Annotated in this window: 808 protein-coding genes, 14 tRNA genes, 6 other RNA genes, 20 pseudogenes, 1 riboswitch and 2 other annotated features (1 of these 851 running past the window's edge); of the genes and pseudogenes, 444 read left to right on the forward strand and 404 right to left on the reverse strand. The window is 54.8% G+C overall.

Annotated features, from left to right (window positions below; all coding sequences use genetic code 11):
* From mglC to K7H21_RS08725, 4 genes are all read left to right on the forward strand, one after another.
* Window positions 1–304, forward strand: the final stretch of a protein-coding gene (gene mglC, locus K7H21_RS08710; protein WP_004122861.1) for a galactose/methyl galactoside ABC transporter permease MglC. 707 nt of this gene lie to the left of the window's left edge; the window shows 304 of its 1,011 coding nt (coding positions 708–1,011); its start codon lies off the left edge, out of view; its stop codon occupies window positions 302–304.
* 216 nt (window positions 305–520) lie between these two features.
* Complete coding sequence (locus K7H21_RS08715; RefSeq protein WP_087829132.1) at window positions 521–1,192, forward strand: CsgG/HfaB family protein; 672 nt, start codon at window positions 521–523, stop codon at window positions 1,190–1,192.
* 72 nt (window positions 1,193–1,264) lie between these two features.
* Window positions 1,265–1,621, forward strand: coding sequence for a DUF4810 domain-containing protein (locus tag K7H21_RS08720; RefSeq protein ID WP_004122858.1), 357 nt, complete (start codon window positions 1,265–1,267; stop codon window positions 1,619–1,621).
* The gene (locus K7H21_RS08725; protein ID WP_049113998.1) at window positions 1,618–2,277 is read left to right on the forward strand and encodes a DUF799 domain-containing protein; all 660 of its coding nucleotides are present in this window, start codon (window positions 1,618–1,620) and stop codon (window positions 2,275–2,277) included. The genes K7H21_RS08720 and K7H21_RS08725 overlap by 4 nt, the downstream gene beginning before the upstream one ends.
* Before the next feature lie 82 nt (window positions 2,278–2,359).
* Here the strand turns inward: K7H21_RS08725 and sanA are convergent, their stop codons facing one another.
* The 5 genes from sanA to K7H21_RS08750 all read right to left on the reverse strand — a co-directional run bounded on the left by sanA (window position 2,360) and on the right by K7H21_RS08750 (window position 6,342).
* Window positions 2,360–3,076 carry an outer membrane permeability protein SanA gene (gene sanA / locus K7H21_RS08730; protein ID WP_004122854.1) on the reverse strand — a complete coding sequence of 239 codons (717 nt, stop codon included), beginning with the start codon at window positions 3,074–3,076 and terminating at the stop codon, window positions 2,360–2,362.
* A gap of 124 nt (window positions 3,077–3,200) precedes the next feature.
* The gene (gene cdd, locus K7H21_RS08735) at window positions 3,201–4,085 is read right to left on the reverse strand and encodes a cytidine deaminase (protein ID WP_223035709.1); all 885 of its coding nucleotides are present in this window, start codon (window positions 4,083–4,085) and stop codon (window positions 3,201–3,203) included.
* A gap of 127 nt (window positions 4,086–4,212) precedes the next feature.
* Window positions 4,213–4,908: a CidB/LrgB family autolysis modulator gene (locus K7H21_RS08740; protein WP_004122851.1), complete on the reverse strand. Its 696-nt coding sequence runs from the start codon at window positions 4,906–4,908 to the stop codon at window positions 4,213–4,215.
* A complete protein-coding gene (locus K7H21_RS08745) occupies window positions 4,905–5,303 on the reverse strand; it encodes a CidA/LrgA family protein (protein ID WP_004122849.1) in 399 nt (132 codons plus the stop codon). The genes K7H21_RS08740 and K7H21_RS08745 overlap by 4 nt, the downstream gene beginning before the upstream one ends.
* A gap of 121 nt (window positions 5,304–5,424) precedes the next feature.
* Entirely contained in the window at window positions 5,425–6,342 is a 918-nt protein-coding gene (locus K7H21_RS08750) for a LysR substrate-binding domain-containing protein (RefSeq protein WP_223035710.1), read from the reverse strand.
* Between the two features lie 128 nt (window positions 6,343–6,470).
* Between K7H21_RS08750 and mhbT the strand changes: the two genes are divergently transcribed.
* From mhbT to K7H21_RS08795, 9 genes and pseudogenes are all read left to right on the forward strand, one after another.
* On the forward strand, window positions 6,471–7,829 hold the full coding sequence (gene mhbT / locus K7H21_RS08755; protein ID WP_123829081.1) for a 3-hydroxybenzoate transporter MhbT: 1,359 nt from the start codon (window positions 6,471–6,473) through the stop codon (window positions 7,827–7,829).
* 11 nt (window positions 7,830–7,840) lie between these two features.
* On the forward strand, window positions 7,841–8,878 hold the full coding sequence (gtdA, locus tag K7H21_RS08760) for a gentisate 1,2-dioxygenase (protein WP_004122841.1): 1,038 nt from the start codon (window positions 7,841–7,843) through the stop codon (window positions 8,876–8,878).
* 23 nt (window positions 8,879–8,901) lie between these two features.
* A complete protein-coding gene (locus K7H21_RS08765) occupies window positions 8,902–9,600 on the forward strand; it encodes a fumarylacetoacetate hydrolase family protein (RefSeq protein WP_112165634.1) in 699 nt (232 codons plus the stop codon).
* An 8-nt stretch (window positions 9,601–9,608) separates the two neighbouring features.
* Entirely contained in the window at window positions 9,609–10,253 is a 645-nt protein-coding gene (maiA, locus tag K7H21_RS08770) for a maleylacetoacetate isomerase (protein WP_049112284.1), read from the forward strand.
* Window positions 10,254–10,261: 8 nt separating this feature from the next.
* Entirely contained in the window at window positions 10,262–11,455 is a 1,194-nt protein-coding gene (locus K7H21_RS08775; protein WP_004122835.1) for a 3-hydroxybenzoate 6-monooxygenase, read from the forward strand.
* Window positions 11,456–11,628: 173 nt separating this feature from the next.
* Entirely contained in the window at window positions 11,629–12,567 is a 939-nt protein-coding gene (gene dusC / locus K7H21_RS08780) for a tRNA dihydrouridine(16) synthase DusC (RefSeq protein WP_142481757.1), read from the forward strand.
* Window positions 12,568–12,719: 152 nt separating this feature from the next.
* The gene (bglG, locus tag K7H21_RS08785; protein WP_004122830.1) at window positions 12,720–13,553 is read left to right on the forward strand and encodes a transcriptional antiterminator BglG; all 834 of its coding nucleotides are present in this window, start codon (window positions 12,720–12,722) and stop codon (window positions 13,551–13,553) included.
* A 53-nt stretch (window positions 13,554–13,606) separates the two neighbouring features.
* Window positions 13,607–15,578 (forward strand): annotated as a pseudogene (gene bglF / locus K7H21_RS08790) (PTS beta-glucoside transporter subunit IIABC).
* Between the two features lie 17 nt (window positions 15,579–15,595).
* Window positions 15,596–16,990, forward strand: coding sequence for a glycoside hydrolase family 1 protein (locus K7H21_RS08795; RefSeq protein ID WP_142471439.1), 1,395 nt, complete (start codon window positions 15,596–15,598; stop codon window positions 16,988–16,990).
* A gap of 102 nt (window positions 16,991–17,092) precedes the next feature.
* On the opposite strand, the gene K7H21_RS08800 is transcribed toward K7H21_RS08795, so the two are convergent.
* The gene (locus K7H21_RS08800; RefSeq protein WP_049112290.1) at window positions 17,093–17,827 is read right to left on the reverse strand and encodes a class I SAM-dependent methyltransferase; all 735 of its coding nucleotides are present in this window, start codon (window positions 17,825–17,827) and stop codon (window positions 17,093–17,095) included.
* 119 nt (window positions 17,828–17,946) lie between these two features.
* On the opposite strand from K7H21_RS08800, the gene mdtQ reads away from it, so the two are divergent.
* Window positions 17,947–19,386: a multidrug resistance outer membrane protein MdtQ gene (gene mdtQ / locus K7H21_RS08805; protein WP_004122822.1), complete on the forward strand. Its 1,440-nt coding sequence runs from the start codon at window positions 17,947–17,949 to the stop codon at window positions 19,384–19,386.
* A gap of 105 nt (window positions 19,387–19,491) precedes the next feature.
* Here the strand turns inward: mdtQ and K7H21_RS08810 are convergent, their stop codons facing one another.
* Window positions 19,492–20,061, reverse strand: coding sequence for a DedA family protein (locus K7H21_RS08810; protein ID WP_004122820.1), 570 nt, complete (start codon window positions 20,059–20,061; stop codon window positions 19,492–19,494).
* Window positions 20,062–20,216: 155 nt separating this feature from the next.
* On the opposite strand from K7H21_RS08810, the gene K7H21_RS08815 reads away from it, so the two are divergent.
* Together K7H21_RS08815 and pbpG are read left to right on the forward strand one after the other, a co-directional pair.
* Entirely contained in the window at window positions 20,217–20,804 is a 588-nt protein-coding gene (locus K7H21_RS08815; protein WP_004122818.1) for a Yip1 family protein, read from the forward strand.
* Between the two features lie 176 nt (window positions 20,805–20,980).
* A complete protein-coding gene (gene pbpG / locus K7H21_RS08820; protein WP_004122816.1) occupies window positions 20,981–21,928 on the forward strand; it encodes a D-alanyl-D-alanine endopeptidase in 948 nt (315 codons plus the stop codon).
* Window positions 21,929–22,083: 155 nt separating this feature from the next.
* Here the strand turns inward: pbpG and K7H21_RS08825 are convergent, their stop codons facing one another.
* Both K7H21_RS08825 and dld read right to left on the reverse strand, forming a co-directional pair.
* Window positions 22,084–22,638: a GNAT family N-acetyltransferase gene (locus K7H21_RS08825; protein WP_004122814.1), complete on the reverse strand. Its 555-nt coding sequence runs from the start codon at window positions 22,636–22,638 to the stop codon at window positions 22,084–22,086.
* 97 nt (window positions 22,639–22,735) lie between these two features.
* Window positions 22,736–24,478, reverse strand: a complete 1,743-nt coding sequence (gene dld / locus K7H21_RS08830) for a D-lactate dehydrogenase (protein WP_004122812.1) — start codon at window positions 24,476–24,478, stop codon at window positions 22,736–22,738.
* Between the two features lie 194 nt (window positions 24,479–24,672).
* On the opposite strand from dld, the gene bglX reads away from it, so the two are divergent.
* The 5 genes from bglX to K7H21_RS08855 all read left to right on the forward strand — a co-directional run bounded on the left by bglX (window position 24,673) and on the right by K7H21_RS08855 (window position 30,881).
* The gene (gene bglX, locus K7H21_RS08835) at window positions 24,673–26,970 is read left to right on the forward strand and encodes a beta-glucosidase BglX (RefSeq protein WP_004122810.1); all 2,298 of its coding nucleotides are present in this window, start codon (window positions 24,673–24,675) and stop codon (window positions 26,968–26,970) included.
* Between the two features lie 167 nt (window positions 26,971–27,137).
* Window positions 27,138–28,055: a glycine betaine ABC transporter substrate-binding protein OsmF gene (gene osmF / locus K7H21_RS08840; RefSeq protein ID WP_223035712.1), complete on the forward strand. Its 918-nt coding sequence runs from the start codon at window positions 27,138–27,140 to the stop codon at window positions 28,053–28,055.
* A 7-nt stretch (window positions 28,056–28,062) separates the two neighbouring features.
* Complete coding sequence (locus tag K7H21_RS08845; RefSeq protein ID WP_004122807.1) at window positions 28,063–29,220, forward strand: ABC transporter permease; 1,158 nt, start codon at window positions 28,063–28,065, stop codon at window positions 29,218–29,220.
* A complete protein-coding gene (locus K7H21_RS08850; RefSeq protein ID WP_223035713.1) occupies window positions 29,213–30,160 on the forward strand; it encodes an ABC transporter ATP-binding protein in 948 nt (315 codons plus the stop codon). Before K7H21_RS08845 ends, K7H21_RS08850 begins: the two co-directional genes overlap by 8 nt.
* Window positions 30,144–30,881, forward strand: coding sequence for an ABC transporter permease (locus K7H21_RS08855; protein WP_004122802.1), 738 nt, complete (start codon window positions 30,144–30,146; stop codon window positions 30,879–30,881). Before K7H21_RS08850 ends, K7H21_RS08855 begins: the two co-directional genes overlap by 17 nt.
* On the opposite strand, the gene K7H21_RS08860 is transcribed toward K7H21_RS08855, so the two are convergent.
* Window positions 30,856–30,969, reverse strand: coding sequence for a protein YohO (locus K7H21_RS08860; protein ID WP_004103838.1), 114 nt, complete (start codon window positions 30,967–30,969; stop codon window positions 30,856–30,858). The two genes, K7H21_RS08855 and K7H21_RS08860, sit on opposite strands and share 26 nt — an antisense overlap.
* A 282-nt stretch (window positions 30,970–31,251) precedes the next feature.
* Complete coding sequence (locus K7H21_RS08865) at window positions 31,252–32,010, reverse strand: MerR family transcriptional regulator (RefSeq protein WP_139529107.1); 759 nt, start codon at window positions 32,008–32,010, stop codon at window positions 31,252–31,254.
* A gap of 210 nt (window positions 32,011–32,220) precedes the next feature.
* Between K7H21_RS08865 and K7H21_RS08870 the strand changes: the two genes are divergently transcribed.
* The 3 genes from K7H21_RS08870 to K7H21_RS08880 are packed head-to-tail and all read left to right on the forward strand — an operon-like array spanning window position 32,221 to window position 35,143.
* Window positions 32,221–33,909 carry a sensor histidine kinase gene (locus K7H21_RS08870; RefSeq protein WP_004122798.1) on the forward strand — a complete coding sequence of 563 codons (1,689 nt, stop codon included), beginning with the start codon at window positions 32,221–32,223 and terminating at the stop codon, window positions 33,907–33,909.
* Entirely contained in the window at window positions 33,903–34,622 is a 720-nt protein-coding gene (gene btsR, locus K7H21_RS08875) for a two-component system response regulator BtsR (RefSeq protein ID WP_049113730.1), read from the forward strand. Before K7H21_RS08870 ends, btsR begins: the two co-directional genes overlap by 7 nt.
* A gap of 53 nt (window positions 34,623–34,675) precedes the next feature.
* Entirely contained in the window at window positions 34,676–35,143 is a 468-nt protein-coding gene (locus tag K7H21_RS08880; RefSeq protein ID WP_004138601.1) for a YehS family protein, read from the forward strand.
* A 111-nt stretch (window positions 35,144–35,254) separates the two neighbouring features.
* Here the strand turns inward: K7H21_RS08880 and K7H21_RS08885 are convergent, their stop codons facing one another.
* The 8 genes from K7H21_RS08885 to metG form a co-directional block, all read right to left on the reverse strand.
* Window positions 35,255–35,716 carry a YehR family lipoprotein gene (locus K7H21_RS08885; protein ID WP_004122790.1) on the reverse strand — a complete coding sequence of 154 codons (462 nt, stop codon included), beginning with the start codon at window positions 35,714–35,716 and terminating at the stop codon, window positions 35,255–35,257.
* A 12-nt stretch (window positions 35,717–35,728) separates the two neighbouring features.
* On the reverse strand, window positions 35,729–37,735 hold the full coding sequence (locus tag K7H21_RS08890) for an SWIM zinc finger family protein (RefSeq protein WP_223035714.1): 2,007 nt from the start codon (window positions 37,733–37,735) through the stop codon (window positions 35,729–35,731).
* Window positions 37,732–38,868 carry a vWA domain-containing protein gene (locus K7H21_RS08895; RefSeq protein ID WP_223035715.1) on the reverse strand — a complete coding sequence of 379 codons (1,137 nt, stop codon included), beginning with the start codon at window positions 38,866–38,868 and terminating at the stop codon, window positions 37,732–37,734. Before K7H21_RS08895 ends, K7H21_RS08890 begins: the two co-directional genes overlap by 4 nt.
* A complete protein-coding gene (locus tag K7H21_RS08900; protein ID WP_223035716.1) occupies window positions 38,868–41,153 on the reverse strand; it encodes a DUF5682 family protein in 2,286 nt (761 codons plus the stop codon). The genes K7H21_RS08895 and K7H21_RS08900 overlap by 1 nt, the downstream gene beginning before the upstream one ends.
* A gap of 10 nt (window positions 41,154–41,163) precedes the next feature.
* The gene (locus tag K7H21_RS08905; RefSeq protein ID WP_004122781.1) at window positions 41,164–42,252 is read right to left on the reverse strand and encodes an ATP-binding protein; all 1,089 of its coding nucleotides are present in this window, start codon (window positions 42,250–42,252) and stop codon (window positions 41,164–41,166) included.
* A gap of 77 nt (window positions 42,253–42,329) precedes the next feature.
* The gene (locus K7H21_RS08910) at window positions 42,330–45,341 is read right to left on the reverse strand and encodes a DUF4132 domain-containing protein (protein WP_223035717.1); all 3,012 of its coding nucleotides are present in this window, start codon (window positions 45,339–45,341) and stop codon (window positions 42,330–42,332) included.
* Window positions 45,342–45,355: 14 nt separating this feature from the next.
* Window positions 45,356–49,069 carry a WGR and DUF4132 domain-containing protein gene (locus K7H21_RS08915; protein WP_223035718.1) on the reverse strand — a complete coding sequence of 1,238 codons (3,714 nt, stop codon included), beginning with the start codon at window positions 49,067–49,069 and terminating at the stop codon, window positions 45,356–45,358.
* A gap of 141 nt (window positions 49,070–49,210) precedes the next feature.
* On the reverse strand, window positions 49,211–51,244 hold the full coding sequence (gene metG, locus K7H21_RS08920; protein WP_032741907.1) for a methionine--tRNA ligase: 2,034 nt from the start codon (window positions 51,242–51,244) through the stop codon (window positions 49,211–49,213).
* Window positions 51,245–51,395: 151 nt separating this feature from the next.
* Here metG and apbC point away from each other — a divergent pair, with 151 nt between their 5' ends.
* Together apbC and K7H21_RS08930 are read left to right on the forward strand one after the other, a co-directional pair.
* Window positions 51,396–52,505, forward strand: a complete 1,110-nt coding sequence (gene apbC / locus K7H21_RS08925; protein WP_004122768.1) for an iron-sulfur cluster carrier protein ApbC — start codon at window positions 51,396–51,398, stop codon at window positions 52,503–52,505.
* A 351-nt stretch (window positions 52,506–52,856) separates the two neighbouring features.
* The gene (locus K7H21_RS08930) at window positions 52,857–53,186 is read left to right on the forward strand and encodes a hypothetical protein (protein WP_004122766.1); all 330 of its coding nucleotides are present in this window, start codon (window positions 52,857–52,859) and stop codon (window positions 53,184–53,186) included.
* 59 nt (window positions 53,187–53,245) lie between these two features.
* Here K7H21_RS08930 and K7H21_RS08935 read toward each other — a convergent pair whose 3' ends face one another.
* A complete protein-coding gene (locus K7H21_RS08935; protein WP_024359184.1) occupies window positions 53,246–53,563 on the reverse strand; it encodes an RcnB family protein in 318 nt (105 codons plus the stop codon).
* Between the two features lie 169 nt (window positions 53,564–53,732).
* Here K7H21_RS08935 and K7H21_RS08940 point away from each other — a divergent pair, with 169 nt between their 5' ends.
* A complete protein-coding gene (locus K7H21_RS08940; protein ID WP_004122762.1) occupies window positions 53,733–54,653 on the forward strand; it encodes a LysR family transcriptional regulator in 921 nt (306 codons plus the stop codon).
* Between the two features lie 51 nt (window positions 54,654–54,704).
* Here the strand turns inward: K7H21_RS08940 and K7H21_RS08945 are convergent, their stop codons facing one another.
* Both K7H21_RS08945 and K7H21_RS08950 read right to left on the reverse strand, forming a co-directional pair.
* Complete coding sequence (locus K7H21_RS08945; RefSeq protein ID WP_049115307.1) at window positions 54,705–56,048, reverse strand: NCS2 family permease; 1,344 nt, start codon at window positions 56,046–56,048, stop codon at window positions 54,705–54,707.
* Window positions 56,049–56,050: 2 nt separating this feature from the next.
* Complete coding sequence (locus K7H21_RS08950) at window positions 56,051–57,862, reverse strand: adenine deaminase (RefSeq protein WP_142446773.1); 1,812 nt, start codon at window positions 57,860–57,862, stop codon at window positions 56,051–56,053.
* Between the two features lie 120 nt (window positions 57,863–57,982).
* Here K7H21_RS08950 and K7H21_RS08955 point away from each other — a divergent pair, with 120 nt between their 5' ends.
* Window positions 57,983–58,897: a LysR family transcriptional regulator gene (locus tag K7H21_RS08955; protein WP_176690180.1), complete on the forward strand. Its 915-nt coding sequence runs from the start codon at window positions 57,983–57,985 to the stop codon at window positions 58,895–58,897.
* 55 nt (window positions 58,898–58,952) lie between these two features.
* Here K7H21_RS08955 and K7H21_RS08960 read toward each other — a convergent pair whose 3' ends face one another.
* On the reverse strand, window positions 58,953–59,375 hold the full coding sequence (locus tag K7H21_RS08960) for a universal stress protein (RefSeq protein ID WP_223035719.1): 423 nt from the start codon (window positions 59,373–59,375) through the stop codon (window positions 58,953–58,955).
* A 142-nt stretch (window positions 59,376–59,517) separates the two neighbouring features.
* Between K7H21_RS08960 and K7H21_RS08965 the strand changes: the two are divergent.
* Window positions 59,518–59,868: pseudogene (locus K7H21_RS08965) on the forward strand (site-specific integrase); the annotation flags it as partial.
* A gap of 35 nt (window positions 59,869–59,903) precedes the next feature.
* Here the strand turns inward: K7H21_RS08965 and K7H21_RS08970 are convergent.
* The 3 genes from K7H21_RS08970 to K7H21_RS08980 are packed head-to-tail and all read right to left on the reverse strand — an operon-like array spanning window position 59,904 to window position 62,155.
* Window positions 59,904–60,326 (reverse strand): hypothetical protein, encoded by a 423-nt coding sequence (locus tag K7H21_RS08970; protein ID WP_142444962.1) that lies wholly within the window; start codon window positions 60,324–60,326, stop codon window positions 59,904–59,906.
* Window positions 60,307–61,683, reverse strand: a complete 1,377-nt coding sequence (locus tag K7H21_RS08975; RefSeq protein ID WP_223035720.1) for a PAAR domain-containing protein — start codon at window positions 61,681–61,683, stop codon at window positions 60,307–60,309. The genes K7H21_RS08970 and K7H21_RS08975 overlap by 20 nt, the downstream gene beginning before the upstream one ends.
* 22 nt (window positions 61,684–61,705) lie before the next feature.
* Window positions 61,706–62,155, reverse strand: coding sequence for a PAAR domain-containing protein (locus tag K7H21_RS08980; RefSeq protein WP_228751071.1), 450 nt, complete (start codon window positions 62,153–62,155; stop codon window positions 61,706–61,708).
* Between the two features lie 163 nt (window positions 62,156–62,318).
* Between K7H21_RS08980 and K7H21_RS08985 the strand changes: the two genes are divergently transcribed.
* The 4 genes from K7H21_RS08985 (at window position 62,319) to K7H21_RS09000 (ending at window position 65,412) form a co-directional block, all read left to right on the forward strand.
* Window positions 62,319–62,753: a hypothetical protein gene (locus tag K7H21_RS08985; RefSeq protein WP_142444964.1), complete on the forward strand. Its 435-nt coding sequence runs from the start codon at window positions 62,319–62,321 to the stop codon at window positions 62,751–62,753.
* 154 nt (window positions 62,754–62,907) lie between these two features.
* Window positions 62,908–63,004, forward strand: a riboswitch (TPP riboswitch).
* A 34-nt stretch (window positions 63,005–63,038) separates the two neighbouring features.
* Window positions 63,039–63,812 carry a hydroxyethylthiazole kinase gene (gene thiM, locus K7H21_RS08990; protein ID WP_142446777.1) on the forward strand — a complete coding sequence of 258 codons (774 nt, stop codon included), beginning with the start codon at window positions 63,039–63,041 and terminating at the stop codon, window positions 63,810–63,812.
* Window positions 63,809–64,609 carry a bifunctional hydroxymethylpyrimidine kinase/phosphomethylpyrimidine kinase gene (thiD, locus tag K7H21_RS08995; RefSeq protein WP_004122696.1) on the forward strand — a complete coding sequence of 267 codons (801 nt, stop codon included), beginning with the start codon at window positions 63,809–63,811 and terminating at the stop codon, window positions 64,607–64,609. Before thiM ends, thiD begins: the two co-directional genes overlap by 4 nt.
* Before the next feature lie 56 nt (window positions 64,610–64,665).
* Entirely contained in the window at window positions 64,666–65,412 is a 747-nt protein-coding gene (locus K7H21_RS09000; RefSeq protein WP_087829109.1) for a GntR family transcriptional regulator, read from the forward strand.
* Here K7H21_RS09000 and K7H21_RS09005 read toward each other — a convergent pair.
* The 3 genes from K7H21_RS09005 to K7H21_RS09015 are packed head-to-tail and all read right to left on the reverse strand — an operon-like array spanning window position 65,386 to window position 68,623.
* Complete coding sequence (locus tag K7H21_RS09005) at window positions 65,386–66,342, reverse strand: PfkB family carbohydrate kinase (protein ID WP_004122691.1); 957 nt, start codon at window positions 66,340–66,342, stop codon at window positions 65,386–65,388. The two genes, K7H21_RS09000 and K7H21_RS09005, sit on opposite strands and share 27 nt — an antisense overlap.
* On the reverse strand, window positions 66,339–67,343 hold the full coding sequence (locus K7H21_RS09010; protein WP_087829108.1) for an ADP-ribosylglycohydrolase family protein: 1,005 nt from the start codon (window positions 67,341–67,343) through the stop codon (window positions 66,339–66,341). Before K7H21_RS09010 ends, K7H21_RS09005 begins: the two co-directional genes overlap by 4 nt.
* Window positions 67,340–68,623: a nucleoside permease gene (locus tag K7H21_RS09015; protein WP_032741899.1), complete on the reverse strand. Its 1,284-nt coding sequence runs from the start codon at window positions 68,621–68,623 to the stop codon at window positions 67,340–67,342. The genes K7H21_RS09010 and K7H21_RS09015 overlap by 4 nt, the downstream gene beginning before the upstream one ends.
* A 248-nt stretch (window positions 68,624–68,871) precedes the next feature.
* Here K7H21_RS09015 and fbaB point away from each other — a divergent pair, with 248 nt between their 5' ends.
* On the forward strand, window positions 68,872–69,924 hold the full coding sequence (gene fbaB, locus K7H21_RS09020; protein ID WP_004103793.1) for a class I fructose-bisphosphate aldolase: 1,053 nt from the start codon (window positions 68,872–68,874) through the stop codon (window positions 69,922–69,924).
* A 137-nt stretch (window positions 69,925–70,061) separates the two neighbouring features.
* Here the strand turns inward: fbaB and K7H21_RS09025 are convergent, their stop codons facing one another.
* Both K7H21_RS09025 and K7H21_RS09030 read right to left on the reverse strand, forming a co-directional pair.
* On the reverse strand, window positions 70,062–71,669 hold the full coding sequence (locus K7H21_RS09025) for an FGGY-family carbohydrate kinase (protein WP_004122686.1): 1,608 nt from the start codon (window positions 71,667–71,669) through the stop codon (window positions 70,062–70,064).
* Between the two features lie 30 nt (window positions 71,670–71,699).
* On the reverse strand, window positions 71,700–72,449 hold the full coding sequence (locus tag K7H21_RS09030; protein WP_170100805.1) for an SDR family oxidoreductase: 750 nt from the start codon (window positions 72,447–72,449) through the stop codon (window positions 71,700–71,702).
* A gap of 257 nt (window positions 72,450–72,706) precedes the next feature.
* Here K7H21_RS09030 and K7H21_RS09035 point away from each other — a divergent pair, with 257 nt between their 5' ends.
* Complete coding sequence (locus tag K7H21_RS09035) at window positions 72,707–73,708, forward strand: LacI family DNA-binding transcriptional regulator (RefSeq protein ID WP_087829107.1); 1,002 nt, start codon at window positions 72,707–72,709, stop codon at window positions 73,706–73,708.
* A gap of 21 nt (window positions 73,709–73,729) precedes the next feature.
* On the opposite strand, the gene K7H21_RS09040 is transcribed toward K7H21_RS09035, so the two are convergent.
* The gene (locus K7H21_RS09040; RefSeq protein ID WP_004122682.1) at window positions 73,730–74,671 is read right to left on the reverse strand and encodes a sugar-binding transcriptional regulator; all 942 of its coding nucleotides are present in this window, start codon (window positions 74,669–74,671) and stop codon (window positions 73,730–73,732) included.
* Between the two features lie 206 nt (window positions 74,672–74,877).
* On the opposite strand from K7H21_RS09040, the gene dalD reads away from it, so the two are divergent.
* From dalD to K7H21_RS09100, 12 genes are all read left to right on the forward strand, one after another.
* A complete protein-coding gene (gene dalD / locus K7H21_RS09045; protein ID WP_004122681.1) occupies window positions 74,878–76,245 on the forward strand; it encodes a D-arabinitol 4-dehydrogenase in 1,368 nt (455 codons plus the stop codon).
* A 9-nt stretch (window positions 76,246–76,254) separates the two neighbouring features.
* The gene (gene xylB / locus K7H21_RS09050; RefSeq protein WP_004122679.1) at window positions 76,255–77,718 is read left to right on the forward strand and encodes a xylulokinase; all 1,464 of its coding nucleotides are present in this window, start codon (window positions 76,255–76,257) and stop codon (window positions 77,716–77,718) included.
* Window positions 77,719–77,786: 68 nt separating this feature from the next.
* Window positions 77,787–79,064 (forward strand): D-arabinitol transporter, encoded by a 1,278-nt coding sequence (gene dalT, locus K7H21_RS09055; RefSeq protein ID WP_004122677.1) that lies wholly within the window; start codon window positions 77,787–77,789, stop codon window positions 79,062–79,064.
* Window positions 79,065–79,112: 48 nt separating this feature from the next.
* Complete coding sequence (locus K7H21_RS09060; RefSeq protein ID WP_142446787.1) at window positions 79,113–79,775, forward strand: HAD family hydrolase; 663 nt, start codon at window positions 79,113–79,115, stop codon at window positions 79,773–79,775.
* A 298-nt stretch (window positions 79,776–80,073) separates the two neighbouring features.
* Window positions 80,074–81,228, forward strand: a complete 1,155-nt coding sequence (locus K7H21_RS09065; RefSeq protein WP_004122673.1) for a mandelate racemase family protein — start codon at window positions 80,074–80,076, stop codon at window positions 81,226–81,228.
* Window positions 81,229–81,347: 119 nt separating this feature from the next.
* On the forward strand, window positions 81,348–82,970 hold the full coding sequence (locus K7H21_RS09070) for an ABC transporter substrate-binding protein (RefSeq protein ID WP_223035721.1): 1,623 nt from the start codon (window positions 81,348–81,350) through the stop codon (window positions 82,968–82,970).
* Window positions 82,967–84,004, forward strand: coding sequence for an ABC transporter permease (locus tag K7H21_RS09075; RefSeq protein WP_087829105.1), 1,038 nt, complete (start codon window positions 82,967–82,969; stop codon window positions 84,002–84,004). The genes K7H21_RS09070 and K7H21_RS09075 overlap by 4 nt, the downstream gene beginning before the upstream one ends.
* Window positions 84,001–84,906 carry an ABC transporter permease gene (locus K7H21_RS09080; RefSeq protein WP_142446778.1) on the forward strand — a complete coding sequence of 302 codons (906 nt, stop codon included), beginning with the start codon at window positions 84,001–84,003 and terminating at the stop codon, window positions 84,904–84,906. The genes K7H21_RS09075 and K7H21_RS09080 overlap by 4 nt, the downstream gene beginning before the upstream one ends.
* The gene (locus K7H21_RS09085; protein WP_087829178.1) at window positions 84,878–85,741 is read left to right on the forward strand and encodes an ABC transporter ATP-binding protein; all 864 of its coding nucleotides are present in this window, start codon (window positions 84,878–84,880) and stop codon (window positions 85,739–85,741) included. Before K7H21_RS09080 ends, K7H21_RS09085 begins: the two co-directional genes overlap by 29 nt.
* Before the next feature lie 10 nt (window positions 85,742–85,751).
* On the forward strand, window positions 85,752–86,525 hold the full coding sequence (locus K7H21_RS09090) for an ABC transporter ATP-binding protein (protein ID WP_004122658.1): 774 nt from the start codon (window positions 85,752–85,754) through the stop codon (window positions 86,523–86,525).
* Between the two features lie 415 nt (window positions 86,526–86,940).
* Window positions 86,941–87,747: a winged helix-turn-helix domain-containing protein gene (locus K7H21_RS09095; RefSeq protein ID WP_004122656.1), complete on the forward strand. Its 807-nt coding sequence runs from the start codon at window positions 86,941–86,943 to the stop codon at window positions 87,745–87,747.
* The gene (locus tag K7H21_RS09100) at window positions 87,734–88,204 is read left to right on the forward strand and encodes a hypothetical protein (protein ID WP_004122654.1); all 471 of its coding nucleotides are present in this window, start codon (window positions 87,734–87,736) and stop codon (window positions 88,202–88,204) included. Before K7H21_RS09095 ends, K7H21_RS09100 begins: the two co-directional genes overlap by 14 nt.
* On the opposite strand, the gene yegS is transcribed toward K7H21_RS09100, so the two are convergent.
* From yegS to K7H21_RS09145, 9 genes are all read right to left on the reverse strand, one after another.
* Window positions 88,205–89,098, reverse strand: coding sequence for a lipid kinase YegS (yegS, locus tag K7H21_RS09105; protein ID WP_004122651.1), 894 nt, complete (start codon window positions 89,096–89,098; stop codon window positions 88,205–88,207).
* Window positions 89,099–89,341: 243 nt separating this feature from the next.
* Entirely contained in the window at window positions 89,342–90,703 is a 1,362-nt protein-coding gene (gene trhP / locus K7H21_RS09110; RefSeq protein ID WP_004122648.1) for a prephenate-dependent tRNA uridine(34) hydroxylase TrhP, read from the reverse strand.
* 119 nt (window positions 90,704–90,822) lie between these two features.
* Window positions 90,823–91,542, reverse strand: a complete 720-nt coding sequence (locus K7H21_RS09115) for a hypothetical protein (protein ID WP_049114079.1) — start codon at window positions 91,540–91,542, stop codon at window positions 90,823–90,825.
* 179 nt (window positions 91,543–91,721) lie between these two features.
* Entirely contained in the window at window positions 91,722–92,444 is a 723-nt protein-coding gene (gene baeR, locus K7H21_RS09120; protein ID WP_049114081.1) for an envelope stress response regulator BaeR, read from the reverse strand.
* A complete protein-coding gene (gene baeS, locus K7H21_RS09125) occupies window positions 92,441–93,976 on the reverse strand; it encodes an envelope stress sensor histidine kinase BaeS (RefSeq protein ID WP_049114083.1) in 1,536 nt (511 codons plus the stop codon). Before baeS ends, baeR begins: the two co-directional genes overlap by 4 nt.
* Window positions 93,973–95,388: an MFS transporter gene (mdtD, locus tag K7H21_RS09130; RefSeq protein ID WP_049114085.1), complete on the reverse strand. Its 1,416-nt coding sequence runs from the start codon at window positions 95,386–95,388 to the stop codon at window positions 93,973–93,975. The genes baeS and mdtD overlap by 4 nt, the downstream gene beginning before the upstream one ends.
* 1 nt (window position 95,389) lies before the next feature.
* Window positions 95,390–98,467, reverse strand: coding sequence for a multidrug efflux RND transporter permease subunit MdtC (gene mdtC, locus K7H21_RS09135; RefSeq protein ID WP_004122637.1), 3,078 nt, complete (start codon window positions 98,465–98,467; stop codon window positions 95,390–95,392).
* On the reverse strand, window positions 98,468–101,590 hold the full coding sequence (locus K7H21_RS09140) for an MdtB/MuxB family multidrug efflux RND transporter permease subunit (RefSeq protein ID WP_004122635.1): 3,123 nt from the start codon (window positions 101,588–101,590) through the stop codon (window positions 98,468–98,470). It lies immediately after the preceding gene.
* The gene (locus K7H21_RS09145; RefSeq protein WP_087829102.1) at window positions 101,590–102,834 is read right to left on the reverse strand and encodes an MdtA/MuxA family multidrug efflux RND transporter periplasmic adaptor subunit; all 1,245 of its coding nucleotides are present in this window, start codon (window positions 102,832–102,834) and stop codon (window positions 101,590–101,592) included. Before K7H21_RS09145 ends, K7H21_RS09140 begins: the two co-directional genes overlap by 1 nt.
* Window positions 102,835–103,217: 383 nt before the next feature.
* Between K7H21_RS09145 and K7H21_RS09150 the strand changes: the two genes are divergently transcribed.
* The 4 genes from K7H21_RS09150 (at window position 103,218) to K7H21_RS09165 (ending at window position 106,259) form a co-directional block, all read left to right on the forward strand.
* A complete protein-coding gene (locus K7H21_RS09150) occupies window positions 103,218–103,979 on the forward strand; it encodes a dimethylarginine dimethylaminohydrolase family protein (RefSeq protein WP_004122631.1) in 762 nt (253 codons plus the stop codon).
* A gap of 27 nt (window positions 103,980–104,006) precedes the next feature.
* Entirely contained in the window at window positions 104,007–104,780 is a 774-nt protein-coding gene (locus tag K7H21_RS09155; RefSeq protein WP_004122619.1) for an ABC transporter substrate-binding protein, read from the forward strand.
* A 64-nt stretch (window positions 104,781–104,844) separates the two neighbouring features.
* Window positions 104,845–105,537, forward strand: coding sequence for an ABC transporter permease (locus K7H21_RS09160; protein ID WP_024359158.1), 693 nt, complete (start codon window positions 104,845–104,847; stop codon window positions 105,535–105,537).
* Window positions 105,534–106,259: an ABC transporter permease gene (locus K7H21_RS09165; protein ID WP_004122607.1), complete on the forward strand. Its 726-nt coding sequence runs from the start codon at window positions 105,534–105,536 to the stop codon at window positions 106,257–106,259. The genes K7H21_RS09160 and K7H21_RS09165 overlap by 4 nt, the downstream gene beginning before the upstream one ends.
* Here K7H21_RS09165 and K7H21_RS09170 read toward each other — a convergent pair whose 3' ends face one another.
* The gene (locus K7H21_RS09170) at window positions 106,260–106,715 is read right to left on the reverse strand and encodes an Lrp/AsnC family transcriptional regulator (protein ID WP_004122605.1); all 456 of its coding nucleotides are present in this window, start codon (window positions 106,713–106,715) and stop codon (window positions 106,260–106,262) included.
* A 14-nt stretch (window positions 106,716–106,729) separates the two neighbouring features.
* Here K7H21_RS09170 and K7H21_RS09175 point away from each other — a divergent pair, with 14 nt between their 5' ends.
* Window positions 106,730–107,848: a succinylglutamate desuccinylase/aspartoacylase family protein gene (locus tag K7H21_RS09175; RefSeq protein WP_087829100.1), complete on the forward strand. Its 1,119-nt coding sequence runs from the start codon at window positions 106,730–106,732 to the stop codon at window positions 107,846–107,848.
* Here the strand turns inward: K7H21_RS09175 and K7H21_RS09180 are convergent.
* Both K7H21_RS09180 and K7H21_RS09185 read right to left on the reverse strand, forming a co-directional pair.
* Window positions 107,820–108,752 (reverse strand): proline iminopeptidase-family hydrolase, encoded by a 933-nt coding sequence (locus K7H21_RS09180; protein ID WP_049113253.1) that lies wholly within the window; start codon window positions 108,750–108,752, stop codon window positions 107,820–107,822. The two genes, K7H21_RS09175 and K7H21_RS09180, sit on opposite strands and share 29 nt — an antisense overlap.
* Window positions 108,753–108,836: 84 nt before the next feature.
* Entirely contained in the window at window positions 108,837–109,589 is a 753-nt protein-coding gene (locus tag K7H21_RS09185; RefSeq protein ID WP_142481692.1) for a helix-turn-helix transcriptional regulator, read from the reverse strand.
* Window positions 109,590–109,790: 201 nt separating this feature from the next.
* Between K7H21_RS09185 and K7H21_RS09190 the strand changes: the two genes are divergently transcribed.
* The 7 genes from K7H21_RS09190 to K7H21_RS09220 all read left to right on the forward strand — a co-directional run bounded on the left by K7H21_RS09190 (window position 109,791) and on the right by K7H21_RS09220 (window position 117,485).
* Entirely contained in the window at window positions 109,791–110,690 is a 900-nt protein-coding gene (locus tag K7H21_RS09190) for a proline iminopeptidase-family hydrolase (protein WP_142471424.1), read from the forward strand.
* The gene (locus tag K7H21_RS09195) at window positions 110,690–111,628 is read left to right on the forward strand and encodes an ABC transporter permease (protein ID WP_142983531.1); all 939 of its coding nucleotides are present in this window, start codon (window positions 110,690–110,692) and stop codon (window positions 111,626–111,628) included. The genes K7H21_RS09190 and K7H21_RS09195 overlap by 1 nt, the downstream gene beginning before the upstream one ends.
* Window positions 111,625–112,470: an ABC transporter permease gene (locus tag K7H21_RS09200; protein ID WP_049113248.1), complete on the forward strand. Its 846-nt coding sequence runs from the start codon at window positions 111,625–111,627 to the stop codon at window positions 112,468–112,470. The genes K7H21_RS09195 and K7H21_RS09200 overlap by 4 nt, the downstream gene beginning before the upstream one ends.
* Window positions 112,467–113,447 carry an ABC transporter ATP-binding protein gene (locus K7H21_RS09205; protein ID WP_064362993.1) on the forward strand — a complete coding sequence of 327 codons (981 nt, stop codon included), beginning with the start codon at window positions 112,467–112,469 and terminating at the stop codon, window positions 113,445–113,447. The genes K7H21_RS09200 and K7H21_RS09205 overlap by 4 nt, the downstream gene beginning before the upstream one ends.
* Complete coding sequence (locus K7H21_RS09210) at window positions 113,447–114,481, forward strand: ABC transporter ATP-binding protein (RefSeq protein WP_223035722.1); 1,035 nt, start codon at window positions 113,447–113,449, stop codon at window positions 114,479–114,481. Before K7H21_RS09205 ends, K7H21_RS09210 begins: the two co-directional genes overlap by 1 nt.
* A complete protein-coding gene (locus tag K7H21_RS09215; protein ID WP_004122573.1) occupies window positions 114,462–115,976 on the forward strand; it encodes an ABC transporter substrate-binding protein in 1,515 nt (504 codons plus the stop codon). The genes K7H21_RS09210 and K7H21_RS09215 overlap by 20 nt, the downstream gene beginning before the upstream one ends.
* 276 nt (window positions 115,977–116,252) lie before the next feature.
* Entirely contained in the window at window positions 116,253–117,485 is a 1,233-nt protein-coding gene (locus tag K7H21_RS09220) for a dicarboxylate/amino acid:cation symporter (protein ID WP_211172223.1), read from the forward strand.
* A 299-nt stretch (window positions 117,486–117,784) separates the two neighbouring features.
* Here the strand turns inward: K7H21_RS09220 and K7H21_RS09225 are convergent, their stop codons facing one another.
* From K7H21_RS09225 to K7H21_RS09240, 4 genes are all read right to left on the reverse strand, one after another.
* The gene (locus tag K7H21_RS09225; RefSeq protein WP_223035723.1) at window positions 117,785–118,402 is read right to left on the reverse strand and encodes a helix-turn-helix transcriptional regulator; all 618 of its coding nucleotides are present in this window, start codon (window positions 118,400–118,402) and stop codon (window positions 117,785–117,787) included.
* Between the two features lie 108 nt (window positions 118,403–118,510).
* Window positions 118,511–118,651, reverse strand: coding sequence for a small membrane protein (locus tag K7H21_RS09230; protein WP_004138686.1), 141 nt, complete (start codon window positions 118,649–118,651; stop codon window positions 118,511–118,513).
* A gap of 365 nt (window positions 118,652–119,016) precedes the next feature.
* The gene (locus tag K7H21_RS09235) at window positions 119,017–119,715 is read right to left on the reverse strand and encodes a response regulator transcription factor (protein ID WP_004122558.1); all 699 of its coding nucleotides are present in this window, start codon (window positions 119,713–119,715) and stop codon (window positions 119,017–119,019) included.
* On the reverse strand, window positions 119,712–121,619 hold the full coding sequence (locus K7H21_RS09240; protein ID WP_142444982.1) for a sensor histidine kinase: 1,908 nt from the start codon (window positions 121,617–121,619) through the stop codon (window positions 119,712–119,714). The genes K7H21_RS09235 and K7H21_RS09240 overlap by 4 nt, the downstream gene beginning before the upstream one ends.
* Before the next feature lie 713 nt (window positions 121,620–122,332).
* On the opposite strand from K7H21_RS09240, the gene fdnG reads away from it, so the two are divergent.
* From fdnG to K7H21_RS09260, 4 genes are all read left to right on the forward strand, one after another.
* A complete protein-coding gene (gene fdnG, locus K7H21_RS09245) occupies window positions 122,333–125,392 on the forward strand; it encodes a formate dehydrogenase-N subunit alpha (RefSeq protein WP_223035724.1) in 3,060 nt (1,019 codons plus the stop codon).
* A gap of 126 nt (window positions 125,393–125,518) precedes the next feature.
* A complete protein-coding gene (fdxH, locus tag K7H21_RS09250) occupies window positions 125,519–126,421 on the forward strand; it encodes a formate dehydrogenase subunit beta (RefSeq protein ID WP_123829110.1) in 903 nt (300 codons plus the stop codon).
* Window positions 126,418–127,047, forward strand: coding sequence for a formate dehydrogenase cytochrome b556 subunit (gene fdoI / locus K7H21_RS09255; protein WP_004122546.1), 630 nt, complete (start codon window positions 126,418–126,420; stop codon window positions 127,045–127,047). The genes fdxH and fdoI overlap by 4 nt, the downstream gene beginning before the upstream one ends.
* Before the next feature lie 280 nt (window positions 127,048–127,327).
* The gene (locus tag K7H21_RS09260) at window positions 127,328–128,614 is read left to right on the forward strand and encodes a citrate synthase (protein ID WP_004122544.1); all 1,287 of its coding nucleotides are present in this window, start codon (window positions 127,328–127,330) and stop codon (window positions 128,612–128,614) included.
* 127 nt (window positions 128,615–128,741) lie between these two features.
* Here the strand turns inward: K7H21_RS09260 and yegD are convergent, their stop codons facing one another.
* Window positions 128,742–130,094: a molecular chaperone gene (gene yegD, locus K7H21_RS09265; RefSeq protein ID WP_223035725.1), complete on the reverse strand. Its 1,353-nt coding sequence runs from the start codon at window positions 130,092–130,094 to the stop codon at window positions 128,742–128,744.
* 136 nt (window positions 130,095–130,230) lie between these two features.
* Here yegD and alkA point away from each other — a divergent pair, with 136 nt between their 5' ends.
* From alkA to asmA, 4 genes are all read left to right on the forward strand, one after another.
* Window positions 130,231–131,079 carry a DNA-3-methyladenine glycosylase 2 gene (alkA, locus tag K7H21_RS09270; protein WP_049131073.1) on the forward strand — a complete coding sequence of 283 codons (849 nt, stop codon included), beginning with the start codon at window positions 130,231–130,233 and terminating at the stop codon, window positions 131,077–131,079.
* A 114-nt stretch (window positions 131,080–131,193) separates the two neighbouring features.
* Window positions 131,194–131,835 (forward strand): uridine kinase, encoded by a 642-nt coding sequence (udk, locus tag K7H21_RS09275; RefSeq protein WP_004122537.1) that lies wholly within the window; start codon window positions 131,194–131,196, stop codon window positions 131,833–131,835.
* Window positions 131,836–131,925: 90 nt separating this feature from the next.
* Complete coding sequence (gene dcd / locus K7H21_RS09280) at window positions 131,926–132,507, forward strand: dCTP deaminase (protein WP_004122535.1); 582 nt, start codon at window positions 131,926–131,928, stop codon at window positions 132,505–132,507.
* 27 nt (window positions 132,508–132,534) lie between these two features.
* Window positions 132,535–134,382: an outer membrane assembly protein AsmA gene (gene asmA, locus K7H21_RS09285; protein ID WP_223035726.1), complete on the forward strand. Its 1,848-nt coding sequence runs from the start codon at window positions 132,535–132,537 to the stop codon at window positions 134,380–134,382.
* 243 nt (window positions 134,383–134,625) lie between these two features.
* Here the strand turns inward: asmA and K7H21_RS09290 are convergent, their stop codons facing one another.
* Window positions 134,626–136,212, reverse strand: coding sequence for a TerC family protein (locus tag K7H21_RS09290; protein ID WP_170101155.1), 1,587 nt, complete (start codon window positions 136,210–136,212; stop codon window positions 134,626–134,628).
* A gap of 959 nt (window positions 136,213–137,171) precedes the next feature.
* Here K7H21_RS09290 and galF point away from each other — a divergent pair.
* From galF to ugd, 20 genes are all read left to right on the forward strand, one after another.
* Window positions 137,172–138,068 (forward strand): UTP--glucose-1-phosphate uridylyltransferase GalF, encoded by an 897-nt coding sequence (gene galF, locus K7H21_RS09295; RefSeq protein WP_024360046.1) that lies wholly within the window; start codon window positions 137,172–137,174, stop codon window positions 138,066–138,068.
* Window positions 138,069–138,528: 460 nt separating this feature from the next.
* The gene (locus tag K7H21_RS09300) at window positions 138,529–139,158 is read left to right on the forward strand and encodes a phosphatase PAP2 family protein (RefSeq protein WP_223035884.1); all 630 of its coding nucleotides are present in this window, start codon (window positions 138,529–138,531) and stop codon (window positions 139,156–139,158) included.
* Window positions 139,159–140,155: 997 nt separating this feature from the next.
* Window positions 140,156–141,589 carry a capsule assembly Wzi family protein gene (locus K7H21_RS09305; RefSeq protein WP_223035727.1) on the forward strand — a complete coding sequence of 478 codons (1,434 nt, stop codon included), beginning with the start codon at window positions 140,156–140,158 and terminating at the stop codon, window positions 141,587–141,589.
* A gap of 73 nt (window positions 141,590–141,662) precedes the next feature.
* A complete protein-coding gene (locus K7H21_RS09310; protein ID WP_009654485.1) occupies window positions 141,663–142,799 on the forward strand; it encodes a polysaccharide export protein in 1,137 nt (378 codons plus the stop codon).
* Between the two features lie 2 nt (window positions 142,800–142,801).
* Entirely contained in the window at window positions 142,802–143,236 is a 435-nt protein-coding gene (locus tag K7H21_RS09315; RefSeq protein WP_071532319.1) for an arsenate reductase/protein-tyrosine-phosphatase family protein, read from the forward strand.
* Window positions 143,237–143,253: 17 nt separating this feature from the next.
* The gene (locus K7H21_RS09320; RefSeq protein ID WP_223035728.1) at window positions 143,254–145,416 is read left to right on the forward strand and encodes a polysaccharide biosynthesis tyrosine autokinase; all 2,163 of its coding nucleotides are present in this window, start codon (window positions 143,254–143,256) and stop codon (window positions 145,414–145,416) included.
* 82 nt (window positions 145,417–145,498) lie between these two features.
* Window positions 145,499–146,926 (forward strand): undecaprenyl-phosphate galactose phosphotransferase WbaP, encoded by a 1,428-nt coding sequence (wbaP, locus tag K7H21_RS09325; RefSeq protein ID WP_223035729.1) that lies wholly within the window; start codon window positions 145,499–145,501, stop codon window positions 146,924–146,926.
* Window positions 146,927–146,944: 18 nt separating this feature from the next.
* A complete protein-coding gene (locus tag K7H21_RS29230; RefSeq protein ID WP_009654472.1) occupies window positions 146,945–148,000 on the forward strand; it encodes a glycosyltransferase family 4 protein in 1,056 nt (351 codons plus the stop codon).
* Between the two features lie 17 nt (window positions 148,001–148,017).
* Window positions 148,018–149,436 carry a hypothetical protein gene (locus K7H21_RS09335; RefSeq protein WP_009654468.1) on the forward strand — a complete coding sequence of 473 codons (1,419 nt, stop codon included), beginning with the start codon at window positions 148,018–148,020 and terminating at the stop codon, window positions 149,434–149,436.
* Window positions 149,423–150,034: a glycosyltransferase family 2 protein gene (locus K7H21_RS09340; protein WP_223035730.1), complete on the forward strand. Its 612-nt coding sequence runs from the start codon at window positions 149,423–149,425 to the stop codon at window positions 150,032–150,034. Before K7H21_RS09335 ends, K7H21_RS09340 begins: the two co-directional genes overlap by 14 nt.
* A gap of 454 nt (window positions 150,035–150,488) precedes the next feature.
* Window positions 150,489–151,670 (forward strand): glycosyltransferase, encoded by a 1,182-nt coding sequence (locus tag K7H21_RS09345; RefSeq protein WP_223035731.1) that lies wholly within the window; start codon window positions 150,489–150,491, stop codon window positions 151,668–151,670.
* Between the two features lie 37 nt (window positions 151,671–151,707).
* Window positions 151,708–153,462: a hypothetical protein gene (locus K7H21_RS09350; protein WP_223035732.1), complete on the forward strand. Its 1,755-nt coding sequence runs from the start codon at window positions 151,708–151,710 to the stop codon at window positions 153,460–153,462.
* Between the two features lie 35 nt (window positions 153,463–153,497).
* Complete coding sequence (locus K7H21_RS09355; RefSeq protein WP_009654465.1) at window positions 153,498–154,643, forward strand: glycosyltransferase family 4 protein; 1,146 nt, start codon at window positions 153,498–153,500, stop codon at window positions 154,641–154,643.
* Window positions 154,644–154,781: 138 nt separating this feature from the next.
* Entirely contained in the window at window positions 154,782–156,299 is a 1,518-nt protein-coding gene (locus K7H21_RS09360) for an MATE family efflux transporter (RefSeq protein WP_154904917.1), read from the forward strand.
* Window positions 156,296–157,636, forward strand: coding sequence for a Coenzyme F420 hydrogenase/dehydrogenase, beta subunit C-terminal domain (locus tag K7H21_RS09365; protein ID WP_141437691.1), 1,341 nt, complete (start codon window positions 156,296–156,298; stop codon window positions 157,634–157,636). The genes K7H21_RS09360 and K7H21_RS09365 overlap by 4 nt, the downstream gene beginning before the upstream one ends.
* Complete coding sequence (locus K7H21_RS09370; RefSeq protein WP_223035733.1) at window positions 157,637–158,767, forward strand: polysaccharide pyruvyl transferase family protein; 1,131 nt, start codon at window positions 157,637–157,639, stop codon at window positions 158,765–158,767.
* A 177-nt stretch (window positions 158,768–158,944) separates the two neighbouring features.
* Window positions 158,945–160,351, forward strand: coding sequence for an NADP-dependent phosphogluconate dehydrogenase (gene gndA / locus K7H21_RS09375; RefSeq protein WP_223035734.1), 1,407 nt, complete (start codon window positions 158,945–158,947; stop codon window positions 160,349–160,351).
* Window positions 160,352–160,564: 213 nt separating this feature from the next.
* Window positions 160,565–161,980: a mannose-1-phosphate guanylyltransferase/mannose-6-phosphate isomerase gene (locus K7H21_RS09380; protein ID WP_223035735.1), complete on the forward strand. Its 1,416-nt coding sequence runs from the start codon at window positions 160,565–160,567 to the stop codon at window positions 161,978–161,980.
* 22 nt (window positions 161,981–162,002) lie between these two features.
* A complete protein-coding gene (rfbK, locus tag K7H21_RS09385; protein WP_086531165.1) occupies window positions 162,003–163,373 on the forward strand; it encodes an O9 family phosphomannomutase RfbK in 1,371 nt (456 codons plus the stop codon).
* A 162-nt stretch (window positions 163,374–163,535) separates the two neighbouring features.
* Window positions 163,536–164,702 carry a UDP-glucose 6-dehydrogenase gene (gene ugd / locus K7H21_RS09390; protein ID WP_223035736.1) on the forward strand — a complete coding sequence of 389 codons (1,167 nt, stop codon included), beginning with the start codon at window positions 163,536–163,538 and terminating at the stop codon, window positions 164,700–164,702.
* 562 nt (window positions 164,703–165,264) lie between these two features.
* Here the strand turns inward: ugd and K7H21_RS09395 are convergent.
* Both K7H21_RS09395 and K7H21_RS09400 read right to left on the reverse strand, forming a co-directional pair.
* Complete coding sequence (locus tag K7H21_RS09395; RefSeq protein ID WP_223035737.1) at window positions 165,265–165,387, reverse strand: small membrane protein; 123 nt, start codon at window positions 165,385–165,387, stop codon at window positions 165,265–165,267.
* A 477-nt stretch (window positions 165,388–165,864) separates the two neighbouring features.
* Window positions 165,865–166,869: an NAD-dependent epimerase gene (locus K7H21_RS09400; protein ID WP_004122469.1), complete on the reverse strand. Its 1,005-nt coding sequence runs from the start codon at window positions 166,867–166,869 to the stop codon at window positions 165,865–165,867.
* Window positions 166,870–168,165: 1,296 nt separating this feature from the next.
* Between K7H21_RS09400 and K7H21_RS09405 the strand changes: the two genes are divergently transcribed.
* From K7H21_RS09405 to K7H21_RS09435, 7 genes are all read left to right on the forward strand, one after another.
* On the forward strand, window positions 168,166–168,933 hold the full coding sequence (locus K7H21_RS09405; RefSeq protein ID WP_004122466.1) for an ABC transporter permease: 768 nt from the start codon (window positions 168,166–168,168) through the stop codon (window positions 168,931–168,933).
* Window positions 168,933–169,673 (forward strand): ABC transporter ATP-binding protein, encoded by a 741-nt coding sequence (locus K7H21_RS09410; RefSeq protein ID WP_004122464.1) that lies wholly within the window; start codon window positions 168,933–168,935, stop codon window positions 169,671–169,673. Before K7H21_RS09405 ends, K7H21_RS09410 begins: the two co-directional genes overlap by 1 nt.
* Before the next feature lie 13 nt (window positions 169,674–169,686).
* On the forward strand, window positions 169,687–171,579 hold the full coding sequence (locus K7H21_RS09415) for a DUF4422 domain-containing protein (RefSeq protein ID WP_004122461.1): 1,893 nt from the start codon (window positions 169,687–169,689) through the stop codon (window positions 171,577–171,579).
* A gap of 18 nt (window positions 171,580–171,597) precedes the next feature.
* The gene (gene glf, locus K7H21_RS09420) at window positions 171,598–172,752 is read left to right on the forward strand and encodes a UDP-galactopyranose mutase (protein WP_004122458.1); all 1,155 of its coding nucleotides are present in this window, start codon (window positions 171,598–171,600) and stop codon (window positions 172,750–172,752) included.
* Window positions 172,749–173,642: a glycosyltransferase gene (locus tag K7H21_RS09425; RefSeq protein WP_142471133.1), complete on the forward strand. Its 894-nt coding sequence runs from the start codon at window positions 172,749–172,751 to the stop codon at window positions 173,640–173,642. The genes glf and K7H21_RS09425 overlap by 4 nt, the downstream gene beginning before the upstream one ends.
* On the forward strand, window positions 173,643–174,788 hold the full coding sequence (locus tag K7H21_RS09430; RefSeq protein WP_185927816.1) for a glycosyltransferase family 4 protein: 1,146 nt from the start codon (window positions 173,643–173,645) through the stop codon (window positions 174,786–174,788). It begins immediately after the preceding gene.
* A gap of 131 nt (window positions 174,789–174,919) precedes the next feature.
* A complete protein-coding gene (locus K7H21_RS09435; RefSeq protein WP_223035738.1) occupies window positions 174,920–176,239 on the forward strand; it encodes a glycosyltransferase in 1,320 nt (439 codons plus the stop codon).
* 83 nt (window positions 176,240–176,322) lie between these two features.
* On the opposite strand, the gene hisIE is transcribed toward K7H21_RS09435, so the two are convergent.
* The 9 genes from hisIE to hisL form a co-directional block, all read right to left on the reverse strand.
* Window positions 176,323–176,922 carry a bifunctional phosphoribosyl-AMP cyclohydrolase/phosphoribosyl-ATP diphosphatase HisIE gene (hisIE, locus tag K7H21_RS09440; protein ID WP_004122447.1) on the reverse strand — a complete coding sequence of 200 codons (600 nt, stop codon included), beginning with the start codon at window positions 176,920–176,922 and terminating at the stop codon, window positions 176,323–176,325.
* Complete coding sequence (gene hisF, locus K7H21_RS09445; protein WP_004122444.1) at window positions 176,916–177,692, reverse strand: imidazole glycerol phosphate synthase subunit HisF; 777 nt, start codon at window positions 177,690–177,692, stop codon at window positions 176,916–176,918. The genes hisIE and hisF overlap by 7 nt, the downstream gene beginning before the upstream one ends.
* Window positions 177,674–178,411, reverse strand: coding sequence for a 1-(5-phosphoribosyl)-5-[(5-phosphoribosylamino)methylideneamino]imidazole-4-carboxamide isomerase (gene hisA, locus K7H21_RS09450; RefSeq protein WP_004122442.1), 738 nt, complete (start codon window positions 178,409–178,411; stop codon window positions 177,674–177,676). The genes hisF and hisA overlap by 19 nt, the downstream gene beginning before the upstream one ends.
* Complete coding sequence (gene hisH / locus K7H21_RS09455) at window positions 178,411–179,001, reverse strand: imidazole glycerol phosphate synthase subunit HisH (protein WP_223035739.1); 591 nt, start codon at window positions 178,999–179,001, stop codon at window positions 178,411–178,413. Before hisH ends, hisA begins: the two co-directional genes overlap by 1 nt.
* The gene (hisB, locus tag K7H21_RS09460; protein ID WP_004122437.1) at window positions 179,001–180,068 is read right to left on the reverse strand and encodes a bifunctional histidinol-phosphatase/imidazoleglycerol-phosphate dehydratase HisB; all 1,068 of its coding nucleotides are present in this window, start codon (window positions 180,066–180,068) and stop codon (window positions 179,001–179,003) included. Before hisB ends, hisH begins: the two co-directional genes overlap by 1 nt.
* Window positions 180,065–181,126: a histidinol-phosphate transaminase gene (hisC, locus tag K7H21_RS09465; RefSeq protein ID WP_004122434.1), complete on the reverse strand. Its 1,062-nt coding sequence runs from the start codon at window positions 181,124–181,126 to the stop codon at window positions 180,065–180,067. Before hisC ends, hisB begins: the two co-directional genes overlap by 4 nt.
* The gene (gene hisD, locus K7H21_RS09470; RefSeq protein ID WP_142473990.1) at window positions 181,123–182,427 is read right to left on the reverse strand and encodes a histidinol dehydrogenase; all 1,305 of its coding nucleotides are present in this window, start codon (window positions 182,425–182,427) and stop codon (window positions 181,123–181,125) included. Before hisD ends, hisC begins: the two co-directional genes overlap by 4 nt.
* A gap of 39 nt (window positions 182,428–182,466) precedes the next feature.
* Entirely contained in the window at window positions 182,467–183,366 is a 900-nt protein-coding gene (hisG, locus tag K7H21_RS09475; protein WP_004122431.1) for an ATP phosphoribosyltransferase, read from the reverse strand.
* Window positions 183,367–183,413: 47 nt separating this feature from the next.
* Window positions 183,414–183,536 (reverse strand) — a sequence feature (His leader region).
* Window positions 183,512–183,562: a his operon leader peptide gene (gene hisL / locus K7H21_RS09480; protein ID WP_009654477.1), complete on the reverse strand. Its 51-nt coding sequence runs from the start codon at window positions 183,560–183,562 to the stop codon at window positions 183,512–183,514. (Overlaps the previous feature by 25 nt.)
* A gap of 175 nt (window positions 183,563–183,737) precedes the next feature.
* Here hisL and K7H21_RS09485 point away from each other — a divergent pair, with 175 nt between their 5' ends.
* The 4 genes from K7H21_RS09485 to K7H21_RS09500 all read left to right on the forward strand — a co-directional run bounded on the left by K7H21_RS09485 (window position 183,738) and on the right by K7H21_RS09500 (window position 187,136).
* Window positions 183,738–184,562, forward strand: a complete 825-nt coding sequence (locus tag K7H21_RS09485) for an SDR family oxidoreductase (RefSeq protein ID WP_004122430.1) — start codon at window positions 183,738–183,740, stop codon at window positions 184,560–184,562.
* 37 nt (window positions 184,563–184,599) lie between these two features.
* Window positions 184,600–185,490 (forward strand): LysR family transcriptional regulator, encoded by an 891-nt coding sequence (locus K7H21_RS09490; RefSeq protein ID WP_142469839.1) that lies wholly within the window; start codon window positions 184,600–184,602, stop codon window positions 185,488–185,490.
* A gap of 235 nt (window positions 185,491–185,725) precedes the next feature.
* Complete coding sequence (gene yoeI / locus K7H21_RS29335; protein ID WP_096335043.1) at window positions 185,726–185,788, forward strand: membrane protein YoeI; 63 nt, start codon at window positions 185,726–185,728, stop codon at window positions 185,786–185,788.
* The gene (locus K7H21_RS09500) at window positions 185,778–187,136 is read left to right on the forward strand and encodes an APC family permease (protein WP_004122426.1); all 1,359 of its coding nucleotides are present in this window, start codon (window positions 185,778–185,780) and stop codon (window positions 187,134–187,136) included. The genes yoeI and K7H21_RS09500 overlap by 11 nt, the downstream gene beginning before the upstream one ends.
* A gap of 73 nt (window positions 187,137–187,209) precedes the next feature.
* Here K7H21_RS09500 and K7H21_RS09505 read toward each other — a convergent pair whose 3' ends face one another.
* From K7H21_RS09505 to nifL, 4 genes are all read right to left on the reverse strand, one after another.
* Entirely contained in the window at window positions 187,210–187,713 is a 504-nt protein-coding gene (locus K7H21_RS09505; protein ID WP_004122425.1) for a nitrogen fixation protein NifQ, read from the reverse strand.
* Window positions 187,713–189,119 carry a nitrogenase cofactor biosynthesis protein NifB gene (gene nifB, locus K7H21_RS09510; protein WP_223035740.1) on the reverse strand — a complete coding sequence of 469 codons (1,407 nt, stop codon included), beginning with the start codon at window positions 189,117–189,119 and terminating at the stop codon, window positions 187,713–187,715. The genes K7H21_RS09505 and nifB overlap by 1 nt, the downstream gene beginning before the upstream one ends.
* Before the next feature lie 164 nt (window positions 189,120–189,283).
* Window positions 189,284–190,858, reverse strand: a complete 1,575-nt coding sequence (nifA, locus tag K7H21_RS09515) for a nif-specific transcriptional activator NifA (RefSeq protein ID WP_223035741.1) — start codon at window positions 190,856–190,858, stop codon at window positions 189,284–189,286.
* Entirely contained in the window at window positions 190,855–192,342 is a 1,488-nt protein-coding gene (nifL, locus tag K7H21_RS09520; protein ID WP_123829122.1) for a nitrogen fixation negative regulator NifL, read from the reverse strand. The genes nifA and nifL overlap by 4 nt, the downstream gene beginning before the upstream one ends.
* A 321-nt stretch (window positions 192,343–192,663) precedes the next feature.
* On the opposite strand from nifL, the gene K7H21_RS09525 reads away from it, so the two are divergent.
* Window positions 192,664–193,194 (forward strand): flavodoxin, encoded by a 531-nt coding sequence (locus tag K7H21_RS09525; protein WP_112167177.1) that lies wholly within the window; start codon window positions 192,664–192,666, stop codon window positions 193,192–193,194.
* A gap of 23 nt (window positions 193,195–193,217) precedes the next feature.
* On the opposite strand, the gene nifM is transcribed toward K7H21_RS09525, so the two are convergent.
* From nifM to nifH, 14 genes are all read right to left on the reverse strand, one after another.
* Window positions 193,218–194,018 (reverse strand): nitrogen fixation protein NifM, encoded by an 801-nt coding sequence (nifM, locus tag K7H21_RS09530; RefSeq protein ID WP_004122413.1) that lies wholly within the window; start codon window positions 194,016–194,018, stop codon window positions 193,218–193,220.
* Window positions 194,015–194,461: a nitrogen fixation protein NifZ gene (locus tag K7H21_RS09535; RefSeq protein ID WP_087828818.1), complete on the reverse strand. Its 447-nt coding sequence runs from the start codon at window positions 194,459–194,461 to the stop codon at window positions 194,015–194,017. The genes nifM and K7H21_RS09535 overlap by 4 nt, the downstream gene beginning before the upstream one ends.
* The gene (locus K7H21_RS09540; RefSeq protein ID WP_004122407.1) at window positions 194,458–194,718 is read right to left on the reverse strand and encodes a nitrogenase-stabilizing/protective protein NifW; all 261 of its coding nucleotides are present in this window, start codon (window positions 194,716–194,718) and stop codon (window positions 194,458–194,460) included. Before K7H21_RS09540 ends, K7H21_RS09535 begins: the two co-directional genes overlap by 4 nt.
* Window positions 194,718–195,860 carry a homocitrate synthase gene (gene nifV / locus K7H21_RS09545; protein ID WP_139529788.1) on the reverse strand — a complete coding sequence of 381 codons (1,143 nt, stop codon included), beginning with the start codon at window positions 195,858–195,860 and terminating at the stop codon, window positions 194,718–194,720. The genes K7H21_RS09540 and nifV overlap by 1 nt, the downstream gene beginning before the upstream one ends.
* Before the next feature lie 14 nt (window positions 195,861–195,874).
* Window positions 195,875–197,077: a cysteine desulfurase NifS gene (gene nifS, locus K7H21_RS09550; protein WP_223035742.1), complete on the reverse strand. Its 1,203-nt coding sequence runs from the start codon at window positions 197,075–197,077 to the stop codon at window positions 195,875–195,877.
* A gap of 30 nt (window positions 197,078–197,107) precedes the next feature.
* A complete protein-coding gene (gene nifU / locus K7H21_RS09555) occupies window positions 197,108–197,932 on the reverse strand; it encodes a Fe-S cluster assembly protein NifU (protein ID WP_223035743.1) in 825 nt (274 codons plus the stop codon).
* A 195-nt stretch (window positions 197,933–198,127) separates the two neighbouring features.
* Window positions 198,128–198,598 (reverse strand): NifB/NifX family molybdenum-iron cluster-binding protein, encoded by a 471-nt coding sequence (locus K7H21_RS09560; RefSeq protein WP_004122400.1) that lies wholly within the window; start codon window positions 198,596–198,598, stop codon window positions 198,128–198,130.
* Window positions 198,585–199,970: a nitrogenase iron-molybdenum cofactor biosynthesis protein NifN gene (nifN, locus tag K7H21_RS09565; protein ID WP_223035744.1), complete on the reverse strand. Its 1,386-nt coding sequence runs from the start codon at window positions 199,968–199,970 to the stop codon at window positions 198,585–198,587. Before nifN ends, K7H21_RS09560 begins: the two co-directional genes overlap by 14 nt.
* A 10-nt stretch (window positions 199,971–199,980) precedes the next feature.
* Window positions 199,981–201,354: a nitrogenase iron-molybdenum cofactor biosynthesis protein NifE gene (gene nifE / locus K7H21_RS09570; protein WP_049114606.1), complete on the reverse strand. Its 1,374-nt coding sequence runs from the start codon at window positions 201,352–201,354 to the stop codon at window positions 199,981–199,983.
* Between the two features lie 239 nt (window positions 201,355–201,593).
* Window positions 201,594–202,256: a NifB/NifX family molybdenum-iron cluster-binding protein gene (locus K7H21_RS09575; protein WP_112167183.1), complete on the reverse strand. Its 663-nt coding sequence runs from the start codon at window positions 202,254–202,256 to the stop codon at window positions 201,594–201,596.
* Between the two features lie 10 nt (window positions 202,257–202,266).
* On the reverse strand, window positions 202,267–202,485 hold the full coding sequence (gene nifT / locus K7H21_RS09580; protein ID WP_004122392.1) for a putative nitrogen fixation protein NifT: 219 nt from the start codon (window positions 202,483–202,485) through the stop codon (window positions 202,267–202,269).
* Window positions 202,486–202,524: 39 nt separating this feature from the next.
* The gene (gene nifK, locus K7H21_RS09585; RefSeq protein ID WP_004122390.1) at window positions 202,525–204,087 is read right to left on the reverse strand and encodes a nitrogenase molybdenum-iron protein subunit beta; all 1,563 of its coding nucleotides are present in this window, start codon (window positions 204,085–204,087) and stop codon (window positions 202,525–202,527) included.
* A gap of 55 nt (window positions 204,088–204,142) precedes the next feature.
* Window positions 204,143–205,591, reverse strand: coding sequence for a nitrogenase molybdenum-iron protein alpha chain (nifD, locus tag K7H21_RS09590; protein WP_223035885.1), 1,449 nt, complete (start codon window positions 205,589–205,591; stop codon window positions 204,143–204,145).
* 16 nt (window positions 205,592–205,607) lie between these two features.
* On the reverse strand, window positions 205,608–206,489 hold the full coding sequence (gene nifH / locus K7H21_RS09595) for a nitrogenase iron protein (protein ID WP_049123239.1): 882 nt from the start codon (window positions 206,487–206,489) through the stop codon (window positions 205,608–205,610).
* Between the two features lie 404 nt (window positions 206,490–206,893).
* On the opposite strand from nifH, the gene nifJ reads away from it, so the two are divergent.
* Window positions 206,894–210,409 (forward strand): pyruvate:ferredoxin (flavodoxin) oxidoreductase, encoded by a 3,516-nt coding sequence (gene nifJ, locus K7H21_RS09600; RefSeq protein ID WP_087828813.1) that lies wholly within the window; start codon window positions 206,894–206,896, stop codon window positions 210,407–210,409.
* Between the two features lie 7 nt (window positions 210,410–210,416).
* Here nifJ and K7H21_RS09605 read toward each other — a convergent pair whose 3' ends face one another.
* Entirely contained in the window at window positions 210,417–210,728 is a 312-nt protein-coding gene (locus K7H21_RS09605) for an ArsR/SmtB family transcription factor (protein ID WP_004122375.1), read from the reverse strand.
* A gap of 238 nt (window positions 210,729–210,966) precedes the next feature.
* On the opposite strand from K7H21_RS09605, the gene fusA reads away from it, so the two are divergent.
* Window positions 210,967–213,069 (forward strand): elongation factor G, encoded by a 2,103-nt coding sequence (gene fusA / locus K7H21_RS09610; RefSeq protein ID WP_049112948.1) that lies wholly within the window; start codon window positions 210,967–210,969, stop codon window positions 213,067–213,069.
* A gap of 105 nt (window positions 213,070–213,174) precedes the next feature.
* Here fusA and sbcB read toward each other — a convergent pair whose 3' ends face one another.
* Window positions 213,175–214,599: an exodeoxyribonuclease I gene (gene sbcB, locus K7H21_RS09615; RefSeq protein ID WP_004122367.1), complete on the reverse strand. Its 1,425-nt coding sequence runs from the start codon at window positions 214,597–214,599 to the stop codon at window positions 213,175–213,177.
* Window positions 214,600–214,779: 180 nt separating this feature from the next.
* Here sbcB and dacD point away from each other — a divergent pair, with 180 nt between their 5' ends.
* The 7 genes from dacD (at window position 214,780) to cobS (ending at window position 221,008) form a co-directional block, all read left to right on the forward strand.
* The gene (gene dacD / locus K7H21_RS09620; RefSeq protein ID WP_004122363.1) at window positions 214,780–215,946 is read left to right on the forward strand and encodes a serine-type D-Ala-D-Ala carboxypeptidase DacD; all 1,167 of its coding nucleotides are present in this window, start codon (window positions 214,780–214,782) and stop codon (window positions 215,944–215,946) included.
* 153 nt (window positions 215,947–216,099) lie between these two features.
* Entirely contained in the window at window positions 216,100–217,536 is a 1,437-nt protein-coding gene (locus tag K7H21_RS09625; protein WP_223035745.1) for a capsule assembly Wzi family protein, read from the forward strand.
* A gap of 126 nt (window positions 217,537–217,662) precedes the next feature.
* Window positions 217,663–218,136 (forward strand): DNA gyrase inhibitor SbmC, encoded by a 474-nt coding sequence (sbmC, locus tag K7H21_RS09630; protein ID WP_004122359.1) that lies wholly within the window; start codon window positions 217,663–217,665, stop codon window positions 218,134–218,136.
* A 102-nt stretch (window positions 218,137–218,238) separates the two neighbouring features.
* Window positions 218,239–219,297 (forward strand): FUSC family protein, encoded by a 1,059-nt coding sequence (locus K7H21_RS09635; RefSeq protein ID WP_004122357.1) that lies wholly within the window; start codon window positions 218,239–218,241, stop codon window positions 219,295–219,297.
* A 168-nt stretch (window positions 219,298–219,465) separates the two neighbouring features.
* On the forward strand, window positions 219,466–219,801 hold the full coding sequence (locus K7H21_RS09640; RefSeq protein ID WP_004103624.1) for a DUF496 family protein: 336 nt from the start codon (window positions 219,466–219,468) through the stop codon (window positions 219,799–219,801).
* A gap of 193 nt (window positions 219,802–219,994) precedes the next feature.
* Entirely contained in the window at window positions 219,995–220,228 is a 234-nt protein-coding gene (locus K7H21_RS09645; protein WP_004122355.1) for a bifunctional adenosylcobinamide kinase/adenosylcobinamide-phosphate guanylyltransferase, read from the forward strand.
* A 39-nt stretch (window positions 220,229–220,267) separates the two neighbouring features.
* Window positions 220,268–221,008: an adenosylcobinamide-GDP ribazoletransferase gene (gene cobS / locus K7H21_RS09650; RefSeq protein ID WP_004122352.1), complete on the forward strand. Its 741-nt coding sequence runs from the start codon at window positions 220,268–220,270 to the stop codon at window positions 221,006–221,008.
* A gap of 154 nt (window positions 221,009–221,162) precedes the next feature.
* Here the strand turns inward: cobS and K7H21_RS09655 are convergent, their stop codons facing one another.
* Complete coding sequence (locus tag K7H21_RS09655; RefSeq protein WP_087829196.1) at window positions 221,163–222,272, reverse strand: adenosylhomocysteinase; 1,110 nt, start codon at window positions 222,270–222,272, stop codon at window positions 221,163–221,165.
* A 185-nt stretch (window positions 222,273–222,457) separates the two neighbouring features.
* Between K7H21_RS09655 and K7H21_RS09660 the strand changes: the two genes are divergently transcribed.
* Window positions 222,458–223,189: an HPP family protein gene (locus K7H21_RS09660; RefSeq protein WP_004122344.1), complete on the forward strand. Its 732-nt coding sequence runs from the start codon at window positions 222,458–222,460 to the stop codon at window positions 223,187–223,189.
* Between the two features lie 49 nt (window positions 223,190–223,238).
* Here the strand turns inward: K7H21_RS09660 and K7H21_RS09665 are convergent, their stop codons facing one another.
* The gene (locus K7H21_RS09665) at window positions 223,239–223,628 is read right to left on the reverse strand and encodes a tautomerase family protein (RefSeq protein WP_004122342.1); all 390 of its coding nucleotides are present in this window, start codon (window positions 223,626–223,628) and stop codon (window positions 223,239–223,241) included.
* 114 nt (window positions 223,629–223,742) lie between these two features.
* On the opposite strand from K7H21_RS09665, the gene K7H21_RS09670 reads away from it, so the two are divergent.
* Window positions 223,743–224,660, forward strand: coding sequence for a LysR family transcriptional regulator (locus tag K7H21_RS09670; RefSeq protein WP_004122339.1), 918 nt, complete (start codon window positions 223,743–223,745; stop codon window positions 224,658–224,660).
* On the opposite strand, the gene K7H21_RS09675 is transcribed toward K7H21_RS09670, so the two are convergent.
* Both K7H21_RS09675 and shiA read right to left on the reverse strand, forming a co-directional pair.
* Window positions 224,653–225,384, reverse strand: coding sequence for a lipoyl protein ligase domain-containing protein (locus K7H21_RS09675; protein ID WP_223035886.1), 732 nt, complete (start codon window positions 225,382–225,384; stop codon window positions 224,653–224,655). The genes K7H21_RS09670 and K7H21_RS09675 overlap by 8 nt on opposite strands.
* A 9-nt stretch (window positions 225,385–225,393) precedes the next feature.
* Window positions 225,394–226,728 (reverse strand): shikimate transporter, encoded by a 1,335-nt coding sequence (shiA, locus tag K7H21_RS09680; RefSeq protein WP_004122334.1) that lies wholly within the window; start codon window positions 226,726–226,728, stop codon window positions 225,394–225,396.
* 303 nt (window positions 226,729–227,031) lie between these two features.
* Here shiA and K7H21_RS09685 point away from each other — a divergent pair, with 303 nt between their 5' ends.
* From K7H21_RS09685 to K7H21_RS09700, 4 genes are all read left to right on the forward strand, one after another.
* A complete protein-coding gene (locus tag K7H21_RS09685) occupies window positions 227,032–227,529 on the forward strand; it encodes a putative pterin-binding protein (RefSeq protein WP_004122319.1) in 498 nt (165 codons plus the stop codon).
* A gap of 10 nt (window positions 227,530–227,539) precedes the next feature.
* On the forward strand, window positions 227,540–229,465 hold the full coding sequence (locus K7H21_RS09690) for a putative bifunctional diguanylate cyclase/phosphodiesterase (protein WP_004122317.1): 1,926 nt from the start codon (window positions 227,540–227,542) through the stop codon (window positions 229,463–229,465).
* A 205-nt stretch (window positions 229,466–229,670) separates the two neighbouring features.
* A complete protein-coding gene (locus K7H21_RS09695) occupies window positions 229,671–230,003 on the forward strand; it encodes a TehB family protein (RefSeq protein ID WP_004122313.1) in 333 nt (110 codons plus the stop codon).
* 8 nt (window positions 230,004–230,011) lie between these two features.
* Window positions 230,012–230,350 (forward strand): DUF1869 domain-containing protein, encoded by a 339-nt coding sequence (locus K7H21_RS09700; RefSeq protein WP_049115863.1) that lies wholly within the window; start codon window positions 230,012–230,014, stop codon window positions 230,348–230,350.
* Window positions 230,351–230,435: 85 nt separating this feature from the next.
* Here K7H21_RS09700 and K7H21_RS09705 read toward each other — a convergent pair whose 3' ends face one another.
* Entirely contained in the window at window positions 230,436–231,134 is a 699-nt protein-coding gene (locus tag K7H21_RS09705; protein ID WP_004122306.1) for a GntR family transcriptional regulator, read from the reverse strand.
* A gap of 257 nt (window positions 231,135–231,391) precedes the next feature.
* Here K7H21_RS09705 and K7H21_RS09710 point away from each other — a divergent pair, with 257 nt between their 5' ends.
* Both K7H21_RS09710 and K7H21_RS09715 read left to right on the forward strand, forming a co-directional pair.
* Window positions 231,392–232,927 (forward strand): PTS transporter subunit EIIC, encoded by a 1,536-nt coding sequence (locus K7H21_RS09710; protein ID WP_087829195.1) that lies wholly within the window; start codon window positions 231,392–231,394, stop codon window positions 232,925–232,927.
* 11 nt (window positions 232,928–232,938) lie between these two features.
* The gene (locus tag K7H21_RS09715; RefSeq protein WP_004122302.1) at window positions 232,939–234,267 is read left to right on the forward strand and encodes a 6-phospho-alpha-glucosidase; all 1,329 of its coding nucleotides are present in this window, start codon (window positions 232,939–232,941) and stop codon (window positions 234,265–234,267) included.
* A 38-nt stretch (window positions 234,268–234,305) separates the two neighbouring features.
* Here K7H21_RS09715 and K7H21_RS09720 read toward each other — a convergent pair whose 3' ends face one another.
* From K7H21_RS09720 to K7H21_RS09770, 11 genes are all read right to left on the reverse strand, one after another.
* Window positions 234,306–235,781, reverse strand: a complete 1,476-nt coding sequence (locus K7H21_RS09720; RefSeq protein ID WP_432649067.1) for an EAL domain-containing protein — start codon at window positions 235,779–235,781, stop codon at window positions 234,306–234,308.
* Window positions 235,768–236,673: a fimbrial protein gene (locus K7H21_RS09725; protein ID WP_004122295.1), complete on the reverse strand. Its 906-nt coding sequence runs from the start codon at window positions 236,671–236,673 to the stop codon at window positions 235,768–235,770. Before K7H21_RS09725 ends, K7H21_RS09720 begins: the two co-directional genes overlap by 14 nt.
* Before the next feature lie 17 nt (window positions 236,674–236,690).
* Complete coding sequence (gene fimG / locus K7H21_RS09730; RefSeq protein WP_004122292.1) at window positions 236,691–237,194, reverse strand: type 1 fimbrial minor subunit FimG; 504 nt, start codon at window positions 237,192–237,194, stop codon at window positions 236,691–236,693.
* 12 nt (window positions 237,195–237,206) lie between these two features.
* Window positions 237,207–237,734, reverse strand: coding sequence for a type 1 fimbrial adaptor subunit FimF (gene fimF / locus K7H21_RS09735; protein WP_004122289.1), 528 nt, complete (start codon window positions 237,732–237,734; stop codon window positions 237,207–237,209).
* 10 nt (window positions 237,735–237,744) lie between these two features.
* The gene (locus tag K7H21_RS09740) at window positions 237,745–240,372 is read right to left on the reverse strand and encodes a fimbrial biogenesis usher protein (RefSeq protein WP_223035746.1); all 2,628 of its coding nucleotides are present in this window, start codon (window positions 240,370–240,372) and stop codon (window positions 237,745–237,747) included.
* 75 nt (window positions 240,373–240,447) lie between these two features.
* Window positions 240,448–241,158: a fimbria/pilus periplasmic chaperone gene (locus K7H21_RS09745; RefSeq protein ID WP_004122277.1), complete on the reverse strand. Its 711-nt coding sequence runs from the start codon at window positions 241,156–241,158 to the stop codon at window positions 240,448–240,450.
* A 46-nt stretch (window positions 241,159–241,204) separates the two neighbouring features.
* Window positions 241,205–241,741 (reverse strand): type 1 fimbrial minor subunit FimI, encoded by a 537-nt coding sequence (gene fimI / locus K7H21_RS09750; protein ID WP_004122275.1) that lies wholly within the window; start codon window positions 241,739–241,741, stop codon window positions 241,205–241,207.
* Between the two features lie 72 nt (window positions 241,742–241,813).
* Window positions 241,814–242,359 carry a type 1 fimbrial major subunit FimA gene (gene fimA, locus K7H21_RS09755; RefSeq protein ID WP_004122273.1) on the reverse strand — a complete coding sequence of 182 codons (546 nt, stop codon included), beginning with the start codon at window positions 242,357–242,359 and terminating at the stop codon, window positions 241,814–241,816.
* A 39-nt stretch (window positions 242,360–242,398) separates the two neighbouring features.
* Entirely contained in the window at window positions 242,399–242,899 is a 501-nt protein-coding gene (locus K7H21_RS09760) for a helix-turn-helix domain-containing protein (RefSeq protein WP_032741891.1), read from the reverse strand.
* Between the two features lie 1,482 nt (window positions 242,900–244,381).
* A complete protein-coding gene (locus K7H21_RS09765; RefSeq protein WP_145952631.1) occupies window positions 244,382–245,551 on the reverse strand; it encodes a hypothetical protein in 1,170 nt (389 codons plus the stop codon).
* Window positions 245,552–245,934: 383 nt separating this feature from the next.
* Window positions 245,935–246,753 (reverse strand): HEPN domain-containing protein, encoded by an 819-nt coding sequence (locus K7H21_RS09770; protein WP_077139348.1) that lies wholly within the window; start codon window positions 246,751–246,753, stop codon window positions 245,935–245,937.
* Between the two features lie 591 nt (window positions 246,754–247,344).
* On the opposite strand from K7H21_RS09770, the pseudogene K7H21_RS29340 reads away from it, so the two are divergent.
* From K7H21_RS29340 to K7H21_RS09805, 6 genes and pseudogenes are all read left to right on the forward strand, one after another.
* Window positions 247,345–248,071, forward strand: a pseudogene (locus K7H21_RS29340) (transposase).
* 235 nt (window positions 248,072–248,306) lie between these two features.
* Window positions 248,307–249,359, forward strand: a complete 1,053-nt coding sequence (locus K7H21_RS09785) for a ComEC/Rec2 family competence protein (protein ID WP_077139347.1) — start codon at window positions 248,307–248,309, stop codon at window positions 249,357–249,359.
* Window positions 249,340–250,644, forward strand: a complete 1,305-nt coding sequence (locus tag K7H21_RS09790) for an ABC-three component system protein (RefSeq protein WP_227516830.1) — start codon at window positions 249,340–249,342, stop codon at window positions 250,642–250,644. The genes K7H21_RS09785 and K7H21_RS09790 overlap by 20 nt, the downstream gene beginning before the upstream one ends.
* Window positions 250,628–251,179: an ABC-three component system middle component 1 gene (locus K7H21_RS09795; RefSeq protein WP_077139345.1), complete on the forward strand. Its 552-nt coding sequence runs from the start codon at window positions 250,628–250,630 to the stop codon at window positions 251,177–251,179. Before K7H21_RS09790 ends, K7H21_RS09795 begins: the two co-directional genes overlap by 17 nt.
* On the forward strand, window positions 251,160–254,297 hold the full coding sequence (locus K7H21_RS09800; protein ID WP_077139344.1) for an AAA family ATPase: 3,138 nt from the start codon (window positions 251,160–251,162) through the stop codon (window positions 254,295–254,297). The genes K7H21_RS09795 and K7H21_RS09800 overlap by 20 nt, the downstream gene beginning before the upstream one ends.
* Before the next feature lie 285 nt (window positions 254,298–254,582).
* Window positions 254,583–255,623, forward strand: a pseudogene (locus tag K7H21_RS09805) (IS481 family transposase).
* 135 nt (window positions 255,624–255,758) lie between these two features.
* On the opposite strand, the gene K7H21_RS09810 reads toward K7H21_RS09805, so the two are convergent.
* The 31 genes from K7H21_RS09810 to K7H21_RS09960 all read right to left on the reverse strand — a co-directional run bounded on the left by K7H21_RS09810 (window position 255,759) and on the right by K7H21_RS09960 (window position 286,329).
* The gene (locus K7H21_RS09810) at window positions 255,759–256,742 is read right to left on the reverse strand and encodes a reverse transcriptase domain-containing protein (RefSeq protein ID WP_077139343.1); all 984 of its coding nucleotides are present in this window, start codon (window positions 256,740–256,742) and stop codon (window positions 255,759–255,761) included.
* A 172-nt stretch (window positions 256,743–256,914) separates the two neighbouring features.
* Window positions 256,915–257,652, reverse strand: a complete 738-nt coding sequence (locus tag K7H21_RS09815; RefSeq protein ID WP_077143825.1) for a hypothetical protein — start codon at window positions 257,650–257,652, stop codon at window positions 256,915–256,917.
* Window positions 257,645–258,169, reverse strand: a complete 525-nt coding sequence (locus K7H21_RS09820; protein WP_077139341.1) for a hypothetical protein — start codon at window positions 258,167–258,169, stop codon at window positions 257,645–257,647. Before K7H21_RS09820 ends, K7H21_RS09815 begins: the two co-directional genes overlap by 8 nt.
* A gap of 263 nt (window positions 258,170–258,432) precedes the next feature.
* The gene (mobC, locus tag K7H21_RS09825; protein ID WP_077139340.1) at window positions 258,433–259,179 is read right to left on the reverse strand and encodes a MobC family replication-relaxation protein; all 747 of its coding nucleotides are present in this window, start codon (window positions 259,177–259,179) and stop codon (window positions 258,433–258,435) included.
* A gap of 9 nt (window positions 259,180–259,188) precedes the next feature.
* Complete coding sequence (locus K7H21_RS09830; protein WP_077139339.1) at window positions 259,189–261,048, reverse strand: type IV secretory system conjugative DNA transfer family protein; 1,860 nt, start codon at window positions 261,046–261,048, stop codon at window positions 259,189–259,191.
* Window positions 261,049–261,747: 699 nt separating this feature from the next.
* Window positions 261,748–262,050, reverse strand: a complete 303-nt coding sequence (locus K7H21_RS09835) for a TrbM/KikA/MpfK family conjugal transfer protein (protein WP_012541159.1) — start codon at window positions 262,048–262,050, stop codon at window positions 261,748–261,750.
* 60 nt (window positions 262,051–262,110) lie between these two features.
* Window positions 262,111–263,130 (reverse strand): P-type DNA transfer ATPase VirB11, encoded by a 1,020-nt coding sequence (virB11, locus tag K7H21_RS09840; RefSeq protein ID WP_077139338.1) that lies wholly within the window; start codon window positions 263,128–263,130, stop codon window positions 262,111–262,113.
* Entirely contained in the window at window positions 263,120–264,427 is a 1,308-nt protein-coding gene (virB10, locus tag K7H21_RS09845) for a VirB10/TraB/TrbI family type IV secretion system protein (RefSeq protein ID WP_077139337.1), read from the reverse strand. Before virB10 ends, virB11 begins: the two co-directional genes overlap by 11 nt.
* Window positions 264,424–265,314, reverse strand: a complete 891-nt coding sequence (gene virB9, locus K7H21_RS09850; RefSeq protein WP_012541162.1) for a P-type conjugative transfer protein VirB9 — start codon at window positions 265,312–265,314, stop codon at window positions 264,424–264,426. Before virB9 ends, virB10 begins: the two co-directional genes overlap by 4 nt.
* Window positions 265,311–265,994: a VirB8 family type IV secretion system protein gene (locus tag K7H21_RS09855; RefSeq protein WP_012541163.1), complete on the reverse strand. Its 684-nt coding sequence runs from the start codon at window positions 265,992–265,994 to the stop codon at window positions 265,311–265,313. Before K7H21_RS09855 ends, virB9 begins: the two co-directional genes overlap by 4 nt.
* Window positions 265,987–266,127: a hypothetical protein gene (locus tag K7H21_RS09860; protein ID WP_032754842.1), complete on the reverse strand. Its 141-nt coding sequence runs from the start codon at window positions 266,125–266,127 to the stop codon at window positions 265,987–265,989. The genes K7H21_RS09855 and K7H21_RS09860 overlap by 8 nt, the downstream gene beginning before the upstream one ends.
* Window positions 266,128–266,216: 89 nt before the next feature.
* The gene (locus K7H21_RS09865) at window positions 266,217–267,236 is read right to left on the reverse strand and encodes a TrbL/VirB6 family protein (protein ID WP_077139336.1); all 1,020 of its coding nucleotides are present in this window, start codon (window positions 267,234–267,236) and stop codon (window positions 266,217–266,219) included.
* 71 nt (window positions 267,237–267,307) lie between these two features.
* Window positions 267,308–267,583 (reverse strand): EexN family lipoprotein, encoded by a 276-nt coding sequence (locus K7H21_RS09870; RefSeq protein WP_012541166.1) that lies wholly within the window; start codon window positions 267,581–267,583, stop codon window positions 267,308–267,310.
* A gap of 11 nt (window positions 267,584–267,594) precedes the next feature.
* A complete protein-coding gene (locus tag K7H21_RS09875; RefSeq protein WP_077139334.1) occupies window positions 267,595–268,323 on the reverse strand; it encodes a TrbJ/VirB5 family protein in 729 nt (242 codons plus the stop codon).
* A gap of 22 nt (window positions 268,324–268,345) precedes the next feature.
* Entirely contained in the window at window positions 268,346–271,093 is a 2,748-nt protein-coding gene (locus K7H21_RS09880; RefSeq protein ID WP_012541168.1) for a VirB4 family type IV secretion/conjugal transfer ATPase, read from the reverse strand.
* An 11-nt stretch (window positions 271,094–271,104) separates the two neighbouring features.
* Window positions 271,105–271,383: a TrbC/VirB2 family protein gene (locus K7H21_RS09885; protein ID WP_020078412.1), complete on the reverse strand. Its 279-nt coding sequence runs from the start codon at window positions 271,381–271,383 to the stop codon at window positions 271,105–271,107.
* Window positions 271,380–272,024, reverse strand: coding sequence for a lytic transglycosylase domain-containing protein (locus tag K7H21_RS09890; protein ID WP_012541170.1), 645 nt, complete (start codon window positions 272,022–272,024; stop codon window positions 271,380–271,382). Before K7H21_RS09890 ends, K7H21_RS09885 begins: the two co-directional genes overlap by 4 nt.
* Before the next feature lie 71 nt (window positions 272,025–272,095).
* Window positions 272,096–272,317, reverse strand: a complete 222-nt coding sequence (locus tag K7H21_RS09895) for a hypothetical protein (RefSeq protein WP_012541171.1) — start codon at window positions 272,315–272,317, stop codon at window positions 272,096–272,098.
* A gap of 394 nt (window positions 272,318–272,711) precedes the next feature.
* Entirely contained in the window at window positions 272,712–272,921 is a 210-nt protein-coding gene (locus K7H21_RS09900) for a TraR/DksA family transcriptional regulator (protein WP_012541172.1), read from the reverse strand.
* Entirely contained in the window at window positions 272,911–273,498 is a 588-nt protein-coding gene (locus K7H21_RS09905) for a DUF2857 domain-containing protein (RefSeq protein WP_012541173.1), read from the reverse strand. Before K7H21_RS09905 ends, K7H21_RS09900 begins: the two co-directional genes overlap by 11 nt.
* 53 nt (window positions 273,499–273,551) lie before the next feature.
* On the reverse strand, window positions 273,552–273,746 hold the full coding sequence (locus tag K7H21_RS09910; protein ID WP_041165340.1) for an AlpA family transcriptional regulator: 195 nt from the start codon (window positions 273,744–273,746) through the stop codon (window positions 273,552–273,554).
* A gap of 348 nt (window positions 273,747–274,094) precedes the next feature.
* A complete protein-coding gene (locus K7H21_RS09915; protein WP_012541175.1) occupies window positions 274,095–275,012 on the reverse strand; it encodes a hypothetical protein in 918 nt (305 codons plus the stop codon).
* Between the two features lie 259 nt (window positions 275,013–275,271).
* Window positions 275,272–276,456 carry an MFS transporter gene (locus K7H21_RS09920; RefSeq protein ID WP_012541176.1) on the reverse strand — a complete coding sequence of 395 codons (1,185 nt, stop codon included), beginning with the start codon at window positions 276,454–276,456 and terminating at the stop codon, window positions 275,272–275,274.
* Window positions 276,453–277,688, reverse strand: a complete 1,236-nt coding sequence (locus K7H21_RS09925; RefSeq protein ID WP_077139333.1) for an ATP-grasp domain-containing protein — start codon at window positions 277,686–277,688, stop codon at window positions 276,453–276,455. The genes K7H21_RS09920 and K7H21_RS09925 overlap by 4 nt, the downstream gene beginning before the upstream one ends.
* Window positions 277,689–277,737: 49 nt before the next feature.
* A complete protein-coding gene (locus tag K7H21_RS09930) occupies window positions 277,738–279,093 on the reverse strand; it encodes an FAD-binding oxidoreductase (protein ID WP_012541178.1) in 1,356 nt (451 codons plus the stop codon).
* A gap of 45 nt (window positions 279,094–279,138) precedes the next feature.
* Window positions 279,139–280,140, reverse strand: coding sequence for a hypothetical protein (locus tag K7H21_RS09935; protein WP_227516829.1), 1,002 nt, complete (start codon window positions 280,138–280,140; stop codon window positions 279,139–279,141).
* A 59-nt stretch (window positions 280,141–280,199) separates the two neighbouring features.
* Complete coding sequence (locus tag K7H21_RS09940) at window positions 280,200–280,922, reverse strand: alanyl-tRNA editing protein (RefSeq protein WP_227516828.1); 723 nt, start codon at window positions 280,920–280,922, stop codon at window positions 280,200–280,202.
* Window positions 280,923–280,993: 71 nt separating this feature from the next.
* Entirely contained in the window at window positions 280,994–282,046 is a 1,053-nt protein-coding gene (locus K7H21_RS09945; protein WP_012541181.1) for a pyridoxal phosphate-dependent aminotransferase, read from the reverse strand.
* Entirely contained in the window at window positions 282,043–283,626 is a 1,584-nt protein-coding gene (locus K7H21_RS09950; protein ID WP_012541182.1) for a phenylalanine aminomutase (D-beta-phenylalanine forming), read from the reverse strand. The genes K7H21_RS09945 and K7H21_RS09950 overlap by 4 nt, the downstream gene beginning before the upstream one ends.
* Window positions 283,627–283,652: 26 nt before the next feature.
* Window positions 283,653–284,660: a TauD/TfdA family dioxygenase gene (locus tag K7H21_RS09955; protein ID WP_077139330.1), complete on the reverse strand. Its 1,008-nt coding sequence runs from the start codon at window positions 284,658–284,660 to the stop codon at window positions 283,653–283,655.
* A gap of 418 nt (window positions 284,661–285,078) precedes the next feature.
* On the reverse strand, window positions 285,079–286,329 hold the full coding sequence (locus K7H21_RS09960) for a tyrosine-type recombinase/integrase (RefSeq protein ID WP_012541184.1): 1,251 nt from the start codon (window positions 286,327–286,329) through the stop codon (window positions 285,079–285,081).
* A gap of 643 nt (window positions 286,330–286,972) precedes the next feature.
* Here K7H21_RS09960 and K7H21_RS09965 point away from each other — a divergent pair.
* Window positions 286,973–287,893, forward strand: coding sequence for a LysR substrate-binding domain-containing protein (locus K7H21_RS09965; RefSeq protein WP_040206036.1), 921 nt, complete (start codon window positions 286,973–286,975; stop codon window positions 287,891–287,893).
* A 44-nt stretch (window positions 287,894–287,937) separates the two neighbouring features.
* Here the strand turns inward: K7H21_RS09965 and K7H21_RS09970 are convergent, their stop codons facing one another.
* The 3 genes from K7H21_RS09970 to K7H21_RS09980 are packed head-to-tail and all read right to left on the reverse strand — an operon-like array spanning window position 287,938 to window position 292,485.
* Window positions 287,938–289,428 carry an aldehyde dehydrogenase gene (locus K7H21_RS09970; protein WP_077139329.1) on the reverse strand — a complete coding sequence of 497 codons (1,491 nt, stop codon included), beginning with the start codon at window positions 289,426–289,428 and terminating at the stop codon, window positions 287,938–287,940.
* On the reverse strand, window positions 289,421–291,067 hold the full coding sequence (locus K7H21_RS09975; protein WP_032754791.1) for a GMC family oxidoreductase: 1,647 nt from the start codon (window positions 291,065–291,067) through the stop codon (window positions 289,421–289,423). Before K7H21_RS09975 ends, K7H21_RS09970 begins: the two co-directional genes overlap by 8 nt.
* A gap of 14 nt (window positions 291,068–291,081) precedes the next feature.
* Window positions 291,082–292,485 carry a purine-cytosine permease family protein gene (locus K7H21_RS09980; RefSeq protein WP_012541188.1) on the reverse strand — a complete coding sequence of 468 codons (1,404 nt, stop codon included), beginning with the start codon at window positions 292,483–292,485 and terminating at the stop codon, window positions 291,082–291,084.
* Window positions 292,486–293,093: 608 nt separating this feature from the next.
* Here K7H21_RS09980 and K7H21_RS09985 point away from each other — a divergent pair.
* The 6 genes and pseudogenes from K7H21_RS09985 (at window position 293,094) to K7H21_RS10010 (ending at window position 298,106) form a co-directional block, all read left to right on the forward strand.
* Entirely contained in the window at window positions 293,094–294,362 is a 1,269-nt protein-coding gene (locus K7H21_RS09985) for a flavin-containing monooxygenase (protein ID WP_012541189.1), read from the forward strand.
* A 9-nt stretch (window positions 294,363–294,371) separates the two neighbouring features.
* Complete coding sequence (locus K7H21_RS09990) at window positions 294,372–294,797, forward strand: RidA family protein (protein ID WP_012541190.1); 426 nt, start codon at window positions 294,372–294,374, stop codon at window positions 294,795–294,797.
* The gene (locus K7H21_RS09995; protein WP_012541191.1) at window positions 294,794–295,468 is read left to right on the forward strand and encodes a DUF1028 domain-containing protein; all 675 of its coding nucleotides are present in this window, start codon (window positions 294,794–294,796) and stop codon (window positions 295,466–295,468) included. Before K7H21_RS09990 ends, K7H21_RS09995 begins: the two co-directional genes overlap by 4 nt.
* Window positions 295,461–296,621 carry an acetylornithine deacetylase gene (argE, locus tag K7H21_RS10000; protein ID WP_012541192.1) on the forward strand — a complete coding sequence of 387 codons (1,161 nt, stop codon included), beginning with the start codon at window positions 295,461–295,463 and terminating at the stop codon, window positions 296,619–296,621. Before K7H21_RS09995 ends, argE begins: the two co-directional genes overlap by 8 nt.
* Window positions 296,622–296,633: 12 nt before the next feature.
* Window positions 296,634–297,455, forward strand: a pseudogene (locus tag K7H21_RS10005) (IS256 family transposase); the annotation flags it as partial.
* 417 nt (window positions 297,456–297,872) lie between these two features.
* Window positions 297,873–298,106 (forward strand): hypothetical protein, encoded by a 234-nt coding sequence (locus tag K7H21_RS10010; protein WP_123809086.1) that lies wholly within the window; start codon window positions 297,873–297,875, stop codon window positions 298,104–298,106.
* A gap of 465 nt (window positions 298,107–298,571) precedes the next feature.
* Here the strand turns inward: K7H21_RS10010 and K7H21_RS28950 are convergent.
* Window positions 298,572–298,931: pseudogene (locus K7H21_RS28950) on the reverse strand (transposase); the annotation flags it as partial.
* A 512-nt stretch (window positions 298,932–299,443) separates the two neighbouring features.
* Between K7H21_RS28950 and K7H21_RS28955 the strand changes: the two are divergent.
* Window positions 299,444–299,581: pseudogene (locus K7H21_RS28955) on the forward strand (MFS transporter); the annotation flags it as partial.
* 55 nt (window positions 299,582–299,636) lie between these two features.
* A complete protein-coding gene (locus K7H21_RS10020; RefSeq protein WP_077251702.1) occupies window positions 299,637–299,801 on the forward strand; it encodes an SDR family oxidoreductase in 165 nt (54 codons plus the stop codon).
* 74 nt (window positions 299,802–299,875) lie between these two features.
* On the opposite strand, the gene K7H21_RS10025 is transcribed toward K7H21_RS10020, so the two are convergent.
* Window positions 299,876–301,144, reverse strand: a complete 1,269-nt coding sequence (locus K7H21_RS10025) for a tyrosine-type recombinase/integrase (protein WP_012541194.1) — start codon at window positions 301,142–301,144, stop codon at window positions 299,876–299,878.
* Between the two features lie 161 nt (window positions 301,145–301,305).
* Window positions 301,306–301,381 (reverse strand) — tRNA-Asn (locus tag K7H21_RS10030).
* Window positions 301,382–301,711: 330 nt separating this feature from the next.
* Here K7H21_RS10030 and nac point away from each other — a divergent pair.
* The 3 genes from nac to ldtA all read left to right on the forward strand — a co-directional run bounded on the left by nac (window position 301,712) and on the right by ldtA (window position 304,706).
* On the forward strand, window positions 301,712–302,629 hold the full coding sequence (nac, locus tag K7H21_RS10035; protein ID WP_004122265.1) for a nitrogen assimilation transcriptional regulator NAC: 918 nt from the start codon (window positions 301,712–301,714) through the stop codon (window positions 302,627–302,629).
* A gap of 106 nt (window positions 302,630–302,735) precedes the next feature.
* Window positions 302,736–303,686, forward strand: coding sequence for an HTH-type transcriptional regulator Cbl (gene cbl, locus K7H21_RS10040; protein WP_004122262.1), 951 nt, complete (start codon window positions 302,736–302,738; stop codon window positions 303,684–303,686).
* Between the two features lie 111 nt (window positions 303,687–303,797).
* On the forward strand, window positions 303,798–304,706 hold the full coding sequence (ldtA, locus tag K7H21_RS10045) for a L,D-transpeptidase (protein ID WP_235891345.1): 909 nt from the start codon (window positions 303,798–303,800) through the stop codon (window positions 304,704–304,706).
* A gap of 120 nt (window positions 304,707–304,826) precedes the next feature.
* On the opposite strand, the gene K7H21_RS10050 is transcribed toward ldtA, so the two are convergent.
* Complete coding sequence (locus K7H21_RS10050; RefSeq protein WP_224325809.1) at window positions 304,827–305,432, reverse strand: glutathione S-transferase family protein; 606 nt, start codon at window positions 305,430–305,432, stop codon at window positions 304,827–304,829.
* Window positions 305,433–305,648: 216 nt separating this feature from the next.
* Here K7H21_RS10050 and K7H21_RS10055 point away from each other — a divergent pair, with 216 nt between their 5' ends.
* Window positions 305,649–306,596 carry a LysR substrate-binding domain-containing protein gene (locus K7H21_RS10055; protein ID WP_049115169.1) on the forward strand — a complete coding sequence of 316 codons (948 nt, stop codon included), beginning with the start codon at window positions 305,649–305,651 and terminating at the stop codon, window positions 306,594–306,596.
* Between the two features lie 14 nt (window positions 306,597–306,610).
* Here K7H21_RS10055 and K7H21_RS10060 read toward each other — a convergent pair whose 3' ends face one another.
* Entirely contained in the window at window positions 306,611–307,609 is a 999-nt protein-coding gene (locus K7H21_RS10060; protein WP_049115168.1) for an aldo/keto reductase, read from the reverse strand.
* Window positions 307,610–307,709: 100 nt separating this feature from the next.
* Between K7H21_RS10060 and K7H21_RS10065 the strand changes: the two genes are divergently transcribed.
* Window positions 307,710–308,624 carry a LysR family transcriptional regulator gene (locus tag K7H21_RS10065; RefSeq protein WP_004122253.1) on the forward strand — a complete coding sequence of 305 codons (915 nt, stop codon included), beginning with the start codon at window positions 307,710–307,712 and terminating at the stop codon, window positions 308,622–308,624.
* Window positions 308,625–308,780: 156 nt separating this feature from the next.
* On the opposite strand, the gene K7H21_RS10070 is transcribed toward K7H21_RS10065, so the two are convergent.
* From K7H21_RS10070 to K7H21_RS10080, 3 genes are read right to left on the reverse strand one after another with little or no spacing between them, the layout of a single operon-like run.
* Window positions 308,781–309,548 carry a molybdopterin-dependent oxidoreductase gene (locus K7H21_RS10070; protein ID WP_004122251.1) on the reverse strand — a complete coding sequence of 256 codons (768 nt, stop codon included), beginning with the start codon at window positions 309,546–309,548 and terminating at the stop codon, window positions 308,781–308,783.
* Window positions 309,538–310,146: a cytochrome b/b6 domain-containing protein gene (locus K7H21_RS10075; RefSeq protein WP_223035747.1), complete on the reverse strand. Its 609-nt coding sequence runs from the start codon at window positions 310,144–310,146 to the stop codon at window positions 309,538–309,540. The genes K7H21_RS10070 and K7H21_RS10075 overlap by 11 nt, the downstream gene beginning before the upstream one ends.
* A gap of 14 nt (window positions 310,147–310,160) precedes the next feature.
* A complete protein-coding gene (locus tag K7H21_RS10080) occupies window positions 310,161–310,787 on the reverse strand; it encodes a hypothetical protein (protein WP_112166276.1) in 627 nt (208 codons plus the stop codon).
* A 139-nt stretch (window positions 310,788–310,926) separates the two neighbouring features.
* Here K7H21_RS10080 and K7H21_RS10085 point away from each other — a divergent pair, with 139 nt between their 5' ends.
* The 5 genes from K7H21_RS10085 (at window position 310,927) to K7H21_RS10105 (ending at window position 320,030) form a co-directional block, all read left to right on the forward strand.
* Window positions 310,927–311,598: a heavy metal response regulator transcription factor gene (locus K7H21_RS10085; RefSeq protein ID WP_004122240.1), complete on the forward strand. Its 672-nt coding sequence runs from the start codon at window positions 310,927–310,929 to the stop codon at window positions 311,596–311,598.
* Window positions 311,595–313,013 carry a heavy metal sensor histidine kinase gene (locus K7H21_RS10090; RefSeq protein ID WP_223035748.1) on the forward strand — a complete coding sequence of 473 codons (1,419 nt, stop codon included), beginning with the start codon at window positions 311,595–311,597 and terminating at the stop codon, window positions 313,011–313,013. The genes K7H21_RS10085 and K7H21_RS10090 overlap by 4 nt, the downstream gene beginning before the upstream one ends.
* Before the next feature lie 384 nt (window positions 313,014–313,397).
* Window positions 313,398–313,751: a type II toxin-antitoxin system RelE/ParE family toxin gene (locus K7H21_RS10095; protein ID WP_223035749.1), complete on the forward strand. Its 354-nt coding sequence runs from the start codon at window positions 313,398–313,400 to the stop codon at window positions 313,749–313,751.
* Window positions 313,752–313,755: 4 nt separating this feature from the next.
* Window positions 313,756–314,058, forward strand: a complete 303-nt coding sequence (locus tag K7H21_RS10100) for a helix-turn-helix domain-containing protein (RefSeq protein ID WP_142446694.1) — start codon at window positions 313,756–313,758, stop codon at window positions 314,056–314,058.
* Window positions 314,059–314,453: 395 nt separating this feature from the next.
* A complete protein-coding gene (locus K7H21_RS10105) occupies window positions 314,454–320,030 on the forward strand; it encodes a DUF3320 domain-containing protein (RefSeq protein ID WP_142481682.1) in 5,577 nt (1,858 codons plus the stop codon).
* A 240-nt stretch (window positions 320,031–320,270) separates the two neighbouring features.
* Here the strand turns inward: K7H21_RS10105 and K7H21_RS28960 are convergent.
* Together K7H21_RS28960 and K7H21_RS10110 are read right to left on the reverse strand one after the other, a co-directional pair.
* Window positions 320,271–320,637: pseudogene (locus tag K7H21_RS28960) on the reverse strand (Arm DNA-binding domain-containing protein); the annotation flags it as partial.
* Window positions 320,638–320,798: 161 nt separating this feature from the next.
* A tRNA-Asn gene (locus K7H21_RS10110) sits at window positions 320,799–320,874 on the reverse strand.
* A gap of 6 nt (window positions 320,875–320,880) precedes the next feature.
* Here K7H21_RS10110 and K7H21_RS29345 point away from each other — a divergent pair.
* The 3 genes from K7H21_RS29345 to K7H21_RS10125 all read left to right on the forward strand — a co-directional run bounded on the left by K7H21_RS29345 (window position 320,881) and on the right by K7H21_RS10125 (window position 322,726).
* A complete protein-coding gene (locus K7H21_RS29345; RefSeq protein ID WP_220676329.1) occupies window positions 320,881–321,060 on the forward strand; it encodes a DUF5951 family protein in 180 nt (59 codons plus the stop codon).
* Window positions 321,061–321,068: 8 nt separating this feature from the next.
* The gene (locus K7H21_RS10120) at window positions 321,069–322,526 is read left to right on the forward strand and encodes an EmmdR/YeeO family multidrug/toxin efflux MATE transporter (protein WP_123829136.1); all 1,458 of its coding nucleotides are present in this window, start codon (window positions 321,069–321,071) and stop codon (window positions 322,524–322,526) included.
* Between the two features lie 124 nt (window positions 322,527–322,650).
* Window positions 322,651–322,726 (forward strand) — tRNA-Asn (locus K7H21_RS10125).
* Between the two features lie 824 nt (window positions 322,727–323,550).
* On the opposite strand, the gene K7H21_RS10130 is transcribed toward K7H21_RS10125, so the two are convergent.
* Together K7H21_RS10130 and K7H21_RS10135 are read right to left on the reverse strand one after the other, a co-directional pair.
* Window positions 323,551–325,005: an AMP nucleosidase gene (locus K7H21_RS10130; RefSeq protein WP_004122234.1), complete on the reverse strand. Its 1,455-nt coding sequence runs from the start codon at window positions 325,003–325,005 to the stop codon at window positions 323,551–323,553.
* A 131-nt stretch (window positions 325,006–325,136) separates the two neighbouring features.
* Window positions 325,137–325,394 carry a histidine kinase gene (locus tag K7H21_RS10135; protein ID WP_004122231.1) on the reverse strand — a complete coding sequence of 86 codons (258 nt, stop codon included), beginning with the start codon at window positions 325,392–325,394 and terminating at the stop codon, window positions 325,137–325,139.
* 177 nt (window positions 325,395–325,571) lie between these two features.
* Between K7H21_RS10135 and K7H21_RS10140 the strand changes: the two genes are divergently transcribed.
* Window positions 325,572–327,107: an alpha/beta hydrolase gene (locus tag K7H21_RS10140; protein ID WP_409418091.1), complete on the forward strand. Its 1,536-nt coding sequence runs from the start codon at window positions 325,572–325,574 to the stop codon at window positions 327,105–327,107.
* On the opposite strand, the gene K7H21_RS10145 is transcribed toward K7H21_RS10140, so the two are convergent.
* Entirely contained in the window at window positions 327,099–328,031 is a 933-nt protein-coding gene (locus tag K7H21_RS10145) for a nucleoside recognition domain-containing protein (RefSeq protein WP_004122226.1), read from the reverse strand. The genes K7H21_RS10140 and K7H21_RS10145 overlap by 9 nt on opposite strands.
* Window positions 328,032–328,258: 227 nt before the next feature.
* Here K7H21_RS10145 and pagP point away from each other — a divergent pair, with 227 nt between their 5' ends.
* Window positions 328,259–328,834 carry a lipid IV(A) palmitoyltransferase PagP gene (pagP, locus tag K7H21_RS10150; protein ID WP_004122223.1) on the forward strand — a complete coding sequence of 192 codons (576 nt, stop codon included), beginning with the start codon at window positions 328,259–328,261 and terminating at the stop codon, window positions 328,832–328,834.
* 167 nt (window positions 328,835–329,001) lie between these two features.
* Here pagP and K7H21_RS10155 read toward each other — a convergent pair whose 3' ends face one another.
* From K7H21_RS10155 to K7H21_RS10165, 3 genes are read right to left on the reverse strand one after another with little or no spacing between them, the layout of a single operon-like run.
* Window positions 329,002–329,925: an acyltransferase gene (locus K7H21_RS10155; RefSeq protein WP_162626068.1), complete on the reverse strand. Its 924-nt coding sequence runs from the start codon at window positions 329,923–329,925 to the stop codon at window positions 329,002–329,004.
* A 38-nt stretch (window positions 329,926–329,963) separates the two neighbouring features.
* Window positions 329,964–333,026 (reverse strand): efflux RND transporter permease subunit, encoded by a 3,063-nt coding sequence (locus K7H21_RS10160; RefSeq protein WP_223035750.1) that lies wholly within the window; start codon window positions 333,024–333,026, stop codon window positions 329,964–329,966.
* Window positions 333,026–334,111, reverse strand: coding sequence for an efflux RND transporter periplasmic adaptor subunit (locus K7H21_RS10165; RefSeq protein WP_004122212.1), 1,086 nt, complete (start codon window positions 334,109–334,111; stop codon window positions 333,026–333,028). Before K7H21_RS10165 ends, K7H21_RS10160 begins: the two co-directional genes overlap by 1 nt.
* Before the next feature lie 532 nt (window positions 334,112–334,643).
* On the opposite strand from K7H21_RS10165, the gene K7H21_RS10170 reads away from it, so the two are divergent.
* The 4 genes from K7H21_RS10170 to K7H21_RS10185 all read left to right on the forward strand — a co-directional run bounded on the left by K7H21_RS10170 (window position 334,644) and on the right by K7H21_RS10185 (window position 340,608).
* Window positions 334,644–335,075, forward strand: a complete 432-nt coding sequence (locus K7H21_RS10170; protein ID WP_004122209.1) for a universal stress protein — start codon at window positions 334,644–334,646, stop codon at window positions 335,073–335,075.
* A 50-nt stretch (window positions 335,076–335,125) separates the two neighbouring features.
* Window positions 335,126–337,813 carry a cation-transporting P-type ATPase gene (locus K7H21_RS10175; RefSeq protein ID WP_112166266.1) on the forward strand — a complete coding sequence of 896 codons (2,688 nt, stop codon included), beginning with the start codon at window positions 335,126–335,128 and terminating at the stop codon, window positions 337,811–337,813.
* Between the two features lie 168 nt (window positions 337,814–337,981).
* Window positions 337,982–338,911, forward strand: coding sequence for an alpha/beta hydrolase (locus K7H21_RS10180; RefSeq protein ID WP_142469077.1), 930 nt, complete (start codon window positions 337,982–337,984; stop codon window positions 338,909–338,911).
* A 509-nt stretch (window positions 338,912–339,420) separates the two neighbouring features.
* The gene (locus K7H21_RS10185) at window positions 339,421–340,608 is read left to right on the forward strand and encodes an OmpP1/FadL family transporter (protein WP_004122201.1); all 1,188 of its coding nucleotides are present in this window, start codon (window positions 339,421–339,423) and stop codon (window positions 340,606–340,608) included.
* A gap of 982 nt (window positions 340,609–341,590) precedes the next feature.
* Here the strand turns inward: K7H21_RS10185 and K7H21_RS10190 are convergent.
* Window positions 341,591–342,673: a GGDEF domain-containing protein gene (locus tag K7H21_RS10190; protein ID WP_228751072.1), complete on the reverse strand. Its 1,083-nt coding sequence runs from the start codon at window positions 342,671–342,673 to the stop codon at window positions 341,591–341,593.
* 829 nt (window positions 342,674–343,502) lie between these two features.
* Between K7H21_RS10190 and K7H21_RS10195 the strand changes: the two genes are divergently transcribed.
* Window positions 343,503–345,134 (forward strand): mechanosensitive ion channel family protein, encoded by a 1,632-nt coding sequence (locus K7H21_RS10195; protein ID WP_223035751.1) that lies wholly within the window; start codon window positions 343,503–343,505, stop codon window positions 345,132–345,134.
* Between the two features lie 10 nt (window positions 345,135–345,144).
* Here K7H21_RS10195 and K7H21_RS10200 read toward each other — a convergent pair whose 3' ends face one another.
* The 11 genes from K7H21_RS10200 to mtfA form a co-directional block, all read right to left on the reverse strand.
* Window positions 345,145–346,146: an HAD family hydrolase gene (locus tag K7H21_RS10200; protein WP_223035752.1), complete on the reverse strand. Its 1,002-nt coding sequence runs from the start codon at window positions 346,144–346,146 to the stop codon at window positions 345,145–345,147.
* Complete coding sequence (locus tag K7H21_RS10205; RefSeq protein ID WP_223035753.1) at window positions 346,143–347,156, reverse strand: oxygen tolerance domain protein; 1,014 nt, start codon at window positions 347,154–347,156, stop codon at window positions 346,143–346,145. Before K7H21_RS10205 ends, K7H21_RS10200 begins: the two co-directional genes overlap by 4 nt.
* Window positions 347,153–348,670 carry a VWA domain-containing protein gene (locus K7H21_RS10210; protein WP_049114543.1) on the reverse strand — a complete coding sequence of 506 codons (1,518 nt, stop codon included), beginning with the start codon at window positions 348,668–348,670 and terminating at the stop codon, window positions 347,153–347,155. The genes K7H21_RS10205 and K7H21_RS10210 overlap by 4 nt, the downstream gene beginning before the upstream one ends.
* Window positions 348,667–349,644 carry a VWA domain-containing protein gene (locus K7H21_RS10215; protein ID WP_004122177.1) on the reverse strand — a complete coding sequence of 326 codons (978 nt, stop codon included), beginning with the start codon at window positions 349,642–349,644 and terminating at the stop codon, window positions 348,667–348,669. The genes K7H21_RS10210 and K7H21_RS10215 overlap by 4 nt, the downstream gene beginning before the upstream one ends.
* Window positions 349,637–350,077 carry a DUF4381 domain-containing protein gene (locus K7H21_RS10220; RefSeq protein WP_195729155.1) on the reverse strand — a complete coding sequence of 147 codons (441 nt, stop codon included), beginning with the start codon at window positions 350,075–350,077 and terminating at the stop codon, window positions 349,637–349,639. The genes K7H21_RS10215 and K7H21_RS10220 overlap by 8 nt, the downstream gene beginning before the upstream one ends.
* The gene (locus K7H21_RS10225) at window positions 350,078–350,983 is read right to left on the reverse strand and encodes a DUF58 domain-containing protein (protein WP_142470110.1); all 906 of its coding nucleotides are present in this window, start codon (window positions 350,981–350,983) and stop codon (window positions 350,078–350,080) included.
* On the reverse strand, window positions 350,983–351,981 hold the full coding sequence (locus K7H21_RS10230; protein ID WP_142470109.1) for an AAA family ATPase: 999 nt from the start codon (window positions 351,979–351,981) through the stop codon (window positions 350,983–350,985). The genes K7H21_RS10225 and K7H21_RS10230 overlap by 1 nt, the downstream gene beginning before the upstream one ends.
* A complete protein-coding gene (locus K7H21_RS10235) occupies window positions 351,978–353,273 on the reverse strand; it encodes an anaerobic sulfatase maturase (protein ID WP_223035754.1) in 1,296 nt (431 codons plus the stop codon). The genes K7H21_RS10230 and K7H21_RS10235 overlap by 4 nt, the downstream gene beginning before the upstream one ends.
* Window positions 353,274–353,364: 91 nt before the next feature.
* Window positions 353,365–354,957 (reverse strand): arylsulfatase, encoded by a 1,593-nt coding sequence (locus K7H21_RS10240; protein ID WP_004122160.1) that lies wholly within the window; start codon window positions 354,955–354,957, stop codon window positions 353,365–353,367.
* A 784-nt stretch (window positions 354,958–355,741) separates the two neighbouring features.
* Window positions 355,742–355,817, reverse strand: a tRNA-Asn gene (locus K7H21_RS10245).
* 100 nt (window positions 355,818–355,917) lie between these two features.
* Window positions 355,918–356,718: a DgsA anti-repressor MtfA gene (gene mtfA, locus K7H21_RS10250; protein ID WP_162626065.1), complete on the reverse strand. Its 801-nt coding sequence runs from the start codon at window positions 356,716–356,718 to the stop codon at window positions 355,918–355,920.
* Between the two features lie 90 nt (window positions 356,719–356,808).
* Here mtfA and K7H21_RS10255 point away from each other — a divergent pair.
* Window positions 356,809–356,898 (forward strand) — tRNA-Ser (locus K7H21_RS10255).
* 442 nt (window positions 356,899–357,340) lie between these two features.
* Here K7H21_RS10255 and K7H21_RS10260 read toward each other — a convergent pair.
* The 4 genes from K7H21_RS10260 to K7H21_RS10275 all read right to left on the reverse strand — a co-directional run bounded on the left by K7H21_RS10260 (window position 357,341) and on the right by K7H21_RS10275 (window position 361,853).
* Window positions 357,341–358,798 carry a glucosyltransferase domain-containing protein gene (locus K7H21_RS10260; RefSeq protein WP_049114781.1) on the reverse strand — a complete coding sequence of 486 codons (1,458 nt, stop codon included), beginning with the start codon at window positions 358,796–358,798 and terminating at the stop codon, window positions 357,341–357,343.
* Window positions 358,795–359,787, reverse strand: coding sequence for a glycosyltransferase family 2 protein (locus K7H21_RS10265; protein ID WP_112166245.1), 993 nt, complete (start codon window positions 359,785–359,787; stop codon window positions 358,795–358,797). Before K7H21_RS10265 ends, K7H21_RS10260 begins: the two co-directional genes overlap by 4 nt.
* On the reverse strand, window positions 359,784–360,173 hold the full coding sequence (locus K7H21_RS10270) for a GtrA family protein (RefSeq protein WP_032741888.1): 390 nt from the start codon (window positions 360,171–360,173) through the stop codon (window positions 359,784–359,786). The genes K7H21_RS10265 and K7H21_RS10270 overlap by 4 nt, the downstream gene beginning before the upstream one ends.
* A 609-nt stretch (window positions 360,174–360,782) precedes the next feature.
* Window positions 360,783–361,853, reverse strand: a complete 1,071-nt coding sequence (locus tag K7H21_RS10275; RefSeq protein WP_223035755.1) for a porin — start codon at window positions 361,851–361,853, stop codon at window positions 360,783–360,785.
* 625 nt (window positions 361,854–362,478) lie between these two features.
* On the opposite strand from K7H21_RS10275, the gene drpB reads away from it, so the two are divergent.
* Genes drpB through K7H21_RS10295 form a run of 4 tightly spaced genes read left to right on the forward strand, consistent with a single transcriptional unit; the run spans window position 362,479 to window position 365,463 of the window.
* Window positions 362,479–362,760: a cell division protein DrpB gene (gene drpB, locus K7H21_RS10280; protein ID WP_004122146.1), complete on the forward strand. Its 282-nt coding sequence runs from the start codon at window positions 362,479–362,481 to the stop codon at window positions 362,758–362,760.
* A gap of 42 nt (window positions 362,761–362,802) precedes the next feature.
* Window positions 362,803–363,498 (forward strand): phosphohydrolase, encoded by a 696-nt coding sequence (locus K7H21_RS10285; RefSeq protein ID WP_004122145.1) that lies wholly within the window; start codon window positions 362,803–362,805, stop codon window positions 363,496–363,498.
* Between the two features lie 56 nt (window positions 363,499–363,554).
* Window positions 363,555–364,988: a DNA cytosine methyltransferase gene (locus tag K7H21_RS10290; protein ID WP_032742142.1), complete on the forward strand. Its 1,434-nt coding sequence runs from the start codon at window positions 363,555–363,557 to the stop codon at window positions 364,986–364,988.
* A complete protein-coding gene (locus K7H21_RS10295) occupies window positions 364,969–365,463 on the forward strand; it encodes a very short patch repair endonuclease (protein ID WP_004122141.1) in 495 nt (164 codons plus the stop codon). The genes K7H21_RS10290 and K7H21_RS10295 overlap by 20 nt, the downstream gene beginning before the upstream one ends.
* Here the strand turns inward: K7H21_RS10295 and yedA are convergent.
* The gene (yedA, locus tag K7H21_RS10300) at window positions 365,438–366,349 is read right to left on the reverse strand and encodes a drug/metabolite exporter YedA (protein ID WP_004122140.1); all 912 of its coding nucleotides are present in this window, start codon (window positions 366,347–366,349) and stop codon (window positions 365,438–365,440) included. The two genes, K7H21_RS10295 and yedA, sit on opposite strands and share 26 nt — an antisense overlap.
* Window positions 366,350–366,533: 184 nt before the next feature.
* Here yedA and K7H21_RS10305 point away from each other — a divergent pair, with 184 nt between their 5' ends.
* From K7H21_RS10305 to dgcQ, 3 genes and pseudogenes are all read left to right on the forward strand, one after another.
* Window positions 366,534–367,445: a DUF808 domain-containing protein gene (locus K7H21_RS10305; protein ID WP_049123283.1), complete on the forward strand. Its 912-nt coding sequence runs from the start codon at window positions 366,534–366,536 to the stop codon at window positions 367,443–367,445.
* A gap of 75 nt (window positions 367,446–367,520) precedes the next feature.
* On the forward strand, window positions 367,521–367,700 hold the full coding sequence (locus K7H21_RS10310; RefSeq protein ID WP_004122136.1) for a YodC family protein: 180 nt from the start codon (window positions 367,521–367,523) through the stop codon (window positions 367,698–367,700).
* 107 nt (window positions 367,701–367,807) lie between these two features.
* Window positions 367,808–369,488: pseudogene (gene dgcQ, locus K7H21_RS10315) on the forward strand (cellulose biosynthesis regulator diguanylate cyclase DgcQ).
* A gap of 329 nt (window positions 369,489–369,817) precedes the next feature.
* On the opposite strand, the gene yodD reads toward dgcQ, so the two are convergent.
* Window positions 369,818–370,033, reverse strand: coding sequence for a YodD family peroxide/acid resistance protein (gene yodD, locus K7H21_RS10320; protein WP_142468196.1), 216 nt, complete (start codon window positions 370,031–370,033; stop codon window positions 369,818–369,820).
* A 132-nt stretch (window positions 370,034–370,165) separates the two neighbouring features.
* Between yodD and dsrB the strand changes: the two genes are divergently transcribed.
* Window positions 370,166–370,354, forward strand: a complete 189-nt coding sequence (dsrB, locus tag K7H21_RS10325; protein WP_004122127.1) for a protein DsrB — start codon at window positions 370,166–370,168, stop codon at window positions 370,352–370,354.
* A 41-nt stretch (window positions 370,355–370,395) separates the two neighbouring features.
* Here the strand turns inward: dsrB and rcsA are convergent, their stop codons facing one another.
* Window positions 370,396–371,019, reverse strand: a complete 624-nt coding sequence (rcsA, locus tag K7H21_RS10330; RefSeq protein WP_049114926.1) for a transcriptional regulator RcsA — start codon at window positions 371,017–371,019, stop codon at window positions 370,396–370,398.
* Between the two features lie 453 nt (window positions 371,020–371,472).
* Here rcsA and yedD point away from each other — a divergent pair, with 453 nt between their 5' ends.
* Window positions 371,473–371,889 (forward strand): lipoprotein YedD, encoded by a 417-nt coding sequence (yedD, locus tag K7H21_RS10335; protein ID WP_162626064.1) that lies wholly within the window; start codon window positions 371,473–371,475, stop codon window positions 371,887–371,889.
* A gap of 51 nt (window positions 371,890–371,940) precedes the next feature.
* Here the strand turns inward: yedD and amyA are convergent, their stop codons facing one another.
* Window positions 371,941–373,428, reverse strand: a complete 1,488-nt coding sequence (amyA, locus tag K7H21_RS10340) for an alpha-amylase (RefSeq protein ID WP_087829026.1) — start codon at window positions 373,426–373,428, stop codon at window positions 371,941–371,943.
* A gap of 201 nt (window positions 373,429–373,629) precedes the next feature.
* Between amyA and tcyJ the strand changes: the two genes are divergently transcribed.
* From tcyJ to sdiA, 5 genes are all read left to right on the forward strand, one after another.
* Entirely contained in the window at window positions 373,630–374,430 is an 801-nt protein-coding gene (tcyJ, locus tag K7H21_RS10345; RefSeq protein WP_004122115.1) for a cystine ABC transporter substrate-binding protein, read from the forward strand.
* A gap of 95 nt (window positions 374,431–374,525) precedes the next feature.
* Window positions 374,526–375,512 (forward strand): D-cysteine desulfhydrase, encoded by a 987-nt coding sequence (dcyD, locus tag K7H21_RS10350; RefSeq protein WP_004122111.1) that lies wholly within the window; start codon window positions 374,526–374,528, stop codon window positions 375,510–375,512.
* 15 nt (window positions 375,513–375,527) lie between these two features.
* Entirely contained in the window at window positions 375,528–376,196 is a 669-nt protein-coding gene (tcyL, locus tag K7H21_RS10355) for a cystine ABC transporter permease (protein WP_223035756.1), read from the forward strand.
* Window positions 376,193–376,945, forward strand: a complete 753-nt coding sequence (gene tcyN, locus K7H21_RS10360) for an L-cystine ABC transporter ATP-binding protein TcyN (protein ID WP_004122108.1) — start codon at window positions 376,193–376,195, stop codon at window positions 376,943–376,945. Before tcyL ends, tcyN begins: the two co-directional genes overlap by 4 nt.
* A gap of 288 nt (window positions 376,946–377,233) precedes the next feature.
* Complete coding sequence (gene sdiA, locus K7H21_RS10365) at window positions 377,234–377,956, forward strand: transcriptional regulator SdiA (protein WP_004122106.1); 723 nt, start codon at window positions 377,234–377,236, stop codon at window positions 377,954–377,956.
* Window positions 377,957–378,022: 66 nt separating this feature from the next.
* On the opposite strand, the gene K7H21_RS10370 is transcribed toward sdiA, so the two are convergent.
* Window positions 378,023–378,247: a DUF2594 family protein gene (locus tag K7H21_RS10370; protein ID WP_004122104.1), complete on the reverse strand. Its 225-nt coding sequence runs from the start codon at window positions 378,245–378,247 to the stop codon at window positions 378,023–378,025.
* A 462-nt stretch (window positions 378,248–378,709) separates the two neighbouring features.
* Here K7H21_RS10370 and uvrY point away from each other — a divergent pair, with 462 nt between their 5' ends.
* The 8 genes from uvrY to K7H21_RS10410 all read left to right on the forward strand — a co-directional run bounded on the left by uvrY (window position 378,710) and on the right by K7H21_RS10410 (window position 384,053).
* Window positions 378,710–379,366, forward strand: a complete 657-nt coding sequence (gene uvrY, locus K7H21_RS10375; protein WP_004122102.1) for a UvrY/SirA/GacA family response regulator transcription factor — start codon at window positions 378,710–378,712, stop codon at window positions 379,364–379,366.
* Entirely contained in the window at window positions 379,363–381,195 is a 1,833-nt protein-coding gene (uvrC, locus tag K7H21_RS10380) for an excinuclease ABC subunit UvrC (protein ID WP_004122101.1), read from the forward strand. Before uvrY ends, uvrC begins: the two co-directional genes overlap by 4 nt.
* 57 nt (window positions 381,196–381,252) lie before the next feature.
* The gene (pgsA, locus tag K7H21_RS10385) at window positions 381,253–381,801 is read left to right on the forward strand and encodes a CDP-diacylglycerol--glycerol-3-phosphate 3-phosphatidyltransferase (protein WP_004122100.1); all 549 of its coding nucleotides are present in this window, start codon (window positions 381,253–381,255) and stop codon (window positions 381,799–381,801) included.
* A gap of 151 nt (window positions 381,802–381,952) precedes the next feature.
* A tRNA-Gly gene (locus K7H21_RS10390) sits at window positions 381,953–382,028 on the forward strand.
* 38 nt (window positions 382,029–382,066) lie between these two features.
* Window positions 382,067–382,140, forward strand: a tRNA-Cys gene (locus K7H21_RS10395).
* A 13-nt stretch (window positions 382,141–382,153) separates the two neighbouring features.
* Window positions 382,154–382,240 (forward strand) — tRNA-Leu (locus K7H21_RS10400).
* Window positions 382,241–382,430: 190 nt separating this feature from the next.
* Window positions 382,431–383,318: a dihydrodipicolinate synthase family protein gene (locus tag K7H21_RS10405; protein WP_004122098.1), complete on the forward strand. Its 888-nt coding sequence runs from the start codon at window positions 382,431–382,433 to the stop codon at window positions 383,316–383,318.
* Between the two features lie 66 nt (window positions 383,319–383,384).
* The gene (locus K7H21_RS10410; protein WP_223035757.1) at window positions 383,385–384,053 is read left to right on the forward strand and encodes a YecA/YgfB family protein; all 669 of its coding nucleotides are present in this window, start codon (window positions 383,385–383,387) and stop codon (window positions 384,051–384,053) included.
* Between the two features lie 31 nt (window positions 384,054–384,084).
* On the opposite strand, the gene tyrP is transcribed toward K7H21_RS10410, so the two are convergent.
* A complete protein-coding gene (tyrP, locus tag K7H21_RS10415; RefSeq protein WP_223035758.1) occupies window positions 384,085–385,296 on the reverse strand; it encodes a tyrosine transporter TyrP in 1,212 nt (403 codons plus the stop codon).
* A gap of 195 nt (window positions 385,297–385,491) precedes the next feature.
* Between tyrP and K7H21_RS10420 the strand changes: the two genes are divergently transcribed.
* On the forward strand, window positions 385,492–385,731 hold the full coding sequence (locus tag K7H21_RS10420) for a YecH family metal-binding protein (RefSeq protein WP_004122091.1): 240 nt from the start codon (window positions 385,492–385,494) through the stop codon (window positions 385,729–385,731).
* 36 nt (window positions 385,732–385,767) lie between these two features.
* Here K7H21_RS10420 and ftnA read toward each other — a convergent pair whose 3' ends face one another.
* On the reverse strand, window positions 385,768–386,265 hold the full coding sequence (ftnA, locus tag K7H21_RS10425) for a non-heme ferritin (RefSeq protein WP_004122089.1): 498 nt from the start codon (window positions 386,263–386,265) through the stop codon (window positions 385,768–385,770).
* A gap of 422 nt (window positions 386,266–386,687) precedes the next feature.
* Between ftnA and K7H21_RS10430 the strand changes: the two genes are divergently transcribed.
* Window positions 386,688–387,326: an RpiB/LacA/LacB family sugar-phosphate isomerase gene (locus K7H21_RS10430; protein WP_004122087.1), complete on the forward strand. Its 639-nt coding sequence runs from the start codon at window positions 386,688–386,690 to the stop codon at window positions 387,324–387,326.
* Between the two features lie 52 nt (window positions 387,327–387,378).
* Here K7H21_RS10430 and K7H21_RS10435 read toward each other — a convergent pair whose 3' ends face one another.
* A complete protein-coding gene (locus K7H21_RS10435) occupies window positions 387,379–388,800 on the reverse strand; it encodes an MFS transporter (protein ID WP_223035759.1) in 1,422 nt (473 codons plus the stop codon).
* 209 nt (window positions 388,801–389,009) lie between these two features.
* On the opposite strand from K7H21_RS10435, the gene azuC reads away from it, so the two are divergent.
* On the forward strand, window positions 389,010–389,093 hold the full coding sequence (gene azuC, locus K7H21_RS10440; protein ID WP_004136622.1) for a stress response protein AzuC: 84 nt from the start codon (window positions 389,010–389,012) through the stop codon (window positions 389,091–389,093).
* Window positions 389,094–389,171: 78 nt separating this feature from the next.
* Window positions 389,172–389,423: a DUF2766 family protein gene (locus K7H21_RS10445; protein WP_004103438.1), complete on the forward strand. Its 252-nt coding sequence runs from the start codon at window positions 389,172–389,174 to the stop codon at window positions 389,421–389,423.
* Between the two features lie 46 nt (window positions 389,424–389,469).
* Here K7H21_RS10445 and K7H21_RS10450 read toward each other — a convergent pair whose 3' ends face one another.
* Both K7H21_RS10450 and K7H21_RS10455 read right to left on the reverse strand, forming a co-directional pair.
* Window positions 389,470–390,981 (reverse strand): MFS transporter, encoded by a 1,512-nt coding sequence (locus tag K7H21_RS10450; RefSeq protein WP_170100604.1) that lies wholly within the window; start codon window positions 390,979–390,981, stop codon window positions 389,470–389,472.
* Window positions 390,982–391,284: 303 nt separating this feature from the next.
* Entirely contained in the window at window positions 391,285–391,788 is a 504-nt protein-coding gene (locus K7H21_RS10455) for a non-heme ferritin-like protein (RefSeq protein ID WP_142446680.1), read from the reverse strand.
* Window positions 391,789–392,325: 537 nt separating this feature from the next.
* Between K7H21_RS10455 and K7H21_RS10460 the strand changes: the two genes are divergently transcribed.
* The 6 genes from K7H21_RS10460 to otsA all read left to right on the forward strand — a co-directional run bounded on the left by K7H21_RS10460 (window position 392,326) and on the right by otsA (window position 399,084).
* Window positions 392,326–392,898: a DJ-1/PfpI family protein gene (locus K7H21_RS10460; RefSeq protein ID WP_004122083.1), complete on the forward strand. Its 573-nt coding sequence runs from the start codon at window positions 392,326–392,328 to the stop codon at window positions 392,896–392,898.
* A gap of 273 nt (window positions 392,899–393,171) precedes the next feature.
* On the forward strand, window positions 393,172–394,152 hold the full coding sequence (locus K7H21_RS10465; protein ID WP_024359886.1) for an arabinose ABC transporter substrate-binding protein: 981 nt from the start codon (window positions 393,172–393,174) through the stop codon (window positions 394,150–394,152).
* Between the two features lie 61 nt (window positions 394,153–394,213).
* Window positions 394,214–395,728, forward strand: coding sequence for an L-arabinose ABC transporter ATP-binding protein AraG (araG, locus tag K7H21_RS10470; protein ID WP_004122081.1), 1,515 nt, complete (start codon window positions 394,214–394,216; stop codon window positions 395,726–395,728).
* Between the two features lie 14 nt (window positions 395,729–395,742).
* Window positions 395,743–396,723: an L-arabinose ABC transporter permease AraH gene (gene araH, locus K7H21_RS10475; RefSeq protein ID WP_004122080.1), complete on the forward strand. Its 981-nt coding sequence runs from the start codon at window positions 395,743–395,745 to the stop codon at window positions 396,721–396,723.
* A gap of 158 nt (window positions 396,724–396,881) precedes the next feature.
* Window positions 396,882–397,685, forward strand: a complete 804-nt coding sequence (gene otsB, locus K7H21_RS10480; protein ID WP_223035760.1) for a trehalose-phosphatase — start codon at window positions 396,882–396,884, stop codon at window positions 397,683–397,685.
* Window positions 397,660–399,084, forward strand: a complete 1,425-nt coding sequence (gene otsA, locus K7H21_RS10485; RefSeq protein WP_004122078.1) for an alpha,alpha-trehalose-phosphate synthase — start codon at window positions 397,660–397,662, stop codon at window positions 399,082–399,084. The genes otsB and otsA overlap by 26 nt, the downstream gene beginning before the upstream one ends.
* 28 nt (window positions 399,085–399,112) lie before the next feature.
* On the opposite strand, the gene uspC is transcribed toward otsA, so the two are convergent.
* Both uspC and K7H21_RS10495 read right to left on the reverse strand, forming a co-directional pair.
* The gene (uspC, locus tag K7H21_RS10490) at window positions 399,113–399,541 is read right to left on the reverse strand and encodes a universal stress protein UspC (RefSeq protein ID WP_004122077.1); all 429 of its coding nucleotides are present in this window, start codon (window positions 399,539–399,541) and stop codon (window positions 399,113–399,115) included.
* 129 nt (window positions 399,542–399,670) lie between these two features.
* Entirely contained in the window at window positions 399,671–399,829 is a 159-nt protein-coding gene (locus tag K7H21_RS10495; protein ID WP_157261974.1) for a hypothetical protein, read from the reverse strand.
* A 76-nt stretch (window positions 399,830–399,905) separates the two neighbouring features.
* Here K7H21_RS10495 and K7H21_RS10500 point away from each other — a divergent pair, with 76 nt between their 5' ends.
* Both K7H21_RS10500 and bglB read left to right on the forward strand, forming a co-directional pair.
* Window positions 399,906–401,489, forward strand: a complete 1,584-nt coding sequence (locus tag K7H21_RS10500; RefSeq protein ID WP_142446678.1) for an MFS transporter — start codon at window positions 399,906–399,908, stop codon at window positions 401,487–401,489.
* Window positions 401,490–401,493: 4 nt separating this feature from the next.
* Window positions 401,494–402,633: a beta-galactosidase BglB gene (bglB, locus tag K7H21_RS10505; protein ID WP_004122075.1), complete on the forward strand. Its 1,140-nt coding sequence runs from the start codon at window positions 401,494–401,496 to the stop codon at window positions 402,631–402,633.
* Between the two features lie 119 nt (window positions 402,634–402,752).
* Here the strand turns inward: bglB and argS are convergent, their stop codons facing one another.
* Entirely contained in the window at window positions 402,753–404,486 is a 1,734-nt protein-coding gene (gene argS, locus K7H21_RS10510) for an arginine--tRNA ligase (RefSeq protein ID WP_004122074.1), read from the reverse strand.
* 230 nt (window positions 404,487–404,716) lie between these two features.
* Between argS and K7H21_RS10515 the strand changes: the two genes are divergently transcribed.
* On the forward strand, window positions 404,717–405,286 hold the full coding sequence (locus tag K7H21_RS10515; protein WP_223035761.1) for a VOC family protein: 570 nt from the start codon (window positions 404,717–404,719) through the stop codon (window positions 405,284–405,286).
* A 76-nt stretch (window positions 405,287–405,362) separates the two neighbouring features.
* On the forward strand, window positions 405,363–406,106 hold the full coding sequence (cutC, locus tag K7H21_RS10520) for a copper homeostasis protein CutC (RefSeq protein WP_004122072.1): 744 nt from the start codon (window positions 405,363–405,365) through the stop codon (window positions 406,104–406,106).
* 222 nt (window positions 406,107–406,328) lie between these two features.
* Here cutC and cmoB read toward each other — a convergent pair whose 3' ends face one another.
* Genes cmoB through K7H21_RS10545 form a run of 5 tightly spaced genes read right to left on the reverse strand, consistent with a single transcriptional unit; the run spans window position 406,329 to window position 409,949 of the window.
* On the reverse strand, window positions 406,329–407,339 hold the full coding sequence (gene cmoB, locus K7H21_RS10525) for a tRNA 5-methoxyuridine(34)/uridine 5-oxyacetic acid(34) synthase CmoB (protein WP_123829157.1): 1,011 nt from the start codon (window positions 407,337–407,339) through the stop codon (window positions 406,329–406,331).
* The gene (gene cmoA / locus K7H21_RS10530; protein ID WP_004122069.1) at window positions 407,336–408,079 is read right to left on the reverse strand and encodes a carboxy-S-adenosyl-L-methionine synthase CmoA; all 744 of its coding nucleotides are present in this window, start codon (window positions 408,077–408,079) and stop codon (window positions 407,336–407,338) included. Before cmoA ends, cmoB begins: the two co-directional genes overlap by 4 nt.
* 39 nt (window positions 408,080–408,118) lie before the next feature.
* The gene (locus K7H21_RS10535) at window positions 408,119–408,514 is read right to left on the reverse strand and encodes an MAPEG family protein (protein WP_004122068.1); all 396 of its coding nucleotides are present in this window, start codon (window positions 408,512–408,514) and stop codon (window positions 408,119–408,121) included.
* A gap of 53 nt (window positions 408,515–408,567) precedes the next feature.
* Window positions 408,568–409,386, reverse strand: a complete 819-nt coding sequence (locus K7H21_RS10540; RefSeq protein ID WP_004122067.1) for a DUF72 domain-containing protein — start codon at window positions 409,384–409,386, stop codon at window positions 408,568–408,570.
* A complete protein-coding gene (locus tag K7H21_RS10545) occupies window positions 409,383–409,949 on the reverse strand; it encodes a hydrolase (protein ID WP_004122066.1) in 567 nt (188 codons plus the stop codon). The genes K7H21_RS10540 and K7H21_RS10545 overlap by 4 nt, the downstream gene beginning before the upstream one ends.
* A 268-nt stretch (window positions 409,950–410,217) precedes the next feature.
* On the opposite strand from K7H21_RS10545, the gene aspS reads away from it, so the two are divergent.
* The 6 genes from aspS to ruvB all read left to right on the forward strand — a co-directional run bounded on the left by aspS (window position 410,218) and on the right by ruvB (window position 415,609).
* Entirely contained in the window at window positions 410,218–412,005 is a 1,788-nt protein-coding gene (aspS, locus tag K7H21_RS10550; protein ID WP_087829004.1) for an aspartate--tRNA ligase, read from the forward strand.
* A 1-nt stretch (window position 412,006) separates the two neighbouring features.
* On the forward strand, window positions 412,007–412,450 hold the full coding sequence (gene nudB, locus K7H21_RS10555; RefSeq protein WP_004122064.1) for a dihydroneopterin triphosphate diphosphatase: 444 nt from the start codon (window positions 412,007–412,009) through the stop codon (window positions 412,448–412,450).
* A gap of 30 nt (window positions 412,451–412,480) precedes the next feature.
* Window positions 412,481–413,221 carry a YebC/PmpR family DNA-binding transcriptional regulator gene (locus K7H21_RS10560; protein WP_142445581.1) on the forward strand — a complete coding sequence of 247 codons (741 nt, stop codon included), beginning with the start codon at window positions 412,481–412,483 and terminating at the stop codon, window positions 413,219–413,221.
* A gap of 154 nt (window positions 413,222–413,375) precedes the next feature.
* Window positions 413,376–413,897 carry a crossover junction endodeoxyribonuclease RuvC gene (gene ruvC / locus K7H21_RS10565; RefSeq protein ID WP_004113791.1) on the forward strand — a complete coding sequence of 174 codons (522 nt, stop codon included), beginning with the start codon at window positions 413,376–413,378 and terminating at the stop codon, window positions 413,895–413,897.
* Window positions 413,898–413,978: 81 nt separating this feature from the next.
* The gene (ruvA, locus tag K7H21_RS10570) at window positions 413,979–414,590 is read left to right on the forward strand and encodes a Holliday junction branch migration protein RuvA (protein WP_004103390.1); all 612 of its coding nucleotides are present in this window, start codon (window positions 413,979–413,981) and stop codon (window positions 414,588–414,590) included.
* A gap of 8 nt (window positions 414,591–414,598) precedes the next feature.
* A complete protein-coding gene (gene ruvB, locus K7H21_RS10575; protein WP_004122062.1) occupies window positions 414,599–415,609 on the forward strand; it encodes a Holliday junction branch migration DNA helicase RuvB in 1,011 nt (336 codons plus the stop codon).
* Window positions 415,610–415,754: 145 nt separating this feature from the next.
* On the opposite strand, the gene znuB is transcribed toward ruvB, so the two are convergent.
* Together znuB and znuC are read right to left on the reverse strand one after the other, a co-directional pair.
* Window positions 415,755–416,540 (reverse strand): zinc ABC transporter permease subunit ZnuB, encoded by a 786-nt coding sequence (znuB, locus tag K7H21_RS10580; protein ID WP_004122061.1) that lies wholly within the window; start codon window positions 416,538–416,540, stop codon window positions 415,755–415,757.
* On the reverse strand, window positions 416,540–417,292 hold the full coding sequence (gene znuC / locus K7H21_RS10585; protein ID WP_004122060.1) for a zinc ABC transporter ATP-binding protein ZnuC: 753 nt from the start codon (window positions 417,290–417,292) through the stop codon (window positions 416,540–416,542). Before znuC ends, znuB begins: the two co-directional genes overlap by 1 nt.
* A 78-nt stretch (window positions 417,293–417,370) precedes the next feature.
* Between znuC and znuA the strand changes: the two genes are divergently transcribed.
* The 3 genes from znuA to lpxM all read left to right on the forward strand — a co-directional run bounded on the left by znuA (window position 417,371) and on the right by lpxM (window position 420,757).
* The gene (gene znuA, locus K7H21_RS10590; protein WP_004122058.1) at window positions 417,371–418,315 is read left to right on the forward strand and encodes a zinc ABC transporter substrate-binding protein ZnuA; all 945 of its coding nucleotides are present in this window, start codon (window positions 417,371–417,373) and stop codon (window positions 418,313–418,315) included.
* 15 nt (window positions 418,316–418,330) lie between these two features.
* Window positions 418,331–419,653, forward strand: a complete 1,323-nt coding sequence (gene mepM / locus K7H21_RS10595) for a murein DD-endopeptidase MepM (RefSeq protein ID WP_004122057.1) — start codon at window positions 418,331–418,333, stop codon at window positions 419,651–419,653.
* A gap of 117 nt (window positions 419,654–419,770) precedes the next feature.
* A complete protein-coding gene (gene lpxM, locus K7H21_RS10600; protein WP_004122055.1) occupies window positions 419,771–420,757 on the forward strand; it encodes a lauroyl-Kdo(2)-lipid IV(A) myristoyltransferase in 987 nt (328 codons plus the stop codon).
* 26 nt (window positions 420,758–420,783) lie between these two features.
* On the opposite strand, the gene dcuR (K7H21_RS10605) is transcribed toward lpxM, so the two are convergent.
* The 3 genes from dcuR (K7H21_RS10605) to K7H21_RS10615 all read right to left on the reverse strand — a co-directional run bounded on the left by dcuR (K7H21_RS10605) (window position 420,784) and on the right by K7H21_RS10615 (window position 424,260).
* Window positions 420,784–421,500 (reverse strand): two-component system response regulator DcuR, encoded by a 717-nt coding sequence (gene dcuR / locus K7H21_RS10605; RefSeq protein WP_223035762.1) that lies wholly within the window; start codon window positions 421,498–421,500, stop codon window positions 420,784–420,786.
* Between the two features lie 64 nt (window positions 421,501–421,564).
* On the reverse strand, window positions 421,565–423,250 hold the full coding sequence (locus tag K7H21_RS10610; protein ID WP_223035763.1) for an NAD-dependent malic enzyme: 1,686 nt from the start codon (window positions 423,248–423,250) through the stop codon (window positions 421,565–421,567).
* 62 nt (window positions 423,251–423,312) lie between these two features.
* Complete coding sequence (locus tag K7H21_RS10615) at window positions 423,313–424,260, reverse strand: AEC family transporter (RefSeq protein ID WP_004122045.1); 948 nt, start codon at window positions 424,258–424,260, stop codon at window positions 423,313–423,315.
* 412 nt (window positions 424,261–424,672) lie between these two features.
* Between K7H21_RS10615 and K7H21_RS10620 the strand changes: the two genes are divergently transcribed.
* On the forward strand, window positions 424,673–426,007 hold the full coding sequence (locus K7H21_RS10620; protein ID WP_223035764.1) for a 2-hydroxycarboxylate transporter family protein: 1,335 nt from the start codon (window positions 424,673–424,675) through the stop codon (window positions 426,005–426,007).
* 50 nt (window positions 426,008–426,057) lie between these two features.
* On the opposite strand, the gene pyk is transcribed toward K7H21_RS10620, so the two are convergent.
* Together pyk and K7H21_RS10630 are read right to left on the reverse strand one after the other, a co-directional pair.
* Window positions 426,058–427,500: a pyruvate kinase gene (pyk, locus tag K7H21_RS10625; RefSeq protein ID WP_004122043.1), complete on the reverse strand. Its 1,443-nt coding sequence runs from the start codon at window positions 427,498–427,500 to the stop codon at window positions 426,058–426,060.
* A 125-nt stretch (window positions 427,501–427,625) separates the two neighbouring features.
* Window positions 427,626–428,531: a MurR/RpiR family transcriptional regulator gene (locus K7H21_RS10630; RefSeq protein WP_162626063.1), complete on the reverse strand. Its 906-nt coding sequence runs from the start codon at window positions 428,529–428,531 to the stop codon at window positions 427,626–427,628.
* Between the two features lie 319 nt (window positions 428,532–428,850).
* Between K7H21_RS10630 and zwf the strand changes: the two genes are divergently transcribed.
* The 3 genes from zwf (at window position 428,851) to K7H21_RS10645 (ending at window position 433,037) form a co-directional block, all read left to right on the forward strand.
* On the forward strand, window positions 428,851–430,326 hold the full coding sequence (gene zwf / locus K7H21_RS10635) for a glucose-6-phosphate dehydrogenase (RefSeq protein WP_004122041.1): 1,476 nt from the start codon (window positions 428,851–428,853) through the stop codon (window positions 430,324–430,326).
* A gap of 220 nt (window positions 430,327–430,546) precedes the next feature.
* Window positions 430,547–432,358, forward strand: coding sequence for a phosphogluconate dehydratase (edd, locus tag K7H21_RS10640; protein ID WP_004122039.1), 1,812 nt, complete (start codon window positions 430,547–430,549; stop codon window positions 432,356–432,358).
* A gap of 37 nt (window positions 432,359–432,395) precedes the next feature.
* The gene (locus K7H21_RS10645) at window positions 432,396–433,037 is read left to right on the forward strand and encodes a bifunctional 4-hydroxy-2-oxoglutarate aldolase/2-dehydro-3-deoxy-phosphogluconate aldolase (protein ID WP_004103368.1); all 642 of its coding nucleotides are present in this window, start codon (window positions 432,396–432,398) and stop codon (window positions 433,035–433,037) included.
* Window positions 433,038–433,082: 45 nt separating this feature from the next.
* Here K7H21_RS10645 and purT read toward each other — a convergent pair whose 3' ends face one another.
* Window positions 433,083–434,261 (reverse strand): formate-dependent phosphoribosylglycinamide formyltransferase, encoded by a 1,179-nt coding sequence (gene purT / locus K7H21_RS10650; protein WP_004122035.1) that lies wholly within the window; start codon window positions 434,259–434,261, stop codon window positions 433,083–433,085.
* A 135-nt stretch (window positions 434,262–434,396) separates the two neighbouring features.
* On the opposite strand from purT, the gene K7H21_RS10655 reads away from it, so the two are divergent.
* The 3 genes from K7H21_RS10655 (at window position 434,397) to ptrB (ending at window position 437,782) form a co-directional block, all read left to right on the forward strand.
* Window positions 434,397–434,756 (forward strand): YebG family protein, encoded by a 360-nt coding sequence (locus K7H21_RS10655; RefSeq protein ID WP_004122033.1) that lies wholly within the window; start codon window positions 434,397–434,399, stop codon window positions 434,754–434,756.
* A gap of 151 nt (window positions 434,757–434,907) precedes the next feature.
* Window positions 434,908–435,588: a tellurite resistance TerB family protein gene (locus K7H21_RS10660; protein WP_049114583.1), complete on the forward strand. Its 681-nt coding sequence runs from the start codon at window positions 434,908–434,910 to the stop codon at window positions 435,586–435,588.
* 133 nt (window positions 435,589–435,721) lie between these two features.
* Window positions 435,722–437,782 (forward strand): oligopeptidase B, encoded by a 2,061-nt coding sequence (gene ptrB, locus K7H21_RS10665; RefSeq protein ID WP_223035765.1) that lies wholly within the window; start codon window positions 435,722–435,724, stop codon window positions 437,780–437,782.
* A gap of 6 nt (window positions 437,783–437,788) precedes the next feature.
* On the opposite strand, the gene exoX is transcribed toward ptrB, so the two are convergent.
* Window positions 437,789–438,448: an exodeoxyribonuclease X gene (gene exoX, locus K7H21_RS10670; RefSeq protein ID WP_004122030.1), complete on the reverse strand. Its 660-nt coding sequence runs from the start codon at window positions 438,446–438,448 to the stop codon at window positions 437,789–437,791.
* A 78-nt stretch (window positions 438,449–438,526) separates the two neighbouring features.
* Window positions 438,527–438,757 (reverse strand): DNA polymerase III subunit theta, encoded by a 231-nt coding sequence (locus K7H21_RS10675; protein ID WP_004122029.1) that lies wholly within the window; start codon window positions 438,755–438,757, stop codon window positions 438,527–438,529.
* 135 nt (window positions 438,758–438,892) lie between these two features.
* Between K7H21_RS10675 and yobA the strand changes: the two genes are divergently transcribed.
* The 3 genes from yobA to K7H21_RS10690 are packed head-to-tail and all read left to right on the forward strand — an operon-like array spanning window position 438,893 to window position 440,496.
* Window positions 438,893–439,267, forward strand: a complete 375-nt coding sequence (gene yobA, locus K7H21_RS10680; protein WP_004122028.1) for a CopC domain-containing protein YobA — start codon at window positions 438,893–438,895, stop codon at window positions 439,265–439,267.
* 4 nt (window positions 439,268–439,271) lie between these two features.
* Window positions 439,272–440,141, forward strand: coding sequence for a copper homeostasis membrane protein CopD (gene copD / locus K7H21_RS10685; RefSeq protein WP_087828997.1), 870 nt, complete (start codon window positions 439,272–439,274; stop codon window positions 440,139–440,141).
* A gap of 16 nt (window positions 440,142–440,157) precedes the next feature.
* Window positions 440,158–440,496, forward strand: coding sequence for a YebY family protein (locus K7H21_RS10690; protein ID WP_223035766.1), 339 nt, complete (start codon window positions 440,158–440,160; stop codon window positions 440,494–440,496).
* A 384-nt stretch (window positions 440,497–440,880) separates the two neighbouring features.
* On the opposite strand, the gene K7H21_RS10695 is transcribed toward K7H21_RS10690, so the two are convergent.
* From K7H21_RS10695 to K7H21_RS10725, 7 genes are all read right to left on the reverse strand, one after another.
* Complete coding sequence (locus K7H21_RS10695; protein WP_049114593.1) at window positions 440,881–441,840, reverse strand: Csu type fimbrial protein; 960 nt, start codon at window positions 441,838–441,840, stop codon at window positions 440,881–440,883.
* A 14-nt stretch (window positions 441,841–441,854) separates the two neighbouring features.
* Window positions 441,855–444,185, reverse strand: coding sequence for a fimbria/pilus outer membrane usher protein (locus tag K7H21_RS10700; protein WP_223035767.1), 2,331 nt, complete (start codon window positions 444,183–444,185; stop codon window positions 441,855–441,857).
* A 2-nt stretch (window positions 444,186–444,187) separates the two neighbouring features.
* Window positions 444,188–444,952, reverse strand: a complete 765-nt coding sequence (locus K7H21_RS10705; RefSeq protein ID WP_123829169.1) for a fimbrial biogenesis chaperone — start codon at window positions 444,950–444,952, stop codon at window positions 444,188–444,190.
* 18 nt (window positions 444,953–444,970) lie between these two features.
* Window positions 444,971–445,489: a Csu type fimbrial protein gene (locus tag K7H21_RS10710; RefSeq protein ID WP_004122022.1), complete on the reverse strand. Its 519-nt coding sequence runs from the start codon at window positions 445,487–445,489 to the stop codon at window positions 444,971–444,973.
* A 22-nt stretch (window positions 445,490–445,511) separates the two neighbouring features.
* On the reverse strand, window positions 445,512–446,063 hold the full coding sequence (locus K7H21_RS10715; RefSeq protein ID WP_004122020.1) for a Csu type fimbrial protein: 552 nt from the start codon (window positions 446,061–446,063) through the stop codon (window positions 445,512–445,514).
* A 577-nt stretch (window positions 446,064–446,640) separates the two neighbouring features.
* A complete protein-coding gene (locus K7H21_RS10720; protein ID WP_142445585.1) occupies window positions 446,641–446,784 on the reverse strand; it encodes an Ecr family regulatory small membrane protein in 144 nt (47 codons plus the stop codon).
* Between the two features lie 111 nt (window positions 446,785–446,895).
* Window positions 446,896–447,840, reverse strand: a complete 945-nt coding sequence (locus K7H21_RS10725) for a VirK/YbjX family protein (protein ID WP_223035768.1) — start codon at window positions 447,838–447,840, stop codon at window positions 446,896–446,898.
* Window positions 447,841–448,005: 165 nt separating this feature from the next.
* Here K7H21_RS10725 and pphA point away from each other — a divergent pair, with 165 nt between their 5' ends.
* Window positions 448,006–448,659 carry a protein-serine/threonine phosphatase gene (gene pphA, locus K7H21_RS10730; protein WP_004122016.1) on the forward strand — a complete coding sequence of 218 codons (654 nt, stop codon included), beginning with the start codon at window positions 448,006–448,008 and terminating at the stop codon, window positions 448,657–448,659.
* Here pphA and K7H21_RS10735 read toward each other — a convergent pair.
* The 5 genes from K7H21_RS10735 to yebS form a co-directional block, all read right to left on the reverse strand.
* A complete protein-coding gene (locus K7H21_RS10735; protein WP_004122014.1) occupies window positions 448,656–448,847 on the reverse strand; it encodes a YdfD/YebW family protein in 192 nt (63 codons plus the stop codon). The two genes, pphA and K7H21_RS10735, sit on opposite strands and share 4 nt — an antisense overlap.
* Window positions 448,848–448,944: 97 nt before the next feature.
* A complete protein-coding gene (locus K7H21_RS10740; RefSeq protein WP_004103329.1) occupies window positions 448,945–449,184 on the reverse strand; it encodes a YebV family protein in 240 nt (79 codons plus the stop codon).
* 115 nt (window positions 449,185–449,299) lie between these two features.
* Window positions 449,300–450,733: a 16S rRNA (cytosine(1407)-C(5))-methyltransferase RsmF gene (rsmF, locus tag K7H21_RS10745; protein ID WP_223035769.1), complete on the reverse strand. Its 1,434-nt coding sequence runs from the start codon at window positions 450,731–450,733 to the stop codon at window positions 449,300–449,302.
* Window positions 450,734–450,811: 78 nt separating this feature from the next.
* Entirely contained in the window at window positions 450,812–453,445 is a 2,634-nt protein-coding gene (locus tag K7H21_RS10750; protein ID WP_004122010.1) for a PqiB family protein, read from the reverse strand.
* Window positions 453,414–454,697 (reverse strand): membrane integrity lipid transport subunit YebS, encoded by a 1,284-nt coding sequence (gene yebS, locus K7H21_RS10755; RefSeq protein WP_032741884.1) that lies wholly within the window; start codon window positions 454,695–454,697, stop codon window positions 453,414–453,416. Before yebS ends, K7H21_RS10750 begins: the two co-directional genes overlap by 32 nt.
* A 132-nt stretch (window positions 454,698–454,829) precedes the next feature.
* Between yebS and K7H21_RS10760 the strand changes: the two are divergent.
* From K7H21_RS10760 to htpX, 4 genes and pseudogenes are all read left to right on the forward strand, one after another.
* Window positions 454,830–455,343: pseudogene (locus tag K7H21_RS10760) on the forward strand (GAF domain-containing protein).
* 81 nt (window positions 455,344–455,424) lie between these two features.
* Window positions 455,425–456,108 carry an RNA chaperone ProQ gene (proQ, locus tag K7H21_RS10765; protein WP_004122005.1) on the forward strand — a complete coding sequence of 228 codons (684 nt, stop codon included), beginning with the start codon at window positions 455,425–455,427 and terminating at the stop codon, window positions 456,106–456,108.
* Window positions 456,109–456,127: 19 nt separating this feature from the next.
* Window positions 456,128–458,176: a carboxy terminal-processing peptidase gene (gene prc, locus K7H21_RS10770; protein ID WP_004122004.1), complete on the forward strand. Its 2,049-nt coding sequence runs from the start codon at window positions 456,128–456,130 to the stop codon at window positions 458,174–458,176.
* 237 nt (window positions 458,177–458,413) lie between these two features.
* Window positions 458,414–459,295, forward strand: a complete 882-nt coding sequence (gene htpX / locus K7H21_RS10775; RefSeq protein WP_004122003.1) for a protease HtpX — start codon at window positions 458,414–458,416, stop codon at window positions 459,293–459,295.
* A gap of 74 nt (window positions 459,296–459,369) precedes the next feature.
* On the opposite strand, the gene K7H21_RS10780 is transcribed toward htpX, so the two are convergent.
* Window positions 459,370–460,743: an MFS transporter gene (locus tag K7H21_RS10780; protein WP_123829173.1), complete on the reverse strand. Its 1,374-nt coding sequence runs from the start codon at window positions 460,741–460,743 to the stop codon at window positions 459,370–459,372.
* Between the two features lie 177 nt (window positions 460,744–460,920).
* On the opposite strand from K7H21_RS10780, the gene kdgR reads away from it, so the two are divergent.
* A complete protein-coding gene (gene kdgR, locus K7H21_RS10785; protein WP_004122001.1) occupies window positions 460,921–461,712 on the forward strand; it encodes a DNA-binding transcriptional regulator KdgR in 792 nt (263 codons plus the stop codon).
* Between the two features lie 44 nt (window positions 461,713–461,756).
* On the opposite strand, the gene K7H21_RS10790 is transcribed toward kdgR, so the two are convergent.
* Window positions 461,757–461,996, reverse strand: a complete 240-nt coding sequence (locus K7H21_RS10790; protein ID WP_004122000.1) for a YobH family protein — start codon at window positions 461,994–461,996, stop codon at window positions 461,757–461,759.
* Window positions 461,997–462,155: 159 nt separating this feature from the next.
* On the opposite strand from K7H21_RS10790, the gene mgrB reads away from it, so the two are divergent.
* From mgrB to rlmA, 6 genes and pseudogenes are all read left to right on the forward strand, one after another.
* On the forward strand, window positions 462,156–462,299 hold the full coding sequence (gene mgrB / locus K7H21_RS10795) for a PhoP/PhoQ regulatory lipoprotein MgrB (RefSeq protein ID WP_002911375.1): 144 nt from the start codon (window positions 462,156–462,158) through the stop codon (window positions 462,297–462,299).
* Window positions 462,300–462,373: 74 nt separating this feature from the next.
* The gene (locus tag K7H21_RS10800) at window positions 462,374–462,664 is read left to right on the forward strand and encodes a YebO family protein (protein WP_004121996.1); all 291 of its coding nucleotides are present in this window, start codon (window positions 462,374–462,376) and stop codon (window positions 462,662–462,664) included.
* A gap of 615 nt (window positions 462,665–463,279) precedes the next feature.
* Window positions 463,280–463,425 (forward strand): annotated as a pseudogene (locus K7H21_RS10805) (DUF2627 domain-containing protein).
* A 12-nt stretch (window positions 463,426–463,437) separates the two neighbouring features.
* A complete protein-coding gene (gene cspE, locus K7H21_RS10810) occupies window positions 463,438–463,647 on the forward strand; it encodes a transcription antiterminator/RNA stability regulator CspE (protein ID WP_001062678.1) in 210 nt (69 codons plus the stop codon).
* A gap of 190 nt (window positions 463,648–463,837) precedes the next feature.
* Window positions 463,838–465,583: a peptidoglycan glycosyltransferase FtsI gene (gene ftsI / locus K7H21_RS10815; protein WP_004121995.1), complete on the forward strand. Its 1,746-nt coding sequence runs from the start codon at window positions 463,838–463,840 to the stop codon at window positions 465,581–465,583.
* Window positions 465,584–465,643: 60 nt separating this feature from the next.
* Window positions 465,644–466,438 carry a 23S rRNA (guanine(745)-N(1))-methyltransferase gene (gene rlmA / locus K7H21_RS10820; RefSeq protein ID WP_223035770.1) on the forward strand — a complete coding sequence of 265 codons (795 nt, stop codon included), beginning with the start codon at window positions 465,644–465,646 and terminating at the stop codon, window positions 466,436–466,438.
* 3 nt (window positions 466,439–466,441) lie between these two features.
* On the opposite strand, the gene mntP is transcribed toward rlmA, so the two are convergent.
* The 5 genes from mntP to manX all read right to left on the reverse strand — a co-directional run bounded on the left by mntP (window position 466,442) and on the right by manX (window position 470,637).
* Window positions 466,442–467,008, reverse strand: coding sequence for a manganese efflux pump MntP (mntP, locus tag K7H21_RS10825; RefSeq protein ID WP_223035771.1), 567 nt, complete (start codon window positions 467,006–467,008; stop codon window positions 466,442–466,444).
* 423 nt (window positions 467,009–467,431) lie between these two features.
* Window positions 467,432–467,890, reverse strand: a complete 459-nt coding sequence (locus K7H21_RS10830; RefSeq protein WP_004121992.1) for a DUF986 family protein — start codon at window positions 467,888–467,890, stop codon at window positions 467,432–467,434.
* 53 nt (window positions 467,891–467,943) lie between these two features.
* Complete coding sequence (locus K7H21_RS10835; protein ID WP_004103307.1) at window positions 467,944–468,795, reverse strand: PTS mannose transporter subunit IID; 852 nt, start codon at window positions 468,793–468,795, stop codon at window positions 467,944–467,946.
* Between the two features lie 12 nt (window positions 468,796–468,807).
* Window positions 468,808–469,608 (reverse strand): PTS mannose transporter subunit IIC, encoded by an 801-nt coding sequence (manY, locus tag K7H21_RS10840; RefSeq protein WP_004121991.1) that lies wholly within the window; start codon window positions 469,606–469,608, stop codon window positions 468,808–468,810.
* 60 nt (window positions 469,609–469,668) lie between these two features.
* Window positions 469,669–470,637 carry a PTS mannose transporter subunit IIAB gene (manX, locus tag K7H21_RS10845; RefSeq protein ID WP_004138485.1) on the reverse strand — a complete coding sequence of 323 codons (969 nt, stop codon included), beginning with the start codon at window positions 470,635–470,637 and terminating at the stop codon, window positions 469,669–469,671.
* 446 nt (window positions 470,638–471,083) lie between these two features.
* Between manX and yoaE the strand changes: the two genes are divergently transcribed.
* Window positions 471,084–472,643 (forward strand): CNNM family cation transport protein YoaE, encoded by a 1,560-nt coding sequence (yoaE, locus tag K7H21_RS10850; RefSeq protein WP_049114332.1) that lies wholly within the window; start codon window positions 471,084–471,086, stop codon window positions 472,641–472,643.
* A gap of 36 nt (window positions 472,644–472,679) precedes the next feature.
* On the opposite strand, the gene K7H21_RS10855 is transcribed toward yoaE, so the two are convergent.
* From K7H21_RS10855 to pabB, 4 genes are all read right to left on the reverse strand, one after another.
* Complete coding sequence (locus tag K7H21_RS10855; protein WP_004121988.1) at window positions 472,680–474,245, reverse strand: EAL domain-containing protein; 1,566 nt, start codon at window positions 474,243–474,245, stop codon at window positions 472,680–472,682.
* Window positions 474,246–474,376: 131 nt separating this feature from the next.
* On the reverse strand, window positions 474,377–475,741 hold the full coding sequence (sdaA, locus tag K7H21_RS10860; RefSeq protein ID WP_004121987.1) for an L-serine ammonia-lyase: 1,365 nt from the start codon (window positions 475,739–475,741) through the stop codon (window positions 474,377–474,379).
* 162 nt (window positions 475,742–475,903) lie between these two features.
* Entirely contained in the window at window positions 475,904–476,482 is a 579-nt protein-coding gene (locus tag K7H21_RS10865) for a CoA pyrophosphatase (RefSeq protein WP_223035772.1), read from the reverse strand.
* Between the two features lie 3 nt (window positions 476,483–476,485).
* Complete coding sequence (gene pabB / locus K7H21_RS10870; protein WP_195322110.1) at window positions 476,486–477,841, reverse strand: aminodeoxychorismate synthase component 1; 1,356 nt, start codon at window positions 477,839–477,841, stop codon at window positions 476,486–476,488.
* Window positions 477,842–477,931: 90 nt separating this feature from the next.
* Between pabB and K7H21_RS10875 the strand changes: the two genes are divergently transcribed.
* Window positions 477,932–478,111: a YoaH family protein gene (locus K7H21_RS10875; protein ID WP_196565097.1), complete on the forward strand. Its 180-nt coding sequence runs from the start codon at window positions 477,932–477,934 to the stop codon at window positions 478,109–478,111.
* A gap of 1 nt (window position 478,112) precedes the next feature.
* Here the strand turns inward: K7H21_RS10875 and K7H21_RS10880 are convergent, their stop codons facing one another.
* Together K7H21_RS10880 and K7H21_RS10885 are read right to left on the reverse strand one after the other, a co-directional pair.
* Window positions 478,113–480,143, reverse strand: a complete 2,031-nt coding sequence (locus K7H21_RS10880) for a heparinase II/III domain-containing protein (RefSeq protein WP_142983180.1) — start codon at window positions 480,141–480,143, stop codon at window positions 478,113–478,115.
* The gene (locus tag K7H21_RS10885; RefSeq protein WP_142445589.1) at window positions 480,143–481,381 is read right to left on the reverse strand and encodes an alginate lyase family protein; all 1,239 of its coding nucleotides are present in this window, start codon (window positions 481,379–481,381) and stop codon (window positions 480,143–480,145) included. Before K7H21_RS10885 ends, K7H21_RS10880 begins: the two co-directional genes overlap by 1 nt.
* Before the next feature lie 537 nt (window positions 481,382–481,918).
* Here K7H21_RS10885 and K7H21_RS10890 point away from each other — a divergent pair.
* From K7H21_RS10890 to K7H21_RS10910, 5 genes are read left to right on the forward strand one after another with little or no spacing between them, the layout of a single operon-like run.
* The gene (locus K7H21_RS10890) at window positions 481,919–483,208 is read left to right on the forward strand and encodes an ABC transporter substrate-binding protein (protein WP_049114342.1); all 1,290 of its coding nucleotides are present in this window, start codon (window positions 481,919–481,921) and stop codon (window positions 483,206–483,208) included.
* An 11-nt stretch (window positions 483,209–483,219) separates the two neighbouring features.
* On the forward strand, window positions 483,220–484,161 hold the full coding sequence (locus K7H21_RS10895; RefSeq protein WP_004121980.1) for a carbohydrate ABC transporter permease: 942 nt from the start codon (window positions 483,220–483,222) through the stop codon (window positions 484,159–484,161).
* 9 nt (window positions 484,162–484,170) lie between these two features.
* A complete protein-coding gene (locus K7H21_RS10900) occupies window positions 484,171–485,010 on the forward strand; it encodes a carbohydrate ABC transporter permease (RefSeq protein WP_004121979.1) in 840 nt (279 codons plus the stop codon).
* A gap of 10 nt (window positions 485,011–485,020) precedes the next feature.
* Window positions 485,021–486,115, forward strand: coding sequence for an ABC transporter ATP-binding protein (locus tag K7H21_RS10905; protein ID WP_004121978.1), 1,095 nt, complete (start codon window positions 485,021–485,023; stop codon window positions 486,113–486,115).
* A 7-nt stretch (window positions 486,116–486,122) separates the two neighbouring features.
* Window positions 486,123–487,262, forward strand: a complete 1,140-nt coding sequence (locus K7H21_RS10910; protein ID WP_142471362.1) for an alginate lyase family protein — start codon at window positions 486,123–486,125, stop codon at window positions 487,260–487,262.
* Window positions 487,263–487,433: 171 nt separating this feature from the next.
* Here K7H21_RS10910 and K7H21_RS10915 read toward each other — a convergent pair whose 3' ends face one another.
* The gene (locus K7H21_RS10915; protein ID WP_004113724.1) at window positions 487,434–487,778 is read right to left on the reverse strand and encodes a RidA family protein; all 345 of its coding nucleotides are present in this window, start codon (window positions 487,776–487,778) and stop codon (window positions 487,434–487,436) included.
* 132 nt (window positions 487,779–487,910) lie between these two features.
* Here K7H21_RS10915 and K7H21_RS10920 point away from each other — a divergent pair, with 132 nt between their 5' ends.
* From K7H21_RS10920 to rnd, 5 genes are all read left to right on the forward strand, one after another.
* Complete coding sequence (locus tag K7H21_RS10920; protein ID WP_087828988.1) at window positions 487,911–489,821, forward strand: ATP-dependent DNA helicase; 1,911 nt, start codon at window positions 487,911–487,913, stop codon at window positions 489,819–489,821.
* A 67-nt stretch (window positions 489,822–489,888) separates the two neighbouring features.
* On the forward strand, window positions 489,889–490,584 hold the full coding sequence (tsaB, locus tag K7H21_RS10925) for a tRNA (adenosine(37)-N6)-threonylcarbamoyltransferase complex dimerization subunit type 1 TsaB (protein WP_142468178.1): 696 nt from the start codon (window positions 489,889–489,891) through the stop codon (window positions 490,582–490,584).
* A gap of 43 nt (window positions 490,585–490,627) precedes the next feature.
* Window positions 490,628–491,212: a Slp family lipoprotein gene (locus tag K7H21_RS10930; protein ID WP_004121973.1), complete on the forward strand. Its 585-nt coding sequence runs from the start codon at window positions 490,628–490,630 to the stop codon at window positions 491,210–491,212.
* A gap of 208 nt (window positions 491,213–491,420) precedes the next feature.
* Window positions 491,421–493,106: a long-chain-fatty-acid--CoA ligase FadD gene (gene fadD / locus K7H21_RS10935; protein WP_112166196.1), complete on the forward strand. Its 1,686-nt coding sequence runs from the start codon at window positions 491,421–491,423 to the stop codon at window positions 493,104–493,106.
* Between the two features lie 81 nt (window positions 493,107–493,187).
* On the forward strand, window positions 493,188–494,303 hold the full coding sequence (gene rnd / locus K7H21_RS10940; RefSeq protein WP_162626067.1) for a ribonuclease D: 1,116 nt from the start codon (window positions 493,188–493,190) through the stop codon (window positions 494,301–494,303).
* A gap of 66 nt (window positions 494,304–494,369) precedes the next feature.
* Here the strand turns inward: rnd and minE are convergent, their stop codons facing one another.
* From minE to minC, 3 genes are read right to left on the reverse strand one after another with little or no spacing between them, the layout of a single operon-like run.
* A complete protein-coding gene (minE, locus tag K7H21_RS10945; RefSeq protein WP_002910902.1) occupies window positions 494,370–494,639 on the reverse strand; it encodes a cell division topological specificity factor MinE in 270 nt (89 codons plus the stop codon).
* 3 nt (window positions 494,640–494,642) lie between these two features.
* Window positions 494,643–495,455, reverse strand: coding sequence for a septum site-determining protein MinD (gene minD, locus K7H21_RS10950; RefSeq protein WP_004121970.1), 813 nt, complete (start codon window positions 495,453–495,455; stop codon window positions 494,643–494,645).
* Between the two features lie 23 nt (window positions 495,456–495,478).
* A complete protein-coding gene (gene minC, locus K7H21_RS10955) occupies window positions 495,479–496,177 on the reverse strand; it encodes a septum site-determining protein MinC (RefSeq protein ID WP_004121969.1) in 699 nt (232 codons plus the stop codon).
* Window positions 496,178–496,303: 126 nt separating this feature from the next.
* On the opposite strand from minC, the gene K7H21_RS10960 reads away from it, so the two are divergent.
* The 3 genes from K7H21_RS10960 (at window position 496,304) to K7H21_RS10970 (ending at window position 497,802) form a co-directional block, all read left to right on the forward strand.
* Window positions 496,304–496,585 carry a YcgL domain-containing protein gene (locus tag K7H21_RS10960; protein WP_004121968.1) on the forward strand — a complete coding sequence of 94 codons (282 nt, stop codon included), beginning with the start codon at window positions 496,304–496,306 and terminating at the stop codon, window positions 496,583–496,585.
* Between the two features lie 16 nt (window positions 496,586–496,601).
* Window positions 496,602–497,261 carry a fumarylacetoacetate hydrolase family protein gene (locus K7H21_RS10965; protein ID WP_004121967.1) on the forward strand — a complete coding sequence of 220 codons (660 nt, stop codon included), beginning with the start codon at window positions 496,602–496,604 and terminating at the stop codon, window positions 497,259–497,261.
* Window positions 497,262–497,355: 94 nt separating this feature from the next.
* Window positions 497,356–497,802 (forward strand): YcgN family cysteine cluster protein, encoded by a 447-nt coding sequence (locus K7H21_RS10970; protein ID WP_004121966.1) that lies wholly within the window; start codon window positions 497,356–497,358, stop codon window positions 497,800–497,802.
* Between the two features lie 8 nt (window positions 497,803–497,810).
* Here K7H21_RS10970 and K7H21_RS10975 read toward each other — a convergent pair whose 3' ends face one another.
* The 3 genes from K7H21_RS10975 to nhaB form a co-directional block, all read right to left on the reverse strand.
* The gene (locus K7H21_RS10975; protein WP_004121965.1) at window positions 497,811–498,155 is read right to left on the reverse strand and encodes a TehB family protein; all 345 of its coding nucleotides are present in this window, start codon (window positions 498,153–498,155) and stop codon (window positions 497,811–497,813) included.
* Window positions 498,156–498,271: 116 nt separating this feature from the next.
* On the reverse strand, window positions 498,272–498,802 hold the full coding sequence (gene dsbB, locus K7H21_RS10980; RefSeq protein ID WP_004121964.1) for a disulfide bond formation protein DsbB: 531 nt from the start codon (window positions 498,800–498,802) through the stop codon (window positions 498,272–498,274).
* A 129-nt stretch (window positions 498,803–498,931) separates the two neighbouring features.
* Window positions 498,932–500,485: a sodium/proton antiporter NhaB gene (gene nhaB, locus K7H21_RS10985; protein ID WP_032742139.1), complete on the reverse strand. Its 1,554-nt coding sequence runs from the start codon at window positions 500,483–500,485 to the stop codon at window positions 498,932–498,934.
* Between the two features lie 245 nt (window positions 500,486–500,730).
* Between nhaB and fadR the strand changes: the two genes are divergently transcribed.
* Complete coding sequence (fadR, locus tag K7H21_RS10990) at window positions 500,731–501,450, forward strand: fatty acid metabolism transcriptional regulator FadR (protein WP_004121962.1); 720 nt, start codon at window positions 500,731–500,733, stop codon at window positions 501,448–501,450.
* Window positions 501,451–501,508: 58 nt separating this feature from the next.
* Here fadR and K7H21_RS10995 read toward each other — a convergent pair whose 3' ends face one another.
* Entirely contained in the window at window positions 501,509–503,041 is a 1,533-nt protein-coding gene (locus tag K7H21_RS10995) for a SpoVR family protein (RefSeq protein ID WP_004121961.1), read from the reverse strand.
* A gap of 321 nt (window positions 503,042–503,362) precedes the next feature.
* On the opposite strand from K7H21_RS10995, the gene K7H21_RS11000 reads away from it, so the two are divergent.
* Together K7H21_RS11000 and dadX are read left to right on the forward strand one after the other, a co-directional pair.
* Complete coding sequence (locus tag K7H21_RS11000) at window positions 503,363–504,661, forward strand: D-amino acid dehydrogenase (protein ID WP_004121958.1); 1,299 nt, start codon at window positions 503,363–503,365, stop codon at window positions 504,659–504,661.
* A gap of 12 nt (window positions 504,662–504,673) precedes the next feature.
* A complete protein-coding gene (dadX, locus tag K7H21_RS11005) occupies window positions 504,674–505,744 on the forward strand; it encodes a catabolic alanine racemase DadX (protein ID WP_004121954.1) in 1,071 nt (356 codons plus the stop codon).
* Window positions 505,745–505,826: 82 nt separating this feature from the next.
* Here dadX and K7H21_RS11010 read toward each other — a convergent pair.
* Together K7H21_RS11010 and ldcA are read right to left on the reverse strand one after the other, a co-directional pair.
* Window positions 505,827–507,494: pseudogene (locus K7H21_RS11010) on the reverse strand (potassium/proton antiporter); the annotation flags it as partial.
* 92 nt (window positions 507,495–507,586) lie between these two features.
* Window positions 507,587–508,501, reverse strand: coding sequence for a muramoyltetrapeptide carboxypeptidase (ldcA, locus tag K7H21_RS11015; protein ID WP_049114350.1), 915 nt, complete (start codon window positions 508,499–508,501; stop codon window positions 507,587–507,589).
* Between the two features lie 95 nt (window positions 508,502–508,596).
* Between ldcA and emtA the strand changes: the two genes are divergently transcribed.
* The gene (gene emtA / locus K7H21_RS11020; RefSeq protein WP_009651970.1) at window positions 508,597–509,208 is read left to right on the forward strand and encodes a membrane-bound lytic murein transglycosylase EmtA; all 612 of its coding nucleotides are present in this window, start codon (window positions 508,597–508,599) and stop codon (window positions 509,206–509,208) included.
* Between the two features lie 93 nt (window positions 509,209–509,301).
* Here the strand turns inward: emtA and K7H21_RS11025 are convergent, their stop codons facing one another.
* Window positions 509,302–511,050: an alpha,alpha-trehalase gene (locus tag K7H21_RS11025; RefSeq protein ID WP_004121945.1), complete on the reverse strand. Its 1,749-nt coding sequence runs from the start codon at window positions 511,048–511,050 to the stop codon at window positions 509,302–509,304.
* 515 nt (window positions 511,051–511,565) lie between these two features.
* Here K7H21_RS11025 and K7H21_RS11030 point away from each other — a divergent pair.
* The 7 genes from K7H21_RS11030 (at window position 511,566) to K7H21_RS11060 (ending at window position 521,522) form a co-directional block, all read left to right on the forward strand.
* Window positions 511,566–512,924 (forward strand): glycoside-pentoside-hexuronide (GPH):cation symporter, encoded by a 1,359-nt coding sequence (locus K7H21_RS11030; RefSeq protein WP_004121943.1) that lies wholly within the window; start codon window positions 511,566–511,568, stop codon window positions 512,922–512,924.
* A gap of 102 nt (window positions 512,925–513,026) precedes the next feature.
* Window positions 513,027–514,418 carry a carbohydrate porin gene (locus K7H21_RS11035; RefSeq protein ID WP_223035773.1) on the forward strand — a complete coding sequence of 464 codons (1,392 nt, stop codon included), beginning with the start codon at window positions 513,027–513,029 and terminating at the stop codon, window positions 514,416–514,418.
* Between the two features lie 83 nt (window positions 514,419–514,501).
* Window positions 514,502–517,282 carry a beta-glucosidase gene (locus K7H21_RS11040; protein WP_223035774.1) on the forward strand — a complete coding sequence of 927 codons (2,781 nt, stop codon included), beginning with the start codon at window positions 514,502–514,504 and terminating at the stop codon, window positions 517,280–517,282.
* A gap of 294 nt (window positions 517,283–517,576) precedes the next feature.
* Window positions 517,577–519,016, forward strand: a complete 1,440-nt coding sequence (locus tag K7H21_RS11045) for a circularly permuted type 2 ATP-grasp protein (protein WP_004121936.1) — start codon at window positions 517,577–517,579, stop codon at window positions 519,014–519,016.
* Window positions 519,010–519,939: an alpha-E domain-containing protein gene (locus K7H21_RS11050; RefSeq protein WP_004121935.1), complete on the forward strand. Its 930-nt coding sequence runs from the start codon at window positions 519,010–519,012 to the stop codon at window positions 519,937–519,939. The genes K7H21_RS11045 and K7H21_RS11050 overlap by 7 nt, the downstream gene beginning before the upstream one ends.
* Complete coding sequence (locus tag K7H21_RS11055; RefSeq protein WP_004121934.1) at window positions 519,936–520,751, forward strand: transglutaminase family protein; 816 nt, start codon at window positions 519,936–519,938, stop codon at window positions 520,749–520,751. Before K7H21_RS11050 ends, K7H21_RS11055 begins: the two co-directional genes overlap by 4 nt.
* An 18-nt stretch (window positions 520,752–520,769) precedes the next feature.
* On the forward strand, window positions 520,770–521,522 hold the full coding sequence (locus tag K7H21_RS11060; RefSeq protein WP_004121932.1) for a proteasome-type protease: 753 nt from the start codon (window positions 520,770–520,772) through the stop codon (window positions 521,520–521,522).
* On the opposite strand, the gene K7H21_RS11065 is transcribed toward K7H21_RS11060, so the two are convergent.
* The gene (locus K7H21_RS11065) at window positions 521,507–522,274 is read right to left on the reverse strand and encodes an AraC family transcriptional regulator (RefSeq protein WP_049113031.1); all 768 of its coding nucleotides are present in this window, start codon (window positions 522,272–522,274) and stop codon (window positions 521,507–521,509) included. The two genes, K7H21_RS11060 and K7H21_RS11065, sit on opposite strands and share 16 nt — an antisense overlap.
* A gap of 94 nt (window positions 522,275–522,368) precedes the next feature.
* Between K7H21_RS11065 and K7H21_RS11070 the strand changes: the two genes are divergently transcribed.
* A complete protein-coding gene (locus K7H21_RS11070) occupies window positions 522,369–523,508 on the forward strand; it encodes a Bcr/CflA family efflux MFS transporter (protein WP_123829188.1) in 1,140 nt (379 codons plus the stop codon).
* Window positions 523,509–523,629: 121 nt separating this feature from the next.
* Here K7H21_RS11070 and K7H21_RS11075 read toward each other — a convergent pair whose 3' ends face one another.
* Both K7H21_RS11075 and K7H21_RS11080 read right to left on the reverse strand, forming a co-directional pair.
* Window positions 523,630–523,950 carry an AzlD domain-containing protein gene (locus K7H21_RS11075; RefSeq protein WP_049113028.1) on the reverse strand — a complete coding sequence of 107 codons (321 nt, stop codon included), beginning with the start codon at window positions 523,948–523,950 and terminating at the stop codon, window positions 523,630–523,632.
* A gap of 1 nt (window position 523,951) precedes the next feature.
* The gene (locus K7H21_RS11080; RefSeq protein ID WP_223035775.1) at window positions 523,952–524,695 is read right to left on the reverse strand and encodes an AzlC family ABC transporter permease; all 744 of its coding nucleotides are present in this window, start codon (window positions 524,693–524,695) and stop codon (window positions 523,952–523,954) included.
* A gap of 129 nt (window positions 524,696–524,824) precedes the next feature.
* Between K7H21_RS11080 and K7H21_RS11085 the strand changes: the two genes are divergently transcribed.
* Entirely contained in the window at window positions 524,825–525,649 is an 825-nt protein-coding gene (locus tag K7H21_RS11085) for an AraC family transcriptional regulator (protein ID WP_004121916.1), read from the forward strand.
* On the opposite strand, the gene K7H21_RS11090 is transcribed toward K7H21_RS11085, so the two are convergent.
* Entirely contained in the window at window positions 525,646–526,332 is a 687-nt protein-coding gene (locus K7H21_RS11090) for an RluA family pseudouridine synthase (RefSeq protein WP_004121913.1), read from the reverse strand. The two genes, K7H21_RS11085 and K7H21_RS11090, sit on opposite strands and share 4 nt — an antisense overlap.
* A 59-nt stretch (window positions 526,333–526,391) precedes the next feature.
* Window positions 526,392–527,285 (reverse strand): LysR substrate-binding domain-containing protein, encoded by an 894-nt coding sequence (locus K7H21_RS11095; protein WP_004121910.1) that lies wholly within the window; start codon window positions 527,283–527,285, stop codon window positions 526,392–526,394.
* Between the two features lie 315 nt (window positions 527,286–527,600).
* On the opposite strand from K7H21_RS11095, the gene pckA reads away from it, so the two are divergent.
* Window positions 527,601–529,241, forward strand: coding sequence for a phosphoenolpyruvate carboxykinase (ATP) (pckA, locus tag K7H21_RS11100; RefSeq protein WP_223035776.1), 1,641 nt, complete (start codon window positions 527,601–527,603; stop codon window positions 529,239–529,241).
* 229 nt (window positions 529,242–529,470) lie between these two features.
* Window positions 529,471–529,956, forward strand: a complete 486-nt coding sequence (locus K7H21_RS11105) for a hypothetical protein (protein ID WP_004121904.1) — start codon at window positions 529,471–529,473, stop codon at window positions 529,954–529,956.
* Between the two features lie 96 nt (window positions 529,957–530,052).
* Here the strand turns inward: K7H21_RS11105 and K7H21_RS11110 are convergent, their stop codons facing one another.
* Window positions 530,053–530,580: a lipocalin family protein gene (locus tag K7H21_RS11110; protein WP_004121901.1), complete on the reverse strand. Its 528-nt coding sequence runs from the start codon at window positions 530,578–530,580 to the stop codon at window positions 530,053–530,055.
* A 238-nt stretch (window positions 530,581–530,818) separates the two neighbouring features.
* On the opposite strand from K7H21_RS11110, the gene uraH reads away from it, so the two are divergent.
* A complete protein-coding gene (uraH, locus tag K7H21_RS11115; protein WP_004121899.1) occupies window positions 530,819–531,229 on the forward strand; it encodes a hydroxyisourate hydrolase in 411 nt (136 codons plus the stop codon).
* Between the two features lie 79 nt (window positions 531,230–531,308).
* Here the strand turns inward: uraH and K7H21_RS11120 are convergent, their stop codons facing one another.
* Both K7H21_RS11120 and K7H21_RS11125 read right to left on the reverse strand, forming a co-directional pair.
* Window positions 531,309–531,743 (reverse strand): PTS sugar transporter subunit IIA, encoded by a 435-nt coding sequence (locus tag K7H21_RS11120; RefSeq protein ID WP_004121893.1) that lies wholly within the window; start codon window positions 531,741–531,743, stop codon window positions 531,309–531,311.
* On the reverse strand, window positions 531,740–533,179 hold the full coding sequence (locus K7H21_RS11125) for a sugar porter family MFS transporter (RefSeq protein WP_049115013.1): 1,440 nt from the start codon (window positions 533,177–533,179) through the stop codon (window positions 531,740–531,742). Before K7H21_RS11125 ends, K7H21_RS11120 begins: the two co-directional genes overlap by 4 nt.
* Before the next feature lie 1,005 nt (window positions 533,180–534,184).
* Between K7H21_RS11125 and K7H21_RS11130 the strand changes: the two genes are divergently transcribed.
* The 3 genes from K7H21_RS11130 to K7H21_RS11140 all read left to right on the forward strand — a co-directional run bounded on the left by K7H21_RS11130 (window position 534,185) and on the right by K7H21_RS11140 (window position 538,539).
* Entirely contained in the window at window positions 534,185–537,397 is a 3,213-nt protein-coding gene (locus K7H21_RS11130; protein WP_142480991.1) for a molybdopterin cofactor-binding domain-containing protein, read from the forward strand.
* Between the two features lie 12 nt (window positions 537,398–537,409).
* Window positions 537,410–537,868 carry a (2Fe-2S)-binding protein gene (locus K7H21_RS11135; protein ID WP_004121880.1) on the forward strand — a complete coding sequence of 153 codons (459 nt, stop codon included), beginning with the start codon at window positions 537,410–537,412 and terminating at the stop codon, window positions 537,866–537,868.
* Between the two features lie 65 nt (window positions 537,869–537,933).
* Window positions 537,934–538,539 (forward strand): nucleotidyltransferase family protein, encoded by a 606-nt coding sequence (locus K7H21_RS11140; protein WP_142445595.1) that lies wholly within the window; start codon window positions 537,934–537,936, stop codon window positions 538,537–538,539.
* A gap of 64 nt (window positions 538,540–538,603) precedes the next feature.
* On the opposite strand, the gene fdhF (K7H21_RS11145) is transcribed toward K7H21_RS11140, so the two are convergent.
* Window positions 538,604–540,751, reverse strand: coding sequence for a formate dehydrogenase subunit alpha (gene fdhF, locus K7H21_RS11145; RefSeq protein WP_223035777.1), 2,148 nt, complete (start codon window positions 540,749–540,751; stop codon window positions 538,604–538,606).
* A gap of 136 nt (window positions 540,752–540,887) precedes the next feature.
* A complete protein-coding gene (locus K7H21_RS11150; RefSeq protein WP_049115878.1) occupies window positions 540,888–542,360 on the reverse strand; it encodes a nucleobase:cation symporter-2 family protein in 1,473 nt (490 codons plus the stop codon).
* A 635-nt stretch (window positions 542,361–542,995) separates the two neighbouring features.
* Here K7H21_RS11150 and ygfT point away from each other — a divergent pair.
* Both ygfT and K7H21_RS11160 read left to right on the forward strand, forming a co-directional pair.
* Window positions 542,996–544,936, forward strand: a complete 1,941-nt coding sequence (gene ygfT, locus K7H21_RS11155; RefSeq protein WP_087828977.1) for a formate-dependent uric acid utilization protein YgfT — start codon at window positions 542,996–542,998, stop codon at window positions 544,934–544,936.
* Entirely contained in the window at window positions 544,933–545,409 is a 477-nt protein-coding gene (locus K7H21_RS11160) for a 4Fe-4S dicluster domain-containing protein (RefSeq protein WP_004121863.1), read from the forward strand. The genes ygfT and K7H21_RS11160 overlap by 4 nt, the downstream gene beginning before the upstream one ends.
* Window positions 545,410–545,508: 99 nt before the next feature.
* On the opposite strand, the gene ssnA is transcribed toward K7H21_RS11160, so the two are convergent.
* The gene (ssnA, locus tag K7H21_RS11165) at window positions 545,509–546,846 is read right to left on the reverse strand and encodes a putative aminohydrolase SsnA (RefSeq protein WP_223035778.1); all 1,338 of its coding nucleotides are present in this window, start codon (window positions 546,844–546,846) and stop codon (window positions 545,509–545,511) included.
* A complete protein-coding gene (gene ygfK / locus K7H21_RS11170; RefSeq protein ID WP_223035779.1) occupies window positions 546,843–549,947 on the reverse strand; it encodes a putative selenate reductase subunit YgfK in 3,105 nt (1,034 codons plus the stop codon). Before ygfK ends, ssnA begins: the two co-directional genes overlap by 4 nt.
* Window positions 549,948–550,480: 533 nt before the next feature.
* Here ygfK and K7H21_RS11175 point away from each other — a divergent pair.
* Window positions 550,481–551,257, forward strand: a pseudogene (locus K7H21_RS11175) (XdhC family protein); the annotation flags it as partial.
* 112 nt (window positions 551,258–551,369) lie between these two features.
* On the opposite strand, the gene arcC reads toward K7H21_RS11175, so the two are convergent.
* The 5 genes from arcC to ygeW all read right to left on the reverse strand — a co-directional run bounded on the left by arcC (window position 551,370) and on the right by ygeW (window position 557,494).
* Window positions 551,370–552,302, reverse strand: coding sequence for a carbamate kinase (arcC, locus tag K7H21_RS11180; RefSeq protein WP_004121856.1), 933 nt, complete (start codon window positions 552,300–552,302; stop codon window positions 551,370–551,372).
* Window positions 552,303–552,314: 12 nt separating this feature from the next.
* The gene (gene hydA / locus K7H21_RS11185; protein WP_004121850.1) at window positions 552,315–553,721 is read right to left on the reverse strand and encodes a dihydropyrimidinase; all 1,407 of its coding nucleotides are present in this window, start codon (window positions 553,719–553,721) and stop codon (window positions 552,315–552,317) included.
* Between the two features lie 50 nt (window positions 553,722–553,771).
* On the reverse strand, window positions 553,772–554,983 hold the full coding sequence (locus K7H21_RS11190) for a YgeY family selenium metabolism-linked hydrolase (protein WP_004121846.1): 1,212 nt from the start codon (window positions 554,981–554,983) through the stop codon (window positions 553,772–553,774).
* A gap of 63 nt (window positions 554,984–555,046) precedes the next feature.
* Window positions 555,047–556,246, reverse strand: a complete 1,200-nt coding sequence (gene dpaL, locus K7H21_RS11195; protein WP_004121843.1) for a diaminopropionate ammonia-lyase — start codon at window positions 556,244–556,246, stop codon at window positions 555,047–555,049.
* 60 nt (window positions 556,247–556,306) lie between these two features.
* Window positions 556,307–557,494 (reverse strand): knotted carbamoyltransferase YgeW, encoded by a 1,188-nt coding sequence (gene ygeW / locus K7H21_RS11200; RefSeq protein ID WP_004121840.1) that lies wholly within the window; start codon window positions 557,492–557,494, stop codon window positions 556,307–556,309.
* A 489-nt stretch (window positions 557,495–557,983) separates the two neighbouring features.
* Here ygeW and K7H21_RS11205 point away from each other — a divergent pair, with 489 nt between their 5' ends.
* The gene (locus K7H21_RS11205; RefSeq protein ID WP_049113582.1) at window positions 557,984–559,768 is read left to right on the forward strand and encodes a sigma-54 interaction domain-containing protein; all 1,785 of its coding nucleotides are present in this window, start codon (window positions 557,984–557,986) and stop codon (window positions 559,766–559,768) included.
* 72 nt (window positions 559,769–559,840) lie between these two features.
* On the opposite strand, the gene ychF is transcribed toward K7H21_RS11205, so the two are convergent.
* Together ychF and pth are read right to left on the reverse strand one after the other, a co-directional pair.
* Complete coding sequence (ychF, locus tag K7H21_RS11210) at window positions 559,841–560,935, reverse strand: redox-regulated ATPase YchF (RefSeq protein ID WP_049113556.1); 1,095 nt, start codon at window positions 560,933–560,935, stop codon at window positions 559,841–559,843.
* Between the two features lie 117 nt (window positions 560,936–561,052).
* Entirely contained in the window at window positions 561,053–561,637 is a 585-nt protein-coding gene (pth, locus tag K7H21_RS11215) for an aminoacyl-tRNA hydrolase (protein WP_004121831.1), read from the reverse strand.
* Window positions 561,638–561,908: 271 nt separating this feature from the next.
* Between pth and ychH the strand changes: the two genes are divergently transcribed.
* A complete protein-coding gene (ychH, locus tag K7H21_RS11220) occupies window positions 561,909–562,184 on the forward strand; it encodes a stress-induced protein YchH (protein WP_004121828.1) in 276 nt (91 codons plus the stop codon).
* 210 nt (window positions 562,185–562,394) lie between these two features.
* Window positions 562,395–563,441 carry a MerR family transcriptional regulator gene (locus K7H21_RS11225; RefSeq protein WP_223035780.1) on the forward strand — a complete coding sequence of 349 codons (1,047 nt, stop codon included), beginning with the start codon at window positions 562,395–562,397 and terminating at the stop codon, window positions 563,439–563,441.
* On the opposite strand, the gene dauA is transcribed toward K7H21_RS11225, so the two are convergent.
* From dauA to lolB, 4 genes are all read right to left on the reverse strand, one after another.
* Entirely contained in the window at window positions 563,442–565,121 is a 1,680-nt protein-coding gene (gene dauA, locus K7H21_RS11230) for a C4-dicarboxylic acid transporter DauA (protein ID WP_223035781.1), read from the reverse strand.
* A 249-nt stretch (window positions 565,122–565,370) separates the two neighbouring features.
* Complete coding sequence (gene prs, locus K7H21_RS11235) at window positions 565,371–566,318, reverse strand: ribose-phosphate diphosphokinase (RefSeq protein WP_004103157.1); 948 nt, start codon at window positions 566,316–566,318, stop codon at window positions 565,371–565,373.
* Between the two features lie 182 nt (window positions 566,319–566,500).
* Entirely contained in the window at window positions 566,501–567,349 is an 849-nt protein-coding gene (ispE, locus tag K7H21_RS11240) for a 4-(cytidine 5'-diphospho)-2-C-methyl-D-erythritol kinase (protein WP_162626066.1), read from the reverse strand.
* Entirely contained in the window at window positions 567,349–567,960 is a 612-nt protein-coding gene (gene lolB / locus K7H21_RS11245; protein ID WP_004103154.1) for a lipoprotein insertase outer membrane protein LolB, read from the reverse strand. Before lolB ends, ispE begins: the two co-directional genes overlap by 1 nt.
* A 273-nt stretch (window positions 567,961–568,233) precedes the next feature.
* Here lolB and hemA point away from each other — a divergent pair, with 273 nt between their 5' ends.
* The 6 genes from hemA to kdsA all read left to right on the forward strand — a co-directional run bounded on the left by hemA (window position 568,234) and on the right by kdsA (window position 573,762).
* A complete protein-coding gene (hemA, locus tag K7H21_RS11250; RefSeq protein WP_004121817.1) occupies window positions 568,234–569,490 on the forward strand; it encodes a glutamyl-tRNA reductase in 1,257 nt (418 codons plus the stop codon).
* Between the two features lie 43 nt (window positions 569,491–569,533).
* Window positions 569,534–570,616, forward strand: coding sequence for a peptide chain release factor 1 (gene prfA, locus K7H21_RS11255; RefSeq protein ID WP_004851884.1), 1,083 nt, complete (start codon window positions 569,534–569,536; stop codon window positions 570,614–570,616).
* On the forward strand, window positions 570,616–571,455 hold the full coding sequence (gene prmC, locus K7H21_RS11260) for a peptide chain release factor N(5)-glutamine methyltransferase (RefSeq protein WP_087828966.1): 840 nt from the start codon (window positions 570,616–570,618) through the stop codon (window positions 571,453–571,455). Before prfA ends, prmC begins: the two co-directional genes overlap by 1 nt.
* Window positions 571,452–571,844 carry an invasion regulator SirB2 gene (gene sirB2 / locus K7H21_RS11265; RefSeq protein ID WP_004121807.1) on the forward strand — a complete coding sequence of 131 codons (393 nt, stop codon included), beginning with the start codon at window positions 571,452–571,454 and terminating at the stop codon, window positions 571,842–571,844. The genes prmC and sirB2 overlap by 4 nt, the downstream gene beginning before the upstream one ends.
* Window positions 571,845–571,847: 3 nt before the next feature.
* On the forward strand, window positions 571,848–572,660 hold the full coding sequence (gene sirB1, locus K7H21_RS11270) for an invasion regulator SirB1 (RefSeq protein WP_004121806.1): 813 nt from the start codon (window positions 571,848–571,850) through the stop codon (window positions 572,658–572,660).
* Window positions 572,661–572,907: 247 nt separating this feature from the next.
* Window positions 572,908–573,762 (forward strand): 3-deoxy-8-phosphooctulonate synthase, encoded by an 855-nt coding sequence (gene kdsA, locus K7H21_RS11275; RefSeq protein ID WP_004851877.1) that lies wholly within the window; start codon window positions 572,908–572,910, stop codon window positions 573,760–573,762.
* Window positions 573,763–573,852: 90 nt separating this feature from the next.
* Here kdsA and chaA read toward each other — a convergent pair whose 3' ends face one another.
* Window positions 573,853–574,953: a sodium-potassium/proton antiporter ChaA gene (chaA, locus tag K7H21_RS11280; protein ID WP_004121802.1), complete on the reverse strand. Its 1,101-nt coding sequence runs from the start codon at window positions 574,951–574,953 to the stop codon at window positions 573,853–573,855.
* Window positions 574,954–575,218: 265 nt separating this feature from the next.
* Between chaA and chaB the strand changes: the two genes are divergently transcribed.
* Both chaB and K7H21_RS11290 read left to right on the forward strand, forming a co-directional pair.
* Window positions 575,219–575,449, forward strand: coding sequence for a putative cation transport regulator ChaB (chaB, locus tag K7H21_RS11285; RefSeq protein WP_004121799.1), 231 nt, complete (start codon window positions 575,219–575,221; stop codon window positions 575,447–575,449).
* Window positions 575,450–575,599: 150 nt separating this feature from the next.
* Entirely contained in the window at window positions 575,600–576,280 is a 681-nt protein-coding gene (locus K7H21_RS11290; RefSeq protein ID WP_004121796.1) for a gamma-glutamylcyclotransferase, read from the forward strand.
* 35 nt (window positions 576,281–576,315) lie between these two features.
* On the opposite strand, the gene K7H21_RS11295 is transcribed toward K7H21_RS11290, so the two are convergent.
* The gene (locus K7H21_RS11295) at window positions 576,316–576,558 is read right to left on the reverse strand and encodes a DUF1883 domain-containing protein (protein WP_002910387.1); all 243 of its coding nucleotides are present in this window, start codon (window positions 576,556–576,558) and stop codon (window positions 576,316–576,318) included.
* A gap of 238 nt (window positions 576,559–576,796) precedes the next feature.
* Window positions 576,797–577,150 carry a DsrE/DsrF/TusD sulfur relay family protein gene (locus tag K7H21_RS11300; protein ID WP_004121785.1) on the reverse strand — a complete coding sequence of 118 codons (354 nt, stop codon included), beginning with the start codon at window positions 577,148–577,150 and terminating at the stop codon, window positions 576,797–576,799.
* A gap of 68 nt (window positions 577,151–577,218) precedes the next feature.
* Here K7H21_RS11300 and nasR point away from each other — a divergent pair, with 68 nt between their 5' ends.
* The 7 genes from nasR to K7H21_RS11335 all read left to right on the forward strand — a co-directional run bounded on the left by nasR (window position 577,219) and on the right by K7H21_RS11335 (window position 589,761).
* Entirely contained in the window at window positions 577,219–578,409 is a 1,191-nt protein-coding gene (nasR, locus tag K7H21_RS11305; RefSeq protein WP_087828965.1) for a nitrate regulatory protein NasR, read from the forward strand.
* A gap of 248 nt (window positions 578,410–578,657) precedes the next feature.
* Complete coding sequence (locus K7H21_RS11310; protein WP_223035782.1) at window positions 578,658–579,914, forward strand: CmpA/NrtA family ABC transporter substrate-binding protein; 1,257 nt, start codon at window positions 578,658–578,660, stop codon at window positions 579,912–579,914.
* Between the two features lies 1 nt (window position 579,915).
* Window positions 579,916–580,800: a nitrate ABC transporter permease gene (gene ntrB, locus K7H21_RS11315; RefSeq protein ID WP_004121776.1), complete on the forward strand. Its 885-nt coding sequence runs from the start codon at window positions 579,916–579,918 to the stop codon at window positions 580,798–580,800.
* A gap of 10 nt (window positions 580,801–580,810) precedes the next feature.
* A complete protein-coding gene (locus K7H21_RS11320) occupies window positions 580,811–581,599 on the forward strand; it encodes an ABC transporter ATP-binding protein (protein ID WP_004121766.1) in 789 nt (262 codons plus the stop codon).
* Between the two features lie 9 nt (window positions 581,600–581,608).
* Window positions 581,609–585,679 carry a nitrite reductase large subunit NirB gene (nirB, locus tag K7H21_RS11325; RefSeq protein ID WP_142470081.1) on the forward strand — a complete coding sequence of 1,357 codons (4,071 nt, stop codon included), beginning with the start codon at window positions 581,609–581,611 and terminating at the stop codon, window positions 585,677–585,679.
* Window positions 585,679–588,279, forward strand: coding sequence for a nitrate reductase (locus K7H21_RS11330; RefSeq protein WP_223035783.1), 2,601 nt, complete (start codon window positions 585,679–585,681; stop codon window positions 588,277–588,279). Before nirB ends, K7H21_RS11330 begins: the two co-directional genes overlap by 1 nt.
* Window positions 588,280–588,441: 162 nt before the next feature.
* The gene (locus K7H21_RS11335; RefSeq protein ID WP_142445660.1) at window positions 588,442–589,761 is read left to right on the forward strand and encodes a YchO/YchP family invasin; all 1,320 of its coding nucleotides are present in this window, start codon (window positions 588,442–588,444) and stop codon (window positions 589,759–589,761) included.
* Here K7H21_RS11335 and narL read toward each other — a convergent pair.
* Both narL and narX read right to left on the reverse strand, forming a co-directional pair.
* The gene (gene narL, locus K7H21_RS11340; RefSeq protein WP_004121757.1) at window positions 589,758–590,408 is read right to left on the reverse strand and encodes a two-component system response regulator NarL; all 651 of its coding nucleotides are present in this window, start codon (window positions 590,406–590,408) and stop codon (window positions 589,758–589,760) included. The genes K7H21_RS11335 and narL overlap by 4 nt on opposite strands.
* A 10-nt stretch (window positions 590,409–590,418) precedes the next feature.
* Entirely contained in the window at window positions 590,419–592,197 is a 1,779-nt protein-coding gene (gene narX, locus K7H21_RS11345) for a nitrate/nitrite two-component system sensor histidine kinase NarX (RefSeq protein ID WP_004121755.1), read from the reverse strand.
* A 311-nt stretch (window positions 592,198–592,508) separates the two neighbouring features.
* Between narX and K7H21_RS11350 the strand changes: the two genes are divergently transcribed.
* The 5 genes from K7H21_RS11350 (at window position 592,509) to narI (ending at window position 600,953) form a co-directional block, all read left to right on the forward strand.
* On the forward strand, window positions 592,509–593,897 hold the full coding sequence (locus tag K7H21_RS11350; protein WP_123829206.1) for a NarK family nitrate/nitrite MFS transporter: 1,389 nt from the start codon (window positions 592,509–592,511) through the stop codon (window positions 593,895–593,897).
* A 396-nt stretch (window positions 593,898–594,293) separates the two neighbouring features.
* Window positions 594,294–598,037, forward strand: a complete 3,744-nt coding sequence (locus K7H21_RS11355) for a nitrate reductase subunit alpha (RefSeq protein ID WP_004121749.1) — start codon at window positions 594,294–594,296, stop codon at window positions 598,035–598,037.
* Window positions 598,034–599,569 carry a nitrate reductase subunit beta gene (gene narH / locus K7H21_RS11360; RefSeq protein WP_112166095.1) on the forward strand — a complete coding sequence of 512 codons (1,536 nt, stop codon included), beginning with the start codon at window positions 598,034–598,036 and terminating at the stop codon, window positions 599,567–599,569. The genes K7H21_RS11355 and narH overlap by 4 nt, the downstream gene beginning before the upstream one ends.
* Window positions 599,566–600,276 carry a nitrate reductase molybdenum cofactor assembly chaperone gene (narJ, locus tag K7H21_RS11365; protein ID WP_223035784.1) on the forward strand — a complete coding sequence of 237 codons (711 nt, stop codon included), beginning with the start codon at window positions 599,566–599,568 and terminating at the stop codon, window positions 600,274–600,276. The genes narH and narJ overlap by 4 nt, the downstream gene beginning before the upstream one ends.
* Window positions 600,276–600,953 (forward strand): respiratory nitrate reductase subunit gamma, encoded by a 678-nt coding sequence (gene narI, locus K7H21_RS11370; RefSeq protein WP_004121739.1) that lies wholly within the window; start codon window positions 600,276–600,278, stop codon window positions 600,951–600,953. Before narJ ends, narI begins: the two co-directional genes overlap by 1 nt.
* Here narI and K7H21_RS11375 read toward each other — a convergent pair.
* Complete coding sequence (locus K7H21_RS11375; RefSeq protein ID WP_087828933.1) at window positions 600,950–601,846, reverse strand: DMT family transporter; 897 nt, start codon at window positions 601,844–601,846, stop codon at window positions 600,950–600,952. The genes narI and K7H21_RS11375 overlap by 4 nt on opposite strands.
* Window positions 601,847–601,953: 107 nt before the next feature.
* On the opposite strand from K7H21_RS11375, the gene K7H21_RS11380 reads away from it, so the two are divergent.
* Window positions 601,954–602,397, forward strand: a complete 444-nt coding sequence (locus tag K7H21_RS11380) for an Lrp/AsnC family transcriptional regulator (protein WP_032721858.1) — start codon at window positions 601,954–601,956, stop codon at window positions 602,395–602,397.
* Between the two features lie 104 nt (window positions 602,398–602,501).
* On the opposite strand, the gene K7H21_RS11385 is transcribed toward K7H21_RS11380, so the two are convergent.
* The 9 genes from K7H21_RS11385 to K7H21_RS11425 form a co-directional block, all read right to left on the reverse strand.
* Window positions 602,502–602,632, reverse strand: a non-coding RNA gene (locus K7H21_RS11385) — RtT sRNA.
* 44 nt (window positions 602,633–602,676) lie between these two features.
* Window positions 602,677–602,807, reverse strand: a non-coding RNA gene (locus K7H21_RS11390) — RtT sRNA.
* 44 nt (window positions 602,808–602,851) lie between these two features.
* Window positions 602,852–602,982: non-coding RNA, RtT sRNA (locus tag K7H21_RS11395), on the reverse strand.
* 44 nt (window positions 602,983–603,026) lie between these two features.
* Window positions 603,027–603,157, reverse strand: a non-coding RNA gene (locus K7H21_RS11400) — RtT sRNA.
* A 44-nt stretch (window positions 603,158–603,201) separates the two neighbouring features.
* A tRNA-Tyr gene (locus K7H21_RS11405) sits at window positions 603,202–603,286 on the reverse strand.
* 35 nt (window positions 603,287–603,321) lie between these two features.
* Window positions 603,322–603,452, reverse strand: a non-coding RNA gene (locus K7H21_RS11410) — RtT sRNA.
* A 43-nt stretch (window positions 603,453–603,495) separates the two neighbouring features.
* Window positions 603,496–603,580 (reverse strand) — tRNA-Tyr (locus K7H21_RS11415).
* A gap of 157 nt (window positions 603,581–603,737) precedes the next feature.
* The gene (purU, locus tag K7H21_RS11420; RefSeq protein WP_004121732.1) at window positions 603,738–604,580 is read right to left on the reverse strand and encodes a formyltetrahydrofolate deformylase; all 843 of its coding nucleotides are present in this window, start codon (window positions 604,578–604,580) and stop codon (window positions 603,738–603,740) included.
* Between the two features lie 42 nt (window positions 604,581–604,622).
* The gene (locus K7H21_RS11425) at window positions 604,623–605,081 is read right to left on the reverse strand and encodes a YchJ family protein (protein ID WP_004121730.1); all 459 of its coding nucleotides are present in this window, start codon (window positions 605,079–605,081) and stop codon (window positions 604,623–604,625) included.
* A 112-nt stretch (window positions 605,082–605,193) separates the two neighbouring features.
* Between K7H21_RS11425 and rssA the strand changes: the two genes are divergently transcribed.
* The 3 genes from rssA (at window position 605,194) to galU (ending at window position 608,296) form a co-directional block, all read left to right on the forward strand.
* Window positions 605,194–606,093, forward strand: coding sequence for a patatin-like phospholipase RssA (gene rssA, locus K7H21_RS11430; protein ID WP_142468166.1), 900 nt, complete (start codon window positions 605,194–605,196; stop codon window positions 606,091–606,093).
* Between the two features lie 89 nt (window positions 606,094–606,182).
* Window positions 606,183–607,196 (forward strand): two-component system response regulator RssB, encoded by a 1,014-nt coding sequence (gene rssB / locus K7H21_RS11435; RefSeq protein ID WP_004121725.1) that lies wholly within the window; start codon window positions 606,183–606,185, stop codon window positions 607,194–607,196.
* A gap of 197 nt (window positions 607,197–607,393) precedes the next feature.
* On the forward strand, window positions 607,394–608,296 hold the full coding sequence (gene galU, locus K7H21_RS11440; RefSeq protein WP_004121722.1) for a UTP--glucose-1-phosphate uridylyltransferase GalU: 903 nt from the start codon (window positions 607,394–607,396) through the stop codon (window positions 608,294–608,296).
* Between the two features lie 134 nt (window positions 608,297–608,430).
* On the opposite strand, the gene hns is transcribed toward galU, so the two are convergent.
* A complete protein-coding gene (gene hns / locus K7H21_RS11445; RefSeq protein ID WP_004121719.1) occupies window positions 608,431–608,838 on the reverse strand; it encodes a histone-like nucleoid-structuring protein H-NS in 408 nt (135 codons plus the stop codon).
* A 556-nt stretch (window positions 608,839–609,394) separates the two neighbouring features.
* Between hns and tdk the strand changes: the two genes are divergently transcribed.
* Window positions 609,395–610,012, forward strand: coding sequence for a thymidine kinase (tdk, locus tag K7H21_RS11450; protein WP_123829209.1), 618 nt, complete (start codon window positions 609,395–609,397; stop codon window positions 610,010–610,012).
* Window positions 610,013–610,187: 175 nt separating this feature from the next.
* Here tdk and adhE read toward each other — a convergent pair whose 3' ends face one another.
* On the reverse strand, window positions 610,188–612,863 hold the full coding sequence (adhE, locus tag K7H21_RS11455; protein ID WP_004121712.1) for a bifunctional acetaldehyde-CoA/alcohol dehydrogenase: 2,676 nt from the start codon (window positions 612,861–612,863) through the stop codon (window positions 610,188–610,190).
* Window positions 612,864–613,341: 478 nt separating this feature from the next.
* Here adhE and K7H21_RS11460 point away from each other — a divergent pair, with 478 nt between their 5' ends.
* The 7 genes from K7H21_RS11460 to K7H21_RS11490 all read left to right on the forward strand — a co-directional run bounded on the left by K7H21_RS11460 (window position 613,342) and on the right by K7H21_RS11490 (window position 621,206).
* Entirely contained in the window at window positions 613,342–613,989 is a 648-nt protein-coding gene (locus K7H21_RS11460; protein ID WP_004121708.1) for a YchE family NAAT transporter, read from the forward strand.
* A 746-nt stretch (window positions 613,990–614,735) separates the two neighbouring features.
* Entirely contained in the window at window positions 614,736–616,367 is a 1,632-nt protein-coding gene (gene oppA / locus K7H21_RS11465) for an oligopeptide ABC transporter substrate-binding protein OppA (RefSeq protein ID WP_004134042.1), read from the forward strand.
* An 88-nt stretch (window positions 616,368–616,455) separates the two neighbouring features.
* Complete coding sequence (gene oppB, locus K7H21_RS11470) at window positions 616,456–617,376, forward strand: oligopeptide ABC transporter permease OppB (RefSeq protein ID WP_004121700.1); 921 nt, start codon at window positions 616,456–616,458, stop codon at window positions 617,374–617,376.
* A gap of 14 nt (window positions 617,377–617,390) precedes the next feature.
* Complete coding sequence (oppC, locus tag K7H21_RS11475; protein WP_004121697.1) at window positions 617,391–618,299, forward strand: oligopeptide ABC transporter permease OppC; 909 nt, start codon at window positions 617,391–617,393, stop codon at window positions 618,297–618,299.
* 11 nt (window positions 618,300–618,310) lie between these two features.
* A complete protein-coding gene (gene oppD, locus K7H21_RS11480; protein WP_004121695.1) occupies window positions 618,311–619,324 on the forward strand; it encodes an ABC transporter ATP-binding protein in 1,014 nt (337 codons plus the stop codon).
* Window positions 619,321–620,325 (forward strand): murein tripeptide/oligopeptide ABC transporter ATP-binding protein OppF, encoded by a 1,005-nt coding sequence (gene oppF / locus K7H21_RS11485; RefSeq protein WP_004121693.1) that lies wholly within the window; start codon window positions 619,321–619,323, stop codon window positions 620,323–620,325. The genes oppD and oppF overlap by 4 nt, the downstream gene beginning before the upstream one ends.
* Window positions 620,326–620,369: 44 nt before the next feature.
* A complete protein-coding gene (locus tag K7H21_RS11490) occupies window positions 620,370–621,206 on the forward strand; it encodes an ion transporter (protein WP_223035785.1) in 837 nt (278 codons plus the stop codon).
* A 67-nt stretch (window positions 621,207–621,273) separates the two neighbouring features.
* On the opposite strand, the gene K7H21_RS11495 is transcribed toward K7H21_RS11490, so the two are convergent.
* Together K7H21_RS11495 and cls are read right to left on the reverse strand one after the other, a co-directional pair.
* A complete protein-coding gene (locus tag K7H21_RS11495) occupies window positions 621,274–621,603 on the reverse strand; it encodes an HI1450 family dsDNA-mimic protein (protein WP_004103097.1) in 330 nt (109 codons plus the stop codon).
* A 34-nt stretch (window positions 621,604–621,637) separates the two neighbouring features.
* Window positions 621,638–623,098, reverse strand: coding sequence for a cardiolipin synthase (cls, locus tag K7H21_RS11500; RefSeq protein ID WP_004121688.1), 1,461 nt, complete (start codon window positions 623,096–623,098; stop codon window positions 621,638–621,640).
* A 143-nt stretch (window positions 623,099–623,241) separates the two neighbouring features.
* On the opposite strand from cls, the gene K7H21_RS11505 reads away from it, so the two are divergent.
* On the forward strand, window positions 623,242–623,415 hold the full coding sequence (locus tag K7H21_RS11505; RefSeq protein ID WP_004121687.1) for a YciY family protein: 174 nt from the start codon (window positions 623,242–623,244) through the stop codon (window positions 623,413–623,415).
* Window positions 623,416–623,473: 58 nt separating this feature from the next.
* Here K7H21_RS11505 and K7H21_RS11510 read toward each other — a convergent pair whose 3' ends face one another.
* Window positions 623,474–623,770, reverse strand: a complete 297-nt coding sequence (locus K7H21_RS11510; protein WP_004103089.1) for a YciI family protein — start codon at window positions 623,768–623,770, stop codon at window positions 623,474–623,476.
* 220 nt (window positions 623,771–623,990) lie between these two features.
* On the opposite strand from K7H21_RS11510, the gene tonB reads away from it, so the two are divergent.
* On the forward strand, window positions 623,991–624,719 hold the full coding sequence (gene tonB, locus K7H21_RS11515; RefSeq protein ID WP_004121685.1) for a TonB system transport protein TonB: 729 nt from the start codon (window positions 623,991–623,993) through the stop codon (window positions 624,717–624,719).
* Window positions 624,720–624,738: 19 nt separating this feature from the next.
* On the opposite strand, the gene K7H21_RS11520 is transcribed toward tonB, so the two are convergent.
* The 3 genes from K7H21_RS11520 to pfkB form a co-directional block, all read right to left on the reverse strand.
* A complete protein-coding gene (locus K7H21_RS11520) occupies window positions 624,739–625,611 on the reverse strand; it encodes a fructosamine kinase family protein (RefSeq protein WP_223035786.1) in 873 nt (290 codons plus the stop codon).
* A 106-nt stretch (window positions 625,612–625,717) separates the two neighbouring features.
* Window positions 625,718–626,002 (reverse strand): type V toxin-antitoxin system endoribonuclease antitoxin GhoS, encoded by a 285-nt coding sequence (gene ghoS, locus K7H21_RS11525; RefSeq protein WP_004121679.1) that lies wholly within the window; start codon window positions 626,000–626,002, stop codon window positions 625,718–625,720.
* 92 nt (window positions 626,003–626,094) lie between these two features.
* On the reverse strand, window positions 626,095–627,027 hold the full coding sequence (gene pfkB / locus K7H21_RS11530; RefSeq protein WP_004121677.1) for a 6-phosphofructokinase II: 933 nt from the start codon (window positions 627,025–627,027) through the stop codon (window positions 626,095–626,097).
* Between the two features lie 288 nt (window positions 627,028–627,315).
* Between pfkB and K7H21_RS11535 the strand changes: the two genes are divergently transcribed.
* From K7H21_RS11535 to btuC, 11 genes are all read left to right on the forward strand, one after another.
* The gene (locus tag K7H21_RS11535; protein ID WP_004121674.1) at window positions 627,316–628,074 is read left to right on the forward strand and encodes a DUF481 domain-containing protein; all 759 of its coding nucleotides are present in this window, start codon (window positions 627,316–627,318) and stop codon (window positions 628,072–628,074) included.
* A gap of 270 nt (window positions 628,075–628,344) precedes the next feature.
* Entirely contained in the window at window positions 628,345–628,578 is a 234-nt protein-coding gene (locus tag K7H21_RS11540) for a hypothetical protein (protein WP_223035787.1), read from the forward strand.
* Window positions 628,579–629,027: 449 nt separating this feature from the next.
* Window positions 629,028–630,956: a threonine--tRNA ligase gene (thrS, locus tag K7H21_RS11545; protein ID WP_004102966.1), complete on the forward strand. Its 1,929-nt coding sequence runs from the start codon at window positions 629,028–629,030 to the stop codon at window positions 630,954–630,956.
* Between the two features lie 3 nt (window positions 630,957–630,959).
* Window positions 630,960–631,502: a translation initiation factor IF-3 gene (infC, locus tag K7H21_RS11550; RefSeq protein ID WP_071830666.1), complete on the forward strand. Its 543-nt coding sequence runs from the start codon at window positions 630,960–630,962 to the stop codon at window positions 631,500–631,502.
* 96 nt (window positions 631,503–631,598) lie between these two features.
* Window positions 631,599–631,796, forward strand: a complete 198-nt coding sequence (gene rpmI / locus K7H21_RS11555; protein WP_001124225.1) for a 50S ribosomal protein L35 — start codon at window positions 631,599–631,601, stop codon at window positions 631,794–631,796.
* Window positions 631,797–631,846: 50 nt separating this feature from the next.
* Window positions 631,847–632,203 (forward strand): 50S ribosomal protein L20, encoded by a 357-nt coding sequence (gene rplT, locus K7H21_RS11560; protein WP_004102963.1) that lies wholly within the window; start codon window positions 631,847–631,849, stop codon window positions 632,201–632,203.
* Between the two features lie 118 nt (window positions 632,204–632,321).
* Window positions 632,322–632,447: a sequence feature (Phe leader region), on the forward strand.
* Window positions 632,327–632,371, forward strand: a complete 45-nt coding sequence (pheM, locus tag K7H21_RS11565; RefSeq protein ID WP_001386830.1) for a pheST operon leader peptide PheM — start codon at window positions 632,327–632,329, stop codon at window positions 632,369–632,371. (Overlaps the previous feature by 45 nt.)
* A 154-nt stretch (window positions 632,448–632,601) precedes the next feature.
* On the forward strand, window positions 632,602–633,585 hold the full coding sequence (gene pheS / locus K7H21_RS11570) for a phenylalanine--tRNA ligase subunit alpha (RefSeq protein ID WP_004119126.1): 984 nt from the start codon (window positions 632,602–632,604) through the stop codon (window positions 633,583–633,585).
* 15 nt (window positions 633,586–633,600) lie between these two features.
* Complete coding sequence (gene pheT / locus K7H21_RS11575) at window positions 633,601–635,988, forward strand: phenylalanine--tRNA ligase subunit beta (RefSeq protein WP_142470079.1); 2,388 nt, start codon at window positions 633,601–633,603, stop codon at window positions 635,986–635,988.
* A 4-nt stretch (window positions 635,989–635,992) separates the two neighbouring features.
* Window positions 635,993–636,292, forward strand: coding sequence for an integration host factor subunit alpha (gene ihfA / locus K7H21_RS11580; RefSeq protein ID WP_004102960.1), 300 nt, complete (start codon window positions 635,993–635,995; stop codon window positions 636,290–636,292).
* 96 nt (window positions 636,293–636,388) lie between these two features.
* The gene (gene btuC, locus K7H21_RS11585) at window positions 636,389–637,375 is read left to right on the forward strand and encodes a vitamin B12 ABC transporter permease BtuC (RefSeq protein WP_032742109.1); all 987 of its coding nucleotides are present in this window, start codon (window positions 636,389–636,391) and stop codon (window positions 637,373–637,375) included.
* 24 nt (window positions 637,376–637,399) lie between these two features.
* Here the strand turns inward: btuC and K7H21_RS11590 are convergent, their stop codons facing one another.
* The gene (locus K7H21_RS11590; RefSeq protein WP_004119129.1) at window positions 637,400–638,200 is read right to left on the reverse strand and encodes a MetQ/NlpA family ABC transporter substrate-binding protein; all 801 of its coding nucleotides are present in this window, start codon (window positions 638,198–638,200) and stop codon (window positions 637,400–637,402) included.
* 224 nt (window positions 638,201–638,424) lie between these two features.
* Here K7H21_RS11590 and K7H21_RS11595 point away from each other — a divergent pair, with 224 nt between their 5' ends.
* The 4 genes from K7H21_RS11595 to selO all read left to right on the forward strand — a co-directional run bounded on the left by K7H21_RS11595 (window position 638,425) and on the right by selO (window position 641,841).
* Entirely contained in the window at window positions 638,425–638,976 is a 552-nt protein-coding gene (locus K7H21_RS11595) for a glutathione peroxidase (RefSeq protein WP_004119130.1), read from the forward strand.
* On the forward strand, window positions 638,976–639,725 hold the full coding sequence (gene btuD / locus K7H21_RS11600) for a vitamin B12 ABC transporter ATP-binding protein BtuD (protein ID WP_049114189.1): 750 nt from the start codon (window positions 638,976–638,978) through the stop codon (window positions 639,723–639,725). The genes K7H21_RS11595 and btuD overlap by 1 nt, the downstream gene beginning before the upstream one ends.
* 81 nt (window positions 639,726–639,806) lie before the next feature.
* The gene (locus K7H21_RS11605) at window positions 639,807–640,271 is read left to right on the forward strand and encodes a C40 family peptidase (RefSeq protein ID WP_004119135.1); all 465 of its coding nucleotides are present in this window, start codon (window positions 639,807–639,809) and stop codon (window positions 640,269–640,271) included.
* Between the two features lie 127 nt (window positions 640,272–640,398).
* Entirely contained in the window at window positions 640,399–641,841 is a 1,443-nt protein-coding gene (gene selO / locus K7H21_RS11610) for a protein adenylyltransferase SelO (RefSeq protein ID WP_223035788.1), read from the forward strand.
* 34 nt (window positions 641,842–641,875) lie between these two features.
* Here selO and hemP read toward each other — a convergent pair whose 3' ends face one another.
* The 3 genes from hemP to ppsR form a co-directional block, all read right to left on the reverse strand.
* Window positions 641,876–642,055 carry a hemin uptake protein HemP gene (hemP, locus tag K7H21_RS11615; protein WP_176690148.1) on the reverse strand — a complete coding sequence of 60 codons (180 nt, stop codon included), beginning with the start codon at window positions 642,053–642,055 and terminating at the stop codon, window positions 641,876–641,878.
* Window positions 642,056–642,220: 165 nt separating this feature from the next.
* Window positions 642,221–643,267, reverse strand: a complete 1,047-nt coding sequence (gene aroH / locus K7H21_RS11620; RefSeq protein ID WP_223035789.1) for a 3-deoxy-7-phosphoheptulonate synthase AroH — start codon at window positions 643,265–643,267, stop codon at window positions 642,221–642,223.
* Window positions 643,268–643,421: 154 nt separating this feature from the next.
* Complete coding sequence (gene ppsR / locus K7H21_RS11625; protein WP_004119141.1) at window positions 643,422–644,255, reverse strand: posphoenolpyruvate synthetase regulatory kinase/phosphorylase PpsR; 834 nt, start codon at window positions 644,253–644,255, stop codon at window positions 643,422–643,424.
* Window positions 644,256–644,597: 342 nt separating this feature from the next.
* Here ppsR and ppsA point away from each other — a divergent pair, with 342 nt between their 5' ends.
* The gene (gene ppsA, locus K7H21_RS11630; protein WP_049114193.1) at window positions 644,598–646,976 is read left to right on the forward strand and encodes a phosphoenolpyruvate synthase; all 2,379 of its coding nucleotides are present in this window, start codon (window positions 644,598–644,600) and stop codon (window positions 646,974–646,976) included.
* Between the two features lie 81 nt (window positions 646,977–647,057).
* Here the strand turns inward: ppsA and rprA are convergent.
* Window positions 647,058–647,165, reverse strand: an RNA gene (rprA, locus tag K7H21_RS11635) — antisense sRNA RprA.
* Between the two features lie 212 nt (window positions 647,166–647,377).
* Window positions 647,378–648,499 carry an AI-2E family transporter YdiK gene (ydiK, locus tag K7H21_RS11640; protein WP_004119143.1) on the reverse strand — a complete coding sequence of 374 codons (1,122 nt, stop codon included), beginning with the start codon at window positions 648,497–648,499 and terminating at the stop codon, window positions 647,378–647,380.
* Window positions 648,500–648,702: 203 nt separating this feature from the next.
* Here ydiK and ydiJ point away from each other — a divergent pair, with 203 nt between their 5' ends.
* The 3 genes from ydiJ (at window position 648,703) to K7H21_RS11655 (ending at window position 652,753) form a co-directional block, all read left to right on the forward strand.
* Window positions 648,703–651,759 carry a D-2-hydroxyglutarate dehydrogenase YdiJ gene (gene ydiJ, locus K7H21_RS11645; protein ID WP_087828235.1) on the forward strand — a complete coding sequence of 1,019 codons (3,057 nt, stop codon included), beginning with the start codon at window positions 648,703–648,705 and terminating at the stop codon, window positions 651,757–651,759.
* On the forward strand, window positions 651,756–652,166 hold the full coding sequence (menI, locus tag K7H21_RS11650; RefSeq protein WP_004119145.1) for a 1,4-dihydroxy-2-naphthoyl-CoA hydrolase: 411 nt from the start codon (window positions 651,756–651,758) through the stop codon (window positions 652,164–652,166). Before ydiJ ends, menI begins: the two co-directional genes overlap by 4 nt.
* 338 nt (window positions 652,167–652,504) lie before the next feature.
* Window positions 652,505–652,753, forward strand: coding sequence for a GlsB/YeaQ/YmgE family stress response membrane protein (locus tag K7H21_RS11655; protein WP_004102935.1), 249 nt, complete (start codon window positions 652,505–652,507; stop codon window positions 652,751–652,753).
* Between the two features lie 532 nt (window positions 652,754–653,285).
* On the opposite strand, the gene K7H21_RS11660 is transcribed toward K7H21_RS11655, so the two are convergent.
* On the reverse strand, window positions 653,286–653,915 hold the full coding sequence (locus K7H21_RS11660; RefSeq protein WP_004119146.1) for a helix-turn-helix domain-containing protein: 630 nt from the start codon (window positions 653,913–653,915) through the stop codon (window positions 653,286–653,288).
* Between the two features lie 78 nt (window positions 653,916–653,993).
* The gene (locus K7H21_RS11665; RefSeq protein WP_004119148.1) at window positions 653,994–654,653 is read right to left on the reverse strand and encodes a winged helix-turn-helix transcriptional regulator; all 660 of its coding nucleotides are present in this window, start codon (window positions 654,651–654,653) and stop codon (window positions 653,994–653,996) included.
* Between the two features lie 432 nt (window positions 654,654–655,085).
* Here K7H21_RS11665 and K7H21_RS11670 point away from each other — a divergent pair, with 432 nt between their 5' ends.
* The 12 genes from K7H21_RS11670 to ldtE all read left to right on the forward strand — a co-directional run bounded on the left by K7H21_RS11670 (window position 655,086) and on the right by ldtE (window position 667,469).
* Window positions 655,086–655,616 (forward strand): fimbrial protein, encoded by a 531-nt coding sequence (locus K7H21_RS11670; protein ID WP_049114198.1) that lies wholly within the window; start codon window positions 655,086–655,088, stop codon window positions 655,614–655,616.
* Between the two features lie 58 nt (window positions 655,617–655,674).
* Window positions 655,675–656,352 (forward strand): fimbrial biogenesis chaperone, encoded by a 678-nt coding sequence (locus K7H21_RS11675; protein WP_087828234.1) that lies wholly within the window; start codon window positions 655,675–655,677, stop codon window positions 656,350–656,352.
* Between the two features lie 44 nt (window positions 656,353–656,396).
* Window positions 656,397–658,940, forward strand: coding sequence for a fimbria/pilus outer membrane usher protein (locus K7H21_RS11680; protein WP_139528845.1), 2,544 nt, complete (start codon window positions 656,397–656,399; stop codon window positions 658,938–658,940).
* Window positions 658,941–658,942: 2 nt separating this feature from the next.
* Window positions 658,943–659,890, forward strand: a complete 948-nt coding sequence (locus K7H21_RS11685) for a fimbrial protein (protein ID WP_049114202.1) — start codon at window positions 658,943–658,945, stop codon at window positions 659,888–659,890.
* An 11-nt stretch (window positions 659,891–659,901) separates the two neighbouring features.
* Window positions 659,902–660,414 carry a fimbrial protein gene (locus K7H21_RS11690; protein ID WP_139528844.1) on the forward strand — a complete coding sequence of 171 codons (513 nt, stop codon included), beginning with the start codon at window positions 659,902–659,904 and terminating at the stop codon, window positions 660,412–660,414.
* 442 nt (window positions 660,415–660,856) lie between these two features.
* Complete coding sequence (gene sufA / locus K7H21_RS11695) at window positions 660,857–661,234, forward strand: Fe-S cluster assembly scaffold SufA (protein ID WP_004119171.1); 378 nt, start codon at window positions 660,857–660,859, stop codon at window positions 661,232–661,234.
* Window positions 661,235–661,236: 2 nt separating this feature from the next.
* Window positions 661,237–662,724 carry a Fe-S cluster assembly protein SufB gene (sufB, locus tag K7H21_RS11700; RefSeq protein WP_004119173.1) on the forward strand — a complete coding sequence of 496 codons (1,488 nt, stop codon included), beginning with the start codon at window positions 661,237–661,239 and terminating at the stop codon, window positions 662,722–662,724.
* A gap of 16 nt (window positions 662,725–662,740) precedes the next feature.
* Complete coding sequence (gene sufC / locus K7H21_RS11705) at window positions 662,741–663,487, forward strand: Fe-S cluster assembly ATPase SufC (protein WP_004119176.1); 747 nt, start codon at window positions 662,741–662,743, stop codon at window positions 663,485–663,487.
* The gene (sufD, locus tag K7H21_RS11710; protein ID WP_087828230.1) at window positions 663,462–664,736 is read left to right on the forward strand and encodes a Fe-S cluster assembly protein SufD; all 1,275 of its coding nucleotides are present in this window, start codon (window positions 663,462–663,464) and stop codon (window positions 664,734–664,736) included. Before sufC ends, sufD begins: the two co-directional genes overlap by 26 nt.
* Window positions 664,733–665,953: a cysteine desulfurase SufS gene (gene sufS / locus K7H21_RS11715; protein ID WP_195729133.1), complete on the forward strand. Its 1,221-nt coding sequence runs from the start codon at window positions 664,733–664,735 to the stop codon at window positions 665,951–665,953. The genes sufD and sufS overlap by 4 nt, the downstream gene beginning before the upstream one ends.
* Before the next feature lie 11 nt (window positions 665,954–665,964).
* Complete coding sequence (gene sufE, locus K7H21_RS11720; RefSeq protein ID WP_139528841.1) at window positions 665,965–666,381, forward strand: cysteine desulfuration protein SufE; 417 nt, start codon at window positions 665,965–665,967, stop codon at window positions 666,379–666,381.
* Window positions 666,382–666,482: 101 nt separating this feature from the next.
* On the forward strand, window positions 666,483–667,469 hold the full coding sequence (gene ldtE / locus K7H21_RS11725; protein ID WP_004119182.1) for a L,D-transpeptidase LdtE: 987 nt from the start codon (window positions 666,483–666,485) through the stop codon (window positions 667,467–667,469).
* A gap of 64 nt (window positions 667,470–667,533) precedes the next feature.
* Here the strand turns inward: ldtE and lpp are convergent, their stop codons facing one another.
* The 3 genes from lpp to ynhH form a co-directional block, all read right to left on the reverse strand.
* Window positions 667,534–667,770, reverse strand: coding sequence for a murein lipoprotein Lpp (lpp, locus tag K7H21_RS11730; RefSeq protein ID WP_003029373.1), 237 nt, complete (start codon window positions 667,768–667,770; stop codon window positions 667,534–667,536).
* A gap of 311 nt (window positions 667,771–668,081) precedes the next feature.
* Complete coding sequence (pykF, locus tag K7H21_RS11735; protein WP_004119183.1) at window positions 668,082–669,494, reverse strand: pyruvate kinase PykF; 1,413 nt, start codon at window positions 669,492–669,494, stop codon at window positions 668,082–668,084.
* Entirely contained in the window at window positions 669,491–669,850 is a 360-nt protein-coding gene (gene ynhH, locus K7H21_RS29350; RefSeq protein ID WP_418612157.1) for a protein YnhH, read from the reverse strand. The genes pykF and ynhH overlap by 4 nt, the downstream gene beginning before the upstream one ends.
* Before the next feature lie 153 nt (window positions 669,851–670,003).
* Here ynhH and fumD point away from each other — a divergent pair, with 153 nt between their 5' ends.
* Complete coding sequence (gene fumD / locus K7H21_RS11740; protein WP_004119184.1) at window positions 670,004–670,216, forward strand: fumarate hydratase FumD; 213 nt, start codon at window positions 670,004–670,006, stop codon at window positions 670,214–670,216.
* A gap of 26 nt (window positions 670,217–670,242) precedes the next feature.
* On the opposite strand, the gene K7H21_RS11745 is transcribed toward fumD, so the two are convergent.
* The gene (locus tag K7H21_RS11745; RefSeq protein WP_223035790.1) at window positions 670,243–670,881 is read right to left on the reverse strand and encodes a TetR/AcrR family transcriptional regulator; all 639 of its coding nucleotides are present in this window, start codon (window positions 670,879–670,881) and stop codon (window positions 670,243–670,245) included.
* Between the two features lie 126 nt (window positions 670,882–671,007).
* On the opposite strand from K7H21_RS11745, the gene K7H21_RS11750 reads away from it, so the two are divergent.
* From K7H21_RS11750 to K7H21_RS11760, 3 genes are all read left to right on the forward strand, one after another.
* Window positions 671,008–672,861: a bifunctional sugar phosphate isomerase/epimerase/4-hydroxyphenylpyruvate dioxygenase family protein gene (locus K7H21_RS11750; protein ID WP_223035791.1), complete on the forward strand. Its 1,854-nt coding sequence runs from the start codon at window positions 671,008–671,010 to the stop codon at window positions 672,859–672,861.
* A gap of 79 nt (window positions 672,862–672,940) precedes the next feature.
* Window positions 672,941–674,260 (forward strand): MFS transporter, encoded by a 1,320-nt coding sequence (locus K7H21_RS11755; protein WP_004119189.1) that lies wholly within the window; start codon window positions 672,941–672,943, stop codon window positions 674,258–674,260.
* Window positions 674,261–674,283: 23 nt separating this feature from the next.
* The gene (locus tag K7H21_RS11760; protein ID WP_223035792.1) at window positions 674,284–675,120 is read left to right on the forward strand and encodes a shikimate dehydrogenase family protein; all 837 of its coding nucleotides are present in this window, start codon (window positions 674,284–674,286) and stop codon (window positions 675,118–675,120) included.
* Window positions 675,121–675,171: 51 nt separating this feature from the next.
* Here K7H21_RS11760 and K7H21_RS28965 read toward each other — a convergent pair.
* Window positions 675,172–675,321: pseudogene (locus tag K7H21_RS28965) on the reverse strand (hypothetical protein); the annotation flags it as partial.
* A gap of 96 nt (window positions 675,322–675,417) precedes the next feature.
* Window positions 675,418–676,224 carry a DNA-binding transcriptional regulator gene (locus K7H21_RS11765; RefSeq protein ID WP_004119193.1) on the reverse strand — a complete coding sequence of 269 codons (807 nt, stop codon included), beginning with the start codon at window positions 676,222–676,224 and terminating at the stop codon, window positions 675,418–675,420.
* A gap of 191 nt (window positions 676,225–676,415) precedes the next feature.
* On the opposite strand from K7H21_RS11765, the gene K7H21_RS11770 reads away from it, so the two are divergent.
* The 9 genes from K7H21_RS11770 to K7H21_RS11810 all read left to right on the forward strand — a co-directional run bounded on the left by K7H21_RS11770 (window position 676,416) and on the right by K7H21_RS11810 (window position 686,302).
* Window positions 676,416–678,080: a bifunctional 3-(3-hydroxy-phenyl)propionate/3-hydroxycinnamic acid hydroxylase gene (locus K7H21_RS11770; RefSeq protein ID WP_223035793.1), complete on the forward strand. Its 1,665-nt coding sequence runs from the start codon at window positions 676,416–676,418 to the stop codon at window positions 678,078–678,080.
* Between the two features lies 1 nt (window position 678,081).
* Window positions 678,082–679,026, forward strand: coding sequence for a 2,3-dihydroxyphenylpropionate/2,3-dihydroxicinnamic acid 1,2-dioxygenase (mhpB, locus tag K7H21_RS11775; RefSeq protein ID WP_004119199.1), 945 nt, complete (start codon window positions 678,082–678,084; stop codon window positions 679,024–679,026).
* Between the two features lie 17 nt (window positions 679,027–679,043).
* Window positions 679,044–679,910 (forward strand): 2-hydroxy-6-oxonona-2,4-dienedioate hydrolase, encoded by an 867-nt coding sequence (mhpC, locus tag K7H21_RS11780; protein ID WP_049115346.1) that lies wholly within the window; start codon window positions 679,044–679,046, stop codon window positions 679,908–679,910.
* A 9-nt stretch (window positions 679,911–679,919) separates the two neighbouring features.
* Window positions 679,920–680,726, forward strand: a complete 807-nt coding sequence (mhpD, locus tag K7H21_RS11785; RefSeq protein WP_004119203.1) for a 2-keto-4-pentenoate hydratase — start codon at window positions 679,920–679,922, stop codon at window positions 680,724–680,726.
* On the forward strand, window positions 680,719–681,669 hold the full coding sequence (gene mhpF, locus K7H21_RS11790; protein ID WP_223035794.1) for an acetaldehyde dehydrogenase: 951 nt from the start codon (window positions 680,719–680,721) through the stop codon (window positions 681,667–681,669). The genes mhpD and mhpF overlap by 8 nt, the downstream gene beginning before the upstream one ends.
* Complete coding sequence (gene mhpE / locus K7H21_RS11795) at window positions 681,666–682,682, forward strand: 4-hydroxy-2-oxovalerate aldolase (protein WP_004119209.1); 1,017 nt, start codon at window positions 681,666–681,668, stop codon at window positions 682,680–682,682. Before mhpF ends, mhpE begins: the two co-directional genes overlap by 4 nt.
* 74 nt (window positions 682,683–682,756) lie before the next feature.
* The gene (mhpT, locus tag K7H21_RS11800) at window positions 682,757–683,953 is read left to right on the forward strand and encodes a 3-(3-hydroxy-phenyl)propionate transporter MhpT (RefSeq protein WP_223035795.1); all 1,197 of its coding nucleotides are present in this window, start codon (window positions 682,757–682,759) and stop codon (window positions 683,951–683,953) included.
* 140 nt (window positions 683,954–684,093) lie between these two features.
* On the forward strand, window positions 684,094–684,828 hold the full coding sequence (locus K7H21_RS11805; protein ID WP_049114557.1) for a purine nucleoside phosphorylase YfiH/LACC1 family protein: 735 nt from the start codon (window positions 684,094–684,096) through the stop codon (window positions 684,826–684,828).
* A gap of 70 nt (window positions 684,829–684,898) precedes the next feature.
* A complete protein-coding gene (locus K7H21_RS11810) occupies window positions 684,899–686,302 on the forward strand; it encodes a CBM96 family carbohydrate-binding protein (protein WP_004119215.1) in 1,404 nt (467 codons plus the stop codon).
* A 197-nt stretch (window positions 686,303–686,499) separates the two neighbouring features.
* On the opposite strand, the gene K7H21_RS11815 is transcribed toward K7H21_RS11810, so the two are convergent.
* Entirely contained in the window at window positions 686,500–688,080 is a 1,581-nt protein-coding gene (locus K7H21_RS11815) for a rhodanese homology domain-containing protein (RefSeq protein ID WP_223035796.1), read from the reverse strand.
* Window position 688,081: 1 nt separating this feature from the next.
* On the reverse strand, window positions 688,082–688,678 hold the full coding sequence (locus K7H21_RS11820; RefSeq protein ID WP_004119221.1) for a cysteine dioxygenase family protein: 597 nt from the start codon (window positions 688,676–688,678) through the stop codon (window positions 688,082–688,084).
* A gap of 313 nt (window positions 688,679–688,991) precedes the next feature.
* On the opposite strand from K7H21_RS11820, the gene K7H21_RS11825 reads away from it, so the two are divergent.
* The 7 genes and pseudogenes from K7H21_RS11825 to K7H21_RS11855 all read left to right on the forward strand — a co-directional run bounded on the left by K7H21_RS11825 (window position 688,992) and on the right by K7H21_RS11855 (window position 696,036).
* Window positions 688,992–689,885: a LysR family transcriptional regulator gene (locus tag K7H21_RS11825; protein ID WP_087828254.1), complete on the forward strand. Its 894-nt coding sequence runs from the start codon at window positions 688,992–688,994 to the stop codon at window positions 689,883–689,885.
* 145 nt (window positions 689,886–690,030) lie between these two features.
* Window positions 690,031–691,132: pseudogene (locus K7H21_RS11830) on the forward strand (LLM class flavin-dependent oxidoreductase).
* Window positions 691,133–691,169: 37 nt separating this feature from the next.
* Window positions 691,170–692,258 carry an acyl-CoA dehydrogenase family protein gene (locus K7H21_RS11835; protein ID WP_049123127.1) on the forward strand — a complete coding sequence of 363 codons (1,089 nt, stop codon included), beginning with the start codon at window positions 691,170–691,172 and terminating at the stop codon, window positions 692,256–692,258.
* Window positions 692,259–692,269: 11 nt separating this feature from the next.
* Window positions 692,270–693,244: an ABC transporter substrate-binding protein gene (locus K7H21_RS11840; RefSeq protein ID WP_004119234.1), complete on the forward strand. Its 975-nt coding sequence runs from the start codon at window positions 692,270–692,272 to the stop codon at window positions 693,242–693,244.
* Window positions 693,241–694,278, forward strand: a complete 1,038-nt coding sequence (locus K7H21_RS11845; RefSeq protein ID WP_004119236.1) for an ABC transporter substrate-binding protein — start codon at window positions 693,241–693,243, stop codon at window positions 694,276–694,278. The genes K7H21_RS11840 and K7H21_RS11845 overlap by 4 nt, the downstream gene beginning before the upstream one ends.
* Complete coding sequence (locus K7H21_RS11850; protein ID WP_049115191.1) at window positions 694,259–695,254, forward strand: ABC transporter permease; 996 nt, start codon at window positions 694,259–694,261, stop codon at window positions 695,252–695,254. Before K7H21_RS11845 ends, K7H21_RS11850 begins: the two co-directional genes overlap by 20 nt.
* Window positions 695,248–696,036, forward strand: a complete 789-nt coding sequence (locus K7H21_RS11855) for an ABC transporter ATP-binding protein (protein WP_004119243.1) — start codon at window positions 695,248–695,250, stop codon at window positions 696,034–696,036. The genes K7H21_RS11850 and K7H21_RS11855 overlap by 7 nt, the downstream gene beginning before the upstream one ends.
* A gap of 136 nt (window positions 696,037–696,172) precedes the next feature.
* Here the strand turns inward: K7H21_RS11855 and K7H21_RS11860 are convergent, their stop codons facing one another.
* Complete coding sequence (locus K7H21_RS11860; RefSeq protein WP_223035888.1) at window positions 696,173–698,245, reverse strand: TonB-dependent siderophore receptor; 2,073 nt, start codon at window positions 698,243–698,245, stop codon at window positions 696,173–696,175.
* Between the two features lie 505 nt (window positions 698,246–698,750).
* On the opposite strand from K7H21_RS11860, the gene K7H21_RS11865 reads away from it, so the two are divergent.
* From K7H21_RS11865 to K7H21_RS11900, 8 genes and pseudogenes are all read left to right on the forward strand, one after another.
* The gene (locus K7H21_RS11865; RefSeq protein WP_223035797.1) at window positions 698,751–699,572 is read left to right on the forward strand and encodes an ABC transporter ATP-binding protein; all 822 of its coding nucleotides are present in this window, start codon (window positions 698,751–698,753) and stop codon (window positions 699,570–699,572) included.
* Entirely contained in the window at window positions 699,569–700,594 is a 1,026-nt protein-coding gene (locus K7H21_RS11870; RefSeq protein ID WP_123829227.1) for a FecCD family ABC transporter permease, read from the forward strand. The genes K7H21_RS11865 and K7H21_RS11870 overlap by 4 nt, the downstream gene beginning before the upstream one ends.
* The gene (locus K7H21_RS11875; protein WP_112164807.1) at window positions 700,591–701,643 is read left to right on the forward strand and encodes a FecCD family ABC transporter permease; all 1,053 of its coding nucleotides are present in this window, start codon (window positions 700,591–700,593) and stop codon (window positions 701,641–701,643) included. The genes K7H21_RS11870 and K7H21_RS11875 overlap by 4 nt, the downstream gene beginning before the upstream one ends.
* Window positions 701,634–702,607 (forward strand): annotated as a pseudogene (locus tag K7H21_RS11880) (ABC transporter substrate-binding protein); the annotation flags it as partial. The gene K7H21_RS11875 and the pseudogene K7H21_RS11880, both read left to right, overlap by 10 nt.
* Window positions 702,604–703,503 carry a MurR/RpiR family transcriptional regulator gene (locus tag K7H21_RS11885; RefSeq protein ID WP_004119261.1) on the forward strand — a complete coding sequence of 300 codons (900 nt, stop codon included), beginning with the start codon at window positions 702,604–702,606 and terminating at the stop codon, window positions 703,501–703,503. The pseudogene K7H21_RS11880 and the gene K7H21_RS11885, both read left to right, overlap by 4 nt.
* 95 nt (window positions 703,504–703,598) lie before the next feature.
* Window positions 703,599–704,366, forward strand: coding sequence for a basic amino acid ABC transporter substrate-binding protein (locus K7H21_RS11890; RefSeq protein ID WP_004119265.1), 768 nt, complete (start codon window positions 703,599–703,601; stop codon window positions 704,364–704,366).
* A gap of 64 nt (window positions 704,367–704,430) precedes the next feature.
* Window positions 704,431–705,198, forward strand: a complete 768-nt coding sequence (locus K7H21_RS11895) for an amino acid ABC transporter permease (RefSeq protein WP_004102832.1) — start codon at window positions 704,431–704,433, stop codon at window positions 705,196–705,198.
* Entirely contained in the window at window positions 705,182–705,904 is a 723-nt protein-coding gene (locus K7H21_RS11900) for an amino acid ABC transporter ATP-binding protein (RefSeq protein WP_223035889.1), read from the forward strand. Before K7H21_RS11895 ends, K7H21_RS11900 begins: the two co-directional genes overlap by 17 nt.
* 105 nt (window positions 705,905–706,009) lie before the next feature.
* Here the strand turns inward: K7H21_RS11900 and K7H21_RS11905 are convergent, their stop codons facing one another.
* Window positions 706,010–707,215 carry an MFS transporter gene (locus K7H21_RS11905; RefSeq protein ID WP_223035798.1) on the reverse strand — a complete coding sequence of 402 codons (1,206 nt, stop codon included), beginning with the start codon at window positions 707,213–707,215 and terminating at the stop codon, window positions 706,010–706,012.
* A gap of 282 nt (window positions 707,216–707,497) precedes the next feature.
* Here K7H21_RS11905 and K7H21_RS11910 point away from each other — a divergent pair, with 282 nt between their 5' ends.
* Window positions 707,498–708,649 (forward strand): M20 aminoacylase family protein, encoded by a 1,152-nt coding sequence (locus K7H21_RS11910; RefSeq protein ID WP_004119279.1) that lies wholly within the window; start codon window positions 707,498–707,500, stop codon window positions 708,647–708,649.
* Between the two features lie 175 nt (window positions 708,650–708,824).
* Here the strand turns inward: K7H21_RS11910 and fdhF (K7H21_RS11920) are convergent, their stop codons facing one another.
* Window positions 708,825–710,975: a formate dehydrogenase subunit alpha gene (gene fdhF, locus K7H21_RS11920; RefSeq protein ID WP_004119282.1), complete on the reverse strand. Its 2,151-nt coding sequence runs from the start codon at window positions 710,973–710,975 to the stop codon at window positions 708,825–708,827.
* A 237-nt stretch (window positions 710,976–711,212) separates the two neighbouring features.
* Window positions 711,213–712,295: a malate/lactate/ureidoglycolate dehydrogenase gene (locus K7H21_RS11925; RefSeq protein ID WP_142445620.1), complete on the reverse strand. Its 1,083-nt coding sequence runs from the start codon at window positions 712,293–712,295 to the stop codon at window positions 711,213–711,215.
* Window positions 712,296–712,791: 496 nt separating this feature from the next.
* Here K7H21_RS11925 and K7H21_RS11930 point away from each other — a divergent pair, with 496 nt between their 5' ends.
* The 3 genes from K7H21_RS11930 (at window position 712,792) to K7H21_RS11940 (ending at window position 716,784) form a co-directional block, all read left to right on the forward strand.
* The gene (locus K7H21_RS11930) at window positions 712,792–713,880 is read left to right on the forward strand and encodes an ABC transporter substrate-binding protein (RefSeq protein WP_004119286.1); all 1,089 of its coding nucleotides are present in this window, start codon (window positions 712,792–712,794) and stop codon (window positions 713,878–713,880) included.
* Window positions 713,881–713,951: 71 nt separating this feature from the next.
* The gene (locus tag K7H21_RS11935; RefSeq protein ID WP_049114481.1) at window positions 713,952–715,721 is read left to right on the forward strand and encodes an ABC transporter permease; all 1,770 of its coding nucleotides are present in this window, start codon (window positions 713,952–713,954) and stop codon (window positions 715,719–715,721) included.
* Window positions 715,714–716,784: an ABC transporter ATP-binding protein gene (locus tag K7H21_RS11940; RefSeq protein ID WP_142445622.1), complete on the forward strand. Its 1,071-nt coding sequence runs from the start codon at window positions 715,714–715,716 to the stop codon at window positions 716,782–716,784. The genes K7H21_RS11935 and K7H21_RS11940 overlap by 8 nt, the downstream gene beginning before the upstream one ends.
* A 56-nt stretch (window positions 716,785–716,840) precedes the next feature.
* On the opposite strand, the gene K7H21_RS11945 is transcribed toward K7H21_RS11940, so the two are convergent.
* From K7H21_RS11945 to budA, 3 genes are read right to left on the reverse strand one after another with little or no spacing between them, the layout of a single operon-like run.
* The gene (locus tag K7H21_RS11945) at window positions 716,841–717,611 is read right to left on the reverse strand and encodes a (S)-acetoin forming diacetyl reductase (protein ID WP_004119299.1); all 771 of its coding nucleotides are present in this window, start codon (window positions 717,609–717,611) and stop codon (window positions 716,841–716,843) included.
* Window positions 717,612–717,634: 23 nt separating this feature from the next.
* On the reverse strand, window positions 717,635–719,314 hold the full coding sequence (gene alsS / locus K7H21_RS11950) for an acetolactate synthase AlsS (protein ID WP_049122890.1): 1,680 nt from the start codon (window positions 719,312–719,314) through the stop codon (window positions 717,635–717,637).
* A 10-nt stretch (window positions 719,315–719,324) separates the two neighbouring features.
* Window positions 719,325–720,104 (reverse strand): acetolactate decarboxylase, encoded by a 780-nt coding sequence (budA, locus tag K7H21_RS11955; RefSeq protein WP_004119304.1) that lies wholly within the window; start codon window positions 720,102–720,104, stop codon window positions 719,325–719,327.
* Window positions 720,105–720,210: 106 nt separating this feature from the next.
* Here budA and K7H21_RS11960 point away from each other — a divergent pair, with 106 nt between their 5' ends.
* On the forward strand, window positions 720,211–721,083 hold the full coding sequence (locus tag K7H21_RS11960) for a LysR family transcriptional regulator (protein WP_004119307.1): 873 nt from the start codon (window positions 720,211–720,213) through the stop codon (window positions 721,081–721,083).
* Between the two features lie 48 nt (window positions 721,084–721,131).
* Here K7H21_RS11960 and cspF read toward each other — a convergent pair whose 3' ends face one another.
* Together cspF and K7H21_RS11970 are read right to left on the reverse strand one after the other, a co-directional pair.
* On the reverse strand, window positions 721,132–721,344 hold the full coding sequence (cspF, locus tag K7H21_RS11965; RefSeq protein ID WP_071988214.1) for a cold shock-like protein CspF: 213 nt from the start codon (window positions 721,342–721,344) through the stop codon (window positions 721,132–721,134).
* A 176-nt stretch (window positions 721,345–721,520) separates the two neighbouring features.
* Window positions 721,521–721,691 (reverse strand): YnfU family zinc-binding protein, encoded by a 171-nt coding sequence (locus K7H21_RS11970; protein WP_216356110.1) that lies wholly within the window; start codon window positions 721,689–721,691, stop codon window positions 721,521–721,523.
* Between the two features lie 447 nt (window positions 721,692–722,138).
* On the opposite strand from K7H21_RS11970, the gene K7H21_RS11975 reads away from it, so the two are divergent.
* Entirely contained in the window at window positions 722,139–723,326 is a 1,188-nt protein-coding gene (locus K7H21_RS11975) for a trans-sulfuration enzyme family protein (protein ID WP_223035799.1), read from the forward strand.
* Window positions 723,319–724,737 carry a Na+/H+ antiporter NhaC family protein gene (locus tag K7H21_RS11980; RefSeq protein WP_223035800.1) on the forward strand — a complete coding sequence of 473 codons (1,419 nt, stop codon included), beginning with the start codon at window positions 723,319–723,321 and terminating at the stop codon, window positions 724,735–724,737. Before K7H21_RS11975 ends, K7H21_RS11980 begins: the two co-directional genes overlap by 8 nt.
* Window positions 724,738–724,829: 92 nt before the next feature.
* Here K7H21_RS11980 and K7H21_RS11985 read toward each other — a convergent pair whose 3' ends face one another.
* Entirely contained in the window at window positions 724,830–726,167 is a 1,338-nt protein-coding gene (locus K7H21_RS11985; protein ID WP_142445623.1) for an L-cysteine desulfidase family protein, read from the reverse strand.
* A gap of 277 nt (window positions 726,168–726,444) precedes the next feature.
* Window positions 726,445–726,585 carry a hypothetical protein gene (locus tag K7H21_RS11990; protein WP_004102786.1) on the reverse strand — a complete coding sequence of 47 codons (141 nt, stop codon included), beginning with the start codon at window positions 726,583–726,585 and terminating at the stop codon, window positions 726,445–726,447.
* Between the two features lie 305 nt (window positions 726,586–726,890).
* Between K7H21_RS11990 and K7H21_RS11995 the strand changes: the two genes are divergently transcribed.
* A complete protein-coding gene (locus K7H21_RS11995; protein WP_004119326.1) occupies window positions 726,891–727,799 on the forward strand; it encodes a DUF535 family protein in 909 nt (302 codons plus the stop codon).
* Window positions 727,800–727,885: 86 nt separating this feature from the next.
* Here the strand turns inward: K7H21_RS11995 and K7H21_RS12000 are convergent, their stop codons facing one another.
* Complete coding sequence (locus tag K7H21_RS12000) at window positions 727,886–728,557, reverse strand: helix-turn-helix domain-containing protein (RefSeq protein ID WP_049114254.1); 672 nt, start codon at window positions 728,555–728,557, stop codon at window positions 727,886–727,888.
* A gap of 402 nt (window positions 728,558–728,959) precedes the next feature.
* Here K7H21_RS12000 and K7H21_RS12005 point away from each other — a divergent pair, with 402 nt between their 5' ends.
* Complete coding sequence (locus K7H21_RS12005) at window positions 728,960–729,511, forward strand: tyrosine-type DNA invertase (RefSeq protein ID WP_004119335.1); 552 nt, start codon at window positions 728,960–728,962, stop codon at window positions 729,509–729,511.
* Between the two features lie 37 nt (window positions 729,512–729,548).
* On the opposite strand, the gene K7H21_RS12010 is transcribed toward K7H21_RS12005, so the two are convergent.
* The 6 genes from K7H21_RS12010 to K7H21_RS12035 all read right to left on the reverse strand — a co-directional run bounded on the left by K7H21_RS12010 (window position 729,549) and on the right by K7H21_RS12035 (window position 736,084).
* On the reverse strand, window positions 729,549–730,076 hold the full coding sequence (locus tag K7H21_RS12010) for a fimbrial protein (RefSeq protein WP_112164815.1): 528 nt from the start codon (window positions 730,074–730,076) through the stop codon (window positions 729,549–729,551).
* 44 nt (window positions 730,077–730,120) lie between these two features.
* Entirely contained in the window at window positions 730,121–731,125 is a 1,005-nt protein-coding gene (locus tag K7H21_RS12015) for a fimbrial protein (protein ID WP_223035801.1), read from the reverse strand.
* Between the two features lie 15 nt (window positions 731,126–731,140).
* Entirely contained in the window at window positions 731,141–733,711 is a 2,571-nt protein-coding gene (locus K7H21_RS12020) for a fimbria/pilus outer membrane usher protein (RefSeq protein WP_004119344.1), read from the reverse strand.
* Window positions 733,712–733,771: 60 nt separating this feature from the next.
* Window positions 733,772–734,461, reverse strand: a complete 690-nt coding sequence (locus tag K7H21_RS12025; protein ID WP_004119345.1) for a fimbrial biogenesis chaperone — start codon at window positions 734,459–734,461, stop codon at window positions 733,772–733,774.
* Between the two features lie 100 nt (window positions 734,462–734,561).
* Window positions 734,562–735,080 (reverse strand): fimbrial protein, encoded by a 519-nt coding sequence (locus K7H21_RS12030; protein WP_049114357.1) that lies wholly within the window; start codon window positions 735,078–735,080, stop codon window positions 734,562–734,564.
* A 455-nt stretch (window positions 735,081–735,535) separates the two neighbouring features.
* On the reverse strand, window positions 735,536–736,084 hold the full coding sequence (locus tag K7H21_RS12035; protein WP_004119352.1) for a tyrosine-type DNA invertase: 549 nt from the start codon (window positions 736,082–736,084) through the stop codon (window positions 735,536–735,538).
* A gap of 393 nt (window positions 736,085–736,477) precedes the next feature.
* On the opposite strand from K7H21_RS12035, the gene K7H21_RS12040 reads away from it, so the two are divergent.
* Complete coding sequence (locus K7H21_RS12040) at window positions 736,478–738,883, forward strand: membrane-bound PQQ-dependent dehydrogenase, glucose/quinate/shikimate family (protein WP_004119354.1); 2,406 nt, start codon at window positions 736,478–736,480, stop codon at window positions 738,881–738,883.
* A 76-nt stretch (window positions 738,884–738,959) separates the two neighbouring features.
* Here the strand turns inward: K7H21_RS12040 and K7H21_RS12045 are convergent, their stop codons facing one another.
* From K7H21_RS12045 to K7H21_RS12075, 7 genes are all read right to left on the reverse strand, one after another.
* Window positions 738,960–739,925 (reverse strand): ABC transporter ATP-binding protein, encoded by a 966-nt coding sequence (locus K7H21_RS12045; protein ID WP_112164823.1) that lies wholly within the window; start codon window positions 739,923–739,925, stop codon window positions 738,960–738,962.
* Window positions 739,922–740,902, reverse strand: coding sequence for an ABC transporter ATP-binding protein (locus K7H21_RS12050; protein ID WP_004119358.1), 981 nt, complete (start codon window positions 740,900–740,902; stop codon window positions 739,922–739,924). Before K7H21_RS12050 ends, K7H21_RS12045 begins: the two co-directional genes overlap by 4 nt.
* Window positions 740,899–741,846, reverse strand: coding sequence for an oligopeptide ABC transporter permease (opp4C, locus tag K7H21_RS12055; protein ID WP_370512256.1), 948 nt, complete (start codon window positions 741,844–741,846; stop codon window positions 740,899–740,901). Before opp4C ends, K7H21_RS12050 begins: the two co-directional genes overlap by 4 nt.
* Window positions 741,846–742,805, reverse strand: coding sequence for an ABC transporter permease (locus tag K7H21_RS12060; RefSeq protein ID WP_049114367.1), 960 nt, complete (start codon window positions 742,803–742,805; stop codon window positions 741,846–741,848). Before K7H21_RS12060 ends, opp4C begins: the two co-directional genes overlap by 1 nt.
* Before the next feature lie 42 nt (window positions 742,806–742,847).
* A complete protein-coding gene (locus K7H21_RS12065; RefSeq protein ID WP_223035802.1) occupies window positions 742,848–744,551 on the reverse strand; it encodes an ABC transporter substrate-binding protein in 1,704 nt (567 codons plus the stop codon).
* Window positions 744,552–744,830: 279 nt separating this feature from the next.
* Window positions 744,831–745,469: a CatA-like O-acetyltransferase, family 1 gene (locus tag K7H21_RS12070; protein WP_049114371.1), complete on the reverse strand. Its 639-nt coding sequence runs from the start codon at window positions 745,467–745,469 to the stop codon at window positions 744,831–744,833.
* Window positions 745,470–745,499: 30 nt separating this feature from the next.
* The gene (locus K7H21_RS12075) at window positions 745,500–745,883 is read right to left on the reverse strand and encodes a VOC family protein (protein WP_004119372.1); all 384 of its coding nucleotides are present in this window, start codon (window positions 745,881–745,883) and stop codon (window positions 745,500–745,502) included.
* A gap of 93 nt (window positions 745,884–745,976) precedes the next feature.
* Between K7H21_RS12075 and K7H21_RS12080 the strand changes: the two genes are divergently transcribed.
* Window positions 745,977–746,747, forward strand: coding sequence for a DeoR/GlpR family DNA-binding transcription regulator (locus K7H21_RS12080; protein ID WP_004119375.1), 771 nt, complete (start codon window positions 745,977–745,979; stop codon window positions 746,745–746,747).
* A gap of 13 nt (window positions 746,748–746,760) precedes the next feature.
* Here the strand turns inward: K7H21_RS12080 and K7H21_RS12085 are convergent, their stop codons facing one another.
* A complete protein-coding gene (locus tag K7H21_RS12085) occupies window positions 746,761–747,390 on the reverse strand; it encodes a LysE family translocator (RefSeq protein ID WP_004119378.1) in 630 nt (209 codons plus the stop codon).
* Window positions 747,391–747,615: 225 nt separating this feature from the next.
* Between K7H21_RS12085 and K7H21_RS12090 the strand changes: the two genes are divergently transcribed.
* Complete coding sequence (locus tag K7H21_RS12090) at window positions 747,616–748,251, forward strand: carbonic anhydrase (protein ID WP_004119381.1); 636 nt, start codon at window positions 747,616–747,618, stop codon at window positions 748,249–748,251.
* A gap of 87 nt (window positions 748,252–748,338) precedes the next feature.
* Window positions 748,339–749,145 (forward strand): MBL fold metallo-hydrolase, encoded by an 807-nt coding sequence (locus K7H21_RS12095; RefSeq protein WP_154901902.1) that lies wholly within the window; start codon window positions 748,339–748,341, stop codon window positions 749,143–749,145.
* An 18-nt stretch (window positions 749,146–749,163) separates the two neighbouring features.
* On the opposite strand, the gene K7H21_RS12100 is transcribed toward K7H21_RS12095, so the two are convergent.
* Window positions 749,164–750,048, reverse strand: coding sequence for an SDR family oxidoreductase (locus K7H21_RS12100; RefSeq protein WP_004119389.1), 885 nt, complete (start codon window positions 750,046–750,048; stop codon window positions 749,164–749,166).
* 372 nt (window positions 750,049–750,420) lie between these two features.
* On the opposite strand from K7H21_RS12100, the gene K7H21_RS12105 reads away from it, so the two are divergent.
* Both K7H21_RS12105 and K7H21_RS12110 read left to right on the forward strand, forming a co-directional pair.
* A complete protein-coding gene (locus K7H21_RS12105; RefSeq protein ID WP_004119392.1) occupies window positions 750,421–750,813 on the forward strand; it encodes a YdeI family stress tolerance OB fold protein in 393 nt (130 codons plus the stop codon).
* A gap of 21 nt (window positions 750,814–750,834) precedes the next feature.
* Window positions 750,835–750,984 carry a hypothetical protein gene (locus tag K7H21_RS12110; protein WP_004119395.1) on the forward strand — a complete coding sequence of 50 codons (150 nt, stop codon included), beginning with the start codon at window positions 750,835–750,837 and terminating at the stop codon, window positions 750,982–750,984.
* 27 nt (window positions 750,985–751,011) lie between these two features.
* On the opposite strand, the gene K7H21_RS12115 is transcribed toward K7H21_RS12110, so the two are convergent.
* From K7H21_RS12115 to K7H21_RS12135, 5 genes are all read right to left on the reverse strand, one after another.
* Window positions 751,012–752,622: an FAD-NAD(P)-binding protein gene (locus tag K7H21_RS12115; protein ID WP_223035803.1), complete on the reverse strand. Its 1,611-nt coding sequence runs from the start codon at window positions 752,620–752,622 to the stop codon at window positions 751,012–751,014.
* Between the two features lie 181 nt (window positions 752,623–752,803).
* The gene (locus K7H21_RS12120; protein ID WP_049113546.1) at window positions 752,804–754,378 is read right to left on the reverse strand and encodes a carbohydrate porin; all 1,575 of its coding nucleotides are present in this window, start codon (window positions 754,376–754,378) and stop codon (window positions 752,804–752,806) included.
* A 118-nt stretch (window positions 754,379–754,496) separates the two neighbouring features.
* Window positions 754,497–755,894, reverse strand: a complete 1,398-nt coding sequence (locus K7H21_RS12125; protein WP_049113548.1) for a PTS transporter subunit EIIC — start codon at window positions 755,892–755,894, stop codon at window positions 754,497–754,499.
* Between the two features lie 7 nt (window positions 755,895–755,901).
* Complete coding sequence (locus K7H21_RS12130) at window positions 755,902–757,566, reverse strand: glycoside hydrolase family 13 protein (RefSeq protein WP_154901904.1); 1,665 nt, start codon at window positions 757,564–757,566, stop codon at window positions 755,902–755,904.
* Window positions 757,567–757,611: 45 nt separating this feature from the next.
* Window positions 757,612–758,610, reverse strand: a complete 999-nt coding sequence (locus K7H21_RS12135) for a LacI family DNA-binding transcriptional regulator (protein ID WP_087828207.1) — start codon at window positions 758,608–758,610, stop codon at window positions 757,612–757,614.
* 360 nt (window positions 758,611–758,970) lie between these two features.
* On the opposite strand from K7H21_RS12135, the pseudogene K7H21_RS12140 reads away from it, so the two are divergent.
* The 4 genes and pseudogenes from K7H21_RS12140 to K7H21_RS12155 all read left to right on the forward strand — a co-directional run bounded on the left by K7H21_RS12140 (window position 758,971) and on the right by K7H21_RS12155 (window position 761,474).
* Window positions 758,971–759,473, forward strand: a pseudogene (locus tag K7H21_RS12140) (hypothetical protein).
* A 9-nt stretch (window positions 759,474–759,482) separates the two neighbouring features.
* Entirely contained in the window at window positions 759,483–759,929 is a 447-nt protein-coding gene (locus K7H21_RS12145) for a DUF421 domain-containing protein (RefSeq protein WP_004119426.1), read from the forward strand.
* A 12-nt stretch (window positions 759,930–759,941) separates the two neighbouring features.
* Window positions 759,942–760,460, forward strand: a complete 519-nt coding sequence (locus K7H21_RS12150) for a 2-oxo-tetronate isomerase (RefSeq protein WP_004119430.1) — start codon at window positions 759,942–759,944, stop codon at window positions 760,458–760,460.
* Between the two features lie 24 nt (window positions 760,461–760,484).
* Window positions 760,485–761,474, forward strand: coding sequence for an SDR family oxidoreductase (locus tag K7H21_RS12155; protein WP_004119433.1), 990 nt, complete (start codon window positions 760,485–760,487; stop codon window positions 761,472–761,474).
* Here the strand turns inward: K7H21_RS12155 and K7H21_RS12160 are convergent.
* The 10 genes and pseudogenes from K7H21_RS12160 to K7H21_RS12200 form a co-directional block, all read right to left on the reverse strand.
* Window positions 761,471–763,096: an alpha-amylase family protein gene (locus K7H21_RS12160; RefSeq protein WP_004119436.1), complete on the reverse strand. Its 1,626-nt coding sequence runs from the start codon at window positions 763,094–763,096 to the stop codon at window positions 761,471–761,473. The genes K7H21_RS12155 and K7H21_RS12160 overlap by 4 nt on opposite strands.
* Window positions 763,097–763,104: 8 nt before the next feature.
* Window positions 763,105–764,115, reverse strand: coding sequence for a cytochrome d ubiquinol oxidase subunit II (gene cydB / locus K7H21_RS12165; protein WP_087828206.1), 1,011 nt, complete (start codon window positions 764,113–764,115; stop codon window positions 763,105–763,107).
* A complete protein-coding gene (locus K7H21_RS12170; protein ID WP_004119441.1) occupies window positions 764,115–765,518 on the reverse strand; it encodes a cytochrome ubiquinol oxidase subunit I in 1,404 nt (467 codons plus the stop codon). Before K7H21_RS12170 ends, cydB begins: the two co-directional genes overlap by 1 nt.
* Window positions 765,519–765,590: 72 nt before the next feature.
* A pseudogene (locus tag K7H21_RS12175) lies at window positions 765,591–765,872 on the reverse strand (manganese catalase family protein); the annotation flags it as partial.
* Window positions 765,862–765,981, reverse strand: coding sequence for a manganese catalase family protein (locus K7H21_RS29355; protein WP_075208535.1), 120 nt, complete (start codon window positions 765,979–765,981; stop codon window positions 765,862–765,864). The pseudogene K7H21_RS12175 and the gene K7H21_RS29355, both read right to left, overlap by 11 nt.
* A 19-nt stretch (window positions 765,982–766,000) precedes the next feature.
* Window positions 766,001–766,507, reverse strand: coding sequence for a ferritin-like domain-containing protein (locus tag K7H21_RS12180; RefSeq protein WP_004119445.1), 507 nt, complete (start codon window positions 766,505–766,507; stop codon window positions 766,001–766,003).
* Window positions 766,508–766,539: 32 nt separating this feature from the next.
* A complete protein-coding gene (locus tag K7H21_RS12185) occupies window positions 766,540–767,037 on the reverse strand; it encodes a YciE/YciF ferroxidase family protein (RefSeq protein WP_004119447.1) in 498 nt (165 codons plus the stop codon).
* A gap of 89 nt (window positions 767,038–767,126) precedes the next feature.
* The gene (locus K7H21_RS12190; protein WP_004136767.1) at window positions 767,127–767,312 is read right to left on the reverse strand and encodes a con-10 family general stress protein; all 186 of its coding nucleotides are present in this window, start codon (window positions 767,310–767,312) and stop codon (window positions 767,127–767,129) included.
* A 443-nt stretch (window positions 767,313–767,755) separates the two neighbouring features.
* Window positions 767,756–767,832: transfer RNA gene (locus tag K7H21_RS12195), tRNA-Val, on the reverse strand.
* Between the two features lie 299 nt (window positions 767,833–768,131).
* Window positions 768,132–768,346: pseudogene (locus K7H21_RS12200) on the reverse strand (hypothetical protein); the annotation flags it as partial.
* A 395-nt stretch (window positions 768,347–768,741) separates the two neighbouring features.
* Here K7H21_RS12200 and tssB point away from each other — a divergent pair.
* From tssB to K7H21_RS12340, 30 genes and pseudogenes are all read left to right on the forward strand, one after another.
* A complete protein-coding gene (gene tssB, locus K7H21_RS12205) occupies window positions 768,742–769,239 on the forward strand; it encodes a type VI secretion system contractile sheath small subunit (protein ID WP_223035804.1) in 498 nt (165 codons plus the stop codon).
* A gap of 36 nt (window positions 769,240–769,275) precedes the next feature.
* Window positions 769,276–770,826: a type VI secretion system contractile sheath large subunit gene (gene tssC / locus K7H21_RS12210; RefSeq protein WP_418773079.1), complete on the forward strand. Its 1,551-nt coding sequence runs from the start codon at window positions 769,276–769,278 to the stop codon at window positions 770,824–770,826.
* 17 nt (window positions 770,827–770,843) lie between these two features.
* Window positions 770,844–772,184 carry a type VI secretion system baseplate subunit TssK gene (tssK, locus tag K7H21_RS12215; protein WP_223035806.1) on the forward strand — a complete coding sequence of 447 codons (1,341 nt, stop codon included), beginning with the start codon at window positions 770,844–770,846 and terminating at the stop codon, window positions 772,182–772,184.
* Window positions 772,181–772,870, forward strand: coding sequence for a type VI secretion system protein TssL, short form (tssL, locus tag K7H21_RS12220; protein ID WP_223035807.1), 690 nt, complete (start codon window positions 772,181–772,183; stop codon window positions 772,868–772,870). The genes tssK and tssL overlap by 4 nt, the downstream gene beginning before the upstream one ends.
* Window positions 772,867–774,573 (forward strand): OmpA family protein, encoded by a 1,707-nt coding sequence (locus K7H21_RS12225; RefSeq protein ID WP_223035808.1) that lies wholly within the window; start codon window positions 772,867–772,869, stop codon window positions 774,571–774,573. Before tssL ends, K7H21_RS12225 begins: the two co-directional genes overlap by 4 nt.
* A gap of 4 nt (window positions 774,574–774,577) precedes the next feature.
* Window positions 774,578–775,068: pseudogene (gene hcp / locus K7H21_RS12230) on the forward strand (type VI secretion system effector Hcp).
* 287 nt (window positions 775,069–775,355) lie between these two features.
* Complete coding sequence (gene tssH / locus K7H21_RS12235) at window positions 775,356–778,007, forward strand: type VI secretion system ATPase TssH (protein ID WP_223035809.1); 2,652 nt, start codon at window positions 775,356–775,358, stop codon at window positions 778,005–778,007.
* Window positions 778,004–780,523 carry a type VI secretion system Vgr family protein gene (locus tag K7H21_RS12240; protein ID WP_142983072.1) on the forward strand — a complete coding sequence of 840 codons (2,520 nt, stop codon included), beginning with the start codon at window positions 778,004–778,006 and terminating at the stop codon, window positions 780,521–780,523. Before tssH ends, K7H21_RS12240 begins: the two co-directional genes overlap by 4 nt.
* A complete protein-coding gene (locus K7H21_RS12245) occupies window positions 780,516–781,748 on the forward strand; it encodes a hypothetical protein (protein ID WP_142983071.1) in 1,233 nt (410 codons plus the stop codon). The genes K7H21_RS12240 and K7H21_RS12245 overlap by 8 nt, the downstream gene beginning before the upstream one ends.
* Window positions 781,749–781,754: 6 nt before the next feature.
* Complete coding sequence (locus K7H21_RS12250) at window positions 781,755–782,117, forward strand: hypothetical protein (RefSeq protein ID WP_142983070.1); 363 nt, start codon at window positions 781,755–781,757, stop codon at window positions 782,115–782,117.
* Between the two features lie 288 nt (window positions 782,118–782,405).
* Window positions 782,406–782,792, forward strand: coding sequence for a hypothetical protein (locus K7H21_RS12255; protein WP_223035810.1), 387 nt, complete (start codon window positions 782,406–782,408; stop codon window positions 782,790–782,792).
* A gap of 67 nt (window positions 782,793–782,859) precedes the next feature.
* Window positions 782,860–785,559: a type VI secretion system Vgr family protein gene (locus tag K7H21_RS12260; RefSeq protein ID WP_223035811.1), complete on the forward strand. Its 2,700-nt coding sequence runs from the start codon at window positions 782,860–782,862 to the stop codon at window positions 785,557–785,559.
* A 2-nt stretch (window positions 785,560–785,561) separates the two neighbouring features.
* Window positions 785,562–785,972 (forward strand): DUF4431 domain-containing protein, encoded by a 411-nt coding sequence (locus K7H21_RS12265; protein ID WP_228751073.1) that lies wholly within the window; start codon window positions 785,562–785,564, stop codon window positions 785,970–785,972.
* A 12-nt stretch (window positions 785,973–785,984) separates the two neighbouring features.
* Entirely contained in the window at window positions 785,985–786,380 is a 396-nt protein-coding gene (locus tag K7H21_RS28970) for a hypothetical protein (protein ID WP_228751074.1), read from the forward strand.
* On the forward strand, window positions 786,377–787,906 hold the full coding sequence (locus tag K7H21_RS12270; RefSeq protein WP_228751075.1) for a LysM peptidoglycan-binding domain-containing protein: 1,530 nt from the start codon (window positions 786,377–786,379) through the stop codon (window positions 787,904–787,906). The genes K7H21_RS28970 and K7H21_RS12270 overlap by 4 nt, the downstream gene beginning before the upstream one ends.
* Window positions 787,903–788,424, forward strand: coding sequence for a hypothetical protein (locus K7H21_RS12275; RefSeq protein ID WP_142983065.1), 522 nt, complete (start codon window positions 787,903–787,905; stop codon window positions 788,422–788,424). The genes K7H21_RS12270 and K7H21_RS12275 overlap by 4 nt, the downstream gene beginning before the upstream one ends.
* Window positions 788,425–788,474: 50 nt before the next feature.
* On the forward strand, window positions 788,475–788,939 hold the full coding sequence (locus K7H21_RS12280; RefSeq protein WP_142983064.1) for a hypothetical protein: 465 nt from the start codon (window positions 788,475–788,477) through the stop codon (window positions 788,937–788,939).
* Between the two features lie 147 nt (window positions 788,940–789,086).
* A complete protein-coding gene (locus K7H21_RS12285) occupies window positions 789,087–789,644 on the forward strand; it encodes a M949_RS01915 family surface polysaccharide biosynthesis protein (protein ID WP_142983063.1) in 558 nt (185 codons plus the stop codon).
* 129 nt (window positions 789,645–789,773) lie between these two features.
* Window positions 789,774–790,982, forward strand: a complete 1,209-nt coding sequence (locus K7H21_RS12290; RefSeq protein WP_142983062.1) for a hypothetical protein — start codon at window positions 789,774–789,776, stop codon at window positions 790,980–790,982.
* On the forward strand, window positions 790,979–794,461 hold the full coding sequence (locus tag K7H21_RS12295) for an ImcF-related family protein (protein ID WP_223035812.1): 3,483 nt from the start codon (window positions 790,979–790,981) through the stop codon (window positions 794,459–794,461). The genes K7H21_RS12290 and K7H21_RS12295 overlap by 4 nt, the downstream gene beginning before the upstream one ends.
* Window positions 794,461–796,062: a type VI secretion system protein TssA gene (gene tssA / locus K7H21_RS12300; protein WP_223035813.1), complete on the forward strand. Its 1,602-nt coding sequence runs from the start codon at window positions 794,461–794,463 to the stop codon at window positions 796,060–796,062. Before K7H21_RS12295 ends, tssA begins: the two co-directional genes overlap by 1 nt.
* Window positions 796,063–796,092: 30 nt before the next feature.
* Window positions 796,093–797,181: a polymorphic toxin type 44 domain-containing protein gene (locus K7H21_RS12305; RefSeq protein ID WP_223035814.1), complete on the forward strand. Its 1,089-nt coding sequence runs from the start codon at window positions 796,093–796,095 to the stop codon at window positions 797,179–797,181.
* The gene (locus K7H21_RS12310; protein WP_223035815.1) at window positions 797,178–797,654 is read left to right on the forward strand and encodes a hypothetical protein; all 477 of its coding nucleotides are present in this window, start codon (window positions 797,178–797,180) and stop codon (window positions 797,652–797,654) included. The genes K7H21_RS12305 and K7H21_RS12310 overlap by 4 nt, the downstream gene beginning before the upstream one ends.
* A gap of 83 nt (window positions 797,655–797,737) precedes the next feature.
* The gene (gene tssF, locus K7H21_RS12315; RefSeq protein WP_223035816.1) at window positions 797,738–799,492 is read left to right on the forward strand and encodes a type VI secretion system baseplate subunit TssF; all 1,755 of its coding nucleotides are present in this window, start codon (window positions 797,738–797,740) and stop codon (window positions 799,490–799,492) included.
* Window positions 799,456–800,541, forward strand: coding sequence for a type VI secretion system baseplate subunit TssG (gene tssG / locus K7H21_RS12320; protein ID WP_223035817.1), 1,086 nt, complete (start codon window positions 799,456–799,458; stop codon window positions 800,539–800,541). Before tssF ends, tssG begins: the two co-directional genes overlap by 37 nt.
* Window positions 800,519–801,064, forward strand: a complete 546-nt coding sequence (tssJ, locus tag K7H21_RS12325) for a type VI secretion system lipoprotein TssJ (RefSeq protein WP_142983055.1) — start codon at window positions 800,519–800,521, stop codon at window positions 801,062–801,064. The genes tssG and tssJ overlap by 23 nt, the downstream gene beginning before the upstream one ends.
* Entirely contained in the window at window positions 801,064–801,519 is a 456-nt protein-coding gene (gene tssE / locus K7H21_RS12330) for a type VI secretion system baseplate subunit TssE (protein WP_223035818.1), read from the forward strand. The genes tssJ and tssE overlap by 1 nt, the downstream gene beginning before the upstream one ends.
* Window positions 801,520–801,541: 22 nt before the next feature.
* On the forward strand, window positions 801,542–802,015 hold the full coding sequence (locus tag K7H21_RS12335) for a hypothetical protein (protein ID WP_223035819.1): 474 nt from the start codon (window positions 801,542–801,544) through the stop codon (window positions 802,013–802,015).
* 54 nt (window positions 802,016–802,069) lie between these two features.
* The gene (locus tag K7H21_RS28975) at window positions 802,070–802,261 is read left to right on the forward strand and encodes a type VI secretion system ImpA family N-terminal domain-containing protein (RefSeq protein ID WP_228751076.1); all 192 of its coding nucleotides are present in this window, start codon (window positions 802,070–802,072) and stop codon (window positions 802,259–802,261) included.
* Window positions 802,262–802,330: 69 nt separating this feature from the next.
* Window positions 802,331–803,473, forward strand: coding sequence for a VasL domain-containing protein (locus tag K7H21_RS12340; protein WP_228751077.1), 1,143 nt, complete (start codon window positions 802,331–802,333; stop codon window positions 803,471–803,473).
* A gap of 870 nt (window positions 803,474–804,343) precedes the next feature.
* On the opposite strand, the gene K7H21_RS12345 is transcribed toward K7H21_RS12340, so the two are convergent.
* The 4 genes from K7H21_RS12345 to mdtK all read right to left on the reverse strand — a co-directional run bounded on the left by K7H21_RS12345 (window position 804,344) and on the right by mdtK (window position 806,175).
* Window positions 804,344–804,420, reverse strand: a tRNA-Val gene (locus K7H21_RS12345).
* Between the two features lie 14 nt (window positions 804,421–804,434).
* Window positions 804,435–804,511, reverse strand: a tRNA-Val gene (locus K7H21_RS12350).
* 4 nt (window positions 804,512–804,515) lie between these two features.
* A tRNA-Val gene (locus K7H21_RS12355) sits at window positions 804,516–804,592 on the reverse strand.
* 209 nt (window positions 804,593–804,801) lie between these two features.
* The gene (gene mdtK / locus K7H21_RS12360; RefSeq protein ID WP_223035820.1) at window positions 804,802–806,175 is read right to left on the reverse strand and encodes an MdtK family multidrug efflux MATE transporter; all 1,374 of its coding nucleotides are present in this window, start codon (window positions 806,173–806,175) and stop codon (window positions 804,802–804,804) included.
* Between the two features lie 230 nt (window positions 806,176–806,405).
* Between mdtK and K7H21_RS12365 the strand changes: the two genes are divergently transcribed.
* A complete protein-coding gene (locus K7H21_RS12365; RefSeq protein ID WP_004119454.1) occupies window positions 806,406–807,047 on the forward strand; it encodes a riboflavin synthase in 642 nt (213 codons plus the stop codon).
* Between the two features lie 30 nt (window positions 807,048–807,077).
* Here K7H21_RS12365 and cfa read toward each other — a convergent pair whose 3' ends face one another.
* Together cfa and punC are read right to left on the reverse strand one after the other, a co-directional pair.
* Window positions 807,078–808,229 carry a cyclopropane fatty acyl phospholipid synthase gene (cfa, locus tag K7H21_RS12370; RefSeq protein WP_004119456.1) on the reverse strand — a complete coding sequence of 384 codons (1,152 nt, stop codon included), beginning with the start codon at window positions 808,227–808,229 and terminating at the stop codon, window positions 807,078–807,080.
* Between the two features lie 298 nt (window positions 808,230–808,527).
* Window positions 808,528–809,712 (reverse strand): purine nucleoside transporter PunC, encoded by a 1,185-nt coding sequence (gene punC / locus K7H21_RS12375; protein ID WP_223035821.1) that lies wholly within the window; start codon window positions 809,710–809,712, stop codon window positions 808,528–808,530.
* A gap of 111 nt (window positions 809,713–809,823) precedes the next feature.
* On the opposite strand from punC, the gene punR reads away from it, so the two are divergent.
* A complete protein-coding gene (gene punR / locus K7H21_RS12380) occupies window positions 809,824–810,735 on the forward strand; it encodes a DNA-binding transcriptional activator PunR (RefSeq protein WP_004119464.1) in 912 nt (303 codons plus the stop codon).
* An 18-nt stretch (window positions 810,736–810,753) separates the two neighbouring features.
* Here punR and purR read toward each other — a convergent pair whose 3' ends face one another.
* Entirely contained in the window at window positions 810,754–811,779 is a 1,026-nt protein-coding gene (purR, locus tag K7H21_RS12385) for an HTH-type transcriptional repressor PurR (RefSeq protein ID WP_004119465.1), read from the reverse strand.
* 296 nt (window positions 811,780–812,075) lie between these two features.
* Between purR and cydH the strand changes: the two genes are divergently transcribed.
* Both cydH and K7H21_RS12395 read left to right on the forward strand, forming a co-directional pair.
* Complete coding sequence (cydH, locus tag K7H21_RS12390; protein WP_049082851.1) at window positions 812,076–812,165, forward strand: cytochrome bd-I oxidase subunit CydH; 90 nt, start codon at window positions 812,076–812,078, stop codon at window positions 812,163–812,165.
* Between the two features lie 164 nt (window positions 812,166–812,329).
* Window positions 812,330–813,496, forward strand: coding sequence for an MFS transporter (locus K7H21_RS12395; RefSeq protein ID WP_139528801.1), 1,167 nt, complete (start codon window positions 812,330–812,332; stop codon window positions 813,494–813,496).
* A 56-nt stretch (window positions 813,497–813,552) separates the two neighbouring features.
* On the opposite strand, the gene sodB is transcribed toward K7H21_RS12395, so the two are convergent.
* Both sodB and K7H21_RS12405 read right to left on the reverse strand, forming a co-directional pair.
* On the reverse strand, window positions 813,553–814,134 hold the full coding sequence (gene sodB, locus K7H21_RS12400; RefSeq protein WP_223035822.1) for a superoxide dismutase [Fe]: 582 nt from the start codon (window positions 814,132–814,134) through the stop codon (window positions 813,553–813,555).
* 121 nt (window positions 814,135–814,255) lie between these two features.
* Window positions 814,256–815,110, reverse strand: a complete 855-nt coding sequence (locus K7H21_RS12405; RefSeq protein WP_004119468.1) for a C40 family peptidase — start codon at window positions 815,108–815,110, stop codon at window positions 814,256–814,258.
* A gap of 339 nt (window positions 815,111–815,449) precedes the next feature.
* On the opposite strand from K7H21_RS12405, the gene grxD reads away from it, so the two are divergent.
* Entirely contained in the window at window positions 815,450–815,797 is a 348-nt protein-coding gene (grxD, locus tag K7H21_RS12410) for a monothiol glutaredoxin 4 (protein ID WP_004119469.1), read from the forward strand.
* A 51-nt stretch (window positions 815,798–815,848) separates the two neighbouring features.
* Here grxD and rnt read toward each other — a convergent pair whose 3' ends face one another.
* The 4 genes from rnt to K7H21_RS12430 all read right to left on the reverse strand — a co-directional run bounded on the left by rnt (window position 815,849) and on the right by K7H21_RS12430 (window position 818,837).
* Window positions 815,849–816,493, reverse strand: a complete 645-nt coding sequence (gene rnt, locus K7H21_RS12415) for a ribonuclease T (protein WP_004119470.1) — start codon at window positions 816,491–816,493, stop codon at window positions 815,849–815,851.
* Window positions 816,494–816,599: 106 nt separating this feature from the next.
* Window positions 816,600–817,007: a lactoylglutathione lyase gene (gene gloA / locus K7H21_RS12420; RefSeq protein WP_004119471.1), complete on the reverse strand. Its 408-nt coding sequence runs from the start codon at window positions 817,005–817,007 to the stop codon at window positions 816,600–816,602.
* Window positions 817,008–817,086: 79 nt separating this feature from the next.
* Window positions 817,087–818,184, reverse strand: a complete 1,098-nt coding sequence (nemA, locus tag K7H21_RS12425; protein WP_087828204.1) for an alkene reductase — start codon at window positions 818,182–818,184, stop codon at window positions 817,087–817,089.
* Between the two features lie 53 nt (window positions 818,185–818,237).
* Window positions 818,238–818,837, reverse strand: coding sequence for a TetR/AcrR family transcriptional regulator (locus tag K7H21_RS12430; RefSeq protein ID WP_004119473.1), 600 nt, complete (start codon window positions 818,835–818,837; stop codon window positions 818,238–818,240).
* A 121-nt stretch (window positions 818,838–818,958) separates the two neighbouring features.
* Here K7H21_RS12430 and K7H21_RS12435 point away from each other — a divergent pair, with 121 nt between their 5' ends.
* From K7H21_RS12435 to sodC, 3 genes are read left to right on the forward strand one after another with little or no spacing between them, the layout of a single operon-like run.
* Complete coding sequence (locus tag K7H21_RS12435) at window positions 818,959–819,219, forward strand: DUF1289 domain-containing protein (RefSeq protein ID WP_162140793.1); 261 nt, start codon at window positions 818,959–818,961, stop codon at window positions 819,217–819,219.
* A 48-nt stretch (window positions 819,220–819,267) separates the two neighbouring features.
* Entirely contained in the window at window positions 819,268–820,164 is an 897-nt protein-coding gene (locus tag K7H21_RS12440; protein WP_223035823.1) for an aldo/keto reductase, read from the forward strand.
* 59 nt (window positions 820,165–820,223) lie between these two features.
* Window positions 820,224–820,745, forward strand: coding sequence for a superoxide dismutase [Cu-Zn] SodC (gene sodC, locus K7H21_RS12445; protein ID WP_223035824.1), 522 nt, complete (start codon window positions 820,224–820,226; stop codon window positions 820,743–820,745).
* Here sodC and K7H21_RS12450 read toward each other — a convergent pair.
* Genes K7H21_RS12450 through K7H21_RS12460 form a run of 3 tightly spaced genes read right to left on the reverse strand, consistent with a single transcriptional unit; the run spans window position 820,738 to window position 823,905 of the window.
* The gene (locus K7H21_RS12450; RefSeq protein ID WP_223035825.1) at window positions 820,738–822,762 is read right to left on the reverse strand and encodes an FUSC family protein; all 2,025 of its coding nucleotides are present in this window, start codon (window positions 822,760–822,762) and stop codon (window positions 820,738–820,740) included. The genes sodC and K7H21_RS12450 overlap by 8 nt on opposite strands.
* Window positions 822,762–823,658 (reverse strand): efflux RND transporter periplasmic adaptor subunit, encoded by an 897-nt coding sequence (locus K7H21_RS12455; RefSeq protein ID WP_004119479.1) that lies wholly within the window; start codon window positions 823,656–823,658, stop codon window positions 822,762–822,764. Before K7H21_RS12455 ends, K7H21_RS12450 begins: the two co-directional genes overlap by 1 nt.
* Before the next feature lie 10 nt (window positions 823,659–823,668).
* On the reverse strand, window positions 823,669–823,905 hold the full coding sequence (locus K7H21_RS12460) for a DUF1656 domain-containing protein (RefSeq protein ID WP_004119481.1): 237 nt from the start codon (window positions 823,903–823,905) through the stop codon (window positions 823,669–823,671).
* A gap of 171 nt (window positions 823,906–824,076) precedes the next feature.
* On the opposite strand from K7H21_RS12460, the gene slyA reads away from it, so the two are divergent.
* Window positions 824,077–824,517 (forward strand): transcriptional regulator SlyA, encoded by a 441-nt coding sequence (gene slyA / locus K7H21_RS12465; protein ID WP_029669661.1) that lies wholly within the window; start codon window positions 824,077–824,079, stop codon window positions 824,515–824,517.
* Window positions 824,518–824,557: 40 nt separating this feature from the next.
* On the opposite strand, the gene K7H21_RS12470 is transcribed toward slyA, so the two are convergent.
* Both K7H21_RS12470 and slyB read right to left on the reverse strand, forming a co-directional pair.
* Window positions 824,558–825,910, reverse strand: a complete 1,353-nt coding sequence (locus K7H21_RS12470; RefSeq protein ID WP_223035826.1) for a sensor domain-containing diguanylate cyclase — start codon at window positions 825,908–825,910, stop codon at window positions 824,558–824,560.
* Between the two features lie 225 nt (window positions 825,911–826,135).
* On the reverse strand, window positions 826,136–826,603 hold the full coding sequence (gene slyB, locus K7H21_RS12475) for an outer membrane lipoprotein SlyB (RefSeq protein ID WP_002907749.1): 468 nt from the start codon (window positions 826,601–826,603) through the stop codon (window positions 826,136–826,138).
* Window positions 826,604–826,872: 269 nt separating this feature from the next.
* Here slyB and anmK point away from each other — a divergent pair, with 269 nt between their 5' ends.
* From anmK to pdxY, 5 genes are all read left to right on the forward strand, one after another.
* Window positions 826,873–827,997: an anhydro-N-acetylmuramic acid kinase gene (gene anmK, locus K7H21_RS12480; protein WP_004119512.1), complete on the forward strand. Its 1,125-nt coding sequence runs from the start codon at window positions 826,873–826,875 to the stop codon at window positions 827,995–827,997.
* A gap of 92 nt (window positions 827,998–828,089) precedes the next feature.
* Window positions 828,090–828,413, forward strand: a complete 324-nt coding sequence (mliC, locus tag K7H21_RS12485) for a C-type lysozyme inhibitor (protein ID WP_014229593.1) — start codon at window positions 828,090–828,092, stop codon at window positions 828,411–828,413.
* A 57-nt stretch (window positions 828,414–828,470) separates the two neighbouring features.
* A complete protein-coding gene (gene pdxH, locus K7H21_RS12490; RefSeq protein WP_004119519.1) occupies window positions 828,471–829,127 on the forward strand; it encodes a pyridoxamine 5'-phosphate oxidase in 657 nt (218 codons plus the stop codon).
* 252 nt (window positions 829,128–829,379) lie between these two features.
* A complete protein-coding gene (gene tyrS, locus K7H21_RS12495) occupies window positions 829,380–830,654 on the forward strand; it encodes a tyrosine--tRNA ligase (RefSeq protein ID WP_004119522.1) in 1,275 nt (424 codons plus the stop codon).
* A 61-nt stretch (window positions 830,655–830,715) separates the two neighbouring features.
* Complete coding sequence (gene pdxY, locus K7H21_RS12500; RefSeq protein ID WP_049114137.1) at window positions 830,716–831,576, forward strand: pyridoxal kinase PdxY; 861 nt, start codon at window positions 830,716–830,718, stop codon at window positions 831,574–831,576.
* A gap of 47 nt (window positions 831,577–831,623) precedes the next feature.
* On the opposite strand, the gene gstA is transcribed toward pdxY, so the two are convergent.
* From gstA to blr, 13 genes are all read right to left on the reverse strand, one after another.
* Entirely contained in the window at window positions 831,624–832,229 is a 606-nt protein-coding gene (gstA, locus tag K7H21_RS12505) for a glutathione transferase GstA (protein ID WP_049114135.1), read from the reverse strand.
* A gap of 108 nt (window positions 832,230–832,337) precedes the next feature.
* Window positions 832,338–833,843: a dipeptide/tripeptide permease DtpA gene (dtpA, locus tag K7H21_RS12510; RefSeq protein WP_049114134.1), complete on the reverse strand. Its 1,506-nt coding sequence runs from the start codon at window positions 833,841–833,843 to the stop codon at window positions 832,338–832,340.
* 597 nt (window positions 833,844–834,440) lie between these two features.
* The gene (nth, locus tag K7H21_RS12515; RefSeq protein WP_004119532.1) at window positions 834,441–835,076 is read right to left on the reverse strand and encodes an endonuclease III; all 636 of its coding nucleotides are present in this window, start codon (window positions 835,074–835,076) and stop codon (window positions 834,441–834,443) included.
* Window position 835,077: 1 nt separating this feature from the next.
* A complete protein-coding gene (locus tag K7H21_RS12520; protein WP_004119536.1) occupies window positions 835,078–835,776 on the reverse strand; it encodes an electron transport complex subunit E in 699 nt (232 codons plus the stop codon).
* A gap of 3 nt (window positions 835,777–835,779) precedes the next feature.
* Entirely contained in the window at window positions 835,780–836,400 is a 621-nt protein-coding gene (gene rsxG / locus K7H21_RS12525) for an electron transport complex subunit RsxG (protein ID WP_004119539.1), read from the reverse strand.
* Window positions 836,401–836,410: 10 nt separating this feature from the next.
* Window positions 836,411–837,463 carry an electron transport complex subunit RsxD gene (gene rsxD, locus K7H21_RS12530; RefSeq protein WP_049114131.1) on the reverse strand — a complete coding sequence of 351 codons (1,053 nt, stop codon included), beginning with the start codon at window positions 837,461–837,463 and terminating at the stop codon, window positions 836,411–836,413.
* A complete protein-coding gene (gene rsxC, locus K7H21_RS12535; RefSeq protein ID WP_223035827.1) occupies window positions 837,464–839,431 on the reverse strand; it encodes an electron transport complex subunit RsxC in 1,968 nt (655 codons plus the stop codon). It lies immediately after the preceding gene.
* Window positions 839,424–840,002, reverse strand: a complete 579-nt coding sequence (gene rsxB, locus K7H21_RS12540; protein WP_223035828.1) for an electron transport complex subunit RsxB — start codon at window positions 840,000–840,002, stop codon at window positions 839,424–839,426. Before rsxB ends, rsxC begins: the two co-directional genes overlap by 8 nt.
* Window positions 840,002–840,583 carry an electron transport complex subunit RsxA gene (rsxA, locus tag K7H21_RS12545; protein ID WP_004102633.1) on the reverse strand — a complete coding sequence of 194 codons (582 nt, stop codon included), beginning with the start codon at window positions 840,581–840,583 and terminating at the stop codon, window positions 840,002–840,004. The genes rsxB and rsxA overlap by 1 nt, the downstream gene beginning before the upstream one ends.
* A 77-nt stretch (window positions 840,584–840,660) precedes the next feature.
* The gene (locus K7H21_RS12550; protein WP_004119552.1) at window positions 840,661–841,101 is read right to left on the reverse strand and encodes a DUF2569 domain-containing protein; all 441 of its coding nucleotides are present in this window, start codon (window positions 841,099–841,101) and stop codon (window positions 840,661–840,663) included.
* A gap of 79 nt (window positions 841,102–841,180) precedes the next feature.
* Complete coding sequence (ydgT, locus tag K7H21_RS12555) at window positions 841,181–841,396, reverse strand: transcription modulator YdgT (protein ID WP_004134363.1); 216 nt, start codon at window positions 841,394–841,396, stop codon at window positions 841,181–841,183.
* 219 nt (window positions 841,397–841,615) lie between these two features.
* The gene (locus tag K7H21_RS12560) at window positions 841,616–842,986 is read right to left on the reverse strand and encodes a GH1 family beta-glucosidase (RefSeq protein WP_004119554.1); all 1,371 of its coding nucleotides are present in this window, start codon (window positions 842,984–842,986) and stop codon (window positions 841,616–841,618) included.
* Window positions 842,987–843,089: 103 nt separating this feature from the next.
* On the reverse strand, window positions 843,090–843,239 hold the full coding sequence (gene blr, locus K7H21_RS12565; RefSeq protein WP_004119556.1) for a division septum protein Blr: 150 nt from the start codon (window positions 843,237–843,239) through the stop codon (window positions 843,090–843,092).
* A 177-nt stretch (window positions 843,240–843,416) separates the two neighbouring features.
* Between blr and K7H21_RS12570 the strand changes: the two genes are divergently transcribed.
* The gene (locus K7H21_RS12570) at window positions 843,417–844,457 is read left to right on the forward strand and encodes an oxidoreductase (protein WP_223035829.1); all 1,041 of its coding nucleotides are present in this window, start codon (window positions 843,417–843,419) and stop codon (window positions 844,455–844,457) included.
* 69 nt (window positions 844,458–844,526) lie between these two features.
* Here the strand turns inward: K7H21_RS12570 and add are convergent, their stop codons facing one another.
* The gene (gene add, locus K7H21_RS12575; protein ID WP_004119571.1) at window positions 844,527–845,528 is read right to left on the reverse strand and encodes an adenosine deaminase; all 1,002 of its coding nucleotides are present in this window, start codon (window positions 845,526–845,528) and stop codon (window positions 844,527–844,529) included.
* A gap of 272 nt (window positions 845,529–845,800) precedes the next feature.
* Here add and metQ point away from each other — a divergent pair, with 272 nt between their 5' ends.
* Window positions 845,801–846,613 carry a methionine ABC transporter substrate-binding lipoprotein MetQ gene (metQ, locus tag K7H21_RS12580; protein ID WP_049113693.1) on the forward strand — a complete coding sequence of 271 codons (813 nt, stop codon included), beginning with the start codon at window positions 845,801–845,803 and terminating at the stop codon, window positions 846,611–846,613.
* A gap of 76 nt (window positions 846,614–846,689) precedes the next feature.
* Here the strand turns inward: metQ and yedF are convergent, their stop codons facing one another.
* From yedF to malX, 5 genes are all read right to left on the reverse strand, one after another.
* Entirely contained in the window at window positions 846,690–846,923 is a 234-nt protein-coding gene (yedF, locus tag K7H21_RS12585) for a sulfurtransferase-like selenium metabolism protein YedF (protein WP_004134369.1), read from the reverse strand.
* A complete protein-coding gene (gene yedE, locus K7H21_RS12590; RefSeq protein WP_223035830.1) occupies window positions 846,920–848,131 on the reverse strand; it encodes a selenium metabolism membrane protein YedE/FdhT in 1,212 nt (403 codons plus the stop codon). Before yedE ends, yedF begins: the two co-directional genes overlap by 4 nt.
* 188 nt (window positions 848,132–848,319) lie before the next feature.
* Window positions 848,320–848,523, reverse strand: coding sequence for a putative selenium delivery protein YdfZ (gene ydfZ / locus K7H21_RS12595; RefSeq protein ID WP_004119580.1), 204 nt, complete (start codon window positions 848,521–848,523; stop codon window positions 848,320–848,322).
* A 182-nt stretch (window positions 848,524–848,705) separates the two neighbouring features.
* Window positions 848,706–849,878, reverse strand: a complete 1,173-nt coding sequence (locus K7H21_RS12600) for a MalY/PatB family protein (protein ID WP_223035890.1) — start codon at window positions 849,876–849,878, stop codon at window positions 848,706–848,708.
* A 46-nt stretch (window positions 849,879–849,924) separates the two neighbouring features.
* Window positions 849,925–851,517 (reverse strand): maltose/glucose-specific PTS transporter subunit IIBC, encoded by a 1,593-nt coding sequence (malX, locus tag K7H21_RS12605; RefSeq protein WP_049103411.1) that lies wholly within the window; start codon window positions 851,515–851,517, stop codon window positions 849,925–849,927.
* Window positions 851,518–851,691: 174 nt separating this feature from the next.
* Between malX and K7H21_RS12610 the strand changes: the two genes are divergently transcribed.
* The gene (locus K7H21_RS12610) at window positions 851,692–852,720 is read left to right on the forward strand and encodes a Mal regulon transcriptional regulator MalI (protein WP_004851407.1); all 1,029 of its coding nucleotides are present in this window, start codon (window positions 851,692–851,694) and stop codon (window positions 852,718–852,720) included.
* Between the two features lie 25 nt (window positions 852,721–852,745).
* Here the strand turns inward: K7H21_RS12610 and K7H21_RS12615 are convergent, their stop codons facing one another.
* Both K7H21_RS12615 and manA read right to left on the reverse strand, forming a co-directional pair.
* Window positions 852,746–854,308 (reverse strand): YdgA family protein, encoded by a 1,563-nt coding sequence (locus K7H21_RS12615; protein WP_223035831.1) that lies wholly within the window; start codon window positions 854,306–854,308, stop codon window positions 852,746–852,748.
* Window positions 854,309–854,406: 98 nt separating this feature from the next.
* On the reverse strand, window positions 854,407–855,585 hold the full coding sequence (gene manA / locus K7H21_RS12620) for a mannose-6-phosphate isomerase (protein ID WP_142470057.1): 1,179 nt from the start codon (window positions 855,583–855,585) through the stop codon (window positions 854,407–854,409).
* 197 nt (window positions 855,586–855,782) lie between these two features.
* Between manA and fumA (K7H21_RS12625) the strand changes: the two genes are divergently transcribed.
* Window positions 855,783–857,429: a class I fumarate hydratase FumA gene (gene fumA, locus K7H21_RS12625; RefSeq protein ID WP_004119598.1), complete on the forward strand. Its 1,647-nt coding sequence runs from the start codon at window positions 855,783–855,785 to the stop codon at window positions 857,427–857,429.
* A 142-nt stretch (window positions 857,430–857,571) separates the two neighbouring features.
* The gene (fumC, locus tag K7H21_RS12630; protein WP_223035832.1) at window positions 857,572–858,972 is read left to right on the forward strand and encodes a class II fumarate hydratase; all 1,401 of its coding nucleotides are present in this window, start codon (window positions 857,572–857,574) and stop codon (window positions 858,970–858,972) included.
* Here fumC and tus read toward each other — a convergent pair.
* Both tus and rstB read right to left on the reverse strand, forming a co-directional pair.
* On the reverse strand, window positions 858,962–859,894 hold the full coding sequence (gene tus, locus K7H21_RS12635) for a DNA replication terminus site-binding protein (RefSeq protein WP_004119603.1): 933 nt from the start codon (window positions 859,892–859,894) through the stop codon (window positions 858,962–858,964). The two genes, fumC and tus, sit on opposite strands and share 11 nt — an antisense overlap.
* Window positions 859,895–859,967: 73 nt before the next feature.
* Window positions 859,968–861,269: a two-component system sensor histidine kinase RstB gene (gene rstB / locus K7H21_RS12640; protein WP_223035833.1), complete on the reverse strand. Its 1,302-nt coding sequence runs from the start codon at window positions 861,267–861,269 to the stop codon at window positions 859,968–859,970.
* 349 nt (window positions 861,270–861,618) lie between these two features.
* Here rstB and K7H21_RS12645 point away from each other — a divergent pair, with 349 nt between their 5' ends.
* Complete coding sequence (locus K7H21_RS12645) at window positions 861,619–861,975, forward strand: TOBE domain-containing protein (RefSeq protein ID WP_004119609.1); 357 nt, start codon at window positions 861,619–861,621, stop codon at window positions 861,973–861,975.
* Here K7H21_RS12645 and K7H21_RS12650 read toward each other — a convergent pair.
* From K7H21_RS12650 to iraM, 3 genes are all read right to left on the reverse strand, one after another.
* On the reverse strand, window positions 861,897–863,669 hold the full coding sequence (locus tag K7H21_RS12650) for a sensor domain-containing phosphodiesterase (RefSeq protein WP_004119614.1): 1,773 nt from the start codon (window positions 863,667–863,669) through the stop codon (window positions 861,897–861,899). The genes K7H21_RS12645 and K7H21_RS12650 overlap by 79 nt on opposite strands.
* Before the next feature lie 384 nt (window positions 863,670–864,053).
* On the reverse strand, window positions 864,054–864,770 hold the full coding sequence (rstA, locus tag K7H21_RS12655; protein WP_004119615.1) for a two-component system response regulator RstA: 717 nt from the start codon (window positions 864,768–864,770) through the stop codon (window positions 864,054–864,056).
* A gap of 349 nt (window positions 864,771–865,119) precedes the next feature.
* On the reverse strand, window positions 865,120–865,467 hold the full coding sequence (iraM, locus tag K7H21_RS12660) for an anti-adapter protein IraM (RefSeq protein ID WP_004119619.1): 348 nt from the start codon (window positions 865,465–865,467) through the stop codon (window positions 865,120–865,122).
* A 988-nt stretch (window positions 865,468–866,455) separates the two neighbouring features.
* Here iraM and K7H21_RS12665 point away from each other — a divergent pair.
* Entirely contained in the window at window positions 866,456–866,791 is a 336-nt protein-coding gene (locus K7H21_RS12665; protein ID WP_004119621.1) for a GlpM family protein, read from the forward strand.
* Here K7H21_RS12665 and folM read toward each other — a convergent pair.
* The 3 genes from folM to ydgH form a co-directional block, all read right to left on the reverse strand.
* Window positions 866,788–867,513 (reverse strand): dihydromonapterin reductase, encoded by a 726-nt coding sequence (gene folM, locus K7H21_RS12670; RefSeq protein WP_004119623.1) that lies wholly within the window; start codon window positions 867,511–867,513, stop codon window positions 866,788–866,790. The two genes, K7H21_RS12665 and folM, sit on opposite strands and share 4 nt — an antisense overlap.
* Window positions 867,514–867,549: 36 nt before the next feature.
* Complete coding sequence (locus K7H21_RS12675) at window positions 867,550–868,932, reverse strand: amino acid permease (protein ID WP_004119624.1); 1,383 nt, start codon at window positions 868,930–868,932, stop codon at window positions 867,550–867,552.
* A gap of 179 nt (window positions 868,933–869,111) precedes the next feature.
* The gene (ydgH, locus tag K7H21_RS12680) at window positions 869,112–870,062 is read right to left on the reverse strand and encodes a DUF1471 family protein YdgH (RefSeq protein ID WP_004119625.1); all 951 of its coding nucleotides are present in this window, start codon (window positions 870,060–870,062) and stop codon (window positions 869,112–869,114) included.
* Between the two features lie 522 nt (window positions 870,063–870,584).
* Between ydgH and pntA the strand changes: the two genes are divergently transcribed.
* From pntA to K7H21_RS12700, 3 genes are all read left to right on the forward strand, one after another.
* The gene (gene pntA / locus K7H21_RS12690; RefSeq protein WP_004119626.1) at window positions 870,585–872,114 is read left to right on the forward strand and encodes a Re/Si-specific NAD(P)(+) transhydrogenase subunit alpha; all 1,530 of its coding nucleotides are present in this window, start codon (window positions 870,585–870,587) and stop codon (window positions 872,112–872,114) included.
* Between the two features lie 10 nt (window positions 872,115–872,124).
* Window positions 872,125–873,513 (forward strand): Re/Si-specific NAD(P)(+) transhydrogenase subunit beta, encoded by a 1,389-nt coding sequence (gene pntB, locus K7H21_RS12695; protein WP_004119627.1) that lies wholly within the window; start codon window positions 872,125–872,127, stop codon window positions 873,511–873,513.
* A 145-nt stretch (window positions 873,514–873,658) separates the two neighbouring features.
* The gene (locus tag K7H21_RS12700) at window positions 873,659–873,847 is read left to right on the forward strand and encodes a YdiH family protein (protein ID WP_004102581.1); all 189 of its coding nucleotides are present in this window, start codon (window positions 873,659–873,661) and stop codon (window positions 873,845–873,847) included.
* A gap of 127 nt (window positions 873,848–873,974) precedes the next feature.
* Here K7H21_RS12700 and uspE read toward each other — a convergent pair whose 3' ends face one another.
* The 6 genes from uspE to K7H21_RS12730 all read right to left on the reverse strand — a co-directional run bounded on the left by uspE (window position 873,975) and on the right by K7H21_RS12730 (window position 881,373).
* Window positions 873,975–874,925 (reverse strand): universal stress protein UspE, encoded by a 951-nt coding sequence (gene uspE / locus K7H21_RS12705; RefSeq protein WP_004119628.1) that lies wholly within the window; start codon window positions 874,923–874,925, stop codon window positions 873,975–873,977.
* 138 nt (window positions 874,926–875,063) lie between these two features.
* Window positions 875,064–875,816: a fumarate/nitrate reduction transcriptional regulator Fnr gene (gene fnr, locus K7H21_RS12710; RefSeq protein WP_004102577.1), complete on the reverse strand. Its 753-nt coding sequence runs from the start codon at window positions 875,814–875,816 to the stop codon at window positions 875,064–875,066.
* A gap of 194 nt (window positions 875,817–876,010) precedes the next feature.
* Window positions 876,011–876,526: a methylated-DNA--[protein]-cysteine S-methyltransferase gene (gene ogt, locus K7H21_RS12715; protein WP_004119629.1), complete on the reverse strand. Its 516-nt coding sequence runs from the start codon at window positions 876,524–876,526 to the stop codon at window positions 876,011–876,013.
* Window positions 876,527–876,980: 454 nt separating this feature from the next.
* Window positions 876,981–878,507 carry a p-aminobenzoyl-glutamate transporter gene (gene abgT / locus K7H21_RS12720; protein ID WP_004119634.1) on the reverse strand — a complete coding sequence of 509 codons (1,527 nt, stop codon included), beginning with the start codon at window positions 878,505–878,507 and terminating at the stop codon, window positions 876,981–876,983.
* 110 nt (window positions 878,508–878,617) lie between these two features.
* Complete coding sequence (locus tag K7H21_RS12725) at window positions 878,618–880,063, reverse strand: M20 family metallopeptidase (protein ID WP_004119635.1); 1,446 nt, start codon at window positions 880,061–880,063, stop codon at window positions 878,618–878,620.
* Window positions 880,063–881,373, reverse strand: a complete 1,311-nt coding sequence (locus K7H21_RS12730) for a M20 family metallo-hydrolase (RefSeq protein WP_087828188.1) — start codon at window positions 881,371–881,373, stop codon at window positions 880,063–880,065. Before K7H21_RS12730 ends, K7H21_RS12725 begins: the two co-directional genes overlap by 1 nt.
* A 166-nt stretch (window positions 881,374–881,539) precedes the next feature.
* Here K7H21_RS12730 and K7H21_RS12735 point away from each other — a divergent pair, with 166 nt between their 5' ends.
* A complete protein-coding gene (locus tag K7H21_RS12735) occupies window positions 881,540–882,448 on the forward strand; it encodes a LysR family transcriptional regulator (protein WP_004119644.1) in 909 nt (302 codons plus the stop codon).
* Between the two features lie 82 nt (window positions 882,449–882,530).
* Window positions 882,531–883,094 carry a DNA endonuclease SmrA gene (gene smrA, locus K7H21_RS12740; protein WP_049112153.1) on the forward strand — a complete coding sequence of 188 codons (564 nt, stop codon included), beginning with the start codon at window positions 882,531–882,533 and terminating at the stop codon, window positions 883,092–883,094.
* On the opposite strand, the gene K7H21_RS12745 is transcribed toward smrA, so the two are convergent.
* Window positions 883,091–883,897 (reverse strand): IclR family transcriptional regulator domain-containing protein, encoded by an 807-nt coding sequence (locus K7H21_RS12745; RefSeq protein WP_004119646.1) that lies wholly within the window; start codon window positions 883,895–883,897, stop codon window positions 883,091–883,093. The genes smrA and K7H21_RS12745 overlap by 4 nt on opposite strands.
* 167 nt (window positions 883,898–884,064) lie before the next feature.
* Between K7H21_RS12745 and K7H21_RS12750 the strand changes: the two genes are divergently transcribed.
* Genes K7H21_RS12750 through pcaC form a run of 6 tightly spaced genes read left to right on the forward strand, consistent with a single transcriptional unit; the run spans window position 884,065 to window position 889,123 of the window.
* The gene (locus K7H21_RS12750) at window positions 884,065–884,751 is read left to right on the forward strand and encodes a 3-oxoacid CoA-transferase subunit A (protein ID WP_087828187.1); all 687 of its coding nucleotides are present in this window, start codon (window positions 884,065–884,067) and stop codon (window positions 884,749–884,751) included.
* Window positions 884,752–884,761: 10 nt separating this feature from the next.
* Window positions 884,762–885,418, forward strand: a complete 657-nt coding sequence (locus K7H21_RS12755; RefSeq protein ID WP_004119648.1) for a 3-oxoacid CoA-transferase subunit B — start codon at window positions 884,762–884,764, stop codon at window positions 885,416–885,418.
* A 10-nt stretch (window positions 885,419–885,428) separates the two neighbouring features.
* The gene (gene pcaF / locus K7H21_RS12760) at window positions 885,429–886,631 is read left to right on the forward strand and encodes a 3-oxoadipyl-CoA thiolase (protein WP_004119649.1); all 1,203 of its coding nucleotides are present in this window, start codon (window positions 885,429–885,431) and stop codon (window positions 886,629–886,631) included.
* Between the two features lie 9 nt (window positions 886,632–886,640).
* Window positions 886,641–887,993 carry a 3-carboxy-cis,cis-muconate cycloisomerase gene (locus K7H21_RS12765; RefSeq protein WP_223035834.1) on the forward strand — a complete coding sequence of 451 codons (1,353 nt, stop codon included), beginning with the start codon at window positions 886,641–886,643 and terminating at the stop codon, window positions 887,991–887,993.
* Window positions 887,983–888,750, forward strand: coding sequence for a 3-oxoadipate enol-lactonase (pcaD, locus tag K7H21_RS12770; RefSeq protein ID WP_142468138.1), 768 nt, complete (start codon window positions 887,983–887,985; stop codon window positions 888,748–888,750). The genes K7H21_RS12765 and pcaD overlap by 11 nt, the downstream gene beginning before the upstream one ends.
* On the forward strand, window positions 888,740–889,123 hold the full coding sequence (pcaC, locus tag K7H21_RS12775) for a 4-carboxymuconolactone decarboxylase (protein ID WP_004119652.1): 384 nt from the start codon (window positions 888,740–888,742) through the stop codon (window positions 889,121–889,123). The genes pcaD and pcaC overlap by 11 nt, the downstream gene beginning before the upstream one ends.
* Window positions 889,124–889,206: 83 nt before the next feature.
* Here the strand turns inward: pcaC and fumA (K7H21_RS12780) are convergent, their stop codons facing one another.
* Window positions 889,207–890,862, reverse strand: a complete 1,656-nt coding sequence (gene fumA, locus K7H21_RS12780) for a class I fumarate hydratase FumA (RefSeq protein ID WP_004119653.1) — start codon at window positions 890,860–890,862, stop codon at window positions 889,207–889,209.
* A 54-nt stretch (window positions 890,863–890,916) separates the two neighbouring features.
* Complete coding sequence (locus K7H21_RS12785; RefSeq protein ID WP_004119654.1) at window positions 890,917–892,422, reverse strand: anion permease; 1,506 nt, start codon at window positions 892,420–892,422, stop codon at window positions 890,917–890,919.
* Window positions 892,423–893,050: 628 nt separating this feature from the next.
* Between K7H21_RS12785 and K7H21_RS12790 the strand changes: the two genes are divergently transcribed.
* Together K7H21_RS12790 and K7H21_RS12795 are read left to right on the forward strand one after the other, a co-directional pair.
* On the forward strand, window positions 893,051–895,828 hold the full coding sequence (locus K7H21_RS12790; protein WP_223035891.1) for a flavocytochrome c: 2,778 nt from the start codon (window positions 893,051–893,053) through the stop codon (window positions 895,826–895,828).
* 67 nt (window positions 895,829–895,895) lie between these two features.
* Complete coding sequence (locus K7H21_RS12795; RefSeq protein WP_004119657.1) at window positions 895,896–896,846, forward strand: FAD:protein FMN transferase; 951 nt, start codon at window positions 895,896–895,898, stop codon at window positions 896,844–896,846.
* On the opposite strand, the gene dcuR (K7H21_RS12800) is transcribed toward K7H21_RS12795, so the two are convergent.
* The 3 genes from dcuR (K7H21_RS12800) to K7H21_RS12810 form a co-directional block, all read right to left on the reverse strand.
* Complete coding sequence (gene dcuR, locus K7H21_RS12800) at window positions 896,827–897,546, reverse strand: two-component system response regulator DcuR (RefSeq protein ID WP_049114867.1); 720 nt, start codon at window positions 897,544–897,546, stop codon at window positions 896,827–896,829. The two genes, K7H21_RS12795 and dcuR (K7H21_RS12800), sit on opposite strands and share 20 nt — an antisense overlap.
* Complete coding sequence (locus tag K7H21_RS12805) at window positions 897,543–899,156, reverse strand: sensor histidine kinase (protein ID WP_139528784.1); 1,614 nt, start codon at window positions 899,154–899,156, stop codon at window positions 897,543–897,545. Before K7H21_RS12805 ends, dcuR (K7H21_RS12800) begins: the two co-directional genes overlap by 4 nt.
* 106 nt (window positions 899,157–899,262) lie before the next feature.
* Window positions 899,263–900,159 (reverse strand): LysR family transcriptional regulator, encoded by an 897-nt coding sequence (locus K7H21_RS12810; protein WP_142468987.1) that lies wholly within the window; start codon window positions 900,157–900,159, stop codon window positions 899,263–899,265.
* A gap of 107 nt (window positions 900,160–900,266) precedes the next feature.
* Here K7H21_RS12810 and K7H21_RS12815 point away from each other — a divergent pair, with 107 nt between their 5' ends.
* The 4 genes from K7H21_RS12815 to K7H21_RS12830 all read left to right on the forward strand — a co-directional run bounded on the left by K7H21_RS12815 (window position 900,267) and on the right by K7H21_RS12830 (window position 905,219).
* The gene (locus K7H21_RS12815) at window positions 900,267–901,007 is read left to right on the forward strand and encodes an SDR family oxidoreductase (RefSeq protein WP_223035835.1); all 741 of its coding nucleotides are present in this window, start codon (window positions 900,267–900,269) and stop codon (window positions 901,005–901,007) included.
* A 222-nt stretch (window positions 901,008–901,229) separates the two neighbouring features.
* Window positions 901,230–902,135 carry an N-acetylmuramic acid 6-phosphate etherase gene (locus K7H21_RS12820; protein WP_223035836.1) on the forward strand — a complete coding sequence of 302 codons (906 nt, stop codon included), beginning with the start codon at window positions 901,230–901,232 and terminating at the stop codon, window positions 902,133–902,135.
* Between the two features lie 331 nt (window positions 902,136–902,466).
* Window positions 902,467–904,077 carry a malate dehydrogenase (quinone) gene (gene mqo / locus K7H21_RS12825; RefSeq protein WP_232391418.1) on the forward strand — a complete coding sequence of 537 codons (1,611 nt, stop codon included), beginning with the start codon at window positions 902,467–902,469 and terminating at the stop codon, window positions 904,075–904,077.
* Window positions 904,078–904,292: 215 nt separating this feature from the next.
* Window positions 904,293–905,219 carry a LysR family transcriptional regulator gene (locus K7H21_RS12830; RefSeq protein ID WP_004119671.1) on the forward strand — a complete coding sequence of 309 codons (927 nt, stop codon included), beginning with the start codon at window positions 904,293–904,295 and terminating at the stop codon, window positions 905,217–905,219.
* On the opposite strand, the gene mdcH is transcribed toward K7H21_RS12830, so the two are convergent.
* The 9 genes from mdcH to K7H21_RS12875 form a co-directional block, all read right to left on the reverse strand.
* Window positions 905,209–906,111, reverse strand: coding sequence for a malonate decarboxylase subunit epsilon (mdcH, locus tag K7H21_RS12835; protein ID WP_123829298.1), 903 nt, complete (start codon window positions 906,109–906,111; stop codon window positions 905,209–905,211). The genes K7H21_RS12830 and mdcH overlap by 11 nt on opposite strands.
* The gene (locus K7H21_RS12840) at window positions 906,108–906,728 is read right to left on the reverse strand and encodes a malonate decarboxylase holo-ACP synthase (protein WP_142471281.1); all 621 of its coding nucleotides are present in this window, start codon (window positions 906,726–906,728) and stop codon (window positions 906,108–906,110) included. Before K7H21_RS12840 ends, mdcH begins: the two co-directional genes overlap by 4 nt.
* A gap of 2 nt (window positions 906,729–906,730) precedes the next feature.
* Complete coding sequence (locus K7H21_RS12845; protein ID WP_142471280.1) at window positions 906,731–907,690, reverse strand: AEC family transporter; 960 nt, start codon at window positions 907,688–907,690, stop codon at window positions 906,731–906,733.
* Between the two features lie 130 nt (window positions 907,691–907,820).
* Window positions 907,821–908,621, reverse strand: coding sequence for a biotin-independent malonate decarboxylase subunit gamma (gene mdcE, locus K7H21_RS12850; protein WP_142471279.1), 801 nt, complete (start codon window positions 908,619–908,621; stop codon window positions 907,821–907,823).
* Window positions 908,621–909,454: a biotin-independent malonate decarboxylase subunit beta gene (locus tag K7H21_RS12855; RefSeq protein WP_142471278.1), complete on the reverse strand. Its 834-nt coding sequence runs from the start codon at window positions 909,452–909,454 to the stop codon at window positions 908,621–908,623. Before K7H21_RS12855 ends, mdcE begins: the two co-directional genes overlap by 1 nt.
* Complete coding sequence (gene mdcC / locus K7H21_RS12860; RefSeq protein WP_004119678.1) at window positions 909,447–909,746, reverse strand: malonate decarboxylase acyl carrier protein; 300 nt, start codon at window positions 909,744–909,746, stop codon at window positions 909,447–909,449. Before mdcC ends, K7H21_RS12855 begins: the two co-directional genes overlap by 8 nt.
* A 17-nt stretch (window positions 909,747–909,763) precedes the next feature.
* Complete coding sequence (locus tag K7H21_RS12865) at window positions 909,764–910,606, reverse strand: triphosphoribosyl-dephospho-CoA synthase (protein ID WP_004119681.1); 843 nt, start codon at window positions 910,604–910,606, stop codon at window positions 909,764–909,766.
* Entirely contained in the window at window positions 910,606–912,261 is a 1,656-nt protein-coding gene (gene mdcA, locus K7H21_RS12870; RefSeq protein WP_223035837.1) for a malonate decarboxylase subunit alpha, read from the reverse strand. The genes K7H21_RS12865 and mdcA overlap by 1 nt, the downstream gene beginning before the upstream one ends.
* Window positions 912,262–912,578: 317 nt before the next feature.
* A complete protein-coding gene (locus tag K7H21_RS12875; protein WP_223035838.1) occupies window positions 912,579–913,613 on the reverse strand; it encodes an AI-2E family transporter in 1,035 nt (344 codons plus the stop codon).
* 524 nt (window positions 913,614–914,137) lie between these two features.
* On the opposite strand from K7H21_RS12875, the gene mdtJ reads away from it, so the two are divergent.
* The 3 genes from mdtJ to K7H21_RS12890 all read left to right on the forward strand — a co-directional run bounded on the left by mdtJ (window position 914,138) and on the right by K7H21_RS12890 (window position 917,078).
* On the forward strand, window positions 914,138–914,500 hold the full coding sequence (mdtJ, locus tag K7H21_RS12880; RefSeq protein WP_004119684.1) for a multidrug/spermidine efflux SMR transporter subunit MdtJ: 363 nt from the start codon (window positions 914,138–914,140) through the stop codon (window positions 914,498–914,500).
* Complete coding sequence (mdtI, locus tag K7H21_RS12885) at window positions 914,487–914,816, forward strand: multidrug/spermidine efflux SMR transporter subunit MdtI (RefSeq protein ID WP_004119685.1); 330 nt, start codon at window positions 914,487–914,489, stop codon at window positions 914,814–914,816. The genes mdtJ and mdtI overlap by 14 nt, the downstream gene beginning before the upstream one ends.
* 105 nt (window positions 914,817–914,921) lie before the next feature.
* Complete coding sequence (locus tag K7H21_RS12890; protein ID WP_004119686.1) at window positions 914,922–917,078, forward strand: putative bifunctional diguanylate cyclase/phosphodiesterase; 2,157 nt, start codon at window positions 914,922–914,924, stop codon at window positions 917,076–917,078.
* Between the two features lie 4 nt (window positions 917,079–917,082).
* On the opposite strand, the gene K7H21_RS12895 is transcribed toward K7H21_RS12890, so the two are convergent.
* Together K7H21_RS12895 and K7H21_RS12900 are read right to left on the reverse strand one after the other, a co-directional pair.
* Entirely contained in the window at window positions 917,083–917,895 is an 813-nt protein-coding gene (locus K7H21_RS12895; protein WP_004119687.1) for a trypsin-like serine peptidase, read from the reverse strand.
* 577 nt (window positions 917,896–918,472) lie between these two features.
* Window positions 918,473–919,396: a LysR substrate-binding domain-containing protein gene (locus K7H21_RS12900; RefSeq protein ID WP_004119689.1), complete on the reverse strand. Its 924-nt coding sequence runs from the start codon at window positions 919,394–919,396 to the stop codon at window positions 918,473–918,475.
* Window positions 919,397–919,512: 116 nt separating this feature from the next.
* Between K7H21_RS12900 and K7H21_RS12905 the strand changes: the two genes are divergently transcribed.
* Window positions 919,513–920,118 carry a LysE family translocator gene (locus K7H21_RS12905; protein ID WP_004119690.1) on the forward strand — a complete coding sequence of 202 codons (606 nt, stop codon included), beginning with the start codon at window positions 919,513–919,515 and terminating at the stop codon, window positions 920,116–920,118.
* Here K7H21_RS12905 and ydgU read toward each other — a convergent pair.
* The 3 genes from ydgU to K7H21_RS12915 form a co-directional block, all read right to left on the reverse strand.
* On the reverse strand, window positions 920,115–920,249 hold the full coding sequence (gene ydgU / locus K7H21_RS29200; protein WP_255256974.1) for a small membrane protein YdgU: 135 nt from the start codon (window positions 920,247–920,249) through the stop codon (window positions 920,115–920,117). The two genes, K7H21_RS12905 and ydgU, sit on opposite strands and share 4 nt — an antisense overlap.
* 18 nt (window positions 920,250–920,267) lie before the next feature.
* Window positions 920,268–920,693 carry an acid resistance repetitive basic protein Asr gene (gene asr, locus K7H21_RS12910; RefSeq protein WP_004135622.1) on the reverse strand — a complete coding sequence of 142 codons (426 nt, stop codon included), beginning with the start codon at window positions 920,691–920,693 and terminating at the stop codon, window positions 920,268–920,270.
* Between the two features lie 174 nt (window positions 920,694–920,867).
* Window positions 920,868–922,355: a carboxypeptidase M32 gene (locus K7H21_RS12915; RefSeq protein ID WP_049123023.1), complete on the reverse strand. Its 1,488-nt coding sequence runs from the start codon at window positions 922,353–922,355 to the stop codon at window positions 920,868–920,870.
* A gap of 292 nt (window positions 922,356–922,647) precedes the next feature.
* Here K7H21_RS12915 and K7H21_RS12920 point away from each other — a divergent pair, with 292 nt between their 5' ends.
* Window positions 922,648–922,740 carry a KPN_01571 family protein gene (locus K7H21_RS12920; protein ID WP_004119695.1) on the forward strand — a complete coding sequence of 31 codons (93 nt, stop codon included), beginning with the start codon at window positions 922,648–922,650 and terminating at the stop codon, window positions 922,738–922,740.
* Window positions 922,741–922,746: the final 6 nt, after the last annotated feature.

Raw genomic sequence — 922,746 nt, forward strand, 5'->3', positions numbered from 1 at the left:
GCTCTCCGGCGTGTTCTACGCCTTCGGCGGCCTGCTGGAAGCCGGACGCATCGGTTCGGCGACCAATAACCTTGGCTTTATGTATGAACTGGATGCCATTGCCGCCTGCGTGGTCGGCGGCGTATCGTTCAGCGGCGGGGTCGGCACCGTGTTCGGCGTGGTGACTGGGGTGATTATCTTCACCGTCATCAACTACGGTCTGACCTATATCGGCGTGAACCCGTACTGGCAGTACATTATCAAAGGTGCGATTATCATCTTCGCCGTGGCGCTGGATTCGCTGAAGTATGCGCGGAAGAAGTAAGTTCTTCTGTTGATAAAAGCTGCCTTCGGGCAGCTTTTTTATTTTGCGCAGGTCTGGCTCACGAAAATCGATATTGCTGAATAAATAGCTATTAGTCTTTTCATATCACGAATGAATTAATGAGTTTGTCAAGATGTAAACATATATTTATATATCTTTCCGCCAACTACGGATATTATGCTCATTTGCTTTTTGATGATGGAAAGGAACCATACAATGTTAAAGAAAATGATTGCCGCGATAGGCTTCGCAAGCCTCTTTTTATTGAGCGGCTGCGCAAAAGAATCATCCCGCTCTCTTGAAGTCGCTAAGGTGACGACCTGGAATACGCCTTACCACGGCGCTCGCAGCCCAATTTCAGTGGGTAAGTTTGATAACCGCTCCAGCTATATGAACGGCGTATTTTCTGATGGCGTCGATCGTTTGGGTAATCAGTCAAAAACAATTCTCATAACACATTTGCAACAAACCGGGCGATTCAATGTTCTCGATCGGAGTAATATGGCCGAGTTGCAGAATGAAGCCAGTATAAAAGGAACCAGCCAGACGCTGAAGGGCGCTGATTACGTGGTGACGGGCGACGTGACCGAATTTGGGCGCAAGGAAGTCGGGGACCATCAGTTATTTGGCATCCTGGGAAGAGGGAAGAGCCAAATTGCCTATGCCAAAGTGAATCTGAATATCGTAAATGTCCAGACATCCGAAGTCGTTTTTTCATCGCAGGGTGCCGGGGAGTTTGAGCTTTCTAACCGCGAAGTGATCGGATTCGGCGGTACCGCCAGCTATGACTCCACGCTAAACGGAAAAGTGTTGGATCTCGCTATCCGCGAAGCCGTAAATAATCTGGTTGCAGGTATCGAAAGCGGTGCGTGGACACCGGCTAAATAATCGTTCTGATTTCGACATTTCCCGTGTGCGCACGGTGAAATGTCGCGTTAAATCATAATATGGATGTTAAAAATGAATATTATTCGTTCTGTTTTCATTCTGCTCGCCGTGGCGGTGATAAGCGGTTGTGCGACAAGCCCCAAACCTCTCTATAGCTGGAATGAATATCAGCCTGTGGTTTATGAGTATTACGCGCTGGATATGGGGCCACAAGAGCAAATCGAAGCATTAAAAAAAGATATTGAAAAAGCGCGGGCGCAGGCCCTTCCTGTTCCTCCGGGACTGCATGCGCATCTGGGGATGTTATATATCGATACCGGTCATCCGGAATTGGCAAAAACAGAATTTGAACAGGAGAAACGGCTGTTTCCTGAATCCAGCCAGTTTATGGATTTTCTGTTGAAGAAAATGCAGGGAGGCAAAGCATGAAAAAGTTATATGTATTATGCGCAGGTTTATTAGTGACCCTGTTGTTGAGCGGTTGCGCACCGAAAAAATCCTATGACTACACGGCATTCAGGCAGAGTAAACCGAAGAGTATTCTGGTCCTGCTGCCGAAAAACGAATCACCGGACGTTAAAGCGGGCTATGGGGTACTTTCGCAGGTCACGCTGCCGCTTGCCGAGGCGGGATATTATGTTTTCCCTGTTGCCGTCGTTGAGAACACCTTTAAACAAAATGGCGTCGTGAATGGTGAAGAAATGCACGGTGTCAGCCATCAAAAGCTAAGAGAAATTTTTGGCGCCGACGCTGTGCTCTATCTTAAGGTCACGGAATATGGGACATCGTATCAGGTTATCAATAGCGATACGCGTGTCGCCGTTTCCGGTGAACTGGTGGATATTCGTAACGGGAAACTATTATGGAAAGGCAGCGCGGTAGCTTCCAGCAGCGAAGGTGACAGCAGCGGCGGTTCGCTTTTAGGCATGCTTATCCAGGCTGCCGTTGACCAGATAGTCAACACCATGACCGACAGAAGCTATAAGGTTGCGGGTATTGCCGATGCGCGCCTGCTTACGCCTGCCGCGCCGGCGGGTATGTTGTACGGCCCTCGCTCTCCTAAATACGGTAAAGATTTGCAATAGCGTCCTCAATAGATGGCCGATGCGCGCCTTTGCATCGGCCATTTATTGCTTATCAGGAAGCCGTCTTTGCCAGATAACGAGGCTACTTCTCTTTTTTCTGCAGCTCCAGCAGCTGCTGGGGCGTGACCGCAGGATAGGACTGCGCGCCGTCGGGAACTTCCTGCTGCGCGGGGATGGGGATCAGCGGGCCTAAAAAGCGCGGCTCGCGTTTAAAAATATAGAGATCCGCCAGCGCGCCGAAGCGGGCGCCGAACTCGCGCAGGCGAACGCTCCACATATCTTTTGGCGACGGTACCGCGTAGCACTGCGCCTGAATCCCCATATGCAGGGCAATAAACAGCGCCCGCTCGCAATGGAAGCGTTGGGTAATGATAATAAAGTCGTTCGTATCGAAGACTTTACGGGTGCGAACAATCGAATCGAGGGTACGAAAACCCGCATAGTCCAGCACGATATCCGCCGGATCGACGCCGGCTTTGATCAAATCGCGGCGCATGGTCATCGGCTCGTTATAGCTTTGCAGCGCGTTATCGCCGCTGAGCAGCAGATAGTTCACTTTGCCGCTGTTGTAGGCGTTCAGCGCGCCCTGAATCCGGTAACGATAATATTGGTTGATAACCCCGGTACGGTAGTACTTGGCGGTACCGAGCACGACGCCGACCTGGCGGTAGGGCAGGTCCTGTAGCTCATCGTAAATATAGGGAGAGGTTTTCCAGCTCATCCAGCGGTCGAGACCCAGCACGGTTAACAGCAGCAAGCCGAACAGGACTAACAGGCTGTATAACACACGCTTTAACATGAACCTGGCTCAATAGTGGATGAGGGAAGCTTCAGGCTACTTTACCCGTCGGGCAAGCGCAAGAAACCGTCGTTTAATTGCGGGGATTTTCAACAGTGCGGGCCGTTTGGCCCGCAGAATGTGACTAACCTAACAGTACGCGATCGATATTATGGCAGCCCAGCGCCTTTAGCGTCGCTGCGGTGGAGTCCCACTGAATTAGCGCCGCATCGGCCTTCTCGGCCAGAATCGCGCGCTGGATATCCGGGTAATCGTATCCATTGAGGCTCAGTAGATTTAGCGCGCCCTGTAGCGGAGGCAGCGTCGGGTTAAAAGCGGCGTTCTCGGCATAGCTGCCGGTGAAAAGGGTACCGTCTTTCAGCTCCAGCGCAACGCCGGATGGCGAATTGCTGTAAGGCATGTGGCAACGGTTGGCCGCCTGAATCGCCGCCTGAGCCAGCGCGTCGCCACTGAGCGGGAAGCCGTGGTCCTGCTCATCCATCAGCAGTATTTTAATGTCCAGATCTTTCGGGCCGAAAGCGTCCGGCAAATAGTGCTGCAGCGAATGCGCCTCGCGACCGGGGAGGTGGATGCGCAGCGCCAGGCCGCTGTTCAGCTCGTTCATAAACTGTCGGCAGTGGCCGCAGGGAGTGTAGTTAACGGTAATCGCCCGCAGGGATTTTTCGCCGCGCAGCCAGGCATGGCTGATGGCGCTTTGTTCGGCGTGCACGGTTTGCTGCATGGTGGCGCCGAGAAATTCCATATTTCCGCCGAAGTACCAGGTACCGCTGATGCCGCGGGCAATCGCGCCGACGTTAAAATGCGACAGATCGGCCCTCGCGCAGGCCGCCGCCAGCGGCAGCAAAGCAAAGGCCAGCGCGTCTTCATCCAGCCCCGTTGCGCTTTGCAGCGCCGCAACCTGGTCTGCATTCAGCAGGGCCGGGAAATGCCGATCGGCCAGCATCGGGGCGATGGCCGCTTGCAGGTCCGCCGCCAGTTGGGGAAGAACAGCTTGAAAACGTGGGTGCATGGCGTTGCCTCATAACAATGTAATGGAAATCTAGTGTACGGGGGGTGACAGCCTGTATATGTGATAAACATCTCATTGTCATTGCAACTAATTCGTGTTGCATTTAAAAATGTGATTCAAATCACAATTATCCAACAACAGCTAAAATAAGCGGAAATAAGAACGGCGCGACCAGCGAGGTAATGATCCCGCAAAGCACCAGCGCCAGCGAGCTGAATGCCCCTTCCTGATAGTCGAGTTCAGCGCAACGGGCGGTCCCCAGGGCGTGGGATGCGGTGCCCATCGACAGCCCGCGCGAGGCTTTGGTGCGAATGCGCATCACATTCAGCAGGGTGTGGCCAAAGACCGCGCCGAGAATGCCGACGAAAATCACGCACACCGCGCTGATCGCCGGGATCCCGCCAATGCTGCTGCTCACCGCCATGGCAATCGGCGTCGTCACCGATTTCGGCAAAATAGAGGCGGCAATCTGCGGGGTTGCGCCCATCATCAGGGCAACGGTAGTGCCGGTGACCATCGCCACCACGCTGCCGATAAAGCAGATGGTGATGATTGACTTCCAGCGGGCGCGGATTTGGTGCAGCTGCTCATACAAAGGAAAGGCCAACGCCACCACCGCCGGCTGCAGCAGGTCATTAAGAATTTTGCTGCCGAGGAAATAGCGCTCGTAGGAGATGCCGGTAATCAGCAGAAAAGGTATCAGCACCACCATCGCCACCAGCAGCGGGTTGAGCAGCGGAAATTTAAACCGCGCCGCCAGCCTGCGGGCAAGGAAAAAGACGGCCAGGGTTAGCGGCAGCGACCACCAGATTTCATGGATCATTCTTCACTTCCTTTTTGTCCAACCACTTTGCGCTCACCGTGAACCAGGTGTGAACTCCAGCTGACGACTAAAAAGACGACCAACGTGCTTATCGCGCAGGAAACCACCACCGGGCCAAACTGCGCGCGCAGTAAATCCCAGTACTGCATGACGCCGACGCCGATAGGCACAAATAGCAGCGCCATATAGCGAATCAGAATGTTGCAGCCGGGGTTGACCCACTGTGGCGGCATGATCTGCAGCGCCAGCAGAAAAAACAGAATCAGCATGCCAATAATGCTGCCGGGAATAGCGATCGGCAGTAGCGAAGAGAGAAAAATGCCCGCATACAGGCAGGCGTAGATGAGCACGAAAGCGCGCAGATACTGCCAGACAATAATCAGTGATTTACTCATGGTAATAACCCTTGATGAACCGCATTCATCATACAATTAAAGCCAGAAATGTGCTACCGATCACATCATGAATTCTACGCATACCTGCAATAGAGACGGGGAACAGCAAAACGGACGGCTATCAGAGTGTAGATTGCAGCGACAGGCAGTGCAGAAACCGGCTCAGCGCCAACGACGGTGTTTCACTTTTTCGCCAGAACACCCCAACGCTACCTTTTTGTTCAATGCGCGGCAAATTAAGAATCGCCAGCTGGTGCTGGGCCGCGTAGCGCTGCGCCAGGCGCAAGGAGAGAATTGAGACCATATCGCTACTCTGCAGCAGGTTGCTGGTCACGTTCATCGAGGCCGATTCGATAGTATTCTCCGGCAGCATCACGCCGTTATCCACCAGCGCGTTGTCGATGCTCAGGCGAATTGGCGTGCCGGTGGGCCAGACAATCCAGCGCCAGGAGGAGAGGTCGGCCCAGCTTAATTGCGGTTTCTGGGCCAGCGGGTGATCGGGGCGGGCGACAAAGCAGACCGGTTCGGTGTAGAGCACCCGGTAGCTCAGCGGCAGTTCCAGCGCCCGCCCGCCAACGCGTCCGACAACGACATCAACCACGCCGGCGAGCAGATCGTTAAGCAGCGGCGTCATAACCTTTTCTTCGATATTCAGGTGCAGAGTCGGCATCTCTTTGAGCAGTTCAAGAATTGCCTGTGAGACGCAGTCGGTCGCCACCGGCGAACAGCCAATCATCAGGCTGCCCACCTGTCCGCCCTGTTTAAAACGCTCGATTTCATACTGCGAACGCGACATATCGTTAATCAGCCGCTGGGCGTGCTGAAGCAGCAGCTTTCCGCCTTCGGTCGGGCGCAGGCCTTTGCTATGGCGTTCGAACAAAGTCATGCCGACTTCCTCTTCAAACTGGCCGAGCCATTTGGAGAGCGCGGGCTGAGTAATGTTAATCATTTTCGCCACCTGCGTGAGATTGCCTTGCTCCCCCAGCGCCACCAGCATCTGTAAATGATGCAGCTTGAGTTTCTGCGTCCAGTTCACCATTAGGTATAACCTCCAGGTTATGTCTATGCCCGAAATACCATTGTACATTTCATTGCCATGCTTACAAAATCGCAACATAAAAGAAATAAATACAACATCTACCTCCCTACCTGCTCTGAGGCATAACCATGACTCAACGACTTGAACTACAAAAACTACTCAATGCCGCGCCGGTCGGCGCCCGACAATGGCGCGTGATTATCTGCTGTTTCCTGGTGGTCATGCTCGATGGTTTCGATACGGCGGCGATTGGTTTCATCGCCCCGGATATCCGTAGTCATTGGCAACTCACCGCCGGTGACCTCGCGCCGTTATTTGGCGCAGGGCTGCTGGGCCTGACCGCCGGGGCGCTGCTCTGCGGTCCGCTCTCCGACCGCTTTGGCCGTAAACGGGTAATTGAGTTCTGCGTCGCTCTATTCGGCCTGTTCAGCCTGCTTTCCGCGTTTGCCCCCGATCTACAGATGCTGGTGTTCCTGCGTTTCCTGACCGGGCTCGGCCTCGGCGGCGCGATGCCTAATACCATTACCATGACCTCGGAATATCTGCCTGCCCGGCGGCGTGGGGCGCTGGTGACCCTGATGTTTTGTGGATTCACACTCGGCTCGGCGTTCGGCGGCGTGGTCAGCGCGCAGCTGGTCCCGCTGATTGGCTGGCACGGCATTCTGGTTCTCGGCGGCGTTTTACCGTTGACGCTGGCGGTGGCGCTGATACCGCTGCTTCCCGAGTCTCCGCGCTGGCAGATCCGTCGCCAGCTCCCGCAAGCGGTGATAGCCAAAAACGTTGGCGCAATAACCGGCGAACGCTATACCGATACCCATTTCTGGCTTGATGAGCCTGCCGCAGCGGCGAAGGGCAGCATCAGCCAGCTGTTCGCCGGGCGTCAGCTGGCCATCACCTTAATGTTATGGGTGGTGTTCTTTATGAGCCTGTTGATTATCTATCTGCTCTCCAGCTGGATGCCGACGCTGCTTAACCATCGGGGGATTGATTTACAGCACGCTTCGTGGGTCACCGCCGCCTTCCAGATTGGCGGTACCTTCGGCGCCTTGCTGCTCGGCGTGCTGATGGATCGCTTCAATCCCTATCGGGTGCTGGCGCTGAGCTACGGCCTGGGGGCGGTGTGTATCGTCATGATTGGCCTGAGCGAGAACGGCCTGTGGCTGATGGCGCTGGCGATTTTCGGCACCGGGATTGGCATCAGCGGTTCGCAGGTCGGCCTCAATGCGTTAACCGCCACTCTGTATCCCACCCAAAGCCGCGCGACCGGTGTGAGCTGGTCAAACGCGGTCGGCCGCTGCGGCGCCATCGTTGGCTCGCTCTCCGGCGGCGTGATGATGGCGATGAATTTCTCTTTTGACACCCTGTTTTTTGTTATCGCAGTACCGGCCGTCGTTAGCGCCGTGATGCTTGTCCTGCTGACGCTTGCCGTCCGCAACCCAACATCTGTACCTGCCGCGTTGCCTTCTGCGGGCATCGTGAATAAATAAGGAGAACGCTCATGACTCAATCTTCAATGGAAATCAATAAAGATCGTCAGCAGTACTATCAGCATATTTCCGGGCAAAACCTGACGCCGCTTTGGGAATCCCTGCACCACCTGGTGCCGAAAACGCCGAACGCCACCTGCGCCCCGGCCTACTGGAATTATCAGGAGATTCGTCCGCTGCTGATGAAAAGCGGCGAGCTGATTGGCGCGAAAGAAGCGATACGCCGCGTGCTGGTGCTGGAGAACCCGGCGCTGCGCGGACAGTCATCGATTACCTCATCGCTGTATGCTGGTTTACAGCTGATCATGCCCGGAGAGGTAGCGCCGAGCCATCGGCACAACCAGTCGGCGCTGCGCTTTGTCGTGGAAGGCGAGGGGGCGTTTACCGCCGTTGATGGCGAACGCACCGCCATGCGCGCCGGGGATTTTATTCTGACTCCGCAGTGGCGCTGGCACGATCACGGCAACCCCGGCAATGAGCCGGTGGTCTGGCTCGATGGTCTCGACCTGCCGCTGGTGAACTATTTGGGCTGCGCTTTTGCTGAGGATTACCCGGAAGATCAGCAGCCGGTGACCCGCAAGGAGGGAGACTACCTGCCGCGCTACGCCGCCAATATGTTGCCGCTGCGCCATCAGGTGGGTAACTCTTCGCCCATCTTTAACTATCGTTACGACCGCAGTCGCGAAGCGCTGCACGACCTGACGCGAATGGGCGATGCCGACGAGTGGGACGGCTATAAAATGCGCTACGTCAATCCGGTTACCGGCGGCTATCCGATGCCGTCGATGGGCGCTTTCCTGCAGCTGTTACCGCAAGGGTTTACCTCACGCGCGGCGAAAACCACCGACAGCACTATCTATCATGTGGTGGAAGGTAGCGGCCAGGTCACCATTGGCGAACAGACCTTCACTTTCCAGGCAAAAGATATCTTCGTGGTGCCGACCTGGCACGCCGTCTCTTTTAACTCTGCCGAAGATACCGTGTTATTCAGCTTTTCGGACCGTCCCGTGCAGGAAGCGCTCGGCCTGTTCCGCGAAGCGCGTTATTAAAAATGAAGAATAAGGAATCCATCATGACTCAATACGTTTTTGCCCCCCAGGCCCCGATTAGCGTTCCAGTTGTCGGCAGCGATGAGCAGTTTCCGGTGCGCCGCGTTTACTGCGTGGGCCGCAACTATGCCGCCCACGCGCGTGAAATGGGCTTTGACCCGGATCGTGAACCGCCGTTTTTCTTCTGTAAGCCAGCCGATGCGGTGGTGCCCGTCGCCGCGGGAGAAACGCTGAACCTGCCGTATCCGACGCAAACCGATAACTATCACTATGAAATTGAGCTGGTGGTGGCGATTGGCAAACAGGGAAGCGATATCCCGCAGGAGCAGGCCCACGAGTATATCTGGGGCTATGCCACGGGGCTGGATATGACCCGCCGCGATCGCCAGATGGAGATGCGCCAGATGGGCCGTCCGTGGGAGATTGGTAAAGCTTTTGACCTTTCCGCGCCGATTGCGCCGCTGCACAAAGCGGATACGGCGGACGTGAACCAGGCCGGAATTTGGCTGCAGGTGAACGGGGAAGATCATCAGCGCAGCGATATTCGCCACCTGATCTGGTCGGTCAATGAAACCATCAGCTATCTTTCCGGCTTCTTTGAGCTGCAGCCAGGCGATCTGATTTTTACCGGCACGCCGGAAGGCGTCGGCGCGGTGGTGAAAGGCGATGTGATCACCGGCAATGTAGAGGGTCTGACGCCAATCGCCGTGCGTGTGGTGTGAGGTGAATGATGAAGCTGTACAGTTTTTTTAATAGCTCGGCGTCATATCGCGTGCGGATTGCGCTGGCGCTGAAGGGCATTGACTACCAGAGCGTGGGGGTCAACATCCGCATTGGTCAGCAGAACGCGCTGGAATACCGGCGGCTGAATCCGGTTGGCCTGGTGCCAACGTTGATCACCGATGATGGCGAATCTCTCGGCCAGTCGCTGGCGATTGCCGACTGGCTGGATCGGCACTATCCGCAGCCGCTGCTGCTGCCTCAGGACGACAGCGCGCGGATGCGGGTGCTGGAGATTGTTTACGCCATCGCCTGCGATATTCACCCAATAAACAACATGCGCGTTTTACGCTACCTTGGCGACGAACTGAAGGTAAGCGAAGAGGATAAAAAGCGCTGGTATGCGCACTGGATCCAGCAGGGATTCAGCGCCGTCGAGCAGCTATTGCGCCACGCGAAATCCGGCGATTTTTGCGTGGGCGATGCGCCTACCCTGGCGGACTGCTGTCTGGTACCGCAGTGGGCCAACGCCTTGAGGATGGGCTGCGATCTCAGCCACTATCCACGCTGTCAGGCGGTCTATGACGCCTGCACCCGGCTGCCGGCGTTTATCGCCGCTGCGCCGGAAAACCAACAAGATAAGATCCCGGCTTAGGAGGCAACATGGCAAAAGTAATGCGAGCAATCATTGTCGGCGGTGGGATTGGCGGGGCAGCTACCGCTCTCTCTCTGGCGCGCCAGGGCATCAAGGTCATGCTGCTGGAAAAGGCCCATGAAATCGGCGAAATCGGCGCCGGGATCCAGCTTGGCCCTAACGCGTTCTCGGCGCTGGACAGCCTCGGCGTCGGCGAAGTCGCCCGTCAGCGTGCGGTCTTTACCGATCATATCACCATGATGGATGCGGTCAACGGTGAAGAGGTGGTGCATATTGAGACCGGACAGGCGTTCCGCGACCATTTTGGTGGGCCGTATGCGGTGATCCACCGGGTAGACATCCACGCCACCGTCTGGGAAGCCGCGCTGACCCATCCGGCTGTCGAGTATCGCACCTCGACGCAGGTGGTGGATATCCGCCAGACCGCCGATGACGTGACGGTTTTTGATGATAAAGGCAACAGCTGGACGGCGGATATTCTGATCGGCTGCGACGGCGGTAAGTCTGTGGTGCGCCAAAGCCTGCTGGGCGATTCGCCGCGGGTCACCGGCCACGTGGTCTATCGTGCGGTCGTCGATGCCGCCGACATGCCGGATGATTTACGCATCAATGCGCCGGTGCTGTGGGCCGGTCCGCACTGCCACCTGGTACATTACCCGCTGCGCGGCGGCAAGCAGTACAACCTGGTGGTGACCTTTCACAGCCGGGAAACAGAAGAGTGGGGCGTGCGCGACGGCAGTAAAGAAGAGGTGCTCTCCTACTTTAAAGGTATCCACCCGCGTCCCCGGCAGATGCTGGATAAGCCGACCTCCTGGCGCCGCTGGTCCACCGCCGACCGCGAGCCGGTAGAGAAATGGGGCAACGATCGTATTACGCTGGTCGGCGATGCCGCGCATCCGGTGGCGCAGTATATGGCCCAGGGGGCCTGTATGGCGCTGGAAGATGCGGTGACGCTGGGTAAAGCGCTGGCGCAGTGCGACGGCGACGCCGCCCGCGCTTTCGCGCTGTATGAGTCGGTTCGTATTCCGCGTACCGCGCGGATCGTCTGGTCGACGCGTGAAATGGGGCGGGTCTATCACGCCGCCGGCGTTGAGCGCCAGGTACGCAACCTGCTGTGGAAAGGCAAAACCCAGAGCGAGTTTTATCGCGGCATCGAGTGGCTGTACGGCTGGAAAGAGGATAACTGCCTGGAAGCACGTTAAGCGGCTTTGCATTTCCCGGGTCGCAAACAGAGGTGACCTTGTAGCCCGGCTAAGCGCAGTGCAAGCCGGGAAGCAGCAGAGCCGCGGCAGGGAAAACCGATATTGGCCCCTTTCAACCCGCATCCAGAGGCGCTAACATAGCGCCTCTTTTTTCCGGGCAATGAAAAAACAATATGCGTGTACTACTGGCGCCGATGGAAGGCGTGCTCGATTCGCTGGTGCGCGAGCTGCTGACCGAAGTGAATGATTACGATCTCTGCATCACTGAATTCTTGCGCGTGGTGGATCAGCTCCTGCCGGTAAAATCGTTCTACAGACTGTGTCCGGAACTGCATAACAACAGCCTGACGCCGTCCGGCACCCGCGTGCGCGTGCAGCTGCTCGGGCAGTATCCGCAGTGGCTGGCGGAAAACGCCGCTCGCGCGGTCGAGCTCGGTTCCTGGGGCGTTGACCTCAACTGCGGCTGCCCGTCAAAGCTGGTAAACGGCAGCGGCGGCGGGGCGACGCTGCTTAAAGACCCTGAGCTTATCTATCGCGGCGCGAAAGCGATGCGCGAGGCGGTTCCCGGCCATCTGCCGGTCACGGTAAAAGTACGGCTTGGCTGGGACAGCGGCGAGCGGCGATTTGAAATTGCCGATGCGGTCCAGCAGGCCGGAGCCAGCGAGCTGGTGGTGCACGGTCGCACCAAAGAGGACGGCTATAAAGCGGAGCGCATCGACTGGCAGGCCATTGGCGAAATCCGTCAGCGCCTGACTATTCCAGTGGTGGCCAACGGCGAAATCTGGGACTGGCAAAGCGCCCAGGATTGCCTGGCCGCGACCGGCTGCGCCTCGGTGATGATTGGTCGCGGCGCCCTGAACGTTCCAAACCTGAGCCGGGTGATAAAATATAACGAACCGCGTATGCCCTGGCCGCAGGTGGTCGAACTGCTGCAAAAATACACCCGTCTGGAAAAGCAGGGCGACACCGGCCTTTATCACGTCGCGCGTATCAAACAGTGGCTGAGCTATTTGCGTAAAGAATACCTTGAGGCTGCTGAGCTGTTCAGCGCGGTACGCACCCTACAGGATTCAACCAGCATTGCGCGCACGATTAACGACTGGCGTAGCTAAACTATCTGACCGGCATCACATTTTTTAGCTTGTCCCATTGAGATTACCCGGCGGACAGTGAAATACTCACTACCGATTGTTACTGCTCCGGCAGGCAAAACCTGATTTCCTGGCATCCGTCGGGGTCAGGTTTTTTTGTTTTTGGGGTTCATATGCAAATCGCCAAAGTACTTAATAATAATGTAGTGGTGGTTGTTGATGAGCAGCAGCGCGAACAGGTAGTCATGGGCCGAGGGCTTGCCTTTCAAAAACGCGTTGGTGACTCTCTTGATGAAAGTAAAATTGAAAAGGTCTTCGCGCTACAGAGCGATGAACTGGTTGGCCGTTTAGGTGAATTACTCAGTCAAATACCGTTAGAAGTGATGACGACCTGCGATCGGATCATCGATCTGGCGCGCGGTCGTCTCGGTAAGTTACAGGATAGTTTGTACATTACCCTGACCGACCACTGCCACTTTGCGATTGAGCGGCAGAAGAAGGGCATCGCCATTCGTAATGTGCTGCTGTGGGAAATAAAGCGGCTGTATCCGAAGGAATTTGAGTTAGGGCAGGAGGCGCGGGCGATCGTCAGCAAACGGCTCGGGGTTGAACTGGCCGAAGATGAAGCGGGTTTTATCGCCCTGCATCTGGTCACGGCGCAGCTCAACAGCGAAATGCCGGAAGTGATGCACGTGACCCGGGTCATGCAGGAGATCCTGCAGCTGGTGAAGTATCAGCTGACGCTGAACTACGACGAAGAGTCGCTGAGCTACCAGCGCTTTGTCACCCATCTCAAGTTTTTCGCCCAGCGTATGCTGACGCGAACGGTGGTTGAAGATGATGATGTGACGCTGCACAGCGCGGTAAAGGATAACTACCCTAAAGCGTGGAAGTGTGCGGAAACCGTCGCCCGGCACCTGCAAAAGAGCTATCAGCGGCCGCTGACGACGGAAGAGATTATGTTTCTCGCCATTCATATTGAACGGGTGAGAAAAGAGGGACGCTAAGCGCCGATCGGGCCTGGCGCATAGCTCCCACTCTACAACTGGATTGTTACTGCATTACGCAGGCAAAACCTGAGCGCAACGCCTACACGGCGTTGTTCTCGGGTTTTTTTATTTTTAATACTCAGTTAACGATGCCTGCGGGCAGCGGAAGTAAGGAAAAACAGCATGGAATATAAAGCACTCGCGCAGGATATTCTCACTCGGGTAGGCGGCAGAGAGAATATTGTGAGTCTGGTTCACTGCGCTACACGGCTGCGTTTTAAGCTCAAAGATAGCAAGAAGGCGGATGCCGAAGGACTGAAGGCGAACCCTGGCGTCATTATGGTCGTCGAAAGCGGCGGCCAGTTTCAGGTGGTTATCGGTAATCACGTGCACGATGTCTGGCTGGCGGTGCGCGGCGAAGCCGGCCTGACGGATGACAGTGAGCCGGTGGCGGTAAAAGGCGAAAAAGTGTCGATTATCGGCCAGCTTATCGACATTGTTTCCGGTATTTTCACCCCGTTTATCGGCGTCCTGGCGGCCTCGGGGATCCTCAAAGGCTTGCTGGCGCTGGCGGTGGTTTGCGGCTGGTTAACGACGCAGCAGGCAACCTACAAAATCTGGTTTGCCGCCAGCGATGCGCTGTTCTTCTTTTTCCCGCTGTTTCTCGGCTATACCGCAGGCAAGAAATTTGGCGGCAACCCCTTTATTACCATGGTGATCGGCGGCGCGTTAACCCATCCGCTGATGATTCAAGCGTTTGACGCCAGCATGGCGCCCGGCGCCGCGACGGAGTATTTTCTCGGCATTCCCGTGACCTTTATCAATTACAGCTCCTCGGTCATTCCGATTATCCTCGCTTCGTGGGTCAGCTGCTGGATTGAAAAACGCAGCAACGCGATACTGCCTTCCTCAATGAAGAACTTCTTCACGCCGGCGATTTGCCTCGCCGTCGTCGTACCGCTCACGTTTCTGATTATCGGCCCCGTAGCCACCTGGCTGAGCCAGCTGCTGGCCAATGGTTATCAGTTTATCTATCAGGTTGCGCCCTGGCTTGCCGGCGCGGCGATGGGGGCGCTGTGGCAGGTATGCGTTATCTTCGGCCTGCACTGGGGATTGATACCGTTAATGATTAACAACCTCGCCGTGCTGGGCCATGATTCGATGATGCCGATGCTGCTGCCTGCGGTGATGGGCCAGGTGGGCGCCGCGCTGGGGATTTTCCTGCGCACTCGCGATGCGCGGCAAAAAGTGCTGGCGGGTTCTGCGGTTTCCGCCGGGATCTTCGGCGTGACCGAGCCGGCGATTTATGGTCTGAACCTGCCTTTACGCCGTCCCTTTATCTTCGGCTGCGTTGCTGGCGCCATCGGCGGCGCGATGGTTGGTTTTAGCGACAGCCACGTCTACTCTTTTGGTTTCGGTAACATTTTCACGCTGGCGCAAATGATCCCGCCGGAGGGCATTGACGCTACGGTGTGGGGCGGCGCGGCGGGGATGTTTGCCTCGTTAATCATCGCCTGCGTACTCACCCTCGTCGCCGGACTGCCGCGCAGCAGCGCTGAGCAGGCTGCGGTTGTCGTGGCTCCGGCCTCGGAAAACGATATCCTGGCGCCGATGACCGGCAGCGTTCTGGCGCTGGATCAGGTGCCTGACAGTACCTTCGCCAGCGGTCTGTTGGGCAAGGGCGTGGCGATTATTCCCTCAGTGGGCAAGGTTATCGCGCCGTTCTCGGGCGAAGTCGCTTCCATTTTTCAAACCAAACACGCCATCGGTCTGCTGAGTGACAGCGGCATTGAGCTGCTCATCCACGTTGGCATCGACACCGTTAAGCTCGATGGCGTGCCGTTTACCGCCCATGTAAAAGAGGGCGACAAAATCAAAGCGGGCGACCTGCTGCTGGAGTTTGACCGCCAGGCGATCCTGGACGCCGGCTTTGATCTGGCGACGCCCATTATTATCAGCAACAGCGATGATTATCGTGCTCTCGACATGGTCTCCGCCAGCGCGGTGGAAGCCGGTCAGCCGCTGTTGTCTATAACCCGTTAATCACAGGAGAGAGATGAATGAAGAGATTCCCGCAGGCGTTTTTATGGGGCGGCGCGACCGCGGCAAATCAGGTCGAAGGCGCTTATCTGGAAGACGGGAAGGGATTAACCACTTCTGACGTCCAGCCGCGCGGCGTATTTGGCGATGTGGTAGAGCGCGTACCCGGCGATAGCGGCATTAAGGATATCGCCATCGATTTTTACCACCGTTATCCGGAAGATATCAGCCTCTTTGCCGAGATGGGCTTTAACTGCCTGCGCGTATCAATTGCCTGGGCACGTATTTTCCCTAACGGCGATGAGGCGCAGCCAAACGAAGCCGGGCTGGCCTTTTACGATAAGCTGTTTGATGAAATGGCGAAGCACAATATTACTCCGCTGGTGACCCTGTCCCACTATGAGATGCCGTGGGCGCTGGTAAAAAACTACGGCGGCTGGGGCAATCGCAAAGTGATTGGCTTCTTCGAGCGCTATGCCCGTACGGTGTTTGAGCGCTACCAGGCGAAGGTCAAACTGTGGCTGACCTTCAATGAAATCAATATGTCCCTGCACGCGCCGATGACCGGCGTCGGTCTGCCGGCCGACAGCAGCAAAGCGGAAGTCTACCAGGCTATTCACCATCAGCTGGTGGCGAGCGCGCTGGCGGCAAAGGCCTGTCATGACATCGTGCCAGAGGGCAAAATCGGCAATATGCTGCTCGGCGGCCTGATGTATCCGCTCAGCTGCAAACCGGACGATATTTTTGAAACCCTGCAGCAGAACCGCAGCTGGCAGTTCTTTGGCGATGTCCAGTGCCGCGGCGCTTACCCGGGCTATATGCTGCGCTATTTCCGCGACAACGGCATTAATCTCGAAATAACCGATGCCGATCGCGCCGCCCTGAAAGAGACCGTCGACTTTATCTCCTTCAGCTACTATATGACCGGCTGCGTGACCGCCGACGAAGAGCTGAACAAAAAAGCGCGCGGCAATATTCTCAGCATGGTGCCGAACCCGCACCTGGCAAGCTCGGAATGGGGCTGGCAGATTGACCCGCTCGGTCTGCGCACGCTGCTGAACGTGCTGTGGGATCGCTATCAGAAACCGTTGTTTATTGTGGAAAACGGCCTGGGCGCCAAGGATAAGGTGGAAGCCGACGGCAGCATCAACGACGATTACCGGATCAGCTACCTTAACGACCATCTGGTGCAGGTTCGTGAGGCCATAGAGGACGGCGTTGAGCTGATGGGCTACACCAGCTGGGGGCCTATCGACCTGGTGAGCGCGTCGAAGGCGGAGATGTCCAAACGCTACGGTTTTATCTATGTCGATCGCGACGATGAAGGCAACGGCACCCTGGCGCGCAGCCGCAAGAAGAGCTTCTGGTGGTATAAAGAGGTGATTGCCACCAACGGCGGCAGCTTAAAAGAGTGATTGCTCTGGACAGGTAAAGCGTTAGCTGCCAGCTAATAAAATGCGAGCACGGAAGCTGACATCATTCTTATGGCCCGGATAACCTCCGGGCCATTTTGCGTATTACGCCGGCTTGCGCGCGCGCAGGAGGAAAATCATCGGCCGCTCTTTTTCTTCATCCAGCGCCGGCTGAGCGGCAATCTGCTCCGCCGTCGGTCCCCACTCATCCAGATGCTCGATGATAAAACCGGCGGCGATCAACTGGTTTATCCAGGTGGATAGCTTGCGGTGCTGTTTTTTCACTCCGTCGGCAAACCAGTTGCTGATGCGCTCGCCCTCCTGCTGGTAGTGGCTCACCGGCCAACTTTTCTGTCCGTTCTCATCCACCTGCCAGCCCTGCTGCGGCGGGGCGGTGTAGATGGGATGTTCAGCGGAAAACAGCAGCGTGCCGCCGGGCGTCAGCGCCTGGTAAACGGTGGCGAACAGCGGCGCGACGTCGGGCAGATAGTGCAGCGCCAGCGAGCTATAGACCAGCTCGCAGCTATCGGCGGGCAGGGTAAGCGTCTGGAGATCTTCGCAGCGATAGCGAATACCTTCGCCGTGGGTCATTTCGCGGGCGCGATCCAGCATACGGCTGGAGAGATCCAGCCCGTCCACCTGCACGGCGCCCTGGTCACGGGCCCAGCGGCAAAACCAGCCGTAGCCGCAGCCAAGATCGACGACGCGTAAACCGGATAACGGTGGAAGCATTTGCTGAAGGGTTGGCCACTCAGGCGCGCCTTCCAACCCTTTGACTGAACGGTCGAGGGTGGCGTATCCGGCAAAAAAAGCGGGATCGTCATAGATGTTCTGACTCATTTTCACTCCATGAGAAGTTTATTTTTAGCCTGCTAATAGTTACGGCACACGCTTTACTAAACGGCAAGGATGCAAGTAGCTTAATATACCCGACCTTATTTAATCATCTGACCGATTTCATGAACCTGACTTTGAGCAAACGCGCGTTGGCTGGCCTGCCACTGGTTATCGCGCTGGCGGGCTGCGCGCCATCGCACGATACTGGCAAGCCGCTCCAGCAGCAAACCCCGGCATCCCACGTCGCAATGGAACTGCCCGCCGCCGTGAAAAACGGCTGGCCGCAGAGCAACTGGTGGCAGGATTATCATGACCCTCAGCTCAATAGCCTGATTCAGCGTGCCTTAGCCAACGCCCCGGATATGCAGATTGCCGAACAGCGCATCAGGCTGGCGGAAGCGCAGGCGCGGATGTCGAAGTCTAACCTGGGACCGAACCTGGATTTTTCCGCCGATATCGAACGGCAGAGAATGTCCTCCGAGGGGCTGATGGGGCCGTTTGCCACCGATACCGAGGGCAACACCGGGCCGTGGTATACCAACGGCACCTTCGGACTGACCGCCGGATGGGATCTGGACCTGTGGGGTAAAAACCGCGCGCTGCTTAAAGCGCGCATCGGTGAAGTCAAAGCCCAGGTCGCCGAAGAGGCCCAGACCCGCGAACTGCTGGCCGGCAGCGTCGCCCGCCTTTACTGGCAGTGGCAGACCGAAGCGGCCATTAAAAACGTGCTGACGCAGGTGAAGCAGGAACAAAGTAATGTCGTCACCGTGGATACTGCGCTGTACCAGCGCGGGATCACCAACTCGGCCGAAGGGGCGGAGAACGATATTAACGTCAGTAAAACCGATCAGCAGCTCGCCGACGTAGCGGGTAATATGAAAGAGATCGAAGCGCGGCTGATGGCGCTGACCAACAGCCAGAGCCAGGCGCTGAATCTTCATCCGGCGGATTTACCCGCCGTCAGCGCGCAAATGCCCAGCCAACTGGGCTATGAGCTGCTGGCGCGACGCCCGGACCTGCAGGTCGCGCACTGGTATATCGAGGCTTCATTAAGCGAAGTTGATGCCGCGAAAGCCGCGTTTTATCCGGATATCAACCTGATGGCCTTCTTGCAGCAGGATGCTCTGCATCTCAGCGATCTGTTCCGCCACTCTGCCCAGCAGATGGGCGTCACCGCCGGGCTGACCCTGCCGATCTTTGATAGCGGCCGCCTGAACGCGAACCTGGATATCGCCAGCGCGCAAAACGCCCTGTCGATAGCGAAGTACAACAAAGCGGTGGTCGATGCGGTGAACCAGGTGGCGAAAACCGCCAGCCAGATGGAAACGCTGATGGCGAAAAATCAGCAGCAGCAGCAGGTTGAAAAAGATGCTCAGCGGATGGTCGCGCTGGCCCTGGCGCGAATGAATGCCGGGATCATTTCCGGCTCGCGCGTCAGCCTGGCGAAGCTGCCGGCGCTGCAGGAGCGGATTGCCGCGCTGCGCCTGCACGGCCAGTGGCTTGATGCCAGTATTCAGCTGACTTCCGCGCTGGGCGGCGGATATCATCAGGCGGCGAAGTAGTTCTGTTTCCCCGGCTCGCGCTGCGCTTAGCCGGGCTACAGATTGCGTAGTCCATGGGGTTTGTAGCCCGGATAAGGCGTTTACGCCGCCATCCGGGAACTCTCGTTACTCTTTCTTCTTTGCCTCGCGGCGCTTTAGCCACCAGTGCGCCGCAACCACCAGTGCCACCGCCAGAATCAGCCAGATCCAGTGCTTGAGATGCGCGTCCAGATGATGCAGCCACGGGCCAATCGCTTCGCCGCCGAGATAGCCGAGCGTGGTAAAGATAAGCGCCCAGATAATCGCGCCGAGAATATTCAGCGGCAGAAACACCTTCGGCGGCAGGCGGCTGGCGCCAATCAGCAGTGGGCCGATAACCCGGAAGCCGTACATAAAGCGGGTGCCGATGACAAACAGGTAGGGGCGACGCTGGATCATGCGCTGGGCTTTCTGGATCCGTTTTTTCTGGCGCGCAAACCGCCGCAGGATCCGTCCGCCAAAGCGCCTGCCGAGCAAATAAAGCAGCTGATCGCCAATCATGCCCCCGAGGGCGACCGAAATAACCACCAGCCAGAACTTCAATAATCCCTGATGTGCCGCCACGCCGCCGAGCAGCGTGATGGTTTCGCCTTCCGCCATGCTGCCAATGACCAGCGCCGCGTAGCCGTACTGGGAAATCAGGTTATTGATATCCATATAAAGATTAACTCCATAAAACGTCAGTCCCTTAATCATACACCCTGATGATAAAAATGCGGGGGAAGCGCATTTTTCTCGCTGTACACAAAATAATCTACAAGGTGAATTATACTTGGATCAATGCTGTACCACGCCGTGACAAGGGGGACGCTATGAACCATGTCTGGGGGCTCTTCTCTCATCCTAATCAAGAGATGAGCGTTATTAAAAGTGAAAACGAAACCGTTTCGCATCACTATACGCACCATGTGCTGGTCATGGCGGCGGTTCCGGTTATCTGCGCCTTTATCGGCACCACGCAACTGGGCTGGAACTTCGGCGACGGCACGGTGGTAAAACTGTCGCTGATGACCGGGCTGGCCCTGGCGGTGCTGTTTTATGCCGTCATGCTCGCCGGGGTGGCGGTGATGGGGCGGGTTATCTGGTGGATGGCGCGAAGCTATCCGCAGCGGCCATCGCTTAAGCGCTGTATGGTTTTCGCCGGCTATGTCGCCACGCCGCTTTTCCTCAGCGGGCTCGTGGCGCTCTATCCGCTGGTGTGGCTGTGTGCGCTGGTGGGAACCGTTGCGCTGCTGTATACCGGCTATCTGCTGTATCTCGGTATTCCGACTTTCCTTGGGATCAATAAAGAAGAGGGGCTGAGCTTCGCCAGCTCGACCCTGGCGATCGGGGTGCTGGTGCTGGAAGTGCTGCTGGCTATCACCGTCATTCTCTGGGGATACGGCTATCGACTCTTCTGATTTAACTCATTGCCGGCATAAATAGATTTTTATGTCGGCAATGCAGCATTTGTTCACGATTCTTATTAGCCAGCTCGCGTTCTGACAGGGTATGATGATTTTTGCCAGCGGCGTCATCACCCCAGCGCCGCGGCGTACGTTCATAACGTGCAAAAATACTTTTCAGAATGTTCACGATGACCAAATTTCGAGTTTCTTTGCTCAGCCTGACGTTGCTGCTGGCTGTGCCTTTTGCGCCCCAGGCGATGGCTAAAACTTCCACGGCGATGACCGCCTCCCAGCCGGATATCGCTTCCGGCAGCGCGATGATTGTCGATCTTGCCAGCAAAAAAATCATCTATGCCAGCCAGCCGGATCTGGTTCGCCCGATGGCGTCGATCACCAAGGTGATGACCGCGATGGTGGTGCTTGACGCCCATCTGCCTCTTGATGAAATGCTGACCGTTGATATCAGCCAGACGCCTGAGATGAAAGGGATCTATTCGCGCGTTCGCCTGAACAGCCAAATCAGCCGCCGCAATATGCTGCTACTGGCGCTGATGTCGTCGGAAAACCGCGCCGCCGCCAGCCTGGCGCACCATTATCCGGGCGGCTACGACGCGTTTATTCGCGCGATGAACGCCAAGGCGCAGGCGCTGGGGATGACCCGTACCCGTTACGTCGAGCCCACCGGCCTGTCGATTCATAACGTCTCTACCGCGCGCGATCTGACTAAGCTGCTGATCGCCAGCGAGCAGTATCCGCTGATTGGCCAGCTGAGCACCACCAAAGAAGATATGGCGACATTCGCCCACCCGGCCTACACGCTGCCGTTCCGCAATACCAACCATTTGGTCTACCGCGACAACTGGAATATACAGCTGACCAAGACCGGTTTTACTAACGCGGCGGGCCACTGCCTGATTATGCGGACGGTGATTAATCAGCGCCCGGTGGCGCTGGTGGTGATGGATGCGTTTGGTAAATATACCCACTTTGCCGACGCCAGCCGTCTGAGAACGTGGATTGAAACGGGAAAAGTGATGCCGGTTCCGGCTTCCGCGCTCAGCTATAAAAAGCAGCGTGAAGCGCAAATGGCCGATGCGATGCTGAAAGGCGGCGCGCAGACCGCGCAGAACGATTAACCTCATTTCCCCGGATTACGGCGTAAACGCCTTATCCGGGCTACAGAACTGCGCTGTACCGTAGCCCGGCTAAGCGCAGTGCGAGCCGGGGAATTTTCCCGGCGGCGGCGCTGGCGCGCCTGTCCGGGCTACCGCTTACCCGCGACGCTAAGGGGTTACTCCGGCAGCGTCCAGTCGCCATCGCCGAGCGGGCGCTGCATAATCAAGGTATCCCGCCAGTCGCCCATCTTATAGCCGACGCTGCGCAGCTGACCTGCCACGCTAAAACCGAACTTTTTATGAATCGCGATCGACCCGGCGTTGCTGTGCCCGTCGCCGATAATCGCCAGCATCTGCCGCCACGGTCCCTGTTCGCATTTCGCAATTAACCGCGAGAGTAGGGCGCTGCCGATACCGCGTCCGCCCATTCCCGCTTCAACGTAAATCGACTCTTCCAGCGTGTAGCGATAGGCCGGACGCGGGCGGTAAAAAGTGGCGTAGCAGTAGCCGACGATGGTTCCGCGCCACAGGGCTACCAGCCACGGCAGACCGCTATCGCGCACGGTTTTGATACGCTTGCGCATCTCATCGACGGTTGGCGGGATCTCTTCAAACGAGGCGCGTCCATTGAGTACGTGCCAGACGTACAGCGCGGCGATGGCGTGGGCGTCATCGGGCAGCGCTTCGCGGATCTCTATGTCAGCGTCATGTAGCTTATCCACTGCGGGCATGATGGGTGGGTTCCTTAAACGGGTTTGCCGGAGAGGAGAATTCTCCGGCGTGCAGCGTAATACAGAAGCCCCGGGGCTGAACAGTCCCCCGTGCGGATTATTGCCGTTCGGCGGCGCTTGTCGTTTTATCCGGCGCTTCGCCCCAGTATTTTTGCTTACTGGTTTTACCGATCCCCGGATTCATGCTGTTGGTGGGATCGTTTTCGCGATAGAAGCGTTTTAAGCTTTCCGGCGCTTCATACAGATGGCCGACGTTATGCTCGGCCGGATACTGAGCGCCGCGCTCCTTCAGCAGCACCAGCATTTTCTCTTTCAGTTCGTGGGCATCGACGCCTTTTTTCACGATGTAATCCTGATGGAAAACGTGGCACATAAAGTGGCCGTAATAGAGCTTATGCACCAGTTGGCTATCAATATCGGCGGGAAGATGCTCAAACCACTCGGTGTCGTTACGGCGCAGGGCGATGTCCAGCGCCAGAATATCTTCCACCTCATCGGCGTGAACCGCCTGGTAGCGGATCGCCGCGCCCGCGGCGGCAAAGCGGTGCAGAAAGGCTTTGCTGCCTTCTTCCGCGGTGCAGACGAAGAAATCGCCTTCGGCGTTCTTAAAATATTCCCCGAGCCAGGCCTGGGCTTCTTCGATGCCGTCACCCGCCATCTTCAGCAGCAGATGGTGTTCGTATTTATCGCGCCAGGTTTTCATTCGCTCCGGCAGATGCGCCGGGAAGACGTGACCCAGTTTTTGCATAAAGCGGTCGGTGAAGTGCGGCTTAAACAGCGACACTTTCTCCAGCATCGCGTCGGTACGGCCCTTCATGGTAAAGAAGAACGGCATTTTATCGGTGCCGAGCTTGTCGATCATCAGGAAGGTATCTTTCCCGTACTGCTCGGCGATATCGTAAATATCGCGGTGCATGTACTCGCCTGCCACCGGCAGATGGTTGAATTCGGCGAGAATATGGCGGCGAATTTCGGTAAGCACTTCCGGGCGGTTGGTGCCGATATAGAAGACCTGCTGGCGTTTTTCCGCCGGGAAGGTATCGAGGCGCACGGCGAACACCGCCAGCTTGCCAGCGCAGCCCGAGGATTCAAACAGGCGATCCGGGTCGGCGTTGTAGCGCGCCGGGGTATCGGCATTTACGTCGCGCACGCGGGTGACGTAATCATGATCGTGGGCGTGGCGACCATCGTGGCGGACATCTTCATCTTTAACCCGCTCGTCGTCGAGGCGGCTGAGGATTTGCTCCGGCGTGGCGCCGAGGTCAATGCCGAGGTGGTTCACCAGGCTCAGCTTGCCGTTTTCATCGATTTGCGCGTATAGCGACATTTCGGTGTACGCCGGGCCGCGCTGGACCAGCGAGCCGCCGGAGTTGTTGCAGATCCCGCCGACCACCGATGCCCCGATGCAGGATGAACCAATGACCGAGTGCGGCTCGCGGCCCAGCGGCTTCAGCGCTTTCTCCAGCGAATAGAGCGTCGTGCCGGGATAGGCCAGCACCTGCTCGCCTTTACCCAGCAGATGCAGTTTATCCAGGCGCAGGGTGCTGATAATCACGATATCGCGGTCATAGTCGTTGCCGTTCGGCGTTGAGCCTTCGGTCAGGCCGGTATTCGCCGCCTGCATCAGAATGATTTTGTCGGCGTTGACGCAGGCGCTCAGTACGCGCCACAGCTCCAGCAGCGTACCGGGAAAGACCACCGCCAGCGCGTCGCCCTGGCCGGAGCGGAAGCCTTTACGGTAGCGCTGGGTTTTAGCCGGGTCGGTGAGCAGATGGGACGAGCCGACCAGACGGGTGAGTTCAGCCAGAAAAGCGTTGTTATGGGTTGTTGCAGATGACATGTTCCACTCCTTGTGGTGGTACAAAATTATCAAAAATAAGAATAGCGCTTTGTATGACAATTTGATGCATCAATGTTTCGAAAAATCAGAGAACAACGCGCGCTTTATTCAGGCGTCTCGTTTATGTTTATGGCAGACTTCGATTTTTGCTATCTTTTCGCCGATCTGGTCGACTGGAACAATGAGGGATAAAAATGAAATGGCTTTGTACTGTAGGCGTCGCTGTGAGCCTGGCGCTGCAACCCGCGCTGGCGGATGAATTGTTCGGCAATCATCCCCTAACGCCGCAGGCGCGGGATGCGTTTGTGACGGAACTGCTGACGAAAATGACGGTGGATGAAAAAATCGGTCAGCTGCGCTTAATTAGCGTCGGCCCGGATAACCCGAAAGAGGCCATCCGCGAAATGATCAAAGAAGGTCAGGTGGGGGCGATTTTTAACACCGTGACCCGCCATGATATCCGCACTATGCAGGATCAGGTGATGGAACTCAGCCGCCTGAAAATCCCGCTCTTTTTCGCCTATGACGTGCTCCACGGCCAGCGCACCGTTTTCCCGATTAGCCTTGGTCTGGCCTCTTCTTTTAACCTCGACGCAGTGAATACCGTCGGGCGAGTATCGGCGTACGAAGCGGCCGATGATGGCCTGAACATGACCTGGGCGCCGATGGTCGACGTCTCCCGCGACCCGCGCTGGGGCCGCGCCTCGGAAGGCTTCGGGGAGGATACCTACCTGACCACCGAGATGGGCAGGGCGATGGTCGAGTCGATGCAGGGGAAAAGCCCGGCCGAGCGCTATTCGGTGATGACCAGCGTCAAGCACTTTGCCGCCTACGGCGCGGTTGAAGGCGGAAAAGAGTACAACACCGTTGATATGAGTCCGCAGCGCCTGTTCAACGACTATATGCCGCCGTACAAAGCGGGGTTGGATGCGGGCAGCGGCGCGGTCATGGTGGCCCTTAACTCGCTTAACGGCACCCCGGCGACCTCCGATGCCTGGCTGCTCAAGGACGTGCTGCGCGACCAGTGGGGCTTCAAAGGCATTACCGTCTCCGACCATGGGGCCATCAAAGAGCTGATTAAACACGGGGTGGCGTCGGACCCGGAAGACGCGGTGCGCGTGGCGCTGAAGTCCGGCATCAACATGAGCATGAGCGACGAGTACTACAGCAAGTATCTGCCCGGCCTGGTGAAGTCCGGGAAGGTAACGATGGCGGAGCTGGATGACGCGACCCGCCACGTGCTGAACGTCAAATACGATATGGGCCTGTTTAATGACCCGTATAGCCACCTGGGGCCGAAAGATTCCGACCCGCAGGATACTAACGCTGAAAGCCGCCTGCATCGCAAAGAAGCGCGCGAAGTTGCGCGCGAAAGCCTGGTGCTGCTGAAAAACCGTCTCGATACGCTGCCACTGAAAAAATCGGGCACTATCGCGGTGATTGGCGCCCTGGCCGACAGCAAGCGCGACATGATGGGCAGCTGGTCGGCGGCGGGCGTGGCCGATCAGTCGGTGACCGTGTTGACCGGTATGCAGAACGCGCTGGGCGACAAAGGCAAGATTATCTATGCCAAAGGCGCCAACGTGACCGACGATAAAGGCATCGTCGACTTCCTCAATCTGTACGAGAAAGCGGTGCAGGTTGACTCGCGCTCGCCGCAGGAGATGATTGACGAAGCGGTGGCGGCGGCGAAGCAGTCTGACGTGGTGGTTGCCGTGGTGGGTGAGGCGCAGGGTATGGCCCACGAAGCCTCCAGCCGTACCGACATCACCCTGCCGCAGAGCCAGCGCGCCCTGATTAGCGCCCTGAAAGCGACCGGCAAGCCGCTGGTGCTGGTGCTGATGAACGGCCGTCCGCTGGCGCTGGTGAAAGAAGATCAGCAGGCCGATGCGATCCTCGAAACCTGGTTTGCCGGTACCGAAGGCGGCAACGCGATTGCCGATGTACTGTTCGGCGACTACAACCCGTCGGGCAAGCTGCCGATGTCCTTCCCGCGCTCGGTTGGACAAATCCCTACCTACTACAGCCATCTCAACACCGGTCGTCCGTACAATGCGGATAAGCCGAACAAGTACACCTCGCGCTACTTTGACGAGGCCAACGGTCCGCTCTATCCGTTTGGCTACGGCCTCAGCTACACCACCTTTAGCGTTTCCGACGTGAAAATGTCGGCGCCGACCCTGCAACGTGACGGCAAAGTGACCGCCAGCGTGCAGGTGACCAATACCGGCAAGCGTGAAGGAGCGACGGTGATTCAGCTTTATCTGCAGGACGTCACCGCTTCCATGAGCCGTCCGGTGAAAATGCTGCGCGGCTTCAAGAAGGTGACCCTCAAGCCGGGCGAGACGCAAACCGTCAGCTTCCCGATTGACGTTGAGGCGCTGAAGTTCTGGAACCAGCAGATGAAGTACGATGCCGAGCCGGGTAAATTCAACGTCTTTATCGGCGTCGATTCCGCCCGCGTGCAGCAGAGCGAGTTTGAACTGCTGTAATGGCGATTTGTCGCCCGGGTAAGGCGTCAGCCGCCACCCGGGAACACGCTTTCCGTTATCCTAAAGGCCGATTAATCGGCCTTTTCTTTTTCCGCTCCGCCCTAAATGAACTACGCTTTTCTCTTAAGCTCCTGTTAATGGAGCGCAAATTAAAGAGGGACGCGAGGATGATAAAGGCAAGTGTTTGGTCAGGCGCGCTGGCGCTGGCGGCCCTGATTAGCCTGCCGCTGCAGGCGGCCGAGCCGGTTAAGGTCGGCTCAAAAATTGACACCGAAGGGGCGCTGCTTGGCAATATTATTTTGCAGGTGCTGGAAAATCATGGGATAAAAACCGTCAATAAAATCCAGCTTGGCACCACGCCGGTGGTGCGCGGGGCGATAACCGCCGGTGAGCTGGATATTTACCCGGAATATACCGGCAACGGCGCGTTCTTCTTCAAAGAGGAGAACGACCCGGCGTGGAAAAACGCGCAGCAGGGATACGAAAAAGTCAAAAAGCTGGACGCGGAAAAGAATAAACTCATCTGGCTCACCCCGGCTCCGGCCAACAATACCTGGACTATCGCCGTTCGTCAGGATCTGGCGGAGAAAAACCACCTCGCCTCATTAAGCGACCTCGCCGGCTATCTGCAAAAGGGTGGCGACTTTAAGCTGGCCGCCTCGGCGGAATTTATTGAACGGCCGGACGCGCTGCCGGCGTTTGAAAAAGCCTACGACTTTACGCTCAAGCAAAATCAGCTGCTGTCGCTGGCGGGCGGCGATACGGCGGTCACCATCAAAGCGGCGGCGCAGCAAACCTCCGGCGTGAATGCGGCGATGGCCTACGGTACCGATGGCCCGGTCGCCGCGCTGGGTCTGCAAACCCTGAGCGACCCGAAGGGCGTGCAGCCGATTTATGCGCCCACGCCGGTCGTGCGTGAAGCGGTGTTAAAAGCGTATCCGCAGATAGCCGACTGGCTACAGCCGGTATTTGCCAGCCTGGATGAAAAGACGCTGCAAAAGCTGAACGCCAGCATTGCGGTTGAGGGGCTGGATGCGAAGAAAGTCGCCGCCGACTATCTGCAACAAAAAGGGCTGCTGAAGTAGCGCGCGCGTGACGATTCGTTGCGGTAACCGGGTTGCGCTGCTGCTGGCATGGCTATTGCTATTGGCGATGGCGCTGCCGTTTATTAGTTATGCGCCTAACCGTCTATTATCCGGCGAGGGGCGTTGGCTATGGCAGGTCTGGCCGTGGCTGGCGGGGGGGCAGGCGGCGGTCGCGCTGCTGATAGCGCTGCTGAGCTGGCGTTCCGGGCGCCTCCCGCTGCTGTTTATCTTCCTGCTGGCGGATCTGCTGCTGCCTCTATTGCTGTGGGGGGCCGGCAGGGCGGCGGTGCAGCTGGCCCAGAACGGTTCTTCTTTGGCCCGCACCTCGCCGGGCAGCGGTCTGTGGCTGGCGCTGGCGCTTTGCCTGCTTATCGCCAGCGATGCGGTTCGTCGCCTGACCTCCCGCACCCTGTGGCGCTGGCTGCTAAATGCGCAAATCTGGCTGCTGCCCGCGCTGCTGCTGGGGCTCGGCGCGCTCAATGACCTCTCTTTGCTGAAAGAGTATGTCAATCGCCGCGATGTTTTTGACGATGCGCTGTCTCAGCATCTGATCCTGCTGTTCGGCACACTGCTGCCGGGGCTGCTGATTGGTATACCTGTTGGCGTTTGGCTCTGGCGGTATCCCCGCTGGCAATCGCCGGTTTTTGCGGTTCTCAACGTGATTCAAACCATTCCCTCCGTCGCGCTATTTGGCCTACTTATCGCGCCGCTGGCCGGGCTGGCGCGGCAGTTTCCGACGCTGGCGCAGATCGGCGTTTCCGGGACCGGTATGACGCCAGCGCTGATCGCGCTGGTGCTGTATGCCCTATTGCCGCTGGTGCGCGGGGTGACGACCGGCCTGCAGCAGGTGCCGCGTGAAGCGCTGGAGAGCGCGGCGGCGATGGGGATGAGCGGCGGGCAGCGCTTTCGCCAGATACAGCTACCGCTGGCCTTGCCCGTACTGTTGCGCAGCCTGCGGGTGGTCAGCGTGCAAACCGTCGGTATGGCGGTGGTGGCGGCCCTGATCGGCGCGGGCGGTTTCGGCGCGCTGGTTTTCCAGGGGCTGCTCAGCAGCGCGCTGGATCTGGTGCTGCTGGGGGTAATCCCGACCATCGCGCTGGCGGTGGTGGTGGATGCGTTATTCGCGCTGTGGGGCGCATTACTGAAAGGAGCGGCCGGTGATTGAGTTTGACGGCGTCAATAAAGCCTTTGCCGGACAGCCTGCGGTGAAAAACCTCAATCTGCACCTGCGTGAGGGGGCATTTTCGGTGCTGATCGGCACCTCCGGTTCGGGGAAGTCGACCACGCTGAAGATGATTAATCGTCTGGTGGAACACGATAGCGGGACGATCCGTTTCGCCGGGCAGGATATCCGCCAGCAGCCGGTGCTCGAACTGCGCCGCAAAATGGGCTACGCCATCCAGTCCATCGGCCTGTTTCCCCACTGGACGGTGGCGCAGAACATTGCCACCGTTCCGCAGTTGCAGAAGTGGTCGCGACAGAAAACCCAGGCGCGGGTCGATGAACTGATGGCCTTGCTGGGGCTGGAGCCCGGCCTGCGCGAACGCTACCCGCATCAGCTGTCCGGCGGGCAGCAGCAGCGCGTCGGCGTGGCGCGCGCCCTGGCGGCCAACCCGGAAGTGCTGCTGATGGATGAACCCTTCGGCGCGCTCGATCCGGTAACGCGCGAAGCCTTGCAGCAGGAGATGATCCGTATTCATCGCCTGCTGGGACGCACGATAGTGCTGGTGACCCACGATATCGATGAGGCGCTGCGGCTGGCGGACCATCTGGTGTTGATGGACGGCGGCGAAGTGGTACAGCAGGGGGAGCCGCTGCAGATGCTGCTTGAGCCGAAAAATGCGTTTGTGGAGACCTTCTTTGGCCGCAGCGAATTGGGCGTACGTCTGTTATCGCTGCGCGGCGTCGGTGATTATCTGCGCCGCGACGAGCGCCTGGCAGGGGATGCGTTAAACGTGGCGATGACCCTGCGCGAGGCCCTGTCGCAGTTCGTTGCCCATCGCCGCGAGGTGCTGCCGGTGGTTGATGAGCAGGGAGAGGCCTGCGGGACGCTGCATTTTGCCGACCTGCTGCGCGAGGAGGCCCGGCGTGAAGGCGCTGCGTGATCCGCTGCTGTGGCTCAGCGCCATGTTTATCGCGCTGCTGCTGGCGTTGCCCTACAGCGCGCCGCTGTTCAGCGCGCTGTTTCCCGAACTGCCGCGTCCGGTTTATCAGCAGGAGAGTTTTGTCTCTCTCACCCTGGCGCACTTTTGGCTGGTGGCGCTCTCCAGCCTCGCGGCGACGATCGTAGGCGTCGGGGCCGGGATTGCGGTCACCCGTCCGGGTGGAGATGAGTTTCGTCCGCTGGTGGAGACCATCGCCGCAATGGGGCAGACGTTCCCGCCGGTCGCGGTGCTGGCGATTGCGGTTCCGGTGATGGGGTTTGGCTGGCAGCCCGCGCTTATCGCGCTGGCGCTGTATGGCATATTGCCGGTTTTGCAGGGCACGCTGGCCGGGATTGGGGCGGTACCGTCCGGGGTGTTAACTATCGCGCAGGGGATGGGGATGAGCGGCTGGCAGAGGCTGATGAAGGTTGAGCTGCCGCTGGCGGCGCCGGTGATGCTGGCCGGAATTCGTACCTCGACGATCGTTAATATCGGTACGGCTACCATTGCTTCAACCGTTGGTGCGAATACGCTCGGTACGCCGATTGTTATCGGCCTCAGCGGATTTAATACCGCTTATGTGATTCAGGGGGCGCTGCTGGTGGCGCTGGCGGCGATTATCGTCGACCGGGGGTTTGAACGGCTGAACCGGCGAGTCAGCCGACACCACCGCGAACAATAAATGAATAACCGGCCAGCATCACGCCGCCGATGCCGCTGATGGCCATAAATAAGAACAGGGTAATTACCGCAATTTTCGCTGGCTTCATAATAGGCTCCTGATGTTAACGCAGGGATTATACGGTGAAGCGCAGGTGTTAATAAAACATTAATTGCTTTTTAGCGACGACAATAACCCCGGCTTGCGCTGCGCTTAGCCGGGCTACGGTTCATTACCGTCTGCGGGCCGGTAGCCCGGGTAAGGCGTTTACGCCGCAACCCGGGGAATGTGCCGTGACGTAGCATTGTTGCGGCTGCTACCTGGCTTGCGCTGCGCTTAGCCGGGCTACCGGGCCACAGATTGCGGGTAACCCGTAGCCCGGACAGGCGCGTCAGGCGCCGCCTCCGGGAGACGTGGCGGTGGCGTGATTGAGCCAGATAATCTGGCCCTGCTGCTCCCAGAGACGCATTTGGTTGACCTGAGCGCTACAGGGCGCTTCTCCACACCAGACCATCAGCGTACTCTCGGGGAAAAGCTCCGGCCGGAGTTGGTTTAACGAATGGGCGAGAATATCCACCCGCCAGCCCTGCTCACTGGCTATCCATCCCTCCAGCCATAGCCGGGTAATATCGCTAACGTTCCAGCCAATAACCAGCGCATGGTTGCCGGGGTATTTTGCCGTGGATGAGAGACTGCGGGCGATATGATTAATCAGAATACCGTCAAGGATGCCACGCAGCGCCAGCAACGTCGGCTGCGGGCTAAGCAGGCGCTGGCGCAAAGGATTAATCAGGTGCTTGACCAGAATGTGCGCAGAGTCGCTGTGGTTGCGCTCCTTAAGCCACATGCGCAGGCGATGATAGCTACCGGTTTGTAAATAACTGAGCAGGATCTCCTGTTGAGCGCGCCAGCCGTCGGCAACCTCCTGCTCGTTATCCATCAGCAGCGTTTTCACTTTCCCCACCTGCACGCCGGAATCAATCCAGCGTTTAATTTCGCGAATGCGGTCTATTTCATATTCGTTGAACAGGCGATGACCGCCGTCGGTACGCTGAGGTTTCAGTAATCCGTAGCGCCGCTGCCAGGCGCGTAACGTCACGGGATTGATATCGCAAAGCTGGGCAACTTCGCCGATTGTATAAAGCGCCATTTTCTCCTCCCGCAGTGTTCTCCTCTATTAACTGTAGAAGCTGTTTGCCGAAGCGGGAATTTTTGTCTGTTTTTTGTACAGGGACGAACCGGCGAGACGCTGAAAAATGTGATCTTAACCATGAATTATCATTTTCATGTATTGCTTCAAAGAAAGTTATAAGCAAGCAGTGTATGTTACGCGCTTTCAAATGAAGTGTGGTCTGCGGGTATGTACGAGTTCGATCTGGTGTTGCTGCTGCTTCAGCAGATGTGCGTGTTTTTGGTCATCGCGTGGCTGATGAGTAAAACGCGGCTGTTCATCCCGTTAATGCAGGTCACCGTCCGACTACCGCACAAGCTGCTGTGCTACGTGACCTTTTCCATTTTCTGCATCCTCGGCACCTACTTCGGCCTGCATATCGAAGACTCGATCGCCAATACGCGGGCCATCGGCGCAGTGATGGGCGGCCTGCTGGGCGGCCCGGTAGTCGGCGGTCTGGTGGGGCTGACCGGCGGGCTTCACCGCTATTCGCTGGGCGGCATGACGGCGCTGAGCTGCATGGTGTCCACCATCGTTGAGGGGCTACTTGGCGGCCTGGTGCACAGCATTCTGGTCAAACGCGGGCGGCCGGATAAAGTCTTCAGCCCGCTTACCGCCGGCGCGATTACCTTTTTCGCCGAAATGGTGCAGATGCTGATTATTCTGCTTATCGCTCGCCCGTTCGAAGATGCGCTGCATCTGGTACAGAGCATCGCCGCGCCCATGATGGTTACCAACACCGTCGGGGCGGCGCTGTTTATGCGCATCCTGCTGGATAAGCGGGCGATGTTTGAAAAATATACCTCGGCTTTCTCAGCCACGGCGCTGAAGGTTGCCGCGTCGACGGAGGGGATCCTGCGTCAGGGATTTAACGAAGAGAACAGTATGAAGGTCGCGCAGGTGTTGATCCAGGAGCTGGATATTGGCGCGGTGGCGATAACCGATCGCGACAAGCTGCTGGCGTTTACCGGAATCGGCGACGATCACCACCTTCCCGGGAAACCCATCTCTTCGCTGTATACCCAAAAGGCGATAGATACCGGCGAAGTCGTTTACGCCGACGGCAACGAAGTGCCTTACCGCTGCTCGATTCATCCCAACTGTAAGCTGGGCTCGACGTTGGTTATCCCGCTGCGCGGCGAAAATCAGCGGGTGATCGGCACCATTAAGCTCTATGAAGCCAAAAACCGCCTGTTCAGCTCGATCAACCGTACGCTGGGAGAGGGGATTGCGCAGCTGCTGTCGGCGCAGATCCTGGCTGGTCAGTATGAACGGCAAAAAGCGTTGCTGACGCAATCGGAAATCAAACTGCTGCACGCGCAGGTGAACCCGCACTTCCTGTTCAACGCGCTGAATACGCTAAAAGCGGTGATTCGCCGCGATAGCGACCAGGCCGGGCAACTGGTGCAGTATCTGTCGACCTTTTTTCGCAAAAACCTGAAGCGGCCTGCGGAAATTGTTACCCTGGCGGATGAAATTGAGCATGTGAACGCCTATCTGCAGATTGAGAAAGCGCGTTTTCAGGCCAATTTACAGATTCAGATGCTGGTGCCCGAAGCGCTGGGACAGCATCAGCTTCCGGCGTTTACCCTGCAGCCAATCGTCGAAAACGCCATTAAACACGGGACTTCGCAGCACCTCGGGGTGGGCGAGATCACCATCCGCGCCAGTCAACACGAACGTTGGCTGCAGCTGGATATTGAAGATAATGCCGGGCTGTACCAGGACAAACCCAGCGCCAGCGGGCTGGGTATGAACCTGGTCGACCGCCGGCTGCGGGCGCGCTTCGGCGCCGACTGCGGGATCACCGTAACCTGCGAGCCGGAATGTTTTACCCGCGTCACGCTGAGACTGCCTGTGGAGGACAACGCATGTTAAAAGTATTAATTGTCGACGACGAGCCGCTGGCGCGTGAAAATCTGCGTATTTTGCTGGAGACACAGCCTGATATTGAGATCGTCGGCGAATGCGGGAATGCCGTCGAAGCGATTGGCGCGGTGCACAAACTGCGTCCCGATGTGCTGTTCCTGGATATCCAGATGCCGCGCATCAGCGGTCTGGAGATGGTTGGCATGCTCGATCCCGAGCATCGCCCCTATATTGTCTTCCTCACCGCGTTCGACGAGTACGCGGTGAAGGCCTTTGAAGAGCACGCGTTTGATTATTTACTGAAGCCGATTGAATCCACCCGGCTGGAAAAAACGCTGGTTCGTTTGCGCCAGGAGCGCAGCTTGCAGGATATGACCGTCCTCGACGATACTCAGCAGGCGCTGAAGTACATTCCCTGTACCGGACACAGCCGGATCTGGCTGCTGCAGATGGAAGATGTGGCCTTCGTCAGCAGCCGGATGAGCGGGATTTACGTCACCGACCGCGAAGGGAAGGAGGGCTTTACCGAGCTGACCCTGCGCACCCTGGAGAGCCGTACGCCGCTGCTGCGCTGCCATCGCCAGTACCTGGTGAACATGTCCCATCTCAAGGAGATCCGCTTTGAGGAGAACGGCCAGGCGGAGCTGCTGATGCGCGCCGGGCAAACGGTACCGGTCAGCCGCCGCTATCTGAAGAGCCTGAAAGAGGCGATTGGGCTGTAAAATGGCGGAATCGTGATAGACTGAGCGGCAGATTTTTTCATCATGAAGGCAATATGATCAGTAACGATATCTTACGTAGCCTGCGCTACACCCTGAAAACCAACAACAACGGCCTGGTCAGTATTTTTGCGCTGGCGGATGCGCCAGTGAGCGCGGAACAGCTGGTTCCCTGGCTGAAAAAAGAAGACGAAGAGGGGTTTGCGCGCTGCCCGGATATTGTGCTGTCCAATTTCCTTAACGGCCTGATTTACGCGAAGCGCGGTAAAGATGAATCCGCGCCGCCGCTCGCGGTCGAGCGCCGGGTCAACAACAACATCGTGCTGAAAAAGCTGCGAATCGCCTTCTCCCTGAAGACGGATGATATTCTTGCTATCCTCACCCAGCAGAAATTCCGCGTCTCCATGCCGGAAATCACCGCCATGATGCGCGCCCCGGAGCATAAAAATTTCCGCGAATGCGGCGATCAGTTCCTGCGCTATTTCCTGCGCGGGCTGACCGAGCGCGAACACGCGAAATCCTGATATGCCTCCCCCCAGCTTGCGGCGTAAACGCTTGAGCCGGGCTACCCGAAGACACAGCCCCGTCACCCGGCTCGCGTAGCGCTAGCCGGGAATTCTCCAAACCAGGCAGGGCTATTTCACTTCTTTAAATCCTTGCGATTTCAGCAATTTCTCCGACTCACTCAGTGAAATAAACTTTTGTGAACAGTCGGTAAAACTGGCCCCCGGCAGGTGACACAGCTCGCTGATTTTAGCCTGATTAAAGTCGATGGAGAGGTGCTCCTGGGCAGCGTGCTCTTTATAGTCGACGCTGTGGGTGACGCCTTTGATTTTGCTGTAGGCCGCGCCGATAGGGTCGATGACCTTACGCGCCTGCTCTTCGTTACTTACCCCGAGCGATTGATAGGGGATAATGTTATCCGCGTCCTGGCGGGTGACGACATCGCCTTTGTAGTGATAGGTGTAGGTCAGGTCAACGCCGTTGATCGTGTTGTTGAACGTTTTGACCTCATCTTTGTTGTTATCGCAGCCGACAAGCGTGGCCATCAATAGCGTTGCGCCCAAAGCGGCGATAATCCTGCGGTTAAATTTCATTATCATTCCTTGTTAATCAATCATCATCTCTAATTGTATACAGAGTTGCGCGATGGTGCTGAGCGTATCCTCGGAGGTGGCCGTTTCGCTCTCGCCCAACTGGCGGAGCAGGCGCGCAAGATGGCTAAAACCAGCGTTTGCCAAATCGACGCTCAGCGTTTGAGCCTCGCGAAACAGACTCTTTTGCTGATAGCGCAGGCCGTTGTGCAGTATCTGGATCAGCAGCGTTCTGGCGCGCTGCAGCAGACTTTGGGCCAGCGAAGGCGGCGGTAATATATTACCAGCAGGCAGTGGCCCGACGGAAAGCGGTTCGGCGTTCAGCGCCCAGGCGCGGCTGCGGGTCATCATGACCAGCGGCTCCAGACAAAGCATCCCGCCGCTAAGGGTGACCAGCCCGGAAACCATCACCACCGGATCGTCCTGTTGTTGTAGCAGCGCCGCCATTCGCTCAACGGCATACGGCGCGCTGGCGCAGACGGGGAGAGACAGCTGCAAAAGGTTGTCTTGTCCTTCGCCGCTGAGCACTAGCGCATCCAGCGTTTGTCGGGCGGCGTCCCACCCAACGGCTACGCAGGAATCCACGGGTAAAATAAACAGATTATCAACCTGGTCTAGCGGGCGCACCCAGGCCGGATCGCGCTGGCGCAGATGCTCGCGCAGCGCAGCGGCGCCCGGCTGGCGCAGCGGCGCGCTGAGCAAAAGCCAGGCATCTTCGCTGAGCGGAACGTTGCTGCTCAGGCGGTGGCGCGCGCCCAGCAGCAGTTCGCCGCCGGCGTTACGGCTCGCGGATTGCGTAATAATTTGCCCGCCCGCCAGCGTACTGGCCTGAAAGCTAAACAGACGGCGTTGCCATAGCGGACTTTGCGCTCTTTCAGCCAGCGGCCAGCTGCGCGACAGATGCATAACGCTGCCGGTATCGGGATCGCTAAACCACATGCATAAGCCGTAGCGATGGTTATCCTGCCAGCAGCGCATGCCCAGTGAAATAAGCCGCAGATGGTCGAGCTGGGCTTCGCCGGCGATCCCCAGACCGACGACGGTACGCCACGGCAGAGGCGGGGTCTGGCCGGTATCGGCAAGCTGCGCCATGTGGGCGGCGCTCTCAAGTCGGGCGTTAAGGCCTGCAAGCTGGGCGAGCAGTTGTTCAGGATGGTAATGGCTTGCGCGCTGCTCAAAAGCCGTGACGCCTTCGCGCAGCTCGGCAAGCGCGGAGACGACCCAGCGCCAGTTAGCCGCCTGGGCTGCGCGCTGCGCGCGGGTGAACGCGGCCTCAAAGCCGATCGGCGGCTGGCTGACGCCGTTATGCCACAGCAGCTGACTGAGCTGGCGCAGGCGAAGTCGACAGGTCTCGCCCTCGGGCGTATCAAAAGGCCCACCGCGGGCGGCTATTTTACGACTGCGCGTTTGCCATACCAGATGCGTAAAGCCGGGCTGCTGGGCTTCAGCATCGGTAAAGGCCTGCACCGCCAGCGCCACGTGCTCGCACAGCGAACCGTCCACGCAGTCGCAGCGGGCAAAACGGATGCTGCTGCGGGAATAAAAACGCACGTCGCTCATCGGCAGCTTTGCCGACGGCGCTTCGTTTGGTCGGCAGAATAATTCCACCGTTATCCCTTTATCCGCCAGCTGTTGTGCCCGCTTCAGAATCGATTCGGGCAGGGTGGCCAGTTCTTCTTGCCACTGTCCGGGATGCCAGCGTTCGGCGCTTTCCGGCTCCGCTTCGGCGAGGGCATTGCCGGCGTTGGCGCGCTGATAGCTCAGGATGAGCATCACCCGGTGACGGCACATTCCGCTGGCGCCGCAGGTACAGCTGGACTCTTTGAGGGCCTGATCTTTTGCCAGCCGGGTACAGGTGCCGTCGCTAAACACGGCGGTAAGCGTACCGTCGTCATCCTGCTCCAGCTCGGGGATATTGCCGTTATCCAGCTCTTTCTGACCGCGCTTGACGAAACCGGCGTTGCTCAACGCCATGAGCGCCTGCGGCGTAAGTTCCAGTAGTTCAGGGCGTAAAGGAGTCATGATTGTAAATTCTCCGCCAGCCAGGAGGCCAGCTCACCGGGAGTCATGGCGGCAATTTGCGCCCCGACGTTGACCAGCGCCTGGGCCATATCGTGGTCATAGCAGGGAGACGCCGAGCTGTCTAACGCCGCCAGCCCGAGGACTTTGACGCCGCTTTGCGCGCACTGCTTCACCTGGTTTATCAACAGCGAGTTCGCGCCGCCCTCAAAAAAGTCGCTCACCAGTACAATGACGCTCTTGTGCGGTTGTTCAATCAGCTGACGCGCGTATTCTACGGCCTGAGCGATATTGGTGCCGCCGCCAAGCTGGACTTTCATCAGCAGTTCAACCGGGTCGGCAATGTCATCGGTCAGGTCCACCACGCTGGTATCAAATGCCACAAGGTGGGTGCGAATGCCGGGCAACTGCCACAGGCAGGCGGCCATGACCGCCGAATGGATAACCGAATCCACCATCGAACCGCTCTGATCGACCAGTAAAATCAGCTGCCATTTTTCGCTGTGACGTTTAACGCGGCTGATAAATTTTGGCGCTTCAATGTACAGCTTGCCGCGCTGCGGATCCCAGTGCTTGAGATTGGCGCGCAGGGTTTGTTTGAAATCGAAATTGCGCGCCAGCGGAATGCGCGAGGGTCTTTGCCGGTCGCGCGTGCCGGAAAACGCCTGACGAACCTCTTTTGCCAGCCTGGCCATAATCTGCTCGACCACCTGACGTACCAGCTTACGGGCGGCGTTAAGCACTTCAGGATTCATCAGATGCTTTGTATGCAGCACCGCGCGCAGCAGGCTTTCGGAAGGCTCGATGCGTTCCAGCACTTCCAGATTAGTCACCACTTCGTCGATGCCGTAGCGCAGCACCGCATCGCTCTCCAGCCGCTCGATAACCGGCTGCGGAAAAAGCGTATGGATGGCGTTGATCCAGTCCGGCGTCGTCAGACTGGACTCGTCCAGTCCGCCCTGACGCTCGCCCCGCTGTAGCCGTTGCGGATCGCGGCCATAAAGCCACTCAAGCGCCTGGTCCATCCGGCGGGCGTGCTCATTAAGGCCGCCGAGGCTATTCTCGGCGGCCTGGCCCAGAATCAGCCGCCAGCGCTGGAGTTCTCGGATGGTCAGAATATCGGATAGCGTATTCATTAGCGTGCTCCCCAGCGGCTTAGCGCTGCCAGCGCCTGCTGTTCCCGCTGCTGGTGATAGATTAGCTGCCCAGGCGAGCAGGAAACCGGCGCCTGTAGGGCATGCGCCGGCAGCATGGTCAGGTGATAGTGATCCAGCACCAGGCGGGCCAGATCGCCGCGTTCCCGGGGCGGTAGCCAGCCCATCGCCGCTCGTAAATCCGGCAGCGCGAGAATAAACTCATCCTCCGTCAGCCTGGCGAGGAGCTCGCTGAATCCGGCGATAAAGGCGGGCTGACAGGCAAGCTGGTGGCGCGCCAGCGCCAGCAAACCGTGGGCCGCTTCCCCCAACGACGCCGGAGGGAGTTGCGTTAGCAGGGTCAGCGCCGTTTCGGCGGAGGCGGCGGGATGTTCAAGGCGAATCAGCGCGCCGAGCGCCGCCCCGCGGTCAAGCGGTGCGGCGTCAAACGCGTGAATACGCCGCTCAAACAGCGCCATGGCGGCGTTGAGTGAAATCCCGGGTAAAACGGTACCGCTATGTATATCGCGCAGGATATGGCACAGGGCCCGCCAGCTATGCAGATGGGCGTGAAACTGCTTTTCGTCGGCAACGCCGCTGGATTCGCAGAGCCACAGCGTCCGGTCAAGGGCCGCGCAGAGCGCGATCTCCAGCACCTCGGCGTTCTGCATGCCGCTGCTGTCATCCCGCTGCCACAGGGCGTAAAGCACCTCCAGCGCCGGACCCATTTCCGCAAACCGGCTCTCTTCGGCAATCAGCTGCGCCAGCTGTTCCAGCAGCTGCTGGCTAAAGGTGGAGAGCCCCGCCAGCGCTGCCTGATTCAGGCTGGCGGCGAGGCTTTTGATGCCAAAAGAGGCAAGAATATCCGCTTCCAGCCGCTGGCGCGCGGCCTCCGCAAGTGACGCGCCGTAGCGGGAGGCTTCAATCAGGACTGCATGCTGCTCCATGGTCCGAAACAGAGCCCAGCGCTCTTCGCCGTCGCCGGAAAGCGTCACAGCGCTGCCCGTTCGCTGCTGGAACCCGGGGATCTCGAGGATAGACAGGCGGTGTAGCACCTGACTTTTGGCTAATCCACCGGGCTCAAAGCGGTTGAGATTCAGGTTTGAAGGTAGGGAAATTCCGACCCGCGTCAGCTCGCGATCGACGTCCTGCGGCAGCGGCGGCAGCGGTGTTTCCTGAGCGAGCTTGCCGAAACCGGCTCCCGCCAGCGCGTCAACGATGGTCAGCAGAATAGGATCGGTTTGCGGATGTATCACGCCGCGGTAGCTCCACGGCAGCGGGGCGTTCAGCGCTTCTTTAATCAATGAACCTGCCAGCGCGTCAAGCCAGTCGCAGCGCAGCGGCCAGGTATGGCCGCGCATTTGCGCCAGCGCCATAGCGCGCAGGTGGGCGGCAGCCAAATCTGCCGTTGAGGCCGGAAGACGATGCTGACGCAGGCGGGTAAGGATGGTTTTCAGCAGCTGTTCCCCGGCCCGCCGCTGGCCGAAGTGCCAGCACCAGTTTTGCCACACCGGCGCCGGCATACCGGAAAGATAGCCCGCCAGCACGTCCAGCCGCTTTTCGCTATAGGGGGTCAGATAGCTGCCGGTGACGCTACCGGGCGTTGGAGGGGGCGGAGATTCCGGCTCCCTCTCCTGCGCCAGGCAATTGCGCCAAAGAGCTTTCAGCGCCGGCGCGTGCCAGCCGCCGCAGATCGCCACCACCGGGCCATTATTTTGCTGCATTGCCCATGCCAGCCAGCGGGCCATATAGTCTTCCCGCTGCCGGCTGTTTTCGCCGCCGCTGCTGTCGCCGCGCAGCTGGATAAAGTACGTCTCCAGCGCCTGCTCCAGTTCGGCGCTCTGGGTTTCATCTTCAAACAGATGATCCCACAGCGTGTCGCTATTCTCCATTCCGCTGGCTTCGAGCAGACGCTGCTGCTCATCGACGCGGCGAGTGTCGGAGACATCGCTGTCGTCTTGTTCCTGCGCCCAGGCAGGTAAATCGATAAAGCGGATTTGAGCTCCGACCGCTCGAGCGGCCAGCAGGGCCTGCCACTCCGGGGAGAATTCGGCGAACGGCGTCCAGGCGCCGCGTCCCGCCGCGCCGCCATCCTGAGACTGACAGTAGCTATAAATGGCGATAGGCAGCTGATGAGATAAAAACAGCTCATCCAGACGCTGGTTAAAATCCACCGGACCTTCAATCAGAACGTAGCCCGGACGCGTATGTTCTATGCGTTCTTTCACCAGCCTGGCGCAGGCCGGACTGTGGTGGCGAACGCCGATAATTAACGGCTGCTCTGGCATGCGTGTTCCCTCACGGCAGGCGGTGGCGGGCCTGATAGTAGGCCTGCCAGTGGGCTTCTTTGTGCGAGCCGACGCGTTGTTCAAAATAGCGGCGCAGGCGGGCGCGATCGTCTTCGTTATCTTTGACGATGGTACCGGCGATGCAGTCTACCAGGTCGGCGGGTTCGCCGGCGCGACCGGCCAGGAACCACGCTCGCACGCCGACGGCGTGGGCGACGTTGACCGCTTCGGCGGTGGACATAATGGCGTTGAGGGTGTCCATCGAGGTTTTCTTACTCCCTTCGGCGCGCAGATCGCGGAAGGTCTGGACCAGCAGTTCCAGTACCGCATCAGGAACTTTATGCGGGATGCCGCTATGCTCCAGCAGGCGGGCCGAAGCGTTAGCCACCAGCTCCAGCTCCTGCTGAAAGTCCATAATCGGAAAGACGGTTTCGAAGTCGAAGCGGCGTTTCAGCGCCGCGCTCATTTCGTTAACCCCGCGATCGCGAGTATTGGCGGTGGCAATAATATTAAACCCGGCGCGGGCGTACAGCTGGCTATCGTCGCCGGTGAGTTCCGGGATCGCCATCACGCGGTCAGAAAGCATCCCCAGCAGGCAATCCTGAACCTCCAGCGGCGTGCGGGTAATCTCTTCAAAGCGGACGATTTTGCCATCGCGCATGCCCTGATACAGCGGGGCGGGAACCAGCGCCTGCGTCGACGGGCCCTGGTTTATCAGCAGCGCATAGTTCCAGGCATATTTGATTTGATCTTCGGTAATCGCCGCACCGCCCTGAATGGTGAGCCCGGCGTCGCCGCAGATAGCGGTAGCCAGCAACTCAGAGAGCAGCGATTTTGCCGTACCTGGTTCTCCCACCAGCATCAGACCCCGCCCGGTCGCCAGCGTCACCAGCATGCGTTCGACGGCGGCCGGGCTGATGACCACTTTACGGCTGATGTCGCGTGCGCTATCGCCAAGAATAAACGCGCGCGCCGCAGGCAGGCTTAGCTGCCAGCCGGGCGGGCAGGGGAAGGGGTCATTCTGTTGCAGCCGCGCGAGCTCATCGGCGTACAGGACGGCGGCTGGGGGACGCTGAAGATGTTGTTCCTGTTGTATCATCGTTTCTTCCTTAAAGAGACCGCGGTAATGGGAGCGTTTTTATCCTATGTGCAGCGAATAGCGTAAATGCGCTTTGCTTATCCACGGAAAATGATCTCAATCGTGCTTAGCGCCTCGCTGAGATCCTGTGGATCGAGCTGTGAGAACGCAGCGGGCCGTTCGCCATCATAGAGTCTGATGGCGGCAAACCGCTGAGGAGCCTTCGCATCCATGTTGTAGTGCACGAACCCAGGCGTGACTTCCAGAATCAGTCGATGCCGCCCGACATCGTAGCAGAAACGGTTTTCAGCGCCCTGCCACCAGCCGCGGCTGCGGATGCCCAATAATTGCCCGCAGGTTGTTGATTTTCCCTGCCAGCGCGTAAGCTCGCTGCGGGCGGTTTCTTCCGCCAGCAGCTGCACCGTCTGGCGCGTCAGCTGGCGGAACGGTGGCAATAGCTGATAATCGGCAAAAATTTGGCTAAATGCTGCCTGCGTTGCGTCATCCATTTCCAGCGGATGAGCAAGGCCGAACAGCGCCTCTTCCGGTAGAGCGATAGGGTCATCCTGGCCATCGCAGAATTCCCCTTCCGCGGCGACGCGAAAGGCGTTGAGCAGACGACGGGGTTCACTGGCGGCGTAGATTCCCCATACCAGGCGCCGGGTCAGATTGTTGGTCAGCGGATGATCGACAAACAGCGATTGAAACTCCGTTCGCGTCCAGCGCCGCGCCAGCCGCAGGGCGTTTTCCAGATGCGGCAGCAGGCGTTTGGCTACCTGGGCTGCGTCTTTTTTCAGGCCTTTCAGCCTGGCCAGCGCTTCCGCAGCTTTTACCTGGTCATCTTCGGCGCGCAGGCGCGGCAGGCTCTTTTGCGGCGCTCCCTGCTGGTCGTAAATCACCGGCAGCAGATTTTCATCAAAACGGACATAAAAGCCGCGGCAACCAAAATCAAAAGCCAGCGTTTGGGGATCGTCCAGCCCCAGCGTAGGCGTTAGCCGATCCTGCAGCTGCTCTTCGCTGAGATCGCGGGCTTCGGCGACCTCTTTAAGAGACTGCCCGGCGCTTTCGCGCAGCGGGCGGGATTTGGCGCGCTGCGCGATGTGGTGCAGCTGCAGCAGCGCCATATCGCTGCCGATGCGGGTGAGAAGATGCAGCCCGCTGGCGGCGCGGGCGGATTTCCCTTCCTGCGGCCAGGCCAGGATAAGCTGTGTTAAATCACGCACCGTCGCTTCATCGCCAAAAATCCCCAGCGCCTGAAACGCCCAGTTCTCTTTGGCCGGGGCTCCGGCAGTCTGCCATGCGCTAAATAAATCCCAGACGAAAGCGGCCAGCGATTGGGGCTGGCAGGCGGCTTTGACTAAATCCAGTCCGCCGTAATGATGGCCGCCCTGGGCGAAGCGCAGCATTTCGCCGAAGATCTCCAGCGCATCGTCGGTCAACGGCTGGTCGGTGCCGATAAGCCGCGGCCTGCGCCAGAGCGTCGGTTGCCAGAAGTCAGGCGCTTTGGGAATGCGAACAGGGTAGTTGTCCAGCGGATCCTGCGTCAGCAGCTGTTCCAGCTCCGCCCACAGCGCCGGTTCGTTCCAGCGTTGTGCTACCGCTTTCAGCCGTTCATGGTGGCCTTCCTGGTACAGCAGACGCAGCGCGTTAATAGCCGCCTCGCGGCTATCGCCCGCTTTATCGAACGCCAGTGGGATTAACGCGGCGGCTGCGTGCTCCGGCCACTGCAGGAGCCACTGACGAGCCAGTTGGCTGTGCGCCTGCAAGCGTCGCCAGACGCGGGCCATCGGTAGCGCCAGCTCCGTTGCGCCGAGATGCGTCAGCAGGGGGAAGATCTCCTTTGGCCGATGCTGCAACGCCAGCAGCAGGCCGGGTAGGGCATCGGTCCCAAGAATACTCAGCGCATATTCGGTGCCGACAAATCTAAAGTTCGCGTCATTGATGCCCTGCCAGGCCGCCAGCGCCCGTTCGCGAGGCAGCTGCATAAGCAGATAAAGATTCCAGCAGTCGTTGGGGTTGTAGGCTTTTACCAGGTAATCCCCCCATGCCTCCAGTAGCGTAGCGATATCGAAGTTTTGCAGTGCGTGGCAGGCGTTGCCCCACCAGACATATCGATGAAAATATTTCTCCGTATCGAAATGGTCCCGCTTGCCGCATAACGTGTACTGGTGGAACAGGTATTCAATGCTCTGAAAGCCCAGCTCCTGCATGACGATAGTGCTACCTATGCTGGCGAGACGTTCATCGAGTGGAAGGTTATTAAAGAAACAGGCGGGTTTGCTGGCAGCCAGCGCTTCCCGCTCTCCTGGCTGCCAGTACTCCTGCGGCGCAACGGTTAGCGACGTTAGCGCAAAACGCGGGGACGCGGCTTTTTTCTTTTTGCTGCGCCACGGCGGCGAGCGCAGGATCTCCGGCAGGCAGGAGCGATCGGTTGCCAGCGTAACGTCTAAAGGCATCGATGGTCGGCTGGCCGCCAGAAGTTCCTGTGCCTTCGTGCTTAGCCAGGGCGTAACCTGCTCAGCCAGCTGAGGATGCGTATTGAGCAGCGTCCGCAGCAGCGTTCTCCAGCTCTCTTCATGCTTTTTCTCTGCGATCTCAGGATAGCCCGGACGCGCGGGCGGTTCCGGCAGCGCCAGCAATTCCGCTACAGCGGCCAGAGCGGCGTGGGGATATTTCTTAGCGAATGTTGACACGCGCTGCTGGCTGGATTTGTTTTTATCCGCCACCAGCAGCAGCCGGATAGCCTGCGGATGGTTAATTTGCGCCAGCAGGCTGCCGCAGTCATCCCGGTACGCATATAGCGCCAGCCTGGAGATCGCCGCCAGCGCGCGGGCGGGCATTGCCGGTTTGGCTACGCCCACATAGCCGAACGCCTGTGCAATAGCCTGCCGCCATTCGGCAGTGCATGTTTCATAGTCCCACGTAAGGGCCTGAATATGTTGATAGCGCGAGGGAATATCGTTCGCCAGTCGTTGCAGGCGTCCCTCTTCGACCGGCGGTACCGGGTCGCCAGACCAGCGGCGATGGCTTAACGGTTGTTTGCCCTTTTTAAAGGACAGCTCCAGCTGCGCGTCATCCGCCAGCCATGGCGGGAGTGCTGTGTTGTGCATAAACGTTCCTTGTGTTACTCAAACAGTCCGTCAATATCGTTAATTAATTCGCTAATGGTGACTTTATCCAGCACCGAAAAGGTTGCCTGCTGATGGCCGTTGCTGCCCCATCCGTACTGCCGGGCGCTTCCGGAAAAAAGCCAGACTTTCGTTAACTGCTGCTCCGCGCTGAGTTCATCAGGCAGCATACCCACGGCGAAACCTTCGTCAATCTCCATCACCAGCGCCCACTGTCCCAACGGTTTTAGCATCCAGCCGATCCAGCCCGCATCCTGCGGGTCGCCGCGCAGCCAGCCTTTATTCGCCAGCCCGATCACCCGGCCGCTCGGGCACTTGCGCCCGGCCCAGCGGGTCAGTTCGCTGGCCGTCAGCTCGTCCGGGGTCAGGGTATAACAGTTGCGATCGAGCTGACGGAACGGCGGCAGCAGTTCATAGTCGGCAAACAGCTGGCCAAAGGCGGCTGCATCCTCCGGGGACATTTCCAGCAGGTGCGGAAGGCCGATATGAATGTTGCCTTCCGGCAGGGTGAAGAGGTCGTCATCGGCGTTACCGTAGCTGTTGTCCTCCGCCACGCGGAAGCAGGCCAGCAGGTTGTTTTCCTCACCGTATACGCCCCAGATAAGGCGACGGGTGAGATGGCGCACCAGCGGATGATTAACCAGGAACAGGTTGAAGTTTTCCACCGTCCAGCGACGACGCTGGCACATGGCTGACTCCATCCGCGCAATTTGCTGGGCGGCAATTGTACGGGTGTCTTTTTTCAGAGCCTTGTAGCGATTAACGGCCTCGGCGGCCAGCGCGCTATCGTCGCATTTATTCGGTTTCGGCAGGTCTTTAAGGCGGCTGCCGTTTTCATCGCGCACGTAGGGTTTAAGCGCTTCATCAAAGCTCACGATAAAGCGCCGCGGGCCGAAATCGAGGGTGAGCGTTCCATCATCGTTGAGCCCCAGATCCGGAGCGAGGCGATCTTCCAGCTCTTCCACGGTGAGTCCGCGGCTTTCGGCGATCTCACCGATTTTTTCTCCCGCGCGCGCCTGCAGCGCCTTAAATTTCAGCTTTTGGGCGATACCGTTTAGCTGCATCAGGGCGATATCGCTACCGATGGCGGCGAGAATATCCAGCCCGACAGTGGCGCGTTTATGTTGAGATTCTCCCGGCCACGCCCGGATCAGCGGCGTCAGCTGCCGGGCGGTATCGTCGTTGCCGAAGATACCGAGCGTGGTAAAGGCCCAGCTCTCTTTCGACGGTGCCCCGGCGGTTTGCCAGGCGCTGAACAGATCCCAGGCGAAGGCGGCGAGTGATTCCGCGGTGCAGAAATCTTTAACCTGCTGCAGCCCGGGATAAATACCTTCCTCTAACGGGAAGCGCAGCATTTCACCAAGCGATTTTAACGCCGTATCCGGGAGAGCCAGGCCATTTCCCCGCAGCAGCGGCCGTGCCCACAGCCCTGGCTGGTAAAACGCCGGGAGGGGCGGAATTTTGGTCGGATAGTTATCCAGCGGGTCGAGCGCCAGCAGGGCGCCGACGGCCTCCGCTACCTCCGGCTGGTGATAGCGCCGCGCGACCTCTTCAAGCAGCGGCTGATGGCCCTTCTCTACCAGCATACGGATTGCCAGACGCGCGCTATCCTGCGCTTCGCCCGCTTTGCCGAAGGCGGCGGGCAGCAGGCCGGTAATGGCGTGTTCCGGATAGGCCAGTAGCCACTCGCGCGCGCCTTCACGCAGCGTTTTGAGCTTGTTAAAGGCGCGGGCGATCATCGGGGCGATTTCGCTGGCGGCAAACCAGATAGCGACCGGTAAATTTTCCTGCGGATAGCGTGAAAGAGAATGGATAAAACCCGGCAGCCCGGCAAGACGCAGGTACGTCATCACATATTCCGCCCCGGTGTGCGGTTCTTTACTGAGCGCGTTCCAGGCCTGAAGCGCCTGCTCGGCGGGCAGCGCGGCGAGCATATAAAGATTCCACTCTTCCTGGCGAAAAGTACGGGAACTTTTAAATTCCGTAATCAGTGCCGGGTAGTCCTGCCGCTGCCAGGCATCCACAATGGCGTCGGATATGTCTTCAAAACGGTGACCATTCCAGCGCTGGAAGCCTAACTGGCTAAGGTATTTTTTTTCTCCCTTTCCTGTGCCCATCTCCACCTGATGTGCGTACCAGCTATGTTGTTTGAGGAGCTGCTTGCTTGCTTCTTCCGTCAGCATACAGGCCGGTTCTATAGCAAGCGGCGTTATGCTCAACTGGGGAACAGGGGATTTTTTCTTTTTCGCTATCCATGGTGGGGATACCAGTACCGCTGGCAGCATATCGGCGCTGGCGCAATCGGCCTGCTGGTTTAATTGCTGCAGGCAGGATTCCAGCAGCGTGACGGCCCGCGCCGAGAGCCACGGCAAAATTTGCCCGGCCAGCTGCCGATGGGTGCTCAGCAGGGTCATCAGCATGATGCGCCAGCGTTTCTCTTCTTTTTGCGTCAGCAGTTCGGCCAGTGCCGCCATCGCCGCGTGGGGGAAGCGGAGGCTGGCCTGAGACATCCGTTCGTGGCAGCGTTTTCCTTGTTCGCTCACGCGGATCAGTTGCATCAGCGCCTGCGGATGGTTTACCTCGCTGACCAGTTCTCCGCACAGGTCATCGTGCACGTAGGGGGCGAAGCGGGCGATGCCGGCAACGCCCTGTTCGCGCATCACCGTCGCGTTCCAGATGCTGCCGTGGTAGTAATCGTTAAACAAATTTTCCGCCTGATAAGGCTCCAGCGCTTTTACCAGCTGCGGGTCGCGAACCACCAGCTTAAGCCATTCCGCGGTGCGGACATTTTTATGCGCCAGCACCCGACGCGCAATGTCGTCAACAATATCCTGGCGCTCTGGCAATAAGATGGCGACCAGAGGCAGCTGCCCGACGGGCATATCCGCCAGGGCGGCGATCAGTTTATCTACGCACTTTTGCCAGAGCGGCTCTTCGGCCTGGGCCAGATGGGCGCGCAGACGAACGTCGAGTAAGCTCGGCCCCCTCGCGACGGTAGGCTCTGAATGGAAGGTCACCTGCACGGTTTGATAATTATATTCAAATTCAATGTGCTGCAGGGCGATAAAGGTGTCGACGGCATATTCCAGACCGTAGACGTAAACAATTTCGTCCATCAGGTTGGCATTATCGCCGCTGCGCCAGCCCCGGCGGGTCGCAACGGCAACCTGTATCGCCAGCGCCGCAGGCGAGAGCGGGCCATCGGTAAGGGCGTCGTTGATGGTTTGCTGCCAGTAGGCCGAGCAGTCGGCGCAGTTGAAGGTGACGGTTTTTCCTGATTGCTGATGAATCGCTTTCCCGAGGTCCATTAGTTCGTTATCTTCCGGGGCCGCGATGGGGTTACCGGGAAAGAGGCGAGAAGGGAGCGCTTTTTCAAGCAGCTCATCGGATAAAAGCAGTTCGCCATTGTCCGCCAGCCACGGGCAGGTGATGTCCGCAGGCGTTGAGGCGTATTCGGGCTGCGGGGCGGCTGATGGAGATGCGGGTAAGGCAGGCCGCTCGGTGTGAGTATCTTCAACGTAGCCTTTGCGGATTTTTTCGTTAATCAATTTGACTTCTGTCTTGCTGGCCGCCGCCGCGTCGGCAAAGGTTTTGATCTGGCTCTGCCCGTTTGTGCCAACCTTGCCCCAGCTTAGATGCAGCTCGTGTCCCTGTTGCTCAATCGTCCAGAATTTATGTGATTTTTCGTCATGATAAATAAAGATTTTCATCAACGTCCCTGTGTTTTTATCCAGCCTGGCGTTGATGCTAACAGCTATTGACAGGAACACCGAGGGTGGGGGTAGCAAGAATACAATTTTCAGAATTCATAAAATAAAAAAAGCGCTGCCGGAGCAGCGCTTTATGCGTCATTACTTGACCTGCTGGCCCGGCTGAGCGCCGCTGTCCGGGCTTAACAGGAAGATATCTTTCCCGCCAGGACCCGCGGCCATCACCATACCTTCAGAGATGCCGAAGCGCATTTTACGCGGCGCCAGGTTAGCGACCATCACCGTCAGGCGGCCAATTAGCGCCTGCGGATCCGGGTAGGCGGAGCGAATACCGGAGAAGACGTTGCGCTTCTCGCCGCCGAGATCCAGCGTCAGGCGCAGCAGTTTGTCGGAACCGTCGACGAACTCGGCGTTTTCAATCAGCGCGATGCGCATATCCACTTTGGCGAAATCGTCAAAGGTAATGGTTTCCTGAATCGGATCGTCCGCCAGCGGGCCGGTGACCGGCGCTGACAGCGCTTTGACTTCTTCTTTCGACGCTTCAACCAGCGCGTCAACCTGCTTCATCTCGATGCGGTTATAGAGCGCTTTAAAAGCGTTAACCTTGTGACCGAGCAGCGGCTGCTGGATAGCATCCCAGCTCAGTTCGCCGTTGAGGAACGCTTCGGCGCGGGCGGCCAGCTGCGGCAGGACCGGCTTCAGCCAGGTCATCAGCACGCGGAACATATTCAGGCCCATGGTGCAGATGGCCTGCAGGTCGGCGTCGCGCCCTTCCTGTTTAGCCACCACCCACGGCGCCTGCTCGTCAACGTAGCGGTTTGCTACGTCGGCCAGCGCCATGATTTCGCGGATCGCCTTGCCGAACTCGCGGCTGTCCCACGCTTCGCCAATGCTTGTTGCCGCATCGGTAAAGGTTTTATACAGCTGAGGATCGGCCAACTCTGATGACAGCATGCCGTCAAAACGCTTGTTGATGAAACCGGCGTTGCGCGAGGCGAGGTTCACCACCTTGTTGACGATATCGGCATTAACGCGCTGCACGAAGTCTTCCAGGTTCAGGTCGATGTCATCAATACGCGACGAGAGCTTGGCGGTGTAGTAGTAGCGCAGACTGTCGGCGTCAAAATGATTCAGCCAGGTGCTGGCCTTAATAAAGGTGCCGCGCGACTTGGACATCTTGGCGCCGTTGACCGTCACGTAGCCGTGAACGAACAGGTTGGTCGGTTTGCGGAAGCTGCTGCCTTCCAGCATCGCCGGCCAGAACAGGCTGTGGAAGTAGACGATGTCTTTACCGATAAAGTGATACAGCTCGGCGGTGGAGTCTTTCTTCCAGTATTCGTCGAAGCTGGTGGTATCGCCGCGCTTGTCGCACAGGTTCTTGAAGGAACCCATGTAGCCGATCGGCGCGTCCAGCCAGACGTAAAAATATTTACCCGGCGCGTTCGGGATTTCGAAGCCGAAGTACGGCGCATCGCGGGAGATATCCCACTGCTGCAGCCCGGACTCGAACCACTCCTGCATTTTATTCGCCACCTGCTCCTGCAGCGCGCCGCTGCGGGTCCACGCCTGCAGCATTTCGCTGAACGACGGCAGGTCGAAGAAGAAGTGTTCAGACTCGCGCATCACCGGCGTCGCGCCGGAGACGACCGATTTTGGCTCGATAAGCTCGGTTGGGCTGTAGGTCGCGCCGCACACTTCGCAGTTATCGCCGTACTGATCCGGTGATTTGCACTTCGGACAGGTGCCTTTTACAAAACGGTCCGGCAGGAACATGCCTTTTTCCGGATCGTAGAGCTGAGAGATGGTGCGGTTTTTGATAAAACCGTTCTCTTTCAGGCGCGTATAGATAAGCTCCGACAGCTCGCGGTTCTCGTCGCTGTGCGTGGAGTGATAGTTGTCATAGCTGATGTCGAAGCCAGCAAAATCGGTCTGATGCTCCTGACTCATTTCGCCAATCATCTGTTCCGGGGTGATACCGAGCTGCTGCGCTTTCAGCATGATCGGGGTGCCGTGGGCGTCGTCGGCGCAGATGAAGTTGACCTCATGGCCGCGCATTCGCTGGTAACGGACCCAGACATCAGCCTGGATGTGCTCCAGCATGTGGCCGAGGTGGATTGAGCCGTTTGCGTACGGCAGCGCGCACGTTACCAGAATTTTCTTCGCGACTTGAGTCATAGTGGGCATTACATCTTCTATTGTAAAAAGGGGTTTCGATGTTACCGCAAAGGCAATAATTTGGTAAGCCCAAAGCTTATTGTGGGGGAATTATTCCCTTTAAGGTAAACTTAACGCACAAGATTCAACTCACAATAACAAAGGAGTCGGGATGAGTTCGCAATCCCAGGCCAAATCCCCCGAGCGTCTGCGTGCGATGGTCGCCGGGACCCTGGCTAATTTCCAGCACCCAACCCTGAAACATAACCTCACTACGCTGAAGGCGCTGCATCACGTCGCCTGGCTGGACGAGACCGTACACATTGAAATTCAGATGCCGTTCGTCTGGCATAGCGCGTTTGAGGTGCTCAAGGAGCAGTGCAGCGCCGAGCTTCTGCGCATAACCGGCGCCAAAGCCATTGACTGGAAGCTGACGCACAGCATCGCCACGCTGCAGCGGGTAAAAAATCAGCCCGGCATCAACGGCGTGAAAAACATTATCGCTATCAGTTCCGGCAAGGGTGGGGTGGGTAAATCGTCTACCGCGGTCAACCTCGCACTGGCGCTGGCGGCGGAAGGGGCGAAAGTCGGCATTCTGGATGCCGATATTTACGGCCCGTCAATTCCGACCATGCTCGGCGCGGAAGATCAGCGTCCAACCTCGCCGGACGGCACCCATATGGCGCCGATTATGAAATTTGGTCTCGCCACCAACTCCATCGGCTATCTGGTCACCGACGATAACGCCATGGTCTGGCGCGGCCCGATGGCCAGCAAAGCGTTAATGCAGATGCTGCAGGAAACCTTGTGGCCGGATCTCGATTATCTGGTTCTGGATATGCCGCCGGGCACCGGTGATATTCAGCTGACGCTGGCGCAAAACATTCCGGTCACCGGCGCGGTGGTGGTGACTACGCCGCAGGATATCGCCCTGATCGACGCCAAAAAAGGCATCGTGATGTTTGAAAAAGTCGAGGTCCCGGTACTGGGGATTGTGGAAAACATGAGCATGCATATTTGCAGCAACTGCGGACACCACGAGCCTATCTTCGGTACCGGCGGCGCGCAAAAGCTGGCGGAGAAATACCATACCCAGCTGCTGGGCCAGCTGCCGCTGCATATCACCCTGCGTGAAGATCTCGACAAAGGGACGCCGACGGTGGTGGCGCGCCCGGAAAGCGAGTTTACCGAAACCTACCGCCAGCTGGCAGATCGCGTCGCGGCTCAGTTGTACTGGCAGGGTGAAGTTATCCCCGGTGAAATAGCCTTCCGCGCGGTCTGATTTCTCCTCCCTTTTGAACCGTACGTCGCGTTGCGCCGTACGGTTTTTTATTATATCCCTGCCCGTTTTCTCTCGCTGAAATAATCACCGCTTGAATAATATTAGCGTTAAATATTACTTGTTTTTATTCACATTTAGCGATGTTGAGATTTATCAATAAAACATATTGTTAACATTGTTTTCCTCTGGCGGTTATGCGAGCTTAATTAGCATAGAAGTGAAGTATTTTAATTCGCCGTGACGATGTTTAATTTTGGCTGTGTGATTTGGCGAAATTTGGAAGTTATCAGTACGACGTCAATAAAAACGATGGAAGGAAAGTAGCGCTGTAATACATTTCCGGAGTGCATGATGAACAACATTGCTCTAATCGTTAAGTTACGAGAACTACTGGTTATTTTTATGCATACGCGCACGCTGCCGGAGAAAGCCGCAGACGCGTTACGCTATTGCCAGGAGCATCTCCCGATAGTTGAAATTCCGATAGGCGCTTATGGCGAATACAGTGATATTTTTGAACAGCTTGTTTTTTTATCGGATGAGAAGAGTCGTCCTGCCCCGGATGATTTACTGCGTAGCGGCGGCGATTTGATATTAAGTATTTTAATGCTCTATGAGCAGGTTGCTTCCGGGATTGCCGTCGAGGAATTTATGCATAAACAAAACCGCTTTAACGGATAGCGTTATCGCATCGGAAAAGGAAACGCCAGCAGCAGGGATAGCGCGCTGGCGTTCGGCTTTTAGCGATGGTAGAAAATCTCGCCATCATAGATTTTGAGGATTTTTCCCTCGGTTTCGGTAATCAGCACGTAGCTTCCGCCCATATAGGTCCAGCGGGTCCCGGCATCCGGCGCAGGTAAATTGCGCTGCTGCCACTGCTTGATGTTGTATTCTGGCGTGAGGTACAGCGGCGGGACGGTATCGCCGATATGGAATTGTTTGAAGTCTGCGGTCACCCCATCCAGCTCATATTTCTGTATACCTTCGCCGGACGCCGCCCACGCTCCGCTTGAGCAGGCCAACAGTACGCCCAGAAGCATCATTTTTGTTTTACGCATAATTTCCCCATTATTATCCTGGACACAAAATCGCAGCCTCGTATGATTCCTGATACGTCAAGGAAATGGCAAGCGTTGGTTTGGTTAAAAGTGTAAGCAAACGGTGATGCGGCGGCGTTTTTCATCGTGGCGCGCCTGTTTTGAGAATAATCCGGGGTGGGGAGTGGGTATGTTCAGGCTGGAAGATCTGGCATTGTTTGTCCGCGCGGCGGCGTTAAGCAGCTTCAGCGATGCGGCGCGGGAGGCCGGGCTGCAGCCCGCGCAGGTCAGCGCGGCGATAAAGCGTCTGGAAACGACGCTAAATATCCGTCTATTCGCCCGTTCGACGCGGAGCTTACGCCTGACGCCGGAGGGAGAAACCTGGCTGCCCTATGCCATGCAGATGATCGATACGCTGCACGCCGGGCTGCAAAAAATCCACACGCCGGATGACGAAGTTCGCGGAACGTTACAAATCGCCGTGCCGTCCGACCTTGGGCGCAATTTGCTTCTGCGCGTGTTTCGCGCTTTTCGTCAGCGCCATCCTGCGCTGCGCCTGCGGATTCTGTTTTCCGATCATCGGACCGACGTGTTTAAAGACCCGGTGGACGTCGCGTTTCGCTACGGCGATAACGACGATGCCTCGTTTATTTCTCTGCCCGTCGCGCCGGATAACCGCCGGGTGCTGGTGGCCTCGCCCGGCTGGATAGCTGAAAACGGCGAACCGCAGACGCTGGAGGATTTGTCCCGGTACAACGCGCTGACCTACGTGCTGCGCGGCAGGGCGTTTGACCGCTGGCCGTTGAGCCTGGAGGGGAAAGTCCATCACGTGCAGGTTTCCGGCACTATCGTGAGCGATGACGCGGAGGTGATACGCCGCCTGGCGATTGCCGGGGAGGGCATTGCCTTCAAATCTGAACTCGACGTCGGCGATGATATCCGGGAAGGGCGGCTGCGGGTGCTGTTGCCGCACTATCAGGGAGACGTGGTGCCGCTGAATATGATTTGCCCGCACCGTAAGCAGCTTTCTCCCGCAGTACGGCTGCTGTACGAAGAGGTGAAAGAAGCGTGCGAAGCGTTTAATTCCTGCACGCCCTCAGCGGGCCGGTAGCCCGGACAAGGCGCGCCAGCGCCTCCTCCGGGAGAACGTTCGGCGCTAACCTTAATGCTTCACCAGCGTGGCAAAGTAGTACACCAGCGGAATCGCGAGGATCCACAGCCCGATGGGGATTTCCCGCCACTTCCCGGCGATGGTTTTGATCACCACATAAAACAGCAGCCCGCCGGCAATCCCGGTGCCGAAGCTATTCGCAATCAGCGTAATCATCACCATCATCAGCACCGGCAGGCCGTCGGTGAAGTTTGCCAGATCCACTTTGCGCAGGCCGCTGAACATGTTCAGCCCAATCAGGATCAGCGCCGGCGCGGTCGCCTCTTTCGGAATCATCAGCGCCACCGGAGTAAACAGCAGCATCAGGAGGAACATCACCGCCGCCGACAGCGCGGTCAGCCCGGTTTTACCGCCGGCTTCCGCTGCCGCCGAGGATTCAATCAGCGCGGTCGCCGCCGGAATGCCCAGCCAGGGGCCAACGGCCGCGGCGATCGAGTCAACCATAAACGGGCGATTGATATGCGGCATATTACCTTCTTCATCCAGCAGGCCCGCTTCGCCGCCGACCGCCAGCGTGGTGCCCATGGTGGAAAAGAACTCTGAAGCGAAGAACACAAACAGGAACGGCAAAAAGGCGATATTCAGCGCGCCCAGCATGTCGATTTGCCCCAGCACCGGCGTCAGCGAATGCGGCATATCGATAAAGCTGCCCGGGAGTCTGGTGACGCCCATCGGAATGCCGACCAGGGTGGCAAAGAGAATCGCCCACAGAATTGAGCCGGGGATTTTTCTCGCCTGCAGGGCGATGGCCAGAAACAGCCCGCAGAGCGCCACCAGCGCACCCGGCGAGAGAAAATCGCCGAGCATCAAGGCGTTGGTTTTGGCGTTGGCCAGCACCAGCCCGGCGTTACGGAAGCCCAGCACCGCGACGAACAGCCCGATGGACGCCGTTAGCCCGAGTTTGATCGACTGCGGCACCGAACGCGTCACCACCTCACGCAGGCCGAATTTGGTCAGCAGGAAAAACAGAATTCCCGACCAGCAGGCGATACCGAGACCGACCTGCCAGCCAATGCCTTCGCTGCCCGCCAGCGTGACGCCGACCAGCACCGAGCCGCCGATGCCCGGTCCGACGATAAACGGCAGGTTGGCATAAAACGCCATCAGCAGCGTACCGCCGACGAACACCAGGATCGTGCCGGTGGTTGCCGCACCTTTATCCATCCCGCCAACCGCCAGCAGGCCGGGGATAACCACCAGCAGATAGGCGGCGGCGAGAAAGCCGGTGATGCCCGCGAGGCATTCGGTGCGCAGCGTACTGCCGCGGGAATACAAGGCAAAACGGCGCTCCAGCCAGCTTCCTTGCGCGGATGAATGAAGGGTATTGTCGGCCATGCTCAGGCTCCCTGAAGATTATTGTTGTGTTCTGTGTGTTCCGGAATTTCCCGGCAGTCTATCAGCGGCTCGACTATCTGGCGGGTGCCGCCGTCGGTCAAACCTAAATCCGTCAAATGCGGACCGGCATTACAGGCCAGGCAGGTACCTTCAATCGCCTTAAAGACGCGGTAGGGCGGCTCCCAGTCGGCAATTTTCGCGCTCAGGTCGCGAAGCTCGCGGAACTGCCGCGCCAGCTCCGTGGCGGGTAAGTCGGAGAGCATCCCGGCAATTGGCATCGCCACGTGGGCGAGGATTTTTCCCTGCTGCGACAGCGCCATGCCGCCGCCGGATTCGATCAGCCGGTTTGCCGCCAGCGCCATATCGTCAGGATCGCGGCCGAGCACCACCAGGTTGTGGGAATCGTGGGAGTAGCTGGTGGCGATGGCGCCGCGCAGTTCGCCCCAGCCCTCTAATAGCGCAATTTGTGGTTTTGCTTCGTGACGACCATGGCGATGCTTAACCCAAATCAGGCTAAACCCGTCCGGTATTTGCACTTTGCCATCGCGGACCTGTACCTCAACGTCTCCCCACTGGGTGAAACGCGCGCCGCGAATATGCCGCAGGCGGGCGACGCCGTGGCGAATCACGCCGACGCGGAGGATAAAATCGGCTGGGCTGAGCGGCGGCATCTGTAGGGTATCGCGCGGCGGGGTTACGCCGCTCGCCGACGGAATCGACTCAAGCAGGGCACCCTCGCGGGCAATCAGCTTCCCGGCGACGTAAACTTCCCGCGCGGCGAGCTTTTCTAATGAATCGAAAACCACCAGATCGGCGCGGCGTCCGGCGGCAATCAGCCCCAGATCGTTACGTTGCAGCCGGATCGCCGCGTTTAAGGTGGCGAAACGTAGTACGTCTGTTGCCGGCAATCCGTGCTCAATCAGCAGGTTGAGCAGGGCGATAATGCCGCCTTTTTCCAGCAGCATATCCGGCGGCACATCGTCGGTGCAGACGGTGATTTGCGAGGAGAGATGCGGCAGCGTTTTCAGGGCGTTAACGATATCCGGCAGCAGGTAAGGGTGCGAACCGCGGATCTCGATCGTCAGCCCGGCGCGCAGCTTTTCCAGCGCATCTTCCGCCGAGGTGAGTTCGTGATCGGAGGTGACCCCGGCGGCGAGATAGGCCTGCAGATCCGCGCCGCTCAGGCCGCGCGCGTGGCCTTCAATCAGCTTGCCGCTGTCCAGGCCGGCCTGGATAATCTCCTGCATCCTCTCGCTGCCGTGCAGCACGCCATGCATGTCCATCACTTCGGCGACGCCGCAAACTTCCGGCCAGGCCAGCATAGTAGCCATTTCCGCGCCGGCGAAATCGGCGCCGGACATCTCCAGCCCCGGCGTTGACGGTACGCTGGAGGGGGCGGCGACCATCACCCGCAGCGGCAAATGGCGGCTGGCGGCGACGGCGTAGCGCACGCCCTCAACGCCCAGCACGTTGGCCAGTTCGTGCGGGTCCCAGAATACCGCCGTGGTGCCCTGAGCCAGGACAATTTCGGCATAGCGTTCAGGCGGCAGGTGAGAGCTTTCAAGATGGACGTGGGTATCCATCAGCCCAGGCGATAAAAAGCGTCCCGCCAGCGAGCGGCGTTCGTGGGCATCGGAACGGCTGCCGCGCGGGTGTACGCTGGCGATCCTATCGCCGACGATCCCGACGTCGGCCTCGCGAATTTCGCCGGTGGCCATGTCGACAATCTGCGCGTCGGTTAATAAGAGATCGAACGGGGATTCACCGCGTGCGGCCTGAACGGCGCGGCGACGGGTTTCAGCACTGCTGGACATAACAACTCCGGCACAAGGATAATGGGGATACTCTAGGGGCAGAGCAAACGTTTGCCCAGATGAATAAATTTATCGCCCGATAACCTCGGGTTATTCTGCATGCTCACCGTTGACGAAAACATGATGACCGAACCCTGGCAGCGTCTGCCCGCGCTCTCTCTCAAGCAGATTCAGTACTTTGTGACCCTGGCCCAGCTGCGTCACTTCACCGACACCGCTAACCGGTTGGCTATCAGTCAGCCGGCGCTAAGCAGCGCGCTGCGGCAAATCGAGACGGTGCTGGGCGGCAAGCTGGTCAACCGTACCGCCTCGGCGGTCACCTTAACCGATCTGGGGGCGGCGATTTTGCCCCACGCCCGGCGGGTGTTGAGCGTGGCGCAGCTGGCGTTTCAGGATATGCAGCAGATAGTCGAGGCCGGCGGCGACGGTACGGTGCGTATCGGGCTGGTGCCCTCGGTGAGCTCGCTGCTGTTTCCGCTGCTGCCGCAAACGCTGGCCCAGGCGTTTCCGCGCCTGAGGGTGGAGTTCCACGATCAGACCAACGACGCCCTGTTTTGCGAACTGCAGTCGGGAAAGATAGATTTTGCCATTGGCGCAATAGATCGTTCGTTACCGCCAGAGCTGCAGGTTTATCCTCTGCGCGAAGATCCGTTTGTCGCGGTGCTGCACTGCGACGATCCACTGGCCGGGCAGCCGCATCTGCCGTGGAAGCTGCTGGCAGGGCGCGATATCGCGGTATTCTCAAAGGGCAATATTCAGCGGCTGGTCGGCGCGCTGGCGGAGAGCCATCGTCTTACGTTGAATACGCGTTATCAGGTTGACTATATTGAAACGCTTTACGGCCTGGTTCGCTCCCGGCTGGCGGTGGCGATTCTGCCTGAGCTTTATACCACTCACCTTCAGGATCCGGCGTTAAAGGTGGCGCAGCTTCAGCAGCCCGCGCTGACGCGAACCGTGGCGCTGATGCGCGGACCGCAGCCTCTACCACCGCTGATTGAGGAATGTTTCGCATTATTACTGAGTTCGCTGCGCTGACCGGCGCGGGGAGGGGAGCCCGACGAACGCAGCGCGCCGCCTGCGGGAAAGGCGGTCAGGGAAGATGCTTAATCAACACGTCGACGGTAAGATGATTAATATACTCCAGGGAGTGTGACGCGAGAACGCCCAGCAGCCGATTATGGTGTCCGGCAATAATCAAATCAATTCCCCGCTTATGCACGCACTCTTCGACATCGGCAAAACGACGCGTGGTTACCAGCGATAGCGTCTGCACCGGTAGGGCGACCGCGGTGGCCAGCTCAGTGAGCAGCGCTTTGGCCTGAATGACCTCCTGCGAAACATCGTCATTCATCAGGCTATCTGAGACGTAATTTAGCGCCCGATAGTCAGTACTGATATGGGCGATAGTAATGCGTATCGCGTTTTCTTCCGCCATTTTCGCGGCGTGCGCCAGCAGCGGAACGCCGTCAAGGCTGCTGTTGATCAGCACCAGAGCATGGTGATAAACGGACATAACGATACCTCGACGCAGGGGGATACCTGTTGATAATTTTGTGCCTGCGGCGAGGGGAAAGCAAATGAAACTCCGGAGGGGGTTAGATCCCGCAGCTGGCCGCCGCGGGGGGCTGATTTACGGCGTCACGATATTGAACCAGAACTTGATCGAATGGGGATTCATGGAATACGTTGATCGCCAGTGGAAAGAGCGGATCTTCTCAGAAGTGGCGGGTACAAACATGACTAAGATCGGCAAGGTGTTTGCTGATCTACGAGATCAGCTTGGTATCCCGTATCTGGATGATTACGGACAACGGCGGTTACTGCATTCCATTCGTCATAGTGTTTGCTCTTCGGCAATGGCTGGTTGAGTGAAAAACATTCTACACCTACAGCAAACCGTAGGTCATGAGAAAAGCGGAGGGATCACTAAACGCTATTTGCATACGTTTCCCTTATCCTCAATTTCTTATGTAATTGATGGTATTAATTGGGGGTGGATAAAATAGCCAAGTTCTGCGCTTGGCTATTTATTTTATTTCCGTTAAATGAATTGTGGCAAATAGAAAGCTGATAACATCATGAATAGAAGAATAATACCGATGATGGAAAGTCGCACTTTTACACGTAACCAATCGGTGTACTGATTAGGAAGTTCTTTAATAAATCGAATTTGTTCATTATCCATTCCTCGCGTATGGAATGAGTTTTCTTTAAAGTATAATGCTTTAATAAAGAATGCATCACGCATAAACGAGAAAAAGAACCCCCCATCCTGATAAATTAAAACTTCTGCTGGTCTTGCTCCAAATTTTTTAACAAATAGCGAGCAGAGAGTAATGAATTTATTTTTAGAAATACGATCGTAAATAATTGAAATAACACCCGTAAGTATCAGGCATAGACACAATACCAATCCAATCGAGTTTCGATACATAATTATAAAATTAATTACCGAAAATTTCATACAGCTGTTCTCCACCCCATTCACCGAATGCGCCACCTGCGCTACTACCGACATAGCCTAAACCAGCCCCAGCGATCACAGAGCAAGCAAGTCCTCCGACACCAGCAGTACCAACACCGATAGCGATACAAAGAGGTATTGCTAAATAGCCACCAGCAACACCAACCCCCGTACCTACAGCAAAGCTACCAATCTCAGTATACTTTTTCTTGGTACATTCAGCTTCGCGATCAACAGAACATGCCTCATGGATTTCGTTAAGAGAATGGAGTCCGCTAAAACCAATTCCTAAATAACCAGTGTAACGCATTGCTTTTACGTATTTAGCTGCCCGTTCGATGTGGGTAGCATAACCTTCAATGTCACTGTTCCCCGTTTCATTCCATTTGTGGGTAATAGAACTACTGGACAGGCCGAGTGCATTTTTTATTTTGGTATACTCTCCGAATTTCATAGCCTTATTCAGAAAGTTGACTTTGAGTATGGATTCAAGCTCTTTAAACAACTGGCTGCGTCGTACATAAAATTGTTCACCAATTAATGCACCACGTGTTAAGTAGGTGTTTTTATATGTTTCCTGGATCTCTTTGAGTATTTTTTCGATACTCTCGAAGTATTTTCCAACAGGATCAGCAGCAAGGCCAATTCCTGTATCAGCGTAGCTGGTGAAATTAGCTATGGTAGCGTAGTGTTTGTGCAGTAAGTTAGCTTCCTCATGCGTCAATGGGGCCAATGCTGCATCGACTCGCGCTTTCGCGGCTTTCATGTGGGCGATCTGTTCGTCGTCCTGCTTATCAGGATCAACCAGAAGCATAATAGAACCGGCTTTGTATCTTTCGTCTGCACCGTTCAGTGTAGCGAATAGCTCTTTGGCTCCTGCTGGTGGGTTTTCGGTGAATAGCAGACGTTGCCACGCTTCCGTAGTACCGCCATAAGGGAGAACGGCAAAACCTGCATCTATACCTGTTTTCTTTTTCGCTACCTGGGCGTGCTGATCTGGTTCTGGCTCAATTGGGCCAGGCAGAACAGGAAACTCTACCTTGTGATAATTGTCTGTGGTTGTTGTTGACTGGCTCTCAAGTTCATAATCATCCACTAAGTTTGAAGGAACGAATTTCGATTTGCAGGGGCAGGAGCTATAGCTGTGCAGTGTTCCAGCTATTCTTTTTCCATGTATGTCATCGTTATTAAGACCGCCACAAATACGGTAATACCCTGGATGTTTACCACAGGTCACTTTATGGCCTTCACATGCCATGTCTTTATCGAAAAATTGATGGTCGGGGAATCCTTCAAGAATCCTGCCACCGCAAACAGTTTTATCACCCCTGAACAGATAGTTTCCTTTAGCTCCCATTAGTGCTTACTCCCTGGCATTGTTAAAAATCCATTCTGGAGTTCGTCACCTTCGCGAATACCAGTCGATTGGTAGATTGCGGCGTTGAGATTATTTCATCGCCATTATCAAGCATACTTCCAACCAGTGCGGCGGATGCTCCTTGCATTACTCGTGCTGCACCAGCACCGGAAATAATAGTGGCTTCACTTCCGTCAGCGTATACAACCTTATCTCCTACCCTTGCAACCTGAAATCCCCCGGCAGTGCACTTACCTGATGCTTTTTGAAGAATGCCACCATGACGGGTAAGGCTCCCGACCGTTGCAATCCTGAAGATTAGTTTGACAGGGTAGGTGGCTAAACGTGTGATCAGGTTTAAAACTTCTTGCTGCGTACTTTCGTCAAATGTGGCGATCTCTTCTGGTGTGAATGGTGGTTGAGCGCATGATTTTATAATTTCGGTGGTTAGCTCGTTGGTGTATTGCTGCATAAGTCCTTCTACTTGTTATAGAAATAATCACAGCGGTCATTTTACAAGCAATGACCACATCCGCAACAAGTATTAGACTTAAGCGAAACTGCGTTTCGTAACAGAAGGTTATCCGGTCGAGTAAGCGCAATAACGCTTAGATAAATCTCACGCAGAGGATGTTATGGCAGGGGTATTGGCAAGCACGGCGGCAGCGGTTGGAATCCTTGATAAAGCGGTGAGCATCACCCAGAAACTGGCAAATAACAGCGATGAACTGGACAAGGCCACGCTCAAACTTGAGCTGGCTAATCTGATGGTTGAACTTGCTAACGCCAAAATCGAAGCGATAACTACGCAGACTTTGCTTTTCGACGCTGAACAAAAAAACAAGCAGCTTAAAGAACAGTTGGTAGATAAATCAACGTTCGTATTTAAGCCGCCATTGTACTGGAAAGAAGGTGATGAAATCCCTTTCTGTCCGAGATGCTACGAAGGTGATAACAAGAAACATCATCTGCGTTCCATTGTTACCGCCGGAAATCGGGCTTATGGAATTCTCCCGAAGAATAATTGGTCATGTATGCACTGCAAGTTTTCCCAAAAAAAGAGTAGTTAAAAAATCTACTTCGTTTAGCTGCTTAGGATTATTCCGAGTTGTGATGTAGCGGCACACTGGCGTATTTTTAAGGTGAAGAAGCGATAACCGAGAGGATGGGCTTGCGCCAGCAAGCAACTTCCCCTAAGCTGGCAAAAAGTAAGAGAAATGTAATCTAAATGACTCGGGGTGCCCCATCACTGATGGGCTGAGAAAAACCCGTACCACCTGATCTGGATAATGCCAGCGTAGGGAAGTCAGAGACCGCAGGGTCGTCGCTTCTTCATCGCCTGGCGGGAGCAAACGATGTCTGACATGCTGAACCCCGCGCATATTGCCCATCTGCGGCACCTTTTTCACCACCATTCCCCTCTTGTGCACTGCATGACGAACGACGTGGTGCAGACCTTTACCGCCAACGTCCTGTTGGCGATTGGCGCATCCCCGGCGATGGTTATCGACCCGGACGAAGCCAGCCAGTTTGCCGCTATTGCCGATGCTCTGCTGATAAATGTCGGTACGCTGACCGTCGAACGCGCGGCGGCGATGCGTGCGGCGGCGCGCAGCGCGCAGCAGGCGGGCAAGCCCTGGGCACTGGACCCGGTGGCGGTCGGCGCGCTGACCTTACGGACAGAATTTTGCCGGGAGCTGCTGGCGCTGCAGCCTGCCGCCGTTCGCGGTAATGCCTCGGAAATTATGGCCCTGGCCGGAATGAGCGGCGGCGGGCGTGGCGTCGATACCACCGATACCGCCGCCGCCGCGCTGCCCGCGGCCCAGGCGCTGGCCCGCCAACTGAATACCGTGGTCGCGGTCACCGGTGAGGTCGATTACATCACCGATGGCCAGCGTACGCGCGCGGTCACCGGCGGCGATCCGCTGATGACCCGGGTAGTCGGCACCGGCTGCGCGCTATCGGCGGTGGTTGCCGCCGCTGCGGCGATGCCCGGCGATCGGCTGGAAAACGTGGCCGCAGCCTGCGGTCTGATGAAGCGCGCGGGGGGAAAAGCGGCGCGACAGGGCGGCCCCGGCAGCTTTACTCCTGCCTTCCTCGATGCACTCTATGCGGGAGGTGATCTGTGAAACGAATTAATGCGTTAACCATCGCCGGCACCGACCCGAGCGGCGGCGCGGGGATCCAGGCGGATCTCAAAACCTTCTCAGCGCTGGGCGCTTACGGCTGCTCGGTCATCACCGCGCTGGTGGCGCAAAACACCCGTGGCGTCCAGTCGGTGTACCGTATCGAGCCTGATTTTGTCGCCGCGCAGCTCGATTCGGTTTTCAGCGATGTGCGCATCGATACCACCAAAATCGGGATGCTGGCGGAAACCGATATCGTCGAGGCGGTGGCGGAACGGCTGGCGCGCTACCGGATAACCAACGTGGTGCTGGATACCGTCATGCTGGCAAAAAGCGGCGATCCGCTGCTCTCAGCCTCGGCGGTGGAGACGCTACGTCAGCGCCTGCTGCCGCAAGTCTCGCTGATCACCCCGAATCTGCCGGAAGCGGCGGCGTTGCTGGATGCGCCGCATGCCAGAACGGAAAAAGAGATGCTGGAGCAGGGCAGAGCGCTGCTGGGAATGGGCTGCGGAGCGGTATTAATGAAAGGCGGCCATCTCGATGATGCGGAAAGCCCGGACTGGCTCTTTACCCGCGACGGGGAGCAGCGCTTTACCGCGCCGAGAGTCCAGACCAAAAACACCCACGGTACTGGCTGTACTCTGTCGGCGGCGCTGGCGGCCCTGCGTCCGCGTTACGAGGATTGGGGGCGAACCGTGGCGGAAGCCAAGGGCTGGCTCTCGGCGGCGCTGGCGCAGGCCGATTCACTGGAAGTGGGGCACGGCATCGGCCCGGTACACCATTTTCACGTATGGTGGTAGTCTTCATGCCTGGCGAAAAGTATACTGTTTCCTGACTTTCGCCAGGAAAAAACACGATGGAACAAGCGCATACCCTGTTGATCGCACAACTGAACGAGCGTATTGCAGCGCCGGATAACACGCCGCTGTACCTGAAGTTTGCTGAAACGGTTAAAAATGCTGTTCGCAGTGGTGCGCTGGAGCACGGTAATATTCTCCCCGGCGAGCGCGACCTGAGCCAGTTGACGGGGGTGTCGCGCATTACCGTTCGCAAAGCGATGCGGACGCTGGAAGACGAAGGGGTGGTGACCCGAGCTCGCGGCTACGGTACGCAAATCAATAATATCTTTGAGTATTCATTGAAAGAGGCGCGCGGTTTTTCGCAGCAGGTGGTGCTCAGAGGAAAAAAACCTGACACTCTGTGGGTCAACAAACGGATAGTGAGCTGCCCGGATGATGTGGCGACACAATTGGCGATTGCCCCGCAAAGTGATGTATTTTTGCTCAAGCGAATTCGCTATGTGGATGATGAGGCCGTGTCCATAGAAGAGTCCTGGGTTCCTGCCCAACTGATTCATGATGTTGATGCTATCGGCGTGTCGCTGTATGACTATTTTCGCAGTCAGCATATCTTCCCGCAGCGTACGCGCTCGCGTGTCAGTGCACGTATGCCGGATGCCGAATTTCAGTCGCACATTCATATGGATGAAAAAATACCGGTGCTGGTTATCAATCAGGTTGCACTCGATCAACAACAGCGGCCGATTGAATACAGCATCAACCGCTGTCGTAGCGATCTATACGTTTTTGTGTGCGAGGAGTAATGCTTCGCGCGTTGGGCTACAATCACCGCCGCGATGTCCTACCACCCAGGACGCAACCGCATTACCAAGCAGTACCGACTCGCCCAGCGTCCATCCCGAGGCGAGTCCGGCTAGCGTCCCTCCGGCGTGGCTGTCACCTGCACCGATTGTATCGACTACCGCCACAGGGAACGGTGCTGCCAGCCCCTGTTCTTCCGCGCTGAAGTACCATGCACCCTCTTCGTCATGACGAACAATCAACGGCATTGCGAATTTCTTTAGCCAGGCCTGACCAACCGCTTCGGTTGCCACGGGTAATCTAAAGCGCTCTGCGGCGATCTCCGCCTCCTGACGATTCAGCGAAACAATGGGCTTACAGGCCATGATTCGCTGCATTAACGTCTCGGGGATATCAGCGATACGCGGGCCGAAATCGATATACGGCGTAATATCGCGCAGAGATTCCAGCCAGTGCACCAGCACTTCCCCGCAGGGTGATGCCAGTTGATAACCAGAAAGTGACACCAGGCTTTGCGGCGGAACAGTGAGTTGCGCCAGCCAGGCGGGATTCCACTGGTTTTCAACACCGCTAAACGACATAAACGTGCGTTCGCCGTCCGGCTCAACCAGCGCAAGACACCAGCCGTTGTCACCCGTGACGCCGTCGATGCGGCTGGAAAGCCCTTCCCGGGCCATGTTATTACGGATGATATCAGCCCATACGCCTTGTCCAACGGGTAGGGCGTTATCGGCTTCCATTCCCAGACGTTTCAGGGCAACCGCAATATTCAGGGCACAGCCGCCAATATTGACGCTTTGCTGTTGCAGTTCAATATCACAGCCTCGCCAGGGGAGGGCGTAAGCGTCAGCAATCACATCGATGACCGCCGCGCCGACGATGGTGATGGGACGCTTGTTGCCTAAGGTGGGTAATCGTTGCATCAGATTCATGATGCCTCCCGTTGCTCTCGGTAGTGTGCAAGCGCCGTGGCGTAGCGGGTAAAGTCGAGTTGGTTCACTTCATCAAGCTGTTGCTTCAGGGTGGCGTCGATAGCAGAAATCCCCCTCAGTGCACCGCAAATTGCAGTTGCCATTGCGCCGATGGTGTCGGTATCGCCACCGAGATTTGCGCACAGAATGGCGCAGCGGTTAGGGTCGCCTCCAGCCAGCTCAACCATCGCAATTGCGCAGGGAACGGATTCAAGGGTACTGGTGCCTGCGCCAACGCGCTGATAGAGCCCCTCACAGGCTGATTCAATACCATCTGCCTGACGTACCACGCACAAAGCCAACTCCAGCCTGGCAGCCAGCGAGGCACTAAAAGTGGTGATCCGCTTTTCCTGCGCCTGGCGTGCCACAGCAGGCAGCGAGTCGACAATCGCCTGCCAGCTATCTCCTTCGATAGCCCGAGAGATTGCCCACGCCACCACGACGGCACCCGCAATCGCGAGGTCGGATTTATGCGTGGGGCTGGAAGCCAGCGCCACCTCATCAATAAAGCTGTCTAGCTGTGTTGGTGTGAGCAGGCAGCCTAGCGGTGAGACGCGCATCGCCGCCCCATTCGTGACGCCGTTGTTCTCCAGTTCATCGATCGGTACTGCGTCGCGAATGGCATTGAGCGCAATTTTAGAAGTCGGACCCAGCACGTTTTTATTGAACGCATCGAACCCTTCAGCCCAGGCAAGGATATTGCGCCCGATAACTTCTGGTGAGATTTTGCCATGGCATTCAATGATGGCATCCGCGAGGCAGAGCGCCATCGATGTATCATCCGTAAATTCGGCACGATTAAAGTAACAGGCTGCATTGTTTTCAGCCGGTCCGGGTAGAAAGCGATCAATCCACCCAAAGTGAGCTTTAACGCGTGAGCGAGGCCAGAGTTCAGACGGCATGCCCATCGCATCGCCTAATGCCTGCCCGTAGAGCGCGCCGAGAATACGTTCCGTTTTCATTTAACTTCCTCTTGTTTCAGTGCAGCATCGCAATCGTCGTTTTGCACCTTAATAGCGGTGATCTCTGTATCCGATTCGCGAAAGAAAATCATAAACAACACGGCGATAACGGCGATCATAGCGGCGCCGAAGCCCCACATTCCTGCCCAGTTGAAGGTCAACCCATTTACCGGCTCTTGATAAGCAAACATTTTCTCCATCATTACGCCGCCCAGACGATAGCCGAGTAAACTGCCAAACCCCTGGCAGCAGAGCGTGATTAGCCCTTGCGCCGCCGTACGCATGTGTACCGGTGCTTTTTTATCAACGTAGATATAGGCAGTAACGTAATAGAAATCGTAGCTTACGCCGTGAAGCAAAATTCCAAGAAACAGCAGGGCATAGGTGAAGTATTGATCTGCACCGCCGTAGACGAAAAATCCGTAACGAATCGCCGCGGTGATAAGACCAAGTAATAATACCTTTTTAATGCCAAAGCGTGTGGTGAAGAACGGTAGTGCCAGCATGAAGAAAATTTCAGAGAACTGGCCGAGCGTCATCCATCCTGTCGCGTTTTGCATTCCGACTTCCGTGAGGTAGCCGTTGGCGAAGATGTAGTAGAAAGCCAGCGGCATAGCGAACAGGAATGAGCAGAAGAAAAACACAAGGAAGTTTTTATCACGTAACAGGATGAGCGCGTCCAACCCCAGCATCACTTTTAAATCCAGCTTGCCGGTACTCTTCGGCGGCGTATCGGGCAGCATAAAGGCAAAAATACCCAGCAGCACCGAGCTGCCAGCAGTGATCAACAAAGGGATATTGGTCGGAGAAATATCGCTATAGCCCATCATTTGTGGCAGAAAGCCGCAGACCAGGCCTGAGACAATCCAGCCAATGGTGCCCATCACGCGAATGCGGGGAAAATCACGTTCGACATCCGGCACGTTGGCAAAAGCGATGCTGTTGGTCAGTGCAATGGTCGGCATATACGTGAGGGAATAGGCCAGCAACAACGGGAAGAAGCCGCTGAAGGTGGTTTGCTGCGCGGCGAAATACATTAATACCGCGCCGACAAACATCAGTACGGCCAGCACTTTCTGCGCTGAGAAAAAGCGATCGGTCAATGAACCTACGAGGATCGGCGAAAGGATCGCCGCAATGGCGGTACAGGCATAGGACCAGCCAATTTCACCAGCGGTAAATCCGCTTTTATTCAGCCATAACCATAAAGGGACAAACCACGCGCCCCAGATAAACCACTCAATGAACATCATGAATGACAGCTTTACTGTAGTTTTCATCTTTAAATCCTTCATGATAGGTAAGGTACGTAATAACAATACCATTATATAATACCTTTTAAATACCTTTGGGGTGGAACTTTGACCGATATAACATTTTCCCGGTTATGGATGATGTCAGTGGATGACATTTAAAAATCCCTCTGCAATGGAAAAATCCCACTTTCGATACCAGACTTATTGCTGCCCAAAATAATTGGGTTGGGAAAACGCATGCCGGTTTCGACCGGCACTTACGGGAGATAGCTATGACTGATATTACGCAGTTGCTTGGCAAAGATGCCGACACGCTTTTACAGCACCGCTGTATGACAATTCCAGCCGACCAGCTCTATTTACCGGGGGCGGATTATGTCGATCGGGTGATGGTGGATAACAATCGTCCGCCGGCGGTGCTGCGTAATATGCAAACCCTGTATAACACCGGCCGCCTGGCGGGAACCGGGTATTTGTCGATCCTGCCGGTCGATCAGGGCGTAGAGCATTCTGCTGGCGCCTCATTTGCCGCCAACCCGCTGTACTTTGATCCGAAAAATATCGTCGAACTGGCCATTGAGGCCGGTTGTAACTGCGTGGCCTCCACCTATGGCGTGCTGGCCTCGGTGTCGCGCCGCTATGCGCACCGTATCCCCTTCCTGGTCAAACTGAACCACAACGAAACGCTGAGCTACCCGACCGAATACGATCAGACGCTGTACGCCAGCGTTGAGCAGGCGTTCAATATGGGCGCCGTGGCGGTCGGGGCGACGATCTATTTCGGTTCCGAACAGTCTCGTCGGCAAATCGAAGAAATCTCCGCTGCGTTTGAACGCGCGCACGAACTGGGTCTGGTGACCGTACTGTGGGCCTATCTGCGTAATTCGGCGTTTAAGAAAGATGGCGTCGACTATCACGTCTCCGCTGACTTAACCGGTCAGGCCAACCACCTGGCGGCGACCATCGGCGCGGATATCGTGAAGCAGAAAATGGCGGAAAATAACGGCGGCTATAAAGCGGTGAACTTCGGCTATACCGACGATCGGGTTTACAGCAAGCTCACCAGCGATAATCCGATCGATCTGGTGCGTTACCAACTGGCGAACTGCTATATGGGCCGTGCCGGGCTGATTAACTCCGGCGGCGCGGCGGGCGGCGAAACCGATCTGTCCGACGCGGTGCGCACGGCGGTTATCAATAAGCGCGCGGGCGGCATGGGGCTGATCCTCGGACGTAAGGCGTTTAAAAAATCGATGGCCGACGGTGTGAAGCTGATCAATGCCGTGCAGGATGTCTATCTGGACGGCAAAGTCACCATTGCTTAACGGCTATATAACCCTGTAAAGCCGCAGCGTCGTCTGTCTTTCCCGGCGGCGCTGCGCCTGGCCGCGCTACCGGTTCACCGCTGTCTGCGGGCTGGTAGCCCGGACAGGCGCGCCAAGCGCCGCCTCCGGGATCCCGCTTATTCGCGAATTAGCCGCGCCGTGTGCTGTAGCGTTTTATATGCTTCATAGCGCCGCTGATGATCGGCGCTAAATTGTTCTACGCAGCGATAGGTTTTATCCACCCGCGTAAACTGCTTCATCGCTTCCGGTAGGGAAGGGGCGACTTTACCTGCTACCGCGCCGAGGATGGCCGAACCTAACAGTACCGGCTCGCTGCTGGCGGTGCTAACTACGGTAACGCCGCAGGCATCGGCTAATAGCTGACGCACCAGCGGATGCTGTCCGGCACCGCCGCTAATGATGATATTCTCGCTGCGGATGCCGCACGCCTTCTGCGCGTCAATAATCTGCCGCAGGCCGTAACCGATCCCGCACAGCCCGGCGACGTAGAGCGCCATCAGGTTGTCCAGGTCCCGCTCCATCCCCAGCCCGGCGATAATTGCTTTCGCGTGCGGGTCGGCCAGCGGCGCCCGATTACCTAAAAATTCAGGCACCACGTGCAGCCCGGCGGCGAGTGTGACCGCAGCAGAAGAACTTTCCACTTTCGCCAGCACGCTATCGGCAAGATAAACCGGTAGCGGGACGCCGCGCGCCTTGGCCAGCGCCTTAGCCTCGGCGGCGGCGGGATGGAAGCTCAGCAACTGGTCGATGGCCGCTCCGGCCGCGCTCTGTCCGCCTTCGCTCAGCCAGAACCCTGGCACCATCGCCGAGTAATATGGTCCCCAGACGCCGGGCACGAACACCGCTTCCTGAGTGGTGGTCATGGTGCAGGAGGAGGTGCCGAAAACGTAGGCCATGTTATTGACCGCGCCGTTAAGCACGCCGACGGTGCCGATACCACCCGCGTGGGCATCGATCATACCGACCGCCACCGGAGTACCGACGGGCAGGCCCATCTCCTCTGCCGCCGTGGCGCAGAGGCCGTCGCCGCAGGGGGTTCCCGGATCGACAATACGCTGGCCGATGCGGACAAAATCTTCATCCGCCAGCTCTTCGAGGCCAATCTGGCGGAAGTACCCGGCGTCCCAGCGTTGTTCATGCGCCAGGTAGGTCCATTTACAGGTCACGGTGCACGCCGAGCGGGCTAAATCGCCGCTTGAGCGCCAGGTCAGATAATCCGCAAGATCGAAGAAGTGGCGCGCCTGCTGATAAGTGTGCGGGCGGTTCTCCTTCAGCCAGAGAATTTTCGGCGTTTCCATCTCTGGCGAGATTTTACCGCCGACGTACCGCAATACCGCGTGGCCCGTGGCGTTAATTTTTTCCGCCTGCCCGGTGGCGCGGTGATCCATCCAGACGATGATATTGCGATCCGGGTCTTCCGAAGGACCGACCGCCAGCGGCGCATCGTTTTCACCGATCACCACCAGCGAGCAGGTGGCATCGAAGCCGATACCGGCAACCGAGGACGGCGCGACGCCGGCGCTGGCCACCGCCGTTTTAATGCAGTAGCACACCGCCTGCCAGATCTCGCGGCTCGACTGTTCCACCACATTTCCGGCACTGCGAAATAGGGTAATTTCCCGGGTTGCGTGGGCGACAAGGTCTCCCCGCAGATTGAACACTCCGGCGCGAACGCTGCCCGAACCGACATCGACGCCAATAATATGTTGCGTATCGCTTTGCATAAAATCCTCTCACACAGGCTGGTTGAACGGTCAGAGATCCACGCTGTTCGGCAGGATCACGATGTCGCGTACGGTGACGTTTTTCGACCGCGTCACCATAAACAGCACTGACTCGGCCACTTCAATCGGCTGCATCAGGCTGCCGTTGGCCAGCGCTTCGTCCATTTTGGCTTTCGGCCAGTCGTCCAGCAGGGCGGTGACTACCGGGCCCGGCAGCACGGCGCCGACGCGCACGCCGTACTGGGAAACCTGGCGGCGGGTGGTATGCACAAACGCCTGAACGGCAAATTTCGACGCGGTATAGATAGGCTCCCAGATCACCGGTACCACGCCCGCGATAGAGCTGGTGAAGATAATGTCCCCGGACTTTTGCGCGATAAGATGCGGCAGGACGCTGCGCACGCAGCGGAAGGCGGCGTTGGTATTGAGGTGCAGCACGCGATCCCAGACGTCCGGGTCGCCCTCGGCCACCGGCCCGCCGATATAGGCTCCGGCGTTGGCGTGGAAAATATCAAGACGCCCGGTGAGCTGCAAAATTCCCTGCAGAAGGTTATCAACCTGATCCGCCCGCATCAGGTCAACCTGCAGGGCGAAGGCGTTTTCGCCGAGTTCGGCGACAAGTTTGTTGAGCTTTTCCCCTTCGCGGTCGATAAGCACCACTTTTGCGCCAGCCCCGAGCAGGGTTTTCGCGCATTCGAGGCCGATACCGGACGCCGCGCCGGTGATAGCAGCAACTTTACCGCTGAGGGAAGTATTCATAGAGGAGACAGAGTGGTTCATTTTATAATCCTTTACAGAGTTTGGTTGGCACTATCGAGCGCGAGGGCATCGCGTTCGACGTTAAAGACAAAAACTTGTTAAGGTATTGAATATGAGCGTCATTTCTTGAGTTTTTCTGGAATATTAATGCTGAATGCGTTAATACTTCGGAAAGTCGAATGGAAGCTCAATCGATGAAGCTCATGTTGCGCTAGCTTCATCGATTGAGCAAGTGGGGAAATTAACAGCGAAATGATTTTGTGACGCAAGTTGGGAAAATGAAGAAAATCACGATTTACGACCTGGCGGAACTTTCCGGCGTTTCGGCGAGCGCGGTGAGCGCTATCCTCAACGGCAACTGGAAAAAGCGCCGTATCAGCGCAAAGCTTGCCGAAAAGGTGACGCGGATTGCCGAGGAGCAGGGATATGCCATTAACCGCCAGGCCAGCATGCTGCGCAGTAAAAAATCGCACGTCATTGGCATGATTGTCCCCAAATACGATAACCGCTATTTCGGTTCGGTCGCCGAGCGCTTTGAGGAGATGGCCCGCGAGCGCGGCCTGCTGCCGATCATCACCTGTACGCGTCGTAGCCCGGAGCTGGAAATTGAAGCGGTAAAAGCGATGCTCTCCTGGCAGGTTGACTGGGTGGTGGCGACCGGGGCAACCAATCCGGACAAAATTACCGCCCTGTGCCAGCAGGCAGGCGTGCCCACGGTCAATCTCGACCTGCCGGGGTCTGTCGCCCCGTCGGTAATATCGGATAACTACGGCGGCGCGAAGGCGCTGACCCAAAAAATCCTCGCCAATAGCGCTCGCCGCCGGGGGGCGCTTGCGCCGCTGACCTTTATTGGTGGACGCAGCGGCGACCATAATACCAGCGAGCGTTTACGCGGCTTTCACGATGCGCATCGGGAGCTGGGGTTGAGCGTGCCGCAGGAGAACATCCTGGCGCCCGGTTATTCGAAAGGTAAAGTCGAGGCCTGCCTGCAAGAGCGGTTTGGCGCAGCGGAGACCCACTTGCCGGGGATATTTGTCAACTCGACGATATCGCTGGAAGGGGTGGTGCGCTGGCTATCGCAGGCGGGGCTGACCGGTAGCGAACAGCCGCCGATGGGCTGCTTTGACTGGGACCCGTTTGTCTATCTGCTAGGGCACGATATCGACATGGTGCAGCAGGACGTACCGGCGATGCTGGAAGCGGTGTTTCAGATTATCGATTCCGGCGATGCCAGCCAGCAGCGGATTGAAATTCCGCCGCTGTTGATGAGCAGCCGCTAAGCCGCTTTCTGGCGGTTGACGTTAGCGCGTCAGCAGCCAGCGGGCGGTATGTTCATCGGTCACCAGGCCATTGATCCAGCCGCCTTTAAGCGCCGCCAGAATCGCCGGACGTTTGTACTCGCCGCACGCCACCGCGATGCGCGGGCACTGGTTCTGGCGAATGTCATAGCTGGTAATCATTCTGTTGATTTCGCTGTCAACCACGCCGCCTTCGGCATCAATAAAGCGCCCCATAATCTCGCCGATGCCGCCGCGGGCGGTCAGCTCATCCATCTGCGCCTGATTGATAAAGCCGTCTTTGAAGATGGGGCTTTGGGTACCTAATGGCCCAATGCCGACAAAAATAACGTCCGCCTGGCGGGCGACGGCGGAAACGCTGCGGAACAGCCGGCTGGTGCACCACATGTCGTACTCCTCCTGAGTTTGCGCGTAGCGCGGCGCGGGCCACTGATAGTATTTGGCCTTAATTTTGCTGGTCAGCAGCAGCGGGACGTCATCGTAATAGTTGCACTGTCCGTCGGCGTCCATGGCGCTGATTAGCGCCACGCAGCGGGTATTCTGGCTATCGAAATCGATGCGCTGCAGCGCTTTTTTTAGGGTCAGGCCGGAACCCAGACCGATGATTTTCTCTTTATCATCCTGCAGATAGCGGGCCATCAGCTGATAGCAGCCGAACGACACGCTATCGAGGGTGCTTTCTTCGTTAAAGGCGGGCACGACATTGCACTCGATGAGCCGGTACTTCTCCTGCAGCAATTGTGCGTAATCGAGGCAGTTAGCCACCGGATGGTGCAGGCTAATCGACACGATCCCTTCTTCTTTCGCGGCGGCGATCAGCCGCTGCACCACCGGCCTCGAGGTGCCAAGCTGGCTGGCGATCTCGCTCTGATTCTGCCCGGCGATATAGTACATCCATGCGGCGCGGACCTTCTGATCCAGCCGGATATCGTCTTCTTTGCTCATGGTTTCCCGCCCTAAGTTGCTGGCCGCGGCGATAATTTCACCCGGCGAATACCCGCATTCTGGCCGTGGTCAGGATAACTGGCAAGCTTTTGCTCTTTTTTGGTCATTTGTAATTTGTTTGGGTAATTGTTCTTTTGTGATCCATGGCTCTTATTTTGGTCAAATGATCAATTACAGTGAGCCCATCAACTCAAGGAGATCAGAACATGAACAATAAATTCACATGGCTTCACATTGGTCTGGGTTCTTTTCATCGCGCTCACCAGGCGTGGTATCTGCATCGTTTGATCGCTTCCGGAGATAAGCGCTGGCATATCGCGGCGGGGAATATTCGCAACGACGCCGAGCAGGTGGTCCAGGCGCTGGCGGCGCAGGGTGGACGCTACGTGCTGGAAACCGTCAGCCCGGAAGGGGAGCGCGAATATGAAGAAATCACCTCCATTCAAAAATTGCTGCCGTGGCAGGCCGGGCTGCAGCCGCTGATTAACGAAGGGGCAAACCCGCAGACCAAAGTTATCGCCTTTACCGTGACGGAAGGGGGCTACTACCTGAATACCCGCCATCAGCTGGAAACCAGCAACCCCGATTTGCAGGCGGATCTGGCAGGGGAGTGCAAAACCATTTACGGCACCCTTGCGCGGATTCTGGAAAAGCGCATGGCCGACAACGCCGGGCCGCTGACCCTGCTGAACTGCGATAACGTGCGCCATAACGGCGAACGCTTTCACGACGGCATGGTTGAGTTCCTGCAGCTAACCGGCAAGCAGGCGGTGATTGACTGGATGGCCGTCAACACCACCTGTCCGAATACCATGGTCGACCGCATTACACCGCGTCCGGCGGCTGACCTGCCCGCGCGCATCAAAGCGCAAACCGGTATTGACGATAAAGCGCCGGTGATGGGCGAGACCTTTATCCAGTGGGTAGTGGAAAACAACTTCCGCGATGAACGCCCGAACCTGGAAGCGGTCGGCGTGGAGATGGTTGCATCGGTGATCCCTTATGAAGAGGCGAAAATCCGCATACTGAACGCTTCGCATAGCTGCATCGCGTGGGCGGGGACGTTAATCGGCCAGCAGTATATTCATGAAAGTACGCTGACCGACTTCATCTACGCCATTGCCGACCGCTACGTCACCGAGGATGTGATTCCGTGCCTCGGCGATAACGGCATTGACCTGCCGACCTATCGTGACGTGGTGCTCAAGCGCTTTACCAACCCGTATATCCAGGACACCAACCAGCGCGTCGCCGCCGATGGCTTCTCGAAAATTCCGGCGATGATCGCGCCAACCCTGCAGGAGTGCTACCAGCGCGGCGTCCGCCCGGAAGCGACCGCCATGCTGCCCGCGCTGTTCTTCGTCTTTATGGAACAGTGGCATAAAGGAACCCTGCCGTATCAGTACCAGGACGGCATCCTCGACGCTCAGGCGGTACATGAAATGTTTGAAGCTCAGGATCCGGTGGCCCTGTACGCCCGTAATACAGCGCTGTTTGGCACGCTTGCCGACAATGTCGATTTCCTGGCGCTGATGCGCGAGAAGATCGCCGCAGTTTATACGCTGATTAACTAAGAGGTGGCTATGTATCTGGGTATCGATCTCGGCACATCGGAAGTCAAAGCGCTGGTCATTGATGAGAACAATGAAGTTATCGCCAGCCATAGCGCACCGCTGAGTATTCAGCGTCCCCATCCGCACTGGTCAGAACAATCGCCGCAGTCATGGTGGGAGGCGACGGAGTATTTGATGGCCACGCTGCGGGAAAAATGCGCCCAGCACTGGCCGGCCATTAAAGCCATCGGTCTTTCCGGGCAGATGCACGGCGCGGTCCTGCTGGATGACGAGGGGGAGGTGATTCGCCCGGCCATTCTGTGGAACGACACCCGCTGCGCCGCAGAGTGCGCGGAGCTGGAAGAGATGGCGCCGGAGCTGCATCAGGTGGCGGGAAACCTGGCGATGCCGGGCTTTACTGCACCGAAGCTGCTGTGGGTTCGCCGCCACGAGCCGCACTACTTTCAGCGCACCGCCACGGTGCTACTGCCGAAGGATTATCTGCGCTATCGGATGACCGGTAAGAAAGTCTCCGATATGTCGGACGCCGCCGGGACGCTGTGGCTGGACGTGGCGAAGCGCGACTGGTCCGACTCTCTGTTGGATAAGTGCGGCCTGGCGCGCAGCCAGATGCCGACACTGGTCGAAGGCTGCGAGGTGTCCGCCACGCTTGACCCGCAGGTGGCCGAGCGCTGGGGGCTGAACCCCTCGGTAGCGGTTGCCGGCGGCGGCGGCGATAACGCGGTCAGCGCCATCGGCGTCGGCGCGGTCTCGCCGGGAGACGCGTTTATTTCGCTCGGCACCTCCGGGGTGCTGTTTGTGGTGACCGACGCCTATCGTCCAGCGCCGCAGTCGGCGGTACACGCCTTTTGTCACGTTCTGCCGAATCTGTGGCATCAGATGAGCGTCATGCTCAGCGCCGCCAGCTGTTTGCAGTGGTTCTGCCGCCTGACCGGCACTACGGAGGTAGCGCTGCTGGAGGAGATTGCCCAACTTAGCGAGGAGGAGAAGGCCCATGCGCCGTTCTTCTTACCCTATCTCTCCGGCGAACGTACCCCGCACAACGATCCTGACGCGCGCGGCATGTTCTGGGGCATGACCCACTCCAGCCTGCGCGCCCAGCTCGGCTACGCGGTGCTGGAAGGGGTGAGCTTTGGCATCAATGACGGCCTGCGGGTGCTGAAAGAGAGCGGGACGCGGATCGAACAATGTTCGCTGGTTGGCGGCGGCGCCCGCAGCCCGTTCTGGGCGCAGCTGTTGGCCGATATTCTCGATATGCCGGTGGTGACCCACAAAGGCGGAGAGACCGGCGGGGCGCTGGGCGCGGCGCGGCTGGCCTGCCTGGCGGCGGGCAAACCGCTTGCCGCGGTGTGTGAAAAACCGGAGGTCTGGCAGACCTGGCGCGCTGACCCGGCACGCCATCAGACCCTGATGCAGCGCTACGCACAGTTTAACTCCTTGTATTTAAACGATCTGAACTACCGGAAGCACTAATTTTTATCACGATAACCGTTCCGGTGAACTTACCGGAACGGCCTCCTGTACCCTAAAACGAGGTCATTATGTCTATCAATAATAAACAGTGGCTCGGCTTACCCCTGAACCTGCTCTGGGGATACATCGCCATTGCCGTATTCATGACCGGCGACGGTTTTGAACTGGCATTTCTCTCGCATTACATCAAAGAGCTCGGTTTTTCCCCGGCGCAGGCTTCATTTGCTTTTACCCTCTACGGCCTGGCCGCCGCGCTGTCGGCGTGGATCTCCGGCGTGGTGGCGGAAATCATTACCCCGCTGAAAACCATGATGATTGGCTTCGTGCTGTGGTGCGTGTTCCACGTACTGTTTCTCGTCTTCGGCCTCGGCCACGCGAACTATGCGCTGATCCTCGTTTTCTACGGTATCCGCGGCTTCGCGTATCCGCTGTTCCTCTACTCGTTTATCGTTGCCATTATCCACAACGTGAAAAGCGATAACGCTAGCTCGGCGATCGGCTGGTTCTGGGCGGTTTACTCGATCGGTATCGGCGTTTTCGGCAGCTATATTCCGAGCTTTACCATTCCGCATATCGGCGAGCTGGGGACGCTATGGCTGGCGCTGGCTTTTTGCGTCACCGGCGGCATCATCGCGCTGGCTTCCCTGCGCCATATTCAAACGCCGCGCCATATGCAGAACCTGACCACTCGCGAGAAGTTTTCCGAGTTGGGGCGGGCGGCGACGTTGCTCTATACCAACCGCAATATTCTGCTGTCGAGCATGGTGCGGATTATCAATACCCTCTCGCTGTTTGGCTTTGCGGTAATTATGCCGATGATGTTTGTCGATGAGCTGGGCTTTACCACCTCCGAGTGGCTGCAGGTGTGGGCGGTATTCTTCTTCACCACCATTTTCTCTAACGTGCTGTGGGGCATTCTGGGGGAAAAACTGGGCTGGATGAAGGTGGTGCGCTGGTTTGGCTGCATCGGCATGGCGCTCTCCAGCCTGGCGTTTTACTACATTCCGCAGCACTTCGGACATAATTTCGCGATGGCGATGATTCCGGCCATTGCCCTGGGGATCTTTGTCGCCGCCTTCGTACCGCTGGCGGCGGTCTTCCCGGCGCTGGAGCCACAGCACAAAGGGGCGGCTATTTCGGTTTACAACCTGTCGGCGGGGATGTCGAACTTTCTCGCACCGGCCATTGCGGTGATTTTGCTGCCGTTCTTCAGCACCATCGGGGTGGTGATCGCCTATACCGCGCTGTACGTGGCGGCCTTTTTCCTCTGCGCGTTTATTCACGTCGAGCAGCCGGGTTTTACCCGCAAGGAAGCGCCGGCCGGCGAGCAGGTGGAGTTCTCTTAAGATAATGCGGCTGGCATGCCCGGCATGCCAGCCTTAACGAGGTGGATGATGAGTATTCAGGCAGTAATTTTTGACATGGATGGCGTCATTATTGATTCCGAATCCCTGTGGCGGCGGGCGCAGATCGAAGCCCTCGCCCGCTGGGGGGCAACGGCGAGCGATGAGGAGTGCGAAAGGCTGACCAAAGGTAAACGCCTTGACGACATTGCCCGTACCTGGTGTCAGTATTGTCAGCTTGACCTCGCCCCGCAGCGGCTTGAAGACGCCATACTGCAGCGTATCATCGGCCTGATCGCCGCCGAAGGCGAGCCGATGCGCGGGGTGCGCGAGGCGTTACGCTATTTTCGCCACGCGGGCTATAAGATTGCGCTCGCTACTTCTTCATCCCGTCAGGTTATCTCCGCGGTGCTGAACAAGCTCTCGCTCTGGCACTATTTTGACGTTATCTCCAGCGCGGATGATGAAGCGCAGGGCAAGCCGCATCCGGCGGTGTATCTGACGACGTTGCGTAAGCTCAATCTCGACGCCAGCCGGTGCCTGGTGATTGAAGATAGTTTCAACGGCTTTAGCGCGGCCCAGGCCGCAGGTATCGCCACGGTGATTATTGCCGAAGATAGCCAGCATGCGCGCTTCCAGGCCGCCGCTGGCCGCTATCAGGCTTTACCTGAGCTGCTGGAAAACCTCAACGCAGCGGCGGAAGCGGTCGAATAACTGACTCTTTCGTGGGCGCAGAACATCTCGGGATGTACCCGGTCGGTCACTCTCTTTTCTGCGCTCACGCCCCCTTTTTCACTATGCCGATCCTTCTCACATATCGCCCATCTTTTGTGAAAACAGTCACGTCCTGTTGTGCCAATGCCCAAATTTATTGCCTTGCTTAGCGGTGTTTGTCCGAGGCACTGCTACGTAATTGTGCTTAGATTAGATATTGAAACGTATTTTCAATAATGTGAAACCACTTTACCGATTTAACTCTATAGATCGGATTTGGCCGTGATAAGGACCGAGCATGAAAATTGAATCTGTAAATGTCACCGTTTTCCAGTATCCCACGCGTCGGGTTTCCGACAGCGCCGGACACTCCCATCCTGGAGCGGAAAGCATGGCGAAAATGGCGATGCTGACCATTACCGCCGATGATGGCACCCGGGGTTTTTCGTTTGCGCCGCCGGAAGTGGTACGCCCGTTCGTGGTGAACACCTTTTTTCGCAAGGTGATGGTGGGGCAGGACCCGTTTAACCGCGAGCGTATCTGGCAGGATCTTAACCACTGGCAGCGCGGCAGCGCCCATCAGTTGACCGAGCGCGCGCTGTCGTTTGTGGAACAGGCGCTGTGGGACCTGATTGGTCGCAAGCTCAATATGCCAGTGTATAAGCTGCTCGGCGGCTATCGCGATACCGTTCCCGCCTACGGCAGCACCATGTGCGGCGACGATCTGCCTGGCGGTCTGTCGACCCCGGAAGAGTATGCTGCTTTTGCCGAAAAGCTGGTTGCCCGCGGCTACAAGGCCATCAAGCTGCACACCTGGATGCCGCCGATCGCTTTTGCGCCCAATCCGAAGATGGACATTAAAGCCTGCGCGGCGGTGCGCGAAGCGGTAGGGCCGGATATCGACCTGATGATTGACGGTTATCACTGGTACAGCCGCGCCGAGGCGCTGTGGATTGGCAAAGAACTGGAAAAACTCAACTTCGCCTGGTTTGAAGAGCCGATGGAGGAGGATTCGATGTCCTCCTACGCCTGGCTGGCGGAAAACCTGTCAATTCCCATCGTCGGACCGGAGAGCTTCGGCGGCAAGCACCGCATGCGCGCCGAGTGGGTGAAAGCCGGAGCCTGCGACATCCTGCGCGCCGGGGCCAACGGCGTGGGCGGTATTACCCCCACCATGAAGGTGGCGGCGCTGGCGGAATCCTTCGGCATGGATTGCGAAGTCCACGGCAACGGCGCGGCAAGCCTGGCGGTAGTCGGCGCGATCCGCAATTGCCGCTGGTACGAGCGCGGCCTGCTGCATCCATTCCTCGACTACGATGAGCCGGCGGCCTATCTCAACAGTATTGTCGACCCCATGGATGACCAGGGTTTTGTGCATTTGTCACAGCGTCCGGGTCTCGGCGAAGACATTAATTTTGCGTATATCGAAGCCAACACCGTTAGCCACGACTGATTCAAAAAAATAAATGCCCGATGGCGCTGCGCTTATCGGGTCTGCGGCCCGGTAGACCGGATAAGGCGAAAATGCCGTCATCCGGCAACATGTACCCTACAGTACAGGCAAACAGAGATATGAAAAAAACCTCCCGACTGGCAGCGTGCTTACTCGCGCTCGCCGTGTCGATGGGGAGCGGGGCGGCGTTGGCGAAAACGCCGCCGGATCAGCTCATCATCGGCATGAATATGAATAACCTGCTCACCCTTGACCCGGCGGCGATGACCGGGAACGAAGTGGTGGGGATCGTGGTTAACCTCTACGACTCACTGGTGGAGCTTGAGCCTGAGCAGCTCACCAACATCAGGCCCGCGCTGGCGAAATCCTGGGACATCAGCCCGGATGGCAAAACGCTGACCTTTCATTTGCGCGACGACGTGAAGTTTCATTCCGGCAACCCGCTGACCGCCGCTGACGTGGTGTGGTCGATGCGGCGTATTTTGCATCTCAACCTCGCCCAGGCCTCGGTGTGGAAATCCTACGGCTTCAGTAAGAAAAATATTGATAACCAGGTGAGCGCCCCGGACGACGTGACGGTACAAATCGTGTTACCGAAAGATAACGACCCGCAGCTGGTGATCTACTCGCTGGCGGCGCTGGGCAACCTCGGAGTGCTCGACAGCAAAACGGTGCAAAGCCACCAGCAGGATAACGACTGGGGTAACCGCTGGCTGACCACCCATGAAGCCGGCTCCGGGCCGTTCACGCTGGAAACCTGGCAGGCTAAAGATGTGCTGCGCATGAAACGCAATCCTGACTACTGGCGCGGCGAGGCTAAAATGAGCCGCGTGGTGCTGCGCCATTTCCAGGAGTCGCAAACCCTGCGCCTGATGATCGAAAAAGGCGACCTCGATATTGCCAACAATATGGCGGTTTCCGACATCAACGCCCTGCGCGGCGACCCCCAGCTGACCGTCGACGCGGTGCAGCGCGGCACCATGTACTACGTGGCGATGAGCATGAAAGAGGCGCACTTCGCTAACCCGAAAGTGCGCGAAGCGGTGCGCTATCTGATTGATTACCAGGGTATCAATAAAGCGCTGATGCCGGGCTACGGGGTGCTGCACCAGCGGCCGATTAAGGCGGGCATGCCGTCAACGCTGCCCGACCCGGGCTATAAGCTGGACGTGGCGCGGGCGAAAAAGCTGCTGGCGGAAGCGGGCTATCCCAACGGCTTTGATACCACGCTGCGGGTCCTCTCGGATCAGCCGTTCCTGAACATTGCTATCGCCGTGCAGTCGACGCTGATGCAGGCGGGGATTAACGCCAAAATTATCACCGGCACCGGTAACCAGATCTACGGCGCGATGCGCGAGCGTAAATTTGACCTGTTGGTAGGACGCGGCGGCAGCGGAATGGAGCCGCACCCGCACTCCAGCCTGCGCGCGCTGGTCTATAACCCGGATAACAGCGATGAGGCGCGCCTGACCAACTTCCAGGGCTGGCGCACCGGCTTTTACGACCCGCAGCTCAATTCGATGATTGACCATGCCCTGCTGGAACGCGATGCGCAAAAGCAGGTCGCCGATTACCAGGCCATTCAGACGCGCTACGACCAGCTGATCCCAGCGTTAATTCCGCTTTCGCAGATGGTCGATTCGGTGGTGGTGCGCAACGAGGTGCGGGATTATCAGCCGCACCCCTCCGCCACCACTTTTCTGCGTGACGTCTATAAAACCCGCGAAGGAGAGAAAGGATGAGCACCGCAATCCTTGCGCCCGGCTCACGCGGCCGGCGCTTATCAAAACGGCTGCTGCAGGTGGTCATTACCCTGTTCGGCCTGCTGCTGCTGACCTTCACCATTGGCCGCGTTATGCCCATCGACCCGGTGCTGGCGATTGTCGGCCCGGACGCTGATCAGAGTACCTATCAGCAGGTTTACCAGCAGCTGGGGTTTGATAAATCGCTGACCACCCAGTTTGGGATCTATTTCGTCAACCTGCTGCACGGCGATCTGGGCAACGCGCTGCTGACCGGGAAACCGGTGGTGGACGATATTATTCGCGTGTTCCCGGCCACCATGGAGCTGGCGACGATGGCGATTATCGTCGGCGCCGGGCTGGGCATCCCGCTCGGCGTGCTGGCGGCGGCGCGACGTAACAGTATATCCGACTATGTGGTGCGCATTATCAGCCTGGCGGGCTACTCAACGCCGATCTTTTGGGTGGGGATGATGGGGCTGTTGCTGTTCTACGCCTGGCTTGGCTGGGTGGGCGGCGCCGGTCGGGTAGACCTCGGGCTGGACGGTATTGTGCCACGGCGTACCGGTCTGATGACCGTCGATGCGCTGCTGGCGGGCAACGGGCAGGTGTTCTGGAACGCCATTAACCACCTGATACTCCCCGCCTCGCTGCTCGGCTTTCACTCGCTGGCCTACATCAGCCGAATGACCCGCAGCTTTATGCTGGCCCAGCTGTCGCAGGAGTTCATTATTACCGCGCGGGTGAAAGGGCTGACCGAGCGTCAGGTCATCTGGAACCATGCGTTTCGCAATATCCTCGTACAGCTGCTGACGGTGGTGGCGCTGGCCTACGGCGCGCTGCTGGAAGGCGCGGTACTGATTGAAACCGTCTTCTCCTGGCCGGGCTTTGGCTCCTATCTCACCGGCAGCCTGCTGCTGGGCGATATGAACGCGGTGATGGGCTGCGTGCTGCTGGTGGGGGTGATCTTCGTGATGCTCAACCTGCTCTCCGACATGCTGTATCAATTCTTTGACCCGAGGACAAAATCATGACCGTTTCTCTGGATACGCCGCTTTCCGGCGGCACGGGCGAAGGCCGCCAGCGGCTGCGGCGCACGGCGTCGCGGGCGGCCGGGTTTATTGGCAAAATGTCGCGCAATCCGCTAACGGCCATCGGCGGCGGAATTATCTTTCTGCTGCTGGTGGTGGCGATTTTCGCGCCGCTGATTGCGCCTTACAACCCGCTGGTGCAGGACCTCAACAGCGCGCTGGTCGCGCCGAACGCGCAGCACTGGTTCGGCACCGATGAGTTTGGCCGGGATATCTTTAGCCGTCTGGTGTACGGCTCGCGCATTACCCTTTACATCGTGCTGCTGGTCTCGGTGACCGTCGGTCCGCTCGGGCTGCTGCTCGGCGTCAGCGCCGGCTATTTCGGCGGCAAAGTCGATATGGTGCTGATGCGCGTCACCGATATTTTCATCTCCTTTCCGAGTCTGGTTCTGGCGCTGGCATTCGTCGCCGCCTTAGGCCCGGGGCTGGAGCACGTGGTTATCGCCATCACGCTTACCGCCTGGCCGCCGATTGCTCGCCTGGCGCGCGCCGAAACCCTCTCTCTGCGCCAGGCTGATTTTATCTCCGCCGTACGTCTGCAGGGCGCGTCATCGGCCCGCGTCCTCTGGCGGCATATCGTGCCGCTGTGTCTGCCGTCGGTGATTATCCGCATCACCATGAATATGGCGGGGATCATTCTGACAGCGGCCGGTCTGGGCTTTCTCGGCCTCGGCGCGCAGCCGCCGGAGCCGGAGTGGGGGGCGATGATCTCCAGCGGGCGCACTTACATGATGGAGTGCTGGTGGGTGGTTACGATTCCGGGGCTGGCGATTCTGATCAACAGCTTAGCGTTCAACTTTTTAGGAGATGGCCTACGTGACATCCTCGATCCTCGCAGCGAGTAATGCTCCGCTGCTCGACGTACGCGATCTGTGCGTCGACTTTGTTAACGGCAGCGCGGTGACCCATGCCGTGCGCGGCGTCTCCTTCCAGCTGGGGCGTGAAAAGCTGGCGATTGTCGGCGAGTCCGGTTCGGGTAAGTCCACCGTTGGGCGCGCGCTGCTGCAGCTGCATCCGAAAAAAGCCCGCGTCACCGCCGCCCGGATGCAGTTTGCCGACCTCGACCTGCGGCATCTCAGCGAAGCGCAGATGCGCGACGTACGCGGTAAACGTATCTCGATGATTATGCAGGACCCGAAATATTCGCTCAATCCGGTAGTCTGCGTGGGTAAGCAAATCGCCGAGGCCTGGCTTACCCATCATCCGGGGCGTAAAGATGAGGCCAAAACAAAGGCGCTGGAGATGCTGGAGGTGGTGCGTATTCGCCAGCCGGAGCGCGTTTATCAGCTTTATCCCCATGAAATATCCGGCGGACAGGGGCAGCGCATCATGATTGCCATGATGCTGATTACCGACCCAGAGCTGGTGATCGCCGATGAACCCACTTCCGCGCTGGACGTGTCAGTGCGCCTGCAGGTGCTGGGCCTGTTGGATGACCTGGTTCAGTCGCGCGGGCTGGGGCTGATTTTTATCAGCCACGATATCAACCTGGTGCGCAGCTTCTGCGACCGCGTGCTGGTGATGTACGCCGGACGGGTGGTGGAGTCCATCGCCGCCGGCGATCTCGATAACGCCCGCCATCCCTATACGCAGGGGCTGATTAACTCGCTGCCGGATATTCGGCAGCGTCGTCCGGTTCTGCCGGTCCTGCAGCGCCAGGCCAGTTGGTTAGCGGAATAAGGAGCGGATAATGATTGAAGTGAAACATCTCAACCTCGCGTTCGGCGAAGGGGAGAAGCGCAATCAGGTGCTGTACGACGTTAATTTCCACGTCAGGCCCGGCGAGATTTACGGTCTGGTGGGCGAGTCCGGCTCCGGTAAAACCACGGTGCTGAAGTGTCTGGCCGGGCTGTTTACCCACTGGCAGGGGGAGCTGGCAATCGATGGTCAGCGTTTAGGCCATGAGATTAACCGCGAGCGCTGCCGACAGGTGCAGATGGTTTTTCAGGATCCGTACGGTTCGCTGCATCCCCGTCACACCATTGGCGACATCCTCGAGGAGCCGCTACAGATTCATCGCATTCGCGATCGCGACCGGCGGATGAATATGCTGCTGGACAAAGTGGGCCTCAATCGCGCCTTTCGCGAACGCTATCCGCACCAGCTCTCCGGCGGCCAGCGGCAGCGCGTGGCAATTGCCAGAGCGCTGATCCTTGAGCCGCAGGTGCTGCTGTTGGATGAGCCGACATCGGCGCTGGATGTGTCGGTGCAGGCCGAGATCCTCAACCTGCTGGCGGAGCTGCAGCAGGAGGCTAAGCTCACTTACCTGATGGTCACCCACGATCTCGGGGTTATTGCCCACTTATGCCAGAAAGTGGCGGTGATGCAGTATGGCAAGATCCTCGAAACTCTGACGGTGGACGCGCTGGTCAACGGCGAAGCGCAAACGGCCTATACGCAGATGCTGGTTAACGCAAGCCAGCAATATACGCGCGAAATGGCGCGGGCGGTGTCTATGTACTAGGCAACATGGCGCATTCTCTACCGGGGTATGCGCCATTTTTTAGATAAAACATTGAAGCTATATGTATTTATAGTTATAAATATCGTATATTAATGTAAAAGTGGTGTTTAGATCTAAAATGATAATATCTTTCGTGTAAATGAAATTATGTGGAACTATAATTTATATTTATGGTTTTTAATGACATAAACGACCATTTTCTGTTTAAAGTAAAAAATCATCCATTCTGTAAATTCACTTAAACCTTGTTAATAGCAAGGAAAAACTGCGCATTGTGCCTCCAGTTCCGCTGAGTAATAGAGTAAACTCGCTTGCGAAAAATCTTAAACTGTCATCTCCGTCATGGAGGATTATCGTATTTAATATACGGTATCCATGTCGCTTATCCACATGATTACCACGCTCAGGGAACAGGATGGAAAAATATACGATTAATGGAATAGTGGAATTTACTCCGCAACGTAGTGTTTTAATACTCATTGCTGACGAGACGAAAGCGGTATCATTAAATATGCCGGCCAGCCGCTGCCTGTTGCTGCTTATTCAGCAGGATGGCAAAACCGTAGCCCGTGAAACCTTCTTTGAGGAAGTGTGGATAAAGCATGGTGCTCAGGTGACCAGCAACGGTTTCTACCAGAATATTTCTCTGCTGCGCCGCGCATTTAAGGAACTGGGCGTCGAGGAAGATATTATTATAACGGTACCGAGAGTGGGGGTCAGGCTCGAAGCGACATTAACGATGGCGGAATTTCAGCCGGATGAGGCGATAAAGACGCCGGTCGCGGAGGAACAATGCTCGCATGTTGACGAGCCTGTACATAAGGAGGTCGCTGCTGCGAGTGTGCCTGGAAAAAAGCGGTTAAGGCCGCGAAGCTCTCTTCTGTGGGGGCTTGCGGCACTGCTGAGCTGTCTGGTGGGCGGTTTTGTTGCGTGGCACACAGAATTCGACTCTTATTTGCAAACTTATGTGCCCATTAATGCTAAATTTTCGCAACAATGTCATTTTTTTGCCAATGACGATGTGGTAGATCACGTTCGGCATACGACTTTTATCAATCGTAGCAAATTTGATTGCGAAAAATATTCGTGGATTTATTTGACGCTTTATCCTGGGGAAGCCCGCGTTTCGGTGATTAGCTGTCAGCAAAAATTTAGTCAATGGCGTGATAATCAATGCCTCACCAAATATTACATTAAGGAGGTAGTCAATGCGCCGGCGTGAAATTAACTGGTTAATCACTATCGTATTTATCGGCATATTAACTGGGGTGGCAATAAAATCGTGGCAATACTGGCAGCGCAACCATTTTCAGTGTAGCGGGGAGCTGCGGTTATTTAACGCGGGTTACCAGGGCGATATTTCGTTACGCTACGTATTTGATAGCAGCCGCGGGCTGGTGATTGTTCGCGGGGAAATTACGCCGCCGCAGGGCGAGTCGTTTACCATTAATCAGAACATCTGGTTTAGCTTTACCCGCGACGGCCAGCACTACTTCCTGCGTTCGGAAACCGTCTCGGCCAGCATCGGCGAGACCGAGCAGGAGGAGCACATAAAGCGCATCCTGCCCTCGTTTTTCCTGCAGCCGCAGGTGCCGTTTTACCTGAACATCCAGCGGCTTAACGAGCGTACCCGGCTGCTGTATACCAGCCGGGCGCCGTCTTTACTTTGCGAGGCTTGATTAGCGTAACAATGGGCAGTCGGGCGGCAGTCGGCAGCGCAGCGCGGCCGGTAAGAGCTCCATCCGGAAGGTTTTGCCGGTTAGCGGTTCGCCGTCGAGGTTAAACGTCATCTCGTGGGGAGCGGTTATCTCAAACCACGATGAGACGCCGTCGATAATATTCGGTGAGTTTTCCGGATTGGCGAGGGTGCTGAACAGCGTGGGGATCAGCTCTTCGCCGGTGAAGATGCGCAGGTGCAGCAGACCGTCGTTAATTAACGCTTCCGGGCACAGCTGCTGGCCGCCTCCGGCCTGGCGTCCGTTGCCGATACCGATGACCAGCGCGTCGCCGTGCCAGTGAAAGTTCTCGCCGCGGATTTCGCAGCGGTCCGGCTTAAGCGTATCCATGCGCATCAGGCCGTGGATTAAATAAGAGACGCCGCCGAGCGCGGCCTTGAGTTTCTCCGGGGTTTCGGTCGTGATTCGGGTACCAAAGCCGCCGGTGGCCATATTAATAAAACCGGTCTTATCATTAACCCGCGCAATATCTATCGCCACGTCGCGGCCAACGATGGCCAGCTTCAAGGCGCTGGCCAGATCCTGGGGGATACCGACGCTGGTAGCGAAATCGTTCGCCGTGCCCAGCGGTAAAATTCCCAGCGCCATATCGCCATCGCGCTCAACTAGCGCCGTCGCCACCTCGTTGATGGTGCCATCGCCGCCGCCGGCAATCACCGTTTCGACATTCAGCTTCAGGGCCTCATCGATAAACCGAGCGGCATCGCCTTTTTCCCAGGTCACGCGGACATGAATATCGATTCCTTCGTCGCGTAACAGTTTAACCGCCTCTCGTAGCGACGGTTCATTGGCGCCTTTGCCATTCAGAATCAGTAAGCTGGCTGGAAACGTGGACATTATCAGGGGACCTTTGTTGCTCAGTAATGCATAAAGTGTACCGCATGAAGAAAGGGAAGGACGGGGGGGAGATAAAAAATAAGCCCGCGTAAGGGAGATTACGCAGGCTAAGGAGGTGGTTCCTGGTACAGCTAGCATTTATGGGTTATGTTTTTCAGCGAAATGGATGATATCTGCTTTGAACGAAACGGTATGTGATCCGTTTCTAATATCTTTACATCGTGAAAAAATAACCCTGATTAACTAGTTACCGTGCGGGTTTCTGGTCGTCTGGCCCGCAAAATTGCGCATTAGCAGCGCATACTGCAGCGCCATATCTTCCGGAACAGGCAGCCATACCGTGTGGCCATCGCCCGGCGCGACCGGCATGATTTCGCCTTTGCCGTTTTCCATATGCTCAAGGGTAAAGTTGACGTTGCCCTGCGGGGTCATCAGCTCAAGGCTGTCGCCGACGGAAAATTTGTTTTTCACCGCCACCGCGGCCAGCTGGCCTTTGCGCTCGCCGGTAAATTCGCCGACAAACTGCTGGCGTTCGGATACGGAGTAGCCGTGCTCGTAGTTCTGGTAGTCGTCGTGGGTATGGCGGCGCAGAAAGCCTTCGGTATAGCCACGGTGGGCGAGGTTTTCCAGGGTATCCAGCAGGGAGGTGTCGAACGGTTTGCCAGCGGCAGCGTCGTCAATGGCCTTGCGGTAGACCTGAGCGGTACGGGCGCAATAGTAATGTGATTTGGTGCGGCCTTCGATTTTCAGCGAGTGGACGCCCATCTGAGTCAGGCGCTCAACGTGGGCAATCGCGCGCAGATCTTTCGAGTTCATGATGTAGGTGCCGTGTTCGTCTTCGAAAGCGGTCATGTACTCGCCCGGGCGCTTGGCTTCTTCAATCATAAACACCTGGTCCGTGGGCGCGCCGATGCCCAGCGTCGGCTCGACGTTCTGCACCGGGATCGGCTCGTGCTTGTGAACGATATTGCCGACGTCGTCTTCTTTGCCCTCCTGGACGTTATACTCCCAGCGGCAGGCGTTGGTGCAGGTCCCCTGGTTTGGGTCGCGTTTGTTGATATAGCCCGAGAGCAGGCAGCGGCCGGAGTAGGCCATGCACAGCGCGCCGTGAACGAAAATTTCGATTTCCATCTCCGGCACCTGGCTACGAATTTCGGCGATCTCATCCAGCGACAGCTCGCGGGAGAGAATAACGCGGGTCAGCCCCATTTGCTGCCAGAACTTGACCGTTGCCCAGTTGACGGCGTTAGCCTGTACCGAGAGGTGAATATCCATGTCGGGAAAATTCTCGCGCACCAGCATGATTAACCCCGGATCGGACATGATCAGCGCATCGGGCCCCATTTCCACTACCGGCTTCAGATCGCGAATAAACGTTTTCAGCTTGGCGTTATGCGGTGCGATATTGACCACCACATAGAACTTTTTACCCAACGCGTGGGCTTCGTTGATGCCGAGCTGCAGATTTTCGTGATTGAATTCGTTATTACGCACGCGCAGCGAGTAGCGCGGTTGGCCCGCATAGACGGCGTCTGCGCCATAAGCGAAAGCGTAACGCATATTTTTCAGCGTTCCCGCCGGGGAAAGGAGTTCCGGTTTAAACATGATTTTCTCGTTCTGATGACAGGTCAGATTCGCCGCACCCGGTGCGGCGAGTTGGGGAGTGCCCCCACATTAAGGGCGGGCATTGTAGCGCTGCGGGAGAGGGGAGTAAACCGTCCGGTTTAATCAACGCGCAGATAGCGCCCGTCGGCCCTGACGTTCATACCAAAACCACAGTCCGCAGGGGTATCGGTACTGGCGTCGATAGCCTGCGAAGAAAACGCCAGTGAGATATTACAGTGAATAACATCCCCTTCGCGAAGCGCTACGACGGCGTGGTTGTTGTTAAGCGTAACCGTTTCAGAGAATTCCCCCATGTTGGGGCCGGCATACATTCCCATTAGACCGAAATAATAGCCTTGAAAATCAACGTAATACTGTGATGATTGTGGTAAAGGCTTCAAGGTAAGGACGTTCCAGGAGGCGCGCCCGGCATAGCGCCAGTACTCTCCCGCTGCTGAAACAGGCTGCGGCATGGCGGCCAGCTTATCTTTGATAAGCCCCAGATTGTAAACTGACTTGCTGTCGTTCGGCCTTATCATCAGCCAGGCGCGGGCTTTACGCCATTGGCCTTCGCGTATCCAGGTCAGCGCCACATTGTTGTAGGCCGTGGCGATGGCGCTGTCATCAAGGGCACAGCTTTCGCTCCACGCAGCCTGCTGCTCGAAAGCGTTGCGCGCTTTAGAGTAGTTTTTGGCTTTATAGTACTGCTCGCCCTGGCTGGCCCAGACCGGGATTTTTGCGCAGTCGGCCTCGATCTGCTGCTCGGTGATTTCTGCTCTGGCAACGGCGCAGAGCAGAAGAAGAGTACAGGAAAGTCCTATTTTTCCTTTTATTATCATTCTTTTATACCATCCAACGTATAAGAAAATATCCATGCGCAATATAACATACTGTCAGGCCATTTCTTATCAGCGAGGGTATTCTTAGATTATGGCTTAGCCGCCAGGCCGGACTGAAGTGAGTCTGTAGCCCGGCTATGCGCAGCGCAAGCCGGGGAAAATATGGGGCAGATGGCCAATTATGCCAGCCGGCAGACGTCGGCTTCCCAGCGGTATCCAACGCCGTACACCGCGCGGATAAACGACTGATCGGCGTCCAGCGACTCCAGCTTACGCCGCAGGTTCTTGATATGGCTGTCGATCGTTCGGTCGGTGACCACGCGGTAATCATCGTACAGATGATTCAGCAACTGTTCGCGCGAGAAAACTTTACCCGGCTCCTGGGAGAGGGTTTTCAGCAGGCGGAACTCGGCGGGGGTGAGGTCCAGCAGCTTATCGCGCCAGGAGGCCTGGAAGCGCCCCTCGTCAACAATCAGCGGGCTTTCCGCATCCAGCGCCTGCAGATCGCGCTGCGGTTTGCAGCGGCGAAGAATGGTCTTGACCCTGGCCACCACCTCGCGTGGGCTGTAGGGCTTACAGATATAATCATCAGCGCCGATCTCTAACCCCAGCAGGCGGTCGATCTCTTCGATTTTGGCGGTCACCATCACCACCGGAACCTCAGAAAAACGGCGGATTTCCCGACACAGGGTCAGGCCGTCGGTGCCGGGCAGCATCAGATCCAGCAGGATCAGATGCGGCGGCGTCTGGCGAACGTACGGGAGAACCCGATCGCCGTGATTAATCAGCGTCGGCGCATAGCCCGCCGCCTGAAGATAATCGATCAGCAGCTGACCCAGCTTGGGCTCATCTTCCACGATAAGAATGCGTGGCGTGTTTTCATCAACAGGTAATTCAGTCATACGTCTCTCGATAAATTACGTTCCAGAGGTAGTTCTACTTTAATGCTAACCCCGCCCAAAGGCGAATGGCCGGCACGCAAAGTGCCGCCGTGGGCCGCGACGATGTTAAGGCAAATCGCCAGCCCTAAACCAGAGCCGCCGCTGGCACGATTGCGTGACCCTTCAGTACGGTAAAAACGCTCAACCAGCCGCTCCAGCTGTTCATCGGTGACGCCGGGGGCGCTATCGGCGAAATCGAGAATCAGCCTATCGCCGCTCTGGCTGGCGCTAATCTGCAGGCCGCCGCCGCTATCGGTATAGCGCAGGCTGTTTTCCAGCAGGTTATTAAAAAGCTGCATCAGGCGATCCCGGTCGCCGAAAACCGTCGCGCTTTCCGGCAGCGAAACGCCGATCGACAGCCCGCGGCTGGCGAAGCGTTCGCGAAACGCGCCGGCGGCGACCTCCAGCAGGTTGATGATATCCACCTCGCTTTTCTGGTAGGAGAGGGCGCCTTCATCGGACATCGACAGCTGGTGCAAATCATCGACCAGTTTGGTGAGGGTGGCGACCTCCGCCTGCAGGGAGGCGATGGAATCCGGGGTGAATTTCCTGATCCCATCCTGAATCGCCTCCAGCTCGCCGCGCAGCACCGCCAGCGGCGTGCGCAGCTCGTGGGAGATATCGGCCATCAGGTCCCGGCGCATCTGCTGGTTGCGCTCAAGGGTGCTGGCTAACTGGTTAAAATCTTTGGCCAGACGCCCCAGCTCATCGCTGCTGGTGGCGGCAACGCGAGTGGAGAAATCCCCGGCCGCCAGACGGTGCGTCCCCTCAACCAGCCGTTTGACCGGCGCGAGCAGGCCGCGCGCCAGCGGGAAAGTGGCCAACGCCGCCAGCAACGTGGCGAGGGCGACAATCAGCCAGCTGGTGCGCTTCTGCTGGCGGTCGAAGTTGATATCGGTGTTGCGTGTCAGGCGTTCAACCGGCGAGGCGATAACCGCGCCAACCTCAACGCCGTCGACCATAATACTGCGCCGGGTCCCGTCCTGCGGCACGCGCTCGCGCGGACCCACCAGTACGCGCCCTTTTTGATCGACCACCCAGAACATGGTACGCCAGCCGTGGGGAGGCATATCGGGGCCGGGACCGCGATCGCCACGATCGCCGCGTGGACCGTCGAGCGGCCGGTCCGGCGCGGCACCCGGCGGCATCTCTTCGGGGCCGGTGTCACCGTGCGGCTCATCCCTCGGTCCATGACCTATGCCGCGGCCCGGCGGCGAGCGGTCGTCGTTGTCGCGTTCAAAGGTTCTCAGCAACTGAAAAATAAAACGGTCGTTGTTGCGCAGGAACGTCCAGCTGCCGTGCTGGGCATACTGCTCGCTCAGGGCATCGCCGAGCATCGTCAGCCGCTGTTCATTGCCGCGCTTGATATAGTCGATAAATCCGCGTTCAAAGCTGATGCGCACCGCCCAGTGCATGCTGATCAACAGCACGATGCAGGTGGTAAGAATCGCGATAAACAGCTTGCCGGTAATGCCGGGACGCCAGAACTTCAAGACTCACTCCTTTTACGGCGACGAATCACGGTATTGACCGTGGTATCGTCCGGTACGCGGGCAAAAATCAGCGCGGGCAGCGCGATAACCACCGCCATGCTTAAGTAGGTATAGAGAAAAACCTGGTGCGTGGTCGCCGCATCGGCGCTGATATGCTGTTGGCCATAGAGACCCAGCAGCATGCCGGCGACGGTCACGCCGATACTCATCGACAGTTGCATGACCATCGACAGCAGGCTGTTGCCGCTGCTGGCCAGATCGTCAGGCAGGTCTTTCAGGGTCAGCGTATTCATAGAAGAAAAGCGGCTGGCGTTGATCATCCCCTGCATAAACAGCACCACCGGCAGCAGCCAGTACCAGCCCGCGAGGGCGACGGCCATAAACAGCAGACTGACCAGCGCGAGGCCGATAGTCGAGGCCACCAGCACCCGACGGTAGCCGAAGCGGTTGACCACCTGGACTACGATGCGCTTCATCCCCATGCTGCCGAGCACCATCGGGATCATCATCAGACCGGCGTGGAACGGCGTGAAGCCGAGGCCGATCTGTAAAAACACCGGGGTCATAAACGGCAGCATACCGCTGCCGATACGCCCGGCGAAGCTGCCGCCAAGGCCGAGCGAAAAGGTGCGGTTGTTGAATAGCTTAAGGCTAAACAGCGCATTGCGGTTGCCGCGCGCGTGCCACAAATAGTAGAGAATGGACGCCACGCCGACCGCCACCAGCCCCGCCAGCCACAGGGGTGAGATCCCGAGCCCTTTGCTGCCGTCCAGCGCCAGGGTCAGCGTCGCCATACCGGCGGCCAGCAAAACAAAGCCGAAGAGATCGAAGCGGCGGGTTTGCAGGGTGTAGTTGGGCATCAGGCACAACGTGGCGATGGCGCCGACAATGCCGACCGGAATGTTGATCAGAAAGATCCAGTGCCACGAGGCGTACTCCACCAGCATTCCGCCGAGAGCCGGGCCGAGCAGCGGGCCCACCTGGCCGGGTAGGGTGACGAAGGTCATCGCCGCCATATATTGGCTGCGCGGGACGATTTTCATCACCGTCAGGCGGCCCACGGGAACCATCATCGCGCCGCCGACGCCCTGCAGCACGCGGGCGAGTATTAACCCATCGAGGGTGGCGGCCTGGGCGCAGAACAGGGAGCCAGCGGTAAACAGCACGATGGCGCAGAAAAAGATATTGCGTACCCCAACGCGGTCCGCCAGCCAACCGCTGGCGGGCAGCATCACCGCAACCGTCAGGACATAGGAGACGATAACCATATGCATATGCAGCGGGCTCTCCCCGAGGCTTTTCGCCATCGAGGGGAGAGCGGTGTTAACGATAGTGGTATCCAGCGCCTGCATAAAGAAGCCGAAGGCCACTATCCATAGCTGCCAGCGCACGCTGGAGGGGAGGTCTATCATGTTATTCGCTTACCGGTTGATGGACTTTTCGCGAAAAACGCAGCCGCAGACGGTCGAAGAACAGATAGACCACCGGCGTGGTGTACAGGGTCAACAGCTGACTCATCACCAGACCGCCGACAATAGTAATCCCCAGCGGCTGGCGCAGCTCGGAGCCGTCGCCGCCGGAGAGCACCAGCGGCAGCGCGCCGAACAGCGCCGCCAGGGTGGTCATCATTATCGGCCGGAAGCGCAGCAGACAGGCCTGGAAGATCGCCTCTTCCGGCGGCAGGTTGCCGTTGCGTTGCGCCTCAAGGGCGAAATCGACCATCATGATGGCGTTTTTCTTCACGATGCCAATTAATAGCATAATCCCGATAAGCGCGATTAGGCTGAACGGGGCATCGAAAAGCTCCAGCGCCAGCAGCGCGCCGACGCCGGCGGACGGAATGGTCGACAGAATAGTCAGCGGATGAACGTAGCTCTCATAGAGGATCCCCAGCACAATATAGACCGTGGCGATGGCCGCCAGTATCAGGATCACCTGCGAGTTCATGGTTTGCTGAAACACCTGCGCGGTCCCGGCGAACGACCCGCGGACGCTGGACGGCACGCCAATCTGGGTCATCGCCCGGTTGATGGCATCGCTGGCTTCCGACAGCGACTTGCCGGTAGGCAGGTTAAAGGAGATGGTCGATGCCGCCGACAGCCCCTGGTGGTTCACCGACAGCGGCGCGTTGGCCGGCTGCCATTTAGCGAAATAGGCAAGCGGAATCGGCTTGTCTTCGCTGTTGATCACAAACATCTTATCGAGGGCGCTGACGTCCTGGGTGTAGGCCGGGTCGACCTGCATCACCACTTTATACTGGTTCAGCGGCTGGTAGATGGTGGAGATCTGCCGTTGGCCGAAGGCGTTGTTCAGCAGATTGTTGGCGTCCTGCACGCTGATGCCGAGCCGGGACATGGTATCGCGATCGTAGATCAGGTCCATCTCCGCGCCGTTATTCTGACTGTCGGAGTTAACGTCCGCCAGCTCCGGCAGCGCCGCCAGCGTTTTGCGGATTTTCGGCTCCCATTCCCGCAGCGCCGCGAGGTCGTCCGACAGCAGCGTATATTGGTAGCTGGCGTTGGCCTGACGGCCGCCGACGCGGATATCCTGTACCGCCATCAGGAACAGGTTGGCCCCCGGCTCCTTCGCCAGCTTTTTGCGCAGCCGATCGATAATCTGTTGCGCCGTCTCATGGCGCTCATCGCGCGGCTTCAGGGTGATAAACATCATCCCGCTGTTGACCCGCGAGCCGCCGGTAAAACCGGTGACGTTGTCTACCGCCGGATCTTCACGAATGATCTTCATAAAGTCCTCCAGCTTGCCGCGCATCGCCTGGAACGAGATGCTCTGGTCCGCCTGGATACCGCCCATCAGCACCCCGGTGTCCTGCTCGGGGAAGAAGGTTTTGGGTATCGAGATATAGAGCCAGACGCTTAGCGCGATGGTGCCGAGCAGCACCAGGCCGGTTAAGCGGCTGTGCTTCAGCACCCACTTCAGCGACTTACCGTAACCGCCCTGAATCGCCACCAGCAGGCGGCCAAAACCACGCTTGCGCGTCGGCTCGTGGGGCTTGCCGCTTTTCAGCAGCCAGCCGCACATCATCGGCGTCAGGGTCAGGGAGACCGCCAGCGAGATGCCGATCGCCACCGACAGAGTGACGGCGAACTCGCGCAGCAGCCTTCCCGGCAGGCCGCCCATCAGCAGCAGCGGCAGGAACACCGCCACCAGCGACAGGCTCATCGACAGGACGGTAAAGCCGACTTCCCGGCTCCCCTGCAGCGCGGCCTGCAGCGGCTTCATGCCGGCTTCGAGATGACGGGAAATATTCTCCAGCACCACGATGGCGTCATCGACCACGAAGCCGGTGGCGATAGTCAGCGCCATCAGCGACAGGTTATTGAGGCTGAAGCCGCACAGGTACATGGCGGCGAAGGTGCCGATCAGCGATACCGGAACGGCCACCGCCGGGATCAGCGTCGCGCGGCCCGAGCGCAGGAACAGGAAGACCACGAGGATCACCAGCGCCACCGAAATCACCAGCGTTTGCTCGACTTCCTCCAGCGAGGCGCGGATGGTCGGCGAACGGTCCTGGGCGATTTGCAGATCGACAGAGGCCGGGATGGTGCGCTGCAGCTCCGGCAGGCGGGCGCGAATACTGTCCACCGTCTCAATGATATTGGCTTCCGGCAGCTTGCGGATCATCAGCAAAATCGCCGGTTTGGCGTTGGTCATCCCGGCGTTGCGCACGTCCTGCACCGAGTCGGTGACGTTGGCGACGTCGGCGAGGCGCACCGCCGCGCCGTTATTGTAGTGCACGATCAGCGGCTGGTATTCGGCGGCGGTCTTCAGCTCGTCGTTGGTCGCGACCTGCCAGCGGTGGGTTGCGTCTTCCAGCGCCCCCTGCGGTCTACGCACGTTGGCGTTGCTGATGGCGGTTCGCACCGCGTCCAGCGACACGCCCTGGTTAAACAGCGCCTGCGGGTTGAGGTCGACGCGTACCGCGGGCAGCGAACTGCCGCCGACGTCAACGTCGCCGACGCCGTCAATCTGGGCAATGGTCTGCGCCAGCTGGGTAGAGGCGAAGTCGTACAGCTCACCCTGGGACCAGGTATCCGAGGTGAGGGTGAGGATCATGATCGGCGCGTCGGACGGGTTGGCTTTGCGGTAGGTCGGACGGCTCGGCATGCCGCTCGGCAGCAGGCTTTGCGCGGCGTTAATCGCCGCCTGCACGTCACGGGCCGCGCCGTTGATGTCGCGGTCAAAGTTGAACTCGAGAATGATTCGCGTACTGCCGAGCGAGCTGGAGGAGGTCATCTCATTGACCCCGGCAATCCGCCCCAAAGAGCGCTCCAGCGGGGTCGCCACCGACGAGGCCATGGTCTCCGGCGACGCGCCGGGCAGCGAGGCGCTGATCATGATCACCGGGAAATCCACCTGCGGCAGCGGCGCCACCGGCAGCAGGCGGAAGCCGAGGATGCCGCACAGCGTAATGGCGAGCGAAAGCAGAATCGTCGCCACCGGACGATAAATGAAGAGGGCGAAAAACTTCACTTACGCCTCCTCCTCACGCCGCGGGAAGCGGCTCTTCATATACAGCGACAGGCGGTCGAACAGCAGATAGATAACCGGCGTGGTGAACAGCGTCAGCACCTGGCTGAGCATCAGGCCGCCGACCATGCCAATCCCCAGCGGTCGCCGCAGCTCCGCGCCGACGCCGGTACTGAGCATCAGCGGCAGCGCGCCGAGCAGGGCGGCGAGGGTGGTCATCAGGATCGGGCGAAAACGCAGCAGACAGGCCTGATAAATCGCCTCGCGCGGCGGCATACCCTGTTCGCGTTCGGCGGCCAGCGCGAAGTCGATCATCATGATGGCGTTTTTCTTGACGATGCCGATCAGCAGGATGATGCCGATAATGGCGATAACGTCCAGCTCGCTCCCGGCCAGCCATAGCGCCAGCAGCGCGCCGACGCCCGCCGTCGGCAGGGTGGAGAGAATGGTGATCGGATGAATAAAGCTCTCATACAGCACGCCGAGGACGATATACATCGCCACCACCGCGGCGACCACCAGCCAGACGGTACTGCCGAGCGCCGACTGGAAGGCCAGCGAGCTGCCCTGGAACTGGGTGCGGATATCGCTCGGGAATTCCAGCGCCTGCTCGGCGCTAAGAATCGCCTCGACCGCATCGCCCAGCGAATAGTTGTCCGGGACGTTAAACGAAATGGTGGTGACCGGGAACTGATCGAGGTGGTTAATCGATAGCGGAGCAAAACGCTGTTCGACTTTGGCGATCGTGGTGAGCGGCACGATCCCGCCGTCGCTGCTGGTGAGGCGGATATTGTCCAGCGCCGCCAGCCCCGGCGTGGCCTGGGTATCATGCTCCAGCACTACGCGGTACTGGTTCGCCTGGGTATAGATGGTGGAAATCAGACGCTGCCCAAAGGCGTTATACAGGGCGTTATCGACGTCCGCCATGCTGATGCCGAGACGGCTGGCGCTGTCGCGATCAACGTTGATATACGCCGCCAGGCCCTTATCCTGCCAGTCGCTGCTGACGTCGGAGAGCTGCGGCAGCGCCTGCAGCCGGGCCAGCAGCTGCGGGACCCAGTTGCTGAGCGCGTCCAGCGAGTTCGCCTGCAGGGTGAACTGGTACTGGGTGCGGCTGACGGTGGTGTCAATGGTCAGATCCTGGGTCGGCTGGAGATAGAGCTCGACGCCGGGGATGCCGCTCACCGCGTTCTGCAGACGGCCAATCACCGTCTGTACCCGATCGTCGCGTTCATCGAGCGGCTTGAGGTTAATCTGCAGGCGGGCGCTGTTCAGCGCCGGGTTGGTGCCGTCGACGCCGACGTAGGAGGTCAGGCTTTCCACCGCCGGATCTTGAAGTATCGCCGCTGACACCTGCTGCTGGCGCTCGGCCATATTGGCGAACGACGCGGACTGCGGCGCCTGTAGCGTGCCCTGGATAATGCCGTTGTCCTGAATCGGGAAGAAGCCTTTCGGAATAAATACCCACAGTATAATTGACAGCGCCAGGGTGCTGAGGGCCACGCTCAGGGTCAGCCACGGATGATTCAGCACCCGGCTCAGCCAGCGGCCATAGACGGCGATCACCCGCTCAAAAAAGCGTTCGCTGGCGCGCGAGAAGCGATTCTGCTTGCGCAGCGATTCATGGCTGAGCATGCGGGCGCACATCATCGGCGTCAGGGTCAGCGACACCACCGCGGAAATCAGAATCGCCACCGCCAGGGTGATGGCGAATTCGCGGAACAGACGACCCACGATATCGCCCATAAACAGCAGCGGGATCAGCACCGCAATCAGCGAGAAAGTCAGGGAGATAATGGTAAAGCCGATCTCCCCGGCCCCTTTCAGGGCGGCGGCCAGCGGCTTTTCGCCTTTCTCGATATAGCGGGAGATGTTTTCAATCACCACGATGGCGTCATCGACCACAAAGCCGGTGGCGATGGTCAGGGCCATCAGCGTCAGGTTGTTAATCGAGAAATCGAGAAACACCATTACCGCGAAAGTGCCGACCAGCGATAGCGGCACGGCGATGCCGGGAATAATTGTCGCCGGGACGTTGCGCAGAAAGACGTAAATAATCATCACCACCAGGGCGATGGCCAGCATGAGTTCAAACTGGGTATCGCTGACCGACGCGCGGATATTGGTGGTGCGGTCGGAAAGCACCTGCACTTTAACCGATTTCGGCAGGCTTTCGGTGAGCTGCGGCAGCATCTGGCGGATGCTGTCGGCGGTCGAGATAATATTCGCCCCCGGCTGGCGCTGGACGTTCATGACGATCGCCCGCTGATTGTTGGCCCATGCCCCGAGCCAGCTGTTTTCCGCGCCCTGCTCCACGGTGGCGACGTCGCCGAGGCGAATCGGCGCGCCGTTCTGGTACGCGATAATCAGGCGGCGGTAATCCTCCGCCGACTGCATCTGATCGTTGGCGGAGAGGGTGACCGCCCGCGACGGGCCGTCGAGGCTACCCTTCGCCGAATTGACGTTAGCGCTGGTAATCGCGGTGCGCACCGTTTCGCTGGTCAAGCCGAGGGCGGCGATCGCCTGGGCGTTGAGCTTGACGCGTACCGCCGGGCGCTGCCCGCCCGCCAGAGTCACCAGCCCGACGCCGGAAACCTGGGAGATTTTCTGCGCCACGCGGGTCTCGACCATATCTTCGACCTGGGTCATCGGCACGGCGGAAGAGGTGACCGCGAGGGTCATAATCGGCGGATCGGCGGGGTTCACTTTGCTGTAGACCGGCGGGTTAGGCAGATCCGAAGGCAGCAGGTTGGTGGCGGCGTTGATGGCCGCCTGCACTTCCTGCTCAGCGACGTCCAGCGGTAGCGTGAGCTGGAACTGGAGCGTGACCACCGACGCGCCGCCGGAGCTCTGGGAAGACATCTGCTTAAGGCCGGACATCTGGCCAAACTGCCGCTCCAGCGGGGCGGTCACCGACGAGGTCATCACGTCCGGGCTGGCGCCGGGATAGAGGGTCACCACCTGAATCGTTGGGTAGTCCACTTCCGGCAGCGCCGAAACCGGTAGGAAACGATAGCCGATAATCCCGGCCAGCATAATGGCCACCATTAACAGCGTGGTGGCGACCGGGCGCATGATAAACAGACGGGATGGGCCGCCCGTACTGCTCGGCGGTAACACTTGCATCAGGAGCGCGCTCCTTTTTTACCGTATTCGCGGCTGGTGGCTTTCGCCGGCTCGGCGGCGGTAGCCGCATCCTGGGCTTCCACCACTTCAACCTTCGCGCCTTCGGTCAGACGGTCGATACCGTCGGTCACCACGCGATCGCCGGCGGAAAGCCCGGCGTTAATCACCACTTTCAGGCTGTCCTGAATACCCGGCGTGACGGTGTGCTTGCTGACTTTGTTCTCATCGTTCAGAACCCAGACAAAATGACCTTCGTTACCCATTTGCAGCGCGGCGGTTGGGATCACCACCGCGTTCTGCTCGGTATCGACCAGCATCCTGGCGTTGACGAACTGATTCGGGAACAGGGCATCGTCCTGGTTAGTGAAGCGCGCTTTCAGCTTGATGGTGCCGGTGGTGACGTCAATCTGATTATCGAGGCTCAGCAGTGAGCCTTCGCTGATTTTCTGTTTATTGGTGCGGTCCCAGGCTTCGACGACCAGCTTTTTCCCCGCTTTTTGCGCCTGTACCACCGTGGCGATTTGGTTTTCCGGCAGCGTAAACACGACGTCGATCGGGTGGGTTTGCGTCAGCACCACGATCCCGGTGGTATCGCCGCTGGAGATTTGGTTGCCGATATCCACCTGCTTTAAGCCGACCCGGCCGTCGATCGGCGCGGTGATGCGGCTCCAGTTCAGCTGCAGCTGGGCGCTGGCGACGGCGGCTTCGTCCGCTTTGATCGTGCCCTGGGTTTCGCTGACCAGCGACTGCTGGGTATCCAGCTCCTGACGGGAAACCAGATTGGTTTTCACCAGCTGCTGGTAGCGCGCCAGATCGCGGCGGGCATTGGCCAGGGTAGCCCGATCTTTCGCCAGCTGGCCTTCGGCCTGGGCGAGGGCGACTTTAAACTGGCTGGGGTCGATTTCCGCGAGCAGATCGCCCGCTTTAACCTGCTGGCCCTCGGTAAAATGGATGGCCAGAAGCTGACCGTCGACGCGGCTGCGAACGGTGACGGTATTCGCCGCCGTTACCGTACCGAGACCAGAAAGATAGCGGGGCACCGCTTCGCTGGTGGCGGTTGCCGCCTGCACCGGCGCGAGGGCGGCGCCAAAACGGCCAGGACGCCCGCCGCCGGGCCCCGGACCTGCCGACGTTGCCGACGGCGTGCTTGCCGCTTCGCGACCCTGCCAAAACCAGTACGCGGCACCCGCGATGATTGCCACCACCAGCACGGCTGCCCAACGGCTTTTATTGCTACCTTTCATTAATTTGCGATCTCATCCTGAAACGTTTCACGGAATGATACTAGTTTAGCCAGCGAACGCCGCTTAAAAATGGAGGAATTATGAAAAGACTGTCCAGATATGTCTGTAAAAAAGGCTTTTCGCTGAGCCCTTTACGGTGAATATTTACGCGCAATTTATGCTTAGTCATTTTCCGCTGCCGGCCTGGCGAACAGGGATACTTATTACCCTCATTCGGCGCTTTCAGGGTGCCAACAGCGGAATACGTCGAACCTGAACTGATATACAGCGTGAATAAGCGGCCCGGGGAAGTGATTCAGCCTGATTGGCGGCGGCATCTGATTAATAATCAAATTCACTCACCGTTTTGCCTTAACAATGCGACCAATACCAGAGGGTTCTTTATGCATTTTACCCAGGCTATCGCCCGCCTACCGGCCGCCACCTGCGGCGCGGGACAAACTACCGCCCAGCTGGGCGCGCCGGATATCGCCACGACCAGCCACCAGTTTCTCGCCTATGTGGAAACTCTACTGCAGCTTGGCCTGAAGGTCACGGTCCTGCCCCCGGCGGCGGATTATCCTGATGCGCACTTTGTTGAAGATACCGCCGTGGTCATGCCGGAACTGGCGGTGATTACCCATCCGGGCGCGCCGAGCCGTCAGGGCGAAGTCGATACTATTGCGCCGGTGCTGGCGGGTTTCCGTCCGCTGGTGCGGATGAGCGAGCGCGGGCATATGGACGGCGGCGACGTGCTGCTGGTGGACAAACAGTTTTTTATCGGCCTGACGGCGCGCACCGATGAGCAGGGGATCCGCGAGTTTGCCGCCGCCGTTGAGCCGCACGGCTATCAGGTCGCGGCGATCGAAGTCAGCGCCGGTCTGCATCTGAAATCAATCGTCAACTACGTTGGCCGCAATACGCTGCTGCTGACGGAAGGCTACGTTAACCATCCGGCGTTTAGCGGGTTCAACAGCATCGTCATCCCGGAAGAGGAGGCCTACGCCGGAAATACGCTGTGGATTAACGATACCTTAATTACGCCGCAGGGCTATCCCCATACCCTCGGTGAAATCAGCAAGCTGGGAATGCCTATCGTGCAGCTCGACACCAGCGAATTTAAGAAAATGGATGGCGGCCTGACCTGCCTCTCACTGCGTTTTTAATCATCGCGCCAACACCGGGGAATCAAAATGAAAATACGCCTTGCCGCATTATTGGCCTGTATGGCGCTGAGCGCGCCGCTGGCCGCCCAGCAGTTTGACACCATCAGCTTTGGCGTCGATGGCGGCTATCCGCCTTTTGACGTGCTGGCGCCCAGCGGCGAAATCACCGGCTTTGATATTGATATCGCTAACGCGCTGTGCACCCAGCTAAAAGCCAAATGCGTTTTCGTGAAGCAGCCCTTTGAGAGCATGATCGCCGCCCTCAACGCGCATAAGTTCGATGCCATTATCGCCTCGCTCAATATTACCGATGAACGTAAAAAGGAAGTGGATTTCACCGACCGCTACTACCGCAGCGCGGCGCAGCTGGTGGCGCGCAAAGGCAGCCCGCTACTGCCGGATGCCGCCAGCCTGAAAGGCAAAACCGTCGGCGTCCAGACGGGCTCCACCCATGAAGCGTTTGCGAAGGCCAACTGGGCCAACCACGGCGTGAAAATTGTCGGTTACGCTAACCAGGATAATGTCTATCTCGACCTGCTCTCCGGGCGCATCGACGCCGCGTTGCAGGATAATATCCAGGCGGCGACCGGCTTTATCGATACGCCGCGCGGGCAGAAATTCGCCTTTGCCGGCCCGGTTATCCAGGATGGCGGGATCTCCTCCGACGTCGGGATTGCGGTCAATAAGGACAATCCGGCGCTGCGCGATGCGCTGAACGGGGCCATTAAGGCAATCCGCGCCGACGGAACCTATGACGCCATTCAGAAAAAATACTTTAGCTTTGATATTTATGGCAAATAAGTCGTAAAGGTACGGGCGTGGGCGCTGGCCTGCGCCCCTTTACGACCTCCGCGGAAGGCTGAATATGGTCGCAGACTATTTACCCCTGTTGTTACGCGGCGCGGCGCTTTCGCTGTGCGTGATGCTCTCTTCATTACTGGTCGCTCTGCTGCTGGGGCTGATTAACTCGCTGATTAAGCTCTTCGGCCCGCCGTGGCTGCGCCTGTTTTCCACCGCCTACACTACGCTGGTACGCGGGATCCCGGAGCTGGTAATTATGCTGCTGCTGTTTTTCGGCGGCGAGATGCTGGTTAACCTGCTGCTGGGTCTGGTGGGGCTGGGGCCGGTACGCTTCAATACTTTTATCTCCGGCGTGCTGGCGATTGGTTTTGTTTTCGGCGCCTATTACACCGAGACTTTTCGCGGCGCGTTTCTGACTGTCGATAGCGGGCAAACCGAAGCCGCGCAGGCCTACGGGATGCGACCCTGGACGGTGTTCCGCCGGGTGATGCTGCCACAGATGCTGAGCTTCGCGATCCCGGGCATCAACAACAACTGGCTGGGGCTGATGAAAGCGTCGGCGCTGGTGTCGATCCTCGGCCTTGAGGATATGGTCTGGCTGGCCGAACAGGCCGGGCGCGCCACGCAAAAGCCGTTCCTCTTCTACTTTCTGGTCTCGCTGATTTACATGGTGATTACCGCGCTCTCCAGTTGGCTGTTCAGCCGCCTGGCGAAGCGTTACGCGCTGCGCTCTTCCACGGCGGGGGCGGCCTTATGAATCTGCAAACCTTTATCGATGCGATCCCGAGCTTTTTGTGGAGCGACGGCAACGGCGCCGCCAGCGGACTGGCGGTCACGGCGGAGCTGTTTTTACTCTCCATCGTTCCCGGGATGGCGCTGGCGATAGCGATGGCGGTGGGGCAGGTGTACGGCCCGCGCGGGCTGGCGCTACCCATTCGCGCGTTTACATATTTTTTTCGCAGCACGCCGCTCTATCTCCAACTGATGCTGATTTACTACGGCCTGTCGCAGTTCGATATCGTACAGACGGGCTGGATGAACGACCAGCCGTTCTGGCTGCTGTTTCGCGATGCGACCTTCTGCGCCACCCTGGCGCTGGTGCTCAACACTGCCGCGTACGTCGCGGAGCTGCTGGCGGGGATGATGGTGACTTTCCCGCGCCAGGAGTGGGTCGCCGGAGAAGCCTACGGGATGGGGAAATGGCAGATTATTCGCCGTCTGGTTCTGCCCGCGACCTTGAGGCGCGGGATCCCGGCGCTGAATAATGAAATGGTCTTTTTGCTGCACGCCACGTCGCTGGCCAGCACCGTGACCCTGCTGGATATTACCGGCGTGGCCCGCGCGTTCTACGCCATGACCTATTCGCCGTTTATTCCGTTTCTGATGGCCGCGGCGCTGTATCTGCTCTGCACCTTTTTGCTGATTTTCACCTTCGCGCGCGCCGAGCGGCGCTGGCTGGCGTTTATCCGTCGCGGCTAGTCAGGATCGCTTAATGGCCTGCAGTTCGGTGAGGGTGACGATTTTATCAACGTGAAACTTTTTACTGGTCAGCCAGCTATCCGCCAGCTGGCAGTAGTGCGCCATGCTGCGACAGCCGATACGCACCAGAAAGTCGAAGCTGCCGCTGACCAGCCAGCAGTCCAGCACTTCGGGCGTCTGGCGCATCTCCTGTTCAAACACCGGCTGCGATCGCCCGTGGTCGGCCAGCGCGATTTGCGCCTGCACCACAAACGCGTGCTCCGGCTCGGGCAGTTCTACAATGGCGCTGTAGCCGCGAATAATGCCGTCGCGCTCAAGGCTGCGCACCCGTTCCAGGCACGGACGGGCGGTAAGGTTTACCTGCTCCGAGAGCTTTTGATAAGAAATGCGGCCATCCCGGCGCAGGATTTCAAGGATCTTGTGATCGATACGGTCAAGCCGGATTTTCTTTTCCACAACCAGGACGTCCAATGAAAATTAAACACTATACATTACCTGAACATGCACTCGGTGGGCAGCGGCAATTAAGCCATTTTCATTTCGGCGCGCCCGGCACAGGAGAGAAGGTCTATCTGCAGGCGGGGCTGCACGCCGATGAAATTCCGGGCATGCTGGTTCTGCATTATCTTAAAAGATTACTCAGCCAGGCGGAACGGCGCGGCGAGCTGCGCGGCGAAATCATTCTCGTACCGGTGGCCAACCCGCCGGGGCTGGCCCAGGTGCTGCTCAGCGGCGGCGTAGGTCGTTTCGATCTGGCGAGCGGGCGTAATTTTAACCGCGACTTCCCCGATCTGGCTGCCCTGGCGCAGCCCTATCTGCGTCCGCCATCGCCCGGCTCGCGCCGCGAGTATCTGCAGCAGGTGCGCGCGGCGATGCGGGATGCGCTGGCGGCGCTGCCCGTCGTCAGCGAAGTTCAGGCCCTGCGCCATCATCTGCTGGGCCTCGCCTGCGATGCCGATTTGGTGCTCGATCTGCACTGCGATGACCAGGCGATTTTACATCTCTACGCTGACCCGGCCTGGCAACGCGAGGCGAAGGTTCTGGCGGCTTTTCTCGGCGTCGGCGCGGTACTGCTGTCGCAGGAGAGCGGCGGTCATTCCTTTGATGAGGCCTGCGGCCTGCCGTGGCAGCGCCTGACGGCGCTTGATTCATTGCAGTCGCAGCAGCAGCCCGGCTGTATGGCGGTGACCGTCGAACTGCGCGGCCAGCAGGAGGTGGATCACGCCACCGCTTGCGACGATGCCGAACGTCTTTATCGCTACCTGCAGTACCGCGGCGTACTGGCCGGCTCGAGGCCTGAGATTCCGCAGCAGGAAACGGTAATGCTGCCGTTTGCCGCTGGGGAGATTGTTACCGCCCCGGCCACCGGCATCCTGGTGCTGTTAAAACAGCCCGGCGAGTGGGTCAGCGCCGACGATGTGGTTGCGGAAATCATCGATCCGCTGACCGATATGGTCAAAGCGGTCCGCCCGACATCGGGCGGGCTGATTTATGCCAGCCGTCGGGCGCCGTTTGTCACCCTGGGGGCCGAAGTGATGAAAATCGCCGGCGAGCGGCCGTTCAGCGGCGGAGGCGGGCTGGCGCTGTAAGCGGCTTTTCGTTTATCGCGCGGGTTAAAAAGTCGTTCACTGTCTTCATGCACAGCTCGCGTTCTTCGACGTGCGGCATATGGCTTGAGGCTTCGAAAATGACCCACTCCGCGTCGGGGATGTGGTCCATAAAGGGTTGTACCACCTCCGGGGTGGCTTCATCGTAGCGCCCCGAAATCAGCAGGACCGGAACCGTAATGCGCGCGAGGCGGTCGATAATCGTCCACGCTTTCATGCTGCCGATGACGTGAAATTCGGTTGGGCCATTCATGGCGTGATAAACCGTCGGATCGGCATCCATGGCATCGAAGGTACGCCGCACTTCCGCCGGCCAGGGATCGAGCCGACAGACGTGGCGTTGATAAAATACCTGGCTTGCCGCCTTATATTCCGCGCTGTCCAGCGTTCCCGCCGCCTCATGGGCCAGCAGCGTCTGCTGGACGTCGGCGGGAAGCTGCGCCCGCAGCCTGGCCGCTCCCTGTAGCCACAGCGCCATCGATGCCGGGGAATTGGCGATAATCAGCGCCTTTAACCCCTTTGGCCGCGTCACGGCGTGCTCCGCGCCGAGCATACCTCCCCACGATTGGCCGAGCAGGGCGTAATTATCGGCAATATTGAGATGCTGCAGCAGGTTAGCCAGTTCGTCGAGGAACAGCGCCGGTTGCCAGAAGTCGGCGGGCTGCTGCGGGAGATGGGTTGAGCGCCCGTTGCCTAACTGATCGTAGTGGATCACCGCCCGCCCGCTGAGGGCGATATCGCGGAACGCATCAACATAATCATGCGTGCACCCCGGCCCGCCGTGGGCGATGACCAGCGGCGTGAGCCCGCTATCGATATCGCCGCAAACGCGAAACCAGGTTTGATAGCGCCGAAACGGGGCGTAACCTTCGCTGATGGTATACATGAATCATCTTTACCCTGCTAAGTGGACCGGCTTTCAGGGTAAAGGGTGGCAACCGCGGCTGAACACTAGCAAAAATGCTAGTTCTTAGCTGTCGAGCAGACGGTAGTGCAGGGCGCGGACTACCGCCTGTACGCGGTTGCTGGCGCCGAGCTTTTTGGCTGCGGTATTAAGATGCAGCGTCACCGTCGCCACCGAGCGGTGCAGCTTGCGGGCGATCTCTTTGGCGGTAAGTCCTTCGGCGGACCACGCCAGGCATTCGCGCTCGCGGTTGCTTAGCTTCACATGACGGCAGGTAAGCAGGGTGCTGTCGAACAGCGGAAACGCCGACTCCTGAAACTGGTGGGCGAGCAGCATCAGCTGCGCCAGGGTGGCGCTGATTTCCCGTTCCTGACGCTGGCCGGTATGGATGCCGGTGAGAGTGACGAAACTGCCGTTGGGGAGATGCAGGGGAACCGTCGCCCCGCAGGGCATATTATGTTCGCGCATATAGTCGGTGACCGCGGTGGCGTGATTGTTCAACCTCCCGCGCAGCATGCTGTTGTCCGGTCGTTGATAGGACCAGACAAAAGGCGCGCAGCTTTCTAGCGCGCAGTGCTGCACCGGATCAACCTGGTAATATCCGCGCTCGCACCATAGCTGGCGCATATCTTCCGGCACATTGCACGTTTTCAGCAGCGAAGGCGTAATCAGCTCCCCTTCCAGAGAACGCGGGACCGGCGTGTAGTCGTAAATGACCGCGTCAAATCCTAACTTCCGGGTGGCCTGAAAAAGTCCGCTGAATGCCTCATCCAGGCTGGCCGCCCGCGCGCTGCCGGGGCGTTCAAATTCCAGTCGCATATAACCCCCTTCATCTAAAACGAGACCTGCGACGGGCACGATTTGTGCAAATCCGTCAATAGTTAGCGCAAAAGGCATGCAATTCCGGTGCCGCACCGGCGCCGCGCAAAACTAGTATTTTTGCTAACTGTTCAGCCTCCGGCGTTGCCGTTAGCGTTAACGCAACGCCAGAACCGCGCTATTGACGATGAGGAGTACACCATGTGGAGCGAAATAGCGCCCGATCAGTGCCATAACATTGCGGTGGAGGGATATAACGTCGTGGCCTATCAGTTTGGCGACGGCGAGGAGACCGTTCTCTGCCTCAACGGCGGGCCGGGGCTGCCCTGCGATTATCTGCGCGAAGCCCACTCCTGCCTGAAGCTTCACGGTTATCGGGTGATCGCGTTTGACCAGTTGGGTACCGGCAAGTCCGATCGGCCGGATGATGCCAGCCTGTGGACGATGGCGCGCTACGTGCGTGAAGTGGAGACCGTGCGTCAGGCACTGGGGCTCGGTAAGGTGCATCTGCTTGGTCACTCGTGGGGCGGATGGCTGGCGATTGAAGTGGCGTTGCACCATCCTGGCGCAATTCGCTCGCTGATTCTGGAAAACACCGTCGCTGATATGCCGCATCTGGTGCAGGAGCTAAACCGTCTGCGCGGGGCGCTGGGGCCAGAAACCGTCGCGATGATGCAGCGCTACGAAGCGCTCGGCTGGTTGGAGCATCCGGCCTATCAGGCGGCGATTACTCTGCTGAATTATCGCCACGTGTGCCGCCTTGACGTCTGGCCAGAGCCTGTTATCCGCTCGCTTGGGGACTGGAATATGGGGCCGTATACCACCATGCAGGGGCCGAACGAATTCCTCTATACCGGCAATTTGAAAAACTGGAACCGCAGCGCTGAACTGGCGTCAATCCGCGCGCCCTGTCTGATCACCAGCGGCCAGCACGATGAACTGACGCCCGCCTGCGCCCTGAAAATGAAGCAGGGGCTGGCGAACGCCGAAATAGCCATTTTTGCCAACAGCAGCCATATGCCGTTTTACGAAGAGCCGCAGGCTTACTACCCGGTGCTGCTCGATTTTCTGACGCGCCAGCGCGACGCGGGAGGCTGTTGATGCACCGTTACCGCTTTTTGCTTCTTCGCCCGCTACAGCTGCTGCCGGTTCTGCTGGGTATCAGCCTGATCACCTTCATGATGGTGCGCGCCATCCCAGGCGATCCGGCGCGTATTCTGCTCGGGGTGCGCAGCACGCCGGCGGCGCTGGCCCGCATCCGCGCGCAGTTTGGCCTTGATGAACCGCTGTGGGTTCAGTACGGCTATTTTCTGCGCAATCTGCTGCAGGGCGAGCTGGGTAAGTCAATTGTTTACCGGGTCGATACCCTGAAGCTGATTACTTCGCGTCTGGAACCGACGCTATGGCTGGTGCTCGGCAGCGTTCTGCTGGCAATAGCGTTGACGGTACCGCTGGCGGCGATAGCTGCCCGCCAGCGCGGGCGCCTCGCCGATCGGCTGATTCGTCTGTTTACGACCGCCGGGCTCGGGTTTCCGGCGTTCTGGCTCGGTATCATGTTGATTCTGCTGTTCAGTATCGTGCTCGGCTGGTTTCCGGTCTCCGGCTACGGCAGCGATTTTTTAGACCAGCTGCACCATATGGTTCTGCCGTGCCTGACCGTGGCGCTGGCGCTGTCGGCGGTATTGATTCGCAACCTGCGCACCAGCCTGCTGATGGAGATGAATAGCGACTATGTGGTGGCGGCCCGGGCGCGGGGGCAGCAGGAAAGACGTATCTTCTGGCGGCACGTGCTGCCGAACTCTCTGGTGCCGACCATCAATCTGCTGGCGGTGAATATTGGCTGGCTCATTGGCAGTACGGTGGTGATCGAAAGCGTGTTTGCCATCCCTGGCCTCGGACAGCTGTTGGTTAAAGCGATTTTTAGCCGCGACTACATGGTGGTACAGGGCGTGGTGATGGTCTTTGCTCTCGCGACCGTAGCGGTCAGCCTGCTGGCGGATATTCTGACCGTGGCCCTCGACCCGAGGATAAAACTATGAAGGCGATAGCGACGTTTTCCCGCCTGCGTCAACGGGCTATCCCGCGTCAGCAGGCGCTCTGTGCCGGACTGGCGATCGTCGGGCTATGGCTGCTGGTCGCCTGTCTGGCGCCGTGGATCGCGCCGTTCGATCCGATTGCCCAGGACGCCTCTTCCAGCCTGCTGTCGCCGGGCGGCGCGCATCTCTTCGGTACCGACAACTTTGGCCGCGACGTTTTTTCCCGCGTGCTGTGGGGAGCGCGGGTCGATCTACAAATCTGCCTGCTGGGGGTGCTGTTCCCCTTTATGCTTGGTACCGCGCTGGGGGCGCTTGCCGGTTATTCTGGCGGCGTGGTCGATGCGCTGGTGATGCGGGTTATTGATATCGTGCTGGCCTTTCCGTTTCTGGTGCTGATGCTGGCAATCATCGCCATTCTCGGGCCGGGGCTGAGCAGCTTTTACATCGCGATGGCGATGGTGGGCTGGGTCTCCTACGCCCGGCTGGTGCGCGCTCAGGTACTGACGCTGAAACAGCGCGATTTTATTCTGGCGGCCCGCAGTCTGGGCTACGGCCATCTGCGGATTTTGTTCCGCCATCTGCTGCCGAACGCGCTAACCGGAGCGATCGTTTTTTCGATGTCCGACTGTGTACTGGTGTTGCTGAACGGAGCTGCGGTGAGCTATCTCGGGCTCGGCGTGCAGCCGCCAACCGCCGAATGGGGCGTTATGGTGGCCGAAGGGCAGAGCTTTATCACTACCGCATGGTGGATAACCACCTTTCCTGGGCTCGCCATCGTGCTGCTGGCGATGGGCTTTAGCCTGCTGGCCGATGGGCTCGGCGACAAGTTAGGAGGACGGGGATGAGTTTGCTGAAGGTGAATCGCCTGACGGTTACGCGCGGCGAGGATATCGCGCTGGTCGATAACGTCTCATTCGCGCTTGAAGCCGGGGAGATGCTGGGGCTGGTTGGCGAAAGCGGGTCGGGAAAAACCGTGACCTGTCGGGCGCTGATGCGCCTGCTGCCGGGGGACGGACTGCGGATTAGCGGCGGTGAGGTTGTGCTCGACGGCCGGGATATTTTGCCCCTCAGCGAAGGGCAAATGTCGGCGGTGCGCGGGCGGGAAATCGGTATGATTTTCCAGAACCCGACCAGCCATCTCAATCCGGTGATGACCATTGGGGAGCAGATCGCGGAAAGCCGGCGCCTCCATTTTTCGGCAAACCGCCGTCAGGCGCGGGAGGATGCGCTGGCCCTGCTGCGCCAGGTCGGCATCCCGGACCCGCAGAATCGGCTCAATAGCTATCCGCACGAATTTTCCGGCGGGATGCGCCAGAGGGCGATGATCGCCGTCGCCCTCGCGCCGGAACCGAGGCTGCTGATTGCCGACGAACCGACGACCGCGCTGGACGTCACCGTGCAGATGCAGATTTTGCGCCTGCTCAGCGACCTGCGTGCCGAGCTGGGGCTGGCGGTCATTATGATCACCCACGATCTCGGGGTGGTGGCGCAAACCTGCGACCGGATCGCGGTGATGTACGGCGGCAGGCTCTGCGAGGTGGGCGACAAACGCGAAGTGCTCGCCGGGCCGCTGCACCCTTATACCCGCGGACTTATTGATTGTCAGCCGGCCAGCGAAGGCGGACGGGGGAGGCTGACGATCATCGACGGCCAGCCGCCGAGCGCCGACCACTTTCCATCAGGCTGTCGCTTTCATCCGCGCTGCCGCCGCGCCGATGAAGCGTGCCTGCAGCAGCCGCCGCTGCATTACGGACAGGATCGCCATAGCCACGCGGTGGCTTGTCATCACCGGTTACCCACGCTGACCCGGCAGGAGGGATAATGGTTAACGCTCACTGGCCGCTGCTTGAGGCCGATAATCTTTGCGTCACCTTCCCGGTATCGGGCGGTCTTTGGCAGCCGAAGCGGGTCGTGCACGCGGTGAACCAGGTCACGATGCAGATCTTTCCTGGCGAAACGCTCGGTCTGGTCGGCGAGTCCGGCAGCGGCAAGAGCACGCTTGGCCGAGCGCTGTTACAGCTTGAACGGGTAGCCGATGGCGAGGTGCGGTTCGAGGGGCAGCGTATTACCCATGGCTTAACCAGCGATATCGCCCGTCTGCGCCAGCAAAGCGCGATGATTTTCCAGGATCCCTTTGCCTCGTTAAACCCCCGGCAGACCGTGGGAGAGAGCATCGCCGAGGTGCTGCGCGTGCATCAAAAAGTGCCCCGCGGGCAGGAGGCGCTGCGGGTAGCAGAACTGCTCACCCTGGTCGGCCTGCGTCCGCAGCAGGCCAGCACGAAACCAGCCCAGCTTAGCGGCGGCCAGTGCCAGCGCGTCGGTATTGCCAGAGCGCTGGCCATGGAGCCGCGACTGATCGTGGCCGATGAGTGCGTCGCGGCGCTGGACGTCTCTATTCAGGGACAGATCGTCAACCTGCTGATGGAGCTGCGGGAGAAGATGGGGCTGGCGATTCTGTTTATCGCCCACGATCTGGCGATTGTGCGGCGGCTCTGCGATCGGGTGGCGGTAATGTACCTTGGGCGGATTGTGGAGGAGGGGCCGGCAGAGGCGGTCTTCACCCGTCCGCTGCATCCTTATACCGCCGCGCTGGTCTCGGCGATCCCGGAAATCGACCCGGATAAACCCCTACCGAAGAATTTGCTGGGGGGCGAGCCGCCCAGCCCCGTTGCCGTTCCACAAGGCTGTGCATTTCATCCGCGCTGCCCTTATGCGCAGGTGCAGTGCCGCACCGGCGCACCACCACCAACCCGGCAGATTGCCGACCGCGCTTATGCCTGCGTGCTCAACCTCGCGGGTGATGAGACCGTTTTTCCTTTAACAGGGGGATCTTTTGATGAAGCACAGGCAAGTTAAGTTACTGGCGGCGAGCGTTTTTCTGGCGCTTAGCGTGGTGAGCGAAATGGCCCAGGCGGCGGGGGTATTGACCATTGGCCGCCGGGAGGACAGCACCACGTTTGACCCGATAAAATCGGCGCAAAACGCGGATAACTGGGTCTTTTCCAACGTTTTTGACCCGCTGGTGCGGGTAGATAAGAGCGGGACGAAGCTGGAGCCGGGCGTGGCTGAGAGCTGGACGATTTCTCCGGATGGCAAGGTCTACACTTTTAAAATTCGCGACACGACCTTCTCTGACGGCACACCGCTGACCGCCAGCGATGCGGCGTTTAGCTTAATTCGTATCCGCGATGATGAAGGCTCGCTGTGGCGCGACTCCTATAGCATTATTGCCAAAGCGGAAGCCCCGGACCCGCGCACGCTGGTAGTGACGCTGAAATCGCCGTCAGCGCCGTTCTTGTCGCAGCTTGCCCTGCCGAACGCCTCGGTGATTTCGCAGAAGGCGATGAAAGCGGAAGGCGAAGAGGCGTTTGCCGAAAAACCCGTGGGCTCCGGCGCGTTTAGCGTGAAAGAGTGGCTGCGCGGGGAAAAGATCGTGCTGGTGAAGAACCCGCACTTCTGGCAGGCGAAAAACGTTAGCCTCGATGGCGTGGAGTGGTTAACCATTCCGGACGATAATACCCGCATGCTGAAGGTGCAGGCCGGCGAGCTCGATGCCGCGCTGACCGTGCCTTTCTCGCGCATTGCATCGTTACAAAAGGATGCCAATCTGAAGGTGGAGCTGGACCCCTCCACGCGCGAGGACCATCTGCTGATCAACCATTCTCACGGCGCGCTGGGCAAGGTAGAGGTGCGCCAGGCGCTGGACTTCGCGATTGATAAAGACGCGATCGTGAAGACCGTGACCTTTGGCTACGGCCAGGTGGCCAACTCCTATATTCCCGCCGGGGCGCTTTACCACTATCAGGATAATCTTCGTCGGCCTTACGATCCGCAGAAGGCCAAAGCGATGCTAAAAGCGGCGGGCGCTGCCGATCTGAAGCTGAACTACGTGGTCAACGCCGGGGATGAAGTCGATGAGCAGATTGCCATTTTGTTGCAACAGCAGCTGGCGAAAGCCGGGGTGACGGTGAATTTGCAAAAAGTCGACCCGAGCCAGAGCTGGGATATGCTGGTGGCCGGAGAGTACGATATTTCGGTGATGTACTGGACCAACGATATTCTCGACCCCGATCAGAAAACCACTTTCGTGCTTGGTCACGATGCCAATATGAACTATATGACCCGCTATCATAACGAGCAGGTAAAAGCGCTGGTGGCTGCCGCGCGCGTCGAAATGGACGGTAAAAAGCGCGAGCAGATGTATATCGACCTGCAAAAAATGGCTAAGGCCGACGTGAACTGGGTTGACCTCTACTACAGCCCGTACCGTAACGTCAGCCGCAAAAATATCGATGGTTTTTATCAGAATCCGCTGGGACGTTTCTTCCTGGAGGATACCGTAAAACGCTAATGCCTCTTTGCGCCGGTTGGTCTCTGACGCCGGCGCCTTTTTCATCTTACCGGCGGCACGACGCGGTTTGATGCATATCAACCAGTACATTAACTTTTACTATAAAAACTAAAAAAGAGTTGTAACCCCGCCTGCTTTTATTCAATTTATGTGGTGAATGTTTAATGTATTTCAATAATTAAAATATATATACATTAAAAAACAACACGTTAAATAAATCAGGGGTTAATTTTTGTGGCAAGTGCAAACAAACTCACGCTGTTCATCGTCATCTTCATGCTGCTGGGGATCCTCTCCGGTGCGGCCATCCACGCTTACGCCGGGCAAACGACCATAACCGCATGGTCGGAAAACATTACGCTGCTGACCGATGTGTTCCTGCGCCTGATTAAAATGGTGATTGCGCCGTTAGTCTTCAGTACCCTGACGGTCGGTATTATGCGCCTTGGCGAAACGGCGACCATTGGCCGGGTCGGCGGTAAAGCCATGGTGTGGTTTATTACCTCGTCAATTCTCTCCATTCTGGTCGGGCTGGTGATCGTTACCCTCGAGCATCCCGGCGCCGGCCTGAACCTGGCGATCCCGAAAGAATCCGTTGATACCGGGCTGGCGGTGAGCGGGATGAGCCTGAAAGGCTTTCTGACCCATACCATCCCAACCAGCATTACCGAAGCGATGGCCAGCAACGAGATTCTGCAAATCGTGGTGTTCTCAATGTTCTTCGGTATCGCCGGGGCGTCGCTGGGAGAGAAATTCAATGCCCCGCTGGTGGCGGCGCTCAACGTGGTTTCCCACATTATGCTGAAGGTGACCGGGTACGTGATGTACGTCGCGCCGCTGGCGATTTTCGCCGCTATCTCTTCGGTTATCGCCTCGCAGGGGCTGGGGATCCTGCTTAACTATGCCTCGTTTATCGGCGGATACTATGTCGCGATCCTGCTGACCAGCGCGGTGCTGCTGGCGGTGGGGTATATGGTGCTCAAGAAAGAGGTTTTTCGCCTGCTGAATATGCTGAAAGACCCGGTGCTGGTGGCGTTCACCACCAGCAGTTCCGAAGCGGCCTATCCGAAGACCCTGGAGCGTCTGGTGGAATTTGGCTGCTCGCGAAATATCGCGTCGTTTGTGCTGCCCATCGGCTACTCCTTTAACCTGGTCGGCTCAATGGTGTACTGCTCTTTTGCCGCCATGTTTATCGCTCAGGCCTATAATGTTCAGCTGAGCTTTAGCGAAATTACCGTGATGATGCTGACGCTGATGCTGGCCTCGAAAGGGATTGCCGGGGTACCGCGTTCGGCGCTGGTGGTGCTGGCCGCCACCATCCCGAGCTTCAATATTCCGGTGGCGGGGATTTTGCTGCTGATGGGCATTGACCATTTCCTCGATATGGGGCGCTCAGCGATTAACGTGCTGGGTAACGGGATTGCGACGGCAATGCTGTCAAAAAATGAAGGTCAACTGCAGGAAGAGGTCCCGGAGGCTGAAGTCGCGCCTCAGCAGGCCGAAGCCTGATCGTCGCGCGCCCTCTCTGACGGGGGCGCGTTCCGCAGTGAAAAAGAGGCCCCTAACAGGCACGCAAGGGGCAATGTGACGAAGTAACAGATTCCTCGATAAAGACGTTGTTCTTATTATATAAAAATACGCTCCGGTATTTTTACATTGAGGAACCGGGTAATGGTACCCGCAGCCTGTTACCCCTGAGTAGATTTTTTTGAGGTTACCGATCTTTTTCGGAATCCCGTCGCTGACAAGCCGTCAAATTCCTAATTTTAACGTCCAGAATCCGCTCACCGGCGGGCGCGGGCGCGAGCTTACCAGCGCTCTTTTAACAAGTTAATGAACTGGAAAAAGTCATGATTGTTATTAAGACTGTATTTTTCCATGATTTTGCTTTTGTGCCAGGTGATGGTTTTAGGGGTGACTTTGTTGAGGGAAGAAATTTTAATGATATCAAAGCCATCGATGATGCCGGTGGCGACGGCAGCCTGCGATTTGGAGAGCATTTTATGCGGGCAATGGGTGCAGACGAGCGTGGAGTCGCTTCTCTGCGCGTCGGGAGGAATTTCGCTCCTTTTTAGCTCCTGGGCAATAATTTCGAACATTTTATCGATATTGACCGATTTGATAGAGACAAAGATAACGCCCTTGAGACAGTTAACGATCAGCTCTTTTTCCGGTAACTTGTCATAGCTGTGCAGGATAATCACCGAACTATTTTGTTTACGGTTCTTTATGCTGGTATTGCACAGATAGATTTCGCCGGGGAGAACTTCAGCGATGATGATATCTTTATCTAAAAAATCATTATGCTTATAAGAAAAAGCGACTTTGAGATTACCGCTGCGGCTGATGAGCTCATTGACGACGGAAACCAATGATTCTCTGAGAAAGGTATTTCTGGTGTTGATTGCGATGTTTACTTTTTTCATGGCGTTATTTCCCTGATATATCAACATAACGCCATGTTGTGATCAATCCTCCGGGCGTATGCGGTGATTGTTGCTATGCAGATTTCGTTATTATTAATGTGGCTTTAGTTATTTTCTGCGCGTAGAGTTCTTTGCTGAAAATGGAAATTTCTGTTTTCGCCTGTCGCGGATATACGACACCAGACTATAAACAGAAACGCAAAGGCAAAATATGCACAGTAATAAGGCTAACCATGTTTGCATGGCCATAATTGAGATCCTTTAACTTAATTTTTGGTTTTAAAAATGTACCTCACAGGCACGCGAATATTTTTATACTCTTCGTTAAACCGTGCTCGCGATGCGCGAACGAAAAGCGCCTGACAAACGGCCTGCATTCGGCTTGTGCTAAATTCAGCAATAGCCTGTTAGCTCAGCCGCTGTGGGGCAAAACGCTCACGACGCCCTGTCAATGTAAGAAAATTCTTAATGTGCTGTCAGTCTCATTTCTCTCAATCCTCTCAAAAACTGAAAAAAATTAACAAGAAACACCAGGCTGGAAACATACTAGTCATCACTCCGGGCGGATGGCGGAACAATAGCCGGCAGCGCCGCCGCTGCCGGCTGGGAAAAGGTCAAGAGAGAAACGCCAGCCCTTTGCCAAAAATCGCGCGAATCGGCAGGGTGATGCCCTGCAGGCGGGCCTTGTGCCGCAGGCGGCTGATCACCACGTCGATGCGGTGCAGTTCCGGTTCGCCCTCATCGGTAAACAGAGAAGTGTGCAGGTCAACTTTGCTGCACACTTCATTGCGGTTACGCATTAAGACTTCCAGCAGCCGGTACTCTTGCTGTGTTAGCGGCAGGATCCGCCCCGATGGCGCCACCAGGCGCTCGCTCTGGAGTATCCAGTGGGAAGGGGCTGACCGCTCCGCTAATGGCGCCGGATTGACGCTTTCCGCCGGTTGTTGCTGGCGAAGCCGGGAGCCCAGCGCGTGGATGCTCTCCGCGAGGTCGGAAAAGTTGACCGGCTTGATGAGATAGAGGTCGGCGCCGGCGTTTAAGGCCTGGAGCCGATCCTGCTCATGCCCTCTGGCGGTAATGACGACCAGGCCGAACTGGCCAATCTCGTGCAGATAGTCCAGCACGCTAAACCCGTCTTCGCCCGGCAGGCCAATATCGATAAGTACGATATCGACCGGATCGCGATGCAGCTGCCGCCAGAAGGCCTCGGCGCTGCCGACGCCCCAGGCGTCGAAGCCGCGATGGCGCAGAAAAGCCAGCAGCTCGTCGAGTAGATCTGCGCTATCTTCGATGATAGCTACGCGTAATGTCATGGTTTGTCCTTCTGCTGTCCCGTCAGCGGGAGAGTGAGCGCAAATTCGCATCCGGCTGAGCTATTTTCTGCCAGCCATAGGTCCCCGCCGTGGGCCTGGATGATTTGTCGGGCGACGTAGAGCCCAAGGCCGGTCCCGGCAGGCGTTGTGGTGTGAGTTTCGCCGCGTCGATAGCGCTCGTAAATATGCTCGACCTGTTCCGGCGGGATGCCGGGACCGCGATCGCCAATGCGTAATTCAACGTGCTTTTCCTGCTGATAAATCTCGACTCTTATCTCCCCGGCTGCGGCATATTTAACCGCGTTATCGAGCAGGTTGGCGATCGCAATACACAGCAGCCCGCTATCAATAAACAGCACCGGTGAAGGGGATTGCGGGCCGACAGTTTGCCCCTCAAGGGTGACATTCAAATAATGATTAAGCGAAAGATCTACGACGGTCGCCGCCATATGGATGACCGGCAGCAGTTCGGCATCCTGCTTGTCGGCGTGCAGGTCTCGGGAGGAGAGGCGGGCGTCGGCCAGGCAGTTATCGGTGAGCTGCACCAGGCGGGTTGTCGCGCGCTGCATGCGATCGAGGCGCAAGCTCTGGGTGACGGTTGCGGGACTCAGGCGCAGATTTTCCAGCGCGGCCTGGAGGATCGCCAGCGGCGTTCTGAACTCATGCGCCACCATTCCCATAAACTGGCGCTGGTGGAAGCTGGCCTCGCGTTCAATCTGTAGCTCCCGCGCCAGCTGCTGCTTGCGCACCAGGGTACGGTTTTCCGCCCGCACCCGCAGCACCGCAATGATCAGGACGGTGACGATGTGGATAATCAGCGCGTACTGCCAGGTGGAATAAACCATGTTATGAAACGGAATGACGCCGTGGATAGAGAGCAGCGCCAGCCCGGCGGAGACCACGTATACCGGCGGCAGCAGCCCCAACAACAGGGTATTGATATCAACCGCTTTGCGCCGCCACAGCATCCATGAGGTGATCAACAGAATTGGCGCGGCGATGAAGAATATCCCCGCTTCAATCTGCATTGCCTGGCCGTAAAACCCTAGCGGGATACTGATTTGCAGAACAATGTTTAAGGCGATCGCCGCCAGCAGCAGTTGATACAGCCGCGGCATGTTTTTCTTCAAATCGAAAACTTCGCTATGTAACCACAGCGCGGTGGCGTAGCTCACCAGCGACAGGCAGCTAATCATGTAATCCTGCACCGGCAGTAGGGCGTCGCCAAAGAGCCATTCCGGGTAGCCATGAAGGGCCGCGACGAGCGGATAGTTGAGCGAGAACAGGCAGATCCCCCACAGCAGGCGTCGGCGCAGCGCGACGGCAAGCCACAGGGCGATACCGCTGGCAATCACCGCCAGGCCAAAATAGAAACTCCAGAAGGCGGTATCGAGGGTGGCCGAACGTACGAACTCCTGCGGTGACGAGAGCGTCGCCAGCAGGATCAGGGTGCTGGTGCTCTGGAGACGGAAGACCATCTCGTAGCCAGCCGCCGTGGGCGGGGGCGGTAAAATTAGCACGCTTTCGCGGTAGTCGAGATCGTTATCGCGGGCAGAAGCGTGGTCGCCAAACTCTTTTTGTTTCCAGGGGGCATCGCTAGCGTAGGGGCGATAAAAAACGGTCAAGCGATCGACAAACGACGGACCGAGCTGCAGCCAGCGCTGTTCGCCAGCAAACCAGGCCGCCGGGAGCGAAGTGCGTAGCCAGTAGGTCTTTGACGAATAGCCGAACGACGGGATAAGCGGCGCCGTTTTTAGCGCCTCCTCTGGCAGCGAAAGAAAGGCGTCGAGGGACATTGTATCGCTGGCGTCGGCGTACCAGTAGACCGGGATATCGATACCCAACTGCCGGACTTCCGCGCGCGCCGGCGCCCACCACAGCAGGGAAATGATGATGCCGCACATTGCCCAGAAATACGCGCTGTGGCTCCTGCGATTAAGATCAAAAAAAGCGCACAAACGATACAATCACGCCCCCTTATGGCATGGATTAATAAATCAGTACGGTAAAAATGAACAGGGACTCTGCTACTGGCACAGATAACCCTCCGCCATTCGGCAAATATACGTGTAGGGCTGGACAATGCAGCATTCTGCTGGTGCCGAAGATATTATTCCAGCGTTATCTACATGCCGGAGAACTGGCCAGACCTGCTGTAAGAAAATTCTTAATAAAAGTTAACGTATGGGGGAGTTGGATAATAAGCAAGCGGAAAGTTCAGTCGCGACATACGGTTTTATGATGTTATGCCATGAATTCACGCGATAGTTATATAAAAATTGGCAATAAATTATTTAAGCAGCGCATATAAAACCAGATAGTTATATTAAACGCTAATTACCGTTGTTATTGATGGCCGGATAAAGGCGGCGCATTGCCCGCATCGTCGAATGAGGTTAGGTACGGTTCGAAGGATTGCTGACGGCAGGGGATGACAATGATTAGCATGGTGTTAACATTCCTGGCCGCTGTTTTAAAGCGATGGATTTTAACTAATTGAAATAAAAAGGATTGATTGTTTATTATTTGTCGTAAATGTTAACAGCAGATGCAAAAGTCAAAAATACCCGTATAATCATTGTCCCTTTTCCTGTCTTAAGTTTAAGCTGGAGGCACAATGGAGCTCAGTCGCAGGCAGTTCTTTCGCATCTGCGCGGGTGGTATGGCAGGGACGACCGTAGCATCGCTTGGTTTTCTTCCCTCGTTTTCCGCTCACGCAGAGACGCGTCAATATAAACTCTTAAAAGCTAAAGAAACCCGTAATAACTGCACCTACTGTTCAGTCGGCTGCGGGATCCTCATGTACAGCTTCGGAGATAACGCCAAAAACGTGCGTGAACGCATTTATCACGTCGAAGGCGACCCCGATCATCCCGTGAGCCGCGGGTCGCTGTGCCCAAAAGGCGCAGGCGTACTGGACTATATTCACAGCGATAACCGATTACGCTATCCGGAGTACCGCGCGCCGGGCTCGGATAAGTGGACGCGTATAAGCTGGGATGAGGCCATCGATCGTATCGCGCGATTGATGAAAGATGACCGCGACGCCAACTTTATCGAAAAGAATGCCCAGGGCGTCACCGTCAACCGCTGGACCTCAACCAGCATGCTGTGCTCTTCGGCGGCGAGTAATGAAACCGGGATCCTTGACGGTAAATTTACCCGCGCGCTGGGGATGGTATCGATTGACTGTCAGGCGCGCCTTTGCCACGGCCCGACGGTATCGGCGCTGGCGCCAACCTTTGGTCGTGGGGCGATGACCAACAACTGGGTGGATATTAAAAACGCCAATGTGGTGCTGATTATGGGCGGCAACGCGGCGGAAGCGCATCCGGTAGGGTTCAAATGGGTTATCGAAGCCAAAATTAAAAATAATGCGACCGTTATCGTCGTTGATCCGCGCTTTAACCGCAGCGCGGCGGTGGCTGACCTGTACGCGCCCATTCGCGCCGGCTCCGACAGCGCTTTCCTGCTCGGCGCGATCCGCTATCTGATCGAACACGATCGGATACAGCATGAGTACGTGCGTCACTACACCAACGCCAGCATGATCGTGCGGGAAGATTATGATTTCGACGATGGGCTGTTTAGCGGCTTTGATCCGCAGAAGCGTCAGTACGATAAAGTCAGCTGGAACTATGAACTCGACGCTAACGGCTACGCCAGGCGCGATGATACGTGGAACCATCCGCGCTGCGTCTGGAATCTATTGAAACAGCACGTTGAGCGCTATACGCCGGAACTTGTCAACCGCCTGTGCGGCACCTCTTTACACGATTTTCAGCGCATTTGCGAACTGTTAGCCAGCACCAGCGCTGCGAATCGAACCGCGACAATCCTGTATGCCCTCGGTTGGACCCATCACACCACCGGAGCGCAAACTATCCGCGCGGCCGCGATGCTACAGCTGCTGTTGGGCAATATCGGCATGGCAGGCGGCGGCGTTAACGCGCTGCGCGGGCACTCCAATATTCAGGGTTATACCGACCTGGGACTGCTTTCGACCAATCTGCCGGGATATATGCCGCTACCGTCGGAAAAACAGGTTGATTATCAGAGCTATATTTCACAAATCACCCCCGCGGCGCTGGGCGTGAACGAAGTGAATTACTGGCAAAATACGCCGAAGTTTTTCGTCAGCATGATGAAAAGCTTCTGGGGCGATGCCGCAACCGCGGAAAACAGCTGGGGCTATGACTGGCTGCCGAAATGGGATCGTTTATACGATGTCATGACCCAGGCCGAGCTGATGGCCCAGGGCAAAATCAACGGCTACGTGGTGCAGGGATTTAACCCGCTGGCGGCGTTCCCGGATAAAAACAAATCCGCCCGCGCGCTGGCGAAGCTTAAATATCTGGTGGTGATCGATCCGCTGGTCACCGAGTCGTCGAATTTCTGGCAGAACCACGGCGAAATGAACGACGTGCGTCCTGCAGATATCCAGACCGAAGTCTTCCGCCTGCCGTCCTCCTGCTTCGCCGAAGAGAACGGTTCGATCGCTAATTCGGGCCGCTGGCTACAGTGGCACTGGGCGGCGGCCGAACCGCCGGGCGAAGCGCTCCACGATGGCAAAATTCTCGGCCGCCTGTTTATGCGCCTGCGCGATCTGTATCGGCAAGAGGGCGGCGCAAACCCGGCGCCGGTGCTGAATATGTCCTGGGATTATCACGATCCCCTCGACCCGCAGCCGGAAGAGGTCGCCAGGGAGGCCAACGGCAAGGCGCTGCGCGATATCGTTGACGAGCAGGGCCGGGTGGTTATCAAAAAAGGCCAGCAGCTGAGCAGCTTCGCGCAGCTAAAAGATGACGGTTCAACCAGCAGCTACTGCTGGGTTTATTGCGGCTGCTGGACCGAGCAGGGCAATCAGATGGCGAACCGCGATAATAGCGACCCGTATGGTTTAGGCTGTACGCCCGGCTGGGCATGGTCCTGGCCGGCGAACCGCCGCATCCTCTACAACCGCGCCTCCGCGGACCCGGCGGGTAAACCCTGGGATCCGCAGCGCTCGCTGCTGAACTGGGACGGCAAACGCTGGACCGGTATGGACGTCGCCGACTATAGTCAGGCGGCGCCGGGCACCAACGTCGGGCCGTTTATCATGAATCCGGAAGGCGTGGCGCGCCTGTTCTCGCTGGACAAACTAAACGATGGCCCGTTCCCGGAACACTATGAGCCTGTCGAATCGCCGATTGGCACTAACCCGCTGCACCCGAAAGTGGTCTCCAGCCCAGTAGCGCGCATCTTTCACGATGACCTGGCGAATATGGGTAAGGCGGATGAGTTCCCCTACGTGGCGACAACCTACTCGATCACCGAACTGTTCCGTCACTGGACCAAGCATGCGCGGCTGAACGCCATCGTTCAGCCCGAGCAGTTTGTTGAAATTGGCGAGGCGTTGGCGAAGGAGAAGGGCATCGTCGCGGGGGACACGGTAAAAGTGATGTCGAAGCGCGGGTTTATTAAAGCCAAAGCGGTAGTGACTAAGCGAATACAGGCGCTGACTATTGATGGCCGTACGGTGAATACCATCGGTATTCCGTGCCACTGGGGTTTTGAGGGGGCGACGCGGAAAGGATTCCTGGCCAATACGCTGACCCCATCGGTGGGGGACGCGAACTCGCAGACGCCTGAATATAAAGCTTTCCTCGTGAACGTGGAAAAGGTGGATACCCAATAGATTTCAGGTTGCAGGAAGGCGGTGACGCCGTGAATGCCGGGAGCGTAGAAACGCTACGTGACCGGGATGAATAAGGAAACCAACGAACCTGCAAACTGAAAGATGAAGGGTAAACGGAGACCAATTATGGCTTATCAATCTCAGGACATTATCCGTCGTTCCGCGACTAACGGCTTCACCCCCGCGCCCCGCGCGCGGGACCACCAGGAAGAGGTGGCGAAGCTTATCGACGTCACCACCTGTATCGGCTGTAAAGCCTGTCAGGTGGCCTGTTCCGAGTGGAACGACATCCGGGATGAAGTCGGTCACAACGTCGGGGTGTACGATAACCCCGCCGACCTGACCGCCAAATCCTGGACCGTGATGCGCTTCTCGGAAGTGGAGCAGAACGACAAACTGGAGTGGCTCATCCGCAAGGATGGCTGTATGCACTGCGCCGACCCGGGCTGCCTGAAGGCCTGCCCGGCGGAAGGGGCGATCATTCAGTACGCCAACGGCATCGTCGACTTCCAGTCCGAGCAGTGCATCGGCTGCGGTTACTGCATCGCCGGCTGCCCGTTCAACGTGCCGCGCCTGAATCCGGAAGACAACCGCGTCTACAAATGCACGCTGTGCGTCGACCGGGTTAACGTTGGCCAGGAGCCGGCGTGCGTGAAAACCTGCCCGACCGGCGCTATCCACTTTGGCTCCAAAGAGGAGATGAAAACGCTGGCGGACGAGCGCGTCGCCGAGCTGAAAACCCGCGGCTACGACAATGCGGGGCTGTACGATCCGGCCGGCGTTGGCGGCACGCACGTGATGTATGTGCTGCACCACGCCGACAAGCCGAACCTGTACCACGGCCTGCCGGAGAACCCGGAAATCAGCGCCACGGTTAAGTTCTGGAAAGGGATCTGGAAGCCTCTCGCGGCGGTCGGCTTTGCGGCCACCTTCGCCGCCAGCATCTTCCACTACGTCGGCGTCGGTCCGAACCGCGCGGAAGAGGAAGAGGACAATCTGGATGAAGAGAAAGACGAGGTGCGCAAATGAAAAGACGTGACACCATCGTGCGCTACACCGCGCCGGAGCGAATCAACCACTGGGTCACCGCCTTCTGCTTCGTGCTGGCGGCAGTGAGCGGACTGGGCTTTTTCTTCCCGTCCTTCAACTGGCTGATGCACATCATGGGCACCCCGCAGCTGGCGCGTATTCTGCACCCGTTCGTGGGCGTGATTATGTTTGCTTCGTTCATCATCATGTTCTTCCGCTACTGGCACCACAACCTGATCAACCGGGACGATATTTTCTGGGCGAAAAATATTCGCAAGATTGTCGTCAACGAGGAAGTGGGCGACACCGGGCGCTATAACTTCGGCCAGAAATGCGTGTTCTGGGCGGCGATTATCTTCCTGGTGCTGCTGCTGGTGAGCGGCGTGATCATCTGGCGTCCGTACTTTGCGCCGGCCTTCTCCATCCCGGTTATCCGCTTCGCGCTGATGCTGCACTCCTTCTCTGCGGTGGCGCTGATTGTGGTGATCATGGTGCATATTTACGCTGCGCTGTGGGTGAAGGGCACGATAACCGCGATGGTAGAAGGCTGGGTGACGAAGACCTGGGCGAAGAAACATCACCCGCGCTGGTATCGTGAAGTGAAAGCGAAACGGACGAAAGATTGATAAAACAAATACGATAAGTTCGCGGCTATGCAGCGGATATTATCGTAGCGAGCGCGCGTAATGGCAGGGAAACCGCAAGGTGAACACGCGATTACGCGCTATTTTTATCGGTAATTATTAAAGGGCAATCAACATAAAACCGCTGATAATAACGCTGTTTTATGAATGTTTTGGTTATCCATATCAAAGAATCGCCGGACGACTCTGGTTATGTTGGCCGTTGCGCCCGGAGAAACGCCCGGGTTAATTCATCATTCGTTGTGGAAGGGGGCCTGACAGGATGACGACGAAATCGCTAACGCTTTCTTTGGATGAACAACAGTCAATTCCTTTGAGTACGGTCTCGGGGACCCTGGGCTACCTCGGCATGGATATTCGTCCGCTGGCTTCCGCGGGGATATGCAGTTTCGACCCCGGCTTTGCTAACACCGCAGGCTGTACGTCAGCCATCTCGTGGATCGATACCGAAAAGAGCATTCTGCTGCACCGCGGCTATCCGGTCGATCAGCTGGCACGCCAGTGCGACTTCCTGGAAGTGGCCTGGATTCTGCTGCGCGGCGATGCGCCTGACGAAGCCAGCTATCAGGACTTCAAAAACACGATTACCCGCCATAGCCTGGTACATGAGCAGATTGCCCGCATGTGCAGCAGCTTTCGTCGCGACTCGCATCCGATGGCCTTAATGTGCGCCCTGGTGGGCACCCTGGCGGCGTTCTATCACGATGTGCTGGACGTTGAAAATCCTGAGCACCGCGCGCTGGCCGCCACCCGCCTGCTGTCGAAAATGCCAACGCTCGCGGCGATGAGCTATAAGTTTTCAATTGAGCAACCGGCGCAGTATCCGCGCAACGATCTGTCCTATGCGGGGAATTTCCTGCATATGCTGTTTGCTATTCCGGCGGAACAATATCAGCTGAATCCGGTGATTGAGCAGGCGATGAACCAGATCCTGGTGCTGCACGCCGACCACGGCCAGTGCGCATCGACGACCACCGTCCGGGCGGCGGGCTCCTCCGGGGCGAATCTCTTTGCCTGCATCGCCGCCGGGCTTGCGTCTCTGTGGGGCCCGGCCCACGGCGGGGCGAACGAAGCCAGTATGCGGATGCTGGAGGAGATCAACACCGTCGATCAAATTCCGGCGTTCCTGAGCAAAGCGAAACGCGACCCGCAGACGTTCCGTCGTCTGGGATTCGGTAACTCTCGCTACCGTCATCTTGACCCGCGCGCCGCTATTTTGCGCGAGACCTGTCATCGGGTACTGGAAGAACTAGGGATGTCCGACATGCCGTTGCAGGTGGCGATGGCCCTCGAAGAGGTGGCGCTAACCGACCCGTACTTTGTTGAAAATGGCCTGTCGCCGAGCGTGGATTTCTATACCGCGGTGATCCTCAAGGCGATGGGACTGCCTTCATCGATGTTTGTGGTGATTACCGCCGTAGGCAGAACGCTTGGCTGGGTGGCGCACTGGAACGAAATGCATGAAGCGCCGCTGACGATTTATCGTCCCCGGCAGATTTATACCGGCGAACAGCGGCGGGATTACGTTTCACGGCGTGAAGGGAAATAACAGAGTGCGGTTTTGATCATGTGTTCGTATTGTTGCCGGGCGGCGGCTGACGCCTTGCCCGGCCTACAAAACCCCGGCCTGTAGCCCGGATAAGGCGTCAGCCGCAATCCGGGATCGTACCGTGTGATTAACGAAACACCACCTGCGCCCAGCGGGCCAGCCCGGCGGTGACCGAGCCAAAATCATCGCCTCCGGCCACCGGAATGCCCGGCAGGTGTGCCGCCAGCGCTTTTTTGATCAACGGCGAGCGAGCGCTGCCACCGGTCAGGTAAATCACATCCGGCTTGTCATTGCTGTTATCCAGCGCCAGCTGAACCTGCTCCATGATGCGGGCCAGCGGCTGATCCAGCGCCGCTTCCAGACCCTGCTGGCTGATGGCTGTCGCCAGCTCGTCGCTAATAAACGGCAGCCCGGTAGTGACGTTCGGCTGCGCGGAGAGGGCGATTTTGCTCTCTTCCGCGCTCCGCACCAGGCGATAGCTCAGACGCTGACGCCAGACCTTCAGCAGCAGCGCGACTTTTTCGCTATCGCGGGCGCTGCGCAGCAAATCGTTAAGCAGGCGACCGTTGGCTGCGCTGTAAAAATCAGTTTGCGCCGGAACGTCGTTAATCGCCACCGCATTCCACCACGGCAGAATCGGTAGCGCGATGCCTTTTTCGGTATCGCCGCCCATGCCCAGCAGCGGCATCAGGCATTTAAAGGCCAGGGCGATATCGAGGTCGTTACCGCCGACCCGGCAGCCGCTGTGGCCAAGCAGGCTTTGCTGGCGATCGGCTTTTTCACGCCACTGCGGCCCCATCAATAGCAGCGAACAGTCGGTGGTACCGCCGCCGATATCGACGACCAGCACGCGTTTTTCCTTGCTCAGCGTCGCTTCGAAATCCAGACCGGCGGCGACCGGTTCAAACTGAAACACGACGTCGCGGAAGCCCGCGCGCTTTGCCGCGCGTTCGAGAATGCCCTGCGCCTGGGTGTTGGCGTCATCGCCGCCCAGCCCCTGGAAGTTAATCGGCCGGCCGATAACCGCCTGGTCGATGGTTTCCGGCAGCTGCGTTTGCGCCTGGAGTTTGATATGCAGCATCATGGCGCACACTAAGTCTTCAAACAGCGCCACCTGCTGCGGCTTGAGCCCGCTGGCGCCGAGAAAGGATTTCGGCGACTTTACGAAGTAGACTTCTTCCGGATCTTCAACGTACTGATGCAGCGAAGCGAGACCAAACTGCACGCTGTTGCCGAGTACGTCGATATCTTCCTCGCGGTTGAAGCTGATGGCGCGACGCAGCAGCGCCTGGTTTTCATCACCGCTGGGCGGGACATCGTGATGGCGGTAGAGCCACTCGCTGACCGCTTCGCGGGTCGGCGCGCAAAGCATTGATGGCAGCAGTGAGCTGCCGTTTTCCAGCGTCAGCAGCTGCGGCGTATTCTCGCGCATTACCGCCACCGAACAGTTAGCGGTACCGTAGTCAAAACCAATAAACATAGCCTGCAAAATCCCCATGCCGGTGAAGAAGGGGGGCGACTTTAGCGGATTGACGGCACTGCGACAACTGGAATTTAAAAGCAAAGCGCCCGCGGCGCAGAGCCGCTATGATTGAAGCGCTAAGAAAGGAGAAAAGATGACGCTGCTACCCTGGCATCCCCCCTACGACTGGCAATGGATGTTTCATTTTCTTGAGGCGCGTACGGTGCAAGGGATTGAAACCTTTGTCGACAACAGCTACTGCCGCAGCTTTGCCCTCAATGGCCACGCCGGGCTGATCGCGGTGACGCCGGATGACGCCGCGCAGGGCATGCGGGTGACGCTTTCCGCCGGGCTACAGCCGGTCGCGGAAGAGTGCCTGGCGCGGGTTGCGCGCTTATTTGATTTGTCCTGCGACCCGCAGCGGATCGGCCTGACGCTGGGAAATCTCGCGCTGCCAAGGCCGGGGCTGCGCCTGCCGGGATCCCTGGATGCGTTTGAACAAGCGGTACGCGCGGTGCTCGGGCAACTGGTGAGCGTGGCCATGGCGGCAAAGCTCACCGGGAAAGTGGTGGCTGCCTTCGGGGAACCGTTGACCGACGCGCCGGGCTTTTATCTCTTCCCGAGCGCGCAGCGGCTGGCGCAGGCCGATCCGCTGGCGCTAAAGGCGCTGGGCATGCCCCTGCGGCGCGCGGAGGCGCTGATCCATCTGGCGCAGGCGGCTATCCGCGGCGATCTCCCCCTCTCCGCGCCGGAGAATATCGACGCCGGAATAAAGCAGCTGCAGACGCTGCCCGGCATAGGCCGCTGGACGGCGAACTATTTCGCGCTGCGCGGCTGGCAGGCGCCGGATATCTTTCTGGCGGATGATTATCTGATTAAACAGCGTTTTCCCGGCATGACGCCGGCGCGGATTGCGCGCTACGCCAGCCGCTGGCACCCCTGGCGCTCGTACGCTTTATTGCATATCTGGTATACGCAAGGCTGGTCGCCGGAGGAGGAATAGACCCGAGAGGCGCTTAGCACTGGTATCGACGCGCTGAAATCCCTATAATTGCGGCGTTTGGCGGTCAACCGCCACCCTTCCTACATTCCCAGGTTAATCAGGTCGCAAAAATTTATGACTGATACGTCTCATCAGTGCGTCATTATAGGCATCGCCGGCGCATCGGCTTCGGGCAAAAGCCTTATCGCCAGTACGCTATATCGTGAATTACGTGAACAGGTCGGCGATGAACATATCGGCGTTATTCCGGAAGACAGTTATTACAAGGATCAAGGTCATCTGTCGATGGAAGAGCGTGTAAAAACCAACTATGACCATCCGAGCTCCATGGATCATAGTCTGCTGTTTCAGCATCTGCAGATGCTGAGAAGCGGCCAGCCGATAGAGTTGCCGGTATATAGCTACGTTGAGCATACCCGTATGCCGGAAACTATCCATATTGAACCAAAGAAAGTCATCATTCTTGAAGGGATTCTGCTGCTGACCGACGCCCGCCTGCGCAATGAACTCAGCTTTTCCATTTTTGTCGACACCCCGCTGGATATCTGCCTGATGCGACGCATCAAGCGAGACGTTAACGAGCGCGGACGTTCAATGGATTCGGTGATGGCGCAGTACCAGAAAACGGTGCGCCCGATGTTCCTGCAGTTTATCGACCCTTCCAAACAGTATGCCGATATTATTGTGCCTCGCGGCGGTAAGAACCGTATCGCCATCGATATTCTGAAGGCCAAGATCAGTCAGTTCTTTGAATAACACGAACGAATTGTGTAACGTGCAAAGAGAAGCCAATTTGCCCTTATCCCCGGAAGGCGTAGGGGCGCAATGCCTTAAAGGAGAACGTTCATGCGTCTGTGCGACCGAGATATAGAAGCCTGGTTGGATGAGGGGCGTCTGGCCATTAATCCGCGCCCGCCCGTTGAGCGCATTAACGGCGCGACGGTCGATGTTCGGCTGGGGAATAAGTTTCGGACTTTCCGCGGGCACACGGCGGGCTTTATTGACCTGAGCGGGCCGAAGGCGGAAGTCAGCGCGGCGCTGGATCGCGTGATGAGCGAAGAGATTGTTCTGCCGGATGGTGAAGCGTTCTTCCTGCATCCGGGCGAGCTGGCGCTGGCGGTGACTTTTGAATCGGTTACCCTGCCGCCGGACCTCGTCGGCTGGCTTGATGGCCGTTCTTCGCTGGCGCGTCTGGGCCTGATGGTGCACGTCACCGCACACCGTATCGATCCGGGTTGGTCCGGCTGTATCGTACTGGAATTCTATAATTCGGGTAAGCTGCCGCTGGCGCTGCGTCCAGGGATGCTGATCGGCGCGTTAAGTTTTGAACCTTTATCCGGCCCGGCGGTGCGCCCTTATAACCGCCGCGAAGATGCGAAATATCGCGACCAGCAGGGCGCGGTAGCGAGTCGAATCGACAAGGATTGATAATTTTAGCGGTTTGCTGAGGATGCCATGAGACGAATTCTGACCACGCTGATGATCTTACTGGCGGTAGTTGTCGCCGGTCTTACCGCGCTGGTATTGCTGGTCAACCCCAACGATTTTCGCGCCTATATGGTTAAAGAGGTGGCGGATCGTAGCGGCTATCAGCTTGAACTCAATGGGCCGCTGCGCTGGCACGTCTGGCCGCAGCTCAGCATACTCTCAGGCCGCATGACCCTGACCGCCCCGGGCGCTGAAGAACCTGTTATTCGTGCGGATAATATGCGCCTTGACGTCGGGCTGCTTCCGCTGCTTTCCCATCAGCTGCAGGTTAAGCAGGTGATGTTGAAGGGGGCGGTGATTCAGCTGACCCCCAAAACCGAAGCCGTGCGAAGCAAGGGAGCTCCGGTCGTCCCGCATGATAACACGCTGCCTCAGGTCCCCGAGGATCGCGGCTGGTCGTACGATGTCCAGAAGCTGCAGATTGCCGATAGCGTGCTCTTTTTTCAGCATGAAGATGGCGAGCAGGTGACAGTGCGCGATATCCGCCTGCAGATGGAGCAGGACAGCAGCCATCGCGCAACGGTCGATTTCTCTGGCCGGGTGAACCGCGATCAGCGCGATCTGGCGCTTTCCTTTTCCGCCGAGGTGCAGGGCGGTGATTATCCTCATTCTCTGAAGGCGGATATTTCACAACTGAACTGGCAGCTTCGCGGCGCGGAGCTTCCCCCTGAAGGGATTAGCGGCCAGGCCAGCATGCAGGCCAGCTGGCTCGAGGATGCGAAAAAGCTCAGCTTTGATAAGCTGAACTTAACGGCTAACGGCAGTACCCTTGCCGGCAACGGCAGCGTGGTGCTGGGCCAACAGCCTGACTGGACGCTGAATCTTCAGGCGGGCACGCTCAACCTCGATAGCCTGCTGTCTCATACCTCTGCATCTGACAATAATGGCGTTAACCAGCAAGGGCAAAGCCAGGCCAGGCAGCTACGCCCGGTTATTGCGGATAACGGTATTCAGCAGGATTACAACTCGCTGCGCGGTTTTAACGCCCGGCTGAGCCTGACGGCTGAGCAACTGCAGTGGCGGGGCATGCATTTTACCCAAGTGAAAAGCGATATCAGCAACCTGCAAGGGCTGCTGACGATTCATCAGATGCAGGGGAACCTGGACGGTGGGCGACTCTCGCTTCCCGGCTCGCTGGACGCGCGAGGTGAAACGCCGCGAGCCTCCTTCGAGCCACAGCTCGACAACGTTGAGATCGGCTCGATTCTGAAAGCGTTCAATTATTCGATAAACCTGACCGGCAAGCTCTCGCTGACTGGTGAGTTCTCCGGCGGCAAGATTGATGCCGACGAGTTCCGCCGCAGCTGGCAGGGGCAGGTGCAAATTCAGATGACGGATACACGCACTGAAGGTCTCAACTTCCAGCAGCTGGTCCAGCAGGCCGTCGAGCGCAGCACCAACGTTCAGGCGCAGGAAAACTATGACAATGCGACCCGGCTGGATTCCGTCAGCACCGAGTTTACGCTGGATAATGGACAGGTGACCTTAAAGGATATGCAGGGGAAATCTGAACTGATGGCGTTAACCGGTCAGGGAGAGCTTAACCTGCTGAAAGAGGACTGCGATATGCGCTTCAACGTCCGGGTTCTGGGCGGCTGGAAGGGCGAAAGTAAACTCATCGACAGGCTCAAGCAGACGGCGATCCCTTTGCGAATTTATGGTAACTGGCAGACGCTGAGCTATAGCCTGCAGGTTGACCAGATACTCCGTAAGCAGCTGCAGGATGAAGCGAAAAAACGGCTTAGGGAATGGGCTGAACGCAATAAAAACACCCAGGATGGCAAGGATGTGAAGAAGCTACTGGATAAGCTGTAAGTCTGGCGGTTGTTGTCGGCGGATGATAATCCAGGGTCGGCGTCTTTGCTGACAAATTGCGACATGTGGCATTGCCCGGCGGCGCTTCGCTTACGCGGCCTACGGGTAAGGCGTGATGTGTTGCGAGGGTGGGTTTGTAGGCCGGGTTAGGCGTCAGCCGCCACCCGGCAATAATGTCAGCGGCTCCTCAAAAAGCGGTTTGCCATTGTTCGTGCGGCTTTAGAAAATTCATTGAAGAGATCATTACACTTCATAGTCCAGTTCATCTTCATCATGCGCCGGCGGCACTATTTGTACTTTTTGCACCCGATGGCTCTCCACCTGCAGCGTGCGCAGAACGTAGCCGTCAAGGTTCACTTCTTCACCTTCCTGGGGCACATGCTGTAGGTACTCCATCAGCAGACCGGCGACCGTATGGTATTCACGTTTCTCATCCAGCGGCAGGGGAACATACTGAACCAGGTCTTCCAGCGGCATATGCCCGTTAACCGTCCAGCTACCGTCGCCGTTTTTATGAATATCGTGGCGAGCGTCAATCTCTTCCACTTCATTAGGCAGATTACCGGCGATGGTTTCCATAACGTCACTGAGCGTAACAATGCCCTCAACGGATCCAAACTCATCGACCACAAAGGCAAAGTGGGTTCTGGCTTTGCGGAACTGCTCCAGCGCCGGAAGCAGCGGCAGCGTCTCCGGGAACACCAGCGGCTGACGAATCAGGGCGTGCAGGTTGAGCGGTTCATGACGTAATGATTGCTGCAGCAGATCGATCACGTGCACGACGCCAAGCATATCTTCGTCATCATCGCCGCCGGTAACCACCAGGCGGGTATGCTGATTTTTGTCGAGTAAGGCGCGGATCTCCTCTTCCGGCGCGCTGAGATCAATATGTTCAATGTCATGACGCGAGGTCATGATGCTGCTGACGGTACGCTGATTGAGATTCAGTACCCGCTCAATCATCCGCCGCTCTTGCGGATTAAACAGCGGGTTATCGTCGCGATCGGCAACCAGCGAGGCGGTCTCGCTATCCAGCTCGCTACTGTCTTTGCGCCCGCTCAACAGATTCATCACCGCTTCAGTGGTTCGCTGGCGTAGCGTCAGGTTGGCCGAGAGAAAGCGATGGCGGTTAAAAATCGCCAGCTGGTTGAAGGATTCAATCATGACCGAGAAGCCGATAGCCGCGTACAGGTAGCCTTTAGGTATAGGGAAGCCAAAGCCTTCGGCAATCAGGCTAAAGCCGATCATTAGCAGGAAGCTCAGACAGAGAATAACGATGGTCGGATGGCTGTTAACAAAGCGGGTGAGGGCCTTGCTGGCCATCAGCATCAGGCTAATGGCAATAATCACCGCGGCCATCATAACCGCCAGGTGGTCAACCATGCCGACCGCGGTTATCACCGAGTCGAGAGAGAAGATGGCATCAAGCACCACGATTTGCGCTACCACCCCCCAGAACCTGGCGCCTTTACGCTGGGTCGGGTTATCGCTATCTTTGCCTTCCAGCCGTTCGTTGAGCTCAACGGTAGCTTTAAAGAGGAGGAACAACCCGCCAAACAGCATAATCAGATCGCGGGCGCTAAAGCTTAGATCGTGCCACGTAATCAGCGGCCTGGTGAGAGTAACCAGCCATGAGATCGACGCCAGCAGCAGCAGGCGCATCACCATTGCGAGTAGCAGACCGGTCACGCGCGCCCGGTCACGCTGCGCGGGAGGGAGTTTTTCCGCGAGAATGGCGATAAAGACCAGATTATCAATACCGAGTACCAGCTCAATAACGACAAGCGTGATGAGCCCGGCCCAGATCGAGGGGTCGGCAATCCATTCCATATTCAGTTAAAACCTTTACAACCTAAGAGTGCCATGTACCGATCATGGATAAGCCATAGATAAAATGCAATATTTTCTGCTGCTAATTACCTCAGGTACAAAATCGGGCCTCGTAATACCCGTAAATAAAATAGCCACTTGCGCAGGATATAACCATATTCAACCATCAGCACATCGGTTGATTGTTATTTGTCATCGTGCGAATTTCCATCGATATAGACTGAGAGGGCCCACATGATTTTAAGCTGGATCCTACGGAGGCGGTGAGTTGCTATACCATAAAGCGGCCCCGCAACGGTAAAGTCTATCAATAGATTTGATGTATATAACAACGATTTTCCGGAATTTAGATATTTATACTACTTAATGTTGTGGCTTGTCGGAGATCAATTTTTGCCGGAGGATGTGCTGCGCGTTATCGGGGAGGCAGAGCGACAAAACGGTGCTGGGTATAATTTGCAGCAAGGAGAATGCGCCCGATTTTAGCGGAACAGCCCTCGGTGCCGCTGAAGCCAATAGTGACGAGTAATTTGCTGTAGCTCAGACGGTTTTGTACGTTAAATAATTTTATTATCACTATAATCGATTATATGGTCTGGATTTTTATTTTTTTGCAGTCACTTGTTCTGTGTCAACTCTTGGTGGAAGATAACAAGGTATTAAAAGAGGAATGATGGAGAAACGATAAACTCCATTACTCTATCTTATGAATTGAATGGGGTAGGTTTTCTGCATAACCTATTGTAAATATTGGGTATTTTCGTCGAAAAAAATGCACATAAGAATTTTCTTAAAACTGTCTATTGGTATGTAGACTTTGCGTGTATTCTTAAATTCTGCGTGTAATTTCAGAATTTGACGGACAGTATGGCAGAGATCAACCGTGTATCATCACTGATAAATGCCAGTGATACATACAAACTGACAGGATCAAAAGGTTTATAACCATACGGGTGGATATGAAAATGGTGAGTTTGAAAGCAGTTATACCGGTAGCAGGATTAGGGATGCATATGTTGCCCGCCACCAAGGCCATTCCGAAAGAGATGTTGCCGATCGTCGACAAGCCTATGGTGCAGTATATTGTTGATGAAATTGTAGCTGCGGGAATCAAGGAAATCGTGCTGGTAACGCATTCATCCAAGAATGCGGTAGAAAACCATTTCGACACCTCCTACGAACTGGAAGCATTGCTCGAACAGCGCGTAAAACGTCAGCTTCTGGCGGAGGTACAGGCTATCTGTCCGCCCGGCGTAACGATCATGAACGTGCGTCAGGGCCAGCAGCTGGGGTTAGGTCACTCCATTCTTTGCGCCCGCCCGCTGATTGGCGATAACCCGTTTGTGGTGGTGCTCCCGGATATCATTCTGGACGACGCCAGCGCCGATCCTCTGCGCTATAACCTTGCCGCGATGGTAGCGCGTTTCAATGAAACGGGCCGTAGCCAGGTTCTGGCCAAACGGATGGAAGGCGACCTCTCCGAGTACTCTGTTATTCAGACTAAAGATCCGCTGGAATCGGCTGGGCAGGTGGCCCGAATCGTTGAATTCATCGAAAAACCTGATGAACCGCAAACCCTGGATTCCGACCTGATGGCGGTGGGGCGTTATGTGCTCTCTGCCGATGTATGGTCCGAGCTGGAGCGCACCGAACCGGGCGCCTGGGGACGTATCCAGTTAACCGATGCCATCGCCGAGCTGGCGAAAAAGCAGTCGGTCGATGCAATGTTAATGACTGGCGATAGCTATGACTGCGGTAAAAAAATGGGTTATATGCAGGCTTTTGTAAGCTACGGTCTGCGTAACCATAAAGAAGGGGCAAAATTCCGCGAGAGCATTAAGAAGCTGCTGGCGTAGTTTCAGCGCTATGGCTTTTTAGCGGATGAGAGTGAACGGCCCAAGCTTTTTGATGAAGAACAGACAATTCGTGGCCGTTCACAACGTTAAGTTCAGCAGATATCGCTGATTAATATCCATTTTAATACAATGGGTTAGCATTTTTCTTGTTATATTGTAGCATTTGCGAACATGAGGCAATGTTCGGAGACTTCTGGTAGTAGAAGAAGAGGTAACATGCTGAAATGGTCGGACTAGCTAAATTTACTCTTTGCTGATAATTACTTACTAAGACTTTTCTTAAGTAAGTGGCCCTTAGTCAAGGCGTGAGACGAAAATAAAACTTGACTGAGATCATGTTTGCGCATTAAACAACGGTAACGCATGCATAATAATGTGAAGTTACTGATTGTGTATGCCCACACCAATGTCGCGGAAAAGACGTTACGGACTGGAGAGATCGTCAAAGGATGAAAAAGAAATGAACTGGCAGGTTGTCACTTTTTTTGGCGATAGCACCGTACTGTTACCCAGTGCGGCAGTACTGTTTATCGTTCTTTTTCTGCGAAAAGATTCAAAGCAGCTGGCCTGGCACTGGGCTCTGCTGTTCGGCATAACTGGCGCCATTGTCTGCGCATCAAAACTGGCATTTATGGGTTGGGGTATCGGGATTCGCGAGCTGGACTTCACTGGCTTTAGCGGGCACACCGCACTCTCTTCCGCTTTCTGGCCAATCCTCTTATGGCTACTGTGCGCGCGCGCCACACCAGCTCTTCGTTTTACTGCTGTCTTATTAGGGTATGCACTGGCCGGGCTGGTAGGGTATTCCCGTTTGATGGTTCATGCACATTCAACTTCGGAAGTGATCGCCGGCTTACTGCTGGGTGCCGCAGGGAGTGCAGCCTTTTTGCTGCTCCAGTCGCGTGTTCGCGATACTCATACAGCGCAACTATCGTTTGGCGGCCTGGCGAGCATGATCATTATCCCGGTGCTTCTGCTGAATACCGGGGCGAAGGCGCCAACCCAATCGCTGCTGGGCGAGATAGCGGTAAAGCTTGGCCCACTGGAAAAACCTTTTACCCGTGCCGACCTGCATAATGGATTTTACTGACTCAGGGGAGCGTGGGAGAGATGAAGGATTCAGAGTGACTCATGTTCTGTTCACATTGCATGCGATATGAAATTTAAAGTGAAATGGTCTGTAGTTGCAATATTTCATATCCATGAAATAAATCTGTGATGGGTCATTCTGCGCAATAATTAGCATAATGATAATCAGCCAGGATGTTTCCTAAATAATTTTTCTGGCTAAATATCGAATTTATTAATGATAACAGCATGCTGGCATAATTCTTTTCACTATTAATTTTTGTAGTTGACTAACTATAATTAATTTGAAACTAAGTCAATACACTTTCTGTGGTGAAAAAGCAATAAAATCATAAGGTTGAAATTATCTGGTTGTTCGATACTGTTGGCATTTGATCGTGATAGCCGGAAAACAATAACCTTATCGGCGGGTCGTTCATAGTGCTGCCAGCGTATCTGATAATTCAAGATTACGCTCCCAATTGAGGGCAGAATCTCGTAAACTTATGGCCGCGAAATTGTTGTTTTGATGGATTAATCGCCGATTTATCGAAATCAGCGATTGAATTTAAAGGGAAAGAAGTACAGTGCATTGGTAGCTGTTAAGCCAAGGGCGGTAGCGTACCTGCGGACGGACGTTTTCTCCATATCACATCTCATTTCATGCGACTGAAATTCCTAAAGTGAACGCTATACAGGTGATTATCTTTACAACCTGTATATACTTGCATGTTGTCGCCAGCTCAGAACGTGTTCGTTTGACGGCGGGCAGGAGAAGCTGCGGGTATGAAGCGTAAGGAATGGCCTTCAATAACAATTTCGCATACATTGTGTACTGCAGGTAGCCTGTGAACCGAAAGCGAGCATTGGCATGAGATTCCGATAACATGCTTTCGTTTTCTTTGATCAAACCTGTAGACCAAACATAGCAAAGGTTGGCGTCAGAGGGCGCTGCATCTATCAGTGTTCCCCTTGTCGCGCCAGCTTGCGAAAACGGGGCTTTAAATGGATCTTGTACAATGATAAAAATTGCGCGAATCGCACTCGCATTAGGGCTGCTAACTTCTGCCAGCTCACTTGCCTATGCTTCCGGGTTAGTGATGAATGACAACGAACTGCGCAACGATCTGGCGTGGCTTTCCGATCGCGGCGTTATTCATCTCAGCCTGTCGACCTGGCCTCTGAGCCAGGAAGAGATTAATCGGGCACTTAAGAAAGCAAAACCCTCTTACTCTTCTGAACAGGTTGTTCTCGCTCGAATCAACCAACGCCTCGATTCCTTAAAAGCTGATTTCCGGGTGAGTGGCTATACCTCAACGGATAAACCCGGAACGCCGCAGGGGTTTGGGCAGAATCAGCCTGCGGATAGCTCTTTATCATTAGCCTTTAATAACAGCGGCGAATGGTGGGATGTGCACCTGCAGGGCAACGTTGAAGGTGACGAACGCATCAGCAACGGTTCACGTTTTAATGCTAACGGCGCCTACGGCGCGGTTAAGTTCTGGAACCAATGGCTCTCTTTCGGCCAGATGCCGCAGTGGTGGGGACCGGGTTATGAAGGAAGTCTAATCCGCGGTGATGCGATGCGCCCGATGACCGGCGTTTTAATGCAGCGTGCTGAACAGGCTGCACCGGAAACCTGGTGGCTGCGCTGGATTGGACCTTGGCAGTATCAGATTTCCGCCAGCCAGATGAATCAATATACCGCCGTACCGCATACCAAAATTATCGGTGGGCGTCTGACATTTTCTCCTTTCCAGTCACTTGAACTGGGCGCATCGCGCATTATGCAGTGGGGTGGGGAGGGGAGACCGGAGTCGTTTAGCAGCTTTTGGGATGGTTTTACGGGTAAAGATAACACCGGTACAGCCAATGAACCGGGTAACCAGCTAGCCGGTTTTGATTTTAAATTTAAGCTAGAGCCTACGCTTGGTTGGCCGATTAGTTTCTATGGGCAGATGATTGGTGAAGATGAGGCCGGCTATCTTCCATCGGCAAATATGTACCTTGGTGGAGTTGAGGGACACCACGGTTGGGGCAAAGATGCCGTCAACTGGTATCTGGAAGCTCACGATACCCGAACGAATATGAGCCGAACCAACTATAGCTATACGCACCATATCTATAAAGATGGCTACTACCAGCAAGGTTACTCACTCGGTGATGCTATGGGAGGCGATGGCCAACTCTTTGCGGGTAAAGTTGAACTGGTGATGGAGGATAATCAGCGCTGGAGTGCACGTTTAGCGTATGCGAAGGTTAACCCAGAAAATCAGTCAATTAATAAGGCGTTTCCTCGCTCGGATACATTAAAAGGTGTGCAACTGGGCTGGAGTGGCGATGTGTACAAATCGGTACGACTGAACACTTCTCTCTGGTATACCGATGCGAACCATAATGATAGCGATGATGTAGGCGCAAGCGCCGGGATTGAAATTCCCTTTAATTTATAGCCTTAACACAGCTTCTGGAAATAGACTGTTGTTTGGGGATTAGAAACTTTTGGTTTACTGATGATGTGACATTATGAAGAAAAAAATTGTTAGATTTTCGGCATTGGCATTAGCAATAGGTTTTTTATCAGGCTGTACCATTGTGCCCGGGCAGGGATTAAATAGCCTGCGTAAAAACGTTGTTGAACTGCCGGATAGCGATTACGATCTGGATAAACTTGTTAATGTATACCCTATGACTCCGGGCTTGGTAGACCAACTTCGCCCAGAAAAGATACTAGCTCGTCCTAATCCTCAATTAGATAATTTGCTCAAAAGTTATGAGTATCGTATTGGCGTGGGCGATGTGCTTATGGTAACGGTATGGGATCATCCTGAATTAACAACACCTGCGGGGCAGTATCGTAGTGCAAGTGATACTGGAAACTGGGTGAATTCTGACGGAACAATATTCTACCCATATATTGGGAAAGTTCAGGTTGTTGGTAAGACGTTGAGCCAAGTCAGGCAAGATATTGCAAGCCGTTTGACGACCTATATTGAGAGTCCGCAAGTTGACGTAAGTATTGCTGCATTCAGATCCCAGAAAGTTTATGTTACTGGTGAGGTTGCAAATTCAGGAAAACAAGCAATTACGAATATCCCTCTAACGGTCATGGATGCTATTAACGCTGCTGGTGGACTTGCTCCTGATGCCGATTGGAGGAATGTAGTTCTCACTCATGATGGTAAGGATTCTAAAATTTCATTGTACGCGTTAATGCAAAAAGGGGACCTAACACAAAACCGTTTGTTATATCCTGGTGATATTTTGTTTATACCGCGTAATGATGAGTTGAAAGTGTTTGTCATGGGTGAAGTTGGTAAGCAAAGTACACTTAAAATGGACCGCAGTGGAATGACCCTTGCGGAAGCAATAGGTAGTTCTGAAGGAATGTCGCAAACTCTAAGTGATGCGACTGGTATTTTTGTCATCCGTCAATTGCAAAACGATAAGCAAGGAAAAATTGCAAATATTTATCAGCTTAATGCACAAGATGCATCTGCCATGGTGTTAGGAACAGAGTTTCAATTGGAACCATATGATATAGTTTATGTAACAGCCGCACCTCTCGTGCGCTGGAATCGAGTTATATCACAACTTGTACCAACGATCACTGGTGTACATGATATGACAGAAACAGTACGTTATATTAGAACTTGGCCATAATTATGTTTAATTCTATATTGGTTATCTGTACAGGTAATATTTGCCGTTCACCTATAGCAGAGCGAATTCTGCGCACTATACTTCCTGATAAAAGAATTGATTCAGCTGGTACTGGCGCGCTAGTTGACCACCCAGCTGATCCCTCAGCAATTAAAACGGCTGAAAAATATGGAATCTCGCTAGACAACCATAAAGGAAAACAATTCACGTCAGTGCTTGGTCGTCAGTATGATTTGCTATTGGTTATGGAGAAAAGCCATATAGAGCAAATTAGTAGCATTGCACCTGAAGTTCGTGGGAAAACAATGTTGTTAAGTCATTGGCTGAATGGTAAAGATATCCCGGACCCATATAGGAAAAGTGATGAAGCTTTTGAATCGGTATTTAAACTAATTGACAAAAGCTGTAAACACTGGGCAGAAAAATTAGGTAGATAATTTCAGGAAATGATTGCATGACATCAGTAATAAATAATAAATCATCGTCACCAGATTCTGATGAAATCGATTTGGGGCGTATAATTGGTGAGTTAATCGATCATCGTAAATTGATTGTAGCCATTACGACTGGTTTTACTGTGTTGGCACTACTCTATGCTTTATTAGCGACACCGGTTTACCAAGCAAATGCATTGATACAGGTGGAACAAAAGCAAGGTAATGCAATCCTAAACAGTCTAAGCCAGATGTTGCCTGATAGTCAGCCGCAGTCTGCACCTGAAATCGCTCTATTGCAGTCTCGAATGATTTTAGGAAAGACAGTCGATGACCTAAATTTGCAAGCTAGGGTTGAGCAAAACTTCTTTCCAATAGTCGGTAGAGGCTTATCTCGGATTATAGGGGAAAAGCCTGCAAATATTGATGTAACACATATTTATCTTCCAAAGATAGAGGGACAAGATTCACCGAGTATAAAGGTTAAAATTAAGGATAAGAACCATTACCAAATTGAGTATGGCGATACGATTCTTGATGGGGTAGTGGGCGAATTGTTGGAAACCAAAGGTATTTCTTTATTAATCAGATCAGTTGACGCTGAACCTGGCGATAGCTTTACTGTAACTTATGTATCATCATTAAAAGCAATCAATAATTTACAAGAGTCATTTAATGTTACAGAACAGGGTAAAGATACTGGAATGTTAAATCTCACCCTTACAGGTGATGATTCAGAACTTATAACACATATTCTTGATGGAATAAGCCAAAACTACTTGGCTCAGAACGTTGCTAGACAAGCAGCTCAAGATGCAAAAAGCTTGGAGTTCCTTAGTAAGCAACTGCCTGAGGTCCGTTCTGAGCTTGATTCGGCAGAGGATAAACTGAATGCTTATCGCAGGCAAAAAGATTCAGTAGACTTAACGATGGAAGCTAAGTCCGTTTTGGACCAAATTGTTAATGCGGATAATCAATTAAATGAGCTTACATTTAGAGAGGCGGAAATATCACAACTTTATACTAAAGAACATCCGACATATAAAGCTTTAGTCGAAAAAAGGAAGACACTTCAGGAGGAAAAGGCGAAACTTAATAAAAGAGTGAGTGGTATGCCTTCTACTCAACAAGAAGTGCTAAGATTGAGTCGTGACGTAGAGTCTGGCAGAGCAGTATATTTGCAACTTCTAAATCGCCAACAAGAATTAAATATTGCAAAATCTAGTGCAATTGGCAATGTCAGAATCATTGATACAGCTGTCACTGAGCCAAAACCAGTAAAACCCCGAAAAGTGCTAATTGTGGTTATGGGATTATTACTGGGTTTGTTTGTATCTATTGGTCTTGTGTTGTTGAGAGTATTTTTGAGGCGTGGTATTGAGACTCCAGAAGAACTGGAAGATATGGGGATTAATGTATATTCTAGTATTCCTGTATCAGAATGGTTAACGAAACATCTGTCAAGTAATAAGCGAAAAAAACAAGAGTCGGACACTCTACTTGCAGTAGAAAATCCTGCAGATCTAGCTGTCGAAGCTATTCGTAGCCTAAGGACAAGCTTACATTTCGCAATGATGGAATCTAAAAATAATATATTAATGATTTCAGGCGCTAGCCCAAATGCAGGTAAAACTTTTGTTAGTACTAACTTAGCCGCTATTATTGCTTTAACTGGTAAAAAAGTACTCTTCATAGATGCTGACCTTAGAAAAGGATATGTTCATAAAATGTTTGGGCAAAACCAACCTAAGGGATTGTCAGATATTTTATCGGGGCAAGAAGTAACAGAAAATGTAGTACAGAAAGTGGTCGGAGGTGAGTTTGACTATATTTCTAGGGGGCAAATTCCGCCGAACCCAGCCGAATTACTAATGCATGAGCGTTTCGAAGCCATACTTAAATGGGCTTCGCAACAGTACGAGATAGTTATTATTGATACCCCACCAATTCTTGCTGTTACTGATGCCGCGATTATTGGAAGATATGCAGGGACAACGTTGCTGGTAGCAAGATATGAAGTTAATACCCCTAAAGAAATAGCAGTGAGTATTCGTAGGTTTGAACAAAGTGGTGTGACAGTAAAAGGTTGCATTTTGAATGGCATGGTGAAAAAGGCTAGTAGTTATTATGGCTATGGCTATAACCATTATGGGTATTCTTATACTGATAAGAGATCTGATTAATTAAAACTCGGGCTCTTCTTGAGCCCAATTTATTTTTCCCTAAAATTATTTAATTTTAATGAGAATATAAATAGAGGGGACTATGACATATTTTTCGAAAAATGTTAGTTGTAGTGTATTACTAGTGCTATCTGATTTTATTAGTTTTGTGTTATCACTTTATCTCTCGTTGGGGCTATTATCCTTCATTTTCGGAGGGTATGACTTTCATATGTCTAGTGAGCAGTTAGATGGTTGGATTGGATTACATTGGCTACTGGGAGTTTGCTGTGTATTATGGTATGGAATACGTTTGCGTCATTACTTTTATCGTAAGACATTTTGGTTTGAACTGAAAGAAATACTTCGTACATTGGTAATATTTGCAGTTATTGAAATGGCTGTTATGGCATTTGCTAAATGGGATATATCCCGCTATATCTGGTTTTTTACATGGATTTTTGCAGGGTTATTAGTCCCATTGGCCCGAATGTGGACCAAATGGTTCTTAAATAAGATAGGGCTTTGGCAACGAGAAACTTGGATCATCGGCAACGGGAAAAACGCATTCGATGCATGTAAAGCTATTAATAGTGAGTTAAATTTAGGATTGAATATTGTTGGGTTTGTATCAACAAATAAGAAATTGGTCAATAATACTATTGATTCAGCGTTTAAGGTTGTCGAAGGTGATAAGAAATGGCTCGAATCTATAGATAAAAGGACTCAATTTATAGTTGCAGTTGAGTCAGATGAAAGTGATGCTAGAAATAGTTGGTTACGAGAGTTTATGATCAAAGGGTATCGTTATGTTTCTGTAATACCAACCTTAAGAGGGGTGCCTTTAGATAGTACTGATATGTCATTTATTTTTAGTCATGAAGTGATGATTTTTAGGGTACAACAGAATTTAGCGAAATGGTCTTCTAGAATTATTAAAAGAACTTTTGATATTATTGGTTCGCTCGGAATAATAACTATATTATCACCAATCCTTCTATATATTAGTTATAAAGTTAAACGCGATGGAGGGCCTGCAATTTATGGGCATGAGCGAGTAGGTAAAAATGGGGAGTCGTTCAAATGCCTTAAGTTTAGATCCATGATAATAAACTCAAAGGAAGTATTAGAAAATTTGTTATCTTCCGACTCGAATGCAAAAAGAGAATGGGATGAAACGTTTAAATTAAAAAATGATCCACGAATAACACCAATTGGAAAATTTTTGAGGCGAACCAGTTTAGATGAGTTACCACAATTATTTAATGTATTAAAAGGTGAAATGAGCCTTGTTGGACCACGTCCTATTATCACGGCAGAACTTGAGCGGTATAATGATGAGGTTGATTATTATCTCCTCAGTAAGCCTGGAATGACTGGGCTGTGGCAAGTTAGTGGCCGTAGTGATGTTGATTATGACACTCGTGTTTATTTAGATGCCTGGTATGTGAAAAATTGGTCAATGTGGAATGACATTGCTATTTTGTTCAAGACTGTCAGTGTTGTTCTTAAAAAAGATGGTGCTTACTAAATCCTAGAGTTGAATAATATGATATATGTAAATGCTAGGTTTTTAACTCAAGAAATGACGGGTGTACAACGCTTTGCAGAGATGATTTCATTAGAACTGAATCGGAAAATAGATAATGTATGTTTTTTATCTCCATCAAATATAGTTAGGGCAGATATAGCTTCGCAGCTAAATGTAAGGATTATTGGAAAAAATACAGGTCATTTATGGGAGCAGTTAGATCTTCCATATTTTTTAAGCAAACAAGAAAAAGGCATTCTTGTGAACTTAGGAAATACTGCTCCAATATTATACCGGAATAAGATAACAGCAGTACATGATATAACATTTTTGAAATTTCCTGAGTCATTTTCTAAAAAGTTTTTATATTTTTATAAAATCTTAATCCCATTAGTCATTAAAACATCGAAACATATTGTGACTGTAAGTGAGTTTTCTAAAAATGAAATATTAAGAAAGTATAATCTAGATAAAGAAAAAATATCTGTTGTGTATAATGCGGTAAATAATAACCTCAGTATTGAAAATATTAAAAAATACAATGGGAAACCATATTTTCTAATGGTTTCTTCTCAAAACTATCACAAGAATTTTGGCAGAGCTTTAGAAGGATTTTATCTTGCAAGAAAAGATGGCTATTTAGATGAGTTTGGATTAAAAATTATTGGGGCAAAAAATTCTGCTTTTAATACTCAGTCATATACTTCTATTCTCAAAGAAGATGTCGAGTTTCTGGGCCGTGTATCAGATGCACAATTGGCGGATTTGTATGCAAATGCTACTAGTTTTGTTTTCCCTTCATTATATGAAGGGTTTGGGATTCCACCTCTCGAGGCTCAATATTTTGGATGCCCTGTAATCGCAAGTAATGCAGCATCTCTACCTGAAGTTCTTAGTGATAGTGTATTATATTTTAACCCACATTCTTCTTCTGAAATTAAAGATGCAATGATTAAAGTATCAAATGATCTTAATTTGCGAGAGAAATTGATTGAATGCGGATATAAAAATCTAAAGAAATATTCATGGGGTGACTCTGCTTCAAAATTGCTATCAATTATTAATAAGATCTAATATGGAAGTAATAATCTATGGGGCTTAATGAAGCAATACTATTTGATGCACTAAATTTTACACTTTTTTTGTTTATGGCATTATGTTATGCCTTTTTACTAAAAAGACGAATATCAAAGGTTGTTGGAAGATGGTTTGTCTTCTTATTGATTATAACAAGTTATTCTTCTTATAACATAATGGTTGCACCTGTTCATGATTACAATCAAGTAATTTCAAGAACATTCATGTACCATCAAAAAATTTTTGGTCCCTTTAATTTAGTTGATGTTTTATTTATAGTTACTATAGCTTTCTTTTCATATAAATTAATTTATATAACGAGATATTATAAAAAGATCACTTTTAATAATTTAGGGGTGAAAATAGTTTTAAATAGAGAATTTATGGTTTTCTTTATTTCTTTCTTTTCGTTCATCCTTTGGAATTATTTTAATGACAAAAATTTTGATTTTGGCAGTGAGTTCATTTATTATCGAGGTTTAATATATTTTCTTGGGGCTATATTAGCATTAAGATTTGATGTAAATAATAAAGTTTCCGTAAAAGATATATTTTCTTTTTTCTTAATCATTGATGCTCTTAATTTAGTGTCAGGTTTTGTCGCAACACAACTATTTAGTAACTATGTGTGGTTTCGGTATGTATTCAAAGTAACGATCATAAATCAAGATAGCATATCATCATTCGTTTCAATTTATAGCATTGTGGCCATAGTTGCTATATTTAGATATCGAGAAATGAAAAAAACAATTGGCGGATTCAATCTTTTTATTTGTTTTGCGATTCTTATTTTATCACAGATCAATTTTTATAAAGGATTGATACTCAGTATGTCTATTGTAATTATGATCTACTCAGTTAGTTTGGTTCTTGCAAAAAAGAAAACTATATCGTTGACAATAATTATTTTATTGGGTATTGTCCCTCTTACGCTTTTGGCTTTATCGAAAAGTGATAAGTTCTCGGATACAGCGTTGGCGACACGTTCAGTTCAAACCTTAGATTATATTGAATATTTAAATACTCAAACACCACTGCAATATATAATTGGAACAGGATTGGGGTCAACATATCCTTACTACCATCAGGATTTAGATAGAGGTGCGACAAAAGAAGTCGATGTAGAAAGTGGAAATGAAAGACGTTCGATTCAGGTTCCATATCTAAATATATATAAAGCTAGTGGTTTGTTAGGAGGATTAGCCTACACATTGCTTTCACTTATTGCATTATTTTTATTAGTAAAATCCATAATAAATGAAGAAAATGTTTTAATTCAGGCATTGTTACTTTTTTTAATCACTCGATTATATAATGGGACTGGGCTAATGACTCCATTTCCAGTCATTATATTTGTTGTCAGGACAATTTATCTGATCTATGTAAGTAAGTGCGAAAGTAGCCAAGATGAGAGAAATTATGAAAGAAATTAATAGCAAAGTACTTGATATTATCTGTCCACTTTATAACAAAGAAAAATATATTGAGGATTTCCTGTCATCTTTGCGTATTCTTCCATCAGATAAAGTAAATATAATTCTGATCGATGATGGTTCATATGACTCAACTAAAGAAAAAATTGATAGCTATGTTTTAAAAAATAAAATAAATAATGTTTATTATTTTCACAAAAAAAATGGAGGTGTCTCATCCGCAAGAAATAAAGGAATAGTTGAATCAGTTTCTGATTATATTTGGTTTTGTGACCCTGATGATCTTATTACAAATGAATCATTAAACATTTTACAAAAAGTGGATAATTTAAATGATGATATTGTGGTATGCGGTTATATTACAGCTTTTGAAGAAAATAAAATTGAAATTACCACTTCCTATAAAAAAGAACGATTTACCACGATCGATTTTTTAACATCTCATGATTACTTTACAAAGAAGAATGCAATCAGTACTGTTTGGAATAAAATATATAAAAGGCAATTTATTGCTAATATACGTTTTCCAGAAGATATGAACCATTCTGAAGATCGTTATTTTAATCTTTCCCTTTTAAAAAAAATGGTACTGTACTAACATGTGATCTTATTATATATAGGCATAAAAGATACTCTGCCAATACCTTAAGCACAACGAAAGACAGTGCCAGAATAAACGATATTATAAAGGCGGATTTGTATAATTTGGTTGTATTGAGTGGTTTTAAAAATATTAAAAAGGAAAAAAAAATTCATGTTTATAGAATTTCTCGTGAAAAAATGCATGCTTCAGAAAAGAGAATACTAAAATTTTATCAAGATGAGTGCAAGTTATTAAATATTAAACCAAATTTTTTTATATCTAGTAAAGATGTTTTATTATATTTATACCTTCTAGTATTTGGCAAATAAATAAAATAGTACAATTGTGAATATTCCTTTAAATGATGAATATAATACTGTGCTGAAAAGGAAATTCTCACAACTAAGTAAAAATCTTTTGAGTTAGTAAGCGATAAAGCACTATCGTTTGCTATTATTATGGATAACAAATGAAAATAATGCTTGTAAACTCGCTTTATTATCCTTTTAAAGTTGGTGGTGCTGAGGTTTCAGTTCAATTACTTGCTGAAGGTCTTGTCAAACATGGTTGCGATGTAATGGTTGTAACTTTGACTAACGATAGGATGAGGCATTTGACGACTGAGTATATAAATAAGGTTAAAGTGGTAAGGGTTTATCTAAAAAATATTTATTGGCCATTTGATGAGAAAGATAATCGCGGATCTATAAAGAAGCTAGTGTGGCATATTATTGACTCATATAATCCGTTAATGCAGAAAATCGTTAATAAACTAGTTAACGATTTTTCACCTGATATAATCCATACTAACAACATTTGTGGTTTTTCAACTTCAATTTGGAATAAATACGATAAAATAAAGGTTATTCATACGATCAGAGATTATTATCTATTAACACCATCAAGTGTATTAAGTGATAATAAGAAATTAACAGCGATAGATATAGCTCTTTCGTGGATTAAGAAAAAAAGGATATCCAGAGTATCTTGTTTTGTAGGTATAAGCGAATATATACTTAAAACACATAATGATCATGGCTTCTTTAGCGGGAATGAATATTTAAGGAAGATTTATAACTCTGCAATATTAACTAATTCCTTTTACTTGAATAAAAGTAAAAGTAAAAGTAAAAGTGGTATTTTTACTATTGGATTTATTGGCCGTTTAACTGAAGAAAAAGGATATTCCATCTTTTATGCGTTGGCCGATCATTATAAAAATAATAAACGTATTGTTTTTAAAGCGGCAGGAAGTGGTCGCGAAGATTATTTAGATGAATTGAAATGTAAGTATTCAGGTGTAAATTTGTATGAGATGGGGCATACATCTCAAAGTGAATTTTATAATGAAATTGATCTACTCATTATTCCTGCCAAATGGGCTGAACCTTTTGGCCGGACTGCTATTGAAGCATTTTCATATGCAGTTCCGGTTTTGAGTTCTGGCAGGGGTGGTTTGCTCGAGATTAATTCAATTTTAAAACAAGATATATATAAAGACTTTCAAGATTTGATTAAAAAAGTGGATGCCCTAATTGAGAATAATCCTTCAGTAGATAAATCTATGGTAAGTGAGTTTAATGAGCATTTTTCTGAAAAACGTTATATTTCTCAACATTTGAAATTATATTCTTTTCTTTGTAATAAATGAATGCTTATGTGGTGTGTTATTCATTAAAGGTACTGCTATGATTTTTTTTTCGCGAAGACTTATTTTAAGTAAACTTACAACGTTACCATTCATACTTTTCTTTTCAAAATCGTATGCTCAAAATAATAAAGATGACAATGGTAGTTCAAAAAAAGATTGTACCTCTGATAAAAGTAATTATTTGCATGCTGATAGTGAAGTTATAAAGGCTAACGAAACACAAAAAATTATGCTTGATGAGCTAGTAGCACAAAGAAAAAAAATACATTTTCTTATGGAAAATCCATCTGTTTCATTTGATTTTTTTTTAGATATTCACGATGGTTCTGTAGATGCTACGCCAGCATTGAAAGCTGCTGCAGCGTCAGGTAAAACAATCGTTTTCCCGTCAAACGGTGTCTATTCAATAAACCAAAACGACATAGCCATTTCTCCCTTCACTAAATTTATTGGCCCGGATGGAGGGTATGCAACATTTTTGGTTAATTCAACCGAGGGTAGTTTCGGTACTTTTGATTTACGGAATAAAAACGGGCTAGGAGATGATATCTACAGTGGAGGGTATTTTAATGTATTTAGAAATCTTCGGTTCAGATACCCCGGTCAAATTAAAAATTTGACTGACGTCGCATCTAATCCAATAGCTTATCTCCCACTTTTTTTTGGAGGTGGTTACTCAAGTCGCTTCGAATATCTTGATATAGGGAATGCATATATTGGGTTCGTTCTTGGTGGCAAAGGATTAGGAAGCTGTAGTCGGATAGTATTGAAGGATATTATAGGTGCACCAATTTTTCTTGGGTTGAGTATTGAACAAGTAAGAGATATACCAATAATACAGAATATTTCCTGGAATTATAATTATCTCGATTTAGATAAAAATCATTCTTACGGGAACATGCTAAAACAATGGATGGCATTAAATGCGACTGCTTTTCAGTTCGGCCGATGCGATTGGGCATCCTGCATCAATCTTTTTAGCTATGGATATTATAAAAATTTAGTTATTGAATCTAGGCGATATACTGGTTCAGCTGATAGAATTAAGTTTATAGGATGTTTTAGTGACCAGTCTATTCATCCCTTGTGGGTTAAAGATTTTGAAAATCAACTGGATTTTATTGCATGTGGCTTTACCGGTGTGAAAACTAATGTAAAAAATGCTAGTGGTATCTTTTTATCAACAAAAAGTATCAACGCGAATGTGAGTTTTACTAACTGTACATTTAATTCATATTACATGGACATTATAATCTCTAAAGTTAATGTTAATATGTATGCCTGCCAATTCTATAATTATGGTTTTGGCAGCAAACAAACTTCTCCAGCCTCTGCTATTAGCATTGATAATGACAATGTAACAGTAAATATTGTTAATACTGACATCGACGCATCCGCTGGTGAATATGTAAGATGCTTATCCGACGGGGGGTATTCTGGATGCTTGTTAAATATTACTGGGTGTTCAAATCTGACAGGCTCTAAATTTGAGATTTTTAGGTGGGATAGTAGCTCAAGTAATGTAGAGTTAATCTCACAAGATTCATATATTTCAGGTGCTTATGATGATATTGTTGGTGTTAGTAGTCTTGGTATAACGGCATATATTCCTCGGCGGTTTTATTTAGAGTCTTTACCTCTGAAAGGATCCTTTAAAGAGGGTGACTATATTGTTAATACAAAACCAAGTGGAACAAAAGAAGATAGTATTATTAAGGGGTGGGTGAGAATGACAACTGGACATAATAATCAACTTAATATAGATTGGGTTGAAGATAAACTAACAAAATAAATTTTTTATACTGGTTATTAACATTTGGAATAATTATGCGCAATTTTAATGTAGGTATAGTTGCTGATTGGTTTATTACATATGCAGGCTCTGAGAAAGTTGTTGCAGAGTTTATTAAGGTTTTCCCCGATTCTGAACTTTATTCAGTTGTAGACTTTCTTTCAAAAGAAAATAAAAAATATTTTCAGGATAAAGACATCACAACAACTTTTATTCAGAACTTACCAAAAGCTAAAAATAAATATCAAAGCTATTTACCATTGATGCCACTAGCTATTGAACAGTTAGATGTTTCTAAACATGATGTAATTATATCGAGTTGTCATGCAGTAGCTAAGGGTGTTTTAACTGGACCTGATCAATTGCATATTAGCTACATTCATTCTCCTATTAGGTATGCTTGGGATCTTCAACACCAATATCTTCGGGAGGCAGGGTTAGATAAAGGTTTCAAAGGACTTTTAGCAAAATATATTCTTCACAAAATGAGAATGTGGGATGTACGTACTGCTAATGGAGTAGATCACTTTATTGCAAATTCACATTTTATAGCTAGGCGAATTAAGAAAGTTTATGGGCGTGATGCTGATGTTATTTATCCTCCTGTTGACGTAGAGAGATTTAAATTAAATGAGAATAAAGAAGAATACTACCTGACTGCCTCTAGATTAGTGCCATATAAAAGAATAGACCTCATTGTTGATGCATTTAAGGCAATGCCTGATAAAAAGTTGATTGTCATTGGTGATGGTCCAGAAATGAAAAAGATACGTGACAAAGCAAGTGCAAATACTGAAATACTTGGCTTTCAGTCTAATGAAATTATGGAAAATTGCATGCGGAATGCTAAGGCATTTGTTTTTGCAGCTGAGGAAGATTTTGGTATCACTCCAGTTGAAGCACAGGCCTGTGGTACTCCAGTCATTGCCTATGGAAAAGGAGGCGTCTTGGAAACGATACGTGGAATGTCGAAAACTACTCCGACAGGAGTTTTCTTTGATAAACAACATGTTGACTCTATAATTGATGCTGTAAATAAATTTGAGTCGAACTTTGATCTTTTTGCTCCGATTGAATGCAGAAATAATGCCATGCGGTTTTCAGAGGAGCGATTTAAAAACGAAATTCATTCATATGTAAACGATAAATGGAATGATTTCAAAGGACGTATTGAGAATTAAATAAAATCATTCATTCTTTACTATATATTTTTGGAATATGATTTTGGTGGTGATACAATTCATCATCATATTTTTTATATCAATATATGCGTTGTATTTAAACTTTGCTTGTGATGAAAATCCCACGAAGCTGGCCAAATGTCAAAAAATAAATTAATTGTTAAGAATACTATTTTTTTAGCGACAAGAACTGTAATATCAATATTAATTTCTCTTTATACCACAAGAGTTGTATTATATCAATTAGGTACTAATGATTATGGTTTATTTAATGTAATATATGGCGTGGTTGCTCTTACGGTATTTTTATCAGCAGCTATGAATGAGTCAGTTCAACGTTACATTTCCCTCGATCTTGGGCGTGGAGATATACAAGCTGTTAGGAATACGATTAAGAATAGTTTATGCATTTATTTATTTTTATCTCTTTCATTTACTTTTGTTCTCTTTTCTTTAAATAATTATGTCATCACATCTTTAATCAACATTCCTCATTCATCTATAATTGTTGCAAAGAAGGTTTATGGCATTGCAGTATTGTCAATTTTTATTTCTATAATTCAGACGCCATTTAATGCAATTGTTATCGCTCACGAAAGAATGTCCTTTTATGCATATATGTCGATTTTTGACGTCAGCTCAAAATTGTTAATTGCTTTTTCATTGTCTATTGTAACACACGATAAAGTGTTGTTTTATTCTTTGTTTTTACTCTTTTCTTCTGTGATAACATTCATAATCTACACTGTTTTTTGTTTTTTTAGCTTTAAAGATAATTTTAAAAATGGTTTTCTTTCGATTTCAGTAATGAAGGACATTGCCTCTTTTTCCTTTTGGAATATTTTTGGTAATTTCGCTTATGTTTGTAGAACTCAAGGGATAAATATTGCAATTAATATATTTTTTTCAACTGCAACAAATGCTGCATATGCAATATCTACTTCTGTTTTAAATGCAATGACATCACTTACGCAATCTCTTGCACTTGCAATCAGGCCTCAGATTTTTAAGTCATATGTTAATCAGTCTGATAGTAATAGATATAAGATGTTGATTTTTTTTGGATCAAAGTATACTTTTTCCTTATTATTCCTTTTGTCCTTTCCGATTATTCTTCTTACTGAGCAAGTGCTTTCGATTTGGTTAGTTAATGTTCCTTTCTGTGCAGTAATATTTGTACGAATTATACTCTCTGTTGCATTGGTTGATAGTCTTTCATCCAGCATAATTGCAGGAATTCAAGCGTCGGGAAGAATTAAGGTATACCAACTTGTTGTTGGTTTTATGGTTTTTATGTCCTTGCCATTGACATATTTTTCCTATAAATTGAACTATCCTCCATACAGTGCATTTGTTATTCTTTTCATAATTTCGATAATAAATTTAAATCTTAGAATATTTTTTCTCAAAAAAGCCACGGGATTTACATTTAAAGATTATTATTCTTTAGTAATATTACCCTGTATGTGTTCTGTCATCTTGGTTATAGCTACTAACTACTTTTTGTTGAATTTTTTTAAATATGATTCAATTTTGAACACGTTTGTAAGTATAACATTACACTATATCGTAACGTTTTTTGTGTTATGTATAACAGTTCCCTCTAAGGAGGAAAGACAATTTGTCTTAAACTATATGTTGAGGAAGTTTAAGTGACTATAAAAGAGATTGTACGGAATGAACTTTGTACTGGATGCGGTGTTTGTATCTCAGAAGATAAGAGTAATTCATCAGAGATGATATGGAATTCTCAGGGTTTTTTAGTCCCGCAATTATCAAATTCCTCGGATGAGAAGTCGATGGAAAGGGTTTGCCCATTTAGTTTGAATGGACAATATAATGAAGACACTCTTGCAAAACTTTTTTTTAAGAATGCACCACACCAAGATAGTGATATTGGTTTTTACTCGAACTTATATTTTGGGTTCTCTAAGGAACATAGAGCTACATCCTCTTCTGGAGGAATGGCTACTTTTTTATTCGAGCAGATTTTATTGTTAAACCAAGCAGATCATCTTTTTATAGTTAAAGAAATTGATGGTAAGTATGGATATCAACTTCATAGCTCGGTTGATTCTATAAAAGAAATATCAAAAACACGTTATTATCCTGTCACACTTGAATCACTTTTTTCAGAAATTGACAACATTAAAGGTACTATAGCTATTTCAGGTGTTGCATGTTTTATTAAAGCAATTAGGTTAAAACAAGTTTATAATCAGGAATTGAGGGATAAAATTACATTCTTGGTTGGCATCATTTGCGGGGGGCTAAAAAGCAAATATTATACGGATTTTCTGGCGCAATCCTCAGGCTGCTTCGATGATTATAGTAATGCAGAGTATCGTGTAAAAAAACCAGAAAGTTATGCACTTGATTATAAATTTACGTGCAAAGAAAAATATGGTGAAAGAATACATGTTGTAGAAATGCGGAAAATGGGAGATATGTGGGGGACTGGACTGTTTAAATCAAACGCCTGTGATTTTTGTGATGATGTCACAACAGAACTAGCAGATATATCCCTTGGTGATGCTTGGATCGAACCTTATAGCTCAGATGGGATGGGGAACAGTGTTGTGATCGCGCGAAGTGCTCTTGCTGATGATATTGTTAAAAAAGGGATAGCGGATGGTAGCTTGAATTTAGTTCATGCTTCTCTTGAGCAAGTCAAGTCATCTCAACAAGGTAGTTTTAATCATAGGCATAAGGGGCTTTTGTTTAGGATAAAAGATGCTGAATCAAGAGGAAGGCTTTATCCGATAAAAAGGGCTAGATTTTTATCTAAGCAGTCTATTTTGTTTAATGAAATTCAACGTTTGCGGATGAAAACTAGAGAAAATAGCTTGGCTCTTTGGGTTAATACGCAAAATGTTGATGAGTTTAATGATTCTTTTACGCCATACCTGAATAAATTAAAAAGAGTTACTAAATTCCAAAAAATCGTATTGAAAGTTAATAGAAAAATAAAAAAACTACGAGGTGTTAAATAAATGAAAATTGCAATACTGACATTGCCTCTTCACGTTAATTATGGTGGGAATGTACAAAATTTTGCATTACAACAAACTTTACTTAAGTTAGGGCATGATGTGGTTACTATCAATTGCCAGGAAGCTAAGATAGGTACTTTGAGGTACGGCCTTTCTACAGCAAAGCGCTTGTTTCAGCAACCTAAGAGTAGCAGACGCTTACTTTTCACCAAAAAAGAAAAAGAAATTATTTCTCTTAACCACAAGCGTTTTATTTGTGATTATATTAAATTAACCGAACCTGTTGATTTCACCGAGTTGAGTCTTTTTTTTAAAAAAAATAAATTTGATGCTGTATTTGTTGGTAGTGATCAAGTTTGGCGGCCTAAGTACACACCTTGCATTGAATCCTATTTCTTAAGTTTTATTCAAGATAATACAGCAATCAAGAAAATATCTTATGCAGCTTCATTTGGCTCCGATAAATGGGAGTACAATAGTCAGCAGCATTCCATTTGTAAGTCACTCATTGAAAAGTTCGATGCTTTATCCGTACGAGAGTCTCTTGGTGCTGATATGTGTAAAGAATATTTTTCAGTAAATGCACAGCATGTGTTAGATCCAACAATGCTATTGACAAAAGAAGAATATATAGAGATTTTTAAGAGTGAAAATCTTCCTAATCATAAAGGGAAATTATTTAATTATACATTGGACGTTGATGAAGCGAAAAATAAGTTAATAAGAAATATATCGTCACATGTACATAAAGATTTTTTTACTACATACCCAGAGAAAACACAGAAAAAAACTTTATTTATTCACGATATTAAGACCTACCAGTATCCTTCTGTTCCAGCTTGGTTGAAATCTTTTTTTGATGCTGACTTTATAATTACAGATTCATTCCATGGCACAGTTTTTTCTATTATTTTTAATAAACCCTTTATTGCACTTTCTAACAAAGAACGTGGGGCAGCAAGATTTATATCGCTATTGAATATGTTCGGCTTAGAGTCGCGCCTTGTTACTGATGTTGATAAATTCGATATAAATATAATTGATGATAATATTGATTATGTTGAAGTCAATAAACGACTTGAGCAATATCGCATAATGTCTTTAGATTTCATAAGTAATGCGTTGAGTTAAAGATGTTAGTAATATATGTTTTGACTTTTACTTGACTATGGTTGTTTCTTTGTGGGTTTTTCATGCAACAATAGGCATGTTTTTTTTTGGCTATATTCCTTCCCGGCTTTGAGCTAACATAATCTTCACATTTAAGCTGCGAACAGTCGCAGTGACCACACCTGACAGGAGTATGTAATGTCCAAGCAACAGATCGGGGTTGTCGGTATGGCAGTGATGGGGCGTAACCTTGCGCTCAACATCGAGAGCCGCGGTTATACCGTCTCCGTTTTCAACCGCTCCCGTGAAAAGACCGAAGAAGTGATTGCCGAGAATCCAGGCAAGAAACTGGTCCCTCATTATACTGTGCAAGAGTTTGTTGAATCACTCGAGACTCCGCGCCGTATCCTGTTAATGGTGAAGGCGGGTACAGGCACTGACAGTGCCATCGACTCTCTGAAGCCTTACCTGGACAAGGGTGACATCATCATCGATGGTGGTAATACCTTCTTCCAGGATACTATTCGTCGTAATCGTGAGCTTTCTGCTGAAGGTTTTAACTTCATCGGAACCGGCGTGTCCGGCGGTGAAGAAGGGGCTCTTAAAGGTCCTTCGATCATGCCTGGCGGTCAGAAAGAAGCTTATGAACTGGTTGCTCCAATTCTCATGCAGATAGCTGCTGTCGCTGAAGACGGTGAGCCGTGTGTAACCTATATCGGTGCTGATGGTGCTGGTCATTATGTCAAAATGGTTCACAACGGTATTGAATACGGCGATATGCAGCTTATTGCAGAAGCCTACGCTTTACTGAAAGGTGGTCTCGCGCTTTCTAATGAAGAGCTGGCGCAAACCTTTACCGAATGGAATGAAGGTGAGCTCAGCAGCTATCTCATTGACATCACAAAAGACATCTTCACCAAAAAGGATGAAGAGGGTAAATACCTGGTCGATGTGATCCTCGATGAAGCGGCAAACAAAGGTACCGGTAAATGGACCAGCCAGAGCTCTCTTGACCTTGGTGAGCCGCTGTCACTTATCACTGAATCTGTATTCGCACGCTACATTTCTTCTCTTAAAGATCAGCGTGTGGCTGCTTCGAAAGTCCTTACCGGACCACATGCGAAGAGTGCAGGTGATAAAGAGGAGTTCGTTGAGAAAGTTCGCCGGGCTCTGTACCTGGGCAAAATCGTCTCTTACGCTCAAGGCTTCTCCCAGCTGCGTGCGGCTTCTGATGAATACCATTGGGATCTTAACTACGGTGAGATCGCGAAAATCTTCCGCGCAGGCTGTATCATTCGTGCTCAGTTCCTGCAAAAGATTACTGATGCCTATGAGCAGAACGCTGGAATTGCCAATCTGCTGCTAGCGCCTTACTTCAAACAGATCGCTGATGATTATCAGCAAGCCCTGCGCGATGTGGTTGCATACGCAGTACAGAATGGTATTCCGGTTCCAACTTTCTCTGCGGCCATCGCCTACTACGATAGTTACCGTTCCGCTGTTCTACCTGCTAACCTGATTCAGGCGCAGCGTGACTATTTTGGTGCGCATACCTATAAGCGTACCGATAAAGAAGGAGTGTTCCACACCGAGTGGATGGATTAACTAGCTGACAAACAACCTGGCAAAAGCCAGGTTGTTTTTTTAATTCAAAAATATCAAATAGTATTTAATTTTTTTGATTGTATATAATAAGGTTATTCCTTTCTTGTCTATGTGGTATTTCTCTATTTGCACTTTTAATTGAACTTGCAAATAAAGAAGTTATTACTTCCATCACGTCACATTTAATATTTCATATTTATTAAGGATTATATCATGTTACTTCCTGTGATTATGGCGGGTGGCACCGGTAGCCGCCTGTGGCCGATGTCCCGTGAACTCTACCCCAAACAGTTTCTCCGACTGTACGGGCAGAACTCCATGTTGCAGGAAACCATTTCGCGCCTCTCCGGTCTGGATACCCATGAGCCTATGGTTATCTGCAATGAAGAGCACCGCTTCCTGGTGGCTGAACAGCTAAGACAGCTCAACAAGCTGTCGAAGAATATCATTCTTGAGCCGGTGGGCCGCAACACGGCACCGGCCATCGCCCTCGCGGCACTGCAGGCCACGCAGAATGGCGATGACCCGCTGATGCTTGTCCTGGCAGCGGACCACATTATCAATAATCAGCAGGTCTTCCACGACGCCATCCGCGTTGCTGAGCAGTATGCGCATGCTGACCATCTGGTCACCTTCGGTATCGTTCCGAACACCCCGGAAACCGGCTACGGCTATATCCAGCGCGGCGATTCGCTGGGGGAAGGGGAGCATGCGCCTTATCAGGTCGCCCGCTTTGTCGAGAAGCCTGACCTGGAGCGTGCGCAGGCCTATCTGGCCTCCGGGGAATATTACTGGAACAGCGGTATGTTTATGTTCCGGGCGAAAAAGTATCTCTCCGAGCTGGCAAAGTTCCGCCCGGATATTCTCGAAGTCTGCACGGCTGCGGTCAATGCGGCCGATAGCGGCAGCGACTTTATCAGCATCCCGCATAAGGTGTTCAGCACCTGTCCCGACGAATCCGTTGACTATGCGGTAATGGAAAAGACCGCCGATGCGGTGGTGGTGGGGCTGGACGCGGACTGGAGCGACGTCGGCTCATGGTCAGCCCTGTGGGATGTCAGCCCCAAAGATGAGCTTGGCAACGTGCTGAACGGCGATGCCTGGGTGAACAACAGCCAGAACTGCTACATCAACAGCGACGAAAAGTTGGTGGCGGCTATCGGCGTTGAGGACTTGGTGATCGTTAGTACCAAGGATGCGGTGCTGGTGATGAATAAAAACCGCGCCCAGGACGTGAAAAAGGTCGTGGAGTACCTGAAGGCCAACCAGCGCAGCGAATATAAACGACACCGCGAAATCTACCGTCCGTGGGGCCGCAGCGACGTGGTGGTTCAGACTCCGCGCTTCAACGTTAACCGTATCACCGTCAAGCCGGGCGGGGCGTTCTCCATGCAGATGCACCACCACCGCGCCGAGCACTGGGTGATCCTCGCAGGCACGGGGCAGATAACGGTCAACGGTAATCAGTTCCTGCTGACTGAAAATCAGTCTACCTTTATTCCCATTGGTGCCGAACACTGCCTGGAGAATCCTGGACGTATCCCACTGGAAGTGTTGGAGATCCAGTCCGGATCCTATCTGGGCGAAGACGATATTATCCGTATTAAAGACCAGTATGGTCGTTGCTAATTTGTATTTAAGGATTAAATAGATGGCAAAATTAAACTGTTTTAAAGCTTACGATATCCGCGGCGAACTGGGCGAAGAATTAAACGAAGATATTGCCTACCGTATCGGACGTGCCTATGGCGAATTCTTGAAACCAAAAACGATCGTCGTGGGCGGTGATGTCCGTCTGACCAGCGAGTCCTTGAAGCTGGCGCTGGCCAACGGCCTGATGGATGCGGGCACTGACGTTCTGGACATTGGTCTGAGCGGAACCGAAGAGATTTACTTCGCCACCTTCCACTTGGGCGTGGACGGCGGGATTGAGGTGACGGCCAGCCATAACCCGATGAACTATAATGGAATGAAGCTGGTGCGGGAGAATGCGAAACCCATCAGTGGCGACACCGGGCTGCGCGACATCCAGCGCCTGGCGGAAGAGAATCAGTTTGCGCCGGTGGACGCGTCCCGTCGCGGCACCCTACGTCAGATATCGGTGCTGCAGGAGTACGTGGACCACCTGATGGGCTACGTGAACCTGGCCAGCTTCACCCGTCCACTGAAGCTGGTGGTGAACTCCGGCAACGGCGCTGCCGGTCACGTGATTGATGAAGTGGAGAAACGTTTTGTGGCGGCAGGCGTGCCAGTGACCTTTATCAAGGTGCATCACCAGGCTGACGGCAATTTCCCGAATGGAATCCCGAACCCGCTGCTGCCGGAGTGCCGGCAGGACACCGCGGATGCGGTGCGCGAGCACGGCGCGGACATGGGGATCGCCTTTGACGGTGACTTCGACCGCTGCTTTATGTTTGATAACGATGCAGAATTTATCGAAGGCTATTATATTGTTGGCTTGCTGGCGGAAGCGTTCCTGCAGAAGCAGCCGGGCGCCCGGATTATTCACGACCCGCGCCTGACGTGGAATACGGTGGATATGGTGACCCGCAGCGGCGGCACACCGGTGATGTCGAAAACCGGGCATGCGTTTATTAAAGAGCGGATGCGTCAGGAAGATGCGATTTACGGCGGGGAAATGAGCGCACACCACTATTTCCGCGACTTCGCCTACTGCGACAGCGGGATGATCCCATGGTTGCTGGTGGCGGAGCTACTATGTCTGAAGAACAGCCCGCTCAAGGCGCTGGTGGCGGACCGGCAGGCGGCGTTCCCGGCGTCCGGGGAAATTAACCGCAAGCTGGAGAATGCGGCGGCGGCAATTGCGCGCATCCGTGAACGCTATGAACCGGATGCCGTGAACGTGGATACCACCGACGGCATCAGTATTGAATATCCGGAGTGGCGTTTTAACCTGCGCAGCTCGAATACCGAGCCGGTTGTGCGTCTTAACGTAGAGTCAAAAGGAGACGATGAATTAATGAAGGCTAAAACAGAAGAAATATTAGCTTTAATGAAATAGAAATTAATCTGCCTAGAGCCATAGGATATGTGCGTGGAATGATGCATCACCTTATGGCTCTTTCTTGACTTCCCATCTTTCTGAGAGTAAAACCGCCACAAGTGTTGATTACCAGGGTGGCTAATATGCCGCCGTCCAGTTAACTGATTAAAGTGTGATCGAATGAAAATTACTATTTCCGGTACCGGTTATGTTGGTTTATCGAATGGCATCCTGATTGCGCAAAACCACGAAGTGGTGGCGCTGGATATCATTCAATCCAAAGTTGATATGATTAACCAAAAGATTTCTCCGATTGTCGATAAGGAGATCCAGGAATATCTGGCGGAAAAACCGTTGAATTTTCGCGCGACAACGGACAAGCATGATGCCTACCGTAATGCAGATTATGTCATTATCGCTACGCCGACTGACTACGATCCGAAAACGAACTACTTCAATACTTCGACTGTTGAAGCCGTTATTCGTGATGTCACCGAGATTAACCCAGACGCGGTAATGATTATTAAATCCACCATTCCCGTTGGCTTTACGCGTGATATTAAAGAGCGCCTGGGCATTGATAACGTCATTTTCTCTCCTGAGTTTCTGCGTGAAGGCCGCGCTCTTTACGACAACCTGCACCCGTCTCGTATCGTCATTGGCGAACGTTCAGAACGCGCGGAGCGTTTCGCTAATCTGCTGAAAGAAGGCGCGATTAAGCAGGATATCCCGACGCTGTTTACTGACTCCACCGAAGCTGAGGCGATTAAGTTATTCGCCAATACCTACCTGGCACTGCGCGTAGCCTACTTTAATGAACTGGACAGCTACGCTGAAAGCCAGTGTCTGAACAGTAAACAGATCATCGAAGGCGTGTGTCTCGATCCGCGAATCGGTAATCACTATAATAACCCCTCCTTTGGCTACGGCGGCTACTGCCTGCCGAAAGATACCAAGCAGTTGCTGGCAAACTATGAATCTGTGCCGAATAACATCATCGGTGCCATTGTAGATGCTAACCGCACACGCAAAGATTTTATCGCGGACTCAATCCTGGCACGCAAGCCTAAAGTTGTTGGTATCTATCGTCTGATCATGAAGAGTGGTTCCGATAACTTCCGCGCTTCTTCTATTCAGGGCATCATGAAGCGTATCAAGGCCAAAGGTATCCCGGTCATTATCTACGAACCGGTTATGCAGGAAGATGAGTTCTTTAATTCCCGCGTAGTTCGCGATTTCGAAGCATTCAAACAAGAAGCTGACGTGATTGTCTCAAACCGAATGGCTGAAGAGCTGTCGGATGTCGCTGACAAAGTGTATACCCGCGATTTGTTCGGTAGTGACTAAATCCCCCCCTCTGGCCGGGAGATAATCTGTCGGCCAGAATTTTCCTTTCTCCTGAAGGGTTCAGTTATTCGCCTGACAAATCGTCTTACTTCTCCTACCCCACCAACCCCTCTAAAAAACGTGACCTCGCTTAGATTCTTCAATCGATCATCTTGTCCCAACCATTGAGGTCGGATATGTTAAATTCACCTTGTGAAGAGCTACCGTCACTGTGATGTAGACGCTGGAGATAAGCGCCGGAAGGTAAAACAAAGCCTGCTTGCAGGCTTTTGTTGTTTCTGGAATCCGGGTTCTCAGGCGAGCTTCGTTACGACGAGCTAAGGCTCTGATTAAAATTTACACGGGTGATGGTACGGGATCTTTCAAGGGAAGGGCGCAGGCATAGAAAACACAAATCATTTACTGCCATTAGAATAGTAAAGGGAAAGTACCAGTGTGATATAACTTTTTTAAATGGTATCCATTGCCAGCTGAAAGGCTATATGTAGCCCCACCGCTGGCAGTGTTTATTCTTATATTATTATTTCCTATGCCTGTATTATAATTATATTAAGTTTTCTTTTCACCACTTTCGTTTGTTAAAAGTCAGCTTGGTCTTTTTCTGATCTTTGATATAAAAAATCAGAAAATAGACTGAAACAATCAACAGGATGGCAGCAACTGCTAAGAAAATTATGTTTGCCATAATGCGTACCGAATGAAAGGAATGTTATAAATCCATTTGCCTGCGAACTAATATCTCTGCAAAAGCATGCCTTTGCCTGCTTAACATATCCTGAATTTAAGAAAAATCCTATATGGCGTTTGTGGTTTTTTTACGGAAAGTGGAAAACCCTTTTCCGCGCCAGTAGTTTGAACAATAGCGCTGTAACCGACTTTTGCACCAGCTTGATTCGCTGGTCACAGTTTCCTTTGTACGCGAATGCTCTTTAGTGATTATAGTGAAAGTGGCTTATATCAGAGTTTGTTGATGAATTTGTTTGTTTTGTGTTAACTTAGTGTTTCGTTATTGTGTGGGCCGCGGGCTTTGCGCTGAGTTAGTTATAAACAGCGTGTTTTTACGAGCATCTGAATGGATAAGATTGCCGAATGACAATTCTCGATATAAAAAAGCCGCAGTAGTACCTCACTGCGGCTAAATACCTGCGCCATGCCGGGTTGATTAGACCTTGTAGTAGGCCTTATACCAGTCAACGAAGTTCTTCACTCCCTGCCTGACCGTCGTCTGCGGTCTGAATCCCACCGCATCATACAGCGGCTTGGTATCTGCGCTAGTTTCCAGTACATCGCCCGGCTGTATTGGCATCATATTTTTCTCCGCAACCATCCCCATAGCTTCCTCAAGCGCCGTGATGTAATCCATCAGCTCAACCGGTGAACTATTACCGATGTTATACACCCGGTATGGCGCAGAGCTATCTGCCGGTGAACCCGTCTCAACGGTCCATTCCGGATTGGGCTGCGGAATAATATCCTGCATCCGAACAATCGCCTCAACGATATCGTCAATGTAGGTGAAATCGCGCTTCATCTTGCCATAGTTGTAGACATCGATGGGCTTTCCTTCCAGCATGGCTTTTGTAAATTTAAACAGCGCCATATCCGGACGTCCCCAAGGACCATAGACGGTAAAGAATCTGAGTCCAGTGGTCGGAATACCATAAAGGTGAGAGTAGGTATGCGCCATCAGTTCGTTTGCCTTCTTGGTGGCGGCATACAGCGAAACCGGATGATCAACCGAATCATCGGTAGAGAACGGCATTTTACGGTTAAGGCCATAGACCGAACTGGATGAGGCATAGAGCAAATGCTCAACATTATTGTGTCTGCAGCCTTCAAGAATGTTCAGATAACCAATCAGGTTAGCGTCGGCATAAGCGAACGGGTTTTCCAGGGAGTAGCGAACTCCAGCCTGAGCGGCAAGATGGATCACCCGGTTAAATTTCTCATTAGCAAAAAGTCGGGCAATACCCTCGCGATCCGCCAGATCGATTTTGTGAAAACTAAACAGGGGAGACTGCAGTAAATCCAGACGGGCCTGCTTAAGATTGACGTCATAATAGTCGTTCATGTTGTCGAGGCCGACAACTTCATGACCCGCCTCCAGAAGGCGCTTGCAGGTATGAAAGCCGATAAATCCCGCGGCTCCAGTTACTAAAAATTTCATATTCATCCTCTGGGGTGACTGTATCCCGCTATATATTCCTCGATTTTACACTGGCTTGCTGCGTGGATCACCTGCTTTACCGTTGCTGTTTATGTTCATGCCTTCGATGGCCAGATGATGTCGTCCATAGCAAGGCATTTTGTGATGGAGATGAGATTCATTATCGATGCTGGATGATTAGCAGGGTAACAATTGCATGAGGTCTTGTCATAATCTCGCGATTTCAACTCGCTGTACGGCGCTTTAAACCCTCGAAAGTTAACGTTGATAAAAATTGGTTTTATGTATGAATTTACAATTCTTTCACATCGATATGGCTTATTTATTTTTTATCCTTTAAAATCAGCTGGTTAGTTTTTGGATTCTATTTGTTTTACATTATGTTTACTACATGAATCATTTGCAATATGAATTGATTGGCAACGTATTTTCATTTTTATTCCTATAGACCAGCGCTATAATGCGGCAACTCATTTGCATGACCATTGTGTTGTCAGTTTAATCAGCTATCCTGTGCGCAGTATTAAATATGGCACCAGACTGATTGTTGGCGTCATTTCGATCAATAGTGCGCACAGTTTGCGCTGATTCTCAGAAGATGGATGGGAAGAGAACGGGAAGAACCCTGTCATGAGTTCAAAAAACAGGCTTGCTAAACGAGCTAATTGAGAAATTCCTGATGGATGGGTCTTAAGCAAACAGCGAGAGTGTGGGCCTGCTAGAATCTTTTAAATTCTCTAGCGAGCAGCACCCAGCGTCACGGGCGATAATCTTGGCCGACAGCCGCTGCGAGAGCGTTTGATGTAAGAAGAGGGTGTGTCGGTTTAGTGCTGCCGTCAAAGGTAGCCGCAGGAGATGTTTACAGATAGGGTTGTTGAATCATTACGCCGTTTGGTTGCGACAGCCAAGGGCGGTAGCGTGGTTGAAAGCGACCTCGTAAGACTATGGGGGGAGTATCTGACTGAAAAATAGCAGTTTTTACTGTACATTCAGAAACAGCACGTTAACTGGCCATCTCTACGCCAGCTTCTCGCTTGTCCCTGCTTAGTATGGAAGAGCTACCATGGTCGGCTGCTGACAATGAATTAGAGCGTACAGAAAATTTGGGAAAATCTTGCTTTAACCTATGTGCTTAAGATTTCAGGTTGTATGTCCAAAGACATGGTGTCTATCGGCAGTGTATCTGTCAGGGCGTTAGCGCTCTCGCAGTGGATTTCGTTAGTCAGCGACAACTCGCAAATCTAAAGTGCATAACCCAATGCTTAAAATTTCGTAGAATAATTTATGAGTATAAAAATGAAGTATAATCTAGGGTATTTATTTGACCTGCTTGTTGTTATCACCAATAAAGATCTAAAAGTACGCTATAAGAGCAGTGTATTTGGTTATTTATGGTCGATTGCCAACCCCTTACTGTTTGCGATGATCTACTATTTTATTTTTAAATTGATCATGCGAGTCCAGATACCTAATTATACCCTTTTCTTAATAACGGGTCTCTTCCCCTGGCAGTGGTTTGCAAGCTCAGCGACGAATTCGCTTTTCTCATTTATTGCTAATGCGCAAATTATCAAAAAAACCGTATTTCCGCGTTCGGTTATTCCTCTTAGTAATGTGATGATGGAAGGCTTGCACTTCTTATGCACTATTCCTGTCATTGTCGCTTTTCTTTTTGTGTACGGTATGCGTCCTTCGCTTTCATGGCTTTGGGGAATACCGCTCATTGCTATCGGACAGGTGATTTTTACCTTTGGTGTATCAATTATCTTTTCGACTTTGAATCTATTTTTCAGAGACTTAGAACGATTTGTTACTCTCGGTATTATGCTGATGTTTTACTGCACACCCATTTTATACGCATCGGATATGATTCCAGCTAAATATAGCTGGGTTATTGACTATAACCCTCTGGCTAGTATGATTTTAAGCTGGCGTAACTTATTTATGGATGGTGTTTTAAACTATGAGCATATTTCAGTGCTATATTTAACTGGTATTGTGCTGACAGTTATCGGATTAAGTATTTTTAATAAATTAAAATATCGATTTGCAGAGATCTTGTGATGGAACCAGTAATTGATTTTAATAATGTGACAAAAGAATATCCACTTTACCATCATATTGGCTCAGGTATTAAAGATTTAATATTTCATCCTAAAAGAGCATTTCAATTACTGAAGGGCCGTAAATATCTTGCTATTCAGGATGTCTCTTTTACGGTTGGCAAAGGAGAGGCTGTTGCGCTCATTGGCCGAAACGGCGCAGGCAAAAGCACCTCTTTAGGGTTGGTTGCCGGTGTTATCAAGCCAACGAAAGGGTCAGTCACAACTCGTGGGCGAGTGGCCTCAATGCTTGAGCTAGGTGGTGGTTTTCATCCAGAATTGACTGGCCGTGAGAACATTTTTCTTAATGCCACTCTTCTTGGATTACGTCGTAAAGAGGTTTTACAGCGAATGGATCGCATCATTGAATTTTCCGAATTAGGAGAATTTATTGATGAGCCGATCCGCGTCTACTCTAGCGGTATGCTAGCGAAGCTTGGCTTCTCGGTTATTAGTCAAGTTGAGCCTGATATTCTGATTATCGATGAAGTGCTTGCCGTCGGCGATATTTCATTTCAGGCCAAATGTATCAAGACGATCAAAGAGTTCAAAAATCGTGGTGTGACAATACTGTTCGTTAGTCACAACATGAGTGATGTGGAAAAAATATGCGATCGGGTTGTCTGGATCGAAAATCACCGCCTCCGGGAAATCGGTTCTGCTGAAAGAATCATCGAACTTTATAAACAAGCAATGGCCTAAATCTGGTAATTAAATGAATAGTATTAAGATCTATACCTGTCATCATAAGCCGAGCGCATTCCTTAATGCATCTATTATCAAACCATTGCATGTAGGTAAAGCCAACTCCTATAATGATATCGGCTGTATTGGCGATGATACGGGAGATAATATTTCGTTTAAAAACCCTTTCTACTGTGAGTTAACAGCACATTATTGGGTTTGGAAAAATGAGACTCTTTCTGATTATGTCGGTTTTATGCATTATCGCCGGCACCTCAATTTTTCCTCACAGCAGAGCTTTGCGGAAGATAACTGGGGCGTAGTGAATTCTCCGGTTATCGATACAGAGTATGAAAACCAGTTTGGTTTAACCGACACGGCAATACAAGATTGTCTTTCAGGTTTTGACCTGCTGTTACCGAAGAAGTGGTCAGTAACCTCTGCTGGCAGTAAAAACAACCTCGATCATTATGAGAAAGGTGAGTTTTTACACATCAAGGATTATCTGACTGCCCTGGACGTTGTCGAAGAGCTTTATCCGGATTATAAAGCGGCTATTCAGCAGTTTAACAATGCAACAGATGGCTATTATACGAACATGTTTGTGATGCACAAAGATATGTTCGTGAATTATTCTGAATGGCTGTTCGCGATTTTGACTCATCTTGAAAGTCGCATCTCGATGAATAATTATAACGCTCAGGAAAAGCGTGTTATCGGCCATATCGCAGAGCGTCTGTTTAATATTTACATTATTAAACAGCAGCAAGACCGTGCCCTGAAAGTTAAGGAGCTACAGCGCACTTTCGTGATGAATGAGACCTTCAACGGCAAGCTGATGCCGGTCTTTTCAGACGCTGCGCCAATAGTCATCAGTTTTGATGATAACTACGCCATCAGCGGCGGGGCTTTAATCAACTCTATCGTTCGCCATTCTGATAAAAATACCCATTACGATATCGTTGTGCTGGAAAACAAGGTTAGCAATCTTAACAAGCAGCGCTTAACCAAGCTGGTCTCAGCCCATGCAAACTTTTCACTTCGATTTTTTGATGTGAATGCCTTTACCGAATTGAATGGTGTACATACCCGAGCGCACTTTAGCGCATCAACCTATGCTCGCTTGTTCATTCCGCAGCTTTTCCGTGAATATGAGAAGGTTATTTTTATCGATTCCGATACTGTGGTGAAGGCCGATCTGGCAGCTTTGCTTAATGTCGAACTTGGCACTAACCTTGTTGCCGCCGTTAAAGATATCGTGATGGAAGGCTTCGTCAAGTTTGGCGCGATGTCGGAGTCTGCTGATGGCGTAATGCCGGCCGGCGAGTATCTGCAAAAAACGCTTAAAATGACCAATCCTGATGAGTATTTCCAGGCGGGGATTATCGTTTTCAACGTCGCGCAAATGGTGCAGGAAGATACCTTCTCCGAGCTGATTAAAACCCTTAAAGAGAAAAAGTACTGGTTCCTTGATCAGGACATCATGAACAAAGTTTTCTATGGCCGGGTTGAGTTTTTACCGCTGGAGTGGAATGTCTATCATGGTAATGGCAATACCGATGACTTTTTCCCCAATCTCCAGTTCGCAACATACATGCGCTTTTTAGAAGCCAGAATGAACCCGAATATGATTCACTATGCCGGGGAGAATAAACCGTGGAACACGGACAAGGTTGACTTTTATGACGATTTCCTGGAAAACGTCATCAATACGCCATGGGAAAAAGAAGCCTATTTCCGTCAGCTATCCCTGATTAATTCATCAAATCCTGCTCATACTGCAGGGCAAACGCCTGTTCTGCTTCAGACCAGGATAAAAAAAGCGTTGATGCCTTTCCTTAATAAATATGCTCCTGTCGGTTCACCGAGGCGAAATACGATAACAAAATACTACTATAAAGTTAGACGCTCAATTCTTGGTTAAGGCTGCTGGAATAATATTATGAACAGTAAAAATATTTTAATTGTCGGCGCTGGTTTTTCTGGTGCGGTTATCGCACGCCAGCTTGCTGAGCAAGGTCATCGTATCAGAATTATCGATCAGCGGGACCACATTGGCGGTAACTCCTACGACGCACGGGATCCGCAAACTGACGTTATGGTCCACGTTTATGGTCCGCATATCTTTCATACCGATAATGAAACAGTGTGGAACTATGTGACTCAGCACGCTGAAATGATGCCGTATGTGAACCGCGTCAAAGCAACCGTTAATGGGCAAGTGTTCTCTCTGCCGATCAACCTGCATACCATTAACCAGTTTTTTGCCAAAACCTGTTCGCCAGATGAGGCCCGGGCGCTTATTGCAGAAAAAGGGGACAGTTCGATCCAGGAACCGAAGACCTTTGAAGAACAGGCTCTGCGTTTTATCGGCAAAGAGCTCTATGAGGCGTTCTTCAAAGGCTATACCATCAAGCAGTGGGGGATGGAGCCATCACAGCTTCCTGCGTCGATTCTTAAGCGTCTGCCGGTTCGTTTTAACTACGATGATAATTACTTTAACCACAGATTTCAGGGCATGCCGAAACTGGGTTATACGAAAATGATTGAGTCAATTGCCAATCATGAAAATATCACTATTGAACTTCAGCAATCGTTTAACGCTGAAGAGAGAGAAAAGTACGATCATGTGTTCTATAGCGGGCCGCTGGATGCCTTCTATTCCTATCAATATGGCCGCCTGGGCTATCGTACTTTGGATTTTGAAAAATTCACCTGGCAGGGCGATTATCAGGGCTGCGCGGTGATGAACTACTGCTCACTGGATGTTCCTTACACCCGTATCACTGAACATAAGTACTTTTCGCCCTGGGAAACCCATGAAGGGTCGGTATGCTATAAGGAATACAGCCGCGAGTGTGGAGAAAAAGATATTCCTTATTATCCGATTCGTCAGATGGGGGAGATGGCTTTACTCGATAAGTATTTGTCCCTTGCGGAAAGTGAAAAGAACATTACTTTTGTTGGCCGTCTTGGAACCTATCGATACCTGGATATGGATGTGACTATCGCAGAAGCATTAAATACTGCCGAGAAGTACTTATCTTCCCTTGATAATCATGAAGCTATGCCAGTATTCACGGTTTCTGTGCGATGAATTGCTCTGCATTAATAGTCACTTATAATCGCTTAGAGAAGTTAAAAGTATCTATTGCCAACACTGTGAAATTAAATTTTACAGCGATAATGGTTGTCAATAACGGGTCCACGGATGGGACCCTGGAGTGGTTAGCCACCCTTAGCGACCCTCGGGTAATTGTCCTCAATCTGCCTTCTAATACCGGTGGAGCGGGGGGCTTTAAGGCCGGAAGTCAATATTTATGCGACAATGTCGATACCGACTGGGTTTTCTTTTACGATGATGACGCCTGGCCCGAGAGCGATGCGCTGGAAAAATTTACCCAGCTGGATAAAGCTAATTGTCGGGTGTTCACCGCTTTGGTAAAAGATCTTCGGGGGCAACCTTGTTCGATGAACATCCCTTTTGCTAAAGTACCGTCATCGTTTATCGACACATTACGCTACATCAAAAATCCGGCTGAGTTTCTACCGTCGCTTTCCCGTTCGACCGCGGTGCAAACGGTATCCTTTGTCGGGATGATTATTCAGCGAGATTTGCTGCGAAAGAATATACACAATATTCACGATGAGTTATTTTTATATTTTGACGATCTTTACTTTGGCTATCAGTTAACACTCGATGGCGAAGTGATTCGTTATTCGCCTGAGGTTGTCTTCTCGCACGATGTGAGTATCCAGGGGAAGTCTATCTTTCCCGAATGGAAAGTTTATTACCTTTGTCGAAATCTTATTCTGGCGAAGAAAATTTTCCCGCGAGTTGCCATTTTTAGCCGTCTCTCAATCCTTTTGCGGTTGATTAAATATGTATCAATATTGCCATGGCAACGCAATAAATTGTTATATTTTAAATACTTGCGTCGTGGAATTATCCATGGTGTAAAAGGAATCAGCGGTAAGAACCATTAAGTGGATATAGCAATGAAAAAACTGTGTTATTTCATAAATTCGGATTGGTATTTTGATTTGCACTGGATAGATCGTGCAATCGCCGCCCGAGATGCTGGTTATGAGATTCACATCATCAGTCATTTTGTCGATGGTAAAGTGCTGAATAAATTTAAAACATTTGGTTTTAAGTGTCATAACGTTCCACTTGATGCTCAATCATTTAATGCATTAACTTTCTTTCGGGCCTTTTTTGCGTCCCGAAGGATCATCAAAGAGATTAATCCCGACCTTTTACATTGTATTACAATTAAGCCATGTCTGATCGGTGGGCTTATTTCGAAGGCAAATAATCGCCCGGTCATCGTGAGTTTTGTCGGCCTCGGGCGTGTATTTTCTTGTGATACGGGCTTGCTTAAGCTATTGCGCAATATCACTATCATGGCATATAAGTATATTGCCAGTAATAAGCGCAGTATATTTATGTTCGAGCATGATAAAGATCGTAAAAAACTCGCGGGTTTTGTTGGCATTGACTACCAGCAGACTATTGTCATCGATGGCGCAGGTATCAACCCGGATATCTATAAATATTCACTGGAGCAGGAACGTGATGTTCCGGTCGTGCTGTTTGCCAGCAGAATGCTGTGGAGCAAGGGGCTCGGGGATTTAATTGAAGCCAAGAAAATTCTCGAATCCAGAAATATTCATTTTACGCTAAACGTTGCTGGAATACTTGTTGAAAACGATAAGGATGCCATTTCACTTGCCGTCATTCAGCAATGGCATAAAGAAGGGCTGATTAACTGGTTAGGTCACAGTTCTAACGTCTGCGACTTGATCGAGGAATCGAACATCGTGGCCCTGCCTTCGATCTATTCCGAAGGCGTCCCGCGTATTTTGCTTGAGGCTTCCTCGGTTGGCCGGGCGTGCATTGCCTACGATGTTGGCGGCTGCGATAGCCTGATCATTAATAACGATAACGGCATTATCGTGAAAAGTAACTCTCCGCAGGAGCTGGCGGATAAGCTTGAATACTTATTAGCCAACCCCAAAGCACGAGTTGAGATGGGTATCAAAGGACGGCAACGCGTTCAGGATAAGTTTTCTAGCGGTATGATCATTAGTAAGACTCTCAAGACTTATCATGATGTGGTTCAGGGATGATATAGCGCAAGAGATTACAGCTTCATGTAAATCAAACACCTCCGAAGCGTTACATTTATTCAATGTAACTGCTCTGCAAACGCATTATTTACGTTTAATGATTGCGTGCCTCTTATTTTGAAGGTGATTGAATGTCTGATGAATCAAGTAACGTTGTTGTTTCCGTTATCATCCCCGTTCATAATGCCGCGGAGTATATTTCCGAAACGCTTAATACGGTATTAGCCCAGTCTTTAAAAGACATTGAGATTATCATTGTTAACGATAACTCAACCGATAATACTCTGGGCATTGTCGCTACAATAGCCGATGAGGACTCACGAGTCCGGATTATAACCAACCCCAGCAACGTCGGCGGGGGTGAATCACGAAATATCGGCTTACGTATAGCGACCGGCGAATACATCATTTTCCTCGATGATGATGATTATGCCGATAAAGAGATGTTAAAGAGAATGTCCGACCGGGCTACGGCCCTGCAAACGGATGTTGTTATCTGCCGATGCCAGTCAATCGATCTGCAAACCGATACTCATTCTCCCATGCCTATGTCCGCGCGTGAGGATTTACTACCTGAAAAAGAGGTCTTCTCTTCACAGGAAATTGCTGACGATTTTTTCCGCGCCTTTATATGGTGGCCGTGGGATAAGCTCTTCAGACGCGAAGCTATTCTGGCATTGGGTCTGGAGTTTCAACCGCTGAGAACTACAAACGACCTGTACTTTGTGAGTAGTTTCATGCTGTTGGCAAACCGTATCTCGCTGGTGGATGAGATCTTAATCTCTCATACGATCAACCGCGCGAAGTCGCTTTCTTCCACCAGGGCAACCTCATGGCACTGCGCGCTGGAGGCATTGACTTCGCTACGTTCGTTTATGAAAGCGCATGATTTACTGGCGTCCAGAAGTCGGGATTTTAATAATTACGCCGTTGTTTTTCTGGAGTGGAACTTAAATACGATCTCGGGCCCTTCCTTTAACCTGCTCTTCAACGATGTGAAGTCGTTCATCTTATCTTTAGAAATCGATCGTGATGACTTTTATGATGACTTTATCAAAGCTGCGCATGGCCGGATCGTTAATCAGTCAGCGGAAGAGTATATTTTTTCTCTGAAAGACAGAGTGTTGCGCGAGCTTGAACATGCACATATGTTGAATTCAACGCTGCAGGAAGAAATCACTTCGCTTAAACAGTCGACTGTATCTCAGCGAAGTGAAATTGATGTCCTGAAGACGCAGGTTAACGATAAAACCAGGATTATCCACGAGCTCGAACAGCGGAATACGCGTATAGAGGGCGAGTATCAAACTCAACAACAGAAATTGCTCAGCATCGAAAATGCTTACCAGGAGCTGACTCAGCGCTATACCGATTTGGTTTCATCTTTGTCATGGAAAATGACGAAACCATTTAGGATAGTCAAAGCGATAACCGCACGAAAAAAGTCATGACGACGATAAACAGGTGATATCAACCAGCGCGCTGGCGAGGGTTATATTGCAAGGGAGGCGTTATGCCGCCTCCCTTTGATGACTTACTTATGCCTGCTCCGCAGGTTTTCCACCACATCCGTCAAATTCAGCCCCTGATCCTGCAGCAGCACCAGCAGGTGATACATCAAATCCGACGCCTCATTCTTCAGCTCGAACTGGTCATGCACCGTTGCGGCCAGCGCGGTCTCCACGCCTTCTTCTCCCACCTTCTGCGCGATACGCTTGGTTCCGCTGGCGTAAAGCTTCGCGGTATACGAACTCTCCGGGTCGGCGTGCTTACGTTCCGCCAGCAGCTGCTCCAGCTGATATAAGAACAGCCACTGATGGCCGGTTTCGCCAAAACAGCTTGAGGTGCCTTTATGGCAGGTTGGGCCAATCGGATTGACCAGCGCCAGCAGGGTATCGTTATCGCAATCCGGGGTGATGCTCACCACGTTAAGGAAATTGCCTGACGTTTCCCCCTTGGTCCACAGACGCTGTTTGGTCCGCGAATAAAAGGTCACTTTGCCGGTTTCTTCGGTTTTCGCCAGCGCATCCTGATTCATATAGCCCAGCATCAGCACTTCACCAGAAACGGCGTGCTGCACGATGACCGGCATCAGACCGTCGGTTTTTTGCCAATCCAGCTGTTCACTTAACATACCCTAATCTCCACGCCCTGTGCTGCCAGGTACGTTTTCAGTTCACCAATGTTGATAATTTGCTTGTGGAACACCGAGGCGGCCAGCGCGCCGTCGACGTTAGCGTCGCGGAAGGCTTCCAGGAAGTGTTCCATGGTGCCCGCGCCTCCGGATGCAATCAGCGGCACGCGGCACACGGCGCGCACCTTGCTTAACTGCTCCAGATCGTAGCCGTTACGCACGCCATCCTGATTCATCATATTGAGGACGATCTCGCCGGCTCCGCGCTTTTGCACTTCCTGCACCCAGTCCAGGGTTTCCCACTGCGTCACCCGCGTCCGACTTTCATCGCCGGTATACTGGTTGACGTGATACTTGCCGCTCGCGGCGTCAAACCAGGTATCAATGCCCACCACAATACACTGCACGCCGAACCGATCGGCCAGGCGGGTAATCAGCGTGGGATCCGCGAGGGCAGGGGAGTTGATGGAGATTTTATCCGCGCCGAAGGAGAGGATTTGCGCCGCATCGTCCAGCGACTTAATACCGCCGGCGACGCAGAATGGAATGTCGATCACTTCCGCGACCCGCGACACCCAGCTTTTATCCACCACGCGGCCGTCGCTGGAGGCGGTGATATCGTAGAACACCAGCTCATCCGCGCCTTCGTCGGCATAGCGTTTAGCCAGCGGGACGATATCGCCGATGATTTCGTGATTACGGAACTGCACGCCTTTCACTACCTGGCCGTCGCGAACGTCAAGACAGGGGATTATCCGTTTTGCCAGCATTGAATGGCCTCCGTTACGTTGAATTTACCTTCCAGCAGCGCCCGGCCGACAATTACCCCGCGCACTCCGGTTCCGCGCAGCGCGGCGATATCATGCAGATCGCCAATGCCGCCGGAGGACTGAAACGCGACCTGCGGATAGCGGGCGCAGACTTCTTCATACAGTGAGACGTTAGACCCGGCCAGCGTCCCGTCGCGGGAAATATCGGTACACAGCACGTGCTGCAGGCCGACGGACTGATAGCTCTCCACCAGTTCTTCCAGGGTTACGCCGGAGTTCTCCTGCCAGCCGCTGACCGCCACCTGCTTGCGGCCTTCCGCGTCGATCCGTACGTCAAGCGCCAGCACCAGATGCTGCGGGCCAAAACGTGTAAACCAGCCTTTCACCACTTCCGGCGACTTCACCGCCGTCGAACCCACCACCACGCGCGCCACGCCCGCTTCAAGCAGGGCGGCCACGTCTTCTTCCGTCCGCACGCCGCCGCCAACCTGCACCGGCACATTGACGCCGGCAACCAGGGTTTTCAGCAGCGGGATTTGACGCTTAGCCGGATCTTTCGCCCCGGTCAGGTCGACCAGGTGCAGCACTTCGGCCCCTTGGGCGGCATAGGATTGCAGGCGCGGCAGCGGGTCGTTGCCGTAGTCGCGCTGCTGGCCGTAATCGCCCTGATGGAGACGGACGACCGTACCGTCAATTAAATCTAAAGCAGGAATGATCATCACATCTCCAGGAAGTTTTTCAGCAGCTGCGCCCCGGCGCTACCGGAGCGTTCAGGGTGGAACTGGACGCCAAAAAAGTTATCTTTCTGCACCGCCGCGGTGAAGGCCTCGCCGTAGCTGCACTGGGCGATGGTATTGACGTTGACCGGCATCGCGTAGCTGTGGACGAAGTAAAAATACGCCCCGTCTTCAATGCCGCGAAACAGACGATCGCCCGCTTTGGCATACACCTGGTTCCAGCCCATATGCGGCAGCGGCAGGCCGCGGTCGGTCATTTTCGGCACGTCCTGCTCGATAATGCCCAGCAGGTCGACGCCGTTGTTCTCTTCGCTGCGTTTTCCCAGCAGCTGCATGCCGAGGCAAATGCCCAGCACCGGCTGGGTACAGGCTTTAATCAGTTCGATTAACTCGCGATCGCGCAGCTGGTCCATAGCCGCCTGCGCCGTCCCCACCCCCGGCAGAAACAGCTTATCGGCGCGCAGCACCACATCCGGGTCGCGGCTGACCTGCGGCTCATAGCCGTGGCGGCTCACCGCGGATTTCACCGAATTGAGGTTGGCACAGCCGGTATCGAGGATCACCACGTTCATCAGAGTACCCCTTTCGAAGACGGCAGCGTGTCGCCCTGGACGCGAATCGCCTGGCGTAGCGTGCGGCCGAAGGCCTTAAACAGGCTCTCTACGCGGTGGTGGTCGTTTTTGCCCTTGGTTTTCAGGTGCAGAGTGACCGCCATGGTATAGGAGAGCGAGCGGAAGAAGTGTTCCACCATTTCGGTGCTCAGATCGCCAACGCGCTGATAGGTAAAGTCGGCTTTATATTCGAGGTGCGGGCGGCCGGAGATATCCAGCGCGCAGCGGGCCAGACATTCGTCCATCGGCAGCACAAAGCCGAAACGGCCAATGCCGCGCTTATCGCCGAGCGCCAGCTTCAGCGCTTCGCCGAGCGCCAGCCCGGTATCTTCCACGGTGTGGTGATCGTCGATATACAGATCGCCACCAACGTTAACCTCCAGACGGAAGCCGCCGTGGGTAGCGATTTGGTCCAGCATATGATCGAAGAAGCCGACGCCGGTGGAGATTTTGCTGCCGCCTTCGCGGTCCAGCCACACTTTCACATCCACCTGGGTCTCTTTAGTGATGCGCTCAACGTGGGCGTAGCGGTCGCGGCGGGTTAGCTGTTCGCAAATGGTCGGCCAGTCCAGCTTTTCGCGGTCATAGCGCAGGCCGGTAATGCCCATGTTATCCGCCAGCTGAATGTCGGTCGCACGGTCGCCAATCACGTAGCTGTGGGCGGTGTCCATCACCCCTTGTTCCAGCCACGGCAGCACCAGTCTGGTTTTCGGCTTGCGGCAGTCGCAGTTATCCGCCGGGAGATGCGGGCAAATCAGCACTTCGTCAAAGTTGACGCCCTGGGAGGCGAATATTTGCATCATCAGGTTGTGCGGGCCGTCGAACTCGTCCTGCGGCAGGCTGGCGGTTCCCAACCCATCCTGGTTGGTGATCATCACCAGCTTATACCCTTCCTGCTGCAGCTTGAGCAGGGCCGGGATCACCTGCGGCTCAAAGGCCAGCTTATCGAAGCGATCTACCTGAAAATCAACCGGTGGCTCGGAAATCAGCGTACCGTCACGGTCAATAAAGAGAAACTTCTGGGTCATACATTCTCCGCAGTCAAAGCGTCAATGACGCGCTGGCTCTCTGCACGGGTACCGATAGTGATACGCAAACAGCCGCTTAATGAAGGTTGTTTATTCTGGTCACGTAAGATAATGCCCTGATCCCACAAAGATTTAAACACCGCGCTGGAGGCGGTGATCCGCGCCAGAACGTAGTTGCTCTCGGAGTCGAACACCTCTTCAACGCAGGCGATGCCGCGCAGCTGGCTCACCAGATAATCGCGTTCGGCGAGGATCTGCGCCACGCGCGCCCGCATGGCGGCAAGGCCTTCCGCGCTGAGCGCCTGGGCGGCGATATCGGCCACCGGCGTGGAGAGCGGATAAGGCGCGATAACCTTCATCAGCACGTTAATCACCTCGGCGTTGGCGAGGGTAAAACCGCAGCGCAGTCCGGCCAGGGCGAAGGCCTTGGAGAGGGTACGCAGAATCACCAGGTGCGGATACTCGTTCAGCCAGGCCGCCAGCGTGGCCTGCGGGCAGAATTCGATATAGGCTTCATCCGCGACCACGATGGCTTTACCGCGCGTCATCTCCAGCAGGGTGCGAAAATCTTTCGGGTTGATAATCTGCCCGGTCGGGTTATTCGGGCTGCAGACGAAAACCACTTTCACGCCGTCGAGATTAGCCGCGATACCCGGCAGATCTAACTGCCAGTCGGCGAGCGTCGGCACCGTACGGCAGGTCACGCCGATAGTTTCGGCGCTGACGCTGTACATGCCGTAGGTCGGTGGGCAATAGAGCACCGCGTCCTGGCCCGGCTCGCAGAACGCGCGGATCAGCAGTTCAATGCCTTCGTCGGCGCCGCGACTGACCAGCACCTGCTCCGGCTTGACGCCCGCATACTGTGCGTAGCGTTCAATGACCGCTTTCGGCTGCGGTTCCGGGTAACGGTTCATCGTCTGCTCGGTCAGCTGGAACTCTACCGCGGTAGGGAATTCGTTGGCGTTCAGCCAGACGTCGCCTTTACCCCCCAGACGGCGAGCTGATTGATACGGCGTCAGCGCGCGGACGTTGGCGCGGGCTAAATCTTCAATGCTCATGCTTGCTCCTTAAGGGCTGCGACGCGCAGCGTAACGGCGTTTTTGTGGGCGTCCAGGCGCTCGGCGGCGGCCAGAATTTCAATCGTTGATGCGAGGGCGGCAAACCCGTCACGCGACAGCTCCTGCACGGTCATACGTTTCTGGAAATCCGCCAGGCCGAGGCTGGAGCAGGTCGCGGTGTAGCCGTAGGTCGGCAACACGTGGTTGGTGCCGGAGGCGTAATCGCCGGCGGATTCCGGCGACCAGTCGCCGAGGAATACCGAACCGGCGCTGGTGATACCGTCTACCAGCTCGCGGGCGTTACGGGTCTGAATAATCAGGTGCTCCGGGCCGTACTGGTTGGAAATCGCCACGCACTGGGCGATATCGCGCGCCACGATGATGCGGCTGGCGGAGAGCGCCCCGCGGGCGGTTTCCGCCCGGGACAGCTCGGCCAGCTGGCGCTCAACGGCTTGCGCGACGCGGGTGGCCATATCGCTATCCGGCGTCAGCAGGATCACCTGCGAATCCGGGCCGTGCTCGGCCTGGGAAAGCAGGTCGGACGCGACGAAATCCGGGGTGGCGCCGCTGTCGGCGATCACCAGCACTTCCGACGGTCCGGCGGGCATATCGATAGCCGCACCGTCAAGACGCTGGCTCACCTGGCGCTTGGCTTCGGTCACGAAGGCGTTGCCCGGGCCAAAGATTTTATCGACCTTCGCCACCGATTCGGTGCCGAACGCCAGGGCGGCAATCGCCTGCGCGCCGCCGACGTTAAAGATATTGCGCACGCCGCACAGCTGGGCGGCATAGAGGATTTCATCAGCAATCGGCGGCGGCGAGCACAGCACCACCTGCTGGCAGCCGGCGATGCGTGCTGGCGTTGCGAGCATCAGCACCGTTGAGAACAGCGGCGCCGAGCCGCCGGGAATATATAAGCCGACGGAGGCGATAGGGCGGGTCACCTGCTGGCAGCGCACGCCCGGCAGGGTTTCAACATCCACGGCCTGCAGCTGCTGCGCGTTGTGGAAGGTTTCGATATTTTTAACCGCTACGGCCATCGCCTGCTTGAGCTCGTCGCTCAGGCGCGCGCCGGCGGCGGCAATCTCTTCGTCGCTGACCTTCAACGCCTTGACGTCGGTTTTGTCGAACTTCGCGCTATATTCACGTAGAGCCGCATCGCCATTGTCTTTGACGTTATTGAGGATCTCCGACACCGTCTTGCTGATGCTCTCGGAGGCGGAAATGGCCGGGCGCATTAAGAGTTGTTGCTGTTGTTCAGCGCTACAGCCGTTCCAGTCGATAATTGTGTTGAAGCTCATGGTTGATTCCCCTGTTTATCCCGTGACCGACCCGCCGGATTACTCCATCATCTTCTCAATCGGCAGGACCAGAATGGAGCTGGCGCCCAGCGCTTTCAGTTTTTCCATGGTTTCCCAGAACAGGGTTTCGCTGCTCACCATGTGCATTGCCACGCGCTGCTTGTCGCCGGCCAGCGGCAGAATGGTCGGGCGCTCGGCGCCGGGCAGCAGGGCGATCACTTCTTCCAGGCGTTCGGTCGGCGCGTGCATCATGATGTATTTTGATTCGCGGGCCTGAATCACCCCCTGAATACGGGTCAGCAGGCGGTCGATCAGCTGCTGTTTGCTATCGGCCATCTCGCCGTCGCGCTGGATCAGGCAGGCTTTGGAGCGGAACATCACTTCCACTTCGCGCAGGCCGTTCGCTTCCAGAGTCGCCCCGGTTGAGACCAGGTCGCAAATCGCGTCGGCCAGACCGGCGCGCGGGGCCACTTCAACCGAGCCGTTCAGCAGGCAGGATTTGAACGAGATGCCTTTCTGGTCAAGGTAGCGCTTCAGCAGATGCGGGTAGGAGGTGGCGATGCGTTTGCCGTCCAGTGCCGCCGGGCCGTCCCAGGGTTCATCCGCCGGGGTCGCCAGCGACAGGCGGCAGCCGCCGAAGTCGAGACGACGCAGGGTGAAGTAGCGCGGGTCTTCGCCCTGAGCGCGGCGGCTCAGCAGCTCTTCCTCCAGCACGTTTTCGCCGATAATCCCCAAATCGACCACGCCGTCCATGATAAGGCCCGGAATATCGTCATCACGCACGCGCAGAATATCGATGGGCATATTTTCCGCCAGCGCGATCAGGCGCTGGGTGTGGAGATTCACTTTGATGCCGCAACGGCTGAGTAATTCGCGTGAATCTTCGCTTAAACGCCCTGATTTCTGAATAGCTATGCGTAAACGGCTGTTGTCTAACATTCTTATTTTCCTCTGTAACCCTGTCTGAATCTGTCCGAATTCGGTCCAAAAAAAAGCCCCCGGAAGCGAATCTTCCGGGGGCTCTCTTTGCGTTCATGCACCACTGGAAGATCCAAACGTCTTCCAGCACACATCGCCTGAAAGACTAGTCAGGATGATGGTGATGATGGTGGTTTTTAAATTGAACGCTGTTCATAAAATTCTCTGTGAATGACTATGCATTTGATGCCTTTTAACCTAAACCACTTTACTCGCATAAAGCAAGGGCTTTTTTCTATCATTAATTCATTTCATATTGACCGAAGAAATTGTCAGTTGCCGCCAGCTGGCGTAGCCTTAAGTCAGCACAGCGAAAAGTCAGGAGCAAGGGGATGAAAAAGGTCGCGATTGTAGGTTTAGGATGGCTGGGTATGCCGCTTGCGCTGTCGTTGATGTCGCGGGGATGGCAGGTGACCGGCAGTAAGACCACGCAGGATGGCGTGGAGGCGGCGCGGATGTGCGGCATCGACAGCTATCCGCTGCGACTGGAGCCGCAGCTGGTCTGCGACACCGAGGATCTGGATGCCTTAATGAACGTCGACGCGCTGGTGATTACTTTACCGGCTCGGCGGACCGGTCCCGGAGAGGAGTTTTACCTTCAGGCGGTACAGGAAATCGTTGATACCGCGCTGGCGCATCACGTGCCGCGCATCATATTCACCAGCTCAACGTCGGTTTACGGCAACGCCAGCGGCACGCTGAAAGAGAACTCCCCCCTTAATCCGCAAACCGCCAGCGGACGGGTGCTGAAAGAGCTGGAGGACTGGCTGCATAACCTTCCAGGCACCTCGGTGGACATTCTGCGCCTCGCCGGGCTGGTGGGGCCGTCCCGTCATCCGGGGCGCTTCTTTGCCGGGAAATCCGCGCCGGACGGCCAGCACGGCGTCAACCTGGTGCATCTCCAGGATGTGATCGCCGCGATCGAACTGTTATTGCAGGCTCCGAAAGGCGGGCGCATCTATAATATATGTGCGCCTAAGCATCCCGCGCGCGGCGTCTTTTATCCGCAGATGGCCCGCGAGCTTGGGCTTCCCGTCCCCGTATTCTCTGATAACCCGGAGAACGGTAGCGGCAAGATCGTGGATGGCAGCCGTATTTGCAACGAACTGGGGTTTGAGTATCAGTACCCCGATCCGCTGGTGATGCCGATGGAGTAATGCGCCAGCGGTGAATCGCGTACCGTAAGGGGGAGCGATGAAACCACTGCTGGATGTGCTCGTCATCCTTGATGCCCTCGATAAAGAGGGCAGCTTTGCCGCCGCCTCGGCGAAGCTCTATAAAACGCCCTCGGCGCTGAGCTATACCATTCATAAGCTGGAAAGCGATCTCAATATTCAACTTCTCGACCGCAGCGGTCACCGGGCGCGCTTTACCCGTACCGGGCAGATGCTGCTGGAAAAGGGGCGCGACGTGCTGCACACCGCCCGCGAACTGGAAAAGCAGGCCGTCAGGCTGCATCAGGGCTGGGAAAATACGCTGATACTCAACGTCGACGCCACCTTTCCGTTCCCGCTGCTGGCCCCGTCGATCGCGGCGTTTTATCGCCAGCATCACGCCACCCGCCTTGAATTCCGCCGCGATACCCCAGGCGCAAACTGGCAGATGCTGATGGAAGGGCAGGCGGATCTTCTGCTGGGCGTACTGGGCGACCCGCCGGCGCTCAGCGGCTGCGCCTCGATTCTGCTGGGAGAGGTGGCGCAGGCGTTTGTTGTTGCGCCCCAGCATCCGCTTGCGCAGATTGCCGGTCCGCTGGGATGGCGGACGCTGCGCCGCCATCGGGCGATTACCACCGACGGCGCGTGGCCGCAGGCCGAAGGCCAGGAGAGCCTGACGGTATTCGATCTTCCCGCCCAACTGATGCTGCTGTGCGCCGGACTGGGCTGGAGTTATTTACCGCTATTTCAGGTGCAGGCATTAATCGCCCGCGGCGAGCTACTCATAATAAAAACGACGGTCCCCGAACCGGTCAATCGCGCATGGATAGGCTGGAATGAAGACGTTTGCGGGCAGGCGGGAGAGTGGTGGCGAAAGGAGATATTAGCAAATAGTGCTATCCATCAGGTCTATAATACTAAAATCGTATGAATATTAATCTGTTAGAGAATCACCGGGATTATTAAGCCTTGTAACATCTTGTCATCGGGCCAGCAGTTGTTGCAAAATACGCGTCCTGAAAATCAGAAACTGGCCGACGCTTTTTTAAAGTGTCGGTTATTTTTTTGGTTGAAAGACACATCATTCAATACCAAGAGGCCGGGCTTCGTACCGGATAGATATTTACTAAAAACCGACAGTGGTTGTCGCTGAGGAATACAAAGAAATGGGGCAATTTTTTGCTTACGCGCTGGCGTTCACCGTAAAAGGGGATAACTATGTCGCATAACGCTACTCCAAAAACCTCTCGCGTGGAATTACGTAAAACGCTTACGTTAATTCCGGTTGTCATGATGGGCCTGGCCTATATGCAGCCGATGACGCTGTTCGATACGTTTGGTATCGTCTCTGGATTGACTGATGGTCACGTTGCGACGGCTTACGCCTTCGCACTGATCGCCATTCTTTTCACGGCGCTGAGCTACGGTAAACTGGTTCGCCGTTTCCCGTCGGCGGGTTCCGCTTATACCTACGCACAGAAATCCATTAGCCCGGCCGTTGGCTTTATGGTGGGCTGGTCATCGCTGCTGGACTACCTGTTCATGCCGATGATCAACATTCTGCTGGCCAAAATTTACTTTGAAGCGCTGGTGCCTTCTATTCCATCGTGGATCTTCGTTGTCGCGCTGGTGGCCTTTATGACCATCTCCAACCTGCGCAGCATCAAGACCGTGGCGAACTTCAATACCCTGATCGTTATCCTGCAGATGGGTATCGTGGCGGTGATTGTTGGCCTGATTATCTACGGCGTTATGCACGGCGAAGGCGCGGGCACGCTGACCAGCACCCGTCCGTTCTGGTCTGAAGGCGCGCACGTGGTGCCGATGATTACCGGCGCGACCATCCTGTGCTTCTCGTTCCTCGGCTTTGACGGCATCTCTTCGCTGTCTGAAGAGACCAAAGACGCGGAGCGCGTGATCCCGAAGGCTATCTTCCTGACCGCGCTGATTGGTGGCCTGATCTTTATCGGCGCTTCCTACTTCCTGCAGCTGTACTTCCCGGACATCTCGCGCTTTAAAGATCCTGACGCTTCGCAGCCTGAAATCATGCTGTACGTAGCGGGCAAAACCTTCCAGTGGGGCGTGCTGATTTTCTCCAGCGTTACCGTGCTGGCATCCGGCATGGCCGCGCATGCGGGCGTTTCCCGTCTGATGTACGTGATGGGCCGCGACGGCGTGTTCCCGACGCGTTTCTTCGGCTACGTGCATCCGAAATGGCGTACTCCGGCGTGGAACGTGCTGCTGGTTGGCGCGATTGCGCTGCTGGCGATTAAATTCGACCTCGTCACGGCGACAGCGTTGATTAACTTCGGCGCGCTGGTGGCGTTCACCTTCGTTAACCTGTCGGTGATCTCCCAGTTCTGGATCCGTGAAAAGCGCAACAAAACGCTGAAAGACCACTTCAACTATCTGATTCTGCCGGTGTGCGGCGCGCTGACCGTCGGCGCACTGTGGATCAACCTCGAAGAGAGCTCCATGGTTCTCGGCCTGATCTGGGGCGGTATTGGTCTGGTCTACCTGGCCTGCGTGACCAAAAGCTTCCGCAACCCGGTACCGCAGTACGAAGACGTCGCGTAATCACGTTTGATGATGTGAAAAGCCGGAGGGAAACCTCCGGCTTTTTTGTTTGCAGTCTCCCTTCGGGAAACGGTTACTCAAAACAGGCGCTGCGTTCCCAGCACTCGTCGCAGCTTGGCGAACGGCAGATAACTTCTCCCTGCTGCAGCAAACAGCGCTGACGATAAAAGAACTTTTTCCAGCGCATATTGTGTTCGTTCATCACCACCAGCTGCGGAAAGCAGTCGCTCATCAGCAGGCGTAATTCGGCGCGCGACGCCAGACCAAGATCCTGCCAGAGATGGTTAAACGCCAGCGAAACCTCGGCGATAATCTGCGCCATCGGCCCGGCATCCTGCTGCATCCAGCCCGCCAGCCACGCGCCCAACTGCTGGCGCTCCTCTTCGCGGGTGGCGTTGAGCTCCGCCATCAGGCGGCGGCGGGTGAGCGTCTCGCCGTCGAGCGGCGTTTCAGCCTCGCCCAACCGCCGGCGCAGCGCCTGCCAGTCGCGCGGGCTAAGACCCATGCGCAGAGGAAAGCTGCCTTGACCCGCGTGATACAGCAGCCATAAGCGCCTCAACCAGTCGAGCGGCGGCATCAGGCGACCCCCTTATGCGGTAACGCGGCAGGCCAGCTCCCCCGACGCTGTTGCCACCACGCGGGCAGCACTTCGGAGACCGGCCGCCACGCGCCGTCAATGCACGGTTCAATGCCTTCCTGTTCCAGCTGTTGCCACGGCGTATGGCCGATACGTACGCAGAATACGGCTTTAACGTCCGCCAGCAGTTCGAGGATCGCCGCAAACCGGGCTGCGTTATCCTGCGGCTCGCAGTCATCGCGCCCCTGACAATATTTGGGCGTAAAGCGCTCGTTGACCAGCACCATGCCGGCGGCCGAGAGGCTGTAAATGTAGAACCGGTCGGCGTGGCCAAAGTGACAATCAATGACGTCCCCGCGGCTTGACGCCACGGCGACCAGGCAGGCGTCGTCGGCTTCAGATTCGCCGCGGGTCGCAATGCTGGCGTGCAGCTGCGCGCGCTGGTGGAGGATCGGCAGCCAGGGCGGGAGGCTCTCTGGCGCCGGCAGCTGGGTAAACTGCTGGCTGCGGTCTTCGCCGAGCATCCCGATGGCGTCGGCGCGACACTGGTGGCAGTGGGTCATCTGCGGCATCACTTCGCCGCACCGGCTGCGGGTGGCGGCGAGCATCTCGGCGTCCGGCTCCGGCTGGCCGTTGAGGCCAAATACCGTGCCGTGCTCCGGCCTGGCGATCAGCGGCATAATATTATGGATAAACGCGCCGCTGGCCCGCAGCGCGCGGCTCACGTCGGCCATGCCGCTATCGTTGATGCCGGGGATCAGCACTGAATTTATTTTCACCAGCACGCCTTTGGCGGTCAGCCTGCGTACGCCCTCAAGCTGACGGGCAATCAGGATCTCTCCCGCTTCGCGCCCGCTGTAGCGTTCGCCGTCCAGCCATAGCCAGGCGTAGATTTTCGCGGCAATCTCCGCGTCGAGGGTGTTAATGGTGACCGTGACGTGGTCAACGCCGACATCCAGCAGGCGGTCCACCGCGTCAGGCAGCATCAGTCCGTTGGTCGACAGGCATAATTTCAGGTCCGGCAGCTGTTCGCGGATCAGCTCCAGGGTACGAAAGGTGCGGGCGATATTGGCGAGCGGATCGCCGGGCCCGGCGATGCCCACCACCGAAAGCTGCGGGATCGCCTGCGCGACCTGACGCACTTTCACGACCGCCTGTTCAGGCGTCAGCAGCGTTGACGATACCCCGGGGCGGGACTCGTTGCTGCAATCGAATTTGCGGTTACAGTAGTTGCACTGCAAATTGCAGGCAGGCGCAACGGGCAGATGCATCCGCGCGAAACGGTGATGCCCATTGCGAGAGTAGCAGGGGTGCGCGGCAGCTTTATCGGCCACAAGCGGCGTCAATGCGCTGTCATCCGCCGGGCGGCAGGCTTTGCCGCCAGAAAAAGAGGAGCAGGAAGTCATGGTCGTACCTTCGTGGTTGGGCGATACCTTCCTGCTGCAAATGCTGTACCAGAGGTCAATTTCGCAACCGCATGAAAAATAGACTCTTTAACCGGCAACCCGCGTCCCTGAATTGTCGCAATTCCGCCGCGCTGGCGACAATGTCCTGAATCTCACATAAGGCTTCACAGTCGCGGCATGGTGATATCCATAATCTGAATGCGATACGCCACCTGGCGCGGGGTCATGCCGAGCAGCCGCGCCGCTTTGGCCTGCACCCAGCCCGCTTTTTCCAGGGCGGCAATCAGCCGCTGGCGCTCGTCGAGGCTGTTATCAAGCCAGCCGTCCTCCGCCGGACCGCTGCTGGCGAGCGCTTTCGGCGGGTTATCTCGATGGTTGAACAGAATCACGTCCCGGTCAATCAGGCCGCTTTCCGACAGCACCGCCGAACGTTCGAGACAGTTTTCCAGTTCGCGCACGTTCCCCGGCCAGCTGTACTCCATCAGCAGGCGAATCGCCCCATCGCTGATGCGCAGCGTTCGCCCCTGGCTGTGGGCGATTTTTCGCACCAGAAAGTGCGCCAGCTCGGCGATATCCTCCTGGCGTTCGCGCAGCGGCGGCAGCGCGATAGGCATTACGTTCAGGCGGTAGTATAGATCCTCGCGAAAATGACCCAGCCGCACTTCCTCTTCCAGATGGCGGTTGGTCGCCGCAATAATGCGCACGTTGACGCGCAGGGTTTCGTCGCCGCCGACGCGCTCCATCTCCCCCTCTTGCAGAATACGCAGCAGCTTAGCCTGAAACGAGGCGCTGCTTTCGCCGATCTCATCGAGGAATAAGGTGCCGCCGTCCGCCAGCTCAAAGCGGCCTTTCCGCTGGCGCACCGCGCCGGTAAATGCGCCTTTCTCATGACCAAACAGCTCGCTCTCCAGCAGGTTGTCCGGCAGCGCCGCGCAGTTAAATTTGACGAACGCCGCGGCGGCGCGCGGAGAATTATGGTGGATGGCGTTGGCGATGAGCTCTTTCCCGGTGCCGCTCTCGCCGCGAACCAGCACCGTGGTATCCCAGCGGGAAACCTGACGAATAATATCCATAATTTGCCGCATCGCCGGGCTTTTACCGACCATATTCTCCAGGCCGAAACCGCGCGAAGGGGTACACGCCCGCGGGCGCTCTACTCTGGGGCTCTGCTGCGGCGGCTGCACGGCGGAGGTCGGCAGGATCATCAGGCGAATCGTCTGGGCGATCAGATTGGCGACGGTTTCGAGAAAGCGCGTGCAGGCGGGCAGCCGCTCTTCCTGACGCGCCATCGGCTGCGCCGCCAGTACGCCGATGGGCCGGGAGTGGGGGCCCATCAGCGGAACGGCGATAAACGGCAGATCATAGTCGTACAGGCTCAGCCGATCGAGAAAACGCTGGTCGTCGGCGACGCGTGGCAGCACCAGCGACTGGCCCTGCGCCAGTACGGTACCGACTAATCCTTCCCCCGGCCGGTAGCGAATTTGCGTACCGCCGGGCAGCGTCTGGTTTTCCGTTTGCTGCAGCGCTTCGATGCTCAGGATCTCCTGCTGGCTGTCGTACAGGCAAATCATCCCGTGCTGCATAAACGCATCGTTATGTAGCACGCTCAGGACCTCCTGCAGGGTTTTGCTCGCTTCGGTGGCGCGGCTCAGCACCACGCTTATCCGCTGCATGGCGGTAAACTGCTGGGAGAGATCGAAACGTCTGACGGTGGTGTCCGAATCGGATTTATGGATCATTGCTCACCTCCGGTCAGGGTATTAAACAGCGGGAAACGCAGAACCAGGCTGGTGCCTCCCTGGGGTCGCGAAGCCAGTTCAATCGCGCCGCTGTGGTAGGCGACCAGCGTTTGGATCAGCCGCAGCTCCATCCCTTTGCCGGGAGAGTTTAAGGCATCCGGGGAGTGGGCGTAGCGCACCTGCAGCAGCGGGACATTGTCGTTGAGATAAAAAGAGAGCCAGCCCTCGTCCTCTTCGGCGTAAAGTTCGATCTCCAGCGGTACGGAGGGCAGCTCGGCGGCGAGGGCCAGCGTCCGGTCGAGCCATAAACTCAAGCAGGCCAGCAGCTGGGTACGCTGGCCGAAGCCGACCAGATGCGGCGATGCCATGTCCACCTGCAGCCGCGCGCGATCGTCAAAGCGGGTGCGGTAAAGGGCGTACAGGTCGTCAAAAAAGGGCTGAAGCGGCCAGACGGCATTGCTTTCCAGCTCAAGCGAAGGACGGCAGCGCTGCAGGCGCGCCATGGCCTCTTCACCTTCGCGCCACGCCGCATCCAGCGCCACGTTGCCGCTGCCTTCGCCGTTCAGCCGGCGGGCCGCCGCCAGCATGTTGATTGGGCAATTAAGCTGAATCAGCGCCGCGTCCAGCGACTCGCGAATCGCGGCCAACAGCTTACCGGCGGTCATCTGCTGTTTCAGACGGTCGAGCCGGCCCTGTTCCTGCTGCTGGCGCTGCTGGGTGCAGTCGGCGATCACCACCAGCGTGCGCGCCGGGGCGCTGTCGACGAAGTAGCGGCTGGCTTCTTCACTCACGCCGGGCAGCGCCCAGCAGGTCACCGACAGCCAGCGGACCGCGCCGCGAACCACCACCGGCAGGATTTGCTCCGCGCCGGGCCCCATTTTGCGCGGTGAAACCTGGAGCTCGACCAGCAGCTCTTTCCCACCGCAGTCCGCGCAGAACGTTTTGTAGGCGAGATTATCCATCACCACCCGATCCTGCTCATCCACCACGACCACGGCGGCGGGGATGTTATTGAGCACCGCTTCCATTAGCGTCATATGATTGCGCAGCCGCTGTTCCAGGGTATAGCTGACGCTAATATCCCGCTGCATCGCCAGATAATGCTCCAGCTCGCCCTGCGGATTCAGCACCGGCGTGATATCGATATCCACCAGATACAGGCCGCCGTCGCGGCGCTGATTAATCAGCTGACCGCGCCACGGCTGGCGCTGGAGCAGGGTTTGCCACATCTCCTGGTAGATCTCGCGCGGCGTCTGGCTGCTGGCCAGCAGACGCGGATTTTGATTGAGCAATTGCGCCAGCGAGTATCCAGTCTGGCGGCAAAACGCCGGGTTGGCGTAGATGATATTCGCCCGGGCATCGGTGAGGGAAATCGCTACCGAAGCCTGTTCGACCATTGTAAAAAACAGCCCCGGATGTTGTTGAGTCAGCGCACCGGCAATCGCCTCGGGTACGGCGTTATCGAGCATCATATTCAGGGTCATCGCAAACTCCTGTGTCGCAGTTATGACAATTTGTCCGACACCGTGACAGGGACGCCGCGGTGTTTTCCGAACGGTGATAACCATGCAAACCGTGCGCCCTTATCGGCGTAATAAGCAGAAACATTGATCCGGTAGGGGAAAAGCAGGCGCTTTTTGCATTTCAAGCGCCCCGCCAGCCCCGCTGCGTGCGGCGGGAGGGGGCTAAAGCGATCGTTTTGGGGCAAGGATGGGCCGCGGTAGTGCAAAGAAACCTGGCACAGCCTTCGCAATACCCCTGTGAGAACGCGTGTTTTCAACCCCCTTTTCTGACAGGAGCGCAACATGGCGAACATTGGTATTTTCTTTGGCACCGATACCGGTAAAACCCGCAAAATCGCGAAAATGATCCACAAGCAGCTGGGCGAGCTGGCGGATGCCCCGGTCAACATTAACCGCACGACGCTGGACGACTTTATGGCCTATCCGGTGCTGCTGCTGGGCACGCCGACGCTCGGCGACGGCCAGCTGCCGGGGCTGGAGGCCGGATGCGAAAGCGAATCATGGAGCGAATTTATCAGCGGCCTCGACGACGCCAGCCTGAAAGGAAAAACCGTGGCGCTGTTCGGCCTCGGCGATCAGAGAGGCTATCCGGACAACTTCGTCAGCGGGATGCGCCCGCTGTTCGACGCCCTAAGCGCGCGGGGAGCGCAGATGATTGGCAGCTGGCCAAATGAGGGTTATGAATTCAGCGCGTCCTCGGCGCTGGAAGGCGACCGTTTTGTTGGGCTGGTGCTGGATCAGGATAACCAGTTCGACCAGACCGAAGCGCGTCTGGCGAACTGGCTTGAGGATATTAAACGCACCGTGCTGTAGGCGTTAACGGGTAGCCGCTGAGGCTACCCGCACAGTCCCGGCTGACGGGAGATCATCTGTTCCAGCCACTGGCGCTGATGGCGCTGCTGGCTCTGCTGCCAAAGATAATCGCGCGCGCTCTCCAGCGCCTGCTGCGGCTCCATGGGCGCAGCGGGGCGAATCGCTTCGCACCATAAAAGATGCCACCCCAGCTCGCTGGCGATGGGAAGGCTTAGCGCGTTTTCCGCCAGTGAAAACAGCGCGGTCTCGAGCTGCGGATAGAGCAGGCCGCGGCTAATCCAACCTAAACGACCCTCTTCCAGGGCGCTTGGGCAGTGGGAATGGCGGTGGGCCAGCGGAGCGAAAGCGTCCCGCGAGGCGTTGATTTGCCGGTACAGACCGAGGATCCGCTGGTGCACGGCTTCGCGGTCGCCATCGACCGTCAGCAGCAGGTGGCGGGTCAGACGCTGTTCCGGGCGCATAAACTGCGTCTGGTGGCGCAGATACCACGCCTGTACCGTGGAGAGGTCCGGCTGCGGCGCCTGGCGGGCAATATCGGCGAAGGCGAGTTCCAGCCGGGCGTGATGGCGCACGATGGCAGCGCGTTCGGGCTGAGTAAAATCCCCCTCGTCGAGCCAGATAGTAAGGGAGGCGGCGATATTCTCCAGCAACGCCTCCGGAACATCGCCTTCAGGGACCCGCGCGACGATCGCTTGCTCCATATGGCACTGGCGTTGCCAGGCCTGTTCAAAAGCCGGCGTATCGGCCGGATCCAGGGCCGCCGGATCGCGATTCCAGCGGCTGCGCGCCAGCCGCTGCCGGGCAAAACGTTGCCATGGGTTCATTCTTCTCTCTCCTCTGCAAGGGCGATGGCCTGCGCCGGGACTCTGAACCAGCGGCCGCTAAAATCGACGGTGTAGCTATCGCCGAGCTCTCCCCGATCGGTAGCCTCAATGCGTCCCCGCTGGCCGGCGCTCACGACCACATCACCGTTGACCGCGAGCGCCATCTGGCAGGTCACGCTATCCCCGTATTGCAAGTTTCCTGCCAGCCACGGCTGGGTGATGGGGATCAGCTCCTGTTCGCGGCAGCCGATGATCCGATCGGTTTCCGGAAAGTGGATCTGGTAGATAATCTGATCCTGCAAAAAAACGCCCCAGTCGCGGACAAAGCCGGTGCTGCCGCGCCTGACCAGCAGCGCGCCGGGCGCGAAGCCCGCCACGGTGCCGTCGTTACGAATCGCGCGTACGACGCGGACCTCTTCGCTAAAGGTGAATTTTGGTCTCATGTTCCGCTCTCCTGAAACTGTTGCTGATAGCTCTCCGCGAGCAGTCTTCGCGCCAGCAGCCAGGGCGCGCGGTCGTTATCCTCGAGCCGGTTTTGCAGCGGCACCTCCGCGCGGAGTTTGCGATGAAACGTTGCCAGCACCGGCAGGCTGCAGCGGCCAAGCAGCTCGGGCTGATAGGGGACGGCGAAAAACTGAAAAAAAGATTCGGCGGAGCGAAGTTCGTCCACGCCGGGAATTTGATAAAACCACTCCATCATTACCCCCTCGCCCGCAGGGCGGATTCACCGCACAGCTCATCGTAGATAGCCACCAGCTCGTAATCTTTCGGGTTGCGCTTCCAGTTCTCGGCGAAGCGGCGGATGGCGGGCAGCAGCTGGTTAATCTGCGCGGCGTTGAGGTGATAGCCCATCTGGTCAAAAACGCCGTTGACCGCCTGACGCCCTGAGTGTTTGCCCAGCACCAGCCGGTAGCTGCGGCCCATCAGGGAAGGGGCGATGGACTGGTAGCTCTCGCTGTCGCGCAGCAGCGCCGCCACGTGGACACCTGACTCATGGGTAAACACCAGCTCGCCGACCAGCGGCTGCTGCGGGTCGATGGCGCGCTGGGCGGCTTCCGCGACCCTCTGACAGAGCGCGGGCAGCGCCGAAAAATGCACGCCGGTCTCCACGCCCAGACAGCGTTCAAGGCCCAGCGCGACGGTTTCCAGCGCCGCGTTGCCCGCCCGCTCGCCGAGACCGAGTACCGTCGTATTCACGCTGGTGGCCCCGGCGCTTACCGCCGCCAGCGTATTGGCGGTCGCCATGCCCAGATCGTTATGGGCATGCATTTCGATCTCGCCGGACCAGACTTCGCGCAGGGCCGAGATTTGCGCCGCGGTGGTAAAAGGGTCGAGCAGGCCGACCGTATCGGCATAGCGCAGGCGGGCAGCGGCGCATTGCTGCGCGACCCCGGCGATAGCGCGCAGGGTCTGGCCGCTGGCCCGCGAGGCGTCCTCGCAGCCGATGCATACCTTCAGGCCGAGGCTATGCGCAAGATGGATAAACATCGCCAGCCGCTCCAGCAGCACCGCCAGCGGCTCGCGCAGTTTGTACTGCCGCAGCTTATCCGAAGCCGGAATCGAGATATCCACCCAGTCGATGCCCAGATCGGCGCTCTGGCGGATTTCCAGCGCGTTCATCCGACACCAGGTCATCAGGGTTGCGTCGGGCAACTGGCGACGCACCAGCTGGATCCGCGCGATCTCCTCGTCGCCCATCGCCGGGGTACCGACCTCCATCGCCGTTATTCCTGCGGCGTAAAGCGCCTCGGCAATGGCGACCTTTTCGCTGGTGCGAAAGGCGACGCCGGGGCTCTGCTCGCCGTCGCGCAGGGTGGTATCGTTAATCAGCACGCGTTCCATCAGCCACCTCCGCCTTAGCCGTAAACCGGCGCGAATACGGCGTCCGCCGGGCGCGGCTTACCGTTCTGCCAGTAGGGCGACAGCGCGCGCAGCCGGTCGATAATCGGCGGCAGCGTGGCGACGACGTAATCGATCTCTTTCTCCCGGGTGTAGCGCGAGAGAGAAAAGCGGATGGTGCCGTGGGCGGCGGTATAGGGAATATTCATCGCCCGCATCACGTGGGAGGGTTCCAGCGAGCCTGAGGTGCAGGCGCTGCCGCTGGAGGCGGCGATCCCGGCCTGGTTTAACAGCAGCAGAATGGCTTCACCTTCAATAAACTCAAAGGCCAGATTCACCGTGCCGGGCACCCGCGGCTGGCCGCCGCCCATCACCATGACCGACGGTACGCTGGTCAGCAGGCGATGCTCCAGCCTGTCGCGCAATTGGCCGATATGCGTCATTCCCGGCAGATGGATATTCGCCAGCTCGCAGGCCGCGCCCATGCCGATGATTCCGCAGATATTTTCCGTTCCGGCTCGCCGGCCGTACTCCTGGTGACCGCCGCGCAGCAGCGGGCGAAAGCGCGTTCCCCGCCGCAGATAAAGACAGCCTACGCCTTTTGGTCCGTGGAACTTATGCGCCGAGCAGGAGAGCATATCGATGCGGGTCTGGCCCACGGCGATCGGTATTTTCCCGACCACCTGCACCGCATCGCAGTGAAACAGCGCCCCTTGTTCATGGGCCAGCTCCGCCATTTCGCCGATCGGGAAAAGCACCCCGGTTTCGTTATTCGCCCACATCACGCTGACGAGCGCCACGCGCGGGCTGAGCGCCGCGCGGAACTGCGCCATGTCCAGCGCCCCCTCGCTATCCACCGCGATGCGATGAATCCGGTAGCCCTGGCGCTCCAGGTGCTCGCAGGCCGCCAGCGTCGCCGGATGTTCGACCGCGCTGGTGATGATTTCGCGACGCTCAGGCAGCAGGGCGATCGCCGAGGCGATGGCGGTGGCGGTGGCTTCGGTGGCGCAGGAGGTAAAGATGATCTCGCTGGGATACTCCGCGCCCAGCAGCGCCGCAGCCTGCTGATGCGCGCGTTCCAGAGCCGCCTGGGCCGGAATGCCAAAATCGTGTATCGACGAGGGGTTGCCGTAAAAATCGGTCAAAAAGGGCATCATCGCTTCCAGGACCATCGGGTCCAGACGGGTGGTGGCGTTGTTATCGAGATAAACCTGTTTCATCTTGTCCCCCTTGGGTCAGTTAACCGCGGCTCAGGCCGCCACCACTTCCATATAACAGCCGGTACGTTCCATCAGTTTTTGCTGCAGCCAGGCCAGGGTCATATCGGTCATCATGCAGCCGCTACAGCTGCCGGAGAGGCTGACGGTCACCTGGTGGTTGGCGACGCTGAGTAGCGCCATGTCGCCGCCGTCGGCCTGAATATGCGGGCGCAGTTCGGCGATGGTATCGACGACGCTCTGCCAGTGCGGATCTTTGCCGCTGGCCACGGCTGGCGTCGTCTGCGGCTGCTGGGCGAGGATCTCCGCCAGCGCCAGCTCAATTTTTTCGTGGCAAGAGGCGCAGCCGCCGCCCGCTTTGGTGTAGTTGATCACCTCGGCAAGGGTGGTCAGCCCGTTGTTCTGTACTGCGCGGCGAATATGCCCTTCATCGACGCCGAAGCATTTGCAGATCAGCTTGCCTTCGTCGTGCTCCTCCTCAAGGCTTTCGCCGCGGAAGTTGGCGATGGCCGCGCGCAGGGCCTCCTGGCCCATCACCGAGCAGTGCATTTTCTCCGGCGGCAGTCCGTCGAGATAATCGGCAATCTGCTGATTGGTTATCTGCCCGGCTTCGGCGAGGGTATGGCCGATAATCAGCTCCGTCAGCGCGGAGGAGGAGGCGATGGCGCTGCCGCAGCCGAAGGTCTGGAAGCCCGCCTCCTCAATGATTTCGCTTTGCGGGTCGACGCGCAGCATCAGGCGCAGCGCGTCGCCGCAGCTTAACGAACCGACGTCGCCTACCGCGTTGGCGTTGTCCACCACGCGCGCGTTGCGGGGGTTAAAAAAATGGTCTTTCACTTTCTCGGAGTAATTCCACATGCTGTCAGCTCCAGGGATGAGGACGGAAAACGCCGGGGCGCGGTTCACCGCGAAAGCGCGGTGGCGATAACGAACTAGCAATTGCGATACCAGAGAATAAAATTAATATTTTTCAAATTGTTGTGTATTTTTCCTGACAAGGTTGGTCCGACAGTGTCGCGATGTTTTGTGGGCTTTGTCACAGAAACGACACGGCTAGCGGCGCGGGTCCGGATCCCCATGCCACTCCTGTTCCTGCAGCAGACGGGTAAAGCGCTCCGGGTCGCGCTGGCGCGTATTTTTGCGCTGCCCTTTGTCGTACCAGTAGAGCTGAATCTCCTGCAGTAAGCCGACGATGGTGGTGTCGGCGGGAACGCGTTCGGCGCGCACGCCCACCTGCAACAGCTGGCGAAAAACCGCGTCGCCAATCGCCACGCAGAACAGCGTGACGCAATCCTCCAGGGCGTGGATCCGCCTGGCGATCTTCTCCGTCTGGTGGCCGTTCTCGACCGAGAAATCAACCACCCGGATTAGAGTGACCCGGTCCGCCTTGACGCCGTACACCACCAGCCGCGGGGTGGCGCCGAAGTGCTGATCGACGTGACGATAGTCAGAGCTGGCGAAGGCGACCTTCATAGACCACTCATCGGAGTGGACCATATCAAACTGACGGTTAATCGGCGGCATAAGCGCCTCCTGTGGAGAGTGACGATTCGGGGTTCTGGCGAAGCGGCGATCGGTAGTGGGCGAGGTGGTGGTGACGCTCGCGCATCAGGTTTGCCAGCTCAAACAGCGTATCGCGCATTCCGCTATATCCCTGGCGCACCCGGCGGAATTCGCCGAGTTTGTCAAAGAGCGGAAAACCCGCGCGCACCAGCGGCAGCGCAAACTGCTCCGCCAGGTCGCGGGCGTGCGAGTTCGCCACCAGCAGATCGGCGGGATGCGCGCACAGCAGGGTTTGCAGATCCTCCAGATCCCCCGGCACCACCCGTTCTACCGGCAGCTGGCGCAGGCTGGGATGACCGGTAGGGGCCACCAGCGGGCCGGGCTGCATCCCCTGGCTGTTGGCGAAGTCACACCACGCCGCCAGCAGATCGCCTTCCGCCGCTATCGCCATGCGCTGGCCCTGGAGCCACATATGGCAGTCGATCATCGCATCCTGTAGCTGGCCGCGCTGGCGTTCCAGCCACTCGGGAACGGCGCGTCCGGAAATTTTCGTCAGTTGATGAATAAAGGCGTCGCAGCGTTCGAGGGTCATCAGGTGCGGCAGGGCGATAACCTCGCCGCGGCAGCGCGGGGCCAGCAGCGATGAGGCGCGATGAAGGGAGACGCCAATGGCGAAGCTACACAGGCTTTGCCCCATCTGCTCTATCTGGCGCAGCGGCGTCCCGCCCTGGGTTAGCGGTGAGAAATCGCCCTGCGCCAGGTGGCCGTCCATCGACTGCGCCAGGTCCGGCAGGATTACCGGCTGCAGGCTGAACGCTTCGACGCATCGGCGCAGCCACTCGATATCGCCCGGCGAACAGAGGTGGCTGACCAGCAGATTGACCCGGCGATTGCGCTGAGCCGGTCGCGGCGCCGGCGGCACCCACTGCTCAATGACGCTCTCTAGCACCGCGCTGAAGCCGTTCTCCATGGAGCCATAAAAATCCGGCGTGTTAACCGTCAATATCGCCACGCCCTTATGCCGGGGATACTCTTCGCGAAACTGGCGAACCACGCGGGAAATATCGCTGCCCTGGGCCTCTGACAGCCCGGTGCTGAGCAGTACGATAGCCTGCGGATTGCAGCGCTGGCAGAGGGTATCCAGGGCGGTAAAAATATTGCCGTCCGCGCCCATAATCGTCGACGTGGGGTCCATCGCCGTCGACTGCAGGGGAACCGGGTCGTGGAAATGTTGAATAAAAAAGACTTTGGCGAAGGCGCTGCACCCCTGCGCGCCGTGGACCAGCGGGATGCTGTGTTCGATCCCAAGGCTCGCGAGGATCGCGCCGAGCGGCTGGCCGGTTTTGATAGGGCTGACCGCCAGCGGTTTATCGGTGCGGAAAATGTCTGCCATGATGAGCTCCTTAGCGCCACGGGGCGCGAGAATGGGTTTGCGGCCAGATGGGGCTATTGATGGTCTGACACAGCTGGCGGGCGAGGGTGACGATCCCCTGATAGCCAGCGAAGGCGTGTTCGCGCTCCTGATTGATATCGAGAAACGGCAGCCTGGCTTTATAGGCGGTATACATATTGCGTCCGCCGGCAATCATCAGGTCGGCCTGATAGCGATAGACCACATCCAGCAGCGTGCGGGCGTTGCCCTCTTCCAGCATTACCGCTTCTTCGCCCATCAGCTCGCGGATCCGCTGTTTATCCTCTTCGGTGGATTTACGCGTGCCGGTTGCCACCACGGTCATGCCCAAATCCTGAAGCGCCGATACCACCGACCAGGATTTCACCCCGCCGGTATAGAGCAGCGCTTTGCGGCCGCGCAGCTGTTCGCGCCACGGCTGTAGCGCCAGTTCCGCCGCCTGTTCCTCCCGCGCAATCAGCGCTTCGGTGCGCTGACGAAGGTCGTCGTCGCCCAGCAGCGCCGCCAGCTGGCGCAGGGCGTCAGAGGTGGCGCGGATCCCGTAAAAGCTGCCTTCGAACCACGGCGTGCCGTAGCGCTGCTCCAGGGCTCGGGCGACGTTGATTAACGCCCGCGAGCAGACCAGCATATTGGCCTGCGCCCGGTGCATGGTCTGGATCTCGGCGAAGCGGCCATCGCCGGAGAGGCTGCCGAGCACGCGGATCCCCAGTTCGTCGAGCAGCGGCTGAATATGCCAGAACTCACCGGCAATATTGAATTCGCCAATCAGGCCAATATCGTGACGCTGCTCCGGGGCAAAGGGCGTGCTCTCCGGCCAGGGCGCGGGCTCGCGCTGGCCGATAACCCGTTTGACCATGACGTCGCCCGCCAGCCGGTTACCGAGATTTTTACTGCCGTAGAAACCGGCGGCGTCAATGGCGATAACCGGTACGCCGGTGGCGGTCTGCGCGGCCTGGCATACCGCTTCGAGGTCATCGCCCTCCATGGCCGGTACGCAGGTGTTATAGATAAAGACCGCCGCCGGGTGATAGCGGGTGACGATATGGCGCACGGCGTGAAACAGGCGGCGTTCGCCGCGGCCCATAATCACGTCCTGTTCGTTGAGATCGGTGGTGAACCCGAGCCGATTAAGGGTGGGGCCGGAGCTGGCGCTGCCGCGGTTATCCCATGAGCTTCCGGCGCAGCCGATAGGACCGTGGACCAGATGCGCCACGTCGGCGATGGGCAGCAGGGTTATCTGCGCGCCGTCGAACGCGCAGCCGCCGGCGGTGGCGCCGGGTTTGGGCGCGCTGCAGCCGGATTTTTGTTTATGGTTGTGTTCACAAGCCGGTTCATCCAGCAGCGCCAGAATTTCATTTCCCTTCATAGTGACCTCGTTGACGGTGGGGGATGAGGGGGAAGATGCAATTCGCGCTCCATAAGCGGTGCCTTGATATTTAAAGAAAAAGGGTTGTTGGCTTTGCGACAAAGCCAACAATCAGACAAGGGGATGGCGGGGTGTGTCTTGTTTTGGCGAATAATCTTCCCCTGACCGTAACGTGGGGAATGCGTCCATACGCGAAAAAAAGCCCGCGGGGTCAGCGGGCAACAAGCACAAAACAGGGATTAAAAAACGCGTTCTTCCAGAGGATTATCCCTGTTAAGCCGCTTCGCCAGCCACGGCGGCAAACGGCCGGCCAGCAGCGTATTGATCGCCTCGCACTGCGCCTGAATCGTCGTCCCGGGCTGCGCTTTCATCGGGTGGATGCGATGGCGGATCAGCCGCGCGGCGGCGGGCCCGCCAATCTCCTGGCAAAACAGCAGCTGACAGTCCTCAATAAGTCGGGCGCGCACTTCGTTGGCCTCCTGCTGGTGGGGCGCGGAGGGGTAGCGGCGCAGATCGTACAGCCAGCCGCCTTGCTCATCGAACGCGTAGATAAAAAACAGTCGTCCCTGGCCGAAATGGCCGTTAATCACCAGCCCATCCTGAGAGCAAAATGCCGCCAGCAGCTGCGGCGTGCGCTGGGCAGGGCGAACGATGCGTAAATGGGCGGGCAGCGCGCCCTGCAGGCTCGCCATCACCCGCGACCAGCGAGCGGGGGACATCACCGCCGTCGCGGAGGGAAAGCTGGCGGCCAGCTGCGGCTGGGTCAGGGTCGCCAGACGCGCTGGCGTCAGCGTCTCGCCGCTCTCCTGCGCCAGCCAGTCGACGATTTGCGCCGGCTGTAGGTCCGGCAGGGACTGAAACAGCGCCAGCATACGCCAGAATAGGGTATCGTTGTCGGACATCACCAGCTCCTTATATCAAGGTATTGCGCGTCGCGCGCAGGCTTATCGGGAAGACGGGACGCCCCGGCTGCGGATGCACGTAGTAGCGGCGTCCCCCCTCCAGCGAAATCGCGCCGCCCCAGCGTTCAGCGTCGTTATGCTCAATCTGGATCACTCGCGCTTCCAGATCCTGTTTCGCGATGTAGGCGTACAGGTCCGCGCCGCGCTCACGGAAAATCACGATGGGCATACTCCCTCCTGGCCCCGCATGACGCGGGGCACCTGATGGTTAACGGACGAGATCGAAGCTGTAATCGGTTTTGCCCAGCTGGCTGGTATCGCTATCCAGTTTCTCCAGCACGGCGTTCACCAGCGTCGTCACAATGTTCATTGCGCCTTCATAACCCCAGGTTGTCTGGCGGTGCAGATGGTGGCGGTCGAACAGCGGAAAGCCGAGGCGGATAAGCGGCACTTCAAAGGCTTTGCCCTTCGCCAGGGTATCGCGCTGGATAAACTTGCCGTAGGAGTTGCCGATCATAAAGTCCGGCTGACGGGTGAACATCAGCGAACGGAAGTGCCACAAATCGCAGTTGATAAACACTTCGCTATCTCGCCCGTACGGCGAGGCATCGAGCATCTTCTTCATCGCTTTTTGCCAGCGTTTGTTGGCGTTATGGCTCAGGATCACCGTCGGCTCGCAGCCCAGCTCCAGCAGGAAGCGGGTGAGGCCCATCACGAAGTCTGGATCGCCGTACAGGCCAAACTTCTTGCCGTGCAGCCAGGTGTGGGAGTCGAGCATCATGTCAACCAGCCTGCCGCGCTCAATGGTGAGGGCGTCGGCAATTGGCTTGCCGCTAAGCTGGCTGACGGTCATCAGCAGTTCATCGGTGGCGGCCAGTCCCAGCGGAATGGCGACCTCGGTGGCGGGCTGGTTCCACATCTCCTGCACCACTTTTTTGCTCTTCAGCAGCTGCCACGGCTGCAGGAGTAGCGTATCGATGGCGTCAGGGGCTTCTTTCATCTCCTGCTGCGTGGTGCCGCCGGAATACATCCGGTAGTGGCCGTCGGCGGGCGTGTCGAGAACTTCCGACGGATCGGAGAGCAGGCTGCACGGTACCGCCATCTGTTCCATCATCCGCTTTAATACGCGGAAGTTGCCGAGATAGGTTTCAAAGCCTGTCACCAGATTGAGCTTCGGCAGCTTGCCCGGCTGCCCCTGGTAGTCCGCGGTGAAGGTTTTGGCGAAGCCTTCAAACATGTTATCCCAGCCGGTGACGTGGCTGCCGATAAAGCTTGGCGTATGGGCATGGGGCACGGCGATGCTGCTGTCGACGAAGCCATCTTTTTTGGCGTTGGCGATAAACGCCTGCAGGTCATCGCCGATAACTTCCGCCATGCAGGTGGTGGACACCGCAATGATCTCCGGTTTGTACAGTGCGCTGGCGTTCTGCAGGCCCAGGTTCATATTGTTGTTGCCGCCGAAGACTGCCGCGTCTTCGGTCATCGAGTCGGAGACGCAGGCGATCGGCTCTTTGAAATGGCGGTTAAAATAGGTGCGAAAGTAGGCCACGCACCCCTGAGAGCCGTGCACATACGGCAGGGTGTTGGCAAATCCCAGCGAGCAAAGCACCGCGCCAAGCGGCTGGCAGGCTTTCGCCGGGTCAACGGTCAGCGCCTCGCGCTGGAAGTTCAGCGCTTCATACTCGGCGGTGGTGGTCCAGTCAAAGACCTCCTGCACGCGCTGCGCATCGTGCGCCTCTTCCAGCTGCCGCTTATTGCGAAACAGCTCTTGGTATTCATCCTGTTCGAATAGCGGATAACAGCTATTAATTTTATCAATCGTTTGGCTCATGGTGTTCTCCTCCCGCGCCACAAATCGGTGAACAGACGGGACAGTGAGTGGGCAATCACGCAGACTTCAGCCACGGGGCGGTCAGTTCGTTCCACGCCGGGTTGTTCAGGGTCATATCCATATCGCGGGCGAAAATGGCGAAACCATCGTAGCCGTGGTACGGGCCGGAATAGTCCCACGAGTGCATCTGGCGGAACGGTACACCCATTTTCTGGAAGATATATTTTTCCTTGATGCCGGAGCCGATAAGGTCGGGCTTCAGCGCCTTGACGAACGCTTCCAGCTCGTAGCTGCTGGCGTCATCGAACAGCAGTGTGCCCTCTTTGAGATCCGGCAGGGTGCGGTCGTAGTCATCGTTATGGGCAAACTCGTACCCGGCGGCGATGATCTCCATGCCGAGATCCTCATAGGCGCCGATGACGTGGCGTGGTCGCAGGCCGCCCATATAGAGCAGCACCTTACGCCCCTCCAGGCGCGGGCGATATTTGGCGATAATCGCCGCCATTTGCCCCTCATATCTGGCGATCACCGCTTCGGCGTTCGCGCGAATGGTATCGTCGAACTGGTCGGCGATTTTGCGCAGCGATTCGGCGATTTTGGTCGGCCCGAAGAAGTTGTACTCCATCCACGGAATCTGATGTTTCTCCTCCATATGGCGGGCGATATAGTTCATCGAACGGTAGCAGTGAACCAGGTTCAGCTTGACGAATGGGGTGTTCTCCATCTCCACCAGCGTGCCGTCGCCGGACCACTGCGCGACCACCCGTAGCCCCATCTCTTCCAGCAGAATGCGTGAGGCCCAGGCGTCGCCGCCGATGTTGTAGTCGCCGATGATCGCCACATCGTAAGGGGTGGTTTCAAACGGCTGCGCTTCGCGATTGTTAAGGATCCAGTCGCGCACCACGTCGTTGGCGATATGGTGCCCCAGCGACTGCGACACGCCGCGAAAGCCTTCGCAGCGTACCGGGATCACCGGTTTATCCAGCGCTTTGCTGCTGGTGTTGGCCACCGCGCTAATATCATCGCCGATCAGCCCCACAGGACATTCCGATTGAATGGTGATCCCTTTGGTGAGCGGGAACAGCAGCTCCATCTCTTCAATCAGCTTGCTGAGTTTTTTATCGCCGCCGAAGACGATGTCGCGCTCCTGAAAATCAGAGGTGAAGTTCAGCGTGCCGAAGCTATCGACGCCGCTGACCCCGGTGTAGTAATTGCGTCGTCCGGCGCGGGAATACTGGCCGCAGCCGACCGGTCCGTGCGAAATGTGGGCCATATCCTTGATCGGCCCAAATACCACCCCTTTGGAACCGGCGTAGGCGCAGCCGCGTACGGTCATCACGCCGGGTTGTGACTTGCGGTTAGAGATAATGCACTTGCCGACGCTCTCCATTTCCGGATCGCTGACCATCATGTGCTTTCTGCGCTCTTTTCGCGCGGTTTCCGGGAACACTTCCAGGACTTCCTGGATGAGCGCCAGATTACGTTCGCCCGTTGCGTTGGTCATCATAATTGTCCTGTGCTCAGGCCGCGTTTTCTTCGGCGGCGGTTTTACCAATGATGCTGGCGTCTTCCTCTTCCATGATGCCGAACTCCATCAGCAGCGACTCCAGCTCATCCATGGTGCAGGGCGTCGGCACCACTTTCATGGTGTTGTTGACGATCTTCTGCGCCAGGGTGCGGTATTCGTTGGCCTGTTTGCAGGCGGGGTCGTACTCGATAACCGTCATGCGGCGGATCTCCGCGCGCTGCACGATGTTGTCGCGGGGCACAAAGTGGATCATCTGGGTACCGAGCTTTTCCGCCAGGGCAATAATCAGTTCGTCTTCACGGTCGGTCTGACGGGAGTTACAGATCAGGCCGCCGAGGCGCACCTTGCCGGATTTGGCGTATTTAACGATCCCTTTGGAGATATTGTTGGCGGCGTACATCGCCATCATTTCACCGGAGCAGACGATGTAGATCTCCTGGGCTTTGTTTTCGCGGATCGGCATGGCGAAGCCGCCGCAGACCACGTCGCCGAGCACGTCATAGAACACGAAATCGAGATCGTCCTCGTAGGCGCCTTCTTCTTCAAGAAAGTTGATCGCCGTGATCACGCCGCGTCCCGCACAGCCGACGCCTGGCTCCGGGCCGCCGGATTCCGCGCAGCGCACGTCGCCGTAGCCAATTTGCAGAACGTCTTCGAGTTCGAGGTCCTCGACCGAGCCGACTTCCGCGGCCATCTCCATAATGGTGTTCTGTGCTTTGGCGTGCAGGATCAGACGGGTGGAGTCCGCCTTCGGATCGCAGCCGACGATCATCACTTTCTTACCCATCTCCGCCAGCGCGGCGACGAGGTTCTGCGTGGTGGTGGATTTACCGATACCGCCTTTACCGTAAATAGCGCATTGACGCATGGTCATGGTGACTTCTCCTGTTGTTGAGTGTTTGCCAGCAGAGAAGTGCAGGGAACATACCAGCCGTGCCTGTTTATGTATTTGTTTGATTTTTATATATTTATTAATTCATTGTCGCGCAGGGCGTAAAACAAAACGGCACAATAAGGCGACCAAATGTGGGAAACAGAACAATTCCGTCTGCCGGGGCCATTGTGGCGGTTTGTCGCCTGTTCAACAGCTTGTCGCCCCCTGTGTCTTATTCCACGCAATCTCTTTGCGCGCTGCGCGACAACGCTCTTCATAACGCGTTGAATTCGCGCCAACTATTCTGTCATCCGCGAGCTGGCACAGGCTGTGCTTGAGGCAACAACTGGGTTTGCCGCTTATTTGAGGCGGCGAAGATGCCTCTCACCTTCGAGGATTGAACAATGTCCGGAAAAATGAAAACAATGGATGGCAACGCCGCGGCGGCCTGGATCTCTTATGCCTTTACCGAGGTCGCGGCGATTTACCCCATTACCCCCTCCACGCCGATGGCGGAAAACGTCGACGAGTGGGCGGCGCAGGGGAAAAAGAACCTCTTTGGCCAGCCGGTGCGCTTAATGGAGATGCAGTCGGAAGCCGGCGCGGCAGGCGCGGTACACGGCGCGCTGCAGGCCGGGGCGCTCACCACCACCTATACGGCCTCCCAGGGGCTGCTGCTGATGATCCCCAACATGTACAAAATCGCCGGTGAGCTGCTGCCGGGCGTTTTTCACGTCAGCGCCCGGGCGCTGGCGACCAACTCGCTGAATATTTTTGGCGATCACCAGGACGTGATGGCGGTTCGCCAGACCGGCTGCGCGATGCTGGCGGAGAACAACGTGCAGCAGGTGATGGATTTGTCGGCGGTGGCGCATCTGGCGGCGATTAAGGGACGTATCCCGTTTGTTAACTTCTTCGACGGTTTTCGCACTTCGCACGAAATTCAAAAAATCGAGGTGCTGGAATATGAGCAGCTGGCGACGCTGCTGGACCGGCCTGCGCTCGACAGCTTCCGCCGTAACGCGCTGCATCCGGATCATCCTGTCATCCGCGGAACGGCGCAGAACCCGGATATCTACTTCCAGGAACGGGAGGCGGGCAACCGTTTTTATCAGGCGCTGCCCGACATTGTCGAAAACTATATGGCGCAAATCAGCGCGCTCACCGGCCGGGAGTACCATCTGTTTAACTATACCGGCGCGGCGGACGCCGAACGGGTGATTATCGCGATGGGATCGGTCTGCGATACCGTTCAGGAAGTGGTGGATACGCTGAACGCGGCGGGAGAGAAGGTCGGGCTGCTCAGCGTGCATCTGTTTCGCCCTTTTTCGCTGGCCCACTTCTTCGCCCAGCTGCCGAAAACCGTGCAGCGGATTGCCGTCCTGGACCGCACCAAAGAGCCCGGCGCTCAGGCTGAACCGCTGTGCCTGGATGTGAAAAACGCCTTCTATCATCACGACGATGCGCCGCTAATCGTCGGCGGCCGCTATGCGCTTGGCGGTAAGGATGTTCTGCCCAACGATATCGCGGCCGTCTTTGATAACCTCAATAAACCGCTGCCGATGGACGGGTTTACCCTCGGGATTGTCGATGATGTGACCTTTACTTCGTTGCCCCCGCGCCAGCAGACGCTGGCGGTCTCGCATGCCGGCATCACCGCCTGTAAATTTTGGGGCATGGGCTCGGACGGCACCGTGGGGGCCAATAAAAGCGCGATCAAAATTATCGGCGATAAAACACCGCTCTACGCGCAGGCCTACTTTTCCTATGACTCGAAAAAATCCGGCGGCATTACCGTTTCACATTTGCGCTTCGGCGACCGGCCGATCAATTCGCCCTACCTGATCCATCGGGCCGATTTTATCTCCTGTTCGCAGCAGTCCTACGTTGAGCGCTACGATCTGCTGGACGGATTAAAGCCGGGCGGGACCTTTTTACTCAACTGCAGCTGGTCCGATGCGGAGCTGGAGCAGCATCTGCCGGTTAGCTTCAAACGCTATCTGGCGCGGGAAAATATCCATTTTTATACCCTGAACGCCGTGGATATCGCCCGCGAGCTCGGACTGGGCGGGCGCTTTAATATGCTGATGCAGGCGGCGTTCTTTAAGCTGGCGGCGATTATCGACCCGCAGACCGCGGCGGATTACCTCAAGCAGGCGGTTGAAAAAAGCTACGGCAGCAAAGGGGCGGCGGTGATTGAGATGAACCAGCGGGCAATCGAGCTGGGCATGGCCTCGCTGCATCAGGTGACGATTCCGGCGCACTGGGGGACGCTGGATGAACCCGTGGCGCAGGCTTCAGCTATGATGCCGGATTTCATCCGCGATATTCTGCAGCCGATGAACCGCCAGTGCGGCGACCAGCTGCCGGTGAGCGCGTTTGTCGGTATGGAGGACGGGACGTTTCCTTCGGGCACCGCCGCCTGGGAAAAACGCGGGATCGCGCTGGAAGTGCCGGTCTGGCAGCCGGAGGGCTGCACGCAGTGTAACCAGTGCGCCTTTATCTGCCCACATGCGGCGATCCGCCCGGCGCTGCTCAACGGCGAAGAGCATGACGCCGCGCCGGTTGGGCTGCTGAGCAAACCCGCGCAGGGAGCGAAGGAGTATCACTACCATCTGGCTATCTCGCCGCTGGATTGTTCCGGCTGCGGCAACTGCGTGGACATCTGTCCCGCGCGCGGCAAGGCGTTAAAAATGCAGTCTCTCGATAGCCAGCGTCAGATGGCGCCGGTCTGGGACTATGCGCTGGCGCTGACGCCGAAGAGCAATCCGTTTCGTAAGACGACGGTCAAAGGTAGCCAGTTTGAAACCCCGTTGCTGGAGTTTTCCGGCGCCTGCGCGGGGTGCGGAGAAACGCCTTATGCCCGCCTGATAACCCAGCTGTTTGGCGACCGGATGTTGATCGCTAACGCCACCGGCTGCTCTTCTATCTGGGGGGCCAGCGCGCCGTCGATTCCCTATACCACCAACCACCGCGGCCACGGCCCGGCATGGGCGAACTCGCTATTTGAGGATAACGCGGAGTTTGGCCTCGGCATGATGCTCGGCGGTCAGGCGGTGCGTCAACAAATCGCCGATGATATGACCGCCGCGCTGGCGCTACCGGTCAGCGACGAACTTAGCGACGCAATGCGCCAGTGGCTGGCGAAGCAGGATGAAGGCGAGGGCACCCGCGAGCGCGCGGACCGGCTCAGCGAACGGCTGGCGGCGGAAAAAGAGGGGGTGCCGCTGCTGGAGCAGCTGTGGCAGAACCGCGACTATTTTGTTCGTCGTTCGCAGTGGATTTTCGGCGGCGACGGCTGGGCCTACGATATCGGCTTCGGCGGCCTCGACCACGTGCTGGCGAGCGGGGAAGATGTCAATATTTTGGTGTTTGACACCGAGGTTTACTCCAATACCGGCGGCCAGTCGTCTAAATCGACCCCGGTGGCGGCCATCGCGAAGTTTGCCGCGCAGGGTAAACGCACGCGGAAAAAAGATCTCGGCATGATGGCGATGAGCTACGGCAATGTGTACGTGGCCCAGGTCGCGATGGGCGCTGATAAAGATCAGACCCTACGGGCGATCGCCGAGGCCGAAGCCTGGCCGGGACCGTCGCTGGTGATTGCCTACGCCGCCTGCATTAACCACGGGCTGAAAGCCGGTATGCGCTGCAGCCAGCGCGAGGCGAAACGGGCGGTTGAGGCGGGATATTGGCACCTGTGGCGCTATCATCCGCAGCGGGAAGCGGAAGGCAAGACGCCGTTTATTCTCGATTCCGAAGAGCCGGAGGAGAGTTTCCGCGACTTTTTGCTTGGCGAAGTGCGCTACGCCTCGCTGCACAAAACGACGCCGCATCTGGCGGATGCGCTCTTTAGCCGAACCGAGGAGGACGCTCGGGCCCGCTTTGCCCAGTATCGGCGGCTGGCCGGCGAGGAGTAGCAGGCCTTTAGTTCTCCAGCTGCATGACCTTAAGCAGCGTCTCCAGCAGGCCGGGAAAGCGCGCGTCTAAGTCTTCCCGGCGCAGCGAAATCAAGTTCTCCCGCCCCTGTGGCCGCTGCCAGATCACACCGCTGTCGCGCAGGACGCGCCAGTGGTGGGTCATGGTCGACTTTGCCACATCTTCATGACGCAGGGCGTTACAGCTCTGCTCGCTGCCGTCGGCAAGGATGCGGATAATCTCAAGCCGTAGCGGGTTACCGAGGGCGAAAAGGACATTTTCGAGGCGAATTTGTTCACGTTCGGGGTGATTGGCGATCATACTATTCCTGTGTCGGCGGTTGCGCTGCCATACGAGCAGCGGCCCGTATCGGCGGCTGGCCGGTAATATACCCAAACTGCTTTTCTAAAGCCACGCGCGTCGTCGCAGCTTCACCAATAGTAACGATAGCAAAAATAGTTCGAATATACTCGTACAGTTGTACTATGATAGATGCCGTTATATGAACGGCGGCCAATTCCGGCCGTCTGCTGACAGTCAAAATGACTAAGGACGCATCATGCCCCGACCCATCCCCCTCGAACGTTATCGCAACATCGGTATCTCCGCGCATATCGATGCCGGCAAAACCACCACCACCGAGCGCATCCTGTTTTATACCGGGATGAGCCACAAGCTGGGGGAAGTACACGATGGCGCGGCAACCACCGACTGGATGGCGCAGGAGCAGGAGCGCGGGATCACCATTACCTCTGCGGCGGTGAGCTGCTTCTGGCCCGGCATGGACCGCAGCTTTGAGCCGCACAGGATAAACATCATCGATACCCCCGGGCACGTGGATTTCACCATCGAAGTGGAACGTTCTATGCGCGTACTGGACGGCGCGGTGATGGTTTACGACTCCGTCGGCGGCGTGCAGCCGCAGTCGGAAACCGTCTGGCGGCAGGCGAATAAATACCACGTTCCGCGGCTGGCCTTCGTCAACAAGATGGACCGCCCCGGCGCGGATTTTTTCCGCGTGGTGCAGATGATGACCGATCGCCTGAAGGCCAATCCGGTACCGATTGTGATCCCGGTTGGCGCCGAAGAGCACTTTACCGGGGTGGTGGATCTCATCAAAATGCGCGCTATTTTGTGGGACGACGCCACCCAGGGGATGACCTTCAGCTATGCCCCGGTGCCTGACGATCTCATGGAAACCGCCCGGCTGTGGCGGGAGAAAATGGTCTCGGCGGCGGCCGAAGCCAGCGACGAACTGATGGATAAGTATCTCGAAACCAGCGAGTTGAGCGAGGCGGAAATCGTTGCCGGACTGCGCCAGCGCACGGTGAAGGGCGAAATCCAGGCGGTGCTGTGCGGTAGCGCGTTTAAAAACAAAGGCGTGCAGCGGATGCTTGATGCGGTGGTTGAGCTGATGCCGTCGCCGCTGGATATCCCGGCTATTCAGGGCGTGGATGAGAAAGGGCAGTCAGCGGAACGTCACCCGAGCGACGACGAACCGTTCTCGGCGCTGGCCTTCAAGCTGATGACCGACCCCTATGTCGGACAGTTAACCTTTATCCGCGTCTATTCCGGGACGTTGAAAAAAGGCGATGCGGTGTGGAATCCGGTGAAAGGTAAGAAAGAACGCATCGGACGCATCGTGCTGATGCAGGCCAACGATCGCCATGAGGTGGACGAACTGCACGCCGGGGATATTGCCGCCTGCGTCGGCCTGAAGGATGTCACTACCGGCGACACGCTGTGCGACCCGGATGCGGTGATTACCCTCGAACGGATGGAGTTTCCGGAGCCGGTGATTTCACTGGCGATTGAACCGAAAACCAAAGCCGATCAGGAGAAAATGGGTATCGCTCTGCAGCGGCTGGCGGCGGAAGATCCGTCGTTTCGTCTGCATACTGACGAGGAGTCCGGCCAGACGATCATTTCCGGGATGGGCGAGCTGCATCTGGAGATTATCGTCGACCGCATGAAGCGCGAGTTTGGCGTTGAGGCGAATATCGGGCGTCCGCAGGTGACCTATCGCGAGACGATCCGCAAAACGGTCAAAGAGGTGGAAGGCAAGTTTGTCCGCCAGTCCGGCGGGAAAGGGCAGTACGGCCACGTGGTGTTGACCCTTGAACCGCTGGAGCCGGGAAGCGGTTTCGTGTTTGAAGACGCGACCAAAGGCGGCGTGGTGCCGCGCGAGTACATCCCTTCAGTGGAAAAAGGGCTGCGCGAAGCGATGGGCGCTGGCGTGCTGGCGGGCTATCCGGTGGTGGATATCAAGGCGACACTGACGTTTGGTTCGTATCATGACGTCGACTCCTCGGAGATGGCTTTCCGGATGGCGGCGATATTTGGCTTCAAGGAAGGGGCGCGCAGGGCCGACCCGGTAATTCTTGAACCGGTGATGCACGTGGAAGTGGAGACCCCGGAAGAGTATGCCGGGAATATTATGGGCGATCTCTCCTCCCGTCGCGGAATGGTGCAGGGGATGGAAGAGCGCTTCGGCAGCCAGATTATTCGCGCCGACGTGCCGCTGGCCGAGATGTTTGGCTATTCCACCACGCTGCGTTCAATGTCCCAGGGCCGGGCGACCTACAGCATGGAGTTCCACCACTACGCGGAAGCCCCGCGCAACGTGGCTGAGGCGATTATCGCCAGCCGCGCCAAAGGCTAAGCAACATTCCCGGGTGCGACGCGAGCTGTCTTACCCGGGCTACGAGTCCTGCCATCGTTTGTAGCCCGGGTAGGGTGTTAGCCGCAACCCGGGAATTTCCTCCAATTAAACAATATCCTGCGCGTACTGCCACAGCGCCTTCAGCTGCGCCAGCTTTTCTTTATCATCCGCATACTGTTGATACAGCATCTGCAGCTCATCGGCATAGGCCTGTAAAAACTCTGGCGTAAACACCTCACGACGGTGTTCTAACCAGCGCTGCTGCTCGGCTTCATCGAGCGTACCGGGATAGTTGCGCGCGCGATAGTTGAAAAGCAGACGCTCAATACGCTTATCGGCGAAGGTAATATCCAGCGCCGGCAGGTTATGCGGCTCGGTCTCAAGCACGATTTTCATTGCCGCGCGATCGGCATCGCTGAAAAAGCCGTTATACAGCTGGGCATCGACGTTATCGGAAGGCACAAATGGCTCCGCTTCGGCAAAAATCGCCACCACTTTTTCGCGCACCTGTGGATTGGCCCGCAGCAGCTGGGCGTTATCCAGACAGCGCTGGATATTGATGCCCAGCCGGTCGGCATCCTGCGGACGCAGAGTGTTTTGCTGCGCCAGCACCGGGCATTTATTGAGGTGAACCAGCTTAATCGGCACCGCGGGCAGGTCGCCCAGCTCGCTTTTCGGCGTATACAGCCGCTCGCGCAGGGTGTCGGCATCCAGATCCAGCAGGGGAGCGATATCTCCGGCCAGGTCGACCATAATCACCGCGTTACGGTTGTCAGGGTGCCACGCCAGCGGGGCCACCAGGCTGGTGTTGCCGCGCGCCGCGCCAAACATGCCGGAAACATGCACCAGCGGTTTGATTTGCGGCACGTCGATCAGCGTCGCCAGCTTGCGTTTGTTGCGATAGGTATATAGATAGTCAAACAGGCGCGGCTGCTGGGTTTTCACCAGCTTTGCCATCGCGATGGTGGCGTAAACGTCGGCCATCGCGTCGTGGGCGTTGCTGTGCTCAATGCCGTTGGCGACGGTCAGATGCTCGAGGCGGAAGCTCGGTAAGCCCTCTTCGTTTTCCGGCCAGTTGATCCCTTCCGGGCGCAGCGCGTAGCAGGCGCGCATCACATCCAGCAGATCCCAACGGGAGTTGTCGTGTTGCCAGCTCCAGGCGTAAGGATCGTAAAAATTGCGATAAAAGATATTGCGCGTCACTTCGTCATCGAAGCGCACGTTGTTGTAGCCGACGATGCAGGTTTTTGGCACCGTGAACAGATCGTGAACGCGACGGGCAAAGGCGGCTTCGCTGTCGCCCTTGGCGTTCGCCTCCTGCGGCGTTATCCCGGTGACCATGACCGCCTGCGGCTGCGGCAGATAGTCATCGGCGATCCTGCAGTAGAACACTTCAGGTTCACCGACGATATTCAGGTCTTCATCGGTACGGATGGCGGCAAACTGCGACGGTCGGTCGAGCGAAGGACTGGTGCCGAAGGTCTCGTAATCGTGGAACAAAAATCCGGGCTGGTTGGCGCGATCTTGCATAATCTGTTCATTATCCCTGGTGGCGAGCAGCCATCATGGTAAACGATTTACCGGGCCATCAGAAGGGTATCCCCTTTGTCCTGCGTCGGCGATGTCATATTTTCTTGCAATTAAACCCTGATTTGAAACGAGAAGTTCCGTAAAAAGGACGGCGAATCTGTCAATTTAGAGGATATGCCGTTGAAAGGCCGTTTGTTTATTGCTGTATCTTTGCTCGCTGCGAGCGTTTCCTGCGCATTTGCCGCCAATGATTTTCCCGTCAACGTGACGCCTCCTTCTATTCAGGCCGGTTCCTGGGTGCTGATGGATTACACCACCGGTCAGATCCTGACCGCCGGTAACGAGCATCAGCAGCGCAATCCAGCCAGCCTGACCAAACTGATGACCGGCTACGTGGTCGATCGCGCCATCGACAGCCACCGCATCACCTTTGACGATATCGTCACCGTCGGTAAAGACGCCTGGGCGCAGGGTAACCCGGTCTTTAAGGGTTCTTCGCTGATGTTCCTTAAGCCCGGCGATCGGGTCAGCGTACGCGACTTAAGCCGCGGACTGATCGTTGACTCCGGCAACGATGCCTGCGTGGCGCTGGCGGACTACGTCGCCGGCGGCCAGCCCCAGTTCGTCGCGCTGATGAACAGCTACGTGGAAAAACTGCATTTGCAGGATACCCATTTTGAAACCGTCCACGGTCTGGATGCGCCGGGTCAGCACAGTTCGGCCTACGATCTCGCCGTGCTCTCGCGGGCGATTATTCACGGCGAACCGGACGTCTACCATATGTACAGCCAGAAGAGCCTGACCTGGAATGGCATTACCCAGCAGAACCGCAACGGTCTGCTGTGGGATAAGACCATGAACGTCGATGGTCTGAAGACCGGCCACACCTCGGGCGCCGGCTTCAACCTGATTGCCTCCGCGGTGGACGGCCAGCGCCGGCTGATTGCGGTGGTGATGGGCGCCGACAGCCCGAAAGGGCGTGAACAGCAGGCGGCGAAGCTGCTGCACTGGGGGCAGCAAAACTTCGATACCGTCCAGGTCCTGCAGGACGGCAAGCAGGTCGGCGTTGAGCGAATCTGGTATGGCGATAAAGAGCAGATTAAGCTGGGGACCGATCAGGACTTCTGGCTAGCGCTGCCGAAGCCGGAAGTCGCGCGCATTAAGGCCAAATACGTGCTGGATAACAAAGTGCTGGAAGCGCCGATTGCCGCCCACCAGCGGGTGGGCGAAATCTCCCTTTACGATGGTGATAAAGTGGTGGCCCACTGGCCGCTGGTGACGCTGGAAAGCGTTGGCAAGGGCGGCATGCTGTCGCGCTTTAGCGATTACCTGCATCAAAAACTGTAACTGTCCCGCCGCTCCGCCCGGAGCGGCATTTCGTAGCTGTTTGATTATTATACTGCTTCGGTTGGCGCTTCGTTTACTTTCACTCCATTACCTTACCCGGTCACCCTTCAGGAAAAAGCCTGGCGTTTCTGCGCCATAAATGGAGCTGGGAAGATGAAATATTTTGCGCGTAGTGCGCTTTCTCTGGGACTTATCGCCGTTTTTAGCACCTCCAGTTTTGCCTCTGGCCTCGTTCTGGCCGATAACGAATTTCGCAATGATTTAGCCTGGTTATCCGACCGTGGAACCCTCGCGTTAAGCCTGTCGACCTGGCCTCTGAGCGAAGAGGAGATTAACCGCGCGCTGGCCAATGCCCATCCGACAACCTCAGCAGAGCGGGTCGTGTTGAACCGGGTGAATCAGCGATTAAGCGCGCTGAAAGCCGATGTCCGCGTCACCGGCTACAGCGCAACCGACAAGCCGGGCACGCCGCAGGGGTTTGCCCAGTCCTATCCCGCCGACCAGTCGCTTTCTCTCGCCCTGAACAACAGCGGCGAATGGTGGGATCTGCACCTACAGGGCAATGTTGAAGGCGACAAGCGTATCAGTAACGGTTCGAACGTGAACGCCAACGGGGCATACGGCGCGGTAAAGCTGTGGAACCAGTGGCTGGCGTTCGGGCAAATTCCACAGTGGTGGGGGCCGGGCTACGAGGGCAGCCTGATTCGCTCCGATGCCGCGCGACCGATGACCGGTTTTCTGCTGCAGCGTGCCGAACAGCGCGCGCCGGAAACCTCCTGGCTGAGCTGGATTGGCCCCTGGCAGTATCAGCTTTCCGCCAGCCAGATGAGCCAGTATGCCGCCGTACCGCATACCAAAATCTTCGGTGGTCGCCTGACTTTTTCACCAATCTCCTCGCTGGAACTGGGGGCTTCGCGCATCATGCAGTGGGGCGGCGAAGGGCGACCTTCATCATTCAGCAGCTTCTGGGATGGTCTGACAGGCAATGACAACACCGGCGAATCGGCCGACGATCCCGGCAACCAGCTGGCCGGTTTTGATTTTAAGCTGAAGCTGGCGCCCACACTCGGCTGGCCGGTGAGCATTTACGGCCAGATGATCGGCGAGGACGAAGCCGGATATTTACCCTCGGCGCATCTCTATCTTGGCGGCGTGGAAGGGCATCACCAGTGGAACAGCAATGCGGTTAACTGGTATCTGGAAGCCCACGATACCCGTTCGAACATGAGGCGCACCAACTACATCTATAACCACTTCATCTATAAAGACGGCTACTACCAGCAGGGCTATCCGCTGGGCGACGCGATGGGCGGCGATGGGCGTCTGTATGCCGGTAAGGTGGAGCTGGTAACCGAAGAGAATCAGCGCTGGAGTGCGCGTCTGGTCTACGCTGAGGTCAATCCGAAGAACCAGCGAATCAATAAAGCCTTCCCGCGCGCCGATACGCTGAAGGGCGTACAGCTGGGCTGGAGCGGCGATGTCATGCCGACGGTACGCCTGAATACCTCCGTGTGGTACACCGACGCTAACCACAGCGCCAGCGACGATGTCGGGGCCAGCATCGGCGTTGAGCTGCCGTTCAGTTTATAACCGGATGGCGGTGGTTTTTTACTCTTCTTGCCGCGCGGATTTGTGAATTGCCGCACATACTATGGCTGATAGTACTGCTAATTTATGTGTATATATATACAGTATTTTATCAACGGTGGAGGCAGCATGGAATATAACGTTAAGTCCGTGGGCAAGAGGAAAATTGCCGGGTTTCATCTGGTCGGGCCCTGGGAGCAGACGGTTAAACAGGGGTTTGAACAGCTAATGATGTGGGTTGATAACTGCCAGGTTCCGGCGCAGGAGTGGGTGGCCGTTTACTACGACAATCCTGATGAGGTCCCGGCGGAAAAGCTGCGCTGCGCGACCGCCGTCACGGTGGCGGAAGACTACTCAATCCCCGCCAACAGCGAAGGCGTGATGATGACCGATATCGCCGGCGGAGAGTACGCGGTTGCTCGTGCCAGAGTCGAGAATTATGACTTTGCAACGCCGTGGTATCAGTTCTTCGAGAGCCTGATGCAAAGCAAAACGCACCAGATGGCGATGAAACCCTGCTTTGAAGTCTATCTTAACGATGGTAACCAGGACGGCTACTGGGATATTGATATGTATATCGCGGTTGAGCCTGCGGTGAAGTAAATCGAACATTGTCCCTTCGCTGGACAAGGTTTATTACATTCGCGTGATGCTTGCGGCGAAAAAGCAGTTACAATTGGCCTTTTCGTTGTGTCGGAGTAGGTTGTGCGCGCGGATAAATCACTTAAGCCATTTGAAATTCGGCTGTATCGCCATTACCGCATCGTCCATGGCGTGCGAATAGCATTGGCCTTTGTGCTCACCTTTGTGCTGGTGCGCCTGCTTAACGTTCCTGAAGGCACCTGGCCTCTTATCACCCTGGTTGTGGTGATGGGGCCAATCTCCTTCTGGGGAAACGTCGTACCGCGCGCGTTTGAACGCATCGGCGGCACGATCCTCGGCTCGGCGCTCGGGCTGGTGGCGCTTAAGCTGGAGCTCATCTCGCTGCCTATCATGCTGCTGTGGTGCGCGGTGGCGATGTTCCTGTGCGGCTGGCTGGCGCTGGGCAAAAAGCCTTACCAGGCGCTGCTGATTGGTATCACCCTGGCGGTGGTTGTCGGCGCGCCGCCGGGCGATATGACAACCGCGCTGTGGCGAAGCGGCGACGTTATCTTCGGTTCCCTGCTGGCGATGCTGTTCACCGGTATCTGGCCGCAGCGAGCCTTTCTGCACTGGCGCATCCAGATGGCCAACTACGTCACCGCCTTCAATCGGCTTTATCAGGCCGGCTTCTCGCCGAACCTGGTCGAGCGTCCGCGTCTGGAAAAGCACCTGCAAAAGGTCCTCAACGACGTGGTGAAAATGCGCGGATTGATTACGCCCGCCAGCAAAGAGACGCATATCCAGAAAGCCATCTTTGAGGCGATCCAGACCGTTAGCCGTAACCTGGTGTGCATGCTGGAGCTGCAAATCAACGCTTACTGGGCGTCGCGTCCCGGCCACTTCGTGATGCTTAATGCCCATACGCTGCGCGAAACCCAGCAGATGACTCAGCAAACGCTGCTGACTATCGCCCACGCCCTGTATGAGGGCAACCCGCAGCCGATCCTGGCCAACAATGAAAAGCTCAACGAAATCGTTGCCGAACTGCGCCAGCTCATCAAAGAGCAGCAGGACGACAATTTCTCCGAAACGCCTATTCATGGTTATGTGTGGTTAACTATCGAGCTGGCGCGCCAGCTTGAACTGCTGTCGCATTTAATCTGCCGGGCATTGCGTAAATAAAGACCAGACTCGCGTGGTTTTTCCATCGCTTGCTTCGATTCAGCAGCGTTTAGGGTTATGATAACGGCAAAGGAAAAAACATTGTCATCAGCGGCTGCTAACAGTTATGTTAGCCCTATGTAGCAGTCGCTTTAGCGAATCCGAATCTCAAATATTAGGGGTATAAAAATGGAAACAACTAAGCCTTCTTTCCAGGACGTACTGGAGTTTGTTCGCCTGTACCGTCGTAAGAACAAACTGCAGCGTGAAATTCAGGACGTTGAGAAAAAGATCCGTGATAACCAGAAGCGCGTCCTGCTGCTGGACAACCTGAGCGACTACATTAAGCCGGGCATGAGCGTTGAAGCTATTCAGGGCATCATTGCCAGCATGAAGAGCGATTACGAAGATCGCGTTGACGATTACATCATCAAAAACGCCGAGATCTCCAAAGAACGTCGCGACATCTCTAAAAAGCTGAAAGCAATGGGCGAAGCGAAAGTAGAAGATAAATCTGCCGAGTAATGCCCGTTTAAGCGCTCCGGCGGCGCTCGCTGCCGGAGCTCCTCTTCTTTCTCTTGCGCCATCTCGCAAATCCTTCGCAAAACAGCCTCTGCAACGCTGAATCTTTCCCCAGGAATTTGGTATACTTCCGCGGTAAACATATTGATATCGGAAGGGTTTATCTCATGCTGTCCCTGCAACAGGTGCCGCCGCGATGATACTGATGACCGGCGACGCGCTTAGCGGCCAACGCCGCGACGCCGAATCTTTACTCAACTCTTTCGTTTCGGCGATCTACATCGCTACCTCCCGGATATCCGACAATCAAATCGCTGCGCGCATTCAACACCACCGTGATACCCGGCTTGCCCACTGGCGGCTGGAAGAACGCGGCCGCGCTAAAGCCGCGCGTACAAGTCAGGTTACGGCCGGCGGCGGAGGTGCATAACCGCTGGCCGCTGGGTTTATCGACAGGAGTCCTCTCTCAATGATTAAGTCTTTTTTTGCCGCATTATCGTTTATCAGCCGCCTGCCGGTCCCGGCGCGTTTATCCCAGGGGCTGGAAATTGAACAATATCAACGCAGTATTGTTACTTTCCCCTTTGTCGGCCTGCTGCTGGGGGCGATTGCCGGCGCCGTCGTGATGCTGCTCCAGCCGTGGTGCGGCGGCCCGCTTGCCGCGCTGCTCGGCGTGCTGGCGCTGGCGCTGTTGACCGGCGGTTTCCATCTTGATGGGCTGGCGGATACCTGTGATGGCATCTTCTCCGCCCGCCGCCGCGAACGGATGCTGGAAATTATGCGCGACAGTCGGCTGGGCACTCACGGCGGGCTGGCGCTGATTTTCGTGCTGATGGCTAAAGTGCTGGTGGTCAGCGAGGTGGCGCTGCGCGGTACGTCGGCGCTTGCCGCGCTGGCGGCCGCCTGCGCCATCGGTCGAGGTATGGCGGTGCTGCTGATGTATCGCCAGCGCTACGCCCGCGAAGAGGGGCTGGGTAATCTGTTTATCGGCAAAATCACGCTGCGTCAGTCGCTGATTACCATGGGGATCGCCCTGGCGCTGGCGACGCTGCTGCTCGGGGTCAACGGTCTGCGGGCGGCGCTTATCACGCTGGTACTGGTCTGGGCGTTAGGTCAGGCGCTGAAGCGTACCCTGGGCGGGCAAACCGGCGACACACTAGGCGCGGCGATTGAGCTGGGTGAAGTCATATTTCTGCTGGCTCTGCTGTAGGATTGGTTTTCATCCCGGTGGCGCTGCGCTGACCGGGCTACGGATACTGCGCTTAGCCGGGCTACGGGTAACAGCTCTCAACGTGCCGGTAGCCCGGACAGGCGCATCGCGCCGCCTGCGGGAAATGTGCCGGGATATTATCCGGCACTTATGCCTATAGCGCTTTTTGCCATACGCTCTGCGGCAGGAGATAAACGTCCGCCGGTGCCGTCATGCCGTCGGTCACAATATGCTGAATGCCGCTGGCCATCACCGCCAGGGTGACGTCAAAGGCGTTCAGGCTATCGCCAAAGCCCGCGGTCAGGTTGAGCATCGAACCGTTCGCCATCAGATAAACGGTTTTATCGCCCATCCGGTAAGCGTTGATATAGGGCATGACCTCTTCATGACTGAACTGGCGCAGGTACTCGCAATCAATCTCTTCCGCCACGTGACCCACGTTGAGAATAAACACCCCATCTTTGGACTTATCCAGCGCCTGGCGGTTAACGACTTTTTTGCCGCCGGTCGCCGTGGCCACCACGTCCGCCGAGGCGATAGCCTCCTGTAATTCAACGACGTGCCAGCCGTCATAGGCCGCCTGTAATCTCCGTGCTGGGTCGATTTCCGCTACCATCACCTGGCCGCCGAACGCCTTCGCCGCCGCCGCGACGCCCTGACCGACCAGACCATAGCCGATGACCAGCACTTTTTTCTCATGCAGGGTCAGGTGGGTCGTCTGGAAAAAGGTATGCCACGCGGTCAGGCCGACCATATGACGGTTGTGCAGGCCTTCCTTAACCGGCAAATCATCCCAGTTAAAAATCGGATAGCCAGGACGAATATCGCCCAGACGGCTCACGCCCGAACCTGTCGCTTCAAGCCCGGCGACAACGTTGCCAAACTCCCCGCGCTGATGCAGTAGGGTAGTAATATCCGCGCCCATTTCGCACAGATGCGTCGGCTGCCAGGCAATCGCTTTTTCCCACGACTGCTGCCAGTCGGCGTCGCTCATATCGCGCCATGCGCAGGCCTCCGCGCCGCGTTCTACCAGCCAGGCGACAACCTCATCCTGTACCGTGGTTGGGTTACAGGTGGTGAGAAAAACCTTCGCGCCTTTCTCCAGGATCCCCTGCACCAGCGGGATCATTTTCATATCGAGATGCATACAGCAGGCCAGACGCACCTCGCTGAGATCGGGCAGGGCGGCGACCTGACGCAGGGTGCGCGGCATATTCTGACTGGCCCATGCGATTTCTTTCTCTAATTTTATTTTGTTATTCAACGTGTTTGACCTTCAATCCATAGAATGCTGATACCCAGAGGTGAGGGGATTTTAACGTAGCGCGCGCCGTTTTTACATTCACAAAATGAATGGCCAAAAGCCACGAAAAAGACATGGTTGTTAAAATAAGGTTAAAAAAAGAAAATGAAGCATAAGTTTTTACGATGACGTAAGCGAGCAGCAGGATGTTAAGCGTATTACCCGGATCGCTCTTTTCGCGGATCCGCATTTTTCTCGGTCGCCTGAAGCCACACGCTTTACCGGTCGCCAGAAAACATATTGTTCTGGCCTCGATCGGCGCCGGGACCGGCCTGGCGGTGACCAGTTTGTTCAGCCACTGGCTGTTGGGCGAGGTTAATATCTGGTTTATCGCCCCCATGGGCGCCTCGGCGGTACTGCTGTTTGGCGTCCCGAGTAGCCCGCTGGCCCAGCCGTGGTCGATAGTCGGCGGCAACGTGCTCTCGGCGCTGATCGGCGTGACCGTGGGCATAGCGATCCCGAACCTGGCGCTGGCCTGCGGGGTGGCGGCAGGGCTGGCGATCGCCGGTATGTACTTCCTGCGCTGCCTGCATCCGCCGGGCGGAGCGGTGGCGTTAACGGCGATCCTCGGCGGGGCGGGGGTACAGAGCGAGGGCTACCACTTTGTTCTGACCCCGGTATTACTCAATTCCCTGATGCTGGCGCTGCTGGCTATCGTCTTCAACAACCTGGTCGGACGACGCTACCCGCACCCGCTGGCCGCGGAAGAGGTGAAGGATAAAGCGGTACCGCTGGGCCTGTCGGTGACCCGCGATGATATTCACGCGGCCCTGCTGGACGGCCAGTTTCTCGACATCGATGAAGACGATGTGCAGGAGCTGCTGGAAAATATAGAACAACAGGCCAGACTGCGGATTGCCGGCGCCCGCCGATCCTGATTTTCCCACCACCCGCAGGGCGATGCGGCGAGCCGCATCGCCGCCAGGGCTAAAGTTCGCCGGTAACGTACTGCGCCACGCCGCGGCCAAAACTCCAGTCCCCTTTGTGGTTGCTGATGAGCGAGATCATCAGGTCGTCGCCGCTCAGCCCGCACTGCTCCTCAAGCTCAGCCTGCAGAGTGGCATAAAAAAGCTGCTTCTGCGCTTCGCTGCGCGGGCTGGTATAAACCCTCACCACCACTACGTCCCGGCTTCGCGTCAGCCCCAACCCGGTATCTTCAATAATCATATGGTGAGCTTTGTTTTCGTGAACAATCTGGTAGCGGTCGCGCTCTGGCACCTTGAACGCCCGTACCACGGCGCGATGTGCCGCATCCAGCAGGGTTTTGATCTCGCTCTCGCTGCGTCCTTCAATGATATCAAACGTCAGTAATGGCATAGCAGATGATCCTTATTGTCGGGTTAACGGTCTGTGAATGTGATGCTAACCAATGCTGATGACGGCAAAAACCGCTATATTTGAACGTATTGTTTTTCTCTGTGAACAATCGATATGCGCGAGTTACGCCCGGAAATTTACTGGACCCATCTGTACTGGCTTACGGTGCTGGAGGAGCAAAAAAGCTATACCCGCGCTGCGGAAAAGCTGGCGGTCAGCAAATCCGCCATCAGCCAGAAAATTAGTGAACTGGAGCGGGTCACCGGGAAAACGCTGGTGCACCGCACCACCCGCAACGTGACCCTAAGCGAAGATGGCCTGCGGCTGGTGGCGGAACTGAACGAGCCGTTTGGGCAGATCCGTGAGATCTTTACCGGCACCTGCGACGAAGAAGGCGGCCCGCTACGCGGTACCCTACGCCTGACCGCGCCGGTGGCATTCTCACGTCAGCAGCTGGTCCCGGCCATTACCCCTTTTCTGCATCAGCATCCGCAACTTCATCTTCAGCTGGAGGTCACCGATCGGCTGGTGTCACTCGCCAGCGAGGGGTTCGACCTCGCCATTCGCCACTGTCGTCGCGAGCTGCTGCCGGAGACCCACGTGGCCTGGCCGCTGTGCCGTACGACCACTCTGGTGGTCGCCTCGGCGGACTATATTCGCCGCTTTGGCCGTCCCGATTCGCCTGACGCGTTGCGTCAGCATCAATGCCTGACCTACCCGCGCGGGCCGCAAAGCCCGCACTGGACCTTTGAGCGCAACGATGAGCGGGTGAGCGTTAAGGTGCAGGGGCCGTTTGCCACCAATAACAGCGAATCCCTGCGCGACGCGGTGCTGGCAGGGCTGGGCATTGCCTTACTGCCGGATTTTAGCGCCAGGGAGGCGATTGGACGCGGGCTGGTACAGGAACTGCTGCCGGGATGGCGGTCGGTGGATGTGTTTGCGGAAAGTCTCTACGTCATTCGCCCCTACACGCCGCGCGTATCGCGGGCGGTAGAGACCTTTAGCCGCTATCTGAAGGCGACCTTCAGCTGATATTATCCAGCTGCTGCGCCAGCGCCTCGCGAAAGCGCGGCAGCAAATCGGCCCCGTCTGAAATCAGCTCCGCCAGGGTCACGGTTTTATCGGCGCGGTAAACCCGCCCGCTGCCGAGCCGGGCTTCAAAATCATTGGCTGCCCGGTGAGCCGCTGCCAGGTCGGCATCCAACAACACCACCGCGTGCGCGAGAACCACATGGCCTTGACCTTCGGCCATCGGTCGCCAGTACTGTGCCGTGCCGGCTATTTTTCGCGCATCCCCGCCCTCGCCGCAGGCCAGATTATAGCGACCATCGCAAAATGAACCCTTGACCGCCTGAAAGTGGCTGGTCACCCCGAAAGCCGCCAGCGTGCGCTGCAGCAGCGCGCAGAGGGAAAGATAAATCGGCTCTGCGGCTTCGCCCAGCGACTGATAAACCGGCCAGGCCAGGCTGAGATTAACAATTCCCGGCCCCTGCGGCACCAGCCCGCCGCCGGAGCGGCGCAGCCAGACCGGCCATCCCCGTCTGGCGAACTGCTCGCTCGTCGCCGGGAGTTCAGCAAATTTCCGATAGCTTCCCGGCACCACAAACCCCTGCGGGGCCTGCCAGACCTGAGCCACCGCTTCCCCGTCGCGAGCCTGATCAAACAGCGGTTGCTCGGCCAGCGTTGGGTCTGCGCAGTAACGAACCGGCAGCTGCTGGTGGTTAAAACGCAGCGGCCAACAGGGATCCTGAGTCATCATTTCTCCTTACAGATGTTCTTCGTCATGGCGGCTGGGTTTCATCAGCATCGCCGTGAGGGCGGAGAGCAGGCAGCCCGCGGTCAAGTAGATAGCGACGCTGTGCCAGGCGCCGCCGGATAAGGTGACCAGGGCGGCGGCGATAAACGGCGTAAAACCGCCGCCGACGACGCTGGCGACCTGATATCCCACTCCGGCACCGCTGTAGCGATAGCTGGCGCCGAACATTTCGGTAAACATCGGCTGCTGTACACAAACCACCATGTCGTGCGCGATATTCGCCAGCATGAGCGCGAAAAACAGGATCCAGAAGTAAGACTGGCTTTCGAGCGCCATAAAGAATGGGAAGCCGCTGAGGGTACCGATCAGGGCGCCGGTGATATAGACGCGGCGTCGGCCGAAGCGGTCCGCCAGCCAGGCGAAGCAGGGGATCGTCAGGCAGCTGATGGCGCCGACGAGCAAGCCAATATTCAGGAACAGCTCGCGCGGCAGACCGAGGTTTTGCGTCGAATAGTTGAGCGCAAAGGCGGTCACGATATACATGGTTAGCAGTTCGCACAGGCGCAGACCGATAATCATTAAGAACGCGCCCGGATGGCGGAGTAGCGCTTCCACGACCGGCAGACGCTTTTTCTTTGGCTGCTGCTGCTGTTCGCGCTGCTGCTGTTCAAATTCGGCGGATTCCGCCATACCGTTACGGATCCAGAGCGCCGCCAGCACCAGCACGACGCTAAACAGGAACGGCAGACGCCAGCCCCAACTGAGGAACTGTTCATCGGTGGTGCAGGAGCTTATCAGCGATACCAGCCCGGTAGAGAGCAGCAGCCCGACGCCGTAGCCCACCTGCACGCCGCTGCTGTAAAATGCTTTCTTATTTTTCGGCGCACTCTCTACCGCCAGCAGCGCCGCGCCGCCCCATTCACCGCCCACCGCAAACCCCTGGACGGCGCGCAGCAGGACCAGCAGAACCGGCGCCCACCAGCCAATCTGGCTGAAGGAGGGAAGCAGACCGATACAGGCGGTGGCGATCCCCATCATCCACACCGTCAGCATCAGCATGCGTTTGCGGCCGAGTCGATCGCCAAAATGGCCAAAGATAATGCCGCCGAGAGGGCGGAACAGGAAGCCGACGCCGAAGGTGGCAAACGCGGCGAGGGTCCCCATTGCCGGGCTGATTTGCGGGAAAAATTCCCGGTTAAATACCAGCGCGGCGGTGATACCGTAGAGAAGAAAGTCGTACCAGTCGACCACGGCCCCGGCGAAGCTGCCCCAGGCCGCTCTGCGGGCGCGGTTGAGTGAGCATGCCTCCTTGCCGGGGCGTTGAGAAATTAACGTTGAGTCCATACCTGTCCTGCCTGTTGCTGAGTTTCTAATTATTGGAATGAGACGCTTTTCGGAGCCGCGCCAGACTTGAGACTACCGCGCGGACGGTTAAGAGAAAAGATTTTTACCTTCTCTGCGCGTTTAAAGGCATAAAGGGTTTGCTTAACCAGGCGCGGGACGTCCTTGCGACGCGTTCAGAATGTGAGCTTCGGAGTCCGCTTATTGTTTTAAATTTTAATTTTTGAACTCAATGGGGACACCTTTTAAGAAATGACTTAAATGGTTTACAATTAACAAGTCTCCAATTTCGGAAGGGTGAGTTAAATGCGTTTAATTTTTGCAGCTTTATTTTGTGTTATGGTTTCCCCTTTCGCTTTTGCAGAAAAACTGCCAGCGCCGGTGGGCAAACCCGTTTTAACTATTTCCGGCCTGATTAGTAATACGAATGAGGGTGATACCGCCGTTTTTGATGTCGCGGCATTAGAAAAACTGGGGATGGAAACGGTGATCACAACCACGCCGTGGTACTCGGGAAAGGTGCGCTTTGACGGCATTTCCCTCAGTAAACTCATGGATTTAGTTGGCGCCAAAGGTAAGTCGGCGCGGGTGCTGGCGCTGAACGATTACACTACCCTCGTCCCCATCGATGATTTTCATAAATTTCCGGTAATTTTGGCTTTAAAAATGAACGGCGAATATATGCGCATTCGCGATAAAGGGCCTTTATTTATTGTTTATCCCTACGACAGTAGCCCGGAATTGCAGAATCAGATTTATTATTCCCGTTCGGCATGGCAGGTTTCGAAGATTATAATTGAGTAAGGGTTTGATCTTGAATCGAATACTCACTGCCATTATTTTGTTGCTCTTCCTTGTGACCGGTTACATTACTTATCTGGTGCATGAGAGGCAAATTGAGCTGCAAAAATTAACGCGTTATACCGATTCGTGGTCAGTTTCCCAGATAGTCTCCGAGTACATGCGCCTCGAGGCGCGGCTAAGCGCGATGGGGCTGGAGGTGAAGGGAAGCGATCACGACGAGGTGCGCCTGCGCCTGGAAATTATGATGAGCCAGATCGCGCTGCTGCAGCAGGGTGATTTGGGAAAGTTTATCGGCAAAGATCCTCACCGTAAGGCGATAGTAGACCGCCTGATCGATATTTTGGACCGGCTGGATAAGCAGTTGGATACCATGTCGACAGCGCAGCTGAAGCTGATGCTGCAGGAGATGAGCACCCTCGACGGGCCGTTGACCTCACTTGCGTCAACTTCGCTCGCCCAGGATTTTAATCTTGTTAATCTGACCCACGATAAAATACAGAACCTGTATTACATCTATTCGGCTATTTCTATTCTGCTGATTATCCTGTGTATCACTCTTGGGCTGTTGATGCTGAAGCAGAATAACACCCTGCGTCGCGCCCACGTGCGGATGAAATTACTGGCAACCGATCTGCAGGCTTCAAAAGAGAAGCTTCAGGTGCAGAACCGTCGGCTGCAGTACGATGCCTATCATGATTCGCTGACGGGTATGCCCAACCGGCTCTCTTTCTGGCAACGTCTGCAGGAGGTCGTCAATCAGGTTCGGCCCTATAACGGCTCGGCGGTCGTCATGCTGTTTGATCTGGATAATTTTAAGGACGTCAACGATACCCAGGGGCACGATGCCGGGGATAAGCTACTGCAGGATTTGGCCAGCCGTCTCTCCTTTTTTCGCAAATCGTCAGAAACGCTCTACCGGTTGGGAGGGGACGAGTTTGCCCTGGTTTCGCACGATCTCAACGAGGAAATGGCGCTGGAGCGGGCGGAGGCGATCCGGGAAAAGATCAGTCAGCCATATCAGATTTACGATACGCTGATCCAGATTGGCGCCTGTATCGGGATTGTGATCTCTGACGGGGAAAGTCGCACCGACTATTTATATAAATGCGCCGACCTGGCGCTGTATGAAGCGAAAAAAGAGGGGTCCGGTAAAGTCCAGGTATACCGCCCTGGGTTGCTTCAGCGCCAGCAGGAGAATAAATCCTTCGAAGATGATCTCATCCAGGCGCTGAACAAAGGTGAGTTCAGGGTTTACTACCAGCCGATAGCCGACACCATGAACGGTGAAATCTACGGCTACGAAGCGCTGGTGCGCTGGTTCCATCCGCTGCGCGGCAGCGTTCCGCCGACCGAATTTATCCCGGTCGCGGAGAAGATTGGGCTGATTAATCAATTGGGCGAATGGGTGTTGAGAACCGCCTGCGAAGCGGCCGCCAGCTGGTCGTCGCCGCTAAAAGTGTCGGTTAACGTATCGCCCATTCAGCTGATTAATAGCTCGCTGACCGATACCGTGGTGGCCATATTAAGAAGCACCGGGCTTGACCCGCATCGTCTGGATCTGGAGATCACCGAATCTGACGTCTTTAACGAAAATACCCGCTCTTTGGAGATCCTCAGCCAACTGCGCGAGCTCGGGGTACAGATCTCCATTGATGATTTTGGTACCGGCTATTCTTCGTTATCACGCTTAAGCTACTTCCCCTTTGATAAGATAAAAATCGACCGCTCTTTTGTCATTAATATTCCTGACCAGAAAGATGACCTCGATATCGTCAGGCTGATTATCAGCATGGGTAAAAGCCTGCATATGCGTATCGTGGCCGAAGGGGTCGAAACAGAAGCGCAGTTGCAGTCGTTACGAAAATTAGGCTGTGACCTGGTACAGGGTTATTTGATCGGTAAGCCGGGGCCGCTTAATTCACCCGAGAACAGGTAATTCATCTCTTAATACGGGCGATATTAATTTACCGGATATCGCCCGTATTTATTTTTAAATTGCTGTAATCCCTAATAGGTATAAATAGGGGTAGAGATTCGTGTCGTTAAAAAATAATACCCTTAGCGAACGAAAGGGGTATATCATATGCAACATATTTTCCTGGTTCCGACCGTATATGCGGTGCGTTAAGAGAGGCAAAATCATGCAGCGAATCATTATTCCTACCCACTATGTGCATACCCGGAGCACGCCGCTGTGGACCAAACAGACGGCGCCGGCCTCAATCTGGAAGCGGCACCTGGATGCCGGTACCCGCCAGGGCGTCTATCCGCGTCTGTCGGTAATGCGGGGGGCGATCCGCTATTTTGGATATGCTGATGAGACCAGTGCGGATCCGCTGGAAACTCTGACCATTGCCGAAGGCGAATTTGGCGTCTTTCCCCCTGAGAAATGGCACCGCATTGAGGCGTTAACGGAGGATACCGTTTTTAATGTCGATTTTTACGTTGACCCCAAAATTCTGATCGAAGGATAGACATTATGATGAACAGTGAAAATAAAGGTTATGCGTTAGCGGTTATCAACGGCAACAATAAAGAGAAAAAAGAAAAAGTCTATCTTAAGCCGATGGCTCTTTATGTACCTGATATCGCCGCCCAGGCCGTGTCTGAACTTATTTCTACGCTGTCGACGGATAACGCCGGAGAAAAAGGATTTATATTAACGGTGACCAATAATAATAACGGCGTGTCGGTCGATAGCGAATTTGCTACCCTGGCCGGGCTGCAGGATCCGCAGACGGCTGCCGACGCGGTAAAAGACCTGATTAATATTGTCCGCGGCTACGAGTCCGACGAAGAGACTAACGTCTGCGGCTGGTAGCCGTATGCCGAAGGAAAACCGTTAGCTGACGCTGGGCGCCTCGCGTTGACCCGCGCGCCGTTGGCGTCAGCGGTAGTGAGCGGTTTTAGCGGCGAGTGATGTGTTTGACATTGTATTTATTAGTATTTTGGTAAATATCGGATAAATCGACAATGGTATTGTTATGCGCATAGCTAATCGACTGCACCCGTAGCAAAAGGCTGTTTTGCGGAACCTGCAAAAGTTCCGCCTGTTCGCGGGTGGCGAGAACCGGGGTATAGCTGCGGTGGCTCTCCAGAATGGTGATATTGCACTCTTTCTTGAAATAGTTAAATTTCGATCTTTCCAGATTTCCGATGCTTAACCAGGGAAAAATCGCCACCGGTATATAGCTGTTCTCAATCAGAATAGGCGCGTCGTCAATCATCCGGATGCGTCTGACGTAATAGACCTTTTCACCCGGCTCAATTTTTAACTGTTGTGCTATCGCCAGAGGCGCATCGATCATCGTGAACTCAATGACCTTGTTACGATAGTTGGTGACGCCGCCGATGTGCATCTGGTAGTTGAACCCGTCAAGTTCCCCACCGTGATAATTGCTCTTACGCGCCACGTATGAACCGCTGCCGTGACGCTTGACGATCAGTTTCTCACTCTCCAGCAGCGTGAGCGCCTTACGGATGGTCATCACTGAGACCTGCAGCTCCCCGGCCAGCGCTTTTTCACTCGGGAGCGCATCTCCGACTTCAAACTCATCGCTATTGACGCGATTTTTTAGCCTGTCAGCAATTAATTTGTATATCACTTATAGATGTCTCCGGACGGTGCTTTTTAGTGAATTTTGTTTATATATTATTGATGTTAATAGTTAATTTATTGTTATTTGCTTTCTTATTATAGCTGTCATCTATTTATTTGATTTTATTTATATATCTATTACCTCAAGAGATATATGACTTTCATCACAGATGACGATTTAACTCCTCTGATTTATTTCCGTCGACGCATAGGCTGAATCGCATGTTTCGAGTGCTGATGGTCGATAAGCAGTACGGGGGGAGAATGATCGGGGTAAAAAAATTACAGGATTTTTCGAAGGCCATGATTGGGCCTGTGTTGTATTTGCCGGTGATTGGACTGTTGATTGCGTTGCTCAGTATGACAACCAATAAAATTTGGCTAGCGGAAGACAGCTCGCTTTATCTGCTGGGGAAATATGTTTCCAGCATGCTGTGGGCAGTCATGAACAACCTTGGCTTCTTTTTTTGCCTCGGGCTGGCGGGGGGGCTGGCTAAAACCCGCAAAGCGGAAGCGGCTTTTGTTGCCGCAATGACCTGGTTTATGTACCTGGCGGCGAATAATAGTTGGCTAACTTTGACCCAGCGCCTCGCCGCCGGCGCCAGTAATGCGCAGCTTTACGGCAGCGGACAAACCTATATTTTTGGTTTCCAGGTCATTGATATGGGTGTCTTTCTTGGCATCATTCTTGGCTGTGCGGTCGCTTTTGTTCATAACCGGTTTGTCGAGATAGAGTTCCGCGGCGCATTCTCTATTTATGGCAACAGCAAGCTGGTCCTGATTATCATGATCCCGCTGGTCGGCGTATTTGCCATCGCCACGGTGTATCTCTGGCCGATCGTGGAACACGGCATTTCGGCGCTGACCGGGGTGATGAAAACCTTCGGGGCCGCGGGCGTTTTTCTATATGGTTTTCTCAATCGTTTTCTTATTCCGACCGGATTACATCACCTGATTTGGTCGCCGTTTGTGTTTACCTCCATTGGCGGACAGCTGTTGATTGATGGCCAGACGGTGGTGGGGGCAAAACCCATTTTCCTCGCGGAAATCGCCAATAACACCGGGGAGGCGTTAAGCGACTCGGCGCGATTTCTTACCTACGGTATGGTGAAAATATTCGGTACCGCCGGAATGGCGCTGGCCTTTTATAAAACCGCACGGCCCGAAAATAAGCAAAAATTGAAAATCACGCTTATTCCTTTGATTGTGACCTCGTTCCTGGTGGGCATAACCGAACCTTTTGAGTTTTTATTTATCTTTACCGCACCGCTGCTGTGGCTGGTTTATTCGCTGTTGGACGGTTTTTTCCAGATGCTGGCGTGGCTGCTTGATGTACGGGTCTGCGCCACCAACGGCATTATCGACTTTATTGTTTACAACATTCCGGCGGGAGCGCATCTCACGCGCTGGCCTGTGTTTGTCGCGCTGGGGCTAATGGAAACAGCGGCGATGTACTATGTCGGTAAGTTTATGATTATCCATTTCAAAATGCGCACGCCCGGCCAGGAACAAGAGGCTGCCGTGGTTAATCAACCGGCAAGCGCAGGTTCGCCTGACGCGGCCTCAGGGGAGCAGGTCATCCTCGGTCTTGGCGGCAAAGAAAATGTCTGTTCTGTCGATAATTGTTTTACGCGACTTCGGGTTGACGTGCGGGACCCTGCATTGATTCAGGAACATATTCTGAAGACCAGCGGCGGTACCAGCGTCATTATTAAAGGTCATCACGTTCAGGTTATTTATGGTTTAGGGGTTAATAAAATCCGTAACGCCGTGAATCGCTATTTAGATGTGCATGAATAATGAGGTGGAAGATGAAAAATAAATTTGTTGTGACTATTGCAGGCGGCGGCAGTACCTATACGCCGGGAATTGTGATGATGCTGCTGGAAAATATGGACAGGTTTCCACTGAGCGAAATTCGTCTCTATGATAATCATCGCGATCGGCAAAGCGTTATCGGTGAAGCCTGTGCGATTCTGGTAGCTGAACGCTATCCGCAAGTCGCATTTAGCTTCACCACCGATCCGCAGGAAGCCTTTACCGGCGTCGATTTTGTGATGGCCCATATTCGCGTAGGCCTTTATGAGATGCGCGAAAAAGACGAGAAAATCCCGCTTAAGCATGGCGTGATTGGCCAGGAAACCTGCGGACCGGGCGGTATCGCTTATGGTATGCGCTCTATCGCCGGCGTCCTTGAACTGGTTGACTATATGGAAACGTACTCACCCGGCGCGTGGATGCTTAACTATTCTAATCCGGCGGCTATCGTTGCCGAGGCCACGCGTCGACTACGCCCAACGGCCAAAATTATCAATATTTGCGATATGCCGGTGGCCATCGAAGGGTTATTTGCCGATATTCTCGGACTTAAATCGCGTAAAGAGATGAACGTGCGTTATTTCGGCCTGAACCATTTCGGCTGGTGGACCAGCATTACCGACAAGGCCGGTAACGATCTCATGCCGGCCTTAAAAAACCACGTTGCCGAACTGGGCTATTGCAGTCCGAAAGAGGATTTTCAGCATAAAGCGCCGAGCTGGATTGAGACTTTCAAAAAGGTGAAGGACGTCTTTGCGCTGGATACCGACACGTTGCCCAACACCTATCTGAAATACTATTTTTATGCCGATTATGAGGTGGCCCATTCGGACCCTGACTTTACTCGCGCCAACGAGGTGATGGCGGGGAGAGAGAAGGAGGTGTTTGATATGGCCAGAGAAATCGTCGCCCAGCAGAGCGGCAAAGCGGCACATTTCCATGCCGGGGCGCATGCGACCTTTATCGTCGACCTCGCCTGCGCCATCGCCTTTAACACCCAGGAGAGAATGCTGCTGATTGTGGAAAACAACGGCGCTATCGCGAATTTTGACGATACCGCGATGGTCGAAGTGCCTTGCCTGGTGGGCGTTAATGGCCCCGAGCCGCTGGCGATGGGTAAGATCCCGCTGTTTCAAAAGGGGATGATGGAGCAGCAGGTGGCGGTTGAAAAACTGGTGGTTGATGCCTGGGTTGAAGGAAGCTATCAGAAGCTTTGGCAGGCGATGACCCTGTCCAAAACCGTACCGAGCGCTTCGGTGGCAAAAGCGATCCTTGATGAACTGATTGTGGCCAACCGCGGCTACTGGCCGGAACTGCGCTAAAGCGCCGTCAGCGCCCGATGTCTCCCGTCGGGCGCTGTCTATACCGCGACGCCGGACTGCGGCTCCGTTTCGCCTGAGAGCTCCGCTATCATCTCCGCCACGTTTTCCCTGCCTACCGGCGCAGCGATGGCGTTCCCCTGAAAAGAGTCGACGCCAAGCGCTTTTAGTTTGTTAAATTTATCCCGGCTGTCCACGCCTTCCGCCAGACAGCGGCTGTCGGTCAACTGGCAGTAGTGGATGAGGCTTTTAATCAGGGCGATCGCGTGCGGATCGCGCTGCATATCATTGACGATGCTCATATCCAGCTTATAGGCGTTGAATCTCACCGTACGTACCGGAAACATCACGCTGCTTTGCGAGAAGCAGCCATCGAGCATGATACAAAAGCCGCGCTTTTGCAGGCGGGCGATATTGTCGGCTATTTTGCCGTGGCGGTTGAGGTCGCTGTTTTCAGCGAACTCGAGCACCAGCCTCTGCGACAGCTGAGGCTGACGCAGCTGCTGGCGCGCGGTCTCCATCATGCGAAGCAGGTTATCATTACTGGCGACGGCGGCGGGAATATTCACGGCGAAATAGCATTCGCCAGAATGCCGGTTGATATTCTGTACCGCTTCCTGAAGCACAAAAGCGGTGAGCGCCAGCCAGGCATATTCCGCGCCTATTTGCGGTAAAAACTCATCGGCAAGCAGCACGCTGCCGTTTCGGTTCCAGCGGGAGAGGATCTCTATCCCCTTTATTTGCCGGCGTTCATCGGCAATGGCCTGGAAAACCGGGAAGATATGTCGGGTGTGGATCGCATGGACGAGTTCGCGCTCGAATGCGGAAAGGGCGGCGATGGGCCCGCTTTTCTGTTCTCGTATCTGGCTACCGGGAAAGCCGGGGGCCATTTCTGGATGGTGTTCCACCATTTTTTTCAATCCTGCGGTTCTTTGATTGTAGAGCGTTTTGTGGCTGATGCCGCGGCGTTTCGCCTGAGCGCTGGCGCTGTAGCCGCAGAGTAAACCGAGGATGGCGTCCAGCTCCGGCCTGGTGAGCCCGGCGGGGCGCTTGCCGAAAGCTCGCATCTCTTCCTCTGCCAGCTGTTCAAGGGAAGGATACCCGTCGAGTATGGCGTCGCGCAGTAGCGCCGCCAGGCTGGGGACCGGCAGATCGGATGCGGCGGCCCGCACGGCTGAAAGCAGGCGACGGTCGGCGACCTGATGCAGTAGGGTGGGCCACAGCCAGCTCGCCGGGCTGCGGCTGAGAAACAGCATGGGAAGCGGCGTGGCGGACCGCTCCAGCAGCGCGGCGGCCCGCTTCAGGGTGGCGAGAAGCCGGGCGGGAGCTTCAGGGAGAAAAACCACTACGCGGCGAACGCCAGCCGGTAGGGCCGACGACTCTGACGGTAGCACGACGGGCCGGGTTCCCCCTTCCTCTATTATCCGCATCAGCCCCTCGGCGGCCAGCGAACAGGGCGACAGGATGCAGTCGACCTGTCGCTTGCCGCCAGGGGGAGGGGGGTTATTCGTAAACAAAGGTTACTCCGATAATTGACTGCACGTTACCGGCGGTCACCTGGCCGCTGGTGCGCGCGTAGTTAGCGGTTAATCCGAGGCTGACAGCCGAGGTTCCGACGTTGCCTAACGACACCGTGGTGTTGGCGGGAACGACGCTGCCGTTACGGGTCAGCTGAATGCCCACCCCCCGGGCAGGGGAGGCCGAGGCGGTATTGGTAAATATCGAATTGGCGGCGTTCTCGGTGGTGCCGGAGAGGTAGTAGCCCAGATTCTGGTTTTGCGCGCAGTAAACCGTCAGCGGTATGGCGGCGGACGCGGGATATTCCGGCAGCGTCACCGTCACATCGCGAGCGGAAACGTCACAGCCGCCGGTTGGCACCACGACGCTGTTGTTGGCGTAAATGTTCCATATGAACTGGAAGTCGTCGTTATCCTTGTTGTTGGTCTGGCGCAGGATCAGGACCGCGATTAACGAACCGGCGGAAATCGCGACGCCGCCCGCGCTGCTCATGGGGGTCAAATAGAGGACGGTGGGCCAGGGTCTATCAACAATGGAATTGTAGGTCATGCGCGCCGTTTCGCTGGTGGTCGGGAACGGGTAGCTGACGCCGTTATACCTGACGGTGCCGGAAAAACTCGACAGTAAGCCGCCGTAGGCTGAACCGCGCTGTAGCGTCACATAGTCGATCATAGTTTCCGGGTAATCGTTATGGCAAAAAATCTGCGTCGAGAGATCCACCACCAGGTTCTGCCCGACGCTGACCGCCGGCGCGAGGTTCACGTAAACGTTCGCCGAGCCGCCGCCGATGGGGATTGTCACCCCGGCGGCGGTTTTACAGGCGAACGACCAGGCGTTGAGCGACCAGCCCGCCAGCAGCAGTGTTAACAACAGGGTGACTATTTTTTTCATTCCTCTTTTCTCCTGGCTCAGGCGTAGGTATAGGTGACGTTAATCACCGCCTGGATCGTTCCTTGCGTCGCGCCGCCGTTGACCGTTAGCGCCCTGACCTGGAGCGGGAAGCTGGCTGACTGGCTTGCGTCATCCACCTGCACCTCCTTTCTCGCACCGGTATTCAGCCTGGTACCCTCGGCATCCTGGAGCTCGAGCTGGATATTCCCGGCGGTACCCTGGTTTTTGTAATAGCCGGTGGCATCCGCCGTGCCGCTGAAGCTGGCGGTAACCCGCGACGTGCCGACCGGGCAGTTGCTCAGGTTGAGCGCCACGCTGTGCCAGGGCGACGAAGAGCCGGCGGACACCAGGCTAAAGGTATAGAGATCGCCGAGATCGACGGTGGCGTTAACGGTGGAAACCGTACAGGGTTTGGCCACCACTTTGCCGTTAACGGTAATGGTGACGTCGGCGGCCTGTAGCGTCGGGGAGGACGCCGCCAGCATCGCGGCCAGCAGCCATCCGAAATAGGTCGGGTTCATCAGCGCCTCCGGTTACTGAAATTCAAGCGTGAAGGTTGCGGTTGCATTAACGTGTCCGGCGGTCACCGGCACCTGGGTGGCCATCAGTCGGGCGTAAAAGTTCAGCGTGTTGGTCTGGCTGGGGGTCAGCGTGGTCCAGGCGATCGCTGACGACGCGGCGTTGAGCGGCAGCGCTGTTTGCCGCGCGTCAAGGATCTGCACGCCCATGCCTGCCGCCGCTGAAGCCCCGCCGTCGAGCTTTAACAGTTCGGTATTGCTGCTATCTGCAACGCCAACAAAGCCGACCTTGACGGCGGTGACCGAGCTGCCGCAGGGCGATAGCACAATGCGAAACGGCACCAGCGGCGTGGTCGCCCCAACCGCATGGAGTTGCCTGGCGGCGTTATTCATCAGGTCGACGGTAAAATCTTTCGATTCACCGGCCACGGCGCAGGCGTTATCGCGGACGTAGCCGCTGATGGTGATGGTGCTGTCCGCCGCGCTGGCGTTGTTGACCGCCAGTGACACGAGGGCGCTCAGCAGGTAGCGTTTTTTTCTCATCATGGTTTCCTTAGCGGCACTCGGCGGACAGCGAGATCAGCATCTGGCTCTGTTTTTCCGGCGGCAGGCTGTAGTTCGCCTCGCAGCTGGCATTCGGGCCTTCACCCCATTTCGCCTGTACTTTGCCGACCAGCGGCATCCCGCTCAGATAAACCTGGCCGTTATCGGCGACGATGCTGCTGCCCTGGCTACCGACAGAGGTGACCAGCGCGCCGAAGGGAACCGGCTTACCGTTATAGATGAGCGACATCAGCAGCTTGAGCCCTACGTGGGCCTTAAACTCCGCGCGAACTATCGCGCCGTGGGTCGGCACTACGCTGGCCACCGCGTCGTCCAGATCGACGTTATCGGCCAGGCTGTTGGTGTTCAGCGCCACCCGGTTTTCCCGGTATTCGGTGGCGTAGGGCAGAACGGCGTAGCCGCGCCAGTCGGTCTGGACCCCGGTCTGGTTTTCTACTTTTACATTGTCTGCGCCGGGGGCTTTGATCAGCACCACCGTGTCATTCATCGGCTGGCTCAGGGTGATGCCGTCGGCGTGGGCCAGTACGCCGCCGCTCAGGCCGTAGTACAGCTGTTTGATGCCGTCGCTGCGGCTGTAGCCGACGTTGGCGTTGCCGTAGCCGCCGCGGTAGTTCAGCGCCGCGTAGCCGGTACCGCCGCTGTTGCCCTCACCGCCGCCGGCGTAGCCGGTCTGCATGCTGTAGCTCAGGTTGTTGTCCTCCAGCAGCGTGCCGTACAGCCCCGCCAGGCTGGTGGTCCTGCCGTTCAGATCGTTGGACATGCTGTAGCTGGCGCTGGCGTGTCGCCAGGCCGACTTGCTGTCGGAGCGCATCCAGTGGCTGAACGGAATATTGACGTTGACGGCCAGCATCTGGTCACGACCCTGCTGCCAGGCGTTTTTGGTCAGGCTGTAGCTCAGGGTCCAGTTGATATCGTCCACGGCGGCGTTAAGCCCGGCCTGGAGCTGCCGGTCGGACTTGCTGGTCTCCCAATAGGTCTGGTGGCTGCCGCTCAGGTAAAGCGTGGCGGTGCGTCCCAGCTGCTGGGTGACGCTGAGCTGCACTTTGCCGCGCTTGTTGTACGCGAGGTTGTAGTAATCGGTGAACTTCGGCTTTACCTCAATCACCCCGTCCTGGGTCTCGACGTTGTAGCCGCTCATCCGGCTGTAGGTGGTGTCGGCGAAGCTGAAATAGCCGCGCGTCGAGTAGCGGTAGCCCACCAGCTGGATGTTGGTGCCGGTATCCGTCAGCGACTTGTTATAGAGGAAACGTACCGACTGGCCCTGACGATCGCTGTCATCGGGCAGGGTGGCGTTGGCCTGGGTGATATCCAGCGACAGCGCCCCCAGCTCCCCCATATTTTTGCCGACGCCGAGGTTAAAGGCGCGGTAGCGGTCCGCCAGCTGGGTGCCGCCGTACAGCGTCCAGCCCTCAGGAAGACCGCGCATTACGGTGCTCTGGAAGAACTTCGGTTTTTCCTGCTGATTGCTGCCGCTGCGGTACTCCCCGGCGGTGACGGCATAGCGGGTATGGCCCTCGCGCTGGAGCACCGGAACGGACGAGTAAGGGACGGTGAAGACCTGGCTGCTGCCGTCGGCCTCTTTGATGGTCACCTGCAGATCGCCGCCATTACCGGCGGAGTAGAGATCGTTGATGGTGAACGGGCCGGGCGGTACCGTGCTCTGGTAAATCTCATAGCCGTTCTGTTTCACCGATACCTGAGCGGTGCCGCGGGCAATGCCGTGAATGACCGGGGCAAACCCTTTCTGGCTGTCCGGCAGCATATTGTCATCGGAGGCAAGCTGCGCGCCGCGGAAGTTGATGCCGTCGAAGACGTCGCCGTTGGTGTAGCTGTCGCCGAGGGTCAGGCGCGAGCGCAGCAGCGTAATATCACGTTCAAGCCAGGTATTGATGTGCTGCCACTTGTTTTCATTGGTCGACGAGCTGCCGCCGCTGCTGTAGCTCCAGGTGGTGTTGTCGCGCAGGCGCCAGGCGCCGAGGTTGAGCCCGCTCTGCAGGTTCAGGTACGCGTAATTGCTGCTGCCGCCAACGTCGTTGTGCACGTTGTTGCCGGTGAAGTTGTAGTTCAGCAGGCCGGCGTTAATCCCGTGGTCCCAGAGTTCGGGGGGAATATAGCCGCGGGCGCGGTTGCCCATAAACGCCTGGGGTACGGTCAGATACAGCCGCTGCTGCCCGGCATCAAAGCGGGTTGTCGCGTCTTTAATCATCTCGGTTAACGGTACGCAGGCATCCGCCGCCAGGACGTCGATTCCGGCGATCGCTGAGGTATTCACGCCCATCCCGGCCAGCTGTCCGCGCGTCAGGCAGGGGGCCAGACCGTGGCCTTTTTCACCGGCATTAAACGTGACATCGCGGGTGGTCATATATCCGTCATTCAGATAGATATCGGCGCGGTAGGTGCCCGGCGGCAGCTCCTGGCCCTTTTCAAAGCCGGACAGATCCGCCACTGCGGCGGGATCGTCCGCCAGAAAGCGTGGGTTGAAATAGAGCTCCGCCTGGGCGTAAAAAGCCGGCGAGGCGAGTAAAAGAGCTAAGGGGATCTGCGCGAATGCGCGCGCAGATCCTGGAGTCATACGCCGGGAGCTCACGTGGTCGAGTCCATATTTCAGATGTGACATAGTCCCTCCGGTCCAAAGTCGCCCGGCCATCGTTATTTTTTTAGTTCAGGGGGGAGAGCGCGGCTCCCCGATTCATTACTGCATGACGCCTTTCATTCGCGGGGTGAGTGCGCCGTAGTCGTTAATCGTCCGGTATGTAATCTCGCGACCTGCATCGGACGGTAAACTGACGCTGGTTTCGCCCATCGGCGGGACCAGCGCATTTTTCAGCACCCGGGTGCCGGCGTTGAGTTCGGTGACCGTCAGGTAATAAGGGGTTGGGTTAATCAGCGTGAGCGCATTTCCGCTGCGGCGAAACTTCAGCTTTTCCGCGGCCTGATCCGGCGGCAGCGCCAGTTTAGCCGGGCGGTAATAGAGCTTAATGCGGCTGATAATCGCCAGTTGGAGAGTGTTATCGCTGAGCTTTGATTTATCCATCGATGGGATCGCCTTGACGTTCATCCAGAACAGCGTTTCCCGATCCTGCGGCAACTGGTTATTGGTGGCATCGAGGATGCGCAGGGTATTCTCTTTCTTCCCCTGCATAGCGAACAGCGGCGGGGTGATAACAAAGCTTCCGTCCTTCGCGCCGTCGGCATTCTCTACCCATGACTGGATCAGATAGGTGTTGTCATCGTTATTCGTTACCGCCAGCTGCGCCTGTTTCTGCCCCGCCGGATAAATTACGCGGGTGGCGCCCAGCGCCACGCCGGCCTGCGACTGAGTCGAAAAACCGGCGGTGGCGATCAGTAAAAGTCCCGCCAGTAAACCGCGCATCCCGCGCGTGGTAGCCAGTCTATTTTTCATCTTTATCTCTTTCTTTCTCACGGTGATTTCCTGTTACCGGCGCTGATTACTGGTAGGTCAGGGAGAACCAGGCCTGCGCATTCGCGGCTCCTCCGGTGACCTGACTCCCGGTGGAACGATATTTAGCGACAAAATGCAGCGTGGTTGGCCCGGTGTGCAGCTGCGCCCATGCCCCTGCTGGCGCGTTGAGTGGGATCTGGCTGCCGGTTTTATCAAACAGGGCAACGCCAATGCCGGTAGCGATCCCCGGTCCCTCGCCAACCGAGAGGACATCCGGGTTTTTACCATCGGCGACGCCGTGAAAGGCCACGCCAACGCGCTGGCTCACGGCGGTACTGCACTCCTGCAGATGAATATCGAAAGGGACGGGATTGGTGTCTTCCCCGGCCGAATGAAACCGATTGCTGCTGATTTGCCCCATCTTGACCGTCATTTGCTGGTCTCCCGCTTCAACGCGGCAGGACTCAGCAATCACTATCCCCTGGAAGCGCATGTTCCCGCCGGGCAACATCACCTCCCAGTTACCGGCCAGCGCCAGCGGTGGTAGCAAAAATATCAACAGACCCGACTTCATCTTTTGCATCGTTATCACCCTCAGTCTTATTCGGATAACGGGCCATCCTGGCCCGATGCGCCTCCTTGCCTGATGAAGAAATTACTCGTACTGCACTTTAAAGGTCGCGTCCGCGTTGGCCGTACCGGCCGTCGCGACACCGGTCGCAAAGTAGCGAGCCTGGAACGGAATAACGTTGGTACCATTGCTGAGGGTGGTTTGCGCGCCGAAAGTCGCGCCATCCAGCGCCAGCGGGGTACCGGTACGGTCAAGGATCTGTACGCCGACGTTAGTCGCGCCGCCCGCGGCAGAACCCTGCAGGGCCAGAACGGTTGGGTTAGTGCTGTTAATCGCCGTGCCAGCAAATGCAATCGCGGCCTTCTCGGAAACGGTGATATCGCAATCATTCAGCTGGATGTTGAAGCCCACGGGAGCACTGGTGTTGCCTGCGGCGGCGAGTTTCGCTGAACGAACCTGGCCTAACTGAACGGTCTGGTCGAGAGAACCGGCATCCACTGCGCAGGCCGCATTCACCACTTCACCTTTAAAATGTACCGTGCCGCCGTTCACCGTAACGGGATCGGCTGCCAGGGCTGCAGTAGCGCTCAGGGACAGTGCTGAAAAAACGATAACGGCTAATTTGTTCATGGTAAAACTCCTGTTTATGAATAATCCTGAAGCGATGCTTCACTTAAAAAGACATTTATTGTTGAAAAATAATTTTTGAAACGTAATCCTATTTTTACAGCCTAATTTATTCATCAGGTTGCGACGGTGGGTATAAATAGTCTTAAGTTTCACGCCAAACTCTTCTGCGATCTCCTGGTTGCTTTCCCCTCTGCTCAACATGCTTAACATCTGCTTTTCACGCAGACTCAGCTGGAACTTGGTATGATAATTTCCTGCGGTTTCTTTCTTTAAAAAGAAATTCAGAATACTTCTGGTGTTGCTCTTTTTGTCAAGTACCGTTACTTTGCCAAATAGCTCGGACTTATAGAACGCTAAGTCGCTGGATGCAAAGGCGACAATGTTCTTATTCGAAAAATAAATCCACTCCGAACCGGGAAGGTCGTTAGAGTCCAAATCTATAATCAAAAAGAAATTGTCAATAAACTCTTCTCCAAGCAATTCAATCAGGCCCAGAGTAAAATATTTATCCTTAGATAAAATATTAGTTGATTGATTCATATCTGAACGCGATCTCATCCTTGGGTTGACCTTTAACTCAGCGTTAATAAAACCATTCAGCGAATTGAGGGTAATCTAACATTGCCCACCTCAATGAGACATGTCGCTAACGCCCTAAAAGATATAACAGCCGCTAAGTTGTTTATTTGTGGTTTTTTAATTTGTATTTTTATTTTTTATTGGTGTTAAATTTTGTGATTAAATTTATTATTGGTTTTTTATAAAACAAAATTGATAGGGGAGGGTTATCATTAAAGCTTGAACAATAGCCCTGCTCTTTGTATTGGAATTTTCTTAGGGAATATTCCTTGTTAAAGGCGTGGGATTTTCTATCTTCAGCGCAGAAAAAATTTTTAAGGGCTTCTGAAGAGCCCTATAGAGGTGGCCCGAGTATACCTTTTCCGCTCGCATCAGAACGCTAATTCTGCGGGGGAAAATAGCATCGTATTTATTCAGAAGCGATGACGGAGGGCTATGGCTAGATGGCGACTCGCCCGGGAGCATTGCTGTTTGTGTGGTCAGTACCTTCAACGCGATTGCGGTTGCTCCGCAAATTTGAGCATTGTATTAGCTCTTTTGGTCTTGATGCGCACCTTAAAATATTGTTACTGAGGCGGAGGACATAACCGCGGCTATTTTGCCATCTCCGGGAGATGATGGTTGATAACGTCAAGTACAACGGCAAAAGATCGTATCATTTCATCTGTGCAAAGGAAGCTAATAACATTTACCTCGGAACGCAAACTACCGCCCTGAAGAGAAGGCAGGCAGTATAATTGAGGAAATGATGCAAAAAGTCTTTCTTAACCTGGCTACGGATTCGGAGCGTGATATTAAGATACAAGGGCTGAAAAGCATGGGGGGTCTGTCGCAGCCTGTGCTCACCCTCGTTTGTCTGGGTAATGAATTGATATTAATGTGCTATGGCGTTTTTTGTCTACGATAGCCCGGGGGGACGCCGTTGCAAAACGCTTGCGGGGTTATCAAAGAAGGCGGTATAGCTGCCCGGAGAGAGTAAAAAGCAAAAAGCCTGCTCGAAAGCAGGCTTCTTAAATTTGGCTCCTCTGACTGGGATCGCCTTTGCCATTAACTGGCTAATAAGTAAGCTAAACCTTAATGCACTTTCTGTCAAGACCACCAGAATGACCACCAATTGTTGCGGGTTACATCAATCTGGTATTAGCGTTTGCGGCACACTGAACACTGCTGCTAATAAATTTCTGCCTTCTAAAAATAGGCCTAACGTTGAATATTTACAGTTTTCCAAACGGCCCTTTTCAATACAATGATTTTGCTGTATTCAAACGACTTTTTACGCAGTGAAAAAATTTAGGCGTTTTTCTGACATTGCATAACCATTATGGTCAGGTATGTTGCCAGCGTTGAATATAATGACGAGGGTAGATATGTATGAAGGTGTGAGTTGCTTCTTTACAATTAATATCACAGATTGCTATGATGTCTTCAATAATTAATATTATTTTAGGTGAATAATTTGTTATTAATAAAATAAAATCCAAATCCAGGGTCAGTGAATTTTAGATCAAACCTTCCTTTATTGTACTCATTAGCTAACTCATTCTCATATAATTCTGATATTCGCCCCCAGCATTTAAATTCCATAATTTCAGCATCTTCAACTATAAATTCACGCAATGTTATCCAATTTGATGGTGCTTCAGGCCAAGTTGAGCTGATTTCACGCAAATAGAAGTCTGCGTCATTTATGATTTCCCATAATGAATAGGTATTACCTGTGGATTCGTACTCCCATATTATATGCTGTAGTTCTGCTGCTATGCCTTTTTCATTACATGTATAATACAAGTTATTTTTGAACGGATTAATATCTACAATTGTAATGCTATATGCTGCAAGACTGTACTTTCTGAAATCTCTCCATAAAAATGCGAAACCATGTGAGTGGAGCCTTGATGCTTTATTAACCATTCTTTGAAATGATGACTTAATTTGTTCTATGTTTTTTTCAATGTCACTTACCTCGCCTCCAGAATAGATATCCTTTCCGTAAATACAAAATTGATAGCCACTAAAGTCTTTTGGGCTAAGTTTTCTATCGCTATAAGCTTTTGTTAAAATCGCAGGTCTTATACACTCAAGTTTAATTCCAGACTCATGTTTTACTGGTCGTAAGCAAAGAATACTCCTGTTTAGCCAAAAAATCTCATTGAATATATAATTTTTGATTAAAGTTGGCCAGTCATTAGATATGACTACATTTATCACATCCCCATCGGACATATTTGGAAAGTAAGTTTTCAAGGCATTGGTATATGCTCCCAGTTCGGTACCGGCTTGTCTGGTTGGGTTTGGTATATTCTTGATTTCAATAATTATCCATGCCTCGTAGTCAACTGAATATAAAAGAAAATCCGGACGTAGAATCTCATCTGAGAATTGTGATATATCTTGATTTTCACAAACTATTTTAGTATTTGATAATGTCTTCAAACAATAATTATAGCTGTCTGAAATTTTTTTATCAACGTAAGAGTACTCTTCGTCTGAAAATGGAATTATTAAGCTAGCTAATCCTTCTGCTTTATTTAGCTCTGAACTCAACCACATTTGCATTTCGCTTTCAGATTTGAACAAATCATCCTCACTTATATATGCTGAAGGTTTTGCCAATGCATTGTTATTTCTTAGTGATGCAAGGGTGTTTATATAATATAATATGCTTTTTCTATGCGTAATCTGCAATGGAAAAACTCATATGTAAATTAACCATATAAACCCGGGGGAGTTATTTGGTTTATTTAGATATATCTTAATAAATTCACATTATCATTTTTGTGTTATACACACCTCTAAGGTTTGATGATGAATTATATTACCACCCAGCCAGTATTAAGTTCTTACCTAATTAGCTAATCCAGGCGGGTGGATATCTTTAGTAAACTCAATTTGAATTGAGTGATGTCTTCATGGTAACGGTTTTATACATAAAGTGAATATCTCTAAGTTGAGAACAAGGCAACGCCAAGTTCGCTATTTTAAAATACATCACTGGATTAAACGAATTTTTCCGAAATAAAAAAATGTTTCGACAGATGTTGATCAAAATCCTTCGCTAAACTAGAAAGAAATTTACATTTTTCTGTTATGTCGGTCAAGTCCAAATTGACAGTGTCACCGTGAGCAATTTTATTTCTTAACTCTCTTATATTGTGAAATGTTTCAACTGAGTCATCATTTAATTCGAATGCGAATCCATTGGTTAAAAAATCAGGAATTTCAAATGATTTTATATTTGAGTTTTTTTCTGATATTACTCTCAACCCGAATGCTGAGAACATTTCGCTAGGGAATCTATAATCTCCCCTTTTAAGATTATTAGTTGCAGTTTTACATACACCAATGGCGTGCCCTTTTACATCATCTATATTTCTTAATCGTCGTCTGTTTTTTTCTACTGAGCTATCATCTGAATTTATATTGTTAAGGGTTCTGCACTTGGATTTATTAATTAATTCATCTATTCCGCCATGGAAAGATATTAGCTCTGATATTATTTCATAAATAAATGATTCAAAAAAACTGAAATTACTAAGTAGTGTATATTTGCACAGTTTGTTTTTGTACCCCTGAGCCCGTCGCTTTAAATCAGTGTTTATATTCTTTTGTTTCTCACTGCTTATGTCACCCTTAGGTTGATAATAGTCTGCTTTGGTGATTTCATTTATAACTCCTTTTTCGAAAAGGATAATATTTCTTTTCAATACTGGAACCGCAGAACAGACCAGAACAGAAAAATCAAAAGTGTCTTGCGTTTGTTTTTTAAATTTCACATAAGATACAGACTGAGTGAAAGTTTTTTTTGAAGAGTTCATGTTGTTCCTTCAGGGTATTTACACGGTCACTTGTTATTATGCTTTCGAGCACAAGATGAATAAGAACAATCAACAACAGACTTTTGTCAAATGTTTTGGGGCATGATTGATTATATACTTCGCGAACCAGCCCGAGTAAGGCTTTTAAAGTTCTATGAATCATTTCTGTCAGAGAAAATCAGGCCTATTAAAAGCCTAGCCATACGAAGACTAAGGTCTAAATGCGTTGCTGGTCTCGCAAATTGTACCAAAGTGTCTCCCTATGCTAGTGCTACTGATCTACACACTGCTCGATCAACATGGTTTTCAATCTTTACATCTATACTACATTCGCTTTCTAACCAGACCGATATCCCTCATGTGAATCCTGACAACGCTACCGCCATCAGGAACATCAGTCCTGGTTGAGTACTTGTAAATCTAAATGTGACTGAAATTCATGGATTATTCAAGAAGGCAATAAGATATCGCCTAAAGTTTAGTCTGCGCGATTATGCAGTTACGACTTGGCTTGTAAGCCTCCCTGCAAAACGAACCATTCACTTTTAGAGATCTTCCGACATACTGTTTATGTCCTCTGAGGAGATCGTCATGCGCAAAGCCCGATTCACCGAGCACCAGATCATCACCGTTCTGAAGTCTGTTGAAGCCGGACGCACCGTCAAAGATGTCTGCCGCGAAGCGGGAATATCGGAGGCCTCGTATTACAACTGGAAAGCAAAATACGGCGGTATGGAAGCCTCTGATATCAAAAAGATGAAAGATCTTGAGGACGAAAACCGCCGACTCAAACAGATGTTTGCCGATCTCAGTCTGGAATGCCGGGCGCTGAAAGACGTCATTGAAAAAAGCTTTAAAACCAGAGATAAAGCGGGAGCTCGTCGGTTATCACCTCTGTGCAGGTGGCCAAATTCAGTGTGCCACTTCACTCCGTGCCGTAAAAGGCGTTGGAGCGGCGACTGTGGCTGTGCTACTTGCAGAAGTTCCAGAACTTGGATCTCTGTCACGTCGTGAAATCAGTGCGCTAATTGGGGTTGCGCCAGTCAATCGTGATTCTGGGACAATGCGAGGTAGACGCACGGTATTTGGGGGACGAGCTTCAGTCCGTACGGCCCTGTATATGTCCGCGCTGGTAGGGACCCGGCACAATCCTGTAATTAAAGAGTTTTACGAGCGGCTGGTTGCTGCCGGAAAGCCTAAAAAGGTCGCATTAACTGCCTGTATCAGAAAACTACTGACCATTCTGAATGCAATGTTAAAGAAGAATGAAGCATGGGGATCCTTTGTATCATCACCATGCTTCGTAATGAGTGGCTAAAGACAGTTGCTATGCTCAAACTATAGGGCAGGATCGTCTACCGGCATAGGGGCAGTCCACACAATGACTGAGAGGTGTCTGTTAAACCCGTGGCGATTCAGACATTACTCTTCCTATGTACACTGGAATAGATTGTATAATCATATAATAATCAATTGGTTGAAATTATTTAGGACTTTTGTATTAATAGTATTGAGATGGTTTGGTCATGGTTCCAGTTCATAAGGAAATAGTTATGGGAATTAGTGTTCGAGTCTTGCAAGCAAATCATGGTGATTGTTTCTTAGTTAGTTATAAGAGCTCAGATAGTGTTTACAACTTGCTAATTGATGGTGGTAATAGCGCCACATTTATGTTTGGGGCTCAAGGGCGCTACAGTGGTGAGCTTAAATGTGTACTCGATGATTTGAAAAAAGAAGGTCAGAAAATTGACTTGGTTATCTTAACCCATATAGATGATGATCATATCGGTGGTTTGCTTAGGGCTTTTGAAACACCAGGTTACCTATGCCAAATGGCTTCTTCTATCTGGTTTAACTCTTCAAGATTTATCACCAAACATTTTAAGGTTGATGAAATTTCAGACAATGATGTCTGTCTTCAAAGTTACTCAACGCAGACAAGTGCTAGGCAAGGGAAGAAACTGGAAAACTTACTTGATGAAATCAATTGCGAACGGCAACCCATAGTTATTGCGGGGCAGAAGTTTACAAGGGGTCCGTTCACATTCACGATCTTATCCCCTGAAGAAGATAATCTACGTAGCCTTCTTCATAAGTGGCCAGATGAGCCAGATCCGGTTGCGACATCCGGTGCTTCAAGGGATTATGGAATGAAATTTGAGGATATTTTGTCTAATGATAAATTCCAGAGTGATCAATCTGTTTATAATGGCAGCTCAATTGCCTTCATCCTTGAAGCTGATGGTAAGGCTATGATCTTTTTGGGCGATTCACATGATGAAAATATTGTCCGTAATTTACGATCTCTTGGTTTTAATGAAGGTAACAAGCTCAAACTCGACCTCGTGAAAATTTCTCATCATGGTAGCCAGTATAATACTAGCCCTGAATTTTTGTCGCTCATAGATGCGCAAAACTTCATTATATCCACTAATGGGAGTAAGCACGGACTTCCTGATAAGAGAACTATTGCACGGATTTTATCTTCAGGAGAAGGCAAAATCGGCTTCAATTATTCGCACATTATCCAGGAGATGCTTCACGAAAATGAGGTTCCATTGTACTCTTCTCGCCTGGTAGCATTAAATGGAGAAATTAGGCTATAAAATGACCGCTTCAAATTTGATGGCTTCTAACGCAGTGATCGTGAACGAGGGCAGTGGTGTTCTTGTTAATGCGATGACTCAAGATTATTCATACGTACTCACAGCAAAACATGTGTTAGCGGAATCAGGTAGTAAAAATATCGTTACTAATCAATATGGTAACAGTCTTAGAGTGCTTGGTGTATTGGTGGGGCAGGAAGAGCATTGCGACTGTGCTGTAATCAAAATTGAATATGTACCAGCTGTTGCTCAGCAGTCCTTCCCTGCAATAGCATTACCCAATTCGGCTTTGCTAAAGTTTGTTGGTTTTCCGGGAACCGAGAGACTAAGCGCTACCCCGCTGAAAATTTATGACGGGCATGTAACAGATGTAAGGGAGGAGCTGATTAGCTTCACGATAGAAGGCAGTCCCTCTAAAACCGCAATCGATGGAATGTCTGGCGGTGGAATGTATTACATAGTTAATGAATATCCCCTCCTTGTTGGTGTAGAATTTGGGATGGACAGTATTCGTCAAGATCTACAATATGGACGTATACAATGTAAAAGTTTAATTGTTTTTGAAGAAATAATTAATTTAAACAGTGCTGCTCCAATGGTTCCCGCTTATTTGGAGTGTTTTTCACGCTTAAAAGAATATATCTTCGATTTTAATGTTGTTGATAAGAATAGAGTTCTGAATCTGAAAAACGCATTAAATATTTTTGCAGATGAACTTATAGACAAAGGTATGCCACCCCCATTTGAATTAATGTCCAAATACAAAACTGATTTGTTAGTAGGTCCATATCAAGTTGACGATGTTAAAAATAAAGAATTATGGGTTGCATATTTTGAATTTCTGATAATCTGCGCAATTCTTGATAATGTAAGTATTGCCAATAGTTCTTATATAGAAAGTTTAGAGCGGCGTAGGAGAATTCTTTATACTCCGGATGGAAGTAATTGGGTCGGAAAGCTTGATGTAATCTTAAAAGTTGCTCGAAAGTTATTAGATAAAAATGGTATAGTAATTGTGGCATCTCCAGAAAATGGAGCAGAATTATTACCGGATGATTTTGAAGTCGATAGAGTTATAAGGAATATTGCGCGAATCGCTAATTCAGGTCCACTTGCTCCTATCGATCAAGTTGAAAAAGAGATGTATAAGAGTTTTGTATTAACGCATCTTGAAGGGCTGAGAAAAAAATGTGTTATAAACAAAGAGAGAGTGTATGCAGAAGTTGAAGCTGGCTTAGACCAACTTCAGACGTTTAAGGAAAGCTTTAATGAATTTATTAAATAAAGAATTTGATTTAGAATTTCTTAAATCTAGATTTTCTGATGCGAATTTCGATTTTTTTGTTTCTAATGATGACTCATCTTATATTTCATGCGTAGCATGCTATTGTGAGAGCGCTAATTACTTGGTTGCGAATTGGACAGCGATTCAGAATTATTTATCTGCTTACTACCAACCGAAAGATGAATTAGCTCTTTGGAATATATATTTAGTTTTCTTTTGTTCCGAAAAATTACCGATTTGGGATAAGTACCTTATAGATAATGATAAGTATTCTGTCAGAAAATTAATTATTGACGGGTTAACTACTCTGCCAAGTATTTCCGAAACTGTAACTTTTCTGAACAATCATCTGCTAGGCGCAGACCTAGAATTAACTGAAATAGAGGATAAGAAGGAGATAGAGTTATCATTAATTGAGTATATAACTGGAACTCCTTTAGATTCAAAGGTTGAGTCGAGAGATGAGCGTATGAGCAGAATTGATAAAATTATTAATCTAGTGAGTTCAAATAAAAATGAAAATAAAAAAAGTTGAAATAGAAGGCTTTCGAGCATACAGATTCAAGGAAGATGGTACTTTCGATTTTACAAATAAAGATGATACTCCATCCAATTTTGTAGCGATCTATGCACCCAATGGCTTTGGAAAAAGTTCATTCTATGATGCGGTTGAATGGGCTATTACTCATAATTTAGATAGATTTGCGGGTGAATATAATAAAAAAAATTATGAGCAAGCTGCCAGGAGTACGAAAGAGGACGGTGTTGCACAAAAAATACTACGTAATAAAGATGTACCAGACGATATTCCTACCCGTGTAACTGTTTTCACTACTTTACCAACCCCATTCGAACAAAGTTTAGGATCAGTTCGTTCTGATTCTAGAGATATAAGAATCGGTGAGAATAAAAATAAAATCAATGGCTATTTTAGAAAAGTGGTTCTTAGTCAAGATGAAATAGATCGTTTTTTAAAAGAAGCAAAGCCGCAAGATCGTTATAAGATGTTTATGGAGAGTTTTGGAGGTGATTGGGAAAAGGCGAGACAAGAGCTAACTATACTATTGAATGACAATAAGGCGGTTTTGTTAAATCTCGAAAAAAACAAAAATGAACTTCAGGAACAACTAGATCAGCCTGTTGATGCGTCAACATTTATACAATTTAATAAAATAGCATCTGAACTTGTAGCAGGAGGTGAAAGTTTACCATTAGTAGATGAAACAACTATAGTTAATACACAGCATGAGCTTTTGGAAAAAATAATCACAAGAAGTCACGAAATAAATTTCTCCTTAAGCAAGAAAAAAATATTGAGAGATTCGATTTCTGAGTATATTTTAAAATTTCCTGATATCAGTTTTCGTACAACCCAGATTATCGAGAAAAAGAATAGACTAGCAAAAATAAATAAAGGAATAGAAGATGTCGGTCGTTATAAGGCATTTCAGTCTACTCTTGAAAAACTTACTATCGAAAAGAAAAAGATAAGTCAGAACTTAAATTTTATAGAAGAATTAGATGGTTTATCCCAAGAGTTTTTAAGCTTGGAATTTAACTTGGAATCAGCTCGAAAGAAACATAGAGAGCTTTCATATGATTATGAAAATGAAAAAACTCTTCTTGATAATTTATTCCAAACAAGAAACCAAAATGATGCTGATTTATCTTCAATCGACAACCGATGTTTATCTATACGTTCTACGTTAGAAAACACTGCGGTTACTTATTCTAATATATCTAATATACAAAATAAAATTTTAAATATAGTTTCTACGCAAACAGAATTAGAGCATAAACTTAATCAAGTTAGATCAGAATACCAAAAAAACAAATCTGAATTAAACAAAGTATCAGATTTAACAATCACCGCCAAATCATTACTTTCATCAGACTTAAGTCTAATTGACTTATCGTCAGATTTATTAAAAGAAGTAAACAACTTATCGCAAGAAATAAATATATTGGTCCTACACGATCAATCAATTCGTAACACACAAGAATCTCTTTCTGCACAAATGGGAGTTCACGAACGTCTAATTGCATCGGGCCTTGAGTACTTAAGTTTATGGCCGACTAATATATGTCCTTTATGTCATAAACCGCATGACTCTGAGTCCTCTCTTAGAGAACAAGTAACAAATACTGACGTAATATCCATGCTTAGTAAAGAGAATACAGCTAAGCTCGAAATATCCTCAAAACGGCAGTCAGAGTTAAATGGCAAGATAGAATCCATCGTACAGAAAGCCCTTGAAATTAAAATGAGTAAACTTGAGGGTTTAAGTAAAAAGGTCAATCAACAAGGAAATGAGATACATCGAGAAGAACAGCACTATACAGCACTTTTAGCTGAAAAACAGTCTGTCCAAAATCAGTTAAACGAGCTGCAGAAGACTGTAGCTGGACTAACTAAAGATGAATTATTAGCTCGCTTAGATGCTGAACTTAAAGAATTAGAGGCCAAGAAAAATGAAGTGATAAAAAACAAGCTGACCTTGACGAAAAATATTAACGTTAAAAGAACGTTGATTACAGAGTTAAGTGGGGCGATCAATTTGCTTAATACGCAAATTCATGAAATGATGTCATCATCTAACTATTTAAAAACAAAAGCTTACTCTGAAGAAAATGGCTTGTCATCGGAGTTTTTGAGAGAACATTATGATGATAGACGCCATTTTTACGTTAAAAATATAAATAGACTCAATTTTGAGATTGATAATATTACCGGCCAGTTAAAAGATCTTCAGAAAGCTATGATAGCCGATGAAATGTGGCTGGATTATGAAGAAATGATTTCTGAAAAAGAGAATATCGAGGATCATATTTCTAAATCAGAAGCGGTTTTACAATCTTATTCATCATTATTAAAACAGCATTTTGAACTGCCAAAATATGAATCTTTAGTTGAATTGAAAGATTTCTTGATAAGCTCACTTGATATAGAAACTAGGCTTTGTAATGGTCTAGAGGAACGGCTTAGAAAATATGATTTATTATCAAAGCTTTTGAAAACAGCAGAGTCGTTTGTAAAAAGTATTAAGTTACAGAATGATATTAATGAAACCTTAGGTCTTATAGAAATAAGAAAAGAAGTTGATTTAGCTCTGACTAAGGAACGAAATCAAGTAATAGAGGAACTTAGAAACTTGATAAAATCTTTCTTTTATGAGGAACTCATTAATTCTATTTATAAGAGAATAGATCCACATCCATCACTTAAGAAAGTGGTGTTTCGCCCAGATTTTGACTCATCAGATAAACCTGGTCTTAATATAGTTGTCAGTGATGAAAAAGGTGATATGGTATCTCCAATATTATTCTTTAGTGCGGCGCAATTAAATATTCTAAGCCTTAGTGTCTTTTTAGCAAGTGCTTTGCATGCAAAAGATGATAATGGAAATGTAATTGATGTGATTATGATTGACGATCCAATTCAATCAATGGATTCAATTAATATCCTATCCACAATTGATCTTCTTAGAAGTATTACCGTTAGATTCAATAAACAAATAATAATATCAACACATGACGACAATTTCTTTGGCTTGCTCCAACGTAAAATCCCTTCGGAAATATTGGGTGCCAAGTTTCTTAAATTGGAGAAGTTTGGTGTTGTAGTGCCTGTTGATGATTTAAATAATACGTGATTTATTTAGTATTTTAACCATCAAATAAGAACTGGGCCAGTAACGACCCAGTTCTTATTTATAGGAAGAAACCTATTTTTTTTTCGCAATAAAACAAGAGCGAAGATATGGCGCAAATTGTTAAAATATAAAATGTTTTTTAATTTTTTTATCTAAAACCCCTGTTTCTATTATCGTATAAATTGTATTAGTCGCGACTTGATCTGACACATGGCCTTGAAAGGCTGAGAGTTACCGGTTTTGATATGGGTGTCGAATCCTTATACAAAACACGAGGTAACTCTCATGCTTCATACTACCAATCCAGTCATCAAACACAAAGCCGGTTTGCTCAATCTGGCGGAAGAACTCAGCAACGTATCGAAAGCCTGTAAAATCATGGGCGTTTCACGTGATACATTTTATCGTTACCGTGAACTGGCCGATGAAGGTGGCGTGGATGCGCTGATAAACCGGAGTCGTCGCGCACCAAACCTTAAGAACCGTATTGATGATGCCACTGAGCGGGCTGTTGTTGATTATGCCGTTGAGTTCCCGGCTCACGGCCAGCACCGGACCAGTAACGAGCTGCGCAAACAGGGCGTTTTTATCTCCGGTAGCGGTGTCTGTTCCGTTTGGTTACGTCATAACCTTGAGAACTTCAAAAAACGCCTGAAAGCGCTGGAAGAAAAAGTGGCCCGTGACGGCATTGAACTGACTGACAGCCAGATCGCAGCGCTGGAACGTAAAGCCAGTGATGATGAAGCCTGTGGTGAGATTGAAACCGCTCATCCAGGTTATCTGGGTTCACAGGACACGTTCTACGTGGGCAACCTGAAAGGCGTCGGACGTATCTATCAACAGACGTTCGTTGATACGTACTCGAAGGTGGCTCACTGCAAGCTTTACGTCACCAAAGCACCGATTACAGCGGCTGATTTGCTGAATGATCGTGTACTGCCATTTTATGAGTCTCAGGGCCTGCCGATGCTGAGAATACTGACAGACTGAGGTACAGAATATTGCGGCAAAGTGGACCACCATGATTATCAGCTTTATCTGGCGATAAATGACATCGGACACACAAAAACTAAGGCGATGTCACCACAGACCAACGGCATCTGCGAGCGGTTCCATAAAACGATACTGAACGAGTTTTATCAGGTGACGTTCCGCAAAAAGTTATATGGCGATCTTGATACATTACAATCGGATCTTGATGAATGGCTGGCTCACTATAATAATGAGCGAACTCATCAGGGGAAAATGTGCTGTGGCCGGACGCCAATGGGAACATTACTTGATGGAAAGCGCATCTGGGCCGAGAAAAATTTAAGCCAGATGTAATCTGACAGATACCTGTATAAATAACCGGTAACTGTCAGATCAGGTCTGAGCTAATACATATAATGTTTATAAAGAGGGAGCAGGTTGCATTATAATTTCGAATGTTACATTTAGAGTGAACTATAAAACAATGGTTTAATTTTCATCATTTAACTTATCAATGTGCTTTCCATAATTTACGTGTCCACGAATTCGATTTAAATCAGATTCGATAATCTTTCCATTGCGAAGAAGATGCTCATACGTTCTCAATTTGTTTCTATATCCCTTAGTCAATCTCGGTTTGACATCATGAACAAGAAAACCATGAACTTTAAGTCTATTTGGTATCTTGGAAATTTTTAACTTTTCAGTTGCGATGGTCCAATTTTCATTTTCCAGTAAGTTAATAATATTTTGCTTTAAATTTTCAACATCAATACTGAGGTCATCGCTAGAGAATGTTAGATCATCTGCATAACGTGTATAGATAATTTTCTTATCCGCAATAATATCATTAATCTTATCATCAGTATCTTTAAATACTATATTTGATAATACTGGACTACTTGGAGCACCTTGTGGCAATCTATTTTTATAAGTAACAATAGCTGCTATTTTACCGGATTGTTCAAAAGTATACCCAGTATTTCTCAACCCATTGATAACCCTGTCAAAATCTATAGAGTGGAAGAAATCACGTAAGTCAATTGATAAAACCCACTTTGCATTACAGTGCCTGAAAGCCGCTTCATAAATTCCATTTTTACCAGGTATGAATGCATATGCCGAATCACTCACTGGAATATTATCATTCGTCGCCAAGTGATGTGCTAACCATGATTGAATGATTTTTAACCCAACCCTTGGAGATTCAATGATTCTTACTTTTTTACCTTTCCCCTTTGCGATTGGGAAAATACGATAATATTTATCTTTATTCTTTATAATTGAATTAATAAAATGTGGGCTAACACCAATAGCTACTGATAGTACACTCCATGACACGACAGGTGGTAATCCCCTGTCAAACAATCTATTAATTTCAGGGGAATATACGTCACGAACTTCAGGAGACAATGCGCCAAGAAATTGTTGGGCATCATTATATGAGAATAGAAGCGGTAGTGGCGTTTTCATCCAGGTCAGTCCTTAAGCAAAGCTGATGAGGCTTTCGTTGATGACGCCTGTGAAGCAGCAGGCGTTTCGAAGGAGCGCCTGCTGCTTCACAGGCGCACATTCTGTACGCGACCTTCACAAATGGGTATGATACACACCCTCGTGAACGCCACTACCAACGTTAAAAATAACATTATAAGTGTTTCTTTGCAAGATACAGAATTCTATCGACATCGGAACTTTGTTTAGATCTTGTAACCGGAACTAATTCTAGACCCAGATATGTCATTCTGTAGGTGCCTTCACGATCTCTTATAATTAGATTTTTCTTTCTCAATGAATCTAGTTTTTTATTTAGCCAGTCTGACGATTCTATATGATATTCTTTATCTTCCAATGCCTTTTTCATTGTGGGTAAATCGCATGGATATAATATTTTCATTGTTCTCAACATGATCATTAATGTAGGTTCTGGATTATTCTTCTGCTCATACATTAATGCATTTAACTTTATATTTAGGCTGCTAAAATAATCTCCCGCTAGTAATCCCCATTTTTCCTTGTCCTCATCAGACATATTCATAGAAAATATATATACGCTGGCATTTTTAACATCTTCAAATGAGACGTCTAAATCGATAATCTTCTTTCCTTTGAAATTAGCTTTTGCAAGAGCTTTTAACCCTGCTTCTATATCTAATTTACTCTGCGATGTTGAATAAGAAACGAGTACTTTAACCGATAATTCAGATTCAATTTTTTTTGTAATATTTGACACTTGTCGCTTCGTTATGAAGCCATTTTTTGCTGCTGGTGATAATCTATTAATAGGGATATCTAATAAAATGGTTTCGCTAAAATCATTCACTTCCCTTACGGAAATTATTGGGTATTTGCCTAAGATATATTCTAGCATTTCTTTGCTATACAATTCCCACCTCCTGTAAGATTCTTTTTATCTTTGCTTCTTCAGTTTTTATAGTCATTAACCATCCTTTAGCTTCAGCCACTGATGTGGCATTAATTGAAAATGCACCTTCATTAAACATTATTTTTATCTCAGGTTCATAATCAACTATACCCCTCACAATATAAGCTAACGACATTGTAGATGCCATGATCTCAAGGGATGTAAGAACCATACTTTTTTTCGACTGATATCCACCAGGTGTAAGAATGCCGATTTTTTCCCCTTTCTTTAACTCTGCATCAATTTTTTGTTTAACATTGTTTCTGAGTAAGTTAGGAACATCGAGGTGTGCAACATTGGACCATTTGGCCTCTATACTGCTGACAAAGGTTCTTATGCACAAAAAACACGCATAATAGTATCGGTTAAATGCTGAGCGGGCAAAAGCATCAGCAAGAACTATCGTTTGCGCACCTTTTCTATGACTAGCTTTAGCCTGCTTCGTCAGATGTTCTGCGACCTCATAGAGTGCTGTCATAAGATTACCAATAGAATTTTTAATATCTTATAAATCAATTTTGTCGCTATTTCCACCACTTGTGCGCTCTTGATTCCCCGCCGCTTAGTCCACTTTATCTTTATGTAGTTACTGTCGTTAACCATATTTTCATAAGCAAAAGCCTACCAGTACTGGCTAGCCTCAGCAAGAATGCCCCTCAAACGATAAGGTTGCTTTCTTCATTGATTGTAATGACCGCTCCGATCAGACCCAGTTGTTTAGATGACTATAACTTATGTAGCTTAGGCATAGTGCTTCAAATCCAATTTTTGAAGTTCGGCAAGAGTATAGATGTGGAAAACATGGCGATGACGCTCTTTCAGCAGAATATGCTGATGATTAATGATAACGTGTCTTATGCTGTCAAACAGCAGTTCAAGCGCCCGTTTTTTCTGCAAATCGGGCACAACATAAAAAACGTAAATCCACTGCTTGCGGGTACGGGCCAGTAAGTGGCTGGCAATGATCGACTGATAACGGGCTCTGGTTTTCAGGCGGCGCTCGGTCTCAATGGCGATCACGGTGCCGCCAGGCAAGGTGATCAACCCGTCCGGGCGATGTTTTACCTGATACTGGCTGAGAAAGCTGGCCCGGTCGCCGTTAATCCATCCCGAAGCGCCTTTCTTCTCCAGAATAAGCCTGGCGGCCTGATTATCAAGATGGTGCTCCAGCGTCCAGCCGGTGATTTTTGATGGTTCAAACCGAGCAGGAAAGATTTTATCATCCGGGGTTAACACCACCGCCAGCCCGTCGCTGGTGATCCCCCATAATGAGATCTTCATTGTTCGTGATTCAAGCACATGCTTCTGTATTAACCCCATTCGTTCTGTTTTTGCCAGTAGCGAATAAAGCGACTTATGATCCCGGAAACCAAATAACTGCATCAGTGTTTTAAAATCACTGTAGGTATCTTCTTTCAGGAAGTTCAGCAGTCGTTTTATTTTTTCGCTGTTACGTGTCTGGCGCTCGTGAAAGGACGAAATCAGCATAACCGCTCCTTAAAAATCCAGCGGGGACAGGTGTTCTTCATCATCAGGTTTCGGCTTTACCGGTTTTACTTCGATTTCGTCGAAGAAAAGAGCCAGGTGCGTTGTCATCACATCCGGCATGGCTGGTTTATCATCCTCGCCAAAATCCAGCATGGTCTTCACCGGGGCTGCCGCTGCGGCAATATCAGGGGAAACCGAAAAGATTTTTAGCTGACGCTTTCTGACCTTTATCGGCGAGATCAGTGAAGCAGAAGGTAGCGTTTTTGTCGTAAAGATAAAGCTGACAAAATCGGGCAGGTTCAGGATCATATTGCTGTCAATAAAGAAACGTTCGGCCTGGCGGATTGTGCGCTCACTGTCGATGGTTTCCGTCAGCATATTATCCGTCTTAGCCTTACGGAGTTCATCATCCACCAGAATCGTGCCTGACATTCTCGCCACCCAGTCCGCCGTATCCGGGTCCATAACCCGGTAAACCAGTTTGAATTTGGCATTTTCAACGACTGCACCGACAACGGCGTCCCCTTTCAAATCTGCCGGGCAGTCTTTTAAATCGGCAATGGACTGGTGGTCCATAATAATATGTACGCCTTTATCGCGTGCCGCGCCTAATCCCTCCAGCGCTGGCCTGGATAAATGGTATTTCAGTTCGGAAAGATAAACAGCAATAGGGCGGGGGACGTCTGTTACTCGATCGCGTTTTTCTGCCAGCTGGTAAAGGCGAACCAGCAGCATGCGCTGGGCGGTAATAATTTTGCTGTTTCGCATGGAGCCGACAACATAACAGCAACCGCCTTCATCAAATATGTGCTTAAGCGAAAAGCCTTCTGGTGAGTTAATGGCATTGAGTAATGCCAGTTCCTCAATCTTCCCAAAGAACGCTTTGATTTTTTCGGCAATACCCTGAACGTAATCACCGTTATAAACATCACGGAGAGTTGCCGATGGGTTATCACTGACAAATTGTGCGGCCATACGGGCGGCTTTCCGGTCGTCGATCCGATAAAAGTCCGATTCCTGACCTTTTTCCGCCAGGCTGAAACCGGCAACAAACATCTCTTCCAGTTCATCGGGCGTGATATCTTCAATCAGGTTTAGCTGGTATTGCTGTTTCCTCAGGTCAATCAAAGCAAAAGGCTTGCCTGCATCCTCGCAGGCTTTGCGGTAAAGGTGGGGTGCCCATTCATCATCCTTGGGGTCCATCACAAACACACCTTCACCGGCCAGAATACTTTGATAAAGCAATATCCCGGTGGCAATCCCTTTACCGGCTCCGGTGGTGCCGATAATATCCGCGTGCTGTTTCTGCCAGTCTTTTAACGGGAGATACATTGGTTCGTTCTCCCTGTCCATGCCGATAAATAGCCCTTTACTCAGGTCGATATAATGCAGCGGGTCATAATGCAGTGTTTCCGGTAGCAGGGATTTTACGGTGCGGACATCAGTACGTAATTCCCGTTCAAGGGTGGTCTTTTTAACAAGGTGTTTCTTTATTCTGTCCAGTTCCGGCGTGAACACCCGACGAAGCATAATATGAAAAATAATCCCGGTTACAGTAAAAGCAATCCGTACTGACCACGCCAGTGCTGAATTATCACTGGTGAGTCTGATTTTATACAGCCACTGAAAGGATCCGCTAACTATCGGAGCCAGCGTGCCGGAGAGAAAACACAGCAGGGAAAAAGCCATAATCAGCTTTTTCCAGAGTGGGGCTTTCTGCCGTTCATCGTTTTTCATTGATGCAAAAAACGGCATCGTCAGCCCCGCTAATAATGCCAGCATCAGTTGTTGCTGTTGCACAAAAGCGAGCAGCGCCAGCATCCCGTTCACTATCGGCGACAGTGAAGCGGTAAGCTTATTTAAAATCATCGTGCCTCCTTCGTCAGCGATTCACCCCATCACATCACCCCATCAGTTCGCCCCACGGTGTCGGGCGAAAAGGCGGGGCGAGCGTATGGGGCGAAGAAGGTGGCCGCATTGCGGCCATATGCAGAAAAGCATGCTTCCCTGCACGAAACGGCGTGTGCCAGTACATGCGGGCTGGACGCCCTTATTGCCTGTCACATGGGGGTAATGTCGTGGCTGAACGCCGCGCCAAAACCCCCAGGGTCAACGGCGGCACACCGTCGCCCGCTACGCGCGACCACCCCCTTTAAGACGGTCGCTTTCGCCTTTTTATTCCCTTTACTCGTTCCTCGTAGCGGGAATAAAAGGGAAGCTGACCTTTAAAGAGGGTGGTCGCGCCACGCTACCGGCTTTTGGCCGGAGACTTAGCTGCGACGGTGTGCGGGGCGATGCCCCCCAAATAAACCGCTGTCGTGGGCGACAGCTTTTCGCTCGCTGGGGCGGCGAAATTTATCCGGCTCCCCCCGGCCTGCAAAATCCGCGTGGGCGCGGCTGTTTGCAGGTGAGGCGCGGTGCCTGAATTATTTTCGCTCCTTAACCCGCGAAAATATTTCTGTCCGCTGCCTCATTTTTACGGCCCCTGTTTCTTCGCTCCTTAATCCGCGAAAAACAGAAGCCGTAAAAACCTGAAAACCGTCACGCTCTGTGCCCGTCTCGCCAGTATTAACCACGAACGCGGCCATATTTACTGATAACCTGACTGATAGCCGCCGGGTCTGCCGAATCACATTCAAGTAAAAACGATTTTCTGGCATCGGCCGTATGGTCAGGAAGAAAACCGTGTTTATTTTCTTTCACGATATTAAAGAATGCCCGTTCAGCGGAATGACATTCACTGCTGCCGCTGTTTCCCGTTGTTTTACCGTACATGCATAAAACCACTTCGCAGGCATCAGCGGCCATTGCGGGTGTTGAACATGACGCCATAACGCCGAGAAATAATAAGGAGAGTATGACTTTCTTCATTTCAGTCACCGGTATGATTAATGAAAGGTTGCGTATTTAGGGTAATGTTATTTGCCAGAGTTATTGTTTGAATGCCTCTTTCATGCTGTTTAAATGAACTGGCTTAAAGTAAATATCACTCATCCGGCGCACATCGCCGTGTATGTCAATACTGACGATGACATCAATGCTTTTAAGTACCTTGCGTAACAGCACATCAAAAGGAATATTCCGGCAGTAGGGGTTTTCATAGCAGCGGTCAATGATCCCTTCAATACATTCTTCCGGGCTGCCCGCGTGCATGGAGGTGATTAGTCCTTCATGTCCCGAGCCGACAATTTTCAGCGCGTCCCACGCTTCACGCCCACGAATTTCCGCCAGTAATATCCGGTCAGGGTTCATCCGATAATTAGCACGAATCAGCCTGCCAGGCGTGACAATAGCGTTATCCCCGGCATCCGCCGGGTAAAAAAGATGAACATAATTGGCGTGGTGATAAAAACGGATTTCAGGATTATCCTCAATGGTGGTTAGCCGGAGATGCCACGGAATATAATGCAGTAGCGTTTTCATATAGGTGGTTTTACCGGAGCCGGTTTCACCCACAATAAAAATCGTTTTGCCATATTCCACCGCTTTTTCCATAAAGCGGGGAATATTCCCGCTGTGATATAACTGAATCAGTGCATCATCCTGACTTTCCGTTTTCTCCTGACCGGCCACGCGCTGATAAAATCCCACATCAATCCATGACTGATGTGTTTTCTGCTCAAACGAGGGTTTGCGTAACGTAATGGATACCGTATTACGCTCACAGGCCGGGGGAATAATCGTCTGAATACGCTCGCCGGATTCGAGCGTGGCCGACAGTATCGGTGACGTATCGTCAATATTATCGTCATGCCAGGACGCCAGTGCTTTGGCAAAGGCGTAACACTGACGCAGCGTGACCGGGGATTCACGCTGCTGCCATGCCCCCTTTATTTTGGTGTGCAGTTCCCCCGGTCGGTTAATCGCGATTTCGGTCAGCCCTTCGACTGGCAGATAATCACCGAACAGCTGATTTTTCATAAAATCCAGTGACAGGTTTTCAGCGCTCATACCATTTCTTTTTCAGCCGTAGTTGATAAACAGAGGAAAAATCAATATCCGTGCCGGTCATGATGCCGATCACGTCGCCCTGGTTCAGGTACATCGTGGGCGGGATACTGATGCTGTTTTCCAGCGTCGTTTTCGCCATTTCCGCCGTGGCGGCGCGGGTGTTTTCGGTATAGTCGGTATTGCGGTCTTTACCCGGCGCGGCATCTGATGCCGCTGCCGCCACGTCCTGCACGGTACTGAGCATCAGGGCATTGCCGAAACGCGCCCAGAAATGGCTGTCGATCCAGCCTGCGATCCCTGCCTCACCGAGCGGGCCGGTGGCCTGCGTATCGGTGAGCGGGATTTGCAGGCTGCCGGGCTCCGGCGTGCGCAGCTCCGTCCACAGCACAAACATCCGGCTGCGTCCGTGTTGCAGTGCCCCGGTGCGGTAGAAACCACGGGCAACTGTTCCCGCCGGGATCAGCCTTACATGGTTGCTGGCGCTCCAGACATCCTCATTGATAAGGCAGGAGATATGGCCGCCAACATCCGATACGAAGCGCCGCATCATCGAACACGGAATATAGCGGTCCACCGGGATATAGAGATCGGGATCAAGGCCCAGCCGTCTGACACCGGTGACGCGGGCAACGCCCGGATTGTCGTTGTTATTGCTGCCTGCCGGTGCTGTCGTATCCGGGCAGCGCAGGCGTCCATCTTCGCCACTGGCCAGCACCGACTGACAGGATGTGTGCGCCGTGGAGGCTGACGGTCTTCCCGACGTTTCCGTGTTGCTGCGCACTCCGCTTCGGGACGTGCGTGTATTGTCGCCTGACCCTGTACTGCCGTTGTTCAGCCCGTCGGCCAGTGCTGCCGCCTTGTTCAGGGCGGGTGGCTCCGGCGGTAATAAGGGAGGAGCAGTGTCGCTCTGACTGGCAGGGCCTGCGCTTTCCTGCCTCCCTGGCCCGAACAGGCCAAACGGGTTACTGTCCATGCCCAGATTCTTACGCTCCTGCTGCACCGCCCCAGAGGAAGAGGGCGGCGCGGTGTCAGATTCTTTCTCATCACCCCTTTTCAGGGCGCTGAGAAGACGATCGCCACCGGATGCCATGGCTATCACCAGCACCAGACTCAGCAGGCTGACGATCAGCGTGCGGCGACCGGACGCTTTACGAAAACGGGTCACTTCCGGCTGGCCGGGCGGCGTTTTCTGCTCCGGTTCCTGGTATGCCTTCGCCACGCGGGCGCGTTCACGGGCTTCCGCTTCCCGCTCTGCGGTGGTTTTTTCCGGCTCGTCCGGGAATGGTTTGTCGCTCATTTTGCCTCCAGCGTAACGGACGGTGAAACGGTGTCGCTGTTGGTCAGCGGGATACGCCCGAATTCGGCGTTTTCGATCCCCACCACTGATGTGCCGTAACGCAGAACCAGCTGCGGCGATGCCGGAACCACCATCACGGTGTAGTTGCCCCGTTTAATCGTTCCGGGCGTGACCGCCTGCTCCTGGCCGTTAATCACCCGGAAGACAGAAGGCAGGGTTTTCGTGGGGGAAAAACCGATATACGCGAAACGACCGTCATCCCAGGTAAAGTCCGGGGCGATGAAGGCTGAGCCAGCTGCCACCCGTTTTGTATAGCGCCAGTTGCGCGGCGTGGTGGCCTTCCCGAATGCCGCCGCTATCCGCTGCCGGTCCAGTGCTTCCTGCTGATGTTGCTGACGGGCGGCGCTGGCAGCTGCAGTCTTTTTTCGCAGTTCGTCGGGATAGAGGTAGCGGATAACAAAGGCCTGAGCGGGCGAGTCGCGGTCCAGCACGTTCAGCTCCAGGCTGTAATCGCGCTTCGAGGTCACCACGAACAGATTGGTTTTCCAGTCTTTTGCCGTCGGCAGAAACACCTGGCTGACGTTGTTGCCGCTGGCATCCGTGACCGGCTGGGTAATCGGGTTCGGGCTGACGCCCACCCGGTTATCGCTTTTTGTCACGGTCCAGCCTCTGGGAAAACCCGCCTGCGCATCGATAACGGTTTCATCATCGTCAAACACCAGCATGGTGACGTAGCCGGGGCGGGTACTGACGACCGTGGCGTTCTGGCTGTTGTACGTGACGTTCTGCATCCGGCTGTCATACTCGCTGCCGCGCGGTGTCGCTGCGCCCCATGCCAGGCATGACACCATTAAGCCAGAGAGGAGCAGGGTATGTTTCAGCATCATTCCCCCCTCAGCTCTTTATCGCGCTGGTAGCTGGTGACGATAAAGCCCAGCGGGTTCACTTCGCGCTGGCTGTCGGTCAGTTGCCGGTGCGGGACGTAGCGGTAAGTGAGGCGGATATTCCACACATCCGTTTTCACGGAATTATCAGCAACACGACGAATTGTGCGCTTAATACGCAGTGTTGCCAGATTATCCGGCCCGGTGGCAGGCGCATGCACATTGGAAATAATGTCGATATAAACGACATATTCCGCCTTATTAAAAATCACGTCCGGTGCCTGGTCGCCGTTAAACCCGTCCAGATAGTCCCGGTTCACGCTGTCGCTGTTAAATAACTGCACGTCGTCATAATCACGCTGGAGGGAGAAATAATTATATCCCTCGCGAAGTCTGACATAGTGTGCTGCCAGTGAATGTGCCAGCGCTTTTTCAGCAGCAATATCCCGCTCCTTCACGCGGGTCATATATTCATAGCGACCGGTCTGTTTATCCACTGACCATAATTCAGTGTCGGTGGTTTTCAGCGGCAGCAGAATAATAATGGCCGCAATCGCCATTGCGGCCAGAACCAGTCCGGCAGCGGCCACCCGCCAGGCGGTTTTTCGGGAACGCTCTTCCTTTTCCAGCAGGATGGATTCAAAAGAGCGGGAAACATTAACAATGTTCTGAATATTAGACATGGTGAGCCAGCTCCTGAATGATGGCGGGGGAATTCACCGGCTCGGGTTCGCCGGATACCGGCGGGAGGTCGCCCTGATGCTGTGCGCAGCCCGTGAGCGCGCACAGCATCAGAAGGAAGATGCTGAATTTCATGGAAGCCCCTTATCGAATGGATGCAGGAATGCCGTACCGGTGGCGCAGGCCACCGCGTGACGGGGAAAGGAAATTAAGGGTCGGAAGGATTAACGGTGACGCTGCCGGTGCAGGCGTTTCATGCTTTCGATGGCGGCGGCGCGTTTCTGCCAGGCGCTCACGGTTTTACCCGCGCCTGCGCCGGTCGACGCGGCGATGGCCATGCCGCCTTTCGCAGCCAGGCGGGCACCACCCTTCACACCCGGACCGGTGAGGTCGGCGGATTTATTCGCCAGTCCGCTCAGACCACTCATGGCTGCCCCCTGCAGCACCGCCTGTACGGCGGCCCCGCTGAGTGCGCTGGCGAGCTTCGCGGAGAACCAGACCACCACACCTGCCGCAATCCCTGCCAGCAGGCACTGCGCCGCCAGCGTGACCATATTGGTTTCAGCGGATGTTTTTGTTGCAGCATCCAGTATCTTATTCAGGTAATTAATGGCGATACGGATGGATAAGGCAGAAAACATGATCGTTAATATTGCCGCGAAAATCGTTTTCAGCCAGTTATCAAACATCGGTTTAAGAAAACCGTAAAACAGGCAGAAAATAAAGAGCGGCGCGGTGGTCGTCATTAACAGGATGGTGATTTCGGCGAGCAGGTTCACAAAGGTGGCTGCCATCAGCAGGACAATAGAGCCGCCCCATACCAGGACTTCGGCAAGGCCACCATTCAGTTTGACGTAAGTTGAGGTGTCCATATTAAATAACTTTTGCCCCAGCGCCTGTGCCTTTTCCCAGACGGTATCAAGCAGCGCCCAGATATTATCATCGCCGCTGATACCGTCTTTGAGTCCCTGGATAGCTGCTACCGCCAAATCCAGCCAGCCATCCCGGTTTAACGCAAAGGTGGTGATCAGTAACATTCGCCCCACATCCCAGGCGACATCTTCTACCGGGGTCCGGAGTTTGCCAGCCAGCGTCTGATAACCGCGAAACAGTATAAACAGGGTAAAAGAGCTGACGATGATGACGCTGATCATCGTGCCGTAAGTGGAAGACTGACCTTCCAGTACGGCATTCAGTCCATCCATGATGTTTTTGTCCATACCAACAAAAATACCACCGGACATGGTGCCTCACCTGATATATAAAGAAAGGAAATAGAAAACAGGGAGGATTCCCTGTTTTGCTGGAGGAGAAATTACTGTGTCACTGCATTTCGTTTTTCAGCTTCCTGCTGAAATATCGCCTCGAATTTCTCCTTAACCCCGGGCTGGCCTTCCTGTGCAAACATAAGTGCTGCCCGGTGGGCAAATTCGCAGTTATCGCTTGCCTCGCCATCCTCCAGGCATTGCGTATAAACCGCATAAGTTTCGTCAGGATGCTGCTTATACCAGGCTTCGGATTTGGTTTCCTTGCAGCCGGACAGTAATATCACGCCTGAGAGTGTGCATAAGGTGAATAAGGATCTGAGCACGGATAACCTCCTTATAAATTATTAAGGTCAGCAACAGGTGCCGTTAGCTGCTGCTGTTCAAAGGCTTTCTGTCTTTGCTGTTCCAGCAATGTCGTTCGCTCTTCAGCCTGTCTGACAGACATCTCCCACTGATTCGTCAGCGCATTTAACTGTACGCTTTTCGTCGCGATGGCGTTAGCCAGATCCTGAGACTCTTTCGAGTCCTGCGCATTCGATATACGGTCAGATAAGTCTGATATATCGCTGAGTGTGCTGTTGATCCTGTTTTCAACGCCAGTGGTATTCTCAACCGCCATTGCCTGATTGAGGATCATCTGTTTACAACTGTCGGCCAGGGCCTGAGATTTTATTCCTTCCTGTTCCTCGCTGCATACGCTGAATGATTTGTATTTATTGTAAAGGTTTTGCAGTTCAGCAGAATATGAACTGTTTTTCGTGGTCAGCAGATCATCCAGTGAAATACCGCTCTTACGGAGATTATCAATATCGGTTTTCAGGCTTCGGGCATCGCTGAGAAAACCCTGAATATCCCGCACGCCGGTTGCAGTGGCTAACTGTTTTTTATACGCATCAAGTTCGCTTTTATAATGAGTAACCGTATCCTCCCATTGCTGTAATTTCTGCATCCACTGGTTAATGGATTCGGTATTCTGCACGGCGTCGAAAACCGGTATTCCGGCGCTGGACGCCTGCGTCGAGAAAAATAACGATAATGCCAGAAAGGTATATCTGGTACGCATATCAATGACCTCCGTATGAATATTAGATTGCCCGCTCAAGGAAGGTTTCTTTCCATTCATCAGGTCGCATACCGTCCTGATAAATGGCATCGAATATTTTCAGGTTGTCCTCACTGCCGCTGAGAAGCCGGGTGAGTTTACCCAGTCCGGACAGATCCATTTTCGCCATTGCCACAAACGGGCGGGTTTCTCCGGCCTGTAACGGTGTTTTCAGGATGACCATATAATGCTCGCCCGGATCAAGGTTTCTGACCGTGTCATAAACACTTTCCGGCACTTTCATTTTCTCCACGTAATCCGCATAGCTGGCTTTCGGATTGGCGAGGAAAATCTGGGTACCGCACTGCTCAATAATCGCCGGGGCGATGGGGTGTCTGACGATTTCATCCGGTGACTGTGTTGCCGGAACGAAGATACCGTTCAGCTTTCGGATGACTTTCAGCATATTGAGGGAGAAGCGGGAAAATTCGACATCGGCCAGCCAGCGCCAGAACTCATCCATAAACATCACCAGACGGCGACCGTCCAGAAGGCTGGTCACACGGTACAGCAGGTAAAAGGTCACGGGACCGCGAATATCGTCATCATCCAGAAATTCGGTGCCGTCGATACCAAAGTTATCGACATCGCTGATGGTGAATGTATCGGCCTCGTTATCAAACACCCAGCCGAACTCGCCCCCCTGCGCCCACTGTTTCAGGCGAATACGCAGCCCGTTGGTGCGGGCGTCTGTGGTCGGCGGCTCCGGCAGCACTTCCAGCAGCCGGGTGATCCCGTACCGGCGGTACTCCGGCGGATAGTCCAGCATGATGGTGTCCACGGCGGCACTGATCCGCTCCTCATCGCGGGGATCGAGCGGCTTACCGTTGCGGCGGCACAGCATGCGCACCAGCCGTTTGATGAAACTGATGTTCCGGCGGGTTGGCTCCAGTGCAAACGGGTTGAAGCCGGTGGGCTCGCCGGTACGGATGCGGAAGTATCGTCCACCCATCTGGCGGATCGCCATCTCCGCCGCCCGATCCTTATCGAAATACACCGTGGTCAGCCGTTTGATGGTGGCAGAAGGCGCAAACGACGCCGGGTTACGGTACTTCTGCATCAGTTGTTGCATGATGGTCATCAGCAGGGTTTTACCGGAGCCGGTTTTCCCGATAATCGCCGTATTCCCCGGCGTTTTCTCACCGGTGTCATCCCGCCCTGCCTGGCTGTCGTGCAGGTTGAGGTAATACCCGCCACCGCCGGGAGATGTGAGGATGGCGACGGCTTCCCTCCACGGATTACCGCTGCGTTTGTGGGGATGGAAGTTATGCAGGCAGGCCATATCGGCAAAATTCTGGCTGCTGACGGCTACCAGTCGGGGACGCAGCGTATAGACTCCCGGCAGTTGAGCCAGATATGCGGCGGGCAGTGACAGGGTGGAGAGCGTTGTCATAATACCCAGATCGGCGAAGGGCTGGGCCAGAACGTTAGTGTCCTTCACCACCTGTCCGGCACTGTCTGAGGAGATCAGCAGGGAAAAGTGGAATTTACCGCACGACACATGCCCGGACTGGAGCAGGTCGCGCAGGACAATCAGCTCTTCGCGCTGGGAAGTCGCGTCGTCGTCCGTGGAGTTAAGCCGTTTTTCCGCCAGCCGGATATGATGCTGCGCCTCATCCCGTGCCATGCAGGTAAAGGACTGCGTCAGAACATACTCGCTTTCGGCGTACAGCAGCGCATCCAGCATACCAGTATGGGTTTCCGGGGAATAATCCTTAATCTCAAGGCTGCGGAAGAAGCGGGAACCGCTGACCGTCTGGCATTCACCGGTGTCGGTGGTGAAAAACACGTCCGGCGTGCTTAACGTTTCATAAAACGGCGAGCGCGTTACGGCCACTTTCTGCCACTGGCCGGTGATCAGGCGGTGGAAGAACGCCACTTGCGAGGAATATACCCGCCCGTTTTCTTCATATATCCCCAGCGGCATTGCCATATAGCGGGATAATGAAGATTCCAGTGCTTCGCGGTATTCCAGCATGATTTTGAGCGCGTCATCCAGTGCTGCCAGGCGTTTACCGTGCGGTTGCGCTTTCATGGTTTTCTTCTCAATCTGAGAGAACGGTGCGTAGCAGACGGTGAAAAACAGCCGGTGCCGCCAGAACGGTTTTTCTTTTACCGGCTGGTAATACCGACGTGTTACCTCATCGGAAAAGGGAATACCGGAACAGGCTTCAAAAACATCATGGTATTTTTCACGGAGCCGGTGAATATAGAATGTTAACGGCAGACCCTCATACGAACGAATAACGTTATTCAGGTGAGTAGCCATGAGGGTCAGGTGATGTTCGTCTTCACATTCAAAGACCGTGCCGCCCAGCTCCCAGGTGGCAACAAAATCACGGTGACGGTTTCTGATGACGTAAGGGTGAATATGGGAGGAGTACGGAATATATTTATCCAGCGTAATACGCTCGCTTAATTTCATTTTCTGAATAAACTCCGAGACATCAACGTTATCGTACTGGTTTGCCAGCAGGGCATTCGCGCCAAAATGGGTATTGGTGAAAAGTCGTCCACGGGTTTTAAACGCCAGCCAGAGCAGACTGAAATAATGAATATCCTTTCGGGCTTTGTTTTTCATTTCCGCCCAGGCAGGAATGAGCAGAACCGCCAGGTAATAGCTGACATAGACCGCCAGCAGGACGATGGCCCCGCTGACGAGAACGAACGGCACCAGAGGAATACCCATAATGGCGGCAGGCCGCGTCAGTGCTTTATTCAGCGTAGCCATCGTTGCCTCTCTTATGACGCCCAGTAGGCACCGAAGCCGGACGCGCCGACAATCAGGATCGCGCCGATGATGACGTTACGCATGTCGTGCAGGCTCTTGCCGTCGAACAGCACCTTGTAGCCCACCCACATGGTCGCCAGCGTGATGGTGACGGCGGCCAGTCCCAGCAGGCCGGTCGAGGTATTGCTCAGTGTTTCATTGGCCTTGTTAAAACCACTGTCCGCCGCCAGCACCGGGGAAGACAGCAGCACGGAAACAACAGCGTAGTAACGGCGTTTACGCATGATCATTTCTCCTCATCAGGGATAACAGGGATAGCGCCGCGAATGACGGCATCGGGATAATGCAAGGAAGTCAGGATCGGCGCAGTGGCACCAGCTGGCTCGCCGCGCAGCACAACGGCGGGATAGCGGACAGGCGGTTGCGCGTTCCGGTCAGGGTCACGCAGCCGGTCTTCCCGGGTGGACGGGACGACATAGCCAATGCGCTGCACGTAGCTGGTCTGGTTAAAGGCCGATTCCGGTCGCTGGCCGGTTTCAAAGTTGCCGGAATAGTAACAACTGAGCGCACGTTTCAGGGTGCCGCCGCGCCGGTAACAGTCGGCGAGAATGCGCTCAAATACCGACAGATTGATGCAAGGGTTAAGCAGGTCGCTGGCCGTGACGCCGTAATGGCGGAAATTGGTGCTGGTGATTTGCATCAGGCCGACCGAATAGCGTCGCTCCTGTGTCGCCAGCTGTCTGGTGAGACGGATCGCCTCCGTCAAACTCGTGGGGAAATGTGAAATCACGCCCTGACTGTCTGGCAGGATTTCAGCAATGGCGTAAGGGTGGAAACCGGATTCTACACGTGCGACATCAAGCGACGTGGACGGGTGAATAGTGGCGGCGCACTGCACCGCCAGTGCCAGAAAGGCAGTGGTGGAAAGCATGCTGGCCTCGTAACAGAGAGACCGGCGGCTTATAAAAAGTAAGCCGCCGGGGGAGAAGAAAAGAAAATGGATTAAGCGGCAGCGGTATCCTGTGAAATGTCGTTTTCTTCTCTCGGTTCGAGCAGTACCAGCCTGCCGGAAACCGCAATACCGGGTATCAACACGATATTCAAACCGGGCTTGCCGTTATGCGCGAAAGCAACGCCAACCTTTGTCCAGTAGGTGTTTTTTTCACCCTGAGCATCGGGCTGGCTTTCCTGGGTGACAAACACTTGATAAACGGGTTTTCTCATGGAGTCTCCTTGAATCAAAACAGCAGTGAATGAAATAAACCTATCACATCCCGGTTCTGCATTCCGGTTTTAACGGGTCAGCGAGAACATTCAGCGGCACCCTGAATTGTGGTTACGTGACAGCCCGATCCATTTTGTTAAAGAGCAATACCTAGCCCGGACGAATTAACTCCCATCATGGCAACCATGCTGTAATGGCGTTTTCAGAATCGAATATCTGACGAGGGATATAAATAAGAAACTCAAAACAAAAAGAAGAGAGAAAAATAGCGAAGTATTTAAGATGTAGTGAGAATAACGAGGATATAAAAAACACGACAGGGTGGTATTAAAATTCACCGTGAATAATAAAGACGTGCAGGGATATAATACCTACACACGTCTTTGTTAACTTTCAGCTGCTGTGGCGTTCAAGTTTTTCCTGACATTCTTTACAGGTGGTTATACCCGGCAATGTCTGTCGTCGCTTTTCAGGAATGGGTTTACCACATACACGACAGTGAAATAATGATGGTGCTGACCCCGGCTTAAAACGACTCTGTTCAATCATCTCCTCCAGTCGCTGCTCATTAAATTCCTGATCGCGATCAATTTCATCCGGCATGGGGCAGCCTCCTGTTAGCGACGACCTCCTGTTTGCACAGCGCAATACGCTTCCAGACCGTGGTGAGTGACAGTCCTTCGGTCCTTGGCAGCAGGAATTCAGTCACCTTCATCATTGCTATCAGCGCGTCGGGCGATTCCAGGTTGTCCACCCGGCATCGTTGCCATTGCCGCCAGATCTCGGTATCTGTCTCTTCATCTGGCTCAGGTGTGCGCCCATATGGCACGCGGATACCCAGTAACCGTCGGCGAAGGCTGACCTCATTTGATGTCAGGCCAAAATAGCGGTTGAGCAAAGCGATAGAACCACCTAGGCGGATAGCGCGTTTAATCTGCTGTTGTCGCCGATATTCCTGACGTGCCTGTGTCAGTAAATGAGACAGAACATCATGGCTGACAGTAATCGAAATGAAGGGTGCCACTGTCCGGCTGACAGTAAACAGTTCATCAAGAGATAACTGATCGAGAGCATTTATTTCGTCGAAAGTAAACCCCAGAGCTTCACAGTGGCGAATATTGCCTTGTTTTAGTGCATGCAATGCATCAGTCATGATGGCGTAATTAATTGATGGGATCATTCTGTTATCTCCTCAATTTGTTGGGGGGAAAGTTGAGTACATAAACGGATGTTTTAACTACTCTCACGTCTGGATAATTTCCGATTGATCCATTCATCAAGTTCCGATTCGAGCCATGCAACACTGGCAGGGCCGATTTTAATGGAACGAGGAAAATCGCCATTTTTCATATACAGGTAGATCTGAGAGCGTTTCAGGCCGGTTTTTTCTTCGACCTGTTTTAAACGTAATAACTGGTGTGTTGTCATCGTCTGCTCCAGCATCAAAATTAACCGAGGTATCCGACAATCATAAAATACACAGGTAAGAGCGGAGGGAAAGTTTCTGAGCCCTTATTAAGGGTTACAATATCCTTATTACGGGTTTTTAGGATGAATGAAATGTCTTATCTTTTGCGTTTAATTGCCAGAGTAGTGGCTTGTCCTTTTTAGTACACAATCGATTTGATAGTTTGATTATTCTATTAGGTGAGAGATAAGGCAGGTTTGATATGATAAGAAATAGGATTCGACAGGGAAGGAAAAAAATAGTGAGAATGTGAGCACGTATTATTAATGGTTTTACAATTGATACGGATATTACTCGGGTATGCCATATTATTTTGAACTCTGATTCGGGGAACCGCGTTCAAGCGCTCTTTTCAGCGTGTCCGCGCTCAGATGATCGGTAATACCATCGACTGATGCCCATTCTTCAAAAATGGGAAGAAGTTTATAGGGATGCCTGAGCAGTGGACTGATCGAATCATTATGTTTGCATGCTAACCAGAATAAGCGTGAGAGAGGTGTGGAAAGCCTACTGGATGAAGTGTGGGTAAAGCGATCTGCATGTGTACCGAGTAATTTATCAAGTTCCTCTTGTCGTATTACAAAACAGGCATCTTCCGGGAGTTCATAAACAGGAAAATATCCTTTGCCGGAAAAATTCATGAATCTGTTTACTGATTCATCCTCGTAAATATCTGCAATGATATGCGCCGGTAATCGCGTTATTTGCTGATTAATTCTGTCCTGCCATGTCTTTTTTTCAAAAATCTGATATGATTGGCCTGCCAAAGTAATTGTAATACCATAATTGGCATTATTTGCACCTGTAATAGGTAACGGCATATTTAGAGAATGTGCAAGTAGTCGCTGAATGAGAACGAATTCATGTCCCAGCATACCTATGTTCATGACTAATTGAGCAGGTGAGATATATTCCCCCTCTGTACTGAGAATTAAACCTTTACCATTTAAAAATACATTTCGTTCAAGCATGCAAAGCCGATATGGTAGAGAATCGCCTACTGGGCGTAGTTTTATTTTGTTCACTGAGGAACGAATTTTTCTCAGTATAACAGGTGACTGAAAGTATATCGAAAGTGAAATGTTACCATATAAGGCATGTCGATAAATATCATATTCTGCTATTTTTATATCCCTAAGTTTATTGGTTATTTTTACTGCTTCACGGATGGTAACCCAGGCTGGCTTAGGGAAAAAGGTATTGACTTTACTAACATCATTTTGCATAAAATAAACTCCTTGAATATCATAGAGTAAACATGATATTACTTGCTATGCTTAATAATTTTACTCTTGTAATCTTTGATATATCTTAAAAAATCGTGTGCCACTGCCTACGGATAAATCAGATTATATAATCAGAAAGTTTTAAGATTGTCATGCATGATGTTCGTAAAGTTAATGATGCCGTTTTTCGCAGCATTCACATACGTTGCGGTAACAACTGTTACCACAATCATTATGTTATAGTGTTGGCCTCGTCTGATTATGAAGAGTCTGCGAAATTTTTATCCGTCTCAATACCGATTAAAGGTCGTTTCTGGAGTATTGATAACCATGCTCCAGCTGCTGCAATAAAACAGGTCAAAACTCCCAATAGGAAGGAAATAACACTCAGCTTTCCTGCAATAAGTAACAGCCCTGCTACTGTAGCAGTGGCTTCAGCAGCACCCCAGACACAGGTCTGTATTGCCATTACAACAGATCGACGTCCTCGCCAGATTCTAACTGCCTGCGCCTGATACAACGGACCACAAATCATTTCTCCGGTTACGATCAGGACGACAACAATATACAGAACGGCTTGCTGCTCAGATGAGAATATTAATAATGCACATCCTGAACCGATACATAAGTTTGAAATAACAACCCGCCATAGTCGGCTTATCCTCTGTGATAATGAAGTGATATAAACCTGTCCGATAATGATGATAATACTTGATAGAAGAAATAGAGTGCCTACCAGTTCACTGGAAAACTTTTCCACCGCATAGGTCGGCAATACATAATAAAACTGGGCATAGCCAACCATCGTCAGGAAATTAATCACCATAAAAGCGATAATTTGGTGATTACCAGTATCCTCTGATGAATTCTCTGTTTCACTTTTTGTGTCAGCCACCTCAGGATGGGTTGCAGAGGGTAGAGGACGGGTGGCTATTGCGCCCAGTGTCCCAAGTAACAAGGGAAAGGCAACAAACCAGTAACCTGTACCTGAAAGCATGAAGGACGCCAGAAATGGTGCAATACCAGCGCCAGCATTGGCTGCAACGTTTTCATATGAAAGCACACGCTCATGCTCGCCGTCATGGAAAACATGCACGATGTATGAAATTTGCGATATGACTGATACAGAGTTAGTCAGGCCAAATAACGTTGCAAGAACAATCCAGACAAAGATATCAGAAACGCCCATTGCTGCTGCGACGAGCATCAGGAATGCTGATATGGCAACACCCAACAGCGTAAGTGCGATCTCTGCTTTTCGTTCTGTTTTGTCCAGCAGGCGATGGAAAGCGAGCGCGCCTGTACGGTTCGCCACAATAGCAAACCCGACGACGATACCGGCAGCACTACTGCTGAGTCCCACAACGCTATTAAGCCAGACAGCCATGAAGGGATAAAAAAAGCTCCAGGCCGCTGCTGAGAAAAAGCGAATAATGTATATCATTTGAATACAGGTACCCTGTCCCCATGGTCAGTTTTTACGCGTATCAGGTTGATTTCCTGTTGAACAATGTCGGTGTACCCGGTAAGCATCCCGACCCATGAATAATCCGATACCCCCACAGGCTGGATGCGGCTGCCTGGACTGGCTATCGGGGTATGAATGGATGAAATCGCCGGAAAGTCCCATCCACGGATAACCGATTCTTCTGCCAGACCATACCAGTAGCTCAAGGTATTATTGATCTGCGCTGCTTGGTCATATGCGGGGACGGATTCTGCCAGACCTAAAGGGAGTAATGCTGCATGCTGCAAAACAGATGAAGGAGAATATCCATAGGCCAGAGCAACCTGTTCTACGATAGTTGCCCCACCTAAACGTCCCATATTGGCATCAATAAGATATGCTGTCGTATCTGTGGCGATAAATTCACAGTGGAAGAATCCGTTATCAAATCCTGAACGTAAGACAAGATCGTGAATAGCCGCCTGAATTTTTGCATGTACGATGGGCTCAATACCGCAGTCGGTTGGAAAATGGTTTGCCACCTCAGTAAACCGAACTCTTTCACGTCTGGACAACCCCAGGTAAATAGTTTTACCTCCCTGCACAAATCCTTCCATGCTCACTAGCGTTCCTGAACAATATTCTTGGATAATCCAGGGAAGGGTTTCACAGGATTTAGCACCGCTTGCTATTATCGCTGACTTGATCGTATGCGTCGGGTCCCGGTCTGCTTCAATATGAAGTGTGGATGTAGCAAGCGCGCCGGAACCGATCGCTGGTTTCAATATGATCGTATTGTTTTCACGTACCTTAAGCCAAGGTAGAACGAATTTATCTTCGGAAAATGAGATTTGTACCTCTTCCGGAACATGCTCAGGGACTATCTTACCGACCGCATATTTTGACGCCAGCTCAGCAAAGACGGAAGGTGGTCCTCTAAAGTTAAACTCCTCCGCGATTTTGTTGACCATCGGGAATAATTCATCAAAAAAAGTCGTAATGCTGTGGATATTCTGAGTGACATCCGGATGGGCATTCAAATAGTCAGACAGAGCATTATGGTCAGAAAAAAGAGGAATGCATTGAACATCACTAATTGCTTGTAGGGCATCGCCACAAAGTGCAGATTTATCAATAGAAAGAATAAGGTCGTGACCTGCATTGCGAATAGCGTCACTAATATATTTCACCGATATCTTGTTTATTCCTACGATTAATATGTATTGCATACTAAATATTCCCGTTTTAGTGTAACCAGAATAGTTCTGCTGAATTCGCTCAATACATTTTTGCTGGATTCATGATATTATGCGGATCCAAAGCAGACTTAATGGCTTTCATCAAATGCAGGGCTGCACCATGCTGCACTGACATCCATTTTATTTTTCCCTGTCCGACACCGTGCTCGCCACTGATGGTTCCACCATATGACAAAGCTCGTTCAGCCAGACGACTCAGAAATCCCTGTATAACAGGAGTTTCTTCCTCTCCTTCACGGAGCATAAGTAAAAGATGGAAATTACCGTCTCCAACATGCCCTATTAAGGGAGCCTTGAGCCCTGTATTCGCGATATCCGTTTCTGTTGCAGTAATACAAGCGCTCAGGCATGACAGAGGGACACAGATATCCGTAGGGATCCCCTGGCAACCTTCATAAAAGGCATGGAATGCCCACCACGCATCATGACGTGCTAACCACAGTGCTTCTCTTTCTTCTGGATGAGAAGAAAGCTGTACTTCCCCTCCGTACCTGTGCACATGTTCTTCAAATAACGCAATATTACCTGGCATTGACAGGCTATTAACGTGTAACTCCACAAACAAATGCGGTTTTTCTGATAATCCCAGTTTTGAATAAGCATTACATGCCCGAACTGCGGAAACATTAAGGAGTTCAATACGTGCAATAGGTAGTGCAGATTTCAAGGTGTCTGTCACAGCCCTGACGGCATTCTCTACTGAGTCAAACGCACAAACACCGGAAAGAATAACTTCAGGGAGTGGATGAAGCTTAACGGTTAACTCACTGAAAATGCCTAGTGTGCCTTCCGAACCAACGGCAAGTGAAAGCAGGTCAAGCCCCATAGCTGATTTCACCGCTCTGGATCCGATGTTTGCTATAGACCCGTCAACCATGACAAGACGGGCAGCCCGGACATTCGTTGCCATCGTGCCATAACGCACTGAGTTTGTTCCTGAGGCACGGGTTGCGGCCATACCGCCAATTGAGGCATTTGCACCTGGGTCAACTGAAAAAAACAACCCTGTTCCCCGGAGAGCTTCATTCAATTGTTCGCGCGTGACACCGGGCTGGATTGTCGCGGTCATATCTTCAATGCTGATGTCCGTAATGGCATTCATTTCAGAGCAATCAATGCATATACCTCCTTGCGGGGCATTAATCTGTCCCTCGATCGAGGTCCGGGCACCACTTGGTATCATGGGCAGTCCTTCAACAGAACAGAACGTCACGATATCCACGATATCCTGCTCATTTCGGACGATCACAACCCCATCGGGAGGACTACGAGTAATTCCCGTCGGAGCTTGGCAGTACTGTTCTCTGAATGTCGGCTCCGTATGAAAATGATCGCCAAATTTTTCCTGTAATTTTTTGATAACTGACATGTTCATTCATTGCCTCCATTGTAAATATAAAATCAGGGCCTTATGGTGGAACTATTCTGGCTTTTTAAATCCTGAAGGTTTTCTGGCAGTTCGACCGTCATATTCTGGTCTGCCTGAAATGATCAATTCCAAAAAATAAGGATGTGCATTCTCATCCTCAAGCTGTCGTCCGGATTTAGTGTGCACCTCAATAGCGGAAAAGAGATCAACAAGTCTGTCCTGTATTTGTTCAATTTCCGGCGATTTAAGCGTAACCATAGCACTAAATTTAAATGTCCCATCTATGTCAAAATATTCACTTTTTTCGGGTTTGGACAGGGATTTCTCAGTTTCATAACACATAAATTTGTCTTTAAGATTAATAGATTCTGGGGTCCTTGGCATTCTGAGTGTCGGTGCAAGGCGAATGAAAGGGGCTTCCTCATGGTTTCGTTCTTTTGCTACAAGACTCAAAAATTCGACCACACGAGAATCGAATGCAATGTCAAGTTGATGGCAAACTTGTTTAATTTCGGCCACGGATGCAGTGTCAACCATATATAGATATGTCATAAGAGGCCATAAATCAAAATTGTTCTTAAATCCTCTAATTATTTCATCGGAAATAATAAATTCGCGTTCATATCGACTTAGGCTGAGTGCGCGGCGTAATATTTTGGAATCATGGTCTCTCAGTTCCAGTCTTGAAGACAGATCTCTTGTTTCTATTCCTTTCCCAAATAACATTTCATGCATATCAGAAGGTAATAAATCCTTAAAATAATGCCAGAAATAATCAAAGCTTGATTTGCTTGATGTTTCTATACCAAGAGAGTTGTGGAGTTCTACTGCTGAGTCTATACTGAGATATTTCCTGCCTGCTTCGATATCACGATAATAATTAGCAGAAAAAGGAATATCTATCCCTTCCAGAAACGTCGAAACTTTAAGATGTCCCCTTTCAACACGAAGTTGTGTCAGGAATGAACCAAGAGCATGTTTTTCATCTGTCTTGTTAGACGTTTTACCAGGGAGACTATCTACGTGTTTTGTTTTGTTTTTATCTGTTCTCATACCAGAGGCTACCATCGTTATTTGTTGATTAGTTATTGACTCTATAGACATCTACCAGGTTAACCTGAATTATCAGAGAGCCTGAGTGCTATACGCGTCATGTTTTTTTTGATTTTCAACGTGGAAAATATCATCCCGATCTCTTTTGTATCTTTTACATGTGTACCTCCACAAGGAATTGACCATCGCCCACATTTCCATATCCGAAAGTTATTTCCCTGTTCGGGAACATTTACAGTTTGTATCGCATGTCCCGATGAACAAAATTCATTTAGTTCTGTTGTTGCCTTTTCAAGAATATCTTCATCAATATAGTCAAGAAGTTGATAGTGATTCTCTCCGCTTTCATCATTGAGTGGTGAACGAACAGGGTAAGGGATTGAATGGCCTGTTACCTGCTCAAGTATACAATGGATCAGATGTACCGCCGAGTGTATACGCATCTGGTGATATCGCAGATCCCAGTCAAGAATAGCAGTCACTTGCTGACCTGCCTGCTTTTCCAGCAAGTCAAAACCGATCTCATTAATATCAAGATAGTGTCTGATCTCTTCATCTTTTCGTTTTGTTGTGATAACACCCATTTTTTGTTGTGATGTCAGCATATTCGGTAAAACAAGATAACCTCTGTCACCCAATTGCCCGCCACCCTGTGGGTAAAAAATGGTCTGACTGAGGACACAATAGGGAGAATTTGACTCATCAAGGTTAACATGAAGGAGTCGCGTTTGGGTTTGACTTAGATAGGGGACTGTATGGTACAGCCCTGGTACTTTATTCATATCCTGAAACCTCAATTGAATAGATGCTTTTGATCATTTATTTGAATGAATGTAAATAATCTTGGCAGAATCTATGCTTTTAGTTCTTTCTCTAAAATAGAGAATAACTTTTCCATTTGTTCCCGGGGTCCGAATGTAATTCTCAGGCAATGATCCAAAGAATAATCGGTCAGCCTGGCTATAAGGAAACCTTCACTGTTAAGACTGTTCTGGATCTCCAGGCTGCGTTCTTCACTGTCAAATTCAACAAAGACGAAGTTGACATATTGGGCACTGGCTTTGACTCCGTAACATTCAAATAAATCTACCAGCCTTCTTCCCCAGCTAAGGCAATATTCCGTTGTCTTGAAAAGATGTTCACGATCCTGTAGTGCATGTTCACCAGCAAGAGCAGATAAAGCACTGACATTGTAAGGTGCCCGGCGAGCTTCCAGTTTTGGATATAGATCTGTGCTGACGTAAGCCCAGCCAAGACGCAATCCGGCAAGTCCATACGCTTTTGAAAATGTTCGTAAGCATATTGAGTTAACACGTTTATGAACGATTTGAATACCTGCCGTATTTTCGATATCAGGTGTAAATTCTGCGTAGGCCTCATCAATGATGATGGTCGTTTCTGGCGGTATGGTTTCAACTAGAGATATCAGTTCTGAAGGTGCAATATAGTGACCCAAAGGATTAGAAGGATTAACCAGGACCAGAATGTCAGGTTTATGACTGACCGCCTCTTTTAAATCCTCCGGGAGGATGCGCCCACTATTCACTGGGATCTCACTGTATAAGGCCCCGAGAATATCAGTTCTCTTTTTATACATCATAAAACTGTGACGAGGAGCGGTAAGCCGTGCACCCGGTTTCAGCAGACTACGCAGTGTGATATCAATCAGTTCATCAGAGCCATTACCCGTGATGATCTGTTCCGGATTAATATTCCAGCGTTCTCCAATTGCTGCTCTTAGTGCTTTGTAGGTGGGATCGGGATACTGGCTCAGCAAAGACAGATCATATCGTCCCGTTTGTATTAGGTCTGGTGAACCCAACGGATTTTCATTGGCGTGCAGGCGGATGGAAGCATTATTATTTGCTTCCTCAACACATTCCCGGATTTTTTTAGAGAACATCATGAGTGGCCTCCAAGTATCCGGGATACGAGTTCTTCCAGATAAGGTGTTATTGACTCGTCATGGTCCAGATAAGGGACTGACTCCCTTACTTTTGCGTACCACAGGCGACCTGAATTTCCTAATTTTGTAGCATCCCTGATATCAGCTGCCTGAGCGGCGCAGATCAACTCAAAAGCAATAACATAGCGGGTATTCTGGAGTACCTCCGCCGTTCTGCGAGCAGCAACCAGACCGAAAGAGACTACGTCCTGAAAATCACCTGTTGTTGTTAGTGTTTGTATTGATACCGGTGTAGCCAGAGAACGATTTTCCGCTGTGACAGAAGATGACATAAACTGTCCCCCCATTAAACCAAACCGCAGCCCACCATTTTCTGCACATAGAAAAGAGGGGAGCCCGTTGCTGTTCGCACTGGTCAGCAATCTGTCTGTTCGCCGGTCAGATAAGTTACACATGGTAATGATTGCTATCGTCAAATAGTCCATCGCGGCGGATATATACTGTCCGTGAAAATGACCGTTATGGAAAACCTGACCGTTTTCGGGTGTGATAAGGGGGTTATCATTTGACGAATTTAATTCATTACTCACTATTCGTTCCACAAATTCTATTGTCTCCAAAACCGGGCCAAGTATCTGTGGTGTGCAGCGAATTGAATAGGCATCTTCAATCGGCATATCTTCTTGTTTGATGCTATTCGTAAGCCTGCTTCCGAGTTCTGATGAAAGCTGTATATCATCAACCGCCAGCCTTGTTCCCTGGAGGTTATTCCATATCATCTCTGCAATTTTTTGCTGGCCTGTATGCGGTTTTAGTTGATGAACGTCGGGATGAAATGGCCGAATCCTGGCAAGAAGCGTTTCTGAGGCAAAGGCGGAGATTGACGCATATTGTTCAAGAAGTGACCTGGTTTCGATGACATTAAGGGCGGCAAGCGCAACCATGCAGGAGGTGCCGTTGATGAGTGCCAGCCCTTCCTTATAACTTAGCTCAAGCGGTGCGAGCCCCAACTGGTGCAGAATATCTTCTGCAGCCAAGCGTTCACCATTGAACCAGGCATTGCCCTCACCAGTGAGCATACGGGCCATGGCTGCCAGTGGCCCTAGATCTCCGCTGGTGCCCAATGACCCTTTACGTGGTATCTCAGGAATCAGACCAGCGTTGTAGATTGCGATAAATCGATCGAAATTTTCCAAAGATAATGCTGAGTTGCCGCGAGAAAGTGAGATAATTCGGGCGAACATAGTTGCCCGGCAAATTATATCTGAAAATCTTTCACCAACATTTGTCGCAACACCACGTATAAGGTTTTTTTGTAATTCTTCAGCCCTTTCGAGCGGAACGAGATGATCGACAAAACCACCCATCCCAGTGTTGACCCCATATATAACCGAGCCTTCTTTCACTAATTTTTCAAGGGCTCGTCTTGATGCGGCAATTCTTTCTCTGGTTTCTTCTGAAGCAACTATTTTTTTACTGAACTGAGAGAATTCAATAAAGTCTTTCAGACTGACGTTACGGCCTGGGCTGAGAATGAAGGTATCGCCTGTGGATGTGCTATTATGCTGTGTAATATTCATGACCATTTTCCTTCTGTTTGTTTGAATTAATGTTCAGTCCAGTCGGCAATAATGACGTTAATCTCTCTGTTTCCTGAAAATGCATGCCTGCCATGAGCAAACTGCAGGTTATCGAGCAGCAAAATATCGCCGGTGTTCAGATTCACGTCCTGTTCTAACCCCTTGACCAGATGAAATAAGTTAAGTGTCAGTTCTTCCGGTAGCGGTTCTCCATCGCCGAAACACATGGATTCGAGAAGTTCAGGACAATTCTGAGCAGCTTCTTTTAACTCTTCTTCGTCTTCGTTTCTGGAATCCACCCGCGCCCATTCAATCATCGCAGCAGCACCCCAGAAATGTGCCTGATTGCACCAGATCAACTCATTTTTAAGAGGATGCTGACTCACCGGAGAAATACAGTCCTGCCAAAGGATTAAATCATCATTCCACCATTCAAATTCCCAACCCCTGGAGCGGCAGGCAAACTCTGCCTCTTCTTTTGTTTTTGCAGAAAGCGCTTCCTGCCAGCTTTTTTTTATTCCGGGTTTCAGATGAACTCGGTTTTCATCCGGCAATGTTCTGCGCAGTCTGAGGCCGCGTTCTGTCAGAAGTTGTAATGTTGAAGGCTCGACCAGTTTTGTTATTCGGCGCATATCGCCAATGGTAGATTCTCCGCCCTCTGCGGCGGGTTTGACGCAAGAGAAGGCAATGATTTCCGGTGGGTGTTTTACATAGGCCATTTCCTGATGGAGGATGATTGACCATGCCGGAGGCGTTCGGGTTGCCTCCATAACTTTACCTTTTATGGTTGAACGGGGAGATGAACCACCAATGTAATCTCTGGTGCGAAAACCTAGCGCATTCATTATCACTTCAAACACCGCGGGTTCTGCACTTTGCGCAACGCCTCGTAGGAGCAGCGCTCCGTTGTTGAGCAGTGCTGCCCGAATATCTGGTGCAGCTTGAATAAAGAAGTTTTGCGTATCAGTGACCGATAACCCATCAATGATGAATCCATACAGTCCACTCTCATTACATTCTTTCAACATAACCATCTTAGTCTCCTTGAGTCTTAAGAGATGTTGATATGTCTGTCTACTAATTAATCGCTACGGCTCACCAAAGTCAACAAAAAGAATTATTTTTCTTTTAAAAGAAATAAAAAGTACTCAAACATTTTTTATTGATACTTAATTGATTTAAAATCAATAATATATAAACATATAAAACTATTAGAAATATTTTTCATTAGTTTGTTCCTTCAGTTGTTGTTTGCATGTTTTTGGGCCCAGCGATAGTAAAATCCTGATTAAAGTGGGCTTTACGAATCAATGAGTACCATTAAAGATCAACTGCTTACTTAAATAATTGCCGAGTAAGCTTTAGGGGGAGATTGCGGCATGGGAGTATAAAAAAGGCCCATGATTAATACGATAATGGGCCGTTCTTTAAAGCTAAGACATTATGAATATTTTAATTTTTTTCAAAAAGATATGGTGAAATAAAAACCTTTCGATTCATTGCAAGATAATCCGACCACCATTGCATCATCGCTTTTCGGGCATCAAGGTATTCCGCTTTATGTATGTAAGCCGCCCGCACGCTGTTGCGCTCCTGATGGCTCATCTGGCGCTCCACTGCATCCTGCGACCATAAACCGGACTCCATCAGGGCGCTGCATGCCATTGCCCTGAAGCCGTGACCGCAGATATCCTGTTTAGTGTCGTAACCCATAAGGCGCAGTGCCTTATTCACGGTGTTTTCACACATCGGTTTATATGGGTTATGGTCGCCGGGGAAGACCAGCTCACCATCACCGGAGATATCTTTAATCCGTTTCAGAATAGCGATGGCCTGTTCTGAGAGGGGGACGATATGAGCAGTGCGCATTTTGGCACCGCGCCCGGAATAACGCACGCCTGCAATGGCTTCGCGTGTGGCAGGTATCGTCCAGGTTCTATTTCTGAAATCTATTTCTGACCAACGGGCAAAGCGCAGCTCACTGGAGCGAATGAACAGATGCAGCGTCAACAGGACGGCAAGCCGGGTCAGTTCACGGCCTTGATGATATGCCTCAATACGTTTAAGCAGTTCAGGCAGCCGCTCCAGTGGCAGGGCGGGATAATGCCGTCTGACTGGAGGAGCCGTCACGCCGTCAAGGTTTGCCGCCGGGTTGCTGTCGATTAACCCCTGATGAACTGCATGACGCATGATGTTGCTGAGGTGCTGCCGCGTGCGGGACGCAACTTCAAGCAGGCCTTTTTCCTCAATCCCTTTCAGCAGGTCAATGAAATGCCGGGGTTTAAGCTCTGAGATTGACAGGTGGCCGATAACCGGAAATACATGATTATTCAGGCTGGCAAGCAGACGGTCAGCGGTGTTCTGCGACCATTTTTTATTACTTTTATGCCACGCCAGTGCCACGATTTTAAATACTTTCTCCGGTGTGTAGGCTCCGCGTTCAACTGCCCGCTGCTGTGCCGGGTTGATGTTCAGCGCCAGCATCTTACGGATACCTTCGCGCTGGTGGCGGGCATCAGACAGGGAAATGGCAGGATAGGCACCCAGTGCAATGCGGGATTCTTTGCCGTTTATACGATATTTGAGATACCAGTGCCGTGAACCGCCTGGTTTGATAAGAAGGTAAAGACCGTGAGAGTCAGAAATTTTGAAGGGTTTTGCGGATGGCTTTAACTTGCGGATTTTTGAGTCGTTAAGGGACATTTGGGGTCACTCCGTCATCGAACTAACCTGACCCCAGATTTGACCACCAATTTTTCCCGATGCGGAGGGTAAAATCAAAATGCACCGGGAAGAGTTTCCACGCTAACCTATTGAATCAAAATAACATAAGGATTCGCAAGGATGCATGAAAGCAGGAATTTGGCTCCTCTGACTGGGTCGCATTTGCGAGCATGGGGCTATTACAAAAACCAATATGACTAACTAGCAGTAATCCTTAGTTCTCGGGCGGAAGACGAAATGTCATGCTGTTTCGGCAGCAATCCATATAGATTCATAAATTGACATTTTAGCCTCCACGTCGGCAGCGGTGTTGGGAGCAGAGGTTCTACATCTTAAACTGAAGCATTTAAGAAACATTGGCTTCTGGCTGAGTCATTGCCACCGATAAATACCACAATGAGTAGCTACGCTACTTGTGACGTTTTCTACCCCCCAGGCTTCAACGCATAACGGTAGTCGCGTTACACCCATGGTTATGTCTATCTACAGAAGGGCGAACTGAAGCTTAAATTTTAGAATAACAATGTAGCTCTTAACTATGGCGCAAATATTGCATATTAAAATTAGATAGAATGAGACTATTTAGAATGTTAACGCGAAGATATTTTATAAAGGTTTTTTCATGACACATTTCACACTCAAGCAACTTAAATATTTCGTCACTGTGGTTGAGACCGAAAGCATCGCCGAAGCGTCACGCCAGCTGCATATCGCCCAGCCTTCGATTTCGGTCGCCATCAAAAACCTTGAGGACGCTTTTGAACAGCAGCTGTTCATTCGCCATCATGCACAGGGCGTATCGCTCACCTCCAGTGGGAGACGGTTCTACGAAAAAGCAAAGGAGTTGCTGCGGTTGTCCTATGAGTTTGAGCAAAGTTCACGCGCAGAAAATGAGCTGGTTTGCGGCACCATCGCCGTGGGTTGTTTTGAATCGGCGGCTCCGCTGTATATGCCCAAGCTGATTGCAGGTTTCAAAAAACTCTATCCGGAAATCAATATTCAGCTGTACGACGGTGAACAGCATGAGCTGATGCACGGTTTACATCGTGGCCGTTTTGACATGGCATTTCTCTACGATCTTGACCTGGACAACGCGATTCAGAAAGAACCGCTGAATGCGCCGCATAAACCCTATGCGCTGCTACCGGCGGCGCATCCGCTGGCGAAAAAAAGTGCGGTGACATTACAGGAACTGGCAAGCGAACCGATGATCCTGTTGGATGCGGTACCCAGCAAAAATTACTTTATCAGCATTTTCAAAGAGAATGGTTATTACCCTGAAGTGGCCTATAGCTCTCCGTCAATTGAAATGGTGCGGTGCATGGTCGGGCAGGGGCTGGGCTTTTCGGTGCTGGTGACCCGGCCCTGTTCGGATATGACATACGATGGGCAGCGCTTGGTGCAACTGGATATTATCGATGAAATGGCGGCATCGACGCTGATTATGGCTTATCTGCAAAATAATGAACCCACGCGGCCCACGCGGTTATTTATGGATTATTGCCGCAGTGTTGAATTAACTCCGGCCGTCAGCAGCCATTAAATTGTTACTCTACCCGTTGCGGGTAGAGCAAACGTCAGTTGTATTTAACGTAATTCAAGCCAGGTGGTTTTTAATTTGGTGAATTTATCAAAGGCATGTAAAGACAGGTCGCGGCCAAAACCCGATTGCTGATTGCCACCAAAAGGAACGGTCACATCCAGCGCATCAACGGTGTTGACCGACACCGTTCCGGCGTTCAGTTTGCGCGCCACACGATGTGCCTGATTCAGGTCGTCCGACCATACAGACGCAGCAAGGGCGTAAATATGATTATTCGCCAGTTCGATGGCTTCCGACTCATCATCAAAGACTTTTACCGCGAGCACCGGACCGAATACTTCATCACACCATAAGTTAACGTTTTCGCTTTCAATCTCAATCACCGTCGGCAGGATGTAGTTAGCGACTGTCTCGATTTCGCGTTGCTCGCCACCCGCGCGCACAATACCGCCCTGAGTCACTGCGGTCTGAATAAAATCCATCACCTTATCTTTATGCGCAGTCGAAACCATCGCGCCCATCCTCGCATTGGGGTTAAGCGGGTGGTCAGGTTGCCAGCCGTGCAACTTCGTGATCAACTTCGCCATAAAGTCGGGATAGATCTTACGCTCAACTAATAATCTGGAGTTAGCTGAACAAACTTCACCCTGGTTGAAACAGATACCGAAGGCGGCTTTTTCGGCGGCTAAATCGAGATCCTGGCAATTGGCAAAAATAATGTTGGCGCTTTTGCCACCACATTCCAGCCACACCTGCTTCAAATTGGATTGGCCGGAATAGGCCATAAAGGCTTTGCCCACCGCGGTTGAACCGGTAAAGGTCAGCACATCAACATCGTTATGCTGGCCCAGCGCAGCACCGGCTTCGATCCCCAGCCCGGTAACAACGTTTAACACCCCGGCGGGCAACCCGGCCTCCAGCGCTAGTTCTGCCAGTTTCAGTGCGGTGAAAGGCGAATTCTCCGAGGGTTTCAGGATCACACTATTTCCGGCTGCCAGCGCTGGGCCAATTTTCCAGGCGGCAATATCGAGGGGAAAATTCCACGGCACAATGGCGGCAACCACGCCGACAGGTTCACGGGTGATGGTTGCCAGGGTACCCGGACGGGTGGGGGCAACCTCGTCATAAATCTTATCGATACTTTCTGCGTACCAGGCCATCACATGAGCAGCACCAGGCACATCAACGTTATAGGCATCGAGCACCGGTTTCCCCATGCTTGCGCTTTCCAGCAGCGCCAGTTCTTCCCGGTGCTCCAGCATCAGCTCCGCCAGCCTGCGCAGCACGGCTTTGCGTTGCGCTAAAGGACATTCAGACCAGATACCAGAGGTAAATGCCTTGCGTGCTGAACGCACCGCAGCGTCAATATCCTCAGCCTGGCAAGCGGTGACGTCCGCTAACACTGCATTGGTGGCGGGATTCACCACCGCCCAGGTTTTCTCCGCTTTGGCGAAGTAAGGTTTACCCCCGATAAGGGCATGCGTGCTAAAGCGTTGTTGGTTCAGCAGACCTTGCCAGTAATCACGATTATGCATAAGCGTTCTCCTTATTCGTCTCGGTCTCAGCTACCGGCGTTCCTTGCAGGATCATGCTTGCCGCACGTTCGCCAATCATAATTGAAGGCGCATTGGTGTTGCCGCTGATAAGCGTCGGCATAATTGATGCATCTGCCACGCGCAAATTTTCCACGCCATATACCTTGAGAGTGTCCGGTGCGACAACACTCATTTCATCCCGCCCCATCTTGCAGGTGCCAACCGGATGGAAAACCGTGGCGCAATATTCTTTGACGTATTGATGCAGCTGTTCGTCAGTCTGGATATGTTTGCCCGGCAGCATCTCTTCGCCACGCAATGCATTGAATTCCGGCTGAGCCAGAATATTCCTTGCCACTTTTATCCCTTCCACCAGCACGCTGGCGTCATAAGGATCGGCGAGGAAATTAAAATCAATAGCGATCTGCCCATCACGCTTTAACTGCAACGCGCCGATCGACCGCGGACGTAAAACGCAGGTGTGAATCGCATAGCCGTGGCCCCATTCAAATAAACGGCCACGATGGCTGCGATAACCCGGCACAAAATGGAACTGAATATCGGGTTCATCGCTACTGAGTTTTGTCGCGGCAAAGCCACCGGCTTCAACATAATTGGTGGTTAGCCAACCTTTGCGACGAAAGAGATACTGGAAGGGGGATGTCAGGATCGGTTTCCAAGCGGCGAGGGAAAAACCAAGCGTCAGAGGGTTTCTGGAACGCACGGTGACCAGACCATCCAGATGGTCCTGAAGATTTTTGCCCACCCCGGGAAGAGGGTGCACCAGCGGAATACCTGCGGCCTCAAGTTCGGCAGCAGGCCCGATACCTGATTTCAGCAGAATATGCGGTGAGCCGATCGAGCCGGCCGAAAGGATGACTTCATGGCGGCAGAGAATTGACGTGGGTTGATCGCGGCCATGCTCAGTTATTCGCACGCCTTTGACCGCTTTGTCTTCAATGATCAACGTTTGCACGGTGCAGTCAGTCATCACGGTCAAATTGCTGCGCCCAATATGGGGATGCAAAAATGCACGATAGCTTGATAACCGTTTGCCATCCTTTTGCGTGACGTTGTAAATGCCGACCCCCGCCAGCGATTTACCGTTAAAGTCGGTGTTCTCCGCTAATCCGACCCGCTTGCCCGCCGCGACAAACAGCGCTGATACCGGATTGGGATCGCGCGGTTTATCGACCAGTAATTCGCCGTTAAAACCATGATATGCCGGGTCCTGAGACAGCAGATTCTTTTCCGATCGTTTGAACCAGGGCAGGACATTATTCCAGCCCCAGCCCTCACAACCTTGCTGTTCCCAGCGGTCATAATCAGAAGGTAATCCGCGAATATAAATCATGCTGTTCATGGATGAGGAACCACCCAGCGCCTTGCCGCGCGGGACGTGGATTTGCCGTCCCCCCAGGCTTTTTTGTGGCGTTGAATAAAAGTTCCAGCTGAACTTTTTGCTTTTATACAGGGTGATGGTGCCCGCAGGCGTCTGGATACGCGGGGTTTCATCACGGCTACCGGCCTCGATAAGGCAGATCTTGAGATCTGCCTGCTCTGCAAGCCGGGCGGCCAGTACTGAACCTGCGGAACCACCACCAATAATGATGTAGTCATAGGTCTTGCTATTGTTCATAGTCATTCCGGTGATTATTTAGCAACAGAGGTTTGCGCCACTGCCTGAGTACGGCAGAGGAAATAATAAACAGGTGAGACGATGGCTAAACCAATAATCCAGGAGATGTCGGCACCACCTAACATATTTGCTGCCGGGCCGGTATAGATGGCGGTAGACATAAAGGGAATCTCGACGATGATGCCCAGCAGATAACAGAAAATGGCTTTTGAATTGAAGTAACCGTATATGCCACCGTCGCGACGGAAGAATGAAGCGACATCATAATTACCGTGGGCCACCAGATAGTAATCAACCAGGTTAATTGCCGTCCACGGCACCAGCACATACAGCAGCATCAGAATAAAGTTGGTGTAATTGACCAGAAAGTTTTCCTGACCATAAATCGCAATCAGCACTTCGATAAGGATGGTGACAATCGAAACCACAATGCGGGCGCCAGAAAGTGGCGACCATTTAGGCAGGAATGTCTGGCCGAGCGTCAGGGTGCAGAGCACGCCGCAATAGAGGTTCATTGCATTGGTCGCGGCAATGCCTAAGGCAAACACAATAATTACGGTGGAGGATAATCCGCCGGTCATATTCACAATGCCGGTGATTAAATCACCATCCACGATGCAAATAGAAACCAGAATGCCAAGAATCATCGGGAACAATGAACCCAGTACGCATCCCAGGTAGCTACACCAGAAGACACTTTTTTCGCTGATATCTTTTGGCATGTAGCGGGAATAATCGGATACATAAGGCGCATAGGCCAGCTGCCATAACGCGGCGATGGAAATGGCACCGAGGAATCCGCTGAGATTAAAGCCATTACGTGCGAGAAAATCAGTCGGCAGACCATGCACGAAAACAATCCACGCAAAGGCCGCGAGCAAAATAATACCGGATACCCACGACATCACCTTGGTGTAGGCATGAATCAGGTTATAACCGAAGGCACAGGCGACCAGGCTGAGTACCGCAGAAACCAGGATGCCGGTATCGGTAGAAACCGGTGCGTAGATGGCGTGCAGTGACTGACCGCCCAGCACCAGGTTCGATGCCAGAAAGCCGATATACATGATGACGACTAACGCCACCACCAGCACGGAACCATAAGAACCAAACTGGCCGCGGGTTTGCACCATCTGCGGCACACCTAATTGTGGCCCCTGCGCGGAATGCAATGCCATAAACAGCCCACCGGCAAGGTTACCAATCAATACGGCGAGGGTGGCCCACATAAAAGATAAGTGGAAAATACTCACCGCCAGCGCACCGGTAATCACGGTAAGCAACATGATGTTTGAACCAAACCAGATGGTAAAAAGATCCCGTGGCTTGCCATGACGTTCATGCGCGGGAATGGGCTGGATGGTGCTCAACTCTATTGTGGTTGCAACAGCATTATCTTTTGGGTTGTTTGTCATCATAGTTATCTCAACAAAGTCATTTGCAGGCTTGCCGCATGGCTGCGGTTATAACCACCCAAAAAATTGGGAGGGGTGAAAATAACGTTGATGGGATGTTGCAACAGTTGGCTATAGAGAGAAATGAAGAAAAATATAGCCAACTAATATAAAAAAAAGATGCAATCTCGCTTATGGATTGGCTGCCCCAAATTGGAACGTTAAAGAATGACAGGTGAGATATTTTTGAATCTAATTAACTATTTGATTATTAACATCTAAAATGCCACGTTCTGGCTGAATGCCTTATTTTGGTGCGCGTCTGCTCGTCACTGAAGCATCGTTGGCAATATTAAATATCGTCAATTTTGCAAAATTAATAAGTAAAAATGTTGTCTGTGAATTGCGTTAATTTGATTTATCTCAGCACCTTTTTATCTTGCCTGTGCAGAGCGGATGCGGCTTTAACAGGGCTTTGTATTTTATTTCGGCGGACAAGGTTGCCAGCAGGTTAAATATTTTCTATCCAGACGCTCACTTTATAATATTTTACCGCCTGCACGTGCTCCAATAGTCTTGGGTCCTTCTTAAGTGGTTAATCCCCTGCGTGATGCGGGATGAAGGACGTTGAAATGACATCATTAAAAACTGAAACAGATACGCTGATTATTGGCGCGGGTCAGGCGGGGGTTGCCATGAGCGAACACCTGACGCGTCTGGGCATTCCGCATCTGGTAGTGGAGAAAAATCGGATTGCCGAATCCTGGCGTAGTCGTCGCTGGGATTCGCTGGTTGCCAACGGTCCGGCCTGGCATGACCGCTTTCCGGGGATGGAGTTTCCCGGCTGCTCACCTGACAGCTTCGTGGCGAAAGAACAGGTTGCCGATTATTTTGTCAGCTACGCCGCCATGAACCAGTCACCGATTCATACTGGCGTCGAAGTGTTAAGCGCTGAACGCAATCAGGGGCGCAGTGGTTTCACCGTCACCACCTCCGCAGGCGTGATCAATGTGCAGCGTATCGTGGCCGCTACCGGTCCTTTCCAGCGTCCGGTCATCCCGGCGATTGCTCCTCAGCATAGCCAGGTACAACAGCTGCACTCGGCAGACTATAAAAATCCGCAGCAGCTGCCGCAGGGGGGCGTGCTGGTGGTTGGTGCCGGTTCTTCCGGCGTGCAGATTGCTGATGAGCTGCAACGTGCCGGTAAGCCCGTATGGCTGTCGGTGGGACCGCACGATCGTCCACCACGTTCCTACCGTGGCCGGGACTTCTGCTGGTGGCTTGGGGTACTCGGTCTGTGGGATGCCGCAGCCAGCCAGCCGGGCAAAGAGCATGTCACCATCGCCGTCAGTGGCGCACGCGGTGGGCATACCGTCGATTTCCGTCGTCTGGCGGCGCAGGGCGTTAACCTCGTTGGCCTGACTGAAAGTTTCACCGCTAACACCGTACGTTTTCAGGATGACCTGGCGGTGAATATTGCGCGCGGCGATGCTAATTATCTCGCATTGCTGGATGCTGCTGACGCGTATATCGACCGTAACGGTCTTGATTTACCGCCTGAACCGCAAGCACGTGAGTTCCTGCCAGACCCCGCCTGCGTAACCCATCCGCAGCTGTCACTTAATCTGGCCGAAGCTGGCATCACCAGCATTATCTGGGCGACGGGCTACGTGGCCGATTACAGCTGGCTGAAGGTTAATGCCTTTAATGACCAGGGCAGACCGCAGCATCATCGTGGTGTTTCCAGCGAGCCTGGCGTCTATTTTCTCGGCTTGCCGTGGTTGTCACGTCGTGGTTCCACCTTTATCTGGGGCGTCTGGCACGATGCCAAATTTATTGCTGACCAGATCGCTATCCAGCGCCAGTACCAGCATTACCGCGCTCCCTCTGACTCGCTTTAAGGAACTGTTATGCCTACTCATCAACGTATTCGTATGTTCAACACCAAAGAAACCTATCCGAATCAGACGCTGGACAACGATCTCTGCCAGGCGGTACGCGCTGGTAATACCGTCTACGTGCGCGGCCAGGTCGGTACCGATTTTGCAGGCAATCTGGTCGGGCTGGGCGATCCCCGCGCTCAAACCGAACAGGCGATGAAAAACCTCAAACAGCTGCTGGAAGAAGCCGGTAGCGACCTGAGCCATATCGTGAAAACCACCACCTATCTTACCGATCCACGCTATCGCGAGCCGGTTTACCAGGAAGTGGGCAAATGGCTGAAAGGGGTGTTTCCGATTTCAACTGGTCTGGTGGTTTCGGCGCTGGCACAGCCGCAGTGGCTGATGGAAATTGATGTGATTGCGGTGATCCCGGATGACTGGGAGGCGAAATGACGCTTTCGATTGCCGCACGCTGTGCGGAGTCCGGCCAACTCGGTATCGCCATTAGCTCGTCGAGCATTGCCGTCGGCGCGCGTTGCCCGTGGCTGGTGGCCGGAGTGGGGGCGGTATCCAGCCAGAACATTACATTACCGGCACTGGGGCAGCAGATTCTGGCGCGGCTGGAGGCGGGGTTAGCGCCGGAACAGGCACTGAAAAGCGCGCTGGCAGAAGATCGCTTTAGCGAGTATCGCCAGGTGACTGTCATTGACGCCAGCGGTCGCAGCGCCGCCTTTAGCGGTGACAAGACGCTGGGTATTTATCATGTGGTGCAGGGCAAAGAATGCGTGGCCGCAGGCAATATGCTGGCGGAGCAAGCGGTGATCGCCGCAATGGTGACGGCTTTTGAAGCCACCACCGGTGAACTCACCAGTCGTCTGATTACGGCGTTGCAGGCGGGGATCGACGCTGGTGGTGAGGCGGGGCCGGTGCATTCTGCTGCCGTGAAAGTAGTCGATGATTACACCTGGCCGCTGGTGGACCTGCGCGTCGATTGGGCAGAAGAAAACCCATTGGCAGAGCTGCACAAGTTGTGGCTGGCGTATGAACCGCAGATGCAGGCTTACGTCACCCGGGCACTGGATCCACGCGATGCCCCGAGCTATGGCGTACCCGGCGATGAGTAACGCGGTACGCGACATCCTCGCGGCACTGCTGGCGTTTGATACCACCAGCCGCGAATCCAATCTGGCGTTGATTGCCTGGATTGAAGATTTTCTGGCGCAACGGGGTATCGCGTCGCAACGCATCATGGATGACAGCGGGCGCAAAGCCAATCTGTATGCCCGGCTGGGACCGGGCGGTGACGGCGGGGTGATGTTGTCCGGTCATACCGATGTGGTGCCGGTCGATGGTCAGCAATGGACGCTGCCGCCGTTTGCCCTGACACAACAGGAAGGGCGCTACTATGGCCGTGGCAGTGCCGACATGAAGGGCTTTCTGGCCTGCGTGCTGGCATCGCTGGATAACTTTCTGACCCAGCCGTTGCGCCTGCCGCTGCATCTGGCTTTTTCCTATGATGAGGAAGTGGGCTGCCTCGGGGTGCGCAGCATGGTGGACTATCTGCGCGCGTCTGCGGAAAAACCCGCCATGTGTATCATCGGCGAGCCGACAGAAATGCGCCCGGTGTATGGACACAAAGGCAAGGTGGCGATGCGTTGTCAGGTGCATGGCCGCGCCTGTCACTCGGCCTATGCACCCTCTGGCGTCAATGCCATCGAATACGCGGCCAGGCTTATCAACCAGCTGGGCGCAGCGGCGCAGCAACTGAAGCAGATCGAGGATGCGCGTTTTGATCCCCCCTATAGCACGCTCCAGACCGGTATGATTCAGGGCGGCAGCGCGCTGAACATCGTGCCGCAGGATTGTCAGTTTGATTTTGAAATCCGCTATCTGCCGGGCGCTAATGTTCAGGGTGTGATGACCGAGGTCGAGCTGTTCTCGCAACAGCAATTGTTACCGCAAATGCAGGCGGTGGCAGCCGAGAGCGCGATCCGTTTTCAGCCGCTGAGCTACTATCCTAGCCTGCTCACCGATCCGCAATCGCAATTCGCGCAGTGGCTGGCGCAATGGAGTGGCAGCAATGATTTCTCAACCGTGGCGTTTGGCACCGAAGGGGGATTGTTTGATGAAGCGGGGATTGCCACCCTGATTTGCGGGCCAGGCAGCATGGCGCAGGGGCATAAGCCGGATGAGTTTATTGCTATTGAACAAGTAGAACACTGCATGAGTATGCTGGTAAATTTATGTAAATGGATGCGTACAGTTCCTTTAAAATGAAACAGTCAATAGTTAGTTAAACCTAATGAAGCTAACCGTAAAAACGGCTCTGGTAAAAAAGACCTCAAAACACCGACCGGTAGTTTTGAACTGGCACCACCGCGTGATCGCAACGGCACGTTTGAACCGCAACTGGTAAAAAAGCACCGGACCAAACTCTCCAACGGGATAGAACGTAAGATCATCCGCCTGTTCGCTCTGGGGATGAGCTATCAGGATATCGGCCGGGAAATTGAGGATTTATGAGCGTTAAGCGTGTCCAGCGCCACCATCAGTGCGGTCACCGATAAAGATATCCCCGAATTTAAACAGTGGCAGCAGCGACCCCTTGTGAAGGTCTATCCTTTTGTCTGGTTGGATGCCAGTCACTACAAAATCCGCGAAGAAAGCCATTACCAGAGCTAGGCTGTATATACCGTTCTGGCACTGAATCTGGAAGGCAAAAAAGAAGTATTGGACCTGTATCTGTCGGAAAGTGAAGGCGCTAACTTCTGGTTATCCATACTGAGTGGCATGCAAAACCGTGGCGTTGAAGATATCCTGATCGATTGCGTGGACGGACTGACCGGCTTCCCTGAGGCGATTAACAGCATTTATCCACAGACTGAAGTGCAACTGTGCGTTATTCATCAGATACGCAACTCGATCAAAGACGTGGCATCGAAGTATCACAAAGCGTTTATGGCCGATCTGAAGCCAGTGTACCGGGCTGTGTCAAAGAGGCCGCAGAGACGGCACTGGATCAACTGGAGTCAGCAGTATCCGGTGGTGCTCCTGTCGTGGCGTCGTAAATGGGAAAAACTGTCAGCGTACCTGCCTTACCCAAGCATCATATCCATCTGAAATCGTCCACCGTGGCAAGTCAGGCTCCCCAAGTGTCCTGTTTTTTATTCATATTGCAAGTGGAGTCTTTAGCTTTAAGCTCCTCTTTTCGTTTAAGGCAGACTGTTGATTTAAAACAAGCTGATACACATTCTGGGTAATAATGCGGTCTATATGTGACGCTTACTGATATGGCTCAAGCGGTATTATTAAAATGGAATACATCTTAAACAGCCATATGAGTCTGAGCGCTAACAACAGTACCAAAGTACGTAGATATCTTCCCGCAGACTGGAACTATTTCAGATGAAAATCTTAATACAGCTATCCATAGCAGTGTAAATGCCGCATATATCACTGTAATCGCTTACACAGAGAACCGCTTCGTATGAGAATTGTCTTACGTGTTCTTAACGATTACTGGGATAAATGATGAAAGTAAGTCGCAGAACTGCCTGGATTATTATGTTAATTTTTTGCTGTCTGGTATGGGGTGGTATTTTCGCCGCGGTCGTTTATGGAGCAGAGCCTGATAAAAGAAAACCATCACAGCCCGCAGACAAAAGCAGTGAAAGCATCCAGGAAAAAGTAAAATCGCTTGATTTGAATGATAAACAGCGAAAGTTTCTGGAGTCACTCATCGAAAGTAACAAGAAGGATTGACAGTTCTGTCTTGCAAAGACCCTGCATGACACACGAATTGGCTCCGTACCTGATGCGCAACCTTCCTTGGTGAGGGAAAACACTATCCGAATAGTGTAATCGGTTACATGTAAGTTAAATAATTAGAGTGTAAGGACAAAAAAATGTTCTTTTTTCACAATGAGGCCTGATTTATCAAGAGCTAGAAGAATGCTTTTGAATGCCCGGATTAAAAGACCTACACAGCTTAAGCTGACATCTGGTTCGATTTGTTATTTCACAGAGATGAGCGTCTTCACAACGTGGCCAGATCACCTTGACGCCGTGATGGTATCAGAAACAGCTATAACCAGCAGGCACTGGTGGCCCTGCAGTATCTTTTTATGATGGCATAAAAAAAGCTCTAATGACATCAGTCTCAGAGCTGAACTGAGTTTCATTAGTCACTAAATTGTCGGAGTGGCATGAAATCATCCTCACAGTGTGCCCCCTTTTGACCATGGCGTTCAGGACGATCAGGAGTTTAAGCATGCAGGCAACCAGCGCCACCTTTTTCGCCTTTCCGGCTTCAACTAACCTGACATAAAAGCCCCTGATTGCCGGGTTAAACTGAATGGCGGTTATCACCGCCATGTAAAGCGTGCACCCTACGCCCGCCCTTCCGCCAAAAATAGTTCGTCTTCCCCGCATTTTTCCTGAGTCCCTGTAAACGGGGGCGACACCGACAAGCGCGCTGATTTCCCTGCTGGGCAGGGTGCCCAGCTCCGGCGGTTCGGCCAGCAGGGTGGCGGCAGTGATTTCCGCCACGCCATTGACGCTGGTCAGCAGGCGGGCCTGCTCCCGGAAATGTTGCCTAACCTGACGATTCATCATGCGGGTCACAAGGGCAAGCTCTGCCTCGAAGGCCGTCATGACACGGCTGAAACTTTCACGGCTATAAGAAATCCATGAGTTCGGATGATGGAGTAGCATTGCTTAACTAGGCCCTTCAAGGGCATGGGATTGCACTCCGTGAATCATGGATTATAAAAAATATATTTCCTCAGGGAAGCTTATTAACATTCTTCCCGAGTGGCATGAACCGATTAGCCCTATACAGATTGTACGAACCAGTCGGAATTCAATTTCGATAAGAATTTCAATGTTTTCAAATTTTCTGATTGAATTTTGTCGGATGAATTAAAGAGATAGGATTAAGACCGGGAGTAAAATCCCGGCTGAATATAAGATTGAGATAGAATGTTACTGGACTAATGTTGTGACAGTCATTCGCAGTGCACTTTCCAAATGCCGTACAGAATTTAATGATAGAACTATGCATTATCACTCCATAGAAGACCTGTCCTTTGGAGAATGATATGCCGTTTGCGTTGTTAGCGTTGGCTATTAGCGCTTTTGCGATTGGTACAACACAGTTTATTACTACAGGATTACTGCAAGATATTGCAAATGATCTCCATGTGTCTATTCCGCAAGCCGGATATCTGACCTCTGGAAGAGGCTGGGCGTATATTCATTCGCAACGAGCGTTCGACGTCTCTATTAGGTCGAATGGCAAGCGCAGAGGAAGTAGCTAATTTGATCGTTTATCTCAGCTCCGATAGGGCTTCTGCCACTACAGGTACTGCCGTGCGAGTAGATGGGGGGAGTTTTGCGCGGTGTTATCTGAACCTCCGAGTGATCTTGTCAGAGAAATCGCTCCAGCAAACCAAATAAGGTTATTAAAAAAGCAGATCCTAAAGGGATAGGATCTGCTTATCCTTTTATTCTCCTAGTGATTCATTACTGGATTAGGCAGCATGATTATTTTTCTGACTGCTCCAATTATAGGGGGGAACATATTTTTCCCTGCATTCATCTATATAATCTGACCACCATTGCATCATTGCTTTACGCGCTTCCAGGTGCTCCGCTTTATGTATGTACGCTGCTCGCACGCTGTTACGCTCCTGATGACTCATCTGCCTTTCAATGGCATCCTCTGACCACAGGCCGGACTCAATCAGGGCGCTACAGGCCATTGCCCGGAATCCGTGGCCGCAGACATCCTCTTTAGTATCATAATCCATTAGCCGTAAAGCCTTATTAATCGTATTTTCACTCATTGGTTTATACGGATCACGAATGCTGGGGAATATCAGTACCTGATCACCAGAGATTTCTCTGATCTGTTTGAGAATGTCGATGGCCTGTTGGGAAAGTGGCACAATATGCTGCGCACGCATTTTTGCACCTCGCCCAGAGTTGCGAACATTGGGAATTGTTTCTCGGGTAGCGGGGATAGTCCAGAGCCTGTTTCTGAAATTAATCTCCGGCCAACGGGCAAAACGCAGTTCACTGGAACGGATAAACACATGAAGAGATAGCATGATTGCCAACTGAGTTAACTCCCGTCCCTGTTTGTAGTCGTCAATGCGTTTCAGCAGTTCCGGCAGACGTTCCAGGGGCAGGGCAGGATAGTGACGTTTGATGGGCGGAACGGTGACGCCTTTCAAGTCTGCAGCCGGGTTGTGTTCAATCAACCCCTGATGTAAGGCGTGCCGCATAATGCTGCTTATGTATTGTCGGGTACGAGAAGCTATTTCCAGCAAACCTTTATTCTCAACGCCTTTCAGCAGATTGATGAAGTGCTGAACTTTCAGTTCTGTTACCGTCAGATGACCAATTATCGGGAAAATGTGGTTGTTCATACGGCCAAGCACGCGATTGGCGTGATCTTCCGACCAGGTTTTATTGCTTTTATGCCAGTTCAGAGCTACGGCTTTGAAGGCTTTTTCCGGTGACCGGGCTGCCTTTTCAGTGAGACGCTGTTGTGCCGGGTTTATCTTCTGTGCAAGTAGCTTACGGATGTCGTCACGCTGTTGCCGGGCGTCGGTCAGAGAAACATTAGGATAAGCACCTAAACCGAGGCGAGATTCTTTACCATTAATACGGTACTTGAGATACCAGTGACGTGAGCCGCCCGGTTTGACAAGAATATACAGACCGTGAGAATCGGAGACTTTAAAGGGTTTATCAGAAGGTTTGAGGGTGCGGATTTTCGCATCGGTAAGGGACATATGGGGGTCACTCCATTATCGAACAAACCTGACCCCAGATTTGACCACCAATTTTTCCCGATGCGGAGAATTAAATGAAAATACACCGGGAAGAATTTTCACGCTAACCTCTTGAATCAATACCAGATAAAGACTCGCAAGGAGGCATGAAAACAGGAAATTGGCTCCTCTGACTGGACTCGAACCAGTGACATACGGATTAACAGTCCGCCGTTCTACCGACTGAACTACAGAGGAATCGTGTGAACGGGGCGCATATTAACGATGACCATTCCCCTTGTCAAAGCCTGAATCACCTGCGCTTGTTCGTTTGCTGACAATTTCAACAGTGTGCCTGTTTTTCCGGCATTGACCGGCCTGGTGCACCGTTGCAGTGCATTTATACCTCTAATGGGGCATACCGCAATCCGCTTACCGGGCAACAAAATCGCAGTTTGCTATCAGTATCCCTTATTACGCGGCCTGCAGCGGCATTTGCGTCTCTAAAAAAAAGCTGGCAAGCAAATTGCAAAACCTTCTGCATCTAAACGGCCAGTGTTGGTACTGGTGTTCCTTACAGGAGGCAAAATGAACTTAAGACGACTGAAGTATTTTGTGAAAATCGTCGATATCGGCAGTCTGACCCAGGCCGCTGAAGTCTTGCACATCGCACAACCGGCGTTAAGCCAGCAGGTTGCGACCCTGGAAGGCGAGCTGGACCAGCAGCTGTTGATCCGCACCAAGCGCGGCGTCACGCCGACCGAAGCGGGCAAGATCCTTTACACCCACGCCCGCACTATCCTGCGCCAATGCGAGCAGGCGCAGCTGGCGGTCAACAACGTCGGTCAGACGCTAAGCGGCCAGGTGTCAATCGGCCTGGCGCCGGGAACGGCGGCTTCAGCCATTACCATGCCGCTGCTGCAAACGGTGCGTAATGAGCTGCCGGAAGTGATGGTCTATTTGCAGGAAAGCAGCGGAACGATCCTCAACGACAAGCTTATCGACGGTCAGCTGGATATGGCCGTGCTTTACGAACGCTCGCCGGTCGCCGGGATCGTCAGCCAGCCGCTGCTGAAAGAAGATCTCTACCTGGTCGGCACCCGGGATTGTCCGGGGCAGAGTGTGGATTTGACGGCGGTTGCGGAGATGAATTTGTTCCTGCCGCGCGATTATAGCGCCGTCCGCGCGCGGGTCACCGAAGCCTTCACCCTGCGTCGCCTGTCGGCAAAAATTATCGGCGAAATTGAATCCATCACCACCCTGACGGCGGCCATTGCCAGCGGCATGGGCGTCACCGTGCTCCCTGAATCCGCCGCCCGTTCGCTATGCAGCGCGGCTAATGGCTGGATGGCGCGCATCAGCACGCCGTCAATGAGCCTGTCGCTGTCGCTCAATATGTCGGCTCGCGGCAGCCTGTCACCGCAGGCGCAGGCGGTGAAGGAAATTTTGATGTCGCTGGTGAGTCGCCCGTCGCTGGAAAACCGTGAATTATTGTTAGTCAGTTAGGCTATATTCCTGGATGGAATAAGTTGCTGGTTTTTATTATTTGTTAGCAGGGACAACAGACTTTAACAATAGCGCCTATGTTATGTCTGATAGCCCGGAGGAAAGGGTGAACTTCCAGCAACTCAAAATTATTCGTGAAGCGGCCCGTCAGGATTACAACCTGACGGAAGTCGCCAATATGCTCTATACATCGCAATCGGGCGTCAGCCGTCATATTCGTGAACTGGAAGAAGAACTGGGGATCGAAATCTTTATCCGCCGTGGCAAACGTCTGCTGGGGATGACGGAGCCGGGCAAAGCGTTACTGCTGATTGCCGAGCGTATTCTTAATGAAGCCAGCAATGTTCGCCGCCTGGCTGACCTGTTTACCAACGATGCCTCCGGCGTCTTAACCATCGCCACTACCCATACCCAGGCGCGCTATAGCCTGCCGCCGGTGATTAAAGCCTTCCGTGAACTCTTTTCCGACGTGCGTCTTGAGTTAGTTCAGGGAACGCCGCAGGAAATTGAAGCGCTGCTGCACAACGGCGGCGCGGATATCGGTATCGCCAGCGAGCGCCTGAGCAACGATCCGACGCTGGTGGCTTTTCCCTGGTTCCGTTGGCACCACAGCCTGCTGGTCCCCAAAGATCATCCGCTGACCCAGGTGACGCCGTTAACCCTCGATGCCATCGCCCGCTGGCCGCTCATTACCTATCGTCAGGGAATTACCGGCCGCTCGCGTATTGACGAAGCTTTTAACCGTAAAGGACTGATGCCGGATATCGTCTTAAGCGCTCAGGACTCCGATGTCATCAAAACGTATGTCGAACTGGGGCTGGGAGTTGGGCTGGTAGCGGAACAGTCAGGAGACGCGCGCGAGTCTGATACCTTTACGCGTCTCGATACCCGCCATCTGTTTGACGCCAATACCGTCTGGCTGGGCCTGAAGCGTGGGCAGCTGCAGCGAAACTACGTCTGGCGCTTTATTGAACTGTGCAACGCGGGGCTGTCGCTGGAGGAAATTAAACGCCAGGCGATGGAGCCGGAAGAGGCGGCGATTGATTATCAGATTTAGCAGGATGATAAATCAGATATGAGATAGCAAACGAAGCTATAATTTATCCACGATTATCGCCACAAAGGAAGGGAAATTGTGCGGCGTGTGAAACTGCTTTGTTCTCTTATTATGATCCTCACCAGCCAGAGCGCTCTGGCGGTGAGCTACCCGTTGCCGCCGGAAGGAAGCCGCCTGGTGGGCAGTCCGCTGACCATCACTATTCCGCAACACAATACCCAGCCGCTGGAGGCCTTCGCCGCTCAGTACGGCCAGGGTCTGAGCAACATGCTTGAGGCCAACCCCGGCGTCGATGTGTACCTGCCGAAGTCGGGTTCCACGCTGGTGGTGCCGCAGCAGCTTATTCTGCCCGCTACGCTACGCCAGGGCATTGTGATTAACGTGGCTGAAATGCGTCTCTACTATTATCCACCTGAAGGCACAACCGTTGACGTTCTGCCAATTGGAATTGGTCAGGCAGGACGCGAAACTCCGCGTAACTGGGTCACCGCCGTGGAGCGTAAGCAGGAGGCGCCAACCTGGACGCCAACCGCCAATACCCGTCGTGAATACGCCAGCCGGGGCGAAAGCCTGCCCGCGTTTGTGCCAGCCGGGCCGGATAACCCAATGGGGTTGTACGCGATTTACATCGGCCGGCTCTACGCGATTCATGGCACCAACGCCAATTTCGGTATTGGCCTGCGCGTGAGCCAGGGCTGCATCCGTCTGCGTAACGACGATATCAAATACCTGTTTGATACCGTTCCGGTCGGGACGCGCGTGCAAATCATCGATCAGCCGGTGAAATATACCGTCGAGCCGGACGGCAGCCGCTGGGTTGAAGTCCACGAACCGTTATCGCGCAACCGCGCGGAGTATGAATCGGACCGTAAGGTGCCGCTCCCGGTCACGCCAGCGCTTCAGGCCTTTGTGAAGGGGGAGGGCGTTGATGTGAATCGCGCCGAGCAGGCGCTTGAGCGCCGCTCCGGTATGCCGGTGGACATTGGGCATTCAGCTATGCCGGCAGGTAGCGGATTTTAATCTTTTCCGCCACGCTGAAGGGTTTCTGCCATCGCGATAAGGCGCCCGCGGTTGCCGGGCGCTATTGGTCTTCGTGAAGAGTCATTTTGGGTATTTAGCTTCATCTCATTGAGTGATGCCTTAACCAAAGGGATGTTTTTTAAATGCTGCATGGGCTTCATATAATTCAGCAGCGGATTGAATATGAGTAAAGTCTCCCGCATGAACCACGTGGGGGATCATCGACTGAATAAAGGTCCAGATAACCGTACTCGTTACTGCCACCTGATCGGGGACCGCGGCCGCCGGACGGTTTTCCAGCAGGGTATTCCACTCCCTGCAGGCCGCCAGCAGCTGAATCGTGATGCGCTCTATCCACGGATTATGCTGCTTTTCCGCCGGGCGCAGTTTGTGTTCATACACGTTCTGCACCGCCTTTTCACCCGCGGCGAGAATAAAACCCAGCGTTTGCAGATCGCTTGCCTGCGCCAGTGGATCGGCCGGCAGCAGCTTGCGCGCCGGGGAGGCAAGGCCTTCAAAATAGGCCAGTATCAGCGACGAGTCCATCAGACGAATTCCGTTATCCAGCACCAGCGTCGGCGCTTTTACCGCGGGATTGATGCGGGAAAACGCGTCAAAGCTGCTGAATACCGACAGCGGGTGACTTTCAAACTCGACCCCGTAGAGTTCAAGAGAAATCGCCACACGCCTGACATAAGGCGAATCCATCATGCCGATAAGTTTAATCATGATTCCTGTTTTCCTGTCTCTGTGAAATGACGCATCTCAATTCATTGCTACGAATGGCGACTCAATAGCGGCTGGTTAACGCTTCATCACCGGTAGTGAACAGACATTACAATAAAATGTGCATAGCGAATATCATCGGTATCTAACGGATCGGGTTAGCATTACTGACAGGTTGTTGGTCACGTATATTGAGTTAAGCTGCGGGAGTGAAGCATGTCGGATTTTCCACCTATTGCCAGTTTGCGTAGTTTTGAAGCCGTGGCCCGGCTTGGCAGCGTGACGTTGGCGGCGAAAGAACTTCACGTTACGCATTCAGCCATCAGCCAGCAGATTAAAGTGTTGGAGGAGATGGTCGGTTTAAAGCTGTTTATCCGTCACGGTCGCGGCGTGCAGATTAATGAAGACGGGCGGCTCTATGCCTTACAGGTCCGCGAGGCATTGCATCATATCGCTGATGCCACCCGGCTGGTGCAGGTCAAACCGCGAAGGCAGGAGCTGACGCTGGCGATGGTACCCTCCTTTGGTAGCCACTGGTTAGTGCCGCGACTGGAGCGGTTTCGGGCGACATATCCCCATATCTCGCTGCGCATACAGGCAAGCCTGGCGATCGCCAGTATGCAGCAGGAAGGGATTGATATGGCGATCCGTATGGGCAAAGGCGACTGGGAAGGAATGGAAAGCCATTATCTTTTCGCCGATGAGCTTATCGTCGTGGCCGCGCCATCCTATAACGACGGCGTGCTTCCCCAAACACCGTCAGAGATAGCGAAGAGTAAAATTATCTTCTCGATGGAGTCGTGGAAAACATGGTGCATTAATGCGGGGCTTGAAAGAGAGATTGTGCCCGGCGGTTTGTGCATCAACGACTCGAACCTGGTTCTGGAGGCCGTCCGGCTTGGAAAAGGTATCGCGCTGGAACGCCGCTCTTTAGTTCAGGATGCGCTCTCTAGAGGCGAACTGGTACAGCTTACGCCTTTCACCGCCCCTTATCCCTGGCCTTACTGGCTGGTGTCGTCGCAGGCCGCTGAACAGAAAACCGAAGCCGTTCTGTTCAAAGCCTGGCTTGATGAGGAGGTTGCTGCATGGGGTCAACAAACTGGCGCGCTGGAAGAGAAACATGCGCGAGACGGAAACCGTAGCTCCCGCCCGGAGGCGGGATAATTTAGAGTAGGATGTTACTTATCGATTAAATTAAAATCATCCTGGTTATATCTTAATCCGTGAACATGGTCAGGAGTAAAGATAAAATCAATGGCTTTAATATCAGCATCGGAAATGTCCAGGCTGACTGCGCCGGCATTATCCCGCATATGCGCTATTTTCCGCGCGCCGGGAATAGGGACGATATCATCGCCTTTACTCATCACCCATGCGAGTGCGAGTTGGGCCAGGGTACAACCATATTTATCGGTTATCTCCCGCAGTTGACTGAGCAGCTGCTGGTTTTTTTGCAGGGCATCGTTCTGGAAGCGAGGGAGATTGCGACGAAAATCATCATCGGCGAAGCCGGACCGGTCGGTGATTTTTCCCGTTAAAAATCCGCGCCCCAGTGGGCTATAGGGCACAAATCCTACCCCTAATTCGCGGCAGGCTTTGAGAATGTTTTCTTCCGGTTCGCGAGTCCAGAGAGAATATTCAGTCTGAACGGCGGCGATCGGATGAACTTCACAGGCCCGGCGTAAAGTATCGGCAGAGACCTCGGAAAGTCCGATGTGGAGAACTTTCCCTTCCTTGACAAGTTCTGCCATTGTGCCCACCACGTCTTCAACGGGAACGGTGGGATCAACGCGGTGCTGATAAAGGAGATCAATCGTGTCGACGTTGAGACGTTTAAGCGAGCCTTCTACCGCTTCGCGGATATGTTCAGGGCGGCTGTCAACGCCGGCCATACGCTCAAGCCCGTGGCCGCCAGGAAGAATGTGGAAACCAAATTTGGTCGCGATTTGTACCTTGTCACGAATTCCTTTGATGGCTTTCCCGACCAGCACTTCATTATCAAATGGTCCATAAACTTCCGCCGTATCAAGGAAAGTAATCCCCAAATCAACCGCAGCGTGAATGGTGTTAATTGCCTGCGACTCTTCGGCGCCACCATAGGCAAAACTCATCCCCATACAGCCCAGACCTAATGCCGACACCTGAAGTTTGTTCTTTCCCAGATAACGTGTTTTCACCTTATTTTCCTCATTTACCAAGTGTGCTTAGATATATACTTCCAATTTACATTCACAACAATTAATCTCTCTCTAATGCAGTATTTTACGGATGTTAACAATGAAAAATATTCCCGAATTGCAACATGTAGAAATGCTTATTCTTATTGTGAAACATGGAAGTTTTCGTCAGGCAGCAAAAGAGTTGAATATTTCTCCACCAACGTTAACCATCGCCATAAATAATCTGGAAGAGAAACTGGGCGCGAGGCTTCTAAATCGTTCTACGCGCAGTCTTTCTCTGACCGCTATCGGCCAGGAATTTCTGAATGACGTTACTCCTGTGCTCAATGACTACAGGCGGGTGATTGATAACCTTAATGAGCACAGGGCAAAGCCGGAAGGGGTGGTGAGAGTAAATTTGCCGCGAGTCGTGCTGGATCTCTTCTTTCAACGCTATTTCGTGCAGTTCAAAAAAGATTATCCAGATATTAAACTTGAATTATTCACCACCGACAGGAAAATAAATATTATCGATTCAGGGTTTGATGCGGGGATTCGCTACACGCAAGATGTGCCGAAGGATATGATTGCAGTACCCTTTGGAGAAGAGCTCTCTCTTATTGCAGTGGCGAGTCCAGATTTTATAAAAAAGTCAGGGGTACCCTCCTCACCGAAGGACCTCGTGAATTTCAGATGCATCAATCGTTGCTTTCCTGGCGGGCAGCTTTATCGTTGGGAGTTTCTCAACGCTGAGGGCGATAAAACGGAAGTTGCTGTTAAAGGCGATCTTGTTATTGATTCCGATGCGGCAATGATACAGGCTGCGGAATCCGGATTAGGGATTGCTTTTGTGTATGAGAATCTGGTTAAGGTTCAAATTAAAGAAGGCAGTCTTATCCGCCTGCTTTCTGATTATTATTACCCCGCCGATCGTTTTACTATTTATTATCCGAGCCGCAAACATATCCCCGTGCCGCTGAGAACATTTATAACATGGGTGATGTCGATGAATAAAAATATTCTCCAGCAATAGAATGTGAAAAGGCGGGTGAAAATAACCTGGCTTAAAACCGATCCTATCACCCTCTTTTGTCTTGTCGTACTCCGGATGCCTCTTCGGTTTGTCGTCCGGTCGCGATCCCGCGCCATTAACGCTGCCCGATGCCGTTTTACCGGCGCAGCGCGGGCGCTAAATACCGCTAAACCAGTTATAGCCCTGATCCTCCCAGTAGCCTCCAGGGTTGGTATCGCTGACGAAAATGGCGGCGATATGCTTAGCGTTTTTGAACCCCAGCTTGGTCGGCACCCGCAGTCGTAGCGGAAAACCATACTCCGCCGGCAGCGGCTGACCTGCAAAATCCAGCGCCAGAATGGTTTGCGGGTGCAGCGCGGTGGCCATATCAATACTGGAATAATAGCGATCCGCGCACTTAAAGCCGACATAGCGCGCGTTGAGGTCGGCGCCGACGTGTTGCAGGAATAGCTTGAGCGGTACGCCGCCCCATTGACCAATCGCGCTCCAGCCTTCAATGCAGATCAGCCGGGTGATCTGGCTCTGTTGCGGCAGACGCTGTAGCTGTTCCAGCGTCCACGGCGCTTTTTTCTCCACTTTACCGGAGACTTCCAGACGATAGTCGAACAGATCGACTTCCGGCGCGTTATATTCCGGATAAAAAGCGTTAAACGGAAAGGGGTGGGTAATTTGGTCCGGACGGTAAGTCTGGGCCAGGCGCTGGCCGCTGAACAGCCAGGACTGGACCCGATCGTTCCAGCGCGACATAGCCCACAGCACTTTGTCGACTTGATCGCCATCCTGCATGTTGCATCCGGTCAGCATCGCCACGCCTCCCAGCGTCAGCCCGGATCGCAGAAGTAATCGGCGCTGCACATTTACCAGCTGTTTTTTCTGATCCGGCTCGAGCGCGGGCGCGCGGCGAGTTGGCGCTTTACCCTTCATGTTTACCTCCTGACAGCATGGCCCACAGGGTGGAAGGTACGATTAACACCATCAGCACATGGATAACGACGAACAGCCCGATACCTGCCATGGCGCAGAAGTGGACATAGCGCGCGACAGGAAAACCGCCGAACAGCGCCACCAGCCAGTAGAGCTGTACCGGTTTCCAGATAGCCAGCCCGGAGAGCACCAGCAGCAGGCCGAGCGCCATAACGCCGAGGTACATTAGCTTTTGAATCGCATTGTAATGGCCGAGGCGATGGTTCAGCCGCAGCGTTAAGGTCAGCCAGATATCCTGCCGGAGCGCGGCCAGACGTAGCGGCAGCAGGTCGCGGCGTAGATGGCCGCTGAACAGACTCCACAGCAGGTAGCAAACAGAGTTAACGATCAGCAGCCACATGACCGCCAGGTGCCAGCCAATCGCGCCGCCCAGCCAGCCGCCCAGGGTGAGGGAGGGCGGAAAGCGGAAGTCGAACAGCGGCGAAGCGTTGTAGATTTCCCAGCCGCTCATGAACATTCCGATCATGGCGACCAGATTCACCCAGTGGGTGAGCCTGACCGGCCAGCGATGTACTGGCCGCGACGCGTTGGTTTTCATGCACGTCTCCTGGATTACATCGGCGGTACGGTACCGTCTTTTCCGGCGGAAATGCGGGTGGCGACGCGCTCGCCTTTATCGTTAGTGGCGGAGAACAGCACGATATGCGTACCGGGCTTCAGCAGGCCGCGATCGCCGGGATTGATGGTCACCACCGGCGTATCGTCAGGGACGATGACGTTTTTTTGCCGATCGCCGTATTTAACGGTTAGCGTGCGGCCGTTGGCGTTTACCAGCTTGCCGATGGTGCCGTTGGTCATGGTGTTGATTTTACCGTCGGCGGACTCCCACGGAGAGTGTCCTTCGCCCGTGCCGCGAAGGCTGGCGGCAAACACGTGTACTTCCAGCGCCTTCAGGCTACCGTCGGCCTGGGGGACCGCTGCGGTGCCGATAAAGCTGTCCGGCTTGATATCGTCGATCGAACCTTTGGCGACGCTAAAAACCTGCGTTTTGTCGTTGAGCTTTACGTCGACCTTTTCCCCTTGACGGTTGCTGATTTGCAGATCGGTATCCGAGACCTGGGCGATGGTGCCGCGCAGCGGCGCGATAGCTTTAGCCGGCGCCTGCTCTGCAGCGGCGATGCCGCTGCAGAGCATCAGGGTGGACAACAGTAAACCGGCAATACGATGGCGTGTATGCATGACATTCTCCTGTAATGGTTTGCCGGTTAAGCATGGCCAGGCGATCGGGACAACACCATGTCCGTTTGATGACATTAATGTCATCAAGACGCGGCGCAGAAACTGTTAATCTGTCCGCAGACGTGAAGAGGTGTTAAGCATGCGCATATTGGTGGTGGAAGATGATATCGGAACCGGTAATTACCTGAAGAAGGGGTTAACGGAGGCCGGATACGGCGTTGATTTGGCGCGCGACGGTACCGACGGCTTATTTCGGGCGCTGGAGTATGGTTACGATGCGATTGTGCTCGACGTCATGCTGCCCGGGCTTGACGGCTGGCAGATTATTGATGTTTTACGCAAGAAAAGCGATGTGCCGATACTGTTTCTTACCGCCCGCGACGAGGTGCAGGACCGTATTCATGGCCTGGAGCTGGGGGCGGACGATTACCTGGTCAAACCTTTCTCCTTTACCGAACTGGTGCTCAGGTTACGTACGCTGTTGCGCCGCGGAACCGTACGGGAATCCGATCGCTATGACATTGCCGACCTGCATATTGATGTGCTGCGGCGCAGAGCCACCCGTCAGGACACCGTAATACCGCTAACCAACAAAGAGTTTATGTTGTTGCATCTGCTGGTCCGGCGTGAAGGAGAGGTGCTGTCGCGCACCATGATCGCTTCGCAGGTATGGGATATGAATTTCGACAGCGACACCAACGTGGTGGATGTGGCGATCAAACGCCTGCGCGCCAAAATCGACCGGCCGTTCGATATCAAACTTATTCATACCGTACGCGGCATCGGCTACGTTTGCGAGGTCCGCTCATGAAGGTGCTGGCCCGGCGCTGGCAGGCGACATCGTTGACGCTGCGAAGCGCCGTTCTGTTTGCCCTGGTTGCAGCGCTGGTGGTCAGCGCCGCCGGGGGTTACTTATATCACGCCATGCGTCAGGAGATGATTCACCGTAGCGATCGGCAGGTGACCGGGCGCATAGAATATTACCGAAACGTCCTGAGTAAACGCTTTCCGCTGGAGCGGCTGGTGGCGAACACCGGGATGTTCGAAAACATGTTGGGCAACGAGCAGGACGTTTTAATCTTTCGTATTCCGGGACAGGCTCCGTTAATTAAGGTGAATCCTGCCAGGATTCAATTACCGTCGGTGACGCCGACGCCGGCGGATCGTCCGCAGCGCCTGAATGAGGTACAGGGCGGGATGACCGGGCAGGGGGTTCCGCTGCGTGTGGCGTCGGGGCTGGTGACGCTGGAAGATGGCAGGGTACTGCAAATTTCTGTCGCGCATGTGATGGTAAATGAACAGAAAATGCTGGCGCGCTACCTGTGGCGCGTCATCGCGGCGGTGGCGGCGGCTTTTTTGGTGATTGCGCTGCTGGGCTACTGGGTGATGCGTCGCGAGCTGCGGCCATTAAGGCGTATGGCCGCTGAGGCGGCGGTCATCACGCCCAGTACGCTGGCGACTCGCCTGAGCGAACAGGACGCACCGCAGGAGCTGCAGCAGCTGATTGTCTCCTTCAACGCCATGCTCGACAGGCTCAACGAAGGCTATCAGCGCCTGACGCGGTTTTCCGCCGATCTGGCCCATGAGATCCGCACGCCGGTGGGGGCGCTAATGGGCCAGTGTCAGGTGGCGCTGTATCAGCCTCGCAGCGTGGAGGAGTATGAAACGTTGCTCTCCAGCAACATGGAGGAGCTGGAACGCATTTCACGCATGGTGGAAAATATTCTGTTTCTGGCGCGCGCCAGCCATGCGCAGTCGGTGCTGAACTGCCGGGAACTGGATATTGCTCAGGAGCTACAGCGTGTCGCGGATTATTTCGAGGGGCTGGCGGAGGAGCGCGAAATTCAGCTGATTTGCGAAGGTGAAGGGCAACTGCGGGCCGATGCGATGCTGTTTCAGAGGGCATTAAGCAACCTGGTGGCCAACGCGGTTCGCTATGCCGATGAAGCGAGCCAAATCATCTTACGAGCCGGCATGGAAGAAAACCGACAGATTATTCAGGTGATTAATCAAGGCCCGCCGATTGCGCAGGTACATCTGGAAAAGCTGTTTGAGCGTTTCTATCGTGCAGACGCCGCGCGCAGTAGCCACGCCAGCGGGCTGGGATTGTCGATCGTACGCGCAATTATGACTCTGCACGGCGGTGAGGCCCGCGCTCAGTGCCTGCCGCAGCAGCCGGGCGCGCAAATCGTTTTCAGCCTGATTTTCCCGAAACGCTCAACGTAGCGGTAAACAAAAAGCCCGCTTAAGTTTCCTTAAGCGGGCTTTTCTAATATGGCTCCTCTGACTGGGATCGCCTTTGCCATTAACGGGCTGATTGAAAAGCTAAATCCCGAAATTAGGGTTGTCGAGACTCTCTGAGTTGCAGGCGGGAGACCGAGAGAACGTCAGTGACGCGCGACAACTCAGCATGCACTGTGCCAATACCTGAACGGCTTTTTCGGGACAGGTCGTAAAACGGTGAATGCCTTGCATGTTATTCACTGAAATAGCTGAATGCGTCTTCAGCTTTGCAGTAACGACGCATGAATCTCGTGTCCCCTCTCTCCATAATCAATTTTATAGGTTTACACCTATATAGTATTTGACCTATATTGATTTGGAGGTCCCGTGTGGATGATTAAAACAACGGATACGTTTGAGCGCTGGTTTACCTCGCTCAACGATACCGATAGGGCCAGCGTGCTTGCAGCGCTGTTGGTCCTGCGAGAAAAGGGGCCGGGTTTGTCCAGACCTTATGCCGATACGCTCAGAGGCTCCCGCTACAGCAACATGAAAGAGTTGCGTATTCAGAGCCGGGGCGAGCCGATACGGGCATTTTTCGCTTTTGACCCGGCCCGTACCGGTATTGTGCTTTGCGCCGGAAATAAGGTCAGCAATGAAAAACGTTTTTACGATGAGATTCTCCCGGTGGCTGACCGGGAATATACGAACTGGCTGAACATATTAAAAGAGAAGGAGTAACGCGATGGGCAGAACGCTGGAACAGCTTATTGCGGATGAAAAACCTGAAGTTGTGGCCGAAGCCGAGGCTATGGCTAAGGATATTTTGCTCAATATTCACCTTGCTGAGTTGCGTGAGAGGGTGCAGAAAACGCAGGTGGAAATGGCGCAGGAATTAGGTATCAAGCAGCCTACCGTCGCGGGAATGGAAAAACCGGGCCGCGACCTGAAGCTCTCCACGCTCAAACGTTACGTTGAAGCCACCGGCGGCAAGCTACGTCTTGATGTTGAGTTGCCGGATGGTTCTCACTACGGATTTGAACTGTAAACCGTGAGCGGTTGAGCAGCGGAACGGTCAGCCTGAAAAGCAAAAATCCCGCTTAGTTTCCTGAGCGGGATTTTCTAATAGGGTTCCCCTGGCTGGGATCGCCTTTGCCATTAACTGGCTAATAAGTAGGCTAAGCCTGAAGTCCCTATCCTTTCAATGATAAAGGTATCTTAACAGTAAGGGGGCACTCCATAGGAAACAGGTCAAGGCCTGTAACTCATTTATCAGAATGAACCTACTATGGATACCATTCTACCTACCTTGATTTCAAAGATATCTATTAGAATTGTCCTAAAAAAATGGCTAAGATAGTAGGATTCTGACGTTGAATACCTTCGTTACACTATAGATTGGGTATGCAATGATGATGTTATGGAACCTACGGAATCCCAGCCATGAATGATAACGAAGACTCACTGTTTAAGAATAATAATCTTTCTCTTCAGCAAAAACTAGAGCGAGCTCGTACAGAGCTTCTTGACTTATCTGCGCGCAATAAACTCCTCAATATTCCTCGCTCTAAAACAACCAAACTCTTAGAAATTATCGATGAGAGGTCTACTGAGATTTATCGTTTACTGGTTAAAGAAGGAAAAGTATTTACTTTTCTACCGGGACGGGAAGGCAAGAAGGGGGAGCTAATTGATGATGAGGGCATTGTATCGGATTCGGATGATGCTCTTGTTGATGATCGGCTGCTTGTTTTTGATGATGATGTTGATCCAAAAGCAATCAGTGCTGAGCATCAGGATACAAAACTACAAACAAGGCTAACTCCGCAAGGTTTGCAAAAGAGATTGTTGGATCTTTACCACGATTCTAAAACGTTAGAAGAAGAACAGGGTGTAAACATACTCTATCTGACGCTCGGTACCTTAAAATGGATTGATCCCAATAATAAAGAAAATGTTAGATATGCCCCTTTAATCTTGATCCCCGCGTCTCTTGAGCGTGGAACTGCTGGTGAGAGGTTTAAACTACGGGCAAGGCAGGATGAGATTATTGAAAACCTTTCTCTGGAGGCATATCTACAGCGAACACATGAGATTTTATTGCCTAAGATCAACACTGATGAGGAGCTGGATCTTTCTGGATATATCGATGAGGTTGCTCAGGCTGTGCAGACAAAGTCTGACTGGAGCGTTCAAGAAAACGATATTACTCTGGGGTTCTTCTCCTTCGCTAAATTCCTCATGTACCGGGATTTAGATCCAGAAAACTGGCCAGAGAATGACAATATCACAGAACAACCTCTTATCCAGTCACTTATGGTTGATGGGTTTGATGAGAGGGATGAAAGGATTTCAGATGATGCACCTATAGATCCTTTTATTTCGCCGAGGGATATGCTCCATATCATGGATAGCGATACTTCTCAAACTCTTGCTATCCATGATGTACGGAAAGGAAAAAACCTTATCATTCAAGGTCCTCCTGGGACAGGGAAATCTCAGACGATTGCGAATGTCATTGCTTCTGCAGTGGCAGATGGCAAAACTGTCTTATTTGTTGCAGAAAAAATGGCTGCTCTTGAAGTAGTGAAACGTCGCCTTGACCATGCGGGTGTGGGCGACGCCTGTTTAGAGTTGCATAGTAACAAGACGAATAAAAGGGTCTTCCTGGAGGAATTGAAAAGGGTCTGGGAGCTGGGATCGCCTAGAGGTGAGTTTCCAGACACACTGGTAGGAAACCTAACGGAGGCGAGGGATAAACTTAACGAGCATCCAGCAAGGCTGCACAAGATATATCATCCTTCAACTTTCTCTCCCTATCAGGTCATGGGGCATCTTGTTCGATTACGTCAGTTAGGCCAGGCCCCGACCGATTTTCATCTCGAAGAATTTGAACATTGGAATGCCAGCGATCTTGAGAAACGTCTTGAGCTCGTGAAAGAGATTGTTGATCGCATCCGAGATATTGGTTTGCCCGCTCAGCATCCGTGGAGTGGCGTTGGTCTTGAGCAGATATTACCTATAGATGTAGAAAAATTACTTCCACGTCTGCAAGAGCTTGAAAGAGATGTCGTACGTCTTAAAAACGTTGTTGCAAATCTGTCTGCTGAGCTTTCCGTTACACCCGTACCGGAAACATTCTCTTCAATTTATAAATTAGTTGAGGTTGCTGAATGTATCAATAAAGCACCAGACCTGTCAGCGGAAGCCTTTATTTCTGCTGTTTGGCATGATAAAGCGCCTGCAATCAAACGACTTGTTGCGGTGGGTAAGCAGTATCAGCAAGCCCGCTTAGATCTTGAGGTAGATATAGTAACTGAAGAAATTGAAACTCCAGTTACTGAGCTGGAAGATGCGCTGGCAAGGTTTCCTCGTGATTTTCAGGTTAATGGCTTTTCCGCCGCTCTTGCTCTGGTTAAACCTTTATCTAAGTTGCGTCTTGATGCTGCTCGTTTGCATGAAGAACTCGGTACTCAGGAAGGGTATTACACCGTTCAGGAAATAGAACGTCTTATCACCTTGGGTGAAAGAATTGCTGCTGCCCCTAATGCTAGTCCAGACGCCTTTATCGCATCAGTTTGGGATCATGGTATTGAGAAAGCTGCTGAACTGGTTGAGTCGATTGCCTCCTTCAGAACCGTTAGCGAAGCTCTTGATTCCCAAATTAATGAGGTAGCTTGGAATACGGATGTTCAGGAGGCCAGGAATCTTCTGGCTAGCCATACTGGTATTTTCCGATACCTCAATGGAAACTGGAGAAAAGCGAGGGGACTTGTTGGTTCTTTACTGCGAGATCGTTCGTTGCCCGTTGAGCAGCAGATCTTATTGTTGGACAAGTTGATTAGGGCGCAGGCAGAGAGGAAAAAAATTCAGGAAGGCAATGATTTTGGTCACTCTGCCTTCGGTAGCGATTGGCGTGGCGAAAGAAGTGACAGCTCTTCTTTAATGGCATTAGTTGAATGGATGAGAACGCTCCGTGGTGTAGGCGCTGAGGCTCGGCTGTTGGCCAGCCGACTTATCGACCGGGAAGGTGTGAAGCTCCGTGCGCAACAACTAAGTCAGTTACTACTGCAAGTTCGGACTCAGTTGGACATCCTATGGAGCGCGTTCGGTTTATCACCTGAGGAATATTTTTCCAATCAGGTATCTATCACCCGCGTCCCATTAGTTTTCATTGAAGAGAAAATCCAAAATCTCATAGCGATTGATGAACAATGCTTTCGTGTAATGATTAACCCTCCTGTTCGTATTGATGAGCGTAGCCAGCTAATTAACCGAATGGTTGAGTTGCAGAAACTGATTGCAGAAATACGTGCAGAAGCCCCGCTTGCAAAAAGCGCTTTTGACGGACAGTGGAAAGAGCTGTCATCTGATTGGGATTATCTGAGTCAGGCTTGTTCCTGGTTAGAGGAGAACGGTGCGTTACGTTTCGTAGCGGCAAAACTGACAGACAAAATTGAAACTGCCCATATTGCACGAGAAACTCACCTGTTCAGCCAAAAGATAGTCAATGAACTGGAACAAATCGCGACGGAATTAAAAGGAACTATCGGAACCCTTTTGGGCTCATCATCTGATAAATTAATGATAGCGCTTGTGTGCGAGAAACTTCAAACATGGGCTGAGAATTCAGAACAACTTTCTAAATGGGTTGCGTATCAGCATCGTATTACGCAGGCTCGAAAATATGGATTATCTGAGGTAGTAAAAAAACTCGCTAGTGGAGATCTTTCGCTAGATTCTGCTATTTCTGCCGTAGAGCGAACCTATTTTGAGTCGCTACTTAAAATTATGGCTCTCGAAGAACCCGATTTAGTGCGTTTTGATGGAGAGCTTCATTCTCGTCAGGTTGCAGGATTTGCAGAGCTTGACCTTAAACGTATCAAAGCCGCCAGTCTTGAGGTTGTGCGTGCCCATCATAGACAAATCCCTTCCAGGAGCGGCGGTATTGGCCCAGTGGGGGTTCTGCGTTCGGAAATGGTGAAAAAGAGGGGGCATCTACCAATTCGTCAGTTAATGCTGAAGGCTGGAGTGGCGATTCAAGCACTCAAGCCGGTCATGATGATGAGCCCGTTATCTGTTGCTCAATTCCTCATCCCGGGAAAACAAAAGTTCGATCTTCTGGTCATGGACGAAGCGAGTCAGATACAACCTGTTGATGCGATTGGTGCAATTGCTCGCTGTAAGCAGGTTGTGGTCGTCGGGGATGAACGCCAACTTCCACCTACACGATTCTTCGCTAAGATGACAGAATCTGCTGCTAATGATGATGGTGATGAAGTATCTCAGGTTGCGGATATAGAGAGTGTATTGGGCCTGTTTGTTGCCAGGGGATTACCTCAACGTATGTTGCGTTGGCACTATCGCAGCCGTCATCAATCCTTGATTGCTGTATCCAATAGTCAGTTCTATGAGAATAAACTCTTCATCGTGCCGAGTCCGTACACTCAGGAAGCAGGCATGGGTCTACAATTCCACCACATCCCGGATGGTGTGTTCGAATCAGGTGGTAAGGGAACCAATACGGTAGAAGCTAAAGCTGTCGCTAAAGCAATCATGGAGCATGCCCGTAAATATCCGGAACAGTCGCTCGGCGTTGCAACATTTTCTGTTTCCCAGCGTAAGGCTATTCAGGACGAGCTTGAATTACTACGCCGTCTGAATCCCGATTTAGAAGAGTTCTTCAATGCGCATCCGAGTGAGCCTTTCTTCGTTAAAAACCTTGAGAACGTACAAGGTGATGAGCGTGATGTAATTATGATCTCCGTCGGCTATGCCAGAAATACGCAAGGATACATGGCGATGCGTTTTGGTCCTCTGGGATCAGAGGGAGGGGAAAGAAGGTTGAACGTATTAATCAGTCGAGCCAAACGTCGATGTGAGGTTTTCGCTTCGATCACAGACGAAGATATTGATTTGGAAAGAGCAAAGGGCAAAGGTGTATTTGCCTTTAAACTCTTCCTACAATATGCCCGTACCGGTCGGATATCGTTAGCTCAACGGACTGAAAGAGAAATGGATAGTGTATTTGAAGAGCAGGTTGCTGATGCGCTTCAGAAAGCTGGTTATCAAGTCCATCCCCAGGTAGGTATTGCTGGATTCTTTATAGATTTAGCTATTGCTGATCCAGATATGCCAGGGCGATACTTGATTGGTATTGAGTGCGATGGCCGTGCTTATCATTCATCACGTTCTGCGCGAGAACGAGATCGCTTGCGTCAGGCTGTACTTGAAGATCATGGGTGGATTATCCATCGTATCTGGAGTACGGATTGGTTCCACCGGCCTGAAGAACAGTTGGAACGAACACTTCAGGCTATAGAGTCTGCCAAAAAAGAGCTCTCAGAACGGACTGAACAATTGAAGCAAAGGACTCGTGCGGTACCTGTTGAAATTGTGACTGTCGATAGAGGACCTGTAGTCGAGATTGGTCTTGTCGATTCGGATATTGCAAAAGAATCTGAGATTGCCTATGTGGAGGCTACCCCATCCGCTAATATGGGGTATGAACTGCATGAAACCCCATTGGGTATTCTCAGCGAAATTATTGAGCAGATAGTTGAGGTTGAATCTCCTGTTCATGTAAGCGAGGTTATCACCAGGTTGCGAACTGCCTGGGGATTACAACGTGCAGGGGCCAGAATTGAGGCCGTTGTGAACAGGGCTGTTAATCTGGTCTGCAACAAAGGTGATATCCTTCAGGATGGACAATTTTTAATACATCAGAAATCAAAGATTGTCTTACGAAACCGACAAAATGTTCAGTCGTTGGGACTGCGTAAATCCGAAATGTTGCCACCTCAAGAGATTGCTGTCGGTGTTTCACAGGTAGTAAAAAATAACCTTGGTGCGACAGAAGAAGAAATAGTTATGTCTATCTCTAGATCTCTTGGGTTTAAAGCAACAAGTGGGACCTTACGTAAAGTTATTTCAGAGGTAATTGAACAACTTCTCTTTAAAGGCGTTCTTCTAAAAGAAGATTCTCTGATTATTGAGAGTGGAAAAACAGTTATAGTGTGATTTTCCATATAAAGATAAACTCAAAGTATATTCTTTGAGTTTATCTTCGTTTAATTTTGAATAATGATTCATGGCGGATTCAATTCCGAAGTCACTTTATTGTATTTCATGACTGACCTGCTCTCCGTTGATTAATACTCCACGATATTAGTAACGTCTTCATTAGCAACTTGAGTGTAAGTATTCCTGTAAAACGAACCATCCACGTTGAGAGATCTTCCGACATACTGATTATGCTCCTCTGAGTTTAAGTTCGGTAACTGGCAGATGCCCTATAACCGAGAAGATATGATTCTGCATGCTGGCAAGTAGGCGGTCGGCGGTATTCTGCTACCATTTTTTTATTGTTCCTGTGCTAAGCCAGCACCACAGTTTTAAACGCTATTTCCGGCGTGCGTGAGCTGCGTTTAGTAGCCAGCCTCTGACAGAGAGACGACAGAATAGACATCCAGTGCAATGCGGGATTCTTTGCCGTTAAAACGATATTTGAGATACCAGAGACACGAGCCACCAGGATTGATGAGCAGAACAGACCATGAGAATCGGTCAGTTTAAAGGGGATTGCTGAAGGTTTAGTAGCGCGGATTTTGCTGTCAGTAAGGGACATGTGGTGGTCACTCCATTATCGAACTGAAATGACCCCAGATCAGACCACCAATTTGTCCCGATGCGGAGAGATAAATCAATATGCACCGAGACAAGTTTCTACGCTAACTCTCTGAATCAAAACACTATAGAGACATGCTGAGACGCATAGAAACAAGAATTTGGCTCCTCTGACTGGACTCGAACCAGTGACATACGGATTAACAGTCCGCCGTTCTACCGACTGAACTACAGAGGAATCGTTGTGGAGTCGTATCTTAGCGGCGAAAAAACTTTTGTCAAACATCTATTCGCCGTCTGTTGTTCAACTGGCGCATCCATCAACAAATTGTCGCCATTATCGACAATTTATCGGGAAAAATGCTTTGCAGGATTAGCTTTTCTCTATCATCATTTGAAATGTAGTTTCAACTTTTCTCACTAAGGTCTCCCTTGAACGTCACCGCCGCCTTACGCCAGTCCGTCGAACGCACGTCCTGGTTTAAAAAACGCAAGAGCTATCGCGTCCTCTACTGGCGTGAAATCAGCCCGCTTGCGGTCCCGATTTTGCTGGAAAACGCCTGCGTACTGCTGATGGGCGTGTTGAGTACTTTCCTGGTCAGTTGGCTCGGTAAAGAGGCCATGGCGGGCGTTGGCCTGGCCGATAGCTTCAACATGGTGATTATGTCCTTTTTTGCCGCCATCGACCTCGGTACGACCGTGGTGGTGGCGTTTAGCCTGGGCAAACGTGACCGGCGGCGGGCAAGGGCGGCAGCGCGCCAGTCGCTGGCGATAATGACCCTGTTTTCGATTATTCTCGCGGCCGTTATCCATGCTTTTGGCGCGGAAATTATTAATTTTGTCGCCGGAGATGCGACAGAAGAGGTGAAAGGTCTGGCGCTCACCTACCTTGAACTGACGGTATTGAGCTATCCAGCCGCGGCCATCGCCCTGATCGGCAGCGGCGCGCTACGCGGCGCTGGAACCACTAAAATTCCGCTGTTGATCAACGGCGGGATGAATATCCTTAACATTATCATCAGCAGCATCCTGATTTACGGCATTTTCTCGTGGCCCGGCATGGGATTCGTCGGCGCCGGTCTTGGATTGACGATTGCCCGCTATATTGGCGCGGTGGCCACCATTTGGGTGCTAATGATCGGTTTTAACCCAGCGCTACGCATTTCGCTGAAGAGCTATTTTAAGCCGTTTAACTTCGCCATTATCTGGGAAGTGATGGGTATCGGTATTCCCGCCAGCATTGAATCGGTCTTGTTTAACGGCGGCAAGCTGCTGACGCAAATGTTTGTCGCCGGGATGGGGACCAACGTGATTGCCGGCAACTTTATCGCCTTCTCGGTTGCCGCGCTGATCAACCTGCCGGGGAATGCCCTCGGTTCGGCGTCGACCATTATTACCGGCCGACGTCTCGGAAAAGGGCAGATTGGCCAGGCGGAGCGTCAGGCGTGGCATGTCTTCTGGCTGTCGACCATCATTTTGACGGTGATTGCCTGGGGAACCGCGCCACTTGCCGGTCTGATTGCCTCGTTCTATACCAGCGAAGAAGATGTCAAAGTGGTGGTAAAAGAGCTGCTGTGGCTGAACGCCTTCTTTATGCCGATTTGGGCGATGGCATGGACGTTGCCGTGCGCCTTTAAAGGGGCGCGTGACGTGCGCTACACCATGTGGGTCTCCATGCTGGGTATGTGGGGCTGTCGCGTGGTGGCGGGCTATACGCTGGGGATTGTACTGGGGATGGGTGTTATCGGCGTTTGGCTCGGGATGGTGCTTGACTGGGCGGTGCGCGGCGTTCTTTTTTACTGCCGAATGGTTAGCGGGCGCTGGCTGTGGAAGTATCCGCGAACGAAAGTGCGGGCCGATGAGACCCGCGCGCAGGTTGAAGAAACGTAACATGCGGTGGGCGAACGGGACTTTTTGCCCAAAGTGGAGAATTATTCGGCAAACGGTTTGAAATGTGAAAACAGCCTTTGACAAGGTGGGGCGCCATCGATAATATGCGCCCCGTTCACACGATTCCTCTGTAGTTCAGTCGGTAGAACGGCGGACTGTTAATCCGTATGTCACTGGTTCGAGTCCAGTCAGAGGAGCCAAATTTAAGAAGCCCGCTTAAGGAAACTTAAGCGGGCTTTTTGCTTTCTATTCCATAGACACGAGGGTGGCGACGACGGGGCACAGAAAAACATACCCTGCGTACCATCAGGTTTTTAAAACCAGGATACAATAAGGGAAATTAGCCCGATCGCGACCGTCCAGAAAAAAAGAGTTGCTAATATAATAAACAGGCGGATATTCCCTATGGTTAATTTCATAAAGCTGTCTTCCCTACTTTTACGAAAATAGTACATTGCCGATCGCGATTGATAAGCGTATCCATGGTTGCTTACAGTCGACATGCGCAATTTTATCTCTGGTAATGTCGTAACAAGATGTTTGTTGCAAGTAACCTGTCGCTATTAAAGGATAATTCCAGGGTAGAGTAGCGCCCATAGATAACTCTTTGATTATTTTGATCTCTCTTTGGCGCTGTCTATTTTGTATGGTTGTTTTGTAACCTGTGAATTTCTGTAATAAATTTAAAGGGTTACGAGACTCCATGCAAGTGTTAAGCAGGCCACGGCTGGGCGTTTTATGGCTACGGGAAAAATGATACCGAAGTGTTAATTAAATGTTTATTTTTTTAATCGGCGTAGCGGATTTTTAATTGCGGCAGTTTGGCAATAATATTTCGCGGATAGGCAATATGGGCGTGTTCTGCGGAATTTTTACCACAAAAGAAAATAAATCCTTTATTTTATAACGGCAGGAGAGTGGCTATTGACCCTCTGCCGAATGACTCTTCTTGGCTAACGCTCAGTCCGGAAAGTGTAAATATTTCACGCCATCCGGACTGAGTTTATTCTGCGCGTATTAGCGCTTAGCGGAACGGCGGTTCGTTGAAGGTTCTCAGCTTGCGCGAATGCATGTGGTCACCTTCGGCACGCAGCAGGTCAATCGCCCGGATACCAATCTGCAAATGTTCGGAGATAGCCCCTTCATAGAAGCGGTTCGCCTGGCCCGGAAGCTTAATTTCGCCGTGCAGCGGTTTATCGGAGACGCACAGCAGGGTGCCGTAGGGGACACGGAAGCGATAGCCCTGGGCGGCAATAGTCGCGCTTTCCATATCGATAGCCACCGCGCGGCTGAGGTTAAAACGCAGCGCCGAGGCCGAGTAGCGCAGCTCCCAGTTACGATCGTCGGTGGTGACCACTGTTCCGGTACGCAGCCGCTGTTTAACTTCTTCACCGGGCATGCCGCTGACCTGCTTCGTGGCATCGTAGAGCGCGCGCTGAACTTCGGCAATGCTCGGAATCGGGATATCCGGTGGCAGCACCGCATCCAGCACATGGTCGTCGCGCAGATAGGCGTGGGCCAGCACGTAGTCGCCGATATTCTGGCTTTCACGCAGGCCGCCGCAGTGACCAATCATCAGCCAGACGTCCGGACGCAGCACCGCCAGATGGTCGCAGATATTTTTGGCATTCGCCGGGCCGACGCCAATATTAATCAACGTGATCCCCTGGCCGTCTTTGGTGATCAGGTGCCAGGCGGGCATCTGGTGCTTTTTCCACGCCAGATCGGAAATCGCCTCTTCCGGCGCCTCCGTGTCCGCTGTTATCCAGATCCCCCCCGCGCAGGAGAGGGCGATATAGGGACTCTCGGGATCGAGAATTTGGCTACAGCCCCAGCGCACGAACTCATCGACGTAGCGGGTGTAGTTGGTAAACAGCATATACGGCTGGAAATGATCAACCGGCGTGCCGGTATAGTGACGCAGGCGCGCCAGCGAGAAATCGACTCGGCGGGCGTCGAAGTGCGAAAGCGGATAGTATTCCGTCGAATGAAACAGGCCATCGGCGGTTTCATCGCCAATTTGCGACAGTTCGGTGGTGGGGAAAAAACGCGTCAAGCCGGCGCTCATTGAACGGTCGAGCGTAAGCTCTGAGCCATCAATGACGTACGGATAGGGGATCTCATGCTGCGATAGCCCGACGGTAATCGCGGCATCGTAATCCTGATACAGCATGGTGAGCTGTTCCAGCAGATAGGCGCGAAACAGTTTAGGGTTAGTAATAGTGGTGGTATAGCAACCGCTATGGGTAAAACGACCCCAGGCCCGGGTTTTTAACGCTTTATGTTCCGCTCCGTCCCACGATACCGACAGCTGCGGGTAAACGAACAGCCCTTCCGCACGGGCGCTATTCTCGGGAAGGATATTGTGGTGGATATAGTCGCCGATGGCTTTACGCAGCGCATTGACCGATTTTTCATAGAGCGCTTCGAGTTGCGTAAGCGCCTGTTCTGGGGTCAGCCTGGCGGCTTGCTGGTTCATGACTTACTCCTTGTTTCTGCTCTGCTGACGTTTTGCTTAGTATGTCACAGGCTGAACCAGGCGTAGGACAATTTCACCCGCTGAGTTGAGAAAGTACTGAGATTAGAACCGGTTGATGCTGAGTACGTTGCTTAATGCGCGGTGATATTCATGATGGCCCCCCAGCGTTCAGCGCTGAAATGCGTGGCGTTGAGCACTTTAATCGTGATCGATTTATCGCCATTGATGCAGTACAGCGCGTTAGCCAACGGCGTGAGCTTATCGCCTTCCTGTAAACGTCGGCCGCAGGGCGTGAGTTCGGCAATGATCGTTAACTGGCCGCTTTGCAGAACCGCGTGGGCATGTGTAGACGTCGAGGTCTCGCGTAGTTTCTTAATCCACCATTCCATTTGTTTATTCCTGACCTGTTACACTCCGGCGATAATTCATGTTTGCTCCTCGTCTGACAATAAGAACAGGCGGTTGGTTTAGTCTATGTTTAATAAGTGAATCGCAGGATCGGATTCGCTCTGAGTAATACCACCCGGCCTGGCAGTTAAAGAGATAATTCGGACAGAAATATGGCAATGATGCGTTTTACCCGCCTGCTGAATAAGTCGGGCTTAAGAATGGTCTCAGTGGCGAAAAAAGCCATCATTGGGCTGCTGGTGGTCGTGATAGTCTTTTTTATTGGCCGTATTTACGAGTCGCAGCGCGGCCCGGCGCTGCACCGCTGGCATACCTGGACGGCGAATGAAATGACCGCCAGCGAGATTGACCACGCCACTTTTGCTGAATACCAGGCGCGGGAAGCGGCGATCTTCCGCGATATGAAAAGCAAAATTACCGATACGCTGAGCGACGATGAAAAAACGGCCATTAACCGCTTTTACGCGCAAAGCCTGGTCTATCCGGATAAGTTTCATCCCGACTGGAACCGCTCCTTTATTCTGCTGCCGCAGGGCAAACCGCGCGGCGCGGCGGTGCTGCTCCACGGCCTGACGGATTCGCCCTACAGCGTACATTATCTGGCGCAGCGCTATCAGCAGCTGGGATTTGTCGCCGTCGCGCCGCGTCTGCCTGGACACGGGACCGCCCCCGGCGCGCTCACCGCGGTGGACCGTGAAGAGTGGATAGCGACGACCCGGCTTGCGGTGCGCGAAGCGACGCGGCTGGCGGGGGATGACGCGCCGCTGCACGTGGTTGGCTACTCCAACGGCGGGGCGCTGGCGCTGAAGTACGCCCTCGATAGCCTTGAGGATAAATCGCTACGCCGGCCGCAGCAGGTCATCCTGCTGTCGCCAATGATTGGCGTGACCGCATTTGCCCGTTTCGCCGGGTTGGCCGGTTTACCCTCTGTGTTTCCGGCCTTCGCCCGCGCGGCATGGCTGAACATCGTGCCGGAATTTAACCCCTATAAATACAATTCGTTCCCGGTGAAGGCGGCAAGGCAGTCGTGGCTATTGTCGCAGGCGCTGCAGCAGCAAATCGTGCAGGAAGCGCAGAGTAAGCGGCTTTCTGAACTGGCGCCGGTATTAACTTTCCAGTCGGTGATGGATTCTACGGTCAGCACCCGGGCGGTGGTGGATTCGCTCTATCGCTATCTACCGGATAACGGTAGCGAACTGGTAATTTTCGATATTAACCAGGCGGCGAATTTGCGCGCGTTATTCCGTCCGTCGCTCTATTCGGCGGTGAATACGTTATTGCCGCCGGCGCCGCGGCCCTACGGCACCACGGTGATCACCAACGCCGCGCCCGACACCTACGAGACGGTGGCCCGCACCACGCTTGCCGGGACGCGAAGCGAAACCGTGACGCCGCTGCATATCGCCTGGCCGCAGGATATGTACTCCCTGTCGCATGTGGCGGTGCCGTTCCCGCTGAGCGATTCGCTCTATGGCCGCGAACCGGCGGAGAAAAATCGCTACGGGATCAGCATCGGGACGATCTCGTTGCGCGGAGAAACCGCCACGCTGAGCGTCGGGTTGGATACGCTGATGCGCGTCACGTCCAACCCCTTTTTCCCGTGGGTGATGGTGAGAATTAACCATCATATCGCCTGTAGCGATCGGGCTGATATCGCTGCCTGTCTTCGCCCAGAGTCGGCAGCGTCAGAATAGCGTAAGATGCATCACGGTACGGATGGCGATCCCGGCGATTGCGCCGGTCGCGGCGAAGCGGAACAGGCGTACGAAGCGCGAGCTGACGCCCAGAAAGATGCCGATGCCGGGGAGGTCGAAGGTCTGCACCAACAGGCCCGCCGAGGCGTTGATCTGGCTTACGGTCACTTTACCCTGCTGAACGAGCTCGGAGACCACGCCAAAGTAGGCCGTACCGCCGGCCACGCATTTGACCAGCGCCGGCAGCACGAAGTTAACCGGAATATTCAGCCACAGCAGCAGCGGCATCAGCAGGCGCTGGAGCATCTCAATCAGGCCCGCCGCCTGCATGAAACCGACGATAGCCAGCGACAGGATCAGCATGGGCACCGCGCCGAGGGCCAGGCGAATGGCGTCGGCGCCGGCGCTGTTGATAACGGCGATAATCCCCTGGTTATTTTGCTCGGCCTCAGGCAGCGCTTCGGCCCGCGCGTTTTCAACCATTGACAGCCTGCGGCCGGTGATATGCCAGGTGACCGCGGCGGCGCACAGTCCGCCGACAATCGAGATGACGATAGAGGCCAGCCAGTGCAGGCCGAAGGGCGTTAACGGATAAAACACGTTGCCTTGGCCCATGGCGAAAAGCATCGCCAGCGTGGCGGCCATCTGCCGATCCGAAGCGCCGCGTTTATCCATAATCGCAAGAGTTGCCAGCGGGGCGGCGAAGCTGACAAAATTCATCTGAATCAGGGCAAACGCGCTCATCCCGGTTAAGCCGAACGGCTTAAGCAGCGGGGCGAGCCAGCGAACGATAACGTCCAGTACTCCGCGTACTTCGAGATATTTCATCACGATGAGCATGACGACCATGATTGGCAACAGCGTATAAAGCGCCACATCGACGGAGGTTTTCCCCGCCGACATAATAATGCTGATGAAGTCCATCTATTTCTCAATCACTACGGACAGAAAGGATAATTAGCGCCATCATAATCCCAGCGGCAAGGAATTGAAATCGCCGTGGCGGTTCTCACTGTCCTGAAATGGGCGCTTAACTGGACTTGCATTTAGCCCCTGGCCGGTGCAGAAAATTTGTTTGCCGATATTTGCAAAGCCTGTTTTTTGTTCCCAAACTGAATGAACACCGGGCGACTTTCTTTAAGGATAAAACTATGCAACGTTGTCTGCGGGTAGCGTGGGGAATTGTGTTTATTTTCGCCTTTTCAGTACAGGCTGAAACTAAAATATACGGCGAGCAGCGCGTCAGCGGCTGGTGGAACTGGCTAAAAAACGATGTCTCTCAGACCTGGAATGAGCCGCAAAACTACGATCTTTATCTGCCGTTTCTCAGCTGGCACAACCGCTTTATGTACGATAAAGAGAAGACCGATAACTATAATGAAATGCCGTGGGGTGGAGGATTTGGCGTGTCCAGATATAACCCGGAGGGGAACTGGAGTTCGCTCTACGCCATGATGTTCAAGGATTCGCACAACGAGTGGCAGCCGATTATCGGCTACGGCTGGGAGAAGGGCTGGTATCTTGATAGCCGCCGTGATTTTCGCCTTGGTCTTGGCGTCACTGCCGGCATCACCGCCCGCGATGACTTCGCCAACTACGTGCCGCTGCCGATTATTTTGCCGCTTTTCTCTGCCAGCTATCGCCGTCTGAGCGTGCAGTTCACCTATATTCCCGGCACCTATAACAACGGTAACGTGCTGTTCGCGTGGCTGCGCTACGGTTTTTAAATGCGTGGGCGGCGGTGGCCTGAACCTTTATCAGGCAGGCGTTTGGTTTTATGTCGGGGGGGCGGTTGCCGCCTTACCCGACCTACAAAGATCGGCTCCAGCCTGAAGTTGTATCCTTCCCCTCGGTCCGGTAAGGCGGCGTCCGCGCGGCCAGAAATCAAAGATCGTCAAATCGTAATCACTTTTTTGACCACCGAATTGGAGAGCGCCAGCATCGAAATCAGCACCGAAGTAATAAACGTGAGGACAATCAGCATTAATTTTGTCCCCAGCGAGTTAATCGGGATAAACGCAGTGAGCAGGTGAAAAACGGAGTAGTGGAGAATATAAACGCCGGTCATCGTTTTGCTAATGGTAGCGAGAAGAGTCTCTTTAAACTCGCTGTTTTTACGAAAACGCACGCCGTTGGCCGCAATAACCAGCGCAACAACCAGAATATAAATTTGTGAACCAGTCAGAATGAACGCATTTCTGTCGGCCTTAAACAGGGCGAAAAAGAAATGCCGCTCGTAAAACCAGGTGAAAAGATAAATAAACGGAATGGCGATCATCGCACCTTTGACCACTTTTTCACGCCTGAGCCAGTCGGCGACCAGCGGGTCGCTGAACAGCTGACCGGTCAGATAAAATAGCAGCCAGGTCCACAGGCGGTACTGCGGCGCCAGGCTTAGCGGATGAATATCAGGGTACAACGCGGATAAAAGATCGTAACCATACGAGAACAGCAGCAGGGAGAACACCGTGGCAAAGAACGCTGCGCGTCTTTGGCTGAGCCACTCGATAACCGGGTGAAAGGTGTAAATGACGATAAACGCAAATACAAACCATGGCTGGATAAGATAGCCGCGCTGGTAGGGCTCCCAGAGATAGTACACCGTCATCCAGAACAGAAAGACGATCACCACGCTCTTGATTTTGCCCAACTGCCATTGTGAATCATGGCGAGACTGCGAATCCAGATAGCCCGCTACCACAAAAAACAGCGGCGTGGCGATAGTCGAAATAAACGTCAAAAACCCGAGGATCCAGTGATAGTCATAATCATAGCTATCCCAGGTGTTGTAAATGGTGAAGAAAGTCACCGCCGTCATGCATCCCAGCGTTTTAATAATATTTAAACCGGTACTATTCATGGTTGTCGCTTCATGTCCTTATTGTGGAAACAGGCGTAAATCACCGGCAGAACCAGCAGCGTCAGAATAGTAGCAAAACCCAGACCAAACATAATAACAACCGCCATGCTCTGGAAGAAAACGTCCAGTAATAGCGGCGCCAGGCCGAGCACGGTGGTAAACGCCGTCAGCAGGATCGGGCGCAGACGCGAAGTGGCGGCATAGATAATGGCCTCCTGTTGCCCTTTCTCCTGCTTCTGCTGTTCAATCTCTTCTACCAGCACGATGCCGTTACGGATCAGCATGCCGCTCAGGCTCAGCAAGCCGATTAACGCCATAAAGCCAAAGGGGATGCCGGTAAGCAAGAAGCCCGGCGTTACGCCAATCAGCGCCAGCGGTACGGTCAGCCAGATCGCCACCGCGTTTTTCAGTGAGCTGAACATCAGCACGGTAATCACAAACATCACCAGGTAACCCAGCGGCAGGGTAGTGAACAGACCCTGCTGCGCCTCGCTGGAGTTCTCCGCATCGCCGCCCCACTCAATGCTGTAGCCGTGCGGCAAAGCGATCGTATCAATCTGCGGCTTCACGCGGGACAGGATATCCCCCGACGTCTGGTTGCTAAGCGGATCGGGATCGGTCTGCACCGTCAGCACGCGGCTGCGGTCGCGGCGCAGGATAAGCGGATCTTCCCATTCGAGGTGAAAACCGCTAACCACGTTACTGAGCGGAATATACTGCTGGCGGCTCTGGCTCCAGACCAGCACGTTGTTCAGGTGATTCGCGTCCTGGCGCTCAGCGGCCGGGGGGCGGACGACCACTGGCAGCAGGTCGGCTCCCTCGCGGTACAAGCCCGCGCGGCTGCCGGAGAAGTTCATCTCCAGCGCGTTATCAATATCCTGTTTATCTACCCCCAGCTCGCGCCCAAGCGAGGTGGAGTACTGCGGGCGGATGACTTTGCTGCGGTTTTGCCAGTCATTCCGGACACCATCGGTAGCCGGATCTGCGGAGAGAATATCGCCAACCTGGCTGGCGAGCAGGCGCAGGCGGTCGGGGTCCGGACCTTTAATCCGCACCTCAATGGCGCTGTCGCCGGAAGGGCCGAACATCACGCGTTTCGTGCTGGCGTTTACCTGCGGGTAGTTGCGCGCAATATAGCGATCAACATGCTGCGTCAGGGCGGCAATATTGCGCTGATCGTCCATGCGCACCATGATTTGCGCATAGTTGCTGTACTGCCGTTGTCCGCTATAGGTGAGGATAAACCGCATGCTGCCCTGGCCAACGGTGGCCACGGTGGTGACCACCCCGGGCTGGCCGTTAATGGTGGTCTCAATATCGCTGGTCATCTTTTCGGTGGTCGCGATATCGGTACCGTACGGGAGCCAGAGATCGACAAAGAAAATCGGCGTATTTGACGAGGGGAAAAAGTTTTGCCGCACCGATCCAAACCCCCAGATAGCGGCGGCCAACAGCGCCGCCATGACGGTCAGGGTGAGGGTTTTGCGCAGCAGAAGGGCTCGCAGAGCCTGCTGATACAGGCGGTAAAAGCGCCCGCCGTACGGGTTGGCGTTGGCCTGCGCTACCGGCTGTGATTGATTTTTAAACAGCCACCATTTGATTAGCACCGGCGTGATGGTCAGCGCCGAGAACCAGCTCAGCATGAGCGAAATCAGCAGCACCTGGAACAGCGATTTACAGTATTCCCCGGTCGAGTCCTGCGACAGGCCAATCGGCGCAAAGGCGAGAATGGCAATCACCGTGGCCCCCAGCAGCGGCAGCGCTGAACGGCGGATCACATAATTTATCGCTGTAAGCAGCGTAGACCCCTGCTGGCGGGCGATCAGCACCCCTTCAACGATGACGATGGCGTTATCAACTAGCATACTGAGGGCGATAATCAGCGCCCCCAGCGAAATGCGCTGCAGCTCGATGCCCCACAGATACATGATCAGCAGCGTGCCGAGCACGTTGAGCGCCAGCGACAGGGCGATAATAATGCCGCTGCGCACGCCCATAAAGATCAGCAGGACCCCAACTACAATCGCCAGCGCCATCAGGAAGTTAGTGATAAAACCGTTGACCGAGTGGGCGACTTCCGCCGCCTGATCGTAGAACAGGTCAATGCTGATCCCGGCCGGTTTTTCCGCCGACATTTGCTCCAGCTTGCTCTCCAGCGCGCGGCCAACATCAATCACGTTAACCCCGGGAATAAACGATACCCCCATGGTGACCGCCTGGCGGCCGTTGGCATGGTAGATGCTGGCGGGCGTTTCGCTCAGCCCGCGCGATAGCGTGGCGATATCGCGCAGCCGCGTCGCCGTTCCCGAACCGTGCGGGCTGATTAACAGGTCGCCGAGCTCATCGAGATTGGCAAATTCCCCCGTCGGGTGCAGGCGGATCGACTCGCTGCCGGATTTAATCTCGCCGGCGTTAGAGACCACGTTCAACCGGCTGAGGATAGCCGCCAGCTGGTTGAGCGTGATGCCGCGGGCGGCCATTTTCGCCAGCGAGATATCGATGTTGATTTGTTGAGGGATCGCCCCGCCGATAGCGACTTTACCGACGCCGGGAACCAGCACCAGCTCGCGGCGCAGCTGCTCGGCGTAGCGAACCAGTTCAGGATTGGTAAAGCTCTCGCCGGAGATAGCAAAGAAGAAGCCAAAGACATCGCCAAAATCGTCATTGACAAATGGGGAGGAGACCCCGGGAGGAAACTGACGGGCGGCGTCGCCCACACGGCGGCGCAGTTCATCCCAGATTTGCGGCAGCTCGCTGGAGTGGTAGTGCGAGGCGATATTGACGGTGATTTGCGACAGGCCGTTGGAGGAAATTGAACTGACGTTGTCGAGATATGGCAGCTGCTGCAGCGCGTTCTCGAGCGGCAGGGTGACTTCTTCTTCAACCTGCTGCGCCGACGCGCCGGGATAATGGGTGATCACCACGGCGGTTTTAATAGTAAACGCCGGGTCTTCCAGGCGGCCAATATTCAGCAGGGCGAAGATCCCCCCGATGCCCAGCAGCAAAATAGTCAGCCAGACGCGGATCGGGTTGTTAATAAACTGGCGGGAGATATCCATTACAAACCTCGTTCACGCGTCCAGATACGAACCGGCTGTTGCGCATGCAATTCGCTGACGCCTGCCGCCACGACACGCTCGCCGACGCTGAGCCCTTCGGTGATCACCACGCCCTGAGAGGTGACCTGACCAACGCCGACTTTTCTCTCTTCCAGCTTAAGCTGGTCGCCGCTGCCCTGAACGACCCAGACGTGGGGGTCATTGCGCGGGCGATTATCCGGGTTAAACACCGCTTCGACCGGCACCACCACCGCATTTTTACCGGCGCTGGCGGGCAGGTTCGCCAGGTTGATTGTCACCGTTCCGCTCACGCCGCCCACCGCGGGAAAGTCGGCCGGTCGCGGCATGGTCAGGATGATTTGCCAGGTGAGCGTATTGCTGTCGCTGCTGCCGGTGTGCTCTTTATATTCAGCGGTAAACTGGCGGTCCGGCATGGCGTTAATTTTGACGACCGGACGATACTGCGCGTTGCGAATATCGAGCGCGGTAAAGAGATTTTCCGGAACGCTAAACACCACGTCGAGCAGATCGGTTCGCGTCAGGGTCACAATTGGCTGCCCGGCGGCAACCACCTGATGGTTACGTACCGGGACGTAAGCGGCAACGCCGCTGAACGGGGCGGTCAACGCCATTTGCGACAGCTCTTCGCGGGCGATTTTCAGCGCGGCGTTGGCAGCGTCGCGGTTGGCCCGCTGGATATCCATTTCCGCCTTTGAAATCGCCTGGCGACCGGCCAGCGTCTGGAAACGATCGAACTGCCGCTGGGCGAGGGTAGCGGCGGTCTGCCGTTCATTCACGCGCTGCTGCGCTTCTCGTGCGCTGAGGCGGGCAAGGGTCTGCCCCTGAGTAATAGCGGCTCCCTGACGCACATCAAGCGATTCAATCTGCCCGCCGCGTTTAAATGATAAATCGGTGGAGTCCCCGGACTCAATGCGGGCGGGGAATACGCGCTGCTGTGAATCACCGATGGCAACCACCTCGGCGACTTTAACCATCCGCGGTAGCGGGGTAATTTGAGGTGCTTTCCGATCGCAAGCCGTTGTTATTAAAATAACAAGCGGAATGAGAGAAAAATAACGGTTCACTGTATTCCCCTCGGAGTTAAAGGCTATGTTTTACATATTGTTCACAATCGCTGGTTTTATTCAGCGAGCGCCGAGACAACGAAATAGGTAATTAACCCGGTAGCCGTACAAGCGATTATTGCCAGGGCAATAAACAGGCTCAGGCGAAACAGACTGTAACCGAACATCGTTCCTCCTTTAGCTTAAATAGCTGGCTAAGTAAATTCTTATCTTAATAATTATCGTGGGGCGCCAGAAAACGAGCAAGCCACTGATAATGAGGATAGTCGTAGTAAAACGGAAATGTTAAAAAGAGCAAAAATTATGGCGATGTCGACGATTTTACCGGGTTTGTAGTCGAATTGTCTGGCGGTGCCAGGCTCTGTGATATTTTTCAATATATTAATTGGCTGCTTAATAATGTTAACCGTGGTGTGCTACGTTTAATTATAGCCACGCATCTAACAGATCTTGTTCTTGAGATTGCTTCCTCAGCGCCATTGCCTGGGCTGTTGTCACCACTTTTTTTATAGGTAATAAAAGGATTGTCTCTATGTATAAAAATATCCTCGTGCCGGTTGATGTGTTTGAAATCGGTCTTGCCGACAAGGCCATATCTCACGCCCGATTCCTTGCGCAAAGCTCTGCTGGAAAGATTCATCTCCTGCACGTTATCCCCGCTTTTTCCCCGATACTGACGCGCGGTTTTATTTCCGATGCACGGAAAATGGAAGACTATCTGGTTAATACATCTAAAGAAAAGCTGGATGAGCTCAGTAAAAAACTCTCGCTGGCGGAAAACGATATCGAGATTCATATACGCAGCGGCAACATTCGCGATGAAGTGACCAAACTGGCCGATGAGCTGAAGGCGGATGTGGTGATCGTTGGTTCGCGCAATCCCAATATTCAGACCCATCTGCTGGGGTCAGAGGCGGCAGGTATCGTTCGTTATGCCCATGTTCCGGTTTTTGTGGTGCGTTGAGGACGGCCTGAGGCTGTCCTGATTTCCGTTACAGGAGTGAGGAGATAACTATGAATACAGAAAAACCGGGCGGCCCGTTTTATCAGCTCTCCGTAGAAGAAACGCTGACCAGCACCAACAGCACCCCGGAAGGCATCAGCGGTGCCGAGGCATCGGCGCGCTTGCAGCAGTATGGTGAAAATGCGTTGCCGCAAAAGGCCGGGAAGCCGGCGTGGCTGCGCTTTCTGGCGCATTTTAATGATGTGCTGATTTACGTCCTGCTGGCGGCGGCGCTGCTGACGGCGGTCATGGGCCACTGGGTAGATACCCTGGTGATTCTGGGCGTAGCGGTGATTAACGCGCTGATCGGCCATATCCAGGAGAGCAACGCGGAGAAATCGCTCCAGAGCATTCGCAACATGCTTTCCAGTGAGGCGGTGGTGATTCGTCAGGGTAATCATGAAACGATCCCGACTACCGCTCTGGTTCCCGGCGATATCGTGGTGATCCGCGCGGGCGATCGAATACCTGCCGACCTGCGGGTTATCGAAGCGCATAATCTGCGGGTGGAAGAGGCGATTCTGACCGGTGAATCGACGGTGGTGGAAAAAAACACCGAGGCGCTTAGTGGCGAACTGCCGCTTGGCGATCGCACGAATTTGCTGTTTTCCGGCACCACGGTGAGTTCGGGCGGCGGAAAAGGTCTGGTGGTGGCGACCGGCGGCGATACCGAGCTGGGCCACATTAACCAGATGATGTCGGATATCGAAAAACACCGTACTCCGCTGCTGGTGCAGATGGATAAGCTCGGTAAAGCCATTTTTATCATCATTCTGGTGATGATGGCCGCGCTGTTTGTCTTCAGCCTGCTGTTCCGCGATATGCCGGTTTCCGAGCTGATGCTGTCATTGATTAGCCTCGCGGTGGCGTCGGTGCCGGAAGGGCTACCGGCGATTATCTCGATTATCCTCTCGCTTGGCGTACAAACCATGGCCCGGCAGAAGGCGATTATCCGCAAACTGCCGACCGTGGAAACCCTCGGCGCGATGACGGTGATCTGCTCGGATAAAACCGGGACGCTGACCATGAACGAGATGACGGTCAAAGCCGTTATCACCGCCGATAAGGTTTATCGGGTAGAAGGCGACAGCTACGAGCCGGTAGGGAATATTCATCCGATCGATGAACCCGCCCCGATAACCGTTGCTCCAGGCACGCTGCTGGAACGCTATCTGCGCACCATCGATCTGTGTAATGACAGCCAGCTTATCAAAGATGAAAGCGGGCTGTGGAAAATTACCGGCGGCCCGACCGAAGGGGCGCTGAAGGTGCTGGCGGCGAAAGTCCCGCTCCCGGCGGTCAACACCGAGCTGCGCAGTAAAATACCTTTCGATTCACAGTACAAATATATGTCGACGCTGTACCGCATTGGCGATGAAGAGATGATTTTGCTTACCGGCGCGCCCGATGTCCTGTTTCGCCTGTGTCAGCATCAGCAAACCGACCATGGTCTGGAGCCGCTCGACCAGCCTTACTGGGAAGCGAAAATCGAAGAGTACGCGCGGGAAGGGCTGCGGATGGTGGCGGCGGCGTGGAAACCGGCAGCCACCGGACAAACGGAGCTTGGCCATCAGGATTTACAGCAGGGCGTCATTCTGCTGGGGATCGCCGGGATGATGGATCCGCCGAGACCGGAGGCGATTACGGCGATCGGCGACTGCCTGCAGGCAGGGATCCGCGTGAAGATGATCACCGGCGACCACCCGCAAACCGCCATGAGTATCGGCAAGATGCTGGGGATCGGCAATGCGGAAAACGCCATTACCGGACGCGAGCTGGAGGTGATGGACGATATTCAGCTTAGTGAAGCGGCGCAGAAATTTGATATTTTCGCGCGTACCAGCCCGGAAGATAAATTCCGCCTGGTCCAGGCGCTGCAAAGCAGGAAAGAGGTGGTCGGGATGACCGGCGATGGCGTGAACGATGCCCCGGCGCTGAAGCAGGCCGATGTCGGGATCGCCATGGGGATTAAGGGCACCGAAGTGACTAAGGAGGCCGCTGATATGGTGCTCACCGATGATAACTTCGCCACCATCGCCAGCGCCGTCAGAGAAGGGCGTCGGGTATACGATAACCTGAAGAAAACCATTCTGTTTATCATGCCGACCAACCTGGCGCAGGGACTGTTAATTATTATCGCGCTGCTGGCGGGGAATTTAATACCGCTGACGCCGGTGCTGATCCTGTGGATGAACATGGCGACCTCCGCCACGCTGTCGTTTGGCCTGGCGTTTGAAGCCGGAGAGAAGAACATCATGCGGCGTCCGCCCCGCGATCCTAAGCTGCACGTAATGGACGGCTTTGCTATCTGGCGGGTAATTTTTGTCGGTTCGATGATTGCCGTTAGCGCCTTTGTGCTTGAGGCCTGGCTGCAGCCGCGCGGCTATTCGCCTGAGTTTATTCGCACGGTGCTGTTGCAGACGCTGGTCACCGCCCAGTGGTTCTATATGCTTAACTGCCGGGTTGCGGATGGCTTCTCATTGAGTAAAGGGCTGCTGGCGAATCGCGGCATCTGGATTGTCAGCGGGGTGCTGCTGGTGCTGCAGCTGCTGATTATCTACGCGCCGTTTATGCAGATGCTGTTTGGTACCGAAGCGCTGCCGTTCCGCTACTGGGTGATCACCTTTATTATCGGTTTTGTCATGTTCCTTATTGTAGAGGTTGAGAAACCGCTGACCCGGAGATGGCGCACCGCCTGATCCTTACCCTGAGGCGCTGCTGCGCACCTGTCCTGGCTACCCGTAAGATGATGATTGGATAGCCGGCCAGGTGCAAGGCGCCGCCCTGGGATACCCCCCTCAGCTTGCAATTGAGATTGATATTGGCAATCATTATCATTAATGATGGTGTGCTGGAAAAATCAATCGATGTTAATCCGTAAGTTTTGTTCTGCTTATCCGCCTAAAGGGCGAATTTTTATCGCCGCGCTGGTCTTCGCGTTTTACGGTATTAATGCTGACGCCAAACCGGATATGAGGCCATTAGGGCCGAATATCGCCGACCGCGGCTCCGCGTATTATCACTTCAACGTTGCTTATTTCGATTCCCTTGACGGCGAACGGCATTATAAGGTCTGGACCGCGATACCGAACGCGGCGCCGCCAGCAGAGGGGTATCCGATTCTCTACGCTCTGGATGGCAACGCGGTGATGGACCGGGTCTCCGACTCGCTGCTTGCGCAACTTACGCAAAAAACGCCGCCCGTGATTGTGGCCGTGGGCTATCAAACGGCATTGCCCTTTGAGCAGAACGCCAGAGCCTATGACTACCGGCCGGCCGTCAAGGAGGATCCTGCCGATAGCGGGTGGGACGCGCGCAAAAGCGGCGGTAGCGAGGCATTTCGCCTGCTATTACAGAATACAATCGTGGAAAACGTTGAGCGCGGGATGAAGATTGACCCGCAGCGACGGGCGATCTGGGGGCACTCCTACGGAGGATTATTTATTATTGATTCCTGGCTGGCATCATCCCGCTTCCGGATCTATTTTTCTGCCAGTCCTTCCCTGGGACGAGGCAATACCTCGTTGTTAGATAAAATGGCCGAGGCAAAAGCCGATGCGTTTAGCCGGAAGTCCCTGTACCTGATGGAAGGGGCGGTTGCGACGCAGCGTGTCTCTTCCGCAGGGGCAGAAGAGACACGGGGCAACGTCCTGCAGACGGTTTCTCTGCTCAAGAAAAAGGGCGTGGCGGTCAACTGGTGGCCTTATCCCGGGCTGACTCACGGGGAGATGTTTAACGCGTCGTTGCAAAGCGCGCTGCTGACGATGAGCGGTTATCCGCGGGGAACGGGCAAGTAGCAGAGCGTTACTTTCGTATGCCGCCGAAAGCTAGCATGAAGGTAGTGAATGACGTTCAGATGATGTGGACATCGTTTGCCGCATAGCCTGAGCGCATCGCGCAGGATTCATTCACCCGGGCCGACAGCATCTTCCGGCGGCGTTTACCCTGGTGGTCGACGCGCTGCGCTGGCGTCACAAAGGCTAAAATTGGCCTCCATGAATCTCTTCAACTTATTTGCTGTTTTTATTTTGTGTTGGCATGCTGTTCCTGAATTTCACAGAAGACGTATCCGCTTAAGCTGGGTATTTATTATCGTCCCTGTGGATATTCGGACCCCTGGTCGCAATATTTAATATTAGACAAAACTTACAGAGACCTGAGTAACGCGGTTGTTTATAATATTAGGTCATTTAATAGTCTGGTTATATGCAAAATAGATAGCAAGTTCTAAAATTATACAGGACAAGAAAATAGACTTTTTTGCAAAAAAATAGCTCATCGTATTATTCAAGTGGTAGGTAACATAATGAGAAAAAGTATAATTATTATCTGTGGGTTATTTTTTTCCGCAGTAAGTCATGCGAGCGCGCTCTATTTTTACGAAGTGGGTACGGAAGATGCTGCGCTGGCCGGAGCGGGGCAGGCTGCACGCGCGCAGGATGCGTCTACGCTTTTAACTAATCCGGCAGGAATGACGCGATTACCCGATCATATGCTGACGGGGGGAGTACAGGCTATGGGAGGTGATATATCCTATAAACTGGATAATGAATCGAGCGGGCGTCAAAGTCCGGGCAATGTCATGAACCTGTTTCCTAATGCCAGCGTGTTCTATACGCAACGGCTGAATGATTCCGTGTCCGCGGGACTGGGCCTGTACGGTAACTATGGACTTGGTATTGATTTTGGCAACTGGGCAGGCGATCGACTCATCAAAAAAAGTACAATGGTAGCGATGACGCTCAGCCCGGCAATTGCCTGGAAACTCAGTGATAACGTTTCCGTCGGCGCCGCTGTAGGACTTAATTACGGCTACCTTTCTTTAACCCGGAATGTTGATAGCCGTGATGAACGACAAAATGACCACGATTGGGCAATGAACTACCGCCTGGGCATATTGATGGATCTCACCGACCAGACTCGAGCGGGAATAACCTGGACAAGTAAAACTGACTATCACTTTAGTATTGACGGCAAGGCACGTTTTCCGAACTTGCCAAACGTCGAGTACGATCTACCCGTGGCGGCTCAAGTCCGCGCACCTCAGCAGGTCATGCTGAGTCTGGTTCATGATGTAAATAAATATTGGTCGGTCATGGGCGATCTTGGTTGGCAGGACTGGAGCCAGTTTGGGAGCCCGGATATTACGATTAATGGCCAATCGGGCAATAGAAACAACCGGTTAAAAGATACCTGGCATACGGCATTAGGCGTTCAGTTCCGGCCTGACGAGCGATGGCGCCTTAACGCGGGTGTCGCTTTTGACAGCACGCCATACAACACCCAAAGCGATGTCGCTCTGACTCTACCTACCGGTGATGAGTGGCGTTTTGCGACCGGGGCGCAATATCAAATGACATCGGCGAGTAATATCGGATTTGCGGTTGAATATCTGCATATGCAATCATCTCAGGTGAATTCCGCAGCCTTCGCTGGAGAATATAATAAACCCTGGCTATGGTTCGCCAGCGTAAACTACAGCTATCAGTTCTGATCTGTAAACCAGGCGTTTAGTTTTGGCTAGCATGACGATAGGCCTGCAGTGGCAGTCGTGGCTGCAACCGGCTAAAAGAACGGCGCAGATGGTCACCGGCTATCGCTATCGTACCGGCGGCGCTGGAGATAGGTGACTAAAAAAGCCTCCTTAAATTCCCATAAGGAGGCTTTTTTTAGTCTTCAATAATGGTATTCAGTAATTCGCTCAGCGTACGCAGTCCCGAAATATTCTTCTCTTTCAGATAACGATTGTTTATAACGTTTATCTTGTAAAGCCTGACCAAAGAACAGTATGCCTGATAGGTCTGACTCTGGGTATCGACCAGTTCATCGATATGGCTTTTCTGCAGGTGTTCTTTTTTTAGCTGGCGATATATCTTTTTGAGCAGAGACTTATTTTTATCATGTAGTGAGGCATAGCTCGTTGAGTCTACCGGTGACCCCCGGTGCTTATTGTAGATGATAGGTATCTGTATTACATGTAGTTTGCGTAAAATACCCGGAGGTGATGTTTTGCAGGGGGCAACGACGCCCGAGAGTATAATTTGATGGAGCTTCCGCATTATTCTACCTGTGTTATGAGTGAGATGTATTAATTATCACGCTACGCATTGTGGGTGCAAATTCAATTAGTTTAAAATTAAATGTTTTGCGGGTTAATATTTAAAAGGCAATATTAATGTATTTTATTTTGCAATGTATGTTATGAGCATGTCATAAAGATAATAATGACTTCCTGTCAGGCATGCTGCGGGGACTGCGTTAATGCGCCACATCAGTTACCCCTTGTATATGACTTAGGTCATTGGTATGCTCAATTTGAGAGAGGGGGGGCTTATTCAATGGCAGTGATTAAATACTTAAAACCGCGCGTAGCGGTATTTTTTTTGCGAACACTAAACGCGCCGTTGGTTGATATAGGGCGATGAATACTGGAATTATGTACTGGCGTCAGCAGGGCACTTTTTGCCGCGACATGATCATCTTTTTGCTGCGGAAACCTGGTTACGTCCGGCCTGTTTTGCTTTGTAGAGCTCCTTATCGGCTTTTTCTGCCAGTACGGCAAATGAATAACCCTTGACCCATTGAGCAACGCCAAAGCTGGCGCTGAGCCAGGGCGAAAGTTGAGAACCCCGATGTGGGATCTTCGCTTTTTGAATATTGGTACGAATGCGTTCTGCAATCATCACGGCTTCAGCCATTTCATTGCAATGAGTCAATATGACAAACTCTTCTCCGCCAAAGCGAAACGCTGTGTCAGATGTTTTACGTAATGACTGGTTGATGCATTTCGCAACGCTTAATAAACATTCATCACCGGCAATATGCCCATATAAATCGTTATATTGTTTGAAATAGTCGATATCCATTATAATCATGAATAAATTACCACCTGAGTGCGGCAGTCGTTGTGCCTGTTCCTCAAAATGGGTTAACAGGCTGCTTTTATTTAACAATCCCGTTAAGGCGTCACGATGAGCAAGGTGGGTGAGTTTTTTAATGAGTAGATTCTTTGCGTATTCACTTTGTTGGGTTCGGGTGTACCATTCAAGCAATATGTAGCGAGCGGTTATCACGACAATGAAAATAATGACAGAACCAGACAGTTGCAGAAAGTTAAATTTATCATAAGCGGTGATTTCGCTTAACAGCATGGCGATGCTGATCGGTACGCTAAATAATAGCAATACAGTGCCGGAGATATAAAAGGAGATGGTGGCGGGTAACAGCGTGCTGATGAGCAATGAAAGCGTTAATGAAGGGTTATTGTAATGTTTGACCATCATATAGAACATGGCGCCCCAGAGGATGCCTTGTAGTAGCGCGTATGTTGGTAGCAACCTGGCGAGATATTTTCTGGAGATCAACGCCTTTAACGTAAATCCCAGCGCTGAAAAAAGCGTGGTTGCTATACATAGCATATTCATCACCTCCCGATAAAAGTCATTCGGGGTATGTATAAAATTGTTCAAAATCAACCACAAGCAAAAAACGATGTTAAGGCTCAGGAACCAGACCAGGTTCCATGAGTTAACAATATCCAGGTTTTTATGGTTTTTCATTCGTCGTGTTAATCATGAACCGATCTCGGTGGCGCATAAGAGAATAATGTCTATATCCGGCATATCTTCAAGTTACCTGTGCGTTGGCTTTGTTACTCAGCTTATCCATGAGCCTCGGCCTTACGGGGCGCCATGACACAGCGTTCAAATCTGTTCCAGACAGATTTGTCATTCGCCCCAGCACGTAGTTATCTATGCTCCAGGTGACTAATGAGAGGCTCCTGCCGCTCACCGACTTCCAGCCTTCGCCGGTCAAATTTGTTGCCGACGAATTTGTCACTTCAATGCCGCCTTTAAGCAACGCGAATTATTTAGGGTATAAATATAACCAGTTATGGCCCGGATGGCGAATCTCGTTCGTTGTTGAAATCCAATAATAAACATATTTTTATTATAAAACTCACGCCATCCTGATTAACTGACGATGACGGCGTCAACTACCCTCACACAGGGGATTATTCTGCAACGCTTACCGTGAGTATCAATATGACTTTGGTGGAAATGAGTTAATATCTCTCATATTTAACGGAGCCCCTTGCCTTTAAAGCGAAAGAGGTCATCGTTAAACGGACAGAAGATCTGTACTTTATCAAACCAGGGCAATCACCGTCTGTCTGGCTGCTGACGGGACTTTTGGGTTAAGGTAAATCGTAAAGTACGGATAATGAATATTGCTAGAGATATATTATTTAATTTCCAGGTTGCGTATCTGAAACGCAAAAAAGTGACGTGTTCTTGAATTCACGCCGCACTGGTCTAAGCTCAAAAAGGCGAAAGCGTGTCGGGTTGTTGTAGCATAAAACAATAAATCTCTCTGTAGGTGAAGGTCATGAACAGGGCAATTTCCCGGGTAGTTCTGTGGTTTTTTGTTTTGATGGCTTATCCTCTACAGGCCGCGGAGCCACGTCAGGCACCTTCAGCGCAAGAACGGGCCCGAACGGTTTATGTTTTCCACCAGCCTATAGTGATGCTTCAGGCGAAGTTTGGCTTAACCACGCCGGAAGAGCGCGTACTGCGCATTCGCAATACCCTGCGCGGCTTTAGCCGTGAAGACGTGGCAAAGCCCCTGACTATTGTCCCGGTGACTCGATATAACCAGGCGGGACGCCTGATCGTGATGAACGGCAAACCGGTGATGCTGCTGGTGGAGGCGGATCTCGACGAAGGCGACGATCTCACCCTCGACCAGGCGGCATCTCGTGTCTTAACCCGGCTGGAAGCCCAGCGTACGGCGTTACGCGATCAGTACGACCACCGCAGTCTGGCGCTTTCCGCATTGAAAACCACCGTTGGCGTGGCGGCGTTACTGGCGCTCTGGTTCGTTCAGTACCGATCCTGGCGCTGGGTGCGCCGGGTTTATCGGCGCAAAATAATCGATAATAAAGGGCTTGTTCCCCAAACCTGGCGACGCTTTTTAGGTGAGGTTGAAAGCCGTCTGTACGCGCTACTGATGCTACTGCTGGGTATCACCGCGATCTATGTTTTGCTCCGCTGGGCCTTCAGCCTGTTTCCCTGGACGCGCGTCTGGGGCGAGTCCCTGGGCGACTGGTCGATACGTATCGTCAGCCAAATCTCTTACTCCATCGTCTCAGCGCTGCCGGGACTGCTGGTGGTGCTTATTATCTTTGTGATGACCTCCGTCATCCTGAAAATCCTTAAAGTGGTGCTAAACCAGGTTGCCACGGGACGCCTGTATATTCCCGGCCTGCATCCGGAAACGGTGGGGGCCACGCGCAAGCTGATTGCGGTAATCGTCTGGCTGTTTGCGCTCTCCGCGGCGTATCCCTTCCTGCCGGGGGCCAACTCGCTGGCGTTTAAAGGCATTAGCGTCTTCTTCGGTCTGATGCTCACGCTGGGGTCCGCGGGGGTAATGAATCACGCTATGAGCGGGCTGGTGCTGATTTACTCCCGGGCGCTGCGCAAAGGCGATGTGATCCGCATTGCCGAAAACGAAGGGCGGGTGACCGAAGTCGGGATGCTGGCGACCAAAATTGTAACCCGGGAAAACTACGTTATTACGCTGCCCAATGCGGTAGTGGTCAGCGGCAAAATTACCAACCTTAGCGTGCAAAACCCCGACGGCAGCGTCAACCTGACGCTCAACGTGACGATTGGCTACGACACCCCGTGGCGGCAGGTGCACAGCATGCTGGAGCTGGCGGCGCGGCGGGCGAAGTGCGTCGATCAATCCGTCGCGCCGCGGGTGCGCCAACTGGCCTTAATGGACTGGTACACCTCCTACGAGCTGCAGGTCAGGCTGCTGCCGGTTGAGCAGAACGGTCCGGGTGATGGCCTGATGGCTGGGGCGCGCACCGAGATGCACAGCCTGATTCAGGACGTATTTAACGAATTTAACGTGCAAATTATGTCGCCAAACTTTGTGCTGCAACCCAATGAACCGGTGATGGTGCCCAAAGAGAAATGGTTTACCACTCCCGCACAGCCGCCTGGAGAGGGGTAAACCTGATGGATTACTGCGCGGTTTTCGCCGGGCACCGCGCCGGGTCGAATACCGTTTTCCAGTCTTTTTGCATATCGACCACCACCCAGCCTCTCTCTTTGACCTCTTTTAAGCCTTCCACCAGTTTACCGCTGGCCGGTGGATGGCTGTCGTAGGCGTATTCGCGCGCCGCATCGGTATGGTGCACCAGCAGCCCGAAGGTTTTGTAATCCGGGTTGCTGGCGGTGTACTGCATCATCGCCAGGTCGCCATCGCTGTTGCCAAAAGCCGCTACCGGGCGCTGACCCATAAACAGATGGATCGCCACCGGTTTGTTCGCCGCATCGTCATTAAAGGCACCCTGCATAGTTTTGCGTATTTGCGAGCCATCTTTGGTCAACGAGAACTCGCCCAGGGCGAACGAACCGACGACCTGTTCCGGCGGAATGCCGTACATCTTCTCAGACAGCACGCGCATAAAATCGATGCCGCCGCCGGAGATAATCCACGTCTTAAAGCCATTTTCGCGCAGGTAGTCCAGCAGCTGACGCATAGGCTGATAGCCCAACTGGTTGTACTGACAGCCAAACCGCGGGTCTTTGTGCGTATCGACCCAGCTGGCGACGCGTTGAGTGAACTCGTCGGTGGTGATATCGCTGTGGGTCAAGGCCAGCAGCTTGAGCAAGCCTTTTTCGCCCGCGGCCGCCACCGTTTTCAGATCGTTTTTCAGCGCCGCGCTGACCAGCGGATCGTTTTGCCATTCAGGATGTTCAGGCGCAAGACGCTTAACCTCATCCAGCACGAACTGGATCTGGAAGGTCATCGGCGCTTCTGGCCACAGGGTGCCGTCGTTATCAAACACCACGTAGCGCTTTTCCGGCGGGATAAAAGAGTGGCTTTTAGCATCGGTGGCATTGTGCACCCAGGTTTCTATGGCCCGTTTAGCCGCCGTGTCGTTCCAGGCGGAAAGCGGAGCCGCCGCCGCGCCGCCGCACAGGCTCACTAATAACATACCGATCAACGTACCCTTCATCGAGAACTCCTTTTTTCAGGGACCAGATCCGGCAGGGATGTGGGATGCCAGAAACGGTGCCATTGGTGATAAACATACCGGGCGCTCTGCGACAGCGTACGGCGAAACATAAACAGCAGCGCGACCGTCGCAGCCAGCACCGCGACCCACAGTGACAGCAGACCCCACGAGGTTGGCGCCTGGCCTTTGAGCGCCGCTTCCGCACCCGCGTTCGGCGCCGGGGCAATCTTGTACTCACTGCCCGGCAGCTCGGCGGTTTGCCACTGCTGATGGGCGGTATCCCACCAGCGTAATTTTATCGGCGGAAGGGCAACGGTACCGGCTTCCACCGGCAGATAGCGCAGCGTTTCGACGCGTTGGGCGCCGTGGATATCGCCGCGACCTGCCGTCACCAGAGTATTTTGCGGCGATAAACGTTGGGTGTGCGTGCCGGGAATGGCGTACAGCAGCGGCGGGATCTGCGTTGCAACGGCGTCGTCGGCGACCACCGTTACCACACGCTCAATCACGTCTCCGGCGCGCAATTGTCCATCATCGCCGCTGTGGAACAGGGTAATTTTTTGGCTCAGCGACAGGCTGGCGGCGGGGAGGAAATGGTCCGGCTGTTGTACATCGTCAGGCCAGTTTACCGCCTTATCTAACGCCGGCAGTTTTATCGTCACCGGCGCTTGTCCGGCTCCGGTAAGCGTCAGCTCAAAGGCAGGAATATGCAGCTGCCCCTGATCCCAGGCCGTTACCTGACGTTCCATACGAATACCGCTCCAGCTGGTGCCGCCCTCATGACGGGTGAGCAGCTGATTGGGTTCGGTGGTGGTCAACAATGCGCCATTTTCAACAGGGAAATCAGGCCACTGCGGCGGCGGGTTAAACCAGCTATCGGTCCAGAAGGTCACGGCGATGCGCACCGGCTGACCGGGAGCAACGTGCTCTGGCGCGATAAGCTCGCGCGAAACCGTCATGGCCGCCTGACTGGGCAGCGTGGCAATCAGTAATAACCACAGCAGCTTCATTGTTGATCTCCTGACTGGGTGCGATAGAGGTTTTCCAGCAGGCCGGAAGGCGAAACGCTGAGATTCTCATACCACTGGTTCACCTGCGGGTTGCCTCCGACCTGCGGCTGAATATCTTTTTGCTCAACGCCTTCCTCGGGTTTGAGATCGTGTTTGATCTCATCCGGTTTATAGTCCTGCTCCTCGCCCTGCGCCGACTGGCGGTCGCGCTCTTTTTGCCGCAGCTGCATGATGATGGCGGCAATCTTCGCCCGGTTGCCCTGCGCCAGCTGCCAGTCAGGCCGCAGGCTGAGCGCCCGGTCATAGCTGTTGAGCGCCTGCTGCCACAGCTTTTGCTGCGCGTAGCTGTTACCGGTCCACAGCAGCGCTTCCGGGGTTTGTTCCGCCTGATGGAAAGCGGCGGTGGCGGCGGGGTAGTTCTCCGCCCGATACCAGGCGATCCCCTGCCGCAGCGGGTCGGTAAAACGCTGCGCGGCGGTGGTGTAATCCCCGCGTGCGAACGCCTGCTGCCCTTGAATATCGGGGCTGACCCACGCATCCAGCCATGACGCGGCGTGCCCGGCGGGCTGCCACATCAACAGCGGCGCGATAAGCAGCCAGCAAAAAAGCTGGCGTCGCCACAGCAGTATGATGATCAGCATGGGAATGACCGCCAGCCAGCCGCTGTTGCGCCAGTGTAGATCGTTGCGCGCGTTGTTTTGCGCGCTGACGGACTGCTGTATATGGCTGCGGATCGCCGAAAAATCGCTGTCGTCCGACGTCACCAGGGTGACCGGAATACCGCCATCGCGGATCTGCTCAAAGCGCGCGACGTTAAGCCGGGTATCGGTGCCGCGACTGGCATACTTCTCCGGCAGCGTCCCGCCGTGGGCGGTGCCGGGAACCCAGATTTGCAGCGGTAGCGACTGTTTTGTCAGCCAGCGCGCATCGCGCTCATCGATATTATCCGCCACCAGAATGATGCTGCGCGGCGGCGAGGGCATATTTTTCATCGCCAGGGTCAGGGCCGCCTGTAGCCCTGATCCTTCACCTGCCGGAAGCAGGGCGGGGGACTGGGCATGCAGGAACAGAGCGTAAAAATCCTGATCGACGGTCAGCGGCGTGGTGAGCCACGCGCCGGACTGATACACCACCAGGCCAAAGCGGGTGCCGGGCATCTGCGCCATCAGCGACAGGATTTTACTTTGCATCCGCTGGTGACGGCTTGGCGCCAAATCGCTTGCCAGCATGGCGTTATCCTGCTGCAACACCACCATCACATTACTTTGCGGGGTTAACGCCGCGGGAAGCTGACGCTGCCAGGCAGGACCGGCGAGGCCGATAATCCCTGCCATCATCAGCCACGGCAGCGCGCGGGTTATTTTTCGCGGCTGATTGACGATAAGCGCACGGGCAAGCGGCTTATCCATCATACGTACCCAGGCGCTGCGTCCGGCGGACGGCAGCCACCACAGCGCGAGGCACAGCGGTAACAGCACTAAAAACCAGGGGTGTAAAAAGTGGAAGTCGCTCATGCGCTTTCCTCCCTGAGGACGCGATAAAGGGCGAACGCCAGCAGCAGCAACAGCGCGGCGGCAAGCGGCCAGCCAAACAGCGGCTCGCGCCAGGACCAGCCGATACTTTTAACCTGCACCGGCGTGATAGCGTCAATTTCCTGCCATACGGCGTCCAGCGACGCGCCGCTGCTTTCGGCAGTCCACGCGCGTCCACCGGTCATCTGCGCGATTTCGGCGAGCAGCGGCAGGTCGACTTTATCGTCCCCGGTGCTGTTCACGTCGCCAAAAGCGATGGTGTGCACCTGTACGTGATGCGCGGCGGCCAGTTTGGCGGCAAGACGCGGCGTCAGCTGTGAAGCGGTATCATTGCCGTCGGTGAGAATAATCGCCAGCTTACTGGCGTCGGCGTTTTGCGCGGAATCGAACAGTTTCACCGTGACTCCCAGCGCGTCGCCGATCGCCGTCTGCTGCCCCACCATGCCCGGCGATAGCTGGTTGATTCGGGTTTCCAGCGCCTGTTTATCTTCGCTAATTGGCGCGAAGGGCCATGCGCCGTTAGCAAAAATCACCAGCCCAATTCGGTCGGACGGGCGGGCGGCGACAAATTTTTTCACCGAGGCCTGTACCGCTTCCAGACGGGTGCTGCCTCCGGCGACATCGTTTTTCGCCATCGAACCAGAGACGTCTAAAATCAGCATGATGTTACGCATCGGTTTTTCAATATGCTGCGGCGGGGTGAGCCATTCCGGACGCGCCATGGCGCAAACCAGCAGCCCCCACACCAGCCAGAACACCACGGCGGCAAGCTTACCGCTGCGCACAGGCTGGCTGTTGGGCTGGATCTCGTGGATAAGCGCGGGTAAAAACGGCACGCGCACGTATTCCTTTAGCGGCCGCGCTTTAGCCATAAAAAAGCGGCCCACCAACGGCAGCAGCAGCAGCAGCCAAACCCAGGGCCAGACAAAGTCCACGCGAGAGAGATATTCAGACATAGGGTAATCGCTCTATCCATGCATGTAACTGCGCACGCAGACGCGCGTTATCGTCGTCATTCAACTGGTTTTCACGCTGGCAATAGCGCAGGCTAAGCTGTTCGCGCAGCGCGTCGTCCAGCGGCACCTGTTGCAGGCATTGCGTCGGGTTGGACGCGGCGCTTATCGCTTCGCGCGGGTGATGAACCAGCAAAATGCGTTTAATCAGCAGCAGCCAGCTATCGGCGGTATGCGGCTGCGACAGGGCGCTTAGCGCCTGGCGACGCCAGACATTCCGCCGCCAGCGGGCGTAGCGAAACAGGGCGACGGTCAGCCCGGCAAGCAGAACCAGGATGCTGAGCACAACCCAGCCCGGCGGCAGCGGAAACCAGGAGGGTGAACCGGGCAGCGCCGGCTCCGCCAGATGGGGGACGGTAAAACCTTTCTCCAGCATTCAGACACCTCGCTGTAGCTGTCGCAGGAGATCGCGGGTGACCACGATTTGATTGACCCGCACGCCAAGCCGGGCAAGACGCGTCTCCTGCTGCGCCAGCCGGGCGGTGACGCTGTGCACGATCTCGTCGCGGCGGGAGGGGGAAAGGGAGAAGGTTGCCTCCTGGCCTTCGTAACGCGCGGCAAGCTGGCCGTGGGTCGGCAGCCGCAGATGGAGATCGTCGAGCGTGACAAAGGCGCTGATCTCCCCCCGGCGGCGCAGCGCGGCCAGCAGGGCATCGCACTGGCTATCCAGATCGTGAAAATCGCTTATCACCGCAACCCAGCTCCCGCTAGGGATCAGCGGCAGGCTGTGGCGCAGCATATCGGCCAGCGACAGCGGATTTGGCGCTTCATGAGGATAGGCGTCGGCGACGGCGTGGTTATACTCGACGATGTCGTCCAGAAAGTGGGGCAGGGTCGCGTTCGGCGGACGACAGGCGCGCAGCGCGTAGTCTTTGTCGCCAAACACCGCGCCGCCCAGACGGTCACCGTCGTGCCAGCTGCGCCATGCCAGCAGCGCGGCAATTTTTGCCGCCGCCACCGATTTGGTCTGCACGCGGGTGGAAAAAAACATATCCCGACGCTGATCGACAAGCAAAAAGACCGGCCGCTCTTTTTCTTCATTGTACAGGCGGATCCACGGCGTACGCATACGCGCGGTGGTCTGCCAGTCCATCAGACGAACGTCATCACCGGGCTGGTAGCGGCGCAGACTGTCAAAATTAAGCCCGCGACCTTGCTGGCGCGAAATGCGCTCTCCGGCCAGCGCGTTGGGCGGGATTTGCCCTGGCGGATTGATAATAGAACGCGCCTGCGCCGCCAGTTTTAGCAGGCTATCACGCGAGACGCGGACGGCATCGCTCATCACGCCACCACCGCGTCGAGCAGCATTTTCACCGCATCGTCCGGGGTGCAGTTGTCGGCATTGGCCTGGTAGCTCAGCATCAAACGGTGACGCAGCACCGCAGGGGCAATCTTTTTGATGTCTTCCGGCATAACGGCGTCCCGACCTTCCAGCCATGCCTGGGCGCGGCCGCAACGCTCCAGCGCCAGCGTCCCGCGTGGACTTATCCCAAAGGTCAGATAGCTTGCCAGCGCATCGCTGACGTTTTCAGGGTGACGACTGAGATCCACCAGATTGACGATATAGTTTTCAATGGTTGGCGCGACGTGAACATGGGCAATCGCCTGCCAGCACTCGGCAATCTCCTGCTGCGTCAGCATCAGGGTTTCGGCGGCGGCGCTCGGCTGGTTTTGGCTCAACTGCTGGTATTTTTGCTGCTGCTCGGCGCGAACCAGCTGCATCACCTTCTGTTCATTCTCTTTCGAGGGATAGCTCACCAGTACTTTCATCAAAAAGCGGTCAAGCTGGGCCTCCGGCAGGGGCCAGGTGCCTTCCTGATCCACCGGGTTTTGCGTGGCGAGAACTATAAACACCCCCGGCAGCGGCCAGGTTTTGCCCGCCACGGTCACATGGCGTTCTTCCATCGCTTCCAGCAGGGCAGACTGAACGCGGGCGGAGGCGCGGTTGATTTCATCGGCCAGAATCAGGTTGCCAAACACCGGGCCGGGGCGGAACGTAAACTGGTCCTCTTCGCGGGTGGCATTTTGCTGATAAATCTCGCTGCCGGTGATATCAGAAGGGAGCAGGTCGGGGGTGAACTGAATGCGGCGATACTCGCCCTCCACGTGGCGGGCGAGTTCGCGCACGGCGCGGGTCTTCGCCAGCCCCGGCAGCCCCTCCAGCAGAACGTGTCCATCGCAGAGCAGGGCGATTATCAACATACGTACCAGCTCTTCCTGACCCAGCACCTGCTGGTTCATTTTCTGCTCAAGTTCTAATAGCTTCTCGCGCTGCATCATCGTTTTAATCCTGAATAGTCACGTTTGATTAAGGTGGCTAATCCCACCAGCATCGGCTCGGCGTAGTTGAAGAAGGCTTTGATGCCCGGGCACAGATAGTTGAGACCCGCTTCGCCGTCCGGTGCGCGCACGATGCGGTTTTTTGGACACTCGCCCCAGCACATTTTTAAATACGGGCAGGCCTGGCAATATTTCGGCAGCGTATCGCGCTTGCCCATGCCAAAGGCTTTCTGCCGCTCGGAGAACGCCAGATGTGACAGTTTCGTATTAGCGATATTGCCTATCTGGTATTCCGGGTAAACGTAGTGGTCGCAGGAGTAGATATCACCGTTTTTTTCAATCGCCAGCCCTTTGCCGCAGAATTCGGAGTGGGTGCAGATTTGCGCGGGCATGCCCAGCGTTTGCGCCACCGCCGTTTCAAACAGATTGACCTGAACGCGGCCTAAATCGTTGTTAACCCACTCCTCGAACACCGCAATCAGGAAGTGGCCCCAGTCATCCGGGTCAACCGACCAATCGGTCACGACAGAGTCGAGATCGCCGGGGCGAGCGCGGCGGCTACCGGTCAGCGGAATGGTGTCATCGCGCCAGAACTGCGGGGCGGTCTGTTTAAAATCAACCGGTTCCACGCACGGGTTAAACTGTACGTAGGTCGCGCCCAGTTCCTGGGTCATAAAGCGATAGACTTCAAGCGGGTAGCGGGCATTGGTGCGGTTGACGGTTACCAGGGCATTAAACGGTACGCCGTGACGCTCAAGCGCCTCAACCCCGGCCATCACCTTATCAAAGGTCGGTTTGCCGCTACGCGTGACGCGGTAGCGGTCATGAAGTTCCCGTGGGCCATCAATCGACAGACCCACCAGAAAATGATGTTTTTTGAGAAATTCAGCCCATTTATCGTTCAGCAAAACACCATTTGTTTGTAAGTCGTTCTCGATGCGCTGGCCGGATTTTTGGTACTGCTTTTGAAACTTAACCACTTTTTCGAAAAATTCGAGCCCCATCAGGGTCGGTTCGCCGCCCTGCCAGGAGAAGACCACCTGCTCACCGTCTTGCCCTTCAATATACTGGCGAACGAACTGTTCAAGCGTCTCATCGCTCATGCCGGTATGCCTGTCCTGGTGCAGCAGATCTTCTTTGTGCAGATAGAAACAGTAGGAACAGTCAAGGTTACAGGTCGAGCCGGTAGGCTTGGCCATTACGTGGAAGCGACGCTTATATTCAGGGCCTTTGCCGTTATATTTCTCGGCAGACGGTAATGCGGTAACGGGTAGTGTTGTGCTGTACTTCATCGTATGCCCCTGAGAAGTGATAACAAAAAGGTGAACTGATTTTTATCATCCAAAGCGGACAGGCTGCTTTAGCAACCTGTCCGAGGTGGCGTTATTTATTAATACCGGAACCCTGCTCAAGCATGGCTGAAGCATCGGAAATGGTGAACGAACCTGGTTTCTGACGCGGTGGGAACTCTTTGAAGGTGGCCAGCATCTCTTTGGCATATTTCTGCGCACCGCCCATCAGGAACAGACGATCGTAGAACCATGAGTTGTAGCCCATACCGTCGCTGCCTTTCTCCAGCGGATCGATCTCCAGATCGAAGATCATTGGCGTACGCAGTTTGGTGAACGGATATTTCCACAGATCCAGACCGGTGTGTTCCTGGATCATAAAGTGCGCTTTCCAGCGGCCATAGCGCATCGCCAGCAGGTCGCCGTCATCACTCCAGTAGAAGAATTCTTTACGCTGGTTGTCGCCTTTACCCTGCAGGAAGTCGAGCTGGTTATAACCATCCAGATGTACCTTGTAGGTCATCGAGGTCGTCTTATAGCCTTTCAGCAGTTCATCTTTGATGTTAGCGTCCCCGGCGGCTGCGACCAGCGTTGGGAACCAGTCGTAGCTGGCGAACATGCCGTCAATGATGGTGCCCGGCTTAATATGCCCCGGCCAGCGAACCATGGCAGGTACGCGGAAGCCGCCTTCCCAGCCGGTGTTTTTCTCACCGCGGAACGGCGTCTCACCCGCATCAGGCCAGGTGGCGGTCATCGGGCCGTTATCGGTGGTGTAAACGAGAATGGTGTTATCTTCGATGCCGAGATCTTTAATTTTCTGCAGCACTTCACCGATCATGGCATCGTGTTCAACCATACCGTCGGCATAGGTCCCCAGACCGGTTTTACCGATGCTGCCGTCTTTCAGGTGGGTTTTGTTGTGCATACGGGTGGTGTTAAACCAGGTAAAGAATGGCTTACCGGCTTTTACCTGACGTTCCATAAAGTCGTTATTGGCAGCCAGCGTCTCTTCATCGACCGTGCCCATACGTTTCACGGTCAGCGGACCGGTATCTTCAATCTTGCCGTCTGCGGTGCTCTTAATCACGCCGCGCGGGCCAAATTCTTTACGGAAGGCCGGGTCTTTTGGATAGTCCGGGTTCTCCGGTTCTTCTTCGGCGTTCAGGTGGTACAGATTGCCGAGAAACTCATCAAAACCGTGCGCGGTAGGCAGGAATTCATCGCGGTCGCCGAGGTGGTTTTTACCAAACTGACCGGTGGCATAACCGAGCTGTTTAAGTGCCGTGGCAATCGTAATGTCTTCTTTTTGCAGACCCTGCGGCGCGCCAGGCATCCCAACTTTGCTCATGCCGGTACGGAACGGCATCTGGCCGGTAATAAACGCAGAACGGCCGGCCGTTGAACTTTGCTCAGCATAATAGGAAGTAAATTTAGCCCCTTCTGCGGCAATGCTATCAATATTCGGCGTTTTATACCCCATGGTGCCCTGGTTATAGGTGCTCAGGTTCCAGTAACCAATATCATCACCAAATATAACGACAATATTCGGTTTTGAGGTATTTTGTTTGGGGGCATTTTCTGGTGCGGTGGCTGTCGCTGGTGCCGCATAAGCGCTGGACACTGCGCCGGCTGCTAAGGTTAACAGGCTGGCGAGCATTGTCCTTTTGAAAGGCACTATATATTGCATTGGGTGAGCTCCGTTATTAGGAAAGCGATTTAAGTATAGACATGGCGGCGATTCTGCAATTTCAAATATCAATAAAAAGACCTGCTGCGGATGGGTTAGGCCAACGTCCTACGTTAGATATCTGAAGTCTTAGCTTAAATTGCTGAAGATTGTGTTTTTTGAGATTATGGGTTTTCGCAGATCAAAGCGACTGCTCATTTATTTATTAATAAATTTGATAATTTAATATTCCAGTAAAACGTTTGAGGGACGAAGATCGTTCGTCTTGTCGAAGCGGTAGCCCTTAGCATGTTTTATGTTGCTGGTGGGAAAGCCAGAACTGCTGATGTTGATAGTCCGGTTTATATGAGATCTGGTAAACCATAACGACCATTATGATGACGTATTGTTATAGCATGATGACTGTCGCTTTTGGCTTTATTTATCTCCAGCGTATATCGTGTTATGGCTTTAATATGCTTTTCTGTGGTGCGGCTAGTTTATTAATTTGTTAGTTGTTCAGTGTGATGACTTTTTGGAGAAAGGTTTTTATGTCCCGCAGGGACGTTGCGTACAGCGCTAGCGGGGAAAGATGCCTGGTGTTGTTATTTTTTGCTTAGAAGTGGGATACCGGTTGAAAAGTCGCTATCGTGCTGAATGGGCTGCAGAGGCTGTCACAGGTTGCGCTAAAGGCGGTGATGATGAGTTAATATTTTCATTGAGATATAAACAGTAGTGCATGCCCGAATCCCGGGACGGACAGCAAAAAGCCCGCTTAAGTATCCTTAAGCGGGCTTTTTAAATTTGGCTCCTCTGACTGGACTCGAACCAGTGACATACGGATTAACAGTCCGCCGTTCTACCGACTGAACTACAGAGGAATCGTGTGAACGAGGCGAATACTACTGGTCTCGGATTTTTGTGTCAACACTAAATTTAACTTGCTGATTCAAATGGCTAAATTTAGCGCAGGTCGTTGTTTTAGTGTACTACCGGGTTATCACTATCATCTGGCGGGCTATTCTCACGTAATCTCGCGAGCGGATCCTGACGATAAAAAAGGCAGAAACGCTGCCAAAGCGCGGGAAAGCGGGGAGCAAATAGCTCTGGTGCGCTGAAGAAGTATTCAGAGAGCACGGCGAAACATTCTGCAGGATCCGTGGCTGCATACGCATCGATACTCGCGGCGCTTTCACCGACCAGGTCTATCTCATCCTGAATATTGTTCATTGCAGCATGGAGATCGTGTTCCCAGCCCGCCACCTCGCGCAGGGGGATGAAGGGCACGCCGCTTGCGCGATCGCCATTGCGGGTATCCAGTTTATGCGCTACTTCATGGACAATCAGATTGAAACCGGACGCATCGAAGGAGTCCTGAATATCCAGCCAGTTGAGAACAATCGGCCCCTGCTGCCAGCTTTGACCTGATTGTACGATTCGCTGGTTATGCACCAGGCCGATATCATCTTCCCATTCGTCGTCGACGACGAACGGGGCAGGGTAGATAAGCACTTCGTGAAAGCCATCTAACCATTCGATACCCAGTTCGAGAACCGGCAGGCAAAACAATAGCGCGATACGAGCGCTGTGCAGGGGAGTAAGCTCAAGCCCCTGTAAGGCAACCAGACGCTTTTGTTGCAAAAAGCGGGAAGCCATCTGCACCAGCTGCTGCTGCTCATGTTCGGAGAGGTTGGCTAATACAGGAATGGCAAGCGCCTTTTCCCAGGGGATTTCCGCGTTGCCGGACTCTTCATCTACTTTCCAGGGCCATTTAAATATCATATTGCTCGCAAAGTCGTCACTTGAACTGAATTAAAGAGACAGGAACTATTAAAATGCCAAAGAACCTGGCATTATAGCAACCTCAACAGCGGAGAGATGCCGGAGCGGCTGAACGGACCGGTCTCGAAAACCGGAGTAGGGGCAACTCTACCGGGGGTTCAAATCCCCCTCTCTCCGCCAATTATTTAGAAAAATCAATAAGTTGAATGTCGCTTTTAATTTTTCTCTGCAAAATCCCCGCATTAAAATTTCTTTCTATCGCTCTGTTTTCCCATCCCTAATGCTGTCTTTTTTACCATGTTGCCTCTTGTTGGGCATCCACTTTTATCTTCTTTAGTTCACAAGCTCACATTCTTAACAACAACATAGCCCGTCTTGCATCCCTGATAACAAAGCAGTCAACTGCCCTTGCTACACATAGATTCTGTAGAAGTATCTTAAAGAGAAGGGATGATGGATGGAAAGGAGCGAACTCAGGAAAGCACTGGAGCAGGGATTGTTGTCAAGTGAGCGCATGGGGTGATAGAGAAACTTATGACCCTGACCTGAGCTGCCGGGATAAAAAGATCCCGTGCGGCTCTGGCGCGGGATCATCTTTCTGCATGCCGGGGGGCGAAAAGATTCAATAGTTGGAGGTTGAACTCCTCATGGCATCGCCCGTTTTTATAATGATGCAATCAGTGGTGCATTGCTCCTTTGCCGTCAGAATAACATTTTCTGGAAGCCTGAAATGCATGGACTTGCTGATTAAGATTTGCTCCGCCATCCCCTTGATAGCCCAGGGGGCCGCAAGTGATATATTGCCAAACTCGTCATAACGTTGTGTTTTAGTAAAGGCATTATAGGCGGGATCTTGAATGTCAAAAAGAACATCCCCTGTAAATGTTTTTCCCACCTTGTAGGAAAGTGCGCTTGCTAATGCGTTTAACTCTGATTTTTGTGGGATAATGAAACCATTAAAGATATTGTATGAGGCAGCGATCATCGCGAATACCGTCAATATGGGGAGCGCTTTTTTTGCTATATTGAGTTTGCTTGTCAAGGCATCCACCCCAATAATGATAAGAGCGCACGTGAAAAATTCTAGTGCTATCAGTGACCTATATGCAGCCCAGTTTTCCTTGACTAATAAGTTTGGAGAGTAGGCGCCAATCCCCATGATAATAAACATGAGCACCTTAATAGGTCCTGATTTGCCTTTTATTATTGAAAATAAACCTATTGCGCAAATTATTAATGACAGCGTTGTGAATAAGGTGCCAGGGGTTATATTAAAGTTGTTGATGGCGTTAATCAATGGTTCTTTGACAAACCATCGTAATTTCTCAAGTGGATTATTCGTTAACTCGGCACGTGCAATTGAACTGCCATATAACCATACAGGTACAAATTTTGAAAATAGCAGACTAGCAAGCATGCCGATAAATAAAACTGCGCCACTGATTAAAACAATGCTGATGGAAAATGGTTTGTCTTTTTTCAGGCAGTTATCAAGCATGACGAAAAATAAAAATGCCATCGCCGTTGGTTGGTATATGGCAAATGCAAACCATAAAATAATGACGGATGCTGCAAATCTTATAATTGTCGTTTTTTTATTGGTGGGCTTTAATGTCGCATAACTTATTCCGGCAAGGAGTATAGATAGTACAAAAGGGAAACATGTCGCCCAAGAGTTATATACTTGTATGGCGGGTGCCAAACATATTAATAAAGGGAAGGTGATCGTTGTTATGTTACGCTTGAATATGTTTCTTTTTTCTATAAATAAAAAGAGGAACAAACAAAATATAAAAACCGTTATTATGGTGAAAAATCTAAGATAGGCAAGGTCATCGATATTGTGAACTAGCGTAAAGGCAAGTCGTCTGGCAATGGCATACAAGGGCCTGCCGGATTGCATATCCCATTGAAATGGAGAACCTTTCCCTGAAAAAACATCAGAAAGTGTCGACCAATCATCTGAAAATGCGTAACTAAATATAATGGTTGGGCTGTAAACTAAGAAAATTGCCGCGAGGTAAAGCATTGCAATAACTCTTTTAGTGTAGGGCGTCATTCGTTCATCCATGGTGTTCATTGCTCGCCTCTCATTTCGTATTTTGCTACCTCTTCGATAAAATATTTTGGCCGGTTTTTGGATTCCATGTATATTTTCCCAACGTATTCACCAATTATCCCTAAAGAAAGCATCTGGACGCCGCCAAGGAAGAAAATCGCAATCATAACAGATGTCCAACCCGCAACGGTATTTCCCTGGATCTTCTCAATGAGGGCATAGATTGCAGCTATTGTAGATAGAAGGCATGTGGTAATCCCAGTGGCGGCGATCATCCGTAATGGGGTAATTGTCAGAGACGTTATTCCTTCTAACGCCAGTGCTACCATCTTTTTCAAGGGGTATTTTGACTCGCCTGCAACCCTTTCATCTCTGCTATAATAAACGCGGGTAGACTTATAACCCAACAAAGGGATTAGCCCCCTTAAGTATAAGTTTTGTTCTTTAAAATCCTTTAATGCTGTCAACGCTGTCCGGCTAAGAAGCCTGAAGTCCGCATGGTTAGGAACCTGATTGACACCCAGCCTTGACATCAGAGAATAGAATTTATTGGCTGTTGTCCTTTTGAATACTGAGTCGCTACTTCTGTTGTCGCGTACGCCATAAACAATCTCAAACCCTTCATTATATTTGTCTATCATTTTCTCAATGCAACTTATATCATCCTGTAAGTCTGCATCTATACTTACAGTAACGTCCGTATCCGCGTTTGCTAACCCCGCCAGCAGGGCTATCTGATGGCCCCGGTTCCGTGATAATTTCAAACCGCGAACGAACGACTTTTCCTGCGATGTGGATTTGATTTGTTCCCAGGTGTTGTCTTTACTGCCATCATCGACAAAGAGGATATAACTATTTCGAGCGATTTTTTCTTTTGCAAGGAGGTTTTTTAATACAGTGGCAAGCCCCTCCACGCAGTATGGAAAGGCGTCTTTTTCATTATAACAAGGAACAACGATTGCTAACGAAGGTATTTCACTCCTCGTGCGGTTTATATTTATTTCTTTCATTTCATTGACCAGTGTTTGTTTATAATAAAACCAGCTGTTGTGTAAATAATCATTCCTACAACTTGTGCTGTATAGATAGCATTAGGTATAACGATGAAAAAAACTTTCATTGCTATTATATTTAAAATATAACAAAAAACACATGTGGATACGAATTTGATAAATCTCAGGGGGTTTAAGGTCGTTGAGAAAGTGAACTTCGCATTCATTATAAAGCTGAAAATAATGCCAACGACATAACCTGCTGCATTTGAAGGGTAGACACCCGCACCGGCATGCATAAGGCCAAATATAACAACTGCGGTTATTGCTGTATTTGCCAGGCCAACGATAATGTACCTGACCGCTTCTCTGGATGTGTTTTTTTTCAAGGTATGATTAATCATTTATTGATTTACATCAATTTTATAAAAGGAAAATTAAGAGATTAAATGCGCGATCGATATAAGCAATAAGCTCCCGTATGATAAATATTTGACGCCAACTCGTGGTCTGTGTCAACCAGGGTTTTTATCACAGTAGACATATTCCTCGACGGATGTTGTTTACGCTTCTCCACCCGAGTTTGTTTGGACGTGATTATGCCGAATGGAGACTATAAAAGCGGGAAAGCTATCGGGGGCATGAGTTCTGGTGCGGTCATTACCAGGCAGTCCTGCGGGATTAACAGTGTCTACTGTAGCGGTAACGATATTTATGCGCGTAATTTGTTTGGCTTACGGAGAAAAACAGGTTAAATCTACCGGATAGGGCGGAAGGTAAAAGTATTGTGAATACTCTGTTTTTTTATTGTTGATTTCATGGTTTAAATGATTAAGTTAAAATCTCGAAAACTGGAGTAGGCGCCACGCATTCGTGGGAAATCTCCTCTTCATGGTTTACTGCATATGGATCGCAACACTCTATTTTTCTGCCGTGTAGCGATACAGGATGACTATCCGTTGGTAAAAACGAAAAAACCCGCACAAGGCGGGTTTTAGCGTAGCTATACAATCTTAAAACTGGTAGGTGATACCCACAGCGAACTGATCGTCGGTGGCTGCGCCACTTACCGCCGCGTCTTCATCATCCATCAGATTGAATTTGTATGCGGTGTAAACGTTGAAGTTTTTGTTGAAATAGTACCAGGTACCCAATTCAACGTAGTTCATGATATCCGCATTGGTGTCTTCTTTGGCGCCCAGGTCTTTACCTTTCGCGTAGACATAGCCCAGGGACGGACGCAGGCCGAAATCAAATTGATATTGCACAACGGCTTCGATGTTTTGCGTGTGATTGGCAAAACTGCCAAAAGTCGTTTTCTCCAGCGGAGTCATGTTACGGGATTCACCATACATGACTGATGCATACAGATTATTTGCATCGTATTTAGCCGCCAGGTTCCAGACTTCAGCTGTCTCGCCCCGCTTGTCCGCAGCTTGCTCATCAGTACGATCGGAGTTGCTGTAAGCGCCAACGAAACCGAAGCCGTCGATGTTGTAGTTAACGGAGAAACCGAAACCGTCGCCGTTTGATTTTTTCGCGGTGGTGTCGTTGTTTTTACCCTGATACTGCAGAGCAAAATTCAGAGCATCCACCATGCCGAAGAAGTCGGTGTTACGATAGGTTGCTACGCCGTTGGTACGGCCGGTCATGAAGTTATCGGTGTAAACCAGACCGTCACCGCCCCACTCAACGAGCATATCGGTGTAACCCGCCGCGTCATAAACCACGCCGTAGTTACGACCATAATCGAATGAGCCGTAATCGCTGAATTTCAGACCAGCGAATGCTAAACGGGTAGCGCTGCCCTGCTGACCTTCCGGTTTGTCCGCTTTGATGTTGTATTCAAACTGGCCATAACCGGTCAGTTCGCTGCTAATCTGGGTTTCGCCTTTAACGCCGAAACGCGCATAGGAGGTATCGTCAGAATTGTTGTTGTCGCCATCATGGGTCATGATGTGTTCGCCAACCATTTTGCCGTAGAAATCCAGTTTGTTGCCGTTCTTATTATAGATTTCTGCTGCATTAGCCGCGCCAGCGACTAATAAAGCTGGAACCAGAATTGCCAATACTTTTCTTTTCATTATATATTCCCTTTTAATCATAATTAATATGAATTGTGTCATTCCTTCCGGGGTGACTATTTGATATTAGCGATTAAGTTCATTTTTCTTTAAATCAAATATGTAACTAAATTATATCTAATATTACAAAATGTTTCAGTTATATTCTTTATATTAAAATTGTATTGTTTTGTGATAAATTATTTTCCGTGTTTATAGCTTTTAATAACATAGGCTTATGGTTATTCATTGATTGAATTTTGTCGTTGATGAGTTTCATGTGTTCTATGTGTCATCATTTAATATTGATTTTATGAATAATTATTTGCTCGTGTTTAAACGTGGAGTTTTCTTTCAGAGAGTGGTCTGAGTAAGAGTGGTTGATGGTGAAGTGAGGGGCTGGGGAGGGGGAGTGGGAAATGGCCAGAAATTAAATGCCATTCATTAATTTGTATTATTTAAAAATGGAATAAATTCATTGAGTATATATAGCCGGTATTATGACAATGAAGCCGGTTGATGCACAGAAATGCATCGGGCAGAGAGAAATGCTGTCTTGCAAGAATTTTCGCTATATAATGTGATGGATGTCACTATTTTTGACTGGCAAGTGATGTTGCTTGTTGAGTACATGGAGAGCAAATGAATGGAAGATAAAGCGAAAAGAAGTCCTGGTGGAAAACTGGCGCTGTGGGCATTTTATGCTTTTTGTGGTTATTTTCTGTGGGCGATGGCGCGGTACTGGTGGGTTGTCGGGCAGATTCAAAGCGTGCCCGGCGCCACGATTGACGGTGAACTTGGTTCAACGAGTGGGAAGTGGATTGGCGCCCTGTTGGGGTTTCTGGTGTTAGGTATCGTGGGGACCATTCTTGGTGCAATTGCGTGGTACACGCGCCCCAATCCGCAGATCTATGAACATCACGAATAAAGTTGCTATGCTCGTTGCTGGCCTGACACCTAAGGAACATGCATGGACCTTTTTCACTGGCAGCAACGATTTGAAACCTGGCTAACCGAACATCACGCGCAAGGGGATGCGGCTCATGATATTTCGCATTTCCGCCGCGTTTGGGCCACTGCGCAGCGACTGGCCGAAGATACGGATGCTGACCGTCTGGTGATCCTGACTGCCTGCTACTTTCATGACATCGTCAGCCTGGCGAAAAACCATCCTGAGCGTAGCCGCTCTTCTGCGATGGCGGCGGAAAAAACGCTGGCTATCCTCCAGTCAGCTTTCCCTGATTTCCCCGTCGAACGCTACGCGGCGGTTTTACACGCTATTGAAGCGCACAGTTTTAGCGCGGCGATTGCTCCGCGAAGCGAAGAAGCGAAAATCGTCCAGGACGCCGATCGACTTGAGGCGTTGGGGGCGATTGGCCTGGCGCGCGTTTTTGCCGTGTCCGGCGCGTTGAACAATATCTTGTTTGATGCCAGCGATCCCTTTGCCGACCGGCGGGAATTAAATGATAAAACCTACGCGCTGGATCATTTCCAGTGCAAGCTGCTGCGTTTACCGCAAACGATGCAGACCGAAAAGGGCAGGGCAATGGCGATACACAATGCGCGCTTTCTGGTGCAGTTTATGGCCAAGCTCAGCGCGGAGCTTCGCGGAGACCCAATGGCTATTGATGACGAGGTTTTGCAGCGCTTTAACCCACTCGCGTAAAACTGGCTGCGCTATTTATGGTAACCTCTGCAAAAATAGTCGGGCTGGTTGAGGTTATGGCGCAAAATTTATCCAAGGAAAATCCCCCGTCTTTGAAGGTTGAACATACCGGAGAAGACGCGCAGGCGCTATTGCGCCAGCTGATGGCGATATACGATGTCAAAACGCTGGTCGCGCAGCTGGTCGCCGTCGGCGAGCAGCACTGGAGCCCGGCTATCCTCAAGCGCGTTGCGACGGTAGCGCGCGCGGCAGGTCGCATATCCCACCAGGAGCAGGCCCACCTGCGTACGCTCCTGCCGCAGCCGCCTGCGCATCATCCGCATTATGGATTCCGCTTCGTCGACCTGTTTGCCGGTATCGGCGGCATTCGCCACGGTTTTGAAGCGATTGGCGGGCAATGCGTGTTTACCAGCGAGTGGAATAAACATGCGGTGCGCACCTATAAAGCCAACTGGTACTGCGATCCTGAGCAGCATCGTTTCAATGAAGATATCCGCGATGTGACTTTAAGCCATCTCCCTGAGGTGAGCGATGAAGACGCGGCGCAGCATATACGCCAGACTATCCCGCAGCATGACGTACTGCTGGCCGGCTTTCCCTGCCAGCCGTTTTCACTCGCCGGCGTGTCGAAGAAGAATGCCCTTGGTCGCGCTCACGGCTTTGCCTGCGAAACGCAGGGGACGCTGTTTTTTGACGTGGTCAGGATTATCGCCGCCCGTCAGCCGCCGATTTTTGTTCTGGAGAACGTCAAAAACCTGAAGAGCCACGATAAGGGGCGGACGTTTCGTATCATTATGCAGACGCTGGATGAGTTGGGTTATGAGGTTGCTGATGCGGCTCATACTGGAGCGGATGATCCGAAAGTGATCGACGGGCGTCATTTTTTACCTCAGCACCGGGAACGCATTGTGCTGGTGGGTTTTCGGCGTGACCTCAAGCTGCATGAGGGATTCACCCTGCGTGATATCGCCACTCTCTATCCCTCCGTTCGCCCGACTTTCGGCGAGCTGCTGGAACCCGCCGTTGATGACAAATTTATCCTCACCAGAGTGCTGTGGAAATATCTCTATCGCTATGCGCGCAAGCATCAGGAGCGAGGGAACGGCTTTGGCTACGGGCTCGTTGACCCAACGAATCCGCACAGCGTGGCGCGTACGCTGTCTGCCCGCTACTACAAAGATGGTGCGGAGATCCTTATCGATCGCGGTTGGGATCGGCCTTTAGGCGAAAAGTCTTTTGACGATCCTGAAAATCAGCTTCGGCGGCCGCGTCGGTTGACTCCCCGCGAGTGTGCGCGTCTGATGGGATTTGAAGCGCCGCAGGGGTATCATTTTCGCATTCCGGTATCGGATACCCAGGCCTATCGCCAGTTTGGCAATTCGGTTGTTGTGCCGGTCTTTGCGGCGGTAGCGAAGCTGCTGGCGCCGCGTATTGCAAGAGCGGTGGCTTGCCGTGAGCAAGAGATTGACTATGGCCGACGTCCACGATAAAGCCACCCGCAGTAAAAACATGCGCGCGATCGGCACCCGCGATACGGCGATTGAAAAACGGCTGGCGGGACTGTTGGCGCGTGCAGGATTTTCCTTTACCGTGCAGGATGCCGCGCTGCCCGGCCGCCCGGATTTTGTGGTGGCCGAGTATCAGTGCGTTATCTTTACCCACGGTTGCTTCTGGCATCATCATAATTGCTACCTGTTTAAGGTCCCCGCGACGAGAACTGAGTTCTGGCTGGATAAAATAGCCAAAAATGTGGCGCGCGATCGCCGGGATATCGGCATCCTGGCGGAGCAGGGATGGCGGGTGCTGGTGGTCTGGGAGTGCGCGCTGCGCGGGCGCCAGAAGCTTAGCGACGAAGCGCTGGGGGAACGGCTGGAAGAGTGGATCTGCGGCGGTGGGAACTGCGCGCAGATCGATACGCAAGGTATAGGTCTGTTAGACGTTACTTCTCCGCCTTACAGGAGGTGACATCGCGGCGAGCTGGGAGCAGGTACTTGCCGAGCGTGACCAGAACGACGGCGAAGATGATGATTCCCAGCGCCAGCCACTCTACGGCGGATAGGCTTTCGCCGGCAAAACCGGTGCCTAATAGCACGGCGACCACCGGGTTAACGTAGGCGTAGCTGGTCGCTACCGCCGGTGTTACGTTGCGAATCAGATACATATAGGCGTTGATGGCGATAAGCGAACCAAAGATCGCCAGATAGGCGACGGCAAAAATGCCGGACCACGACGGCATCTGGGTTAATTTTTCTCCAGTTAGCGAGGAGGCGATCATAAGTACGATGCCTGCCGCCAGCATCTCAATGGCGCCCGCCATCATCCCCGTCGGTAGCTCGATTCGCGAGCCGTAGACGGAACCAAACGCCCAACTCATTGAACCGATAAGTATCAGCAGCGCGCCCCAGGGGTTACCGTTCAGGTTGCCGCCGCTGTTGAGCAGTACGATCCCCGCGAGACCAATAGCGATACCCAGCCATTCAAGTTTGCGGGTCGCAATACCAAAAAAGCGGCTAAAGCACAGGGTGAACAGCGGCACCGTTGCGACCATGACCGCCGCAATACCGGAGGGCACATGCTGGTGCTCGGCGAGAGTGACAAAACCATTACCCACGGCCAGCAGTAACACGCCAATCAGCGCCGCGTTGAGCAGCGGCTTTCGCGCAGGGAGCTTATGGCCGGTTGCCAGTAGCCAGGCGGTCAGCAGTGCGCCTGCGGAAAGGAAGCGCACGCCAGCCATCATTAGCGGGGGCCAACTGGCGACGCCGACGGCGATAGCGAAATAGGTGGAACCCCAGATGATATACAGCGCAAACAACGCCCCGATGAGCGGTAACAGCTGACGGGTAGACATACTTCCTCACGACGGTACAGAGACAGAAAGGGGGAGATATAGTAAACGTGAAAACTCTCGTGCTGGCGAGCGCTTTAATTCGCCTGCTATGGTTAAATTTTTGTTGACTATGGACACTGGTGGGCGAAAAAGCGCTTTTGCTTCATACTTCAGGAGGAACAACCATAAATGAAGGAATGCAATTTTGGCGGGAAGTAGTCTATTAACCTTATTGGATGATATTGCCACGTTACTCGATGATATTTCGGTCATGGGGAAACTGGCAGCAAAAAAAACGGCAGGCGTATTGGGAGACGATTTATCGCTTAATGCTCAACAGGTCACCGGCGTGCGGGCCAACCGCGAATTGCCGGTCGTTTGGGGGGTAGCTAAAGGCTCATTGATCAATAAAGTGATCCTGGTGCCGCTGGCGTTGTTGATCAGCGCCTTTATCCCGTGGGCGATTACCCCGCTGCTGATGGTGGGGGGCGCGTTTCTCTGCTTCGAAGGCGTCGAGAAGGTGCTGCACAGTCTGCAGGCGCGGAAGCATAAAGAGGATCCGCAGGTTCGCCGGCAGCGGCTTGAGGCCCTGGCGAACCAGGACCCCATGGCTTTTGAACGGGATAAGGTGAAAGGGGCGATACGCACCGATTTTATTCTGTCAGCTGAAATTGTCGCGATTACGCTGGGGATTGTGGCTGAAGCGCCGTTATTAAATCAGATCCTGATTTTATCCGGCATTGCGCTGCTGGTGACGGTGGGGGTTTACGGTCTGGTGGGGATCATCGTCAAGCTTGATGATATGGGCTACTGGCTGGTGGAGAAAACCAGCTCGCTGGCGCAGTGGTCAGGCAAAGCTTTGTTGGCAATTGCGCCCCGCCTGATGAAAGTATTGTCCATCGTTGGCACGCTGGCGATGTTCCTGGTCGGCGGCGGTATTGTGGTCCACGGTATTACGCCGCTGCACCATGCCGTTGAAAATCTGGCCCATGGGCAGAATGCGGTGATTGCCTCGCTGTTGCCAACGGCCGCCAACCTGGTGCTGGGATTCATCATTGGCGCCATCGTGTTGGCTGGAGTGAAAGCGATTTCCGCTCTTCGTCGTCCGGCGAAGTAAATGTGCTCCTGCTCATGCAAAGTGGTTCAGCTTCGTCTAAGGTAAATCTGTTTCTTCCTGATACCGGAGGCAAAAATGGTCTTGTTGGTCAGTGATGAAGTGAGGCGAAAAAACGGCGGCCCTCGTATGGTCGTTACCGGGTTCGCCAGCGGCATGGTGGAGTGCCGCTGGTATGACGGTTACGGCGTTAAGCGCGAGGCGTTTCGTGAGGATGAACTTATTCGAGGAGGGGGAGGGAAGTCGAATCGCACCTGACCCTTTATCAGCGCCCGGCATTCGTCGGGCGTTTTCATAATAGTGATTATTTTACAAACAGGGAGCGTGGATGACGTTTGCTTCTTTAACCGTGCTGCGAGAAAACGATGGATAAGCTGATATGGGTGGAAAAATTGCGTCAGATTTTAAGCCCCGGATATGTGGTTAATCTCTGTTTTTTTATCGTCTTCTGCTTCTCCACGCTGCTGATATGGCGTGAGATCAAGGTCCTGGAAGAGGCCTACGTCGCAAACCAGCGCAATAATCTTGAAAACGTGGCCCATGAGTTCGACAGCCTGCTGCAGTTTAATATCGACAGAATGATTTTTTTTCGTAACGGTATGCAGTCGGCGCTGGGTACGCCGTTGGATTTTGCCGCGCTGCGTAAGGCCGAAGAGGATTACTTAACAAAGCGGCACGATCCCATATGGTCGGTTGAGATCCATAACCGCCGGACGCTGCCGATCTACGGCGTTGCGGATGCCTTTGTCGATGGCGACGCGCTTCTTTCCCGTGATAATCCCTTTTCCGGCAATGAGCTCATGGCCACACTGGAGTTGGGTTATATGTTGCGTCTGGCCAATAACAACCGTGGATTTGCGAAACGCATGCTGTACGTGTCGCGCAGCGGTTTTTTTACGACGACCGAGCTGCCGAAAAATTCAACGCAGGCGCTGGCCCTCTATTCGCGGGCAACAGGCGCTGCATGGTTTACCCGACAAACGCAGCGGAATAATCCTGCCCGCGGAATTGTGTGGCAAACGTTCCCCGATGATGAATCGCAGCGCGAAATGCAGGTGGTAACGGCATCTATTCCGCTTGATTTCCAGCGCCACTGGCTCGGCGTTCTGGCGATGGATTTCTCGGTTCAGGAGATGAAAACGTTTCTGGTCAATGCGATAAAAACGGGCGAGGAAGGCGAGTACCAGCTTTATGATAATCGACTCAATTTAATTGCCTCTTCTGCGCCGGGCAACGTGCTGACGCTGCTGTCGCCGCGTGAACAGGAGATGCTAAGCCGCGCGTCCTCCCATGAGAATCAGGGCGGGATTCGCCTGGTAACGCGTTATATTAGCTGGGAAAATTTACGCAATTTTGATGGAGTGCTGATCCGTATCCATACTATCCAGGAAGGGGTCCGCGGTGATTTTGGCAGCATCACCATTGCGTTGATGCTGATGTGGTTAATGTTTACTTTTATGCTGCTGATCTCCTGGCTGGTCATTCGTCGAATGGTGCGCAACATGAGCGTGCTGCAGACCTCGCTGGAATGGCAGGCCTGGCATGATGCGCTGACCCGTTTATTAAACCGCGGCGCGCTGTTTGAACGCGCTATTGCGGAAACTCGTCTGAGCGAGCGTCTGAAGCGACCTGTGGCGGTGATTCAGCTCGATCTGGATTATTTTAAAAGCGTTAACGATCGCTTCGGTCATCACGCGGGGGATCGCGTACTGTCGCTGGTGGCCAGCACTATCGCCAGCCATATTCGGCAAGGCGATCTGGCGGGGAGGGTTGGCGGGGAGGGTTGGCGGGGAGGAGTTTTGCATTGTGCTGCCGAATACCCCATTAAAAGAAGCGAAGGTGATTGCTGAACGGATCCGTATCCGCATCAATAGTCGCGAGATTTTGCTGGGAAACAGCACCTCTTTGCGTATTACCGCTTCGCTAGGGGTGAGCGCCAGCGATGATACCGGCGAATATAACTTCGAAAATTTGCAGTCAGTTGCCGATCATCGCTTGTATCTGGCCAAGCAGGATGGGCGCGATCGGGTCTGCGCTGAAGGGTGAAAGAAATTTCTTTTGTGAATAAATTGAATTGAAATCATCCACTGTGGTTATTTTAGTGAGATTATTCTTAAAAATCGTTTGGCGGCAGTCGGACGTTCGTGGAAGAACGAAGTGTTGGAGTCCTTGCCTGGCGAGCTTTGCCAGCGTGACGATGAAGCTAAGTCACTTTTTTCAATAATTTGCCTCATGAATGTTTGTTGTCATGCAAAATAATTGAGGGTAATGTTTGTAGCGCATCGGATATCCTGATGTAACGAATTTTCAAGTGCTTCTTGCATTAGCAAGCTTCATCCCGACTCCTGCGAGTCGGGATTTTTTTCGCGCAGAATTCAGCGGTTGGCTTCGGTGACGCTGAAGTCATGGATATCGAGTTCAAAGGCCTCAGCCAGCTCGCGCCAGGTATGGTAATCCCGGCCATCAATACTGACGCGGTGGGGATCGTCTTGCCTACGCTGCACTTCACTTTCGCTGATTTCATTAATCGCCGCCAGCAGGGCGTCAACATCAACGCCGCCTGCGCCTTTATTTTCTTTGGCGGTTTTCATTTCGGCTACCTCGCTTAACTCAGATAGGGCCACTTAAGTATAGACGGTCTAGAAAAACAGCAGTTACCGGGCTGGACACTGCGCGATCGGCTGTTTTGTTCTACACTGGCTCAAAAATAGAGGAGATGAGTTATGCAGGTAAACGATCGTGTCACGGTGAAGACCGATGGTGGCCCACGTCGGTCGGGTGTTGTGCTGGCGATAGAGTCGTTTAGCGAAGGGGTAATGTATCTGGTATCGCTGGAAGATTATCCGCTCGGCATATGGTTTTTTAACGAGCACGGGCATCCTGACGGTATTTTCGTTGAGCGGGACGAGTGACTTGCCGCAAGTGAACTGGCGGCAGCGGCCGCCAGCGTCTTTCAACGCAGGTTGACATGAATTCCGGACGTGATGTTTTCAGTCAGTCGTACTATGTGATAAATCACCTGTTTATTGTGGGTGTGAATTTTCTTTTTAATATTGCCCTTGTGCGATGAGACGGTCTTCGCCTTAATGTTCATCTGCGCTGATATGTGCGAGGTTCCGTGACCAGCCATCCACATCTGCAGCATATTTGACTCGGTCTGGCTTAAGGTCAGCGTGGGGATATTAAGCCGGGTAGCGCGATAGTTCTCATATTTTAGGCGGATGGCGAGAATGTCATCCAGGTCTTTTTCGGTGAGAGATTTAGAGCAAATAAGTAAGTTTTTACGTACCAGCAGGTAATGGTCGAAATGAATATTCGCCAGCGACATAAAGATCACAAATAGCGTCGCAGGATACTGGCTAATGATTTGCCGGACAAGCTGGTTGCTGTCTTCATGATGAATAAAGCAATCTTCGTTGATAAATACCACTGAAGGGCGGCTGGCCTCGCAGAGGGTTTTCAGGCTTTGAGCACTGTGAACTTCAGTGATATCTCGCTTCCTTACCCCCCTGCCAGTCAGGTACCCGGTTAATCCCAGCCGGGTGAAGCTGCACAAATCCATAATAATCGTTGACATGACCCATCCTCAATCAACACGTAACGATAATTTATTCCTCGCCGATAAGCGATGAAGTCCATTTTGTTAGCAATAAAAACGACTGCTGCCATGGAACCATTAGGCAGCCTGAACTATTTCGTAATAAGCCCCATAATTTGCCAGGAATATTCTCAAAGTAAAGGCTACAAATCGCTATGTGGAGGAAATAAAAACATTCAATACCCGTCATATACAGGATGGTCATTTTTGTGGTTTTTTAAAATAGGATTATCCTTATATTGAATGGTTAAAATAACATCTTCTCATTTATTGGTTTTATAAGATGAGTAAGAATAACTTAACATTCGAAGGCAAATTCTAGCCATATTGGTTGAGGACGGCGGCGTCTTGCTGCGCTGCTCCCCGATCCGGGAAGGGTGGCGAGCTTAACGCTTTAATGCCACAATGTTTTTTTATCGGTTTGTGGGATGGATGATGAAAAAGATAGTGTTTGCTGGTGCTCTGCTGACCCTCGCCGGGTGCGTTCAGGTTGATAGCTACAGCGATGTTGTTAAAGCGCCAGCCCCGACAGGGCTGGAAGGATACTGGCAATCGGCAGGCCCGCAGAGCGAAATGATGAGCCCGGAGGCGATCGCCAGCCTGATTGTGACCAAAGAGGGTGACACGCTTGACTGTCGTCAGTGGCAGCGGGTCATTGTCCTGCCGGGGAAATTAATGAAGCGTGATGACGCGGTTTATAACGTCACCTCCGCTTTGGATGTCTATCCGATTGAGCGCGAAGGTGATACCTTGAGCTACGATCGGATGACGCTTAAAAGGGTGAATCGTCTCACTCCGGAATGTGAACTGGCATGGAAAAAAGCGTCAGCGGATAAAAGCGGACAATAAGCTTTTTGCGGGCTGAAAACCTTCTCAGCCCGCGGCGTTTCCCCCCGTATTTTACAGCACCTCTTCAATAACCCAGACGCTCACGCTGCCGCCGTTACAGGTAAAAATGCCGTTTCCTTCATCGTCGGTTTCAACGATTTCCTCGCGGTTGCCGAGAAAATCCCGCCAGCGTTTATTACGGTAGTTTTCGCCCAGAGGCAGCGTTTTTTCGCCGTCGTCGCCGTTGGAAAGCACGACCACGCAGCCCGGATCGTCCTCGGTGCCGCTTCGGCTGAAGGCGATACAGTTCGGGTGATCGAACCACAGCGTTTGTACGCCGTGAGCAAAACGCTGACGGGCATCGATCAGCTCATGTAATTGCTCAATCACCGGCATCTCAATGGCGTAGATCTCGCCGTCGCCGCCGGTGTCCTCATAGCTTGCGCCGAACAGATCGGCATAAAAGACTGACGGAACGCCGTTCTCACGTAACAAAATCAGCGCATAGGCCAGCGGCTTGAACCAGGCCTCAACTGGCGCCTCCAGCGCCTGCAGCGGCTGGGTGTCGTGGTTAGTCACCAGAGTCACGGCGTGGAACGGGTCGGCTTCCACCAGCGTGCCGCTGAAAATCTGGCTCATGTCGTAGTCGCGACCCTGCCGCGAGGCTTCATGGAATTTCATCTGCAGGGGGGCGTCGAAGAGCATCGTCTTGCCGTCAACCATGGCGATATACTGCTGGAGTTTATCGACTTCGTGCGACCAGTATTCCGCGACGATAAACAGCGGTTTTGTCGCGACCTCCTGGACGTGGTCGATCCACTCTTTATAAAACCAGGCGGGGATATGCTTAACCGCATCGAGGCGAAAGCCGTCGCAGCCGGTTTGTTCCATCACCCAACGCGCCCAGTACTTAATCTCCTCGGTCACCGCCCGATTACGGAAGTCGATATTTTCGCCCATCAGGTAGTCGAAGTTACCCATTTCATCATCGACCTGATCGTTCCATCCCTCCCCGGTGTAGTCGTTGACGATTTTAAACACGCCATCTTCGTCGGGATTCTCGATATGATCGATGCCGCTGAAGCACTTATAATCCCAGATGAATTCAGAGTATTGACCGGCCCGTACCGGAAAGGTGTAGCGTGTCCAGGCTTCACACTCGATAATCTCATCGGCGATTTGCGTGCGGTCGTTTTGATCAACACGCTGAATGCGTACCGGCTCTTTCTCATCCGCCCCCATTTTGTGGTTGACCACCACGTCGAGCAGCACGGCGATATCGTGCTCGCGCAGCGCGGCGATGGCGGCCAGTAGCTGGGTTTTATCGCCGTATTTCGTGGCGACAGACCCCTTTTGATCGAACTCGCCGAGATCAAACAGATCGTAGCAGTCATAACCGACCGAATATCCTCCGGAAGCACCCTTATAAGCTGGGGGCAACCAAATCATATTGATACCGATTTCATTGAGGTTCGGCGCCAGGGCCTCGACTTCACGCCATAATTCGCCGCCGGTGGGGTAGTACCAGTGAAAGCACTGCAGTAACGTGGGGTTTTTCATCTTCCATGCTCCAGACGTCATCAAGCTGACTATTGCAGTATGAGAGATATCCAGCAAAATGCAGACGTTTCGCCTACGTTTTCCCTATGCCCTAAAAGGCATCATATATAATAATTTGGAATAAGATGTAGCGTATCGATGTTGGTGACCAGGGCTAAACGCCTTACACTATTGCAAAATATCACTCTGTTAGGGGTATCTATGAAATTAGCACTTCTGGGTCGTCAGGCGCTGATGGGCGCAATGGCCGTTGTATTAATGGCTGGCGTCAGCGCAAAAACCTTTGCGGCTGAAAATCTGCTCAATCAGGTTAAAGAGCGCGGCACGCTACGCGTTGGCCTGGAAGGGACTTATCCGCCATTCAGCTACCAGGGAGATGACGGTAAGCTGACCGGTTTCGAGGTGGAATTTGCTAACGAGCTGGCAAAACACCTTGGCGTGAAAGCTGACCTTAAACCTACCAAGTGGGACGGCATGCTGGCTTCGCTGGACTCAAAACGTATTGATGTGGTGATTAACCAGGTCACTATTTCCGATCAGCGTAAGAAAAAATATGACTTCTCAACGCCGTACACCATCTCCGGGATTCAGGCGCTGGTGAAGAAAGGTAACGAAGGCGTGATCAAAACCGCTGCTGACCTGAAAGGTAAGAAAGTTGGCGTTGGTCTGGGCACCAACTATGAAGAGTGGTTGCGCCAGAACGTACAGGGCGTCGACATTCGTACCTATGATGATGACCCGACGAAATATCAGGATCTGCGCGTAGGTCGTATCGACGCTATCCTGGTTGACCGCCTGGCGGCGCTGGATTTGGTGAAGAAAACCGGCAATACCCTGGCTGTGACCGGGGAGGCCTTCTCCCGTCAGGAGTCCGGCGTTGCGCTGCGTAAAGGTAATGAAGACCTGCTGAAAGCGGTTGATGGCGCCATTGCGGATATGCAAAAAGACGGCACCCTGAAGGCGCTGTCGGAAAAATGGTTTGGCGCTGACGTGACGAAGTAACGGCTGGCGATGAAAAAAGGCGCTCTTGATAGCGCCTTTTTTTATTTCGAGCGCCATAGCGTGCATAATCAAGGATAACTCAGTCAGGAGGTCTTATGTCACTGCAAAATTTAACCCTTTTCCCGCGTCTGGAACTGATTGGCGCGCCGACGCCGCTTGAATATCTGCCGCGCTTGTCCGATTACCTTGGCCGCGAAATCTTTATCAAGCGTGATGATGTGACCCCGCTTGCGATGGGGGGCAATAAACTGCGTAAGCTTGAGTTCCTGGCGGCTGATGCGCTGCGGGAGGGGGCGGATACGCTGATTACCGCAGGGGCAATCCAGTCCAACCACGTGCGCCAGACGGCGGCCGTGGCCGCAAAACTGGGCCTGCACTGCGTTGCGCTGCTGGAAAACCCAATCGGCACCCGGGCCGAGAACTACCTGACTAACGGTAACCGTCTGCTGCTTGACCTGTTTAATACTCAAGTCGAAATGTGCGACGCACTGACCGATCCGAATGCGCAGCTGGAAGAGCTGGCGACCCGTATCGAGGCTCAGGGCTACCGTCCGTACACGATCCCGGTTGGCGGTTCGAACGCGCTTGGCGCGCTGGGCTACGTGGAAAGCGCGCTGGAAATTGCTCAGCAGTGCGAAGGGACGGTTGAGCTCTCCTCCGTGGTCGTCGCGTCCGGCAGCGCCGGTACGCATGCGGGTCTCGCCGTGGGGCTTGAGCAACTGATGCCCAATGCCGAACTTATCGGCGTGACTGTGTCGCGCAAGGTGGCCGACCAGCTGCCAAAAGTGGCTGCGTTGCAGCAGGCGGTGGCCAATAGCCTGGAGCTTGAGGCAAAGGCCGGGATTCAGCTGTGGGATGACTACTTTGCGCCGGGTTACGGGACGCCGAACGACGAAGGGATGGCCGCGGTGAAGCTACTGGCGCAGCTGGAAGGTATCCTGCTGGATCCGGTTTATACCGGGAAGGCGATGGCTGGACTGATTGATGGCATTAGCCAGAAACGCTTTAAGGATGAAGGCCCAATACTGTTTGTTCACACCGGTGGCGCCCCTGCGCTGTTCGCCTATCATCCTCATATCTAATGCAGAACACATAGAATGCAAGAAAGTATCCAACTGGTGATCGATTCTGCGCCTTTTCTGCTGAAAGGTGCGGTATTTACCCTACAGCTCAGCATCGGCGGCATGTTTTTTGGCCTGGTGCTGGGGTTTATTCTGGCGCTGATGCGCATGTCGCCCGTCTGGCCGATTAAGTGGCTGGCGCGGATGTATATTTCCATCTTTCGCGGAACGCCGCTGATAGCGCAGCTGTTTATGATCTATTACGGCTTACCGCAGTTTGGTATTGAGCTGGATCCCATTCCCGCGGCGATGATCGGCCTGTCGCTTAATACGGCGGCCTACGCGGCGGAAACGCTGCGCGCAGCGATTGCCTCGATTGATAAAGGGCAATGGGAGGCGGCAGAGAGTATCGGGATGACGCGCTGGCAGGCGATGCGCCGCGCTATTCTTCCCCAGGCCGCGCGCGTGGCGCTACCGCCGCTGTCCAACAGTTTCATCAGCCTGGTGAAAGATACGTCGCTTGCGGCTACGATCCAGGTGCCGGAACTGTTCCGCCAGGCCCAGTTGATCACTTCCCGAACGCTGGAGGTTTTCACCATGTACCTGGCCGCTTCGCTTATCTACTGGGTAATGGCAACGGTGCTTTCTACGCTGCAGAACTACTTTGAAAATCAGCTGAACCGCCAGGAGCGAGATCCAAAATGAGTGCGATTGAAGTCAAAAACCTGGTGAAAAAATTCCATGGTCAAACGGTGCTCCACGGTATTGACCTTGAGGTTCAACAGGGTGAAGTGGTGGCGATCATCGGTCCCAGCGGTTCGGGGAAAACGACGCTGCTGCGCAGCATTAATCTCCTGGAGCAGCCGGAAAGCGGCACGATTCGCGTAGGCGACGTGACGATTGATGCCGCGCGCAGCATTAACCAGCAAAAAGCGGCGATTCGTCGTCTGCGTCAGCATGTGGGCTTTGTGTTTCAGAACTTTAATCTGTTTCCCCATCGTACGGTGTTGGAAAACATTATCGAAGGGCCGGTCATCGTCAAGGGGGAGGATAAAAATGAATCCATTGCCCGGGCGCGTGAACTGCTCACGAAAGTTGGGCTTACTGGTAAAGAGAATAGCTACCCGCGCCGTTTGTCCGGCGGGCAGCAGCAGCGCGTGGCGATTGCTCGCGCGCTGGCGATGCGTCCCGATGTTATTCTGTTTGATGAGCCAACGTCGGCGTTAGACCCGGAGCTGGTCGGTGAGGTTCTCAATACCATTCGTCAACTGGCGCAGGAGAGGCGCACGATGGTTATCGTGACCCATGAAATGAGTTTTGCCCGCGACGTAGCGGACCGCGCTATTTTTATGGATCAGGGGCGCATTGTTGAACAGGGAGAAGCGAAATCCCTGTTTGCTAATCCTCAGCAGGCGCGTACTCGACAGTTCCTCGAAAAATTCCTGATGCAATAATCTCCTTGCGCTGGCCGCATTCGCTCAGGCGGATGCGGCAGACCGCGAAAAATTTCCGGTTGTTCAGCAAAAAAGCCTCCCCAGATATTGGCGCTCATCAACGACGATACCTCTGTCAAGGTTTTGTGCCACATCAATTGGCATAATTTTTTAACGCGTCTGGCGCTTTTGCCAACCGCAGTCTAATAAATGCGGTGGCTACCATTTTTTATACATATAAGCAGGATTTATGTGTTAGCTTTATGTATTTATAATAATGATTATCACTCAGGAGTTATTTGGTCAGTTATGAGGGACAATGATTTTTTCAGCTGGCGGCGGGAAATGCTGCAACAATTTCAGTCAGTTTCTGTAGGTGAGGGGGTTTTTCATCTTCTCCAGCAGCAGGCAAAAGGGCTGGAATATGACTACTTCGCACTCTGCGTAAGGCATCCTGTGCCTTTTACTCGCCCCAGGGTCACGCTGCAATCAACTTATCCGCAGGCCTGGATGGCGCATTATCAAGCCGAGAATTATTTTGCGATCGACCCGGTACTGCGTAAGGAGAATTTTCTTCGTGGCCATTTGCCCTGGAACGATAAGCTATTCAACGATACGCCTGAATTATGGAACGGCGCGCGCGACCATGGATTACGTAAGGGCGTGACGCAGTGTCTGACCCTGCCTAACCATGCTCAGGGATTCCTGTCGGTTTCAGGCGCAAGCCATAGCCAGGGCCCCTTTGCGGAAGACGAACTGGAGATGCGCTTAAGAACCCTAACCGAATTGAGCCTGCTGACGCTCTTGCGTCTGGAGGACGAGATGGTTATGCCGCCGGAAATGAAATTTAGTCGACGTGAACTGGAAATTTTGAAATGGACAGCAGAAGGGAAAACCTCGGCTGAGGTCGCAATGATTCTGTCTATCTCAGAAAATACCGTCAATTTCCACCAGAAGAATATGCAGCGAAAATTCAATGCGCCAAACAAAACCCAAATTGCCTGCTATGCCGTGGCGACGGGCCTAATTTGATCTCATTGGTGTTCTGCGTGCCAGACGTAAGACCGGCTGTTAGTAATACCTTCAGCCGGTAAATGATTACTGACGATATGCCTGTTTAATTTGCTTAACGGTGCTGGAGAATACGGCAGCCTGAGCCTCATCTTCCATCTGCGCGATTTGCTTTTCCATTTTAATAATCACGCGGCCTGCATCAGCCTGACCCATGGCCTGCAGCATCAGCGTTATCATTGCTTTCAGACACGAAACTTCCTGTGCCAGTTCTTGATTATTTTCCGCAGTGGAAAAATCTGGTGTGCTCATCGATATCCTCGGTTGCTTTCTGCGCAAATGCGCATGACTAAAAGTGAAGGCGGCGCAGTATACCACAAGCAAAGGAAAAAAAAGGAGTGCTGGATTTCCGTTCTTTCATCCGAATGGTGAATGATTTAATTGACTGAATAATACGTATTCATGAGGGCTAAGCGGGTTAATTTTTTCATGGCGCTGTTTTCGTGTTAATAATTGTTACATATTCAGGCGCTTATTTATGGCCTACGCATTGTGTTGTGTTTTTACGTAATCTGTATGATGAATGTTAAAAAATAACTATTGCACAACTCTATGTTATGTATGGCTTTCCAGCAGGTGTGCAGACAAATTTCCATCGCTGCGTAAGAAATCTTTCCCAGAACATTTTTTGGCTTTTAAAATTAGGTTAAAACCCGGTAATATGTGGGAGATAAGCTATCAGTAGCGTTATCCCTAATTCTGGAGAATATTCCTTTGATCAACGTCCTTCTTGTTGATGACCACGAACTGGTGCGCGCAGGGATACGACGCATTCTGGAAGATATAAAAGGGATTAAAGTTGCCGGCGAGGCCTGCTGCGGTGAAGATGCCGTGAAATGGTGCCGCGCGAATCCCGTAGATGTAGTCCTGATGGATATGAACATGCCGGGTATCGGCGGCCTCGAGGCTACGCGAAAAATTGCCCGTTCCGTTGCTGATGCCAAAGTGATTATGCTTACCGTGCATACGGAAAACCCGCTGCCGGCAAAAGTGATGCAGGCCGGTGCTGCTGGCTACCTTAGTAAAGGCGCCGCGCCGCAGGAGGTCGTGAATGCAATTCGCTGCGTGGCATCGGGCCAGCGTTACATCGCCTCTGATATCGCCCAGCAGATGGCTCTCAGCCAGATCGAACCGGAAAAGGCGGAGTCGCCGTTTGCCAGTTTGTCTGAGCGAGAATTGCAGATTATGCTAATGATTACCAAAGGTCAGAAGGTCAACGAGATCTCAGAGCAGTTGAATCTGAGTCCGAAGACCGTGAACAGCTACCGTTACCGCATGTTCAGTAAATTGAATATTCATGGTGACGTGGAGCTGACGCACCTGGCAATTCGCCATGGCCTGTGCAATGCGGAGTCGTTAGCAAGTCAGTGAGTGATGTTTTTGACGCAAAAGCTTTCCTGAAAACAGTGACCAGCCAGCCGGGCGTCTATCGGATGTATGATGCTGGCGGTACTGTCATCTATGTAGGCAAAGCGAAAGACCTGAAAAAGCGGCTTAGCAGCTATTTCCGTAGCAACCTGGCTTCGCGTAAAACCGAAGCGCTGGTGGCGCTTATCGCCCAGATAGACGTCACGGTGACCCACACCGAGACGGAAGCGCTGCTGCTTGAGCACAACTACATCAAACTATACCAGCCGCGTTACAACGTGCTGCTGCGCGATGATAAATCCTATCCCTTTATTTTCCTTAGCGGCGATACGCATCCTCGCCTGGCGACGCATCGCGGGGCGAAGCACGCTAAAGGTGAATATTTTGGCCCATTCCCTAACGGTTACGCGGTTCGCGAAACGTTAGCGTTGCTGCAAAAAATCTTCCCCATCCGCCAATGCGAGAACAGCGTCTATCGCAACCGTTCTCGGCCGTGCCTGCAGTACCAAATTGGCCGCTGTCTGGGGCCGTGCGTCGCCGGACTGGTGAGCGAGGAAGAGTATGCCCAGCAGGTCGACTACGTGCGTCTGTTCCTTGCGGGTAAAGACGATCAGGTGCTGACCCAGCTGATTGCCCGTATGGAAAAAGCGAGTCAGGCGCTGGAGTTTGAAGAGGCGGCGCGGATCCGCGACCAGATTCAGGCCGTACGCCGGGTAACGGAGAAGCAGTTCGTCTCCAATACCGGGGACGATCTGGACGTTATCGGCGTGGCGTTTGATGCTGGAATGGCGTGCGTCCACGTGCTTTTTATACGCCAGGGGAAAGTTCTTGGTAGCCGCAGCTATTTCCCTAAAGTGCCCAATGGCACCGAGCTGGGTGAAGTGGTGGAAACGTTTGTCGGGCAGTTCTATTTACAGGGCAGCCAGATGCGTACGCTACCGGGCGAAATCCTGTTGGATTTTAACCTCGGCGACAAAACCCTGCTGGCGGATTCGCTCTCGGAACTGGCCGGGAGGCGGGTTAACGTACAGACTAAACCCCGCGGCGATCGCGCCCGCTACCTGAAGCTGGCGCGAACTAACGCCGCGACCGCGCTGACCACCAAACTTTCCCAGCATTCGACGATTACCCAACGCCTGCGGGCGCTGGCGACATTGCTCAAGCTTCCTGCCGTCAACCGGATGGAATGCTTTGATATCAGCCATACGATGGGTGAACAAACGGTTGCGTCATGCGTGGTTTTTGATAGCAACGGACCGCTACGAGCGGAGTATCGCCGCTACAATATCACCGGCATCACGCCGGGAGATGATTATGCGGCGATGAACCAGGTTCTGCGTCGTCGTTACGGCAAGGCAATAGAAGAGAATAAAATCCCCGATGTCATTCTGATCGACGGCGGTAAAGGCCAGCTTGGGCAGGCGAAAGCGGTTTTTGCCGAACTTGATGTGCCGTGGGATAAAAATCATCCTCTACTATTGGGCGTGGCAAAAGGCAGCGATCGTAAAGCAGGGCTGGAGACGTTATTCTTCGAACCAGAAGGCGAGGGTTTTAGCCTGCCGCCGGATTCTCCCGCGCTGCATGTGATTCAGCATATTCGCGACGAGTCGCACGATCATGCCATTACCGGTCACCGTAAGAAACGGGCAAAAGTAAAAAGCACCAGCACGCTGGAAACCATTGAGGGCGTCGGACCCAAACGCCGACAGATGCTGCTGAAATATATGGGCGGTCTGCAGGGGTTGCAGAAAGCCAGCGTCGAAGAAATTGCGCAAGTACCGGGTATATCTCACGGTCTGGCAGAAAAGATCTTCTACTCGTTGAAACATTAGGGGCTCTGTAGCAACATAGGGCTAATTTTTACTTACAACAGATAGTTACCCGTTACTATGCAATTTAATATCCCTACATTGCTTACCCTGTTTCGCGTCATTCTTATTCCTTTCTTTGTACTGGCGTTTTACCTGCCGTTTACCTGGGCGCCTTTTGCCTGCGCGCTGATTTTCTTTGTTGCCGCCGTGACCGACTGGTTCGATGGTTACCTGGCGCGTCGCTGGAATCAGAGCACCCGTTTCGGTGCCTTTCTCGATCCGGTTGCCGATAAAGTTATGGTTGCCATTGCGATGGTCCTGGTTGCCGAGCATTATCATACCTGGTGGGTGACGTTACCGGCCGCCACGATGATCGCTCGTGAAATTATTATCTCCGCACTGCGCGAGTGGATGGCTGAACTGGGCAAGCGCAGCAGCGTTGCGGTATCCTGGATAGGCAAAGTAAAGACCACCGCGCAAATGGCGGCGCTGGTGTGGATGCTGTGGCGGCCAAATATCTGGGTCGAGTGGGCGGGAATTGGTCTGTTTCTCGTGGCGGCAGTGCTGACGCTATGGTCTATGCTGCAATATTTGAACGCGGCGCGCGGCGATTTGCTTGATCAGTGATCGTTTCGGCGCAATTTTCAGCAAACAACACAAGGTTTTAAAAAATATCGTTGACTCATTGCGCCAGGTAAGTAGAATGCAACGCATCGAACGGCAGCACAGTCTGGCAGACGATAACAAAATCAAGTAATTAGCAAATTAGCTTGATGATGCGGGAATAGCTCAGTTGGTAGAGCACGACCTTGCCAAGGTCGGGGTCGCGAGTTCGAGTCTCGTTTCCCGCTCCAGTTTAGAACATCGGCAGTTGCGGGTGTTAAAGCATTAAGGCGCGTTAGCAAAGCGGTTATGTAGCGGATTGCAAATCCGTCTAGTCCGGTTCGACTCCGGAACGCGCCTCCAATTTCTATCCCGAGCCCGGATGGTGGAATCGGTAGACACAAGGGATTTAAAATCCCTCGGCGTTCGCGCTGTGCGGGTTCAAGTCCCGCTCCGGGTACCATTGGGATAAAGCAGAATAATCAAAGCAATAAGCAGTGTCGTGAAACCACCTACGGGTGGTTTTTTTGTTTTTCCACCATGTCCCTTTAGTCCCTCAACGTCACCTCACTCTATTTTGTCATAGGACAAAACAAATTTCTGTTGCTACTATTTGCCAGCACTCGATCATTATCTCAATAAGTGGGGATGAAATGTTTACTGGCCTTTGCGCTTTTCCTCTGACTCCGTTCAATCATCACGTCGTTGATGAAACCGCTTTTGCTCGCATTGTTACTCATCTCGTTGACGCTGCTGTCGATTCGCTCGGCGTGCTCGGCTCGACAGGAAGCTACGCATACCTCAGCCGTGAGCAGAGAATGCAGGTTGTCCGACAGGCAAAATCGCATGCCGGCTCGGTGCCGCTGATGGTAGGGATCGGGGCGGTGGGAACCGATCAGGTTCTTCGTCTGGCAGACGATGCCCAGCGGGCAGGTGCGAACGCGCTACTCCTGCCGGTGATGGCTTATCAGCCCCTGTCAGATGAGGAAATTTTAACTTTTTACCAGACCGTTTGTCGCCATGTCTCAGTACCCGTTTGCGTTTACGACAATCCAGTTACTACCCATATTTCTCTGTCCGATGAGCTCAAAAGCGCGATAGCCGCGCTGCCGGGAATTGCCTCAATTAAAATACCCGGACCTGCCAGCCATGAAGTCGCGCAACGTGTGCAGAGCCTGCGGCGACAGCTCCCGGACGGGGTGTCTATTGGAATTAGCGGAGACGCCTGTGCGGCCGATGGGCTGAACGCCGGCTGTGCGGTATGGTATTCCGTATGCGGCGGACTTTTTCCGAACGTTGCCCAAGAGATAGTGGCAGCCGCGACGCGGGGCGAGGCCCAGCGGGCGATGGCGATAAGCGCCAGGCTGGAGCCGCTGTGGATGCTGTTCCGCAAGCATGGCGGAAGCCTGCGGGTCATTGCCGCCGCAGCGACGATCCTCGGTATTTGCGCTGAGGATTGCTTACCGCGCCCGCTGTTACCGCTCTCGCCGGAGGCCTTTAGCGAGATTGCTGAGACGCTGCGCAGCCTGAACCTTCAGTAGCCGGGTGGTTTTCTCTCGCTATTTCCGCTACTGTAAGCGCCATTTTTTACGACGATGAGCCTGTTTATGAAAACTGGACCCCTGAACGAAAGCGAAGTTGAATGGCTGGATGATATCCTGTCGAAATACGCGGTTGAAGGCACCATCATGGACGTTGCCGAGCTTGATGGGCTGCTGACGGCCATTCTCTCCGGGCCGACGGAGATTGAGCCTGCGCAGTGGCTGATGGCTATCTGGGGCGGAGCGGATAACGTGCCGCGCTGGGCCAACGATCGCGAACGGGATCGTTTTGTGAACCTGACGCTGCAGCAAATGAGCGATATTGCCGAGCGTTTAAGCGATTATCCCGATCAGTTCGAGCCGATGTTTGGCAGCCGGGAAGAGGAAGGGCAGGAGCTTACGATTGTTGAAGAGTGGTGCTTCGGCTATATGCGCGGAGTAGGATTGAGCGACTGGTCCGCGCTGCCGGCTGCGCTGCAGCCGGAGTTGGACGTCATCGCCCTGCACGGTACCGAGGAGCGATTCGAGGCGCTTGATGAATTATCCGGCGAAGCGTTTATTGCCAGCGTTGAGCGAATTCGTCCTGCGGCCCTGGCGCTATACAACTACTGGACTGAGCACGCGCAACCGGCGGAAGTTCAGCAGCCCATCAGAAATGAGGCGAAGATTGGGCGCAACGATCCTTGCCCGTGCGGTAGCGGTAAGAAATACAAGCAGTGCTGTTTAGTGAAATAAAAGAAGGGGGCTAAATCGGCCCCTTCTTTTTTTACCCCACCGCGGGCAGCAGGCCTGCGACAATCGCAAACTGAATCGCGACAATGCCGATTCCGCATAGTAGAACAAGCCATAGCGCGGGAGAACCGCCCGCCACTCGCCATGCGGCAATGGGGTGCTGCTGACGGCTCTTCATGACCAGCAGCGAAGGCAGCATGAGCGCGAGCACGGCCAGCGCGACGCCCGCGTAACCTAACGCCATCACGAAGCCGCGTGGATAAAATAGCGCGAAGGCCAGAGGGGGCAAAAAGGTAATCAGACCGCTCTGTATCCGTCCTGCGGCGCTGTTCTGGCGTTGAAACAGATCGGCCAGATAGTCGAACAACCCAAGTGCCACGCCGAGGAACGACGTCGCCAGCGCCAGATCGGCAAACAAATGTACCGCCAGTTCAACGTGCGCAGAGGCAACCACTTCACGGATCGCTTCCAGCAGGCCATTAAGCCCGGCATTTTTTGCCAGCAGCGCGGTAAATACCGGGGAGTCAATACTGCCAAGCGTCGCTAGCTGCCAGAAAATATAGGCGACCAGGGGAATAAAGCTCCCGATGACAAATACCCGGCGCAGCTTGCGAATATCTCCGCCCAGATAACTCACAATACTGGGTATGCTGCCGTGAAAACCAAAGGAAGTAAAAATCACCGGAATGGCCGAGAGCGCCAGTCCCTGCTGTAGTGGCAGAGTCAGCAGATTTATCTGGTGAATATGCGGCAGGAGAAGAGCCAGCATAATGGCGAGAAAGATAATTTTTGCGCTGAATAAAAAGCGGTTAAAAAGATCGACCAGCGAGGTCCCGATGCACACTACCGTTCCGCCGATCCCGGTAAAAATCAGGACACCTGCCGCGGGAGGCAGGCGCCAGTCCAGCCACTGATTGAGGCTTGAAGCCAGCAGCTCGCCAGCGCCGCTGATATAGGCAGCGGTGAGCGCGTACAGCAGAAACAGCATGCAAAAACCGGTGGCCCACTGCCCGTAACGCCCCAGATAGCGAGCCGCCAGCGAACCCAGCCCCATATCCGCCGGCACGTGTTGATACACTTCCAGCAGCAGTAAAGCGGTGTAACACATCAGCGCCCACAGCGTTATCAGCAAACCTAACGTGACGCCGAAACCGACGCCCGCTGATGCCAACGGCATTGCTAACATCCCGGCGCCGATGGTGGTGCCGGCAACGATTAAAATACTACCCAGAGTGCGGTTCTTCACGCTTTTCTCTATCCATCACGGAATACACAATAAATTATGCCGCGCAGAGTATGTGAAATCAGTGAGTTCGTCAAATGAGGGTTACAGATGGTGTAATGATAAATTTACAATCTCAAAGGGGTTGCGCTAAAGCTGCGCTGGCGCAATAACCTGCCGCTGCGGCTGGTTTACTCTTCGGTGTTTACGGGAGGGGTTATGCCATCAATACATGGTCACGAAGTGCTGCAAATGATGATTTCATCAGGCGAGTCTTATACTGTTGCAACGCTGGAAGCGGCGATTATCGTCCGTTTCGGGAAAGAGGCTCGATTCCATACCTGCTCGGCGGAAAATCTGAGCGCGGCGGAGCTGGTGGCGTTTTTGCAGAAAAAAGGCAAGTTTATTGCCGCTGATGAAGGCTTTAATACGCACGAAAGTAAAATTTGCCGTCATTAATCTGGCAGCGAGCGCTGAGCCTCGCTGCCGTATTTATTAATTTTGCGTATCGAGCGTTGCCAACTCTTTATCAATAAAATACAGGCCTTCGCCGCTTTTGCCGGCGAGGGACAGTTTATCAATAACGGATTTAAACAGTTTTTCTTCTTCGTGCTGTTCAGCAACGTACCACTGCAGGAAATTAAATGTTGGATAATCCTGACTGGTCATCGCCGCATGGGCCAGTTCGTTAATTTTCTGCGTAATCAACTGTTCATGTTCATAGGTCGCGCGAAACAGCTCATCCAGAGAGGTATATTCTGCAACCGGCGAAGCTATAGCGGTGATGCTGGGCAGGCTACCGGTATCGGTCAGGTAGTCGAACAGGCGCTGCATATGGGTCATCTCTTCCTGTGCGTGGCGGCGCAGAAACGCGGCGGCGCCTTCAAAACTGTGGTAGCTGCACCAGGCGCTCATTTGCTGATAAAGCAGAGAAGAATAAAGTTCAAGGTTCATCTGCGCATTCAGCTTATCGATCATTTCAGTTTTTAGCATCAGGCTGCTCCGGGAAAATAGAGTTAAGGATTATTGTGCGCTCACTATAATTTGTTATTAATTTATTTGTAAAAAGTAAATTAATAAAATTATTTATTAATAATGCAAATGGGAATAACACGCATTGGCGATTTAAAAATAATGAGAATGGTTTTAATTTAATATTTCATGTGAAAAAACGGCGAGCCAAATTTAGCGGTAAAAATAGACGCGCCCGGCGGCCGCGGCCGGATTCCTATGACGCGGATAAGTGTGGGGGACGCCTTACCGCCAGGGGATGGAAGTCAAAAGTGTGAGGCGAGATGCAGTTTCTAAAACAACTTTTCATAAAATTTGAAAGTATGTTCGTAAGGTAGTATTGTTCTTAGCAACGCTAACGAACTATCGCGGGAGTATCCGCACAGCATTCAGGAGAGTAAAGCATGAAAATCGCACTGATGATGGAAAACAGCCAGGCGAACAAAAACGCCATCATCCTCAATGAATTAAACGCCGTTGCTGATGAGAAAGGTTTCCCGGTTTACAACGTCGGGATGAGCGATGAAAACGACCATCACCTGACCTATATCCATCTGGGTATCATGGCCAGCATCTTGCTGAATTCGAAAGCGGTCGACTTTGTCGTGACCGGCTGCGGCACGGGCCAGGGCGCGCTGATGTCGCTGAATATTCACCCGGGCGTGGTTTGCGGCTACTGCATCGATCCTGCGGATGCCTTCCTGTTTGCGCAGATCAACAACGGTAACGCGCTTTCTCTGCCGTTTGCGAAAGGGTTTGGCTGGGGCGCAGAGCTGAACGTCCGCTTTATCTTTGAAAAGGCCTTCACCGGCCGTAATGGCGAAGGCTATCCGCCGGAGCGTAAAGAGCCTCAGGTGCGTAACGCCGGGATCCTGAACACGGTCAAAGCTGCGGTTGTTAAGGAGAACTACCTGGATACGCTGCGCGCCATCGATCCGGAGCTGGTAAAAACTGCCGTTTCTGGCCCTCGTTTCCAGCAGTGTTTCTTTGAGAACTGCCAGGATAAAGAGATCGAAGCGTTCGTTCGCCAGATCGTCGGTTAATATCCGGTCAGTATGAAATTTGCCAGGCCAGCGCTGCTGGCCTTTTCTTTCATTATTTCTTTTTGTTCGACACGCTGCTACCCGCCTCTCTGTTCAGATGCAGGCTATCAATCATTCCTACCAGGCAAATCAGCGCAATAAAAATAAACGACAGGCGGAAGCTGATGCCCGGCAGATGAGAAAGCATAAACCAGTCGTTCAACGCTTCCCCAAGACGAATACCAATCGCGCCGAGCGTGATCCCAAGCCCAACGGCCAGCTGTGAAGCGGTGCTGAACAGGGTATTGGCATAGCTCATTTGCGTGGCAGGTACATCGGCAAACGCGAGCGTGCTGATGCCGGTAAACTGGATAGAACGGAAGACCCCGCCGAGATAGAGAATCACAACGATCAGCCAAACCGGCGTTTGCGGGGTTAAAAAGGCGCAGGCCAGCAGCGACAAAACGTTTAATGCGCCGTTAATCAGCAACAGTCGGCGAAAGCCCAACCAGCGGATCAGCGGCGTTGTGAGGGGCTTGATGGTTAAGTTGCCGACAAACACGGCCAGCACCAGCAGCCCCGAGTGGAAAGGGTCCATACCAAATCCGACCTGGAACAGCAGCGGCAGCAGAAACGGCACGGCGCTAATGGAAGCGCGGAACAGGGAACCGCCGTACATGGTGACCCTGAAGGTGGGGATCTGTAGGGCATCAAGGCGCACCATTGGCCACGCGGTTCGACGGAAATGCCGCAGCGAGAAGAGCATGCAGCCAAGGCCTAACGCCAGCAGCGCCAGGGTCTGCCAGCCCAGAGGCTGGCGCTCGCCGAGAAGCTCCATGGCGGCAACCAGGCTAACCATCGCCACCGAGGTGGCAAGAAAGCCCGACAGATCGAAAGGGCGTCGCTCATCTTCGCGAATATTGGGAATGATGCGCAACGACAGGGCGATAGCGATAAGCCCGAGCGGAACGTTAATAAAGAATATCCAGTGCCAGCTGGCGTAGCGGGTAATAAATCCGCCCAGCGGCGGGCCAATAATTGGCGCGACCAGCGCCGGCCAGGTCAGGGTAGCAATCGCCTTAATCAGCTGATGCTTCGGTGTGGTACGCAGCACCGCCAGCCGGCCAACGGGTACCATCAGCGCGCCGCCTACCCCTTGAAGAATGCGCATCGCGACGAACACATCAACATCGGTCGACAGCCCGCAAAACACCGAAGCCAGGGTAAATATCGCCAGCGCCAGAGTAAAGATTTTCCGCGCGCCGAAACGATCGGCGATCCAGCCGCTGGCCGGTATCAGGACCGCAAGGGTAATAAGATAGGCGCTAATCCCGATATTGAGGTCGACCGCTGTCACGCCAAAATCTTTCGCCATGTCGGGCAGGGCGGTGGCAATCACCGTGCCGTCGAGAAACTCCATAAAAAACGCGCCAGCCACCAGCAGCGCAGGTGCTGAAAAAGAACGTTCATCCCTGGAAGAGGTGTTTGTACTCATTATTGTGTCGCTGCCATAGCAAAGAGAGCGCAGACTTGTCCGGAGCGTTCACCGCTTAACTCTCCGATTTCGCTCAATGTTGTTTAATAATTAAATTATTTTTGTAAAAAATGGGTGATTTATCGCACGTTCTGATTGATTTTTGTGATGTGAGTCATATTATAGCCGTAAAGACATTAACACCTGCATAACAAAAAATGGAGTCAACCATGAAGCTGCGCAAAATCCTGAAAAGCATGTTTGAAAACTACTGTAAAACCTTCAAAGACGTACCGCCTGGCGGTATGTTCTGATAAAAAACCTGCTGCGGCAGGTTTTTTTATCTTTCACGATTTAGGTTACTATTACGCTCCTGAAAAAAGGAGTGAAAAATGTCTCAACATCTTACCGAACACGACGAGCTGGTCTCTGACGTGGTTGCCTGCCAGTTAGTCATCAAACAGATCCTCGATGTCATTGATATTATCGCCCCTGTCGAGGTGCGCGAAAAAATGACCACCCAACTGAAAGCGATCGATTTTGCCAGCCACCCGGCGTCGGCTGACCCGGTGACCCTGCGGGCGGTACAAAAGGCCATCGCGCTGATTGAACTGAAATTCACCCCGCAGGAAGAAGCGCACTAGCTGCGTCAGCCCCGTCATCATTGTGATAGCGGGGCGTTATAACGGTTTAGTGGGATACTGCGGTTTGAATGGCGCCTTCCTGCGTGTCTTTAAACAGCTTGCTGTTGCCCCAGCACTCTTCGTAGCGATGGCCGACTAAATCTTCCACGATAAGGCGAACGTCCGGCGCGATATCGCCAATCTTACCACCTGCCTTAATGCGCGCGACTTCCTGCAATACCACCAGGTGCGCCTTGCGATCGAGTTTCATCTGCTTACTGAACACAATGGCTGCCAGCGCCAGCAGAATCACGCCCGCGCAGAACACCACCGCAATCGCAGTGACCGCGCTTTCAGGCTGCGTATGCGCCTTCGACTGGAATCCGTAGAAGCTGAGGATCGCCCCCATGGAAAAGACGATGATAGAGCGCAAAATTTTACCGGAGAAGGTCATGGCTCCCGCATAGATCCCTTCGCGGCGACGGCCGGTATAGATTTCATCGACATCCGCCAAAAAGGTGTAAACGGTCCAGGGAATATAGTACACGCCGCCAGTGCCCAGGCCGAAGAGTACGGTAATACCAAACATCAGGATGGTGGCCAGATGTGCTGGCAGATGGAAGAACCACAGCGAGGTGTAGAGCAGAACGGCAAAAATAACCACGCTCAGCGCCAGAATATACGGTTTACTGAAACCTTTCTTCACGCAAAGGCCAATAAACAGGGCGGTTGATACCAGCTGCAGGATGGAGTTCAGACTGTTGAGCCCGGCCACCATCGCCGGATCGTGCTGCAGCACGAAGATAACGAAGTAAGTGAAGATCGAGGCAAAAAGCCACTCGGCACCGAAGCCGCAGAGATACATGCCCAGGTGTTTGCGGAATACGCGCAGGTAAAATGTTGAGCGCATATCTTTCGCCAGCATGAGCAGAGTATTGAACAGCCCCTTTTTCTCTCCCTTGCTTATCTCCTCTTCGCGGGGACGCTCCCAGCTGCAGTACCACAGGCAGGAGATGGCCACGATAAGAATAACGCCGTAGGTCAGCCCGGTGAGAAAAAACGGGGTGGCGGATTCTTTACCATACAGGAGGATGAATTGTCCGGGGATAAATGCCGCGAGAAAGTTGGCCAGTTTGCCGAAAATCGCTTTGTAACCGGTCAGTTTCGAACGCAGTGAGAAATCGTCAGTCATTTCGGTCGCCAATGTTTCATAGGGGACCATAATCGATGTATATATGATTTCAAAGACGACGTAGGTGCACAGGTAGTACCAGAAACCGAGGCCTTCTACCCACAGCAGCGGGTAGAACATCATCAGCGGAATGCCAATCAATAAAAAGAAGCGGCGACGACCGAAGCGTTTACCCAGCCGCGTTTTGCCAAAGTTATCGGTGAGATAACCCATAAGCGGGTTACTAATCGCGTCAATAATACTGGCGACGGAAAAGATAAAGGAGGCTTCGATCAGCGTCAGCCCGCAGAAGGTTGTATAAAAATAGAGCAGCCATGCGCCGCTGATCGCCAGTGCGCCGCTTCCCAGTAAATTCCCGCCGCCGTAGGCTAACTGATGGCGTAACAAAATCGGTCTTCCCTGCAGCCCCTGCGGGGCTGAAGCCGTATATCTTGCCATTAAAATAAACTCCGTGTTTTAAATTTTTGAAACACTGTTTTTATATTATTAACTCGTAGCTTTAAACGTGATCCAGATCACCAATGCCTTGCTAATTCCACCGGCTGAGCGGGAATGAGATCTGGTTAAAACTTTTTAATGCTTTTCAGGAATAAAAAGCGGCGCCGAAGCGCCGAAAAAGATGGTGAGCAGGGGAGGTAGGATAAAGCGAGTGCGGGTGTGAACAGGTGACATATCCCCGGCAGTATGGGGTTAACCTCGCTGGTTGCTGACCAGACCGAGCAGGTGACGATCGGTTTGTTGTTCGCTGGCCCCGACTTTTTGCGCATGGCGTACTTCGTCAAGAATCGTCTCCAGCAGCATGCCATCCTGATTCTGTTGTTCCGCAAGCAGGGTCAGAAAGCGTAGGGTTGGCGCATCGCTTTGTGTCTTCGCCTCCTCAGCCAGGCCGGAGAGTATGCTGCTGCGCTGCTGATAATCTTCGACGGTTTTGCTAAAGAGATCTTCCAGGGACGAACATTCAGTGCTGTAGGTTCCTTCCGCTTTCACAACGGGCCAGGCGCCTGATTTTTTCATAAAATCAAAGACCCGCATCATCTGCGTTATGCTGGCTTGCGCTCGGTTACGGAGAAAAGTGGCGGTACCGTTCAACCGGTGCTGAGTACACCATTCGCTCAAATGTAGATATAAATTTGAGGTATGGAACTCAAGATTCATCTGGTTATTCAGCTTTTGAACCATTCCTGGAACGACCATATAAATATCCTTATTCTCTTTGGAGGGGCTGGCGTCATGTCCTGACGCATCTGTATCAGGGCTGCGTAGAAATTATTGGACCCATGAAGATAGCTCTGAATAATAATATTCAGTCTTCCTGCATACGCCTGTCTATTAAATTTCTTATCTCAAGGGATATAGAATAGCGCTATATCTCAATTGAGAAAACTCTCAATGCATGATATTTACATTTAGTTACAGCATCGGTAGATATCTTTATATAATGATTTTTTGTCAGGTAAAACGCTAAGGTTTTAGCAGAATATTTAAATTTATCTGGATGATTTTATGTATTTTTATCTCGATCGATAATTAATTAATAGTAGTGCTAATTATGTTAATGAAATTGCGTTTTAAAAATAGTGATTAATAGTTCTTTTTTGTGATAGCCTGCGAGTAAGAAAATCAGCGGGGTCGTTTGGTCTCATGTAACAAAGAGCAGATGATGACGTTAATTTAAAAAACGCTGTGTTTGTAAACACATTATTGCTACCAGGCTATCAGAAGGAGACGGAAATGAAAAAAGTTGCGGTGCTGCTGGCGCCGGGTTTTGAGGAAGGCGAAGCGATTGTGGTCATTGATATTCTTCGTCGCTTGCACCTCGATGTTGAACTACTCGCCTGCGCCGAGTCGCGCGCGGTGGTGAGCTACCATAATATCCCCATGGTGGCGGACAGCACGCTAACGGAACGCGCCGGCACGCTATACGACGCGGTGGTTCTGCCTGGCGGTCCGCAGGGAAGCGTGAATCTGGCCGCCAGTCGGGACGTCGTGACGTTTATCTCGGCCCACGATAAAGCGGGAAAGCTGATCTGCCCAATCTGTTCGGCGGCCGCGAGAGTCCTCGGCGGCAACGGTCTGCTGAAGGGGCGTCGCTACGTCTGTTCGGGAGAGTTATGGCAAGACGTCTCCGACGGCGAGTACGTTGACCAGGCGGTGGTGGAAGACGGGAATTTGATCAGTGGTAAAGGGTTAGGGCACGTATTTGATTTTTCGTTCACCGTCGCCGCCCGTTTATTGGGGGACGAGGCGCCTGTTCGCCTTCATGCGGAGCACATTTATTGCCAATGGCGATCTCTCCAGGGATAACTCTGCTGATGATATAGAGAATATTGCTACGGCCTGCGCTAATTGTCTGACAATTAGCGCTTTTTTTATGTCTTTTTTCGCTGTTTATATGTACGCAATTACTGTAATTCCGCGATGTGATTGGGCTCTCGTATGGAGAAATAATTTCCGGTTAATACTATTTAAACAACGGCACTCATGGTTGACATTTTCCTAATGCCTTGTTTTTCGTCCGATAAAAATTTTAAGTCATATTTTTCCCTACATAAAAGCGAATTAAAGCTGGAGTTTACCATGCACAAATTTACTAAAGCGCTGGCGGCGATTGGTCTTGCCGCAGTTATGTCACAATCAGCTATGGCTGAGACGCTTAAGCTGGGTTTTCTGGTGAAACAGCCTGAAGAGCCATGGTTTCAAACAGAGTGGAAATTTGCCGATAAGGCCGGTAAAGATTTAGGTTTCGATGTGATTAAAATCGCGGTTCCCGACGGCGAAAAAACCCTTAACGCGATTGATAGCCTGGCAGCCAGCGGAGCCAAGGGCTTCGTCATTTGCACCCCGGACCCGAAACTCGGGGCGGCTATTGTCGCCAAAGCACGCGGCTATGATATGAAAGTAATTACCGTCGATGACCAGTTCGTCAACGCCAAAGGCAAACCGATGGACAGCGTACCGCTGGTAATGATGGCGGCCAGCGAAATCGGCGCGCGTCAGGGGCAGGAGCTCTATAAAGAGATGCAAAAACGCGGTTGGGATGTAAAAGACACAGCGGTTATGGCTATCACTGCCGATGAGTTGGATACCGCCCGCCGCCGTACCACCGGATCTATTGATGCGCTGAAAGCCGCCGGTTTCCCGGAGCAACAAATCTATCGCGTACCAACCAAATCTAACGACATCCCCGGCGCCTTTGACGCCGGTAACTCCATGCTGGTTCAACATCCTAATGTTAAGCACTGGCTTATCGTCGGCATGAACGACAATACCGTGCTGGGCGGCGTGCGCGCGACCGAAGGCCAGGGCTTTAAAGCCCCTGACGTTATCGGTATCGGTATTAACGGCGTTGATGCGGTGAACGAGCTTTCTAAAGCACAGGCCACCGGTTTCTACGGCTCTCTGCTACCAAGCCCGGATATTCACGGCTATAAAACCAGCGAGATGCTTTACAACTGGGTAACGAAAGACGTTGAACCGCCGAAATTCACCGCGGTAACCGACGTGGTGCTGATTACCCGCGACAACTTTAAAGAAGAGCTGGCGAAAAAAGGGCTGTAAGGCCGGTTGACCGGGCCTCTCGCAGTGCGCGAGGGGCTCCGTACAGAAAAGCGGAGTCGTTATGCAACAGTCTACCCCTTATCTCTCATTTCACGGCATTACCATGACCTTCCCGGGCGTTAAAGCGCTGTCCGACATTAGCTTTGGCTGCTATGCCGGACAGGTTCACGCCCTGATGGGAGAAAACGGCGCCGGGAAATCCACGCTGCTGAAAATTCTCAGCGGCAACTATATACCGACGGCCGGCAGCCTGCAGATCCGCGGTCAGCAGATGACGTTCAATCACACCACCGAGGCGCTGAACGCCGGGGTGGCGATTATCTATCAGGAGCTGCATCTGATTCCGGAAATGACCGTGGCGGAAAATATCTACCTCGGCCAGTTGCCGCATAAAGGCGGGATTGTGAATCGGTCGCTGCTGAATTATGAAGCAGGCCTGCAGCTTAAACATCTGGGGCTCGATATCGACCCGGAAACGCCGCTCAAATATCTCTCTATTGGCCAGTGGCAAATGGTGGAGATCGCCAAAGCGCTGGCGCGTAACGCCAAAATTATCGCCTTTGATGAGCCGACCAGCTCCCTTTCGGCGCGAGAAATTGAAAACCTGTTTCGGGTGATCCGCGAGCTGCGCCAGGAAGGACGGGTCATTATTTACGTTTCCCACCGCATGGAGGAGATCTTTGCGTTAAGCGACGCCATTACGGTATTCAAAGATGGCCGCTACGTACGCACCTTTGACAATATGCAGGAGGTTAACCACGACGCGCTGGTCCAGGCGATGGTGGGGCGCGAACTGGGCGATATCTACGGCTGGCAGCCGCGTGAATATGGCAAAGAGCGTTTGCGTCTTGAGCAGGTGAAGGCGCCCGGCGTGCGCCAGCCCGTCAGTCTGTCGGTGCGGAGCGGAGAAATCGTCGGTCTGTTTGGGCTGGTCGGCGCCGGGCGCAGCGAGCTGATGAAAGGCTTATTCGGCGGTAACAGAATAACCGGCGGTCAGGTTTATATCGACGGCGAGGCCATTGATATTCGTAAGCCGGCCCAGGCGATTCAGGCCGGGATGATGCTCTGCCCGGAAGACCGTAAAGCGGAGGGCATTATTCCGGTCCATTCGGTGCGCGACAACATCAATATCAGCGCTCGCCGCAAGCATATTCTCGCCGGCTGCGTTATCAACAACGCCTGGGAAGCGCAGAACGCCGACCAGCACATTAAATCGCTGAATATCAAAACGCCCGGCGCAGAACAGCTGATTATGAACCTCTCCGGCGGCAATCAGCAGAAGGCGATCCTTGGCCGCTGGCTGTCGGAAGAGATGAAAGTCATCCTGCTTGATGAGCCAACGCGCGGTATTGACGTAGGCGCTAAGCATGAAATCTACAACGTTATCTATGCATTAGCGGCATCTGGCGTCGCGGTGGTTTTTGCCTCCAGCGATTTACCGGAAGTTCTCGGCGTTGCCGATCGCATCGTGGTTATGCGCGAGGGTGAGATTGCCGGAGAACTGCTGCATGAACATGCGAATGAGCAGCAGGCATTGAGCCTTGCGATGCCAAAAGTGAGCCAGGCGGTCGCCTGAGTAAGGAGTCTATGATGTCATCAGTTACTACTTCAGGTACTACCCGGTCAGCTTTTAGCTTCTCCCGCGTCTGGGATCAGTTCGGCATGCTGGTTGTTTTTGCGGTGCTGTTTATTGGCTGCGTGATTTTTGTGCCTAATTTTGCCTCATTTATCAATATGAAAGGCCTGGGGCTGGCTATTTCTATGTCCGGAATGGTGGCCTGCGGGATGCTGTTTTGCCTGGCATCCGGCGATTTTGACCTGTCGGTGGCCTCGGTTATCGCCTGCGCCGGGGTGACCACGGCGGTGGTGATTAACATGACAGAGAGCATGTGGATTGGCATCGGCGCCGGTCTACTGCTCGGGGCGCTAAGCGGTCTGGTAAACGGTTTTGTGATTGCACGCCTGAAGATTAACGCCCTGATCACCACCCTGGCGACCATGCAGATCGTTCGCGGTCTGGCTTATATTATCTCTGACGGTAAGGCGGTAGGGATTGAAGACGAGCGCTTCTTTACCCTCGGATATGCCAACTGGTTTGGTCTGCCTGCGCCTATCTGGCTGACCGTAGCCTGCCTGATTGTCTTCGGCCTGTTGCTTAATAAAACCACCTTTGGCCGGAATACCCTGGCGATTGGCGGCAACGAAGAAGCTGCGCGTCTGGCGGGCGTGCCGGTGGTGCGGACCAAGATCATTATTTTCGTCCTTTCCGGCCTGGTTTCTGCCGCGGCAGGCATTATCCTTGCTTCCCGTATGACCAGCGGTCAGCCGATGACCTCGATTGGCTATGAGCTGATTGTTATCTCGGCCTGCGTGCTGGGGGGCGTATCGCTGAAGGGCGGGATCGGTAAGATCTCCTACGTGGTGGCCGGGATCCTGATCTTGGGGACGGTGGAGAACGCGATGAACCTGCTGAACATTTCGCCGTTCTCGCAGTACGTCGTTCGCGGCGTGATTTTGCTGGCGGCGGTTATCTTTGACCGCTACAAACAGAAAGCGAAGCGCGTCGTTTAATCCGGCCAACTTTTCAGTTTAATCCTAATCCATTGCCAGCGCTCGTTCCGCTGGCAATGACTATCAAAAATGGCGAGGCTGGTCACACTGTCTATACTTACATGGCTGCAATAAATTAACACCCAGCATGTTGCTGGCCATGATAAGGAGGAAACAGGGTGGCTGACCAGATTTATGTACCGCCTGCGTTAACCGGAAACTACGCTTTTTTCTTTGACCTCGACGGTACCCTTGCCGGTATCAAACCCCATCCCGATCAGGTGGTTATTCCTGCCGATGTTCTGCAGACGCTGCGCCAGCTCGTGCAGCAGCACAGCGGCGCGGTGGCATTGATTTCAGGGCGCTCAATGGTTGAGCTGGATGAGCTTACCCGTCCTTACCGGCTGCCGCTTGCCGGTGTACACGGGGCTGAACGCCGTGACATCAATGGTAAAACGCATATTGTCTCTTTACCTGATTCCCTCCTGAAGGCGCTGTCGGCGGAGCTGACCGCGGCGCTGGATGCGTTGCCGGGATGCGAACTGGAAAGTAAGGGGATGGCTTTTGCGCTGCACTACCGTCAGGCGCCGGAGCATCAGCACGCGGTGCTGGCGCTGGCGCAAGCTGTCGTGCAGCGCCATCCCATTCTGGCTTTACAGCCGGGTAAATGCGTGGTGGAGATCAAACCGCGCGGAGTGAATAAGGGTGAAGCGATAGCCGCTTTTATGCAGGAAGTTCCATTCAGAGGGCGCAAACCGGTATTTGTCGGTGATGATTTAACCGATGAAGCGGGTTTTAGCGTTGTCAATCAACTGAGTGGCGTATCGGTCAAAGTGGGCGGCGGCGAGACCCAGGCGCACTGGCGCCTGCCGGATGTCGCCGCTGTTCATCTTTGGATTAGTAACATCGCGAATCATGGGCAACAACCAGATGCGCTAACCGACAGGAGAGATGGCTATGAGTCGCTTAGTCGTAGTATCTAATCGTATTGCCCCGCCGGACGATAAAAAGGCCAGCGCCGGTGGCCTTGCCGTGGGGATTATGGGGGCATTAAAAGCAGCCGGAGGATTGTGGTTCGGCTGGAGTGGGGAAATCGGTGATGACCAGCAGCCGCTAAAGAAAGTAACTCAGGGAAATATAACCTGGGCCTCTTTCAACCTTAGCGAGCAGGATCACGACGAATATTACAACCGCTTTTCCAACGCCGTGCTGTGGCCCGCATTCCATTATCGTCTTGACCTGGTCGATTTTCAGCGTGAAGCCTGGGAGGGCTATCAGCGGGTCAACGCGAAGCTGGCCGATAGGCTACTGCCGCTGATCGAACCTGACGATATTGTCTGGATCCACGATTACCACCTGCTGCCGTTGGCCAGCGAACTGCGCCAGCGCGGCGTCAATAACCGCATCGGCTTCTTTTTACATATTCCTTTCCCGACTCCGGAAGTCTTTAACGCGCTGCCGCCGCATGCGGAGCTGCTTGAACAGCTTTGCGATTACGATTTACTGGGCTTCCAGACCGAGAGCGACCGACTGGCGTTTCTTGACTGCGTATCGATGCAGACCCGCCTGACGACGCGCGGCGGAAAAAAACATGTGGCCTGGGGCAAACCTTTCCAGACCGAAGTCTACCCAATCGGTATCGATCCGGAAGAGATAGCGCGCAGCGCAAAAGGGCCGCTGCCGCCCAAGCTGGCGCAGCTGAAAAGCGAACTGAAAAGCGTGCAGAATATCTTTTCCGTCGAGCGGCTGGATTATTCGAAGGGGCTGCCGGAGCGTTTTCTCGCCTACGAGGCGCTGCTTGAAAACTATCCCCATCATCACGGTAAGATTCGTTATACCCAGATTGCGCCGACGTCGCGCGGCGATGTTCAGGCCTATCAGGATATTCGTCACCAGCTCGAAACCGCAGCCGGACGCATTAACGGCCGGTATGGTCAGCTGGGCTGGACCCCGCTCTACTACCTGAACCAGCACTTTGAACGCAAGCTGCTGATGAAAATCTTCCGCTACTCGGACGTCGGGCTGGTTACGCCGCTGCGCGATGGGATGAATCTGGTGGCGAAAGAGTATGTTGCCGCGCAGGACCCGCAAAATCCGGGCGTGCTGGTGCTGTCGCAGTTTGCCGGCGCGGCGAACGAGCTCCCGACGGCCTTAATCGTCAATCCTTACGATCGCGACGAGGTCGCCGCAGCGCTGGACCAGGCGCTAACGATGCCGCTGGCCGAGCGTATAGCCCGTCATTCGGCCATGCTGGCGGTGATTAAGGATAACGATATCCATCGCTGGCAGGAGCGGTTTATTGCCGATCTAAAGGAGATTGAGCCGGGCAGTGAGGAGAGCCACTTAGCGCGTAAGGTCGCGACCTTCCCCAAACTCGCCTGATGCAACGATGGTTAGCGCTTCCACGGCGCTAACCTTTTTCCAGACACACCAGCAGCACGTCAACGCCGCTGCTGCCAACGATATCTTTCGCCGAACAGGTCGCGCGAGAAAACAGGCTCTGGTTGTGGTTACCGCAAATCACCAGGTCAACGCGATGCTGCCGACAAAAATCCTTCACGTGATGAGCAATCCCGCCGCTGGCGATGGTCATTTTTTCGATAGGGTAGTCGGCGTGGCGGGCGAGCTCGGCCAGAAAGCCGCGCGTCTCTTCCTGCATGACTTCGCGTAAATTTTCCATCATCGGCGCCGCAAACTGATTGTACAACTCCGGATCGGTTGCCAGCGTGATCAGGCTGACTTTCGCATTAACCGGACGGGCGATAGAGACGGCTTTCTGAATGAGAACCCGGCTTTCCGGGGTTGGCGCCACGGCGACCAGTAGATGTGAGTAGGGCATCAAGCCTCCTTGAGATACGCGAAATAACCCTTTTCTATTGTCTTTACTCCGATTCCTTAGCTTTCGCAAGGTTTATCCGCGGCGAAAAATAACGCGCAGGTTTTGCCCGTTGCAGGGCCTTTTTGATTGTCACTTCGCAACTTTTGGTCCGATCTTTTGTATTAAAAGAAACGCTGTTTTATAAATCAGTGAGGCGCGTTCATCGACTCTTTGTGTTTTTGCCAGTGAACGCTTTTGGCTGGCAAAAATGAAAAGGTAACGCCGTTCCCATGTTCTTAATGTAGCCATGTATCAACCCTCTTTTGGCTGAATGGGCCAAAAAGCGGTTCGGAGTTCTCTAAAAAAAGACACAGGATTTACGGCGATGAAAACACGTAAAATCGGTTTGGTTAACTACCTTGCCTATGGATCGGGCGATTTCCTTGGTGCGGGAACGACCGCACTCACAGCAGCATGGCTGCTCTATTTCTACACCACTTTTTGCGGTCTTTCCCCTATCGAAGCGACGCTTATTTTTGCCACCGCCAGGGTTCTGGATGCGGTAATCAGTCCGCTGATGGGCTTCCTGACGGATAACTTTGGCTCGACCTGGCTGGGGAAACGTTTTGGCAGACGCAAGTTCTTCATCCTGCTCGGTATCCCCTGCGTATTTAGCTACTCCATCATGTGGGTAGGGGATATGGGGTTTTGGTACTACCTGCTGACCTATCTGCTGTTTGATATTGTCTACACCATGATTCTGGTGCCGTATGAAACGCTGGTGCCGGAAATGACCGATGATTTTAAACAGAAAACAAAATTCTCCGGCGCGCGTATTTCAATGGCGCAGATGTCGGCGATTCTGGCTTCGTTCCTGCCGGGCGTGCTGCTGACTATCTTCGGTAAGGATAACGCGGTTTCTTTCTTTTACGCGAGCCTGGTGTTCTCGGTGCTGTGCGCGATGATGCTGACCTTCGTCTGGTTCTTTACCTGGGAACGCCCGCGTGAAGAGTGGACGGAGGCCGCGCTGCGCGCCGAAGAAGAGAAACAGAATCTGAGCCTGTCTCAGAGTCTTAACCGCCTGTTTATTGAGTTAAGTTCGACCCTGCGGATTAAAATTTTCCGTCAGCATCTGGGTATGTATCTGGGCGGCTATATCGCCCAGGACGTGTTCAATGCGGTCTTTACCTACTACGTGGTATTTGTTCTGATGCAGGAAGCGTCGATGGCCTCCAACCTGCTCGGTACCATGGCAATCTTCCAGTTTATCGCGGTTATCGCCATGATCCCGCTGTGCATTCGCTTCGGGCCGGCGCCATCGTACCGCATGGTGGTGGTGCTGTTCGGCCTGAGTTCGCTCTCCTACGCGGTGTTGTACTACGCTGGCCTCAGCGATGTCTATTCGCTGCTGCTGCTGATATCCGCGGTGGCGGGCCTGGGGCGCGGCGGCATCAACTATGTTCCGTGGAACACCTACACCTATATTGCCGACGTGGACGAAGTGATCACCGGCCAGCGCCGCGAAGGCATCTTCGCCGGGATTATGACCCTGACGCGTAAGGCGTCCCAGGCCGGCGCGGTGATGCTGGTGGGGATCATCATGCAGATGTCGGGCTTTGTCTCCGGGCAGAAAACGCAGCCCTATGAAGTGAGCCATACCATTCTGCTGATCCTCAGCGTCGGTACCTTACTGGTGCTGGCCTGCGGTTTCCTCGTGTCCCTGCGCTTTAAGCTCAATCTGCAAACCCACAGCGTCCTGCGTGCGGAAACGCTGAAAATGCGTGAATCAGGCCGCGCTCAGCCGGAACTGGCCAGCGCCGAGGATCGTGAGGTAGTGGAGATGCTGGCCGGGATGCCGTACGACGCCCTGTGGGGAAACAACAATATTGGTTATCTGAATCGGAATAAACCCGCCGCGCCAGCGCTGAAGCAGCGTTCAGCCATGAATTCGACATATAACAGAGGTTAAGGATATGAAAGTTTGGCCTGTCAAACATAGCCCACTACTGCGCCAGCCGGAGCGTTTTATCGCCCGCAATGAACTGCAGGCGCTGATTCAGAAGGTGACGCACAATCTGGTCAACATTAAGGACGAAAGCGGGCAATTTTTACTGCGGCTGGACGACGGACGCGTTATCGACACCAAAGGATGGAACGGCTGGGAGTGGACTCACGGCGTCGGCCTGTACGGTATTTATCAGTATTATCAGCAGACCGGCGATACGGCAATGCGCGACATTATCGATAGCTGGTTTACCGACCGCTTTGCCGAGGGCGCGACCACCAAAAACGTCAACACCATGGCGCCGTTTCTCACCCTGGCATACCGCTACGAAGAGACGGGCAACTCCGCGTATCTGCCCTGGCTCGATAGCTGGGCGGAGTGGGCAATGAACGAAATGCCGCGCACTGAATCTGGCGGCATGCAGCACATCACCCTGGCGGAAGAGAATCATCAGCAGATGTGGGACGACACGTTGATGATGACGGTTCTGCCGCTGGCGAAAATCGGCAAGCTGCTTAATCGTCCGGAATACGTAGAGGAGGCGGTGTATCAGTTTCTGCTGCACGTGCAGAATCTGCTGGACCGCGAGACCGGCCTGTGGTTCCACGGCTGGAGCTACGAGGGGCGGCATAATTTCGCCCACGCTCGCTGGGCGCGTGGGAATAGCTGGCTGACTATCGTGATTCCGGATTTTCTGGAACTGGTGGATTTACCCGAGAGCAGCGCGGTACGTCGTTATCTGGTGCAGGTGCTGAATGCGCAGATTGCGGCGCTGGCCCGCTGTCAGGACGATAGCGGCCTGTGGCATACGCTGCTTGACGATCCCGGCTCCTATCTTGAAGCGTCGGCGACCGCCGGTTTTGCTTATGGGATCCTCAAAGCTGTGCGCAAGCGCTACGTGAGCCAGGCGTATGCGGAGGTTGCGGAAAAAGCGATTCGTGGCATCGTGCAGAATATCTCACCGCAAGGGGAGCTGCTGCAAACGTCGTTCGGTACCGGAATGGGTTCGAATCTTGATTTTTATCGCGACATTCCGCTGACGTCGATGCCGTATGGCCAGGCGATGGCGATCCTGTGCCTGACGGAGTATCTGCGGAAGTATTTCTGAGAAGGGGGAATTTCCCCGGTGGCGCTTACGCTTACCGGGGCTACAATGATGTTGCAGGTCTGATGAGCGTGGCGCCATCAGGCGTTATAAAACAAACCCGGCTTTCGCCGGGTTTGTTTTTACATCCGTTCTACGGTTTCGATACCCAGGGTATCCAGACCCAGCTTCAGCGTTTTTGCGGTCAACAGTGCCAGCTTCAGGCGGCTGTTGCGCGTCTCTTCGCTTTCGGCGCTCAGGATCGGGCAGTGCTCGTAGAATCCGGAGAACAGGCCAGCCAGATCGTACAGATAAGAGCACATGACGTGCGGCGTGCCTTCACGGGCGACGACGGTCAGGGTTTCTTCAAACTGCAGCAGACGGGCTGCCAGCTGGGCTTCACGGTCTTCGGTGATGACCACCGGCGCCGCCGCCAGCGCGCTTTCATCGGTATCCGCTTTGCGGAACACGGAGAGCACGCGGGTATAGGCATACTGCATATAAGGCGCGGTATTGCCCTCAAAGGCCAGCATGTTGTCCCAGTCAAAGATGTAGTCGGTGGTGCGGTTTTTAGACAAATCGGCGTATTTCACCGCGCCAATTCCGACCGCGTTCGCCAGTTTCTCCAGCTCGTCGGCGGGCATATCCGGGTTTTTCTCCGCCACCAGACGACGGGCGCGTTCCAGCGCTTCGTCCAGCAGGTCGGCGAGCTTCACGGTGCCGCCGGCGCGGGTTTTAAATGGTTTGCCGTCCTTGCCGAGCATCATGCCGAACATGTGGTGCTCCAGCGGGACGGAATCCGGTACGTAGCCGGCTTTACGCACAATGGTCCACGCTTGCATCAGGTGCTGATGCTGGCGAGAGTCGATGTAGTAAAGGACGCGGTCTGCATGCAGGTTTTCGTAACGGTATTTTGCGCAGGCGATATCGGTAGTGGTGTAGAGATAGCCGCCATCCTTCTTCTGGATAATCACGCCCATCGGTTCGCCTTCCTTGTTTTTGTACTCATCAAGGAACACCACGGTCGCGCCTTCGCTTTCTACCGCCAGACCTTTGGCTTTCAGATCGGCAACGATACCCGGCAGCATCGGGTTATAGAGGCTTTCACCCATTACGTCGTCGCGGGTCAGGGTGACGTTGAGGCGGTTATAGGTAAGCTGGTTTTGCGACATGGTAATGTCGACCAGCTTGCGCCACATTTCGCGGAAGTACTCGTCGCCGCCCTGCAGCTTAACGACGTAGCTGCGCGCGCGCTCGGCGAAGGCTTCATCTTCGTCGTAGTGTTTTTTCGCTTCGCGATAGAAACCTTCGAGGTCGGCCAGCGCCATCTCGCCGGCGTTTTCCTGCTGCTGCTTTTCCAGGTACGCGATCAGCATGCCGAACTGGGTGCCCCAGTCACCCACGTGGTTCGCGCGGATCACTTTATGCCCGAGAAACTCCAGCGTACGCACCGCGGCATCGCCAATAATGGTGGAGCGCAGGTGGCCTACGTGCATCTCTTTCGCCACGTTCGGCGCGGAGTAATCAACCACCACCGTCTGCGCCTGCGGCTGAGCCACGCCCAGACGTTCGGATTTCAGCGCGCTGCTGACGTTTTCCGCGAGGAAAGCCGGGTCGAGGAAAATATTAATAAAGCCGGGACCGGCGATTTCGACCTTACTGGCAATGCCGTTCAGGTCGAGATGAGTCAGGACCTGCTCTGCAAGTTGTCGCGGCGCCATGCCCAGTTTTTTGGCTACGGCCATCACGCCGTTGGCCTGATAGTCGCCGAACTGGACTTTTGCTGACTGGCGGACCTGAGGTTCGCAATCGGCAGACGCGCCTGCCGCGATCAGGGCCTGACTGACTTTTTCTGAGAGAAGAGCCTGAATATTCACCGAAATACCTTACGTTTAACACGCCGTCACCCAGAAGGGGCGGCGCAGGAATGTGGACAAATTAGGGCGGGAGTATACTGCATTTGCGCCCACGCGTCAGCACCGCGCAGAGGTTGCTAAGCCTCGCGCTCAACGAATAACCGTTCACTGGGGGCTGCCGACGATTGTCGGTTGGTAGGGCGCGGGAAACGCGATAAATTAACTCTTTTTAGCGAGTACCGAGGCTTACGATGGCGAACTGGCAGCAGATTGATGAACTGAACGATATTTCCGCGGACCTGCCGCGCTTTACCGAGGCGCTAAACGCGCTTGCTCACCGACTCGGTCTTGATATTACGCCCCATGACGCCGACCATATTTCCCTACGTTGTCACCAGAACGCCACGGCGGAGCGCTGGCGTCGCGGCTTTGAACAATGCGGTACTCTGCTGTCGGAAAATGTCATTAACGGTCGACCCATCTGCCTGTTCAGGCTGGATGAGCCGGTGGTCGTGGCGCATTGGCGTTTTCACATCGTTGAGCTACCGTGGCCGGGCGAAAAGCGCTATCCGCATGATGGCTGGGAACATATTGAAATCGTACTGCCGGGCGAGCCTGAAACGCTCAATACCCGCGCGCTGGCGCTGCTGTCCGATGACGGGCTGAGCCAACCGGGCATTTTTGTGAAGACCAGCGCGCCGAAAGGCGAGCGTGAGCGTTTACCGAATCCGACCCTGGCGGTAACCGATGGCAAAGTGACGATTAAATTTCACCCGTGGTCGATTGAGCAAATTGTCGCCAGCGAACACGCTGAACGATGACAGTGTGACGTTACGCGGCGTCTGGCGGGAGAAATCGTGCCATTCTGGCGTGCCTGCTCAATCTACGGAGAGAAGAATGACCTTACTGGAAGTTTGCTGTTACAGCATGGAGTGCGCGCTGGAGGCCCAGCGCCGCGGCGCCGACCGCATCGAACTATGCGCCGCGCCGCAGGAGGGAGGGCTGACGCCTTCGCTGGGCGTACTGAAATCGGTACGTGGAGCGGTGACCATTCCCGTCCATCCGATTATTCGCCCGCGCGGCGGTGATTTTTGCTACACCGCGGGCGAGTTTGCCGCGATGCTGGATGATGTCGCTGCGGTGAAAGATCTCGGTTTTCCCGGCCTGGTAATCGGTATTCTGGACGCCGATGGGCGGGTGGATGGCGGGCGAATGAAAAAAATAATAGCGGCGGCGGGAACCCTGGCCGTCACCTTTCATCGGGCCTTTGATATGTGCGCCAACCCGCGCCAGGCCAGCGCTGAGCTGGCTGAACTCGGCGTTCAGCGTATCCTGACTTCGGGCCAGCAGGCGTCTGCCGAAAAAGGAATTTCATTAATCAGGGAACTTATTTCCCAAAGCGATACTCCTATTATTATGGCCGGTGCAGGAGTGCGCGCCGCCAACCTGCCGCTGTTTTTACAGGCGGGGGTAAAAGAGGTGCATACCTCGGCAGGCCAATGGTTACCGTCTCCGATGCGCTTTCGCAATCCCGGATTGTCGATGTCTACGGATGCAGAAGCAGATGAATACTTACGCTACGCCGTCAATGGCGAAGCGGTAGCGGAAATGAAGAAGATTATTTCCGCACAGAGAGATTAAAACCCTAAATAATTCGAGTTGCGAGAAGGCGGCGATGCAGGGAATCCCCTGGAGCTTACTCAAGTAGTGACTGGAGGGAGCGAGGAAAGCCAACGTACATGCAACTTGAAGTATGACGGGGATAAACCGTTTTTTGCTGCACATCATGTCGCCCAATATGATGATTGCCCGTACCAGGCCCCTGCCCATTAAACAGGGGCCTTTTTTTATCCAGAATTCGCTCTAGCCGCGGGCTTTTTTCGCCGCTAACGACTGCTGCGTTTCCGGTTTACTGGCAATAATCACCGCGCGTAGCGGGGCAGGATAGCCTTCGAGAGTTTTGCTGCTATCGTGCGGATCGAGGAAATCGGCCAGCGACTCGGTGGTCATCCACTCGGTGCGGCGCTGCTCGTCGGTCGAAGTGACGCACGCATCGACAATACGCACATCGACAAAGCCGCACTTCTCCAGCCACTGCTTCAGCGCGGCGGCGGACGGGATAAAGTAGACGTTGCGCATTTGGGCATAGCGGTCGCCTGGCACCAGCACGGTATTTTCGTCGCCTTCAACGACCAGCGTCTCCAGCACCAGCTCGCCGCCGGGAACCAGCTGATCTTTGAGCTGCCACAGGTGATCGAGCGGAGAGCGGCGATGATACAGTACGCCCATCGAAAAGACGGTATCAAAGGCGTTGAGCGCGGGAAGCTGCTCAATACCCAGCGGCAGCAGATGCGCGCGCTGATCGTTGCCCAACAGTTTTCGCACCGCTTCAAACTGGCACAGAAACAGCTGGGTAGGGTCGATGCCCACCGCCAGATGAGCGCCGGCGCCAATCATGCGCCACATGTGGTATCCGCTGCCGCAGCCGACATCAAGGATGGTACGCCCGGTCAGGTCGGAAAGGTGCGGCAGTACGCGCTCCCACTTCCAGTCGGAACGCCATTCGGTATCGATATTCACGCCGTAAAGGGAGAAGGGCCCTTTACGCCACGGCATCAGATTCTTCAGCAGGTTTTCAATCCGCAGGCGCTGGCCGTCACCGAGCGGCGTTTCGCTCTCGGCGGTGACGCTATGCAGCAGATCCAGACGGTAGGGCGCAAACTCGGGCAGAAACTCGACGGCCCGTTCCCATTCCCGGTATTTGCCGTGCAGCGCGTCGCGCTGCCATGCCGCCACCTGGGCTGGCAGCGTCTCCAGCCAGTGCGAAAGCGGGCTTTTGGCAATCAATTGATAAAAGTTGCTGAAATCAATCATGCCGGGTCCCCGGATTTTACGGCGATTAACGATCCGAAGTTAAAGCACTGGAACCACAGCTCGGCATGTTCGAAACCGGCCTTACGCAGGCGCGCTTTATGGGTTTCCACGGAATCGGTGAGCATTACGTTTTCCAGCATGCTGCGCTTTTGGCTGATTTCCAGCTCGCTGTAGCCGTTAGCGCGTTTGAAGTCGTGATGCATGTTGAACAGGAGTTCGCCGACGTTGTCATCTTCGAAACTGAATTTTTCCGACAGCACCAGCGCGCCGCCCGGGTTCAGCCCCTGATAGACCTTGTCCAGAATGGCCTGACGTTCGCCGGGTTCGAGAAACTGAATGGTGAAATTCAGCACCACCATCGAGGCGTTTTCTATCGTGATGTGGCGAATATCGCCTTCAATCACCTCGACCGGCGTCGGCGCCTTATAGGCGTCAATATGGCGACGGCAGCGTTCGACCATCGCCGGCGAGTTATCGATGGCGATGATTTTGCAGCCTGCATGCGCAATATTGCGGCGCACGGACAGCGTGGCTGCGCCAAGCGAGCAGCCGAGATCGTAAACCTGGGTATCCGGCTGAACGAAACGTTCCGCCAGCATGCCGATCATCGAAATGATATTGGAATAGCCGGGAACAGAGCGCTGGATCATATCCGGGAAGACTTCAGCAACCCGTTCATCAAAGGTCCAGTCGCCGAGACTGGCAATCGGCGCGGAAAAAAGCGTATCGCGGTGAGACATAACGTTAAACCCGAAAAATCGAAAACGGCGTATTGTGCGCTAACGGACGGAGAAAACCAACTCCCAGGGCATATACCAGAAGTTCGCCAGCACCATCAGCAACAATGAACACCACGTCGCGCTCATGCCGGAACGACGCCAGCGGTAGAGACGATGATGAAAGCCATACGAGTGCATCAGGCGCCCGGCAATCAGCAAAATACCGCAGACGTGGACCATCCAGGTCTGTGCGCCGTTCATCTCCATAAACAGCAGCAAGATCAGACCAATGGGAACATACTCCACCGCGTTCCCGTGCACGCGAATAGCAACCTGCAGCTCGCTAAAACCGCCATCGCCGTAGCCAACGCGATATTGCGTTCTCAGGCGTACGACGTCCCAGGAAAACTTAATAAGCAATAACGCACCTAAGACCGCATACAGCGCGCTGACCATACTCAAAACTCCCTTTTATCGCTTCCGGTGGCTCAATTGAGGATAGCAGGATATCAGAAAAGAGAGGTTTGCTGCGGAATTGACGGCGCATTCCCTATTTCCGGTAGGGCGGTACGCAGATCGCTCCACAGGGTATCAACCAGTTCCGGCGCCTGGGCGATATCCGGCGTATGGAGAAACAGGTACGGCGTGGCGGTCTGCGTCCATTTTGGCAGCGTGCGAATCCACACGCTAAAAAGCTCGCGATTCTGCGTCATATCATCGCTGCCGATAAAACGCACCATCGGATTATGGGCCGTCACCAGTGCATGGACGGGGACTTTCGGCTTCTTCTTCTGCGCCTCGATCATCGCCGGGCTGCGGGCGACGGCGCTATGAACCGGACGGCTATCCAGGATCACGCGATTGACGTTACGCTGATGCAGGCCGCGATTGAGCTGCTGTTCCGCTTCCCCTTTGGCGAAAAATTCCGGATGCCTTACCTCAACGCCGTAGCGGAATTCGCGCGGCAGGCTGTCGAGGAACGGCCAGAGGGCGGTGAGGTCCCGAGGGCCGAACGTCGCCGGCAGCTGGAGCCAATACTGGCCGATGCGCGAAGACAGCGGCGCCAGACGGGTAAAAAACTCATGGCTTAAGTCGTCGCAGTTGCGCAGCGCCGCCTGGTGCGAAATGGTGGCCGGAAATTTGAAGCAGAAGCGAAAATCGTCGTGGGTTTGTTCATACCAGCGGCTGACAATCTCCGCTTTTGGTAACGCGTACAGGGTGGTGTTGCCCTCCACGCAGTTGAAGTGGCGGGCATACTCTTCAAGGCTGGTGATACCCAGCCGCACCCACTTCGGGTGCGCCCACTGGGGAAGCCCTATATAAATCATAATGCGGCAAGCACCTCCTCGGTACTGCGCACGCGGGCAATCCGCGGGAAGATGTGAGTCATGCTGCTAAGATGCTGTTCCGCCGTCGCCGCGCTGCAGGCGTCTTCGACAAGAATGAGGTTAAAGCCCAGCTCCCAGGCGTTGCGCGCCGTAGATTCGACGCCGATATTCGTGGAGATACCGCACAGAATAATCGTATCGATACCGCGACGGCGAAGCTGCAGCTCCAGGTCGGTGCCGTAAAAGGCCCCCCACTGGCGTTTGGTGACTTCGATATCGCTCGCCTGTTTTTCCAGCGCCAGCGGATAGGACCACCAGTTTTCGGGTAGCGTTGGCGCGCCTGCCTGGGCATCGACCGGCTGTTTCAGCGCTTCGGCGAAATCCGCCGACCAGCCAACGCGAACCATGACCACCGGGGAACCCTGCTGGCGGCACTTTTTGGCCAGACTCGCGGCGCGCTCAACCACTTCGTCAGCGCGATGCGGGCCGCCGGCAAACGGTAAAATGCCTTCCTGCAGGTCAATAACCACCAGCGCGGTCTTTTTTGCATTGAGTTCTAACATGATATCCCCGTATCTTCTTTTGTTGTCAGGCCGCTACAATACCGTTGCCGATCTCGCCCGAGGGTAACAAATTTTGTTAATTTTTGTGAGTACAAGCAATAAGCGCGTAGCAAAGCAACGCAGCGCGCTGCGCCGGGCTTATCGTGCGCCATAATTTCCAGTATAATAGCCGCCTTTTTTCATTCAGTTGTGACATCAGCTAAAGCTGCGACCTCGTCGCCTGCAAGGCAGGCAACAATCCGCCTGCGGCTAAGTTAAGGGATATCTCATGCGTACAGAATATTGCGGGCAGCTTCGTCTGTCCCACGTAGGGCAGCAAGTGACTCTGTGTGGTTGGGTCAACCGTCGTCGTGATCTTGGTAGCCTTATCTTTATCGATATGCGTGACCGCGAAGGCATCGTGCAGGTGTTTTTCGATCCGGATCGCGCCGACGCATTAAAGCTGGCCTCTGAACTGCGTAATGAGTTCTGCATCCAGGTCACCGGCACCGTGCGTGCGCGTGACGAAAAAAACGTTAATAGCGATATGGCCACCGGCGCCATCGAAGTGCTGGCATCCGACCTGACCATTATCAACCGCGCGGAAGCGCTGCCGCTGGACTCCAACCACGTCAATACCGAAGAAGCGCGTCTGAAATACCGCTACCTGGATCTGCGTCGTCCGGAAATGGCGCAGCGCCTGAAAACGCGAGCGAAGATTACCAGCCTCGTTCGTCGGTTTATGGACGACCACGGTTTCCTCGATATTGAAACGCCGATGCTGACCAAAGCTACGCCGGAAGGCGCGCGCGACTACCTGGTGCCTTCACGCGTGCATAAAGGTAAATTCTACGCGCTGCCGCAGTCTCCACAGCTGTTCAAACAGCTGCTGATGATGTCCGGTTTTGACCGCTACTATCAGATTGTGAAATGTTTCCGCGACGAAGACCTGCGTGCCGACCGCCAGCCGGAATTCACCCAGATCGACGTCGAGACCTCCTTTATGACCGCCGAGCAGGTGCGTGAAGTCATGGAAGCGCTGGTGCGTAACCTGTGGCAGGAAGTGAAGGGCGTGGATCTGGGCGATTTCCCGATCATGACCTTCGCCGAAGCCGAGCGTCGCTACGGTTCCGATAAACCAGACCTGCGCAACCCGATGGAGCTGGTGGATGTCGCCGATCTGGTGAAAACGGTGGAATTCGCCGTCTTCGCAGGTCCGGCTAACGACGCCAAAGGCCGCGTTGCCGCCCTGCGCGTACCGGGCGGCGCTGCGCTGACCCGTAAGCAAATCGACGAGTACGGAAAGTTTGTCCAGATCTACGGCGCAAAAGGCCTGGCCTATATTAAAGTCACCGAGCGGGCGAAAGGCCTTGAAGGCATCAACAGCCCGGTAGCTAAATTCCTTAACGCCGACATCGTTGAAGCGATCCTTGAGCGCACCGGCGCGCAGGATGGCGACATGATCTTCTTCGGCGCGGATAACAAAAAAGTGGTCGCCGACGCGCTCGGCGCGCTGCGTCTGAAGCTGGGCAAAGACCTGAACCTGACCGACGAAGCCAAATGGGCGCCGCTGTGGGTTATCGACTTCCCGATGTTTGAAGACGACGGTGAAGGCGGTCTGACCGCGATGCACCATCCGTTCACCTCGCCGAAAGATATGTCCGCCGCCGAGCTGAAGGCCGCGCCGGAAGACGCGGTGGCCAACGCCTACGATATGGTCATCAACGGCTATGAAGTCGGCGGCGGTTCGGTGCGTATTCACAGCGGTGAAATGCAGCAGACCGTGTTCGGCATTCTCGGCATTAACGAACAAGAGCAGCGCGAGAAGTTTGGCTTCCTGCTGGACGCGCTGAAATACGGTACTCCGCCGCACGCGGGCCTGGCTTTCGGTCTTGACCGTTTGACCATGCTGCTGACCGGTACTGATAATATCCGTGACGTTATTGCTTTCCCGAAAACTACCGCCGCCGCTTGCCTGATGACCGAAGCGCCAAGCTTCGCTAACCCGGCATCGCTGAGCGAACTGGGTATTCAGGTGGTGGCGAAAGAGGCAAAAGAGTCTCTGGAGAATAAGTAAGATGTCATTCAAGCTCCCCGTTTCCGTACTGGTGGTGATTTACGCCAAAGATACGAAGCGGGTGCTGATGTTGCAGCGGCGCGACGATCCCGCGTTCTGGCAGTCGGTTACCGGCAGTCTGGAAGAGGGAGAGACCGCGCCGCAGGCTGCCGCGCGTGAAGTTATGGAAGAAGTCGCCATTGATGTCGCCAGCGAGCAGCTGGCGTTGGTTGACTGTCAGCGCACGGTAGAGTTCGAGATATTTTCTCATTTACGTCATCGCTATGCGCCGGGCGTTGAGCGTAATACGGAATTTTGGTTCCGTCTTGCGCTCCCCCATGAACGCCAGATTGTCTTTACGGAACATCTGGACTATCGCTGGGTTGATGCGGCGGAAGCCGCCACGTTGACCAAGTCCTGGAGCAACCGGCAGGCGATTGAAGAATTTGTAATTAACGCCGCCTGAAAGGGCGTGCTTTTTTTTGGAGAGTTTTTTATGGCAGGTCATAGTAAATGGGCCAACACCAAACACCGCAAAGCGGCACAGGATGCCAAGCGCGGTAAGATCTTTACGAAAATTATTCGCGAGCTGGTCACCGCCGCGCGTCTGGGCGGCGGCGATGCGGGATCTAACCCGCGTCTGCGCGCGGCAATCGACAAAGCGCTGAGCAACAACATGACCCGCGACACCCTGAACCGCGCTATTGCCCGCGGCGTGGGCGGCGATGATGATGCGAACATGGAAACCATCATCTATGAAGGTTACGGTCCTGGCGGCACGGCGGTGATGGTTGAATGTCTGTCCGACAACCGTAACCGTACCGTTGCGGAAGTACGTCATGCCTTCACCAAAACCGGCGGTAACCTGGGGACCGACGGTTCCGTTTCCTACCTGTTCAGCAAAAAAGGCGTTATCTCCTTCGAGAAAGCCGACGAAGATGCGATCATGGAAGCGGCGCTGGAAGCGGGCGCGGAAGACGTTGTGACTTATGACGACGGCGCGATTGACGTTTATACCGCGTGGGAAGAGATGGGCGCGGTACGCGATGCGCTGGAAGCCGCCGGCCTGAAAGCGGACGCCGCTGAAGTCTCGATGATCCCGTCAACCAAAGCGGATATGGACGCGGAAACTGCGCCGAAACTGCTGCGTTTGATCGATATGCTGGAAGATTGCGACGACGTGCAGGAAGTTTATCACAACGGCGAGATCTCTGATGAGGTCGCCGCAACCCTGTGATACCCGTAATCTTTCAGCCCACAGCGGTGTTGGCTCTCCTCGCTTACCCCGGTCACGTAGTGAATCTACGCTCCCGGGGATGCGCTGCGTGGCCGCCTGGCTGTGAACTGAAATCTTTAGGGTCTCACGGGCTAGTTATGACCGGAGGCGCGTGATGGCCATTATTCTCGGCATTGACCCGGGGTCGCGCGTCACTGGTTATGGCGTTATCCGCCAGGTTGGACGCCAGCTCAGCTATCTGGGCAGTGGCTGTATTCGCACGAAAGTGGATGATTTACCGTCTCGCCTGAAGCTTATCTATGCGGGCGTCACGGAAATTATCACCCAGTTCCAGCCTGACTATTTCGCCATCGAACAAGTGTTTATGGCGAAGAACGCCGACTCGGCGCTGAAGCTCGGCCAGGCTCGCGGCGTGGCGATTGTCGCGGCGACGAATCAGGACCTGCCGGTCTTTGAGTACGCCGCCAGGCAGGTAAAGCAGACCGTTGTCGGGATCGGCAGCGCGGAAAAGAGTCAGGTGCAGCATATGGTGCGCACCTTGCTCAAGCTGCCGGCTAACCCGCAGGCGGATGCGGCGGATGCCTTAGCGATTGCCATTACCCACTGCCACGTCAGCCAGAACGCCGCCCAGATCAGCGAAAGCCGCCTGAATCTGGCGCGCGGACGCTTACGATAATCTTAAATCAGGCTGGATATCTATCCAGCCTTTTTTTATGATACCGCATTAGACTTTCAGCCCTTAATCCAGGAGCTCCACGTGATAGGCAGACTCAGAGGCATCATTCTCGAAAAACAACCCCCGCTGGTTTTACTCGAAACGGGAGGCGTAGGTTATGAGGTTCATCTGCCGATGACCTGTTTCTACGAGCTGCCGGACGTGGGCAAAGAGGCGATCATTTTTACCCACTTTATCGTGCGCGAAGATGCCCAACTGCTGTATGGCTTTAACAACAAGCAGGAGCGCACGCTGTTTAAAGAGCTGATTAAAACCAACGGCGTCGGTCCGAAGCTGGCGCTGGCGATCCTTTCCGGCATGTCGGCGCAGCAGTTTGTGAATGCCGTTGAGCGCGAGGAGCTGGCGGCGCTGGTGAAGCTGCCGGGAATCGGTAAGAAAACCGCGGAACGCCTGATTGTCGAAATGAAAGACCGCTTTAAAGGGCTGCACGGCGATCTGTTTACGCCGGCGGCAGATCTGGTGCTGACGTCTCCAGCCGGTCCTTCTGATGATGATGCTGAACAGGAAGCGGTTGCCGCGCTGGTGGCGCTGGGCTATAAACCTCAGGAGGCCAGCCGGATGGTCAGCAAAATCGTACGCCCGGATGCCAACAGTGAAACGCTAATTCGCGAAGCGCTCCGCGCCGCGTTGTGAGGTAAGGGATGATTGAAGCAGACAGGCTGGTATCGGCGGACAGCAGCGGTTTTGAAGAGGCGGCCGACCGCGCCATTCGCCCTAAATTGCTGCAAGAGTATGTGGGCCAGCCGCACGTCCGTTCGCAAATGGAGATTTTTATCCAGGCGGCGAAGCTGCGCGGCGACGCGCTCGATCACCTGCTGATTTTTGGCCCGCCGGGGCTGGGGAAAACCACCCTGGCAAACATCGTCGCCAACGAGATGGGCGTGAACCTGCGCACCACCTCTGGCCCGGTGCTGGAAAAGGCGGGCGATCTGGCGGCGATGTTGACCAATCTTGAACCCCACGACGTTCTGTTTATCGACGAGATTCATCGCCTGTCACCGGTTGTTGAAGAAGTTCTCTATCCGGCAATGGAAGATTATCAGCTGGATATCATGATTGGCGAAGGGCCCGCGGCGCGTTCGATAAAAATCGATCTGCCGCCGTTTACCCTGATTGGCGCGACGACTCGCGCAGGTTCATTGACTTCGCCGCTGCGCGACCGTTTTGGCATCGTCCAGCGCCTGGAGTTCTACCAGATCCCGGACCTGCAGCATATTGTCAGCCGCAGCGCCCGCTATATGGGGCTGGAGATGAGCGAAGATGGGGCTCTGGAGGTCGCGCGTCGCGCGCGCGGCACGCCGCGAATCGCCAACCGCCTGCTGCGCAGGGTGCGCGATTTTGCCGAGGTTCGCTACGACGGGCGTATCTCTGAGGATATTGCCGCGCAGGCGCTGGATATGCTCAACGTGGATGCGGAAGGCTTTGATTATATGGACCGTAAGCTGCTGCTGGCGGTCATCGATAAATTCTTTGGCGGGCCGGTCGGGCTGGATAACCTGGCGGCGGCCATTGGCGAAGAGCGGGAAACGATTGAAGATGTACTGGAGCCGTATCTGATCCAGCAGGGCTTTTTACAGCGTACCCCGCGCGGGCGAATGGCGACGGTGCGGGCCTGGACCCACTTCGGCATTACGCCGCCGGAGATGCCTTAAACGTTGTCCGGCGATAAAACAGCAGACCGCAAGAACCAGTAGCCCGGCTAAGCGGAGCGCAAGCCGGGAAAATAGCTGAGCGGTGGATGTCCCGGCTTACGGCATGAACGCCTTAGCCGGGCTACAACGTACGCGGAGCATAGCGTCAGGCGGCCGATTTCTTGCTCATGCTGATGATAAACAGCAGCGCGGCGCATAGTACCACGGAAGGCCCCGCCGGCGTGTCGTAGAACGCCGAGAAGGTCAAACCGCCGGTCACGGCAATCATTCCCACTCCAACCGCTACCCCCGCCATTTGTTCAGGCGTACGGGCAAAGCGACGGGCCGTTGCGGCGGGAATAATCAGCAGCGATGTGATAATCAGCGCCCCGACGAACTTCATCGCCACGCCGATCGTCAGCGCGGTGACCAGCATCAGAAGCAGTTTCACCCGCTGGAGCTTAACGCCATCAACAAACGCCAGATCTGGGCTAATGGTCATCGACAGCAGGTTGCGCCACTGCCAAAGCAGGATCGCCAGCACGATAACCACGCCAATAGCGATAGCTATCAAGTCTTCCGGCGTCACCGCCAGCAGATCGCCGAACAGATAGGCCATCAGGTCGACGCGCACGTTTGACATCAGGCTGACCACCACCAGACCCAGCGACAGCGCGCTGTGCGCCATGATGCCGAGTAGCGTGTCCACCGCCAGGTGGGGACGTTTTTCCAGCCATACCAGCCCGCCCGCCAGCAACAGCGTCACCGCGATGACCGCATAAAACGGGTTAACGTTCAGCAGTAAACCAAAAGCGACGCCAAGCAGAGAGGCGTGGGCGAGGGTATCGCCGAAGTAGGACATTCGCCGCCAGACGACGAACGATCCCAGCGGACCCGCGGCACAGGCGAGCATCATTCCGGCCAGCCAGCCGGGGAGCAGTAATTCAATCATTAACGGTCATTTCCCCGACGCAGTACAATCCGCCCCTGCAGGTCATGGCGGTGATTATGATGATGGCGATAAATACCCAGCTGTTCCGCGCCGCGCTGGCCGAACATCGAGATAAATTCCGGGTGCATAGAAACCACTTCCGGCGCGCCGGAGCAGCAAATATGCTGATTGAGACACAGCACTTCGTCGGTTTTGGCCATCACCAGATGCAGGTCATGAGAAACCATCAGCACGGCGCAATCAAGCTCCTGGCGCAGTTGGTTAATCAGATCGTAAAGCGCCACCTGGCCGTTGACGTCAACGCCCTGCGTTGGCTCGTCGAGCACCAGCAGCTGCGGCTTATTGAGCAGCGCCCGCGCCAGCAGTACCCGCTGGGTCTCGCCGCCGGAAAGTTTCTGCATTGGGGCGTCGATCAGATGCCCGGCCTGTACGCGCTTCAGCGCCGGCAGAATATCGCGCTTGTGGGTTCCCGGACGTAAAAGCATAAAGCGGCTGACGGTCAGCGGCATCGTGGCATCAAGATGCAGCTTTTGCGGGACATAGCCGATCCGCAGATGTCCCTCGCGTTTGATAACCCCTTCCGAAGGTGCTACCAGTCCAAGAACTACCCTTACGAGGGTCGATTTACCGGCGCCGTTTGGCCCCAGTAAGGTTAAAATTTTGCCCGGCTTTAGCGTTAGCGAAATGTCAGACAGCACGCGCCTTTGGCCATAAACGACCGCGACGTTTTCCAGCGTTACAAGATTTGTCATATCAAATTAGAGGTTGCACAAGCCAGTGAATGTTATAATATCACATCTTTCTCATTCTATACGATGATTAGACGCATTATGTTACATAAAAATACGCTTCTTTGCGCTGGACTTAGCGCCGCTTTTTTGTTCGCCCATGCGCCGTTGGCTAGCGCCGCCGTTGTCACCTCCCTTAAACCGCTGGGCTTTATCGCTTCCGCTATCGCGGATGGGGTCACGGAGACCCAGGTACTGCTGCCAGACGGGGCGTCCGAGCACGATTATTCGCTACGGCCATCGGATGCAAAACGCTTACAGAACGCAGACTTAGTGGTCTGGATTGGACCCGAAATGGAAGCGTTTATGGATAAGTCAACGCAAAGCATTGCGCCAAACAAAAAGGTGACGATTGCCGAGCTTGACGGCGTGAAACCGTTACTCATGAAAGGCACCGACGACGACGATGACCATCATGGTCACGACCATGGCGCAGGGGAAAATAGTGACGACGATCACCATCACGGCATCTATAACATGCATCTGTGGCTTTCCCCAGAGATAGCGCGCCTTTCGGCGGTTGCAATCCACGATAAATTATTGGAACTTATGCCGCAGAGTCGAGCCAAACTTGACGCCAACCTGAAGGATTTTGAGGCAAAATTAGCCGCAACCGACAAGCAGGTTGGGACCGAGCTGGCACCGCTGAAAGGGAAGGGATATTTCGTTTTTCATGACGCCTATGGCTACTTTGAAAAACACTACGGTTTGACCTCACTGGGTCATTTTACTGTCAACCCTGAAATCCAGCCTGGTGCGCAGCGTTTACACGAAATCAGAACACAGCTGGTTGAGCAAAAAGCAACTTGCGTTTTTGCTGAGCCACAGTTCAGGCCAGCGGTCATAGAAGCTGTTGCCAGGGGAACGTCCGTGCGCATGGGAACCCTGGATCCACTTGGAATCGGAATTAAGCTGGGTAAAGAGAGTTATCCGCAATTCCTGAGCCAGATGGCGAATCAGTATTCAAGCTGCCTGAAAGGAGAATAACGAGGAAGTGAATACGTGCAACAGATAGCCCGCGCTGTCACTCAGGCATTTAACAATCTGCCACGACCTCACCGCGTTATGCTGGGGTCGCTTAGCGTTCTTACCTTAGCGGTCGCCGTCTGGCGACCTTACATTTACCACCATCCTGAAACGGCTCCCATCAGCAGAACCATCGAGCTTGAGCAAAGCGAAATTCGTTCTCTGCTGCCAGAAGCCTCGGAACCTATCGATCAGGCACCTCAGGAAGAGGAGGCCATCCCTCAGGATGAGCTGGATGATAAAGCGGATGGCGATTCCGGCGGCCACGAATATGTGGTGTCGACCGGCGATACGCTCAGCAGCATTCTTAATCAGTACGGCATCGATATGGGCGATATTGCCCGGCTCTCCTCGGTAGATAAAGAGCTGCGTAATCTGAAAATTGGTCAACAGCTCTCCTGGACCCTGACGGCGGACGGCGACCTGCAAAGCCTGACCTGGGAAATGTCGCGCCGCGAAACCCGCACCTACGATCGAGTCGCTAACGGTTTCAAAATGAGCAGCGAGCTGCAAAAAGGCGACTGGGTCAACAGCGTACTGAAAGGTACCGTTGGCGGCAGCTTTGTCGCCAGCGCTCGTGATGCCGGCCTGACCAGCACCGAAATCAGCGCGGTGATCAAGGCCATGCAGTGGCAGATGGACTTCCGTAAGCTGAAAAAAGGCGATGAATTCTCCGTGCTGATGTCGCGTGAAATGCTCGACGGTAAGCGCGAGCAGAGCCAACTGCTTGGCGTGCGCCTGCGCTCGGATGGTAAAGACTACTACGCGATCCGCGCTGAGGATGGCAAATTCTACGACCGCAACGGTACCGGCCTGGCGAAGGGGTTCCTGCGTTTCCCGACCGCACGTCAGTTCCGCGTCTCTTCGAACTTTAATCCACGTCGTTTGAATCCGGTGACCGGCCGCGTAGCGCCGCATCGCGGCGTCGATTTTGCAATGCCGCAGGGCACACCGGTGCTGTCGGTAGGGGATGGCGAAGTGGTGGTGGCTAAACGTAGCGGTGCAGCCGGTTATTACGTCGCCGTCCGCCATGGCCGCACCTATACCACCCGCTATATGCACCTGCGTAAGCTGCTGGTCAAACCCGGGCAGAAGGTCAAACGCGGCGATCGCATTGCGCTGTCGGGCAACACCGGCCGTTCTACCGGCCCGCATCTGCATTATGAAGTGTGGATTAACCAGCAGGCGGTCAACCCGCTGACGGCGAAACTGCCGCGTACGGAAGGGCTCAGCGGTTCCGACCGTACCGATTATCTGGCGCAGGCAAAACAGGTTATTCCGCAGCTGCGGTTTGACTAACCTTCCGTCAGTTAAAGCCGGCGCCAGCTGTGCGCCGGCTTTTTCTTTTGTACGTTACTCAACGTATCGCTAAACTAACTCATTATCTTTATTGAGCGGAACGTCTGCGGATTAGGCATGGAAACGAAAAAAAATAATATTGAATTTATTCCAAAATTTGAAAAATCCTTTTTACTGCCGCGCTACTGGGGCGCTTGGTTAGGGGTTTTTGCCTTCGCCGGTATCGCTCTGACGCCAGCGTCTTTCCGCGATCCGATTCTCGGCAAACTGGGGCGTTTTGTGGGTCGCCTGGCAAAGAGTTCGCGCCGTCGGGCGCAGATTAACCTGCTGTACTGTTTCCCGGAAAAGAGTGAGCAGGAACGAGAAGACATTATTGATGCAATGTACGCCTCCGCGCCGCAGGCGATGGTCATGATGGCGGAACTAGGCCTGCGCGACCCGCAGCGCATTCTTTCCCGCGTCGACTGGCAGGGCAAAGAGATCATCGATGAGATGCAGAGGAACAACGAGAAAGTGATCTTTCTGGTTCCTCATGCCTGGGGAGTGGACATTCCGGCGATGCTGATGGCGTCGGGCGGGCAAAAAATGGCGGCGATGTTCCATAATCAGGGCAACCCGGTCTTTGATTACGTCTGGAATACCGTCCGCCGACGTTTCGGCGGACGTATGCACGCGCGCAACGACGGGATCAAACCGTTTATTCAGTCGGTGCGTCAGGGCTACTGGGGCTACTATCTACCGGATCAGGATCACGGCGCCGAGCACAGCGAATTCGTTGATTTCTTTGCCACCTATAAAGCGACGCTGCCGGCGATTGGACGTTTAATGAAAGTGTGCCGCGCCCGCGTCGTGCCGCTGTTCCCGGTCTATGATGGCGAAACGCATCGCCTGACGGTGCTGGTGCGCCCGCCGATGGACGATCTGCTGGAGGCGGACGATACCACTATCGCCCGGCGGATGAACGAAGAGGTGGAAGTGTTCGTGAAGCCGCATACCGAGCAGTACACCTGGATCCTCAAACTGCTGAAAACGCGCAAGCCGGGTGAAATCGAGCCGTATAAGCGTAAAGAGCTGTACCCGCGAAAGTCGTCACGCCAGGGTTAAAAATCGCAGCCAGTGGGCTTCCGGGTTCATTGGCTGTATTGTTTGAGTAGCGCCAAATGGTCGACAACGAGCCGGTAACGATATTCTGGACGACCGGTGATGCCGTAATGATTGGTGGTGTAGAGAATGTGTATCTGCTCAAGCCAAATCAGGTATTTACGGCATGAAACTCTGGATATCTGCAATGCTGCAGCCAGCTCATTGGTCGAAAAATCACGTTCCTGCCAGGCGTCAATCCACTGGCACACCAGACGAAGCGTCTGCGGCGTAAGTCCTTTTGGCAAGCGGCTCGCGCCCTCGTGTTGTTGAACCCCGCTGCGCAACAGGCTGTCGACATCGGCTTGAGCGTAGCAGGATTTCGCGTTTTTCAAATCGCGCTTTTTACGCCATGACAGCAGCGCCTCCTCAAAGCGCGGAAACTGAAACGGTTTTATCAGGTAATCGACCACGCCGTAATGCAGCGCCGTCTGAACCGTTACCCTATCGGCGGCGGAGGTAATCATAATGACATCAATATTGCGCGCATCGGCGCGTAGCGCAGGCAGCAGTTCCAGCCCATTATCCTGCTGCATATAGACATCCAGCAGCACCAGATCGATCTGCGGCAAATGGCTAAGCATCTCCCTGGCTTCGCGGACCGTCGGGGCTACGCCGCAGCAGTGAAAATCAGCCACCCGGCTGAGAAACAGCCGGTTCAGTTCGGCCACCATCGAATCATCATCGACAATCAGCACATTAATCATGCGTGGGTTCTCGCTTCGGCGGGAAGCAGGGCGCTTCCCGCAGTGTTCACCCGGCAGCGGGCGTTTAAAATGGCGAGCGTTTATACGCGGTGTAGCGCGCTCGCCAGAAGGTGCGATCGATATTCTCGGCCAACTGGGCTTCGCTGATAAGCGGCGCGACGCCGTCCTGCTGAGCCGCGCGAGCGACATCTGCGGCAATCGCCCGGGAAATCATCTCAATCTCTTCGACCGGCGGCAGCAATCCGCCGGCTTCGCGGGTAGCTAAAGGCGAGTGGGCGGCGAGGGTTTTACTACAGGTGATAAGCATTGCCTCGGTAACGCGTTCCGCTTTACTGGCCAGAATTCCCAGCCCCAGGCCGGGGAAGATATAGGCGTTGTTGCACTGGGCGATATCGTAGGTCTTACCGTCATAGCAGACGGGAGCGAACGGACTACCGGTGGCAATCAGCGCGTTCCCCCGGGTCCATTCCAGCAAATCCTTCGGCTGGGCTTCAGCGCGGGACGTCGGGTTAGATAAGGGCATAATAATCGGGCGCGGGCAGTGCTGATGCATCTCTTTGATGATCTCTTCGCTGAACAGTCCCGGCTGGCCTGATACGCCGATCAGCACGGTGGGGTGGACGTTGCGTACAACATCCATCAGCGACAGGTGGGCCGCGTCGGTATCCCAGTGGGCAATATGTTTCCGCGGCGTCACGTGGCTGCGCTGAAAATCCAGCAAATTGGGCATCTCATCGGTTAACAGACCAAAGCGGTCAACCATAAAGATCCGATTGCGCGCTTCCTGCTCTGACAGCCCGTCATCAACCATCAGGGCCATGATTTTTTCCGCAATCCCACATCCGGCGGAACCGCTGCCGAGAAACACCACGCGCTGGTCGCGGATCCGCGTACCGGCCGCAGCGGCGGCGGCAATCAGCGTGCCAGAGGTCACGGCCGCCGTGCCCTGGATATCATCGTTGAAACAGCAAAGCTGGTCACGATAGCGGTTAAGTAACCGGGTAGCATTTTTTTGCGCAAAATCTTCGAACTGCAGTAACACTTGTGGCCAGCGCTGGCTGATGGCATGCACAAACATGTCCATAAATTCCATGTACTGCTCGTCGCTAATACGTGGATGACGCCAGCCCATATACAGCGGGTCCTCCAGATGCTGGGCGTTGTTGGTGCCCACATCCAGCATAATGGGCAGCGTTGATGCCGGATGAATCCCCCCGCAGGCGGTATATAACGAGAGTTTGCCGATCGGGATCCCCATGCCGCCAATCCCCTGATCGCCGAGACCCAGGATGCGCTCGCCGTCGGTCACGACAATGACTTTGATATCGTTGCGGGAGAAGCCCTGCAGCATCTCGTCAATATTGTTGCGGTTAGGCCATGAAATAAACAGGCCGCGCCCCCGACGATAAATTTCTGAGAAGTGTTCACACGCTTCGCCTACCGTTGGGGTATAAATGATCGGCAGCGTTTCTTTCATATGGTTGCGCAGCAGATTATAGAATAGGGTCTCGTTAGTATCCTGTATATTTCGAAGATAAATATGCCGCGATATATCCCGTTTAAACTGGCAAAATTGCCCCCAGGCGCGCGCGGTTTGTTCTTCAATAGTTTCAACATTATGCGGCAGCAGCCCCTGAAGATTAAATGCGGACCGTTCACCTTGAGTAAAAGCGAGACCTTTATTTAATAACGGGTTTTCCAGCAGGACGGCACCGTTATAAGGCGTGTATAAGGTTTCTGTGGCTAACATTGGATGACTCCTGAATATGATATCAAATAATTGCCGGGATTCTTCCGGCTTTACTTCAGTGATTATGAGATTAAATAAATCATAATTCCTTCGGTAACGACGCCGATGGCGGTGCCCAGCAAAATAGAGGATGAGGCGGGCTCGATATAGGTATCGCTGCGCAGGGCAAACATCCCTGCCGCAATGGCGGAAGGCGTCGCGCCGATGATAATGACCTGCTGCATCAGGCTATGGCTGAGGCCAAAGGCTAAACCAGCCACGGCCATCATTGCCGGTTGGATCAGGTTTTTAATACTGATATTGGTACAGGTTTGAATATTGACCGTAGGACGCTCACCGTAAAAGAGCAGCCCAAGGGCGAACAGGGAGAGGCCGCCCGCCACTTTTCCCACCATCTCAATAGGCATACTGAGCATATGCGGCAGCTGTACCCCCGCGAGGCTGAGCAGCACGCCGGAAATCGGGATCCAGACTATTGGGTTTCTGACGGCTTTAAACAGGTTTTGCAGGATAAGCTGCAGCGCATCAGGCTGTTGTAGATCAGCGTAGGCGCGCTTATCTCCCATGCGAATCAGAATGATGGTCAAGGGGATCATCAATACGCTGGTCACCAGGTTGCCGATAAGCACCCCGAGAAAGCCCTCGGGGCCAATCAGCACCGCAAGCACGGGGGCGCCAAAGTAGGCCATATCGGGGAAAGCGCACACCAGGGACTGAATTGCGCTGGTTTTTATATCATGGCGAAAAACGTAGCGTGAGATCAGTAGCGTGAGGAAATACGATCCCATAAGACCGATGACCAATACCGCCATAAAGGTGAAGTTTTTAATCTTATCGGGATGGGTATTCAATGCGCCGATAAACAGATGGAAGGGAAGTGCAAAACGAATAACCACCGTGGCCAGCACGGACGCGTCCTCGCGGCGGCTGTAGCCCAACTTGCCGCTTAGCCATCCGAGCAGCATGATAAACACCAGGGGAAAAAGGGATTCTAAAAGCAGTGAAGGCATAGGATGTCCTGAAAATATATTATCGGCGACGTTGTATTTTTTTAATCTAACGATCCCTCGGTATTTAAAAGGTGATAGTCATCACAGTCGCCGGGCTTTAAATAATTTCGCCTTGACTACTTTACTTACAAATAGGGAAAAGAGGGTGGGATCATCAACTTATATCCCTGGCATTCAATTATTGCGACGATGCTAACTTTAGTTTCGTGGTGATAAATTAAATTACTTAAAATGAATTTTGTGGTTTAGTCACAAAGTAGAACAGCGAAATTTGGATCTCGTTTTTAATTTTAAATTCCTGTGCTAACGTTTTTTTGTTTTATTGGCATTGTGGCTGGTGCTCTTTTTTAATTTTATTACGCAGTTTTAATATTGCGTCGATACCCTACGTCATCATAATTCAGGTAAAAATATGGAAAATAATTCTCTGAACCACCCGATAGATAAAACGCTGCCGAGCGGGTCGTCGGTCCGACTTTTATCCAATATTGAGGTCGGCGCCGTACCGTTGACGCTCTTTATCGGGATAGCGACGATTGTGGCTATCTCTGCAACCGCAGGTCTGCTGCCGAAGAATATGATTGGCGGCCTGGCGGTGATTATGACCCTGGGGTTCGCGTTGGCTAAAATTGGCCGAATGGTGCCGATCCTCAAGGATATAGGCGGCCCGGCCATTTTGTGCCTGATGGTTCCATCGGTGCTGGTCTATTTCGGCATGTTTGAAGCGCATACCCTCGATACCGTGCATTTGCTGATGAAGGAGGCCAATCTCCTCTATTTCGTTATCGCCTGCCTGGTCGTCGGCAGCATACTGGGTATGAACAGAACTATCCTGATTCAGGGAATGGTCCGTATGTTTGTCCCGCTGGTCGTAGGGACCGGGGCGGCAATCTTAACCGGCCTGCTGGTGGGCAGTTTATTTGGCTACAGTTTCTACCACACCTTTTTCTTTATTATCGTGCCGATCATCGGCGGCGGCATCGGTGAAGGGATCCTGCCCCTGTCGCTGGCCTATTCCGCCATTCTCGGACAAACGCCCGATGTTTACGTTGCGCAACTGGCGCCGGCCGCCGTGGTGGGCAACATTTTCGCCATTATTTGCGCCGGTTTTATGGCGCGCATGGGCGCGCGACGCCCTTCGCTTTCCGGCAACGGGATGCTGATCCGCAGCCATGAAGATAATAGCGTCTTTGCGCAAAATCAGAGCGCGCAACCCACGGATTTCCAACTGATGGGGGCCGGGCTTTTAATGATTTGCGCGTTTTTCATCGTCGGCGGTCTGTTGGAAAAGGTGGTGCATATTCCGGGGCCGGTACTGATGATCCTGGCTGCGGTGTTCTGTAAATACGCTAAAGTTATCCCGGCGGCGATGGAGCTGGGGGCGCACAGCTGCTACAAGCTCGTGTCGGCCGCGCTGGTTTGGCCGCTGATGATTGGTCTGGGAATGCTGTATGTTCCGCTGGAAAGCGTGGTTGCGGTATTTTCGGTGGGCTACGTGGTGGTTTGCGGCTCCATCGTCATGGCAATGGCGCTGAGCGGCTTCCTTATCGCTTCACGTCTGAATATGTACCCTGTTGAAGCGGCTATCGTGACCAGTTGCCATAGCGGGCTGGGGGGAACGGGGGATGTGGCTATTCTCTCGGCGTCGAACAGAATGGGGTTGATGCCTTTTGCTCAGATTGCGACTCGTATCGGCGGCGCATCAACGGTAATTACCGCTACGCTATTGTTGAGCTGGCTTGTGTAGTTTATCGGATATACCTGCCAGCTGCGGCGCTGGCAGGTAGACGGAGAGGCTTACTCGACGGTCAGAATACGGGTGGTGTTGGTGCTACCGATGGTGCTCATGACATCGCCCTGAGTGACGATAACCAGGTCGCCGGTCACCAGATAGCCTTTGTCGCGCAGCAGCGTTACCGCGTCGTGCGCAGCGGCTACGCCATCATTTACGCTATCGAAATGAACCGGCGTCACGCCGCGATACAGCGCAGTCAGGTTCAGCGTGCGTTCGTGGCGAGACAGGGCGAAAATCGGCAGGCCGGAGCTGATGCGCGAAGTCATCAGCGCGGTCCGACCGGATTCGGTCATGGTAATGATAGCGGTGACGCCCTTGAGGTGGTTCGCCGCATACATGGCGGACATCGCAATGGCTTCTTCCACGTTATCGAACTGAATGTCCAGACGGTGCTTGGAGACGTTGAGGCTCGGGATTTTTTCCGCGCCGAGGCAGACGCGCGCCATCGCGGCAACGGTCTCAGACGGATACTGGCCCGCGGCGGTTTCAGCCGACAGCATTACGGCATCGGTCCCATCCAGCACGGCGTTCGCCACGTCCATGACTTCGGCGCGGGTAGGCATCGGGTTGGTGATCATCGACTCCATCATCTGCGTCGCGGTAATGACCGAGCGGTTCAACTGACGGGCGCGGCGGATCAGCGCTTTCTGGATGCCGACCAGCTCCGGATCGCCGATTTCCACGCCGAGGTCACCGCGGGCCACCATAACAACGTCCGAGGCGAGGATCACGTCATCCATCGCGTCCTGATCGCATACCGCCTCGGCACGCTCGACCTTGGCGACGATTTTGGCGTCGCAGCCGGCATCGCGCGCCAGGCGACGGGCGTAGTTTAGATCTTCGCCGCAGCGCGGGAAGGAGACGGCCAGATAGTCGACGCCAATTTTGGCGGCGGTGACGATGTCCGCTTTGTCTTTTTCCGTCAGCGCTTCTGCAGAGAGGCCGCCGCCCAGTTTGTTGATGCCTTTGTTGTTAGACAACGGGCCGCCGACGGTGACTTCGGTGAACACCTTCATGCCCTGAACTTCGAGGACCTTCAGCTGCACGCGGCCGTCGTCCAGCAGCAGGATATCGCCCGGAACCACGTCAGCCGGGAGTCCTTTATAGTCGATGCCCACTTTCTCTTTGTCGCCTTCGCCTTTACCCAGGTTCGCGTCGAGGAGGAATTTGTCACCGATATTGAGGAAAATTTTCCCTTCTTTGAAGGTGGATACGCGGATTTTCGGCCCCTGTAGGTCACCGAGAATCGCGACATGACGGCCCAGTTTTGCCGCAATCTCACGGACTTTATCCGCACGGATCTGATGATCTTCCGCGGTACCGTGAGAGAAGTTCATACGTACCACGTTTGCGCCTGCGGCGATAACCTTCTCAAGGTTGTTATCGCGGTCGGTAGCCGGGCCTAAGGTGGTAACGATTTTGGTTCTGCGAAGCCTTCTGGACATGTAATACTCCGTTGACTGAAACATCTTTGGTGTTGCGTGAACATGGATTCGGTAGCGCCGATGAGCAAAGTCGCTATACCGGAACGATACCGACGGTGTAATAGGATAGTGCTTTGTTTCTACTTTTATTGGTCATTGCTGTGTACGATGAGCTCTTTATCAAACCGCGATTCCTTAAGCGCTTCCTTGACCCTCTTCAAGTTATCTCTGAATTTTGCGCCCCGCCGCAGGGTGAAGCCGGTCGCCAGTACATCAATCACCGTCAGCTGCGCTAAGCGGGAAACCATCGGCATATAGATATCGGTATCTTCCGGCACATCCAGGGTAATAGCCAGCGTTGCCTCTCGGCAAAGCGGCGTACCGGGTGAGGTAATGGCGATCACCATCGCATCGTTTTCACGTGCCAGCTGCGCCAGCTCCACCAGGCTTTTAGTCCTGCCGGTGTGCGAGATGATCACTACCACGTCATCGTCATTACAGTTCATACAGCTCATGCGTTGCAGGACGATGTCGTCGGAATAGATCACCGGTACATTAAAGCGGAAAAATTTGTTCATCGCGTCGTGGGCGACGGCGGCCGAAGAGCCAAGGCCAAAAAAGGCGATTTTCTTCGCCTGCGTGAGCAGGTCAACCGCGCGATTGATCGCCGACATGTCGAGAGAATGATGGACCTGATCTAAACTGGCCATGGCGGATTCAAATATCTTTCCCGTATAGGACTCGACGCTGTCGTCTTCATCGACGTTGCGGTTAACATAGAGGGTACCGTGCGCCAGGCTTTGCGCCAGATGCAGTTTAAAATCGGGGAAACCGCGGGTTTCCAGACTGCGGCAGAAACGGTTAACCGTGGGCTCGCTGACGCCGGCTTCCAGCGCCAGGGCGGCAATACTTGAATGGATGGCCTGCGCGGGGGTTGCAAGGATGACTTCCGCCACTTTGCGTTCAGATTTGCTAAGGTGTTCCAGCCGGGACTGGATTTTTTCCAGCATGTTCATGGGTAATCGGGCGCTCATCAATGGAAGCGATTTCATTAATGGGTGAAATCATCAGGCGTTTTAGCAAGAATATACCCCTCCGTTGTCGGAAACGGTGAGGAATGACCTTAAAATATGTTGTTTTTTTTCATTACATGATCAGAGTCGTATTTTACTAACTGAGAATCGGTCGAAACAACGAACAATATTAGCCGCATGCCCAAAATCTCAGCGCCTGTTTTCCACCCTGTGCGATTTAGCTGCGGGAACCGGCGCTGAGGGTTTCGGGAAATTCGTAAACACAGTACGATGCAGTGAAAGAAAATTACAAATATAGCCTGGCACAAGCACCAGTCTATCAACTAAGGAGAATGACATGGCGGTAACGCAAACGGCCCAGGCATGCGATCTGGTCATTTTCGGCGCGAAGGGTGACCTGGCGCGACGTAAATTGCTGCCTTCCCTGTATCAGCTCGAAAAAGCTGGTCAGATCCATCCTGACACCCGCATCATCGGCGTCGGCCGTGCCGACTGGGATAAAGACGCTTACACCAAAGTTGTGCGTGAAGCGATGGAAACCTTCATGAAGGAAAAAATCGATGAAGGTTTGTGGGAGACCCTGAGCGGGCGTCTGGATTTCTGTAACCTTGATGTCAACGATACCAAAGCGTTTACCCGCCTGGGCAAAATGCTCGATCAGAAAGAGCGGGTGACCATTAACTATTTCGCCATGCCGCCAAGCACCTTTGGCGCGATTTGCAAAGGTCTGGGCGAAGCGAAGCTGAACGCGAAACCGGCGCGCGTGGTGATGGAAAAACCGCTGGGGACTTCCCTGGAAACCTCCCGCGAGATCAACGATCGGGTAGGCGAGTTCTTTGAAGAGTGCCAGGTCTACCGTATCGACCACTATCTGGGTAAAGAGACGGTGCTGAACCTGCTGGCGCTGCGCTTTGCCAACTCGCTGTTCGTTAATAACTGGGACAGCCGTACCATCGATCACGTTGAGATCACCGTGGCGGAAGAGGTGGGCATTGAAGGCCGCTGGGGCTACTTCGATCAGGCCGGGCAGATGCGCGATATGATCCAGAACCACCTGCTGCAAATTCTGTGCATGATTGCCATGTCTCCGCCGTCAGATTTGACTGCCGATAGCATCCGCGATGAAAAAGTGAAGGTGCTGAAATCGCTGCGCCGCATTGACCGCACCAACGTGCGTGAAAAAACGGTGCGCGGCCAGTACACCGCCGGCTTCGCGCAGGGTAAAAAAGTGCCGGGCTACCTCGAAGAAGAGGGGGCCAACAAGTCCAGCCATACTGAAACCTTCGTGGCGATCCGCGTGGATATCGACAACTGGCGCTGGGCGGGCGTACCGTTCTACCTGCGTACCGGTAAGCGACTGCCGACCAAATGTTCCGAAGTCGTGGTTTACTTTAAGACACCGGAACTGAACCTGTTCAAAGAGACCTGGCAAGAGTTGCCGCAGAATAAGCTGACCATTCGTCTGCAGCCGGATGAAGGGGTGGATATCCAGGTGCTGAACAAAGTCCCGGGGCTAGACCACAAGCATAACCTGCAGATCACCAAGCTGGACCTGAGCTACTCGGAAACCTTTAATCAAACCCATCTGGCGGATGCCTACGAGCGTCTGCTGCTGGAAACGATGCGCGGTATTCAGGCGCTGTTCGTGCGTCGCGACGAAGTGGAAGAGGCGTGGAAGTGGGTCGACTCCATCACGGAAGCCTGGGCCGCCGATCGCGATTCGCCGAAACCTTACCAGGCGGGCACCTGGGGGCCGGTTGCCTCCGTGGCGATGATCACCCGCGATGGTCGTTCGTGGAACGAGTTTGAGTAATCGCCATCTCCTCCGTCAGGGTTATTTTACCGGTAACATGATCTGACGCAGCAAGTCGTGTAATTTTTAATCTTTTAAGCCCCGGAGGATTCACCCCCGGGGCTTTTTTTATTACACTGCCTACAGATATTTTGCCCCTGAGCCCCAGTACAGGTGCCTTAAACACCGAAAAGTATCGTTAAAGCGCTGCGGCCGGACAGATAAAATTTGAGGAGCCTTTATGAATTCAGAAATGTTACGGGTAACAAATCGCATCATCGAACGCTCGCGCGATACCCGCGAAGCCTACCTCGCCCGGATTAACCAGGCCAAAACCGATACCGTGCATCGCGCCCAACTGGCGTGCGGTAACCTGGCCCACGGCTTCGCCGCCTGCCAGGCGGATGACAAAGCCTCACTGAAAAGCATGCTGCGCAATAACATCGCCATCATTACCTCCTACAACGATATGCTCTCCGCCCACCAGCCCTATGAGCGTTATCCGGACATTATCCGCAAAGCGCTGCACTCCGCGAACGCGGTGGGCCAGGTCGCCGGCGGCGTTCCGGCGATGTGCGATGGCGTGACGCAGGGGCAGGACGGGATGGAGCTGTCGCTGCTCAGCCGCGAAGTGATTGCCATGTCCGCCGCGATTGGCCTGTCGCACAACATGTTTGACGGCGCGCTCTATCTTGGCGTCTGCGATAAAATTGTCCCGGGCCTGGCGATGGCTGCGCTGTCGTTCGGCCATCTGCCGTCCATCTTTATTCCTTCCGGCCCGATGGCCAGCGGCCTGGCGAATAAAGAAAAAGTGCGCATTCGTCAGCTCTATGCGGAAGGAAAGGTGGATCGCATGGCGCTGCTGGAGTCCGAGGCCGCGTCTTACCATGCGCCCGGCACCTGTACCTTCTACGGTACCGCCAATACCAACCAGATGGTGGTTGAGTTTATGGGGATGCAGCTGCCCGGATCGTCATTCGTGCATCCGGATGCGCCGCTGCGCGAAGCGCTGACCGCCGCCGCCGCCCGCCAGGTGACCCGTCTGACCGGCAACGGTAACGAGTGGATGCCGCTGGGTAAAATGTTTGATGAAAAAGTAGTGGTCAACGGGATTGTCGCGCTGCTGGCAACCGGCGGGTCCACCAACCATACCATGCACCTGGTGGCCATGGCGCGGGCGGCAGGGATTATCATTAACTGGGATGATTTCTCCGATCTCTCTGACGTGGTGCCGCTGCTGGCGCGCCTCTACCCGAACGGCCCGGCGGATATTAACCACTTCCAGGCCGCGGGCGGCGTACCGGTGCTGGTGCGCGAGCTGCTGAAAGGCGGCCTGCTGCATGAAGATGTTCACACCGTTGCCGGTTTCGGCCTCTCTCGCTACACCATGGAACCCTGGCTTAATAACGGTGAGCTTGACTGGCGCGAAGGAGCGGCCGCTCCGCTTGATGAAGCGGTTATCGCCACGTTTGACAAGCCGTTCTCTCGCCACGGCGGCACCAAAGTGCTGAGCGGCAATCTCGGTCGCGCGGTGATGAAAACTTCCGCTGTGCCGGTTGAGAACCAGATTATCGAAGCGCCGGCGGTGGTTTTCGAGAGCCAGCATGACGTGCTGCCCGCCTTTGAAGCGGGGCTGCTCGACAAAGATTGCGTGGTGGTGGTCCGTCATCAGGGACCAAAAGCGAACGGCATGCCAGAATTACATAAACTTATGCCGCCACTTGGTGTATTATTGGACCGCCGTTTCAAAATTGCGCTGGTGACCGATGGTCGACTCTCCGGCGCATCAGGCAAAGTGCCGTCGGCTATTCATGTGACGCCCGAAGCGTACGATGGTGGTCTGCTGGCGAAGGTACGCGATGGCGACATTATTCGCGTCAACGGCCAGACGGGCGAGCTGACGCTGCTGGTCGATGACGCCGAGCTGGCTGCCCGTCAGCCGCATATTCCTGACCTGAGCGGTTCGCGCGTGGGAACCGGCCGGGAGATGTTCGGTGCGCTGCGTGAGAAACTCTCCGGAGCAGAACAGGGCGCAACCTGCATCACTTTTTAAGACGATTCGATTTGTAGATCTGGCGAGAGAAAATCTAATGAAAAACTGGAAAACAACTGCAGAAGCAATCCTCACCTCCGGCCCGGTTGTACCGGTAATCGTGGTGAAAAAGCTGGAACACGCTGTGCCAATGGCGAAAGCGCTGGTTGCGGGCGGCGTACGCGTGCTGGAAGTGACTCTGCGTACCGAGTGCGCGATGGACGCTATCCGCGCGATCGCCAAAGAGGTCCCGGAAGCGATTGTCGGTGCCGGTACCGTCACCAACGTTGAGCAGCTGAAAGAAGTGACCGAAGCGGGCGCGCAGTTTGCTATCAGCCCGGGCCTGACCGAATCCCTGCTGAAAGCGGCGACCGGCGAAGGCACCATCCCGCTGATCCCGGGGATCAGCACCGTATCCGAGCTGATGCTGGGTATGCAGTATGGTCTGAAAGAGTTCAAATTTTTCCCGGCAGAAGCTAACGGCGGCGTGAAAGCGCTGCAGGCGATTGGCGGCCCGTTCGCGCATATTCGCTTCTGCCCGACTGGCGGTATCTCCCCGGCGAACTATCGTGATTATCTGGCGCTGAACAGCGTGCTGTGCATCGGCGGCTCCTGGCTGGTGCCGGCGGATGCGCTGGAAGCCGGTGATTACGACCGTATCACCAAACTGGCTCGTGAAGCGGTAGAAGGCGCGAAGTAATTATCGCGCGCTCACCAGAGGCCCGGTCTGCGACCGGGCTTTTTTTTATCCCGCAACCAAGACTGCCGAAGCCGCCGCTTTGGCGCGCGCAACCGCGTCCTCAACGTTATCGGCTATTGCCAGCGTGACGCCCAGGCGACGCGAACCGTCGATTTCCGGCTTGCCGAACAGACGCAGTTGCAGTCCCGCGCCGACCGCGGCCTGAATATTGCTGAAGGTGACGTTCTGGCTGGTCAGCTGCGGCAGGATCACCGCAGAGGCCGCCGGGCCGTACTGGCGGATCGCGCCAATCGGCAGTCCGAGGAAGGCGCGAACGTGCAGGGCGAACTCCGATAAATCCTGCGAAATCAGCGTGACCATACCGGTGTCGTGCGGGCGCGGCGAGACTTCGCTAAAAATCACCTCGTCGCCGCAGACGAACAGTTCGACGCCGAACAGGCCGTAGCCGCCCAGCGCCAGCACCACCTGGCGGGCGATCTCCTGCGCGCGTTCCAGCGCCAGCGCGCTCATCCGCTGCGGCTGCCAGGATTCACGATAGTCGCCATCCTCCTGGCGATGACCGACCGGCGCGCAGAAGTGTACGCCGTCCGCGGCGCTGACGGTGAGAAGGGTGATCTCGAAATCAAAATTCACCACGCCTTCAACGATAACGCGTCCGGCTCCGGCGCGGCCGCCCTGCTGCGCATATTGCCAGGCGTCAGCCAGCTGTTCGCTGGAACGAATAAAGCTCTGGCCTTTACCCGATGAACTCATTACCGGCTTGACGATGCACGGCAGGCCTATCTCGGCGACGGCTTCGCGGAAGGCGGGTTCACTGTCGGCAAAACGGTAGGCGGAGGTCGGCAGCTTCAGCTCTTCAGCGGCCAGGCGGCGGATCCCTTCACGATTCATGGTGAGCTTTGCCGCGCGGGCGGTGGGGACGACTTTCTGCCCGGCCTGCTCCAGGTCGACCAGGGTGTCGGTGGCGATGGCCTCGATTTCCGGCACGATAAAGTCAGGCTTTTCCTGCTCAATCAGCGCCTGCAGCGCTTCGCCATGCAGCATATTGATGACGTGCGAACGGTGTGCGACCTGCATGGCCGGGGCGTCAGGGTAACGATCGACGGCGATGGTCTCAATTCCCAGACGCTGGCATTCAATGGCCACCTCTTTACCCAGTTCGCCGGAACCTAACAGCATTACCTTTGTTGCCGCAGGGCGCAGCGCCGTACCTAATACAGTCATAACTCTCTTCCGCAGTAAAAAAACATGCGCCGCATTATAAACGAAAACGTTTGCGCATGTCTTTATGCGCGTCATTTGAGTTCGGGGGAGAAATTTGATATACTGTATAAAAATACAGTACCGAGAGGCTGCATCATGGCGGTTGAAATTAAATATGTAGTGATTCGCGAAGGTGAGGAAAAAATGTCTTTTGCCAGCAAAAAAGAGGCCGATGCTTATGACAAAATGCTCGATCTGGCGGAAGTACTGAACGACTGGCTGGTTGAGTGCCCGCTAACGCTTGACGAAGAGCAGCGCGATAGTATGGCGATGTGGCTGGCCGAGCGCAAAGATACCCTCAACCATATTTTGCGTTCCGGTAAGCTGCCGGAAGCCGAGGGCGCCGCCGAGGCGTCAGCCGATAGCGCAGAAGCAGAAGAGGGCGATAAGACTGACGACGTCATCGAATCTGAAGCCCCGGCGCCGGCGAAGCCGCGCAAAGCGAAAGCGGCCTGAGTTACGCTTTACGCTGCCGCCGCCAGCAGTTCTGGCGGCAGGCTCCCGCGCTTCCCGGCGCGGAATTTGCGCATCTTTAGCTGTCGATAACGTTTCCTGACGTCGCGTCGGTTAGGCTGGTGGTATCGCTTATCGCGCAACGAGGAAATGTATGGCTAACTGGCTTAATCAACTGCAGTCTCTGCTGGGTCAGCAGGGGCGGTCTTCTTCATCTGACGATCAACCAAGCGGCAAAAATTTACTGCTGCCGGGCGCGCTCGGCGGGCTGGCAGGTCTGCTGGTGGCCAGCAAATCATCGCGCAAGCTGTTAGCCAAATACGGTACCGGTGCGCTGCTGGTGGGCGGCGGCGCGGTTGCGGGCAGCGTGTTGTGGAATAAATACCAGCAGAAAATGCGCGCCAGCGCGCAGCCAGCATCGGCAGAGGCTGTGCCCGTTCAGGCGCCATCTTCCGCACCGGCCGAACTCGACGCCCGCAGCGAACGGCTAATTATGGCGCTGGTCTTCGCCGCCAAAAGCGATGGACATATTGACGAGCGCGAGCGGGCAAATATTGAAGAGCAACTGCGTGCGGCAAATGTCGACGTCCAGGGCCGAGTGTTAATTGACCGGGCGCTGGCGCAGCCGCTTGACCCGCAGAGCCTGGCGCAGGGTATCAGCAGCGAGCAAGAGGCGCTTGAAGTTTACTATATCAGCTGCGCGGTCATCGATATTGACCACTTTATGGAACGTAGCTACCTCAATGCCCTCGGCGAAGCGCTGAAGCTCCCGCAGGAAGTGCGTGAAGATATCGAACGGGATATTCAGGCGCAAAAACAGGCCGTAACGGCTTAAATCCGCACGTTTCGCTTGCATCGCTGGCGACTTTTGCCACCCTTATATATTGTGTAGTCACGTTACCCTTCAGGCTGCTTTGAGGCAGCCTGAAAATTTTACTACCCAATACAAGCCGCAGAAGAATAAGCAGATGCCACCAAAAGCCAAACGGATCCCCCATGCCATGACCTTACATGGCGACACGCGAATCGATAATTACTATTGGCTGCGCGATGACGATCGCTCGCAGCCGGAAGTGCTGGATTATCTGCGCCAGGAAAATGAGTACGGCAAAAAAGTGATGTCTTCGCAAAGTAGCCTGCAGGATAGGGTGCTCAAGGAGATTATCGACCGTATTCCGCAGCGCGAAGTGTCGGCCCCCTACAGCAAAAATGACTATCGTTACCGTCAGGTCTACGAGCCGGGCTGCGAGTACGCGATTTATCAACGCCAGCCGGTAGTCAAAGAGGAGTGGGACGAATGGGACGTCCTGCTTGACGGCAACCAGCGTGCGGCCGGTAGCGAATTTTATACCCTCGGCGGATTAGGCGTTTCGCCCGACAACAGCCTGATGGCGGTGGCGGAAGACTATCTCTCCCGACGACAGTACAGCCTGCGCTTCTTTCCCTTAAACGACGACCGACAATTTGCGGAAGTGCTGGAGAACGTCTCACCTGATTTTGCCTGGAGTAACGATTCGCAGACTCTGTGGTACGTGCGTAAACACCCCACCACGCTGCTGCCGTATCAGGTCTGGCGCCACCGTCTGGGTACGCCGGCCAGTGCGGATGTTATGGTGTATGAAGAGCAGGACGACACTTTTTACGTCAGCGTACACAAGACTACATCCCAGCAGTTTGTGGTGATCTACCTGGCCAGCGCGACCACCAGCGAAGTACTGCTGCTCAATGCGGAAATGACCGACGCCGAACCGGTCTGTTTTCTACCCCGGCGTAAAGATCATGAATATAGCCTCGATCACTATCAGCACACTTTCTATCTGCGCTCTAATCGTGAGGGTAAGAACTTCGGCCTTTATCGCAGCACCCTGCGCGATGAGCAGGAATGGGAGACCCTGATAGCGCCGCGTCACGAAGTGATGCTGGAAGGTTTTACCCTGTTTACCGACTGGCTGGTTGTGGAAGAGCGCCAGCGCGGGCTAACCAGTCTGCGCCAGATCAACCGTAAGACAAGAGAATCGCAGGGGATCGCGTTTGACGATCCGGCCTACGTAACCTGGCTTGCCTATAATCCGGAGCCGGAAACCTCGCGCCTGCGCTATGGCTACTCCTCCATGACAACCCCGGATACGCTGTTCGAGCTGGATATGAATACCGGCGAGCGGCGGGTACTCAAACAGCAGGAAGTCAAAGGATTTGATGCCAGCCACTATCGCAGCGAGCATCTTTGGATCAACGCCCGCGACGGCGTGGAAGTCCCGGTCTCGCTGGTCTACCGTGATGAATATTTCCGCAAGGGCGCCAGCCCTCTGCTGGTGTACGGCTACGGCTCCTATGGCGCCAGCATGGATGCGGATTTCAGCGCCAGCCGACTGAGCCTGCTCGACCGCGGCTTTGTCTTCGCTATCGCCCATATTCGCGGCGGTGGCGAGCTGGGCCAGCAGTGGTACGAAGACGGTAAGTTTTTGTGCAAGAAAAATACCTTCAACGATTATCTCGACGTCTGCGATGCGCTACTGGCACAGGGTTACGGCAATCCACGTTTTTGCTACGGCATGGGCGGCAGCGCCGGCGGTATGCTGATGGGCGTAGCGGTGAACCAGCGGCCGGAGCTCTTCCATGGCGTGGTGGCCCAGGTTCCATTTGTGGATGTCCTCACCACCATGCTCGATGAGTCGATCCCGCTGACCACCGGCGAGTTTGAAGAGTGGGGTAATCCTCAGGATGAAGAATACTATCGCTATATGAAAAGCTACAGCCCGTATGACGGCGTTGAGGCTCAGGCCTATCCGCATCTGCTGGTCACCACGGGCCTGCATGATTCGCAGGTACAATACTGGGAGCCAGCAAAATGGGTGGCGAAACTGCGCGAGCTGAAAACCGACGATAACCTGCTGCTGCTGTGTACCGATATGGATTCCGGCCACGGCGGTAAATCCGGCCGTTTTAAAAGCTATGAGGGCGTGGCGCTGGAGTTTGCGTTTCTGATTGGTCTGGCGCAGGGGACGCTGCCGGGCCAGGCGGAGGTATAGCGCCGATTACTCCCCGAGATAGTGCTTCAGCGTCAGGCGCAGCTCGGGGCTCATGCGATCCAGGTTATTGAACAGCCAGCGCAAATAGCCGGGATCGTTTTCCGCCACTTCCGAGACCGGCTTGCCGCGATATTTGCCGAAGGTAAAGGTGGAGAGCAGCGCCGGGCGGCCGGTAATGGTCGCCATCTCCTCAGGCGTCCAGCCGGAGGTGTTGATGATATCGAGCAGCAGGGCCGCGGTGATATAGCAATCGTACAGCGCCCGGTGATGATGCAGTCCCGGTGGCGTCGCGACGCTGAGCTTGCGCGATTTATACAGCCCCATATTGCTGTACTTGATGCCTGGCCACAGGCGGCGCGCCAGCTTCATCGTGCAGATCCACTCACCCTGCATTTCCGGTAACACCCGGCGGTCAAAGCTAGCGTTATGGGCGACATACCACGGACTGCCCATATACAGCGGCACAATCTCCTCGATCCATGGCTTATCGGCAACCATCTCTTCGGTGATGTGGTGAATCGCCATCGCCTGTGGGCTGATAGGACGATCGGGGCGAACCAGATGGCTCATGGGATTGGTGATTTGTCCGTCGATGATATCTACCGAGGCGATTTCAACAATGCCTCCCTGCAATCCGCAGGTTTCTGTATCGATTACGCGCAGCATGGCTCGCTCCAGGCCAAAGAAACCAGCGTAATGGAATGCGCAGGTCTTGCCAACTCGGATGTCCGCAGAGGACGGGAATTATTTCTGTTTCGGTTCATAGGGCAGGCGAGAGAGCGAAACGGAGGCCAGCCGATGGGCAATCAGACGCTCGCGAAACCAGCTGCGCAGATGCTCGGGCTGTTCTCTTTCGACTAAATCAGCCACCACCGGCATATTGTAGCGTTCTTTAAAGGCGACACCAGCCGCGGCGAGATCGACATTCACTTTGTCCATCTCCTCCTGGGATAGTTTAGCCAGGTTGTTTTCCATCGGTTTCTCCTCTGATAATGCCGCAAAAAGTACTAAGCACGCGGCAAAAAGGCAAGTCTCAGACGCTTAGCTCGACTGCGCCATTATACAGGGTTATTCTCTGTGCTACATACATAACAAAAAGGAATGACAACTATGCCAATCATCGCCGGACGCGCCCTGCGTCTGTCTCTGTTTCTCGCCGGTTGCCTGACCTCCGCAGGCGCATTTGCCCACGCCCATTTGCAACAACCGCTGCCGGCTGCCGGTAGTGAGGTGGAGGCGTCACCGCAGGCGCTGACCCTGAACTTCTCCGAAGGCATCGAAACGCAGTTTAGCGGCGTAACCCTCACCGGGCCGCAGCAGAAGACCATCACCCTCGGTAAACCCGTCCGCAGCGACAGCAATAAGGCTCAACTGACGGTACCGGTTGAGCAGGCGTTGACGCCGGGCGAATATACCGTTGACTGGCACGTGGTCTCCGTAGATGGCCATAAGACCAAAGGGCAATACACCTTTACCGTGAAGTAAGCCGATGCTCAGTGCCGTCTATGTCAGCTTACGCTTTATCCATTTCATTTCGCTGATCGTCGCTTTCGGCTGCCTGCTTTACGGCGCGTGGTGGGCGCCAGCGGCCTTGCGCCGTCTGATGATGCAGCGTTTTTATCCGCTAATGCGTCATTTACTACTGGCTAGCGCGCTGTCGGCGCTGCTGATGCTGATGGCGCAGGGCGGCCTGATGGGCAACGGCTGGTCGGATGTCTGGCAGCCGGCTATCTGGCAGGCGGTGGCCGGGACGCAATTTGGCGGTGTGTGGGTATGGCAAATTTTACTCGCCTTTGTGGCGTTGGCAGTGGTTTGGCTGAAGCCCCGGCGACCGGGGCGTTTACTGCTGGTGCTGTTTTGCGCCCAGTTGCTGCTGCTGGCGGGCGTCGGACATGCCGCGATGAACGATGGCTTGCTGGGGATAGTGCAGCGAACCAATCATGCGCTTCATCTGTTTTGCGTGGCCAGCTGGTTTGGCGGTCTGCTGCCGTTTATCTACTGTCTTCGCCTGGCGCACGGTCGCTGGCGGCAGGCGGCGATTTTCACCATGATGCGGTTTTCGCGTTACGGACATCTGGCGGTTGCCGGCGCCATCGCCAGCGGGGTGGTAAATGCGCTGCTGATCCAGGGCGAACTTATCAGCGCCTCGCCCTGGGGGCGTATGCTGTTGTTGAAATGTGCGCTGGTAGCGGCAATGGTGGCAATTGCGCTGGTGAACCGGTATGTTCTGGTGCCACGCATGTCGGCAGGCGGAACGCGAGCGGAGCAGCTCATCGTGCGCACCACGCAGATAGAAATTGCGTTGGGAGCGCTGGCGCTGTTTGCCGTCAGCCTGTTTGCCACCTGGGAACCTTTCTGAATAAACTGGTTAAATCATGAAAAAAATCGTTCTGACAATGTTGTTATTGGCAAGTTCTGGCGCTGCGCTGGCGGCGCCGCAGGTGATTACCGTGAGCCGCTTTGAGGTGGGTAAAGAGAGCTGGGCGTTTAACCGTGAAGAGGTGATGCTGACCTGCCGTCCGGGCAATGCGCTGTTCGCCATTAATCCGAGTACCCTGGTGCAGTACCCGCTAAACGACATCGCCGAACAGCAGATGAAAGACGGTAAAACCAACGCGCAGCCGATTTCCATGATCCAGATTGACGATCCGCAACGGCCGGGACAAAAAATGAGCCTGGCGCCCTTTATTGAGCGCGCGCAGAAACTCTGCTGATCGCCGCCTGCATCCCGCTGTATTTACATGAAAAAAACCGCCATCCCCCAATACCGGGCATGGCGGTTTTTTGTTGATATCAGCAATTTTGAGACGAATTATTCGTCCACTTTTGTCACGGACTGGAAAACCTGACACGGTAAACTATTCTTATAAGGCAAGGCGACTTAGCCTGCATTAATGCCAACTTTTAGCGCACGGCTCTCTCCCAAGAGCCATTTCCCTGGACCGAATACAGGAATCGTGTTCGGTCTCTTTTTATCTATTTTTCACAAATCGCAGATTCCCTTGCAAAACCCCATTCACTTTTTTCGGGGCTTTTTTCTTATACCACAACAATAATTTCCCAAACATTTCTTTTACAAAAAATCGTCTGCTAACGTTTTAGTAGCTAACGGTCACCAGTACGGTATCGGTATAGGTTCCGGCAGGCTGGTTACTCTGGGTCGGGTTTATTTTTAGGGTGTAGTTTGCGGGCTGCGCGGCGCCGGATCCGGCCACGCTGAGATTGTTATTTTCCGTCCATGCGCTGCCGTTGGGCTGGTAAAATTGGTACTGCAGCCAGGCGGTAGGCTGGTTCGCGATGGGTTGGCTCATCTGCCGCCAGTCGCCGACGCTGGCGTTAGTGCTGGTGAGGTTGATGGTGTAGGCCGCGTTTTTCGTGCAGCGGATGGCAAGCTGGCCGCTGTAGTTGCTAAAACCGGACGGAAGGGCGGCAGAGGTAAATTCGACGTCTGGCGCGCTGTCGATATAGCAAACATTGGTCACCTTCACCGACACATTGACCGTAGAGGTCAGCGTTCCGTTATTCGGAATACATATCTTAATGCCCAGCAGATCGAGCCCGACGTAGCAGAATCGGTACACCCAGGTGATGGTTAACACATCGGTATAGGTACCGGCGGGGACGTTGGCGCCCGGGGTGGTTCTGAAATAGAGCGGCATGGTGCCATCGCTTGAGTTAAATAAACCCAGCAGTTCGAGCAGCGTTGTTCTGGACCAGCTAATCACGCCGCCATCCAGATAGGCCGGCGAGCACGAAGCGTCAGAACAGACGCTGTAAGGGATGGCGTCGCCCGCGCCATTAAGCAGCCGCGGGATACCGTTGCTCTTGTTGGCCGACGACAGGGTGGCGCTTAATGTGTTGGTTGAGTTCAGCGCCACCAGCTCCGGGGTGCAGTAAAACCCCGCGCCGGCCATCACGCCCTGAGGCGCGCTGTTGAGAGCAAAGGAATCCACCGGGCCGATAACCGGCGCGCTGGTTTTGATGCTGCAGGCGGCCAGCGCGTTGCTTGTTAGCCCAAGGAGCAAGAGCAGCGCGCAGATCGGGAGGATACTTTTCAACTTGATCTCCACTGTTATGGGTGACAGCTAACCGGACCTATCCGTTGCGGAACCGGCGTTGTTTCCGGGAGCGCAAAGCGCACGCGGCATTGAAACTCCCCGGTGTTGACTATGACTTTATTGTCGCGCGTGAGATGCGAGAACCAGGCGACGCCGTCGTAGCCCACCAGACCGCGCTGTTTGCTGTTCACTTCCTCGACGGGCGTACCGACCGGCAGCGGCTGTCCCTGAGCATCGACGAAGACAATGGTTGCCGAACGCACGCGGTTAACCGGGAATTCAACCAGCGCGCCGCTGCCTTCGCGCACGGCGATGCGTTTCTCCACCATCAGCGCTTCGGTGTCCGTTGGCAATGGCAGCGTATCGAGGGTGATTTTTCCCGGATACCACGCCGTCGCCCACGGGATCAGCAAATGGCCGTTTTTATCCGTCACGCCGACTTTGCGGTTTTCATAGCTCACCGCAATGTTCGGGTAGTTACCGGTGGAGACAACGATAAACGCGTCGTTAATCTGCCGGGCGAAGAACAGACTGTTATCCATCAGCACCACCGATCCCGTGGCTTCAAACCAGCTGTGACGATCGTTGCGTGAGCCGTAGTAGCCTCCGCTCAACGTCGACACGCGGTTGATCCAGGTCAGATCCGCCTGGCTATAATTATCGCCGCCCACCGAATGGGCGAGGTTCCAGCCAAGCCCGCCTTCTGCCGGGGCGGAGCGGTTGAGGCTGATATTTTCGCCCCATTGACCGGAGCTGGCGCGCTGGCCGCTTAACTGCATAGAGCTTTGCGAATCGAAAGGGATGATTATCTGCAGCATGCTTGAGTAGCTACCTTCCTGCAGATCGCGGTTTACGCTCAGGTTGAGGCTGCTGCTAAGCCACAGGCTACGGCTCCAGGAGAGGTTCAACAGGCGGGTGCGCGAACGATCCTCGGCCTGGATATCAAAGTAGCCAATGCTAAAAGAATCGAGGGTTCTTCCCCGCGGGCTCAGGCTCAGCGTGGCCTGGTCTGACTGACGGCTGAGCGTGGCGCTAGAGCCATAGGTGCTGAGGTTGTCGTAGCTGGCGCTGCGGCGGATATGCTGATAGTTCACTCCCCAGCTATTGCCATAGTAGGAGTAACCCGAGGTGAGCTGGTTTCCGTCTCCTTCGCCGCGGCTGGCGCTGCCCGACAGGCTGAGGGTGCCCAAATTTCCTACCCCAATATCGCCGCCTATCCCGGCATTAGCTAATCCCTGGCGGTCTTCGGTATGCGCCGAGAGCGTAAGCCAGTGGGTTAATCCATAGCGATAAATCGCGCTCACCGCCCCGGCGCCATAATCGGCATTCTTGATGCCGTAGTTGTTGCGCAGGGCGCCAAGGGTGAAATCAAAATCGCTCAGGCCTTCCCGCAGGAGGGTATTAGAGACATAAAAAGGAACGCTGGTAGAGACCTGGCGGCCAAGGGCGTCGGTAGTCACTACGGTCGCTTCGCCGGCGCCGCTGATCCACGGAACGTTGGTCAGCGTATAGGGGCCGCCATTAACCTGCGACGAGCTGGTTTTATAACCGTTAATAAACAGGTCGACGCTTGAAGGGACCGCCGCGCTGCCGGATAAGTTAAGCAGCGGATATGTCACCAGATCCGGGCGCACGCTGAAGTTACGGCTTACGCGTAGCCCACCCATGCGCACGGAACTGCTCCAGGTCAGAGCGTTACTGACCACGTCGCCGGCCTGGTAGCTTATCATCTGTTCGCTATCGCTGTATTTCCACAGGGTGTCGTAGCGCATATAGCCCTGTTGTTCATAGCCCGACGAAGACCAGTTTTGCCGGATCGCGGCGTTATTGGAAAGGACGCCCGGCGGGCCAAAAAGACGCGTTTCGGTGAAGGTGCTGGTGGTTTGCGTGCCGCCTGATGAAAAGAGGCTGTAAGCGTCGTAGTTAAATAAAATCCCCGGACTGCCGATCGCGGCCTGGTATTGTTGTCCCGTGGTTTCCCCGATGCGCTGTTCGGGGAGCCACTGGTCCGGAACCTGAAGCTTAAGCACTTGCCCCGGCTGGTCATATTCGACCTTAACCGAGGGGAGCGCCGTGACATCCACCAGCGCATCATGGGTTTGCAGGGGAATATGCGCTTGCCGTAGAACGCTGGCCGCAACCCAGTAGTGACCAGCGTTGACCTTGACCGGAACGGCGCCGGCAAGAATATTGCCATTGACCGATAAGCTGAGGTACAGCTCATACTCCTGCCTTTCGCCGTAGGATGCCGCAGGCGCAGGCAGGGAATCATAGGTCGCGGCGCAGGCCGTCACCGACGCCACCGCCAGCAGCCCCCCGGACGCCGTTCTTTTCAGATCTCTCATTTTTAACGATTCGCCGGAATTTCCACCGCCTGACCGTTATCCGTTAACTTCGCGAACAGATGTATTCCTGATGGCGCGGAAGCGTTTCCGGCGTTCGGGAAACAGGCCTTTTTCTGCGCCAGAACGTAGCCGAGAAGGCCATTAGCCACGGGAATTTTGCCGTTGCCGCTCGCGTTCGCCCAGTAAACCGTACTGAGCCGCGCATGTTGATTGCCTCTATTATCGATGCATAGCGTCTGGCGGTTATTTTGCTGCGCGAGCGACCAGCGCAGCGTCGTCCTTACCGATTCGACTGAACCCGCGTTCTTTAACGGCGTGAGCCCCTGCCCATAGGTAAACAGCGGCAGGACATAGCGCATGCGCATTTTCAGCCCGGCGGAGTTCTGTTCCGTCTGCGTTACCGGCTGCGCGGCAGGGATCTCATCGATAACAATGCGGTAGGACTGCTCTTTGCCATTGGCGATAGGGGCAACGCGCATGAGCCTCACCAGTTGCCGCTGCCCCGGCGCTACCGTGGTAAAAGGGGGGCTGGCGACAACATCGCGCTGGTCGGCGTAGACGTCCGCTGACCCTTTTTGATCCCAGGCAAAAACGCGCAGCTGCAAATTAACCGGCGAACTGCCGCGATTCTCCAGCCACAGTTCAGAACCTTTTTCGTGGCTTTCGATAGTTTGAAAGATCGGCCATACCAGGACGGAGCTTGCGGCCAGAACCGATGAGGGAAGAGATAAAGCGAATATAAACGGCGCAAATCTACAGCGAATCATAGTTAACCTGTGGATTATCTAATAGGTCAGCGTGACGGTGACCGTGTCGGTATAGGAGCCCACCGCCGGGAAGCCATTCGTGGCAAAAAGGCGGCCATAAACCGTGTAGGTTTGCGTGGTGCTCGGAAATGATGCGACGCTCAAGGCCTGCGTACTGTTGCCCCAAACGTTAGCGCGGTTGGCGTCCTGATAAAGCTGATACGCCAGGGTGTTGTTGTTGCCGTTCGACATATAGCGCTGGCTGGCTGAGCCGCCGTTGACGCCATAGTCGAGGGCGATTGAAATAGCGGTGCCGGGCGTGCAGGTGACGATGATTGAGCCTGCGCCGGAGGTACTGGCGACATCAACGTTGTTGTAAAGCGATGACAGGGTGCCAAAACTCAGGGTACCGAAATCCGTCGTTTGGGAGCCATCTCCGGCGCCAAGCGCGCAGCCTGCCGCGATCTGCGCGGAGACTTTGAACGTCTTCTGGACAACGGCGGCATGGGCGCCTGAGGTAAAAAACAGAATTAATGTAAGCCACTCGGGTCGAAGCATGACGCCCACTTTCCTTATGCGATTACCAGGTTAACGTCGCAGTGACGATGTCGTCATACACATCGGCCGTCGGCGCATTGACGCTCTGGTCTTCGGGGCGGATTCGGGCAAAAACTGGAATAGCCTGGGGATTGCCGGTGCCAACGATAGGTATCGTGCCGCCGGGCAAAATTTCATTACTGCGGCCGGCATCCGAATAGAGTCGATAGGCAATCTGCTGGGTGCCGGCGGCGTTTTTCATATAGCGCAGCGCTGCATCGCCAGACTGGCCGCCGTCCAGCGTCAGGGTCGAGTCAAGGTCCTCGGTGCAGGTCACTGTTAGCGCGCTTCCGCCGCCGCTGCCGGTGACTTCCGCATCAATGGAGTTGGCTAAATCGCCATAGGCGCCGAAATTAATGTTGCCCCAGCGGTTATTCTCGCCATTGCGGACGTTCGATACGCTGCACCCGCTGCCGAGCGTCACCTGGACGCCAATCTGGCCGCTTAAGGTTCCCGCTGCGAAAGCCGGTTGACTAATAACGATGGCGCTCAGTAAGCCGCCCAGCACACTGCGCGAGATGGTTTTGACGTTCATAGAGAACCTCTTAGTGGAAAGCCGCTGAAGATAAACAACAATGTAGCGATAGACGTTGGTCACCGAGTAACTGCCGCGGTTTTGTTGGTTAACGTATAACTACTCCTGCAGAATATGTGTAATTGTATATTTCTGACTGATTATTATGTTTTTATTGGGTTTTTATTCTGTTTTTATGCTTTTTGTGTGGAGTCAGATTCTTTATGTTAATTGGTTGTTGGTTTTATGTTTTATTTTTGCTTTTCAAAGGGGGCGTAAAAATAAGGGGATTTTTTTAAAATCACAATCTGGTGCAAACTTTGCAACAAAAAATCTGGACAAAAAGCCGGGTGTAGACACTGGGTGCCTTTCAGAGAGGGAAAGGAGAAAACACCTGCACGAAATCAGGCCCATAGTGCAGGTGAAATGTACGGGCCAACATCGGAAGAGACTCAGTATACACATTTGTATGACAAATGAAATAATGGACAAGATACGGCTTTAAGTTTTTTAGCGGGTATTTATCTGACCGCCTGACGGGTTATTAGCGGATGAAAGGAAAACCGTAACTTGCGGGATAAAAATAATCGGTAAAGATTTATTCCGGCGCGACGAAGGAGGGATACAACCATGTTTCCAGAAAGCTCACCAGGAACCATATTTGTCCGCTAAAAATAAACCACAAAGCAGCGGCCAAAATAATCAGCAGGATAGCCAGCAGGAGTGTTTCAGTTTTGCTCATAACTTCATTAGCCGTCCGCAAGGATTACAACGAAGTTATGATAGTAACTAAAGCGCCGCAGAAGATGCAAACGCCGTCGTGCTAAACGGCGTTGGCGAAGCGGCTGGAGAGCTACTCCATGAGTATCTCCATCTTAGCGGCCATATCATCCAGAAGCTGAAAGCGGCGACGATATTCAGCGCGCTTCTTGCTGGCGATGCTCTCAAGCGTCTTTCTTTCCAGCTGGAGCGGTAAGCGCCAGCGCCAGGCGCCGTCGGCGACGCCATCGATAGATTGCCAGAACTCATCATAGCTGGCGTGAAAATGACGACCCTTGCTCAACCGATAGCGCAGCGCGCGGAAGACGTGGCCGTTGTCGCTGACCCCGTAAATGTGATTAATGTTGCTGCGCGCCGCCATTAACCAGATAAATTCCATCAGCAGGCGTTTCGGGAACAGGCCGTAACAGGCGCGGGTCGCTCGTTTAATCACTTCGTGCGGAACAGTGCTGCGCGGCCCCTGTAGACCGCCGATGGTCAACTGCCATTGCTCCTGCTGGCGGGTGACGCTAAAGGTCGCGCTGGCCAGTACAATCTCATCGCTATCGCGCAGCCACAGCGTCGTTTCGCCCTCGCGTTCGGCTTTGCTCGCCGAGGAGGCGGAGAGCGTAAACCGGCTGTCGTCTTTGCCCGTCAGCTCAAGCAGCGGTACATCTTTCGCTGCGGTCATGGCCCCGGCGAGGCACGAGCCTCCCAGAGAATCGACAAACTGGTAGTGGCTAATAATGGCCTGCGCGCGCTGGCTGGCGTTTAATCCGCGGGTCAAATACTGGCGATGAACTTTGCCCGGCAGCGTCACCTGAGCGGCCAGCAGCTGATTGAAGTCCGCACGCCCCGCCAGGCTTTCCAGCATGCTGCGCGTTGGCGCATAAAATAATGCCGTGCGCAGTAAAAACTTAAGCCGGTAATGACGTTGTTGCCAGATGGGGGCTGGGGTGAGCCGACCCATCACCAGATCGGCAATAAGATTTGGGCGTCGCTCAACTACGCTGGCTGAATGCAGGCTGTTATCCGTCACGATGAATACCTCGGAGTTATTTAGCCTCTATTCTATGGATATATCGTGGAGAGCTTAATGCCCCGCCGGACTATATTTGCCTTTCGTTTAAAGTCGATTGAGGTGTCCATATTACGGGCGTTGAAGTGGCGGATTTTTCCTATAATTGTGCGAGGAGGACATAATATGTATCAGCGCATTAACGGTTCCGCCTGGCGTAATATCTGGCTGGTGGGCGATCTGCACGGCTGTTTCGCACGCCTGATGGCGGCCCTTCGCGAGCACAGGTTTGACCCTTATCAGGACCTGCTTCTCTCGGTGGGCGATCTGATCGATCGTGGACCACAAAGCGCGCAATGCCTGGATTTACTGCGCTATCGCTGGGTTTGCGCGGTACGTGGAAACCATGAGCAGATGGCGCTGGAGGCGCTTGCGGGCAGCGATATGCGGCTCTGGGAGATGAACGGAGGCGACTGGTATACGCAATCTCCGCAGAACCAGAGGCGGCGCCTTACGGAGCTTATCGCCCGCTGCCGCGACCTACCGCTGATTATCGAACTCCACAGCGGTGGGCAGGTGCACGTCATTGCCCATGCTGATTACCCCGCGGCGGTTTATTGCTGGCAGCGCGCTGTCGATGAGCATCAGGTGTTGTGGCGTCGGCAGCGGCTTGCCGACCATTTCGCCGGGCGTCACGGCGCGATTGCCGGCGCCGATCATTTCTGGTTCGGCCATACGCCGCTCAAACGGCGCTATGACAGCGATAACCAGCATTATATCGATACAGGGGCCGTATTTGGTGGAGCGCTAACCCTGGTGGCGCTACAGCTGGCGGGCTAAAAATCGCTGTATTCTCGGGCGGGGAGCCAGAAACTGTCGATAAAATCTTCTACCGGAAAGCAGCCGCCGTGGCGTATCCGCTGATCGTCCATGGCCGTTGTGCACTGCCGCTCGTTATCGTAAACATCGACAACGATATCTTCACAGCCGCCGTCCAGGTAACAAATAAACAGTACTAAGGCAAACATCCTGGCCTCATATCCTGAAAAACATATTGTTAAGTGTAGGAGATGTCAGAAAAGCGGGGAAATAAATAACCCGTCTCAGGCGACGGGTTTATTGGAATCAGGCGAGGCGCATGATCCAGGCATCGGACTGGCGATCGTAGTGCTTACGGTAGAGGACGGAATGTTCACCATCAAGTATGGCGGGCACGCTGGTGTCCGCGTCCCATGCATCAAGCTGCATGCATAAATCCGGATCGGATTTGCAGGGGATACTTAACGTTCGCTCTCCCTGCTGTTCGCCGTGCAGTTCGGCGTCGTCTATTTCAAACGCGCCGATACGTACGCTAGTTTTACTCATAAATTCACCCCGTTTGTCTGCTGATTTGTGGTACGACCAGTTGAGGCCGACATTTTTGAGCGTAGACAAACGGGCGTAAAGCGCCAGTGAAAAAGTGCTGTTTTTCGAGGCGCCATCACGCTTTTTTGCTAAAAAGCTTACCGTCACGCACCAGTTCGCGGGGATAGCTGTTTTTTAAACGCGACCCGACTTTTTTCGCCAGCCCGAGCGGCGCGCCCTGATAGGTGACAATCGCATCATCCTTCTCCGGGAGCGTTTCCGGATAGACGTCGCGGCCGCGGTACCACTCTTCCGCTTCTGCCTGAGTCAGCGCAAAGGGCGCGGCCGGGGCGGCAAGCGCAATCACCGCTTCGTGCTGCCAGCGATAGCCTTTGTTGTGGGTTTCGGCGAGCCGGATCCCGATGCGTGAAAAGCGCACTTTACCGAAGAGCGCTTCGAGCGCCTGTGGGAAGAGCCAAATTTCTTTATCACGCTGCCAGAGCGTATGGTCGGCGGTCCACTGCAAACCGACGGCGGCAGCGGCGGCAATAACGGCGGCGGATTCGCGGGTTTTAAGCGGCGTGAAGGGGAATTTCCCGACTTTATAGCCCGGCGCCGGGAGCGGCTTGATGGCGGCGGTTTTGCGTAAGCGGGCGACGAAGAACCCTTCGCAGTCAAAAATCTGCGGGAAGACGTGCAGGAAACCCTCGTCGGTCAGCGCTTCGCTGGCCTGGGGGAACAGCGAGCCGAGCGGCAGTACTTCCACCGCCTGCGGGTAGCGCGCTAGCAGCCCGTTGATCACGTCTTCGTTTTCTTGCCGGTTCAGGGTGCAGGTGGAGTAAACCAGCGTCCCGCCGGGGCGAAGGGCGTGAAACGCGCTGTCGATAAGTTCGCGCTGGGTAAGCGCGATCTCCGCGTTGCTTTCCGGCGACCAGTTTTTCAACGCATCGGGGTCTTTACGTACTACTCCTTCGCCAGAGCAGGGGGCGTCGAGCAGGATCGCATCAAAGCATTCCGGTAGCGCGGCGCCGAATACCCGGCCATCGAAATGGGTTAACGCCACGTTGCTAATTCCGCAGCGGCTGATATTGGCGTGCAGGACTTTAACCCGGCTGGCGGAATATTCATTGGCCAGAATGCCGCCTTCATTGCCCATGCGCGCGGCGATTTGCGTGGTTTTAGATCCCGGCGCGGCGGCGACATCCATCACCCGCTGCGGCGTTTCACCGCCGGCAAACAGCGCGGCGACGGGCAGCATGGAGCTGGCTTCCTGAATGTAAAACAGCCCGCTAAGATGCTCGGCCGCGCTGCCCAGCGGCAGGTCGTCTTCGTCTTCACGCTCGATCCAGAAACCCTCTTCGCACCACGGAACCGGCGTGAGCTGCCAGCGATAGGGGGCGACCAGCTGCAAAAAATCAGCCACCGTGATTTTCAGCGTATTGACGCGAATGCTCCGCCGCAGCGGGCGCTGGCAGGCGGCGATAAAGTCGTCGAAAGAGAGATGCGTCGGCATTGCCGCACGCATTTGAGCGAGGAATTCTTCAGGAAGATAGACAGCGTTTTGAGCCACGGGGAGCGCACCACAACGAAAAAAGGGGGCGTAGTTTACCACAAAGGCTCCGGCGGCGGACACCGGAGCCTTTTACGCTTAGCGCGGCAGGGCGGTGCCCCATTCGCGCCACTCTTTCGGTTCGCTCTCCAGCAGCAGGAAGTGTTTGCCATCCTGCGCTTTCGGCGCCAGCGGCGTACCCGGAGGCGTCGCAAACGCGATGCCGCCGCGAATGAACTGATTAAAGGTACCGGTTTTCACCACCCCGCCAATCAGGCCAAAGTCGAGGCTATAGCCGGAAGCCAGCCAGAACACCGAGTTGTTGCGCACCAGATACTGATAACGCTTGCTGATACGCAGCTGTACCATCACGCGATCCGACATCGAACCGAGCATCAGACCGGTCACCGTGCCGACTTCGAGCCCGCGGAACAGCACCGGCGTGCCGATACCCAGCGAACCCGCTTCCGGTACTTCGACGATAATGCTCAGGCCGTCGATATAACGTGAATCGCTGATCGTGGTTTCCTGAATTTCGAAATCACGGCGCGGTGAACCGCGTCCCGGCTCGACGTTGATATAGGCCTGGAAAAGGGTATCCAGATGTTCAACGCCCGCCGCGGAAATCTGCGGCGTAATCACCGAGAAACGCGTCCCGGCGCGGGCAAAGGTATTGACGTATTCCGGGTAGAGCACCGCTTTCGCCTGCACTTCGTTTTTCGCGGTAATTAAATTCAGCGACTGGATCTGGCCAATATCAATCCCCAGGTAGCGAATCGGCATCCCTTCGGCGATTTTACCGGCGTCGAAGGCGTGGAGGGTTATCTGCCCACCCACCGCGCGGGCAGCGGTTTCCGAAGCATACAGCACGCGTTTATTATCGATCCGCGCGCTAGCGCTGGCGCCGCTGAGGTTATCAAAGCTAATCGCGCCCTTCAGCGCGCGGGAAAGCGGGGAAGCCTGCACCGTCAGACCGCTACCGTTAAGCTGCACTTTGGCGCCGCCTTCGGCCCAGAACACGCTGTTGCTGGTCAGCAGATGGCGATATTCCGGCTTGATATGAATATTGATTTCAAAGGCGTTTTTGCGCGGCTGCACGGTGATGATTTCCCCGACCGCAAATTTACGGTACAGCACCACGGAGCCGGCCTGCACGTCCGGCAGCGTCTCGGCTGAGAGCGTAAGCGTGGTGGTCGGCAGATCGCTCATGCTGTTTTCCAGCGCCTTTTCCTGGTTCGCATACAGCGGATAGCGGCTTTGCATCGCCCCCTTGTCGCCCGGAATAATGCGGATCCCGCCGTTGACCCATTCGCTGGCGCTGGCGCCGAGGAACTGCACGCCGTCGATGCCGACTTTGACGTCAATCCGGCTGTTGACCACGAATTTGCTATCGCCGCGAACCAGTGAACGGTACTCCGGCATAATCGCTACCTGGAACGTGACGCCATCGGCATTCAGCTTGCGCTCCAGAACCTGGCCAATCTGGACGCCGTGCAGAATTAGCGGCTGCCCGGCGTCGATACCGTAGCTCTCCGGCGCGGTGAGCGTAACGGTCGCCACATCCGGTTCTTCCAGAATGGATTTATCGGCAGGCAGCACCGCAAACTGGTTACGCGGCTCACCTTCACCGGGAACCAGTTCAAAGGTGGTGCCGGTCAGCAGGGCGCTGACGCTGGGGTTATCCAGAGAGATTTTCGGCTTCTTCATCTGAATCAGCGTCTTCTCACGCAGCAGGCTGACGACGCTCGGATCGACGGTCATTTCGCCGGTCACTTTCCCGTCGGAATTGAGATTCATCTTGCTGAGCTGGCCAACCTCGAGTCCCTGGTACATCAGCGGCGTAGAGCCGGCTTTTAAGCCCGCGCCGTCGGGAAGATCCAGTTTGACCACCACCCCACGCTGACTGTGCGCCAGGTCTTCATATAAGTGATAATCCGTGTTCTGCTGAGCCTGCGCAGAGTCATCGGGGGAATCAAAGGCAATAGCGCCGTTCACCAGCGCTGAGAGGCTATCGAGCTGGACCTTCGCGCCGCTCAGGCTGACATCCGCTTTTACGCCGGAGACGTTCCAGAAACGGCTCTCTTTTTTCACCAGGTTCGTGAAACGGCGCTCGATCAGTACGTCAATGGTGACGCCCTGATTGTTCGGATTAATCGCGTAGTCATACACCCGGCCGACCGGAATTTTGCGGAAATAGACCAGCGAGCCGCTGGTTAACGAGCCCAAATCCGCAGACTTGAGATGAATCATTAGCTCGCCGTTATTAATGTGATACTTCGGCTGGGTGTCGAGAGCGACAAAGTGATCTTCAGGCTCGCCCTGACCGGGCATCATGCCGATATAGTTGCCGCCAACCAGCGCATCGAGGCCCGACACGCCGGCGAGAGAAGCTTTCGGCGTCACCAGCCAGAACTGCGTCTCCTTGCGCAGCGCATCTTTCATATCGCCTTTGACGCTGGCTGAAACCTCAATTTTGCTCAGATCTTTACTCAGCGAGATATTCTCGACCGTACCGACTTCTACTCCCTGATAGCGGATGGGCGTGCGCCCAGGAACGATACCGTTGGCCGACTGGAAGTCGATAACGATCGTCGTACCGCGATCCTGATAGCTGGTCCATATCAGCCAACCGGCAATCAGTAGCGCAATGACCGGCAGCAGCCAGAAGGGCGAGATGCGGCGTTTAGTTTTAATTTTGGCTTCAGTCGGCGAAGCGGGCGTTTCCTGACTCATGTGCGTCCCAAAGTAAGCGGCTGTCCAGCCATTCAACAGCAAGGATAGTTAATATTACCGCGGCGCCAAAATAGACCGCGGCGGGCCCCATCGTAAACGCGAGGAGCTGATCGCGGTTGATCAGCGACATGGTTAATGCGATGACAAAAAGATCCAACATAGACCAGCGGCCGATCCAGGTAATCAGCCGCAGCAGCAGGATGCGGGTACGTAACCCCTGTTCACACTTGAATTGTATGCTGACCAGCAGGGTAAACAATACAATAACTTTGGTGAATGGGACCAGAATACTGGCGATGAACACCACTCCGGCGATGGCCACGTTGCTGCTGGCCAGCGACATAATGCCGGAAAGAATAGTGTCGTCCTGGCGCGCGCCGTTGACGTAAATAATCGAGATTGGCAGCAGGTTGGCAGGCAGCAGGAAAACCATCGACGCGATCAGCGCGGCCCAGCTCTTTTGCAGGCTTTGGCGACGTCTGTGGCGCAGAGGCGTGTGACAGCGGCGGCAGCGCCCACGGGAATCACGATGTCCGGTATAATGACAGCCGAGACAAACCTGGAGATTATTATCCGGCCGCAGCGCCGGGCGCTGGGGATAAAAACGCTCCCACAGCTCCTCAACGTTCATATGGATAAGCGTCAGGATGCTGAGCAGGGTGAGCGCGATATAGGCAATAAGCCCGATGCCGGGCTGCAGAAAGGCGTAATCTTGTACTTTGATGGAGGCGACGCCGATACCGACCAGGTAAATATCCAGCATCACCCACTCTTTGAGCCGCTCCAGCATCAGCAGTATCGGGCGCAGATTCATGCCCAGCACGTTACCCAGCCACAGGTAGGCGATTGAGACGACCAGCAGTACTGGCGCGACGACCGCGCAAAACAGCACCATCGCCGCCGTGAGCGGATCGCCCTGGCCGGTCATTTGCCAGATGCCCTGAAGGACGTTAGCGTCGATGCGTACGCCTAAGAGATGTAAACGCAGAAGCGGTTCGCTCCAGGCAAAAGGCATCAGCAGCAGCATCGCGATCGCCATACTGCCCAGTCGGGTAAGCGACCAGTCACGGCCATCGCGCACTTTGGCATTGCAGCGAGGGCACCAGGCGCTCTGATTCTTTTTGAGGACCGGTAAACGAAACAGCAGATCGCACTGCGGGCAGCGCTGATAGTGAGCGTGCGCAACAGGCGCGCTGACCGAGTAGACGATCATCTTTTTTGCTGGCGTAACCCTGGGTGTTTTTAGTGGCATTTATAGCTTACAGAAATGAGTGTATCTCTCTATCTTAACTCAGGAATGAATTCATCTTGAGCATGAATGCATTTAAAGCTTATTTTATTAGGCTGTAAGTGTAAGGTAGTAAGACAACTAAGCGAATAAATAATGAACAAACAAGAATTCTACGCGGATCTGAACCGCGATTTTCAGGCGTTAATGGCAGGCGAAACCAGTTTTCTGGCCATGATTTCAAATACCAGCGCGCTGCTGTTCGAGCGGCTGGCTGAAGTGAACTGGGCCGGTTTTTATCTCCTGGAAGGCGACACGCTGGTCCTTGGCCCGTTCCAGGGCAAGCTGGCCTGCGTGCGTATTCCGGTAGGGCGCGGCGTATGCGGCGCTGCCGTCGCGCAGAATCGCGTGCAGCGGGTAGAAGACGTTCACGCGTTTGATGGTCACATCGCCTGTGACGCCGCCAGTAATTCGGAAATTGTCTTCCCGTTGCGGGTGAACGATCGAACTATCGGCGTCCTGGATATCGATAGCACAGCCTATTCCCGCTTCACCGCTGAAGATGAGCAGGGGCTGGCAGAACTGGTCGCGCATCTGGAAAAACTCATTTCTGCGACTGATTATCAAAAAATATTCACCCGCGTCGCAGGATAATCAACGGATAACGTAGCATTTACCGATGACGTCATTATAATGACGCCTGTTCATGCCTGCGGCTTGTTGGCTACGTCCGTTGTAATCAGGAAATTTCATGGAAAATCAACCTAAGTTGAATAGCAGTAAAGAAGTCATTGCGTTTCTGGCCGAACGCTTCCCTCAGTGTTTTAGCGCTGAAGGCGAAGCTCGCCCCCTGAAAGTCGGTATTTTTCAGGATCTCGTTGAGCGCGTTGGCGGAGAGATGAATCTCAGCAAAACCCAACTTCGCGCTGCACTGCGTCTTTATACTTCGAGCTGGCGCTACCTGTACGGCGTTAAGCCTGGCGCAGTCCGCGTTGACCTCGACGGCAACCCGTGCGGCGAGCTGGAAGAGCAGCATGTTGCTCACGCCCGCCAGCAGCTTGAAGAAGCAAAAGCCCGCGTTCAGGCGCAGCGTGAAGCGCAGCAAGCGAAAAAACGCGAAGCCGCCGCCGCCGCTGGCCAGCCGGAAGAGGGGGCTCGTCGCGAGCGTAAACCTCGTCCTCAGGCTCAGGCGCGTCGTAAAGAAGGCGCTGAGCAGCGTAAACCGCGCCCGGCACCAGCAGCCAAAGCGCCGCGCGAAGAGCGTCATACCCCTGTATCAGATGTGTCTGTATTGACCGTTGGCCAGGCACTGAAGGTGAAAGCAGGTAATAATGCAATGGACGCCACCGTCCTGGAAATCACCAAAGATGGCGTTCGTGTACAGCTGACTTCTGGTATGTCAATGATTGTACGCGCAGAACACCTGGTGTTCTGAAACGGAGGCCGGGCCAGGCATGAACAAATTCTTTAAGCTCACCGCGTTGGCGGGCCTGCTGGTAATCGCAGGCCAGTCGTTCGCCGTGGACGATATAACCCGGATTGATCAAATCCCCGTGCTGAAAGAAGAGCCGCAGCACGCAACGGTGAGCGAGCGCGTGACATCGCGCTTTACCCGTTCCCACTACCGCCAGTTCGATCTCGACAATGCCTTTTCGGCAAAAATTTTCGATCGTTATCTGAACCTGCTGGATTACAGCCATAACGTGCTGTTGGCCAGCGACGTGGCGCAGTTTGCCGCGAAAAAGAATCAAATCGGCGATGAGCTGCGCAGCGGGAAGCTGGACGTTTTTTACGACCTGTATAATCTGGCGCAGAAACGTCGTTTCGAGCGTTATCAATATGCATTGAAAGTGCTGGAACGTCCGATGGACTTCACCGGCAATGACAACTTCAACCTTGACCGCAGCAAGTCGCCCTGGCCGAAAGATGAGGCCGAGCTGAATGCGCTGTGGGATGCCAAGGTGAAGTTCGATCAGCTCAGTCTCAAGCTGGCTGGCAAAGATGATAAAGAGATTCGCGAGACCTTAACCCGTCGTTACAAGTTTGCCATTCGCCGTCTGGCGCAAACCAACAGCGAAGATGTTTTCTCGCTGGCGATGACCGCCTTTGCGCGTGAAATCGACCCGCATACCAACTATCTCTCACCGCGCAATACTGAACAGTTCAATACCGAAATGAGCCTGTCTCTCGAAGGTATCGGCGCGGTATTGCAGATGGATGACGACTACACGGTGATCAATTCACTGGTGGCCGGTGGGCCTGCGGCGAAGAGCAAAGCCATCAGCGTGGGTGACCGTATCGTTGGCGTTGGCCAGCCGGGTAAAGCCATGGTCGATGTGATCGGCTGGCGTCTTGATGATGTGGTAGCGCTGATCAAAGGTCCAAAGGGCAGCAAGGTTCGCCTGGAGATACTCCCGGCGGGTAAAGGCGCGAAAACACGGATTGTGACCCTCACGCGCGAACGTATTCGTCTTGAAGACCGCGCGGTTAAGATGTCAGTCAAAACCGTCGGCAAAGAGAAGGTTGGCGTACTGGATATTCCAGGTTTCTATGTTGGCCTTACGGATGACGTGAAGGTTCAACTGCAGAAACTGGAAAAACAGAACGTTAGCAGCATCGTTATCGATCTGCGCAGCAACGGCGGCGGGGCGCTGACCGAAGCGGTTTCGCTTTCTGGCTTGTTTATTCCATCCGGTCCGGTTGTTCAGGTGCGCGATAACAACGGTAAAGTGCGCGAAGACAGCGATACCGATGGCGTGGTGTACTACAAAGGCCCGCTGGTGGTGCTGGTCGACCGTTTCAGCGCGTCGGCTTCTGAAATTTTCGCCGCCGCGATGCAGGACTACGGTCGCGCGCTGATCGTCGGGGAGCCGACCTTTGGCAAGGGGACCGTCCAGCAGTACCGTTCGCTGAACCGTATCTACGATCAAATGCTGCGCCCTGACTGGCCGGCGCTGGGCTCCGTACAGTACACCATTCAGAAATTCTATCGCATCAACGGCGGTAGTACTCAGCGTAAGGGTGTGACGCCGGACATCATGATGCCGACCGGAACGGAACAGCGTGAGACCGGCGAGCAGTATGAAGATAACGCGCTACCGTGGGACAGCGTCAATGCGGCAACCTACGTGAAATACAGCGACCTGACGCCGTTTGGGCCGGAGCTGCTAAAACGCCACGATGCGCGTATCGCTAATGATCCTGAATTCCAGTACATCATGAAGGACATTGCTCGCTATAACGCGATGAAAGACAAACGCAACATCGTCTCCCTGAACTACGCGCAGCGTGAAAAGGAGAACGAAGAAGATGATGCGATTCGTCTGGCTCGCGTTAACGATCGCCTGAAACGCGAAGGCAAGCCGTTGCTGAAGAAACTGGAAGATCTGCCGAAGGATTACCAGGAGCCCGATCCGTATCTTGATGAAACGGTTCATATTGCGCTCGATCTGGCCCATGAGGAAAAGGATCGGCCAGCGGTAGAGCCCCCGGCCAGTAAATAAATCCCCAACGGGCACACTAATTTGTGCCCGTTTTCTTTTCTGTTCTTGCGCAACTTTGCCGGCCTGAATTCAACAAAATGTCAACGCTATTGCCCAGCGTCAGCAATATGCTACAAAATGTAAAGTTGTGTCTTTCTCGTGACTTAGCGGGGCCTGATGGTTGAAAATTGGCGCTCTACCCATACCATGTGGGTAATCGCATAGTGCGTTTTGTTAAATCGAGGTTAAAAGAAAATTATGATGCGAATCGCGCTTTTCCTGCTGACCAACCTGGCAGTGATGGTGGTGTTCGGGCTGGTGCTAAGCCTGACGGGAATTCAGTCAAGCAGCATGACCGGGCTGCTGATCATGGCGCTGTTGTTTGGTTTCGGCGGTTCAATCGTTTCGCTGCTGATGTCGAAATGGATGGCGCTGAAATCGGTGGGTGGGGAAGTCATTGAGCAGCCGCGTAATGAAACCGAGCGCTGGCTAATGAATACCGTCGCGCAGCAGGCGCGGCAGGCGGGCATTGGTATGCCGCAGGTGGCTATCTACCATGCGCCGGATATTAACGCCTTCGCGACCGGCGCGCGCCGCGATGCGTCGCTGGTGGCCGTCAGCACAGGGCTGTTGCAGAACATGAGCCGTGATGAAGCGGAAGCGGTCATTGCGCATGAGATTAGCCACATTGCCAACGGTGACATGGTTACCATGACGTTGATTCAGGGGGTGGTGAATACCTTCGTTATCTTTATCTCGCGCGTTATCGCGCAGATTGCGGCGGGCTTCCTCGGCGGCAATCGGGATGAAGGTGAAAACAGCAACGGCAACCCGCTGATCTATTTTGCGGTCGCTACGGTGCTGGAGCTGGTGTTTGGTATTCTGGCGAGCATTATCACCATGTGGTTCTCCCGCTACCGCGAGTTCCATGCCGACGCCGGTTCAGCAAAACTGGTCGGGCGTGAGAAAATGATCGCCGCGCTGCAGCGCCTGAAAACCAGCTATGAGCCGCAGGAAGCCAGCAGCATGATGGCGTTCTGTATTAACGGTAAAGCGAAATCCATGAGCGAGCTGTTTATGACTCACCCGCCTCTGGATAAGCGTATTGAAGCCCTGCGCAGCGGCGAATATCTGAAGTAACGCTCCGTTCCCGGCTGTAAAAAAATAAAAATCCGCAACCTTCGGGCTGCGGATTTTTTTATGTCGATTAAGGGCTACAGCCTGGCGCGCGGCTGCGTGACGCGCAGCCCGCTGACGGCCGCGGCGACAACGGCAAGGATCCCGGCCAGCATAAGAGCGGTGTGGGTTCCGCTATTCCCTGACAGATTAAACAGCAGCGCCACCAGCGCGGCGCCGGTACTCTGCCCAAGCAGGCGCGCGGTACCCAGCATGCCGCTTGCGCCGCCGCTACGATGAGCCGGCGCTGAAGAGACGATGGTGTGATTGTTGGGCGACTGGAACAGACCAAAGCCCGCGCCGCAGAGTGCCATTCGCCAGATAATATCCAGATCCGTGGGGGCGGAGGGCAGTAAAGCCAGGCCGAACAGGCCACAGGCCATGACGAGAAGGCCAATCGCGCCCAGCAGCCCGGCGTGAACTTTCTCAATCAAATAGCCTGCCAGCGGCGCCATCACCATTGTGGCCAGCGGCCACGGCGTCAGGAGCAGACCGGTTTCCACCTCGCTGCGTCCCATCATTGACTGCAGGAAGAACGGCAGCGAAACCATGGCCAGCATCTGGGCGCAGAAGGAGCATATGGAGGTACAAATTGAAAGAGAGAACAGCGGGATACGCAGCAGGTCAATCGGCAACAGGGGGACCGGCATCCTGAGCTGACGACGGACAAAAAAGAACCCGACGACCAGCATGGCAACGATCTCCGCCGCAACCAGTTCGCCGGACTGGCCCTGGGCGAAACCGCCGAGAGCGGTAATCAGTAAGCCAAAGGTTAAGGCATTCATGATGGCGCTCGGCAGGTCGAAGCGGGTGACCTTGCTGCGGCCCACGTTGGCGGGCAGATAGCGTAACGCGAGAAGCAGGGAAATAATGCCCAGCGGAACGTTAATCAGAAACAGCCATTGCCATGAAGCCATCGAGAGAATCGCGGCGGCGATGGTCGGACCCGCCGCGGAGGAGACCGCCACCACGAAAGAGTTGATCCCCATTCCGCGGCCGAGAAAACGCTGGGGATAAATCAGGCGAATAAGCGCGGTGTTAACGCTCATCAGTGCCGCGCCGCCGAGGCCCTGCGCCACGCGCGCCAGGGTCAGCATTTCCAGGCTTGTGGAGAGGGCGCAGGCCAGCGACGTGAAGGTAAAAAGCGCCAGGCCGATTTTATAAATACGCCGATAGCCGACCATATCGCCGAGGAAAGAGAGCGGCAGCAGGGCGATAACAATGGCGATTTGGTAGGCATTCACTATCCAGATAGAGGATGCCGGGGAGGCGTTTAAATCGCTGGCGATGGTCGGTAGGGCGACGTTGGCGATCGCGCCATCCAGCACCGCCATCGACAGGCCTAATACAATGGTCAGAATGGCGCCGTAACGCTGCGGCAAAGGTAACCCATCGGAGAGGTTTTTATCCATGTGAGGTCTGTATCTTATCGGGGACTATTAACTGGGTAATAATTTTAGCATTGATTATTCAGCGGCATGTCGCAGATTTGTAACGAATAGGCAGAAGAACGATTGCGGGTCGCGGGATGCGAATTTATAATAAAAACCGGTTCTAATTTTTATAAAACAGTTGCGATGAGGTGATAAATGGCAGTTGCAGATTTGGATAAACAGCCAGATTCTGTCTCTTCGGTATTGAAGGTTTTTGGCATTCTGCAGGCGCTTGGCGAAGAGCGTGAAATTGGCATTACCGAACTGTCCCAGCGCGTCATGATGTCAAAAAGCACCGTTTATCGCTTTTTGCAGACCATGAAATCGCTGGGGTACGTAGCTCAGGAAGGCGAATCCGAGAAATATTCTCTGACCCTCAAACTCTTCGAACTTGGCGCGCGGGCTTTGCAGAACGTTGATTTGGTACGCAGCGCTGATATTCAGATGCGCGAGCTTTCACGTCTGACGAAAGAGACCGTCCACCTGGGTGCTTTGGATGAAGACAGCATCGTTTACATCCACAAAATCGACTCAATGTACAATTTGCGCATGTACTCGCGCATTGGGCGTCGTAACCCGCTGTACAGCACCGCGATCGGTAAAGTGCTGCTGGCCTGGCGCGATCGTTCCGAGGTTGAACAGATTCTGGAAGGCGTGGAGTACAAACGCAGCACCGACCGGACCATCACCAGCACCGAAGAGCTGCTGGCGGTTCTGGATCAGGTCCGCGAGCAGGGGTATGGCGAAGATAACGAAGAGCAGGAAGAAGGGCTGCGCTGCATTGGGGTGCCGGTTTTCGACCGCTTCGGCGTGGTTATCGCCGGTCTGAGTATCTCTTTCCCGACGCTGCGTTTCTCGGAAGAACGCCTGAACGAGTATGTCGCGATGCTGCACACGGCGGCACGTAAAATTTCCGAGCAGATGGGCTATAACGATTATCCGTTCTGATCGGGTGCGTGAAGCGGGCTACAGAATCTGTAGCCCGCTCGTGACTAGCCGTTATCAACAACCGTGGCGCTTTTACGCAGAATAGGGCAATCGGTGATGCCGATAATACCGCTGCTGGAATGAACATATTGTGCGGTACTGATGCCGCGAGCCGTGAGATATTTACACTGCAATCCCAGCCCTCCTGCGTTCTCACTGCTGCCCATTAATACACCATAACCGCTTAATAACACGCCAATCCACAAGATAGCCAGCACCACAATGGTACGAATGATCAATCGCATTGTTGCCTCATTATTTGTATTATCCTTGCGTCCATTCTGGCATGAACACCAGTTGAAACAAGTCTATGATTCCTAAACTTGCCTTTCGTATTACAGTTAGCCGCGGTTTAAGAAGGTCATGTTATCCTGGCGACATCTGATACTGATGCGGAGTGTGGAGTGAAAAAATTACGGTGGGTTTTGCTGATAGTCATCATTGCAGGTTGCTTACTGCTATGGACTCAGATGCTTAACGTAATGTGCGATCAGGATGTACAGTTCTTCAGCGGCATCTGCACTATCAATAAATTTATTCCCTGGTAAGACATTTTTAATATGATTGATTTTCTTCTGCTGCGCGGGTGGTAGAATAAGCGCCTTCTCTTTGAGGTGGTGAAATGAGTGAGTTACTAAATCCTGGGATTGTAAGCCTGGCATCCGTGGCGCTATCTGTTGTGCTGCTGCTTGTCGGCCTGTTGTTATGGTTTTTTGTTAATCGCGCCAGTTCGCGCGCCAATGAGCAGATAGCGCTGCTGCAGGCGCTGCTGGATCAGCAAAAGCGGCAAACCGCGCTGCTGCGTCGTCTCTGTGAGGCCAATGCGCCTGAGAAGGAGAGCGCCGCTGAACCTTCAGTAGCCGAAAAGGGAAAAGGCGACGACGATTTTATCCGTCTTGTGGCAGAGCGCTGATCCGACCGACAGGTGTGCACGTTTGCGGTGTGCGCCTGTATCTCACCCGGCTGTATAACTTAATCTTATCTATAAACCTCTTCAGCTTTTTCCGCGCGCACGGGCCAGCGGAAGCGGCTTTACCACGCCGCCTTATATTGCTTTGTTTAATTAATCAAATAAAAGAATAGTTGGACTTAACTGTCATCAGCTCTTCATTATTGTCGTGGAATATCAGTATAGACAATATTTTAAGCTCTTCAATTTACGTGTTTTGATATTATGAAATGCCCGCATTAAAGCAATTTTTCGTCTATCGTTATGAGCTTTTATATGCATCTTTATGCAGTGGTTTTTGTCTCCCCCTAAAATTGGCGGTTTCACTGCGGCCGTGGGTGGGAGCACTGAAGTTGTTGAGCTGTGACGGATAAGTGGCCGCCAGAGAGGATATCCTGGGGGGGCAAGCAGGGCGCGATAAGGATAAGCCAGAGCGAGCAAAGTCGCATAAATGTGCAGGCGATCAAATGATTCCCTTATAATCTGTGCGAGCGATCGAGACCCGTCTAAAAATGGCTTGCCATTATTTACGTAGTATGTGATAACACGTTTCGGGTTAAACGAGGTACAGTTCTGTTTATGTGTGGCATTTTCAGTAAAGAAGTCCTGAGTAAACACGTTGTCGTTGAATACCGCTTCTCTGCCGAACCTTATATTAGTGCCTCATGCAGTCATGTGTCAGTTTTATCTATGTAAGCGCCCTACGGGCGAAGAAAACAGTCTAAGGAATTTTGCAAATGGCAAAGATTAAAGGTCAAGTTAAGTGGTTCAACGAGTCTAAAGGTTTTGGCTTCATTACTCCGGCTGATGGCAGCAAAGATGTGTTTGTACACTTCTCCGCTATCCAGGGTAACGGTTTCAAAACTCTGGCTGAAGGCCAGAACGTTGAGTTCGAAATTCAGGACGGCCAGAAAGGTCCAGCTGCAGTTAACGTAACTGCTATCTGATTTAAGACCACTGAATCTTGTAAGAAAGCCTCGCAACTGCGGGGCTTTTTAGTATTTATTGCAAAACATGTCCATTTACCACCCTCCGTTGCGCTTTGTTGCAAATCAACACCATTATTAGCACTGTTTAGCAACCTGTTTTGTCTATTTCTGTTAAATCAGATGCTTGCAAAACAATGATGGAGCTAAGGTGCAAAAGAACAAACTCAAGTCAGCCGCCAACTTTACCCCGCTTAGGTTTGGGTTGTTGTGCGTGGCGATTCTTTGCTGTATGGGACTGCTGTTGGTCCGGGTCGGCTGGCTACAAATTGTCTCCCCTGACAATCTGGTTAAACAAGAGGACATGCGATCCCTGCGCGAGGAGCCTATTGATGTGCAGCGCGGCACGATTAGCGACCGCGAGGGCCGACCGCTGGCGGTCAGCGTGCCGGTGAGCGCCGTCTGGGTCGATCCGCAAACCACGCTCGAAAAGGGGGGCGTCGGCTACGGTCCGCGCTGGCAAGCAATGGCGCAAGCTTTACATCTCAACCTTAGCGAGCTGGCCCACCGCGTCGAAGCGCACCCTCACGCGCGGTTTCTCTACCTGGCGCGCCAGATCAATCCGGAGCAGGCGGAGTGGATTGATAAGCTTCATCTGCCGGGGATCAATCTGCGCGATGAGTCGCGCCGCTTTTATCCGGCGGGGCACGTTGCCGCTAACCTGCTGGGTTTTACCAATATCGATAACCAGGGTATTGAAGGCGTTGAGAAAAGCTTTAACGTTCAGTTGACCGGTCAGCCCGGGCGTCGCCTGGTGCGCAAAGACCGGCACGGCAACGTCATCGAAAATATCACCGAAGTCCCGGCGGTTCCGGCCCACAATTTACAGCTCAGTATCGATGAGCGCCTGCAAACGGTGACAGAGGACGCGCTGGATAACGCTGTTCGCTGGAACAAGGCGGAATCAGGAGCGGCGGTATTAATTAAAATCGATACCGGGGAGATTCTGTCGATGGCCAGCTACCCGGACTTCAACCCGAACAATCGCGATGATGCGAAGCTGGATGATTTTCGCAATCGCGCCATTAGCGATACTTTCGAGCCGGGGTCGACGGTTAAACCGCTGGTGCTGATGACCGCGCTCCAGCAGGGCATTGTTCAGCCGGATAGCGTGGTGGATACTCATCCGTTTGTCCTCGATGGCCACCGTATTCGCGACGTGGGTTACTATCCCGAGCTCTCCCTCACCGGTATTCTGCAGAAATCCAGCGATACCGGGGTTTCACATTTGTCGCTGGCGATGCCAATTCAGCATCTTATCGATACCTATAAAGCGTTCGGTTTTGGCGACTCTACTGGCCTGGGATTGACCGGGGAGAGCGCCGGGTTGATGCCGCAGCGCCGCTATTGGGGCCAGTTGGACCGGGCGACATTCGCCTTCGGCTACGGCCTGATGGTCACGCCGCTCCAGCTGGCGCACGTGTATGCCACTATCGGCAGCTACGGTATCGAGCGTCCGCTATCAATAACCCGTATTGATCCGCCGGTGATGGGTACTCGGGTAATGCCGGAGCAAATCGTGCATGAAGTCGAACATATGATGGAGAGCGTCGCCTTACCGGGCGGCGGCGGGACCAAAGCGGCGGTACGCGACTATCGGGTGGCGGTAAAAACCGGTACCGCCAAAAAAATTGGACCGGATGGTAAATATATCGATAAGTACGTTGCCTATACCGCCGGCGTTGCGCCCGCCAGTAACCCGAAATTCGCGCTGGTGGTAGTGATGAACGATCCCAGTAACGGTTCGTATTACGGCGGAGCGGTTTCGGCGCCGGTATTCAGCCAGATTATGGGCGATGTGCTGCGCCTGGAAAACGTCATGCCCGATGGGATGCCGCAGGGGGCGGAAAATCTTATCGTGATGCATCGTGACGGAGCCCCGTCGCCTGCGCTGTAACGGTGGCCTGGAGGGGCGAATAGCGCTACACTTTCGCCCTTTCAGCACACCGGAGTTGTCATGTCTTACAGTTGCCCCCTTTGCCACGCGCCGCTTGAGCGCCGCGATAATAGCTATATCTGCCCGCAGCGGCATCAGTTCGATCTGGCGAAGGAAGGGTACGTCAATTTGCTGCCTGTGCAGTTTAAGCGCTCCCGCGATCCGGGCGACAGCGCTGAAATGATGCAGGCCAGGCGCGCGTTCCTTGATGCGGGGCATTATCAGCCGCTTCGCGGGGCTATCTGCGCTTATCTGCAAACCTTCGCGCCGACGGATTTATTGGATATTGGCTGCGGAGAAGGCTACTACACGCACGCTTTTGCCGCCATCGCGGCCCATAGCTGGGGCCTGGATGTGTCGAAATCGGCTATCCGCGCGGCGGCAAAACGTTATCCGCAGGTCCGCTTTTGCGTCGCTTCCAGCCAGCGTCTGCCGTTTGAGAACGCGAGCCTGGATGCGATAGTACGTATTTATGCTCCCTGTAATGCCCTTGAACTGGCGCGCGTTGTCAGGCCCGGCGGCTGGGTTATCACCGCGACGCCGGGACCTCGCCACCTTATGGAGCTGAAAGGGTTGATCTACGACGACGTGCGCTTGCATGAGCAGAGCAGGGAAGAGATGGAAGGATTTACGTTACGTCACCAGCAGCAGTTGGCCTATCCGATGCAGCTTAACGGCAGCGAGGCGGAAGCTTTACTGCAAATGACGCCGTTTGCGTGGCGGGCGAAGCCGCCGGTGAGGGAAGCGCTGCGCCAGCAGGCGCTGTTTGACTGCCAGACCGATTTTGCTATTCACTGCTGGCAGCGCGATGCCTGAGGATTAGCCAGCGAAATGGCTCCAGAGGATCTGGGCGCCAATGCCGATCAGCACGATACCGCCAAGGATTTCCGCCCGTTTGCCGAGCAGCGGGCCGATAAAACGTCCTACCATTATGCCCAGCGTCGACATCATCAACGTGGCGCAGCCGATAGCCAGCGCGGTGGCGATAATATTGACCTGCAGGAACGCCAGGCCAACGCCGACGGCCATCGCATCCAGGCTGGTGGCGAAAGCGGTGGTCACCAGTAGCCAAAAACCATGACGGCGTGGAGCTTCGCCCTCATCGCTATCGCCGCCGCGTAACCCTTCGATAACCATTCGACCGCCGAGAAAAACCAGCAGCACAAAGGCAATCCAGTGGTTCCATTCGAGTACGAACTGGCTGGCGAGCATCCCCAAACCCCAGCCGACAAGCGGGGTGAGCGTTTCGATAGCGCCAAAGATCAGACCCGTCCGCAGGACTTCAGAAAATTTAGGTTTATGGAGGGTCGCGCCTTTTCCAATAGAGGCCGCAAAGGCGTCCATGGACATGCCGAAGGCAAGAAGAATTGTAGCGGATACATTCATGAGAGCGTCCTGACCGGGGATAATCCATATGACACATCGCTGCCCCCAGTAAAAATACGCAGCACACCTAATGATAAAGTGCTGCGTACAGCAGTGATGCGTCTATGGTCTCGCCTGATTGAATACGTTCTGCTTCAACCCGCACGTGCCACGTTTTGCAACGAGTATGTTGACACGGACATTTTCTGCCAGGCAGAAAATTGGCTACTCCCCAACGACGGGCGCAACCTTAACATAATTTTAGAATATAAAACAATAACAGGACGCGGTTATTTTTCCAATCAAATGATAACGATTTTCATTTCAATTTATAGGTAAATGATTAGTTAATAAATATCGTTGAAGTGAACATCTGGAATATAGCCGTGGCTATATTCCAGACGTGGGGGAAGGGGTAAATATAGCGTTGGCTATATTTTTAAGCTATTGAGTGGAAACGAGAAGTTTGTATATCCTTTCCAGATCGTCGATATTTCGTACGCGAATAAGCAGGCGCCGTTGTTCTAATTGCATGACCAGTACGCCATCTTCCGATAAATTCATCTCTTTAATACGCTTATATTCGATCCAGATATTGGCGAAAAAAAAGCCCTGCTGCTTGAAAATGATTTTGGGTGAGCGGATCCAGAACAGATATAACCCCATTAAGGCCAGGGCAGATAATAACCAGGTGGTGATAAGTTCGCCGTGGTTGGCAATATTGTTATAAATCAGGATAGCTATGAGGCCGACGAAGATAATGCCATCGACGCGGTTGCGGCGGAGCAGGGGGATAGCCAGTAAAACTGGGCCATTACGGCGCGGCATGATGAACTGGTCGTAAACCGCAAACGCGAGCAAAACGAGAATAAACAGGATTAACACCAGGTCCGTGATTGTCATCCATCCTCCAAATAAAAAAGCCGGGGGCAAGCCCCCGGCGCACAACGTGTTGATTACTGACCCAGCAGTCCGACAGCGTAGCCGGCGATACCGATGACGAAGAAGCCCACGATGATCCACAGGGCGTTAACTTTCTTACGCAGCAGCCACATACAAGCGAAGGTCAGCAGCAGCGGTACCAGGCCCGGCATCAGCTGGTCAAGGATCGTCTGCACGGTAGTGACGCGAGTCTGGCCATCCTGACCGGTGATGGTGGAAACCACCAGCGGGATGTTCACGTGCGTCCACTTGTTAACCAGCGCCCCCATGACAAACAGGCCGAGAATTGACGCCCCCTCGGTCAGTTTCTGCAGGAAGCCGCCGCCCATATCTTTAACGATGTCGATACCTTTACGGTAACCGTAAGCGACGCCGTAATAGCGGGTCAGCAGACGCACCGCGTTAAACAGGATAAAGAACAGCAGAGGGCCGAGCAGGCTTCCGCTCATGGCGATACCTGCGCCCAGTGCGGCGAATACCGGACGAACGGTACCCCAGAAGATCGGGTCGCCTACGCCGGCCAGCGGGCCCATCAGACCAACTTTGATACCGTTGATGGCGCCATCGTCGATTTCTGCGCCGTTAGCACGCTGCTCTTCCATCGCCAGCGTTACGCCGAGAACCGGAGCCGCAACGTAGGGATGGGTGTTAAAGAACTCAAGGTGACGCTTAATCGCCTGTTTGCGCGCATCGTTGTTCTCCGGATACAGGCGACGAATAGCCGGTACCATGGAGAAGCAGAAGCCCAGCGCCTGCATACGTTCGAAGTTCCATGAACCCTGGAACAGGTTAGAACGAATGAACACGCCACGAATATCACTCTGAGTGAGTTTTTTCTCGGTGGTATTTTTAGTCATATCAACCATTTCGCTCACCTGTTAGTCCAGTTCGTTGTCGAGATCGTTATTACCAGCAGCCTGCGCAGGCGCACCCGCGACGCGGTTATATTTCGGGCTCAGCTGAATGTAGAGGACAGCCATTACCGTACCAATCACACCCAGAGCAACCAGGTTGAAATCGGTGAACGCGGCGGTAACAAAGCCAAGGTAGAAGAACGGCATCAGGTAGCCGGCGCGCATCATATTGATGACCATCGCATAACCCACTACCACGATCATGCCACCCGCGATGTTCAGACCGCCGGTAACCACTTCAGGAATGGCGTTCAGCAGACCTTGTACTTCGCTGGTACCGACGGAAATCGCCACGATAACCGCAGGAATAGCGATACGCATCGCCTGCAGGAACAGTGACGAAACGTGCAGCCAGGAGATGGCCGTCAGGTTGCCATTTTCCGCCGCTTTATCCGCAGCGTGCTGGAAAGCAACGGTAATGGTACGGACGATAATGGTCAGCACCTGGCCCGCTGCCGCCAGCGGAATTGCCAGCGCGATACCGGCACCGATGCTTTGGTGGCCCGCGATAACCAGAACGGTTGAGATGATGGATGCAAGCGCGGCATCAGGCGCAACGGCGGCGCCGATGTTCATCCACCCCAGGGCGATCATTTCCAGGGTACCACCGATGATAATACCGGTTTTCATATCCCCGAGAACGGCGCCAATCAGCGTACAGGCCACCAGAGGACGGTGGAACTGAAATTCATCAAGTACCGACTCCATACCCGCAATACACGCGACGATGAACACCAGCACAATCTGAAGAAGGGTAATCTCCATTGTACTTCTCCTGTTGATTAAGTCTTAAGTTGAAAATTGAGTTGCGATCCGCAGAGAGGCTTATTTCACCTTGCCGATCAGATCCATCATTTTCAGTTTCTGGTCGGTGGAAACTTTGCGGGCTTCCAGTTCGATACCGCGGGCGTTCAACTTCTTGAACGCTTCAATATCTTTCTCATCGACCGAAATGGCGTTATTCACCTGCGTTTTGCCCTGACGGAAAGCCATGCCGCCGATGTTGACGCTGGTGATTTTCACACCGCCTTCAACAACACGTTCAACGTCCGTTGGGTTAGTGAACAGCAGCATAATGCGCTCGCCTGCGTATTTGGGGTTGTTATAGACGCGAATCATCTTCGCCACGTCTACTACGTGGGCGGTAACGCCCGGAGGAGCAACCTGGGTCAGCAGCGTTTTACGCACGGTATCCGCCGCCACTTCGTCGCTGACGACGATAATGCGCGAAACATTGGTCTCTTTGGTCCAGCGAGTGGCGACCTGGCCGTGAATTAAACGGTCATCGATACGCGCCAGCCCAATAACCATGTAGTCGTTTGGACCCATTGGCTTCAATGGCGCTGCCGCTTTCGGTGCCGCAGCCTGAACCGGAGCAGGGGCGGCCTTTTCCACCGGCTTCGCTTTCAGTGCCTTCACGCCTTCACGACCGGTTTCCACCGCCAGGGCGACCAGTTCATCAAACGAGGGGTTGTCGTCGCGCGCCATCAGCGTTTCGACCAGCATCGGGATATTGACGCCCGCGATGACTTCATAATGTTCTTTATCGACGACAATACGGCTGGCCGCGTTAAACGGGCTGCCTCCCCATGTATCGACGAGAAATAACACGCCTTTAGCCGTATCCAGCTTTGCCAACTGAGCGTTGTACTTCTCGATTAACGTTTCTGCGTTTTCGCCAGGAACGAAATCGATCCAGCCAACGTTTTCCTGTTCGCCCAGCAGCATTTCTGCCGTTTTTAACAGCTGTTCTGCAGCCCAACCATGTGTGCCTATTACAATAGCAATCGTCACTTGCTACCTCCTTTATAATCGTGAATGCATCATCTGTTGTGATACATCCTGAATCACTCTTGCGAACAAAATCGATTCAGTAAGGGTGTAAGATATAAAGTAATTACTACAGCGAATTATTTTAGACAGTGAAAAAATAATTAATGTGATGAAGCTCCGCTAATTATGCATCGGGTGCTAATTATTTTGCAGCGCAAAAAATAGCCTTAACTATTGCAAAGACAGGTAAATTTTTTCCAATAATGCTCTATATTTTGCTATGTTTACGTTCCGTTTAATTACTCAGGAGTATAGGGCATAGCCCGCTATATGGACCGTCACCGACGTCATTTCACCTTCCGGCACGCGCGTGCCGCAGTCACCTGCTACGTCTTTTCACCAGCAACAAGTGTCTCGTCTGTGCATGACACAGCGATGACTATGCCTGTCGTTAACTGGAGCTGCTCATGGAATTCTTAATGGATCCCTCTATTTGGGCCGGTTTGCTGACGCTTGTCGTCCTTGAAATCGTACTGGGTATCGACAACCTGGTGTTTATCGCCATCCTTGCCGACAAGCTGCCGCCAAAGCAGCGCGATAAGGCGCGCCTGATCGGTCTTTCGCTGGCGCTGTTTATGCGTCTGGGGCTACTGTCGGTCATTTCGTGGATGGTGACCCTGACGAAACCGCTTTTCAGCGTTGCCGATTTCTCGTTCTCCGGGCGCGATCTTATTATGCTGCTCGGCGGGATATTCTTGCTGTTTAAGGCGACCACCGAACTGCATGAACGGTTGGAGAACCGCCAGCATGACTCCGGTCATGGTAAAGGATATGCCAGTTTCTGGGTGGTGGTACTGCAAATCGTCGTACTTGACGCCGTGTTCTCGCTGGATGCCGTGATTACTGCGGTCGGGATGGTTAACCACCTGCCGGTGATGATGGCGGCGGTTGTGATTGCGATGGCGGTGATGCTGCTGGCTTCGAAGCCGTTGACTAATTTTGTCAACCAGCATCCGACGGTGGTGGTGCTCTGCCTGAGCTTCCTGCTGATGATCGGCCTGAGCCTGGTGGCGGAAGGATTTGGTTTCCATATACCGAAAGGTTACCTGTACGCCGCGATTGGCTTCTCGATAACCATCGAGTTCTTTAACCAGATTGCGCGCCGTAACTTTATTCGCCATCAATCGACCCTGCCTCTGCGCGCGCGTACTGCCGATGCGATCCTGCGCCTGATGGGCGGGCGGAAGCAGAGTGCCCCGGCGCACGATAGCGACAGCTCGTCCGTGGTGCCAATACCGGAAGGCGCGTTTGCGGAAGAAGAGCGCTATATGATTAATGGCGTACTGACCCTGGCCCAGCGTTCGTTGCGCAGTATTATGACCCCACGCGGGGAAATTAGCTGGGTGAACGCAGAGCAAAGTGAAGATGAAATTCGCCGCCAGCTGCTCTCTTCCCCGCACAGCCTGTTCCCGGTCTGTCGCGGCGAGCTGGATGAAATCATCGGTATCGTACGGGCAAAAGAGATGCTGGTGGCGCTGGAGGCGGGTGACAACGTTGCCGCGCTGGCTTCCGCCTCGCCGGCGATTGTGGTCCCGGAAACGTTGGACCCTATCAACCTGCTCGGCGTGCTGCGCCGCGCCCGCGGTAGCTTTGTCATCGTCACTAACGAGTTTGGCGTGGTGCAGGGGCTGGTTACGCCGCTGGACGTACTGGAGGCGATTGCCGGAGAGTTCCCGGACGCCGACGAAACGCCGGAAATTGTCATCGATGGCGATGGCTGGCTGGTGAAAGGTTCAACCGACGTGCATGCGTTGCAGCAGGCGTTGGGCGTAGACGATCTGGTCGATGAGGACGAAGATATCGCCACGGTTGCCGGCCTGGTGATTGCCGTCAACGGCCATATTCCTCGTCCGGGCGACGTGCTTGAACTGTCGCCTCTGCAGTTCACCATCATTGAAGCCAACGACTACCGCGTCGACCTGGTGCGCGTTGTCAAGCTGCGTCAGTACAACGACGAAGAAGAGTAACGTTGATGCCCGCCGGCCTCATGCCGGCGGGCATTTTTAGGCGTTCATTTCCCGCCGCTTTTCCGCCGCCAGCCACTGCGGAAAGTCCTCTACCGGCATCGGCCGGGCGTAATAAAACCCCTGCAATAAATCAACGCCGTTGCCGCGCAGATACTCTTCCTGATCCTGGGTCTCGACGCCTTCCGCGACGGTAACAATTTTCAGACGATGGGCGAGAGCAATGATCATGTCGGTCACCGTCGCATTAACGCTATCAATCCCAATTGCGCTGGTAAACGATTTATCAATTTTCAGGACATCAGGGCGCAGCTTTTCCAGCCACGAAAGGGAGCTGTTGCCGGTACCGAAATCATCGATAGCCAGCTGGACGCCTTTGAAATGAAGATGCTCGGCCATATGGTGGTCGCCATCCTGCAGTACGTCACGTTCGGTGAGCTCAACGATCAGTTGCTGTATGGGATGGGCGCTAAACCAGTAGTGATGCAGATCGCGCAGCAGCTCGCCGTTGGCAAAATGGCGGGCGGCGACGTTAATGCTGATGTGAAAATGTTTGTCCTGAGGGAAGAGGGATAATTTGTGCGCTGTTTGCGAAATGACATAGCGGGTCAGGGGGACAATCAAATTATATCTTTCCGCGATGGGTATAAAAACATCTGGTGAGATAGTCCCTCTGCGCGGATTATTCCATCGCAGCAAAATTTCCACGCCACAGCATTGTCGGGTGCGTAAGTTCTGCTGGGGCTGACACCAGAGGGCGAACTCGTGCGCGGCAATGCCGAGATTAATTTCGCGGGAAAAGCTCATTCTTCCGGCGGTCGCCAGCCAGGCGATGCCGGTCATTAACAGGCTGATTACCAGCGCCAGCGGAAGCTCGGCCGGTAGTTCATTAAGGGCGACCGCCGAGGCTCCTGGCCCGCTGACGCTAATGGTAAAGGGAAACTCGGTCGACGGCTGGCGGTAGATGATTTGCTCGCCCGGTAGGGCTTCCTGTTTACTCAGCCCTGAACCGCTAATAAAGCTTTTTTCGCCTACGCTAAGGCCAATTCCGCTGATTAGCGCTGATTTTGCGTTGAAAATTAACTCGCCCAGCAGCTCAATGTTGATCACCAGCAGCACGCCGTCAGCGCCGCTAAGCGACGCGGGATACCACTGGATAAGTACCGGCGTCCCTTTGAGCAGCGAGGAGTCGTAGCTGAAGGTGAGCAGGGGATGATGGGTTGGTAATGCCGGCTGTAGCTGGTGTATCGGAATATTGCGTTGGCCAAAAATACTCGAGCAGTACAGCAGGTTCGACTGGACCAGCGCAATTGAACGCACCGTTTGCAGCGATGCCGCCAGCTTACGTAACGTGAGGTGGACGTCCTGACAAGGCTGATTGACTAGATGCAGTAGCGCAACGTGCTGGGCCGCCAGAGGCCGCAGGATATTATCCATAGCGGCCACCATCTTGTTGGTGCTCATCTGAACGCGTTGCTGATTTAAGCTACGCTGCGAAATAAATCGTATTACTAAGGTTGTTGTCAGCGTCAGTAGTGCGACCAGCAGGCAAACCAGAATGCGTTTCCGGCGATAGGTTGTGATGACTTTTTGTGCAGTCTGCATGCGCGACGCCCTGTCGGCTAAAAGTGTTAATGAGAGTAACAGCCGTTATAGAGCAAGTGTAGAGGGCGCAGATAATAATATAGAGCGGAAAAAGGAGAATGCGCCCTTAGGCGCATTCTGTTGAGTAATGTTTAGTCGCACTGAACTTTGATAGCCAGGCCGCCGCGCGACGTTTCCCGGTATTTGGCGTTCATGTCTTTACCGGTTTCATACATGGTCTCAATGACCTTATCCAGTGAGACGCGCGGCTCGCTGGTGCGGCGCATTGCCATTCGGCTGGCGTTAATCGCCTTGACGGAGGCAATCGCGTTGCGTTCAATGCACGGAACCTGTACCTGTCCGGCCACCGGGTCGCAGGTCAGTCCCAGATTGTGTTCCATGCCGATTTCCGCCGCCACGCAGACCTGCTCCGGGCTGGCGCCAAGGATTTCAGCCAGGCCCGCGGCCGCCATTGAGCAGGCTACGCCCACTTCGCCCTGACAGCCCACTTCCGCGCCGGAAATGGAAGCGTTCATTTTGTACAGCGTGCCAATAGCCCCTGAAGCCAGGAAATAACGAATATAGATATCCGGACTGACGGGCTCGATAAAGTGGTCATAGTAGGCCAGCACCGCCGGAACGATGCCGCAGGCGCCGTTGGTGGGGGCCGTCACCACCCGGCCACCGGCGGCGTTTTCTTCGTTGACCGCCAGCGCAAACATATTGACCCAGTCCACCACGTTCATCGGGTCGTTAGAGAGCTTATCGCTGGCAACCAGCATCCGCCGCAGCGCCGAGGCGCGACGAGGAACGCGCAGCGGACCAGGCAGGACCCCTTCGGTATTCATCCCACGATCGATACAGGCGCGCATGGTCTGCCAGATATTGGCAAAATAGTCTTCAATCTCTTTTTTGCTGTGCAGCGCCAGCTCATTCTGCATCACCATGCCGGAGAGCGACATGCCGGTCTGTTTGCAGTAGCCCAGCATCTCCTGAGCGGATTTAAACGGATACGGAACGGCGAGTTCGCTGGCGCTCTCTTTGCCGAAATGTTCTTCATCGACGATAAAACCGCCGCCAATAGAATAATACGTTTTACTGTAGATCTCTTTCTCGCCAGCCCAGGCGTGAATGGTCATGCCGTTTTCATGCAGCGGCAGGTTGTCGCTACGAAAACGCATGCCGTCATTTTTCGGGAAGTCGACTTCATGCTGCCCTTGGGCCAGCAGCAGGCGTCCGCGCTCTTCAACGTCGCGGATAAACGCCGGAATCGCGTCGATATCGACCGTATCGGGCTGATTGCCCGCCAGCCCCATAATAATGGCGATATCCGTGTGGTGGCCTTTGCCGGTTAATGACAGTGAGCCGTAGACGTCAACCGCCAGGCGAGTCACTTCATTAAGCAATCCCTTTTCGACCAGGTCATCGACGAACTGTTTACCGGCCTTCATCGGGCCTACAGTATGGGAAGATGAGGGACCGATCCCCACCTTGAACATGTCGAATATACTAATCACGCTAACACTCCTGACAGGGTTGCCGCGGGTGCGGCAACGATGTAATAACTGCGCATAGTGTAAGAGGGAACCGGGCCATCAGCTTAAGTATTCACATGAATTAAACTAATGGGTAACCATGGATTTACTAATGCTGAGAACGCCGTCTCAGTTTTAGTATAGCTAAGGGCGGGAGCCTATCTGTAGCGCCAGTTCACGGATAATGCCGGCGGTCATTCCCCAGACAAAATAATGCTGATACCAGGATAGCCAGACGCGATGCGAATTGCCGCGGCGATGGATATCCAGCGGGTGGTAGCGTCCCAGGCGCAGCGCTTCGGCCAGCGGCATTTCAAAGACCGCGGCGACTTCATCCTGGCTGGCGTGATAGTGCAGGTCAGGCGGAATAATGCCCACTACCGGGGTGACCTGAAAACCGGGTACGCTATCGACCGGCGGCAGAACGCCGATCACCTCGACCGACTCCGGCGGGATCGCCACCTCTTCGTGGGCCTCGCGCAGCGCGGCGGCGATCAGGGTCGCATCGCTGTTATCCACCGCGCCGCCGGGGAAGGCGACCTGACCCGCGTGCTTGCGCATCAGCGGCGAACGCTGGGTCAGCAGCAGCCCCGGCTGCGGGCGGCGCACAATCGGTACCAGCACCGCCGCCTGACGCTGGTTGAGCGCGTGGCGCGTCGGCTGCGGGCGCAGGAGCTGAAAACGCGAAAGGAAATCGTCAAGTTCGAGGGCGCTGTCCGCCATGTGCTAGCTCTCCAGTTGATGCAGAATACGATTAACTTTATCAAAAGTTTCCTGATATTCCGCCGCCTCTTCGCTATCGGCCACAATTCCGCCGCCGGCGGAGCAGTAGATCCGCCCCTGGCAGGCCGTCAGCGTACGGATGGTGATGCTGGTATCCATATTGCCGCAGAAGCTGAGATATCCGATGCTGCCGCACCACGCATTGCGCCGCTGCGGCTCCAGTTCATCGATGATCTCCATCGCTCTGACCTTCGGCGCGCCGGTGATTGAGCCGCCGGGAAAGGCGGCGCGCAGCAGGTCGGCGGCGTGCAGATCAGCGGGCAATCGGGCGGCCACGGTGCTCACCAGATGATGCACGGCAGGGAAGGGCTCCACCACAAACAGCTCAGGAACGCGAACGCTACCGGGGACAGCAACCCGGCCAATATCGTTACGCATTAAATCGACGATCATCAGGTTTTCGGCGCGGTCTTTTGCTGAGTTCGCCAGCTTTTGCGCCTGCAACGCATCCTGCTCAGGATCGGCCAGCCTGGGCAACGTCCCCTTAATGGGCCGGGTTTGAATTTCGCCTTGCCGGAGCTGAATAAAACGCTCGGGCGACAGGCTTAATATGGCGCCCTCCTGGAGGCGAATAAAGGCGCTGAACGGTGCGCGATTGACGCGGTTTAGCTGACGGAAGGCCTGCCACTCATCCCCGCGATAGCTCGCCGTAAACCGCTGCGCCAGGTTAACCTGATAGCAGTCGCCGCTGTGCAGATAAGCCTGAACCTGGCGAAACTTCTTGCCATACTCCGCGCGGCTCATATTTGAGCGCCACCCTGAGGTGAGGGCAAAGGGAGCAGCGGCAGGCTCAGCCTGCGCTTCCAGCCACGTCAGCCGCGCCTGCGGGTCGTCATAGCTGAATAACGACACTTCCCGGCGCTGATGATCGACGATTAACGCCCAATCATAAATGCCTACCGCCATATCCGGCAGATCGATATCCGCCTCGGCCTGCGTCGGCAGATTTTCAAAGCGGCGACCCAGATCGTAACCGAACAGCCCCAGCGCCCCGCCGAGAAACGGCAGCTGCGGATGAGCGTGCGGCTGCAGGTTAAAGCGCGCCAGCTGTTGATGCACGAGGGTGAGCGGATCGGCGGCAGAGGTTGAGAGGGTTTCCCCTTCGTTTATGACGGTCATATCGCCGCGAGTCACCAGCGTTGCGCGCGGCTGGGCGACAACAATGTCAAAACGATTATGCGGATGTTCGGCAAAACCGGAGTGCAGCAGCATCGCCCAGGGCTGTGAACTTAATGGGCTAAAATAGTATTCAGCGGCATCCGGACGCCAGGGCAGGGAAATCATAGCGGGGGACAACATGGTCTTCTTTAATCCTGATGGTGACCGCCCGCTGGTATACGAGAGGACGGCGTGAAATAATTACGCCCCACAATGTAGCAGGAGTAAGTGATGTTTGCAGGTTTACCTTCGCTGAGCCACGAGCAACAGCAAAAAGCAGTTGAACGAATTCAGGAGCTGATGTCGCAGGGCATGAGCAGCGGCCAGGCCATCGCTTTAGTGGCAGATGAACTGCGCGCCTCACATACCGGCGATCGGATTGTGGCGCGCTTTGAGGATGAAGACGATTAAATTACTCTGCGTACTGAGGTGAGACGCCGCTTTCCGCGAGCGGAAGGATCGCATCAGGTCGTTTTCCTGGCTCGTCGTATAGCGTCACGTGCGTCACGCGATCGCCGCGCCAGAAGGTAATTTGCGTACCGACTGGCGTATGATGCACGTTCACTTCCGTCAGCGGCGCGCTGTTTGCCAGATCCCACAGACACACAAAACGCGCCTGCGGCAGGTGATTACGTATTACCAGATAGCTAAGATTGCGAATCGCCGGGTTATCGGGCGCCAGCCCTTGCCAGAGTTCACCATCACCGGATAGCCAGAGCGCAACGGTATCGCCGCCGCGTGCAAAGTGGCGCGGCTGACAGCCGTTCAGCGGCGTCACGGTTGCTTCGGTCATTCGCCGCAGCGGCCCGCTGAGCGAAAAAGGTTGGGCCAAGCCGCTCTGGTCCAGCGCCTGTGCCGCCAGATGTAGCGTCCAGTCGAGCTGCTGGCGATGCGGGTTCTCCACGGAGGACAGATCGATCAGCACATCTTCAAGCCACAGCAGGCGACGGCGGAAGCGCACGTCCCGCCAGGCCGTATCGTCCCACTCGACGCGGCTATGGCTGTTGAGCTCCGGCGGCGGTTTGCCCCAATCAACCTCGCTATCCAGCCACAGAAAGTCGTCATCCATATGCCAGCCCAGCATCTGCGGGTTGGCCGGAGGCTGGTTGCTCTGATTAACGCAAAGCGTATTGTGGGTGGCGCTGTTTTTGTAATAGTCGTAGTGCATTTTCGCGCCGTATCCTGTGGTGCCCATATCCGTGAGCAGCCAGCCGTCGCGATGCCAGAGCATCAGCCCCAGCCGGTCGTAATGGTCGTGCTCGCCGCCCCAGGGACTGTGCTTAATCAGCAGCGCCTGCTGCGGCCGTCGCCATAGCGTCAGACCCGCGCCCGGCGCAAACAGCGACTGCCGTGGGATGAGCGGCAGGCGGGATTCCGGCAGAGGCCGTTCGCGCCATAGCAGGGTTTCACGCTCATCGGGTGCCGTTTCGGTAAACTGCAGGACCGCGGCGTACTGCGGGTCACGCCAGATAAACCAGGCGAACTCGTACAGATCCCGGTGATGGAGTTTCTCCTGCCCGGCGAGGCAGTCATTAAGCCGGGGGAAAGTGCCGTCCGGCAGCAGCAGCGACAGTGGGAACTTCAGCATCGCCTGATACCAGGGACCGTCCAGCAGGCTCCAGCGGCTGCCGCGCGCCAGCTTTTCGAAGGCAAAAAAACCCTGCAGCGCGTAATAGTGGTAGTGAATCGAACCTTCAAACCAGAGCCCTTCCGCCAGCAGGCCGTTTTCCAGCTGCCAGCGCAGGCCATACGGCTGGTTAACGGCAAACTCCAGCAGGGTTTCATCTTCGAGGACGAAACCCAGTACGCCAAGCGCCGCGCTGATTTTGACCTCATGGTTATGGATCTGCGGACTACGATGGTCGCGCAAAAACGTGGCCGCACAGCGCAGCAGGTTTTCACTGATATGCCGCTGCTCGCCGGGCGTCAGGCTGTCGCGAATAAAGTCATAACCCAGCGCCATTTCCAGAATGCAGTTGGCTTCGCACAGCGTCTGGGCGTTCATCTTTCCCGGTCCGTTGTTGGGAATATCGCCGTGAATCTCATAGCCGGGATAGACATCCGCGTAACCCATCAGCAGCGTGCGAACTTTATCGCGATACGCTGTTTCGCCGGTCAGCCGCCATAGCAGGCCAAGCTGCTGACAGGCGCTGGCGTTTCGGCCATTCATCTCGCGCCACCAGGCGCCGTCCCACGGTTCGCCGCTAAATAGTTCCCCATCGACCGGGCAGGCATGCTGGTGGGGCGTATCCGCCCGCCACGTCAGGCGTACGCCGTGGCGCGGACAAAAGTAGTAGAGATTCCAGCTGGCGATGCCTGACTGCGGAATGCGAACCGCTGCCTGAAGTACCGGCTGCGCATCTTTCACCAGCCGCTCAAGCAGTCCGCTATTCGCGGCTGCGCGTCCGACAATGTCGGGCCAGAGCCCAGAAAATTGTTTCATTAGCGGTTATCCCTGACCTCTGACGATGCGGAAAGCGGGGCGATGAGCGTCGTGATATCGTCGGGATACTTCGCCCGCAGCCACTGCGCTTTGTCACGGAACAGCGGATCTTCCGGCCAGGCGTGCGCGGCGGTGGCGATATTGCGCAGCGCTTTCTTGTCATCCATTTTATCGAGGTCTTTCCAGGGCCATGGCGTATCGCTGTTAATAAACCCGGCGATGTACTGATAGCCTTTGCGCAGGCTATGGTCGTCGAGGGTGAAGTTCCAGATATCGACGCCCGCTTTTTCGCCCAGTCGCCCGAGGCGGTTGTAGGCTTCGAGGTTGAAATTGCTGTAGTGCCACGGACGCGTGCGTTCCAGTTCGGCCATCTGGCGGCCTTCAATATCAAATTGTCCCGCAATACGCCGCAGCTGGGTGATGTACAGGCGCTTTTTCGCCTCGTCGATTTTACCGCTGAACAGGGCGAAGGCGGCGGCCTGCATATCAAAATAGCTGCCGTGATTGTTATGCCAGTTCTCTTCTTCAAAGCCGTTCTGGCTGGTGGTCATCCAGTGGTAATAGTCACCAAACCACTGCTTTAAAGCGCTAACGTCGTTATCGTTCAGCGCAGATGAGGATTGCAGCAGGGCGATCGCGTCAACGACGTCAACCAGCGCGCGGCTATCAATAATGCCGATACCGCGTCCGGTATTAATACCGGGAATGGCCTGGGCATGCTGCAGGTTGGGGGTCATGCGCGTTTTGGGATCGAGAAACCAGCGCTTTAACTGCGCCGCCGCTTTTTGCGCGTAGCGATCGTCGTGAGAGAAGTACCACGCCAGCGCCAGCGTTGACACGTCGTTACTCATCTTCACCAGCCGGTTCTTATCGGTAGCGTCGCTATTGGCGTCAGGGTTGGTTTGCCCATCTTTGCGGATATAGGGAAGCCCGTCCTGGGTATCAGGGTTTGGCCACCAGTAAGGTGGAAAACTGTAGTAGTCGTGCTTGTTGCCGCTGGCGGCGACCAGCGTTTTATCCATCACCGAGAACAGCGGATGCTTGAGCGCCAGGTCGGCTTTTTTTAGCAGAGCCGCTTGCGCCTGAACAAATAGCGGGTCTTTCGCGGCAATCTGCTGGCGGCTGAAGGCTAAATCCTTTCCGTCTAGCGTGTACGGCTCAGCGGCATATGAGGAGGCGCTCAGGCCGGAACAAAACAGCGCAATGCCTAACAAACCTCGGCGAGGTATTGAGTTCATCGTGATAACCCTTCTGCAAATATGAGAAAAGATAACAAAAAAATTATACCTGACGCGTATTTAAAGGACGCGCAAAACAGGCGGTGTAATTAAAAACAATATATTTAAATATTCGATGGCGAGCAGTGTAAAAGACAAAGTGATTTTTTTTGTGACCTCCTTCAAGTTTAACGCCCTGGATAAATAATGACGCTATTAATGCAGTGTGCATCACGTATTTTGCCATTTTTCTATACTTTTTGATTTTTTTAACAAAAACAGTAAATTTATAACTTGTTGATTTTTATTATTATTTATTTTTGGTCACTTTTATTGTCACTTTTATTGTCACTTTTTGGTGTGATCTGTCTCAATTTTCTGATTTTTGAAACGCAATTTCTTTTTTGCATGGTTGTATTGGGAAATACATTTCTATCTAATGAATGGAAATATTTCTTGCGTCAGCTGTATTAACGCCTGAGCAATATTCAAATTTCTTTTTATGTATTAATTGAGAATTTAATTACCTTTGTGCCCTACAATAAAGGATATGCCATCATGTCTGCCAATAAATTGCGTTCATTGTTACTTCTTACCGCGCTCGGGCTCGGCGTTAGCCAAAGCTACGCCGCGACTACGCTCAACGTCTGGATCCGCGCCAGCAATGACTCGAAGAATATCTACAAACAAGAGGCGGAAAAGTTTGAAGAAAAAACCGGTATCAAAATTGAGTATTTCAACGCCACTACCGACTTTGAACAGCGACTGGCGCGCGCTACGGCGGGAAACGCCTTACCCGATCTGATTTTTAACGATGCGGCGTCGCTGGGGCAGTTTATCCAGTTGGGTATTGCTGAAGAAATTGACCCGCAGGCGATCGCGGGCGGCGACCAGCTATTCCAGACGGCATGGAAGAGTACCCGCTATATCGACGGTAAATACTATGGCGTACCGACCTCCGCGCAAACTTTCGCCCTGTTTGTGCGCAAAGACTGGCGGGAAAAACTGGGGCTGCCGCAGCCGAAGAGCTGGGATGATATTCAGGCCCTGGCAAAAGCCTTCACCACCCAGGATCCCGATGGCAACGGTAAAAATGATACCTACGGATTTATCGTTCCCGCCTCCACAACGCGCGGCTACGCCAGCTGGTTTATGAGCAGCTTTATCTGGCAGGCGGGCGGTGATTTCGTGACGGAACGCAGCGGAAAATTCAGCGCCTCGCTCAATACGCCGGAAGTGGCTCAGGCGATGAACTTTATGCGCACTATGATGTGCGACAAAGTCACGCAGCCGGGTGCGATTAACGCCACTACCGCCGACGTTATTCCCTCCTTCCGCTCCGGGCAAAGCGGCATGTTCTTCAGCGGCCCGTACCATATCGCGCTGTTCGATAAAGACCCTGGTAAAGACAACTTTGAAGTGATTCCGGTGGTGGGGCCGAAAGGTGAGGCCACCCTCGCCGAGGGCACCACGGTCTTTATGATGAAGAGCAGTGTACAGAAAGAGGCGGCGCGTCAATTTATCGAATTTATGATCTCCCCGGAAGGTCAGGAAATCGGCATGGGTAAAGGCAGCCAGCATATACCGGTGGTGCGCCTGCCGGTGAATAAGAACGTCGACGTCAAAGCCGTTTATCAGGACGCGCGCTGGGAGACTTTCGCCCGACTTTACAATGAACAGGGGCGCTACGTACCGCAAATTCCCAACTGGACGCCGGTACGTCAGGTGGCAGCCGAAGGCTTTAACCGCATTTTTGCCGACTGCGGCAGCGATATTGCCGCTGAGCTGAAGACGCTCGACGGCAAGGTGAACGCTGAGCTGAAAAAACAAAATGTGCTGGCTAACTGAGGACATAGGTTATGACGCTGCATGAGACGAAGTCCTCGCCGATAAAGCAGGCCGCTTCGCCTGACTCGGCCGGATGGCTGAGCGCAAAGCGTAAGCGGGCGCTGATCCCGTGGCTGTTTTTAGCGCCTGCGCTAATTATTTTCAGCTGGTTTAAGTTTATCCCGATGATTCAGGGTCTGGTGATGAGCTTTTACAAAGTCAACTTTAATCAGCCGAACGAGTGGGTAGGGCTGGATAACTTCACCCGCGCTTTTGCCGACGCCGAGCTGCACGCGGCGGTGGTGAACACGCTGCTGTACGTTGTGGTAACGATGTTCGCCGCGGCTATCCTGGCCTTTTTTCTCGCCATGTTGCTGGAAGGCCCGGCGCGCCATCTGCGTTTTATTCGCACCGCCATCTTTTTACCCGCGGTCACCAGCGCAGCGATCGTCGCCGAAATGTGGCGAATTTTATTCAACCCAACGCCCAACGGCGTGGTTAACCACATCCTGAGCTGGTTTGGCGTCGCCGACCAGGGCTTTCTTGCTAGCTCCGATCAGGCGCTGGGGGTCATCATGCTGCTGCATATCTGGAAGGCGGTGCCTTACAACATGGTGATTTTTATTGCCGGCCTGGCGGGGATCAGCCGCGATTTATACGATGCGGCGAACGTCGACGGCGCCAGCTGGTGGAACCGCCTGCGCTACGTCACGCTGCCTGGCATGATCCCGGCGCTCTCGGTGGTGCTGATGCTCTCCTTTATTCGTGGTTTTCGCGTGTTTGCCGAGGTGTATGCCACCACCGGCGGGGGACCGTCTAACGCCACGGAAATGGTCATGACCCACATCTATAAATTGGGTTTTGAGCAGTTTGACTATGGCTACGCTTCGGCGGTGTCGTTTCTGCTGTTCACCTTCACGGTGTTGTTAACCATTTGTCATCTGACGCTGAAAAAACGTATCGCCCGTTACTAAGGAGCCGCGATGTTAAGTAAACGTTGGGATACCGCAGGACGCTGGTGCATCTACGCGCTGCTACTGATTGTCTTTGTCGGTCCGTTCTGGGGCATCGTCGCCACGGCATTCAGCGGTGCGCCGGTGAAACCGGGCGAACTGCTGGCCTGGCCGAATCAGTTCTCATTTGAAAACTTCATCTTTGCGTGGATGGATATTGGCGTCTGGCAGTATCTGCTGAACTCCATTCTGGTGGTGTTCTTCGGCACCGTTCTGCAGGTGTCGGTCAGCGCGCTGGCGGCCTATGCGCTGGCGCGTAAGAAGTTTCGCGGCGTGGCGCTGGTGAGCCTGGTGATTTTGTCCACCATGATGCTGCCGGAAGAGGTTATCGCCATTCCGCTGTACATGATTATTAACTGGCGGCTGCCGTTCATCGACGCCTCGCTGTACAACAGCTACCTCGGGATGATTTTACCGGTTGTCGGCTGGGCGTTTTCTATCTTTGTCCTGACTGAATTTATGTCGGCGATTCCGAAAGAGCTGGAGGAGGCGGCGCGGATTGATGGCGCTAACGAGTGGCAGATTTTCTTCCACGTCATCCTGCCGCTGGTGAAACCGGCGCTCGGAACGGTGGTGACCTTCGGCTTTATTATGATTTGGGACCAGTACCTGCTGCCGCTGATCGTGGTCAACCAGGACAGCCTGAATACCATTCCGGTGATCCTTGGTACGCTGCGTACCGATGAGAGCATCACGCCGAATATTTTTATCGCCATAACGCTGCTGGCGATGCTGCCCAGCATCATCGTCTACCTGGGTCTGCAAAAACATTTCAATCGCGGGATTATGTCCGGCGCGGTCAAAGGATAAGGAGTTACCGATGGGATCTGTTGTACTGAATAGCGTCCGTAAATCGTATGGTGATGCGCACGTGATTAAAGACGTGTCGTTGACAATCCCGGACGGCGAGTTCTGCGTCCTTGTGGGGCCCAGCGGCTGCGGAAAGTCCACGCTACTGCGCATGATCGCCGGACTGGAGGAGATCTCCGGCGGGGACGTGCACATCAACGAGCGTAACGTCACGGAAGTGGAGCCGAAGCTACGCGACATTGCGATGGTGTTCCAGAGCTATGCGCTCTACCCGCAGATGACGGTGCGTGAAAATATGGGCTTTGCCCTGAAGATGGCTAAACTGCCAAAAGCGGAGATCAATCAGAAGGTTAATGAAGCGGCGGCGCTACTGGGGCTGGAGCCGCTACTGGAGCGCCTGCCCAAAGATCTCTCCGGCGGCCAGCGCCAGCGCGTGGCGATGGGGCGGGCGATCGTGCGTAAGCCGCAGGTGTTTTTATTCGATGAACCGCTCTCCAACCTGGACGCCAAGCTACGTACCCAGGTGCGCGGCGAGATCCGCGAACTGCATCGTCGACTGAAAACTACCTCGGTGTACGTCACCCACGATCAGATTGAGGCCATGACCATGGGACAGATGATCGTCGTCCTGCGCGATGGGCGAATTGAACAGGCGGGTACCCCGCTGGAGCTGTACGACCGGCCGGCGAATCTGTTCGTGGCCGGATTTATCGGTTCGCCGGAGATTAACCAGCTTCCCGGCGAGGTTGTGCTGAACGGCAACGCGACCAGCTTGCGTCTGAAAGATGGCTCGCTGCTGGCGTTGCCTGCGGGTTTACGGGTGATCGACGGCCAGCAGGTGGTGTACGCCATTCGCCCCGAGCAGGTCAACGTGGTCCATGAAGCGCGCGACGATGCGCTGGCGGCGACGGTGACGGCGGTGGAGAACACCGGTTCGGATATGCAGCTGTTCTGCGATACCGGCGGCGGGGCGTTTACCTCGGTGTTCAAACAGCGTCTGGCAGTAAAAGAGGGGGATAAGATCTGGCTACAGCCGAAACTCTCGGGCGTGCACCTGTTCGATGCGCAAAGCGGTCAACGCATAGCGTGCCGGGAGGTAAATTAAGGTGGCGATGAAGCTGTACACCCTTGATGAAACCTGCCTGGAAAACGCCCGGGCGGGCTTAAAACAGCCGTTTTCGCCGCTGCAGCTGGCGCTGAGCAAGCTGGTGTCGGAGGCTGACATTCTGCGCCGTGAAGCGCCGGAAAGCGTGGTGCACAAAAAACTGCGCCCGGCGAGCGGCGATGCGCACGATTACTACAGTCTGGGGACCTACTGGTGGCCAAACCCGCGGCGTCCCAACGGGTTACCCTATATTCGCCGCGACGGGCATATTAATCCGCAGTGTGAGAACAACGATACCGACACCTCGCGCATTATCCGCATGTGTGAACGGTGTCTGACCCTGGGACTGGCGTGGTACTTCACCGGCCAGCGCCAGTACGCGCAGGCGGCGGCCGCGCAGATCCGCTGCTGGTTCCTCGATGCCGACACGCGAATGAATCCGCATCTGAACTATGGCCAGGCTATCCCGGGGATTGTTTCCGGCCGCGGCACCGGGCTGATTGACACCCGCTTAATGTGGATGGTGGTGGACACCATCGGTTTGATTAACACGGCGAGTGTGCTTGATACCGACGATATAATCGGCCTGCACCAGTGGTTCCGCGATTTTAACCACTGGATGTACTACAGCGACATCGGCCACTCAGAGTACGTCTGGCACAACAACCACGGCACCTGGTACGACGCCCAGCGGACGGTTAACGCGCTTTTCTATGGCGATAAAGGGCTGGCGGCGCGGATCATCGAGCAGGGGATCACCCAGCGGATGGCGGCGCAGATTGATCAGGATGGCAAACAGACCATGGAGCTCGAACGTACCATCCCTTTCCACTACTCGTTGTTTAACCTGGAAGCGCATCTGCTGCTCAACCGCTATGCCGAGCACGTCGAGTTTGACCGTTGGAACGCCATCCGCGATGGGCGAGGCGTGAAGCAGGGGATCGATTACCTGGTGCCGTTTATTCGGGAACCGGATCTCTGGCCCTACAGCGACCTGCAGGGAATCGTGTGGGATAGCGCGCTGCGCGTGCTGCTGCAGTCAGTGAGGGGCTACACAAAACAATCTGCCAGCTATCGTGAAGCGCTGAAATGTGTGCCGCAGGAGACGCTGCAGCTGAAGGAACAGCTCATGTGGTGTCCGGGCTGATAGAACAATGCTTCTTGCCTCCTGACGGCGCCGTGGCTGGTCGGCCTGGCTGGTATGTAGCCCGTAAAAGGCGTTTACGCCGCTATCCGGGGAATGCGCCGGATAGCGGCTTTGGCGCGGCTTCTTCCCGGGCGGCGCTACGCTTGCCCGGGCTACGGGGCCACGGCTGTCTTACACTGCGGCGATGATTTTAATCTCGACTTTGTACTTAGGATTCATCAGCTTCGCCTGTACCGTACAGCGCACCGGGGCATGACCGGCGACGACCCACGCATCCCACGCCTGGTTCATCGCCGCAAAGTCTGCGCCATCGGCAAGGAAAATCGTCGCATCAAGAATACGCGACTTGCTGCTGCCCTGTTTCTCCAGCACCGCGTCAATCTGCGCCAGGGTATCGGCGGTTTGCGCGCAGGCGTCGGCATCCAGGTTGGACGGCACGCCGGTGTAGTACAGCGTCTGGTTGTGGATCACCACATCAGACCAGCGGGCTTCGGCATCAATACGCGTAATGGTCATGTTTATTTCCTCTTTGTTCCGGTTCATTAAGCTGCGGCAAGACTGCCACAATGTTGCACCTGCGTCACTACCCGCACTGGCGAAAACCCCTCCACCCTGACATAATCACTGTCCAAATAACCAGGGGGTAATGTGATCGACGATTTTGCAGCAGACGGCCAGCTGGCCAGCGCGATTGCGGGATTTAAACCGCGCGAGCCGCAGCGCCAGATGGCTTTCGCCGTCGCCAGCGCGATTGAAGAAACCCGTCCGCTGGTGGTTGAAGCGGGCACTGGGACCGGGAAAACCTACGCCTACCTGGCGCCGGCGCTGCGCGCCAACAAGAAAGTCATTATCTCCACCGGCTCGAAAGCGCTACAGGATCAGCTCTACAGTCGCGATTTGCCTACCGTCGCCAAAGCGCTGAAGTACACCGGCAAGCTGGCCCTGCTGAAAGGGCGGTCGAACTACCTGTGCCTTGAGCGTCTGGAGCAGCAGGCCCTTGCCGGGGGAGACCTGCCGGTGCAAACCCTCAGCGACGTTATTCTGCTGCGTTCATGGTCTAACCAAACCGTCGATGGCGATATCAGCACCTGCGTTAGCGTCGCCGAAGATTCCCAGGCCTGGCCGCTGGTCACCAGCACCAACGACAACTGCCTCGGCAGCGACTGCCCGTTATATAAAGACTGTTTTGTAGTTAAGGCGCGGAAAAAGGCGATGGATGCCGACGTGGTCGTCGTCAACCATCATTTGTTCCTCGCCGATATGGTGGTCAAAGAGAGCGGCTTTGCCGAGCTGATTCCCGAAGCGGAAGTGATGATCTTCGACGAAGCGCATCAGCTACCGGATATCGCCAGCCAGTACTTTGGGCAATCGCTCTCCAGCCGCCAGCTGCTGGACCTGGCGAAAGATATCACGATTGCTTATCGTACCGAGCTCAAAGACACCCAGCAGCTGCAGAAGTGCGCCGACCGACTGGCCCAGAGCGCGCAGGATTTTCGCCTGCAGCTAGGGGAACCAGGCTATCGCGGCAATCTGCGCGAACTACTGGCTGACCACAACATTCAGCGCGCGCTGCTGCTGCTTGATGATGCGCTCGAACTCTGTTACGACGTGGCAAAGCTGTCGCTGGGCCGCTCGGCGCTGCTTGATGCCGCCTTTGAGCGGGCAACCCTTTATCGCGGCCGCCTGAAGCGGCTAAAAGAGACCAGCCAGCCGGGCTTTAGCTACTGGTATGAGTGTACTTCACGTACCTTCACCCTGGCGCTGACCCCGCTGACGGTGGCGGATAAATTTAAAGAGGTGATGGCGCAAAAATCGGGAAGCTGGATCTTTACCTCGGCGACGCTCTCGGTCAATGACGATTTACGTCATTTCACCGATCGCCTGGGCATTGGCGAAGCGCAAACGCTGCTGCTGCCCAGCCCCTTTGATTATGCCCATCAGGCGCTGCTGTGCGTGCCGCGAAATCTGCCGTTACCCAACCAACCCGGCGCGGCGCGGCATCTGGCAGCGATGCTCAAACCGCTGATTGAGGCCAACGACGGGCGCTGCTTTATGCTGTGCACTTCCCACGCCATGATGCGCGATCTGGCGGAGCAGTTTCGCGCCACCATGACCCTGCCGGTGCTGCTGCAGGGGGAAACCAGTAAAGGTCAGCTTTTACAGCAGTTCGTCAGCGCCGGAAATGCGCTGCTGGTGGCGACCAGCAGCTTCTGGGAAGGCGTGGACGTGCGCGGCGATGCCCTCTCGCTGGTGATTATCGACAAACTGCCGTTCACCTCACCGGACGATCCGCTACTCAAAGCGCGGATGGAGGATTGCCGTCTGCGCGGCGGCGATCCCTTTGATGAGGTGCAACTCCCGGACGCGGTGATTACTCTTAAACAGGGCGTGGGGCGTCTGATCCGCGATGTTACCGATCGTGGGGTACTGGTTATCTGCGACAATCGTCTGGTGATGCGTCCCTACGGTGCGACCTTCCTCGCCAGCCTGCCGCCCGCGCCGCGCACGCGCGACATCCGCCGGGCGGTACGCTTTCTTGCGGTGCCGCCGGCGAGGTAATCCGACGCAAAATGTGGTAAGCTGCGCGCCATTTTGTCAATCTGCTAGAGCGAGAGCGCGACAACCCATGCGAATTTTAGCTATCGATACCGCCACGGAGGCCTGCTCCGCGGCGCTGTGGAATGATGGCACCCTCAGTGCTCATTTTGAAATCTGCCCCCGTGAACATACCCAACGTATCCTGCCTCTGGTGCAGGAGGTCCTCAATGAAAGCGGCACGCAATTAACCGACCTTGACGCGCTGGCCTTTGGCCGCGGGCCGGGGAGCTTCACCGGCGTGCGTATCGGTATCGGTATCGCCCAGGGGCTGGCGCTGGGAGCCGAGCTGCCGATGATCGGCGTGTCCACGTTGGCAACCATGGCGCAGGGCGCGTGGCGCAAAACCGGCGCAACCCGCGTACTGGCGGCCATCGACGCCAGAATGGGCGAGGTCTACTGGGCGGAATATCAGCGCGATGAGCAGGGCGTCTGGCACGGCGAAGAGAGTGAAGCGGTGCTTAAGCCGGAAGCGGTTCGCGAGCGTCTGCAGCAGCTGGAAGGCGAGTGGGCCACCGTTGGCACCGGCTGGCAGGCGTGGCCGGATCTGGCTAACGGCTACGGTTTAACGCTCGCCGATGGCGCTATTCAGCTGCCTGAAGCGCAGGATATGCTGCCGCTGGCCTGCCACCTGTTTACGGCGGGAAAAACCGTGGCCGTCGAACACGCTGAACCGGTTTATTTACGTAATGAAGTGGCGTGGAAGAAACTTCCTGGCCGCGAGTGAATCTCAGTAACTATAAGTCTGAGAAGAAGGAAGGGGTCGCGTCATGGCGGGTCAAAAAAGGGTAGTGCGTTGGTTAGTCGCGGCGGCAGTGGTCGCTGCGCTGAGCGGGTGCGCTTCGGTACCGGATGCCATAAAGGGCACCACTCCGACGCCGCAGCAGGATTTAGTCCGGGTGATGAACGCGCCGCAGCTGTATGTCGGTCAGGAAGCGCGTTTTGGCGGCAAGGTGGTTAGCGTGCAGAACCAGCAGGGTAAAACCCGCCTGGAAATTGCCACCGTTCCGCTCGACGGCGCCGCGCGCCCGGAGCTGGGCGAACCGTCGCGTGGGCGTATTTTTGCCGACGTGAACGGCTTTATCGACCCGGTGGATTTTCGTGGGCAACTGGTCACCGTGGTTGGCCCCATCGTCGGCGTCGTCGACGGCAAAGTGGGGAATACGCCGTATAAATTCATGCTGATGAATGCGACCGGCTACAAGCGCTGGAACGTTGTGCAGCAGGTGGTCATGCCCCCGCAGCCAATGATGGACCCGTGGATGTTCGGCCCGCGGCCTTGGGGCTACGGTTACGGCGGCTGGGGCTGGTATAACCCGGGCCCTGCCGAAGTCAGAAACGTCGTAACAGAATGATTTTGTAGATATTGTAAGCAAAAAGAAACAGCGGCTGGTCCGCTGTTTCTTCGTTTTCAGTCAAATAAGAAAAATAAATAGTGACGCGCTTCGCAACCTGTACAACGCCTAATTAATAAACTGGTACGCTGAGTTAATATAATGTTAACAGAATGTTTGTTGATCAGGGGCTGTGATGACGACGAATAACTATTTCAGAGGTGATGCAGTGAAAAAGGTTTGGCTAAACCGTTATCCCGCGGACGTTCCTGCGGAGATAAACCCTGACCGCTATCAATCCCTGGTTGAACTGTTTGAACACGCCGTGCGCCGCTATGCCGACCAACCGGCATTTATCAATATGGGCGAGGTGATGACCTACCGTAAGCTGGAGGAGCGCAGCCGGGCGTTTGCCGCTTACCTTCAGGAAGGGTTGGGCCTGCAAAAAGGCGACCGCGTCGCCCTCATGATGCCGAACCTGTTGCAATATCCGGTGGCGCTGTTTGGTATCCTGCGCGCGGGGATGATTGTGGTGAACGTCAATCCGCTCTACACCCCACGCGAACTGGAGCACCAGCTCAACGACAGCGGCGCCGCCGCCATCGTGATTGTCTCTAACTTCGCGCATACCCTGGAAAAGGTGGTCGATAAAACCCAGGTTAAGCACGTGATTTTAACCCGTATGGGCGATCAGCTTTCCCCAGCGAAAGGCACTCTGGTTAACTTTGTGGTGAAGTACATCAAACGGCTGGTGCCAAAATACCATCTGCCGGACGCCATTTCGTTTCGCAGCGCGCTGCAGTACGGCTACCGTATGCAGTACATCAAGCCGGAAATCGTCTCTCAGGATCTCGCCTTTCTCCAGTATACCGGCGGAACAACCGGCGTGGCGAAGGGGGCGATGCTGACGCATCGCAATATGCTGGCTAACCTTGAACAGGTCAACGGCACCTACGGACCGCTGCTGCATCGCGGCAAAGAGCTGGTCGTTACCGCGCTCCCGCTGTATCACATTTTTGCGCTGACCATGAACTGCCTGCTTTTTATCGAGCTGGGCGGGCAGAACCTGCTGATCACCAACCCGCGCGACATTCCGGGCCTGGTCAAAGAGCTGGCGAAATATCCCTTCACCGCGATGACCGGGGTCAACACCCTGTTTAACGCGCTGCTCAATAACAAAGAGTTTCAGCAGCTCGACTTCTCCTCCCTGCATCTCTCCGCCGGCGGCGGCATGCCGGTGCAGCAGGTGGTGGCCGAACGCTGGGTTAAGCTGACCGGGCAGTATCTGCTTGAAGGCTATGGCCTGACCGAGTGTGCGCCGCTGGTGAGCGTCAACCCGCACGATATTGACTATCACAGCGGCAGCATCGGTCTGCCGGTGCCCTCCACCGAAGCGAAGCTAGTGGATGACGACGATAATGAAGTGCCGCCGGGGGAGCCGGGGGAGCTGTGCGTGAAAGGGCCGCAGGTGATGCTGGGATACTGGCAGCGTCCTGATGCCACCGCGGAAATTATTAAGGACGGCTGGCTGCATACTGGCGACATCGCGGTGATGGATGAAGAGGGCTTCCTGCGCATCGTTGACCGCAAAAAAGATATGATTCTTGTCTCGGGCTTTAACGTCTATCCGAATGAAATCGAAGATGTGGTAATGCAGCACGCCGGGGTACAGGAAGTGGCCGCGGTAGGTGTGCCGTCCGGCAGTAGCGGTGAAGCAGTGAAAATTTTCGTGGTCAAGAAAGACCCGACGCTGACGGAAGAGATGCTGATTACCTTTTGCCGTCGGCAGCTAACCGGCTACAAGGTCCCGAAGCTGGTGGAGTTTCGCGATGAGCTGCCGAAATCTAACGTCGGGAAAATTTTACGTCGAGAACTGCGTGACGAAGCCCGCGCTAAAGTAGACAATAAAGCCTGAGCTAAGAGTGAATCGCCAGACGCCGGCTAAGCCGGCGTTTTTTATGGGCGCAAGTTAAGAGAGTATGATTTGAACTATCAGATGATCACCACCAACGATGGCCTTCGCGCCGTCTGTGACGCGGCAAGCGCGGTTTCCGCCATTGCGCTGGATACGGAGTTTGTCCGTACTCGCACCTACTACCCACAGCTCGGTCTGCTCCAGCTGTTCGACGGCAACCAGGTTTCGCTGATCGACCCGCTGGTCATCACCGACTGGGAACCGATGCGCGAACTGCTGCTGAATAAGGACGTGACCAAATTTCTGCACGCCGGTAGCGAGGATCTGGAAGTATTCCTTAATGCCTTTCATCTGATGCCGCAGCCGCTGATCGATACGCAAATTCTGGCCGCCTTTTGCGGTCGCCCGATGTCCTGGGGCTTTGCGTCGATGGTGGAAGAGTTTACCGGCGTGGCGCTGGATAAAAGTGAATCCCGTACCGACTGGCTGGCGCGTCCGCTAACCGAACGCCAGTGCATTTATGCCGCCGCCGATGTCTGGTACCTGCTGCCGATTGCCGGAAAGCTGATGGCCGAAACCGACAGCGCAGGCTGGCTCTCCGCCGCGCTGGATGAGTGTCAGCTGATGCAGCAGCGTCGCCAGGAGGTGCAGGATCCTGCCGAGGCGTGGCGCGATATCGGTAACGCCTGGCAGCTGCGGACTCGCCAGCTGGGCTGCCTGCAGCTGCTGGCGGACTGGCGCTTGCGTAAAGCGCGGGAGCGCGACCTGGCCGTCAACTTTGTCATTCGAGAAGAACATTTGTGGAACGTGGCGCGCTATATGCCTGGCAGTCTGGGGGAACTTGATAGCCTGGGACTGTCGGGCAGCGAAATTCGTTTCCACGGCAAGACGCTGATCGGCCTCGTCGAGAAAGCGCAGGCGCTGCCGGAAGAGGCGCTGCCTGAGCCGCTGCAGAACCTGATCGATATGCCGGGCTACCGCAAGCTGTTTAAAGATATTAAAGCGCTTGTGCAGACCGTGAGCGCCGAGAAAGGTGTCAGCGCCGAGCTGCTGGCCTCAAGAAGGCAGATTAACCAGCTGCTGAACTGGCACTGGGGATTAAAAAGCGGCAACGGGCAGCCTGAGCTGGTTTCCGGCTGGCGCGGCGCATTAATGGCCGATCGCCTGAATGCGCTATTAAGCGAGTACCCGCGCTAGCGTGTAGTCTGCAAAGTAAAAAACCGGCTACGCATCGCGTTGCCGGTTTTTTTAACGCTTACAGGCTCAGGATTTCGACTCTTCAGTTTCCGGCAGGGTCACGTTCAGCTCCAGAATCGAAATATCACCGTCTCTCTGCTCAAGCTGCACGCTGACCATCTCCGGGTCGATTTGCACATATTTGCAAATCACTTCAAGAATGTCTTTACGCAGCTGCGGAAGATAGTGCGGCTCCGCGTCGCCGCGACGGCGCTCCGCGACGATGATTTGCAGGCGCTCTTTCGCAATGTTGGCCGTGTTCTTTTTCCGCGAGAGAAAAAAGTCGAGTAATGCCATAATTTATCCTCCGAACAGGCGTTTGAGGAAACCTTTCTTCTCTTCTTCTACGAAGCGGAAAGGACGTTCTTCTCCGAGCAGACGTTCAACGGTATCGGCATAGGCTTTGCCCGCGTCCGAGGTATCATCCAGAATAACCGGTTCGCCCTGGTTAGACGCGCGCAGGACGGACTGATCTTCCGGAATCACGCCCACCAGATTGATGCGCAGAATTTCCAGCACGTCTTCCATGCTCAGCATGTCGCCTTTGTTGACGCGGCCTGGGTTATAGCGGGTCAGCAGCAGATGCTCTTTAATCGGATCTTCACCTTTTTCCGCACGGCGGGATTTAGAGGCCAGGATGCCGAGGATACGGTCGGAGTCGCGAACGGAGGAGACTTCCGGGTTGGTGGTGATAATGGCTTCATCAGCGAAGTACAACGCCATCAGCGCACCGGTTTCGATGCCTGCAGGGGAGTCACAGACGATAAAATCAAAATCCATTTTTTTCAGTTCTTCGAGAACTTTGTCTACGCCTTCACGGGTCAGGGCGTCTTTGTCACGCGTCTGGGAGGCCGGGAGGATATAGAGGTTCTCCGTGCGCTTGTCTTTGATAAGCGCCTGGTTCAGCGTGGCATCGCCCTGGATGACGTTGACGAAGTCATAAACGACCCGGCGTTCACAGCCCATGATCAGGTCAAGGTTACGCAGGCCGATGTCGAAGTCGATAACGACCGTTTTCTTTCCCTTCTGGGCCAAACCAGTAGCGATGGCCGCGCTGGAGGTGGTCTTGCCAACGCCTCCTTTACCCGAAGTCACAACAATAATGCGTGCCATAGAAATTCCTTGTTAAAAAGGGATTAATTCAACGATTGAATCGTCAAAGCGCTATCGTCTAAACGTAGACGTGCCGCTTTGCCATAAAATTCGGCCGGAATGTTATCACTCAGCCAGTATTCCCCGGCGATGGAAACCAGTTCCGCCGAGAGGTTCGTACAAAATATTTGGGCTTCTCTGTCGCCGCCAGCGCCGGCAAGCGCTCGTCCCCGCATCATGCCATATACATGGATATTACCATCGGCAATAAGTTCAGCCCCGGCACTCACATGGTTTGTAACAATTAGATCACAGTGTGGCGCATAAATACGCTGACCGGAACGTACCGGCTGATCAATCAAACGCGTTTTTGTGATCTGATTAACAACTGGCGGCGGTGCGACAGGTTCTGGCGGGGCCTGACGGGTGGTTTTTTCTTTCCCTTCGGTTAATAACGGTATCCCGGCGCGGTCAATTTCGGTTTTCAACCGAGGAAGTTTACATCCGCTTACGCCCATAATACGCAGCCCGGTGGCCGCAATAGCTTCATGGAGAGGGCGCCAGTCGACGTCATCTTCAATGCTGCTGATATTCACTACCACGGGGGCATGACGTAAAAAGGCGGGAGCCTGGGCGATTTTGTCTTCTAACGCCTGACGAATAACCTCGGGATTTGCATCGTGCAAATGAACCACAGATAAGGTGAAGCTACTGCCCTTAAGTTCGATTGGCGTATTTGACATCCTGGCCTTACTCAATTTGCTGTTTATCACTCGCTGAAGTGCGGTGATATTCCGAAGACTAAAAGGCATGTTATAGTCACTCATATATAGAGGCAAGTGACCGCAGGTCTAATTCCGAGTAAAACTATGTTTTGTGTGATCTATCGAAGTACTAAACGTGAACAAACCTATTTATATGTCGAAAAAAAGGACGATTTCTCCCGCGTTCCTGACGAATTAATGTATAGCTTCGGTACGCCTAAACTGGCAATGATTCTGCCGCTTGATGGACGAAAAAAACTCATCCACGCCGATTTGGATAAAGTGAAGCAGGCGCTGACCGATCAGGGCTATTACCTTCAACTCCCTCCGCCATCTGAAAATTTACTCAAGAAACACCTGGCGGAACAGGGGAATAAATCTGATTAACCCACAGAGGTAAAAAATGTACCAACATCATAACTGGCAGGGTGCGCTACTGGATTATCCGGTAAGCAAAGTGGTTTGCGTGGGCAGCAACTATGCAAAACACATCAAGGAGATGGGCAGTGCGACGCCGGAAGAGCCGGTGCTGTTTATTAAACCTGAGACGGCGCTATGCGATATCCGCCAGCCGTTGGTGCTTCCTGAGGGCCTGGGTTCGGTGCACCATGAAGTTGAGCTGGCGGTGCTGATTGGCGGCACGCTGCGTCAGGCGACGGAAGATCACGTGCTCAAAGCCATTGCCGGCTATGGCGTGGCGCTGGACCTCACCCTGCGCGATCTGCAGGGTAAACTGAAAAAGGCCGGTCAGCCGTGGGAAAAGGCGAAAGGCTTTGATAACGCCTGTCCAATTTCCGGGTTTATTCCCGCCGCCGAATTTCACGGCGACGCGCAGAATACGCCGCTGAGCCTGAAGGTAAATGGCGAGGTGCGCCAGCAGGGCACCACGGCAGATATGATTCATAAAATTGTGCCGCTGATCGCCTATATGTCGCGCTTCTTCACCCTGAAAGCCGGTGATGTGGTGCTGACCGGTACCCCGGAAGGCGTGGGGCCGCTCGCCAGCGGCGACGAGTTGGAAGTGGGTTTTAACGGCTTATCGCTGACCACCCGCGTACTGTAACGACCTCTTGCCGCCATCTCCGGGCGGCAAAACTTGCAACGGCGTGCCAGACTGGTTATAAGGTGCACCCTGAATTGCAATGACGGACATCCCAATGAGCGAACAACCTTTCTGGCAACAAAAAACACTGGATGAAATGAGCGATGCGGAGTGGGAATCACTTTGCGACGGCTGCGGACAGTGCTGCCTGCATAAGCTGATGGATGAGGATACCGACGAAATCTATTTCACCAACGTCGCCTGCCGTCAGCTGAATATCAAAACCTGCCAGTGCCGTAACTATGAGCGCCGTTTCGAATATGAACCGGACTGCATTAAGCTAACCCGCGACAACCTGCCTACGTTTGAATGGCTGCCGCCGACCTGCGCCTATCGTCTGCTGGCGGAAGGTCAACCGCTGCCGCACTGGCACCCGCTGTTAACCGGTTCGAAGGCGGCGATGCATGGCGAACGCATCTCGGTGCGCCATATTGCGGTGAAAGAAGCCACCGTGGTTGACTGGCAGGATCATATTTTAAATAAACCAGACTGGGCGCAGTAGGCGCTCAGTTAGTTTTTCTTCGCGTGGAACAGCCCGCTTTCACCGTCGGTGTCGTCAGCAACCCAAAAGTTAATATTGAACTGCGCGTCGTCGCTGAGCTCAATGCGGTGCCAGTACTGCGGCGGGCTGGTTGCGAACTGCCCGGCGTTGATCACCACTTTTGCCTCCGGTTCTGTCGCCTGTTCATCGGCGAAACCATAGTAGGTTACCGTACCTTCCATCACGCAAAGCTGGCCGAAAACACCCGCAGCGGTGTTGTGATGCGTCAATAGAGCGGCAGGGACAGTCTGTTTGGTAAAGAATGGCGTGGAGCGTTTTACTTTCCAGCTAGCGGGAATACGCAGATGAGACATGATTTGCTCCTTGGTTGATATCTATAAGATGCATTTAATATGCATCTTTATCTAACTGACGTCAACGCGCGGGCAAAAAAAACGCTCCCGGAGGAGCGTTTTATCAGCAATCGTTTTTAGCGACCGAACAGATCGCGTTTTTTAGGTTTAAACGGCTGAGCGATAAGCACCAGCGCGCCGACAACCAGATAGGCGGCGAAGATGCCGACCAGCCACTGCGGCATTTCCAGCGTCAGGAATTCCCACTGGCGCACGGAGCAGTCACCGGTCGCGACGAAGACCTGAGGCAGCCATTTATCCAGCGGCAGCCACGTTGGGAAACGGGCCGCGAAATCGCAGGTCTGGAAGGGGGAAGGGTGAAGCTGAATCATGGTGTGTTCCCATGCTAGCTGCAGTCCGCGCACGGCGCTGTAGAGCCAGATAATTATCGCCACATAGCGCAGAGGCGATTTCGGCGCGATGGCGCCAACAATGCCCGCCCCCATAATGCCAAATAGCGCACAGCGTTCGTAAATACACAGTACGCAGGGTTGCAGCAGCATGACGTGCTGGAACCACAAAGCAACCAATTCAAGAATAAACGCGGTTAGCGCCATCAGGAGCCAGGCACCGCGTCCCCTTGAGCACTGGTTTAAATATCGCAACATAATCATTTCCCTGGAACATGCTAAATCATGGCAGTGTAAACGAAAACCGAAGCGACGCCAGCAGCTAGTCTGAAAATATTACGTAAGCGAATATAGAATACCCGGGTTTTTGATCCGGGCATTGCTTTTTTATTTGAGCAACTGAGGCGTCACCAGCCAACCATGCTCCAGCATCCACTGGGTAGCCGGCATCAAGGTAAACTCGACGCATGCCAGTCCGACCAGGGTCAGAACGATGGTATACGGCAGCGCCATCCACACCATACGGCCGTAGGAGAGACGAATCAGCGGGGCCAGCGCGGAAGTCAGCAGGAACAGAAAAGCGGCCTGACCGTTCGGCGTGGCGACCGATGGCAGGTTGGTGCCGGTATTGATTGCGACTGCCAGCAGCTCGAACTGCGACAAACTGATGGTTCCCTGCTCCAGCGCGGACTTGACCTCGTTGATATAGACGGTGCCGACGAAGACGTTATCCGAAATCGACGACAGCAGGCCGTTAAACAGGTAAAACAGCGACAGCTGGGCGTGCGGCGAGGCCTGGAGAACAAATTCGATCACCGGCGCAAACAGGTGTTGATCGATAATCACCGCCACAACGGCGAAAAAGACCGTCAGCAGCGCGGTAAACGGTAGCGCTTCGGTAAACGCTTTGCCGATGGCGTGTTCATCGGTGACCCCGGAGAACGTGGTCGCCAGAATGATAACCGACAGGCCAATCAGGCCGACTTCCGCAAGGTGTAGCGCCAGGGCGATGATTAGCCAAACGCCGATAACCCCCTGGGCGATAAGACGCAGGCGATCCTGACGGCTGCGGCTCAGACGGCTACGATCGTCAAAATCCTGGAGGACTTTACGCACCGTTGGCGGCAGCGGTTCGCCGTAGCCAAACAGGCGGAATTTCTCAAGCATCATGCAGGTGAGCAGGCCACCGAGCAGCACCGGTAAGCTTATCGGCAGCATCCGCATGAAAAATTCGCCGAAGTGCCAGCCCGCGGCTTTGGCGATAATGAGATTCTGCGGTTCGCCGACCATCGTCATTACGCCGCCGAGCGCGGTGCCGACCCCGGCGTGCATCATCAGGCTGCGCAGGAAGCCGCGAAACTGCTCCAGGACATCGCGATAGTGCTGCTCAATATGGCTGTCGTCGAGCATATTATCATCGTCCGGCCGCGCCGAAGCGACTTTGTGATAAATACCGTAGAAACCCACGGCAACGCTGATAACGACCGCGACAACGGTCAGCGCGTCGAGGAAGGCGGAGAGGAAAGCGGACGCGATGCAAAAGGCCAGCGACAGCAGCATTTTGCTGCGGATGCCAAGCAGCAAACGGGTGAAGATGAACAGCAGCAGTTGCTTCATGAAGTAGATCCCCGCCACCATAAACATCAGCAGCAGCAGGACTTCAAGATTAGCGGCAACTTCTTCGCGAATATGCCCGGGCGTGGTCATCCCGATAAATACAGCTTCGATTGCCAGCAGGCCGCCCGGCAGCAGCGGATAACATTTGAGCGCCATCGCCAGGGTGAAAATAAATTCGATAACCAGCAGCCATCCGGCAAAAAACGGATGAAGATAAAAGACCAGCGGATTAACGATTAAGAAAATGATAAGAGTGAGTTTGTACCAGTCCGGGGACTGACCAAGAAAATTGCGCCACAGGGCGCGGCCATACGACATTTCCACGACAGACATCCTTTCTCCGCCAAATTCTGAAACATGATTTTATGCGTAACTATACGCAAGATTACCAGTTGCGCAAAACAGGGCGCAACTTTCTTCGCATCACATTCTTTAGCCGTAGATAGTGTGAAATGAAAAGTTGAAAATGAAACGGCGATCCCTTTTTAATTACTTTCTGGCGCTATCTGCCTTATGGCCGCTCTGGTATGATGAGTCGAATAGCAACGCTGTGTAATGGAAATCTTATTATGGTCATTAAGGCGCAAAGCCCTGCGGGTTTCGCTGAAGAGTACATCATTGAAAGTATCTGGAATAACCGCTTTCCTCCTGGTTCAATTCTTCCCGCTGAACGTGAACTTTCTGAACTGATTGGTGTTACCCGTACAACCTTACGTGAAGTGTTGCAGCGTCTGGCGCGCGATGGCTGGTTAACCATTCAGCACGGTAAGCCTACCAAGGTGAACAACTTCTGGGAAACTTCAGGCCTGAATATTCTCGAAACCCTGGCGCGTCTCGATCATGACAGCGTACCCCAGTTGATTGATAATCTGCTGTCCGTACGAACCAATATTTCGACGATTTTTATCCGTACCGCTTTCCGCCAGCATCCTGACAAGGCGCTGGAAGTTCTGGCGAGCGCGCGTGAAATTGAAGATCACGCCGACGCTTTTGCTGAACTCGATTATAACATTTTCCGCGGTCTGGCCTTTGCTTCAGGAAATCCCATTTACGGCCTTATCCTCAATGGAATGAAAGGCTTATACACTCGGATTGGCCGTCACTATTTTGCCAACCCGGAAGCGCGTAGCCTGGCGCTCGGCTTCTATCACCAGCTGGCGAAGGTATGTGAAGAAAAGCTTCATGAACAGGTTTATGAAATCGTGCGCCGCTACGGGCATGACAGCGGTGAGATCTGGCACCGTATGCAGAAGAATTTGCCGGGTGACCTGGCGATTAATATGCGCTAGACCCGCCAATGAATAAAAAACGCCCGGCGCTATCACCGGGCGTTTTGCTTGTCAGGCGCTACAGCGGATTGGGCCGCGGCGGCGTGCGTTCTAGCAGCTCAACGCTACCATCGGCGTTTTGCTGCTCAAGAAGAACGTCAAACCCCCACAGGCGGTGGACGTGTTTAAGCACCTCGCGACGACCTTTATCCAGCGGCACGCGGTTATGCGGCACATAGCGCAGGGTGAGCGAGCGGTCGCCGCGCAGGTCAACGTTCCATACCTGAATATTCGGCTCGAGGTTGCTCAGGTTGTACTGCGCTGAAAGCTTCGAACGAATCTCACGATATCCCTCTTCATTATGAATAGCGGATATTTCCAGATAGTTGTTGTGATCGTCATCGAGTACGGTAAAGAAGCGGAAATCACGCATGATTTTCGGCGACAGAAACTGGCTGATAAAGCTCTCATCTTTGAAGTCGCGCATCGCGAAGTGTAGGGTTTCAAGCCAGTCTGAACCGGCAATATCCGGGAACCAGTATCGGTCCTCTTCCGTCGGCGACTGACAAATACGTTTGATATCCTGGAACATGGCGAAACCCAGCGCGTAGGGGTTAATGCCGCTGTACCACTGGCTGTTATAGGGCGGCTGGAACACTACGTTGGTGTGACTGTGCAGAAACTCCAGCATAAAGCGCTCTGTCACTTTTCCTTCGTCATAGAGATGATTAAGGATGGTGTAATGCCAGAAGGTCGCCCAGCCTTCGTTCATGACCTGAGTCTGCTTCTGCGGATAAAAATACTGGCTGACCTTGCGCACGATGCGCAGGATTTCACGCTGCCAGGGTTCCAGCAGCGGCGCGTTTTTCTCCATAAAATAGAGCAGATTTTCCTGCGGCTCTGAAGGATAGCGGCGCGCCGCCTCAATCGTCCTTTCCTCTTCGCGCTTTGGCAGGGTGCGCCACAGCATATTCACCTGACTCTGGAGATACTCTTCCCGGCTTTTTTGCCGCGCCTTCTCCTCCTGCAGGGAGATTTTCTGCGGACGTTTATAGCGGTCAACGCCGTAATTCATCAAGGCGTGGCAGGAGTCGAGCAGCTTCTCGACTTCATCTACGCCATAGCGCTCTTCACATTCGGTGATGTACTTCCGCGCGAAGATGAGATAGTCGATGATTGAACTGGCGTCGGTCCAGCTGCGAAAGAGGTAGTTATTTTTGAAAAACGAGTTATGCCCGTAACAGGCGTGCGCCATGACCAGCGCTTGCATGGTGATGGTGTTCTCTTCCATCAAATAGGCGATACAGGGGTTGGAGTTAATGACGATTTCATAGGCCAGTCCCTGTTGACCGTGCTTATAGGCCTGTTCGGTCTCAATGAATTTTTTACCGAACGACCAGTGCGGATAGTTAATCGGCATCCCGACGCTGGAGTAGGCATCCATCATCTGTTCGGAAGTAATGACTTCGATTTGGTGCGGATAGGTGTCAAGACGATACAGCTTCGCCACCCGGTCGACTTCTGCCAGATAGGTCTCCAGCAGCTCAAAAGTCCAGTCGGGTCCATCGCTTAAACGGGTTGTGTCCTTGTTCATGGAATCAATCGTAGCCATTAGCGCGCCCTCGTTGTTGATGGTTCTCTCTGTACGGAAAACCTCTTAACAAGCATAGAACACGGCGTCGCAAACTGCGTCCATCCGCATTTTCTTTTCTTCGCGATTTCACCATCTGAAACGCGATATTCCACGATTTAAACAGAATTTTATTCTGTAGAAAAATGAGGCGCAGCAGGAGATGGTAAACCGACGGGGGCTGCGCTGGCGCAGAACCCTGTGAGATAAGTCACCATAAATAAAGCGTATGTTGAATAATATTTTCATCTGAGTTATCAATTTGTAATCAGATAATTGTTCTTTAACGATTACGGAGCCGCTATGCGCGTCGTCATACTGGGAAGTGGGGTAGTAGGAGTCGCTAGCGCCTGGTACTTAAGCCAGGCAGGACATAAAGTGACGGTTATCGATCGTCAGCCGGGGCCGGCCGAAGAGACCAGCGCCGCTAACGCCGGGCAGATCTCTCCCGGCTATGCCGCGCCGTGGGCGGCGCCGGGCGTACCTTTGAAGGCGATAAAGTGGATGTTCCAGCGCCACGCGCCGCTGGCCATCGGGCTGGATGGCACCCCGTTCCAGCTGAAATGGATGTGGCAGATGCTGCGCAACTGCGACACTCGCCACTATATGGAAAATAAAGGACGCATGGTGCGCCTGGCGGAGTACAGCCGCGACTGCCTGAAGGCGCTGCGCGAGAGTACCGGTATCCAGTATGAAGGCCGGCAGGGCGGCACGCTGCAGCTTTTTCGCACCAACAAGCAGTTCGAAAATGCCACACGCGATATCGCGGTGCTGCAGGATGCGGGCGTGCCTTATCAGCTGCTGGAGGCGAACCGCCTGCTGGAAGTTGAACCGGCGCTGGCTGAAGTGAGCCACAAGCTGACGGGCGGTTTACGCTTACCCAATGATGAAACCGGCGACTGCCAGCTCTTCACCACGCGTCTGGCCCGGATGGCGGAACAGGCGGGCGTGACCTTCCGTTTTAATACCCCCGTGGATGAACTGCTCTATGAAGGGGATCTCATCTCCGGTGTGAAGTGCGGCGCCGAAATCATTAAAGCCGACGCGTACGTGATGGCGTTCGGTTCATATTCGACGGCCATGCTGAAAGGGCTGGTGGACATTCCGGTTTATCCGCTAAAAGGCTATTCGCTGACCATACCGATCGCTGAAGAGGACGGCGCGCCGGTATCGACTATCCTTGATGAAACGTACAAAATCGCCATCACCCGTTTCGACAGGCGTATTCGGGTTGGCGGAATGGCGGAAATTGTCGGTTTTAATAAAGAACTGCTGCAGCCGCGGCGTGAAACCCTGGAGATGGTGGTGCGCGATCTGTTCCCGCGCGGCGGTCACGTTGAACAGGCGACCTTCTGGACCGGACTGCGTCCGATGACCCCGGACGGTACGCCGGTGGTGGGCCGCACGGCGTATAAAAATCTGTGGCTGAATACCGGCCACGGTACGCTGGGATGGACCATGGCCTGCGGTTCAGGGCAACTGATTAGCGACCTGATCTCCGGGCGTACGCCGGCGATCCCGTATGACGATCTTGCCGTCGCCCGCTACGGCCGCGGCTTTACGCCGGCCCGCGCTCAGCATCTGCATGGCGTCCACAATTAACAAGGAGCTTTCATGTCTCGTCCTGTAAAGGCCAGCATTGATATGTCAGCCTTACGCCAGAATCAGCACATTGTTCGTCGCGCGGCACCCGGTTCGCGCCTGTGGGCGGTGGTCAAAGCCAATGCTTATGGCCACGGTCTGGCGAGGGTCTGGAACGCGCTAAGCGCCGCGGACGGTTTCGCGATGCTGAATCTTGAAGAGGCGATCCTGCTGCGCGAGCTAGGCTGGAAAGGGCCAATACTGATGCTGGAAGGCTTTTTCCACGCCGATGAGCTGGCCCTGTTTGATAAGTACCGTTTGACCACCAGCGTGCACAGTAACTGGCAAATCAAGGCGCTGCAGCAGGCGAAGCTGCACGCGCCGCTCGATATCTACGTCAAGGTGAATAGCGGGATGAATCGGCTGGGGTTTATGCCGGATCGTCTGCACGTCGTCTGGCAGCAGCTGCGAGCGCTGCATAACGTCAGTGAAATGACGTTAATGTCACATTTTGCCGAAGCGGAAAACCCGGACGGCATCGTGGAGCCGATGCGGCGTATTGAGCAGGCGGCGGAAGGACTGGATTGCCCGCGCTCGCTGGCGAATTCGGCGGCCACCCTGTGGCATCCGGAGTCGCATTTTAACTGGGTGAGGCCGGGGATCGTGCTGTACGGCGCTTCGCCTTCCGGCCTGTGGCAGGATGTGGCCAACACCGGGCTGAAGCCGGTGATGACGCTAAGCAGCGAAATTATTGCCGTACAGAACCTGAAAGCCGGTGAAGCGGTCGGCTACGGCGCAACCTGGCGTACGGCGGAGGAGCGGCGCATCGGCATCGTTGCCTGCGGCTACGCCGATGGCTACCCGCGTCTGGCGCCAAGCGGTACGCCGGTGCTGGTTGACGGCGTTCGCACCGCGACGGTAGGGCGCATCTCGATGGATATGCTGGCAGTGGATTTGACTCCCTGCCCGCAGGCAGGGATCGGTGCCCCGGTCGAGCTGTGGGGCAAAGAGATTAAAATCGACGATGTCGCATCCGCCTGCGGCACCGTCGGGTATGAGTTAATGTGCGCGCTGGCGCCGCGCGTACCGGTTGTGACGGTGTAACATGTGCTGAGGCGGATCACTCCGCCTCATCTCCCGCCATACGTACGCCCACCCTCAGGACATGATCCTCTTCTTTTTCCGCCACCGTCCACACCATGCCGGCAAATTCCACCTGGTCGCCGACGACCGGCGCGGCGCCCAGCAGCTGTTGCACGACATCACCCAGCGACTGCTGGCGATCGCGGAACTCCTCTCCGCCATCGATGCCGTAAATCTGCGCGACGTCGGCGAACTTGGCATTAGCGTCAAGGATAAAATCACCAAAGAAGCGCTGATCGAGCGCGACCGGCGGGGACTGGCTGAACAGTTTACCCAGCGCGGGTAAATCGCGCTCGCGGCCGATAACGCAGAGAATATCGCCCTCCAGCAGGCGGGTGCTGCCGGTAGGATGCAGGAGTACGTTGTCGCGGAACAACGCGGCAATCCGCGTTTCCGGCGGCATATGCAGGTCGCGCAGCGCTGCGCCGACGCACCATTTTTCGGCGCTAAGCTGGTAAACGAACTGCTCCCACGGGTTTTCCGGGTGAATATCCAGCCCGACGCGAGAGATGGGCGAGCCGACCGGCGGCACCACCACTTTGGCTTTCTTCGCCGCCCAGGAGAGCGAGGTCCCCTGTAAAAGCAGCGACACCAGCACCACGAAGAAAGCCACGTTAAAGAACAACCGCGCATTGTCCAGACCGGCCATCATCGGAAAAACGGCGAGAATAATCGGTACCGCGCCGCGCAGGCCCACCCAACTGATAAATATCCGTTCGCGCAGGTTAAAGCCGCGAAACGGCAGCAGGCCGGCAAATACCGACAGCGGACGGGCGATAAAGATCATCCACATCGACAGAATGAGCGCCGGGATAGCGATAGGCCACAGGTCGGACGGCGTCACCAGCAGCCCGAGCACAAGGAACATGGCGATCTGCGCCAGCCACGCCAGGCCGTCGAAGTTTTGCAGGATGCCGTGGCGGTTGCGAATCGGCCGGTTGCCGAGCAGGAAGCCGCACAGGTAGACCGCGAGAATACCGCTGCCGTCCAGCGAAGTGGTCGCGGCAAAAATCATGATCCCGCCGCTCAGCGCCAGCAGCGGGTAAAGCCCGGCCGGCAGCACAATGCGGTTAATCATCTGCAGCAGTAGATAGCCCCCGCCGAGGCCGATAGCGATACCCAGACCGAACTGCTGCACGATATGCACCGCGAACATCCAGCTCAGGCCGGTCTCATGCTGCTGAATCATCTCGATAAGGGTGATGGTCAGGAACACCGCCATCGGGTCATTGCTGCCGGATTCAATTTCTAGCGTTGAGCCGACGCGTTCATTCAGCCCTTTACCGCCGAGCAGGGAGAACACCGCTGCCGCATCGGTCGAGCCGACGATAGCGCCGATCAGCATTCCTTCGATCAGGTTGAGATGAAACAGCCAGGCCGCCATCAGTCCGGTCAGGGCGGAGGTGATCAGCACCCCGACCGTGGCGAGCGACAGCGCGGGCCACAGCGCTACGCGAAAGGAGCTGGCCTGAGTGCGCATCCCGCCGTCGAGCAGGATAACCGCCAGCGCCAGGTTACTCACCATATAAGCGAAAGGGTAGTTGTCGAACGGAATGCCGCCAATACCGTCAATGCCCGCCAGCATCCCGATCGCCAGGAAGATAACCAGAATCGGGATGCCGAGGCGTGAGGAAAAGGAACTTAATAAGATGCTACAGGTTACTAAAACAGAACCCAGGATAAACAGACTGATGACCGCAGCGGCGTCCAATGTTGACGTACTCCTTACCGGCGTGAAGATAAATTAAAAACTACACCATTTTAACAATCCGACGCCGATCGGGATATGCGTTAGAGGAATTTTTATTCTGCCAGAACCGGGTGGCCGCTGATGCTTAACGTGGTGATGGATGCGTTGTTGACCAGCAATGCTCTGGCGCCTAGCGGCAGGGTGACAGTACGCTGTTCGTGGCCAAAATCCAGGCCGCTGATGACCGGAATGTTAAGCTGCTGGCGAAGGTAGTCGTATACCATCGGCAGATCGTAACCGGCATCGTAATCGTTAGCATTGGCGCCGGTGAAACTGCCGAGGATAATCGCCCGCTGGCGCGCCAGAATACCGCTGCTAAGCAGCTGTAATAGCATTCTTTCCACGCGGAACGGGTGTTCGTTAATATCTTCCACCACCAGAATTCCGTCGCTAATTTGCGGCATCCACGCGGTGCCGATAAGCGAGGTCAACATCGCCAGGTTACCGCCCCACAGAGTGCCATCGGCGCGGCAGTCCGGGCCTTCGCCGTGCCATTCGAGGGTAAACGCCGGGTCGCGCAGCGCCTGCCAGAAATGGTGTTCAGTAAATTCGTTCAGCGTTTCGGCGCCGAAGTTTCCGGCCAGCATCGGCCCGCTAAAAGTGATTATGCTACCCTTTGCCAGCAGGCCCATCTGAACGGCGGTGAAATCGCTGTGGCCGCAAATAAGCAGCGGATCCTGCTGCTGGCGGGCGATCAGCGCCTGCCAGTCAATGTGCGGCAGCAGGCGAGTCGCGCCGTAGCCGCCGCGTACCGCCAGCACGATACGGTTTTTGCCGTCGAGGGCGGCGAGCTGGTTGATATCGTCAAGGCGTTCATTCTCAGTTCCGGCAAACCGCAGCGCCCGGCGGGGAATGACCTGCTGGTGCGCGACCTGATGCCCGGCCTCCTGCAGACGCTGCACGCCGCGGTACGCCGCCTCCTGGTTGATGCAGTAACCGGAAGGGGCGATGAGATAAAACTGAGACATGACAATTCCTTGCTAAGAATGAAAGGGTTATCATGCCGCCTGGAGCGTTTATTGTCATCTCCGTGCGGCAAACTTCAGCCAATAAGGATAGATGTGTGAAATTGAGATGGTGTGTTTTTTTATGTGTATTGTTGGCCGGTTGTAGTTCAAAACACGATTATCGTAACCCGCCGTGGAACCCGGAAGTCCCGGTTAAGCGGGCGATGCAGTGGATGCCAATCAGCGAAAAAGCCGGTGCGGCGTGGGGCGTTGACCCGCAGCTGATTACCGCGATCATCGCCATTGAGTCTGGCGGCAACCCGACGGTGGTCAGCAAATCCGGCGCGGTTGGCCTGATGCAGCTGAAGCCCTCGACCTCCGGTCGCGATGTTTACCGGCGGATGGGCTGGAGCGGGGATCCTTCGGTGAGCGAGCTGAAAAATCCCGAGCGTAATATATCCATGGGGGCCGCTTATTTAAGCATTCTCGAAAACGGTCCGCTGGCGGGAATTAAAGACCCGCAGGTGATGCGCTACGCGGTGGTCGTCTCCTATGCCAACGGCGCGGGCGCGCTGCTGCGGACGTTCTCGTCCAATCGCCAGGATGCGATCGAGGAGATTAACGATATGGACGCCGATGATTTTTTTGAGCACGTCGTGAAGAAACACCCGGCTCCGCAGGCGCCGCGCTATATCTGGAAGCTGCAAAAAGCGCTGGACGCGATGTGAGGGGGCTCTCACCCGGCATCGTTTGCCGGGGAGTCATCAGCTTACACGTATAAGATGAAGAAAGATGCGCGGCGGGGCCCGCCGCGCAAAGGTTTACCGGGTGGCTTTTTCATCCCCAGGCGCAACAGGATCGTTGGCCGCGGGCTGAGCCGCCTTATCTGTCGCCTTACTGGTATCGTCATTCGCTGCCGGGCGGGTGGCTGGAACCGAATCACAGGGGTTCTCTTTCGGGCACACCAGGTCCAGCATCTTCAGGGTGACGCCGTTGGTCCAGCCAAAGCCGTCCTGTAGCGGATACTCTCCGCCACCGCCGCCGGTTCCGGTCGAGCTGACATCATATTTTTCCACCAGCTTCTGTTCGCTGTTGTAGGTATGCTGAACGTTGCTGAGGAAACGCCAGCTCACCTCCATTGCGATCTTCTGCTGGCCATACTTTTGCAGGCCTTCAGCGGCGACCCACTGCAGCGGCGCCCAGCCGTTCGGCGCATCCCACTGCTGGCCGCTATTGACGGTCGTGGTGGTCAGGCCGCCGGGTTTGAGCAGGCGCGCTTCGGTGGCGGCGGCGACTTTAGCGGCGCGCTCGCTGGAGGCGGCGTTGACGTACAGCGGGAACAGCGCCGCGGCGGTTAGCTGATTGCGCACCTTATGACTTTTCAGATCGTAATCGGCGTACCAGCCCTCTTTATCGTTCCACAGGTATTTCTCCAGCGCTTTCTGTCGGGCGTTGGCCAACGCGTCGTACTGCGCGGCTTTCGCGTTATCGCCAGCTGCTTTACTGGCGCGGGCGATGGCTTTTTCCATATGGAACATCAGCGAGTTGAGGTCGACCGGTACAATCGAGGTGGTGCGGATGGTGCCGAGCTGCTGCGGATTATCCATCCAGCGGGAGCTGAAGTCCCAGCCGGATGCTGCGGCGGAGCGCAGATCGCGGTAGATTTCAGTGGCCGGGCGGTTGGGATTGTTTTTAGCGGTGGTGACATCGTCCAGCCAGGATTCCGGACGCGGCGTGTCGTTATCATCCCAGTAGCGGTTCAGCAGCGAACCATCGGCCATACGCACCACGCGCTTACTGGCGCCGCCGGGCTCAAGCGCTTCGGCGCCATCCATCCAGTACTGGTACTCTTTCTCCATCTGCGGCAGCCATTTTTTGAGCGCCTCATCGCCATCGTGCGTGGCCAGCAGTTCGACCATAAACGGGAAGAACGGCGGCTGCGAGCGGCTCAGATAGTAGGTACGGTTGCCGTTGGGAATATGGCCCCAGGCGTCGATTTCCGCGGCAAAGTTAGTCACCATATCTTCAATTTTATCCCAGTGGCCGCTCTCCGCTAGTCCTAGCATCGTGAAGTAGCTATCCCAGTAATAGACTTCGCGAAAGCGTCCGCCGGGCACCACGTAGGGTTTTGGCAGCGGCAGCAGAGAATCCCACTTTTCCACCTCGACGGTGCTGCGGGTCAGCACCGGCCATAAACCGTTGATATGCTGGCGCAGCGTTTGTCCTTTTGGCGGAACGTACTGGTCGTTTTCGCGGGGCAGGGTAAAGTTGAGCTCGACGAAGTGCCGCAAATCAAAGCTGGTCTGACTTTTCTGCATACGATAATCGGCCAGGATCATCAGCGGGTCGCCGTTAGGGATGGCGTCGGCAAACGTCTTCTGGTCGGAAAAAAGTTTTGCGCTTTGCACATCGTTAAATAGCGGACCAAGCAGAATATCGGGTGATTGCGGGATTGGGCGGGTTTCTTCAGCCTGAGCCGTCAGCGTCGCCAGGGCGACAAACGCGCCCCCCAGCGCAAGACGAAGAGCATAGGGCAGGGTGGCTGGACGACGGGAAACGGGACTCGTCATAGGTTGTTCTCCTTATCATTGCAGACTATGTGCCACTGCATTCGGCCATCAGAAAACCTTAGACGAATATCCGCCGCTGCGCGTGTCGAAGCTAACATTTTGCAGTAAAACAGAGAAATTACCTGCCTCGGAAGACACCCGGGAGGCCATATCCTGAACAGTACAATATTATATTTTTAATTATATGAAATCAGGTGATTTATATTTGCGGTGTGAATATTTTTGTATAAATAAAAAACGCCGTTCCTGCCTCAAGTGAAAAATAGAGAACGGGCTGATGTTTATATATACGGGTGCAGTTTTCACTTGTCGCGTATTAAAAAATGCGCAAAGGAATAAAAGCTGTGATCTGTCAGGCAAAAAGCCTCGGGATAATACGGCTGAAGGTTGACCGGATCACATAAATTAAAAAACATAAATAATTAATAAAAAAACATAATGGCGCCAGCATAGCGGATAAGTAAAAAATGCAGACATGACCGAAACCGGTTTCATTTTACATAAAGGAGTGGTGTATGTCCGCTGGCGACAAAATTTCAGTCAGAGAAAAAGTAGGCTATAGCCTCGGGGACGCGGCAAGTCACATCGTGTTTGACTCGTCCGTGGCTATCCTCGCTTACTTTTATACCGATATTTATGGCCTGCCGCCCGCCGTAATGGGGACAATGTTTTTGCTGGTTCGTCTGCTGGATGCGATTACCGATCCGATCATGGGGGCGATTGCTGATGCCACCTCTACCCGCTGGGGACGCTTCCGTCCGTGGCTGCTGGCGATCTGCGTGCCCTTTGCGGTGAGCTGCGTGCTGGTATATTCCATTCCGTCCTTTTCCGACTCGGGGAAAATTGTCTACGCCGTTGCGGCTTATATATTCATGACGTTGATGTATACGGCGATTAATATTCCTTATTGCTCGCTGGGGGCGGCCCTGACCTCCGATCCGCGCGAGAGCCTCTCTCTACAATCCTGGCGTTTTGCCATTACTCCGATTGGCGGCGCGCTCGGTACCGCGTTTATTTTGCCGCTGGCTGATTTTCTCTATCCTGGCGACCGCGCTACCGGTATTCAGGTCTCCATGGCGTTATTCGGCGTGATTGGCTGCCTGATGTTTGTTACCTGCTTTGCCACCACCAAAGAACGCGTGCAGCCGATCAAAGAAGAGAACCTGAATATCGCTCGCGATGTGAAAATTCTTTTTCGTAACGATCAGTGGCGTATTCTTTCCGTTTACAACTTTATGATGCTGGTTGCCGTGGTCATTCGCGGCGGTGCGGTGGTGTATTACGTTAATAACGTGCTGAATAAAGGCTCGGACGTTATTACGATATTCATGCTCGGCGGCATGTTTGCCTCAATGCTGGGGTCGGTGCTGGCCAAACCATTCGGTACCCGTTTCTGTAAGGTCAGATTTTCGTTCTGGATTAATCTGCTCACCGCTGCGCTGGGCGTCGTATGCTTTATGCTGCCGGTGCAATACTGGATTGCGGTTCTCGGCGTGCATATTCTGATTTCCATCATTCAGGGCGGCAACGGCGCGCTGCAGTGGTCGATGATTACCGACGTCAATAACTATGGCGAATGGAAAACCCAGCGGCGTATAACCGGTATGAACGTCGCGGCAAATATCTTTGTCATTAAGCTGGGCGTGGCGGTCGGCGGGGCGATTCTTGGCTGGGTGCTGGCCTATTACCACTACGCCGCTAATACCGCGGCGCAGCCAGCCTCAGCCATCCAGGGCGTGGTGCTGTTATTCACGTTAGTCCCTTCCGCTTTTTATGTTCTTACCGCTATCTCTATTAAATTTTATGGCTTAACGGAAAATAGAATGAACGGCATCGTTGATGACTTGAAACACGGAACCTTCGCCGAATCCTGATAATTCAACGCTGTATTAAAAGGGCTATGCAGGTTATTTCCCTGGATAGCCCCGGTTATACCCAGGATGAAACAAATAATAATGTAATTAGGGATGTTAATCATGAAAGTAAAATATATAGCTCTGGTTATTAGTGGCGTATTCTCCTCTGGTCTTTTGGCAGCGACAAATTATCAATCTGCGGATATTGAAAATCGGTTAGCCCAACTGGAACAGCGTTTAATGAACGCTGAGCAACGGGCGGCCGATGCGGAAGCGAAAATCCAGACGTTAACCCGGCAGCAGGCCGTCGCGGCGAAAAGCGCGCCAACGGTGAAGGTGCAGTCCGCGGAGCCTGCCGCACCGGGCGCTGAGCCGACGAAACTGACGCTCTCCGGCTACGGCGATATCAAGTTTTATGGCGATGTCGAATTCAATATGGACGGCGCCAGCAGCAGCGGAAGCCTGACCTCGGTAAAAACCACGGCGAATAAAGACTGGGCGCCGGGCAATAACGAACGCTGGGATATTAACGGCCGACTGCTGTTAGGTTTTGACGGCATGAGCAAAATGGATAACGGCAATTTCGCCGGTTTTTCCGTCCAACCGCTGGCGGACCTGAACGGCAAAATGAACCTTGATGATGCGGTGTTCTTCTTTGGTCAGGAAAATGACTGGAAGGTGAAGGTTGGGCGCTTTGAGGCTTACGATATGTTCCCGCTGAACCAGGATACGTTCGTGGAATACTCCGGGAACACCGCCAACGATCTTTACAGTGACGGCTACGGCTATATCTACATGATGAAGGAAGGGCGCGGCCGTAGCAGCAGCGGCGGCAACTTCCTGGTCAGCAAAACCCTTGATAACTGGTATTTCGAACTCAATACCTTGTTGGAAGACGGCAGCACGCTGTTCCAGGATAAGCAGTATCACGGGACTGAGTTGGAAAATGAGAAAAATGTGGCCTATTTGCGCCCGGTCGTCGCGTGGAACAGCGGGCGCTTCTCCACCGCCATCGCGATGGAAAGCAACGTGGTCAATAACGCCTATGGCTATCACGATGCGAAAGGGCACTGGGTCGATCAGTCCAGCCGTACCGGCTATGGCTATACGATGACGTGGAACGGGCAAAAAACCGATCCGCTGGATGGCGTGGTGAGCAACCTTAACTTCGCCTGGATGGACGCCGAGGATGAAACCGACTTCACCGTGGGGGTGAATTCTCTGTGGCGCGGCTTCGAGCTTGGCTACATTTACGCGCATAACAAGATCGACAGCTTTAACACCGCTAATTTTATCGCTGACTGCGACGATAGCTGCTGGATCGCCGATCCGGGCAAATACGATATCCACACGATTCATGCGTCGTACCTGTTCCCGAACGTCATGAATATGAAGAACTTCAACATCTATCTTGGTGCCTACGCCTCGTGGATTGAATCCAATCCGACCAGCGGCGATGGTCAGGAAGACTCCCGCTACGGCGGTCGTCTACGCTTCAAATATTTCTTCTGATCAAAGCAGAGCCCGCATCGTGCGGGCTCTGTTCATTATGTGATTAAGCCTCCCGCGGAGGCATGAGTTAACAGGACAACACCATGTTTGACAGTAAAGCGGGGACCCCGCTGGAAGGGTTTGCCGAATTTGCCGCCGCCGCTGCCGCCGAAGGCGCGGTGCTGCTGAGAAACGATCGCCAAATGTTGCCGCTCGATCCCGGGCAGCCGGTTTCGTTGTTTGGCCGTACGCAGATTGACTACTATCGCAGCGGCACCGGGTCAGGCGGGGCGGTTAACGTGGTGAGCCGGACAACCCTGCTGCAGGCGATGCGCGCGCGAAACGGGAAGAGGCTGAATGAGCAACTGGCCGGGCTCTATGAACGCTGGATTGCGCAGCATCCTTTTGACAACGGCGGGGGAGCCTGGGCCGCCGAGCCCTGGCATCAGCAGGAGATGCCGCTTAGCGACCAGCAGATTCGCCAGGCGCGCGCCGTCTCCAGCCAGGCGGTGATTGTGCTTGGCCGTACCGCGGGGGAGGACCAGGACAACGCCGATGTAGAAGGCGGCTATCGGCTAACCGCAGACGAGATAACGCTGCTGCGCCAGGTCTGCCGCGAGTTTGATGACGTGGCGGTGGTGCTGAATACCGCCGGGCTAATCGATCTCTCGTGGGCTGACGATCCTCTGTTGCGTAAACGCGTTCGTGCGCTGCTGTACGTCTGGCACGGCGGCGCCGACGGCGCCCGGGCGGCTGCATCGCTGCTGTACGGCGATGTAACGCCGTCCGGTAAGCTGGTGGGCAGCATTGTCGCCTCCCTGGACGACCACCCGGCATCGCCCTGCTGGGGAGCACAAGCGCAAAACCTCTATCAGGAAGATATTTACGTCGGCTATCGCTACTTCGAAACCTTTTGTCCCCAGCGCCTGCAGTATCCTTTCGGATTTGGTCTCTCATACACCCGCTTCACCCTGTCATCGGCGCGGGCGCAGGCCTTCGGCGATCGGATCAAGGCGACCGTTACCGTCACTAACCGCGGCGACCGCTTTGCCGGCAAAGAAGTGGTGCAAATCTACCTCCAGGCGCCGCAGGGAGCGCTCGGCAAACCGGCCCGGGCACTGATGGCCTTCGCTAAAACCCGCCTGCTGCAGCCGGGTGAAAGCGAAACCTTAACGCTATCGATCCCGCTGGAGCGTTTTGCATCCCTGGACGATAGCGGGGCGACAGGTCACCCGCATTGCTACGTGATGGAACCCGGCCTTTACCGTTTGCTGATCGGCAACAGCGTGCGCGAACTGCAGCCGTTACCGATTGACGGAGAGGCGGGGTATTCGCAAAAGACGCTGCGGGTGCTGTCCCGTCACCAGCAGGTGCTGGCCCCGACGGTGCCTTTTGTCCGTATTAAACCGGTTGCCGATGGTGACGATGGCCGCTATGAGATCGAATGGGAAGACGTGCCGCGCCGGGAGATTAATCTGCGCTCAAGGATTGAGGCGCGCCTGCCGGAGACAATTTCCCTCACCGGCAACCAGGGGCTTACCCTCAGCGACGTTGCTGAAGGGCGCGCCACGATGAATGCCTTTATTGCTCAGCTGTCAGTGGAGGAGCTGGCCTGCCTGGTGCGCGGAGAAGGTATGTGCAGCCATAAAGTCACCCCCGGCGTCGCGTCGGCCTTTGGCGGAGTGGCCGATAGCCTGCTGGAAAAAGGGATCCCGCTGGCGTCCACCGCCGATGGGCCTTCCGGCATCCGTATGGATAACGGCGCGAAGGCCACACTGCTCCCCAGCGGGACGCTGCTGGCCTCCAGCTGGGATCCGATCCTCGTTGAGCGTTTATACGTGATGGAGGGAAAAGAGCTACTGCGCAACGGTATTGACCTGCTGCTGGGGCCGGGGATGAACATCCAGCGCCATCCGCTCAACGGGCGTAATTTCGAGTACTTTTCCGAAGACCCGCTGCTTACCGGAATGATGGCGGCGGCGGTGGTTCGCGGCATTCGCAGCGGCGGCGGGATAGCGACCCTTAAGCACTTCGCCTGTAATAATCAGGAATTCGCCAGAGCCAGGGCGGACTCGGTGGTATCGGAGCGCGCGCTGCGCGAAATCTATCTGAAAGGTTTCGAATACGCGGTGAAAACCGGCGGCGCCAGCGCGGTGATGACCGCCTATAACCCGCTCAACGGCTACCATGCCGCATCCAACTACGATCTCACCACCACCGTACTGCGCGAGGAGTGGGGCTTTCGCGGAGTCGTCATGACCGACTGGTGGGCTACGATGAACGACCCCATCGATGGCGGGGCGGCGAGTACCCACAACACCGCGGCGATGATACGCGCGCAGAACGATCTCTATATGGTGGTCAACAATAACGGCGCGGAGATTAACGCGGCCGGGGATAATACTCTTACGGCGCTGGCGAAAGGTGAACTGACGCTCGGCGAACTGCAGCGGTGCGCGGCAAACATCCTCAATTTTATGCTGCAGACCCAGGTGTTTAAGCGCGGGGAGAAGCCGCGCGCGGATATCATTCGTCTGGCTGCGGAACCGGGCTGCGCCGCAGACTGCGAGGGGGCGATAAAAATCGCCGAGCAATCGCGTCTGCGCTGCGACGAGGATCTGGTGCTAAGCGTTGAGCAGGCCGCGCGCTACGATGTTCTGGTCAATGTACACACTAACGGCGCGCCGCTGGCGCAAACCGCCTGCAATCTGCTGCTCAATAACCAGTTTGTGGCGACCATTCAGACCAACGGCACTCTTGGCCGTGAGAGCGTGCAGAAGCTGTGTCGGATCGAGCTGCAGCCGGGGAAATATCGGGTGGGCTTTGATTTTATCAAACCGGGTCTGGTGGTGCACTGGCTGGAGCTAAGGCATGTTAAAGACTGACCGCAGCTGATGTTTGGCCAGAGTAGCGCCTTTTGCCGGATGGCCCGACGGGTTGGGTACTCTCGGCGATGTGGGACGGGCGCAGGCGGCAAAGCCGAAACGGACGCCCCATATTGGTGCATTTCGGGCGTCCAACAAACCATAAATAAGCAAAGCATCTGGTTGTTTTTTATTCAATTCAGCGCGGCGGCGCGATAACGTTACGCCCCATCGCCGCGCTGCGCTACCTGGCATAATTAATGCTTATCTCTTACCGGGATTACCTCAAAGTGAGTACAACCGGAGGAGACGGCCATGATAAAAATAACGCTTCCTGACGGGCATTATTATGATGAGATGCTTACCGCACAGGGAGAGCAGCGTCAGCACTATAACGCCTGGTGGCAATGGTTTCGCAGTACCGATCAATTCTCTATCCGGCAGAAAAAAGAGCAGGCGGAGCTGCTCTTTCACCGTATCGGCATCACCTTTAACGTCTACGGTGAGGATGAGGGCACCGAACGACTGATCCCTTTCGACAGCGTGCCGCGCATTATTCCCGCCGGCGAGTGGCAGCGGATTGACCGCGGCATCCGCCAGCGGGTGAAAGCGCTCAACGCTTTCCTTTATGATATTTACCACGATCAAAACATCCTCCGCGCCGGGCTGATCCCGGCCGAGCAGGTGCTGGCTAACGAACAGTATCAGCCCTGTATGCAGGGGATAAATTTACCCAATAACACCTATGCCCATATCACCGGGGTCGATATGGTGCGCAACAGCGACGGCCAGTATTACGTGCTGGAGGATAATCTGCGCACGCCTTCCGGCGTCTCCTATATGCTGGAAAACCGCAAAATGATGATGCGGCTGTATCCTGAAATGTTTGAACAGCACCACATTGCGCCAGTCGAACGCTACCCCAGTTATCTGCTGCAAACGCTGCGTGAAAGCTCGCCGGTGGACGATCCGTGCGTGGTGGTGATGACGCCAGGACGATTTAACAGCGCCTATTTTGAACACAGCTTTTTGGCCCAGCAGATGGGCGTTGAGCTGGTGGAAAGCGCGGATCTGTTTATTAAAACCGGGGCGGTGTACATGCGTACCACCGAGGGGCCGCGGCGGGTGGACGTCATTTACCGGCGTATCGACGACGCGTATCTTGACCCGCTGGCCTTCAAGGCCGACTCCATGCTAGGCGTTCCGGGCCTGCTGTCGGTATATCGCGCTGGGGGCGTGGTGCTGGCCAACGCCATCGGCACCGGCGTCGCCGACGATAAATCGATCTACCCCTTCGTGCCGGAGATGATCCGCTTCTATCTGGGCGAACAGCCGATCCTGAGCAATATTCCCACCTGGCAGTGCCGTAAAGCGGAGGATCTCAGCTACGTGCTGAGCAATCTTGAACTGATGGTGGTGAAGGAGGTTCACGGCGCGGGCGGCTACGGCATGCTGGTCGGTCCGCGCTCGACTAAAGAGGAACGCGAAGCGTTCCGCCAGCGCCTGCTGGCGAATCCGGCCAACTATATTGCCCAGGACACCCTGGCGCTCTCGACCTGCCCAACCTTTGTCGACGAGGGGCTGGCGCCGCGCCATATCGATTTACGTCCCTTCGTGCTCTCCGGCCAGGAGATCCGCCTGGTTCCCGGCGGCCTGACCCGGGTGGCGCTAACCGAAGGCTCGCTGGTGGTGAACTCGTCGCAGGGCGGCGGCACCAAGGATACCTGGGTGATGGAGGATGATGAATCATGTTAAGCCGCACAGCGAGTGAACTCTTCTGGATGGCGCGCTACCTTGAGCGCGCGGAAAGCTATGCCCGGGTGCTGGACGTGACCTGGAAGCTGTCGATGATCCCCCGCCACAGCCAGCAGTCGCGGGATTTAGCCTTACCGCTCAATTTGTCGCTGACTCACGAGCTGTTTCAGGCGCGCCACGCGCGTTTCACTATGAGCAACCTGCTCAATTTTTTCGCCCTCGACGGCAACAACCCGTACAGCATTTTCAGCTGCGTCGAGATGGCGTGGAACAACGCCCACGCGGTGCGCGGCAGCCTGTCGGCGGAGGTGTGGGAAAGCATCAACGCCACGCGTATTGAGCTGCGGAAACTGCGCCAGCAGGGGATCGGCGAGCTGGGCAATGACGCTTTTTTTGAATGGGTCAAAGAGCGGGTGCATCTGTTTCGCGGGGCGATTCTCGGTACGCTGCTGCGCAATGACGCCCTGAGCTTTATCGGCATCGGGACGCTGATCGAACGGGCGTCCGCCACCGCGCAGCTGCTGTTGATTAAGGATCAGCAGTTGACCAGCGATCCTGACCCGGTACGCGAGTACTACCGGCTGGATACGCTGCTCAACGCGGTCAGCGCCCGCGAGGCCTATAACAGCATCTACCGCCAGCCGGTAAGCCGCGAGACGGTAATGGAACTGCTGATCCTGCGCGACGATGTACCGAGATCGCTAAGAGCGAGCATCTCCGACCTCGTCGGGCAGCTGGAGCAGATTGCCAACGATCGCTCGCACCTGCCGCTGCGCCTGGCGCACCAGCTGAATGTCGACCTGCGCTTCAGCACCCGTGACGATCTGGCGCAGGCCGATTTACAGATCACCCTTAATGCACTGCTGGCGCGGATTAACGCGCTTTCTGACAGCATCAGACAAACCTATCTGGAGGCGTTATGAAACTGGTTATCGATCACCTGACCCGCTACGGCTATGATGAAGAAGTGAAGTTTTCGACCCAGTATCTGCGCCTGACGCCGCGCAGCACCGGCCGCCAGAAGATCACCGCCTGGTCATTGACCTTGCCGGACGGTTCCGCCGTCGCTACCACCGACGCGTGGGGCAACGTGCTGCACGTGCTGACGCTGGATAATCCGCATAAAGAGATAACCATTCGCGCCAGCGGGATCGTCGATATCGCGGAAGAGGGGGACGATATCGGCGCGGAGCCGCAGGAGCTGCTTTCGCCGCTGGTTTTCTTGCGTTGTACGCCGCTTACGCGCGCTGACGGCCCGATCCGCGAATTCGCCCAGCGCTGGTATCAGCCCGAGGCGCAGGAAGAGAGCCTGAACCAGTTAATGGGCGAACTACTGTTGAGAATGCCCTATTCGCCGGGCGCCACGCAGGTGCAGGATTCCGCCGCCGATGCCTTTGCGCGCGCGAAGGGTGTTTGCCAGGATCACACCCATGTGTTTCTCGCCTGCTGCCGGGCGCTGGAGATCCCGGCGCGCTACGTCAGCGGCTACGTCTACAGCGATAATGCCGAGCACGTCGCCATGCACGCGTGGGCCGAAGTATGGCTCAACGAGCGCTGGCAGTCGTTTGATATCACCAATAACACGCGCAGCCTGAATCAACATTTGCGGCTGGCGACCGGGCTGGACTATCTTGATGCGTGCCCGGTTCGCGGCACCCGCCTCGGCGGCGGGGGAGAAATCATGTTAACTAACGCTGAAGTGCGCGAGCATTCGCAGCAGGCGCAGCAGCAATAACGGCAGGAACGAAAAACGATGACCTACTGTGTGGCCATGTGTTTGTCAGATGGACTGGTATTTGCCTCAGACTCCCGCACCAACGCGGGAGTGGACCATATTGCAACGTTTAAAAAACTGCACGTTTTCCATCAGGATGGCGAACGGGTCATGGTGCTGCAGTCGGCGGGAAACCTGGCCACCACGCAAAGCGTGATTAGCCTGCTCAGCGGCCGCATTCGTACCCAGCAGGAGCCCAATCTGATGCAGGTGACCTCGTTATACGACGCGGCGATGCTGATCGGTAAAACCTTGCAGGAGGTGATTCAGCGCGACAGCAGCAATCAGCAGAACTGCGGCAATACCAACTTCAACTGCAACCTGCTGCTCGGCGGGCAGATCGCCGGGGAAACGCACCGGCTGTTTCATATCTACCCGGAAGGCAACTTTATCGAAGCCACACGCGACACGCCCTATTTCCAGATTGGCGAGAGCAAATACGGCAAGCCGATCATCGACCGGGTGTTGACCATCGATACTCCGCTGGAGCAGGCGATGTGCTGCGCGCTGATTTCGATCGACTCCACCCTGCGCAGCAATCTTTCGGTGGGGCTGCCGCTGGACACGCTGCTGTACCGCAGCGGGAGCCTGAGCAGCGCCGAACAGCATCGGATCACCGAAAGCGATCCCTATTTCAATACCATTCGCAAAGCGTGGTCCGAGGGGCTGCAAAGCACCTTTCTCAAGCTGCCGCCGTTTACGCCGGGCGGCCAGAATCAGGCGGAAAAATAACGCCCCGGCGTCATGCCGGTCATGGTGCGGAAAAAGTAGATAAAAGCGCTATCGCTGGCGAAGTCGAGCGCCTGCGCCGTATCGGTGATGCGCTCCCCGGTTGCCAGCATCTCGACCGCTTTCATTAATCGCCACTGTTGTCGCCACTGCTGGTAGGTCATCCCGGTATCGCGGCGGAACAGGCGGCTGATGGTTTTTTCGCTGGCGCCGCAGCGGGCAGCGAGCGCCCCAAGCGCCGGCGGCAGCGCGTCGCCGCAAAGGCTTGCCAACCGTTTATCCTGCGGCAGCGTGAGCATCATCGGCTCCTGGGCCGCGAGGCGAATTTCCGCCTGGCACAGGGCGGCAAGATGCCGCGCCGGTTCGGCTTCCCAGTCGGTATCCCAGGGGCTGGCGCTAATGCGTTCTAATAGTTCGCGCAGCAGCGGCACCACGTTGAGTATCGCCGACTGTGTTGGCAACTGAGGGTAACGCTGCGGCTGAAACCAGACGGAACGATAATCGACAATGTTTTTCATCTCCGCGCGATGGCTGACTTCAGCGGGGATCCAGGCCGCGCGTCCCGGCGGAAGCAGGCAAAGAAGGGCGCCATCGTTGAGGGTCAAACGAACGCATCCCTGACGGGTAAACAGGATCTGCGCCATCTTATGCCGGTGGCTGCCAGAATCGTGATCCCCTAACGCCGACTGTACGCCAATCAGGCGAGTTTTTAAGGTATCCGGATCGAATGCGGCATCAGCGTCAAGCCAGGCCATAATGTCTGATTTCCGATATTTAAAGTCATTATGTTTATAATGTTCGAAAAACGACCTGCCTACAATAGCGCCTCTTGTTTATCCGGAGGTGGATATGTTGGGACGTGCCGCGCTGGTGCTGGTTACCGCGCTACTGATGTTTCCGCAAATAGCGGAAACGATTTATAGCCCGGCGTTGACCGATATCAGCGCCCAATTTTCCGTGAGCGCGCCGCAGGCGGCGCAAACCCTCTCCGTCTACTTTATCGGTTTTGCCGTCGGCGTACTGCTGTGGGGCGGTTTCAGCGATCGCTACGGCCGGCGTCCGGCGCTGCTGGCCGGGCTGGGCGTTTATGCGATGGGATGCCTGATGGCGCTGTGGGCTGCGGATTTTTCGTTGCTGTTGGCGGCACGGATAGTGACGGCTATTGGCGCGGCAACCGGCTCCGTAGTGACGCAGACGGTCCTGCGGGACTGCTATAGCGGGCGGCAGCTGGCGGGGATTTTTTCGTTTATCGGCATGGCGCTGGCGGTGAGTCCGGCCGTCGGAGTCTATATCGGCGGCGCACTGACCGCCATCTGGGGGATGCGCGGCGTCTTCAGCGCGCTGGCGCTTCTGGCCGCCGCGCTCCTGCTGGGCTGCCTGCGGCTGATGCCGGAAACGCGTCCGCAAAATCGCGCTGGGGAACCGTTTCTTCGCGTGATGCGGCGGATGGCGGGGGATAAATATGTCGCGCTGGCGGCAATACTGGTGGCGGCATTTAACGTCAGCCTGTTCAGCTACTACAGCCTGGCCCCGTTTCTGTTCGCCCGATTCAATCTTGATGCCCTGGCCTTTGGCTACAGCGGCGTGGCGCTTGCCGCCGGTTCGCTGCTCGGCGCGCTGCTTAACCGCCTGCTGCTGCGTCAGCATGTCCCACTGGGCCGAATACTGTCGATTGCCTGCATTCTGCACTTCGTCGGCGGCGTCGCGGTGTACGTGCTGCGGGAATCGATCTGGTTTGTGGCGCCAGTGGTACTGGTGACCCTTGCCTATGCCATGGCGATCCCGCTGGTGCTGGGGTCGGCGCTGAGCGCCTACGGCGACTGTCGGGGCACCGCTGGCGCCTTTTTCGGCCTGTTTTATTATGTGCTGATTGGCGCCGGTCTGCTGGCGGCCGGGTGGGGGCAATCGCTGGGAGCGTCGCTGCTGGTTTGCGCAGGCGTGAGCATTTTTGCCGGGTGGCGCTATATCACCGTGTTCGACAGAGAATAAGGTCAGTTTCTGGCAAAGCTAAGCGATTTAACTTCTTTGTTATTTAACGCGATATCTCACACTTCGGGGGAGTAAAACGGTTAACGCGAAAAGGCAGTGGCAGATGACCACTGCCCGGAGGCTAGAGCAGGAAATAGCTGAAGGATGAAAAGGCTACCATACCAACGATCACGGTGGCGAAAAGACTGCGCGTGATCAGCCCAACAAGCGTCGCGGCAAGAGCGGCCAGCGCTGAAATACTGATACCCGATGGGGTTAATACCGGCTTGCCAACCAGTTCTGCCGTCACAATAGCCGCCATAATGGCAGATGGAATAAAGCTAAGCCATTGCTGCTGAGCCGATGGCAGACGAAAGCGTGAAAGGAGAAGAATCGGCGCCGTACGCATGAGCGCCGTTACCAGCGCTGAAGCAAGAATGGCCAGGATAATATTGCGATCCATTTTATTTCTCCTCTTTGTTACTGAACAGATACAACCCAGCGGTAGCCAGCGTTGCCGCTACAGAGGCTGCGGCGATAACGACGAGACTCATATCGATATGTCCAGAGGTAAATAGCGTGATGAGGACCGCGATACTAATGCTGAACAGTTCCAGCATTTTACGTTGGCTGGCAAACCACAGGGCCAAAACCAGGCCGATGAACATCGACACCAGACTAAAGCTCAATCCTTCCATCAACGATGATGGAAGCGCTGAGGCTAATACGGCGCCTGACACGCAGGCGAGGATCCAGTTTAACCATGCCGTCAGATTGAGTCCGAGCATCCATGGGTAAGTGATACTGTTTTTCCCTCCACCATGTTGTACCGCTACGCCGAAGGTTTCATCCGTCAGCAGCAGTCCGCTGATGATTTTTTGCAGCACCGCGTAGGGACGAAAGAAGATGCTTATGGCTGAACTCATCAACAGATAGCGCAGGTTAACCAGCAGTATGCTTAACACAACGGATGCAATTTCTGCACCGGTCGCCCAAAGCGAATAAAACAGGAACTGCGCCGAACCTGCATACAGGGCGCTGGCCAGCAGCGCTGTTTGAAGAGTGGAAAAACCGGATAGTGTCCCGATAGCGCCGGCGGCGAAACCGATGCTCCAGTAACCGGGAATGGTGGGGAGACAAGCGATGACGCCCTCACGGAATTGCGCTGATGCCCCATTCTTTGCCGAAGTTTTGATTGTAATTAACATTGATGACTTCCATTTTATGCGTTGCTGAATGGTAATCTTAAGAATTGGCCAGGAGCGCGATAGTAAAATCCTGCGCATTTGCGCAACGATCACGATATATATGGGAAAGGTACAAACTGGGGAGATGAGATGCGTGACGATATCAAACTCTGGCGGGACAGCAAACTCCACGGTGGTATGGAGATCCTGCGAGCATCCTGCTATGAACATAGCTATCCGCCGCATTTCCATAATGAATATGTGATCGCTGCTTTTGCACGCGGCGCACAGCGTACCCGTATTTGCCGTGAACGAGGCGTTGCGGCTGCGGGTACGGTGATGGTCATCATGCCTGGCGAGGTGCATACCGGTGAAGCAGTGCAGCGCGATGAGGGGTGGGATTACTGCGCTTTTTATCCCTCCGCAAGCCTGATTGACGAAGTCGCGGAAACGGTGATGGGTGGAAAGGGAGAAGTCAATTTCGGTGGTGAAGGAATGCGATACGATCCGCTTATGGCACGGAGCGTACTTAAGGCTTCCGCCGTGCTAGGCGCCAGCCGCGATTCACTGGAAAAAGAGTGCACTCTCTATCAGGTGCTTAATCAACTAGTGGGGCGCTATGCCGAACGCAGCGTGCGCGGAGGGCGACGACCCGCTGTGAGGGCTGATATTCGTCGGGCGATAGATTTTTTGCACTGCGCATATCAGCAGTCGCTGTCGGTCAAAGAGATCGCGACGGTCGCCGGGCTGAGCGAGTTTTATTTTATGCGCACTTTTCAGGCGCAGACGGGGTTATCGGTGCATCAATATTTGACCCAACTGCGACTGGTCAGAGCAAAAGGATTATTAGCGAAAGGTGCAGGTGCTGCGCAGGTCGCAACGGAGGTCGGTTTTTATGACCAAAGTCATTTGATTAAGTACTTCCGCTTGCATTTTGGCACCACTCCGGGCCTCTTCGCCGCCGCGTCTATTTAAAACCCGCTGGAACTTATCGCATCGATCCGCTCTCCGCTAACCGGATGCACGAAATGCAGTTCGCTGGCGTGTAGCATCAGGCGCGGCGCCTGTTCTGTTCCCGGAAGTAGCAGACCGCCGTACAGGTCGCAGCCCAGAATAGGGTGGCCAAGCTGCTGGCAGTGAATACGCAGCTGGTGGGTGCGGCCGGTTTCCGGCGTCAGTTGGACCCGCGTCACCGGCACGCTATCTTGATAACGCAGGCGCTCAACCACCCGATAGCCGGAACGGGCTGGCTTGCCGCGGCGCGGGCAAATCGTCATCAGCGGAAACAGCGCCGGATCTTTGGCTATCGGGGCGTCAATGGTACCTTCATCGTCCACCAGATGCCCGCACAGCAGCGCGCTGTAAACTTTGCTCACCGTACGCTGGCTGAACTGCTGGCAGAGGGCGGCGTTGATGGCCTTGTTGCGCGCAATCACCATCAGCCCGGAGGTGCCGAAATCAAGACGATGCGCCAGAGTGCAGCCGGGAAACTGCTGTACCAGCCGATAATGTACCGAGTCGAGATTGCGCGGGTTTTTCCCTGACAGGCTGAGCAAGCCTGCGGGTTTATCGATCAGCAGCAGATGCTCATCCTGATAGAGAATGTCAATTTCAGCGTGGCACGGCGGGGCGATAAAGGTATCGATAATCGTAGACATCAGGCTGCGCGAATAGTAAGTGGAGGCGGATGATAGCGAATTTTCCACCGCCAGGCGAATTATGCGCTCACGGCGCTCGTAGACTTAATATGCTGCCAGAAACGCTCGGCGGACTGATTAAGCCGCGCGCCGGAGCGATAGATGTAGGCGCCGATGGGCAGCGAGAGGCTCTCATCCATGATCGCCAGGCGGCCTTCCTCAAGCTCACGTTTGATCGAGTACTGCGGCAGCCAACCCACCCCGTCGCCGTTGAGGATCATGCGTTTTAATAGCTCGCTCATGGAGGATACGAAGGTCAACGAGAAGGTAATCTCCGGCTTGCGGTCGATAACCTGGTTCACCTGGCGACCCATATAGCTGTCGTTGGCATATTTCATCAGCGGCAGCACCCCGCGGTGCAAATTAAAAAGCGGCCTGCCGTGTTTATCACAGGGGGAGACGAGATGCAGCGCCGAGTCGAATATTTTGTGATTGATAAACGGATAGTTCATCAGTTCTTCATTATAAAACGACAGGATAAAATCACTCTTGCCTTCTTTCAGATTGAACACGGCGTCGTTAACGTTAATCGATTCAACATGAAAAGTTTTATTCTTTCTGTCGGTATAACCGGCGATAATTTCGGGGAGCAATAAAACGGAAAGGGAAGGCGCCGCGTCGATTCTTATTTTCTGGGTCGTGTTGTTCAGCCCTTTAATTCGGCTGATCTGGAAATCCATATCATCGAGCATATTACGCGCATAGCCGACAAATATCTTCCCGCGGTTGGTGAGCTGGAGCGGGTTCGCCGAGCGGTCGAAGATGCTGAAGCCCAGCGAGGCCTCAAGCGCCTGAATCCGGCGGCTGAAGGAGGATTGTGAGATATTCCGGCTTTTTGCCGCCAGCGTAAAGCTTCTGGACTCCTCAAGGGCAATCACATCGTAAAGCCATTTTACTTCAAGATTCGCCAGCACAGACTCTTTCCCCACCCCTGCAATAATAGCTATGCAATTTTAGCATAACGCATAGAAACTATGCAATTAACATAATTATCTACAGGTGTTAACATTTTTTGCAGAGTTAGCTTATGACTTATTCGTGCAAGCGATATTTCTAAAGTACAGGCGACACCCTACACGAGCACGATTTTACATCGCCGGCTCTGGCCTTCTCATCCTGTTTATTTAATTTTACGATGGTTTTTTTATTAAAATAAATCCATCCGTTTCACTGACAGGTTGAAATAGCCTAATAGCATCTTATCCAGCCAATAGTTTGTCAGGAGTGCCATGTCACGTATTGAATCAGTAAAAGACGCTCTTCTTTCGCTCGGTATTCAGGAGAGCAGCGAGCTGTTTTATAACCCCGATTACGACTTGCTGATTACGCATGAAACCAGCCCGGAATTAACCGGCGCGGCGCGCGGCGTCATGACCGAGTCCGGGGCGGTTGCTGTGGATACCGGGATCTTTACCGGGCGCTCGCCGCGCGACAAATATATCGTCAGAGACGAGCTGACGCGTGATACCGTCTGGTGGGCCGATTCCGGTCTGGGTCGCAACGATAATAAGCCGCTGAGCCGCGAAATCTGGGCTGACCTGAAGGCGCTGGTCGCCGGGCAATTGAGCGGCAAGAAACTTTATGTTGTTGATGCCTGGTGCGGCGCCAGCCCGGCGACGCGGCTGGGCGTCCGCTTTGTCACCGAGGTGGCCTGGCAGGCGCACTTTGTGAAAAACATGTTTATTGCGCCGAGCGCAGAGGAACTGGCTGAATTTACGCCGGACTTCGTTGTCCTCAACGGCGCCGGCTGCACCAACGATAAATGGCAAGAGCAGGGGCTTAACTCCGAAAACTTTGTCGCATTTAACCTGAGCGAAAAAATTCAGCTGATCGGCGGCACCTGGTACGGCGGCGAGATGAAGAAAGGCCTCTTCTCGGTGATGAACTATCTGCTCCCGCAGCAGGGAATCGCCTCGATGCACTGCTCGGCGAACCGCGGCGAAGCGGGCGACGTGGCGCTGTTCTTCGGCCTTTCCGGCACCGGTAAGACCACGCTTTCCACCGATCCGCTGCGTCAGCTGATCGGCGATGACGAGCACGGCTGGGATGATGATGGCGTGTTCAACTTCGAAGGCGGTTGCTATGCCAAGACCATTAATCTTGACCCGCAGGCCGAGCCGGAAATCTATTGCGCGATTCGCCGTAACGCGCTGCTGGAAAACGTGGTGGTCAGAGCCGATGGCAGCGTGGATTACGCCGACGGCAGTAAGACTGAGAATACCCGCGTCTCTTATCCGTTATCGCATATTGAAAACATCGTGAAACCGGTGTCGCGCGCGGGCCATCCGTCGAAGGTGATTTTCCTCGCCGCCGATGCGTTTGGCGTGCTGCCGCCGGTATCCCGCCTGACGACCGATCAGATGCAGTATCACTTCCTGTCCGGTTTCACCTCGAAGCTGGCCGGCACCGAGCGCGGCATTACTCAACCGACGCCGACGTTTTCCGCCTGCTACGGCGCGGCGTTCTTGCTGCTGCACCCGACGCAGTACGCCAGCGTTCTGGCGGCCAAAATGGCGGAGGCCGGCGCTGAAGCCTGGCTGGTTAACACCGGCTGGAACGGCGAAGGCAAGCGTCTTTCGCTGCGTGATACGCGCAATATCATCAGCGCGATTTTAAACGGTACCACCGGCGAGCTGCGTGAAGAAACCGTGCCGGTGTTCGGTCTCGCTATCCCGCAAAGCGTGCCTGGCGTCGACAGCACGCTGCTCGACCCGCGTAGCGGCTGGCCTTCTGCCGATAAATGGCAGGAGAAGGCCGAGAGCCTGGCGCAGTTGTTTATGGATAACTTTAAGCAATATAGCGATACCGACGCCGGGGCCCAGCTGGCGCTAGCCGGCCCGACGCTGGTCAAATCCGCCGTCTCCGCATAAGCTATTTTTTCCGCGTACAAGCCCGGGCAGCCGCCCGGGTTTTTTTATATCCGCAGCGTCCCTGGACCAGGAACTTGACTCTGCCTGGTTAGCGATTATAAATAAAGGGATGCGGGGTTAAGTATTGGGGCTAAATAACTTCATGGCACAATTGTCATGAGAATTATCCTGGCAATCCTGCTGCAATGCTCTCCCCGCTACGGGGGTACGGATAAATAAAGGAATGACTATGAAACTCTGGAGTAAAACGCTGATCGCTTCTGCCGTATGCTTATTTCTTGCAGGCTGTGATGATTCATCAAAAGTTGATGCCAATCTGGATAAAGCTAAAGATAATGCGCAACAAATTAAAGAGGCGGCGGCCGATAAAGCCGAGGCAATTAAGGATCAAGCCGATAAACACATCGACGCGATAAAAAAACAGGCGGCGGACGAGGCGAACAGTCTCAGCAGCCAGGCCTCCAGCATCAAGGCGGAAGCGGATAAAAAAGCGGAGGCTATAGCCCAGCAGGCGCAAGCTCAGGCTGATGCGGTTAAGCAGGATGCCCGACAGAAAAGCGACCAAATTGTCCAGGAAGCGGGAAAAATTAAAGACAACGCGATTGTTGACGCGAATAATCTTGCCAGCGACGCCGCGAATAAAACCAAAGAGATTAAAGAGAGTATCGCTCCCGCGAAAAGCGCTGACGATGCGACTGCAACTCCCCAACAATAACTCTGTCATTATCACCACCTTTTACGACATTATCTTCAGACCTCAGGTTGGCTGAAGATAATGTTCGTAAAAGAGGCCCGCGAACTATCCCCGGCGTTATCGATGATTCACCCAGACGAGCTTTTCGACCGGGAAACCGAGTTCCCGCGCAATGCTGAGATACTCCTGCTTCACGGATTCCGGGATGGTCGGCGTGCGCGACAGGATCCATAAATAGCCGCGATCGGGGCCGCTGACCAGCGCATATTGATACTGGCTATCCAGCGCAATCACGTTGTAGCCGCCGTAAAACGGGCCAAAAAAGGAGACTTTCAGCGCGGCAGTGGTCGGCGCGCCGGTGAAATACGCTTTACCTTCGCTCTCGCTCCATTTCTGTTTCCGCGGATCGTAACCGCGGTTGAGAACGCTGATTCCGCCGTCATTCCGTTGACCGTAGGTTGCGGTTACCCGTTCCAGGCCCCGTTCAAAGCGGTTTTCAAGCCGGGCAATCTCATACCATTTCCCCAGATAACGGCTCGCGTCAAAGTTATTTATCGGCTGAACGCCCTTGGGCGGCGTAGGGGATTTACAGGCGACGAGCGTTAATGCAATAGCAACACCCGTCAGAACAGGCCATATCTTCATGAGAAGTCCTTTTGTGAACGCGGAGGAAAATAAGTATAGCGCAAACGAGCGGGCCTTTATTCACGCCCCGGGGATGCACATTATATTCAGATAATTCTATAACTTCGAATGGGCTGTTGCCCTGCTCGCTATTTTCCTCGTCCTGCTTTCGTTAAGGTGATTATCACAAAAAGTTGAATATATTTTAGCGGCCCAGGTGCTAACGTTTGAACGTTATTATTCACAACGGGAAAACATCGTGAAAAAATTATCCAGTTTGATTCTGTTATCTGCTATGTCTGTCGCTCCAGCCGCGTTTAGCGCCCCTGTCGGGACGCTCAGCGTGCATATTCTCAATCAGCAGACGGGGCTGCCTTCGTCGGGTGTGACCGTTACCCTCGAAAAACAGCAGGCGGATAAATGGACGGCGCTGGCGAGCGCCGTCACGGATAATGATGGACGTATTAAATCGCTGTATCCAGCAGAAGGGGATATGCAGCCGGGGATTTATAAAGTGACCTTTAAAACCGGCGATGATTTCAGCAAACAGAAGCTGGCGACGTTTTTCCCTGAGATCCCGGTACTGTTTACCGTGACGCGTACCAATGAAAAACTGCATATTCCGCTGCTGCTCAGCCAGTACGGCTACTCCACCTACAAAGGCAGCTAATCGCTACGTCCATCCTGAATAAGCAAAAGCCTGCGCGAAAGCAGGCTTTTATCGGGCGACTATCGGGAGAGAGCCGTGCTTAGTGATTCTGCTGGAGGATCCTTAAAAAATCCTCTTTATTGGCAATCAACGACAGCGCTCTGGCGATGACTTCGTCGCTAAAGATCGACGCCACCTCTCGCAGCACATCAATATGCTCACTCTCTTTGGCGATCACGCCAATGGCAATAAACATAACGTTATTTCTGTCCCAGATCACACCGTCAGGGAACTGATAAATCTCCACCCCCGTTTTGACAATGATGCTGGTGGCTGATTTAGGCAGATGCGGTAGCGTAATGCCGTTACCTAAAAAGGTGGAGACCTGGCGCTCTCTTTCGGCAAGAAACGCCACGCAATCTTCGCTGACATACCCTCTGGCTTTGAAGTCCGCGCCGATCATGGCCAGCACTTCCGCTTTATTTTTCGCCCGGCACGACAGATGGAGATTATCCTGCGTAATAGTATCGATCATAATCCGCTTTCCTTGGTGGCCGTATTGAATCCTGCAGTAGATTTATTTGCCGACAGCTCCTCTTCCAACTGCTCCAGCGATTTATTCGATGTTTCTGGCAGCGCCGTTATCACAAAAATAATCGCCAGGTAGTTGATCGCGGCAAAAATCAGGAAGACCGGACCTAAACCGAGCTTGGCCTGCAATAATGGGAACAGATAGCTGACGATGGCGTTCATCACCCACATGAAAAATACCGATATGCCCATCGACAGTCCGCGAAACTTCAGCGGGAAAAGTTCCGCCAGCACCACCCAGGTGATAAAGCCCATGGTGCCCTGCATCACGCCAACGAACATCGCGCCGAGCAGCCAGATTGCCGTTGCTTTGATGTCGCCGACCAGCGTGTAGTCTACACCGGCAATGATAAGGTGCAGGGTGGCCATCAGCGCGAAACCATAAATAATGATGGTTTTACGTTTAAAACGGTCAACGAGGAACAGCACCCCAAAGAGCATGCCGCCGACGGAGAACACGCCATTGAGTACGTTGCAGATTAAGGACGTTCTTTCTGAGAAGCCGGCGCTGCTGAGGATCTCAGTACCATAGTACATGATGACGTTGACCCCGGTAGTTTGCTGCAGCGCCGCCCAAATCACGCCGACCAGCAGGAGTTTCAAAATCCACGGCGTCTGGAGAATGGTGATAAAGGCGTTCTGGGAATGCAGCTTTTTGTCCGCCTCGGCCTTAATCAACGTGGTGATATCGTTGAACTCTTTGGTTGCACGTTCAAGCGGGCGGATTTGTTTTAATATTTCCAGCGCTTCTTCATGGCGGTTTTTACTGATTAGCCAGCGCGGGCTTTCCGGCGACCGCAGCATACCGATAAACAGGCAGATGGCGGGGATTGTCTGCACCATCAGCATATAGCGCCAGACGTCCGGTAGATGGCCCCAGAGAATGCCAATAATGGCGTTGATGGCAAAGGCGGCGAGCTGTCCGATAACAATGGCGACTTCGTTTAAGCCGGTCAGCTTACCGCGCATTTCGGTGGGCGCCACTTCAGAAATAAAGGTGGGGGCGGTGACCGAGGCTCCGCCAACGGCATAGCCGAGGATGAAGCGTGAAATCAGCAGTACGGTAATGTCCGGCGCCAGCGCGGACATTAAGGCGCCGATGAAAAAGATGAAAGATAAAAAGAGCAGGTACTTTCTTCTGCCAAAGAAATCCGCGAATTTTCCGCCGAAAACGCTACCTAGCGCGGCGCCGATCAGCAACACGCTCATGACCAGGCCTTCTGTGGTTGGGGTCAAGGCCATATATTGTTTCAGTGAAGAAAATGCGCCATTAATAACGCCGGTGTCATAACCGAATAACAGGCCACCGAATGTCGCTACTAAGGTTATTTGGTGTAGTCGCTTTCTCTGCTGTAGGTTCAGATTCATAATAAGAGACATTTTTATACCTTTTGTTTTGATTAACGGCACGAGATAAAAATGTGTCATCCCATCCCAACCACGCTCTGTCTTTTCGCTTTATGAAGCCTGGCTGACATAAAATGGTTTTTTGCCCTGAGTGCTCCTATCCAGCGCGATTGCAGCGCGCTAAATAAAACCGGTTAAAGAGGTTTCTTTTTGATGAATGAGGAATCATCGGTATACGCGGGGTTTTGTCCTCCGGGATGGGTGAGGTTCAACATGTCCCGGGCAGCGTTGTGGTATGAACGGATGGTATGGCATGGGCCAACATAAACGGTTCTGATAACTCCTGATCTCACTTCCTTCATTGCATCCTCCGGGGTTAGGATTTCTGCTGCACCATCAAGGTGGTCAGGGTGCGTTTAGTGAGAAGGTATTATTACCGCTGCAACTGAAACAAAAATACAAACAGATCACATTTTGAAAGTTTTATTTCGATTTGTCGTTGTGGCTTATCTGTAACATCTATGTGTCTATAATAGCTATTTTTATAATTAACTGATATATAAAGTAATTTTTAGGATTGATTATGCCCTTTAACGGCGATGGCAGGGAAGTGAATTGTTAAAATTATGATATATATCACATTTGTTAATATGCCTGGTTATGGAATTTAAATTTCATTATTGAGTTTATTTTATTTTTTATTCGAAATTTGAGAGGTGCAGCGGTAAGGGAAAATTTCAACGCATCGCGCCATCTGCGCGCTTTTTGACGCCGGTTGATGGGGTGAATAATACTTATGGTCAATATCTGGCGGTAGACCCCTCTGAGTAATACCATCGAGAAGCGCCAATTATCATTGTGATACGCACGCTCTCTTTTTGATAATCCCTCTGACGATATCATCCGCCTTCGATGGTTTAACCTGCCGCTATTTTTAGAGACGCCTCACATAACTCAGCCTGAAATAACCCTTTATTTATAGATGGCATAGCCATTGCTTGATTCCGTTATCTTTCTTTGTGAGTGGAGACTGAAAATATGGATACATTGCTAGTTGGCAGTGAGGTGCCCCGCGTCGATGGGCTCGCCAAGGTGACGGGTAAAGCGGTCTATGGCGATGACATTATTATGAACAATATGCTATATGGCGTATGCCGCTACGTGGATATACCCGCCGGGCGCATCGATGCGCTCGACCTGTCGGAGGCGGAAAAAGTGCCCGGCGTCGTGCGTATTGCCACCTGGAATGATATCCCCGGCCAGCGCAAACTGGGGGCGATCGTTCCCGATCATCCGCCGATTATCGACAAGGAGATCGCCTATCGCGGCGACGTGGTTGCCGTGGTGGCGGCGGAAACCTACGAGGCAGCCTGCATCGCGGTCGATAAAATCAAAATCACCTACACCCCGTGGGAGCCGATTACCTCCCCGGAAGAGGCGATGAAGCCCGGGGCGCGCCTTATTCACAGCGAACTCGATAGCAACATCATTAACCGCCACCATACGGCGAAGGGCGATATCGACGCCGGATTCGCCGCCTCCAGCCATATTTTCGAACGCGAGTATGAGGTGGGTTTCCAGGAGCACGGCTATATTGAGCCGGAATCGATCACCGCCTACCTGGATAATAATGAACAGATAATGACCATCGAGGGGTCGATTCAGAATGCTCACCGTACCCGGGCGGTGATTGCCAAATACCTCGACCTGCCCCAGGCGAAGGTGAACATTAAGCGCTCCGTGCTGGGCGGTTCCTTCGGCGGCAAGGATGACATTATTGATAACGTCTCCTGCCGCGCGGCGCTGCTGGTGCACCTGACCGGGCGGCCGGTTAAGATCTCGTATAACCGCGAACAGTCGATGCGCGAGAGCTACAAGCGCCACCCCTATAAGATGAAATACCGCATTGGCGTGGACGACGACGCGCGTATTCAGGCGATTAAAATCGACATTATCGCCGATGGCGGCAGCTACTGCGGCCAGACGGTGTTTGTCACCTGGCGCAGTTCCGTGCAGGCCGCGGGCCCCTACAATATTCCTAACGTGCGCGTCGATCTGGTGGGCGTTTACACCAACAACAACTACACCTCGGCCTACCGCGGCTACGGCGCGCCGCAGGTCATTTTCGCCAACGAATCGCTGATGGATGAGGTGGCGGGCGAACTGGGTCTGTCGCCCGTCGAATTCCGCCTGCGCAACATACTTAAGCAGGGCGATACCAGCATGGCCGGACAGGTCTTCAGCGAGCATACTGTCTCCGCGCAGGAGGTGCTGGAGAAAACGCTGCTCAAGGCCGAATACGAGGCCAAACGCGAGCACTACAAAAAGCTTAACGCGGAAGGCGGCCCGATCCGCTACGGGATTGGCTTCGCGCTGAGCCACCGCGGCTGCTCTCTGGGGGCCGAGGGGCTGGATGCGTCCTCGGCGCTGATTCAGGTGAATGCCGACGCCAGCGTCAACATTTCTACCTCGGTATCCGAGAACGGGCAGGGGCTGCAGACCACCATGTCTCTGCTGGCGGCGGAAGCGTTCGGTATTGCGCTCGATCGGGTAATGTTTAGCGAACCGGCCACGGCGATGATCGCTGACGGCGGCTCAACGGTCGCTTCGCGCGGTACCCTGATGGGTGGCCAGGCGATTCTGAGCGCGGCGAACAAAATTAAACAACGCATGGCGGACGCCGTGAGGGAAACGCTGAAAGCGCAGAGCCTCGACGATATCGCCTGGCAAAATGGCAAAGTGTTCAACCGTCACAGCCCGGCACTTAGCCTCAGCTTCCAGCAGGTGTGCGATATGACCCGGGCTACCGGGGCAAACCTCTCTGCCTACGGCTGGCACGTGGCGCCGAATATTCACTGGGATGAGGAGAAGGGTTGCGGCAGCCCCTATTTCACCTGGGTGTACGGCTGCCAGTTGGCCGACGTGGCGGTGGATACGCGCACCGGTAAAATCACCGTCAATAACGTCGTCGCCACCCACGATGTCGGTAAAGTCATTAACCCGGTTGGTTTTAGCGGCCAGGTTTACGGCGGCGTGCTGCAGGGGATGATCGGTTACGGCATGCTGGAGGATTTCAACACCGAGCACGGCGTGGTGAAATCGGAAAACTTCGATACCTATCTGCTGCCGACCATCAAGGATATGCCGCACATCGATATCATTGCGGTGGAAAACTACGATCAAGCGGGGCCAATGGGGGCGAAGGTTATCGGCGAACCGGTACTGGAACTCGGCGCCGCGGCCCTCAACAACGCGGTGAGTTTCGCCATCGGGCGGCCTAACCGGACCCTGCCGCTAACCCTCGAGCAGGTTCGCCTGGGTTACAACCTCAAAAAACCGCAGCGCCAGAGCGAGCAGATGCTGGAGTCGGGTGATAAGAAACAGGTTCATCGCCTCAATACCCTGTCGCTGAGCGTACCGCAAACCCTGAAACAGGCCCTGACGCTGATGGCCGAGAAGGGGGCGATGCCCATCGCCGGCGGCACCGATGTGCTGGTGCAGGCGCGGATGCTGTCCGGCGAGGTGCCGCTTGTCAATATCGCCGGGCTGGCGGAGCTGAAGGAGGTCTTTGACGTGGAGGGCGGCGTCTCGATTGGCTCCGGTGTCTGCTTTACCGACCTGGTTAAGCATCCGTTGATTCAGCAGCGCTATCCGCTGCTGGTTACCGCCTGTAAAACCGTCGGCTCCCTGCAGCTGCGCAACCGGGCGACAATCGGCGGCAATATCGTTAACGCCGCCCCGTGCGCGGACTCCATGCCGCCGTTGATTATTTACGAGGCGGAGGTGGAGCTGCGCAGCGCGCGCGGAACGCGCCGGATGCCGGTCAGCGAATTTGTCGTGGGCGGCTATCGCACCCTTCTTGAGCCCGATGAGCTGGTTGTCCGCTTTATCCTGCCGGCGCCGACGCAGCAGCCGCTGATCAATCGCTATCTGCAGCTTGGCCGGCGCAATGCGTTGAACATTACGCGCCAGAGCCTGACCGGGCAGTTTATGGTCGATAAAGGCGTGGTTCGCCTGTGCCGTCTGGTGGATGGCGCGCTGATGGCCAAACCGCAGCGCCTGCTCGAGGTTGAGCAGGCGCTCATCGGCCGGACGCTGGACGCCGCCACCATTGACTATGCGGCCGGGGTGCTTCACGACAAGGTAGAGAAAGCCATCGGGGGACGCTGGTCAGCGCCTTATAAGGTCCCGGTATTTATCGATATGTTCCGGCAGATGCTGCAGGAAGTTATGACAGAGCAGAAAAAATAAGGAGCCATGAACATGAACCATATTGAGCTAAAAGTGAATGGCATCCGCATTGCCCGCGATGTGAAAGACAATGTCCGCCTGATCGATTTTCTCCGTGAAGATCTCAAGTTAACCGGCACCAAAGAGGGCTGCTCGGTGGGCGAGTGCGGAGCCTGCACCGTCATTATGGACGGCAAATCCGTCTGCTCCTGCCTGCTGCTGGCCGCCCAGTGTAACGGGGCGGAGGTTACCACCGTCGAAGCGCTGCATCACGATCCGGTCGGTAAAAAATTGCAGAACGCCTTTATTCGTCACGGCGGCGTTCAGTGCGGCTTCTGCACGCCCGGCGTGTTGATGAGCGCCAAGGCGTTGCTGGATGCTAACCCTAATCCCAGCGACGATGAGTTGAAAGAGGCGCTGGAGGGGAATATCTGCCGCTGTACGGGATATCAGCCAATCATTACCTCGATTAAAGCGGTGCTGAAACCCTGATCGCCGCAAGCGCCGCCGTCGCCAGCCGACGGCGGCGCTTTTTCGGCTGCAGGAGGAGGATGACGATGAGCAAAAAAATGGATAAACAGTGCATTATGCTGGCCGCCGGGCTCTCCAGCCGGATGGGGAAATGGAAAATGATGCTGCCGTGGGGCGAAGGAACGATTCTGGATAGCGCCCTTGCCGGCGCCCTGGCGTTCTGCGATCGGGTGGTGCTGGTGACGGGGTTTCGTGGCGATGAGTTGGCCGCATGCTATCAGGATCATCCGGGCGTAGAGGTGGTCTTTAACCCGCGATATCAGGACGGCATGTTCTCTTCGATTCAGTGCGGGGTGGGCCATATCAGCGCTTCGCGTTTCTTTCTGGCGCTGGGCGATATGCCGGAGGTGACGCCGGGCGTCTACCGCCGGCTGTGGGACAACGCCGACGCCGAGAGCTGTCTTATTCCGGCCTACGAGCGCGGCAAAGGCCACCCGGTTCTTCTGCCGAAGCGGGCGATCTCGCTGATTCGTCGCGCCCCGCAAGGGGCCACCCTGCGGGACGTTATCGGTCAGATGGCGGTGCGCGTTATTCCCGTGGCGAGCCAGGGGATTCACTGGGACGTTGATACTCCGCAGCAGTATCTTGAGGTCGCGCGACGCTGCCGTAAGGATCAGGTCGCTGTCGGTTAGCGTTGGAGAAGGGAATAAGAAGAGACAATATCGCCCCGGGGTGCGCGCCGCGGGGCGATATTTTTTACCCCGCGGCGCTTTCGCGCAGGCGGGTTTTCAGCTGGTTGTATTGATCAATAACGTACCGTTCGGCGGCTTGCCGATCGGCAATGCGCTCAACGTTAACCGCGCAGTACTTGTACTCGGGGGTTTTGGTTATCGGGCTGAGATTCTCGGTGACCAGCTCGTTGCAGGCGCCGATCCACCACTGATAGGTCATATAAACCGCCCCTTTATTCGGCCTGTCGCTGACCTTCGCCCGGGAAATCACCTTGCCTTTGCGCGAGTTAACCCACACCAGTTCTTCGTCCTCAATGCCGAGCCGTTTGGCGTCGGCGGTGTTGATCTGGATGTAGCCCGGTTCGTCCGCCAGTTTGGCCAGCGCCGCGCAGTTGCCGGTCATCGAGCGGCAGGAGTAATGGCCCACTTCGCGCACTGTGGAGAGCACCAGCGGATACTCGTCGCTCAGGGTATCGATCGGCGCCTGCCATTCGCAGGTGAAGAACTGCGCCAGTCCGTTTGGGGTGGAGAAGCGCTCCGCAAACAGATACGAAGTGCCCTGATCCGCCTCGGACTCGTCGCGGCACGGCCACTGCACGTAGCCCAGCTCTCCCATCTTCTCATAGGTCGCGCCGAAGAAGTTGGGGCACAGCTGGCGGAGCTCATCCCAAATCTGCTGCGTGTTGTCGTACTTCATCGGATAACCCATGCGGGTGGCGATCTCGCAGATGATCTGCCAGTCGGTCTTCAGATCCCACTTCGGCTCAACCGCCTTGAAAAAGCGCTGGAAGCCGCGGTCCGCTGCGGTATAGACGCCCTCATGCTCGCCCCACGAGGTCGAGGGCAGAATCACATCGGCCGCCGCGGCGGTTTTGGTCATGAAAATATCCTGGACGATAACCAGTTCCAGATCCTCGAAGGCCTGACGCACGGCGGAAAGCTCGGCGTCGGTCTGCAGCGGATCTTCCCCCATAATGTATGCCGCCCGCACTTCGCCGTGCGCCACGCGGTGTGGCAGCTCGCTGATGCGGTAGCCGGGGTTCTCCGGTAGGCTCTCGACGCCCCAGGCGTTGGCGAACTTTTCCCGGTTTTCCGGGAATTTCACATACTGATAGCCCGGAAAGGTGTCCGGCAGCGCGCCCATGTCGCAGGCCCCCTGAACGTTGTTCTGACCGCGCACCGGGTTAACGCCGACGTGCGGTTTCCCCAGGTTGCCGGTAAGGATCGCCAGGCTGGTCAGGGCGCGTACCGTTTCGACGCCCTGCCAGAACTGTGTCACCCCCATTCCCCACAGAATCATGGCGTTTCCTGCGGTGGCGTACAGCCGCGCGCATTCGCGAATCTGCCCGGCGCTGATGCCGGTGATGGCTTCCACCGACTCCGGCGTATAGCCTTCAACGATGTTGCGATACGCTTCGAAGCCTTCGGAACGCCCGGCGACGAAGGGTTTATCGTACAGATCCTCTTCGATAATGACGTGCCCGAGGGCGTTGAGCAGCGCAATATTGGAACCGTTTTTCAGGGCAAGGTGCAGATCGGCAATGCGCGCGGTTTCGATTTTACGCGGATCGCAGACGATAATTTTCGCCCCGTTGCGTTTGGCGTTGAGGATATGATTCGCCACGATAGGGTGCGAATCCGCCGGGTTATAGCCGAAAATAAACACCAGATCGGTATCATCGATCTCGGTGATAGCATTACTCATCGCGCCGTTGCCGACCGACTGGTGCAGACCTGCAACCGAAGGGCCGTGTCAGACGCGTGCGCAGCAGTCGACGTTATTGGTACCAATAACGGCGCGCGCAAATTTTTGCATGATGTAGTTGGTTTCATTGCCGGTGGCGCGCGAAGAGCCGGTGGTCTGAATCGCGTCCGGGCCATATTTCTCTTTAATGGCGCTCAGACGGGTGGCGACGTAATCGAGCGCCTCATCCCAGGAGACGGATTCTAGCCTGCCGCCGCGCTGGCGGCGGATCATCGGGGTTTTCAGGCGCGGCGTGAGGATCTGGGTATCGTTAATAAAATCCCAGCCGTAGTAGCCCTTCAGGCACAGGGTACCCTGATTGTTTTTTCCCATAGCGGCATCGGCGCGGGTAATCTTTCCCTCTTCTACCGTGAGCTGCATTTTGCAGCCGGAGGCGCAGTAGGGGCAGACGGTCGTTACTTTCTTCATAGTAAGGGTCCTTAATCTTAGAACAGCAGGGCAAAACTAAAGCGGCCGTTCAGGCCCTGCGCGATCCCCTGCTGTACGACGGGGATCGCCAGCAGCAGCAGGGTTAGCAATGCGAACAGGAGTCTGGTGAGCATCGTTACCCCTCCTGGGCTTCTTCCGGCTGTTTCTCCTTTTGAACTTTGCGCAGCAGGAGCCACATTCTGACGGTTCTGACGGCCATGTTGCGTGCCGCCGAACTTGGCGGGGCCGGATCGGGGACCGGCGTTTCGTGGTTAACGCGCAAAGGCACGCTGCCGTTGAGGGTGAGGTTGGCGACAATAGCCGTCAGGGTACCGATCGTAATCCCGCTGTGCAGAAACAGCTGAACCATCGGCGGAAACTGGGTGAATAAGTTGGGCACCAGTACCGGCATCATGCCGAGGCCGAGCGTTAATGCCACCACCATACCGTTATTATTGTTGCGGTAGTTGACCTGTCCCAGGGTACGAATACCAGACACCGCCACCATACCGAACATGACAATGCCTGCGCCGCCGAGGATCGGTTTCGGTATCAGCACCACCAGCGCCGCCATCCTCGAGAACACGCCCATCAGAATCAGAATGATGCCGGAGACCGACACCACAAAACGGCTGCGCACCCCGGTTAAACCGATCAGGCCGACGTTCTGCGCGAACGCGGCGTAGGGAAACAGATTGAAGAAGCCGCAGATGGTGGTCGCGATACCGCAGGTGTTGAGGCCGTTGCGCAGCATCTTCGCGTCCACCTTTTTCCCGACGATATCCCCGGTCGCCATCATCGAGGACATGGTTTCCACCATCACCACTACCATCACCATCGATAGCAGGGCGACGGGGATAATATGAAACTCAGGTTTGGCGAAGGGCATCAGGGTCGGCAGATGGAGCCAGGGAGTGGCGTGGACCAGACTGAAGTCGAGAGGCTTAAAGCAGCTCCAGAGTACGGTGCCGATGATAAGACCGATCAGCACCGACGTGTTTTTCACGACGCCGGAGGCGAAGGTGTAAATATTGAGAATAATCACCAGCGTAATCGCCGCCATCAGCAGCGAGAAGGGGGCGCCAAAGCCGCTCATTTCGCTGCTGCCGCCGCCAATCCACCCGCCTGCCACCGGCATAATTGACATGCCGATAAGCGTGACGATACTGCCCATCACCACCTTGGGAAAGAAGCGGATAAGCTTACTAATCCACGGCGCGCAGCAGAGGATGAATATACCGGACACGATCACCGCCCCGGAAATCCCGCCGATCCCGTACTCCTTACCGATCAGCACCATCGGAATCAGCGCCGCGAAGGTACAACCCTGGATAAGCGGCAGCCGGCAGCCGAGCCACTTACCGACCCCCAGCGACTGCACGATGGTGGCCGCGCCGCAGATAAACAGGTCGGCGCTGATGAGTAAAATAATGTGTTCCGGCGGGAGCCCTACCGCGTTGCCCACTACCAGCGGAACCGCCACGGCGCCGGCGTACATCACCAGCACGTGCTGTAGCCCATAAAGAATCATTTGCGTAACGGGTAAAACTTCATCGACCGGCGCGGCCGAGCTCCCGTTTCGTGAGGCGGAATTGGCGATATCTTTCATGAAGTTGTTATCTCCTGTACGACTTCACTCCGTATATACCCTTCATACTTCAAGTTGCTTGTGCGTTAGCTTTCCTCGCTCACCCCAGTCACTTACTAGAGTAAGCTCCTGGGGATTCGCTGTGTCGCCGCCTTCCTGCAACTCGAATTATTTTGGGTATAAGCGTGAACAGAGCCGAAGTTACGATTCGAAGGCCGCTGCCTCCCTGAGCTGATGCGTTCACCAGCGTGTTGCGCGCACGTTGAGTGATATGCGTAAGCTGTGCCAAAAATAAACATCCGGAGAATCGAAGAGGAATTGTGTGAAATAACTCACGGGAAAAAGGGCGGAATATCTCTCTGAGGGCAATATCTTTAAATAAGACGCGTTGGCAAAAAATGTGCGCTATCACATTGAGATAGGGACAATCTCATTTTGGTATTACGCACGATACGTTGAATTATCAACATGATTAAATCCAGAACGCAGCGAATAATCTTCGCTCAGCGCGCGTGGATAATTATCTCGCCGTTACGCTGAGGGGCACTTTTTTTTGAGGCGGCTCGCAAAAATGAGCAGCATATGAATACCTTGAAAAAAATCGCCTGATTATTGCATCGCTTCCCGGTGAGTCCTGAAATAATAAAGGGAAGCAAATGAATAAATTTATCGTTGCCGATTCTGCAAACTGTATTGGCTGCCATGCCTGTGAAGTGGCCTGCGTCACCTCTCATCGCCAGGACCGCTGGCCCCAGCAGCGTAGCGACTTTCTTCCACGCATCCGCGTGTTCTTCAACCGTAAGGCCAGCAGCGCGACGACCTGCCGCCACTGCAACGACGCGCCCTGCGTCGGCTCCTGTCCGACCCAGGCGCTGCGCGTGGCGAACGACAGCGTTCAGTTTACAGAGGCGCTGTGCATCGGCTGTAAAAACTGCGTCATCGCCTGTCCCTTTGGGGCCATTGAGATGGTAGCCAACGATGACGACGCGCCGCAGCTGGCGCAGAAGTGCGATCTTTGCAGCCAGCATCCTTCCGGTCAGCAGGCGTGCGTGGCCAGCTGTCCAACCCAGGCGCTGCGCCTGATGGATGAGGCTGCCGTTAACCAACTGCGCAACGCGCGGCAGATCCGATCCGCGCTGGAAAGACCGCTGAAGGGCGTTCGCGGCGCGAGACGTAACGCGATACTCAATAAACCTCCGCGCGTTGGTGCGAAAAAAGTGCCCGCCGATGACCGCCTGCGGCATTTCGGCGAAATCTATCAACCGCTGGGCGAGCGTGACGCGGAATATGAGAGCGAACGCTGCCTCTACTGTGCACAGAAGGCATGGTGCAACTGGACCTGTCCGCTGCATAACCACATTCCCGATTTCATCCGCCTGGTGAACGAAGGCAAGATTATCGAGGCGGCGGAACTGTGTCATCAGAGCAGCTCCCTGCCGGAGATTTGCGGCCGCGTCTGTCCGCAGGACCGGCTGTGCGAAGGGGCCTGTACCTTAAAGAACGAGGGCGGCTCGGTCGCCATTGGCAATCTTGAGCGCTATATCACCGATACCGCGCTGGCGATGGGCTGGCGACCGACAATCGACAACGTGGCCCCGCGCCGGGAGCGGGTGGCGGTGATTGGCGCCGGGCCCGCCGGACTGGGCTGCGCCGATATTCTCGTGCGCGCGGGCGTGCACGTTGACGTCTTTGATCGCCATCCGGAAATCGGCGGCCTGCTGACTTTCGGTATCCCGCCGTTCAAGCTGGATAAAAAGGTGCTTGAGATGCGCCGCGACATTTTTAGCGCCATGGGCGTCAATTTTCATCTCAACCAGGAGGTGGGTCGCGACGTGGCTTTTGCCGATCTGCTGAAAAACTATGACGCGGTTTTCCTCGGCGTGGGTACCTACGGTCTGATGGCCGCCGGTCTGGCGGGAGAGAACGCCCCCGGCGTGATTCAGGCTCTGCCGTTTCTGATTGCCAGCACCCGCGAGGTGATGGGGCTTGAAGAGAGCGCCGAGTATCCGCTGACCGACATTAAGGGGAAACGGGTGGTGGTGCTTGGCGGGGGAGATACGGCGATGGACTGTCTGCGTACCGCCGTTCGCCGCGGCGCAGCGAGCGTGACCTGCGCCTACCGTCGCGATGAGCTAAGCATGCCCGGGTCGAAAAAAGAGGTGGTGAACGCGCGGGAAGAGGGGGTGAAATTTGAGTTTAACGTGCAGCCGCAGCGCATTCAGCTCAACCGTAAGGGGCAGGTCTGCGCGGTAGAGATGATCCGCACGAAGATGGGCGAGCCGGGCCCGGACGGCCGCCGTCGGCCGCAGCCGATCCCGGATTCCGGGTTTGAACTTAAAGCCGATGTGCTCATTATGGCGTTTGGCTTTCAGGCTCACGAGATGCCGTGGCTGCGCGGCCACGGGATTAAGCTGGACCGCTGGGGGCAGATAGTGACCGGTGGCAAAGGGCGCGGAACGACGCAAACCAGCCATGACAAAATTTTTGCCGGCGGCGATGCCGTGACCGGGGCGGACCTGGTGGTCACCGCCATGGTTGCCGGGCGGCAGGCGGCCAGCGAGATGCTGACGCAATTCACGGCCCGGGAGGAGATATGACCCGTTTTATCGTTGCCAGTTCGCAGGCCTGCATCGGCTGCCGGACCTGTGAGGTAGCCTGTGCGCTGGAACACGTGGCGCCGGGGGCGGAGTTTCACCCCCGCCTGAAAGTGATGCGCCTCGACGATGTTAGCGTGCCGGTGATGTGTCATCAGTGCGAGAACGCGCCCTGCGTGGGCGCCTGTCCGACCGGGGCGCTAAGTATGGGGGCGGAGAAGGTGGAAGCTGACGGCGGGCGCTGCATTGGCTGCCAGAGCTGCGCGATCGCCTGCCCGTTTGGGGCGATTACCATCGAGGTGAAGGCCGGTCTGACGCCGGTTATCGTTAAGTGCGATCTTTGCGGTACCCGCGAGCGCGGCCCCGCCTGCGTTGACGTCTGCCCGACGGCGGCGCTGAGTATCATGACCGAAGAACAGCTTAACGCGCTGCAAAAGCAGCGCAATATCGCCACCGCCGCGCTGCTGTCGCTGTAAACGTTGCGCCCGGCGGCGCAGAAGCCGCCGGGCAATTTCACGCGCGTTCTGTCAGCAAAAAAAACCGGCTTGCCAGCCGGTTTAGCATTTTTACGCGGGCTACGCGGGGAGCGCATCCATTCGCGCCCACATTTTTTTCGCCACTTTCTGCGCTTCGCGGAATATCGACTCGCAGTCGAAGCTGAACTGGCGATCCTCGTAGATCATCACGCCGTTCACCATGACGCTGCGCACGCTGTTTGCCCCAAGGCCGAAGGCGATATGTCCGGCGATGTTTTCCGCGATCAGCGGCGTCGGCGCCATATAGTCGCAAATAGTGAGGTCCGCTTTATAGCCCGCCTCAAGGCGGCCAAAGTGGGCGTTGAAGTTGCGATTCAGCAGTTCGTTGCCGTTGCTCAGCGCCTTCGCGAAGCTGTCCGGCCACAGCGGCCCGCCGGCGTCGCGGTGTTTAAAGAAGGCAAACTTCATCTCCTCGAACATGTCGGAACCGATGCCGTCGGTGCCGAGCGCCAGATTGCGCATCTGCGGCAGGCGGGGGTTGTAACCGACGTGGTTGTTCATGTTGGAGCGGGCGTTGTGCACCAGGAAGCCGTCCTGCGCGTTGAGCAGCTCGACGTCGGCATCGGAGATGTACAGGCCGTGGGCAATCAGCGTTTTACTGTTGATAAGGTCGAACTCCGCCAGCCGCACCAGCAGGTCCTTGCCGTAAAGGTGATGGCTGTGAGAGACATCGTAGCGGTCTTCCGCCGCGTGAATATGCAGGCCGCGGCCGGTGGCTTTTAGCGCTTCGCGCAGCATCGCCAGACCTTCATCCGGCACGGTGAACGGGGCATGGGCGCCGATATGGGCCTCGACCAGATAAGGCTGGTCGCCCTTTTCACGCGCGGCGTCGATCTCTCTGGCGAAGCGAATGTTCTCCTCAACGCTGTCGCGCAGCTCGCTGCTGCCAAAGTTGCGGTCGGTGGTTTCGAAGCAGGTCATTCCGCGCAGCCCGATTTTGAGGAAGGCGTTGCGCAGCTGGCTCAAGGAGCCCGCAATATAGTGAGGCGACGCATGATGATCGATCACCGCCGTACAGCCGCTGCGCACGGCCTCCATGGCGCAGATCAGCCCGCTGTAGTAGAGCGACTCCTCGTCCAGCGCCCGGTCAAGGCGCCACCACAGGTTTTTCAGCGTGGAGATAAAGTCCGGGCTGGGGGCGATATTGGCCTGAATCCCCCGGGACAGGCCGGAATAAAAGTGATTGTGGGAGCAGACCATGCCGGGCATCACCAGCTGCCCGCGCATCTCTTTCACCTGCGCCTGCGGATAGCGCTGGCACAGGCCGGGGCCGACAGCGAGAATTTTATCATTCTCAATGGCGATATCGACGTTCTCCCACACTTTCGCCGGATAGATCTGCGCGGCGGTGGCATTTTTCAGGATCAGGACACTCATACTTCAACGCCTCCCAGAAGATAGCTTTGGTGCTGATGAATGTGGCTTATGATGCGGCACATGGCGTCTAGCTGGGCCGGTACCTCGCTAAACTGGCCGCGGTCGTTTATTTCCAGCTGCCACGTCTGGTCGTCCTGACGCACTTTGACACTGGCGCCCGCGACGAAGAAGCCTGGATTGGTGCTGTTGACAAAATCCTGCTCCAGGCTGAACACGGTGATTTTGTCTTTATACGGTTTTCCCTGCCACGGGCAGAACTGAGCGCAGTTGCCGCATTCGTTGCAATAAGCGTCCAGATGCAGGGTCTGGAAGCGATTCTGGAAGCCCGGGACGGCCACGGAAATATTGGCGCGGTTCGGACAGACGTCGACGCACTTGCTGCACACGTAGTTACACTCCAGGCAGCGGCTGGCTTCCTGCTCGACAAAAGCCTCGCGCTGGTTTTTATCCACCAGGGTGACGGCGATAGCGCCTTTACGCTGGTACACCTTCGCCGGATCGACATTGTTCCAGACTTTGTTTCCGTAGCGGCTGGCGATATTTTCCCGGGCCAGGATCGCGTCCGTGGCCCGTCGCGCGTTGCCGATAGCGGAGACGATAGATGAGGGGCCGCGCTGAACGTCGCCGATCAGGAAGACGTTCGGCTTGCTGGTCTCGCCATCGGCGTTGACCACCGGCCAGCCCTGTGGGTCGAGCGGGATCCCCATTGCCGACAGCGCTTCGCCGTCCTGCTGCTCGCCGATGGCGGTAATCAGAGAGTCGACTTGCAGGGTGCGAATCTCATCGGTTTCCACCGGGCGGCGGCGGCCTTTCTCATCCGGCTCGCCGAGCTTCATGACGCGTACGACGAGCGTCCCGTCGGCGTTAAACTGTTCCGGGTTACATAGCCACTCGAAGTCGACGCCGTCGAGCAGCGCCTCATCGTACTCTTCGCGCCAGGCGGGCATCTCTTGCTGCGAGCGGCGATAGACGATGGTCGCGCTCTGCACGCCCGGTACGCGCAGCGCCGCGCGGGCGCAGTCCATCGCGGTATTGCCGGCGCCGACCACGGCCACATGTTTGCCCAGATTCAGCTCGGCGCCGCGGTTAAACTGGCGCAGGAACTGCAGCGATTTATGCACGTTCTGGTTGTCGCCGCCCAGCTTCACGCCGCTGTTTTTATCGGTGCCGGTGCCGACCAGCACGTAACGAAAACCTTTCGCCTGCAGTTTTTCCACGCTCAGATGCGGATCGCAGCCGTACTCAATTTTGACGCCGTGGGCGACGACAAAATCGATATCGTGCTGAATAAGCTCGCCGGGAATGCGGAACTGCGGAATGATATTTTGCACCACGCCCCCGGCGTTGGCTTCGCGTTCAAATACCGTGACCGGATGCCCGGCGCGGGCGTGGAAGTAGCCGGCGGCGAGACCGGCAGGGCCTGCGCCGATCACCGCTACCGGGTGCCGGGAGCCGGATCCCGCGGGCTTATGCCAGCGGCTACGGTACTCGTCCCAGCCTTTCTCCAGCGCCACTTTTTTCAGTTCGCGGATGTTGAGCGCGCTGTCGTAATCCAGCCGCGTACAGTTGTACTGGCACTGGTGATCGCAGATATGGCCGGTGATGGCCGGTAAAGCGTTGCGCTGATAGATCAGCTCCAGCGCGTCGGCGTAGCGATGCTCGCCCAGCAGGCGGATATACTCCGGAATATCCTGCTTGATGGCGCAGGCCGTCACGCAGGGGGCGACGTAGCAGTCCAGCAGCGGCAGCGGCTCGCCGGTATCAATGCGCTCTTCCGGCTTCCACTGTTTCTGGGTGTAGTCCATGCTCACCGCTTTTTCCGCCAGCGCGTTGAGGCGCTCGACGTCGATCTGCGTCATGTTCCAGCCGTCGGCTTTCTCCAGCTCGCGCATGCACTCGCTCAGGCGCAGATATCCTCCCGGCTTCAGCAGGTCGGTGGCCATGGTGATAGGGCGAATGCCGGTGTCGAAAATCTCGCGAATGTTGAGCTGGCTGGCGCCGCCGGAGTAGGAGATCGGCAGCTTGCCGTCAAACGCCCGCGAGAGCAGGGCGGCCACGTTGATAGAGAGCGGGAACAGCGCGCGCCCGGACATATACATTTCATCTCCCGGCAGCGCGCCTTTGTTGTTGACGGTGCCGAGGGTGTTGGTCAGCTTGACGCCAAAGCCGAGGCTGCGCGCTTTCGCCAGCGCCATCAGGCGCATCAGCATCTCCAGCGCCCGGTCAATCTTAAGGTCGTGATCAAACGACGCTTCGCTAAGGCCGATATAGCCGAAGCCGCAGGTGTCGAGGATCTCGCGCACGCGCGGATAGCCGAGCAGGGTTGGGTTGAGCTTCACAAAGGTATTGAGGTTTTTCTCCGTCAGCATATAGCGACAGATGGCTTCGATCTCGTCCGGCGGGCAGCCGTGCATCGTCGAGAGGGTGACGCCCTGGACCAGCCTGGCCGGTATGCGCTGCGCCAGGTTGTCCAGCCCGTCTTTGCGTGCGCAAGTTGGCAGGCTGTCGATAAAGGTTTTATTTTGCAGCCAGCGGTTCAGCGTGTCGCGGTACTGGGCGAATTTAGGATGGGCGGAGGCGTCCATCATGTTGTCGATAAATTCCTGCATTGGCGGCTGCTTAATACCATCAAGGTTGTAGCCGACGCTCATATTGAAAATAAACGACTTGCTCTCTTTATTCGTCGCCAGCGGAAAGATCTGCTCCAGCAGATGCAGAGCGAACCAGGCTTTCAGGTACTCATCCCAGGCTTTTTTCAGGGTAAATTCAGTGGACCACTCGGTATTGAAGCACTCATCTTCCGCGTCGATACAGGGCTTTTCCAGCTCCAGACGATCAAGGATCTGTACGGTTTTCAGCTCGATAAACCGCCCGCCGGTTAGCCAGGCGGTAATGATGTTTTGCGCCAGCTGGGTATGCGGCCCGGCAGCGGGGCCGAGAGGCGTGGCGCAGCTTTCGCCAAATACGCCGATCGAACGCTGCGCCTGCGGCGAATAAAACTGTTGTTCAGGAATGCCAAAAATAGATCCCTGACTCTGATACTCATCGAAAATGCGCGTTAACAGCTCCTCAAACGGCACGGGACGCATTATATCTCCCATAACCCTCTCCTTAGATATCATTGTAAGATCGACATTGCCGGTGGTAATAATCCCGACGGATAAAGAAAGAGGAGCAACAATCACACCAGTTATTCAAACGGCGGCGGCGGAATAATTAATTTGTGAACCAGGTCGAAACTCAACGCCGCGGCGTGAATAATTCCATAGCGGGTAAATGAGAACTCAAATCAATACGCTTTATCATTCGGCGAGATTTCTCAAAATCAGATCCGGAATATCAGAATGATAATTTATGTCGGCTATTCGGCGGTGATTTCAGCGGGCGGTGGGAATTTGGCCCGGTGGTTGACGAAATAATCGGCGCGATAGCCCAATTTCAACGTCGCCAGGGCTAACAAAATGACCTGATTCACAATTCGCGATAAAAAACGGCGGGGCAGTATAAATATTGCATAGCCATAATCGGTCGCTGCGACGGTATTTTCAACGGAGGGTGAGCTCTCAAACTGAGAAGCCGGTCGACATCGCAGACAATCCCCAAAACCGTAAAAGAAATTGCCTTTGAGGTTGGTATGAATATTTTCGCAGAAGCAGCACGGCTTGAAGAACAGAACTGCCCCTTTGCCCTCGCGCAGATTGTCGAAAGTCGGGGCTCCACCCCCCGACACGCCGCTCAGATGCTGATCCGTGAGGACGGTTCGATTGTGGGCACCATTGGCGGCGGGATGGTGGAACGTAAAGTTATTGATGCGGCGCAGGCGGCGCTGCGCGAGCGGGAATCGCGAATGTTTCACGGCCGCATGGCGCGCACCGGCAGCGACGCCGTGGGCTCCGACTGCGGCGGCGCGATGTCGGTATACATCAGCGTTCACGGCCTGCGCCCGCGCCTGCTGCTGGTCGGCGCCGGGCACGTTAACCGCGCGGTTGCCCACGCCGCGGCGCTGCTGGATTTTGATATCTGCGTCGGCGATACCTACGCCGCAAGCCTCTGTCCCGATGCTTTCCCCGCTTCGGCGCGGCTGGCGCATGCTGCCAGCTTCACGGATGTGGTGGACGCGATGGCGGTACGGCCGCAGGATTTCGTGCTGATTGCCACCAACAACCAGGATCGCGAGGCGCTGGACAGGCTGATAACCCAACCGGTGGCGTGGCTGGGGCTGCTGGCCAGCCGGCGAAAAGTGCAGGCCTTTGTACGTCAGATGCGGGAGAACGGCGTGCCGGAAGCGGATATCAGCCGCCTGCGGGCGCCGATTGGCTATGACATCGGCGCCGAGACGCCAAACGAGATCGCCATCAGCGTGCTGGCGGAGATCCTGCAGGTGAAAAACGGCGCGCCGGGGGGGCTGATGAACCAGGTTAAACAGGCGGGTCGGCAGGAATATGCCGTGGAGGCGGCGGAAATCTGAGGTTCTGCCAGGGGAAATGTTGCCGGGAGGTTCCCGGCAACCCGTGGCGTACAGCTTACTGGCTAATCATGGTGCCGGTTTTCCCTTCAATACCCTCTTTGGCTTTGCTTAACATGGTGATCAGCGCCTGGCGTCCCGGCCGGGAGCGGGCGAAGGCGGCGGCGGCTTCCACTTTTGGCAGCATTGAGCCTTTGGCAAAGTGACCCTCTGCGATAAAGCGTTCGGCATCGCGTAGGGAGAGGTTATCTAGCCACTGCTCCTCAGGTTTACCGAAGTTGATCGCCACCTTTTCCACGGCGGTGAGAATGATCAGCAAGTCGGCGTCGATCATCTCCGCCAGCTTCGCGCTGGCCCAGTCCTTGTCGATAACCGCGCTGGCTCCGCGCAGATGGTTACCCTCGCGAATCACCGGAATGCCGCCGCCGCCGACGGTGATCACCACGTGGCAGTCATCCATCAGCGCTTTTACCGTTTGTTTCTCGATAATATCTACCGGCATGGGCGACGCGACGACGCGACGGTAGCCGCGCCCGGCGTCCTCTTTCATGATGTAGCCGTTTTGGCTCAGCTTTTCGGCCTCTTCTTTGCTGAAGAACGAGCCGATGGGCTTGGTCGGATTAAGAAATGCCTTATCGTTAGCGTCCACTTCCACCTGGGTTATCAGGGTCGCCACTGGAATATCCAGCTGGCGCGACAGCAGCTCTTCGCGAATCGCGTTCTGCAGGTCGTAGCCGATGTAGCCCTGGCTCAACGCCACGCAGACCGACATCGGCAGCATCGGCGTGTGGGCCTCGGTTTTGGCCGCGGCTTCAAAGGCCTGGTTGATCATGCCCACCTGCGGGCCGTTACCGTGAGTCACCACCACCTGATGGCCAAGGGCGATAAGATCGACGATCGTCCGCGCGGTGTGCCGTACGGCCTGCATCTGTCCGGCGAGATCGTCGCCCAGCGCATTCCCGCCGAGAGCGAGAACAATTTTTTTACTCATAGCATCCTCTCATTACGTTTCTGTTCCGCTGACGGCCAGGTGAGCGGTGGAAAAGGGTTGTCGGCGTAAAAAACGGCCCTGACCGGCGGTGCCAGTAAAAGTGCCGTTATCAAAAATCACCCTGCCGTGGGAGAGCGTCTGGCGAATCGCGCCCTGGCAGATAAAGCCCTCATAGGGTGAATAGTCAGCGTTGTCGTGCAGCATGTCGTGGCGAATGGTGGTGGTGCGTTTGGGGTCGATGATGACCACGTCGCCATCGGCGCCGGGCGCCAGCAAGCCCTTCTGCGGCCATAGGCCAAACAGCTTCGCCGGATTGGTGCTGGTGAGCGCCACAAAGCGCTCGGGGGTGATGCGCCCGGTCATGACCCCATGCGAGAACAGCAGCAGCAGGCGGTTTTCCACTCCCGGCAGACCGTTCGGGCAGCGGCTAAAGTCGCCGCCGGAGATCTGCCTGCGCTGCTGCGCAGAGAACGCGCAGTGGTCGGTGGCGACCGTGTCAATGTCGCCATTGCTGATGCCGCTCCAGAGGGCGTCGTTGTTGCTGGCGTTGCGCAGAGGAGGGCTGAGCAGATAGTTAAGCGCGTCTTCGCGCTCGTAGCAGCGCTCGTCCAGCAGCAGATACTGCGGGCAGGTCTCCACCCACACCGGCTGGTGGCGTCTTCTGGCCAGGCGTAGATAGTCCAGACCCAGGGCGTTGGAAAGATGCACGATATACAGCGGCGCGTTCCCCGCCAGCTGCGCGAGATTGATGGTTCGGGCTATGGCTTCCGCTTCGCACTCCAGCGGGCGGCTCAGGGCGTGATAGCGCGGCGCGGTTTTACCGGCGTTGATAAATTCCGCCCGGCGCTGGGCGATGGCGGCATCGTTTTCGGGATGAACGGTGGTTAGCGCGCCGGCGCGCTGGAGGTGGCGCATCGCCTGCAATATCTCATCATCGCTGAGTTTGTACTGGTAGGTCAGATAGAGCTTAAAGCTGCTGATGCCGCTATCCACCATCATCGGAATCTCGTCGAGAATGCCGTGGTTAACGTGCTGGATAACGCCGTGAAAACTGTAGTCGATAACGGCTTTATAGGCGGCGTAGCCGCGATAGACCTCGAACTGGTGGCGCAAATGGCAGCCGACGGGCCCGAAGCCCATATGATCAACAATGGTGGTGGTACCGCCGCAGGCCGCGGCCCGGGTGCCGGTAAAGAAATCATCGCAGCTGCGGGCGAGACCCACGTCAATATTGAAATGGGTATGAACGTCGACGCCGCCGGGCATCACGTAGCAGCCCTCGGCGTCAATTACTTCGCAGGGTTGTTCGGCCTCAATTGAATCGGCAAGGCGCTTGACGAGGCCATCTTCGATAAGCAGGTCCTGCTTCACTTGGCCGTCGGCGTTGACGACGAGGCCATTTTTAATCAGTACGCGCATAGAAACCTCAATATGCCGCCGCAGGACGCAGCGGCAGACAGGACGAACGATTACTCCGTGGCCAGCCAGCTCAGCGGGATGGCGGCATACATCGCGGCGCAGGTCACCAGATGCGATTTCCAGGTTTTCTCATTCGGCGCATGCGCTTCCGGCTCTTTCCCTGGCCCAAAGCCGATAACCGGAATGCCGTGGCGGCCCATAATGGAGACGCCGTTGGTGGAGAAGGTCCACTTATCCACCACCGGCGCTTTGCCGAACAGCCCTTCATAGGCGTTGCTCAGGGCGCGGACGGTAAAGTGGTTCTCTTCCACTTTCCAGGTCGGGAAGTAGCATTCGGTCGGGTAGACCAGGCCAGTCCAGGAGGGACGCTCGTAGTTGTACATCGAGACCACCGCGGCGGCTTTTTTCACTGCCGGCAGCGCGCGGATCTCATCCAGCGCGCCTTCCCAGGTTTCGCCCCAGGTCAGACGGCGGTCAATGGAGACGGCGCAGCTATCCGCTACCGCGCAGCGGCTCGGCGAGGTGAAGAAAATCTCGGAAACGGTCAGGGTGCCTTTGCCGAGGAATTCGTCATCGCCCAGCTTGTGCGAAAGCTGTTCCAGCTCGGTGAGAACGGGCGCCATTTTGAAGATGGCGTTATCGCCGCGCTCCGGGGCGGAGCCGTGGCAGCTGACGCCCTGAACTTCCACGCGGATCTCCATACGCCCACGCTGGCCGCGGTAAATCTGGCAGTCGGTGGGTTCGGTGCTGACGACAAATTCAGGACGAATGCCGGATTGTTCAATAATGTACTGCCAGCACAGGCCGTCGCAATCCTCCTCCTGAACGGTACCGGTCACCAGCAGGGTATATTCATCTTCCAGGCCCAGATCTTTAATGATTTTACCGGCGTAAACCATGGAGGCCATTCCGCCCTCCTGGTCAGACGCGCCGCGTCCGCCGATCAGCTCATCGGTCTCCATACCTTCGTACGGGTCAAAGTTCCAGTTTTTGATATTGCCAATACCGACGGTATCAATGTGCGCATCCATTGCCAGCAGACGCGGACCGTGGCCGATGTAGCCCAGCACGTTGCCCATCGGATCGATTTCAACTTTATCGAAGCCGACTTTTTCCATCTCTTCTTTAATGCGGTGTACCACGCGCTTCTCATCGCTGCTTTCGCTGGGGATAGCGATCATATCGCGCAGGAAACGGGTCATCTCTTTTTCGTACTGTTTTGATTTTGCCAGGATTGCGTTGAACGGAATTTGCTTAGCCATAACGATGTTCTCCAGTTCTGAATACGGACTTCCCGCGCGGCGGGAGGAATTTTGCTAAGTCGGCTATTGCGCCGCCGGATGCCTGCCTTCCCAGACGACTTCGCGATAGTGCTTAACGTCGGTGTCGCCTTCGGTGCTAATCACCAGCACCACGGAGCGGCTGTCCAGCTTGAGCTTGTGCATCAGGGCTTCGCGCTGCGGATGGAAATGAATCGCCGCCAGCAGGCCGAGACCGACGGCGCCGGATTCGCCGGAAATAATGCGCGGATCCTGGCCCGCCGGGTTTCCCAGCACCCGCATGCCGAGGGCGGCGACGGCGTCCTGACAGGAGACGAACTGCGTGGCGCAGTTGCGCAGCACTTCCCAGCCCAGCGGGTTAGGCTCACCGCAGGCAAGGCCGGCCATAATGGTGGCCATATCGCCGCTGACGTTGACCATCTGGCCCTTCAGCGCAGAGCGATAGAGGCAGTCGGCTAGCTCCGGCTCGACGATAATGGAATGGAGATGCTTTGCGCCGTAGACGTCGGCCAGATAGCCCAACACGCCGCCGGCCATCGCCCCCACGCCGCCCTGCAGGAGCACGTGCGTCGGACGAGCGATACCCATTGAGGAGAGCTGTTCTACCGCTTCATCAGCGAGGGTGGCGTAGCCCTGCATAATCCAGGTCGGAATTTTTGTGTAACCTTCCCAGGCGGTGTCCTGTACCACCTCCCAGCCGTTTTTCTGCGCGGTCTGCATGGTAAAGCGGACGGTGTCGTCGTAGTTCATGTCGGTGACGATGCATTCCGCGCCGAGGCGCAGAATGGCGTCAACCCGCTCCTGCGCGGAGCCTTTCGGCATATAGATGACCGCGTTCTGGCCTAACTGGCGGGCCGCCCACGCCACGCCGCGGCCGTGGTTGCCGTCGGTGGTGGTGGCGAAAGTCATCTTCTCTTTAATGCTGGATTTAAGCGTTTCGAAGGAGAGATCGTTGATATCTAAATGATATTTTTCACACAGCAGCCGGGCGATGGCGTAAGAGCCGCCGAGCATTTTGAAGGCGTTGAGGCCAAAGCGCCGGGATTCATCTTTAACGAGGATTTTTTGTACCCCAAACAGCGCGGAAAGTTCGTTCAGCGCCACCAGCGGCGTAGGCTTATAGCCGGTAATCTTTTGATGAAAGCGGCGAGCCTGCTGCGCCTGCTGGCGTGAAAACAGCGGTGAAGTCTCCGCGTTAAAAAAACGGTTTTCGGCAATATCCATTTTCAATGAGAAAGCAGACATACTCGATCCTTATCCTTTATTTCGACAGTCGTGGGGCTGGCCCGCGGGCCAGCCGGGAGATTATTTGATGCGTTTCTGCGCGTCCTTGAGCAGTTGCTCCAGCACCTTGCCTGGGTTCGCGTATTTGCGGCAGACGATCATCGCGGCGATGATGTACGGCTTCCAGCTTGCCTCTTTGTAGGTCGGGATCCGGTACTTCTCGAAGACGCCTTCGGTGACTTCGCCCGCCTCGCAGGAGACGCCGGTGATATCCGCCGGCAGACAGTGCATGTACAGCGCTTCGCCGTCACGGGTATGCTTCATCATCTCTTCCGTACAGTGCCAGTCTTTATGCCCGGCGTTCTGCGCCAGGCAGGCTTTCTCCAGCGCCTTCAGCCCTTCGTGGTCGTTAGCGCGCAGCAGTTCGGTGCGTTTTTCCATCACTTTGTACGGCGCCCAGGATTTCGGATAGACGATATCGGCGTCTTTAAAAGCTTCCTCCATGCTGTTGACCTGGCGGAAGCTGCCGCCGGAGGCCTGGGCGTTGTTTTTCGCCACTTCGATAACGTCCGGGATCAGGTCGTAGCCTTCCGGGTGGGCGAGGGTGACCTCCATACCGAAGCGGGTCATCAGGCCGATAATGCCCTGCGGCACCGAGAGGGGTTTGCCATAGCTCGGCGAATAGGCCCAGGTCATGGCGATCTTCTTGCCTTTCAGGTTCTCCAGCGAGCCGAAGTGCTCGCGCAGCCAGGCGAGGTCCGCCATGGACTGCGTTGGGTGGTCGATATCGCATTGTAAATTGATCAACGCCGGACGCTGCGGCAGAACACCCTGTTTGTGACCGTCATCCAGCGCTTCGCCGACTTCGCGCATATAGGCGTTGCCCGCGCCAAGGAACATGTCATCGCGAATGCCGATGGCGTCGGCGCAGAAGGAGATCATGTTGGCGGTTTCACGCACCGTTTCGCCGTGGGCAATCTGCGATTTCCCCTCATCCAGATCCTGCTGCGCCAGCCCTAACAGATTGAGGGCCGAGGCATAGGAGAAGCGGGTACGGGTTGAGTTATCGCGGAACACGGAAATGCCCAGGCCGCTGTTAAACACTTTGGTGGCAATATTTTCAGCGCGTAGCGTTTTCAGCGCGGCGGCGACGTCCAGCACCTGTTTCAACTCATCCGGCGATTGTTCCCAGGTCAGCAGAAAGTCTTTCTCACTGAGATGCGAGTTAAGTTTATTGATATCCTTAATCAGTTCGTTAACAGTTTTCATGTTTCAATCCTGGTCGTGAATGACGGCTTATTGATTGCTGTGCGGTCGGATATGCAGAGTTGCCGAATTAGCGACTGCCAGCGCTGTATTACCACTAACAATAAGCGTGCCAAATCGTCCGGGAGAGGCGGCGGAGAGGATTGAATAGTTAAGATTATGCCAGGTCTATCACGAATTCAGGCGAGTTATTACGAGAAAGGAAAGGTGAAATTTCTCCCCCGCCGTCCATTTCAACGAGACAGGCGCGGGTTGCCGCCGCAAATAATGCGATTATCATCTTCACATTGCGCCAATATGATAAAAATCGCTGCAAATTTATCATAATGATAAGAAATTGTGATAGCTCTTGCATATTTAAGATAAGGTGGGGGAATTGGCCCTATCTATATCAACGCGGGTAGCTAGAAGGAGTGTTATCATTCCCCGGAGATAAATAAAGCCGCTTCGCTTGACGCCGAACAGGTGAGCAATAATAGAAGGCCGATAGACATGATACCGTCCAAAGCACCCTCCATTTTAATGCAGATTCAGCCTACAATTCAAAAGTTTGCAAGGATGTTATCCAGCGTGCTGCAGCTGGAGGTCGAGATTGTTGATAACGAATTATACCGGGTCGCCGGAACCGGCGCTTATAGTAAACAGATTGGCTATAAATTAAATTCCAATTCGCGGCTTCTTCGTTACATTATTGAAACACAGACCGAGAAAGTCGTCACCCATTCCCGCTTCGACCCCCTCTGTAAAGACTGTAGCAATAAGGAGAAATGCGAGGAGAAAGCGTTTCTTGGCACGCCGGTGATGTATCACGACCGCTGCGTCGGCGTTATTAGTCTGGTTGCGCTGACGCGCGAGCAGCAGGAACGTATAAATGCGAATATCCAGGAGTTTTCTGATTATGTTCGTCATGTCTCAACCATATTCGTTTCCCGCTTTTTGCAGGAGCGGGCGGTCGGCGACAATATCCATAAAATATTTTTAACCATGATCGAAAATATGGATCAGGGCGTGCTGGTGATGGGCAACGATCAAAGAGTCAAATTTGCCAACCAGGCCGCATTGAAAATAATGAACGTCACTCAGGGGCAGGTGATTGGTAAGTCAATCCAGTTTCAGCCGCTGACCTTCGAAGATAATTTCAAGCACGGACATATGCAGCACATTATCTCCTTTGACGATCGCAAGGAGCTCATTATCGGTCAGCTGCACGCGGTGCAGGATCAGCGGTTATTTTTAATGGCGTTCCATCAGTCGCACTCTTCGGCCGATTTCAGCTGCGGGCAGGAAGGGCCGCAGATTGAGGCGATGGTGGGAGAATGTCGACCTATGCGGCAGCTTAAAAAGCTGATCAGCCGCGTGGCCCCGAGCCCATCCAGCGTGATGATTGCCGGCGAGAGCGGCACCGGCAAGGAGGTTGTTGCCCGCGCAATCCACAAACTCAGCGACCGCCACGCAAAGCCCTTTATCGCGATTAACTGCGCCGCGATCCCCGAGCAGCTGTTAGAAAGCGAACTGTTTGGCTACGTGAAGGGGGCGTTTACCGGCGCATCGGCGAACGGCAAGACCGGCCTGATTCAGGCGGCCAATAGCGGTACGCTGTTTCTTGACGAAATTGGTGATATGCCGCTCACTCTGCAGGCCAAGCTGCTGCGGGCCATTGAGTCACGTGAGATTCAGCCGGTGGGCGCCAGCCATCCGGTCCAGGTCGATATTCGTATCATATCGGCGACTAATCAAAACCTGGAACAGTATATCGCGGAAGGGAAGTTCCGCGAAGATCTCTACTATCGTCTGAACGTGATTCCGCTGCGCCTGCCGCCGCTGCGCGAACGTCAGGACGACATTGAGCTGCTGATTCACTATTTCCTGCATCTGCATACCGGTCGCCTCAATCTGGTATATCCTGGCGTGGCGCAGGACGTGATCGATTTCCTTAAACGTTACCGCTGGCCGGGCAACATTCGCGAGCTCAGCAACCTGATGGAGTACCTGGTCAACGTGGTGCCGTCGGGAGAAATCATTGATATGTCGCTGCTGCCGCCCAATTTGCTGAGCAGCAGCGAGCTGGCGAGTCAGCCGCCGTCTTCTGCTTCCGCGGCAGCGCCCCTCGCTCAGGAGGAGAACGTGACGGCGCTAGAAGAGATGGAGCGGCAGATGATCCGCGATGCGCTCTCGCGCTACAGTAATAAAAAACAGGCGGCGGACGAGCTGGGGATTGGTATCGCCACGCTGTATCGCAAAATAAAGAAATATTCGCTGGCGGCGGGTCAGAACTGACGGCAATGGCGGGCAATAAAAAATCCACGCAAGTGCGTGGATTTTATGAATGATATTTCTGCGAAGGAGAGCTTAGACGTTAAACAGGAAGTTCATCACATCGCCATCTTTCACGATGTAGTCTTTACCTTCAGCACGCATTTTCCCGGCTTCTTTGGCACCCTGCTCACCTTTATAGGTAATAAAGTCTTCATAAGCGATGGTCTGCGCGCGGATAAAGCCTTTTTCGAAGTCGGTGTGGATTTTACCCGCGGCCTGCGGTGCAGTGGCGCCGACCGGGATGGTCCATGCACGGACTTCCTTCACCCCTGCGGTGAAGTAGGTCTGCAGGTTCAGCAGCTCGTAGCCGGCGCGGATAACGCGGTTCAGGCCCGGCTCTTCGAGACCCAGCTCGGCCATAAACTCATCGCGGTCGGCATCGTCCAGCTCGGCGATGTCGGACTCAACGGCGGCGCAAACGGCGACCACCACGGAACCTTCGGCGGCGGCGATTTCGCGAACTTTATCAAGATAAGGGTTGTTCTCAAAACCGTCTTCGTTGACGTTGGCGATATACATGGTCGGCTTCAGGGTCAGGAAGCTCAGGTATTTAATCGCTGCTTTGTCTTCGTCGGTCAGGTTTTTCAGCGCACGCAGCATACCGGCGTTTTCCAACTGCGGCAGGCATTTTTCCAGCGCCGCCAGTTCGGCTTTCGCGTCTTTATCGCCGCCTTTGGCTTTTTTCTGCACGCGGTGGATGGCGCGCTCGCAGGTATCCAGGTCAGAGAGCGCCAGCTCGGTGTTGATCACCTCGATATCGTCAGCCGGATCCACTTTATTGTTAACGTGAATGATGTTGTCGTTTTCGAAACAGCGTACCACGTGACCGATAGCTTCGGTTTCGCGGATGTTGGTCAGGAACTGGTTGCCCAGGCCTTCACCTTTCGACGCGCCTTTAACGAGGCCGGCGATATCAACGAATTCCATCGTGGTCGGCAGAATACGCTGTGGTTTGACGATTTCAGCCAGTTTGTCCAGACGCGGATCGGGCATCGGCACGACACCGGTGTTCGGCTCAATGGTACAGAAGGGGAAGTTGGCCGCTTCAATACCCGCTTTGGTGAGCGCATTGAACAGGGTGGATTTGCCGACGTTGGGCAAACCGACGATACCGCATTTGAATCCCATGATTTAAATCACCTTAATCTTTGGATAATCAACCTGTTACAGTGAACAGATTGCAGAAAAGTAAATAGCTTCGCCTATTATACACGGTGCGTGACAAAAATTCCGCACGCCAACCGGTTATTGCGCTTTAAAAGCGTGTAAACGGTTGGTCGCTTTCGTCAGGCCATCTTTCAGCCACACCTCAGTGCAGCGTGCCGCTTCGTCAACGGCCTCATCAATCAGCTTCTGTTCGCTGGCGGGCGGTTTACCCAAAACAAAACCGACAACTTTATTTTTATCGCCCGGATGGCCGATTCCCACGCGTAAGCGGTGAAAGTTCGGGTTATTGCCCAGCTTACTAATGATATCTTTCAGGCCATTATGGCCGCCGTGTCCGCCGCCCAGCTTGAACTTCGCCACGCCTGGCGGTAAGTCGAGCTCATCGTGGGCGACGAGGATTTCGTCCGGGTTAATACGAAAGAAGGTCGCCATCGCGCCGACGGCTTTGCCGCTCAGGTTCATAAAGGTGGTCGGCACCAGCAGGCGGACATCTTCGCCGGCAAGGTTTATCCGCGAGGTGTAGCCGAAGAATTTGCTCTCTTCGCGCAGCGGCGCACGGTGGCGTTCCGCCAGTAAATCCACGTACCAGGCGCCAGCGTTATGTCGGGTCGCTGCGTATTCAGCGCCGGGGTTCGCCAGGCCGACAATTAATTTTATGCTCACTTTTTTATCCTGCTTGGTCGTTCTCTGGCGCGTAGTGTACTGTCTGCGCGCGCGGTTGACAAAGTTCTGCCAGCGAAGCGCGGCTGACAGAGATAATAACAGGTTTGAATAATTAGAATTTGATGTTGTTCAGAGGGTTATTTGTAAACTTTTGTTGGCAAGATGTTCGCTTCTGTGATCCTTCACGCAATCGGTATATTGCTCATTGTCTATACTACACCTATAAGATTTGGGGATATTCCCATGCAACCCAAGGTTCCGGAGGTGACATATGAAACGCAGAAACGCTTCGTTACTCGGTAATGTGCTGATGGGGTTGGGGTTGGTCGTCATGGTTGTCGGCGTTGGTTATTCTATTTTAAACCAGCTTCCGCAGCTTGACCTGCCGCAGTTTTTCGCGCACGGCGCGATCCTGAGTATCTTTGTCGGCGCTGTGCTGTGGCTGGCAGGCGCTCGCGTCGGCGGTCATGAACAGGTTAGCGACAGATACTGGTGGGTTCGTCACTACGACAAACGCTGCCGCCGCGATCAGCATCGCCACAGCTGAGTGAATTCCATACCACCAGCCGTTGTGAACGGCTGGTGCGTTTTAATGCCGTCCGTTCAGGCCGCCCGCATGTTGTTGTCTCAAATCCTCCTTATCTCTCTTCATCTTTCATCGGCACAGTCTGCCTAATACAATTCGCGTACTGAGCGCTTGACCCTGACGTAACGTCAGGCTGCAGAGTGGCGCCACTGGTCGATGAAAGGAGCAATCATGTTAATTCAGGTGGGAGAACTGGCGAAGCGCGCCGGAATGACCGTCCGTACGCTACATCATTATGAACAAACGGGATTGCTGACGCCTTCGGCCAGAAGCGCGGCGGGTTACCGGTTATATAATCTGGCGGCCGTAAAGCGGCTGCATATGATCAAAGCGCTGGCACAGGCCGGGCTGGAACTCGCCACTATCAAGGACTATCTCGACCGGGACGCTTTCTCGCTGTCCGACCTGCTGGTTAAGCAGATAACCACCCTCGACCGGCAGCTACAAACTCTCTCAACGTTGCGCCAGCGCCTGGCGCTGCTGCGTGAAGAGCTGGACAGCGGAGGCGAACCCGACCTGGAGTCCTGGCTACAAACGCTGGAGTTAATGAAAATGTACGATCGCTGGTTTAGTCAACAGGAGTTACAGGTGCTGCCGTTCGCGGAGCAGGATGAGCAGCGCAATCAGACCTGGCTGGAGCTGGTTAGCGAAGCGCAGCAGCTCATGCGCCAACGCTGCCCGGCAGACGCGCCGCAGGCAATGGCGCTGGCAACCCGCTGGATGGAGCAACTGGAGCAGGATACCGCCGGAAGGCCTGAGTTTCTGACCCGGCTGAATGAAATGCACGCCGCTGAGCCGCAGATGCGCGAGCAAACCGGAGTGACTCCGGAAACGATTGATTTTATTACCCATGCCTTTGCGGAAAGCAAGCTGGCCATCTGGGCGCGCTATCTGAATGCAGAAGAGCTGGCGTTTACGCGGCAGCACTATTTCGATCGCCTGATGGAATGGCCGGCGCTGGTGGCCGACCTGCATCGGGCCTGTCGTGAAAAGCAGGCCCCGGCATCCGTGGAAGGTCAGCAGCTGGCGCAGCGCTGGCTGGGGCTATTCCAGTCATATGCGGGAACGGATCCTCATACGCAGCAGAAGTTTCGTTATGCCATGGAGCGGGAGCCGCATTTGATGAAGGGAACCTGGATGACGGCGGAGGTGCTTGGCTGGCTTCAGCAGGCGATTGGCGTGATGATGCGGCAGGCATCAGGGCCTGCCGCCGGGTAATTAAATATCCGCCAGCGCGGCGTTGCGGTCCGGGTAGAAGCTCAGACGGCCCGGAATCGGTTTAACGCCTGCCCGCGCCAGGGTGCGCAGCGGCTGAAATTCCAGGTTCGACACGCGCAGCTCACAGCCTTCCGGCAGCTTCTTCACGAAACGCTGGAAGGCATCCAGTCCGCCGGCGTCCAGCACCGGCACCGCATCCCATTTCAGCACCACAATACGCTTGCCTGCGACCCGCGTTTCCAGATCGGTAAACAAGCCTTCCGCGGCGGCGAAAAACAGCGGACCAATGACGCGCAGCACCAGCACATCATCCGGAACCTCAACGTTGACCGGCGCCAGACGGGTCATCCGCGCGATCCGGCGCATAAACAGCAGGGAAGCCAGCACGATGCCGACGCTAATCGCGATGACCATATCAAACAGTACGGTCAGCGACATGCACATCAGCATGACGATAATGTCGTCTTTCGGCGCATAGCGCAGCAGGTTAACGACCTTGTACGCTTCGCTCATATTCCATGCCACCATCAGCAGCAGCGCCGCCATCGCGGAAAGCGGCAGCCAGGAGAGCAGAGGGGCAAGCACCAGCAGCGCCATAATCACCAGTAGCGCATGGATCACGGCGGAAACCGGCGAGGTCGCGCCAGCGCGGACGTTGGCCGCCGAGCGGGCGATGGCGGCGGTGGCAGTAATGCCGCCGAAGAACGGCGCCACGATATTGCCGAGCCCCTGGCCAATCAACTCGCTATTGGCCTTGTGTTTGGTGCCGGTCATGCCGTCCAGCACCACAGCGCACAGCAGGGACTCAATCGCCCCGAGCATGGCCATGGAAAACGCCGCCGGCAGCAGCGCCTGCAGCGAAGACCAGCTGAGGGTGAAGTCTGAACCCGGCATATCCCACGGCAGCACCAGCTGCGGCAGCAGCTGCGGAATACCGTTGCCCTGGCTGCCGTCGGCGAGAATATAGTGGAACTGAGAGCCAATGGTGGCGACGTGCCCGCCAAGCAGGTTGACTACGCCCATCACCGCGCAGCCCGCCAGCAGGGCCGGCAGGTGGCCCGGCAGACGAATCCCCAGACGCGGCCAGATAATCAGCGTGCCCAGCGTGACCACGCCGATGGCGGCATCGCCGGGATTAATGGTCGGCAGCGCCATCGCCAGCGCGCCGACTTTCTGCAGATAATGTTCAGGCACGTGCGCCATCTGCAGGCCGAGAAAATCTTTAATTTGCATGGTACCGATGGTGATACCGATCCCGGAGGTGAAGCCGAGAGTGACCGATAGCGGAATATACTCAATCAAGCGGCCAAAGCGCGCCAGGCCGAAAAGAATCAGGAAGATCCCCGACATCAAGGTGGCGACCAGCAGCCCGGCAAGTCCGAACTGCTGCGAGACTGGGTAGAGGATCACCACGAAAGCGGCGGTAGGCCCGGATACGCTGAAGCGTGACCCGCCGGTTAACGCAATGACGATCCCCGCCACCGCTGAGGTATAGAGACCGTACTGCGGCGCCACCCCGCTGCCAATTGCCAGCGCCATCGCCAGTGGGATAGCGATAATTCCGACGGTAATCCCGGCAATCACATCACGAGTAAACCGCGAAGCGGTATATTTTTCTTTCCAACAAGCGTCGATGAGGGCGCGGAAAGGCATCACATGTGAGGAAAATAATCTGTTCACAATAATGTTTCATCCATGAGCGCATCATCTGTCAACTAAATGGCAGGTGAAGGAGGCATCGGTCATTTCCACGTCATCCTTCGGGATGCCTCTGCGTTGGCTGCGTTCATTGACCCCGATCCTGTACTGCCTGTACGTTGCCGGAGATTCATTCACTTGCCGCCATGACGCATGCCGAATGATTTTGTGGAGAATAAAAGGTTTAGAGACAAAAAAACCCGCCGCAGCGGGTTTTTGTGCCGGGCTCGATTAATGTTCGAACATAGCAGAGATAGATTCTTCGTTGCTGATACGACGAATCGCTTCGGCCAGCATACCAGACAGCGTCAGGGTACGGACTTTTTCCAGCGCTTTGATTTCCGGCGTCAGCGGAATAGTATCGCAGACGACGAATTCGTCAATCACTGAGTTCTTGATGTTCTGGATAGCATTGCCGGAGAAGATCGGGTGCGTCGCGTAGGCGAATACGCGTTTAGCGCCGCGCTCTTTCAGCGCTTCAGCCGCTTTACACAGGGTGCCGCCGGTATCGATCATATCGTCAACCATTACGCAGTCGCGACCGGCGACGTCACCGATGATGTGCATCACCTGAGAAACGTTAGCGCGCGGACGGCGTTTGTCGATGATAGCCATATCGGTATCGTTCAGCAGCTTGGCGATAGCGCGAGCGCGAACTACGCCGCCGATGTCCGGAGAAACCACGATAGGGTTGTCCAGGTTCAGCTGCAGCATGTCTTCCAGCAGGATCGGGCTGCCGAATACGTTATCAACCGGAACGTCAAAGAAGCCCTGAATTTGTTCTGCGTGCAGGTCAACGGTCAGAACGCGGTCGACGCCGACGCTGGACAGGAAGTCAGCAACCACTTTCGCGGTGATAGGCACACGAGCAGAACGAACACGACGGTCCTGGCGAGCATAACCGAAGTAAGGGATAACAGCGGTGATACGACCTGCCGAAGCACGACGCAGAGCATCAACCATAACAACCAGTTCCATCAGGTTGTCGTTGGTGGGAGCACAAGTGGACTGGATGATGAAAATATCACCACCGCGTACGTTTTCATTGATTTGTACGCTGACTTCACCGTCGCTAAAACGACCTACGGCGGCGTCGCCAAGAGAAGTGTACAGGCGGTTGGCAATACGTTGTGCTAGTTCCGGGGTGGCGTTACCAGCAAAAAGCTTCATATCAGGCACGAGAAGAACCTCAGGCATGCGTCCAGTGGTGGATGAAATGGGCCAAAAACTGTGCGGGTGGGCACGATTTCATCCAGGCGGTGTATTAAAGAGCCCGATGCAACGTCTGGAACAGGGTGACGTTGTCACCGTAACTCAGTTTCCCCGGCGTTTTCGCCAAATTTGCTATAGTTTAGCAGAACTTAGCGCAGCGCCTGCTTGAGCGGAGAGATGTTAACACCTCGCGCCACGAAGCCATGCAGCCATGCCGGGGCTTTTTCAAGCACCTGACGAGCGGCGGATTCAGTGTCAAATTCAGCAAATACACATGCACCGGTGCCAGTCAGGCGCGACGGCGCATATTCTAACAGCCAGGAAAGCGCCGCATCAACCTCACGAAAACGTTTTCTTGCGATAACCTCGCAATCATTGCCGAATTTACATTTTAATAACGTATTAATTGACCTGACCGGGGTATCGCGCGGCAGTTGCGGATCGCGAAAAATGATCGGCGTTGGAATGCTGACTCCCGGATGCGCCACCAGATACCATTTTTCCTCCGGTTCGGCCGGGGTCAGAATTTCCCCAATACCTTCGGCAAAGGCCGCGTGCCCGCGAACGAACACCGGCACGTCGGCGCCCAGCTGCAGACCCAAAGCCGCCAGCTGATCTTCCGAGAGATGGCAGCCCCATAAATGATTCAGCGCCACCAGAACGGTTGCGGCGTTGGACGAGCCGCCGCCGAGGCCGCCGCCCATCGGCAGCACCTTGTCGATGCTGATATCGGCGCCGCTGCCCGGGGGAAGCGTCCCGGCCTGCGCTGCGGCCTGCATTAATAGCCTGGCCGCGCGGATGATCAGGTTCTCTTCATCCGGCACGCCTTCAACCGGCGTCAGCAGACGCAGTTGACCGTCATCGCGCGGTTCAATCGTCAGCGTGTCGCCATAATCCAGAAACTGAAACAGCGTCTGCAGCGTGTGGTAACCGTCGACGCGCCGCCCGGTAATGTACAAAAACAGGTTCAGCTTTGCGGGAGAGGGCCAGCGGGTCATCATTTCACAATCCAGTTATCCATTTTCAGCTTGATGCGCTGGCTGCCGTCGTTAAGCTCCATATTGGCCGGCAGCGACGGTTTTGTGTCGGAGGTGTAACCGCCCCAGGTGACGTGCCAGGTCTTGCCGTTTTGCGTGTAATTCAGTTCGCGCAGGCGGTACTGGTCATCAAGCGAGTAGTCGGTGGCTTCGCCAGGCAGGCCAATAATCCACTGGCGCAGGCTATTGAGCGGAATCGGCATGCCGGTCAGCCGGCCAATCATCTCTTCGGCATCGGTCGCCGTGTAGGTCTGTCCTTTATTATCAATCAGCTGCACGTTGCCCGGCTGGGCGGTTAACGACAGCTCGGTGCTACCGAGCGGGTTAGTCAGCAGCAGGCGATAGCGGTCCTGGCCGGTTTGCTGCCAGAAGAAGCGGGCATACACCTTTTGCTCATCCGAAAGATAAGCGAAAGCGCCGCGCGTCTGAAACTGATTGAGATTGCGGACATCTTGCTGGTGCTGACGCCACTGTGGAGAATCCGGGCTTTTACCCGGCCCTTTCGGAGCATTAATCGCACAGGCGGTCAGGACGAGGCTTGCCAGCGGCAACAGGCGGAACAGTCGATTCATAATGATGACAAATCCTTGATGTCTACAGTGAAATGCGGCAAATGAGAGTAACAGCTGGCCGATTTGTGTAGCGGGTTACAATAATAACCATTAATGCTAGCGTTGCCGGGCGGTAGCGTCTACGTTCAAGTTGTCTGAAATCAAAAAATTACCGTTAATGGCTATTACAGATTAGCTATTACTCCAAAAGGGGAGCCTCTCTTTTATTGATTACGCGCATCCTGTATGATGCCTGCAGACTAACCTTAGCAACGCTGGTACTACTCCCTCACAATGACGCTTTTAGCTCTTGGCATTAACCACAAAACAGCTCCTGTAGCGCTGCGAGAACGCGTAACGTTTTCGCCGGACACGCTCGACCAGGCGCTGGAGAGCTTGCTGGCTCAGCCAATGGTGCAGGGCGGGGTGGTGCTGTCGACCTGTAACCGCACGGAACTCTACCTCAGCGTCGAAGAGCAGGATAACCTTCAGGAAGTTCTTATCCGCTGGCTGTGCGATTACCACGGCTTAAATGAAGACGATCTGCGCAAAAGCCTCTACTGGCATCAGGACAACGATGCGGTCAGCCATCTGATGCGCGTCGCCAGCGGTCTTGATTCGCTGGTGCTGGGCGAGCCGCAGATCCTCGGGCAGGTAAAAAAAGCCTTTGCTGATTCCAGCCGCGGGCATCTTAACGTCAGCGAGCTGGAGCGCATGTTCCAGAAGTCGTTCTCAGTGGCCAAACGCGTGCGTACCGAAACCGATATCGGCGCCAGCGCGGTCTCCGTGGCCTTTGCCGCCTGTACTCTGGCGCGGCAAATCTTTGAATCCCTCTCCAGCGTTACCGTGCTGCTGGTTGGCGCCGGTGAAACCATTGAGCTGGTGGCCCGCCATCTGCGCGAGCATAAGGTGCGCAAAATGGTGATTGCCAACCGCACCCGCGAGCGCGCTCAGGCGCTGGCCGATGAGGTTGGCGCGGAGGTGATCGCCCTGAGCGACATCGACGAGCGGCTTAAAGAAGCGGATATCATTATTAGTTCTACCGCCAGCCCGCTGCCGATTATCGGTAAAGGGATGGTGGAGCGTGCGCTGAAGGCGCGCCGCAACCAGCCGATGCTGCTGGTCGATATTGCCGTTCCGCGCGATGTCGAACCGGAGGTTGGCAAACTGGCGAACGCCTATCTCTACAGCGTTGACGATCTGCAAAACATCATTCAGCACAACCTGGCGCAGCGTAAAGCCGCGGCGGTGCAGGCAGAAACCATTGTTGAGCAGGAAGCCAGCGAATTTATGGCCTGGCTGCGCGCCCAGAGCGCCAGCGAGACTATCCGCGAATATCGCTCCCAGGCCGATCAGGTCCGCGAGGAGCTGACGGCTAAAGCGCTGGCGGCGCTCAATCAGGGCGGCGATGCGCAGGAAATTATGCAGGATCTGGCGCGCAAGCTGACTAACCGCCTGATCCACTCGCCAACCAAATCTCTTCAGCAGGCCGCCCGTGACGGGGATGATGAACGCCTGCATATTCTGCGCAACAGCCTCGGGCTGGAATAGCGCACCTTTCTCTCTTTTTTTAGGACAGGGTGAATTCACGCCTATGAAGCCTTCTATTGTTGCCAAACTGGAAGCCCTTTACGAACGCCATGAGGAAGTTCAGGCGCTACTCGGCGATGCCGCGACTATCGCCGATCAGGATAAGTTTCGCGCGTTATCCCGCGAATACGCGCAGCTGAGCGACGTCGCCCGCTGCTATACCGACTGGCGCCAGCTGCAGGATGATATCGAAGCCGCGCAGATGATGCTCGATGACCCGGAAATGCGCGAAATGGCGCAGGAAGAGCTGCGCGAAGCGAAAGAGAAGGGTGAACAGATGGAGCAGCAGCTGCAGGTTCTGCTGCTGCCTAAAGACCCGGACGACGAGCGTAACGCGTTTGTTGAAGTTCGCGCCGGTACCGGCGGCGATGAAGCGGCGCTGTTCGCGGGCGATCTGTTCCGTATGTACAGCCGTTACGCGGAATCGCGCCGTTGGCGCGTGGAAATCATGAGCGCCAACGAAGGCGAGCACGGCGGCTTTAAAGAAGTGATCGCCAAAATCAGCGGCGACGGCGTTTATGGTCGGCTGAAGTTCGAATCCGGCGGCCATCGCGTACAGCGCGTACCGGCCACCGAATCCCAGGGACGTATTCATACCTCCGCCTGCACCGTGGCGGTGATGCCAGAGTTGCCGGAAGCCGAAATGCCGGACATCAACCCGAGCGATCTGCGCATCGATACCTTCCGTTCCTCCGGCGCGGGCGGTCAGCACGTTAACACCACCGACTCGGCGATCCGTATTACTCACCTGCCGACCGGCATTGTCGTCGAGTGTCAGGACGAACGTTCTCAGCACAAAAACAAAGCGAAAGCGCTGTCGGTGCTTGGCGCGCGCATCCGCGCCGCCGAAGTCTCCAGGCGCCAGCAGGCGGAAGCTTCCGAGCGTCGTAACCTGCTGGGCAGCGGCGATCGCAGCGATCGTAACCGCACCTATAACTTTCCGCAGGGCCGCGTGACCGATCACCGCATCAACCTGACGCTCTACCGTCTGGACGAAGCGATGGAAGGCAAACTGGATATGCTGATTGAGCCGATCGTTCAGGAATATCAGGCCGATCAGCTGGCCGCCCTTTCCGAGCAGGAATGATGACTTTTCAGCAGTGGCTGATCCAGGCTATCGCCCGCCTGAGCCAAAGTGAAAGCCCGCGCCGGGATGCCGAAATCCTGCTGGGTCACGTGACCGGCAGAGCGCGAACCTATATTCTCGCCTTTGGCGAAACGGCGCTGACCGCGGCGCAGGCCGCAGAGCTGGAAACGCTACTCAGCCGTCGCGCCAGGGGCGAACCGGTAGCTCACCTGGTGGGCCAGCGCGAATTCTGGTCGCTGCCGCTGTTCGTCTCTCCCGCGACGCTGATTCCGCGTCCGGATACCGAGTGCCTGGTTGAACAGGCGCTGGCGCGCTTACCCGGTGAGCCGTGCCGCATTCTCGATCTCGGCACCGGCACCGGCGCGATCGCTCTGGCGCTGGCCAGCGAACGCCCGGACTGCCGCGTCACCGCCGTCGACGTGATGCCCGATGCGGTCGCGCTGGCCGCGCGCAACGTTGAACATCTCGCTATGCCTAACGTTAGCGTGCTGCAAAGCGACTGGTTTAGCGCGCTCGCCGGGCAGCAGTTCGACATCATCGTCAGCAATCCGCCCTATATCGACGAAACTGACCCGCATCTGGCGCAGGGCGATGTCCGCTTTGAGCCGAAAACGGCGCTGGTCGCCGCCGATGGCGGTCTGGCCGATCTGGCGCATATCATCCGCGAAGGCCGCCGCTATCTTGCTGCCGGCGGCGTGATGCTGCTGGAACATGGCTGGACGCAGGGCCTGGCGGTGCGGGAGCTCTTTCGCGAGGCGGGTTATGGTAATATTGCCACCTGCCGCGATTATGGAGACAACGAGCGCCTGACGCTCGGGCATTATCAGGGAGAGGTATGAATCTGTTTAACGCGGTACTGTATTTGCATATCGCCTGCGTAGTGGTCTCGGTCAGCCTGTTCGTGCTGCGCTACTGGTGGAGCTGGAGCGGGAACCGCCTGCTCGACCAGCGCTGGGTCCGCATTGCGCCGCACTGTAGCGATACGCTGCTGTTTCTCAGCGGCGCGGGATTAATGGCAATAACGCACTATCTGCCGTTTACCGAAGAGGGTACATGGCTGACTGAGAAGCTGTTTGGCGTTATCATTTATATCGCATTGGGATTTATCGCGCTGGGCCGTCGTCGCTCGCGCAGTCAGCAGAGCCGGTTTGTCGCCTTTCTGCTGGCCCTGGTGGTGTTGTTTATCATTATTCAACTCGCCATCACAAGAATACCGTTATTGGGGTAAGGCATGAGGTCGTTAGCTGATTTCGAATTTAATAAAGCGCCGTTATGTGACGGCATGGTCCTCATTTCTGAATTAATCCGCGACGATTTTCCGACGCACTATGTGCAGGATGAGCTGGAGCGGCTGCTGGCCCTGGCGCAGGAGGAGATTGCCTCTTCCTGGGACCAGGAACGTCAGATAGAGCGTCTGCTGGAGCTGTTCTATCACGACTGGGGCTTCAGCGATTCACGCGGCGTTTACCGTCTGTCCGATGTGCTCTGGCTTGATAAGGTCCTCAACAACCGTCAGGGTAGCGCGGTGTCGTTAGGCGCAATCCTGCTGTGGATCGCTCAGCGTCTGGCGCTGCCGGTGGTTCCGGTTATTTTCCCGACCCAGATGCTGCTGCGCGCCGATCCGCAAGAGAGCGAAGAGATGTGGCTCATTAATCCGTTTAACGGCGAAACGCTGAACGAGCATATGCTGGAAGTGTGGCTGAAGGGTAATATTAGCCCGGTCGCCGAGCTGTTTAACGAAGATCTCGACGAAGCCGATAACGCGGAAGTGATCCGTAAGCTGCTCGACACCCTGAAATCGGCGCTGATGGAAGAGCGGCAGATGGAGCTGGCGTTACGCACCAGCGAAGCGCTGCTGCAGTTCAACCCGGAAGATCCGTACGAAATTCGCGATCGCGGGCTGATATACGCCCAGCTCGATTGCGATCACGTGGCGTTGCAGGACCTCAGTTACTTCGTTGAACAGTGCCCGGAGGATCCCATTAGCGAGATGATCCGCGCGCAGATCAACACCATTTCGCACAAACAAATTACTTTGCATTAAAGCCAATCCCAGCAGGCGCTCCTGGCGCAGCCAGTTTGGACACGGACAGCGCTTCGATCCCGGAGCGTACACGTAGTACGTGAGGATTGACTCGCGACGCTCGCCCTCCGGGCCGCCCTGAAGGGCGTTCAAAATACTTTCGTATTTTGTCGAGCACTGCCCAGGTCCAAAATGGCAAGCAAAATAGTCCTGATTGGATAGGCTTTAGTCTGAAACCATTCCGGTTACACCCTGATAAGGCGAACTTATGAAACAAAAAGTGGTTAGCATTGGTGATATCAACGTAGCAAACGACCTGCCATTCGTGCTGTTTGGTGGCATGAACGTGCTCGAATCCCGCGACCTTGCGATGCGTATCTGCGAACACTACGTGACCGTCACGCAGAAGCTGGGTATTCCTTACGTGTTTAAAGCCTCTTTTGATAAAGCTAACCGTTCTTCCATCCACTCCTATCGCGGGCCGGGGCTGGAAGAAGGGATGAAGATTTTTCAGGAGCTGAAGCAGACTTTCGGCGTGAAAATCATCACCGACGTTCACGAAGCCAGCCAGGCTCAGCCGGTGGCTGACGTGGTTGACGTTATTCAGCTGCCAGCGTTCCTCGCCCGCCAGACCGACCTGGTTGAAGCGATGGCGAAAACTGGCGCGGTGATCAACGTGAAAAAACCGCAGTTCGTGAGCCCGGGCCAGATGGGCAATATCGTCGATAAGTTCATCGAAGGCGGCAATGACAAAGTCATTCTTTGCGATCGCGGCGCGAACTTCGGCTACGATAACCTGGTGGTCGACATGCTGGGCTTCGGGGTGATGAAAAAAGCCTCCAATAACTCACCGGTTATCTTCGACGTTACCCACGCTCTGCAGTGCCGCGACCCGTTTGGCGCCGCGTCCGGCGGACGCCGCGCGCAGGTTGCCGAGCTGGCGCGCGCCGGGATGGCGGTGGGTATCGCTGGCCTGTTTATTGAAGCGCACCCGGATCCGGAACACGCGAAATGCGACGGTCCGTCCGCGCTGCCGCTGGATAAACTGGAGCCGTTCCTCAAGCAGATGAAAGCCATCGACGATCTGGTCAAAGGTTTTGATGAGCTGGATACCAGCAAGTAACCGCGCCTGAAATGACAAAAGCCTGCCCGTTGCAAAACCGGCAGGCTTTTTTTATCTCCCCGGCAGAGGTATACGCCGCCGGGGGGAGGCTCAGGCAAAAATGGTCATCAGGTAGGCGGCGAACAGCGCCAGGTGCGCCGCGCCGTTCAGCACGTTGGTGCGCCCGGTAGAGAACGAAATCTGGCACAGCAGCAGGGAGGCAACCATCACCACCATTTCCGGCGCGCCAAGGCCAAAGCGCAGTTCATTGCCGGTGAGGAAGGCGATAAGCGTTACTACCGGCACCGTCAGAGAAATGGTGGCCAGCACGGAGCCGAAGAACAGGTTCATCGCCCGCTGGACCTGATTGTTCAATACCGCTTTCAGCGCGCCAAGGCCTTCCGGAGAGAGGATCAGCAGCGCGACCAGGAAACCGGTAAAGGCCACGGGGGCGTTCATGCTGGTCAGCAACGTCTCAAGCGGATTAGCGTTCATTTTGGTTACGGCGATTACCGCAACCAGGTGTACCAGCAGCCAGGCGGTATGCCACTTGCTGCTATGCGCCGACGGTTTTCCGTGGTGCGGGTCATCGTCGTCGCCGTCATCTTCATGCTCGTAAACAAACAGGCTCTGGTGTGTTTTAGTTTGAATTAGCAGGAACACGCCGTACATGGCGGCGGAAATCAGCGCAACCAGCAGCGCCTGGCCGGTGGTGAAGTTAGCCCCGGGCAGCGCCATCGGGAAGACCAGCACGATAATCGCCAGTGGAAAAAGGGCGATCAGGTACTGTTTAAGGCCGAACAGATTCATATACTGGGTGGCGAATTTGCGCCCGCCCAACAATAAAGAAAAACCTACCAACCCGCCGGTGACAATCATGATGATTGAATAAAGCGTATCTCGCATCAGGGTCGGCGCGGCGTCGCCGGTGGCCATTAATGCGGAAATCAGGCTGACTTCGAGTATAACCACTGAAAGGCTTAAAATTAATGAGCCGTAGGGTTCGCCAAGGCGGTGCGCCAGAACGTCGGCGTGGCGAACAACGCTGAACGCGCTGCTCAGAATCCCGACCAGCGCCAGGATATTAATGGCAACGACCACTGGCAGTGACTGGCTGCTTCCCCAGAAAAACAGCACCGCCAGCGCCAGAACCGGAAAGGCGAGAGTGGTCTCCTTGTGGCGGGTTTTCACCGCCTCATGTGCATCGGTCATGAATTATCTCCAGGTATGCAGGTGTTATAATTATAGATACTTTAAGTTAATAAAATAACAGACATTGCGCGGACTATTTTGTTTTTTTACTTAAATTTACTACTCTGGCTCTATAAAAGTGGTAGATTGCCATAAAATGCGGTTACTATTTTTTTGTATTTATTATTCAGATAATTACTAAAACATCTTTCTCATTTATCTGTCGCCTTGCCAGCCGATTGAACCTCTACCAGACTCACTATTCACCCTTAAACCGGAGGTTGCCATGCCCTATAGCAACAAAAGTGAATTGCCCGACAGCGTTCAGCACGTTCTCCCCGCGCATGCCCAGGAGATTTACAAGGAAGCCTTTAACAGCGCCTGGGAACAGTATAAGCATAAAGAAGACCGACGCGATGACGCCACCCGTGAAGAGACGGCGCACAAAGTCGCCTGGGCGGCGGTGAAAAATGAGTACCAAAAAGGCGATGATGATAAGTGGCATAAGAAGAAGTAATCGCTCATGATACGCTCTCTGCTGCCTGAACCCTTGCCCGCGGCTCGTTCATTGCTTATTGTCGAATAAAGCTGGATAATAATTCGGCAATACTTCACGGATGGCACCAGATCATCGCCGGGAAGCGGGCAGTGGCGGAGGTAGTAGAAAGTGTTAACTCGTGATTTCTTACTGAATGCGGATTGTAAAACAGCGTTTGGCGCTATTGAGGAATCGCTTCTTTGGTCGGCAGAGCAGCGGGCAGCCTCTTTAGCGGCGACCCTGGCTTGTCGTCCGGACGATGGCTCGGTGTGGATCTTTGGCTACGGTTCGCTGATGTGGAACCCGGCGCTGGAGTATCGTGAATCCTGTACCGGTACCCTACCGGGCTGGCACCGCGCGTTTTGCCTGAGGCTCACCGCCGGGCGCGGTAGCGCAACTCAGCCTGGCCGTATGCTGGCGTTAAAAGAGGGCGGGCGTACCACCGGCGTCGCCTATCGCTTGCCTGATGAAACCCTGGAAGAAGAGCTGACCCTGCTGTGGAAGCGGGAGATGATCACCGGCTGCTACCTGCCGACCTGGTGCAAGCTGGATCTGGACGATGGCCGCACCGTCAACGCATTAGTTTTTATTATGGACCCGCGCCATCCGCTGTTTGAAGCCGATACCAGCGCGCAGGTCATTGCGCCGCTAATTGCACGCGCCAGCGGGCCGCTTGGCACCAACGCTCAGTATCTGTTCTCGCTCGATCAAGAGCTGCGGAAGCTCGGTATGCATGATGCCTGCCTCGACGATTTAGTCGGCAAGGTGCGTCATCTGCTAGGGGAAAGCAGCCAGCCCGGGCTGGCTTAAGAGTAGATCGCCCGGGTTTCCCCGGGCGTTTGCTATCAGGCGGGAACGTAGCTTATCGAGTGCTCCAGCGACTGGCTGTGGCTGTCGATAAGAACGTTCCAGGTGCCGCTGTAAGGCACGGTCAGATACGCGCTATCTCTGTCCTGTACGCTCAGAATATCCGCATGACTATCGCCAGGCACTTTGGCGCTCATCAGGTGAATGTGGCAGCGTTCGGAACAACGTACCACCAACGTATCACCGCCAAACAACGTTAAACTTGCTTTTACCATTGCCATTTAATCTTAACCCCGTTTCTGTCTACAGCATCCTGCCAGCCCATTAATCCGCGTGATATTGTTCACACTTTGCTCTGTGCATAACACCAAAGGGGAGGGAGGCGGATGCTGATTTTGATCAAAAAAAAGAATAAAGATTAAACAAAAATGACGTTGTTCCTGAAAGCTTTCAGCTGGCGTTGTTTTCGGTTAACAAACGCCGCCAGCTTAATATTTAATCCCGTTGAATGGTGGATTTTTAGAAGGTCAGGACTTTATCCGCCGCCAGCGTCCACTGCGCCAGCTCGACGAGGGTGCCAATCTCCACGCCATCAATCAGCGGCAGCGCGCCGACTCCCCGGCCATCGGCGCAGGTTTTACACAGCTTCACCGGCACGTTTTGCGCGGTGAGGATCTCCAGCATCTGCTGAATGTTGTAGCCTTCCGCAGGCTTCTGGCCGCGCAGGCCGGCGGTCACCGCATCGGACATTAAAAACAGCTTCAGTTCGAGGTCTGCCTGCTGCTCGCGCAGGGCGATAGCCAGGCGCAGGCTATTAAACAGGGATTCACTGCCGTAGGCGGCACCGTTCGCGATAATCACAATACGTTGCATAAGGACTCCTTCTATAAGGCACGGTTATTGCTTGGCTGAAGTATAAAGCGTTAAGCCGGGAGAGGGGTATGAATAATATGGCGAGCAATCCGCCTGAGGTGGTCGACTGGTTTGCGCGCGCGCGTCGCTTACAGAAGCAGCAGCTGCACCAGCTGGCGCAGCAGGGGGCGCTGGCAGGACAGATAAGCGCGCTGGTGCATATGCTGCAGTGCGAGCGCGGCGCGTCAAATATCTGGCTGTGCTCGGGCGGTAGACTGTATGCGGCGGAGTGCCGGGCGGGCGCGGCGCTGGTCGATGAGCAGATCACGCGGTTTTATGCGGCACTGGAGCCTGCACGCGATGCCGCCAGCAGCGCGCTATGTTGGCGCATTGCCTGCGCGGTGTGGTATCTGCCCCAGCTTGCGGCGCTGCGTAAACGCGTGCGTGACCGGGAGATTGCCGCCGAAGAGGCCACCGGGCAGTTTAGCCGCATTATCCGCCACCTGTTGAATATCATTCCGCAGCTCAACGACAGCATCGACGATCCGCAAATCGCCGGACGCATGGTTGCGCTTTACAGCTTTATGCAGGGAAAAGAGCTGGCTGGTCAGGAGCGCGCGCTGGGCGCGCTGGGCTTTGCCCGCGGGCAGTTCAGCGACGATCTGCGTCAGCAGCTGGTGGACCGCATCGACGGCCAGCAGCCCTGTTTCGACAGTTTTCAGGCCCTGGCCCAACCGCCGCAAACCGCCCTGTTCGCTGAACAGTGCCAGGCCAGCCTGGAGATTGAACAGCTACGGCGGATTGCCTGCACCCGTCAGCCGCCGGCGGACGAGGGAGAAACGGCGCTGCGCTGGTTTTGCGCTCAGACTCAGCGCCTCGAACAGCTGCGCGGCGTGGAAGAGCTGCTGATCGCTGATTTGCTTAATGCGGCGGACGCGCTGCTCGAGGGCGAAGCGCCGGAGGCTCAGCTGCCGCCCGCTGACTGGCAGGAGGAGAGTATTGCCCTGCGGCTGGATAAGCAGCTGTTGCCGCTGGTGCGCCAGCAGGCCCATGAGCTGCAGCAGCTCTCCGGCCAGCTTGCATCATTAAAAGATGCGCTTGAAGAGCGCAAGCTCATTGAAAAGGCCAAAAGCGTGCTGATGACCCACCAGGGAATGCAGGAGGAGCAGGCCTGGCAGGCGCTGCGTAAAATGGCGATGGACAAGAATCAGCGCATGGTTGAGATAGCCCGCGCGCTGCTGACGGTGAAGTCGCTATGGCGCGTAACCCCAAAGGAGTAGATGCACAATCAGCGGGCATTTATTGCCAGCCGACGGTGCATTTTTCGCTTTAAACGCGCCCGGGTAGTGAGCCAGGGCGCGTGAAATGGACTTCTGCAAAACTGGCATTAGCTTTGCATTAGATAAAATGAGTGAATAAAAGGTTTTGGGCAGCGCGCCAATGGCGGCGCGTATGTCCAGGGATAAAGGCGTCCAGCGGTGCGTAAGCACCGCCGGGCGCTTTTTTTTTGCGCGTTTCTGGAGCGGTTATGGGCGATAAGTTTTCGATTTCACGGCGGCGTTTATTACAGGCGGGGGCGGCGCTGGGCGGCGCGATGCTGCTCCCCGGCCTAATGCAGGCGGCGTGGGCGGCAGGGTCGGATAAACCAGAACAGACCACCGTGCGGGTGGGGTTTATTCCGCTAACCGACTGCGCTCCCTTAGCCATTGCCTCCCTGAAGGGGTTTGATAAAAAGCACGGTATTACCCTCGTGCCGAGCAAAGAGGCCAGCTGGGCGGCGGTGCGCGACAAGCTGGTCGCCGGAGAGCTCGATGCGGCGCACATTCTGTACGGCATGCTCTACGGCCTCGAGCTGGGTATCGCCAGTAAACCGCAGGCGATGGCCAACCTGATGACCCTTAACCGCAACGGCCAGGCGATTACGCTCTCCAGCGAGCTGCAGGAACAGGGTGTCACCGACCTGAGCGGACTAAAAAAACGGATCGGCCAGCAAGCGCCGGGCAGCTACACCTTCGCCCACACCTTTCCCACTGGTACCCACGCGATGTGGCTTTACTACTGGCTGGCGAGCGGCGGAATTAATCCCTTTGAGGATGTGCGCACCGTGGTAGTGCCGCCGCCGCAAATGGTGATGAACATGCGTATCGGCAATATGAGCGGCTTTTGCGTCGGCGAGCCGTGGAACGCGCGCGCCATTAACGATCGTATCGGCTTCACCGCCGCCACTTCTCAGGATATCTGGCCGGAGCACCCGGAAAAAATTCTCAGCACCCGCAGCGAATGGGTTACGCGTCATCCAAACACCGCGCGCGCGCTGGTGGCGGCGCTGATGGAGGCCCAGCGCTGGATTGAAGCCTCCGCCGACAACACCCGCGAAACGGCGCGTCTCCTTGCCAGACGCGCATGGCTGAACACCAAAGAGCAGTACCTCACCGGACGCATGCTCGGCGAATACGACAACGGTATCGGCCGCCGCTGGCAGGACGCGCACCCGATGCGCTTCTATGAACAGGGGGAAGTGAGTTTTCCGTGGCTCTCGGACGGCATGTGGTTTTTGACCCAGTTCCGCCGTTGGGGATTGCTGAAGTCGGCGCCGGATTATCTGGCGGTGGCCCAGCGCATTAACCGGATTGACGTCTGGAAAGAGGCCGCCCAGGCGGTCGGCGGCATCAGCGCGCCGACGCAGGCGATGCGCAGCAGTACGCTGATCGATGGCAAGGTCTGGAATGGGGTCGATCCGGAAGGTTACGCCCGCAGTTTCGCGATTCAACGTAAGGGGGCATGAGATGAAACACGCATATAAACCGCAACCGCCGGCCAGCGCCGATAAAGCGCCCGGCGAAATCATTACCCTGCCGCCGCTGCAGGTGCGCAAAACCACGCCTCCGCTCAGCCGCTGGCTGCGCGATGTTACCCAGCGTCTTCTGCCGCCGCTGCTCGGGCTGGGATTACTGCTGCTGGGCTGGCAGCTGGCGGCGATGAACAGCAAAGGTTTCCCGACCCCGCTTAGCACCCTGGATTCGGCGTTGACCATTTTTGCCGATCCGTTTTATCAGGACGGGCCCAACGATATGGGCATCGGCTGGAACGTGCTGGCGTCGTTGCAGCGGGTGGCGGTGGGATTTGGACTTGCCGCGCTGGCGGGAATTCCGCTCGGCTTCCTGATTGGCCGCTCACTGTTTTTCGCCCGGATGTTTAACCCGCTTATCGCACTGCTGCGCCCGGTGAGCCCGCTGGCCTGGCTGCCCATTGGTCTGCTGCTGTTCCAGAAAGCGGAACCGGCCTCCAGCTGGACCATTTTTATCTGCTCGATCTGGCCGATGGTGATTAACACCGCCGAGGGCGTGCGGCGTATTCCTGAGGATTACCTCAACGTCGCCCGGGTGCTGCAGCTTTCCGAATGGACGGTGATGCGCAAGATCCTCTTTCCGGCGGTATTGCCGGCGGTGCTGACCGGGGTTCGTCTCTCCATCGGTATCGCCTGGCTGGTGATTGTCGCCGCCGAAATGCTCACCGGCGGCTTAGGGATCGGCTTCTGGATCTGGAACGAGTGGAACAACCTCAACGTCGAAAACATCATCATCGCCATCGTCATTATCGGCGTGGTCGGGCTGCTGCTGGAACAGGGGCTAATGCTGCTCGCCCGTCGTTTTAGCTGGCAGGAAAAATAAGGAGTCGCAGATGAAACCATTAATTCAGGTCCAGGGCGTCAGCCAGCGTTTTAACACCGCCAGCGGCGAATTCCTGGCATTGCAGAACGTCTCCTTCGACATCTACGAAGGGGAAACCATCAGCCTGATCGGCCACTCCGGCTGCGGTAAATCAACCCTGCTGAATCTGATAGCCGGGATAGCCCTGCCGACGGAAGGCGGCCTGCTGTGCGACAACCGCGAAATCGCCGGGCCGGGGCCGGAACGCGCGGTGGTGTTTCAGAACCACTCCCTGCTGCCGTGGCTGACCTGCTTTGACAACGTGGCGCTGGCGGTGGACCAGGTCTTTCGCCGCAGCATGAGCAAAGGCGAGCGCCAGGAGTGGATTGAACACAACCTCGAGCGGGTACAGATGGGCCACGCCCTGCACAAGCGTCCGGGGGAGATCTCCGGTGGGATGAAGCAGCGCGTTGGCATTGCCAGGGCGCTGGCGATGAAACCGAAAGTGTTGCTGCTGGATGAACCCTTTGGCGCCCTTGATGCCCTGACGCGGGCGCATTTACAGGACGCGGTGATGCAGATCCAGCAATCATTGAATACCACCATCGTCATGATTACCCATGATGTGGATGAGGCGGTGCTGCTTTCCGACCGGGTGCTGATGATGACCAACGGACCGGCGGCGACGGTCGGGGAGATCCTCGACGTCAATCTGCCGCGACCGCGCAATCGCGTGCAGCTGGCGGACGACAGCCGCTATCACCATCTGCGCCAGCAGATCCTGCACTTCCTCTATGAAAAACAGCCGAAAGCGGCATAGGGGGCGGCGATGACGCGGCAACTGGTGATTATCGGCAATGGCATGGCGGCCACGCGTCTGGCGCAGGCGCTGGTGGAGCGGGATGCGCGGCGGTTTAGCATCACCATTATCGGCGATGAACCTTGCCAGGCCTATAACCGCATTCAGCTGTCGCCGGTGCTTGGCGCGGAGAAAACCGCAGGCGCGACGCGACTGCTGCCCGCAGAGTGGTATTCGCAACAGAACGTCACGGTACGTGCCGGTGAAACGGTTACGGCGGTGGATATGGCGGCGCGTACGCTGCAAACCAGCGCAGGCGAACTTGGCTGGGATGAACTGGTGTTTGCCACAGGTTCGCTGCCGTTTCTGCCGCCGCTGCCGGGCATCACGCTGCCGCACGTTTTTGCTTTCCGCACCCTGGCGGACGTTGAGGGCATCCTGGCCATCGACGGCCCGGCGGTGGTTATCGGCGGCGGCATTCTCGGCGTGGAGGCCGCCGCGGCGCTACGCCGTCATAGTGACAGTGTCACTTTACTGCACCGCGGAAACTGGCTGATGGAGCAGCAGACTGATGCCTTTGCTGGCGAACAGCTGCAAATACTGCTCGCCGAGCGTGGGATCGGCTGCGTGATGGAGAGCCGTATCGCCGCCATTGATGAACGTCAGGTACTGCTGGAGGACGGGCGCGCGTTTGCCGCCTCGCGGGTGGTACTGGCGACCGGCGTGCAGCCGAACAAAGGGCTGGCCGAGCGCAGCGGGCTGGCGTGCGGTCGCGGAATTCTCGTCGATCGCCGGCTGGCAACCGCGCAGCCGGGGGTTAGCGCCCTCGGCGAGTGTTGTGAAATCGACGGTCAGACCTGGGGGCTGGTGGCGCCGTGCCTGCGTCAGGCGGAGGTGCTGGCGGATCGCCTGTGCGCGATCCCTGGCGAGGATTTCAGCTGGCAGGATAGCGGCACCCGCCTGAAGGTCACCGGCATTGAACTGTTCAGCGCCGGCGCGCTGCGGGCCGATGAGCAGGATGACGTATATACCAGTTGGGATCCGCTGGACCGCCACTACCGTCGCCTGCTGCTGCGCGACGGCAAGCTGCGCGGCGTACTGCTGCTCGGTGATTGCAGTAGCGCCGCGCCCCTGACCGCTCTGCTGGGGGCGCATGCGCCAGCGCCGGCAGAGTGGCTCTTCAATCCCTCTTCAACGATGCAGCCGCGCGCTGCGGGACAAACGACGATGACAAAACCTGTATTAGTGCTGGTCGGACACGGTATGGTCGGCCACCATTTTCTTGAGCAATGCGTCAGCCGTGACCTTCACCAACAGTACCGGATTGTGGTGTTCTGCGAGGAGCGCTATGCCGCCTACGACCGGGTTCATCTGACGGAATATTTCGCCGGACGCAGCGCGGAATCCCTGTCGCTGGTGGAAGGGGATTTTTTTACTCAGCACGGTATTGAGCTGCGCCTGAGCGAATCGGTCGCCAGCATCGACCGCGAAGCGCGGGTGGTGCGCGATGCCTTCGGCCACGAAACCCACTGGGATAAGCTGGTGCTGGCGACGGGCTCTTACCCGTTTGTTCCGCCGGTGCCGGGCCATAATCTTGAGGGCTGTTTTGTTTACCGTACGCTGGACGACCTCGACCAGATTGCCGCCCGCGCCGCAACCGCCCAACGGGGCGTGGTGATCGGCGGCGGCCTGCTCGGGCTGGAAGCGGCCAACGCGCTGAAGCAACTGGGGCTGGAAACTCACGTTGTCGAGTTTGCGCCGAACCTGATGGCGGTGCAGCTGGACAACGGCGGCGCGGCGATGCTGCGGGAAAAAATTAGCGAGCTGGGCGTCGGAGTGCATACCAGCAAGGCGACGACGGAAATTGTTCGCAATGAGCAGGGGCTGCAGCTGAACTTCGCCGACGGCAGCTCGCTGGCGACCGATATGCTGGTGTTCTCCGCCGGTATTCGCCCGCAGGACGCGCTGGCGCGCAGCGGCGGACTGAGCGTAGGCGAACGCGGCGGGATTTGCATCGACAACCAGTGCCGCACCTCCGACCCGGACGTGCTGGCGATCGGCGAATGCGCCTTGTGGGACAACAAAATTTATGGTCTGGTGGCGCCAGGCTATCAGATGGCGCGCGCCGCGGCGGCTACCCTGGCGGGCGAAGCGGGCAGCTTTAGCGGCGCGGATATGAGCACTAAGCTGAAGCTGCTGGGCGTTGATGTCGCCTCGTTCGGCGACGCCCAGGGGCGTACCCCGGGCTGTCAGAGCTATCAGTGGACTCATGGGCCGCAGCAGATCTACAAAAAAATCGTGGTCAGCGCGGATGGCAAAAACCTGCTAGGCGGAGTGCTGGTCGGGGATGCCAGCGACTACGCCACGCTGCTACAGATGATGCTTAACGGGATGGCTTTACCCAAACACCCGGAAAGCCTGATCCTTCCAGCGCTGGAGGGTGCCGCGCCGAAGGCGCTCGGGGTCGCGGCGCTGCCGGACGGCGCGCAGATTTGCTCCTGTCACAACGTCAGCAAAGGCGATATCTGCCAGGCGGTGAGCGGCGGCGCGGGCGACATGGCGGCGATAAAAAGCTGCACCAAAGCGGCGACCGGCTGCGGCGGCTGTAGCGCGCTGGTGAAACAGGTGATGGAGTACCAGCTTGCCGAGCAGGGCGTCGAAGTCAAAAAGGATATCTGCGAGCACTTTCCGTGGTCGCGCCAGGAGATCTATCACCTGGTACGCGTCAACCATATCCGCACCTTCGAACAGCTGATTGCCCGTTATGGACACGGCCACGGCTGTGAGGTCTGTAAACCTCTGGTGGCTTCGGTGCTGGCCTCCTGTTGGAATGAATATCTGCTGAAGCCGGCACATCTGCCGCTTCAGGACACCAACGATCGCTACTTCGCCAATATACAGAAAGACGGCACCTATTCGGTGGTACCGCGCATGGCGGCAGGAGAGGTGACGCCCGACGGTCTGATTGCGATCGGCCAGATCGCCAAACGCTATCAGCTGTACAGTAAAGTGACCGGCGGTCAGCGTATCGACCTGTTCGGCGCGCGCCTGGAGCAGCTCCCGGCAATCTGGCGCGAGCTGGCCGAGGCGGGATTTGAAACCGGCCACGCCTACGGCAAATCCCTGCGGACGGTGAAATCCTGCGTCGGTTCGACCTGGTGCCGCTACGGCGTCCAGGATTCCACCGGCCTGGCGGTCACCCTCGAACATCGCTACAAGGGGCTGCGCGCGCCGCACAAAATTAAAATGGCCGTCTCCGGCTGTACCCGTGAATGCGCGGAAGCCCAGGGGAAAGATATTGGGGTTATCGCCACGGAGAAGGGATGGAACCTGTACGTTTGCGGTAACGGTGGCATGAAACCGCGCCATGCCGACCTGTTCGCCAGCGATCTTGATGAAGCCACGCTTATCCGCAGTATTGACCGGCTGCTGATGTTCTACATTCGTACCGCCGATCGCCTGCAGCGCACCAGTACCTGGATGGATAACCTTGAAGGCGGGGTCGACTATCTGCGCGAGGTAATCCTCGAAGACAGCCTTGGCATCGGCGAAGAGCTGGAGCAGGAGATGATGCGGGTGGTCGAGAGCTACCAGTGTGAATGGCAAACCACCCTTAACGATCCGCAGCGGCTGGCGCTGTTCCGCTCCTACGTGAACAGCGATGAACCGGACGAAACCGTACAGCGGCAAACCCTGCGCGGCCAGCCGCAGCTGGCCCCCTTCGCGGCGCAGGGCGAACCGACGCTGCCGTCCCGCCCGTGGCAGGTTATTTGCGATCTCGACGCCATCCCGCAGCAGGCGGGGATTGGCGCGCGGCTCGGCGAGCGGCAGATTGCGCTGTTCCGCTTTGGCGATCAGGTGTATGCCCTTGATAACCTTGAGCCAGGCAGCGAGGCCAACGTTCTGTCGCGCGGTCTGCTTGGCGATGCGGGCGGCGAGCCGATCGTGATTTCGCCTCTGTATAAGCAGCGTATCCGTCTGCGCGATGGCCGCCAGTGCGACGGCAGCGAACAGGCGGTGCGCGCCTGGCCGGTTAAAGTGGAGAACGGCAAGGTGTGGGTTGGCAACCAGCAGCTGCTGGCGCGCGCGGAGGCCTCTTGATGACGGAAACCAGAACCACATGCCCCTATTGCGGAGTTGGCTGCGGGGTTATCGCCAGTAGGGGACCTTACGGTCAGGTTACCGTGCGCGGCGATGAGCAGCACCCGGCAAACTTTGGCCGCCTGTGCGTTAAGGGAGCGGCGCTGGGCGAAACCGTCGGCCTGGAGGGGCGAATGTTATTCCCGGAAGTCGACGGCGAACGCGCGACCTGGCCGCAGGCGCTGGCGGCGGCAGGTTCGCGCCTGCGGGAGATTCTCGATCGGCACGGGCCTCAGGCGGTGGCGTTTTACGCCTCCGGCCAGTTGCTGACCGAGGACTACTACGCGGCGAATAAGCTGATGAAGGGGTTTATCGGCGCGGCGAATATCGATACCAATTCGCGGCTGTGTATGTCTTCAGCGGTGACCGGCTACAAACGGGCGCTGGGCGCTGATGTGGTGCCGTGCAGCTATGAGGACGTGGAAAACAGCGATCTGGTGGTGCTGGTCGGGTCAAACGCCGCCTGGGCGCATCCGGTGCTTTATCAGCGGCTGGCGCAGGCGAAGCGCGACAATCCGCAGATGCGGGTAGTGGTCATCGATCCGCGTCGGACCGCCACCTGCGATATCGCTGACCGACATCTGGCGCTGGCCCCCGGCAGCGACGGCGGGCTCTTTGTCGGCCTGCTGAACGCCATTGCCGCCAGCGGCGTCATCAGCGACGATTTTAGTGATGCCCAGCGGGCGCTGGCCATCGCCCAGGACTGGGACCTCGACAAAGTGGCGCAGTTCTGCGGCCTGCCGCGACAACAGATCGCCGATTTCTACCGCGAGTTTATCGCCGCCCCGCGCGCCATCACGCTCTATACCATGGGAATCAATCAATCCGCCAGCGGCAGCGATAAATGTAACGCTATCATCAACGTACACCTGGCCTGCGGTAAATACGGGCGTCCGGGCTGCGGACCGTTTTCGCTGACTGGTCAACCCAACGCCATGGGGGGGCGCGAAGTGGGCGGCCTGGCGACCATGCTGGCGGCGCATATGAACTTTGAACCCGATGATTTACGGCGCCTGGCGCGATTCTGGGGCAGCGAACGTCTGGCGCAAACGCCGGGGCTGACGGCGGTGGATCTGTTCGCCGCCATTGGCCGCGGCGAGGTAAAAGCGGTGTGGATTATGGGCACCAATCCGGTGGTGTCGCTGCCGGACAGCCACGCGGTAAGCGAAGCGCTGGCGCGGTGTCCGCTGGTCATCGTTTCCGACGTCGCCGCCGCTACCGATACCGGACGCTTCGCCCATATCCGTTTTCCCGCGCTGGCGTGGGGAGAGAAGAGCGGCACGGTGACCAACTCCGAACGGCGGATCTCCCGCCAGCGTGCTTTCATGCCGCCGCCGGGAGAGGCCAGGGCCGACTGGTGGATCGTCGCCCGCGTGGCCGAGGCGCTGGGCTTCGGTTCCGCCTTTGCCTGGCAGCATCCGCACGAGGTGTTCAGCGAACACGCCGCGCTTTCAGGATATGAAAACGATGGCCAGCGGGCGTTTGATATCGGCGGACTGGCGGATCTTAGCCGCGAAGCGTGGGATGCGCTGGAACCGGTGCGCTGGCCGGTGAGCCGCAGTGAAGCAGCCTGGAGTGTGCATAAGGGCTGGCATCGCGACGGTAAACTGCGGATGGTGCCGGTCGCACCGCAACCTACCCGGGCGACCACCGATGCGTTCTATCCGCTGATCCTCAACAGCGGGCGGATTCGCGATCAGTGGCACACCATGACCCGCACCGGCGCGGTGCCGCGTCTGATGCAGCATATTAACGAGCCGGTGGTAGAGGTCGCGCCGGCGGACGCGGAGCGCTATCACCTGCTGGAAGGCGAACTGGCGCGGGTCCGCTCACCGAATGGGGTGATGGTAGCAAAAGTGACGATCGGCGACGGTCAGCGGCCCGGATCGCTGTTTGTGCCGATGCACTGGAATAATCAGTTTGCTCGCCAGGGACGGGTGAATAACCTGCTGACGGCGGTCACCGACCCGCACTCCGGGCAGCCGGAAAGTAAACAGACGGCGGTGGCGATAGCCGCCTGGTTGCCGGCGTGGAAAGGCGAGCTTTTTTCACGCCAACCGGTTCCGCTCCCCGCTTCGCTGCACTGGCGGCGGCGGGCGGCGCAGGGCATTATCCATCTTTCGCTGGCGGGGGATATCTGCTCCCGCGACTGGCTGGTGGAGTGGTGCCAGCAGCAGGGATGGCAGATGCAGGTAGCCGAGGGCGGCAAGGTCTGGAACCTGTTGGCGTGGCGGGAGGGAGAGCTGATGCTCGGCTGGTGGAGCGACGCCAGCGAGCCGCCTATCGATGCCGAATGGATTTACGCTGCGTTTCACGTCCCGCCGCAGAACGCCGTCCAGCGCCACGCGTTATTAAGCGGCAGAAAGGGCGGCGATGAGATGCCGCGCGGGCGTATTATTTGTAGCTGCTTTAGCGTGGGCGAACGGGCGATAGGCGAAGCTATCGCCGGCGGCTGCCATACACCCGGCGCGCTGGGGGGGAAACTGAAATGCGGCACCAACTGCGGCTCCTGCATCCCGGAACTGAAAGCGCTGCTGGCGGCGAAGCTGGCGCAGGCCTGAGATTCAGCATATTCCTGGAATCGTCCTCAGGGCTGCGGGGGAGCGCAAAAAACGATAAACTCATGTTTTGCCGCCACCACTTCGTGAGTAGATGTAACCGATTTGAGCTCTCTGCCGTTCCGCGTAACCCCGTTTTTACCGCTTCTCCTGCTGCTGACAGGCATGCCCGCCCGCGCGCTGCAGGATAACCAGGCGTTCTCTAAGGGTCCTGAGACCTTACCCGACCTCGGCCTTGCGCCGCAGGTGGATGACGACGCAAAGCACTTTGCCGAGATGGCGAAAAAATTTGGCGAAGCCAGTATGAGCGATAACGGGCTGACAACCAGCGAACAGGCGCGAGTATTTGCCATCGGTAAGCTGGGGAACGAGGTCAGCCACCAGCTGGAGAATTGGCTTTCGCCATGGGGCAACGCCAACGTCGATCTACTGGTCGATAAAGAGGGAAATTTTACCGGCAGTAAGGGGAGCTGGTTTGTCCCGTTGCAGGATAACGGCGACTACCTTACCTGGAATCAGTACTCGGTCACCCAGCGGGATACGGGGCTGGTCGGCAATATTGGTCTCGGGCAGCGCTGGCGGATGGGCTCCTGGCTGCTGGGCTACAACTCTTTCTACGATAAAGCCCTGGACGATCGCATGGCGCGCGGCAGCGTCGGGGCCGAAGCCTGGGGCGAGTCGCTGCGCCTGTCGGCAAACTACTACCAACCGCTCGGCGGCTGGCAGCAGGGGAGTAGCCTGACCCAGCAGCAGCGCATGGCGAACGGCTACGATGTGACCGCCCAGGCGCGGCTGCCGTTTTATCAGCACATTAATACCAGCGTCAGCGTGGAGCAGTATTTTGGCGATAGCGTCGATCTGTTCCATTCGGGTACCGGCTACCACAACCCGGTCGCGGTGTCGGTGGGGCTGAATTACACTCCGGTTCCGCTGGTGACGGTGACGGCTAAGCATAAGCAGGGCGAGAGCGGCGTCAGCCAAAATGATGTCGGGCTGAAGCTGAACTATCGCTTCGGCGTCCCGCTTAAGCAGCAGCTGGCGGCCGATGAAGTCGCCGTTAGCCGATCGCTTCGCGGCAGCCGCTACGACAGCCCGGAACGCGATAACCTACCGGTAGTTGAATATCGCCAGCGTAAAACGCTGTCGGTTTATCTGGCGACGCCGCCCTGGGATCTTCAGCCGGGGGAGACGGTGCAGCTAAAACTACAGATTCGTAGCCTGCACGGCATTAAGTCGCTGAGCTGGCAGGGGGATACCCAGGCGCTAAGCCTGACCTCGCCGATTGAAGCCAACAGTACGGACGGCTGGACCGTGATTATGCCGCGCTGGAGCAGCGAAGCCGGGGCGAGCAACCGCTGGCATCTTTCGCTGGTGGTGGAGGATAAAACGGGTCAGCGCGTCTCATCCAATGAGATCGCACTGGCGCTGACGGAGCCGTTGGTACACGTACCGGCCGAGGGCGTTTCGTGGCCGCAACAGCCCTAGAATACCCGTTCCTGATGGACCCAAACCGCCGCTTCCACGCGCGATTTTAGCTTCATTTTCTTCAGCATATGCTTAACGTGCACTTTGACGGTGCTTTCGGTGATATCCAGACGGCGGGCGATCATTTTATTCGGCAGGCCCTGGGCAATCAGCTTGAGAATGTCGCGCTCGCGCGGGGTCAGCTGGCTGATGTCGCGGTCCGAGGTGGCGCGATTGGCGCGCAGGCTGGCCGCCAGTACCGGGGTTAACGCTTCGCTGAGCACCATTTCGCCCGCCGCCGCCTGCTGCAGCGCTTTCAGCAGATCTTCCGGTTCCATATCCTTCAGCAGATAGCCGTCGGCGCCGCGTTTCAGGGCGGTCACCACATCTTCTTCATGATTGGAAACGCTAAATACCACCACGCGGCCGGAAAGCGTCTTCTCGCGCAGCTTGTCGAGGGTTTCCAGACCGTTCATGCCCGGCATATTGAGATCCAGCAGAATTAAATCCGGATCTAAGGCTTCCGCCATCGCAATACCCTGCTCGCCGTTGCTGGCTTCACCGATCACCTGGATATCCGGCGCCATGCTGATCAGCTGTTTGACGCCGGTGCGCAGCATGGGGTGGTCGTCGATGAGAAGGATGGTTGCCCGTTCCTGTTGACTCATGGAGTTCTCCTTATTGAATTGAAAACGATTTTTCAGGGATAAAAGTGACCACCACTTCGGTTCCGCCGGTTTCCCGACGCCGGACCTGGCAGTCCCCGCGCAGGCTCTGCGCGCGATCGCGCATGATAATCAAGCCGTAGTGGTTGCTGCGTTCCGCGTGGTCCGGCACACCGCGGCCGTTATCGGCGACCACCAGGCGGACCTGATTGTCCCGCAGCGTCACGCTGACGCTGACCTCAGTGGCGCTTGCGTGCTTCAGCGCGTTGCTAAGCGCTTCCCGGGCGATTTGCAGCAGATGAATGGCCTGGTGTGACGGCACAAAACGCGGCGGCAGCTGGTAATCCAGGCGCACCGTAAAACCGAAGTGGGCGCTGTATTCCTGGCAACTGGCCTCCAGCGCCGGGCGCAGCCCCGGCTCGGTGAGCTGTAGCCGGAAGGTCGTCAGCAGTTCGCGCAGCTGGGCCCAGGAGGTATTGAGTTCATTTCGAATTTGCCCCAGCAGCTGGCGACTCGCTTCCGGCAGATCGTCGCCCTGCATCTGCAGGCAGCTGACCTGCATTTTCATACAGGAGAGCGACTGGGCGATGGAGTCGTGGAGTTCCCGGGCGATGGTGGCGCGCTCCTCCATGACGATAAGCTGCTGCTGGCGCTCCTGATGCCGGTCAAGGGCGAGGGTGCCGGTGAGTTGCTCCACCAGCGTATCCACCAGCTGCTGCTGATCGTGGCTCAGATGCCGCCCGGCGGGCAGGGTGGCCAGCAGAATACCGTACTGATTATGGGCATCCGACAGCCGCCATTTTAAGGTGGTGCCGGTATCTGGCAGCGGCGGCAGGTCACGCGGGCAGAGGTAGCAGCCTCTGTCGTCACACTGAATATCGGAGTGGCAGGAAAACTCCTGATGATTGTCTTCATCTTCGAGGTCGTAAACGCGAACTTCAATATCGCGCAGCAGGGTTAACCCCTGCAGCCCGTTCAGAACCGGAGAAATGCGCTCGCAGAGCGGCGCGTTCGAGTGCAGACGGCGGTTGGCTTGCCACAGGAAGGCGAGGATCTCGTTTTTCTGCTCCAGGCCCGCGGTTTTTTCCTGCACCCGGCGTTCCAGCACCGAATAGCTCTCTGCCAGCTCTTCAGACATATTGTTCAGCGCCATGCCGAGCGTCGCCATCTCGTTGCGCCCGCTAATCTGCGCGCGCTGGGTAAAATCGCGTCGGCTTACCGCGCGGGCCATACCCAGTAGCTGTTTCCACGGGCGCAACAGGCGCGCGCGCAGCCAGACGATGGTGAACACCAGCAGCAGCGCCATTCCTACGGCCATGATGCGCTGGATCCAGACAACGTGTTTAATTCGCTCTTCGGTGGTGTGATCGAAGGCGGTAACCAACTGGTCTATACGGTCGACAAACCCGGCGACATCGGTCGCTACCGAGGCCTGGTTTTGCGCGTTGCGCATGCCCGGCGCCAGCTCCAACTGCCAGTAGTGCTGCAGCGCCTGGAGCTGCCGCTGCTGATCGTCATGGCGCGCGGCGTACTGCAGTTCCGGGCTAAAGACGGTTGTCGTCATTTCATCCAGCAGCTTTTCATCGTTTTCGCCCAGCGGCACAGCCGCCAGCAGGCGATAGCTCTGCATGCGCAGCGAACCGGCTTTGTTAATGGCGTGCGCGCTGCCCTGGACGCCGTGCACCAGGCGAGAAGAGATCGCCATTCCGGCGACGCCGATGATGGTAGCCAGCAGAACGATCAGCGCGAGTTGATTCACCAGCGTCAGCGGCGTAAAAAGACGTTTCAACATGGGGTACGGGGCTCCTGACCGGCAAATTATCCGGGAGTGGCGCTTATTCTCGGCCATCCCCCGGAGTATACCCATACCCCTAAAGGATTACCCCTTAATTGTCAGGGTGGGGTGGGCTGGTGGCAGGCGTTCGGGTAATTCCAGCACTGGCGTGAAAAACCACACTTTTTTTCGCAGAAACAGCTACTCACTTCGGGTGATACGTTTTTTTTAGCCAAATCGACGCCAACTTTTCCTTTGATTTATATCAACTTACCGCCGCCTGTAACCCATAAGGTAGCCAGGGTTAATACGAATTATCAGAGGTGTCTATGAGTCACTCTTCAATCCCGGAGAAGACTACCAGCTCAGTCATTAGCGACTGGCGTCCCGAAGATCCTGAATTCTGGCAGCAGCGCGGTCATCGCGTCGCCAGCCGCAATCTGTGGATCTCCGTTCCATGTCTTTTGCTGGCATTCTGCGTCTGGATGTTGTTCAGCGCCGTTGCCGTCAACCTGAATAAAGTCGGCTTTCAGTTTACTACCGATCAGTTGTTTATGCTGACCGCGCTCCCGGCGCTCTCCGGCGCGCTGCTGCGCGTGCCTTACGCGTTTATGGTGCCGCTGTTCGGCGGCCGTCGCTGGACCGCATTCAGTACCGGGATCATGATCGTCCCCTGCGTCTGGTTGGGCTTCGCGGTGCAGGATACCGCTACGCCATTTAGCGTTTTCGTGATTATTTCTCTGCTGTGCGGCTTTGCGGGGGCGAACTTTGCTTCCAGTATGGCTAACATCAGCTTCTTCTTTCCGAAACAGAAGCAGGGCGGCGCGCTGGGTATCAACGGCGGCCTCGGGAATATGGGCGTCAGCGTAATGCAGCTGGTTGCCCCTCTGGTGGTATCGCTATCGATTTTCGCCGTCTTTGGCGGAACCGGCAGCGAGCAGCCGGATGGCTCCATGCTGTATCTGGAAAACGCGGCGTGGATCTGGGTGCCGTTCCTGATTATCTTCACCCTGGCGGCGTGGTTCTTTATGAACGACCTGTCGGCGTCGAAGGCCTCGCTGAGCGAGCAGCTACCGGTACTGAAACGCGCGCATCTGTGGATTATGGCGCTGCTCTATCTTGCCACCTTCGGCTCGTTTATCGGCTTCTCTGCGGGCTTCGCCATGCTGTCGAAAACCCAGTTTCCGGATGTGCAGATTCTGCACTATGCCTTCTTCGGGCCGTTTATCGGCGCCCTGGCGCGCTCAACCGGTGGGGCGATCTCCGACCGCCTGGGCGGGACGCGCGTGACGCTGGTGAACTTTGTGGTGATGGCTATCTTCTGTGGCCTGCTGTTCCTGACGCTGCCGACCCACGGCGAGGGCGGCAACTTTATTGCCTTCTTCGCGGTGTTTATGGTGCTGTTCCTGACCGCCGGTCTGGGCAGCGCGTCGACCTTCCAGATGATCTCGGTTATCTTCCGTAAAATGACCATGGATCGCGTTAGGGCGCAGGGCGGCAGCGAAGCGCAGGCCATGCGTGAAGCGGCGACCGATACGGCGGCGGCGCTGGGCTTTATTTCGGCAATTGGCGCGATTGGCGGGTTCTTTATTCCCAAGGCATTTGGTATTTCGCTGGATCTCACTGGGTCACCGGCCGGCGCCATGAAGGTCTTCCTGGTGTTCTATATCGCCTGCGTGGTGATTACCTGGGCGGTCTACGGACGTAAGCAGAAATAATATTTCTATTTGAATTTCTGCAAAGGGCGCAACGATATTTGCGCCCTTTTTATTGATTATTACTTAGTTACAACATACTAGTGATTCTGAGGAATATTAAAAGCCGCCTGAAGTCACAAAAATAATGACGTCAGGCGCGTCTACCCCTTAATACCGTGGGGAATAACAAAACCCAGGTTCCTGCAGCCTTTTTAATTAAATATCTTTATTTATCAATAAAATAATAAAAAGAAATAAATACTACTTTGGTGGTAATAAGCGTTTTGCCTCGCGTTCATAAGCCCTATGCTCTTGATCGTTATCAATTCTCGCCCTCTTTCATAGCGTTACCTTCGCTGCAAATCCAGCAATGTCGATTTATCAGAGAGCCGTCAGGCTCCACACAGGAGAAACCCGATGAGTAAATTCCTGGACCGGTTTCGCTACTTCAAACAGAAGGGTGAAACCTTTGCCGATGGGCACGGCCAGCTTCTAAAAACCAACCGGGACTGGGAGGATGGATACCGTCAACGTTGGCAGCACGATAAAGTTGTGCGCTCCACCCACGGCGTCAACTGCACCGGCTCGTGCAGCTGGAAGATTTATGTCAAAAATGGTCTCGTCACCTGGGAAACCCAGCAGACCGACTATCCGCGCACCCGTCCGGATATGCCAAACCACGAGCCGCGCGGCTGCCCGCGCGGCGCCAGCTACTCCTGGTACCTCTACAGCGCCAACCGCCTTAAGTATCCGCTGATGCGCAAACGCCTGATGAAGATGTGGCGTGAAGCGAAGGCGCAGCACAGCGATCCGGTTGACGCCTGGGCCTCAATCATTGAAGACGCCGACAAAGCAAAAAGCTTTAAGCAGGCGCGCGGCCGCGGCGGCTTTGTGCGTTCCTCGTGGAAAGAGGTGAACGAGCTGATTGCCGCCTCTAACGTCTATACCGTCAAAACCTACGGCCCGGACCGCGTGGCAGGCTTCTCGCCCATTCCGGCGATGTCGATGGTCTCCTATGCCTCCGGCGCGCGCTATCTGTCGCTGATCGGCGGCACCTGCCTGAGCTTCTACGACTGGTACTGCGACCTGCCGCCTGCCTCTCCACAGACCTGGGGCGAGCAGACCGACGTGCCGGAATCGGCCGACTGGTACAACTCCAGCTACATCATCGCCTGGGGTTCCAACGTTCCGCAGACCCGTACTCCCGACGCGCACTTCTTTACCGAAGTGCGCTATAAAGGCACCAAAACCGTTGCCATCACCCCTGATTACGCCGAAATCGCCAAGCTTTGCGATCTGTGGCTGGCGCCGAAGCAGGGTACCGATGCGGCGATGGCGTTGGCGATGGGCCACGTGATGCTGCGCGAATTCCATCTCGATAAACCGAGCCAGTATTTCACCGATTACGTGCGCCGCTATACCGATATGCCGATGTTGGTGATGCTCGAAGAGCGCGACGGTTATTACGCGGCGGGGCGTATGCTGCGCGCGGCGGATCTGGTCGATGCGCTAGGTCAGGAAAAGAATCCGGAATGGAAAACCGTCGCTTTTGATGAGAAGGGCGAAATCACCGTACCCAACGGTTCTATCGGCTTCCGCTGGGGCGATAAAGGCAAATGGAACCTTGAACAGCGCGACGGTAAAACCGGCGAAGACCTTGAGCTGTGCCTGAGCCTGCTGGGTAGCCATGACGATATCGCCAACGTCGGCTTCCCGTATTTTGGCGGCGAAGGTACCGAGCACTTTAATAAAGTCGAGCTGGAAAACGTGCTGCTGCACAAACTGCCGGTCAAACGCCTGCAAAAAGCCGACGGCTCTAGCGTGCTGGTCGCCACCGTATACGATCTGACCATGGCCAACTACGGTCTGGATCGCGGTCTGGGCGATGAAAACTGCGCCAGCAGCTATGATGACGTGAAAGCGTATACCCCGGCATGGGCGGAGAAAATCACCGGCGTTTCCCGGGCGCACATTATCCGTACCGCGCGTGAGTTTGCCGATAACGCCGATAAGACCCACGGCCGTTCGATGATCATCGTCGGCGCCGGTCTGAACCACTGGTTCCACCTCGATATGAACTATCGCGGTCTTATCAATATGCTGATCTTCTGCGGCTGCGTCGGTCAGAGCGGTGGCGGCTGGGCGCACTACGTGGGCCAGGAAAAACTGCGTCCGCAGACCGGCTGGCAGCCGCTGGCGTTTGCCCTCGACTGGCAGCGTCCGGCGCGTCATATGAACAGCACATCGTACTTTTATAACCACTCCAGCCAGTGGCGCTATGAAACCGTCACCGCGCAGGAGCTGCTGTCGCCGTTAGCGGATAAATCCCGCTACAGTGGCCACCTGATTGACTTCAACGTGCGCGCTGAACGTATGGGCTGGCTGCCGTCGGCACCGCAGTTGGGCACCAACCCGCTGCGCATTGCGCAAGAGGCGAAAAAAGCGGGCATGACGCCGGTTGATTACACCGTCAAATCGCTGAAAGAGGGCTCCATTCGCTTTGCCGCTGAGCAACCGGAAAACGGTAAAAACCATCCGCGCAACCTGTTTATCTGGCGTTCTAACCTGCTGGGCTCTTCCGGTAAAGGCCACGAATACATGCTCAAGTACCTGCTGGGTACGGAAAATGGTATTCAGGGCAAAGATCTCGGCAAGCAGGGCGGCGTGAAGCCGGAAGAGGTGGAGTGGAAAGATAACGGTCTCGACGGCAAGCTGGATCTGGTGGTGACCCTCGACTTCCGTCTGTCGAGCACCTGCCTGTACTCCGACATCGTGCTGCCGACCGCCACCTGGTATGAAAAAGACGACATGAATACCTCGGATATGCATCCATTTATTCATCCGCTGTCTGCCGCCGTCGATCCCGCCTGGGAATCGAAAAGCGACTGGGATATCTACAAGGACATCGCGAAGAAATTCTCTGAAGTCTGCGTAGGGCACCTGGGCAAAGAGACCGACGTGGTCACGCTGCCCATCCAGCACGATTCCGCCGCCGAACTGGCGCAGCCGCTGGACGTTAAGGACTGGAAAAAGGGCGAATGCGATCTGATTCCGGGGAAAACCGCGCCGCATATTCTGACCGTCGAACGCGATTATCCGGCGACATACGAACGCTTTACCTCTATTGGCCCGCTGATGGAGAAAATTGGTAACGGCGGTAAAGGCATCGCCTGGAACACCCAGAGCGAGATGGATCTGCTGCGTAAGCTCAACTACACCAAAGCGGACGGTCCGGCGAAAGGTCAGCCTTGTCTCAATACGGCAATTGATGCGGCAGAGATGGTCCTGACCCTGGCGCCGGAAACCAACGGCCACGTCGCGGTGAAAGCCTGGGCGGCGCTCAGCGAGTTTACCGGTCGCGACCATACGCATCTGGCGAAGAATAAAGAGGAAGAGAAAATTCGCTTCCGCGATATTCAGGCCCAGCCGCGTAAAATTATCTCCAGCCCGACCTGGTCCGGACTCGAAGATGAGCACGTTTCCTACAACGCTGGCTACACCAACGTTCATGAGCTGATCCCGTGGCGCACGCTTTCCGGCCGCCAGCAGCTGTATCAGGATCACCAGTGGATGCGCGATTTCGGCGAAAGCCTGCTGGTCTATCGTCCGCCAATCGACACTCGTTCGGTGAAGGCGGTAATGGGCGCGAAATCCAACGGCAACCCGGAAAAAGCGCTCAACTTCCTGACGCCGCACCAGAAGTGGGGTATCCACTCCACCTACAGCGACAATCTGCTGATGCTGACGCTGTCCCGCGGCGGCCCGATTGTGTGGATGAGCGAAGCGGACGCTAAAGACCTGGGGATTGAGGATAACGACTGGATCGAAGTGTTCAACAGCAACGGCGCGCTGACCGCCCGCGCGGTCGTCAGCCAGCGCGTGCCGGCCGGGATGACCATGATGTATCACGCCCAGGAACGTATCGTAAACCTGCCGGGTTCCGAGATCACCGAGCAGCGCGGCGGGATTCATAACTCCGTGACCCGTATTACGCCGAAACCGACCCATATGATTGGCGGCTATGCGCAGCTGGCTTACGGTTTTAACTACTACGGCACGGTAGGGTCTAACCGCGATGAGTTCGTGGTGGTACGTAAGATGAAGAATATTAACTGGTTAGATGGCGAAGGTAACGACCAGGTACAGGAGAGCGTAAAATGAAAATTCGTTCACAAGTCGGCATGGTGCTGAATCTCGATAAGTGCATCGGCTGTCATACCTGCTCGGTCACCTGTAAAAACGTCTGGACCAGCCGTGAAGGTATGGAATACGCCTGGTTCAACAACGTGGAAAGCAAGCCGGGCACCGGCTTCCCGACCGACTGGGAAAACCAGGAGAAGTGGAAGGGCGGCTGGATCCGTAAGATCAACGGCAAGCTGCAGCCGCGGATGGGCAACCGCGCGATGCTGCTGGGTAAAATCTTTGCTAACCCGCATCTGCCGGGCATCGACGACTACTACGAGCCGTTTGACTACGACTACCAGAACCTGCACAACGCGCCGGAGGGCAAACATCAGCCGATCGCCCGCCCGCGCTCGCTGATCACCGGCCAACGGATGGATAAAATCACCAGCGGCCCGAACTGGGAAGAGATTCTGGGCGGCGAATTTGAAAAACGCGCCAAAGACCAGAACTTCGAAAACATGCAGAAGGCGATGTACGGCCAGTTCGAAAACACTTTTATGATGTATCTGCCGCGCCTGTGCGAGCACTGCCTGAACCCGGCGTGCGTCGCGACCTGCCCGAGCGGCGCGATCTATAAACGTGAAGAAGACGGCATCGTGCTGATCGACCAGGACAAGTGCCGCGGCTGGCGCATGTGCATCACCGGCTGTCCGTACAAGAAAATCTACTTCAACTGGAAGAGCGGGAAATCGGAGAAGTGCATCTTCTGCTACCCGCGTATCGAATCCGGGATGCCGACCGTTTGCTCGGAAACCTGCGTGGGGCGTATTCGCTACCTCGGCGTGCTGCTGTACGACGCGGACGCCATTGAAAATGCCGCCAGCGCGGAGAATGAGAAGGATCTCTATCAGCGCCAGCTGGACGTGTTCCTCAACCCGAACGACCCGAAAGTGATTGAGCAGGCGCTGAAGGACGGCGTGCCGCAGGGGGTTATCGAAGCCGCCCAGCAGTCGCCGGTGTACAAAATGGCGATGGACTGGAAGCTGGCGCTGCCGCTGCATCCGGAATATCGCACGCTGCCGATGGTCTGGTACGTGCCGCCGCTGTCGCCGATTCAGTCGGCCGCCGACGCGGGGGAACTGGGCAGCAACGGTATTCTGCCTGACGTGGAAAGCCTGCGTATTCCGGTTCAGTATCTGGCCAACCTGCTGACCGCGGGCGATACCCAGCCGGTGCTGCTGGCGCTGAAACGCATGCTGGCGATGCGCCACTTCAAGCGCGCGGAAACTGTGGACGGTGTCGTGGATACTCGGGCGCTGGAAGAGGTTGGACTTACCGAAGCCCAGGCGCAGGAGATGTATCGCTATCTGGCTATCGCTAACTACGAAGACCGTTTCGTGGTGCCGAGCAGCCACCGCGAGCAGGCCCGCGACGCCTTCCCGGAGAAAAGCGGTTGCGGTTTTACCTTCGGCGACGGCTGCCACGGTTCTGACAGCCAGTTCAATCTGTTCAACAGCCGCCGTATCGATGCTATCGACGTCACCAGCAAAACGGAGCCGCACCCATGATTGAACTCGTCATTGTGTCGCGTCTTCTCGACTACCCTGACGCTGCCTTATGGCAGCATCAGCAGGAGCTGTTTGACGCTATCGCCGCTTCGGAAAAACTGGCGCCGGAGGATGCCCATAAGCTGAGCGTTTTCCTGCGTGACCTCACGGCCCAGGATGTACTGGACGCGCAGTCTCGCTACAGCGAACTGTTCGATCGCGGCCGCGCGACCTCGCTACTGCTGTTTGAGCACGTGCATGGTGAATCCCGCGATCGCGGCCAGGCGATGGTCGACCTGATGGCGCAGTACGAGCGCCACGGTCTGCAGCTGGACAGCCGCGAACTGCCGGATCATCTCCCGCTGTATCTGGAGTATCTGGCGCAGCTGCCGGAAGCGGAAGCGCGCGGCGGATTGCAGGATATCGCACCGATACTCGGCCTGCTCAGCGCTCGCCTGCAGCAGCGCGAGAGCGGCTACGCGGCGCTGTTTGAGCTGCTGCTCAAGCTGGCTAACGCGCAGGTTGATAGCCGGAAAGTGGCGGAAAAAATCGCCGATGAAGCTCGCGACGATACGCCGCAGGCGCTGGACGCCGTCTGGGAAGAAGAACAGGTGAAATTCTTTGCCGATCGGGGCTGCGATGATTCGGAGATCTCCGCTCACCAGCGTCGTTTTGCCGGAGCCGTTGCCCCGCAATATTTGAATATCTCTAACGGAGGACAGCAATAATGCACTTCCTTAATATGTTCTTCTTTGACATTTATCCGTACATCGCCGGGACGGTGTTCCTCGTCGGCAGCTGGCTGCGCTACGACTATGGGCAGTACACCTGGCGCGCGGCCTCCAGCCAGATGCTGGACCGTAAAGGGATGAATCTGGCTTCGAACCTGTTTCATATTGGGATTCTGGGGATCTTTGCCGGCCACTTTCTCGGTATGCTGACGCCGCACTGGATGTACGAATCCTTCCTGCCGATCGACGTGAAGCAGAAGATGGCGATGATTGCGGGCGGCGCCTGCGGCGTAATGACGCTGGTGGGAGGGCTACTGCTGCTGAAACGCCGTCTGCTGAGCCCGCGCGTTCGCGCCACCACTACCGGAGCGGATATTTTGATCCTCTCCTTGCTGATGGTGCAGTGTGCCCTCGGCCTGCTGACCATTCCGTTCTCCGCTCAGCATATGGACGGTAGCGAAATGATGAAACTGGTGGGCTGGGCGCAGTCGGTGGTGACCTTCCACGGCGGCGCTTCACAGCATCTGGACGGCGTGGCGTTTATTTTCCGCGTGCACCTGGTCTTGGGGATGACATTGTTTGTGCTGTTCCCGTTCTCCCGTCTGGTGCATATCTGGAGCGCGCCGGTCGAGTACCTGACGCGCAAATACCAGATTGTTCGCGCCCGTCGCTAATTCGCTGTTTTGATACCAACCCCGCATTGGCGGGGTTTTTTTTCGCCCCAGCCCAGATTGTTGCCTGCCGCGGCCAACAGGATCAGCGCGCCGCCGAACAACTGTACCAGGTTTAGCGAATGGCCAAATACCCGGTTATCGACAACGATCGCCACGACGGGATAGATAAATGACAGCGAGCCGATAATAGGGGTGGGAAGCTTCTGTATCGCGCTGTACAGCAGTTGATACATCACGCCGGTATGCACGATTCCCAGCGTGAATAGCATCACCCAAGGGAAGGGAGGCGTGAGCGACGGCATATGCGCCAGCGGTAAAAGCATCACCACGCCGGTGAGCACCTGAATAAAGGCGATATGCTGCGGCGCGAGGGATTTGAGCTTGCGGGTAATTAGCGCCGTGAGCGCATAGAAGAAGGCCGCGGCCAGCGCCAGGCCGATACCGGCGAGCCAGTCGGCGCCACGTGCGCCGGTTAACTCGGTGGAGAGCAAAATGACCACGCCGCCAAAGGCGAGGAACAGCCACCCCCATTTTACCAGGCTGACGCGCTCACCGAAAAGCATCCCCATCAATACCAGCATAAACGGCTGGGTGTTATACACCACGGTAGAAAGACCAATAGAGATCCGTTCATAGGCTGCGAAGAGCAGCAGCCAGTTCACCACTAAAGCTATGCCGCCGAGGATAGCCAGCAGCAGCGTAATGCGGGTGAGAGGGCTAAACGGTTTTCGACTCATCCGAATAAAAATAAACAGCGCAATAGCCCCGATAAGACAGCGCCAGAACACGACTTCCGTCACCGGCAGGCCGGAAAGTAAAACAAACGCGCCAATCGATCCGGAAATTAGCATTGCCAGAATCATTTGCCAGACGCCTTTATGTAAATCACGCATCATCCACCTCCTGATTAATGACGCTATTGTCGAAAATTGTTGTCGGTTTTTACAGGGGTGATATAAGGGTGAAAACGTAAATGGCTTTTTAAAATTAGGTGAAAATGATGGATAACCTTATTGATGATATCGACCGACAAATTTTAGCCTGTCTGGTGGAGGATGCGCGCGTATCGCTGAAGGTGCTGAGCGGCCGCATTGGCCTGACATCGCCCAGCACGGCGGAGCGTCTGAAAAGGCTTGAGGAGCGCGGGGTGATTCAGGGATATGGCGCGCGGGTGAATCTTGCGGCGTTAGGCTATACGCTGCAGGCGCTGGTGCGCGTACGGCCGTTGCCTGGGTTGTTACATAAAGTGGATAAGTATATTCAGGCGATGCCGGAGTGCATTGAAAGCGACAAAGTGACCGGCGAAGATTGCTTTGTCATCAGGCTGGTGGTGCGGTCGATAGAGCAGTTGGATACGCTGCTCGACGGCCTGGCGGAGCATGCCCAGTGCAATACCTCTATCGTGAAGAGTTCGCCGGTTAAGCGCCGGCTGCCGCCGATGTAGCCGTGCATCGCCGGGTGGCGGCTGCGCCTTACCCGGCCTACGACAAGGCAACGGCACAACGGGTGGCAACGTATTTTTCAGGGAGAATTGAGCTACAGAAGAAGTGAGGGTGGTGGAAGGATTACTCGGCGCGTTGCGCCTCGCCCTTCGGGTCGTTGCCTGCGGCAACGCTTTCTCGCTTCGCTCGAATCGAACCTTAGTCGAAGCTTCTCATCCTTCCCGCATGGGATGAATATGGGGCAGTGAGCGAAGGGGGTATTCAAAACGATATGCAAGTGATGGTGGTGGGGGAAGGATTACTCGGCGCGTTGCGCCTCGCCCTTCGGGTCGTTGCCTGCGGCAACGCTTTCTCGCTTCGCTCGAATCGAACCTTAGTCGAAGCTTCTCATCCTTCCCGCATGGGATGAATATGGGGCAGTGAGCGGAGGGGGTATTCAAAACGATATGCAAGTGATGGTGGTGGGGGAAGGATTACTCGGCGCGTTGCGCCTCGCCCTTCGGGTCGTTGCCTGCGGCAACGCTTTCTCGCTTCGCTCGAATCGAACCTTAGTCGAAGCTTCTCATCCTTCCCGCATGGGATGAATATGGGGCAGTGAGCGGAGGGGGTATTCAAAACGATATGCAAGTGATGGTGGTGGGGGAAGGATTACTCGGCGCGTTGCGCCTCGCCCTTCGGGTCGTTGCCTGCGGCAACGCTTTCTCGCTTCGCTCGAATCGAACCTTAGTCGAAGCTTCTCATCCTTCCCGCATGGGATGAATATGGGGCAATGAGCGGAGGGGGTATTCAAAACGATATGCAAGTGATGGTGGTGGGGGAAGGATTCGAACCTTCGAAGTCGATGACGGCAGATTTACAGTCTGCTCCCTTTGGCCGCTCGGGAACCCCACCAGGGGTAATTCAAATTTTGAAGTAAAGCTGAGAGATGGCGGGGGGGAAGGATTATTCGTCGCTTCGCTCCTCACCCTTCGGGCCGTTGCCTGCGGCAACGTTGTCTCGCTTTCGCTCGACTCGAACCTTGGTCGAAGATTCTCACCCTTCCCGATCAGTGCAAACATCGTTTACGTTTATCGGTATTACCACAACAACATGGTAAAGAATGGTGGTGGGGGAAGGATTCGAACCTTCGAAGTCGATGACGGCAGATTTACAGTCTGCTCCCTTTGGCCGCTCGGGAACCCCACCACGGGGTAATGCTATTTACTGGCCTGCTTCCTGCTGGAAGCGGGGCGCATCATATCAAATGACGCGCCACTGTAAAGTATTCCTTTGATAAAAATAAACTGGTTGCCTGATTTTTATGCGTAAAGACGCAAAGCTAACCAGCTAATTTCATTATCGATTAAAGAATAATCGTCCGGTTACCGTAAACAAATACCCGCTGAGCAAGAACCTGATACAGCGCGCGACTCAGAACGTTTTTCTCGACGTCGCGTCCTGCGCGCATCATATCTTCCGCGGTGTAGGTATGATCGACGTGAATGACATCCTGCATAATGATTGGACCTTCATCCAGATTATCGTTCACGTAGTGCGCGGTGGCGCCAATGATCTTCACCCCGCGGTCATAGGCCTGGTGATACGGACGCGCGCCGATAAAAGCAGGCAGGAATGAGTGGTGGATATTAATGATTTTATTCGGGAAGCGAGAGACAAACTCGGGGGTCAATACCCGCATGTATTTCGCCAGCACGACGTAATCCGGCTCAAGGGCGGCGATAGCATCTCCCATCTGTTTATCATGCTCTTCGCGAGTTAATCCCTCATGGCTCACCAGCTGGAAAGGGATATCAAAACGTTCTACAAGCGAGCGCAGCGTTTCGTGATTGCCGATAACCGCGGCGATTTCTACATCCAGGCCGCCATAGTTGGCTTTCATCAGCAGATCGCCGAGGCAGTGCGCTTCTTTGGTGACCAGAATGACGACCCGGCGGCGTCCTGCCGGGTTGAGCTCACGAATTGAACCTTCCGGCAGCGCGCTGTCGAGATCAGCCAGTAGAATAGAATCATTGAAAATACCCTCGAGCTCGGTTCGCATAAAGAAGCGGCCGGTTCGGTGGTCAACAAACTCATTATTCTGCACGATATTCAGTTCGTGCTTATAGCAGATATTAGTGATACGCGCGATGAGGCCTTTCTGATCAGGGCAAATAGTGCGTAGTACTTTACGTTGTTGTGAATGCATCGCGGGGAAAATCCTGTAGTGTTTGCTATTTCTGCTGCTGGCTTACCGATCGCAGCATTTTTTAAATTTTTTACCTGAACCGCAGGGGCAGGGATCGTTACGACCGATTAGCGGTCGCGTGCCGTCAATATAATACCACTGTCCGTTTTCTTTTAAGAATCGGGATCGTTCAATAATGGCCCCGGAACGGTTATCGTCAGCGTAACGAGCGATAAAGCTGACGAAGCCTTCATCGGGGTTCTTGCCTTTATCGGCGGCAAAGACGGTGAGACCATGCCACTGCGTGCGGGTAAAACCGTTCTCAAGGTCAGCGCGAAACTGCTGCGCCTGGCAGGAGGGATGCCAGGTTTTAATCAGATAGTCGGCGTCTTTCATAACAAACGCGCTATAGCGGGAGCGCATCAGCTGTGACGGATCGGGCGCCAGCTGCGCGCCAGCCAGATAACGCTGACAACATGAGCTATACTCCAGAGCGCTGCCACAGGGGCATAATGGCGACAAAACGGCCTCCATGGGAAAAAGAGAGACGGCGCTACGCCGCCAAAACGCATTATGTTAACTGAGGTATGGCGATGATGCCATGCCCGGAGTGGAAGGATATGTTTCGGCACTAATGAGAAAGCTTAAAATTGGACTGGCGCTAGGGGCTGGCGCCGCTCGCGGATGGTCTCATATCGGCGTGATTAATGCATTACAGCGGGCGGGTATCGATGTTGATGTTATCGCTGGGTGCTCCATTGGCTCACTGGTAGGGGCGGCGTACGCCTGCAACCGGCTTCCGGCGCTGGAGAAATGGGTATGCTCTTTCAGCAACTGGGACGTCCTGAAATTAATGGATCTCTCCTGGCAGCGGGGCGGCCTGTTGCGGGGTGAGCGCGTATTTAGCCAATACCGTAAGCTGATGCCCGTCAGCGAGATTGAGCGCTGCGAGCGCCGGTTTGCGGCGGTCACCACGAATTTAAGCACCGGTCGTGAACTGTGGTTTACGGAAGGGGATCTGCATCTGGCGATCCGCGCGTCCTGCAGTATGCCCGGCCTGATGGCGCCGGTGATGCATAATGGCTACTGGCTGGTGGATGGCGCGGTGGTCAATCCTGTGCCAGTATCGCTGGCCCGCGCAATGGGCGCAGATATCGTCATTGCCGTTGATTTGCAGCACGATGCGCATCTGATGCAGCAGGATTTGCTATCCATGGAGGTACCACGTCCGGAGAGCGAAGAAGATTTCTCGTGGCATTCACGGTTGCGCTCTCGCCTGGCGCGTATGACTTCACGACGGGTGACGAGAGCGCCAACGGCGATGGAAATTATGTCGACGTCTATTCAGGTTCTGGAGAATCGCCTCAAGCGAAACCGCATGGCGGGCGACCCGCCTGATATTCTGATTCAGCCCTTTTGCCCGCAAATCTCCACGCTTGATTTCCATCGGGCTGGCGAAGCTATCGCCGCCGGGCATCTGGCAGTGGAAAAGAAAATGGATGAACTATTACCTTTAGTGCGAACCTCCGTGTAGCACATTTGATGCATACTTAAGTAAATTCTGACAGGCGGTAGCGTGAATATCATGCCACTATTATATTATCGTCAGTCAGGGGAGAGATCATGACGCAGCCATTGGCGGGAAAACAGATTCTGATAGTTGAAGACGAACCCGTTTTCCGCTCTCTTATGCACGCCTGGTTGGCTTCACTTGGCGCGACCATCGTCCAGGCTGAAGATGGTTTGGATGCACTGCAAAAAATGGCCGAGTCAAAACCCGATTTGATGATTTGCGATATCTCAATGCCGCGAATGAACGGTCTGCAGCTGGTAGAACATGTGCGTAACCAGGGCGAGCAGTTGCCGATTCTGATGATTTCAGCGACGGAAAACATGGCGGACATCGCCAAAGCGTTGCGTCTGGGCGTTCAGGATATTCTGCTAAAACCGGTAAAAGATTTCGATCGCCTGCGAGAAACCGTTTATGCCTGCCTCTATCCCAATATGTTTAATTCACGTGTTGAAGAAGAAGAGCGCCTGTTTGAGGACTGGGATGCGCTGGTTAGCGATCCTACCGCAGCGTCAAGGCTGCTTCAGGAGCTCCAGCCGCCGGTGCAACAGGAGATGTCGCGTTGCCGGATTCACTATCGGCAGCTTGTCTCCGTTGATAAGCCTGGATTAGTACTCGATATTGCGCCGCTATCAGAAAACGATCTGGCGTTTTATTGTCTGGATGTCACACGAGCAGGCGATAATGGGGTCCTGGCGGCCTTATTGCTGCGCGCGCTGTTCAATGGGTTGCTGCAGGAGCAGCTTGCCCATCAGGGGCAGCGTTTGCCGGAGATGGGCAGCCTGCTAAAACAGGTTAACCAATTGCTGCGGCAGGCTAATCTGCCGGGGCAGTTTCCATTATTGGTAGGGTATTACCACAGTGGCTTGAAAAATTTAATTTTAGTCTCTGCGGGTTTGAATGGCACGCTGAATACGGGAGAGCACCAAATTCAGATTAGTAATGGCGTTCCGTTGGGAACATTAGGTAATGCATATCTCAACCAAATTAGTCAACGCTGCGCATCATGGCAGTGCCAAATTTGGGGGGCTGGTGGACGTTTACGCCTGATGTTGACTACGGAGTGAACAATTGTACTTATTTTTAGGCTCGCGGGATTACCACGCGATCTTTTGTGGTGGTACTATCGCCGGGTTTAATGCGTAAAATTCCTAATTCGAAGATATCTAATCCTTTTCGGAACAGGTTTGACTGAGCAGGCTGATATACTCGATACCATATTATTAACGAGAAGTTTAAAAAACGAACAGTCCAGGAGATTTCAATGGCTGCGCTTAATTCAAAAGTAAGAAAAGCTGTCATCCCGGTTGCGGGATTAGGCACCAGGATGTTGCCCGCTACTAAGGCTATTCCGAAAGAAATGCTGCCGCTGGTAGATAAGCCATTAATTCAATATGTTGTTAACGAATGTATTGCCGCCGGGATTACTGAAATTGTTCTGGTTACGCACTCTTCGAAAAACTCTATCGAAAACCATTTTGATACCAGTTTTGAACTGGAAGCGATGCTGGAAAAACGTGTAAAACGCCAGCTGCTGGAGGAAGTACAATCTATTTGTCCGCCGCACGTGACTATTATGCAGGTCCGTCAGGGGCTGGCTAAAGGTTTGGGGCACGCTGTGCTTTGCGCGCACCCGGTTGTGGGCGATGAGCCGGTTGCGGTTATTTTACCGGACGTTATTCTTGATGAATATGAATCCGATCTGTCTCGCGACAACCTGGCCGAAATGATGGCTCGTTTTGATGAGACCGGCGCAAGCCAGATCATGGTTGAACCGGTTGCTGACGTTACCGCGTACGGCGTTGTCGATTGCAAGGGCCTGGCTCTGCAGCCGGGTGAGAGCGTGCCGATGGTTGGTGTCGTCGAGAAACCGAAAGCGGACGTGGCGCCATCTAATCTGGCGGTTGTCGGTCGCTACGTGCTGAGCGCGGATATTTGGCCGCTTCTGGCAAAAACGCCTCCGGGAGCCGGGGATGAGATTCAGCTGACCGATGCCATCGATATGCTGATCGAAAAAGAAACGGTAGAAGCCTATCATATGAAAGGCAAGAGCCACGACTGCGGTAATAAACTTGGCTATATGCAGGCTTTTGTTGAATATGGCGTACGCCACAAGTCGCTGGGCGAAGAATTTAAAGCCTGGCTGGAAAAAGCCGTAGCGAAGTAATCGTTCGCGACAGAATGCGAAACCGGGAGCGAGATTCGTTTCCCGGTTTTTTTATGCCCGACCGGGACCGATCTCGAATAACGGATAAAAAAAATCCCGCCGAAGCGGGATTTTTAAACGGATACGATAGCTTATTACAGCAGGAAATCGTCCAGAGATTTACCTTGCTCGTCCATCGCTTTCTTGATCACTGCCGGAGTACGGCCCTGACCAGTCCAGGTTTTAGTTTCGCCATTCTCGTCAACGTAGCTGTATTTAGCCGGACGTGCAGCGCGCTTGGTTTTCGTTCCTGCTTTAACTGCAGCCATGGTGCTCAGCAGTTCATTAGGATCAATACCGTCTGCAATCAGCATTTCACGGTATTGCTGCAGTTTACGAGTGCGTTCTTCAATTTCCGCAGCCGCAGCGCTTTCTTCTTCACGACGTTCGTTAACGACAACTTCTAATTTTTCCAGCATTTCTTCGAGCGTTTCAAGGGTGCATTCTCTTGCCTGCGCACGAAGAGTACGGATGTTGTTCAAAATTTTAAGTGCTTCGCTCATTGTAGTAATCTCAAACTTATATTGTGGGGTGGTTTGTTGGACTAATAATAGAGCGATAAATTCAGATGTGCAATAGGGGAGAATGTAAGGAAGTCAAAATAACTTGTTATTTGTCTCGGGAATTAATTCATTTAACTTAAATTTTATGTGCGGGTTCACATCTTTTTTGCTTATAGGGTGGCGGAAGGCATTAGCTAAAACCCTGAGATAGTATGATTTTTCCTATGCGCGGTGGGAAAAATTATACTGTGTGTGGATAAATATCTTTGTGGGTATTAGCGCAGCAGCGGCGATGATGTTTAATATAAAACACTTGTCCACAGCGGTTATAGCTATCAGAAAATGCCCGATAAGCACAAAAGGGCAATAGTGACGTCAGCGTGGCCGCTTGGGTCGTACGAATAACAGGCATTTCCATTCAATTAAAAGGCTTAATCTTTCGGGTATCCACACACTGGACATGGCCGGCAATACCCACACGGCGAGGGCTGATAGTGTGTGAATATATGATACAATTTTACTGCGAAAAAACACATTGATTGGGGTTACGCGGCCGATGGCACAACTTTATTTCTACTATTCAGCAATGAATGCAGGCAAGTCTACCGCTCTGTTGCAGTCTTCATACAATTACCAGGAGCGAGGGATGCGCACGCTGGTTTATACCGCGGAGATTGATGACCGCTTTGGGTCGGGGAAAGTGAGTTCAAGGATTGGCCTCTCATCGCCAGCGCGGTTGTATAATACCCAGACGGCGTTATTTGCAGACATTGCGGCCGAACATGAGCGTCAGCCGATTCACTGCGTATTAGTTGATGAGAGCCAGTTCCTGACCCGTGAGCAGGTACGTGACCTGTCTGAGGTGGTGGACCAGCTCGATATTCCGGTGTTGTGTTATGGGTTGCGAACAGATTTTCGCGGCGAACTTTTTACGGGCAGCCAATATTTGTTGGCGTGGTCCGATAAGCTGGTTGAATTAAAAACTATCTGTTTCTGCGGCCGTAAGGCGAGTATGGTTTTGCGCCTCGATCAGGAAGGGCGGCCGTACAATGAAGGGGAACAGGTCGTGATTGGCGGTAATGAACGTTATGTCTCGGTATGCCGTAAGCATTATAAAGCGGCGCTAAGCGAAGGTTCTCTGACCGCTGTACAGAACAAGCAGCACATTTGCTAATTCTCCCCGCTAAACCCTCTCAGGCGCTTTTACAGCGCCTTTCTTCCATCACTAAGCTTAGCGCCTTGATTATACGTTTCGGTTGTCTGAGGCGATTTGGCGGCTGCTGCAAGACGGATAAAAAAAGCCCCATCAAAAGATGGGGCTTTGCGACACTGATTTTACAGCTGTTGGATTAAGCGGATTTTTTCGCTTTCTTCTCAGCTTTAGCCGGCGCGGCTTCTTTTTTCTCTTCCACGCCGCCCTCTACGTAGTTACGTCCGTAGAAGGTATCCAGCAGAATCTGTTTCAGCTCGGCGATCAGCGGGTAACGCGGGTTAGCGCCGGTGCACTGGTCGTCAAAAGCGTCTTCAGACAGCTTATCAACGTGGGCCAGGAAGTCAGCTTCCTGTACGCCAGCTTCGCGGATAGACTTAGGAATACCCAGTTCAGCTTTAATTTCGTCCAACCAGCCAAGCAGTTTTTCGATTTTCGCTGCGGTACGGTCGCCCGGAGCAGTCAGACCCAGATGGTCAGCGATTTCAGCGTAGCGACGACGAGCCTGCGGACGGTCGTACTGGCTGAAAGCCGTCTGTTTGGTCGGGTTGTCGTTAGCGTTATAACGAATTACGTTGCTGATCAACAGGGCGTTCGCCAGACCGTGAGGAATGTGGAACTGAGAGCCCAGTTTGTGCGCCATTGAGTGACATACGCCCAGGAAGGCGTTCGCAAACGCAATACCGGCGATGGTCGCAGCACTGTGAACACGCTCACGCGCTACCGGGTTTTTAGACCCTTCATGGTAGGATGCCGGCAGGTTTTCTTTCAGCAGCTTAAGCGCCTGCAGAGCCTGGCCGTCAGAGAACTCGGAAGCCAGTACGGAAACGTAAGCTTCCAGGGCATGCGTCACCGCATCCAGACCACCGAAAGCACACAGTGACTTCGGCATTTCCATAACCAGGTTGGCGTCAACAATCGCCATGTCCGGAGTCAGCGCGTAGTCTGCCAGCGGGTATTTCTGACCGGTTGTGTCATCGGTAACCACGGCGAACGGCGTAACTTCAGAACCGGTGCCGGAAGTCGTAGTGATCGCTACCATCTTCGCTTTGACGCCCATTTTCGGGAACTTGTAGATACGTTTACGGATATCCATAAAGCGCAGCGCCAGTTCTTCGAAGTGGGTTTCCGGATGTTCATACATGACCCACATAATTTTCGCCGCATCCATCGGGGAGCCGCCGCCCAGCGCGATAATCACGTCTGGTTTGAAGGAGTTGGCCAGCTCAGCGCCTTTACGTACGATGGTCAGGGTCGGGTCAGCTTCAACTTCAAAGAAAACTTCAGTTTCTACGCCAGCGGCTTTCAGCACAGAAGTGATCTGGTCCGCATAGCCGTTGTTGAACAGGAAGCGGTCGGTCACGATCAGCGCGCGTTTGTGACCATCAGTAATCACTTCATCCAGCGCGATTGGCAGTGAGCCACGACGGAAGTAGATAGATTTCGGAAGTTTGTGCCACAACATGTTTTCAGCTCGCTTAGCAACGGTTTTCTTGTTGATCAGGTGCTTAGGACCAACGTTTTCCGAGATGGAGTTACCACCCCATGAACCACAACCCAGAGTCAGGGAAGGTGCGAGTTTGAAGTTATACAGGTCACCGATACCACCCTGAGAAGCCGGGGTGTTGATCAGAATACGCGCGGTTTTCATCAACTGGCCGAAGTAAGCAACGCGTTCTGGCTGGTTGTCCTGGTCGGTATACAGGCAGGAGGTGTGGCCGATGCCGCCCATTGCCACCAGTTTTTCAGCTTTATCAACTGCGTCTTCGAAATTCTTCGCACGATACATCGCCAGCGTCGGAGACAGTTTTTCGTGGGCAAACGGTTCGCTTTCATCAACGTCGGTGACTTCACCAATCAGAATTTTGGTGGAAACAGGGACGGTGAAGCCAGCCAGCTCAGCGATTTTATAGGCTGGTTGACCAACGATCGCGGCGTTCAGCGCGCCGTTTTTCAGGATGATGTTCTGCACAGCCTTCAGTTCCTGGCCCTGCAGCAGGTAGCCGCCGTGGCTGGAGAAACGTTCGCGAACGGCATCGTATACGGAATCAACAACCACAACAGACTGCTCAGAAGCACAAATCACGCCGTTATCGAAGGTTTTTGACATCAGTACGGAAGCGACAGCACGCTTGATATCAGCCGTTTCGTCGATGACAACCGGGGTGTTACCCGCGCCAACGCCGATGGCAGGTTTACCGGAGCTGTACGCCGCTTTAACCATGCCTGGACCGCCGGTCGCGAGGATCAGGTTGATATCCGGGTGGTGCATCAGCGCGTTCGACAGTTCAACGGAAGGCTGATCAATCCAACCAATCAGATCTTTCGGCGCGCCGGCAGCGATCGCAGCCTGCAGGACGATGTCAGCTGCTTTGTTGGTTGCATCTTTAGCACGCGGATGCGGAGAGAAGATGATGGCGTTACGCGTCTTCAGGCTGATCAGAGATTTAAAGATCGCGGTTGAAGTCGGGTTAGTGGTTGGAACGATGCCGCAGATAATACCAATCGGTTCAGCGATGGTGATAGTACCGAAGGTGTCATCTTCAGACAGGACACCGCAGGTCTTTTCATCTTTATAGGCGTTATAGATGTATTCAGAAGCAAAGTGGTTTTTGATCACTTTATCTTCGACGATACCCATGCCGGATTCGGCAACGGCCATCTTAGCGAGAGGGATTCGAGCATCAGCAGCGGCCAGAGCGGCGGCGCGGAAGATTTTGTCGACTTGTTCTTGAGTGAAACTGGCATATTCACGCTGGGCTTTTTTTACGCGCTCTACGAGTGCGTTAAGTTCAGCGACATTAGTAACAGCCATAATGCTCTCCTGATAATGTTAAACTTTTTTAGTCAATCAGTAGCTCGATTCGACAGTATAGACATTGTGTTAACGGCTTGCATGTAAATGTTAACGTAAAGAATTTTGTGCTTCTGACTTCACCGATTGACTAAAAAAGCTTTGCTCTATTCGTTCAGGTACCGCTGTTTTGCCTCCTCGCTGGGTGTAAATAAGGTTACTCACTTCTGGGTACAATTTATGTGATCTAAATCAATAATCAGCCAAGCTGATACCTTTCAGCAGGTCGTTTTTTGACCTGTTTGATCAAGTGTAATGATTAGGTATGCTAATTAAAGGATTAAATAGCATTGCGGAAACAAATAAGTAACATCCGAGCGTAATTATGAGCTTATGCGTCAGTAGAGATGAATTATGCCATCAAACAGCGTATCTTCTCGCGAATATTTTATGCTGGTAACTATCAACAGCCATTTTTAATGATGCTGCGGAGCACCCTGTGATTCAGTCGATGTTTGATTTTTCAGCTTACTTTAAGTTTTTTATTGGATTATTTGCGCTGGTCAACCCGGTAGGCATCATCCCGGTCTTTATTAGCATGACCAGCTACCAGACGGCGGCGGTGCGTAACAAAACCAACCTGACAGCCAACCTGTCGGTGGCCATTATCCTACTCACGTCGCTATTTTTAGGCGACGCGATTCTCCAGGTCTTCGGGATTTCCATCGATTCATTCCGTATTGCTGGCGGAATCCTGGTCGTCACCATTGCCATGTCGATGATCAGCGGCAAGCTTGGGGAGGATAAACAGAACAAGCAAGAAAAATCAGAAACGGCCATCCGTGAAAGTATTGGCGTTGTTCCGCTGGCGCTGCCTCTGATGGCGGGACCCGGCGCCATCAGCTCAACCATTGTCTGGGGAACCCGCTACCATAGCATCGCTCATTTTGTGGGATTTTCAGTCGCGATTGCTCTTTTTGCGCTGTGCTGCTGGGGGATTTTCCGTATGGCTCCCTGGCTGGTTCGCTTGCTTGGCCAAACCGGCATTAACGTCATTACCCGTATCATGGGGCTGCTGCTGATGGCGCTGGGGATCGAGTTCATTGTTACCGGTATTAAGGCGCTCTTTCCTGGCCTCGTGAATTAACCTGCGTCCGACTCGCGGGACAATCTGTTCCGCGTTTGCTCATTATTAGCAAAACATATTAAAAAAAGTGATTTGCCGGCCTGCAATACGCTTTTCTAATCCTTTAGTATTATCGTTATTTATCAATTGGTTACTAATCCATTTCATCACGCTCGCCGCTTTCTACCTACATTAATCACTGTTATTTTCCTCACATCATTCTCTGGTGCTTGCCGTCTGATAATCGAAATGATATTAGTAATTTTCCCGATGAAGCAGATGAATGTGCTAAATAATAAGCAATTGTTAAATTTTCGTACAAAAAATAAGCTATTTGGCGCGGGATGACGCATAGCGTGAGATATTTATCACAATTCTTTGATAGTAATAGGATTAATGAACTACGCCGTGGGAAGAGGGGAATAAAACTCCGCCGCCAGCAGGCCACAAAAGAGAATTCGGTAACATATTTGCAAATTGCATTGGCGGACAATAAAGCGTTTTGGTACTTTCCGGCGTGATCTTTGGCGGAATACTTACGCAAATGAGAATTTTTATTATATAGCTCCTCGGGACTAAAATTGCCTCCGGACAGGGGGGAAGAATCGACGTCAAGGCTGCCGTTTGAGCGGTCGTAATAAATAAGTCGGTGATAGCAAGCAGTACTCTCTGACAGCAGCATAAACTCCTGCACTGTTCAGAATCCAGAAAAGAGAAAACAGGCTGGTTAAATAACCAGTAATTATAATGATTGGAGTAACAAACACATGACCATCATCACTAAAAAAAGCCTGGTAGCCGCAGGAGTACTCTCTGCGTTAATGACCATCAACGCCGCCGTTGCGGCAGATGTACCGGCAGGGGTACAGCTGGCGGACAAACAAACGCTGGTACGTAACAACGGCTCCGAAGTTCAGTCCCTCGATCCGCATAAAATTGAAGGCGTGCCGGAGTCCAATATTAACCGCGATTTGTTTGAAGGGCTGCTGGTAAGCGACCTCGACGGCCACCCGGTCGCGGGTGTTGCGGAAAAATGGGACAACAAAGATTTTAAAGTCTGGACCTTCCATCTACGTAAAGATGCAAAGTGGTCCGACGGCACGCCGGTTACGGCACAAGATTTCGTTTATAGCTGGCAGCGCCTGGCGGATCCGAAAACCGCTTCTCCTTATGCAAGCTATCTGCAGTATGGTCATTTAGCCAATATTGACGACATTATCGCCGGGAAAAAACCGGCGACCGATCTGGGCGTAAAAGCGCTTGACGATCATACCTTTGAAGTGACCCTTAGCGAACCGGTGCCGTACTTCTACAAACTGCTCGTTCACCCATCTGTTTCGCCGGTACCTAAATCAGCCATTGAGAAATTCGGTGACAAATGGACCCAGCCGGCCAATATCGTCAGCAATGGCGCGTATAAATTAAAAGATTGGGTTGTTAACGAACGCATTGTTCTGGAGCGTAATACCAACTACTGGGATAACGCCAAAACCGTGATTAATCAGGTCACCTTCCTGCCGATTTCTTCAGAAGTCACCGACGTTAACCGCTACCGCAGCGGTGAAATCGATATGACCTATAACAACATGCCGATCGAGCTGTTCCAGAAACTGAAAAAAGAGATCCCGAAGGAAGTTCACGTCGATCCGTATCTGTGTACTTATTATTACGAAATCAATAACCAGAAAGCCCCGTTTACCGACGTTCGCGTGCGTACGGCCCTGAAGATGGCGCTGGATCGCGACATTATTGTTAATAAAGTGAAAAACCAGGGCGACCTACCAGCCTATAGCTACACGCCGCCTTATACCGATGGCATGAAGCTCATTGAGCCTGAGTGGTTTAAATGGTCGCAGGAAAAACGCAATGAAGAAGCAAAAAAATTGCTGGCCGAAGCTGGCTATAGCGCTGATAAGCCGCTGACCTTCAATCTGCTGTATAACACTTCCGATTTACACAAAAAACTGGCTATCGCAGTGGCGTCCATCTGGAAGAAAAACCTCGGCGTAAACGTGAAGCTGGAAAACCAGGAATGGAAAACCTTCCTCGATAACCGCCATCAGGGCACCTTTGATATTGCGCGCGCCGGCTGGTGTGCGGACTATAACGAACCGACCTCCTTCCTCAATACGATGCTGAGCGACAGCTCAAACAACACATCACACTATAAGAGCCCGGCTTTCGACAAGATTATCGCTGAAACGCTGAAAACCAGCGACGAAGGGAAACGCGCGGACCTCTATGCACAATCTGAGCAGCAGCTGGATAAAGACTCCGTCATCGTACCGGTCTTCTATTACGTCAACGCCCGTTTGGTTAAACCGTGGGTAGGGGGCTATACCGGCAAAGATCCGCTGGATAATACCTATACAAGAAATATGTACATTGTGAAGCACTAATGGCAATACGTGGGGCGGGCGTTAACGCTTGCCTCACGGTGTCTTATTTCATCGCACTATTAAAGGCACACGCCAGAAGGTACGGGCAATGTTAAAATTCATCTTTCGTCGCTGTCTGGAAGCGATTCCGACGCTATTTATTCTTATTACTATCTCTTTCTTCATGATGCGTCTTGCCCCGGGAAGCCCTTTTACCGGTGAACGTACGCTGCCGCCGGAAGTCATGGCGAATATTGAAGCAAAATACCATTTAAACGACCCCATCATGACTCAGTACTTCAATTACCTGAAGCAACTGGCGCACGGTGATTTCGGTCCTTCCTTTAAATATAAAGATTACTCGGTTAACGATCTGGTCGCTTCCAGCTTTCCGGTATCAGCCAAATTAGGCTTCGCCGCGTTTTTTCTGGCGGTTGTGCTTGGCGTGAGCGCCGGGGTTATTGCGGCTTTGAAGCAAAATACAAAATGGGATTTTGCCGTGATGGGGGTGGCAATGACCGGGGTCGTGATACCGAGTTTCGTGGTCGCGCCGTTACTGGTCATGATATTTGCTATCACCCTGCACTGGCTGCCGGGCGGCGGATGGAACGGCGGGGCGCTGCAATATATGATTTTGCCGATGGTCGCCCTGTCGTTGGCCTATATCGCCAGTATCGCGCGTATTACCCGTGGCTCTATGATCGAAGTTCTCCACTCTAACTTCATTCGTACCGCCCGGGCAAAAGGCTTACCGATGCGCCGCATTATTCTGCGCCACGCATTAAAGCCCGCGCTGCTGCCGGTGCTTTCCTATATGGGGCCCGCATTTGTCGGCATTATTACCGGCTCAATGGTTATCGAAACCATTTATGGCCTGCCGGGAATCGGTCAACTGTTCGTAAACGGCGCGCTGAACCGCGACTACTCGCTGGTCCTTAGTCTGACCATTCTGGTTGGCGCATTGACCATTCTGTTTAACGCGATTGTTGACGTGCTGTACGCCGTTATCGATCCGAAGATCCGTTACTAACGCTGGGGTTCGCCATGATGTTAAGTAAGAAAAACAACGAGGCGCTGGAAAACTTCAGTGAAAAGCTGGAAGTCGAGGGGCGCAGCCTCTGGCAGGACGCCCGCCGCCGCTTTATGCATAACCGCGCTGCCGTCGCCAGCCTGATTGTGCTGGTGATTATTGCGCTGTTTGTCACCATCGCGCCGATGGTATCGCAGTTTTCCTATTACGATACCGACTGGGGCATGATGTCCAGCGCGCCCGATATGGAGTCCGGGCACTACTTTGGTACCGACTCTTCCGGCCGCGACCTGCTGGTGCGGGTGGCGATTGGCGGGCGTATCTCATTAATGGTCGGCGTGGCTGCTGCGCTGGTGGCGGTGATTCTGGGGACGCTTTACGGGTCACTTTCCGGCTATCTGGGCGGCAAAGTGGATTCGGTAATGATGCGTCTGCTGGAAATCCTCAACTCCTTCCCGTTTATGTTCTTCGTCATCCTGCTGGTGACCTTTTTTGGTCAGAATATCCTGCTGATTTTCGTTGCCATCGGGATGGTCTCCTGGCTGGATATGGCGCGTATCGTTCGCGGCCAGACCCTGAGCCTGAAGCGTAAAGAGTTTATTGAAGCTGCGCAGGTTGGCGGTGTTTCAACGGGCAATATCGTTATCCGCCATATCGTGCCTAACGTGCTTGGCGTGGTTGTGGTGTATGCCTCACTGCTGGTGCCGAGCATGATTCTGTTCGAATCCTTCCTGAGCTTCCTCGGCCTGGGTACCCAGGAGCCGTTAAGCAGCTGGGGCGCGCTGCTCAGCGATGGCGCCAACTCTATGGAAGTTTCGCCGTGGCTACTGCTGTTTCCTGCCGGTTTCCTGGTGGTAACGCTGTTTTGTTTTAACTTTATCGGCGATGGCCTGCGTGATGCCCTCGACCCGAAAGACCGCTAAGGAGCGCCGACATGAGTACGATGGAAACGGCGAAAGCGCCGCAGGCAGCACAACAATCCGGACTGCTTCTGGATGTGAAAGATCTCCGCGTCACCTTTGGTACTCCCGATGGCGATGTGACTGCAGTCAACGATCTCAATTTTAATCTGCGGGCAGGGGAAACCTTAGGCATCGTGGGCGAGTCCGGTTCCGGTAAGTCGCAGACCGCGTTTGCGCTGATGGGCCTGCTGGCGGCGAACGGCCGCATCGGCGGTTCTGCGACCTTTAACGGTAAGCAGATCCTCAACCTTCCGGAGCGAGAACTGAATAAGCTACGCGCCGAGCAGATCTCAATGATTTTTCAGGACCCGATGACCTCGCTAAATCCGTATATGCGGGTAGGGGAGCAGCTTATGGAAGTCCTGATGCTGCATAAAGCGTTGGGCAAAGCCGAAGCCTTTGAAGAGTCGGTGAAAATGCTGGACGCGGTCAAAATGCCCGAAGCGCGCAAACGGATGAAAATGTATCCGCACGAATTTTCCGGCGGGATGCGCCAGCGCGTGATGATCGCGATGGCGCTGCTGTGCCGGCCTAAGCTGCTGATTGCCGATGAGCCGACAACGGCGCTGGACGTGACCGTACAGGCGCAAATCATGACGCTGCTTAATGAGCTCAAGCGCGAGTTCAATACGGCGATCATTATGATTACCCACGATCTCGGCGTCGTCGCCGGGATCTGCGATAAGGTGCTGGTGATGTACGCCGGGCGTACGATGGAATATGGCCAGGCGCGCGACGTCTTTTATCAACCATCGCACCCTTATTCTATCGGTCTGCTCAACGCGGTACCGCGGCTGGATGCGGAAGGCGATGCCCTGTTAACGATTCCAGGCAATCCGCCAAACCTGCTGCGTTTGCCGAAGGGGTGTCCATTCCAGCCGCGCTGCCCGCATGCGATGGAAATTTGCAATAGCGCTCCTCCTCTAGAGGAGTTTGCACCGGGCCGCCTGCGCGCCTGCTTTCAACCGGTGGGGGATTTGCTATGAACGCCGTAACGGAACAAAGAAAAGTCCTGCTCGAAATCGCCGATCTGAAAGTGCACTTTGATATTAAAGACGGTAAACAGTGGTTCTGGCAGCCTTCGAAAACGCTGAAAGCGGTGGATGGCGTAACGCTGCGTCTGTATGAAGGTGAAACTCTGGGCGTGGTCGGCGAGTCCGGATGCGGAAAATCGACCTTCGCGCGCGCGATCATTGGTCTGGTCAAAGCCACCGACGGTAAAGTCGCCTGGTTAGGTAAAGATTTGCTGGGAATGAAGGCCGACGAATGGCGTGACGTGCGCAGCGATATTCAGATGATCTTTCAGGATCCGCTGGCGTCGCTAAACCCGCGCATGACTATCGGGGAAATTATCGCCGAGCCGCTGCGTACCTATCATCCTAAAATGCCGCGTCAGGAAGTTCGCGATCGCGTTAAGGCGATGATGATGAAAGTGGGGCTGCTGCCGAACTTGATTAACCGCTACCCGCATGAATTTTCCGGCGGCCAGTGTCAGCGTATTGGTATTGCCCGCGCGCTAATTCTTGAGCCGAAGCTCATTATTTGCGATGAACCGGTTTCGGCGCTGGACGTGTCGATTCAGGCTCAGGTAGTGAATCTGCTGCAGCAGCTGCAGCGTGAAATGGGACTATCGCTGATTTTTATCGCCCACGATCTGGCGGTGGTGAAGCACATTTCTGATCGCGTACTGGTGATGTATCTCGGGCATGCCGTGGAACTGGGCACCTACGATGAGGTATACCATAATCCGCTGCATCCCTATACCAAAGCGCTGATGTCGGCGGTGCCGGTGCCGGACCCCGATAAAGAAAAGAATAAAACTATCCAGCTGCTGGAGGGGGAATTACCATCGCCGATTAACCCGCCGTCTGGATGCGTATTTCGCACGCGGTGCCCGATTGCCGGGCCGGAGTGCGCTAAGACGCGACCGGTGCTGGAGGGCAGTTTCCGACACGCGGTTTCCTGCCTGAAGGTAGACCCGTTATAATCTCTGGGGCTGACGTAAGTCAGCCCTTTTTTAGTGAGGTTAACGTGGCTTTTCATATTCATGCCGCTCGTCTGCGGCTGTATCATTTATTCTTTGATCAAAACCGACGCTCCGGCCGGCATTTTGAGGGATTTTGCGGTCTCTTCGCGCTGCTTAGCGTTCTGGTGATATTTATCGAGTCCGGATTGGGAACGCAATATCATCTGACGGTGGACGAATGGCATGTTTTTGTCTGGCTTGAGCTTATTGTTACTGTGGTTTTTACCTGCGAGTATATTCTGCGCATTATCAGCTGGCCGAATCCGCTAAAGTATATTTTTAGCTTTTGGGGAATTATTGACCTTGCCACTATATTACCGCTCTACGTAATGTGGCTATGGCCAGAGATCAGTATTGAGTACGTGTTCGCCTGGCGGGCCATGCGCGCGATACGCGCGCTGCGTATTCTTAAACTGCTGCGCTTTATGCCGTCGCTGAATATTTTCTGGACCGCCATCGTCAGCGCTCGCCACCAGCTGATCCTGTTCTACTCTTTTATTGCCATCGTGATGGTGATTTTTGGCGCCTTGATGTATCTGGTTGAGGGGCCGCGATATGGGTTTACTACGCTGAACGCGTCAGTTTATTGGGCGATTGTGACGATAACGACGGTGGGATATGGCGACATCACGCCGCATACGCCGCTCGGGCGAATTCTGGCGTCCATCCTTATCTTAATCGGCTACTCAATTATTGCGATTCCCACCGGCTTAATTACCACCCACATGAACACGGCCTTTCAGAATCGCCGTACTCAGCGCATATGTTCGAATTGTCAGCATACAAATCATGAAAAAGGCGCCCGCTACTGCAATGCCTGCGGCAGCGAACTGCCCGAATGAATAAAAAAGCCTGCCCTGGTTAAACCAGGCAGGCTTCTTCTGTATCGTTATTTACTTGAGAAAGAACTTATTCACGCCACAGAATATGGCAGAGCTTATGGTCTTTTTCACGGCACAGCAGCACGCGCGCAAAAATATCGTTAATCTCGCCGCCATCTTCATCGGCCAGGCCAATGACCACTTCCGCGAAGAAGTCAGGGTTGAGGTCAAAATCGACGTGCTCTTCCCAGTCAGGCGCCGGGTCAAAGAGCTCGGCGCCGCCGCGTTCTTCAAACTGCAGATTGAACAGAATGACATCTGCCGGGTCGAGGTTGTCCACGGCCAGCTCGAGGAAAATGTCGTAAGCCTGTTCAAGCGTTTCGTCTTCGGTCAGGCGATTATTTAAATCCATATCCATGATTGCTACCCATTAAACATCTGATTGGCACGTTTTACAGCAACGGACTGAAGAAGTAAAACAGTCGCTCGGCGATTCGCTGCCACAGCGGACGTTTTAGCCATAGCCTGGCGTCCAGCAGACGCGAGCGGGAGATATAATCATCCTGCACCGCGGCCAGATCGCTGCCAAATCCGGCATCGTCAATTACCAGCGTAATCTCGAAGTTCAGCCACAGGCTGCGCATGTCGAGGTTAACGGTGCCCACCAGGCTGAGCTCGCCGTCAACCAGCACGCTCTTGGTATGCAGCAGGCCGCCTTCAAACTGGTAGATCTTCACTCCGGCAGCCAGCAGCTCGGTAAAGAAGGCGCGGCTGGCCCAGCCCACCAGCAGAGAGTCGTTCTTGCGCGGCAGGATGATGCTGACATCGACGCCGCGCTGGGCGGCGGTGCAGATGGCATGCAGAAGATCGTCGCTGGGCACAAAGTAGGGGGTCGTCATGATCAAATGCTCTTTGGCCGCGTAGGCGGCAGTGAGCAGAGCCTGATGGATCAAATCTTCCGGAAAGCCCGGGCCCGAGGCGATAGTGTGAATCGTGTGCCCGCTGGCCTCTTCGAACGGCATAATGTTCGCGTCCGGCGGCGGAGGCAAAATACGTTTGCCGGTTTCAATCTCCCAGTCGCAGGAGTAGACAATGCCCATCGCTGTCGCTACCGGACCTTCCATTCGCGCCATCAGATCGATCCACTGGCCAACGCCGGAGTCCTGCTTAAAGAAACGCGGGTCGACCAGATTCATACTGCCGGTATAGGCAATATAGTTATCGATCATGACCATTTTACGATGCTGACGCAGATCCATACGGCGCAGGAAGACGCGCATCAGGTTGACCTTCAGGGCTTCGACGACATCAATGCCAGCATTACGCATCATGGCGGCCCAAGGGCTACGGAAAAAGGCCACGCTCCCGGCGGAGTCGAGCATCAGCCGACAATGTACGCCGCGTCTGGCCGCCGCCATTAATGATTCTGCGACCTGGTCGGCCATGCCGCCGGGCTGCCAGATATAGAACACCATCTCAATATTGTGACGAGCGAGCTGGATATCGCGGATGAGCGCCTGCATGACGTCATCGGATTCAGTGAGCAGCTGCAGCTGATTGCCTTTGACGCCGCCAATGCCCTGCCGACGTTCGCAGAGCTTGAACAAGGATTCCGCGACCGGACTATTCTCCTCGGCAAAGATATGCTTGCAGGCTTTGAGGTCTTTTAACCACTTGGCCGTTGAGGGCCACATGGCCCGCGCACGCTCGGCGCGGCGTTTACCCAGATGCAGTTCGCCAAACGAAAGATAGGCGATAATTCCTACCAGCGGAAGAATATAAATGACAAGCAGCCAGGCCATCGCTGACGGTACCGCGCGTCTTTTCATTAATATCCGTAATGTTACACCGGCGATAAGTAGCCAGTAACCGAGTATAACCAGCCAGTTCACCACCGTGTAAAAGGTTGTCATAGATGAAAAATCCTTTTGAATGACTTGATGACATGAGTTTACGCATCAACATCCATCTGGCAAATAAAAACGCAGCGAAAGCGTTGGTTAGCCAGATTCATCGGTCTATAATGCAGGCTGTTTTCACTCGTAGAGTAGTTGTAATGAAGCGTAGTAGAACGGAAGTAGGGCGCTGGCGCATGCTTCGGCAGGTGAGCCGCCGTAAAGCACGCTGGCTGGAAGGACAGTCGCGTCGTAATATGCGCATCCTCGCCATCAGAAAAGAGCTGGTTAAGCGGCAACGACACTCTCTGCTGTTCACCTTCTCTGAGTTTTGAGGGTCAAAACAAAAGGCACCGCTCGCGGTGCCTCTGTTTTTTGCCAACATTTGGTGCTTTAGAATACTTTTTTATACGGTTTTACAGATACTTTCTGATAAACCCCTGCGGCAATATACGGATCGTCATTGGCCCATGATTGTGCCGCTTCCAGTGATTCAAATTCCGCAATGACCGTTGAGCCGGTGAAGCCCGCCGCGCCGGGTTCATTACTGTCGACTGCAGGCATTGGGCCGGCGGTCAGTAAACGACCTTCATCATGTAATAATTGCAAACGCGCCAGGTGGGCGGGACGTACCGACGTCCGTTTTTCCAGAGAGTCGGCGATATCTTCAGCGTAGATAACGTAAAGCACGGCATGGCTCCTTATCAATAAATTGGCGAATCACGTTAAGTGAAACCGTCGTTGACTGCAATGCAAAGATGCTCACGATCCCCAGAATGCCACGTCCCGTCGGCTTTTTGTCAGAAATCAGGGCAAATTTTGATACAAGCCAACAACCCTAGTTGAATATGATTGCTATTTGCATTTAAAATCGGGGCATCATTTTTCAACAGAAACGACTATGAGCGCAATGACCTTTGATTTACCTCGCCGCTTTCCGTGGCCCACGCTACTGTCTGTGGTCATCCACGGCGGTGTTGTCGCGGCGCTGCTCTATACTTCGGTACATCAGGTAATTGAACGGCCGTCACCCTCACAGCCCATTGAGATTACTATGGTGGCCCCGGAAGATCTGGAACCGCCTCAGGCGGCTCAGCCGGTCGTTGAACCCGTTGTTGAGCCGGAACCTGAGCCGGAACCGGAGGTGATTCCTGAACCGCCAAAAGAGGCGCCGGTCGTTATCCATAAACCGAAACCTAAACCGAAGCCAAAGCCTAAACCGAAGCCGGAAAAAAAGGTTGAGCAACCGAAGCGTGATGTGAAACCGGCGGAAACGCGCCCGGCTTCGCCGTTTGAAAATACGAATACGGCGCCAGCGCGCACCGCGCCGAGCACCTCAACCGCGAACGCTAAACCGACCGTCACGGCGCCGACCGGACCGCGAGCGCTAAGCCGTGGGGAGCCGAGCTATCCGGCTCGTGCGCAGGCGCTGCGCATTGAAGGGAATGTTCGGGTTAAGTTCGACGTCACGGCGGACGGGCGCGTGGATAACGTGCAGATCCTCTCCGCCCAACCAGCCAATATGTTTGAGCGTGAAGTGAAAAACGCTTTACGTAAATGGCGTTATGAACCGGGTAAACCGGGGAACGGCATTACCATGACCATTCAGTTCCGCCTGAAAGGCGTACAAATCAGCTAATCTGCGTAAGCAAGGCCCCTTACGGGGCCTTATCCATGAACACGTCATCAAGCGCTTTCTGCGCCGTCACAAGATGTTGTCCGCCAAACAGAATCGCGCGATTCAGCAGCGTATAGAGCTGGTAGATGGGTTGCCTCTCGAGAAAGCCGGACGGCAGCGGCGAAACGGACTGATAGCCATCATAGATTTGCGGCGGCTGTTCCTGATGCAGTGGGAGCATTGCCAGATCGCATTCGCGATCGCCCCAGTAGCAGGCCGGGTCGAAAATATAGGGCCCGTTTGGACCGAGCGCGCAGTTACCGGACCATAAGTCACCGTGGAGCAGCGACGGCTGCGGCTGATGATTGCTCAATCGCTGCTGAATAATATCAACAAGACTATCGATATCGCCAAAATGCAGACCTTTCTCGGCGGCGAGCTCGAGCTGCCAGCCGATGCGCTGTTCGGCAAAGAACGTGGACCATCGACGCTGCCAGGCGTTCGGCTGGGGAGTGGTGGAAAGGTCATTGTCAAAATCCAGACCAAACTGCGGCTGATCGCTCCATTGATGCAAATTGGCGATTTGCTGGCCTAACAGGAAAGCGTTGTGCGCATCCAGCGGGCGAGGGGGGAGATATTCCATGACCAGAAAACTATAATCACGGTCGCTGCCTACGGCAAAAACCTGCGGTACATTCACGGTTTTACTTCGTGACAGCAGCTCAAGCTGGTCTGCCTCGGCCGTGAAGATGGGTAAAAGCTCACGTTCATCGCATTTTACGAAGTAATCTCGCCCGCCAAAGCGTAAATGCCAGGCGGCGTGGATCTCTCCACCGGGTAGCTCGTTTCGCAGTTCGATTTCAGCTGCTTCGGTATGCAAATCGCTTAACAAATTGCTGATAGCTTGCCACATGCCGTCTCTCCCCATGTCTTCCAACATTTCATAAGGTTAGCGCATAACCCCGGCGTAAAATTCGAACTGACGCACAACTGAACGTTTTCCGTTGCGTCAATCGCACTTATTGAGCTTCTATCCACTCGCTGAATGTTGACACGGTGACGTCAACGGCTCGTCCCAGCGCGGTTTCGGCTAAACCCGCGCTTAACGCTTTAACTTCATCGGCATTCTGTATGGAAAGCAGGCCGAAGGTATTGGTGCCGAGCTCGTGGACGTTCCCTTCATCATCGTTTAAGACAAGGGTAAATCCGGCGCGGGTGAGATGATTACTGAGTTCGTTAATTTCCGTTAACGTCTCTTCGTGAAAACGAACCGTGACGACCCAGGCGTTAATTTCGCTACTCATTTTTCACCCCATTGTTATCCATGGCATTTTTAGCATAGACCATCATGCTGATTTGGCGACTCCCTCCGTTTTGCCAGAGGGAGCGAAGGAGATTATAAACCGCGCAGATAATCGTAGATTTTTTGCGTATTTTCCAGCGAGCAAAGGCGGGTGCCCTGATTGATGGTGGCCGCGCTGCCCGCAGCGACGCCAAAGCGAACCATATCTTCAAGCGAGGCATTTTCCGCCAGCCTTAAGGTCATCGCACCAACCATGCTGTCACCGGCGCCGACAGTACTCTGGCTTTTCATCGGCGGCGGTACGACCTGAACACTACCATCGGCATCAACACCAAGCGCTCCCTGTGCTCCCAGGGAGACGACGACGCGCTGGACTTTACCGGAACGAATTAACTCTTGCGCGGCGAGCCGCACATCATCTGGCTGACTCAGATCCCGCTGGACCAGCGCACTTAACTCTTTCTGGTTCGGTTTAACCAGTTCAATATTGCCGACATCAAGCGCGGCGGCGAGGGCATCACCGGAACTATCGACAATACAGCGCAATCCATGCCGCTGCGCGTTTTTCACCAGCTGCGTCAGGTTCTCGACGCTGATGCCCGGCGGCAGACTTCCGCTAATTACCAGCAGCGAGCCGGGGGCGATAGTGAGCACTTTTTCCTCAATGAGCCGGAGCTCATCCGCAGTTAATGCGGCGCCAGGCATCACGAAACGATATTGCTCGCCGCTGGCGTTCACATGAACGTGAAGATTCTGCCGCGTCCAGTCATGAGTCTCTACCGTATCGACGGGAACGTGTTCATCCGTCAGCAGCGCCGTCAGGTGTTCGCCGGTTGCCCCACCGACGGGAAAGATAGCCGTGGCGCTGCCGCCAAGAAAAGTGATGGCGCGCGCAACGTTAATTCCGCCCCCGCCGGGTTCAAACACGGGAGCGCTACAGCGTAGCTTGCCTTCCGGGTAAATTTGCGGGGTCTGCGTGGCGCTGTCGAGCGAGGGGGCTAACGTGAGCGTATAGATTTTGGTCATCCAGTTTCCTCCATAATACGAGTTTAGCGGCTCTGGTTTTAAGCATGGCACTTAAAGGAGGGAAGGGGAAGCGACGCGTAGCTTATGCACCGGTACCCCTTTTATCTTTATGAAATAAAAATTGTTTTGAGAAGCTTCTTATACAAAAAACGAAAGAGTAATTGATTGCTAAGTTAATCGTGCTTTTTTATAATTTACTCCCTTTCTTAGGACCGGCTATTAGCGATCCTCGCGAAAGCTCCCGGGACCCTCCTGGTCTCCTTATAGGTTGTACGGACTTAAAATTAAATGAAGCTTTTGAAGACAGTACCCGCAGCGGTGATGCTGGCGGGAGGGCTCTTTGCGTCTGCGTGCGCAATGGCCGATGATTCCGTTTTTACTGTCATGGATGACCCTTCTTCTGCAAAAAAACCTTTCGAAGGTACTGTTAACGCCGGTTATCTGGCGCAGTCCGGCAATACGAAAAGTTCCTCAATGACCGCCGACTCAACGTTGACCTGGTATGGCGATACCACCGCATGGTCGCTGTGGGGGAATGCCAGCAATACGTCGTCGAACGATCAGCGCTCTTCGGAAAAGTACGCGGTGGGCGGACGTAGCCGTTATAACCTGACCGACCAGAATTATCTTTTTGGTCAGGCGAGCTGGCTGACGGATCGTTACAATGGTTATCAGCAGCGTGATGTGTTCACCGCGGGTTATGGTCGTCAGATCATGAACGGCCCGGTACACAGCCTGCGTTTTGAATTTGGTCCTGGTGTACGCTATGACGAGTATACCGATGGTGATAATGATACTCAGCCACTGGGCTACGCTTCCGGCACCTACGCCTGGCAGATGACCGATAACGCCAAATTTACCCAAGGCGTCTCGGTATTCGGCGCCGAAGATACGACGCTGAACTCTGAAAGTGCGTTAAACGTTGCGATTAACGCGCACTTTGCCCTCAAAGTAGCCTATAACCTGACGTGGAACTCTGAACCGCCGTCATCGGCGCCGGAGCATACCGATCGCCGCACCACGCTATCGCTCGGTTATAAAATGTAATCTTTTCAGGCCGGATATTCCGGCCTGATTGTTTTAAATTTAGCAATAAGTGGCATTATTATTTTTGGTCTCTTGTTTTGTTTTTTATAAAAAGAAATGGTCTCCATAATTTCTTCATGATCGCTATTTTGCTGACAAATATGTAGTTAATTTGACACGAAAAGATAAATATTGGGTCGGACAAAAATGTGATCTGGATCTATACTGTTCACCACAGGCGGAGATAACGAATCCGTTCTATTATCTGAAACAAATAAGAGAATGACTATCATGAAAAATAGTAAAATCGCACTCGCGGCCGCGATGCTGTGCACGTTGTCTTTTGGCGCATTTGCCGCCGCTCCCGCACCGCAGCCGGGTATTCACGATCGTACGCAAGTGGGCATAGCCAAAGCGACCGATGTCGAAGCGGGCTCTAATATTGCACCGGGCTCCCAATCAACCGGACAGTCAATGAACGACGCGTTTGATGTTCATAAACTTGTCGCCGGCGAATGGTCCTGATATTTAAACGCCATTCATAATTTCTCTTTTATTATTTCGTCAAGCAGTAAACCGGGTAATGTTGTACCGGTTTCGCTTTACGCGTTTGGTGTAAAATCTTCATAATTTATGTGAAATCATAAATATTCTTTATGCGTCATATCGCGCTGTCGCCGTTTCTTCCGATCTATCGCTGAAGCAATTATGCAACGTTTGTTACACCTCCCCCTTTTTTTTCCATCAACAATAACCATTTAGTCTTATGTGACTTTTATCACGCACTAATGATGTGTAAACTAACCCTCGGTGTTATCAACAGGCGGCTGCAGGTGGGGACGTGTCGTTGAACGAGCGTGCACACATTTTCGCAGAGTGAAGCGGGAACTGGGTCTGAACTTGTTGATAATTATGATTATATTGTTTTGTATGTGCTCTTTCGTGTGGGGCACCACTGCAAATAAGGACATGAAATGCCTGTAATTACGCTTCCTGATGGCAGCCAACGCCATTTTGATCACGCTGTGAGCCCGATGGACGTCGCTCTGGATATTGGCCCCGGTCTGGCGAAAGCCACCATCGCTGGTCGTGTCAATGGCGAGCTGGTTGACGCCTGTGACTTAATTGAAAACGACGCAACGCTCTCTATCATCACCGCGAAAGATGAAGATGGACTTGAGATTATTCGTCACTCCTGTGCGCACCTTTTGGGACATGCGATTAAACAGCTGTGGCCAAATACCAAAATGGCGATCGGCCCGGTTGTCGACAATGGTTTCTACTATGATGTCGATCTGGACCATACCCTGACCCAGGAAGATATCGACGCGCTCGAAAAACGCATGCATGAGCTCGCCGAGAAAAACTACGACGTTATTAAGAAGAAAGTCAGCTGGCACGAAGCGCGTGAAACCTTTGTGAAGCGCGGCGAGAGCTATAAAGTCTCTATTCTTGATGAAAACATTGCTCATGATGATAAGCCCGGCTTGTATCATCACGAAGAATATGTCGACATGTGCCGTGGGCCGCATGTGCCGAATATGCGTTTCTGCCATCACTTCAAACTGATGAAGACCGCGGGCGCCTACTGGCGCGGCGATAGCAACAATAAAATGCTGCAGCGCATCTACGGTACCGCCTGGGCAGATAAAAAAGCGCTTAATGCCTATCTGCAGCGTCTGGAAGAAGCCGCTAAGCGCGATCACCGTAAAATCGGTAAGCAGCTCGATCTGTATCATATGCAGGAAGAGGCGCCGGGTATGGTGTTCTGGCATAACGACGGCTGGACTATCTTCCGCGAACTGGAAACTTTTGTGCGTTCTAAGCTGAAAGAGTACCAGTATCAGGAAGTTAAAGGCCCGTTTATGATGGACCGCGTGCTGTGGGAAAAAACCGGCCACTGGGACAACTATAAAGATGCGATGTTTACCACTTCTTCCGAGAACCGTGAATACTGCATCAAGCCGATGAACTGCCCGGGTCACGTGCAGATCTTCAACCAGGGCCTGAAATCCTACCGCGATCTGCCATTACGTATGGCTGAATTCGGTAGCTGCCATCGCAATGAGCCGTCAGGCGCGCTGCATGGCCTGATGCGCGTACGCGGATTTACTCAGGACGATGCCCACATTTTCTGTACTGAAGATCAGGTTCGTGATGAAGTTAACGCCTGTATTCGTATGGTCTACGATATGTACAGCACCTTCGGCTTCGAGAAAATCGTCGTCAAGCTGTCAACTCGCCCGGAAAAACGCATCGGTAGCGATGAGACATGGGATCGTGCTGAAGCGGATCTGGCGGTGGCGCTGGAAGAGAACAATATCCCGTTTGAATATCAACTGGGTGAAGGCGCCTTCTACGGTCCGAAAATTGAATTTACCCTGTATGACTGCCTCGATCGTGCATGGCAGTGCGGTACTGTACAGCTGGACTTCTCCTTGCCGCAGCGTTTAAGCGCCTCCTATGTTGGCGAAAATAATGAACGCCAGGTACCGGTAATGATTCACCGTGCTATTCTTGGTTCGCTGGAGCGCTTTATTGGCATCCTGACCGAAGAGTTTGCCGGCTTCTTCCCAAGCTGGCTTGCGCCAGTGCAGGTTGTGGTTATGAATATTACTGATTCTCAGGCTGAATACGTTAACGAATTGACGCGTAAACTACAAAATGCAGGCATTCGCGTAAAAGCAGACTTGAGAAATGAGAAGATAGGCTTTAAAATCCGCGAGCACACTTTACGTCGTGTCCCTTACATGTTGGTCTGTGGCGACAAAGAGGTAGAAGCTGGCAAAGTTGCCGTGCGTACCCGTCGTGGCAAAGACTTGGGCAGCCTGGACGTAAATGAAGTTATCGAGAAGCTGCAACAAGAGATTCGCAGCCGCAGTCTAAAACAACTGGAGGAATAAGGTATTAAAGGCGGAAAACGAGTTCAAACGGCACGTCCGAATCGTATCAATGGCGAGATTCGCGCCCTGGAAGTTCGCTTAACAGGTCTGGAAGGCGAAGCTTTGGGTATTGTGAGTCTGAGAGAAGCTATCGAAAAAGCTGAAGAAGCTGGAGTAGATTTAGTTGAGATCAGCCCTAACGCCGAACCGCCAGTTTGTCGTATCATGGACTACGGCAAGTTCCTTTATGAAAAGAGCAAGTCTTCTAAGGAACAGAAGAAAAAGCAAAAAGTTATTCAGGTCAAGGAAATCAAATTCCGACCTGGCACCGATGATGGCGACTACCAGGTAAAACTCCGCAGCCTGGTTCGCTTTCTGGAAGAGGGTGATAAAGCTAAGATCACGCTGCGTTTCCGCGGCCGTGAGATGGCTCACCAGCAGATCGGGATGGAAGTGCTTACCCGCGTCCGTGACGATCTGAGTGAACTGGCAGTAGTCGAATCCTTCCCAACGAAGATCGAAGGCCGTCAGATGATCATGGTGCTCGCTCCTAAGAAGAAACAGTAAGGCCTTCAAGTAGCAATGTCTGTGGAGCCTTTAGGTTCCGCAGCTGTTGCTCGCCTATGTTTCGTTTATTAACAATGCGAAGTGGAAGTTATTAAAATGCCAAAAATTAAGACCGTACGCGGTGCTGCTAAGCGCTTCAAAAAAACCGGTAAAGGTGGTTTTAAGCACAAGCACGCTAACCTGCGTCACATTCTGACCAAAAAAGCTACTAAGCGTAAACGTCACCTGCGTCCGAAAGCCATGGTTTCTAAAGGCGATCTGGGCCTGGTCATCGCGTGCCTGCCGTACGCATAAGTCGTTAACCCTTTTAACTTTTTAATTAGAATAGATACAGGAGAGCACATATGGCTCGCGTAAAACGTGGTGTAGTTGCCCGTGCACGTCACAAGAAAATTTTGAAACAAGCTAAAGGCTACTACGGTGCGCGTTCTCGCGTATACCGCGTTGCCTTCCAGGCTGTTATCAAAGCTGGTCAGTACGCTTATCGTGACCGTCGTCAGAAAAAGCGTCAGTTCCGTCAACTGTGGATTGCGCGTATCAACGCAGCAGCACGTCAGAACGGTATTTCTTACAGCAAATTCATCAACGGCCTGAAAAAAGCCTCTGTTGAAATCGACCGTAAGATCCTGGCTGACATCGCCGTATTCGACAAATTAGCGTTCACCGCGCTGGTCGAAAAAGCGAAAGCAGCTCTGGCATAAGCCAGTTGAAAGAGGGAGCTTGTCTCCCTCTTTTCGTTTCAAGGCTATCAATCCATTGACTTTTATTCGCGTAGGCTTTTCAATACCAGTCTTACGTTTTTTATCAGACAAGGTAATGCAAGCATGAATGCTGCTATTTTCCGCTTCTTTTTTTACTTTAGCACCTGAACTCAGGAGGCTAGCGCGTGAAAGAAGAAACGGAAAACAGCGCCAAAAAGCCTCCCCCTGTGGAGGCTTTTTTTGTATCTGAACTGGCTCGTTCTATTTCAAGCTCCAGACGCGTGGGTTGACCTGAATCATTCGGTCAAATGAAGGATTACCTACGGTCTGCGGCTCGAAATAGTGAGAGCAAAATAATAACCATAACCGGTGTCTGCACCGACATAATGAGGAAAACCATGTCACATCTCGCAGAGCTGGTTGCCAGTGCGAAGGCAGCCATTAACGAGGCATCAGATGTTGCTGCGCTGGACAACGTCCGCGTGGAATACCTGGGTAAAAAAGGGCTTTTGACCCTTCAGATGACGACCCTGCGCGAGCTGCCTGCTGAAGAGCGTCCGGCAGCCGGCGCGGTTATCAACGAAGCGAAAGAGCAGGTCCAGCAGGCGCTTAACGTGCGTAAGTCAGCGCTTGAAAGTGCTGCGCTTAACGCGCGCCTGGCCTCGGAAACCATCGATGTCTCTCTGCCGGGTCGTCGTATTGAGAACGGTGGCCTGCATCCGGTGACCCGTACTATCGACCGTATCGAAAGTTTCTTCGGTGAGCTCGGCTTTACCGTCGCGACTGGTCCGGAAATCGAAGATGACTACCACAACTTCGATGCGCTGAATATTCCTGGCCACCATCCGGCACGCGCTGACCACGACACTTTCTGGTTTGATGCGACGCGCCTGCTGCGTACGCAAACCTCAGGCGTACAGATCCGCACCATGGCTAACCAGCAGCCGCCGATCCGCATTATTGCGCCAGGTCGCGTCTATCGTAACGACTACGATCAGACCCACACCCCAATGTTCCATCAGATGGAAGGCCTGATTGTTGATACCAACATCAGCTTCACCAACCTGAAGGGAACACTGCACGATTTCCTGCGTAACTTCTTTGAAGAAGATCTACAGATTCGTTTTCGTCCGTCCTATTTCCCGTTCACCGAGCCCTCTGCGGAAGTTGACGTCATGGGCAAAAACGGCAAATGGCTGGAAGTGCTCGGCTGCGGTATGGTGCATCCAAACGTACTGCGCAACGTGGGTATTGATCCGGAAATCTATTCCGGCTTTGCCTTCGGCATGGGTATGGAGCGTCTGACCATGCTGCGCTACGGCGTGACCGACTTACGCGCGTTCTTCGAAAACGATCTGCGTTTCCTCAAACAGTTTAAATAAGGGCAGGACAGAACAATGAAATTCAGTGAACTGTGGTTACGCGAGTGGGTTAACCCAGCTATCGATAGCGAAGCGCTGTCGGACCAGATAACGATGGCCGGGCTTGAGGTTGACGGCGTTGAGCCGGTCGCGGGCAGTTTTAACGGCGTTGTTGTTGGCGAAGTGGTCGAGTGCGCTCAGCACCCTAATGCCGACAAGCTGCGCGTGACAAAAATCAACGTCGGCGGCGAACGTCTGCTGGATATCGTCTGCGGCGCGCCGAACTGCCGTCAGGGCCTTAAGGTTGCCGTTGCGACCATCGGCGCCGTACTGCCGGGCGATTTTAAAATTAAAGCGGCAAAGCTGCGCGGTGAGCCGTCGGAAGGTATGCTGTGCTCCTTCTCGGAACTGGGTATTTCCGACGATCACAGCGGTATTATTGAACTGCCCGCCGATGCGCCGCTGGGTACCGACATCCGTGAATATCTGAAGCTCGACGATAACACTATCGAAATCAGCGTCACGCCGAACCGTGCCGATTGTCTCGGTATTATCGGCGTGGCTCGCGATGTCGCCGTGCTCAACAAGGCGCCGTTGAATGTCCCGGAAATGCCCCCGGTAGCCGCCACCGTCAATGACGTTCTGCCAATCCAGGTCAATGCGCCGGAAGCATGTCCGCGCTATCTGGGGCGCGTGGTAAAAGGCATTAATGTCAAAGCACCGACCCCATTATGGATGAAAGAGAAGCTGCGCCGTTGCGGTATTCGCTCCATCGATGCGGTGGTTGATGTGACCAACTACGTATTGCTTGAGCTGGGTCAGCCGATGCACGCCTTCGATAAAGACCGCATTGAAGGCGGAATTATCGTGCGTATGGCGCATGAAGGGGAAACCCTGGTTCTGCTGGACGGCTCCGAGGCTAAGCTGGACACCGATACTCTGGTGATTGCTGACCATCAGAAAGCTCTGGCAATGGGGGGGATTTTCGGCGGCGAGCACTCCGGCGTAAACGATGAAACGCAAAACGTTCTGCTGGAATGCGCGTTCTTCAGCCCGCTGTCCATTACCGGTCGCGCCCGTCGCCATGGTCTGCATACCGATGCTTCCCACCGCTACGAGCGCGGCGTGGACTCCGCGTTGCAGTATCAGGCTATGGAGCGTGCGACCCGCCTGCTGATGGATATTTGCGGCGGCGAAGCTGGCCCGATTATTGACGTCACCAACGAAGCGACCCTGCCGAAGCCTGCGACCATCAGGCTTCGCCGCAGCAAGCTGGATCGTCTGATCGGTCACCACGTTGAGGATGCGCAGGTGAGCGATATTCTGCGACGTCTGGGCTGTGAAGTCACCGAAGGCCAGGACGAGTGGCATGCCGTCGCGCCGAGCTGGCGTTTCGATATTGCCATCGAAGAGGACCTGGTCGAAGAAGTCGCCCGCGTCTATGGCTATAACAATATTCCTGACGAACCGGTGCAAGCGGGCCTGATCATGGGCACCCACCGCGAAGCGGATCTGTCGCTTAAACGCGTGAAAACGCTGCTCAACGACAAAGGCTATCAGGAAGTGATTACCTACAGCTTCGTTGATCCGAAAGTACAGCAGTGGATCCACGCCGGCGAAGAAGCGCTGATTCTGCCGAGCCCGATCTCCAGCGAAATGTCGGCGATGCGCCTATCATTGTGGACCGGCCTGTTAGGGACGGTGGTCTACAACCAGAATCGTCAGCAGACTCGCGTGCGCATCTTTGAGAGCGGTTTACGCTTTGTTCCTGATACTCAGGCTCCGCTGGGCATTCGTCAGGATGTGATGCTGGCTGGCGTGATTTGCGGTAACCGTTATGAAGAACACTGGAACCTGGCAAAAGAAACCGTCGATTTCTATGATTTAAAAGGCGATCTGGAGTCGGTCCTCGACCTCACCGGTAAGCTGTCCGACATCGAATTCCGCATCGAAGCCAATAATGCGCTTCATCCGGGCCAGTCGGCGGCGATTTATCTGAAAGGTGAACGTATTGGTTTTATTGGGGTTGTTCATCCTGAGCTGGAACGTAAGCTGGATCTGAACGGTCGCACGTTGGTCTTTGAACTGGAGTGGAACAAGCTTGCAGACCGCGTGGTGCCTCAGGCGCATGAAGTTTCTCGCTTCCCGGCGAACCGTCGCGACATCGCCGTCGTTGTGGCAGAAAACGTTCCCGCTGCCGATGTTTTAGCCGAGTGTAAGAAAGTTGGCGTAAATCAGGTAGTTGGCGTAAACTTATTTGACGTGTACCGCGGCAAGGGCGTAGCAGAAGGTTTCAAGAGCCTCGCTATCAGCCTTATCCTCCAGGATACCAGCCGTACACTCGAAGAAGAGGAGATTGCCGCTACCGTCGCCAAATGTGTAGAGGCATTGAAAGAGCGATTCCAGGCATCATTGAGGGATTGAACCTATGGCGCTTACAAAAGCTGAAATGTCAGAATATCTGTTTGATAAGCTTGGGCTTAGCAAGCGGGATGCCAAAGAGCTGGTAGAGTTGTTTTTCGAAGAGGTCCGTCGCGCTCTGGAAAACGGAGAACAGGTAAAACTCTCCGGGTTCGGCAACTTCGATTTGCGAGATAAGAACCAACGCCCGGGCCGTAACCCGAAAACGGGAGAGGATATCCCTATTACAGCCCGGCGAGTGGTGACTTTCAGACCTGGCCAGAAGCTAAAAAGCCGTGTCGAAAATGCGTCACCCAGAGACAAATAATCTGAACTAACTAAAAAGGCCGCTATGCGGCCTTTTTTCTTTTCCTGGCCGAATACCGTAAAATCAATCACATCCTTTTTCTCGATTCAGAAAACTATGCTGACCTTTGCTCAAATTCAACGGCGCCGCAATCGGCGTTGGCTTGCGGTATTAACATTGCTGCTGTTGGTTACGTCGACCATCAGCCTGTGCGCGGGCGACCAGTGGATTGGCCCCGCCGAGTGGTTTAGCGCCAAAGGTGAGCTGTTTATCTGGCAGATCCGTCTGCCGCGCACTCTGGCCGTCCTATTAGTGGGGGCCGCGCTGGCGCTGTCCGGGGCGATTATGCAGGCGCTGTTTGAAAACCCGCTGGCGGAGCCCGGGCTGCTGGGGGTATCAAACGGCGCTGGGGTTGGCCTGATAGCCGCCGTCTTGCTGGGAAAAGGGCTGCTTCCGGGCTGGGCGCTGGGGCTGTGCGCCATCGCTGGCGCGCTGGTCATTACTTTTATTTTACTGCGTTTTGCCAGGCGGCATCTCTCGACCAGCCGCCTGCTGCTGGCGGGCGTGGCGCTCGGTATCATATGCAGCGCGCTGATGACCTGGGCGGTCTACTTCTCAACCTCTTTCGATCTCCGCCAGCTGATGTACTGGATGATGGGCGGCTTTGGCGGCGTGGACTGGCAGCAGCTGTGGCTGATGCTGGCTCTGCTGCCGGCGCTGGCCTGGGTGTGCCTGCAATCGCAGCCTCTTAATCTGTTAGCGCTGGGGGAGGTTTCCGCACGCCAGCTGGGGCTGCCGCTGTGGCTATGGCGTAAAGTGCTGGTGGTGGCGACCGGTTGGCTGGTGGGCGTCAGCGTGGCGCTGGCGGGCGCGATCGGCTTTATTGGTCTGGTTATTCCGCATATTCTGCGCTTATGTGGTTTAAGCGATCACCGCGCGCTGCTTCCGGCCTGTTTGTTAGCGGGGGCCAGCGCGCTGCTTGGGGCGGATATCGTCGCGCGTCTGGCGCTCTCGGCGGCGGAATTGCCGATTGGTGTGGTCACCGCCACCCTGGGTGCGCCGGTGTTCATCTGGTTATTGTTAAAATCAGGCCGCCCGCAGTAACGGGCGGCCGTAAGCGGTGGCTAATTACCAGCCCTTAATCGCATCGCCTTTGTAGACTTCCGCTGCCTTATCGGCAACTGCTTGAGTCTGGAAGGCCTCTTTCAGCTCCTGAACCTTTTTGCTGTCTTTATTCTCTTCGCGTGAAACGATGGCGTTGACGTACGGAGAGTCAGGACCTTCCATAAATAAGCCATCGCGGGCGGCCGACAGGCCGGCCTGGGCAGAGAAGTTGGTATTAATAATCGACAGGGCGACATTCGGGTCGTCAAGGGTACGGGTCAGCTGCGGCGTGTCGACTTCGACGATTTTTAGCTGTTTAGGATTGTCGATAATATCCAGCGTCGTAGGCAGGTAGCCTGTCCCTTCTTTTAGCTTGATTAAACCTTGCGCCTGCAGCAGCAGCAGGCTGCGGCCCAGGGTTGTGGTTTCGTTAGAAATGGAAATCGTCGCGCCGTCAGGCAGTTCGCTGATATTTTTGATTTTCTTCGAGTAGGCGGCGATCGGGAAGACGAAGGTTTTACCGACAATCGCAAACTTATAGCCGCGCTCTTTTGATTGCGCCTCAAGGTAAGGCAGCGTCTGGAAGGCGTTAGCATCGACGTCTTTATTGTTCAGCGCTTCGTTCGGCAGTACGTAATCATTAAATGAGATAACCTCCACGTCGAGGTTATATTTCTCTTTGGCCACTTGTTCTACGACTTTCCAGATAGCCTCATCCGGCCCGGTATTAATGGCGACTTTGATCTTATTATCTTCATCCGGTGAGCAGGCTGCCAGCAGCGCGACGGAGGCCGCAATTAACACCGTGCTAAACATCTTCTTCATCAATAAAACTCTCTTAAATTAACAATTAACGAAATGCTATTACATCCATTCATCACTGTACACTGAATTGCGCGCTCCCGGTGTTGAGATGAATTCATGTTGTGTGGCCTGTTACATCAAGAGACACTCCGGGGGGATTCAAAGTAGAATGACCCGGTCTGAATCCGCTACAGTAGATAGGGATCACCTGAAGCAGAAATCGGTTTATTCATTGAGGGAAGGCTATGCAACACGATATTCTCAATACTGAAGTCACCACCATCGATGGTGAAAAAACAACGCTTGCCCCATGGGCGGGTAAAGTGCTGTTGATCGTTAACGTTGCTTCAAAATGCGGCCTGACGCCGCAGTATGAGCAGCTGGAAGCGCTGCAAAAAGGGCTTGAAAGTGAAGGATTTAGCGTGCTGGGCTTCCCGTGCAACCAGTTCCTGGGGCAGGAGCCGGGCAGCGAAGAAGAGATAAAAACCTTCTGTAGCACCACCTACGGCGTGACTTTCCCGATGTTCAGCAAAATTGACGTTAACGGCGAGCATCGCGCGCCTCTGTATCAGAAGCTGGTTGATGCCGCCCCGCAGGCTGTCGCGCCGGAAGGCAGCGGTTTTTATGAGCGCATGGCCAGTAAAGGCAGGGCTCCGCTGTATGTAGATGATATTCTTTGGAACTTTGAAAAATTCCTGATTGGCCGGGACGGACAGGTTATCGGTCGTTTCTCACCGGATATGACGCCGGATGACCCGCAGCTGGTGGCCGCCATTAAAGGAGCTTTAGCGAAATAATGCCGTTTTTGATGCAGCTACAGGACGTAGAAGAGGCGGGGCGGCTGGCGCCGTTTTCAGCGGAAATCCGGCCGGGAGAGATTATTCACCTGGTGGGGCCAAACGGCGCGGGGAAAAGCACGCTGTTGGCGCGTATGGCGGGACTCTCTACAGGGCCGGGGCGGGTCAAACTGAATGAACGCCCTCTGAAGGATTGGCCTGCTCAGGAGCTGGCCCGTCATCGGGCCTATTTAAGCCAACACCAGATGCCGCCTTTCGCAATGCCGGTCTGGCATTATCTGTCGCTGCATCTGCACAACGACGCGCAAAACGCGCTGCTGACGGCTGTCGCGGAGAAACTGGGCTTAGGCGATAAGCTTGGGCGCCAGGTGAATCACATTTCTGGCGGGGAGTGGCAGCGCGTGCGGCTGGCGGCGGTAATACTGCAGATTCATCGGCAGGCTAATCCGGCCGGGCAATTGCTCTTGCTGGATGAACCAATGAATAGCCTGGACGTGGCGCAGCAGTCCGCGCTCGATCGCGTATTAAATGAGCTCTGTGCATCCGGGGTTGCTATCGTGATGAGCAGCCACGACCTTAATCATACCCTCCGACATGCCCATCGCGCCTGGCTGATCTGCCGGGGGAAAACCATTGCCTGCGGTAGTACCGCTGAAGTTCTTAACGAAGAAAACTTGACCGCCGCCTACGCCATGGACTTCCAGAGAGTTGAGGTGGCTGGTCATCTTATGCTCGTTCCGTCACAGTAGCACGCAGTCAGCTTGCCAGCGAATTGATAAACAAGCTAAATTATTCTGCTAACAGGATAAGGAACAGAGGATTCGTCTGAGATGCGTTTCTGGCTCGTTTTGTGTGTTGCGTTATTTCTGGCGGGTTGTAGCAGTCACCGGGCGCCGCCGCCAAATCCACGGCTTGCTGATTCGATTACCGTTGTGGCCAACCTGAATGAGCAGTTAAGGAACTGGCGGGGAGCGCCTTATCGCTACGGCGGGATGTCGCCGCGCGGCGTCGATTGCTCCGGGTTTGTGCTAATGACCTTTCGCGACAAGTTTGCGCTGCAGCTTCCACGCGAAACCCGTGAGCAGGCGGAGGTCGGCACCAAAATTGATAAGAGCGAACTGCTGCCCGGCGATCTGGTCTTTTTCAAGACCGGCTCCGGAGAGAGTGGTCTGCACGTCGGTATTTACGACACCGACAACCAGTTTATCCACGCCTCCACCAGCCAGGGCGTGACGCGCTCATCGCTGGATAATGTCTACTGGCATAAAAAATTCTGGCAGGCGCGAAGGATCTAACGCCAGCCGTCACCGGGCAAAGGCTGAAGCGCGGCCAATCCCCCGTGCGGCTTATTATTGCAATAACCCCGTACTTGCCCCGTGTTAATAATTTGTTGAAAGCACTACACTGAAGGCAGGAGGAACCATGACCCTGTCTTTTACTACCCACTGGCGTGATGAACTGCCGGATTTTTACACTGCTTTAGCCCCCACACCGCTGGAGAATGCGCGGCTTGTCTGGCACAACGTGCCGCTGGCGCGATCGCTGGGCGTCGCCGATTCGTTATTTAGCCCGGAGAAGGGCGCTGGCGTATGGGGCGGCGAAACGCTGCTGCCGGGAATGTCGCCGCTGGCGCAGGTATACAGCGGCCACCAGTTCGGCTCCTGGGCCGGGCAGCTCGGCGACGGGCGCGGCATTCTGCTCGGCGAACAGCAGCTCGCGGACGGTCGTCGCTTTGACTGGCACCTGAAAGGTGCCGGGCTCACTCCCTATTCACGGATGGGTGACGGACGGGCGGTACTGCGCTCAACGATCCGCGAGGGGCTGGCCTCGGAAGCAATGCATGCGCTGGGTATTCCCACCACCCGCGCGCTGGCGATAGTGGCCAGCGACACCCCGGTATACCGTGAAACCGCTGAACGCGGGGCGATGCTGATGCGGCTGGCGGAAAGTCACGTACGTTTTGGCCATTTTGAGCACTTTTACTACCGCCGCGAGCCGCTCAAAGTACAGCAACTGGCGGATTACGTGATTCGTCACCACTGGCCGCACCTGCAAAATGAAGCGGATAAGTACATTGTCTGGTTCAGCGACGTGGTCACTCGAACGGCTGAGATGATTGCCAGCTGGCAAACGGTCGGCTTTGCGCACGGGGTAATGAATACCGATAACATGTCGATCCTCGGCCTGACGATGGACTACGGTCCGTACGGTTTCCTTGACGATTTCCAGCCGGGATTTATTTGTAACCATTCCGATTATCAGGGGCGCTATAGCTTTGATAATCAGACGGCGGTAGGGCTATGGAATCTGCAACGCCTGGCGCAGACGCTGTCGCCGTTTATCAGCGCGGAGTTACTGAACGGCGCGCTGGATGGCTACCAGCACGCGCTGCTCACGGCATATGGCCGCCGCATGCGCGACAAGCTTGGCCTGTTTACCCAGCAAAAAGGAGATAACGAGTTGCTGGACGGTCTGTTTGCCTTAATGGCGCGCGAGGGCAGCGACTATACGCGGACCTTCCGGATGCTCAGCGCCAGCGAGCAGGCGAGCGCCGCCTCGCCGCTACGCGACGAATTTATCGACCGCGAGACCTTCGATAGCTGGTTTGCCGATTATCGCGCGCGCCTGCGCGATGAACTGGTTGACGATGAGCAAAGGCAGGTGAGGATGCGCAGCGTGAATCCGGCGCTGGTGCTGCGCAACTGGCTTGCGCAGAGGACAATTGAGCTGGCGGAGCAGGGAGATATGAGTGAACTGGAACGTCTGCATAATGCGCTATCCCAGCCCTTTATCGACAGGACGGATGATTATGTCAATCGTCCTCCTGACTGGGGAAGGCGTCTTGAAGTGAGCTGTTCCAGCTAGTCGTTATTATCCCTGCCTTAATCGGCGGGGATAATTATTTGGTCAGGATCAGCTTACCCGAATGGGTCTGGCGCAGCAGATAGCGCTGACCGTCGTGTTCAATCACCACTCGTCCCTCGGTGCCTAATAATGTGCGACTGCTTATCTCTCTGTCGGTCGGAACAGGATGCAGGGCATTGTCTTTAGTTTTTTCTGCTGTGGCAGTGTTATCCATACGCGTCATAGCACTAAAAATAAAAATAAAGGTAACAATGATAATCATTATCAATAATGTTGTTTTTCACGGCAAGCATTATTTATCAAAATAGCCGATTTAGCCGGTGAGCGAGCGGACGAGGGAAGGAAATAACCCCGCCGCGGAGACGGCGGGGAAGGGGAACTACAGGCGGGTGGAGGTGGCGGCGGCTAATTCACCCAGCAGCCGTTCGCTATCGTCCCAGTTCAGGCAGGGATCGGTTATCGACTGCCCCCAGGCCAGCGGCTGGCCGGCGACCACCTTCTGCGTGCCTTCCTGAAGGAAGCTCTCGGCCATGATCCCGGCGATAGCGGTCGAGCCAGCGCGGATCTGCTGGCAGATATCGGCGCACACCTCCAGCTGACGGCGGTGCTGTTTCTGGCAATTGCCGTGGCTAAAATCCACCACCAGCTGTTCCGGTAGGTCGAACTCAGCCAGCGCTTGCCCTGCTGCGGCGATATCGGCAGCGTGGTAATTCGGTTTTTTGCCGCCGCGCATAATGATATGGCCGTAAGGATTACCGCTGGTCTGGTAGATCGTCATTTGCCCCTGCTTATCCGGTGACAGGAACATGTGGCTGGCGCGGGAAGCGCGGATAGCGTCTACGGCGATACGGGTATTGCCATCGGTACCGTTCTTAAAGCCTACCGGGCAAGAGAGCGCAGAGGCCATTTCGCGGTGGATTTGGCTCTCGGTCGTACGTGCGCCGATTGCGCCCCAGCTTATCAAGTCGGCAATAAACTGCCCGGTCACCATATCGAGAAACTCGGTGGCGGTCGGTACGCCCAGTTCATTGACCTGCAGCAGCAGGCTACGCGCCAGCTCGAGGCCGTGATTCACCCGATAGCTGCCGTTGAGGTCGGGGTCGGAGATCAGCCCCTTCCAGCCGACCACCGTGCGCGGCTTCTCAAAATAGGTACGCATCACGATTTCCAGCTGCGGCTGGTAACGTTCGCGCATGCCCTGCAGGCGGCGCGCATACTCCATCGCCGCATCAATGTCGTGGATGGAGCACGGACCTATCACCACCAGCAGGCGGCGGTCCTCACCGTTGAGAATTCTCTCGATGCGGCGGCGCGAAGCGGAGACGTGAGCTGCAACTTCGGCAGACACAGGATGCCGCTGAGCCAGTTCCGCGGGCGTTACCAGGCTTTCAATGCGCGCGGTACGCAATTCGTCTGTTTTATTCATTGGGGTCTCAAAAATCTGTTTCTTCCGCGGCGAAAATGCCGGGAAGTGATGCGCATCACGATAAACCAATCCCCGCTTATTGCAAGAGCAGGGCATGATCCTGTATAGGCCACGGGTGATAGCATAAACAAATTTTTAATAATGTACTAGTGTGTTAGTACATTCTGCGGCTCAACCCCATAATATCCATGATTTTGGTGGCGATCTCTTCTACGGAATAGTTGGTACTGTTCAGGCAAGGTATCTTGTTTTTGCGGTAAAGCGCTTCAACTTCGGTCACTTCCATTCGGCACTGACGCATAGAAGCATAGCGGCTGTTTTCCCGTCGCTCTTCACGGATAGCCGCCAGGCGCTCCGGATTGATCGTTAAGCCGAAGAGCTTGTGCTGTAGCGGCTTGAGGGAGGCCGGAAGAATCAGATTGTCCATATCATCGGCGATAAACGGGTAGTTGGCGGCGCGGATACCGTACTGCATCGCCAGGTACAGACTGGTGGGGGTTTTCCCGCAGCGCGAAACGCCGAGTAGGATCACCTGAGCTTGATCGAGGTTGCGCAGCGAAATGCCGTCATCGTGGGCAAGGGTATAATCGATAGCGGCGATGCGCGCGTCGTATTTATTGAGGTTGCCCGGCGTCAGGCCGTGGGTTCGGTGAGCGATTGGCGTCGGGTCAAGGCGCAATTCCTGCTGCAGAGGGGCCACCAGCGCCTGAACGATATCCTGACAAAAGCCTTCACTTTGTATGATGATGTCGCGGATTTCCGGCAGCACGATGGAGTAGAACACCAGCGGTCGAATACCGGTCTGCTGGAAAATCGCGTCTATTTGCTCCTTCACGGCGCGCGCGCGGCTGATATTTTCGACAAACGGCAGGGTTACGCTGCTGGTGGCGACCGGGAATTGCGACATGACCGCATGACCCAGAACTTCCGCCGTAATAGCGGTACCGTCGGAAATATAAAAGACGTGGCGATCTACAGCACTTTCCATTTTGACCATCCGGTATAATGAGTTTAATTGTCTGAAAGCAGATATTAAATTTAAGCATAACGCTCCAGGCTTTGTCTCATATTTAAAAAATGAAACGCTATTTTTATTTTTAATGAAAAGGTGAGTTCATTTTTCGCAACTGCGTATCTTTTGTATCAAATTTCATCAGATTTCTGAAGAATCATTAGCTTAGCTATATCTGGCAAAGAATCCTAAAAACGAAAAAATAATTTGCTTGAACGATTCACCGTTTCTTTCAGCTGGATAAATATGTCAGGATAAATCTCGTAGTCGATCGTGAATTATTTATCACTGGTATTAAATCACAAAAGGATTGTCTCGATGTCCAACAATGGCTCGTCACCGCTGGTGCTTTGGTATAACCAACTCGGCATGAATGATGTAGACAGGGTTGGGGGCAAAAATGCCTCCCTTGGTGAAATGATTACAAATCTGTCTGGTATGGGCGTTTCCGTACCGAACGGGTTTGCCACCACCGCTGATGCCTTTAATCAGTTTTTGGACCAAAGCGGTGTTAACCAGCGCATTTATGAACTGCTGGATGAAACCGACATTGATGACGTTTCCGCATTAGCGAAAGCGGGCGCACAGATCCGTCAGTGGATCATCGATACGCCGTTCCAGAGCGAACTGGAAAATGCGATTCGTGATGCCTATACCCAGCTCTCCGCCGATGACGCTGAGGCCTCTTTTGCCGTTCGCTCCTCGGCGACGGCGGAAGATATGCCAGATGCCTCCTTCGCCGGTCAGCAAGAGACATTCCTTAACGTGCAGGGCTTTGACGCCGTGCTCGTCGCGGTGAAGCACGTATTTGCTTCGCTGTTTAACGATCGCGCCATTTCCTACCGTGTGCATCAGGGATACGATCATCGCGGGGTGGCGCTCTCCGCCGGGGTGCAAAGGATGGTCCGTTCCGATCTGGCCTCGTCCGGCGTGATGTTCTCTATCGATACCGAATCCGGTTTTGACCAGGTGGTGTTTATCACCTCCGCCTGGGGGCTCGGCGAAATGGTGGTGCAGGGGGCGGTGAACCCCGATGAGTTCTACGTCCATAAACCGACGCTGGAAGCGGGCCGTCCGGCCATTGTCCGCCGCACCATGGGGTCGAAAAAGATCCGCATGGTTTACGCCCCTACCCAGGAGCACGGTAAGCAGGTGCGTATCGAAGACGTGCCGCAGGCGCAGCGCGACGTTTTCTCGTTGACCGATGCGGAAGTGCAGGAGCTGGCGCAGCAGGCGCTACAAATCGAAAAACACTACAACCGCCCGATGGATATCGAGTGGGCGAAGGATGGTCACACCGGCAAGCTATTTATCGTGCAGGCCCGTCCGGAAACCGTTCGTTCGCGCGGCCAGGTCATGGAGCGTTATACCCTCCATGCACAAGGGCAGATTATTTCGGAAGGGCGCGCTATCGGCCATCGTATCGGCGCGGGTCCGGTAAAGGTCATTCACGATATCAGCGAAATGAACCGCATCGAGCCCGGCGACGTGCTGGTGACCGACATGACCGACCCGGACTGGGAACCGATCATGAAAAAAGCGGCGGCGATCGTCACCAACCGCGGCGGGCGTACCTGTCATGCGGCGATTATCGCGCGTGAGCTGGGGATCCCGGCGGTAGTTGGCTGCGGCAACGCCACCGATCGCATCCAGGAAAACCAGAACGTGACCGTCTCCTGCGCGGAAGGTGATACCGGCTACGTGTATGCCGAAATCCTCGACTTCAGCGTGAAGAGCTCCAGCGTTGGCGAGATGCCGGATCTGCCGCTGAAAATCATGATGAACGTCGGTAACCCGGACCGCGCCTTTGACTTTGCCTGCCTGCCAAACGAAGGCGTAGGCCTGGCGCGTCTGGAGTTCATCATCAACCGTATGATCGGCGTCCACCCGCGCGCGCTGCTGGAGTTCGACGATCAGGAGCCGGGTTTGCAGAACGAAATCCGCGAGCTGATGAAAGGCTACGACTCGCCGAGAGAGTTCTACGTCGGCCGCCTGACGGAAGGGATCTCGACGCTGGGCGCGGCATTCTTCCCGAAACGAGTGATTGTGCGTCTTTCCGACTTTAAATCTAACGAATACGCCAATCTGGTCGGTGGCGAACGTTATGAGCCGGAAGAAGAGAACCCGATGCTGGGCTTCCGCGGCGCCGGTCGCTATGTGTCCGAAAGCTTCCGCGACTGCTTCGCGCTGGAGTGTGAAGCGGTTAAACGGGTGCGTAACGACATGGGGCTGACCAACGTCGAAATCATGGTGCCGTTTGTCCGCACCGTCGCGCAGGCAAAAGCGGTGGTTGATGAGCTGGAACGCCAGGGCCTCAAGCGCGGCGAAAACGGCCTGAAGCTGATTATGATGTGTGAAATCCCATCGAATGCGCTGCTGGCTGAACAGTTCCTCGAATACTTCGACGGCTTCTCTATCGGTTCTAACGATATGACGCAGCTGGCGCTGGGCCTGGACCGTGACTCCGGCGTAGTCTCAGAACTGTTCGATGAGCGTAACGACGCGGTGAAAGCGCTGCTGTCGATGGCCATTCGCGCGGCGAAGAAACAGGGCAAATATGTCGGTATCTGTGGGCAGGGTCCGTCTGACCACGAAGATTTTGCCGCCTGGCTGATGGAAGAGGGGATCGATAGCCTGTCCCTGAACCCGGATACGGTCGTGCAAACCTGGCTCGGACTGGCGGAATTGAATAAGTAAGTTCGCGCCGGATTCTCGCTCAAAAGACCATCCCCGCCAGCAGTGGCGGGGATTTTTTGTTTTTAGCCGACAGGCTTACGGACAAAAAAAAGCCCATCGTGGGAGATGGGCAAAGACTACACACAGCAATTCGTTGTTTCACTCAGGGGATTTCCATGCTTATAAATCAATATGTTGATTTATAACCGTGAGCTAATACTAGGCACTGAGGCTTTTTGCGTCGATCGGATTCCTCTCAATAGTTAAATTACGGTAAAGAATCTGTGCAGAAAATAGGGTTAGCAGGCAGAGAAATGCGGGATGTGGTGAGAGATAGATTAGTCTTTCTTAATATTTTAGATTGTCCTGCCCGACGGTAATCAGGGGCGTAATGGGGAAAGGCGGGTTTCCCCGCCTTTTGCTTACTTATCCTGCGAGGCTCGCGTATTCAGCTCGCTCAGTTCCTCAAGCACCAGATCGGGGTCTTTCGGCGGCGGCGGCGCTTCGTTAACCCACGCATCATACAGCCGCCAGGAGACCGCAAGCAGTACCGGACCGATAAACAGTCCTATCATGCCGAACGCCACCAGGCCGCCGATAACGCCGGAAAGGATCAGAATCATCGGCAGGTCGGCGCCCATGCGAATCAGCAGCGGACGAATAAAGTTATCCATGGTGCCGACGACGCAGCTCCAGACCAGCAGCACGGTGCCCCAGGTGGTATCGCCGCTCCAGTAAAGCCAGATAATTGACGGTACCAGGACCAGCAGGGGTCCCAGCTGGACGAGGCAGGTGAAGATCATCACCACAGTGAGCAGCGCGGCGTAGGGCACGCCGCTGACCGCAAGGCCAATACCGCCAAGCACCGCCTGGGCCAGCGCGGTAACGACCACCCCAAGCGCCACAGCGCGAATCGCCTGTCCGGCGAGGATCACCGCCGCGTCGCCGCGTTTGGACGCCAGGCGTGTGGCAAAGTGACGGAAGCCATATGCGACCTGTTCGCCGCGCCAGTACAGCAGGGCGCTGAACAGCAACATCAGTCCGCAATAGACCAGCAGCTTGCCAATATGCGCCGCCTGGCCGACAAACCACGTGGTGGTGGTGCCAAGATAGGGGCGAATTTTGACCATAATCGCCGTTCCCCCCATCTCCAGTAAGTTATGCCAGCCGGTATACAGTTTATCGCCGATTAGCGGAACACTATTTAGCCACGCCAGATCCGGCGGCGTAAAGTTGCCGCTGGTAATCACTTTTATTAATGGCGTGCTGTTATCGACCAGGCTGTTGACCAGCAGCGCAATAGGGATAACGAACAGCAAAAAGAGCAGTAGCGTCATCACCAGCACCGCCAGGGCGCGCTTGCCGAAAAGCAGGCGCTGCAGGCGCAACAGTACCGGCCAGGTGGCGATAACCACGGTACCGGCCCAGGCGAATGACAGGATAAATGGCTGCACGACCCACAGACAGGAAATAATAATCAGGGACAAAAACAGCACCGACAGCAGAACTTGCGGTATGTCCCGGGGCTGATTGGGGTTAATCATAGTGAAGTTTTACCTTTGCAGTCGCGTCAAAAGGCTGACGCAGCGTAATTCCATGTACTGATAATAATATCAATATGTTCGCGCGCCTGATTTTGCCCTTAATTCTGGCGGGCGCATATGAAAAAAATGTGATAAAAAGTTGAGGGCACTACGCAAACGTTTAATCACTTACAACACAACATAGTCAGGCAGGGTCGAGCGTCATGATCCCACAGATTTCTCAAGCGCCAGGTGTCGTTCAACTGGTGCTGAATTTTTTGCAGGTACTGGAGCAACAAGGTTTTACCGGGGATACCGCCACCAGCTATGCCGACAGGCTAACGATGGCGACTGATAACAGTGTCTATCAACTGTTGCCGGATGCGATTATATTCCCTCGTTCCACGGCGGACGTGGCTCTGCTGGCCAGGCTGGCGGCGGAAGAACGTTTTAAATCACTGATCTTTACCCCGCGCGGGGGCGGTACCGGCACCAACGGCCAGGCGCTGAACGCCGGGATCATCGTCGATATGTCCCGCTATATGAACCGCATTATAGAAATCAACCCGGAAGAAGGGTGGGTGCGGGTGGAAGCCGGGGTCATTAAAGACCAGCTGAATCAATTCCTTAAGCCGTACGGCTACTTTTTCGCGCCGGAGTTGTCGACCAGCAACCGCGCCACGCTTGGCGGGATGATCAACACCGATGCTTCCGGGCAGGGCTCTCTGGTCTACGGCAAAACGTCCGACCACGTGCTGGGGGTGCGCTCGGTGCTGATCGGCGGCGATATTCTTGATACGCAGCCGATTCCGGTAGCGCTGGCGGAAACGCTAAGCGCCCAGCAGTCGGCAATCGGGCGTATTTACCGCACCGTCTATCAGCGCTGTAAAGCGCAGCGCCAACTGGTTATCGATAAATTCCCCAAACTTAACCGCTTCCTCACGGGCTACGATCTGCGCCACGTCTTTAATGACGAGATGAGCGAATTCGATCTCACCCGCATCCTGACCGGTTCCGAAGGGACGCTGGCGTTTATCACCGAAGCGCGGCTGGATATCACCCGTTTGCCGAAAGTGCGTCGACTGGTCAACGTGAAGTACGACTCCTTTAATTCCGCGCTGCGTAACGCGCCGTTTATGGTTGAAGCCAGGGCGCTCTCGGTCGAAACCGTCGACTCGAAAGTGCTTAATCTGGCGCGGGAAGATATCGTGTGGCATTCGGTCAGCGAGCTCATTACCGACGTGGCGGATAAAGAGATGCTGGGGCTGAATATCGTCGAATTCGCCGGTGACGACGTCGAGCTGATTGATAGCCAGGTGACGGGGCTATGCCAGCGTCTGGATGAGCTGATGTCGCGCAATGAAGCGGGCGTCATCGGCTGGCAGGTTTGTCACGATCTCGACGGCGTGGAGCGCATCTACGCGATGCGTAAAAAAGCGGTCGGCCTGCTGGGTAATGCCAAAGGAGCCGCCAAGCCGATACCGTTCGCCGAAGATACCTGCGTGCCGCCGGAGCATCTGGCTGACTATATTGCGGAATTTCGCGCGCTGCTCGACGGCCACGGGCTGAGCTACGGCATGTTTGGCCATGTGGATGCCGGCGTACTGCACGTGCGTCCGGCGCTGGATATGTGCGATCCGCAGCAGGAGATGCTGATGAAGCGCATTTCAGATGACGTTGTGGCGTTAACCGCTAAGTATGGCGGCCTGCTGTGGGGGGAACACGGGAAAGGCTTCCGCGCCGAATATAGTCCAGCGTTCTTTGGCGAAGCTTTATTTGGCGAGTTGCGCAAGATTAAAGCCGCCTTTGACCCGGATAACCGCCTGAACCCGGGTAAGATCTGCCCGCCTGAAGGCGTTGACGCGCCGATGATGAAGGTGGATGCGGTTAAGCGCGGTACATTCGATCGGCAGATCCCTATCGCCGTGCGTAGCTCATGGCGCGGGGCGATGGAGTGTAACGGCAACGGCCTGTGCTTCAACTTTGATGCTAAAAGCCCGATGTGTCCGTCGATGAAGGTTAGCAATCACCGTATTCACTCGCCGAAAGGCCGGGCTACGCTGGTGCGTGAATGGCTGCGGCTGCTGGCGGACCGCGGTATTGACCCCAATCAGCTGGAAAAAGATCTGCCGGAAAAGCGTGCCAGCCTGCGTACCCTGGTGGAACGTACCCGCAATAGCTGGCACGCGCGGAAAGGAGAGTACGATTTCTCGCATGAGGTTAAGGAGGCGATGTCCGGCTGTCTGGCTTGTAAAGCCTGCTCGACCCAATGCCCGATTAAAATTGACGTCCCGGAGTTCCGTTCGCGTTTCCTCCAGCTTTACCATAGCCGCTATTTGCGCCCGGTCCGCGACCATTTGGTGGCGACGGTTGAATCCTACGCGCCGCTGATGGCGCATGCGCCGAAGACCTTTAACTTTTTTATTAACCAACCGTGGATGCGCAAGCTGTCGGAAAAGCATATCGGTATGGTCGATCTCCCGCTGCTCTCCGTGCCGTCGCTGAAGCAGCAGATGGTCGGCCACCGTTCGGCGAACACCACGCTGGAGCAGCTGGAAGCGCTGAGCGCAGAGCAGAAAGGGAAAATGGTGCTGGTGGTTCAGGATCCGTTTACCAGCTATTACGATGCGCAGGTGGTTGCCGATTTTGTTCGCCTGGTTGAGAAGGTCGGCTACCAGCCGGTACTGCTGCCGTTTTCACCAAACGGTAAGGCGCAGCATATTAAGGGCTTCCTGACGCGATTCGCGCGCACCGCGCAGAAAACCGCCGATTTCCTTAACCGGGTGGCCGAGCTCGGCATGCCGATGGTGGGGGTCGATCCGGCGCTGGTGCTTTGCTACCGCGATGAATATAACCAGGTCCTCGGCGAGAAGCGCGGCGATTTCCGCGTTATGCTGGTGCACGAGTGGCTGCCGCAGGTGCTGTCGGAAACCGCAGCTCAAGATAAAGGCGGCGAATCGTGGTATCTGTTTGGCCACTGTACCGAGGTGACGGCGCTTCCCGCGGCCACCCGGCAGTGGGCGGATATCTTTGCCCGCTTTGGCGCGAAGCTGGAAAACGTTAACGTGGGCTGCTGCGGCATGGCCGGGACCTACGGTCATGAAGTGAAGAACCACGCCAACTCGCTGGCCATCTACGCGCTCTCGTGGCAGCAGGCGATGGAGCGCTTGCCGCGCAATCGCTGCCTGGTCACCGGTTACTCCTGTCGTAGCCAGGTGAAGCGTATTGAAGGCAGTGGCGTGCGCCATCCGCTGCAGGCGCTACTGGAGATTATGGGATGATTTGGAAACGTCACAGCACCCTGGAACAGCTGAACGCGATGGGCGAGGGGAATATGGTCGGTCTGCTGGATATCCGCTTCGAGGCGATAACCGACGACGCCATCATCGCCACGATGCCGGTAGATAGCCGCACCCATCAGCCGTTTGGCCTGCTACACGGCGGCGCGTCGGTGGTTTTAGCGGAAACGTTAGGTTCGGTCGCGGGCTATCTGTGCAGCGAAGGTGAGCAGAAGGTGGTGGGGCTGGAGGTGAACGCCAACCACATACGTTCGGTGCGCTGCGGAAGGGTTCGCGGCGTGTGCCGGGCGCTGCACGTTGGCGCCCGTCACCAGGTGTGGCAAATCGAAATCTCTGATGAACAGGGGCGCCTTTGCTGTTCGTCACGGCTAACCACTGCCGTGATCTAAGTTAACAAAGGGGGGATTCCCCCCCTTACTGCTTTTGTATCGCCTGAACCACTATCATCGCAACACCCGGGCGTTTTTGCTAAGCCTCATTCCATTGCCACTTCAACTATTCATACGAAAATTCCTGGTATATCTCCGTTCCGCGCAAGTTTTAATTGCCCGCAGCGCGATGCTTACGCTTGCCGCTTATTAGGCAGCCACCCTCGCAAGGTGTAGACCATTATCTCTCGGGTGGCAAGTATATAAATATCAAATATAAATTTTTCAAACATCACTATTAATTATGCTAATCTTTTATATACCAGAGATTTACAAGTAACGAGAGGATGGAGTTAGCTATGGGTATCATTTCATGGATCATTTTTGGCCTTATTGCCGGTATTTTAGCCAAGTGGATTATGCCGGGGAAAGACGGCGGCGGATTTATCGTTACCGTAATTCTCGGTGTCATCGGTGCAGTTGTCGGGGGGTGGATTAGTACTTTCTTCGGCTTTGGTCGTGTAGATGGTTTTAATTTCGGCAGCTTTGTCGTTGCGGTGATTGGCGCGCTGGTGGTCCTGTTTATCTACAGGAAGATCAGGAGCTAATTCGCGCTACGTATTAGCTATGCCATAAAGTGAAGAGGCTGCCGCCATTGTCGGCAGCCTTTTTTAATATCCTGGCAATGCCTGTCCGGGCAATATCGCCTCTCTGAATCTTTGACCCAATATGCGCTCGTCGGCCCGGCGCAGCGGGGCTGGCACGACGTCGGCAAGGGCCTGTTTCTTCATCAACATAAAGATCTGTCCGGCGACGGCGAGGCTCACGGATTTTTCGAGGGAAGAGGTTAATCGAGCAAAACGCTAATAATTAACAATACGACCATACACATCGACATGACATCTGTTTCTATTTCCATAATTCAGTACTACACAGGTTCCCGAACGGTCGCCGTTGCGACATTGCGTTAAAAGATGAAGGAAATTTAGCAGCGCATTCTACATGAGCCAGCCAGCAGTGAATAAATCTTTATTTCTGTGAAACGACAATACTTATAATGAAAACGAATAGAATTCGTTGCATGAATGTATTGGGTGTGGCGACCGGATTGAGAGAAGAGCGCAAGCTCAATCCTGTTAATCAGTATTTAGCAGGAAGCTTGTTGATTTTTATCAGTTTTCCCTCTTCCATTTCGATGAAGCCGCCGGTTTTCAGAGCGGCCAGAATGCGCATTACACCGCTGCGGGAAAGCCGGGTTTTCTCTCTGATATATTTTTCAGCCGTCACGCTGTAGCGATAACCCTCCTCTTCCTCCATTAACTTGATCAACTGCTGGCGAATCATTTCATACGCCGTTGGCACGCCCTGAGGCATGACGTTATGATAGAGGCGGTTATAGACAAACATCAGTTGTTTAGAAAGCAGTCCCCATAGCGCCTTCTCTTTAATGATTTCCTCGACGCGACGGGTCGTGAGTACGCCTATCAGGCACGGCGTGACGGTTTTAAAATAATCGTTGAAATAGATATCCGTCATGTTCGCAAGGCCGAAAATGGCCGGGCTGCGCGCGGTGGTAAGCATCATGCCGTCATTCCTCCTGTAGAACGCAATTGTCCCCTCCAGCAGGAGATAGCACATCCCCTGACCGTTAACCTGGAGGTCAAACTGCTCGCCACGTCCCGCTTTGTACGTCGTGCTGTAAGGCTGCAAATGAGAAATAAATTCCTGTGCATAAGGGGAGCCGCGGAAGGATTGATTTGCCGATGACATAGTCAGAACATCCTGAAGGAGATCGAACTTATTATAACCTCGCGCCTCTCTCTTGCCACCCCGTAGATGCATTAACCGTCAGTACTTTCGCGGCAGATGGTGGATGTCAATCAGCACTCCGCGCTCCATAGTAATGTATTTACCCGTTCGTAGCTCTGCCAGGATACGCATAACGCCGCTGCGGGAAAGATAGGTTCGACTTTTGATATAGGCCGCCGCGGTGATATTTTGCCGGATAGCTTCGGGCTCTTGCATTAATTCAACGAGTTGGAAACGGATGATATCATAGGCTGACATTTGCGATATCTGGGCGCAGTGTTCATAAACTCTTGATGCGGTATAGATCAGCAGCTTTGAAAAATGCTCCCATAAGTTCTTTTGTGCCACTACGTGATTGAATGTTTCCAGAGAAACTGCCGCTATTTCCGACGTTTCCAGTACCCTGACATACAGACGTTCAGAGGAAAACTGGCTACATACGCCGAGAAGAAATGGCGATGACTCTGAGTTTAAAACAATACCGTCTCCGCGACGATGCAGAGCCACGCTGCCCTGAATAAGTAAAAAACACTGCCGAACGTCATTATCATAATAATGGACGATATCGCCCTTTGATACAATTCGCCTCTCGGCATATGGCAGGGTATTATCGATTAATCTTTCAATATGCTTAAAGGGTTTTATACTCAACACCTCTGCAGGCTCATTGTAGAGTTCAGGAATAATTCGCGTATTCATAAGATACCTCACTAACTTATGCGATCGTTTTTTGATCGATGTTGGGAATTATCTTAAAAAACATCATTCCAGGGAACGTTCGCGCCAGGTCTATTAATAGACTTAACGTAATTTTCATTTTAAGTGATTGATTTTATTGTGTTCATTTTTTAGTCCAAAAGTAGACCGGGACGTTTTAGATTAAGGAATTTCTGAATTTAATTGTTCTATTTTTGTTAATTTCGAGTCTACATTTAGACCACGAAATAGATTGTGTGCTGAAAAATAGTTGTATAAATTTTGTCTCGTCGGCAGGGGTAATCCGGTTTGAATAAAGCGTTTCAGTGGTGGCTTATTTACCATTGATTCCCGGCAACATATTAAAGCAATGGTAAAATACGGACATTAAGTGTTTTGCCTGAATGTCAATAAAGTAAAACAGGATATGGCGTTATGAAAAAGACAATTGTTATTGCTATGCTTGCAGCAGGTTCTGCATTATCTATGACTCATGCTTTCGCAGCAGCGGGTACCGTTAATTTTAATGGCAATATTTTGGATTCCGCTTGCGACGTCGATGTGGCGTCTCAGAACCAGGTGGTTGTTTTAGGCGATTATTATAAAACTGAATTTCCAGCGGCTGGTTCGCGAACCGCCGCGACGAAATTCGATATTATTCTGAAAAACTGTCCGGTAACCGTTGTGAATGCCAAAGTGCGTTTCGATGGAACTCCTGATTTAAGCAATTCCAACCTGCTGGCCATTGACTCGTCGGTCGCTGGCGCCGCCACCGGTGTCGCGATTAATCTGATGACGGCGGATAAAGCCGATCTGCCTCTGCACGGCAGCAACGGTTACTCCTACCCACTCAGCAGCACCGCTGATAATACGCTGAATTTCTATGCTCAGTATGTGTCGACCACTGCGACGGTGGTTGCCGGCCCAGCTAACTCGGTCGCGAATTTCTCCGTAGTTTACAACTAAGTCTTTTGCAGTAATCAGTAGGGGGCCGGCCCGGCCCCTTTGTTTTAAGAGGTATTAAATGCGTTTTATCAGAAGAATTGGCCTGGCGATAACAATGTTTACGCTGGTGCAGGCAACCGCCACTGCCGGGGTAATTATTGGCGGCACGCGGATTATTTTCGATGGTGCGAAAAAAGAAGCCTCCATCAGCGTTAATAATCCCGACGCGACGCCTTATTTAATTCAATCATGGATAGATGAGCAAGAAGGAGGGTCTGGTAAAACGCCTTTTATTATTACGCCTCCGCTGTACCGCCTCGATAGCGGACAAAAGAATATTGAACGAATTGTCGCGACAGGTTCGCTGCCTCAAACGCAAGAAAGCTTATTCTGGATGAATATTAAAGCGATTCCCTCGGCATCAAAGCAGATGAACTCCCTGCAAATTGCCGTAAAAACGCGTATCAAACTGATTTACCGGCCCGTCACTCTTCGTGGATCAACGCCGGAAGAGCAGGCGAATAAGCTCACCTGGCAAAGAAGCGGCAATGAAATTCAGGTGAATAACCCGACGCCTTACGTCATTAACTTCAATGAAATTAGCGTGGGCGGGAAAACGCTGGCGCAGGTGTCGTATGTTTTGCCTGCTTCGACAGCCCGATTCCGCTTGCCGGACGGGGCCTCCGGCAATGCCCTGACATTTAAAATCATTAATGACTATGGTAGCCCCGGAGCATCACATCAAGCCAATTTGTAACCCCTGAACAAATGGCCCGTCCCGCGTTAAATAGGTTAATAGCGATGACAATAAAAAATAATAAATTGCGACCTGCGCGTTTGGCGACTCTTATCGCCTTAGCGTTTACCGGTATTCCACATGAGCTTTATGCAAGTGATTCGTTTAATACGGCGCTGGTAGAACTGGATAACCCGGGGGTGGGCAAAGCGGATTTATCTGCTTTCGAGTCTGGCTCCCAGGCGCCGGGAAAATACCACGTGGATATTATTCTTGATGACCAGCTAATGGACACCCGGGATATTTCTTTTGCGATGGCAAAGACCGCTGACGGTAATGAAGCATTACAACCCTGTCTGAGCATTGAACTCTTAAAACAATGGGGCGTGAAAACCGATCTTTTTCCGCAACTGGTGGTAGAAAAAAGTGATTGCGCCAATCTCCAGGCGATTCCGCAGGCCAGCACCGATTTTCAGTTTGGCGCCCAGCGACTGGTTATCAGCATTCCCCAGGCAGCGATCGACCTGCCGGCAAGGGGCTATGTGCCGGCGGAAATGTGGGATGAGGGCATTACTGCGGCATTGCTCAATTACAGCCTGAGCGGGGCGAACGCTCGGGCGAAAACGGGCCAGGGCGCTAGCAGCGACAGCCAGTATGCGAACCTGCGTCCGGGAATCAATATCGGGCCGTGGCGTTTTCGCAACTATACCACCTGGTCACGGGAGTCCTCCGGCCAGGATAAATGGGATACCGTTTATACCTACGCGCAGCGCGCCATTATTCCGCTGAAAGGTCAGCTTACCGTTGGAGACAGCTCCGCGCCTGCCGATGTGTTTGACAGTATGCCGTTTCGCGGCGGCCAACTGGCGTCAGATGACGATATGTTACCGGATTCTCTTAAGGGCTATGCGCCCGTGGTGCGCGGCATCGCCCGAACCAATGCGCAGGTCGTGGTGCGCCAGAACGGCTATCAGATCTACCAAAGTTACGTTGCGCCGGGGGCGTTTGAGATTAGGGATATGTATCCCACCGGCGGCGCGGGCGACCTCGACGTGACGATTAAAGAAGCCGATGGCAGCGAACAGCACTTCACGCTGCCCTATGCCTCGCTGCCAGTATTGCAGCGGGAAGGCCGCTTAAAATACGCCATCACCGGTGGGCAATATCGCTCCTATAACAGCAGCGTGGATAAGACCCCTTTCGGGCAAGCCACCGCAATTTATGGTCTGCAGCACGGCATTACCCTCTATGGCGGCCTGCAAGAGTCAAGCAAATACCAGTCGCTTGCTTTTGGCGTGGGCAAAAATATGGGGGCGTTAGGCGCTATCTCCGCCGACGTTACCCAGGGTTGGTCAACGCCGGATAAAACGGAAAAATCACAGGGCCAATCCTGGCGAGCGCGTTACAGCAAAAACTTCGCCGAGACGGGGACTAACTTTTCCATTGCGGGCTACCGCTATTCGACCAGCGGCTATTACGGGATGCAGGAAGTCCTGGATTCCTATGGCGACAGCAGCGCGCTGCAGGACCGCAGGCGCAACCGCGCTGAGCTGACGATGAGCCAGACGCTGAGTCGTGAGTTGGGGTCGCTTACCCTCAGCGCGGCGCGGGAAGACTACTGGAATTCTGCCAGGTCGATGGCTTCCTGGAGCGTCGGATATAACAACTACTGGCACAATATTAGCTACGGTGTGACCTGGACATACAGCAAAAATGGCAGCGCTGCGTTATACGACGGCGGGCGCGCGACAAACAGCGACCATGACCAGCAACTGGCGTTTAACGTCAGCGTGCCGCTGGAGAAATTCCTCCCGCAAACGTGGGCAAGCTATGGCATGAACGCCAGCAAGAATAACGGAACGACGCACAATATCGGCATTAACGGCGTCGCGCTGGAAAATAACTCGCTGAACTGGAACGTCCAGCAGGGTTACGGTACGAATGGCGTGGGTTACATCGGCAATATGAATGGTGACTATAAAGCCACGTACGGTGAAGTGACGGCGGGCTATAGCTACGACAGAAATAGCGAGCGGCTTAATTATGGCCTGCAAGGAGGCGTTATCGCCCATGCCGACGGCATTACGCTTTCTCAACCGCTCGGTGAAACCAACGTCTTAATCAAAGCTCCGGGGGCGCACGGCGTGAATATTCGCAATCAACCCGGCTCGCGCACCGACTACAGGGGATATACGGTAGTCAGCAATATTTCCGTCTACCGAAAAAACGACCTGACGCTCGACCCGCAAAATATGCCTGATGATGTCGAGCTGGAGATCAACACCGATACGGTCATACCGACGCGAGGCGCGGTGGTGAGGGCCGATTACCTTGCAAAAGTGGGGCGCCGGGTACTCATGACCTTAACAGACAATAACCACTTTGTGCCATTTGGCGCCGTGGTGACATTTGCAGATGGTAATAAAAGCAGCTTTATCGTCGGCGATCGTGGGCAGGTATTTTTAAGCGGAATGCCCGAGCAAGGGGCGATAGTCGCAACATGGGGCCGCCAGTCCAGCCAACAGTGCCGTGCTGATTTCAGCCTGCCGAAACAACCAACTTACGCTGGAATAACCGAGGTTAGCGCCAGTTGCCATCAGGAACGTTAAAAATGAGATTGATTTATTCTATTATTTTGCTCGGCTTAATGGCCGGTTGGAATAACGCGCGTGCCGGAACCTGCACGACAATTACCCCGCAGCTCTCCACGCTGTCTGTAGGAACGATTACCGTACCGCGTGATGCACCGGTCGGGACCGTTATTTATTCGGCAGGCGGGACATTTACGGGCTCTTACCTTTCAGGTTGTACTAACCCAATCATGCTGGGTTTCAGCATGAGATATAATAATGCGACGCTGAGCAGCTACGGTAATCACGTTTACAACACTAATATTAGCGGTATTGGTATTCGTTTTTCATCAAACGCTTATTTTGAAAACCCGAGTAATACATTCTCCTATAACGCACAGACCTCATATGTCGACTGGTACGGGGGCAACATGCAGCTGGTGGTCACCGGCCGGGTATCATCGGGCGCATTAACGCCGGGAACGATCGGAGTTGTGATGCTACAGGGCAGCGACGGCGTCTACCGTGATGGCCTGACCGCAACGCTGACCGATGGGACAATCAACGCGCTGGCCTGCAGTATTACTACGCCTCAGCTGACCTTCCCGATTGGCGATATTTCAGCATCAACGTTCGGCTCGACGGTAGGCACCACGCCCGCAGGCGCGCAGAATACGCAAAATCTGGGGTTAAGCTGCAACGCCGATACCAATATCACCGTTTCGCTGAGCGGCGTACAAAATCCGGATAGCGCCAATACCAGCGTAATGGCATTAACGGGGCAGGGCAGTGCCGGTACCGCGAAAGGTGTCGGAGTCCAGCTTTTATATAACGGCGCGCCGTTGGCCATCAATAGCCCGCTGTTATTAAAACGGTCATCGGGCGGGCAAGAAACGCTGCCGTTGACGGCCCGTTATTATCAGACCTTAACGTCCGTTGAGTCAGGCTCGGCAAATGCAACCGCCACGCTTAATTTGACGTACCAGTAACAGGTGAAAAAATGAAAATACACCACAAAAAAATGCTTCTTCTGGCTTTTCTGTGCTGGAAAGCTTTTGCTGCCGACAGCGTGAGCGTAGGCGTTACGGGAAATATTGTTGCATCGCCCTGTATATTTAATGGTGGAAATAGCAACCTCGATGTCAATCTTGGCGATATTCAGGCAAAAAATATGGTTACTCCGGGGTCATCATCCGACCCTGTGGCCTTTAATTTGCTGTTTACCAACTGCCCGGCGGGAACACGCAACGTAACGGCCTCCTTTAGCGGAATCCCGGATCCGGTTGCCGGCCCTGACTATTATATGAATAGCGGTACCGCATCAAACGTGGCGGTTGCGATGAGCGAAGCGGGCAGCGGCGCGCTTAAGGGGACGGGTTCAAGTATTATGGGCAACATCGCGGCAGACAGAACCGCTACCCTCGCCATGCAGGCCTCGGTAAAATCTATGTCAGGAGGAGCGACGCCCGGAAGCGTGAGTGCCGTTGTCGTCATGACACTACAGTACAATTAAACGGGCAACCGTTTCTGCGCGACGCCGGTTGCATATTTCTTTATGAAATCATGGTAACGCTGCGTCGTACTATTTCCGTCGTGAGCCAGGCCTTGTTTGCCTCATAGCCGGTAAAGATCCCTCTCTTTTACCCGTAATAGGCGTCGGTCAGTCTATTGCCTTCCACGGCGGGTTATATGCAAGGCAAAAAATCTATCTCAAAAATAGGTATTTTCGATGCATATTTTAATTTTCCAGCAACATCTGCCTCCCAATCCATAAAATACATTATTAATCAATGTATTGAACAATTTGTCGCATCTCCGATATCTCTCCTGTCAGGGTCTATGCTTATAAAAAGAGCCTGATAGGGGAATACCCCTTCTCCGGATGGGTTGAAGTGATAATCATTATCACTAACATAGTGGTATGTCCCGATGGCGTCAACCTATGAGGTAGAGCGATGAATTCACATGCAGGAACTTTCAATCCCGAAGATTTTAGCTGGCGTGGACTGGTCATGACTCCAGCCGCCGCCGCCCATATTCGCGATCTGGTCCGCAAACAGCCGGATATGCAGGGGCTGCGCCTGGGGGTTAAAACCAGCGGCTGCGCGGGTTTTGGCTACGTTCTCGAATTAATCGCCGAACCGGCGAAAGACGACCTGCTCTTTGAGCGCGACGGCGCGAAGTTATGGGCGCCGCTACAGGCCATGCCGTTTATCGATGGCACCGAACTCGATTACGTTCGCGAAGGCTTAAATCAAATCTTCAAATTCCATAATCCCAAAGCCCAGCACGAATGCGGCTGCGGCGAAAGTTTTGGCGTTCAGGCGGAGTAACTATGTCTCGTAATACTGAAGCAACCGACGATGTCAAAACCTGGAGCGGCGGGCCACTCAACTATAAAGAAGGCTTTTTCACGCAGCTGCAGACCGATGAGCTGGCGAAAGGCATAAACGAAGAGGTGGTCAGGGCGATTTCCGCGCGCCGCAATGAGCCAGAATGGATGCTGGAATTTCGTCTGAACGCGTTTAAGGCCTGGCAGACGATGGAAGAGCCGCACTGGCTGAAGGCGCACTACGACAAGCTGAACTATCAGGATTACAGCTATTACTCGGCGCCCTCCTGCGGCAACTGCGATGACGCCTGCGCCTCTGAGCCTGGCGCTTTGCAGCAGACGGGCTCCAGCGCGTTTTTGACCAATGAAGTTGAAGAGGCGTTCAATCTCCTCGGCGTGCCGGTGCGCGAGGGGCGGGAAGTGGCCGTCGACGCCATTTTTGACTCGGTTTCCGTCGCTACGACCTATCGCGAAAAGCTGGCGGAGCAGGGGATTATCTTCTGTTCGTTCGGCGAAGCGATCCACGATCACCCGGAGCTGGTGCAGAAATACCTCGGTACCGTGGTGCCGGGTAACGACAACTTCTTCGCCGCCCTCAACGCGGCGGTGGCCTCCGACGGGACCTTCATCTATGTCCCCAAAGGCGTACGCTGCCCGATGGAACTGTCGACCTATTTCCGCATCAACGCGGAAAAAACCGGCCAGTTCGAGCGCACGATACTGATCGCCGATGAGGGCAGCTACGTGAGCTACATTGAAGGCTGTTCGGCGCCGGTACGCGATAGCTACCAGCTGCATGCGGCGGTGGTTGAAGTCATTATTCATAAGGACGCCGAGGTGAAGTACTCCACGGTGCAAAACTGGTTCCCCGGCGATAACAACACCGGCGGGATCCTTAACTTCGTCACCAAGCGCGCGCTGTGCGAGGGTGTGAACAGCAAAATGTCGTGGACCCAGTCGGAAACCGGCTCGGCGATCACCTGGAAATATCCAAGCTGTATTCTGCGCGGGGATAACTCTATCGGCGAGTTCTTCTCGGTGGCGCTGACCAGCGGTCATCAGCAGGCGGACACGGGGACCAAGATGATCCATATCGGTAAAAACACCCGCTCGACGATTATCTCGAAGGGGATTTCTGCCGGCCACAGCCAGAACAGCTATCGCGGGCTGGTCAAAATCATGCCCACAGCAACTAACGCGCGCAACTTCACCCAGTGTGATTCGATGCTGATTGGTCCGGACAGCGGGGCGCATACCTTCCCTTATGTGGAATGCCGGAACAACAGCGCGCAGCTGGAGCACGAAGCGACCACGTCGCGGATCGGCGAAGACCAACTGTTTTACTGCCTGCAGCGCGGCATCAGCGAGGATGATGCGATTTCGATGATCGTCAATGGTTTTTGTAAGGACGTTTTCTCAGAGCTGCCGCTGGAGTTTGCCGTGGAAGCGCAGAAATTACTGGCGATTAGTCTTGAACACAGCGTCGGCTGATAACAAAGGAAATAAGATGTTAAGTATTAAAAATTTGCAGGTCGCCGTCGAAGATAAAGAGATTCTGCGCGGACTGAATCTGGACGTTCGTCCCGGCGAAGTGCACGCCATTATGGGGCCGAACGGGTCCGGCAAAAGTACCCTGTCCGCCACCCTGGCCGGACGTGAAGACTATGAAGTGACCGGCGGTAGCGTGGAGTTTAAAGGCAAAGATCTGCTGGAGCTCGCCCCGGAGGATCGCGCCGGCGAAGGCATCTTCATGGCCTTCCAGTATCCGGTGGAAATTCCCGGGGTCAGCAATCAGTTTTTCCTGCAAACCGCGCTGAACGCCGTGCGCCGCTACCGCGGCCAGGAGCAGCTTGACCGCTTTGACTTTCAGGACCTGATGGAAGACAAAATTAAGCTGCTGAAAATGCCCGAGGATCTGCTGACCCGCTCGGTTAACGTCGGCTTCTCCGGCGGTGAGAAAAAGCGCAACGATATCCTGCAGATGGCGGTACTGGAACCGGAGCTGTGTATCCTCGACGAGTCCGACTCCGGGCTGGATATTGACGCGCTGAAGATTGTCTCTGACGGCGTTAACGCCCTGCGCGACGGTAAGCGCGCGTTTATCATCGTTACCCACTATCAGCGCATTCTCGACTATATCAAGCCGGATTACGTCCACGTGCTGTACCAGGGGCGGATCGTCAAATCCGGCGACTTTACGCTGGTCAAACAACTGGAGGAGCAGGGCTATGGCTGGCTTACCGAACAGCAGTAACGCGCTGCAACAGTGGCACCATCTGTTTGAGTCGCAAAGCGGGCAGCGCAGCCCGCAGGCGCATCAGCATCTGCAGCAGCTGCTGCGGCTGGGCCTGCCAACGCGTAAACATGAAAACTGGAAATATACTCCGCTGGACGCGTTACTGAATCAGACCTTTGTCGCTGCTCCTCCGCAGGCGCTGACGGCGGCCCAGCGTGACGCGCAGGCGCTAACAGTGGAGGCATGGCGCCTGGTGTTTGTCGACGGCCAGTTTAGCGACAGCCTGAGCGACGATCTGGCCGCCAGCGGCTATGACGTGCAGGTGGATAACGAGCGTCAACAACTGCCTGACGCCGTTCAGCCCGAAGTCTTTCTGCATTTGACCGAAAGCCTGGCGACCACCGTCACCCGCATTCGGGTCAGGCGCAACCAGCGCCCGCAAAAACCGCTGCTGATTATGCACCTGACGCGCGGGCTGGCGGGCGATGAAATGAATACCGCCCACTATCGCCATCATCTGGAACTGGAGAGCGGCGCGCAGGCGACCATCATCGAGCACTATCTGAGCCTCAACGACCAGCGCCACTTTACCGGCGCAAGGCTGACGATGGCCGTGGCGGATAACGCCCACCTGCAGCATATCAAGCTGGCGTTTGAGAATGCGCAAAGCTACCACTTTGCCCACAACGACCTGGCGATCGGGCGTGACAGCTCCGCCTTCAGCAGCAGTTTTCTCCTCGGGAGCTCGGTGCTCCGCCACCACACCAGCACGCGGCTGAACGGAGAAAACAGCAACCTGCGAATTAACTCGCTGGCGATGCCGGTCAACGGCGAAGTCTGCGACAGCCGCACCTGGCTCGATCATAAAGTCGGATACTGCAACAGCCGCCAGCTGCATAAAACCATCGTCAACGACAAAGGGCGGGCGGTGTTTAACGGCCTGATTAACGTCGCGCCGCATGCGATCAAAACCGATGGCCAGATGACCAACAACAACCTGCTGCTCGGCCGCTTATCGGAAGTGGATACCAAACCGCAGCTGGAGATTTACGCTGACGACGTGAAGTGCAGCCACGGCGCGACCATAGGGCGTATTGATGACGAACAGCTGTTTTATCTGCGCTCGCGCGGCATTACGCAGCAGGCGGCGCAGCAGATGATTCTTTACGCCTTTGCCGCCGAGCTCACCGAAGCGATCGGCGATGAGGCGCTCAGGCAGCAAATACTGGCGCGTATCGGCCAGCGTCTGCCGGGAGGTAACCTATGACATTTTCTGTGGAACGCGTGCGCGCCGATTTTCCGCTACTCCATCGCGAGGTGAACGGCCAGCCGCTGGCCTATCTCGACAGCGCCGCCAGCGCGCAGAAGCCGGAAGCGGTGATTAACGCCGAGGCGGAATTTTACCGCCACGGCTATGCGGCGGTGCATCGCGGCATTCATACCCTCAGCGCGGAAGCCACGGCGAGCATGGAGCAGGTGCGCCAGCAGGCGGCGACGTTCCTCAACGCCCGCTCGGCGGAAGAGATGGTGTTTGTTCGCGGCACCACGGAAGGCATTAACCTCGTGGCGAACAGCTGGGGAAACGCCAACGTCGGCGCGGGCGACAACATCATCGTCAGCGCGATGGAGCATCACGCCAATATCGTGCCGTGGCAGATGCTGTGCGCCAGAGTGGGGGCGCAGCTGCGGGTGATCCCGCTGAATCAGGACGGAACCCTGCAGCTGGATGCGATCCCCGGCCTGTTTGACGATCGCACCCGCCTGCTGGCCATCACCCAGGTGTCTAACGTGTTGGGAACCGAAAACCCAATCGCCGCCCTGGCGGCTTTAGCCCATCAGCACGGCGCGAAGGTACTGGTGGACGGTGCGCAGGCGGTTATGCACCATCCGGTGGATGTTCAGGCGCTGGACTGCGATTTTTACGCTTTCTCCGCGCACAAGCTGTATGGCCCTACCGGGATTGGCGTGCTCTACGTCAAACAGGACATTTTGCAGGCGATGCCGCCGTGGGAAGGGGGCGGGTCGATGATCGCCACCGTCAGCCTGACGGAAGGCACCACATGGGCAAAAGCGCCGTGGCGCTTCGAGGCGGGAACGCCGAATACCGGCGGTATTATGGGACTGGGCGCGGCGCTGGATTACGTCAGCGCGCTGGGGCTGACGCATATCGCGGAATATGAACAAACCCTGATGCGTTACGCGCTGCAGGCACTGGAGAGCGTGGCGGATTTAACCCTTTACGGCCCGCCAAATCGTCTGGGGGTGATTGCCTTTAATCTCGGCAAACATCATGCCTACGATGTCGGCAGCTTCCTTGATAATTACGGTATCGCGGTGCGGACCGGGCACCACTGCGCCATGCCGCTAATGGCGTTCTACGGGGTTCCGTCCATGTGCCGGGCATCGCTGGCGATGTACAATACCACGGAAGAGGTGGACCGGCTGGCGGCGGGGCTACAGCGGATCCGCAAATTACTAAGCTAAAGGAAGCGACTATGGCGGCGTTACCGGACAGAGACAAACTGCTGCGCAACTTTAGCCGTTGCGCGAACTGGGAAGAGAAATACCTCTATATTATTGAGCTGGGACAGCGCCTGGCGCCGCTGAGCCCGGAGGAACACACCGCCCAGAATATCATTCAGGGTTGCCAGAGTCAGGTGTGGATCGTGATGGCGCAGGAGCAGAGCGGGGCTATCGCGCTTCGCGGCGACAGCGACGCGGCTATCGTCAAAGGACTCATCGCGGTGGTATTTATCCTTTATGACCAGATGACGGCCAAAGATATCACCGCTTTTGACGTGCGTCCGTGGTTTGAAAAAATGGCCCTGACGCAGCATCTTACCCCCTCGCGGTCGCAAGGACTGGAAGCCATGATCCGCGCAATTCGCGCGAAAGCTGTAAATCTTAGCTAGAATAAAACAGTAGATTTCATTCTGTTATGCACGACGGGAGGCTAGCCTCCCGTCGTGCATAACAGGCCTGGCGTTTTATCAGCGAAAGAAGGAATCTCAGTATGAAACGCGCTTCTCTCATCACCATAGCTCTTCTGAGCGCCCTCAGCGCGTCACACGCAGCCTGGGCCGTTGATTATCCTCTTCCTCCAGCCAATAGTCGTCTGATTGGTGAGAACCAGTTCTGGACGGTACAAGAGGGCGACCGCAACCTGCAGGCGATTGCCCGTCGTTTTGATACGGCGGCAATGCTGATCCTCGAAGCGAACGATACCATTGCGCCGGTGCAGCCTAAACCGGGTACTCAGGTGCTGATACCTTCGCAGATGCTGCTGCCGGACGTGCCGCGTGAAGGCATCGTCGTCAACCTGGCGGAACTGCGTCTCTACTACTTCCCGCCGGGCGTCAATCAGGTGCAGGTCTATCCCCTGGGGATTGGTCAGCAGGGGCTGGAAACCCCGGAGATGACGACCCGTATCGGGCAGAAAATCCCGAACCCCACCTGGACGCCGACGGCGGGCATCCGCGCCCGTTCGCTGGAGAAGGGGATTAAACTGCCGCCGGTGGTGCCCGCAGGGCCGAATAACCCGCTAGGTCGCTATGCGCTCCGTCTGGCGTACGGCAACGGTGAATATCTTATTCATGGCACCAGCGCGCCGGACAGCGTCGGCCTGCGCGTAAGCTCCGGCTGCATGCGCATGAACGCAGCGGACATCCAGGCTTTATTCAATCAGGTGAAAAGCGGCACGCCGGTGCGGATAATCAACCAGCCGGTCAAATTCGCCGTGGAGCCGGACGGTAAGCGCTATGTTGAAGTTCATCGCCCGTTGACGCCTGATGAGACCAGCAACGCGCAGACTATGGCCTATACGCTTCCGGCGGAGTTTCATCAGTTTGCGGGGGATAACGCGGTTGATGAGGCGCAGCTTAAACGCGCGCTGACCCGGCGGGCAGGATATCCGGTGGTGGTATCCGCCAGTGGAAGCACTGCGTCGAGCCTGTCGGTGCAGAATAATACGCCGGTAGATGAAGCGAAAAGGGTGCAGTAGGCGGGAAAAGATAAGGCAAAAAAAATGGCGCACAGTGTGCGCCATTTTTATTACACAGATACTATTACTTACGGTATTTAGTAGCTGCGTTGTCCAGACGCTGGTTAGCGCGAGCTGCGTCATCTTTAGCAGCCTGAACGTCGGAACGCATTGCGTTCACGTCGTTGCTCAGCTGGTCAACTTTAGCGTTCAGAGTCTGAACGTCAGAAGACAGCTGATCGATTTTAGCATTGCTGGAGCAACCAGCCAGCAGAGTAGAACCCAGGATTACCGCGCCCAGTACCAGTTTAGTACGATTCATTATTAATACCCTCTAGATTGAGTTAATCTCCATGTAGCGTTACAAGTATTACACAAACTTTTTTGTGATGAGAATATTTTTTTACCTGAATACGCTTATTTTTGATCGTTCGCTCAAAGAAGCATCGAAATCATCACGTAACTTTAAAAAGGCGAGTGAAAACAGCGCGCTTCCATCGGATTCATCTTAGATAATCTCGCGTTAAATAGTAAATTCCGATTTGCATTTTTATTAATAGCGGCTAGTGCCGGAATAAAAAAAAGCGCCCCGAGAGGCGCTTTTAAAGGAAATACTAATTAACCTGTAAATTATTACAGCACGTGCACGGAAGCGGTATTGGTGGTTCCGCTCGGGACTAACGCGCCGGAAACCATAACAACCACGTCGCCTTTACGCGCCAGGCCGCTCTGCAGCGCCAGTTCTTTACCCTGGATGTAGAACGCATCGGTAGAGGAGATATCTTCAACCAGCTGCGCCACAACGCCTTTGCTCAGCACCAGCTGACGCGCGGTAGTTTCGTTGGTGGTCAGCGCCAGGATGGTGGCATCCGGGAAGTATTTACGTACGGCGCGCGCGGATTTACCGCCCTGGGTTGCCACAACGATCAGCGGCGCTTCCAGTTTCTCAGCCGTTTCTACCGCACCGCGGCACACCGCTTCGGTGATGCGCAGCTTACGGTTGTCGTTATTGTACTCAAGACGGCTGGTCATGACGCGGTCGGTACGTTCACAGATGGTCGCCATGATGGTGACCGCTTCCAGCGGGTATTTACCTTTCGCGGATTCGCCGGACAGCATAACTGCGTCGGTGCCGTCGAGGATGGCGTTGGCCACGTCGCCTGCTTCCGCACGGGTCGGACGCGGGTTTTTGATCATTGAATCCAGCATCTGAGTCGCGGTGATAACGACTTTACGCGCGCGGATACATTTTTCGATCATCATCTTCTGCGCGAAGATCACTTCTTCAACCGGGATTTCAACGCCCAGGTCGCCACGCGCAACCATGATGCCGTCAGAGGCTTCGAGGATTTCGTCGAAGTTGTTCAGGCCTTCCTGGTTTTCGATTTTGGAGATGATCTGGATCTTCTCGCCGCCGTGGGCTTTCAGGTGCTCACGGATTTCAACAACGTCAGAACGCTTACGGATAAAGGATGCCGCAACAAAGTCAACGCCCTGCTCGCAACCGAAGATCAGGTCTTGTTTATCTTTTTCAGCCAGCGCCGGCAGCGCGATAGATACGCCCGGCAGGTTAACGCCTTTGTTCTCGCCGAGGTCGCCGTTGTTCAGCACTTTACAAACAACTTTGTTGCCTTCGATAGCGGTCACTTCCATACCAATCAGACCATCGTCAACCAGTACCGTATTGCCAACGCTCAGGTCGCTGGTGAAGCCTTCATAGGTCACCGCAACGATTTCGTTATTACCGACAACGGATTTATCGGTGGTGAAGGTGAAGGTCTGGCCCGCTTTCAGGGAGACGTCGTTGCCGCCTTCCAGCTTAATGGTACGGATTTCCGGACCTTTGGTGTCCAGCAGGATTGCCGCTTTCTTACCGGTTTTACTCATCACATTGCGCAGGTTCTGGATGCGCTGACCGTGTTCCGCATAGTCACCGTGAGAGAAGTTCAGACGCATAACGTTCATGCCCGCGTCCAGCATTTTGGTCAACATCTCTTCGGATTCGGTTTTCGGACCGATGGTGCAAACAATTTTGGTCTTTTTCATGACAGTTTAATCTTTAAGTTGTGAAGGATAGGGATGGGGAATCTGACTCCGTGGGCGCACTGCCGCAGAGTTAAACCTGTATTACGAAAGTTGCTATGCCACGCTCTAAGGATAGGTGACAACAAAAGAGCGTGCAGAAGAATGTGTGCTGGCGGTTCAGCCCATGAAAAGAGGCAACGTGTTATGCGTTTAGTCATGCAATCCAATGCGCTGAAACCATTCAATAAGAATTTGCCGGGCATTATACGTTGCCAAATCCAAAAAAGAAAATGAAAACGATGTTTCATTTCTATAGTTACATACTTAACAAAATGCAAACTAATCCTATGCTTATGCGCAACACATTTTTTCATCATCTGACAAGATAAACAGAGTAGAAACGCGGGTTTATTCACAAGTTTGCCCGGGAAAAGCGGTCTCTGACGCGGAAACGGCACGCTGGTTTGCTTTAATCGGGAAATATATCAATAATGATTTGATTGATAATGAAAATTTGAGAGCGGAATACGATGGGAAACACAGCCAAAGATGAGGCGCTGTATCAGGAAATGTGCCGGGTGGTCGGTAAAGTCGTGCTGGAGATGCGCGACCTGGGCCAGGAGCCGAAGCATATCGTTATCGCCGGCGTGGTGCGTACCGCCCTCGCGAACCCAAAGATCAAGCGTTCCGCCCTGGCGCAGGAAGCGATGGAGAAAGTTGTCCACGCGCTTTCTGGAAACTAGCCGCCGCTGAGCACTACCCGCGTGCTTCAGGAAATCACAAAGCGAACCACCGCTTTCACCGCAATCTCGCAGTGGTGGGCAACCATCGCCTCATCATCAATCGCCGGCATCGGATCGTCCAGGTACAGGCTGCTAAAGGTGTAAAAGTTCGACACCTGATAGAAGCTAAAGCTGCTGATCAATCGATGCACATCGCGCGCTTCCAGCCCCGCCTGAAACACTCCCTGCCGCTGGCCGCGCTGCAGAATATCTTCCAGAATCGACAGGGCGGTGCGGTTTAGCGGTTTCAGCTGGCCCGAGCTTTTTAGCCACTTCCCGCGCTGCATGTTTTCCATACAGATGACCCGCATATAGTCGGCGTGAGTGGCGTGATAGCGCACGCTCCACTTCACCAGTTGCACCAGCGCCTCGACCGGCGGCACGTTTTCCAGCCCAAGCTGCTGCTCGGTTTCGCGGAGCCTGGCGTAGACGTGCTGCAGCACGGCCTGATAAAGCTGCTCTTTCGTCTTGAAGTAATAGACAACCATGCGTTTGGTGGTCTGCGCTTCGGTGGCGATTTGCTCCATCCGCGCCCCCGACAGTCCATGCTCGGCGAAAACGGTAATGGCGGCGGCGAAGATCCGCTCTTTCAGAGACTGCGCTTCGTCATGAGCAACGACGGACATAACGGCTCCTTTTCTTGAGATGCAAAAAATACACATATTGATCACAATTTAGCAACCAACCATGGCGCGATTGAACCAAATGATACATATTCAGGTCATTACCTCAGCCAATGACCCGAGGACACTATGTTGCGCTCCATCGCCACCGTCTCGATCTCCGGTACCTTACCCGAAAAGCTCCATGCCATCGCAGCGGCGGGCTATCAGGGCGTCGAAATCTTCGAAAACGATCTGCTCTATTATACCGGTACGCCGGCCGATATCCGCCATCTGGCGGCAGATTTAGGGCTAAAAATCACGCTTTTTCAACCGTTTCGTGATTTTGAAGGCGTCAGCCGCAGCCAGTTCGCCGCCAATATGGAACGCGCCAGGCGCAAATTTGCGCTTATGCATGAGCTGGGCTGCGACACTATGCTGCTGTGCAGCAATGTTCAGCCGGACTGTTCCGCCGACGTCGAGCTGCAGATCGCGGATTTGCGCGCCCTGGCTGAACTGGCGGAGCAGGAACAAATCCGCATCGGCTACGAGGCGTTGGCCTGGGGTACCCACGTCAACCGCTGGCATCAGGCCTGGTCACGGGTCAATAGCGTCAACAGTCCGGCGCTGGGCATTGTGCTCGACAGCTTCCACGTACTGGCGCGCGGCGATACGCTGCAGCGACTGGGGGAAGTGCCGCCGGAAAAAATCACCTTTGTGCAGATGGCCGATGCGCCGCTGATGAAAATGGATATTCTGGAGTGGAGCCGGCACTTCCGCTGCTTTCCCGGTCAGGGGCAACTGCCGCTGGTGGATTTTGCCTGCGATCTTACCCGCTGCGGCTATCGCGGTCCCTGGTCGCTGGAAATTTTCAACGACAGCTTCCGGGCGTCGCCCAACGGCGCGACGGCGAAAGATGGCTATCGCTCGCTGCTGTGGCTGGAAGAGCAGGTCCGTCAGCGGCTGCCGGAAAGTCAGGTGCCGCTATTTTCGCCCGCTGAACTCCCCCTCTACGCCGGGCTGGAGTTTATCGAGTTTGCCGCTACGCCGGCGCAGGCGGACGAACTTGGACAAAGGTTGACGCAGCTCGGCTTTGCCGAGGAGGGGAGCCATCGCTCAAAACGGGTCTCCCTCTGGCGCAACGGCGGGGCGCGGGTGATAGTCAACGCACAGCCGCACAGCTGGGCCGACCATTTTCACCAGCGTCACGGGGTCTCCCTCTGCGCCATGGCGCTGCGCGTCAGCCAGAGCGCGGCGATCGTGGAACGCGCCCGCGCATACGGCTACGCCACCTGGCAGGGCGATGCCGGGCCGAATGAAAGCCCGATCCCGGCGGTTTGCGCGCCGGACGGCAGCCTCATTTATCTGATTGAGGTGGGGGACGACATCTATACCCGCGATTTTCATCTGCGCGCGAACCTCACGCCGCGCGACGATTATCGCGGTATCGATCATCTGGCTCTCGGCATGGAAGCGGACAGTCGCGATAACTGGATTATCTTTTTTCGCAGCGTATTCGGTTTTACGCTCGAACATGAGCAGACCCTGCCCGATCCTTACGGGCTGGTGCGCAGCCTGGCGGTGCGCAGTCCGCAGGGCGACATTCGCCTCGCGCTCAATATTTCGCAAAGCCGCGCCACGCAAATTGCCCGTTCGGTCGCCTGTTATCAGGGCGCCGGTTTACAGCACGCGGCGTTTGCCTGCCGCGATTTACCCGCCACCCTCGCCGGCCTGCCGCAGATTGCGGTCGACGCGCTGCCCATTCCGGCGAACTATTATGAAGATCTGCTGGCCCGTTTTGGCGAAGGTGCTCAGGTTAACCTTTTGAAGAATCATCAAATTCTTTATGACCGTGACGACGACGGAGGGGAGTTCCTGCATCTTTATACCCGCCCATTTTCTGCCGGACGCTTTTTCTTTGAATTGACCGAGCGGCGCAACGGTTACGCACTTTATGGTGCTGTAAATGCAGCTGTACGCTTGTCAGCAATGCAGTACACCTAGTAATGTAGCAGATGGTTCACAACCCAATGTCGCAAACACAATAACAACATCCGGCTGTACCCTATGACAGGAAACGACTATGAACTCTTATAGCCACAATCAGACGACGGCCGCCGCCGCGTCCGACGTGCGGCCTTCCCGGCGGCGTATCGGTATTCTTGCGCTGCTGGCCGTCGGCACCATGATCAACTATCTCGACCGCACGGTGCTGGGTATCGCCGCGCCGCAGCTGACCGCTGAACTGGGGATTGATGCCGCAATGATGGGCATCGTGTTCTCCGCCTTTGCCTGGACCTACGCGCTGGCGCAGATCCCCGGCGGCATCTTCCTTGACCGCTTCGGTAATAAAGTCACCTATTTTCTGGCGCTGACCCTGTGGTCGCTATTCACCATGTTCCACGGCCTGGCGGTTGGCCTGAAGAGTCTGCTGCTGTGCCGCTTTGGCCTCGGCGTCAGCGAAGCGCCCTGTTTCCCGGTTAACAGCCGGGTAGTGAGCGCCTGGTTTCCGCAGCAGGAGCGCGCCAAGGCGACGGCGGTCTATACCGTCGGCGAATATCTCGGGCTGGCCTGTTTTGCGCCGCTGCTGTTCTGGATTATGGGCAGCTTCGGCTGGCGGGCGTTGTTTATTAGCGTCGGCGCCGCCGGGGTGTTGTTTGCGCTGGTGTGGTGGCGTTGTTACCGCGAGCCGCATGAGGATAAGCATCTTAATCAGCTGGAGCGCGAGCACATCGTCAACGGTGGCGGAATGTCCACCGGCGCGGAGCAGCATACCGCCTTTAGCTGGCCGCTGGTTCGCCAACTGCTGGCTAAACGGCAGATTCTTGGCGCCAGCATCGGGCAGTTTGCCGGTAATACGGTGCTGGTCTTCTTCCTCACTTGGTTCCCGACCTATCTGGCCACCGAGCGCCATATGCCGTGGATCAAAGTCGGCTTCTTCGCCATCATGCCGTTTCTCGCGGCGGCGGGCGGCGTCATGTTCGGCGGCTGGGTTTCGGATAAGCTGCTGAAGGCCACCGGCTCGGCAAACCTCGGGCGTAAGCTGCCGATTATCACCGGTCTCCTGATGGCGAGTACCATTATTGCCGCCAACTGGCTGACCAGCGATCTGGCGGTGATCATGGTGATGTCGTTCGCCTTCTTTGGTCAGGGGATGGTCGGGCTGGGCTGGACATTAATCTCCGATATCGCGCCGAAGGGCCTTGGCGGTCTGACCGGCGGCCTGTTTAACTTCTGCGCTAACCTTGCCGGGATTCTTACGCCGCTGATTATCGGTTTTATCGTTGCGGCCTCCGGCAACTTCTTTTACGCGCTTATTTATATCGGCGGCGCCGCGCTGCTGGGCGTAGCGGCCTATCTGTTTATTCTCGGCGATGTTAAACGTATCGAACTTTCGCAGTAGCGCAGTAGCAAAAGGAGCAGCAAATGGTGATTAGTGGAAATACGCGGCTGATAGCGCATCTTGGCTACCCGACCGCGAAGTTTAAAGCGCCGATGATTTACAACCCGTGGTTGGTTCATCAGCAGGTTGACGCCAAAGTGGTGCCGATGGGCGTCAAGCCCGAGGATTATGCCGCCTTTGTGCCGATGCTGTTTAAGATGACTAATATTATTGGCGCACTGGTCACCATGCCGCACAAAATCGCCACCTGCGGGTTGGTGCAGCGTCTGAGCCCAACGGCGGCGATAGCGGGGGCGTGCAACGCGATTCGTGCCGAAGCCGACGGTACGCTGAGCGGCGATATGTTTGACGGCGAAGGCTTTGTCCTCGGTATCAAACGTAAAGGATTCGCGACGCGCGGCGCCCGGGCGCTGGTGGTAGGCAGCGGCGGCGTCGGGTCGGCCATTGCCGCTTCGCTGGCGGCGGCAGGGGTTAGCGCCCTGACGTTGTACGACGTCCAGGCGCAGACGGCTGAAGCGCTGGCCGGGCGTCTGCTTCAGCACTATCCTCGGCTGGATATTACGCTGATGCAGCGCGATCCGCAGGGGCACGATCTGGTGGTCAACGCCACGCCGCTGGGGATGAAAGAGGGCGATTCGCTGCCGTTAGATCCGCAGCGCCTGACGCCGGGAACCTTTGTCGGCGAAGTGGTCATGGCCCAGGAGTTCACCCCGTTACTGCAGGCGGCGCGGGCGGCGGGTTGTCCCATTCAGCGCGGCACCGACATGCTGTTTGAAATGATCCCTGCCTATCTGCGTTTCTTTAACCTGCCGGTAGCGACGCCGGAACAGTTGCGCGAGCTGGCGGAGATTTCCTACTAAACCGATCTGAACCTGCGTTACTCTATCGTTATATTTATAGTTATATAACGATTGGAACACCACGCCGCGGGTGATGTGGTCGGGGAGGGGCACTTTCCGGCCCAGTTGGTCGGTGAGGGTGCGGTCGGCAAAGGCCTGGCCGGCGAACAGGCTGGCGCTTTATAGCGTCAGGACGAAGAAAACGCGCGGATGTCTGGACATGAAGGGCTCATTAGCAATGAATAATCGTTATATATTAAAGTACACAACAATGCCGAGCGCGATGGCTGACGGGCTATTTACCGCTAAAGAACAAGGTTATTGGTAAAAAACCTCTTCATCGGACATCCGTTCCTCTATTCGGCTGGCGACCTTTTGCAACGAGGCGAGGTACTTTTGCGCCGCCTGGTCGATAGTCATGGCCTGGGCCATATACACCAGGTTCAGGCAGCCGATGACCCGCTGCTGGCGGCGAATGGGGACGGCAATGGACGCGATTTTCTCCTCCTGCTGCCAGCCGCGAAAGTTTTCACCGTAGCCGTTTTGCCGGGTGCGTTCGAGGATGGCGACCAGCTTCTCCGGCTCGCGCGCCAGCTGATACTCCGCTTCCGGCCTGGCGGCCAGCATCTCAACGATCGGGCTTCGTTCATGTTCCGGGGCGAAGGCCAGCCAGGTCAATCCGGAGGCGGTCAGCAGCAGCGGCAGGCGGCGGCCGACCATCGCGCGGTGGAAGGAGAGGCGGCTGAAGCGGTGAGTAGTTTCGCGCACGACCATCGCATCGACGTCCAGAGTCGTGATATCGGTGGGCCATAAAACCTCCCGCAGCAGCTCGCCAAGCAGCGGCGTGGCGAGGGCAGAAATCCAATGTTCGTCACGAAATCCCTCACTTAACTGACGCACTTTAATCGTCAACCGGAAGCTGTCATCGGAGCGGCTGCGGCGCACGTAACCCTCGTCCTGTAGCGTTTCCAGTAGCCGCCTGACGGTGGTGCGGTGCAGGCCGCTAAACTCGGCCAGGGTGCCGACCGTCGCGCCTCCGTCGAATTTATTTAACAAATTTAATAACAATAACCCGCGGCTTAAACCGCGTACCGTTTTGTAATCCGCCGACGAATTTTGGTCCATGCTTCCTCTATAAAAATCATATTAAACAATAATGTGCATCTGGTGCACGTTATGTGATGTTTTGATTGTAGCGCAAATCATCGCCCCTATACTGACCTCACTATAAAAATATATTCACATTTGGTTAACAAGTTGCCCGCATTGATTCTTCTGCAATGTTGGCAATGCGTTCGAAGCGTGAGGTTTTGAAAATGACAACATCTAATCCTGATATTCAACCGGCCGTACAGCACACCGCCCAGGTCGCGATTGTCGGCGCCGGTCCGGTTGGCCTGACCATCGCCAACTACCTCGGGCAGATGGGCGTGAGCGTCCTGCTGATTGAGAAGCTTGAGTCGCTGATCGACTATCCCCGCGCCATCGGTATTGACGATGAGTCGCTGCGGGCAATGCAGGCGGTGGGCCTGGTGGACAAGGTATTGCCGCATACCACGCCGTGGCACGGGATGCGCTTCATGACGCCGAAAGGGCGCTGCTTTGCCGATATTCAACCGATGACCGACGAGTTTGGCTGGTCGCGGCGCAACGCGTTTATTCAGCCGCAGGTTGATGGGGTGCTGTACGAAGGCCTTAGCCGCTTCCCCCACGTGCGTTGCCTGTTTTCCCGTGAAGTGGAGGCTTTTAGCCAAAATAGTGACAACGTCACGTTGAATCTCAAAGGCAGCGCCGGCGAACATGAAACCGTGCGCGCCGACTGGCTGGTGGCCTGCGACGGCGGAGCGAGCCTGATTCGCCGCACGCTCAATATCCCCTTCGAAGGTAAAACCGCGCCGAATCAGTGGATTGTTATCGATATTGCCAACGACCCGCTGGCGACGCCGCACGTCTATCTGTGCTGCGATCCGGTGCGTCCGTACGTGTCAGCCGCGCTGCCGCACGGGGTACGGCGCTTTGAATTTATGGTGATGCCCGGCGAAACCGAAGCCCAGCTCAGCGAGCCGCACAAGATGCGCCAGCTACTGAGCAAGGTGCTGCCGGACCCGGACAACGTCGAGCCGATCCGCCAGCGCGTCTACACCCATAACGCGCGCATCGCCGAACGCTTTCGCGTCGATCGCGTGCTGCTGGCGGGCGACGCCGCGCACATCATGCCGGTCTGGCAGGGGCAAGGCTATAACAGCGGCATGCGCGACGCCTTTAACCTGGGGTGGAAGCTGGCGCTGGTGGTGAGGGGCAAAGCTGGCGAGGCGCTGCTCGACAGCTACCAGCAGGAACGGCGCGATCATGCCAAAGCGATGATCGACCTGTCGGTGACCGCCGGCAACGTGCTGGCGCCGCCGAAACGCTGGCACGGCGCGGTGCGCGACGGTATTTCGTGGCTGCTCAACTATCTGCCGCCGGTTAAACGCTACTTCCTGGAAATGCGCTTCAAGCCGATGCCGCAGTATCGCGAAGGCGCGCTGCTAGCGGAAGGCGAAGGCAAAACGTCCCCGGTAGGCAAAATGTTTATCCAGCCGAATGTCACGCTGGAGGGCGGTCAGGTGACGCTGCTGGATGAGGTGATGGGCGCGAACTTTGCCATCATCGCCTGGGGCAGCAACCCGCTGTGGGGGCTTAACGATGAGCAGATAGCCCGCTGGCGCGCCGTCGGCGTGCGGTTTATCCAGGTGGTGCCAGAAGTACAGATTCATTGCGATCAGGACAACGTGCCCGGCGTCATCCGCCTCGGTGATACGCAAAACCGCCTGAAAAGCTGGTTCGCGCAGCACGATACCGCCATCGCTGTGGTGCGTCCGGACCGCTTCGTCGCCACCGTGGCCATCCCGCAAACCCTGAGCAAAAAGCTCGACGCGCTGGCACGCAAGATGCAGCTGGCCGCCACCCAGGCAGCAACGACGATTGAACAGGTGGCCTGATATGAACGCGTATCTTCATTGCCTCTCGCATACCCCGCTGGTGGGCTACGTTGACCCGGAACAGGCGGTGCTGGACGAAGTGAACGGCACCATCGCCGACGCGCGGGCGCGCATTGCCGCCTTCGACCCGGAGCTGGTGGTGCTGTTTGCCCCCGATCACTACAACGGTTTTTTCTACGATGTGATGCCGCCGTTTTGTTTAGGCATCGGAGCGACCTCTATCGGCGACTTCAGCAGCGCCAGCGGCGTTTTGCCGGTGCCGACGGCGCTGGCGGAGGCCTGCGCCCACGCGGTGATCAAGGACGGTATCGATCTGGCGGTCTCCTACTGCATGCAGGTGGACCACGGCTTTGCGCAGCCGCTGGAGTTCCTGCTCGGCGGGCTCGACAGGCTGCCGGTTCTGCCGGTGTTTATTAACGGCGTCGCCTCGCCGCTGCCGGGCTTTCAGCGTACCCGCATGCTGGGCGAAGCCATTGGCCGCTTTCTAACCACCCTCAATAAGCGGGTATTAATTCTCGGCTCCGGCGGCCTGTCGCATCAGCCGCCGGTACCGGAGCTGGCGAAGGCCGATGCCCATATGCGCGACCGGCTGCTGGGCAGCGGCAGGCAGCTGCCACCGGACGAGCGTGAATTGCGCCAGCAGCGGGTCATTAGCGCGGCGAAGCAGTTTATCGATGACCAGAACTCGCTCTATCCGCTCAATCCGGTCTGGGATACCCGCTTTATGAGCCTGCTGGAGCAGGGGCGGCTGACGGAGCTGGACGCCGTCAGTAACGAAGAACTGTCGGCGATGGCCGGGAAATCAACGCACGAAATTAAAACCTGGGTGGCCGCTTTTGCCGCGCTATCCGCATTTGGCCGCTGGCGCTGCGAAGGCCGCTATTACCGACCAATCCCCGAGTGGATTGCCGGGTTTGGCTCGCTGAGCGCCGCCGCGCAGAACTGAATTAACGGGAGAAGATGATGAGCTACCAACCGCAAACCGAAGCCGCCACCAGCCGTTTCCTCAACGTTGAGGAGAACGGAGAGACATTACGCATCCATTTTAACGACTGCGGCCAGGGGGATGAAACCGTGGTCCTGCTGCACGGCTCCGGCCCCGGCGCCACTGGCTGGGCCAACTTTAGCCGCAATATCGACCCGCTGGTGGAGGCGGGCTACCGGGTCATTCTGCTGGACTGCCCCGGCTGGGGAAAAAGCGATTCTATCGTCAACCGCGGCTCGCGTTCCGACCTGAACGCCAGGGTGCTGAAAAGCGTGATTGACCAGCTGGATATCAGCAAGGTGCATCTGCTGGGCAACTCGATGGGCGGCCACAGCGCGGTGGCATTCACCCTGACCTGGCCGGAGCGCGTCGGCAAACTGGTGCTGATGGGCGGCGGAACCGGCGGCATGAGCCTGTTTACGCCGATGCCGACGGAAGGCATCAAGCTGCTGAACGGCCTCTACCGTGAGCCGACCATCGAAAACCTGAAAAAGATGATGAACATCTTTGTCTTCGATACTCGCGATCTGACCGAAGCCCTGTTCGACGCGCGCCTCAACAATATGCTGTCGCGCAGGGAACATCTGGATAACTTCGTCAAAAGCCTGGAAGCCAACCCGAAACAGTTCCCGGATTTTAGCCCGCGTCTTGGCGAAATCCGCGCGCAAACCCTGATCGTCTGGGGGCGAAACGATCGCTTCGTGCCGATGGACGCCGGGCTGCGCCTGCTGGCGGGCATTAACGGTTCCGAGCTGCATATCTATCGCGACTGCGGCCACTGGGCTCAGTGGGAGCACGCGGAGAGCTTTAACCAGCTGGTGCTCGACTTTCTGGCGCGTCCCTGAGGAATCCTGATGACAACTTTATCTCTTGAACAACTGGCGCAGCGGCTGCGCGATGCCGAAACGCGCGGTCAGGCCATTGAACCGCTGCGCGATACGCTTGGCGTTGACAACGCGGAAGCGGCCTACGCCATCCAGCGGATGAACGTGCAGCACCACGTGGCGAACGGCCGCCGGGTGGTGGGGCGCAAGGTGGGACTGACCCACCCGAAAGTGCAGCAGCAACTGGGCGTTGACCAGCCGGACTTCGGCACTCTATTTGCCGATATGTGCTATGGCGATAACGCCGAGGTCCCGTTCTCCCGGGTGCTGCAGCCGAAGGTGGAGGCCGAAATCGCCCTGCTGCTGAAACGCGATCTGCCGCATACCGATACTACCTTTGATGAGCTTTACGCCGCCATCGACTGGGTACTGCCGGCGCTGGAAGTGGTCGGCAGCCGTATACGCGACTGGTCGATTGGCTTCGTCGACACGGTCGCCGATAACGCCTCCTGCGGCGTTTACGTGCTGGGCAGCCCGGCGCGGCGTCCGGACGGGCTGGACCTGAAAAATTGCGCGATGCGCATGACCCGTAATGAGGAGGAGGTCTCCAGCGGGCGGGGCAGCGAATGTCTTGGCCACCCACTGAACGCGGCGGTGTGGCTGGCGCGCAAAATGGCCAGCCTCGGCGAGCCGCTGCGGGCGGGCGATATCGTGCTGACCGGAGCGTTAGGCCCGATGGTGGCGATAAACGCCGGCGATCGTTTTGCCGCCCATATCGACGGTATAGGTTCAGTGGCGGCGACCTTTGTCGCCAAAGAGGAAGAGAGTGATGAGTAAACGTAAAGTCGCCATTATCGGCTCCGGTAATATCGGCACCGATTTAATGATCAAAATACTGCGCCACGGGCAGCATCTGGAGATGGCGGTAATGGTCGGCATTGACCCGGAATCAGACGGCCTTGCCCGCGCCCGGCGCATGGGCGTCGCCACCACGCACGAGGGCGTTGGCGGCCTGATGCGGATGGCCGAATTCGCCGATATCGATTTTGTTTTTGACGCCACCAGCGCCGGGGCGCACGTAAAAAACGATGCCGCGTTGCGCGAAGCTAAACCGGGGATCCGCGTTATTGACCTGACCCCGGCGGCCATCGGCCCGTATTGCGTGCCGGTGGTTAACCTCGAGGCCAACCTTGCCGAGGGCAACGTCAATATGGTCACCTGCGGCGGCCAGGCGACGATCCCGATGGTGGCGGCGGTCTCCCGGGTGGCGAAGGTCCACTATGCGGAGATCATCGCCTCGATTGCCAGCAAATCCGCCGGGCCGGGGACGCGCGCTAACATTGATGAGTTCACCGAGACCACCTCGCAGGCCATCGAGAAAGTCGGCGGGGCGGCGAAAGGTAAAGCGATTATCGTGCTGAACCCGGCGGAGCCGCCGCTGATGATGCGCGATACCGTGTATGTCCTGAGCGAAGCGGCGTCGCAGCAGGAAATTGCCGCGTCGATCGCCGAGATGGCGGCGGCGGTGCAGGCTTATGTGCCAGGGTATCGCCTGAAGCAGCAGGTGCAGTTTGAGGTCATCCCGGATGATAAACCGGTAAACCTGCCGGGGGTCGGCCGCTTCTCCGGCCTGAAAACGGCGGTTTACCTTGAGGTTGAAGGGGCGGCGCACTATTTGCCCGCCTACGCGGGCAACCTCGACATTATGACATCGGCGGCGCTGGTGACGGCGGAGAAAATGGCCCAGGCGATGAACGTCACGGCGGGAGAAGCAGCATGAATGGTAAAAAACTCTATATCTCAGACGTGACCCTGCGCGACGGGATGCACGCGATTCGCCATCAGTACTCGCTCGACAATGTGCGCCAGATTGCCCGGGCGCTGGACAGCGCGGGCGTCGATTCGATAGAAGTGGCCCACGGCGACGGGCTGCAGGGTTCCAGTTTTAACTACGGCTTCGGCGCGCACAGCGACCTGGAGTGGATTGAAGCGGCGGCGGAGTCGGTCAGCCAGGCGAAAATCGCCACTTTATTGTTGCCCGGCATCGGCACGCTGCACGATCTGAAAAACGCCTATCAGGCCGGAGCGCGGGTAGTACGGGTGGCGACCCACTGCACCGAGGCGGATGTTTCCGCGCAGCATATCGCCTTTGCCCGCGAACTGGGCATGGACACCGTAGGCTTTCTGATGATGAGCCATATGACCACTCCGGAGCAGCTGGCGCAGCAGGCCTTGAAGATGGAGTCCTACGGCGCGACCTGTATTTACGTGGTCGATTCCGGCGGAGCGATGAATATGAACGATATCCGCGATCGTTTCCGCGCCCTCAAGGCGGTGCTGAAGCCGGAAACCGCCACCGGGATGCACGCGCACCATAACCTGAGCCTCGGCGTGGCCAACTCCATCGTCGCGGTGGAAGAGGGCTGCGACCGTATCGACGCCAGCCTGGCGGGGATGGGGGCCGGGGCGGGCAACGCGCCGCTGGAGGTGTTTATCGCCGCCGCCGACAAGCTCGGCTGGAATCACGGTACCGATCTGTACGCTCTGATGAATGCCGCCGATGAGCTGGTGCGCCCGCTGCAGGACCGCCCGGTGCGGGTTGACCGCGAAACGCTGGCGCTGGGCTATGCCGGGGTTTACTCCAGCTTTCTGCGCCACAGCGAAGTAGCAGCCGGGCGCTACGGCCTGAGCGCGGTGGATATTCTCGTCGAACTCGGCAAGCGACGGATGGTGGGCGGTCAGGAGGATATGATCGTCGACGTCGCGCTGGATCTGCTCAATCGTCATCAATAAAAGCAACGCGCGGCTGGCAACGTATCAGCCGCCATTCATCTGCTCCGCTTGTCCGGATATCGCAAAGGTACCCTATGACCCAAACAACGACTGCAAGCAATTCGCGCCTGATGTTAACCGTCGGGCTCTGTTTTATGGTGGCTCTGATGGAAGGGCTGGATCTGCAGGCGGCGGGGATCGCCGCCGTTGGCATGGCGCAGGCGTTCGCGCTGGATAAAATGCAGATGGGCTGGATCTTCAGCGCCGGGATCCTCGGCCTGCTGCCCGGCGCGCTGGTGGGCGGCATGCTGGCGGATCGCTATGGCCGCAAGCGAATTCTGCTGGGTTCGGTGCTGCTCTTCGGCCTGTTCTCAATCGCTACCGCGCTGGCGTGGAATTATCCGACGCTGCTGCTGGCGCGACTGCTGACCGGCGTCGGCCTGGGCGCGGCGCTGCCGAATCTGATTGCGCTCACCTCGGAAGCCGCCGGTCCGCGCTTTCGCGGCAGGGCGGTCAGCCTGATGTATTGCGGCGTGCCCATTGGCGCGGCGCTGGCGGCGGCGCTGGGCTTTTTCGGCCTCGCCGCCGCCTGGCAAACGGTGTTCTGGGTCGGCGGTATCGTTCCGCTGCTGCTGGTGCCGCTGCTGCTGCGCTGGCTGCCGGAATCGCCGGTGTTTCAGCGCAGCGCGCAGGGCGTGCCGCTGCGCACGCTCCTCGCGCCGGGCAATGCTACCGCCACGCTGCTGCTGTGGCTGTGCTATTTTTTCACGCTGCTGGTGGTCTATATGCTGATCAACTGGCTGCCGATGCTGCTAGTCGGCCAGGGGTTCAGCGCCAGCGAGGCGGCGGGAGTGATGTTTGTCCTGCAGTTTGGCGCCGCCTGCGGCACGCTGCTGCTAGGGGCGCTGATGGATAAGCTCAGCCCGCTGTGGATGTCGCTGCTGATCTATACCGGCATGCTGGCGTCGCTGCTGGCGCTGGGGACCGCGTCCTCGCTGACCTCAATGCTCTTCTCCGGCTTTGTCGCCGGACTGTTTGCCACCGGCGGACAGAGCGTGCTTTACGCGCTGGCTCCGCTGTTCTATCGCACCGAAATCCGCGCCACCGGCGTAGGAACGGCGGTGGCGATCGGCCGTCTCGGCGCGATGAGCGGCCCGCTGCTGGCGGGCAAAATGCTGGCGCTGGGCACCGGAACCGTGGGCGTGATGGCCGCGTCTGCTCCCGGTATTCTGCTGGCGGGGGCGGCGGTATTCTGGCTGATGAGCCGACAAAAGCGCGCGGCGCTGGCCTGAGCATTTTCGCTGATTCCCGGGGCGGCGCGATAAAGCCGCGCCTTGCCCGGGCTACCGGGCTGGTAGCCCGGGAATCCACCTTGCGCATCTATCCACTTTGGCATAGGTTAAATCATCATCCATTGATTCTTCCGAGCATCATGTCTTTTACATCCCGCTTACTAAGCGATATCCCCGGTATCCGCTACGCCTTTCTCGACGTTCATGAAACCGCCGCCTTTCCCTATAGCGAAATGGCGCCGGTTAAACTGGTTCACAGCAATATCGTGCATGAGTATCGCGCGCCGCAGGCGGAGCGACCCCACGCCGATGCGATGTTTACCGCCGTCAGCGGGCAGAAGATGGGCGTGGTGACCGCCGACTGTCTGCCGCTGCTGATGGCGTCGCGAGACGGGCGCTATGTCTGCAGCGTACACGCAGGCTGGCGCGGCGCGGCCAGCGGAATTATCGACAATAGCCTCGCGCTGTTTCAGCGTTATCACGTCGACCCGCAAGATCTGGTGGTGGTGAGCGGGCCGCATATTCATGCCTGCTGCTATGAAGTCACCGGCGACTTCTACCAGGCGCTGCTGGCGATGCCCGCCGGCGAACTGGCAAAACGCCATCGGCAGCAGCTTTTCCTGCCCCATCAGGCGGCGTCGGAGGGTGAACAGGCGAAAGCGACCGGTGACCACAATTTTTGGTTCGATCTGCGAGCCTTTGCGCGTCTCCTGCTGCGCGAGGCGGGCGTGCCGGATGAAAACATGGAGTGGCTGGGGAGCTGTACCTACTGTACGCCGCAACTGCTGGGGTCGTATCGCCGGCGTACGCATTTTCCGGCGCCGAAATCATTTCAGTATTCATGGATCATGCGCGAGCCTGGTGAGACGAAATGATGTTTGATGATGTGTAACATCGGCGGTCGTTTGCTATCTCTGCACTCCTTCAAACAAGGAGGATTGCAAAATGAAATTGAACCCGTTCGCTGTATGTTTCGCACCGCTGCTGGCCGCCAGCGCGTTTTCCGCTCATGCTGGCCCGCAGGCCCATGTGGTCTGCGCATATCACCACACGTTGGGCGATGACGCCATCATGATGTTCGGCAAACCGAATCAGGCCATGTGGCATGATTTTTTTGGTAATACCCATACCGATGCGGTTTCCACCTATCAAACCCTGCGCGACCAGCCGGAAACCACCTGCGATAACAAGGCCGACAGTTCCGCCTACTGGGTGCCTTCAATGAAGCTGCCGGATGGTCAGGTGGTGACGCCGGCGTATCAAAAAACCTACTATCAGACCAGCAAAGTGGAACAGTATCCGCTGCAACCGTTCCCGGCGGGTCTCGAACTGCTGGCGGGAGACCATCATGGCTCGGCCCCCAGCTCGCGGATTACGTTTTTGTGCGCCAACGGGAAAGGCTACAGCAACCAGGCAGGGGAGGTCTGTGGACTGCGTAAAGGCGGCGATGCGGTACAGTTTAATATCGGTATTCAGTTCCCCAACTGCTGGGATGGCGTCAACCTGAAGCCGGCTCACGGGCACAGTAACGCGGCATATGATGTCAACGGCGCCTGTCCGAGCGATTATCCGGTGAAAATCCCGACGGTAAATATGAACGTTGCCTACGTTCTGCCGCAGATAACCTCGCTGGATACCGCAAAAATTCAGCTTTCACTGGATCCGGTTATGGACGGCGATAAGCGCGAAGAGCGCTGGGGCAGTATCTATACGGCGCACGCGGATTTTATGAACGGCTGGACGGTGGAAGGGGCGCACTATATGACCGAGCGCTGCATGAACAAGGGGATCGACTGCGGCAGCGCGGTGCCGTATCGCTTCACGACGGCGAAGGAGAATGCGCTGGTGGACAGCACCGAGCCGACGGTTGCCCACGCCGCACCGGAAAACCTGGTGGTGAGCGATAACTGGCAAAACGGCGGGCGGACGCATAACCCGGAAACCATGACGCTGGTGAAATTTCCTATCCCGCCGCTGCCGCAGGACCAGGACGCCTCGCTGTTTAAATATCAGCTGCGGATCTACGGCGGTAAAGTGGAGACCAACGGCGCGGATCAGATCTTCTTCTATCCGGCGAACAATGACTGGAGCGCCAGCAGCGTGACCTGGAATCATCGTCCACCCTGCAACTACAGCTCACAGGCGTCGTTGTATCTCAATTCCAAACGCGAATACCGGATGGTGGATGTCGATAAAGCGGTGCGCAAGGCGCTGGCGGAAGGCAAAACCGAGATTTCGTGGTATATCGGCGGCGACCGCCAGGGCAATCGCTATCATTTCGACCCGGCGGGCGCGCAGCAGGAGCCGATGCTGATGCTGATGGGCTTTAAAAATACGCCGGAGATCTGATTGCGTCCCTTCCCCGAGCTACTGGACCGCAGATGGCTGTGGACCCGTAGCCCGGGCAGGCGCTTTGCGCCGCCCCCGGGATTAGAGCGCAGAGTGGCATAATTTCCCGGAGGCGATGCTGCGCATCTGTCCGGGCTACGGTATGGCCGACGGTGGTGAGCCCTTAGCCCCGCTAAGCGCAGCGCGAGCGGGGAAATTCACAACACCGTAAACCCGTGCGTGCCATCGCGCTTGAGCTGTTCAACCAGGCCGAACTCCCAGTCGAGGTAGGCCTGCATTGCCGCGGGGGAGTTATCGGTACCTTCATACGGGCGCTGATAGCGATCGCTGCGCGGCGTCGCCAGATGCGTCTCGCCGTGCTCGAGCGCAAGCCCGGCGTCAATCCACGCCAGAGTGCCGCCGCTCAGCAGTCGCACCGGTTTACCGGTTAACGCCGCCACCTCAGGCACTGCATAGCGGGCCAGCAGGCTGCTGCCGCAGGTGACAACGTAACGTTCGGCGGAAGGGATAACCTCCAGCGCCTGGCGCAGCTGCGAACGTATCAGCCAGTAAGCGCCGGGAATGTGCCGGGCGACATAGTTGGCGCTGGTGGTGAAATCCAGTACCACGGTGCCCGGTTCCCGCAGCTGTTCCGCCAGCTGCTGCGCAGAGATCTCCTCCGCCTGCGGACCAGGCGGTACGCGGCCTGCGGGGGTACCGCGCTCGCTAAAATCTTCCGCGCGCGCATCGCGTAAGACCGCCACCTCCCAGCCCATCTGCGCCAGCCAGGACGCCGTTATCGGCGCGCGTATCTCGTCATCGGCAACCAGCACAATGCGCGCCCCGCGCACGCTGGCGAAATGGTCGGTCTCCTGCACCAGCTGCCCGCCGGGCGCGCTGACGCTCTGCGGCAGATGGCCCGCGGCATACTCTTCCGGACTCCGGACGTCGAACAGATAGGTGGTGCGTGCGGGCTGCCGCAGCCAGCGCTGAAGGGTGGGGCTATCGATAAAGGCGACTCCGGCGCGTTCCGCCAGCTGTCTCACCGTTGCCGCGCGTTCGGCTGGGGCGCGAAAATCGGCGTCGTAGCGCCGCTGCTGGGCGCGCTCAAGGTCAAACCCGGCTAAGGTCCAGCCGATGGTGCCGTTGCGCAGCGCGTAGACCGGGTTGGGCAAACCGGCATTGCGCAGCGACTGCGTGCCGATAATGCTGCGCGTGCGCCCGGCGCAGTTGACGATCACCGTCGCCTGCGATGACGGAACCAACCCCTCAATGCGCAGCGCCAGCTCCCCGCCGGGCACGCTGATGCTGCCGGGAATATTCATGGTGTGATACTCATCGAAACGGCGCGCGTCGACCACCACTACCTCCTGTGGGCTATCGAGCAGCGCTTTCACTTCCCCGGCGCTCAGCGAGGGGGTATGCCGCTCGCTCTCCACCAGCTCGCCGAACGCTTTGCTCGGCGAATTGACGTCCTGAAACAGTTCCCCGCCGCTGCGCTGCCAGCCCGGCAGGCCGCCTTCCAGCAGGGCGACATTTTCGTAGCCCCAGCTCTGTAGACGCTCGACGGCTCGCTCTGCCAGGCCCTCGCCGCCGTCATAGACGGTAATCGGCGTCGTCAGGCGCGGTACGCGCCGAAAAATGTCCAGCTCCAGCTTGCTGAGCGGCAGATTGGCGGCAAACAGCGGATGGCTGCGGGCAAAGTCGGCCTCTTCGCGAACGTCGATCAGCGCCAGCTCGGCGCCGTCAAGCAGCGTCTGGCGCAGCTGTGCGGCCGGACGATAAGAGCAGGTGGGCATATTAATTATCCTTTGAGAGATCCCAGATATTGGGTAAGTGGCGGTTGGAGTAACCGGAGACAAATGGTTTGACGAGGCCTTCCGGGGTATAAACCGCGCGCCTGACGCCGCCGATATTGCCGCCGTAAACGTGAATACTGATCGAGACGCTATCCGCCAGGGCGTTGCTCACCCGGTGAATATCACCGTCGCGGGAAGAGACTTTTTCCACCTCGCCTGGGGAAAGGCGTTCAGCAACGCCGCTGACCACCGGCTGGCCGCGCTCGTCCAGGCGGTAGCGCTGATTCTCCTCCGCGCCGCGCAGCATGCCGATGGCGCCCCACACCCGATGGTCGTGAATCGGCGTCGATTGCCCCGGGCCCCAGACGAAGCTGACAATGGAGAAACGCTGTCCGGAGTCAACATGCAGCAGGTACTGCTGATAGTGGTGGGGATGCGGCAGGGTGTACTCTTCCGGCAGCCAGTCATCTTTTTTCACCAGCGCGGCCAGGCGCACGGCCACGGCGTCGAGCAGGGCCTTCTCGTCGGCGAACTCGCGATGCAGTGCATCAAGGTCTTGAATAAACTGGCGTAATTTTTCCACTCGCGGTGCGGTCATGGTCGCTTCCTGTTGTCGGGACTGGTCTTTACGCTAGCAAAGGCGTTAATATAATTAAAATGCAATTTCCGCATATATTAATATGCAAAAATCACATTGATAGCCTACCCATCAAGCGTCATTGGCGCAGACAGTTTGAACACGGCCAGCGCGGAAGAACCGGAGCGTACACGTAGTACGTGAGGATTATTCGCTACGCTCCCCCTTCGGGCCGCCCTGAAGGCGTTCAAAACTCTATGAGTTTTGTCTGAGCACTGCCCAGGTTCAAAATGGCAAGCAAAATAGCTCTGATGGGCCAGGCTTTAAGGACGCTATGCGCATCGACGACATTGACGCACTGCTGGCCACCGTGCAGTTTTCCTCGCTTAACCAGGCCGCAGAATATCTTGGTATTACCCAATCAGCGATTACCCGGCGTCTGCAGCGTCTGGAACAAACCCTCGACGTGACGCTGCTGGAGCGTCAGACCCGGCCGCTCACCCTGACCGCCGCCGGGCACCGGGTTTACGAGCAGTGTTTGAGCATCAAGCGGGAGACCAAAAAGCTGTACGGCCTGCTCGACCCCGAAGCGGAACCACACGGTATTCTGCGTCTCGGCGTGCCGCAGAGCGTGGCGGAAATTGCCCTGCAGCCGGCGCTGGCCGCGCTGCGCCAGCAGTTTCCCGCTCTCCAGCCGCAGGTGACCTGCGGCTGGAGCGGTCTGCTGCAAAAGCGCCTCGAGAGCGTCGAGCTGGACGGGGTGCTGGCGATGGGGCCTGAGCAGCAACGCTTTGCCGAAGGCTACAGCGGAAGGCTGCTGTGCCCGCTGGATATCGTGGTGATAGCGGCGAAAAGCTGGCGCCTGCACGCCGGAGCGCTGCGCGACTGCGCGGAAAAAGGCTGGGTGCTCAATCCCGACGGCTGCGGCCTGCGGGCGGGGCTGATCCGCGAGTTGCAGTCCCAGGGGCTGCGCTTAGCGCTGAATGTCGAGACCGCGGGTGCCCAGCTGCAAATCAGCCTCGTGGCGCAGGGGCTGGGGCTTGGCCTGGTGCCGCGCGCCGCGCTGGCCGCCAGCCCGTGGCGCGATGACGTCGCCGTGCTGACCCTCGCTGACTTCCAGCCCGCGGTGCATCTGTGGTTGGTTCACGCGCAGAATCTGGCTAATCTGAGCCAGCCGATGACTTTTTTCGCCGGCAAAGTCGTTCAGCAACTGAACGTATCTGACTGAAACCTAGATACAATTTTTATCAATGCTTATCTCGCATATTAAGATATGATAAAAATGCATTTTGTTCATTAAGAGCCCGTGTATAGGGTAATGAAAACGCGCCGCCGCAGCGGTCCACTCATTATCCTGCTACAAGGAGTTCTGCATGAGCATTCAGTTTCTCGGCATGATCGGCCACCGCCTGTCGTCGGAAACCATCGCCCCGGTCGGTCCGGTTTTTGACCGCGATTACATCGTGCGTTTCGCGCAAACCCACGAGGCTGCCGGGTTTGACCGCCTTCTGGTGGGGCACTGGTCCGATCAACCCGATGGCTTTCTGGTGACCGCGCTGGCGGGCCTGTCGACGCAAAAGATCGGCTTCCTGTTGGCCCATCGTCCCGGTTTTGTCTCGCCAACCCTCGCCGCGCGTAAGTTCGCTACCCTTGAACACCTGCTGGGCGGCCGTCTGGCGGTGCATATCATCAGCGGCGGCAATGACGCCGAGCAGCGCCGCGACGGCGATTACCTCGATCACGACCAGCGCTATGCGCGTACCGATGCCTTCCTTGAGACCGTCCGCAAGGTGTGGACCGCCGAACAGCCGGTGGATATCGCCAATGATTTTTATCAGGCTGAACAGGCGTGGTCGGCGATTCGCCCGCTGCAAAAGCCGCATATTCCCCTCTACTTCGGCGGCTCCTCGGAAGCGGCCATCGCCGTGGCCGGTAAACATGCCAACGTTTTCGCCCTGTGGGGAGAGTCGCTGGCGCAAACCGCGGAAACCATCCAGCGCGTGCGGGCCGAGGCGGCGAAACATCAGCGCGAAATCGACTTCAGCGTCTCGTTCCGGCCGATTATCGCCGCGACCGAAGCCGAGGCCTGGGAGAAAGCCGAGCATATCCTGCACGTCGCCACCGAGCGGGCGGCGCAGAGCGGAGGCGGTTTCAAAGCCAAGCCCGACAGCGTTGGGGCGCAGCGTCTGCGGGCGACGGCGGCGCAGGGCAAGGTGGTGGATAAACGCCTGTGGACCGGGATCGCGCAGCTGGTAGGCGGCGGCCACAACTCCACCGCGCTGGTGGGCACCCCGGAGCAGGTCGCCGACGCGCTGCTCGATTACTACGACCTCGGCGTGCGCAACTTCCTGATCCGCGGGTTTGATCCGCTCAACGATGCTCAGGAGTACGGTAAGGCCCTGCTGCCGATAACCCGCGAAAAAGCCGCCCTGCGCGCGGTGGCGGAGCGCGCATCGTGATCGATCAGGCCAATGATGGCTGGGCGCGGCGGTTAACGGAGGTGCGCCAGCTGATGGCGGAGCAGGCGGCCAGCCTTGACGCCAACGGCGAATTTCCCCGCGACAATATCGACCGTCTGCGCCAGCGCGGTTTTTTAAGCCTCGCCGTGCCGCAGCAGTACGGCGGGGCAGGTGCCGATCTTCCCAGGCTTCAGCAGGCGGTCGCCGCCATCGCCTGGGGCGAACCGGCGACCGCGCTCATTGTTTGCATGCAGTATCTGCATCATCTGCGGCTGGCGGAAAACGCTGGCTGGGCCGAGCCGCTGCGTCAGCGGGTTTTTCACGATGCCGTCGAGCGGGGCGGTCTGATCAACAGCCTGCGGGTGGAGCCGGAACTCGGCTCTCCAGCGCGCGGCGGCCTGCCGCAAACCGTGGCGACCCGCCGCGCAGGGGGCTGGCAAATTAACGGTCACAAAATTTATACCACCGGTGTTGAGGGACTAAGCTGGCTGGCCGTCTGGGGACGGAGCGACGACGCTCGGCCACTGGTCGGCACCTGGTTGGTTCCAGCCGACAGCGAGGGCGTCAGCGTGGTGAAAAGCTGGGATCACGCCGGAATGCGGGCAACCGGCAGCCACGAAGTGGTGCTCAACAATGTGCGGGTGGCCGATGAGTATGCGGTGGACGTGTGGGCGGCCGATGCGCCTCCCGCGCCGGACGCCGAGCAGTTTCGTCTGTTTGCCAATCGCCATACGGCGCTACTGGCGGCGATCTACGACAGCGTGGCGCGCGCGGCCCGCGACTGGCTGGTGACGTGGCTGGGTACGCGTATTCCGGGCAGCCTTGGGCAACCGCTTTCCAGCCTGTCGCGCGTGCAGGAAAAAGTCGGCCAGATTGACGGATGGCTGCTGGTCAACCGCAGCCTGCTGGAAAAGGCCGCGCAGCTGGGCTTTTCCGCCATTGAGGCGAATCTGGCGAAAGTGACGATTACCGACAACGCCATTCAGGCGGTAAACCTGGCGCTGGAGCTGACTGGCAACCATGGCCTGAGTCGGCAAAATCCTCTGGAACGCCACTATCGCAACGTCCTGTGCGGTCGGGTACATACCCCGCAGAACGACAGCGCGTGGCTGGCGGCAGGCAAATACGCTTTTCAAAAATAAGGATAATTCATATGCGCAAACTTCATTTTACCCGTTTAGCCGGGGCGCTGATGCTGCTGGCGCTGAGCGGCTATGCGGCGGCTCAGGAGCGAATCACCCTGCGAATCGCCGATCAAAAGGGCGGCATGCGCTCGCAGCTGGAGGCCGCCAACGCCCTGCAGGATCTCCCCTACGAGATTAAATGGGCCGAGTTTCCGGCCGCCGCGCCGCTGGCGGAAGCGCTTAACGCCGGGGCGGTGGATGCGGGGATTATCGGCGATGCGCCGCTGCTGTTCGCGCTGGCTAACGGCGCGCCGGTCAAAGCTATCGCCGTCGATAAAAGCAACCCTGCCGGCACCGCGGTGCTGGTCTCGCCCGGCAGCGCGTTGAAGAGCGCCGCGGATTTAAAAGGCAAACGCATCGCCACCGGTAAAGGGTCGATTGGCCACTTTGTGGCGCTGAAAGCGCTGGAGCAGGCGGGGATTTCGCCGAAAGAGGTGCAGTGGGTGTTTCTCGGCCCGGTGGACGCCAAAGTGGCGCTGCTCAACGGATCGGTTGACGCCTGGGCGACCTGGGAACCCTATACCACGCAGTTGGTGAAGACCGCGGAAGGAAAGATTCTGGTCAGTGGTAAAGGGCTGCTGCCGGGCAACACCTTCCTGGCGGCAACCGATGATGCCCTGAAAGACCCGCAAAAACGCGCGGCCCTGCAGGATTACCTTACCCGCCTGGCCGGCGCCGAGCGCTGGGCCTACGCCAACCTTGATAGCTACGGTAAAACGCTGGGGGAGATTATTCGTTTCCCGGCGGATATCGCCCGCGCGCAGTTTGCCAATCGCCAGTCGCAGTGGCAGCCTCTGGACGCACAGACGGTCGCTCAGCAGCAGTCGACGGCGAATTTTTACCTCGCCAACGGACTGATCCGCGCAAAGCTGGACGTGACGCCGACGTTTGATAACGGCTTTAGCGTGCCCGCCGCCCAGGCCCATGCGGAGGTGACGCCATGATGAAAGCCGCTTTTTCCCGCCGTCGTTTCTTACGCTTGACCGGCGGGCTAGCGCTCGCCGGGGCATCCCTGCCGCTTTGGGCTCACGATATGGCGGCCATGGCGAGCGGGGAAGAACATCCGGCGCTGCGCCTGGCGCAGCCGTATAAAATCAAGCTGGCGATTAACAAAAGCGCGGTGTGCCTGGCGCCGGTTGCCGTCGCCGAGCAGCAGAAGATCTTCAGTAAATACAATCTCGACGTGGAGTTCGTTAACTTCGGCAACTCGACGGACGTGTTGCTGGAGGCGATTGCCACCGGCAAGGCCGACGCCGGCGTCGGGATGGCGCTGCGCTGGCTGAAGGCGCTGGAGCAGGGCTTCGACGTGAAGCTCACCGCCGGAACCCACGGCGGCTGCCTGAACCTGCTGACGGCGAAAAACTCGCCGTTCGGCGGCCTGGAGAGCCTGAAAGGGCAAACCATCGGCGTCACCGATATGGCCGGGCCGGATAAAAACTTCTTCGCCATCTTGCTCAAGCGCCACGGCATCGACCCGATAAGCGATGTACAGTGGAAAGTCTATCCGGCGGATCTGCTCAGCGTGGCGCTGGATAAACGCGAAATAGCAGCCATCAGCGGCAGCGAGCCCTTTAGCTATCGCCTGCTGGCAACCGGCAAGTATCAGCTTATCGCCAGCAATATGACCGGCGATTACGCCAACCTGAGCTGCTGCGTACTGGGCGTCAGCGGTAGCCTGGCCCGCGATCATAAACCCGCCGCCGCCGCGCTCACTCAGGCGATTCTTGAGGCGCACAGCTATGCCGCCGCGCACCCGGAAAGCGTGGCGCAATCCTTCCTCGCCCATGCGCTGAATACCAATGAGGCGGAGGTCAGCGGCATTCTCCACGGCCAGGGGCACGGCCATCACGCGGTGGGCGAGGCGTTTGTCAAAGAGCTGACCCAGTACGCCGTAGATCTTCAGCGGGTGCAGGTCATTAAGCCGGGCACCGATCCCCATCAGTTTGCGGAGAGCATTTATGTCAACGTTTTCGCCTGAACGGGCGCTGGCGCGTGCGACAAGCGGCAGACCGCTGTGGACGGAAGGCCTGCTTGCCGCCGCGCTCTGGCTGCTGGGCGGCCTGTTTACCCTGGCCTGGCCCGATGCCGGGCGGCGCTGGCCGTTTAGCGAAGGGTGGGCGCTGGCGCAGTTCACTCTCGGCGGCGGGCTCTTGCTGCTGGCGCTGAGCTACCGCTACTGGCGGCAGCGCGGGGCTCGCCTGCAGCATGCTGGAAAGTGGCTGGCGCTGCTGCCGGTACTCTTTGCGCTGTGGGAGGGGCTGACGGCAAAGACGGCCTTTCTGCCGGTGCCGTTTTTCGCGCCGCCGCAAGCGCTGATTGAGGTACTGTACGATGACTGGCCGCGCCTGCTCGATAGCCTGCTGCATTCGCTGGGACTGCTTGGGCTCGGGGTGCTACTGGGTACCAGCTGCGGCTTTATCAGCGGGCTGGCGATCGGCTGGTCCCAGCGGATCGGCTATTGGGTGCATCCGGTGTTGCGTCTGCTGGGGCCGGTGCCGTCCACCGCGCTGCTGCCCCTGTGCCTGTTTATTTTCCCTTCCAGCTTCGGCGCCAGCGTATTCCTGATTGCGCTCAGCACCTGGTTCCCGGTGACCGTGCTGACCTGGTCCGGAGTGATCGGCATCGATAAGGCATGGTATGACGTCGCGCGGACCCTGGGCGCCAGCCAGCGCTTCCTGATCCTGCGCGTGGCGATCCCCGCCGCGCTGCCGAACGTCTTTGTCGGCCTGTTTATGGGGCTTGGCGCATCGTTTTCGGTGCTGATCGTCGCCGAAATGGTCGGGGTGAAATCGGGTATTGGCTTTTATCTGCAGTGGGCGCAGGGTTGGGCTGCCTATCCCAATATGTACGCGGCGCTGCTGGTGATGGCGCTGCTCTGCTCCGGCCTGATTAGCGGACTGTTTATGGTGCGCGACCGGCTGCTAAGCTGGCAGCGGGGAGGCATGCAATGGTAACCGTGAACGCAATACCTCAGGCGGCATCGGCCGGCGCGGCGGTGTCGATAAGCCATCTGCATCACGCTTTTAGCCTTGGTAAACAGACGGTGCCGGTGCTGGAGAACATCAGTCTGCAGCTGCGGCCCGGAGAGAGCGTCGCGCTGCTCGGCCCCTCGGGATGCGGTAAATCCACTCTGCTGCGGCTGCTGGCGGGACTGGAGCCGCAGCAGGCCGGGCAAATTCAGATTGATGAGGCGGCGATGGGCGGACCGGGGCCCGAACGGATACTGGTGTTTCAGGATCCGACCCTTTATCCGTGGCTGACGGTGCGGCAAAACGTGCTGCTGGGGCCGCAGGCGCAGGGGAAAAAGGGGCTTGAGCCAAAGGCCGATGCGCTGATTGCGCGAATGGGGCTGCAGGCGTTTAGCGAAGCGTGGCCGCGCCAGCTCTCCGGCGGCATGGCGCAGCGTGCGGCGCTGGCGCGCGCGCTGCTGAACGAACCGCGCCTGCTGCTGCTTGATGAGCCGCTGGGCAAGCTGGATTCGCTTACCCGCATCAGTATGCAGCGGGAGCTGATCGCTCTATGGCAGCAGCAGGGCTATACCAGCCTGCTGGTCACCCACGATATTGAAGAGGCGCTGCTGCTCTGCGATCGGGTGTTAATCATGTCACCGCGACCGGGACGGATTATCGCCGAGTTTGCGCTTCCGCTGGCGTATCCCCGCCATCGCGACAATCCGCTGCTGCTACAGCATCGGCAGGATATTTTGCGCATTCTTGGCCAGGGTGAGGACTGGTAAGGCAAGGCGTTATCCGGGGCGTGCTGATTCTGACCGTTTGGCGGGGATTCCCGGGGGCGGCGCTAGGGCCGCGCCTTGCCCGGGCTACAGTGTGCTAGCCCGGATAAGGCGCCGCGATCCGGGACAGGGATAAGGCTTAAAAATCCATCTTCACCGTAAACTGCACTTCCCGCGGGTCGCCGATCTGGTTACCGAGGTTGTTGGTGCCGATGGAGGAGGTGTAGTAGGTCTTATCAAACAGATTTTTCACGTTAACCTGTAGCGTCACCGGATATTGCAGCTTCATCTTATAGGCCGCAAACACATCCGCCACCGCATAGCCCTGCAGATAATAATCTGCGCCGTTGGTACCGGAACGTTTGCTTACCGCGCGACCGCCGCCGCCCACCGTCAGGGTATTGCTGTCGTAGACGTTGTGAATGTCGTAGCTCAGGAACAGCGAACCGGTGTGTTTCGGCACGTTCGGCAGCGGTTTGCCTTTGTAATCCGGATCGTCGGTGACTTTCGCATCGGTATAGCCGTAGCTGGCGATAACGCTCAGGTTATCGGTTAGCGACCCGGCCACGTCCACTTCGACGCCGCGGGAGCGTACCTTACCGGCGGTTTTTGCCACCGTCTCATCGCCCACGGATTCCGTGTAGAGGACGTTGCGCTTATCAATATCAAACAGCGCGATATTGGCGGTGATGCCATTGAACAGATCGAACTTCGCGCCCAGCTCGTACGCCGTGGACTCTTCCGGCGGCAGATTGCCAATATAGCTGGCGATGGAGGACTGCGGCATAAACGACTGCGCCACGTTACCAAACAGGGAGATGGACGGTGTCAGCTTATACACCAGGCCCGCTTTCGGCGTCCATTTCTGGTCGCTGCTGTCGGTATTGACGTTAAACGGGCGACCTTTCCCGGCGTACTGGGTGTAATACTGATAGCGCACTCCGGCAACGGCGATCCACTTATCGCTAAGATAGAGCGCGTCCTGGACGTAACCTGCATAACTCTCCTGCTGAATACGCTGATCGCTATCGGATGCCGAAACGCTGGAGCATTTGTCGAGCGTACCGTAGACCGGGTTGTAGATATTAAATCCCTTGACGTTCTTACAGCGGATCATATCGGTGCGCAGCAGATCGTAATTCTCATAGGCCAGGCCGGTGAGGATCTCGTTATAGAAGCCGCCAATGACCACGTTACCCTGTAAATCCGCCCGCGTAGCGTGCATCTTCTGGGTTGAACCATGGGTGGCGTCGACGCGGCGGGTCAGGTTGCCGGTCGCCGAGTCGTAGGCCATGACCCGGGCCTGATCGTCGTTGTAATGATCCTGGCTGTAGCTGTAGTCGAAGCGGGCGGTCCAGGCGTCGCTGAGACGGTATTCGGCATTCAGCTGCGCGAGATCGGAATAACCGTCGGTAATATTAAACGGTTCATCAAAACGCGTTTTGCGATCGACGTTCACCGCATGGCCGGTGTTCAGATCGAAGATGGTGCCACGATCGAATGGGGTACTGTAGTTACGGTGAGAATATGAGACGTTCACCGTTGCGCGCTCGCCGAACCAGGTCAGGGAGGGGCTGATAAAGATGCTCTTCTGTTTGCCGTAATTACGCCAGTAATCTTCATGCTGATATTCGCCAATCACCCGATACGCCAGCGGCGTCCCGTCGATGGGGCCGGTGACGTCGAACTGGCCGGTACCGCCGCCAAAGCTGGTGGAGGTGGCGGAGACGGATCCGCCGAAGCTACGCTCCGGGCGTTTGGTGACGACGTTGATCAATCCGCCAGGGTCGAGAATACCGTACAGCGTCGAGGCCGGGCCTTTGAGCACTTCGACGCGTTCGGTGGCGGCGGTGAAGCTGCGCGGCAGCACGGTGCGCAGGCCGTTGGTCATGATCGAGCCGTCGCGGTTGGCGCCGAAGCCGCGGCGGGTGAAGGCGTCCTGAGTCCCGCCGAGGGTATTGGTTTGTACCACGTTGGCGACGTTATACAGCGCTTCGTCGAGGTTGGTCGCATGCTGATCCTCGAGCACCTGCTCGCTGACGGTATTGACCACCTGCGGAATATCCAGCATCGGCATGGTAGTCAGCGTGGCGGTCGAGGTATTAACCGGCTGGTATCCCTGGGTAGCGCGTTGCTGGGTGCCTTCAGCCACGACCGTTATGGTCTCGTCAGCGGTTTTTTTTGTTTTATCGGCGCTATTTTCCGCGGCCACTAATCCCGGTGAGGTGAAAAAAATCAGTGAAAAAAGCGCACGCCCTTTTAATGCCGAAAAAGGGCCATTTAATGGAATCATTTTTGTGTCTCGTGAACGAACCTCGCCTTTGCGGAGAGGTAAAGCCAATAAAATCATTGCCCTGAAAAAGAAAGCTATCTGTTATTAACGCCAGAAGGCGCGCAGATATGTAATTGAGAATCATTCAATCACGAAGGAATGTAGTAGTAAACGTTATGTAAGATAAAAAAGCGCCGACGCAAATAATCACTCACTCAGCGCTGAATAAGCAGAGCGGATATAAAATAATTCGTTGTTTTTATTGTTGATTAATCCATGTGCTGCAGGTGCGGTTGTTGGTAGTAGACCGCCATTGCCGATGCGGTCGCGGGGTATTGACTACTACATTCATCCGCCGCATGATCAAAAGAGAATGAGATGTATTTTTGTTTGAGTGCGGAACGAGCGGGCCTGGCGCCACGCCGTTGCGGCGCGGGAGCGAGTTATGCCACAGCGGGTGTTGCCTGCAGAGCAGGGAATCGTCCTCGATTCCCTGTCGGCCGGATATGGCCAGACGCTAATTGTCGATAATATTCATCTGACCATCCCCCACGGGAAAATGACGGTACTGGCCGGCGCTAACGGCTCGGGGAAATCGACGCTGCTGTCGACCATCGCCCGGATGCTCAAGCCGCTGGGCGGCTGCGTACGTCTGGACGGCGAGGTGATTCATCAGCTGCCGACCCGTGAGGTGTCCCGTAGGCTGGGCATTCTGCCGCAATCGCCGCTCACGCCGGAAGGGCTGACGGTGTTTGAACTGGTTTCCCGCGGGCGCTATCCCTGGCAGGGTCTGATGCGTCAATGGTCCGAGGCCGATGAATGGGCGGTAGAAGAGGCGCTGCGGCTCACCGGTACCGCCGAGTTTGCCCATTTAGCTGTTGATAGCCTCTCCGGCGGCCAGCGTCAGCGCTGCTGGATCGCGATGGCGCTCGCCCAGCAAACGGCGACGATTCTGCTGGATGAGCCCACCACCTGGCTTGACCTGCGCTATCAGGTCGACATTCTCGAACTACTGCAAACCTTAACCCGCGATCATGGCCGCACGGTGGTCACCGTCCTGCATGACCTGAACTTCGCGGTGAACTACGCCGACCTGCTGGTGTTTCTTAAAAAAGGGCAGATCGCCGGGGTGATTAATGAACAGGAAATCTGTACGCCGGAGCTGATCAAAATGGTCTTTGACGTGGACGTGCAGATGTCGCTCAATCCGCAGACCGGTAAGCCCTTTTTTATGCCGTTCCGCGCCCGTGAAGAGAAGGCGTTATGAGCGCCTCCGCGTTGTTCCTGCAGCGCCGGCAATCCCGGCCCCGGCTGGCGCTGGCGCTGCTGAGCCTGCTGCTGCTGGGCGGCTCGCTGGTGCATCTCGGGCTCGGCGCGCGCTGGATTGCGCCGCAAACGGTGCTGCAGGCGCTGCTCCATTACGATCCGCGCAACTTTGACCACCGCATCATCGTTGATTTACGTCTGGTACGTCTGGCGGCGGCGCTGCTTACCGGCGCGGCGCTCGGCGTGGCGGGGCTGCTGCTGCAAACCGTGATCCGCAACCCGCTAGGCGAGCCGCATATTCTCGGCCTTAACGCCGGCGCTTCGCTGGCGGTAGTGGCGACGTCGGCGCTGGGAGTCAGCCTCGGCGGCGTGGCGTTAACCAGGCCGCTCACCGCCGCCTGCGGCGCGGCGCTGCTGTTTGGCGGCGTGATGCTGCTGTCGTCGTCCGGGCGCGGCGGCGTTACGCCGCTGCGCATTACCCTGTGCGGGGTGGCGCTGTCGGCCTTTGCCTCGGCGGTCACCGCGGCGATTCTGATCCTCGATGAACAAACGCTGCTGGCGATGCGTACCTGGCTGGCGGGCGATCTTGCCGGGCTGAACTGGCAAACGCTGCGCGCTGCGCTGCTCCCGGCGCTGGCGGGAGTGACGATCGCGCTGGCCATCGCGCCGCGTCTGAACGTGCTGGCGCTGGGCGATAAGGTCGCGCTGGGGCTGGGGGTAAAGATTGTTCAGACCCGCCTGCTGGGGCTGGCCGCCATTGCGCTATTGTGCGGCTCGGCGGTGGCGGTGGCCGGACCGATCGGCTTTGTCGGTCTGGTGGTTCCGCACGTGGTGCGTCGGTTGATTAGCGAAGATATTCGCCTGGCGCTGCCGCTGGCCGCCCCGGTTGGCGCCCTGGTGCTGCTGCTGGCGGATATCGCCGCTCGTACGTTGGTCGCACCTCAGGAGCTGGCAACCGGCGCGATGACCGCGCTGGTGGGGGCGCCGGTATTTATTTTTATCGCCGCGAGGTTTTTTAAATGAAAAGCGCCGCCCGTCGCGCCGGTTTTCGGCCGCTTGTCTGCGGCGGCTGGTATCTTTTGCTGCGGCCAGCGGCGTTAAAAATCGCTGCCGGCATGCTGCTCGTTATCCTGCTGCTGGCGCTGTTTGGCCTGACCCGCGGCAGCTTCCCGATGCCTTCCGGTACCCTGTTTCGCGCACTGTTGGGTGCGGAAATCGTGGGCGAACAGCAGCGTTTTATCCTGTTTGATATTCGCCTGCCGAGGCTGTTTATGGCGCTGCTGTGCGGGGCGATGCTCGGCCTGGCCGGCGCGGCGATGCAGAGCATTACCCGCAACGGTCTGGCGGATCCCGGGCTTATCGGGGTGAAGGAGGGGGCCAGCATTGTGGTTCTGGCGCTGGTGCTGTTCTTTCCGGCGGTGGGCCTGGTCTGGCGGCCGCTGGCGGGGATGCTCGGCGGCGTGCTGGTGGCGCTGCTGGTTCTGGCGCTGGCCCGCGACTGTTCGCGCCCGCGCTTTATTCTCATCGGCATCGGCGTCTCCTGGACGCTGGCGGCGGCGGTCGGCATTTTTATGACTACCGCCGACGTGCGCGATGTACAGACGGCGATGATCTGGCTGGCGGGCAGCCTGCATGCGGCGACCTGGCCGCTGTTGGCCGTCGCTTTTTGCTGGGCGCTGCCCGGGGCGCTGATCCTTTTTTTGACCGCCAGGGCCGCCGATGCGGCGCTGCTCGGCGACCGCGCGGCCGTCGGACTCGGGGTACGCCTGCAGCAGCTCACCCTGCTGCGTTTCTTCGCGCCGGTGCTGCTGACCTCCGCCAGCGTCTCCTGCGTCGGGAGTCTCGGCTTCGTTGGCCTGATGGCGCCGCATATGGCGCGCTTTCTACTGCGCGGCGGCCAGGTGGCGCTGCTCTGCGGCAGCGCGCTGATCGGCGCGCTGCTGGTGCTAGCCACCGATACCATTGGCCGACTGGCGTTCGCGCCGCTGCAGATACCGGCAGGGATCGTGATTGCTCTGGTCGGCTGTCCGTTTTTTATCGTTCTGCTCTGGCGTCGCCGTGATGCCCTGTAAATCAAAAAGGATCGCTATGCGTTGGTTCGTTTCTCTGCTGGTGCTGTTGGCGGGCGTCGCCTCGGCCGCCGATACGCAAACCTTCACCGACGACTTAGGTCGCACGGTGACCGTTCCGCTGCACCCGCAGCGCATTGTGTCGATGCACGATCTGGATATCACCATTCCCCTGATTGAGCTTGGCGTCCCGCCGGTGGCCAGCCACGGGCGGACTCGTCCGGACGGCAGCCACTTTTTACGCGCCAGCGCGCAGCTGACCGGGATTGATTTCGATAACAGCGCGATTCAGTTTATCGGCACGGCGGATATCGACCTCGAAGCGGTGGCCGCCGCGAAACCGGACCTGATTATCACCGAACCGAGCCGCCACGTCTCGGTGGAGCAGCTGGAGAAGATTGCGCCAACGGTCAGCATCGATCATCTGCAGGGCAGCGCGCCGCGCATCTACCGTAAGCTGGCGCAGCTCACCGGTACCCAGCCGCGGCTCTTAATCCTCGAACGCCGCTATCAGGCGCAGATAGCCCAGCTAAAGGCGATGGTGGATACGCAAAACATTGTTGTCTCGGTGATTCAGGCCAACAACGGCAAGGTGACCGTGCATCACTCCTATCATGCGCTGGGCCGCGTGCTGCGCGATGCCGGATTCCGCTTCCCGCCGCTGATTGACAACATCCCTGAGGGCCAGCGCATTGACGTCAGCGCCGAGCAGCTACCGGAGCTGGATGCCGATTTTGTGTTTGCCACCTGGCGCTCCGATACCGGCGGTAAGCCGCAGGATGAGCTGCGGGCGATGGAGGGCGTGATGCCGGGCTGGTGCGACTTTATGCGCGCCTGTCGCACCGGGCGCTATATACTGCTGCCGCGTGAGGAGGTTATCTCTAACTCCTACGCCGCGCTGTCGCTGATGGTCGCCCAGGTGCAATCGCACATTGCCGGTCGTCCCTTACCCGAGGGGCTGAAATGAAAACGGCGGTCAAAAGAGAGAAGGGGCGGGTTGACCTGTTCGGCGAACGTTTTCGCGCCCGCGCGCATCAGCTGTCGCCGCGTCTGCTGGCGGTAGCGAGCTATATCAACGATAACCGGGAAGCGGTACTGGAGCGCACGGCCATGGAAATCGCGAGCGCGACCAACACCTCGGACGCCACGGTGGTGCGCGCCATCCAGGCGCTCGGCTTCGCCGGCCTGCGGGAACTGAAGCAGACCATGGAACGCTGGTTTGGCCCGTCGGCGACCTCGTCGGAAAAGATGATTTCAACGGTGAGCGCGCTCTCCAGCGATGTCCATTCGAGCATTGATTTTGTCCTTGAGGGGCATCAGCGGGCCTGCGAAGTGCTGTCGCGACCTGACAACCGCGCGGCGGTAGCTCAGGCGGTGGCGCTGCTGACCGGCGCGCGCCAGGTGGGCATTTTCGGGATCGGCGCCTCGGGCATACTGGCGGAATATACCGCCCGGCTGTTGAGCCGCATCGGCCTGCCTTCGTACGTGATGAACCGCACCGGCTTCAGCCTCGCCGAGCAACTGATCGGCCTGCAGCGCGGCGACGTGCTGATTATGATGGGGCAGAAGTCGCCGCACCGGGAGGGGATGACGACCCTGCGCGAAGCTCGCCGTCTGGGGATCCCGACGATTTTACTCACCCAGGCGCTGGACTCCCGCTTTAGCCAGCAGGCGCAGGTGGTGATTGAGGTGCCGCGCGGCGGCGATAACGGACGGGTGCCGCTGCACGGGACGGTGCTGGTATGTCTGGAGATGATCGTGCTGTCGGTGGCCTCCACCGCGCCGCAGAAGACGGTGAAATCGATGAAGCGGATCAATGAATTGCATCGGGCCATCGGGAAATCCGGCGGTAAACGAAGCTAAACGGCAGATAATTTACCGTCGGGAAGGTTTCCGGTTGCATGCCATGCTGACAGTGTGTATTTTTATGCAAAATTAATGCATAAAACGGAGTTGTCATGGTTAAGAAGTGGATGAAAGCATGCTGCCTGGCGGCGGCGATGATCGGCACCGCCCACGCGGCTCAGCAAACTTACGTGGTGGGTTCCGGCGGAACCTATCGCCCGTTTGAGTTTGAGAACAGCCAGAAACAGCTGGAAGGGTTTGATATCGATATTATTAAAGCGATCGCCAAAGCGGAAGGCTTTGATATCAAACTGGTCAATACACCGTGGGAAGGGATCTTCGCCACCCTGAGCACCGGCGATCGCGACATTATTATCTCCGGGATCACTATCACCGATAAGCGTAAGCAGATGGTGGATTTCTCCGCTCCTTATTTCCCGGCCGAGCAGTCCATCGTTGTGCCGGCGGATTCAAAAGTGACCTCCCTTGAGGCGCTGAAAAGCGAGAAAGTCGGGGTGGTGAACTCCAGCACTGGCGATATCGTGGTTTCCGACGTGCTGGGCAAGAACAGCACCGCGATCAAGCGCTTTGATAATACCCCGCTGATGCTGCAGGAGCTGTTTGAAGACGGCGTCAGCGCGGCGGTCGGTGACGTCGGCGTGGTGAAATACTACATCAAGCAGCACCCGGAGAAGCAGTTTAAGCTGGTGCCGGATGCCAAATTTGAGCGCCAGTACTTCGGCATCGCGGTAGCGAAAGGCAACAGCGAGCTGCAGGCGAAGATCAACGCTGGTTTACAGAAAATCATCGCTGACGGCACCTACGCTAAAATCTATAAAACCTGGTTCGACGACAACGTCCCGACGCTGCCAGCGCAATAATTCGCATTTTTGTTTCATCACGGCTATCGACTCTGGCGATAGCCGTATTTTTTAGGGAAGGATTATGACGGGATTCCGTTGGGAGATCATTGAGGAGTACGGTCCGCTGTTTATGGACGGTGCCCTGATGACCATTAAATGTACCATTATTTGCGTGATCCTCGGCACCCTGTGGGGGCTGACCCTTGGGCTGGGGCGGATGGCGAAAGCCGAGCACGGGGTATGGAAATACGTTCTGCGTTATCTGGTGCAGTTTCCGGTGCGCTTTTACGTCAGCGCGTTTCGCGGTACGCCGCTGTTCGTGCAAATTATGGTGGTGCACTTCGCGCTGGTGCCGCTGTTTATCAACCCGCGCGACGGACTGCTGGTGACCAGCGGCATGATGAGCGCTGATTTCGCTCGCGAGCTGCGCTCAAACTACGGCGCGTTTCTCTCCTGTATCGTGGCGATTACGCTGAATGCCGGGGCCTACGTGTCGGAGATCTTCCGTGCCGGGATCCAGTCGATCGATAAGGGGCAGATGGAAGCTTCCCGCGCGCTGGGAATGCCGTGGTGGAAAACCATGCGTCAGGTGATTCTGCCGCAGGCGTTTCGCCGCATTCTGCCGCCGCTGGGCAACAACGCTATCGCCATCGTTAAGGACTCCTCGCTGGCGTCGGCCATCGGTCTGGCGGATCTGGCCTACGCCGCGCGCACCGTTTCCGGCGCCTACGCCACCTACTGGGAACCCTACCTGACCATCTCCCTGGTTTACTGGGTCATTACTTTCCTGCTGGCGCAGCTGGTTAACCGTCTGGAAAAGAGGTTTGGCAAAAGTGATTCACATTCGTAATTTACACAAGCGCTTCGGCGACAGCCACGTTCTGCGCGGCATCAACTGCGACATTAAGCCGCAGGAAGTAGTCTGTATTATCGGCCCGTCCGGTTCCGGGAAAAGCACTTTTCTGCGCTGCATGAACGCGCTGGAAACCGTCAGCGAAGGCGAGGTTGAGGTAAACGGCTTCGCCGCCCACGATCGCGCCACCGATCTGAATAAGATGCGGGAAAGTGTCGGCATGGTCTTTCAGCGCTTCAATCTGTTCCCGCACAAAACGGTGCTGGAAAATCTGATTATGGCCCCGATGAGCCTGCGCGGCATGGCGCGCGCGGAGGCGGTGCGTCTGGCGGAAGAGCTGCTGGCGAAGGTCGGGCTGAGCGACAAGCGCGACGCCTGGCCCTCCAGCCTCTCCGGCGGGCAGCAGCAGCGGGTGGCCATCGCCCGCGCGCTGGCGATGAAACCGTCGATTATGCTGTTTGATGAGCCCACTTCGGCGCTCGATCCTGAGCTGGTGGGCGATGTGCTGGAGGTGATGAAAAACCTCGCCAGCGAAGGGATGACCATGGTCATCGTAACCCACGAAATGGGCTTTGCCCGCGAAGTGGCCGACCGGGTTATCTTTATCGACCAGGGCATCATTCAGGAAGAGGGGAAACCGGCGCAGATCTTTAGCGCGCCGACTAACCCGCGCACCGCCGCGTTTTTAAGTAAAGTGCTGTAACGGCTCCCGGCCCCGGCGCGCGACTGCGCTGCCGGGGAGAAGATCTTACGCGGAAGGTGAAAGCTCTTTCGTCCTCTCAACGCGTAACTGCCGAACGCTTAAGCGCTACTGCGCCGCCTCGCTAATATCATCCATCTCTTCTTCACGCTCGCGTTCGTCCGCCAGCAGCGCTTTTTCGCTTTTACCCAGGCACTGGATCAGCAGGAACAGCGCGCCGCTGACAAACAGCGTTATCAGCAGACCATCATAGCCCGCGACGCTGATCAGCAATCCGCTGACCACCGGCCCGGCCACGCTGCCCGCGGACCAAAAGAATCCCAGCAGGGCGTTGATCATAATCAGCTTCTGCCCGGAGAAGGTTTTCCCGGCGCGGACCAGTGACAGGGTATAGAGCGCCCCCGCCGCGGCGCCGAGAAGCAGGCAGCCGGCAATTAGCTGGATATGCGACGCCAGCAGAAACGGCAGGGCAAGCAGGGCAAGGCAGAAGACCACCGCGCAGGTCAGATGCACGCGGCGGATACCGAAGCGGTCGGCAATCCAGCCCAGCGGCGCCTGGAATATGGCATCGCCGGTTAATACCACGGTGACCAGCAGTACCGCCGTGACTTCACTTAGACCTTTATCCATACCGTAAAGCGGCAGCAGCGCCAGTATGCTGGCATCAAAAAAGGCGAAGCAGAATACGCCGGAAGCCAGTACCGGCAAAAAGGCGCCGAGGCTGCGCCAGCTGGCGCGTTCCGCCAGCCGTTCGCGGCTGCCGGAGGGTAGATGGCGCAGCATCAGCAGGCAGGCGAGGGTCACCAGCCCGACGAGCAGCAGCGTCCATGATTGATACGTTTCTCCGGCGGAGATCAGCAGCGGCCCCGCCAGCTGACAGCCGGTAAAGGCGGAGGCATAAATGCCGGTCAGGGTTGCCCGGTTTTTCCCCGCCGCGCCGCCGGTGATCCAGCTTTCGCCAATGACGATAATCACCCCCGACGCCAGGCCGGTAACCAGCCGCGGCAGCAGGAGATGAACCATATCAAACGACAGGCAGGAGGCGATGGTTGACGCCGCCAGCGCCACCAGACTGACGGAGAGCAGAAGCCCCATCTCAAAGCGCCGGCACAGCGCGGGTGAGAGGAAGGAGGAGATCATCATCCCCGCTGGCGGTAGCGCGGCCAGCAGGCCGACGTAAACGGTATCAATCTGCTGCTGCGCCAGCTCCAGACTGATTAAGGGCACCGTGTATCCGGTGATAAATCCCACTAATGAAGCCGCCATGATCATCGCCAGCGTGGGGGCAAGGCGATTCTGCTCTGGGTTGAACATTTTATTTCCGGTTAAGGAGGTATGAAGAGTGAATTATTCGGCAAAACGCCAGTATAGCTGCATAATAATTAATCGCACGCCTTATGTCACCGTTGATATCACTACAAAAAAGAACGGCACTGGCGAGGGGCCGCGTAAAGGCGCGCCGGCGCAGGGTTTGGCGGAAGTTGTCAGCGAGCAGGCGAAAGGATATAACCAATAGGCTGGCGGACTACCTGTAGCCCCAATTTATTGAATAACACACTCGTTCAGCGCTGATGCTGTGCAGGAAAGGAGTATGACATGGCAGTATCCTCTTCACTGATCGCCGAGGCCATTCGCTGGCGACGTGATTTTCATGCTTGCCCTGAGCTGGGGTATCAGGAACAGGAAACCTCGCGCCGGGTGGCTGAACTGCTCGCCTCGTTTGGCCTCCAGGTGCATCGCGGGCTGGCGGGTACCGGCGTGGTCGCGACCCTGGAGAACGGCCCCGGTCCGGTGATTGGCCTGCGGGCCGATATGGACGCGCTGCCGATCGCCGAGCAGAGCGATATCGATTACAAATCACGCAATCCTGGCGTGATGCACGCCTGCGGCCACGATGGCCATAGCGCGATGCTGCTGGCGACAGCCGCGCATCTGGCGCAGACCCGCCGCTTTCGCGGTACCGTGCACTTTGTTTTTCAGCCTGCTGAAGAGAACCTGGGCGGCGCGCGGAAAATGGTGGAGGAGGGGCTGTTTGAGCGCTTCCCGATGGACGCCATTTACGCGCTGCACAACTGGCCGGGTATGCCGCTGGGCCAGGTGGCGATCGGTAGCGGGGCGATGATGGCCTCTCTCGACGCGTTTGAAATTACTCTGACCGGAAAAAGCTGCCATGCGGCGATGCCGGAGCGCGGAGCGGACCCGATTGTCGCCGCGGCGCAGTTGATTATGGCCCTGCAAACCATTCCTTCGCGCCGCCTGTCGCCGCAGGAGTCGACGGTGGTGAGCATTACCCAGATTGCCGGCGGGGAGGCGATCAACGTGCTGCCGGATAAAGTGGTGCTACGCGGAACCTTCCGCTGTCTGAATAACCAGGTGCGCGCGCGGGTCAGGGGGCTGATTGAAAGCTATGTCGCCGCCCAGCCGCAGGTATCAGATGTGGAAGGCAAAATCGCCTGGTATCCCGGTTATCCGGTGACCACTAACCATCCGGCCGAAGCGCAAAAGGTGCGCGAGGTAGCGACCGCGCTGCTGGGGGAGTCGGCGGTGAGCTGGAACGGTAATCCGTCCATGGCCTCGGAAGATTTTGCCTGCATGCTGGAGGCGTGCCCGGGCGCCTATTTTTGGATCGGCGCCGATGGCGAGACGGCGTCAAAGCCGCTGCATAACGCCGGATATGATTTTAACGATGAGCTGCTCCCTCACGGCGTGGCGCTGTGGACGGCGCTGGTGGAGAAACTGCTGGCGTAAGCGGGCGATCCCGGAGGCGGTGCTCCGCACCTGTCCGGGCTACACGACTACAGCGGACTGCGGACCGGTAGCCCGGGTAAGCGCAGAATTTGTAGCCCGGGCAAGGCGCATTGAGCGCCGCCCCCGGGAGCAAAAGTGGATACGAAGGGAGACGCGCGCATCTCCCTGCGTGGTTTTACACGTTCACCGCCGCTTTCAGGCGGGCTTTCATCTCGCTATAGCTGGTCCAGGCATACTGTTCGGCCCAGCGCTGATCCGCAATAGCCTCCACCTTCACCGCGCAGTATTTGGTTTCCGGCGTTTTCGAGATCGGGTCGAGATTATCCTGCGTCAGCTCGTTACAGGCGCCGACCCACCACTGATAGGTCATATACACCGCGCCTTCATTAATGCGATCGCTGATGTCGGCGCGGGTAATCACCTTACCGCGCCGCGAGCTGACCCACACCAGCTGCTGGTCGGCGATTCCGAGGCGCTGCGCGTCGGCGCGGTTGATTTGCACCCGGCCCGGCTCATCGGCAAGCGATTGCAGGGCCGCGCAGTTGCCGGTCATCGAACGACACGAGTAGTGGCCGACTTCGCGCACGGTACAGAGCACCAGCGGATACGCTTCATCCGGCGTCTCGGCAGGCGCGCGCCACGGGGCGGCGAACAGCTGGCCTTTGCCGGTTGGCGTATCGAAGAGGTTATCTTTATACAGCCACGGCGTACCGGGGTGATCCAGCGTCGGGCACGGCCACTGGACGTGGTTCATATCACCCATTTTCTCGTAGGTGACGCCGTAGAACAGCGGGCAGAGTTCGCGCATTTCGTCCCAGATCTGCTGGTTATTATCGTAATGCATCGGATAGCCCATTTCGCTGGCCAGCAGGCTGATGATTTCCCAGTCGCGCTTAACGTTACCGGTAGCGATAATCGCCTGCTCAAAGCGCTGGAAGCCGCGGTCGGCGCAGGTAAAGACGCCGCCGTGTTCCCCCCAGGAGGTGGCGGGCAGCAGTACATCGGCGATTTCGGCGGTTTTGGTCATAAAGATATCCTGCACCACCACGAAATCGAGCGCCTCAATCCCTTTACGTACCAGGCCCAAATCGGCTTCGGTTTGCAGCGGATCTTCACCCATGATGTAGTAGGCTTTGATCTCGCCGGTCAGCGCTTTGTGCGGCACTTCGGTGATCCGGGTGCCGACCTGGTCGTCCATACTCGCCGGATCAATCCCCCACGCGTTGGCGAATTTGGCGCGAACGCCGGGGTCGGTGACGTCCTGGTAGCCGGGGAACATATTCGGCAGGACGCCCATATCGCAGGCGCCCTGGACGTTGTTTTGCCCGCGTACCGGCCCCACGCCGACGTTGGCGCGTCCGAGGTTGCCGGTTAACAGCGCGAGGCTCGCCAGCCCTCTGACAACGTCCACCGCCTGGCCGAACTGGGTGACGCCCATGCCCCACATAATCGTGGCGGAAGGCGCGGCGGCAAACATGCGCATCGCCTGGCGAATTTCAGCGGCCGGGACGCCGACGATGCCTTCGACGGCTTCAGGGGAATAGTCTTTCACCATCTCACGATAGGCATCCAGCCCCTCGGTAAAGCGGTCGACGTAGTCGTGGTTATAGAGATCTTCTTCCAGCAGAACGTGAGCGAAGGCGTTGACCAGCGCCATGTTGCTGCCGTTATTGAGCTGCAGATGGCGATCGGCGATGCGGGCGGTTTCGATACGGCGCGGGTCGCAGACGATGATTTTCGCCCCGTTTTCGCGGGCCTTAATCACCCGGCGGGCGACGATTGGGTGGGAGTCGGCGCAGTTATAGCCAAAGACCAGCAGGCATTTTGAGTTCTCAATATCGCTAATCGAGTTGCTCATCGCGCCGTTGCCGAGCGCCAGCTGCAGGCCGGCTACCGACGGGCCGTGGCAGACGCGGGCGCAGCAGTCGACGTTATTGGTGTTGAGTACCCCGCGGGCGAACTTTTGCATCACGTAGTTGGTTTCATTGCCGGTACCGCGCGATGAACCGGTAGTCATAATGGCGCGCGGGCCATGCTTCTCCTTTATTTCACGCAGTTTTTTCGCCGTATAGCGGATAGCTTCATCCCAGCTTACCGGGGTGAACTTGCCGCCTTTCTGATAGCGAATCATCGGCTGCTGCAGACGCGGCGTCAGCAGTTGGGTGTCGTTGAGAAAATCCCAGCCGTAATAGCCTTTCAGGCACAGCTGATTTTGGTTAGTAACGCCATCAGCGGCTTCGGCTCGGATAATTTTATTGTTTTCGACGACCAGCTTAAGTTTGCAACCGGCCCCGCAATAAGGGCAAACGCTCGTGATTTTTTTCATCAGTAACAGACCTGTTAACAGAGAATAAACAACAATGGACAGGCCGGGCCCGGCCCGCCCTTGTCAGGGCGTCATGCGCCAGCGTACCGGCAGATGACGGGAGCGTTATGCATAGACTGTGCCAAATTTTAACTTATTGAATTTAAATAGAATAGTCGGAAGGTGCAGGCGGGGCGGCGGTGATGTCGACACTAATGACGATGACATGACGCCCGTTCGGGCGTCATCGGGGAAAAATCAGGCCAGCTTCTGGCGCAGCTGCGCGAGGGTGTCGGCGGGTAAACCGACTTCTTCGGCGGCGGCACAAATCGCCTGCCAGCTGCCGGCGTCCAGCGGTATCCCCTGCGCCAGACGCTGCTGGCGGTTAGCCTCTTCCCACTCGCCTGGGGCCAGAATCGGCGCGTCCGGGTCGTGCGGCGACCGTTTACACCAGTCGATAAACGCTTCGGTCTCGCGCTGCATATCCGGCGCATCGAACGCTTCCGGGCTGAGAATAATGGTGGTCATGCAGTTGAAAATTGCGTCCACGCTGCCCTGCAGCGTCTCCTGATGCGAGGTTTTACCGCCGGATACCGCGCCGCCGATAATTTCGCACAGCGTCGCCAGCGCGTAGCCTTTATGTTCGGCAAAGGTCAGCAGCGCCCCCAGCGGCGACGTCTGCATCACCGCCGGGTCGGTGGTAGGGACGCCGCGAGCGTCGATCAGCGACCCCGCCGGTACCGGAACCCCTTTATGCCAGGCGACGCGGGTTTTACCGAAGGCGATGGCGCTGGTGGCGTAATCCAGCAGCAGCGGCGGATGGCCGGCGCGCGGGAACACCACGCACAGCGGGTTGGTGCCGAAGCGGCTGTCTTTCCCACGGAATGGGGCGACCATCACGTTGCCAACGACGTTAACGAAATGGATAGAGATCATTCCGGCGGCCGCGCACTGTTCCGCCCAGTAGCCGATGCGGCCAATATGGTGCGCATTACGCAGCGCCACGGCGGCCATACCGTGCTGTTTCGCCTTCTCAATACCGATCTGCATGGCTTCATGGGCCACCACCTGGCCGAAGCCGCCGTTGCCGTCCAGCGTGACCACCGCGCCCGCGTCTTTCATGACGCTGGCGTGGCGATTGAGCTGGAGATAACCCTGCGCGTGGGAGCGTACGTAGCTTGGGATCATGCCGACGCCGTGGGAATCGTGCCCGGCCAGGTTAGCGGCAATCAGGTGGTCGGCGATAAGCGATGCTTCTGTGAGGGAGCTTCCCATATGGGTGAAAAGGGTTTTAACAAAGTGATGCAGATCCGTGGCCTGGAAGCGATGTCCTGTTTGCACTGATTCTCTCCTGTGATTGGGTTGCGAATTCTTGTTTTAGTGTGTTTGCATTTCCATGCTGCGCTGAGCCACGGAGAAGATCAAGGTTTTGAATTTTGTATTAAAGGCTTTTCGCTGGTGGTTATTGCTGCGGGGAGGAAGGAGACAAATCCTTGAACCTGGTGATATATAAACCACGCCAGGGCGATCAAGCCCCTATGTTAGCGGCTGAGTGAGACGCGTTATACCGCCCTTGGCCGGTAAAATGGAGCGTCACTTTTATTATTGTAGTTAATCAAAGCCAATATCCGGCGAGCCATATATGTAAAAAACTTAATCTTTTCTTAATATTTCTACCGCAGACCGTAAATCGCTTTCGCTTTATCCGACGAATCTTCCTTTAAATTACGTCAGCGTCACAAAAGCCGTAAAAAAACAAAATCCGGCGTTGCAAGGCTCTGACGTCCCGCTATATGTTAAATTTACGTTTAATAATTGATACCTAAAGGTTGATTTTATGTATATGAAAATTAGTGGGTTAATGATTTCACTGTCGGCAATATTCTCCGGTCAGGTTCTTGCCGCAGTCCCTGAGGGCTACCCAGCGGATTATCAAAAAGTGGTGGATGCCGGGATTAAAGAAGGCAAAGTGGTTATCTATTCAACGACCGATACCAAGGCCGCAGGCCCGTTAATTAAAGGCTTTGAGGCGCAATATCCCGGCATTAAAGTTGAATATAACGATATGAACAGTACCGAATTGTACAACCGTTATATCAGCGAACAGGCGGCGGGCGGCGGCAGCGGCGATGTGGTCTGGAGCTCTTCCATGGATACGGCGCTGAAGCTTGCCACTGAATATGCCGAAGAGTACGCCTCGCCGGAGCGGGATAAGCTGCCAAAATGGGCGGTCTGGCAACAGAAAGCCTACGGCACGACCTACGAGCCGGTGGTCTTTATCTATAATAAACGGCTGATCCCGCAGGGGGATGTCCCGGACTCGCATACCGCGCTGGCGAAGCTTATCTCCGCTCAGGCCGATAAATTCAAAGGCAAGGTCACTACGTACGATATTGAAAAATCAGGGCTGGGTTTTATGCTGGCGGTGCAGGACAGCAAAGCCGATGCCAACTACTTTAACGATCTGGCGGGCATTGCGAAAGGCGGCCTGACCGTGCAATCGTCCACCGGTACGATGATGGAACGCGTCTCCTCCGGTGAAAACCTGATTGGCTACAATATTCTCGGTTCCTACGCGGAGGCGAGGGCGAAAACCGATCCTTCGCTTGGCATCTCATATCCGAAAGATTACGTGCTGGTGCTCTCCCGAGTCTCCTTTATTACCGCAGAAGCCGAGCATCTTAATGCGGCGAAGCTGTGGTTTGACTACGTGCTGTCGGAAAAGGGGCAAAGCATCCTCGCGAACCAGGCCGATATTCCCTCCCTGCGCAATGATATCGAAGGTAAAAATGATATTGACGGCATGACCAAAATGCTCGGCAGCGCGCTGAAGCCGATTCCGGTCGATGAAACGCTGCTGGCGTATCTTGAGCCGAAGCAACGTCTGGAATTTATCAAACAGTGGCGTACCGCCGCGGCGAAATAACCCTCCGGCGCTGCGCCTCTTTTCTGGATGCGCAGCCCGCTTAATGCCCGCCAGGTTTAAAGGGATCGCTTATGAATGTCTTACGTCGAAAATGGCAGGGTTTGCCGCGCGGTATCGTCGTCGTGATGACGGCGCTGGCGATTTATGTCCCGCTGTTGTTTATCGTGGTGCAGAGCTTTCTCTCGGCGCCTTTTTTTGCCCGCTCGAAGTCGTTCAGCCTCGAAGCTTTCGCGTTTATCTTTAGCGACCCGGATTTTTATCTGGCGCTAAAATCCGGTTTTATTCTCGCCTTCGGTCTGGTGGCGATCGCCATCCCCCTCGGCGGGATCCTCGCTTTTTTAATGGTACGCACCGATTTACCCGGGCGGCGGTTTATTGAGCCGCTGATCCTGGTGCCGATTTTCGTTTCGCCGATGGTGCTGGGCTTTGGTTACGTGGTGGCGGCCGGGCCGGTAGGTTTCTTTTCGCAATGGGCGGAACAGCTGATCGGTTTCGTACCGTGGAATATCTATTCGATGTTCAGCATCGTGGTGATTGCCGGACTGACGCACGTTCCGCATGCCTATCTCTATATCTCTTCCGCCCTGCGCAGCGTCGGGTCGGACGTGGAGGAGGCCGCGCGCACGGTTGGCGCATCGCCGCTGCAGGTGATGACGTCGGTGAGCCTGCCCATGGTGCGACCGTCGATCCTCTACGCCTGCGTGCTGCTGTTTTTCCTCGGTCTGGAAGTGTTTGGCCTGATGTTGGTGCTGGGGGACCCGGAAGGCAACATGGTGCTGGCGACCTATCTTTATAAGCTCACCAACAAGCTCGGCACGCCCTCGTATCATCTGATGGCGGCGGTAGCGGTGGTGCTGATCTGCATTACCATTCCGCTGGTAATGCTCCAGCGCCGCCTGATGCGCACCGCCAACCGCTTTGTCACCATGAAGGGGAAAGCGTCCCAGGCCCGCGCGCTGCCGCTGGGGAAATGGCGCTGGGTCGCCGGGATTGTGGTGGTGGCCTGGCTGACGGTCACCATCGGCGTGCCGCTGATCGGCGTGGCGCTGCGGGCCTTTATTTCAAACTGGGGCGTAGGCGTTTCGCTATGGGATGAGCTCTCGCTGGCGACGTTCCGTAGCATCTGGCAGCAGCCGAACCTGCTGCGCGCCATCGTTAACTCCATGGCGATTGGCGTGTTCGGCGGCGCGCTGGCGGTGGTCTGCTATCTGTTCGTGGGCATCGCTATGCACCGTAAACCGGATAACGTCACGCGCTTTCTTGACTACAGCGTACTGGTGCCGCGCGCCGTGCCGGGGCTGCTGGCCGGGCTGGCGTTTCTGTGGGTGTTTCTGTTTTTGCCGATGTGGCTCGATCAGTCGCTGAAAAACGGCTGGCTCTCAGCGCTGCCGGTGGCCGACTGGCTGCGCGAGCATCTGATCGTCCAACTGCGCGCGCTGCGTAATACTATTTTTAGCGTCTGGCTGGCCTATACCGTGGTGTGGATGGCTTACGGCCTGCGGCTGATCTCCTCGACGCTGCTGCAGGTAGCGCCGGAGTTGGAAGAGGCCGCGCGCAGTACCGGCGCATCGCGCGGGCAGATTACCCGTCACGTTACGGTGCCGCTGTCGCGCTACGGCTTAATCGGCTCCTGGCTGCTGATGTTTCTTATCTTCGAGCGCGAATACTCCACCGGGGTCTATCTGCTTTCGCCCGGAACCGAAACGATTGGTTCGATGCTGGTCTCGCTGTGGGCGGCGGGGGCTATCGATATCGTCGCCGCGCTCTCCTTTATTAATATCCTGCTGGTGGTCGTCGGTCTGGGTATCGCCCTGCGCTTTGGAGTGAAATTACATGATTGAATTATCGGTAGAAAACCTGCATCTGACCTATGGCGATAATCCGGTACTGAAGGGCGTGTCCATGGAACTGAAGCGGGGAGAGGTGGTGTCGCTGCTCGGGCCATCGGGCAGCGGAAAAACCACGCTGCTGCGGGCGGTCGCCGGGCTGGAGAAGCCGACCGGCGGCATTATTACCATTGGAAAATCCCGCGTCTATGACGGCAACCCGCGTAGCGAAATTCCGGCCGAGGAGCGTAACCTGGGTTTGGTGTTTCAGTCCTATGCGCTGTGGCCGCATAAAACGGTGTTTGAAAACGTCGCTTACCCGCTGAAGCTGCGTAAGGTTGCCGCCGCGGAGATCAAGCAACGGGTCCAGACTGTACTTGAACAACTGGGGCTGGGGCATCTTGGCAGTCGCCATCCGCATCAGCTCTCCGGAGGACAGCAGCAGCGCGTGGCCATCGGCAGGGCGCTGGTTTACAACCCGCCGGTGATCCTGCTGGATGAACCGCTGTCGAATCTGGACGCCAAGCTGCGGGAAGAAGCGCGGGTCTTTTTGCGCGAGCTGATCGTCAAGCTGGGGCTTTCGGCGCTGATGGTCACCCACGATCAGAATGAGGCGATGGCGATTTCCGATCGCATTCTGCTGCTTAACAACGGCGTGATCGAGCAGCAGGGAACCCCGCAGGAGATGTACGGCAGCCCGAAAACGCTGTTTGCCGCCGAGTTTATGGGCAGTAATAATCGCCTGCATGGCACCGTTAGCGCGCTGGAGAACGGTCGGGCGCGCATTGAGGGGGCCAGCTGGGCGCTATGGGGAATGGCGGGGGAAGGGGTTAGCGTGGGGGAAGAGGCGACGGCGGTGATCCGCGTTGAGCGTTTGCGCATCGCTTCCGCGCCTGAAGAGAACATGCTGGCGCTGACGCTGTTGACCAGCATGTACCTCGGCGACCGCTGGGAGTATCTGTTTCGCACTGAAGGCGATGATTTCGCCATACGCGCCTACGGCAGCGCGCTGCGCGATGCCGAGCGTTGCCATCTGACATTGCCCGTCAGCGACCTGTGGATCTTCCCTAAAGGTTGAAATAAAAAAGCCCCGGCGGTGACGCCGGGGCAAACCATGTCAGAGCTTATTTATTATTAGTTAAATACCATGCCGCCATCGATCAGCAGCGATTGGCCGGTCATATAATTGGAGTCCGGACCGGCGAGATAAGAGACGCAGGCCGCGACGTCTTCCGGCTCGGATAGCCGCCCAAGGGTAATGCGTTTGGCGAACTCCTGGGTTCCGTAGCCCAGCGGTTTACCCGCCGCTTCGGAAACCTGGCGGTCAATTTCCGCCCACATTGGGGTTTTGACGATCCCCGGGCAGTAGCCGTTTACGGTAATCCCCAGATGCGCCAGATCGCGGGCGGCGGTTTGCGTCAGGCCGCGCACGGCAAATTTACTGGAGCTGTAGACCGCCAGCTCCGGGTTACCTACATGGCCCGCCTGGGAGCAGGCGTTGATAATTTTGCCGCCGTGGCCCTCTTTTTTAAACGCCTCTACCGCGGCCTGGATGCCCCAGATAACGCCTTTAACGTTGATATTGTAGACTTTATCGATCACCTCCTCGCGAATCTCTTCGATTGGTGTGGAGGGCGCAACCCCGGCGTTGTTGACGATCACGTCAAAACCGCCGAGACCCTTGCGCGCCTGTTCGACGGCGGCAAAAACCTGATCGCGTTGAGACACATCCACCTTCACCGCTAGCGCCCGGCCGCCGCTGCGGTTAATTTCATCAGCGACCGCCTGCGCGGTGGCGTCGTTATAATCGGCGATAGCCACGGCAAAACCATCTTTCACCAGACGAAGGGCGATAGCTTTACCGATACCCTGGCCCGCGCCGGTGACGAGTGCGACTTTTTTCATTGATAGATTCCTTCTGTAGTGACTCAAAGTAGTTGACTGAGATGGAGCTGGCCCATCAGCAGCGGGTTATCGCGGTAATCCACGGGGATGGCTACGACGGCGGGGCCGTCGACGTCCATCGCCGCCCGCAGCGTCGGCTCAAGGGCTTCGGCGCTCTCTACCGCAAACCCTTTGGCGCCGAAGGCTTCGGCGTAGACTTTAAAATCCACCGGGCCGAACTCAACGCCGGAGAGCCGCTGGTATTTTTTCTCCTCCTGAATCGCCACCATGTTGTAGCCGTTATCGACCCAGATGATATGCAGGACGTTCGCTTTCAGCCGTACGGCGGTCTCCAGCTCCATGCTGGACTGCAGGAAACCGCCGTCGCCGGAAACGGAAACCACTTTGCGCTGCGGATTGACCAGCCAGGCGCCAATCGCCCACGGCAGCGCCACGCCCATGGTCTGTTGACCGTTGGAAATCATGACCTGACGGGCGCGAAAGCTGTAGAGATAGCGGGCGATCCAGATATGAAAGCTCCCCATATCGACGGTCAGGGTGACATCGCTATTGACGATGTCCTGCATGGCGCGAACGATGCGCAGCGGATGAAGGGCGAACTGGTTCAGGTGCGCGCCGCGGCGGTCGAGGAGCTCCCGCTGATGCTGGCGGTCGACAAGGATCTCGGCGGCCTGCGGCGAGAGCACCAGCTGGTGGTCGATGCGCTGAGACAGTTTGTTCAGGGTGGCGGCGATATTGCCGACCAGCTCGACGTCCGGGGTATAATTACGCTCTTCGTAAGCGGGCAGCACGTCGATATGTACCAGCGTGGCGTTACCGTTATTCCACATGGCCGGCTCGTACTCCACCGGACTATAGCCGATGCAGATGACCAGGTCGGCGAGATGCAGGAGTCGATCCCCTGCCTGGTTGTTGAACAGACCAACCCGTCCGGCGAAGCGGGTAAAGTGATCCTGATTGACCGCGCCGGCGGCCTGATAGGTGCTGGTCACCGGGATATGACTTTTTTTCAGCAATTCGCGCAGCGCCGCGCTGTTTTCCGTCTGGCTGGCCATCAGGCCGAGCAGAAATATCGGATTTTTCGCGCCGGCAATCATCTTCGCGACTCGCGCAATGGCGTCGTCCGGCGCCGCGCCGGTCTGCGGCGCATCGCCGGCGGGCAGAACCCTGGCGTGGACCGGCCCGTCGACCACGTCCTGCGGCAGGCTGACGAAGGCGCTGCCGGGGCGTCCCTGCTCGGCTGCACGAAACGCGTTGGAGACAACTTCCGCCAGCGCTTCCGGCGCGGTGACTTCCACCGAGTATTTGGTCACCGGGCTAAACATCGTCACCGTATCCATACTCTGGTGCACCTGTTTGGCCTTGTCGGCGCGTTTTACCGCGCCGCCCAGCGCCACCACCGGGTCGCCTTCGCTATTGGCCGTTGCCATCCCGGTAATCAGGTTAGAGCAGCCCGGTCCGGACGTGACCAGCGCGACGCCCGCTTTGCCGGTGATGCGGCCAACCGCGGCGGCCATAAAGGCGGCGTTGGCTTCGTGGCGCACCGGGATAATGCGAATGGAGGAGTCGAGCAGCGAATCGAAGACTTTATCGATTTTGGCCCCCGGAATGCCGAACACCTGGCGTACCCCCTGGGCCTCAAGCTGGCTGACGATGAGGTCGGCGCCGTGCGCCCACTGGCGCGGTTGATGTTGATTATCCACGAGAATCTCCTTAGTTTTCGACTGAGCGAATGGCGGCATCAAGATTGTCTGGATGCAGATCCGCCTGCAGGAAGGCGCTATCGGCAGGAAGGTCAATCATCAATTTGTGGATCTCGCCAAAGGTCAGAACGCCGTGGTCGAGCTGATAATCGAGCAGATGGCCGCCGCCCTGGCGGTCATCGGTGATGAAGTGTTCGTGGTAGCCGGCCACGTTAATGCCCTGCATATGCTGCGGCGTTCTGAACCCAACCAGGACACCCTCGCGCTGGTTGAAGCGAAAAACCGGCTGGTCGTCGAGTACGTCGGTCATCGCCCGGTATGGCGGCGTCTGGCGCGGTACCGTGCGGGTATGGGCGTGGCGAAAATGGCCGTTAATACGCAGGGCGCAGAACAGATTGTCCGACGGAATTTGCTGGTCGATGATGTCGTGCAGTTGTTCACGGCTGACCGGTTTATCGAACGTTTTGCGATACTGCGGCTGAAACCAGGTCATCACCGCGAACGGCGTACGCTGTTCCATACGGGCTTTGCGGGCGCTGCCGTCGGCGCGCAGCTGGTAAACTTCGCTGCTAAACGCGATCAGCTCGCCGTCCAGTTCATTAAAGGTCCCGAGGCCGAAATCGCCGTGGGTGAGCAAATCGGCGATGGTCGTATTACCTTCATAAACGCCGCTTAACAGCGCGCTCATTAGAGAGGTCTGGTAGATGACGCTATCGGGATGTTGCGCGGAAAATCCTCGTAGAGTTTCACACAGGCTCTCTTCACAAGAGCATTCAGCAGAATGGTTCATTACCCACTTCCTCGTTCAACGAATATCAGAAAGGTTAAATAAATGTTGACCCGATTCAGCTCACAGTTCCAATATAGAATCTATGATTGTTTGAGACGTTTTCGATATGGAACTTCGTTATCTGCGCTACTTCGTCGCCGTCGCCGAGGCGCGGCACTTCACTAAAGCGGCAAAAGAACTTGGTATCTCCCAGCCACCGCTAAGTCAGCAAATTCAACGGCTTGAAAGAGAAATTGGCACACCGCTTTTCCGCCGATTAACGCGGGGCGTCGAGCTGACGGAAGCGGGGGAGTCGTTTTATGAGGATGCTTGCCAGATTCTGGCGTTAAGCGACGCGGCGCTGGAAAAAACCAAGGGAATTGCCCGCGGGCTGAACGGTCGGCTCTCGCTGGGCATTACCAGCTCTGATGCTTTTCATCCGCAAATCTTTAGCCTGTTACAGCAGTTTCAGCAGAGTTATCCGGGGGTGACGCTGCATCAGGTCGAAGGCAATATGGCGACGCTGATGGGGGCGCTTGGCGAAGCGGAGCTGGATATTGCTTTTGTACGCCTGCCCTGCGAGAGCAGTAAAGCGTTCAATCTGCGGATTATCGATCAAGAACCGATGGTGATTGCCCTGGCGCGTTCGCACCCGCTATCGTCCCACCGCGAGCTGACGCTGGAGCAACTGACGGACGTGGCGCCGATTCTTTTCCCGCGTGAAGTGGCCCCTGGCCTGTATGAGCTGGTGTTCAACAGCTATCTGCGCGCCGGTGTTGACGTGCAGCGAGCCTATCAGTCATCGCAAATATCATCGTCGCTCAGCATGGTGGAGGCTGGCTTCGGCTTTGCGCTGGTGCCGCAGTCGATGACCTGCATCACGCTCCCCAACGTGAGCTATCACCCGCTGATGGGTACGCCGCTGAAAACCGATATCGCTATCGCCTGGCGGCGCTACGAGCGCTCGCGCACGGTGAAGCGTTTTCTGGCCATGTTTTAACCGGTGGGGTGACGACGACAGGAAATAGTTAACGCTTTTTAAAACTGTTTAAGAAAGGTAGACGTTGGCGGCGGTTGGGCCTCGCAGTCCGTTGACTCGACGAAATTCGACGCGGGTTCCGGGGCTGATTATGGTTGGTTCGCCGGGCGATAATGCGGAAATATGGACCTGAACGTCTTTACGACCATCGGAGGGGATTATCAGGCCCTTGCCCGTTTTATTATCAAACGCTTTGACAATACCTGTCATTTTTTGGAACAAATAAATACCTTTTAAATATGAAAACCGGCACGACTATACAGTAAGCGCGCGGGAAGTCTATGCAAATCAAAATAAAACCCGCGCAGGCGGGTTTTTTTGCCAAATGAGTTCGGCGCTGGCTGATTATTGCGCAATCACGCGCGGCAATTGGCAATCGGCATCTGGCAAGGGAATAATTATGCAGCGGATCGTGATGAGGACTGAAAGAGTTTATGGCAGTAGGGGCAAATGAGTTGCGCACCTTTTTGGACTCGGCTGAAGCTGTGTTCTGAGTCCTGAGAGCAGTTAGGGCAGGAGCATTTAACGAGATAGTTACGGCGAGTTTTAGCGTCTTTGCGTTCTGACATATGATATTTCCTGATTTAAGAGCGTACGACCATACAGCATTTAGCGGCAAATAGCTCTAACTCATTCTGCGCAGCCGGCGGCGCGCGAACGCAGCCCAGGTCAGGCGCGTAAGAGAGTATTTTTCCCCTATTTTTTGTGATTAGCATCACCCTTTAAAATTAAAGTGTTTTATATCAACAGATTAAAAGATGCTGGCTTTGGTTGTCAGAGAACATTTTTCTCCATATTTAGCTGATTAGAGGGAAAATAGGCAAAATTTTCTTTTCCGCCTGATATATATTTTAACGGTGGTCAGAAAACGCCAATCACGCTGTTAATGATGCGCTAGCCATATTTTCCCAGGCTATTAAACGGATTTTTGGCGATTGTTTTATTTGCCAGCTTCGCTGATCGCAAAAATAAAGACTCATGACATTTTATATCTGATAATAATTTGAGTGTACCCTATGAAAACCAGAACTAAAGATATTGCTACCCTGGCGGTTCATGCTGGAAATCAGTCCGATCCAGTAACCCATGCTATATTTACACCGATCGTCACGGCCAGCTCATTTATTCAACCTAATCTGTATGAAGGTGGCGAATTTTGTTATTCACGGGTCTCTAATCCAACGCGTAAAGCTTATGAATCGGCTCTCGCCGAACTGGAAGGCGGCATTTACGCCACCGCTACCGCCTCGGGAATGGCGGCCACCAATATCGTTATGGAACTCTTACCTAAAGACGCCCATATTATCGCGATGAAAGGCGTCTACGGCGGAACCTGGCGGCTGTTTGAAAAATTAAAAACGCATACCACCGGCGTCACGATTTCCTATATCGATCTGAACGATGAGCAAAGCCTGATAAGCACTATTCAGGAAAACACGGCGTTAATCTGGATTGAAACGCCGACGAATCCCTTACTGGAACTGGTCGACATTGCCCGGGTTTGCCGTATCGCCCGGCAACGGGCCATTACCACCTGCGTCGATAATACCTTTGCCAGCGCCTGGAACCATAAGCCGCTTGAAATGGGGGCGGATATGGTCATGCTCTCTACCAGTAAATATGTCGGCGGGCATTCAGATTTAATTGGCGGCGCGGTGATAACCAATAACGAAGCGCTGGCGTCCCGGCTTGATTTCATTAAAACCACTCTCGGCTCTATTGCTTCGCCATTCGATGCCTATCTTGCCTTGCGCGGAATGAAAACGCTGGATCTGCGCATGGCGCGTCAGTGCGGCAATGCGCAGCGGGTGGCGGAATATCTGGAAAATCATCCGGCGATAGCCAGCGTCTACTACCCGGGCCTGCCATCTCACCCGCAGCATCAACTTTGTAGGCAGCAAATGCGTTCGGGCGGCGCGGTGGTGACCGCGACGCTGAAGGGGGATATCCAGAGCCTGAAACGCTTTATCGGCGGTCTGCACTATTTTGTGCTGGCGGAATCGTTGGGTGGGGTGGAGAGCATGATCAACCATTCGGCTTCCATGTCCCACGGGGCGATGTCAAAAGAGGAGCGGGAAGCCATCGGGGTTTACGACATGACGCTGCGTTTCTCCGTCGGCATCGAACATATCGATGATTTGCTGCAAGACCTGGAGTTTGCTTTCGCCGCTATGGACATCACACAGGATAATCATCATGCATGACTACGGTATCTGGACGATCATTACCCCGCTGGTCACGATTATTCTGGCGATCCTGACCCGCCAGGTGATCCTCTCGCTGCTGACCGGTATTTTTGTCGGCTACGCGGTGATTAACCACAGTATTATCCAGGGGGTTGGCGGCACCCTGAATGGGATTATCGAAACCTTCGCCTCCGCCGGTAACGCGCGAACGATTGTGTTTATGGTGATGATCGGCGGCATTATGCGGCTGATCGTGGTGACCGGCGGGGTGCGTAAGCTGGTGCAGTTTCTCTCGGAAAAAAACGATTTTGTCACCAATAAAAAATCGGTACATCTGCTGGCGATGCTGGTGACCTCGTTGATTTTTATCGAGAGCTCGATAAACCAGCTGATCGCCGGCGCTTCGACAAAAAACCTGGCCCGGCGCTATAAAGTCTCGCCGGAAAAGATGTCCTATATTATCCAGACCTCCTGCGTGTCGGTCTGCTCGTCGGTGATGATCAACGGCTGGGGGGCGGCGATGATGGGCGTTATCGGAGTGCAGATTGCGCAGGGTTACCTGACCGGCGAGCCTTTTGAAGTCCTGGCAAGCTCAATGATCTGGAACACGATGGCCTGGTTTTCATTGGCCTCGGTGCTGTTTTATATTCTCTCCGGCTACGGTTGGGGGCCGATGAAAAAGGCGGAGCTAAAGTTTGAAACCGCGCTGATGGAAATCGAGCAAGAGCAGGGGGCTGACGAAGCGGACCCGGTTATCGATCACCCGGCCTGTCATTCGCTGCTCAACTTCTTTATTCCGATTCTTTCCACCGTCTTAATGGTCCCGGTGGTGCTGTATATTACCGGCGACGGACAGTTCTCCAAAGGCAGCGGTTCGATGTCGGTCTACTCCGGCGTCATGTTTGGTACTGTTGTTTCTTTTATCTGGTTCCGCGCGCGCGGTATTCTGAACGTTGAGAACTTTTTCAAAGAGCTGTACATCGGCTACGCCAGCATGGTGAAAATTAGCTCAATCATGATCCTGGCTTTCCTGATGGGGCATATTTCAGCGGAACTGAATACCGGGCAGTATATCGCCTCTATTACCTCCGGCGTGATCCCATCCGGATTCTCGATCGGCTTTATCTTCCTGATTGCCGCAGTCATGTCGCTGGCGACGGGCACCTCGTGGGGAACCTTCGCCATTATGATCCCGATCGGCGTTCAACTGGGGGTCTCGTTAGGCATCGACCCGCAATTTATGATCGGCGCGGCGATATCCGGCTCAATTTTTGGCGATATGACGTCGCCGATCTCCAGCGACGCCATCGTCGCCTCGATGGCGACCAACTGTGACCATATTGAGCATATTCGTACCCAAATGCCCTACGCCCTGGTGACGGGAAGTCTGGCGCTCATGGTCTATTTAATCGTCGGTTTTACTCTTTAGTTCATAAAGTTAACCACGGGTTGCGCCTAAAGTTATTGCTCCAGAAAATGCGCCGCGGTAAATAACGCCAGTGTAGAATTCTTCACCCCGCGTTATGCTTCGTTCCCGGCGCTTACCGCCTGATAACGCTTGTGCGCCATAATTTCGATGATTTGCCGGTCGGTGTGCTGCATGGCCCGCCCGGCAATGGCGCAAAGATTAGCAATCGAGTTTTCCACATCGCGATCGACGATGCCGTCGTTGCCGGAAACGACTGAATTATCCAGCGCCAGCAGAATCGCCTTCCAGGCGGAAGAGATGCTGGTGGAGACCTTCATGGCGCAGCTGCCGGAAGCGCCATCACAAATGATGCCGCTGACGTCGCCGATCATGTTGTTGATCGCCATGGCGATGGTGTCGAAGCTGCCGTTCATTAACCAGATAATCCCCGCCGCCGCGCCCATCCCGGCGGTGGTGGTGGCGCACAGGGCCGACAGGCGCGGGAGTTTACAATGGATATAGATGGCGACCAGGTGCGAGAGCGCCAGCGCACGGGCCAGCTGCTGCTGGCTGGCGTTAAGGCGTTCGGCGGCCACCACCACCGGCATGGTCGCCGTAATACCCTGGTTGCCGGAACCAGAGTTAGTCATCGCCGGCAGCGATGCGCCGCCCATTCGGGCATCCGACGCAGCGCTGGTCCGGTAGAGGATCTCGGTAAACATATCGTCGGAAACCAGCCCGTTGTCGACCTGGCGCTTCAGCGTCGGGCCGATATGCAAACCCCACTCCTTAACCAGGCCCTTCTTTGACAGAGCGTCGTTCATCGCACCCGCTTCGAGAATAAACGCGATCTCGTGCGGAGGAACCTCGCAAACGAAATCGTAGATATCGCGCAGCGAGCTGCGGGCAACCTGCATCAGCGGGTCAATGCCACGATCGCTGGCCGCGCTTTCGTGCTTGATAAACAGGGAGTGGCCCATTTTTTCAATGGCCACGACGTTGGTGTGGTCGCCGATGATGGTCACCGTCGCGTGCTCATCCCCCGCGTAGACCTTAGCGCGAACGTACAGAATTTCATCGCAGGGTTCCTGCAGTACCACGCGCACGGCGCCGGCCTCAAGCAACGCCCTGGCGGCGTCCATTTCCCGCCGGGTGGCTCTCTTCAGCACCTCGAGATTCGCCTGCGGATCGCCGGCGATGGCGCCGAGGGCCGCGGCGATAGGCAGGCCGGTCATTCCCGTCCCCGGGATAGTCACGCCCATGCCATTTTTCATTAAATTCGGCGAAACCGCCGCCTCAATGCGCACCACCGCGCCGGAGAGCTGCCGCGCGGCCACGGCGCAGGCGAGGGCGACGGAGACCGGTTCGGTACACCCCAGCGCGGGTTTGACTTCCTGTTTCAGGGCGTGAATAAAGGCGTTCCATTGAGCATGATCTTCCCGGTATGACATGACTGAGCCTCTGGGTCGGTACAGAAAAATGTCCGTCGAGCGAAAGCGTTCTTTCCCGACGTGGATTTACGCCTGTGGGCCGAGGGAGGGCAGTATGACCGACAGGGACGATAGCCAGAATATTACCCCACCCGGCAGAGAAAAAAGTTGCACGTTAAATTTGTAAAATGGCGTATCCGGAGAAAAATTTTCTTTGAAAGGCGCGCTGAAGGCGTTTTTATAGCCGCAGCGGGGGGCGAGGTGGGCAAAAAAACCGGCAGGATTGCCGGTTTAGCGGTTAGATCTTACAGGCGTCGCCGCAGTCATCGTCGGCAACAATGGCCTGCGCTTTTTTATCGGCATCTTCAAGACGTTCAGCGTTGCGCTCTTGCGCTTCTTCCAGTCCGCTAAAGACCAGGTTATCGAGATCAATTTCCATGCGTTACCCACTTAAGTTCAGTTTTGACCGTGAGCAAGTATAGGCAAAACGGCAGAGGGATGCACCTGGCCTGCGCGCCGGCAGCACATAGCGGTAAGTGCAGGTAGGTTCTGTTAAAGCAGGAATAGCCGATACCCTACCAATAATAATAGTTGAAAGACTATTTCAGAAACTGGCGGCAATTATTTTAGTGCTAAGCAAATTATTTATTAAACGAATCGACAACGAACGGTGGGTTAAGCATTGACTTGTGTAAACTATGCTAATATTGGCGGGCTTATGGATGTATCTATGGATTATGGTCAATGGCTTCGACAACCGCAGTAGCCGCTATCAAAGAATGGCGGAAAAATAATAAATTTATTTGTCACGTTAAACTCAACTATAAAAAGGCATTGCGTAAATGCCGCGAGATATCGCTAGTCGGAGGGAAATATAAGGAATATCAGACATTATGTGAAAACTACACTTGCGCGAAATTAACCGGCGCAACCGAGGGGCTGGTTAACTTTGAAGATAAACCCTTCAAGGCCTATTTAAATAAAAAGATGTCAAAAAGAGCGAAGCTCAATATTGCTCATGGCGCTTTGAATTTTATAGAGAAAACCTTCCGTCCCGAGGCGTTGCCGCAGTTGTACGATATGGCGGCGTTCGGTCGTTCTTTAATCGCTATTCCGCTGAAAAACGGTGCCTGTATTGATGTGAAGCTACTGGCATCCCCTTTTCAGGAGGAGGGGGAGCTGATGCTGTTAATGTTCCTCGGCGATAGGCGCGTCTACAGTATCTGTTTTTCCTGCACCGCAGATGGCCAGGCGTGGATTGGCGGTATCCAGGGGGGGAAAGACATTGATAATGAAGAAGTTAAGGCGCTGACCAAAGAGCTTTACGGCATTCGCCCGAAAAACTTAATTATCACGCTATTGTACGGCTTCTTGTCGCATTTCAATATCAAGGAAATCTATGCGATTGACAGCCATTACCATGTTAAAAGCGAGAGAGTAAAAACCAGTTATTCTGAGCTTTGGCTGGAAATTGGCGGCGAGAAGCATCGGCGCGGCTGGTACAAATTACCGCCGAGCGAGATAAAGAAAAGCCTGGAAGAGGTAAAAAGCAAGCACCGCAGCCAGTTTATCAAGCGAGAAGGCTTGAAAGAGCTGGCGCAGCTGGATCTTGCCGCCGCGCTACGCGACATTTGCGTGAACCGTAGCGGCTGATTACTCTTGCTGCGCATTTGCCGGTGGGCAGGGGGCTGCCCGCCGGCAATATCGGGGTAAACATGCGCTGAAGGCCACCGGCGAAATTATTCGCTAAGCTTGAGGCTGGGCGGCAGTTGCTTAATCGTGACCAGCACGCCGCGATAAAGCTCAATGGCCCCTAGCTGTTTTAATTTAGCGAGGGTTCGCATGACACCGCTGCGCGACAAAAAGGTTCGCGACAAAATATAATTGGCGGCGGTAGTTTTATTTTTGATGGCCACCGGTTCATTGTTTAATTCTATGAGCTGATGGACAATAATTTCATAACAGGAAAGCTTAGAAACCTTAAAGCAATGGGCGTAGACTTTAGCTGAAGAATATTCCAGAAGGCGGGTGACGTTTTCCCATAGCTGCTGTTCAGCGATGATATTATGGGCGTGATTAATAGAGATGAGGCCAATTGTCGAGGCCTCTTGGGTGCGCAGATAAATATGGCGAGAAAAACGCAGCTGACTATTTATGCCAAAGATGAAGGGGCCCGTTTCAGAGTTAATGACGAGTCCGTCATTGTTGCGATATAAAGACATGGTGCCTCTGAATAAAACCAAACATTGATGCTGGTTTTCTTTCACAATGCCGATGTTTCTTCTTTTTTCCATTAACATTTTGTTACATTTTGGCGCCAGGAAGTGAATGATTTTTTCAATGTCATGCAGAGGTTTGGTGATGGTGCGCAGCAGGTCAGTATCATGTTGTATACGGGGGATTGTTTCCATGCTAATGATTTCCTTATGAAAAAGATAACTCCCAAAAACAGCAAAGTGTTGCAACAGCATTATCAATGACGGCGAGGGGCGGATAAACCCTCAATGAGTCTACGCATAGACTTAAAAAAACTTGCCGCCTCATCAGACTTAAGATAAATATTAATAGCATAAGTTTATAAATCTCCTTATTTACGTAACCACTAAATTTATTGGGTTTTATTTTTATATAGATAATGTTTGGGCTATTCCTGATGTTTTATATTATTGGGCGATAGCGTTCATAACCATTAACCGCATGCAGGATATTCAGCAATAAAGGGTTGCTCAATAATGGACTGCCAGTCGCCATGAGCAGAGTCAATATAAGAGCCGGACCTTAAGGGCTCCATTGAAGAAACCGTCAGGTTGGCTATGAAAAAACGAAAATACTTAAGCAAAAAAGAAGTAGAAGCTTTAATTCATGCTTCGCAGCAGCAGGATGGTTCGCTGCGTGATTATTGCATGCTACTCATGTGTTTTATTCATGGACTGCGCGTAAGTGAATTACGTTTTTTAAAAGTGAGTGATATTGATTTATCCAGTCAGCGAATCGCCATTCGGCGTTTAAAAAATGGCTTTTCCACCATTCATCCTCTTCAGCCCCGTGAACAGCTGGCGTTAAGCCAGTGGCTGATTAAGCGTACGGGCTGTTTAAACGCCGATCTTCCGTGGCTGTTCCTGTCGCGAAAAGGCACGCCGTTTTCGCGACAGCAAATTCACGTCATGATGCGAAACTATGGCGTACAGGCCGGAATTGCCGTGCCGGTGCATCCGCATATGCTGCGTCACGCCTGCGGCTATGCGCTTGCGGAAGAGGGCGTGGATACCCGTCTGATTCAGGATTATCTCGGTCATCGCAATATTCAACATACCGTACTGTATACGGCGAGCAATCCAGCGCGCTTTAACTCCATTACCCTCTGACGCCAGGGTATCTGGCCCGACAAGAGCCAGATACCCTTTAGTTATAGGTAAAATTCATGACGACCGTGGTGCTGATATTCCCCGCGGTGGCGCCGCCTGCGACGCTAAAGATGCGCGCCCGCATGTCGAATATAGCCTGACGGCGAGTATCAACATCGACGGCAATCGATTTTCCGCTGCCGGCATTAACCGAGCCGGTTATACGCTGGAGTTCTATCGCAACATTGCGTGAACTGTCAGGGCGGTTCACGTTGGCATAGAGACCAGGGTCGGTACCGTCGACAGGGCCGGTAAAGTGCGCGGTCACCCTTGATGTCCCGACAGGACAGTCGCTCAACGTCACGTAAAACGCTTTCCACGCTGAATAAGAGTTGGCCTCGCTGAGCCGACGGCTGGGAATATTATGTCCGAGGTCGATATTATAGATACCGTTGTTCTCGACGGTGCAGGAGGAAGCAACAATATCCCCGTTGATATACAGGGTAACATCCGCTGCATTAACGGGCGATGATGACGCAATCGCCGTAAATAACGTGATAGCGGCCGGGCTGGCGATAATTCTCATTATCGACTCCTTAGTAACCAATTAGAACCGGGAACGGGATAAATTCAGTTGTACATCATCGTTAAGGTTGCCACCGCGTTGGCGCGGCCGGGATGGATCGTCGGCGCGTTCTGGTAATAGCGAAAGGTGAGCGGCAGGGTTATTGATGCTCCAGCCTCAGGGATGGTGCCGACCGGGAAAAACCGATCAAACTGGACGGGTGAACCGTTATGGAGCACCTGGACGCCGATCCCTTCGGCCACGCCGGTTCCATTGCTTAAGGCCACTACGCCGAGCGTCGGCGAAAGGTAGCTCTGGCTGCTGATAGACGTATTCACGGCGACCTTATCATCGCACCGCACCGGGATCTGGAGGTTTTGTTCGCCGCTGGTGCTGCCGGGGCCGGAGAATTGGCTGACCGGGATCGCGCCCATGGTGACGGTGAGCGTCGAGGGCACGATGCAGCTTACCGCTTTATAAACAATATCTCCGGCATAACCTATAAAGTTTTGCTGGCCCTGACTACCGATGCCGAGGCCGGTATCGTAGGCACCCATACCGAATTTGGTTTGCGCGACGTCGAGCGTGCCGCTAATGGCGGTCTCTCCGGTTTTTACCAGCGCCAGTTTAACCGTATAGCCAAAGGTCAGATTGCCGTCGCTGGAGACATACCCCAGCGCATCCCCACGCGTATCGCAGTCGCTGCCGGCGCCTTTGATTCTCCGACCGGCGCTATTTTGTAGCGCAATCCCGATCCCCTCGACCCCGGTTTTATAGACCCCGGGGAAACCCGCCACTTCTTCGCCGCTGCCGTAATAGCAGGCGATAATGGGGTGGCCGGGGGTGACGGGAGCCCAACCGTGGCGATCTTTGCAGTTTCCGCTAAAGGTGAACACCCGCTGAGTGCCGGGAATATCGCTGCCAACCGGCAGCGCCCGCGATACCGCGATCTGCGCAAGCTGCTGGATATACGGCGTGGACGGGGAACTGGGGCAATAATAGCCGTTATCTGCATGGGCAGCGCTCGCGATAAGGATGGCCAGCATAAGGGGGACGTGGACTCGTTTCATATCGTCATGCTCCTGCTATAGACACTGTTCATTGAGGTTGATAATCCCGCCCGCGCTTGGCGTCAGGCGGTAATTCACCGTGCATCGGCCATCCGGCTCGCTGCTCCAGCTAACGTTCAACTGGCCGGCGTCTCTTAACCCTGTGAGATAGACCTGCCCGCCATCGCCTACGATGAAGCTTGCTGCCGTCGGGGAGGCGGGATCGATAACCGCTGCGCCGAACGGCACCGGCGCGCCGTTGCGTTTGCGCAGATTCATCAATACCCGTTTCCCGAGGCTGGTTTGATAACTGGCTTTCACCAGCGCGCCGCGCGTGGGGATAACCGTCTGGGTCGCTAGCGCCAGCTCCGCGTCATCGGCCAGGGTTTCGGTATTCAGCGTGAGATCGTTTTTGCGATAGGGGCTGAGGTAGGGGATGACGGTGTAGCCGAAGAGATCGGTTTTCACCCCTGATTGTCCGAGCACCGACACGTTTTGCGCTCCGGGAGCGGCGATCAGCGCCATCGTTTCGCCGAGGGGCTGGCTGAAGGTGATACCGTTGCGATGCGCGACGATCCCACCCTGCAAACCGTAGTTAAAGCGCTCGCTGTAGCGGTCGCGGGCGTAGCCGACGAGGGTCTCAGCATAAGAGGCGCGCCAGTCGGCATTGAGCCCGCTATTACTCCCCTGGCCCTGAGAGCCATAGCCCTGCATGACGCTCCAGTTCAGGTTATTATCGGCAAGCAGGGTGCCGCCCAGGCTCACATTATTGGTGGTATTCCCCCGCTTACTGGTATTCAGCATGTAGCTGACGTAGGTTGAATGACCGCCGAATAATTTATCCAGAGGAATACTCATGGTGAGCGCAAACAGCCCATCGCGGTCGTAGGCGCGCCCGGAACGCTGGCCGTAGCGTTCCGCTGAATGAATGTTATAGCTGTAGCTCAGACTGAAACTGATGCCTTGATACGAACTGTTGTAGCTCGCGCTGTAGGACTCCATACGCTTGTTGGTGTCCCAGTAGTCTTCGAGGATCGCGCTAAGGGCGAGGTTGCCTGGAATCTGAAAGAGATCCTGGGTGACGGTGAGCTCCGCGCGGTTGCGTCTGCGTTCCGGCGCAGCGTAGCGTCGTCCATCGCGCCAGGTGTTGAGCACGTCCTGCATATCCCAAAAGCCGCTGGTGGCGTAACGATATCCCGCAAAGGTGAAATTGGTCCCGGTCTGCACCACGTTTTTACTGTAGCGAATACGCCATGACTGACCCTCTTCACGCGCGCGGTATTTTTGCCGTGACCATGCCTGGGTGACATCGGCGGATACGGCGCCAACGGGGCCGAGGTTTTTACCCACCCCTAGCGCTAACGCCTGGTATCTGTTGCTAAACTGTCCGCCGCCGTAAACGGTGTAGCCGGCAGGAAGACCGTAAATCGCGGTACCGGCAGCCAGCGGGGTTTTATCGATGCCGTTGTCATAGGCGCGGTAAACGCCCGCGGTCATGGCGTACTTTAAGCGACCTTCACGCTGCAGGACCGGGACCGAGGCGTAGGGCACCACGAGGATTTGCTCGCTGCCGTCAGACTCTTTGATGGTGACGTAGAGGTCGCCAGAACCGCCAGTGGGGTACATATCGCTGATTTCGAAGCTACCGGGCGAAACATAGGTCTGATAAATGATGTAGCCGTTTTGCCGGATCGTGACCTGGGCATGGGTGCGGGCGATCCCCCGCACCACCGGGGCATAGCCGCGTAGGCTCTCCGGCAGCATATCGTCGTCAGACGCCAGCTGGCCGCCGCGAAACGGAATACTGTCGAAAATATCGGAGGGCGTGGTGCTGTCACCCAGCGTCAGGCGGCTCCTCAGGGCACGTATATCGCGCTGTGCGTAGGTATAGACGGTATCCCATTTTGTGGAGGTACCGCTTTTGCCGTCCTGGCTGCTGCGATTCCAGGTGGTGTAATTACGCAACCGCCAGGGACCGAGATTGAGTCCGGGGCGCAAATTAACGTACTGCGCGTTTCCGTTGTCGCCGCCGCCCTTTTTCTCCCGATTGTTAGCGCCGCTTACGCTGTAATTTATCAGCGCCGCCGGAATACCGTCATCCCAGCGCGCCGGATCGACCCAGCCGCGCGCGGCGTTGTTAAGCGAAGATTGCGGAAAACTCAACAACAGCTGCTGGCGTGAAAAACGAAAGTCGGCGCTGGCCTGGGGAAGCGCCGACAGCCTGGCGCAGCCATCGGCGGTCGGGCCTAATGCCGGGTAGCGCTGGGTCATGACGCCCCATGACGCCAGGTCGCTCAGGGACAGACAGGGCTGTAATGTACTCAGCCCCTGCGCGTTTTGCTGCATGCGGAACTCAACGTCGCGGGTATCCACTTTGCTGTTATTAACATAAATATCGACCCTGTAGCGGCCGGGCAGCTGCCCGCCATGCTCCTCAAAGGCGGAGAGATCGGTAGCGGCCTGGCCGCCGTCGCCGGTTTCCAGATGGGCGGCGTTGAACCGGTCGCGGGCGTTAGCAGAGGGGCATATCGCCGCAATCAGGGCAACCTGGGTGGCGATAAGGCAAGCTAAATTCAAGGGCGAGTCGCTTAACGTTCTTTTGTTCATCCTGAAGTGCTCCTTAGTTGGCGGCTGATAGCCGCAGCGCAAACCGTCGTCGGCGGCGGATTAGCGATCCTGACTGTGGCTTTCTCCAACGCCGCCAAAGTCGCTGATGATTTTCCATGACACCTGACCGACCACTTTGTCGGGGGTATCAAACGTGGCTGAGCTCATTGGCGCGACAAAAGTGGCTTTGGTAATAGGATGATTACCTATCGTTACCTCGTTGAAATTCATGTAAAAAGGCGTGGGATTCGTTACCGTGAGCCGACGGCCTGCCTGGCGCCATTTCAGCTTATGCGTCACCTGTTCCGGGGTGCCTTTGAGGGTTTTGGGGCGAAAAATGAGCTTAAGACGCGTTCTTACGGCGATTTGCAGCGTATTGGCGTTATCGGGGGCGGTGTTAGTCGGGATTGCTTTGACGTTTAGCCAGTAAAGCGATTCGCGATCGGCCGGCAGCAGGCCGCCAATATTGACGATCCGCAGCAGGTTTTGCTGGTTGCCGTCGAGGCGGAACAGCGGGGGCGTAATAATGAACGGCGGCTTACGCGGATTGTTATCGGCAGACTCAATCCACGACTGAATTAAATACGGAGCGCTATCGGAATTGCTGACGCTCAGCGAGGCCTCCTTTTTACCGCCGTCAAAGATCAGCCGCGTACCGCCAATAGTGACGCCGCCGCTTTCCGCCGCGGCCGCTAATCCGTTAGCCAGTAATATAAGCAAGAGGGGAAAGACTCTATATCCGTTATGCATGATAGCCATTTACTCCACAGATACGAAAAAGGGTTGGACCGGTTTTCGCCGGTCCGAGGAATAACGCCGACGAAATAGCAATGCGCCGGCGAAATATCCATTAGTTGTAATTAAGAGTAAAACTGCTGGTCGCGTTGGCGAATCCTGCGCTCACGGTATTAGCCGTCGCATAATAGCGGGCGACGAATGCGAGGTTATTATCGCCAGCCTGTAGTGGATACGCGGACGAGGCGGTATATAACGGCACCACGACATTCTTGTTATCCATTAATTGAATACCCACGCCCTTGGCGACGCCGGCTTCTTGCGTTAGCGCCAGAAGGGTGGCGACGTTGCTATCCGCCGTACCGTCGAATTTAACCGTGGCGGACTTCGCCGACTCAGGGCAATCTTTGAGGGCAATATTAAATTTAGTTGGCGAGGCCGTTGAGCCCGCGCCGGTGAAGGCACTGCTGGAGACGTTCCCCATCATGACCGACAGCGGGTTACTCATATTATTCACCACCGTGCAGGCGCTATCGGTGATGGAACCGTAAAAATTAATTCGGCCATCGTCGGCTAATACCGATGCGGAGAAGGCAGCCGCCGCCAGGCTAACGGCAATAAGACACTTTTTCATAAGGTTGTCCTTATAAGTAATGGGATAGGTAATACATTCGCGGAAAGAAGATATCCGTGAATATTTATTAATCCGATAGCCAGATGTCCGGAGAAAATAAGTTCAGTGATGCTGAAGCGTATTTCGGCAGAAGACATTTTGTATCAAAGTGTCTTGTTTAGTTTTATATATTTTGTTTGTTAACTTTGTCGTTATAAATGCCATGGATGGCGTTTTATGCGATACTTAAAACTGCTTCTTGCGTTTGATGTGGTAAAAAATCTGGTGGGCTGCGGCGCGCTGGCGGAGGTCAGGATTCGCTGCGAAAGTAAAGAATGTAGATAATCTATTGATTATTAATGTTTTTAATTATTACCGAACTGGAAAACCTTACGACTTGACAGTTTATTGGCGATTCTTTATGTTGGTGACAATCTGATACATTATGTCAAGTAAGAAATATATTCCTTGTTGCTTCACCATATATTTTTAAATCTTGCAGCATTGCTCGCAGTATAAAGCACCGTGTGCTGAATATTTCGGTGACCGAGATAATCCTGAATCAATCGGGTATCCATGCCCTTATCGGCCAGCGAAAAACCGCAGGCGTGACGCAGCATATGGGGATGCGCCGCAATCCTCAAACCGGCGCTTCGGCTGTAATGGCTAATTAACACGTGGATCCGCTGACGCGATAGCGGTGTTCCTTTTTGCGACAGAAAGAGCCAGTCGCTGTCGCTATTGCGATAGTTTTTACGCACCATCAGCCATTCACGGATAAACCCCATCTCGCTGGAAAAGAGGGGATGGGTGGTGGAAAACCCATTCTTAAGCCGTTTGACGTAGATTGAGTGGTTATGCAGGTCAAGGTCCGATAGCCGCCAGTGGCGAATTTCGCTGACGCGGCAGCCATGAATGAAGCACATCCAGATTAAACAACGGTCCCTCTCCGGGTTCGCCCCCTTGCTCGCTTCGTAAATGATTTTTTTAATCTCCGCTTCGGTGAGATATTTTCGTTTATTCATGATTAACCTCCTGAATAGCCATCAAATATTTATCTCTTCAGGCGTATTTCGCCCTGGGTAACGCAGTCAGCTGAGTGCGCCGGGTATGATTAAACAGCGGGGAGAGGATAGCAAGGCGGCTGGGCCTTACTCGCCCGCCGCCGCGCGGGTCCTGCGGCTGTCGTTATAACCTGACATTCCTTCAACTTACTTTTATAAATTAAAAAATTTTAAACATTTAATGCGTGATAGTTTTACATTAATTTTACAAATGAATATGATTCCTTACGTTCTTCGCTCTGTCCGGGAGCGTCCAACTAACATGATATGCGGTCTGTGCTCTTATCTATTCGATAAGGCGCTATTTATATTAGATGTTTTGGTTTTTTCGACTGAAGTCGTATGGAATGAACTATGGACGAACGACAAGGTAGCGGGAGAGGGATTTTCTTCACCGTTTACCGATTACTCTTTGTATTACTCAGCTTTGGCATTGGACTCTTTTTCACTTTCTGGGGAGGCAAACTCCTCTCTCTCGGCGGCAGCGCCTGGTATCTGTTAGCTGGTCTCGCTTATCTACTTATCGCCGTCGGCTATCTCATCCGCAGCCGCTATGTCCTGCCTTTTGCCATTCTGACTTTCCTGTTGACCCTTTGCTGGGCGCTGTATGAAGTGCAGTTCAGCTACTGGGGCCTGATCCCGCGGCTGGTGGTTCCCGCGCTGATGCTGATGCTGGCCCTGTGGCTGGCGGCGACGCTGCCAATGCGGCCTGCGCGGCGGCGCTACGCCAGCTGGAGCGCCTCGGCGATTTTCCTGCTGCTGCTGGCGACCCTGGTATCAGCGTTTTACCCGCACGGCGCTATTCATAACGGCGTAGTCAAAGCGAGCGGCGACGCAACGCCGACCCTCGCGTCGAAAAACGATAATTGGGCGTTTTTTGGTCGCGATGCCTCCGGTACCCGTTTTGCGCCGTACGAAGAGATTACGCCGCAAAACGTCAAAAATCTGAAAGTGGCCTGGACGTACCACACCGGCCGCCGTCTTACCGGCGCCGGCATTGGCGTCGATGAAAATACCCCGTTGCAAATTGGCGACACGCTCTACTCCTGTACGCCGCTGAACGTTGTCACCGCGCTGGATGCGGATACCGGGAAAGCGCGCTGGCGTTTTGACCCGCACGCAGGTACCGCCGAACACGTCACCTGCCGCGGCGTTGGCTATTACGATGTACAAAGCGATGATTCGCTGAGCGCGGAAGAGAAGGCCAGCCCGGCGCTGCAGCAGTGCCCGCAGCGTATCCTGGTGTCGACCGTCGACGCCCGGTTGATCGCCCTGAACGCCAAAACCGGCGAACCGTGCGATGACTTTGGCGAGCATGGTAGCGTCGATCTGAAGCAGGGGATGGACAATACCGAAAACAGCAAACGCTACCACCCGACCTCGACGCCGGTGATTATGGGGCATATTGCGGTACTCGGCGGCTGGGTGCGCGATATCGTGCATGGCGAACCCTCCGGCGTGGTACGGGCGTTTGACGTACGAAACGGAAAGGTGGTGTGGGCGTGGGACGTTGGTCAGCCGGAAAACGTTACCGACCCGGTAAAAGGTCGCGTCTATACCCTCGAAACGCCGAACGTCTGGACAGTGCCGGGCTTTGATAAAGAGCTGAACCTGATTTATTTGCCAACCGGTAACGGTCCGCCGGACTACTGGGGCGGCGATCGCAACGCGGCCAAAGAGAAATACGGTTCTTCCGTGGTGGCGGTGGACGCCAGCACCGGCGAGACGAAGTGGGTCTTCCAGACCGTACATCATGATATCTGGGACTATGACCTGCCGTCGCAGCCGGTGCTGTTCCATATGAAAAATGAGCGGGGCGAAGAGGTTCCGGTCCTGATCCAGACTACCAAAACCGGGCAGATCTACGTGCTTGACCGTCGCAGCGGTAAGCCAGTGACCCGGGTAGAAGAGCGGCCCGTCGCCCGCGACGGCGCGGAAGGCGAACATCTCTCCGCCACTCAGCCGTTTTCCACCGGCATGCCGCAGCTGGGCGTCGAGCCGCTCACCGAGAAATCGATGTGGGGCGTGACGCCGTTCGATCAGCTGATGTGCCGTATCGATTTCAAAGAATCGACGTATCTGGGGATGTATACGCCGCCGTCAGAGAAACCGTATATCGAATGGCCAAGCCTGCTGGGCGGCATGAACTGGGGCGGCATGACTATCGATGAGCGCACCGGAACGCTGTTCGTCAACGATATGCGTATGCCGCTGAGAATGTCGCTGGTGCGGAAAGAGGATATGGCGAAATATAAAGTCTCCACCGACGAGGTGCCGGGCTTTATGGGGACCGTGCGTCCGCAAATCGCCGGGCCATACGGCGGCGTGCGGATCGATATTTTGCAGTCGGCGCTGGGCGTCCCCTGTAATACCCCGCCGTTTGGCACCATGAGCGCCATCGATCTCAATACTCGTCAGCTGATGTGGCAGGTCCCGATGGGGTCGGTGGAGGATACCGGGCCGCTGGGGCTGAAAACGCATATGCATATCCCGCTGGGGATGCCGACGCTGGGCGGCCCGACGTCAACCGCATCCGGTCTGGTGTTCTTCGCCGGAACCCAGGATAACTACCTGCGCGCGCTGGATTCCGCCACCGGTAAAGAGCTGTGGCGCGCCCGTCTGCCAGTAGGCGCCGTGGCGGCGCCGCTGATCTATAAATCACCGAAAAGCGGTAAAGAGTACGTGGTGATCTCCGCCGGGGGCGCCAGCCACTCGCCGGACGTGGGCGATGATATTATCGCCTTCGCGCTGGAGGAGTAATTAACCCCGATTGGCGCTTATGCAGCAGCCGCCCCTTTGTGGGCGGCTTTTTTTATGGTCTGAAGCCTGGCCGGCGCTAAACCACATGGCAGGCGACGCGGTGGCCGTCGGCGACCTCCCTTAATCCCGGGATTTCGCGCCGGCAGCGGTCGCTGGCCTGCGGACAGCGGGAGGAAAAGCGGCAGCCGGCGGGCGGCCTCGACGGATCGGGTATTTCACCTTGCACTACCGCCAGCGGCTCGCTATTCGGATCGAGGGTCGGGACCGCCGCCAGCAGCGCCTGCGTATACGGATGCAAAGGCCGGCTGAATAGCGCATCGCGACTGGCGGTCTCCACCAATTGGCCGAGGTACATCACCGCCACGTCATCGCACAGATGCTCTACCACGCCGAGGTCATGGGAGATAAACAAAAACGTCACCCCATGGTCGTCGCGCAGATCGGAAAACAGATTAATAATCTGTGCCTGAATCGACACATCGAGGGCCGAAATGGGTTCATCGGCAATAATAAAATCCGGGTTTAGGATCAGTGCCCGGGCAATGCCGATGCGCTGGCGCTGGCCGCCGGAAAACTCGTGCGGAAAACGATGGTAGTGCTGCGGCGCAAGACCGCAGATGCGCATGACATCAATGGTTTTGTCATACAGCTCCTCCCGGCGACACAGCTTGTGCTCCAGCATCGCTTCACCGATGGCGTCACCGATGCGGATCCGCGGGTTTAACGAACTGTAGGGATCCTGAAACACCAGCTGGATTTTCGGGCGCAGCGCGCGCATTGCACGCGGCGACAGTTCGGAAAGCTCCTGACCGCGAAACTTGACGCTACCGGCGGTCTTCTCATACAGCCCCAGCAGCGTACGGCCAACGGTGGTTTTCCCGCTGCCGGATTCGCCCACCAGGCCAAAAATCGTTCCCCGGCGAATTTTAAAGCTCACGCCATCCACCGCCCGCAGTTCGCCGGTCTGCTGACCGAACAGCCCGTCGCGCAGCGGGAAGTACTTTTTCAGCCCATCCACTTCAATCACGTATTCATGACTCATATCACGGACTCCGCGAGTTCACTATAAAAGCAGGCCGCCTGTTGGGTTTGCCCCACCAGCGGCGGAACGCCCTGGCGACAGCGCGCGGTCGCGTTGGCGCAGCGTTCGGCGAAGGCGCACCCGGCGGGCAGGGCGGCGAGGTCCGGCACCTGGCCAGGGATCGAGTAGAGGCGGCGGCGCCGTTCCCCCGGTACCGGACGGGAGGCAATCAGCCCCTGGGTATAGGGATGCTGCGGGTTGCGCAGAATATCGGCGGTCGCGCCCTGCTCGACGATCCGCCCGGCGTACATCACCACGACGTGCTCGGCCATCTGCGCGATGACCCCGAGATCGTGAGTAATCAGCATCATCGCCATCCGGTTGGCCCGCGCCTGGTCGCGCAGCAGGCGCAGAATTTGCGCCTGCACGGTCACATCCAGCGCGGTCGTCGGCTCATCGGCAATCAGCAGCTTCGGCTGACAGCTCAGCGCCATGGCGATCATCACCCGCTGCAGCATGCCGCCGGAGAGCTGATGTGGATAGCTGGCCATCAGGCTCTCCGCCCGCGCCAGCCCGACATGGGCGAGCAGCGCGGTAGCGTGCCGCCATGCGGCTTTCGGCGACTCGCCTCGGTGACGAATCAGCGGTTCGCACAGCTGCTCGCCAACGGTGAGTACCGGGTTCAGGGCGGTCATCGGCTCCTGAAAAATCATCGCCAGCTGATTGCCGCGCAGGTCGGACATGCGGGCCTTATTCAGCCGTAGCAGGTCCTGGCCCGCGAAAAGAATCTCTCCGCCGTCAATGCGAGCCGCCTGCGGCGGCAGCAGGCCCATTAACGACAGGGCGGTGACGCTTTTGCCGCAGCCGGATTCGCCGACCACGCCCACGGTCTGCCCAGCGTGGATAGAGAACGACACCTCCTGCACCGCGCGTACCCGGCTTTTGTCGGCGGCAAACGAGACCGAAAGCTGATTAAACGTCATTAACGGGCGACTCATTTCAGCCTCTGTTTCATTTTGGGATCCATCGCGTCGCGCAGGCCGTCGCCCAGCACGTTGATGGCAATAACGGTGATAAAAATGGCGATCCCCGGCGGCATCCACAGCCAGGGACGGCGCTGAAAGTCGATCAGGCTGTTGGCGGCGTCCATCATATTGCCCCACGACGGCGTTGGCGGCACCACCCCAAGCCCGAGGTAGCTGAGCGCCGACTCGCTGAGAATGGCGTTAGCCACCGCCATGGTCGCCATCACCACCAGAATCGGTACCGTATTCGGCAGCAGATGACCAAACAGGCGGCGTCGTGCCGACAGCCCCAGCACCTGGGTCGCCAGCATAAAGTCGCGCTCGCGCAGGGAGAGGCACTGTCCGCGCACCAGCCGCGCCAGCTTCGGCCACTCCAGCAGGCTCAGCATAATCACCACCATATAGATACGTGAGTCCGGCGAGAAATCGAGTTCGGACAGCATCGCGCCCGCGACAATCAGCAGCGGCAGGCCGGGGATGGTCATCACCAGGTCGGCAAAACGCATAATGAGTTTATCGGTCAGGCCGCCGGCGTAGCCAGACAGCGCGCCGAGCAGATAGCCAAGGGCGACCGACAGCAGCATGGTCAGCAGGCCAATAATCAGCGAAATGCGCCCGGCCAGCAGCAGGCGGGTATAGATATCGCGACCGAGAAAGTCGGTGCCCAGCCAGTGCGCCGCGCCGGGCGGCTTGTTGATCATCAGGGCGTCGGTGGCGTCGTCTTGCCACGGCGACCACAGCGGCCCCAGGACGCACCACAGGGCCATGACCGCCAGCAGCAGCAGGCACAGCATCGCCAGCCGGTTGCGGCGCAGCGCCCGCCAGGCCTGATGCCAGGGGGACGGGGTCACCTGGGCCAGCGCCGGGATTTCCGCCTTACGCAGGCGTCGGCGGGAAGAGAACAGAGAGCTAAGCATCAGGACCTCACGCGAATGCGCGGGTCGGCCCACGCGTAGAGCACATCGGCAATCAGGTTGCCAAGAATAGTGAGCACCGCCAGAAAAAGGGTGAAGCCCATTAACACCGGGTAGTCGCGGGCGGCCAGCGAATCGATATGAATATGCCCGGCCCCCGGCCAGTTAAACACTTTTTCGGTGATGATCGCCCCGGAGAAGAGTCCCGGAAGCTCGAAGCCGAGCAGGGTGATGATCGGCAGCAGGGCGTTACGCAGGGCGTGCTTGAGGATAACCGTGCGTTCGCGCAGCCCTTTGGCGCGGGCGGTACGGATAAAATCCATTTTCACCACATCGAGCATGCTGGCGCGAAAATAGCGGGTCAGGCTCCCCGCCTGGAGCATCACCAGCGCCAGTACCGGCAGCGCCAGATGGGCGGCGACCTGCAGCACATACTCCCAGCCGCTGTCGTCGCTGCCGGTATTGGTCATGCCCCCCACCGGTAGCCAGTGCAGATCGACGGCGAACCATTTGATCAGCAGCAGGCAGAGGAAAAAGGTCGGGAACGACATGGCGGCGAACACCGCGACGCTCACCAGATGATCGAATGCAGAATTGGGCTTCAGCGCCGAGATCACGCCCACCGTCAGGCCAATTCCCCAGTAGAACACTAGCGCCACGCTGGCCAGCAGAAAGGAGTTCCAGATGTACTGGTTGAGCAGCTGACTGACCGGGATCTGGTACTGCAGCGAGAACCCCAGATCGCCGCGCAGCAGCTGGCCGAGCCAATGGAGATAGCGGGTGAGCAGCGGCTGATCCAGGCCGTAAATGGCTTTCAGTTCGGCGGCGCGAGCGGCGGTGAGGGTGATATTGCCATCGATAAAATCGCCCGGCGTTTTGGCAAACAGCATAAAAATGATAAAGGAGGCCAGCAGCAGCATCGGCAGCGTTTGCAGCAGCCGTCTCAGGATGAAATTTCTCATGACATTCTCACGTCAGCCGCCGGGAGGCCCGGCGGCTCAGGATTACTTAACGATTTTGACATCCGGCAGGCTGCCGGTCAGGCCGTTGTAGATATCCGGTTTGAAGCCGCTAACCCGGGCGCTGCTCGCCGAGAGAATTTCGCGGTAGCCGAGCAGGATCACCGGCGGGTCCTGCGCCAGCACCTGATACAGCCGGTGGTAGATTGGCTTACGTTTTTCCACGTCGAGCACCGAGTTGCCTTCGGTTATCAGCTTGTCAACCTGCGGATTGTTATAGCCGGACTCTTTCGCTTCCGCGCTGTAAAAATCCCACACGCCATCGTGCGGGTCATTAAGGGTGCTGGTGCTGAACGATGCCAGGTCGTAATTACCCGATTTACGCTGCGCCATCAGGGCGTTGAAGTCGACCACCTGCGGTTTTAACAGCACGCCAATCTGCTGCCAGTTCTCTTTGGCGATGGGGATCAGCGCATCGTTGAGCACTTTCTTGCTGACCAGCAGGGTTAACTCGAGGCGTTTGCCATCTTTAACGCGGATACCGTCCGCACCCGGTTTCCAGCCGGCTCCGTCAAGCAGCTTTTTCGCCTGCGCCGGGTCATAGTGATACGGGTTCACCCCATCGGCGTTCCAGGCCCAGGAGATCGGCGCGATAGGCTCAATCGCCACTTTACCGTAGCCCTGGTAGACCACATCAATCAGCTTCTGGCGGTCGAGGCCGTAAATCAGCGCCTGGCGTACCTTCACGTCCTTCAGCGCCGGGCGGCGGAGGTTAAATTCCACCTGGCTGTAGTCGCTGGAACCGTAGAGGTTGATATTGGCAAAACCGAGCATTTTCAGCTGTTCGATATCATCAGGACGCGAGGTAAAGGCGTCGTAGTCGGTTTCGCCCGTCTGGAAGAGCTGGAAGTTGGTCGACGGGTTGGTCACGCGATAAATAAAGCGCGGAGTCGGCGGGGTTCCGCGATAAAAGTGGCTGTTGGCGTGGAAACGAATCTCCTGGCCGGGGATGTATTTGTCGTAAACGTAGGGACCGTTGCCCAGCGGTTTGCCGTGCAGGGTGCGCAGATAATCGAGATTCCCGCGCTGGTAGCCTTTGCCGTAATAGGCTTTGGAGAGGACCGGGCCGCCAATTTTTGCCAGCGTCGTCGCGCCCGGTTGGGTGGTGGTTACCTGGAGCGTTAAGGGATCAATCACTTTCAGGCCGCTGACGCTATCGGCTTTCCCCGCCTTGTAGTCCGCGCCGCCGGCGATATTGGCGAGCGTAATATCGGTATCGCCATCGTATTTCGGGTCCAGCAGCACGGTGAGGGTAAAGGCGACATCCTCGGCGGTCAGCGGCGAACCGTCGCTAAAGGTCAGGTTGGGACGCAGCTTGATGGTGTAGACCTTGTTATCCGAACTGACCGTCCAGCTTTCGGCGAGGCCCGGCACCAGCTTGCCGTGGCTGTCCCAGTCGATCAGGCGCGAGAAGATGACGTTGGTGACGTTCTCATCCCAGCCGTTGACGAAGAAGTAGGGGTTAAATATACCCTGCGGCTCGGAGATGCCGGCCACGACGGTATCTTTGCGCAGCTTCGCCGCCGCGGGGATCTGGCTGGCATCGCTGGCCGGGGTGATCCCTTCTTTTAAAATGTCGTCGGCGATGGCGACAGAAGAAAATGCCACCGCGCCGCCGAGCAACGCTATTTTCAGAGCAAGCGCGAACCGCGTTTGTTTGGTTTTTAACCCGTGCAGTAGTCTGGACAAAAGTGCTCCCTCATCAATTGATTGCGTTGAGTATTTACAAATCATGACGAAAGATAAGAGGCGCATCGCAGCCTGTCTAACAACGAAAGGCTATGGCTTATAGCAATTTAGCATTAGCTATAATTCTGCATTAATCTGCCATTTTTGTGCTAAGCGCCAGCGTTCTCTGCTGTCTGCGGGGGAGAGAAAGGGGAAGGGCCGCCATCCGGCCGCAATGCTGCGGTAAGCAGTACGTAGCGTGCGGCGACCGCGGGCAGGCCCGGAACGTAAGCCGAAAGTTTATGGCGTCTGCCAGAGCGTATCCGGTTCGGAAAACCCCTCTTCGACCCGGGCGAAAAAGCGGCTGGCGTGCAGGCCGTCGACGAAGGCGTGATTGAATCTGCCCGCGACCGGGATAATGCCGTTTTTGAGCTTGCCCCAGGTGAGGGCGGGTACCGCTGCGCCGACGTAATACTCGGCGTGGGTCATGGCGCTGAAATGCAGCCATGGCAGGCAGCTGGCGCAGAAGAAGTTCTCGCCGTTGACGATAAGCGGCGCCGGCGCGGTCCGTTTCGCCGCGTCAATCTTCGGCGTAGCCGCAGCGCTAAAGGCGGCAAAGTCAGCGGCGTTATCGCACCAGACCTGGCGAAAACCTTCCTGCGCGGTCATCACCGGCGTCATCACAGCCAATTGATCATATTCGACAATCTCGTCGTCCAGCAGCCGCTGCTTAAGCTGTGGCACGTCGTTTGCCGCGCGCACCAGCCCGTAGAGCGCCAGCTGGAAAAAAGAGACGCCGCGATCTTTAGCGCATTCGTATAGCCGCTGCGCCTCGACGGGAACGCAGAGATTAAAGCTGGGGTTGGCAAAACCGCGATAAAAATCAAAATGATCTTTTCGCGGCCAGTGTTGTTTGTCGATTACGCGATAGTTGGCCACGGGCCTCTCCTGTTGGCTGACTTTCCTTCACTATGCGACGATTTCAATCAGGTTGCCATCGGGGTCTTTGATCACCGCTTCATAGTAGCCGTCACCGGTGGTTCGCGGTGGGGAAACCAGTATTCCCTGCGCGTCGGCGCGTTTCGCCAGCCTGTCGACATTTTCCGCGCCGCCAACGCTTATCGCCAGGTGCACCCAGCCAGTACGGTTATTATCCGCCGTCAGTGCGACCAGCCCCGGCTTGGTCATCAGCTCAATGGCAACGTTGTCGCCAATCTTGACAAAAAAGGACTCAAAACCGGGGTTGGTTTGGCTGCAGTACTTCTCATTGATCTCGCCGTCGAAAAACGACACCCAAAAATGGGCCTGTTGCTCAAGCTGGCGGGTCCATAGAGCGATGTGGGCAATTTTCATAGCAAACCTCTTGATAGGGTGAGTTGACAGTCAGGGCCGTAATGCACGATCATGCACTTTGTTGCTCGATGAAGATTTAATCAGGAGTTACTTGTGCTCGATTATGCTGCTTTCCCCAAACAACGACAAGCGCTTATTTGCCAGATTCTGCAGGAGAACGGCAGAGTGGTTTGCGCCGAGCTTGCCGACCGCCTTAACGTCTCCGAGCATACTATTCGCCGTGATTTACATGAACTTAGCCGGGAAGGGTACTGTAAAAAGGTCTACGGCGGCGCGGTGATGACCCTGCCGGAGGCGGGGGACTATAGCGAGCGCAAAGAGAAAAATACGGCGACAAAAAGCAGGATCGCGCAGAAGTGCGCAAAGCTGGTGAAGCCCGGCGGCTGCATTTTTATCGATACCGGCACCACCAATCTGGCGATGGCGGAAGCGTTACCAGCGGAGCTGGCGTTAACCGTGGTCACCAATTCTCCCGAGATCGCCGCCGTCCTGCTCAAGAAACCGCTGTACGATGTGGTCATGCTTGGCGGTCAGATCCAGCGGGCCAGCGGCGGCTGCGTGGGCGCCTCCGCGGTGGCGCAGATTCAGGGTATGCTTTTCGATCAGGGTTTTATCGGCGGCTGCGCTATGGCGCCCGAGTCTGGCCTGACGGGTTTTGACTACGCCGACTGCGAATTTAAAAAAGCGGTGATCAAGCAGTGCAGCGAAATCATAGTCGGCCTCACCTCCGATAAGATCCCGGCGGTGGCGCGCTTTATGGTGGTCGAAAGCAGCGCCATTGATGTGCTGGTGGTCGAGGAGAACATCAGTCGGGAATATCGCGACGCGTTCAGCGAACACGATATTCGTATTTACACCGTTTAAGCGCCGTATGGACTTACTTTGACAACGACGTGGCAATCAGGCGCAGGCCGAGGGCGCCCAGCACCGTGGCGGTGAGGATATCGATCTTACGCTTCATGCGCAGATAGACGCCGCGCGGTCGGGCGGAAGAGAGCACCAGGGCCACCAGCGAATACCAGCTGACGTCGATCAGAAAGCTCATCAGCGGCACGATATAGTAAAATGCCAGCGGGATGCGCTCCGGCAGCAGGGCGGTAAAAATAGAGGCGAATACCAGCGCCGTTTTTGGGTTGCTCAGCTGGGTATACAGACCATCGCGGAAGGTTTTCAGCAGCGAATGTTCCGCCGCCATGCCACCTGCCGCAAAATCCATCGGCTGCGCCGCGCCGCGGTAAATTTTATACCCCAGCCAGAGCAGATAGAGGCCGCCTGCGACCTTCAGGCCAATAAACATTTCCGGCACTGCGGTCAGAACTTTTTGTAACCCCAGCATGGCCATAATCGAAAAGATGGCCGCTCCCGCGCCGGTGCCCAGCGCGGTGACCAGACCGTGCGTTCTTGAGCGCGCAACGGCGTTGCGGGCAACGTAAATGAAGCTCGGGCCGGGACTAATCACGCCCATAATAAGGACGGCGGCAAGGGCCATCAGGCTGGATAAGAACATAAACGCTCCTGGTTGACGTTGAGCGCTAAAGTCGTATCTGGCTCCGGCTCATGATTGATTTCGCTCTCAAAAAATAAACAATCTTTACCCCTCTGTCACCCAACTTTGCGGGGTGATGTTTAGTTGCCCGTTCGAATAACGATTCCCATTTCGCGCGTCGGTGATAAACTGACTAAATGTGATCTTTGTCATATCGTCATTAAAACAGAGAAAAGAGACACTGCTATGCAACATATCATTGAGGGCTTCCTCAACTTCCAGAAAGAGATCTTCCCGCAACGTAAAGAGCTCTTCCGCAGCCTGGCATCCAGCCAGAATCCTAAAGCGCTGTTTATCTCTTGTTCAGATAGCCGCCTGGTGCCGGAGCTGGTGACCCAGCAGGAGCCGGGGCAGCTGTTTGTGATCCGTAACGCCGGGAATATCGTGCCCTCTTTCGGTCCTGAGCCGGGCGGGGTTTCCGCCACCATCGAGTATGCCGTCGTCGCCCTGGGCGTGACCGATATCGTCATTTGCGGCCACTCCAACTGCGGCGCGATGAAAGCCATCGCCACCTGCCAGTGCCTGGACCCGATGCCTGCCGTCTCCCACTGGCTGCGCTACTCCGACGCGGCGAAAGCGGTCGTGGAGAAGAAAACCTGGGCCAACGAGACCGATAAAGTCAACGGAATGGTGCAGGAAAACGTCATCGCCCAGTTGAACAACATCAAAACCCACCCGTCGGTTGCCGTGGGCCTGCGCGATAGCACGCTGCGTCTGCACGGCTGGTTCTACGATATTGAAAGCGGCGATATTCGCGCGCTGGATAAAAACAGCAAGACCTTCGTGTCGCTGTCGGAAAACCCTGACGTCTATTTCGAATAAACCTCCCGCAGGGCACGGAAGCCCTCGTTCCCGCCTTATCTGCCATACTTATTACTCCTGCGTAGTCTGTTTTTTTAAGGGGAAGTAATGATCAAGCTGTGCGCAACCTGCGGCACTTCTTACGACGACGGCGACAACACCCTGAGCCGGTGCCGTATCTGTGAGGATGAACGTCAGTACGTCCCGGCCAGCGGCCAGACATGGATTGCATTAGAGACTCTGGTTCGCACTCACGTGAATAAGTGGCGGCAGCATAGCGGCGAGCTGTTGAGCATCAAGACGGTACCGAAATTTGCCATCGACCAGCGCGCGTTTCTGCTGCTCACCCCGCAGGGGAATATTCTGTGGGACTGCATCGCCAATCTGGACGCGGCGACAAAAACCCTGATCGCCGCGCTGGGCGGGATAAAAGCGATCGCCATTTCTCATCCTCATTACTACACCACGATGCAGACGTGGGCGGAAGCCTTCGACGCGCGAATCTACCTTCATGCCAGCGATCGCGAATGGATTATGCGCGATAGCCCGGCAATCACGCTGTGGGAAGGGGATGCGCTGGAGATCCTCCCTGCGGTGCGGTTGCTGCGTCTGGGCGGGCATTTCGCCGGTGGCACCGTTCTGCACTGGGCAAAAGATGATGGCATCATGCTGGCGGGCGATATCATCCAGGTGACGCCGGGGGCGCACGCCGTTTCGTTTATGTGGAGCTATCCCAATTTGCTGCCGCTCGCGGCAGCCAGCGTCGAGAAGATCGTTGAGCGTCTGGGCGATACGCCCTTTGAAGCGCTGTACGGCGCCTTCGAGGGACAGAACGTCACGAAAAATGCCCGGCAGATCGTTTTAGATTCAGCGCAGAAGTATCTCGCCTGCCTGAATACGACGGCGCACCGCTGAGGGCGCGCCGCCTGCGGCTTATACCACGCCGTCGCCGCCATCGGAGCACCACACCTGGCCGGAGGTGAAGGAGCAGGCGTCGGAAGCCAGGGTTACGTACAGCGGCGCAATCTCCACCGGTTGGCCGGGGCGGCCTAGCGGCGTATCGGCGCCGAACTGACGAACTTTCTCATCCGGCTGGCCGCCGCTTGACTGCAGTACCGTCCAGTAGGGGCCGGGGGCGACGGCGTTAACCCGAATGCCCTTCGGCCCCAGCTGTTTGGCCAGCGACTTGGTGAACGCCACCAGGCACGCTTTGGTTTGCGCATAGTCCAGTAGGATGGGGCTTGGCTTAAAGGCCTGGACTGATGAAGTATTAATAATCGCGCTGTGTTCTTTAAGATGACGCAGGGCGGCTTTAGTGATCCAGAAGGCCGCATAAACGTTGGTTTTGAAGGTGGCGTCAAAGTCGGCGGTGGTCAATTCTTCCAGCGATTCGCAGTATTGCTGGCGTCCGGCATTATTGACCAGAATATCCAGCCCGCCGAGTTCGCTGACGGCCTGTTCGACCAGGGTTTCGCAGAAGGATTCGTCGCGCACATCTCCCGGAATCGCGACGGCCTGACGTCCTTCGGCCTCAATGAGAGCAATCACGGTTTCCGCATCGGACTCCTCTTCCGGCAGATAGTTGATCGCCACATCGGCGCCCTCTCGGGCGAAGGCGATCGCGACCGCGCGACCAATCCCGGAATCGCCGCCGGTAATCAGGGCGCGTTTGCCGGCGAGTCGACCGGCGCCGACATAGCTCAGTTCGCCGTGATCCGGCTGCGGCTTCATCTCTTCGGCAAGACCTGGCGGCGATTGCGGTTGGTCAACAAACGGGGGACGGGGATACTTCGCGGTATTATTAGCGTAATCGCTCATACTGACCTCCTCGTGTTAAAAGATTAAGCGTAGTTGCCTGGTCAGCCAGTGGTGGAATATCGAGGAATATTTGAACAGCTTCGCTTTTAGAATTTTTGCGCTTTTATTCATCTCCGAACGGTAATTCACTGATTGCCGGGAAACTTTTAAAAATGAGAAGCGACGGCAGCGTTGGCCATTTTAGGATTATTCTATCGCAAGCCTGACGGTATATTTAGGCGGGGATTAATACTGCCTGGCGCTCATATTTACGCGGGCGCTGAAAACATTAAAAATATTTCCCGATGATTCATCAGGCACGGAACTTGTGAAAATGAATAGTAGCAACCAGACTTATTAAGACAAAAGAAAAATACGCTGGAGGTATTGCTGATGAAAAAATTACTGGCTGTTATTTTCTGTTCGCTGATGGCGCAAGGCGTCTACGCCGCGGATGAAGGTGGGTTTAAAAAAGAGGCTGCTCCACCTCCGCCGCATAAAATTGATGATGGCTATCGCGGGACTGAAGATGGTCGGATCATGACCGTGCGCCAGGCGCTGGATATGCACGATGGGGCAACCATTTCATTACGCGGCAATCTTATTGAGCAGCACGGCGACGATCGCTACAGCTTTCGCGATAAAACCGACACCATTGCGCTAATTATTCCCGCCGCGGTTTTTGATGGCCGCGAAGTGAAGCCCGATCAGATGATCAGCATCAACGGCAGCCTTGATAAAAAAATGACGCCGCCGGTGGTGCGGGTGGATCGGATCCAGAAATAATCGCTTAGTCAGGAGAAATGCATGTCCGTAAAAAATCCAGCCGACCCGGATAAGCGGGGCCGTCATCCGTCGAAAGAGGACCCGCGCGAACAGGGGGAAGTGCCGAGAAAAAGAGATGACAGCGAAGATCATAAAAAAGATCCCTGGCATCCGCAGTCCGGAAAGCGCTAGAACGGCCGCCCGTGAGGGCGGCTCGGGTTAAAAATCGATTGGCGACAAACGGCGGCGGGAGCGGCTAGCCGGCGTAGATATGGCCTTCGCTATCGCCGCGCCGATTTCCGCGCAGGCGGTGATCCCCTGAACAAAAGGCTGGTCGTGCATCAGCCAGGGGATGGCGGCAAAGGCGATGCGTCCGCGTACCTCAGAGGGCTCCAGTAACGTATAATCGTCTCCGACTTCCGGGATATCTTCGCCGGTCGCCAGCAGTTGCTCCCTTAGGTGCGGGAAGGGCAGATCTTTATTTTTCAGCGGTTTTTGCCCTCTGGCATCAATAAACACATCAAACGTATAGCGATTTTGTTCGCTGGTAAGCACCGTCTTTTCATGCTCTACCGCCATCTCATAGTTGTGCCCTAAGGCGAGAATACTGATGACGCCCGCTTCGCGCAGCGCCAGCAGTCGGCGGATAGACTCCGAAGGAATGGCTGCATAGCAGTCGATAAAGACCCGCGCAAGGCCATTTTTGAAACGCTCCCGGTCATGGTCATTAAGGTGAGGCACCATCGCCTGAACGGCTTCATGCAGCCGCAGGATCGCGTAGCGCCAGGGAACCGTATATCGCGCGCGCTTGTTGCGCTCAACTTCTTCGAGGTTATCCAGCGCCCAGTGGAACGGATTATGCTGCTGGCGCTTAGCGAACCACGCCTCGCTGAAGCTGTCTGCATTCAGGCTGTGAAGGGCGATATTTTCGCTCCATAGGGGGTCGGCAAGCGCGATTTCCTTCGCTACCAGCTCAAAGGCGCGATCGAGCAGACCGTCGCTCCCCGCGGCGATGGCGTGTTCCATCGCGCTTTCGCTCACGATACTGAGCGGCTCCCAGGGAATAGGACAGTAAAAATCCGCTTCGGGAAGAATGCCGGAGCGCGACATCAACACGATTTTTAGCGCTTCGCTTGCCTCGTCCAGCCTGAAAGAGAGGGCGTCATCGTCGGACCCAATAAAGCGGCCGTGCTGGACGGCGACGGCCATCGCGGCATCAATCCCGCTGAGCGAGGTGCCCATAATCCCCACCCGGCAGGGGGGAATGCTGGCCTCCATGAGGCCGGACCACGGGCTGGGAAACCAGGTGCGCGTCGACTCTTCTTCGTCGGGCCAGACGTGGCCGGTGGCGACCACCGCGAGGTCAAAGGCTTCGTCGACCGGCTCATCTTCGACCCACATCCTCACCCCTTCTGCGGTCGCCTGCAGGTCGCTGACCCGGCAGGACTCATTGACCCGGATGTGAAAGCCCTGTTCTCTGGCCTCGGCGACCAGGCCAAGGAACTGGTCGCGAAAGTATTCGCCCAGCAGGATGCGCGGCAAAAATTGACGATCGTGCAACCCCTCATAATCGACGCCATAGCGCGCAAGGTGCGTCCGGCTCTGGGCCTTCAGCCAGTCGAGATAGGTGTTCTGGAGAGGCGGGATTTCAATACTGGCGATATTGGCCAGCATCATGCGCGAGTTTTCTTCATCGCTATAGGGCATGCCCACGCCTGCTTCCTCAGCCTGTTCGTAAATGGACACGTCCAGCGGCTCACCGCATTTAAGGAGTGAAAACAGGGTATAAATCCCGGTTGGACCGGCGCCGATAATGGCAATTTTCTTCATATAACTGACCCGCCGTTGTTGTTATCACATTTGTTGTCGGTGGCCTTCCGCCAGTTGAAAAGCTCCACGATAAATCATTTCCGGATAAGGGAAATCTGGCAGGATAATTGTGGTTCAAAATAAGGAAGAGAGCCAATCGCTGGCGGGCCTCTTCCTGGTGGTTAGTTACAGCGTTGCGGCTTCAGAACCAGGTTTCGAGCTGGGCGCCGAAGAATAGCGTACCCGCGCTGTGGTATCCGGCGCTGCCGAAGGTGTCCGTGGAGGAGTAGCCATCCAGCGCGTTGTCCCAGCGCATCCAGGTGGCAAAAAAGCGGATTTCCGGGCGCTCAAAGAAGTCCGTCACGTTCTGCAGCTTGAAGGTGGGGGCAAACGTCAGCTTGTAGTAGCTGCCGCTGGCGGGTCGGTTACCGTTAAAACCTTTCGGGTCGATATCCATATACTGATAACTGCTTTCGTACTGCAGGGCGAAGTTCTGATTGATCTGCTGGATGACCCGGGCGTTCAGCGTCACCCAGTTATAATGGTCAGCGTCGATATAGCGGCTATTACTACTCTGCGCGACGATCAGCGGTGCAATGCTCAGGCTGTCGGTAAGCGCGGTCATCCCATAGGTGGCAAACTTGATGGTCCAGGCCGGACTAATCAGATAGCCGTCGGAACCCGGGCCGCGTACTTCCGCCCCCAGCGCGCGGCCATACAGCAGCGCCGTTTTCGTGCTCCCCGGGCGCAGTCCGTAGAAGCTGTCGCCGTGCCAGGCCAGCATAGTGTTAAACCCTTGCGAGGCTGCTTTATCCGAAGCCAGCCCATCGTTTATCCGTTTATTATTGTCCTGCGAGTAGAGCCCGTTGAGCATCCACTGTAATTTGCCCAGCCTGTTGTTAAGCGAGAAGGTGTAGTTTTGAATATAGGTGTTATCCGCTCCGGTCATATTGTTATATTCAACGTTGTCCATTGTCTCGATGTCATTGAAATTACGCCCGTATACCGCAAGATTGGTTTTTATATCCCCCGCGAAATTGACATCATAAATACCGGCGCCGGTACCGATTAAATTCATCATATCGGAATCAAGCCAGTGAATATCGAAATTATCCCGGTCTTCGCGCTTTCCGGCCCACAGCGTCGCCTGTTTAAATGCGCCGCTAAATGCGGGCATATCGCTCATTTCAACAAACGCCTGCCGGACGTTCATCTGGCCGTTGAAGGAACTATCCGTATTATAGGTTTTATCCCATTCGGCTATTTTCATGTAATAACGCAGCTGGCTATTATTATCATATTTTCGTCGGTAGTTGATATCGGCAGTAACATAGGTATCTGATTCATTACCCAGGCGCCCGACGCTGCCGCCGGTGCTGCCCGCAGGCGTCAGGGAAGGTCCCACGGTGGTGGTGGTACCTTTACTGGTTAATATTCCGCTGCGCGCGTAGCCGCCGAATTTAATCTCTTGATTGTTATCTTGCGCGACCAGAGACTGCGGCGGCGTACTTTTTATTCGCGCTAAATCTTGCTCGGTTTTATGTTCTACGGCCTGTAATCTTTCTTGCGCGTGCGCCGCATTTTTTTCGGCGCTCGCCGCTCTCTTTTCCGCGCTATCTATTTTTCGCGTCGCATCCTGTAACTGGATGCGCGATTGTTTTAATTCGGCCTCGAGTCTTTCGAGCCGGGCGTTAATTTCACTCAGGGTCGTATCCGCAGCAGCGGCGGATGCTGGCAAAGCCAGCGCGCAAAGCGTAAGCATATAGGCTTTCATCATTAAGACCTGTATCGGGGTCGCTGTGCTCTGGACGTGCGGGTGCAGAGCACAGGTTACTGTGCCATTGAAATGGGTGGTTTAATCGGGTATTAAATTATTTTTCGGGCTGTATTAGTTTTTACGCCTCTTTGGTGGGTTTATTGGTTTTGACAAAAATGAAAGTCATTATAAAGGCAAAGATAAAGACGGCGATCCCGACGGTGATATAGGTAATAAACTGATAGCGATCGTAGAGATACATCAGCGGCGACAGCAGCACTGCCAGGCCGTAAGAGTTGGCTTTAATCGATAGCAGCGACAGGACCATGCCGCCCAGTGCTGAACTGGCGAGCATCACCATAATTGCGCGGAGTCCGGACTGCATCACAATACCGAATAAAGCCGGTTCTGAAACGCCTAATAGCTGGGTCAGAGTGGCGGAAATACCGGCGGTTTTAAACGCGACATTTTTCGCTTTCACCGAAATAGCCAGACACACGGCGGCGTTGGCAAACCCATACATCGCGCACACCGTAATCAACGGGTTAAACCCGGTGCCGGCAATGAGCGAGGTTTCGATCATAATAAACATATGGTGCATCCCGGTCATCACGGCAATCGGATAGATAAAGCCGATTAACAAACCGCCGATACCCGCAGGTAGGGTCAGAAACTGCTGGATAGCCATCACCGCATAGTGTTCAAAACCATGTACCAGCGGCCCTAAAACCAGCAGCGCGATGGCCACCGCGATCAGGATGACGATAAACGGCGTGAAAATCAGATCCATTGAGTTCGGCATTACCCTGCGGAAGAAAATTTCCAGCTTTGCGCCAATAATGCCGGTGAGCAGGGCGGTTAAAATAGACCCCTGATAGCCCACCAGCGGAATAAAGCCAAACACATAAATCGGGCTGCTGTGGCCGTAGGCGACGTCGTAGGCGTTGGGCAGCGCAGGGGAGACCAGCATCAGGCCGATTAAAAAACCGATAATCGGCGTCCCGCCAAATTTCTTAAACGCCGACCAGCAAATAAACGCCGCCAGAAAAGCGAAAGCGGTGTCGCAGAGCACCGTGGTCAGCGTTTGCAGAGCTGCCGGGATCTCATGGACGCTGCCGCCAAACCACGCCTGGACGGTATCGTTAAAAATGACCCCCTTCAGGCCAAGAAACAGACCGGTGGCCCCGAGGACCGGGACAATCGGCACGAAGACATCCGATAAATTGCGAATTCCCCGCTGTAACCGGCCCGTACTCTGCTTCGTCATTTCGTCCTTGCTGATTTCGGCCACCTGGTATTCGTTGACAAATTCCTGATAAACTTTATTAACGATCCCGGTTCCAAGGATTATCTGATACTGGCCTGAATTAAAAAATACGCCTTTGACTTCGCTAATATTGCGGATTCTATCGTCATCAATTTTCTGCCGATCTTTAACCTGCAAACGTAATCGCGTGGCGCAGTGGGTTGCGGAGGCAATGTTTTCCTTGCCGATGGTATTTACGATCTCAATGGCGATATTTTTATATTTGTTCATATTTAACTCATTCCTTAACGAGAATGGTTTGATAGGGTTTCAGGGTTGCGCCAGCGTCGGCATAATTATTGAGGACAATCTCACCTGCCGGGAGCGTAAAAGGCAGAGGTTGCGCGCTCAAATTGGTTATCGAGATGAAACGCTCTGTCTCCGTTGTCCGTTCGTAAGCAACGATACGATCGTCAACCTCCTCAATGGCGGCGAATGAACCATAGATCAGCGCCTGCGGATAGTGCCTATTTCGCAAGGCAATCATGGTCCGGTAAAACGAGAATACCGATTGTGCATCGTTTATCTGGCTTTGCGCGTTGACGCTGAAGTCGGTTGAGGAAAACGCCAGCCAGGGTTGTGCACCCTGGTTAAATCCGCCGTTGGGGCTCTTCGACCACGGAAAAGGGGTTCGCGAATTGTCGCGGGAGCGCTGGTTGATAAAACCCAGCGCCTGCTCTTCTGAGAAACCTTCCGCCAGGGAGCGATAGTAATTATCAATACTGGAAATATCGTCAAACTCGTCGATCGATTGCCGGCGGAAATTTTTCATCCCCAGCTCCTGGCCCTGATAAATAAATGGCGTCCCCTGCATAAAAAAATACATCGCGGCCAGCGCCGTGGCGCCGACATCATTCTGATAATCAGCGTCGCGGATAAGCTTGGACAGCGCGCGTGGCTGGTCGTGGTTTTCAATAAACGTTGTTCCCCAGCCTGCCTGACAAAAGGCGCGCTGGCTGGCAAAGAGCGCTTCTCTGAATTCTCGAACGCTCCAGCTGCGCTGTTTAAACCATTCCGAACCGTTTTCGACGTCGATATCGGCAGCGTGAAAATCGAAAATCATATTGAAGTAGCCGTCGGGCCCAATATAGCTGGCGTACTCTTCCAGGGGGACGCCCGGCGCCTCGCCCACGGTTACGCAGCGGCGGCGATTGAAGGTGCGTGCTTTTAGCTCATTAAGGAACCGTTCAATACCCGGACGATTGCGCGATTTACTTTTAATAGATACCAGACCATCAATACCGTCTGCGGGCAGAGAGGCATAGTCCTGATCCTTTTTAATAAAGGTAATGGCGTCGATGCGAAAACCAGCGATGCCTTTATCCAGCCACCAGTTAATCATGGCGTAGATTTCCTCGCGCAGCTGCGGGTTTTCCCAGTTGAGGTCTGGCTGCTTTTTATGAAAAACGTGCAGATAGTAGTTCTCTTCGCCAGCCACTTTTTCCCATGCGCTGCCGCCAAAAATCGATCGCCAGTTATTTGGCGCGCCTCCCGCCACGGCGGGTTTAAAGATGTAGTAATCACGATATTTCGATTGAGGGTCGGCCAGCGCGGCCTGAAACCAGCGATGCTCATCGCTGGTATGGTTGACTACCAGATCGACCATCACCGCAATTCCCAGCTCGCCAGCCTGTGCAATCAGGTCGTCCACATCCTGCATCTGGCCTAAATCGGGATTCACCGCGTAGTAGTCCGCGATATCGTAGCCGTTATCCGCATCCGGCGAGCGGTAGAACGGCGAAACCCATATCATGGTGATACCAAGCGTTTTAAGATACGGCAGTTTGGCGATAATGCCCCGAATGTCGCCCACGCCGTCGTTATTGCTGTCATAGAAGCTTTTTGGGTACACCTGATAAATCACGGCTTCTTTCCACCATGCGCCTTTTTGTGATTGATTCATTATTTCTCCTGAGTATGAAATCGATACCATATTGAGTGAAAAAAATTATGCGGAGGCCCTGATAACCAGCTCTGATTTCAGGTCTTCCTCGTCATAGCGATATTGCGTGTGGTTAATCAGGGCCAGCAGGCGTTCCACGGATATGCGACCTAGTTGCTCGATAGGTTGGCTAACGGTGGTGAGCGGAATAGGGACCATTTCGGCCACGGGGAGGTTATCAAAGCCCATTACCGCCAGTTCTCCGGGAATGCTCACCCCTTTCGCTGTCAGCGCGGAGATCACGCCGCAGGCAACCTCATCGCTACCGGCGAAAATCGCGTCAGGGCGCTCGCCTTTAGCCATTTGTAGAATTTGCTCGGCCAGACGCTGCCCGTCGCGCCAGGTATGGACGTGGCGGAAAATCAGCCGCTCGTCAATGGACTGCTGCCCTTGCTGCATGGCGGCAATAAAGCCGCGGTTTCTTCTGCTGCCGTGGCCCTTTTGCTGGAATGCGCCGCCGGTAGAGTAGGCGATTCTTTTATAACCTTTGTGCAGCAGCCAGCTGACCGCGTTATAGGTCGCCAGTTCATCGTTCATTCTGACCACAGGCAGAGTGGTGTCATCGATGCTGGTGTTGCACAGCAGGATCGGGCCATATTTCTGATATTGCTCAATAACGTCTTTATCACTTTCGACGGCGCACAAGATAAGGCCGTCGATAATTTTTTTCTTCAGCAGGTCGAGACAGTTTTCTTCTTCGCCCGCGCTATTGTGGTTCTGGACGATCAGCACTGAATAGCCGTTTTTTCGCGCCGTGACTTCAAGGGCGTCGACCAGGCTGGCAAAAAACGGGTTGGTTATCCTGGAGATAAGCACGCCAATGCGGTGGGTTTTCACGCCGCGCATCTGCTGTGCGACGGTGCTCGGCTCGTAATCCAGCTCTTTCATGGCTGCGAGGATTTTTTCCTTTTTATCTTCAGAGATATAAGGATGATTGTTCAGGAAGCGGGATACCGTCGTGACCGACAGACCGGCTTTTACAGCGACGTCTTTTATGGTTGCCATGGTAGTTATGAAATCGATATCACATGAGCATAAAGTATTTTTGCTCAGGGTTCGGGTCAACCGCCTTTTTGTAAAACATGATCTGACTCACAAGAAAGTTAACGACACGCTCTCCGCGTCGCGCGCAAAGCGCTGTGGATGAGAGGGGTTAAGCTTGCGATTCGGATCCTTATTCCCGCTTCGCTAACGCGATATACCCCTCCGGTTGCAATCATGGCTGCCAGGTGACGTTCTATGAATAACAAGCGGGATGTCCCATTTGCTATTAATCCGGGTAACCGTGACGAACTTGACATATTAAGTGGGCTTGCTATTCCTTAAACTGGCGCCCCGATAATAAGCGCAACGGCGAGGTGAAGAATGGCAAGTGAAAAAGAGAGGTTGCCTGGGATAAAAGAGAGCGAATTTTTTCTTAAATTTGAATGTGCTGCCCGAAAATATGGTCTGGGGATATTATTAGGGATAATTCTGGCGGCGTTGTTGGGAATTTTTTCGGGCGGCTATTTCAGCACGGCTGAAAAAACAAACGCGCAGGGTAATTTAACGGTGACCTATGAGGATTTGGTCGTTTACAAACCGAATTCAGACTAAAAATTACTGCTCGGCCCCGCGTCGCCGATAAATATATTTTTAGCCTCGGCGGTGATTTTAATGCTTCCTTTGAACCCGGCAGCATCTGGCCCCGGCCGGATCGGATGTATAGCCAGAACGATCGGCTGTTTCTTGTATATAATCATCTGAAAAGTATGAGTAATTTTTCTGTATGGCTTTACGTTACGCCGACCAGCCCGGGAAAGTCGAACCACTCTTTACAGCTAAACGGCGAACCCGAAATCCGCTTCTGGCAATTTATTTACCCTTAGGAGGACGCGATGGAGATGGTCTTGCGAGCGTTAGCTATGTATTTAATTTTGCTGGTGGTGTTTAAAATTGCCGGCCGCCGGGCGCTGTTACAAATGACCAGTTTTGACCTGATTCTGTTGCTTATTATCAGCGAGGCCACACAGCAGGCGCTGTTGGGAAACGATTTTTCGGTGACCGGCGCGATGCTGACGATAATGACGCTGGTGGTGGTGGATATGCTTTTCGGATTAATGAAAAAATATACGGCGGGCGCGGAATCAGCGCTCGATGGTTGCCCGGTTATATTGGTCGAAAATGGCGTTCCGTTAATTGATAAGCTGAAAAAAGTGGACGTTTCCTGCGATGATATTCTGGTCGCTGCCCGGCAGAATCAGGGGATTACGGAATTAAGTAAAATCAAATATGCCATACTGGAAAGGAATGGCCACATTTCTATTATTCCTGCTGAGAGTTAAAAAGGTCTTTTTATGTCAAATAACCCTTACAACCAGGCGAAAACCACCGGCGAGCTGACCAAACAGGTCGCCAGCGCGCTGATTGACCGTCGTTTACGCTTAACCACCGCGGAGTCATGCACCGGCGGTAGCCTGGCGGCAGCGCTGTGCGCGGAAGCGGATACGGCCGCATTTTACGATATTGGCTTAATCACTTTTAGCGATCGGGCGAAACAACAGCTTCTCGACGTCAACGCGTCGACGCTGGAAAAGTATAGCGCCGTCAGCCGTCAAACCGTTGAAGAGATGTCGACGGGAGCGCTAGCGCGTTCCGGGGCGGATATCAGCATCGCCATTAGCGGATACGCGGGGCCTGACGGCGGCGATGACGGGACGCCTGCGGGCACCGTGTGGTTCGCATGGAACTTTCGCGGCGAAATCGACGCGCATAAGACGCTGTTTTCCGGCGAGTGCCAGGACGTGGTGGAAAAAGCCGTGCGCTATTCGCTGGCGATGCTGATGGAAAAGCTGCCCGGCTGGCAGAGCGCATAACACACCCTTATTGCGGAGGTTTGTATGGCAGTCATGGCGATCACTGGCGGTACTGCGGGAGTTGGCAAAGCTACGGCCCTGCGCTTTGCGCAGGCAGGCTATGACGTCGGCATTATTGCCCGCGATGATCGGAGCCTTGAAGCGACGAAACGCGAGCTCCTTCGCTATGGCGTTCGGGTTCATACCGTCGAGGCTGATGTGGCCCATGCCGATGCGCTGCTGGCGGCCGCCGGCGAAATTGAAAATCGACTCGGGGCGATCGACGTGTGGGTCAATAACGCGATGTGCGCGGTGCTGGCGCCTTTCCGGGCGATGACCCACGACGAATTTGTGCGGGTCACGGAGGTCACCTATCTGGGCTACGTCAACGGGACTCGCGCCGCGCTGGCGCTCATGACGCCCCGCGATCGCGGGGTGATTATCCAGGTCGGCTCCGCGCTGGCCTATCGCTCTATTCCGCTACAATCCGCCTACTGCGGAGCGAAGGCCGCGATTCGCGGCTTTACCGATGCGGTTCGTACCGAACTGATGCATGAAAATAGCGGCGTGAGCATTGCCATGGTGCAGATGCCGGGGCTGAATACGCCGCAGTTTGAGTGGGCGCGCAATAAGTTCGCCTGGGCGATGCGCCCGGTGCCGCCGGTATTTCAGCCGGAAGTGGCCGCCCAGGCTATTTTCAACGTCGCGCGCAGGCCCGTACGTGAACTTTGGGTGGGGAGCAGCACTATCCAGTCGATTGTGGGGCAATTTCTTTTCCCCGGCTTGCTTGACAGGCTGATGGTCAAAAAAGCATGGGAAGGGCAAATGACACGCCATTTGAACGCTGACGACCGTCAGGACTACCTTGAACAACCGGTCAGGGGACTACATAAAACGCACGGCCGTTTTTCCTCCGAGGCGAAATATCGCGCCACTGCCATTACCTCCGGCGTGCCGGGAAAAGCGCTGCTGGGCGGCGCGGCGGCGGTCGGTTTGCTCCTGGCAAGATGGTTGACCTCGCGCAAACACCGCTAACGCAGCGCGCTGCTGTTGGTCCAGAACCAGCGGTAGCCATACGCGCTAATCTCCAGCTCAACGCGCTTGCCGGGGATAAGCGCGTCAGCGTAGGTTTTGTCGGCCAGGCAGGGCGTCCAGACCGCTTCGTCGATCCCTTTCGCGGTAAAGCGCTGCGCTTTTTCACTGAAATTAAGCAAAGTGATGACGCTACGCTCGCGATCATCGTAGCAAATCGCCAGGATCGCCTGATTATCGGTGCTAATGATGCGGAAAGGGGCAACGGCGATTTCCGGGAACTCGGAACGCGTATTGGCGATATCAATTATGCGATGCAGGAGGGAATGGCGGTGCAGCAGGGAAGCAGCCACGTTGACTTTCTGATAGCGAAACGGGCCCCGGTCAATCATGGGGGCAACAAAGGTATCGGGGTCGGCTGCGGAGAAGCCGCCGCCGGCTGAACCGGCCCACTGCATCGGCGTACGTACCGCGTACCGCTCTTCCAGCGCCAGATCGTCACCCATGCCGATCTCATCCCCATAACGCATGATCGGTACGCCGGGCAGCGAAAACAGCACGGCGTGGCAAAACGCCAGCCGCTGCCGATTGCCGTTTAGCATTGGCGCGAGCCGACGGCGAATGCCGCGCTGATAAACGTTCATCTTTTCATCCGGCGCGAAGGCCTCCAGCACGGTCTGCTTGTTCTTGTTGCCGATACCCTCCAGATCCAGCTCATCATGATTACGCAACCAGTTGGCGAAGCAGCAGGCGTCGGGAGGGACGATGGTTTTCTGTATTGCGTTAATCAGCGGGCGCGCGTTCTGGCTGGCGAGACTGACGTAAAAGTATTTGTTCAACCAGAAGTTAAGCACCATGTTAAGCCGGTTATTGTCGCCGAAATAGTCGCGGTACTGTTCGACGTCAACGTCAACTTCGCCCAGCAGAATGGCCTGCGGGTTATGCCGTTCGATCAGTCGGCGCAGATGTTCCAGGATCCACAGCCCCCGTTTCTCCTCGCCGCGTCCGGCCTGCTTTGTGAGATGCGCAGCTGCATCCAGACGAAAGCCGGAAACCCCCAGCTTCAGCCAAAAGATAATGATATTTTCGACCTCTTTAATAACGGCAGGCGAGGCCAGATTGAGATCGGGTTCGTGACGATAAAACATATGGCGAAAATATTGCCCGGCTTCTTCATCCCACGTCCAGATGCTCTCTTCGACGCCGGGAAACATCGGCGGCGTATCGTCATCGTCGCTATCCGCCCACAGATAATAGTCGCGAAACGGCGAACTGCGGCTGCGGCGCGCCTGTTGAAACCACGGATGAACGTCCGAGGTGTGCTGAATCAGCAGTTCAATAATGACCTGCATCCCTAATTCGCGGGCCTGCTCGATAAAGGCGATGATATCCGCCAGTTGACCAAATCGCGGATCGACCTGCAGGTGGTCGCTGACATCGTAACCTTCATCCAGAAATGGCGTCAGGTAGAAGGGGGTTATCCAGATTACTGTCGCGCCCATCCGGCGAATATAGCGCAGCTTGGCCGTAATCCCGGCGATATCGCCGCAGCCATCGCCGTTGAAATCGTAAAAGAGGGCGGAATCAATCTGATAGATAATGGCCCGTGTATGCCAGTCAGCCATAGCGTACCTCAGTGATAGCCTTCATTTCCGGAAACTTTGCCGCGGAACACGTAGTAGCTCCATGCGGTGTAAACCAAAATCACCGGAATGATGAGCAGGGTGCCTACCAGCATAAAGAGCTGGCTGGCAGGCGGCGCGGAAGCCTCCCACAGCGTGATATGCGGTGGAATGATATTGGGCCACAAACTGATACCCAGACCGCTGAAGCCGAGAAAAATGAGCCCAAGCGTCAGGAGGAAAGGACGGGCATGACTGTCGGGGTTAGCGCTCAGGCGCCAGAGCCACAGGCTAAAGACGAGAACCAGAATGGGGACGGGCACAAACCAGTAGAAATTGGGCAGGGTAAACCAGCGTTCAGCAACGGAATGCCAGCCCAGCGGCGTCCAGACGCTGACCACGGCGATGACCGCCAGCAGAGCCAGTAGCGTATGGCGAGTCAGGTCGCGCATACGCTGCTGCAGCGCGCCTTCGCTTTTCATAATCAGCCAGGTCGTGCCAAGCAGCGTATAAGCCACTACCAGCCCTACACCGCAGAACAGGTTGAAGGGCGTCAACCAGTCCAGCGCGGAGCCGATGAACCTGCGGTCGGCAACGTCAAAGCCGCTAATGACCGCACCCACGACGATCCCCTGGCTAAAGGTGGCCAACAACGAGCCGCCGACAAAAGAGTAATCCCAGAACTTTTGATGAGAGGGGGTGGACTTAAAGCGAAACTCAAAGGCCACGCCGCGAAAGATCAGACCAATTAGCATAGCGGTAAGCGGAATCGTCAGCGCATCGGCGATCACGGCGTAGGCCAGCGGAAAGGCGCCGAATAGCCCCGCGCCGCCCAGCACCAGCCAGGTCTCATTACCGTCCCATACCGGGGCGACGCTGTTCATCATCACGTCGCGCTCGGAGGCGTTGGGGACAAAGCTGAATACCATGCCAATACCCAGATCGAAGCCGTCCATCACGATATACATCAGGGTGGCAAACACAATGATGACAAACCAGATCACGGGAATATCGATGCCCATTAGCTTTTCTCCTCTTCAGGCACGGCTTCTGCGGCGGAAAGGGGGCGCGCCGGCGTGCCGGAGGTTGACGACGTTAATTCGCTGACGGGCTGCGGCCCTTTTTTAATCAGCCGGATAATATAGTAATAACCGACGCCGAAGACCGAACAGTAAACAATGATAAAGACCAGCAGGCTGACGACCATTTGCGCTGTGCTATGCAGGGAGACTGCGTCCCGGGTGCGTAAAAAACCATAGATAACCCAGGGCTGGCGTCCCGCTTCGGTCGTGATCCAGCCGGCCAACAGCGCTAGCAGCCCCGCTGGACCCATCGCCAGCGCGGACCACTGAAAGGGGCGGGAGTGATAAAGACGCTGCCGATAGCGCAGCCAGAGGCTCCATACGCCAAGGGCTATCATCAACACGCCCATACCCACCATGATGCGAAACGACCAGAAGACGATAAGGGAATTTGGCCGATCCTCTTTCGGGAAATCTTTTAGGGCAGGGACCTGCTTATTCAGGCTATGGGTCAGGATCAGGCTGCCAAGCGCCGGGATCTCCAGGCCGTATTTGGTGCGCTCTTCCGCCATGTCCGGTACGCCAAACAGCAGCAGTGGGGTGGCTTCTCCGGGTTTGTTCTCCCAGTGGCCTTCTATGGCAGCGATTTTTGCCGGCTGATGTTCAAGCGTGTTGAGGCCGTGCATATCGCCGACGATGGCCTGGACCGGCGCGACCAGCAGGGCCATCCACATCGCCATTGAGAACATTTTGCGTATCGCCGGCGTATCGTTGCCGCGAAGAAGATGCCAGGCGGCGGAGGCGCCGACAAACATCGCGCTGCTGAGAAAAGCGGCGATCGCCATGTGCGACAGGCGATACGGGAAAGAGGGGTTGAAGATAATCGCCAGCCAGTCCTGCGGAATAATGTGACCGTTTTCAATGGTAAAACCCTGCGGCGTCTGCATCCAGCTATTGGACGCGAGGATCCAGAAGGTTGACATCAGCGTGCCCAGCGCCACCATGCAGGTGGTGAAGAAGTGCAGGCCTGGGGGAACTTTATTCCAGCCAAAGAGCATGACGCCTAAGAAACCCGCTTCAAGAAAAAAAGCGGTGAGGACTTCGTAAAGCAGCAGGGGACCGGTAATGCTACCGGCAAACTGCGAGAAGCCGCTCCAGTTGGTGCCGAATTGATAGGCCATGACCAGGCCTGAAACCACGCCCATTCCGAAATTAACGGCAAAAATTTTCAGCCAGAAATTATACAATGAGCGCCAGACGTCGTCTTTTGTCCTCAGCCACATCCCCTCCAGCACCACCAGATAGCTGGCAAGCCCAATGGTAATTGCCGGGAAAAGAATATGAAAAGAGACGGTAAATGCGAACTGCAGCCGTGCCAGATTAAACGCGTCGAGTTCAAACATGATCCGGACCCCATCACATAACAACCCCCAGAACCGAGCAGGGGGCAGTGATTAACAGCAGGTTATCGAGGATTAAGGCTTTTCCTTACCCTCGCCGAGCTCGGCGCCGGTAAGAGGATCGCCATCGGGGGCGGATTCGATCCGTTCCGCCATGGCTTTCACCAGAGCCTTCTGCTCGGCTGTTAGCCTGACGCTGACGCTCCCGTTTCCGCCGTCTACTGCAGGTGCAGGCTGCGGATCCGCGACATAATCGAAGTGCCGATCGCTATTCCAGCTCCCGCGTATGTCGTCTCCCTACGACATATTGTAGTAGGTGCTGGCGTATTCAGGGAGTGGCGGTAATTTACCCGGCGGCTAGCTCGCCCTGAGGGCCGCCGAATTGTTCCAGAAGGAGGTTCGCCAGTCCCGGATTTGGCTCCGCGACCCTTACGGTATACTGAAGTTGCTTAACGTGTCGGAACATAGGCTCTTATCCTTGTTGCTTATTTCTTAGCTTCAACGCCTTCGGCTTCAGATCGCAGAAGGAACTCCTCCGTTGTTTGCGGGATATGCTTCAGCAGCCAGTCGGCCATTGCCCGCTCCTCTGCAAGAATTGATTCGATGGCCGGGATCGATGCGACGTCGCCGGCTTTATTAGCAGCGGCAAGCAGGGAGGTATAACAGGCAATTTCAAACTGCTCAAAGACATAACCGCTAATTGACCCTTTAACAATTTCATCGGAAGGGAACATGCCGCCAATGGATTGCCCGAAGGCGGCCATTTTGCTCATTGAATCCTTCAGTACCGAACGCGATATATTATTACGGTCGAGAATTTCCTCCAGTACGGTAATTTGGCGTTTGGTTTCAGTTACGTGCTGTTGAATTCGACTGCGTAGGTCCGGGTAGTTATCGATGCGGCCCGCCATGGATTCCAGCATGGATTCTGCTTGCTTTTCCATTGCATGTGCATCGCGTAGCCAGTCGTGATAATGTTCAAGGTGATTCATAATCAACTCCTTAATATCGGGTTATTATCTGGCTATTTATTTTGTGCATCTTTATTAATATTGCCGACCGCCAGGTCAGTTAATTTAAGGTCGGTTGATTTCTCTTCTTCTAACGTTTCCGCTAAAAGCTTAACCGCTTTTTTATAACCCAGTTGTTCTGCTAAGGTGGCGAGAGTACCGTAGCTGGCAATTTCATAATGCTCAACCTTTTGCGCAGCGGCAATTAATGCAGCATCCCGCACTTCATTTTTCTCTGTGCTCTCGATGACTTCGTTAGCTTCTTCAATAAGCCCCTCCATCGCCACACATTTCATACGCTTAATTTTGATGGCAGGTTCTTGCTCGACAATTTGATCGATACGCTCAATCTGCCCCTGGGTCTCTTCAAGGTGGGCCTTGAAGGCGGCGCTGAGCTGTTCGCTTGACGCTGCCCTGGCCAATTTAGCCAGCCCGCGAGTTAATTGTTTTTCAGCGCTGTAAGTATCCGATAAAAGATGAATAAATACGTCTTCTATGCTTTTCATATTCATATGAAATACCTTTTACACAGGAGAATAACTGCGAGTCCGCAGACCCGCAGGATACTCTTTTATTTACAAGAGAACGAGGCGATTAATAATCAGGAATTATCAGATTTACGTCCGCCACCATGACTATTTTGTCCGCCTTTTTTACCGGCTTCAGATGCACGTTGCGGATCGTTTTTAAAGTTCCCACCGCTGTGCTGACCGCCTTTACGTCCAGCTTCAGATGCTTTATCACGGTCTTCAGCGAAATTACCGGAACCACCACGATGTTCTGCCATATTTTCATACCTCTGTTGATTTTATGTCAGGAAGATACGATTTGGATACGTATCCGTTGTCGTTCAGGAATTAAATTTAGCTGTTATTTACGAACAGTCAAACCGCTTGCTAGGGATATTTTTTTTGAAATATTCTGAATTACATAACGGTAACCGTTTCGCTTGTTTTGAATGAATGTCAGCATAACGGGTTATGATCTAACGAAAGATTTTTATTAGCGAGAAGATATATCCAGAGCCGTTGCGTTAATAAACTCCTGACAGACCTGGCGCAGGACTTTACGTCACTTTACATAACCGTGGAGAATAACTTAACGGTTACTGAACGTTATTAGCAGATGAGTTGATAAAAGTCAGAAAATAATGAGGTTACAGAAAGAGAGTGATTTTCGGATGTTTCAATGCGGGAGATAAAACAGGCACCATATCACGAGATTGTGAAATGGTGCGTCCGAGTGGACTCGAACCACCGACCCCCACCATGTCAAGGTGGTGCTCTAACCAACTGAGCTACGGACGCATTATGGTGCGTTTAATTGAAAATTGACATGGTGCACAACTTTTTGATTTCAAATGGTATTTATGTTGGTCTCTTCCGGTAACGTACTCAAAAATGTACTTATCATCAAATCTTCTGATTTAACTCACTTGTGCAAAATAGTTTTGTGCTGCCGTTCGCAATAGTTACCAATAGATGCAGGAAACATCTATAACTCGGCCTTACTCATTTGTTTTGGCCAATGCCCGGTTTAGGACGCCCGGCTCCATTAGAGCTGAATCGTACCTGTTTTATGGGAGAGAGTTAAGTCAAGGAACTTAGGTTGCCAGCTCCGCTTCCTGCCGATTTTTCCTACCCTGTTGGTGTATCACTTCCGTTTTGTATAGACCATTGATGCTCGCGATTATCGTGTTGTCATATGAGCCGCCTGTGTTGCCTGTTGAAGCCAGCCCACGTTAATACTGGCGAACATATCTATGATGAACATCACATAAGCGAAACCCTGACAGGTGCTCACGTAGTTAAAATCTGCCACCTATAAAACCAGTTGATAATTGTCTTATATCCGATACGCCGAAAATATTAAATGGTCTCACTGGTTATCTCCAATTTTAACCATAAGTCCAGTGTTGGACATTTTCAGGGCTTTTCAGTGTTAAGCACTATCCTGTAATATTATCCGTGACAGCCCTTAGTTTGTGGGCATTTTCATTTCAGGTTGAACGGGTAATCTGGCTTTTTAGTCATTATAGCCGGTCTGGGTGCGCCAGTTAAGTCTGGATTACATGTTAGTGTATTTTACTTAAGTTCCTTTTTTCGATATTGCCCGCTTTACCTTAACGCAAATCGCTGGTTACAATTAAAAGCCCCTGTTTTTATATGGTAATGCTCAGCCTACAAGGGATTAATTTATTCAGGAGATAAATAAACATGTCTGAATCATTTCAGAACGAGATACCTCGCGCACGTGTAAATATAAAACTGGATCTGCTTACGGGCGGTGCCAGAAAGAAAGTTGAACTGCCGCTGAAGTTGCTGACTGTCGCTGACTACAGCAATGGCAGGGCAGAACGGACCCTTTCAGAACGCGAAAAAATCAACATTAATAAAAACAACTTCAACAGCGTTCTCGCTGATCTCCATCCTGAAGTAAATATCACCGTTAAAAATACCCTCGCAAACGATGACTCCGAAGAAAACGTGAAGCTGGCTTTCCAGAATATGAAGGGCTTTGAGCCAGAAGCAGTGGCGCGTCAAATACCTCAGCTCCGTGCAATGCTCGCCATGCGTAATTTACTGCGTGATTTGAAATCCAATCTACTGGATAACGTCACTTTCAGGAAAGAACTGGAAACTATTTTAAAGGATCCGGCACTTTCTGATGAACTGCGCCGCGAACTGAATGCGCTTGCCCCGGTTCAGGGATAATTACCGGAACCTGTTAACGGAATAATTACGAGTAAAATGCTTATGTCAGTCAATAATGAATCCCAGAATTATACAGGCGGCGCGACAATTGAAAAGACGCTGCCACAGAATGGTGTTTATGCGTCCCTGTTCAACAAAATTAATTTAACGCCGGTTGGTGAAATTGGTGACCTGAATGGTTTTGAAGACAATACTGTAATGGCGGAAACGTCCGCTGATGCGCGCGTTACGGCAGCCGTTCAGGTCTTCATGCAGTGCCTGCAGAAGTCCGGTCAGAAAGTCGAGAAGCTCGATAAGACATTACTGGATCATCACATCGCGGAACTGGATTTCCAGATTAGCCGCCAGCTTGATGAAGTGATACACAGCGATGAGTTCCAGAAACTTGAATCCGTATGGCGCGGTCTTAAGTCGCTGGTGGATAAAACGGATTTTCGTCAGAACGTAAAAATCGAGATTCTGGACCTTTCCAAAGACGAACTGCGTCAGGATTTCGAGGACTCGCCGGAAATTATCCAGAGTGGCCTGTACCGCCAGACGTACACCATGGAGTACGACACGCCGGGCGGCGAACCGATTGCTGCGGTGATTTCCGCGTACGAGTTTGATGCGTCTGCGCAGGACGTGGCACTGATGCGCAATATTTCAAAAGTGTCTGCGGCTGCCCATATGCCGTTTATTGGCTCCGCGGGTCCGGCGTTCTTTATGAAGTCCTCAATGGAAGAAGTGGCGGCCATCAAAGACATCGGCAACTACTTTGACCGCGCCGAGTACATCAAATGGAAAAGCTTCCGTGAGACGGATGACTCCCGCTATCTCGGCCTGGTGATGCCGCGCGTGCTGGGTCGCCTGCCGTACGGGCCGGACACCATCCCGGTTCGCAGCTTTAACTACGTTGAGCAGGTGAAAGGCCCGGACCACGACAAATACCTGTGGACCAATGCCTCGTTCGCCTTTGCGGCCAACATGGTGAAAAGCTTCATTAACAACGGCTGGTGCGTGCAAATCCGTGGTCCGCAGGCCGGTGGTGCGGTTCAGGATCTGCCGATCCACCTGTATGACCTTGGTACCGGCAATCAGGTGAAAATCCCGTCTGAGGTGATGATCCCGGAAACCCGCGAGTTTGAGTTCGCGAATCTCGGCTTTATCCCGCTGTCGTACTACAAGAACCGTGACTACGCGTGCTTCTTCTCGGCGAACTCTACCCAGAAGCCCGCGTTGTACGACACCGCTGATGCGACCGCCAACAGCCGCATCAACGCGCGCCTGCCGTATATCTTCCTGCTGTCGCGTATTGCGCACTACCTGAAGCTTATCCAGCGTGAAAACATCGGGACCACAAAAGATCGCCGTCTGCTGGAGCTGGATCTCAACACCTGGGTGCGCACTCTGGTCACCGAAATGAGCGATCCGGGCGACGAGCTGCAGGCCTCTCACCCGCTGCGTGACGCGAAAGTGGTGGTGGAAGACATCGAAGACAACCCGGGCTTCTTCCGCGTGAAGCTGTACGCCGTGCCGCACTTCCAGGTGGAAGGGATGGACGTCAACCTGTCGCTGGTTTCCCGGATGCCGAAGGCGAAATCATAAATTAAGGCAGGAAGCCAATGAAGACGGAACAGCCGTTATGGGGCCGGGGCCAGATGGTCTCTCCCCAGCACTTCCAGCAACAGGCCGCGTATGCGGCCTGGACTGCGGAATGTATTGCCCGATTAGGCCTCAGTCATCCCTGGGGAATAATTGAGGCCACTTTCGAGCCGGAGCCCCTGAAACTGGGCCGCCTGCAGGCCCGCCATATGCACGTCCGCTTCCCTGACGGAACGCTTATCGACACGGATAATGCTGACGATTTGCCACCGGTGCTGGCGCTTGAGGGGGAGTCACAGGAGGTGGTGGTGGTTCTGGCACTTCCGTTGTTGCGGGCGAATGGCGGTAACTGCCTGAAACCCGATGAAGTGGCCGGGCGTCCTGTTCGCTATCGCCAACGCTGGCAGGATGTCCGCAATACCTTCGGGGACGACACCCGTCAGATTGCGGTGATGCGCCCGGAGCTGACGCTGCGTTTCGCCCATCAGAACAACAGCGATTACCTGACCTGTCCGGTCGCGCGCATGCAGCAGGATTCACAGGGTGTGTGGCAACCCGATGAGACGTTTCTCCCTCCGCTCCTGGCCATCCAGGGCAGTCGCTGGCTGGTAACCCAGCTCGAACAGCTGATGAGCCAGCTACGCGTCCGCCTGAGCCGCCTGATGGCAATGCGCCGGGAAAGTAATGAGCGGATGGCCGATTTTGCCGTGGCCGACGTATCCCTGTTCTGGCTGCTTAATGCCCTGAACAGTGCTGAGCCCGTGCTGGGACAGTTTCAGCGCCATCCGCAATGTCCGCCTGAGCGCCTGTATCCTGAGCTGGCACGTCTGGCGGGCAGCCTGCTGACCTTCTCGCTGGCACACCAGGTGAGTGCGATCCCGGTCTGGCAGCATGAGCAGCTGAATAACGTCTTCCCGCCGCTATTTGTTTTGCTGGGTGACCTGCTGGAAGCCAGCCTGCCATCGCGGGTGGTGGCGATTGAGCTTGAGCATGATGCCAGGCTGCACTTCTGGCTGGCCCGTCTACATGACCCACGTCTGCGTGAAGGGGCGGATTATTATCTGTCCGTGCGTTCACCGATGCCGGTGGCCCAGTTGCAGGAGCAGTTCCCGCGCCAGTGCAAGGTTGGCAGTCCCGATCATGTCAGAAGTATCGTCAATTCATCGCGGGTGGGCGTACCGCTGACGCCGCTGCGTCATGTGCCGGCCGCCATTCCACTGCGCCTGGAAAACCAGTACTTCAGCCTTGATGTGTCTCATCCCCTGACCACTGAAATGCTCACGGGAGGGACCTGTATGTTTTACGTCCCGGGGATGCTCGGCGAGCCTGAACTTGAACTCTTTGCGGTACTGAGAACATGAGTGAGCCTAAACGCGGCGCTGCCGCGTCCATTGATATTGACGCCCTGCTGCAGGACACCTGGCTGCAGGTCATCAGCCTGCATCACGGCCCTGTCTTTCAGGAGGGAGAGGGGCATTTACTGTGGGAGCGCTGCATTGCCGATGTGGAGAGCGTGCAGAGTGAGCTGAAAGCGAGCGAACTTGATGAAGCCAGCTGTCAGCACATTCTCACGGCACAGTGTGCGCTGCTCGATGAGGCGGTCAAAGGTCGCGGTGTGGAGGATGATGCCTGTGTGCAGTGGTATGACATTCCCCTGCAGGGGCATTTCCTCGGCACCATGGACGCCGGTGACACGCTGTGCGATCGGATGCGCGATGTTCTGAGAGAAGCTGCTCCTGACCCTGCAGTCGTAACCTGCTTCCAGCGGGTCATGATGCTGGGATTTCTCGGCAGTTTCCGCTCCCTGAACGACCCGGAACGCCAGAAGCTCGTCAGTGCACTCAGTGAACATGTCACGCCGTTCAGCTACCCACAGACCCATTCTGTACTGGCAGAAAGCCTTGCCGGATGGGGAATTGACGGCTGGCTTGCATCATGGCCTGTGCGTCTTGTCCTGAGCGTGGTGGTGGTGGCTGCACTCTGGTGGGGACTGGATCACTGGCTGGATCAGATGCTGCTGACCCTGTTGCCGGGAGCCGTAAAATGAGTCCTGTACAACAGCGCGGACTGGCGCTATGGGCCGCCCTGCTGAGTGCCGTGGTCTGCCTGGGTTTTCTGCCGATCACCCGGCTGGTTGCAGTGCTCGTTCTGCTGGGGATGCTGGGGCTTATCCTGGCGTTCTGGACTGTCGCCAGCCGTCGTGTGCGGCACGATCTTACTCTACTTCTGGATGACCTCCCGGAAGCCACTTACCGACAGCCCGTGGTGCTGGTCTGTGGCGATCTGTCGCGGGGATGTATGCCGCAGTCACCGGTGCTCACTGTCGCGCAGGGATGCTGGATCCGCGTGGAGGATCACCAGAGCCTGGAGCAGGTAGCCCGTCAGGTACTGTGGCTGCGCCCTGACTGGGGACGTCAGCTGTCGGTGATGGTCAGTGTCTGTCCGCAGCAACATCCGGACAGCGAAGCCCTCACCAGTCGCCTGCTTGCCCTGCGCTGGCAAATCAGCCAGCTGCGTAAAGCAACCGGTCATTCTGTGCCGCTGGTGCTGAAGGGGCAGGTTGGCAGCGCGATGATGAATGACATGATCTGGCAGGCCGCGGTCCCGGGAGAAGGGGTGAGAATCTGGCGGGAGTCTTCAGCCCCGGGGTCAGTCGCTGCATGGGTCACCGCCGGCGGAACGCCAGCGATGCAGCCGCAGGTGCTGATGAACTGTCTGATGAACTGGTTCCATCAGCACGTCCAGGCTGTCTTTATGGATAACAATCCCGATATTCCGGTCATCACACCTGCCAAGGTGCTGTGGGGAATGGGGCCGATCCTGGCCGGAAGTCTGGCCACTTCGGCCTGGACGGTGTGGCTTTCCCGTCACACGGCGATGCAGCAGGTGACCGGCTGGCAGCCGGTGGGAACGGACAGTACGGTGATTTCCCAGTTCCCGGATTTTATTCTGCCGCTGCTGCCGGAAGGGCGAGGCCTGACACCGCGTGGGCGAACCTGGCGGTATGCGCACGGGCTCTTCACGCTGGCGGCCATTGCTGCGCTGCTCAGCAGTGGCTGGAACAATCGCCAGCTGCTGCAACGTGTGAGTTTCGATATCGCCCGTTATGACCGTATTTCGATGGATGATTTCGGAGCAAAAGCTGATGCCGTTGCTGTCCTGCGTGACGATGCGGCAGAGCTGGATGGTCTGGCGCGCAATGGCGTACCGGTCCGGATGAGCCTCGGTCTGTATCAGGGGGCGCGTCTGCGCATGCCGGTACTGGATGCGATCCGCTCGTATGTGCCCCCGCCACCGCCCCCGAAACTGCAGCCGAATCCGGTACCGAAAATTGTGCGCCTCGACAGCATGTCGCTGTTCGACACCGGCAGATACGACCTTAAACCGGGTTCGACGAAGCTGCTGGTGAACTCCCTGGTTGGCATCAAGGCGAAGCCGGGCTGGCTAATCGTGGTGGCGGGTCACACCGACAGTACCGGCGATGAACAGGCCAACCAGGCGCTGTCGCTGAAGCGTGCGGAGTCCGTCCGCAACTGGATGCGTGACACCGGCGATGTGCCGGAAAGCTGTTTTGCGGTGCAGGGCTATGGTGAAAGCCGCCCTGTCGCCTCTAACGACACGATTCAGGGGCGTGCCCTTAACCGCCGTGTCGAAATCAGTCTGGTACCGCAGGCCAATGCCTGTCAGATACCGGGCCACACCCAGGCGTCATCGCAGGATGATGGCGCATCACAACACAATGGAGAGTAATTCCATGGCAATTCCTGTTTATCTTTGGCTGAAAGACGACGGCGGCGCGGACATTAAAGGTTCTGTGGACGTTCAGGATCGTGAAGGCAGCATCGAAGTTGTCGCTCAGGAGCATAACTGTACATCCCGACTGACAACAACACCGGCAAGCTGACCGGTACCCGTATCCACACCCCGTTCCTGTTCACCAAGGAAATCGACTCGTCCAGCCCGTACCTGTACAAGGCTGTGACCACCGGTCAGACCCTCAAGTCTGCGGAATTCAAGTGGTACAAAATCAACGACGCGGGCCAGGAAGTGGAGTACTTCAACACCAAACTGGAAAACGTGAAAGTGGTGAAAGTGAATCCTGAAATGTATGACATCAAGGATCCTTCTAAAGAGAAGCATAACCACCTTGAGCGCATTGAACTGCGTTACGAAAAAATCACCTGGACCTACAAGGACGGCAACATCATTCATTCCGATAGCTGGAACGAACGCGCCACCGCGTAATTGCCCGTCATACTTCGCGCCGCAGGTGCGTTGGCTACGTCCGCTCACCCCGGTTGCATAGTTATCTATGCTCCCGGGGATTCACGAACTTGCCGCCTGCCTGCAACACGAATTATTTAGGGCAACCGTCTGATGCGGGCAGGGCTTTCCTGTCCGCAGTTTTTTGCTGAGCGCCTGAGACGCGGGCGCTCAGCAAAGAAAAACACATTCTGCCTGCCTGACCTTATGCGCTTTGGTGAACAGCGAGGGGCGGTAGCGTGTCCAGGAACCGACAAAGAGAGAATCTCATGGAAAATCCAGCCATCCTGTTACGTCGTCTGAACCCTTACTGCGCCCGCGCGATGGAAGGGGCGGCTTCGCTCTGCCAGACCCGTGCCCATGCGGAAATTTTGCCGGAGCACTGGCTGCTGAAGCTGCTCGAACAGGGGGAAGGTGACCTGACAGTGCTGGCACGCCGCTACGAGTGGGATATGGATGCACTGTGGCAGGATTTGCTCGGCTGGCTGGATAATCAACCGCGTTCGGTACGCCGCCGCCCGCAGCTGTCCGCAGATATTCAGAAACTGATGCAGGAAGCCTGGATGCAGGCCTCACTAGCCGGAGAGGAAAGTATCCGTAGTGTGCACCTGCTGATGGCGCTGACGGAAAACCCACGGCTTGCTCACTGCGACGGTCTGTGGCCACTGCTGACGCTCGGGATGAGCCAACTCTCCCGCCTGCGTCCGCTGCTGGATGCACAATCTGATGAACGCCCGGAGCTGCAGTTTGAGGCTGAACTGGCCCAGGAGCATGGCAGTGACGTGGAGTTTGTGGGCCGCCCGGTCGGTGCAGAGCTGAAAGAAGGCGAACTGAACCCGGCGCTGCAGAACGCGCTGGATAAATTCACCCTTGATGTTACCGCCAAAGCGAAAGAGGGCAAAATCGACCCGGTATTCGGGCGCGACACTGAGATCCGCCAGATGGTCGATATTCTCTCGCGCCGCCGTAAAAATAACCCGATTCTGGTCGGCGAACCGGGTGTCGGCAAAACCGCGCTGGTTGAAGGTCTGGCGCTGCGTATAGCAGAGGGCAACGTCCCGGAATCGCTCAAGCCGGTCATCCTGCGTACCCTTGACCTCGGCCTGTTGCAGGCGGGCGCAGGTGTGAAAGGCGAGTTCGAACAGCGCCTGAAAAACGTTATCGATGCCGTGCAGCAGTCACCGGTACCGATTTTGCTGTTTATCGACGAAGCCCACACCATTATCGGTGCAGGTAACCAGGCTGGTGGCGCAGATGCGGCCAATCTGCTGAAACCGGCACTGGCGCGCGGCGAACTGCGTACCATCGCCGCGACCACCTGGAGCGAGTACAAACAGTACTTCGAGCGCGATGCCGCGCTGGAACGTCGCTTCCAGATGGTGAAGGTCGACGAGCCGGACGACGACACCGCCTGTCTGATGCTGCGTGGCCTCAAATCCCGCTATGCCGAACACCACAACGTACATATCACCGATGATGCGGTACGTGCTGCCGTCACGCTGTCCCGCCGCTATCTGACCGGGCGCCAGCTGCCGGACAAGGCCGTTGACCTGCTGGATACCGCCGCGGCACGTGTGCGCATGAGCCTTGATACCGTGCCGGAACAGATCGTGCGCCTGAAAGCACAATTGACCGCGCTGGAACTGGAAGAACAGGCACTGCTGGAAGATATCGCCGCCGGCAGCAACCGCCATGGTGACCGCCTGGGTGCCATTGAGCAGCAGCGGACTGAACTGGAAGCGCGTATTGCGGAGCAGGAATCGCGTTTCAGCACTGAAAAGGCGCTGGCGCAGCAGCTGATAACCAGCCGCCAGGACATCAGCCAGCAGGCGGAGATTTCCGACCTGCAGCAGCTCGAACAGGCACAACAGGGCGACGTGCTGGTTCAGGTGGATGTGGACACCCGCACGGTTGCCAACGTGATTGCCGACTGGACCGGCGTGCCGCTCTCATCCCTGATGAAAGACGAACAGACCGAACTGCTGACCCTGGAAAATGAAATCGGCCAGCGTGTCGTCGGTCAGGATGTTTCTCTTGAGGCTATCGCCCAGCGCCTGCGCGCGGCCAAAACCGGGCTGACGTCCGAGAACGGCCCGCAGGGTGTGTTCCTGCTGGTCGGCCCGAGCGGCGTCGGTAAGACCGAAACCGCACTGGCGCTGGCGGACGTGCTGTATGGCGGTGAAAAATCGCTGATTACCATCAACCTGTCCGAGTACCAGGAGCCGCACACTGTTTCCCAGCTCAAAGGTTCCCCGCCGGGCTACGTCGGCTACGGTCAGGGCGGTATTCTCACCGAAGCAGTGCGCAAGCGCCCGTACAGCGTGGTGCTGCTGGATGAAGTGGAGAAAGCTCACCGCGACGTGATGAACCTGTTCTATCAGGTCTTTGACCGCGGCTTTATGCGCGACGGCGAAGGGCGTGAAATTGACTTCCGTAACACCGTTATTCTAATGACCTCGAACCTCGGCAGCGACCACCTGATGCAGTTGCTTGATGAGCAGCCGGAAGCCACCGAGGCAGATCTGCACGAACTGCTGCGTCCGATATTGCGTGACCACTTCCAGCCGGCGCTGCTGGCCCGCTTCCAGACCGTAATTTACCGCCCACTGGCAGAAGCAGCCATGCGTACCATCGTGGAGATGAAACTCGCGCAGGTCAGCAAGCGCTTACATTGCCACTACGGCCTGAGCACGCACATTGATGAAAACCTGTATGACGCGCTGACTGTCGCCTGCCTGCTGCCGGACACCGGTGCACGTAACGTCGACAGTCTGCTCAATCAACAAATTCTGCCGGTGCTGAGTCAACAGCTGCTGACCCACATGGCTGCGAAACAGAAACCACAGTCGCTATGCCTTAGCTGGAGTGAGGAAGAGGGTATCGGGCTGGAGTTTGACCGTACACAAGGAGTGCATGCATGAGCAACAATCCCCCGATCAGATTCAGCCACAACCATCACCAGTTGGCAGTGAAGGGATGTGACGCAGAGCTCGATGTACTGGCGTTTGAAGGCGATGAAGCCCTGAGCACGCCATTCAGCTATCATATTGAATTCACCAGCGCTGACCATGCCATCAGCAAAGAAATGATGCTGATGAAAGCAGCCTCCCTGACGCTGCAGGCCCCGGTGGACCAGGGTTACGGCATCAAAATGCAGCAGGCCGTGCGAACTCTTCAGGGAGTGGTGAGCGGCTTTGAACGTCTCAACACCTCAAAAGATGAAACCCATTATGCCCTTACGCTGCAGCCACGCCTGGCGCTGCTCGATCGTTCGCACCAGAACGCCATTTATCAGGACATGTCGGTCCCACAAATCGTGGAAAAAATCCTGCGCGAGCGTCACAACATGCGCGGCCAGGATTTTCTGTTCTCACTCTCAAAAGAGTACCCGCGTCGTGAACAGGTGATGCAGTACGGCGAGGATGACCTGCACTTTATTACCCGCCTGCTGGGTGAGGTCGGTATCTGGTTCCGCTTTACCACTGATACGCGCCTGAACATCGACGTGGTGGAGTTTTACGACGGTCAGCAGGGGTATGAAAAAGGCCTGACGCTGCCCTCTGTTCCGCCATCAGGACAGCATTCGGAAGGGGTAGACTCGGTCTGGGGCATGGAGAGCCATCATTACGTGGTGCAGAAGCAGGTCAGCACCCGTGATTACAACTACCGTCAGGCCACGGATGACATGAACACCCAGGTCGATGCGACTCGCGGGGATGCCACCACCTATGGTGATGCCTATCACTATGCGGATAACTATCTGGCAGCGGGAAGTCAACATGACCGTAATCCGGCCCCGGAGTCCGGAGCCTTTTTTGCCCGCATTCGTCATGAGCGTTATCTGAATGGCCAGACGCAGACCCGCGCCATCACCAGCTGCCCGACCCTCTTTCCGGGTCAGGTACTGAAAGTCACCGGCGGGTACGAAGTGGCAGACGTGTTCGCACAGGGCGTGGTCGTCACGGCGATGCACAGCCATGCGCGCCGTGATGAAGATTTTGGCGTCAACTTCGACGGCATCCCGGACAGCACTGATTTTAGTTTCCGCCCTGAGCCTGGCTCACGTCCGGTGATGGCTGGCACATTGCCGGCACGCGTCACGAGCACCACCGAGAACGATACCTACGGTCACATCGATAAAGACGGCCGCTATCGCGTCAACATGCTGTTTGACCGTGATAACTGGGAAACCGGGTTCGAGAGCCTGTGGGTGCGCCAGTCACGCCCGTATGCCGGTGACACCTACGGCCTGCATCTGCCGCTGCTGGCAGGCACCGAAGTGGCGATTGGTTTTGAGGACGGTAACCCGGACAGACCGTACATTTCAGGCGTGCTGCATGACTCAGCGCACGGTGACCATGTCACTATCCGAAACTACAAACGTAACGTTCTGCGCACCCCAGCGAACAACAAAATCCGCCTTGATGACAGCCGCGACCAGGAGCATATCAAGGTCTCCACGGAGTACGGCGGCAAGAGTCAGCTGAATCTCGGACATTTAGTGGATGCTGAGAAGCAAAAGCGCGGTGAGGGTTTTGAGCTCAGAACCGACAGCTGGGGAGCCATCCGGGCACAGAAAGGGATGTTCATCAGCGCTGATGGCCAGACGAAAGCACAGGGTCAGGTGCTGGAGATGCAGCCAGCGGTCAGCAATCTGGGTGATGCCCGGGAGCAGATGACGTCTATCTCCGATGATGCGCAGAAGGCAACCGCGAACCCGGCCGATCTCCAGGCGCAAATCAAACTGCTGGAACAGCAGCTGACAGACCTCAAAAAATCAGTGCTGCTGCTCAGTGCACCGGATGGAATGGCGCTGACCAGCGGACAACATCTGCAGGTATCAGCTGGCCAGAACCTGATAGCCTCTGCCGGTAAAAATGCCGACGTCAGCGTGGTGAAAAATCTGTTTATCGGGGTGGGTAATGCCCTGAGCGTTTTTGTGCGTAAGCTGGGCATAAAGCTGATAGCAAACCAGGGACCGGTACAGATACAGGCCCAGAACGATCTGATGGCATTGCTGGCACGAAAAGAAATCAGCATCGTCAGCACGGAAGATGAAATCAAAATCATCGCGAAGAAGAAGCTAACGGTAAACGGCGGGGGGAGTTACATCACTCTGGATGTCAATGCTATTGAATCAGCCACTATGGGAGATTTCAGGACAAGAGCAGGGCATTACGCGAGACAGACGAGAGCGCAGCATAAGCCTGATATTTCACCTTTAGCCAATGCTATAGATGATGGCAGCCATAATATTCGTTATTTGTGTGTAGATGATAATGGGGTACCGATGCTTAATACCCCATACAAGGCATTTCTGGCTGATGGTTCAGTAATAGAGGGTGTTAGTGATGGTGAGGGGTATACGAAGTTGTTTACGTCCGCACAGACTCAGGATGTTCTGCTACATATGATGCCGGAGGCTATTAATGCCTAAGTATAATATTTATACAAAAATTGAATCGAATGTTTCAGCAGTCGACCTTTTTTATGATCTCAATGTGTATAGAACTGATGCCAATAATAATAAACATATGCTACTGTCAGTGGCGCAACAACCAGTAACCCCAAATTATCAAACGCAGTCCCATGAAACGAATGAAACTGAGGATGATCTGTCTGTAATCTACATTATGGAAATGAACTTGTATCGCAAGCACGGCGGTAAGTTGGTTTCTGTGCTTTCATCACCTGCGAAAAAAATGTACACACTTAGTGAAATGGCATCAGGGCAAGCGTACTCTAAAAATAAACGCGAAAACGTCTGCTATTTTGAGACTAAAGCGCAGACAAAACCGGTGAATGATAAGGGTGAGGATAACATACATAATGTGCAAATCACTTGTATGCCAAGGTTTTTTGTCGCTCTGGAGCATCCAATAGGAGATCCATTAGACCCTTTTACGAAAAATAGTATAAAAAGTGAACTTGATGCGAGAAAAGCTGCTTCCCTGTTAGGTCCAGAAGGGGAGTATTATCCAAACCAGTATTATTCGATGCTATGTGGCCCTGCAGCATTTTATTATTGTTTAATGATGGATCGATATGATGTTTATGAGCAACTGGTTTGGGAACTATGGAATCATGGCAAAGCAACGCTGGGATCTTTTTTACTTCAGCCAAGCACTAGCACGATGAAAGTGAATGATTTATTTTCAGGGGCGAGTCATCCTCGAGTTTCTGCAATTGATTGGATTACTATGGCCAGCTTGCGTGATTCATCTAATAATTTGTTAAAATATGAATCAGTTGGAGATAAGGTATCTGCAATTACCTTGTGGGGAGATATTGAGAAATGGATGCTGAATGCAGGTGCGCAGAAGATATTTAGTAATATAAGTTGGTATCATAGCAGCTTAATCGATATTTGTAAATTAAACTCATTAATGTGTAATGATGTCCATATCTTTAGTTTGATATCTGCTGGCATGCTCCAACAAGGCGCAGATGTTCCATTCAAAGATCACTGGATTGTTTGGGATGGAAAGTTAAAATTAGTGAACGGGGGTAGTATCACTAACGAAACGAGTTTAGAAGAGCTTGTCTCGCTGAGACTTTTTTCATGGGGTGAAGTTAAAGATAACTCGCTTCGAGTATCATTAACATTAGGTGAATTTCTAAGCCATACTTTTGGGGGGATGGTATTTACAAAAATACCATGATTAAAAATGAATCACTATCTAACAGCTTTTGTAATTTCTTTGTTTCTGACTGGATGTGGCAATCACCTTGTATTTGAGCCCAATAAGTTACCAGATGGATATATAGATCAGGAATATTATGTTCCAATCACCATCTCTGGAGGTACAGGACCAGTTGTTGATCTGAGTTATGAAATTCACCCATCAAATTCTGGACTGAGACTAGTGTTCGCTGAAAAAAAATATTACACAAAATATATAAATAATAATTTTACTATAGAAGGTAAGCCTCAGTTACAAGGGATTGTAACAATTAGTATTAGGGGCGGGATTGTTGCTAGTGCGGGGCAATATTTTGAAAAACAATATGAGATTAATGTTCAGAAATAAACAAATAATAAAATTTTGGTTTGAATGCTAAGCAATTTTAACGAGTCATATATTTTATCTTCATGAGCGTTAAAAGAACATTGAGAAAAAGATGATTCGTTGCCAAAGAATTACTGGGAAGTCTAAGGTAAAACTTTATGGGTGATGCAGAAATATCGATAGTGATGCTCCAACTGAGTTGAAGCTTTCCTCCTGGGAAAGAGTTGATTGGTAAATAAAAATAATATCAGTCTCAACTACTTTGCTAGGCATTTTTTTTGAGGTGTGGTATTCAAACCATTGAGCTAAATGAAATATTTAATTTATGTTTTAATTCTTATTGTGTCTGGCTGCACCGGTACTCACCCAACAGTCCTTCCTGAAAAAAATGTTCTTAAGGTTGCAACAGTTAATCACAAGTACCAGGATATCATTGAAATAAAAGGTGGAGCTGTTAATGAATCCAGCGTATCGGTAAGTATAACCCCGAACGATTCAGGGTTGGTATGGAATCCGGAGGGCGTAAAATACACTTTTGGTGGAGAAGATGGAATAAACAAAGATTACCATCGCATTATCATATCTGGTATCCCGAAAAAATCAGGTGATTATAGCGTAACTGTTTCTGGGTTTACTCTTGGCACAATGCATTCCGGTAAAGACTTTTATAAAAAATATACAATAAAGATCAAGTAGTAACTAACTACTTAATGCATGTCTGGTCTTTCAGAACATAATTTCTCTGCCGATATGAAGGAATACAATGAGCAACAATCTTCCTATAAGATTCAGCCACAGCCACCACCTGCTTTCGGTGAAGGGCTGTGACGCAGAGTCCGATGTGCTGGCGTTTGAAGGTGATGAGGCCCTGAGCACACCGTTCCGCTACCGTATTGAGTTCACCAGCGGTAACCACGCCATCAGCAGGGAGATGATGCTGATGAAGCCCGGCTCCCTGACGCTGCAGGCCCCGGTTGATCAGGGCTACGGTATCAAGGCTCAGCGGCCGGTGCGGGTGATTCAGGGGGTGGTGACGGGCTTTGAGCGCCTGGGCACGTCAAAAGACGAAACGCATTACGCTCTGGTCCTCCAGCCACGCCTGGCGCTGCTCGACCGTTCGCACCAGAACGCGATTTACCAGGACCTGTCGGTCCCGCAGATTGTGGAAAAAATCCTGCGCGAGCGCCACGGCATGCGCGGCCAGGATTTTCTGTTCTCACTCTCAAAAGAGTACCCGCGTCGTGAACAGGTGATGCAGTACGGCGAGGATGACCTGCACTTTATTACCCGCCTGCTGGGTGAGGTCGGTATCTGGTTCCGCTTTACCACTGATACGCGCCTGAACATCGATGTTGTGGAGTTTTATGACGGTCAGCAGGGGTATGAAAAAGGCCTGACGCTGCCATCGGTTCCGCCATCAGGACAGCATTCGGAAGGGGTGGACTCGGTCTGGGGGATGGAGAGCCATCATAACGTGGTGCAGAAGCAGGTCAGCACCCGTGATTACAACTATCGTCAGGCCACTGAGGACATGAACACCCAGGTCGATGCGACCCGGGGCGATGCCACCACCTACGGTGATGCCTATCACTATGCGGATAATTATCTGACAGCGGGAAGTCAACATGACCGTAATCCGGCCCCGGAGTCCGGAGCCTTTTTTGCCCGCATTCGTCATGAGCGTTATCTGAATGGCCAGACGCAGACCCGCGCCATCACCAGCTGCCCGACCCTCTCTCCGGGTCAGGTACTGAAAGTCACCGGTGGGTACGAAGTGGCGGAGGTGTTTGCTCAGGGCGTGGTCATCACGGCGATGCACAGCCATGCGTGCCGTGATGAAGACTTTGGCGTCAACTTCGACGGCATCCCGGACAGCACTGATTTTAGTTTCCGTCCTGAGCCTGGCTCACGTCCGGTGATGGCCGGTACATTGCCGGCACGTGTCACGAGCACCACCGAGAATGACACCTATGGCCACATTGATAAAGACGGCCGCTATCGCGTCAACATGCTGTTTGACCGTGATAACTGGGAAACCGGGTTTGAGAGCCTGTGGGTGCGCCAGTCACGCCCGTATGCCGGTGACACCTACGGTCTGCACCTGCCGCTGCTGGCGGGTACCGAGGTTGCGATTGGCTTTGAAGACGGTAACCCGGACAGACCGTACATTTCAGGGGTGCTGCACGACTCGGCCCACGGCGACCACGTCACCATCCGTAACTACAAGCGCAATGTCCTTCGCACCCCAGCGAACAACAAAATCCGCCTGGATGATGAGCGCGGAAAAGAGCATATCAAGGTCAGCACCGAGTACGGCGGCAAGAGTCAGCTGAGTCTCGGACATTTAGTGGATGCGGAGAAGCAGAAGCGCGGTGAGGGTTTTGAGCTCAGAACCGACAGCTGGGGAGCCATCCGGGCACAGAAAGGGATGTTCATCAGCGCTGATGGCCAGACGAAAGCACAGGGTCAGGTGCTGGAGATGGAGCCAGTGGTCAGCAATCTGGGTGATGCCCGGGAGCAGATGACCTCCATCTCCGATGATGCGCAGAAGGCGACCGCGAACCCGGCCGATCTCCAGGCGCAAATCAAACTGCTGGAACAGCAGCTGACAGACCTCAAAAAATCAGTGCTGCTGCTCAGCGCACCGGATGGAATGGCACTAACCAGCGGACAACATCTGCAGGTATCTGCCGGGCAGAACCTGATAGCTACGGCCGGTAAAAATGCCGACGTCAGCGTGGTGAAAAATCTGTTCGTCGGGGTGGGTAATGCCCTGAGCGTGTTTGTTCGTAAGCTGGGTATTAAGCTCATCGCGAACCAGGGGCCGGTGCAAGTACAGGCGCAGAACGACCTGATGGCGCTGCTGGCCCGCAAGGAAATCAGCATTGTCAGCACGGAGGATGAAATCAAAATCATCGCGAAGAAGAAGCTGACTCTGAATGGTGGTGGGAGCTATATCAGGATTGATGCAAGTGCGATTGAATCTGCTACTGCAGGTGAATATCGTACGAAAGCAGGACATTATGGGCGTAAGGCAAGCGCATCAGAAAAGGTCACGCTGCCTGTCTTTCCTGTAATGGAACCTGGCGAACAGAGCTTACGTTTTGCTTTCCCTGGTGCCGATAGTGCCAGCCAAAGTATGGACTGGATGGCAAATCAGCCATACAACATTACTGACAGCAATGGGAAAATCCTGTCGACCGGCACGGTAGACAGTTCAGGTCGCTTCCCGAAAATAGTGCTTCCTGAAAGCGATACATTAAATTTAATCATAGGGCGAGAGACCTGGAGTAAAGAGGAGCTTTCTGTTTCATCAACTGAAGACGACAGTATGGAAGATTTTGAGGATGAAGCACCTGATGCCGATCTTTATTTAAGTGAAATGGATTCTGAAGATGATAGAAAATCAGCATTGACTGAATCAATGATTGCAACTTTATTAAATCTAACAAAGGTTAGTTGATAATGTTAAATATGCTTATGAAACTTACGTTGAGTGTGGCTATCTTATTTTATAACTTCGGTGTATATGCTGCATGCCTGAAAGAGGGCGATAAAATTGTACTCACAGGAGTAATGAAAGAAGAATTATTTTACGGCCCCCCAAATTGGGGGGAAGATAGGGAGCATGACGAAAAATTACTCTACTGGATCCTGCATTTAAATAGTCCGCTAAAGTGCGTGGTTGATGCTAATACTGAGCCAAAAGGTTGGGATAGCAATGTTCAGCTCATTGTTAGCGGTGACGATTATAAAACTAAACGCAATTTACTTAATCACCATGTCACTGTAGATGGAAAAATTATGCTTGCTGTCACAGGTTATCATATGACTTCAGTTTTATCAAACGACACCAGCTTTAAATCAACAGAATAAAAAGGATGTTGTATGAGATTTATAAAAGCGACATACCATCTTGAAACCAAGACGGTTGAGTACGAAGCTGGTGATGGGACTCGTTTGCTTAAAACTGCAGGGACATTAAACTGGAGATTTAACAATCCCGGGAATATTATGGCATTGCCTGATGCAAGTAAGCAAAAAGGGCGAATAGGTGCCGGGACTGTATATAATCCGAAGAAAAATACATTTGCGATTTTTTCCAGCATTGAAGCTGGGGAGCGTGAAAAATGTGCATTGTTGAAGCGAAAATATCGAAATAACACCATCTCTGAGATGATGTCGCAGTATGCTCCTGAAACCGCAGGCAATGATCCCGTAGCTTATTCCAACTTTATAAGTTCAGAGAGTGGCGTTGCAAACGAAAAAAAATATCTGACTTGAATGATAATGAATTCGGGAAAGTAGTGGATGCAATCAGTAAAAAAGAAGGTGGCCTGAGGGCGGGTACTGAAAAATGGGTGTATGTGACAAACTTGACGGTTTCAGATGGATCCCGACCTGTCGCTGATGTGCCATTTAAGGTGACACTAGGAAGCACTAGCTACGAGTGGAAAACAGATGCTTATGGCAAGCTCAAGACAATCATCCATACGAAACAAGGAATGGCTATTGTCGTCAAATATACTAATTCTGCTGGAAAAGAAGATGTTGTTTATTCAGCAGTCGCTGGGGATGAAACGAAGAATATACTGCTCACGCGAAATTTTTCTCAATTCTCTGCAAAAACACTTGCCGAGAACCCCAAAGTTCCACGTGAGAAGAGCGCTCAGAAGCCGATAGAGTATATTGTCATGTCAGGAGACTCTCTATCGAAAATTGCTGAACGTTATAAGACAAGCACTGATGAAATTGCCAAAAACAATAATATAAAAGATGTAAGTAAGATCTTCCCCGGTCAACACTTGACGATTTATGGTGTCAATACTAATGGTTCTTCAACATATATAGTTGCACCGGGTGATACTCTTCAGAAGATTGCAGCACAAAATGGCACAACTGTTGATGAACTAGCTCGTCGGAACAATATCGCAGATCTAAACAAAATCTATCTAGGCCAGTCGATATTGATTTCAAATGATGCAAACTATTCAAAAGGTAGTAGCCCTGTCTCAGCCGCTGACAAACATGCACCCAAACCTCAGCCCCCAGTTAGTGGAACTTCATCCAATGTGCAATCGGTCAATTTAGATAAAAAAACTTTGGAATCAGTTGGATCTAAAAAATCGGATAAACCGATAGCATTGCTTCCCCATGATCAGAGAGAGGCACCATGGATGGCGATTGCAATCCGAGAGGTTACAGAATGGCATGGAACAGGAGAGAAGAAAATCACTGATAATTATCATAATCTTACGGGTTCTAAAGCGTCATTGGGTAATACGGCATGGTGTGCTTCGTTTGCTAATTATTGCTTGAAAGAAACAGGGTATGACTACTCCAGGAGTTTTACAAAGTCTTCTCAATTTCCGGTTTATGATAAAACTAAGTTTATCGAGATAAAAAATCCTGTATATGGTGCATTGATGGTCTTTCGTACTTATGTCGAATCAAGTGATGAATTTACAGGTAATGGGCATGTAACATTTGTGTATGGAAAAACGAGTAACGGTGATATTGCTGGGTTAGGCGGAAATCAAGGAGGTAAAGCATATGGTGGAGGTACTATCAAGTTATCGATGTATAGTACCACGAAACCAACATCTAGATTCAGAATGACTGTTAGAAAAAAAGCGGAAACTCCTGTGTATCAAAAATTTTATAAATATTATATACCTGTCGCGTATAAAGAATATTATTCAAAAATTTCAGCGGAGTTACCTATAGTTGATGTTGACGATGTGAACAATAATTTATTCGGGTTTGATAGCAAAACTAAATCTGTGAAAGATGAAGGTGGCGGTCGATGAAAAATTTTATAGCTATAATTATGTTACTGTTGTTGTCATTGAGAGTGATGGCAGGTGATCCCGGAGGAATATCCTTACTTGTAAAGGCATTGCCTTCTGCAAGTGCTTATAAATATGTCCTTGATGGCTTTTTTAGAAATTATTACGGTGTGGACAATCCTCACACTCCTTCGTGCGATCAAAATGATTATACCCCTTATATTGACAACGTATATTTGAACACGCTCCCAAAAGGTATTGACGACAATATACTAATAAAATCCATAACAGACTTATCAACCAGAACTCAGATTGCCAAAATATTATCATCTTACTCTGATGATCAAGTTTCTGGATTTGATGGAGTTCTTTTTTATGCAGTGAAAGATAATAAGTTATTTATTTATACGTTCGACTCAAAGGCCCCTGGGCATATCTTTACGAATGAGTTGAATGTTGATGAAATTATCAACTATAAGCTTTTGGGAAGGTTCATTTGCCAGTCTATAAGATCAAAGATACTCCCTTCCAGTCCTTAATGATATTGAGGTCAGTACCTTTGTTTAGATACTTTTCATTAATCATATGTATGCTGTGTTTTTCAAGTGCCATTGCTGGGGAAAGAGGATATTACCTGTTTGTAAGCGGCAATAAGGATGGGAAGGAATTGTACCAAAGCTATAGGGGCGAAAATAAGACATACGAAGAAAATCAATCGTGTTGGCAGAAAAGATCTGGGTCAGAGATCTCCATCTCTTATGTTAAAACTGTTCCTGCAGGTATTACACCTCAATTAATTGATAGTGCTATGAATGGTAAAAGCTCAAGCCTCAATATTTTAAGATACAAACTTTCATCATTTCATGATGACCAGATAGCACATGGGTTTGATGCAATGATAAATATAGAAAAGCATAATGATAATGCGATTTTAACCTTAGTACCACTTGAGGGTAAAATAGTGACTGAGAAAGTGATTTCAAGTGATTTTCAGTCATTGGACTTAGGGTTGTGCAAGGTCCTGTTTGCCGTTGATAATTATTTTGCTCCATGATTTCATGGATGGTATGCATCGAGAGCATGGGGTTTCTTGTGCTGAATATATGAAGCCTTTGTCGAGGAATTGAAGATGTATATATTTTGAGCAAATAATGTGTGGCTCATTCAGGTGAGTATTTTTATTTGAAGAAGGATGCTGTAAATGAAACTTTATTCAGAACCTAAGCTGATTTTTAGGTTGGCATGCATATTGATGATTTTTTCGGTTAATCCTACTTGTGCTAAAGAAATTATCTTCAATACAACGTGGATAGATAATTCTGGCGAACATAAGTTGGTGATGGAGAAGGAAGTCAATAAAGATAATACTGGAGAGCATTTATCTGTAAAACAGATGACGAAGGGAAAGGATGATTGGATTCTAAATGATTATGTTAATGACTGTGAAGTGGATATTAATCTGAATTTGATAAAAGAATCAATTGAAGTAAACAATAGTTTTGCCGATGGCGAAGGTACTGTTTTATTTGCTTATAAAATTGGATGTATTGGTGGGATAGACCCAGTTACTGTAAAGTATTTCGCGTATAAAAATGGAGTAAAATATTCACTACGAGGGGAAGAGCATATCATAGTAGAAAACGGTGGGTATGGTGGAGAAAGCCCTCCGGTTCCAGATTATAATCTAAAAAACGATAAGCCACTGCTAAATTACATGCTGAAGAAATGGAAGTCTATCTCAACGACAAAAATAAATTAACGTCTTTATCCTTCATTAAAATAATGAACTTTTTTTGAATGTGACTTTTCATGTGGTTTTAAGTAAATTATGACCTCGCCTCATCTTTACCCAAAGCCAATTTAGCCAATCAGTAATATGAGAGAATGAATGTTATATACACTTAAACATTTGCCAGAATGCTACCCCAGACCTAAACCTCTGAAACTTTCTCGTTGGCTTATTTCTCTGGTTGCCATGCTTTCGGTCAGTGTTATATTAATGCGTATATTTGGGCGTTATGTTGAAAATCTGTATTTTTGGAAGATTGCTTTAGGTGTGCCTATTGTTTTGTGGAGTGTTCCGTTTACTTCTTGTCTGCTTCTGTGGGCATTGCAGGATAGCAAAGCAAATGCTTTCGATAAACGGCGAGAACAATGGATTCTTCGAGAAACCCGTAAGGCACGTCGTGCACTGCAGGTGCTGAATGCAACATTCATTACCGGGCACTCATCAGTTGCTCAGAAAGATACAGCTATTGCGATGCAAAATAACAATAGCATTATTTTTTCGCAGGTCGACCGGGATGGTAATGAAAGCTCCAGGATGAGCCAAATTTCTTCTAGCCCGCAGGACTCGCTAAAATTCGTGATAACGAATATTTTTTCGCAGTTGATTGCTGGCATTCCTTTCGCACATATCCCTAACAAAGTACCACTGGTCATATTTTTTGATATAACAACATCGCTGCCTCTGGAGAGTATTCGCCATTACTGGGATGAAACCTGGCAAAAAAGCAATATTACTCTTCCTGTTGAATATGGTGAGGGGAGTGGGCTCAGTGTAATCGACCGTTGGTTGAATGAACGTATTAAAGATAAAGCAATGCTATTGATTGTGGGTCTCCAGTTAAAGCCTGCCGAATCTGACAACACAGCTGAAGCCGGTGTAGCACTACTTCTTGGCAACCGCATGACCCAGGAAGCACTCGAACCTCTCGCGTTGCTCCACCGGCCAGATGCAGCTCCACCCGGTGAGCTGAGGGAGGGGATGACCATGGCTGCCTGGAACGTCCCGCTCAAAGAAAACATCGTCAAAAATTTATGGCTTGCCGGGCTGACGGGTGAGCAGCGTGCAGAAGTTATCGCGTGCCAGAATGCGCACCCTGCGCAATCTGTAGAGGACGAAGCCGTCATTTCGCTCGATACATCTATGGGACATGCCGGTGCCGCGGCCCCCTGGCTGGCTATCGCTGCCGCCACCGAAATCGCCCGACAAACTCAGTTACCACAGATGATTATCTGCGGTGATACCACACAGAATGTGCTGTGGAGCACGCTCATTACCCCGATTGCTTCCCGACAGGAGATGGATCCGTGAAGCTACCCTTAGCACCGAAGACTACGGAAGGCCGCTATCTTGCTGTCGCATTGATTTTCTTTTTGCTGTTGGCCGTTATGACGTTCATGGTCTGGAAGCACCCGGATATAGCCGGGATTGAAGACGGAAGTCAGCAGCAAATTCACTGGCTCATCGCCGGCGGATGTATTTCAGGATCTGCCCTTATCGTATCGATGTTTCTCCTGGCGGCGGTACGCAGTGCCGGTAAACAGGAGTTTAGTGCGCTTGTCGACAATACCAACGGTGATGATGAGAAAAAGAAACGGGAAAATGATAAAGCACCTGTTCACCCTGCGGTGGCCATGTGTAACAAGATTCGAAAGCATCTCCGTTCCCGTATTGGCCTTTACTGGCGTCGTAAAACCCGTCTGTTGTTAATCACTGGCGATGAGGCAGCAATCGAACTGCTGGTTCCCGGCCTGCAGGAAAACCAGTGGCTTGAAGGTAACCGTACCGTTCTGATTTACGGCGGCAGTCTGACTGCTGAGCCCGATAAGGAAAAATACGCCGCGCTGCGTAAACTGCGTCGCGGGCGACCACTGGACGGTATTGTCCGCGTCATGCCGCAGTCGCTTAATCTTACGCCTCAAATCAGCGACAACGATTTACGCGGTCTGGAAAAAATTAGTGAACTGCTCCGTTATTCCACGCCGGTCTGGCTGTGGCAGTTGTGCGACAGCAAGTGGTCGCAGGCAAAACGCACTGAACAGACGGTAGGGGCCAGTTTCCCACTGCGTGCCAGGCCTGACGATATTACCTGCCAGCTTGAGCTGATGCTGCCGGCCCTGCGAATGCAGGGCGTGAGTCAGGTCGCTGAGAACAACGGTCACGACTTCCTGCTGCGCCTGGGCCAGCACCTTAAAGACGGCGATATCACTCGCTGGGCTCAGCAACTGGTGCCATGGCTGTCTGCCTCACAGCAGCGCGTTCCGCTGCGTGGCCTGATGTTTAGCCTGCCTGAGCATAAACCTGCTGATACGCCAGAGGGTGCAACTGGTGCTTCATCTGCCGACCCTGAGAAATATATCCCCGAATCACAACACCATGCGCTGACCCTGCCGGTAACCTGGCGGGGGATTGTTGACGACTGCACCCGCGTGCGTGGCCGTCGTGTCGTTATGGCGTGGGAGCAGACGCTTGTCTGGACGCTGATGGCCATCATCGGTGTCTGGGGCGCAGGCATGCTGCTTTCCTTTACCCTGAACTACAGTCAGATTTCCTTTGTGGCAAGCAAAGCCCATGATCTCGTTGAGCACCCTTCGGTATCCGACTATCAGCTGACGGCCCTGCACGCCTTGCGCAATGATGCTGGCCGCCTGCAGCACCACATTCAGCACGGCGCGCCCTGGTATCAACGTTTTGGTCTGGATCATAACCAGCAACTGCTTGATGCGATGCTGCCCTGGTATGGCGTGGCGAACAACCGCCTGATCCGCGATCCGGCAAATACTGCCCTGACGCAGAAGCTCATCACACTGGCAAACTCAGCGCCAAATAGCGACCAGCGTGCACAGCTGGCGAAGCCGGGCTATGGCCAGCTGAAAGCCTGGCTGATGATGGCCCGCCCGGATAAAGTTGACGGTGCGTTTTACGCTCAGACCATGAAAGCCGTGCAGCCGACGCGGATGGGCATTTCAACCGGCCTGTGGCAAAGCCTGTCGCCGGATCTATGGGCTTTCTCCATCTCCGAACTGCCAACGCAGCCGCAGTGGGTCATTACCACGGATACGCAACTGGTCAGCCAGAGCCGTCAGGTACTGTTGCAGCAGATTGGCCGCCGTAACGCCGAAAGCACTCTCTATGAAAACATGCTCAAATCCGTGCGACGCAACTTTGCCGATGTGTCTCTGGAAGACATGACCAGCGGAACGGATGCCCGGCGACTGTTCACCACTGAGGAGGTTGTGCCGGGCATGTTCACCCGCCAGGCATGGGAAGGGGGTATTCAGCAGGCCATTGAGAAGGCTGCTAACTCCCGCCGGGATGAAATCGACTGGGTGCTAAGTGATTCCCATAAGGCAGTATCCGCTGACCTGTCGCCGGAAGCCCTGAAAGCACGTCTGACGCAACGTTACTTCACCGACTTTGCCGGTAGCTGGCTGAGCTTTCTCAACAGCCTGCGGCTTAACCCGTCAAACAATATTGCTGACGTGACCGACCAACTGACGCTGATGAGTGATGTCCGCCAGTCGCCACTGATTGCCCTGATGAATACCCTCGCCTGGCAGGGGCAGACCGGTCAGCAAAGCGAAGGCCTTTCGGATTCCATCATCAAATCGGCTAAAGATCTCGTCGGCGGAAAAGACAAACCTGTGATTGACCAGTCTGCGTCAGGGCCGCAGGGGCCGCTCGATGGAACCTTTGGCCCGTTGCTTCAGCTTCTGGGTAAAAACAAAGGCAGCAACGTCATGTCGGCTGACACCTCACTGAGCCTGCAGACGTATCTGACCCGGATCACCCGTGTGCGCCTGCGCTTGCAACAGGTGGCCAGCGCCTCTGATCCGCAGGAGATGATGCAGACCTTGGCCCAGACCGTATTCCAGGGTAAAAGCGTTGATCTGACCGACACCCAGCAATACGGCAGTCTGATTTCGGCAAGCCTTGGCGAGGAGTGGAGCGGGTTTGGCAGCACGATGTTTGTGCAGCCACTGACCCAGGCCTGGGAGACCGTGCTTCAGCCGTCGGCGGCGAGCCTGAATGACAAATGGAGCCGGTCCGTGGTGGCGAACTGGCACACCGCCTTTGACGGGCGTTTCCCGTTTGCAGAAAGTAAAAGCGATGCCTCTCTGCCGATGCTGGCTGAATTTGTGCGTAAGGACAGCGGGCGCATTGAGCGCTTCCTGACGACGGAACTCAGCGGTGTGCTGCACAAAGAGGGCAGCCAGTGGGTGCCGGATAAGGTCAACAGCCAGGGCCTGAGCTTTAACCCGTCCTTCCTGCGGGCCATTAACCAGCTGAGCCAGCTGTCGGACATTCTGTTTACCGATGGCAGCCAGGGCATCACTTTTGAGCTTCAGGCGCGTCCTGTACCGCAGGTAGTGGAGACACAGCTGACCATTGATGGACAAAAGCTGCATTACTTCAACCAGATGGCCGACTGGCAAAGCTTCCGCTGGCCGGGAGAGACTTACAGGCCGGGAACCATGCTGACCTGGACCACTGTCAACGCCGGTGCGCGTCTGTTCGGGGATTACAGCGGGACCTGGGGCTTTATTCGCTGGCTGGATCAGGGCCAGCGCCAGCAGCTTGACCGCAGCCAGTGGATGATGAGTTTTACCGCGCCGGATGGCCGTACCCTGCAGTGGGTGCTGCGTTCACAGCTGGGCAGCGGGCCGCTGGCGTTACTGGCACTGCGTGACTTCACGCTGCCGGATCAGATATTCAGCGTCGACAGCGCGGCCACGGCGCAGGCGCTGATGACCCGTACGGAAGACAGTGATATGGACGGAACCGAATAGTGGATATTTTGCAGAATCTGGTTGCCGCCTGTCAGGCGGATGAAACTCTGCTTCGCCAGCAGGCGCAGGCACGCATGGAAAACTGGCAGCCCTGGCTTGCCCCGGTCAGCGTGACCTGTCCGGCGGGTGAAGACCCGGGATATGACGATGATTTCCAGCGTATCCGGGAAGAGGTCAATAAGCTTTCCGGCATTGATACCGGGCTGATATGCACGCTTGCTGAAAAACTGCTGACCACCACAGCCAAAGATATCCGGATTGCCACCTGTTACTGCTGGGCACGTCTGCACCAGGACGGCGAAACCGGCTTTGCCGAAGGGCTTGAACTGCTGGCGGGATTGCTGCAGCGCCATGGTGTTCAGCTTCATCCACAGCGCGGGCGGAGCCGTAAACTGGCGCTGGAGTGGCTCGCAGGCTCCCGCGTTCTGGACAGCCTGTCACTCTGGCCGGAAGTAGTACGCGACGATGCCCTACGCACTGCCGGTGCGCTGCTGCTTATTCGCGATAGTCTGGAGACCGAGCCGGAAGCGTCACGGCCAGAATTGAATACCCTGTACAACGCGCTGGAGTCTCGCCTGATGAAGGCCGGTGGCGTGGATGCCGTGGTACCGCAGAACGCCGGTAATAAAGCTCAGACACAGACCTCCACACATACGACCGAGTCAGACGCGCCAGTGCTGAGCCGCATTACGTCCGGTCAGGATTTGCTTTCCCAAGCCCGAACCCTGACGGAGTATCTGCGTGAACAACCCGATGGCTGGCTTGCCGCACACCGGCTGATGAAAATCCTGCGCCATGACACGCTGAGAACGATTCCCGCGCCGGATGCCGAAGGAAAAACGCGCATCGCGCCGCCGCGGGCAGACGAGCGGGCCATGCTCAAACGTCTGTACCTGCAGCAGAGCTGGCCGGAGATACTGGACCAGGCGGACAGCACTTTCTCGCGTGGCGCCAATCACCTCTGGTTGGATTTGCAGTGGTATATCCATCAGGCCCTGGTGAAGTCAGGGCAGGGCGTGCTGGCCGACATCATCAGCGCCGATCTGAAAGGGCTGCTGAGCCGCCTCACCGGGCTTGAAACACTGGCCTTTAATGACGGTACGCCGTTTGCCGATGAGGTCACGCTGAACTGGATAAACCAGAGCGTGCTGGACGATATAGCTGGCTGGCGGGATGAGCCGGTCAGTGCCGACAGTGGGGATAATAACGATATTCTGGCTCTTGAGCCGGAAGCGCTGGAGAAGGCGGACACAGACGGCCTGGATGCCACACTCCACTGGCTGCAGACGCGTCCGGGCACTGACACCACAAAAGACAAATGGTTGCTGCGTCTGCTGATGGCCCGGGTGGCGGAGCAGAAGGGCAGGAATGAACTGGCGCTGCATCTGCTGGCTGAGCTCGATGGTACAGCGCAGACAATCACACTCATGCAGTGGACACCGGCACTGCTGTTTGAAGTGAAATCGCGTCGCCTCAGACTTCTGCGCATGAAAGCCACACGCAGTGAAACCGATAAATCACGACTTCAGCCCGAGATGGATTTGCTTCTGTCCGGTCTGATTGCGCTCGATCCGGCAAGCAGTGCAGTGCTTTGCGGATAACCTGGACTGAATTCAGCTAAAGGGAAAAATATGGCAGCAGAAGGCTTTTACCTGGTGCAGGGTGACAAAACAACCTGCGGCGGGAGAATTACCACAGGTGCAGAGGATCACACCCTGTTTAATAAACCGGTTGCCCGGGAACAGGACAGCGTGACCTGTGGAAAACATCCGGGGCTATACAGGATAGCCGGTGGCATCGACAACGATACCATACACGGCAGGCGAATGGCCGGAACCCTCGACAGCTACAGCACCTGTCCGTGCAAGGCTAAGTTTATTCCGTCGATGATGGAGGATACGTATGAGAAGAGTGGCAGGAGTGCTAATTCTGCAGGGGAGACAACGGCAGCTACAGCACTTTCATCGGCATCTTCGCTTGCAACTTCACCGGCAACTACTCCACCAGTAACGACCACCGGGCAGTCGTCGGATCTTAAGAGTAAGCCGCATTGTCAGCATACTGATGGCGCGATAAAGGTTGCTGACTATATACTCAAAGAAATTAAGACGAATGTCAGAAACCAGACTGCAGAAACAATCAGATATTTAATCGACGAGGATACTTTACAACAAAGGCGTGCCGAGTGGAATAAGCTCTCTTTTTACGCAAAGCTGGCTCAATATCCAAAACCTGATTTACCTGCTGCAATGGCTGTCTGGTATCAGACAGTAAAAACGGGTTCTACTTGGGATCACAAACCGAAGATTCGCGACAGATTTTCGTCGGTTGCAGTTGCGCGACCATTACCCAGAAAAGGGAAACCGTCAAGGTCTTATTACCACAAGTTCAAACAGCATGATTATTTTTATGATGTTTGGTCAAACATACATTATGGCTATGTTGGCCTTAGTGTCGGCTTTTCAGAATCATTGCTCTCAAAAGGTTCTACCTGGGAACAAAATATGACGCCTGGAGCGATTGGTGACGATACGGTGGACGACGTTACGAGTATGAAAATCGGTTTTGCTCTGTTCCATCAACACGGGAAATATGCAGACAGTTTGACTGTGATTAATATACTTGACGCGCTCGATCAAACACCTGATGTGCTACTACCTCACTCAAAGGAAAAACACTGGTGCTGGAATACAGATAATCCAGATAAGATTGAGGAATGATTGTGAAAAAGAAAAAACTTCTGGGTTACATTGTATTCTTTTCGGGATTGTTGGTGCTTATTGTTCACGCCTTCCCGATACGACCTTTCGTTACGATTACAAATAATACTAACAAACCTCTTTTCATATATGCTGGTGAGAGTATCTATGACGTCGACCCCGAACCTGAAGAAATTGAGCGAATTGTAAGGTCAAAACCTAAAATCATAGCTCCAGGTGAGATAAGTCAATTTACTGCTTCATTTATATCTCTGATTAGAAAAGACGCAGCAATCGATATTGGTTGGAGAATCGGTGGTCAATATGAATATAATTCAACTGGTGGTGGAGGTCAGAATTTCATTCTTTCCTCAACAGCAGGTGCGTGTTCTGTGTCGATCAAAGTAAACGATGGGTTTAATAATGAGGTTCTGGAGAATGCTTCTGGTGATTTGTGTTTTAAAAAAATAAAAGCATTCAAGTACAAATATTGATCTATGACCTATTTTCTTGGAAATGTCTGTTTAACGTTAAAATTTCCAGTGTTTAATAAATGATAAGAAATTAATATAAATATATGGATGATTTAACCCTGCGTTATTACGACGCTGAAATGCGCTATCTGCTAGAAGCCGGTGAAGAGTTTGCCCGTGCTCACCCCGAGCAGGCGGCAATGCTCAATCTCGATAAAGCGGGCGCACGCGACCCGTATGTGGAGCGCCTGTTTGAGGGCTTTGCCTTCCTGATGGGGCGGCTTCGGGAGAAGCTCGATGACGATCTGCCGGAGCTGACCGAAGGGCTGGTCAGCCTGTTGTGGCCGCATTACCTGCGCACCATTCCGTCGATGTCGGTGGTGGAGTTCACCCCTGACTGGCGTGAGATGAAAGAGCTGATGCGTATCGTCAAAGGCTTCGAAGTTAACTCACGACCCATCGGCGAGAAAGGGACTCGCTGCCGGTACACCACCACCAGAGAGATAACCCTTCAGCCGCTGGCGCTGGAGCAGGCCCGCCTGTCGACTGACCCTGACGGGCGTTCGGTCATTAGCCTGCGTTTTAACTGCAGCCTCCTGGCCGACTGGAGCCGTGTCGATCTCAGCCAGATCCCGTTTTACTTCAATGCTGACGCACCGCTGGCCTGCGCCATGCATGAAGCCTTTACCATGAACACGGCCCGTCTCTGGCTGCGGATGCCAGGTGACATGGACAGAAGACCGCTCGACGGGTATTTCACTGCACTGGGTTTCGGCGATGACGATGACCTGTGGCCGAAGGAAAGTAGCAGCTTTAGCGGTTATCAGCTGTTGCTGGAGTACTTCACCTTCCGTGAGAAATTCATGTTCACAGGGCTGCGTGGGCTGGAGACCGTACTCTTTCCGGCTGAGCTCTCCTGGTTTGAAATCGACGTGGTGCTGGCAGAGCGTTGGGAGCATGATTTCAGCTTTACCGAAAAGCATCTGCGCCTGAACTGTGTGCCGGTGATTAACCTGTTCCCGCTGGAATCCGATCCGCTGACGCTCAATTCCCTGCAGACCGAATACATGCTGCGCCCGATGCGCGTGCAGGATGGCCATACCGAGATATACGCGGTGGATTCGGTGATGTCATCAAGCCAGCATACCTACGTGCCATTTTCAAGCTTCCGCCACAAGGGCGGAATGATGCGCCATGAAGCCCCGGAATATTACTACCACACCCGCGTGCGCCGTGGCCCGTCGGGGTTGCATAACACCTGGCTTATCCTCGGCGGGGAAGCGTTTGATAACCACATGGTGCCGGAGGATGAAAGCCTGTCGCTGACGCTAACCGGCACCAATGGCCAATTACCTCGCAGAGCGTTGCAAAGTACCGTGCTCGATACGGTAATGAAAACCACTTCAGCCAGTATCGCCGTGCGTAACCTGTGTGCGCCGACATTGCCCTGTTATCCGCCAGCGCAGGACCGTTTCCACTGGCGCGTGCTGAGTCATCTCGGCAGCGGATTCCTGTCGATGATGGATAATGCCGATGTGCTGCGCGGTACCCTGGCGCTGTACGAATGGACCGACTGCGAGGTAAACCGCCGTCGCCTGGAAGCCATTATTGACGTGAAGCACAGTGAGACCGAACGCTTTGAGCAGGGCTACCTGGTGCGCGGTGTGCAGATTGAGGTGACCCTGGACAGTCACGGCTTTGCCGGGCGCGGCGATATCTGCCTGTTCGGCGAGATGCTGAGCCGCTTCTTTGCGCTCTACACCGACATCTATCTGTTTAACCGCCTGATTATCATCCTGCAACCGACCGGAGAGCGCCTGGAATGGGAAGAGAAGCACAACCGCCGCATTCCCGGCTGAGCCCGCGGCTGGCAGCCGACCTGCACCGCATGAATTTTTATCGCTTCTGTCAGTTGCTGGAGAGGAGGGAGCCGGGCAGACCGCTGATGGGCTCGACCAGCCATCCGGCGGATGACCCGGTGCGGTTTGCGCCGCACCCGGGGATGGGTTTCCCGGCGACCGAGCTGAAGGCTGTCGAATATGACGAGGATGATGACAGCAGACCACCGCTTATCCGTACGACCTTTATGGGGATGTACGGTGTTGATTCCCCCTTACCAACGGCGTACCTCGATGACATCACCCAGCGTCGGGAAGGACATGAGGCGCTGCAGGGATTTCTGGATATCTTCAGCCACCGCATCCTGACGCAGTTTTATCGCATCTGGCGGAAATACTCTTACCCGGCCACCTTTGAGCCCGGCGGCACCGACAGCATTTCGCAGTCATTGCTGGGTCTGGTGGGGCTGGGTATTCCGGGCACCGCAGAGCACATCGCCACTCCGGTATCGCGCTTTCTGTCGCTGCTGGGCGTACTCCAGCAGCCAGGCAAAACTCAGGAGGGGATGCAGGCGCTGGTGAGCCTGCTGGCACCTGACACGACGGTGCAGGTGAGCCCGTATTGCCTGCGGCCGGTGGAGGTCAGTCAGCCGCTGGGCTTTTACGGTGATGACGATTTTCTTCTGGATGGCAACACGCCGCTGGGTGAAGAAGCTATAGATGCTAACAGTCAGTTGCTGATTGCCCTGTCCACCGATAACGAACAGGAATCGCAGGGCTGGAAACCGGATGGTCTGCTGTATCAGGACTTTCTGGTGATGCTGCGGGTGTATCTGGGCTGGCGCTTTAAGGCAAAAATCACCCTGACCACCGCCACCCGTCTGCTGGCCGCACCGCCGCTCGGCGAAGGCCCCTTCTGGCTGGGGATGAATGGCGTTCTGGGCGCGGATGGCGAAGACCTCCCGGATGATATCCCGCAGACCTTTACGACGGAACTGGGCTATTACACCGGCCTGCAGCCCGCAACACCACAACAAGGAAACCGACGTGTTACGTACAAGTTTGATTAAACCCGCGTGCTGGCTGCCTGCACTGCTGTCGTTCAGCCTGACGGGCTGTGGGGTGACGCAGGGCGTCGCAGAGGGTACCAAATCGGTCTATACCGCGGTGTTTTACAAGAAAATTAAAGTGCTCCATCTGGATTTTACAGCCCGTGAAGCACTGAACACCGATGCGCGCGAGAGTAACTCACTCTCCGAGCCGGTGGTGGTCCGAATTTACCAGCTGAAAGACCGCAAAGCATTCGACAAAACGGTCTACCAGCAGCTCCTCAAGGATGGCGACACGATCCTGAAAGCCGACCTGTTGGCGACCCGGGATGTCGTGATGAAACCTGGCGGCGATGCGAACCTCGATATGCCAATGGAAGCGGGCGCGAAATTTGTCGCGGTGGTCGGTCTCTTCCGCCATCCCGATATGGTTAACAACACCTGGAAACAGGTTCTTAGACGTGAAGATCTCGAGCCGGATAAACCCCGCATTCTGGAAGCCGGAAATAACTACCTGACGTTACAGCCACTGAAGGATGACTGATGCCACAAGGACACAACACGCCATCGCTGTATGACATGCTGAGCGGTAATTTCTCTGGTGGCCTAAGCCTCAGCCAAGTCAGTGAGCAGAACCAGGTGATTTTATCTGTACTCGATAACATGCAGCGGGTGCTCAACTGTCGCGCCGGTACGCTGGCGCATCTGCCTGATTATGGCCTGCCGGACATGACCACAATTCTGCAGGGGATGCCGGGTACAGCCCATGAATTGATGGAGACCCTGTCGTCTGTACTGCTGAAGTATGAGCCGCGTCTTAAGAAAATCGATGTGGTTCTGCTTGAGCAGGACATTCCTGGTGAACTGCGCTATGCCATAGATGCCGAGCTGAAAGGCATCGGCCTGGTACGCTATGGCACGGAATTTATGCCTGAAGGTCGCGTGCTGATACGTCACCTCAAGCAGCAACAGTATCTTGACGCACAGACCCGCCTCTAATCTCCTGACGGACAATGAAAGCATGTCGGCAAAAGCCCGTTTTTTGAAGAAGTTGCAGGAACAACACCCACGCAGTACAGCCTTTGACACGAAAGCCGAAGCGGATATCGCGGCATTTCGTCAGCGGATAAGCCTGCTTCATGAATCTATGGATGAGTGGCTTGCCGGTACAGAGATTCGTACTGAAGCCACCGCGACTTCCCTGATTGAATTTCTGATTGGCGGCGCCACGTTTTCGGTTCCGGGTATTGCTTTGCACTATGCACAGCGGAGTATCCGGTTTACCCCCATTTTTCTGTACGGGCAGGGCGTAACCGGCTGTATTGAGGTCTGCCTGACTGCAGATAGCAAAATCCGTCCCCTGTACCGACTGTTTATGCGCAGTGGTGAGCAGGATAACTGGACCTGGTGCCCGGCAGGGACGCAGAGCGGAAAACCTGCCCGGTTTGATGAAGAGGCGTTCTTTACGATGATCGCGCCTTTACTCCCTGAGTAACCACTACACCTGATTTTGAGCCTGGCTCGCATTTATGCCCATGGACAAACAAACATGCATGACGAACAACCCCGCCAGGTGAGAACCGGCGGCGATCCGCGTTCACTGCCTCAGTTTACGGCGCTGCGCGATGAGATGAGCAAACTGACGCACCCGGCACGTCCGGACGTCGACTGGAAGCAGGTGGAAAACCTGTCGCACTCCCTGTTTGAAATCAACGGTGTTGAGCTGCAGACCGGTGCCTGATATACCCTTGCCCGCAGCCAGCTGGCGCAGGTCAGAGGGCTTAACGAAGGGCTCGCCATCCTGACCTCGATGCTGAGCTACCAGTGGGCTCAGTTCTGGCCGCAGCCGGTGCAGGTCCGGGCTGACATTCTGAGTGGACTTTTTCAGCGCCTGCAGAAACTTTTCCGCACCTGGTCACTGCAGCCTGCGGATCTCTCTGTCCTGGAGCATGCCGAAAAGCAACTGCAGGCGCTGGACGATATTCTGAAGCGTCAGGAACTCAGACACGCCTGTAACCCTGCATCCCTGATAGAGCAATTTCGCAATACTTTAAGTCGCCTGGAGAACTGTCCTCAGCAGGAGGAAACCTGCAAGAGTACTGTTTTGCCTGAGCAGGCATTGCTGAGACGTGATGACGCGGCGCCACCGGCCAGCCAGCTGGTCTATGTCATCCATAAGGAGCCTGAGGTCAGGGGGCGGGTGCAGGAAATGCCACGGGTCAAACCCAAACGATGGCCCGTCTTTGTGGCTGGCATGGCGACCTCACTGGTGCTGGGCGCAGCTACTGCCTTTGGATGGCAGGTTCTGCATCAGCCGGATGACGCCACAAATACCCTGGCCGCCTCCGTTGCCCCGCTGCCTGAACCCATGACTACCCCGCAAATCGATGCCTTCAGGAAGACGGATAACAGCCGGACAGACTCTGCCATGTGGCTTGAGCGAATAACGCACCAGGTCAACGGGATCATGAACCAGTCGCCGGGATGGCGGCTTCACTATGGGCAGGGGCTGGTTTCGCAGGCAAAAGCCCTGTGGCCAGACGACCCGGCAACCCGTGAGCTGGTAAAACGCTGGGAGCAGTATCAGCAGGCACGCACGCTGCCCGCCAGCAAGCTCAAGGGCTGGAATGAGGGCATGGCGCAACTTTGGGCGCTGTCGGCAAGGCTCGATGCGCTGGATCATCAGAAAGGTAAATATCTGACGGGCAGCGAGCTGAAGACGATGGTCTGGCAAATTACCCGTTCGTTTGCCAGTGCAGTGCCGGCTGAAGAGCAGCTGCGGCAACTGGTTAGCGAACCGGGGGTGGTTAACGCCCCAGGAGTCAGTATTGAGGAAGCCTCACGTCATCTGGATTCGTTGAGCCACATGCTGGGACAGGTGTCGAACCAAGGTGGGGATGCTCATTCAGAAACAGACCCGGGTGCCAGTGATCCCGGCACATTCCGTCGTTAAGCAAAAAATCCCGTTTGTTAGGGAGCAGGAAGTAAACAGGGAGTCGATCTGATGACAGGTAAAGCGCAAAACCGGCGAAATCATCTGTCCCCATGGACGATTAAAAGATATTCAGTCTGTTGAACACCACTATGGGCGACTTCCGACAGAGGAGATCGCTATAAAACTGGGGCGAAGCACGGGTGCCGTGAGGCGAATAGCGCATAAATCCGGGGTGGGTAAACCGGCTTCCCGGCTCTGGACTGAAGACGAACAGTCGCTGATCCTCCTGCATTACCATAAGGGACCGGATTTTCTACAGACACTGTTGCCCGGCAGAACAACGCAGGCAATTCACTCACAAGCCGTCTGGGCGTAACGGTCAGTAACTGGAGCAATCAGGAACGTCAGTTTTTAAAAGACCATCACGACATCATGCCTGTCAGGAAGAACGTTTACATACTCGGCAGGAGTCCCGAGGAAGTAAGACGGATGGTTTATGACATGAAGCTGGGGAAAAAAGCGAGAAGGCCTGCGAAACACTGGACCGGACAGGAAATGGCAATACTGCGCGCGCACTCGAATCAGGAAGCATGGATTGTCCGTGCCCAGCCTTTGTTGCCGGGGCGAACGGCAGCCGCCATTAAGCTCCAGGCGGCCAGGCTGGTGCTCAGATTTCGCAACCGCCCATCCCGTAAGACACCGCCTCAGCCCTGGAGTGAGGGAGAGCTCAGCCTGTTAAAAAAGCATCAGAATGCGTCGATTAGCGAATTGCTTGAATTATTCCCGGGGTGCACGAAATACGCCATTGAACACAGGCGATTAGTTTAAGCCAGCAACGTCATTGGGTATCAGGAAATAAAATTCATGAATTACAGCAGGATAACTGATTGGTGCGTCTGAATGGACTCGAACCATCGACCCCCACCATGTCAAGGTGGTGCTCTAACCAACTGAGCTACAGACGCATCTAAAAGAAAGGTGGTGCGTTTAATTGGACTCGAACCAACGACCCCCACCATGTCAAGGTGGTGCTCTAACCAACTGAGCTATAAACGCATTATGGTGCGTTCAATTGGACTCGAACCAACGACCCCCACCATGTCAAGGTGGTGCTCTAACCAACTGAGCTATGAACGCATGTTGCAGCAGCAACGGGGACGCATATTAGCGGGAGGGAGGGGTTGTGGCAAGAGGCAAACGTCACTTTTCTTCCAGTTTTCTCACGATCGCAGAAGTTTTATCCATATTGGTTATATTTTACTGATGCAAAAGAATATTTCTTCACCAGCACGGGAAAACGGCGCTGAATCAGCGCCGTTGGATACCGACTTCGCTTTCGCGACGGGTTAGCGCGCAGCGCGCTGTAAAATGATGCTGGAAGGCTGACGCTGCAGGAAACGCATACGCAGCATCATCATCACGGCGGCGGAGGTGAGACCAATAATAAATCCGCACCAGAAACCGGCGGGGCCCATGCGCGGCACGATCAGATCGGTCAGGGCCAGCAGGTAGCCGCTCGGCAGACCCAATACCCAGTAGGCGGTAAAGGTAATAAAGAAGATGGAACGCGTGTCTTTATAGCCGCGCAGGATCCCGCTGCCGATCACCTGAACGGAGTCGGAAATCTGGTAGATGGCCGCGAGCAGCATTAGCTGGGACGCCAGGGCCACGACCTCGGGATTGTCGTTATACAGCAGCGCAATTTGCTTACGCATCAGAATGGTGAACACCGCCGTGAAAACGGCCATGCACACCCCAACGCCGACGCCGGTTCTGGCTGAGGTCTGAGCCTCCAGCGTTGAACCCTGCCCGAGACGGAAGCCTACGCGAATCGTCACCGCTGCCGCTAGCGAGAGCGGTAAGACGAACATCAGCGAGCTGAAGTTAAGGGCAATCTGATGCCCGGCCACGTCAACGATCCCCAACGGCGAGACCAGCAGCGCCACGACGGCAAACAGCGTGACTTCGAAAAACAGCGCCAGCGCAATCGGCAGGCCCAGCTGCACCAGACGCTGAATGACGGCGAAATCCGGTTTGCTGAATCGCTCCTGGAGATGAATTTCACGCATCGAACGCGCGCGGCGTACCCAGAACAGCATGCTGAAAAACATCACCCAGTAAACCGATGCCGTCGCTACGCCACAGCCAATCCCGCCAAGTTCCGGCATACCGAAGTGACCGTAGATAAAAATGTAGTTCACCGGAATGTTGACCAGCAGGCCGATAAATCCCATGACCATACCCGGCTTGGTTTTCGCCAGCCCTTCACATTGGTTACGGGCAACCTGAAAGAACAGATAGCCGGGCGCGCCCCACAGCAGCGCGCGCAGGTAGCCGACCGCTTTGTCCGCCATCGCCGGGTCGATGTTATGCATTGAGCTGATAATGTAACCGGCATTCCACAGCACGACCATCACCAGGACGGAGACGAAGCCGGCCAGCCAGAATCCCTGGCGCACCTGGTGTGCGATACGATCACGACGGCCGGAACCATTCAACTGAGCAATAACGGGCGTCAGGGCCAGCAGCAGGCCGTGGCCAAAGAGGATCGCCGGTAGCCAGATGGAAGTGCCGATGGCAACGGCCGCCATATCGGTGGCGCTATAGCCGCCCGCCATCACGGTATCGACAAAGCCCATGGCGGTTTGGGCGACCTGAGCAAGAATAACGGGTATAGCCAGTGCTAATAACTGACGCGCTTCAATAAAATACTTCTGCACGTGAACACCTATATATTGTTGTTATTGGAGGACTAAAAAAGCCGCCATCAAGGGCAGCAAGAAGAAAAAGCAGAGGGATTTGCCAGACTATTGTAGCGAGGATTAGCCATTTAGCCAGTGAAAAAATTCCTCTGCACGTTGTGCGCTGGCAACCTGTTTTGCCAGCTGTTATTGTTCGTCATAGCCGAAAACGGTACTGATACCGTCACGAATTTATACAGGAGCAAAATATGTTTACCGGTATTGTGCAGGGGACCGCCAAAGTGGTGGCTATTGATGAAAAACCCAACTTTCGCACCCACGTTGTGGAGCTGCCTGAGCATATGCTCGCGGGGCTTGAAACAGGCGCTTCGGTAGCGCACAACGGCTGCTGCTTGACGGTCACCGATATCAATGGTCCGCGAGTAAGTTTTGATCTGATGAAAGAGACCTTGCGGATAACCAATCTGGGCGCGATCCGCGAGGGCGACAGCGTCAACGTTGAGCGCGCGGCCAAATTCAGCGATGAAATTGGCGGTCACCTGATGTCAGGTCATATTATGACCACCGCGGAGGTGGTGAAAATTCTGACCTCGGAAAATAATCGCCAGATTTGGTTTAAGGTTCAGGACCCGACGTTGATGAAATATATCCTCTACAAAGGATATATCGGCGTCGATGGGATTAGCCTCACCGTCGGTGAAGTGACGCCAACCCGGTTCTGCGTGCATTTAATTCCGGAAACGCTGCAGCGCACCACGCTTGGGGTGAAAAAGCTGGGCGATCGGGTGAATATTGAAATCGATCCGCAGACGCAGGCGGTCATTGATACTGTTGAGCGCGTGCTGGCGGCGAAAGAAGCAGAAGCGGCGCTGAAAACGGCGGCCGAATAATAAATTCCCCCGCCGAAGCGGGGGAAATTTTTAGCGGGCCACGCGCAGACCGTGTTCGGCTCCGCGAGAAAAAACCACCTGCCACAGCTGAATATCGCGCGCGCGGAAAGCGCCGGCGCAGGCATTCAGGTAATAGCTGAACATGCGTTTAAAGCGTTCTGAGTAGTTGTCGGCAATTTCCGGCCAGCTATTAAGGAAGCGCTCATACCAGGCCATAAGCGTGGTGTCGTAGTCGGCGCCGAAATTATGCCAGTCTTCCATAACAAAATGCGATTCGCTGGCTTCGGCAATATGGCGCACCGACGGCAAACAGCCGTTAGGGAAGATATATTTGTTGATCCAGGGGTCAACGCTATGGTCGGTTTTTTTCGAGCCGATGGTATGGAGCAGGAAACGACCTTCGGGCTTCAGATTACGATCGACCACATCAAAATAGGTGGCGTAATTTTTAGGTCCGACGTGTTCGAACATGCCGACTGAAACAATACGGTCAAAGCTCTCGTGCAGGTCGCGATAGTCCTGGAGGAGGATGGTGACGTCGAGGTCAGCGCAGCGCTGCTGCGCCATTTTCTGCTGCTCCGCCGAGATGGTAACGCCCACCACGCTAACCTGGTAATTTTTGGCCATGTAGTAGGCCAACCCGCCCCAGCCGCAGCCGATATCCAGCACCCGCATGCCGGGCTCAAGCTCAAGTTTACGGCAGATGAGATCTAATTTGGCCTGCTGTGCGTCATCAAGAGTTTCCGCGTCTTTCCAGTACGCGCAGGAATACTGCATATAAGGGTCAAGCATGCGGCTGAACAGATCGTTACCTAAATCGTAATGCTCCTTGCCGACAATCCAGGACCGTTTTTTACTTTGCAGATTGAATAAGCGTGCGCTGGCGATACGCAAGGTATCTTTGAAATGATGGGGAAGCTGATTTTCCAATCCGGCGCGTAAAACTTTATGGAAAAATATATCCAGCCGTTCACAATCCCACCAGCCGTCCATATAGCTTTCGCCTAGCCCCAGCGACCCCTCCTGCAAAACACGCTTAAAAAAGAGCGGGTTTTTAATCCGTAGATCGGAAGGGGCAGGACCATTAATTTCGATGCCCGCACGGCCTAATAATTCAGCTGCAATTCGGTACCAATCATCATTTGGTACACTGACTACTTCTTCTATACACGATGAACTCATAGCTTCTCCATCACGCCCAAGTGATCAGAACCTTAAAACAGCGTAGACGCTTTTTTGGCTTTGTGAGAAATCTCACGGATAATCCGTGAGGCTGCTATCCGACGTAGAACAGAGGAAGGGAGGTAACCCTTGCCGAAAGGCCTTCCATGGGGAAACGGGATGCATCCTGCTCCCGTTTAATCAATTAATCTTTCTATTTATGTGATGCTGGATCCAGTATAGGCCGCTAAAAACAGGCTTTCAACAAAAATATCTTAGCAAGCTAACTACTGAATTCTATAACTATCAGCAGAATAGCTTACGCATGTGACGATTCTGTTGCAGGATGCGCGGCTTTATACTGCATGCGGTAGCCTATGCCGGCCAGCACGATGGAGACCAGCATCACGCTGGTGGTCGTTTGCAGCGGCGTGGCAATCAGCGTAGAAACCAGCAGGCTGGTCAGGAAACAGAGACCAAGCTGCAGAGTGTTTTGCAGCGCCGCAGCACGCCCGGTCGCCTGCGGGAATGGCTTCAGGGCCTGCGAGACGACGATCGGATAAATACCGCCGTTCACCACCGCCATGGCGCAGAACGGAATCATCAGCCCAATAAGCGTCGCGTTCTCCCGCAGGCCAACCAGCCAGGTGGCGGCGACGCTGACGGCAAAAATCGCCAGCAGCCAGGGAAGAATTTGCTGCCCCTGCCATTTTTGCAGCGCCGCGCGGCAGCCGTAACCGCCCACCAGAAACGCGATAGTCTGTGGAACATAGCTCAGGCCAATAACGGTCGGGCCGTAGCCCATTTCATGGAGAATAAACGGCGAGCCCGTGAGCCAGGCGAAAAAGCTGGCGGAACAGGCGGCATAGATCAGCACGTTACCGCTATATTCCCGCGAGCGCAGCAGGGCGAGGAAGGTGAGCTTCTTCTGGGCGCTGACGATCGGTTTATTCGCCGGCTTCAGGCGCAGGGCCGGCAGCATCAGCAGTAGGGTAATGGCGAACAGAACGGCAAAAATGGCCTGCCATTCGAAGTGAACCAGCAGCCAGCTGCCAAGCAGCGGTGCCAGCGCCGGCGATAAACCAACCAGCGGCATAATGGCGGCGAAAATGCGGTTGGTTCTTTGCGCGGGGTAATAATCGGTTACCATCGCCTGCCAGGTCACCGCGGCGGCGCAAACCCCCAGAGCCTGGATAAAGCGCAGCGCCAGCATCAGGCCGGCATCGCGCACCCACAGCATCCCCAGGCAGCCGACAGCAAAGATAGCCAGGCCGCTCAGCAGCACCGGCTTACGGCCGTAGCGATCGGAAATGGGGCCCCAGAAGAGCTGCCCAAGCGCAAAGCCCGCCAGGAACAGGCTCAGGCTGGCGCTGACCGAGGCGGCGGAAGTATTCAGATCCTGTTGCATGGCGGCGAAAGCCGGAAGATACATATCGGTGGCCAGAAAGCCCAGTACGCTGAGGCCAGCCAGCCAGACTAAAAATCCTTTCCCAGGTTGTTGCATAACGTTCTCTTTTTATTGTGCAGGTACGATGGCGCAGAGTGTAGGGAGTGCATTAAGGCTTGTGAAACGCTAATATTTGTCAGATGAGTTCAAAAATTTTGTAGGCAGAAAATGTGGTCTGAATACTCGCTTGAGGTTGTCGATGCTGTCGCCCGCAACGGCAGCTTTAGCGCCGCCGCCCAGGAACTGCACCGCGTACCCTCGGCCGTCAGCTATACCGTACGTCAGCTGGAGGAGTGGCTGGCGGTGCCGCTGTTCGAACGCCGCCATCGGGATGTGGAATTAACGCCGGCCGGCGTCTGGTTTTTACAGGAAGGGCGATCTGTTATCAAAAAAATGCAGATCACCCGCCAGCAGTGCCAGCAGATCGCCAACGGCTGGCGCGGGCAGCTTTCTATCGCGGTTGATAACATCGTTAAACCCACGCGTATGCGGCAGATGATCGTTGATTTTTATCGCCATTTTGATGACGTCGAGCTGATCGTCTTTCAGGAAGTGTTCAACGGCGTCTGGGATGCGCTCGCCGACGGTCGCGTGGAGTTAGCCATCGGCGCGACGCGCTCAATTCCGGTAGGGGGACGCTACGCCTTCCGCGATATGGGGATGCTGAGCTGGGACTGCGTCGTTGCGAGCCACCATCCGCTGGCAAAAATGGCGGGGCCTTTGAGCGATGACGTGTTGCGCAACTGGCCGTCGCTGGTCAGAGAGGATACGTCACGCTCGCTGCCAAAGCGGACCACGTGGCTGCTCGATAACCAGAAGAGGGTCGTCGTGCCGGACTGGGATGCTTCTGAAACCTGCCTCTCCGCCGGACTGTGCGTCGGTATGGTGCCCGGGCATTTAGCGCGTCCGTGGCTGGATAGCGGTGAATGGACGGCGCTGGAGCTGGAGAACCCCTTCCCGGATGCCGCATGCTGCCTGACGTGGCAGCAAAGCGACGCTTCGCCGGCGCTGCTCTGGTTACTGGATTATCTTGGCGATAGCGAAACGCTAAATCGGGAGTGGCTGCGGGCGCCGGAATAACCGACCCCGCAAGCAGCGCTAACGGCGGTAATCGACAAACGGACCGTCGGCCACGGAACGGCGCTCGACCAGACGCGGATGGACTTCAATCGACTGCGAGACTTCACGCTTATTGACGATACGGTCCAGCAGCATATTAAAGGCCGCTTCGCCAAGAGAGTCTTTAGGCTGATGAATAGTGGTCAGCGCCGGGCTAAAGTAGCGAGCGTTGCGCACGTTATCATAACCGATCAGTGAAATATCCTGCGGCACGCGCAGGCCCATTTCATCCGCCGCGCAGATGGCGCCCATTGCCATAATATCCCCGCCGCAGAAGATGGCCGTTGGGCGAGGATGCTGGGCGAGAATTTGCTGCATGGCGCGGTAGCCGGATTCCGGCTCGAAATCACCCTGCACAATCCAGTTCTCCGGGACGTTAATCTGCGCCTCTTCCATCGCTTTCATAAAACCCGCCAGCCGGCCTGCGCCGGTGTTACGCTCCAGCGGGCCGGGGATCACGCCGATGTCGCGATGGCCGCGCTCAACCAGGTAGCGTCCGGCGATATAGCCGCCCTCGAAGGCGTTATCGACGACCGAGTCGGTGAAGTCGGCTTTTGCCTCGCCCCAGTCCATCACCACCATCGGGATATGGCGATACTCTTCCAGCATGCTTAACACCGATTCCGGATACTCAGAACACATCACCAGCAGGCCGTCTACGCGTTTCTGCGCCATCATTGACAGATAGGCGCGCTGTTTCTCCGGGTCGTTCCATGCGTTACCGAGGATCAGGGTGTAGCCCTTCTGGAAGCAGCTTTTCTCGACGGCTTCGATAATCTCAGCGAAATAGGCCGCTTCGCTGCTGGTCGCCAGCAGACCAATAGACTTGGTGTGATTGACCTTCAGGCTGCGGGCAACGGCGCTGGGGGAGTAATGCAGTTCTTTTATTGCCGCCCACACCGCATTGCGCGTCTCTTCCGCAACGAATCGGGTTTTGTTAATCACATGTGACACTGTTGTAGTGGAAACGTTTGCGCGCTTCGCTACATCTTTAATAGTTGCCATTACTTCTCACTCCAGACCTTGACCTGATCGTCTGTTTATCGGTACGTAAACGTTTGCCTGTACACACCCTGACGCCAAAATTGAGCATGGCATCACGTCGGGAAAACGACACAGAACGACAGGAAGGGGTCAATGGCCGATACGCTTTCAAATTAGCGTGGGATTTTGTCCGATCTTGGGGCAAAGGGGAAGAGCAAAAATGTGCATCACTCTAAATCTCGGAAGATTTTTACGCTATTCTGTGTAAAAATGAGCAAGCTCACTTTTCATGTGGGGATAATCAGGGGGAAAAATTGATGGATACAAATTTAAAGTTTTCGCTGACAACAACGATTATTGTTTTGGGTTTGATTGTTGCCGCAGGTTTGACCGCAGTACTGCACTAGTTCTGCGATAAGGGAGGGGCCGCTCTCCCTTTGCTCCACCTATTATTATCATTTTCGCAAAAATCTTTTGCCATTTCGTTCACTTTTGTTTTTCTGTGATTGATGTCATGCTTTTGACTTCTGATGAAATGCCGTCGCGGAAGGCGGCCTGATGGAGTCCCTGCATGAAAATCAACTTTCCCCTGCTCGCGCTGGCGATTGGTGCCTTTGGCATCGGCACGACCGAATTCTCCCCGATGGGGCTATTACCGGTAATCGCTAAAGGCGTGGACGTTTCGATTCCGGCGGCGGGAATGCTGATTAGCGCCTATGCCATCGGGGTAATGGTCGGCGCGCCGCTGATGACGCTGCTGCTCTCCCACCGCGCGCGCAGAAATGCGCTGATTTTCCTGATGGCGATTTTTACCCTTGGCAACGTGCTCTCTTCCATTGCGCCGGATTACACCACGCTGCTGCTGTCGCGGATCATTACCAGCCTTAACCACGGCGCTTTCTTTGGCCTGGGCTCGGTGGTGGCGGCAAGCGTAGTGCCAAAACATAAGCAGGCCAGCGCGGTGGCGACGATGTTTATGGGGCTGACGATCGCCAACATCGGCGGCGTACCCGCAGCAACCTGGCTGGGCGAAACCATCGGCTGGCGAATGTCATTCCTTGCAACGGCGGGGCTGGGCGTGGTGGCAATAATCGGCCTGTGGTTTTCCTTACCGAAGGGCAGCGTCGGCGAGCGCCCAAACGTGAAGCAGGAGCTTTCGGTGCTGATGCGTCCGCAGGTGCTGTCTGCGCTGCTGACTACCGTGCTGGGGGCGGGGGCGATGTTTACGCTCTATACCTATATTTCCCCGGTTCTGCATACCATTACCAACGCCTCTCCGCTGTTTGTCACCGCGATGCTGGTGCTGATCGGCGTGGGCTTTTCGCTGGGCAACTACCTTGGCGGTAAATTTGCTGACCGCTCCGTTTCCGGGACGCTGAAGGGGTTTCTGCTGCTGCTGATGGTTATCATGCTGGCGATCCCGCTGCTGGCGCAATCGCAGGTGGGCGCCGCTATCAGTATGGTTGTCTGGGGCGCGGCGACCTTTGCGGTGGTGCCGCCTTTGCAGATGCGAGTGATGCGCGTGGCTCACGAAGCGCCGGGGCTGTCGTCGTCGGTCAATATCGGGGCTTTCAACCTTGGAAACGCGTTGGGAGCGGCGGCGGGAGGCGCGGTCATTAGCGGCGGCCTGGGCTATACGTTTGTCCCGGTGATGGGGGCGATTATCGCGGGCGTTGCGCTGCTGCTGGTGCTGTTCAGCGGTCGGACGCAGCCGGAAGAGGCGTTCGCTAACCGTTAAGATCGCGAGAAGTGAGATAAGAACCGCAGAAGCCGTATGGCTTCTGCGGTTTGCTTTTATGGTGCCAGGTTAGCGGCAACAAACTTCCAGTTTACCAGCGCCCAGAAGTGTTCCAGATAGTTCGGACGAGCGTTCCGGTAGTCGATGTAATAAGCGTGTTCCCAGACATCCACGGTCAGCAGCGGAGTGGCGTCGCTGGTCAGCGGCGTACCCGCGTTGCTAGTGGAGACAATGGCCAGGCTACCATCGGCGTTTTTCACCAGCCAGGTCCAGCCTGCGCCGAAGTTTTTTGCCGCCGCGTCGGTGAATTTGGCTTTGAAATCAGCGAAGCTGCCGAATGATTTAGCGATAGCCGCCGCCAGTTCGCCTTGCGGTTCGCCGCCAGCGTTTGGCGCGAGGCAGTTCCAGTAGAAGGTGTGGTTCCAGACCTGCGCGGCGTTGTTGAAGACGCCGCCATCGGAAGAACGCACGATCTCTTCCAGGGTTTTCCCTTCAAACGCGGTGCCTTTGATCAGGTTATTCAGGTTGGTGACGTAGGCCTGGTGGTGTTTACCGTAATGGTATTCCAGGGTTTCTGCGGAAATGTGCGGCGCCAGGGCGTCTTTTGCATATGGTAATGCAGGTAATTCGAACGACATTGCTACTCTCCTTTTTATAGTTTGTACGCGCAATAACCATGTATTGCGCAGGGTAATAGTAGCAAATTAAAAGATGTGGCAAAAGAGAGCGTTACCCTGCCGCTGAAGCGGCAAGGCATATTTAGCGAATGGTTTTCGGCGTCATAACGCGACGCGCGCCGACGTAGTGACGTACCCAGTAATCGTCGCTTAATGAGGTGATCTGAATATCGCGGCCGGTGCGCGGAGACTGGATAAATTTGCCGTTGCCCACGTAAACGCCGACGTGATCGGCAGTCCCGCGCCCGCGGGTACGGAAAAAGACGAGATCCCCGCTTTGTAGCTCACCGCGATCCACCGGACGGGCGTCGCGCAGGTGATACATCTCATTGGCGGTGCGTGGAATATGGATTTTAACCAGGTCTTTATAGGCATAATAGACCAGACCGCTACAATCAAACCCGGTGCGCGGGGAAGTACCGCCCCAGCGATAGGGTTTACCAATCTGATCCATCAGCTTTGACATCGCGGTGCTTTGCGCTTTTTGTACCCGCGCCTTATGCGCATCGGCGATAGTCAGCTGCGGCTCATCGGCGATGGGTTTGCAGCGAGTTTTATAGCCTTTACGCACCACGCACTTTTTCTGCACGCTCGCCGTTGCCATCTTGCTTTCTGCTATCGACCTTGTCGAGCTGGCGCACAGTTTTTTATAGCCTTTGCGCAGGACGCATTTTTTGGTGACGCTGGCGGTCTGGCGTGACGCGGCTGATTTGCTACGGCTGGCGGTTGACGTTTTCTTGCTGGGGGTTTTGGCGGTAGTTTTACTTTTGGAATTGACTGCTTTTTTCTTACGCTCTGCGGTCGTGCCCTTGGCCGGATGCGCTTTTGGCGTGGCCGAAGCGTGCGTATGCCCGGAAGCATGCGCCAGCGGCGTCAGTGAAATAGATGTAAAAAGTAATGCACAGAGCGAAATCGCGATTTTGTTAAGACGCGCCACTGAGCACTCCCCTGATTAAATTACAGACATATACAGATGCCTGACGATGAATGACAAACCGCATCGATTCTAAAGCATAAAATCGTGGAGAGTTACTACTCTTTTGTATCTAAAGTCTCGTTTGGTTAACATTTGCAAAAAAATGCTTCCGTCAGCGCCTCCGGCGCATGAAAAGCACGCAACGCGTTGCCGCGTATAGCAATAAAATGATATTTTTGAGGCAACTTTGGCCTACAGAAGATAAAATGTGGCAAGTGAAAAAAATGTTATTATCGGTCCTGCGTTCAGGACGCTACAATGACAAATTACTGCCGTAGAGAAGTTTGAGGAAGCACGACAATGAGCACGACTTTAGAAAAAATCCAACATCAAATCGCTGAAAACCCGATCCTGCTGTACATGAAAGGGTCACCGAAACTGCCAAGCTGCGGTTTCTCCGCACAGGCCGTGCAGGCACTGTCCGCCTGTGGCGAACGTTTTGCCTACGTCGATATCCTGCAAAACCCGGACATCCGCGCAGAGCTGCCGAAATACGCTAACTGGCCAACCTTCCCGCAGCTGTGGGTGGACGGCGAACTGGTCGGCGGCTGTGACATCGTGATTGAAATGTATCAGCGCGGCGAACTGCAGCAGCTGATTAAAGAAACGGCCGCTAAGTACAAAACTGACGAGCCGAAAGCGGAGTAATTCTGCTGCTAATAAAAAAGCGACTTCCGATGAAGTCGCTTTTTTTATCGTTTATTCTTCGGCCATCGGCAATGGCCAACCGCCGAGCCGCTTCCAGCGGTTGACGATTTCGCAGAACAGCTGGGCGGTTTGTTCGGTATCGTATAGCGCGGAGTGCGCCTGGGTACCATCAAACGCCATTCCTGCGGCAATACAGGCTTTCGACAGCACCGTTTGACCCAGCGCCAGGCCGCTCAGGGCCGCGGTATCGAAGGTGACGAACGGGTGGAACGGATTACGTTTCAGCCCCGCGCGCTCTGCCGCCGCCATGGTAAAACCGTGATCGAACGTGGCGTTATGCGCAACCATGATCGCGCGGCTGCAGTCGCTATCTTTCATCCCTTTACGGACCATTTTGAAAATCGCGTGCAGCGCATCGTATTCGCTTACCGCGCCGCGCTCGGGGTCGTTGGGGTTAATACCGTTAAAAGCCAGGGCTTCGGGCTGCAGGTTGGCGCCCTCAAAAGGTTCAACATGAAAATGCAGCGTTTCGTCCGGCATCAGCCAGCCTTCCTCATCCATTTTCAACGTAATAGCGGCGATCTCCAGCAGGGCGTCGGTTTTGGCATTAAACCCAGCGGTTTCAACATCGATTACCACAGGATAAAAACCGCGAAAACGGTCGCACAGACCATTAAGTTGAACGTTCTCGGACATCAGATTCTCTTAGCTGGAAAAAAGTAGCGCGCATTATGGCAAATTTTGCCGCGCCTTGCAGCAGGCGGGGGGATAAAACAGCGGGCACCGCGGGTGCCCGAGCAGATTAATTGCCGAGACCCTTACCGGCGTCTTTCTCTTCGATCAGTTCGATTTTATAACCATCCGGATCTTCGACGAAGGCGATGACGGTGGTACCGCCTTTGACCGGGCCGGCTTCACGCGTCACGTTGCCGCCGTTCTGGCGAATACGCTCGCAGGCTTCGGCCGCGTTTTCAACACTCAGCGCGATATGGCCATAAGCGCTACCGAGATCGTACTTATCAACGCCCCAGTTGTAGGTCAGCTCAATCACGGCGGTATCGCTCTCTTCGCCGTAACCCACGAATGCCAGCGAGTATTTATACTCCGTGTTTTCGCTGGTGCGCAGCAGTTTCATGCCCAGTACGTTGGTGTAAAACTCAATCGAACGTTGCAGGTCGCCAACGCGCAGCATGGTGTGAAGTAAGCGCATAATGTCCCCTATGCAGTTTATGTTGATACAGCAGAGCGTTGAGTATAGCGGCGATAACCCGCCGCTATCAATGGAGGGATTACAGGGTCGGGTAATCGGTATAGCCTTCCGCGCCGCCGCCGTAGAAGCTTTCCGGACGCTGTGGATTCAGCGCGGCCTTTTTCTGCAGGCGCGCGACCAGATCCGGGTTGGCAATGTAGTCGCGACCAAAGGCCACGGCATCGATGAGGCCTTTACCGATCAGATCGTTTGCCTTTTCGACCGTGTAGGCGCCAGCGCCGATAATGGCGCCGGGAAAACGGTCGCGTACTTTCTGACGGAACTCATCGCTATACGGCTGACCGCCGGCCCAGTCCGGCTCGGACATGTGCAGGTAAGCGATACCGCGTTTGGCCAGCTCTTCAATCAGATAGAGCGCATCGGCCTCTTCATTTGGACCATTATCGACGTTCTGGAAGCTGCCAATAGGCGAAACGCGAATACCGATACGGTCGGCGCTCCACTCTTTACTCGCCGCATCAACTACTTCCAGCACCAGGCGCGCGCGGTTTTCCACGCTGCCGCCATACTGGTCAGTACGGTGGTTGGAAGACGGGGAAAGGAACTGGTGCAGCAGGTAGCCGTGCGCGGAGTGCAGTTCGACAAGGTCAAAACCGGCATCGCGGGCGTTGCCTACCGCCTGACGGAAATCATCAACAATCCCCGGGATCTCATCGGTGTTGAGCGCGCGCGGCATTGAGGTGTCGACGCGAATAGCATGGCCGTTTTCATCGCGCAGCGAGGTACGGGTACCCGCGCTTATGGCCGACGGTGCCACCGGGGCGGCGCCGCCAGGCTGGATGCTGCTGTGCGAAATACGCCCGGTGTGCCACAGCTGTACGGCAATACGCCCGTTTTCGGCGTGTACGCCGGCGGTGATTTTTTTCCACGCTGCAATCTGTTCTGGGCTGTGCAGACCCGGTGCGCCCGCGTAGCCTTTAGCCTGAGCGGAAATCTGGGTGGCTTCGGAAATAATCAGGCCAGAGCTTGCGCGCTGACGGTAATATTCGCCCATTAACGGGGTAGGGATATCGCCCGGTTCAATGCTGCGCAGACGCGTCAGCGGAGCCATAAATACGCGGTTGGGTACGGTTACCGCACCCACTTTCAACGGGGTAAACAACTTTGATTCTGACATAATGACTCCTGAGTAGACCGGTCGTCTTGAAACTGATGAAATAAAAACGCCTGTTAAACGCCAGGCGCAGCAATAATATTTTTAGCGTGGGCAAGGGCGCTTTCCAGCGGCGTTGCGCTACGCGTAATCTTGGCCTGCAGATTTGCCCCCAGCCACAGGGAGTAGAGCACCTGGGAAAGGGTGAACGCGTCGCCGTCAAACTCAAGGCTGCCTTCCTGACGGCCTTTCTCCAGCGCATCGCCCAGCAGAATAATGATTTGGCTGGCGCCTTTATCCATCGCGGCGCGCATATCTTCCGACAGATCGCAGACCTCAGCCGACAGCTTCACCGTCAGACAGCCGCTAATAATGCCCTGCTGGCAAAATTGCGTCAGCGTATGCTGATAATAGGCCAAAAGTCGGTCGCGGTAGTTTCCCTGACCGTGGTCAAAATGCTCCACCAGGCGCTGAAGGTATCCGGCGTAATGATGCTCGAGCAGCGCAACGCCAAAGGCTTCTTTTGAGCGAAAATAGTGATAGAAAGAGCCTTTTGGCACTTCCGCTGTTTTCAGTAGTTCACTCAGCCCCATGCCGGTAAATCCCCGATGCATGCAGAGCTGCTCGCCGGTGGCCAGGATATGTTCGCGTGTGTTGCATTCACTGTGCTTGTTCATAGCGCTTACTGTAATAGACCGATTGGTCTAATGCAAGTCATAATTAAAAATGCCGCCTGGCGCAGAGGGCGATGAACAAAATTTGCGTACGGCGAATGAAACGTCTTCAATAAAGAAAGAGATGAGCGGCAGGAGAGGCGAAGTGGCTGAACAACTGGAGTTCTTCCCGGTGCAAAGTCCGTGCCGGGGGATTTGTCAGTCTGATGAACGCGGCTACTGTCGGGGGTGTATGCGTAGCCGCGACGAGCGTTTCAACTGGCAGAAAATGAGCGATGCGCAAAAGCAGGATGTTTTGCGTTTGTGCCGACAGCGGCTACTGCGCAAATTACGCGCAGCTAAGCAGGATAGTGCGGAAGAACCGCAGCAACCCTCACTGTTTTGAGCCTAAAATTGCGTATACTCAGGGCACATTTTTGTTGAGGAAGCTGTTATGGTTCAGCGTATTGCTATGGCTCCGCAGGGGCCGGAATTTTCTCGTTTTGTGATGGGTTACTGGCGTTTGATGGACTGGAATATGTCCGCTAAAGCGCTGGTGAGCTTTATTGAGCAACACCTGGATCTGGGCGTCAGCACTATCGATCACGCCGATATTTATGGCGACTATCGCTGCGAGGCGGCGTTTGGCGACGCGCTAAAGCTGGCCCCGCATCTGCGCAGCCGGATGGAAATCGTCACCAAATGCGGGATAGCCACTAAAGCGCGGGCGGAAAACACCATCGGCCACTATATTACCGACCGTGACCATATCGTTCTCAGCGCCGAACAGTCGCTGCGTAATCTGGCAACCGACCATCTTGATCTGCTGCTGATCCATCGTCCAGACCCGCTGATGGATGCGGATGAAGTGGCGGAAGCCTTCCTGGCCCTTCACCATAGCGGCAAGGTTCGTCACTTCGGCGTATCGAACTATACCCCCGCCCAGTTTACCCTGCTGCAGTCGCGCCTGCCATTTACCCTGGCGACCAACCAGGTGGAAATTTCTCCGGTCCATCAGCCGCTGCTGCTTGACGGTACGCTGGATCAGCTTCAGCAACTGCGTATTCGCCCGATGGCATGGTCCTGCCTCGGCGGCGGTCGTTTGTTTAACGACGACAGCTTCCAGCCGCTGCGCGATGAGCTGGTGCGCGTTGCTCAGGAGCTGAATGCGGAGAGCATTGAGCAGGTGGTGTACGCCTGGATCCTGCGGCTGCCATCGCAGCCGTTACCGATCATCGGCTCAGGCAAAATCGAGCGCGTGGGATCCGCGGTGGTTGCTGAAAGGCTAAACATGAGCCGCCAGCAGTGGTTCCGCATTCGTAAAGCGGCGCTAGGCTACGACGTACCGTAAACACCGACACCTCAGCGATGGCCTACACTTAATAGCGATAGAGCCATTAAGGAGGTGTTATGCAACGATGTATTCTCGCCATACTTACCCTGGCCGCGTGCGCAGGCGCGCAGGCGGCCAGTGAAAGCGTCGATATCAATCTTGTTACCAGCCAAAGTGTCGGTCAGGCTATCGGTAGCGTTAAAATCAGCGAAACCGCGAAAGGACTGGAGTTTACGCCGGATCTGAAGGCGCTGCCTCCCGGCGAGCACGGCTTCCATATTCACGCCAACGGTAGCTGCCAGCCCGCGATTAAAGAGGGCAAAGCCGTCGCCGCTGGCGCAGCCGGTGGGCACTACGATCCGCAAAAAACAGGAAAGCATGAGGGGCCTGACGGCGCGGGGCATCTCGGCGATCTGCCATTCCTGGTGGTCAATAACGACGGTAAAGCCACCCAGCCGGTGGTGGCGCCGCGTTTAAAAACGCTGGATGAGGTGAAAGGCAAGGCGCTGATGATTCACGTGGGGGGCGATAATATGTCCGATAGCCCGCAGCTCCTTGGAGGCGGCGGCGAGCGGTTCGCCTGCGGCGTGATTAAGTAGTTCTTTCCGTTAGCGTTCCGGCAATAGGCGCCTGCTCCAGCTGGGAGAGCGCGCACCACAGCCGCCAGATTACCGCCGCCAGCTCTTTGGCCGCCGGCTGGTGGTGGTGGTTAAGCGCGTCGCAGATGCGCTGCAGCTCCTGGAGCGTAGAGGCGAGCGGACGCTGCTGTACCCCGCGCTCGCTCATCACATCCCGCAGCAGGCTGATACATAAATCACGCACCTGCGACAGCGGGTCGGAGCGGGTTTCCCATTCGCGTAGCTGCCACACCACGTGCGAACAGTTGAGCAACACCACGCCCCAGCGCAGCAGCCAGCGGCGCGCCAGCGCATCCTGGCTATTGCTGAGCTGGCTAATATGGTGGTAAACCAGCGATTCAAATTCGTGCTCGCTGTGCTGCGGGCGGCGGCTGAGCTGGTCGACAAAGTGACGCCGTAACGCACGGATATGGCGGCGGCTTTTACGCGCGTCCGAACCCGGGCTGATAATGGCAAAAGCCAGCCAGGCGAGGCCTACGCCAATGATTTTTCCCAGATTATCGTTAAGAAACGATGCGTAATCGTAGACCGGCGGGTTGGTGACCGAAATAAACGACCCCATAAAGACAATCAGCTGACCCCACAGTCCGGCGAGCTTAGGCATCTGTAGCTTCAGCAGTTGCATGGTCGTCAGCAGGGGAAACAGGAACAGCAGAAACTGCCATAAATCGGTGATCTGCACCATCAGGCCAAACTTTACCCCAAAGCTAAAGAGCGAAAGCAGGATCAGGGTGCGCATCAACAGCGTTAAGGACTTAAACGGTGAAGGAGAGACCGAATAGAGGACGCAGCAGATAGCCGCCAGGGTCAGGGCCGCGGCGCAGGCCTGCCACTGGGTGCTAATTCCCCATGCGCCGACCATTACCAGCGCGCAGAAAGTGCGAACGCCGTTCCACAAGGCTTCGGCCTGGTCGGTATGGCGGGCCAGCGCTGGCGCAGAAGGCACGTTAAATTCAGTCACCGCGGTGGCGTTTTCGATGCGCATGAGCCAGCGGCTGCTCACCAGGTAGAGACGACAAAAGTAGCGCAGACGCTTCCAGAAGGCGATATGCCGGTAATCAGCGTCCGCGGGCGGCGCCAGCGGGGCGATAATGCGGGCGACGCTCAAGGCATCGGCGTTTGTATGCGCTAATTCGTTAAGCAGTGACTCGAGGATATCGCGGGTGCGGGCGGGGGCGGTGGGCCAGTTAAGCAGCATCCGCCGCAGGCTCGAAATCACGCTGGTCATTCGCAGTTGCTGATGCAGCAGATAGTTCAGCAGCGGGTTTTGCCGGCGAAAGCGATAGTGGCTCCAGAAGGCCTGGATACGCAGCAAATTCATGGTCAGAATTTGCCCAATCACGCTCTCGTGAGCGGTGCGGATCGCATCGGTGGTTTCCGGCACCCACAGCAGGCTGGCGTGTTCCAGCAGGCGCGCGTGCATGTTTTTCAGCGCCGTCAGCAGCGTAGCGCCATCGGACGTGCTCGGTAGAATCATCATCATCAGCCCACCGCACAATATACCGACGATAACCTCACAGACGCGCGACTGGGCGATGGTCCACAGTTCGTTGGCGTCAGTGATATTGATAACCGGAAAAGCGATGATCGCGCAGGTATAGCCCGCGAGCTGGAAGGCGTAGGCGACATTATTGGTGAACATCGCGCAGGCCCAGGTACAGAGGGCTATCCACGCTGAAATGCTGAAGAGAAACAGCCACGGATCGTTGAGCGTGTGCCCGGTCAGCAGCAGCGCCGCGCAGGCGCCGAGCAGACTGCCGGCAATACGCCCGAAGCTTTTGCTAATCACGCCGCCGACGGTGGGAAAGCTGACTACCGCGGCGGAGGTCATTGCCCAGTAGGGCTCGTCAAGATTCAGCCAGTAGGCGATGCTCAGCGCCAGGCACATGGCAATCCCGTTGCGCAGGGCATAGCGCCACTGCGGACGGCTGGCCTTAATCCACGGGAGCGCGCGCCACGACAGGGCCTGTAGCTTCATTACTGCGCGCCGATGGCAACGGTACAAGTGGTACCGGAGACCAGAGTGGTATCCGGCGGCAAATGGTCAAACTCGATGCGTACCGGGACACGTTGGGCAAGGCGGACCCAGGGAATATTCGGTTTAATATTGGCCACCAGCCCGCCGCTGCTCTCCACGCTCTGGTCGACTATCGCGCGTCCGATGCTGCTAACGTGACCCTGTAACTTTTGCTTGCTGCTATAAAGAATAATCTGCGCGCTATCGCCGGGACGAATATGACGCAGTTTGGTTTCTTCAAAATAACCCACCACGTAGAAGGAGTGGCTGTCGACGAGGGCGAAAACCGGGTGGCCAACGGTGGCGTAGTCGCCAACGCGGGTCGAGAGATTGGTGACCCAACCGTCAACCGGCGCTTTGATTTCCGTCTGCGTGAGCTGCCATTGGGCGTGATCGAGCGTGGCCTGCGCCACGCCAACCACCGCCTTAGCGGCTTCGAGGTTGGTCGTCGCAGTATTCAGCGCGGTATTGGCGTTTTCTAAATCTTCTGCCGAGATGAAATTCTGGGAAAGATGACGCCGGCGGTTAGCATCGCTGGCGGCTTTTTTCTGTTCCGCCTGCGCGCGGGCGACTTCTGCTTTGGCTTTAGCGAGCTGCGCGCGGGCGTTGAGCAGGGCAATTTTATAGGGCGTGTCGTCGATTCTGAACAGCACGTCTCCGGCCTTCACCAGCTGGTTATCGCGCACGTTTAGCTGCAGGATACTGCCGGAAACCTGCGGCGTGACGCCAACCTGTTCGGCGCGCACCTTGCCGTCGCGGGTCCATGGGGATTGCGTGTAGTAATTCCAGACCAGCCAGGCGGCAATAATGGCCAGTGCGGCAACCAGCAGCGTGGATAAGTATTTTAGTTTTTTCATGGAATGAACATTACCAGATAGTCAGTAAAACCAGCGCCAAACAGACGGAGAGCGCAAAGAAGGAGAGGTCCATTAACAGGGGATGCCAGATCTCGCCTGCGTACATCCAGTCCCGCAGCTGGCGATGGACTATCAGCCAGATAAAAAAGCCCAGCAGAACCGCTTTAAAGACAGGAGGGAAATAGACAGAAGCGCCGAACACCAGGTCCTGGAGCGACAATCCGGCAGTGTTAAGACTCAGTTTCACAAGCAAAAATCCTTTGCCGTTGCAGGAAGAATGTTCAGGTGATGCGATTATTCACATTGTAAATCATTGTTCTGATTCTAGTGAATCAGGTAATTCATTTGTTTTGGTAATTTAAATGCTGCACACTATTCTAAAATCAGTATAATAACTTAGCAAGCTAATTATAAGGAGATGAAATTGGAATCGCCACTTGGTTCTGATCTGGCACGTTTGGTACGCGTCTGGCGCGCGCTAATCGACCATCGCCTGAAACCTCTGGAGTTAACGCAGACGCACTGGGTCACGCTGCATAACATTCACCAGCTGCCGCCTGAACAGTCGCAGATTCAGCTGGCGAAGGCCATTGGTATTGAGCAGCCGTCGCTGGTTCGCACGCTCGACCAGCTGGAGGAAAAAGGGCTTATTTCTCGCCAGACCTGTGCAAACGATCGGCGGGCAAAACGTATCAAGCTTACGGAAAAGGCCGAGCCTCTGATCAATGAAATGGAAGAGGTTATTGGCAAAACGCGTGATGAGATTCTGGCTGGCGTTTCCAGGGAAGAAGTGGAAACGTTGCTTAATTTAATTCGTAAACTTGAACACAACATCCTCGATCTCCAGGCAAAAGATTGACTTTAACGGGGCCTTGAAAGACTCAAGGCCTCTTTTTTATCTATGCATGCCAGACCACTACGCGGTTACGCCCGCTGTTTTTCGCTTTGTACATCGCGGTATCCGCACGCTTAACGCACTCTTCTGCCGAAACACGCGTATCCAGCGCCGTGAAAACCCCCATACTGATAGTCATTCTTTCGGGTAATCCTTCCTGCTTCTCGCTGACGGAGAGGCGGATGCGTTCGGCGATAGCCAGTGCTTCCTTTGCGCCGATATTGACCAGCAGTAGGGCAAACTCTTCCCCGCCGATACGCGCGGCAGCGTCGTCCTGGCGCACGTTGTTCTGCAACACGCTGGCAGCAAATTGAATTACCTTATCGCCCTGCACGTGACCGTAGGTGTCGTTGATGCGCTTGAAGCGATCGAGGTCGCAGACGATCACCGACAGCGGTTGTGAAGCGGAAACCTTCGACAATCGTTGATTCAGGGTTTCATAGAAATAGCTGCGGTTATACTGTCGGGTCAGGGGATCGCGAATCGAGTTTTGATAAGAGCGAATGTATCTGTCGTTTGATTGACGATAGAGCATAAAAACATCGCACAGCAGAACTAAAATCAGAAACAGGGTGCTAAGCGTTTCAAAGAATCGCGCCTGGCTCCAGGCGTGACTGCTGTCACCAGCCGTTGCGAGCAGAACCATTAACGTAAATATATAGGCGGTACAAAAAAAGGCCCCGCTGTACCAGAATATATTACGCAATTGGGTCAGGCTAATCAGTAAAATCAGCGTTACAGACCATATGATAATTAATAACCAGCCAATACGATTATGCCACAGTGGCGTAAAAGTGTAGGTCAGATTATCAAGGAATTCAATACTAAAAAGCGGGGAATTGCTGGAATGAATCCACGATAATATAAGCACTGCGGTAATAAAAATAAAGCAACCTGTCAGTACCGTACGGTTAATTTTACCTGAGCTAAGGGTGAGGTTGCGAAAACGGTATAATACAATCGATGTTATAAATAAAATGGCCATCATTACGTTGCGGAAAAAATAAAAAATCAGCGCGTCATTTTGGTTAATGGCGCGACCCTGTCCGCAAATCAACCAGTCGGGATAGCTGCCTATCGTTCCCAGCATCAGCATAGCCGAGCAGGCAAAGGCGAAGATAATCGGAACCAGGTACAGTCGTTTTTTATCGCACAGATATTTCATTGCCATAAAACAGGCAATCATAATATGAAAAGTCATCAACGAAATCGTCAGCACAGGAAAAAGCATGGATGATGTTGTAGGTATACGATGAATTAACGAGTCGCTGAGATAATTAAGCGTGGTAACCGCAAGGGTACACGCGGCAGCGTAAAGAAATATCCGTTGGGGTAAGCTTTTTATATTAGCGCGCATAGTCAATATCCCTGAAAAATGCGAGGGTAAACGACGAAGGTATCGTAAATGATTTAAGTATGACTCATTGAAGATTACTTGATGGCAGCAGGAAAAATATTGCGCGGGCGCAAAGAGTGGAGGCGCGGCAGGAACCTATAAATCTATTTATATCGTTTATTGATACTGGTAAATGATATATCTATAGCATTAATAAGCGGCCCGTCAGGGCCGCTGGGGTTAGATTTAGCGTGGGGATACCGTAACCTGGCTGCCGCTGCCGGCAATAGCTACGCGCTGGCCAACGGAGAACGGCGTGCTGCCTTGCTTTTGCACTACCATAATAGTGTTACCGTCATCTTTGCGGATTTCCAGCTCAACGCCCTGGGTTTTGTTCATCGCACCCTGTACGCCCTGACCGGCTACGCCGCCGGCGACAGCGCCTGCTGCCGTTGCCAGTGAGCGGCCCGTTCCGCCGCCAATGGTGTTACCCAGGAAGCCGCCGAGTACCGCGCCGCCGATGGCGCCAATAGCATTGCTGTCATCTCCGCTCTGAATCTGCACCGCGCGGGTATGGACAATAGTGCCGTAGGTCACGCTCTGGACCTGTTTGGCTTCGGATGCGGAGTAAACATCGCCGGACAGACCGCTGCTGCTGACGCAGCCTGCAAGCGTAAAACCAATCATCGAGACAGCCAAAACACGTAAAATCATTTATGAATCTCCTGTTCACCAAGAAGCGTTCTGTTGAACTTCCTTGTAGCCAATTATATGGCATTTAAGCGTCTGCTGGCATAGCAGATGCAGTGACTATACAAAAAATAATAATCAGAGTCGTCTCAACCTAAACTAAACACAAGTTCTTTACCCTAAGAACGGCAGCGCTGCTTGTATTGTTAAAAAGTATTATAGCAGCATAGCATTGCCCCCTCGTTTATGGTGGAGTGTGGGGATATACGGAGTCATGGAATGAAGGAAAGCGTATGAAATCAGGCCGCTTTATCGGCGTAATGTCCGGCACCAGCCTTGATGGTGTTGATGTTGTCCTCGCAGCAATTAATGAAAATCTGGTCGCCCAGCAGGCCAGCCTGACCTATCCCATCCCCCTGGCTATTAAAGAAGACATTCTGGCCATCTGCCAGGGACAGCAGCTTACGCTGTCGCAGCTGGGACGGCTTGATACGCGTCTGGGACGGCTGTTCGCCGATGCGGTTCAGGCGTTGATGGCGCAGGAAAAGTTACAGGCGGCGGACATCATCGCCATCGGCTGCCATGGCCAAACGGTCTGGCATGAGCCTACGGGCGACGCGCCGCATACCTTACAGATTGGCGACAATAACCAGATTGCCGCGCGTACTGGCGTGACGGTCGTCGGCGACTTTCGTCGTCGCGATATGGCGCTCGGCGGGCAGGGCGCGCCGCTGGTTCCGGCGTTCCACCACGCGCTGCTGGCGCATCCGGTAGAGCGTCGAATGGTCCTTAATATTGGCGGTATCGCCAACCTCTCCCTGCTGGCGCCAGGGGTACCGGTGCGCGGCTACGACACCGGGCCCGGCAACATGCTGATGGATGCGTGGATCTGGCGTCAGTGTGGCAAACCCTTCGATAAGGACGCGCAGTGGGCCAGCGAGGGTAAAGTTGTGCTGCCGCTGCTGCAGGATATGCTAAGCGATCCGTGGTTTGCGCTACCGGCGCCGAAGAGTACCGGTCGCGAATACTTCAACTACGGCTGGCTATCGCAGCATCTGGCGCGTTATCCGGGGCTTCGCGCCCAGGACGTGCAGACCACCCTTGCGGAACTGACCGCCGTCAGCATCAGTGAACAGGTGCTGCTCAGCGGGGGATGTGAACGCCTGCTGGTCTGCGGCGGCGGCGCGCGCAATCCGCTGCTAATGGCGCGTCTGGCGGCGCTGCTGCCGGGAACGGAAGTGTCGACCACCGATGAGGCGGGGATCAGCGGGGATGATATGGAGGCGCTGGCATTCGCATGGCTGGCGTGGCGGACGCTTGCCGGATTACCCGGCAACCTCCCTTCGGTAACCGGCGCGTCGCAGGCTTCCGTGCTTGGCGCGATTTTCCCGGCAAATCCGCCGCAAAATCAGAGTTAACTGAAATCACCCGCGGCGGTTTCTTCGTAAACTGAACAGCGTTGAGGGAGGGCGTTATGCCTTCCCGGACCGGGAAAGTCGAAGGCAAATTAATGAAAAAAATACTTATTCTTGCGGTACCTTTTATGCTCGCGGGCTGTAGCTACTACAACCAGTTTGTCGAGCGGATGAATACGGACACGCTGGAGTACCAGTGCGACCAGAAGCCGTTAACCGTCCATCTTAATCATACTCGCCAGCAGGTCAGCTTTATCTACGATAACCAGCAGCTCAACTTGCAGCAGGGGCTATCCGCGTCCGGAGCGCGGTATACCGACGGCGTTTACGTCTTCTGGTCGAAGGGCGATAGCGCCACGGTCTATAAACGCGATCGCATTGTGCTGGAAAACTGTCAGCTGCAAACCGCCAAACGTTGAGATTTCGGTCATGGGGGCGCACAATGACGCTACCCTTTGATTATTTTCTCAATTGCCATGTCTGATAACGACGAATTGCAGCAAATCGCGCACCTGCGCCGTGAGTACACCCGTGGTGGCCTGCGTCGCCACGACCTTCCAGCCGAACCTCTGGCGCTATTTGAACGCTGGCTGCGTCAGGCCTGCGATGCGAAGCTCGCTGATCCAACGGCGATGGTCGTCGCCACCGTTGATGAAAACGCCCAGCCTTACCAGCGTATCGTTTTGCTTAAGCACTACGATGAAAAAGGTCTGGTGTTTTACACCAACCTTGGCAGCCGCAAAGCCCACCAGATTGAAAAAAATCCCCGCATTAGCCTGCTTTTCCCATGGCATATGCTGGAGCGCCAGGTGATGGTTATCGGTAAAGCGGAACGCCTTTCAACGCTGGAAGTGGTGAAATATTTCCACAGCCGTCCGCGCGATAGCCAGATTGGCGCCTGGGTGTCGCAGCAGTCCAGCCGTATCTCGGCGCGCGGCATCCTTGAGAGTAAGTTCCTTGAGCTTAAGCAAAAGTTCCAGCAGGGCGAAGTTCCGCTGCCGAGTTTCTGGGGCGGATTCCGCGTCAGCATCGAGCAGATGGAGTTCTGGCAGGGCGGCGAGCACCGTCTGCACGATCGTTTTCTCTACCAGCGGCAAAACGGCGGCTGGCAAATCGACCGACTGGCGCCATAAAGGACGCAAAAATGTTGTGTTAAGCGCTGGTGCATCGTGGCCCGGCGCTTTATTCTATACGCTTCATTTTTCAAGCTGCATCTTTGTTAGCCGCGCCTGTCTGGCTCTGTCGCTTACCTGAGTAAGTTCCCTGGGCTTTTACATGCTTGCCGCCGCGATGCAGCTTGAATAATTTTGCGTAGATGTTTTTTTCGCGTCTGGCGAAAAGTCGTGTACCGGCAGAGGTGCAGTCGTTTATAGATGGAGAATTTGATGGCAAGCAGTAACTTGATTAAACAATTGCAGGAGCGGGGGCTGGTAGCCCAGGTGACGGACGAGGAAGCGTTAGCAGAGCGACTGGCGCAAGGCCCGATCGCGCTCTATTGCGGCTTCGACCCTACCGCCGACAGCTTGCACTTGGGGCATCTTGTTCCATTGTTATGCCTGAAACGCTTCCAGCAGGCTGGCCACAAGCCGGTTGCGCTGGTGGGCGGCGCGACGGGGCTGATTGGCGACCCGAGCTTTAAAGCCGCTGAGCGTAAACTGAACACTGAAGATACCGTGCAGGAGTGGGTGGATAAAATCCGCAAACAGGTCGCGCCTTTCCTCGACTTTGATTGCGGGGATAACTCGGCCATTGCCGCGAATAACTACGACTGGTTTGGCGGCATGAATGTGCTGACCTTTCTGCGTGATATCGGCAAGCACTTCTCTGTAAACCAGATGATCAACAAAGAAGCGGTGAAGCAGCGTCTCAACCGCGACGACCAGGGCATCTCTTTTACCGAGTTCTCCTACAACCTGCTGCAGGGGTACGACTTTGCCTGCCTGAACAAGCTGCACGGCGTGGCGCTACAAATCGGCGGTTCTGACCAATGGGGCAACATTACCTCCGGTATCGACTTGACCCGTCGTCTGCATCAGAACCAGGTCTTTGGCCTGACCGTTCCGCTGATCACCAAAGCCGACGGCACGAAATTCGGTAAAACCGAAGGCGGCGCGGTGTGGCTGGATCCGAAGAAAACGAGTCCGTACAAGTTCTACCAGTTCTGGATCAACACCGCGGATGCCGATGTTTATCGCTTCCTGAAGTTCTTCACCTTTATGGACATGACCGAAATCAATGCCCTGGAAGAGGAAGACAAAAACAGCGGTAAAGCACCGCGCGCCCAGTATGTGCTGGCTGAGCAGGTGACCCGTCTGGTGCACGGCGAAGAAGGACTGGTGGCGGCAAAACGCATTACCGAGAGCCTGTTCAACGGTAACCTGAGCGATCTGAGCGAAGCCGATTTTGAGCAGCTGGCGCAGGATGGCGTGCCGATGATCGAAATGGAAAAGGGAGCCGATCTGATGCAGGCGCTGGTGGATTCTGACCTGCAGCCGTCCCGCGGCCAGGCGCGTAAAACCATTGCCTCCAACGCGGTGACCATTAACGGCGAAAAACAGTCCGACCCGGAATACGTATTTGTCGATGCCGACCGTCTCTTCGGGCGCTATACCTTACTGCGCCGCGGTAAGAAAAATTACTGTCTGGTCTGCTGGAAGTAATTGCGTAAAGGCAGGGGCGTGGGAAACCGCGCCCCTTATTTTTTGCTCTCAGGTAATCAAGATGAAGAATATCCTCGCCATCCAGTCCCACGTTGTGTTTGGCCATGCGGGCAACAGCGCCGCTGAATTTCCGATGCGCCGGCTTGGCGCCAACGTCTGGCCGCTTAACACCGTACAATTCTCCAACCATACCCAATACGGAAAGTGGACCGGCTGCGTCATGCCGCCGGCGCATTTAACGGAGATTGTTCAGGGGATTGCTGACATTAACCAGCTGCAGCGCTGCGACGCGGTATTAAGCGGATATCTGGGTTCGGCGGAGCAGGGCGAACATATTCTTGGCATCGTGCGCCAGGTGAAAAGCGCCAACCCGGCCGCGAAATTTTTCTGTGACCCGGTGATGGGCCACCCTGAAAAGGGCTGCATCGTGGCGCCTGGCGTCGCGGAGTTTCACGTGCGCTATGCGCTGCCGGCGAGCGATATTATTGCGCCAAACCTGGTTGAGCTGGAGATCCTCTGCGGGCACCCGGTGGCAAACGTTAAAGAAGCGGTTTTAGCCGCGCGCGAGTTGATTGCTCAGGGGCCGGAAGTGGTGCTGGTGAAGCATCTCTCACGCGCCGGGCTCAGTATGGATCGTTTTGAAATGCTGCTGGTCACCAGTCAAGAAGCCTGGCACATCAGCCGTCCGCTGGTGGATTTCGGCATGCGCCAGCCGGTGGGCGTCGGCGATGTCACCAGCGGGCTGCTGTTGGTTAAGCTGCTGCAGGGCGCGAGTTTGCGTGATGCGCTGGAGCACGTCACCGCCGCGGTGTATGAAATCATGCTGGCGACAAAAAATATGCAGGAGTATGAGCTACAGGTCGTGGCGGCTCAGGATCGCATTGCCCAGCCGGAGCACTACTTCAGCGCCACGCAGCTTTAAGGCGCGTGTAAACCACTTGCCCGACCGGCGTCGGGCAAGCATCAGCGTTACTTCAGCCCTTCAGCCTCAAGGGCGGCGGCAACAGCGGGACGCGCGGCAACGCGCTTCATCCAGACTGCAATATTGCTATAGCCTGCCATATCCAGCTTCACGGCGTACGCCCAGCGCAGCACGGTGAACAGGTAGCCATCGGCGATAGTGAAACGATGCCCGTTAATCCACTCTTTATCTTCCAGACATTCATTCACGTACTGCATTTTTTTATCCAGCAGCGCGCGGGCGACAGGTTTGTAGTCTTCCGGCGTATCGGGGCGAAACAGCGGGGTAAAGCCTTTATGCAGTTCCGTCGCCACGTAGTTTAGCCACTCCAGCGTTTGATAGCGGGCGATGCTTCCCACCGGTGCCAACAGCTGGCGGTCCGGCACGCGATCGGCGATATATTGCATAATGGCCACGCCTTCCGTCAGCAAAATATCATCGTCCAGCAGCAGCGCCGGCACCTGACCTTTCGGGTTTACCAGCAGATAATCATCCCCGTTTTCGAGACGTTTTTTCATTACGTCAACGCCCTGCAGGGTGAAGTCCAGGCCGCTCTCGCGTAGCGCGATATGCGAAGCAAGAGAACAAGCGCCGGATTTGTAGAACAGTTTCATCGGTAACTCCTCGTGGCTGCGGTTTTCTGTATGTTAGTCCGCCCAGGGGCAAAAAAAAACCGCTAACAGCGCGTTAGCGGTTTAAAGTTTTGGGTTTTCCCGGTGAGCTTAGGCCGTAGCGGTATCGCTGGCTTTTGCCGTTTTATCATCGTCCTGGGTCATGCGGTTCAGCTTCGGCGCCGTCAGCAGCATCAGGATGGCGATAATGCCGGTGGCGACACCGATGTGCAGGAATACGCGACCGTAAACTTCCAGCGACATCAGCGGGTCAGTTACGTTATCCGGCACCGCCATCATGTTGGCGACGTAGCCGCCGATCAGGTTGGCGCCAGCGGTAGTCAGGAACCAGCTGCCCATGATGAAGCCCATCAGACGCTGAGGAACCAACTGCGCAACCATCGCCAGACCCAGGCCGGAGATCATCAGTTCACCGATACTTTGCAGGCCGTAGCTCATAACCAGCCAGCTGACGTTCACGATACCTGCGTCGGTGGCAAACTTAGCGCCCAGCGGCAGTACGAGGAAGGCGCCGGAACAGAGGACCATACCAATAGCAAACTTCATCGGCATCGGCAGGGTATCGCCCATTTTGTTGTAGATAGCGGCCAGAATCGGGCTACCGATAATGATCCAGAATGGGTTCAGCGCCTGGTACTGCTCAGGCTCGAAAGCGATGCCCAGCAGAGAGTGTTCAACGTTGCGAATCGCAAAGAAGTTAAGGGAGGTCGGCATCTGGCTATACAGAACAAAGAAGATAATCGCCTGCAGCATCAGGATGAACGCGACGATCATTTTGCGCCGCGCGGCGCCCTGCATTGCGAAGGCTTCTTTAGCGAAAATAACGATAATACCCAGCGCAACCACGCCCAGCGCCATACGTGCAATACCCTGGTTGTGCAGCAGCCAGGTTGCAATTGCGATGAGAACCACCACGCCAACGATTGTCGCCAGCAGCTTGCCTACCTGCAGCGGGGCGAAGTCAGGCTTCGAGCCGTACTGTTTAACCCAGCGCTGGCAGAAAGTGAAGTTGACAATGGTGATTACCAGGCCGACAAAGCTCAGGGCGAAAGCGACGCTCCAGCCGAACTTTGCCGCCAGCCACGGCGTGGCCAGCATAGAGAAGAAGGAACCGATGTTGATGGACATGTAGTACATGGTAAATGCACCGTCCAGACGCGGGTCGTTCTTTTCATAGCAGGTTGAGAGCAGGGAAGAGGGGTTAGCCTTAAACAGGCCGTTACCGACGGCAATGGTCGCCATACCTATATAGACGATGCCCGCATCGTGCCCGGACCACGCTACCAGGCCATAGCCGATGGCCAGAACAATGGCACCGAGCATAATGACGCGCTTGGTGCCCAGCACCTTGTCGCCCAGCCAGCCGCCAATCGCCACCAGGCCGTAGACCAGGGCGCTAAAGGAGGAGAACAGGGTGATAGAATCCGCTTCTGACATACCCAGTTGTTTAACCAGGTAAACGGCCATGATCCCTTGCAGGCCGTAGAAACCAAAACGCTCCCATAGCTCAATCGAGAAGATGAGATAGAACGATCGTGGTTGTTTGAAAGCATTCAAGCTGACGCTTTCGGTTGGTTTATTGTTTGCAGTCGACACAAATACCTCTTTTTTTACATCCCATATTAACGGGGGGTGCTCGGGGCGCAATCTTCTCAGACCGCCGCCTTTATAGTTATTCTGGAGGGAAAACGGCAGGTAATGTTCACTATCCTGCTCCTTCAGGCAATAGCTTTGCAATAATCTGTTACACATATTTTGTGCGGAATAATACACCGCATACTCAAATGTTATTCAGAGTTAAATATCAAGGTTTAGTGAATGGAAGCGTTTTTATCTGCCATAGTGGAAAATTTTTCGTATAAAGGCGATATGTTCTGCTGACTGCGCTTGCATCCAGTGATATAGCCCATAATCCTAAAAATTGATGGGTTATTGTGTTGTTATTTAAGTTGAGGGTATTTGAATCAGCAGGTTTGGGTACAATTGAGTTAACAATTATTCAACAACAAAATGACCAAGTGATCCCGATCACAAATGTATAGAAATTTTGACTCTAAAAAAAATGAATAACCTGGCTGATGATTATATAACCGCATAATCACCCGCAACCGGGGCGAAACCATGGCGTGAATGTCGATAAAGCCGGGGGGAGGCAGAGTCATCTCTCCGGTAGGACAATGACTCTGCGCGTCGTCAGGAATAGACCTTCTCTTTATACTCGCAAAGATCTTCTATCAGGCAGGAGCCGCAGCGGGGTTTGCGGGCAATACACGTATAACGACCGTGCAGGATTAACCAGTGGTGGCAGTCGACTTTAAATTCCGCCGGAACCACCTTTAACAGCTTTTCTTCCACCTGTTCCACGTTTTTACCGGGCGCAAATTGTGTCCGATTACAAACGCGGAAGATATGCGTATCGACGGCGATTGTCGGCCAGCCGAAGGCGGTATTCAGCACCACGTTTGCCGTTTTGCGTCCCACACCGGGAAGCGCCTCAAGGGCCGCCCTATCTTCCGGCACTTCGCCATTGTGTTGTTCAAGCAGGATCCGGCAGGTCTTGATAACGTTTTCGGCTTTACTGTTAAACAGGCCGATGGTTTTGATATACGTTTTCACTCCCTCAACGCCCAGCGCCAGCATGGCCGCTGGCGTATTGGCGACCGGATAGAGTTTTGCCGTAGCTTTGTTGACGCTGACGTCGGTGGCCTGCGCTGAGAGCAGGACGGCGATCAACAGTTCAAACGGCGAGTTAAAATGCAGCTCCGTGGTGGGGTGCGGGTCGTTATCCCTGAGCCTGGTGAGGATCTCCAGGCGTTTACTCTTATTCATCCTATGCTTTTCCCGTCACATCAGACGGCGCAATGAGATCGGCTTGCGCCGCTTTGGTTTTGCGCTGTTTGCTACGTTCATCGATGAGGTATTTTACCGCCAACATCATGCCGAGGCCAATAAATGCGCCCGGCGGCAGCATCGCCAGCAGGAACGGCGTATCGGTATGGAATACTTCAATGCGCAGAACTTTAGCCCAGCCGCCGAGCAGGCTATCGGCACCGTCAAACAGGGTGCCGTTGCCGAGAATTTCGCGCATTGAACCGAGCACAAACATTGCGCATGTCGCCCCCATCCCGATGGAGAATCCGTCCAGCGCCGAGAGCGCCGGGCCTTTTTTCGCGGCAAAGGCTTCCGCGCGGCCAACCACGATACAGTTGGTGACGATCAGCGGGATAAAAATCCCCAGAGACTGATAAAGGCCGAACGCGTAGGCGTTAATCAGCATCTGCACGACGCTCACTACCGAAGCGATGATCATCACGTAAATAGGGATACGGATTTCCGCCGGCGTCCAGCGACGCAGGCTGGAAATGGTCAGGTTCGTCAGGGTCAAAACCAGCGTCGTCGCCAGCCCAAGGCCGAGAGCGTTGGTGGCGGTAGAAGTCACGGCGAGCAGGGGACACATCCCCAGCAGTTGAACAAGCGCGGAGTTGTTTTTCCACAACCCCTGAACAATAACGTCTTTAACTTCGCTCATGGTCTAGTCTCCACAGGGAGTGAATGCGGAAATCTGCGCGGGCAGCGTTTGGGCGTACAGGCCCGCGCGCCTGACGGCGTTGACCACCGCGCGAGGGGTAATAGTGGCCCCGGTGAACTGGTCGAAATCGCCGCCGTCTTTTTTCACGGCCCAGTGGCTGTCGTCTTGCCCATGGATCGTTTTACCAGCAAAGAAGGTGATCCAGTCGGAAATTCGGAGCTCGATTTTGTCGCCCAGGCCCGGTGTTTCATGGTGTTCGGTGACGCGGGTACCCAGCACGGTGCCTCTAAAATCGGCGGCTACCAGCAGCTGAATGGCGCCGGAATAGCCGTCCGGCGCGGTGGCTTCCATCACCGCAGCAACCGGCTTCTCGCCGTCCTGCGCGATCCATACCTTATGCTGGCCCTTGCCCAGCTCCGGCGCGCTAACCTGATAACAGCTTTTCAGCAAATCGTTATTGTAGAGAGCGGCTGGCATCACCTGGTCGAATAGGGCTTTTTGCTGCTGGGCGGCCTGGTCTTCAATGGTACTTTTGGTCAGCTCGTTAATCGCTGCCGTCAGCCCGGTTGAACCTGCGGCGAAGAGTGCCAGCGTGATACCGTGTTTGCGCATGCTTTGTAACATGTTCGGGTCCTCAGCGGTGGCCGTACGCGCGCGGGCGCGTGTAGTAATCGATCAACGGAACGGTGATATTGGCCAGCAGGACGGCAAAGGCCACGCCATCCGGGTAGCCGCCAAAGCTGCGAATCAACCATACCAGTACTCCCGCCAGCGCGCCAAAGATCAGGCGTCCGCGATTGGTGGTAGAGGCGGTCACCGGATCCGTCAGGATAAAGAAGGCGCCGAGCATGGTTGCGCCGGAAAGCAGATGTATCTGCGGCGAGGCGAGGCTTCCTGGGGAGAACAGCCATCCCAGGGTGGCGCAAACGGCGAGGCTCAGCAGGAAGCTCAGCGGAATATGCCAGCGGATAGCCTTCTGCCACAGCAGGAACAGACCGCCCGCGAGCCAGGCCACGTTAACCCACTGCCAGCCGAGACCGGCGAGCTCGCCGCCGTAGATCGGATACTGGAGGATCTCGCCAACCGGATGGCCGGCGTGAAGCGACGTTTTAAAGGTATCCAGCGGCGTGGCCTGACTGATACCGTCAATGCCTGTTCGCAGGCTGTTCATATCCCCACCAGTCGCCGTATGGCCGGTGAAAATCATCCACAGCGCGTCGCTAAAACCTGGAACATGGGCGGCTATCTCATGCGGCGGAAGCCAGGAGGTCATCTGGACCGGGAAGGAGATGAGCAGTACGACATAGCCGATCATAGCCGGGTTAAAAGGGTTGTGGCCGAGGCCGCCGTACAGCTGCTTGGCGATGATGACCGCGAACGCGGTCCCCAGCACGACCATCCACCACGGGGCGAAAGGCGGGATACTGATGGCCAGCAGCAGGCCGGTCAGCAGCGCGGAGTTATCGGCGAGGATCGCGGGAATATTTTGTTTGCGCAGTTTAAGGATGGCCGCTTCGGCTCCCCACGCCGTAAGGGCGGCAAGGATAATCTGCAACACGGTACCCCAGCCGAAAAACCAGGTCTGCACCGCGATGCCGGGTATCGCGGCGAGCAGCACCAGCAGCATAATCCGCGAAGTCTGGCGCTGATTGTGGGTATAAGGGGAACTTGCGATTCTGAAAACCATTTAATCCTCGTTAACTGCCTGCCGGGATGCTTTCCGGGCCTGAACGCGGGCGATTGCTTCAGCGACTGCCGCTTTGCGGGCGTCGTCATTGGCTGCCGACGGGGGAACTGCTTGTTGCTGCTGTTCGGCTTTGCGCGCTTTCGCTCGGGCGATAGCGGCCTCGACGGCGGCTTTGCGCGGATCGGCGGCCATCGGTTGTTCGGCGGCGGCATCTACCGCCGGAGCCATCTGCTGTTCAGCTTTACGCGCTTTCGCTCGGGCGATAGCCGCCTCGACGGCGGCTTTGCGCGGATCGGCGGCTGCCGGTTGTTCGGCGGCGGCATCTACCGTCGGAGCCGTCTGCTGTTCAGCTTTACGCGCCCGGGCCTCGGCCTTGCGGGCTTCGCGGGCGGCGATGGCTTCGCTGTTATCCGGTTTGGCGCCGGAGAGCACGATAATCGGCTGCGCCGCGTCACGCTGTTTTTCACGCACCCGGGCAAGGGCGGCGTTAATTGCGTCCTGATCCTTCGCCGCAGGCTGGACCGCGGCCTGCTTATGACGTTCCAGACGCGCCGCTTTATCGCGCTCAAGGCGAGCCTGACGCGCCTCAAAGCGAACTTTGGCCTCTGCGGCGCGTTTCTCTTCTTGCGCGATCGCGGAGATCTCGGCCTTCTCCTGGCGGAAGTACTGCACCAGCGGAATATTGCTTGGGCAAACCCAGGCGCAGGCGCCGCACTCAATGCAATCTGCGAGATTATGGCTAGTGGCTTTGTCGTGCTGCTGGCCTTTGCTGAACCAATAAAGCTGCTGCGGCAGAAGATCGGCAGGGCAGGCGTCCGCGCAGGCGCTGCAGCGGATGCAGCCTTTTTCCTCTTCCGGCTCGCCCAGTTCGCTCGCCGACGGCGCCAGCAGGCAGTTGGTAATTTTCACTACCGGCACGTCGAGCCACGGCAGGGTGAAGCCCATCAGCGGGCCGCCCATAATCACCATCGGGTCAGCGCTCGGGCAGAAACCGGCATCTTTTAGCAAATGGCTGACCGGGGTGCCGAGACGCGCCCAGACGTTGCCCGGACGCGAGACCGCTTCGCCGGTTAGGGTAACGACGCGCTCCGTCAGCGGCTCGCCGTCAATTACCGCCCGTTTCACCGCGTAGGCGGTGCCGACGTTTTGCATCAACACGCCGATATCAGAGGATCGTCCGCCGTGGGGCACCTGCTTGCCGGTGAGGATTTGCGTGAGCTGTTTCGCGCCGCCGGAGGGATATTTGGTTGGGATCACCCGCAGCGACATTCCGTGCGTATCGGCTAATACCGCGCGCAGCATCGAAATCGCCTGCGGTTTATTATCCTCGATGCCGATCAGTACCTGACCAGGCTGCAGAATATGGGCAAGGATACGAATACCCTCAACGATTTGCGCCGCGCAATCCTGCATTAGACGGTCATCGGCGGTGATGTAGGGCTCGCACTCGGCGGCGTTGATAATGAGTGTGTCGATTTTATCGCCGCCGCCGCGCAGCTTGGCGCCGGTCGGGAAACCCGCGCCGCCCAGTCCGGCCACGCCAAACTGGTGAATACGTTCAATCAGCGCTTCGCGGGATTTATTCTGATAATCGTTCCAGCCATCGCGCTCAATCCAGCGGTCTTCGCCATCGGCATCAATAATGACGCTCATTTCCGCCAGCGCGGAAGGGTGGGCGGTAGAGTGGGGGGCGATGGCCGCCACGATCCCGGACGTTGGGGCGTGCACCGGCAGCATTCTGCCCCAACCGCGGGTCAACGCCTGGCCGCGCAGGACGCGATCGCCCGGCTGCACGCACAGTTCACCTTCCGTGCCGATATGCTGTTTTAGCGGGATGACGAAACGCTGCGGCAGCGACACCTGACGCAGCGGGGTACCGTTGGACTGGGTTTTCATCTCTGGCGGATGGATGCCGCCGTTGAAGTCCCAGACTTTATCTTTGCGAAAAGCGGAAAATAACTTAAACATGTTGTTCCACGGGAATAATGCGTACCGGGATGGTCTGAAGATCCCATTTCCAGGTTTCTGTCGTCGCTGCTACCGGGTGCAGTTCAATACATTGCGTTGGACAAGGCGCGACGCAAAGATTACAGCCGGTACAGAGATCGCTCATCACCGTATGCATGGCGCGAGTGGCGCCGACGATGGCGTCGACCGGGCAGGCCTGGATGCATTTTGTGCAGCCGATGCAGTTCGCTTCGTCTATCGTCGCCAGCATGCGTACAGGTTCGGCTTCTTGCGCGTCGCCGTCTACCAGCTGCGGATCGACGTTCAACAGCTCGGCGATTTTAAGCATTACCGCTTCGCCGCCGGGGGCGCAGCAGTTGATTTTCTCACCCTGGGTCCCCACTGCTTCCGCGTAGGGGCGACAGCCGGGGTAGCCGCACTGGCCGCACTGGCTCTGCGGAAGCAGGGCATCAATTTTTTCCACCACCGGGTCATCTTCCACCGCAAAACGGCGGGAGGCGTATCCCAGAATTAAGCCGAAAATTAGCCCCAGTAGGCTAATGGCGACCACGGCTATCCAGACAGCGTTCATTACAACTTCACCAAACCGCTAAAGCCCATAAAGGCAAGAGACATTAAACCTGCGGTGACCAGCGCAATGGCGTTACCACGAAACGGCGCCGGCACATCCGCGACTACCAGGCGCTCGCGAATAGATGCGAAAAGCACCATCACCAGCGAAAAACCGACCGCGGCGGCAAAACCGTACAGCGCTGATTGCAGGAAATTATGCCCAAGGTTTATATTTAGCAGCGCCACGCCGAGCACCGCGCAGTTGGTGGTGATCAGCGGCAGGAAGATCCCCAGCAGGCGATACAGCGCCGGGCTGGTTTTACGCACGACCATCTCGGTAAACTGCACCACCACGGCGATGACCAGGATAAAGGCCAGCGTGCGCAAATAGACCAGATCCAGCGGGATAAGGATCCAGGTATCAATTAGCCAGGCGCAAATAGAGGCCAGCGTCATCACAAAGGTGGTGGCGAGCCCCATTCCCATAGCGGCTTCCAGCTTTTTGGAAACCCCCATAAACGGGCACAGTCCAAGAAACTTCACCAGCACGAAGTTGTTAACAAGAACAGTGCCAACAAAGAGCAGTAAATAATCAGCCATCATTCGACCTGAAATAGAAAAAGCCGTCTATTATCGAATAAATCGATACCGGCGACAACAGGTTAACTGTGTGGTTATTACGGATTCACAAAGGTCCGTTTAACCCGAGCAGAACGCCTGAAATAGGGTGCAAGCAGCGCAGCGGCGAGAAGGGGGAAAAGCAGCTGGCGCAGCGCGAGCGCGTCAGAAATCGGGGAAAAGGCAAAGGCTTTTACCGCCAGCAGCAGCGTGATCAGCAGCCAGATGATGTAGTGTTTCGGCACACCTTTCCGCCGCTTAAAAAAGGCGATGGTCAACCACAGCGTGTAGTACCACATGGCGATGGCAAAAGCTAAGGAAGCAATCCACAGAGCGAGATGTTCGGCACTCATATTGCCCAGCAATGTATAAGTCTGGGAAGAGATCAGAGCCTTAGCAAAAAAAAGCAGCGACAATGAGGCGCTAAGCAGGGCTACCAGGAGCCATGCCAGCGGCGCCAAAAGCCATCCGCCAATACGTTCCACAGAGTCAGAGGACATTATTACTCCCAAATTCAACGCCAGTTATAAATAAAAGCAGGGCGGAAGTATAAGCAACTGGCGTGAATGATGACAGTCTTTATTGCACGTAGCGCCACACGGACTTGGGCACTTCGCCGATGTTGAACAATTTGCCGCCAGAAACCAGCTCCGCCCGGCGATGGTCGGCCGCGCGATACATGTTGACGATCTCTTCGTTATCGGTCAGGGAATAGTTAAGATGATCAAAAAGTTTTTCCAGACTTTCCAGCGAACTGATTTTACGAAATTTTAATAAGTAGTCCTGAACGGTCATTTGCGTATCCATTTTATAATCGGAATAAATTAAGTTGAATATACCCATATCGAGTAAACCTGTTCTCAACCGGCAGTTCCTTTTTAAGATAAACTGTATGGAATTATTTCGGTTGTAAATACCTGTGACAAGAACAGACGATGTTTCCGGCCTGGTAAAAATAAATTTAGGAGTATTCCAGAACTAAATCAGGCGCCGGAAGGCGCCTGGGAGAGAAGATTAACGCTGTTCGCCTCGGCTGGCAATAACGTTTTGGTACCAGAAAAAGCTCTTTTTCCGTTTACGCGCCAGATTTTGCTGGTGATCGACATAAACGAACCCGTACTGTTTTTTATAACCGTTCAGCCAGCTCAGCAGGTCAATAAAGGACCAGGGGTAGTAGCCGCGCACGTCGGCGCCAAGTTCCAGCGCTTTTTCCAGCGCCGTGATATGGCTGCTGAGGTAGTCAATTCGCGGGTCGTCGACGATTTCGCCATCGATAATGGGGTCTACCGCTCCCAGCCCGTTTTCGGTGATATAGATCGGAATATCACCGTAGCGCGCTTTAATCATCATGATCCCGTCGGTTAAGCCCTGAGGCCAAATTTCCCAGCCCCATTCGGTATAGGTGCTTTGCGGGTTGCGCACGAAGTAGAAGAGCCCGTCAACTCCCGGCTCGCCGCCGGTCGCGACTTCAGGAGGCTGCGCCGACACGGTTTCACGACGGTAGTAGTTCAGGCCGATAAAGTCACAGCGGTTGTCATGCAGTAGCGCGTCGTCTCCCGGTTCAAAGACCGGAACCCCCCACAGCGCCTGGGTCTGCTGCAGTAGATCTGCGGGATAGCCGCCTTTTAATACCGGATCGTAGAGCCAGTGGGTATGAATGGCGTCCGCCATCTCTGTCGCCCGCTTATCTTCCTCACTGTCGGTTAGGGCAGTGTGCGGCTGCAGCACGTTGACAAATCCTATCTCCCCCGCGACGGCCATTTCACGAAACGCTTTGACCGCCAGCGCATGGGCGATAAAGACATGGTGGCAGGCCTGAATGGCTCGAGCGGGGTCCCGCACCGCAGGGGGATGGATGCCGTTAATATAACCGTGGCCAATAAAAACGATCGTCTCGTTAAAGGTGGCCCACAGTTTGACGCGAGAGCCAAAACGTTGATAGCAAAGACGCGCGTACTCAGCGAAGGCTTGCGCCGTGCTGCGCGCCTCCCAGCCGCCTTCATCCTGAAGCGCCTGGGGAAGATCCCAGTGGTACAGGGTAATCATCGGCTCAATGTTATGCGCCAGCAGTTCGTCAATCAGGTCGCTGTAGAATTGCACACCCGCCTCATTCACCACGCCGCGGCCGGTGGGCAGCAGGCGGGGCCATGAAATAGAGAAGCGATAGCTTTGCAAACCCATTTCCGCCATCAGCGCCACGTCTTCGCGAAAACGATGGTAGTGGTCAACGGCGACGTCACCGGTCGTCCCCTGATACGTGGTGCCAGGAAGGTGGGAATAAGTATCCCAGATAGAAGGGCCTTTGCCGTCGGCATCGTGTCCGCCTTCAACCTGCCAGGCTGCGGTAGCGGCGCCCCATAAAAAGTGTTGCGGAAATCCGGACATGAAAAAACTCCTTATCGATTGATAAAGAGAGTGTAATCAATGCGTGTGCAACTATGCAACCGGTTTCAGAAACCGGTTGCATAGTTGCGAAGCGGGTCACTGTTTATTTCGACAGCGGCTTCGTCTGAACAACATCAACGGAAGGCGGGGACTGGTAGTTATCAATATGATGAGCGATAACTAAAAGCAGGGCCGAAACGCCCAAAACAATCCAGCCAATAAGTTCTACAATACGGTTAAAAACGTTTTCCATAACACTACTGCTAATTGTGAAACCAGACTGAAATGGTACTCAACGACTCAAGTAACGCAAGTGTTACATGATCTTAGCGGCGCAAATGGCGTAAAGCTGAGCACCGTTGCGGGTTAAAAGAGTGAGCAAGCCGCGGCATCAACGCGGCCACCATCTTCTTGTTAAGAGGGCAGAAAAATGAGCGACGCTATCCGGGTAGGATTAATCGGTTACGGCTATGCGAGCAAAACCTTTCATGCGCCGCTCATCAGCGGTACGCCGGGGATGATGCTGGCGGCGGTCTCGAGCAGCGATGAAAAGAAAGTGCTGGCCGACTGGCCTGCGGTGCAGGTGGTGGCTGCGCCGCAAGCGCTTTTTAGCGATCCCAATATCGATCTGGTGGTGATCCCCACGCCAAACGATAGCCATTTCCCGCTGGCGAAAGCGGCACTGGAAGCGGGTAAGCATGTGGTAGTGGATAAACCTTTTACCGTGACGCTGGCACAGGCGCGCGAGCTTGAAGCCATTGCCAAAAGCGAGGGGCTATTGCTTTCGGTGTTTCACAACCGCCGCTGGGACAGCGATTTTCTGACGGTGAAATCGCTGATTAATGAAGGGTTGCTGGGAGAAGTGGTCTATTTTGAGTCGCATTTCGACCGCTATCGACCGCAAGTGCGTCATCGCTGGCGCGAGCAGGGCGGGCCGGGCAGCGGTATCTGGTACGATCTTGCCCCGCATCTGCTTGACCAGGTGGTAAACCTCTTCGGGCTTCCGGTCAGCATGCAGGTCGATCTGGCGCAATTACGGCCTGGCTCGCAGTCCACCGACTATTTTCACGCGGTCTTAACCTGGCCGCAGCGCCGGGTGGTACTGCACGGTACGCTGGTGGCCGCCGCGGAAACGGCGCGCTTTATCATCCACGGTTCGCGCGGAAGCTATGTGAAATACGGTCTTGATCCGCAGGAAGAACGGCTGAAAAGCGGCGAGCGCCTGCCGCAGGAAGACTGGGGATACGATATGCGCGATGGGCTGCTGACGCGGGCCGAAGGCGAGGACATAACCGAAGCGTCGTGGCTGACGCTACCGGGCAACTATCCGGCTTATTATGCCGCCATTCGCGATGCGCTCAACGGGGTCGGCGTTAATCCAGTTCCGGCAAGCCAGGCGATTCAGATAATGGAACTGATTGAGCTGGGGCTGGAGTCGGCCAGGCATCGGGCGACGCTGTCTCTGAATTAGGTCGCTTTGACGAAACGAGGCGGCCAGCCCCTGGCTTAGCAGAACCCCGCGTTGCCACGGGGGTAAACATCAAGCCTGCTGCACGCGCTGAATCAGCGCCGCTTTTTCCTGGGCGCTTAAAAAGGCGAGCTCCAGACCATTTCTCTGCGCCTGGCGAATTTGCTCGCGGCTTAAACCGGCAGCCGGGGCGGCGAAGGTGTATTCGTGGATAATATCGACGCCCTGAACGGCGGGGTCGTCGGTGTTAATGCAGGCCAGCACGCCGTGTTCGAGGAACGTTTTCAACGGATGCTCGGCCAGGGATGGCACGGTACTGGTCTGAATATTGGAGGTCAGGCAGGACTCAATACCGATTCGCTGCGCGGCGAGATAATCCATCAATGCCGGATCCTGCACCGCCTTCACGCCGTGGCCGATACGCTCGGCCCCCAGTTCGCGAATCGCCTGCCAGATGCTTTCCGGGCCAGCGGCCTCGCCCGCATGGACGGTGATGCGCCAGCCGGCATCGCGTGCGCGGCGGAAGTGATCCATAAACAAGTTTCCCGGGAAGCCCAGCTCATCCCCGGCGAGGTCGAGGGCGGTGATGCCATCGCGGTGGGCGAGCAGAGCCTCAAGCTCTTCCTCGCAGGCCGCCTCGCCGAAGGTGCGGCTCAGGATGCCGATCAGGCGGGCTTCAACGTTAAAGTCGCGGCTGCCTTCTTTCACTCCGGCGATCACTGCCTCGACAACGCCAGCAACGGGCAACTGGTGGGTCATCGCCATATAGCGTGGAGAGAAACGCAGTTCGACGTAGTGCAGGCCGTTTCGCGCGGCATCTTCGAGGTTTTCATAGGCGACGCGGCGGCAGGCTTCCAGCGAGGCCAACACTTTTACCCCCCAGTCGAGCTTAGCGAGGAAGCTGACGAGGTCGGGCTCATTGCTGGTGACCTGCACGTGAGGACGTAAAGTATCGAGGGTGTCTGCCGGGAGTGCGAGATTAAACTGGCGGCCAAGATCGAGAATAGTTTGGGCCCGGATATTACCATCGAGGTGGCGATGGATGTCGGTTAATGGCAAAGTTAAATCAATCATGGTCGCACTCTTTTTTTAGTTAAAGTGCGCGCCATTGTACATCAGAACGATAAATGGTTTAAAGGGGAGAAAAATACCGAACAATCCAGGGAAAAACGGTGAGAGGAGGGAAGATTACCCTGTCAAAAAGAGGAATGACCAAATCGCTCATAGCAAAACGCTATTAATCATAGTCAATCAGTATTTAATTTCGCCCGTGAGATTTTCTATAGTCTCAGGCGCTGGTTTTCCTGCAATGAATGGCAGGCAATTTTAAAAAGGATCCTGGGAATATGGTTTTCACGTTAAAAAAAATCGCGGTACCGCTGGTTGTCGCAAGTTCACTACTGCTGGCCGCCTGCAAACCTGGCGAGGACCCCAACCACATCAAGGTGGGCATTAGCGCGGGCGTCGATCAGGAAGTATGGGCGGTGGCGCAAAAAGTGGCGAAAGAGAAATATAACCTCGACGTAGAGGTGGTGACGTTTAATGATTTCGTTCTGCCCAACGAGGCGCTGAATAACGGCGATCTTGATGCCAATGCTTTCCAGCACAGGCCCTATCTGGACAAACAGATCCAGGAGCGCGGCTATAAGCTGGTTCAGGTTGGCACCACGTTCGTTTATCCGATAGCGGCCTATTCGAAGAAAATCACTTCGATCGATCAGCTGCCCGATGGCGCGCAGGTCGCGGTCCCCAACGACCCGACCAACCTCGGACGCTCTCTGCTGCTGTTACAAAAACAGGGCCTGATTACGCTCAAGGATGGCGTGGGTCTGCTGCCCACTTCGCTGGATATTATCAACAATCCGAAAAAGCTAAAAATCATCGAAATCGAAGCGCCGCAGCTGACCCGCGCGCTGGACGACCAGCAGATAACTATGGCGATCATCAATACCACTTTCTCCAGCCAGGTTGGGCTGTCGCCGTCGCGCAACGGCCTGTTTGTGGAAAGCAAAGATTCGCCTTACGTTAATATCTTTGCCAGTCGTATCGAAAACAAAGACAGCGAAAAGGTGAAAAACCTGGTGAAGGCCTACCAGAGCGATGAGGTCGCCGCGGCGGCTGAACGGCTATACAAAGGCGATGCGGTGAAGGGCTGGTAAAGACACTCGGCCAACTCTGACCGCGTGCAGTCACGATTATTGCAGCCGGTAGCGACCCGCTACCGGCTTTTCCAGGCTACTTTTGAATCAAATAGCGGATGGTTGGCCCGTCCTGCTGGATGTCGAGCACGGTGTAGCCGTGGTTTTTGGCATCCAGCGGGATATTGTTAATCGACTGCGGACAGTCGCTGACCACTTCAAGTATCTCGCCTTTCTTCAGCGAAGGCATGGCTTCCAGCGTGGCGATGGCCGGATAGGGGCAGGGTTCGCCAACCATATCGAGGCGATAATCGGGAACGAAAGTTTTCATACGCTTTCCTTAACGGCCGAGGGGACGAGAGATTGGCGGCGGAAAAAACGTTTTTCCCAGCCAATCACCAGAATCAGCGCGATCAGCAGCAGAAGATAGGTCACCAGCAGGCCGCCGAAGGGTCCGAAGGTCGCCAGCAGGTTGATTTTATCCCAGCTTGTGGCCAGCGCCGGGGAGAGCCCGTCCCAGTAGTATGCGAGGATCGTTGAACCGATCACGTTGCCCAGCCCGACCCACCAGTAATGCACCTGACCCTCCACCGCGCGGTACATCCAGCCGGTTTCGCAGCCGCCCGCCAGGACGATGCCAAAGCCAAACAGCAGGCCGCCGATAACCGCATTAGGGCCCGCCCACATGATTTTCGGCTCCATACCCAGCTTCACGTAGCTGAAGATGCCAATAGCGCTGGCGGCCATACCGAAGATAATCGCCTTCGCCATATTGGTGCGCCCGGTGATCCACATATCGCGAAAGGCGGAGCTAAAGCAGATCTGCGCCCGTTCGATAAGCAGGCCAAACCCTACGCCAAACAGCAGCGCCAGGCCGAGCTTCGGCTGGTTCGCCGCGGTGAGCAGGCCCCAGGCGATCATGGCGAAAAAGACCACCATCCCGAGACGGAACCGGCGCCGCGCCTGGTCAGGTTTTTGCGTCAGCGGCGACGCCTGCGATACTTTCTGCATTTTTACCGGAATACGAAAGATGGGCAGTAAGGTAAAGCGCGCGCCGAACCAGGTGCCGATAGCGGTAGCGATGGCGAAGAACCAGGCGTGAAGAGAAAACTGCGGGATACCGGTAAAGAACGCGGCCAGATTGCAGCCCATCGCCAGGCGCGCGCCGAAACCGGCAATGATCCCCCCGGCGACGGCCTGCAGAATGCGGATCCGGCTGCGAGGGAAGCGCAGCTTCACGTTATTCGCCCACAGCGCGGCGGCGAAACAGCCGCCGAACATCCCGATGATCATCATGCCGTCGATACGGGTGAGCGGGGTGCCCTCAAGATGAATGAGTTTATAGTAGCCCCACTCTTCGCTGTGCACGCCGGCGAGCTGCAGCAATTGCCCGCCCCAGCGGGTGAATTCGCCGGTGACGGCCCAGAAAGTGCCGGTAATACCGAAGTAGTAGGTTGAGAGAATACCCGCGGCGATAACGGCGGGTACCGGCGACCAAAATTTAATCAGCCACGCCTGTTTGAACTGTTGCCATGTCATGAAGATGCCTCTGAACTCAGAAGGTATATTACCCGTAGCGGGTAGAAGAGGGGCGATAATACGCGGCTTATTAGCTGAAAACGCTCGATGGGATCAAATTGACCGATAAAGAAAATACAAAAGGCCACACCTGGGTGGCCTTTCACGCCCGCCGATCCGCGGTCAGATCTCGGTGACGGTTTTGGCGATTAGTTAAAGCCCAGGCGAATAAGATTCAATGGGCAATATAATTCCTGATGGCCGTCTATTTCCACGCAATCGGCGCGACGGATCTGCTCCGCCGTTTTACCCTCGGCGTGGATGGCTTTGATGACGCCCGTCGCGCCGCTGTCAGCCACCATAACCATGCTGCCGGTAGAGATAGCGTTACGGTTACGATCGTAGGTGTTCATATTTTTTCCTCCTGGTGAATATTTTGACGGGAATTAAAAACGGCATTTAAATACACCTTTGTGAAATAGCGTTTTTTGAGTCTCGTCAAAATATCGTTTTATTGTGCCGGGAGGACGGATGAGTGAGCGGAGAGTCAGCGGTAGCGGGCAGGCCGCTACCGCGTTGGCGGTCAGCGAAAAAATTAGCGTAGCGAGCCAAGAGCGGCAATTAATCCCTGCACGCCTTTTTCCAGCTTTTCACGTGGACAGCCGGCATTCAGGCGGACAAAACCCTTACCCTCATCGCCGTAGGTGTCCCCCGGCATAATGGCGACCTTCTGTTCCTCAATAAGTGCTTTTTGCAGGGCGCGATCGTCCACCGCCAGCGGGCGCAGGTCAATCCACGCCAGGTAAGTCGCCTGCGGCGGCTGCCAGTTTAGCTCGGGAAATGCCTGATTCAGTTCGCGCGCGATGTAGCGCATATTCTCCTGCAGATAGCCGCGCAGGGTATCCAGCCAGGCGGCACCCTCGCGATAGGCGGCGATATGCGCCACCAGCGCCGGTACGGAAGGGGAAGAGAGGCCATCGCGGGCCTTAAGCGCGTGCAAATAGCTTTCGCGCGCCGCGGGATCGTCAATCAGCCCGTATGCTCCGGTAAACGCCGGAATGTTGAAGCTTTTCGATCCGGAGGTGAACAGCCCCCAGGGGCTGCGCGCCACCTCGCACCACGGGATGTGCTGATGTTCGTCCCACACCATGTCCATGTGGATCTCGTCGCTAATCACCTTTACGCTGTGCTTCTCGCACAGCCGCGCCATGGTTTCCAGCTCTTCGCGGGTCCATACCTTGCCGGTGGGGTTATGCGGACTGCACAGCAGCAGCACGGTATTACGCGGCTCGGCCAGTACCCGTTCCAGCTGCGCCATATCGCAGCGCCACTGATGGTTGTCGAGGGAGAGCGGAACCGCCGCGACGCGCCGCTGGTTGCCTTCAATGGTTTTATAAAAGGCATCGTAGGCCGGAGTGTGCACCACAATACCGTCACCCACAGCCGACCACTGACGAATCATCTCCGCCACCATATAGATAACCGACGGCCCGTAAACAATTGCTTCGCGGTCGATTGGGCTATGAAAACGGCTGGCGAACCAGTGGCTCACCGCGCCGAGGAATTCATCGTTTTTCCAGCGGCTGTAGCCAAAAACGCCGTGCGCCAGGCGTTTGCTGACGGCATCGATGATGCAGGGAGCGGTGGCGAAATCCATGTCGGAGATCGTAAAGGGCAGCAGGTCGGCCGCGCCAAAACGGTCGGCGACGTAATCCCACTGGGTACACCAGGTGCCGTGACGGTCGACCGGCGTTGAAAAATCAAACATCTGCACTTCCTTCATCATGTCCCCTCCTGCACGGAGGGGGCGGAGCCTATGCCTCGACGGTATTCATCAGGACAGCCATTTCATCTTTCACCGACTGCACCTGCGGGCCAATCACTACCTGCAGGTTGTGCTGATTGAGCTGCACCACGCCGATGGCGCGATTCGCTTTCAGCGCGGCGCTGTCGACTTTGCTCATGTCGTTAACCGACAGACGCAGGCGGGTGATGCAGTTATCGAGCGAAACGATATTTTCCGCGCCGCCGAGCGCCGCCAGAATCGCCGGGACGTTGTAGCCTGATTTTCCGGTCACGCCGGTGACGGCCTTTTCGAAGGCACTATTGGTTTCAATATCGCGTCCCGGGGTTTTCAGGTTAAAGCGGGTGATAGCGAAACGGAAGATACCGTAGTAAACCGCAAACCAGATGGCCGCGACCACCGGTACCAGATACCACTTGGTTGACAGACCGTGCAGAATGCCGAACACCACAAAGTCGATAACGTTGCCGTCGGTGTTGCCGATAGTCACGCCCAGAATGGCCATCATGGTAAAGCCCAGTCCGGTGAGGAGCGCGTGGATAACGTACAGCACCGGGGCGACGAACAGGAATAAAAATTCCAGCGGCTCGGTCGTGCCGCCTACCACGCAGGCGATAACGCCGGAAATCAGCAGCCCCTTAATTTTATGGCGGTTTTCCGGGCGAGCGCAGTGGTACATCGCCAGCGCCGCTCCCGGCAGGCCGCCGAGGAAGGCCGGCATTTTGCCTTGCGAGAGGAAACGGGTCGCGCTTTCGGAGAAGCCGTGGGTGGTTGGGCAACTGAGCTGGGCCTGGAAAATCGTCAGCGCGCCGCTGACGCTATGGCCGCAAACGTCCATGGTGCCGCCCGCCTCGGTAAAGCGGATCAGCGCCACCAGAATATGGTGCAGGCCGAAAGGCAGCAGCAGGCGCTCTCCGGTACCGAAAATCATCGGTCCGAAATCTCCCGCGCTATTGATGACGTGGCCGAGGGCATTGATCCCCATGGCGAAGACGGGCCAGATCAGCGGAATGACCAGACCGACCAGGCCGAGAACCACGGTCGTGATAATCGGTACAAAGCGGGTGCCGCCAAAAAAGGCCAGCGCGTCGGGCAGGCGGATATTGTGAAAACGCTCATGCAGCACCCAGACGATGATCCCGGCGATCACCGCGCCGAGGATCCCGGTGTCGATCGATTGAATGCCGATAATATTCTGGATGTTGTTCGCTTTGAGGACGGCGGCATCGGTGGTCGGCAGAATGCCTTTGGCCGTCAGCCAGAAGTTAACCGCCAGATTCATCACGGCATAGCCGACAAAACCGGCAAATGCGGCGACGCCTTTGTTCTCCCGGGCCAGTCCTAGCGGAATAGCGATACAGAACATCACCGGCAGAAAGCTGAAGGCGAAGGAGCCGACTTTGCCCATCCAGATGAATACGGCCTGCAGCAGCGGCACGTCCAGCCACGGCAGGAGAGTCAGGACATCATGGCTGCTCAGAGAGCTGCCGATCCCCAGCATGATCCCGCAAAAGGAGAGCAACGCCACGGGTAACATGAAGGTTTTCCCTAACTGCTGGAAAAACTCCCACAGGGTAATTTTGGTTGCTGTTTTCGCCGTCATAACACGAATCCTGGTTCTTTAAGTTATCGGTAGGATGTAACGCCACGGAAAGATAAAACGTTTTACCAAATTTTAGTGCGATAAAAATCACATATTCTGGCGATAATAACGTTTATAAAGAGAGTATCTTGATAAAACGTTTTATCGACAGCCAAAGGGAGTCGGCCTGCAGTTATGGCTATCGCGAAAAAAATCACCATTAATGATGTCGCCCAGGCGGCGGGCGTGTCGGTCAGTACGGTATCGCTGGTACTGAGCGGCAAGGGGCGTATTTCGTCGGCCACCGGCGAGCGCGTCAATCATGCCATTGAACAGCTGGGCTTCGTGCGCAACCGCCAGGCGGCGTCGCTGCGCGGCGGCCAGAGCGGCGTTATTGGCCTGATCGTCAGCGACTTATCGAAGCCTTTCTACGCGGAAATGACCGCCGGATTGACCGACGCGCTTGAGTCGCAGGGTAGAATGGTGTTTCTCACCCAGGGGGGGCACAGCGGTGAAAAAATGCTCCAGCGTTTTGATACGCTAGTTGCGCAAGGGGTCGATGGCGTGGTGATTGCCGGGGCGATCGACCAGGGGGCGGAGCTGCGCGACCGCGCGGCGCAAGCTGGAATGCCGCTGGTGTTTGCTTCTCGCGCCAGCTATCTCGACGATGTCGACCTTATCCGCCCGGATAATATGCAGGCGGCGCAGATTGTCACCGAGCACCTGATCCGCCGCGGCCATCAGCGCATTGCCTGGCTGGGAGGGCAGAGCTCGTCCCTGACGCGCGCTGAACGGGTAGGCGGCTACTGCGCCACCCTGCTGAAGTATGGCCTGCCGTTTCATAGCGAGTGGGTGCTCGAGTGCGAGTCGAGCCAGAAGCAGGCGGCAGAGGCGATGGCGGCGCTGCTGCGGCAAAACCCAACGATTAGCGCGGTGCTGTGCTACAACAGCGTGATTGCCACCGGGGCGTGGTTTGGGCTGATGCGCGCCGGGCGCCAGAGCGGCGAAGCTGGCGTCGAAAGCTATTTTGAACAGCGGGTCGCGCTGGCGGCCTTTGCGGAGTTACCCGAGGAGGCGCTGGACGATCTGCCGCTGACCTGGGTGACGACGCCCGCCCGGGAGCTGGGACAAAGCCTCGCGGAGTGTATTTTACGGCGTATGGAAGAGGGACAGGGCGCGGCGAGAAACCAGATTATTTCTCCCCGGCTGATTACCCGAAAATAGCCCCTGGGCAGGGGCTATTTGCCGTTTATTGCTGCGGCGCGGCGGGTGGCACCACGTCTTGCGGCGCGTCATCTTGCGGCTGAGTTTCCTGCGGCGCTGCGGGTTCAGATGCGGCGGGAAGCGCTAAACCGAACATTCCGGCAAACTCATCCAGCGGCATTTTCTGTCCGTTCAGCGTCACCTGGCCGTCAGCGTACTGCAGACTTGAGGTGATGGCGTTATCTTCCATGGTGGTGATGCGGAACATCTGCCCCATCGCCGCCAGGCCTTTCACCTGCTGATCCGCAAGCTTAGCGGCGTCGGCGGGCTGATAGCCTTCCAGCCCGGCAATCTGGGTCATAAACGCCGTCGCCATATCCACCGGGATCACCAGCTTGCCGTCGAGCGATTTAACGCTACGATCCACTTCATCCGCCAGCGTCTGCGGCGGGGTGGTGGTCAGCGACGGGTCTTTGAGCAGAATCGAAAGATTCAGGGTGGTTTCCCCCTTCGCATTGCGCCAGCTCAGCGGCGAAATGGTCAGGGACGGGCTGCCTTTCAGCATCATCGGCAGCGCGCTAAAGAAGGTTTGCGTTAACGCCTGCTGATAGAGCTCAGGATTCTGCGCCAGCTGCGGATCCGCCATCAGCGCCTGTGCTTCAGCGTTGTATTTTTGGCTGAACTGATGGAAGGCTGCGCCGTCAATATTGTCCAGCTTCAGCGTCAGCCGGCCGCTGCCGATATCCTGATTTTGCAGCTTGAGGCTGTTGACCGTGTAGTCCAGCTGGCTGTTAATACCTTTACCGTCGGCAGTCAGCGACGAATTGCCGTCAATTTTCATCCCTTCGAACAGCGCCAGCTCTTTGCCTTCAACGCCAATCGCCAGCTTGTCCAGTGAGATAGCCTGTTTACCGATACGTTCGTTGAAGCTGGCCATTTCGGTAGAGCCGTCGGTTTTCAGGTTATTAAAGGTGAGCTGAACTTTCTGGTTGTACTCGTTAACCGCGTTAATCTGCCCGCTACCGGCTTCGCCGGTCAGGCTGAGGGTTTTCCCCTCGCGGTCGGCATTCAGCTGGAATTGCCCGCCGCTGAACGTCACTTTCTCATCGCCTTTCGCGTAATCAAGCGGGTTGAGCACGATAGCCGATTGGTTGTCGCCGCTATAAGCGATGCGGGTATCAATGGTGAACGGCGTTTCGCCTTTAGCGATGTCGAACAACGCCTTGCTGGCGTCGTTATTGGTCAGAGTAGTTTTGACGGACGCCATCGCCGGAGCGAGGTTAAAGGATTTCAGCGAAGCCAGCGGGAAAGGACCGTGATCGACGACTTCATCAAATACCAGAGATTGCCCGGCGGCAAGCCAGCGGGGCTCTTTGCCGGCAATGGGCTTCAGCACCAGCTGTAAGTGGCTGCTGAACAGACCGCGCTGATAGTCCTGATACGTCAGCTCTACGCCAGCCTGCGGCGCGCTGCTTTGCAGCTGGGCATTAGCCTGCTGCACCATATCGGCAATGCGGCTTTCCAGCTGCTTCCCTGTGTACCAGGCGCCGCCAGACCAGACGACGCCCAGCGCGATGATAACTCCTGCTGCGACCAGCGATTTTTTCATAGCATTTGTCCATAAATGAAACCAGGCGGATCGGGCCGCCTGGTTGTGTTGTCATGATGGGTGAAAGTCTAGCAACTGTGGCTAAAAAGTTCAGTAACTTACTGGAGCTTATTAAACACGCGCGCGACGCGGCCGCGCCCGCTGACCTGCACCGGAGATTCATTACAGCCGATAAACGCGGATTCACCCGGCTTCAGCGTCAGGCTCTGCTCGTCTTTGGCGATGACCGCTTCGCCCTCGACGCAGAACAGGATCGCTGCGCTATCCTGGGCGATGGTTGACGGCTGCGTCGACAGGTCGTGCAGAGAGAAGGCAAAATCATCAACTGGGATCGGGAAGTCCAGCTCCGCGCCGCGGCTGACCGGCTGGGTCAGCAGCTCGCCTGCGGGTTTGGGCGTAAATTTCACGTTCGCCACCAGTTCTGGAATATCAATATACTTCGGCGTTAGACCCGCGCGAAGCACGTTGTCCGAGTTGGCCATCACCTCCAGCGCCACGCCCTGCAGGTAGGCATGCGGCGTTTCCGCAAACAGGAACATCGCCTCGCCGGGATTCAGTTTGACCACGTTGAGCAGCAGCGGAGAGAAGAGGCCGCTATCGTCCGGGTAGAACTCGGCGATCAGGCGGATAGTCTGCCAGGGCTCACCCTGCTCGCTGTCCAGCGCTGCCTGCAGCACGCGCAAGGCGTGCGCTTTTTCTTCACCCTTCATATTCAGCAGGCTGGCAAACAGCTGGCTCAGATGCTCGCCGTTCGGCTGCGCGAGGAATTGCGCAATTGCCGGATGGGCGTCGGAGACCGGCTGCAGCAGGTTGACGATATCGGAAAACTCGCGGAAGGCGTTCATGGCGAGGAACGGCGTTAAGGCGAAAACCAGCTCAGGCTTGTGGTTCGGATCTTTATAGTTACGTTCGGCGGCATCAAGCGGGATCCCGGCGGCGTTCTCTTTGGCAAAACCGATTTCCGAGGCCTGCTTATTCGGGTGCACCTGGATAGAGAGCGGCTGTGCGGCGCACAGGACTTTGAACAGGAACGGCAGTTCGCCGAAACGCCCGGCGACTTTCTCGCCAAGCAGGGTCGCTTTATCGCTGTCGATCGCGTCACGCAGAGAACGCGGAGTTCCGCTATTGTCCAGAATCTGCGAGCTGCTCTTCGGATGCGCGCCCATCCACAGCTCCGCCATCGGCAGGTCGTTCGGATTAGCAATCCCATAAAGTTCGGTTAAGGCGGTATGGCTTCCCCAGGCGTAGTTTTGCACTGAGTTAATGAGCTTTTGCATTCTCAATCCCTGTTTCCACTTAATAGTCATGGCACTATTAAACCAGCAATCGACCGATAAGCAACCGGCGCGAAGAAAAAGTCGTCCTTGTCTCAGTTTTTGTTAAAAAATTGTGTAAAATCGATCGACTCGCTTTTCCACGGGCAAATGGAGTGTCTGCCTGAAATATAATCAGCTAAGCAGTAAGTGAGAGCACAATGTCGAATAAACCGTTTGTATATCAGGATCCTTTTCCACTGAAAAAGGACGATACCGAGTATTACCTCCTCAGCAGTGATTACGTCTCCGTCGCCGAATTCGCCGGCCAGGAAGTTCTGAAAGTTGAACCTCAGGCGCTAACTTTACTGGCACAACACGCTTTCCACGACGCCTCCTTTATGCTTCGCCCGGCGCATCAGCAGCAGGTGGCCGATATTCTCAACGACCCGGAAGCCAGCGAAAACGATAAGTACGTGGCGCTACAGTTCCTGCGTAACTCGGATATTGCCGCTAAAGGCGTGCTGCCGACCTGCCAGGATACCGGCACGGCGATTATTACCGGCAAAAAAGGCCAGCGCGTGTGGACCGGAGGCGGCGATGAAGCCGCGCTGGCGCAGGGCGTTTATAACACCTATATCCAGGATAACCTGCGTTATTCCCAGAACGCGCCGCTGGATATGTATAAAGAGGTCAACACAGGGACTAACCTGCCTGCGCAGATCGACCTCTACGCTACCGACGGCGAGGAGTACAAATTCCTCTGCATCGCCAAGGGCGGCGGCTCGGCGAATAAAACCTATCTGTATCAGGAAACCAAAGCGTTAATCACTCCGGCGAAGCTGAAAAACTACCTCGTCGAGAAGATGCGCACCCTCGGCACCGCCGCCTGCCCGCCGTACCATATTGCGTTCGTCATTGGCGGCACTTCGGCGGAGTCCACCCTGAAAACCGTTAAGCTGGCCTCAACCAAGTATTACGACGGCCTGCCGACCGAAGGCAACGAGCACGGCCAGGCTTTTCGCGATATTCAGCTGGAGCAGGAACTACTGGTGGAGGCGCAAAACCTTGGTCTTGGGGCGCAGTTCGGCGGCAAATACTTCGCGCACGATATCCGCGTTATCCGCCTGCCGCGCCACGGCGCGTCGTGCCCGGTGGGCATGGGCGTCTCCTGCTCGGCGGATCGTAATATCAAAGCGAAGATCAACCGCGAAGGGATCTGGCTGGAGAAACTGGAGAGCAACCCAGGCAAGTATATTCCCGAGCATCTGCGTCAGGCCGGTGAGGGCGAGGCGGTCAAGGTCAACCTCAACCAGCCGATGAGCGATATTCTGGCGCTGCTGTCGCAGTACCCGGTGTCGACGCGTCTGTCGCTGAGCGGTACGATTATCGTCGCCCGCGATATTGCTCACGCGAAGCTGAAAGAGCTTATCGATAGCGGTGAAGAACTGCCGCAGTACGTCAAGGACCACCCGATCTACTACGCGGGTCCGGCGAAAACGCCTGACGGCTACGCTTCCGGCTCTCTTGGCCCCACCACCGCTGGCCGTATGGACTCCTACGTCGACCTGCTGCAGGCGCACGGGGCGAGTAAAATCATGTTAGCCAAAGGCAACCGCAGCCAGCAGGTCACCGACGCCTGCCACAAACATGGCGGTTTCTACCTCGGCAGCATCGGCGGCCCGGCGGCGGTACTGGCACAGCAGAGTATTCGTAGCCTGGAGTGCGTAGCGTATCCGGAGCTGGGGATGGAAGCTATCTGGAAAATCGAAGTGGAAGACTTCCCGGCGTTTATCCTCGTGGATGACAAGGGCAACGATTTCTTCCAGCAAATCCAAAGCTCGCAGTGCGCCCGCTGCGTGAAATAATCCCAGCCGCCCTTCGGGGCGGTTTTTTTATGCCGCTTAGCGGCACGAACGACTAAAACAACATATAAATCTGGCCAATACTTAACGCTTTAAGCAGGTGAGCTTTGTCGCGATTTCGCACTTTGAATCCAAGGAGACAGTCATGACAACGTATCGCAGTGAAAAAGACTCAATGGGCGCCATCGACGTGCCTGCTGACAAGCTATGGGGAGCGCAAACCCAGCGTTCGCTGGAACATTTCCGCATTTCGACGGAAAAAATGCCGGTCGAGCTTATCCACGCGCTGGCGCTGACCAAGCGCGCGGCGGCGAAAGTGAACAACGATCTCGGCCTGCTGGCCGCGGAAAAAGCGCAAGCGATTATTCAGGCCGCGGATGAAGTGCTGGCAGGCCAGCATCCGGACGCCTTTCCACTGGCTATCTGGCAAACCGGCTCCGGCACGCAAAGCAATATGAATATGAATGAGGTGCTGGCCAACCGCGCCAGCGAGCTGCTGGGCGGGGCGCGCGGGATGGAGCGTAAGGTTCATCCGAACGATGATGTCAACAAGAGCCAGAGCTCTAACGACGTTTTCCCGACGGCGATGCACGTGGCGGCGATAATTGCCCTGCGGGAGAAGCTGATCCCGCAGCTCAACGTGCTGAAGCAGACCCTGAACGATAAAGCCGTTGCCTTCAGCGACATCGTTAAAATCGGCCGCACCCACCTGCAGGACGCCACGCCGCTGACCCTCGGCCAGGAGATCTCCGGCTGGGTAGCGATGCTGGAGCATAATTTAAAACATATCGACCATAGCCTGCCGCATCTGGCGGAGCTGGCGCTGGGCGGGACGGCGGTGGGAACCGGGCTCAACACTCATCCGCAATACGCGGTACGCGTCGCCGCCGAGCTCGCGGCCTTAAGCGGCCAGCCGTTTGTCACCGCGCCAAATAAATTTGAAGCGCTGGCGACCGTTGATGCCCTGGTGCACGCCCACGGGGCGCTGAAAGGCCTGGCCGCCTCGCTGATGAAAATCGCCAACGATGTGCGCTGGCTGGCTTCCGGGCCGCGCTGCGGGATTGGCGAAATTGCGATCCCGGAAAATGAACCGGGATCGTCGATCATGCCCGGCAAAGTCAACCCGACCCAGTGCGAAGCGCTGACTATGCTGTGCTGCCAGGTGATGGGTAACGATGTCGCGGTAAATATTGGCGGCGCATCGGGCAACTTTGAGCTTAACGTCTACCGCCCGCTGGTGATCCACAACTTCCTGCAATCGGTGCGGCTGCTGGCTGACGGGATGGAGAGCTTCAACCAACACTGCGCGGTGGGGATTGAACCGAATCGTGAACGCATCAGCCAGCTGCTCAATGAGTCGCTGATGCTGGTCACCGCGCTGAACACCCATATCGGCTATGACAAAGCGGCGGAAATTGCCAAAAAGGCGCACAAAGAGGGGGTGACCCTGAAGGCGTCCGCGCTCTCGCTCGGCTACCTGACGGAGGACGAGTTTGACCGGTGGGTTCGCCCGGAAGAGATGGTGGGCAGTCTGCCTACTCGCTAGCCAGCCACAGGTGCAGCCGCGGGATCAGGAGCCTGAGCGACTGCGCCTGCGGTTTATAGCGATACTGTACGTTCTCGGCGTCATAGTTTAGTAACTCACCGAGGTCCGGCACGCTGACCCCCTTCGTGCCGGATATCAGCGCAATCAACGGTCCTGGACAGGCGTATTGCACCTGTTTTTGTTCGCCGCTGTACCAGACACGGGCGATGGGCTGCACCTTCACCGGCCGCTTTATCTTCAGCTTTGCCCGCTGCGGCAGGGCGGCAATATCCTGATACTCTCGCTCCAGCTTGCTTTGCCACTGCTCGCGCGTCCACGGCGGCACCGCCCGCGGCGACTGCAGGCTTTTTTCCAGCTGCATCAGCACCCCGTCACGGGTGAGATTTTTAATCACGTGCTTATTGGCCCAGCCGAAGCGAATGGTACTCGGATCGAGCAGCGGGGTCAGGGTGCGGTAGGCGCTAAGCGTGATAAGCCCTGGCAGGTGGCGATGGACCCACTCAAACCGCGCGGCGACAGGCAGGCCGGAATCGACGGTAATAATCTTTTCAAAGGTTGCTTTGAGGGCGTTGATATGGGCGATTTTACCTGCCAACTCAGCCTGTTGGTTGGCGTCAGTTTGTAGGCAAATGGCGCCGGGTAAGCGTACGGCGGCCTTACTACTGCGGGTTTCCGACTGCTGCTGGATAAACAGATGGCTGTAGTGCCTGAGCGCCATCTCCAGCGCGGTTTTGCCGGTATGCTGAACCACATTGATGCTGTCGAGCGGCTGGTGTTCCGCATCCTTGCTTACCGGCGGCAGCGCAAAGACGCGGGCGGCCAGCAGGCGGCATTGGCTCAGGGACTGTTTCAGCTCTTGCAGTTCGCGTTCGAGCTGGCGAAAGGTACCGTTCAGACGTTCAACGAGGTCATAGCTGGCCATATTTCCCACCTTAGTTACAACATACTTCACGTTTTTTAACTATAGCAGACCTCAGCATCCGCGCAAAGGCTCATCAGGCCGAGGAAAAACTCGGCAACTGATGATATACCGGCCAGCTAAAGCAAAAGCAGGCTCCGCCCAGCGCGCTCTCTTCGCAATGAACTTCCCCGGCCATAGCCTGGGCGATGCTGTGAACGATAGCTAAACCGAGGCCACAGCCGCCGGTGGCCCGATCGCGGCTGGGGTCGAGGCGTACGAAAGGCTCGAAAACTCTCTCCCGTTCAGCTGGCGCGATACCGGGACCATCATCTTCGACCCGTAGCGTCGCCCGCGAACCCTGTAGCGTCAGGCCGACCTGAATACGCCGGTTGCTGTAGCGCAGGGCGTTGTTCACCAGATTATCCAGCACCCGTTCCATCAGGCGCATATCCAGCGCGCCGTAATTGCCGGCCAAAATGTCGCCTGGCGCGACCTCGCGCTGGGGATTAACCGTTTGAATATCTTCCACATGATCGCGGATCCACGCCGGGAAATCGGGGGTCGTCAGCTTCAGTTCGTTCTGCGGACGGTCAAGCCGCGCGTAGGTCAGCAGCTCTTCAATCAGCGCTTCCAACTGGCCGATATCGCGGTTCAACGCCAGGGATTCGGCCTCGGTGAGGTTCTCGCTCATCTCAAGACGATAGCGCAGACGCACCAGCGGGGTTCGCAGCTCGTGGGCGATACCATCGATCAGCTGTTTTTTGCTGGCGATAAGCGCGTTGATATTATCGGCCATCTGATTAAACGCCACGCCCAGCCGTTCGAAGCTGGACATGCTGTCGAAATGAATGCGTTCGCTAAGATGTCCATCGCCGAAGCGCTGGGCGGCGGTCTCAATACGCAGCATGTCCTGCCAGTGCGGACGCATCCAGATAAATACCGGGAAGGCCAGCGAGATGGCGATAAAAGCCATCAGGGCCAGATCGAGCAGGCGCATCTCGTGCAAAAAATAGAGATAGGGCACCGGGCCGACGGAAAGTACGTAGTGGCTGCGCGGGATGCGCTGGATAAAGGTGTACTGATCATCGAGAGCGACGATATCCCCGGCGCGCAGATGCTGCATTGAGTTTTCCGACAGTTTGAATTTGCTGATGGGTTCGATATGCAGATCGAAAGAGAGATTGAGATCCAGCTCTTTGAGCGTTTTGCTCCAGTCGCGCGGCGGGATCTCCCGCAGCTCGCTGCGCATCAGATACAGCGAGCTTTTCATTAAATCGTCCAGAGACTGACGCCCGGCGCGTTCGGCGGTGAATTTGTACACCAGGCCAACCATCATGGTCATCACCAGGAAGCAGACGAACAGCAGCAGGTAAAACTGCACAAACAGTTTTTTCATTAAATCTCACTTAAAAACAGAAGGTTAAGTGCCTTTCCTTTACCCTCGGAAGCACCGTGAGGGCATTTTCCCCGGCAAAAACTGCGTGCAAACTCCTTTCTGCATTTTCATGCGCCGTTGGATTCGCTATGAAAGCAGGGTTCGCACCCGCTGACAACATCCGCTCTGCACAAGTTATGCGGCGCCGGTTGACACACCCGGTAATCTTGATTGCGCAAACTTGAGAAGTCCATAGCAAATCAATACTGAGGCGGTCGTGAGGCTTGTAAAAATCATTATAAGAAAGTGGTTATAGGTGAGGAGGGTTCAACTTGATATAACACCTTCTCTCATCTCGCCTGGAGGTTGTATGGCAATTTCAGCCAGAAACCAGCTGGCTGGTACGGTTAGCGTGACTGAACGCGGGGAAATTAACGATGAAGTTGAGTTAACCCTGAAGGATGGCGCAAAGCTAATCGCTCTCGTTACATCTGGTAGCCAACAAGCATTGGGCCTCGAACCGGGGAGAGAAGCCATCGCGCTGATTAATAACAGAGAACAATCTGCCTCGCCGTCGCAGAGCATTTGGGTCAGCATGCACCTTGCGCGGGTGCGTTCGATCAATTGCTACGAAAATGGCGAGGTCCTTCAGGGGTTCATTTCCGGCGCTTCGTTTCTGGCGCGGGACCATGCTGCAAAATCTGCAGATACCATTGGCCTGGCATAAAAATATCCTTGAACCTCATCGCAGCCCAGGCTTCGCAAAATCTCGACCGTTTTGCGATCCTCGACGCCTTCGGCCAGGACGATATAATCGAGCTCCTTGAGAAGCTTGATAACGTTACGCACAATTATGCGGCTGGCTTTTTCGTGGACAATATGACTGACGATAGACCGGTCGATTTTGATGATGTCCAGGGGCATTTGCCGCAGGTAATTAATGTTGCTGTATCCCGAACCAAAGTCATCCAGAGAAATTTTAAATCCGCGTTTTTTGAGCATGTTCAGCCCGTTAAGCGCGGCCGGACTCTCAAGCATCTTCTCTGTTTCCAGACACTCCAACCCCAGCAGCGCTGGGTCAAGAGACGCATTCCGCAGTTTCTCTTCGAGCTCCTCGGCGAAATCGGGCCGAGAAAAATCACTGGCGGCCAGATTAATTGACACCGGCAGAGTAAGTCCCTGGTCCCGCCACTCACTCAGTTGCGCAATAGTACGATCGATAACCCAGGCCGTGAGCTCACGCATCAGGCTGGTTTTTTCGACCAGCGGGATAAATTCGCCGGGCAGGACTTCGCCGTTTGTCGGATGCTTCCATCTGACCAGCGCTTCAGCACCCGTCACGCGCCCGGTCGCCAGTGAGATTTTTGGCTGATAGACCAGATATAAGCCCTGGTTTCCCTGCAACGTTTGTCTGAGTTCGGTCAGCAGGCTGAAATCTCTCTTTTTGCGGGTATCCAGGGCGTCATTATAGGTCGTAAAACGGTGCCCCTGGCTTATCGCCTCATGCAAGGCGCTTACCGCACGACGCAGAATTTCATTCGGCGTCAGGGTGCTGTCGCATAGCCCGGAGTCCCCCATGTGAATATTCAAATCCAGGGGAACTTCTGGGCCAATCCGGGCCTGGGTTCCCTGAAGGTTTTGTGCAATGCTTTCCAGTGACAGGGCCGTAGGTTCAGGCGTTAAAAAAGCAAATCGTCCGACCGCCACGGCGTAAAGCTGGCCCGCCAGGGGCAGACGTGCCTGCAGCTCAACGGTCATATCCCGAAGTAAGTTTTCTACGGCAATCATCCCCAATGAGCGGGCCATCTCGTAGGCAAAGGGCATATCAATGCAGTCAATGATGACCAGCCGGAAGGTACTCACCGCCGACACCTCAATGTCCTTCAGCAGGCGCTGACGATTGGGTAATAGCGTGACGACGTCGGTATAGCCTACCGAGTGCCAGGAGGCTAAGAAGTCCGATATCAGCTCGGCCAGCGTGTTAAAGATAGCGATCTGCTCGTCGGAAAGTTCCCTGGGTTGCGTATCCAGGATACTCAAGGTACCCACGGCCACCCCATCGCGCGTTGTCAGCGGACACCCCGCATAAAAGCGAATGAACGGCGCTTCTCTGACGGCGCGATCGCGCTGAAAGACCGGGTGCTGATGCGTATCACGACAAATGAACGTTTTACCCTGTTTCAAGGTCTGTTCGCAAAATGCGTCGCCCAGGCGGGTTTCCGTGGCGGCGATATTCTGTGCGGATTTGATGTATTGCTTTTCATCATCCAGCACCGAGACAAAACTCATCGGCATTTTCAGCAACTGGCACACCAGATGCGTATATTTCCTTAACGCTTCGTCCCGCCCCTCGTCGGGATTTTTTAACAGGTCAATCGCCGCGCGTCTTTTACTTTCATCGTTGCTGAGATCGCTCAACATTTAAACACCCCCGTACAGTAGATATTTCGGTCATCCCAACCCACTGATGGTGTGAATCTCTATACTCACGGCTGGTATCGATACTGGCACAATCGCCAGGGTTATCACACCACATTAGAATGTTTTGCGCTGATTGTCTGCGAAGAATGGCGCTCGGTGGAACGCTGCTTTTGCGTGGAAAAAGCAATTTCACTGTTGCTGTACCGGTCGGCAAGAGGCTCAGTGTTGCGCAAAAGTCTTCGTGGATAATATCAAGTTATCGAACCGGTTCCGGATTCGCCAGTTCTTTATTAAGCGCAACGCCTGTTTTAAGGATAGCTAATCATTAACAGGAGGTTGCAGTGACTTTACCGGCTATATCCGCACTAACAGCTGACCCGTGAATTAATTGTCCCAGGCGTGGGGGGCGAACAGGTAGCCTTTATTGCGTACCGTTTTGATGCGATAGGGCTCGGTGGCATTGTCGAGAAGCTTCTTGCGCAGTCGCGAGATGGCAACGTCGACGCTGCGGTCCATGCCATCGTAGCTGACGCCGCGCAGATTTTTTAATAACGCGTCGCGATCCATAATTTGTCCGGCATGGGTCGCCAACTCCCACAGCAGATCGAAATCCGCGGTGGATAACGCGACGCTTTCGCCGCTGAGCATCACCTGGCGATTGACCGGGTCGATGCTCAGGGAGCCAAAGGTGATGGCTTTATGCGGGGTGAGGGAGGAGGGAACGCTACCGTCCGGCACGGCGACGTGCTGGCGCAAATGCAGGCGCAGGCGGGCTAACAGCACCGCGGGAGGCGTGGTTTTCAGGATATAATCGCTGGCGCCCATTTCGAGAGAGAGAATATGGTTCATATCGCTGTCCAGCGAAGTGAGCAGGACGATGGGACCCTGCCACTGGCCGCGCAAATCGCGGCACAGCGTCATACCGTCTTTACCCGGCAGCATGATATCCAGCAGCACCAGATCGGGCTTTTCGCGCGCGATAACCTCTTCCGCCCGGTCGCCGCGCGGTTCTACGACCACGTCCATATCGTGTTTGCCAAGGTAGGCGGCAATCAGTGCGCCGACCTCGGCATCGTCCTCAACAAAAACAATTTTATTCATATTGTGTATGCTTGCACTCATCTATCATCGTTAGAATCGCTTTGCCAGAATCGCGGCTGAGACGGTGCATGAGGCATCATTCGGTCAGCAGCCCATTCATTACTATCGCCATTGTAAACCATTCGGGCATTAATATGAGCTATGTATTAGTGATGAAATTCGCTATGCTTCCCGGACTTGTGGTTCAGAACTATGCTTTCACGAGGCAGGCAATGATTGCGTTAATGACGGAAGCTCTGCGTATTATGGTCATGGGGGTGCGGCAGAAGGTGGGCGAGGTCTAACAGGACAGCCTCTGCCCGTAAAGAAAATAGGTACTGATACGTTGACCTTGAGTCAGGGAAGAACCTTATTGCGGCCTCTTTTGCCTCGTACCGTAGGGGCACAAGGCGAATTTGCAGACACTTCTTCGATTGCAGATGAGCAACATAGGATTCAGATTGCCTGGACAATCAATATATCGGGAAAACGTTGACCACAGGGTTTCCGTATAGGGGAAAGCGTGAATGACCTGTAAATCGCCGGGCTTGCCGTTAATGAGAACTTCATTTTTTGTGATGTTAATCACTGAACCAACGCGCAAAAAATAATCACCATTATACCATATGATTAATTTGAGATTTTTAGCACTTGCCGCAACTGAAAATCCTGTTCCGGTTACAGGACATACAAGGCTATTTTCAATATTCCACTGCATGCTTGATGCGCTCCAGTAATTTACGAGCATTTTCGCGTTGATGTATATAGTTTGATAAAGTTTAAGAGTATTTTTGTTGTGCCTGAAGCAGGTCCAAACATGGAGGTTCCTTTAGGTGATGCATACTTAGTTTAATATAGAATAATTGCAATTGCATGAGTGCCTAATACTAGTATTGATAATAGCAACAAGTAAAAGATTCGAAAAACCGACGGGAGATGAACTAATAAGCTACATTGTTGGTTATGAATAGAATAAAGTTCTGTATTGGATATCAAGATTAGATCGAAAGATCGTAAAATCATATAATTACGATCATATCTACTACGATGAATGTTATTAATGGCAAAGTATGCTTCTTTATGAAATCGGTTTTATTTTGATATAAATCAAAATAATGTGCTTTATTGCGCTATTTTTCTAAAAAGTGTCTATGTGTGCTTATTTCAAATGAGTGCAGAAAGAATGATTTTAAGGTCATCAATTATGATAAAAACCGCCTATGTCAATTAACTGTTTTTAGGTTAGGTTATCACTATTGATTTGCATCACTTACTGCACATGAATGGCGATGGTAAACCGATAGGGTTATTGAGTTAACATCTGTAAAATATCATTGAGGTGTTCATGTTGTGCTTTAAAATAGGTGTGAATACTTAAGGATGACGCGCAGGAGAAATATGCTATGGTGATAACTTCCAGAATAATGATATAAAACATGTTATACGTATAACCAAGTGATTAGAGCATACTGATGCGTTTCGCAGTAAAAACAAATGCGTTTGTGCGAAGGATGTTCAAAATAGTTTTAATTAAACTCAAACAGCGTTGACCTTGCCGAGGGGAGCATCATCTCCCGTACCGCCGTTATGGAGTCGTCAAATAGGTCTCCACCTGTTCAGTCTACACGCCGCTTTTGCGCATTTATAAATTTCCGCGCTTCCGTTATGCTGCGAATACATGTTGTTTTAATGTTAAGGCAAAAGGAATGGGGCTGTTGATAAAAGCGCTGCTCGGGGCACTGGTTGTAGTCCTGATCGGCGTGCTGTCCAAAACGAAAAATTACTATATCGCCGGGTTAATTCCGCTCTTTCCCACCTTCGCCCTGATTGCGCACTACATCGTCGCCAGCGAGCGGGGTATCGAAGCGCTGCGCACCACCATTGTCTTTGGTATGTGGTCTATCATTCCGTACTTTATCTACTTGCTTTCGCTATGGTATTTCACCGGCGTCATGCGCCTGCCGTTTGCCCTGGCAGGCGCAGTGGTGTGCTGGAGCTTATGCGCGTGGCTACTCATTATTGGCTGGAGCCGTTTCCACTAGCGCAGATGGCGGCCGCCGTCGACGGCAAATGAGCGACCGGTCACGTAGCTACTGCTGAACAGGTATTCAATCAGGTCAATGATCTCTTTTTCGCCTGGGGCGATTTTCATCAGCGATTTATCGAGCGCCTGCCTGCGGTACTCCGCGTCATCCCCTTCATTAAATAAAATCAGCGAGGGGGCGATGGCGTTAACCTTAATTTCCGGCGCCAGCTTACGGGCGAACGAGCGGCTCATATTATCCAACGCCGCTTTGCTGGCGGCGTAGGCGATATGTTTGTCGCTGCCGCGCTCCACGACGTAGTCGGTGATGTGGATAATATCGCTGGCGGCATGACCGTGGCCGCGAAGCAGGCTCTCCAGGGCATGGTTGAGCAGGTAGGGGGCGTTGACGTGAATTTGCATCATGCTGGCGAGCACCGTGGTTAACGGAATACCTGGCTTTTCCGCCATCCAGCCGCTGGCGTTATGAATGATGGCGCGTAGACCGCTGCCGGCGTGCGCTTTCACCTCTGCGGCGAACGCCAGAATGCTTTCATCCGTGCTGAAATCCGCGTGCAGACAAACGGCTCCCGCTTCACGCAGCGCGTCGATGGCCGGATACCAGGTGCGATAGCTGATGATAACGGGCTGCTGGCGGGCCACAAAATGGCGGGCCAGGGCGAGGCCAATGCGACGGCCCCCGCCGGTAATCAGGATGGGGCGAGGCTGGATGTCAGCCATGGAGATCTCCTTTGAGTTCAGCGGCAGGGTAACCGCTTACCCTACCAACATCCACGTTGCCGGTACGGCGGCAACCAGCAAAAAACCAATTAATGCCAGGTCACGGCGTTTGAGCGGGCGATCGTGCTGGTGTGTACGACGGGCATACAGGAAAACCAGAAGACCCGGAGCGTAAAGTATCACCGACAACAATAAATGCACAGGGCCGGACGCATATAATAACCATAAGCCATAAATGCAGGCGCCGACACCAACCGCCTTATGCAAAGGGCGCCGGGCAATCTTCAGCAGAAAGGCGCCGACCAGAAAGTAGGGGACCAGGATCATCTCAGAGGCGATGGTCAGCAGCGTGCTGTAATCTGAGCCGGTAAGCCAAATCAACACCAGCGAAGCCTGCACGCTGATATTGGTGAGCCACAGCGAAGCCGACGGGGCGTTGTTTTTATTGGTCCGGGCAAACAGGCGCGGGAATGCTTTATGCGTTGCTGCCAGATAGGGCACCTCCGCCGCCATAATCGTCCAGCTCAGATACGCGCCGCAGACGGAGATAATCAGCCCGGCAGCGATCACAATTTCGCCCCAGGAGCCCATCATGTTGACCATCAGGCCGGCCATTGACGGGTTGCGGATTTCCGCCAGTTCGCTACGCGGCACAACGCCTAACGAGAGAAGCGTCACCAGCAAATAGACCGCCAGCGCGGAGAGTACCGCCAGCAGGGTCGCGCGGCCAACATCCTGTTTATTACGCGCGCGGGCGGAAACAACGACCGCGCCTTCGACGCCAATAAATACCCACAGGGTGATCAGCATGGTGTTTTTCACCTGCTCCCATACCGGTACGCCCAGCGCCAGGCCGCTGAAATCGAGGCGGAATGTCTCCATACGAAACGCGATGGCGGCCAGCGCGATAAACGCCCCGAGGGGCAGCAGTTTGGCCAGCGTCGCGGCCAGGTTGATACCGGCGGCCGTTTGAACGCCGCGCAGAACCAGGAAATGAACAATCCACAGCAGGACCGAGGCGCCGACGATGGATTGCCAGGTATTGCCATCGCCGAACAGGCGCAGTTCGGGAGTATCGGTAAAGAAACTGAGCGCCGAGAAGACGATAACCAGGTAGGAGACGTTGGCGACAACCGCGCACAGCCAGTAGCCCCAGGCGGAGCAGAAACCAATCAGCTCGCCGAAACCTTCCCGGGCGTAGGTAAAAATACCGCCGTCGAGGTCGGGGCGGATCCGCGTGAGCAGCAGCATGGCAAAGGCCAGGAACAGGATCCCCACGCCGGTGATCCCCCAGCCGATAAGCAACGCGGAAGGGCTGGCAACGGCTGCCATGTTCTGCGGCAGACTGAATACACCCGCCCCCAGCATCGAGCTAAGTACCAGCGCGGTCAGGGCGCTAAGGCCCAGTTTCTTTTCCATTGCATTCCCGAGGTGATAATCATCAAGCTAAGAATATTTATTTGGCGAAATCGCATAAAAATGGAGGATTGCGCTAAGGCGCGGGATTTTACGGAGTGTTTTGTATGCATGCAATGGAGAGAAATGAAAAAAAGAAAAAAGGCGACTAATCGCCGCCTTTTTGTTCAGCTCAGTTGCTGTTATTTATACAGGTCGGCGCTGATGGTGATGTTGCCGCCGCGTTCCTGCCACTGACGGGTAATGTGGTAGTACTTCGCGCCTTTCTTCGCGGCGCGCTTAGCCGTCTGGTAGGAGATTTCCGTCATGTTACCGTAGTTACCGGTGAACTTGATGCTGTCGTAAGGAACCATCTGCGCGGCGGTGATTTTATTCACTTCCTCGACCTTGGTGCCGTCCGGAAGCGTGACGGTGTAACGCCCGCCTTTAGACGATTGCGTTTCAAAGAAACGGCCTACGCCGGTGCCGGAACCAACCGCTGCGGTCGTCGCCACGCCTGGGATTTCAACTTTCTTAGCGGCTTCGCCGCCTTCGGCCAGCGCTGCGCGACCGGCTTCTGAATCTGCCGGGATCGCATCCGGGCTTTGCAGAACGCGTTTCTTGGCATCCGCTTTGTAGATATAGGCGGTGATGCGCTGGTTGCCGCCCTGGTTGGCATCAACCTGGCGTACGATAAAGAAAGAGGCTGCGCCCTTGGCCTTTGCAGCTTTGGTGATGGCGTCGTTGACTTCCGGTTGGCTGCGGTAGAAGCCCTGTACGGTGACGGTATCAAATGGCTCCAGCTCAACGGCCTGGTCTTTCGGCAATTCCATTATGCCGTTGATAATGCGATTTTTCGGCGCGTCGGCCTGCGGGGCATTTTCTTTATAAAAATCGGCCGTTACGCGCAGATTGCCGCCGCTGCCAAAATCAGAGGTGTCGACAACATAAAAGGAAGCTGCGCCTTCTTTGTCCGCTTTACGGGAAACTGCCTGCACCGCATCGCCAATGGCGTTAAAACGACCGGTAACCTCAACGCGATCGTAGGGCTTCAGCGCTGCCGCCTGCTCCGGAGTCAGCTCGGTCGCTGCATGGGCAGACAACGCGGTGGTAGCCAGAAGAGCAGACGCCAGGAGTGAGTTCTTAAGCTTCATAAAAATAATCCTTTGCCTTGCGCAAACCATGTACGGGTATTGTTGTTGACTGAAAACATGTGATTATTGCATTTATCGAGAGTGACTGTCTGCGTCAATTTTCATTTGCCGCTCTAAACGTATACTGCAGAAATATAACCTTTTTCGATATGTTGAAAAAACAGCCGCTTGACCAGCAAAATCGATAATCGATATCACTTTCATAAGTTAACATAATGTTAATATGATGATCCAGACGGCGATAAATGGTGAATTAACCCTTCTGCCAAGCGGATTATCAGGCGCTGGCATAAAAATAAGGTAAATATTGCTGCCTGACACGGTTAGCCGGGCGTTTTACCAATAAAATCAAAATTTCTGTTTTATTGCTGTAGATCACAATCGGTATTTTCAGTAGGTTATAAAAAGTTTGTTACTGTTTTATTTTTTCAGACATATGTTGGGGGGCGCGTTCATCCGCCTTTGCGACGGTCGCTTGTAAGAAAAGTAAACCATCATCAAAAACCGATGGAAGGGAAAACTATGCGTATTGGTGTACCAAAAGAGAGACTCGCCCAGGAAACCCGGGCCGCCGCCACGCCGAAAACGGTGGAGCAGCTGCTTAAGCTTGGGTTCAGCGTCGCGGTAGAAAGCGGTGCCGGTAAGTTGGCCAGTTTCGACGACGAAGCCTTCGTTCAGGCTGGAGCGGAGATCGTGAGCGGTGATGACGTATGGCAGTCTGACGTCATTCTGAAAGTTAACGCGCCCGATGATGATGAAATCCTGCTGCTTAATCCCGGCACGACGCTCATCAGCTTCATCTGGCCGGCGCAAAACCCGCAGCTGATGGAAAAACTGGCGGCGCGCAACATCAACGTGATGGCGATGGATTCGGTGCCGCGTATTTCGCGCGCGCAGTCGCTGGATGCGTTAAGTTCAATGGCTAACATTGCCGGCTACCGCGCGATCGTGGAAGCCGCCCACGAGTTTGGCCGCTTCTTCACCGGCCAGATCACCGCGGCAGGTAAGGTACCGCCCGCGAAGGTGATGGTGATTGGCGCCGGGGTTGCCGGTCTGGCGGCCATCGGCGCGGCAAACAGCCTTGGGGCAATCGTCCGCGCGTTTGATACCCGCCCGGAAGTGAAAGAACAGGTGCAGAGTATGGGCGCCGAGTTCCTTGAGCTGGATTTTAAAGAGGAAGCGGGCAGCGGCGACGGCTATGCCAAAGTCATGTCTGAAGCCTTTATTAAAGCCGAGATGGCGCTTTTTGCCGCGCAGGCCAAAGATGTCGACATTATTGTCACCACCGCCCTGATTCCGGGTAAACCGGCGCCGAAGCTGATTACCCGCGAAATGGTTGACTCCATGAAGCCGGGCAGCGTGGTGGTTGATCTGGCGTCGCAAAACGGCGGCAACTGTGAATACACCGTGCCGGGTCAGGTGGTCACCACCGCCAATGGCGTGAAGATTATCGGTTATACCGATCTCCCTGGCCGCCTGCCGACGCAGTCTTCGCAGCTGTATGGCACCAACCTGGTTAACCTGCTTAAGCTGCTGTGCAAAGAGAAAGACGGCAATGTCGTTATCGATTTTGATGATGTCGTTATCCGCGGCGTTACCGTGGTTCGCGAAGGTGAAATCACCTGGCCCGCGCCACCCATTCAGGTATCTGCTCAGCCGCAGGCGGCAGCGAAAAAGGTTGAAGCGCCAAAAGCTGAAGCGAAACCGAGCTCGCCGCTGCGCAAGTATGCGCTGATGGCGCTGGCGATTATTCTGTTTGGCTGGCTGGCCAGCGTGGCGCCGAAAGAGTTCCTCGGCCACTTTACCGTCTTCGCGCTCTCCTGCGTGGTCGGTTACTACGTCGTCTGGAACGTATCCCACGCGCTGCATACGCCGCTGATGTCGGTCACTAACGCCATTTCCGGCATTATTGTGGTCGGGGCATTGTTACAGATAGGCCACGGCGGCTGGGTCAGCTTCCTGAGCTTTATCGCGGTGCTGATCGCCAGCATTAATATTTTTGGTGGTTTCACCGTCACTCAGCGCATGCTGAAAATGTTCCGCAAAGGATAAGGGGTAACAAATGTCTGGTGGATTAGTTACAGCTGCATACATTGTTGCCGCGATTCTATTTATTTTTAGCCTGGCGGGGCTTTCCAAACACGAAACCTCCCAGCAGGGCAACTACTACGGTATTGCCGGGATGGCGATTGCCCTGGTGGCGACCATCCTGGGGCCGGACAGCAGCAACGTCGCGTGGATCCTGCTGGCGATGGTTATCGGCGGCGCTATCGGTATTCGTCTGGCGAAGAAAGTTGAAATGACCGAAATGCCGGAGCTGGTGGCGATTCTGCACAGCTTCGTGGGCCTGGCGGCGGTACTGGTAGGCTTCAACAGCTATCTGCAGCATGAAACCGGGATGGAGCAGATTCTGGTCAATATTCATTTGACCGAAGTGTTCCTCGGCATCTTCATCGGCGCGGTAACCTTCACAGGCTCCGTCGTGGCGTTTGGCAAACTGTGCGGCAAGATGTCTTCAAAGCCGCTGATGCTGCCGAACCGTCATAAATTGAACCTGGCGGCGCTGGTGGTTTCTTTCCTGCTGCTGATCGTTTTCGTACGTACCGACAGCATCGGTATGCAGGTTCTGTGCCTGCTGGTGATGACCGTTATTGCTCTGGCGTTTGGCTGGCACCTGGTGGCCTCCATCGGCGGCGCGGATATGCCGGTCGTGGTGTCAATGCTGAACTCCTACTCCGGCTGGGCGGCGGCGGCGGCGGGCTTTATGCTCAGCAACGACCTGCTGATCGTAACCGGCGCGCTGGTAGGCTCTTCCGGTGCGATTCTGTCCTACATTATGTGTAAGGCGATGAACCGTTCGTTCTTCAGCGTGATTGCCGGTGGCTTTGGTTCTGACGGCACGGCCTCTACGACGGATGAAGAAGTGGGCGAGCATCGCGAAATCAGCGCCGAAGAAACCGCTGAGATGCTGAAAAGCTCCCAGTCGGTGATCATCACCCCGGGCTACGGCATGGCAGTGGCTCAGGCCCAGTATCCAGTCGCGGAAATCACCGAGCGACTGCGCGCGCGCGGGATCAAGGTACGTTTCGGTATTCACCCGGTTGCCGGGCGTCTGCCGGGCCATATGAACGTACTGCTGGCGGAAGCGAAAGTCCCGTATGACATCGTGCTGGAGATGGATGAGATCAATGATGATTTCTCCGATACCGACACCGTACTGGTGATCGGCGCTAACGACACGGTTAACCCAGCCGCGCAGGACGATCCGGGCAGTCCGATCGCCGGTATGCCGGTGCTGGAAGTGTGGAAAGCGCAAAACGTAATTGTATTTAAGCGTTCGATGAACACCGGCTACGCCGGCGTACAAAACCCGCTGTTCTTTAAAGAAAATACCCACATGCTGTTTGGCGATGCCAAAGCCAGCGTCGATGCGATTCTGAAAGCACTGTAGAGCCTGGTCTTTTAAAACCTGTGCTTCTTAAGCCGTCTCCTGTGAGACGGCTTTTTTATATAGGTTACCAAGTGATTATTTGCTCATAAAATAATCAGTCGAGGGTGTTATAATAAGTCCGTTTTTCACCCAAACTGAGGATATTATGGATACCGAGTTAACCCCCACGCAACTGGCCATCGAATTTCTGCGCCGTGACCCCGCTGCTTTAACCCCCGCGCAGTATCTGAAAAAGCTGAAACTACTGGAACTTGAGTTTGCTGACTTAATGGCGCTTTCGTCCATGGAGCTGAAAGAAGAGATCGATCACGCCTGGCGTTTAGGTATCCACTAACGTTTTCGTTACCGATAAAGCGATTGAAGATAAGGGCCGGATGGCCCTTTATTTCGTTTTACAATGCAAAAAAATCCCCCGCGCGGGCGGGGGACGAAGTTTTACTACTTTTACTGAAGGCGAGGGACTAGTCGTCTTCTTCGTCGTCCAGCTCAACCGGTGTCTGATATTGATCTGGCTTCAGCGCCAGCAGGTCGCAGCGCAGATGGTCAATCACCTGCTCGGCGGTATTGCCGAGGAAGGCCGCCGATAGGCCGGTTCGACCCACGGTACCCAGCACCACGATGCCCGCCTGCAGATGTTCAGACAGATCGGGGATCACCTCTTCAGGAAGGCCTTTTTCAACGTGAGTGCGGCCTTCATCGATGCCGAATTTCTGCCGCAGTGCTTTCATGGCCAGCAAATGCTGACCGCGAATGGCGTCGTTATAAACGCTGGGGTCAAAATCAGGTAGCTCAATTGCGATATTGATGGGCGTGACGGGATAGGCGCCCACCAGGTGCACCTCGGTATGGTTGACCTGTTCCGCCAGCTCAATCGTTTCACGTACCAGCTTTTCATTGAGCGCGTTGTGGTAGTTTTCTTCGCTGGCGAGATTGACCGCCACCAGCGCTTTACCCCCTTCCGGCCACGGCTGATCTTTGACCATCCATACCGGACACGGGCATTTGCGCAGCAGGTGCCAGTCCGTCGGGGTGAAAATCACCGCTTCCAGCTTGTCGTGCTGGTGCGCCATCTTCAGCACTAAATCATGCTTGTCGCTGATGATTTCCTGGATAATGGCTTCGAAGGGACGATTGTGCCACACCACTTTAATATCAATGGGCACGCCGGACTCAATATAGAATTTTGCCTGCTCGCGGATCCAGGCGGTACGCTGGCCAATGACGCCCTGGCGCATGGCCGTGCGTTCGTCAGGAGACAGCAGAGTGGTCATTTCATAAGAAAAATCATAGATCGGCAAAAAGGCTTTGATGCGTCCACCAATCCGTTGGTGCAGATACACCGCGCGCCGCAATGCAGGCTGGTCGTCCTGATTGGGGTCGATTACTACCAGCATGTTCTGATACTTCGCCATACAGGGTCTCCTTACAACTGTAACTACAGTTTGTCCTTAAAAAGATAACCTATATGGATGAAATGAAACAGGGGAGGAGCCTGGCCAGATCAACAAATTAGAAAAAAATTCGCGATCCGGCCGGATACAGAGGGGCTATCAGGCGACGTTGCGGGCCTGGCCAGCAAGCTGCGCCAGCAGGTCGCTGTTTTCAATGGTGATATATTTACCTTTAACCGCCAGCATACCGCTTTTCTGGAAACGCCCCAGCAGGCGGCTGATAGTTTCCACCGTCAGGCCCAGATAGTTGCCGATATCGCCACGGGTCATGGTGAGGCGGAACTCACGCGGAGAGAAGCCGCGCTGTGCAAAACGGCGGGACAGGTTGTAAATAAAGGCCGCCAGGCGCTCCTCTGCGTTCTTTTTGGATAGCAGCAGGATCATATCCTGATCGCCTTTAATCTCGCCGCTCATCAGACGCATCATCTGCTGACGCAGATTCGGCATCTTACCGGAGAGATCGTCCAGCGTTTCAAAAGGGATTTCGCAAACCATTGAGGTTTCCAGCGCCTGGGCAAAGCTTGGGTGGTGGCCGGTGCCGATGGCGTCAAAGCCAACCAGATCGCCCGCCAGATGAAAACCGGTGATTTGCTCATCGCCCTGTTCGGTGATGGTGTAGCTTTTAATGGTGCCAGAACGAATTGCATACAGCGATTTCAGCTCATCACCGGCTTTGAACAAGGTCTGTCCTTTCTGGATAGGCTTTTTCCGCTCGATGATGTTATCAAGCTGATCAAGCTCATGCTCGTTCAGAGTAAAAGGGATGCAAAGCTGGCTAATGCTGCAATCCTGGCAATGGATTGCACAACCGCCAGACTGAATGCGTCGTATAATTCGCTTTTCCGGGATCATAAGTCTGCTCAGGCTTTAATTGATATTGGTCAATTTTAACATCTTTTTGATGAGCAGGTAAGTCTCGAACCCCTGAAACACGTAATATTAAAAGGGTAAATCAGCTACCTGATTTATCCAATTGAATACAAAAGGTTTATTTGATGAGAGATGATTGTAAAATTACCGGAAGATTCCAAAAAAGGCACTTACGGTCAAAGGAGCAGATAGCCTTCGTGGCGCAATAGCCACTCTTTACGCTGCACGCCGCCGGCGTAACCGGTCATGGTGCCGTTACGCCCGATCACGCGATGGCAGGGCACCACAATACTGACCGGGTTTGAACCGTTGGCGGCACCCACGGCGCGCGCGGCGCCCGGTCGCCCCAGTGCCTCCGCGAGCTGACCGTAGTGCATGACCTGTCCGCAGGGGATGGTACGCAGCGCTTGCCAGACTTGCCGCTGAAACGGCGTACCGCCGGTGGCGGTCGGTAAGGTGTTGATAATCGCGAGATCCCCGGCGAAGTAATCGCTAAGCTTACTGCTCAGGCCTCCCGGATTACGGAAATCAACGCGTTTGTAGCCTTTAACCCGATAATGAATATCCAGCAGTTGCTCCATGCGGTCGCGGTGCTGATCCCACTCAACGGCCCGCAGGTTGAACTGCTCATCACAAATCACCCACAGCGGCCCCAGCGGGGTGTCAATTTTATCCTGCAACAGCGTCAGCATCGGTAATCCTTCATCGAGGTTATATTGGCAGAGCATCACCATACCACGATGCGATGTGGGCAAACCATACTCCGAAAAGGTCAACAAACAGGGTCAGCATGGACTATTAATTATGAGGTGAGGAAAGCGATGTTTATTTTTACATTAACTCGCAGACGCGTTGGCAAGGCGATTTTGCTACCTTTATCCGGCGGCGAATTCACCGGTAATCAACTGACGCCGTAGATAAACAGACTGGCTTTTCTTAAGTCAATGATCTCCCGGCGTGTCTGTGCGGGTTTTTACCAACAAAGGTGGTGATATGCAATATATGATGACTGGCGTTGTAATCGTGATTATCAGTGGCTTAGTGATTCATCTGGTCTCTTTGGCGATTGAAGGGTTGTATAAAATGATCAGTAACCGAACAACATGGCGTTAACGGTTTCGTGGCCTTCCCTGGCCTGTGGCGACATTATGGCAATCGTGGGTAAATACCCGGCCCGATAGGCAGCCCCACCAGATACCAGCCGACCAGCAACAGTAGCCAGACGGCCAGGAATATTAACGGATAAGGCAAGACCAGTGAATAGTAGGTTCCCAGTTTAGCCTCGGGCCGGTAGCGCTGTAAGAAGCCGAGAAACAGCGGCACAAACGGCGATACCGGCGCCAGCGGCAGCACCGATGAATCGGCGATACGGAACAGAATCTGCGCAAATGCCGGGTGAAAGCCCAGCAGCATAAACATCGGCACGAAAATCGGCGCCAGGATCGACCAGATTGCCGAGCCGCTGGCGATAAACATGCACAAAAATGCGGATAGCAGCGCCAGGCCGACAAACGCCGGTACGCCGTTCATTCCCGCGCTTTCCAGCAGATCCGTCAAGCCGACGGCCATAAATTTCCCCATGTTGCTCCAGTTAAACATGGCGACGAACTGGGCCAGCGGGAAGACCATCACGATAAAGCCTGCCATCTCCTTCATCGGCTCAATCATCAACTGCGGCAGATCGGCCTGACGGCGAATTTTGCCAGTGGCAATGCCGTAAGCCAGTGAAACGACGAAGAAGAAAAAGATAATGAGCGGGACGATGCCTTTTATAAACGGCGAAGGCATCACGGTATGCTTGATGGGATCGCGCAGAATACCGTTTTCCGGCACGACCATCAGCGCGATAACCGCCACAAATAACAGCGCGGCCACGCCAGCCACGCGCAGGCCGAAGCGCTGTTCCGGCGTCAACGCCTGCAGCGTTTCATCGCTGTTGCCTTGCCATTGACCTAACCGCGGTTCCACCAGTTTATCGGTAATCAACCCGCCAACCAGCGTGAGAACGATCACTGAGGTTGCCATAAAATACCAGTTATCAATAACGCTGACGTGGAGCGAGGCGTCAAGGGTTTTTGCCGCTTCGGTGCTGATGCCAGAGAGCAGGACATCGGTAGTAACGATGAGCAGATTGGCCGTGAAGCCGCAGCCGACGCCGGCGATGGCCGCCAGCAGCCCGGCAACCGGATGGCGGCCGACGGCGAGGAACATCAGGGCGCCCAGCGGCGGCATAATCACCAGCGCGGCATCGGAGGAGATATGGCTAAAGAAAGCGATAAACAGCACCATATAGCTGGCGTAACGGGCGCTAACGTGCGATGACATTTTCACCATCAGCGAAGGCAGTAGGCCCACGCGTTCCGCAAAGCCGGCCCCCAGCACCAGCGCCAGAATAGCCCCTAGCGGCGCGAAACCGCTGAAGTTCTTAATGACGTTCGGCAAAAACCAGTGTAATCCCTCAACGCTGAGCAGGTTTTTCACCACGACTCGCGCGCCGTCGGTGGGGTTCTGTACCCCGACATTCAGCGCCGACAGGATGGCGGTGGCGACCATCAACGCCACAATCAGATAGATAAACAGTAAAAACGGATGCGGGACCTTGTTACCTATTTTTTCAACCCAGCCATAAAGCTTACCGGTGGGGGAAGGCGACGGTATGGATGACATACTCATGGGCGTTCCTCAGTTGTCGTTGTTGTGTTGGTTGTCTCTTTACCCCAGGACGTGTCAGCCGTTGTTTTTTTGCGCTTAACGCGTTGCCGTACGCCATCCACGGGCTTTGATTATTTTAAAATCGAAGGCTTGACCTCCTGCGGAATGGGGCACCGGTAGGGCCTTTCGGCTAAGACTTGTTCCAGCTCCTGCTGGCTGGCTGTTAATAACGCCCTGTCGCTGAACAGACGAATGGCCGTCGCGCCCAGCACTTTCCCCGCCAGCAGCATCCCTTTGTGGGCGATGGAGGATCTGCCCTGGCTCACCAATTGCCAGGAGTGTAGCGGCGTCCCGACGGCAAAGCAGGGGCTGAAGCACTGGGCCACCGGCGCTTTCCAGCTCACGTCGCCGACGTCGGTAGACCCCGCGAGGATGTTGTCCGTTGCCGCCCAGGGCGCAACTTCGTCAATCAGGATCGTCTCGCGGTGGCGGCGGGCGAACGCTTTCCCCCCTTCGCCACCGGTGTCGGCAATGTTTTTCAGGCTGTTATTGATATCGTTCGCGCTCAAGGTGGCGCGAATTTCAGCGGCGAATGCGCGCTCTTCCGCGCACCAGGGGGGCGTGCCGTAATGGCATATCGCCTGATACATCGCCGCTTCCAGCGTGCGGTTGGGGAGATAGCTGGAACAGGCTTTTTCGACGCGGCAACTGACGCTGGTCTCGGTCATCAGCGCGGCGCCCTGAGCAATTTTTTCGATCCGCGCGAAGATTTGCTGGGCGTCGGCCATTTCCGGGGCGCGAATGAGATACAGCACCTCCGCCTGCGCCTGAACAACGTTGGGGGAGACGCCGCCGGTATCGGTGATGGCGTAGTGCACCCGCGCCTTTTCGATAATGTGTTCGTTAAGGAAGTTGCTGCCGGTGGTCATCAGCGTCACGGCATCCAGCGCGCTGCGGCCAAGATGCGGTGAGTTTGCCGCATGCGCCGCGGTGCCGGTAAACCGCCACGCCGCCTGAATGTTGGCAAGGGTGCTGGTGCTGAACATGCCGGCCCAGGCTTCCGGGTGCCAGGTCAGGGCGGCATCAACGTCATCGAACAACCCCTCACGGACCATAAAGGTCTTTCCGGAACCGCCTTCCTCGCCGGGACAGCCATAGAAGCGTAGGGTACCGGTGCTGCCTTGCTGCTGTAGCCAGTTCCTGGCGGCGACCGCGGCGGCGAACGCCGCCGTACCGAGCAGATTATGCCCGCACCCGTGGCCGTTTTCTCCCGGCGTAATAGATGTGGGTTCCGCGCAGCGGGCCTGTTGGCTGAGCCCCGCCAGAGCGTCAAATTCGCCGAGCAGGGCAATCACCGGCTGGCCTGCGCCAAAGCTGGCGATAAAGGCGTTGGGGATCCCACCCGCATTGCGGGTCAATTGAAAACCTTCCGCTTCCAGCGCATCGGCTAAACGCGCGGCGGACCAGAACTCCTGAAAGCGGGTTTCCGGATGATCCCAGATATCATCGGCTATGGCGCAAAAATCGTTGCGTCGTCCCTCAATAACGTCATCGACAAATCGGTAAACTTTTTCCATCACACGCCTCGCTGCCAGGGAAAGTAAAGGGCGACGCGGGCCAACGTTGCGACTGCCAGGGTCATCACGTTTTCGTCGAAATCGAATTTTTCATTGTGGTGGCCGGCGCTCAGTTCGGTGCCGAAAATCATGTATGAGGCGAGACCGCCGCGCTCCTGGACCCGGGCCATCATCAGGGTGGCATCCTCCGAACCCGCCGGGGCAGCGATACGATCGACGGCCTGTTTAACGCCGGGGACCTGGGCCGTCTGCTGGCGCAGATAGTCCACCCACGCCGGCGACGGAGCGCTGGAGGTGGCCGCACCCATCAGCTGCAGCTGGTAACGGGCTTCATACATTGTCGCCGCGCCGGCGATCGCCTGCTTGGCCCGCTCAAAGACGTACTGGTTAATGACATCGGTTTCGCCACGGGTTTCGACTTTTAAGCGCGCGGAAGAAGGAATCACGTTACGCCCGGTACCGGCCTGCATGACCCCGACGTTAACCCTTGACGCCCCGGCGCTGTGGGGCGCGATGGCGTGCAGGGCAAGGGCGGCCTGAGCCGCCGCCAGTAACGCGTTACGGCCATCTTCCGGTTTACCGCCCGCGTGGGCGGCGACGCCGCTGAACAGCACATCAAATTTGGTGGTGGCCATAAAGTTATCGCCGCCGCAGACGACGGTGCCGGAAGGGACGCCGGTACCGATATGAATGGCGGTGAAATAGTCCACATCATCAAGCACGCCCGCCGCCACCATAGCGCGCGCGCCGCGGGTACCTTCTTCCGCCGGCTGGAAAATCAGCTTGATCGTCCCGTTGAGCTGCGCGGCATACTCCTTGAGCACGTGAGCCAGCCCCAGTCCGATCGCGGTATGGCCATCGTGGCCGCAGGCATGCATCATACCGTCGTTGCAGGAGGCAAAACGATCGCGATGCGGACGGTGACTATCGTCATGTAGCTCGTTGAGATCGAGCGCATCCATGTCGACGCGAAACGCCAGCGTAGGCCCCGGCCTCCCAGTGTCGAGGGTCGCCACCACCCCGGCGAAGCCGCCTTCAAACGCCGGCAGCCAGCGTTCCGGTGCACCCTGCGCGCGGGCGCGCTGGAACGCCTGCCTCAGGGTCTCTTCATCAGGTAGGCCCATACGGCTATCGGCATCGATAACGTCGCGACCCAGCGCCAACTGATAACCCAGATCGTCAAGTATCTCCGCCACCTTGCTGGCGGTGCGGAACTCCAACCAGCCGGATTCCGCATGCAGGTGAAAATCGCGACGCCATTCGGCCATTTTTGGCGCCAGCTGGTTGATGAAATCATAAAGTTGCGGCATAACCTTTCCCGTTATAAGCAAAAACTGTGATGGCGTTCACGAAGTGATAGCCTTTACTTATCGCTTATCACTTTCATGCACTCTCATCCTTAACCTGCCACAGCACGATCGATTACAGTAGATGTCATTTTCTTCTGTCTGATAAACACTGGTTATCACACACAACATGTCATTTCAGATTAAATTTCACCACATTCGCGCCTTCGTTGAGGTCGCGCGCGAAGGAAGTATTCGCGGCGCCAGCCGGGCGTTGGCGATTTCGCAGCCGGCGTTGACCAAAGCGATTAAAGAGCTGGAAGAGGGGCTCTCCGCGCAGCTGTTTGTGCGCCGTAGCCAGGGGGTGGCGCTGACCGAAAATGGCGAAAGCTTTTATCAACATGCGAGCCTGATCCTCGAAGAGCTGCGGGTGGCGCAGGATGAACTGCTGCAACGTCAGGGCGAGCAGGCCGGGCAGATTAATATTGGCCTTGGCGCCAGCGTAGCGCGTTCGCTGATGCCGTCGGTTATTTGCCGCTTTCATCAGCAGCATCCGCTGGTGAAGGTGCGGATTATGGAAGGACAACTGCTGGCGATGATTAATGAACTGCGCCAGGGTGAGCTGGATTTCACCATCAATACTTACTATCCCGGCCCGTACGATCATGAATTCAGTTTTGAAAAGCTATTTGAGAAACCCTTCGCGGTGTTCGCCCGCGCCGGTCACCCGGCGGCAAAAGCCACTTCACTGACGGCGTTGCTCGATCGCCACTGGACGATGCCGACGCCGCGCGGTAGCTACTTCAAACAGCTGCAGGAGATGTTTAACCAGGCCGGGCTGGCGCCAAAGGTGGATATTGTTTGCGAGACCTTCTCTTCGTGCATTAGCCTGGTGGTGAAAAGCGATTTTCTCAGTATTCTGCCGGTCGAACTTGGCAACGACCCGATGATGGCGGATAAGCTGGTGATGATCCCCATCCGTGAAGCGTTACCTAAAGCCACCTATTTTCTGATTCAGCGCCGCGATACGCGGCAGACGCCCTTAACCGCATCATTAATCACGCTGTTTCGTCGTCAGAGTCGACAACTGTTTCCATAATCGAGCAGGGGTGGTTAAACGCGTTGAGGAGGCGCCGCGAGGCGGCTATAGTAACAACCCGGTAGTAGCTGGAGGAACGCGCATGAACCTTGACGACAAATCCCTATTTCTTGGCGCCATGGAGGACGTTCAGCCTCTGAAACGTCATAACGATGTTCACTGGCATCCCGAGCGTAAGACCCGCCCCGTGCAGCGGGTTGACACCCTGCAGCTTGATAATTTCCTGACCACCGGTTATCTCGATATCGTGCCGCTGGCAACCGCCCTGGAATTCAAGCGCGAAGGCCTGCAAAGCGGCGTGCTGGAGAAGCTCCGCCGCGGCAAGTACGGCCAGCAGGCAAGCCTCAATCTGCTGCGCCAGCCGGTCGAAAAATGCCGACAAATGCTGTTTGCCTTTGTGGTTCAGGCGCAGAAGGAAGGGCTGCGAAATGTGCTGATCGTTCACGGCAAAGGGCGCGACGATAACGCCCACGCCAATATTATTCGCAGCTACCTGGCGCGCTGGCTGGTGGAGCTCCCGGAAGTCCAGGCGTTCTGCGCGGCGTTACCGCACCACGGAGGCAGCGGCGCCTGCTACGTGGCGTTGCGTAAATCGACGGAGGCTAAGCAGGAAAACTGGGAGCGCCACGCTAAACATAGCCGCTAGCGCATCAGCAGCGTCAGTTCCCGGGCTGCTTTTTGTAGCTCGGGTAACACCCGCGTAAGCATCTCTTGCGCGGAAACCTGCCCGGCGTGCACGCCGACGTTAAGCGCCGCCTGAATCTGCCCCTGGGGGTTAAACAGCGGCACCGCCAGCGAGCGCAGCCCCATCTCCAGCTCCTGATCGTTAAGCGCGTACCCCTGCTGATGGACGCGTTTAAGCTCGGCGCGCAGCTTGGCGACGGAATCGACGGTTTGCGGGGTATAGCGAATCATGGTGACCCGGCCCAGCATATCGTTCAGCTTCTCCTCCGGCTGAAAGCTCAGTAGTACGCGCCCCATCGAGGTCGCCCAGGCGGGCAGACGGCTACCGATATCGAGATCGATGGTCATAATGCGCGAGCTGGATGCGCGAGCGATATAAAGAATATCGTCGCCGTCGAGAGTGGCGATTGAGCAAGACTCATTGAGCATTTCGCTTAAATGCTTCAGCACCGGCTGCGCCGAGCGCGCCAGCGGCGTGGAGGCCAGCCAGGCGTGGCCCAGCGCCAGAATTTTAGGCCGCAGCTGGAAATTTTTACCATCTTCGGCGTACACAAAGCCCAGTTTGCTCAGCGTATACAGGCAGCGACGCACCGCCGCGCGCGGAATGCCGGTCTTCTGGCTGATTTGCGAAATAGAGAGCAGCGGGCGCTGCGGCGTAAACGCCTGGATCACCTCCAGCCCGCGCGCCAGCGAAGCCATAAAGTTCGGATCGCCCTTAAACGGGTCGCTATCGCCCGTTAGTAAATCGTCTGGATGTTTCTCCATTCTCTTCTCCATATTTGCCGCCGATCACATTCTTTCGCTAAACATACACGATGTTCGATTATCGCACCATATTTCGATTATCGCCCTTGACCGACATCGTTAAGCGGGTCACATTTTGTGCGAACAACGAATAAAGGTGCGATTACCGCACATACAGGAGCGACCTGATGATTGATAAAAGCGTGTCGACGCTACGTGATGCCATCGCTGGGATCCACGACGGAGCGACCATAATGATTGGCGGTTTTGGCCCCGCCGGGCAGCCGACGTACCTGATAGATGCTCTGATAGAACAGGGGGCCCGCGATTTAACCATTATCAACAACAATGCGGGCAACGGCGAAGTCGGCCTGGCGGCGCTGCTGAAGGCCGGTCGGGTGCGCAAAATGATCTGCTCGTTCCCGCGTCAGGTCGACTCGCAGATTTTCGACGATCTTTATCGTCGCGGCAAAGTTGAGCTGGAGCTGGTCCCGCAGGGCAACCTCGCCGCGCGTATCCAGGCGGCAGGTGCGGGCCTCGGCGCGGTATTTACCCCCACCGGCTACGGCACGCCACTGGCGGAGGGGAAAGAGACCCGCGAGATTGATGGTCGTCATTACGTTCTCGAATATCCCATCAAGGCTGACTTCGCGTTGATCAAAGCCCACCAGGGCGACCGCTGGGGAAACCTGGTGTATCGCAAAGCGGCGCGCAATTTCGGTCCGATTATGGCGACCGCCGCCAAAACCACCATTGTGGAAGTTTCGCAGCTGGTGCCCCTCGGCGAGCTCGACCCGGAAAGCATCATTACCCCGGGAATTTTTGTTCAGCGCGTCTACTCCCTGGAAAACCTGACTGCCGCTAAAAGCGCCTGAGGAACCCGTAATGCAAAAACTGACTCGCGATGAAATGGCCCAGCGCGTAGCCCGCGATATTCCCGAAGGCGCTTACGTCAACCTGGGGATCGGCTTACCCACCCGTATCGCCAACTACCTTCCTGCCGATAAAGAAATCTTCCTGCACAGCGAAAACGGCCTGCTGGGAATGGGGCCAAAGCCGCGGCCTGGCGAAGAGGACCCGGAGCTGATTAACGCCGGAAAAGAGTATGTGACTCTGCTGCAGGGCGGCTGCTATTTCCACCACGGCGACTCCTTCGCCATGATGCGCGGCGGCCATCTCGATATCTGCGTGCTCGGCGCCTATCAGGTTTCCGCCAGCGGCGATCTGGCGAACTGGAGCACGGGCGCGCCCGACGCGATTCCGGCCGTCGGCGGGGCGATGGATCTGGCCATTGGCGCTCGTCAGGTCTTCGTGATGATGGATCACCTGACCCGCGACGGTGAATGCAAGCTGGTCGAGCACTGTACCTACCCGCTGACCGGCGTCGGCTGCGTCAGCCGGATTTACACCGACCTGGCGGTTATCGATATCAGCGAAAGCGGTCCGGTGGTGCGGGAAATCTTCAACGGCCTCTCTTTTGAGGAACTGCAGCGTATCACTCCGGTGGCGCTGACTTTTGCACAACTGGCGGAAAGCGCGTAAGGAACCTATGATGAATCAGGCATTTATCTGTGATGCGGTGCGGACGCCGTTCGGCCGCTTTGGCGGTACTCTGGCCACCCTGCGCGCCGACGATCTGGCGGCGCTGCCGCTGAAGGCGCTGCTGGAACGCAACCCGGGTCTCGATCCGGCGCGTATTGATGATGTGATTTACGGCTGCGCCAACCAGGCGGGAGAAGATAACCGCAACGTCGCGCGCATGGCGCTGCTGCTGGCCGGGCTGCCGGAAAGCGTACCGGGCAGTACCGTTAACCGCCTGTGCGGTTCGAGCCTTGATGCGATCGGCATCGCAGCGCGTGCGATTAAAAGCGGCGAAACTCAGCTGATGATTGCCGGCGGCGTAGAAAGCATGTCGCGGGCGCCGTTTGTGATGGGCAAGGCCGAAAGCGCCTATAGCCGCACGATGCGGATGGAAGATACCACCATCGGCTGGCGCTTCATTAACCCGCAGATGAAAGCGCTGTACGGCGTGGATTCGATGCCGGAAACGGCGGAAAACGTGGCGGACGATTTCGCCGTTTCGCGGGCAGATCAGGATGCGTTTGCGCTGCGTAGCCAGCTACGTACGGCGGCGGCGCAGGAGGCGGGGCGTTTTGCCGACGAGCTGATCGCCGTCTCGGTGCCGCAGCGCAAGGGCGAACCGCTGCTCTTTAGCCGCGATGAGCACCCGCGCAGCAGCACGGCGGAGGCGCTGGCCAGGCTTCGCGGCGTGGTTCGTCCCGACGGTACGGTGACGGCGGGTAACGCCTCCGGCGTTAACGACGGCGCCTGCGCGCTGCTGCTCGCCAGCGAGCAGGCGCTGGCCGCCAATGATTTACGCCCGCTGGCCCGTGTGGTGGGCGTGGCGACGGCAGGAGTGGCGCCGCGTATTATGGGATTTGGCCCGGCGCCGGCGGTACGTAAGGTGCTGGCGCAAACCGGCCTGACGCTTGGGCAGATGGACGTCATTGAACTGAATGAGGCTTTTGCCGCTCAGGCGCTGGCGGTCACCCGCGATCTGGGCCTGCCCGACGATGCGGCGCACGTCAACCCTAACGGCGGCGCGATTGCCCTCGGGCACCCGCTGGGGGCTTCCGGCGGTCGTCTGGCAATGACCGCGGCGTATCAGCTGCGCCGTACCGGCGGGCGCTATGCGCTGTGCACCATGTGTATCGGCGTCGGTCAGGGGATCGCGCTGATTATTGAACGCGTTTAAGGAGCCATAATGAGTTTGTTGACCCCGATGATGCGCACCAGTCCGCTGACCGCCTGGTTCAGCGATGCGCAGCGGGTGCAGGGGATGCTGGATTTTGAAGCCGCGCTGGCGCGCGCCCAGGTCGAATGCGGCCTTGTGCCGCAGGCGGCGCTTAATACCATTATCGAGAGTTGCCGGCACGAAAACATCGACTTTGCCGCGCTGGGGCAGGCCGCCGCCAGCGCCGGAAATCTGGCGATCCCGCTGGTCAAACAGCTGACCGCGCGGGTTAAACAACGGGATGAAGCGGCGGGGCGCTACGTGCACTGGGGGGCGACCAGCCAGGATGCTATTGACACCGGCTTTATCCTGCAGCTGCGCGGCGCGCTGGCGGAAACGGAGTCCCTGCTGCAGCAACTGCTCGATGCGTTGGCCAGCCAGGCACAGCGGTATCAGGATACGGTGATGCCGGGCCGGACCTGGATGCAGCACGCGCTACCGGTGACCTTTGGCCTTAAGCTCGCTGGGACGCTGGATGCGCTGCTGCGCTGGCAGACGCGCTTGCGGGAAATGCGTTCACGGGTGCTGGCGCTGCAGTTTGGCGGCGCGGCGGGCACCCTGGACTCCCTTAAAACCCATGCGCCGCAGGTCGCCGTCGCGCTGGCGAAAACCCTCGACCTGCAGCTGCCGGACACGCCCTGGCATAGCCAGCGCGACCGGCTGCTGGAGGTGGGGGCGTGGTACGCGGGCGTCTGCGGCACGCTGGGTAAATTCGCCAATGATTTTTCGCTGCTGATGCAAACCGAAGTGGCGGAAGTGGCGGAGCCGGTCGCTGAAGGGCGCGGCGGCTCATCCACCATGCCGCATAAACGCAATCCCATCTCCTGCGCCGCTATTTTGACCGCCGCTCAGCGTACGCCAGGACTTGTGGCAACGCTCTATGCCGGGCAGATTCAGCAGCACGAGCGGGCGCTGGGCGGCTGGCTGGCCGAATGGGAAACGCTGCCGGAGCTGATAACTCTCGTCGGCGGCGCGCTGGCGCAGAGCGAAGCGCTGGTGCGCGATATGCAGGTCTTCCCGTCTAAGATGCGCGCCGACCTCGATATCACCCATGGCCTGATTATGGCCGAAGCCGTCACCCTGGCACTGGCGGAGTTTGTCGGCAAAGCCGAGGCTCATCACCGGGTTGAGGCGCTGTGTCGCCAGGCGCTGGATGCGTCACGTTCGCTGTTGAGCGTGCTGGAAACCGATCCGCTGGTCAGCGAGCATCTCTCCGCCAGCCGTTTAACCCAACTGCTGGATCCGACCACGGCGACCGGCAGCTCAGCACTCTTCGTGCGCCAGGTTGTGGCGCGCTATAAGGAGCAACGTCATGAATGTTGATTATCAGATAGACGGGCCGCAAGACGCGCCGGTCATCGTTCTCTCTAACTCACTGGGCACCACCCGGGCGATGTGGCAGCCGCAGCTTGAGGCGTTAACGCAGCATTTTCGCGTCCTGCGCTACGATACCCACGGCCATGGCGCCACCCGTAAAAACGGTAAAGTGACGCTGGCGCAGCTCGGCGAAGATGTGATTGCGCTGCTCGATCATCTTAATATCGCTAAAGCCTGGTTCTGCGGGATTTCTATGGGCGGGCTGACCGGCCTGTGGCTGGGGCGCTTTGCGCCGGAACGCTTTCACGGCCTGGTCGTCGCCAACACCGCGGCGCGGATTGGCGATCAGGCGGGCTGGCTGTCACGCGCCCGCGCTGTGCGTCAGGAAGGGATGGAAGTGGTCGCCGCAGGCGCCGCAGATCGCTGGTTTAGCCACGCCTTTCGCCAGAAGACGCCGGAAGTGGTGGAAGCGCTCTGTCACCAGTTGACCCATATTGATGCTGAAGGCTATGCGGCCTGCTGCGAAGCGCTGGCTGCCGCCGATCTGCGCGCAGAAGTCGTGCAGATCCCGATTCCGGTGCTGATCGTCGCCGGAGAAAGTGACCCTGTCACAATGGTGAAGGATGCCGACTTCCTGCATCAGCAGATCCCGGTCTCCGAAGTGGTCGTGCTGGCGGCATCGCATTTATCGAATATCGAAGCGCCGAAAGCGTTCAGCTCGGCGCTGCTGGGTTTTATTCAGGGAGGAAAGCATGGACGATAAGCAGCGTTATCAGCGGGGAATGGAGGTACGGCGCAAGGTGCTCGGCGATGCTCATGTCGATAAGACGCTGGAAAAGCTGACGCCGCTTAACGAATCATTTCAGGATTTCATTACCCGCTACGCCTGGGGAGAGACCTGGACCCGGCCGGGGCTCGATCACCATACCCGCAGCATGATCACTATCGCCATGCTGATCGCCCTGAACCGCGAAGCTGAGCTGAAAATGCACCTGCGGGCGGCGTTTAACAACGGGGTTACCCGCGATGAGCTGAAAGAGCTGATTATGCACTCCGCGCTCTACTGCGGCCTGCCCGCCGCCAACGCCACGATGCATCTGGCACAGCAGGTATTTGACGAGATGGATGCCGTTTAGCCGCCACCCGGCAGGTTTGTCGCTCCTCGCAGGCCGTCATGCGACGGCCTGCGACAGTTACCCGCCACCAGGGGCGGGTAATATCATCCTCTTTGCTGCGAACAGCCTGCGCACTGCTTATTCTGGATCTGCTGGAAGAAGTCATTGCCTTTGTCATCCACCAGAATAAACGCCGGGAAGTTTTCCACTTCGATTTTCCAGATAGCTTCCATCCCCAGTTCAGGATAGGCCACACACTCCAGGCTCTTGATACTCTGCTGCGCCAGCACCGCTGCCGGGCCGCCGATGCTGCCGAGGTAAAAACCGCCGTGCTTATGGCAGGCGTCGGTGACCTGCTGGCTGCGGTTGCCTTTGGCCAGCATCACCATGCTTGCGCCGTGGGATTGCAGCAAATCGACGTAAGAGTCCATGCGGCCAGCGGTGGTGGGGCCAAGGGAGCCGGACGCATAGCCTTCCGGGGTTTTCGCCGGACCCGCGTAGTAGATCGGGTGATCTTTGACGTACTGCGGCAGTTCTTCACCGTTATCGATAAGCTCTTTCAGCTTCGCGTGGGCGATATCGCGGGCCACAATAATAGTGCCGTTGAGCGTCAGACGCGTCGAGACCGGGTGGGCGGAAAGCTGGGTCAGAATCTCGCTCATCGGCTGATTAAGATCGATGCTGACGACCTTGCCTTCACCCTGCTGGCGCAAATGTTCGGGAATATACTGACCCGGGTTGCTCTCCAGTTTCTCAATCCAGATACCGTGGCGGTTGATTTTGGCTTTGATATTGCGATCCGCCGAGCAGGAGACGCCCATGCCCACCGGGCACGACGCGCCGTGGCGCGGCAGGCGGATGACGCGAATATCGTGCGCGAAGTATTTGCCGCCGAACTGCGCCCCGAGACCGAGGTTTTGCGCCTCAAGCTGCAGCGCCTGCTCCAGCTGAATATCGCGGAAGGCCTGACCGTGCTCGTTGCCTTCGGTCGGTAGTTCGTCGTAGTAGTGGGTAGAGGCCAGCTTAACCGTTTTTAACGTCGCTTCTGCCGAGGTACCGCCAATCACAAAGGCAATATGGTACGGCGGGCAGGCGGCGGTGCCGAGGGTACGCATTTTTTCAACGAGATAGTCTTTCAGCTTCGCCGGAGTGATTAACGCTTTGGTTTCCTGATACAGATAGGTTTTGTTAGCCGAGCCGCCGCCCTTGGCCATACAGAGGAATTTATATTCATCGCCGTCGACGCTGTAGAGGTCGATCTGCGCGGGGAGGTTAGTCCCGGTATTAACCTCTTTGTACATATCCAGCGCAGCGTTCTGCGAATAGCGCAGGTTATCCTCGGTATAGGTGTTATAGACGCCGCGGGCGAGGGCCGCTTCGTCGCCGCCGCCGGTCCACACGCGCTGGCCTTTCTTACCCATAATAATCGCCGTGCCGGTATCCTGGCAGGTCGGCAGCACGCCTTTGGCGGCGATTTCAGAGTTACGCAGGAACTGCAGCGCCACGTACTTATCGTTATCGCTGGCTTCAGGGTCGAGAAGGATCTGCGCGACCTGTTTTTGGTGGGACACGCGCAGCATAAACGCCGCATCGTGGAAAGCCTGTTGAGCCAGAAGGGTGAGGGCCTGAGGGGCTACTTTGAGGATCTCCTGGCCTTCGAATTCGGCCACGGAGACATGCTCTTTGCTCAGCAGATAGTATTCAGTCTTATCTTTTGCTAGCGGAAACGCTTCCTGATAGACAAACGGTTTAGTTGACATTGTTTTGCTCCCTAAGAGTAAAACCGCCGGGGTTTAACGCCCGACGGTTATGAATCAGAACATCATGGACATCCACGGATAGCCAATCAGCAGCAGGGCGGCCAGGAAGATGGCGCCGAAAATGGTGCCGAGACGCCAGTAGTCTTTGGTCGGCAGATAGCCGCTGCCGTAGTAAATTGGGCTGGGGCCGGTACCGTACGGGGTGATGATCCCCATCACGCCGAGGGAGGTCACCATCAGCAGCACGAACACCTGCATATTCATCCCCGGAATGGTGGAGGCGATAGTCAGCATCGCCGGCAGCAGCGCGGTGGTGTGCGCGGTGGTGCTGGCAAACAGATAGTGCAGCAGGTAGAACGCCAGCAGCAGGACGACGGTCGCGACGCCCGGGGAAATGCCGCTCATCAGCGCGCCGCCCTCTTTACCCAGCCAGGCGATAAAACCGGTAGAGGAGAGGCCGTCGGCCAGCGCAACCAGGGTGGCGAACCAGGCAAAGGTGTTCCATGCCGCTTTGTTGCTGGTGATATCATTCCACGAGAGCACACCGGTCCACAGCATCAGGACGATAACCAACAGGGCGGCCAGCGCTGGTTCAATCCATTCGGCGGCGAAGATCCACATCATCAGCGCGAAGCAGACGAAGACCAGCAGCAGGATTTCATTGCGCGACAGGCGGCCCAGTTTTTCCAGCTCGCGGGCGGCCCACAGCGGCACTTCATCGTTGATTTTCACTTCCGGCGGGTAGAACCAGTAGGCCAGCAGCGGCATCGTCAGAATCAACAGGATACCCAGCGGCAGGAAGGCGATAAACCAGGTGCCCCAGGAGATATTAATGCCGACGATGCTTTTCACCAGCGCCAGCGCCAGCAGGTTCGGCGCGAGCGCGGAGAGAAACATCGAACTGGTGATGCAAGCGGCGGTGATCGCCACCCACATCAGGTAGGAGCCGATGCGGCGCGCGCTCGGGTCGTTAGGTTTAGAGCCGTACAGCGGCGGCAGGTTAGCGATAATCGGGTAGATGGTCCCGCCGCTGCGCGCGGTATTGGACGGCGTGAACGGCGCCAGCAGCAGGTCGGCGAAGGTGATGGCGTAGCCCAGCGTCAGGCTGCGGCGGCCGAGATATTTCACCAGAATCAGCGCCAGACGGCGGCCAAACTGGGTTTTATCGTAGCCGGCGGCAAACATGAAAGCACCGAAGATAAGCCACACGGTGGAGTTACCGAAACCACTCACCGCCCATTTAAAGGAGGCGCCGGCAAGCTTAAAGTTCGGCGCGGCCAGCTGTTCAGGGCTAAAGAGTAGCCACTGGCTGCACAGGGCGATGACCACGACGCCGGTAATACCAATCACCGCGCCGGGCAGTGGTTCGAAGATCAGACCGACGATCACGCCGACGAAAATGGCAAAGTAATGCCAGGCGTAAGGGGGGAGCCCTTCGGGCACCGGAACGAATAAGAGTAAGACGGCAACGATAATGGGCATCGCCATCATCAGCAGACGTTTATAAGCAGCATTTTTTGCTGCACCGGCAGGCGGTATGGTTGTCTTTTTCTCTTTCATAATGAGTATCTGCAAGTAGTTAAAAATAAGGTTTTGTCACCGGTTAACCGTTCGATTTCTTTAGTTTCGAAAGTTTCTTTAATTATTAATGGCCGTTTTTGGATATTCCGGTGACCGTTATTTAACGCGTTTTGTTGAGCGCTAAATTAAAATGCTTGGTTATTTATATATTGCGCTTTCATGCGCCGTTGCAATTGATTGAGATCAAGAAAAGCGGGTTGTCAGATACTTTTTTATTATTTCAGATAACCCTGTTTAGTGAGGTGTTAATTTGTGTAAAATATAGCTTAATGTTAAATTTTAATTGGTTTTTATAATGCAATTTTAATTTATTTATATGAATAATAAGGTTTTTTTCCGGTTATTTTTAAGGTTGCATATGTTAACAATGGTTTCCAGTTTGTTATCATTTATCTCTGTTGTGTGAATAAAATATTTTTAATTAATAATACAAAGGAGGTAGTGATGTTATTGCTGGTATTAAATAGTTTTTTAACTAACGTAATTACTTTGGTAACTAAAAATAGCGCTATATTATGGGCATGACTTAAGGGATTACCAAATACAAGTAAAAATAATTCCGTCACCCAATTCTGAATTTTCAATATTTAAAATCTGGAGCGTCATGATGACCAGTAACCAACGAATTTTAAACCCTTTTACTTTACCGAACGGCACCGAGCTAAAAAACCGCCTGTTAATGGCGCCGATGACCACCTGCACCGGTTATTTTGACGGTACCGTGACCAGTGAACTGGTGGAGTACTACCGCGCTCGCGCCGGCAGCATCGGCGCTATTATCGTTGAATGCTGCTTTATCGATGATTACGGTCTGGCGTTCCCCGGCGCTATCGGTATCGATAATGACGAGAAAGTGGCCGGTCTGGCGAAAATCGCCGCGGCGATCAAGGCCGAAGGCTCAAAAGCGATTCTGCAGATCTACCACGGTGGCAGGATGGTCGACCCGCAGCTTATCGGCGGACGCCAGCCGGTGGCCCCGAGTGCGATTGCCGCGCCCCGCGAAGGCGCAGCCACGCCTCGCGCGCTGAGCGGGGCTGAAGTCGAGGGCATGATCGCGAAGTTTGGCGAAGGTGTACGCCGCGCCATTCAGGCCGGTTTCGACGGCGTCGAGATTCACGGCGCGAACACCTATCTGATCCAGCAGTTTTATTCGCCAAACTCTAACCAGCGCGACGACGAGTGGGGCGGCAGCCGCGATAATCGCGCCAGATTACCGCTGGCGGTGCTCGACATCACCCACAAAATGGCCCGCCAGTACGCCGACGACGCCTTTATTATCGGCTACCGCTTCTCCCCGGAAGAGATGGAAGTCCCCGGCATCCGTTTTGCTGACACCATGTACCTGCTGGAAAAACTGGCTGCCCGCGGCGTGGACTATCTCCACTTCTCGGTTGGCGCCACGCTGCGCCCCTCTATCGTTGATACCAGCGATCCCACCCCGTTGATTGAAAAATACTGCGCCATGCGCTCTGAAACCCTGGCGCAGGTGCCGGTGATGGGCGTGGGCGGCGTGGTTAATGCGGCTGATGCCGAGCAGGGGCTGGATCACGGCTACGACCTGATGGCGGTCGGTCGCGCCTGTATCGCGTATCCTGACTGGACGGCGCGCATTGCCGCCGGCGAAGAGCTGGAGCTGTTTATTGACAGCACCCAGCGCGAAGCGCTGAACATCCCGGAACCGCTATGGCGCTTCTCGCTGGTGGAGGCGATGATCCGCGATATGAGCATGGGCGACGCCAAATTCAAACCGGGGATGTTCGTCGAAACCGTTCAGGACGACGCCAACGAGCTGGTTATCAACGTCAGCCTGGAAAATGACCGTATCGCCGATATCGCCCTGGCGGCAAGCCCGGTGCAGACCGTCGAGTTCACCACCAGCTTTGAAGAGATCCGTGAACGTATTCTCAGCGCTAACACCCCGCACGTGGATGCGATTTCCGGCGCAACCAGCCAGAGCGAAGCGGTAAAAAAAGCGGTGTCCAAAGCAATGCTGAAGTCCAGTAAAGCGCTGGCCGCCGAAGAGGGCGCGGGCGATGCGGCGCCGAAAAGCTACGATGTGGTGGTGGTCGGCAGCGGCGGAGCCGGTCTGGCGGCCGCGATTCAGGCGCACGATGAAGGCGCGAGCGTTCTGATCGTTGAAAAAATGCCGACCATCGGCGGCAACACCATCAAAGCCTCTGCCGGAATGAACGCCGCAGAAACCCGCTTCCAGCGCGTAAAAGGCATCGAGGACAGCAAAGAGTTGTTCTACCAGGAAACGCTGAAAGGCGGCAAAAATAAAAACGACCCGCAGCTGCTGCGCCGCTTCGTAGAAAACGCGCCGGAAGCCATTGAGTGGCTGGCGCGTCGCGGCATTATGCTTAACGATATCACTACCACCGGCGGGATGAGCATCGACCGTACCCACCGTCCGCGCGACGGGTCGGCGGTCGGCGGCTACCTGATCAGCGGCCTGGTGCGTAATATCACCAAACGCGGTATCGATGTGCTGCTGGATACGTCGGTGGAAGAGATCCTGATGAGCGGCGATGAGGTCAGCGGCGTGCGCCTGCTCACCGATGAAAACGAATCGGTTGTGGTACAGACGAAGAGCATCGTGGTGGCCACCGGCGGCTTCAGCGCCAACAGCGCCATGGTGGTGAAATACCGCCCGGATCTGGCGGGTTTTGTGACCACCAACCATAAAGGGGCCACCGGCGGCGGTATCGCGCTGCTTGAACGCATCGGCGCGGGCACCGTGGATATGGGCGAAATCCAGATCCACCCGACCGTCGAGCAGCAAACCTCGTATCTGATTTCCGAATCGATTCGCGGCGGCGGGGCGATTCTGGTGAACCCGCAGGGTAGCCGCTTCTTCAACGAAATGGAAACCCGCGATAAGGTCTCCGCCGCGATTATCGCGCTGCCGGAGCACTTCGCTTATATCGTCTTCGACGAGCACGTCCGGGCGAAAAACAAAGCCGCCGATGAGTACATCGCTAAAGGTTTCGTCACCAGCGCCAGCTCGCCGCGCCAGCTGGCGGAGAAACTGGGGGTGGATTACCATGCTTTTCTCAATACCCTGGAGCGCTACAACGGCTTTGTTGAAAAACAGCATGATGATGACTTTGGCCGTACCACCGCGCTGCGCGCGCCGATAAATGAAGGCCCTTACCATGCGATTCGTATCGCGCCGGGGGTTCACCACACCATGGGCGGCGTGACCGTTAACACCGATACCGCGGTGCTGAATGCCGGTCATCAGGTGATTGCGGGCGCTTTTGCCGCAGGCGAAGTGGTTGGCGGCATTCACGGTGGTAACCGCATCGGCGGTAACGCGGTGGCCGATATCATTATCTTCGGGACCCTCGCGGGCCATCAGGCCGCGAAACGCGCCAGAGGTTAAGCGTTAGCGACTCCCGCCGGGCTGGCAAACATACGGCCCGGCTTCTTATCTCTCTGAGGAGGGCGATATGTCCGACAACCGCGTCTACAGCTACTCCGCCGTGCTGATGGGTTCGCCCATTCTCCTCAAACTCTACGTTCACGATGAACCGCTCGCCTCACGTGTTTTTCAACTGATTAAGGGCTATGAAGATCTTTTCACCGTGAACCGCGCGTACTCCCAGGTGATGGATATCAACCAGGCCGCCGGGCGGCATCCGGTGACGGTAAGCCGTCCGGTTTACGCGCTGATTAAATGCGCCAAAGCCGCCAGCATGGTGCGCGACAGCGCGTTTAACCTGGCGATCGGTCCGCTGGTGAAGCTGTGGCGCATCGGTTTTCAAGGCCAGAGCGTGCCCGCTGCGCAGGACATTGCCGCTCGCCTGACGTTAACGCGTCCGCAGGATGTGATCCTCGATGACGCCGTCGGCAGCGTCTATCTTGCCCGCGCGGGAATGGAGATTGACCTTGGGGCCATCGCGAAAGGCTATATCGCTGACCGGGTGCGCGACTATTTGCAGCAGCAAGGCATAAACGCCGCGCTGATTAATCTCGGCGGCAATGTCCACACGCTGGGCGAATGGTCTATCGGGTTGAAAAAACCTTACTCAGCGGCGGATGCGCTGATTGGCAGCATTGCGGTGGCGGGGCAGTCGGTGGTGACCTCGGGCATTTACGAACGCTATTTCGAGCAGGATGGCAAACGCTGGCACCATATTCTCGACCCGCGCAGCGGCTATCCGCTGGATAACGAGCTGGAAAGCGTAACCATTATTTCCGCCGACTCGCTGGACGGCGATATCTGGACCACCCTGATTTACGGCCTCGGCGTAGAGAAGGGCTGCGCGGCGCTGCGCCAGCGCGAGGATATCGAAGCGATTTTCGTCACCAAAAACCGCGACGTTATCCTCTCTTCACAGCGCCGTTTCCGCTTCCAACTGTTGGATAATGGCTACCGGCTTACTGGCTGTACTGCTTAAGCAGGCCGTACTGCTCGGCTATCAAATGGTAGCGGTACACCGGGCGTCCGGTGGCGCCATAGTGAATGCTGGTATAAAGAATGTTAATTTGTGCCAGCCAAATCAGGTACTTACGGCACGAAACCCGAGATATATTTACCGCCGCCGCCAGCTCGTCGGTGGAGAACTCCACATCCGGATGGGCATCAATCCACTGACAGAGGGTACGCAGCGTCTGCGGCGTCAGGCCTTTTGGTAACTTGCGCGAATCGGCGGCTTCCGGCACGCCGCCGTGGAGCAACCGGTCGACGTCCGCTTGTTCATAATAGGGTTGACCGGTCATCAGCTTACGCTTTTCGCGCCAGGCGGTGAGCGCCTCTTCAAACCGTGGAAACTGGAAGGGTTTGATCAGATAGTCCACCACGCCGTAGCGCATCGAGGCCTGAACCGTCGCGGCGTCGGCGGCAGAGGTAATCATTATCACGTCTATAGGCCGCCCGGACGCGCGTATGGCGGGCAGCAGATCGAGGCCGCTATCCTGCTGCATGTAGACATCCAGCAGCACCAGATCGATCTCCAGATCCTTGTCGTTAACCATCTCCCTGGCTTTACTCAGCGTCGACGCGGTGCCGCTGCAGCGGAAGCCGCTGACTCGCCCCACGTACAGGCGATTCAGTTCGGCAACCATGGCATCATCGTCAACAATTAATACATTTATCACGCACTTTTCCTTTTACTGTCCCACGGGAGATGAACGAAAAATTGGGTAAACACGCCGGGTTCGGATTCCACGGCCAGCGACCCGCCAAGTTCACGAAGCTGCTGGCTGGCGAGAAACAGCCCGACACCGCGGTTTTCGCCTTTAGTCGAGAAGCCCTTATTAAAAATATCATCGATAAACGCTTCCGGGATACCGGGACCATCATCGCTGACTTCGCCGCTTAACCAGCCGTTCTGATAGTGCAGCAGCAGGCCGACTTCGCCTTCGGCCTGGCCGCTCATGGCATCCAGCGCGTTCTCGATTAAATTGCCCAGCACCGTCACCAGCACGGTAATCTGTTTTTCATTCGGGCAGTCGGGTACAAGGCTCTCTTCGGCGAGGGTGAGGGTAAACCCCCGCTCTTTAGCGCGCTGAATTTTGCCGATCAAAAAGCCGGCCACCACCGGTGATTTAATCCGGTGCTGGATTTCGCCGATATCCGCCTGATAGGTGTGGGCGGTCTGCAGCACGTACTCCTCCAGCTTGTCGTAGCTTTTCATGTTCAACAGGCCGAGAATCACGTGCAGCTTATTCATAAATTCATGCGATGTAGTGCGCAGGGCATCGACATAGTTCACCATCCCGTCGAGCCGCTGCAGCAGCTGGCTGACTTCAGTTTTGTCACGAAAAGTGCTAATTGCGCCGACCACGTCATCCTCGTCGCGAACGGGGACCGTGTTGCTGATCAGCAGCAGACCGTTGCACCCCAGCTCGCGATCGTAAATCGGCTCGCCGGTTTGCAGAACCTCCTGCAAATCCGCCAGCAGCGGCGTTTGCGCGATGTCGCTATCGGGGCCGCTGAACAGGATATCCCGCGCGGCGGGGTTAATCAGCGTCACCTGGCCGTCGGCGTCCACCGCCACCACGCCCTCTTTTAAAGAATGCAGCATCGCCTGTCGCTGCTGGAACTGCGTCGAGATCTCCTGCGGCTCAAGGCCCAGCAAAACACGCTTCAGGCCGCGAACCAGGCTCCAGGTGCCGACGGCACATACAACCGCGCTGAACAGCACGGTCAGGATCACGTCCCAGCGGCTGGCGGCGATCTGCGTATCCACTTTGCTTAGCGAAATGCCAATCGCCACCACGCCGATTTGCCGACGGTTATCGTCAAATACCGGGGTGAATACCCGCAGCGCCGGAGCCAGCACGCCGTGGTTGACAGCGACGTTCTCCTTGCCCGCCAGCGTGGGCCGGATGTCCTCGCCGATGAAGGGTTTGCCGATAATCTGGCTATTGGGATGCGAGTAGCGAATACCGTCCATATTGGTGACGACGGCAAACAGCAGGCCGTTGCGTCTGGCGACGGCCTGCGCCAGCGGCTGGATAATACCGCTCTCCGGCGGCAGCGTCAGGCCACGCTTGACTTCCGGGGTGTCGGCCAGCGTCCGCGCCACCGCCAGCGCCGTATCTTTCACGCCGTCGCGGGTGGCGCCGCTAATCTGCATAAACCACAGGGCATAGACCAGAATCAGTACTGAACCGATCACGCTGCCGATCATTAAGGTCACGGCGGTGCTCAGCTTCATGCTCATTGCGCGTTTGCGCGCGGGCTGCTGCGCGAATTCATTCATACCGACCCCAGGAGAAAACGTTTAAACAGTATTATCGCTGAACGAGCGGCTTTCATAAAGCCGTGTAATAAAAGCAAAATCAGCCTGACAGCCAGTCTGGCGGTCGCTATCTGCCGCCGACAGCCAGCAGATAGTCGATAAATGCCCGCAGCGGCGATGCCATTTGCTTACGGCTGGGGTAGTAAACGTAAAAACCGGGGAAGGCCGGGGTCCACTCTTTTAGTCGCTGAACGAGCTGGCCTGTCGCCAGCCAGGGATCAACCTGATGAGCAAACTGATACGCAACGCCTGCGCCTGCGAGCGCCAATGGCGTCAGCATGGCCGGCTCATCGACAATGATGGGTCCTTTGACCGCAATCTCGCAGCTTTCGCCGTCGCGCTGAAACTCCCAGCGATACACGCTGGCATCGCTTGGCCTACGATAGGTCAGGCAAGGATGCTGCAGCAAATCCTGCGGTTTATGGAGCTGCGGCGCCTGCGCCAGGTAGCGCGGCGAGGCGACGACTTTCATTTCGAGGTCGCCGCTCAGCCTGACGGCAACCATATCCTGATGGAGCTTTTCACCGAGACGAATTCCGGCATCAAAACCTGCCGAAACGATATCGACCAAAGCGTCATCAGTGACGATATCCAGCTCAATTTTGGGGTAGCGCTGCATAAAGCCGCCCAGCACCGGCGCCAGATAATGAATCGCGGCGATGCGCGAAACATTGAGGCGCAGGCGGCCCGCAGGCGCGCTGGCCGTCTGGGCATCGGTCACCGCATCCTGGAGAGCCGCCAGCGCAGGGGCCAGCCGCTGCATCATGCGCTTGCCGGCCTCGCTCGGCGCGACGCTGCGCGTGGTCCGGTGTAATAAACGTACGCCGATGCGCTCCTCGAGACGACGGATGGTTGCGCTTAAGGTGGAGGTCGTGACGCCGAGATGCGCCGCCGCCCGGGTAAAACTGCCTTGCTCAACGACCATCGCGAAGGCTCTTAATTCCGCAAAATCACTTCCGCGCATTATGGCGATTTCCCCAAACAGTCTTGTTGATAATAGGCATATTATCAAACAGTCTCCCGCTGGTTACCATCCTGATGAATATCATTTAACGGACAGGGGAAACGACGATGGCGAGATTTAGCGCAAAAAGAGTTCTTATCACCGGTGCGACCAGCGGGATTGGGCTTGCCGGAGCAAAGCGTATCGATAGCGAAGGCGGTTGGGTGATTGCTACCGGACGCGATCCCCGACGGCTGGCGCTGCTACGCGGGCAGCTCTCGGATCGGGCCAGGGTCATCGACAACGATGCCAGCGATCCCCTGACCGGCGAGGCGCTGGCCGAGGAAATTCACGCCTCCGGCGGGCTTGATGGTCTGTGGCTCAATGCCGGATATGCCGCCGTTGGAGAGCTATCGCAGATTGATGCCGCGGCCTTTGACCAAATGATGGCGACCAACGTGCGCGGGCCGGTTCTCCAGATGGCGGCGCTCGCCGGGAAGCTTAATCCAGGGGCCTCGGTGGTGGTGACGGCATCCACCTCCGCTTATGAGGGGGCCGCGGCGGCGAGCCTCTATTCGGCGACAAAAGGGGCGCTGATTTCATTAACCCGCTGCTGGGCATCGGCGTTAGGCAAAAAAAATATTCGCGTTAACGCCCTGGTTCCCGGTCCGATCGATACCGATTTTCGTCATTTTATGCGCGATGAGGTGCGCCGGGAGTTTGAAGCCTCGGTTGTCAGCCGCCTGGCGCTTCACCGTCAGGGGACGGCGGCTGAAGCGGCTGAAGTGGCGCTGTTTCTGCTTTCCGATGCGGCGTCATTCGTCAGCGGAGGCCAGTATGCCGTTGATGGCGGGCTGACCCTGCGCTAATTCACCCTTGACGTCTTAGCTTAACCTCGTCGCGCCTGTGGTTGGATAACGACCAATCGGCAGCTGAATGGCTTCAGGGGAGCGAAAACTGTGACTCCGGTGGCGGTAACGCGCGTCGCTTAAGCTTTACACTGCCATTAATAGCCATGGTCAATGAAAGGGTTTGCCTCAGGCCTGCGCTTTCGTCCCGGAAGGTTCTTTCGCATTTAAATGGAGGTTTTTATGAGCAGTAAGCCAACCGCTTCAATGATGGAACGACGCCACCCTGAAACCACCCATATTGATAGTCTTGCCACCCTCGATATGCTGACGCTGCTGCACAAGGATGATAAGCAGATTGCCGATGCCATTGAGGTCTGTCTGCCGGCTATCGCGCGCCTGATTGATAACGCGACGGCGACGCTCAGTCGGGGAGGGCGGCTGATAATTGTGGGGGCCGGGGCATCGGGCCATGCCGCCGTGCAGGCGGTGAGTGAATTTACCCCGGAAGGAAAACACTCGCTGGTCGGGCTTAGCGCCGGCGGGCCGACCGCCACGCGGCAGGAGCAGGACGCCGCGGCGAATAACTACGACCTTGGGGCTTTTGAACTTCAGGCGCTGCAGTTCAGCAACCAGGATATGCTGCTGGCGCTGACGGTCAGCGGTAAAACGCCGTGGGTCTGGGGAGCGATGCGCCATGCCTGGTCGCTGGGCGCGCCGATTGCGGTTGTGACGCAGCAGGCCACGAGCGAAGCCGCGCAGCTGGCGGATATCATCATCGCCCCGCAAACCGGACCGGAGGCGGTGGCGGGCTTTGGTAATCCGAAAGCGCAAATCGCGCAGCGGCAGATCCTTAACATGCTGACCAACGGGCTGGCGATTCGCGCGGGAAGGGTATATCAAAACCTGCGGGTCGATCTGCAGGCCAGCACCCCGCACGAGGCCGAGCGGCAGATAGCCATCGTGATGGCGGCGACGGCGTGCTCGCGCAGCGAGGCCAAAGCCGCGCTGGCCAGCTGCAATCAGCACTGCCGGACGGCGATATTCATGTTACTCAGCGGGCTGGATGCCTGGCAGGCGCGCGAGCTGCTGGCAGAGCACAACGACCATCTGCGGATTGCGCTGCGCGCGGCCCATACGGTAGCCTGAATGAACGTACCCGGCGCGTATTCGCGCCGGGTGATAAATTTAATTCGTCTACAGCGCTGGCGTTATTCCCCACCTTTTATCCTTTTATTTTTTTATTCCTGCACGGGTAAATCACTATTGCTTTCCGTATTCTCCATGCTGGCGTTATTTTTACTTTTTTAAGTTAAAAAACCAGGTAAATAGTAATTAGCCATGTGTGCGAAAGTGTAAATGATATTTTAAAATAAAGTAAAAGTGCGTTAATATGCCCGCTCTTATTACACTTGTGCTATGTGATATTTCTATTATGCCTGCAATTAAAAATACGATTATATCTATGACCGCATTAGCGATGTTCGTCAGTACGGCGACTTTCGCAAATGACGATACCTCGAAAAAAACCGATTTCCTGCTGATTGGCGGCGGCATTATGAGCGCGTCGCTGGGGACCTGGCTGCATGAACTCCAGCCGGACTGGAAGCAGGTCATGGTTGAGAAGCTGGATGGCGTCGCGCTGGAGTCCTCTAACGGCTGGAACAACGCCGGTACCGGACACTCGGCGAATATGGAACTGAACTATACGCCGGAACGCCCGGACGGCACCATCGACGTCAGCAAAGCGCTGGATATTAACGAACAGTTTATGATCTCCCGCCAGTTCTGGACGGCGCAGGTTAAACGCGGCATTTTGCACGATCCGCACTCCTTTATTAACTCCACCCCGCACATGAGTTTTGTCTGGGGAGATAACGTCGATTATCTGCAAAAACGCTACGCCGCGCTGCAGCAGACTACGTTATTCCAGGGGATGAAATTCTCTACCGACCACGCGCAAATAAAAGAGTGGGCGCCGCTGGTGATGGAAGGGCGCGATCCGCAGCAGCGCGTTGCGGCAACCTGGACTCCGGTGGGTACCGACGTTAACTATGGGGAAATAACTCGCCAGCTGATCGGTAGCCTGAAGAAAAATAACAACTTCACGCTGCAAACGTCTTCAGAAGTTACCGATTTTAAACGCAACGCCGATAATTCCTGGCACGTAACGATTAAAAATGTGAATAGCGGCGAGGAGCAGGCGATCGATGCGAAATACGTATTTATCGGCGCCGGCGGCGGCGCGCTGAAATTACTGCAAAAAACCGGTATTCCGGAAGCGGATAATTACGCCGGCTTCCCGGTAGGCGGCTCCTTCCTGATGACCGAAAACCCGGCAGTGACCAAAGCGCACCAGCAGAAAGTTTACGGTCAGGCCTCGGTGGGCGCGCCGCCGATGTCGGTCCCGCACCTTGATGCCCGTTTCCTCGACGGCAAGCGCGTGGTGTTGTTTGGGCCATTCGCCACCTTCTCGACAAAATTCCTGAAAAACGGTTCGTTCCTCGATCTGCTGAGCACCACCACCACTGATAACGTGCTGCCGATGACCCACGTGGGTCTGGACAACTTCGATCTGGTGAAATATCTCATTAGCCAGGTGATGCTGAGCGACGACGATCGTTTTGCGGCGCTGAAAGAGTATTACCCAGGCGCGCGTAAAGAGGACTGGAAGCTGATTCAGGCCGGTCAGCGCGTACAGATCATCAAAAAAGACGCAGAGAAGGGCGGCGTGCTGAAGCTGGGCACCGAAGTGGTGGTCGACGAGCAGAAAACCATCTCCGCGCTGCTGGGCGCTTCGCCGGGGGCTTCTACCGCCGCGCCGATTACCCTGAACGTAATTAAGCAGATGTTCCCTGAGCAGTTTAATTCGGCGGAATGGCAGCGCCGTATTCACGATATCGTACCGAGCTACGGCCAGAAGCTGAACGGCAACGTCGCGCTGACCCAGCAGGTTTGGGATGACACTGCGGCTACGCTACAATTGACCAAACCACCGGTGATTGAGATGAACGCCACCGCGCCGGTGATGACCGCCAAACCGGCGGAGCCGAAGGCGGAGACTTCACCGCAGCACGATATGGCGCTGTAAGCCCGCGCCGTTGACATTGCCCGGTGGCGGCTGATGCCTCACCGGGCCTACGAGCCTCTCTTCGCCGTCCCGGCGAAAACGATACATTGTCATTATCTCTCTCCTCGCGCTGATATCCCCCTTCCGGCTAATCCTTGATTGGTTAATTGCGGTTATACTGTCTTGAAATTACGAAAGAAAATGCGGATGAAGACAGAAATGCGGAGCGCAGGGCAATGAAAGACGACATTAATCAGGACATCACCTTCCGCAAGCTGTCGGTATTTATGATGTTTATGGCTAAGGGCAATATCGCCAGAACCGCTGAAGCTATGCAGCTGAGCGGCGTCAGCGTTCACCGGGCGCTGCATACCCTGGAAGAGGGCGTTGGCTGCCCGCTGTTTATTCATAAAGGGCGCAATTTGTTGCCGCTGCCGGCGGCGTGGACGCTGCTGGAGTACTGCCAGGACGTGATGAGCCTGATGACCCGCGGACTGGAGGCGACGCGCAAAGTAGCCGGCGTCGGGCAGGGGCGGCTGCGTATCGGTACGCTGTACTCGCTGACCCTGGAAACCGTGCCGCGCATTATTATGGGCATGAAGCTGCGTCGTCCGGAACTGGAGCTGGATCTCACCATGGGCTCCAATCAGATGCTGCTGGATATGCTCGAAGATGACGCGCTCGATGCGATCCTGATCGCCACCAATGAAGGTGAATTCAATAATTCGGCTTTTGATGTGGTCCCGCTGTTTGAGGATGATATCTTTCTCGCCGCTCCGGCGACGGAGCAGCTCGATACCACCGCCCCCGCCGAACTGCGCGATTACGCCGGGCGTAAGTTCGTTTCGCTGGCGGAAGGCTTCGCTACCTATGCCGGATTTCAGGACGCTTTTCAGGTGGCCGGATTTGAGCCTGAAATCGTCACCCGGGTCAATGATATCTTTTCGATGATTAGCCTGGTGCAGGCGGGCGTAGGTTTTGCCCTGCTGCCGGGCCGCATGAAAAAGGTATATGAAAACGACGTCCAGCTGTTGAAGCTGGCGGAGCCGTATCAGATGCGCCAACTGATCTCCATTGTCTACTCGCACCATCGCGAGCGCGACGCCGACCTGCTGGCGCTGGCTGCTGAAGGGCGGATGTACGCCCGTAGCCTCAGCCGTTAAGCCGGTTCGCCAGGTGACGGGCGACGTCGATACCGCTGCGCTCCAGCGAAATGCACTCTCCCTGCCAGCCCGCCTGGCGGGTGAGGCAGGTCAGCACGCCGCCGGGCGGCATCTCGATCGCCAGCCGTGCCTCCCGTTCATCAGCGGCAATCATCGCCTCCTGCCAGCGAACGGTTCGCGCCATATTCAGCGCCAGATCGTCGGCTATTCGCAACGGGTCCCATAACACACGCGCCGTGGAGCCGCTCAGATACGCGCAGCGCGGTCTTCTGAGGGTGACTTCAGCGAATGCTTTTGCCAGCTCCGCCGCCGGTTTATCCAACAGCGCGCAGTGCGAAGGGACACTGACCGTCAGCCGCTGTGCTTTACTGGCGCCAGCCGCCAGCGCCAGCCCGGCCACGCGCGCCATCTCATCGTCGCGTCCGGCAATCACAATCTGCGTTTCAGCGTTAAGGTTGGCGATATAGAGGTCGCTGTCGGCAATCAGCTGTTCCACGCGGTCGAGCGTCAGGCCCATAATGGCGGTGAGCCCGTAGCCGTGGGGATAAGCCTGCTCCATTAAATCGCCGCGTAGTGCCACCAGCCGCAGAGCGTCGCTAAACGCCAGCGCATCGGCAATCACCGCCGCCGGGAAAGCCCCAATCGACAGGCCGCTAACCATGTCCGGATTCACTCCATGACGCTGCAATTCTCGCGCCCAGGCGACGCCTGCGATCAGCAGGCACAGCTGAACCGCACGCGTGTGTTTTAACGCTGCGGCGCTATCTAAATGGTCTATTTCTTCGCCGAGCACGGTCCGCGCTTCGGCGAGAATATTCTGGCGGTCGGGAAGGCCGGCCAGCATATCCGGCCGCTGGTTTCCCTGACCGGGAAAGGTAAAGAGAATTTTCATGCTTCCTCCCTGTTCCAGGGTGCCGCGGTCAGGCGCGCGCCGCGGGACGTTTTCAGCAGGACGCGACCATCGCGCAGCCACTCGTTTAGCGCAAATGCCCCGGCGGGCGTTTCGACCTGGGTATCCGCCCGGCACGGCAGCTGCGCGATGCGGGACTGCCAGGCGAGCAGCGCCTCGCGGGGAAGCGGCAGCGGCGCGCGGATCAGCAGATCGAGATCGCTGGCCGCGTGCAGCACGGGAATTTCGGTGGCCAGCGCGTAGCCGGTACCGCCGGTAATGCCCCAGCGCCACGACCAGGGGTGCAAGGTCAGTGATATCGCCGCCTGAAGCGGCGGCTGAGAGACAAACGGCGAGCGCAGAAGCCGTTGGCGATCGGCGAGGGCTTCCGGGCTGACGATACGGACGATATTTTCTCTCCGTACCCAGCCCGCGGCCCGCTGTTCGCGCTTCACGCCCCGTACGCCCACCGGAACGCGGGCGTCGGCATCAACGTCGCGTCGTACCACCACCGGCAGACTAATACGCCAGTGTTGTGCGACCCAGGGCTCCTCAATCGCCTCCAGCGCGGCGGTATTATTCAACCAGATTAAATCGTGAGGACGCGGCGTTGATGACATCGTTAGATCCCTGACGTTAAAGTGATAAACAGCGGCAGCGACAGGATACACAGAACCGAGCTTAACAGCAGCACCGCTTCCGCATCCGGCGACTGCACGCCAAAGCGGTTGCCGAAGACCACGCCGAAGAAACCGGCCGCGAGGGCAATCATCAGAATCGCGGTAATGGCGATAGAACCGTGCAGCCCCAGCAGCATCACCAGACCCCAGGCGATAAACGGCTGCACCAGCAGTTTAACAACGGTAGAGGTGGCAATCAGCGTATTGAGCTGCAGCTTGCGCGCTGACAGAATCACCCCGGTGAGGAACAGCGCCGCGGCGGTCGCCGCCAGGCCCAGCGGTTTGATAGAGGCCAGCAGCAGATCCGGCATTATGATACCGATCGCCGAGAGCACAACCCCCAGTAGCGGACCCCAGACAATCGGTTTTTTGACCGAACGCCACATCAGTACCGGCAGCATCGCCAGCGTTGAACCGCTGTTCTCTCCGGCGGCGAGCGCTTTTTCACGCTCCAGAATCAGCAGGCAGAACGGCGTCATCAGTACCGAGCCGCAGGCGATGGAAACGGCGACGGAGAGTGAGGTTGACGCGCCTTCGCCGAGCACGCTGCCCAGAATCGGCAGACCAAGGGCGGCGTAGTTCGGCAGCGCTACGGTCAGGGTGAGCACGGCGGCATCCTGCGGCGAGCGCTTAAAGACGCGGGTGGCGAGGAAGTAAATGGCCGCATAGGTAATCCACATCGCCCCGGTGAGCACCAGTACCAGCGGCGATTGCGCGACGATACCGTTCCAGGGGGTTTGCACCGTGGCGCTAAACAGCGTCGCGGGCAGGGCGAAATCCATTACGAAAATGTTGAGTAACGAGACGTTTTTGTTATCGACCATTTTGGCCTTACCGGCCCAGAAGCCCAGCAGCATGATGACAAAAATCGGCGCGAGGGCATGAATAATCACATAAGTCATAAATCACCTGTTAATAAAATAGAGTACTGGCGCGATTGTTATAATTTCTAAAAGCGGTCTCTTCCTGAGGCACGCTATCGGTGCCTCAGGCGGCCGCTTCCGGCAGGTTTTCTTCTACTTAGGGACTGGACTACCAGCTGGCGCGCATGCGATCGCGCACTCGTTGGGAACTACGGCGGTTCTCTGCGCCAAGGCGGCACTTCAGTGAGGCATTCCGACGGGCGTCAGCGATGGCGTCGCGCAGGGTATCGGTGACCAGCGTCAGATCGCGGGTGTCCGGTGCGTCAGGATTGCTGATATCCAGCAGGGCGGAGAGCAGGCCGAGCGTCGCGTAGTTGCTGACGTCATAAGCCATCGGCGGGATGGTGGCCGCCAGTTTCTCCAGCGCCTCAACGCTACGTAGCGTGATACGCGCGGCGGATTCTTTGCCCATGGCGTGCACCAGTACGCCGGCGTCATTAAAGGCGATCAGGCGATTGGCCTGGTAACCGTGGGCCAGAAACGCCCCGGACATCGCTTTGCCGACAATCAGGCCAATCACCGGATGCCCGGCAAGACGCGCCTTCGCATACGCGCCCGCCGCGCCGGCCAGCGCCTGATGAATACCAAAGGCTTCTTCACGACGGCCGTAGGCCTGGCTGGGGACATCAATGACCGCAATAATCGGGCGCTTCACCGTTTTATCCGCATCGGCGTCGATAGTTTCGTTGACCACTTTCGCCAGCGTCCAGCCTTCAAGCAGGCCGACTTCGCCGTTGGCGGCGCGCGGGTAATGGTTATTGGCATCCGGCACCACGGCGATAAAACGGGCGGTTTCACCGTTACAATCGGCGTCGGCAACCTGCACCGAGGGGCACAGACCGGTCATTAGCGGGGCGTTCGGCGCCAGCTGGTTTAGCCACAGCGCGGCGCGATTTGTGAACTGGCTCATTATTTCTCCTCCCGGGCGAATAGCTGTTTGATCTGCGCGGTATCCGCCTGCTGGCGGGTATCGAAGCGGGTCAAACGGGCCAGGAAATCCTCATATTTGTCGCTGCGATGCCGGGCGGGAACGCCTTTGGCTATCGCCTCGTTCATTGCGGCTTTCACCGCGTTAACGCCGTCGCCGACCAGGGCATCCACCAGACCGCTGGCGTAGCGAATTTCGCCGCCGGTCATGCTCCAGATAAACGGACGGTCGCGGGAGTCGTACTCTTCAATCCCCGCTTCCTGTTCGATAACCTGCGGTCCGTTGAGCCCCAGACGCGCTTCACGGGTGACAATCAGGTAGCTGCACAGCGCCGCGGCGATGGACATCCCGCCGAAGCAGCCAACGGTTCCGGCGACAATGCCGACCACCGGGGTATAGCGGCGCAGATCGACAATCGCGGCATGAATATCAGCGATGGCGGCAAGCCCCAGGTTGGCCTCCTGCAGGCGCACGCCGCCGGTTTCCAGGCACAGCACCGCCTGGGTAGGAATACCGTTGCGGTTATCTTCCGCCGCCAGCTCAAGGGCGGCAGCCATTTTCGCGCCGGAGACTTCGCCCATGCTGCCGCCCTGGAAGGTGCCTTCAATAGCGATAACCACCGCGGGCTGGCCGTTAATGGTACCTTTCGCGACCACCATACCGTCGTCGGACTGCGGGACGATGCCCTGTGCGCCCAGCCACGGCGACATGATGCCTTCGAACGGGTCCAGCAGTTCACGATAGCTGCCGTCATCCAGCAGGAGACGGGCGCGTTCGCGGGCGCGGAGTTCAATAAAGCTGCGATCGTTACGCATGAGCCACCTCCTCAAATACCTGTTCAATGCGGATCCGCGCGACGCCGGGGGTGGCGCCAAAGTCGTGGATGACCAGCTCTCCACCGGGGAGACCGTTAATCAGGCTCAGCCGTTCGAACAGCGCGTTCCAGCGCGCCAGGCTGTTATCCACGGAGGTGGTGATCTCCACATTGAGCGTATTGCTCTGCCCGGCGGTGTAGAGCACTTCCATATCGCCGGAGCCAACTACGCCTGCCAGCGCTTTGCCGCTGAGGGCGCGGTTGGCAGGGAATGACAATTTAATCTGTTCCATAACATCCTCTGAATGCGTTAAGCGGAAACCCGGTCGAGAAACAGGGTGGCGGCAAGAAGGTCCGCCGCGCCACCCGGCGAGGCGTTCTGCGCCAGCATCTGCGCATCAAGACGCGCCAGCGCGGCTCGCCCCAGGACCGTTGCACATCCTCCGGCGGCCAGCACCTCGCCTGCGCCTTGCCGCATTGCCTCAAGACCCGCCATCCCCGCGCGGGAGAGCACGCAGGTATCGCTAAGCGAGGTCATAATCGCCATCAGCGCGTCGAGACGGGCCTGCTCCTCGCTGGCCCCTTCGGTCCGGCTGCGCAATAGCTGCGGCAGCGCCAGGGTGGTGATATGCGGGAAAGCGCGCTGCGCTTCTTCCCGCGCGCCCGGAACCTGCCAGCGGCGGCTGGCGCGCAGGCCTTTACTGAAGGTCTTTGGCGCGCCGGCGTCCGGCAGACGGGCGAGGGCGGCGGCGGTTTCCGTAATTCTTTGTGCATGACCCTCTCCCCCGAGCATCGCCGTCGCGCTCACCAGCAGGCCCATCGCCCAGATAGCGCCGCGGTGGGTATTGACTCCCGAGGTCGCCTGCATCATCTGCGCTTCGCCTTCGCGTCCCAGACGGCCGACGGTTTCGCGCAGGGCGATATCCGCCGGTCGCCGCCAGCTCTGCTGTGCCAGCGCATGAAACGTTGGCTGCAGGCTACGGGCGGAGCGCTCCATCAGCGCCAGGTTCAGGTCCTGATGCGCGCCGTTGCCGCGACTGTCGACCAGACCCGGTTTGGGGCTGAGTCTTGCTTCGTCAATCAGGCAGATGCTGGCAGTTTGGGCCAGCCAGCGGGCGCGGGTTTCGGCAATTTGGGAAGAGAGTTTTTTCATTACCAGCTCCGGAATTTTGCCGGCGGGTTGTAGAGCCCGTCGGACCACTCAACCAGGTCGGCTACGCTGCCGGCGGCGAGCAGGGAACGGGTGGCGTCGCTGCGGCGGATACCGATATCTTCCGGATAGACGACTTTGCCGCTTTGGCGCAGTTCGGCCACGCGTTTGGCGTCCACGCCGAGGCCGATGTCGGTGATCCCCGCTACCGCTGCGACCATTGCCCGGCGCTCTTCAAGGCTTTCCGCCCGATAGAGATAGGCAATGCCTTCCTCGGTCAGCACGTGGGTGACGTCATCGCCGTAAATCATTACCGGCGCCAGCGGCATCCCGGAGGTTTTGGCCACTTCAACGGCGTCGAGTTTTTCCACGAAGGTTGGCTTCACGCCCGCCTGGAAGGTTTCCACCATCTGCACAACCAGCTTTTTACCGCGCTGCATCGGATCTGGTTCGGTGATCATGTTGAGCCATGCCGGGGTGGCGTGACGGCGGCCGTGCGGGTCGTGGCCCATATTCGGCGCGCCGCCGAAGCCGGAGAGGCGGCCGCGGGTTACCGTCGAGGAGTTGGCGTAGCCGTCAACCTGGAGGGTCGAGCCGATAAACATATCCACCGCATACTGTCCCGCCAGCTGGCAAAACGCGCGGTTGGAACGCATGGAGCCGTCGGCGTCGGTAAAGAAGATATCCGGGCGTGCGCGAATGTACTCTTCCATTCCCAACTCGCCGCCGAAGCAGTGCACGCTCTCGACCCAACCGCTTTCAATGGCCGGAATAAGGGTCGGGTGAGGGTTCAGCGTCCAGTGTTTACAGATTTTGCCCTTCAGGCCGAGCCGTTCGCCGTAGGTCGGCAGCAGCAGTTCGATAGCGGCGGTGTTAAAGCCGATCCCGTGGTTCAGGGATTGCACCTGATGCTCGGCGTAGATGCCTTTAATCGCCATCATCGCCATCAGGATATGCTCCTGCTTAATCAGACGCGGGTCGCGGGTAAACAGCGGCTCGATAAAAAATGGTTTATCGGCGACAACGATATAGTCAATCCACGAACCGGGGATGTCCACGCGCGGCAGATCGCACTCGTCATCAACCAGTTCGTTGACCTGCGCAATGACGATGCCGTCGTGGAACGCGGCGGCTTCCACCAGCGCCGGAGTGTCTTCGGTGCTTGGCCCGGTGTAGAGGTTGCCCTTGCGGTCAGCTTTATAACCGGCGATCAGCGCCACGTTCGGCGACAGATCCACGTACAGGCGGGAGTAAAGTTCGATATAGGTGTGAATCGCGCCGATTTCCAGCAGGCCATCTTCCAGCAGCTGCGAAATACGCAGGCTTTGGGTACCGGAAAAAGAGAAATCGAGCTTGCGGGCGATGCCTTTTTCGAAAAGATCCAGGTGCTCGCTGCGCCCGACGCTCGGCATAATCATATGCAGGTCGTGAATTTTTTGCGGGTTAACCTCCGCCAGCATCCGCGAAAGGAAATCTGCCTGTTTCTGGTTATTGCCTTCCAGTACCACCCGGTCGCCGGGGGCCAGCAGATGTTCCAGTACGGCAACCAGCTGGTCAGTGGGGATCACTTTGCCGGAGATCTTCGCCTCGGTCAGTCGCCGCTGTTTTTCCGTACGGCGACGGTTCCAGACTCTCCCCGTCGTTTGTTCGGCATTCATTATTAACCTCCTGATTCGACAAATCGTTTTGATTGTCCTGGTGTGGGTGTAAGTGTGCGTCCCGAGGTGGTGGGTATCAATTAAGGCCGATGGCGAATCGTTAGCGTAAGAGTAATGAATGGCGGGGCAGAGATGTGATGTCGATCAATAATGGCTGCGAATGATTGGTCTAAGAGTGGGGGACGTACCGGGTTGAGGCATTGGCGCGGCTTCCCGGCTCGCACTGCGTTTAGCCGGCTACAGGTTAAGGGTCGTCTACGCGCCGGTAGCCCGGACAGATGCGCCAGCATCTGCCCGGGGAGCCGCGATCAATGTAGTTAGTTTTTACTTAAATCACTCAGCAGCAAGGCAATACTCTGCCCGGCCACCGTCTGTTCGAGAGCGATTTTGACAATAATCGTCAATGGTACCGAGAGGAGCATCCCCACCGGGCCCAGCAGCCAGCCCCAGAATATCAATGACAGGAAGACCACCAGCGTCGATAGCCCAAGCCCGCGGCCCATAATGCGCGGTTCAAGAATATTGCCGAACACCAGGTTAATCACCAGATAGCCCGCCAGGACCACCAGCGCTTCGTACAGACCGCCAAATACCAGTACCTGCAGGATCGGCGGGATAGCCGCGAGAACCGAACCGATATTGGGAATGTAGTTGAGCGCAAAAGCCAGCAGTCCCCACATAAAGGCAAAGCGGACGTCCAGCAGCACCAGCATTCCCCAGACCACCAGCCCGGTTACCAGGCTAATGGCGGTTTTAAGCACCAGATAGTGAGAGACGCTATCCAGCGCGCGCTGAATCGCGCCCATTCCCTCCACTGGCCGCGACATCAGCTGCTGCAGCTTCGCGGGAAGCTGCGGCACTTCCAGCAGCATAAACACCACCGTCAGCAGCAGCAGGAAGATAGAGGACATCGCGTTGGAAAGCTGGGTAAGCAGCCCGGTTACCAGGGTCATCACCGCGTTGGGGTCTATATATTTATTCAGTTCCACCACCGACACGGTAAAGCCGAAGCGCTGTAGCCACGGCGCGACGGTCTGCATCGGTTCATAGAGATAGTTGCGATACTGCGGCAGGGTGCGCGCAAGCTCGTTAAGCGAGGTGCCGAGCGAGGCCAGCAGCACCACGGCCAGCAGGACAATCACGCCGACCAGGAGCGAAATCGCCAGCACCCGCGGCACCCGGCAGCGCACCATCAGTTGAACCAGCGGGTTAATCACCACCGCCAGAAAGATAGCCAGCACAAAAGGCACGATAATATCCGCCGCGAAGCGGATGCCTGTAAGGATGATAACCAGCATGCCGAGCATGATGACTATTTTTAAGCCGTTAAGCGTGATGATGGGTTTGGCCATACCGCTCCCTGCGAGAGAAAAAATGGGGTCTAATATGAGTCATTGTAGACGTTGGCAAAGTCGGCGTCTCAACGCGTCGCCTCAGTTAAAATGAAAAAAACGACCCATTAATAAATAATGGCTGGAACGATATCATAATGGCGTTTGCTATCGGAAAAAACTAATCCAAATCAAATAGCCGAGGTAAAGAACTGCAAAGACTTTGAGTTAAATGTGGCGTTATGGTACAAATCTGCGTGTGTATAACTACAGAGGACAATTTTCATCCGCAAATGATGAGAAGCAATACCGCGGATAATTGTAATTTTATGGACAATCAGTTCAGGATGTATATTTCGCTTCACCCTGCAGTCTCCCACTCTAACTCCCGCTTCCTCGGCGAGCAGCACTGGCGCTCGGCGCTTTAGTCTTCTTCTCTCTGCCTGAGCTGGCGCGCTGCGCACGGCTAAACTAACGTCAGAATTTTTCCGGTTTACTTCGCTGTAAGCCCTAATGGATTATATTCTCAAGCAGGAGAAGGGATCATGTTTTATTGGATATTATTAGCTTTAGCTATCGTTGCTGAAATTACCGGCACTTTGTCGATGAAATGGGCAAGCGTAAGCGGCGGCCATACTGGTTTTATTTTAATGCTGGTGATGATTGCGCTTTCCTATATTTTCCTGGCTTTCGCCGTGAAAAAAATCGCCCTCGGCGTGGCCTATGCCCTATGGGAAGGGATCGGCATTTTACTGATCACGATTTTCAGCGTTCTGCTGTTTGATGAAACGCTGTCGACGATAAAAATCGCCGGTCTGGTTACCCTGGTCGCCGGGATTGTATTGATTAAATCGGGAACGCAGAAAGCGGTGAAATCGGGCAAGGAGAAAACTCATGCAACAGTTTGAGTGGGTCCATGCCGCCTGGCTGGCGCTGGCTATCGCGCTGGAAATTATGGCCAACGTTTTTCTGAAGTTTTCCGACGGTTTTCGACGTAAGTTCTATGGCCTTATGTCGCTGGCGGCGGTTCTTGGCGCCTTTAGCGCGCTTTCGCAGGCGGTCAAAGGGATTGACCTGTCGGTGGCCTATGCGCTGTGGGGCGGTTTCGGTATCGCGGCGACCATTGCCGCCGGCTGGGTGCTGTTTGGCCAGCGCCTGAATCATAAAGGCTGGGCTGGCCTGCTCCTGCTGGTGGTCGGCATGGTGTTAATTAAACTCGCCTGATATGATGCCGCCTGTGGATGCGGGCGGCAAATTCTGCTCTCTGTATTACTCTTAAAAAAGAGCCAGTTCGGCGTATTTCGCTACCGGCCGATATGAGGGCAGAACATGATTCATTTGCCAGGCTGGCGCAATATTCCCTCCGCCAGAACGCTTACCATCATGATTGTCCTCGCCGGGATCGGCTTAATCGTGTCCATTATTTCGCTCCTCTACCTCAGCCAGCACCTGATCGGCCTGAAAGCAAACGAAATTGATAAGCATCGTTCCGTGCTGTCGGTGGATGGCGCGGTGCAAACCTCGGTGAACCGCGTGCTGTCGCTGGTGATGGATAACGCTATCTGGGACGATGCGGTGCATCAGACTTATACCGACCGGCTCGATCCGCAATGGCTCTATAACTCCTGGGGTTCCGGCTTTAAGATCAATAACCTTTATGACGGCACTTTCGTGCTCGACCAGCACTATCGGGTGCTGTGGGGATCGTTTCGCAGTGAGAGCTTTACCGAGCAGGATACTCAATTTCTCGGCAACGGTTTTCGTTCGCTCATCTCGCAGCATGCCGCCGCACTGCGCAGCGGCAAAAGCGCTTATGCCGGCATCACCCGAACCCGCGCCGGTATTGCCTTTATTGGCATTGGCCTGATTCGCCCGACAACAGGGCGGCTTCAGGTATATGATGATACGCGTCGCTATCTGGTGATCACCCGTCATATTAATCCGCAAATGCTTGAGCGTCTGGGCGATACGTTTCAGATCCGCAACCTCCACGTCACGCCAGGTAGCGGCGAATACAGTATCCCGCTCCGCACCCAGTCCGGGGAAATCGTTGGCTATCTGAGCTGGCAGCCGGGGCTTCCCGGCGCGGAAGCCTCGCGGGCGGCATCAAACAATATTCGGCTGATCGCCGTCGTGGCGGCGGGGCTGATCCTGCTGTTTATTCTCTTCAGCTGCCTCGGGCTTTACAAGCTGGCGCGCGGCGAAAAGCTGGCGCGCAATATTGCCATGACCGACTGGCTGAGCCGTTTACCAAACCGGCGGGCGCTGATCGAACGTCTTAATCAGGTATGCGAAAACGCGCAGCACCAGACGCAAAGCGTGGTGTTTATCGATCTCGACGGTTTTAAGGATGTTAACGACAACTACGGCCATGATGTTGGCGATGCGCTGATTATTCATATTGCTAAAGAGCTTCGGCAGCGCGTGCCTCCCGAAGGGATGCTGGCGCGAATGGGCGGCGATGAGTTTGCGATGACCGTAAGCGGCGAACAGGCGGTAAATCAGGCGTTGGCCTTTGCCTGGGCGGTGCTGGAACTGTTAAAAGCCCCCGTTATCCTCAACGAACGAAAAATTTATATCACCGCCAGCATCGGTATCGCCAGCGGTGTCCCGGCAAGCTGTTCCAGCACGGAGCTTTTTCGCCGCGCCGATATTGCCATGTACCACTCGAAAAAAACCGGTAAAGGGCGCACAACCTGGTACGACGAAGCGCTCAGCGACGCGCGGCAGTATCAGCTGAATATCGAAAATGGCATCCGCCAGGGGCTGGAGAACGAAGAGTTTGATGTCTGGTACCAGCCGATCGTCAACGCCGATACGCTGGTTATGGAGGGCGTGGAAGCGCTGTTGCGCTGGCCGCGACGTCCGCAAGGAGCGCTGCCGCCGGACACGTTTATCGGTATTGCCGAAAGTAGCGGTTTGATCTACGCGCTTGGTCAGTTTGTTCTGCAACGCGCCTGTAGCGAGCTGCAGCCTTTAGACGATTTGCTGCTGTCGGTGAATATCTCTCCGGCGCAGTTCCGCGACCCGGAGTTTGAGTCGCGGGTGGTGCAGGTGCTGGGCAGCTGCAATTTCCCGGCCCGTCGGTTGCAGCTAGAGGTTACGGAGAGCTACGTTCTGGAGAATCCCGAGCGTGCGCGGGCGGCGATTGAAAATTTAAGGTCGCTGGGGATCTCGGTGGCGCTCGATGATTTTGGCACCGGCTACTCCAGTATCGGCTATTTACGCAGCTTCAGCTTCGACAGTCTCAAAATTGATAAATCACTGGCCGGGCGGGTGGATGTGGATACCCAGGCGGCGGAGCTGGTGCGCGGTACCGTACGCATTGCCGGGGCGTTGGGCATTACGGTTGTGGCGGAAGGCGTTGAAAATCAGCAACAGCTGGCGCTGCTGCGACGGGCGGGATGCGACAGATTGCAAGGTTTCTTCTTCAGCGAACCGATGCCCGTCGCATCGTTATTGCAGCTGCGTCAGCAGCAAGGTTGACCGCTTACTGGGCGGCCAGCGCCTCAAGCTTATCGCGAAAACCGGTCACCGAGATGGCGCGGTTGTCCGCCCGCCAGCGATCTTTTGCCCCCGGCGCCGAGCTTTGTACCGCGATCACCTGCCAGCCGTCGTCGGTTTTCAGCAGCAGCGGCGAGCCGCTATCGCCGGGTAGCGTATCGCATTGATGGGAGAGCACCGATGTTTGCGCCCAGCCGGTGACCACGCAATCTTCGTGGGTGTAGAGATTATCCAGATGATCTTCCGGATAGCCTGACTGAGTCACTTTTCGTTCTGCCGTCTTCAGCGCGGCGGTCAGATCGGCTTTGCTGCCGCTAAAAATCGGTACCGGCGTTATACCGGAAGGGGCATAGCGCAGGAGGATCAGGCCAAAATCCCACGGCGCTGCGGCGCTGGGAACTATCCAGCCATCGCCGTCGGCCTTAAGCCGTTTGCCCAGCGAAGGGTCCACGCGGCCTTCAATACCGTGAATTTCGTAAACCCAGCCGCCTTTGCGCGAAATAAAGCGCAGCGCGACGGGTTTATCCGGCTTGCCTTTGGGCGGCGTCAGCAGGCAGTGACCGGCGGTGAGCGCCAGGTTGGGGGCGATAAGCGTCGCGGTACAGAGATTACCGCTGGCGGTCTCCAGTTGCCCAATCGCATCCCAGGGTTCGTCCGTGGGATTGCTGACCGGTTTTCGGTCGTCATGACCAAAAAATAGCGTCTTAATATCTTTTGCACTCATGCCTTCATCATCGGCCTGGGCCAGCGCTGGAAACAGGTAAATGGAACACAGTAATAACAGGACGTCTCTACGCATATCACTCTCTGGGGAGATAATTATGTCTATTGAAAGTAGCAGCAGATTTAAGTTTATGAAAGTTAAGAATAATTTTAATTAAGCCAGACGGCAGGCGTAATCAGCGAAAATCGCCGGTCGCTCGCGGATGAATGGCGTAAATTCAATACGTTAACACCATTTTCCTGCGGCGCTATTTCCGCAGAAAAGGGCCGCGGAAGCAACAGAAATCGTGTATCCGAACGTACAACCGGCGGGGAGCGATAAAATGATCCCCACTTCAGCTTTTTCTCAAGTCCCTAATGACTAAACAGCGCCAATATTGCGGGAAAAAAGAGATTTCTTTGCAGGATAAGCGGACTTCTTTACCTGTTTATCAATTACTTTCAAAGCGAAACATTTTCTCACCGTAAACGTTGCTATTGCTACCACCTTGTTGAGCAAACAGAGATGTTATCCCGGCGATGATATCTGCAATATCAAACACCCGATATACGGGAGGATTTATGTCTAAACAAGGTATTCGTGCATTAGTTTACGTTTCGCTGGTATCAGCAATGATCTGGGGCGCCACGGGCTATCTGCTGGTGACGGCGGTTCACGTACTGTAATCCGGGGCCGCGCCCTGGCGGATAACGTCTGCGGGGAGCGGGCCGGGAATATGCTGGTTTAAAAAACGCTGCAATAGGGCGATCGGCTGCGGGCTGAGCGTATTTTTCGGCCAGACAAAATAGTAGCCTTCGCCGGTGGCTATTGCGGTAGAGAAAGGCAAGGCCAGCAGTCCCGCGCGGATCGCGGGTAGATTAAGCAATAGATCGCCAATGCTCACGCCGTGGCCGCTCATCGCCGCCATCGTGCCTTGCTCAAGGGTATCAAAGACGATGCCCTGAGCAATATTTGGCGCGGGCCGCTCATCATGCTGCAGCCAGCGCCGCCAGTCCCGACGATCGGTTGAGGGATGAATCAGCGTACAGGCCGCCAAATTTTGTCTGGCCTGCGCTACCATACCCGGCGCGCAAAGCGGGATTAGCCATTCGGCAAACAGCAGGCTGCGGTTATTCTCTTCACCAAAATTTCCGTCCCCTAACAGTATCGCGCAGTCGAACGGCTCTTGGGTAAAATCGACGCTGTCGCGGTCCATCCACAGGCTGCTCATTTCTACTTCCGGGCGCTGGTGCTGCTGGCGAAACAGTTGCAGGACGTCCAGTAGCCAGCGCATCGTGAGCGTTGACGGCGCTTTAAGACGAAGTTTGCCGGCCTGGCGGCGCAGTGCCCGGCAGGCCCGTTCAATCGACAAAAAACTCTCCTCCAGCGCTTTCGCCAGCTGAGTTCCGGAGTCGGTCAGGGTGACTTTTGGCCCATGGCGAAGGAAAAGGCGGCATTCAAACCATGACTCCAGGGTGCTGACGTGACGACTGACGGCACCTGGCGTCACGTTCAGGGCGGCGGCGGCCTTGCTAAATGATCCAAGGCGAGCGGCGGTTTCAAAAGCGCGCAGGGCGTAGAGCGGCGGCATGGTCATCGTTGATGAAGTTCTATATTGAGTAAAACTCACATTCAAGCTCACTATTAGTCGTTTTTCAACTTTGAAATCAAAGAAGAATATAGGCTTTTCATTTTGAATAGTGAGCTTAGCTGATGAATCTTTCCTTGCTGATGGCCTACTCCCTGGCGGTTCTGGCGCTGGTTGCTACGCCGGGACCGGTGGTGTTGTTAGTAACAGGCGCGGCGGCGCGTGAAGGCTATGCCAGCGCGGTGCGGACGATGATTGGCGGCAATCTGGCGTCGCTGCTGCTGCTCGCCGCTGCTGCCGCGATGCTGACCGGTGCGCTAGCGGTCGAACCCCGGGCGCTAACGCTGCTGGCGATGATCGGGTCGCTGTATATTATTTGGCTGGCGCTGGCAATGCTGCGTGAAGATGCCGTTACGCAGCAGGTAGCCAAAAAGCGTAGCGGGGTGATGGCTGGATTCGCGACCGCATTAAGCAATCCCAAAGATATTCTCTTTTTTGCCGCTTTTTTTCCGCAGTTTATTCATATCACCGACAGTTTCGGCTGCAGTCTGGGGGTATTGACGGCGGTGTGGGTGCTGATCGACCTGAGCGTGCTTTCGCTTTACATTCTGGCGGTTCGTCGTTGGTTAACGGCGCGTTGCGCCAAACGTTTGACGACGGTCTCGGCGCTTTTTCTGCTGCTTCTGGCGAGCTATGGGTTGGGATATAACGTGTGGCAGCTACATCTTTAGTAAAGGAAAAAACGGCTGGCGACCAGCGCGCAGATAATCAGCAGGATCAGGATGAGCTCAAAACGATAGCGCCGCAGCATGGTGCTCTCCAGAAAAAAACGGCGCTGAAGACAGCGCCGATATCGTATCACACAACTTAACCCGGGAGATTAAGCAGCCGGTTGTGCAGCTGGTTTAGCGGTATGATGTTTAGTGGTTTTGTGGTGTTTTTTAGCTGCCTGCGCTTTCTGAGCTACTGGTTTAGCAGCGGCTTTTTTGTGTTTCTTAGCGGCCTGGGCTTTCTGAGCTGCGGCCGGTTTAGCTTCCGCTTTTTTGTGCTTTTTAGCGGCCTGGGCTTTCTGAGTCACAGCCGGTTTAGCTGCGGCTTTTTTGTGCTTTTTAGCCGCCTGCGCTTTCTGCTCAGCAGCCGGTTTGGCAGCGGCGGTATGGTGTTTCTTATGGTGGGTCGCTTTAGCGGTGGTGCTGTGAGTTGCAGCAGCCGGCGCCGGAGTTGTGGTGGTGGCAGCATCGGCAGCGAAAGCAACAGAAGACAGACCCATAGCAGCGGCAACGACCAGAGCTAATACTTTTTTCATTCTGATATCCTCGAAAAGGTTTCTTGTTTCAACCCCACTGCGGGGCCGTTGAAAGAACTATATGCTTGTCTTATCGAGGTTTCCGTGAGTGTTTGGTATCGGCGTGTAACCGTATGTACAACGCGCTGCGACAGAGATGGAACACGGCGTCGGGAGCGGCCCGACGCCGGTGATTTACAGATAACGCGAGGTAAGGTGCTGGCGGAAATAGGCGCTATTAAGGTCTTCTCCGGTAGCGTGCTGAATCAGCTGCGAGGTGGTAAAACGGCTACCGTGCTGCCAGATATTTTGCCGCAGCCAGTCAAACAGCGCGCTGAAGTTACCGTTGGCGATATCGCTTTCCAGCTGCGGTAGCGCCCGTCTGGCGGAAGCCATCAGCTGAGCGGCATACATCGCGCCAAGCGTATAGGAAGGGAAATAGCCAAAACCGCCGTCGGTCCAGTGGATATCCTGCATACAGCCGTCGCGATAGTTGCCGGTGGTGGAAAGTCCCAGCCAGTGCTGCATTTTTTCGTCCCACAGTGCCGGAATATCATCGACCTCGATATCGCCATCAATCAGCGCGCATTCAATTTCATAGCGCAGAATGACGTGTGCCGGATAGCTCACCTCATCCGCGTCGACGCGAATAAAGCCCGGCTTGACGCGCTGATTCCAGGCGATGAAGTTTTCGCGACTAAAGGCCGGCTGTTCGCCAAAGTACTGACGTACCGTTGGCAGCAGGCGCTGTAGAAAGGCGTCGCTGCGGCCAAGCTGCATTTCGAAAAACAGGCTTTGCGACTCATGGATCGCCGTAGAACGGGCGAGGGCGATGGGCTGATCGAGCCAGTTACGCGGCAGATTTTGTTCGTAGCGCGCGTGGCCGGTTTCGTGAATCACGCCAAACAGCGCGCTGAGCAGGTCGTTTTCGTTGTAGCGCGTGGTGATACGCACATCCTCGGGGACGCCGCCGCAGAACGGGTGGGCGCTGATATCCAGGCGTCCGCCGTCAAAATCAAATCCCAGCACGCGCATCGCCTCCAGCCCCAGCTCGCGCTGGTCGGCAATCGGAAACGGCCCCTGAGGTTCGATGAGGGGCGTCTGTGCCTGCTTCTCGACCGCTTTTTCCAGCAGCGAAGGAAGCCAGGATTTAAGGTCCGCGAACAGCACGTCCAGACGGGCGCTGGTCATATCCGGTTCAAAAATATCCAGCAGGGCGTCATAGCGGGAGCCGCCTTTCGCCGCCGCGCGAATCTGCGCCTCTTCGCGGCTCAGTTTGACGACTTCACGCAGGTTTTCGGCAAAACCCTGCCAGTCGTTCGCCGGACGCTGGCTGCGCCAGGCGTGCTCGCAGCGGCTACCCGCCAGCGATTTGGCTTCCACCAGGCTTTCCGGCAGCAGCGCCGCCTGTTGGTACTGGCGAGTCATTTCGCGCAGGTTGGCCTGTTCCACATCATTTAGCTCTTCCTGAAGCGCGTTCTGTAGCCATTCACCCACTTTCCTGTCGGTGAGGATCTGATGCTGCAAAACGCCGAGCTCGGCGAGCGCCGCGCCGCGGGCCGCGCTGCCGCCGGGCGGCATCATGGCGAACATATCCCAGCCGGCGATGGCCGAGAGATGCGAGAAGCGGGAGAGTCGCTGGAAGGTGCGGGTAAGTTGATGATAATTTTTATTTTCGGTCATGTTTACACTCTGACGGTGGCAAGTGAACAAAAGAGGTTTTCGTTGGCTTCTACACTATCGTGATACGCCGATGGGGTCGAGGGATGCGGGGCCTTCCACCACAAATCTCCCGAGACGTTCTGCCCATCGCCGCCCGCATCGGCTCGTCGGCTATTAGCATAATGTAGGGATTAATCGATTGCGTATTTTATGTTTGGCTCGAAATAATCCGGATGTGCGTAAAGTAACAGACGCTTTCTCTAAACCGCGGCTAAACTTAATGCAGGCACAGCCCGCCTATGCGAGGTGGATTATGAATCCGTTTACCTGGCTGTTTATTGCTCTGCTTTCAATCGATGCCGTTAGAGAGGTGTTGGGAATGTCATCGGTACTGGGGATGTGGTGAAGCGTG

It is taken from the genome of Klebsiella sp. CTHL.F3a, assembly GCF_019890895.1.
GTDB classification, from domain to species: Bacteria; Pseudomonadota; Gammaproteobacteria; order Enterobacterales; family Enterobacteriaceae; genus Klebsiella; species Klebsiella grimontii.

Excerpts from the sequence above, each read along its gene's own strand:
- K7H21_RS09710 (WP_087829195.1), top strand. The coding sequence starts at position 231,392 with ATGATCGGGGTAAAAAAATTACAGGATTTTTCGAAGGCCATGATTGGG.
- rcsA (WP_049114926.1), bottom strand. The coding sequence starts at position 371,019 with ATGTCAACGATTATTATGGATTTGTGCAGCTTCACCCGGCTGGGATTA.
- purT (WP_004122035.1), bottom strand. The coding sequence starts at position 434,261 with ATGACTGTATTAGGTACGGCGCTGCGCCCTGCGGCAACAAAGGTAATG.
- chaA (WP_004121802.1), bottom strand. The coding sequence starts at position 574,953 with ATGACCGATGCACATGAGGCGGTGAAAACCCGCCACAAGGAGACCACT.
- ldtA (WP_235891345.1), top strand. The coding sequence starts at position 303,798 with ATGATCCTCACCAGCCAGAGCGCTCTGGCGGTGAGCTACCCGTTGCCG.
- K7H21_RS11760 (WP_223035792.1), top strand. The coding sequence starts at position 674,284 with ATGGTGATTAGTGGAAATACGCGGCTGATAGCGCATCTTGGCTACCCG.
- K7H21_RS11840 (WP_004119234.1), top strand. The coding sequence starts at position 692,270 with ATGCGCAAACTTCATTTTACCCGTTTAGCCGGGGCGCTGATGCTGCTG.
- K7H21_RS09640 (WP_004103624.1), top strand. The coding sequence starts at position 219,466 with ATGGAAACAACTAAGCCTTCTTTCCAGGACGTACTGGAGTTTGTTCGC.
- nifS (WP_223035742.1), bottom strand. The coding sequence starts at position 197,077 with ATGAAACAGGTTTATCTCGATAACAACGCCACCACCCGTCTGGACCCG.
- pntA (WP_004119626.1), top strand. The coding sequence starts at position 870,585 with ATGCGTATTGGTGTACCAAAAGAGAGACTCGCCCAGGAAACCCGGGCC.
- K7H21_RS09925 (WP_077139333.1), bottom strand. The coding sequence starts at position 277,688 with ATGCAATACATATTAATCGTAGGAATAAACAAGATATCGGTGAAATAT.
- ldtE (WP_004119182.1), top strand. The coding sequence starts at position 666,483 with ATGAAACGCGCTTCTCTCATCACCATAGCTCTTCTGAGCGCCCTCAGC.
- pbpG (WP_004122816.1), top strand. The coding sequence starts at position 20,981 with ATGACCAAATTTCGAGTTTCTTTGCTCAGCCTGACGTTGCTGCTGGCT.
- tcyJ (WP_004122115.1), top strand. The coding sequence starts at position 373,630 with ATGAAATTAGCACTTCTGGGTCGTCAGGCGCTGATGGGCGCAATGGCC.
- hisA (WP_004122442.1), bottom strand. The coding sequence starts at position 178,411 with ATGATCATTCCTGCTTTAGATTTAATTGACGGTACGGTCGTCCGTCTC.
- K7H21_RS12455 (WP_004119479.1), bottom strand. The coding sequence starts at position 823,658 with ATGAAAAAACTAAAATACTTATCCACGCTGCTGGTTGCCGCACTGGCC.
- tssK (WP_223035806.1), top strand. The coding sequence starts at position 770,844 with ATGAAGACGGAACAGCCGTTATGGGGCCGGGGCCAGATGGTCTCTCCC.
- K7H21_RS10750 (WP_004122010.1), bottom strand. The coding sequence starts at position 453,445 with ATGAGTCAGGAAACGCCCGCTTCGCCGACTGAAGCCAAAATTAAAACT.
- K7H21_RS09980 (WP_012541188.1), bottom strand. The coding sequence starts at position 292,485 with ATGATGACAAACAACCCAAAAGATAATGCTGTTGCAACCACAATAGAG.
- kdgR (WP_004122001.1), top strand. The coding sequence starts at position 460,921 with ATGGCAGTTGCAGATTTGGATAAACAGCCAGATTCTGTCTCTTCGGTA.
- sodC (WP_223035824.1), top strand. The coding sequence starts at position 820,224 with ATGCAACGATGTATTCTCGCCATACTTACCCTGGCCGCGTGCGCAGGC.
- cmoB (WP_123829157.1), bottom strand. The coding sequence starts at position 407,339 with ATGATTGATTTCAGCAACTTTTATCAATTGATTGCCAAAAGCCCGCTT.
- ptrB (WP_223035765.1), top strand. The coding sequence starts at position 435,722 with ATGCCACCAAAAGCCAAACGGATCCCCCATGCCATGACCTTACATGGC.
- K7H21_RS09260 (WP_004122544.1), top strand. The coding sequence starts at position 127,328 with ATGACGACGAAATCGCTAACGCTTTCTTTGGATGAACAACAGTCAATT.
- nifE (WP_049114606.1), bottom strand. The coding sequence starts at position 201,354 with ATGAAGGGAAATGAAATTCTGGCGCTGCTGGATGAACCGGCTTGTGAA.
- K7H21_RS12100 (WP_004119389.1), bottom strand. The coding sequence starts at position 750,048 with ATGAGCGATTACGCTAATAATACCGCGAAGTATCCCCGTCCCCCGTTT.
- tonB (WP_004121685.1), top strand. The coding sequence starts at position 623,991 with ATGACCTTTGATTTACCTCGCCGCTTTCCGTGGCCCACGCTACTGTCT.
- K7H21_RS09490 (WP_142469839.1), top strand. The coding sequence starts at position 184,600 with ATGAAACCACTGCTGGATGTGCTCGTCATCCTTGATGCCCTCGATAAA.
- cydH (WP_049082851.1), top strand. The coding sequence starts at position 812,076 with ATGGATACAAATTTAAAGTTTTCGCTGACAACAACGATTATTGTTTTG.
- K7H21_RS12840 (WP_142471281.1), bottom strand. The coding sequence starts at position 906,728 with ATGTCATCAACGCCGCGTCCTCACGATTTAATCTGGTTGAATAATACC.
- K7H21_RS08890 (WP_223035714.1), bottom strand. The coding sequence starts at position 37,735 with ATGACTCCTTTACGCCCTGAACTACTGGAACTTACGCCGCAGGCGCTC.
- dpaL (WP_004121843.1), bottom strand. The coding sequence starts at position 556,246 with ATGTCTGCTTTCTCATTGAAAATGGATATTGCCGAAAACCGTTTTTTT.
- yebS (WP_032741884.1), bottom strand. The coding sequence starts at position 454,697 with ATGCCACTAAAAACACCCAGGGTTACGCCAGCAAAAAAGATGATCGTC.
- K7H21_RS12805 (WP_139528784.1), bottom strand. The coding sequence starts at position 899,156 with ATGAATGAATTCGCGCAGCAGCCCGCGCGCAAACGCGCAATGAGCATG.
- K7H21_RS11855 (WP_004119243.1), top strand. The coding sequence starts at position 695,248 with ATGGTAACCGTGAACGCAATACCTCAGGCGGCATCGGCCGGCGCGGCG.
- oppB (WP_004121700.1), top strand. The coding sequence starts at position 616,456 with ATGTTAAAATTCATCTTTCGTCGCTGTCTGGAAGCGATTCCGACGCTA.
- K7H21_RS10370 (WP_004122104.1), bottom strand. The coding sequence starts at position 378,247 with ATGAGCACACCAGATTTTTCCACTGCGGAAAATAATCAAGAACTGGCA.
- K7H21_RS10700 (WP_223035767.1), bottom strand. The coding sequence starts at position 444,185 with ATGAGAGATCTGAAAAGAACGGCGTCCGGGGGGCTGCTGGCGGTGGCG.
- anmK (WP_004119512.1), top strand. The coding sequence starts at position 826,873 with ATGAAATCAGGCCGCTTTATCGGCGTAATGTCCGGCACCAGCCTTGAT.
- shiA (WP_004122334.1), bottom strand. The coding sequence starts at position 226,728 with ATGGACTCAACGTTAATTTCTCAACGCCCCGGCAAGGAGGCATGCTCA.
- K7H21_RS10790 (WP_004122000.1), bottom strand. The coding sequence starts at position 461,996 with ATGCGATTGATCATTCGTACCATTGTGGTGCTGGCTATCTTGTGGATT.
- K7H21_RS12115 (WP_223035803.1), bottom strand. The coding sequence starts at position 752,622 with ATGAAGAAAATTGCCATTATCGGCGCCGGTCCAACCGGGATTTATACC.
- K7H21_RS08750 (WP_223035710.1), bottom strand. The coding sequence starts at position 6,342 with ATGGTGAACTGGACGCAGAAACTCAAGCTGCATCATTTACAGATGCTG.
- K7H21_RS09725 (WP_004122295.1), bottom strand. The coding sequence starts at position 236,673 with ATGAAAAAAATAGTCACCCTGTTGTTAACACTGCTGCTGGCGGGCTGG.
- K7H21_RS10545 (WP_004122066.1), bottom strand. The coding sequence starts at position 409,949 with ATGTTAGAACTCAATGCAAAAAAGACCGCGCTGGTGGTTATTGACCTG.
- K7H21_RS11970 (WP_216356110.1), bottom strand. The coding sequence starts at position 721,691 with ATGTCAGAACGCAAAGACGCTAAAACTCGCCGTAACTATCTCGTTAAA.
- K7H21_RS12260 (WP_223035811.1), top strand. The coding sequence starts at position 782,860 with ATGAGCAACAATCTTCCTATAAGATTCAGCCACAGCCACCACCTGCTT.
- K7H21_RS09310 (WP_009654485.1), top strand. The coding sequence starts at position 141,663 with ATGAAGAAAAAAATTGTTAGATTTTCGGCATTGGCATTAGCAATAGGT.
- mhpC (WP_049115346.1), top strand. The coding sequence starts at position 679,044 with ATGAGCTACCAACCGCAAACCGAAGCCGCCACCAGCCGTTTCCTCAAC.
- K7H21_RS08980 (WP_228751071.1), bottom strand. The coding sequence starts at position 62,155 with ATGCAGCAATACACCAACGAGCTAACCACCGAAATTATAAAATCATGC.
- ydiJ (WP_087828235.1), top strand. The coding sequence starts at position 648,703 with ATGATCCCACAGATTTCTCAAGCGCCAGGTGTCGTTCAACTGGTGCTG.
- K7H21_RS10645 (WP_004103368.1), top strand. The coding sequence starts at position 432,396 with ATGAAAAACTGGAAAACAACTGCAGAAGCAATCCTCACCTCCGGCCCG.
- K7H21_RS10620 (WP_223035764.1), top strand. The coding sequence starts at position 424,673 with ATGGAAAATAATTCTCTGAACCACCCGATAGATAAAACGCTGCCGAGC.
- K7H21_RS10155 (WP_162626068.1), bottom strand. The coding sequence starts at position 329,925 with ATGACGGCGGTGACTTTCTTCACCATTTACAACACCTGGGATAGCTAT.
- K7H21_RS09175 (WP_087829100.1), top strand. The coding sequence starts at position 106,730 with ATGAAAATTAAACACTATACATTACCTGAACATGCACTCGGTGGGCAG.
- K7H21_RS10065 (WP_004122253.1), top strand. The coding sequence starts at position 307,710 with ATGAAAAATATTCCCGAATTGCAACATGTAGAAATGCTTATTCTTATT.
- tssE (WP_223035818.1), top strand. The coding sequence starts at position 801,064 with ATGCCACAAGGACACAACACGCCATCGCTGTATGACATGCTGAGCGGT.
- mntP (WP_223035771.1), bottom strand. The coding sequence starts at position 467,008 with ATGAATGTATCCGCTACAATTCTTCTTGCCTTCGGCATGTCCATGGAC.
- K7H21_RS11930 (WP_004119286.1), top strand. The coding sequence starts at position 712,792 with ATGTATATGAAAATTAGTGGGTTAATGATTTCACTGTCGGCAATATTC.
- K7H21_RS08885 (WP_004122790.1), bottom strand. The coding sequence starts at position 35,716 with ATGAAATTTAACCGCAGGATTATCGCCGCTTTGGGCGCAACGCTATTG.
- bglB (WP_004122075.1), top strand. The coding sequence starts at position 401,494 with ATGAAAGTTTGGCCTGTCAAACATAGCCCACTACTGCGCCAGCCGGAG.
- K7H21_RS10055 (WP_049115169.1), top strand. The coding sequence starts at position 305,649 with ATGTCGGATTTTCCACCTATTGCCAGTTTGCGTAGTTTTGAAGCCGTG.
- K7H21_RS10720 (WP_142445585.1), bottom strand. The coding sequence starts at position 446,784 with ATGAGCAAAACTGAAACACTCCTGCTGGCTATCCTGCTGATTATTTTG.
- K7H21_RS10535 (WP_004122068.1), bottom strand. The coding sequence starts at position 408,514 with ATGGTCAGCGCGCTGTATGCGGTCTTAGGTGCGTTATTGCTTATTAAG.
- K7H21_RS12700 (WP_004102581.1), top strand. The coding sequence starts at position 873,659 with ATGGATACCGAGTTAACCCCCACGCAACTGGCCATCGAATTTCTGCGC.
- prc (WP_004122004.1), top strand. The coding sequence starts at position 456,128 with ATGAACAAATTCTTTAAGCTCACCGCGTTGGCGGGCCTGCTGGTAATC.
- K7H21_RS09150 (WP_004122631.1), top strand. The coding sequence starts at position 103,218 with ATGCATTTTACCCAGGCTATCGCCCGCCTACCGGCCGCCACCTGCGGC.
- K7H21_RS09415 (WP_004122461.1), top strand. The coding sequence starts at position 169,687 with ATGAATAGTATTAAGATCTATACCTGTCATCATAAGCCGAGCGCATTC.
- K7H21_RS09065 (WP_004122673.1), top strand. The coding sequence starts at position 80,074 with ATGAAAATTGAATCTGTAAATGTCACCGTTTTCCAGTATCCCACGCGT.
- ugd (WP_223035736.1), top strand. The coding sequence starts at position 163,536 with ATGAAAATTACTATTTCCGGTACCGGTTATGTTGGTTTATCGAATGGC.
- K7H21_RS12730 (WP_087828188.1), bottom strand. The coding sequence starts at position 881,373 with ATGCCGCAACTTTATGATTTCATCAACCAGCTGGCGCCAAAAATGGCC.
- K7H21_RS10290 (WP_032742142.1), top strand. The coding sequence starts at position 363,555 with ATGGCGCAAAATTTATCCAAGGAAAATCCCCCGTCTTTGAAGGTTGAA.
- K7H21_RS08865 (WP_139529107.1), bottom strand. The coding sequence starts at position 32,010 with ATGGCGCTTTATACAATCGGCGAAGTTGCCCAGCTTTGCGATATCAAT.
- K7H21_RS09040 (WP_004122682.1), bottom strand. The coding sequence starts at position 74,671 with ATGAGCAAAGAAGACGATATCCGGCTGGATCAGAAGGTCCGCGCCGCA.
- K7H21_RS11890 (WP_004119265.1), top strand. The coding sequence starts at position 703,599 with ATGGTTAAGAAGTGGATGAAAGCATGCTGCCTGGCGGCGGCGATGATC.
- manY (WP_004121991.1), bottom strand. The coding sequence starts at position 469,608 with ATGGAGATTACCCTTCTTCAGATTGTGCTGGTGTTCATCGTCGCGTGT.
- pdxH (WP_004119519.1), top strand. The coding sequence starts at position 828,471 with ATGTCTGATAACGACGAATTGCAGCAAATCGCGCACCTGCGCCGTGAG.
- minD (WP_004121970.1), bottom strand. The coding sequence starts at position 495,455 with ATGGCACGCATTATTGTTGTGACTTCGGGTAAAGGAGGCGTTGGCAAG.
- tssL (WP_223035807.1), top strand. The coding sequence starts at position 772,181 with ATGAGTGAGCCTAAACGCGGCGCTGCCGCGTCCATTGATATTGACGCC.
- K7H21_RS09200 (WP_049113248.1), top strand. The coding sequence starts at position 111,625 with ATGAAGGCGATAGCGACGTTTTCCCGCCTGCGTCAACGGGCTATCCCG.
- hemA (WP_004121817.1), top strand. The coding sequence starts at position 568,234 with ATGACGCTTTTAGCTCTTGGCATTAACCACAAAACAGCTCCTGTAGCG.
- araH (WP_004122080.1), top strand. The coding sequence starts at position 395,743 with ATGTCATCAGTTACTACTTCAGGTACTACCCGGTCAGCTTTTAGCTTC.
- K7H21_RS09665 (WP_004122342.1), bottom strand. The coding sequence starts at position 223,628 with ATGCCATTACTGACGTTTGATATCATTGAAGGACGCAGCGAGAGCGAG.
- K7H21_RS09990 (WP_012541190.1), top strand. The coding sequence starts at position 294,372 with ATGCCTACTCATCAACGTATTCGTATGTTCAACACCAAAGAAACCTAT.
- K7H21_RS10145 (WP_004122226.1), bottom strand. The coding sequence starts at position 328,031 with ATGGACTTCATCAGCATTATTATGTCGGCGGGGAAAACCTCCGTCGAT.
- K7H21_RS09905 (WP_012541173.1), bottom strand. The coding sequence starts at position 273,498 with ATGATCCCATCAATTAATTACGCCATCATGACTGATGCATTGCATGCA.
- sirB1 (WP_004121806.1), top strand. The coding sequence starts at position 571,848 with ATGAGGTCGTTAGCTGATTTCGAATTTAATAAAGCGCCGTTATGTGAC.
- K7H21_RS09985 (WP_012541189.1), top strand. The coding sequence starts at position 293,094 with ATGACATCATTAAAAACTGAAACAGATACGCTGATTATTGGCGCGGGT.
- K7H21_RS10890 (WP_049114342.1), top strand. The coding sequence starts at position 481,919 with ATGTCTGCCAATAAATTGCGTTCATTGTTACTTCTTACCGCGCTCGGG.
- K7H21_RS10275 (WP_223035755.1), bottom strand. The coding sequence starts at position 361,853 with ATGAAAAGAAAAGTATTGGCAATTCTGGTTCCAGCTTTATTAGTCGCT.
- K7H21_RS12915 (WP_049123023.1), bottom strand. The coding sequence starts at position 922,355 with ATGACCGAAAATAAAAATTATCATCAACTTACCCGCACCTTCCAGCGA.
- K7H21_RS11690 (WP_139528844.1), top strand. The coding sequence starts at position 659,902 with ATGAAAATACACCACAAAAAAATGCTTCTTCTGGCTTTTCTGTGCTGG.
- K7H21_RS09435 (WP_223035738.1), top strand. The coding sequence starts at position 174,920 with ATGTCTGATGAATCAAGTAACGTTGTTGTTTCCGTTATCATCCCCGTT.
- rstB (WP_223035833.1), bottom strand. The coding sequence starts at position 861,269 with ATGAAAAAACTGTTTGTGCAGTTTTACCTGCTGCTGTTCGTCTGCTTC.
- K7H21_RS11985 (WP_142445623.1), bottom strand. The coding sequence starts at position 726,167 with ATGTCATACCGGGAAGATCATGCTCAATGGAACGCCTTTATTCACGCC.
- K7H21_RS10740 (WP_004103329.1), bottom strand. The coding sequence starts at position 449,184 with ATGAGTAAAACTAGCGTACGTATCGGCGCGTTTGAAATAGACGACGCC.
- wbaP (WP_223035729.1), top strand. The coding sequence starts at position 145,499 with ATGACATATTTTTCGAAAAATGTTAGTTGTAGTGTATTACTAGTGCTA.
- K7H21_RS11330 (WP_223035783.1), top strand. The coding sequence starts at position 585,679 with ATGACGGAAACCAGAACCACATGCCCCTATTGCGGAGTTGGCTGCGGG.
- fadR (WP_004121962.1), top strand. The coding sequence starts at position 500,731 with ATGGTCATTAAGGCGCAAAGCCCTGCGGGTTTCGCTGAAGAGTACATC.
- K7H21_RS10105 (WP_142481682.1), top strand. The coding sequence starts at position 314,454 with ATGAATGATAACGAAGACTCACTGTTTAAGAATAATAATCTTTCTCTT.
- K7H21_RS11910 (WP_004119279.1), top strand. The coding sequence starts at position 707,498 with ATGGCAGTATCCTCTTCACTGATCGCCGAGGCCATTCGCTGGCGACGT.
- K7H21_RS09770 (WP_077139348.1), bottom strand. The coding sequence starts at position 246,753 with ATGAACTCTTCAAAAAAAACTTTCACTCAGTCTGTATCTTATGTGAAA.
- pfkB (WP_004121677.1), bottom strand. The coding sequence starts at position 627,027 with ATGACCAAAATCTATACGCTCACGTTAGCCCCCTCGCTCGACAGCGCC.
- K7H21_RS09290 (WP_170101155.1), bottom strand. The coding sequence starts at position 136,212 with ATGGAATGGATTGCCGACCCCTCGATCTGGGCCGGGCTCATCACGCTT.
- sufA (WP_004119171.1), top strand. The coding sequence starts at position 660,857 with ATGAATTCACATGCAGGAACTTTCAATCCCGAAGATTTTAGCTGGCGT.
- K7H21_RS11125 (WP_049115013.1), bottom strand. The coding sequence starts at position 533,179 with ATGTCTCTTATTATGAATCTGAACCTACAGCAGAGAAAGCGACTACAC.
- dcyD (WP_004122111.1), top strand. The coding sequence starts at position 374,526 with ATGTCACTGCAAAATTTAACCCTTTTCCCGCGTCTGGAACTGATTGGC.
- mdtD (WP_049114085.1), bottom strand. The coding sequence starts at position 95,388 with ATGATAGACCTCCCCTCCAGCGTGCGCTGGCAGCTATGGATAGTGGCC.
- ghoS (WP_004121679.1), bottom strand. The coding sequence starts at position 626,002 with ATGAGTAGCGAAATTAACGCCTGGGTCGTCACGGTTCGTTTTCACGAA.
- narX (WP_004121755.1), bottom strand. The coding sequence starts at position 592,197 with ATGTTGAAACGTCTTTTTACGCCGCTGACGCTGGTGAATCAACTCGCG.
- K7H21_RS09950 (WP_012541182.1), bottom strand. The coding sequence starts at position 283,626 with ATGAATATTACACAGCATAATAGCACATCCACAGGCGATACCTTCATT.
- K7H21_RS09080 (WP_142446778.1), top strand. The coding sequence starts at position 84,001 with ATGACCGTTTCTCTGGATACGCCGCTTTCCGGCGGCACGGGCGAAGGC.
- K7H21_RS11335 (WP_142445660.1), top strand. The coding sequence starts at position 588,442 with ATGCCCGCCCGCGCGCTGCAGGATAACCAGGCGTTCTCTAAGGGTCCT.
- K7H21_RS09745 (WP_004122277.1), bottom strand. The coding sequence starts at position 241,158 with ATGAAAAATAGACTGGCTACCACGCGCGGGATGCGCGGTTTACTGGCG.
- K7H21_RS10210 (WP_049114543.1), bottom strand. The coding sequence starts at position 348,670 with ATGAGCGACTTCCACTTTTTACACCCCTGGTTTTTAGTGCTGTTACCG.
- K7H21_RS11190 (WP_004121846.1), bottom strand. The coding sequence starts at position 554,983 with ATGGCTAAGCAAATTCCGTTCAACGCAATCCTGGCAAAATCAAAACAG.
- K7H21_RS09030 (WP_170100805.1), bottom strand. The coding sequence starts at position 72,449 with ATGAACCACTCTGTCTCCTCTATGAATACTTCCCTCAGCGGTAAAGTT.
- K7H21_RS12185 (WP_004119447.1), bottom strand. The coding sequence starts at position 767,037 with ATGAATATGAAAAGCATAGAAGACGTATTTATTCATCTTTTATCGGAT.
- xylB (WP_004122679.1), top strand. The coding sequence starts at position 76,255 with ATGTATCTGGGTATCGATCTCGGCACATCGGAAGTCAAAGCGCTGGTC.
- K7H21_RS10460 (WP_004122083.1), top strand. The coding sequence starts at position 392,326 with ATGAAAAAAGTTGCGGTGCTGCTGGCGCCGGGTTTTGAGGAAGGCGAA.
- K7H21_RS08955 (WP_176690180.1), top strand. The coding sequence starts at position 57,983 with ATGATGACCGAACCCTGGCAGCGTCTGCCCGCGCTCTCTCTCAAGCAG.
- K7H21_RS11685 (WP_049114202.1), top strand. The coding sequence starts at position 658,943 with ATGAGATTGATTTATTCTATTATTTTGCTCGGCTTAATGGCCGGTTGG.
- K7H21_RS08715 (WP_087829132.1), top strand. The coding sequence starts at position 521 with ATGTTAAAGAAAATGATTGCCGCGATAGGCTTCGCAAGCCTCTTTTTA.
- mdcE (WP_142471279.1), bottom strand. The coding sequence starts at position 908,621 with ATGAGCCAGTTCACAAATCGCGCCGCGCTGTGGCTAAACCAGCTGGCG.
- K7H21_RS09090 (WP_004122658.1), top strand. The coding sequence starts at position 85,752 with ATGATTGAAGTGAAACATCTCAACCTCGCGTTCGGCGAAGGGGAGAAG.
- K7H21_RS10205 (WP_223035753.1), bottom strand. The coding sequence starts at position 347,156 with ATGAAGCTGCTGTGGTTATTACTGATTGCCACGCTGCCCAGTCAGGCG.
- K7H21_RS11750 (WP_223035791.1), top strand. The coding sequence starts at position 671,008 with ATGTTGCGCTCCATCGCCACCGTCTCGATCTCCGGTACCTTACCCGAA.
- malX (WP_049103411.1), bottom strand. The coding sequence starts at position 851,517 with ATGACGGCGAAAACAGCAACCAAAATTACCCTGTGGGAGTTTTTCCAG.
- K7H21_RS10975 (WP_004121965.1), bottom strand. The coding sequence starts at position 498,155 with ATGTCTCATCTGCGTATTCCCGCTAGCTGGAAAGTAAAACGCTCCACG.
- K7H21_RS09685 (WP_004122319.1), top strand. The coding sequence starts at position 227,032 with ATGCGTTTAATTTTTGCAGCTTTATTTTGTGTTATGGTTTCCCCTTTC.
- mhpD (WP_004119203.1), top strand. The coding sequence starts at position 679,920 with ATGACAACTTTATCTCTTGAACAACTGGCGCAGCGGCTGCGCGATGCC.
- K7H21_RS11895 (WP_004102832.1), top strand. The coding sequence starts at position 704,431 with ATGACGGGATTCCGTTGGGAGATCATTGAGGAGTACGGTCCGCTGTTT.
- K7H21_RS09400 (WP_004122469.1), bottom strand. The coding sequence starts at position 166,869 with ATGAAATTTTTAGTAACTGGAGCCGCGGGATTTATCGGCTTTCATACC.
- K7H21_RS12095 (WP_154901902.1), top strand. The coding sequence starts at position 748,339 with ATGATCAAGCTGTGCGCAACCTGCGGCACTTCTTACGACGACGGCGAC.
- otsA (WP_004122078.1), top strand. The coding sequence starts at position 397,660 with ATGAGTCGCTTAGTCGTAGTATCTAATCGTATTGCCCCGCCGGACGAT.
- K7H21_RS09410 (WP_004122464.1), top strand. The coding sequence starts at position 168,933 with ATGGAACCAGTAATTGATTTTAATAATGTGACAAAAGAATATCCACTT.
- K7H21_RS12790 (WP_223035891.1), top strand. The coding sequence starts at position 893,051 with ATGACCAGTAACCAACGAATTTTAAACCCTTTTACTTTACCGAACGGC.
- K7H21_RS08900 (WP_223035716.1), bottom strand. The coding sequence starts at position 41,153 with ATGCCAGAGCAGCCGTTAATTATCGGCGTTCGCCACCACAGTCCGGCC.
- nifD (WP_223035885.1), bottom strand. The coding sequence starts at position 205,591 with ATGACCAACGCAACGGGCGAACGTAATCTGGCGCTCATCCAGGAAGTC.
- K7H21_RS09965 (WP_040206036.1), top strand. The coding sequence starts at position 286,973 with ATGACACATTTCACACTCAAGCAACTTAAATATTTCGTCACTGTGGTT.
- mobC (WP_077139340.1), bottom strand. The coding sequence starts at position 259,179 with ATGCTGATTTCGTCCTTTCACGAGCGCCAGACACGTAACAGCGAAAAA.
- tcyL (WP_223035756.1), top strand. The coding sequence starts at position 375,528 with ATGCAAGAAAGTATCCAACTGGTGATCGATTCTGCGCCTTTTCTGCTG.
- opp4C (WP_370512256.1), bottom strand. The coding sequence starts at position 741,846 with ATGCTTAGCTCTCTGTTCTCTTCCCGCCGACGCCTGCGTAAGGCGGAA.
- K7H21_RS12820 (WP_223035836.1), top strand. The coding sequence starts at position 901,230 with ATGAGCAGTAAGCCAACCGCTTCAATGATGGAACGACGCCACCCTGAA.
- znuC (WP_004122060.1), bottom strand. The coding sequence starts at position 417,292 with ATGACAAATCTTGTAACGCTGGAAAACGTCGCGGTCGTTTATGGCCAA.
- thrS (WP_004102966.1), top strand. The coding sequence starts at position 629,028 with ATGCCTGTAATTACGCTTCCTGATGGCAGCCAACGCCATTTTGATCAC.
- manA (WP_142470057.1), bottom strand. The coding sequence starts at position 855,585 with ATGCAAAAGCTCATTAACTCAGTGCAAAACTACGCCTGGGGAAGCCAT.
- K7H21_RS12650 (WP_004119614.1), bottom strand. The coding sequence starts at position 863,669 with ATGTTGAGCGATCTCAGCAACGATGAAAGTAAAAGACGCGCGGCGATT.
- K7H21_RS09115 (WP_049114079.1), bottom strand. The coding sequence starts at position 91,542 with ATGATAATAAAAGGAAAAATAGGACTTTCCTGTACTCTTCTTCTGCTC.
- hisF (WP_004122444.1), bottom strand. The coding sequence starts at position 177,692 with ATGCTGGCAAAACGGATAATCCCCTGTCTTGACGTTCGCGACGGCCAG.
- K7H21_RS09025 (WP_004122686.1), bottom strand. The coding sequence starts at position 71,669 with ATGCAAAGCGATACGCAACATATTATTGGCGTCGATGTCGGTTCGGGC.
- rsxD (WP_049114131.1), bottom strand. The coding sequence starts at position 837,463 with ATGGTTTTCAGAATCGCAAGTTCCCCTTATACCCACAATCAGCGCCAG.
- K7H21_RS09960 (WP_012541184.1), bottom strand. The coding sequence starts at position 286,329 with ATGTCCCTTAACGACTCAAAAATCCGCAAGTTAAAGCCATCCGCAAAA.
- K7H21_RS12855 (WP_142471278.1), bottom strand. The coding sequence starts at position 909,454 with ATGCGTAACGATCGCAGCTTTATTGAACTCCGCGCCCGCGAACGCGCC.
- K7H21_RS10285 (WP_004122145.1), top strand. The coding sequence starts at position 362,803 with ATGGACCTTTTTCACTGGCAGCAACGATTTGAAACCTGGCTAACCGAA.
- K7H21_RS10265 (WP_112166245.1), bottom strand. The coding sequence starts at position 359,787 with ATGAAAGAAATAAATATAAACCGCACGAGGAGTGAAATACCTTCGTTA.
- K7H21_RS09975 (WP_032754791.1), bottom strand. The coding sequence starts at position 291,067 with ATGAACAATAGCAAGACCTATGACTACATCATTATTGGTGGTGGTTCC.
- ydgH (WP_004119625.1), bottom strand. The coding sequence starts at position 870,062 with ATGAAGCTTAAGAACTCACTCCTGGCGTCTGCTCTTCTGGCTACCACC.
- K7H21_RS09370 (WP_223035733.1), top strand. The coding sequence starts at position 157,637 with ATGAAAATTGCAATACTGACATTGCCTCTTCACGTTAATTATGGTGGG.
- K7H21_RS09165 (WP_004122607.1), top strand. The coding sequence starts at position 105,534 with ATGAATCTGCAAACCTTTATCGATGCGATCCCGAGCTTTTTGTGGAGC.
- pheS (WP_004119126.1), top strand. The coding sequence starts at position 632,602 with ATGTCACATCTCGCAGAGCTGGTTGCCAGTGCGAAGGCAGCCATTAAC.
- K7H21_RS11055 (WP_004121934.1), top strand. The coding sequence starts at position 519,936 with ATGAAACTGGTTATCGATCACCTGACCCGCTACGGCTATGATGAAGAA.
- K7H21_RS10075 (WP_223035747.1), bottom strand. The coding sequence starts at position 310,146 with ATGAAAACCAACGCGTCGCGGCCAGTACATCGCTGGCCGGTCAGGCTC.
- K7H21_RS11120 (WP_004121893.1), bottom strand. The coding sequence starts at position 531,743 with ATGATCGATACTATTACGCAGGATAATCTCCATCTGTCGTGCCGGGCG.
- ygfK (WP_223035779.1), bottom strand. The coding sequence starts at position 549,947 with ATGGGAGATATAATGCGTCCCGTGCCGTTTGAGGAGCTGTTAACGCGC.
- K7H21_RS28970 (WP_228751074.1), top strand. The coding sequence starts at position 785,985 with ATGAGATTTATAAAAGCGACATACCATCTTGAAACCAAGACGGTTGAG.
- budA (WP_004119304.1), bottom strand. The coding sequence starts at position 720,104 with ATGAACCATTCTGCTGAATGCTCTTGTGAAGAGAGCCTGTGTGAAACT.
- K7H21_RS12745 (WP_004119646.1), bottom strand. The coding sequence starts at position 883,897 with ATGGAGAAACATCCAGACGATTTACTAACGGGCGATAGCGACCCGTTT.
- mdtQ (WP_004122822.1), top strand. The coding sequence starts at position 17,947 with ATGAACCTGACTTTGAGCAAACGCGCGTTGGCTGGCCTGCCACTGGTT.
- rsxA (WP_004102633.1), bottom strand. The coding sequence starts at position 840,583 with ATGGCTGATTATTTACTGCTCTTTGTTGGCACTGTTCTTGTTAACAAC.
- pyk (WP_004122043.1), bottom strand. The coding sequence starts at position 427,500 with ATGTCCAGAAGGCTTCGCAGAACCAAAATCGTTACCACCTTAGGCCCG.
- K7H21_RS11505 (WP_004121687.1), top strand. The coding sequence starts at position 623,242 with ATGAAGCGTAGTAGAACGGAAGTAGGGCGCTGGCGCATGCTTCGGCAG.
- tssC (WP_418773079.1), top strand. The coding sequence starts at position 769,276 with ATGCTTATGTCAGTCAATAATGAATCCCAGAATTATACAGGCGGCGCG.
- dadX (WP_004121954.1), top strand. The coding sequence starts at position 504,674 with ATGTCTCGTCCTGTAAAGGCCAGCATTGATATGTCAGCCTTACGCCAG.
- fdhF (WP_004119282.1), bottom strand. The coding sequence starts at position 710,975 with ATGAAAAAAATCACGAGCGTTTGCCCTTATTGCGGGGCCGGTTGCAAA.
- fnr (WP_004102577.1), bottom strand. The coding sequence starts at position 875,816 with ATGATCCCGGAAAAGCGAATTATACGACGCATTCAGTCTGGCGGTTGT.
- uspE (WP_004119628.1), bottom strand. The coding sequence starts at position 874,925 with ATGGCGAAGTATCAGAACATGCTGGTAGTAATCGACCCCAATCAGGAC.
- mhpF (WP_223035794.1), top strand. The coding sequence starts at position 680,719 with ATGAGTAAACGTAAAGTCGCCATTATCGGCTCCGGTAATATCGGCACC.
- copD (WP_087828997.1), top strand. The coding sequence starts at position 439,272 with ATGCTCAGTGCCGTCTATGTCAGCTTACGCTTTATCCATTTCATTTCG.
- K7H21_RS11320 (WP_004121766.1), top strand. The coding sequence starts at position 580,811 with ATGAAACCATTAATTCAGGTCCAGGGCGTCAGCCAGCGTTTTAACACC.
- K7H21_RS11665 (WP_004119148.1), bottom strand. The coding sequence starts at position 654,653 with ATGAATACGCGAATTATTCCTGAACTCTACAATGAGCCTGCAGAGGTG.
- rpmI (WP_001124225.1), top strand. The coding sequence starts at position 631,599 with ATGCCAAAAATTAAGACCGTACGCGGTGCTGCTAAGCGCTTCAAAAAA.
- K7H21_RS12450 (WP_223035825.1), bottom strand. The coding sequence starts at position 822,762 with ATGAAGCTACAGGCCCTGTCGTGGCGCGCGCTCCCGTGGATTAAGGCC.
- K7H21_RS10865 (WP_223035772.1), bottom strand. The coding sequence starts at position 476,482 with ATGGCGGACAGCGCCCTCGAACTTGACGATTTCCTTTCGCGTTTTCAG.
- K7H21_RS10655 (WP_004122033.1), top strand. The coding sequence starts at position 434,397 with ATGGCGGTTGAAATTAAATATGTAGTGATTCGCGAAGGTGAGGAAAAA.
- K7H21_RS11835 (WP_049123127.1), top strand. The coding sequence starts at position 691,170 with ATGGCGGAGCAGGCGGCCAGCCTTGACGCCAACGGCGAATTTCCCCGC.
- K7H21_RS11355 (WP_004121749.1), top strand. The coding sequence starts at position 594,294 with ATGAGTAAATTCCTGGACCGGTTTCGCTACTTCAAACAGAAGGGTGAA.
- hisC (WP_004122434.1), bottom strand. The coding sequence starts at position 181,126 with ATGAGCATTGAAGATTTAGCCCGCGCCAACGTCCGCGCGCTGACGCCG.
- K7H21_RS12170 (WP_004119441.1), bottom strand. The coding sequence starts at position 765,518 with ATGTTTGAACTCGACGCGTTTAATCTGGCACGGCTGCAGTTCGCATTT.
- K7H21_RS08985 (WP_142444964.1), top strand. The coding sequence starts at position 62,319 with ATGGCAGGGGTATTGGCAAGCACGGCGGCAGCGGTTGGAATCCTTGAT.
- K7H21_RS11765 (WP_004119193.1), bottom strand. The coding sequence starts at position 676,224 with ATGGACCAAAATTCGTCGGCGGATTACAAAACGGTACGCGGTTTAAGC.
- K7H21_RS09890 (WP_012541170.1), bottom strand. The coding sequence starts at position 272,024 with ATGCTTTCCACCACTGCCTTTCTGGCACTGGCGGTGCAGTGCGCCGCC.
- K7H21_RS09575 (WP_112167183.1), bottom strand. The coding sequence starts at position 202,256 with ATGTCCGACAACGATACCCTATTCTGGCGTATGCTGGCGCTGTTTCAG.
- K7H21_RS09320 (WP_223035728.1), top strand. The coding sequence starts at position 143,254 with ATGACATCAGTAATAAATAATAAATCATCGTCACCAGATTCTGATGAA.
- K7H21_RS12750 (WP_087828187.1), top strand. The coding sequence starts at position 884,065 with ATGATTGATAAAAGCGTGTCGACGCTACGTGATGCCATCGCTGGGATC.
- K7H21_RS10215 (WP_004122177.1), bottom strand. The coding sequence starts at position 349,644 with ATGTCTGAATATCTCTCTCGCGTGGACTTTGTCTGGCCCTGGGTTTGG.
- K7H21_RS09155 (WP_004122619.1), top strand. The coding sequence starts at position 104,007 with ATGAAAATACGCCTTGCCGCATTATTGGCCTGTATGGCGCTGAGCGCG.
- K7H21_RS11935 (WP_049114481.1), top strand. The coding sequence starts at position 713,952 with ATGAATGTCTTACGTCGAAAATGGCAGGGTTTGCCGCGCGGTATCGTC.
- minC (WP_004121969.1), bottom strand. The coding sequence starts at position 496,177 with ATGTCAAATACGCCAATCGAACTTAAGGGCAGTAGCTTCACCTTATCT.
- sufC (WP_004119176.1), top strand. The coding sequence starts at position 662,741 with ATGTTAAGTATTAAAAATTTGCAGGTCGCCGTCGAAGATAAAGAGATT.
- K7H21_RS10175 (WP_112166266.1), top strand. The coding sequence starts at position 335,126 with ATGAATACAGAAAAACCGGGCGGCCCGTTTTATCAGCTCTCCGTAGAA.
- pphA (WP_004122016.1), top strand. The coding sequence starts at position 448,006 with ATGTATCAGCGCATTAACGGTTCCGCCTGGCGTAATATCTGGCTGGTG.
- nifB (WP_223035740.1), bottom strand. The coding sequence starts at position 189,119 with ATGACTTCCTGCTCCTCTTTTTCTGGCGGCAAAGCCTGCCGCCCGGCG.
- K7H21_RS09830 (WP_077139339.1), bottom strand. The coding sequence starts at position 261,048 with ATGATTTTAAATAAGCTTACCGCTTCACTGTCGCCGATAGTGAACGGG.
- yobA (WP_004122028.1), top strand. The coding sequence starts at position 438,893 with ATGCCAATCATCGCCGGACGCGCCCTGCGTCTGTCTCTGTTTCTCGCC.
- K7H21_RS11815 (WP_223035796.1), bottom strand. The coding sequence starts at position 688,080 with ATGCCCACCTGCTCTTATCGTCCGGCCGCACAGCTGCGCCAGACGCTG.
- K7H21_RS12550 (WP_004119552.1), bottom strand. The coding sequence starts at position 841,101 with ATGTCCTCTGACTCTGTGGAACGTATTGGCGGATGGCTTTTGGCGCCG.
- K7H21_RS10025 (WP_012541194.1), bottom strand. The coding sequence starts at position 301,144 with ATGTCCCTTACCGATGCGAAAATCCGCACCCTCAAACCTTCTGATAAA.
- nac (WP_004122265.1), top strand. The coding sequence starts at position 301,712 with ATGAACTTAAGACGACTGAAGTATTTTGTGAAAATCGTCGATATCGGC.
- ruvC (WP_004113791.1), top strand. The coding sequence starts at position 413,376 with ATGGCCATTATTCTCGGCATTGACCCGGGGTCGCGCGTCACTGGTTAT.
- K7H21_RS10190 (WP_228751072.1), bottom strand. The coding sequence starts at position 342,673 with ATGAAAAACCATAAAAACCTGGATATTGTTAACTCATGGAACCTGGTC.
- nifH (WP_049123239.1), bottom strand. The coding sequence starts at position 206,489 with ATGACCATGCGTCAATGCGCTATTTACGGTAAAGGCGGTATCGGTAAA.
- K7H21_RS12815 (WP_223035835.1), top strand. The coding sequence starts at position 900,267 with ATGGCGAGATTTAGCGCAAAAAGAGTTCTTATCACCGGTGCGACCAGC.
- K7H21_RS12920 (WP_004119695.1), top strand. The coding sequence starts at position 922,648 with ATGAATCCGTTTACCTGGCTGTTTATTGCTCTGCTTTCAATCGATGCC.
- sufB (WP_004119173.1), top strand. The coding sequence starts at position 661,237 with ATGTCTCGTAATACTGAAGCAACCGACGATGTCAAAACCTGGAGCGGC.
- dsbB (WP_004121964.1), bottom strand. The coding sequence starts at position 498,802 with ATGTTGCGATATTTAAACCAGTGCTCAAGGGGACGCGGTGCCTGGCTC.
- sanA (WP_004122854.1), bottom strand. The coding sequence starts at position 3,076 with ATGTTAAAGCGTGTGTTATACAGCCTGTTAGTCCTGTTCGGCTTGCTG.
- K7H21_RS10930 (WP_004121973.1), top strand. The coding sequence starts at position 490,628 with ATGGCGGGTCAAAAAAGGGTAGTGCGTTGGTTAGTCGCGGCGGCAGTG.
- K7H21_RS09955 (WP_077139330.1), bottom strand. The coding sequence starts at position 284,660 with ATGGTTATGTTGAAAGAATGTAATGAGAGTGGACTGTATGGATTCATC.
- K7H21_RS12040 (WP_004119354.1), top strand. The coding sequence starts at position 736,478 with ATGGACGAACGACAAGGTAGCGGGAGAGGGATTTTCTTCACCGTTTAC.
- K7H21_RS09675 (WP_223035886.1), bottom strand. The coding sequence starts at position 225,384 with ATGACTCAGGATCCCTGTTGGCCGCTGCGTTTTAACCACCAGCAGCTG.
- ogt (WP_004119629.1), bottom strand. The coding sequence starts at position 876,526 with ATGCTGACGCTGTTGCAGGATAAAATTGACACCCCGCTGGGGCCGCTG.
- hns (WP_004121719.1), bottom strand. The coding sequence starts at position 608,838 with ATGAGCGAAGCACTTAAAATTTTGAACAACATCCGTACTCTTCGTGCG.
- K7H21_RS09060 (WP_142446787.1), top strand. The coding sequence starts at position 79,113 with ATGAGTATTCAGGCAGTAATTTTTGACATGGATGGCGTCATTATTGAT.
- K7H21_RS11045 (WP_004121936.1), top strand. The coding sequence starts at position 517,577 with ATGATAAAAATAACGCTTCCTGACGGGCATTATTATGATGAGATGCTT.
- K7H21_RS10715 (WP_004122020.1), bottom strand. The coding sequence starts at position 446,063 with ATGAACGTCAAAACCATCTCGCGCAGTGTGCTGGGCGGCTTACTGAGC.
- K7H21_RS11875 (WP_112164807.1), top strand. The coding sequence starts at position 700,591 with ATGAAAAGCGCCGCCCGTCGCGCCGGTTTTCGGCCGCTTGTCTGCGGC.
- fimI (WP_004122275.1), bottom strand. The coding sequence starts at position 241,741 with ATGCAAAAGATGAAGTCGGGTCTGTTGATATTTTTGCTACCACCGCTG.
- yegD (WP_223035725.1), bottom strand. The coding sequence starts at position 130,094 with ATGTTTATTGGTTTTGACTACGGTACCGCTAACTGTTCGGTGGCGGTA.
- K7H21_RS12180 (WP_004119445.1), bottom strand. The coding sequence starts at position 766,507 with ATGAATCACCTTGAACATTATCACGACTGGCTACGCGATGCACATGCA.
- K7H21_RS10960 (WP_004121968.1), top strand. The coding sequence starts at position 496,304 with ATGTTTTGTGTGATCTATCGAAGTACTAAACGTGAACAAACCTATTTA.
- K7H21_RS11060 (WP_004121932.1), top strand. The coding sequence starts at position 520,770 with ATGACCTACTGTGTGGCCATGTGTTTGTCAGATGGACTGGTATTTGCC.
- K7H21_RS11810 (WP_004119215.1), top strand. The coding sequence starts at position 684,899 with ATGAAATTGAACCCGTTCGCTGTATGTTTCGCACCGCTGCTGGCCGCC.
- K7H21_RS12340 (WP_228751077.1), top strand. The coding sequence starts at position 802,331 with ATGCTGAGCTACCAGTGGGCTCAGTTCTGGCCGCAGCCGGTGCAGGTC.
- yedE (WP_223035830.1), bottom strand. The coding sequence starts at position 848,131 with ATGACATGGCAACAGTTCAAACAGGCGTGGCTGATTAAATTTTGGTCG.
- tus (WP_004119603.1), bottom strand. The coding sequence starts at position 859,894 with ATGGCCAGCTATGACCTCGTTGAACGTCTGAACGGTACCTTTCGCCAG.
- dusC (WP_142481757.1), top strand. The coding sequence starts at position 11,629 with ATGCGTGTACTACTGGCGCCGATGGAAGGCGTGCTCGATTCGCTGGTG.
- K7H21_RS10660 (WP_049114583.1), top strand. The coding sequence starts at position 434,908 with ATGGCTAACTGGCTTAATCAACTGCAGTCTCTGCTGGGTCAGCAGGGG.
- K7H21_RS09195 (WP_142983531.1), top strand. The coding sequence starts at position 110,690 with ATGCACCGTTACCGCTTTTTGCTTCTTCGCCCGCTACAGCTGCTGCCG.
- cutC (WP_004122072.1), top strand. The coding sequence starts at position 405,363 with ATGACCTTACTGGAAGTTTGCTGTTACAGCATGGAGTGCGCGCTGGAG.
- K7H21_RS12785 (WP_004119654.1), bottom strand. The coding sequence starts at position 892,422 with ATGAAAGAGAAAAAGACAACCATACCGCCTGCCGGTGCAGCAAAAAAT.
- K7H21_RS08880 (WP_004138601.1), top strand. The coding sequence starts at position 34,676 with ATGATCAGTAACGATATCTTACGTAGCCTGCGCTACACCCTGAAAACC.
- folM (WP_004119623.1), bottom strand. The coding sequence starts at position 867,513 with ATGGCTGACATCCAGCCTCGCCCCATCCTGATTACCGGCGGGGGCCGT.
- K7H21_RS08915 (WP_223035718.1), bottom strand. The coding sequence starts at position 49,069 with ATGAAAATCTTTATTTATCATGACGAAAAATCACATAAATTCTGGACG.
- K7H21_RS08975 (WP_223035720.1), bottom strand. The coding sequence starts at position 61,683 with ATGGGAGCTAAAGGAAACTATCTGTTCAGGGGTGATAAAACTGTTTGC.
- K7H21_RS29230 (WP_009654472.1), top strand. The coding sequence starts at position 146,945 with ATGATATATGTAAATGCTAGGTTTTTAACTCAAGAAATGACGGGTGTA.
- K7H21_RS12725 (WP_004119635.1), bottom strand. The coding sequence starts at position 880,063 with ATGGAAAAAGTTTACCGATTTGTCGATGACGTTATTGAGGGACGACGC.
- K7H21_RS11680 (WP_139528845.1), top strand. The coding sequence starts at position 656,397 with ATGACAATAAAAAATAATAAATTGCGACCTGCGCGTTTGGCGACTCTT.
- dalD (WP_004122681.1), top strand. The coding sequence starts at position 74,878 with ATGAACAATAAATTCACATGGCTTCACATTGGTCTGGGTTCTTTTCAT.
- rstA (WP_004119615.1), bottom strand. The coding sequence starts at position 864,770 with ATGAATAAAATTGTTTTTGTTGAGGACGATGCCGAGGTCGGCGCACTG.
- K7H21_RS11035 (WP_223035773.1), top strand. The coding sequence starts at position 513,027 with ATGAAAGTAAAATATATAGCTCTGGTTATTAGTGGCGTATTCTCCTCT.
- uspC (WP_004122077.1), bottom strand. The coding sequence starts at position 399,541 with ATGCCCTACTCACATCTACTGGTCGCCGTGGCGCCAACCCCGGAAAGC.
- K7H21_RS09070 (WP_223035721.1), top strand. The coding sequence starts at position 81,348 with ATGAAAAAAACCTCCCGACTGGCAGCGTGCTTACTCGCGCTCGCCGTG.
- K7H21_RS11495 (WP_004103097.1), bottom strand. The coding sequence starts at position 621,603 with ATGGATATGGATTTAAATAATCGCCTGACCGAAGACGAAACGCTTGAA.
- K7H21_RS10705 (WP_123829169.1), bottom strand. The coding sequence starts at position 444,952 with ATGATTCGCTGTAGATTTGCGCCGTTTATATTCGCTTTATCTCTTCCC.
- K7H21_RS09865 (WP_077139336.1), bottom strand. The coding sequence starts at position 267,236 with ATGTCCGGTGGTATTTTTGTTGGTATGGACAAAAACATCATGGATGGA.
- yedA (WP_004122140.1), bottom strand. The coding sequence starts at position 366,349 with ATGTCTACCCGTCAGCTGTTACCGCTCATCGGGGCGTTGTTTGCGCTG.
- K7H21_RS10875 (WP_196565097.1), top strand. The coding sequence starts at position 477,932 with ATGTTTGCAGGTTTACCTTCGCTGAGCCACGAGCAACAGCAAAAAGCA.
- pntB (WP_004119627.1), top strand. The coding sequence starts at position 872,125 with ATGTCTGGTGGATTAGTTACAGCTGCATACATTGTTGCCGCGATTCTA.
- K7H21_RS11300 (WP_004121785.1), bottom strand. The coding sequence starts at position 577,150 with ATGCAACGTATTGTGATTATCGCGAACGGTGCCGCCTACGGCAGTGAA.
- K7H21_RS12090 (WP_004119381.1), top strand. The coding sequence starts at position 747,616 with ATGCAACATATCATTGAGGGCTTCCTCAACTTCCAGAAAGAGATCTTC.
- nifT (WP_004122392.1), bottom strand. The coding sequence starts at position 202,485 with ATGCCCATCGTGATTTTCCGTGAGCGCGGCGCGGACCTGTACGCCTAC.
- bglG (WP_004122830.1), top strand. The coding sequence starts at position 12,720 with ATGCAAATCGCCAAAGTACTTAATAATAATGTAGTGGTGGTTGTTGAT.
- mhbT (WP_123829081.1), top strand. The coding sequence starts at position 6,471 with ATGACTCAACGACTTGAACTACAAAAACTACTCAATGCCGCGCCGGTC.
- K7H21_RS11980 (WP_223035800.1), top strand. The coding sequence starts at position 723,319 with ATGCATGACTACGGTATCTGGACGATCATTACCCCGCTGGTCACGATT.
- K7H21_RS10225 (WP_142470110.1), bottom strand. The coding sequence starts at position 350,983 with ATGAGCGATGCCGTCCGCGTCTCGCGTGATAGCCTGCTAAAACTGGCG.
- K7H21_RS10405 (WP_004122098.1), top strand. The coding sequence starts at position 382,431 with ATGTTTACTGGCCTTTGCGCTTTTCCTCTGACTCCGTTCAATCATCAC.
- K7H21_RS12020 (WP_004119344.1), bottom strand. The coding sequence starts at position 733,711 with ATGAACAAAAGAACGTTAAGCGACTCGCCCTTGAATTTAGCTTGCCTT.
- ppsR (WP_004119141.1), bottom strand. The coding sequence starts at position 644,255 with ATGGAAAGTGCTGTAGATCGCCACGTCTTTTATATTTCCGACGGTACC.
- K7H21_RS11000 (WP_004121958.1), top strand. The coding sequence starts at position 503,363 with ATGCGCGTCGTCATACTGGGAAGTGGGGTAGTAGGAGTCGCTAGCGCC.
- K7H21_RS09140 (WP_004122635.1), bottom strand. The coding sequence starts at position 101,590 with ATGCAAGTGTTACCGCCGAGCAGTACGGGCGGCCCATCCCGTCTGTTT.
- tcyN (WP_004122108.1), top strand. The coding sequence starts at position 376,193 with ATGAGTGCGATTGAAGTCAAAAACCTGGTGAAAAAATTCCATGGTCAA.
- galF (WP_024360046.1), top strand. The coding sequence starts at position 137,172 with ATGAAAATGGTGAGTTTGAAAGCAGTTATACCGGTAGCAGGATTAGGG.
- adhE (WP_004121712.1), bottom strand. The coding sequence starts at position 612,863 with ATGGCTGTTACTAATGTCGCTGAACTTAACGCACTCGTAGAGCGCGTA.
- K7H21_RS10010 (WP_123809086.1), top strand. The coding sequence starts at position 297,873 with ATGATGAAAGTAAGTCGCAGAACTGCCTGGATTATTATGTTAATTTTT.
- K7H21_RS12755 (WP_004119648.1), top strand. The coding sequence starts at position 884,762 with ATGCAAAAACTGACTCGCGATGAAATGGCCCAGCGCGTAGCCCGCGAT.
- K7H21_RS09740 (WP_223035746.1), bottom strand. The coding sequence starts at position 240,372 with ATGTCACATCTGAAATATGGACTCGACCACGTGAGCTCCCGGCGTATG.
- narL (WP_004121757.1), bottom strand. The coding sequence starts at position 590,408 with ATGAGTCAACAGGAACGGGCAACCATCCTTCTCATCGACGACCACCCC.
- K7H21_RS11975 (WP_223035799.1), top strand. The coding sequence starts at position 722,139 with ATGAAAACCAGAACTAAAGATATTGCTACCCTGGCGGTTCATGCTGGA.
- dcuR (WP_223035762.1), bottom strand. The coding sequence starts at position 421,500 with ATGATTAATGTGCTGATTGTCGATGATGATTCGATGGTGGCCGAACTG.
- K7H21_RS11225 (WP_223035780.1), top strand. The coding sequence starts at position 562,395 with ATGTTAATTCAGGTGGGAGAACTGGCGAAGCGCGCCGGAATGACCGTC.
- K7H21_RS12795 (WP_004119657.1), top strand. The coding sequence starts at position 895,896 with ATGTCCGACAACCGCGTCTACAGCTACTCCGCCGTGCTGATGGGTTCG.
- ispE (WP_162626066.1), bottom strand. The coding sequence starts at position 567,349 with ATGACCCGCTGGCCCTCTCCCGCAAAGCTGAACCTGTTTTTGTACATT.
- K7H21_RS10200 (WP_223035752.1), bottom strand. The coding sequence starts at position 346,146 with ATGAAGGGTACGTTGATCGGTATGTTATTAGTGAGCCTGTGCGGCGGC.
- K7H21_RS10965 (WP_004121967.1), top strand. The coding sequence starts at position 496,602 with ATGTACCAACATCATAACTGGCAGGGTGCGCTACTGGATTATCCGGTA.
- K7H21_RS09525 (WP_112167177.1), top strand. The coding sequence starts at position 192,664 with ATGGCGAACATTGGTATTTTCTTTGGCACCGATACCGGTAAAACCCGC.
- K7H21_RS11990 (WP_004102786.1), bottom strand. The coding sequence starts at position 726,585 with ATGGAAATTGATCTCGATAACCTGGTCTTTAGCGGACTGGAAGAAGCG.
- K7H21_RS11040 (WP_223035774.1), top strand. The coding sequence starts at position 514,502 with ATGTTTGACAGTAAAGCGGGGACCCCGCTGGAAGGGTTTGCCGAATTT.
- K7H21_RS12155 (WP_004119433.1), top strand. The coding sequence starts at position 760,485 with ATGGCAGTCATGGCGATCACTGGCGGTACTGCGGGAGTTGGCAAAGCT.
- K7H21_RS12430 (WP_004119473.1), bottom strand. The coding sequence starts at position 818,837 with ATGAACAAGCACAGTGAATGCAACACACGCGAACATATCCTGGCCACC.
- K7H21_RS09210 (WP_223035722.1), top strand. The coding sequence starts at position 113,447 with ATGGTTAACGCTCACTGGCCGCTGCTTGAGGCCGATAATCTTTGCGTC.
- sbcB (WP_004122367.1), bottom strand. The coding sequence starts at position 214,599 with ATGCAAGATCGCGCCAACCAGCCCGGATTTTTGTTCCACGATTACGAG.
- nifL (WP_123829122.1), bottom strand. The coding sequence starts at position 192,342 with ATGACCCTGAATATGATGCTCGATAACGCCGTACCCGAGGCGATTGCC.
- add (WP_004119571.1), bottom strand. The coding sequence starts at position 845,528 with ATGATTGATTTAACTTTGCCATTAACCGACATCCATCGCCACCTCGAT.
- K7H21_RS29355 (WP_075208535.1), bottom strand. The coding sequence starts at position 765,981 with ATGTTCCGACACGTTAAGCAACTTCAGTATACCGTAAGGGTCGCGGAG.
- K7H21_RS12440 (WP_223035823.1), top strand. The coding sequence starts at position 819,268 with ATGGTTCAGCGTATTGCTATGGCTCCGCAGGGGCCGGAATTTTCTCGT.
- iraM (WP_004119619.1), bottom strand. The coding sequence starts at position 865,467 with ATGCAGTGGAATATTGAAAATAGCCTTGTATGTCCTGTAACCGGAACA.
- ssnA (WP_223035778.1), bottom strand. The coding sequence starts at position 546,846 with ATGAGTGTCCTGATCCTGAAAAATGCCACCGCCGCGCAGATCTATCCG.
- K7H21_RS10560 (WP_142445581.1), top strand. The coding sequence starts at position 412,481 with ATGGCAGGTCATAGTAAATGGGCCAACACCAAACACCGCAAAGCGGCA.
- K7H21_RS10800 (WP_004121996.1), top strand. The coding sequence starts at position 462,374 with ATGAGTGAGTTACTAAATCCTGGGATTGTAAGCCTGGCATCCGTGGCG.
- cls (WP_004121688.1), bottom strand. The coding sequence starts at position 623,098 with ATGACAACCTTTTACACGGTGGTGAACTGGCTGGTTATACTCGGTTAC.
- btsR (WP_049113730.1), top strand. The coding sequence starts at position 33,903 with ATGTTAAAAGTATTAATTGTCGACGACGAGCCGCTGGCGCGTGAAAAT.
- lolB (WP_004103154.1), bottom strand. The coding sequence starts at position 567,960 with ATGAATCGACTGTTCCGCCTGTTGCCGCTGGCAAGCCTCGTCCTGACC.
- K7H21_RS12645 (WP_004119609.1), top strand. The coding sequence starts at position 861,619 with ATGGCAATTTCAGCCAGAAACCAGCTGGCTGGTACGGTTAGCGTGACT.
- K7H21_RS09915 (WP_012541175.1), bottom strand. The coding sequence starts at position 275,012 with ATGCAAAATGATGTTAGTAAAGTCAATACCTTTTTCCCTAAGCCAGCC.
- btuC (WP_032742109.1), top strand. The coding sequence starts at position 636,389 with ATGCTGACCTTTGCTCAAATTCAACGGCGCCGCAATCGGCGTTGGCTT.
- K7H21_RS09970 (WP_077139329.1), bottom strand. The coding sequence starts at position 289,428 with ATGCATAATCGTGATTACTGGCAAGGTCTGCTGAACCAACAACGCTTT.
- K7H21_RS08745 (WP_004122849.1), bottom strand. The coding sequence starts at position 5,303 with ATGAGTAAATCACTGATTATTGTCTGGCAGTATCTGCGCGCTTTCGTG.
- K7H21_RS10430 (WP_004122087.1), top strand. The coding sequence starts at position 386,688 with ATGAAAATCGCACTGATGATGGAAAACAGCCAGGCGAACAAAAACGCC.
- K7H21_RS09220 (WP_211172223.1), top strand. The coding sequence starts at position 116,253 with ATGCTGCTGGGGATCCTCTCCGGTGCGGCCATCCACGCTTACGCCGGG.
- K7H21_RS12240 (WP_142983072.1), top strand. The coding sequence starts at position 778,004 with ATGAGCAACAATCCCCCGATCAGATTCAGCCACAACCATCACCAGTTG.
- K7H21_RS11825 (WP_087828254.1), top strand. The coding sequence starts at position 688,992 with ATGCGCATCGACGACATTGACGCACTGCTGGCCACCGTGCAGTTTTCC.
- K7H21_RS12255 (WP_223035810.1), top strand. The coding sequence starts at position 782,406 with ATGAAATATTTAATTTATGTTTTAATTCTTATTGTGTCTGGCTGCACC.
- rnd (WP_162626067.1), top strand. The coding sequence starts at position 493,188 with ATGATCACCACCAACGATGGCCTTCGCGCCGTCTGTGACGCGGCAAGC.
- K7H21_RS10455 (WP_142446680.1), bottom strand. The coding sequence starts at position 391,788 with ATGGTCGTTCCAGGAATGGTTCAAAAGCTGAATAACCAGATGAATCTT.
- nemA (WP_087828204.1), bottom strand. The coding sequence starts at position 818,184 with ATGTCAGAATCAAAGTTGTTTACCCCGTTGAAAGTGGGTGCGGTAACC.
- K7H21_RS11850 (WP_049115191.1), top strand. The coding sequence starts at position 694,259 with ATGTCAACGTTTTCGCCTGAACGGGCGCTGGCGCGTGCGACAAGCGGC.
- yegS (WP_004122651.1), bottom strand. The coding sequence starts at position 89,098 with ATGTCCACGTTTCCAGCCAGCTTACTGATTCTGAATGGCAAAGGCGCC.
- K7H21_RS12190 (WP_004136767.1), bottom strand. The coding sequence starts at position 767,312 with ATGGCAGAACATCGTGGTGGTTCCGGTAATTTCGCTGAAGACCGTGAT.
- K7H21_RS10310 (WP_004122136.1), top strand. The coding sequence starts at position 367,521 with ATGGTCTTGTTGGTCAGTGATGAAGTGAGGCGAAAAAACGGCGGCCCT.
- K7H21_RS10835 (WP_004103307.1), bottom strand. The coding sequence starts at position 468,795 with ATGGTTGATATGACTAAAAATACCACCGAGAAAAAACTCACTCAGAGT.
- punR (WP_004119464.1), top strand. The coding sequence starts at position 809,824 with ATGTGGTCTGAATACTCGCTTGAGGTTGTCGATGCTGTCGCCCGCAAC.
- K7H21_RS12120 (WP_049113546.1), bottom strand. The coding sequence starts at position 754,378 with ATGATGAAAGCCTATATGCTTACGCTTTGCGCGCTGGCTTTGCCAGCA.
- aspS (WP_087829004.1), top strand. The coding sequence starts at position 410,218 with ATGCGTACAGAATATTGCGGGCAGCTTCGTCTGTCCCACGTAGGGCAG.
- fusA (WP_049112948.1), top strand. The coding sequence starts at position 210,967 with ATGCCCCGACCCATCCCCCTCGAACGTTATCGCAACATCGGTATCTCC.
- K7H21_RS11130 (WP_142480991.1), top strand. The coding sequence starts at position 534,185 with ATGGATACATTGCTAGTTGGCAGTGAGGTGCCCCGCGTCGATGGGCTC.
- yoaE (WP_049114332.1), top strand. The coding sequence starts at position 471,084 with ATGGAATTCTTAATGGATCCCTCTATTTGGGCCGGTTTGCTGACGCTT.
- nth (WP_004119532.1), bottom strand. The coding sequence starts at position 835,076 with ATGAATAAGAGTAAACGCCTGGAGATCCTCACCAGGCTCAGGGATAAC.
- K7H21_RS10995 (WP_004121961.1), bottom strand. The coding sequence starts at position 503,041 with ATGGCTACGATTGATTCCATGAACAAGGACACAACCCGTTTAAGCGAT.
- K7H21_RS12470 (WP_223035826.1), bottom strand. The coding sequence starts at position 825,910 with ATGCGCGCTAATATAAAAAGCTTACCCCAACGGATATTTCTTTACGCT.
- K7H21_RS12085 (WP_004119378.1), bottom strand. The coding sequence starts at position 747,390 with ATGTTCTTATCCAGCCTGATGGCCCTTGCCGCCGTCCTTATTATGGGC.
- K7H21_RS12875 (WP_223035838.1), bottom strand. The coding sequence starts at position 913,613 with ATGGCCAAACCCATCATCACGCTTAACGGCTTAAAAATAGTCATCATG.
- K7H21_RS12675 (WP_004119624.1), bottom strand. The coding sequence starts at position 868,932 with ATGGAAAAGAAACTGGGCCTTAGCGCCCTGACCGCGCTGGTACTTAGC.
- K7H21_RS10855 (WP_004121988.1), bottom strand. The coding sequence starts at position 474,245 with ATGCAGACTGCACAAAAAGTCATCACAACCTATCGCCGGAAACGCATT.
- K7H21_RS12035 (WP_004119352.1), bottom strand. The coding sequence starts at position 736,084 with ATGAATAAACGAAAATATCTCACCGAAGCGGAGATTAAAAAAATCATT.
- K7H21_RS10270 (WP_032741888.1), bottom strand. The coding sequence starts at position 360,173 with ATGATTAATCATACCTTGAAAAAAAACACATCCAGAGAAGCGGTCAGG.
- K7H21_RS09900 (WP_012541172.1), bottom strand. The coding sequence starts at position 272,921 with ATGCCGGATGAAATTGATCGCGATCAGGAATTTAATGAGCAGCGACTG.
- K7H21_RS10465 (WP_024359886.1), top strand. The coding sequence starts at position 393,172 with ATGCACAAATTTACTAAAGCGCTGGCGGCGATTGGTCTTGCCGCAGTT.
- K7H21_RS09930 (WP_012541178.1), bottom strand. The coding sequence starts at position 279,093 with ATGAACATGTCAGTTATCAAAAAATTACAGGAAAAATTTGGCGATCAT.
- K7H21_RS12810 (WP_142468987.1), bottom strand. The coding sequence starts at position 900,159 with ATGCGCGGAAGTGATTTTGCGGAATTAAGAGCCTTCGCGATGGTCGTT.
- K7H21_RS09340 (WP_223035730.1), top strand. The coding sequence starts at position 149,423 with ATGAAAGAAATTAATAGCAAAGTACTTGATATTATCTGTCCACTTTAT.
- K7H21_RS09095 (WP_004122656.1), top strand. The coding sequence starts at position 86,941 with ATGGAAAAATATACGATTAATGGAATAGTGGAATTTACTCCGCAACGT.
- K7H21_RS12665 (WP_004119621.1), top strand. The coding sequence starts at position 866,456 with ATGGGGCTGTTGATAAAAGCGCTGCTCGGGGCACTGGTTGTAGTCCTG.
- K7H21_RS09010 (WP_087829108.1), bottom strand. The coding sequence starts at position 67,343 with ATGAAAACGGAACGTATTCTCGGCGCGCTCTACGGGCAGGCATTAGGC.
- K7H21_RS12520 (WP_004119536.1), bottom strand. The coding sequence starts at position 835,776 with ATGAGCGAAGTTAAAGACGTTATTGTTCAGGGGTTGTGGAAAAACAAC.
- pagP (WP_004122223.1), top strand. The coding sequence starts at position 328,259 with ATGCAACGTTGTCTGCGGGTAGCGTGGGGAATTGTGTTTATTTTCGCC.
- K7H21_RS11770 (WP_223035793.1), top strand. The coding sequence starts at position 676,416 with ATGACAACATCTAATCCTGATATTCAACCGGCCGTACAGCACACCGCC.
- K7H21_RS10630 (WP_162626063.1), bottom strand. The coding sequence starts at position 428,531 with ATGAAATCGCTTCCATTGATGAGCGCCCGATTACCCATGAACATGCTG.
- K7H21_RS11755 (WP_004119189.1), top strand. The coding sequence starts at position 672,941 with ATGAACTCTTATAGCCACAATCAGACGACGGCCGCCGCCGCGTCCGAC.
- mtfA (WP_162626065.1), bottom strand. The coding sequence starts at position 356,718 with ATGATATTTAAATGGCCCTGGAAAGTAGATGAAGAGTCCGGCAACGCG.
- hisH (WP_223035739.1), bottom strand. The coding sequence starts at position 179,001 with ATGAACGTGGTGATCCTCGATACCGGCTGTGCCAACCTCAATTCGGTG.
- K7H21_RS12025 (WP_004119345.1), bottom strand. The coding sequence starts at position 734,461 with ATGCATAACGGATATAGAGTCTTTCCCCTCTTGCTTATATTACTGGCT.
- K7H21_RS09895 (WP_012541171.1), bottom strand. The coding sequence starts at position 272,317 with ATGAGAAAACCCGTTTATCAAGTGTTTGTCACCCAGGAAAGCCAGCCC.
- gndA (WP_223035734.1), top strand. The coding sequence starts at position 158,945 with ATGTCCAAGCAACAGATCGGGGTTGTCGGTATGGCAGTGATGGGGCGT.
- K7H21_RS12110 (WP_004119395.1), top strand. The coding sequence starts at position 750,835 with ATGTCCGTAAAAAATCCAGCCGACCCGGATAAGCGGGGCCGTCATCCG.
- rfbK (WP_086531165.1), top strand. The coding sequence starts at position 162,003 with ATGGCAAAATTAAACTGTTTTAAAGCTTACGATATCCGCGGCGAACTG.
- nifN (WP_223035744.1), bottom strand. The coding sequence starts at position 199,970 with ATGGCAGACATTTTCCGCACCGATAAACCGCTGGCGGTCAGCCCTATC.
- pcaC (WP_004119652.1), top strand. The coding sequence starts at position 888,740 with ATGGACGATAAGCAGCGTTATCAGCGGGGAATGGAGGTACGGCGCAAG.
- K7H21_RS09540 (WP_004122407.1), bottom strand. The coding sequence starts at position 194,718 with ATGATGGAGTGGTTTTATCAAATTCCCGGCGTGGACGAACTTCGCTCC.
- alkA (WP_049131073.1), top strand. The coding sequence starts at position 130,231 with ATGACGCTGCTACCCTGGCATCCCCCCTACGACTGGCAATGGATGTTT.
- K7H21_RS12610 (WP_004851407.1), top strand. The coding sequence starts at position 851,692 with ATGGCTATCGCGAAAAAAATCACCATTAATGATGTCGCCCAGGCGGCG.
- K7H21_RS09760 (WP_032741891.1), bottom strand. The coding sequence starts at position 242,899 with ATGAATCAATCAACTAATATTTTATCTAAGGATAAATATTTTACTCTG.
- K7H21_RS10220 (WP_195729155.1), bottom strand. The coding sequence starts at position 350,077 with ATGCTGGAGAAAGGTTTTACCGTCCCCCATCTGGCGGAGCCGGCGCTG.
- hisIE (WP_004122447.1), bottom strand. The coding sequence starts at position 176,922 with ATGTTAAGTGAACAGCTGGATTGGCAAAAAACCGACGGTCTGATGCCG.
- apbC (WP_004122768.1), top strand. The coding sequence starts at position 51,396 with ATGAGTTCGCAATCCCAGGCCAAATCCCCCGAGCGTCTGCGTGCGATG.
- K7H21_RS12290 (WP_142983062.1), top strand. The coding sequence starts at position 789,774 with ATGTTATATACACTTAAACATTTGCCAGAATGCTACCCCAGACCTAAA.
- cobS (WP_004122352.1), top strand. The coding sequence starts at position 220,268 with ATGATTAAGTCTTTTTTTGCCGCATTATCGTTTATCAGCCGCCTGCCG.
- tyrS (WP_004119522.1), top strand. The coding sequence starts at position 829,380 with ATGGCAAGCAGTAACTTGATTAAACAATTGCAGGAGCGGGGGCTGGTA.
- ihfA (WP_004102960.1), top strand. The coding sequence starts at position 635,993 with ATGGCGCTTACAAAAGCTGAAATGTCAGAATATCTGTTTGATAAGCTT.
- rsxG (WP_004119539.1), bottom strand. The coding sequence starts at position 836,400 with ATGTTACAAAGCATGCGCAAACACGGTATCACGCTGGCACTCTTCGCC.
- K7H21_RS11070 (WP_123829188.1), top strand. The coding sequence starts at position 522,369 with ATGTTGGGACGTGCCGCGCTGGTGCTGGTTACCGCGCTACTGATGTTT.
- K7H21_RS09660 (WP_004122344.1), top strand. The coding sequence starts at position 222,458 with ATGTTAAGCGTATTACCCGGATCGCTCTTTTCGCGGATCCGCATTTTT.
- K7H21_RS09995 (WP_012541191.1), top strand. The coding sequence starts at position 294,794 with ATGACGCTTTCGATTGCCGCACGCTGTGCGGAGTCCGGCCAACTCGGT.
- K7H21_RS09810 (WP_077139343.1), bottom strand. The coding sequence starts at position 256,742 with ATGAAAACGCCACTACCGCTTCTATTCTCATATAATGATGCCCAACAA.
- nifA (WP_223035741.1), bottom strand. The coding sequence starts at position 190,858 with ATGATCCATAAATCCGATTCGGACACCACCGTCAGACGTTTCGATCTC.
- K7H21_RS11805 (WP_049114557.1), top strand. The coding sequence starts at position 684,094 with ATGTCTTTTACATCCCGCTTACTAAGCGATATCCCCGGTATCCGCTAC.
- K7H21_RS10260 (WP_049114781.1), bottom strand. The coding sequence starts at position 358,798 with ATGAACACCATGGATGAACGAATGACGCCCTACACTAAAAGAGTTATT.
- ldcA (WP_049114350.1), bottom strand. The coding sequence starts at position 508,501 with ATGTCTCAGTTTTATCTCATCGCCCCTTCCGGTTACTGCATCAACCAG.
- K7H21_RS08860 (WP_004103838.1), bottom strand. The coding sequence starts at position 30,969 with ATGAAGCCAGCGAAAATTGCGGTAATTACCCTGTTCTTATTTATGGCC.
- K7H21_RS09315 (WP_071532319.1), top strand. The coding sequence starts at position 142,802 with ATGTTTAATTCTATATTGGTTATCTGTACAGGTAATATTTGCCGTTCA.
- K7H21_RS12265 (WP_228751073.1), top strand. The coding sequence starts at position 785,562 with ATGTTAAATATGCTTATGAAACTTACGTTGAGTGTGGCTATCTTATTT.
- tsaB (WP_142468178.1), top strand. The coding sequence starts at position 489,889 with ATGCGAATTTTAGCTATCGATACCGCCACGGAGGCCTGCTCCGCGGCG.
- edd (WP_004122039.1), top strand. The coding sequence starts at position 430,547 with ATGAATTCAGAAATGTTACGGGTAACAAATCGCATCATCGAACGCTCG.
- K7H21_RS10675 (WP_004122029.1), bottom strand. The coding sequence starts at position 438,757 with ATGGAAAACAACCTGGCTAAACTATCCCAGGAGGAGATGGACAAAGTG.
- asr (WP_004135622.1), bottom strand. The coding sequence starts at position 920,693 with ATGAAAAAAGTATTAGCTCTGGTCGTTGCCGCTGCTATGGGTCTGTCT.
- nifK (WP_004122390.1), bottom strand. The coding sequence starts at position 204,087 with ATGAGCCAAACGATTGATAAAATTAATAGCTGTTATCCGCTATTCGAA.
- narJ (WP_223035784.1), top strand. The coding sequence starts at position 599,566 with ATGATTGAACTCGTCATTGTGTCGCGTCTTCTCGACTACCCTGACGCT.
- sufD (WP_087828230.1), top strand. The coding sequence starts at position 663,462 with ATGGCTGGCTTACCGAACAGCAGTAACGCGCTGCAACAGTGGCACCAT.
- K7H21_RS10080 (WP_112166276.1), bottom strand. The coding sequence starts at position 310,787 with ATGCATACACGCCATCGTATTGCCGGTTTACTGTTGTCCACCCTGATG.
- fdxH (WP_123829110.1), top strand. The coding sequence starts at position 125,519 with ATGGCTTATCAATCTCAGGACATTATCCGTCGTTCCGCGACTAACGGC.
- fumC (WP_223035832.1), top strand. The coding sequence starts at position 857,572 with ATGACAACGTATCGCAGTGAAAAAGACTCAATGGGCGCCATCGACGTG.
- punC (WP_223035821.1), bottom strand. The coding sequence starts at position 809,712 with ATGCAACAACCTGGGAAAGGATTTTTAGTCTGGCTGGCTGGCCTCAGC.
- fdnG (WP_223035724.1), top strand. The coding sequence starts at position 122,333 with ATGGAGCTCAGTCGCAGGCAGTTCTTTCGCATCTGCGCGGGTGGTATG.
- K7H21_RS12365 (WP_004119454.1), top strand. The coding sequence starts at position 806,406 with ATGTTTACCGGTATTGTGCAGGGGACCGCCAAAGTGGTGGCTATTGAT.
- K7H21_RS10915 (WP_004113724.1), bottom strand. The coding sequence starts at position 487,778 with ATGACCATTACGCGTATTGATGCCGAAGCCCGCTGGTCTGATGTGGTG.
- oppC (WP_004121697.1), top strand. The coding sequence starts at position 617,391 with ATGATGTTAAGTAAGAAAAACAACGAGGCGCTGGAAAACTTCAGTGAA.
- mdcH (WP_123829298.1), bottom strand. The coding sequence starts at position 906,111 with ATGAAAATTCTCTTTACCTTTCCCGGTCAGGGAAACCAGCGGCCGGAT.
- pcaF (WP_004119649.1), top strand. The coding sequence starts at position 885,429 with ATGAATCAGGCATTTATCTGTGATGCGGTGCGGACGCCGTTCGGCCGC.
- K7H21_RS09230 (WP_004138686.1), bottom strand. The coding sequence starts at position 118,651 with ATGGCCATGCAAACATGGTTAGCCTTATTACTGTGCATATTTTGCCTT.
- mhpE (WP_004119209.1), top strand. The coding sequence starts at position 681,666 with ATGAATGGTAAAAAACTCTATATCTCAGACGTGACCCTGCGCGACGGG.
- K7H21_RS10830 (WP_004121992.1), bottom strand. The coding sequence starts at position 467,890 with ATGACAATCACGGACCTGGTGTTAATCCTGTTTATTCTCGTTTTGCTC.
- K7H21_RS10610 (WP_223035763.1), bottom strand. The coding sequence starts at position 423,250 with ATGTTAGCCACAGAAACCTTATACACGCCTTATAACGGTGCCGTCCTG.
- K7H21_RS09100 (WP_004122654.1), top strand. The coding sequence starts at position 87,734 with ATGCGCCGGCGTGAAATTAACTGGTTAATCACTATCGTATTTATCGGC.
- selO (WP_223035788.1), top strand. The coding sequence starts at position 640,399 with ATGACCCTGTCTTTTACTACCCACTGGCGTGATGAACTGCCGGATTTT.
- K7H21_RS09185 (WP_142481692.1), bottom strand. The coding sequence starts at position 109,589 with ATGCGACTGGAATTTGAACGCCCCGGCAGCGCGCGGGCGGCCAGCCTG.
- nifV (WP_139529788.1), bottom strand. The coding sequence starts at position 195,860 with ATGGAACGCGTGCTGATTAACGATACCACCCTGCGCGACGGCGAGCAG.
- K7H21_RS09535 (WP_087828818.1), bottom strand. The coding sequence starts at position 194,461 with ATGAGACCAAAATTCACCTTTAGCGAAGAGGTCCGCGTCGTACGCGCG.
- K7H21_RS09405 (WP_004122466.1), top strand. The coding sequence starts at position 168,166 with ATGAAGTATAATCTAGGGTATTTATTTGACCTGCTTGTTGTTATCACC.
- chaB (WP_004121799.1), top strand. The coding sequence starts at position 575,219 with ATGCCCTATAGCAACAAAAGTGAATTGCCCGACAGCGTTCAGCACGTT.
- htpX (WP_004122003.1), top strand. The coding sequence starts at position 458,414 with ATGATGCGAATCGCGCTTTTCCTGCTGACCAACCTGGCAGTGATGGTG.
- sirB2 (WP_004121807.1), top strand. The coding sequence starts at position 571,452 with ATGAATCTGTTTAACGCGGTACTGTATTTGCATATCGCCTGCGTAGTG.
- K7H21_RS10185 (WP_004122201.1), top strand. The coding sequence starts at position 339,421 with ATGAGAAAAAGTATAATTATTATCTGTGGGTTATTTTTTTCCGCAGTA.
- fbaB (WP_004103793.1), top strand. The coding sequence starts at position 68,872 with ATGACTGATATTACGCAGTTGCTTGGCAAAGATGCCGACACGCTTTTA.
- K7H21_RS08815 (WP_004122818.1), top strand. The coding sequence starts at position 20,217 with ATGAACCATGTCTGGGGGCTCTTCTCTCATCCTAATCAAGAGATGAGC.
- K7H21_RS11135 (WP_004121880.1), top strand. The coding sequence starts at position 537,410 with ATGAACCATATTGAGCTAAAAGTGAATGGCATCCGCATTGCCCGCGAT.
- K7H21_RS10085 (WP_004122240.1), top strand. The coding sequence starts at position 310,927 with ATGCGCATATTGGTGGTGGAAGATGATATCGGAACCGGTAATTACCTG.
- K7H21_RS11540 (WP_223035787.1), top strand. The coding sequence starts at position 628,345 with ATGAAAAATAGTAAAATCGCACTCGCGGCCGCGATGCTGTGCACGTTG.
- K7H21_RS12280 (WP_142983064.1), top strand. The coding sequence starts at position 788,475 with ATGCTGTGTTTTTCAAGTGCCATTGCTGGGGAAAGAGGATATTACCTG.
- rnt (WP_004119470.1), bottom strand. The coding sequence starts at position 816,493 with ATGTCCGAGAACGTTCAACTTAATGGTCTGTGCGACCGTTTTCGCGGT.
- grxD (WP_004119469.1), top strand. The coding sequence starts at position 815,450 with ATGAGCACGACTTTAGAAAAAATCCAACATCAAATCGCTGAAAACCCG.
- K7H21_RS09380 (WP_223035735.1), top strand. The coding sequence starts at position 160,565 with ATGTTACTTCCTGTGATTATGGCGGGTGGCACCGGTAGCCGCCTGTGG.
- K7H21_RS11820 (WP_004119221.1), bottom strand. The coding sequence starts at position 688,678 with ATGACCGCACCGCGAGTGGAAAAATTACGCCAGTTTATTCAAGACCTT.
- K7H21_RS11590 (WP_004119129.1), bottom strand. The coding sequence starts at position 638,200 with ATGAAGAAGATGTTTAGCACGGTGTTAATTGCGGCCTCCGTCGCGCTG.
- K7H21_RS09835 (WP_012541159.1), bottom strand. The coding sequence starts at position 262,050 with ATGAAGAAAGTCATACTCTCCTTATTATTTCTCGGCGTTATGGCGTCA.
- pcaD (WP_142468138.1), top strand. The coding sequence starts at position 887,983 with ATGAATGTTGATTATCAGATAGACGGGCCGCAAGACGCGCCGGTCATC.
- K7H21_RS09225 (WP_223035723.1), bottom strand. The coding sequence starts at position 118,402 with ATGAAAAAAGTAAACATCGCAATCAACACCAGAAATACCTTTCTCAGA.
- K7H21_RS09395 (WP_223035737.1), bottom strand. The coding sequence starts at position 165,387 with ATGGCAAACATAATTTTCTTAGCAGTTGCTGCCATCCTGTTGATTGTT.
- K7H21_RS11595 (WP_004119130.1), top strand. The coding sequence starts at position 638,425 with ATGCAACACGATATTCTCAATACTGAAGTCACCACCATCGATGGTGAA.
- K7H21_RS10500 (WP_142446678.1), top strand. The coding sequence starts at position 399,906 with ATGAAAACACGTAAAATCGGTTTGGTTAACTACCTTGCCTATGGATCG.
- ydgT (WP_004134363.1), bottom strand. The coding sequence starts at position 841,396 with ATGACCGTTCAGGACTACTTATTAAAATTTCGTAAAATCAGTTCGCTG.
- pgsA (WP_004122100.1), top strand. The coding sequence starts at position 381,253 with ATGCAATTTAATATCCCTACATTGCTTACCCTGTTTCGCGTCATTCTT.
- K7H21_RS09180 (WP_049113253.1), bottom strand. The coding sequence starts at position 108,752 with ATGTATACCATCAGCGAAGGTTACGCCCCGTTTCGGCGCTATCAAACC.
- K7H21_RS12895 (WP_004119687.1), bottom strand. The coding sequence starts at position 917,895 with ATGCGTAGAGACGTCCTGTTATTACTGTGTTCCATTTACCTGTTTCCA.
- slyA (WP_029669661.1), top strand. The coding sequence starts at position 824,077 with ATGAAATTGGAATCGCCACTTGGTTCTGATCTGGCACGTTTGGTACGC.
- thiM (WP_142446777.1), top strand. The coding sequence starts at position 63,039 with ATGTCTGACATGCTGAACCCCGCGCATATTGCCCATCTGCGGCACCTT.
- purU (WP_004121732.1), bottom strand. The coding sequence starts at position 604,580 with ATGCATTCACAACAACGTAAAGTACTACGCACTATTTGCCCTGATCAG.
- narH (WP_112166095.1), top strand. The coding sequence starts at position 598,034 with ATGAAAATTCGTTCACAAGTCGGCATGGTGCTGAATCTCGATAAGTGC.
- K7H21_RS08810 (WP_004122820.1), bottom strand. The coding sequence starts at position 20,061 with ATGGATATCAATAACCTGATTTCCCAGTACGGCTACGCGGCGCTGGTC.
- fumA (WP_004119653.1), bottom strand. The coding sequence starts at position 890,862 with ATGTCAACTAAACCGTTTGTCTATCAGGAAGCGTTTCCGCTAGCAAAA.
- K7H21_RS11110 (WP_004121901.1), bottom strand. The coding sequence starts at position 530,580 with ATGAAGATATGGCCTGTTCTGACGGGTGTTGCTATTGCATTAACGCTC.
- pheT (WP_142470079.1), top strand. The coding sequence starts at position 633,601 with ATGAAATTCAGTGAACTGTGGTTACGCGAGTGGGTTAACCCAGCTATC.
- K7H21_RS10240 (WP_004122160.1), bottom strand. The coding sequence starts at position 354,957 with ATGCAATATATAGTGCCTTTCAAAAGGACAATGCTCGCCAGCCTGTTA.
- hydA (WP_004121850.1), bottom strand. The coding sequence starts at position 553,721 with ATGCGCGTACTGATTAAAAATGGCCTCGTCGTCAACGCCGACGGCCAA.
- gstA (WP_049114135.1), bottom strand. The coding sequence starts at position 832,229 with ATGAAACTGTTCTACAAATCCGGCGCTTGTTCTCTTGCTTCGCATATC.
- rsxC (WP_223035827.1), bottom strand. The coding sequence starts at position 839,431 with ATGTTTAAGTTATTTTCCGCTTTTCGCAAAGATAAAGTCTGGGACTTC.
- K7H21_RS11995 (WP_004119326.1), top strand. The coding sequence starts at position 726,891 with ATGGCTTCGACAACCGCAGTAGCCGCTATCAAAGAATGGCGGAAAAAT.
- ychH (WP_004121828.1), top strand. The coding sequence starts at position 561,909 with ATGAAACGCAGAAACGCTTCGTTACTCGGTAATGTGCTGATGGGGTTG.
- pdxY (WP_049114137.1), top strand. The coding sequence starts at position 830,716 with ATGAAGAATATCCTCGCCATCCAGTCCCACGTTGTGTTTGGCCATGCG.
- mhpT (WP_223035795.1), top strand. The coding sequence starts at position 682,757 with ATGACCCAAACAACGACTGCAAGCAATTCGCGCCTGATGTTAACCGTC.
- K7H21_RS09940 (WP_227516828.1), bottom strand. The coding sequence starts at position 280,922 with ATGAATAAAGTACCAGGGCTGTACCATACAGTCCCCTATCTAAGTCAA.
- K7H21_RS09000 (WP_087829109.1), top strand. The coding sequence starts at position 64,666 with ATGGAACAAGCGCATACCCTGTTGATCGCACAACTGAACGAGCGTATT.
- mhpB (WP_004119199.1), top strand. The coding sequence starts at position 678,082 with ATGAACGCGTATCTTCATTGCCTCTCGCATACCCCGCTGGTGGGCTAC.
- ygfT (WP_087828977.1), top strand. The coding sequence starts at position 542,996 with ATGAATAAATTTATCGTTGCCGATTCTGCAAACTGTATTGGCTGCCAT.
- K7H21_RS12305 (WP_223035814.1), top strand. The coding sequence starts at position 796,093 with ATGGCAGCAGAAGGCTTTTACCTGGTGCAGGGTGACAAAACAACCTGC.
- K7H21_RS08950 (WP_142446773.1), bottom strand. The coding sequence starts at position 57,862 with ATGTCCAGCAGTGCTGAAACCCGTCGCCGCGCCGTTCAGGCCGCACGC.
- K7H21_RS08940 (WP_004122762.1), top strand. The coding sequence starts at position 53,733 with ATGTTCAGGCTGGAAGATCTGGCATTGTTTGTCCGCGCGGCGGCGTTA.
- virB10 (WP_077139337.1), bottom strand. The coding sequence starts at position 264,427 with ATGAGCGACAAACCATTCCCGGACGAGCCGGAAAAAACCACCGCAGAG.
- K7H21_RS10880 (WP_142983180.1), bottom strand. The coding sequence starts at position 480,143 with ATGAAACAATTTTCTGGGCTCTGGCCCGACATTGTCGGACGCGCAGCC.
- K7H21_RS12890 (WP_004119686.1), top strand. The coding sequence starts at position 914,922 with ATGATTCATTTGCCAGGCTGGCGCAATATTCCCTCCGCCAGAACGCTT.
- tssG (WP_223035817.1), top strand. The coding sequence starts at position 799,456 with ATGGGAAGAGAAGCACAACCGCCGCATTCCCGGCTGAGCCCGCGGCTG.
- K7H21_RS09215 (WP_004122573.1), top strand. The coding sequence starts at position 114,462 with ATGAAGCACAGGCAAGTTAAGTTACTGGCGGCGAGCGTTTTTCTGGCG.
- K7H21_RS10970 (WP_004121966.1), top strand. The coding sequence starts at position 497,356 with ATGAGCGAACAACCTTTCTGGCAACAAAAAACACTGGATGAAATGAGC.
- K7H21_RS08800 (WP_049112290.1), bottom strand. The coding sequence starts at position 17,827 with ATGAGTCAGAACATCTATGACGATCCCGCTTTTTTTGCCGGATACGCC.
- mdcC (WP_004119678.1), bottom strand. The coding sequence starts at position 909,746 with ATGGAACAGATTAAATTGTCATTCCCTGCCAACCGCGCCCTCAGCGGC.
- K7H21_RS09935 (WP_227516829.1), bottom strand. The coding sequence starts at position 280,140 with ATGAGAACAGATAAAAACAAAACAAAACACGTAGATAGTCTCCCTGGT.
- prfA (WP_004851884.1), top strand. The coding sequence starts at position 569,534 with ATGAAGCCTTCTATTGTTGCCAAACTGGAAGCCCTTTACGAACGCCAT.
- metQ (WP_049113693.1), top strand. The coding sequence starts at position 845,801 with ATGGTTTTCACGTTAAAAAAAATCGCGGTACCGCTGGTTGTCGCAAGT.
- ntrB (WP_004121776.1), top strand. The coding sequence starts at position 579,916 with ATGAAACACGCATATAAACCGCAACCGCCGGCCAGCGCCGATAAAGCG.
- gloA (WP_004119471.1), bottom strand. The coding sequence starts at position 817,007 with ATGCGCTTACTTCACACCATGCTGCGCGTTGGCGACCTGCAACGTTCG.
- mdtI (WP_004119685.1), top strand. The coding sequence starts at position 914,487 with ATGCAACAGTTTGAGTGGGTCCATGCCGCCTGGCTGGCGCTGGCTATC.
- K7H21_RS11150 (WP_049115878.1), bottom strand. The coding sequence starts at position 542,360 with ATGAAAGATATCGCCAATTCCGCCTCACGAAACGGGAGCTCGGCCGCG.
- K7H21_RS10180 (WP_142469077.1), top strand. The coding sequence starts at position 337,982 with ATGTTAATCCGTAAGTTTTGTTCTGCTTATCCGCCTAAAGGGCGAATT.
- K7H21_RS10445 (WP_004103438.1), top strand. The coding sequence starts at position 389,172 with ATGTCTCAACATCTTACCGAACACGACGAGCTGGTCTCTGACGTGGTT.
- K7H21_RS12560 (WP_004119554.1), bottom strand. The coding sequence starts at position 842,986 with ATGTCCGGATTTCCGCAACACTTTTTATGGGGCGCCGCTACCGCAGCC.
- K7H21_RS11670 (WP_049114198.1), top strand. The coding sequence starts at position 655,086 with ATGAAAAAGACAATTGTTATTGCTATGCTTGCAGCAGGTTCTGCATTA.
- K7H21_RS12830 (WP_004119671.1), top strand. The coding sequence starts at position 904,293 with ATGAAAGACGACATTAATCAGGACATCACCTTCCGCAAGCTGTCGGTA.
- K7H21_RS09505 (WP_004122425.1), bottom strand. The coding sequence starts at position 187,713 with ATGCCGCCGCTCGACTGGTTGAGGCGCTTATGGCTGCTGTATCACGCG.
- azuC (WP_004136622.1), top strand. The coding sequence starts at position 389,010 with ATGAAGCTGCGCAAAATCCTGAAAAGCATGTTTGAAAACTACTGTAAA.
- tssB (WP_223035804.1), top strand. The coding sequence starts at position 768,742 with ATGTCTGAATCATTTCAGAACGAGATACCTCGCGCACGTGTAAATATA.
- sufS (WP_195729133.1), top strand. The coding sequence starts at position 664,733 with ATGACATTTTCTGTGGAACGCGTGCGCGCCGATTTTCCGCTACTCCAT.
- K7H21_RS09485 (WP_004122430.1), top strand. The coding sequence starts at position 183,738 with ATGAAAAAGGTCGCGATTGTAGGTTTAGGATGGCTGGGTATGCCGCTT.
- K7H21_RS10235 (WP_223035754.1), bottom strand. The coding sequence starts at position 353,273 with ATGAAGTACAGCACAACACTACCCGTTACCGCATTACCGTCTGCCGAG.
- K7H21_RS12150 (WP_004119430.1), top strand. The coding sequence starts at position 759,942 with ATGTCAAATAACCCTTACAACCAGGCGAAAACCACCGGCGAGCTGACC.
- K7H21_RS10515 (WP_223035761.1), top strand. The coding sequence starts at position 404,717 with ATGGCGAACTGGCAGCAGATTGATGAACTGAACGATATTTCCGCGGAC.
- K7H21_RS12075 (WP_004119372.1), bottom strand. The coding sequence starts at position 745,883 with ATGAAAATTGCCCACATCGCTCTATGGACCCGCCAGCTTGAGCAACAG.
- K7H21_RS12105 (WP_004119392.1), top strand. The coding sequence starts at position 750,421 with ATGAAAAAATTACTGGCTGTTATTTTCTGTTCGCTGATGGCGCAAGGC.
- K7H21_RS09360 (WP_154904917.1), top strand. The coding sequence starts at position 154,782 with ATGTCAAAAAATAAATTAATTGTTAAGAATACTATTTTTTTAGCGACA.
- K7H21_RS12435 (WP_162140793.1), top strand. The coding sequence starts at position 818,959 with ATGAGCGGCAGGAGAGGCGAAGTGGCTGAACAACTGGAGTTCTTCCCG.
- K7H21_RS12905 (WP_004119690.1), top strand. The coding sequence starts at position 919,513 with ATGAATCTTTCCTTGCTGATGGCCTACTCCCTGGCGGTTCTGGCGCTG.
- K7H21_RS09875 (WP_077139334.1), bottom strand. The coding sequence starts at position 268,323 with ATGCGTACCAGATATACCTTTCTGGCATTATCGTTATTTTTCTCGACG.
- K7H21_RS11030 (WP_004121943.1), top strand. The coding sequence starts at position 511,566 with ATGTCCGCTGGCGACAAAATTTCAGTCAGAGAAAAAGTAGGCTATAGC.
- K7H21_RS10900 (WP_004121979.1), top strand. The coding sequence starts at position 484,171 with ATGTTAAGTAAACGTTGGGATACCGCAGGACGCTGGTGCATCTACGCG.
- K7H21_RS11945 (WP_004119299.1), bottom strand. The coding sequence starts at position 717,611 with ATGAAAAAAGTCGCACTCGTCACCGGCGCGGGCCAGGGTATCGGTAAA.
- bglX (WP_004122810.1), top strand. The coding sequence starts at position 24,673 with ATGAAATGGCTTTGTACTGTAGGCGTCGCTGTGAGCCTGGCGCTGCAA.
- K7H21_RS09790 (WP_227516830.1), top strand. The coding sequence starts at position 249,340 with ATGGAGAAATTAGGCTATAAAATGACCGCTTCAAATTTGATGGCTTCT.
- K7H21_RS11105 (WP_004121904.1), top strand. The coding sequence starts at position 529,471 with ATGAAACTCTGGAGTAAAACGCTGATCGCTTCTGCCGTATGCTTATTT.
- ynhH (WP_418612157.1), bottom strand. The coding sequence starts at position 669,850 with ATGATGAAAAAATGTGTTGCGCATAAGCATAGGATTAGTTTGCATTTT.
- blr (WP_004119556.1), bottom strand. The coding sequence starts at position 843,239 with ATGGAAAACGTTTTTAACCGTATTGTAGAACTTATTGGCTGGATTGTT.
- K7H21_RS12395 (WP_139528801.1), top strand. The coding sequence starts at position 812,330 with ATGAAAATCAACTTTCCCCTGCTCGCGCTGGCGATTGGTGCCTTTGGC.
- K7H21_RS08795 (WP_142471439.1), top strand. The coding sequence starts at position 15,596 with ATGAAGAGATTCCCGCAGGCGTTTTTATGGGGCGGCGCGACCGCGGCA.
- K7H21_RS10130 (WP_004122234.1), bottom strand. The coding sequence starts at position 325,005 with ATGAACCAGCAAGCCGCCAGGCTGACCCCAGAACAGGCGCTTACGCAA.
- K7H21_RS08910 (WP_223035717.1), bottom strand. The coding sequence starts at position 45,341 with ATGCACAACACAGCACTCCCGCCATGGCTGGCGGATGACGCGCAGCTG.
- K7H21_RS09625 (WP_223035745.1), top strand. The coding sequence starts at position 216,100 with ATGAAATATTTTGCGCGTAGTGCGCTTTCTCTGGGACTTATCGCCGTT.
- K7H21_RS12900 (WP_004119689.1), bottom strand. The coding sequence starts at position 919,396 with ATGACCATGCCGCCGCTCTACGCCCTGCGCGCTTTTGAAACCGCCGCT.
- btuD (WP_049114189.1), top strand. The coding sequence starts at position 638,976 with ATGCCGTTTTTGATGCAGCTACAGGACGTAGAAGAGGCGGGGCGGCTG.
- nirB (WP_142470081.1), top strand. The coding sequence starts at position 581,609 with ATGACGCGGCAACTGGTGATTATCGGCAATGGCATGGCGGCCACGCGT.
- K7H21_RS10295 (WP_004122141.1), top strand. The coding sequence starts at position 364,969 with ATGGCCGACGTCCACGATAAAGCCACCCGCAGTAAAAACATGCGCGCG.
- K7H21_RS10435 (WP_223035759.1), bottom strand. The coding sequence starts at position 388,800 with ATGAGTACAAACACCTCTTCCAGGGATGAACGTTCTTTTTCAGCACCT.
- galU (WP_004121722.1), top strand. The coding sequence starts at position 607,394 with ATGGCTGCGCTTAATTCAAAAGTAAGAAAAGCTGTCATCCCGGTTGCG.
- K7H21_RS11080 (WP_223035775.1), bottom strand. The coding sequence starts at position 524,695 with ATGTTAATTACAATCAAAACTTCGGCAAAGAATGGGGCATCAGCGCAA.
- ydfZ (WP_004119580.1), bottom strand. The coding sequence starts at position 848,523 with ATGAACACCTACGATCGTAACCGTAACGCTATCTCTACCGGCAGCATG.
- K7H21_RS10910 (WP_142471362.1), top strand. The coding sequence starts at position 486,123 with ATGAAGCTGTACACCCTTGATGAAACCTGCCTGGAAAACGCCCGGGCG.
- K7H21_RS10195 (WP_223035751.1), top strand. The coding sequence starts at position 343,503 with ATGAACAGGGCAATTTCCCGGGTAGTTCTGTGGTTTTTTGTTTTGATG.
- yedF (WP_004134369.1), bottom strand. The coding sequence starts at position 846,923 with ATGAAAACTTTCGTTCCCGATTATCGCCTCGATATGGTTGGCGAACCC.
- arcC (WP_004121856.1), bottom strand. The coding sequence starts at position 552,302 with ATGAGTAAAAAAATTGTTCTCGCTCTCGGCGGGAATGCGCTGGGCGAC.
- nifU (WP_223035743.1), bottom strand. The coding sequence starts at position 197,932 with ATGTGGAATTACTCCGAGAAAGTGAAAGACCATTTTTTTAACCCCCGC.
- maiA (WP_049112284.1), top strand. The coding sequence starts at position 9,609 with ATGAAGCTGTACAGTTTTTTTAATAGCTCGGCGTCATATCGCGTGCGG.
- K7H21_RS08905 (WP_004122781.1), bottom strand. The coding sequence starts at position 42,252 with ATGATACAACAGGAACAACATCTTCAGCGTCCCCCAGCCGCCGTCCTG.
- K7H21_RS09855 (WP_012541163.1), bottom strand. The coding sequence starts at position 265,994 with ATGTCTAATATTCAGAACATTGTTAATGTTTCCCGCTCTTTTGAATCC.
- K7H21_RS10020 (WP_077251702.1), top strand. The coding sequence starts at position 299,637 with ATGGCAAGCGCAGAGGAAGTAGCTAATTTGATCGTTTATCTCAGCTCC.
- K7H21_RS11140 (WP_142445595.1), top strand. The coding sequence starts at position 537,934 with ATGAGCAAAAAAATGGATAAACAGTGCATTATGCTGGCCGCCGGGCTC.
- mdcA (WP_223035837.1), bottom strand. The coding sequence starts at position 912,261 with ATGAATGCCGAACAAACGACGGGGAGAGTCTGGAACCGTCGCCGTACG.
- K7H21_RS11745 (WP_223035790.1), bottom strand. The coding sequence starts at position 670,881 with ATGTCCGTCGTTGCTCATGACGAAGCGCAGTCTCTGAAAGAGCGGATC.
- K7H21_RS10780 (WP_123829173.1), bottom strand. The coding sequence starts at position 460,743 with ATGGATAAAAACCTCTCCGATGGGTTACCTTTGCCGCAGCGTTACGGC.
- abgT (WP_004119634.1), bottom strand. The coding sequence starts at position 878,507 with ATGAGTATGTCATCCATACCGTCGCCTTCCCCCACCGGTAAGCTTTAT.
- ydiK (WP_004119143.1), bottom strand. The coding sequence starts at position 648,499 with ATGATTAACCCCAATCAGCCCCGGGACATACCGCAAGTTCTGCTGTCG.
- K7H21_RS11655 (WP_004102935.1), top strand. The coding sequence starts at position 652,505 with ATGGGTATCATTTCATGGATCATTTTTGGCCTTATTGCCGGTATTTTA.
- K7H21_RS09355 (WP_009654465.1), top strand. The coding sequence starts at position 153,498 with ATGCGCAATTTTAATGTAGGTATAGTTGCTGATTGGTTTATTACATAT.
- K7H21_RS10410 (WP_223035757.1), top strand. The coding sequence starts at position 383,385 with ATGAAAACTGGACCCCTGAACGAAAGCGAAGTTGAATGGCTGGATGAT.
- menI (WP_004119145.1), top strand. The coding sequence starts at position 651,756 with ATGATTTGGAAACGTCACAGCACCCTGGAACAGCTGAACGCGATGGGC.
- K7H21_RS11025 (WP_004121945.1), bottom strand. The coding sequence starts at position 511,050 with ATGACGAGTCCCGTTTCCCGTCGTCCAGCCACCCTGCCCTATGCTCTT.
- K7H21_RS11905 (WP_223035798.1), bottom strand. The coding sequence starts at position 707,215 with ATGTTCAACCCAGAGCAGAATCGCCTTGCCCCCACGCTGGCGATGATC.
- K7H21_RS12285 (WP_142983063.1), top strand. The coding sequence starts at position 789,087 with ATGAAACTTTATTCAGAACCTAAGCTGATTTTTAGGTTGGCATGCATA.
- rssB (WP_004121725.1), top strand. The coding sequence starts at position 606,183 with ATGACGCAGCCATTGGCGGGAAAACAGATTCTGATAGTTGAAGACGAA.
- mqo (WP_232391418.1), top strand. The coding sequence starts at position 902,467 with ATGTTCGTCAGTACGGCGACTTTCGCAAATGACGATACCTCGAAAAAA.
- K7H21_RS09015 (WP_032741899.1), bottom strand. The coding sequence starts at position 68,623 with ATGAAAACTACAGTAAAGCTGTCATTCATGATGTTCATTGAGTGGTTT.
- K7H21_RS12765 (WP_223035834.1), top strand. The coding sequence starts at position 886,641 with ATGAGTTTGTTGACCCCGATGATGCGCACCAGTCCGCTGACCGCCTGG.
- ygeW (WP_004121840.1), bottom strand. The coding sequence starts at position 557,494 with ATGAAAACTGTTAACGAACTGATTAAGGATATCAATAAACTTAACTCG.
- K7H21_RS08930 (WP_004122766.1), top strand. The coding sequence starts at position 52,857 with ATGAACAACATTGCTCTAATCGTTAAGTTACGAGAACTACTGGTTATT.
- K7H21_RS09035 (WP_087829107.1), top strand. The coding sequence starts at position 72,707 with ATGAAGAAAATCACGATTTACGACCTGGCGGAACTTTCCGGCGTTTCG.
- K7H21_RS08945 (WP_049115307.1), bottom strand. The coding sequence starts at position 56,048 with ATGGCCGACAATACCCTTCATTCATCCGCGCAAGGAAGCTGGCTGGAG.
- tdk (WP_123829209.1), top strand. The coding sequence starts at position 609,395 with ATGGCACAACTTTATTTCTACTATTCAGCAATGAATGCAGGCAAGTCT.
- K7H21_RS12145 (WP_004119426.1), top strand. The coding sequence starts at position 759,483 with ATGGAGATGGTCTTGCGAGCGTTAGCTATGTATTTAATTTTGCTGGTG.
- prmC (WP_087828966.1), top strand. The coding sequence starts at position 570,616 with ATGACTTTTCAGCAGTGGCTGATCCAGGCTATCGCCCGCCTGAGCCAA.
- K7H21_RS11075 (WP_049113028.1), bottom strand. The coding sequence starts at position 523,950 with ATGGATCGCAATATTATCCTGGCCATTCTTGCTTCAGCGCTGGTAACG.
- K7H21_RS11845 (WP_004119236.1), top strand. The coding sequence starts at position 693,241 with ATGATGAAAGCCGCTTTTTCCCGCCGTCGTTTCTTACGCTTGACCGGC.
- K7H21_RS09945 (WP_012541181.1), bottom strand. The coding sequence starts at position 282,046 with ATGATGTTCTCTAAAAAAATCCGGGAATGTGTTGAGGAAGCAAATAAT.
- hisD (WP_142473990.1), bottom strand. The coding sequence starts at position 182,427 with ATGAGCTTCAACACAATTATCGACTGGAACGGCTGTAGCGCTGAACAA.
- K7H21_RS12015 (WP_223035801.1), bottom strand. The coding sequence starts at position 731,125 with ATGAAACGAGTCCACGTCCCCCTTATGCTGGCCATCCTTATCGCGAGC.
- K7H21_RS09795 (WP_077139345.1), top strand. The coding sequence starts at position 250,628 with ATGAATTTATTAAATAAAGAATTTGATTTAGAATTTCTTAAATCTAGA.
- dcd (WP_004122535.1), top strand. The coding sequence starts at position 131,926 with ATGCGTCTGTGCGACCGAGATATAGAAGCCTGGTTGGATGAGGGGCGT.
- K7H21_RS08960 (WP_223035719.1), bottom strand. The coding sequence starts at position 59,375 with ATGTCCGTTTATCACCATGCTCTGGTGCTGATCAACAGCAGCCTTGAC.
- K7H21_RS09645 (WP_004122355.1), top strand. The coding sequence starts at position 219,995 with ATGATACTGATGACCGGCGACGCGCTTAGCGGCCAACGCCGCGACGCC.
- sdiA (WP_004122106.1), top strand. The coding sequence starts at position 377,234 with ATGAGGGACAATGATTTTTTCAGCTGGCGGCGGGAAATGCTGCAACAA.
- K7H21_RS12865 (WP_004119681.1), bottom strand. The coding sequence starts at position 910,606 with ATGAAAAAACTCTCTTCCCAAATTGCCGAAACCCGCGCCCGCTGGCTG.
- K7H21_RS10135 (WP_004122231.1), bottom strand. The coding sequence starts at position 325,394 with ATGGAATGGTGGATTAAGAAACTACGCGAGACCTCGACGTCTACACAT.
- K7H21_RS09800 (WP_077139344.1), top strand. The coding sequence starts at position 251,160 with ATGAAAATAAAAAAAGTTGAAATAGAAGGCTTTCGAGCATACAGATTC.
- K7H21_RS10885 (WP_142445589.1), bottom strand. The coding sequence starts at position 481,381 with ATGAACTCAATACCTCGCCGAGGTTTGTTAGGCATTGCGCTGTTTTGT.
- dalT (WP_004122677.1), top strand. The coding sequence starts at position 77,787 with ATGTCTATCAATAATAAACAGTGGCTCGGCTTACCCCTGAACCTGCTC.
- oppF (WP_004121693.1), top strand. The coding sequence starts at position 619,321 with ATGAACGCCGTAACGGAACAAAGAAAAGTCCTGCTCGAAATCGCCGAT.
- K7H21_RS09235 (WP_004122558.1), bottom strand. The coding sequence starts at position 119,715 with ATGACATTACGCGTAGCTATCATCGAAGATAGCGCAGATCTACTCGAC.
- dld (WP_004122812.1), bottom strand. The coding sequence starts at position 24,478 with ATGTCATCTGCAACAACCCATAACAACGCTTTTCTGGCTGAACTCACC.
- fumD (WP_004119184.1), top strand. The coding sequence starts at position 670,004 with ATGGGAAACACAGCCAAAGATGAGGCGCTGTATCAGGAAATGTGCCGG.
- K7H21_RS09145 (WP_087829102.1), bottom strand. The coding sequence starts at position 102,834 with ATGAAAGGTAGCAATAAAAGCCGTTGGGCAGCCGTGCTGGTGGTGGCA.
- K7H21_RS09335 (WP_009654468.1), top strand. The coding sequence starts at position 148,018 with ATGGGGCTTAATGAAGCAATACTATTTGATGCACTAAATTTTACACTT.
- K7H21_RS09860 (WP_032754842.1), bottom strand. The coding sequence starts at position 266,127 with ATGAAATTCAGCATCTTCCTTCTGATGCTGTGCGCGCTCACGGGCTGC.
- K7H21_RS08970 (WP_142444962.1), bottom strand. The coding sequence starts at position 60,326 with ATGAAATTTTCGGTAATTAATTTTATAATTATGTATCGAAACTCGATT.
- K7H21_RS11870 (WP_123829227.1), top strand. The coding sequence starts at position 699,569 with ATGAGCGCCTCCGCGTTGTTCCTGCAGCGCCGGCAATCCCGGCCCCGG.
- K7H21_RS11885 (WP_004119261.1), top strand. The coding sequence starts at position 702,604 with ATGAAAACGGCGGTCAAAAGAGAGAAGGGGCGGGTTGACCTGTTCGGC.
- cmoA (WP_004122069.1), bottom strand. The coding sequence starts at position 408,079 with ATGTCTCACCGCGATACGCTTTTTTCCGCGCCGATTGCCAGTCTCGGC.
- K7H21_RS12010 (WP_112164815.1), bottom strand. The coding sequence starts at position 730,076 with ATGAGAATTATCGCCAGCCCGGCCGCTATCACGTTATTTACGGCGATT.
- K7H21_RS09500 (WP_004122426.1), top strand. The coding sequence starts at position 185,778 with ATGTCGCATAACGCTACTCCAAAAACCTCTCGCGTGGAATTACGTAAA.
- K7H21_RS10540 (WP_004122067.1), bottom strand. The coding sequence starts at position 409,386 with ATGATTTATATAGGGCTTCCCCAGTGGGCGCACCCGAAGTGGGTGCGG.
- K7H21_RS11865 (WP_223035797.1), top strand. The coding sequence starts at position 698,751 with ATGCCACAGCGGGTGTTGCCTGCAGAGCAGGGAATCGTCCTCGATTCC.
- amyA (WP_087829026.1), bottom strand. The coding sequence starts at position 373,428 with ATGAAAAACCCCACGTTACTGCAGTGCTTTCACTGGTACTACCCCACC.
- osmF (WP_223035712.1), top strand. The coding sequence starts at position 27,138 with ATGATAAAGGCAAGTGTTTGGTCAGGCGCGCTGGCGCTGGCGGCCCTG.
- cfa (WP_004119456.1), bottom strand. The coding sequence starts at position 808,229 with ATGAGTTCATCGTGTATAGAAGAAGTAGTCAGTGTACCAAATGATGAT.
- K7H21_RS09300 (WP_223035884.1), top strand. The coding sequence starts at position 138,529 with ATGAACTGGCAGGTTGTCACTTTTTTTGGCGATAGCACCGTACTGTTA.
- K7H21_RS08740 (WP_004122851.1), bottom strand. The coding sequence starts at position 4,908 with ATGATCCATGAAATCTGGTGGTCGCTGCCGCTAACCCTGGCCGTCTTT.
- K7H21_RS12275 (WP_142983065.1), top strand. The coding sequence starts at position 787,903 with ATGAAAAATTTTATAGCTATAATTATGTTACTGTTGTTGTCATTGAGA.
- K7H21_RS12735 (WP_004119644.1), top strand. The coding sequence starts at position 881,540 with ATGTCATTTCAGATTAAATTTCACCACATTCGCGCCTTCGTTGAGGTC.
- ruvB (WP_004122062.1), top strand. The coding sequence starts at position 414,599 with ATGATTGAAGCAGACAGGCTGGTATCGGCGGACAGCAGCGGTTTTGAA.
- K7H21_RS12335 (WP_223035819.1), top strand. The coding sequence starts at position 801,542 with ATGTCGGCAAAAGCCCGTTTTTTGAAGAAGTTGCAGGAACAACACCCA.
- nifM (WP_004122413.1), bottom strand. The coding sequence starts at position 194,018 with ATGAACCCATGGCAACGTTTTGCCCGGCAGCGGCTGGCGCGCAGCCGC.
- virB11 (WP_077139338.1), bottom strand. The coding sequence starts at position 263,130 with ATGAGCGCTGAAAACCTGTCACTGGATTTTATGAAAAATCAGCTGTTC.
- K7H21_RS09160 (WP_024359158.1), top strand. The coding sequence starts at position 104,845 with ATGGTCGCAGACTATTTACCCCTGTTGTTACGCGGCGCGGCGCTTTCG.
- cspE (WP_001062678.1), top strand. The coding sequence starts at position 463,438 with ATGGCAAAGATTAAAGGTCAAGTTAAGTGGTTCAACGAGTCTAAAGGT.
- K7H21_RS11050 (WP_004121935.1), top strand. The coding sequence starts at position 519,010 with ATGTTAAGCCGCACAGCGAGTGAACTCTTCTGGATGGCGCGCTACCTT.
- K7H21_RS08895 (WP_223035715.1), bottom strand. The coding sequence starts at position 38,868 with ATGAATACGCTATCCGATATTCTGACCATCCGAGAACTCCAGCGCTGG.
- K7H21_RS09345 (WP_223035731.1), top strand. The coding sequence starts at position 150,489 with ATGAAAATAATGCTTGTAAACTCGCTTTATTATCCTTTTAAAGTTGGT.
- ychF (WP_049113556.1), bottom strand. The coding sequence starts at position 560,935 with ATGGGATTCAAATGCGGTATCGTCGGTTTGCCCAACGTCGGCAAATCC.
- baeR (WP_049114081.1), bottom strand. The coding sequence starts at position 92,444 with ATGACTGAATTACCTGTTGATGAAAACACGCCACGCATTCTTATCGTG.
- K7H21_RS11520 (WP_223035786.1), bottom strand. The coding sequence starts at position 625,611 with ATGTGGCAAGCTATCAGCAATTTGTTAAGCGATTTGCATACCGAAGCA.
- rsxB (WP_223035828.1), bottom strand. The coding sequence starts at position 840,002 with ATGAACGCTGTCTGGATAGCCGTGGTCGCCATTAGCCTACTGGGGCTA.
- cdd (WP_223035709.1), bottom strand. The coding sequence starts at position 4,085 with ATGCACCCACGTTTTCAAGCTGTTCTTCCCCAACTGGCGGCGGACCTG.
- minE (WP_002910902.1), bottom strand. The coding sequence starts at position 494,639 with ATGGCATTACTCGACTTTTTTCTCTCGCGGAAAAAGAACACGGCCAAC.
- K7H21_RS11310 (WP_223035782.1), top strand. The coding sequence starts at position 578,658 with ATGGGCGATAAGTTTTCGATTTCACGGCGGCGTTTATTACAGGCGGGG.
- aroH (WP_223035789.1), bottom strand. The coding sequence starts at position 643,267 with ATGAATAAAACAGACGAATTGCGTACCGCGCGCATTGAAAGCCTGGTA.
- K7H21_RS08720 (WP_004122858.1), top strand. The coding sequence starts at position 1,265 with ATGAATATTATTCGTTCTGTTTTCATTCTGCTCGCCGTGGCGGTGATA.
- K7H21_RS11090 (WP_004121913.1), bottom strand. The coding sequence starts at position 526,332 with ATGTCTACGATTATCGATACCTTTATCGCCCCGCCGTGCCACGCTGAA.
- K7H21_RS10905 (WP_004121978.1), top strand. The coding sequence starts at position 485,021 with ATGGGATCTGTTGTACTGAATAGCGTCCGTAAATCGTATGGTGATGCG.
- K7H21_RS12245 (WP_142983071.1), top strand. The coding sequence starts at position 780,516 with ATGCCTAAGTATAATATTTATACAAAAATTGAATCGAATGTTTCAGCA.
- K7H21_RS09785 (WP_077139347.1), top strand. The coding sequence starts at position 248,307 with ATGGGAATTAGTGTTCGAGTCTTGCAAGCAAATCATGGTGATTGTTTC.
- ppsA (WP_049114193.1), top strand. The coding sequence starts at position 644,598 with ATGTCCAACAATGGCTCGTCACCGCTGGTGCTTTGGTATAACCAACTC.
- hisB (WP_004122437.1), bottom strand. The coding sequence starts at position 180,068 with ATGACCCAGAAGTTTCTCTTTATTGACCGTGACGGTACGCTGATTTCC.
- zwf (WP_004122041.1), top strand. The coding sequence starts at position 428,851 with ATGGCGGTAACGCAAACGGCCCAGGCATGCGATCTGGTCATTTTCGGC.
- rlmA (WP_223035770.1), top strand. The coding sequence starts at position 465,644 with ATGTCTTACAGTTGCCCCCTTTGCCACGCGCCGCTTGAGCGCCGCGAT.
- metG (WP_032741907.1), bottom strand. The coding sequence starts at position 51,244 with ATGACTCAAGTCGCGAAGAAAATTCTGGTAACGTGCGCGCTGCCGTAC.
- K7H21_RS12310 (WP_223035815.1), top strand. The coding sequence starts at position 797,178 with ATGATTGTGAAAAAGAAAAAACTTCTGGGTTACATTGTATTCTTTTCG.
- K7H21_RS12130 (WP_154901904.1), bottom strand. The coding sequence starts at position 757,566 with ATGAATCAATCACAAAAAGGCGCATGGTGGAAAGAAGCCGTGATTTAT.
- K7H21_RS12045 (WP_112164823.1), bottom strand. The coding sequence starts at position 739,925 with ATGAGTCATGAATACGTGATTGAAGTGGATGGGCTGAAAAAGTACTTC.
- K7H21_RS09820 (WP_077139341.1), bottom strand. The coding sequence starts at position 258,169 with ATGACAGCACTCTATGAGGTCGCAGAACATCTGACGAAGCAGGCTAAA.
- K7H21_RS10420 (WP_004122091.1), top strand. The coding sequence starts at position 385,492 with ATGCCATCAATACATGGTCACGAAGTGCTGCAAATGATGATTTCATCA.
- znuB (WP_004122061.1), bottom strand. The coding sequence starts at position 416,540 with ATGATTGAATTACTGCTCCCCGGCTGGCTGGCCGGAATGATGCTCGCC.
- fimG (WP_004122292.1), bottom strand. The coding sequence starts at position 237,194 with ATGAACCCGACCTATTTCGGATGGCTGCTGGCCGCGATGCTGGCGGCG.
- K7H21_RS08775 (WP_004122835.1), top strand. The coding sequence starts at position 10,262 with ATGGCAAAAGTAATGCGAGCAATCATTGTCGGCGGTGGGATTGGCGGG.
- nudB (WP_004122064.1), top strand. The coding sequence starts at position 412,007 with ATGTCATTCAAGCTCCCCGTTTCCGTACTGGTGGTGATTTACGCCAAA.
- K7H21_RS10090 (WP_223035748.1), top strand. The coding sequence starts at position 311,595 with ATGAAGGTGCTGGCCCGGCGCTGGCAGGCGACATCGTTGACGCTGCGA.
- fumA (WP_004119598.1), top strand. The coding sequence starts at position 855,783 with ATGTCGAATAAACCGTTTGTATATCAGGATCCTTTTCCACTGAAAAAG.
- exoX (WP_004122030.1), bottom strand. The coding sequence starts at position 438,448 with ATGCTGCGCGTAATCGATACAGAAACCTGCGGATTGCAGGGAGGCATT.
- gtdA (WP_004122841.1), top strand. The coding sequence starts at position 7,841 with ATGACTCAATCTTCAATGGAAATCAATAAAGATCGTCAGCAGTACTAT.
- K7H21_RS12160 (WP_004119436.1), bottom strand. The coding sequence starts at position 763,096 with ATGGCTGACTGGCATACACGGGCCATTATCTATCAGATTGATTCCGCC.
- K7H21_RS09670 (WP_004122339.1), top strand. The coding sequence starts at position 223,743 with ATGCGCGAGTTACGCCCGGAAATTTACTGGACCCATCTGTACTGGCTT.
- K7H21_RS11675 (WP_087828234.1), top strand. The coding sequence starts at position 655,675 with ATGCGTTTTATCAGAAGAATTGGCCTGGCGATAACAATGTTTACGCTG.
- K7H21_RS09910 (WP_041165340.1), bottom strand. The coding sequence starts at position 273,746 with ATGACAACACACCAGTTATTACGTTTAAAACAGGTCGAAGAAAAAACC.
- fdoI (WP_004122546.1), top strand. The coding sequence starts at position 126,418 with ATGAAAAGACGTGACACCATCGTGCGCTACACCGCGCCGGAGCGAATC.
- hisG (WP_004122431.1), bottom strand. The coding sequence starts at position 183,366 with ATGTTAGACAACAGCCGTTTACGCATAGCTATTCAGAAATCAGGGCGT.
- K7H21_RS12125 (WP_049113548.1), bottom strand. The coding sequence starts at position 755,894 with ATGAACAAATATAAAAATATCGCCATTGAGATCGTAAATACCATCGGC.
- K7H21_RS11205 (WP_049113582.1), top strand. The coding sequence starts at position 557,984 with ATGATACCGTCCAAAGCACCCTCCATTTTAATGCAGATTCAGCCTACA.
- K7H21_RS11535 (WP_004121674.1), top strand. The coding sequence starts at position 627,316 with ATGAAGCTTTTGAAGACAGTACCCGCAGCGGTGATGCTGGCGGGAGGG.
- K7H21_RS09700 (WP_049115863.1), top strand. The coding sequence starts at position 230,012 with ATGAACAGTGAAAATAAAGGTTATGCGTTAGCGGTTATCAACGGCAAC.
- K7H21_RS09075 (WP_087829105.1), top strand. The coding sequence starts at position 82,967 with ATGAGCACCGCAATCCTTGCGCCCGGCTCACGCGGCCGGCGCTTATCA.
- cydB (WP_087828206.1), bottom strand. The coding sequence starts at position 764,115 with ATGGGCATCGATATTCCCGTGATCTGGTTTGTCATCATTGTGTTTGCC.
- fimA (WP_004122273.1), bottom strand. The coding sequence starts at position 242,359 with ATGAACAAATTAGCCGTTATCGTTTTTTCAGCACTGTCCCTGAGCGCT.
- pckA (WP_223035776.1), top strand. The coding sequence starts at position 527,601 with ATGTCACGTATTGAATCAGTAAAAGACGCTCTTCTTTCGCTCGGTATT.
- K7H21_RS11660 (WP_004119146.1), bottom strand. The coding sequence starts at position 653,915 with ATGTCATCGGCAAATCAATCCTTCCGCGGCTCCCCTTATGCACAGGAA.
- K7H21_RS10100 (WP_142446694.1), top strand. The coding sequence starts at position 313,756 with ATGGGCAGAACGCTGGAACAGCTTATTGCGGATGAAAAACCTGAAGTT.
- nasR (WP_087828965.1), top strand. The coding sequence starts at position 577,219 with ATGAATAATATGGCGAGCAATCCGCCTGAGGTGGTCGACTGGTTTGCG.
- oppD (WP_004121695.1), top strand. The coding sequence starts at position 618,311 with ATGAGTACGATGGAAACGGCGAAAGCGCCGCAGGCAGCACAACAATCC.
- rplT (WP_004102963.1), top strand. The coding sequence starts at position 631,847 with ATGGCTCGCGTAAAACGTGGTGTAGTTGCCCGTGCACGTCACAAGAAA.
- K7H21_RS10690 (WP_223035766.1), top strand. The coding sequence starts at position 440,158 with ATGAAAAAAATCGTTCTGACAATGTTGTTATTGGCAAGTTCTGGCGCT.
- K7H21_RS09425 (WP_142471133.1), top strand. The coding sequence starts at position 172,749 with ATGAATTGCTCTGCATTAATAGTCACTTATAATCGCTTAGAGAAGTTA.
- K7H21_RS08935 (WP_024359184.1), bottom strand. The coding sequence starts at position 53,563 with ATGCGTAAAACAAAAATGATGCTTCTGGGCGTACTGTTGGCCTGCTCA.
- K7H21_RS09005 (WP_004122691.1), bottom strand. The coding sequence starts at position 66,342 with ATGAATCTGATGCAACGATTACCCACCTTAGGCAACAAGCGTCCCATC.
- tssH (WP_223035809.1), top strand. The coding sequence starts at position 775,356 with ATGGAAAATCCAGCCATCCTGTTACGTCGTCTGAACCCTTACTGCGCC.
- K7H21_RS11960 (WP_004119307.1), top strand. The coding sequence starts at position 720,211 with ATGGAACTTCGTTATCTGCGCTACTTCGTCGCCGTCGCCGAGGCGCGG.
- K7H21_RS12005 (WP_004119335.1), top strand. The coding sequence starts at position 728,960 with ATGAAAAAACGAAAATACTTAAGCAAAAAAGAAGTAGAAGCTTTAATT.
- ftnA (WP_004122089.1), bottom strand. The coding sequence starts at position 386,265 with ATGCTAAAAACTGAAATGATCGATAAGCTGAATGCGCAGATGAACCTT.
- K7H21_RS12060 (WP_049114367.1), bottom strand. The coding sequence starts at position 742,805 with ATGAGAAATTTCATCCTGAGACGGCTGCTGCAAACGCTGCCGATGCTG.
- K7H21_RS08825 (WP_004122814.1), bottom strand. The coding sequence starts at position 22,638 with ATGCCCGCAGTGGATAAGCTACATGACGCTGACATAGAGATCCGCGAA.
- K7H21_RS11065 (WP_049113031.1), bottom strand. The coding sequence starts at position 522,274 with ATGGCCTGGCTTGACGCTGATGCCGCATTCGATCCGGATACCTTAAAA.
- araG (WP_004122081.1), top strand. The coding sequence starts at position 394,214 with ATGCAACAGTCTACCCCTTATCTCTCATTTCACGGCATTACCATGACC.
- yedD (WP_162626064.1), top strand. The coding sequence starts at position 371,473 with ATGATGAAAAAGATAGTGTTTGCTGGTGCTCTGCTGACCCTCGCCGGG.
- yodD (WP_142468196.1), bottom strand. The coding sequence starts at position 370,033 with ATGAAAACCGCCAAAGAAAATAAAGGCGCAGGCGGCGTTGATGTTGAC.
- trhP (WP_004122648.1), bottom strand. The coding sequence starts at position 90,703 with ATGTTTAAACCGGAACTCCTTTCCCCGGCGGGAACGCTGAAAAATATG.
- virB9 (WP_012541162.1), bottom strand. The coding sequence starts at position 265,314 with ATGATGCTGAAACATACCCTGCTCCTCTCTGGCTTAATGGTGTCATGC.
- K7H21_RS09350 (WP_223035732.1), top strand. The coding sequence starts at position 151,708 with ATGATTTTTTTTTCGCGAAGACTTATTTTAAGTAAACTTACAACGTTA.
- K7H21_RS11295 (WP_002910387.1), bottom strand. The coding sequence starts at position 576,558 with ATGGCAATGGTAAAAGCAAGTTTAACGTTGTTTGGCGGTGATACGTTG.
- K7H21_RS12570 (WP_223035829.1), top strand. The coding sequence starts at position 843,417 with ATGAGCGACGCTATCCGGGTAGGATTAATCGGTTACGGCTATGCGAGC.
- glf (WP_004122458.1), top strand. The coding sequence starts at position 171,598 with ATGAACAGTAAAAATATTTTAATTGTCGGCGCTGGTTTTTCTGGTGCG.
- K7H21_RS10070 (WP_004122251.1), bottom strand. The coding sequence starts at position 309,548 with ATGAAGGGTAAAGCGCCAACTCGCCGCGCGCCCGCGCTCGAGCCGGAT.
- K7H21_RS12000 (WP_049114254.1), bottom strand. The coding sequence starts at position 728,557 with ATGGAAACAATCCCCCGTATACAACATGATACTGACCTGCTGCGCACC.
- K7H21_RS10895 (WP_004121980.1), top strand. The coding sequence starts at position 483,220 with ATGACGCTGCATGAGACGAAGTCCTCGCCGATAAAGCAGGCCGCTTCG.
- K7H21_RS10230 (WP_142470109.1), bottom strand. The coding sequence starts at position 351,981 with ATGATGCAGCGCGAGAAGCTATTAGAACTTGAGCAGAAAATGAACCAG.
- K7H21_RS12135 (WP_087828207.1), bottom strand. The coding sequence starts at position 758,610 with ATGGCAACCATAAAAGACGTCGCTGTAAAAGCCGGTCTGTCGGTCACG.
- K7H21_RS10495 (WP_157261974.1), bottom strand. The coding sequence starts at position 399,829 with ATGGCTACATTAAGAACATGGGAACGGCGTTACCTTTTCATTTTTGCC.
- K7H21_RS12030 (WP_049114357.1), bottom strand. The coding sequence starts at position 735,080 with ATGAAAAAGTGTCTTATTGCCGTTAGCCTGGCGGCGGCTGCCTTCTCC.
- K7H21_RS09695 (WP_004122313.1), top strand. The coding sequence starts at position 229,671 with ATGCAGCGAATCATTATTCCTACCCACTATGTGCATACCCGGAGCACG.
- K7H21_RS09190 (WP_142471424.1), top strand. The coding sequence starts at position 109,791 with ATGTGGAGCGAAATAGCGCCCGATCAGTGCCATAACATTGCGGTGGAG.
- K7H21_RS12615 (WP_223035831.1), bottom strand. The coding sequence starts at position 854,308 with ATGAAAAAATCGCTGGTCGCAGCAGGAGTTATCATCGCGCTGGGCGTC.
- fimF (WP_004122289.1), bottom strand. The coding sequence starts at position 237,734 with ATGAGAAAAAAACGCTACCTGCTGAGCGCCCTCGTGTCACTGGCGGTC.
- oppA (WP_004134042.1), top strand. The coding sequence starts at position 614,736 with ATGACCATCATCACTAAAAAAAGCCTGGTAGCCGCAGGAGTACTCTCT.
- K7H21_RS08870 (WP_004122798.1), top strand. The coding sequence starts at position 32,221 with ATGTACGAGTTCGATCTGGTGTTGCTGCTGCTTCAGCAGATGTGCGTG.
- K7H21_RS09605 (WP_004122375.1), bottom strand. The coding sequence starts at position 210,728 with ATGATCGCCAATCACCCCGAACGTGAACAAATTCGCCTCGAAAATGTC.
- K7H21_RS10160 (WP_223035750.1), bottom strand. The coding sequence starts at position 333,026 with ATGGATATCTCCCGCCAGTTTATTAACAACCCGATCCGCGTCTGGCTG.
- proQ (WP_004122005.1), top strand. The coding sequence starts at position 455,425 with ATGGAAAATCAACCTAAGTTGAATAGCAGTAAAGAAGTCATTGCGTTT.
- argE (WP_012541192.1), top strand. The coding sequence starts at position 295,461 with ATGAGTAACGCGGTACGCGACATCCTCGCGGCACTGCTGGCGTTTGAT.
- K7H21_RS08765 (WP_112165634.1), top strand. The coding sequence starts at position 8,902 with ATGACTCAATACGTTTTTGCCCCCCAGGCCCCGATTAGCGTTCCAGTT.
- slyB (WP_002907749.1), bottom strand. The coding sequence starts at position 826,603 with ATGATTTTACGTGTTTTGGCTGTCTCGATGATTGGTTTTACGCTTGCA.
- sodB (WP_223035822.1), bottom strand. The coding sequence starts at position 814,134 with ATGTCGTTCGAATTACCTGCATTACCATATGCAAAAGACGCCCTGGCG.
- K7H21_RS10170 (WP_004122209.1), top strand. The coding sequence starts at position 334,644 with ATGTATAAAAATATCCTCGTGCCGGTTGATGTGTTTGAAATCGGTCTT.
- znuA (WP_004122058.1), top strand. The coding sequence starts at position 417,371 with ATGTTACATAAAAATACGCTTCTTTGCGCTGGACTTAGCGCCGCTTTT.
- K7H21_RS11160 (WP_004121863.1), top strand. The coding sequence starts at position 544,933 with ATGACCCGTTTTATCGTTGCCAGTTCGCAGGCCTGCATCGGCTGCCGG.
- hemP (WP_176690148.1), bottom strand. The coding sequence starts at position 642,055 with ATGGATAACACTGCCACAGCAGAAAAAACTAAAGACAATGCCCTGCAT.
- drpB (WP_004122146.1), top strand. The coding sequence starts at position 362,479 with ATGGAAGATAAAGCGAAAAGAAGTCCTGGTGGAAAACTGGCGCTGTGG.
- purR (WP_004119465.1), bottom strand. The coding sequence starts at position 811,779 with ATGGCAACTATTAAAGATGTAGCGAAGCGCGCAAACGTTTCCACTACA.
- K7H21_RS11350 (WP_123829206.1), top strand. The coding sequence starts at position 592,509 with ATGAGTCACTCTTCAATCCCGGAGAAGACTACCAGCTCAGTCATTAGC.
- smrA (WP_049112153.1), top strand. The coding sequence starts at position 882,531 with ATGAACCTTGACGACAAATCCCTATTTCTTGGCGCCATGGAGGACGTT.
- mdtJ (WP_004119684.1), top strand. The coding sequence starts at position 914,138 with ATGTTTTATTGGATATTATTAGCTTTAGCTATCGTTGCTGAAATTACC.
- K7H21_RS12050 (WP_004119358.1), bottom strand. The coding sequence starts at position 740,902 with ATGAGTCGCCCGTTAATGACGTTTAATCAGCTTTCGGTCTCGTTTGCC.
- K7H21_RS09885 (WP_020078412.1), bottom strand. The coding sequence starts at position 271,383 with ATGATCATGCGTAAACGCCGTTACTACGCTGTTGTTTCCGTGCTGCTG.
- mliC (WP_014229593.1), top strand. The coding sequence starts at position 828,090 with ATGAAAAAAATACTTATTCTTGCGGTACCTTTTATGCTCGCGGGCTGT.
- K7H21_RS10140 (WP_409418091.1), top strand. The coding sequence starts at position 325,572 with ATGATGCGTTTTACCCGCCTGCTGAATAAGTCGGGCTTAAGAATGGTC.
- K7H21_RS12600 (WP_223035890.1), bottom strand. The coding sequence starts at position 849,878 with ATGTTTGATTTTTCAACGCCGGTCGACCGTCACGGCACCTGGTGTACC.
- K7H21_RS12225 (WP_223035808.1), top strand. The coding sequence starts at position 772,867 with ATGAGTCCTGTACAACAGCGCGGACTGGCGCTATGGGCCGCCCTGCTG.
- K7H21_RS09880 (WP_012541168.1), bottom strand. The coding sequence starts at position 271,093 with ATGGCTACGCTGAATAAAGCACTGACGCGGCCTGCCGCCATTATGGGT.
- dsrB (WP_004122127.1), top strand. The coding sequence starts at position 370,166 with ATGCAGGTAAACGATCGTGTCACGGTGAAGACCGATGGTGGCCCACGT.
- K7H21_RS12250 (WP_142983070.1), top strand. The coding sequence starts at position 781,755 with ATGAATCACTATCTAACAGCTTTTGTAATTTCTTTGTTTCTGACTGGA.
- lpp (WP_003029373.1), bottom strand. The coding sequence starts at position 667,770 with ATGAATCGTACTAAACTGGTACTGGGCGCGGTAATCCTGGGTTCTACT.
- narI (WP_004121739.1), top strand. The coding sequence starts at position 600,276 with ATGCACTTCCTTAATATGTTCTTCTTTGACATTTATCCGTACATCGCC.
- K7H21_RS08725 (WP_049113998.1), top strand. The coding sequence starts at position 1,618 with ATGAAAAAGTTATATGTATTATGCGCAGGTTTATTAGTGACCCTGTTG.
- K7H21_RS11940 (WP_142445622.1), top strand. The coding sequence starts at position 715,714 with ATGATTGAATTATCGGTAGAAAACCTGCATCTGACCTATGGCGATAAT.
- K7H21_RS11380 (WP_032721858.1), top strand. The coding sequence starts at position 601,954 with ATGGATAACCTTATTGATGATATCGACCGACAAATTTTAGCCTGTCTG.
- K7H21_RS28975 (WP_228751076.1), top strand. The coding sequence starts at position 802,070 with ATGCATGACGAACAACCCCGCCAGGTGAGAACCGGCGGCGATCCGCGT.
- sbmC (WP_004122359.1), top strand. The coding sequence starts at position 217,663 with ATGGAATATAACGTTAAGTCCGTGGGCAAGAGGAAAATTGCCGGGTTT.
- K7H21_RS11605 (WP_004119135.1), top strand. The coding sequence starts at position 639,807 with ATGCGTTTCTGGCTCGTTTTGTGTGTTGCGTTATTTCTGGCGGGTTGT.
- K7H21_RS09240 (WP_142444982.1), bottom strand. The coding sequence starts at position 121,619 with ATGTGCGGCATCATCATTTCCCTGCTGTGGTGGGCGCCGGCGCGCGCG.
- K7H21_RS10615 (WP_004122045.1), bottom strand. The coding sequence starts at position 424,260 with ATGCCTTCACTGCTTTTAGAATCCCTTTTTCCCCTGGTGTTTATCATG.
- K7H21_RS10735 (WP_004122014.1), bottom strand. The coding sequence starts at position 448,847 with ATGTTTGCCTTAGTACTGTTTATTTGTTACCTGGACGGCGGCTGTGAA.
- K7H21_RS09920 (WP_012541176.1), bottom strand. The coding sequence starts at position 276,456 with ATGATATACATTATTCGCTTTTTCTCAGCAGCGGCCTGGAGCTTTTTT.
- rssA (WP_142468166.1), top strand. The coding sequence starts at position 605,194 with ATGAGAAAGCTTAAAATTGGACTGGCGCTAGGGGCTGGCGCCGCTCGC.
- K7H21_RS10710 (WP_004122022.1), bottom strand. The coding sequence starts at position 445,489 with ATGCTTCGACCCGAGTGGCTTACATTAATTCTGTTTTTTACCTCAGGC.
- K7H21_RS11375 (WP_087828933.1), bottom strand. The coding sequence starts at position 601,846 with ATGCGTGATTTACATAAAGGCGTCTGGCAAATGATTCTGGCAATGCTA.
- pykF (WP_004119183.1), bottom strand. The coding sequence starts at position 669,494 with ATGAAAAAGACCAAAATTGTTTGCACCATCGGTCCGAAAACCGAATCC.
- pabB (WP_195322110.1), bottom strand. The coding sequence starts at position 477,841 with ATGTTGTCCCCCGCTATGATTTCCCTGCCCTGGCGTCCGGATGCCGCT.
- tssF (WP_223035816.1), top strand. The coding sequence starts at position 797,738 with ATGGATGATTTAACCCTGCGTTATTACGACGCTGAAATGCGCTATCTG.
- asmA (WP_223035726.1), top strand. The coding sequence starts at position 132,535 with ATGAGACGAATTCTGACCACGCTGATGATCTTACTGGCGGTAGTTGTC.
- nifJ (WP_087828813.1), top strand. The coding sequence starts at position 206,894 with ATGTCCGGAAAAATGAAAACAATGGATGGCAACGCCGCGGCGGCCTGG.
- K7H21_RS09205 (WP_064362993.1), top strand. The coding sequence starts at position 112,467 with ATGAGTTTGCTGAAGGTGAATCGCCTGACGGTTACGCGCGGCGAGGAT.
- K7H21_RS09715 (WP_004122302.1), top strand. The coding sequence starts at position 232,939 with ATGAAAAATAAATTTGTTGTGACTATTGCAGGCGGCGGCAGTACCTAT.
- kdsA (WP_004851877.1), top strand. The coding sequence starts at position 572,908 with ATGAAACAAAAAGTGGTTAGCATTGGTGATATCAACGTAGCAAACGAC.
- sufE (WP_139528841.1), top strand. The coding sequence starts at position 665,965 with ATGGCGGCGTTACCGGACAGAGACAAACTGCTGCGCAACTTTAGCCGT.
- lpxM (WP_004122055.1), top strand. The coding sequence starts at position 419,771 with ATGGAAACGAAAAAAAATAATATTGAATTTATTCCAAAATTTGAAAAA.
- K7H21_RS09560 (WP_004122400.1), bottom strand. The coding sequence starts at position 198,598 with ATGCCGCCGATTAACCGTCAGTTTGATATGGTCCACTCCGATGAGTGG.
- udk (WP_004122537.1), top strand. The coding sequence starts at position 131,194 with ATGACTGATACGTCTCATCAGTGCGTCATTATAGGCATCGCCGGCGCA.
- K7H21_RS09305 (WP_223035727.1), top strand. The coding sequence starts at position 140,156 with ATGATAAAAATTGCGCGAATCGCACTCGCATTAGGGCTGCTAACTTCT.
- K7H21_RS11085 (WP_004121916.1), top strand. The coding sequence starts at position 524,825 with ATGCGTGACGATATCAAACTCTGGCGGGACAGCAAACTCCACGGTGGT.
- K7H21_RS12845 (WP_142471280.1), bottom strand. The coding sequence starts at position 907,690 with ATGACTTATGTGATTATTCATGCCCTCGCGCCGATTTTTGTCATCATG.